The following is a 697,549-nucleotide window of genomic DNA, read 5'->3' as shown; positions in this document are numbered from 1 at the left end:
TCCCGTGGTGTAGCGGTTAACATGCCTGCCTGTCACGCAGGAGATCGCCGGTTCGATCCCGGTCGGGACCGCCATTTTTTAAGGCTTTGTAGCTCAGTTGGTAGAGCAATGGACTGAAAATCCATGTGTCGGCGGTTCGATTCCGTCCAAAGCCATCTTTGTTGTTTCATGGCGATTGTGGCGAAGTGGTTAACGCACCGGATTGTGGTTCCGGCATTCGTGGGTTCGATTCCCATCAGTCGCCCCATTTAGAGTATGCGGGTGTAGTTTAGTGGTAAAACCTCAGCCTTCCAAGCTGATGTCGTGAGTTCGATTCTCATCACCCGCTCCATTATATTTGGGCCTATAGCTCAGCTGGTTAGAGCGCACGCCTGATAAGCGTGAGGTCGGTGGTTCGAGTCCACTTAGGCCCACCATATATATTTGTTCCACAGTAGCTCAGTGGTAGAGCTATCGGCTGTTAACCGATCGGTCGTAGGTTCGAGTCCTACCTGTGGAGCCATTTTTACGGGGAAGTACTCAAGTGGCTGAAGAGGCGCCCCTGCTAAGGGTGTAGGTCGTGTAAGCGGCGCGAGGGTTCAAATCCCTCCTTCTCCGCCAGTTATTAGGCCCGTTGGTCAAGTGGTTAAGACACCGCCCTTTCACGGCGGTAACACGGGTTCGAATCCCGTACGGGTCATCAAAAACAGTTTTCAAATCATATTGATTTGAAAACTGTTTTTTTATTCTTATAACTTCATACACAAGTAATTAACCATAAAACATTATCGAGAAAGACAAGTATTTCCGTCAGCTTAATTTGAACTGAAAATGTGGATTATGTGCGCTATAGCAGAAAGCTGCATTAAAAATAATGACCGTTAATATAGAATTTAAAGTTTAAATTTCTCCACCAAATAAATGAGATATAAATACAACAAACAATACCCCTAACGGAATAGAGATTAATGATACATATTTGATTAATCCCTTTTCTTTTTTAAAGTAAGCAATCATTCCGAATATTACACCTATCAAATAAATAGCAAAACCGATTGGAATGGCAATCATAGACCATTGTCCGAAAGTAATATTGAAAGGTGGAAAAATCATATACGCGATAAAAATTCCACTAATGCTTAGTATAAGTGAGTACTTACTATAGTTCATCTCTAACCTCACTGCATCGCCTCCATTTTACTAAATGTGATTTTAAGTTCGAATTCTGATATTATGATTTTATCATAGAATGCAAAAAATGGAATTAAGTTTCCATTATCGTTTCATTTAACTTCTCTCCGTTATGCTGATGTTGAATGATTTCACATTAACAGGAGCGTACGTGCTCAAAGCTGGCCGCGAACATTGTGAGATGAGAGCTTTTGACCAGTGCAGTACTCTATTTCTATTCCGCGGGATTTAAATTCCAGGTTTCTGTTAGACATCTAATACTTTTACTGCCATAGGATGCCTGTAGTTGGTCATATTAGCAAGAAACATACCCAATTAATTAAGACAGGCCAAAAACTTTGTTATCACAAACTGAATAGAATATATTTCATCAATGGTATATGACAAAAACCTAATTTCCACAAGCTATTTCTTCAGGTGGAAGTTAGGTTTTTTCTTTAAAATAACTTATAAATATTATGTAATTACATACTTGATATGCCGTTAATAAAAACACTAAACAACAGACTAATCATTGTTAAACCGGCAATTGGAATAGCGAAACTTTTATTGTGATGATATTCATAAGCAGCAGCGACTGCCCCGCCTATACATAATAACAACCATACAGGCAGAAAAAGCATATCTGCAAGATCCTCTCGTAATAAACCATAACCGCTGCTTAAAAAGAATATCCAATGCAAAATTAATAACCCTGACACCAATAAAGAGATTTTCCGTGGTGGTTTTTTCTCTTCATTTTTTCTTCGAATCATAATGTGGGCGATTATTGAGATCATTAAAATCCCAAATGTTATTGATAGAAATATAAGTGAGAAAGTGACCATTTCCACGACCTTTCTGAAATAAATGATATTGAGTAAATTATACGATTTTATTTATTGTTATTCAATAAAAATATATCATTTAGGGTTAAATGATTATATATTCACTCCATCAACTTTACTTAAATTACTCTAATAGGACAGCAATTTTAATTTCCTCAATAACTTACTTTTGCAGAAGCCGGTACATTCATTTAAGTAGCTATCTGCAAAATAAAAACCCTTTCCACATTACTGGAAAGGGTAGGAGCATCATTTATTCGTTATCAGGCAAAATCTTTCTGTGCTTGCCATCCATTTCGTTTGCTACATCTTCATCCTCAACATCTTCCTCATAAAGATCATCATAGCTTTCTTCACCGTTGGCCATATCTGAAGGGGTTTCAGATGTGCCGTATCTTGCAGCCTCATCAAAACTGTTTTCATAGTCCCTGATACCTTCATCTTCACCACGGTATGGGTGATCTGATGAAGGGCTGATAACAGACTCTTCACTTGGACGCTGGTTCGTGCTGCTATACTCTTCAGCATGTTCAACACAGGTCAAAGCAGTCGGCATTGCTTCAAGGCGTTCGAATGGAATATCCTCACCACCTACAGCACATAAACCATAAGTGCCTTCTTCCATCGCATTTAATGCGTCATTAATATCATCCAGCTCTTTTTGTGTATGCTCTTCAAGTGCCAGGTCTTTTTCACGTTCGAAAAGATCTGTTGCATTATCAGCCGGGTGATTATCGTAATTTGAGAGCTCTGTGTTCTCATAGTCCTCAGATTTTTCGTTTTGTTCGATAATCTGCTTTTTACGTGTATATAGTTCATCTTTTAATGTATTTTGCTGCTCTTTTGTAATCATATTGATTCATCCTTCCTTCTAATCTGCTGCATATTACAGTTTATCCTTCTGACAGGAATTAAAACCTTTTAACTTTCTGAGGTAAGGAATCAAAAATAAAAACCCCGCTATTGAATAGCGGAGTTTAAATTATGAAAAGTATCCAATTAAAAAGCCGATTGATAATAGAAAACCAAAGATTGTGTTCGTTTGAGCAGTAGCTTTCATTGCGGGCATCATTTGCATTGGTTTTGTTTTACCGATGAAGCCGGTTGTTGCTTTTACTGCTTTAGGTATACTGAGGAAGCTGATCAGCATCCATGGTGTGACTGTTCCTGTGATGACCAGGATCACGACAAATCCATATGCGGTTGCAAACATGGAAGCGAGAAAGTAGATGGCATATTTACGACCGAGAAGAATCGCAATTGTCTTTCTGCCATTTTCTTTGTCACCGTCCAGATCACGGATGTTATTCGCAAGTAAGATGGCACCTACTAAAATGGAGACGGGTATAGACACAAACATTGCGACTGCATTGATGATACCGGTCTGGATGTAGAACGAAATCAGAATGATGACAAAGCCCATAAAGAATCCTGCAGCAAGTTCTCCAAATGGTGTATAGGCAATCGGTACAGGGCCGCCTGTATAAAAGTATGCGGCTGCCATACAGATTAATCCGACGACAGCAATCCACCATGAGCTGTTTATACAAATGTAAATGCCAAGTAATAGTGCGATTCCAAATAAGCTGTAGGCAAGATTGATCACGGTTTTAGGCTTCACACCATTTCGAACGATGGCTCCGCCGATTCCGACAGAATTTTCATTATCAAGTCCTCGTACGTAATCAAAGTATTCATTAATCATATTCGCAGCTGCCTGGATCAGAATACTTGCAGTTAACATTGCCAAAAATAACAGCCAGTCCATTTCAGCATAGTTTAATGCAAGCACTGTACCAAGAAGAACGGGTACAAATGCAGCGGTCAGTGTGTGCGGGCGTGTCAGCTGCCACCAGATGCGCCAGCCCTGATCGCGTTCAGGTCTTTCACTCATAATATTCTCTCCCAACATTCTATATAAATTCACGTACAATGACGAATTATCCTATTCTATTATATCGTTTTTAAGCGTTATAAAAAAGAAACAGATTGTTTCGAAAAGCCTGTCAAAAGAATGTATGAAAACAGTTACAGAAAAAGCATTGAAAAATGACGATTCGTTGACAGTGCTGTCAAAAGAAGTGTATCTTAAAGAGAGCAAACCATGGACAAATGTGCGTTTTTTTGGAGGGAAGCACAGTGAGAATCCTACATCAATCACAGGGATTTACAACTTTTGAACAGGCATATGAGAGGGCAGAAAAGTCGAATCAGCCTGTATTATATAGTAAAACGATGGAAATCGAACCGATAGACCCTCTTCAGTTTTATGAAGCGGGTTATTCTATCTTTAATGGCAGACGGTCTTTCTGGCAGGATCCGAAATCTGAGCTGATTTTTGCCGGGGCAGGATCAGCGAAAACGTTTCATATGAAAGATCAGAACCGGTTTGACTCTTTAAGTGACCAATGGAAAACGTTCTTAAAAAATGCTGTCATTGAAAAAGGTGACGCTTGGACGGGCCCTGTTATTTTAGGCGGTTTTTCATTTGATCCGAAAAAGCCGAAGAGTGCTGAGTGGTCTTCATTTGAGCAGGGGTATTTTCAGCTGCCTGCCTTTATGCTGACAGTGGATCAGTATGGGAAAACGTATTTAACAATGAACGTAGAGTGTAAAAAAGGGGACCATGCAGTCAATGTATGGAACCAGATGCAGAAGCAGAAAACTGCACTTTTAAACAAATCTGACAGCAGTCTAAAGGACGTAAATGTTTTATCAATAAAGGAATTTGAGCCGGAGCAATGGAAGTCGTCACTTTCTTCAGTTGTGGACCGCATTAATCGGACTGAGCTTGAGAAGGTTGTGCTCGCGAGAAAGGTGAAGGTTTCTTTTAATGATAAGAAGAGGTCTGATTCTGTGCTTGAAAAACTCCGAGATGATCAGAGTGAGAGTTTTATATTCTCATTTGAGTCAGGAGAGAGCTGCTTTATTGGTGCGACACCTGAGCGTTTAATTAAAAAGTATCAGAATAAAGTACTGTCCACATGTCTTGCAGGATCGATCGCGCGTGGGAAGACGGTTGAAGAAGATCAGCAATTCGGGAATGAATTGCTTCATGATGAGAAAAACTTAGGAGAGCATGAAATTGTCGTACGGATGATCTCTAAGAGTCTTGAGGATTTATGCAGTGAGTTAACCGTGCCGGATCAGCCTGTTCTGATGAAGATGAGAGATATTCAGCATCTGTATACGCCGGTTGAGGGAATGACAGATAAAGCTTCAATTCTTGAATTCGTCAAGGAGCTTCATCCTACGCCGGCACTGGGCGGAACACCTACTGTTAAAGCAATGCAGATTATCCGCGAGGAAGAAGAGATGGACCGCGGCTTTTATGCGGCGCCTGTCGGTTGGCTGAATGCAGAGGGTGACGGTGAGTTTGCTGTTGCAATCCGTTCCGGTCTCTTATCAGGTGAACATGCTTATCTTTATGCGGGGTGCGGTGTTGTAAAAGATTCTGATGCGGAAAGTGAGTATCAGGAAACATTGATCAAGCTGCGTCCGATGGTAAGAGCAGTAGGAGGAACGATTTCATGAGTCACAAAGAAAACTTAACAGCGTATGTATCTTCATTTATAGAACAGCTTTATCAGAGCGGCGTCAAAAGAGCAGTGATCAGTCCCGGATCACGCTCTACGCCGCTTGCTTATTTGTTGAAGAATCATCCGGGTATCCAGACGCATGTGAATGTAGATGAACGTTCTGCCGCTTTTTATGCGCTGGGTATGGCCAAAGCTTCCCAGGAGCCGGTAGCGATTGTCTGTACGTCAGGTACGGCTGCAGCGAATTATTACCCAGCTGTCGTGGAAGCACGTTATGCGAGAGTACCGCTCATCGTCTTAACAGCTGACCGGCCTCATGAGCTCCGCGATAACGGGGCACCGCAGGCAATTGATCAGATCAATTTATTCGGTAAACATGCCAAATGGTTTTATGACATGCCGATTCCTGAATCTGAACCTGATATGCTGCTGTATACAGGAAGAATTGCTGCTAAAGCTGCCGCTAAGTCATCAGCTGCACCTAAAGGGCCGGTTCATCTCAATTTTCCTTTCAGAGAGCCGTTGTCTCCGGATCTATCATTTACACCGGACAGCAAACCACTTTCATCCGTTTATCTGGCTGAAAAACAGTTGAGTGAGCATCAATTATCCGATCTGATACAGCAGCTGCATCAGGCTGAGAAAGGGTTAATTATCGCGGGTCCTTCAGAAGACCAGACGGCTGCTGATGCAATCATTCATTTAGCCGAAGCGACAGGATTTCCTGTATTGGCAGATCCGTTAAGTGGATTACGTTCACTGATGGAGCATCACCCGTCAGTCATTGAATGCTATGATGCATTTTTACGGGATAATGAAGTGAAGCAGCTTTTACAGGCAGATCTGATCATCCGTTTTGGCGGAATGCCGGTTTCAAAAGCGTTGACACAGTATGTTAAAGGAAGTGCGTGCAGTCAGTGGCTGATTGATGAAGGGGCTGACTGGCGTGACCCGACCTCATCAGCAACACATTATATTGAAATGAATGACCAGCTTTTTGCTGAACAATTAGCGAAAGCTGACATAGAGAAAAGTGAACGTTCATGGCTTAACCGGTGGATCTCTTTAAATGAAAAAGCAGCGCATCAAATCCGTCAGTATACTGACCGTGAAACCGATGAAGGTGCGGCAGTGGGGACTTTATTGCGATCTCTGCCTGAAGGGGCTCATCTGCTGGTCGGTAACAGTATGCCGGTCCGTGATGTTGATACGTTCTGGATCCGCGGAATGAATCCGTTTCATGTCTGGGCAAACCGCGGTGCAAACGGAATTGATGGCGTCGTCTCAACAGCATTGGGTATTGCTTCTGTAAAAAGGGAGCCAGTGTATTTATTAATCGGTGATCTATCAATGTTCCATGATTTAAATGGACTGCTCGTGACAAAGCAGCATCCTAGCCAATTACAGATAGTCGTCATGAATAATAACGGTGGAGGAATCTTCTCATTTCTCCCGCAGGCTTCAGAACCGGAGCATTTTGAAACGTTATTTGGCACACCGCCATCGCTCGATTTCAGGCATGCCGCTGCACTATATGACATGAATTATGAGCGCTGTGAAACGAAAGAAGCGCTTCAGCAATCTCTATCTGGTGACAATCACAGTCTCAAACTGACAGAAGTGATAACGGATCGCGAAAAAAATACCGCCTCTCACCGCCTGCTCTGGGAAACAGTTGCAGGTGCAGTACGGGGGGAATAGAGATGATATGTCATGTGAAGGGTGGAGCCTATCATGTAAACATAACCGGCAGCGGTCTACCTGTTGTGCTACTGCACGGTTTTACAGGCAGCGCTGAAAGCTGGTCAAGATTTGCACATGCTCTAAAATATGACTATCAGGCGATTTCAATTGATCTGCCTGGACATGGTCAGACAATCGTCCGCGATGAGCAATCTTTTTCGATGGAGCATGTATGTGAGTCGATAAAAGAGATACTTGATCAGCTGGAAATCGGGCAGGCTGCTTTTATCGGTTATTCGATGGGCGGAAGAACGGCTTTAGCTTTTGCGAGTATATACCCGGACCGTGTCAGCAGTCTGGTTCTTGAGAGTGCTTCACCGGGATTGAAGACAGCTGAAGAGCGGCATCAGAGAAAGATCAGTGATGAAGAGCTTACTTCATTTATTGAAAAGGAAGGTGTGGAGCGGTTTACTGACAGGTGGGAGCAGTTACCGCTCTTCGACTCCCAGAAGCAGTTAAGCCTTCAAAAGCGTCAGGAAATCCGTTCAGGCAGGCTGAAAAATAGTGAAGAAGGCCTTGCAGCTAGCCTGCGTCATATGGGAACAGGCAGTCAGCCTTCATACTGGGAAAGCCTTCACACGCTTCATATGCCGGTTTTACTATTAACCGGGGAATGGGATCAGAAGTTTATCAATATTGCCACTGAAATGGAAAAATCACTTCCAAATGCCATTCATCAGAACATTTTGCAGTCCGGGCATGCAATACAGGTGGAACAGCCGGGAAAATTTGATACAATGGTAAGGGAGTTTTTATTAAAAACTCAACTACATATTAAGGAGGTTTCTTTCATGACTCGTGAATGGGTACAGGAACGAAACTATGAAGATATTTTATATGAAACGTACAATGGGATTGCAAAGATCTCTATCAACCGTCCGGAAGTGCGCAATGCTTTCCGTCCGAAAACAGTAATGGAACTGATCGATGCTTTTGCATACGCGCGTGACGATTCCAGTGTAGGCGTGATTGTGCTTGCCGGTGTCGGCGATAAAGCATTCTGTTCAGGTGGAGACCAGAGCGTCCGCGGACACGGCGGTTATGTAGGGGAAGATGAGATTCCGCGTCTGAATGTACTTGACCTTCAGCGTCTGATCCGTGTGATTCCAAAGCCGGTTATCGCGATGGTTTCAGGTTATGCAATTGGTGGCGGACACGTATTACACGTTGTATGTGACCTGACAATTGCTGCTGATAACGCAATCTTCGGACAGACGGGACCAAAAGTTGGTTCATTTGACGCAGGTTACGGTTCAGGCTACCTTGCACGTATTATCGGTCATAAGAAAGCACGTGAAATCTGGTTCCTTTGCCGTCAGTATGATGCAAAAGAAGCGCTTGATATGGGCTTAGTAAACACAGTCGTGCCACTTGATCAGCTTGAAGATGAGACGGTTAAATGGTGTGAGGAAATGCTTGAGAAGAGCCCGACTGCACTGCGCTTTGTAAAAGCAGCGATGAATGCAGATACTGACGGTCTTGCAGGTCTTCAGCAGTTTGCAGGAGACGCAACACTTCTTTACTATACAACGGATGAAGCAAAAGAAGGCCGCGATGCCTTTAAAGAGAAGCGTAAGCCTGACTTCGGCCAGTTCCCTCGTTTCCCTTAAATCGACATGTCTGCCCTGTGAGCTCCGGCCTGCAGGGCATTTTTATATGATAATAAACTCCGGCTGGGGATTGAAGCTCCAGGCGGAAGTTTTCCGCGGCCGGACGGTGGAGTCCCCGTCTTCCGCTCAATCCCCGGTAAATTTGGTACTAACTTATTCAGCAATCATGAATATAAAGAAAGGAGAACGAATATGAAAAGCTGGCTTGAGAAAAGAGCTTTACTATCGCCTGATCAGATTGGACTTTATGCCGGTAAAAGCGCATGGACGTTCCGTGAGATGAATGAAGAAGCGACTGAATTGGCTGAGAAAATCTCGCCTCATATTCAGAATCAGTCACCTGTTGCGCTGCTTATTACAAATCAGCCTCAATCTGTTTTTCTAATCCATGCACTCCAGAAAATCCGTGTGCCGGTGTTAATGCTGAATAACCGTTTGTCCCAGAAAGAGTGGCAGTATCAGCTGAAAGACAGTCAGGCACAGCTTGTGATTTATCAAGATCAGTTTGTAATAAACACAGATAGAGCAATTTCAATTGATGAGCTGAAAACAGGTGAGTGCTGGCCATATGTGCCATTTGAAGAAGAGGATGTCTGCTCGGTGATGTATACATCAGGTACCACAGGCAATCCAAAAGGTGTGATGCAGACCTATGATAATCATTTCTCAAGTGCTTCAGGATCGGCTTTTAATATTGGTCACCGACCTGATGACATCTGGATGTGTGCGGTTCCTCTGTTTCATATCAGCGGTTATTCAATCCTGATGAGAAGTGTGATATACGGAATAGGCGTCAGACTATATGAAAAGTTTGATGAACGCAGCATTCACGCAGATCTTGTAAATGGGAAGGGCTCTATCATATCTGTTGTTACAACCATGCTCGAGCGGCTGCTTGATGTTAAAAATGAGCGCTACCATTCTTTTTTCAGATGTATGATTCTTGGCGGGGGACCGGCACCTTTACATATGGTTGAACGCTGTCACGATGAGCACATACCGGTGTTTCAGTCTTACGGCATGACAGAAACTGCTTCTCAGTTCACAACCCTTTCGCCGGCTGATGCCACACGTAAAACAGGCGCATCAGGAAAACCGCTTTTCCCTGGAGAAATTAAAATTACTGATGAGCAGGGAGAAGGTTGCGATGATTATGTCATTGGAGAAATTCTTGTCAAAGGACCTTCAGTGACAAAAGGATATCTGAACAATCCATCAGCGACTCAGGAAGCTTTTTCAGAGGGATGGCTTAAAACGGGAGATGTGGGCTACCTGGATGAAGAAGGGTTTCTTTTTGTCGCTGACCGCCGTTCAGACCTGATTATTTCAGGCGGTGAAAATGTTTATCCGGCTGAAGTTGAGTCCGTTCTTTCCGGGCACCCGGCTGTAAAAGAAGCAGGGGTTGTCGGGAAAAAAGATGACAGGTGGGGGGAAGTGCCTGCTGCTTTTATCGTCCTCATTGAAGAAGTTGAGAAAGAGACTCTGCACAACTTTGTCAGTAAGCGGCTGGCAGGATATAAAGTCCCGAAAATGTACCGCTTTGTCAATGAACTGCCGAGAAATGCAGCAGGGAAGCTTGTCAGAAGAAAGCTGAAAGAGGAGATCAATCATGAATCTGTCTAGCGCAGTCATCAGCAGAATCAGCATGACGTTAAAAACACCTTTTCATACAAGTCTTGGAACAGTGACGGAACGAGAAGGGCTGGTGCTTGAATTATATGACACTGACGGAAAATGCGGTCTGGGTGAGGGTGTTGCCTTTTCATCACCCTGGTATACAGAAGAAACGGTAGCATCCAGCCTGGAGATGATTCAACATCACCTGTTGCCGCTTTTATTTCAGGAGCCGCTCGGGCACCCTGAAGACCTTCAGAAAAGATTCTCATCTGTCCGGGGCAATCCGATGGCAAAAGCTGCAGTAGATATGGCTGTCTGGGATTTGTACGCGAAGCAGAAGGGAGTGTCTTTATCTGAGTGTCTCGGGGGATCACGAACGCATGCGCTGGCTGGTGTTGCGATTGGTTCTAAAGACATTGATGATTTGCTTGATCAGGCTGAGCAGGCTCAGGAGCAGGGATACCAGCGGATCAAAGTCAAAATCCGTCCAGGCTATGATCTCGTCCCGCTTAAGGCGTTGCGTGAACAATTTCCTCTGATTCAGATTCTTGCGGATGCGAATTCAGCTTACAGCGGATATACAGAAGACCTTCTGGCACTTGATGATCTTGGTCTGCAAATGATTGAGCAGCCTTTTGCAGTGGATGACCTGGCTGAGCATGCGGCTGTCCAGCTTCAGATGAAGACACCGATCTGTCTTGATGAAAGCATCAATTCCTACCGGGCAGCAGTAAACGCAATTACATTTAAAAGCTGCAGGGTGATTAACCTGAAAATCGGACGGGTTGGCGGTATCACAGCGGCGAAAAAGATACATGATCTATGTATGGAAAATGATATTCAAATCTGGTGCGGTGGGATGCTTGAATTCGGCATCTCAAGAGCACACAATGCAGCAATCTCCATGCTGCCCGGCTTTACCATACCAGGTGATCTGTCAGCCTCCAGCAGATATTGGACAGAGGATATTACAACACCTGAACTGATTGTGAATAAAGGCCTGGTTGAGCCTTTTCAGGGCAATGGAATTGGTGTGGAATTGAATAGAAGGCGGCTTGATGAAGTTACGCTTGAGCGGTTTGAATATCCCGAGTGAATGTTAACGATAAAAAAGACATCGGCAAGCTGCACCGATGTCTTTTTTTCAATCTCTATTCAGCTTTCATTGCTGTTCTAAGCGACTCGATATTTTTTTCCATCAGTGAGAAATAAGTTTCTTCGTTCTCGATATCATCGTCAGTTAAAACGGACAGGTTGTGAAGCGGCAGTGTCTCAGCACCGATTTCGCTTTGAATCACATCTGTCAGGTTTGACGATACATTTTGCTCAACCAGCAGATATTCTACATTTTGTGAAGTAGCTGATTCGATCAGTTCAGTTAATTCACGCTGAGACGGCTCATCAGTTGTTGAGATACCCGCAATTGCCTGTTGCTCGATACCATATCGGCTGTCCCAGTAACTGTAAGCGGCATGAGAAACAAAGAATTGATTAAGTTCAGCTTCACTTGCAAGCTCTTCAAACTGATGATCAAGCTCATCAAGACGCTCAATCAGGTTTTCATAGTTCTCAGTGAAATAAGCTTCCTGCTCTGGCATTTCCTCAATCAACGTATCCTTTACTGATTCAGCTAATGACTGTGAAAGAACCGGATCCAGCCAGACATGAGGGTCAGTGTCACCATGATTATGTCCTTCATGCCCTTCACTATCAGCATGCTCTTCATCTTCATGCGCGTGCTCGTCTTCCTCATGTGCATGCTCGTCTTCCTCATGTGCATGCTCTTCATCTTCATGAGCGTGCTCGTCTTCCTCATGAGCATGCTCTTCATCTTCATGCGCGTGCTCGTCTTCCTCATGTGCATGCTCTTCATCTTCATGAGCGTGCTCGTCTTCCTCATGAGCATGTTCTTCATCTTCATGAGCATGCTCATCTTCTTCATCCTCATGCGCATGGTCATGTTCTCCAGCTGCAAGTTCTTCATCTGAAATCGCATCTGCTGCAACCATATTTAAATCTTCACTCTGCAGTACATCTTTTGCATTTTCAACAAATCCTTCGAGTCCAAGACCGATATAAAAAAACACATCTCCCTCTGCAAGGTCGATCATATCTCTTTGAGAAGGCTCGAAAGTATGTTCATCGGACCCGGGTGGATAGATTGTATCAACTGATACATGCTCTCCGCCGATTTCTTCAGCAAAATACTGTAGCGGGTAAACAGTTGTGTAAACTTCCAGTGCGTCTCCGTTATCTTCGGCTTCTGAGCCTGTATTACATCCTGCAAGTATCCATGGGGCTACAGCAGCTAACATTAGTAATGATTTTTTCTTCATGTTGCACCTCGTTCTAAATAGTAATAATTACGATTTATAATTCAACAATCGTTACTTTACTATGAATTTTAAAAGAATGCAAGAGAAAACCGTCAGGAATTTTTTCTTCCTGACGGCCAATTATCCGGCACATGGTCTACACCACCCGGGTGAAGTGGCTGGCACTTTAAGATTCTTATCATTGTCATGATACCGCCTTTAAAAGCGCCGTGCTTCTGTATCGCTTCAATCCCGTACTGAGAACAGGTAGGGTAAAAACGGCAGCTGGGCGGTGTTAACGGAGAAATTCCTTTTTGATAAAAACGGATCACAGCAAGCATTATTTTTTTCATACTTTCACCTCTGCAATTACATTACTTACAGTGTAGCACGAGTTCGTCTGTAAAGACTGAAACATGCTCATACGTTTAATTTCGGCAGTGAGTGGTACAAAATAAGAAGAACACTAAATTCGAAAGGAAGATGTATGATGAGTGCAAATCCTGAATTAGTAAAAAACGTGAACAAACAAATTGCGAGCTGGACGGTGCTTTACACGAAGTTACATAACTATCACTGGTATGTAAAAGGGCATCAGTTTTTTACTCTTCATGAAAAGTTTGAAGAGCTTTATAATGAAGCCGCGATTCATATTGATGAGCTTGCAGAAAGACTGCTTGCACTAAAAGGGGAGCCGGTTGCCACACTTAAAGAATCGCTTGAGCTGTCACTTGTGCACGAGGCAGAAGGCGGTGAGTCCGCTGATCAGATGGTGGAAGTACTGAACAGTGACTTTGAAACATTAATGGATCATTTAAAATCAGGTATGGAGCTCGCGCAGCAGGACGATGATGAAATGACGAGCGATATGCTGCTGTCTATTCATCAGAGTCTTGAAAAGCACGCATGGATGCTGCGTTCATTCCTGGGTAAATAATATGTCAGGCACCGCTTTTTGGCGGTGCTTTATTTTATGGGTAATGGTACAATCGTCAAAAGGAGTGATGATATGGAAATCTCTTCAATCATGGCAAAGCAAACAGCACAAATTCAGCAGACAGCAAGCTTAAGCATTATGAACAGTGCGATGACTCAACAGGCAGCAGGGGCTGTCGCGATGCTTGAGGCAATGAATAACCAGGGCGGCACTCCTGCTCCGCATCCTCATAAAGGCCACGCGATTGACCTGAAAGGGTAAGATGCACAAAAAAGATGGGACACCACGATAAAAGGTGTCCCATCTTTTTTGCAGAGAACGATTTAATGATAAAAAGTCTTTGTATCATCCAACTGTTCAAGTCGGCCTTTGAGTGATTCAACTATGTATAGACGAATAAAATAAGCGAGCTCATCCTCTGACAGCTCTTTTACCATATCAAGAAGTTCAGTATGATCCAACTGTTCAAGTATTGTAAAGGCAATCATATCAAGGTCTTCCTGACTGCCCCGGATTTTACCTTTATACATTTCAAAAATTTCATCCACGAGTTTCACGTTCCCGTCCTCCTTTCAAAATGTCCAGGATATCCGTAGTTCGTATGTCTCACTACCACTATACCCATCAAGCTTAATTCTAATCATGAAGATCATGGTTACTGGACATACTGAATGAAGAGGAGTGATGAAATGGAGCAGAAAAACACTTATTATGTGTCAGTTGCCAGACGGGAAATTTTAAGAAGCGGGACTGATTCGCCCTATGAATTTGTAGTTAATGCGACTGATGATGAAATTACAAAGCTGAGAATGCTGTTTGACCGGAACGAAGAAAGTGAGATGGAAGGTTTTTTAACCGGGCAGATGCCTTCAGTCCCTTATCATGTGGATAAAGCGAATCAGGAATCAGATAATCTCCTGATCAAAATTTATAGGCTGATCGGTGAAATCGGAGATGAAGAAGCACGCAATCATATCGTGACGATGGGGTTAAAGCCGCCGACAGAAGAGCATCCGTTTATTGATCGGGAAAATTAAAATAGATTGAATTAAGATGTCGAAGTTTTTAATTAAGTCTCAAATAGATAAAATGTATGAATAAAACAATTGACTTCAAATACGATAGTGAAGCGCAACGAAACGATTTCTAAAAGAAATGCTCTAAGTAATAAAGGGTGAGTTAGTAACTAATATTTATTGAATTAAATTTAAGTGCAGCGAAGCGTAAGGGGGCGACTCCGGGACGAATAGAGGGAAGCAGAGACCCCGCAACCTCCGTCCGGAAAGCGTCCCCCTAAAGCGCAGAGAAACGAATAAGAGGCTGAAACATTTTTAAAAAATGTCTCAACCTCTTTTCTCAATTTTAAAGCTCAATCTCCACAGCAGATTCAATAACCTCCTGTGGTACAGTAACCTCATCAACAGCGTTATAATCAGTATAAACAGACTCAAGCTTCTGTTCCATGATCATAGATTGCTCTGCAAACTTCATATTCATTGTCATATCAAGATCCAGTGATTCGATCAGGAAAGTTTCTTTATCAAGCGTAATCACATATAAGACATCTTCAAACGTTGTATCCTGAAATAATGCTTCAGTCGGAATTCCAAGTCCGAGGTCTGGCATTAATTCACCTGTCTGCTCAATCAGCATATCACTAAACTTTTCACCCGAAGCGTTCAGCGTTAAAATAAAACTGTCATCGTTTTGTTCAAATGAAAAGTCTTCGATATAGGCTTCGAGATTTTCAAGCTCGGTGCCGGGGTTTGATTGGGATTCATTCATCTGCATCAGCTGATCTGACATTTCGGAAGGGAGCTTCATCCATTCATTTGTTGTTGGATCCTGCATAAAGAAACCTTCATCATTCATGTAAGATTCGACAGTGAAGCTTTCACCATCTGTTCCTTCACCTGTCATTTTTGTTGTATTCACCTGGTGAACGGTTAAAGGATCATTTTTAATCGACATATCAATCTCAGATACTGTATTAATCGAGCCTTCTTCACCCATTGTGACGTTCTGGTTCAATACGGCTGATGATTTTACACTCTCAATCTCATTATTTTCTTCAATTGCCTTGCTATAGACTTCTTCAAGGGTCATTGACGAAGCATCTTTGCTTCCATCAGCAGGTTCAGCGGTTTCGCTGCATGCTGTAAGGGCTAAAGTTAAAGCAGCAGTTGTAAATAGAATTGATTTCTTCATTCAATCATCTCCTAATTAGTATGTCCTTACCAATTATACGGATCAATCTTCAAAAGGTTTCAATTATTTCGAAAGAAGGTGATTTTTATGTATCAATTCAAAGACGATAATGGTTTTACCGTTACATATTCGTATGATCAGCATCCATTTTCAAAAGCGCCTGCGCATGTTTTTATTTTAACACGCTATAACGGGCAGTGGGTTCTGACCCAACATAAAAAAAGAGGGTTTGAATTCCCTGGAGGTAAGGTCGAAAATGGGGAGTCACCAGTGGAAGCGGCCGCCAGAGAGGTCATGGAAGAGCTTGGCGGTGAGGTTGGTGAACTGATTTATATTGGACAGTATAAAGTAGATGTAGATCCAGAAATTATCAAATCCGTTTTTTATACCGACCTGACTTCACTTACACCGAAATCTGATTACCATGAAACGGATGGACCGGTCATGGTTACAGGAGATCTTTTATCTGAACGTTTTCAGGATGACTTCAGTTTTATCATGAAAGATGAAACGGTCAGGTTATCCATTGAATATATTGAGCAGAAATTGGACGGAGGGAGGAGCATTGGGTAAAAACGGAGAAATCATTCGAAAATATCCTTATCCATCGCCAAACCCTGCGATTATCATGCATGAAGTTCTATACTGGTCTGAAGGTTTAAAGGTGAAAGGACTACTTGCGGAGCCTGTAAAAGCAGGTAAGTATGACGGCTTTTTATATTTACGTGGCGGCATTAAAGGAATCGGTATGGTCAGACCATCCCGAATTGCACAGTTCGCTTCTCAGGGGTTTATCGTCTTTGCCCCGTATTACCGGGGAAACAGAGGAGGGGAAGGGAACGAAGATTTTGCCGGAGAAGACCGGATGGATGCGGTAAATGGGAATATCATTTTACGGAATCACCCAGGATTTTCAGGTCATTTACACGTATTCGGCTTTTCAAGAGGGGGCGTCATGGCTTTAATTGCAGGAATTGAAGATGCCGGCATTTCATCAGTCGTGACCTGGAATGGGGTATCAGATATGGTGCTGACCTATCAGGAACGAAAAGATATGAGAAGGATGATGAAGCGTGTGATCGGCGGTTCCCCGGCAAAAGTACCTGAAGCCTACGACTGGCGTACGCCGCTGAATGAAATTGAGAAAATAAACTGCCCTGTGCTGATTATTCACGGGGAGCTGGATGATAATGTTTCACCGGAGCACGCTTATCAGTTGGAACAAAAGCTGAAAGAGCATCATAAAAAGGTGGAGAGCTGGTATTATCCGGATTTTCATCATGCATTTCCACCGCTTGATAACATTGCGACAGTAAAGAAACTCACAGACTGGATGAAAAAACAAAGGAGCTGAATCTCATGGGCATGCCGTTGGAATTAAACACGATGATTGTGACAAAAGGAAGAGAAGAGAGAATTGAAAATAACTTTTTCAAGCTGGTGAAAGATGAGTACAGGCTGTACCCAATGCATATTCCACTGGAAGTGAAAAACTCAATTGCAGGTGAAGTCCGCGGAGTTGCGGAAATCTATAAATTAGAGTGGACCGGTCAGAAGACAACCATTTATTTTGAAATGAAGTCATTGGAGTCTACAAACTAATTATTATTATAATGCGAATTAAATAAAAGATATCATAGTGAAGCGCAGTGAAACGAATAAAAAAAGATGAGACAAAAGTGTCTCATCTTTTTTGAATTATACGACTGGACCACCAAGTTTGGCGATTCGCTCATCCACGCTTGTGAACTTCTTAAAGTTCTCTTTAAATTTCATTGCAAGTTCCATCGCTTTTTCTTCGTATTCACTTTCATTCTTCCATGCAAATCGTGGCTGCAGCACATCATCAGGCACACCAGGTACGTGAAGCGGTGTTTCAAGTCCGAACAGCCCATTCTTAGCTGTTTCAGCGTTTGCCAGTTCACCGTGTAGTGCAGCTCTGACCATGGCTCTTGTGTAGGCAAGCTTCATACGAGAACCAGTGCCATATGCTCCGCCAGTCCATCCTGTATTCACTAGGTATACTTCAGCATCGTGCTCTTCAAGCTTTTTACCGAGCATTTCAGCGTATACTGTCGGCTCAAGTGGCAGGAAAGGAGATCCGAAGCACGTTGAGAACGTTGCTTCCGGTTCAGTAATACCTCTTTCAGTACCTGCAAGCTTAGATGTATAGCCGCTCAGGAAGTGGTACATCGCCTGTTCTTTTGTCAGTTTGGCGATTGGAGGCAATACGCCAAATGCATCAGCAGTCAGGAATACAATCGTATTCGGGTGACCGGCTCTGCTCGGATCCACGATATTTCTCATCGCCTGCAGTGGATAGGCTGCACGTGTATTTTCAGTCAGTGATGAATCATCATAGTCCGCTTCATGTGTTTCAGGGTCAAGTACAACATTTTCAAGTACTGAACCAAAGCGGATTGCATCAAAGATCTGTGGCTCCTTTTCCTGTGAAAGGTTAATACATTTCGCGTAGCATCCGCCTTCAATATTGAATACGCCATTATCAGACCAGCCGTGCTCATCATCCCCAATGAGCTTACGGTCAGCATCTGCAGACAGCGTTGTTTTACCAGTTCCTGAAAGTCCGAAGAACAATGCAACATCGCCTTCAGCACCAACATTTGCAGAACAGTGCATCGGCAGGATATCATTTTGAGGCAGCAGGTAATTCATGACTGAGAATATTGATTTTTTCATCTCACCTGCATATTCAGTTCCGCCAATTAAAATCGTTCTCTGTTCAAACGATACAACGATAAACGTTTCTGAATTCGTTCCATCTGTTTGAGGATCTGCTTTTAATGATGGAGCCGATAAAATTGTAAATGGCGACTCATTTTGGCTGGTCCAGGCTTCACCTTTTTCAGGTCTGATAAACAGCTGGTGAGCAAAAAGGTTATGCCATGCACGCTCATTTACGACACGGATCGGAAGGCGGGAAGCAGCGTCAGCTCCTGCAAATCCTTCAAACACAAATACTTCTTCTTTTTCACCGAGGTGATTCAGCACTTTTGTATATAAACGGTCAAATGAATCCTCAGAGATCGGCTGATTGACTTTACCCCAGTCAATTTTGTCGCGCACAGAAGGCTCATCTACAATAAATTTATCTTTAGGTGAGCGGCCTGTATAAGTTCCGGTTTCTGCTTTCACAGCACCGGTAGAAGTTAATGTACCTTCTTCTCTCATTAATACTTTTTCCACTAATTGAGGTACAGAAAGGTTTTTATTCACGCGTTCGCTCATTAATAGTTCTTTTAATTCTGAAGTGTTTCGGATTGTTGTCATGTTATCTCCCACCTTTTCAGTAAGTCATTCACCTTTGTTCGAAATTAGTATAACACATTCAAATTAATAGTCTATACTAATTGGTGATTTCGTTAAAAATTCTTAAATTGTTTGGATTTAGAATTTTGGCGTCTGATCTCCGTTTCAGGCGGACGCTTTCCGGACGGTTGTTGCTGAGCCTCCTCGCCTACGGCTGCGGGGTCTCAGCTTCCAACTAATCGTCCCGGAGTCGCCGCCTTCCACTGCGATCAACGCTGCTGATACTAAGATACATTTATGTAGAAACTAACTTATTATCTATAATTGTATATTATGATTGACATTGGACATGCATTTCCGTATGATAGTTTTTTGAACGGATACTCTTATCCCGAGCTGGTGGAGGGACAGGCCCTATGAAACCCAGCAACCTGCTCTGCAAAAAAGCATGATGCTTTTGCGGTCCAACAATTTAGAGCGAAGGTGCTAACCTGGAGCAAGACTTTTGTCTTGAACGATAAGAGTGAAAGGCGAACTGATTATGAACCTTTCCTCAAACATGTAATTGGGGAGAGGTTTCTTTTATTTTTAGCCGAAACTTGGATGATCTGGTAGGTTAACGTTCGATCTCTAAGGGTAATGAGTACCGTCGACTATTTGCTTCACAAGGAGGAGACTTATATGTCTGTTAAACGTCGTTTATTTACATCCGAGTCCGTAACTGAGGGACATCCGGATAAAATCTGTGATCAGATTTCTGATTCAATTCTTGATGCAATTCTGAAGGATGATCCGAATGCCCGCGTGGCGTGCGAAACTTCTGTTACAACCGGACTTGTTCTGGTAGCGGGAGAAATCTCAACTTCTACTTATGTAGATATCCCTAAGATCGTGCGTGAGACGATCAAGGAAATCGGTTATACACGTGCTAAATACGGTTTTGATGCGGATACTTGTGCAGTATTAACTTCTATTGATGAGCAGTCACCTGACATCGCTGCAGGAGTTGACCGTGCGCTTGAAGACCGTGAAAGCCAAATGACTGACGCTGAAATCGAATCAATCGGTGCCGGCGACCAGGGGCTTATGTTCGGTTATGCAAATAACGAAACAGCTGAATTGATGCCACTGCCAATTTCACTTGCACATAAACTGTCACGCCGTCTGACTGAAGTACGTAAAGAAGATATCCTTCCTTACCTTCGTCCTGATGGTAAGACACAGGTAACAGTTGAATATGATGAAAATGACAAGCCGGTTCGCGTAGATACAATTGTTATTTCAACACAGCACCACCCGGAAGTCAGTCTTGAGCGTATTCAGCGTAACCTGAAGGAGCACGTGATCAATCACGTGGTACCGGCAGAATTAATTGATGAAGAGACTAAATACTTCATCAACCCGACTGGACGCTTTGTAATCGGCGGACCTCAGGGAGATGCTGGTCTGACTGGCCGTAAGATCATCGTAGATACTTACGGTGGATATGCACGCCACGGCGGCGGTGCATTCTCAGGTAAGGATGCAACTAAAGTTGACCGTTCAGGTGCTTATGCTGCACGTTATGTTGCAAAGAACATTGTTGCAGCAGGCCTTGCTGATAAATGTGAAGTACAGCTTGCATACGCAATCGGCGTAGCGCAGCCTGTATCAATTTCTGTTAACACGTTCGGTACCGGTAAAGTGGAAGAGGATACACTGGTTGAGCTGATCCGTAATCACTTTGACCTTCGTCCTGCAGGCATTATTAAAATGCTTGACCTTCGCCGCCCGATCTACAAGCAGACAGCTGCTTACGGACACTTCGGCCGTAATGATCTTGACCTTCCATGGGAAAGAACAGACAAAGCAGATGCGCTGAAGAAAGACGCTAACGTATAATATTAATAACAACCGTCCGGAATATATCTTTTGTGATATATTCCGGATTTTTTGTTGATTGGGCATAGGTCAAATTTCACTTTTCTAAGAACAAGGCGTGATATTCTTTGAACCACCCCGTTTTTTCTCCGAACACCTCCTGTTATTCTTTGAACACCGGCATGTAATCTCCGAACATCGACAATCATTCTCCGAACCTCCCCTCACGAACCACACCCCAGAATAAGTGTTCGCCATCTCACCCGTCCCATGATATGATAAGAACACAAATCCCCGATTGATGCTTCGGACCAATACTAGGAGGAATTCCTTTGTTTACAGTCATTCTCGCAGAAAAACCTTCACAGGCAAAAAGCTATGCAGATGCTTTTCACACATCCAGAAAAACAGATGGCTATTTTCATATTGAAGATCCATTGTTCCCGGGCGGAGCGGCTATTACATGGGGATTCGGTCATTTAGTTTCATTAGAGGAACCTCAGAAGTACAAGCCTGAGTGGAAGCGGTGGAAGCTTGATACGCTGCCGATGATTCCGGAAGAATTTAAGTTTACAGTGCCATACGCAAAGCGTGCACAATTCAATATTGTCAAAGGACTTCTCAGAAAAGCAGATCAGATTGTTGTAGCGACTGACAGTGACAGAGAAGGGGAGAATATTGCAAGGTCCATTATTGAGCAGGCAGGAATGATGCATAAGCCGACAAAGCGTTTATGGATTAACTCGCTTGAAAAAGATGTGATCAGAAAAGGGTTTCAGGAGCTGCGTAATGGTGAAGATTATCTTTCACTATATGATGAAGCGCAGACGAGACAGGTCAGTGACTGGCTGGTCGGAATGAATATCTCAAGGCTTTACACATTGCTTTTACAGGAAAAAGGGGTAGATGGTCCATTCAGTCTCGGGCGTGTTCAGACGCCGACTTTATATATGATCTGGCAGAGGCAGCATGAGATTGAAAACTTTAAGCCTGAACCGTTCTTTCAGCTGATTGCGGACCATAAAGAGAGTGGAAAGGCTTTTCAGACAAAGCATAAAACCACTTTTAAAAAGAGAGAAGAAGCAGAAGATACGCTGAAGCAGCATGGGATCGAAAATAATGCTGAAACTAAAGGGACAGTCGTAAAAGCGGAGAAAAAGCTGAAGAAGATGCAGGCGCCGAGTCTGCACAGTCTGTCATCACTGCAGGCAAAAATGAACAGACGCTATAAATACAGTCCATCCAACGTACTGAAAACGGTGCAGGATCTGTATGAAAAAAAGCTGGTATCCTACCCGCGTACAGATTGTCAGTTCATCACGATGAGTGAATTCCGTTATTTATCCGGTCAGCTTGACGCTATGAAAGCTGCAGCAGGGACATCTTTTGAAACAGCTCACCCGAAGCCGCGGCCGAAGTATGTACAGGACAGCAAAGTACAGGAGCACTATGCGATTATTCCAACTAAAAAAGTGCTGACGACCGACAGAATTGAAAAACTGAAGCCAATGGAAAAAAACATTTATAACGAAATTCTCGGCAGCACCCTTGCAATGTTCCATGATGATTATCATTATGAAGAAACGCAGATTGATGTAGATATCCAGGGACTCATTTTCAGCGTGAAAGGAACAGTTGAGAAAAAGCGCGGCTGGAAAGAGCTGTTCAGCGAAAAGGAGAAAAAAGATACGATCCTCCCTGCGCTTAAAACAGGTGATGTAATCGCATCAGTTGTGAATATTAAAGATGATATGACAAAGCCGCCTAAACCGTACACAGAGGGTCAGCTCATCACGATGATGAAAACGGCCGGCAAAATGCTTGAAGATGAACAGGATCAGGCAATGCTGAAGGAAGTTGAAGGAATCGGCACAGAGGCGACCCGTGCTTCTATTATTGATACGTTAAAAAAGCAGCAGTATATTAAGGTGACAAAAAATACAGTTTCAGTCACAGACAAAGGTGTCACGCTCTGTCAGGTCATTGGAGGAACGCTGTTAAGCAGTCCTGAAATGACGGCGAGATGGGAAACGTATTTAAAAAAGATCGGCAGAAAAGAAGGTAGCCAGGAAGCCTTTTTAAACAATATCGCAAAATTCATTCAGCATATGATTACAGAAGCGCCCAAACAGATGGGAAATGTCAAAGCCGTTGCGGGAAGCGCTCAGAAAAAATCCTCTGTCATGCCTGTTTGTCCAAGGTGCAAAAAAGGCGTCATGGTGGATAAAGGCGGCTTCTTTGGGTGCAGTGATTACAAGCAGGGATGCAGACAGACGCTGCCTAAAATGCTCTTGAAAAAGAAAATCTCGGATGCGCAGATCAAGGCGCTTTGTGAAAAAGGAAAGACCGGGATGATCAAAGGATTTAAAAGTAAAGCAGGTAAAACATTCAGTGCCCGTCTGGTGTTAAAGGATGGGAAGATTGAAATGGAGTTTAAGTAAAAAGCGAGTATGGCAAAAAGATAATAGGTGACTAACTTTTTTTATTGAAAGTACATTTAGTGTAGCGGAGCGTAAGGCGGCGACTCCGGGACGAATAGAGGGAAGCTGAGACCCCGCAGCCGAAGGCGAGGAGGCTTAGCGACCTCCGTCCGGAAAGCGTCCGCCTGAAGTGCAGCGAAACGATTTTAAAAGGCTGAAACGTTTGTCCCAGCCTTTTACTTTTATTTACCGGCAGCGTCCTGCGGCTTTTTCTTTTTCTCTTCAAGCAGTCTCTTCACTTCGTCCTTATGCTTTGTATTCACAAGAATATACAGGAAATCTCCAGCTTTGATCTGAGTTTCACCATAGGGGCTAATCAGCTGATCGTTACGCACGATTGCACTAATCGTCGCCTGATGCGGGAATTCCAAATCCTTCAGCTTTTTCCCGACGATTTCCACGTCTCTATTCGTATGGAACTGGATCATTTCCGCATTGGCTTTACCAATCGAAATGAGCTCCAGAGAATGGTGAGGCGTATCTTTCTTCGGTCCGACAAGGTCAAGCTTTTTTGCTACATAAGAAATGGTAGAGCCCTGAAGTAATGTAGACGTCAGGACGATAAAGAATACTACATTAAAGAAAAGCTGACCGTTCTCAAGACCTGCCACGACAGGGAATGTTGCCAGAACGATTGGGACTGCCCCTCTTAAGCCGGCCCATGAAATGAAGATTCTTTCCTTCATTTTATATTTCATTCCTGCAACTGATAAGAAAACTGCAATCGGCCGGGCGATAAAGATCAGAATCACTGAAAGAATCAGTCCGCTGATGACAATGTTGACAGAGAATAGTTCACCAGGGAAGACTAGCAGCCCAAGGATAATAAACATCAGGATCTGAGACATCCAGGCGAAGCCCTCATTAAACTGAAAAATAGAATAGCGGTACGTTAATTCGTTATTTCCTATAATTAATGCAGCCACATAAACTGCCAGAAAGCCACTACCGCCAATGATTGCAGTAACACTGTAAGTTAATAGTGCAAATGAAACCGAAAAGATTGGATAAAGTCCACTTGAATCAAGCTTGATCCGATTCAGTGCGAAAGAAGCGATTCGTCCAAGAATCAGTCCGAGTGCAAGACCCGCACCCATCTGAAGAATAAAAGAAGGAATCAAACCCCAGATCGAGGAGTTTTCATTCAAAATCAGTTCAATAAATGATAAGGTCAGGAAAACGGCCATTGGATCATTCGTTCCAGACTCCGCTTCGAGTGTAGCACCCATTTTGGCTTTAATATTCCGTTCCTTTAAAACCGAGAAAACCGCAGCAGCATCTGTTGACCCGACAATTGCACCGAAAAGTAATCCTTCGAGCAGCGTGACATCAAATATCAAATATGCCGCATACCCCACAATGCCAGAAGTTATGATGACACCGAATGTAGCAAGCGAAAGTGAAGGGAGTGCAACTGCGCGGACAGTTTCCCACTTCGTCTGCATACCACCTTCGAAAAGAATAATAACCAGTGAAAAAATCCCGATCAGCTGAGCTGCGCGGGCGTCATCGAAATAAACAATACCAAGACCATCACTGCCAACGGCCATCCCGATCACAATAAACAATACAAGCGCCGGCAGCCCCCATTTATTGGAGAATTTCGCTACCAGTATACCTGTGATCAGCAGTAAGCCTGTAAGGAGTATGAATGAATCATTACCAAACGATTCAATCAGCATAGTGGTCACTCATTAGACATCATCTCCAGCATGAAGTTTTTCAGCCTCTTTATAAGCCTGTGCTTTTTCAGCGTATTCTCTCACAATCCGCTGCATATCAGCACGGTCTTCTTCATTCACTTCGCGCACAACTTTTGCCGGGCGCCCGAATGCCATCATCCCTGCAGGAATTTTTTTGCCGGGTGGGACGAGGCTGCCGGCTCCAATAAATGCGCCTTCTCCGATTTCTGCACCATCGAGAATAATAGATCCCATTCCGATCAATGCGTGTTTCCGGATTGTACAGCTGTGAAGGGTTACCTGATGCCCGATTGTCACTTCATCCTCAATGATGAGCGGAAGATTCGGACTCTGATGCAGCATGGACAGATCCTGAATATTTACTTTTTGACCGATTCTTGTCGGGGATACGTCACCGCGTATAACAGCTCCCGGCCAGACGCTGGATTCAGGACCGATTTTTACATCCCCTGATACAGTGGATGTTTTTGATATGTATACACTTTCGTCAATAGAAGGGGTATGTCCTTTATATGAAAGAATCATCAAATCACTCCTGTGTCCAATATGAAATATGATATAGTTTATTTTAACACAGGCACACGGAATACTTCACAATACAGACTTCTAAGAATTTGAAAGGCAGGTGTTCTTGTCGTGTGGAAATGGGAAACAGATGGAATTGCACATGGTGTGATCGTGATGATTCATGGGGAACTTGAGCATCATGCCAGATACGGCTGGTTAATTGAAATGTGGCGCGCGCGAGGCTATCACGTGGTAATGGGTGACCTGCCGGGGCAGGGAATGGTCAAGCGTACAGAAAGAGGACATATTGACTCTTTTAAAGAATATGAGACGGCGGTCGGCCAGTGGATTGAAGCAGCAATGTTATTTAACCTGCCTATCTTTATACTTGGGCAGGGACTGGGCGGCTTAATCGCAGTCAGAATGATGTATAAAAAGAAATATGAAATTGCCGGATTAATGCTGTCTAATCCAAGCTTTGCCTATGAGCATACACCGTCAAAGTTCAGTCATCTGCTTTCAGGCAGTCTGAACAGGTTATCGCCGGAGCACCGCTTTACCTTTGGCTTTACTGTGCAGGATGCTACGCGTAATGAAGAGATTATAGAGCTTGACCTCGAGGATCCTATTTACGTATCAAGGGTGTCAGTCAGATGGTACAGGGAAATGCTTTTTGCAATGAAACAGACATTGGCAGAGGACAGCGAATTTCCTGATATCCCGTTACTCTTAATGCAAAGCGGGCAGAATAAGCTTGTCGATACGGCAGTCGGGAAGAAATGGCTGCTCTCACATAACCTTAATGAATTTCAGTATAAAGAGTGGACACAATGTTATCATGAACTATTCAATGAACCAGAACGGGATGAAGTTTTTCACTACGCAGAATCATTTGTCAAAAATCGTTTAAGATCAATCGGCTATGATTTATAAAAGAGGTGGAAGCACATGGCAGTTCCGAATGAACCGTTATTTCTGATGAATCAGGTATACCGCAAAGTATTTCCGATTGTACACAGGGAGCTCTATGCCTGGAAACAAAAAGCTTTGCAGATTGAAAATGAGGAATTAAGGAAGCAGGCGCTCGACAGTCTGACAGATAAAGCTTTTCACTGTGAAGGCGGTGGAATACTGTCTCTATTGGCATTAAAAGGGAAGCGTGATGCCATTGAATTCATCGTGGCCTATCAGACGATCAGTGATTACCTTGATAATCTGTGTGACCGCAGTACTTCACTGGATCCGGAGGACTTTGCAGCACTTCATCAGGCAATGGGGGATGCGTTAACAGTCGGTGCGGTCCCGGGTAATTATTATCAAATGAGAGATGATAGTGAGAATCACTATTTAGCAGGACTGGTTACCCGCTGTCAGGAGGTTCTCTCGAGAATTCCGAACTATCCATTGATTAAGGATGAGTTACTTTATCTCTCGCATATTTACTGTGAGCTTCAGATCCATAAGCACGTTGCTGAGGAAGAAAGGGAAGAACGGCTGCAGCAGTGGTTTGAAACACACCGCAGTGACTTTCCTGAGATGGAATGGTTTGAGTTTTCAGCATGTACAGGCTCAACTCTCGGCATTTTCTGCCTTGTCTCCTATGCACTCAGACCGGATTTTAAACCTGAATATGCAGCTGTGATCAGGGAAGGGTATTTTCCTTACATACAGGGGCTTCACATTCTGCTCGATTATTTTATTGATCAGGAAGAAGATAGGGAAGAGGGGGATTTAAATTTCTGTTTTTACTATAAAGATCCTGAAAACCTCTTCAAAAGACTTCAGCATTTCGTCCAGGAGGCGGACAGACATACAAAGAAACTGCCGCACAGCAGATTCCACATGCTGATCAACAGGGGGCTTCTCGGCGTATATCTGTCTGACGATAAAGTGAACAGCCAGAAAAAGGTCCGTAGCCTTGCGAGAAAAATGATCCGTTCCAGTGGAGCAGTCAGCTTTTTCTTTTATATTAACGGAAGAGCATACAGAAATGTCATGAAGGTTCTGTCAGGGAGCATTTATGTAAAAGAAAGCCGTATATAATAAAAGGTCGAATGTTTCGCTAAGCGGAATATTCGACTTTTTAAATGGTTTTTACAATAATGGTGGATGAGAGGAGTGAAGTTTATGTCATTGACATTAAGTATATTAGATCAGTCATCTATTTCTGAAGGAGGCACAGCAGAACAGGGGCTTGAGCAGACGGTTGAACTCGCACAGCTTGCTGACCGCCTTGGATTCAAGCGGTTCTGGGTATCTGAGCATCATGATACGCCGACACTCGCAGGGTCTTCCCCGGAAGTGCTGATTGCCCATTTAGCAGCGAAAACAGAACGGATCAAAGTAGGCTCAGGCGGTGTGATGCTGCCGCATTACAGTGCTTATAAAGTAGCTGAAAACTTTAAAGTGCTTGAAGGGTTGACACCGGGCCGGATTGATGTCGGTATCGGCCGTGCGCCAGGTGGAATGCCGAGAGCATCCTACGCACTGTCAGACGGGAAGCCGCGTGACGTGAACCGGTACCCTGAACAGGTTGCAGAACTGCTGCAATACCTGCATGATGACGTGCCAGAGGATCATCCATACGGCAACATTAAAGCGACACCAGTCACACAGACAGTTCCGGACCTCTGGATGCTCGGCTCAAGTCCATCCTCTGCGGCGCTTGCAGCTGAAATGGGTGTGCCCTATACATTTGCGCTGTTTATTAACGGACAGGGAGGACCGTCATATACCCAGCAATATCTGAGACGGTTTAAGCCTTCAAAATACTATCGCAAACCAAAGCACTCAGTTGCCGTATTTACAATCTGCGGTGAAACAATGGGGGATGCAGAGCGGATCGCATCAAGCCTTGATCTTTCTATGGTCATGCTGGAGCAGGGCATGCCATCTAAAGGCACACCAAGTCCTGAAAAAGCAATGTCTTATGACTACAGCCACTTTGAAAGGCTGCGTATCCTTGAGAACCGGAAGCGCATGGTCATTGGTGATGTTGATCATGTTGAAAAAGAACTGCACAGACTTGCAGAAGAATATGATACAGATGAAATTATGCTGACGACAATTGCGTATGATTTTGAGGATAAACTGAATTCATTTAAGCGGATTGCGGAGAGAATGCTGTAGGTCGCTCGAAGCAGAACGTTTTATTCCTTTTAGAACACTAAAACAGCCATGTGATCATTGATTGATCACATGGCTGTTTTTCATTTCTTTTCAATGGCCAGAATAAACGGTGATGGTGTCTGCGTATTAATAAACTGATAGCGCAGCACCTGGGCTTCAAGTCCATCAATTTTCTCGCAGTAGCGTAACAGGTAATCCCGCTCAACTGCACCTTCTGGATGTCCGTGATAAATCACAAGAATCATCATGCCACCTGAACGCATGACGCTCAGACACTGCTCAACTGCGGCAATTGTTGTACGCGGCCTTGTGACAATCGTCTCATCACCGCCAGGCAGATAACCGAGGTTAAAGATTGCACCGGCAACTGCCCCGTGGTGAACGGGTGGAAGGGTTTCTTCAATCGTTTCGTGTCCCTGATTAAATAACAGGACGCGGTTTTTCAGTTCATGTTCTTCAAGTTTGGTCGTTGTTTCCTGGATGGCTTCATACTGAACATCAAATCCGTAAACCCTGCCATGCTCGCCGACGAGCCGTGCAAGAAACAATGTGTCATTGCCATTTCCAACTGTGGCATCAATGACCACTTCCCCCGGTTTAACCGCTCTTTCTAAAAGTGTTCTTGTATATGGAAGGATTCTGTCCAGATTCATGATCGCACCCCGCTTACATATTTGCTGCCCTGGCATGAGCCTCTTTCAATCAATGCACGGTCAATACCAGTCAGTACTTCCCACTTATTTACGCTCCACATCGGTCCAACCATTAATTCGATCGGTCCATCCCCTGTAATGCGGTGAATAATCATCTCAGGCGGAAGAATTTCCAGCTGATCGCAGACTAACTCGACATAATCTTCCTGAGACATGAATTCCAGCTGCCCTTTTTCATATTGCTTGACCATCGGCGTTCCTTTCAACAGGTGGAGTAGATGGATTTTAATACCCTGTACGTCAAGGTCAGCTACAGCTTTAGCCGTTTCCATCATCATGTCACGGTCTTCACCGGGAAGCCCGTTAATAATGTGAGAGCAGACTCTGATCCCGCGGTCACGAAGCTTTTTAACGCCTTCTTTATAGCATTCAAAATCGTGTGCGCGGTTAATCATATCAGCTGTTGATTCATGCACTGTCTGAAGTCCTAGCTCAACCCACAGATAAGTTCTTTCATTCAGCTCAGCCAGGTAATCAACAACGTCATCAGGAAGACAGTCAGGGCGTGTTGCGATCGACAGGCCGACGACATCCTCAAAGCCGAGCACTTTTTCATATTTTTCACGAAGCACTTCAACAGGTGCATGTGTATTTGTAAATGCCTGGAAGTAAGCCATATACTTGCCTTCCTTCCACTTGCGGTGCATACGCGTCTTGATTTCGTTAAACTGCACTTCAAGCGGATCAACCCGGTTTCCGGCGAAGTCACCGGATCCTGCAGCGCTGCAGAATGTACAGCCCCCATGCGCGACAGTGCCGTCACGGTTCGGGCAGTCAAAGCCGCCATCAAGCGCGACCTTAAATACTTTATGTCCAAAATGATTTCTTAAATGATAGTTCCATGTATGATAGCGCTTATTATCAGCCGCATATTGAAAAGGGTTTTCTGTTGCCAAAGGTGTGAACCTCCTTCATTGCTATTAGCGTACTCTAGGCATTCTACCATGATTTGCAGAAGGGGACTACTGAATGGAGGCGGATTGATTAAAAAGCGCTAGACGTAACGCTGAGGATTTCCGGGGAAGACTGTGCTTTACTGCCCCCGGACGGTGAGCTTCCTCAGGCTTCGCCTTGCGGGATCTCACCTGTCCTTTCCTGGGGAGGGAGTCTCCGTCCTCCCCGGAAATCCTTAGCTGGGTATGTGATTCAGTCATTGAAATACTCATTTGAATGTTGAAAACCGATGATAGTGATAGCAGCCACCCTGTTAATGAATTCCGGGAAACTAAAAGCTGTTTCTTAAGAGTGTGTGGTGAAAGTCCGAACGTCATGTTTTTGTAAATGACGTAGATATTATAACCGTTGAACGTCGTATTTCGTTCATTGAGGTAGTGATACACCTGGGTTAGACGTTGTATCAGCCGGATCCCACTGCACCACCAGCAGAATCGAACGTCATGACAGCCTCCTTGGCTGCAGAAACCATTACCACATAAACCAAATATTAAGAATCCTCCATCTTCTTGACATGATCTTGTTTTCGCTCAAGTAAACCGTTAAAATAATTTGGTACACGAAATACATATGAAAAGAGGGACAGCAGTGCCGCGTGCTTTATGGTTTTTAGTGATTGGAATGGCGATCAATGTGACGGGGGCTTCTTTTTTATGGCCGTTAAATACAATTTATATCAGTGGAGAGCTTGGAAAGTCACTTACAACTGCCGGTCTGGTGCTGATGGCAAACGCAGGCGCGAGTGTGCTTGGTAACCTGCTTGGCGGGGTACTGTTTGATAAAATTGGCGGTTACAAATCAATTATGTCAGGGATTCTCATTACGCTCACTGCAGTTGGCGGATTGATGATCTGGCATGGATGGCCGCATTATGTATTTTTTATGATTTTCATTGGTTTTGGTTCAGGGATCGTTTTTCCATCCATGTACGCTATGGCCGGTTCTGTCTGGCCAGAGGGTGGCAGGAAGGCGTTTAATGCCATTTACCTTGCGACGAATATTGGGGTTGCGACTGGTGCCGCCATGGGTGGTTTCGTTGCGTCATTCTCATTTAATTATATTTTCATCGCAAATTTTGTGATGTACGTGATTTTCTTTCTGATTGCACTTTTGACTTATAAAAATATTGAGCTGCAGCCGAATATCCAGACGAGTGTGCTGCAGGAGCGGGGACAGATTCAAAGTAAGGCAGCCTTTACCTCATTACTGATTTTATGTGCAGCTTACCTGTTGTGCTGGGTCGGATATGTGCAGTGGCAATCTACAATTGCTGACTACACTCAGAGGATCAATATTCCACTTGAACTTTACAGCGTGCTATGGACAGTTAATGGATTGTTGATTGTTGCAGGGCAGCCGTTAATCAAGCCGATTGTAAAGCGTTTTGAACACAATTTGAAAATACAGATGGCGATCGGCACAGTGATTTTTATGGTCTCATTTGCCGTCACTGCTTATGCAGGCAGCTTTCAGGGCTTTCTCGCTGCGATGATCATTTTAACGATTGGTGAAATGCTGATCTGGCCTGCTGTACCGACGATCGCGAGTAGGCTGGCTCCAAAGGGACGGGAAGGCTTTTATCAGGGCGTAGTGAACAGTACAGCAACGGGTGGGCGGATGATCGGGCCGCTTCTTGGCGGGATCATGGTTGATTTATATGGTATGACACCTCTGTTCTTCCTGCTGATCGGTTTACTGGTTATCTCAATCGGAATTACGTTTATTTATGACCTTCCGCTGAAGAAAAAAGAAGTGGAAGCGGCTGCTTAAAAAAACTTGCATGCCCGCAGTCAATTGAATACAATAGAAAATAGTCATCATAACTAAGACGTAGAAAAGGATTAGTAACAGAAAGCTGCTGATAAAAGAGAGTCTGCATCTGGTGAAAGCAGACCGGCCGCACTGTGAACTCACCTTTGAGTCGATTATGCGAAAAAGAGTAGCATGATCCGTTTTCCGCGATAAGGACTTGAGCGCGTGTACACGAATTTGGGTGGTACCGCGGGAGTGTATAAGCACCTCCCGTCCCATAATTGGGGCGGGAGTTTTTTGTTTATTACAGGTAATTTTTTACATTAGGAGGAACTGGTATGAGCTTTGATCATAAGGTGATCGAAAAGAAATGGCAGAAGCACTGGCTTGAAGAAAAAACCTTCAAGACAGATGAAGATTTTTCAATAAAGAAATTTTACGCACTTGATATGTTCCCGTATCCATCCGGCGCAGGTCTTCATGTAGGACACCCGGAAGGCTATACAGCGACTGATATCCTTTCACGCTACAAGCGTATGCAGGGATACAATGTGCTTCATCCAATGGGATGGGATGCATTCGGACTGCCTGCTGAGCAGTATGCACTTGATACAGGTAACAGCCCGGCAGAATTTACAAAGAAAAATATTGATACATTCCGCCGTCAGATCCAGGAGCTTGGCTTCTCGTATGACTGGGACCGTGAAGTAAGCACAACTGATCCTGAGTACTACAAGTGGACACAGTGGATCTTCCTGAAGCTTTACGAGCAGGGTCTTGCTTATGTGGACGAGGTAGCGGTGAACTGGTGCCCGGCACTTGGGACGGTTCTTGCAAATGAAGAAGTCATCGATGGTAAAAGTGAGCGTGGCGGTCACCCTGTAGAGCGCCGTCCGATGAAGCAGTGGGTGCTGAAAATCACTGCTTATGCGGACCGTCTGATTGATGACCTTGAAGAACTTGACTGGCCTGAAAGCATTAAAGATATGCAGCGTAACTGGGTCGGCCGTTCTGAAGGTGCTGAACTCACTTTTAACATTGACAGCACTGATGAGAAGTTCGATGTATTCACAACGCGTCCGGATACACTTTTCGGTGCAACTTACGCAGTGCTTGCACCTGAGCATCCGCTCGTTGAAAAAATCACAACAGCTGATCAAAAGGCTGCAGTTGAAGCTTATATCAATGAAATTAAATCAAAGAGTGATCTTGAACGTACAGACCTTGCAAAAGAAAAGACAGGCGTATTCACAGGTGCTTATGCAATCAATCCAGTAAATGATGAAAAAATGCCGATCTGGATTGCAGATTATGTACTGATGAGCTACGGTAGCGGCGCAATTATGGCTGTACCGGCTCATGATGAGAGAGACTATGAGTTCGCACAGGAATTTAACCTGCCGATCCGTGAAGTCGTTGAAGGCGGAGATATCTCTAAAGAAGCTTATACAGGAGAAGGTAAGCATGTGAACTCAGGCTTCCTTGATGGGCTTGGCAAAGAAGAAGCCATTGCGAAATCAATAGAATGGCTTGAAGAGAAGGACCTTGGCACTAAGAAAATCACTTACCGTCTGCGTGACTGGTTATTCAGCCGTCAGCGCTACTGGGGTGAGCCGATTCCGATCATCCACTGGGAAGACGGAACAATGTCAGGCGTACCTGAATCAGAGCTCCCGCTTGAACTGCCAAAAACAGAGAATATCAAACCTTCAGGTACAGGTGAGTCACCGCTGGCAAATATTGAAGAGTGGGTTAATGTGACACACCCTGAAACAGGCATGAAGGGGCGCCGTGAGACAAATACAATGCCTCAGTGGGCGGGAAGCTGCTGGTACTACCTGCGCTATATCGACCCGACGAACAGTGAAGCACTTGCTGATCCGGAAAAAATCAAGCACTGGCTGCCTGTAGATATCTATGTCGGCGGAGCAGAGCATGCTGTTCTGCACCTGCTTTACGCACGTTTCTGGCACAAAGTACTTTACGATATCGGCGTTGTACCGACAAAAGAGCCATTCCAGAAGCTGTTCAACCAGGGAATGATTCTTGGTGAAAATAACGAAAAAATGAGTAAATCAAAAGGGAACGTTGTAAACCCTGATGAAATCATCCGCACACACGGTGCAGATACACTGCGCGTCTACGAAATGTTCATGGGACCGCTTGAAGCATCTGTTGCATGGTCTGAAAACGGTCTTGACGGTGCAAGAAGATTCCTTGAGCGTATCTGGCGTCTGCTGGTAACCGATCAGGGCGCATTGACAGATAAAGTAAAAGATCAGCCGAATGAAGCACTTGAAAAAACGTATCACCAGACTGTGAAAAAAGTGACTGAAGATATTGAAGGCATCCGTTTTAATACGGCGATTTCACAGCTGATGGTATTTGTAAATGAAGCTTACAAAGTCGACGTTATTCCTGCTGACTACATTAAAGGCTTTGTTAAAATGCTGTCACCATTTGCTCCTCACATTGCTGAAGAGCTGTGGGAAAAGGTTGGACAAGGCGAGCTCAGCTATTCTGAATGGCCAACATTCGATGAGTCCAAGCTGGTAAGCGATGAAGTTGAGATCGTTGTGCAGATTAACGGCAAGCTAAAGAAAAAGCTGATGGTACCACGCGAAGCAACACGCGAAGAAATGGAATCACTTGCAATGGATCAGGACGAAGTAAAGTCTGCCATTGAAGGAAAAACAGTCCGTAAAGTGATCGCTGTTCCAGGCAAACTGGTTAATATCGTAGCAAACTGATACATGAGATTGCTATAATCTAATTATGCTGAAATGGAAAGGGTGGAGAACATGTCTGAATTAAACACAATTACTGCAAGTGAAGTACAAAAGAAGCTTGAAGCAGGTGAAGAACTGAACCTGATTGATGTACGTGAAAATGATGAAGTAGCTGAAGGGATGATCCCTCAGGCAACGCATATCCCAATGGGTGACATTTCAATGCATCTTGATGAACTGGATCAGGATAAAGAGTACATCGTGATCTGCCGCTCCGGCCGCCGAAGTGAAAATGTAGGCTGGTTCCTGCATGACCACGGTTATAAAGTAACGAATATGACTGGCGGTATGCTTGAGTATGAGGGCGAGACAAAGCCTAAAGCGTAAGAAATAAGAAAAACCCGGTGTATCATCACTTATCATGTGATACACCGGGTTTTGTTTTTTAGGATGGTATTCCAAAGCAACCTTGAAGAGCAGATGTGAGATCGTTCGGCGACTTGCGACATTCCTTCAATTCAGGAGTTATTCCTTCAAATTGATAAATGATTATATCAATATAAAAAAGATTCCTTCAATCTTACTTTTTATTCCTTCAATTCCTTTGAGAGTAGCGTATTTCCATCAAAACAAGAAATATTTCCATCAGCATGCCAAGTGATTTACATCATTTGGTCAGTTATTCCCTCACTGCAGACACAGCCACTACTCGAACGCCTTGTCACTGTAACTCTGCAACGCAAAGAAAGAACCCATCACCAAGGTTATTCACCAGCCGCATTACTCCCTGCCAGTCTTCCTGTCACAAGCGCAGAAGTAATATTATATCCACCCGTATACCCGTGAATATCCAGCAGCTCGCCGCATAAAAATAACCCTTCACACTTTTTCGATTTCATTGTTTTCGGTTCTATTTCCTTAATGGAAACACCGCCGCCGGTCACAAATGCTTTTTCTATTGATTGGGTACCGTTCACTTTCATTTCAAAAGCAGTCAGCAACCCGGCCATCCCCCGGATTTTCTCTGAAGAAATTGTTCCCGCCTGCTGATCCGGGTCAATCTCGGTTAACTCCATAAGGAAATGAATGTAGCGTTCAGGCGCGAAACCTTTCCAGACATTTTTTACAGCTTTTTTAGCATCATCTTTCGCCATTTGGTGAAGCTGCTGAAAAACGTTTTCTGCATTTTGATCAGGCATGACGTTAATCCGCACTGTAACCGGTGCGCCTTTTTGCTTTTTCATTTCTTTCACTGCGTATTGACTGCAGCGCAGAATCGCAGGGCCTGAGAGTCCGAAATGTGTAAACAGCATATCCATCTGGTGGGTGACGATTGGCTTGCCGTTTTTCTTCAGTACGCTTACTGCTGCATCTCTTAGCGCAAGACCCTGAAGTGATTTATTTTTGATAAAAGGCTCACTAGAAAGGAGCGGTACTTCAGTAGGGAAGAGATCAGTGACCGTATGCCCCGCTTTTTCAACCCACGGATAGCCGTCACCTTCTGAACCTGTCTGCGGAACTGATTTTCCACCTACTGCCAGTACGACTGAATCAGCCAGGATTTCTTCGCCGTTTCTCGTTTCAATCCCTATAACTTTACCGTCTTCAACCATCAGATCTTTTACCGGAGCATTTGTTCTGATCTCCACATTTAACTCGCCAAGTCTCCTGAGAAGCGCATCCACTACAGATTGTGCTTTATTTGACACAGGGAACATTCTGCCGTGGTCCTCTTCTTTTAACGCAACGCCAAGACCTTCAAAAAAGGCGATGATGTCTTCATTGTTAAAGACGGAAAATGCACTATATAAAAATCGGCCATTACCCGGAATATGCTTAATGATCTCATCAACAGGGAGGCGGTTTGTTACATTACAGCGCCCGCCGCCTGAGATGGCAAGCTTTCGTCCAAGCTTTGTGCCTTTATCAATTAAAAGAACGCGTTCTTTCTTTTCGCCGGCTGCGATTGCTGCCATCAGCCCTGATGGACCGCCACCGACGATAATTACATCGTATTTCATTTGTGTTCAACTCTTTTCTGGAATATGCCTTCATTCTACCGCGGGAAAGTGGACAATTCAATGTACTTATCATTGTCAATCACCGGTTCGGGTAGTACACTCTAATATAGTGTCAAAATTCTTGTCAGATGATTAGGAAGTGAAGATTAATAGATGTCTACATCCACACTTGTCAGAGGTACATTTATTCTGACGTTAGGTACTTTTATTTCCAAGTTTCTCGGACTTTTTTATGTCATTCCATTTAATGAGCTGGTACGTGATGAGCCTGGTGCGCTTGCACTTTACCAGTATGGATATATACCATATACGATTTTTCTATCTATTGCGACAGCTGGCGTTCCGCTTGCCGTGTCGAAATTTATATCAAAATATAATGCAATCGGTGAATACGAGGTGGGGAGGAAGTTATTCCGCTCCGGTCTGATTCTGATGTCACTGACTGGTATTTTTGCATTCCTGATGATGTATCTGTTCGCGCCGGTATTTGCCGGCATGGTGATTGAATCAAATGATCAGCAGGTCAGTGTGGAACAGGTGATATCCGTGATCAGGGCTGTCAGCTTTGCACTGATTATTATTCCGGTCATGAGTCTGATCAGAGGCTTTTTCCAGGGATATCAGTCGATGGGACCAACCGCTGTATCAAATGTCATTGAACAGATTGTCCGGATCGTCTTCTTATTAGCTGGTGTGTACGTTGTACTGTTTATTATGGACGGTTCCATGACACAGGCAATCGGTGTAGCGACATTTGCAGCATTCGTCGGCGGTGTGGCCAGTCTTGCGTTACTCGTCGTGTACTACCTGAAGCGTAAACCTCATTTAGATAAAATGAGTGCTACCGGTAAAAACGAAATGGATATTTCGATAAAAGATATGTATAAGGAAATTATCCTGTACTCGATTCCTTTCGTTCTTGTCGGGGTAGCAAATCCGTTATTCCAGTTAATCGACTCACTGACGTTTAATAAAGCAATGGTATCAATCGGACTTGCAGCAGTAACAGATATTCAGCTTGAGGTGCTGAACTTTACAACGCATAAGCTGGTTATTATTCCGGTATCTCTTGCGACGGCATTTGCCATGACTTTGATTCCGGTCATTACGTCAAGCTTTTCAAAAGGAAACTGGAGTAATCTGAACAGACAGATTGACCAGACATTTCAGATTTTGCTGTTTCTGACAATGCCTGCAGCAATCGGGCTGTCACTGCTTGCTGAACCTGCCTATACAGTATTCTACGGTGCAAATGAGCTTGGTACAGAAGTGCTCAGAACCTACGCACCTGTTGCCATTTTATTTGCAATCTACACAGTAACGGCTGCCATGATGCAGGGGATTAACGAACAGCGGTGGAGTGTGCTGAGCCTGCTGATCGGTCTGCTTGTCAAGCTGGTACTGAACATTCCGCTCGTTCAGATGATGGAAGTGCAGGGAGCTGTTCTTGCAACAAGTATTGGTTATGTTGCAGCAATCGTGATTAATTTACTAGTAATTAAATATTTTGCAGCTTATAAGTACAGAATGGTTGTCAAACGTACATTACTGATGCTGATCTTCAATGTGATTATGGCGGTTCCTGTGCTGATCGTTTACTTCGGACTGGACCTGGTGATGAATCCTGAAAACAGACTGCACGCAGTGATTATTTTAGCAATATGCGGACTTGTCGGTGCATTTGTCTATGCTGTACTCAGTATGAAATCCCGCCTTGCAGACCGCCTGTTCGGAGAGCGCATTACCCGCTTACGTAATAAATTTTCTTAAAAAGGATGTTTCTCATGAGACTCGACAAACTGCTTTCCAATATGGGATATGGCAGCAGAAAAGAAATGAAAAAATGGCTGAAGTCAGGAACAGTCTTAGTAGACGGTAAGCCTGCAAAAGATGGAAAGCAACAGGTCAATCCTGAACAACAGACTGTCACTGTAAATGGTGAGGAAGTTCATTACCGTGAATTTATTTACCTCATGTTGAATAAACCCCAGGGTGTGATCTCAGCAACTGAAGACGGGATGCACGAAACAGTCATTGATCTGATTGATCCCGATTATCACTTGTTTGAGCCATTTCCTGTCGGGCGCCTTGATAAAGATACAGAAGGCTTTCTGCTACTGACAAATGACGGCGCACTTGCGCATGACCTGCTATCACCAAAAAAGCACGTTGCCAAAACCTATTTTGCCCGGATAAAAGGAAACGTAACAGAAGATGATATCGAAGCTTTCAAGCGGGGAGTCACACTCGACGACGGATACCATACCAAACCAGGTGAGCTCGTGATTCTATCAGCCGGTGAGACCTCAGAAATTGAACTGACCATCACCGAAGGCAAGTTCCATCAGGTCAAAAGAATGTTCCAGGCAGTCGGCAAAGAAGTCACATTCCTCAAAAGACTCTCCATGGGCCCGCTGGAACTGGACAAGAACCTTGAGCCGGGAGAATATCGTGAGCTGACAGAGGAAGAATTGGTTCAATTGAAGAGTCGATCAAGCAGTAGTTAAAAAAGATGAACTGAGCGGGTACAGTGGAGAACGGAGACTACCGCCCGGGGGCAGGAAAGCGCAGTCCTCCACTGTACCGGCGGTTCTGGAAGTCCATACAAATACAAAACAAGAGCAGCGTCAATACGCTGCTCTTTTATACTTTCAGTTTATGAAATTTTGACTTTCTTTTCTGTCGTTGTCCATTTGCCCCGACTAGGACTTGTCACTAAATCGTTATAGGCTAACACATTCAAATCCCTTTGAATGGTGCGAGGTGTAATGCCGAATTCATCTACCAAATCATTTGTAGTCACTGTTCCGTTTTCTTTAATGAACATATAGACAGATTTGATACGCGTCAGCATTCTGTTCGTAGTTGGTTTCAAAAAACCACTCCCTCATCTTTTTTCCATGGCAATGACGACGGTTAACAGTTCAATTATTCTCCAGAAGTAAAATTGGATGCCTGACGACAGCCCCTTTTCATTCTTTTTCGACAATCATTATTGTCTGACAATTTTATTGTACACCTCACTTAAATAAATTTCTACCCTTTTCTACCCATTTACAAACTATTAACATATTTTATAAGGAATTGTTCGTCATTATGATGCTTGGAAACTTTTTTCAACCTGATCCGTAAAAGAGAAAAAGGATGTGAAAAGATGCTGAATGTACATATTCAATCGGGCAGCTATCAGCCGAATCAGCCGACCATTAAAGATATCCAGTTTGATTTGAACCCTGGTGAGCTTTTGATAATGATCGGATCTAACGGTGCAGGAAAGAGTACGACACTAAAAGGCATTATGGGACAGATCCCATTTTTCGAAGGAGAAGTAGTATTTCAGGAAAATATCCGATATTCATTTATACCTGAGCGGCCTGTCTTTTATGACGAATTAACGCTACAGGAGCATCTTCAGTTTATTGCTGATATCGAAGAAATACCGGAAGCTGAATGGAAGCCAAGGGCAGAGGAGTGGCTGGGGAAATTTCAGTTAACAAAAGTCCTTCATGAACTGCCGGGGACGTTTTCAAAAGGGATGCAGCAAAAAGCCATGCTCCTCCTTGCACTCCTGACGAAACCTTCACTCTGGATTATTGACGAACCTTTTATGGGGCTGGACCCATCAGCTGTAAAACTTTTCATGAAGCTGATCAGGGAAGAGCGGGAGAGAGGCGCCGGTATTGTAATGTGTACGCATATACTGGATACAGCAGAAAAGATCGGTGACAGGTTTCTGATCATTTCCGAAGGAACACTTTCTGCATACGGCACACTTCAGGAAGTCCTCACAGAATACGGGGCAGAGGATCTTTACGGCTGTATTCCGGAGGCTGAATCAACGTGAAGGGACTCCTGCTGACAAGAATCAGAAAAGATTATGATTATCAATATGGTGTCATTAAAACGGCAATTGACTGGACGGTCATTGTGTATCTGATCCTCCCGGGGCTGTTTTTTACCGGGCTTTTTTACAGGTCGCTCTGGGTAGAGCCTCCTGTCTGGTTCAACTGGTTCGACTGGCGGCTGGCTGCTCTTGCTATGGCGATCACGATGCTTTCTTCGAAGTGGAGAACTTTTCTGTATGAAGCGGATAGCGTCTTTTTAATTAAAAGAAAAGAACTGATTGAATCTATTTTGAAGGAAAGTTTTATCTATAATCTCGTCTATTCACTTGTGGAGACGGGTTTAGTCGTGGTGCTGGTCTGTCCATTTATCGTAAATTTTTTAAATATAAGCTGGTATTCCATCCTGGCATTCTGGATTTCAATGGCCTGTGTAAAGGTATTTGGCAAATCGATGTTTTACTTTGCGTGGCTGAGATTTAAAGGCTGGCGGTTAAGGGCTGCTGTCATCTCTATTGGAATTGTCATCTTTCTGAGTACATTTCTGATTACCTGGCTGAGCCTTTACATCCCTTTAGCGGCAGCTTTACCACTGGTCATGTTAATCATACTGCTCCCTGTCCTGCTGAAAAACAGCCTGTTATCTCCAAATAGAATACTGGATCATGGAATAAAAGAACGCGGATACAAAACACGCTTTATTAAGAAAATGTTTTCAATGTCTTATGAAGTGGAGACGCCTCCAAAAGCAAAAACCCGTTCGAAACCATGGTTTTTCAGAAAATCGGGCAGGATCTTTAAACAGCCCGGCCCGCAGAAAGCAATGGCTGAGCTCTTCATCAAGCACTATGCAAGAAACAGGGAGTATACTTATATCATTCTAAGGCTGATGGGCGCAGCCGGGGCATCGGCAATCTTTGTGCCCTCGGCCTGGGCTTATCTGATCATCGTGTCATTTCTGGCCTTTGGAGCCGTATCTGTCAGTCAGCAGATGTGGGCACAGCTAATCGATCAGCATGCAATTGGGGTGAAGTATAAATCAAGGGATGCCTACTTCAAAATTAAGCGTAAAACAGACCTGATTACGGTGGTTCCTTATACAGTTTTCCTGCTGCTCTATTTCATCTGAATCAAATTTCATGGTGATTCCCTCAAGGAAATGTTCTATAATAGGACCATTATCGAAGAACGGGGTGAATGCCGTGACCATCAGTTGGAAGGATGAAGTTGATAAAAGAAAAGACGACATACTGAACGAATTGCAGCAGCTTATCGCGATTCCGAGTGTGCTGGATGAATCGGACGCAAGCGTTGAAGCACCACTCGGAAAAGAGGTCAAGCGTGCACTGGAGTACTTACTGAAAGCAGGAGAGACAGCCGGTTTTAAAAGTAAAAATACCGGTCATATTGCCGGGCATCTTGAAATGGGAGAGGGAGAAGACCTTCTTGGAATCCTCTGTCACGTTGATGTTGTACCGGCAGGAAATGGCTGGACTTTTCCGCCGTTTGAAGGAGCCATTAAAGATGGCAGGCTTTATGGACGCGGAGCCATTGATGATAAAGGACCAACCATTGCCGCCTATTATGCAATGAAAATCATACATGAACTTGATCTGAAGCTGAATAAAAGAGTCAGAATGATTATTGGAACAGATGAAGAGAGCGACTGGCGCTGCGTCGACCATTACTTCAAAGAAGAGGAAATGCCGACGATCGGTTTTGCGCCGGATGCAGACTTTCCAGTGATTCATGCTGAAAAAGGCATTATGGACGCAGACTTTCACCTGACCCATTTTGAAGCGGATGAACATGCACCTAAAATTGAAATGCATACTTTCCACGCTGGTGAGAGGTATAACATGGTGCCTGACTATGCAAAGGCTGAACTGACTGTGCATGCAGAACAGACCTATCTGCTTCAGGAATACGAAGAGTTTTTAAAAGAACAGGAGCTGGATGGCGACTTCTACGTGAAGAGCGGTCTCCTGACAATGGAGCTGCACGGTAAGTCAGCACATGCAATGGAGCCGGATAACGGAATAAACGCAGGGATTCTGCTTCTGAGGTTCCTGAAACGGTTTGAGCTTGATGCACGTGCCAGAACATTTGCCACATTTGCCGATAAGTATTTATATAATGGATCAAGAGGCATTGCGCTTGGCATCGCCGGTCAGGATGAGATCAGCGGGGACCTTACACTGAATACCGGTCTGATCCGCTACGGGGAACAGAATGCTTTCTTTGGCATCAATATCCGCTATCCGGTCACTTATGATATGGATCAAAAGCGTGACTGGCTGATGAAAGAAATGAGCAATCATCATATCAGAATCGATGTGAAGGATGATTCAAAGCCGCATCACGTAGATGGTGATGATCCATTTGTCCAGACGCTGCTGTCAGTCTATGAAAATCAAACTGGTGAAAAAGGTGAACTTCTTGCAATCGGAGGAGGCACTTATGCACGTTCTCTTGAGAAAGGTGTAGCATTCGGCGCGCTATTTCCGGGAAGAGAAGATGTTGCACACCAGAAAGATGAATATATTGAAATAGAGGACTTACTGAAAGCCACGGCAATTTATGCTGAAGCAATCTACCAGCTTGCCTGTGAGCAGTAATCATTGAGGGGGAGATCAGTTTGGGTACAATTCTTGTAAATGATCAGTTTTTAGACCGTGTAAACGGCACAGTGGATATCGAGGATCGTGGTTATCAGTTTGGTGATGGCGTGTATGAAGTAGTCAGAGTCTATGGCGGGAAAATGTTCACAGCTGAAGAGCATCTGACGAGATTATTTGAATCCGCAGAAAAAATCTTTCTGACACTGCCTTTTACACTTGAAGAATTAACAGCAAGACTTGAAAAGCTGATGACGGATAATCAGCTTGATACAGGCATTATTTATCTGCAGGTTACGCGCGGTCCATCATCAAGGCAGCACCACTTCCCGGCAGAACAAAATGCTGTATTAACAGCGTACACAAAAGAGGTGGCGCGACCTGTCAAGGACATGAGTGCCGGCGTTAAAGCGATCACAACTCCGGACGTCAGATGGCTCAGATGTGATATTAAAAGTCTGAACTTACTTGGAAACCTCCTTGCAAAACAGGAAGCAGTATCAAAAGGCGGCTTTGAAGCAATCCTGCACAGAGATGATACGGTTACTGAAGGGTCATCATCCAATATTTTTATGATTACTAACGATACAATGTACACACACCCGGCAACAAACCTGATTCTAAATGGCATCACGCGCCGGGAAATCATAAAGCTCTGTGCAGATATCGGACTTCAGGTTGCAGAGAAAGCATTCACACTTGATGAACTGTTAAATGCTGAGGAAGTATTTATGGCAAGCACAACTGCAGAAGTGATGCCGCTGACGAAAGTAAACGACCAGCAAATCGCAAACGGTACACCAGGCAGCTGGACACGTAAACTGCAGGAAGCGTTTGAAGAAGCAGTTGAAAAGCAGTGCGGTGCATTGACAGAGACAATTACGCTCTAGTAAAGCGCGTTATATAAGGGAGCTGTGACTTTCGCTCCAGGGAGACGCTTTCCGCGGCCGGGCGGTGAGCCCGCAGGCTTGGCAATGCCAGGTCTCACACGTCCCTTCCTGCCGCAGGAGTCGCCCCCTTCCGCTACAGTCACAGCTGTGTAATGATTAAGTCAGCTTGAATCGTACTATAAATTACATTCTATTTCTTGAAGGAAATCAAAAGACGCTGGGACAAAACTAGCCGAAGACAAAAATAAAAAGCGCTAATCATCTAAAAAGATGGTCGGCGCATTTTTTTATGGTTGTATTACCTTGCCTTACACAATTTTTATGCTGGTGGCAGCCAACTTTCACAAGTTGACTGCCATGAGCGCAAAGCCCAGTTCATTTCTCACACGTTCTTTTCCTCTGATGGAAAAACGTGTGAAACCTAAATTAGCCTTCAGAAATCCAAAAACTGTTTCTACGTCAATTTTTCTTTTGGCTTAGATTTCACCCGTTTTTGCTTCTGAAAGCAGGGCAGCCTGTTCGTTTAATAAATGGAGTGAAAGCTTTCTGAGAGATTTGTTGGACCAGGTCATGGACTAAAAAAGCGATATCATTTTCTTGAAGTGTAATCGCTAAATCCAGGGTCAAAATGATCTGATTCATATTATAATTTTAAACATAAGGACACCTCCGATGGTTATTGTGTGGTAACTCTAATTTTATCAAGAGGTTGTCCTTTTATATATGCTAAAAATGACGTTCATGATAAAAAGGTCCGTGGGAAGGTTGCACCTTCCCACGGACCTTTTCAATTGTTCACTGGTTTTGTCCCATCCTCTTTTATTTTGATTTATTTAATTTGATATGTGGCAAAAACGCTACATACGAAAAACGCTGAATCTATTTATACATTAACCTTTTTCACACTTTTAATACTCTTTCGCTTGTCATTCTATCTATATAGCTTTTCGCTCTTTGTTTGGCAGCCCCTATTTTTATTTATTTTACGTCTGCGCCATCAAAGCAATCAAAATCTTGTCTGTAAGAAAACGTAAAATTCTCGAAAATAGAACGGTGTCGAACAAAATATAAACGAGAAAAAAGGATTTTTAGTTCTCGATAAAGAATGAACCTTCTTAATCGAGTGTTATTATAAAAAAGAAAGGGAGGGAATTGATGAAAAAGGTATTCAGATTAGGGATAAGTGTTTTGGTGCTATCGATGGGATTATTAATTCCTTCTACTGCCATAGGAAATACGATAGAACCGTTAGGTGCAGGTGAGTGGGATATATTAGGAACGAGATCAATGACATTAGGAAATGGAACGGTAACAATATATGATTCTAGTCTTTGGTCTGGCGGTGGAGATTATAGATTAGTCATAAGCGACGCTGATCCCTCGAATGTAATTTCGGTAATTGTGACTGAAATGGATGGTGATAGTAGTAGCTTAGTGTACGGTGTTACTAGAAATGGAAATGGAAATGGCGAATATAGATTTAGCACTCGAGGTTTTACTGATTTTTCTAATGGTAAAGCAGAATTAAAGTTTAAGATTTCTGGTTCATTACAACCATTTGATAATATTACTGTTTCTTTTCAAGATTGATAAAATTAATCTTGAATACTTCTCGGAGTTACTTTAACTGAGAAATTATATTTAGAAAGCTCACTTTCGTCTAAAATTTCCTTTGAAATTGTTTTAATTTCTTCTTCTTTTGTCGTATCTCTATTTACTTTGGGGATATCAATTATAAATATCCACCCATTTTCTACTGTATATTCAATAGCTGTACTCCCAAGAATTTTATAGTCATTTTCTGTTAACTTATCAGTGATTTGGTTAAAGACTTTTGATTTATACATCTGTTCCATTTTAAGTTGAATTTCCTCTACTTCTGTAGATTTCGTTGGTTGTTGAGCAGTAACAGAATTAGTTAAATCGTGTAAAAAATAAATTGTGCTAATTATCACTAATAAACTTATTAAACAAATACCTATTATTGATTTTTTCATGCTTGATCGCTCCTTTGATACAATTTTTAAATAGGATATGTAAATCCTTATCAGTTATGCTTTGGTCAAAAACCAAGTAAATTAGATCAAAGTAAATAATCGAGTAGGAGGGGGATGATTAATCCCCGACCTCTGTGAGCGTTGTGATGAGTGTCCACTTCGAGCGAGCTGTACATAAGCAAAATTAGAGAATATCCGAAAGATCTTATATAATGAAAATTGGGAGCAACAGAAAGTGTTGATCCGTACCCTGCTTTCAGAAGCAAAAACAGGTGAAATCTGAGCCAAAAGAAAAATTGACGTAGAAACAGTTTTTAAATTTCTGAAGGCTAATTTAGGTTTCACACGTTTTTCCATCAAAGGAAAAGAGCGTGTGAGAAATGAACTGGGCTTTGCGCTCATGGCAGTCAACTTGAGAAAGTTGGCTGCCACCAGCATAAAAATTGTGTAAGGCAAGGTAATACAACCATAAAAAATGCGCCGACCATCTTTTTAGATGATCAACGCTTTTTATTTTTGTCTTCGGCTAGTTTTGTCCCAGCGTCTTTTGGCAAGACAAAGTTGTAAGTATAACTAAGCGGACCCTTGGAGTACAGGACGAAGAATCCCGCCGTGGGAGCAGGAAAGCGAAGTCCCCCACGGAAATCAGCAGCGTTATGAAAGCTCAACGTTATTCATATCTGAAAACATCACTGGACAGGTATCTTTCACCTGTATCACAGGCAATAAACACCACAAACGAATCCTCAGGCAGCGTCTTAGCAACCTCAATCGCTGCATAGCAGGCAGCGCCTGATGAAGGTCCGACAAGAATGCCTTCTTCTCTTGCAAGACGTCTTGTTACATCATACGCCTGCTCATCCTCAATTTTGTGAATCTCATCATATACATCCTGGTTCAAAATATCAGGAATAAAGCCCGGGCTTGTCCCTACAAGCTTGTGTTTACCGGGTTTTCCGCCTGAAAGCACCGGGGAGCCTGCCGGTTCAACGACATGGACCTGCAGATTTTTGTATTTTTCTTTTAACACTTCACCAGTTCCTGTGATGGTGCCGCCAGTACCGGCTGTTGCGACAAATGCGCTCAGCGGCTTTCCGAGCTGATCCGCTGCCTCAATGATTTCAAGTGCAGTGGATTTTCTGTGTGCATCAGGGTTGGCGAAATTTTCAAACTGCATTGGGACAAATGCGCCTTCAATTTCTTTAGCAAGCTCATTTGCTTTTTTAATCGCACCGGGCATTTTTTCATCGCCGGGTGTGAGGACAACTTCAGCACCATAGGCTTTTAAAAGATTAATTCTTTCAGCCGTCATCGTATCAGGCATCACAAGAATGGAACGGTAGCCTCTTGCTGAAGCATTCATCGCGATCCCGATACCGGTGTTTCCGCTTGTTGGCTCAATAATCGTTGATCCTTCTTTTAAGTAACCCGCTTTTTCAGCTTCAACGATCATGTTAAAAGCTGCACGGTCTTTTACACTTTTACTTGGATTATAATATTCAAGTTTTGCATAAACTGCCGCACCTTTTTCAGGCTGGAGGCGGTTCAGTTTGACAAAGGGTGTATCCCCAATCAGTTCTGCGATATTGTTTACGACTTTCATGACCATCATCCTTTCAAGACAATTACGTGTTTTCATTCTACCTTTTCAACGGTCAGGATTCAATTTAGACTGTCCAGACGGTTAAAAAACGATATAATGAAGCCAATACCAAATGATGGAGGCCTGTAATGGAAAACCACTATTTTATTGCATGCACATTATCAGATGAAGCAAAAAGTAAACTACATACCATTCGGGAGTCACTTTTAACAGCGGACAAATTTAAAAAAGAGACGGATCAGGCTGATCTGCACGTGACGCTGTCATTTCTTGGTGCAGTATCTGAAGATCAGCTTAACATTGTCTGCAATGCACTCGATAAAAAGATAAAAGAGCACCGGGCATTTAAATTAACCTTTAATTACATTCATACATTCGGACCTGAGGATTCACCGAGAGTCTGGTGGGCAGGGCCTGAAGAATCAGAAGCATTATCTTTTTTATATCAAACCGTGCAGGAAGCGGTCAGTAAGATCCATAAAGGTGAAAGCAGGCCGTTCCGTCCGCATGTGACCCTTGCGAAGAAATGGAAGGGTGAACCGGCTTCAGTGTATAGAGGCCCCATTAAAGCGGTAACAGACCTGATCAAACAGGTGACTGTGTATGAAATTCATCCAGGGGAAACCCCGATGTATAAAACCTATTATTCAATGAAGTTAATAGAAAGCGGTGAAAATAATGGCACAGCTGATTAAGCTGCAGGACTATGTGTCACGTTATGAAAAAGATATGATCCGCTACCCATCTCAATATGTCAGACTGAAAAAGCAGCAGTGGACAAAGATCAGACAGCAATGGGAAGATGGCGGCGTTTATCTAAATGAAGATGAAATTCAGCGCTTTAAAGAAGAAGTGGAAGGAAAGGAAGGCCTTTTGAAGCGCTTTAAAAAAATACTTGTGAAGCAGGATGAAGAGGCTCAGGAACAGGAACAAATAGAAGAAAACGATGAGTTGTCGTTTGAGCCCTCAGTATATTACAAACCTGAAACGCTGGATGATTTAAAGCATTTATACCTAGACCAGCTGCTGCAATTTCAGCTTAAATGGGCCAGCTCAACGCTCACTGAAAAATCCTATGTTGATCCGAAATATCACCGGGATGATCATTTGAAATTTTTTCTTCAGCGCTTTCCGGATACATTTCTGTTAATGTATGAACCGATTCTTTTGCTGAAAAAAGCACCGGTTGAACTGGAAATCCTTTTATTCACGCCAACAGGGCTGTGGTGTATTTCATTGCTGGAAGAAGGAGAAGGCACGGTCTTTGTCGGTTCAACTGAACGCTTCTGGAAAATAAAAAAAGGTGAAAGTGAACACACCCTTTTAAATCCATTGATTTCACTGGATCGGACAGCATCAATTATTCAGCAGATTTTTGATAAAAATGAAGTCGATTTTACAATTCATAAAGCAGTTTTATCACAAAGAGGCTATGTCGATTTCCCTGATATTCCATATGGCTACAAAGTCATTGATAAAAGGAGTATTGAAAAGTGGCATGACCATCAGCGGAATATGTCATCGCCTTTTAAACATATGCAGATGAAAGCAGCGAGGGCTGTCATTGAATATACCCAGACCACTTCAGTCAAGCGGATGCAGTGGAATGAAGCGTCTGAAGAACTGCTGTCGGACGCGGAAGAATGAAGAAGATCGCGGTTTTTAACCCGAATGCAGGTAAAGGTATTAACCGGCATCAGTTATCAGCCTTGCTTCCCGCTTTACAGATCGCAGGGATCGAAGTCTGGATGACGAGATCGAAGCATGATGCGGAACAGAGAATAAGAGAATGGTGCGTTGCTCATCCTTGTGAGGAAGTGTGTTTTATCATTTCAGGTGGGGACGGGACCATGCATGAAGCGGTGAACGGAGCAGCCGGACACAAACATGCTGTGTTTGCTTCTATCCCTGCAGGCTCAGGGAATGATTTTGCAAGATACTTCGGAGGTTTTGACCTGAATGCATCGCTCCCTGAATCTCTGGAGCAGGTTCAATATGAATGGCATGATGTCATCAGATATGAAATGAATGAAACCAGGACCGCTGTCAGTAATATGGGTGCCGGGTTTGATGCGGAAGTAGCATATGCAGCCAATCACTCTCGAATTAAAAAATTTTTAAATAAACTATCGATTGGTAAGGCAGTTTATGTCGTTTTTTTAGTGCGGCTGTTGATCAGCTTCAGGCCCTATACATTGGAACTGAAGGTAAACGGTGAAAAGCAGATATATAGCCGGGTCTGGTTCATGACGATCTCCAATCAGCCTTACTTCGGAGGCGGAATGAAAATTGCGCCATCAGCAGATACAAAGGACGGAGAGCTTGATATTACAGTCGTTCACGGCTTATCCCGGCTGAAGTTTTTACTCGTTTTTGGCAGTGTCTTCAGAGGGACGCACACGAAATTTAAAGAAGTAAGCGTGATCCGTTCGGGCGCAGTGATCTGTCATTCTGATCAGGACGTCAGGGTGCATGCTGACGGGGAAGACAACGGTCTGCTGAAAGCGGGTCAAAGTTTAAAAGCGGCCGCTGCACCATTTGAAATCCGGACGGTGAATAAGTTGACTCTTGACGAATCATAGGGATAAACGATAATATTTTAAAAGGATAGCGCTTTGTCTAGTTGCTATCTTTTTCTATTCTATGAAAGTAGATCTTAAACCACTCCGCTATAGAAGGTGAATGAATTGGAACATTTATTTGATGATCAGGATTGGGAGATCATATCTGCAGGAGGCGCTTCAGGTGAAGCCTTTTTTGCAAGATATCATGAACAGAAGCTTTTTCTTAAGCGCAACTCATCACCTTTTTTAGCTGTACTGTCAGCGGAAGGAATTGTGCCAAGATTAAAGTGGACAAAACGGCTTGAAAACGGTGATGTGATTACAGCACAGCACTGGCTGAATGGTCGTGAGCTTCATGCGGATGAAATGAACGGTCCCCGAATCGCGAAACTGTTGAAAAAAATTCATAGCTCCAGGCCATTAACTTCTATGCTGCAAAGATTGGGAAAAGAACCATATGACCCTTCTCTTATGTATGAAGAAGTAGCTGATACACTGGATACTGATCTGAAGTATCTGCCGCCTGTAAGAGAAGCACTGTCTTTTTTACGCCATCATCTTGATGACATTTCGGCGGAAAGCTATGTCGTGTGCCATGGAGATGTGAATCATAATAACTGGCTTTTATCAGATGTGAATGAATTATTTTTAATAGATTGGGATGGCGCAATGCTCGCAGACCCTGCAGTGGATGTAGGTATGCTTTTGTACTGGTACGTCCCCGAGCAGGAATGGAGCAGCTGGATGTCTCATTACGGTGAAGAGCTGACGGATGATTTCAGGCTCCGGATGAAATGGTATGTCGTATGCCAGGCGCTTGTTATGCTGCAGTGGCAAAAAGACAAAGGCCGTCTTCACGATGTGACAAAATGGATGAACTTTCTCCAGCGTACCCAGAAGAAAGAAAACCCGAAGTAGCCTGATTCTTTTCTGGCAACAACAGAAGAGTACAGGCTATTTTTGATTTGAAAAAATGATTTGCAAGAATGGTTTTGACAGAAGCTTTGTCAGTTGACAACTGTTTTGATGAAATGATACTGAGTTTTTTATTGGAGTGGAGTATGGAGACTCCCGCCCCGGGAAAGGACAGGGGAGATCCCGGAAATAAAAAACGGTTAAAGAAGACTAAAACAGAATAAAGGAGTTAACCGAAATGAGAGCAAGAAATAAACCGTGGGCAGAGGATCATTTAAAGGCGCACCCGCAATATGTACCGGCTGAACCCGAGTCACATAAAGGCAAGTGGAAGGCTGATGTGTTCGGCAATCATAACGAGCTGCATATTGAAGTCGGTTCAGGGAAAGGCAGATTTATTACTGAAATGGCGAAAATGCACCCTGACGTGAATTATATCGCCATTGAGCTGTCTGAAAGTATCGCCATCAGTGCACTCGATAGAATGATTGAAGCAGATATCCCGAATGTGAAGCTGCTGACAATCAATGCAGAGATTCTTGGAGATGTTTTTGAAAGAGGCGAGGTTGACCGCGTCTACCTTAACTTCTCTGATCCATGGCCAAAAACAAGACATGAAAAGCGCCGTTTAACATTTAAAAAGTTTCTGGATCTCTATAAAACGGTTCTCCCTGAAAATGGTGAGATCCATTTCAAAACAGATAACAGAGGACTGTTTGAATATTCACTGCAGAGCTTTTCTGCTTATGGACTGCTGTTAACGTACGTGAGTCTGGACCTTCATAACAGTGATTTTGAGGGCAATGTCATGACTGAGTATGAAGAAAAATTTTCTTCAATGGGTCAGTCGATTTACCGCTGTGAAGTGCGTTATCAATAATAAAAAATCCGTTTTTCCTGGCTTATAGGGAGGGCGGATTTTTTTGACTTCAGGGCGTGAGGGGGGATGGATTGGTACAAGTTGAGCGTGAATTGAGACAAGCTCGCGGGGGAAAGCGACAAGCTCCCAGGTGTATCGGTGCAACTTCAGAGGAAACACATATAACTTCTGCAAAAACACCGGCAACTCCATTCCTTCTTTCGCAAAGACCCTCTTTCTGTGATAATATGTAAGCGTATACATAAGGAGGCGATTGGATTGGATTCTTTTAAATTTGGAGGTTGGGAGCTTTACTGGCTTGATGGCGGGATTACGAATATGGACGGCGGGGCAATGTTTGGTGTAGTGCCGAAGCCGCTCTGGTCAAAGAAATATCCTGTAAATGAAAAAAATCAGATTGAACTCGTAACAGAGCCGCTGCTTATCCGTACCGGAGAAAGAAATATTCTGATTGATGCCGGTGTAGGCTTTGGTAAATATGACGAGAAGAAGAAGCGTAATTACGGTATTACACGGGAAGCATCGATTGAACGCTCGCTCGGAGAATTAAACATGACAGTTGAAGACATCGATACAGTTGTCATGACCCATATGCATTTTGATCATATAGGGGGTTTGACGACCCCGGCTGGAGAGGAAATGAAATCCGTATTTCCAAATGCAACAGTCTATGCGAGTGAAACAGAATGGAATGAAATCAGGAATCCAAATATCAGATCAAGAAATACATACTGGAAAGAAAACTGGGAAGCGATACAGGATCAGGTGACGACATTTACTGAGGAACTGGAGGTTGTGCCCGGATTAACCATGATTCATACTGGTGGCCACAGCGACGGTCACTGTATCGTGAAAATGGAGCAGGATGGAGAAGTGATTCTGCATATGGCTGACCTTATGCCAACCCATGCCCATCAGAATCCGCTCTGGGTTCTTGCGTATGATGACTACCCGATGACGTCAGTCTTTGCAAAAGAAAAATGGGTAAAAGAAGGATTGCATAACGGCTGGTGGTTCAGCTTTTACCACGACGCACAAGTCCGCATGATCAAGTGGAATGAAACAGGAAAAGAAGTAATAGGAGAACTGAAGAGAACGCCGTTTACAGATTAATATTGATATTTGAAGATTGATAAATTCAATTGAAATATATTTATTACCATCAAAGTGTAGTGGAGTGGAAGGCGGCGACTCCGGGACGATTAGTGGGAAGCTGAGACCCCGGAAGCCGCAGGCTGAGGAGGCTCAGCAAGCACCGTCCGGAAAGCGTCCGCCTGAAGCGCAACGGAACGTTTAAGAGGCTGGATTCAATTTAACAATTGATCCAGCCTCTCTTGTCATTATATCTTATACACATCCATCACTGTGCCTGTCTTCGCATCAGCAATAAATTCAAATTGTTCAAGTTCACTTCCGTGGTGACGGGAAATGCCTCCACGATACACTTTGTTCTTCACTGCAAGTACCTGATGATCTTCTGGGTTCATCTGAATCCAGGAGCCATCAATCGGTCCATCCTGCTTGAATTGATCTTTGATATTCTGTAGCACCTTTTCAGCAGAAACCTGATTTGATTGTACTGCACTTGCACTTTGACTAATGGCAACACCGGCTGCTAAGCCTACTGCTGCACCAAGCGCTGCGTCTTTCCAGTTCATATGATTCACCTCCGGATATTCAACTACATTTTAGTATAGCGGATTCACAGCGTCTATGCACATAAAAAAAGAAGCTTCTTCCAATTTTATTGCTTCAAGTGGAAAGCTGAATGAAAGTTCTGTAAAATAAAATAGAATGCATTTATGAAAGGAAGTATACATAATGAATCAAGATACGCTTGCGTTATTTAAGCAATTAACAGAATTGCCTGGTGCGCCGGGAAATGAACATGCGATCAGAAAACTGATGAGAGAGGAACTGTCCAAATACTCGGATGAAATTGTCCAGGATGGTCTGGGCAGTATTTTCGGTTTGAAAAAAGGTCCGGACGACGGTCCCGTTGTCATGGCAGCCGGTCATATGGATGAGGTCGGATTTATGGTGACAGGCATCACTGATAACGGCATGATCCGTTTTCAGACACTCGGTGGCTGGTGGAGTCAGGTCCTGCTTGCACAACGCGTTGACATCGTGACAAACGATAAAAAAATCACAGGGGTGATCGGGTCAATTCCTCCACACCTGTTGAGTGAAGATAAGCGCGCAAAGCCGATGGATATTAAAAATATGCTGATTGATGTTGGTGCGGATGATAAAGCGGATGCTGAATCAATGGGGATCCTTCCCGGTCAGCAGATTGTGCCGGTATGTCCATTTACCCCAATGGAGAATAAGAAAAAGATTCTCGCGAAAGCATGGGATAACCGCTATGGCTGTGGCATTTCAATTGAGCTGTTAAAAGAGCTTCAACATGAATCTCTTCCAAATACTTTATACAGTGGTGCAACGGTACAGGAGGAAGTCGGGCTCAGAGGTGCACAGACTGCCGCTAACCTGATCAAGCCGGATATCTTCTTTGCAATGGATGCAAGTCCGGCTAATGATATGACAGGTGATAAAAATGAATTTGGCCAACTTGGAAAAGGGACACTTTTACGTATCCTTGACCGCAGCATGGTCACACACCGCGGTATGAGAGAATTCGTTCTTGATACAGCTGAATCAAATCAGATTCCTTATCAGTATTTTGTCTCAGCAGGTGGTACGGATGCAGGACGCGTGCACATTTCAAATGAAGGTGTACCGAGTGCAGTTGTCGGGATCTGTTCAAGATACATTCACACATCTGCTTCAATGATTCATATTGATGATTACGCAGCAGCAAAAGAACTGCTTGTAAAGCTGGTAAAATCTTGTGACAAGTCTACTGTTGAGACAATTAGACAGGGGTCATAATTGTGAATCTGGCAGTTGGTACAAAGAATAAAGCGAAGGTCTCAGCGGCTGAAAACTGCTGGACCTTTGGGGATGTATTAGGGTTTAAAACTGAATCAGGTGTAAAGGATCAGCCTTTTGGTCACGAAGAAACCAGACAGGGAGCCATTAATCGGGCAATCAATGCAGCTGCTCTCATGCCGGGGGCTGCAGGGATAGGTCTGGAGGGCGGAGTAGCTGAGACAGCAGATGGTTTATTTATATGCAACTGGGGTGCTTTAGTGGTGCCTGGCTTTAAAGAACCATTTACAGCATCAGGTGCAAGTATCAGGCTTCCTGAAGAACTTGCAGGTCCGCTTCGTGAAGGACAGGAGCTGGGTCCGCTCATGGAGCAGTTCAGCAGACAGCTTAACATCAGACAGAATGAAGGTGCAGTAGGATTTTTTACCAATGGAAGAATCACAAGAGCTCAGATGTTTGAGCATATTGTAGAACTCCTGATTGGCCAGTGGGAATATGAAAAAAGCAGATAACAAAGGGATCGCCCAGGCGATCCCTTTTTGTTATTCTGTCTCAAAAATATAAGATACAGCTTTTAATGCCTGTTCAGGTGTTTCAACTGTAACGGTGGCTTTGCGCGACAGCTCTTTTAGTGCATGGTGCAGTTTTTCAGGTCTGATCAGAATCAGCGGTTTATTCATCGTCAACGCGGCAGAAGCGTCCATCGCCGTATTCCATTGCTTATACTGCTCACCGAATAAAGCAATAACTAAGTCTGATTTTTGCAGCAGGACCTGCGTGCGGAGATTATTAAATGCAGAAGCAGCATCATCTTTAAAGATTGAATTTGGCTGCTCGCCGAGAATTTCTTCTCCGATATCATCAGAGCGGCTGTGATTTTCCATCGGACCGGTAAAATGCAGCTTGTAAGGAAGTGATTCAGCCTGTTCCTTCAGCTTTGCACGCCAGTCACTGTGGATCTCTCCTGCCAGGTAAATTGTCAGTTCCATCAAATCGCCCCTTTTTAGTATGTAATAGATAAAGTATAACATGACAAAAATCGCGCTGGAAATTATTTGCCGTCTCAAAGGGTTGTCAAAAGTTTGGCAGATTAGTATGATGGTTAGCGAACGTGTTCAAAAGGAGGAAAACCATTGAAGAAACATCTGTTTATCTTATTTATTATTTTCACGTCCGCTATTCTTGCGGCTTGTAATACAACCATAGAGCAGGAAAGAGAAAAATCGCTGGAAGAAGTAGAAGAGATTTTTGTTGAAGAAGCTGAAAGACCAAATACAGAATTAGACGATCTGGAAGTTCACCTTCCATACACTGCTGAAGTAGCTGAAACATCTGATCACAATGCTGTGATTGAAAAAAGTAACGAGACATTTGTTCTGTTTCATCATTTAAATGAAGAAGCTGGAAATGATGTCATCTATACAATGACAGAAGCAGCTGAAGAAGAATGGCTTGTGAACGAGACTTTTGAAGAAAAAGACCGATTCGGCTATGTGCTGCTCAGACAGATTGATGAAGAGAATTATGAATTGACAACAGGCATGGATTATACAAAAATGACAACCATCACTAAGCTTGAAGACATTAGCAGTAATGCAAAATGGATGATGGAAACGGTCAGATCCACTGAATGGACGCAGGAAAACCCGGAAGAGTAATCTTCCGGTTTTTTTATACAATACTTTATACTGGAGGTAAGGTGGGCTGCAGAGGTCTATAACGGCTGTATAGTTTTCAAAATTTCGTAGCAGAGTTGCTTTTGCAAATTCTCTATTAGATAAAAGCTACCATAAAGATCATTGTTGTTTCTGCACAGCTGTTGATTGGAGCGTAAGGGGGGCGACTCCTGTGGCAGGAAGGGACGTGTGAGACCTGGCATGGCGAAGCCTGCGGGCTCACCGCCCGGCCGCGAAGTCCCCCTGAAGCGGAAATCAACAGCCAGCTTTTTAAAAAACCTATAAACTAAACTTTACAACCTTTACACTTGTCACTACACTATTAAAGGGAGGCGAGAATCACATGGGATTGTTAAAGAAAAAAGGCATACATATATCTTTTAAAACATACTTAATTGACGGCTTAAGCTTTATGGCACTGGGACTTTTCAGTTCATTAATCATCGGACTGATTATGCAGACTGCCGGTAATCAGCTTGAAATACCTTTTCTGACTGATATGGGGGTACTTGCAATGGGGCTTGCAGGACCGGCCATTGGAGCAGCAGTGGCATATGGTCTGAAAGCGCCTCCGCTTGTATTATTTGCAGGTGTGATTACAGGATCAGCAGGTTATGCCCTTGGAGGTCCTGCAGGCGCATATGTTGCAGCAGTTGTCTCAACTGAAATTGGGAAACTGGTCAGTCAATCCACTAAAATTGATATTATTGTTACACCCTTTGTCACGATTGCGGCAGGCTATGGAATTTCCGCATTAGTTGGTCCAGAAATTCAATCTTTTATGCAGGCAACAGGTGAAACCATTGGATGGGCAACAGAGCAACGTCCGTTTGTAATGGGGATGCTTGTAGCCGGACTGATGGGACTCGCTTTGACTGCACCGATTTCAAGTGCAGCGATCGCATTGATGCTCGAGCTCGACGGTCTTGCAGCCGGTGCAGCTGCAATCGGCTGCAGTGCGCAGATGATTGGTTTTGCAGCTGCAAGTTACAGGGATAATAAATGGGGCGGTTCGATTGCTCAGGCGATTGGCACCTCTATGCTGCAGGTACCGAATATTGTGAGAAACCCGCTGATCCTGATTCCGCCAACTGTTGCTGGGGTCCTGCTCGCCCCAATAGGCACCATCTGGTTGCAAATGGAGAACAATGCATCAGGAGCAGGCATGGGGACAAGTGGTTTCGTCGGACAGATCATGACCTTTGAAACGATGGGCTTTACAATGGATGTTCTAATTAAAGTGGGATTGTTGCATTTTATTGGACCGGCAGTGATTAGCCTGTTACTATCTCATTACATGATCAGGGCGGGAATGATTAAACCCGGCCAGATGAGAATTGCTACAGGAGGAATGAAACATGAAAAAACTTGAGTCGATTGAACAGTTTAATGAGATGAAAGACAACGGTAAGCATATCTTTATGTTTTCAGCAGACTGGTGCCCGGACTGCCGTGTAATTGAACCGATACTACCTGATGTTGAGAGTAAGTATCCGGATTATCAGTTCATTTATATAGACCGCGATGAGTTTATTGATATCTGTGCAGATCTGAGCGTATTTGGCATTCCAAGCTTTGTGGCATTTGAGGATGGCACAGAGACAGGAAGATTTGTCAGCAAAGACCGCAAGACGCAGGAAGAAATCGAACAGTTCATCGATGGACTGAAAGCTTCATAACTGATTAATACAACCGTCAGTCCTTTCCGCAGAGGACTACGCTTTCCTGCCCCCGGACGGTGAGCTTCCTCAGGCTTCGCCTTGCGGACCCGTCCTTTCCTAGGGCAGTAGTCTCCGTCCTCTGCTATAGGAACTGGCTTTATATGGTTTACGAACTTTTTATCAGTTTAATCTATAAACACCCCCGCTCCTAATATGAATTGCTTTAGGAGCGGGGTGTTTTCGTGTACAATGATATGCGGAGAAAAAATAGTGAACCGATTATCAATAGCATTATAAGGAGGGGTACCATGGCTGAGAAAATGGACTCAATTAAAATGAAAAAGATTTTGACAGAGAAACTCGAACAACCCGGTCGAAATATACGCTATAACCGTGAAAAGGATCAGCTTCGTGTTGAAAATGCTGATACAAAAAAAGGGATTGAAGTCTCTCTTCCAAGTGTTGTCGGAAAGTGGAATGAAAAGAAGGATGAAGCAATCGCAGAAACTGTGTATTATATAAACGAGGCTTTAGCTGTGATGGGGAAAGAAACCGTCGTTGAGGAAGCAGAAAAGCAGATCTTTCCTGTTATTCGTTCAACGTCATTTCCGGACGAATCTTCTGAGGGCGTTCCATTTGTTTTTGATGAGCATACTGCTGAAACGCGTATCTATTATGCAGTGGATCTTGGTAAAACGTACCGCATGATTGATGAGCAGTTTCTTGAAAAGCAGTCATGGACTAAAGAACAGGTCAGAGAAATTGCCATGTTTAATGTCCGTTCACTGAAAACAGAAATGAAAAAAGATGAAGTAGCAGGTAATGTGTTTTACTTCCTGAACTCTAATGATGGATATGATGCAAGCAGAATCCTGAATGAATCTTTCCTGAAAGAAATGTCTTCTAAAATGGAAGGTGAAATGACGATCGCTGTTCCTCACCAGGATGTCCTGATTATAGGTGATATGAGAAATGAAACAGGATATGATGTACTTGCCCAAATGGCTATGTCATTTTTTGCAGCAGGCCACGTGCCGATCACAGCCCTGTCCTTCCTATATGAAGAAGGAGAGCTTGAGCCGGTCTTTATTCTCGGCAAAAACAAACGTAAAGATGAAGGAGATTCAAAAAAATGAACGTATTTTATAATGAAACCGGTGTTGGAGAAGTTCTGATCATTAAGTTAAAGGATACTCCGCGCCATGTGAAAACATTTGAGCAAAAAGGAAATGTTGTACAAATTAAAAACAGTGAAAATAGTGAAGTGACCGGCTACAATATTTTTGGTCAGCCTGAACAGGAATTTCGTTCGGAAGGACCGGTAGAAATGGATGAAACCAAGCTTCAGAAAGTGAATCAAATGATTCAGGAAAGCGGATTTGATCATCAGATTGAAGCAGATTTTTCGCCGAAATTTGTGATTGGATTTGTTGAAGAAATGGAAAAACATCCGAACGCTGACAAGCTGAATATCTGTCAGGTAAATGTAGGGGAAGAACGTCTGCAGATCGTATGCGGTGCCCCAAATGTTGATGCCGGCCAGAAGGTTGTTGTCGCGAAGGTTGGCGCAGTGATGCCAAGCGGAATGGTCATTAAAGATGCTGAACTTAGAGGTGTTCCTTCAAGCGGGATGATCTGTTCAGCGAAAGAACTCGGGCTGCCAAACGCACCTGAGAAAAAAGGAATTCTGGTATTAGAAGATGGACATGCAGGTGAAGCATTCAGTCTGTAATCGAAATCCGCTCTGTTTTTATGACAGGGCGGATTTTTTCCACATCGTATACCAAAATGACCAATTTTGTTTAATCCGAGCGAAAATAGGATAAAACCTGCTAGAATGAATGAGAACACAATAGAAAGAGTGATGTAAATGAACTGGATTCAGAAACTCTTGTCCTTCGTTCAAAGGCAGGAGGAAGATGAGATAGAACGGGATACACCGATTAAAAAGGAAAACAGAAAAGATCTCCAGACAAGGGTTTCCTATCAGTATCCTAAAGGAGAATTCAGGTTTCCATTAATTCCGGATGAGTCATCCCAGAAAAAAGAACGTGAGCCCAAAAAAGAAGCAGTGCCGGAAAAATCCCGGATTATTGAAAAGAGTCCTAACGCAGGGCCATTTAAACCGACTGATGTGCCGTCCCCTATATATGGTTTCAGGGACAGGCCGAAAAAGATTCAGCCGTTACATAATACTGAAGAAGTTGAATACGAAATTTCATCCTTTCAGGAGCTGAAGAGGAAAATCGCTGCGGATAAGAAGCAGGATCAGGCTGGACAGGCTGCTGAAGTCCTATCTTTTGAAGAACTCAGACAGAAAAATGAACCTCCTGTTGTCACTCAAACTGATGAGCCGGAGTCCAATGAGACGGATTATGAACAGCCTGAGGAAAAGGCTGAAGTTCGTGAAGAGGAAAGTCCTGAAGCTGTCCCGGGGGAAAAGCAGGAAGAACCTGTTCTCGCCGTCGAAGAAACAGCACAGGCTCAGGAAGCTGAGGACCAGTTTGTAAGGGAAGAGGAAAACGTCAGCCTGCAGCATGCATCTGAAACGCAGGAAGTTGATCATAATGAGGAGCTTTCTCAATCAGAAGAACAAATTGAACCTCTCAAAGACAGACGTCCGGAAGAGCAGGCAGCTGAACCTGCTGCTGAAGAAAAGCCAAAAGCCGGAAGAGTACCTTTTAACGTCATGATGCTGAAGCAGGATAGACGCAAACGTGTGCGTGAGTCATATAATAATGATCATGATCATAAGGAAGAACCGCCGGCTGAACCCGAGCAGCCTGATAAAACACAGATTACCGCTGAGGAAGAACTGCCTCACTTCATGAAGCCGTCGTTAGATTTACTCTCACCACCGGTACATGCAGAACCGGATCAGGAATGGCTGGATTATCAGGCTGAGTTATTAAATGAGACATTGTTCCATTTTAATGTAAATGCAACAGTGAAAAATGTGACTCAGGGACCTTCAGTAACAAGATTTGAATTATTCCCTGAAAAAGGGGTAAAAGTCAGTAAAATCACAAGCTTGACTGATGACATTAAACTTGGACTTGCAGCAAGGGATATCAGAATGGAAGCACCAATACCAGGCAAGATGGCAGTAGGGATAGAAATCCCGAACCCTCACAGCAGACCCGTTGCGATAAAAGAGATTCTCGCAGATGAAGCTTTTCAAAACAGTGAAGCGACACTGCCTGTCGCACTTGGACTTGATATTGAAGGGAAACCGGTTGTCACGGATATCAGTAAAATGCCACACGGCCTGATTGCCGGTGCAACCGGATCAGGAAAAAGTGTCTGCATTAACTCAATTCTGATCAGCCTGATGTATCACGCTTCACCGGATGATGTGAAAATGCTGCTGATTGACCCTAAAGTGGTTGAGCTCGCGCCATATAACCATATTCCACACCTTGTGAGCCCGGTTATCACGGATGTAAAAGCAGCTACTGCAGCATTAAAGTGGGCTGTAGAAGAGATGGAAAGACGTTATCAGCTGTTTGCTCATGCGGGGGTAAGAGATATTAAACGTTACAATCACAAGGTGAAGAATGAAGGTAACTATTCTCAAAAACTGCCTTATCTTGTTGTTGTGATCGATGAGCTTGCTGATCTGATGATGATGTCTCCTGCTGATGTAGAGGAAGCCATTTGCCGTATTGCGCAAAAAGCAAGAGCCTGCGGAATTCATCTGCTGATCGCAACGCAGCGTCCATCTGTAGACGTCATTACAGGGTTGATTAAGGCAAACGTTCCAACAAGAATTGCGTTCTCAGTCAGTTCACAGGTGGACTCAAGGACGATTATCGACAGCTCAGGAGCAGAAAGGCTGCTGGGCCGCGGTGATATGCTGTTTCTTGAAAACGGAGCTTCAAAGCCTGTCAGACTTCAGGGAACATTTGTTTCTGATGATGAAATCGATGAAGTCGCAGCTCATGTCAGAAATGAGCGTAAGGCATCCTATTTATTTGAACAGGAAGAATTGCTGGCAAAAGTGGATTTTCAGGATGAAGAGGATGAACTGCTGACTGAAGCGTGTGAGTTTGTCATTGCCCAGGGAGGCGCTTCAACGTCTCTGCTTCAAAGACAGTTTAGAATTGGTTACAATCGTGCTGCAAGACTGATTGATATGATGGAGAAAAACGGATGGATTTCAGAGTCTAAAGGGAGTAAACCCCGTGACGTGCTGATGGCACATGAAGATCTCTCAGAGTTACAGGATGCTGCAAGATCAGTAAAATAAACTGTTTATTTGTGCGCATTTTAAAACATGTTATAATAACAAAATATGTGCCAGACTATAAGATAATTATATACCGTCAGACTGCTCAGGCATCTGACTGTTGGAGGTTCAACCATGACAAGTTTTCACTTTGTAGGAATTAAAGGATCGGGCATGAGTCCCCTTGCTCAAATTCTTCACGATATGAAGCATGAAGTACAGGGATCAGATATTGATAAGCGCTTTTTTACACAAAAGCCTCTTGAAGACAGAGGGATTGAAATATTGCCCTTTAATAAAGAAAATGTTAAACCGGGTATGACGGTTATCGCAGGAAATGCCTTTCCTGATGATCATGAAGAGATTCAGGCGGCAAAAGATCAGGGCATTGAACTGATCAGATATCACAAATTCCTCGGGGATTTCATGAATGAATATATTTCCGTAGGGGTTTCAGGTGCACACGGAAAAACGTCAACTACCGGTCTCTTAGCCCATGTGATGCAGGGTGCTGACCAGACTTCATATCTGATCGGAGACGGCTCCGGTAAAGGATATGAAAACAGTAAATACTTTGTATTTGAAGCCTGTGAATATCGCAGACACTTCCTGTCATATTCACCGGATTACATGATCATGACAAATATCGATTTTGATCACCCAGACTATTTTGCTGATATTGATGATGTGTTCTCAGCATTTCAGGATATGGCAAAACAGGTGAATAAAGGCATTATTGCCTGTGGAGATGATGAACATCTTCAAAGCCTTGTAGCAAACGTTCCTGTATTATTTTACGGATTTAATGAGGAAAATGACTTTCAGGCGCGCAATGTAGAAACGTCGCCGGCAGGTACTGCTTTTGATGTATTTGTCAGAAATGAATATTTTGCATCCTTTGAGATCCCGATGTATGGAGATCATACAATTTTAAATGCTCTTTCAGTTATTGCGATCTGCCACTACGAGGGGATTAATACTGAAGTGGTTCAGGCGCAGCTGAAAACCTTTGGCGGCGTAAAAAGACGCTTCACTGAAAAGCATATCGGTAACCGGACGCTGATCGATGATTATGCCCATCATCCGACTGAAATTAAGGCAACACTTGACTCAGCTTCAAAAAAATATCCTGACAGAGACATTATCGCAATCTTTCAGCCGCATACTTTCACAAGAACACAAACGTTCCTTGAGGAATTTGCAGACTGTCTGAGAGCTGCTGACCATGTTTATCTCTGTGAAATCTTTGGCTCAGCCCGTGAAAACCACGGCAAACTGTCCATTTCAGATCTCCAGAATAAAATTGACGGAGCTGAAATTCTGACAGTTGAGGACCCTTCTGTGCTAGGGAAGCATGAAGACGGTGTATTCCTCTTCATGGGTGCCGGAGACGTTCAGAAATTCCAGGAGTCTTTTGAAGACTGGATTAAAGAACAATCATGATTACTTTTCAGAGGCCTGGATCAATCAGGCCTCTTTTTTATGCCGAATTTAAATTTCTTGAAGGAAATCAGCAGTTCTTTAGAGAATAGGGACTGTGAGCGTTTAGGTATCAGGGGGCAAGGGTAATACCAAATTATAAATAGAAAGGAGCTGAAAGTGATTATGGAATTATTACTTTATATTAGTGCGCTGCTTGCAGCAGGAGGCTTTTTAATTTTATGTATCAGTCTGGCGGTTACACTTAATGCAGTAAAGAAAACACTGAACAGTCTGGCTGACACTGTCGCTGCACTTCAAAAGCAGCTTGACGGTATTACAACAGAAACGACTGAACTTTTACATAAGACAAATGGACTGGCTGAAGATATTCAGGGCAAGTCCGCAAAATTGAATTCAGTTGTCGATGCAGTAAAAGGTGTAGGCACAAACGTGCAGCAGCTGAATAACTCGATCGGGAAAATCACCCATTCAGTAACGCAGACTGCTGAACAAAACGAAGAAAAAATTGCTCAGGTAGTACAGTGGAGCAATGTGGCAATGGAAATCCGTAATAAATGGAAGACGCGTAAAAAAGAATATACGTCACGGGAAAAATATCCTGAACCTCAGCGCGCATTGCCCCCGGTTGATGAAAATCAAAAATAAAACAATGCAGGAGGATCAGTTATGGAGAAAAATACTAATTCAAGAGATTTTGTACTTGGCGCATTAATCGGAAGTATTGCAGGAGCAGTGACTGCGTTGATTCTGGCACCTAAATCCGGCGGGGAGTTCCGTCAGGACCTGAATACGCAGGCTGGTCGTCTGAAGGATCGTTCTTATGAATGGAAGGATCAGGCTGTTACCAAAAGTTCAGAAATGGCTGCACTGGCGAAAGAGAAGTCAGCAGTGATTTCCAAGAATGTTCAGGATCAGTCAAGTGGTGTAGTGGAGAAAGTAAAATCATTCCGCTCTAAAGGTAAGTCTGAAGAGCAGGCTCCAACGCTTGTCACTGCGAAGGATCCTTCACTGCCGACCGTTCATCCGGTAGATCCTTTAACACCGCCAACATCTAATGAGCCGCTCAGAACGGGCAGATAGTTCTCATGAAAGGGAGTGAACTGCATGGAAAAGATCTCAAGCGTAGATCAATTCAATGAAGTTCTGCAAAATGAACAAGAGTTTTTTATCTTGAAACACAGCCTGACTTGTCCGATTTCTACGGCTGCATACAAAGCATGCCAGTCATTTACAAACAATCAGGATGTAAAGTTCGTCTATGTGCCAATTCAGGAAGCACGGGAAACATCCACACACATTGCAGAAGCATTTAATACCCGTCATGAATCTCCACAGGTTTTTCATGTGAAAAACGGAGAGCCGGTATGGAACACCTCTCACTCCCGTATTACTGAAAAAGCACTGAAAGAAGCAAGTAACAGATAAAAAAGCTGGCCGCGGCCAGCTTTTTTATTTATTGGTGGACAATGACTTCAAGTGCATCCCCCGGCATAACAGGCGAAGACAAATCACAATCCTCTCCATTTTTCTTCACTTCAATTTTTTTAGCTGATGTGGGCGGGCGCCATTCAACAAAATTAAAGATATCCTGAAAAATCATGCCATCAGTGCGGGTCTTAATTTCGATCACATCCCCGCTTTGCAGTTTTTCGTGATCACCCAGTGAAACGCCGTTTTTAATAATTTGTGAAGAGGTAAGGGAGACCTTGACCTCCTGCTCATTGAAGAATAATGTACCGCCATTTTCCTCAAGGTTCAGCTCTTTCTTTAAATCAGCAACTGTGCGGCCTGTAACAGGAGGTAACGATAATACATCCCTATTATGAATAATCCGGTTGAGTTTCTTCAAAGGGAAAGTCTGTCCATTATGAATAAATACCTGATCCCACTGCGGGAAATAAGTTCCCTTGCCATCTACTGTCAGGTAAAACGTATTTTCGGGGTCCGGGACAATGATCCCGGCTGTTAAAAAAGCTTCACCAGCTGAGATTTTATGTTCAATACTGATTTCATCTCGATCCTGAACAAGCGTCTCTATGCTTTTTTTCATGCCATTCAAGAACACTTTTCTTTTCAGATGATATTGTCTGCTGTTAATCGTCACATCCATTGCGATGGACTCTTCAAGTAAATCCTTCACTTGGACGTCAGATTCTTTTCCGTTTTCACCCGCTTCTACGACAATCTCATCATTTGCATGTATAGCTGTATCAAAATCACTTTTAATCCCATTGATCAGAATTGATGGAGGGAGTCCATGTGTTCCGGGCAGTGTAACAGTCGTACCGTTAATTTTTACGATTTTAGCGAGACCGGGTTTACCATATAGCTTTGGCACACTTAATCCGGCAGAAAGAACTGCATCCCCTGCATTTAATTCTCTGATCTCAAACAGGCGCACATCGTGACCATTCACCTTGACGGGCATATAATTTATCGGCATCTGATTTGCAGCAATTGCAATCCCGGCTGGTGTGACGAGCTCCGGTCCGATGGCTGACTTGTGGTTCAGCTTTAATCCCTGAATCGCTTCAATACCCCGGACGGCAACTCTGTTTACAGGGAGGCTCAGTTTTTCTGCAAGTTTATCAGTGAGTTGTGGTGTGAGACTGCCTCCTCCGACAAGCATGACTGCTTTAGGAGCATGTTCAAGGTTCAGTGAAATCATTTCCCCGGAAATAGATTCAGCCAGTTTTTCAACAGCGGGTGTGATTGCTTTAATGATGTCCTGTTTGGAAAGCTGCTGGGTAAAGCCGAGAATATCAGTAAATTCGATTTCTTCATCCGGTCCGGTTAATGCTCTTTTCAGCTTTTCTGCATCATTAAAATCAAGCAGATAGTAATCACTGAGCGCTTCTGAGATTTCATCGCCTGCGACCGGTACCATGCCGTATGCAGTGACTGTTCCTTCATTGGAGATCGCAATATCTGAAGTCCCGGCGCCAATATCCACGAGTGCCACATTCAGCCTGCGCATGGAGGGGGGGATAAGTACATTAATCGCTGCAATGGGTTCAAGGGTTAACGCGTTCATTTGAAGTCCAGCTCTGCTTAAAGAGGCCAGTAATGACTCAACCACCACTCTCGGAAGGAACGTTGCAATGATTTCAACACTTACATGGTCTCCAAGCTGGTCTTCAAGACTGCCAATATCCTTATGATCGAGCTGATAGCGGACTACGGAATACCCGACACAGTGATAATGCTGACTATCTTCGCTCGCAGCAGCTGCCTCCTGAGCAGACTGGACTGCACTTAATTCCATATGTAAAATATCCTGTTTAGTCAGTATTTTATCAGCTGACAATTCCTTAGAATAAATCGCTCTCTGCGTTCTTAAAGCCCGTCCGGCTGCTGCAACAGAAACTTCTTTTAAAGGACCATGTATTGCTTCAAGTTCATGTCTGATTTCTGTGATCAGAGAGGCAACAGCAGGGACGTGATGAATTTGTCCATCCAGCATCGCACGCTCCTTATGCTCCTTTTGAATATAATCGATCAGTTCATATCCGGATGAATCCACAGACATGATCAGACCGACAATCGAGCGGGTTCCAATATCCAATGCAAATAGTTTTTCCACGAATGCACACCTTCACTTTCACGCTTTACCGCTTAAAAGCGTTTAATTAATAAAATATTTTTCGTGACTTTTTAAAAAACTTCATATATAATGATCTACAATTGATCAGCTGATCACTTCTATCAAAATGTAACACAATTCAGAAAGATGGAAAAGACAGCTAGGCAATCAATGGTATTTTCAAGGGAAAGGAATGTTTTGTTATGACAAATGTTGAATTAGACCAGCTTAGAAAGAAAGTAGATGAGATGAACCTTCAGCTGCTTGAACTGATTAATCAGCGTGCAGAAACTGTTCAGGAAATTGGACGTGTAAAAGAAAAGCAGGGAATGAACCGATTTGAACCTGTTCGTGAGCGGGCAATGCTTGATCTCCTGAAGGAGCATAACAAAGGTCCATTTTTGAATTCTACCATTGAGCATATTTTTAAAGAGATCTTTAAGGCAGGACTTGAATTACAAAAAGACGATCACCGTAAAGCGCTGCTTGTATCCCGTAAGAAGAAAAATGAGGATACAGTTGTAACGCTGAAAGGTGAAAGTATCGGTAATGGTACGCCTCAATTTATCTTCGGACCATGTGCGGTAGAATCATTTGAACAGGTTGATGCTGTTGCTGAGCAGATGAAAGCGAAGGGACTTAAACTGCTTCGTGGCGGAGCCTACAAGCCTAGAACGTCTCCATACGACTTCCAGGGACTTGGACTTGAAGGTCTTCAGATTCTTAAGCAGGTAGCAGATAAGCATGATCTTGCAGTGATCAGTGAAATTGTAAACCCTGCTCATATTGAAGAAGCAGCAGATTACATTGATGTAATCCAGATCGGTGCACGTAACATGCAGAACTTTGAACTGTTAAAAGCAGCAGGTGCATCTAAGAAGCCTGTCCTGCTGAAGCGCGGATTATCTGCAACAATTGATGAATTTGTCAATGCTGCTGAATATATTATGGCTCAGGGTAACGATAAGATTATCCTTTGTGAACGTGGTATCCGTACGTATGAAAAAGCGACAAGAAACACACTTGATATTTCTGCAGTGCCAATCCTGAAGCAGGAAACACATTTACCGGTATTCGTAGATGTTACACATTCTACAGGCCGTCGTGATCTGTTACTGCCAACGGCTAAGGCAGCACTTGCTGTAGGAGCTGACGGTGTCATGGCAGAAGTGCATCCTGATCCGGCAGTTGCTTTATCAGATTCTGCCCAGCAGATGAACTTCGAGCAGTTTGACAGCTTCTGGAATGCAATTCAGGAATACCTGGGTGTACATGCTAAATAATTGAACAAAATCTGAAGCTTTGTCATAAAGCTTCAGATTTTTTTTGATTTTGTTGAAAGCGCCTTATCAGTCGAGTATGATAGTGTAATTGAGCAATCATGTGTTATTAGTTCGTATAAACGCATTTTTCGTGTAAAATGAAAATAAATGAAAATGTATCAAAGGAGTGCTGTCAATGAACATTACAATTTATGATGTAGCACGAGAAGCAAACGTCTCGATGGCGACTGTTTCCCGTGTAGTAAATGGAAATCCGAATGTAAAACCTGCAACAAGAAAAAAGGTGCTTGAAGTAATCGAGCGTCTGGGCTACCGTCCTAACGCAGTGGCACGCGGTCTTGCAAGTAAGAAAACAACAACAGTCGGCGTGATTATCCCGGATATTTCAAATATCTTTTTCGCTGAACTTGCCCGTGGTATTGAAGACATTGCGACAATGTATAAATACAACATTATCCTGAGTAACTCAGATCAGAATGAGGAAAAGGAATTGCACCTGCTGAACACAATGCTTGGTAAACAGGTGGATGGCATTGTCTTCATGGGCGGACGTATTACAGAAGAGCACGTAGCTGAATTTCAGCGCTCACCTGTACCGATCGTGATTGCAGGCTCAGTGGAAGAAACGAATCAGACACCGTCAGTTAATATTGATTATTATCAAGCTTCAGTGGATGCTGTTACCTCTCTGATTGAAAAAGGTCACAAGGATGTTGCATTTGTCAGCGGACCATTCCATGACACAATCAACCGTTCCATGAAGCTTGAAGGATACAAAGCTGCACTTGAAAACAACGGACTTACTTATAGTGAAGATTTCGTATTTGAAGGTGACTATACTTATGACAGCGGGCTGGATGCATGGGCAAAGCTGCGTGAACTGGATCACAAGCCGACTGCTATTTTCGTTGGTAATGATGAGATGGCTCTGGGTGTTGTTCATGGTGCCCAGGACGAAGGTTTGAATATTCCTGAGGACGTGGAAGTGATGAGCTTTGATAATACAAAGCTTGCACTGATGGTACGCCCGCAGCTGACATCAGTCGTGCAGCCGCTTTATGATATTGGTGCAGTAGCCATGCGTCTGTTAACGAAGCTGATGAATAAAGAATCAATTGACGATCAGACTGTTGTACTTCCTCACAGAATTGAAGAGAGACAATCAACAAAATAATACTGAACCATTCTTAACATCTAAAGGCTGTCAGCCGATATATAAAATAGAGAAGATGTTACATTCGAGCCAGTCGGGGGTTTCCTGGCTGGCTTTTATTACAATTGTGGGGAGTTTGGACAATGAAACGTTTTGATGCTTTAACACCGGTTGGCGTGATAGCGGGGATCATTCTAATTGCTGGTGCGATTGCCTGGAATAGCGGATCTGACGGCTTTTCTTTCTTCTTTCATCTGCCTTCACTACTGATCGTACTCGGCGGTGTGTTTGCAGCATTAACAGTTACTTTTCCTTTAAGTGAACTAAAAAGAATCCTGATTGTGATGTTTCAGGCTTTTAAACAGCAGCCATCTGACGTAAAAGAGGTCGTCAGCCTTTTCGTCAGGCTTGCCGAGATTGCAAGGCGTGAAGGGCTGCTGTCACTGGAGAGAGAGCTTGAAGAGATCAAAGATCCATTTATGAGAAAAGGGGTCTACCTTGCGATAGATGGTGTGGAAAGTGAGTCCATTACAGATATTCTTGAGGCTGAGATCCAGTCACTTGAAGAAAGACATAAACGCAATAGAAGGATGATTGAAAAGGCCGGGGACTATGCACCTGCGTGGGGAATGCTTGGCACACTGATCGGACTTGTCCTGATGCTGCAGGAATTAAATGACCCTTCAGCCATCGGACCGAATATGGCCATTGCGCTATTAACGACTTTCTATGGTGTGCTGCTTGCTAACCTGGTATTTCATCCAATCGCAAGTAAGCTTGCCCAGAAGACAGAGAAAGAAATCTTTATGAAGCAGGCAATGCTAGACGGGGTGATCGGTGTCCATCACGGTCAGAACCCAAGGGTGCTTGAGGAGCAATTATCTGTTTATCTGTCTGAGTCTGATCGTGTGATACCACAGATAAAAGAGGCGAAAACAGATGGCAGGGCGTAAAAGGTTTGTTTCAGCCTCTCACCCTGAAAATAATACGCCTAAATGGATGGTTACATTTGCAGATTTTATGATGCTGATTCTCGTATTCTTTATTCTGTTATTCTCTATTTCACAAGTGGATGAGGCAAAGTTTGATTCTTTGACCCAGGCCTTTAAAAATCAGGGAATTTTTGATCAGTCAGAGACAATTATTCCTTTTGACGAAGAATGGCTCGAAGAAGAAATCAGGGAAGACATTGAATTACAGGAGCTGTACCGTAATATTAATGCGTTTCTTGAAGAAAATAATCTGACTGAACAGGTAACAGCATCAGAGACAGACCGGGGAGTGGTCATTACACTGCAGGAGCAGGTACTATTTGATTCAGGACGTGCAGAGCTGCTTCCGGAAGCAGAACCTGTACTGCAAAAGGTAGGTGATCTGCTTGAAGATATTCCTAACTTTGTCCGGATCGAGGGACATACTGACAACAGACCGATTCAGACTGCTGTCTATCCTTCAAACTGGGAGCTCTCCGGCGCAAGAGCGAGCAGCGTAGTGAGGTATATGCAGGAGAGGTATCAAATCAGCTCAGAACGCTTTGCGGCGGTCGGGTATGGTGATACAAGGCCTGTGGCAGCTAATGACGGTCCTGAAGGCTGGGCGATGAACAGAAGAGTTGAAGTTGTCATTTTGAATCAGTACCTTGATGAAGGTGAAGCGCAATAAAAAGAGCCTGGGACTTTGTCTCAGGCTCTAAACCGTTTCGCTGCGATTCAGATGGACCCATTCCAGACAGAGCTTGCTAATCCTCCTCGCCTGCGGCTGCGGGGTCTCAGCTTCACTCTATACGTCCTCGAGTTGCCGCCTTACGCTCCGCTGCACTATAAAATCTGTCAGTAGTTAATCATCTATAACGTTGATCTCTCAATCTCAAATTTTCTTTGATTTTTGGATAGGGTATAATGCTTTCTCTACTGTCTGTGCATTTTTCTCAGTGATTTCTTTTTTGCGCGGAATCCCCTGATAGATACCTTCAGGATCATGCCATGTTTTAATCAATGGAACGGGTGATGAGAGTTGCCATTTATCAAGCCATTCTTCAGGAAGGTCTCCTGATTCAGGGTATTTTCCGGTCATTTCCATCCAGATGCGTGACCATGCCCTCGGAACGACGCGCCAGATATCATAGCCGCCACCGCCAACTGCGATCCATTTTCCATCGCAATACTTATGTGCAAGTTCATGAGCAAGCTTTGGAATTTCCTCATAAATTCTCATCGTAGAAGATAAATGCGTCAGTGGGTCCAAACAATGGGCATCAGCACCATTTTGTGTCAGGATCACATCAGGCTTAAAGAATTCAATGACTTCCCTGAAAGATCGCTCATATGCTTCGAGAAAAGATTCATCTTCTGTAAAAGCATCAAGCGGGATATTAAAAGAATAACCGTAGCCTTTTCCATGACCGCGCTCATTTACGGCGCCTGTGCCGGGGAACAGGTAACGTCCGGTCTCATGTAAAGACAATGTACAGGAGGTGGGATCATCGTAAAAAGACCATTGTACACCGTCACCATGATGCGCATCTGTATCGATATATAGCACTCTGGCATTATATTTCTCCTGCATATACCTGATTGCCACTGAGCTGTCATTATAAATACAAAATCCAGAAGCTTTTCCTCTGAAACCGTGGTGCAATCCTCCACCAAGATTCAATGCATGTAAAGCTTTTCCTTCCATCACAAGATCTACTGCTGTCAAAGTGCCTCCAACAAGTCTTGCGCTGGCTTCGTGCATATCTTTAAATATAGGCGTGTCTTCTGTGCCAAGACCGAAATTCTCTGCTTTTTCCCTTGATAATTCACCCCTGCCAGCCATCTTGACTGCTTCGATATAAGACATATCGTGAATCAGGTTCAGTTCTTCATCAGTAGCAAGACGGGGCGGGACAATGTCCGATTCAGAGATGGCACCTGAAAACTTTAATAAATCCAGTGTAAGCTGCAGCCTTTTCTGATTAAATGGGTGATCTTCTGAGAAACGATAGTTTAATAGATCATCCGAATAGATGAAGACTGCATCCTTTTCTACAGAGGAGAACTTGGAAGGTTTGGCCATAATACTTCATGCCCTTCTTCGCGTAAGTCTTCAATGACGGACATTGGATTCATTGTTTGTACGCGGAATACTAAAACTTTATATTTTTCATCATGCCGGTCAGGGTATACGAGCACTGAATGGATATTTGAATGGTTTTTACGGATAATGCCAGCCACTTCATACAGCATCCCCTGCTTGTTAGGCACCTTTACTTCGATTTGAGAACCTGGTTGCGTTGCGCCTGTTAATTGGACAAGTGTATGAAGAATGTCTGTTTCAGTAATCATCCCTACAAGCTTGTCTTCACTGACAATTGGCAGACATCCGATTTTTTCTTCCATGAACAATACAGCTACTTCTTCAACAAAATCCAGCGGGTGTCCGGTTATGACAGGTGTTGTCATAATATCGAGCAGTTTGGTTTCGTAAAGCTGCTTACTGTCGGCTGTCTGAAAAGGGGAGGGTGAGAACTCTTTTATATCCCGATCAGTGATAATACCTACAACTCTTCCGGTCACATCTGTCACAGGCAGATGACGGACTTTTTCCTTACTCATCAGTTCTATCGCTTCATTCAGTGTAGCGTCCGGTGCAAGTGTATGTACATCACGCACCATCATATCTTCAATGATCACTGGTCATACCTCCTAGTACATAAATCGATTCATGAATCTGAGCTGGTCGAATTTCTGAATAGATTCAGGATCCACGCGTTTCCCGATCCTGGCCATAAGGCAGTTAGCAGGATGAGAGCTGATTTCAGGGTCATCCGTCGCATAATATTCAAGCCCGCCGGCATTCATCATTTTTTCCATTACTTTTCGGTAATCCCACACATTCAGTCCTGTTCCTTTTAAATCCCAGTGCCAGTAATACTCAGTCGTAATCACAATATAATCTTCCATTGCATCATCCATCATGGATACGCGCAGCAGATTTTTACCGACAGAAGCACCGCGGTATTTTGGAATCACTTCAATGGCTCCAAGCTCTATCAGGTTATCCATTTTTCCCTGAGACCACCGTTCAAGCGGATCAGGATACAAATAAGTTACATAGCCGACAATCGTATTGTGATCTCTGGCGATGATAATTCTGCCTTCAGGTAGTCCTGCAATTTCAATCAGCGCTTTATGCTGCTGATCCGGTACACGGAAAGCGACAAGATCCTCATGAAATTCCATCGATGCAAGCTGGTCTTTAGATACAGGACCTTCTATCATAATTGCACCTTTAGCTGTTTTCAGTTCTTTCGCATTATAAAGTTTTGGATGGTCCATTTACAGTCACCTACATTTCATAGTAATCCTACTATACAGCATACCCTAATTGTAAAAGCGCTTTCAAGAAAAAGCAGAATCAGTTTGTGCGGGAATATTAAAAAAATTGAGATAATATTGGAAGTGTACTATACTGTAAAAGAACTTGTACATAGGGGGAAGATAATATGAAATTGGAAGCGCTACCATCAGTTAAAGGAGACTATAATCTTCAAAACTATGAATCTGCAGTTGAATCATTTGACTGGAGTGAGGTAGAAAAGGAATTTTCATGGCATCATACAGGCAAGATCAATATGGCGTATGAAGCAATCGACCGTCATGCCGAAGGGGATAAAAAGAATAAGATTGCATTGTATTACCGCGATGCAAAACGTAATGAGAAATATACGTTCAGAGAAATGAAAGAAATGACGAATAAAGCAGCCAATGTGCTGAAAAGCCAGGCGGATATTGAAAAAGGAGACAGAGTCTTTATTTTTATGCCACGATCTCCTGAGCTCTACTTTGCATTATTAGGTGCACTGAAAATCGGCGCAATTGTAGGTCCGTTATTTGAAGCATTTATGGAAGGTGCAGTAAGAGACCGCCTTGAGGATAGTGATGCGAAAGCGATCATTACAACACCTGAACTGCTTGAAAGAATTCCGGTGGATGAACTGCCAAACTTAAAGCACGTTCTTGTTATTGGGGACAATGTCAAAGAAGATGGCAAGTATATCGACTTCAACCAGCACTTCAAAGATGCAGGCCGGTCTTTTGATATTGAATGGCTTGAACAGGATGATGGATTAATTCTTCACTATACATCAGGTTCAACAGGCAAGCCTAAAGGGGTTCTGCATGTACAGCGTGCAATGCTGCAGCATTATCAGACGGCTAAATGGGTGCTTGATCTGAAAGACAATGATATTTACTGGTGTACAGCTGATCCTGGGTGGGTGACAGGTACATCATATGGAATCTTTGGCCCGTGGCTGACTGGGACGACATCTGTCATCGTCGGTGGCCGCTTCAGTCCTGAAGCATGGTATCAGATGCTTGAGGATTACGAAGTAACAGTATGGTACAGTGCACCAACAGCATTCCGCATGCTGATGGGGGCAGGTGACGAGCTGGTTAAGAAATATGACCTGTCAAACCTCCGCCATGTACTAAGTGTAGGTGAGCCGCTTAACCCTGAGGTAATCAGATGGGGTATGAAGGTATTTAACCACCGCATCCATGATACCTGGTGGATGACTGAAACCGGCGGACAGATGATCTGTAATTATCCTGCGATGGAAATCCGTCCAGGCTCTATGGGTAAACCTGTACCAGGCATTGAAGCAGCGATTGTAGATGATCAGGGGAATGAGCTCCCGGCAAACCGCATGGGGAACCTGGCATTAAAAAAGGGCTGGCCATCTATGATGCATACGATCTGGAATAATAAAGAGAAATACGAATCTTATTTTATGCCGGGTGACTGGTATGTATCAGGGGATTCTGCTTATCAGGATGAAGATGGTTACTTCTGGTTCCAGGGCAGAATTGATGATGTCATTATGACTTCAGGAGAGCGTGTTGGACCATTCGAAGTAGAAAGTAAGCTTGTAGAACATCCGGCAATCGCTGAAGCAGGTGTAATCGGAAAACCTGATCCTGTTCGCGGTGAAATTATTAAAGCATTTATCGCACTCCGTGAAGGTTATGAAGCAAGCGATGAATTGAAAGAAGAAATCAGACAGCACGTAAAGAAAGGTCTTTCAGCGCATGCAGCGCCAAGAGAGATTGAATTCAAAGATAAGCTGCCGAAAACACGAAGCGGTAAGATTATGCGACGCGTATTAAAAGCATGGGAGCTTGATCTGCCTACTGGTGATTTGTCTACAATGGAAGACTGATAGAGAAAAATCCGTCCTGGATAGCAGGGCGGATTTTTTCATAAAAAAAACCAGAATTGCACTTGCAATTCTGGTTCCAATTATTATCCTTCATCACCATCGCCTGGAGGCTCTTCCTCAGCAGGAGGCTCTTCCTCAGCAGGAGGTTCTTCCTCGGCAGGAGGCTCTTCTTCGGCAGGAGGCTCTTCTTCGGCAGGAGGTTCTTCTTCAGCAGGTGGTTCCTCTTCTGCCGGAGGTTCTTCCTCGGCAGGAGGTGTGCTTCCACTGCTGTTGCCATTACCGGCATTGGCATTACTGTTATCTTCGGGTTCTTCCGATTCTGCCGGTTCAGGATCAGGTTCAGCACCAATTCGTACTTCATTGGACCTTGCTGATTCTTTACCCGCAACATCTACTGCTACAACTTCATATGTGCCTGAAGGAAGTGTTGCAGAATTATCATCATCAAATTGACTGATTGTGACTTTGCGTGAGCCGGAATAGATGCGGTACCCAACAACGTCTCCACTGCCGGAATTTGTCCAGCTGACAGTATCTCCTGAAGCGCTGGCTGTAACCGCTGATGGATTTGAGCCGTCGTCTTCAAGTTTATTATCTGCTACAAGCATATTATCGAAGAAGTTGTTATCCTCTGGGAATAGCTTTGAAGCATCTCCGCCATAAGGGAATAACATGGATTCAGCAAAATCAGGGCTCAGGATCGCACCGGTTGATGAAAATTCATCCGGTGTGGAATCAAGGGCAATATAGCGTTCGCCGTTTCTTGTAACGTATTTAGATGTCTCAAGTCCGGCTTCTTCACCTGATGGACTCCATGCAGTTGTAAATAAATCAGAGGTGACAAGTCCTGCAGCAGAACATGCCTGACCTGCAGGCAGACCTGTGAATGTACAGAATGAACGGCTTACAACGCCCTCAGGCTGCTGGAAGCTGTAGTCAGGATCAATCATGTCCGTCCTGATTTCATTTACACCATTCATCATGAATGCCCAGAGATTAATTGCACGGACTGAGCTTTGATCTCTGAGAGACTTAGGCGTATCATAACCAAGCCACAAACCAAATGTAATTTCAGGGTTTGAAGCGATAAACCAGTTATCCCAGGTAAACTGTGACGTTCCAGATTTTCCTGCCCAGTCAGTTGAAAAGTTCAAGTAGCCTGGTGCAGTTCTTCCGGATCCAATCGAAGTAAGCGTATCTCTCATCATGTCAATTGTTACATATGAAGTGGCTGGAGAGAACATTTCTTTTGGTGCTGTTTCATGTTCAAATACCACATTACCGTCTCTATCGATAATTTTTTCAATCATATATGGTTCGTTGTACTGACCATAATTTGCTATAGCAGCATATGCAGATACGTTTTCTTCAACGGTTACACCTTGACTCTGTCCACCAAGAGAGAATGCACCATACCCATATTCTTCTTCTTCAACTTTCTCAGGATCAATTACTTCAAAAAATTCTCCTGGAGTATAGCCGGACTGTAACATTCTGCCATATAGTCTTGCAGCAGAAAGGTTATGAGATGCAGCAAGTGCTGTTCGAGCTGGAACTAATCCGTATTCTCTTCCCGCCACAAAGTTTTCAGGTGACCATCCACCAGGACCTGTAAAGGCAACATCGGCTAATGGTGAACCTGCACCTATCAATCCATATTCGATAGCTGGGGCATACACAGCTAAAGGTTTAATTGTAGAACCTGTCGATCTAAATGATCGGGTAGCGTGATTAATACTGTTTCTTTCATGGTCACGACCGCCTGTAAAGCTGATAATCTTACCAGTCGCATTTTCCATGAGCACTGTTCCAACCTGTTCCTGTTCCATTACAGGTACAAAGCGTCCTTCTTCAGCATCCCATTCTTCGCCTTCTCTTTCGCCATCAAAACGGGTGTAATTATTTTTAACTTCTTCCATCTTGTCGTAAACTTCTTTATCAATTGTTGAGTGAATCTGGTAACCGTTCTGACGCATATCTCTCGCAGCTATAACAGAATATTTTTCTGAAAGTGTCTGGCTTGCATCAACCTGTTCGTCAGAATAGCCATCTTTCTCAGCAAGCATATACATCAGGATATCCTGTGCACGACGCTCCAGTTCTTCCGTTACATAAGGATAACGCTCCAGTGCGCCTGAGCTCGGTTCAACAAAATCCTGTGTCAGATCATAAGCTACGGCTTCATCATGCTCTTCCTGTGTAATCGCACCATCTCTGAGCATTCTGGAAAGCACTTCGTTTTTACGTTCTTTTCCAGGCTGAAGACCCGCTTCTTCCTTCAACTCTCCACCATTTGTAAATGGAGTATAACCAAATGGTGCCTGAGGAAGTCCAGCGATGAAAGCAGCCTGTGGCAGTGTTAATTCACTTGCGTTTACACCAAACAGACCTTGTGCAGCTGTCTGAACACCGGCAATATTACGGCCGGAAGCGTTTCTTCCCATATCAGCAACATTCAGATAAGCTTCCAGAATCTCATCTTTTTCAAAGAACCTTTCAACCCTGAGTGCCAAAAGAATTTCTTTTGCTTTACGGTCAAAAGAAACCTCATTCGTTAACACCTGATTTTTAATCAGCTGTTGCGTTAACGTACTGCCACCTGTCTGATTCGCAGCGTTTGTCACTTCCTGAAAAATCGCACGCATGATTGCTTTTGGTACAACACCATCATGCTCCATAAAATATTCATCTTCAGTTGCGATGACTGCATCAATCAGCATTGGTGAAACATCTTCTAGTGCAACTTCGTCTCTTTCAAGATCCGTCCTGATCTTTCCAAGATAGACATCATTTGCAAAATATAAATCAGATGTTTCGGTATAGTTATAAATATTTTGTTCAAGTGACTCCTGAGACAATACTTCTTCATCTTTTACAAGAGAAGCAAAATATCCTGCACCGACACCGCCGGCAAATGCAGCACCTATTACAATGAATATCATCAGTAATAATAATAAATTCCAAAAAACCTGGTACGACGTATGCAGTTTTCGCGGCAATCCGATCCGGCTTGAGGCTTCGCTCCATCCGGCGATCCGCTCACGAAATGATTTATTTTGGTCTGACAATCTAGATCATCCTCCTTGCAGCATCCTTACGATTATAACATATTTTATACAGTTGAAATGTAAATTTAAAGAGATTAAGAGACATGCTTGACAGATGAAATTTGTTTGTGCTAAAACTATCTTTATTAAAACACATATGAAAATGCCCCGAAGAGAACGAAGTAGAGATTCTGCACGTAACAGTCAGAGAAGCGGTGGTTGCTGCAAACCGCTACGGCAGTTGATCGAATTACATTCTTGGAGCAGTTATCCCTTAGCTGGGAAACCGGAGAGATCCGTTATATCAATGAAGTGAGGAAGAGTTTGTCTCTTCTTAAGCTGGGTGGTACCACGCATAAAGGCGTCCCTGCATAGATTGCAAGGGATTTTTTTATGCGTTTTTTATTTGCACGAATGAGATCAAGGAGGAGACGTAATGGATTTATTACAGGATTTACAATGGCGTGGCATTATTTATCAGCAGACAGATGAAGCGGGTATGAAGGAACTGCTGGAGAAGGAATCAGTTTCACTATACTGCGGTGCTGACCCGACAGCTGACAGTCTTCACATCGGACACCTGCTGCCTTTTCTGACGATGAAAAGATTTCAGGAGCACGGTCACCGTCCGGTCGTACTTGTAGGAGGCGCGACAGGACAGATTGGAGATCCAAGTGGTAAGAAAGAAGAACGTCAGCTTCAGACACGTGAGCAGGTTGAATACAATGTTGAGGCCATTAAAAAGCAACTTGAGAAGCTGTACACTGCTGAAGGTGACAACAAAGCAATTATGGTAAACAATCTTGACTGGATCGGTCAAATTGATATGATCACATTCCTGCGTGACTATGGGAAACATATTGGTGTCAACTACATGCTGGCAAAAGATACAATTTCTTCACGTCTTGAAACAGGTATTTCCTACACTGAGTTCACATACACAATTCTTCAGGCGATGGACTTCAACCATTTATACAAAGAGTTCAACTGTAAACTGCAGATCGGTGGCAGTGACCAGTGGGGGAATATTACAACGGGCCTTGAATTAATCCGTAAAATGAATGATGAAGAAGCGAAAGCATTTGGGATGACCATTCCGCTTGTGACAAAAGCAGATGGTACAAAGTTTGGTAAAACAGAAGGTGGCGCAGTATGGCTTGATCCGGAAAAAACATCACCTTATGAATTTTACCAGTTCTGGATCAATACAACTGATGCAGATGTCGTAAAATACCTGAAGTTCTTTACATTCCTTGATAAGGAAACAATTGATGGACTTGAGAAAGCCGTTGAAGAAGAACCGCACCTGCGAGCTGCTCAAAAAGCACTCGCTGAAGAAATGACGGGAATGATCCACGGCAAAGAAGCGCTTGATCAGTCAAAGAGAATCACAGCCGCACTATTCAGCGGTGACCTGAAGTCACTCAGCTGTGCAGAGATCCGCGAAGGATTTAAAGATGTGCCGACTCACCAGGTAGAAGAAGGGCAGTCAATTAACCTGGTAGACGTGCTTGTTGATGCAAAGATCTCATCCTCAAAACGTCAGGCACGTGAAGACGTAACGAACGGTGCCGTCTACATTAACGGGGAAAGAGTCCAGGATCTTGGCTTCGAGCTCAATGCCTCAGTCAGGCTCGACAATGAATTCACCATCATCCGCCGGGGTAAGAAAAAGTACTTTATGATTCAGTACGCGTAAGCTTCGTATCTACACTAACTTTTATACGAAAAGAGCATCGAATTGCGATTCAATTCGATGCTCTTTTTAATTATGTTTAAACATCACTAAATGACAAGCTTCACATTTTAATGCCGGAGTTTTCTTAAGTTTAAACCAGGCATCCTTAATGAGTACTTCACTTCCATCATCAGCCCACACTGTTTCACTTGATTCAGACCAGGAAATTCTTCTCGACGAAATAATATACCCGTGCTTTAACGGATGATTGCATTCAGGACAACTTTTAGAATCATGCATCTGAACACTCAACTCCTTTGTTTTATTACGCAGTTGATATTTCTATTCTAGAGGAAACAGGCAGATTTACCAAATATTCTTATATAATGATAAATCCCCCGTCTTCCGGGAACAGCAGTTTACATGATATCTATTGTTTAAAAAAACCAGTGGAAGGAAATGTTAGTACTATTGATCAAAGGAGGGTTTTAAATGGGAGAATCATTTATCGACCAATATATTATTAACCAGTCATACTGGCTTGAAGACGGCGTACCGGATGCTGAAAAGCTGAATGACAACCATGAGACAGATATCCTGATTGCGGGGGCCGGTATTGCAGGCATTACAGCAGGATTGTTACTCGCAAAAGAAGGATTTAAAGTAACCATTGCGGATGCAAACCGTGTATTTCAGGGGACAACCGGTTATACGACAGCAAAAGTAACAGCGCAGCATGGAATGGTTTATGATCAGTTTCTTTCGCAGCACGGTAAAGAAAAAGCAAAGCTTTATTATGATGCGAATACAGAAGCGATGAACTGGATGAAACAGCAGATCAAGGAGCATGAAATTGACTGTGATTTCAGCATTCAGGAGGCAGGCGTTTATACATTTGATCAGCCTGAACAGCTTGAAAAAGAGTGGAAAGCTTATCAGGCGCTCGGAATTGATGGAGAGTTTACTGATGAAATGCCTTATGACATCGGGGCAGCGGCGGTTTTGAAAATGCCGGATCAGTTTCAATTCCATCCGGTCAAATATTTAAAAGCGCTGTTAGGTGAATACCTGAAACTTGGCGGAAAGCTCTACGAAAAAACGAGGCTGCTTGAAGCTGATGAACACAGCAATGGTGTAGAGGCAAAGACTGAAGATGGGTATGTGATTAAAGCAAAAAAACTGATTGCAGCCACTCACTTTCCTTTCGTTGATTTTAAAGGGCTTTATTTCTCAAGACTTAAGCCTGAACGTTCTTATATATCAGCTGCGATCGTTGACGGGTCATTTGCTGAAGGGATGTATATCAGTGCTGAAAATCCGACGAAATCTATTAGAACGACACCATATAAAGACGGTAAAAAACTGTTAATTATAGGTGGGGAAGGACATAAAACAGGGCAGAATGATATTGAAGGCAGCAGGTACCAGCGCCTTGAATCATTTGCTAAAGCCAAGTTTGGTGTGACGGATTTTAAATATAGATGGTCCTCTCAGGATTTATATACAGTGAGCGGGATTCCTTACGCCGGGCTCGTGACAGGTCACCACGATCACATTTACATCGCGACAGGTTTCAGAAAATGGGGGATGACAGGCGGGACAGCAGCTGCGCATATCATTAGGGATTTAATCACTCATAAACATAATCGTTTCCAGTCACTCTTTAATCCTGCTGACCATGACGTTTCATCTGCTATTGGTACATTTGTCAGTGAAAATGCAAATGTTGGTGCTGAACTTGTGAAAGGTAAACTGAAAAGTCCGGGTAAAACAGAGAATGATATTTTAAGCGGGGAAGGCGGCATCATAAAAGATCAGACCGGGAAGACAGGTGCCTACCGGGATGAGGAAGGAAAACTTCATAAGGTGGATATTACTTGTACGCATATGGGTTGTGAATGTGCGTGGAATCAGGATGAACGCTCATGGGACTGCCCATGTCACGGATCAAGGTTCTCATTTGATGGAGCCGTACTTGAAGGTCCTGCAGTGACACCTTTGAAGAAGAAATAAAATATTCTGTCATACTCTAAGACAACCGCTGTCTCTTTCCGTGTAGGGCTTCGCTCACCACAGAAAGAGACAGCTATGTTTATTTATATAGTTTCATATTAATCATAGACAGAGCTTGCTTAAGCAAAATCTACAATTTATAAGAAATAAACTAAGTGCAGCTTCGCTGTAGGCGGCGACTCCGGGACGAATAGAGGGAAGCTGAGACCCCGCAACCGGAGGTGAGGAGGCTCAGCAACCTCCGACCGGAAAGCGTCCGCCTGAAGTGTAGCGAAACGATTTTGATACTAATCAAAACACTTTAAAAATTATTCTTCCCCAAACGCTTCAGGCAGCATCTTAAATCCGTCAATCTCTGCATCTTCTTCAATCTCAATCATGATGCAGCGCTTTCCTTTGTAGTTCACCTGTCTGACATATTGAAGATCCTGGGGGCTGATTGAAATATTTGCGATCATCGTTTGAATTTTGATCGATTTCGTTTTATATTTCGGTACAATGCTGCCCGCCTTTAATTCATAGCCTTCATTGTCAGTGATGAGCTGAAAGGCTTCTTTTACTTTATCACCTTCAACTTTTTCACCACTGTTTGTTAATACGCGTTCAACGTCTTTATAATCAAGCTTTGGCGGTTCATCTTCTTCATTTTCTTCGATCGTTGTATTAATTTCACTATATACCTTCGCAAGTGTAGAAGGGGAAAGGCGGTCACCAACGACACTTTTAATCACTTCTTCAAACACGGCTTTATCTTCCTGGGCAGTCATGATTTCTTCACCATTCAGCACCTCTTCAATAAAGTGAAAATCAGGTTCATTTGCTTTTGGTGCAGCGTATAAAACGTGATTAACATCAGAAGCATGATTGGTGATGCACGGAAAAAGAAAGCCGGTCATTGGATTTTTCAGATCAATCACAGGATCCACTTCGACTTTATATTTAAATTCTTTCTCCACATAGTCGAATTGTATTTCTTTTTTCGGCTCTTCAGTTTTGTTCACTGTACAAAGTGTAAATGGATGGGAATAGACGGTATCACGACTGCTTTCCTCTGATTCTTCGCTTCTTTTTCTGGTCGGCTTCATGTATTCACCGCGGATAAACGTAATCACGATATCCTTTTCAAAAGGATTCTGAATCATTTTCTCTGTCATCTGCAGCATCTGCTCCTGCCAGTCTTCACCTTCACCAAGCAATCCTTTATGTAAAATCAGCTGACTGCTGCTTTCAGCATCACGCTTAAATTTCAGTTCAAATAGTTTTTCATTCATCTGACCGGTCAGCACTTTTTTGAAATTATTCATGAACAATTCCTGCTGATCACTGTCCAGCATTTCAAATGGCTGTCTTTGATAATGATAGATATCTGTTGATTCCTTCATAATATAAACGGTAAAAATGTCTGATATTCTGAGAAGGTCATTGTCTGTTTTTAATTGTTTGCGTATATTCGCTACATCTTTCTTATCCAATCTATTCACTCCTAAAGTGATTTTTCACGCCTCATCATATTAACATAGGTGGTTTTGAAATGGTAAAAAGATCAACGTTGGTTTTGCACAGCTGAAGTGGAGACGGGCAGCCGGCTTTCACAGTGTATAGAATAAGAAAAGCCCCTGAAATGCTGTTACACATTTCAGGGGCTCCTTTTTTGTTAATCTCAGTCGTTCAGGATTAACGAGAGTAGAATTCAACGATTAGTGCTTCGTTGATATCAGCAGCTAGCTCGTTACGCTCAGGGAAGCGAGTGAATGTACCTTCAAGCTTGTCAGCATCGAAAGAAACATACTCAGGAGTGAAGCTGTTAAGCTCAACTGCTTCCTGAACAATGTTCAGCTTCTGTGATTTTTCACGAAGGCTGATTGATTGTCCTGGCTTTACGCTGTATGACGGGATGTCAACGCGTGAACCATCAACAAGAATGTGACCGTGGTTTACAAGCTGACGCGCCTGACGACGAGTACGAGCAAGACCAAGACGGTATACAAGGTTGTCAAGGCGAGTTTCAAGAAGAATCATGAAGTTATCACCGTGACGTCCAGGTAGTTTACCTGCTTTATCGAATAGGTTACGGAACTGACGCTCAGTTACTCCGTAAGTGTGACGAAGCTTCTGCTTCTCCTGAAGCTGAAGACCGTATTCAGATAGTTTTTTACGCTGAGTAGGACCGTGTGGACCTGGAGCGTAAGGACGCTTTTCTAATTCTTTACCAGTGCCGCTTAGTGAAACACCAAGACGACGAGACAGTTTCCAAGATGGACCTGTATAACGAGCCATAATTTGACTCCTCCTTGTGTTTTTATTTTGTTGTAAAATAAAAACCATGTGATAAACCATCAATCCCCATTTTGTTATCTTGCACCATCGCCCTGCAGCAGGGGTTACACGATGCACCTATAAAGATAGGAACAAAATGAGCAACTCATGTGTTCACAAAAGGCTGCATTATTTTACACAAAGAACATCATACAATTTATATAGCTGTCTGTCAATACTAATGACGAAATACGCTTTTGTTAAAATGAAAATTGAGATGTTAAACAGCCAAAAGATACAACATTTTTATGTGTAGGTTTTTGCTGCATTTTTTGCTGAAAAGTCTGTTATGAAATGCCGGGCAATACTATAGTAATCAAGATGCGCTATGCTATAATTAATATCTGTAAATATCTGAAAATTATATAACCAAATAGTTATATTTAATACATAAGAGACGAAGGTGAAAAAATGGATTCGCTGCAACTGTTTATGGACCGCTTTAAAGCCGGTGTATTTGATATTCTCGCACATTCCATGTCAGGTGAAAGCTCTATCAGACTCTGGTATCGTCAATTGTCAGCCCTTCTGAAAGAACAGTTTGAAGTGGAAGAAACCTTCTATTTTTATAAAAAGGGAGAACACTTATATGAATACAGTGAATCTTTGCAGCAGCAGGAAAAATTCGGTCAGGACATTGTCTATGAGGCAAGTACCAAGCCCTATTATATTCTTGAACATGATGAAGCGAGCCTGAAACGTGGAGATATACTGATTCCCTGCTATGAAAAGTCCGATCTGATGGGTTTTATTGCGATCAGACCTTTACCTGAAGCTCAGTGGGCAAAGGATCCTGTGATGGTAACCGTATTAGCGTGTGACACATCCGTACTGTATCAGAATGTCAGAAGAATGCTGATCACTGCCACTGAACGCAAAAGATATCATGAACTGTTTGACGTTACAAAAGCATTTAATTCGCATATGAATGTGTCCCAGGTACTTGCGAAAATTATCCATTCATTAGAAAATACATTTCCGTTTTATGCTTTTACATTGATACTTACTGATGAACAGGGTGTGGAAAAAGGTCTCCCAATTGAATATCTGGATTATCAGTCAGATAATGAAGCGCTCCTTCACGCGTTTGTCTCATCAGAAGTGACAATTGATGACCAGAGAGCAACCACAATTATGTACTCTCCGCTAAAAGGGAAGCAGGGGGTCTACGGTTTATTAAAAACAGAAGGAACAACCAATAAATCGCTAAAAAAGCATGAGATAGAATTTATCAAAGTTTTATCAACAACTGCCGGACATGCCCTTGAAAATGCAAAGCTGTATATGCAATCGAGACAGTTAATCAATGATTTAAAGTTAATTAATGATTTATCTCATGAATTAAATGCAAATTTGAATATGAAGGATATGATGAGTTACCTTGCAGACCAGATCAAAAAAGCATTGAATCCTGATGAAACAGGCTTTATCTGGGTTGAGAGTAATGACTGGCGTATCGTTGAGGGAAGCTCCGCGTTTTTTTCTACTGAAGAAGGGCGGATCTATATTGAAAACGTGAAGCAGCAGCTGCTTGAAGGAACAGATGGTGTATATATGTCAGACTGTGAGCTTGAGGCAGGCTACCACTCATTAATTGCTGTGCCGATGATTCACCATGATCAGTTAAAAGGATTTTGTATCGTGCTTCACCGGGATTCATATGCATTTACATTTGAAATGTATAAGCTGTTCAAATCAATCGTTCATCATTCAGCGCTTGCATTAGTCAACGCAATGCTCCGTGTGGAAATGCAGGAGATGATCAACCACGATCATATGACAGGTCTTTACGCAAGACATTACCTTGATCAATATGTGGAAGAGTCGATGGAAAAGGATGAAAAAGGCGTATTTATCTTAATTGATATTGATGATTTTAAAAAGGTAAATGACACGTTCGGCCATCAAAAAGGAGATCAGGTTATTATTCAGCTTGCGAAACACCTGAATTCCTTTAACAGGGATCACAGTGTCTGTGCGCGCTGGGGTGGTGAAGAGCTGGCGATGTATTTCAGCAACATGCCGTTACATGAGGGTGTCGCCTTAACAGAAGAACTCAGAAAAACCGTCCAGCATGCAACAGATCCTGAAATTACGATCTCATGTGGTGTGTCAAACTGGAACCGTAAAAAGCCTGATCTGATGATTAATCTTGTCAGAAGGGCGGACGTCGCTTTATATCAAGCTAAAAATGCCGGTAAAAATCAGGTCGTCTGCTTAAAGGGAGATGCGGACAAAATATTACATTAACAGGTAAGGACTGCTCACACGCAGTCCTTTTACTATTTTATAGACCCATTGAAATTATTACAAAATCAAGTAAAATAGGTGATGAAAGCGATTACAAAACAAGGGGAGCTTACAATGTCTACAGAGAAAAGAAGGTTTGAGACCGAGGTCATTCATAGTGGGTATGACTCAAAAAAATATGAAGGCTCACTGACGCCTCCGTTATTTCAGACATCAACCTATACGTTTAGTCATGCTGCTGAAGGAGAAAGACGGTTTGCGGGTGATGAAGAAGGTTATATTTATTCAAGACTTGGAAATCCGACGGTAAAAGTGCTTGAAGACCGGATGTCTGCAATTGAGGGTGGAGAAGCTTCATTAGCATTTGGATCAGGGATGGCTGCTGTTTCTGCAGTCCTGTTTTATCTGCTTAAATCAGGAGATCACATTGTATGTTCTAAAGGGGTATACGGATGCACATTTGGTCTGCTGGAGATGATGGAAGAAAAATTTGCAATCACACATGAATTTGCAGATCTGTCTTCAGAAGAAGCAGTGAAACAGTCAATCCTGCCAAACACTGCATGTATTTACGTGGAAACACCCATCAATCCTACAATGGAGATCATTGATCTTGAAGTCGTCTGCCGTGTGGCAAATGAAATGGGGATCCCGGTTGTTGTTGATAATACTTTCAGTTCACCTTATCTGCAAAACCCGCTGAAAATGGGAGCAGACTTTGTCCTGCATAGCGCTACGAAATATATCGGGGGGCATGGGGATGTGATTGGCGGCTTATTAGTTGCTAAGGCAGCTGAATCTATTACTGAAATCCGCATGACCACTCAAAAGGATATTGGCGGAATTATGTCACCATTTGATGCTTGGTTGCTGTTAAGAGGGTTAAAAACACTTGCTGTCCGAATGGATCGTCATTGTGATAATGCAGAAAAAATTGCCCATTATCTTAAAAAGCATCCGTTTGTCAGATCGATTTATTTTCCTGGCGACATAGATCATCCATCTTATGCGATCGCTGAGAAGCAGATGAACAGGTGGGGCGGGCTGATCTCATTTGATTTTAATGGTACTAAAGAATTGGCTCAGGCCTTTATGGATGAATTAAAGCTGATAAAAATTGCAGTCAGTCTTGGGGATGCAGAAACCTTAATTCAGCACCCTGCGACGATGACGCATTCCGTTGTGCCGGAAGCAACCAGGCAGGAGATGGGGATTAGCGATACCTTACTCAGGCTGTCAGTCGGGCTTGAATCATGGGAGGATATAAAAGAGGATCTTGATCAGGCCTTTTCGAAAATCGAGGAAAGTGCAGCGATGAAACAGGAAAGCTGAACATGATAAAGCCTCACGCGTCATGACGCGTGAGGCTATTTTTATAACAAAAAAGCATCCTCCGCTTTTCTGTTTAAATATATTCGCTTAAAATCTCAGCAAATGTCTCAAGTCCATTCTGATCCTCTTCATCAAAACGGTTTTTAATCGGGCTGTCGATATCAAGCACTCCGATCACTTCGCCGTTCTTTACTAAAGGTACCACAATTTCTGACTGTGAAGCTGCGTCGCATGCGATATGGCCCGGGAATGCGTGAACGTCTTCTACGCGCAGTGTTTTATTCTCACCAGCAGCGGTTCCGCACACACCTTTTCCAAGAGGGATTCTGACACAGGCAGGAAGCCCCTGAAATGGTCCAAGTACAAGCTCTCCATTTTCCATCAGATAGAAGCCTACCCAGTTTGTTTCATCAAGAAACTGGTTCAGTAAAGCAGAGGCATTACTAAGATTGGCAATCCGGTTGGGTTCACCCTCAAGCAATGCACGAAGCTGTTTGTGCACCATATTATATTGTTTTTCCTTACTGCCTTTATACGTTTCGACATTAAACATCGTATCACCCGCTTAATTGAATGGTTTTGTCCTTTATCATGCATAATTTGATGAACGCTTTTTAAAGGAAGGATGCCGTGGCACCCCGAAATAAATCATTAGAATAATACAGGTATAACACAGCATGGGACTTGAAGCAATTATTTGAAAGGGTGAGATAAAATGAACGGGCAGCGTGAAACAAAATCAGAAGTCATGACAACAGCAGTGGATCTGTTTTTTACCAAGGGGTTTCATGGTACAAGTATCAGGGATATTTCTGCTTCAGCAGGGGTCAATGTAGGGACGGTCTCATACTATTTTGCAGGAAAAAAAGGCTTGCTGGAAGAATGTCTGATTGCTTTTTTTGAACCCTATCTGAGTGTGCTTGAGCGGTCACTTAATGAAGGGAAGCGTCAAAATAAAAGTGCTGTCATGAGCGCTGCCTGTGAAGTGATCAGGTTTCAGCAGCAGCATCACCGTTTTGCCAGGTTCGCATGGCGTGAAATCACACTGGATCACCAGCTTATTAGAGAAATGACTGCCTGTTACTTAAGAAAAGAGCAGTACCTGTGGAAAATGCTCATGGCTGAAGATATTGAAAAGGGGTACAGCTTTAAACTGTCCCCTTCATTCTTTCTGATTCAGCTGAATTCAATGATTACCACACCGTTTTTACAAAGTCAGACGGTCAGGGAGCTGTGGCACATTAATACGGCAGATCCTTATTTTACGAAGCAGTATATTGAGACTGTTGAAACGTGGTTTAACAGTGTAACCTCGTGTTACGGCTTAAGTGCAATCAGTTGATCAGATCCCTGCATCATTCCTGAGGCTGTATGTGCGTCAGAACCATAAACAAGCCTGATACCCATCTGATGAGCAGCGGATGCGATCGCAGGTGAGGGGTACGTTTCCTGACAGTATGGTTTCACTGTTCCCGCACCATTATAATCAAGCTCCAAATCACGGGCTTTAATCACTTCAAGGAGCTTTTTAATCTCAGTTTCATGGGAAGAGAGTGCCGGATATAGACGCTGGAACTTCCTTGATAAAGTAATATGTCCAATCCGTGCCGGTTTATATGAACCCAGGTCAGCATGTACAGAACGGATGACTGTATCATAATATAGTGAGTGGACTGCATCTGCCGACCCTGTCAGATCGATTAACGCCTTAAATGCTTCAGGGCTGTAATCAAGACAGATATACTGACCGGATGCTTTTAGAAAATGAACAGACAGAATTGAATCATCAAGATGAGGACCATACTGATTCAAAAAGTCGCGGGTTTCCTTTTCAAACCCTTCAATATAATCTACTTCAAGACCTGTGTGGATGCGCAGGTCTTTTTTGTATTGGTGCTTTACTTTCTCAACATCTCTCAGATAGTTTTCGAGATCTGCCGGGTTCATTCCGCTGTCCTGTTCGGGAACGGGGTCATGAAAGCCCTGAGGCAGGGGCGCATGTTCAGTGAAGGTGATCTCTTTAAGCCCTGCTTCAATTGCTTTTTCAACATATAGTGTTAACGAATCCCCAGATCCATGTGGGCAATAGGGTGTATGGATATGTCCGTCTTTTACGATCATGATGACCAGTCCTTTCGCGCACGAAAAAAGTCGTGTCAAAAAATCAAGAAAAAACAAGAAATCTCATTTGTTACATGGTATCATAAAGTCAATACATTTTTCATATTGACATAGACATGGGCTGCTTGAACAGGAGGCATAAGATGGAGTACATAATTGGGTCCGTCCTTTTAATCATCATATTTATAATCACTGCTTTCGTTTTAAGGAAAAAGCAGTATAAAGAAGTAGATAAACTTGAAGAACAGAAGCTCGATATTCAGCACAGGCCTGTTCTGGAAGAAATGACAAAAGTAAAACAATTAAACATGAATGGACAAACGGAGGAACTCTTTGAAAAGTGGAGGGATTCCTGGAACAATATTGTTGATAAACAGCTGGCTGAAGTAGATAGTATGCTGTTTGACGCCGAGGAGTATATTGATAAGTTCCGCTTTGCAAAATCACGAAAAGTACGTGAGGAAATTGCTGTGGAATTGAATAAAGCTGAAGAGCATATGAATGAGATTCTGGCAGAGTTAGAAGAACTGATGGGAAGCGATGAAAAGAACCGTGAAGAAATTCAGGTTGTGGAAACAGACCATAAAGAAGCATCTTCACTTGTCAGAAACAGAAGGTCACAGTTCAGTAAAACAGCTGAGCCCATTGAACGTAAGATACAGGCATTAGAGCCTAAGCTTGATGAATACCACAGGCTCACAGAAGAAGGGAACTATCTTCAGGCAAGAGAAATCGTCATCTATCTGACGGCAGAAATGAATGAAATCAGTATGATGATCGAAGCAGCTCCGGACCTTGCTGATGACCTGCTTGATGAGCTTCCAAAGGATCTCAGTGACCTGAAAGAAGCGTGTAAAGAAATGAATGAACAGAAGTATCCGATTCACCATCTGAATCTTGAAGAACTGTGTCTTGATCTTGATAACAGGCTGAAAGAAGCTGAAAAGCACCTGATCAGACTTGAATTTGTGGAAGCGGAAGAGATCCGGGTAGCTGCTAAAAAAGAAATTGATCAGGCTTTTACTGCACTTGAAGAGGAAGTTCATGCAAGAACGGAACTGCCGGCAAGAATTGAAAGTGTGAAAAAGCTCCTTGGTGCTGTTAAAGACAGAAATAAAGAGCTGATCCGCGAAATGGATTACGTCCGTCAGGGTTACCAGCTTGACCAGCATGATCTGGACCTTCCGAAGGAAAAAGAAGAACAGCTGGAAGAGCTATCCCGTGAATTCGAACATCAGAACAAACAAATCGAAAAACAGCTGGAACCTTATTCATCTGTATTAACAGAAGTGAAAAAGGTCGAGACTCAGCTGACCCTGATAGATGGGGAGCATAAAAAATATGCAGCTGAGCTTGAACAGCTGAGAAGCGATGAGTTATCAGCCAGGGAACAGCAGGAATATCAGATTAAGGCTGTAAGAGATCAGGAAAAAACAGTTGATAGTGCAAACCTTCCCAAGATTCCAGAATTCTGGTTTCTTGAACGCAAGGATATCATCAGACAAATCGAAGCACTTGATTCATACCTTGCCGAGCGCCCAATGAACATGAAGGCGATCAATCAGCATACGATGACCACTGAAAAAATGATCGAAACATTTACAGAGAATACAGAAGAAATGATTCAGGCAGCTGAACAGGCTGAAAAAGTCATTCAGTATGGTAACAGATACAGAAGCCGTCATGAAACAGTTTTTATCGGTCTTAACGAGGCAGAACTGATGTTCAGAAACGGTGATTACCAGAATGCGCTTGAGCAGGCAGCAGAGTCAATCGAAAAAATTGAACCTGGTGCACTCAAAAAAATTGATGCGCTATGAAATAGAAGCAGTACGATCTCAAGCTGAGACGTACTGCTTCTTTATTTTGCCGCTATATTAATTTGTATACTTTGCCTGTGCGGCAGATCCTGTTGCAGAAGGAATTAACATTCCGATCAACCCGCCGGCAATCGCAGGTAGGATCCATCCAAGACTCTGATCCATGAGCGGGAGGAATGAAAAGACTGATGCAAGCGCTGTAAATCCTGCTGCAGCAAGTCCGTCACTGATCCCCAGAATAAGTGTCGGGATAATTGCTCCTACATATACAGCACGCTTCCCTTTAATCGTTTTATCAAGGAAAGACAAACTGATCAGAACAATCGTCATCGGATAAATCATCACAAGTACAGGAACTGACACTGCAATCAGTTGTGCAAGGCCGATATTTGCGACCATCATACTGAACACAGAGAAGATCAATACAAACAAACGATAAGATACTTTCGGGAATCTTCTTGAAAAATACGATGAAGTCGCAGAGACAAGTCCGATTGAAGTTGTCAGACACGCCGCTCCTATCGCGATTCCCAGAATAATTGCGCCTGATGGACCGTACAGGTAATTAGCTGCTGCTGACAGAAGAGCACCCCCATTATCCTGAACACCAACCGCATTTAAGCTTGTTGCACCAAGATAACTGAGTGATAAATAGACAGCACCAAGACCTGACGCTGCAATCAGACCGGCGAGAATGGCAGATCTTACCACCTGTCTGCGATCTGTCACGCCTTTGTTCTCTATTGCAGAAATAATGACAATAGCAAAGACTAAAGCAGCAATTGCATCAAGGGTTAGATAGCCCTCAAGGAATCCTGTGATAAACGGAGAGTCTGCGTACCCTCCTGTTGCCTGACCCGGTTCACCCATTGGATTAATAAACGCGCCGCCAACCAGTACTGCCAAAATAATAACAAGCGCAGGTGTCAGTATTTTTCCGATCCGGTCAACAAGCTTTGCCGGATTTAACGACAACCATGCTGTCACTGCAAAAAACAATATTGAAAATAATAGTAACGTCCATCCTCCTGCTGATTCCTGTGCTAAAAATGGCAAAATGCCAATCTCATAAGAAACAGTCGCAGTTCTCGGAATACCAAAGAACGGGCCGATTGCCAGGTACAGGATGATTGTAAAGATTATTCCGAAAATTGGGTGTACACGACTTGCCAGATCCAAAGGGCTGCCGCCTGACTTTGCAATGGCAATGACACCTAATAAAGGAAGTCCTACACCTGTCAGAAGAAATCCTGCAATCGCGATCCAGCTGCTATCACCCGACTGCTGTCCAAGCAGAGGCGGAAAGATCATATTTCCTGCACCAAGAAAAAGTGCAAAAAGCATAAGACCAATCGTGAAAACGCTACCAAGTGTTATTTTATTGCTATTCATAATACCCTCCACCGATGTTCTAAGTTTTTACCGCAACATCATATCATAGAAAAGTTGAAATTTGTCGAAAATAGCAAAAGTCTAAATACATAGAATATTGTGTATAATTAGCGTCTCAAAACTGCAAATAACATAAAGGGCAGAGATATGTTAGGATTAATTAGGTTTATTGAAAAGAAATCTACTGATTCATTTGACTTCGTCTTTCGATGAATTTTATTGAATATTTGAGCGTTTGATTGGAGGGGAGGACGGAGACTCCCACCCCAGGAAGGGACAGGTGAGGCCATGGCGAAGCCTGCGGGCTCAGCGCCGGGGGGCAGGAAAGCGCAGTCCTCCCCGGAAATCAATAGCGGTTATTATGAGCAATTCTTTAAACGGAAAGAGTGATCTCCATGATTTATCTGGATAATAGTGCAACGACGAAACCACATCCTGAAGTAGTTTCTTCATATATAAAGGTAAATGATCAGTTTTATGGCAATCCCTCATCCATTCACCGTTTTGGCGAGAAAGCTGCTTCCCTTTTTCAAAAAGCAAAGCAGCAATGCAGTGAGCTTTCAGGTCTGCCGGAAGGCAATGTGATTTTTACCTCGGGAGGGACAGAATCGAATAACCTGGCGATTAAAGGATCTGTTTATAAATTAGCAGATAGAGGAAAGCATTTAATTACAACTGTGATCGAACATCCCTCTGTGCTGGAAGTGTTTAAAGAGCTTGAAACAGAAGGATTTGATGTCACGTATTTACCGGTAGACAGGGCAGGTGTGATTTCTTTAGACGATTTGAAACAGGCACTTAGAAAAGATACGATTTTTGTTTCAATCATGTATGTAAACAATGAAATAGGAAGTATCCAGCCGATTAGAGAAGCGGGGAAGCTGATTAAAGTTCATTCCAATGCACGTTTTCATTCAGATGCGGTTCAGGCTTTTGGAAAAATGGCACCTGAATTTGAAATCCTGGATCTTTTGACTTTATCTGCCCATAAGTTTAACGGCTTAAAAGGATCGGGGCTGCTCGCTGTGAAAAAAGGTCTTGAACTGGTGCCGGAAATTGCCGGTGGTGGTCAGCAGGAGGGCGTCAGAAGCGGGACTGTGAATACTGCAGGGGCAGTTGCGCTTGCAAAAGCAATGCGTCTTGCGTCTGAACAGCAGGAAAAATCCTATCATACACTACAAACCTGCAACAGGATGTTAAGGACATTCTTTGAAGGCAGAGATGAGGTTAAGGTTATTTCCTCTAAAAGTGCAGCACCGCACATTTTATCTGTCACCGTTCCTAAGCTGACAGGTGAAGTTGTCGTTCATGCACTCGATCAAAAGGATGTATTTATTACAACCTCAAGTGCATGCTCTTCTAAATTAAATAAAAAAAGTCATGTGCTGAGTGCATGTGGCATTAATGACCGTGATATCAGAGGGGCTGTCAGAATCAGTCTCGGATCTGATCAGACGGTGGCAGAAATAAAAGAATTCATCAAGATCTGGCAGGACGTTATTCCGCCGTTACTGAAAGGAGTATAAAAAATGCAGATAGACAGGATTTTAATTCGCTACGGAGAGATTTCCACTAAAGGAAGAAATCGTAATAAATTTATCAAGCGGCTTCAGCAGAATATAAGTGATGCATGTTCTGATCTCAGTCCATTTCGTATTGAATCAGGAAGAGACAGAATGCATCTTGAACTGAATCATCCTGAAGAAGCGCAGCAGGTGATGGAGAGACTGGAGCTGATATTTGGTATACAGTCATTCAGTCCGGTCGTCAAATCCGGAAGAGAGCTGGAAGAAGTGAAGCAGCATGCAGTGCAGCTTGTTCAATCTGTCGCTTCAGAAGGAACTTTATTTAAGGTTCGAGCAAGAAGAGCTGATAAAAATTATCCGCTTGATACGAATGAACTGAATTATGAAATCGGGTCACACGTACTGAGACAGGTTCCCGGTTTAAAAGTTGAAATGAAAAAGCCGGAAGTTGAACTGACAGTAGAGGTAAGAAGTGAAGCGGTATACCTGTCAGCTCAGACGATTCAGGGTGCAGGTGGAATGCCGATCGGGTCAGGAAACAAAGCAGTACTGATGCTCTCAGGCGGTCTCGATAGTCCGGTAGCGGGTTATCAGATGATGAAAAGAGGCGTGGAATTAGAAGCAGTTCATTTTTTCAGTCCGCCATTCACAAGTGAGAAATCCAAAGAGAAGGTAATGCAGCTTGCTTCTGAGCTTGCGGGATTCTCCGGATCTGTCAAACTTCACATTGTTCCATTTACTAAAATACAGCAGACGATCCATCAGCAGGTGCCTGAAAATTACACAATGACTTCAACAAGAAGGCTGATGCTGCGTATTGCTGATGAAATTAAAAAGAAAACCGGTTCAAAAGCAATCGTCACCGGCGAAAGTCTTGGTCAGGTGGCAAGCCAGACATTAGAGAGTATGGAAGCAATCAATGCCGTAACAAATACGCCGGTCCTCAGACCGCTGATTGCATCTGATAAAACAGATATTATAGAAATTGCAAAAAAAATCGGCACATTTGAAACGTCAATTCTGCCTTATGAAGATTGCTGTACGATTTTTACACCTGCAGCGCCGAAAACAAGACCAAAAACAGAAAAGGTTGCTTTTTATGAGAGCTTTATCGATTTTGACGAGATGATCCGTCAATCTGTTGAAGAAATTGAAACGATCATTCTAAAGCCTGGTTATAAGCCGGATGACGTTGAAGATACCGACTTATTCTGATGATCTGCTTCAATTTTTAAAAAAAATGTCACTTAGGAACATTTACCATTAATAAGCCGTGTGTTATTGCACATTCTATATTCACAAGGAGGTGATAGCACATGGCAAACAGAAGCTCAAACCAGCTTGTTGTTCCAGGTGTAGAACAAGCTCTTGATCAGATGAAATACGAAATTGCTACTGAATTCGGCGTACAGCTTGGAGCTGACTCTACATCACGCGCAAACGGTTCAGTAGGAGGAGAAATCACTAAGCGTCTAGTTCAGATGGCTGAACAACAACTTAGCGGATTCCAGAAATAATAATGAAAGAACAGCAGGTGCTTAATTGAGTACCTGCTGTTTTTGCATTTTGCTGCTTGTATGAACCTCGAATAAGGGATTGCCTTGGTATATCTTCAGGAATTGGATCACCTTTGCTTTTATTCGTATAAGCTTTACATTTAATTCGATCAGCTGCTGGAAAAATTGCTAAACTTGAGGATTTATTGAACGGATGCGATTTTTTGTATCATCTTTATGAGTAATTGCGTCATGTCTCTTCGTTATTAAATCACCTCTACCCTTAATTGAAGACTTCGTCAGATCTCTCACTCCCACATTCCTTTCATTCATTAAATAGTTCGCTTTGTTAAAGTCCATAGTTGTTTCTGCTCAGCTGTTGATTGCAGCGTAAGGGGACGGCTCGCAGGAAGGGACGTGTGAGGCCTAGGCGAAGCCTGTGGGCTTACCACCCGGCCGCTGAAAGCGTCCCCCTGAAGCGGAGATCAACAGCCAACTTTAAAACAGCCAAATATTTAAAGTCCAAACACTTCATATTTCGAAACGTTTTTTGTACACTGAGAGTAAATGTGTCGAGAAAAGAGGGGTTTATGGTATGCTGCAGCTTTTTAAGAATGGAACAATTTACACAATGGAACAAGAAGGCGTTACAGCAGAAGCGGTTTTAACTAGCAACGGTAAAATTAAAGCAGTCGGATCTGAAGAAGAATGTTTGGCTTCTGCCGGAAATGAGCAGGTGACAACGGTTGATCTGAATGGAAAAACGATGTTCCCGGGCTTTGTCGATAGCCACTTACATATTGTCGGAGTAGGTGAAACCCTGCTCAGACTCGATTTATCTGAAATGAAATCGAAGCAGGAAGTCATTGATGCCGTAGCAAAAAAAGCGCGCGAATTGCCTAAAGGCGAGTGGATCCAGGGAGACGGCTGGAATGAGAATCAATGGGAGGATGCTTCTGTACCGACTGCAGCAGAGCTTGACGCAGTCGCACCGGATCATCCGGTTGTTTTAAAAAGAATTTGCAGACACGCAGTGGTCGTCAATTCATTTGCATTATTTCTGGCGCGAATTGATGAGCAGACGCCGGATCCCGAAGGTGGCGTGATTGAACACATAAATGGAAACCTTACAGGCCAGCTGAAGGATACGGCTCAGGATTTAATGATTCCTGCACTTCCGCCAATTGAAGATGAATATATACAAAAAGCTTTAAAAACTGCACTTGAACATGCATGGTCACTTGGATTAACGGGCGGTCATACAGAAGATTTAAGTTATTATGGTGATTTTACGCGGACGTATCGTGCTTTTCAAAAAGTCATCGAGGAGGATGGACGTCCATTCAGGGCCCATCTGTTAGTTCATCACCATGTGATTGAAGACTGGCACAGGCAGGGACATTCATTCTTATCAGGCTCTCGTTATGTTGAGTTTGGTGCAATGAAGATATTTGCTGACGGTGCACTCGGCGGCCGGACAGCCCTGCTTAAAAATGGTTATGCTGATGCACCGGGTGAGAAGGGTGTAGCGATTCATACCCCGGAGAAATTAAAACAGCTTGTATGGAAAGCAAGACAATATGATATGGCGGTTGCAGTGCATACGATCGGTGATCAGGCGTTTGAATATATGCTTGACGCAATCGAAGCGTATCCATCTAATGGGGAACGGGACAGACTGATTCACGCTCAGATCCTGGATGAGGAACTCATTCAGCGTGCTGAAAAACTGCCGATTGTGCTTGATATTCAGCCAAGGTTTGTCCCTTCTGATTTCCCATGGGTACAGGACCGGATTGGAAAAGACCGTATGAAATGGAACTATGCGTGGAAAACACTGATGGACAGAGGGATTGCGTGTGCCGGTGGTTCTGATGCACCAATCGAACCTGTTGATCCGCTTCTTGGTATTCACGCCGCTGTCACAAGAACGAAGCCTGAAGATCCGGATAAAACAGTGTACGGTGAAAGTGAAAAACTGAGTATGTATGAAGGCATTTCATTATTTACGAAATGCAGTGCCTATGCCTGCCACCATGAACATGACCGCGGAATGATCAAACCGGGATTTGCAGCGGACTTCACAGTACTGGAATCAAATCCGTTTAAAGAGGATCCTGATCAGCTGTTGACAATGAAGGTGGAACGGACAATTGTTGATGGAAAAACGGTTTATAAAAGAAATGGAGAATAAAAACCGCTGAGTCTTTCCGTTCAGGACTCCGCTTTCCTGCCCCCGGCTAGTGAGCCTTTTCCGGGGAGGGAGTCTGCCTCCTGAACTCCAAAGATCAGCTTAGTATGTGAATGACATATTTCCTGCTGATTAATGGTGCGTAACAATAATCGAAAGCAATGACATTAGAAGATTAAATAGAACACAGCGCATAAAGTCATTAGTGGTGATTGTGTCGAATTATTTATCCTTTTGTCAAAATTCATTGTTGTTTTTGCACAGCTGATGATTGGAGCGTAAGGGGGCGGCTCGGGAAAGGGACAGATGAAACCGGGCATGGCGAAGCCTGCGGGTTCAGCGCCCGGCCGAGGAAAGCGTCCCTCTGAAGCGGGAATCAGCAGCCAACTTTGAAACAGCAATTATTTACGAAAGAACGGGGCGGTGGAATGGAAAACGAAGAAAGATTAGGCATCATCTATACTGCCCTAGCATACACACTATGGGGATTGCTCCCGGTATACTGGAAGTTTGTTCAGCACGTTCCGGCAGATGAGATCCTGGCAAACCGGATTTTCTGGTCATTCTGGTTTATGCTCGTATTGCTCATTGCCATGAGGCAGTTTGGTCACTTTAAGAAGGAGGCATTATCTCTTTTTAAGCGGCCAAAATTGTTAGGGGCACTGATCGCAGCCTCTATTCTGATCAGTATTAACTGGTTTGTTTACATATGGGCAGTCAATTCAGAGCAGATGGTTGAAGCAAGTCTTGGGTATTATATTAATCCGCTTGTTTCTGTGCTGCTTGGTGTTTTTGTATTAAAAGAAGTGCTATCGAAAGCGCAGGTTTTATCATTTATTTTAGCGTTAGTTGGTGTGTTGATTTTAACAATATCCTATGGGAGTTTTCCGTGGATTGCGTTTGCGCTTGCATTTTCATTCGGGTTTTATGGGCTCGTGAAGAAAATGCTGCGCGTGAATGCAGCGATTGGGCTGACGCTTGAGACGCTGACGATTATGCCGGTTGCCCTGATTTATCTTGGCTATCTGCAGGGTTCAGGTAATATGGCGCTGTTTCATGTGTCACTCACAACAGACGTGCTGCTGGTTGGGGCAGGTGCAGCTACCGCTATCCCGCTGCTATTGTTTGCAAATGGAGCGCAGCGGATCCCGCTGTTTATGGTCGGTTTTCTGCAGTATATCGCTCCTACACTTACCCTGATTCTCGGTGTTTTCCTATATGGGGAACCCTTCAGTGCGGTTGATTTAATTTCCTTTGTTTTTATCTGGCTCAGTCTGACAGTCTTTACTTTATCAAGAATGAGAATTGCAAGGAAAGCCAGAATATAAAAAGCTGCGGAGCTCCGCAGCTTATCTTTTATAGGAAAGTTCTCTTTACTTTTTCCCAGAATGAGTTGTCTTTCAGTTTGACAGTTTTGACGATGTTTTCACTTAATGCAAGATCCACGTGCTGAACATGGCTGATCCCAAGCGCTTCATTATCAAGTCCCATCACAGGATAATCATTTCCATCCTGCGTGACAGTCAGTCGGAGCTTGCGCTGGCCGCTCAGGATAAATGATGAGCCAAGCGTACGGAAACGGTTGCTGTTCACAGAAGCAAGCTCACTTACCTGCATGCATGGCAGCATCGGATCCACTACTGCGCCGCCAACAGATTTGTTGTAAGCAGAGCTGCCGGTCGGCGTTGAAATAATCATACCGTCACCGCGGAACGTTTCAAAATGCAGGTCATCAATATGTACATCCATTACAAATGTTTTGATGATCCCTGAACGGATGCTGAATTCATTGAGGCAAAGAAAGCTTGTCTCATCATCCACTGTTACCTCAATTGTCGGGTATTTCCGGACTTCGATCTGATCTTGTGTCATGGCGTCAATCATAGACGAGACGTCATCTACATGGAAATCACAGTACAGACTCTTTTTGCCTGAGTCTGATACACCTGCATACAGGCAGTCCTGTCTGAAGCCGGTTTTTCTGACAGCCTGAAGAAATGCACCGTCACCGCCGAGACTGACAATAATATTTGCTTTTTTATAATCCTGAACGACATTGAACTGATAACGCTCTGCCAATTCTTCAAGCATACGTAAATGTTCTTTAGCCTGTTCAGTTTTGCGGGCATAAAAATAAATATTTCTTCTTTCAGACATATGAATCCCTCCAGCATTTTCATGAATGTTGTGAAAATAAATCATATAAAAAGATTGATTAAAGTGTATCATGAAATGAAACATATCTGAAAGAAGAACGTATAGACAAGAGAGATTATACAGGAGGTTTTAATAATGAATACTAAAAGATGGATTGCGCTCGGTATTGCAGGCGTGCTGTTTATCGTATCAGCCGGCATCAACTTTGCAACTGCAGCACTCTCAACAAATTTTGATGAAATGTTTGCTTCTTTTGAAACAACAGGCGGCCTGTCTGAAGAAGTGATTGAATCAGGCAGCACGACTGACAGGATCGCTGTGATTGACCTGAATGGTACGATTCAGGATACAGGTGAAACTGGAGGGTTACTTGGGGCAGCAGGTTATAATCATTCACACTTTATGGACCAGCTGAACCAGGTGAAAGAAGACGGGACGATTAAAGGCGTCGTGCTGAGTGTGAATACACCAGGTGGAGGCGTCGTTGAAAGTGCCCAGATACACGATAAAATTCTCGAAATCCAGGAAGCCGGTAAAACTGTATACGTTTCAATGGGTGCTCAGGCAACATCAGGTGGTTATTACGTAGCAGCACCAGCCGATAAAATTTATGCGAGCAGAGAAACAATGACCGGTTCACTTGGTGTCATTCTGCAAAGCATTAATTTCGGGGAACTTGCTGATAATTACGGCGTTGAATTCGTCACAGTAACTTCCGGGGAATTTAAAGATATGCTGAATCCGGCAGAAGAAGTCCGTGAAGAAGACCTTGAGATTGTCCGGAGTATATTGAATGACTCTTATGATGGATTTGTTGACGTGATTGCAAACGGGCGGGATCTTCCTGAAGACCGTGTCAGGGAAATTGCTGACGGACGTATTTATAATGGTGTTCAGGCACTTGAGCTTGACTTGATTGATGAATTTGGATACGAAGAAGACGTGATCAGTGCGATCAAAACAGACCTTGATATGGAAAATGCATCTGTGATTCATTACGGCATGCCGAATGATTTGAGCTCACTGCTGTCACTGCAGGTACAAAAAACATTTGGCGGTCTTGAAGGTCAGATTCTTTCAGAAGTGATGAGTCACACCGGCGGACCACGTCCGATGTACTTATACGCTGATTAAAAGGAGGAAGCTGTATGGATACAAATGAATCAAATTATATTGAAAAACCGGCTTTCCTGCCTCATTACGGCGGATTCTGGATCAGGGTTTGCGCGTATCTTTTTGATCTGCTTGTAATCGCTGCGCTGAACGGTCTGCTGATCTATCCGGTTTTCAGATTAAGCGGTCTTGAAATGGGAAGCGGCATGTTCAGTAGTGTAAATATTGCAACTGCTGCAGTATTCTTTGCCTATTTCGTATTAATGACAAAATTCTTCGGGCAGACGCTCGGTAAAATGATATTTGGATTAAGAGTAGTAGCAAAAGACGGGGAGCGCCCGGGGTGGATTACGGTATTAATCAGAGAACTTGCAGGCAGATACATTTATACGTCAATTACGTTCTTTGGACTACCGTTTCTTGCAGTACTCTATGTCGCAGCTGCTTTTACACCGAAAAAGCAGGCAGTACATGATCTGTTCGCAGACACAACCGTTGTACATGAACGGACTGTCGTAAAAGCCGAAACTGTAAAAGTATAATTGAATGATAAAAGGGCAGTTTATCATAGAGGTGGACACTATGATCAAACTGCTCTTTTTATTATTTCTTCCACTATTACTGATGCTGAAATGCAAGTGTATGATTGAAGCAGAATGGAAAGGAAAGTCTATTCATCTGCTGATTGTCATTAAAATAGCAGGCATTAAAATAAAGCGCTTTACTATTCCCATTGAGCTGCTGCCTGAACCTGAATATCAATTCAACCGCAAACCAAAAAAACTAACGAGAAGTGACCTGCGCAAGTTGAAAAAGAAACTTGATGAACTCAGGAGGAACATCTTCAGGCTGAACCGGTGGCTGAAAGCGACACTTAAAGGCTTCAGGATTGATCAGTTAAATATGTCAGCAGGTATTGGTGTTGACAGCCCGGATATCAGTGCCTGGCTAAACGGTGGTATAGGTATCGTACAGGCCATACTTGTTCAGCAACTGGCAAAATATTTTACATTGACTGCCGCTCCGCATATTTCGATTCGTCCCGGCTACGTCAAATCTCCTTTTACCGCTGTATGTCACTGTATAATTTCAGTATCGATTGCACACCTTATGAAAGCAGGCGTTATTCTTCTGTACAGAAGAGTAACCAATCAGCATAAAAGAGTAGGGAGTGACTTAATTGGAACATCCAATTGAAGGTGTAATGACAACAGCAATGGAGCAGTTGAAGGAAATGGTTGACGTGAACACAATTATCGGTGACCCGGTTGAAACGGCTGATGGCAGCACGATCATGACAGTGTCACGCGTACGGTTCGGTTATGCAGCAGGAGGAAGTGACTACCAGACTTCATATGAAGCAGCGTCTGAGCTGCCATTTGGCGGTGGAAGCGGCGGTGGCGTTTCGATTACCCCGGTTGCATTTCTGATTGTAGGAAAAGATGGTATTCGTCTCCATCACATGAATGAAGGAGCACATCTGCTTGAAAAATTAATGGATATGGCACCGGATGCGGTCAGCAGAATCACAGATGTATTTCGTCAGGAGGAAACATATTAGTTGATTGCTGCTTCCTCCTTTCAGTATGATGATAATGAATACATATACTGAAGGAGGATTTACATGGCTTCTATTACGTTTAAGAACAATCCTGTTACATTACTTGGTAATGAAGTGAAAGTCGGAGATCAGGCACCTGAATTTACAGTGCTTGCAAACGACCTGTCACCTTTCCACCTGAAAGACTCTGCTGAGAAAGTAAAAATTATCAGCGTTGTTCCATCACTGGATACGGGTGTTTGCGATGCGCAGACACGCAAATTTAATGAAGAAGCTTCAAAGCTTAACAATACAGAGGTGCTGACGATTTCAGTGGACCTTCCATTTGCACAAAAACGCTGGTGCGGAGACAGCGGTCTTGAGCAGGTGATCACACTGTCTGATCACCGCGACCTTTCTTTCGGCCAGGCTTACGGTGTGGCAATTGAAGAGCTGCGCCTGCTTGCGCGTGCTGTATTTGTCATTGATACAGATGATAAAGTAACGTATGTTGAGTATGTGAAAGAAGCAACTGATCACCCTGACTACGATGCAGCCATTGAAGCTGCAAAAAAAGCAGAGTAATGAAATCAGAAAGCCGTCATGGCTTTCTTTTTTTTATATACATGTTAAAATGAAGCGTCAAAAGTTAAACAGGAGGCACGAAATCATGAGCATATCACCTGTAGAATCTATTTTTACATTACTGAATGAAACGGCTGAGGACATACAGCGCGTGCATTCAATTTCATATTTAGAAGCACTTGCTGAATCAGGAGAACACTGGTTCACAGGAACAGTAGAAGAAACGGACCCTGAACTGAAAAAGAAGCTTGAAGACCGGTATTCAGCACATCAGCTTGAATCCTTTTCACAGGACGATAGAAGAAAGGCATTCCAACTGGCGGTTTTGAAAGGCATGAAAGAGCATATTCAGCCTAACCACCAGATGACACCTGACTCTATTGCAATGGTAATAGGATACCTGCTTGAAAAATTCACAGAAGGTACGGAAAAAGTAACGCTGCTGGATCCTGCGCTTGGTACAGGAAACCTGGTTCTGTCGATCATGAATCAGTTAAATGGAAAGGTAGAAGTGGCGCATGGAGTGGAGATTGATGAAGTACTGATTCGTCTTGCGTACACAGGTGCAAATCTTTCTGAACAGCCGATTCACTTATACACACAGGATTCACTTGAGCCGTTATTCATAGATCCTGCTGATGCAGTGGTCAGTGATCTGCCTGTCGGATATTACCCGAATGATGTAAGAGCAGCAGACTATAAGCTGCAGGCAAAAGAAGGCCACTCATATGCGCATCATTTATTTATTGAACAATCCATTAAGCACGTGAGAAACGGTGGATACCTGTTCTTCCTTGTCCCAAATGGTCTTTTCGAATCACCGCTTGCAGGACAGCTTCATGAATTCCTTAAAGAAGAAGCACATATTCAGGGACTGATAAAACTGCCACAGTCATTGTTCAAAAATGAACAGTCCGCAAAAAGTGTACTGATCCTTCAGAAGCAGGGAGAAAACACCAAAGCGCCAAAACAGGTACTGCTCGCAGACATGCCAAAACTCTCAAATGGCCCTGCTGTTCAAAATATGATGACAAAAATACAGCAGTGGATGAAAGAGAATAAATAAGTTTAAAGCTAATTTAAAGTGTATAGAAAAATTCGTTTCAACTGTAATCGAGTGGAACGGAACGGAGCGGAGGCGACTCCGGGACGAATAGTGGGAAGCTGAGACCCCACAGGCGAAGCCGGAGAGGCTCAGCAACCACCGTCCGGAAAGCGTCTCCCGAAGCGCAGTGAAACGATTAAGAAGACTGAGACAAATTGTTTCAGTCTTTTTCTATTATTGTATTCTGAAAATAAACACTTTTACATGAAAACGTTGCCACTGCAAGCTTTCTCTTGAAGACCGTCAGAGAGAGTGATTAAATGAACATGGATAGTAAATTGTTTAACAGGGTATAAAGGTAATACTTATGTTTTTCATATAAAAGGAGCGAATAAATTTATGACTAAAGTCATTGCAATTAACGCAGGAAGCTCTTCATTGAAGTTTCAGCTTTTTGAAATGCCGGAAGAAGAAGTGATCACAAAAGGTTTAATCGAGCGAATCGGATTGAACGACAGTGTATTCACCATTTCAGTAAACGGCGAGAAGCAAAAAGAAGTTACAGATATCCCAAATCATGAAGTAGCGGTTAAATTACTACTTGATAAGCTGACATCTGCCGGTATTATTCAATCACTGGATGAAATCAATGGGGTTGGTCACCGTGTCGTTCATGGTGGAGAAGTATTCAGTGATTCAGTACTGATCACGGATGAGGCAATTGAGAAATTTGAAGAACTGTCTGAACTTGCACCGCTGCACAACCCTGCCAACATTACAGGTATTAAGGCATTCCAAAACGTACTGCCAAATGTACCTGCAGTTGCAGTATTTGATACAGCGTTCCACCAGACAATGCCTGAAAGCTCATTCCTATACAGTCTTCCTTATGATTATTATAAAGACTTTGGCATTCGTAAATACGGCTTCCACGGTACTTCACACAAGTACGTATCACAGCGTGCATCAGAAATGCTTGGACGTCCGCTTGAGCAGCTTCGTCTGATCTCATGCCACCTTGGTAATGGTGCAAGTATCGCTGCGATCGAAGGCGGTAATTCAATTGATACATCTATGGGCTTCACGCCGCTTGCTGGTGTAACAATGGGTACACGAAGCGGTAATATTGACCCTGCACTCATTCCATTCATCATGGAAAAAACAAACCTTACAGCAGAAGGCGTACTAAACGTACTGAATAAGCAATCAGGTATGCTTGGCGTATCAGGCTTCTCAAGTGACCTTCGTGACATCGAGGTTCAATCGGCAGAAGGAAATGAGCGTGCACGTCTTGCGCTTGATGTATTCTCAAACCGTATTCACAAGTATATCGGTTCTTACGCAGCACGTATGAACGGTGTTGACGCGATTATTTTCACAGCCGGTATCGGTGAAAACAGTGATGTGATCCGTGCAGAAGTGCTGAAAGGCCTTGAATTCATGGGCGTTTATTGGGACCCTGCATTGAATAAAACACGTGGAGAGGAAGCATTCATCAATTATCCTCACTCACCTGTAAAAGTCATCGTCATTCCGACTGATGAAGAGGTTATGATTGCACGCGACGTAACGCGTCTAACTTAATAAACATTTTTAGCTGCAGATCTGCGTATTTAATGTACCCAGATCTGCAGTTTTTGTTTTCAAAAGGAAATTAATAGTATAATAAAAGAAACGAAGGGTGAGGTGGTTACATGAGCTGGTCTCCACGCGATCAGGAAGTATACAACGAAATTGAGATGTGGAAGCAAACACTGAATGAAGTGTCAGGCAACGACCTGACCAATGTATATTCAAAATGGATTGAACGGTCATTTTCATTACTGCCTGAAGAAATCAAAAAAGAATTGTTTTCTCATATCGATACGTCCCTATTCCATATACATAGCACCATGCAGGGTTTTCAGCTTCAGCAGGACGAACGTGAAAGTATTTTAAGAACGGCTAAAGCGTTTGATGACACTGTCATTCAGATTGAAGATATACGAAATCTGAGTATTGATCAGCTCAACTATCTTTCTTTACAGCAGAGCGGGAGACACAGACTTTATTCGTTTATACAGGGTGGGATAGCAGGGTCAGGCGGGGCGGCAGCATTTATCAGTGATCTGATTGCACTGCTCCTGATCAATATCAGAGCCATCCAGTTTACTGCAGCAGCCTACGGACGCGATGTGCATACACCATATGAAATGACCATCGCATTAAAGCTTTTTCATGCATCCACCCTGCCAAAAAAATTTCAGGGAGAAGCATGGGATGAACTTGTGGATACCTTAAGCAGTGTGCAGAGTGATTACTTCTTCAATGGAAGTGATAAGCTCACAAATGAACGCTGGCTTGAAGGACCGGGACTGCAGCTGTTTAAAACACTCGCCATCAGAATGTTTAAAAACAAACGCGCCGGCGGCTACCCCGTCATCTCAATGGCAATCGGGGCAGCCGCAAATTACCAGCTGACCAGAAATGTCACTGAATATGCAGAGCGCTTTTATCAATACCGCTATCTGATTGAAAAGACAAATCAAAATTCTTATTAAATGAGTACCGCTCAAATTCTAATAGTAATTTAAGTAGAACGAAGCATAAGGCGGCGACTCCGGGACGATTTGAGGGAAGCTGAGACCCCTCAGCCAATGGCGAGGAGGCTCAGCAACCTCCGTCTGGAAAGCGTCCGTCTGAAGCGCAATGGAACGTTTCTAAAAGACTGAGACCTCATAGTTTCAGTCTTTTTATTTTTGTATAAATGAATGATATCAGAATATTTAATCTTTATTTTTTTCATCAAGATGGGTTGCATCTTTATAAATACCCTGATATGATACATTCATCATATAAAGAATAAATATACAAAGTTATTTATAAAAATACGAAAGAGGTTGATTGACATGACACAAAATAAAAAAGTAGTTTTAGCATATTCAGGTGGACTTGATACATCAGTAGCGATTCAGTGGTTAAAAGACCAGGGTTATTCAGTTGTTGCATGCTGCTTAGACGTTGGTGAAGGGAAAGATCTTGATTTTGTGAAAGAAAAAGCACTGACAGTCGGTGCAGTTGACAGCTATGTGATTGATGCAAAAGAAGAATTCGCACAGGACTTTGCTTTGATCGCGCTTCAGGCTCATACAATGTATGAAGGTAAATATCCATTAGTATCAGCATTATCAAGACCGCTGATTGCGAAAAAGTTGGTTGAAGTAGCTGAGAAGACAGGTGCTTCCGCAGTGGCGCATGGATGTACTGGAAAAGGAAACGACCAGGTTCGTTTTGAAGTGGCAATCAACGGTTTGAATCCTGAGCTTGAAGTACTTGCACCAGTTCGTGAGTGGGGCTGGTCAAGAGAAGAAGAAATCGAATATGCGAAAAAGCATAATATCCCGATTCCGATCAATCTGGATAGCCCTTATTCAATTGACCAGAATCTGTGGGGAAGAAGTAATGAGTGCGGTATCCTTGAAGATCCGTGGGCTGCTCCTCCAGAAGGTGCTTATGATCTGACAGCATCACTAGAGACAACGCCTAACTCACCTGAAACAATTGAAATTACATTTGAAAATGGCGTGCCTGTAGCATTAAACGGTCAGGGCATGAAGCTTTCAGATATGATTCTTAAATTAAATGACATTGCCGGTAAACACGGTGTCGGAAGAATCGACCACGTTGAAAATCGTCTTGTTGGAATCAAATCAAGAGAAGTATACGAGTGCCCAGGTGCAATTACATTGATGAAAGCACACAAAGAGCTTGAAGATCTGACGCTTGTAAAAGAAATGGCTCACTTTAAGCCTGTCATTGAGAAGAAGCTGACTGAAATGATCTATGAAGGTCTATGGTTCTCACCACTGACTGATGCATTAAAGTCATTCCTTGAAGAAACACAGCAATATGTAAATGGTGTAGCAAGAGTGAAGCTGTTCAAGGGTCATGCGATTGTTGAAGGAAGAACTTCACCAAATTCACTTTATAATGAAAAGCTTGCAACTTATACTTCTGATGATGAATTTGACCACGGTGCAGCTGTAGGCTTCATTAAGCTATGGGGGCTTCCGACAAAGGTTCATTCAATGGTTCAGAAGGAATCAAAAGGTGTGACGACTTCATGAGCAAACTTTGGGGAGGACGTTTTTCACAATCACCCGAGGAGTGGGTTGACGAGTTCAACGCCTCCATCGGGTTTGATCAGAACCTTGTAATGGAAGACCTGGAGGGGTCTGAAGCGCACGTCACAATGCTTGGCGAGTGCGGTATTTTAGAACATTCTGAAGTGAAGCAGATCCTGTCAGGTCTTTCTGTACTGAAGGAAAAAGCACAGAAGGGAGAACTTCCCTATTCTGTACAAAATGAAGATATCCATTTAAATCTGGAGCATTTTCTGATTCAGGAAATCGGACAGGTTGGCGGTAAGCTTCATACCGGAAGAAGCAGAAATGACCAGGTCGCAACGGATATGCATCTGTATCTTAAAAACAGAGTGATTGAGATTGTTGAACTGATCCGTGCTGTTCAGGAAGCAGTTGTCAAGCAGGCTGGTGAGCATGTAGAAACCATTGCACCTGGGTATACACACCTTCAGCGTGCGCAGCCCGTTTCTTTTGCGCATCACCTGATGGCTTACTTCTGGATGCTTGAAAGAGACGTTCAGCGCTTTCAGGATTCACTGAAAAGAATCGATGTCTCTCCACTGGGAGCAGGCGCACTGGCGGGAACAACTTTTCCGATTAACAGAAAGCGTTCTGCAGAGCTGCTCGGCTTCTCTGACATTTATGAAAACAGCATGGACGCAGTGAGTGATCGTGATTTTATCGTTGAATTTTTATCAAATGCATCGATGACAATTATGCACCTCTCAAGATTTTCAGAAGAAATGATTATCTGGTCAAGTCAGGAGTTCCAGTTTATCGAGCTGGCAGATGCTTTCTCAACTGGCAGCAGCATTATGCCACAGAAGAAGAATCCTGATATGGCAGAGCTTGTGAGAGGCAAAACAGGAAGAGTATTTGGACACTTAGTCTCAATGCTGACCGTGCTGAAAGGTCTTCCGCTCGCTTACAATAAAGATATGCAGGAAGATAAAGAGGGTATGTTTGATACAGTTCATACGCTGATGGGATCTTTAAAGATCTTTGCAGGTATGATCAATACGATGAAAGTAAAAACAGACCAGCTGGCAAAAGCCGTCAACGAAGATTTCTCTAATGCAACCGAACTTGCGGATTACCTCGCTTCAAAAGGGATGCCGTTCCGTGAGGCGCATGAAGTTGTAGGAAAGCTTGTGCTGACGTGTATTAATCAGGGCATCTATCTGAAGGATTTACCGCTGAGTGAAATGACAGCAGCTTCTTTTCTGATTGAAGAAGACATCTATCATGTGCTTGAACCAGCACAGGCAGTAAAACGCCGTGAGTCAGAAGGCGGTACAGGCTTTGAACAGGTAAAAAACCAGCTGAAAAAAGCAGAAGCAATTATAAAGGATCATGTGAAAGCCTAATCATCAAAAAAGAGAGAACCTTTAGTGGTTCTCTCTTTTAATCATTAAATATCCAGATCTTTTGCTGCCTTTTCCGGAGGCTGGTCAGTACGAACAACAAGCACATCGCACTTTGCTGCCCGTACGATATGTTCAGAGATACTTCCGATCAGGAAGCGCTCCATCGCATTAAGACCAGTCGCGCCACAAATGATCAGGTCTGCTTCAACTTTTTGTGCAAATTCTTTTGGAACAAGCACTTTTGGAGAACCGTATTCTACAAATACATTAACCTTTCCAACACCTTTGCTTTCCGCTTCTTTCTTGTAATCGTTCAGCATTTCTTCAGCAAATGTTTCTGCTCTTTTAGCAACACTTCTGTCGTAAGCTTCAACAACCGCAAATGAACGAGTGTCGATTACATGAAGCAGGTTCAGCGTTGCATCATTTCTTTTCGCGATATCAATTGACTTTTTAAAAGCCCACTCCGCTTCCTTAGAGCCGTCTACAGCAACAAGAATGTGGTCATAGCTTAATGTCATTTTGATCGCCTCCTTTACTTATATATTACACCGAATCGTGTCAATATTCCTGCTAATTGTGAGAAATTTCTGATCGATTTGTGACTAATTTTTGTAAAACAGTATAAAAGACACATGCGGCTGTAAATACAATTAAACCAGGCGATAATGTATCAGGAATTAAAAAGTAAACAGGTACAAATAATAAAACAGTAAATAACGCAGATAAATTTGCTGAATGACTTCCGGCCGTAAGACGGATTAAATGGTCTTTTGTGATATTCATCTTTTTAACCATTACATAGTCAGCAATGATGACTGCGGATAAAGGAACAATTGCTGCGCCAAGCAGAGAGATATACGTTTCTGCTTCTTCAACGATCCCCGGAAACAGACTGAGTGCAGTTGCTGCGATTCCAAACACGACAGCACTTTTAACGCGCCCGAGGGAAGGCAGCGCATTTAAAAGACTGTACCCGCCGGTATAAGCATTGCTGAGATTAATGGAAATCATTGAAATAATTGCGCCGGCAGCAATCAGAACGATCGCAGCATTTGAATCAGTCAGCATGCTTGCTGATACAAACGGATTAACAGACTGCAACGCTGAAGCAAATAAAGCACCAAGTACAGCTACAACTGCAAATCCTGCAATATTTCCAGTCAGCACACCGATAAAGCCTTCTTTAGGAGATTTTGCATAACGGGTGATATCAGAGGATGCACTGACGCCTGAGACATATTGCATAAAGGCCAGGCTGCCGTAAAAGAAACAGGTGCCGATCGAGAATTCACCCCGGGATAATACACTTGTGTCAGCAGCAATCAAATCAATAATCAGGAAAAGCATCAGCAGCTGACTGAGAAATAATAACGGAATAAACCATTTAATGGTTTTCTTAACAGCTTCAAACCCAATTAATGCAAGTACCGCCATAATGATAGAAAAAAGAGGAGCGAGCACATACAAAGGAATCAGGATTCCAGCAAATTCATTTAGTAAAAACTGTACAACAATTGATCCGCCAATCGTCTGAACAGCGAACCAGTATAAAGACGTAAGTGATCTTACAGGTGAAGCAAAGTACATAGAAAGCTTGCTTCCAATCATCGTCCGAATAACATATTGTGCAGGAAGACCGTAGCGTGCACCAGGCAGTGAGAGAATTGAAACCAGTATAAATGCTAAGACTGCACCAATCAGCGTTGAGCTTATGGCAGTACCTGCAGACAGACCACCTGCAGTGACAGCCAGAGCGGGCACGAGGACATTACCTGTGTTCACTGAAAACGCCATTTGTATAAATGCATAATCAAACCAGCGCGTTTTCTTTTCAGATTCCGGCACCTCTGACAAACCAATCGTTTCAATCTGAATTCTTTTTTTATTTACAGCTGTTGTCATAATATGTCTCCCGTTTATAGAATATCGTCATTTTAACACATTAGTGTAATAGCGAAAACGTTTTCAAAATGTGCGAATTATTAATCAATTTAGAAGTGTAAAATAAGTAGGGACAAGGGATAGGCGATTTGTTAAAATGGAACTGCAAAAAGGGTGTTTAAAATTTTCTGGATTTAGGAGGAATATACATGCGTGTCGGGATTCCAAGAGAGATAAAGAATAATGAGAACCGGGTGGCGATTACACCATCAGGCGTTTATCATTTCGTTAATCAGGGTCATGAAGTACTTGTTGAAGATGGCGCAGGTCTTGGTTCGGGATTTACGAATGAAGATTATACTGCTGCCGGTGCACAGATCGCACCTACAGCTGCTGATGCATGGGCTTGTGAAATGGTGATGAAAGTAAAAGAACCAATCGCGAGCGAATATGGTTATTTCCGTGAAGGGCAAATTCTGTTCACCTATTTACACCTTGCACCGGAGCCGGAGCTGACAAAAGCATTAATCGACAATAAAGTTGTATCGATTGCATATGAAACGGTTCAGCTGCCAAATGGTTCACTTCCACTATTAACACCGATGAGTGAGGTAGCGGGCAGAATGTCAACACAGATTGGCGCGCAGTTCCTTGAGAAAATTCATGGTGGTATGGGTATCCTGCTTGCAGGCGTACCGGGTGTAGCGAGAGGGAAAGTCACTGTCATCGGCGGAGGAGTAGCAGGAACGAATGCTGCCAAAATGGCTGTAGGACTTGGAGCAGATGTGACGATCCTTGACCTGAATCCTGAAAGACTGCGTCAGCTGGATGATCTGTTTGGTAAAGATGTGACAACATTAATGTCTAATCCGTTAAATATAGCAGAAAGCGTTGCTGAATCTGACCTTGTCATTGGTGCAGTGCTGATTCCTGGCGCGAAAGCACCTAAATTAGTGAGTGAAGAAATGATCAAGGCGATGAAGCCTGGTGCAGTTGTTGTTGATATTGCGATCGACCAGGGTGGAATTTTTGAAACGACTGATAAAATCACAACGCATGATAACCCTACTTATACAAAGCACGGTGTTGTTCATTATGCAGTTGCAAATATGCCGGGTGCAGTACCGCGTACGTCTACAATTGCGCTGACAAACGTGACAGTGCCGTATGGTATCCAGATTGCAAATAAAGGCTATCGTCAGGCATGCATTGATAACGAAGCTTTGATGAGCGGAATTAATACGCTGAATGGCTACGTTACATATAATGCAGTAGCTGAAGCGCATGGTCTTGAGTATGCAAACGTGAGAGAATTATTAATTCATTAAGATAAATCAGCACCCGGCCGTTACATACGGTCGGGTGCTTTTTTAGGCTTTGATAAAGTTGGCTGTTGATCTCCGCTTCAGGGGGACGCTTTCCGTGGCCGGCAGGCTTCGCCATAAGCCTCACCTGTCCCTTCCTGCCGCAGCCCCTTCCACTCCAATCACCAGCTGTGCAAAAACAAAAATGGATTTTATCAAAGCGTTTCGTTAAAGAGTGTGCAGATACAGATGTGCAATTATGGTCGTACAGTTTCAGATAAATCCCTGTTGATTCTATAAACATATATTTTCTGCAATCTGTCACGCCTGGCATTTGCTTAATATGTCTGCAGTGTTTTCGGGAACTTCGTTAATGTCTCATATCCGTTTTCTGTCACAAGCACATCGTCTTCAATCCTTACTCCTGCAACACCAGGTAAGTAAATCCCCGGCTCGATTGTAAATGTCATACCTTTTTTAAGTACAATGTCACTTTCAGATGTAATAGATGGATACTCATGCACATTCAATCCCAGGCCATGACCAAGTCTGTGTGGGAAATAGTCCCCATAACCTGCGTCTTCGATGACTTTTCTCGCTGCAAGGTCGAGATCACTGGATTTTACGCCTGGCTTCACCATTTCAAGAGCTGTCATTTCAGCTTTGAGCACAGTTTTATAAATCTCCTGCTGCTGATCTGAAATCTCTCCAAAAGCAACGGTTCTTGTGATATCAGAACAATATCCTTTATAGACAACCCCCAAGTCGAACAGCACAAGGTCACCTTTTTTAATTCTGGTGTCACCCGGCGTGCCATGAGGGGAAGAAGCATTTTCACCTGTCAGCACCATTGTAGAAAATGACATTTCCGTAATGCCTTTTTTCTTCAGTTCATATTCAACCTTTGCCAGTACTTCAAGCTCAGTTCTCCCTTCCTCCAGTTCGCTGCATGCAGTCTCAATTGCAAAGTCAGCAAGCTCTGCTGCTTTTTTTAGGAGCGTCACTTCCTCATCTGATTTTATGACGCGCATGTCATTCATCATGTGTTCAGCTGCATGAACCTGGCACTCACCAAATACCTGATGAAACAGCTCCAGTCTTTCAACTGTCAGATGATTTTTTTCAATTGCAACCCGCTTAAACCCGCTTACTCCAGCCTTCAGCAGTTCAAGGGGGCTTTCAGTATCACTGTATCCGATGATTGAGCCTTCCCAGCCTGCTCCTCTTGCATCCTCAACTTCCATCCCCGGGCAGATTAAAATCGCGTCGCCGTCTGCCGGTATGTATACTGCAAGCCATCGTTCATGCGGGTCACTTCTAAACCCTGTTGTATATGTCACATTTTCAGTAGAAGTTAAAAAAGCGCAGTCTATTTGTTCATCTTTCAAATATGCCTGGATTTTTTCGATCATATGAATCATCCTTTCAATTTCAGTCAGTTCAAAATTATCACTATCTTTTGCACATGTAAATGTTTCATGAATTGAAGGAAGGGAAAAGTTGAGGGAGAAACCGTAACCTAGGAGGAATGAAGATGAAAATTTCTTACCATGGACATTCAATTATTAAAATTGAAACAAACGGCAAAACGATTCTGCTTGACCCATTTATCAATGGCAACGAACAGACAGACCTGAATGCAGACGATCAGAACCCTGATGTGATTATCCTGACACACGGACATAACGACCACGTCGGTGACACAGTAGAGATTGCTAAACGGAGTGATGCACTGGTCATCGCGCCATTTGAACTGGCAAATTATATGGAAATGCAGGGATTAAAAACTCACCCGATGCACATTGGAGGAGCATATGAATTTGAGTTCGGAAAAGTAAAATTCACTCAGGCATTCCACGGTTCATCCTATACAACTGAAGACAATCAGATTATTTACACTGGCATGCCGGCAGGAGTACTCTTCATGGCTGAGGGAAAAACGGTCTATCACGCCGGTGACACCGCACTCTTCGGCGATATGAAACTCATTGGTGACAGACATCCGATTGACATCGCATTTCTGCCAATCGGCGACAACTTCACAATGGGACCGGAAGATGCCGCATACGCCGCAGAACTGCTACAGGCAACACATGTCGTCCCGATTCACTACAACACATTCCCGCCAATCAAACAGGATCCTGAAAAATTCATCAACATGCTCAAAGACGGCCAGGGCAAAATGATGCATGCCGGAGATCATGTGGAATTATAAGTTGACTAAAAGATGCGTAACCTACGCATCTTTTTATTTTGTCGAGATGTATTTATTTCGCTTTGTTACAGTCCATTGTTGTTTCTGCACAGCTGGTGATTGGAGCGTAAGAGGGCGGCTCGCAGGAAGGGACGTGTGAGGCCTATGCGAAGCCTGCGGGCTCAAGGACAGGACCAAAAAACGGTCCACCGACGGAAAGCGTCCCCCTGAAGCGGAAATCAACAGCCAACTTTAACAAAGCCATTTATTTAGATGCACAGCTCCAACCCTCAGCCAAATGATCATAAGCTATCTTATAATGTCCAACACCGATTTGAACCTTTCTTACCACTACGGTTATAATAAAGGAACGAATGCAGGAATCAGAAAGCGGGGATTAGCGATTGGCTACAAAACATGAACAAATACTACAACATATAGAATCCCTGCCTGTCGGAAACAAAATATCCGTAAGACAGGTAGCAAAACATATGGCAGTCAGCGAGGGCACAGCCTACCGGGCGATAAAAGAAGCAGAAAATAAAGGCATGGTCAGTACAATTGAACGGGTCGGGACCATCAGAATAGAAAAAAAGATACGTGAAAATATCGAACGGCTTACTTATGCAGAAGTCGTTAATATCGTAGACGGCCATGTAGTCGGAGGGCGGACAGGGCTTCATAAAACCCTGAATAAATTCGTAATAGGGGCAATGAAGCTTGAAGCCATGATGAGATATACAGAAGCCGGCAACCTGCTGATTGTCGGGAATAGAACAAAGGCGCACGAATATGCGTTAAATGCCGGAGCGGCTGTGTTGGTTACAGGTGGATTTGATGCTGAAGAACCTGTAAAAAAACTCGCAGACGAGCTTGAGCTTCCTGTCATTTCTACAAGCTATGATACCTTTACTGTTGCAGCAATGATTAACCGGGCGATTTATGATCAGATGATTAAAAAAGAAATCGTTCTTGTGGATGATATCCTGATTCCGCTTGAACAGTCCTATTATCTGACCTCCAAGTCAACTGTCAGGGAGTGGGAAGATTTAAATAAAGATACGCAGCACAGCCGTTTTCCGGTTGTTGATGCCACATCTTTAAAAGTGACGGGGATGGTCACCGCAAAAGACATTCTCGGCAGGGGAAAAGATGAACTTCTTGAAAAAGTGATGACAAAATACCCGCTGACGGTGAATGCGAAGACAAGTGTAGCCTCTGCTGCCCATATTATGATCTGGGAAGGGATCGAGCTTTTACCGGTTGTAAATGAATCACACCAGCTTCAGGGTGTAATCAGCAGACAGGATGTACTGAAAGCGATGCAGATGATTCAGCGGCAGCCTCAAATGGGTGAAACAATTGATGACCTCATTTTAAAAGAGCTGCAGGTTGAAAAAACTGAAAATAAACGCCAGACTTTCCAAGTGACGCCGCAGATGACTAATCATCTAGGCGCGATTTCATATGGTGTTTTTACCACATTAGTCACTGAATCAGCGAACCAGCTGCTGAAAGAATACAAACGAAGCGATCTGGTTGTTGAAAACATCACCATTTATTTTATCAAGCCGGTTCAGATGGAAAGCACGCTTGAAATCGCACCTAAGTTACTTGATGTCGGACGTAAATTCGGGAAAGTGGATGTTGAGGTTTTCAGTGAGGGAAACCTTGTTGGAAAAGCAATGATGATGTGTCAGCTGCTTGAAAAATAATGAAGAGGATGGGACACAGAAGTGTTTCATCCTCTTCAATCGTTTTGCTGCACTTAGATATAAGGCTTTATTGTTGTTTCTTCACAGCTGGTAGTTGGAGTGAAAGGCGGCGACTCCTGCGGCAGGAAGGGGCCAGTGAGATCAAGCACGGCGAAGCCTGCGAGCTCACCGGTCCGGCCGCGGAAAGCGTCCGCCTGTAACGGAAACTACCAGCCAACAATTTTTAACATAGCTGAATGTATTTTAAATTATTGATTCCAGTTATTTTCTTCTTCCACCAGTAAAGGCGTATAATGTTTATAGGCTTTATAGCGAATCCATGCACTCGAGAAGCCGACGATCATAAATACAAGTGCAACGATGTAAGTGAAAATCAGGTCAGTTGCCAGCTCAAAGTTAAATAGAAAAAGTGTATTCAGCCCGATGAGCCCCATTCCAACACCAAGCGCCATTCCTGCGCGGCTTTTTTGCCAGGCTTTTTCTACGGGACGGGGCGTACGGATCTGCTTTGTTTTAAAATAGAAATAAGCAACTCCGGACATAATGATCAAGAAAACTAAGATTGCCATTTTGATTCCTCCAATAATAAACTACTATTATTGTAATGGCTTATCAGGTTAAATTCCACTAATTCAGGGAGTGACAGACGTTGAAAGAACAAATCATTGAACAAATTAAGCAATATGACAAAATTATACTACATAGACATGTAAGACCGGATCCTGATGCATATGGGTCACAGGCTGGACTTGCTGAAATCATTAAAGCCTCTTTTCCGGATAAGAAAGTATATACAACAGGTATACCGGAGCCGACACTTACGTTTTTACACGAACTTGACGAATTAAAAGATGAAGATTTCGAGGATGCGCTGATTATTGTGTGTGACACTGCAAATACAGACAGAATTGATGATCAGCGATATGTGAACGGTGCAAAGGTAATTAAAATCGATCACCACCCGAATGAGGATGCATATGGCGATCTGTTATGGGTAGATACTTCTGCAAGTTCAGCCAGTGAAATGATCTACGAACTTTATTTAAGCGGAAAAGATGAAGGATTAAAAATGTCTGATGCTGCTGCAAGACTCATCTATGCGGGAATTGTCGGGGACACAGGGCGCTTTTTATATCCAAGCACCACACAGAAAACCTTTGATTACGCTGGTGAACTGATTAAATATGACTTTGAAAGATCAGCACTTTACAATTCACTTTATGAAATGGACGCTCACGTTTTAAAGCTACAGGGATATGTGCTGCAAAATTTCCACATGTCAGAAAATGGCGCAGCCCATGTGAAATTAACAAAAGAAAAGCTTGCTGAATTTAATGCAGCACCATCTGAGGCGTCACTTCTTGTCAGTACGCTTGGCAGTGTGAAGGGGATCAGCGCCTGGGTGTTTTTCATTGAAGAGGAAAAAGAGATCCGGGTCCGCCTGCGCTCAAAAGGACCGATCGTGAATGAGCTTGCAAAGCAATATAACGGCGGCGGTCACCCGGTGGCAGCCGGTGCTTCCATTTATAAATGGGATGAAGCTGAGGAAGTCATTGAAAAGCTTGAAGCAATCTGCAAAGAATACCGTTAAAAAAGTGATGAAAGGGGATCAGGGATGGCTTTTACTCATTTGCATGTTACAAGTGCCTACAGTTTACTAAGCAGTACGATTTCCATATCAGAGCTGGTCGCACTGGCGAAGCGTGAAAAGCTGTCTGCACTTGCTCTGACAGACCACAATACGATGTATGGAGTGATCCCTTTTTATAAAGCCTGTCAAAAAGAAGGAATCAAACCGATTATCGGGCTGAAAGCTGATATCAGCAGAAATGATGAACAATCATTTCCGCTGATATTACTTGCAGAAACCGGTGAGGGATATAAGAATCTGATGAAAATCTCCAGTGCGATCTCAACGACAGGAAACCCGCTCCCTGAAAAATGGCTGAAAGCTTATTCAGCCGGGCTGATTGCCATTACGCCCGGGAGCGACGGTGAGATTGAAACGCTACTCATGCGCGGTCAAACCGAAGAAGCGGCTGCGAGCGCAATCAATCTCCGGCATCTGATGGGATCTGAACACTTTTATCTCGGACTTTCTCATCACCAGCGGAAAGAGGACGCGGAGCTCATCGGCTTAATTAAGACTCTGGCTGAGGAAACCGGTATTCCTTTAACCGCTACTTCTGAAGTGAGATACAGCGAGCCGGAGGATAAAACAGCTTATGAAGCAATGACTGCCCTGAGAGCCGGGCTGACAGTTGATGAAGTCAACCTGGAGGGAACATTTCATTTTCTTTCCCCGACAGAAGTTGAACAGCAGTTGTCTGATTTTCCGGAAGCGCTTGAAAATACGTATCACATTGCCTCGCGTTGTAATGTGAAAATTGACTTTTCATCCTCACACCTGCCTGTTTTTCCGGTACCTGAAGATGTGACGCAAAAAGAAGTGCTGGCACATCTCTGTGAGGAAGGGTTGAAAAAGCGGGTAGTCAATATCACTGATGAATACCGGAAAAGACTGCAGTATGAATTGGATGTAATCGACCGGATGGGATTTAATGATTATTTCCTGATTATCTGGGACGTCATGAAGTTTGCACGGGAGCAGCACATTCTGGCGGGACCGGGCCGTGGATCAGCGGCAGGTTCACTGGCAGCGTATGTATTGTATATCACTCATGTTGATCCGATTGAACACCGGCTGCTTTTTGAACGCTTTTTGAATCCTGAGCGGGTCACGCTTCCGGATATTGATCTCGATTTTCCAGATGACCGGCGCGATGAAGTGATTCAATACACAGCAGAAAAGTACGGCAGGAAAAAAGTAGCGCAGATTGCCACGTTCGGAACACTTTCTGCAAAAGCAGTGGCAAGAGATATGGCCAGAGTTTACGGAATGAGTTCAGGGGAAATGGAAGTGATTTCGAAATCAATTCCCTCCATACATGGCATCACTTTGAAAGAAGCTTACCAGCAGTCTCAGTCACTTCAGCGTTTTGTTAACCAGTCAGAAAGATATAAAGAATGGTTTAAAACAGCGGTGAAGCTCGAAGGTCTGCCGAGACATACCTCAGTCCATGCAGCAGGTGTCATCATCAGTGACGTTCCGCTTGCTGAAGTAGTACCACTTCAAAAAGGAACTGAATACGCGCACATTACGCAGTGGCCAATGGGTGCACTTGAAGAAATCGGGTTATTGAAAATGGACTATCTCGGACTCCGGAATCTGACCATTTTACATAGAGTCATTCAGACAGTGAGACAAACAGAGCCTCATTTTAAAATTGAACAGATTCCTTCAGATGACAGGGCTACATTTGAACTGCTGGGAAAAGGATGGACGAGCGGGATTTTTCAATTTGAAGCTGAAGGGGTAACGAAAGTGCTGATGACGCTTAAGCCATCAGAGTTTGAAGACCTTGTTGCCGTGAATGCCTTAAACCGTCCCGGACCGATGGAATTCATTCCCCAATATATCAAAAGAAAATATGGTCATGAAAAAGTTCCTTATATTCATCAAGATCTTAAACCTGTTTTATCCTCTACTTACGGCATTATTGTGTACCAGGAGCAGATCATGGAGATCGCCTCTAGGTTTGCCGGATTCTCTCTGGGTGAAGCGGATGTATTAAGGAGAGCAGTGAGTAAAAAAAATAAACAGGACCTAGACCGTGAAAGAAAAAGATTTACTGATGGTGCTGTAAAAAAGGGATACACCAGTCAGGCAGCAAATGAACTCTATGACCTGATTGTCAGATTTGCTGACTATGGATTCAACAGAAGTCATGCAGTAGCTTACAGTAAAATCGGTTACCAGCTCGCCTATTTAAAAGCGCATTATCCGGTCGCTTTTATGGCCGCACTGATGACTACTGCCACTGGTAATGAAGACAAAACAGCCCAATACATTAAAGAATGCAGAAAGCTGTCCATTCAGATCACACCCCCTGATATTAATAAAAGCATGCGCTACTTTAAAGGGGAGAATGGCGCAATCATATACAGCCTCAGTGCGATAAAAGGGGTCAGCAAACCTGCAGCAGAAGAGATTATACGTGTGAGGCAGGAACAGCCTTTCCGTGACTTTTTTGATCTGTGCAGCAGGCTGAACCCGAAGCTTGTCAATCGCAAGCTGCTTGAGCCGCTCATTTTTTCAGGCGCGCTTGATGGTTTTGGTCAGGACAGGTCCGTTCTGCTTGCTTCCATTGAAATAGCGATTAACCATGCAGGTCTCGTTCAGGGAGAAGGAAGCCTGTTTGAAGATCTCGATATCAAGCCGAAACACGCGAAAGCTTCTCCTATGCCGGCCGATCAGAAATTAGCCTGTGAAAAAGAAGTGCTGGGTATTTATCTATCTTCTCATCCTGTATCTGTTTACAGAGATATGCTTGAACACGCAGGTGCCATCAGGATTGATGAAGCGGCGCCGGGCATGAAAGGGATCATTGGTGCTTTTATCAATGAAGTCCGTGTGATCAGAACAAAAAAAGGTGAAAATATGTGCTTTATCACACTCAGTGATGAAACCGGTGATGTGGACGGGGTTGTGTTCCCTGATGTATTCAGAAAACAATCTTCAGTGATCCAAAAAGGATTGACTGCAGTACTGACCGGTAAAATAGAAGAACGAAATGGGAAAAATCAATTTGTGGTTCAGCATGCTGTTCCGGCTGAACAATATAATGGAATAAAAAATTCAAAAACACTTTTTTTAAGAATTCCTGACACGATGGAATCAGCAGACACGTTTGCAATGATCCAAAGGTATTGCAGCCAGTTTCCCGGCGGCACACCGGTCGTTGTATACGATGCGGGGTCCGGCAGTAAAAGAAAATTGAATATTGATGGTGTGAAACCCGGAAAAGACCTTCTGGATAAACTGATTCAGCTGGTTGGAAGTGAAAATGTAGTCGAACATTAAATTGCAAATGTTGAATTGTTTTTGTTATAGTGAATAAGAATGTGGTCTGACCAATTGTTAAATAAAGGGGTAACCCAAAAAATAGGAGTGAAGTTCTTTGTCATTACGAGATGAAGCACTGCATATGCACAGAGTGAACCAGGGGAAACTGGAGTCGAAATCAAAAGTATTAGTGAGGAATGCCGAGGAACTGAGCCTCGCATATTCACCTGGTGTAGCAGAACCATGTAAAGAAATTTATGATAAGCCGGAGACGGTATATGATTATACAATGAAGGGGAACATGGTTGCAGTTGTATCTGATGGTACAGCAGTACTCGGTCTTGGAAATATCGGGCCGGAAGCTTCACTGCCGGTAATGGAAGGAAAAGCAGTGCTGTTTAAAAGCTTTGCAGGCGTTGATGCTTTTCCGATCTGTCTCAATACAACAGAGATTGATAAAATTGTAGAAACAGTGAAACTGATGGAGCCGACATTTGGCGGTGTAAACCTTGAGGATATTGCGGCACCAAGATGCTTTGAAATTGAAGAGCGTCTGAAAAAAGAAACGAATATCCCTATTTTTCACGATGATCAGCACGGAACAGCCATTGTTACGGTAGCCGGTCTTGTAAATGCACTTAAGATCACAAATAAAGAGTTCTCTTCAATCAGAGTCGTTATGAACGGGGCAGGAGCTGCCGGGATTGCGATTATTAAGCTTTTATACAGTTATGGTGTAAGAGATATCATTATGTGTGATTCCAAGGGTGCGATCTATGAAGGACGTCCGTATGGAATGAATGAAGTCAAGCATAATGTCGCGAAGATCACCAACAGAGAACGTCTTGATGGCTCACTTGATGATGTCATTGAAGGTGCTGATGTCTTTATCGGCGTATCAGTAGCAGGTGCACTGACAGAGGAAATGGTTCAGAAAATGAACAATGACTCGATTATTTTTGCGATGGCGAATCCTGTTCCCGAGATCATGCCGGCACTTGCAAAAGCAAATGGTGCAAGTGTGGTTGGGACAGGCCGTTCAGATTTCCCGAACCAGGTCAACAATGTACTTGCTTTCCCGGGGATCTTCAGAGGGGCATTGGATGTGAGAGCGACTCATATTAATGAAAAGATGAAAATTGCTGCAGTAGAAGCAATTGCTTCACTGATTTCTGAAGATGAATTGAATGCTGATTATGTAATCCCGGCACCTTTTGATCCGCGGGTTGCACCGGCTGTTGCTTCCCGTGTTGCAAATGCGGCAATGGAAACAGGTGTAGCGAGAATAAAAGTGGATCCGGAAGAAGTCAGAGAGAAAACTGCGCGCTTATCTCAAATTGGAAAAAGCGAGTGACAGGCATTTGATTGAACATAAAAGATATATATCTGTTGTCCATCAGATCAGGGATATGATCAGAGAAGACCGTCTTACGGCTGGCAGCAGAATCCCATCAGAGCGTGAACTGTCGGAGCGATTCGGCGTTGCACGCTCTTCTGTCCGGGAAGCGTTAAGAGCGCTTGAACTGCTTGGATTAATTGAAACAAGGCGGGGAGAAGGCACTTTTCTCAGAGATTTCAGAGACCACCACCTGATTGACCTGCTGGGCATGTTTATTTTACAGGAGAGCCGCGCAGTCAGTGATGTGGCTGAAGTGAAAACATGGCTTGAAGAGGATGCCTTCAGAAGGGTGCTGGCTGCACCAAAAGAGGAAAGAATGCATCTGTTTGAGCATATCTCTTCTCAATATAAAAAGTCAGAGCTTAAGTTATTTACACATCTGAAAAGAGAATTGGTTGAAGCCGGCGGGAATCAGCTTTACGTGAAAATCTGGCTGATCCTGAATGATTTTCACAATGCTGAAAATCAAGTTCAGATTCCTTTGACAGATCAGTTAATGGATGAATTTTATCAGCATTTACTATCAGAAGATATTGAACAGTCGATGAAGCTGATCACAAATATAGAAAAATGACTAGGGAGGAAGACAGGTTGCTGAAGGATATATTTGCAAAAAAGAAAAAATACGCAACGATTCCATCTGAACATGATAAAAACGATGTACCGGAAGGAATATTGACGAAGTGTCCGAAATGTAAAAAAATCATCTATACAAAAGAAATCTATAAAAATCAGAAAGTTTGTCTGCAGTGCGGTTATCATCACCCGATGAATGCGGCAGAAAGAATTGAATGCCTTGCAGATGAAGGCTCTTTTCAGGAATTCAACCAGCAGCTGTCTTCTGAAAATCCACTTGGCTTCCCGGACTATCTGGAGAAGCTTGAGAAGGATAAGAAAAAGACCGGCTTGAATGAAGCAGTTGTAACAGGGATCTGTACAATTGATGGCAAAAAGACAGTACTGACGATTATGGATTCAACATTCAGAATGGGCAGTATGGGGTCAGTTGTCGGTGAGAAGATTGCAGAAGCGGTCAGAGTCGCAGAAGAGCAGGGTCTTCCGTTTATTATCTTTACCGCAAGTGGAGGCGCAAGGATGCAGGAAGGCGTTTTATCTCTGATGCAAATGGCAAAAACAAGCACTGCACTGAAGCGCTTCAGCGACAAAGGCGGACTGATTGTCTCTGTGATGACCCATCCAACTACAGGAGGCGTTTCTGCAAGCTTCGCTTCACTTGGCGATTATAATTTTGCAGAGCCTGGCGCACTGATCGGATTCGCCGGAAGAAGAATTATTGAACAGACAATCAGGGAAAAACTTCCCGAGGACTTCCAGACAGCGGAATTCCTGATGGAACATGGACAGCTTGATCAGGTCATCTCCCGTCTAGAAATGAAAGAAAAGCTGAGCGTGCTTCTTTCGCTGCATGAGAAAGGAGAATCATCATGGTAAATGAACTCGAGTTTGAAAAGCCCCTCAATCAGCTCCGGGAAAAAATCAATGAGTTAAAAGCATTCACTGCTGACTCGGAAGTTGACCTGAGTGAGGAAATCGCTAAACTTGAAGACCGTCTTTCCCGGCTTGAAGAAGACGTTTATTCTTCTATAAAGCCATGGGACCGTGTACAGCTGGCCCGGCATCCGGAACGCCCAACAGCCCTTGAGTACATAGAAGAGCTCTTTGAAGACTTCATGGAAATGCACGGGGACCGTCTGTATGGTGATGATCATGCAATTGTTGGCGGGATTGCAAGATACAAAGGAAATGCTGTAACCGTGATCGGTCATCAAAGAGGAAAAGATACGAAAGAAAATATTAAACGGAATTTCGGAATGCCGCATCCGGAAGGCTACCGTAAAGCGCTGCGCCTCATGAAGCAGGCTGAAAAGTTTGACCGTCCAATTATCTGTTTCATTGACACAAAAGGGGCATACCCTGGTAAGGCAGCGGAAGAACGCGGACAGAGTGAAGCGATCGCCAGGAACCTGTTTGAAATGGCAGGACTTACTGTACCGGTCGTTTGTATCGTGATTGGTGAAGGTGGAAGCGGAGGTGCTCTGGCACTTGGCGTCGGTAACCATATGCATATGCTTGAGAATTCAACGTACTCTGTTATTTCTCCTGAAGGTGCTGCTTCAATTCTCTGGAAGGATGCAGCGCTTGCAAAACAGGCCGCAGAATCTATGAGAATCACTGCACCGGATCTGAAGGAAATGGGTATCATTGATGAAATCATTCCTGAAGTAAGAGGCGGCGCTCACCGTGATATTAAACAACAGGCGGATGCGATTGATCAGGTGCTGTTGAAATCATTAAAAGAATTATCCCAATTTGATAAAGAATCACTTGTCGCACAACGTTATGACAAATTCCAGTCTATTGGTGAATTTACAAAAGAACCCGTTTAATAGAAAAACCTTTTCAGATCTTTTCTGAAAAGGTTTTTTCTTTTGTGAAATGTGTAAACAATAGAAGAAAGGAACATTCAGGTTATAATGTGTCTAAAATGTGTACAATTATGAAGGGTTAAGCGGTTACATTTTTATTAGTTTTATAAGAATGTGTGAGAGCTTAGACTAATGATTGAGAACAAAACGTCTTCATGTTATTTTTAAAAGGATGAAAACGGACTTGTACATCCAACTTCGGAACACTATTTCTGTGAAATAGTTAACATAATTTTTCAATTAAAGGTGGGAACATCGAAATGAAAAAAATTGGCGTATTGACCAGTGGTGGAGATGCTCCTGGTATGAATCCTGCTGTCAGAGCAGTTGTCCGGAAAGCCATCTACCACGGGCTTGAAGTATATGGGATTTACCAGGGTTATCAGGGTTTAATCTCTGGAAATATTGAAAAGCTTGAGCTTGGTTCTGTTGGTGACATTATTCACCGCGGGGGAACGAAGCTTTATTCTGCGCGATGCGAAGAGTTCAAAACACTTGAAGGGCAGAAAAAGGGCATTGAACAGCTGAAGAAATTCGGTATTGAAGGCCTGGTTGTCATTGGTGGAGACGGCTCATACATGGGGGCAAAAGCACTGACTGAGCATGGCTATCCATGTGTAGGTGTACCTGGAACGATTGATAATGATATTCCGGGAACTGATTTCACAATCGGATTTGATACTGCGCTGAATACAGTCATTGATGCGATTGATAAAATCCGTGATACTGCTACTTCTCATGAACGCACATTTATCATTGAAGTAATGGGAAGAAATGCAGGAGATATCGCACTGTGGTCAGGACTATCAGGTGGAGCAGAGTCTATTCTGATCCCTGAAGATCCATACAACATTGATAAAGTTGTAGAGAAAATTAAAAAAGGGCATGCGCGCGGCAAGAAGCACAGTATCATTATTGTGGCTGAAGGCGTTATGTCCGGCGGGGAATTTGCAGCAATGATGAAAGAAAAGACAGGTGTTGATACAAGAGTATCTGTTCTTGGTCATATGCAGCGTGGCGGTTCACCAACTGCTTCTGACCGCGTACTGGCAAGCCGCCTTGGTGCACGTGCTGTTGAACTATTAATGGAAAACAAGGGTGGACGTGCTGTTGGTATTCAGCGTAATGAGCTTGTTGACTATGATATTATTGAAGCATTGAAGATGGAGCACAAAGCAGACGTTGATCTGTACCGCTTATCACAGGAACTATCTATTTAATTGATTTCAGGAGGTATAACATGAGAAAAACAAAGATTGTATGTACGATTGGACCTGCAAGTGAAAGTATTGAAAAGCTGACACAACTGATGGAAGCTGGAATGAATGTAGCGCGTCTGAACTTCTCACACGGAGATTTTGATGAGCACGGAGCACGTATTAAAAACATCCGTGAAGCTGCAGCTAAATTAGGTAAGAACGTAGGGATTCTTTTAGATACAAAAGGTCCTGAAATCCGTACGAACACGATGGAAAACGGTGCGATTGAACTTGTTGCCGGCAACGAAATCATCGTATCAATGGAAGAAGTAGTAGGCACAACTGAAAAATTCTCTATTACTTACAGCGACCTTGTGAATGATGTAAATGAAGGCTCTAAAATTCTTCTTGATGATGGTCTGATTGGACTTGAAGTACTATCTGTTGATAAAAATGCAGGTGAGATCAGAACGAAAATCATGAACACTGGTACATTGAAGAACAAAAAAGGTGTGAACGTACCTGGTGTATCAGTGAATCTGCCTGGTATTACTGATAAAGATGCGAATGACATTCTTTTCGGAATTGAGCAGGGTGTAGACTTTATCGCAGCTTCATTCGTCCGTCGTGCATCTGATGTGATGGAAATCCGTGAACTGCTGGAGAAAAACGGTTCTCCAAAAATCAACATCATTCCTAAGATTGAAAACCAGGAAGGTGTAGATAACATTGATGAGATCCTTCAGGTTTCTGATGGCCTGATGGTTGCGCGTGGTGACCTTGGTGTTGAGATTCCGGCTGAAGAAGTACCATTGGTGCAAAAGCAGCTGATCCGTAAATGTAATGCTGTAGGGAAGCCTGTTATCACTGCTACACAAATGCTTGATTCAATGCAGCGCAACCCGCGTCCAACGCGTGCGGAAGCTTCTGACGTTGCGAATGCAATTTTTGATGGCACTGATGCAATCATGCTATCTGGTGAAACAGCAGCAGGTGATTATCCGGTAGAATCAGTTCAAACAATGAATAACATTGCATCAAGAGCTGAAGAAGCACTTGATTATAAAGCGATCCTTTCTAAGCGCAGCAAGCGTTTTGAACGCAATATGACTGATGCAATTGGTCAGGCAGTTGCGCATACTGCATTAAACCTTGAAGTGAACGCAATTATTGCGCCAACTGAAAGTGGTCATACAGCAAAAATGATTTCAAAATACCGTCCTGAAGCAACAATTGTTGCAGTTACTGCTGATGCATCTGTTTCCAGACGCCTTGCGCTTGTATGGGGTGTATATCCTCAGGTAGGTGCTAAGACTGAAACAACTGATGAAATGCTGGATATGGCAGTAACAGAAAGCTTAAACAGCGGCTGCGTTAAGCATGGCGACCTTGTCGTGATTACTGCGGGTGTACCGGTTGGGGAATCAGGTACAACAAACCTGATGAAGATCCACATTGTTGGTGATGTACTTGCAAAAGGTCAGGGAATCGGACGCAAATCAGGCTTTGGTAAAGTTGTAACAGCTTCAAATGCAAATGATGCACTTGATAAAGTAACAGAGGGATCAATCCTGGTTACAATCGGTACTGATAAAGAAATGATGCCTGCAATCGAAAAGTGCTCGGCACTGATCGTTGAAGAAGGCGGACTGACAAGTCATGCTGCAGTAGTCGGATTGAACCTTGGCTTACCTGTTATTGTTGGAGTGGATAATGCAACAGCTTTATTCACTGATGGACAGGAAGTAACAGTTGATGCGGAGCGTGGCGTGGTTTATAACGGACACGCAAGCGTACTGTAAATCATATTGAAAAAACCTGAGCGGATTTCCGTTCAGGTTTTTTTATTCTATGTAAGACTGTGCTAAAATAAAGACAGCGCGTAATGTTGAAAGGAGATATTCCTTGTGAGATGGTTAATGCTTTTAATCATTATTGTTCCGGCACTGGAAATCGCAATTCTGATCAGTGCTGGTAACCTGATCGGTGTTATACCGACAGTTCTTTTAATCATATTAACTGGTGTTCTGGGTGCATATCTGGCGAAATCTCAAGGGCTTCAGGCTTTGAAAAAAGTACAGAATATGACTGTATTTGATGGTGGTCCTGGTGATGCTGTCATTGATGGATTATGTATTTTAATTGGTGGTGTTGTGTTATTAACACCAGGTTTTATAACTGATGCGATCGGATTTTTATTGTTAATTCCTGCAACAAGGAATTTAATGAAGCCGCTGATCTATAAATGGATTCAGAAAAAAATGAGAAACGGCAATGTCATCATTCACAGACCATAACACACAGCAGCTGCTGTGTGTTTTTTAAGTCAGCGCTTTATAAATGGGTGCTCACCGGTTGTGATATACCGCCATACAGCTGTAAACAGCCTGATCTTGATCAGTACAGCCATCATGATCATAAAAACAGGCGTCAAAATAAGCCCTTTTAAGCCGAGCAAAGTGACAGAGGTATACAAAATAATGAGTGCTGCCAACGGATGCAGCCCCATTCTGTCTCCTACAATTTTAGGTTCAGCAATTTGCCGGACTGCAATGATTACGATATAAATCACCAGTGTTCCAGCTGCAGCAGCCGGTCCGGACTGTATAAAATAAAACACCGTCAGCGGTAAAAAAAGCAGCAGTGAACCGGCAAGAGGAACGAAATCCAGTCCTGCTGATAAAAGAGCCAGCAAAAATGGATGAGGGTTTCCGATTATGAGCAATCCGGTTAAGGTAATGATGAAAGTAAACAATGAAAGCAGCAGCTGTGATAAAAAATATGATCCTGCTTCACGCAATCCAAGTTCGCGGATCAGTTCAATTTGTTCAATCAGTTTTTTCGGCAATTTACTTTTCCAGGACTCAAAATCAGAAAGTATGTAATATGCCGCAATCATCACAATACCAAATGAAAATAAATACGACGGAAGGTTGCCCGCAAATTTTGAAGTCTCTGAAAGCAACTGTTTTCCCGCATTCAGAATCAGCTGTTCAAGTTCTTTGATCAGTAAAGTTAAATGTTTATGCGTCAGGTAAGGATGTGTCAGGTCATGAAGGAAAGTAGGAAAGCTCTGGACAATGTTCCTGATTGAACTGATTAGAACACTTGTATACTGCGGCAGGTGATTTGCCATTAAAAAGATCTCATTTTTCAAAAGGGCAAAGCAGCCGGTTATGAGAAGAGGTCCTGTTATAAATAACATCATTAATCCAAGCGCAACGCTCAATTTATAAGGTATCTTCAAGTAAGTGAACAGAACTTTGACAACTGGATAGACGAAGAGTGAGAGGAGTGCCCCGATCGCAAATGGCATGAAATACATCAATATCACTTTTAACGTAAGAAATACAATGATTATCGCGACGATGACTTGAAAGCAACGTTTTAACACAGAGTTGTCCTCCCGTGACAGCCTGGAATGTTTGAAGATGGAGGTATGAAAATGATCAATCCGGCAATGATATTTTTAATTTTATTACTCGCAATCGGATTTTTTGCTAAAAATAATTCTCTTATGATTGCAGTTCTTTTTCTTATCCTATTAAAAGTTGCGGGTGCTGATGAGAAAATTTTTGCTTTTATTCAGGGGAAGGGAATTAACTGGGGTGTCACGATTATTACAATTGCTGTTCTTGCCCCGATCGCAAGCGGCGCAATCGGGTTTAAAGAGCTGACTGATGCGGTAAAGTCACCATATGCGTGGGTGGCACTCGCTTCAGGTATCGCGGTAGCCCTGATCGCAAAAGGTGGTATTTCACTTTTACAGGAGGACCCGCATATAACAGTTGCGCTGGTATTCGGAACAATCCTTGCAGTTGCATTATTTAACGGAATTGCTGTAGGACCGCTGATTGGAGCGGGAATTGCATATAGTGCAATGAAAATTTTCGAGTGGGTTTCAAACGTTTTCTGATGATGTCAAATTTCGTCAAATTAAATTAATCCCGGCAAATTAATGCGTTTTCATTCACAAAGTTCTGATTATTGATTATAATGGACAATGTAAGCGCATCCGAAATGACGAATTCCATTCTGTCAGCTGACTGAGCAACCGCTCAGTTTTTATGTGATGACAATGCCGTATTTTAAATGCCGGTCAGGCTTTAAATACAAGACTAAGATTAAAAGGAGAGATTTGTTTATGACAGCAACGAGAGGTTTAGAAAACGTTGTAGCAACTACTTCATCGATCAGCTCAATTATTGATGACACACTTACATACGTTGGTTACAATATCGACGACTTAACTGAAAATGCGAGCTTTGAAGAAATCATTTATCTTCTTTGGCATTTGCGCCTGCCAAAAGAAAATGAGCTTGCAGAACTGAAGCAGCAGCTTGCTGATAATATGGCGATTCCTGATGAAGTGATCGCACAAATTAAAGCAATGCCTGTTGATAAGGTTCACCCAATGGCTGCTGTCCGTACTGCAGTATCAGCACTGGGGCTGTTTGATGAAGAAGCAGACGTAATGGAAGAAGAAGCGAACTACCGTAAAGCAATTCGTCTTCAGGCGAAAATTGCTACAATCGTAACTGCTTTTGCACGAATCCGTAAAGGCCAGGAGCCGATTGCACCTAAAGCCGATCTCAGCTTTGCGGCTAACTTCCTGTATATGCTGAATGGCGAATTGCCTGAGGATATTGAAGTGGAAGCAATGAATAAAGCGCTTGTGCTGCATGCTGACCACGAACTGAATGCATCTACATTCACTGCACGTGTATGTGTAGCCACATTGTCAGATGTATACTCAGGTGTAACAGCTGCAATCGGTGCGCTAAAAGGACCGCTTCATGGTGGAGCAAATGAGCAGGTAATGAAGACGTTAACTGAAATTGGTTCAGTTGAAAACGTTGAGTCTGTGATCCGTAAAAAGCTTGAAAATAAAGAAAAAATCATGGGCTTCGGTCACCGTGTATATCAGCAGGGAGACCCTCGTGCGAAGCATCTTCGTGAAATGTCTAAAAAGCTGACTGAGCTTCGCGGAGAATCAAAATGGTATGAGATGTCTGTTAAGATTGAAGAAATCGTGACATCTGAAAAGAAACTTCCACCTAATGTGGACTTCTATTCTGCATCTGTCTACCACAGCCTTGGCATTGACCATGACCTGTTCACACCAATCTTTGCAGTAAGCCGTGTATCAGGCTGGCTGGCTCATATTCTTGAGCAGTATTCCAACAACCGCCTGATCCGCCCGAGAGCTGAATACACAGGTCCTGGCATGCAGGAATATGTACCGGTTGAAAAGCGGTAAATTCACTGAACATTTTACAAACTGACTGATAACTGATGTAATAGTAAATAACGCTGGGGGACTGACGGACTCCGTCAGTCCCCGGCCAATGATATTTGGAGGGAAAGACTTATGACACAAGGTGAAAAAATTTCAGTATCAAACGGCAATCTTCAGGTGCCAAACAATCCAATCGTACCTTTTATCGAGGGTGACGGTACAGGTCCGGATATCTGGGCTTCTGCACAGCGCGTATTAGACGCAGCTGTTGAAAAAGCATATAACGGAGAAAAGAAAATTGCATGGAAAGAAGTTCTTGCAGGACAAAAAGCTTTTGACCAGACTGGTGAATGGCTTCCACAGGCTACACTTGATGCAATCAACGAATACTTTATTGCAATTAAAGGACCTCTTACAACACCAATCGGCGGAGGAATCCGCTCGTTAAACGTGGCACTTCGTCAGCAGCTTGACCTGTTCACGTGCCTGCGTCCAGTACGTTACTTTGAAGGTGTACCTTCACCGGTTAAGCGCCCTGAAGACACAGACATGGTGATCTTCCGTGAAAACACTGAAGATATCTACGCTGGTATCGAATTTGCTGAAGGATCAGACGAAGTGAAAAAGCTGATCAACTTCCTTCAGGATGAAATGGGTGCGACAAATATCCGTTTCCCTGAAACTGCTGGTATCGGTGTAAAGCCGGTATCTAAAGAAGGTACTGAGCGTCTTGTCCGTGCAGCGATTAACTATGCGCTGACTGAAGGCCGTAAATCAGTAACGCTTGTCCACAAAGGTAACATCATGAAGTTCACTGAAGGTGCTTTCAAGCGCTGGGGTTACGATCTTGCTGAGCGTGAATTCGGAGATAAAGTATTCACTTGGAATCAGTATGATCAGATCAAAGATGAGCAGGGTACAGACGCTGCAAACAAAGCACAGAGTGATGCTGAAGCAGCTGGCAAAATCATCGTGAAGGATTCAATCGCAGATATCTTCCTTCAGCAGATCCTTACTCGCCCTGCTGAGTTTGATGTAGTAGCTACTATGAACCTGAACGGAGACTACATCTCTGATGCACTTGCAGCACAGGTTGGCGGTATCGGTATCGCACCTGGTGCAAACATTAACTATGACACAGGACATGCGATCTTTGAAGCAACTCATGGTACAGCGCCAAAGTATGCCGGTCTTGATAAAGTTAACCCATCTTCAGTCATTCTTTCAGGTGTACTTCTTCTTGAGCACCTTGGCTGGAACGAAGCTGCAGACCTGATTTCTAAATCAATGGAAAAGACAATTGCATCTAAAGTTGTAACGTATGACTTTGCACGTCTGATGGATGGCGCTACAGAAGTGAAGTGCTCTGAATTCGGAACTGCATTAATTGAAAATATGTAAGACATTCAGGCCGGCATTTGCCGGCCTTTAACTACATAATTTTTTACTGGGAGGAATTAGAAATGGCATTTACACGTAATAAAATCTCGGTAGTTGGCGCAGGTTTTACCGGTGCTACAACTGCATTGTTTTTAGCTCAAAAAGAACTTGGAGATATCGTGCTTGTAGACATTCCTCAAAATGAAGGGCCGACAAAAGGGAAAGCGCTCGATATGCTTGAAGCGGGTCCTGTGTTCGGTTATGACGTAACAATTAAAGGTACATCTGATTATGCTGACACTGCAGATTCTGATGTTGTTATCATTACTGCAGGGCTGCCGAGAAAACCGGGTATGAGCCGTGATGACCTTGTACAGACGAATGAAAAAATCATGAAATCAGTCACTGCTGAAATTGTGAAACATTCACCTGACACAACGATTCTGGTACTGTCAAACCCAGTGGATGCGATGACATATACAGTATTTAAAGAGTCCGGCTTCCCGAAAGAACGTGTGATTGGTCAATCCGGCGTACTGGATACTGCAAGATTCAATACATTTGTAGCTGAAGAACTCGGTTTATCTGTGAAGGATATTCAGGGGTTTGTACTTGGTGGTCACGGAGATGACATGGTACCACTGACGCGCTATTCAAATGCAGGCGGTGTTCCGCTTGAAAAATTAATTCCAAAAGAACGTCTTGAGGAAATCATCGAGCGCACAAGAAAAGGCGGCGGTGAAATTGTCGCACTGCTTGGTAACGGTTCAGCTTATTATGCGCCGGCTGCAGCTCTGATGGAAATGACTGAAGCGATCTTAAAAGATCAAAAGCGTGTATTACCGTCAGTTGCCTATCTTGAAGGTGAATACGGCTTTGATGGGATCTACCTTGGCGTGCCGACAGTTCTTGGGGGCAAGGGGATCGAAAAGATCATTGAGCTTGACCTGACAGATGAAGAGAAAACACAGCTTCAAAAATCTGCAGATTCAGTACGCAGTGTGATGAGTGCATTATCATCAACTTGAATATGAGGAGGAACTGCTGAACCGGGCAGTTCCTTTTTTGCAAAGTGAGATAAAAAGCTTACTTAATATAAGATACTTCACTTATAATGAAGACAGAGGATTAAAAAATATTGAAAAAAACTCAGGGGTTATGATCAAAGTCATCAAGGGGGAATAAACATGTTACTGGGGAAAAAAAGAAAGATCGGACGTCAGATTGAAGATATGTCAATCGGAGAAAAATTAACACTAACTGAAAAAATCGAAGATAAGGACCTGCTGTTATTTCTGGGATTAACGAATGATTCAAATCCACTTTATATTCAGCACGACTATGCTTCACAGACCTCATATAAAAAACCGATTGTACCAACAATCATGCTGACAGGATTTGTGACATCAGCTGTTTCAAAATATATGCCTGGACCGGGATCTCATATAAAGAGTCACAATCTGAGCTTTCCAAAACCGTTATACCACTATGCGACTGTAGACTATGTATTTGAAATTAAAGCCATTGACCGCCCGAAATCAGAAGTTGAAATCAGCGTGCGCGGCACAGATGAAAGCGGAGACACAGTCATTGAAGGAACAGTCGTCGTCTGCCCACCGGACAAACTTCAAAAATTTAACAGTTCAGCACTGGAAAATTTCTAAAAGACCTTCTTATAAGGTCTTTTTTTTGAAAATTAACTAGTATGAATTTATTTCCATTTAGCTGATGATTGGAGCGTAAGGCGGCGACTCCGGTACAGCGGGAAGCTGAGACCCCGCAAGGCTTGCCTAAGGAGGCTCAGCAACCACCGTCCGGAAAGCGTCCGCCTGAAGCGGAGATCAGCAGCGGCTAATCTATACTTTACAATTCACATAATAAAATCGCCATCCCTGCTGAATTTGTACTATAATGGAATCGGATGATCTGGGGTTAATACTAGCTTCTGGAGGGTTAAGATGAAGAAAAAAGTACTGGTTGTAGATGATGAACAGTCGATTGTGACACTGTTAAAGTATAATTTGGAACAGTCAGGCTATGAAGTATTAACGGCATATGACGGTGCTGAAGGAATTGCGCTTGTAGAAAGTGAAGATCCTGATCTGCTGGTGCTCGATCTGATGCTCCCGGTAATGGATGGCATTGAAGTGTGCAAGCAGCTTCGCCAAAAACAGATTCATATACCAATCATTATGCTGACTGCAAAAGATGAGGAGTTTGATAAAGTACTCGGTCTTGAGCTTGGTGCTGATGATTATATGACAAAACCATTCAGTCCACGGGAAGTTGTAGCGAGAGTAAAGGCGATCCTCCGCAGGTCAGGACGGTTGGAAGTAAAAGAACCTGAGGTGGAAGAGGATTTTATCGAGCTTGGGGAAGTGAAGGTATATCCTGAACAATATGAAGCTTTCTATAAAGGGGAGCATATTGATCTGACGCCGAAAGAATTTGAATTACTCGTGTATTTAATTGAAAATAAAGGCCGCGTATTAACGAGAGATCAGCTTTTACAGACAGTCTGGAACTATGACTTTGCAGGGGATACACGTATTGTGGATGTTCACATCAGCCATTTACGTGAAAAGATTGAAGAGAATACGAAAAAGCCGGTTTATATTAAAACAATCAGGGGTCTTGGTTATAAAATGGAGAAGCCAAAAGTAACGTGAGGCTGACTTCATTTAAAGGCCGGCTGCTCTTTGCATTAATAACGCTGATTGTGTTAGTGCTGGTAGGCCTTGGGATTATCATCGGAGAATTGGTGAAATCTTATTATCTGAATGCACTGCACTCAAGAATAGAAAAAGAAATGAATATTGTGATTAACCAGACTGAACGTGAGCCGTCTTTTAATGAGTTGAGATCTGAATTATTTGATGAACTGAGTGAAGTCCTGGAAACGAGAATCACAATCTTAAATGAAGATACTGAAATGGTGTACGATTCCGGTCAGACAGTCTCAGATATTGACCATGAGATGATGCTTGATGAGATTGATAACTCTCTGCCTGGACCTTCAAACGGTATTGTAAGGTTCCCGGCGGATACTGATGATACAAACTTTTATTATATCAGTAATGTGGAAACAGGTTCTGAAAGTGGTTATGTCGTTCTTGCCGCTTCTTTTGATAACCTGGAAAATGTATACCGGCAGATCTGGCTGATATTGGCGATCACACTCGGTGCCGCGCTTGGGATGATCATTTATATCGGTGCCAGAATTACAAACCAATATACAAAGCCGATCGAATCAGCGACTGAAGTGGCCATTCAGCTTGCTAAAGGGAATTATAAGGCGCGGACATTTGAAGATCGGGCAGATGAAACAGGTATGTTAAGCAATGCGATTAACATTCTTGCAAGAAACCTTCAGGAAATGGTCAGTGAGCAGTCTGTCCAGCAGGATCGGTTAAAAACATTGATTGAAAACATGGGTAGCGGTCTGATCATGATTGACAAGCAGGGGTATATTGTTCTTGTTAACCGGCCATTCCTCACTTTCTTTCATTCGAAAATAGAAGACGTCCTAAATGAAAGCTATGTGGACGTTTTTAAAAACCAGCAGGTCAATGCGCTTGCTGAAGAAGTGTTTTTAACAGAACAGCGCGTCAGAAAACAGATTCTGATTGAAGAGACATTTCCTCAGAAGCACCTTGAAGTGTATGGTGCGCCGATTATCGGTGAACGCAGTGCATGGCAGGGCATTGTCCTGGTGTTTCATGATATCTCAGAGCTGAAAAAACTCGAGCAGATGAGAAAAGACTTTGTGGCCAATGTATCACATGAAGTAAAAACGCCAATTACTTCGATTAAAGGATTTACAGAAACACTGCTTGATGGTGCGATGAATGATAAAGGTGCACTGGAGTCATTTCTTCAAATCATCGCAAAAGAAAGTGACAGGCTGCAAATGCTCATTCAGGATCTTCTGGAGCTTTCTCGAGTTGAGCAGCAGGGATTCAAGTTAACGCTTGGTCAGGTCGATATTGCTGAAACCTTAGAGGATGTCTCTATGATGATGACTCATAAGGCAAATCAAAAAAATGCCTCTATCCAGCTGGACCTGCAGAAACCTCTGATGATTGAAGGAGATGCAGACAGACTGAAGCAGGTGTTTATTAACCTGCTGACCAATGCTTTAACGTACTCTTATGCCAATCAGGATGTCATCGTTAAATCTAAAAAGCTGGAGGATCGAATTCAGCTGCAGTTTATAGACCATGGGATTGGTATGGAGAAAGAAGAGCTCTCACGGATTTTTGAACGCTTTTACAGAGTGGATAAAGCGCGCAGCAGAAATTCCGGAGGGACAGGACTTGGACTAGCAATTGTAAAACATATCATCGAAGTTCATAACGGTGAAATCACTGTAGACAGTGAACCTGAGAAAGGAACGGTTTTCACAATCACATTACCGTTAAAAGTGAATAAGTAGCAGGAATGTGAATCTTTACATGAAATTTACACTGGCATGACAGTGACTTAATATTTCATTGATAAGATACTAAGTGAAAACCCCTTCATCCAGGGAACCCCAAGAAAAAGCGTGAACAGACCCCGTTCACGCTTTTTCTATTGTGCTTAAAAGATCTTGAAACCTTTTTGTAATATTTAACGTATAGAAGTTATTACATACAGAAAGGAAGATAGACATGAGTATCAGGCGGATCATGGCCGGCATTGGCATTGTCGTCGGTTCGGCATTATTATTAATTGTTCTTTTTACATCATGGTACACAGTCGATGAATCAGAACAGGCACTCGTTCTGACATTTGGTGAAGCCAACGAAACAATTACAGAATCCGGGCTGAAATTTAAACTGCCCTGGCCAATACAGCAAGTAGAAATTTTATCTAAGGAAACATTTAGTCTTCAGTTCGGTTATGAAGAGGAAGATGGAGAAATCAAATCCTTTCCTGAAGAAACTGTGATGATTACCGGAGATGAATATATCGTGCTTGCAGACCTTGTAGTACAGTGGAAAATTACAGAACCAAAAGATTATTTATTCAACGCTGAGGATCCACAGGAAGTTTTATACGATGCAACGTCAGCATCAATCAGAAGTATTATCGGAAGCTCCACAATCGATGCTGCCCTGACTTCAGGTAAGGCGGAAATTGAGGCTGAAACAAGAGAGCTGCTCGCATCACTAATTGAAAAATATGAGATCGGTGTTTCAGTACAGGCAGTCCAGCTGCAGGATGTTGAACTCCCGAATGCTGAAGTGCGTCAGGCATTTACTGCTGTAACAGATGCACGTGAAGGCGCGATTACGAAAGAAAATGAAGCGAAAAAATATCGCAGCCAGAAAGTGAATGAAGCAAAAGGTGAAAAAGACGCAATTATTTCAAGAGCCGAAGGTGAGAGAGCTTCCAGAATCGAACAGGCGCGAGGAGATATTGCCATCTTTAATGAAATTCTGATCGAGTATCAAAATAACCCTGAAATTACCCGTGAGCGCTTAATCCTTGAAACATTGGAAGAGGTACTCCCTGGTACAAAGCTCTATATCATGAATGATGACGGCGATACTATGAAATACCTCCCTTTAAAGCCGGAGCGTCAGCAGCAGCCCGCAGTGACTGAAGAAAGTGAGGAATCTGCAAATGGACAATGATCAGAATAAAATTTTTGAATTTAATAAAAAGCCGAAAACTAATAAACCAAAAACAGAGATTGAGTGGCGGAAATTCACTAAGGTATTCATACTCATTGGTCTATTACTGTTCCTCCTGATTACGACACTTTTAAATGTGTTCATTGTAAAAGAAGGTGAATACCGGGTTGTACGACAGTTTGGAGAAGTGGTTAAAATCATTGACGAGCCCGGCTTAAACGCGAAAATTCCTTTTGTACAATCAGTGACAACACTGCCTAAGTATCAAATGACCTATGATGTGTCAGAAGCGGAAATCAATACAAAAGACAAAAAGAGACTGATTATTGATAACTATTCAGTCTGGCGTATCACTGATCCGGTCAGCATGATCTCTAACGCCGGTACGATGATAAACGCTGAGTCACGTATGGAAGAATATATTTACTCGGTTGTCAGATCTGAGCTTGGTCAGTTTGATTATGATCAGATTATTAATGATGAAAAATCCTCCCGGGGAAGTTTGAATGACCGGATTACTGAGAGGGTAAATGAACTTCTGAAACAGGAGCAATTTGGAATTGAAGTGGTTGATGTACGCATGAAACAGACAAACCTTCCTGAAGAAAATGAACAGGCGGTTTATACGAATATGATCTCTGAGCGTCAGGCAACAGCACAGGATTACCTGTCTACAGGCGATGCCAACAAAAACAGGATTGAAGCTAATACAGACCGTGAAGTAAGAGAGCTTCTATCAACGGCGAATGCTGATGCAGATGTGATTCGTGCAGAAGGTGAAGCAGAGGCTGCAAGAATGTATAATGAGGCATTCTCTGAGGACCCGGAGTTCTATGAGCTCTATAGAACACTTGAATCATACAAGACAACGGTAAATGATGAAACAATGATCATTCTGCCGTCTGATTCACCATACGCGTCACTTCTTCAAGGTATAACAGAATAATGCCCGCTGTTTTCCCTTTCATTTTGGACATGCTAAAATGAAGAGGGAAAACAGCTTTTTTTATGAAGTAGGCTGGTGATCTCCGCTCCAGGGGGACGCTTTCCATGGCCGGGCGATGAGCCAGCAGGCTTCGCCATAAGCCTCACCTGTCCCTTCCTGCCATAGGAGTCGCCCCCTGCAGCGAGAATCACCAACTGTGCAAAAACAACAATGGGCTTTCAATAGAGCGATTTAGTAAACAAAACTTTAGCGATCAAACCGCCGCTGGGTTAATTTGATATAGAGGAGATGATCGGTTTGTCGAAAAAATTAATGCTGATCGATGGGAACAGTATTGCCTATCGTGCTTTTTTTGCCCTGCCATTACTGAACAATGATAAAGGCATACATACAAATGCGATTTACGGATTTACCACCATGCTGATGAAACTGCTGGATGAGGAAAAGCCGACACACCTGATGGTCGCTTTTGACGCCGGTAAAACGACGTTCCGCCACAAAACATTTGAAGACTATAAAGGTGGCAGACAAAAGACTCCGCCTGAGCTTTCAGAACAATTTCCTTTCATTCGTGATTTACTTGATGCCCACAATATTAAATATTATGAGCTTGATCAATATGAAGCCGATGACATTATCGGTACATTAAGTACACAGGCTGAAAAAGACGGCTTTGAAACAGTTGTTATTTCAGGCGATAAGGATTTAACGCAATTAGCGTCTGAAAAAATCCGGGTGGATATTACGAAAAAAGGGATTACGGACCTTGAGAAATATACACCTTCCCATATAGAAGAAAAATACGGTCTTACGCCGGATCAGATTATCGATATGAAAGGGTTAATGGGTGATTCCTCAGATAATATCCCGGGAGTGCCGGGTGTCGGTGAGAAAACAGCGATTAAGCTGCTGAAGCAATTCGGCACGCTTGAAAATGTATTGAACTCAATTGATGAAGTGAGCGGTAAAAAGCTCAAGGAAAAGCTTGAAGAAAACAAACAGCTCGCTGAAATGAGTAAGAAGCTCGCAACGATTACAAGGACTGCACCTGTAACTGTCAAGCTGGATGAGCTTGAAAAGCAGGAAGTAAATTACGATAAGCTGACAAAGCTGTATAAGGAACTAGGGTTTAATTCACTGCTTGATAAGCTGGACGGTGAAGAGGAAGAAATTGAACTGAAAGATATCGAATGGGAAGAGGTAACAGACTTCAAAGACGGTGACCTTCCTTCTCATGCGGAACTGTATGTGGAGCTATATGATGTGAACTACCACACAGCAGATATTTTAGGGATCTCTGTTCATGCTGATAAAAAAACGTACTTTATCTCACCTGAGAATGCAGCAAAATCAGAGGTGTTTAAAAAATGGATTGAAGATGAGAACGTAACAAAATCTGTCTATGATGCGAAAGAGTCAATTGTCGCTTTTGACCGTCTAGGTATGCACTTAAAAGGAATAGACTTTGATCTGCTGATTGCATCTTACGTCATTGACGCTTCTGAAGCAGCGGATGATTTTGCTTCAATCGCAAAACGTCATGGCGCAGATGCAGTGCCGACAGATGAATCAGTTTACGGCAAAGGTGCTAAAAAGAAAGTGCCTGAAAAAAATGAACTGATGCAGCACACAGCAAGAAAAGCAGCAACAATTCATGCGATTAAAGAAACGTGTATCAGCGCGCTTGAGAAAAATGAACAGCTTGAACTTTTTGAAAAACTTGAGCTGCCGCTTGCGGCCGTTCTTGCTGAAATGGAAAGAACAGGCGTGCAGGTTGATATCGACCGTTTAAAGGATATGGGCGTGGAGCTTAAGAAAAAGCTTGAAGAGATCCAGTCAGATATCTACAGAATTGCCGGCGAGGAATTTAATATCAACTCACCGAAGCAGCTGGGTGTTATTCTTTTTGAGAATCTGAAGCTTCCTGTATTAAAGAAAACGAAAACAGGCTATTCAACATCAGCTGATATTCTGGAAAAGTTAAAGCCGGAGCATGAAATCATTGAACATATCCTGCTGTTCAGACAGCTGGGTAAGCTGCAGTCGACTTATATTGAAGGGCTGCTCAAGGTGATTCATGATGATTCAAATAAAATTCATACAAGATACAATCAGGTGCTCACTCAGACAGGCCGGTTGAGTTCAACTGACCCAAATCTTCAGAATATCCCGATCAGACTTGAAGAAGGCCGTAAAATCAGACAGGCATTTGTCCCGTCTGAAAAAGAATGGGTCATGTTTGCTGCTGACTACTCACAGATTGAACTGAGAGTACTTGCACACATTTCAGATGACGAGGGCTTAAAAGAAGCCTTCCATAAAGGGATGGATGTCCACACAAAAACCGCAATGGACGTCTTTGGCGTCGCAAAAGAAAATGTGACTTCAGGAATGAGAAGACATGCAAAAGCAGTTAACTTCGGGATTGTCTATGGCATCAGTGATTATGGGCTGTCACAAAGCCTTGATATTACAAGAAAAGAAGCTGCTGACTTTATTAAAAAGTACCTCGACAGCTACCCTAAAGTGAAAGAATATATGGATGACATCATTCATGAGGCAAAACAGAAGGGGTATGTTGAAACACTGCTGCACCGCCGGAGATATATTCCGGAGATTACAAGCAGAAATTTCAACCTGAGAGGCTTTGCTGAACGTACAGCAATGAACACACCAATTCAGGGAACAGCTGCTGACATCATTAAAAAAGCCATGATTGAAATGGCCGAGCGGCTGAAAGCTGAAAACCTTCAGACGCGTATGCTGCTTCAGGTGCACGATGAACTGATTTTTGAGTGTCCGAAGGATGAAATCGAAAAGCTTGAACAGATCGTACCTGAAGTGATGGAGTCAGCAGTTGAGCTGTCAGTACCATTGAAAGTCGATTACTCGTATGGCAGCACCTGGTACGATGCAAAGTAGGAAAGGGGAATAGAGACATGCCTGAATTACCGGAAGTTGAACATGTGAAAAGGGGTCTCTCTCCTAAAATTGAAGGACTCACAATAGAGGACGTAACGTTTTCTGAAACTGTGATGAAAGCACACGAAGCAGGCAGAAAAGCTGTGGTAAAAGGAGAAGGGCTGGACGCATTCAAGTTCGCTGTTGAAAAGAAATACATTTCAGCCATTGACCGCCGGAGCAAGTATCTCCTTTTCCGGCTGGGACAGGAAGAAGAAGGCATGCTGATTCTGTCTCACTTAGGGATGACCGGGGCCTGGTTTGTCGTCGGGGAACTTGGTGAGATTTTGGAAGACAGGTTCCGCAATCATGTACATGTCGTATTCGGCTTATCAAATGGTCAAAAACTGGTTTACTCAGATATCCGCAGGTTTGGTGAAATGAGATTTCTGCCGTCTGAAGATGTACACTCTCCACTGGCTGAGATCGGTCCGGAACCTTTTGATGAAGATGCTGAGATCAGATTTCTGGCTGCGCTGACGCTTCCGAAATTTTCACGCAAACCGATTAAAGAATCTATCATGCATCACAGTGTCATTGCAGGATGTGGCAATATTTATGCAACAGAAGCGCTGTTCAGGGCAGGCGTGAGTCCGAAAAGACGAACAGACCGTCTCAGCTTGAAAAAGAAACGGGAACTTTTTCAACACATTGTTGATGTTCTTCAGGAAGGGATCGCAGCAGGAGGCAGCAGTATATCTGACTACCGCAATGTAAACGGTGAAGCCGGCGGGATGCAGGAGCGCCTGCAGATGTATGCGAAATCTGTCTGCCCGGTTTGTCACGCATCCGTTAGAAAAGCTGTTGTAGGAGGCAGAACATCGCACTACTGTACGACATGTCAAAAGTGAGGGGACTTTCATGATTATTGGGTTAACAGGCAGTATTGCCACAGGGAAAAGTACAATTGCAAATGAACTCATCAATATGGGCTATACAGTGATTGATGCAGATCAGTCGGCACGAAAAGTAGTCGAACCCGGAGAAGAAGCATACAAGAAAATCAAGGAAACGTTCGGGGATGCAGTATTCACAGAAGACGGTCAGCTGGACAGGCCGAAATTAGGTGAAATCATTTTTAATGATGAACAGAAACGGAAGCAGCTGAATGAAATCGTCCATCCGGCTGTCCGTGCAGATATGCTTGCTCAAAAAGACCAGGCTTTTACTGAAGGAAAACAGACCGTATTTCTGGATATTCCATTACTGTTTGAAAGCAAACTTCAGTGGATGGTAGAAAAGGTGCTGGTTGTATATGCACCGGAAGCAGTTCAAAAAGAACGTCTGATGAAGCGGAATGACTTCAGCGAAAAAGAAGCTGCATCAAGAATCGCTTCACAAATCCCGGTCGAACAAAAACGTGAACAGGCAGATGCAGTAATCGACAACAGCGGAACTATTGAACAATCCATTGAACAGCTACACCAATTGATTAAAGATTGGAAACTGACACCTTGAATAATAAAGTTCTATATTCAAAAAGAGTATCACCTTATAAGTTAAAAGGGGTGATACTCTTTTTGTTTAGAAACCGGTCATGCGGAGCCTGGTCTGCTACCCGGAAAGCATCTGCCTGGAGCGGAAATTAACTGGATTAGTCAGGCGAACTCTTATAAAAGATCTTATAAAAAAATTGTCATTATGTATTTGCAAACGCTTTTAATATGTTATACTAATGCTAGTTAATTTGAAAATAAGTATAACATTATTAGGGGGATCCTCATGAACAAGACGAACATTGCAATCAACGGGTTTGGCCGAATCGGCCGTATGGTGTTTAGAAAAGCGGTTATGGAAGATACACTTAATATTGTAGCAATCAATGCGAGCTACCCGCCTGAAACACTGGCTCACCTGATTAAATATGACTCTACTCATGGCGCATTTGCTGCAGAAGTAATTGCGAAAGAGGATGCGTTAATTGTAAATGGTAAAGAAATTAAGCTTGTAAGTGACAGGGATCCTGCGAACCTGCCGTGGGCTTCTATGAACATTGATATTGTCATCGAAGCGACAGGTAAATTTAATGCGCGCGATAAAGCGGCACTTCATCTGGATGCAGGTGCGAAAAAGGTCGTACTCACAGCACCTGGTAAACAGGAAGATGTAATGATTGTAATGGGCGTTAACGAAAAGGACCTGAATGTCCATGAGCATGACGTGATTTCAAATGCTTCATGTACAACAAACTGCCTGGCACCGGTTGCTAAAATTCTTGATCAGGAATTTGGCATTGAAAATGGATTAATGACAACTGTGCACGCATATACAAATGACCAGAAAAACATTGATAACCCGCATAAAGACCTGCGCAGAGCACGTTCATGCGGACAATCAATTATTCCAACTTCAACAGGTGCTGCCAAAGCGTTAGGTAAAGTTTTGCCTAACCTTCAGGGTAAACTGCACGGTATGGCACTTCGTGTACCAACGCCAAACGTATCACTTGTGGACCTTGTTGTTGATGTGAAACGGGAAGTAACAGTTGAAGAAGTAAATAATGCCTTCAGAAGAGCGGCAGAAAACGAAATGAACGGAATTGTGTCATACACTACAGAACCACTTGTATCAATCGACTTTAATACAAACCCGAACTCAGCAATCGTTGACGGCCTTTCTACAATGGTCATGGGTGCAACAAAAGTTAAAGTACTTGCATGGTACGACAATGAGTGGGGTTACTCATGCCGTGTTGTAGATCTTGTTCAGCACCTTGCAAAACAGATGGAACAATCACAGAGAGAAGTAACTGCTTCATAATTCAAAGACGTAAATACATTATGAGACCAGGACATTATGTCTTGGTCTTTTTAAATCGTTGCACTACACTTCAGGCGGACGCTTTCCGGACGGAGGTTGCTGAGCCTCCTCGGCGAGAGCGCCTGCGGGGTCTCAGCTTCCCTCTAATCGTCCCGGAGTCGCCGCCTTACGCTCAGTTACACACTAGGAAATTCTCTATAAAGTTGGGAGACAGAGTAATAAAGCACTGTTGTTTTAACTTCTTTAAATTTGCAATTAGGGTGACCGGAGCAGAAGGCGGCGGAAAGGGACAGGTCAGACCATACGGCGAAGCCGGAGGGGCTCACCGCCCGGCCTTAATAACAAAGCAGAAATATCTCTAAATAAAAACAAATCATTGCAAAATCATTCAAAAAACCTTATACTGATTTTCGTGATCTTATTCCGGTTCACACAACATAACTTCTGCTTAAAGGGTTAGGACCTCATTGGACTAACTTTCCCCCGTGGCAGTAGGGTCTGATTAACCGGGTAAGTTCAAATTTTCAGTAAGGGGGAACGATCAATGGAAACAATGGGTCGTCATGTAATAGCGGAATTATGGGGCTGTGACTTTGAAAAGTTGAACAGCATGGAATTAATTGAACAAACATTCGTAGATGCTGCACTGAAATCAGGTGCTGAAGTTAGAGAAGTTGCATTTCATAAATTTGCGCCGCAGGGTGTAAGTGGAGTCGTGATCATTTCAGAATCACACTTAACGATTCACAGCTTCCCTGAACACGGCTATGCGAGTATAGATGTATACACATGTGGAGATCTTGATCCAAATGTTGCGGCGAATCATATCGCTGAATCACTTGGTGCTGAGACTCGTGAAACGATTGAAGTGCCGCGTGGTATGGGACCTGTTAAAGTACCACAATCAACTGTTCACGCAGGTTAATATGACAAAAGAGGTGCATTTTCGCATCTCTTTTTTTATTTTCTATGTAATCTGATAAACTAAAGGTATAGACACTTGAGGAGGAATCACGTTGGCCAAGTTAAAAGGAGTTTTTAAAAGGTTCAGCCAGGAATGTGAAACGGCAGATAAGCATCAGGAAAAAGAGCTTGAAACAAGATATTATAAAGTATCATTCGACAAAGTATATGATGAAGTGAAAAGATATTTTTCGGGTGACGGGTATGAAATCTCATCAGAATCAAAAGATCATGGGGAAATTATGATCACCCGCACTAAGAGTCCTAAAATGTTTTTAATTGCAACCGTTGTCAGTACAAGACCGATGCATACAGCACTCGATTTGAAAGCGTCTACTGACCAGATGGTTGTCGGCGGAGCTTACCCGAAATTAAAAGAAGAAATTGCAACGTGCTATCAGGCACTTGCAAAAGAAATGAGGGAGGCTGAAAAGTAAGAGGAATCCTTGTGATTTCGGCTTTTTTTCAGTATCATTAGAGGAAATAGATTCGATGTGGAGCTGGTGAAATGAAATGTCCATCCTGCCATGAAAACGCAACAAGAGTGATCGATTCCAGACAAGTCGATGATGGAAAGTCGATCCGGCGAAGAAGAGAATGTGAAGATTGTCAGTATCGCTTTACAACCTTTGAAAAAGTTGAAGAGATTCCGCTGATTGTGGTAAAAAGAGACGGAATCCGCGAACAGTTCAGCAGAGACAAAATTCTGCGGGGCTTGATTAAAGCTTGTGAAAAGCGGCCTGTCCCATTTGAGAAGCTTGAACAGATTGCATCTGATATTGAAAGAGAGCTTCGCAGTCAGGGGATTTCAGAAATTCCTTCAGTCGATATTGGAGAAATGGTGATGGATAGACTTTCATCAGTAGATGAGGTTGCTTATGTAAGATTTGCGTCTGTTTACCGGGAATTTAAAGACTTAAATGTTTTCATAGAGGAAATGAAAGAACTGTTGAATAAAGAAAGAAAATAGAGAGCAGTCAGCTGCTCTTTTTTTGTAGATTTGGAAAGATGAAAGGTCTGAGTTTATGACGAGTTTATGGAAAGAAATACAGCCCTCAGATGAATATAAAGTTCAGCTGAATGGACAGTTAAGTGAACATGACAGAGAGCTGGTGTCATTTTTGTACCAGCCTCTTCTTGGAGCAGATGCGATCAGCCTTTATCACTTATTATGGCTTGAAGTTGAGCGCTATCAGCTGGAGGGAGAGCCGCGCACACATAAAACGTTAATGGATCTTATGTCAGTGCCGCTTGAACGTATTTTTCAGGCAAGAATCAGACTTGAAGGAATGGGTCTGCTGAAAACTTATCTGAAGACAGGTGACAAAAAATCATATGCTTATCAGGTTCAGCCGCCACTCAGTGCCAAGGCATTTTTTGAGGATCCGATGCTCAGCGTTTTTTTATACAGGCAGATTGGTGCAAGCCAGTTCCAGAGACTGAAAAAAAGGTTTACGGTTTCATATGATAACCTTCAGTCATATGAGGAAGTTACCCGCTCATTTCAGGACGTTTTTTACTCAGATGCAAATATTGCTCCTCATATGCCGGAGAAAGTGGAGGATGGCAAATCACTCACTTTTAAGGGTGAAAGCAGAGGGGTGGCTGCTGATTTTAAGGCGTTTGATTTCCATGCGCTATATGCAGGGTTATCAGAAGCAATGGTGCCCAGAAAAACACTGACTTATGATGTGAAGCAGCTGATTGTCAAACTGTCACTGCTATACGGATTATCGGAGCAGGAAATGAAAAGTCCAATCCTCTCTTCAGTAACAGAGGAAGATAAGATTGATACTGCCGCCCTGAGGAAAGCATGCCGTGATTCTTTCCAGCTCAAAACCAATTCAGCGTTACCTGCTTTAAAGCATTTTGCTGAACAGACGCAGGCGGCTCAAAAGCTCCCTGATTCAGAAGATCAGACACTTCAGTATCTGAAAAAGAGCTCACCTGTACAGGTGCTGATTGATGCCTCAAAAGGTGTCAAGCCTTCAAATGCAGAGCTTGAGCTGATCGATCATCTGATCCATGAAAAAAAGCTGCCTGATGAAGTGATCAATGTGTTAATTCAGTTTGTTCTTCTGCGGACAAACATGAAGCTGACAAAAGGCTTTACAGAGCAGATTGCTTCACAATGGGTAAGGATCGGCATTAAAACAGCTGAAGAAGCGATGGCTGAAGCGAAGAAAGAACATAAGAATTATTTGACGTGGAAAAAGTCGGGCGGAAGCAAGTCTTCAAGAAAAGAAAAAACGATACGGAAAGAAAAGCTTCCTGACTGGTTTACCTCTGCAGATGATACAGAGGAAGCAGAGGACCCTGAATTTCTTAAGGAACGTGAACGATATTTAAAAGAACGTGAATTGAAAAAGCGCAAGGCAGGTGAAGAGTAATGGATCCGATCAACCGGACAATCAGGCGTATTTCGGGGTCAAACGATTTTCAACGAAGATATGAAATGATGAAAAAAGAAATTGCGGCAAATGCTGAAATACAAAACTTTCTGCAAGCGAACGCTCAGCTATTGGCACCAAATGCCGCTGATCAGGGCATGATCAAATTATATGAATTTATGACCCGTTCAAGAAAATGTGCAGACTGTCCAAGCCTGGCAGAATGTAAAAACACGATGAAAGGCTATGAACCGAAGCTGATCATTCAAAATGGCTATATCGATATGCAATATGCCCCGTGCCCAAGACAGATCGCAGCACAGGAGCAGCGCAATACTGAAAAGCTGGTGCAGAGTATGTATGTCCCGAAGGATGTCTTAAATGCAACTTTTGATCAGGTTGATGTTGATAACCCGACAAGAATGAAAGCTTTGCAAATGGCTGAAGACATTGTCAGTCAGCTTGTCTCAGATCCTGAGCATTATAAAGGTCTATACTTATACGGTAAATTTGGTGTTGGGAAAAGCTACTTGCTGGGGGCAATCGCCAACGAGCTGAAAAAACAGAATAAAGCAAGTTTTATTCTTTATTTCCCGGAATTTCTGAAGGAAATGAAACAGTCCCTTGGAGATCAGTCATTCGCAGGAAAAGTGGATGCGGTGAAAAAATCATCGATTCTGATGCTGGACGATATTGGAGCAGAATCGCTTTCAAGCTGGGCGCGTGACGAGGTGCTTGGTACCATTCTGCAGTACCGGATGGCAGAAGGCCTTCCAACTTTTTTCAGTTCAAATTTCGATTATAACGGACTTGAACACCACCTGACCTATTCACAGCGTGGTGAGGAAGAACCGATCAAAGCTGCAAGAATTATGGAGAGAATTAAGTTTTTATCAATCCCTGTTGAGATGAAGGGGAAGAATAAGCGGAATGCTTAACGGAATTCTGTGCGTTGAGATTGTTGCTTACAATATACTAAAGTCATTAATGTATTAAGCACAGCGTGACTCGAAGTGGAAGGCGGTGACTCCGGGACGATTAGCGGGACAGCTGAGATCCCGCAGGCGAAGCCTGGCCCGGCGACCGCCGTCCGGAAAGCATCCGCCTGAAACGGAGAGTCGGCGTCTGAGTTTCAAAATTTAACTTGCTTTTATACCAAACCTACTCTAAAATGACTCTTATCAAAACAATTTATAATTAAAGGCACTGACAGGGACACGAATCATTTGAAGCTGATTACAAGAGAGAGAGGACACCGGCTGAAATCCTCTTATGAAGCAGAATGTATTTACCACCCTTGAGCCGTACGAGTGAACATTGCAGTAATTTGTACCGGATGCAGCCCGTTAGCTGAACCAGAGATTCTGGACGTTTGTTCAGAAAGAAGGGTGGAACCGCGGGTTATCATAACTCCGTCCCTTTACCAGGGATGGGGTTTTTTGTATGCAAAATTTTAAATAAGGGAGTGTACAACATGGAAGAACAAATTAAAGTAACTTTTCCTGATGGAAACAGCAAGGAGTATCCAAAAGGGATCACAGTTGAAAAAATCGCATCATCTATTTCTTCAGGACTCAAAAAGAAAGCTGTTGCCGGTAAAGTAAACGGTCAGCTGCTGGACCTTCGTACACCGCTTGAGCAGGATGCAGAAGTTGCCATTCTGACACCGGATGACGAAGAATCACTTGAAGTTATGCGACACAGTGCAGCCCATCTGATGGCACAGGCAGTAAAACGTCTGTATCCAGATGCAAAATTCGGTGTAGGTCCTGTGATTGAAGGTGGATTCTACTATGATATAGACACTGAATCATCAATCTCCACTGAAGATCTTCCGCGAATCGAAAAGGAAATGAAAAAAATTACTGGTGATAATATTAACGTGGAACGCGAAGTTGTCAGCCGCGGGGAAGCAGTCAGCCGTTTTAAAGAGATCAATGACCCATACAAGCTTGAGCTGATCGATGCAATTCCTTCAGAGGAAGACGTGACAATTTATAAGCAGGGAGAATTCTTTGACCTTTGCCGCGGGATTCACGTTCCGTCAACAAAGCATATTAAGGAGTTCAAGCTGTTAAGTGTAGCCGGTGCCTACTGGAGAGGTGACAGTGATAATAAAATGCTTCAGCGAATTTACGGAACAGCTTTCTTCAAAAAGGAAGATCTGGATCACCACCTGGAAATGCTTGAAGAAGCAAAGCAGCGTGATCACCGCAAAATCGGTAAAGAGCTTGAACTTTTCACAAGCTCACAGCTGGTAGGTCAGGGCCTTCCAATCTGGCTGCCAAAAGGCGCAACAATCCGCCGTACAATTGAACGTTATATTGTAGATAAGGAAATTTCACTTGGCTATGATCACGTCTATACACCGGCACTTGGAAGCGCAGAGCTTTATAAAACAAGCGGTCACTGGGATCACTATGAAGAAGGTATGTTCCCGCCAATGGAGATGGATAACGAAACACTTGTCCTCCGTCCGATGAACTGCCCGCACCATATGATGGTGTATAAGCAGGATATTCACAGTTACCGTGAACTGCCGATCAGAATTGCAGAGCTCGGGCTTATGCACCGCTATGAAATGTCCGGTGCACTGTCAGGACTTCAGCGTGTACGTGCGATGACGCTGAATGATGCGCATATCTTTGCCCGTCCTGATCAGATTAAAGAAGAATTCCAGCGTGTTGTGCGTCTGATCGAAGAAGTATATAAAGACTTCGGTTTACATGAATATAAATTCCGTCTGTCTTATCGTGATCCTGAAGATACTGAAAAGTACTTTGATGACAATGAAATGTGGGAAAAGGCTCAGGCAATGCTGAAAGAGGCAATGGATGACATGGGCCATGACTACTTTGAGGCAGAAGGAGAAGCGGCATTCTACGGACCGAAACTTGATGTTCAGGTGAAGACTGCGATTGGAAAAGAAGAAACGCTTTCTACTGTTCAGCTTGATTTCCTTCTTCCTGAACGCTTTGATCTGAATTATATCGGTGAAGACGGCAAGCAGCACCGTCCGGTTGTAATTCACCGAGGCGTTGTATCCACAATGGAACGTTTTGTTGCCTTTCTGATTGAAGAACACAAAGGCGCACTGCCTGCATGGTTAGCGCCGGTTCAGGTACAGGTGATTCCTGTGTCCCCATCAATTCACCTAGACTTTGCGAAAAAAGTGCAGGATGAGCTTCAGCTTGCAGGTGCACGTGTGGAAGTTGATACGCGTGATGAGAAGATGGGTTATAAGATCCGGGAAGCTCAAATGAAGAAAATTCCTTACATGCTTGTAGTAGGGGATAAAGAAATGGAAAATAACGAAGTGAATATCCGTAAATACGGTGAGCAGGATACAGATACTGCATCACTTGAGGATTTTGCAAAGCAGTTAAAACTGGAAATCACTCGATAAACAAAAAATCTGCCGGGCTAGGCTCCCGGCAGATTTTTTAATTTCCGCGATTATATTCTTTTTCAGTTCCGTCTTCAAATTTAATTTCTATTTCAATCGACTGGAACCCTTCCTCGACTTCAAAACCTTCGATCACCCTGTCAATCACTTCATCATCAGGTGTTTCAGTTGTAAACTCAAATTCACTCAGTACAGGCTGAATCTCCTGAAAGGCGTCGTCTCCTGACATCGTCAGCATATCTCTTTCGTTTTCATAAGATGCTTCAATTTCGCTTCCTTCAGCATCATATGAAAGTTCAAAATCATTATCATTTCCTTCATAGTCCGCATCCATATCAAATTCCAGAAATGAAATCCCTGTGTCTTCCTGATTTCCGGTATCATCTGCAGGCTGATCTTCTGTCTGCTCCGTATCCTCAGCAGGAGCCGGATCCTGAACGGTTTCATCTTCTTCCCCGCAGGCACCAAGTAATAAGCTTAAGCTGGCCGCTGTTAAAACGTAACGTACTCTCATGGTGAACGCCTCCATTATAATTAATTTGAATTAGTTTAGGTTTAGCCTTTTCGGATAAATTCAAACACGATTATATGAAAAAAGAGTGAATTAATGAGAAAGTTGTCGAAAAGGTGTTGCTTCATGTTGTTTAATCTGATATTATCAATTTTGTTGATTAAGAACTTGGATTGACATTCAACTCAGAAGTTGCTACAATAGCAAGAGTGAATCGAATACGGATTTGTGTACAAGCAGAGGCACCCGCTTCTCACCTTCCCGGCAGATTAAGCTGGATGGTAACACGCATTTTATTCCCTTAACAGGGTGGTATGTGCATGGTAGCGGGAGACTGGAAAAGTTTCCGGCTTTTTTTATTGCTGAAAACACGTCACAATGGTATTCAAAATCAATCCGGAGGTGGATTACTATTAGCAAGGATAACACACAGATTAATGAAAGCATCCGTTCACGCGAGGTGCGTCTGATTGATCAAAATGGTGATCAGCTAGGTGTTAAATCAAAGAATGAAGCGTTAGATATCGCAGCACGCGTTAATCTTGACCTCGTACTTGTTGCACCGAATGCTAAGCCGCCTGTTGCAAGAATTATGGACTATGGTAAGTTCAAGTTCGAACAGCAGAAGAAAGAAAAAGAAGCACGTAAAAATCAAAAAGTCATCAATCTGAAAGAGGTTCGTCTGAGCCCTGGAATTGAAGAGCATGATTTTAATACAAAGCTTCGCAATGCACGTAAGTTCCTTGAAAAAGGCGACAAAGTAAAAGCATCGATCCGTTTCCGCGGACGTGCGATTACACATAAGGAAATCGGTCAGCGGGTGCTTGAGCGTTTTGCTGAAGAGTGTAAAGATATCTCTACAGTAGAAACAAAGCCGAAAATGGATGGCCGAAGCATGTTCCTTATGCTTGCACCAACGAACGAAAAGTAATGATTTAAGGAGGATACTACTCATGCCAAAAATGAAAACTCACCGTGGATCAGCTAAGCGTTTCAAAAAGACAGGTAACGGAAAGCTTAAGCGTTCTCGTGCATACACTAGTCACCTTTTCGCTAACAAGTCTACAAAAGCTAAGCGTAAACTGCGCAAGAGCTCACTTGTGTCTTCAGGCGATTACAAGCGCATCAAAGATATGATCTAATCTAAAAATAACGAACATGATTTATTAGGAGGTAATTTACTATGCCACGTGTTAAAGGTGGAATCGTTTCTCGTAAACGTAGAAAAAGAGTTCTTAAACTCGCTAAAGGTTATTATGGTTCAAAACACACGCTATACAAAGTAGCAAACCAGCAGGTAATGAAGTCAGGAAACTATGCTTTCCGTGACCGTCGCCAGAAAAAGCGTGATTTCCGTAAGCTTTGGATCACTCGTATCAACGCAGCTGCTCGTACAAACGGTCTTTCTTACAGCCGTCTAATGCACGGACTTAAGCTTGCGGGTATCGAAGTAAACCGTAAGATGCTTGCTGATCTTGCTGTTGCTGATGAAAAAGCATTCGCACAGCTTGCAGACGCTGCTAAAGCTGAACTTAACAAGTAATATCAATCAGGCTGTCCTTTGTGGGCAGTCTTTTTATATTTTCCTTTGAAAGTTGGCTGGTGATTTCCGCTCCAAGGGGACGCTTTCCATGGCCGGGCGGTGAGCCAGCAGGCTTCGCCATGCTCTGTCTCACCTGTTCCTTCCTGCCATAGGAGTCGCCCCCTGCAGCGAGAATCACCAGCTATGCAGATATTTAGATGAGCTCTGTAAACGTCTTATTTGGTATCTAGCATTAACCGGTAATTGAGCGCATATTGATCGCTTGGTACAATAATAATGGAAACACGATTGGTCTACGGGCGGGACTTCGCTTACCATGGTCGGTCCGGCAAGCCTCCTAGGCTTCGCCTGCGGGATCTCGCGCAGGAGTCTCCGTTCTGCCCTCCGACCAATCGTTCAATATCTGCTAAAAAATTTTTGCTGCAATTTAAATGTTTTAAACTTTAAAAAATGATTCATCTGAAAAAGTGAAAGGTGAATCAGACAAAGAGGTGTCTTTTTGGAATCGTTACTTACTGTTTATTATTTTATTCTGTCTGTCGTCGGTTTTATATCAATGAGGGTGGATAAGAAGCGTGCGAGGAATGAACAATACAGGATTTCTGAAAAAGCGCTCTGGACGATTGCGCTGCTTGGTGGCGCACTTGGTTCATGGGCAGGAATGAATGTGTTCAGGCATAAGACGAAGCATGTATCATTCAGAGTCGGCATGCCGGTACTGGTGATTTTGCACAGTGCTTTGATCATATGGGTGATACGCTGATGCTGAAAAAGGCTGCCATGTGGCAGCCTTTTTCAGGTTTCTTTACCGAGTAATTCTCTGATCGGGCTTTTCCAGTCGATTTTGGCATGCGGATAATTGCTTTTAATTTCAGTCTCCATAAATCGAAAATCTTCTACGGTAAAGCCCTGCAGATTGGATGGGTCATCCGGCCAGACAAAAATATTGATAACATCAAATGACCTGTCCGCTTCACCGAGATATTTTTCTCCCTGAAACATCACGCCTTTATACGTGATAAAAAAGTTTTTTCTCGGATTGCGCGCATCGTCATGAAAGTAGTATTCTTCTTTTTCGTGGGCTGATTCGAGCTTTCTTTTAGGATCAAATAAATACTTAATCCCTTTATATAATAAGTAAAGAATTAATAAAGTAATCGCTACACGCAGTAAGATTAAAATCATGCGGGACCCCCTGTAATTTGGATACTACTCATACGATTAGTTAAGATGAAAGTTTCACAAATCATTAAGAAGTTTGATATTATATCAAAATGAGGAGTGTTTTAAATGTGGCAAACATTATTATCAAAGCAAAAGAAGCTGGATGATTTCATATCTTCAACGAAAAATCTAGAAATTCAAAACGTTGAAGAAAAAAGAGACCTTTTAATTTTATCATTAATGGTAGAATTAGGGGAGTTGGCAAATGAAACAAAATGTTTTAAGTACTGGAGTAACTCACAACCATCCGAAAAAAAAGTAATACTAGAAGAATATGTGGATGTTCTTCATTTTTTATTATCATTAGGGATAGAATTAGAATTTAAAGATCTCCCTGATTTTGACGATGGAAGTTTTACAGACAATAAAGAATTATCCGCAATTTTCTTAAATTTATATTCATCAATTAATAACTTACGAACTAATTTTTCAGTGGAATCATATATCAAATGTTTTAATGAATTTATGATAATCGGATCAAAACTTGATTTCACACAAGAAGAAATATATGAAAGTTATATTGTTAAAAATGCTGTTAACGTTAGAAGACAAGAAAATGGATATTAATGGGGGCATTGGATGATTTTATCTGGAAAAGAAATAAAAAAAGCGCTTAATAAAGATATAATTATTACTCCTTTTAATGAATCTTATCTAAACTCAAATAGTTATGATCTTACTCTCAATGAGGAACTCTTAGTCTATAAGGATGAGATGTTAGATATGAAACGCAATAATGAAACAAAGAAAATAGTTATTCCGGATGAAGGATATACTCTGTTGCCAGGTAAGGTTTATTTAGCTAGTACGAATGAATACACCGATGTAAGAAACTATATCCCAATTATTGAAGGACGTTCATCAGTAGGGAGACTAGGTCTATTTGTACATATTTCTTCGCCATATGGTAATATTGGGTATAAAGGGAAATGGGTACTAGAACTTACTGCAGTTCAACCTTTAAAAATATATAAAGATGTTAAAATATGCCAAATAATATTCCAAGAGATTAATGGTGAATACGAACCTTATAATAATAAATACCAAGACACTAAAGATGTTTCATCAAGTAAATTGTATAAAGAATTTGATTAACTAAATTAATGGTTATTATAAAAAATATGAGTTGATCGGAGGGACATATGTCTGTTATTCCTTTTGTATTTGAAGGCGATAATCGCAATATAACTAATAATATTGACGAATTTGTACTTAGTGAGAAGAAATTATATTTAACATATGAGTTAGAAAATACAAAGATTAATAATAGGAAAGACTCAAATATTTCATATAACCTTCGGGTTGGTAAAGAGTACAGAGATCACAGAGAAACTGGGAAAACTGATATAAAAATTGATGATACTTTTACACTTCATCCTGGAAACGCAATAGTTATTCAAACTGAAGAGTACTTTAATTTTCCAAAAACATATTTTGGACAAATATTGCCTAAGGTATCACTTTTGCATGAAGGTGTTTCGAATACCACGTCTAAAGTAGACCCTGGCTTCAAAGGGTATCTATACATTACAATCTTCAATCTCGGAAAAAAACCAAGGATTTTTAAAAGAGGAGATGAATTTTGTTCTTTAATTTTGCATGATGTAGGTGAAGGGGTAACAGCTTATGATAAACCCCCTCCGAACTTACCTGGGAAAGACAAGTTGAAGAAAATGGCTAAATTACATGATTTTATTGATAGAAATGGTGTTTCATTAAGTGTATTACTTAGTATAATATCAATACTTTTAGTTATATTTCATGCTATACTTGCAATATTGAATTTAATTTAGGGAGGCGAAGAAATGACAAAGTATGATGAGCAGCTGACAATGCTGAAAGATTTAACAGACGCTAAAGGGATTCCTGGTAATGAACGTGAACCGAGAGAGGTTATGAAAAAATACATATCACCGTTTGCTGATGAAGTCACAACAGACGGTATTGGCAGCTTAATCGCTAAGAAATCCGGTGAAGCAGGTGGACCACGCGTCATGGTGGCAGGTCACCTTGATGAAGTCGGGTTTATGATTACACAAATCGATGATAAAGGCTTTCTGAAATTCCAGACAGTCGGTGGCTGGTGGTCACAGGTCATGCTTGCACAGCGTGTGACAATCGTAACGAAAAAAGGGGATATCACTGGTGTGATCGGCTCAAAGCCGCCGCACATTCTGCCTCCTGAAGCGCGTAAAAAGCCGGTAGACATTAAAGATATGTTTATTGATATCGGTGCCGCGTCAAGAGAAGAAGCAGTCGAGTGGGGTGTAACACCTGGCGATATGGCTGTACCTTATTTTGAATTCACTGTGATGAATAATGATAAGATGCTTTTAGCAAAAGCCTGGGATAACAGAATCGGCTGTGCAATTGCAATTGACGTGTTAAGACAGCTGAAAGGTCAGCAGCACCCGAATGAAGTATATGGTGTCGGCACGGTTCAGGAAGAAGTCGGTCTGCGCGGTGCACGTACAGCTGCAGCAGCTGTAAATCCTGATATTGGAATTGCGGTTGATGTTGGTATTGCAGGTGATACACCAGGTATCTCCGCAAAAGAAGCAAGCTCTAAAATGGGTAAGGGTCCTCAGATCATTCTTTATGATGCTTCAATGGTTGGTCATAAAGGGCTGAGAGATTTCATCACAAATATCGCAGATGAGCACGGTATTCCTTATCAATTCGATGCCATTGCAGGCGGCGGAACGGATGCAGGCTCAATTCACTTGTCTGCAACTGGTGCACCTTCGATTGCGATTACGGTAGCGTCACGCTATATCCACTCACATGCAGCGATGATTCATAAAGATGATTATGAAAATGCTGTGAAACTGATTGTTGAAGTGGTGAAGAAGCTGGACCGTGATGCAGTTAATTCGATTACGTTTGACTAAAAGTAAAGATGCCTCTTACCGGGGGCATCTTTTTTAGTGATATACTATATAAAATAAAATGAAGCTAAAGGAGTCACCATATGCTGATTATTGAATATGCGCTGTTATTCTTAGCAGCAGCAACACCATGGCTTGAGATTGCGCTTGTTGTGCCGCTTGGTATTATCAGGGGGCTGTCACCATTCTGGGTAATGGTCACAGGCTTTGCAGGGAATCTGCTCACTGTATTTTTGCTAATTGTGTTATTTCAAAAAGTAAAAGAGTACTTAGCGAAAAGAAATGAAAAAAAACAGGGCAAAGAAGGAAAACGTCAGACCAGAGCCCGTAATATCTGGAACAAATACGGTCTTCCCGGACTTTCCCTGCTTGGCCCGATATTAATTGGTACTCATATTGCAGCGTTTATTGCGATGTCACTCGGTGCTGATAAAACAAGAGTGCTCGTCTGGCAGATCGTCAGTATTGCTTTATGGACACTTGCATTTGGCTATGCGGCAGTGTTTGGCGTGGATTTCCTGATTAATACTTAATGTTTCAAGCCGCTTTCAAGCTTCTGTAACATCTGCTGCTGATCCTGCTCACTGCTTTGTTTCCAGATGATTTCAAACAATACGCCAAGACCAGGCAGCAGCTGTTCCTCTTCGCGCTGAATTGAATCCACGATCGTATCCTGCAGTTGTTCAATATTATTATCTTTTACATTGTGCACGACTGTCTGTCTGATATTCAGATTCATCATCATTCCTCCATTTCATAGCAGTATTTTCTCCAAAATCGTTTTGTTTATGCAGAGAAACTCCTATATAATTGGCTTTGTTGAAGTTTGCTGATAATCTACGCTTCAGGCGCACGCTTTCCGGACGGAGGTTGCTGAGCCTCCTCACTTTCGGTTGCGGGGTCTCAGCTTCTCTCTAATCGTCCCGGAGCCGCCGCCTTACGCTTCGATTATCACTGTGCAGATACATTAACTGACCGTATAAAATTTCATCATGAATTTGATAAAACAAGGAGTGCATAAATGTGATTCAATCACTGCAAAATACAAAGGTAAAAGAATGGAAAAAGCTGACGACCAAAAAGGGCCGTGATAAAAGCGGGTTATTTCTCGTGGAGGGATGGCACCTGACAGAGGAAGCAATCAAAGCGGATGCAGTGACAGAAGCAATTGTAAAAGAAGGAATTGAGCTGCCGCCTTATATGGATTCAGTCGAGATCCACTTTGTAACGGAGGAAATTTCTCTAGCACTTGCTGAAACGGAGCATACACAGGGTGTTTTCGCAGTTTGCAGACAGCCGGAAGCAGCATTCGATGCACTGAATGCATCTAACATTTTGATGCTGGATGCGATTCAGGATCCGGGTAATATCGGCACCATGATCAGAACGGCTGACGCTGCCGGAATTGACGCAGTCATTCTTGGTAAAGGAACAGCTGATCCTTACAATGCGAAAGTTCTCCGTTCCGCTCAGGGCAGTCATTTTCACCTGCCGATACTGAAGCAGGATCTGCTGTCAGTTATTGAGCACTGTAAAGAGAGCGGAATTCCTGTGTACGGAACATCTCTTCAGGGAGCCGTGACATATAAGGAAGCTGCACCTGTTGAAAAGTTTGCCCTGATTATGGGGAACGAGGGAGCAGGTGTAAACAGTGAACTGCTTACACTCACTGATCAGAACCTTTATATACCGATCTATGGGAAAAGCGAATCTCTCAATGTAGCGATTGCAGCGGGGATTCTGCTTTATCATTTGAAAGGTGAATGATTGTCTTTAAATTTATTTGAAAGTAGTATATACTTGTTGAGGAATGAAATGAAAGACGTTGACGGAGAAGAGTAATCTGGTCAATCTGTTTAAAAGGGAAGGTGGATCCTGGACTGAAAATCTGCCTGCAGAGACTATTGATGAAGTTCACCTCCAGAGTTGTCACCGGGACCGCATATGCGTAAAGGTGTACCGGCTAAACGCCGTTATCAGTCTTATGAGCGGATCTGTTATTTTACGGGTCAATCAGGGTGGTACCACGGAATCTAAGCACTTCGTCCCTTTTACCAGGGGATGGAGTGCTTTTTTGTATTGAAATAAAGGAGGAACGCATACATGGAACAACGTTTACAGGAATTAAAGCAGGAAGCACTTGAAAAAGTTGAGCATGCCAGTGATTTAAAAGAATTGAATGACGTAAGGGTAGCTTACCTTGGCAAGAAGGGACCAATCACAGAAGTCCTTAAGGGCATGGGCAAACTCTCAGCTGAGGAACGTCCGAAAATGGGTGCCCTGGCTAACGAAGTGCGCGACAGTATTACGAGTGCAATTGAAGAAAAGCAGGAAGGTCTTGAAAAGGAAGCTGTTGAAAAGCAGCTTGCTGAAGAATCAATTGATGTCACACTGCCTGGCCGTCCTGTACCAGCTGGACATGCACACCCGCTGACGACAGTCATTGAGGAAATTGAAGATTTGTTTATTTCAATGGGTTATACAGTGGAAGAAGGTCCTGAAGTTGAAAAGGATTACTACAATTTTGAGGCGCTTAATCTTCCTAAGGGTCACCCGGCAAGAGATATGCAGGATTCCTTCTATATTACTGAGGATGTACTGCTCAGAACGCATACGTCACCTGTTCAGGCGAGAACAATGGAACGTCACGCCGGCAAAGGTCCTGTCAAGATTATCTGTCCGGGTAAAGTGTACCGCCGTGATAATGATGACGCGACACACTCTCATCAGTTCATGCAAATTGAAGGACTCGTTGTAGATGAAAACATCCGTATGAGTGACCTGAAAGGTACGCTGAATGTATTTGCGAAGAAAATGTTCGGGGAAGACCGTGAAATCAGATTACGTCCAAGCTTCTTCCCGTTTACAGAGCCATCAGTTGAAATGGATATTTCATGTAAGATCTGTGGCGGAGAAGGCTGCAGCGTATGTAAAGGTACCGGCTGGATTGAAATTCTTGGTGCCGGTATGGTGCATCCGAATGTACTGAAAATGGCAGGGTTTGATCCTGAGAAATACACAGGGTTTGCATTTGGTATGGGACCGGAGCGGATTGCGATGCTGAAATACGGTATTGATGACATCCGTCATTTCTACACAAATGATGACCGTTTCCTAAAACAATTCGCCCGTAAAGAAATTCGCTAAGGAGGATGAAGCATGTTTGTATCTTATAAATGGCTCGAAGAATATATTGATTTATCCGGCGTAACGCCTGATGAACTCGCAGAAAAAATTACACGTTCAGGAATTGAAGTGGAAGGTGTGGATATTCCTGCAGAAGGCATCAAAAATGTTGTCATTGGACATGTCGTATCGTGTGAAAAGCACCCTGAAGCTGACAAACTGAATATATGTCAGGTGGATGTTGGTGAAGAAGAAAACGTACAGATTATCTGTGGCGCACCAAATGTTGCAGCGGGTCAGAAGGTTGCAGTTGCAAAGGTCGGCGCAGTATTACCTGGTAACTTTAAAATTAAAAAAGCCAAGCTGCGCGGCGAAGCTTCCCACGGGATGATCTGTTCACTGCAGGAACTTGGTGTTGAAGCGAAGCTGGTTGAGAAAAAGTATGCAGAAGGCATTTTCAATTTCCCTCAGAATGCTGAAGTTGGCGCAGATGCACTTGAAGCATTAATGCTTGATGATGCAGTGCTTGAGCTTGGACTGACACCTAACCGTGCAGATGCAATGAGCATGATCGGGGTAGCATATGAAACAGGCGCGATTTTAGACCGTCCTGTAAACCTTCCGGATCTCAGCTACGATACAGTGGATGAGTGTGCAGAAGATGCAATTAAAGTAAAGGTTGAGGCAGTGGATGAAAATCCAATCTACCTTGCAAAAGTCGTGAAGGACGTGAAAGTCGGCGAATCCCCGCAGTGGATGAAAAACCGACTCGTAGCAGCAGGTATCAGACCTCATAACAATGTAGTTGATATTACGAACTACATTTTAATTGAATACGGCCAGCCGCTTCACGCATTTGACCTGGATCAGATTAAAACGGGAGAAATTGTTGTCCGCCTTGCAAAACAGGGGGAGAAAATCAAAACGCTTGATGAAGCTGAAAGAGAACTGAGCGAAAATCATCTTGTCATTACAAATGGTGAAGTGCCAATGGCCATTGCCGGCGTAATGGGTGGTTACGATAGTGAAGTAACAGATCAAACAGTCAATGTCGTGATTGAATCAGCTTATTTCGCTCCATCATCAGTCCGTCAGACATCAAAAGAAATCGGCCTGCGAAGTGAAGCAAGCTCACGTTTTGAAAAGGGTGTAGACCCTAAGCGTGCGGCACTTGCAGCAGAGCGCGCAGCACAGCTGTTATCACTATATGCTAATGGTAAAGTGCTTTCCGGAACTTCAGCAGCAGATCATATGGATATCCAGGAAAAGAAAATCTCGATCACGCTTGAAAAAATCAACCGTGTGACAGGTACTGAACTGACTGAAGAAGCAGTACTGGATATTTTCCGCAGATTGCAGATTGATGCATCGGCAAATGAAGGGTTAATTACAGTTTCTGCTCCAACACGACGTGGAGATCTTGAAATTGAAGAGGATCTGATTGAGGAAGTAGCACGTCTTTATGGTTACGACAACATTCCAATGACACTTCCTGTGCATGAAACGAATCCGGGCGGCTTATCACCACGACAGCAAAAGCGCCGACTGATCCGTCAGACGATGGAAGGTGCAGGACTTGTGCAGGCAGTAACCTATTCACTAACAAATCAGCAGAAGGTTACAGAATTCGCACTTGATGTGAAAACGCCGGTTGAACTGATGATGCCGATGAGTGAGGAACGAAGCCAGCTAAGACAGAGTATTATACCTCAGCTGCTTGAAAGTGTTGCGTATAACAGTGCGAGACAAAAGGAATCTTCAGCATTTTATGAGACAGGGTCTGTTTTCCTTGCTGAAGGCTCAGAGCTTCCAAATGAAGAAGAGCATCTTGCAGGTGCGTTGACTGGTCTATGGCAGCTGCACCCATGGCAGGGCGAAAAGAAGCAGGTTGATTTTTATGTAGCAAAAGGAATTCTCGATGCACTTTGGGAAAAGCTTGGTATCAGCGAAGAAATTCATTATGAAGCTGCAAAAATGGATCATATGCACCCGGGCAGAACGGCTGCTGTATATTATCAAGATCAGCAGGTCGGGATTGTCGGTCAGGTCCACCCTGTGAAAGCAAAAGAGCTTGATTTAAAAGAAACATATGTGTTTGAAATTAAGCTTGAAAAGATCTATGGTGATGAAACTGCACCGCTTAAATACAGTGCAATTCCAAGATATCCATCAATTTCAAGAGACATCGCGCTTGTAACAGACAGATCAGTTGAAGCAGGAACACTGGAATCCATTATTAAAGAAGCTGGTGGAACACTGCTCAAAAACGTTCAGTTGTTTGATCTGTATCAGGGAGATAAGATGGAGGAAGGTAAGAAATCTCTTGCATTCTCACTGACGTATATGGATCCAGAACGTACACTGACAGATGAAGAAGTTGTAAAAGCACATAACAAGGTGCTTGATGCAGTGAAAGAAAAAACCGGCGCAGAACTGCGTTCGTAATAAATATGAAAAAAGCTGAGACATTTTCTGTCTCAGCTTTTTTATGTAATTCACGCAGCACAGCTTCGTCCCTGATGTGACGCGCTATATCAGGAATTCACTACACCAGCTTCATGGCTTTCTGTGTATTCGCAAAGTGTCTCTTAGTAAAATGCTCCAGACTGCTTTCACCTTTTGAACGGATTAATCTGGCTGCTGCCTGGTCCACTTTTGCGCCTGCACCTTTAGGTAATGTAAAACCGGCTTCCTCACTCAGCTGGTCCATCGCTTTGATAAAAGCATAGCGGGCAATGATAGAGGCTGCAGCGACTGCGAGATGAATGCCTTCAGCTTTCGTGCTGAAATAAACATTTTCCCTGTAAATTGCTTTTTCACCACTGATATGACGGTAGTAAACCTTTTCTTCTGCAAACTGATCAATCAACACACATTCAGGTGTAACCGGTGCTATTTTTTTCCTTAAATGTAGAATCGCCTGATTATGCAGTACAGCTTTAATTTTTCCCTGTGTCCAGCCCTGCTGTTGTTTCGCATTGTATTTCTCATTTGGTAATGTTAGCAGGCTGTAAGAAATTGTATGAATCAGATCCTTGGCAATCTTCACGATTGTTTCATCATTCAGATGCTTGGAATCTTTCACACCAAGTTCTTTTAACAGCTGCAGCTGATCGTTGGATACATATGCTGCAACGACTGTTATAGGACCAAAATAATCCCCTGTTCCCACTTCATCAGTGCCGATAATCGACATCTGGGAGATATTCTGCGGAAGACTTTTATTAGAAGGAGAAGAAACTTTCTTTGTTTTCTGCTCAGCATCTCCCCATCTGGCAGCTTCCTGTTCACCGGTCTGCCCCTGAAATAAAACCTTCCCGGACTTATAGGCTGTAATCGAATAAGTGGGACCCTTGGCAGCAAACAGTGCTCCTGCAGGTGGGCTTGGCTTTAAATAGCGCTGATAATGTGTTTTCATTTCATTTATCTTTGTGATTGGTAAAGTTAAGACTGCATTCGCCATTAATTTCTCCTTTTCTTAGAACCATTAGATATGGAAGTTTAACATATAACCCTTTTAATTAGACACATTTATTAACTTCACAGCTGTGATTGAAGTGTAAGGCGGCGACTCCAGCGGCGGAAAGGGACAGGTGAGACCCAGTAGTGCGAAGCATAAAGGGGGCTCACCGCCCGGCCGCGGAAAGCGTCCGCCTGAAACGGAAATCAGCAGCCAAAATATAAAAGAAAGAATGATTGTAAATATAATCAACTTTTCTTTTCATCTCTAAATTCTACGTGTTATGATAGTGATTAGGATTCTTGAGAATGGGGGACAGCTGCGTTGTCGAACAATCGTAAAAATCGCACAAGTGTTGACATCTATGGACAATCTTACTCCATCGTAGGCAGTGAGTCCACGTCTCATATCAGACTTGTTGCCTCAATGGTAGATGATAAAATGAGAGAAATCAGCTCGGTTAATCCGTCGCTGGATACATCAAAGCTGGCTGTACTGACAGCTGTTAATGCAGTACATGACTATCTGAAGTTAAAAGAAGAAATGGAAGAACTCGAGAAAGAATTAAAAAAATTAAGGGATTGAATGCTAGATGCTGGATTTGCTGTTATTCATTTTGCTTTTGGCCGGCTTCCTGATCGGACTGCGCCGCGGATTTATTTTACAATTGATTCATATGATCGGCTTTATTATTTCTTTTTTCCTCGCGTACAGGTACTATGAGCAATTAGCACCTAAGCTTGTGCTATGGGTGCCGTACCCTGCTTTTGATACTGATTCACAGCTCAATTTAATTGCTGAATCTGTGAACCTTGAGGATTCTTATTACAGGATCATTGCTTTTGCAATTATTTTCTTTGCTGCTAAAATTGTAATGCAATTGATCGGCTCGATGTTTGATTCAGTTGCACAGTTCCCGATGCTCCGTCCTTTGAACATTGTGGGCGGTGGACTGATGGGCTTTATTGAAATGTATATTGTTTTGTTTGTACTGATTTATATTGCTGCAATGATCCCAATGGGAATGATCCAAAATACATTGGCTGATTCCTGGATCGCAGCATTCATTCTTGAACACACACCCGTGTTTTCAGAACAAGTGAAAGACTGGTGGCTGGAAACACGATCGTCATCATCTTAACCATGAAGAAAGCCCGGAATTCCCCATTGTGGATTCCGGGCTTTTTAACGAAAGGAAGCGGTCAGGTTGAACAAAAAAGATATTATCAAATTACTTGAAAAAATTGCGATTTATATGGAGTTAAAAGGAGAAAATCCATTTAAAATCAGTGCATTCAGAAAAGCAGCCCAGGCACTTGAGACAGATCAGAGAAGCTTATCCCAGATTGAAGACTTCACTGCACTGAAAGGAGTCGGTAAAGGAACAGCGGCTGTCATAAAAGAGTACGTTGAAACAGGGGAATCAGAAGCACTTGATTCATTAAAGAAAGAAGTGCCTGAAGGATTGATTCCATTATTGAAGCTTCCGGGACTTGGCGGTAAGAAAATTGCCAGGCTGTATCAGGAACTCGGCGTAGAATCGATTGAAGATTTAATGAAAGCATGTGAAGAAGGCAAAGTGCAGGCTTTATCAGGATTCGGTGCAAAAACGGAAGAAAAAATTCTCGCTGCTGCCCAAAATGCAGGCAGCAGACCGGAACGCCTGCCGATCGCAACTGTACTTCCTATTGCAGAGGAAATGGATCTGCTGCTCAGCGGAATTAAGGAAATTATCCGCTACTCAAGAGCAGGAAGTCTGCGCAGAACATCTGAAACGGTGAAAGATCTTGATTTTATTGCATCAACTGATCAGCCGGAAAAAGTGAGAGAACAGATTTTACAGGTTGAAGGTTTGAAAGAAGTGATCTCAAATGGAGATACAAAGGTATCGATTGTGCTCGAGCGGGGCGTGGATATTTCAATTGATATCAGACTCATTGAAGATCAGGCATTTCCATCCACCCTTCACCATTTTACAGGCTCTAAAGATCATAACGTCAGACTAAGACAGATCGCCAAAGAACGCGGTGAGAAAATCAGTGAATATGGCGTTGAAAATAATGAAACGGGTGAAGTAAAAACATTTGAAACGGAAGAAGAATTTTTCAATTACTTTGACCTCCAGTACCTTTCACCGGAACTGCGGGAAAATGGCAGGGAAGTTGAACGTCATAAAGAAGCATCCTCGCTGATTACACTTGAAGATATTAAAGGTGACCTGCATATGCACACCACCTGGAGTGACGGTGCTTATTCGTTAGAGGAAATGATTGAAGCATGTATTGAAAAAGGATACGATTACATGGCAATTACTGATCACTCAGCTTATTTAAAAGTGGCAAATGGTCTGTCTGCAGAGCGCTTAAGAAAACAGATGGATGAGATCAGGGAACTGAATAAAAAATATGATGAAATTGAAGTGCTTGCAGGAATTGAAATGGACATTCTGCCTGACGGGTCACTTGACTATGAAGATGATCTGCTGGCTGAGCTTGATATTGTGATTGCGTCCATCCACTCATCTTTTTCACAATCACAGGACAAGATCATGGCGCGTCTCGAAACAGCCCTTAAAAATCCGCATGTAGACTTTATTGCACACCCGACTGGCAGAATTGTAGGGGAACGTAAAGGATATGAGCCGGATATGGACCAGCTGATCAAAAGAGCTGCTGAAACAAATACAGGTCTTGAATTAAATGCAAACCCCTACAGATTTGATTTGAACCACGAGCATGTATCTAAAGCGCAGGAAATGGGTGTGCCAATCTTTATCAATACAGATGCACATGACAGAACTCATTTAAACTTTATGGATCTCGGTGTGAAAGTTGGACGTAAAGGATGGTTGAAAAAAGAATCAGTGATGAATGCGTGTTCGTTTGAAGAACTGACAAAATTCCTGAAACGCCATGATTAAGGAGAGAAATCCGTTGAATAAATCAATTAAAACGCTTGAATTTAATAAAATTAAAAACCTGGTGATGGAGCATGCTGCTTCATCACTTGGAACCATGAAAATAGAGAAGATGGAGCCTTCGTTTTCACTCGAGGAGGTTCAGAGACTTCAGGACGAAACAGATGAAGCTGCTGCGATCTTAAGAGTAAAAGGCGGTATGCCGCTTGGCGGAATATTTGATATCAGACCTCATATCAAACGCTCCCAGATTGGCGGTATGCTGAGTGCAGCTGAACTCATTCAGGTAGCAAGTACCATCAGAGCAGGTAAAAATATCAGAAATTTTGTGGAGGATCTGCATGAAGAACGTGAAATACAGATTCCGATCATTACTGAAAAGAAAGAGATGCTGGCGATTTTAACCCCTCTCGAGCATCAGATCTTTGATTCAATTGATGAGAGTGGAGAAGTGCTCGATTCAGCAAGTACTGAGCTTCGTGCAATCCGTCAGAGAATCAGAACGAGCGAGAGTAGAGTGAGAGAAAAGCTTGAAAGTGCGATCCGGTCTAAAAATGCCGCAACCATGCTGTCAGATGCTGTGATCACAATCCGTAATGACCGTTATGTCATTCCTGTAAAGCAGGAGTACAGAAGTCATTACGGCGGGATTGTCCATGACCAGTCCTCCTCAGGTCAGACGCTGTTTATTGAACCGGCTTCAATTGTCCAGTTCAATAACCAGCTGAGAGAACAGCGGCTGAAGGAGCAGGAGGAAATCGAAAAAATTCTGATTGCCCTTACACTTGAAGTTCAGCAGGAAGCAGACAGTCTTCTGTTGACGGTTGATATTCTGGCTGATCTTGATTTTATGTTTTCTAAAGCAAAATACGGCAGAACTATTAAAGCGACAAAGCCTGAAGTAAATGACCAGGGTATTATCAAATTGAATAAAGCAAGACATCCGCTGCTGCCTACGGATGAAGCTGTTGCAAATGACATTTATCTCGGTGATGAGTTTTCAACGATTGTGATTACGGGTCCAAATACCGGTGGTAAGACAGTTACGTTAAAAACAATTGGCTTATGTACATTAATGGCGCAGGCCGGCTTACCGATCCCTGTACTGGATGGCTCTGAAATAGCAGTGTTTCAATCCGTGCATGCTGATATCGGGGATGAACAGTCCATTGAGCAGAGTTTAAGTACATTTTCATCCCATATGGTGAATATCGTAGAGATCCTGAAACAGGCGGATAGTGAAAGTCTGATTCTTTTTGATGAGCTTGGAGCGGGGACAGATCCGCAGGAGGGTGCTGCACTAGCGATTTCCATTCTGGATGAAGTACACGGTCTCGGGGCAAGGGTCGTTGCAACAACACATTATCCCGAGCTGAAAGCATATGGCTATAATCGTGATGGGGTCATTAATGCAAGCGTGGAATTTGACGTTGAAACGCTCAGCCCGACGTACAGGCTGCTTATCGGTGTTCCCGGCCGCAGTAACGCATTTGATATATCAAAACGCCTCGGTTTGAGTGATCATGTGATTGAACACGCCAAATCATTCGTTGGAACCGACAGTAAAGCGGTTGAAGCGATGATTGCGTCACTTGAGGCGAGCAGAAGAAGTGCAGAAACAGATTATGAAGAAGCGCATGAACTGTTAAAGGACGCAGAGAAAATCCATCGTGATCTTCAGAAGCAAATGGCTGAATACTACGCGAAAAAAGATGACATGATGGAAAAAGCAAAAATCAAAGCTCAGGAGATTGTGGAAAAATCAAAGGCTGAAGCTGAAGAAGTCATGTCAGAATTAAGGCAGCTGAGATTTGAAAAGCAGGCAGATGTAAAAGAACATGAGCTGATTGACGCAAGAAAACGGCTGGATGATGCGGCGCCGAAATCGTCTGCAAAGAAAAAGCAGCCAAAAACAAAATCAGAACGCAAGCTTCAGCCTGGTGATGAAGTCAATGTACTGAGCTTCGGTCAGAAAGGTACGCTGATTAAAAAGACAGATGATAAAGAATGGGCAGTACAGATGGGGATCCTGAAAATGAAGGTAAATGAATCAGATCTCGAATTTATAAAAGGTGAGAAAAAGCCTGACCCTAAACCGCTGGCAACTGTAAAAGGTAAGGACTTTCACGTCAGTCTTGAACTCGATCTGCGCGGTGAACGTTTTGAAAATGCGCTGCTGAGAGTCGATAAATATATCGACGATGCATTGCTTGCAGGATACCCCCGCGTTTCTATTATTCACGGTAAAGGCACCGGGGCACTCCGTTCAGGCGTACAGGAAAAACTGAAAAATCACCGTTCTGTAAAAAAGGTACGGCTTGGTGAAGACGGTGAAGGGGGCAGCGGTGTGACCGTTGTTGAGTTTAAATAATGGGACAGCAGGTGAACGGTATGGAAGGATTCTGGCAGCATCCACTGATTGAAACAGCAGGATATTTCAGCGTAGTAGTCGTCTGTATGATTGTATTCCTATCAATCTTTGAACTGGTCACAAAGTATAAAAACTGGGAAGAGATTAAAAACGGAAACATGTCAGTCGCAATGGCAACTGGCGGAAAGGTTTTTGGAATCGCAAATATCTTCCGCAGCTCCATCAGCCAGCATGATACGCTTTTAACAATGATGGGCTGGGGTCTGTATGGTTTTGTCCTTCTTCTGTTTGCTTATTTTGTTTTTGAATTTCTGACACCCGGCTTCAAAGTGGATGAAGAAATACAGGCAGATAATAGAGCAGTCGGTTTAATTTCAATGCTGATTTCAATTGGTTTGTCATATGTCATCGGAGCGAGTATAAACTAGGAGAGAGTAGAAAATGGGAAACTTAATCAAGATCCTGATCGTGTGCTGTGCAGTCTTTATGATTATTGGGGTCATATATTTAGTGACGTTGTAAGTTGTTTAGAAGCATCTATAGTGCAATGCATTTTAATTTCGCTATCTTGCTGACTGAACTAAGATTATTTTACTTTGAATAAACATAAAAGATTTTATATTACGCAATTCAGCTGATCCTTGAAGTGCAGGATGGAGACTCCTGCGGAAAAACGGGCGGGAAAGACCACGGAAGGCAATGGTTTTCTGCCTGAGGAAGCTTGAGCGCTCGTCCGCGGAAAGCGCAGTCCTGCACAGGAAGGATCAGCGATTTACAAAAGTGGAGCAAAATAGAAAAGGCACTCTGTGTCTTTTTTCTCATATAAAAATTGTAACCGTTTTCTTTTTAGCTTATAATAAAATCAGAAATGCGAATTTTCTAATTATTTTACTAAAAAGAAGGAGGTTTTATGATGACATCACAGCCTTGGCTGAAGCTTTACCCCGATACAATTCCTACCCACCTGGAATACGAACCAAAACCGGTTCACGCGTACTTAACGGAAGCAGCAAAACAGTGGCCGGAAAAAATCGCCGTACATTTCATGGGGAAAGAATTCACATTTAAGGAAATGCATGAATCTTCTCTGAAAATGGCAAAGTATCTGCAGGACATCGGTATTCAAAAAGGTGACCGCGTAGCAATTATGCTGCCGAATATGCCTGCATCTGTTATTGCGTATTACGGAATTTTATATGCAGGTGGTGTAGTCGTTCAGACGAACCCGCTGTACACGGAACGCGAACTTGAATACCAGATGAAAGATTCAGGCGCAAAAGCAATCATTTCAATGGATATTTTATTTCCTAGGATTTCCAAGGTTTTTAACAACACAGATCTTGAACACATTATTATTTCTGCGATTAAAGATTTTCTTCCTTTTCCAAAGAATTTAATTTATCCGTTTATCCAGAAAAAGCAGTACGGCATCACCGTGAAGGTTGAACACGCAGGCAGCAATCATCTGCTGACTGAAATTTTAAAAACGGCATCGCCTGATCCGAGCATCCCACCGCTTGATTTTGATGAGGACATTGCAATTTTACAGTATACCGGCGGAACAACCGGTTTTCCAAAGGGTGTTATGCTGACGCATAAAAATCTGATTGCGAATGCCTCTATGTGTGACGCGTGGCTGTATAAAAACAAAAAGGGCGAAGAAAGTATCTTGGGTATTTTACCGTTCTTCCATGTTTACGGTATGACGACTGTTATGATTCTTTCAATTATGCAGGGCTATAAGATGATCCTGCTTCCTAAGTTTGATGTGGAAACAGCACTGAAAACCATTCATAAGCAGAAGCCGACGATTTTCCCTGGTGCACCTACGATCTATATCGGTATTTTAAATCATCCTGATCTGAAGAAGTATGACCTGACTTCGGTTGAGTCCTGCCTGAGTGGTTCAGCACCTCTTCCGGTTGAAGTGCAGGAGGAGTTTGAAAAGGTAACTGGCGGTAAGCTGGTTGAAGGTTACGGTTTAACAGAGTCTTCACCGGTTACGCATTCAAACTTTATCTGGGATGCGAAGCGCGTGAAAGGCAGTGTAGGAGTACCTTGGCCGGATACAGAATCTAAAGTTGTTTCGATGGAAAATGGTGAACAGCTGCCACCTGGTGAGGTTGGTGAAATCCTTGTGAAAGGACCTCAGATCATGAAGGGTTACTGGAATCAGCCTGAAGAAACAGCAGCGGTTTTACGTGACGGATGGTTGTATACAGGAGATCTTGGGTACATGGATGAGGAAGGTTATTTCTATGTAGTTGACCGTAAAAAAGATATGATCATTGCAGGCGGTTTTAACATTTACCCGCGTGAAATTGAAGAAGTGATGTATGAACATCCTGCTGTTCAGGAATGTGTGGCAGTTGGTGTGCCGGATGCTTACCGCGGTGAAACAGTTAAGCTGTTCGTAGTAGTGAAACAGAATCAGAAAGTAAGCGAAGAAGAGTTAGACGAATTTGCGAGAAAGCATATGGCATCTTATAAAGTGCCGAGAATTTATGAGTTCCGTGATGAGCTTCCAAAGACTGCTGTAGGTAAGATTTTGAGAAGACAGCTGGTCGAGGAAGAAAAAGAAAAACAGCAGCAAAAGCATTCTTCGTAATTCAATGTTTTTTCTTGACGATATCAGGTTTTCTTAGTAAGATGAAAATATGAATGAATAGTCATTCATATTTTCGTCTTTTTTATATGTGATTGAAGGGTGATGACCGGATGAAGAAAGATAAACCGAAATATAAGTTAATTATTGATGCTGCCGTAGTGGTCATTGCTGAAAACGGCTACCATCATGCACAGGTTTCAAAGATTGCCAAGCAGGCCGGGGTAGCAGATGGTACGATCTATTTATATTTTAAGAACAAAGAAGATATTCTCATTTCTCTTTTTGAAGAAAAAATGGGACAGTTTGTTCAGAAAATCAGAAAAAAAATGGCTGATACTGAAGATGCCGTAGAGCAATTAAAGGTACTGGTTGAAAGTCACTTTCAAATGCTTGCTGATGATCACCATTTAGCTATTGTAACACAGCTGGAGCTTAGGCAGTCTAATAAGGATATCAGAATGAGAATAAATAAAGTACTGAAGGAATATCTGGTGCTAGTTGATGACGTTTTGCAAAACGGTGTTGAAACCGGTGTGTTATCTGAGGACCTTGATATTCGATTGGCAAGGCAGATGGTATTTGGTACGATTGATGAGGTGGCGACGAGCTGGGTGATTAATGATCAAAAGTATTCAATCACTGAACTGTCACCGGGAGTACATAGGCTGTTGGTAAAAGGATTATGCAAATGAAGGGGAGAACAGGATGAATTTCTTAAGATGGGAGAATGATCAGTACATCTCTACTGCTGTGATTAACCGCCCGCCGGCTAATGCGCTGGCAAGTGATCTGATCCGCGAAGTTGACGGGTGGCTTGATGCAGTTGAGCATGACGAAAACGTGCGTGTACTGCTGATCCACGGTGAAGGGCGATTCTTCTCGGCTGGAGCAGACATTAAAGAATTCACTCAGATTGATTCCGGAGCTGAATTCTCCAGACTGGCTGAAAAAGGCCAACAGGTTTTCGAAAGAATGGAAGCGTTCTCAAAGCCTATTATCGCTTCAATTCACGGAGCAGCGCTTGGGGGCGGTCTTGAACTTGCGATGGGATGCCATATCCGTTATGTAAGCGAAACGGCAAAACTTGGTCTTCCTGAGCTTCAGCTTGGTCTTGTGCCGGGCTTCGCAGGATCTCAGCGGCTGCCTCGTTTTGTAGGCTTTGCAAAAGCAGCAGAGATGCTTCTTACAAGTGATCCGATTACAGGTACTGAAGCGGTTCAATGGGGACTGGCGAATAAAGCCTTTCCTGAGGATGAAGTGCTCGAAAAATCGAAAGCGCTTGCATCGAAGCTTGCCGGTAAAAGTCCGGTTTCAGTTAAAGCAGCACTTGAGCTTCTCCAATATTCCAAAACAGCTGATTTTCATGAAGGGGTTGCAAGGGAGGCTGCAATTTTTGGAGATGTATTCGTCTCTGAGGATGCAAAAGAAGGTATCAGTGCTTTTATTGAAAAAAGACAACCTGAATTTAAAGGTCAATAATTAACAGGAGGGAATATACATGAACATTTATGTGCTAATGAAAAGAACGTTTGACACTGAGGAAAAAATTTCTGTTCAGGGCGGACAAATCGCTGAGGATGGTGCGGAATTCATCATTAATCCATACGATGAGTATGCAATTGAAGAAGCAATTCAGCTGAAAGATGAGCATGGCGGAGAAGTAACAGTCGTGTCAGTCGGCGATGAGGAAACTGAAAAGCAGCTTCGTACCGCGCTTGCAATGGGTGCTGATAAAGCAGTGCTGATTAATATTGAAGATGACGTGGATATGACTGATGAATTCTCAGTTGCTAAGATTCTATCTGAATATCTGAAAGATAAAGAGGCAGATCTGATTATCGGTGGTAACGTTGCCATCGACGGTGGATCAGGACAGGTTGCACCGCGTGTAGCAGATTACCTGGACATTCCTTATGTAACAACAATCACAAGCATTAAAGTTGATGGAGACAAGGTGGAAATTGTACGTGACGTTGAAGGTGACTCTGAAACAATTGAAACGACACTTCCATTACTAGTAACAGCTCAGCAGGGGCTTAATGATCCAAGATATCCATCACTACCCGGTATTATGAAGGCGAAGAAAAAGCCGCTTGATGAAATCGAGCTTGATGATCTTGATCTTGAAGAAGATGATGTAGAACCTAAAACAGAAACGGTTGAAATTTATCTGCCGCCGGCAAAAGAAGCAGGCCGTATTCTTGAAGGTGAAGTGAACGATCAGGTGAAAGAACTTGTTCAACTTCTTCGTACTGAAGCAAAAGTAGTCTAAATCTATAACTATTCAGGAGGTTTAACCGATGAGCAAAAAAGTACTTGTATTAGCAGAAACAAGAGAAGGTTCACTTAGAAATGTATCATTCGAGGCAATTGCAGCGGGTAAGATGATTGCTGACGGCGGAGAAGTAATCAGCGTACTGATCGGAAACGGTATCACAGATGTGGCAAATGAACTGATTGCCTATGGCGCAGACCGTGTGATTACAGTCGAGGACGCAAAGCTTGAACAATATTCATCAGACGGTTTCTCCCAGGCGCTGCTTGCAGTGATTGAGCAGGAAAGTCCTGAAGGAATTGTAATGGGACATACTTCATTAGGTAAGGATCTGTCACCAAAGCTTGCAAGCAGACTGAACAGCGGACTTGTATCAGATGTAACTGCAATTGAAGCAGACGGAGACTCACCAAAATTCATCCGTCCAATCTACAGTGGTAAAGCATTTGAGAAAAAAGTGATCAAAGACGGACTGACATTTATAACGATCCGTCCAAATAACATTCCTGCCCTTGAAAAAGAAGAGGGACGCTCTGGTGATGTATCATCTGTAAGCGTTGACATCACAGACCTTCGCACAATCATTAAAGAAGTAGTAAGAAAAGCTACTGATGGTGTAGATCTTTCAGAAGCAAAAGTAATTGTAGCCGGTGGACGCGGAGTGAAGAGTGAAGAAGGCTTTGAGCCGCTGAAAGAATTAGCTGATCTTCTTGGAGGAGCTGTGGGTGCATCACGTGGAGCATGTGACGCAGACTATTGTGATTACTCACTTCAAATCGGTCAGACAGGTAAAGTCGTAACACCGGATCTTTATATCGCATGCGGTATCTCAGGTGCAATTCAGCACATGGCAGGCATGTCAAACTCTAAAGTCATCGTTGCAATCAACAAAGACCCAGAAGCAAACATCTTCAAAGTAGCAGACTACGGCATCGTTGGAGACCTGTTCGATGTAGTGCCACTGCTGATTGAAGAATTCAAAAAAGTAAAAGTCTCTTAATTCAAATTAAAATTAAAGTAATCTGTCCATGAAATAAGTTAAGTATTACATTATTTTAGCTTAGTGCAGCGGAGCGTAAGGCGGCGACTCCAGCGGGAAGTGACGGACAGGTGAGACCCCACAGACGCGAAGCGACGAGGAGGCTCACCGCCGTCCCCGCGGAAAGCGTCCGCCTGAAGCGCAGCGAAACGAATTAACGCCCGAGATATAAATGTCTTGGGTTCTTTTTTTATCACAGGCAAAAACGTGGAAATACCGAATACTCCCTGCTATACTTTGACTATATTCGTATTCAACAAGGAGGAATTTTAAATGGCAATTGCACACGCAACTGATCAAACATTCGCTAATGAAACAAAAGACGGTTTAGTACTGGCTGACTTCTGGGCTACATGGTGCGGACCTTGTAAAATGATTGCACCAGTTCTGGAAGAGCTTGATTCAGATATGGGCGATAAAGTTAAAATTGTAAAGCTTGATGTGGATGAAAACCAGGAAACAGCAAGCAAGTACGGAGTAATGAGTATCCCGACACTAGTCGTATTCAAAGACGGAGAAATCGTGGATAAAGTAGTAGGCTTCCAGCCGAAAGAAGCACTTGAGGAACTATTAAATAAGCATGCATAATGTTTGAGCCGGGCCTTGTGCCCGGCTTTTGTTTTGCTAATGGCAGTGAATTGAGTAAAATAAAGGTAACAAGCGTGCAGGAGGCTAATCATATGAAAGACCAACTAAAACATAAACTTGCAGTCCTTCCTGACCAGCCCGGCTGTTATCTGATGAAGGACAGGCAGGGTACGATCATTTATGTAGGTAAAGCAAAAGTGCTTAAGAATAGAGTAAGATCCTATTTTACCGGCTCACATGACGGGAAAACCCAGCGGCTGGTATCTGAAATAGAGGATTTCGAATACATTGTGACTTCATCCAATATGGAGGCACTTGTCCTTGAACTGAACCTGATCAAAAAACATGATCCGAAATATAACGTCATGTTAAAAGATGATAAACATTACCCTTTTATTAAAGTAACAGCAGAGCGTCATCCAAGACTGCTGATTACAAGGAAAGTTAAAAAAGACAAAGGGAAGTATTTTGGTCCGTACCCGAACGCGCAGGCAGCCAATGAAACAAAAAAACTGCTCGACAGAATGTATCCGTTAAGAAAATGCAGAACGATGCCTGATAAGGTCTGTCTGTATTATCACATGGGACAATGTCTCGCACCATGCGAGTTCAAAGTCGACCAAAGCACATACCGTCAAATGACAGAAGATATCGCCAGGTTCCTGAATGGCGGATTTAAAGAAGTAAAGCAAGATCTGAAAGTAAAAATGGAACAGGCAGCAGAAAATCTTGAGTTCGAGCGTGCAAAAGAGTTCCGCGATCAGATTGTTCATATAGAAGCCACCATGGAAAAACAGAAAATGACGATGAATGACTTTACGAACCGTGATATTTTTGGTTACGCAGTTGATAAGGGCTGGATGTGTGTCCAGGTATTTTTTATCCGTCAGGGTAAGCTGATTGAACGGGATGTTTCACTTTTTCCAATCTACAATGAAGCAGAAGGTGAATTTTTATCATTCCTCGGTCAATTCTACATGAAGCCGAATCATTTCAAACCGAAGGAAGTGTTAATCCCGCAGACGATCGACCAGAGCATGGCGGAAGAATTGCTTGAAACGAATGTCAGACAGCCGGTTAGAGGACAAAAGAAAGATCTTGTGAATCTTGCAGCAAAAAATGCTTCCATTGCACTCAAAGAAAAGTTTGCTTTAATTGAACGTGATGAAGAAAGAACAATCAAAGCAGCTGAAAATTTAGGGGAAGCAATGAATATTTACACCCCTCATAGAATTGAAGCGTTTGATAACTCAAATATTCAGGGATCTGACGCAGTTTCTGCGATGGTTGTGTTTGTGGATGGCAAGCCTGCGAGAAAAGAATATCGTAAATACAAAATTAAGACAGTGCAGGGTCCGGATGATTACGAATCAATGAGAGAAGTCATCAGAAGAAGATATACCAGAGTATTAAAAGACGAACTCCCATTACCTGATCTGATTGTAATTGATGGCGGAAAAGGGCAGATTGAAGCGGCAAAAGAAATTTTGCGTCATGAGCTTGGTCTTGATATTCCTGTAGCCGGTCTTGCTAAAGATGACCGGCATAATACTTCCCAGCTATTATTCGGTGATCCGCTGGAGGTTGTTCCGCTGAACAGACGTAGTCAGGAGTTTTACTTTATGCAGCGTATACAGGATGAAGTTCACCGTTTTGCGATCACCTTCCACAGACAGGTGCGGGCAAAAAACTCAATTCAATCTGTACTTGATGACATTGAAGGTGTTGGACCTCAGCGTAAAAAACAGCTGCTGAAATATTTCGGATCAGTAAAAAAACTGAGGGAAGCACCGCTTGAAGAGATTGTAAAAGCAGGCTTACCGGCAAAGACCGCTGAAAAAGTCATTGAAAAATTACAGGAATAATCTTGCTGCCTGTATAGACACATGCTATAATGACTTACAATTAAACACTTTATTTTAAAGTGGTGATAGAGGTGCGGGCGCAAAGAGTACCGCTGCAGAGGGGGATGAACCCCTGTGAAGCAGTGAGAAAGGTGCGGACCGCCGAAGCAGAAAATCATTCATCAGATTTGCTGCTGGTTCTGTATTTAAAAAATGCAGGGCTGTCAGAACATTTACGTTCTGGAGAGCTATCTCACCTGTGCGATTCAGATGATTCGATCTGTACAAAAGCAATGGGGAGATTTTCTCCCTGTTGCTTTTTTTATTGTCGTAAACAGTTGAGAAATAATGTCAGGGAAGAGGAAATAAAGTGGGAATCATTGTACAGAAATTTGGCGGTACCTCAGTAGGGTCTGTTGAAAAAATACATCACGTAGCAAACAGAGTGATCCTTGAAAAGGAAAAGGGCAATGATGTCATTGTTGTCGTATCTGCAATGGGAAAGACAACAGATGAATTAGTAAGGCTTGCCGGGGAAATGACTTCGCGGCCTGAAAAAAGAGAGATGGATATGCTGCTGACGACTGGCGAGCAGATGTCTACGTCTTTACTCGCTATGGCCCTGCAGAACAGAGGCTATAAAAGCACATCTTTAACCGGATGGCAGGCTGGAATCCGCACGGAGCCTGTATTCAGTAATGCCAGAATTACTGAAGTGAAAACAAATCGTGTTGAAAGCCTTTTGAGTGAAGGCCGTGTGATTGTTGTAGCGGGGTTTCAGGGGATGGATGAAAACGGTGAAATCACAACGCTCGGCCGCGGTGGTTCAGATACAACAGCCGTTGCGCTGGCAGCTGCGTTAAAAGCAGATAGATGCGATATCTACACGGATGTGGATGGTGTCTATTCCACTGACCCGCGTTATGTAAAAGGTGCCAGAAAGTTAAATGGAATCTCTTATGATGAAATGTTAGAGCTTGCGAACCTTGGTGCAGGTGTACTGCATCCGAGAGCGGTTGAATTCGCGAAAAATTATGGGATTAAACTGACTGTCAGATCAAGTATGGAAGAAATCGAAGGAACGTTAATAGAGGAGGATGCACCAATGGAAGAACATTTAGTCGTAAGAGGCGTAGCATTTGATAAGGATATTGTCAGAATGACAGTGGTAGGACTTGAAAATGAGCTGACAGGTTTTCCTGCTGTGTTCTCAATTCTTGCTGAAAACCATATTGATGTGGATATTATTATCCAGAGTAAGCTGGATACCGGAAAAGTAAACTTGTCCTTTTCAATAAAAGAATCTTCCCTGGAAGATACATTACAGATTCTTGGTCAGCATAAAGAAGAGATCGGCTACCAGGAAATTGAGCACGAAACCAATCTGTCCAAAGTATCGATTGTCGGTTCAGGTATGGTATCAAACCCTGGTGTTGCAGCTCAGATGTTCAGTGTACTTGCACAGGAAAATATTCAGGTAAAGATGGTCAGCACATCTGAGATTAAGGTATCAGTGGTTGTGGATTCCGACCAGATGATTCACGCTGCAAATGCGATACATGAAAGCTTCGGCTTAAATAAAGCATCTGTTGAAGTTTAAAAAGGGAGCCTGAGACAAAAGTTTGTCTCAGGCTCTAAACTGTTTCGCTGCGCTTCAGGCGGACGCTTTCCGGACGGTGGTTGCTAAGCCTCCTCGGCTTCCCACTAATCGTCGCGGAGTCGCCGCCTTACGCTTCGCTGCACTTAGATTTCACTATAAAGTTGAGTAGTTAATCTGGATAAAAATTACAGACCGGCTTTTCTTAAAGGCATTGAATATGGGTCTCTCTGATCCCATTTCAACTCTATCTGGACACAGTTTTTCTTATTGCGTGTGTAAACAGCCTCAGTCTGGTATTGCTTAATCATTGCGATTTGCTCAGCAATAAAGCCGGCTTCGAGAGTGAAAACTGGATCATTATGTTTAATCCTGTCTTCGACCACATTCCCGGAAAGTTCAAAATGTATTTCATCATTTTTTTGTTTTATGATAGAGAGGACACCCCACTCTGCACGTTCGAAAAAGGCTATGATTTCGCCTTCGTTACTGCATGCATAGCTTCTGGCTATTTTTTTGCCTGCCCAGTAGAGAATGTCTTTTGTATGAGTGCCTAAAAGGTCCGGTATCAATTCATCTCTGATTAACCGGTAACCGAAAAAGTCCTGTGTGATATTTTCCTGATCGCTCATTGCTTAACCGAACCTCACTTTCAATCTCTTCATTATAAAGTGTTGTTTGGCAAAGTGTAAGGTCTAAAAGGAATTTTATAGCGAAATCGGCATATTGTCATAGAGATAAGCAGTTTTTTGAAATAATAAATTGTGAAAAGTGATTTTGTGAATTTTTTGTGAAAATAAATAACAGGATTTAGCAAATCATCTGATAGTGAAGTGAATTGGATATAAAATATTTAGAATTGTTTTTATGTATACGTTTTCTTGACGCTCCATTACTAGAGGAGTACAATAAATTTGTCACATAAATGTTATACTGTGCGAAATTTTTGCTGAAACTATCATTCTAGGGAATAGCTTTCAGCAGCTGTATTTATTTAAGAGGGGGTTACATTCGATGGCGGAAAATCGAGAGTTTTATTGGAGGAGGCTGCATTCTTTACTGGGGGTTATACCGGTAGGGATCTTCCTGATTCAACATTTAGTTGTTAACCATTTCGCTACTAGAGGCGAACAGGCTTTCAACGATGCAGCGCATTTCATGGAAAGTTTACCATTCAGAATTTTCTTAGAACTATTTATTATCTTTATTCCTTTATACTTCCACGCAATCTATGGAGTATATATCGCTTTTACAGCTAAGAACAACACAAGACGTTATGGAACGCTTCGTAACTATATGTTCTTCCTTCAGCGGATCTCAGGTGTTATTACACTGATCTTCGTTACATGGCATGTATGGGAAACACGTATTCAGGCTGCGCTCGGAGCTGAAGTAAACTTTGGCATGATGGAGCAGATTTTAGCGAATCCATGGATGGTTGCATTCTACATACTTGGAGTCGTGTCAACTACGTTCCACTTTGCTAACGGCTTATGGTCGTTCATGGTCAGCTGGGGTATCACGGTGAGCGCACGTTCACAAAAGATCTCAACGTATGCAACACTTGGTGTGTTTGTTGTACTGACGATCATTGGTATCCGTTCAATTCTTGCATTTGTTTAATAAAAAGAACTTTCAGCTGCAGTGAGCAGCTTTTGATATCAGTAAGGAGAGTGACAAAATGAGTAAAGGTAGAATTATCGTTGTGGGTGGCGGTCTTGCCGGCCTGATGGCAACGATTAAAGCAGCTGAAGCTGGAATGTCAGTAGACCTCTTCTCGCTTGTACCTGTAAAACGATCACACTCTGTTTGTGCACAGGGCGGTATAAATGGAGCGGTTAATACAAAAGGAGAAGGAGATTCTCCGTGGGAGCACTTTGATGACACAGTATACGGCGGGGACTTCCTTGCTAACCAGCCTCCGGTAAAAGCAATGTGCGACGCAGCACCTGGTATTATTCACCTGCTTGACCGTATGGGCGTAATGTTCAACAGAACGCCAGAAGGTCTTCTTGATTTCCGCCGCTTTGGTGGTACACAGCACCACCGTACAGCATTTGCAGGAGCGACAACGGGTCAGCAGCTGCTTTATGCATTAGATGAGCAGGTTCGCAGACATGAAGTTGCCGGACTTGTAACAAAGTATGAAGGATGGGAATTCCTTGGATCAGTTCTTGACGATGATGGCGTTTGCCGCGGAGTTGTATCGCAGGATCTGAAGACAATGGAAATTAAATCTTTTAAAGCAGACGCAGTGATCCTTGCGACTGGCGGACCTGGTATTATCTTCGGAAAATCTACTAACTCTGTCATCAACACAGGTGCAGCAGCATCAGTTGCTTATCAGCAGGGCGTATATTATGCAAACGGAGAGTTCATCCAGATTCACCCGACAGCGATTCCTGGAGATGACAAACTTCGTCTGATGAGTGAATCAGCTCGTGGTGAAGGTGGTCGTGTATGGACATATAAAGACGGCAAACCATGGTACTTCCTTGAGGAAAAATATCCTGCTTATGGAAACCTTGTGCCGCGTGATATTGCAACGCGTGAAATCTTCGACGTGTGTGTGCGTCAAAAGCTGGGTATCAACGGTGAAAACATGGTTTACCTTGATCTTTCACATAAAGACCCTAAAGAGCTTGATATCAAGCTTGGTGGAATCATCGAAATCTATGAAAAGTTCATGGGAGATGACCCGCGTAAAGTACCAATGAAGATCTTCCCGGCTGTTCACTATTCAATGGGCGGACTATGGGTAGACTTTGACCAGATGACAAATATTCCGGGACTGTTTGCAGCAGGTGAATGTGATTACTCAATTCACGGTGCTAACCGTCTAGGAGCGAACTCACTTCTATCATCTATTTACGGCGGAATGGTTGCAGGACCAAACGCAGTTAAATATATTGAAGGACTTGAAAAAACCGTTGAAGATATGCCTGAGGAAATCTACACGCGCTTCGAGAACGAGAAGAAGCAGGAGTGGGAAGAGATCATGGCGATGGACGGCGATGAAAATGCTTATGTGATCCATAAAGAGCTTGGAGAATGGATGACAGATAACGTAACGGTTGTCCGTCATAATGATAAGCTTCGTGAAACGGATGCAAAAATTCAGGAGCTTCAGGAGCGCTTTAAGCGTATTAACATTAACGATACTGCTAAATGGAGTAACCAGGGAGCGGTATTCACACGTCAGCTGAAAGGCATGCTTCACCTTGCGCGCGTCGTAACAATCGGAGCGCTAAACCGCGATGAAAGCCGCGGAGCTCATTATAAGCCGGACTTCCCTGAGCGTAACGATGAGAAGTTCCTGAAAACAACAATGGCGAAGTTTAATCCAGCGACAAACTCACCGGAATTCCACTTTGAAGATGTTGACGTGTCACTGATCGAACCGCGTAAGCGTGATTACTCTAAGAAGAAAGGAGCAAAATAATCATGGCAACAGCAACAGAAGAAAAAGTCATCAGATTTGAAATACACCGCCAGGACGATGAGAATTCTGCGCCTTATTTCGAAGAGTTTGAGATTCCATACCGCGCAAATATGAACGTTATATCTGCACTGATGGAGATCAGACGAAACCCTTTTAATAAAAAAGGTGAAAAAACAACACCGGTTTCCTGGGATATGGGCTGTCTAGAGGAAGTATGCGGTGCCTGCTCAATGGTGATTAACGGAAAACCGCGCCAGTCGTGTACGGCACTCGTTGATCAGCTGGAGCAGCCAATTAAGCTTGAGCCGATGAAAACATTCCCGGTTGTCCGTGACCTTCAGGTTGACCGCAGCCGTATGTTCGACTCATTGAAAAAGGTTAAGGCCTGGATTCCAATTGATGGTACCTATGATCTTGGGCCTGGACCACGTATGCCGGAGAAGAAGCGTCAGTGGGCATATGAACTTTCTAAGTGTATGACTTGCGGCGTATGTCTCGAAGCTTGTCCAAATGTGAACAGTAAGTCAGACTTTATCGGTCCGGCTCCGCTGTCTCAGGTACGCCTTTTCAATGCACATCCAACAGGTGCAATGAACAAAAATGAGCGTCTTGAAGCGATTATGGGTGATGGTGGGCTATCTAACTGCGGTAACTCACAAAACTGTGTGCAGGCTTGTCCAAAGGGCATCCCGCTTACTACATCAATCGCCGCGCTTAACCGTGATACAAACCTTCAGATGTTCAGAAACTTCTTTGGAAGTGACAAGGAAGTATAAAGTGATCAATCCAGGTGCTGTTACAGCATCTGGATTTTTTCTGTTCAAAAGGATATTGTTCATGTAAAATAGAAATGAATCATCATTCATTTTTTCAAAGGGGATGCAGGCAGATGAGAATACCATACATACATGATTTTGAAGAGTGGAGAACGGGTTTTGAGTTTTATTACCCGGTCAAGGTAAGATTTTCAGAGACTGATTTATTTGGCCATTTAAATAATACAGTGCCATTCATCTATTTTGAACAGGCAAGAATTGAATTCCTGAAACAGCTGGGTTTTATGCAGAACTGGCTTGATCCGTCTAACGAATCTATTCCGGTAGTAGCCAATCTGCAGTGCGATTTTCTAAAGCAGGTGTTTTTTGATCAGGAGTTAAGAGTATATGTAAAAGCGGCATCTGTGGGGAATTCTTCAGTTGATATCCATTACATGGGTGTAAATGCTGATCATCAGCCGGTATTCTGTGGACGCGGAACAATGGTCCAGATGGCAAAGAAAACAGGTAAAGGCCTTCCATGGACTGAAGAACAAAAAGAATTGTTCGGCATACCTGCTGCAAAAATAGACGGTTGATTGCTCACTTCTTACCGCCTGCATTCATACACTGAACAAACGGTGTTAATGGATAAGGGGGAAGAAAGTGTGGCTCGGAGAACGTCGATCCTGACCAAAAGGGAAAAAGAAGTTTTTATACTTTTACTTAAAGATAAGACAACAAAAGAAATTGCTTCAGATTTATTTATCAGTGAAAAAACCGTACGTAATCACATATCCAATGTGATTCAAAAGCTTGGGGTGAAAGGAAGATCTCAGGCAATTGTAGAATTATTAAGGCTTGAAGAACTGTCTCTCTAAAGGGGGACAGTTTTTACATACATCATGTAAATTTAAATTTTCTTGATTATTACCTATAAAAAGGCGACAATATTAACAGAACGAAACATAGGGAGTGTATGAAACGATGGAAACAAAAGAAGTGCAGGAGCTTCATCCAAAAGAGGTTGTAGCAGATATCGAAAAGGACCTCCGCTATATTTCCGGACTGATCAAACAAAAAGGCAGAGAAATCCTCAGTCAATACACAATCACACCGCCACAATTTGTGGCACTTCAGTGGCTGTTTGAAGCAGGGGATATGACAATTGGCGAATTATCCAATAAAATGTATCTCGCCTGCAGCACGACGACAGATTTAATTGATCGGATGGAAAGAAGCAGTCTGGTAGTCAGAGTGAAAGACGAACATGACCGCCGGGTAGTGAGAATTCATCTGTTAGAAGAAGGCGAAAGAATTATTGAAGAAGTAATTAAAAAGCGTCAGCAGGATTTAAGTGATGTTCTCTCAGGTTTTACTGAAGATGAAGTTACTTCTCTTGCAAAAGTGCTAAGTAAATTACATGGAGAAATGAAATAAGAGTGAGGCGTTTTTCTTGAGCAGAGCAATCGGCGTAATGGATTCTGGGGTGGGCGGCTTAACCGTTGCCAGGGAAATCATCTACCAGCTTCCGAATGAACAAATCATCTATTTAGGGGACACAGCACGCTGCCCATATGGTCCAAGACCTGAAGAAGAGGTCAGAAGATTCACGTGGGAAATGGCTGAGTTTCTTTACAGACAGGACATCAAAATGCTGGTGATTGCCTGCAATACAGCAACTGCAGCTGCACTTGAAGAAATCAGAACCGCTTTTGACATTCCGGTCATCGGGGTCATCTCACCAGGTGCACGCTCAGCGATCAAATATACTAAAAATAACTGTGTAGGTATTCTTGGTACTGCCGGGACGATCAAAAGCAGGGCTTATGAAAAAGTGCTCTGCAGTTTAAAAGAGAGTATTCAGACATACCCTAAGGCGTGTCCGAAGTTTGTGCCGCTTGTTGAAAGTGGAGAGTATAACAGTTCAATGGCGAAAAAAATTGTTGCAGAAACACTGAGTGATATGAGGCATCATCCGATTGATACACTGATTCTCGGATGTACACATTATCCTTTGCTGCAGCCATTAATTGAACAGTATATGGGGCCGTCAGTAAAAGTCATCAGCTCAGGTGACGAAACTGCCAGAGAAGTCAGTGCGATCCTGTCCTACCGTGGGGAGTTAAATGCCCGCCATGAAAGACAGCAGCACCTCTATTACACAACAGGTTCTCCTGTTATATTTGGACAAGTTGCAAGGGAATGGATGAACGATCCTTCCCTGGTGGTGGAATCCGTAAAATTGCCGTGAGCTGATCACGGCTTTTATCGTTAAAATATAAATTTGTAAAGAGTAATTGATGCATACACGCAGCTGATGATTTATATATAAATCATCAGCCGGCTATTTAAAGTCAACATAAAAGATGGAGTGAATAAATGTGAGACCTGATGGAAGAGCTGCCTCAGACATGAGGCAAATAATGATAGAGAAAAATTATCTGATGCACCCTGAAGGATCTGTGCTTGTTTCCTTTGGTGACACTAAAGTCATCTGTACTGCAAGTGTTGAAGACAGAGTGCCGCCTTTTATGAGAGGTCAGGGAAAGGGCTGGATTACAGCTGAGTATGCGATGCTGCCCAGAGCGACCGGACAGCGGACAATCCGTGAATCCTCTAAAGGGAAAGTCAGTGGGCGTACGATGGAAATTCAGCGTTTAATTGGACGGGCATTACGTGCAGTTGTAGACCTTGATGCACTTGGAGAAAGAACGGTATGGATTGACTGTGATGTGATTCAGGCGGATGGCGGGACCCGTACTGCTTCAATTTCAGGTGCTTTTGCCGCGATGTCGCTTGCGATAGAGAAACTGGCTCAGGAAAAAGAACTTCCTTTATTTCCTGTAAAGGACTTTCTTGCAGCTGTGTCAGCAGGGATCAATTCAGGTGGTGAGCCAATCCTTGATTTGAACTATGCTGAAGATAGTACAGCAGATGTTGATATGAATATTGTTATGACAGGTAAGGGTGAGTTTGTAGAGCTTCAGGGCACAGGGGAAGAAGCTTCATTTACGCATCAGGAGCTGCTTGATATGCTGAGTATCGGACGTGCGGGAATCGAACGCATTATTGATGAACAGAAATCAATTCTTGGTGAAGAATTAACTGCTAGGATTGTGAGTGATGTAAAATCATGAAGAAGATCATCATCGCCACTAACAATCAAGGTAAAGCAAAGGATTTTGAAAAGCTGCTGAATCCGCTCGGCTATGAAGTTAAAACGCTTGCTGATTATCCGGCACTGGAGGAAGTTGAAGAAACAGGCGTGACATTTGCTGAGAATGCTGCTTTAAAAGCTGAGACAATCTCACAGCAGCTGGGTGTCAGTGTGATTGCAGATGACAGCGGATTAATCGTTGATGCGCTTGACGGGGAACCAGGCGTTTTTTCTGCGCGGTATGCCGGTGCTGAAAAGGATGATCAGAAAAATATCGAAAAAGTGCTATTAAAGCTTCAAGGTGTACCTGATGACAAAAGAACCGCCCGTTTTCACTGTACCCTCGCACTTGCTGAACCGGGGGAAGAAACCTTATTGTTTACAGGAGAAGCTGAAGGGTATATAACTGCAAAACCAAGTGGTGAAAATGGCTTCGGATATGACCCTATCTTTTATACTGAGGTATACCAAAAAACGTTTGCAGAGCTGACAGCTGATGAAAAAAATCAAATCAGCCACCGGGCAAACGCGCTCAGAAAATTACAATCACAGTTTCAGTGAGGTGATCTGATGAAGTTGTTAGTTGTAAGTGATAATCATGGTGATGAACAGATTATCAAGGACGTAAGGAAACACTGGGAAAATAAAGTGGATTACATGTTCCATGCCGGAGATTCAGAGCTTCCGTTTGACTCGGGGGCGATGGAACCATTTGTGAAAGTAAGAGGCAATTGTGATTTTGACTCGTCATATCCTGAGAATGAAGTCGTGGATTGCGGAGATATTAAGGTATTTATAACCCACGGTCATCTTTATGGAATCAAATCCTCATTAGACAGAATCCGTTACAAAGCAGATGAAAACAACGCTGATCTTATTATCTTTGGACACTCCCATCAGCTTGGAGCGGAAATGCTAGACCGTAAGCTGTTTCTGAATCCCGGTAGCACCAGGCTGCCGCGTGACCGCAATGAGCCGACATATGCAGTGGTCAGTATTGAAAATCTTCAGGTTGAAATCGTGTTTTATACAAATGAGCATGATAAACTATTATCATGGAATGGTTCATTTAATGACTGAATGATCAAGAGGAGTACCGTTCTGCCTGTATAACAATCAGAACGGTACAACCTTAAATCAGGTATCATTTTAAGTCATTTAAAATATTTTAAAATAATATTTGAAAATGCGTTGACTTTTAATCAAAGTATTTATATAATAATAATTGTCCTTAACACGACGGACTACATAATGTCCCAGTAGCTCAGCTGGATAGAGCAACAGCCTTCTAAGCTGTCGGTCGGGCGTTCGAATCGCTCCTGGGACGCTACCATTTAATCGTAATAACGGGTTGACAATCGTTAACCAAAAAACTTCCTGCATTGCAAAATGTGGGAAGTTTTTTTATTTAATAAAAGTGAATTTGTCAAAAGGGCATTTTTATAAAATGTGTGGTTAGCATGAAAGCTTTCACAGACTGCAAAAGCAATTTATTTCTGTTTGTCAGATCGTTTACCAAAAAATTACTAAGGGTAATTTTTGGTTAGGTGATGGCTTATGTTCTTTTCCCAACTAAAAAAGTACTAATTACAAATGTTTCTTCACTCTTGAAGATTAAAAGATGAAAATTTCTCATTAATCACATGAAAATTTTCCCAATTAACAAGCGACAGCGTTCGACCAGACTGATATAAGAGTTGAGTTATATTGAAAAGAACAAACGTACGGTCCGTAAAGATATTAATCTGCCTGATCTGAGCCTGTATAAAAACCGCATAAGCATGGCGAAGTCCATACATAGCTTTAACACAAGATTAGTGAGTATGCGGTTACTTCACCAGTCAAATTGAGTTAAAATAGCGGCGTTCTTCTAACCAGAAGGGCGTCGTTTTTCTGTAATCAGCGGTTAGATAGCTTTTCGGGAGATGTATCTTTTATCACTTTTTAACAAATTTTATTAAAAGATATAAAAATTACAAATTTTCTCCGCGTTTTCCGTTGAGCCGTGAAATAAATACATAAAAATAAAAGGAGGCGTTCTGATCATGTGTCACATTAAAAACTTAATAACGCAATATCAAAAAACCGGTTGCGAATTATACTTTAACGAAATCTATGGAATTTTCGCCGGCAAGGTTTTCAATTTTGCCCGTAAGCAGACGCGCCAACGACGGCTTGTGTGGCAGGATGTTGAATCTGAAGCAAACGAGGTATTTTACAAAGCAGTCGTTACGTATGATGAAAGAATTGGCGAATTTGAGCCTTTCCTGTTCCTCATGCTGCGCCGGCATATCGCAAATATCGGCATCAGGTCACTTACCTATCAAAGCTACATTGAACGATATTCGCATAGTGTAAGAACATCAACCGGTAATGAACCGGAAATGATTGCAATAAAAAAAGAGCAGCGCCAACTGCTCAATGAACTGACCGCGAATGCTACCGACCCAAGCCGACAAGCTTTGATAGCATTCGCAAAGTCCTACTCATTCCGAAAAGCCGCCAAGCAACTCGGAACGTCTGATAAAACGGTTAAGAATCGTATAGAAAAAATAGCAGCTGCCCGCCGCCACATTTTACTAAACGACTATTTGACCGCTTAACCATGAGCATATGACATGCTCTCAGGAATAGCTCAAGTTATTTGAAGCTTATCCCATATTTCATTATACACGGACAAATACATTTTTAAACTGCTTGAAAAATAAAACATTAAAAAACGGCTTTTGACTTACAAACATATATTCGTATAGATAGAGTAATAGCCGGCTGCTATGAAAACTGCAAATAAAAGAGAAAAAGTGATAGAAAGCAGCCGGTTTTCACCTCGTGAAAGGATCGTTTCACTATAAAAAACTTACTGGAGGTAGCATGATGAACGGGAAACTGCAGGAAGAAATTAAAAACCTTTCAGAAGAAATTCATAAGCTTGATCGCTGGGCTGTGAGATTTGATGAAAAAGTTAACGGTTATCCGAAGATAGAAAAAAGGGCAGATGAAGCTTATTATTTGGCAGACCGTGCAGAGGATAAATCAGAGGAAGCGTATAAAGCATGCGAAGTAAACGCTCGTGATATTCAGGCGCTGGAGATGAGATGCAAATGGTTTTTCGGCATGATGGCACCGTTCATTTTAATGATGATTGGAAAACTATTCTCTTAAGGAGGCTGAACAATGGAAACGATTACGGTTATCCGCACAATTACACTCGTCATTGCGCTGCTGAATCTATCACTGGTATTTGCCGGCTACTCTCCTCTTCCTATCGAAGATGAAGAAATCGAACAGCTTGTCACATTGATTTTCACGATTGGTGCTTCTCTTTGGGCCTGGTGGAAGGATAATGATATTTCGCGGAAAGCGAGAGAGAGAAAAAACGAAGAGAAAACGTTACGGGAGTCTCCTGAGTATCACCCGAGTGATTCAGAAAGTGTAAAGTTGCTCTGCTCACCTAAAAAAGAGGAAATACCAAATCTGCAAAAGGCAGCTGATTCAAAAACAGATATGAGGGTCCTTATCAAACATTCATCAGGTGAGTATGAATTTGTAAGCATTCATCAATTAGTTGCGGGTATACTTGTACCTCGAATTTCAGCTGAAAATATGGTGGATATTGCTGACAGGACCAACCAACAGCAATTAACCCAATGATATAGGCCTTCACCGGTTTTTCAAATCGTACAGAAGTGTTTCGGTGACGACGATCTGTAATCTATTTTAATAATGAGAGAAGTTGGTTTACTTACCGTGTCCGTTAAATGTCAAACAGAAATGAACCTGCTGTTATCACATACCTGATATAAATATTTGATGGTCGTCGCACCTTTGAAGCGCTTTCTGAAACTGCCTGTTACAACTGTAAGAGGCAGTTCTTTTCTGTGCAACAGTGCTTTTCTTGGCATTTTATAAAAGACAATGCTACACTACATTCAAAAAGATTACGGAAGGTGGTTCATCATATATGGCTGAGCAGCAGGGCAGGCGTGTTATTCCGTTCCCGGGATTAAAAGACCGGCTGGTAGAGCGGGGGTTGGACATGCTGCAGAATCAGGAAAATGTTGAAGCCATCAGCCTTTTAGAGCAGGCCCTTGAAATAGATGAGAATGATGTAGCGGCAGGCACCTCACTCGCAGTTGCTTACTATGAAAATAATCAGTGGTCGGAATCAGCAGATCTATGCAGGAGGATGCTTCAGGAAGGGTCAGGCGAGTACGATGAATTAGTGGAATTATATGTGATGAACCTGATTCAGTTAAGAAGATTTGATGAGATTTCTTCATTTATACAGCCTCTTTTGGAGGAGAATGAAATACAGCCTGAAAAAGCAGCGCGGCTGAAAAGTCTGATTGACCTTGGTAAGCAGCAAAAGGAGATCAAAGAATCAGAAGATGAATCATTTCATTCGTTTCAATTACAAAAGGACCTTGAACAGCAAATGATTCAGGCAGCAGCTCTGGCGAAGCAGAATATCAGGCCGGTGAAAGACGATATCATCACTGAAATTGAAAAAGATGAAACGCATCCTTTTGTTAAGACCCTGCTTCTGAATATTCTCAGGGAACAGGGGATTGCAGATGAAACGGTTGTATGCAAATGGAATAAAGAAATATCAGTCAGTCCTTCTGAGCTGATGGAACCTTTTGATCAGGAGCTGTATCAGAAAGCTGCAGCGCTCCTTTCAAATGAAAGTGATCAGCCCCAGCTGGCAGAAATCGCAGCAGAGCTCTTGCAAAAACATGCGTTTTTACTTTATCCTTTCAGCTGGAGAATAGATTCTGCAGAAATCATTTCAAAAGCTTATCTTAAACTCGCCAGTGAATATATGGGTGAAGAAGAAGCCTTTACCGGTTTTGACCATAAAGAACTCCTGGAAGAAATCAGAAGGCTTGAAAAAGTGGAAATGGTCTAATGGTTTGCAGTTGAAAGACAAGTGGCGTATGTTATAATAAAATGGTTGCATAATGGGATTCTTAATAGAAGAATGAAAGAATCATTGATTTCATGTCGATCATGAAACCATTAACTTAATAGATGTTTTGGAGGGAATTATTTATGTCAGCAAAATGGGAAAAGCAAGAAGGAAACGAAGGCGTACTGACAGTAGAAGTAGACGCTGAAACAGTTAACAGAGGTCTGGACAGTGCATTCAAAAAGGTTGTTAAGCAAATTAACGTACCTGGATTCCGTAAAGGAAAAATGCCTCGCCAGATGTTTGAAAAGCGTTTCGGAGTGGAATCTCTATATCAGGATGCACTTGATGAGATCCTTCCTGAAGCTTACGCAAGCGCAGTAGACGAAGCGGGTATCGTACCGGTTGATCGTCCTGAAATTGACGTAGAGCAAATGGAAAAAGGAAAAGCGTTAATCTTCACAGCAAAAGTTACTGTTAAGCCTGAAGTTAAATTAGGTGAATACAAAGGCCTTGAAGTGGAAAAGCTTGATGCTGAAGTAACTGATGAAGATGTAGATGCTGAACTTAAGCAGCTGCAGGAGCGTCAGGCAGAGCTTGTTGTCAAAGAAGACGGAAAAGTTGAAGACGGCGATACAGTTGTCCTTGACTTTGAAGGATTTGTTGACGGAGAAGCGTTTGAAGGCGGACAGGCTGAAAACTACTCTCTTGAAATCGGATCAGGATCATTTATTCCTGGATTTGAAGAGCAGCTGGTTGGACTTGCTGCAGGAGAAGAAAAAGATGTTGAAGTATCTTTCCCTGAAGAGTACCATGCAGAAGAACTTGCTGGTAAGCCGGCTACTTTCAAAGTGAAAATTCACGAAATCAAAGCAAAGGAACTTCCTGAGCTTGACGATGAATTCGCTAAAGATGCAGACGAAGAAGTTGAAACACTTGCAGATCTGAAAGAAAAGACGAAAAACCGTCTGACTGAAGAGAAGAAGAATGCTGCTGAAATGGCACTTCGTGATTCAGTGGTTGAAAAAGCTTCTGAAAATGCGGAAATCGATATTCCGGAATCAATGGTTAACACTGAAGTTGACCGTATGATGCAGGAATTCGAACAGCGCCTGAGTGCACAGGGCATGAACCTAGACCTTTACTTCCAGTTCAGCGGTCAGGATGAAGAAACACTTCGTGGCCAGATGAAAGAAGATGCAGCTAAGCGTGTACGTACAAACCTTGTGCTTGAAGCAATTGCTGAAGCTGAAAACATTACTGTTACTGAAGAAGACGTTGAGTCAGAGCTTAGCAGCATGACTGAGCAGTTCAACATGTCAGTTGATCAGATCAAAGCAGCGCTTGGCGGATCTACTGAAATTCTTGAAAATGATCTTCGTGTACAAAAAGCAATTGATTTTCTTGTGGAAAACAGCAAGACTGTTGCATAATAATAAGTAAGACTAAAGCAAGGCGCGATGAGATCGTGCCTTGTTTTATAACATAAATAAAGTCTTAACAGGTTTGTGTTTTAGCTGTACATACATAAGGGTTTAATTGCAAAACATATCGGGAAAATCGAGTTAGTTCCGTCTAATGGTTCAGTATGGTACAATTTTTGCTACACAGCGTTAAAGAGATGCTCTATTGATGAGCAAGACTGATAAAGGGGTGAAAGAAATGTTTAAATTTAACGATGAAAAAGGACAACTAAAATGTTCTTTCTGCGGAAAAACCCAGGAACAGGTTAGAAAACTTGTTGCCGGTCCGGGTGTATATATTTGTGATGAATGTATAGAACTTTGTACGGAGATCGTGGAAGAGGAGCTTGGTACAGAAGAAGAAGTTGAATTTAAGGATGTACCAAAACCGAAAGAGATTCTTTCTATTCTTGGTGATTATGTAATAGGTCAGGAACGTGCGAAAAAATCACTTTCTGTAGCTGTATATAACCACTACAAGCGAATCAAATCAAACAGTAAAGTGGACGATGTAGAGCTTTCTAAAAGTAACATCTGTCTGATCGGACCAACAGGTTCAGGTAAGACGCTTCTAGCGCAAACTTTAGCCCGTATTCTGAATGTACCATTTGCAATCGCTGATGCAACATCACTTACAGAAGCCGGCTACGTCGGTGAAGATGTTGAAAACATTCTGTTAAAACTGATTCAGGCTGCAGATTACGATGTAGAGCGTGCCGAAAAAGGAATTATTTATATCGATGAGATCGATAAAGTGGCCCGTAAGTCTGAAAACCCATCTATTACACGTGATGTATCAGGTGAAGGTGTACAGCAGGCACTGCTGAAAATTCTTGAAGGTACGACTGCAAGTGTTCCTCCACAGGGAGGCAGAAAGCATCCGCATCAGGAATTTATTCAAATTGATACAACAAATATCCTGTTCATCGTCGGTGGGGCATTTGACGGAGTAGATCAGATCATTAAGCGCCGCCTTGGTCAAAAAGTGATCGGTTTCGGTTCAGGTGATTCAAAGGGTGATCTGACTGAACGTGAACTGCTTGCCAAGCTTGTACCGGAGGATCTTCTGAAGTTCGGTTTAATCCCTGAATTCATTGGTCGTCTTCCTGTTACTGCTACGCTTGAGACGTTAGATGAAGAAGCATTAATTTCTATTTTGACAAAGCCGAAAAATGCACTTGTTAAACAATACCAGAAGATGCTTGAGCTTGATGATGTGGAACTTGAATTTGAAGAAGAAGCATTACGCGAAATTTCTAAAAAAGCAATTGAACGTAAAACGGGTGCACGTGGTCTGAGATCAATCATTGAAAATCTGATGCTTGATGTTATGTTTGATCTTCCTTCAAGAGAAGAGATCAAAAAATGTATCATCACACCAGGTGCAGTTGAGCAGACGGAGCGTCCAATTCTTCTCAGAGAAGATGGTTCTGAAATTAATCTGGATGATGAAGAAAAAACATCTGCTTAAAGTCTAAGACGAAAGCTGGCTCATCATATCGAGTCAGCTTTTTTCTTCTCTTTGTCCAGCTTCAGGCGCTAGCTCCTCGGAACATAAGTCACGCTGCAAAAACGGGAAAGTTCGCCCGTTTGACGCATCGCGCCTTATGTCTGTCGTAGCTGAACGGGCGCCTTACACTTTTCTCTTTTCAGCGGATGTTTTAAGGGCTTACGGGGTAAAGTAGTACTATGCTATATAAAACGATTGATGAATTAACCTGGAGGTGTTACATATGGCGGAAAAAAACACACAGACATTGCCACTATTGCCATTGCGCGGTTTGCTTGTTTACCCAACAATGGTACTGCATATAGATGTAGGACGTGAAAGATCAATTCAGGCACTGGAAAAAGCGATGATGGATGATCATATGATTTTTTTATCAACGCAGAAAGATATGGCGATCGACCAGCCTGAGCAGGATGATCTTGCAAAAATGGGGACTTTAACGAAAGTAAAACAAATGCTCAAACTGCCAAACGGTACGATCCGGGTGCTGGTTGAAGGAATTGAACGTGCAAAAATAACGTCTTTCGAGGAAAATGAACCATTTTTCACTGTGACGGTTGAATCATATCCTGACGAACAGGAAAAGACTCCCGAATATGAAGCGTTAATGCGCACTTTGACAGATTACTTTGAACAATACATTGCATTATCAAAAAAAGTCTCAAAAGAAACGCTAAATACTGTGCTGGATATTGAAGAGCCTGGACGCCTTGCTGATATCGTTGCGTCTCATTTACCGCTCAAGCTTAAAATGAAGCAGGAAATCCTTGATACAACAGATATTAAGCTACGTATCACGAGACTGATTGAAACGATTAACAATGAAAAAGAGGTATTAAGCCTCGAAAAGAAAATCGGCCAGCGAGTGAAAAAGTCAATGGAGAGAACCCAGAAGGAATATTATCTGCGTGAACAGATGAAAGCGATCCAGAAGGAGCTTGGTGATAAAGACGGTAAAACCGGTGAAATTTCAGACCTTGCAAAAAGAATCCGTCAGGCCGCTATGCCTGAATCGGTTGAAAAAATTGCGCGAAAAGAACTGGACCGTTATGAAAAAGTGCCGGCTACATCAGCTGAAAGCTCTGTAATCCGAAATTATATTGAATGGCTGATTACCGTTCCATGGTCACAGTCCACTGAAGATGATTTGAATATCAAAAAGGCTGAAAAAATCCTGGACCGGGATCACTACGGACTTGAAAAAGTAAAAGAACGCGTGCTGGAATATCTTGCAGTTCAGCAGCTGACTAAATCTTTAAAAGGGCCGATTCTCTGTCTTGCCGGTCCTCCGGGTGTAGGTAAAACAAGTCTTGCGCGTTCAATTGCTGAATCTGTCGGACGCAAATTTGTCCGTGCATCATTAGGCGGCGTGCGGGATGAATCTGAGATCCGCGGTCACAGGAGAACGTATGTAGGAGCAATGCCGGGGCGCATTATCCAGGGAATGAAGAAAGCAGGCACAGTAAATCCTGTCTTTTTACTTGATGAAATTGATAAAATGTCAAATGACTTCAGGGGAGATCCTTCATCAGCGATGCTTGAGGTGCTGGATCCTGAACAGAATAACTCATTCAGCGATCATTTCATTGAAGAGCCTTATGACCTGTCAAAAGTCATGTTTATTGCTACTGCCAACAATCTTTCAACGATTCCGGGACCTTTACGCGACCGTATGGAGATTATCACGATCGCAGGATATACTGAAATTGAAAAGATTAATATTGCCAAAAATCATCTGCTTCCAAAGCAGATTAAAGAAAATGGTCTTACGAAATCTCAGTTGCAGGTCAGAGATGAAGCCATTAAAGATATTGTCCGCTATCATACACGTGAAGCGGGTGTCAGAAGCCTTGAACGGCAGCTGGCGACTGTTTGCAGAAAAGCAGCTAAAATGATCGTTGGAGAGGAAAAGAAAAAGGTTGTTGTAACATCAAAAAGCCTTTCAGATTTTCTTGGTAAGAAAAAGTTCCGATACGGTCAGGCTGAAGAGGAAGACCAGGTTGGTGTTGCAACAGGTCTTGCTTACACAACGGTAGGCGGGGACACACTTCAGATTGAAGTATCGTTATCACCGGGTAAAGGTAAACTCGTATTAACAGGTAAGCTTGGAGATGTCATGAAGGAATCTGCACAGACAGCATTTTCATTCGTAAGGTCAAGGGCTGAACAGTTAAATCTTGAGGAGAATTTCCATGAAAAGCATGACATTCACATACACGTCCCAGAAGGTGCTGTTCCAAAAGATGGCCCATCAGCGGGTATTACCATTGTCACGGCATTGGTATCGGCGTTAACTGAACGTCCTATCAAAAAAGAAATCGGCATGACCGGTGAAGTTACGCTCAGAGGAAGAGTGCTGCCGATTGGCGGACTCAAAGAAAAATCGCTGAGCGCCCACAGAGCAGGTCTGACGACAATAATTATTCCAAAGGATAACGAGCGCGATATAGATGATATCCCGGAAAGTGTACGTGCTGAACTGACATTTATCCCAGTTTCACACGTAGATGAAGTACTTGATATTGCGCTGGCAGGTGAAAAATAATGAAAATTACACAATCAGAAATCGTAATCAGCGCTGTAAAGCCTGAACAATATCCCGAAGGAGGTCTGCCCGAATTTGCATTAGCGGGCAGATCCAATGTCGGTAAATCATCATTTATCAATAAAATGATTAATCGTAAAGCGTTAGCCCGTATCTCCTCAAAGCCGGGTAAAACACAAACACTGAATTTTTATCTGCTGAATGAAGCGCTCTACTTTGTAGATGTACCCGGCTACGGCTATGCGAAAGTTTCCAAAACAGAACGTGCAGCCTGGGGGAAAATGATTGAAACCTATATGACAGACAGAGCGCCACTAAAAGCAGTCATAATGATCGTTGACCTTAGGCATCCGCCAACGAAAGACGATATCATGATGTACGACTTTTTGAAGCACTTCGATATTCCCTGCCTCATCGTTGCTACCAAAGCAGACAAAATTCCTAAAGGGAAGTGGCAAAAACATCTGAGTGTGACCCGCAAAGTCCTGGATATCGCAGAAGGCGATGAACTGATTATGTTCTCTTCTGAAACAGGTCTGGGTAAGGACAACGCATGGCATTTTATTGAAAGAAAAATGAAAGATTAATAGTCATGAAGCATGCTAGAAAGTGATAAACTGGCTATTATAGTTATTAAAAGTGCAGCGGAGCGAAAGGCGGCGACTCCACCGGGATATGACGGACAGGTGAGACCCCACAGGAGCAACGCGACGAGGAGGCTCACCGCCGTCCCCGGGGAAAGCGTCCGCCTGAAGCGCAGCGAAACGATTAGAAGAGACTGGACAATTGTTCCGGTCTCTTTTTTTATTGATGTTTATAAAACATCAAAACAGTGAATGAATAGATTATTAAAACGTTTTCATAGAAGATTCTGATATTGAGCAGAACTATTGAAAACATACGGGTGCTTTGGTACCCTTAGTTCAGATGAAATCCTGATACAGCAGTGCGAACCGGCTAATCCGGACGTTGTATCTGTACGTTTCAACGGTTGTTCACATTTACCATTAGGGCATGCTCTTAATCATGTTATAATGGGAGTAATGATTAATTCGTGGGGGGTGTCATTCAGCACATGCACATTTTAGTGGTAGGTTTGAATTACAAAACGGCCCCTGTAGAGATGAGAGAGCGTCTTTCTTTCCAGGAAGCGGATCTTAGTAAAGCAATGACGGAGCTTCAGTCCCGTAAGAGTATACTGGAGAACGTCATCGTTTCGACGTGTAATCGTACTGAGATATATGCAGTAGTGGATCAGCTTCACACAGGTCGTTATTATATAAAACAATTTTTAGCTGACTGGTTTAACCTGGACAAGGATGAATTTAGTCCCTATCTGTTTATTTACGAGAAAGATGGTGCAATGGAGCACCTGTTCAAAGTAAGCTGTGGACTTGATTCAATGATCGTGGGAGAAACACAAATCCTCGGTCAGGTACGAAAAAGCTTCTTTACAGGTCAGGAAAATGGTACGACTGGTACTGTTTTTAATGAACTATTTAAACAGGCTGTAACGCTGGCGAAAAAAGCACATTCAGAAACTGATATTGCATCCAATGCGGTATCTGTATCTTATGCTGCTGTTGAACTGGCTAAAAAGATATTCGGAGATTTAAATAAAAAACACGTACTGATTCTCGGTGCTGGTAAAATGGGTGAGCTTGCAATCCAGAACCTGCAGGGAAGCGGTGCCACAAGAGTGACCGTGATTAATCGCACATTTGAAAAAGCTGCTGCACTTGCAGACAAATTTTCAGGTAATGCCAAAGAACTGCGGGAGCTTCAGTGTGCACTGATAGAGGCAGATATTCTGATCACTTCAACTGGTGCTCAGGAAGCGTTAATCAGTAAAGAGATGATGACGGATGTAGAAAGAATGCGTAAAGGCCGTCCATTCTTTATGGTTGATATTGCTGTGCCACGGGACCTTGATCCTGCCATCAACGAATTAGATAATGTATTTCTTTATGATATTGATGATCTTGAAGGAATTGTTCAGGCGAACCTTGAAGAGCGCAAACAGGCAGCTGAACAGATCGGTCTTATGGTAGAAGAAGCAATTGTTGCATTTAAAGAATGGCTGAATATGCTTGGTGTTGTTCCTGTTATCTCTGAGCTGCGCGAAAAAGCATTGGCAATTCAGGCGGAAACAATGGAAAGCATTGAACGCAAAATGCCAAGCCTGACAGACCGTGAGCGCAAAGTACTCAACAAACACACAAAGAGTATTATTAACCAATTATTAAAAGATCCGATTTTGCAGGCAAAAGAACTGGCTGCATTACCTGACGGTGATGAAAAACTTGAGCTGTTCAAACAGATTTTTAATTTGACGCAGGAAACTGAACGTCGTGAAAAAACTGCTGAATCAGTAAAATTAGAGCCTCAGCTTTCACTGCAAAGTTGATTGGGAGGATCACACATGTTTGAACTGTCAATGACACGGCTGCATGAAGTCATGATTATCCTCTATGCAATCAGCGTGCTATTATATTTTATGGATTATGTACAGAGAGACCAGAAGGCGAATCGCGTTGCCTTCTGGCTTTTGTCAATTGTTTGGGTTCTTCAAACAATTTTTTTATTTCTTTACATGTTCAGAACAGGAAGGTTTCCGGTATTAACACTTTTTGAAGGCATTTATTTTTATGCCTGGGTATTACTGACGCTTTCACTTATTCTGAACCGTTTGATGAAAATCGATTTTACTGTCTTTTTTGTTAACCTGATCGGCTTTACTTTTATGGCGATACATACATTCGCACCGGTTCAGGCGAGTACAGAAGCAGCAGCTGAAAGACTGATGTCGGAACTGCTGCTGATCCATATCACCATGGCGATCGTATCCTATGCCGCCTTCTCAATATCCGTTGTTTTTTCCATTCTGTATCTGCTTCAATACAGATTGTTAAAACAGAAAAAGTGGGGACAGAAGATACAGCGCATCACTGACCTTGCTAAGCTTGAAAAAGGGTCAGTGATATTAAACAGTATTGGGTTTCCGCTGCTGTTACTGAGCCTGATCCTTGGTGTGCAGTGGGCAGTTGTATCATTACCGACAGTACTCTGGTACGATATTAAAATTTCAGGTTCATTCCTGCTGTTAGCAATTTATGGTGTGTTTTTATACAGGAGGTTTGGGAAAGGACAGTCAGGAAAGTCACTTGCGCTGTTTAATACAGCTGCTTTTGGCTGTCTGCTGATTAACTTTCTGCTTGGAAGCAGATTATCTTCATTCCATTTCTGGTCAGTCTAAATCACGATAACTATTCATTGGAGGCATTTATTTATGAGAAAAATTATTGTAGGATCACGCAGAAGTAAGCTTGCGATTACACAGACAAAATGGGTCATTGAGCAGCTGAAGGCGCTTGAACCTGGAACAGAATTTGAAATCAAAGAAATTGTAACAAAAGGTGACCAGATTCAGAATGTGAAGCTTTCAAAAGTGGGAGGCAAGGGTCTGTTTGTAAAGGAAATTGAACAGGCGATGATTGATGGAGAGATTGATATGGCTGTTCACAGTATGAAGGATATGCCTGCTGAGCTCCCGGAAGGCCTGATTATCGGAAGCATTCCTGTACGTGAAGACCCAAGGGATGCACTTATTTCGAAAAATAACGAAACGCTTGCAGAATTACCGGCAGGAGCGATTGTAGGAACAAGCAGCCTGAGACGCGGTGCACAGATTCTTGCAGTAAGACCTGACCTCAAGGTTGAATGGATTCGTGGAAACATTGATACGCGGCTTAAAAAGCTTGAAACTGAAAACTTTGATGCAATCATCCTGGCTGCAGCCGGACTTTCAAGAATGGGCTGGTCAAAAGATGTCGTATCGGAATTTCTATCACCAGAGGATTGCCTTCCTGCAATCGGTCAAGGTGCACTTTCAATTGAATGCAGAGAAACCGATACTGAATTAAGAGAATTGCTGAACCGCTTCAGTGATCAGGAAACAGCGCAGACTGTTACGGCTGAGCGTACTTTCCTTCACAAGATGGAAGGTGGATGTCAGGTACCAATTGCTGGTTATGCAACGCAGATAGAAGATGGCGTATCCCTGACAGCATTAGTGGCATCTCCTGATGGAAAAAAAGTATACAAAGAAGTGATCAGAGGAAATGATCCGATTGAGGTAGGGCTGAAAGCAGCTGAAATCCTGACAGAACAGGGTGCTAAAGCATTAATTGACCAGGTAAAACTGGAACAGGAAGGTCAGTAAAATGGCATCCCTGAACGGGGCGAAAGTTGTACTGACAAGAGACTTACACTCATCGGAAAATGACCGTAAGCTTATTGAAGCAATGGGTGGAAAACCGATTATAACCCCTATGATTCAAATCGAAGCTGAAGTGATGGTTATAGATGAGCAGAAAAAAGATCAGTTAAAAAATGCTGACTGGATTATCTTTACGAGCAAGCATGGGGTGTATTATTTCTGCAGATTACTGGAAGCTGCCGGAATAAAAGAGCTGATCTTCGGGAAAAAAATCAGTGCGGTGGGTTCAAAGACTGCGGAAGCTTTGAAAAATGAGGGGTTACCGGTTCATTACATTCCTCCTCTTTATTCGGCTGCGAGTTTTAAAAAGAATTTCACTGAATCTGTTGAAGGGCCTGTTCTTTTTCCTCAGGGAGACCTTTCCCGCGGAGAAATTGCGAAGTTTCTTGCAGCAAAGGGACACAAATGTATCAGCTGGACAGTCTATAAAAATACGGTTCCTGATATGTCAGCAGATCTGCTGAATGAACTGAAAGAGGCTGATGTAATTACCTTTTTTTCACCATCAGCTGCCGAACGTTTCATTAAAGCAGTTGGTTCTGATCAAAAGCTGCTATCTAATATCAGGGAGGGACTGATCAAAATTGCAAGTGTGGGGCCGACCACATCCGATGCTTTAAAAGCAATCCCTCTTCCTGTACATATCGAACCTTCAGAATATACAATGGAAGCGATGATTGAAAAGATCGCTGTGACTCTGAAGTAAAACCTTTAACAAGCTTGTTAACAGCACTCAGGAGGGTTATCAAATGAATGAATTACAATTTGACCGTCATCGCAGACTGAGAGGATCTGACTCACTGCGTTCAATGGTACGTGAAACATGGCTTCGTCCGGAAGACTTTATCTATCCTTTGTTTGTGGTTGAAGGAGAGAATATACACCGTGAAGTGCCTTCAATGCCAGGCGTTTATCACGTCTCACTTGATGGGGTAATGAATGAAATCAATGAATGTCAGTCACTTGGCATCAAGTCTGTCATTCTTTTTGGTGTACCGAAAGAAAAAGATGCTGTAGGCTCTCAGGCATATGCTGAAGAAGGTATCGTTCAGCAGGCAACCAGGCTGATTAAGAAAGAAGCGCCGGATATGGTTGTCGTTGCAGATACATGCCTGTGCCAATATACAGACCATGGTCACTGTGGTGTGATTGAAGGCGGAAAAGTGCTGAATGATCCAACACTTGACCTGCTTGCAAAAACAGCAGTCAGTCAGGCGAAAGCTGGCGCTGACATTATTGCGCCATCTAACATGATGGATGGCTTTGTAGCAGCGATCCGTTACGGACTTGATGAAGCGGGCTTCCATGATGTGCCGATTATGAGTTATGCAGTGAAATATTCTTCAAGTTTTTATGGTCCATTCAGAGATGCAGCGCACAGCTCACCACAATTTGGTGACCGTAAAACGTATCAGATGGATCCGGCTAACCGTCTTGAAGCACTCAGAGAAGCGGATTCTGATGTAAATGAAGGTGCGGATTTTCTGATTGTAAAACCTGCGCTTTCTTATCTTGACATTATGAGAGAAGTAAAAGACCGTCATGCACTGCCGGTTGTTGCTTATAACGTAAGCGGAGAGTACTCAATGATCAAAGCAGCTGCTGCAAACGGCTGGATCAATGAGCAGGAAGTCATTCTTGAAAAACTCACAAGTATGAAGCGCGCTGGTGCGGATCTGATCATTACGTATCATGCAAAAGAAGCTTCACGCTGGCTGAAAGATCAATAAACGTAAAAGGAGCGGTAGCATGCGTTCATATGAAAAATCTCAAGAAGCATTTAAAACAGCATCAGAACTAATGCCAGGCGGGGTTAACAGCCCTGTTCGTGCATTTAAATCTGTTAACATGGATCCGATTTTTATGGAAAAAGGAAAAGGATCAAAGATTTATGATATTGATGGAAACGAATATATTGATTATGTCCTGTCATGGGGACCATTAATTTTAGGTCATGCTGATGATCATGTCATTGATGAAATTAAAAAAACGGCTGAAAGCGGCACTAGCTTCGGTGCACCAAGTCTTGCTGAAAATAAACTGGCAGAACTTGTGATTGAGCGTGTACCTTCAATTGAAAAAGTAAGAATGGTATCCTCGGGAACAGAAGCTACGATGAGTGCACTCAGACTCGCACGCGGTTTTACCGGACGCGATAAAATTGTTAAATTTGAAGGATGTTATCATGGACACGGAGACAGCCTATTAATTAAAGCCGGATCCGGTGTGGCGACACTTGGACTGCCTGACTCACCTGGCGTACCCGCAAGCGTAGCGCAAAACACGATCACAGTTCCTTATAATGACTTTGAATCCATTCAATATGTATTCAAAGAATACGGCAGTGAAATCGCCGGTGTAATTGTGGAACCTGTTGCAGGTAACATGGGCGTCGTGCCTCCGGTGGAGGGCTTCCTTGAAGAATTAAGAACATTAACAACTGACCACGGGGCACTTCTTATTTTTGATGAAGTGATGACAGGCTTCCGAGTTGGTTATAACTGCGCACAGGGACATCTTGGTGTAACCCCTGACCTTACATGTCTTGGAAAAGTAATCGGTGGCGGCCTGCCGGTAGGTGCATTTGGCGGACGTAAAGATATTATGGAATTCATCGCACCGGCCGGCCCGATCTATCAGGCAGGGACATTATCAGGTAACCCGCTGGCAATGGCTGCAGGATACGCTACACTGTCACAGCTGACAGAGTTAAGCTATCAGCATTTTATTGAGGTTGGAGATAAGCTTCAGGCAGGGTTCACAGAATTGGCTGAGACATATAATATTCCTCATTCGGTTAATCGTGCGGGATCAATGCTTGGCTTCTTCTTTACAAATGAAAAAGTAACCAACTTTGAAAAAGCTAAAACGTCAGATCTTGAAATGTTCGGAGAGTTTTACAGACTGATGGCTGAAAATGGCGTGTTCCTGCCACCTTCACAATTTGAAGGGTGGTTCCTTTCAACTGTACACAGTGATGAAGATGTGGAACGTACATTAAAAGCTGTTGAAGCTTCCTTCAGAGAAATTGCATCAAAACGTTAACCCTTAACCAGTCCGGAATAAAATCCGGGCTGGTTTTTATCATACCGGCCTCTTTTTTTCATAAGTTATAAAAGAAAAGATTTTAAGGAGGCCGTGATGACGAAAAATACGATTTATCAATTACAGGAGAATATTGTTTTTAAAGGGGAGTATGTACTGAGTGAATTGCGCTCTCTTTCATTTGAGCCGAGTGTTTCCATTACAGAGCACGCTGATCAGGTAGTCGTGGAAGGAACACTTCATTTAGCAGGTGAGGGCAGTTATGAACCTGGAACGGAAAAACATCGCAACTCAAAGAATCCTGAGGTTCAGGAATCTATTGTGATGGAAGATCTGATCTACTTTGAACATCATTTTCCGCTGTCAATCTCGATTTCCTCTGCGAGAGTAGTCAGAAAACAGGATGTGGAAGTATATATAGATCATGTTGATTACGAAATCCCGGAGGACGGAATTTTAAATGTCTCTGCAGATATTATGATTGAAGGAATATCAGAACCGAAGCCTGAGCCGGAACTGCAGCGGGAGGAGTTAAGGGTTTTGCCAAATCCGTTGGAGCAATGGGAGGGTATGGCTGCTACAGAAGAAACAAATGAAGCTGCTGAGTCAGAATCAGCGGCACACGACCTGCAGAATGAACCAGCTGAAGAGCATGCAGCAGAAAAGCAGTTTGAACCTCAGGAGGATGTGGCAGAGCATGAACCTGTTGAGGAAGTGCAGCAGGATGAGACTGAAACAGACAGAGCAGAAGAACAGACAGCTGAAGAGAAAGAAGATGAAGTATCAGAGCAGACAGAGCAGAAGAACAGAGAAGATACATTCACACGTTTTATTAAATCTCTGGAAGAAGAGCGCACCAGCATAAAAATACATATCGCTCAGCAGGATGAAACACCAGAAACTGTCGCAGAGCGATATGGGGTTCCGATGCTCCAGCTGATGAAAGCAAATCAGTTTGAATCGAGACGGCCTTTTAACAGAGGAGAGCTGATCCGGATTCCAGGGGCTCAGATCCATTCAAAGTGAAGAACACAAGCAACACCGATTAAAAAACCAAGAATCAGTACGTCAATTGTAGATGGAAGCAGCAATAATCTGATTGTCTGAAAAATACACAGCGGAATAATAATTTTCTGCAATGTACAGCGGCACTTTCTCCACCAGGGTGGCTTTGGTTTCGGAAACATTTTCTTTCCCATAATTGACTCCTCTCCTGAGTATTTTTATAATATCTTATGCAGGAAGAGGTTTTTTGCGATTTTTATTGACGGAACAATGGCATTTTGATTATGATAGATCATATATGAGATGCATTGATCGGGAGTAGTATGCAGATTTTCGTTCTTCAGAGAAGAAATTCATTTGGTGAGAGAATTTCCAGAATTGATCCTGCAGAAGTCGCCTGTGAGCAGTACCGGTGAACAACTAGTAGCCGGTGCCGGTTAGAAGCCGTTATCTTAATTGAGTGCACAGAGATCAGTCTGTGTAAAAAGGTGGTACCGCGAATCAAATCCCTTCGTCCTTTTATGGCGAACGGGATTTTTTTGTTGTTTAAGCTAGAACAAGGCTGCTGATTGCAACTGCAGTTGGGCAAAATCAACAGTCGTTTTTAATCACCTCATCTAAAATACATTATCACTACGGAGGTTTTAATATGAATGAGACATCAATGCCTACAAAGTATGATCCGAAGGCGATAGAAGAGGGCCGCTATGAGTGGTGGCTGAAAGAGAAAGTATTTGAAGCACAAAGTGATGAGAGCAAAGAACCATACACAATCGTTATCCCGCCTCCAAACGTAACAGGAAAACTTCACCTTGGACATGCCTGGGATACAGCGCTTCAGGATATCCTGACAAGAATGAAGCGTATGCAGGGATATGATGTGCTGTGGCTTCCAGGGATGGACCATGCAGGGATTGCCACACAGGCGAAAGTTGATCAGAAGCTTCGGGAACAGGGGAAATCCCGCTATGAACTTGGGCGTGAAGCATTCTTAGAAGAATCATGGAAATGGAAAGAAGAATACGCAGAGCATATCCGTGCGCAATGGTCAAAGCTTGGTCTTGGACTTGATTACAGCAGAGAACGCTTTACACTTGATAAAGGTTTATCTAAAGCGGTTCAGAAGGTATTTATTGACCTATATAATAAAGGGCTGATCTACCGCGGAGAATACATTATTAACTGGGATCCTGCGACAAAGACTGCCTTATCTGATATTGAAGTCATCCATAAAGACGTGCAGGGTGCATTTTATCATATGAGATACCCGCTGACTGATGGCAGTGGTCACATCGAAATTGCAACAACCCGCCCTGAAACGATGCTTGGTGATACAGCAGTAGCCGTGCACCCGGAAGATGACCGCTACAAGCATTTAATCGGCAAAACGGTTAAGCTCCCGATTGTCGGACGTGAAATTGAGATTGTTGCCGATGATTATGTAGATATGGAATTTGGTTCAGGTGCTGTAAAAATTACACCTGCGCATGATCCAAATGATTTTGAAATCGGTAACCGACATAACCTTGAGCGCGTCCTTGTCATGAATGAAGATGGCTCAATGAATGAAAATGCAGGTAAATATCAGGGTATGGACCGTTTCGAATGCCGCAAACAAATCGTCAAAGACCTTCAGGAAGATGGCGTACTGTTTGAAATTGAAGAGCACCTGCACTCGGTAGGGCATTCAGAGAGAAGCGGAGCGGTTGTTGAGCCTTATCTTTCTACGCAGTGGTTTGTAAAAATGGAGCCTCTTGCTAAACAGGCGATGGATATTCAGGAAACTGAAGGAAAAGTAAATTTCGTCCCAAATCGATTTGAAAACACTTATATGAGATGGATGGAAAATATCAGAGACTGGTGTATTTCAAGACAGCTCTGGTGGGGTCACAGAATTCCTGCCTGGTACCATAAAGAAACAGGTGAGCTGTATGTAGGTGAGGAAGCACCTGCTGATATTGAGAACTGGAATCAGGATGAAGATGTACTTGATACATGGTTCTCATCTGCACTGTGGCCGTTTTCTACAATGGGCTGGCCGGACGAAGAAGCAGCTGATCTAAAGCGATACTATCCGACGTCAGCACTTGTAACGGGCTATGACATTATCGCATTCTGGGTATCACGAATGATTTTCCAGGGGGTTGAATTCACTGATCAGCGTCCATTTAAAGATGTTCTTATTCACGGGCTTGTACGTGATGCTGAAGGTCGCAAGATGTCAAAATCCCTTGGTAACGGTATTGACCCGATGGATGTGATTGAGCAGTATGGCGCTGACTCTCTGCGTTATGTACTGACAACTGGTTCATCCCCGGGACAAGACCTGCGTTTCTCAATGGAAAGAGTTGAATCAATCTGGAACTTTGCCAATAAAATCTGGAATGCTTCAAGGTTTGCACTGATGAATATGGATGGTCTTACATTTGATGAAATTGATCTGACTGGTAAAAAATCAGTTGCTGACAAATGGATTCTGACGCGACTGAATGACACTATCGAGAATGTAACCAGTCTGGCAGACCGCTATGAATTCGGGGAAGTTGGCCGTACGCTTTATAACTTTATCTGGGATGATTTCTGCAGCTGGTATATCGAAATGGCGAAACTTCCACTGAATGGAGAGGATGAAGAAGCAAAGAAAACGACCCGATCAATCCTTGCACATGTACTGGATCAGACAATGCGTCTGCTTCATCCGTTTATGCCGTTTATCACTGAAGAGATCTGGCAGAACCTTCCGCATGAAGGGAAATCAATTACTGAAGCGGCTTGGCCAATTGTGAATCAGGATCACATTGACCGTGAAGCGGATGAAGAAATGAAGCTGTTAATAGAAGTGATTCGCTCTGTAAGAAATATCCGTGCTGAAGTGAATACGCCAATGAGTAAAAAAGTAAACCTGATGATCCGCGCAGCAGATGATCAGACAGCAGACCGCTTAACAAAAAATGAAGCATACATCGAGAAGTTCTGTAACCCTGAAAACCTTGCGATTGGAAAAGAGGTTAAAGCACCTGAAAAAGCAATGTCAGCTGTTGTAACTAACGCAGAGCTGTTCCTGCCTTTAGAAGGACTGATCAATATCGAAGAAGAAATTGAACGTCTTGAAAAAGAGCTCGACAAGTGGACAAAAGAAGTTGAACGGGTAGAGAAGAAACTCGGTAATGAGCGTTTTGTCAGCAAAGCGCCTGAAGCAGTAGTAGAAGAGGAACGTGCAAAGCAGAAAGATTATCTGTCCAAGCAGGAGGCTGTTAAGACAAGAATCGAAGAACTGCGCACAGTATAAAAAGTTTGAGCGGATAGACATCACTGTCTGTCCGCTTTTTTAAGGAGTGATTATATTGATACAGAATTTTGAGGAAGCAGTAAACTGGATACATGGCAGGCTGAGACTCGGGATCAAACCCGGACTTGAGCGGATGGAATGGATGATGGAGCGGCTCGGCAACCCTCACTTGAAAATAAACGCGGTACATATTGGCGGTACGAACGGCAAAGGGTCAACGCTCAGTTTTTTAAGAAATATTCTCGAGGAGGGTGGCTATTCAGTAGGAAGTTTTACATCTCCTTATTTTGAGGTGTTTAATGAAAGAATTTCTGTAAACGGCAAGCCTGCGCCGGAAGAAGACTGGACGGCACTGGTCAATAAGATCAAGCCGCTCGCTGATGAACTTGAGCAGCACGAGCTTGGGGGTCCGACAGAGTTTGAAGTCATCACTGCAATGATGTTTTATTACTTTGGTGAAATAAAAAACGTGGATTACGTGCTGATTGAAGTAGGGCTAGGGGGAAGGTTTGACTCAACCAACATCGTGAAGCCGCTATGTACATGCATTACATCCATCGGGCTTGATCATGTCAGTATTCTTGGGGACACTTATGAAGAAATTGCATTCGAAAAAGCAGGAATCATTAAGGAAAAGACGCCGCTAGTACTGAATGTGAAGCATGAAGGTGCGAGAAAGGTGATTTTATCACAGGCAGGGAAAATGAATGCACCGGTTTTTGAGCTGGGGCAGCAATTTACCGTCATTCATAAAGAATATGAGGAGACAGGTGAACAGTTTATTTACAATGAGAACCTTCATCTGAATACGTCTATGAGCGGGTCGCATCAGGTTGAAAATGCATCACTTGCAGTAACCATGACAGGTCTGCTTATTAAAGAGCCTGATGAAAAATCAATCAAAGCAGGGCTTGAGAAAACCTACTGGCCAGGCCGTTTTGAAACAATCAGTGAAGATCCGCTTGTAATTATGGATGGGGCCCATAATCCTGAGGGAATTGACATGATGATGAAAACCGTTCAGCAAAAGTATAGCAATCGAAAGATTCACTTTATATTTGCTGCGGTTTCAGATAAAGACCTGACACAAATGATCGGAAAGCTTGACAGGTATGCGGATCAAATCACATTTACATCATTTAATTTCCCGAGAGCAGCAGCAGCTGACCAGCTTTATGAACTCAGTCAACATCCATATAAACAAGCGGCAGGTCATACAGACTGGCTTTCTGAACTGAAGCCTTCAGACGATACAGTCTATATGGTAACGGGATCATTGTATTTTCTGTCAAGTGTTTATAAAAAAATGAAAAGCCACCTCAAGAATTAACCTTTAGAAAGATATAAATGGAAATTGAAAGAAAATTTTCATTAGTTAAAATTTATGTGACGAGCAACGGTTATTTTGTTATGATAAAGAATAAATGTGACTATTATCATAAGAAAGTGTGGTGAGATAAGATGAAAGAGGTAAATAAAACCGTAAAGTGGGTATTATGGATTATATGGTTGGCAGTATTTCCATCTGGTCTTTACTTTGCCTATCAGGTCAGTCCGCTCCAGGAGTTTGACTGGACAATTGTCATCAGCGTGGTCTGTCTGGCGGTCATTTCAGCTTATCTTCCCTTTAAAGTAGATCATTCAACCATCTTTATCATTCACTGGATTAACCTTGCCGCATTTTTAACCTATGGCTTATTCTTTGAAATGCTTTTAATGCAAATTGTACTGGTTCCCTTATTATTCAGGGCGCGTATGACGTTTAAGACGCTATACCGGTTTCCGCTTAATTCAACCATGTTTATGCTGATCAGTCTGCTGGCAGGACTCGTGTTTTATCAAATTGGGATTGATGTTTCAGATGGATTCTGGCCATTGATGCTTGCTTCCGGCATCTATATATTTATCCATATTTTCGCAAACCATATTTATCTGTATGTGTTTAACTGGATCATTGGCAACCGGTATTCGTTTTTAAGCAGTGATACTAAGCTGGATTATGCTGCAACTATGCTTAGTATGCCATTTGGACTTGCTTTATATTATCTGCTGGTATTACTGGGTCCGGCAGCCACGCTATTACTCGGAATTCCATTTCTTGCGGTAACGCTGATTCTGCGTCTTTATAATACAGCCGAAAGAGTGAACATTGATCTGGCTAAATCAGCTAAAATCGGTCATCAGCTGGCAGAACGATTAAATGTAAATGAAGTGCTGGATTTATTTACGAATAAACTGGCTGAGCTGATGCCGCTTGATTATACATATGTACTGGACGTTCATACAAACAGAGATGAACTCGTTTTATTGAGAAGAATTGAAAACGGACAGCTCGAACCGAATAATTTATCTCCCGTCAGAAAAGGCGAAGGGATCTCAGGGAAGGTATGGGAAACCGGGGATGCTATGCTGTTCGGTAAGAAAACTGAATGGGTGGAAGAGGTTGAAGGCTATATACCGGCAGATATAGAAAGCATCATCTGCGTACCGATTCAGCGGGACAAAAAAACTGTTGCTGTACTACTGGCTGCTTCTAAAAAGAAAAATGCGTTCGGGACCCACCTGATTGCCATTCTTGAAATTCTTTGTTCTTATCTGGCAATTGCCATGCAAAATGCACGAAACTATCAGCGTAACATCAAAAGAAGTGAGCGCTGTGCATTAACAGGGCTGTATAACTTTAGATATTTTAATGAACAGCTGGAAAAAGAATTCTCAAGGCTTGAAAAAGGTCATATGAATGCACTGTCACTCATTTTACTTGATATTGATCATTTCAAAAAAGTAAACGATACGTATGGGCATGAAAGCGGGAATGATCTTTTAAAAGAATTGGCTGGCGTTCTGATTGAAACTGCCGGAGGAGATGCATTGATTGCAAGATATGGCGGTGAAGAATTCGTACTTTTATTAAGTGAACAAACAAAAGAAGAGGCACAGATGATTGGTGAAAAGATCAGGTGTGCAGTTGAAAATACAATTTTTGAAATCCAGCATGATCTGAGTAAAAAACGTGAAATGTCAAAAATTCAGATGACTGTCAGTATAGGCGTAGCTTCATCACCGGAGGATACTGATTCCTACAAAAACCTCCTCAGAAATGCCGACAGGGCACTTTATATTGGTGCAAAACAGAAAGGCAGAAATAAGGTTGCTGTTTATGCAAAGTGAGCATTTTGTGAAAAATGCTCATTTTGTGTATAAAGAACTACAAATCGGATGTTGTCCTGTTAATTTATACGTTCTATACTTATAGAGGATTGTCTAAGCACTTTTATATAAGACTTTTAATTTATTATTTGAGTTTTAATGGCGAATTTTAGGATAAAATACACATATAAGATAAGCAGAAAGGAGTGGGACGTATGGTGAAAAAATTCATAAAACCGGTAATGATCTTTTTTTCTGCAGTTCTCCTGATCATCAGTACCGTGACTTACCTGAGTAATCGTCCCATTTCAGCGGCAGATAGCGGTTTTACCATCGAAAGAGATCATGTGAAAGAAATGAAGATAAATACTGCACATGCAATTGCAGAGTGGAAAAGCAGCGGGCCAATTCTTGTCAGCTTTCCTGGAGGAAGCTTTGAGGTTCCAAGGAGTCAGTTCGAATTCGACATTGAGCAAAGCTATCAGGCTTTAGAAAATGCTATACATACACCATGGTTCGCATTCTGGGAGAGGAATGACCAGGTGACTTTTCCCCTGACTGCAGAATTGGATGATACATATCTTGCTGACTATTCAGAGATGATCAATGTTGAACAGACTAAAGAACAATTGCTTATGCTTGCTGAACGCTTAGTTTATCAGGATCTTAATCAGGACGCGCCTGAACAAACTGCAGCCAGCCAGCCGATTACCGTTCAGCTGTCATCCGTTCAGGCAAAAGCAGCAGCTGATCTCCTATCATCATTGGTAATAGATGCTGACAGCCAATTTTCATTCAACTCAATGATTGCTGACGATACAGAAGCTGGGCTCGTTGCAGCATCGGCGCTTTATCAGCTCTTCCTTCAAAGTGATGCAAAGATCATTGAACGTCATGCAGCACTTCAACCGCCCAGTTATACAAAACCGGGGTTCGAAGCGTCAGTCAGTCTGAAGGAAAATAAAGATTTGAAAATCTATAACCCGACAGACTTTTCTATGACAATTGAAAGCAGGTCGGCAGGAGATCAGCTTTCAGTAGCACTCATCACTGCAAAGCAGCCAACTTACATTCTTGAACGGGTGCAAAGCGATATTGTAAAACCAAGAACGATTAAGCGATATTCCAACCTTTTAGAACCTGGTGAAGAACTGCAGCTTCAAAAGGGATCTGACGGGTATCAGGTAGAGGTATACCGGGTTGAGCTGGCTTCTTCAGAGGTAGTGGAAGAGGATTCTCGTGTGACAAAGCAGTTTTACGCGCCAGTTCCAACCATTATTGAAGTATCCTCAGTAGCACCTGCTCAGTCAGCTGAACCTGCAGTAAATGAAACAGAGGATCAGACTGATATAACGAATGAAGAAAGTAATCAAGATCAAAACAACGGGAATGACAACGGTGAAGCTGGAGAACAGCCGGACAGCAAAAACAACGGTCAACCTACCGTGAAAAAGCCGGAAGAAAATAATCCGAAGTAATTGAGGTGTAGCGCATTGAGTTCAATTATAAGAAAACGACTTGGCGATTTGCTCGTTGAATCCGGTATGGTGTCATCATTTGAACTTGAGGAAGCGTTGATGTCTAAAAGTAATAATGAAAAACTCGGGGATTACCTGATCAATAAAAATGTGATTACTGAAAGGCAGTTAATTGAGGTGCTTGAATTTCAGCTCGGGATACCGCATGTTGATCTCTCAAGATTTAAAATTGATCCTGAACTGATTCAGTTAATTCCGGCTGAGCTTGCAAAAAGTAATCTGATTATACCTTTAAAAAAGGATCGTAATAAGCTGTCAGCAGCTATGGCAGACCCAATGGATTACTTTGCGATTGAAGAGCTGAGGATGGCAACAGGGTGTCAAATAGAACCGAGTATCGCCACTAAAGAACAGCTTTCAAAGTATGTCAGTCAGTACTTTGAAATGCAGTCTTCAATGGATGCAGCCTTAATGGACGTAACAGGTAAGCAATCTGACGCTGATGAAGATCTGACAAATATTGATTCCCCGATGGTACGGCTCGTGAATCAGATTATTTCATCTGCTTTAACTCAAAAAGCAAGTGATATCCACTTCGACCCTCACGAAGCAGAGGTTGCAGTCAGGTTCCGTGTGGATGGGGTCATTCGTAAAGAGCGATCTTTACCAAAAGACATGCAAAATGTCGTGCTGGCCAGATTAAAAATCATGGGTAACCTGAATATAACCGAAACCAGAGTACCCCAGGATGGAAGAATTAAAACGATTATCAACCAAAAGCCTGTCGATATTCGCCTCTCATCGCTACCGACAGTTTACGGCGAAAAAATGGTACTAAGACTGCATGATTTATCCAATAAACTGACAGCACTGAAGAACCTTGATTTTTCAGAGCTGAATTTTAACAGCTTTATCAAAATGATCCAGAATCCAAATGGCATCATATTAATCACCGGTCCTACCGGGTCGGGGAAATCTTCAACACTATATGCTGCTTTAAATGAACTGAATGAGGAAGCAGTCAATATTCTGACGGTAGAAGATCCGGTTGAGTATCAGATGCATGGCATCAATCAGATTCAGGTAAACGAAGATGTCGGCTTAACATTTGCCAAAGGGTTAAGGAGTATCCTGAGACAGGACCCTGATATTGTCATGATTGGTGAAATACGTGATCAGGAAACAGCTGAAATTGCGATTCGTGCTTCGCTTACAGGACATCTGGTTTTAAGTACACTCCACACAAATAGTGCAGCAGAAACAATTACAAGACTTGCAGATATGGGGATTGAACCATTTTTAATCGCTTCATCCCTGTCAGGGGTAGTAGCCCAGCGCCTTGTCAGAAAAGTTTGCAGAGATTGCAAAGCCGGTTATGAACCGGATCAATCAGAACTGGAGCTGTTAAAAGCATATAGCATTGAACCAGTTTCATTAGCCAGGGGAAATGGATGCCCTTCATGCGAACATACAGGATATAAAGGCAGAATGGCGATCCATGAAGTGCTCAGTGTGGATGATGGTTTAAAAGAACTGATTGTAAACCGGGCAGGTACAGCGAGAATCAAACAATACATGAAGGAGCATTCGTCCTTCCTTCATGAGGACGGACTCAAAAAAGCATCTTTGGGTCAGACTACGATCAAAGAAATCCTGAGGGTATCTTCGTTGTCATAGTTAGGAGAGAGGAAATGGAACAATACGATATTAAACAACTCTTGCTAAAAGCCCACGGCATGCGAGCTTCAGACCTTCATTTAACCGTCGCGTCCACCCCGATTTGCAGAGTTGATGGAAAGCTGCAGGAGCTTGGGGAAGAGAAGTTCGTGCCGAAAGAATTAATGAGAATAGCCAAAGAAATAATTCCGGATCATCGTCTGGATGAATTTATACAAAAAGGTGAGATTGATTTCAGCTACAGCTTACCCGAAGTTTCCAGGTTCAGGGTGAATGCCTATCACCAGAGAAATTCGGTAGCGATTGCGATCCGTGTCATTACAAATATCATTCCGGCGTTCAGGGATTTAAACCTTCCGGCTGTCATTCCTGATTTATGTAAAAAACCGCAGGGGCTGATTTTAGTAACAGGTCCGACCGGTTCAGGAAAATCTACAACACTAGCTGCCATGATTGATCATATTAACAGAGAACAGTCAAAGCATGTGATTACGCTTGAGGACCCGATCGAGTATCTCCATCAGCACCGGAGATCAATGGTGAATCAGCGGGAAGTCGGGTTGGACACAAGAAGCTTTGCCAATGGATTGCGCTCTGCTTTAAGACAGGACCCGGATATTATTCTGGTGGGGGAAATGCGGGACCTTGAGACGATTTCAACAGCCATTACCGCTGCAGAAACAGGTCATCTGGTCCTCGCCACACTTCACACAAGTGGAGCTTCACAGACAATTGACCGGATTATTGATGTATTTGAACCTCATCAGCAGGGTCAGATCAGGACGCAGCTTGCATCTGTCTTGCAGGCAGTTATTTCACAGAGACTGTTCACAGCGGCAGACGGTTCCGGAAGGGTTGCTGCAACGGAAGTGCTGATCAACGTGCCTTCAGTGGCAAACTTAATCCGCAGTGAAAAAACACATCAGATCCCTAACGTTCTTCAAACCGGCAGAGCGTCCGGTATGCATACCCTTCAAATGTCTGTCCAGCAGCTGCTGCAGGCAGGCAAAGTAAAATATGAAGATGTTCAGCAGCATCTGCAAACCGGTGAGTTTTCATGACGATCTATAAATACACCGGCCGAACGTCAAAAGGCACGCTGAAAAAAGGAACAATTGATTCTATTTCAGAAAGACAGGCGATTGCCAAGCTTCGTGAAGATGGTATCAGTATCCGCGAAATTTCACAGTCCAATAACATTCTGCATAAGGAAATCTATCTGAAACCTCAGGTCAGTCATAAAGACTTTGTTGTGTTTTGCAGACAATTTTCAACCTTAATTAAAGCCGGCATTCCAATTGTTGACTCCACAGGGATCCTCGCATCACAGTTATCCGGCAAGCAGCTTCAAAAAACACTGCTTCTCGTGAAAGATGATATTCAGACCGGTACATCATTATCAGAGGCGGTCGGGAAATATCCGAAAGTTTTTCCTGCGATTTTTATTAATATGATCAAAGCAGGTGAGGCGTCAGGCCGTCTTGATGAAACACTTGAACGGCTTGCGGATTATTTTGAAAAACAGTACAACCTCAGAAAGAAAGTTCAATCTGCGTTAGCTTATCCAATCATGCTGACGTTCCTGACATTTGGTGTCGTCATTTTTCTGATGACGACAATTGTACCGAGGTTTACAGACATGTTTGCCCAGATGGATGCAGAATTGCCTGCGATTACAAAAAGCGTGCTGGTCATGAGTGAATTTGTCCAATCATTCTGGTGGCTGCTCTTTTTACTGCTGGCAGGCATCATTACCGGATTTTACATAGCGCTGCAAAAAAGCGGTTCGTTCCGTTACTCAGTATCAGTTGTATGGCTGAAGATCCCACTTTTTGGGCCGCTGCTGCAAAAATCACTGATCGCACGAATGACCAGAACCCTGTCTTCACTATTTGCAAGCTCTGTTCCTATTCTGCAGGCAATTACCATCGTTCAGCGTGTGATCGATCATCCTGCAATGGAAAAGGTACTCACAGAAGCCAGAGAAAATCTGCAGACCGGAGGAACGCTGTCGGAACCTCTGGAAAAAAGCTGGATCTTCCCTCCGATGGTCTATCAAATGACTTTAATCGGTGAACGCAGTGGAACACTTGATATGATGCTTGAAAATATCGCGGATTTTTACGAAGCAGAGGTTGAGAGAACCGTAGATACATTGAAATCGCTGATCGAACCGATCATGATCGTCATACTTGCAGCCGTCGTTGGCGTTATCGTACTTGCCATTATGGTTCCGTTATTTACTTTATACGATCAGCTATAAACGATGATTATTTTAAGGAGGTGATCCTGTTTTAAGAGTTTCGGGGCTAACATCTAACATCTAAAAAAATTTCGGGGGTAAGTTAAAATGAAAAAAATCAAAAATCTATTAAATCAAAAAGGTTTAACACTGGTAGAATTATTAGCAGTGCTCGTTATTATTGCAATTATTGCTGCGATTGCAGTGCCGATTGTAAATAGTATTATTAATGATTCTGATGAACGTGCTGAAGCAGCTGAGGCACTTAATATTATTAGCTCTGCTAAGTTAGCTGAGCTATCTGATAACACGATTGATTGTGAAAGTAGTTGTGATCAAGACGATTTATCAGATTATATTCAAGGGTCTGATGAATTTACAGTGACTAGAGATGCAACAACTGATGTGTGGAGTATTGCTGGTCATGGAGTAAATGGAATAACTGAAATAACAGCTGACCCAGTGACTGAAGACGCAATTGAAACATACCTTGATACAACAAACTAACTTATATGAAGGTATTAAATTGATTTCTTTATTTTCTTAGCTGTAATTGAAGCTTAAAGCGGCGAATCTTGTGATAGGAGCGGGCGAGTAAAAAGATTATGGCTCTGCGCTAGCTCGCGAAGTCACAATGAAATGGAAATCAATAGTCAACTTTAAAAAACGATTACCTACTTATAAACCCTTAAAAGGAGCGCAGCCCAATGAACTTATTTCCACCCAAAAAAACAGTCAGCCTCATGATCCAGGATTACGTCATTAGAATGGCTGCCTCCGCTAAAGGATCAGGTCAGTCAATCACGCTGCGGGAAGAGCCTCTTCCTGTTGGCATGATTGAAGATGGACAGATTGTCGATGAACAGAAATTTTATGAACTGATGAAAGAACTGGTGGACTCCTGGGACCTGAAGAAGTCACGCGTTCAGTTTTTTGTGCCGGACTCTTCCGTTCTAATGAAACCTGTTATGATTCCTTCTGATATCAAACAGGAGGCACTCAAAGAATATTTTATGATGGAAGCCGGTCAGTCGCTTCATTTTCCTTTTGAAGATCCTCTAATCGATGTGATCAGGCTGGAGCAGGTAACGAAGTCGAGAACCGGCCAGGGAGAGACGCCTGGTATCCTGTTCGCCTCTCCGCACGAAGACATCACAGCGTATGCAAATGCATTTGAAGATGTAAAGATGAAACCTGTTGCAGCTGAGATAAGAGCTTTAGCAATCCACCGTTTTTTAGACAGTCTTCAGTTTCTGAAGAAAAGCAAAACGTATTTAATTAGCGAGTGGTCTTTAAATGCATTGAATATTTCCATTTTTTCAGAAAACGTGATTGATTTTATGCGGTATCAGTCAATTGAAACGGTGCTGTCTGACTGGAAGCCTGAGAGAGACGGGGAGGAGCTCCATTTTACCTTTCACGGCGATCAGGCATTTTATGAGCAGCAGCTTGAAGACAGGATTGCAGAAATCGAACGGTTAATGAATTTTTACCGTTTTTCTTTACATAAAGGTGAAAAAGAAATCGATGAAATCATCCTTACAGGCGATAACCCTTACTTGAAAGAGATTGGGCAGAAGCTGGAATCCTATTATCAATTGCCTGTTACGATTACAGATGAGACATTTCTGGATACTTATCATCAGGGTCTGAAAGCAAAGCATACCGGACTGATCGGGTTAATGCAAAAGGAGGCAGGCCGGTAAATGAACCATGACATAAACCTTTTGCCTCAAAAAGAACCTTTTTTATCACGGGGGAAACAGGCTTTGATCATTACTGGTGTAGTCTGGCTATTACTGGGGATATGGCTGGTCATCACCTACTTTTCTTACACATCAGAAAACCAGGAGCTGTCTTTAGAACAGACAAGACTGCAAAATGAACTTTTGGTTCTTGAACAGCCGGAGGTTATTGAAGAGAATGGATATGATGATGCACTTAAAAGAGCGGAGTCGTTATCCTCCGATATTTCTCCTTATCTTGATGAGTTGATCAGGTTACTGCCTGAACATGCATCACTTGTCAGTTTTGAGCTGATAGAATCAGGATTACATAGCAGGATTCAATTTGAGACAATGAACGATGGAGCTGAGTATACATCAAAGCTTTATCAGTCAGAGCTGTTTGAGCTTGCGGAAGTAGACAGAGTAGAAACAGAGTTTCCAAATGAAGATGGCGATTTTGAAGAAATACCGAGATATATTTTTTCATTTCAGTTTATGACAGGAGGGCAGCAAAATGGAACTGACTAAAAGACAGGCAATTATTATCACTTTAGTTTTTTTACTTTTTGTTCAGCTCCTTGTCTTTTATCTGTTTTTTGTCAGACCCGCGGCAGCTGATCATGAATCGTTAACAGCCAGAACTGAGATTCTGGAGAGTGAATTAATTATCGCTGAAGCTGAAAGCACAACAGGACCTGCTGAAGTACATGCTGAAACTGTTGTAATTGAAGAAAAATTGCCTCTGACAAAAGCTGAAGATCAGATTCTGCTTGCGATGCAGTCGGCGGAATTAGTCAGCGGGACTCAGATCGACGTTGTGGAGTTTGGTGATGAAGAAATACCTGAGCCTTTGATATTTGATGAAGAAGTGACCGAAGCAGATGATCAGGCAGTTGAAGCTGAACCGGTCACACCGCCCGGAGAAGGTCTTCAGTCAGTGGCATTTACTGCTGAAGTCAGCTCCCCTGACTTTAACAGCCTTCAGCAGTTCATCAAGGAAATGGAGCGGCTTGAAAGAGTGATGAATTTTGAAGGGTTAGAGTTTGAACAACTGACTGATGAACAAATACTGTTATCAGGCGGCAGTGATCAAACCATCGTACTTCAACTTACTGCGACAGCCTATTTTTATCATGATAAAAGTAATCGTGTAACAGAATAAACCAACAGGAGCACTCGAATGACAATTTTACTGACAGCCTATTTTGTAATTGCCGGGATGCTGCTGGCTTCCTTTTTTAATGTAGTCGGATTAAGAATCCCTGAAGGACAATCGATTGTATATCCGGGCTCAGCCTGCCCACAGTGTAAAAAGCGTCTGACATGGAAAGAGCTGATTCCCGTTTTTTCATATTTGATACAAGGCGGGAAATGCAAAAATTGTGAAAAAGTGATTTCACCGGTTTATCCGATCATTGAGGTTTCAGGCGGAATCCTGTTTGGACTGGCTTATACTTATGTTGGCCTATCTGTTGAGTTACTGGTTGCACTTGTCTTTATTTCGCTTCTGCTCATTATCAGTGTAACGGATATCGCTTATATGCTGATCCCCGATAAAATTCTTCTGTTTTTTCTTATGATCATTCTTCCTTTGAGAATACTTGAACCTTTAACCCCCTGGTGGGATGCACTGCTTGGAGCGGCAGTTGGTTTTACATTGCTCTTATTAATCGCCATCGTATCGAAAGGTGGTATGGGTGGTGGTGATATCAAGCTGTACGCAGTCATTGGGCTGGTGCTGGGTGTCAAACTCACATTACTATCATTCTTTATTGCAACATTTATAGGGACAGCTGCAGGGCTGGTTGCCATTTATGTGAGAAAGAAATCCAGGAAAGATCCTGTACCTTTTGGCCCCTCGATTGCAGCAGGCGCAGTGATCGCGTATTTCTGGGGTCAGGAACTCATTTCAGTCTACAGCGGACTTTTTTTCTGAAAGTGAAATAGCTGTCGGAATCTAACGGGAACAAGACGACAATTGTCTTGTTCTTTTTTTTGTGTCCCGTGCTAGTCTCAACTTATCTGAACAAAAGAAGGAGCTGCTGAGATGAAACAGGAACCGGCCTCAAAAAACAAAGATGGAACGATTATTCAATTCCCTTCGTTTGAAAACAGAAAGCAATCTAAAGGATTAATATTATTTCCTATTTTCTCAGGTATTTTATGTGCAGTTATATTTGGATTCATTCTTAATCTGCTGCTCGAAAAGCCTGAGCAGCAGTCATTGTTAGCTGAACCGCCTGAAGAGACAAGCCTGTTTGAAGTGCCGGCATTCAACTTCTGGGTCCTGCAGGCGGGGGCGTTCAGCACGGAAACAGCAGCGAATGATTTTATTTCTACGATGAATGCTGAAACGCCATACGTGCTTGTAAAGCAGGATAATATGCATCTGCTATGGATCGGGGCAGCCGGAACAGAAGAGAAAGCAAAAGTTTTATCGCCTGATCATACGGGTGATGTATATATCAAACAGGTCGGCGTGGAACCCTTTCAACTGAATGTCTCTGAAAGTGATCATGAATGGCTCTCAGCAACAATCAGTGCCATCAATAAAAAGCTGGCGTCCCCAGGGGAGGAGTTTACTTTAATGTCCGGAGAGCAATTAGAAAATAGCGAGCTTCAAAACATTCATCAGTCAATTAGCAAAGGAAGTAGTGATACAGCTTTTCTTCGAAGTTTAAGTGCGATTCTACAACTTGAAATAAAAATCAGTGAATGATTGATTTTATAGAGGGACTCTGGAGATGGAGTTCACCGGTTTATTATTGGAATTAATCCAGAAATGAACCAGTAAACTCCGTCCTGGTTGAATCGCCTAAATCATGTAAAAAAGCATACAATAAAAACCCATCCATAACAAAAAACTATGCTATACTGAACCTGTCTCCCTATTATCATTTTCATTGAGGTGAATGAACATGGAAATTATTTTAGCTTCACAGTCTCCCCGCAGAAAAGAATTAATGTCATTACTCCCTTACCCTTTCAAGATCCATCCTTCAGCATTTGATGAATCCACCGTTACGGACCAGGATCCGGAAACAGCTGTATTGAAAATCGCAGAAGGAAAAGCAATGGATATTGCTGCAAAGTTTCCAGAAGCAGTTGTCATTGGCAGTGACACGATTGTGTATCAGGAAAAAATTTTAGGAAAACCAAAAACAGCTGAGGAAGCAGCAGACATGCTGAAAAGTTTATCCGGCCGCACGCATACCGTATATACTGGTGTGGTACTGATGAGAGGTCAGGAAACTGTTACTTTTACCGAGCAGACAGACGTTACTTTCTGGCCGCTTTCAGATGAAGAAATCAATAATTACGTTGCTACCCCGGATCCTTACGATAAGGCGGGTGCATATGGGATTCAGTCCGGAGGTGCTTTATTTGTTAAAGCCATCCGCGGCGATTATTACGCTGTTGTCGGACTGCCTGTCGCACGTCTGAAAAGGGAATTGCAAAGCTTTCTCAGCTGTTTTCAACCTTAAGGAGGAAAACCATGCTGATTCCGCAAAAAACGTTAATGATCAGAGATTATCATGATGAGGATAAGCCGCGTGAACGGTTTATTAACCAGGGACCACAAAGCTTATCCAATCAGGAGCTGATCGCGATTTTACTGCGAACGGGTTCTAAAGAGGAGTCCGTCATTAACCTCGCTAATAAACTGCTTCAGGAATTCAACGGATTAAGGTCATTAAAGGAAGCTTCCTTTGATGAAATGACTTCAATCAAAGGAATTGGCCATGCGAAGGCTGTGCAGGTGCTTGCTGCTGTAGAAGTTGGCAGGCGCATCGCCAACATTACTTTTGAAGACAGGTTCACAATTCGTTCACCTGAAGACGGTGCCACATTTCTCATGAACGAAATGCGCTTTTTGACTCAGGAGCATTTTGTCGCACTTTACCTCAACACAAAAAATCAGATCATCCACCAGCAGACCATTTTTATCGGGTCGTTAAACTCCTCCATCGTGCACCCCAGAGAGGTTTTTAAAGAAGCCTTCAAGCGTTCCGCAGCCTCCATTATCTGTGCCCATAACCATCCAAGCGGTGATCCTTCGCCATCAAAAGAAGACATTGACGTGACCAGAAGATTGGTAGAATGCGGTAAAATGATAGGGATTGAAGTGCTCGATCATCTGATCATTGGTGAGAAGAAGTATGTAAGTTTGAAGGAAAAAGGGTATATGTAACGTTGTTAAATTACATGCGTGTAAGCTATAATTAAAGCTATGGTTTTTGACCGGCCTTTAAAAGGCTATTAGTGGAATGAGAAAGGGAGATACTCCATGTTTGGAACGAAAGATATAGGCATTGACTTAGGTACAGCGAACACACTTGTTTACATAAAAGGGAAGGGCATTGTTGTCAGAGAACCTTCAGTTGTAGCGCTAAGGCAGGATACAAGGGATATTGTAGCAGTGGGAAATGAAGCGAGAAACATGATCGGCAGAACACCGGGAAACATCGTGGCACTCCGCCCGATGAAAGACGGTGTCATTGCTGATTTTGAGACAACTTCAACGATGATGAAATATTATATGAATCAGGCACTGAAAAATGGTTCATTTACTAGAAAGCCTTACGTCATGGTATGTGTGCCATCTGGTATTACATCTGTTGAAAAGCGTGCAGTCATTGATGCAGCAAGACAGGCTGGTGCTAAAGACGCCTTCCCGATTGAAGAACCTTTTGCAGCTGCAATCGGTGCAGGCTTACCTGTTTGGGAACCAACTGGCAGTATGGTCGTAGATATAGGTGGAGGTACAACTGAAGTAGCGGTTATTTCACTTGGCGGTATCGTAACAAGTGAATCGATTCGTGTTGCCGGTGATGAGATGGATGATGCAATTGTCTCTTATATTAGAAAACAATATAATCTGATGATTGGTGAGCGAACTGCAGAAGCCGTTAAAATGGAAATTGGATCAGCAATTGCAGCTGAAAATGATGTAACGATGGAAATCCGTGGACGTGATTTATTGACCGGTTTACCAAAAACGATTGAAATTACTCAAAACGAAATTCAAAAAGCGCTGGCTGATACGATCTCGACCATTATCGAGTCAGTAAAAAGTACCCTTGAGCATACGCCGCCTGAACTTTCAGCGGATATTATGGACCGCGGTATTGTATTAACAGGTGGAGGGGCGCTTCTTCAGGGGCTTGATCAGTTAATGACTGAAGAAACATCAATGCCTGTTCATATTGCTGAAGAACCGCTGGATTGCGTTGCAATTGGTACAGGTAAAGCATTGGATAATATTGATTACTTTAAGAAACAGAAGTAACAGGGAAAACAGCTAATTGGGGTGTGCAGAAAATGCCTTCTTTTTTTAGAAATAAAAGGCTGATTGTGCTGCTCGTCAGTATTATACTGCTTGTCGCATTGATTGGTTTTTCATTAAGAGAAAGAGAAAATATCTCTCTTCCGGAACAGTTTGTAAAGGATATTGTCGGATTCGGGCAGAATATCGCATCAAAACCGGCCAGCTTTGTGCAGGGTGGAATTGAAAGTGTACAGGATCTGCTGAATACGTACAGTGAAAATAAAAAATTAAAATCAAGGCTTGAAGAGCTCGCGCTGCTCGAAACGCAGGTGACTGACCTTGAAAGAGACAATGAAGAATTAAGAGCACAGACCAATGTCGAAGGGAACATTCGTGACTACAATACAACGAATGCCACTGTAATTGCGAGAAACCCTGATCAGTGGCAGGATACGATCATTATTGATAAAGGTCAGGTGAATGGAATTGAAGCTGATATGGCTGTTCAGACAGCCGGCGGAATGATTGGAAGAGTAAAGGATACCGGACAGTTCACATCAACGGTTGAGCTGCTCAGTGCCAGAAATTCCAACAATCGCGTTTCAGCGCTGATTCAGACCGAAGAATCAAATGTTTATGGATTAGTAGAAGGATTTGACCCTGAAAGAGAAGAATTAATGGTGAAGAAAATCCCGTTTGATGTAGAGGTTGAAGAAGGGTCAAGTGTCATTACGTCCGGACTTGGCGGTGTATTCCCACGGGGGCTGCTGATTGGGGAAGTAACAGAGGTATCATCTGATGAATATGGTCTTACCCAGACAGCTTATGTAAAACCTGCTGCAAAACTGTATGATATTGAACATGTTTTAGTATTGGAACGTATCGCTGCAGGAGCAGATGAGATTGAAGCAGAATCAGAGGAGGAAGAGGAATGAGCCGGTTCCTACTTCCGCTGCTTGGTGTTGTGATCTTTTATAGTGAAAGTATTTTTGCAACGTTTTCACCTATAGAAGTGGCAGGTGACACCAGGATGCTCGTCCCACGGTTTCTGGTTGTGTTTTTATTGTTTTTGAGTTTTTATTATGACCGCAATGTATCATACATATATGCCTTTGCTCTTGGTTTTATGTATGATGTGTTCTTTACTGGAATTATGGGAATCTATATGTTTTTGTTTCCCTTATTAATCTATCTGTCTGCGATGATTTTAAGATTAATATTTCAAAACATTGCCATCAGCGGTGTCGTTACATTAGTTATGATTGCGCTGCTTGAATGGCTGGTATATCAATTTAATCTGCTGATCGGAATTGCAGATTTAAATATTCACGGTTTTTTGACCCAGAGATTATATTCGACTTTACTATTTAATGCAGCATTTATTTTGATTGCAGCTTATCCTTTTAAGATCTGGATGACAGCTTTGAAGTACAGACATTTAGAGGATTAATACGCTACGGTTTGGGGTGAATCATGTGGGTGCACAAAATGTAATGATTAAAGGAACAAAAGACGGTTTTATTTTAAAGCTGAATGACCAGTGCGGTTACGACGTTTTAAAAGAAGAGCTGATCGACAAGCTTTCTGTTCAGTATAAGGCGCCTGCTGATGGACAGGCGGTAAAAGCCAGAATTGAAGTTGGTAATCGCTATTTAACTGATGCGCAGCAGGAAGAAATCAAACAGATTGTACATCAGCAGAAAAGCCTGCTTGTAGACGAAATATACAGCAATGTGATCACAAAAGATGAATCAGAACAACGGGTAAGAGAAAAAGAAATGTCCTCTATGACCGGTATCGTCAGGTCCGGTCAGGTAATCGAAGTGGAAGGTGATTTTCTGCTTGTAGGGGATGTGAATCCCGGCGGAATGATTATGGCCGGTGGAAATATTTATATTTTGGGTACGCTGAGAGGGATTGCGCATGCGGGCTGCTATGGCAAAGAGGAAGCTGTAATCGTAGCTTCACAGATGCTCCCGGCACAGCTTCGCATTGCATCAAAACTGAATCGAGCACCAGATCATGATGATGAAGCGCATGAGATGGAATGTGCATACATAGATGACAGCAATCAGATTGTTGTTGACCGGTTACAGATTTTGAGGAAGATCCGTCCCAGTATTACAAAGGTTGAAGGAGGAAGATAGCAGTGGGCGAAGCAATTGTCATTACATCGGGTAAAGGCGGTGTCGGAAAAACGACAACAACTGCCAATCTAGGTACAGCAATCGCGATGCAGGGGAAGAAAGTATGTTTAATTGATACTGATATCGGCCTGCGCAACCTGGATGTTATTCTCGGTTTGGATAACAGAATTATTTATGATCTCGTTGATGTGGTGGAAGGACGTTGCAAACCGAACCAGGCACTTGTGAAAGATAAGCGTTTTGACGGTTTACTCTATCTTTTACCGGCTGCACAGACGAGTGATAAGTCAGCTGTTAATCCTGAACAGATGAAAGAGCTTGTTGATCAGCTGAAACAGGATTATGACTATATATTAATCGACTGCCCTGCCGGCATTGAGCAGGGGTATAAAAATGCGATTGCAGGTGCTGATCGTGCGATTGTTGTCACAACACCTGAAAGATCAGCTGTCCGTGACGCAGACAGAATTGTGGGGCTGCTTGAGCAGGAAACTGACGAGGCGCCGGTGCTGATCATTAACCGGATCAGACAGCACTTAATGGAGTCAGGCGATATGCTTGATATTGATGAAGTAACAACACATTTATCGATTGATCTTCTGGGAATTGTCATAGACGATGATCAGGTGATCACAGCATCAAATAAAGGTGAACCAATCACAATGAATCCTGACAGTAAAGCATCTATTGCTTACCGGAATATTGCGAGAAGAATTCTCGGTGAATCTATTCCACTGATGTCACTGTCAGACGAAAAGCCTTCATTTTTCCAGAAAATCTTTAAAGTTCTCGGCAAAAAGTAAATTAGCCGGCAGCGAATGTGCTGCCGGTTTTTTTCATAGACTGAAACACAAGCCTGAAAAGGGAGAGTGTATTCATGTCCCCTGTGAAAAAACATAATACCATTCAAAAAAAAGACCGGATTAATGCCCGTTTTCCGGAGAAGTTTTTAATTAAAACAATCCTTGCCGGTTTCATTGCAGTTTTATTTACTGCAAGTGAGGACGATCTCTGGTCAATAGACCAATTAATTGAGGCGCAGGACGTGCTTTATTCATCATTTGAATTTGCTGCTCATTACGACCAATGGGGCAGACACCTTGGTTTTATGAATGACCTCTATACAGATACTGAGACTGTCATGCCTGTTTCAACTTCTTTTCATCAGGAGGCTTTAAGCGGTGACCGTGCTGTGATTCATGCTGCAGCTGGTGAACAGATTTTTGCACCGAGAAGCGGGGTGGTTTTGTTTGCAGGTGAAGCAGAGGGTGAAAGTCTGGTTGTCATGCAGCATCCTGATAAAAAGAAAACAGTCTATCTTTCAGTCGTGCCTGCAGGAATTGAAACGTTTGACCTGGTCAATGCAGGAGATCAGATTGGTTATGCTGAAGGTGAAGCATATCAATTTATGCTAAAACCCTCAGACACACCGTTTAATCTCCACCTCTTCCTGAACGAGCTCAATGAAAGCGAATAACTTTTTTATCTCAATCCATCCAATGCTCTGGGTAATGGCGATGGCGTCTTTTCTTTCGGGACAGTTCTTATCCTTCTTTGTATTATTTGTACTCGTGCTGATGCATGAAGCTGCTCACGCGATGACTGCTGTATTTTTCAGGTGGGAAATTACAAAGCTCACATTGCTGCCTTTTGGCGGTCAACTGATTGTGAAGAAGATATTGAACAAGCCCGTTTCGGAAGAACTGGCAGTGATTATCAGCGGACCGCTCCTGCACCTCCTGATACACCTGATCATACTGAATTTTCAACCTTCATTTTTCTTTACAGATGAACTGTATCATCTTAATCTGCAGCTGCTTCTATTTAATCTGCTCCCTGTATGGCCGCTGGATGGTGGCAGGATCTGCTATTGTATCGCAAATCTATTTTTTCCTTTTAAGAAAAGTATACATATATCGATCGTTTGCAGTTTAATCAGTCTGATCGTGATCATCATTCATCTGTTGGATGGGCTTCAATTCCAGTGGATGTTGTTATATCTGTATACGGCTGTATGTACATTACAGCTTTACCGGAACAGACACATGCTGCACAAACAATTCTTACTTGAAAAGTGGGGAGAGAACGCAACTGATCTAAAACATAAAGTTCAAGTAGTAGAAGGGTTGACGAATATTCAGGTCCTTGTTAATAAAATGTATAAAGGAAAGAAGCAGCGTTTTATTCTGCTGAATAACGGAAAGATGATCGGAAATCTGAGTGATGTTATGATTATAAAACGATACTTTTCCGCATCATAAGCATAGCGGTACAAAGAGAAGGTGCAATCATTGAAGCAATTAATCGTCAGTAGTAAAACGCGCGAAAAGAAATGGGCGCTGATCAATCAGGGGAAAGCGGAACGGCTTGAGTTATATCCGCCATTTTCAGAAACAAAGGTTGGGAATATATACAGTGGGACCATTGCAAGTATCAAACCATCCCTGCAAGCTGCATTTGTCATATTTGATCACGGTCCGAAAGGCTATCTGCCATTAAAATCAATTCCTTCATCATCCCGAACAGTTCACCAGGGAATGAGGCTCCCTGTTCAGGTGAAAAAAGATGAAGAAGCAACTAAAGGTCCTGTGCTTACTGGTGATATCGAGTTGGCAGGCAAATATATGGTGTATTTTCCATATACCGATATGTTGAGGTTTTCAAAAAAAATCCAGCCCGGTCAGCGCAGGAGATTGAAGTTGTGGGCTGAAAATTCCCTGCAAACCGGGGGAGGCGTCCTGATCAGAACTGAAGCAGAATCAGCAGAAGAGCATGTGCTGTCAGCGGAACTTAAGCATTTAAAGCAGCGTTTTCATCTTCTGGATCAGGCATTTAAAGAGAAGAAAGGCTGTTTCTTAATCGAACGGCCTGAAAAATTCGTTGAAGATGTGAAAGATGCCTTAATCAGGCTAAAACCGGATGAACTGATCACGGATTCAGTTACAGTATCAAATCAGTTTAAATCTGTTATCAGTGAAATGGAGCTCGAAACAGATCTTTTGTTATATCTGGAAGATGAAGACCTCTTCGTGAGATATTTCAAAGAAGACATACATCTTATGATGACCCGGCGGACGGTTTGGCTTGAGGGAGGTAGTTCAATTGTCATTGATGTGCTTGAAGCTTTAACAGTGATTGATGTTAACTCATCCAGGCAGACCGGAGCAAAGCAGCAGCGGGCAGCGGTAAAGGATATCAATCAAAAAGCAGCACTTGAATCCCTCAGGCAAATGAAGCTGAGAGACATGCACGGCATTGTATTGATCGATTTTATTAATATGGAGGATCAGAGTGACCGGAATGATATTGACCGGCTGATCAGAGAAGAAGCGAAGTCTGATCATAAGCATGTCCATGCAGCCGGCTTTACTGAGCTGGGTCTCTATCAGTTAACAAGGAAAAAAACAAAGGCTTCATATCAGACCCTTTATACGGTGCCGTGCCCAGTCTGTTCAGGAAATGGACACGTTCTATCGCCGGAAAGCTGTCTGCTTGAGCTTGAAAAAGAGTTACTATCAAAGCGGAGGATGCTTGAAAAGGTTGAAATTGAGCTGACAAAAGATATTCATCAGCTGATTAAAGAAGACCCTGCATTTATCAGGTGGATCGAAAAAGAACTGAATCTGCCGGTCGCATTCAAAGAAATCAATCATATTCATCCGTTTTACAGGGTTATTTGAAATTAACTTTTTAAAATCAATATTGTCATTGACACCCTGTTTCCGGTTGTGATAACATTCATATGTTACTGTTTGTAGCACCCGTGCTACAACCGCTCATAACAGGTTATTAAGCGCATTGATGCCACCTGGTATATGGCGAGTCTGAGTGAAATTGAGGAGGTGCATTGGAATGTACGCAATTATTGAAACAGGCGGAAAGCAGATTAAAGTAGTTGAAGGCCAGGAGGTCTACATCGAAAAGCTTAACGTCGAAGCAGGAGAAGAAATTACGTTTGACAAAGTTCTTTTCGTAGGTGGAGATGATGTAAAGGTAGGCAGCCCGCTAGTTGCTGGCGCTACAGTTACAGCTAAAGTTGAAAAACAGGGTCGCGCTAAAAAGATCACTGTATTCAAATACAAGCCGAAGAAAAATCAACACCGCAAGCTTGGTCACCGTCAGCCTTACACTAAAGTTGTAATCGGCAAGATCAACGCTTAATAGGTTTATTCATGATACAGGTTATCATTGAAAAAGAACCAAACGGTCTGATAAGAGCTTTTCAGATGGAAGGGCACGCTGATTATGCTGAGCATGGCAAAGACTTAGTCTGTGCAGGTGCATCTGCAGTTTCCTTTGGCGCAGTTAACTCAGTTCTTTCTCTAACAGAGACTGAACCGGTTATACACCAGGGAAATGATGGAGGTTATCTCAGAGTTGAGTTTCCGTCAGAAGCAGACAGCCGTACCCAACTGATTATGGAAAGCATGATTGTCTCATTGCAGACAATTGAACAGGAATACGGGCAATACATTAAAATAACCTTCAAACAGTAGGAGGTGGAAAACCATGCTAAGATTAGATCTTCAATTTTTCGCTTCGAAAAAGGGAGTAGGTTCAACTAAGAACGGTCGTGATTCAATCTCTAAGCGTCTAGGCGCTAAGCGTGCGGATGGCCAGTTCGTTACAGGCGGATCAATCCTTTACCGTCAGCGTGGAACTAAGATTTATCCTGGAGAAAACGTAGGCCGCGGAGGAGATGACACTCTATTCGCAAAAGCTGACGGCGTTGTACGCTTTGAGCGTATGGGCCGTGACAAGAAAAAGGTCAGCGTATACCCAGCTGCACAAGAAGCTTAATTTCTTAAGAAACTCTGGTTATAAACAGCCAGAGTTTCTTTTTATGTTCAGCATATCCGCGCTCTTTGCTATACTAGAGTGTAAGTGACACTCAGTAGGAGGGGGCTAATGATAGAATCAAAGTTAAAGCTCGAACTTCTGCAGCATTGCCGGCACGACTGGATGAACAAACTGCAGATGATAAAAGGAAATCTCGAGCTGTCAAATATTGAACGGGCAACACAGATCATAGATGAAATGGTGATTGAGTCCAGGCAGGAAGCATTATTAACCGGGCTGGGTACACCAAGCTTTTCAGAGTGGCTGCTGACCTATAACTGGTATCGGCCGGGGCCACTGAGGCTTGGTTATGAATTTACTGAACGTATGAAAATTCCGGAAGCGTTTGATCATTTGCTTCTTAACTGGGCAAAGAAAACAACTGCAGCGGTGGACAAAGCGTTGAATACACCGTCAGATCAGGAGCTTTACTTTTTATTTGAACAGTATGAAGAAAGTTTTTCTATTGTAGTTGAATATGAAGGGGAGCCTCTTCAATCTTCACCGGAAGAGATTATACAGGAACCAATAGAAGCACAGGTTGAATGGATTAAGCAATCCAGCGCATCCTTTTCAATAAAGCTGACATTTGATTATCCTGTGTCAGGAGTGAAAGTTTAACAATAGGAGGATCCACAATTATGTTTGTCGATCAGGTTAAGATATATGTAAAAGGCGGAGACGGCGGAGATGGAATGGTCGCTTTCCGCAGAGAAAAATATGTACCAAAAGGCGGTCCGGCAGGCGGAGACGGCGGACAGGGTGCCAATGTCATCTTTCTTGTTGAAGAGGGCTTAAGAACACTGATGGATTTCCGTTATCAGCGTCATTTTAAAGCACCTAAGGGTGAAAATGGCATGTCGAAAAACCAGCACGGCAGAGGCGCATCAGATATGATCGTCAAGGTGCCGCCTGGTACAGTCGTAAAGGATGAAGCAACAGGTGAAGTGATCGCCGATCTGACTGAGCACGGACAGCAGTCTGTTATTGCAAAAGGCGGCCGGGGCGGAAGAGGAAACTCCCGCTTTGCTACACCTGCAAACCCTGCACCTGAACTGTCTGAAAAAGGCGAACCGGGTCAGGAAAGAAATATCATTATGGAACTAAAGCTGCTTGCTGATGTCGGGCTTGTCGGATTCCCGAGTGTAGGGAAATCTACATTGTTATCAGTCGTATCAGCTGCAAAGCCTAAAATTGCTGAATACCACTTTACAACGATCGCACCAAATCTGGGCATGGTCGAAACAGAAGATAACAGAACATTTGTCATGGCAGATCTTCCTGGATTAATTGAAGGTGCACATGAAGGCGTTGGACTTGGTCATCAATTCCTTCGTCATATCGAAAGAACGCGTGTCATTGTACACGTCGTTGATATGTCTGCACTTGAAGGCCGTGATCCTTACGAAGATTACGTGACGATTAATAATGAACTGAAGGAATATAACCTTCGTCTGACAGAACGCCCTCAGGTTGTCGTTGCCAATAAGATGGACATGCCTGATTCAGAAGAAAATCTGAAGAAGTTCAAGGAGCAGGTTGGAGACGATGTGAAAGTGTTCCCTGTATCTGCTATTTCAAGACAGGGTCTGAAGGAACTGTTATATACAGTTGCTGATCTTGTAGAGTCAACGCCTGAATTCCCGCTTCAGGAAGCAGAAAAAGACGCAACGATTAATCGTGTACTTTATAAGCATGAAGAGGCTGAGAAGTTTGAAATCACGCGTGATCCTGACGGCAGCTTTGTCATCACAGGAGATTCTCTTGAAAGATTGTTCAAGATGACTGACTTCAGCCGTGAAGAATCAATCAGACGTTTTGCCCGTCAGATGCGTGCGATGGGTATTGATGACGCACTGCGTGAAAAAGGTGCGAAAAACGGCGATACAGTTAAGATTATCGAATTCGAATTTGACTTTGTTGAGTAGATAGAAGCAGGGGGTAATAAGGTGCCAAAAAAGGAACTGAATGAAAAATTTTATCTTGTCAGAGAAGATGTGCTTCCGGAAGCGATGCAAAAAACGCTCGAAGCTAAGCAGCTGCTGGAAAGAGGTCATGCAGGGTCTGTATGGGAAGCAGTGCGCTCAGTTGATTTAAGCCGCAGTGCATTTTATAAATACAGAGATACTGTATTTCCTTTTCACACAGTAGTGAAAGAAAAAATCATCACGCTCTTTTTTCATCTTGAAGACCGCTCAGGCACCTTATCTCAGCTGCTTGGGCTGGTCGCATCCTGCGGCGGAAATATCCTTACGATTCACCAGACAATCCCGCTTCAGGGAAGAGCAAATGTGACATTATCATTAAATGTAACTGATATGAATGTTCCGCTTGATGAGATGCTTAACCGACTCAAAAAACTTGAATTTGTTGAAAAAGTTGAGGTCCTGGGCTCAGGGGCCTGATTTTAAAAAGAAGGTGAGTAAATGAAAATTGGTTATTTAGGACCAGAAGCTTCTTTTACCCATCACGCGGTAAAAAGTGTATTTACAGATGAAGAATATATTGCTTTTCCCACTATTCCTGATTGTCTTGAAGCGCTCGCTGAGGAAAAAGTGGATCGTGCAGTGGTTCCGCTTGAAAATGCGCTAGAAGGCTCTGTACCGATTACAATTGATTATCTGTTTCATGATGTGGATTTACATATTACTGCTGAATTAATTTCACCGATTGAACAGCATTTAATGGTTCATCCTGACAATCAGGACAGATGGCAGGATGTCACTAAAATCATGTCTCATTCTCATGCCCTTGCACAGTGTCACAAATATTTGTATTACCGCTTCAGGGGAATAGAGCTTGAGCCATCAACCTCAACATCAGCCGCTGCAAAATACGTCAGTGAGCATCCGGAAGAAAATGTAGCTGCCATTGGTAATGCGCTGGCTGCAGATACATATGGACTAAAGGTAGTGGAGGAAAATATACATGATTTCCACTTTAATCACACGCGTTTTGTCGTGCTGACAAGTGAAAAAGAAACAACCTTACTGCCATTTGAACAGGATGCTGAAAAATCAACACTGATGATTACGCTGCCTTCAGATGACCGTCCGGGAGCACTTCACCAGGTATTATCCGCTTTTTCATGGCGTCAGCTCAGCCTGAGTAAAATCGAGTCTAGACCGCTTAAAACCGGACTTGGGAATTACTTTTTTATCATTGATGTTGAAAAACCGGTGGATGGCGTATTGATGCAGGGTGCAATCGAAGAACTTGAAGCACTAGGTTGTACAGTGAAGATCCTTGGAAGTTATAAAAAACATATGCTGCAGCCTCAGAAATAAAAAAAGTTCTCTCATCATTTGAGAGAACTTTTTTTAGTCTTTATACAAGATGCCTGCCTGATCCAGTGCCTCCTCAATCCGGTCTAGAACTGCAGTATGTTCCGCTTCAACCTCATGCATATGTATACCATCTGTTAATGCTGAAAGAAGCGCTGATTCAGAAGAAGCAAGCTGGTCAATAAAACGTTTTACTTCTGTCGGATTATGCAGCATAAGTGAGGCGGTCATTTCTCCGTATACCGGATGTTCAATCACTACGTTTTTTACCATGCCCCCGTTCTCAACGATCAGCATTAACTCCTCTTCAGTCTGTTCAGGCGTATGTTTGCATACAATGTATCTAGATACCCGGCTGGTCGGATGAGCGGGCATATATAAATAACCCTGGCTTGTCGCAAGGATTGGCTCGTTTTTTGCTTTCAATAAATTAATATCACTGACAATGACCTGTCTGCTTACATTCATCTCACTTGCAAGAGAGCGGCCGGTTATCGGTCCGGCGGATTGGCTGAGTGTCTGTAATATTTTTTCCCGTCTCGCTTCTCCTGATTTCTGGCGATCGCTTGGCATTTGTGACCCTTCTTTCTTCGAACGTTCTGAAAGTATTGTATCATAAATTCATTTCGTTCATAGGATATATGGAATGAATGATGGAGGTGGCAAGATGAAGATTCATGTTGTGCAAAAAGGGGATACACTCTGGACAATTGCAAAGAACTATCAGGTATCTTTTGAAGAATTAAAAGCAGCCAATGCCTACTTAGCAGATCCGGATATGATCATGCCCGGGATGAAAATTAAAATACCCGCCGGGAAGGCAGCTGTGGATAAAGCAGGCGTTAAAAAAGCGGCTATGAAAAAGGCTGAATACATGCACCCTTATGCAGATGGAAAACCAGCTTATCAGGCATTACCCGAAGAAAAAGTTGACATGCCTGTCATGCCTTATGCAGGATTTATGATGCCTGTCATGCCAAAAATGCAGGAAATGCCCAAGATGAAAGAAATGCCAAAAATGCAGGAGATGCCAAAAGCTGAAGAGATTAAAGAATGGACGAAGATGCCTGAAAAACCTTCCTGCACATGCAAAGAAAAATCCGCTGTTAAGCCCGTTAAAATGATGCCCCAGCAAATGCCGCACATGATGCCTCAGCAGATGCCGCAGATGATGCCGCCGTGCCAGATGCCTCAGCAGATGCCACACATGATGCCGCCGTGCCAGATGCAAGAGCATCCAATGATGATGGAACCGTGGTGCCACCCGATGCCACATCACTGCTGTTGCCCATGTCATCATCCATATAGAGGTCCGTTTTAAAAAAATGAATAAAATCTGATGAAACAGAAAAACCTATCTTAACAAGTATGTTAGGAGAGGGTTTTATGAAAACATCAGTGATTGTCATGTGCATGCTTGGTCTGATAAGTTGTACAGAACAAACAGGTGCTGCAGCGCTTTCGCTGGATCTGTCAATTGAAACCATTTACCAGGACGGCGAAAAAGGGGTCGAACAGAGAACAGAAACATATGAAGCAATGGAGGATTTCTTTGCGGATTATAAAAACTGGCAGATCATAGATATGAATCAGGACATGATCACGCTGAGAACAACTGAAGAGACATTGTCCCCGCTTGTTAAATGGAGCGGGTATGCTGATGTTGATTAAACAGTCCACGTGACTGTTTTTTCTTTTGCTGAAATACAGGGCTGAACATGGTAAAATAGAACAGATGTTTCGTTCTGGTGGTAAATCAGTATAGAACCGCAAACGTAAAAAGTCTGACACATTGAATCGCCTGAGTTGTGTTACAATGAAGTTTGCATTGAAAGGAAGAGTCTATTATGTATGAATATATAAAAGGTGAAATTACATATATCTCAACAGAGTATATCGTTTCAGATCATCACGGATTAGGCTACAAAATCTATATGCCTAATCCTTTTGTGATGTCTTCGAAGCAGGGAGAGACAGTACAGGTTTTTACTTACCAGCATGTCAGGGAAGATCAGCTGACATTGTTCGGGTTCCCGACGATGGAAGAAAAACTGTTATTTACAAAGCTTCTGAATGTCTCGGGGATTGGTCCAAAAGGTGCGCTGGCGATCCTTGCATCCGGGGCACCGGAACAGGTGATTCAGGCCATTGAAGAAGAAAATGAATCCCTTCTTGTTAAATTCCCCGGTGTAGGAAAGAAAACCGCAAGACAGATTATCCTTGATCTGAAAGGAAAACTTCAGGATGTTGTACCTGATTATTTCCCTAACCTGTTCAGTGATCCGTCGAAAGTGAAGGGTCAGGATGACTCAGCGCTTGATGAAGCAGTGATGGCACTTCAGGCTCTAGGCTATTCTGAACGTGAAGTGAAAAAGATCAGACCTGCACTGCAAAAAGAATCACTCACTACTGATCAATATATTAAAAAGGGTCTTCAGCTCATGCTGAAGCTTAAATAAAGGAGGGGATTAGATGGAAGAACGGATTGTATCAGGGGAAGCAAATATAGAAGAAGAAACGCTCGAGCAGTCGATCAGACCGCAGCTGCTTGAAACATATATCGGTCAGGATCAGGTGAAACAGAATCTGGCGATTTATATTGAAGCGGCAAAAAACAGGCAGGAAACCCTTGACCATGTTCTTCTGTATGGTCCCCCGGGTCTGGGTAAAACAACGCTTGCAGCAGTTATTGCAAATGAGATGGGTGTCAATCTGCGGACAACTGCAGGGCCGGCAGTCGAAAGAGCAGGAGATCTTGCTGCGATTCTGACGGCACTTGAACCTGGTGATGTTCTGTTTATTGATGAGATCCACAGACTCCCGAGAGCGATTGAAGAAGTGCTGTACCCTGCAATGGAAGACTTCTGTCTTGATATTGTCATTGGCAGCGGTCCAAGTGCAAGGTCAGTCAGGCTGGATCTTCCACCGTTTACTTTAGTTGGTGCAACAACACGTGCAGGTGCGATCTCAGCACCGCTCCGTGACAGATTCGGCGTATTAAGCAGGCTTGAATATTACAATACAGAACAGTTAAAAGAGATTGTAAACCGTTCAGCAGATATATTTAATACTGAGATCGATGATTTCGGAGCGGATGAAATTGCCCGGAGATCCAGGGGAACGCCACGGATTGCGAACCGTCTTCTGAGACGCGTAAGGGATTATGCTCAGGTGAAAGGGGAAGGGGATATTACACTTCCGATCGCCAGAGCATCCCTTGAACTGTTGCAGGTTGATCAGCTTGGACTCGATCATATTGATCATAAATTATTAAGAGGAATCATAGAGCGCTTCAGAGGCGGGCCTGTCGGACTTGATACAATTGCAGCGAGTATAGGGGAGGAGTCTTCAACAATTGAAGATGTGTATGAGCCATACCTGCTGCAGATTGGATTCCTGCAGCGTACGCCGAGGGGACGGATTGCTACCCCGCTGGTTTACGAACATTTTAACCTGGAGGTGCCTGAATGACACTGCCCAAAATGCTGATGATTGCAGGTGCTGCACTTTTAGTGGCAGGATTTTTACTGCAGTTTATAAAAGCTGGCAGACTGCCGGGTGATATTGTGATCAGGAAAGAAAACATGACGTTTTATTTTCCGATTGTTACTTCAATTTTAATTAGTTTAATTTTGACAGGAATCTTCTTTTTAATCGGAAGGTTCAGGTAAGGAGCTGCGAAAGATGAATATCAATGATTTTGATTTTGAACTTCCTGAAGAACTGATTGCACAGGTTCCGCTTGAAGACCGTACATCAAGCAGACTGATGGTGCTTGATAAGGTGACAGGTAAGGTGGAACATCAGTCATTTAAACATATACTGGATTATTTGCATGAAGGCGATTGCCTCGTGTTAAACGATACGAAAGTACTTCCTGCGAGACTGATTGGAGAGAAGCAGGAAACCGGTGCTGCAATTGAGGTACTCCTGCTGAAGCAGCTGGAAGGTGATACATGGGAAACACTTGTGAAGCCTGCTAAAAGAATAAAGCCCGGAACGGTTATTACATTTGGTGATGGATTACTGACAGCTGAATGCATCGAAACGGGAGAGCAGGGTGCCCGCATCTTGTCCTTCAGCTATGAAGGGATCTTTTATGAACTGCTTGACCAGCTTGGCGATATGCCGCTGCCTCCATATATCAAGGAAAAGCTTGATGACCGTGACCGTTATCAGACAGTGTTTGCTAAAGAGCGCGGATCTGCTGCTGCGCCGACTGCAGGGCTTCACTTCACTGAAGAGATTCTTGAGGAAATTAAAGCAAAAGGCGTGAAAGTTGCATTTATCACACTGCATGTAGGATTAGGCACTTTCAGACCCGTATCAGTGGATTCTATTGAAGAGCATGATATGCACAGTGAATATTATCAGCTGTCTGAAGAAAATGCCCGTATTCTCAATGAGACAAGGTCAAATGGCGGCCGGATTATTACAGTTGGTACAACTTCAACACGTACACTGGAAACGATTGCTGATGATCAGGGTCATTTTAAAGCGCAAAGCGGATGGACAGATATTTTTATTTATCCGGGCTATACATTTAAAGCTTCAGATGTGCTGCTGACGAACTTCCATCTGCCAAAGTCAACGCTGATCATGCTTGTGAGTGCAATGGCCGGAAGGGAACATACACTTGCTGCCTATGAAGCGGCAGTGAAGGAAAGGTACAGATTTTTCAGCTTTGGCGATGCCATGCTGATTAAATAGAGAGGAGATTATCTTTTGAGTGCAATCAGATATGAACATATAAAAACATGTAAACAGACAGGTGCGAGACTTGGGATTGTCCATACGCCGCACGGTTCATTTGAGACGCCGACATTCATGCCGGTCGGAACAATGGCAACTGTCAAAACGATGTCACCAGAGGACCTGAAGGAACTGAATGCAGGGATTATTCTGAGTAATACCTATCACCTGTGGCTGCGTCCGGGTCACGATATTATTAAAGAAGCCGGCGGACTGCACAAATTTATGAACTGGGATCGACCTATCCTGACTGATTCAGGCGGCTTCCAGGTATTCTCCCTGAGTAAATTCCGTAATATTCAGGAGGAAGGGGTACACTTCAGAAACCACATTAACGGAGACAAGCTTTTCCTGAGCCCTGAAAAGGCAATGGAGATCCAGAATGCACTTGGATCTGACATTATGATGGCTTTTGATGAATGTCCTCCATATCCTGCTGAAGAAAAGTATATGAAGGATTCTGTGGAGAGAACGACTCGCTGGGCTGAACGCTGCCTGGAAGCACATGTACGTCCTGAAGATCAGGGCCTGTTTGGCATTATTCAGGGCGGGGAATATGAGCACCTGCGCCGTCAAAGTGCGCGTGACCTTGTATCAATGGACTTCCCGGGTTATGCTGTCGGCGGTCTTTCAGTTGGAGAGCCTAAGGACGTAATGAACCGCGTGCTGGAGTTTACTACACCATGGATGCCTGAAGATAAACCAAGATATCTGATGGGTGTCGGTTCACCGGACTCTCTGATCGATGGTGCGATCAGAGGAATTGATATGTTTGACTGCGTATTGCCGACGCGGATTGCGCGTAATGGGACATTAATGACTAGTGAAGGCAGACTTGTCGTGAAGAATGCGAAGTATGCGCGTGATTTTTCACCAATTGATCCTAATTGTGATTGCCATGTTTGTAAGAATTATTCAAGAGCGTATATCAGACACTTAATTAAATGTGAAGAAACGTTCGGAATTAGACTTACGACTTATCATAACCTGCATTTTCTGATAAACTTAATGGGGAATGTCCGCCAGGCGATAAAAGAAGACAGACTGGGCGACTTTCGTGAAGAGTTTTTTGAACAGTACGGTTTCAATCAGCCGAATGCAAAAAACTTTTAATAGATATATGAAAGAAAGGGGGAGTTTAGCGTAATGGATATGATCGTAACTTTACTTCCGCTTATTCTGATGTTCGGTTTAATGTACCTTTTCTTAATCCGTCCTCAGCAGAAGCGTCAGAAAAAAGTAATGGAAATGCAAAACAGCTTAAGCAAAGGTGATAAAATCGTCACGATTGGCGGTTTACACGGTATCATCGATGCACTTGACGAAGGTCAGGTCGTGATTAAGTGTGGAGATGGAAGCCGCTTAACATATGACCGCAATGCGGTACGTGAAGTGGTGGAAAAAGATTCAGCAATGTAATAAAAGATAAAAAAAGCTGCAGCTGCAGCTTTTTTATTTTTTGTCAGGCTTTCCGTTTATTGCAGAACGTCCAAATAAATTAACCCCTGCAATTCCCCCCGCCATTCCTGAAGCAAGCAGCAGCCCATAGTGGATAAGATGAGACCATTCAAATAGTATCTCTTTTAAAAACAGTCCTGTTCCAATCACTGACAGAGCCGTCAGAAGCCCGATATGAAAACCTTTTTGACCTGCAAAAGCACTCCCTGTCAGGCTGCCGACCAATACAGCTGCAGCACCTGCCAGTCCGTTCCACTTCTCCATTGAAGACTCTGCTATTTCGGTGAAATGGAGTAACCCTGCTGCGATTGCGGCATATAGCGTAATCATTAGCAGCACAACCCCGATCGCTACACCTAAGCCCTGAGCAGTCCTTTTCCACACAGCCATGTTTTCACGCTCCTTTATGTTTTGATAAATGAAATTCTGTTTTTCGTACACACTACCATCGTAAAGGTGGTGCGGAGATTGTTTGAAATCTATATGCTGATCGGGTTTAAAGCGGTCACACTTTATTTACTGATTCTATTGATTTTCAGGCTGATGGGTAAACGCGAAATCGGAGAGCTGAGTTTGCTTGACCTGATTGTATTTATGATGATCGCAGAAATGGCAGCTTTTGCGATTGAAGACCCTTATATGAATTTTATGCAGGCTGCATTTCCGATGGTGCTGTTAATGCTCCTGCAGATTCTTTTATCATGGTTTTCTTTAAAATCCAAAAAGTTCAGGGATCTCATCGATGGCAGACCTTCAATCTTAATTCATAACGGTGAGCTGGTGAAAAATGAAATGAGAAAGAATCGTTATAATATAGATGATCTTATGCAACAGCTGAGAGAAAAAGAAGTATTTGACCTCCAGGAAGTCTCATTTGCCATTTTAGAGCCTTCCGGCACATTATCTGTCCTCAGGAAAGAACGCAGTGCCGGGCAGCTGTCACTTCCTTTAGTAATGGACGGCAGAATTCAAAGCAGACACCTGGACCTGATCGGAAAGAATGAAAGCTGGCTGCGAAAAGAACTGAAGCAGCAGGGTTATGATCAGTTGAAAAATATATTTTTTTGTACGTATGAGGATGGACAGTGGTTTATCAGTTCTTCTTAAAGCTTTTAAGAAAAGACCAGTCATCCCGCTGGATCAGCTGAACCCGGGAAGCTAAAAAGCAGAAGATCAGAATGAGTATCAGTATTCTGACAGGTGCACTCATTGATAGAATCCCGGTATGTATCAGCCAGCAGCAGGCTGATACCAGCGCAATGGCTGCATATTGGCCGATGGGCAGAGACAACCTGGTCATTTTTCTCACGGAGTGGAAATGTAAAAAAGTCACTGCGGCTGTGCCGATTGCAAGTCCAATTGCAGCACCTGTGATGTCTTCGAAATAAATCATGAGGCCCGCCATAGAAAGAAGCTTGATGATTGAGCCTGTGATACTGTTGACCATAGCTTTGCCGGCTGCTTCAAATGCCTGCAGGACAGCGTGCAAAGGTCCCTGATAGTAATAAAAGATAAAAAATAAAGCCATTAATTTTAATAAATTGAGTCCTTCTGCTGATCCATATAAAAGTGTCAGTATTGTTTCACCCTCAAGAAAAAGAATCAGACAGCAAAGTGTACCGGTCACTGCAGAAAGCCTCAATGACTGTGTGATTCTGTACATGACAACCCGGTCCTGTGACAGTGCCCTGGCTTCACTGATTGAGGGGACCAGGGCCATACTGAGTGAAACAGTAATAAACGAAGGCAGCAGTAATACCGGCAGGACAAATCCGGTTAATAATCCGTATTCTGCTGTGACTGCAGTAGCAGCCATCCCTGTAAATACGAGACATTTCATCACGATGATCGGCTCCAGAAACCAGGCGGCAGAGCCCACGAATCTGCTCCCCGCACTTGGCAGGGCAATCTTCAGTAACTGATTAGCGGTTTCCCGGAAAGAGTTCTCTGATCTGCCTCTCAGTTTCGTTTTCTTGGTCTTAAACATGACCAGTAAAAACAGCAGTGAGCATAATTCACCGATGACAGCTGCGAGCATTGCGCCACCGGCTGCATAAGCTGGGCCTTTAGAGCTTAAAAACCCTACAGCCGCAACCAGCAATAGTATGCGTATCGTCTGTTCAAGAACTGACCCGATTGCTGTGATCCCCATCTGCTGCCGTCCCATAAAGTATCCACGGACGACAGCTGAAAAAGCAGCGATTGGAATGATTGGTAACACTGCTATAAAAGGAATAAGCGTCCGCTCATCGTTTAGAAGCACTGTGGAAATATAGGGTGCTGCAAAAAATAAAAGCGGGGTCAAAAGAACAGCCAATGACCCGGTGATCCAAAGCGACACGGAGAGGATCTTACGGATTTCCTGCTCGTTTTTATTTGCTGCCGCTTCTGATACATACTTGGAAATTGCGATCGGGAGACCCAGCTGAGTCACGGTTATAGCCAGCATCAGGGCAGGAAATGTCATCATGTAAAGCCCTACACCTTCAGCACCGGCCATATCAGCGAGAATAATCCTATGTACAAACCCGAGAACTTTTGTCACTAACGCAGCAGCCATTAGCAGTAGAGTACCTTTAATAAGTTTAGACACTTTGTCCCCCATCTTCTCAAATGCATATATTTTAGATACAATAAATCATATGCCGCAGAGAAACGGGGCTATGCAATAAATATAGAGAGGAGTATGAAAGTGAATCAATATACCAGCTACGAAGATGCATTTTCAGTTGTAGGTCCTGCTTTAATCAGTAAAGCACAGGAGCTCAGACTGTATGGATATGATACCGCAACACCTGAAAATGTCTGGCGCTATCTGACACACAAAAAATGGAAAAGAGAGAGTGAAAGCTTCAGGCTTCACCGCGTCGTACAGGAAATCCTTCAGGTCAAAGCAGGCGACTATATGAATTTCATGACGAATGAAGAATACAAACAGACTGCAGGAAGAAGCGGACTGGAAGATGAGGAATTACAACTGCTCCTTCATGGGCAACATAAAGATGAACATTGACTGACAATATAAGAGACTGCGTTGACACCTTCAGGGAAGTAATACATAATAAGTCTGTTGCTGAAATTTCAGACACTTTACAGACCTGTTACAAACGGGCAGTTTTCATATAGTCTCGGCTATATACACAGGGAGGATTTTTACATAATGATTAAGCGCAGCAGGATTGTCGCCTTCTTTTTATTACTCATATTGATTGGCGGCACAATTGGACTGACATCCAATACAATTTTAAATAACATCAAACTGGGTCTGGATCTTCAAGGCGGCTTTGAAGTGCTGTATGAAGTAAATCCGGCTCAAGAAGGTCAGGAGATTACTCCGGATGTCGTATCTGATACAGCAGAGGCACTTGATCGCCGGGTAAACGTACTTGGTGTTAACGAACCTGTGATTCAGGTTGAAGATGGCAACAGAATCCGTGTTCAGCTTGCAGGTGTTGAAGATCAGGATCAGGCAAGGGAGATTCTTTCAACTGAAGCAAACCTGACATTCCGTGATGTAAATGATGAAGTCAAAATGACCGGGGCTGACCTTGTTGAAGGCGGGGCTACCCAGACATTTGATCCAAACAACAATCAGCCGATCGTTCAGGTTGAGTTAAAAGATGCGGATCAATTCGGTCAAATTACACAGGAAATTCTTGCGATGGCACCCCAGAATCAGCTTGTCATCTGGCTTGATTATGAGGAAGGGGACTCCTATCAGGAAGAAGTAACAAAAGAAGACCCTAAATTCATATCAGCACCAAATGTAAGCGAAGTGCTGAATACTGATACAGTTACGATTACAGGTAATTTTACACTTGAAGAAGCAAACAATCTTGCGGATCTGTTAAGTGCAGGGTCACTGCCAGTTGAACTCGAGGAAGTATATTCAGATTCAGTTGGTGCATCATTTGGTTTATTGGCTATGGAGCAGACGATCCTTGCAGGTATCATTGGTGTTGCGTTGATCTTCCTGTTTATGATTGCGTTCTACCGTTTCCCTGGGTTGATCGGGATTATCACTTTATCGGTATACATCTATCTGATCCTGCTGATTTTTGACTGGGTGAATGGCGTATTGACACTCCCGGGTATAGCAGCATTAATTCTCGGGGTTGGTATGGCAATTGATGCCAATATCATCACATATGAGCGGATGAAAGAAGAGCTTCGTATAGGAAGGTCTGTCCGTGATGCATGGAAAAAGGCGAGCAGTTCTTCATTATTGACGATTGTGGATGCTAACGTAACAACAATGTTGGCAGGTATTGTATTATTCACATTTGGTACAAGCTCAGTTAAAGGTTTTGCGACAATGCTGTTAATCAGTATTGTGACAAGCTTTATCACCGCTGTTTTCGGTACACGTTTATTTATGAGCCTCTGGATCAGAAGTAAGTTTCTTGATCAGCGTAAAGGCTGGTTTGGCGTCAAAAAGTCTGAAATTCTTGAGTATAACGAGGAAGAGGAGCCTGACTCACTTGATCTGCCGACTAAGTTCGACCGCTTCGACTTTGTGAAGGTCAGAAAAAGGTTCTTCATTCTTTCAGGAGTATTACTCGTAGCGGGTCTGACAGTATTACTTACTTTCAGATTGAACCTTGGAATAGACTTCACTGAAGGATCACGAATGGAAGTACTGTCTGATACACCGTTGACGAACGAATCCTTTGCAGCGGATATCGAAGAAGCCGGCTATGAGCCATCAAATGTAGTGGTTTCAGGTAATAACCAGGAGATTGGGGTAGCAAGATTTTCAGAAGAGCTGAGTCAGACCGAAATTGCTGAACTGAGATCATATTTCACTGAAGCATATGGATCCGACCCGAATATTTCAACGGTTAATCCGGTCATTGGAGAAGAGCTTGCTAGAAATGCACTTATGGCAGTCGCCATTGCATCGATCGGCATTATCCTGTATGTAACCTTGCGTTTTGAATGGCAAATGGCAACTGCATCAATTGTTGCTTTAGTCCATGATGCATTTTTTATCATCGCAATCTTCAGCTTAACAAGACTTGAAGTTGACGTTACATTTATCGCGGCAGTTCTGACGGTTATCGGTTACTCCATTAACGATACAATCGTTACGTTTGACCGGATCAGGGAGAACATGCGTAAGATGAAGCGGATTGAGAAGAAAGAAGAGCTTGCAGCAATTGTTAACAAATCACTGAGACAAACGCTCGGCCGTTCAGTGAATACTGTGCTGACAGTGGTGTTCGTTGTAGTCGCACTGATCCTTTTCGGTGCAACGTCAATCTTAAACTTCTCTATCGCTCTGCTGGTCGGTTTAATAGCAGGTACTTACTCATCAGTATTTATCGCGTCTCAGCTGTGGTATGTACTGAAAAAGCGCCAGCTTAAGAAGAAAGGCGTACTGATTACATTCAAAGAGAAGAAAGAATGGACTGACGAACCAGTCGTATAAAAAAGAGATTGGGACAAAAGGTGAAAAACAAGTTAATAACATCTTTTAAATATTGAAAAAAAAACTTAGTGCAGTGGAGCGTAAGGCAGCGACTCCGGGACGAGTAGAGGAAAGCTGAGACCCCGCAGCCGAAGGCGAGGAGGCTTAGCGACCTCCGTCCGGAAAGCGTCCGCCTGAAGCGTAGCGAAACGACTTTAATAGGCTGAGACATTTTTATGTCCCGGCCTCTTTTTTTATATTTAATTTATAGCTCCTTTTTGAGACAGCACACATCACAGGAGTAAAGACCATTCAATAAGGGTAAAAACAACTATCATATCTGAATAAATTGATATAATAAATATAAGGAGGTCATATCATGAAATTTCAATGGACACTGATTTTAGGGATCGTTTTTGCACTTATTGTCGCTATTTTTGCTGTTATTAATGTCGATCCTGTAACTGTTAATTTCGGCTTTTCAGAAGCTGAACTGCCGCTGATTCTGGTTATTTTGGGATCAGTTTTAATGGGTGGAATCATCATGGGTTCAGTCGGGCTTTTCAGACTGTTTATTGCCCAGCGGAAAGTGAAACATCTGGAAGCTGAAAATAAACAGCTAAACGAAAAACTTGTCGAAGCTGAAAAAGCGCAATCCGGCGAATTACCAAGCCGTCAGGAATACCGGAAGACCGCTCCGGATTCAGCAGGAGACTCAGCTGCGGAATAATATGATGATGCCTGGTCACCTCTTCAGTTCATTGAATCATGGGAATGCCTCATGTATAATGAAATCATCTGAAGAGGTGAAAAAATGCTAACATCTAAAACTAGATGGAATGTTAGAGAAAGCAGCACAGCTGAAACTGAAAAGCTTGCAGCCGCTCTTGACATTCCGCTTTTTATTGCAAAATTATTGGTACAAAGAGGGATGACAACCCCGGAAGCAGCTGCTGATTTTTTACATATTGATAAAAAAGAATTTCATGATCCATACCTTTTTAATGATATGAAAAAAGCAGTAGAACGTATTGAGTCAGCTGTGAATCAGGGAGAGTCAATTTTAATTTATGGTGACTATGATGCGGATGGTGTCACAAGCACATCTGTGATGCTGAGCACTTTAAAAATGCTTGGTGCAGCGCCTGACTTTTATATTCCGAACCGCTTTACAGAGGGCTACGGTCCGAATGAAGGTGCTTTTCGTTACGCCGCAGAACAGGGATATTCATTAGTGATTACAGTTGATAATGGTATTTCCGGTGTCCATGAGGCACAGGTGTTAAAAGAGTTGGGTGTGGACCTGATTATTACAGATCACCACGAGGCCGGACCTGAACTACCTGAGGCGTATGCGATTATCCATCCGAACCTTGAAGGTGGAACTTACCCTTTCAGAGAGCTTGCAGGAGTAGGAGTGGCATTCAAACTGGCTCATGCACTGCTTGGAGAGCCACCGGTTGAACTGCTTGACCTTGCAGCTATTGGTACAATTGCGGATCTGGTTCCGTTAACAGGAGAGAACCGGTTGATTGTAAAAAAAGGGTTAAAGCAATTAAGAGCATCTGAGCGTAAGGGACTTCATGCATTATTAAATAAATCCAGCGCAAAAATCCATGAAGCAAATGAAGAAACAGTCGGCTTTGCTATTGGCCCCCGCCTGAACGCAGTAGGCAGACTTTCTGATGCAGATCCTGCGGTAGAACTGCTGATGACAGATGATACTGCAACTGCAGAGGCGCTTGCCAGTGAAATTGATTTAATGAATAAAGAGCGTCAGGCGATTGTAGCTGAGATCGCAAAAGAAGCGATGGAAATCGCTGAAACACATTATAAAGATGACCGCGTTTTGATTATTTCCAAAGAAGGCTGGAACCCTGGTGTAGTAGGGATTGTTGCTTCGAAGCTTGTAGAAAAATTCTACCGGCCGGTTATCATTCTTTGTGAAAATGCTGAAAAAGGAACTGCAAAGGGTTCAGCCAGAAGTATTGAAGGCTTTAATATGTTCCAGGAACTGTCACAGAACCGTTCAATCCTGCCGCATTTTGGCGGACATCCAATGGCTGCGGGTATGACACTGGACATTCAGCACATTGATGAAATACGTAAGAATCTGAACGAACAGGCTGAGAAAATGAACGATGAAGACTTTATTCCAGTTTCAAATATTGATGTGGAGGCCTCCATTTCAGAGATTGACCTGGATTCAATCAGTCAGCTTCAGATGCTTTCACCGTTTGGAATGAAAAATCCTAAACCAAAGGTTCTGATTGAGCAGACAGAGATCGCTTCAATCAGAAAAATCGGTGCAGGTCAGAATCATTTAAAGCTGTCAGTCAGACATGACGATCAGTCCCTTGATGCCATTGCTTTTGGGATGGGTGAAATAGCAGATCAGATCTCTCCGATTGCAAAGCTTGATTTAATCGGTGAGCTTTCAATTAATGAGTGGAATAATATTAAAAAGCCCCAGCTGTTTGTAAGTGATATCAGGGTAAAAGAATGGCAGCTTTTTGATATCCGCGGGATTGCACAGGCTGCAAGATGGGCCCCGACAATACCAGCTGATTCAATTGTGCTTGCTTACAATCAGGCTACGCTTGAACGGTTTAGACCTGTTCTTCAGCACGAAGTCGTACTGATTGACTCACTTCAGCATGCCAGTGAACTGAATGCTGATCATCAGACACTCGTTTTTCTCGATCTGCCAGATGATGCAAAATTGCTGGAAGCCGTTCTTAAAGAGAATCAGCCTGGCAGAATTTATGCGCATTTTTATCTGGAGGATCCGCAGTTTTTCAGTTCGATTCCGAAGCGTGAGGACTTTGCGTGGTTTTTCGCTTTCCTGAAAAAAAGAAAAACGTTCCACCTGCATCAGCATGGAAAAGCACTTGCTTCTCATAAAGGTTGGTCATTAGACACAATTAATTTTATGACGAAGGTGTTTTTTGAACTGGATTTTGTTACAATAAACGATGGATTCATTACGCTTAATGAAGAAATCAATAAACGTGACTTGTCAGAATCCCCTGCCTATCATGCGAAAACACAGTTAGCTAAGTTAGAGCAGGAATTATTATATTCGTCATTTCATGATTTGAAAAAATGGTTTGAAGAGCGCTGCGGATGGTCGCGGCAACCTGAGGAGGAAAAGGTATGGATTTAAAGCAATTCGTGACAATAGTGGAAGACTGGCCGAAAGAAGGCGTGCGGTTTAAGGATATTACAACGTTAATGGACAATGGAGAAGCATACAGCTATGCGACGGATCAGATTGTTGAGTATGCGAAGGAAAAACAGATTGACCTTGTAGTTGGTCCTGAAGCGCGCGGATTTATTATCGGTTGTCCGGTTGCTTATGCACTGAAGGTAGGCTTTGCCCCTGTAAGAAAAGAAGGAAAGCTGCCGAGAGAGACAGTTAAAGTAGACTACGGTTTAGAATATGGTAAAGATGTACTGACGATTCACAAGGATGCAATCAAGCCTGGTCAGCGCGTGCTGATCACAGACGATCTGTTAGCTACAGGCGGTACGATTGAAGCGACAATCAAACTTGTAGAAGAACTGGGTGGAATTGTTGCGGGATGTGCATTCCTGATTGAACTGTCATACCTTGATGGCCGTGAAAAACTGAACGGTTATGATATGCTCCGTTTAATGGAATATTAATGAACAACTGTTAAAAGAGCCCTTCTTTAGGGGCTCTTTTTAGTATATTGATGCTTTATTTCATGAATTATCAGTAATGGCTTTACATAAATTGATTTTTTATTAATAATAGAAACAATACTCAAAACTACTAAACATGATAAAGGTGATAAATTGTATGGCAAATGATCGGGTGCTTACCGTTGAAGAAGTGTTCGAGATTACCTCAAGTTATATGAACGAAAGCCAGGTCGAATTTGTAAAGAAAGCTTATCACCTGGCTGAAGAAGCACATAAAGAGCAGTTCCGAAAATCAGGTGAGCCTTATATCATCCACCCTGTGCAGGTTGCAGGTATTCTCGCAGAGCTTCAGATGGATCCATCTACAGTTGCAGCCGGCTTTCTTCATGATGTCATTGAAGATACCATTTTTACTTATGAGGATTTGACTGAGAAGTTCAACGAAGAAGTTGCCATGCTGGTGGACGGCGTTACGAAACTCGGAAAGATCAAATATAAATCGAAAGAGGCACAGCAGGCAGAAAATCATCGGAAAATGTTTATTGCGATGGCACAGGACATCAGAGTGATTTTGATTAAGCTCGCTGACCGCCTTCATAATATGCGTACATTAAAACACATGCCAGTTGAAAAGCAGATCCGTATTTCGAATGAAACACTGGAAATATTTGCGCCACTGGCTCACAGATTAGGGATTTCCACAATTAAATGGGAGCTTGAGGATACATCGCTCAGATATCTCAACCCACAGCAGTACTACCGTATCGTAAATCTGATGAAGAAAAAGCGCAATGAGCGGGAAGAGTATGTGGATGAAGTCATTACTGAGATCAAACAACAGGTAAAAGATGTCGGCATTGATGTTGATATTGTCGGCAGACCAAAACACATTTATTCAATCTATAAGAAAATGGCTGTACAAAATAAACAGTTCAATGAAATTTATGATCTTCTTGCTGTGCGCGTGATCGTGGACAGTATAAAGGACTGCTATGCTGTACTCGGGATTATTCATACCTGCTGGAAGCCGATGCCCGGCAGATTCAAAGATTATATTGCGATGCCAAAACCTAATATGTATCAGTCCCTTCATACGACTGTGATTGGTCCAAAAGGCGATCCGCTTGAAGTGCAGATCAGAACAGCTGATATGCACCGGATTGCTGAATATGGGGTGGCAGCACACTGGGCCTATAAAGAAGGTACAGTAGTGAATGAAGACAGCAAGCAGACAATTGAAAAGAAGTTAACGTGGTTCAGAGAAATTCTCGAGTTCCAGCAGGATTCATCAGATGCAGAGGAATTCATGGATGCGTTGAAATTTGATCTGTTTTCCGACATGGTTTACGTATTTACGCCAAAAGGCGATGTGATGGAATTGCCGGCAGGCTCTGTCCCGATTGATTTTGCTTATCGTGTGCACTCTGAGATTGGGAATAAAACAATCGGCGCCAAAATTAACGGGAAAATGGTTCCGCTTGATTCACCTTTGAAGACTGGTGATATTATCGAAATCATGACGTCCAAACATTCATATGGACCCAGTCAGGACTGGCTGAAGCTGGCCCAGACTTCCCAGGCGAAAAACAAAATCAAAGCGTTCTTTAAAAAGCAGAGACGTGAAGAAAACGTTGAAAAGGGCAGGGAATCCGTTGATCGGGAAATCCGCGCGCTTGATTTTTCTCCAAAAGAAGTATTGACAGAAGAAAATATGAAACGTGTGTATGAAAAATACAATTTTGCAAGTGAAGAAGATCTTTTTGCGGCGGTCGGCTATGGTGGAATTACCGGAGCACAGATCGCAAACCGGTTAACTGACAGGCTCAGAAAACTGCGCGATGAAGAAGATACACTTGAAAAAGCAATGGCTGATATCAAACCCCCTTCAGTTAAAAAGAAGAAGGATGCGGGTGTAACAGTCAAAGGAATAGATAATCTGCTGGTCAGACTCTCAAAATGCTGCAGCCCTGTTCCGGGGGATGACATCATTGGTTTTATTACACGCGGGCGGGGTGTGTCTGTGCACAGAAGTGACTGCCCGAATATTCAGGGTGACTCTGAAGCAAGACTGATTCCCGTTGAATGGGAAGGAACGACTGATAATAGAAAAGAATACAACGTTGACATTGAAATTTCCGGCTATGACAGAAGAGGTCTCTTGAATGAAGTACTGCAGGCTGTAAACGAAACAAAAACAAACATTTCAGCTGTCAGCGGAAAAAGTGACCGCAATAAAATGGCAACCATTAATATGTCAATTATGATTCAGAACGTGACGCATCTACAGAGAGTAGTAGACCGGATCAAGCAGATACCGGATATTTATGCCGTTCAGAGAATTGTCAATTAGTATAGGAGGCATATTGTTTTGAAAGTTGTTGTTCAGAGAAGTAAAGAAGCGCATGTAACAGTAGAGGGCAAAGTGGAAGGTCAAATCAGTTCAGGACTGGTACTGCTTGTTGGTATCAGTCAGGACGATACCGAGTCCGATTGCCGCTATGCTGCTGATAAAATTGCCAATCTCCGCATCTTTGAAGATGATGAAGGCAAAATGAATCATTCTGTGCTGGATAAGGGTGGAGAAATCCTGTCGATTTCACAGTTTACGCTATATGGTGATACTAAAAAGGGTAGACGGCCGAATTTCATGAACGCTGCGAAGCCGGATCATGCAGAACCGCTTTACGTAAAATTCAATGAATACCTCAACGAAAAAGGCCTGAAAGTTGAAACAGGTGTTTTTGGCGCGATGATGGATGTTTCCCTGACCAATGATGGTCCGGTAACGTTAATCGTAGAAAGTTAAAAAGACGCTTCCCTTATACCTGGGAAGCGTCTTTGTTTTATTCTGAAAAGTACTCAGTCAGACCATTATAAATACCTGTTGCAGCCATTTCCCTGAAACGGTCATTATTGATCGAAGCCTCTTCAGAAGGGTTACTGATAAACCCGAGCTCAAGCAGTACTGACGGCGCAGAGTTATCTCTTAATACGAGGAAGTTCCCGTGCTGCATACCACGGTTTTTCACCGTCATACTGTCACTCAGGCCTTCATGAACCGAATCAGCAAGTGCTTCATCAGGTCCTCCGTAATAATAGGTTGTAAAGCCTTTTACACTGCGGTCATTGATTGCATCGTAATGCAGTGAAATAAATGCATCAGCCTGATGGTCTCTTGAAATGGCCACACGGCTGTAAAGGTCTACGTAACGGTCATCTTCCCGTGTCATAATGACATTTGCACCTGTGCTTGAAAGCATATGATAAAGTACTTCTGCGGTTCTGATCGTTAAGGATTTTTCAAGTGTACCGGCAGCACCGACAGCTCCTCCATCCCTTCCGCCATGACCCGCATCAATAATGATGGTGGCTTCAGAAATGGATGTAACCGGCTCTTCATTTTCCTCTTCGGTTTCACTTTCCGGTTCCGCAGGCTCAGCTTCATTTCCTGTAGAGACAATCCAGTTTGCAATGAATCCACTACCACCGCCTGGCAGGCTGATTTCGTACCAATCCCCATTCTGACTGACAATTGAAAGAGATTCACCTGCACTGGCTTTATATACGACAGCAGCATCTGTTGAAGGTGCCTCTCTGACATTGGAGCCGTTATAGAGGATTGTAACTTCACCGCTTGTCTGAGCACTGACATTACTTTCAGGGTGAATACCCCGTTCAGTAAACCAGCCGGCAATCCATCCGCTTTTACCTTCTTCAAATTCAATCCGTAACCAGTCTCCTGACTGTTCTTCCACTGAAAATGAATCATACAGGTTGACCGTTCCGATCACATCAGCATTGCGGCCGGGCTCTGAACGAACCTGTAGTCCATTCACTGTAATATGTATATCATCAGATGGTGTTTCAGCAGTCTGGTTAACCGTGGAAGAATGATATTCAACATAATCAGAGCTGATCCAGCCTGTTAAAGTACCTGTACTTATGTATAACCAGCCATATTTTTCATCGCTGACAATGACCTGGTCACCAGTATTAAGTGTACCAATCACATTTCCATCAGATGAAAAATCATCTCTGACATTCAGTCGGTCAACGAGAATGGTCCCATTACTGCCCTCAGCAGCTTGTGGTTCAGATGCAGACGCATCCAGATACTCAGAGACAACCCAGCCGGTATTCCCCTGATATACAACCTCTGACCAGTTATCTGAAGATGAAAGTACCTCAACGCTTTGTCCTGCCTGAATCACTGACAGAATCTCTGAATTCTGATCCGGTTCAGCTCTCAGTCTCAGGTTATCAGTTGTAACAGCTGACTGGCTGGCAGCTTCTGTTTCAGGTTCATTAACAGATGTAAGCAGCCATTCAGCAATCCAGCCGGACCCGTCATTTACTGAGACTTCCACCCAGCCATTGTCTCTCTGCAGTTCTTTATACTGATCTCCGGCATTGCCTGTAGCAATGGCAGGATAAGATAATCCCGGGCCTTCCCGGATCAGTATTCCATCGTGTGCAGCTTCAATTGTACTTCCTTCTGCATGCACTTTTAATTCCGGTACTAATGATAGAAATAAAACAGTTGATATTAGTACTGACAGCAGTTTCAATCACATCACCTCAACATCCTTGTATTCATATCATATAGAAAAATAAATAAGGCGTCATTAGTATTTTGAAAATTTAAGACAATTATTATCCTCTTGACAACAAAGCTGTTGGTGATTATGATTGATTACATTATATGAACATATGAACGAATCCCGATGATGGAGAATAGTAAACAGGATCACGTATGTAAAGAGAGAGGCTGCCATAGGCTGAAAGCAGACTTACATTGCGCCCTGTTGAATGAACACTCCGTAGGCTTTTTCCTGAACTTTAAGTAGGGAGAAACGTCAGCAGGCGTTAACTGCTTTAAGTGGAAGCTCAGGCTTCAATTAGGGTGGCACCGCGGAATTTCCCGTCCCTTGTTTTCGAACAAGGGACGGGATTTTTTTATTTGTCTGGGATTTTATGTTGAAGCTAGGATTTGAAGGAGGAATTATCAGTGGCAATTAATATACCAAGAGGTACGCAGGATATTTTACCGGGTGTTTCCGAACACTGGCAGTATATCGAACAGACTGCTGCAGAGCTATGCAGACAGTATCAATATAAAGAAATCCGGACGCCGGTTTTTGAACACACTGAGCTGTTTGAAAGAGGTGTCGGTGATACGACTGATATCGTTCAAAAAGAAATGTACACATTCAAGGACCGCGGGGATCGTAACCTGACGCTGCGCCCTGAAGGAACCGCGAGCGTTGTCCGCTCATACGTTCAGCACAAAATGCACGGTCAGGCAATCCAGCCGGTTAAATTATTCTATACAGGTCCAATGTTCAGATACGAAAGACCACAGGCAGGCCGTTTCCGTCAGTTCGTACAATTCGGGGTTGAAGCGATTGGCAGTGATGACCCTGCAATTGACGCAGAAGTGATTTCACTGGCAATGGAATTATACAGCCGTCTGGGTTTGAAAAAAGTAAAGCTGGTATTGAACAGCCTTGGTGATACAGAAAGCCGTATTGCTCACAAAAATGCACTGATCGGACACTTCAGTCCAAGAATTGATGAGTTTTGTTCTGACTGTCAGGTACGTCTGAATAAGAATCCGCTCAGAATTCTTGACTGTAAAAAAGACAGAGGGCACGAGCTGATTGAAAATGCCCCATCTTTAAAAGATTATCTTAACGAAGAATCTCAAAGCTACTTTGAAAAAGTGAAACGTTACCTTGATGTAATGGGCATTGACTATGAACTTGATCCAAATCTGGTTCGCGGACTGGATTACTATAATCACACAGCATTTGAAATCATGAGTGATGCCGAAGGATTTGGTGCCATTACAACGCTTTGCGGCGGCGGCAGATACAATGGCCTGACTGAAGAAATCGGCGGACCGGCAACGCCTGGAATCGGGTTTGCGCTCAGCATTGAAAGACTGATGGCAGCACTTGAGGCAGAGAATGTAACGCTTCCGATTAATGATCACGTTGACTGTTATTTCGTTGCAATGGGAGAGGCTGCAAAAGAAAAAGCAGTATCTCTTGCATATGATGCACGCAAAAAGGGATTAAGTGTTGAGCTTGATTATCTGAACCGTAAAATGAAGGGGCAGTTTAAAGCAGCTGACCGTATCAACGCAGCTAACGTTGTCATTATCGGTGAAGATGAGCTGTCAGCAGGTAAAGCCGCTGTGAAAAACATGGAGAGCGGGACACAGGAAGACATATCATTTGAAGAAATTATTCAGTATATAGAGAAAGCTTAGGAGGAATGTACATGTTTGGACGATCATTTTATTGCGGAGAGGTACCTGAAGCCGCTATTGGAGAAAAAATCACACTAAAAGGCTGGGTTCAGAAAAGACGTGACCTCGGTGGCCTGATTTTTATCGATCTTCGTGACAGATCAGGAATTGTACAGGTTGTATTTAACCCGGAAACGTCTAAAGAAGCACTAGAAACAGCAGAAAACATCCGCAGTGAGTATGTATTGAGCATTGAAGGAACGGTTCAGGCGCGCGGTGAAGGAACGGTAAACCCGAATATCGCAACAGGTTCGATTGAAATCCAGGCAGAAGCAGTCACTGTTCTGAGCAGTGCAAAGACACCGCCTTTTGCAATCGAAGATAAAGCTGAAACAGCTGAAGACATCCGCCTGAAGCACCGTTACCTGGACCTTCGCCGTCCGGTTATGGCTGAGACATTTAAAATGCGTCACAGCATTACAAAATCAATCCGCCGTTTCCTCGATGACGAGCAGTTCATTGAAGTTGAAACACCAATGCTGACAAAGAGTACGCCTGAAGGTGCGCGTGACTATTTAGTGCCGAGCCGCGTACATGAAGGTGAATTTTATGCACTTCCGCAGTCGCCTCAGCTGTTTAAGCAGCTGTTAATGGTGGGCGGGTTTGACCGCTACTACCAGATTGCAAGATGTTTCCGCGATGAAGATCTCCGTGCTGACAGACAGCCTGAGTTCACTCAAATCGATATTGAGACCAGCTTTATGAGCCAGGAAGATATCATGGCAATGAACGAAAAAATGCTTTACCAAATGATGAAAGATGTAAAAGGACTTGAAATTCAGCTGCCAATTCCGCGTATGACGTATCATGATGCGATGGAACGTTATGGCTCTGATAAACCGGATACACGTTTTGCTATGGAACTTACTGATGTATCTTCAATTGTTGAGAACTCCGGTTTCAAAGTATTCAGTGGTGCTGTTGCAAATGGAGGTCAGGTGAAACTGATTAATGCAAAACAGGCAGCAGATCAATATTCACGCAAGGATATTGACGCATTGGGTGAATTTGCCGGACGCTACGGTGCAAAAGGACTTGCCTGGCTGAAAGTAACGGAGGAAGGTTTCTCAGGTCCAATTGCAAAGTTCTTCAGTGAAGATGAGCAAAGCGAGCTTAGTAAAACAGCAGATGCTGAAGCAGGTGACCTTCTGTTATTTGTAGCAGACAAAAAGTCAGTTGTAGCAGATGCTCTTGGTGCGCTACGTTCAAAACTTGGAAAAGACCTTAACCTGATTGACGAGTCGGCATTTAACTTCCTATGGGTAACTGATTGGCCGCTTCTTGAATATGACGAGGAAGAAGGCCGCTATTATGCTGCACACCACCCATTCACAATGCCGGTCAGAGAAGATCTGCACCTGCTTGAAACAGATCCGGGTGCAGTCAGAGCACAGGCATACGATATTGTGCTGAACGGATATGAACTGGGTGGAGGCTCGCTTCGTATTTTTGAACGTGAGATCCAGGAAAAAATGTTTGAGATACTTGGTTTCTCTAAAGAAGAGGCAATTGATCAGTTTGGATTCCTTCTTGAGGCGTTTGAATACGGTACACCGCCGCATGGTGGAATTGCGCTTGGTCTGGACCGCCTTGTGATGCTTCTTGCAGGCAGAACCAATCTGCGCGACACGATTGCATTCCCTAAAACAGCAAGCGCAAGCTGTGTGTTAACGAATGCACCGGGTGAGGTAAGTGAAGCTCAATTAGACGAGCTGAAGCTATCACTGAATCTTCAGAAAAATCTATAATTTTTCATCTAATTAATTGTTTTTTAATAAGCCGTATGCTATGATGATTTCACAAGGTAAGTCCTGATGTGTACGTTTTAATATCCATCAGTTTTGACCGAACACTTCAATATCCGGGAGTTCACGTTTTTCAGCCGCTTGCATGCCCTTTGCGGGGAAGCATAAAGCTGAAAATAGGACACCCACCTGCTGAGAGCGGGTTCAAAACGATAGATTCCTACATCGAACGGCACAATTGGGATTTACCACATCTTACATACGAAAACAGACCCGGAGCTTAGGCGTCGGGTCTGTTTTTTGTTTTAATAACAAGTATTTCTGTCGGATTTAAGTTGCATCTAACACCATTTTACGCTATTCTAAAAGCCGTTAATCCAATAAACGGAGTTGATAATATGCTGCACCAATTTTCCAGAAATGAACTTGCGATCGGCTCTGAAGGGCTCGATCTTCTAAAAGGTAAAACAGTGGCTGTTCTTGGTATCGGCGGCGTTGGCTCTTTTGCAGCTGAAGCACTTGCCAGAAGCGGGGTAGGCCGTTTGATCCTTGTAGATAAAGATGATGTTGATATTACCAATGTAAACAGGCAGATTATTGCATTGCTTTCTACCGTGGGACAGCCTAAAGCTGACCTGATGAAAGAGAGAATTGCTGACATTAATCCTGACTGTGAAGTACATTCTTTAAAGATGTTTTACACGGAAGAAACGTATGAAGAATTTTTCAGTTATGGTCTCGATTTTGTCGTTGATGCTTCTGATACGATTTCCTACAAAATTCATTTAATGAAGGAATGCCTGAACCGGGATATTCCAATCATATCAAGTATGGGAGCAGCAAATAAAATGGATCCGACCCGATTCCAGATTGCTGATATTTCAAAGACCCATACAGATCCGATTGCAAAAGTAATCAGAAAACACCTTCGTAAAGACGGGATCAAAAAAGGCATTCCAGTCATTTTCTCAGATGAGAGCCCGATTATTACGCGAGAAGAAGTAAATAAAACCGTTGGTAAAGAAAATGCACCAATCAGAAAGGCAAAGATGCCGCCTTCTTCAAATGCATTTGTTCCTTCAGCTGCAGGATTAATTGCTGCGAGCTACGTCATAAGGGAATTCTTAAAAGACGTTGATATTAAAACTGTAAGATAAAAACGGCGATTTTGCCGTTTTTTTTATTTTGTCTGAAACTTTTTTCCATTTGCAGCGTATTAAAGTTATCAGGAAAAAAGGGGAGTGTAAAATGAGCAGGCAGGTTGTTGAACTGAAAAATGTAACAAAAAACATCCGGGGCAAAACCATCATTGATGATATCTCATTTGATGTATACAGTGGAGAGGTTTTTGGTTTTCTTGGTCCAAACGGTGCCGGTAAAACAACGACAATCCGGATAATTGTCGGACTGATGAAAATGTCATCAGGAGACATTGTTGTAAATGGTAAAAGTGTGAAAGCGGATTTTGAAGGTGCAGTCAGTCAGGTTGGTGCAATAGTAGAGAATCCTGAAATGTATAAATTTATGTCAGGGTATAAGAATCTGATTCATTATTCAAGAATGTATAAAGGTATTTCAAAAGAAAAAATTGATGAAGTCGTTAAACTTGTGGGTCTTGAAGGAAGAATTCACGAAAAGGTAAAAACATATTCCCTGGGTATGAGGCAAAGACTCGGTATTGCACAAAGTTTACTTCATGATCCAAAAGTTCTGATCCTGGATGAACCTACAAACGGTCTCGATCCGGCTGGTATAAGGGAAATCAGAGATTACATAAGAAGACTTGCGAAAGAACGTGACATGGCAGTGATCGTATCAAGTCACCTGTTATCAGAAATGGAAATGATGTGTGACCGGATCGGTATTATTCAGCGCGGAAAATTAAAAGATGTGCAGTTAATCAGTGATTTCGTTGGTGCACAGTCTCAGGTTTATAAAATCGAAGTGTCTGATCCTGAACAGATTGCAGACAAAATGAGACAGGCGTTTCCTGCGTGGGAAATTCAGCTGGTCAGTGAGGACCTTCTGATCAACTGTAAAAAAGAAGATATACCGGCCATTATCAAATGGTGTGTGGGAGAAGATGTTTCAGTGTTTGGTGCAGCAGTTGCAGCAAAAACGCTTGAAGACAGATTCCTTGAAGTAACGTCTGAAAGAAAGGGGGAACCTGTAAATGTTTAATTTAATCAGAAACGAATGGATGAAGCTTTTCTCAAGACCTGCCACCTACGTTATGGTAGGACTGGTTGTACTTGCTGTGATTGCTGCAACTGCAATTACGCTGTTTATTAATTCCCTTGGGGACGGGGGAACAGGAAGCTGGGAATCACAGCTTGAAGCACAAAATGCCCAGCTTGAGGAGTCAGCTGCTAGTGGAGAACCCGCATTTATGGTACAGGACCCTGCTGAACAGATTGCCATTAATGAGTATGCAATTGAAAATGACATTGCACCAAACAATGCAGGAACTTTCTGGTCTTACCTTGAATCAAGTACATTTTTAATTTCGCTGATCGGACTGTTTGCGATTATCGTTGCTTCGGGTATCGTCGCGGGAGAATTCTCATGGGGAACGATTAAGCTGCTGATGATCAGACCGATTGCAAGATGGAAAATCCTTTTATCCAAATTCATTACAGTTGGCGCTTTTGGACTTTTCCTTGTAGCGATTACAGCAATTCTTTCCGTTATTCTGGGATTGATCTTATTTGATCCGGGATCTTCAATCAGACTTGTCTTTGAAGACGGTCAGGTTGTTGAAAAGAGTATGGCTGCCTATATTGTGCGCGTATACCTGTTTAACTCACTTGATGTCATCATGCTGACGACAATGGCCTTTATGATTTCAGCAGTGTTCCGTAACAGCTCACTGGCGATTGGAATCAGTTTATTCCTCCTGTTTGTAGGCGGAACGGCAACAAGCTTTATCGCAATGTACTATGATTGGGCAAAATACAGCCTGTTTGCAAATACAAACCTTTCATTGTATGAAATGAATATGCCGATGGTGGAGGGCATGACGATGCAATTCTCAATCATCATGATCCTGATCTACTTCACTATCTTTATGGTACTTGCTTTTACAATCTTTACAAAAAGAGATATTGCTTCATAAAAAAGTAAGTGTCTTATGATCACAATTTTATCATTAAAACAAGGCCTGGACATTGTCCGGGCCTTATTTTAATTTATCGTAAATCTGTTTTAATGCCTGCTCAAACTTACCGGTTTCCTTAGGTTCGTAGTAAGCTGCACGTTTCAGTGAATCGGGCAGGTACTGCTGGGCCACCCAGCCGCCGGGATAACTGTGAGGGTATTTATATTCGGTTCCCCGTCCCAGCTTTTCTGCGCCTTTATAATGCGCATCTTTTAAGTGGTCAGGCACTGCGCCAGCTTTACCTTTTCTAATATCTGAAAGTGCACTGTCAATCGCTGAAATCGCAGAATTCGATTTAGGAGACAGGCAGAGTTCAATGACAGCATTCGCGAGCGGAATACGGGCTTCTGGAAAACCAAGCCTTTCAGCAGATTCAATCGCTGCAAGTGTTCGCTGTCCCGCCTGAGGGCTTGCGAGACCGATATCTTCATATGCAATGACTAATAATCTTCGTGCAATCGTAGGCAGATCACCTGCTTCAATCAGTCTGCCCAGATAATGAAGTGCCGCATTCGCATCACTACCTCTGATCGACTTTTGAAATGCGCTCATCACATCATAGTGCGCATCGCCATCTTTATCGTGTGAAAAGTATTTCTTCTGCAGACATTCCTCAGCTGCTTCCAGAGTGACTTCAATTATATCCTCTTCATTTTCCTTCGTTGATAAAACAGCGAGCTCTAATGCATTTAAAGCACTTCTCACATCTCCACCGCTTGCTGTGGCAAAATGAGTGATTGCCTCTTCAGAAACCTCTATCTGTTTTTCACCAAAGCCTCTTTTATCAACAATTGCTCTTTTAACAGCCGCTTTCATTTCGTCTTCATCCAGCGGCTTCAGCTCAAAGATCTGAACTCTGCTCCTGATCGCAGGATTGATTGCGTGATACGGATTGCTTGTTGTGGCGCCGATTAAGATCACGGTTCCGTTTTCTAAATGAGGCAGCAGAAAATCCTGTTTTGCTTTATCCAGCCGGTGAACCTCATCTAAAAGAAGAATGACCCTGCCGGACATTTTCCCTTCCTGAACAACGACTTCCATATCTTTTTTATTATTGGATACTGCATTCAGCATTCTGAAGGCGTATTTCGTACTGCCGGCAATGGCTGAAGCGATAGAAGTTTTTCCGATCCCCGGTGGACCATAAAGAATCATTGATGAAAGTTGGTTGGCATCAACCATTCTTCTGATGATCTTACCTTCTCCCACTAAATGGGATTGACCAATGATCTCATCTATTTCAGCTGGCCTCATTCTGAATGCGAGTGGTTTAACAGCCATAGAATCCCCTCCGTTTCTCTAACAGCATCATACCCATATAATCCGCACAAATGCCAATCCTAAAGGTTATATGCTATAATGGCAAAAGCAAATAGTCGCAAAGGTGGATGACACATGAAAGTCTCAACGAAAGGCCGTTATGGTCTGACAATCATGATTGAACTGGCAAAAAATTATGGAGAAGGTCCAATTTCATTAAAATCAATTGCAACAACACATAATCTCTCTGAACATTATCTTGAGCAGCTGATTGCACCGCTCAGGAATTCAGGGTTTGTAAAGAGTGTCCGTGGTGCGTATGGCGGATATATTCTGGCGGATGAACCGTCAAAAATTACTGCCGGGGACATCATCAGAACACTTGAAGGTCCAATCAGCCCTGTTGAAGGTCTTGAAAACGAAGCGCCTCCTCAGAGAGAACTGTGGATCCGAATCAGAGATGCAGTAAGAAATGTACTTGATCACACAACAATTGAAGATTTAGCAAATCATACAGAAGAAGGCGAATCAGACGCCTATATGTTCTATATTTAACGGGAGGGTTTTGGTTTGAACAGAATTTATGCAGATCATGCTGCTACAACCCCGATGCTCCCTGAAGTCACAGCAGTCATGGTGGATGTGATGGAAAAGACTTATGGAAACCCGTCAAGTATCCACCAGACAGGTCGGGCAGCAAGAAAAATACTGGATGACGCCAGAACGCTGATTGCTTCCATGCTTGGCGTTCATTTTAATGAGATTCATTTTACAAGCGGCGGCACGGAAGCTGATAACCTCGCAATCTTTGGAACAGCTGATGCCATGCAGCATAAGGGGAAGCATATTATTACAACTGCAGTTGAGCATCATGCCGTTTTACATCCCTGTCAGGAGCTGGAAAAACGCGGTTTTGAGGTCACTTATCTGGAAGTGGATAAAACCGGTCGGATCAGCATGGAAGAGCTTGCTTCATCTCTGCGTGAAGATACGATTTTAGTCACTGTTATGTATGGAAACAATGAGTCAGGTACCATTCAGCCGATTAAAGAGATTGGTGAATGCTTAAAAGACCATCAGGCAGTCTTTCATACAGACGCAGTACAGGCATTCGGTCTTTCAGATATCAGGGTGAGGGATGAAGGCATCGACCTTTTATCTGTTTCCTCTCACAAAATCAACGGTCCAAAGGGTGCAGGGTTTTTATACATTAAAAACGGCACTCCTCACCATGCAACTGTTTTTGGTGGTGAGCAGGAACGCAAGAAAAGAGCAGGAACAGAAAATCTGGCGGCAATTTCCGGATTTGCTGAAGCTGTCAAACATGCGTACGAGCGTAAAGAGGAAAAAACAGCTGAACTGGTTAAAATAAAGGAAACGCTGATACATGAATTAAAACAATCAGACGTGCCATTTGAAGTAAACGGCTCCCTTGAATATTCACTCCCCCACGTGGTAAACTTGAGCATTCCGGGAGCCGAAATAGAGTCACTGCTGATTAACCTTGATTTAGCAGGAATTGCTGCGTCAAGCGGTTCAGCGTGTACAGCAGGGTCTGTAGAACCTTCACACGTGCTGGCTGCAATGTTTGGTTCAGAAAGCGAGAAACTGTTTAATTCAGTCCGCTTCAGCTTTGGTTACGGTAACACAGTTGAAGATGCAGTATATATTGCACAAAGTCTTAAGAAAATGACAGACCGCTTCTAGCGTCTGATAAGTAAAGGTGATTCAAATGACAAAAACACCCGCTGAAACGAGAGTAGTAGTCGGGATGTCCGGTGGCGTGGATTCTTCTGTTGCTGCATACCTGTTAAAGCAGCAGGGATATGATGTGATCGGAATTTTTATGAAAAACTGGGACGACACTGATGAATTCGGTGTATGTACAGCAACGGAGGATTACAACGATGTGATTCGTGTATGTAATCAGATCGGCATACCCTATTATGCAGTGAACTTTGAGAAGCAGTACTGGGATAAGGTATTTACCTATTTCCTTGAGGAATATAAGGCAGGAAGAACGCCAAATCCTGATGTCATGTGTAATAAAGAAATCAAATTTAAAGCATTTCTTGACCATGCAATGAAGCTTGGGGCAGATTATCTTGCTACGGGTCATTACGCACGTGTTGACCGTACAGGTGATGAAGTCAAAATGCTGAGAGGTCTTGATCAGAACAAAGACCAGACGTATTTCCTGAATCAGCTGTCACAGGAACAGCTTTCAAAAGTGATGTTCCCGATCGGAGATATTGATAAAAAAGAAGTGAGAAAGATCGCAGCCGAAGCTGGACTTGCGACTGCTGCAAAAAAAGACAGCACCGGCATCTGCTTTATCGGCGAACGAAACTTCAAAGAGTTTTTAGGTCAGTATCTCCCTGCACAGCCTGGTGATATGGTAACAATGGACGGGGAAAAAGTAGGCAGTCACGATGGATTGATGTATTATACAATCGGTCAGAGACACGGACTTGGAATCGGCGGGTCAGGTGAGCCTTGGTTTGTATTCGGTAAAAACCTTGAAACAAATCAGCTGTATGTTGGACAGGGATTTGAACACGAAGCACTCTATTCAGATTCTATCACTGCTGTGGATATGGGCTTTACTTCTGCAAAAGCACCGCAGGCATCCTTCCACTGCACTGCGAAATTCCGTTACCGTCAGCCTGATCAGGGTGTAACGGTTCACATGCAGGAAGACGGCACAGCAGAAATCGTCTTTGACGAGCCGGTACGTGCAGTCACACCTGGACAGGCAGTCGTCCTTTATGACGGAGAAGAATGCCTGGGCGGCGGAACCATTGATAAGATTTATAAAAGCTCAAAGCAATTGTTGTATGTAGGTTAATAAATTTATATATGGAATAGGAAATCCATATTACTATTTGCACAACTGATGATTGAAGCGGAAGGGGCTGCGGCAGGAAGCGACGTGTGAGGCCATGGCGAAGCCTGCGGGCTCACCGCCCGGCCGCGAAGTCCCCCTGAAGCGGAAATCATCAGCCCGTTTTGGCAAAGTTAATAAAATAAAAATGACCTTTTGTGAACACCCTTCACATCAGGTCATTTTTTATGCCTTATGATATACTTAGCCCAAATCAACATGAAGGAGACCGTTATGAAATCTTTAAATGAACAGGCAATCGAACTGATCCAGAAAGGTGAGCTCGAAGAAGCCCTGAAAAAATTAAATGAACAAATTGAACAAAGTCCGGATGACCCGGCTGCCTATATTAATTTTGGAAATGTACTGGCACGATTCAATGAAGTCGAAAAAGCAGAACGCTTTTATCAAAAAGCGATCACACTTGATGAAAAAGCAGGGGCAGCCTATTATGCACTCGCTAACCTTTATTATACGCAGGAACGATTTAAGGAAGCGGCTGTGTTATATGAAAAAGCAATCAAGACGGGACTGGAAGACCATGACGCTTATTTTATGCTCGGAATGTCCATGATGAATAACGAACAGGTTAAACTGGCAGTACCATATCTGCAAAGAGCAGCGGAACTGTCACCCGATGATGCAGAGGTTCATTTTCAATATGGCCTTTCACTTGCGAAGCTCGAGCACGGGACTGAAGCAATCCAGCAGCTGAAGCGTGCTGTGGAGCTTGATTCTGAGCATGCAGATGCACTTTATAATCTTGGTGTCGCATATGCCGGGTTTGAAGAAAATGCAGAGGCAGCGCTTGATTGTTTTGAAAAAGCAATCGAAGCACAGCCGGATCATTATCTTGCTTTAAACGGACGTAAAATCATGCAGCAGGCAATTAGCGGCGAATAGGAGGAGTCTTTCATGAAAGGTCAGCAGACGGATCTGTTTACTGAAGAAGAGTTATATGTGAAAGGAACGCTGATCGTTTCTATTTTTTATAATGAAGATAATATGTATTCAGTAGTGAGGATCCGTGTATCTGACACGAATATTGCAAACGCTGAAAAGGAAATGGTCGTAACAGGCCATTTTCCTTCTATGCAGGAAGAAGATACATATGTTTTTTTCGGAAAAGTGAAGGAGCATCCGCGGTTTGGCCCCCAGTTTATTGCAGAGCGATTTAAAAAGGAATTACCTCAGACAAAGCAGGGAATTATTCATTATCTTTCAAGTGATCTGTTTAACGGCATAGGCAGAAAAACAGCTGAAAAGATTGTTGATACGCTTGGTGAAAATGCCATCTCCAAAATCATGGAAAACGAGTCTGTGTTATTGGAGGTACCAAAGCTGTCTGAAGAAAAGGCGCATCATATCCACGAAGTTTTAATAGAGCATCAGGGTCTTGAACGGATTATGGTTCTTTTAAATGACTGGGGGTTCGGTCCTCAGCTTTCGATGAAGATCTATCAGTTTTATCAGGAAAAAACGGTTGAAGTGATCGAAGAAAATCCTTATCAGCTTGTCAATGATATTGAAGGTGTAGGCTTCGGTAAAGCGGATGAACTAGGCAGACAGCTTGGGTTATCAGGAAATCATCCTGACAGAATTAAAGCCGCATGCTTTTATACAATCACTCAGCTTTCTATGCAGGAAGGCCATGTTTATGCTGATTCAAAGCAGCTGTTAATCAGAGTGAAGGAGCTGCTTGAGAAGCATCAGCCTGAGAAAGTGGATTACGCTGATATTTCAAAAAGCCTTGTGGAATTGCATGAAGAAGGGAAAATCGTAGGTGAGAACAAAAAAGTTTACCTGCCTTCCCTTTATTATTCTGAAGTCGGAATTGCTTCAAGCGTTGAGAGCCTGACGTCCAACACAGAAGTCCATGACCAGTTTCCTGAAGCCGAATTCCTGCTCGCACTGGGTGATCTTGAGGAGCGGATAGGGGTCACATACGCCCCTTCGCAAAAAGAAGCCATTCAGACAGCGTTATCTTCACCAATTATGATTTTAACCGGTGGCCCGGGTACAGGAAAGACGACCGTGATCAAAGGAATTGTAGAGCTGTATGCCGAGCTTCACGGACTCTCGCTTGATCCTGATAACTATTCAAAGGATGAGCCGTTTCCGATCGTTCTGGCAGCCCCTACAGGCAGAGCTGCAAAAAGAATGACAGAATCCACCGGTTTGAAAGCTATGACAATTCACCGTCTGCTTGGATTTAACGGGCAGGAGGATATGGATGAAGAAGATGATGACAGAATGGTTGCCGGGCGCCTGCTGATCATTGATGAAATGTCGATGGTAGATACGTGGCTTGCCAATAAGCTTCTGCAGGCAGTGCCTGAATCCATGCAGGTCATTCTGGTGGGAGATCAGGATCAGCTGCCTTCTGTTGGACCGGGACAGGTCTTACAGGATCTGCTGGATGCTAAAAAAGTGCCGGCAGTAGAGCTTACTGATATTTACCGTCAGGAAGAAGGCTCCTCCATTATTGAGCTTGCCCATCATATGAAAAAAGGGGAAGTACCTGAGACGATCAGAAAGCCTTTCCCAGACCGTTCATTTATTCCCTGCAGAGCCAATCAGATGGATGAGGTAGTCGGTAAAATTGTTAATAATGCGATGAAAAAAGGCTATACGGCAAAGGATATTCAGGTGCTTGCACCGATGTACAGAGGACCTGCTGGCATTGATAAGCTGAATGCCCTGCTCCAGCAGTTAATGAATCCGAATGACGACGGTTCGAGAAAAGAACTGAAATGGGGAGATATTGTCTATCGGATTGGGGATAAAGTGCTTCAGCTCGTCAATCAGCCGGAGAGCAATGTTTTTAACGGTGATATGGGTGAAGTGATATCCATTTTCTATGCGAAAGAAAATACAGAAAAACAGGATATGATTCTCGTTTCCTTTGACGGAGTGGAGGTAACCTATACAAGACAGGACCTTAACCAGATTACTCATGCATTCTGCTGTTCAATTCACAAATCACAGGGAAGTGAATTCCCGATCGTGGTACTGCCGGTTGTGAAAAGTTACTCGCGCATGCTTAGAAGAAACCTGCTGTATACGGCGATCACCAGAAGCAGTAAATTTCTGATTATGTGCGGCGAAGAGGATGCATTCAGGTACGGCGTTGAGCGAAAAGATGACCTGACAAGGATGACTTCTCTTAAGGAAAGACTTGCGGGTGAACAGGTGGAGTTTTCAGATGATACTGATCCATTTGATGGCGGAGCAGATCCAATGATTGGAATGGAAGGTGTCACACCTTACGATTTCCTCGAAACTTCGCAAGGTTAAATTGACAAACGATGATGATCTTTCATATAATTTCAGATAGAATAATGAATCTCGAAGAAGGAACAAGTACGCAGACCAACTCATTTAAAGAGAGAATTCCCTCAGGCTGAAAGGAATTTACTGAAGTATCTGCGGAAAGCTGGTCCGGAGTGCAGTTAACAGCTGCCGTCTGCTGCGTTAAAGCAACTTTAGAGTGATGGGTTGTCAATCCATAACCAGGGTGGTACCGCGAGTGTTGTCTCGTCCCTGTGTAGGATTGAGGACCCTTTTCTGTTTTCAGAGACGTTTCGGGAGATTAAAGGAGGAAATAAGAATGGAAAAATGGACTGGTGCTCAAATCAGACAAATGTATTTAGATTTCTTCAAAGAAAAGAATCATGACGTGGAACCAAGTGCGTCACTTGTTCCTCATGAAGATCCATCGCTATTATGGATTAACAGTGGAGTGGCAACCCTGAAAAAGTATTTTGATGGCCGTGTCATACCTGCAAATCCGAGAATTGTGAATGCACAGAAATCAATCAGAACAAATGATATTGAAAATGTCGGTAAGACTGCAAGACACCATACTTTCTTTGAAATGCTCGGAAACTTTTCGATTGGTGAATATTTTAAAGAGGAAGCAATTGAATGGGCATGGGAATTTCTTACATCAGAAAAATGGGTTGGCTTTGACCCTGAAAAGCTCTCTGTGACGATTCACCCTGAAGATGATGAAGCGTATGAGATCTGGAATAAAAAAGTCGGTGTGCCGGAAGAAAGAATTATCCGTCTTGAAGGGAACTTTTGGGATATTGGTGAAGGTCCAAGTGGTCCAAACTCTGAGATCTTCTATGACCGTGGTGAAGAGTATGGAAATGATCCGTCTGACCCTGAACTGTATGCAGGCGGAGAAAACGAACGTTATCTTGAGATCTGGAACCTTGTATTTTCACAGTTCAACCATAACGCAGATGACACGTACACACCGCTTCCAAAGAAAAACATTGATACCGGAATGGGACTTGAGAGAATGGCATGTGTCGTTCAGGACGTACCGACTAATTTCGAGACGGACTTGTTCATGCCAATCATAGAAGCAACTGAGCTTGTAGCAAAAAGACGCTACGGTCAAAATGACGAAGAAGACACAGCGTTTAAAGTCATTGCTGACCATATCAGAACCGTGGCATTTGCAGTGGGTGACGGGGCACTGCCTTCTAACGAAGGAAGAGGATATGTCCTTCGCCGTCTGCTGAGAAGAGCGGTCCGTTATGCAAAACAGATCGGAATCAACCGTCCGTTCATGTATGAGCTTGTACCGGTTGTAGCGGATATCATGATTGACTTCTATCCTGAAGTGAAAAGCAAACAAGAGTTCATTCAGAAAGTCATTAAGACTGAAGAAGAGCGCTTCCATGAAACGTTAAATGAAGGTCTGTCAATTCTGACAGAACTGATGAAAAAAGCGCAGGAAGACGGTTCAAAAGAAATCAGCGGTAAAGATGTTTTCAGACTGTATGATACATTTGGATTCCCTGTGGAGCTGACACAGGAATATGCAGAGGAAAACGGTCTTTCGATTGATCAAAAAGGCTTTGAGCATGAAATGGAAGGTCAGAGAAGCCGTGCAAGAGCTGCACGCCAGGAAAGCGGATCAATGCAGGTTCAGGGCGGCGTGTTAGGTGATATTCATACGAAGAGTAAGTTTGTAGGCTATGACAGACTTGATTATTCTACAACGCTTGAGGATCTGGTTGTCAATGGTGATTTCGCTGATCAGGCGTCAGAAGGATCAGAAATACAGTTTATACTGGCTGAAACACCTTTTTACGCAGAAAGCGGCGGTCAGATTGGAGATAAGGGAACGGTTACGCATGAAAGCTGTGTCATTGAAGTGCAGGATGTCAAAAAAGCACCTAATGGACAAAACCTCCATACCGGAATTGTGAAGAGCGGTTCTATTAAAAAAGGTGACAGTGTCAATGCAAGTGTAAGTGATTCCGCGCGAAACAGAATTACTAAAAACCATACAGCAACGCATCTTCTCCATCAGGCATTAAAAGATGTTTTAGGTGATCATGTTAATCAGGCAGGCTCCCTGGTTGAGCCCGACCGTCTGCGTTTTGACTTCTCTCATTTCGGTCAGGTAACGAAAGAAGAGTTAAGTAAAATTGAAGAGATTGTAAATGAGAAGATCTGGACAAGCTACGGTGTAGGCACGTCAATTAAGTCAATTGATGAAGCAAAAGCGATGGGTGCAATGGCACTGTTTGGAGAAAAATACGGCTCTGAGGTCCGCGTTGTATCTATTGGTGACTATAGTCTTGAGCTGTGCGGTGGCTGTCATGTCGGCAACACTGCAGAGATTGGTCTATTCAGAATTGCTTCAGAAGCGGGAATTGGAGCAGGCACAAGACGTATTGAAGCCGTTACCGGAGAATCAGCTTACCGCCTGATGAATGAACAGATTGATGTATTAAATCGTTCGGCTGGATTATTAAAATCAAATCCAAAAGATCTTGAAAGCAGAATTGAAGGGCTTCAGTCAGAACTTAAATCAGTTCAGAGAGAAAATGAATCACTTCATGCCAAGCTTTCAAATATTGAAGCGAAGAATATTATGGATCGCGTGCAGTCAGTAAATGGCGTAAGTGTATTAGCTGAGAAAGTTCAGGCAGCAGATATGAATACGCTCAGAACAATGGCTGATGACGTGAAGAATAAAATCGGATCAGGTGTGCTTGTGCTGATTTCAGTAAACGATGATAAAGTCCAAATCATTGCTGGTGTGACAAAGGATCTGATTGATCAGGGCTATCATGCCGGTAAGCTTGTAAAAGAAATTGCAACCATCTGCGGAGGTGGAGGCGGAGGCCGCCCTGATATGGCTCAGGCAGGCGGTAAAGATCCTTCGCGCGTGGATGAAGCACTTCAATTTGTGCCAGAATGGGTGAAATCAATTTGATTCTCCTGCTATCTGGTGTACAATAGCAATAGTTGGATAATAAGAACGCTATTCCGTAGTGAGGTGTTGTTGATGAGCTCATTTGATAAAACGATGCGGTTTGACTTTGGAGATGATTCAGCTGATCAGGAAGTGAAACGGGTCCTGAATCAGGTGTTTGAAGCTCTTGAAGAAAAAGGCTACAATCCGATTAATCAAATCGTCGGGTATCTTTTATCCGGTGACCCTGCCTATATTCCGCGTCACCAGGATGCAAGGAATGTTATCCGTAAACTTGAACGGGATGAAATTATTGAGGAATTGGTGAAGTTTTATCTTCAGCAGCATAAAGAGGGCTGAACATGAGAATAATGGGACTTGATGTAGGCTCCAAAACAATTGGAGTAGCCATCAGTGATGCCCTGGGCTGGACTGCCCAGGGGATTGAAACAGTAAAAATTGATGAAGCAGCAGGCCTTTTCGGCTTCAAGCGGATTAAAGAATTAGTCGATGAACATGAAGTATCAAAAATTGTGATCGGTTTACCGAAGAACATGAATAATTCGCTCGGGCCCCGTGCTGAAGCCAGTCAAAGATATGCTGATATGCTCAGCAGGCGTGTCGATGCTGAAATCATCTTCTGGGATGAGCGTCTCAGCACAATGGCTGCTGAACGGGTATTACTTGAAGCTGATGTAAGCAGGGGTAAAAGAAAAAAAGTAATTGATAAGATGGCTGCGGTGATGATCCTTCAGGGTTATCTTGACAGCAATACTAAATGAGGTGACTGAAATGGAACACGGAGAAAAGCAAATTACAGTAATTGATGAACAGGGAAATGAAGTATTGTGTGAAGTGTTATTCACATTTGATTCAGATCAGTTCCAAAAATCCTACGTACTTTATTATCCTGTAGGAGATACAGAGGAAGAAGAAATTGAAATTCATGCGTCTTCTTTTGAGCCGAATGATGAGAATTCAGAAGGTGAATTAAAGCCTGTTGAATCAGAAGAAGAGTGGGATCTGATTGAGGAAATGCTGAATACTTTCCTTGATGAAGAAGAAAACGAATAATATGTGAAAGCGGGGGCAGCTATTTGCCCCCGCTTCTTTTTATTGTATAATGTGATCATTGGGAAAAATGAGCAGAAGTTTTTGGAGGGAAATTGATTGGGTGAAAAATCAAGTTTAATAGATCAATGGAAGCTTAACTTACAGGAAAGAAAAAAAGAAGCAAAACAGGTCAGAAAAATTGTATTCATTCTGTTAATCGTATTTGTATTCCTCACAGCAGGTGCTCTTCTCGGTGCCTATTCATATATCAGTTCAGCGCTCGAACCGGTGGATGAAACGGATGAAAATGCGGTAGCAGTTGAAATACCGATCGGCTCATCTGTTGACGGAATTACTCAGGCACTTGAAGATAACGGCATTATTAAAAATGCACAGGTATATAAATACTACCTGAAATTTAATAATGAAACAGACTTTCAGGCGGGTACTTATAATATGACTCCGTCAATGACCCTGAGTGAAATAACAGAAAGTTTGAAAACAGGGAAAGTCTATAACGAGCCTCTATTCAATGTGACGATTCCTGAAGGCCTTGTACTTGAGGAAATTGCTGAAATCATTGCAGAAAATACTGATTATACGCAGGAAGAGTTTATGGAAAAAGTAACAGATGAAACATTCATTAATACGCTGATGGAACAATACCCGGCTTTGATAACAGAAGAAGTAAAGGGTGAAAACGTGAAGCGTTCCCTCGAAGGTTACTTATATCCTGCAACGTATCCTTACTATGAGGAAAATCCTTCTCTTGAAGAAATCATTACACAAATGGTTGATGCAATGAATAATAATGTAGCGCCATATATTGATTTACTTGCCGGATTTACTGAGGGGGATTATACAGGTGCAGAAGCAGAAGAAGGTAAAGTGATGAGTGTTCATGAACTGATCACAATGGCTTCGCTGCTTGAAGAAGAAGCGACAGCAACAACTGACAGAGCGATGATTGCCGGTATTTTTTATAACAGACTTGAAGAAGGCATGCCGCTGCAAACCGATCCGACCGTTCTTTATGCGAAAGGGGAATGGCAGGACAGAGTGCTATTTGAAGATCTTGAAATCGATGACCCTTATAATACGTATCAGGTTCAGGGATTACCGCCAGGACCGATTGCAGCACCGGGTGCCACTTCACTCGAAGCGGCAATTAACCCTGAGCGTTCTGATTACTACTATTTCCTTACTTCAGCAGAAGACGGGGCAATGTACTATTCAGAAACACTTGAAGAGCACGAGAGAAAAGCAGAAGAATTTATTTACAGTGTAAATGATGAAGAATAATTGTCCGGCAGAAGGAAAGAACATTCACTTTCCTTCTGTTTTTATGTTAGAATAGATAAAGTATTTTAGCGTTTATCACTACTTTCCGGATTTCGGTCTAAGGGATTGTATGTGAACGCTCTTTTTTATGGAACCTGAGATCAGAAAAGGTGAGAAACTGTGGATAAAGTCCATCAATATATTGAAAAATTTTTTCCTCCGCATTCAGAGATGGCAGAAGAACTGATCAGGTTTGCTGAGGAAAATGAAGTGCCGATTATGGAGCCGGCTGGAATCGAAACGCTGCTACAGCTGTTAAGAATTCAGCAGCCTGGAAGAATACTCGAGATTGGCACTGCCATCGGCTACTCTGCTATCAGAATAGCTGAAGCACTTCCTGAGGTTGAGGTTGTTACAATTGAAAGAGATTCATACAGAGCTCAGATGGCAAAGCAATTCATCAGGGAATCAGGATTCGCCAGCAGGATCCATCTTCTGGAGGGTGATGCGCTGGAATTGCCGGAACAGGTATCAAAGTATGGTCCATTCGACGCCGTTTTTATAGATGCAGCGAAAAGCCAGAACATTAAATTCTTTGAACTGTATGAACCGTATTTTTCTGAAAATGTGTGCGTCTATACTGATAACGTTCTATTTAAAGGGCTTGTAGCAGAGCAAAATGGAACTGAAAGCAGAAATGTCAGACAGATGCTGAGAAAACTGGACCGTTTTAATCAGTGGATCGCTGAACATGATCAGTATCATACAGTTATCCTTCCTGTAGGAGACGGACTCTCGATCAGTACAAAAAAGAGGACAGGTTAAATTCAGCATAGTGTGGTTCATATGACTTACAGAACCCGTTCAATATATGCTTAAATGATCGCTTATCAGCTGAATAGCTGTAAGTCAGATCAAATATGATGTATGCTGATATGATTCAGCGTATAAGATTTCAATCGTTTCATATTAAGTCATTTAAAAAATTAAAACAGACGCTGCAAGAGATCCGCTTCAAATTGAGAAATTTAAAGTGAATAAGCCGCTGCGTCCACTCGGATAGTATGAGAAAGGAGCTAACGGCAAAATGACAAATAAACCCGTTATTATAGGTGTAACAGGCGGTTCAGGTTCAGGAAAAACATCTGTCACAAAAGCAATCTATGATGTTTTTCAGGACCAGTCAATCGCGATTATTGAACAGGATTACTATTATAAAGACCAGAGCAACATCCCATATGAGGAGCGTCTGAAAACAAACTATGACCATCCGCTTGCATTTGATAATGACCTTTTAATCGAGCACATCGGTCAACTGCTTGACAGAAAAGCAATTGAAAAGCCGGTGTATGATTATACAGTGCATACAAGATCTGAAAAGACGATTCCGGTAGAACCGAAGGATGTCATCATCGTTGAAGGAATCTTAGTGTTAGAAGATGAAAGGCTCCGTAATCTCATGGATATCAAACTGTATGTTGATACTGATTCAGATCTCAGGATTATCAGACGGATGCTCCGCGATATCAATGAAAGAGGCCGTACAATTGATTCAGTAGTCGATCAGTATATTAATGTCGTGCGCCCAATGCATAATCAATTCATTGAACCGACTAAACGCTATGCCGACATTATTATTCCTGAAGGCGGGCAAAATCACGTTGCAATTGATTTGATGGTAACGAAAATTCAAACAATTCTTGAACAAAAGTCTATTGTGTAATATGATAGCAAAGGCTAAGAGGATAATTTATCCTCTTTTTAGCATACTTCATAAAAGGGGTTTCAATCACATAGCATGAAATAGGTCATGTATTTTTAAAGGAGTGAAGGGATTTGGCAAACGAAAAAGTATATCCAATGACAGAAGAAGGTAAACAGAAGCTTGAGCAGGAACTTGAACAGCTTAAATCTGTTAAAAGAAAAGAAGTAGTAGAGAGAATAAAAATTGCTAGAAGCTTCGGTGACCTTTCTGAGAACTCAGAATATGATTCAGCTAAAGAAGAGCAGGCATTTGTTGAAGGCCGCATCTCCACACTTGAATCAATGATCCGTAATGCAAAGATTATTGAAGACGATCAGACACTTGATGGTGTCGTTTCACTAGGAAAGACAGTTACATTTGTAGAATTACCAGATGGCGATGAGGAGTCTTATACAATCGTCGGAAGCGCTGAAGCTGACCCATTCGAAGGGAAAATTTCAAATGACTCTCCAATTGCTAAAAGCCTGATTGGCAAAGTTGTTGGAGATGAAGTGAAAGTTCAGACACCTGGCGGAGATATGGATGTCCGCATTACATCAATTAACTGATTAAACAGAAGCATTCCGGTTATAAACCGGAGTGCTTTTTATATTTCGCTTTGTTATAGTTGGCTGTTGATCTCCGCTTCAGGGGGACGCTTTCCGTCGGTGGACCGTTTTTTGGTCCTGTCCTTGAGCCCGCAGGCTTCGCCATGGCCACCACACGTCCCCTTCCTGCGAACCGCCCCCTTGCGCATCACCAGCTGTGCAGAAACAACAATGGACTTTAACAAAGCGTTACATTTAAACGATCTGAATCTGTAACTTTTATCTTTAGGTCACGTCAAATCCTTTACAGTACAGAGGTCCTGTTTTCATAAAAGGAAAAGCGGCTCTTGTAACTGAAGCCTACAACCGTGATATGCTGGTTTAGATTTAATTGATAAGGGAAGAGTTGAACGAGGAGTGATGATATGAATAATTCAAGATCAAAGATGCAGAGTAAAAAACGGAAACAAAATATATTTCTGAATGCGTCCATTGCAGTGGTATTTCTATTAATTGCCGGTGTTTCAGCATTTATCTTTTTAGGTGATAATGAAAACCAGGCAGCAGAAACAGAAGAAAAAACAATTGCTGAACAGGTTCAGGAAAATGCCGGGATACAGGATGAAAGTAACGGCAATGAGAATAATGATAATGAAAATAATGAACTGACTGCAAGCGAGATTGAATCTGATGAAAGTGAATCAGATGAAGATACTGAGTCAGAAAACGCTGCTGCAAGTGAAGATAAGGAAGAAGAGGAAGAAGCGGCTAAAAAGAAAGAAGATAAAAAGAAAAAAGATGAAGAGAAAAAAGAATCTGATTCAAATGAAGAAATGGCAGGTCCTGAAGATGGCGAATGGAAGCCGGTTGGTACGAAGCAGACCGGGGAACACGTTTCATCATATGAAAAAGGCAGTGTAGACTGGAATGAAAAACTAAAGGCTGCTGCCTATGCAACAGGACTTGATATGAATTCAATGACTGTCTGGTGGGTAGGAAATGATGGCGGGCCTCAAAATTCAGTTGTAGAGGTGTCATCTCCAAGCGGAGGCGCGCCTGAATATCGCGTTCATATGGAATGGGTCGATAAAAAAGGCTGGAAACCTGTGAAAGTGGATGAGCTGTAATTCAATTTAATAATAGAAGAGGTGCTGTTTCGTGTGAACAGCACCTCTTTTTTAATCCCACTAGGATTTAAAATGAACACTGGCAGTATAATATGGCTTGCCTTCAGGAGTGAAAACTGTCTGGTGATCCACATGATGAACCCGGAGCATGAGTGCCTGATTATTTTCAATCTGTCTCTGTATTTTTTTCTCGAGGTCCTGCAGGGAATGTGCGTCAAAAAATTCTATCTTGTCTTTAATTAAATCCAGTTTTAAACCCATAATCATCCTCCATCGTGTTTTTACCTATTATATCACGGCTTCATTGATCTTTTTCAGTCACTGTGGTAAGTTCAAATCAGTTTTGAGATTGAAAGAGAAGGCAGGGATTTTAATGAAGATTGGTATTATTGGTGCAATGGAAGAAGAAGTGGAAACACTTCGTTCCACAATGGAGAATGTACAGACAGAAACAATTGCAAATAGCGAATTCACAACTGGACTATTAAAGCAAAAAGAAGTTGTACTTGTTAAAAGTGGAATTGGTAAGGTAAATGCTGCGATGACGACAACAATTCTAATGGAACGATACCAGCCGGATGTGATCATTAACACCGGTTCAGCAGGCGGTTTTGATCCTGCTTTAAATGTAGGTGATGTTGTAATATCGAATGAAGTGCGTCATCACGATGTTGATGTAACTGCATTCAACTATGAATATGGCCAGGTGCCTGGGATGCCTGCTGCTTTTAAAGCTGATGACAAGCTTAGAGAGACGGCTTTGACATGTGCAGCAGCATTCAGTGAGATAAAGTCCGTCTCCGGTCTGATTGCAACAGGTGATTCTTTCATGAATGATCCTGACAGGGTTGAAACTCTTCAAGGCAGATTTGAGGATCTGCAGGCTCTGGAGATGGAAGCAGCAGCAATCGCTCAGGTTGCACATCAATACGAAGTGCCGTTTGTGATTATCCGTTCCCTATCGGATATTGCAGGTAAAGAATCACATGTTTCATTCGATCAGTATTTAAAAACAGCTGCTGTTAACTCAGCAAACCTGATCATTCAGATCACTGAAAAAATCTAACAGCTATCTTCATCAAAATGATGAAACAGCTTCATTAATGCTCTTTTTTCGATACGTGAAACGTAGCTTCTTGAGATGCCAAGTTCTTTGGCAATCTCACGCTGCGTTTTTTCTTCTTCACCATTAATTCCGAATCTTGCACTGATGACTTCACGTTCCCGGTCATCAAGCTTTGTTACAAAACGCCTGATTTTTTCACCGTTCATCTTCTGGGCAATGACCTCATCGAGTTCTTCTTCTTCACTTTGCAGAACATCAATCAGACTGATGGCATTACCGTCTTTGTCCTCACCAATCGGATCATGAAGAGAGATATCTTTTTTCGTTTTCTTAAGGGATCTTAAAAACATTAGTACTTCATTTTCAATACATCTTGCAGCATACGTAGCAAGCTTTGTCCCCTTATCATAGGAATAACTGTCAATTGCTTTAATTAACCCGATTGTTCCGATTGAGATTAGGTCCTCTGTCGTCTCACCGGTGTTTTCGAATTTTTTAACAATATGTGCGACCAGCCTCAGGTTGTGTTCAATTAATAATCTTTTTGCATCTTCATTGCCATTTTGAAGTTGCAATATCGCTTTTTTCTCTTCTTCTTTACCAAGTGGCTCCGGAAAGGCGTTTTGCTTAAAATATCCAGTGAGCGCCGGCAGATCAACCAATGCAGATAATATCAAAAAAATTGACAAGCCTTCTCCTCCTTTCACCGGTTTATACACGGTATGAAAGAAAACAGAAAACTTGCCAGTCCCACTAATACATCTTATATTCAGTAATTGTTTTGCTGATTTTGCCTGAACCCTGACATTCAGTACATGTTGTTTTTAAAAATCGGATTTTTCTCACAGAACCGATTCCGCGACAGCCTGGACAGATCACAGTCAATTTCATGATAAGTCCTCCTGTTTCGAATTTTCAGAACTCTTTTCTTTATTTTAACTGCCGTCGCAGATTTACGCCACTGATTAAAATTACTTTTCTTTTTTCAGAATTTCCATTTCCAATAGTTGAAGGAAGTCATCAGAAAGCTTCTGTTTTTTTGCTGCTTCATACGCCTTTTCAAGCGCTTCAAGTGATAACTTGTCCATTTAATAATGCTCCTTTCATCATTCCATAATAAAAAGGTACCAGACACCGCAGGAAAGAACAAGCGTTCTGTTATCCACAATCTTCCGTGTATAACCTGTGTAAAAGTTGTGAATAAGGGTTACATAGTTAATAACAGCAGTTTGTAAGGTGTTGATATACTTATCCACAGGAAAAAGGTAAGCCGATATTTGTCGAACGATTTATGTAATGAAATCATTAAAGATTCATTTTGAACTAACCTGACAGATGATGTATGATATAGACTTGAAGTGAAGAGGTGGAGAACAATGATAAAACTATTTTTGCCTAATGAATACGTTGATAGCGTATTTGAAATAACACCTGCAAAACTTAAAGAGCAGGGAATTAAAGCGATCATCACAGATCTTGATAATACACTGGTTGAATGGGACAGGAAAAATGCAACGCCAAAGCTGATTGAATGGCTGGAAGGCATGCAAAAAGAAGGAATCCTTGTCACGATTGTGTCTAACAATAATCAACTGAGAGTGGGGGCTTTTTCTGATCCGATCGGTGTTCCGTTTATTTACCATGCGAGAAAACCGATGGGACGTGCTTTCAGAAGAGCGATCAGAGATATGAACGTGAAAAAAGATGAAACAGTGGTCATTGGTGATCAGCTGATGACCGATGTACTTGGTGGGAATCTGAATAAGCTTTACACCATACTGGTTGTACCTGTAGCCAAAACAGATGGATTCTTTACAAAGTTTAATCGCATCATTGAAAAAAGACTGCTAAATTTTTTCAAGAGAAAAAACATGATCCAGTGGGAGGATAAAAAGTGAGTGAAGAAAAATTAACGTGTATCGGCTGCGGAGTCGAGATACAGACGACTGACAAAGAGGGTCTTGGATATGCGCCTCCTTCAAGCCTGGAAAGGGAGCAGATTGTCTGTCAGCGCTGCTTTAAACTGAAACATTATAATGAAGTACAGGACGTTGCTCTTACAGATGATGACTTTCTGAAGATCCTGAATGGTCTTGGAGAGGCAGATGCACTGATTGTAAAAGTCGTTGATATATCTGATTTTAACGGAAGTTTTCTGACAGGCCTTCACCGTTTTGTAGGCAAGAATCCGGTGCTGCTCATTGGCAACAAAGCTGATGTACTCCCTAAATCAGTTAAAACAAATAAACTGATTAACTGGATGAAATATGAAGCGAGTCAGATGGGGTTAAAGCCTGTTGATGTTCTTTTGTGCAGTGCGGATAAAGGGCACCATATCCAGGACGTACTTCAGACAATTGACCGGGAGCGGAAAGGCAGAGACGTCTATGTTGTCGGCTGTACCAATGTCGGGAAATCCACGCTGATTAACAGAATCATTAAAGAAGTAACCGGAGAACAGGATATCATCACAACATCCCAGTTTCCCGGGACTACACTCGATATGATTGAAATTCCGCTGGATGATGGCAAGGCTATTATTGATACACCGGGGATCATTAACCGTGATCAAATGGCTCATGTTATTAATAAAAAGGATTTAAAAAAAGTATTGCCTAAAAAAGAATTAAAGCCTAAAGTATTCCAGCTGAATGAAGAGCAGACGCTTTTTATCGCGGGTCTTGCACGTTTTGACTACATTAGTGGAGGCAGAAAATCTTTCACCTGCTACTTTTCAAATGATCTTGAAATTCATAGAACAAAGCTGGAAAAAGCAGATGAACTCTATAAGCGGCACGCAGGCGATATGCTCTCCCCGCCAAGACAGGAAGATCTTGAATCCTTCCCGCCGTTAAAAAGGCATGAGTTCACTGTTAAAGAAGGTAAAATGGACATTGTATTTTCAGGACTCGGCTGGATTACGATTAATGAACCGGGCGCAAAAGTTGCTGCTTATGTACCGGAAGGCGTCAGCGCGATTATCAGGAAGTCCTTAATTTAACGCTTTGTTAAAGTCCATTGTTTTTGCTGCACAGCTGGTGATTCTCGCTGCAGGGGGCGGCTCGCAGGAAGGGACAGGTGAGGCTATGGCGAAGCTTGCGGGCTCAGCGCCCGGCCGCGGAAAGCGTCCCCCTCTCGCTGCAATCAACAGCCAACTTTAATAAAGCCTAATCTAAACAACAGGAGGAACTTTTTATGAAGCTCGCAGTAATTGGTCATCCAATCCGTCACTCAAAATCACCATTTATGCATAATAATTGGCTGAAAGAATCGGGTATTGAGGGACATTACGAAGCAATAGAGGTTTCTCCTGAACAACTGAAAGATCAGGTTGAGCGATTTAAAGAGCTTGGATATAAAGGGTTTAATGTTACAATTCCCCATAAAGAAACGATTATCCCGTTCCTTGATGAAATAGATCCCGCGGCTAAGCTTCTTGGTGCTGTTAATACAGTAGTTATTGAAGACGGCAAATGTACCGGCTATAACACAGATGGACGCGGGTTTTTAATGTCATTGCTAACAAAGCGGTCTGAGTCTGACATTCACCATGCACAGATTCTGGTGCTGGGAGCCGGTGGAGCCGCTAAAGGAATTATCGGGGCACTGAAAGCTTTTGGTGCTGAGAGAATCAGCATTGCAAACCGTACGTCAGCTAAAGCTGCGACGCTGGCTGAACAGCAGCAGGTTTCAGGAGAAGGTCTGGATTTGAAATCGGCAGAAAAACAATTGCATCGATTTGATATTGTCATTAATACAACGTCTGTGGGAATGGTTCCTGATGTTCTTCAGATGCCGGTGGATACTTCTTTAATGAAAAAAGGGGCACTTGCAGCAGACATTATTTATAATCCCTTAAGCACACAATTTTTAAAAACTGCTGAATCAGCCGGTGCGGAGTCACTGAATGGCATTGGCATGTTTGTCTGGCAGGGGGCACTCGCTTTTGAAAAGTGGACCACAGAAAAGCCGGATACCAATTATATGATAAAAAAAATGACAGAATATATGAAACAGGAGTGAAAACATGTTAACAGGTAAACAAAAAAGATTTCTTCGTGCTGAGGCACATAATTTATCGCCCATTTTTCAGGTAGGTAAAGGCGGCGTGAATGATAATATGATTAAACAGATTTCGGAAGCGTTAGAAGTAAGAGAACTGATTAAAGTCAGCATCCTTCAAAACTGTGAACAGGATAAAGATGAGGTTGCAGAGGCACTCTCAAAGGGAGCGAAAGCTGAACTTGTTCAGTTGATTGGACATACAGTAGTTTTATATAAAGAATCCCGTGAAAATAAAAAAATCGAATTGCCGAAAGTACGAAAATAATGAAAAAGCGGGTTGGAATCATGGGTGGCACATTTGACCCTGTCCATATCGCACATTTAATTATGGCGAATGAAGCCTATCATGCATTGTCTCTTGATGAAGTAAGGTTTTTGCCGAATGCGGCACCGCCGCATAAGCATATTTCCGGTCAGACGACTGCTGAAGAAAGATGCAGGATGATTCAGGATAGTATCGTTGAAGTTCCTTATTTTAAACTGGACCGGACAGAGATTTTAAGAGAGGGAACGTCCTACACATTTGACACAATCGCTCATTTGACACATCAGGAGCCTGATACAGATTTCTTCTTTATCATAGGCGGTGATATGATTGAATCACTATCAACCTGGTACAGGATAGATGAACTGAAAAGTTTAATTACTTTTGCCGGTTTTGAGAGACCCGGTTATACAGGTGACCATGCTGGAGATGTTGTGATGATCAGGGGGCCGGTAGTGGATCTTTCATCTACCATGCTCAGAAAACGTCTTGCAGAAAAGCAGGATTGCCGCTTTCTGATTCCGGAAAAGGCGTACAGGTATATTTTAGAGGAGGGGCTTTATGAATCTTGAGCAGGCTAAGCAGATTGTAAAAGATATACTCCCTGAAAAAAGGTATATTCATACCCTTGGTGTAATCGAGGCGGCATTGTCACTTGCTGAAAAACATGGTGTAAGCATAGAGGATGCAGGGATTGCTGCTGCACTTCACGATATGGCAAAGTTTCATGATAAAAATGAAATGAGAGAGCTGATCATCAGCCGCGAACTTGATCCTGTGCTGCTTGATTTTCATCATGAACTTTGGCACGCGCCGGTTGGTGCTGTGTTTGCCAGAGAAAAGCTCGGGATTACAAATGAGGATATTCTGAATGCAATCAGGTATCATACAACAGGAAGACCAAATATGAGCAGGCTTGAAAAAGTCATTTATCTTGCAGATTATATAGAACCGGGCAGAAGTTTCACCGGAGTGGATAATGTCAGGGCGGTTGCACATGAGAATCTTGATGAAGCTATGAAAATCGCATTAAAACAATCCATGCAGTTTTTAATCAGTAAAAACCAGCCTGTATTTCCTGACACGCTTGAAAGTTATAACGAATTTGTACAAAAGGAGAAGTGAGTATGACGAAAGAAAACGAATTATTATCACTTGCATACAATGCGGCTGATGACAAAAGAGCAGAGGACATTGTCGCTTTAAATATGCAGGGTATTTCACTGATAGCAGATTATTTTGTGATCTGCCACGGTAATTCTGATAAACAGGTCCAGGCAATTGCAAAAGAAGTAAAGGACCGTGCAGAAGAAGAAGGCTTCAATGTGAAGCGGATGGAAGGTTACGATGAAGCGAGATGGGTACTTGTTGACCTTGGCAGTGTCATTGTACACGTATTCCACCGTGATGAAAGAGATTACTACAAACTTGAAAAGCTATGGGGAGACGCTCAGATTGAAGATATGACGAGCACAATCAGCTAATGGCTTACGATCAGTTTGCATATGTTTACGACAGACTGATGAGCGACGTTCCATATGATGAGTGGATGAGTTATTTGCTGCATCAGAAAAAGACTTTTAAAGTTGACGGGATGAAGCTGCTTGATGTTGGCTGTGGCACTGGTGAGTGGACGGTGAAGGCTTCAGCAGCAGGTTTCGAGACAACCGGAATTGATCTTTCTGAATCAATGCTTGCAATGGCTCAGCAAAAAGCAATGGAAGCAAATCAGTCAATCAGGTATTTTCAGATGGATATGTCTGAAGCAGAAGACCTTGGCCAGTTTGATTGTATTACAATCTTTTGTGACTCTCTGAACTACCTTGAAACAGAAGAAGCTGTTCAGCAGACCTTCAGAAAAATGTATGATTTGCTCTCAGCTGATGGTCTTTTTATGTTCGATGTTCACTCCGTTTATAAAGTGAATGAGCTTTTTGCCGGTCAGACCTATTCTTACGATGATGGGGAAGCGGCGTATATATGGAATTCATTTGAAGGTGAATATGAGAACAGTGCAGAGCACGAGCTGACCTTCTTTATCAGAGAAGATGGGGATCTGTATTCAAGGTTTGATGAATTTCATAAGCAGCGGACATTTCCGGTGGAGCAGTATAAAACATGGCTTTATGAAGCAGGCTTTAAGGTTGAGTCCGTTACCGCCGACTTTACCGGAGAAGAGCCTGCTGAAAACAGTGAACGGATATTCTTTACATGCACGAAGAGATAACTCTTCGTGTATTTTTATTGACTTTTCCAACCCTCATAATATAATGAATGTAATCTTCTGACAGTCTTCTGCCATATAACGGAGGACACCACATGCTTCTATGGATTAAAAATTATCAGAAACCACTTTTCATTTTCATTCCCCTCATCACGCTTCTCTGCTTTTTTCTTTTTAATCAATCCACTGAAAGCTCTGTACCGGTTGAAAGTCCGCTGAACAACGAAATCACACAGGCATCTGTCATGGATGAACCAGGCGACATGACTGCCTCTGTCCTGTTTGTTGACATCAAAGGTAAGGTTGCAAATGAAGGTGTTTACGAAATGGAACAAGGTGACCGGGTCATTGATCTCATTCAAAAGGCGGGAGGTGAACTGCCTGATGCTGATATGACGGCTGTTAATCTTGCGCAGATGCTACATGATGAAATGGTCATCATCGTCCCCGGAAAACCTTCAGAACAAAAAGGTGATCTGAGCACACAATCTGATAAAATAAATATTAACCGTGCCACTCAGACTGAACTTGAATCCATAACAGGTATCGGTCCTTCAAAAGCAACGGCTATCATCCAATACAGGGAAGAAAATGGTCCGTTCAAATCAATTGAAGATATTATGAATATTTCAGGCATCGGAGAAAAAACATTTGATAAACTGAAAGAGTCGATCAGTACTTACTAATATCAGGCTGAATCATTTTTCAGCACTATTCACAGCAGCAGCTGTCAGGAGGCGTTATAAATGAACAGAATATCCTGGAATCAGTATTTTATGGCACAGAGTCACCTGCTGGCTCTCAGAAGTACCTGCACGAGACTGACAGTAGGTGCAACGATTGTGAGAGAGCAGCGTATTATTGCGGGAGGATATAATGGATCCATTAAAGGTGGAACACACTGTATTGACGAAGGCTGTTACGTGATTGATAACCATTGTGTAAGAACGATACACGCTGAGATGAATGCCATACTCCAGTGTGCAAAATTCGGTGCAGCAACCGAAGGCGCAAGCTTATACGTCACACATTTCCCATGCCTTCAGTGCACAAAAGCGATTATTCAGGCAGGGATCTCAAAAATCTATTATGCAAGTGATTATAAAAATCACCCATATGCGATTGAACTGCTTGAACAGTCAGGTGTGCAAACTGAACATGTCCCTTTTGATCCTGCATCCATTGAGCAGCTGATCTCTCCTGCAGAGCAGGGAAGGATTAAGTGAAGCTCATATTATACAGTGCTCCTGCGGCGCTTGCCGGCGCTGCGGGGGCATTCCATCCTGAATCATTACCCTTCATCATCCTGCTATTTTTCCTCTATCTTATAAAAACCTCAAATTACATGATTTTACTTGTGACCATCACTGTATCGGCCTTCTTTTTCCTTAAAACAGATCATGAGCTGCACGCGCTGCAGTCGTCTTTATCCCCGGAAATGTCATCAATCCCATTAGTGGTTCAGATTCCTTTTACGGGAGAGCACAGTAAAAGAGCCATTGCGGCGAATGAAAGTGAAAAAGTGATTCTGACCGTTTCTGAACAGCATCATTCCCTGATAGAAAACCTGCCTGAAAATAGCAGCTGTGTCTGGGATGGGGAACTGACTTCCCCTCAGGCGGCTGAAAACTTTTACGCCTTTGATTATAAAAAATATTTATTTTACCAGAACATCCACTGGACATACCGTGTGCATAATGTCAGGGACTGTGTGACGGCTGAAGAATCAGTAAATACATTCTTAAATAACCTTCGATACAAAGGGATTGACAGAATTGACAAAATTTTTCCTGAAGGTATAAAAGGGATCGCCGGGGCTTTATTATTCGGTGACCGTAGTGATATGGAAGAAGAGCAGATCAGAATGTATCAGCGACTGGGGGTCATTCATCTTCTCGCCATATCAGGGATGCATGTTGGAATGATCACGTTATTTCTGTGGAAGCTCCTTTTAAAAGCCGGATTAACAAGAGAAACAGTCAGAATCAGTCTTTTTTTCATCCTTCCTTTTTATACAGTAATGGCAGGAGCAGCTCCACCTGTAATAAGAGCAGCAGGGATGGTCCTTTTAGGCTTGAGTCTTCAATATGTATTTGTACGGCTGCCTCTGCTTCATATATTGAGCTCAGTGTTTATGCTTCACTTATTTATCTTCCCTTTAGAGCTTGTGAATGCCGGCTTTCAGCTCAGTTATGCGGTCAGTTTTGCGCTGGCTCTCTCTTCAGGGAAAGTATTAGGGTCACGTAATAAATTCATTAGCCTTCTGATGGTCACCTCGATTGCACAGCTCGGAGCTTTACCGATTATTCTGTGGCACTTCTATGAACTTTCTTTATCCTCATTCCTGATGAATTTAATTTTTGTTCCTCTATATACGCTGTTCATTCTTCCATCATTTATTGTAATTTATCTGGTTTCATTTATTTCAATGGATGCTGCCGTCTATGCAGCATTTATCCCATCAACAATCATTTCAGCTTTAGAAGATCTGGCAAGGATAATTTCAGAACTGAAGTTTTCAATCCTCATTACAGGAAAACCTTCCAGATGGAAAGTTGGAATTCTCATCGCAGTTGGCTACATGATGATGAGCTGTTATGAAAAATCAAAATACATGGCTGCCAGCTGCTGTTTAATCCTGTTTGCTGGTGTTCTGACGTTTTCACCTTATATTAATCAGAAGGGAAGCATTACATTTATCAGTGTGGGGCAGGGAGACAGTATTTTAATCCAGCTGCCTTTTAACCAGGGAAATTATCTGATTGACACAGGAGGACAGGTAAACTTCGGGCAGTCAAAAAGCACTTTTTCTGTCGGTAAAGAAATTGTATTGCCTTATTTGAAAAGTATGGGTGTTTCAACGATTGATTTGTTGATCCTGACGCATCATGACTGGGATCATATTGGAGGAGCCGGGGATTTATTAAGTGAACTGAAAGTCAAAGAAGTATGGACGAGCGGCGGATCTGTTCAAAAAGAAGAAATGCAGGAATTGCTGAAGGCTTTTGAGCATGACGCGATTCCAGTAAAAGAGATCTTAGAAACACAATATTGGCAGGTGGGGGGGAATGAATTTACAGTCATGGTTCCGTCTGATCAGCTGGAAGGAAATAATGGCTCACTGGTTTTACATGCAAGGCTGGGCGGAAAGAAGTGGCTTTTTACAGGAGATATTGAAGAGGAAACTGAACGGGACATGCTGGATCAGTTTGGGGATATCGATGTATTAAAGGTTGCGCACCATGGAAGCAATTCTTCCTCTACCGGGAACTTTCTTGAGATCGTCAAACCGGAAACTGCAGTCGTTTCAGCTGGTAGAAATAACAGCTATGGACACCCTCATCCAGATGTGATGGAAAGGCTGTTAGATACCGGAGCCAAAGTGTACGTGACTTCAGAGCATGGAGCTGTCAAATACACATTTACAGGGGATCATGGCACTTTTGAGACCGCACTGCCATATAATATTGAAAATTAAAAAAAGAGCCCTGAAGGCTCTCAAAAGTTAGGATCCCACGACTGAGATAATTGTTCCGACAGTGAATAATGCAGCAAAGAAAAGAAATGATACAACGAATGCTACGCCGGAATCAATCAGGTCGTTTCGTTTCGATTGAACATTTTGTTCGAATTCATTCATGGTTACCCCTCCTATATACATTTTCAGTATAGTGCATCGTTTTAGAAAAATCCATAGTTACCATTTAAAATGTCTTACATTCAACAGCTTATCACAAATAATTCATAAATTGATACAAATACTACGCACAAACAACTGAAAAGGCGGTGACCCGGGCCCGTTTTTTCAGTGTTTATATAAGGCAGCTTTACTCTGCCCTTTCCACTGTTGTATAGGGAGAGAGATTTCCTATACAATAGTGGTGATACATACAAAAGTGAGGCGGATTGATTTTGATCATAAAAGAGTGGAACGCAATAAAAAAAAGACAGCTGGCGCCTGTTTATTTATTGTATGGCGATGAAGAATATCTGCTTCATGAAACGAAACAGCTGTTAATCAGACATGTGATCTCAGAAGAAGAAATGGATTTTAATTTCTCTCTTCATGACCTTGCGGATGAGGCAAGTCTTGAAGCTGCAATAGAGGATGCTGAATCATTTCCCTTCATGGGGGAAAAGCGGCTCGTTTTTATTGATGGGGCCATGTTTTATACTGCAGAAAAGAAAAAAGAGTCCAGGCAGTCAACAGAAGTGCTCGAAACATATCTGGAGTCGCCTGCGCCATACACAGTGCTTGTGATACACGTGCCGTCAGAAAAGCTTGATGAACGGAAGAAAATCACCAAGCTGACGAAAAAAAATGCCACAGTCATCGAAGCAAAGAAATTAACGGTCAATGATATAAAAGGGTGGATTAAAAGTAAAGTGGCGGATCACAGGCTTCAGATAGAAGATGAAGCGGTTGAAAAGCTGACCGTCCTTGCAGGAACAAACCTATTTATGCTCGCAGGGGAAATTGAAAAGCTTGCCTTGTACGCTGAAGGGTCTGACGTGATAAGGGTGGAAGACGTGACCCTGCTCACGCCAAAGTCAGTGGAACATAATGTATTTGATTTAATAGAGCATACGTTAAACGGCAGAACTGCGAAGGCAATTGACCTGTATCATGATCTCATCAGACAAAAGGAAGAACCGCTGAAGCTTCTTGCCTTACTGAGTGGACAGTTCAGACTGATTTATCAGGTCAAAAATATGAGCGGTAAAGGGTTCAGTCAGCAGCAGATCGCATCCAGGCTGAAAGTTCATCCATTTAGAGTAAAGCTTGCCGGTCAGCATGCATCGAGGTTATCAAATGACCATCTGAAAACCATTATGCTTGAGCTTGCTGATTGTGACCTTGCGCTGAAATCTTCTTCAGGCAGGAAAGAAATGATATTGGAAATGTTTTTAACAAAACTGCCTGGTTTTACCCGATAAAAAAAGCCGATGCTAATTTAGCATCGGCTCTATTATTATGCGTTAAGCTTTTTCATTAGACGAGACTTTTGACGGTCTGCGTTGTTTTTGTGAATAAGCCCTTTTTGTGCAGCTTTGTCAAGCTGTTTTACAGCGCTTGAAAGCAGTTCTGTTTTGTTGTCAGAATCATTCTGAACAGCAGTTTCGAAACGCTTGATCGCTGTACGCATAGATGATTTTTGCTGGATGTTCGCTTCGTTGCGAGCAGCATTTGTCTTTGTGCGTTTGATAGCAGATTTAATGTTTGGCATTTATGTCACCTCCCGAACTGAATCGAGGACTTTTAAAAACTCGATTTACATGATTCACGCCTTTTACGGCATACGGTTTCTCGTAAGGAACCGGTTAGATTCAATTACATAAGAACAAGGGATATTTTATCAAACGGGCAATGAGAATGCAATAGCACTGAAAATAAATATTTCACTAAGAGAATAGAACACCGGCTTTAAACCACCCTAAATAAAAATGTGTATAGGAGATGAAATGATGGCTTTTCGAACAGATCTTGCCCTGGAAGCTTATGAAGCCCTATCAAATGAGCAGGAACACGAGATGATCGTTGAAGAGGAAGAAGTAAATGAATTTACAGTAAAAAAAATCAGCGTGAATCAGGCTGCTTCGGTTTTAACCGGAAAAAAAGTAGGGGATTACTGGACGTTCGAAGCGCCTCAGCTCAGAACACAGAATGAAGAATGGGTGGAAAAAGCTTCAACGGCATTATCCTATGTAATCAGGTCCTTTCTTGAAAAGCAGAATATCAGTGAGGACGCGCCGGTACTGATTGCTGGCCTCGGGAACTGGCAGATCACCCCTGATGCCCTGGGGCCTGACACATGCCGGAAAGTGTTTGTGACTAATCATTTATTTGAAGTGGAGCCGAACGCAGTAAGCGGGGGCTTTAGAAGAACTGCTGCACTTGCACCGGGCGTCATGGGGCTGACTGGGATGGAGACCGCTGCAACGCTCAAAGGGGTAATTGATCAATATAAGCCTGAGGCTGTGATTGTCATAGATGCGCTTGCTGCAAGGTCCGCAGCACGTCTTCATACGACTGTACAGATTTCTTCAGCGGGTATTAACCCCGGAGCAGGCGTAGGGAATAACCGACAGGAAATTAACCGGGAGCTTTTCGGTGTCCCGGTGATTGCAATCGGTATCCCGACAGTTGTAGATGCTGCTTCAATTACACAGGATACACTCGGCTTTTTTGAAAAAACAATAAAAATGAAGAGTAAAAAACAATCAAATCCTTCTTCATTACTAATGACAAAACCTTCTGTGGAAGAACTGAATAAAAATGAGGCTGCCCCTGAAGAAAAGAGTGCGTATCTCGGGCTGATCGGAGAATTATCTGAAGAAGAGAAGCAGCAGCTGTTCAAAGAAATTCTGTCGCCGATCGGACAGAACCTGATTGTCACGCCAAAAGAAACTGATCTCTATATTAAGCAGGCATCTGACATGCTGGCATCAGCACTGGATCATGCACTGCATCACCCGGAAGAAACGTTCTGAATAAAAAATAGATGCATATACTGCAAAAAGATTTCAATCAGGAGGTGGCCTGTTGAAAAAGACGCAGACAATGCATTCAATTAATTTATTTCTCAAAACATTTCTCCTGCTTATTTCTGTTATGGCGGCAGGGCTTTACCTTCCAAATGTAAAACAGGGAATTGCTGATTTTTCCTTTGAATTACCGGAAGAGCTGCCGCTGAGCGCTACATATCTCATGCTGCAGACTGAATACGCTTATCTGGCACCGCATGATGAAGTGAAAGCAGTCTGGGAAGCTTTATCCAATACAGTATTTAACCCTGTGAACTGGCTAGCAATGGAGGGGTTCAGTCATGAGGTTGCTGCAAATGAATTTCCGGCTCCATCTGAATCTGTACCGCCGACAGAATGGTTCTTCAGCGGTGAAGAGGGGGAAGCTGTCGAAGTGAACCAGGCACCAATTGAAGCGGATGATGCTGAAAATCCGCGCGTGCTCATTTACTTTACCCACTCCAGAGAATCGTTCCTGCCTTATTTACCAGACACAAATGATCCCAATCTTGCCCATCACTCGAAAGTAAATATTACGCAGACAGGACAATTTTTTAAAGAATCTTTTCATCAAAAAGGCATTCCTGTCAAAGTTGATTCAACTGATGTGATGGCAAAGCTGAAGGAAAGCGGAAAAGATTACTGGCAATCTTATGAAGCATCAAAAAATATTGTCCAGGATGCAATGAGTACTAATGATACCTTGGATTATTTTATTGATGTACACAGAGATTCTGTCAGAAGAGAAGCGACGACGCTCCAGACTGATAATAAAACCTACGCAAAAGTTGCTTTCGTTGTAGGGGGAGAACACCAGGGAAGTATAGAAAATGCCAGGCTTGCTGAAGAATTGCATAAGCGTCTGAATGAGGCGGTTCCGGGAATCTCAAGGGGTGTCTATGTAAAAAAAGGTGAGCATACTAATGGGAAGTTCAATCAGGATCTGTCCCCTAGATCAATTCTGCTGGAACTTGGAGGAGTAGATAACAAGTTTGAGGAGTTGGAAGCAACTGCAGAGATTTTTACACAGGTCATGAGTGAATATATGCTGAACGCTGAACCGGTGAGCAGTCCATAAAGTGTGCAATTGAAACACGCCTGTTAAACTGTTATACTTTACGCTAGTACAATTGCGTCTTAAAAACAGGAGTGGACACTTAATGAACCAGGAACAGCGTTTAAATAGACAGAAAAACATTAGAAACTTTTCAATTATTGCCCATATTGATCACGGGAAGTCAACTCTGGCTGACCGGATTTTAGAACAGACAAAAGCACTGACTGCCCGTGAGATGAAGGCACAGCTGCTGGATTCAATGGATCTTGAAAGAGAACGCGGGATCACAATCAAATTAAATGCAGTACAGCTGAAATATCAGGCAAAAGATGGAGAAGAATATACTTTCCATTTAATCGACACGCCGGGGCACGTCGACTTCACATATGAAGTGTCACGAAGCCTTGCAGCATGTGAAGGTGCAATTCTTGTAGTGGATGCGGCTCAGGGAATTGAGGCACAGACACTCGCCAATGTGTATCTGGCACTTGATAATGACCTTGAAATTCTTCCGGTTATTAATAAAATCGACTTACCGGCAGCGGATCCTGAGCGTGTACGTCAGGAAGTAGAAGATGTGATCGGGCTTGATGCATCTGAAGCAGTACTCGCTTCAGCAAAAGCCGGAATCGGTATTGAGGACATCCTTGAACAGATTGTAGAGAAAGTACCTGCTCCACAAGGGGATCCTGACGCGCCTTTAAAAGCACTGATCTTTGACTCACTGTATGACCCATACAGAGGGGTAGTCGCATATATCAGAATTGTTGAGGGCAGAGTGAAGCCGGGCGATAAAATCCGTATGATGGCTACAGGAAAAGAATTTGAAGTAAATGAAATCGGGGTATTCACACCAAAATCCACGCCTCAGGATGAATTAACTGTAGGTGATGTTGGATACCTGACTGCTGCGATTAAAAATGTCAGTGATACACGCGTGGGTGATACGATCACAAGTGCCGTGACACCGACTGAAGAACCGCTGCCGGGTTACCGTAAGCTGAACCCAATGGTATATTGCGGTCTATATCCGATTGATACTGCAAGATATGTAGACCTTCGTGAAGCCCTTGAAAAACTCGAGCTGAATGACTCAGCACTTCAATATGAAGCAGAGACTTCACAGGCGCTTGGTTTCGGTTTCCGCTGCGGATTCCTGGGATTATTGCATATGGAAATCATCCAGGAGCGTATTGAACGTGAATTCAATATTGATCTGATTACGACAGCACCAAGTGTAATTTACGATGTGTATCTCGAAGACGGCAGCCACGTGAAGGTGGATAACCCTGCTGCAATGCCGGATGCACAATCTGTTCACCATGTGGAAGAGCCTTACGTAAAAGCAACGATCATGGTGCCGAACGATTACGTTGGACCGGTAATGGAACTTTCCCAGTCTAAGCGTGGTAACTTTATAGACATGCAATACATGGATGAATCCCGTGTCAATGTCGTCTATGAAATCCCGCTTGCTGAAATTGTCTATGACTTCTTTGATCAGCTAAAATCAAGTACAAAAGGGTATGCATCATTTGACTATGAGTTAATTGGGTACCGTGAATCCAAGCTCGTAAAAATGGACATCCTTTTAAATGCTGAAAAAGTGGATGCACTGAGCTTTATCGTCCATAAGGATTTCGCATATGAACGCGGAAAGCTGATTGTTGAAAAACTGAAAGAATTAATTCCGCGCCAGCAGTTTGAAGTACCTGTTCAGGCGGCAGTCGGGAATAAAATTATCGCCAGATCTTCAATTAAGGCGATCCGTAAAAACGTACTGGCGAAATGTTACGGCGGGGATATCTCACGTAAGAGAAAGCTGCTTGAAAAACAAAAAGCCGGTAAAAAGCGTATGAAAATGGTCGGCTCGGTCGAAGTGCCGCAGGAAGCCTTTATGGCTGTTCTGCAGATGGATGAAGGCGAGAAGTGAGTCGTATCAAGGGGTAAGAGTTTTAATGGATATTCAAATGGTGGAGTTTGCCACCGATATGCCACCGGTTTATAATTGATTGGTGATCGTATCGAAAATATCGGCGGCATCTCTCGCCATTTTCTTAGTCAGATGTACGTAACGATCTTCAGTGATCGACGCCCGGCTGTGACCCAGGCGACGCTGAACAGTCTTTGTAGGCTGACCGGCTTCAATGAGCATCGTTGCGTGCGTGTGTCTGAGTGAGTGGTAATTAAAATCAATTTTAAGTTTTTTCTTAACAAGTTCACGTGTTTGATACTTGATGACTGCAGGAGTATAACGTTCTCCGTTTTCTTTACGACATACATAATCGTGATCATCGTAAGTAAAAAAGTGTTCACCGTACTTTAAACGGTTCTCTAGCTGCTTACGCTTTTCTTTTTTCAAAATAGATAAAAGGTTATTTCCTACCGGTATAGAGCGGTACCCAGCTTTACTCTTAGGAGGACCGATCTCCCAGAATATTTTATCTTTGCCATTCACTTTGTGTTTTCGGCCAACAAGCTGCTGCTCAATATTGATGACACCTTCTTCAAAGTCAATGTGTCTCCATTCAAGCCCGCATGTTTCACCTACTCGAAGTGCGGCATTCAAACCAATAACATAAGGTATATAGAACGGATGACCTTCAGTGATCTTATCGCCCAGTAACTTAAGGTTCTCTCTGGACTGTATCTTTAAATCTTCTCTTGTTGCCTTTCTAGGCGTTTCAATTAACAGTTCGACATATTGCATAGGGTTCTCATTGATGTACTTATACGGATATACAGCCTGCTTTAATGACTTGTTCAAAATACCAATCATGATCTCAATCGTTTTTCTTGCCTTACCTTCACGGACCTTCAAATTCACAAATTGCTGCATCACATGAGGAGTTAAGGATTTTAACTTATATTTACCTAAGTGAGGTAATATATGAATTCTGATCACGCTTTCATAATTGTATTGTGTATTTGGCTTCAACTTAAGCTCTACATATTCTTTCTGCCAAAACATGAGGAAGTCATGCAGCGTCATTTCAGACGGCTTAAAAACCGTGCCGGCATTTTCATATTCAAGGATCTTCCTACGCAACACTCTTTCAGCTTCACCCTTCGATTGAGCACCTTCAGCTGATCGTTCTATCTTCTTACGTTTACCATCGACCATACCCAAATCAAAATAATAGTACCAGGTACCGCCTCTTTTTCTTACTCCGCCTTTCATAGATATTCACCCCCTTCCAGTGTTTTTAAGTTAATTGCAATGAATGGGTCAAAATTGATTATGTATCCTTTATGCTTAACAGACGGGCCGTATTTATCAAAATAATGATCAAGAATAATCTTTAAGGCATCCAATTCAATTTCAAAGTCATGAGCAACATCTTCAGCAGTAAGATGATTCTTTTCAAAACATGAGACTAAATCGTCTAAAGAGATTATCTTTTCATAACCCCAACGTCTGGCTACTACTTCAGCTTTTACTTTAGGAACACTATTTAATTTCGTTATATCTCCAGCAGTTGTTAAATAATGACCGATCTCTTCAGCCAAAATAAAATGTTTTTCATAAAGGGATCTATTCTTATTTATGGTAATGAAATTATCTACAATAATCCCTGGTAACTTATATGGCATATTATCATCTTCTTCAAAAGTACACTGAGGATACTGATCCATTAGCTTCTCATATCTCACAAACCTTCACGTCACTTCCGCTTGTTTTTTATAAATTCGATATACTCCATGATGTCCTCAAGCTCCTCATCGGTTACATCTTCATCTATATGAGCAGCGATAGTTTGTAATTTAGCCTTCCTACTATTGCTTTGCTGATCTTCTTCTAAGAGATAACTTTTAGGCAAATTAAAATGATCTGCAATTTTTTGAATTACACCCATACGTGGAAAAGATTTTTTTAAAACCCATTTACCTACTGTAGATTCAGACACGCCAGCAATTTTGCTTAACTGACTTTGAGTCATGTTATATTCCCTTAAAAGTTTTTTAAGATTCTCAGATAATATTTCAGTCATTTCTTTTTCAGTCATTGTTTTGCTCCTTCTGAAATGTTTTTCGTTCTCATTATTTGGTTATATTATAGCATTTTATTCTACTTTATCAATCAAAAATTCAACTTAAATAGAATTTTAATCTATTTTGGCTTTACAATAGAATTTAATTCTAGTATGATGAAAATCAGAAAGGAGGTCGGATGATGGTATTATTCCATGAAATGCCTCAGATTACGTTGAAAGCAGCCAGAGTAAATGCAGGACTTACAATCATGAATGCATCTAAACTTATCGGCATTTCGCACAGTACGCTCGTAAAGTGGGAAGCAAACCCGGGTTTAGTTTCACCGATATGGCAGCGTAAAATTCAACAGGTTTACAACTTTCCGATTAACCATATTTTTTTTGGAGAGACAGTAGAATTTAAATCTAGTGACAGTGAAGATGGTTAACGATTCAATTTACCATCTTCCAATTAGGAGGGGGATCACAATGTCACAACAATTTGAATTTCATGTTTCATCAGGTCTGCCACAACTTTATGATGTTTCAGAAGTAGCGACACTCTTGAAGACAAACAAGAACATGATCTACAAGTTGATTGATTCAGGGCACTTAACCGCTCTGAAGTTGGGGCGGTTAAAAGTAACCTGCTATGAATTGGAAGACTTTCTACGCCGGAATAACGGAAAAGACTTTTCTGATTTACAAAACGTAACTGATTTTCATATTGGGATTAACCAATCTAGTGAAGTTGGTTGAGCGTCCATAAAGAGTCGCTGAATGAGTAGGAGGGGATTCGGAATGAGTAGAAAAATATCGGCAGCAAGACACCTTTCAGATGACATGTACAGGGTCTTAGAAGCTGTTCATGCGAAGCGTACCAAGTCAATGGGCGAGGCAGAACGTCTGATGTATTCAGCGAACAACATCGTGAAAGTGAAATTTAACAAGAAAGAGAATTGCTTAAATGTGCATTTTGATGACGGTAACTGGTGGCACTACTGCCCAGATGGTACTTGGTATTAATTAATAACACAGAACAATTGAAAGTGATGGTGAAGTGAGATGAGTCTTGAACGACTAATGGAACTTAGCAAGCAACATGCTGAATGTCAGAAATGCGGCAGTTCAGAGATTGGAAATGGATCTGGAATGGTTTATGTCGATGATGTTACTTACCGAAGAATGTGCAAGTGCGGTTGGAAAATTGAAGTGATTGAGAAAGGTGGTTCTGAGTATGCCGATGCAAGTTCTCAGCGATGAAGAAGCAAGAGAGTTTTTAGCCAAAAGAGGACATATGACCAGGGAAGGTGCAGCAACTGCTATTGCGACCGGAGAGTCTGTTGAATATATGCATAAGGGTCAGTGGATTGAAATTAATCCATATAGAGAAACGATTTCAGTTTTACTCTATGCCGCGTCATTCCGGCTGAAACCACAAGAATGATCAATAGATTGGAGTGAAGAACGATGGGTGGACTTGAATTTATCTTCATGGGATCAGCAGCAGGCATCATGCTTATTGGATTCTGTGGGATGTTCTATACAGCTAGTGAAGAGACCAAAAATAAATGAATGCGATTAAGCGGTTCTTGGATAAGCGCTATTGGGAGAAAGCGAGTTTAAAAGAGCGGTTGATTATCACTGCTCATCAGAAAGGGGTGAGGTCATGAATAAGGATGTTACGATCTGGCGCGTAATACCTGAACATCGAGCGAATGGATTTTCTTACGTGGTCACTGAATCAGATGAGATTGAAGATGCTGTGAAAATTGCAAAGCAGTCAACGAAAAGTGCAATCAAAGGCGTTGAAAGATATGCATATGCACCTGCAGAACTTTACGAAGCAAAAAAATAACCGACCAGCTGGTACCTGGACGGTTAGGGTTTGATAGCACATATAAATTGTTGACTTAATGCTATCAGACCTGTGCTTCATTTTCAATATTTTTATTAAGGAGGCACGTCTGCATGAACGAATTGATTAAAACAGAGCGAGATCAGAATGATGAAATTATTGTCAGCGGACGCGAATTACATGAGTTTTTAGAGATCGGCACTGAATACAAAAAATGGTTTGCAAGAATGCTTGATTATGGATTTGTCGAAGGCGCTGACTTTTTAAAGGTGACCCAAAAATGTCCTACCTCTTTGACTGGTCAAAACATAACTGACCACCATATCAAAGTTGATATGGCAAAAGAACTTGCTATGCTTCAGCGCAATGAAAAAGGCAAACATGCCCGACAGTACTTTATCCATCTGGAGAAGTTGTGGAACAGTCCAGAAGCCACAATGAAAAGAGCCCTGCAGATCGCAGACAGAAATTATAAAGAATTAGAAGCCAAGATGCTCATCGATCAGCCTAAGGTTTTATTTGCGGAAGCAGTTTCAGCATCTTTTGACAGCATCCTTATTGGGGACCTGGCCAAGCTACTAAAACAAAACGGATATGATACCGGGCAGAACAGATTATTTAAACAGCTACGTGATGAAGGGTACCTGATCAAGAAGAAAGGTGCCAGCTTCAACAGCCCAACTCAGCGCGCTATGAACATGGACCTTTTTCAGATCAAAGAGACTACTATCACACACTCAGATGGATTTGTCTCAGTGAACACGACAACGAAAGTCACTGGTAAAGGACAGCAGTACTTCCTAAACAAGTATTTAGGTCAAAGAGCAGTTGAATGAGGTAAGGGGGGTTTACGATGGCTGAATTTAAAATCGATAGAATAATTGCTGAGAAAGTAATGGAATGGAATGTGTTCTGTCACGAAAACATAGACGTCATTGAAGTTTATGCAGGTGATGATGTTCTTTATATACCTGGTGATTACCAGCCTACAAAGAACATTGAAAATGCATTTATGGTCATAGATCAGTTTCACAGAGTTGAGATTGAGACCGGAAGAGATGCAGGGCAACATTGTGTGACCATTCGAGATGATGCGGGATGGCTGCTATCTTTCCATTATGCAGAAACAGTTCCAATGGCCTTATGCGGAGCGGCATTAAAAGCAAAAGGCATCAAAATAGATTAGCAATCAAGTAACGAAAAGGAGTGTTTTAATTGTCTGAAGTTAAATGGATTAAGTTAAGCACTCAGATGTTTGAAGATGAAAAGATTCGTCTTATTGAGAGCATGCCTGAGGCTGACACGATCTTAATTATATGGGTGAAGTTACTGGCACAAGCCGGTAAAACGAATGCCAGCGGTTATATCTACCTGAGTGAGAATATCCCTTACACAGATGAAATGCTGTCCACTATTTTCAATCGTCCGCTTAATACGGTTCGGTTAGCGTTACAGACGTTTAAAAACTTCGGAATGATAGAGATAGAACAGGATAATTTTGTAAGAGTTGCAAATTGGGAGAAGCATCAGAACACCTCAAGTCTGGAAAAGATTAGAAAAGATACACGTGAGCGGGTAGCCAAACACCGCGAAAATAAAAGAATTCAGAAAGAAAACAGTAACGTTACATGTAACGGAGAAGTAACGGACATAGAACTAGAAGAAGAATTAGAAGAAGAGAAAGAAAAAGAATATATCCCTTTCTTTGAAATTATCGAATATCTAAATAAAATTGCTGGTACGAAATTCAGGGCAAGTTCTAAAAAAACAAAAGACCTGATTAAAGCCCGCTGGAACGAACAGTATACACTGGATGATTTTAAATCAGTGATTAACAAAAAGACTGCAGAGTGGAAAGGCAACCCTGAGATGGAACAATACCTCAGACCAATAACACTCTTTTCTCCAAAATTCGAATCATACCTTAATCAGCCGGAGGTGAAGAAACGTGAGCCAGCTAAAGCACAAGGACCCGGAGAGTTTGGCGAAGATTGGCAAGAAGCTATTGAACGCCGGAAGAATTCCGCAGGCAAGTTCTAACCGTTGCCAGAACAAACATGCAGGTGATGATTTACCGGCTTGTAACCGGGTCCTGATGATTGATGAGTCAGGCAAAGAATACTGCATGTACTGTGATCACATTCTGCAGGAAGATCAGCAGCTCGCAGCAGCCGCTAAAGAAAATGCACGTAAGGAAAGGATGCACCGCCTGCAGGATCACTTTAATCTTTACAGCATCATTCCACCGCGCTTAAAAAAAGCAGGGTTCGATAATTACAAGCCGGCTAATGAAAGCCAGGCAAAAGCATTGAATGATTGCAGAAGGTTCGCCGAGAACTTCCCGAAGAACCTGAACGAAGAGAATGACATTGGGTTGCTGCTCCATGGCATGTATGGACTTGGGAAAAGTCACCTTGCAGTAGCGATTGCTAAAAGAGTCATAGAGTTAGGTTCTACCTACACGAAGCCGGACGGCACTGAGGGGATCACAGTCATCTTTATCAACTTGCCGGAGCTGGTCACCAAGATTAAGGCCACGTGGCGGAAAGACAGTGACATCAGTGAATCAAAAATATTAGACATGCTGAAATCATGCGACCTGCTTATCATTGACGAGCTTGGCGGTGCAATGAACAAGCAGGACGAGCAGGGGCAGAGCTGGCTGAATGACATGCTATTTCAAATCACGGATGCCAGGCAGGGACGCAACACCATATACACATCTAACCCGGATCCAGATGAACTTCAGCAGCATGTCAGTAAAAAGATATATGAGCGTATTTTCGCTAATATTCACATTCTTGAGTTCACAGGTAAAAGTTATCGCCTGAACGGCACATTTTAATTAAAGAGAGGAGCGGGACAACATGTGTGATCACTGCAAAGGACATGGAGCTACCTACAAGTATTACTCATTCGGCCATGAAAGCATCCCTTGCCCTGAACCTGCATGCCAAGAGCGCAACTTGAAGCAGGCTGAAGAGAGTAGCAAGCGCACTCAGGCAAAGATCAATGAAGCATGTGAGCGGTTCGGCATTGATCCGGTTAAATTCAGAGCGGAATGCCTGAAGGAGATTGAAGATTCATATCAAGCGGACAGGAAGCTACTGAAAGATGTACATTCAAGAGCTGTTTGAACGGGCCATTAAAACCAAAGATAAAAAGATGGCTCTGACAATTGACTATCTGCTCAATGAGAAGCAGGTTGCAGCTAAATATCACGATTACCGAACGCTGTATAAGTATGTGAAAGACAAAAACATACCACGGCTGAACAAGCTGCTAAATGAATACCTAAAAGAGAAACGAACAGATGCAGACTGGGTCCTGTACGAGCTGTTCAATGAAGAGGGTGAAGAAAATGAAATCATGGAGCCACTCAAACAGAGGGAAGACGCTTGAGTTATACATTGACCACGCAAACGCCATGTATGAGCACAGAGGTCAAGGCGTTATAGTCAGGCAGCATCCTGAAGTTAAAGCAACAAAGGTCGATGGGAAACGAATACTAAGCGGGTTTTTTAAAGATAAAGGCGCACCGGATTATATCGGTCTGGCAAGCGGTGTAAGTATCTGTTTCGATGCAAAGGAAACCAAGGTGAAAACCAACTTCCCGCTCAAGAACATTAAGTCACATCAAGTTAAGTATCTAAAGCAATGGGATCAGCAGGGTGGATTGAGCTTCCTGATCATTCATTTTACAACACATAAAGAAGTTTACCTGTTCCCTTATAAGGCACTGCAGCAGTCATTGAATGAAGCCGCAGCTGCAGGAGCAAAGAGTATTCCATATAAAGTTATTCAGGAGCGTGGCAGACTAATCAAGCCAGGCGATAAGATCACATTGGATTGGTTATCAACCGCATGGGAGGCGAGAGAGTGAGAGAGATTAAATATAGAGCTCGAGCAAGCCATATAAAATATGCGAGATATAAAGCATGGTTTTATGGCGCACCTTATAGAGACCATAAAGGTAAATGGAGAATGAGAAATGATACTCATGATGTTGGCATTGTCGATAAGTCAATTGCACAATTCACAGGGTTAATTGTCGAAAATGAAAAGGAACTTTATGAGGGACATATTTTTCACCTTGGCGATCCAAATATCACTTATACAGTAGTCTGGCATGACACTGGACTAAAGGGCAAGCAGAACGGTGCAGCAAGTTTTGTGGGCTTAGAACACTGGCAAGAAAGAATTGAGATTGTAGGAAATAGATATGAAAACCCTGAACTATTGGAGGCTAAACGATGAGTACAAAAATTGATTTTAATTCATTCGCAGATGGAGCAGCATCAGAAAAAATAAACAGAGAGATTCAGAGAGTGCTTGAAAACATTGATGATCCAAATACAGATCACAAAGCAAAGCGTACCGTCACATTGACGCTAACCATGACTGCAGATGAAAAACGTGAACTTGTGACCACGGATGTTCAGGTTAAAAGCAAACTGGCACCTGCCAAGTCAGTCGGATCCACTCTCATCCTTGGCCATGATAACGGCAAGGTTGTCGGGGCAGAACTTAAATCCGGTGCAAAGGGGCAGACGTACTGGAACGAAGATGGAGAGCTTGCAGAGGACACCGGTGAAGTCATTGAAGATGAAGAAGCCGGCGAAGAGAAAGTCGTAGATTTCCGTAAACAAAAATCATCTAAATAAAAACTATTAAACTACTGGAGGAATGAAAAATGATTAAAGAAGCAATGGAGTACCTATTGAGCAAAGCAGGAAACCAGATCCACCGTGAACATGGCCAGACGTACTCAACTGAAAGAATGCACCTTGTTGAGCGTCCGACAGCTGACCCGCTCGTACTTAATACACTGAAAGGTATTGTTGACTATATTAATGAAAACGTAGATCGCAGAAATGATGGTTCACTCACTGAGCTGATCATCCATATAAAGAGCCCGGAGCGGGTGGAGGTAGTAAAGCAGCTGAATGATGATCGTAAACGTGAAGTATTGATTCAATCTATTGCCTGGCTGCCTGAATTTATATTTGACCGTTACTACGACTCGGAGACATTTAACATAAAGCTGCAGTCATGCTTCGTGCAGAATGAGGAGCGCGACATTGCGTTAAAGGTAGTCGGGAATATCAAACAGGAAGCTGTTAAAACATATGGTGATGACGGAACCAGTCAAAGCGTTGTAGCAAGAACAGGCGTTGCATCTGTAGAAAGTGTCGTGGTCCCTAACCCGATCACATTAGCGCCGCGCAGAACATTTGTTGAAATAGAGCAGCCAGAGAGTAATTTCATTTTCCGTATGAAAGATGGTCCATCATGTGCGCTGTTTGAAGCCGATGGTGGAGCTTGGAAGCATGAAGCGATGAGAAACATCCGTGAGTACCTTGAGAAAGAACTGAGCGGCGCAATGGACGGCGGTTCAGTCATGATTATCTCGTAAATGGATATGAGGGGCGTTGCAAGACGCCTCTTCTTTATAAGACTAAACAGTAAATCATTTCACAAAATAGAATAAAGTAGGTGCTTATATCGTGCCAAGATACGTGACAGAACATAGATCAGTCAGCGCAGAGCGAGATTATCTGACAGTCATTACGATATTTGAAGAGGCAGCTGGACGGAAGGTGATCAGAGAGTCAGTTCCATTCACCAGAAGACAAATGCTCCTGGTAAGCCGGAGCGGAAAGTATGAGGTCGTTTCATGAACATGATTGAAAAATTGACAATGCCGATTATGGCCGGTTATCTCTCTATCGCCATTTTAATGATTCTGATTGGTGTGAGCGGGTTTATATACGTGATATACCAGATCCACAAGACGAATAGAATCATAGCAAAACGAAGAGTGGAAACAGAAGCACACTTCCGCAGAATGATGGACCGAGCTGATAAAAGGAGAGGGGTATCTGATGAAACAAACACTAATTGTAAACAATGGAGAATTTGAATTTACCAGATTTCGTCAGGCGGTATCAGAACTTGAAGAAGAATATGGTTATGAAGGATTGGCGTGGGAAATGGTTGTTGCAAGTGATGATTTTGATGTCTTGTGCGACTTCTTAAATGGTGATGGGTTGAATGTCGAACTAATTGCAGATTAAACACTCCCATAGAAAGGAGCTTGGTACATGCAGTTAAATCTGTTCAGAGAAATCATAGTAGATAACTTTGCCGGGGGTGGCGGTGCCAGTACCGGTATTGAAATGGCTACCGGCTTAAATGTCGATGTAGCAATCAATCATGATCCCGCTGCAATTGCCATGCACAAAGCAAACCATCCACACACTGAGCATTATTGTGAATCTGTTTGGGATGTGGATCCCCGTGAAGTAGTAAAGGGAAGGAAGGTCGGCTTGTGCTGGCTTTCTCCTGACTGTAAACACTTCTCTAAAGCAAAAGGTGGCAAGCCGGTTGATAAAACCATCAGAGGGCTTGCGTGGATCGGTGTCAGGTGGGCTGCTACGGTACGGCCGAGGGTAATCATTCTGGAAAACGTTGAAGAGTTTCAAGATTGGGGACCATTAAAAGGTGATCGTCCGGATCCGGATAAGAAGGGTAAAACATTTCAGTCATTTGTTAGAGCATTTAAACGACATGGATATGAAGTTGATTTCAAAGTATTAAAAGCATGTGACTACGGAGCTCCTACAACCCGGCAGCGGCTGTTCTTGATAGCAAGGTGTGATGGTCAGCCTATTACATGGCCTGAAGCTTCTCACGCTGAACCGAATGATATAAACGTGCAATTAGGATTAAAAAAGCCATATAGAACTGCTGCTGAAGTAATTGACTGGCAACTAACCGCTCCAAGTATATTTACCAGGAAGAAGCCATTAAAAGAAAATACATTAATTAGAATAGCCAGAGGCATTAATAAATTCGTAATTGAACCTGAAGAACCATTCATCGTAAATGACAATGCTCATTTCATTCAGCATTATTATACGCATCAGGGACCGGAGACAAGAGGATCATCACCTGGAGAACCATTAGCAACGATTCCAACAGCAAACCGCTTCGGACTTGTAACCGCATTTCTTGCAAAACATTATGGAGGCAATTATACAGGCGCAGGAATAGATATAAGACAACCCTTGCACACGATTACAACCGTGGATCACCATTCTCTTGTAACAGCATTTTTGACAAAGTATTACGGACAAGGGATAGGACAGTCAATAAATGAACCAATTCACACCATCCCAACAAAAGATCGTTTTGGTTTAGTGACGGTCCACGGTGAAAATTATAAGGTCACTGACATTGGAATGCGTATGCTGCAGCCCAGAGAATTGTTTTTAGCGCAGGGGTTTCCTAATCGCTATATTATCGGTCAGGATTACACCGGAAAGAAATACCCTAAATCGGCACAGGTGGCTAGAGTAGGCAATTCAGTTCCACCACCATTTGCAAATGCGTTGGTTAGAGCAAATCTACCTGAGATGTGTTTAGCAGAATCAAGATATGCAGTTTCTACTTAGAAAGGAGAATATTATGATCAAATACGATATAGCTGATGAACTTGCAGAATACATCTTTGATAATGATATTCAAACTGGAGAAGTCATTTCGGTAAGTATTGAAGGCAGAGAGATCTGTAAGGTGGGTATCGAGCGTAAAGTTGTAGAAACAAAAGGTGAAATTAACCATGACATTAATTTCAATGTTGTAAGGAGACGATAGTGATATGAAGCCGCTCGAAGAAATCACTAAGATATCGAGCCAGCTGCCTTTACCGGTATTACAGGATATTAATCAGCGCATAGGCGACTGGCTTGCTTCTGGAGGTAAAGAAACAGATGCATATATTCATCAACAACTGAGATTTGCAAAACGATTTATAAACCAATAATTGAGAGGAGCAAGCCGATGGATCAATGTATTCTGCGTGGTGTATATGTTCCGCAGGGTGAAGATGTCTGCCCGGTCTGTGATAAACAGCATCATGAAATCATCGATGAAAAGGAAAAGGTCATATGAAACTGACGTTTGGAGAATACCAGGTCACCACAGATCCACTCAATTATAAACTTGAACAAAGGGTTCCACGGACAGATGAACAGGGTCAGCCGCTCCAAGATCAGTACATACTGCGCTTTGTCGGATATTATCCAACGTTTGAGCGCTTATGTGATGCATTACTGGATCATGATCTGCGTGTGAGTGATGCTGAGAACCTGGCTGAAATGATGGAAGTCATACTCAAGGTTAAAAGAGAAATAACTTCAGTCACATCAGAAATTAAATTAAGAGCTTACAAGGATGTTGAAATAAATTGTTAACTGCCGAAGAAATACAGCAAATGATTGAGAATGAAATAGCGCGATATGAAGCGTTAACTGAGACACTGCAGAGAGCGGGAGTAGACACACGGTTTCAGTCAGGAGCCATAGCAGCACTGAATCACCTCCAGCTGCTTATAGAAGAGGAGGATACAGATGCCAGGTAAGCCATTTGATCAGAATGAAAATGCTCTCTACATAGTTAAAGATGGGGAGTTAACAGAATTAAAGCCGCCGCAGGATGGACACGGAACTGATGAAGTCATCTGGAAAGACGGCCGGGCAATTGATGTGATAAGAAGCACACGGATTCGCTTGAACGGTCCAAAGAAAATAACGAAATAAATTGTCTGACCGACGAACGGAGGACGCTGATAAGGCTGCATGATCACATGCGCTTTACTGGCGTTCTCTTTTTTATGCAGAAGGGAGAGAAACGAAGTGAATGAGAACTTCAGAGATCAGTTAATGCACTGGGCATCATCAAATCATATTGCTGTTAAGAGGCAGCCGCTCCAACAGGAAAAGAAACCGAGAGGCAAAGAGAAGCTCAGTCAGCGTGATTTAAGAGAGTTAATGGGTGCTGACAGACAAACATACGTAAGAAAGCGCGGAGGGGCATTAAAACAAAGATAGGGGGCATCATGCGTGCAGACATGGGTGGAGCAGTTAATCGAAGAGTATGCAAAAGGTAAGTATCAACTAATTAAATATAGGGAGTCGTTAGATATGAAGAATCCAGCTAATGCTGATGAACACCGCATTGTCTCAGGCATGATCTCTGATATGGAGTATTCGTTGCAGTGGATGAGAAAGGGCAGACGACCATACAGCAGAAGGGGAGTTGATCGCCGGGCCAATTATCAGCGCACTGCTTTACTGGATATGGATCTGTTTCCATCATTGAACTTGGAAGTAGAAGAGTCAGTAATCCCCAAAAGGGAGCGGGATATCATCATTGATCTCTTGATGGATATGTCCTACAGAGAAAGAGAGTGCTATCTGTTGCATATGGCGCAAGGTTGCAGTATGGCAGAGATTGCAGATGAATTGAATATCACGAAGCCAACTGTACAGACGCATATCTTCCGGGCTAAACGTAAAGTCAGACGTATTCAAAAGAAGCTGTCTATTGAACTGGAAAATGTTGATGTCATACGGTAGTCATACAGTTGCCACCTATAGGTGAGAGGAGTAACAGCAGCTCCTTTCAACCCTTCTACTGTATGTATAACAAAATGAAGGGGAGATGATAGAAGCCATTCGTGAGCGGGTGGCTTTATATAATTTTTAATAAAACAAATATTGAAGGAATTACCTTTTTTATGTCGAATGTTAGACGTGAAGGAGGTGATATAATGTCTAAGAAACTTGTTATTTACTTCACTGGTGGTGAAAGTATTACCGTAAATGATAAAAATCCCAATGATATAATGGAAATGATTATTAATAGTAACCATTATAATTTTATAGAAATTAAACCGGATCTTGTTATAAACAAAGAAAATATTAGCTACATGAAAATTAAATCTTATGGCACTACAGTGCTTAAATAATAAAAGCTAACCACCTGATCGAACTATCGGGTGGTTTTAATATTTATTAAGGGAGTGGCTTCTTGTTATCTGATTTAAGACTAAAAGAACTTATTGACCTGATCATTCAGGGGGAACTAAATAAGTTCTACAAATCAAAAGAGTGGCAGGCACTTCGACAGAAAGCATTGAAAAGAGATAAACATGAATGCCAGCGATGTAAGCGATTAGGAAGAGTGACAACAGCTAATACCGATCAACCGCGCGACCACAAAAGAAAAGGCAGTCTACACGTCCATCACCTGAAGGAAGTGAAGACTCATCCTCATTTAGCACTCACATTAGATAACCTCGAAACACTCTGCAGAACTTGTCACAACGTTGTGCATGATCGTCTGGCTGATCATATGAGTAAAAAGAAGAAAAGATTTATGAATGAGGAGCGATGGTAATGAAGATCTATGATGGCTCCAGAGCTTACAATACAGACTACATTGATTCAATAAAATATAAAGATGATCGAGACTCTGTTGAGCGAGACATTTTAAATGCATTCTTCAGGTTAGCTTACTGGTATTACATGAGGATAAGAGACTGTGTGAATACCAAGAAGTGCAAGAAGATGAAAGTACAAATGATTCGTGAAAGGTTAACTGATGAAAGAAGATTATTATTTACGAAAGAAAAATTGAAAATAAACGAAGAACAAATTCATTATATTTTAAATTTCAATGAAGAGTTTAACGAAGCGATCAAATAATACCCCCCGGTCAAAAATTTCCACTCTTTTTGGAGGACCCTCGCAACGGGGGGAGGGGGGGACAAGAAATATTTTTCACAAATCGCGCGTGAAAACGTCACTAGAATTTACCAATAGGGGGAGGAGGGGGTTTCATGACAAAAACGGAAATCAAAAATGATCTTCTCGAACAGCTGCGCGTGGCTGGAATGCACGGGAAGCATTATGAAGATATGATCAATAAGTACATGCAGTTCTGGACTCTTCACGGAAAGCTTTCTACTGAGATCAATAAAAAGGGTATCATGCTGCCGAGTGGTACCGGTTATAAAATGAATCCGGCAGTTGAAGCCAGGAACAAAAACAACACTCAAATGTTAAACATTCTGAAGACCTTAGGAATTAAAGCACCGACTGGTCCACCGGGCGGCGGTGATTTAGATGACGACCTATAAGTTCCATCCATACATTGACGATTATTTAAATGCAATTGAAAATGGGGACTTTCCCGCAAATAAAGACATCAAAAAAATGGTGAAGTGGGTTCGCTTTAAATTAAACCGTCCTGGTGTCGTGATCGATCATGAGAAGATTGAAAAAGCAGTGGATTTAATGCATAGATATTTCCCGTACAAATTACTTCATTGGGAATTGTTTAAAATTGCTTGTATTCATTGCTATGAACCAGATGGCTCAGTTGTGTTTGATGAATTTTTTACTTTGATGGGAAGGGGGAATGGTAAGAATGGCTTCATAAGTCCAACTGCATTTTATTTAACCTCTCCATTGCACGGGATCAAAGGATACAATGTTGAGATCGTGGCCAATTCAGAAGAGCAGGCAAAAACATCATTTCAAGATGTCTATGACATGATGGATGAAAAGAAAAATCATAAGGCGAAAAAACATTATTATCGCTCTAAAGAAATCATTATTGGACGCAAAACAAATTCACATATTAAATTCTATACTTCTAATGCAAAAACAAAAGACAGCCTGCGATCAGGGTGTCTTATTTTTGATGAGCTGCATGCTTATGAAAACTACGACAGTATTAAGGTATTCACTTCAGGGTTAGGTAAGAAAAAGCATCCCCGGACATTTATCATTACGACAAATGGAAATGTCAGAGGCGGCCCACTGGATGATTATCTGGATGAAGCTGAACAAGTATTAAATATGGAGATGCCAAACAGTGGTATGCTGCCTATGCTCTTCAGACTGGATGATGAAAAAGAAGTCCACCAAAGAGACATGTGGGAAAAAGCAAATCCTTCAATCAGGTTTATGAAGGACTTGGAAAACGAAATTGAAAAGCAATATACAAAAATGTTAACCCGACCTCAGATGGCATTAGAGTTCATGACCAAAAGAATGAACCTGCCTGTCCAGGACTCTTATGCAGCTGTGACAACATGGGATAAAATCGTTGCGGCCACAAAGCATCCGTTCGATCTGAAAGAGTTTAAAGGGATGCAATGCATTGGGGCGGTTGACTATGCAGAAGTAAATGACTTCTGTTCGGTTGGATTGCTATTTAAAAAGAATGGTAAACGATATTGGCTGGAACATACTTTCATCAATCACAAGGCATTGAAGGTGGAAAACAGAAAAATTAATTATGACGTTGATACGGCTGTAAAAAAAGGATTAGTGACTATTGTAAAAGACGAATCAATTAAGCCCTCATATATTGCGGATTGGTTTGTTGAACAAGCTAAATCATTTCAGATCGTAAACATTGCAGCGGATAACTATCGTGCATCGATTCTTCAGGAAGAATTCACAGCAAGGGGGCTGCCTTTAAGAATTGTTCGAAGTGGACCACCTACTCATGCGAAAGTGGCTCCATTGATCGATATGATGTTTGCAAATGAAGAGATTGCCTTTGGTGACAATTCAAATATGCGCTGGTACACAAATAACGTATATGTGGAAATTGATAAAAAGGGGAATAAAGCCTTTTACAAAATTGAACCGAAGACAAGGAAAACAGATGGCTTCTTTGCGCTCATTCATGCACTTGTGATTGATGATGAGATCAAGGAAGTAAAACCAATGCAGTTTTATAAAACTTACACTTATTGATTAAGGGGGTGAATGATTTGGGGGTATTCGATATCTTTTCTGGTTGGCTTACCAGCAATAAAACAAGCGGGTCGCTAAAAGACTGTTATATCTACGATCTACAGGTTGAGACTTTTTACAAGAGGCTTGCTATTGAGTCCTCTACTAATCTCATAGCAAATGCAATCGTACGTTCAAAGTTCTTCACTTATGAAAAAGGAAAGAAAAAAAGAGCAAGTAATTATTATTTGTTTAATGTCGCACCAAATCAAAATCAGAATGCAACTCAATTTTTTCACGAACTAATCAGCAATTTAATTTATGAAAACGAAGCGCTTGCGATCATGATTAATGACCAGCTTTACATTGCTGATTCGTGGGAAAAGACTGAATTTACTTTGAGAGAAAACATTTTTAATAAAGTAAAGTCAGGTACTCTAACTTTCGACCGTTCGTTTAATGAATCTGAAGTGCTTTACTTCAAGTTGAATAATGAGCGGATTACCGAAGTAATCAACGGTCTTTACAAATCTTACGGAAAGCTATTAGCTGCTGGTATGAATAATTATAAAAGATCAAACGCAATGCGCGGGCTGGTTGAAATGGAGACCCTTTTACCTCAGACAGAAGAAGAATCTGCAGCAAGAGAAGACCTGTTTACAAATCAATTTAAAAATTTCTTCCAAGCTGAAGGTGGAGCGGTTCTACCGATTTCAAAAGGTATGAATTACAAAGAAGTTAAATCGTCCAGTGGGAGTAATTCCACAAGCCGAGATATCCGGGCGATTGTTGACGATGTGATTGATTTGGTATCCATGGCTTTTAATGTGCCTAAGGGATTGCTTAAAGGTGACCTAGCTGATATTGAGGGACAGGTTGATTCATTCTTAATGTTTTGTATTAATCCAATTGCTGAACTTTTGAATGATGAGATTAACCGGAAGATGTATTCAAAAGCTGATTATCTGGACCGAACGTATTTGAAAGTAGATACGACAATGGTGAAGTATGTGGACCCCACAAGTCTTGCTACTGCATTAGATAAGATGCTTGCGAGCGGGTTGACGAATGTTGATGAAAACCGTGAGCTTGCCGGCCTTGAACCAATTGGTGAAGAGTGGGCACAAAAGCACTTTATTACGAAGAACTATCAGGAAGTAGAAGACTATTTAGAAAACGGTCCTAACGTAAAGCAGACTTCAATGAGAGGGGGTGAGTAATAATGCCGATTAGCAAGATCAATAAGATGTTTCAGAATAAAGAGCTTGAGCGGTTCAAAGACATCAAGCCAGAGTTTAAAACAGCTGTAAATGGAAATGAAGCAACACTATACATTTATGGTGATATCGGTGAATCATGGTGGGATGATTCTGTATCAGCTAATGAAGTCAAAGATTTCTTAAATGGTACTAATGCAAATGTTATTCATGTTCATATCAATAGCCTTGGTGGAGATGCTTTTGACGGAGTGGCCATTCATAATCAATTAAAAAGCCACAAGGCAAAAATCATTGTTCATGTGGATGGTATTGCAGCAAGTGCTGCATCTGTCATTGCAATGGCGGGTGATGAAATTAATATGCCGGCTACAAGCATGCTGATGATTCATAATGCATGGACGTTTGCATATGGCAATGCCCGCGAACTAAGAAAAGTAGCAGAGGACCTGGACAAGATCAGTCATTCTGTATCAGAAGCATATATGACAAGATTTGTTGGGACTCGTGAAGAGTTAAATCAGCTACTTGATCAGGAAGAATTTTTAACTGCAGAGGAAGCAATTGCGTTTGGTTTGGCTGATGAAGTAATTGAAGAAGCAGAAGAAACATCACGTGAGCCGGGGGTTGCTGTGAAAACATCTCTACTTGCAAAGTATGCAGCAAAAGCAAAGCAGACTGATGATGCGGATCTGCCTGAAGAGAATCCGCCGGCTGAACAGCCACAAACAAAACAAAATATTTTAAGCCGATTCAAACGCCCAGCAGAAGCATAGGCGTTTTTATTATGGCTAAAAACAGGAGGAATAGAAGATGCCAGGTATTAAAAATTTAGATCGTGAAGAAAACAAAAAAATTGAACAACGAACTGCACTTGTTGCTGCACTAGAAAGCGGGGACTCTGATCAGTTTGCCCAAGCCATGACGAATATGGCTGATGGTATTCAGCAGGAGATTCTACAGGAAGCCAATCAGCTAATGAGCCGTGGGCTGAATGATCAGCAGGTTCTTTCTCAACGTGGTATGACTGCACTTACTGCAGAAGAAAATAAATACTACAATGCAGTCATTGAAGGTCAGGGGTTTGTTGGTGTTGAAGAACTTGTGCCGGCTACAGTGATTGATCGTGTCTTTGAGGATCTAAGCACGAACCACCCTATGTTAAACGCGATTAACTTTGTTAACACGACTGGAGTCACTCAATGGGTGATGAAAAAAGGTGACGTGAATCCTGCATGGTGGGGTAAGCTTTGCGACGCCATTAAAGAGCTGCTTGATAATGGATTCGAAACGCTGAACATGAACCTGTACAAGCTTTCTGCTTTCATTCCAGTTTGTAAAGCGATGCTTGAACTTGGTCCGGTTTGGCTTGATCGATATGTTCGTGCAGTCCTTATGGAAGCAATGGCCATTGCTCTTGAAGAGGCAATTGTAAAAGGTACCGGTGCAGATCAGCCAATCGGTATGATTAAAGATCTTGCCGGCGCAGTAGTTGAAGGAGTATATCCTGATAAAGCTGGTACTGCAATCTCAGACTTCAAACCAAAGACACTTGGAACAGAAGTCATGGCACCTCTGACAAAGAACGGTAAGCGTGCCGTTTCAAATGTCATTATGGTGGTTAATCCACTAGACTACTGGAGCCGTATCTTTGCTGAAACCACTTACCTTACAAACAGCGGAACTTATGTATACGGTGTGCTGCCGATCCCGGGCACAATCATTCAATCTGTTTCAGTTCCTACAGGTAAAATGATTGCCGGTGTTGCAAGTGATTATTTCATGGGTGTTGGCTCAAATCGTAAAATTGAAGCATCTGATGAAGTTCGTTTCATTGAAGATGAGCGTGTGTATATCACTCGCATGGTTGCTAACGGACGTCCGAAAGATAATGCTTCTTTCCTTGTATTTGATATCTCTGGTGTTGGTGAGGGCGAAGTCGTTACACCGTAATAAAAATAAATCACATTTAGGAGGAATATGAAAATGGCTAAAGTATTAGTTACTTTCAAAGAAAAGTTTCATAATGATCATGTATATAGAAAAGGTGAACCGTATCCGGCTGAAGGATTTAAAGCGGATCCGGAGCGGGTCAAATTTCTATCAGAAAATCACCCCAAGCTAAATGAAGTATTTCTACAAGCATCGTCTTCAGAAAAGCAGACTGAGCAGAAAAAGGAAATAGAAAAAACACCGGATACAAAAGACGCTGTTCCTTCAGCTACTGAAAATGAAAAGCAAACAACTGAAGAGCAAGATGCTGATCCGAAGGGAAAAGCAAAAGCAAAATCAGCTGGAGCTAAAAAGGATACTGCGAAGACAGAAGAAAAGTAGGTGAAGCTTTATGGCTTTAGATCCACTTTTAAATGATCTGAAAGAAAAGCTTCGTATTACCTGGACAGATGAAGATGATGCGCTTGATAAACTTTTGAAAAAGTCTAAGCATTATATTGAGGGTATTACCGGTGCAAGAAACGCACTAGCTTTCGATTATAGTGTTGACTTGACAGCGGCTGAACTCGTTCTCGAGCACAGCCGTTATGTGTATAACAATGCGGGTGATGAGTTTCAACAGAATTATCATGCTGACCTTGTCCGTCTCCAAATACAAGTGGCCATAAAAGTAGGTGTAACAAATGAAGCCGACACACCGTGAAACATTTAATGATGGTTTAATTCAATATGGTCATAAAGAAAGTATTCGATCATCAACGAAAAAAACAATTGGTGATGCTTTTGTTCCGCGTGGCACGCTTTATTATCGGGAGCTTATGAAGAGAGAAGCTGACTATCAGATTGTGTCAGCCGGCACTGCTTCACTTGATTTAAAAATCAAAACACCATTTCCACCGGACTTGCGTGGTAAAATGTTGTCAAACCTCACCATTGTGATTCGTGGCGTGGAATATGAAGTCATTAAAGCGGATTACGATCAGGAGCGGATTTACTTGTATTTTTACCTGCAGAGAGTGGGGATCGTGAAATGAATGATAAATCAAAAGTGCGAATGCGTGAACAAATCGAAAGTGTGATTGAAAAAATTGAAGCGGCTTTTCCTGATCTTCTCATTTTTCAGGATGAGATTAGCGCAAATGAATTAAAAGCTTTTCAGGACGGAGAGGATTATTTCTGCATTGTCTTCACAACTGGAGACTTTAACTCTGGAGATTCAAAGAAATTTCTGACACAGGACTTTATGTTGGATTACTATTCTGAGAACCGCGATGACGTTGATGAGATGATTATTGATCTGATTACGCTTATGGATCAGGTAAAGACTTTTGAATTTGAAACTACTGCTAAGCAGCGCTTTAAGGTGAAAGATACAGAGCGCTATGTAGATGTCACGGCAATCGAATTTAAGAGGAAGGTTCAATATGAGTGTTCAGTTTGATTTATCAGAGTTTGAAGAGCTTAATAAGAAGATTCAGAAGCTTGGACCAAAAGCAGAAGATGCTTTAAATGAATCTCTACACAAACATACAAAACGAATCTTGGAGCCGCAAATCACAAAATTGATTAAGGTGTCTAGGCGTGATGGTGTGGTGCGTGACAAAGATCATGCACGAAATATGCGCTGGTCTACACAAGTAAAAGAGAATCTTGAAGTAACAATTAAACCAAAGGGCGGAGCAGCAAGTAATCCGGGGTCCTTTGGTTATTTAGCGTTTCCGGATTTAGGTATCGGCAACCATAACCGGGTACCTCAGGAGTTTATGTCTCGTGGAAGAGATAAAGCGTTACCTGGATTAGTAGAGCTGCTGGATGCTGACCTATTAAAAGCAATTGAGGAGGGACTTAAATAATGCCAACAATTATTACAGAATTTGATGCAGTCACTGTAGAAAATGGATCTGTTCAGTTTGTCAAAAATGGCACTCAAGAGCCGGGTACTGCTATTGGCTGCACCGGTACAGTAGAAGGTGAAACAGAGTCATTTTCTATTATCAAAAAATGTAAAGGTGCCACTACCAAAAAGATCACAAAACCAATGCAGCATAATTTGACGTACAGCGGTCATATCCCGGTGCAAGTCCTGCGTGATGTATTTGGATTAAAGAATGAAGGATTAAAGCCTGGCATCTACTCATATGGCGTGAATTCAAAAGGTTATAACTTTGTGCTGACGTTTGATGTTGTAGATGAGTTTGAAGACGTGACAAAGCTGATTGCCTTTCCGAATGTTTCATCTGCGGCCGGTCTGAAAATCCAGTCAATTGAAAATGGCGCTGAAGAAGTGGCAATGATCGAACTTGAGTTTACAGCGCTACCTGATGAGGTTGGAGAGCTTTATTATGAAGCCTTTGTGGATGAGCTGGAAGATCCAACCGTAGCTGATGACTGGCATACAAGTTTTACAAGAGAATTAGTCGAATTAGTAGCAACCCCATAATAACGAGAACCTTCTGATTTCAGAGGGTTCTTTTTAATTCTGATTGGAGAGATGAATGTGTCAAAGAAAATTCAAGTAATTGAACTGAAAGAAATTGAATTTGAAGAGCGTGAAGTTGAAGGAAACACAGAATTTGTTGAGGTCTTCAAAAACAAAAAGAAATATCCTCTTTACTTATCTAATGCAGCCTTGAAAAAAGGAAGAGACGAAGGGTTAATTGACGGTAGCTTAATTTCTGATGTAATCAAGCTGGATGCTGAAACAAAGCATATTACGGATGAGAAAGAAAAAGGTATGAAGATGCTTGACTCTCTTCCTGAGCATAAACTACATGCTTTAATTTATCTGGCGTTTAAAGGAGCGAATCGTCAGGAGTCATTTAGCCTCGATGAGTTCCTTGAACGATACCATTATTCACATTTAGAAACAGTGAGGATGTATACCAGCTTAATTAAAGATACGATGCAGCAAAATCAAAATGCATTTGCGGATGGGTTAAAGAAATCAACGCAGGGTGCAAAAAGCGGTGAAAAAAAGTAAAGCCTCCACACCTCACTTTTGAGCATGTGGAGGATAAATATGCCTGGTATGTAATAGGTATCGGTTTAGATCCAGATCTGTTTTGGCATGATCCCATACAAAATGTTGAAAGAGCATATGTGAATGCAATGGCCGTCAAAGGTTGGATGTCGAACCCGAAAACAATGTGATAAAAACTGAAAAGAAAGTGAGGTGAGAAAATGCCTAAAAATCCACAAACGCGGGTAACCGTCAAATTGTTCAATGAGCAGTTTAACAAGGCCATGAAAGAAATGGGCAATGAGTCCAGCCAATTAAGAAGAGAATTTGTTCTTCAAGAAGAGCAGATGAAGGAAACTGCTTCAGAAGCTGAAAAGTTGGAAGCTAAAGTTAAGCATCTTGGTCGGCAGCATGAGATAGCCGGCAAGCGGGTTGCTGAAACTGAAAGGCAGTATGAAGCTGTAAAGAAGCAGTTTGGAGAAAACTCAAAAGCTGCCCAGGACATGGCCAAGAAATTAACAGATGCACGTATTGATGAGCAACGATTAGCGAACCAAATTTCACGCACCAATCAAAAGTTAGAAGATCAGCGCAGAAAAGCAAAAGTCACAGGGGACGATTTAAAGAAGCTCGGACGTAAGGCTGCAGATGCTGGAAGAGATATTGCTACTGGATTAGGTGCAGGAGCTGCAGCAGGGACAGCGGCGATCGGTGGACTTGTAACAGGAATGCAAGAATACAACAGGGACCTGGCCAGGCTCAAAACGAATGCTGTTTTAGCGGGAAATGATTTAGGACTTGTTGAAAGTGCGTTTCTTAAGATCACAGAAGTGACCGGAGAGTCAGACTCTGCCGTTGAAACAGTTTCGAATTTACTTGCATCCGGGTTCAAGGATTCAGAGCTTGCTGACACTATTGATCTAATAAACGGTGCGGCAATCAAATTTTCAGATACATTGAAGACGGAAGGTATTGCTGATGGCTTGCAGGAAACTTTCGCAACTGGGGAAGCAATTGGTCCTTTCGCTGAGTTGCTTGAGCGATCAGGGGTTAATTTAGAAACATTTAATGGAAAACTTCAAGCTGCTAAAGAACGTGGAGAAGAAACGACTTTTGTAATGCAGGAACTAGCTGACCTTGGTTTCGGGAAAGTATCAGATAAATACGAGGAACTAAACCCAGAAGTAGCTGAACATGCAAGAGCCACGGCAGAATTACAGCATGAAATGGCTGAATTGTCTTTAGCGCTCACGCCACTAATCGTTGAACTATCAAACTTCTTAAGTGCAATGGCTGCATGGGCTTCTAGTAATCCGGAAATGGTCCGTGCATTAGCCCTGACCATAGCAGCAATTGGTGCGTTGAGTACAGCTTATCTGTTCTTAATGCCGATTGTGACAGGTCTTTTGGGCTTTTTCTCTACTTTATCTGCTGCAATAGGTGTAGTAGCAGGCACTACAACAGCCGCGACCACTGGGGTAGCTGTAATGGCTGGGGTCATCAGTGCTTTAATTAGTCCTATTGGAATTGTTATTGCAACTCTCGCAGCACTAACTGCAGGATTTTTTGTTTTATATAACAACAGCGAATCTTTCAAAAGCAGTGTCGATGGTTTGCTTGATAAAATAAGCGCCTTTGCTCAGATTGCAATTAATGAATTACAGCCGGCTATTGAAATTATTAAAGAGATCTTTTCTACACTCAGTGAAGCAATTGGGGCAGCGCTCAATGGTGACTTCTCTCAGCTTCAATCTATACTGCAAAATTTGATTCCGACTATCATTGGTATGTTGATTGGTGGGATTCCGGGCTTAGTCATTGCTGCATCGAGATTTTTACCTGCGATTGCTGAAGGTATTGCGAGTAATGGAGAGGTTTTGACAGTTGCCATACTTTCTATTTTAAATATGGTACTGACTTTCATAACCACTCAATTACCATTCTTTCTAGCAAAAGGTGTTGAAATACTTACATTTTTAATTCAAGGCATTCAAAGTGCGTTGCCAATTATATTGCCGATCTTATTAGGGTTAATCAATTTTATAATTACAACCATTTCAACATTACTGCCACTTCTGCTTGAAGTCGGTATTCAGATTCTCATGACGATTCTAAACGGAATCATTTCTGTACTACCTACACTCATTACAATTTTATTTGAATTAATCACAACAATCGTCAACACGCTGACAACCCTACTGCCGGTCATTTTGGAATCAGGAATTCAAATTTTGATGACACTTATCCAGGGGATTCTATTTGCCTTACCGATTTTAATTACTGCAATTTTAGATATTGTCCTGAAATTGGTCAGTATTTTGATTGAGAATCTACCAATGATTTTAGATGCAGGGATTCAGATTCTTTTAACATTAATTAATGGAATTGTTCAGATTCTGCCTGAGTTGGTATCGGCAGCGTTAAATTTAATTCTAACGATAGTTGAAACTTTGATTGCGAATCTGCCTTCAATTATCGAATCAGGAATTGAAATTCTTTTAGCGTTGATCAATGGAATTGTTCAAATATTACCTCAGTTGATAGAGACTGCAGTAACTTTAATTATTGAAATTGTCTCAGCAATTATTGAGAATTTGCCAATGATTTTAGAAGCAGGGATTGAAATTCTTTTAGCTTTAATCGATGGGATTATCCAGGTAGTGGGTGAACTTCTGTCCACGTTGAACAGCGATGTGATTTCACCTTTGATTGAGAGCTTTGAAGGAATTGATCTCCTCGAAATAGGTAAGGACATTATTAGAGGATTAATCAATGGTATCGGATCAATGGCAGGTGCAGTAGGTAGAAAAGTCTCGGAAATCACAAATTCCATTCCGGGAGTAGTCAAAGATCTACTTGGTATTCGTTCACCTTCAAGAGTACTGATGGAAGATGGAGAAGATGCCGGAGAAGGTTTAGCAATTGGTGTTGAAAAGAAATCCGGCAGAGTGAAAAATGCAACGAGTTCTATTGTAGATGATTTAATTTCTACCGTGAGCGGGGTTGCTGGAATGACCGGTGATGTGTCGGGTATCAGTGGTTCAAATGATTTTGTTGAATTAATACAGAGTGCTTTCGGTGATGTTCTTCGCTATATCAATCAACCTGAGATGGTTGTAGTAATTGATGGAAGAGAGGTAGGGAAAGCTGTAGCAAAAACTGTGAAAGATGAAAATGATCGCAGGGATAATAGGAATCGACAAGCGAGGGGGTGAAAACTTTAATGAGTAATAATGAAGATTTATCAGTCTCATACGACGGTGTAGATTTAAGTGAATATTTTTCTATAGAGTCTGTTAACGGTAGAGGATTAATGAACAAAGAATTAGAGCTGTTAGAAATTCCTTTTAGAGATGGCGCTCTTCTTACTAAAAAGAAAATTAAAGTAAGACCGATAACAATAAATATTACCTTAGACCACGTTGATGTTGCTCTGTTAAAAGTAGCTGTTGAAGACTTGAACAAAATTTTTAATGTGAGTGTAGAAAAACCATTGATATTTAATGATGAGCCGAATCGAACATTTTATGCTATCAGTGAGGGCATAACAGAAACCTTTGAATGGGGTGGTGTTTATAAAGCCACAATTAATTTTCTTTGTCCAGATCCATACAAATATAGTTCAGTTCCATATGAACAAGACTTGATTAATGACGGAAATGCACAGGTCGTCACTGTAGGCGGTACAGCACCGGCACACCCGATCTTTACATTCACCGTCAACGAACCAATTACGTTTCTTGATGTTGTAAAAGAAGATGCCTATATGCGAATTGGTGATCCGGTGAACCTGGATGAAATCGTCTATCAGAAATACACGCCATTACTTACAGATCAACTCACATCTTTAATTGGCTGGGGACAGGCACTTTTTACACCAGATGGCGGTGCCAAGACCGGTGCATTTGAAACGACTGGCCAGGTCTTCCGGGCATCTGATTATGGGTCCGGGGCAGCCTGGCATGGTCCTGCATTAACGAAATCGATCTCAGCACCTGCAGAGGATTTTTATGTGCGGATGTATGTCGATATGATACTAAAGAACACACGTGAAAAAACGCGAGCGGAAACCTATCTGCTTGATGAGTCAGGGAATATCATGGGGAAGCTTGCTGTGATCTTTCAGGTTACATCAGGCTATGCGTCTGTAGAAGTCAATTTAAGAAATGTCGGCCGGTCTGAATTCATTGTGAATCTGCGGAATGATTCAAGATACTTTGGCGATTTTCATGGGTACATTTCGCTTGAAAAGCAGGGAAATCAATACCGGGTGGAAGTTGGCAGAGATACGCTCCTGTATGGCAAATTCTTTGTCTATGAAGTCCGCTCGTTTGGCTACAAAGATATCCTGAATGAATTTCCACAACGGTTAGCTGCCGTTGGGTTACATGCAGGGGCACACGGTACATCGCCGGAACCATACCGAAATCATATCAGGAGCGTTTACGTGCGCCGCGTAAACACACAGAATAACGGCATCCCGGTCATCGCAAACCCGGGTGATGAGATCATCATTGATCATACGACCAAGAAGATCACGATCAATGGGGAGCCATTCACAAATAAAGATTTTGGTGCAAAATTCTTCACGCTCAACAAAGGGGCAAACGCACTCATGTTCGGGCCGCCAAATGCTTATGACGTCAATGTACAATGGAGGGATCGTTATTTATGATCAATGTATTAGATAAACAAACAGATGCCCTCCTGACATGGGTTGAAGCATTTTGGGATGACGAGCATCTTCGTACGTCTGAGCTGGTGGAAGAGTTTAAATTCACATTGGACGCAACGCACCCTGCAGCACAGTTTTTTGAGGCGCGCGAGCGTGTCATTATCCCGGATGAAGATGAAGGACTGTACCGGGAATTTATCGTCAGTGAAGTTGAAACATACAATGATGAGAAGACCGTCTATGCCAGTCCTTCCTATCTTGATCTAAAGAAAGCAAAAGTGATTGCGCCGATTAAACTTGAAGGGATTACATTAAATGCAGGCATCGACTATGTATTAGCTGGCACTGAATTTCAGCGTGGGAACACAGATTATTCAGGTACCCGGACCTGGACCATTGAAAAGCATCTGGATCCGTACGCAGCCTTAAAGCAGCTTGCCAGTCTATTTGATGTCGAGCTTGATTTCCACATTGAAACGCGTGGTTATAGTGTGATTGGTCGATATGCTGATATGGTGGAACGCCGGGGAGAAAACAACCATAAGGAAATTGAAGCCGGTAAAGATTTAATCGGTATCGAAAGAAGAGTTTACTCAGAGCGCTTAGTCACAGCGCTTTTTTGTATTGGCCCTGAAAAAGAAGATGGGTCCCGGCTGACTGAGCTTGTGGAAGATGAAGCAGCCCTCCAGGCATGGGGGCGTGATGGAAATCATTTGATTGAAATCTATGAGCCTGAAAGCACTCGTGAGGAAATGACCAGCGAAGAATTAAAGCAGTACGGGCGTACTGAGTTAAATAAACGCATAACGGCTGCCATTGAGTATCGCATTGAAGCTGCATCCATCGAGCATATCTTTGGTTATGAACATGAAAAGGTTCGGCTAAATGACACGACGCGGGTAAAAGAAGACCGGTACTCACCACCACTCTATTTAGAGTCAAGGGTGGTTGAAGTGATCCGATCTATTCAGGACAAATCGAAAAAACGATATGTGCTTGGTGAAGTGATCGAGTACGCGGAAGAGGATGTGTTGGCAACCTTCAGAGAACTGCAGACGCTTTACGGATTAAAAGTAATCCGAAGCGCTGAAGAGCCTGAAGGGGATTCGCAGCGGATCTGGATTAAGACGGGTGGCGCTGTGGAAGTCGCACATATCTGGAATGGTGCTGAATGGGCGAAAATTACCCCGACAGTTGCGGCAGAAGTTGGTGCTGAAACACCGCAAGGCGCACAGGAGAAAGCAAATCAGGCAGAGCAGCAGGCGAAGGATCATGCTGAACAGAAAGACACTGAAACCGTTCAGGTTGTGAACCAAACGATCAGCCAGACAAGAATTGACCTGGAGAATGATCTGGCGCAAAAAGCCGGCATCAATTATGTCGATGGTGAGTTTAGTTTAATTGATAGTCAACTCGCGAATATGCTTGGTGATATCAATTTAATCAGTGGTGATGTGTCAGGTATCATATCTGAAGTTGATACGCTGCAGACTGTTTCAGATAATCTGCTTTCAAGAGTATCAGTCAATGAGGCTGAACTATCAGCTGCAGGTGGCAGGCTCACAACTGTTGAAACTGATATCGATACAGTAACAGGTGATCTGTCAGCAACAATTACTACATTAAGTAACCTGGAAGGCACTGTCTCAGATCAGCAGCTGCAGATCAATGCCAATGCTGATGGACTTGCATTAAAAGCGAATCAATCCAGTGTAGACACGCTGACCGGATCAGTTTCTAACATTAATGCAGAACTGACATTACAGGCGGGTATTTTATCAGCCAAAGCTGAATCATCTGAGCTTACTGTAGTGGATAATAAGGTCGCTGGATTGCAGACTGATTTTGCTTCATTTGAGGTCAGTGTGAGTGGCATCTCTGCGAAAGTAGAAAGTGTTGAAGCTGAGTTGAATGGACTCGAAATTGGTGGACGGAACATGATTAAAAACTCTAATTTTTACACTGGTTCACTTCAAAACTGGCTCAACAATGGCTCTGTTACTTATGCTTCTATTGACGGTAAAAAAGCAGCATACATTGGCACTTCAAACGGTATCTATCAAACTGTATCAAATGAAGATGTAGTTTATTCATTTTCATTTGAGGCAAAGGCATTAGACGCATCTACAAGTGCCAGAATTGGATTTTTAAACGTTGGCGCAAGTGGTTCGTTTGCTCTTGATACTAACTGGAGAAGGTATACTTTTACAACAAACAAAACAATTCCGTCAGGCCAAATATTTCATATTTATAGTTATGGAAAAAGATATTACATTACAAACATTAAAGTTGAAAAAGGAAATAAAGCAACCGACTGGACACCGGCTCCTGAAGATACTGATGCAGCAATTACATCAGTACAGGAGTATGCGTCAAGAATTGATCAAAAAGCTGATTTGATTAGCACTGAAGTGAGTAGTTTGACTCAAACTGTGGACGATCATACGACTTCTATTAGTAACGCTCAATCAAGCATTACGCAGATCAGTACCAGTCTTGAGTTGAAAGCTGAACAAACACTTGTGAATAGCATCGCCGGTGAGGTGGATAGCGTTCGTAATGATGTTTCAAGTCTGCAGGTTGATGTGGGGAGTATTACAACGAGTGTTAGTACATTGCAAAGTGACTTAAATACTTTAGAGAGTACCACAGGTAACTTGTTGTTTAACCCGACAAGCGTGACGGATTCTCTATCAGGTGAATGGTCATCCAGTAGTTCATCAAACCCCATCAGTGTGACTGCTCAGTCATTCTTTGGGGTGGAGGTGCCTGTGCTTAGGGGTACCTCAAGTGGAAATACGCAGTATTATTCAGATTATTTCTATGTCGATCCTGCCAAGATGTACGAGGTATCGCTATGGGTAAAGTCAGACCAACCGGTGCCGTCAGGCTCACATTTTTATGTTGGTTTAAATGGTGTCCTACGAGGTGGCGGCGGTGCAACATTTGAAACGATCGCTGATGCTTCGGGGAATCCGGGATCTGATACATCTAACTTTTATTTCTGGTATGTAGCCGGAAGCAGTGAACCTCTATCAGATTGGACCAAGATGGTTGCATATATTTTACCAACAGGCCAGGACGGCAGTAAGTTCAAAGGGACAGCAACCAGAGCTTACACGCATGCACGAATGAAGCCAAATACCGAACGGATCAGGTTACGTTTTCTCAACTGGAGTAATACATCTTCAAGAAGTGTGTATGTAGCAAATGCAAAAGTTGTGGAAGTACCCTCGGATATGACGGTTGGGTTAACAAACCGTATCGTCAGTGCAGAGTCATCTTTAACTCAACAAGCAAATCAGATTATCACAAAGGTAGCGCAGACGGATTTTAATACACTTACCGGCCGAGTGAACATCGCTGAAAGTACCATTACTCAGTTATCGGATGAAGTAGATATCAAAGTTGATAAAAACGGCGTCATTAGTGCGATCAATCTTTCACCAGAAGCTGCCAAGATTCAATCGGCAAATATTGATTTGATTGGTGCAGTGACCGTTCTTTCTGATATTACCGGTAATCTTGGCACAATTACTGCAGGTAATATTAATGGTGCACGAATTATCTCAGATGGTTCATGGGGAGTGATGACCCTTGATGATGGGTTGCTGGATATCAGCGGAACGAAGTCAACAGGTGCAGGTATTTATGATGGCTATACCGTTGATACGCAGTATGAAGGAACAGGCATTGATGGAGATATTCAGAGTGGGATCTATACACGGAAGTTTCTATTCAATCCAAGTCGCCTCACTGCCTATTCCCGCGGAGGATTAGAATTTGGTGGATTTCAGATTGAAGCAGATGCACTCTATAAACAAGTCGATATCTCAGCATTCCACGGTTCAAAGTTTAGGTTTTTAACAAATACCTTGGATAGTGACCAAGACGGGGTAGAAACAGAATTGATGACGCTATTCACAGACCGGATCGCAACGAAACGACCTTTTTATCCTGAGGCATCAATTTTTACAAATACGGTGGACGGGCTGCCGAATCTCCATACTTACATCAGAGTGGATGATGGCATGGAAGTTCGTTTTACCCGAAATGGAACAACGGATCAGTTCATTCACACCAGAGCATCCTTCATGTATGCGAATGCTCTGGATATCAATACAGGAACCCATATTTATAACCGACCGTCTTCCACAGGATCATTGCGTGTCACAGCAACAGGAACTACCGGAACATTTCGACCTGTCGAAGCATCAGCATTTAATACGGCTTCCAGTCGTGATTATAAAACGAATATTGAAGTGTATGAAGGAAATGCGCTTGAGGTTTTGAGGGAGTTATCAGTTGTAAATTACGATCTGATTGATGACCTGAATAATGGCATTTTAAATAATCGTCAGATCGGTCTGATTGCAGAAGATAGCTTAACAGTCGCAGCACCGGATGGTCGCAGTATTGAAAACTATAAGCTGCAGACGTACCAGCTAAAAGCGATTCAAGAACTGGCTGAATGGTATGAGGATCACGAAGACCGGATCAATAAATTAGAAATAAAAAATCAATACCTGGAATCACGTGTGCAGGAATTAGAAAAAGCAGCATAAAGGAGACGATCAAATGAAACTTGAAATCGAAAATGGGAAAATTTTTGGTTCAATCAATTTACTCAGTAAGTTGGTATTAAAAAATAAAGAATCACGTCATCGTTCAGATTTAATCGAAGAACTTGAAAAGCAGCTGAAAAAAGTAGCGAAGCATGAAAAGACTCTTCTTGAAGAACACAGCCGCAAAAACGATGAGGGAGAAGCTCTTAAGAAAGAAGATGGGTCTTATGATGTTCTTGATATGGAGTCACTTACCCAGGAAAAACAGGAGCTGTTTGAGGAAGTTTTTATCCTTGAAGGGGGGAATGTGACAGGCTACTTAAAGACCGTAAAGAAAGTATTATTTGAATGTGAAGAAGAGTGGTCCGGTCCAGAAGCAAGTATTTATAATTATCTCTGCAAGCAATTTGAAAAAGAAACGGAAACCAAGAGTGCCTAATCAGGTGCTCTTTTTAATTTGAAAAAGGAGCGGATTGAACATGATGGAAAATCTAAATATTAAGGTAAGCAATATTTCATTTAATCAAAAGGGAGAGCAGACATTCGTACAGCTGCGTTTTAACAGCACAAATGGTCAGATCAATATTGGCGGTTTTGTAGAGGCAACACAGGCAGAATTCTTTGCGGTAAGCTCATCTTCTGATGGGATCAATGAGCTCGCTCGCCAAAAGCTTGTTGAATTATTGAATCAGCCGGCAGAATAAAATATAAATAAATTATTATTTTTAAATAATATGCACTTAATGTATATTATTTAGTGAGAAGGTAATTCACTGGGTCACTCCGATTCATAGTCATAGGGGAGTGGCTATCATGTCTGAGGATATTTACATTGATTCGGCATTGCTAAAACTTTTAGTGAAGGAGTTCCAGGAGAAGTTAAGTCGCGAATTAACATTTCAGGAGCTCAAAATTTTACAGGGATTAGCGACAAAAAAAGAGAGAGAAAGAGCGTACCCATAGGGTGCGCTTTTTTATATTGCAATCATTTCAAAATTAAATTATAGGGGGCGCTTATGCAAATTGCACATGAAATTGCTAATTCGCAAGCTGTGTGGGCAGTCTGCTGTATTATCCTTGCAGCAGCGGTCATCAGAGAAATGCGGAAAGAAAACGTTGAACGTGAACGTGATTTAAAAGAATCAAATAATATCGCAAGAGCTGAAGCCAACAGAAGAGAAGAACGCCTGATGACTCACCTTGAAAAATCAAATGAAATTCAGCACGAAACATCTAAAACACTTCAATCGATGCAGACTACACTTGGCACTGTGGAAAATCGTGTAGACCGGATGGAGAAAAAATTATATCGAAAGCGAGAGGATCAGCATGGAAGAAATGAATGAGGTTATGAGACAGACACTATCTTTCGGAACGGTATTATTACCAATCATTTTAGCGCTGGTAGAAGGAGCAAAAAAATCATTTCCAATTAAAAAGAATCTCATCCCGACACTTGCAGTAGTGATCGGGCTTTTTATTGGATTCGCAGCATCTCCTTTTACTGATTTAGATGTAACGCTTCGGCTATGGGCCGGCGGATTAGCAGGATTGTCCGCAACCGGACTTTTTGAAGTATTTAATATCCGTAAGGGTGTTACGAAAGGGGGAGAAGCGTGATGGTTAAGGTTGCATGGTGTGCAGGACACGGACTATATACTGCAGGGAAACGGACGCCGGCTGGTGAACGTGAATGGACGTTTAACAACAAAGTCATTCGCGCAGCTATGGATTATCTTGAACAATATCAGGGTGTCGATCAGATCCGTGTAGATGATCCGACTGGCAGGGTAGATGTAGCTCTGTCTATTCGGGTGAAGCGAGCAAATGATTTTAAAGCAGATGCATATATTAGCGCGCACCATAATGCTTTTAAGGGTGTATGGGGTACACATACCGGCACAGAAACGTATGTCATGGATCCGGCATCTGGAAACCCGAGATCAATGGCATTAGCACGTGCAGTGCATCCGGGTCTGGTAAAAGCAATGGGGTTATCTGATCGCGGGATCAAAGCAGCTAATTTTTACGTACTGCGTGAGACCGGGTTCAAAGGTCATCCAATGGCTGCTATTCTCACAGAAGGCGGGTATATGGATAGTTCGATTGATGTAAAGCGCTTGAGAAATGATGCCGTATTAAAAGCTGCAGGTGAAGCAATGGCTAAAGGTGTAGTAAATCACTATGGTTTAAAGCGTAAGCCAAAGCCAAGTGTGAACATTAATCCAAAGTATACGACGAATCCTGCAGATAGAATCGGAACAGTCGTGATCGGCAGTCAGGCGATGAACTACCGGACTGAACCTTCATTAAATGCACCGATCATTCGTGTGCTTCCTGCAGGTCATGGATCCGGAAAAAAGACTGTTCATTTATATGAAGAGAAGGGTGACTGGATTCGGCTCGGAGCGGGATGGATTAGTAATGCTGATGGCAAGTATGCCAAAGTCAAAAAGTACCCACCGAAGCCGAAAAAAGATATCTATCGTGTCATTATCGATGGCGTCCAGGTAGGTGCATTTTCTGAAGATGACAATGCAATCGAAGAAGCGAGAGAAGCGATTGAAGCTCGTAAGAAGAATATTAAAATCGAAAAAGTATAATCTAAAGGCAGCCCTCATAAAATTGGAGGACTGCCTTTTTTCATATATTAAACTAAAGTTGCATTTTTCCTCTCAAACACTTCAAAACGAAAACGATCTTTGATCATACCGTTTATCTGAGAATTTGTATCCGCAAATTTCACATGAGATTTTATAAAGCTAAAATCAAATGTATCTAATAGCTCAATAAAAGCAGTGTTTACGAACGACGATGTTACTCCATTTATTCCTTGAAAAGAAACAGTAACCGAGTATCCATCATTCAGTTTACTTCGAAGTATCTCTTGGATAATCAGTCCATCATGATTGGAGTAGCAACGTTCTACATGGTCAGAAATTTTTAAAATTCCCATTCGAACTCCTCCTCGTGATCCAATATTTGTTCAATATTGGTCGTGTTTAATACAATTTCAATAAATGTTCCCGGATAATAACTGTATGAGTCAGTAGCGATAATCCCAGCTTCACTGTGGATCTTATTTGATAGTATACCACTATTAGACATTATGCAAACAGCACCTTTATTTTGCGTAACAATATTTTTTACCAATGTCGCAAGCCCGGCTCCTCTGTTCCTTGGTGTATCTTGAGTAGTAAAACCTTCTTTAATGGAGAGTATTAATGCTTCACGATCAGTTAAATTAGCATCGTATTTTTCCTGAATGTTTTTAGCAATTCCTATTCCAAAATCAGCTACACATATTTTAATACAATCTGTTTGTGGGTAGTGCTGAGCAAATACCGAACCTATTTCAGTATCAGTATGATCAACAATGTTATTAAAGACTTCTCCAATACACATGCTAATTGTATCTAGCCTGCTAACATGGACATCTAATCGGCGGGCCAACCATGGTTTGAAATTATTATCTATCCACTGTTGACTGTTAGTGTAGTGGACTTTTGTAAGTGGTAATGTAGTTACTCTTGGATGAGGATCTTCATATAATGGTTTTTCTAAATACTCCTTAAAGAACAGGGAGTCATCTAAAAACTTAATCGGACAATTAGGTTTATCCCCATATTTATCAGGTAGATCAATATAAACTTTAACATCGTTATGTAATAACCATTCGAATAAATTGCTAAGTAAAGTTATAGCAGCCGGTTCAATGAAAGTAAGACGCGAAAAGTCAAATGTGAATTCGTCTGATTTCGGGTGAAGGTCTTCGTTAATAATGTCTTCTAAAATAAAATTGATAGTTGTTCGTTTAAAGCGAGTTGGTAAATAGACTGTAGTCAAAATTAATCACTCCCCAGTTCTTTGTAGTTAAAATGTTACATTTAATTAAAACTAATTGGAAGGAAAAATTTATAATATTTACAAATAGAACGTTTGTTCGTATAATCAAACAAAAGGAGGGAACATTATGAGAGAACAGCTAATGAAGTACCAGCAGCAAAACCACACGGTAAAGATGATCTATATGGATAAGTCTGGCCAATGCTCTGAGCGAAAAATAAGGATCCGGAATCTTCATAATACTTCATTCACAGCCTTCTGCTTCAAGCGTGGTGCCGTACGTACCTTCCAATATGATAATGTTCTTTCAATTGTCCCTGTGATTAAACGTGAAAAGATGGTGATCTAAGTGGATGATAAAAATAGAGACCGCGGCACGATTAAGTGGACCAGTATGATGCTGCCTGAACATGTGGGGCAGCTACGTGATTTCTTTGAATATAAATACAATGCTGAAAAGCAACCGATCATGGATGAGCAAATGATGGAGATGATCTTTCTGACGATCCAAGAGGCCTGTGAGTTTCAGCAGGAGATTGAGCTGAAGATATTTAAAGAAAATCGGATTTCCAGCATCACTGGAATGGTGAAAATGATTGAGTACCAGAAGCGGTACATATTAATAGAAGAGAATGCGGATGAAGTGAAGGTCAGTTTCGATCATGTGGTTGGCGTAAATCATGCATAAGTAAACCCCTGCTGATAGGGCAGGGGAGGATCATTCAGTGATTTCGTAATAAGCTTTGAGAGAAGCTACATACACTGTGGCATTTAATACATACTTATTTGATTCTACAATTTGCCCTTCAATAGTTGTTACTTCTTTAGGTGAGTAATTGTTATCGTCAATCATTTTTAAGGTTCTTCTTATAGCAGATAAGCGGTAAGAAATTGCTTCTTTCATCTCACTTTGGTATCCACTAATGTTTTCGGTTGCTTCATCGGACAGCTCTTCTGGAATATCCAATTCATCAATAGTAATAGTAAGTATTTCATATTGGTTCTCAGCATGGCTGATTTCCTTATATGCGGAATAGATATCCAAGGAACCCTCACTAAATGAGGACATAGGTTCTTCATAATGATCAGCCCAAATTTCATCATAGCGATCCATAGTCGAATCAAACCTTGAGCCAACTGAATTTAAAAACACTTCTTTTTCATCAGCTGTAACTTTTTCTTCGTAGTCTTCTTTTTCAATAGCCTCTTCTTCTTGAGTAGCACTTGCTGTATCTTCAATATCCTGAACAGCCAAATCACTCTTTAATTGATCTGCAATCCTATTTAACTCTTCAATATTTTCTTCACTACTAAGACCCGATTCATCATTTTCATCTTGAAACAAATTGCCGATTAAACCGATAACGAATAAAGTGGGAATTAATATAATGAACCATTTCCTTTTATACACAGGTACTTTTTTAGTTGTATTCAAATAAAAACCTCCTATATGTATTTACCAACAGTATACATGAATAGGAGGTATTTGGTTTCACTCAATTTCACTGGCATTATATTGTTTTCCACCGCAGTGCCACCGTTACAATAAAATACACTAAGATAAACAAAAATATGAAAAATGATGTTAAGATACTAAAAGGAAATAAAAGCCCTTGATCTGTATGGATTGCTAAATACAATAGAATACATTAAGATACACTCCGTACCAACATCACCATAAGAAGCCTTTATGGCTGTCCTTCAGATGGATGAAGGGGAAAAATAATTTTTATACATGTGAAAGGGGAGCGGATTCTGCATACAGCAGGAAACGTCCCTTTTTCTATGTTAAAGGAATGAGGAAAAGCATGACATCAGCAGTATATATACACATTCCGTTTTGTCACCATATCTGCCACTACTGTGATTTTAATAAAGTCTTTATGAAAAACCAGCCGGTTGATGAGTATATAGAGATGCTCATTCAGGAAATGCGTACAACACAAAAGGGCACGCAGTCAATGAAAAGTATATTTGTCGGTGGGGGAACACCTACTGCGCTCAGTGCGGCCCAGCTCGAAAAGTTATGTACCGGGATTCAGTCAGTCTTTGATATCACAGAAGACACGGAATACACATTTGAAGCCAACCCGGGAGATCTCAGTAAGGATAAAATTAGCGTGCTGAAAGCATACGGCGTGAACAGGCTCAGCTTTGGCGTACAGTCCTTCAATGACAGGCTGCTCGAAAAGATCGGGCGTAATCACCGGTCTGAAGATGTATACCGTTCTGTGAAAGAAGCACAGGAAGAAGGCTTCAGTAATATCAGCATTGACCTGATCTATGCGCTGCCTGAACAGACACTTGAAGATTTTGAAGATACAATTGACCGTGCGCTTGAACTAGATCTGCCTCATTATTCAGGGTATTCACTGATCGTTGAGCCTAAGACAGTCTTTTATAACCTGATGAGAAAAGGGCGTCTCCCTCTGCCGGGTGAGGATGCTGAAGCGGCTATGTACGATCTGCTCATGGATAAAATGGCAGCAAAAGGGCTGCACCAGTACGAAATCAGCAACTTTGCCAAACCGGGCTTTGAAAGCCTTCATAACCTGACTTACTGGGAAAATGAAAGCTATTACGGCTTCGGTGCAGGTGCACATGGTTATGTAAATGGCGTCAGATATTCAAATATCGGGCCCGTTTCCAAATACATTCAATCTCTTAAAGACGGGAAATTACCTATATTCCATCAGGCTGAAGTAACAGCTCATGAGAAAATGGAAGAAGAGATGTTCCTTGGGTTGAGAAAAACAGCAGGTGTATCGATTCCGCACTTTAAGCAGAAATTTAATACTGAGTTGATGCAGGTATTTGAATCACCGGTAAAAGATATGACAGGGAGAAACCTGCTGGAGATTGATAATGACCGGATCAGATTAACGCGTGAAGGAAGATTTCTTGGAAATGAAGTTTTTCAATCATTTCTTGGATTAAATTAATGCATAGTCGTTGACAGTAAAATCATCATTTGATAACTTAAGAAATAGATTTAGCACTCGTGATAAGTGAGTGCTAACAGGGGTGATAAAAGATGCTAACAGATCGGCAATTACTTATTCTTCAAGTGATTATTGATGATTTTATTCGCTCTGCCCAGCCGGTAGGTTCGAGAAGCCTGTCCAAAAAAGATGAAATTCCTTTCAGTTCCGCTACAATCAGGAATGAAATGTATGACCTTGAAGAAATGGGCCTTTTAGAAAAAACCCATACTTCATCAGGGCGTATTCCTTCAGAAAAAGGATATCGTTTTTATGTGGATCACCTGCTCTCACCGCAGGCATTAAAGAAAAAGGATATGTCTCAGATACAATCAATCTTTGCAGACAGAATTCTTGAAATTGAAAATGTCGTTCAGCGCTCAGCTGAAATCCTGTCACAGATGACGAATTACACATCGATTGTTCTTGGGCCGGATCACCATGATAACAAGGTGAAAAGCGTTCAGATTATCCCTTTAAACCAGGACAGTGCAATCGCGATTATCGTGACAGATACAGGACATGTTGAAAACAAAAGGTTTACGATTCCGCCCGGACTGAATCCGGAAGATATTGAACGGATGGTCAGAATACTGAATGAAAAGCTGACCGGCACGCCGCTTGCGGAGCTTCATGACAAGATGTACAAAGAGGTAGCATTATTTCTGAAACGCCATATTGCAAATTATGATCTCATGATCGAAGCATTTGCGCAGATTATGAACGTACCGGTTCATGATAAACTGTTTTTTGGCGGAAAGATGAATATGATGAACCAGCCTGAATTCAATGATATTGATAAGCTCAGAATGCTTATGGATGTCATTGATAAAGAGGATTATCTGTATCCGCTGATCAAAGAAAACAGCGGTTCTGGTATTCAGATCAGAATTGGGAAAGAGAACAACAATGAGGCGTTAAAAGACGTTTCTCTGATCACTGCATCATTTCCGGTTATCGGAGGCCAAAGCGGTTCACTTGCGATACTCGGTCCTACCAGAATGGAGTATTCAAGGGTGATCAGCCTGCTGAATGTGATCAGTATGGATTTATCTAAAGCATTATCGAGTTTTTATGATTCAGATGAAAAATAATGCCTGCCGCTGGCCATTGCCCGGCAGTGCATTTTCCTGAAGAGATTCATGCACTCTATTATTCAGGCGTTTACGCATGAATAAAAAGGGAAAGCATTTCAAGGAGGTGAAAGATCGTGTCAGAAAAAGATGTACAGCAGGAAACAGCAGAAAAAGTAAAAGCAGAAGCGGTTGAAGAAACTGAGGAGACTGCAGAAAATGCAGCTCAACAGGAAAAGTCAACAGAAGCTGAAGCAGTAAACTGGCAGCAACAGGCAGAGGAAGCTGAAGATAAGTATTTACGTCTTCGTGCGGAATTTGATAACTACAGACGCCGTATTCAAAAAGAAAACGAAACTTTACAAAAGTATCGTGCTCAAAATGTCGTGACAGGAATTTTACCTGCGCTTGACAATTTTGAACGTGCACTGAATATAGAGACAACAAATGATGAGTCTGCTTCACTGTTAAAAGGAATGCAGATGGTACACTCAAGCCTTTTGGAAGCATTGAAAGCTGAGGGTGTGGAAATCATTGAGTCAACAGGTCAGCAGTTTGACCCGAACCTTCATCAGGCAGTTATGCAGGTATCTGAAGAAGGTTATGAATCAAATACAGTCATTGAAGAATTACAAAAAGGTTATAAGCTGAAGGACCGCGTAATCCGTCCTTCAATGGTGAAAGTAAACGAATAATTGTATTTGGGAGGATGATGTTGAAATGAGTAAGATTATCGGTATTGACTTAGGTACAACAAATTCATGTGTGGCAGTACTTGAAGGCGGAGAAGCAAAAGTTATTGCAAACCCTGAAGGTAACCGTACATCTCCATCGGTTGTATCATTTAAAAATGGTGAAAAACAGGTTGGGGAAGTTGCAAAGCGTCAGGCAATCACGAACCCTAACACAATTATGTCTGTTAAGAGACACATGGGTACAGACCACAAAGTAGAAGCAGAAGGTAAAGAGTATTCACCTCAGGAAATTTCTGCAATGATTCTACAATACTTAAAAGGATACGCTGAAAGCTACCTTGGCGAAGAAGTAACAAAAGCTGTTGTTACTGTTCCGGCTTACTTTAACGATGCTGAGCGTCAGGCAACAAAAGATGCAGGCAGAATCGCCGGTCTTGAAGTAGAGCGTATTATTAACGAGCCAACTGCAGCAGCACTTGCATATGGTCTTGATAAGATGGAAGAAGACCAGACGATTCTTGTCTATGACCTTGGTGGCGGTACATTTGACGTATCTATCCTTGAACTTGGCGACGGCGTATTCGAAGTGCGTTCAACTGCCGGTGACAACCGTCTTGGCGGTGACGACTTTGACCAGGTGATCATTGACCACCTTGTAGCTGAATTCAAAAAAGAAAACAGCATTGACCTTTCTAAAGATAAAATGGCACTACAACGTCTGAAAGATGCAGCTGAAAAAGCGAAAAAAGATCTTTCTGGTGTAACATCAACTCAAATTTCACTTCCATTTATTACAGCTGGGGAAGCAGGTCCGCTTCACCTTGAAATGAACCTGACTCGCGCGAAGTTTGAAGATCTTGCTTCATCATTAATTGAACGCACAATGGGACCTACTCGCCAGGCGATTAAAGATGCAGGTATGTCTGCTTCTGAGATTGATAAAGTAATCCTTGTTGGTGGTTCTACACGTATTCCGGCAGTACAGGAAGCGATTAAGAAGGAAACTGGTAAAGAGCCTTCTAAAGGCGTTAACCCGGATGAAGTTGTTGCAATGGGTGCAGCAATTCAGGGTGGCGTACTGACTGGTGATGTGAAAGACGTTGTTCTTCTTGACGTAACACCACTATCACTTGGTATCGAAACAATGGGTGGCGTTTCAACTGTACTGATTGAGCGTAACACTACGATCCCAACATCTAAATCACAGACGTTCTCTACTGCAGCTGATAACCAGAATGCAGTTGATATCCACGTGCTTCAGGGTGAACGCCCAATGGCAGCGGATAATAAAACGCTTGGCCGTTTCCAGCTTGGAGATATTCCACCGGCACCACGCGGCGTACCTCAAATCGAAGTTACATTTGATATCGATAAGAACGGTATTGTAAATGTAAGTGCGAAAGATCTCGGAACTGGTAAAGAGCAGAAGATCACAATCAAATCTTCTACTTCACTATCAGATGAAGATATCGACCGCATGGTAAAAGAAGCTGAAGAAAATGCAGAAGCGGATAAGAAGCGTAAAGAAGAAGCTGAAATCCGTAATGAAGCTGACCAGCTGGTATTCCAGACAGATAAAACACTATCTGATCTTGGAGAAAAAGTTGATGAAGAAGAGAAGAAAAAAGCTGAGACAGCACGTGATGAGCTGAAAGAAGCAATTGAAAAGAATGAACTTGAAGAAATTAAGACGAAGAAAGAAGCACTTCAGGAAATTCTTCAGGCGCTTTCTATGAAGCTTTATGAAGAAGCTGCACAGCAGGCTGAAGCAGCGCAGCAGGGCGAAGGCGGAAAGCCTGAAGACGATGTTGTCGATGCAGACTTTGAAGAAGTTGACGACGATAAGAAATAATAGCAGAAGCGGAAAAAGTCAAAGTCACGGTGCTTTGGCTTTTTCTTTGCCGTTGCAAGGGCAGTCTAAAAAATGCTAAAATAACCTTTATGCAAAAGGACCGGGGAGTGGAATTATGAGTAAACGTGATTACTATGAAGTACTTGGCATTTCTGAAGGTGCTTCTAAAGACGAAATCAAAAAAGCTTACCGAAAGCTTTCAAAAAAGTACCATCCGGACATTAATAAAGATGAAGATGCCGGTGAAAAATTTAAAGAAGTTAAAGAAGCTTATGAAGTACTGAGCGATGATCAGAAGCGTGCGCATTATGATCAGTTTGGTCACACTGATCCGAATCAGGGCTTTGGCGGCGGTGCCGGTTTTGACGGATTTGGCGGATTTGAAGATATTTTCAGTTCATTCTTTGGCGGTGGCGGCAGAAGACGCGACCCGAATGCACCAAGACAGGGTAATGACCTTCAATATACAATGACGATTAAATTTGAAGAAGCAGTCTTTGGTAAGGAGACGGATATCGAAATCCCAAAGGAAGAACAATGTGAAACGTGTGGAGGAGACGGAGCGAAGCCAGGCACTAAACCCGAAACCTGTCATCACTGTAACGGCTCAGGGCAGCTGAATGTTGAACAGCAGACACCATTTGGCCGGATCGTGAACCGCAGAGTCTGCCATCACTGTGAAGGCTCAGGTAAACTTGTAAAAGATAAGTGTACGACTTGTGGTGGTAACGGAAAAGTGAAGAAACGTAAGAAGATTCACGTGAAGATTCCGGCGGGTGTTGATGATGGTCAGCAGATGAGAGTTGCAGGCCAGGGTGAACCTGGTGTGAATGGAGGACCTCCGGGAGATCTGTATGTTGTATTCCGCGTCAGACCGCATGAAATCTTTGAGCGTGAGGGCGATGATATCTTCCTTGATATGCCGATTACATTTGTACAGGCAGCACTCGGTGATGAGCTGGAGGTGCCAACTGTTCACGGCAAAGTTAAATGGAAGCTTCCGGCAGGGACACAATCCGGCACTGCTTTCCGTCTGAAAGGTAAGGGTGTCAAAAATGTTCACGGCTACGGACAGGGCGATCAGCATATCCGTGTCAAAGTCATTACACCTAAGAAGCTGACAGACAGACAAAAAACACTGCTGCGCGAATTTGCAGAAATCAGCGGTGATGTACCTGATGAGCAGCACGATAACTTTTTTGAAAAAGTGAAACGCGCTTTTAAAGGTGAATAATAAAAAATGAACTGTCAGGGCTAACTGCCCTGACAGCCTGAAGTGAAATGGAGCTGGTCTGATGAAGTGGTCAGAAATAAGTATTCATACAACAAATGAAGCAATTGAACCGATTTCAAATATTTTACATGAAGCTGGTGCCAGTGGAGTTGTGATTGAGGATCCGGGTGAGTTATTAAAAGACAGAGAAGATCAATTCGGGGAGATTTATGATCTAAATCCTGAAGATTATCCTGATTCAGGTGTAATGGTTAAAGCATACCTGCCTGTTAACAGCTTTCTGGCAGAAACTGTAGACGGGATAAAACAGGAAATCAGTAACCTCGTCTCATTTAATATTGATATTGGTGAAAACAAAGTGTATGTCAGTGAAGTAAATGAGGAAGACTGGGCAACGGCATGGAAAAAGTATTATAATCCGGTGAAAATTTCTTCAACTTTTACCATTGTTCCAACGTGGGAAGAGTATGAAAGAGTATCAAGTGATGAACTGATCATTGAGCTTGATCCCGGTATGGCTTTTGGGACAGGAACTCACCCTACAACGGTGATGTGTATTCAGGCTTTAGAACGTACCGTAGTTAAAGGGGATACAGTCATTGATGTAGGAACAGGATCAGGCGTACTGAGTATCGCAGCTGCCTTACTGGAGGCTTCATCAGTGTATGCCCTCGACCTTGATGAGGTTGCAGTAAAATCAGCACTTGAAAATATCAGCCTGAATCAAGTTGAAAAGATTGTTTCTGTATCACAGGGGAACCTGTTAAGCGGGACTTCAGAGCCGGTGGATGTGATTGTCGCAAACATTCTTGCAGAAGTCATTCTCACATTTACAGATGATGCTTATTCAATGACCAAGCCGGGTGGCACTTTTATCACTTCAGGTATCATCAGGCAGAAAAAAGACACGGTTAAAGAAGCACTGAAAGCTTCAGGCTTTGAAATCGATGAAGTCATGACAATGGAAGACTGGGTAGCCATTATCGCTACCAGACCGGAAGAGTGAATATAAATGCAGCGTTATTTTATTAATACGAAGCTGGATGAAGATGGCTTGTTTTTAGTAGAAGGTGAAGATTACAAACACATTGTACGTGTGATGAGAATGTCTGAAGGTGACAGATTCATTGCAGTATTTAATACGGATGAAGTGTTTGAATCAGAAATTGTTAAAATTGAAGAAACTCATCTGGTTGGCAAAAAAGTATCCGAAATCACCAATCAGTCCGAACTCCCGGTCAACGTAACAATCGCACACGGGCTTCCAAAAGGTGATAAGCTTGAATATGTGATTCAGAAAGCGACTGAACTTGGCATGTCAGCTTTAATACCATTCAGTGCTGAAAGGTCCATTGTGAAGTGGGATCAGAAAAAAGGTAAAAAGAAGGCTGAGCGATGGAACAAAATTGCTAAAGAGGCAGCTGAGCAGTCTCACCGCTCCGTGATTCCACTAATTGAAGAGCCTTTTACCCTGAAGCAGCTACGTTCGTCTTTTCATGAATATGATGCTATCATGATGGCATATGAAGAGGATGCCAAATCAGGGGAATCATCAAATTTCCACCGGTTTTTGAACCAATTGAAACCGGACAGCAACATACTGGTCATTATCGGACCTGAAGGCGGTTTATCTGAAAATGAAGTAAAGCAATTTATTGAGGATGGAGCAGTCAGCTGCGGGTTGGGACCAAGAATATTAAGAACTGAAACCGCACCATTATACATATTGGCTGCGTTTTCCTATCATTTTGAATTAATGAGGTGAAAAAATGGGAACAGTCGCATTTCATACATTGGGATGTAAAGTAAACCATTATGAAACAGAAGCGATCTGGCAACTGTTTAAAGCAAACGGGTATGACAGAGTGGAGTATGAGCAGCCATCTGATGTATATGTGATCAATACATGCACTGTAACAAATACAGGTGATAAGAAGAGCCGTCAGGTAATCAGACGAGCGATTCGTAAAAACCCTGATGCGGTCATATGTGTGACAGGCTGCTATGCGCAGACGTCACCTGCAGAAATTATGGCCATTCCCGGTGTTGATATCGTAGTCGGAACACAGGACCGTACGAAGATGCTGGATTATATAGAGCAGTACAGACAGGAACGCCAGCCGATCAATGGCGTAACAAATATTATGAAAAACCGCGTCTATGAAGAGCTTGATGTACCGGCGTTCACTGACCGTACACGTGCATCCCTTAAAATACAGGAAGGCTGTAATAACTTTTGCACGTTCTGTATCATTCCATGGGCACGCGGTCTGATGCGCTCAAGAGATCCTGAAGAAGTAATCAGACAGGCTCAGCAGCTTGTTGAAGCAGGCTATAAAGAAATCGTTCTGACCGGGATCCATACAGGTGGATACGGTGAAGATATGAAAGATTATAACCTTGCGATGCTTCTGACAGACCTTGAACAAAAAGTAAAAGGACTTAAGCGTATCAGGATTTCATCAATTGAAGCAAGTCAGCTGACAGATGAAGTCATTGAAGTTATTGACCGTTCTAAAATGGTGGTTAACCATCTTCATATTCCACTTCAGTCCGGTTCAAATACTGTCCTGAAAAGAATGAGACGTAAGTACACGATGGAATTTTTCGCTGAAAGACTTGAAAAACTTAAAAAAGCATTGCCTGGTCTTGCGGTTACATCTGACGTCATTGTAGGCTTCCCGGGTGAAACTGAAGAAGAGTTTATGGAGACATACAATTTTATCCGTGAACAGAAATTCTCAGAACTGCATGTATTCCCGTATTCAAAGCGTACCGGTACACCGGCAGCAAGAATGGACGACCAGGTGGATGAAGAAGTGAAAAATGAACGCGTTCACAGACTTATTTCACTTTCAGATCAGCTTGCAAAAGAATATGCATCCAATTACCAGGATGAAGTGCTCGAAGTGATTCCGGAAGAACCATTCAAGGAAGATACAACAGGATCACTATATGTCGGGTATACAGATAACTACCTGAAAGTAGTGTTCCCTGCTAATGAAGATATGGTAGGTAAGCTTGTGAAAGTCAAAATCACAGAATCAGGCTATCCTTACAACAAAGGTGAGTTTGTAAGAGTGCTTGAAGAGGAACTATCAGTCTGAGACTGGGACAAAACAATTTCTAACTAATATCACAGTGCAGCGAAGCGAAAGGCGGCGACTCCGGGACGATTAGAGGGAAGCTAAGACCCCGGAAAGCGAAGCTTGAGGAGGCTCAGCAACCTCCGTCCGGAATGCGTCCGCCTGAAGCGCAGCGAAACGATGAAGAGAATGAGACAATCTTTTGTCCTGTTCTCTTTTTTATTAGGCATTTAAGCCTCATAGTGTTAAAATAGGTACGTACATCTAATTGAAAAGGGGCAAATATCATGACAGAAATCGCAAAAATGATCGACCATACATTATTAAAGCCGGAAGCAACGAAAGAACAGATTACAAAACTGTGTGAAGAAGCAGCTGAACACAGCTTTATGTCTGTTTGTGTAAATCCGTACTGGGTGAAGCTTTCTTCAGAATTACTTCATACAACTGATGTAAAAGTCTGCACAGTCATCGGCTTCCCTCTTGGCGCTTCTGCGACAGAGACAAAAGCTTTTGAAACAAAGCAGGCAATTGAAGATGGTGCTACAGAAGTAGACATGGTGATCAATATCGGAGCTCTTAAAAGTGGCGACTATGATACAGTCAAGCAGGATATTCAGGCTGTAACAGCTGCTGCGAAAGGTAAAGCACTGACAAAAGTGATTATTGAAACGTCTCTTCTGACTGATGAAGAAAAAGTAAAGGCTTGTGAGCTTGCTGTTGAAGCAGGTACTGATTATGTAAAGACTTCTACCGGTTTCTCAGGCGGCGGTGCAACTCCTGAGGATATTGCGCTAATGAGAAAAACTGTAGGTCCTGACCTTGGTGTGAAGGCTTCAGGTGGCGTGCGTTCTGCAGAAGATGCGCAGGCAATGATTGATGCAGGTGCTACACGTCTTGGCGCAAGTGCAGGGATCAAGATTATTCAGGGACAAACTGCTGACAGCGACTACTAAGCCCGATTATTTTTACCCAAACTATTAACAATGACTTAACTGAATGAACGGTTAAAATCTAGAAGTCTTTTCAACTCTCAAACGAGAGCTGAAAAGGCTTCTTATTCTTTCGAATACCTGTTGACCAGCACAATGTCTTGGTTTATACTGTATAAGTACATGGGATTACCCCATGAATGTCAGTAAGTATCCCTATCTTACTGCATGCAATGAAGAATTCACACACGTGATTCTCTTTGCTTGAATATGTAAGCGTAGTGTTCGGAGGGAGGGAATTAGAGATGTCAAAAACGGTCGTTCGTAAAAACGAATCACTCGAAGATGCTCTTCGCCGCTTTAAAAAGACAACATCAAAGGCTGGTACTCTTCAGGAGTTCAGAAAGCGTGAATTCTATGAAAAGCCAAGCGTTAAGCGTAAGAAAAAGTCTGAAGCTGCAAGAAAGCGCAAATTCTAATATAGGAGCAGGTGCATGAAGTGAGTATGCTAGATCGTCTGAATGAAGATATGAAAACAGCAATGAGAAGTAAGGAAAAGGAACGTCTGTCAGTAATTCGGATGCTTAAGTCTTCATTGCAAAATGAAGGATATAAGCTTGGTCACAGCGATTTATCTGAAGACGAAGAATTGACTGTTCTTTCGCGTGAGCTTAAACAGCGGAAGGATTCTTATACTGAGTTCAAATCTGCAGGAAGAGATGATCTTTCTGAAAAGCTTCTTGATGAAATTGCCTTAATCGAAACCTATATGCCCCGTCAATTGACTGAAGAAGAGCTTGAAGTCATTGTAATCGAAACGATCAATGAAACGAACGCTTCCTCTAAAGCTGATATGGGCAAAGTGATGAGCAGCATCATGCCTAAAGTAAAAGGCAAGGCTGATGGAGCCCGTATTAATAAAATGGTACTCCAACACTTATCATAAAACTGGATTTGTTGAGTCAGGTTCAGACAAATCAAGCCGTGTATGCAATGTGCAACACGGCTTGATTTTTTTATGTGGAACATTCAGAATAAAATTAAGATTAAAAAATGAAACCTTTTCTTATTACATACGTATAACAGGTAAGTCATGAATTGCTAACCAGTCACTGGCATAAAGAAGGGGGGAGAGAAATGAAAACGATTGGAGTGAAGTTGTTCGCTGCCATGATCGTATTACTGTCAGTTTTCTCAGTTGTTCAGCCTGCTGATGCAAATGCCGAGAGAGTCTATGTGGCGCCTGTAAAGAAAGAAGTTGAAAGAGGCCTGGCATCTTTTCTGGAAAGGTCCATTGAAGAAGCAGAGGAAAATGATGCTGAAGCATTAATTCTTGATATCAATACGCCTGGCGGAGCAGTGAATGCAGCTGAGGAAATTGGGGAAATTATGTTGGACAGTCAGGTTGATCTGATTGCATATATTAACCCGAATGCATTATCTGCCGGCTCATATATTGCGCTATATGCTGATGAAATCTATATGTCACCTTCAGGTAAGATGGGCGCTTCTGCTGTGATTACAAGTGCTGGCGGAGACGCTGACAGAAAAGCACAAAGTGCCTGGCTTGCTGCCATGATCAATGCAGCAGAGTCTTCTGATAAAGAGAGGGACCCGATTTTTGCTGAAGCAATGGTCGACCAGTCAATTGAAATACCGGGACTTGTTGATGAAGGTGAGCTTTTAACGTTTACACCAGCAACTGCTGAAGAAAACGGATATTCTGAAGGGACTTTCGAAAGTCTCGATGAATTGATTGCCAGCCTTGGCTATGAAGATGCAGAAATTGTATCGGTTGAACCAACTTTTACAGAAAATCTTGCAAGGTTTGTAACGAATCCGATTGTTGTACCAATTCTGCTTTCAATGGCAAGTCTTGGACTGGTGCTTGAATTATATTCACCAGGGTTTGGGATTGCCGGTTCATTGGGACTTGGTGCACTGCTTCTGTTCTTCTTTGGTCATTTAATCGCAGGACTTGCAGGAATGGAAGTACTGATTTTATTCCTGATTGGTGTTGGCCTTGTGATTGCAGAGTTTTTTGTACCGGGTGGTATTCTGGGTATCGCAGGACTTGTTGCAATCGTTGTCAGTATCCTGCTTGCAGGAGAAAGTATTGCATTCATGGGTATTGCATTATCTGTAGCACTTTTGGCTGCAGTGATTGGGATGGTGATTATGGTGAAATTCCTTGGTAAAAATCTTCACCTGCTGAAGAAAATTATCTTAAGTGATTCAACCAATACAGAAAGTGGTTATGTATCGAATATCAATCGCCACGAGCTGATTGGACAGACAGGCATAACAAGAACAGCATTAAGACCTTCAGGCACAATCATTATAGAGAACGAACGTATTGATGCAGTGAGTGAGGGCAGTTACATTAACAAAGATCAGAAAGTATTAGTTGTGAAAGTGGAAGGATCACGCATTGTGGTCAGAGAAGTTGATTAATTTTAAGGAGTGAATGGAATGGGGACAGAAGCAATTACGTTAATTATTATTGTTGTTGCTGCAGTAATCGCCATTAGTGTACTGTTTACATTTGTACCAGTCGCACTATGGATCTCAGCATTAGCAGCAGGTGTTAAAGTCAGTATCTTTACATTAATCGGGATGAGATTAAGACGAGTGATCCCTAGCCGCGTAATTAATCCAATGATTAAAGCGCATAAGGCCGGAGTAGACGTAAGTATTAACCAGCTTGAGAGTCACTACCTTGCAGGAGGTAACGTTGACCGCGTAGTAAACGCACTTATTGCAGCGCAGCGTGCAAATATCGAACTTGCATTTGAACGATGTGCAGCCATTGATCTTGCCGGCCGTGACGTATTACAGGCTGTACAGATGAGTGTAAACCCTAAAGTAATTGAAACACCATTTATTGCCGGTGTAGCGATGGATGGAATTGAAGTAAAAGCAAAAGCGAGAATTACAGTACGTGCAAACATTGACCGCCTTGTTGGTGGTGCTGGTGAAGATACAATCGTTGCCCGTGTAGGTGAAGGGATTGTCAGTACGATTGGTTCAAGTGATAACCATAAGAAAGTGCTTGAGAATCCTGACCTGATTTCACAAACTGTTTTAGGAAAAGGCTTAGATTCAGGTACAGCGTTTGAAATCCTCTCGATTGATATTGCCGATGTTGATATCGGTAAGAATATTGGTGCGGAGCTTCAGACAGAGCAGGCTGAGGCTGATAAAAATATTGCACAGGCGAAAGCGGAAGAACGCCGTGCAATGGCTGTAGCACAGGAGCAGGAAATGAAAGCCCGCGTTGAAGAAATGCGTGCAAAAGTTGTCGAAGCTGAAGCAGAAGTTCCGCTTGCGATGGCTGAGGCACTGCGTGAAGGCAATATTGGTGTGATGGATTATATGAATATCAAGAATATTGATGCAGATACTGATATGAGAGATTCAATCGGTAAAATTACCGGTAATAAAGACGACAAAGGTGACAGCAAAAAATAATGTAGGGGGCTGACTCCGTGGAGATTATCATTATGGCGATCATTGCGGGTGTCATCAGTCTTCTAAATAAACAGAAGAAGGAAGCACCTGCAGAAAAACCGCCGGTACAGAAGCCTACAGTATCTAAACCTAGGAACCTGAAAGAAACGTTTGATAAGCATGCAAAGCAGTTGGCTGAAGAATACGACAAACAGCGCAAAACATTTGAGGAATCTCAAAGACCGAAGCGTGAAACCCGTGAACAAAGTCAGTTAAAAAAACAGGCAGATCCAGTCGTTTCTCAGGAGATTGCAGTTGATAGAAAAGTGAAGCCAACTGTACCAACAGATCCGATCAAAGAGTCTGATATCACGATCACAAAAGAATTAAAACCGAGTGATGTCGTTAATGGTATTATTTTTGCAGAGGTTCTCGGACCGCCAAGAGCAAAACGTAAACACAGACATTGAATGTCATGCCCCCCTCAGTTAAGACATAATCTTAACTGGAGGGGGTTTTTTACATGGTTAAAAAACATTGGTTAAGCCGGGCTGCTGACTGGCTGGACCTGCCTGAAGACCTGATTACTGATTTGCCGAGAATTGAGTGGGTTGCACTGAAAACAGTAAAAATAGAAAATCATAAAGGGATTATTCACTATTCTGATTCATCTATTGTGTTTAATGTCAGAGCTGGAGTGATTATCATTACCGGAGAACATTTGATGATCAGCAGCCTGTCAAGTGAGTATGCATCTGTACAGGGGGAAATTCGTCAGATTCAGTTAAAGGGTCAGTCTGATGATTAAGCAGTATCTATATGTCAAAGTAGAGCTCACAGGAGAGAACAGCAGCCTCGTGATCAGCCGTTTATTAAACAATAAAGTTCCGGTTGAAAACATTATTTATACGCAGGAAGGAACAACATTTGTCATCCGTTATACAGACCTATTTCTATTGAGAAGAGCAGTATTTAAATCGGGAAATACGGTCTCGCTCAGCAATGAAGGTAAAAATCAGGAAGTTCTATCTTTTGTGAAGGAAAATGTTCCTTCAATTGCAGCGTTTTTATTATCTATGTTTATTTTTTTTCAGGCTTTTCAATACATATGGTCTGTCGAGATCACAGGCGCCGATCCCGAGATCAGGGATGAGGCAGCTGAGGTACTGCTCGAAAACGGAATAAAGGCGGGTATCCGGCAATCTGATCTTTTACTGAATCAGCAAAGCGCATCTATTTTATATAAAGAAATAGAACAGTTGTCATGGAGCGGATTCGAAAAAAAAGGATCAAAGTTGATGGTCACGTTAAGAGAAAAGGATTTTCTGGATCAGGATGAACAGAATCAGCAGGCCCATCTCGTCGCTTCCAAGACGGGAACGATCCATACTTTATCTGTGAGTTCAGGGACGCCTGTTGTGAAAAGCGGGGATGTGGTATCAAAGGGAGACATACTTGTTTCAGGTTATATCGGCAGAGAAGGTTATGAAAAAGGGGTCAGAGCAAGTGGGTCTGTTAAAGCTTTAACATGGTATACAGTCAATGTAAGTATGCCAGTCAAAAATCAGCTAAAAAGAATCACAGGGGAATCGCACAGCGAATATGCACTGCAATTTAAATCTTATCAAACGCCTTTTATCTCTCATAAAAGAAATTCATTTAAAAATCAGATCAAACAAACCACTGACCATCCGTTATCCATCTTTGGATTCAATCTGCCGGTCAAGCTGGTTGAACAGAGATACAAAGAAGTAACGGTGCTTGAAGCTGATCTTCAAAAAGACCAGTATAAAACAGTGCTTAAAGAAATTGCTGCAAGAGATGTACGGACTCTTACAGAAGGTAGCGGGCAAATTCTGGAGGAGAAAATTTTGCATGAAGATATTGAGAATGGTAAAGTTAAATTAACAATTTTTTATGAAGTATTAGAAAATATTGCAGAACCTAAACCTTTTACCGAGGAGACACGCGAATGATTGAAGAACGGATTACTGTAGACATCAAATTGGAAGATCCGAATGAAGCAGTCCAGCTGTTTGGGAATTCTGATTCACATCTTAAAACAATTGAAGAAGACCTGGATATATCCATAATTTCCCGCGGAGAGTCATTGCGGATTACCGGGAAGAATGAAGATATCGAAAAAGCTAAAAATGTCATTAGTCAATTGCTCGGCGTGATCAGAAAAGGCGTTCAGATCAGTCAGAGAGACGTAATCTATGCAGTTCAGATGTCTCAAAGAGGGACGATTGAATATTTTGATGAGCTATATGATGAAGAAATCACAAAAAATGCGAAGGGTAAACCGATCCGGGCAAAAACAATGGGTCAGCGCCAGTATGTGAATGAAATTCGCAAAAGAGACCTGGTCTTTGGTATAGGGCCTGCCGGTACAGGTAAAACGTATCTTGCTGTTGTGCTTGCAGTCCACGCATTAAAAAATAATAAAGTAAAAAAAATTATCCTGACAAGACCGGCAGTAGAAGCTGGTGAAAGTCTCGGCTTTTTACCTGGTGACTTAAAAGAAAAGGTTGATCCTTATTTAAGACCATTATACGATGCACTGCATGACGTGTTAGGGACAGAACAGACGCAGCGGTTCATCGAGAGGGGTATTATCGAAATTGCGCCTCTTGCATACATGAGAGGCCGTACACTTGATGATGCCTTTGTTATTCTGGATGAAGCGCAGAATACCACGTATGCTCAGATGAAGATGTTTTTGACCCGACTGGGGTTTGGATCGAAAATGGTCATTACCGGTGACCAGAGCCAGGTAGATCTTCCAAATGGAATGGAATCCGGTCTGGTTGCTGCCCAGAAAATCCTGAAGGGTGTACCTGGAATCGGGTTTAATTATCTTGACCAGGCTGATGTTGTCAGGCACCCGCTTGTAGCGAAAATAATCGGCGCATACGATCAGAAGGGCAGCGTATAATTTTTTTAGGCTGCGACAAAATGACTCATAAAAACTAATTAAACAGGATTTTTAATGAAATTTAAGTGTAGCGGAGCGTAAGGCGGCGACTCCAGGACGAATAGAGGGAAGCTGAGACCCCACAGCCGAAGGCGAGGAGGCTTAGCAACCTCCGTCCGAAAAGCGTCCGCCTGAAGCGCAGCGAAACGGTTATGGAACCCGGGACAATTTGTCCGGGTTCTTTTTTAATTGATTCAAAATGTCTAATATCGGAACTATACATTATTTGCTATACTATAAGTTAAGATGATTCTAAATTCTTACATACTAGTATTCCGGGAGAGGATTTTATGCAGAAATGGGTCCGAAGCATGAAGGATCTTTTACATTATACTTTCTTTAAATGGATTCTATTATCAATTGTAGGACTGGCTTCTTTTCTGCTGCTATTTTCTCATGTCAGTCCGGATACTTATAATACCCGCCTGTTTTCCGTTGCTGATGAAACCATCCGCTCGCCTAAAACGATTGTGGATGAGCGTCTGACGGAAGCGGAAAGAGAAAGAGCTGCTTCTGAGGTTGAGCCTGTCTATCAGTACAGACCGGAAACGACAGATAACAGAACGTCTATGGTCAGCTCGATATTCGAATTTGCAAAGGATTATAATCAGACCCCTGAAGAAGATGAACCTTTGTCGGAGCAGGCTGTTTCATCTGACATGCTTGATAATCTGAAAAATGCGCTTTCTGAGGACGTTTCGGAGAATGTAACAGAATCTATTTCAGATCAGACATTCAGACAGCTGCTTTCCGCTTCTGATCAGGGTCTTGAGGAGGCTAAAGGCATTACCATCGACCAGGTTGAAAGGGTGATGCAGGAGCCGTTTAAACAGGAAGAAGCACTAATGAAGAAGAATGAAGCTGCAGATTATATTGCACAATTCTCTTTGAGTAATGATTTAATGAATGCGTCTATGGACCTTGCAAGGTTTGCTGTCATTGAAAATAACATCTATGACCCTGAACAGACAGAAGCAAGAATTTCTCAGGCTGTGGAAGCGGTTGAGGCTGTGCAGATCCTGGAAGGTCAGGTAATTGTACAAAAGGGCTATCTGATTGACAGAGATGTTTACAGGCAGCTTGATGCACTTGGGCTGACAACAAATAATACAAGCCCTGAGCCATATATTGGATTAGCGTTATTCTCATTATTAATTATGCTGATCCTTCATTTTCATTTTTCATCCTGGAAGATCAATGAAGAAACAAAAGGGGTCTATCTCGTTTTAGTCAGCATTATACTGGTTCTTTCATTATCACTGATGAAGGCTGCTGAACTAATCAGAGAGCTGGAAATACTACAGGTAGGCTATATTTTCCCTGCAGCAATGGCACCGATGTTATTAAAGAGTATGATTAATACAAGGGTTGCATTAATTATTACAATGATCCAGGCGTTGTGTGCAAGTATCATTTTCAATGATATGATGACTGGCGCAGTGAATGTAGAAGTATCTTTGTACTTTTTATTCAGCGGATTAGCCGGGATTTTATTCCTTTCAGATAGTAAAAGAAGAACCTATCTGCTGAGGGCTGGTCTTTTTGTATCAGCAGCAAACCTGATCTTTCTCTTTTCACTCACCCTGATAGAAAGCGGACAGTTATCGGCAATTGACTATACACTGTTTGCAGTATTTGCGATTATCTCCGGCGTGCTGTCATCCATACTGACAATCGGACTGCTGCCATTATTTGAGTCGGGCTTCGGTATATTATCCACAATGAAACTGGTTGAACTTTCAAACCCAAACCATCCGCTGCTGAAAAAGATTCTGACAGAAGCACCGGGTACTTATCATCACAGCGTCATGGTCGCAAATCTTGCTGAAGCAGGCTGTGAGGCGATAGGGGCGAACGGGCTTCTTGCAAGGGTAGGCTGTTATTATCATGATATTGGTAAAACGAAAAGGCCCCACTATTTCATTGAAAACCAGATGTCAGGGCATAATCCCCATGATCATCTGGATCCTCAGACGTCACGTGATATTATTATTGCGCATGCAAAAGACGGGGCAGAGCTGCTGCGTAAATATAAGCTGCCTAATGAATTTATTGACATTGCAGAGCAGCATCATGGAACAACATTGCTAAAATATTTTTATTATAAAGCCAAGGAAAAGGGATTGGATCCGAATGAAGACGAATACAGGTATCCGGGTCCAAGACCGATGACCAGAGAAACAGCTGTTATTTCAGTAGCAGACAGTGTTGAGGCTGCTGTCAGGTCTATGAAGGATCCGACGCCTGAAAAGATCAAAAAACTTGTAGAATCGATCATTCAGGACAGACTGCAGGATGGACAGTTCAATGAGTGTGATATTACAATTAAACAGCTCGAGACAATTAAGAAAGTATTCTGTGAGACACTCAACGGGATTTTTCATTCAAGAATTGAATATCCCGACTTTAAAAAAGAAGAGAGGAAGAAGGAAGCATGACAACATTACACATAGATTTTCTCGATGAGACAGAATTGCTGTCAGAAAAAGATTCAAAGCTGATCAGCGACCTTCTTTCATTTGCAGCGAAAGAAGAAGGAATTGATGAAGCAGAATGTTCAATTTCATTTGTTACGAATGAGCAGATCAGAGTGATCAATAAAGACTATCGCGGAAAAGATAAGCCGACTGATGTGATTTCCTTCGCGCTTGAGGAAATGACTGAAGAGGAAATGGCTGTCATGCCTGCCGCTGATATGCCAAGGATGCTTGGAGATATTATTATCTCAGTTGAAAAAGCGAAGGAACAGGCTGAAGATTACGGTCATTCTTTCTCAAGAGAACTGGGCTTTCTCGCACTTCACGGGTTTTTGCACCTGTTAGGTTATGATCACATGACAGAACAGGATGAAGCTGCAATGTTTGGCCGGCAGGACGAAATTTTAAAAGGCTTCGGGCTTTCGAGGACCTGATGATGAAACCTAAGAAATTTATGCTTTCTTTTAAATTCGCCGGACATGGACTGAAAGATGTTTTTAAACAGGAGCAGAATTTCAGGTTTCATACAGTGGCAGCTGTGTTAACAATCACTGCAGGATTTATTTTTCGGATCAGCAGTATTGAATGGCTGTTCATTACCCTTGTGATTGGAAATGTCATGGCACTTGAATTAATTAATACCGCGGTTGAGCGGACCGTGGATCTGATATCGCCGGAGGATCATCCACTTGCGAAGAAAGCAAAGGATGCTGGCGCTGCATCAGTTTTGATTTTCTCTGTCGCTGCTGCAGTTGTGGGTGCAATCATTTTTATACCAAAAATGATTTCAATGATGTAATCCGGAGTTTTTACATTAATTCAGCGCTCGTTTATAGTATAATAACAAGGAAGGAGAACTACTTAACCGGTTCGGTGAGTCTTCTCCTTTTTTTAACCTTAAAAATCTAACGATATCGTTTAAAGGAGTATTTATATGGATTTCAATCTGCTGATTAAAGAAGCAAAAGAGGCACGTGAAAAAGCTTATGTACCTTATTCCAAATTTAAGGTCGGAGCAGCGCTGCTGACTGAGGATGGGAAAGTACATCACGGCTGTAACATTGAAAATGCAGCATACAGCATGTGTAATTGTGCAGAGCGCACAGCACTGTTTAAAGCGTTTGCAGAAGGAGACCGTAAATTTAAGGCGATTGCAGTTGTAGCTGATACGAAGCGTCCTGTTCCACCATGCGGCGCCTGCCGTCAGGTCATTGCAGAATTATGCCCGCAGGACATGACTGTATACTTAACAAATCTATCAGGTGACATTCAGGAATTAACCGTTGCTGAACTGCTGCCTGGTGCATTTATGCCGGAGGATTTAAATGGATAACAAACATAAATCAGGATTTATCTCAATTGTAGGAAGACCAAATGTAGGGAAATCGACGTTCCTGAATCGCGTCATTGGGCAGAAGATTGCCATCATGAGTGACAAGCCTCAAACAACAAGAAACAAAATACAGGGTGTGCTGACAACGAACGACAGTCAGATGGTGTTTATTGATACACCTGGTATTCATAAGCCTAAGCACAAGCTTGGTGACTTTATGATCAAAATGGCAACAAATACGTTCAGGGAAGTTGACCTTATTTTATTTATGGTTAATGTGGATGAAGGCTATGGCCGCGGTGATGAATATATCATGGAACTTCTGCAGGGTGTTAACACACCGGTCTTTCTCGTATTGAATAAAATTGATACCGTGCATCCTGATGAACTGCTGCCAGTTATCGATCAGTACCGTTCGAAGTTTAACTTTACTGAAACTGTTCCGATTTCAGCACTGGAAGGCAACAATGTAGAAGTACTGCTTAATCAAATTTCTGAGTATCTTCCTGAAGGACCGCAGTATTACCCTGCCGATCAGGTGACAGATCACCCTGAGCGTTTTATTATTTCAGAACTGATCCGTGAAAAGGCGCTTCATTTAACACGTGAGGAAATTCCGCATTCAATTGCTGTTTCAATTGAACAGATCAAGAAGGAAAAAGGACGTGAAGTCATTGATATTATGGCGACAATCGTTGTGGAGAGAGACTCTCAAAAAGGCATCGTTATCGGTAAGCGGGGTGCAATGCTGAAGGAAATCGGTCAGCGTGCACGGGAAGATATTGAAAACCTGCTGGGGTCAAAAGTATACCTCGAACTGTGGGTGAAAGTACAAAAAGACTGGCGGAATAAAGCCAACAGCTTACGGGACTTCGGTTTTAATGACAAGGAGTATTAAGCCGGTCTAAAGGAGACTTGTCGAATGCTTCATAAGTGTGAGGGAATCGTCATCCGGACAAGAGATTATGGAGAAACAAATAAAGTAGTCATTCTATTTACAAGAGAATTGGGAAAAGTGGCACTGATGGCCCGAGGTGCTAAAAAGACCAACAGCCGCCTTTCATCAGTGTCACAAATGTTTACCCATGGCATCTATCTTTATCACGGCGGCAGCGGTATGGGCTCACTTCAGCAGGGGGATATGATCAGCTCTTCAAGGACGATGAAAGAGGACCTGTATAAAGCAGCGTATGCCTCTTACATGGCTGAACTGCTTGATAAAGCGGTAGAGGATCGTAAGCCTGATCCGTTTTTATTTGAGCTGCTGCAGCAATCATATGCACTTATTAATGAAGGATATGATGAAGAAGTCATCTCCTATATTTTTGAACTGAAGCTTCTTCCTTTATTCGGCGTACAGCCGGTATTAAATCAGTGTGTAAACTGTGGTGCAGGAGAGGGTGACTTTTCGTTTTCATTCAGAATGAACGGTTTTCTTTGTCACCGCTGTGCTCACCTTGACGACTACCGTCTGCCGCTCTCAAGTAAAGCGGTCCGGATTATCAGACTTTTTTATTTTATCGATCTGCAGAGGCTTGGGAAAGTTTCTTTACAGGAAAGCACAAAGCAGGAATTAAAAAAAGTCATCAGAACCTATTACGATGAATATGTCGGTGTTTATGCCAGGTCCAGGTCTTTCCTTGATCAGATGGATCGTATGAAAAAGACAATGGAAGGTCCTAAAGACACATAAAAAGCGTGCAGCCCTTATGCTGCACGCTTTTTATCGTTATAAATTGTTAAAACTTAATTTTATCCTCAATAAACGCCTGTACTTCAGCAATCGGCATACGGATCTGTTCCATTGTGTCACGGTTACGGACCGTTACCTGCTGATCTTCAAGTGAATCAAAGTCAAATGTAATGCAGTAAGGCGTACCGATCTCATCCTGTCTTCTGTAACGCTTACCAATTGACTGAGATTCATCGTAATCAACCATAAAGTGCTGTGACAGCTGTTCAAATACTTTGATGGCTTCACTGCCAAGTTTCTTTGAAAGAGGCAGTACAGCGGCTTTATAAGGTGCTAACGCCGGGTGGAAGCGCAGGACCGTTCTGCTGTCATTTTCGAGCTCTTCTTCTTCATATGCGTCACAAAGGAATGCGAGTGTTACACGGTCAGCACCAAGAGAAGGTTCAATACAGTACGGTACATACTTCTCATTGGTCTGCTGATCAAGATACGTAAAATCTTCATTTGAATGTTCCATATGCTGCTTCAGGTCAAAGTCTGTACGGTCAGCAATTCCCCAGAGTTCACCCCAGCCAAATGGGAATTTGAATTCAATGTCAGTCGTTGCATTACTGTAATGGGAAAGCTCATCCTCATCATGGTCACGCAGACGCATGCTGTCTTCCTTCATGCCCAGATTTAACAGCCAGTTCTTACAGAATTCTCTCCAATAGCTGAACCACTCAAGGTCTTCGCCCGGCTTACAGAAAAATTCAAGTTCCATCTGTTCAAATTCACGTGTACGGAAAGTGAAGTTTCCAGGTGTAATTTCATTTCTGAAACTCTTACCAATCTGGCCGATGCCAAATGGTACACGCTTTCTCATTGTGCGCTGTACATTCTTAAAGTTAACGAAGATCCCCTGAGCTGTTTCCGGACGCAGGAAGATTTCATTTGTAGAGCCTTCAGTTACACCCTGGTGCGTCTTGAACATCAGGTTGAATTGTCTGATGTCCGTGAAGTCCTTCGCGCCGCATGTCGGACATGCCACGTCATACTCTTCAATCAGCTCCGCCATACGGCTGAATGGAAGGCCGTCAACGATAATTTCTTCACCTTTTTCCTCAATTGCAGCTTCGATCAGCTTATCCGCACGGTGTCTTGCTTTACAGCTTTTACAGTCGATCATTGGATCGTTAAAGTTTCCGATATGCCCGGATGCTTCCCAAGTTTTCGGGTTCATCAGAATAGAGGCATCAAGACCTACATTATGTGGAGACTCCTGAATAAATTTCTTCCACCATGCTTTTTTAATATTGTTTTTCAGTTCAATTCCAAGAGGACCGTAATCCCAGGTATTTGCAAGACCGCCATAAATCTCAGAGCCGGGAAATACAAATCCTCTGTGCTTGGCAATGTGTACGATATCATCCATGTTTTTACTCATGTTTATTCACTCCTTTTTAGTGTTGCTGTGCATGAAAAAAGCACCGTCCCTGGACTAGATCTGTCTAGTCCAGGGACGGTGCTTCTTGACCGCGGTTCCACCCTGATTGATGCTTTAAGCATCCACCTTGATTTGCTGCATTGCTCCAGAGTGCCGTTTCCCTTTGTTCCGGGCTTTCACTATCCCCGGTCGCTTGTTTAAAGGTACTTATTGCTCTTTCATTGCGCACGTCATTTATCTTTAAACAATCCTAACACGCTTTACTTGAATAGACAATAAAAATATATCTCAAACCATTTACTATGACGGGATATTCATTTAGTATATAATATTGGTAAACAGTATAACACTATTGAATTTCGGGTGGTGAACAATATCGAACTGAATAAAAGACAATCTGAAATTTTACGGATTGTAAAAGCAGACGGACCAATTACAGGTGAACAAATTGCCGACAGACTGCATCTGACGAGGGCAACACTGCGACCGGATTTAGCGATTTTAACAATGGCAGGTTTTCTGGATGCACGCCCAAGAGTCGGCTATTTTTATACAGGAAAGTCAGGTACACAACTATTAACTGAAAACCTGAAAAAGCTTTATGTGAAGGATTATCAGTCTATGCCGGTGGCAGTCCAGGATAATGTATCTGTATACGATGCGATCTGCCATATGTTTTTAGAGGATGTTGGTACGTTATTTGTACTGGATCAGAAAAGCCATCTCGCTGGTGTCGTTTCACGAAAAGACCTCTTAAGAGCAAGTATCGGACAGCAGGACTTAACGAGTCTGCCGGTAAATGTTATTATGACAAGGATGCCAAATGTAACATACTGTGAAGCGGATGATCTGCTGGTAACCGTCGCTTCTAAGTTAATCAGTAAACAGATTGATTCCCTGCCGGTTGTTAAAAAGACAGAGGCGGGTTATGAAGTATCGGGCAGAATCACAAAAACAAATATTACAAAAGCATTTGTCAGCTTGTCAAAGGATGAAGGATAGGATGGTGGAGTCATGAACGAAGTGAATGTATATGTCGTATCAGACTCGGTTGGTGAAACTGCTGAGCTTGTTGCAAAAGCCAGCGTCAGTCAGTTCCGGCAGTCAAGAAAGGCAATTACAATCAAACGGTTTCCGTATATAGAAGATAAGGGTCATGTGGATGAAGTCATCTCACTCGCGAAAGAAAATCAGGCAATCATTGTCTACACACTTGTAAAGCCTCACGTTCGCACATACATTGAGGAACAGGTAAGACTGCATCAGCTGACTGCACATGATGTGATGGGACCGATTGTCTCCTCGCTGCAGGAAGTATGTGAGGAATCTCCGATCAATGAACCCGGGATGGTACACGATCTTGATGAAGATTACTTCAGAAAGATTGAAGCAATTGAATTTGCGGTGAAATATGATGATGGCCGCGACCCAAGAGGGATACTTAAGGCAGATATCGTATTAGTCGGTGTATCAAGAACGTCAAAAACACCACTTTCACAATACCTGGCCCATAAAAGACTGAAAGTGGCGAATGTCCCGCTCGTACCTGAAATAGAGCCGCCGGAAGAGCTTTTTATGGTCAATCCAAATAAGTGCTACGGGCTGAAAATCAGTTCTGATAAATTGAATCATATCAGAAAAGAGCGTTTAATTGCTCTTGGTCTGAAGGATGATGCAACCTATGCAAAAATGGAGAGAATCAAAGAAGAGCTTGAACATTTCGACCGTGTTATCGGAAGAATGAAATGTCCGGTGATTGATGTGACTAACAAAGCGGTTGAAGAAACAGCAAATGTTATTTTAAATGATTTAATGAACGGCTGACCGGTAACAGATGTCAATGTGGCATCTGTTTTTACATTGCCTGAAGACACAAAAGACTCTTTCCGGCGTAAAAGAGATGAAAATCAGACAAAACAATTTGTCGAAAATAATGGCGGCAGACTCACAAATGTACTATAATAAAAAATTGTGATAAAAAGATACGCTAAAAAAGGATTTTTGCGTAAAAACGCAGAATGGTACCTCTATGGAACATAATCTTAACGTTAGTATTTATGTAGATGCAGATGCGTGCCCCGGTGAAGTTAAAAACATGATTCTTGAATATATCTCTCTGGCCGATATCACGTTTGTAGCGACTTACAATCATTACAGTCCGAATTCAGATCAGACATTATGGACTTATATTGATGAAGGAAGCGAAGCTGTGGATTTATATATCCTGAACCGTGTGAAGCCGGGAGATTTAGTCATTACACAGGATATTGGTCTTGCTTCACTCGTACTGACAAAAGGGGTTTATGCCATTTCTCCCCGGGGAAAAGAGTACAATCAAGACACGATCGAAACCAGCTTGTCATTTAGATATTTGTATCAGGAGGAAAGAAAAAAAGGCAGGTTTCATTCTGGTCCAAAAAAAGTTTCTAAAAGTGAGCTGGACGCATTTTCAGCACGTCTGATAAAATTTTTGAATGAAAATGCAGGAAAAAAATGATTTTTGACGAAAAGTACAGTATCACAAGTTAAGTTGGTGGTGAATAAGTGCCAGAAAGAATACCGGAAGAAGTTGTGGATCAAATCAGGTTAAACACCGATATAGTCGATGTGATCAGTGAATATGTTCAACTGAAAAAACAGGGGCGGAATTATTTTGGTCTTTGTCCTTTTCATGGAGAGAATTCACCGTCTTTTTCAGTATCACCGGAAAAACAGATTTTTCATTGTTTTGGCTGTGGTGCAGGCGGAAATGTCTTCACATTTTTAATGGATCATAACGGCATGTCTTTTCAGGAGTCAGTAGCATCGCTTGGCGAGAAATCTGATGTACAGTTTGAGTTCAGCTCACCTGAAGAAATTGAGCCGGGTCATGTCAATCTGAATGAAAAAGCACAGCTTGAAGGCATCAGTCTTCTTGAAAAATTATTTCATCATTTACTGATGAATACAGAAGAAGGTCATGAAGCACTTGAATACCTTTTGGATCGGGGGTTTAATGAATCACAGCTTAATCAATATCATATAGGCTGGGCATTGCCCGGATGGGAAACAGCTTCAAAGCTGCTTGAAAAGAAGGGGTTTGATCTGTCACTGATGGAGGAAGCCGGGCTTTTGATCAAGCGTGATGACGGATCCTATTTTGACCGGTTCCGAAACCGCATTATGTTTCCGATCGAAGATGCCAAAGGCAGGACTGTAGGATTTTCAGGGAGAATCATCAAACCTGAAAAAAATGAACCTAAATACCTGAATAGTCCGGAATCGCCTCTGTTTCAAAAAAACACTCTGCTCTTTAACTTTCACAGAGCCAGGGGTCCGATACGGAAAGAAAAATATGCTGTTTTATTTGAAGGGTTTGCAGACGTCATTGCCGCCTCAGAGACCGTATCAAACGCTGTAGCCACAATGGGAACGTCATTAACTAAACAGCACATCCAGCAAATCAAAAGGTTAACTGATACAGTCGTGATTTGCTACGATGGAGATAACGCAGGAACGGAGGCAGCTTTTAAAGCTTCAAGAGAGCTTGCTTCAAGTGGTATCACTGTTAAAGTAGCCAGACTTCCGAATGGAATGGATCCGGATGATTATATTCAGAAGTTTGGATCCGGGCAGTTTAAGAGTGAAATTATTCAGCATGCTTCATCTTTGATGGCTTTTAAGATGTGGTATTTACGTACCGGTAAAAACCTTCAGACTGAAGATGGCAGATTATCTTATATTAATGCTGTGCTGCCCGAGATTTCCAGCTTAAGCAGTGCAGTTGAGAAAGAATTATATCTAAAACAGCTGTCAGATGATACGGGTGTTTCTTTTTCATCTTTAGAAGAGCAGCTCAAGACGTATCTGCCGGTACAGGAGGATATCCAGGTCAGGAACGAACCAATCGCTCCTCCGCCTAAAAAGACATCAATCCTGAAAGCATATCAAAGGGCAGAAAGATACCTTCTTGCGTATATGATGACCGGAAATGAAACAGCTTATACCGTTCAGGATATGATGGAAGGTCTTTCATTTCCTTCCGATGACTACCAGGCGATCTATACCTATCTTCTTGCCTATGTGGAAGAAGGGGGGGCGCTCGAGCCGGGCGCATTTATTGAGTATCTTCCAGATAGACATTTACGCTCCCAGGCAACAGAATTAAAAATGCTGGAATTAAATGCTGAAGTAACAAAGGCTGAATTAGCAGATTATATAAATGAATTAAATAAATACAGGCAAGTAAATGTGATCAGACAAAAAGAGGCTGAATTAAAACAGGCCGAACAGATAAATGATATAAAAACAGCCACAGCACTGGGAATGGAAATTTTTCAACTGTGGAAAGCTCTAAAAGGGCAACATCGTTAGGAAGTTGGAAGGAGGGGGACTAATGGCTGAGAAGTCAACACGTTCCAAGCAGACAGAACCTGAAACAGCAACACTCGAATCGGTAAAAGCACAATTACTCGAGGCAGCGAAAAAAAATGGTGAGATTACCTATGAAGATATCGCAGAAAAACTGGCAGGGTTTGAATTAGATACAGAACAGATTGAAGAATTTTATGAACAGATTGGTGAACAGGGCGTTGAAGTAATGAAAGAAAACGCTGATGCAGATCCTTCTGTGACAGAGCTGGGTAAAGAAGCTGAGGAAGAATTTGATCTGAATGACTTAAGTGTTCCACCGGGTGTTAAGATCAATGATCCTGTCAGAATGTACCTGAAGGAAATCGGCCGGGTTGACCTGCTATCGGCTCAGGAAGAAATTAACCTTGCGACAAGAATCGAAGAAGGCGATGAAGAGGCGAAGAGACGCCTTGCAGAAGCGAACCTGCGACTTGTTGTCAGTATTGCTAAGCGATATGTCGGAAGAGGCATGCTGTTCCTTGATTTGATTCAGGAAGGTAATATGGGGCTGATCAAAGCGGTTGAAAAGTTTGATTACAGAAAAGGCTTTAAATTTAGTACGTATGCAACATGGTGGATCAGGCAGGCAATTACGCGTGCAATTGCCGATCAGGCGCGTACGATACGTATACCGGTTCATATGGTTGAAACAATTAATAAACTGATCCGCGTTCAGCGACAGCTTCTTCAGGATCTGGGCAGAGAGCCATCACCTGAGGAAATTTCAGAAGAAATGGATCTTACTCCTGAGAAGGTAAGGGAAATTCTGAAAATTGCCCAGGAGCCGGTTTCACTTGAAACGCCAATCGGGGAAGAAGATGATTCACATCTTGGAGACTTTATTGAAGATTCCGAAGCTCAGTCACCATCGGATCATGCTGCTTATGAGCTCCTGAAAGAGCAGCTGGAGGATGTGCTGGATACCCTGACAGATCGGGAAGAGAACGTATTAAGACTTCGTTTTGGTCTGGATGACGGTCGTACCCGTACACTTGAAGAAGTCGGTAAGGTGTTTGGTGTAACGAGAGAGCGTATCCGTCAAATCGAGGCAAAAGCATTAAGAAAACTGCGTCACCCAAGCAGAAGTAAACGTCTGAAAGACTTTTTGGAATAGAAAAATAGCTGGCAGCTGCCAGCTATTTTTTTGCCTTTTTTTTCTTCTGTTAATCCAGTATAGTCAATGTTATACAGGCTGGAGGTTAACGGATGGATAAAAGAAGAAAAGAGACGATTGTGAACGAAATTAATTATTGGAAACAAAATAAATTATTGCCTGATTCATACTGTGATTTTTTGATGAATCTGTACACAAGTGGTGAAGGCGAATTTGAAGAAGTGAAGGAGTTAAAGCATAAACAGCGTAAAAACGTGATCGTTGCAGGATTTTCTCTTGCGGGAGGTCTTTTGGCAGTCATTGCACTGCTCTTTGGAGAGCTTGCTTTAGTGATTCAGGCATTGATTTCAATTTTAATCAGCGCAGGCATCATGATCGTCAGCTTCAGGCCTGGAACATCACCCCTCGTAAAGATTTTCAGCCGGATCATCTCTGCTTTTATTATTCTCTTATTTTCAATCGAATTATGGCGTACATATTATGTGAATCAGGTAAATGCCCTCTATCTCATCATTGGATTGCAATGTCTGGCCTGGGCAATTGGCGGCTTTTTTACAAAGCAGCATTACTTTACTGTGTCAGGTGCTTTGGGAGCAGGTGTATTACTTTTTCTTTATCTTTAAATGCGCAGAAAAAATTTAAGACTGTGACTTTTCAGTCTTTTCTTTTATAATGATAATGAAAGCGCATTCAAACAAGGGGGATCATCATGAATTTTGATTTAACACAGGAACAGCAAATGATTCAACGGACAATCAGGGAATTTTCACAGGAAAAAGTAGCACCCGGTGCACTTGACCGTGACCGTAACAAAGAGTTTCCTAAGGAAATATTTAAGGAGTTATCATCATTGGGGATGATGGGATTACCTTTTCCGGAGGAATACGGGGGTGCCGGGGGAGATACAACAAGTTTTGCAATTGTCACTGAAGAATTAAGTAAAGCATGCGGGTCAACGGGGATTACGTATTCAGCACATATTTCACTTGGTGGTGCACCAATCAATATGTTTGGTACACATGAACAAAAAGAAAAGTATTTAACACAGATTTGTGCAGGGGAATCATTTGGTTCATTTGGATTAACAGAACCAAACGCGGGTTCGGATGCAGGCGGTACACAGACGACAGCGAAAGAACAGGACGGAAATTATGTGATCAGCGGAAACAAGAGTTATATCACAAATGCCAGTTATGCAAAGTTTCTGGCTTTAACTGCCGTAACCGGGAACACGGATGGTAAAAAGGAAATTAGTGCGATCATTGTACCAACAGATGCTGAAGGATTTACCGTAATCGATAACTACGAGAAGATGGGGCTGCACTCTTCGAATACAACAGAACTTGTTTTAGACGAAGTGTCTGTACCCACTGATCATCTTCTTGGGAAAAAGGGAGAAGGATTCAGACAGTTTCTGATGACGCTTGATGGAGGCAGAATCGGTATTGCTGCAATGGCAGTAGGAATCGCACAGGCAGCATACGAGCGAGCGCTCAGTTACTCTAAAGAACGAAAACAGTTTGGCAGAAGCATTTCATCTTTTCAGGCGACTCAATTCAAATTGGCTGATATGGCGATGAAGATTGAATTGGCCCGAACAATGACATACAAGGCTGCATGGCTGAAGGATCAGGGGAAAAAGTTTACAAAAGAAGCGTCAATGGCAAAATTATATGCTTCTGAGATCTGTATGGAAGTCTGTGATGAAGCAATCCAGATCCACGGCGGTTATGGTTATATGAAGGAGTATCATGTTGAAAGGTATCTGCGTGATGCAAAACTTCTCGAAATTGGGGAAGGTACTTCTGAAATCCAGAGAATGGTGATATCAAGAGAAATAGGCGCTTATTAAAAAAAAATTTCTGTTTGTGTCTAAAATGCGACAAAAGGGGAAAAGTTGAGTATTGGGTCTTTCCGATTCCCATAAAGTAAAGTAAAATATGAATTGTTCATACCTGCAATTATAGGGTTGATAATTACATATTTTTTGTCAAAAGGGAGGGTAAACCATTGAATAAGAATCCGATTATTCCATTTTTACTAATTATGGTATTAGGTTTCGGTGTTGTTTTCTTCATGTCAGTTCAGGGGCTTGATGACTCTGAAGAGATGGCTGGAGAAGAAGAAGGCGGCGGCGAAGAAGCAGCAGGCGGTGACTTCGATCCGGAAGCACACTACCAAAGCACATGTATCGGCTGTCACGGTGAAAACTACGAAGGTGCAAGCGGCCCATCACTCGTTGGTGTAGGTGAAAATCTATCAGTAGATGAAATCGCTGACATCATGGTGAACGGTCGTGGCGGTATGCCAGGAGGCCAGGTTGATCAGGAAAATGCTCAGGCAATGGCTGAATGGGTAGCAGAGATCGGAGCTGAAGGCGGCGGCGAAGAAGGCGCTGAGGAAGGCTCATCAGAAGAAGAAGGATCTGAAGAAGGCGGAGACGCTGAAGAAGGATCAGAAGAATCTTCTGAAGAGGATGCAGCTTAAGCTGATTATAGTTCAAGATAAAAAGGGGCGACCGTCGACGGTTTGCCTCTTTTTTCAACGTGAGGTCAATGCGCCGGGAAGAAGCGAATGGCAGGTCGTCATTCAGGAGGAAGTGTAAAGATGAATAGTAACCAATTATCACAAAGGCTGAAAACTGTCGCAGATTTTGTCAAACCTGGTGAAACAGTGGCAGATATCGGGTCTGACCATGCATATCTGCCATGTTATCTGGTCAAGAATAACCGTGTTGAAAAAGCAATTGCCGGGGAAGTTGTTGAAGGACCGTTTCAATCCGCTGTTAAACAGGTGGAAGAGGATGGTTTAACAGCAAATATTGAGGTCAGAAAAGGCAATGGTTTAACTGTACTGTCACCGGGAGAGGTGACGACTGTGGCAATTGCAGGTATGGGAGGACCTTTGATCAGTGAGATCCTTGAGAATGGTAAAGACCGTCTGACAGGTGTTCAAAAGCTCATCCTTCAGCCGAATATCAATGCTATTTCAATCAGGTTATGGTTACAGGAGCATGGCTGGCAAATAAGTGATGAAAAGATTTTGGAAGAGGACCGTAAAATCTATGAAGTCATTATGGCTGAGCGTTCAGCAGATGTAAAAAAACTTTCTGAGGAAGAACTTCTTTTAGGGCCGGTATTATTAAAGGACAAATCTCCTGTTTTTATTGCGAAATGGAAACATGAACTGGTTCAGCTGAAAAAGATTAAAAAACAAATGGAGCTTGCTGAACAGAATACTTCTCTTTTAGAAAAGAAAAAACAGCTGGAACAGAAAATTATGCTGATTGAGGAGGCGATCAAGTGAAACAGGTAAATGGACATCAGGTTGTTCAGTTACTCGAACAGTTTTCACCAAAGGCTTTTGCGATGGAGGGTGACCCGGTAGGATTACAGACTGGCGCTTTGAACCGGAAAGTGTCAAAGGTGTTGACGACGCTTGATGTAACCCATGAGGTAGTTGATGAAGCAATCGAAAAAGGTGCCAACTTTATCATTGCCCATCACCCGCTTATTTTTCGCCCTTTAAAAACGATCAACCTGGAGACAAGTGCCGGGAGACTGATTGAAAAGTGTATAAAAAATGATATCACTGTATTTGCAGCGCATACGAACCTTGATGTTGCCAAAGGCGGTGTGAATGATATGCTTTCTGAAGCGCTTGGTCTTCAGGAGCCGAGTGTACTTGTTAAAACATTTGAAGACACGTATAAAAAACTGATCGTTTTTGTGCCGGAGACACATGCTTCGATCGTGCGTGATGCCATCACAGCTGCTGGAGCAGGACAGATAGGGGATTATTCCGACTGCACATTTACAACGGCTGGAACAGGGCGTTTTAAACCGGATACAAATGCAAAACCATTTATTGGTGAGCAGGGCTCAATCGAAGAGGTAAAGGAAGAAAAAGTGGAAAGTATATTTAAGGCTTCAAATGAAAAAGAAATTTTACATGCGCTCAAATCTTCACACCCTTATGAAGAGCCAGCTTTTGATGTGTTCGAACAGTCAATTCCAGGAGAAGTATATGGTCTCGGCCGTGTCGGTAAACTGAAAGAGCCTGTGTCGCTTGGTGAATTCACAGCTTTCGTTAAGAAACAGTTGAACGTGCCGGCTGTGAGAGTGACCGGTGACCCTGAGAAGCAAATAAAAAAAGCGGCAGTATTAGGCGGTATGGGAAGCAAGTATTTCCAGACAGCGAAGTTTGCCGGCGCAGATGTGTATATTACCGGAGATGTTGATTTCCACACTGCCCAGGATGCAGAAGCAGCCGGACTTTCTATTATTGACCCCGGGCATCATGTAGAAGAAATCATGAAAACAGGGTTAGCAGTTGAATTAACGAAGAGAGCAAATAACGAAGGGCTCAACGTAGAATTTATACCGTCATCCCTTTCGACTGAGCCTTTTACATTTATGTAAAAAAGAGCTGCCGCGGCAGCTCTTTTTTATTTGGAATAAGGCAGGATCGTTTCAGGCTTCGTAGGTGTTTTAATCTTAGGCAGTATTTTCGCAAGTGGAACATTTTTCTCTCCAAGCCATGTTTCCGGATTATCCGGATCGAACTGATTAATATAATTCATCACTTCTTTAACGATTGGCGTTGGAGTGGATGCACCGGCAGTTACTGCCACCGTCTCGCAGCCTAGCAGCCATTCGTGTTTGATTTCAGATACATCCGCCACTCTGTGTGCGGGTGTACCGGCAATTTCCTCTGATACCTGCGCAAGTCTGTTTGAGTTATTACTCATCGGATCGCCGACTACGATTAAAAGGTCAGCCTCTCCAGCCTGTTCAGCTACAGCTTCCTGACGCACCTGAGTTGCCATACAGATCTCTTTATGTTCTTCAGTCTGTGGATACTTCTCTTTCACTTTAACCATTACGTCCGCAACGTCCCATTGACTCATTGTCGTCTGATTTGTCACGATAATCTTGTCATTATCAATAGAAAGGCTTTCCACATCTTCAGGTTTTTCAACCAGGTGCACAACGTCCGGTGCAACACCTACTGCTCCTTCAGGCTCCGGATGTCCCTTTTTACCAATGTAAACAATATGATACCCTTCAGCTTTTTTCTGACGGATCAGGTCATGGGTTCTTGTTACATCCGGGCATGTCGCATCAATTGAAATCAGCCCTTTTTGACGTGCGATTTCCCGCACTTCCGGCGATACACCGTGTGCTGTAAAAATAACCGTTCCCTCATGTACTTTTTCAAGAATTTCTTTTCGGTTTTCACCATCAAGCGTGATAATACCTTCTTCTTCAAATGCGTCTGTAACGTGTTTATTATGAACGATCATGCCCAGAATATAGATCGGACGGGGCAGTGATTTATCCATCGCTGCATTTCTTGCAATCACCATTGCATCTACTACACCATAGCAATATCCGCGCGGTGTTATTTTTAGTGTCTTCATCAGAATCCTCCTGCACGTAAGACTTTATACCATCAGTATAAAGCAGATGACGTACAGGAACAATTAAAAGCTATATATAAAGCTTCGGAGTGGATTCAGGACGCCTGACTGGTTCTTTCTTCAAAGCAGCTTTGCTTTCTGATTTTGGATCTTCCTTTATGTCTGTGACATTACTTTCGTCGGCATCTAATTCATTAAAAGCCTTGTATAATTTCCACATCGCAGGGAAATTTTTAATCATAGGTCCATATTGCTGCACGTAAGGCATATAGCGGTGGGCGGTATTAATAAATTGCTGGGCAGTACCGGCCCACTTCTGAAGCGACGCAATTGAAAAACCGGCTGTTTTTGGAGCAGTCTGAACAACCTGAAAGGGAATGGGATATGGACGATAAGGATACATGAATTACACCTCCTGTACAGTGTTATCATATGCAAAATGTCTATGTTTGGAGAGACAGAAAAAGCCGAAGTTCAGATATACATAGCTTTTTTAATAAAAAAAGACTATAATTAAGTTTTGATGCGAATAGAAGGAGTGACGTATATGTCATCATTTAAACAATATAATTTCCAGCCATTTTTGATAGATGCAATTGAGAAACTTGGATTTCATGCACCAACAGCTATTCAGGAAAAAATGATTCCGATGATTAACCGCGGACAAAGTGCAATTGGCCAGTCCCAGACAGGAACAGGGAAGACTCATTCATACCTGCTACCGCTGATTAACCGGATTGAAGCTGACCGTCAGGAAGTTCAGGTAGTAATCACTGCTCCGACAAGAGAACTGGCAAGACAAATCCATCACGAAGTTAAATTCCTGATTGAGGATACAGCTTTAACAACAAAGGTTTTTGTTGGTGGAACAGACAAGCAGCGAGCGATTGAAAAGTTAAAGCAGCAGCCGCATATCGTTGTGGGAACACCAGGAAGAATTAATGATCTTGTGAGTGAGCAGGCACTGCAGGTCTATACTGCGAATGCAATTGTCATTGACGAAGCTGACCTGATGCTTGAAATGGGCTTTATTGAAGACGTGGATCAGGTTGCTGCACGTATGAAAGAAGATCTTCAGATTTATGTCTTCTCAGCAACGATTCCTGAGAAACTGAAACCTTTTCTTAAGAAATATATGGAAAATCCTCAATATGCCCATATTGAACCTAAACAGATTCAGGCTGAAAATATTGAGTTTGTACTTGTGCCTCAAAAGAGCCGGTCACGTGAAGCTGTATTGCTTGATACACTGAATGCCATTAATCCTTATCTGGCAATTGTGTTTACAAACACGAAGTCAAAAGCTGACGAAGTAGCTGATTACCTTTTAAATAAAGGTTTGAAAACAGGACGCGTGCACGGAGGATTGTCACCACGTGAACGTAACAAGATGATGAAACAGATCAGGGACCTAGAATATCAGTATATTGTTGCGACGGATCTTGCAGCAAGAGGAATTGACATCCCTGGCGTCAGCCATGTGATTAACTTCGAGCTGCCACAGGACCTTGATTTCTTTATCCACCGTGTCGGCAGAACAGCGCGTGCGGGTCACTCAGGGACTGCTATCACGATTTATGAGCCTTCTGATGAAGATGCACTTGCGCAGATTGAAAAGAAAGGCATTCAGTTCAGTCATCAGGAAGTGAAAGCCGGTGAGTGGGTAAAGCTGAATGACCGTCATAAGCGTTCAAGCCGTCCTAAGGGTGAGAATGAGATTGATAAAAAAGCAAAATCACTCGTCAGAAAGCCTAAAAAGGTTAAACCGGGTTATAAGAAAAAAATGAATTATAAAATGGAACAGATAAAAAAGAAAGAACGCAGAAAAAATAGAAGAAATAATAATTAATTGGGGGAAATCAGTATGTTGAAAATCGGATCACACGTCTCAATGGGTGGCAAAAAAATGCTTCTCGGAGCCAGTGAAGAAGCGGTATCATACGGGTCATCCACTTTTATGATTTATACAGGTGCGCCTCAGAACACAAGAAGAAAAGCAATTGAAGAACTGAATATTGAGGCAGGCCTTGCGCATATGAAAGAACACGGAATCGAAGATATTGTCGTCCATGCCCCGTATATCATTAATATCGCAAACACTACAAAGCCGGAAACTTTCGAGCTTGGGGTTAACTTTCTGAGATCTGAAACTGAAAGAACGGCTGCGCTTGGTGCAAAACAGATTGTCCTGCATCCCGGTGCCCATGTTGGTGCAGGAGCGGATAAGGGTATAGAACGAATCATTGAGGGGCTGAATGAAGTGCTGACGGCTGATCAGACTGTTCAGGTTGCCCTTGAAACAATGGCTGGCAAAGGATCTGAATGCGGCCGTTCATTTGATGAGCTGGCAAAGATTATTGATGGAGTTACACACAATGAAAAGCTTTCCGTATGCTTTGATACATGCCACGTTCATGATGCGGGCTATGATATTGTGAATGATTTTGATAGTGTACTTGAGGAATTTGACCGGATCGTAGGGCTTGACCGGATTAAAGTCGTTCATGTCAATGACAGTAAGAACCCAAGAGGTGCTTCAAAGGACCGTCACGAAAATATCGGGTTTGGTCATATCGGATATGAGGCACTTGACCGGATCGTTCATCATGAAGTCTTTTCACAGATTCCTAAAATCCTTGAAACACCGTACGTCGGTGAAGATAAGAAAGATAAAAAACCGCCGTACAAGCACGAAATCCAAATGCTTCAAAACAGAGCATTTAATGAAAAGTTAATCGAAGAGATTAAAGGAAATGCTTAAAAAAGCTTTTTAATAGTTTGGATAGATCGACTAAGTATCAAGAGAAATACAAAGTGCAGGATCATTCCGAAGACTCCTGCGGAAAAACGATCGAGAGAGACCCCGCAGGGCAGTGTTTTTCTGCCCGAGGAGGCTCGAACGTTCGTCCGCGGAAAGCGAAGGAATGATCCTGCACGGTTTATGAAATTCAACAACCTGAAAAAGGACTGTCCCCGGACAGTCCTTTTCACATGACTAAAGAAATGAAGTCGCTTTAAGTATTAATTCTTTTGTTCTTTTTTTGCCTAACAGCTGTTCGGTCTCACTAAATAGATGGGGGAGCGACTGGATACAGCTGAAATTATTTTTTAAAAGTAATTGTAACTTCGTACACTCCTGCAAAGAGAGAGAAACACCTGCAGCAAGAAGATAAAGCTGGATTTTTGCAGGTGAAACAGTGGCAAGGTATTCAAGATTAACCGGTTGTTTTCTCATAATTCCTCCATCATTAATCATATTTCTCATGGCACCGATGATAAATATAAATGAATAAAACTAAATTCATTTACATCAGAGATTCAGAGGTGTATACTAATGAATTGTTAAATCGTAACGATTCTAATTTGAAAGAGGTGGCACGATGAGTCATCATGTCATAGAGCTAAAGCATATTAACTATCGCTATGATAAAGAGCAGGTCTTAACAGATATTAACCTTGCAGTGCCAAGAGGATCATTTCTTGCAGTGGTCGGTCCAAACGGATCTGGCAAATCCACCATGCTGAAATTGATTCTGGGACTCCTTAAAGCAAAGGACGGGGAGGTTAAGCTGTTTGATCAGCCACTCCATAAATTTAAAGAGTGGGAAAAGATCGGCTACGTGTCTCAAAAAGCAAATGCTTTTAATACCGGCTTTCCTGCAAGTGTCTACGAAGTAGTAGCGAGCGGCCTCACAAAAAAAGCGGGATTGTTTAAAAGAGTAGAGCGGAAGTATAAAGCTGAAATTATGAATGCGATCAAAGCGGTGGATATGCAGGATTTTGTGTACCGGAATATTGGAGAGCTTTCAGGTGGGCAGCAGCAGCGTGTGTTTATTGCGAGAGCCATCGTCAGTCAGCCGGAAGTATTGATACTTGATGAGCCGACTGTTGGTGTTGATGCTAAAAACGTACAGACATTTTATGATATGCTTGAACGTTTGAATGTTGAACTTGGAATTACACTGGTGCTGGTCACACATGATACCGGTACTGTTTCAAATAAAATTACACATGTAGCATGTCTGAATAATACATTACATTTTCACGGTAGTGCAGAGGATTTTGAACAGGTAAAAGATCATGAGCTTTCCGGATTTTATGGACATGATGTTCAGACGATTCATCATGATCACAGTCACGGGGTGCATTAAATGTTAGAGGCGATTTTAAGGTATGAATTTTTACAGAATGCTTTTGCAGCAGGAATTCTGATTGGACTGATTGCACCTTTGCTTGGGGCTTTTATCGTAGTCAGAAGACTGTCGTTAATTGCAGATGCACTCAGTCATGTAACGTTATCAGGTATTGCTGCGAGTCTGTTTTTAAGTAAGACTTTTGTGGTATTTAACGGCTTAAATCCACTGTGGCTCGGGATGGGTTTTTCAGTTGCGGGTTCATTATTAATTGAGAGGCTCAGAGCTGTATATAAACACTACCAGGAGCTTGCCATTCCAATTCTATTATCAGGCGGGATTGGTGTCGGGGTTATTTTTATATCGCTTGCAGATGGATTTAACACTGATTTGTTCAGCTATCTGTTCGGAAGTGTCAGTGCTGTTGGAAGAAGCGACTTATATTTGATTACCGGAATTTCCGTCATTGTTCTGCTTATCGTATCTTTATTATATAAAGAGTTATTTTTATTATCATTTGATGAAGAGTTTGGTAAAGCATCAGGACTATCTACAAAAGCGCTTCATTTAGTGTTTATGGTCATGACGGCGCTGGTGATCGCAGCTTCAATGAGAATTGTCGGCATACTTCTGGTATCATCATTAATGACACTTCCGGTTGCAGCGGCGATGAGATTATCCAAAGGTTTTAAACAGACAATCGGGCTGTCAGTGCTATTTGGAGAGATCGCAGTCATTGTCGGGCTGATCAGTGCGTTTTACCTTGATTTAGCGCCGGGTGGTACCATTGTCGTATCGTCTATTCTGATCTTACTTGCTGCAATTGGTTATCGGAATTGGTTCGCTGTAAAGAAATAACAATGGGGTGATAGATGTGAACCTTCAGGAAGCAATCGAATTATTAAAGCAGGAAGGTTTCAAGCAAACCGGTAAAAGAAAAATGATGCTTGAGCTTTTTGACCGGTATGATCGTTATATGACAGCAAAGGAAGTCCTTGAAGAGATGAGTCTTCATCATAAGGGATTAAGCTTTGATACAATTTACCGGAACCTTTCCACCTTTGTATCACTGAATATACTTGAAGAAACCGAATTATCGGGGGAAAAGCATTTTCGCTTCGTTTGTGACAGCGGTCATCACCATCATCATTTTATCTGTCTTGACTGCGGCAAAACCAAGCAAATCCACACGTGTCCAATGTCCGCTTTAAATGAGAATTTAAGCGGTTATGATATCTCCGGTCATAAGTTTGAGATCTATGGCACATGTCCTGAATGCCAATAACGATAAAAAAGCTCAGTCCGCTTATCTTTGCGAACTGAGCTTTTTTTCAAATTGCTGAATATAAAATTTTGCCTCATGCCATGACGTAATTCTGATGACGCCCTCGGGATGCGGCTGTCTGTTATAAGGTGCATCAAACAGCAGTACAGGAATCCCTGCTTCCTCATGAATATCAACAGCATTGTCATGCTTATCCTCTAGAAACAGATCAATTCGGTTGTCCTTCACTGCCTTAAGTTTATTGTGGGAACCGGTCAGAATAATCCGGTCAAAATGAATATCATGGCGATGAAACCATTCTTTCGTCAAATGCTGGTGTTCAGTACCTCTGGCGCTGATATAGATTAGCTCGTGGGAAGACTGTAATTGCTTTAAAACAGCATCTGCCTCTTCATTCATTGGTGATGCCCCGTAAATTTCCGCTTCTGTTGATTCAAACCATTTCGAAAATGTCTCAGGATTTACTTCAGGCAGGGCCTTGGTTAAGTCATATTCTTTTATATCATCAAGTGTAAGGCGGCTGTTAAAAGCACGATTAATGTGCGGGATCAGTGAAGAAGGACAGGTGACTGTGCCATCGATGTCAATTCCTAAACGCATGCTGCATTGACTCCTTTTTACATTCTTTATCAATACAATAACACAGAAAAACAATTTTCCATACATAGATTTATCCGCATTGCCCAAGCTAAAGTAAGAAAGCAGAGGAGGGAAACTGGTTGAATGATGAGAAAAATGAGGAAAAAAATAAAGAAATTATTAAAACGGAGTATGATACGGAGGTAGGAGATGAGCTCTCTCAGGTGAGTCCGTCCTGGTATGCAGATACTGAACGGAAGAGAGACGGTGTAATCAAAAATACCAACAAGGGCATCTGGCTTGCTTATGCTTCAATTATTCTGGGTATACTTGCTTTTTTCACAGCGCCGGTCATCTTCGGAGCGGCAGCGATCATATTAGGGTTTCTTGCGAGAAGATCTAAAGAGGCGAAAGCAGGGGGAATCGGGATTGCGATCGGTTTGATTGCAATGCTGCTTGGGATATTGATTTATCCACTGCTATAAAAAATTCCCGGCTATCATCAGCCGGGAATTTTTATTTATTTCTGTAGGGCTGCTTCTTCAGCCTGCTTGCGGTAGTGTTCTTCAGCAAGCTTATCAATTTCAACCTTCAGTTCTTCAACCATTGTCGCTTCAGGTACTTTACGGACCGTCTTGCCTTTCATGAACAGAAGACCTTCTCCTCTTGCACCGGCGATTCCGATATCCGCTTCACGTGCTTCACCAGGACCATTAACTGCACACCCTAACACTGCAACTTTCAGCGGAGCTTTAATCGTTGAGATATACTCCTCAACTTCATTCGCGATTGAAATCAGGTCAATCTCAATTCTTCCGCATGTAGGGCATGAGATCAGCGTTGCCGCATTAGATGCAAGCCCGAATGATTTTAACAGTTCCCGTGCAACTTTTACTTCTTCGACAGGATCTGCACTAAGTGAAATTCTCAGTGTATTACCGATGCCTTTACTCAAAATTGCGCCGAGACCTGCTGCACTCTTCACTGTTCCTGCAAAAAGGGTACCTGATTCTGTGATCCCGAGGTGTAAAGGATAGTCAAAAGCTTTCGCTGCTTTTTCATATGCTTCGATCGCAAGGTTTACATCAGATGCTTTCATCGACACGATGATATCGTGGAAGTCCAGATCTTCAAGGATCTTAATATGGTGCAGCGCACTTTCAACCATTCCGTCAGCAGTAGGGTAACCGTATTTCTCAAGAATTTTTCTTTCTAAGCTCCCTGCGTTAACACCGATACGGATCGGAATGTTCTTTTCTTTAGCTGCTTTTACAACAGCTTCAACCTTTTCGCGTCGGCCAATATTACCAGGGTTGATTCTGATTTTATCTGCGCCGCCTTCGATCGCCTTTAAAGCCAGCTTATAATCAAAATGAATATCAACGACTAAAGGAATATTAATTCTTTTTTTAATTTCAGGAATTGCATCAGCTGCTCTTTCGTCAGGGCAGGCAACCCGGACAATCTGACATCCGGCTTCTTCAAGCCGCTTAATTTCTGCAACAGTTGCTTCAACATCATGCGTTTTTGTAGTTGTCATACTTTGAATAACAAGTTCGTTATTTCCACCTATAGTTAAATCCCCGACTTTTACAGGGCGCGTATTCGAACGATGTGTAATGTCTCCCACCAGTCATTCGCTCCTTTTTGATTTACTCAAATTTCTATTCCTACTTATTCTAACAGTGTTGAATTCACATTGACAACTAAATGAACGGTGAAAGCGCTGTGAATATGCTTTCACATCATCCTTTACATATTCTTAACGAAGATCGTGTTTGCTCTTTACAATGAATTGTGACAATATACCTATAAATCTTAGGAGGATCATACACATGTCACGGATTAGAAATGTATTAAAGCCTATAATCAATCATGCTCAAAAGATATTAGGAAAATTTAATCTCGGGTCAAGAGTCGCCCTGGTAGTTCTGTCAATCTGTATTTTATCATCTGTATATATAGGGTGGTCGGGATATGAGACAGCTAAGGAATCAGCTGAAGGTCTGATGGAAGACCGTCTGACCAGGGAAGCTGCAATTGCTAATGAACTGATTAAAAATGCAAAACTCACATATCCCTCAGATGAAGATAAGTTTGAAGAACAGGTCAAGAGAATTGTGAATCAGCAGGCTGCAGCATTAGGACAGGATGGTTTAAACGGAAAGATTTATGCAGTAGGTGAAAATGATTCAGTATCAATGGCATCCGGAAGTGTCAGTCCTCTGACAGACAATATTATAGAAGAAATTAATCTTCGTGATAAAGGAACATTAAATACTGAAATTGATCAGGAGCCTTACTTACTCTCTTTTTTCAGAATTCAGGAATTAAGTCAGATTTATGTGATCGCAGTGCCGGAAACAGACTACCTGAAGGAGCAGGAGGCACTTGGTCAATCTATTATCCGGGTGGTTGCTTTTACAACCCTGTTAGCCATTCTGCTGACAATTCTGCTTACCAGATCAATCAGCAAACCATTAAATATTCTTAGGGAAGAGATGAGAAATGTAAGGGGAGGTATTTATACAAATGCGCGTCATCAAATAAACACAACTATTCCTGAGATTGTTTCACTGAATAAGAGCTATCAGATCATGATGAACACAATCAGAACATTAATGAATGAGTTGAAAGCGGCTGGAGATAACCTTAATCGTTCAGGGGAAAAGCTGATCGATCGCTCAGATCACATGTTCCGGACGCTCGATCCTGTCAGGAGAAAATCCCGTGTTATAAAAAGTCAGGCAAATGAAACGTCTGCTTCCTCTGAAAAAAGTCTGGAGACAACATTACATATGGCCAGAGAGATTGAAACGATGATTCAAACGCTGTATGAGACGAATCAATTAAACCAGCAGCTGATTGACAAAAGGGATGAGGGAATAAAAAGTGTTCATCAGATGAATGCTTCCATGAAAGTAACTGATCAGAAGCTTCAGGAGTTAAGCAGGGAAATCAAAGGATTAAGAGAACATACAATACAATCCAAAGAAGCTGCCTATTTAATAAAAGAGATTGCTGACAATACCAGACTGCTGTCACTGAACGCCTCAATAGAAGCTGCTAGAGCGGGAGAAAACGGGAAAGGCTTTGCAGTAGTGGCAAAAGAAGTAGGCTCATTAGCTGAACAATCATCTAAGCATCTCTCAACGATTGATCAATCCATGAACAGGATGGTTCAGGTCAGCGGAGAAGTTGAGTCAAAGTTCAATGAATTAATGGCTGATACTGCTGTAAAGCTTGAGGAATCTTCCAACGGAATAAAATATTTTAATGCTTTAATCAATCAGATGGATCACTCTACACAAAAAATCAGTTCAGTGTATCATCAGACGGTTGAGTTCGAGAAAATACTACCTGGTGTAAAAACAACAGGCGAACATGCACACCTGATCGCAAAAGAAACGAATGAAGGGTTTGATGAAATGACCAGAACGCTCAGTGAACAGGAGTTATTAATCATAGAAGTAAAAGAAATTGCAACAGAACTGTACCGGATATCATCACATCTTAACGAACAATTCAATCATCCTTCTGATGCTGTTTAACTAAAAAATGCACCTTCACGTACGAGTAGTGAAGGTGCATTTTCTTATGCCTGACTTTTCTTTTTAGGCTGTGGAATTTCCTTAATTGCGAGATAGAGAATTAAACCGGTAACAAACCAGTTAATCAGTGTTGCGAGCGGTATCACTGATCCCACAAGGTCCGCAATCAGGAAGAAGACAGCAGGGAGTGCAGAACTGTATGCTGCCATCCTGAAGCTGTGGCGATATGTCAGCTTTCTTCCTGCAGATGCTGCAAGTTTTGTTCCGATCCATCCGAAAACAGTTGCTTTAATGAACAGTATTCCGGCAACCAGAATAAAAATGAAGGCTAGAATGAAAAAGTAAATAATGAATTTAGCACCTTCAAGTGAATTGAGTAAAGAGGCAATCCCAGCGCTGCTTAAGTCAAATCCTTCAAACGTATCATACTGATATTCCTGGACACTGCCCGCAGTTGCGACCGCAAGCCGGTCAGATAAAAATGCTACAGCCGCTTCCTCATCAGTTAAATCACCGGAAGTCATTTGATCAGATCCATCTACATAAAAAGTAATGCCGCTGCTGCTGGCTTCTGCTGTAGCAGCCTCCTCAGTCTGCAGTTCTCCATTTTGCACTTCAAACGAAGGAAGGTCATTTAACAGCAGTTCCTCTCCATCAGAGAAAAGTCCCTCACCAATCGTCGAAACCTGAATGATGGCAGGAATAATCGATAAAAATCCCAGTAAAAACACAAATAAAATCGTTTTGCCTATTCCCTGAAAACGGAATCTGGCGATATCTTTCGGTGAATACAAGCTTTTATAAAGTTGTTTAAAAATATTCAATCATAAACCCTCCGATATAAGTTAGACACCTTTATATTGTACTTTTAACTGTTAAAAAAGAGCAAATGTGTGAAAAATGAAAAAGTAAGCGGTTCTTTCTGTAACATAATTGTAATATAAAAGGTCGATTATTAACCGATTGTAAAGATTTCACCTAACCCCTTTACTTATACCATGCAAAGAATTAATAATGATGGAGGGTTTTCAAGAAGTATGACTAAATTTGTTAAACAGGGGTTGAAATCATGGAAGTGAATTGGCAGGAAGTCTTCTTTACATTTATCGGGGGACTTGGGATATTTCTATTTGGTTTAAAGTTTATGGGAGACGGTCTGCAGAAATCAGCTGGTGACAGACTGAGAGCAATTCTGGATCGTTTTACAACTAATCCGTTTATGGGGGTCCTTGCGGGTATTGTTGTAACGATACTCATTCAGTCCAGTTCAGGTACGACAGTTATTGTCATCGGGCTGGTCAGCGCCGGATTTATGACACTTCGTCAGGCGATTGGTGTTATTATGGGTGCGAATATTGGTACGACTGTTACAGCATTTATCATCGGATTTGATATCGGTGCATATGCATTGCCGATTATCGCAGTTGGTGCATTTCTATTATTCTTTGTGAAAAAACCTCAAATAAATAATCTTGGTATGGTTGTCTTTGGATTTGGCGGACTCTTCTATGGTCTTGAACTAATGGGAGAGGGAATGAAACCGCTGCGTGAGCTTCAGGCTTTTATTGATCTTACGCAAAGCATGAGTGAAATTCCGATCCTTGGTGTAGTAATCGGTACAGTATTTACAGTTGTTGTTCAGAGTTCGAGTGCGACAATCGGTATCCTTCAGGGACTTTACTCTGAAGATCTGATTACCCTTCAGGCAGCACTGCCGGTTCTTTTCGGTGACAACATTGGTACGACAATTACTGCTGTTCTTGCATCAATTGGTGCATCAGTAGCTGCTAAAAGAGCTGCGATGGTACACGTGATGTTTAACGTGATCGGTTCAGTACTATTCTTAATTCTATTGATCCCATTCACTGCATTTATCGTGTGGATTGATCAGTTTATGAATCTGAATCCTGAAATGCAGATTGCATTTGCGCACGGAACATTTAACGTTTCAAATACAATTATTCAATTCCCATTCATCGCTGCGCTTGCATGGGTAGTAACAAAAGTTGTTCCTGGTAACGATGTAGTAGTGGAATTTAAACCTAAGCATCTTGATCCGAATTTTATTGAACAGTCACCTTCTATTGCGCTTGGTCAGGCGAAAGAGGAAGTACTGCGCATGGGTCAATTTGCAGTGCAGGGTTTAACAGAATCATTTGAATATCTAAAAACTAAAAATAAGAAAAATGCTGAACTCGGCTATCAGGTTGAAGATGCAATTAATAATCTTGATTCAAAAATCACAGATTATTTAATTCAACTTTCATCAAGTTCACTTTCAGCACAGGAATCTGAGCGCCATTCAGTGTTAATGGATACCGTGCGTGATATTGAGCGGATTGGTGACCATTTTGAAAACGTGATTGAGCTTGTGGATTATCAGCAGGCGAACAAAGTGAAAATGACAGATGAGGCAATGGCTGACCTGAATGAAATGTTCACATTGGCGATTGAAGCAGTTTCTCAATCAATTGACTCTCTTGATACAAATGACCACGATAAAGCACGTGGCGTAGCTGAGAAAGAGGATCTGTTAGATAAAATGGAACGTAAATTCCGTAAAAAGCATATTCTGCGTCTGAATGAGGGAGCGTGCACGGGACAGGCTGGTATCGTATTTGTAGATATCATTTCCAACCTTGAACGTATTGGAGACCACTCAGTTAATATTGCAGAAGCAGTACTTGGAATCAGAAAATAATAGATGATGCCGGCTGACACCTCAGCCGGCATTTTTTGTTATACTTAACGCAATTATGATATTGAAAGGGAGATGAGAGACATAGAAGCGATTTTCTGGGTACTGATTATTTTAAGCTTTGCAATCGCCTTTATCGGGTTGATTTATCCAATCATTCCAAGTGTACTGTTTATTCTGCTTGGATTTATTTTGTATGGTCTGTTTTTTTCTTTCGCAGATTTCACCTGGTTTTTCTGGACTGTACAAATTCTGTTTATCATTCTGCTGTTCGGAGCTGATTATGCTGCCAATTTATTCGGTGTAAAAAGGTTCGGAGGTTCTAAAGCCGGCATCTGGGGAAGTACAATCGGTCTTTTAATCGGACCGTTTATCATTCCGATCATCGGGATTCTGATCGGACCGCTTGCAGGTGCAGTAATCGGTGAATTGCTGGTGAACAGAACGCCATTCAAACAGGCAATCAAAATTGGTTTCGGATCTCTGATCGGCTTTATTACGTCAGTGATCACTAAGGGAACCATTCAGGCTGTGATGATCATTATTTTCTTTTTGTATATTTAGCTATGTTAAAGTCCATTGTTATTTTCGCACAGCTGTTGATTGAAGTAGAAGGGGGCGGCTGCGGCAGGAAGGGACAGGTGAGGCCATGGCGAAGCCCGCGGCCACGAAGTCCCCCTCTCGCTGCAATCACCAGCCAACTTTAGCAAAGCCATTTGTTTAAATTCGGACTTAAGACTGAAAAAAGCGTTTGCAATGCTTATTAATTGAATAGAATTGGCTATTCTGATAATCTGAAAACAGTTGATTCCGCATTAAGCGGAAAATTACACTACATACAAGGAGGAATTCAATCATGGCTTACACATTACCAGAACTACCTTATTCTTATGATGCATTAGAACCGCATTTTGACAAGGAAACAATGAATATCCACCACACAAAGCATCACAACACTTACGTAACAAAATTAAACGATGCACTCGAAGGTCACGATGATCTTCAGGCTAAATCAATCGATGAGCTTGTAGCTGATCTCAACAGCGTACCTGAATCAATCCGCACTGCAGTTCGCAACAACGGAGGCGGTCACGCTAACCACTCATTCTTCTGGAAGATTCTATCTCCTAATGGTGGAGGCGAACCTTCAGGCGATCTTGCGTCTGCAATCAACAGCAAGTTCGGAAGCTTTGAAAAGTTCAAAGAAGAATTCGCAGCAGCCGGTGCCGGCCGTTTCGGATCAGGCTGGGCATGGCTTGTAGTAAACAACGGCGAGCTTGAAATCACAAGCACACCAAATCAAGATTCACCATTAACAGAAGGTAAAACGCCTGTTCTTGGTCTTGATGTTTGGGAGCATGCTTATTACCTGAAGTATCAGAACAAGCGTCCCGATTACATCAACGCATTCTGGAGCGTTGTTGACTGGAATGCTGTTGAAAAGCTTTACACTTCAGCTAAATAATTGATCATTTCAGACTGGCGGCTTTCCGCCGGTCTTTTTTTTTTGAAAAAGCTGGTCAATAAGCCAAATGGAGTAACAATATGAGTATTTGACCTTTTCTTGAAATAACACGTCATCCCCTAGTAATATTTGATAGATTCCTTTAAAATTATGCTATGTGAAATTATAAAAGAAAGGGAGACTCTTATTGAAAAAGAATCAGTCCCGTACAAAGAAAGCAAAGAAAATTAAAAAGAATTTTCTTGCTGCAAGAATGAATATTTTATTCTTTGCAGTATTTTTATTATTTTCAGCACTCATTTTAAGATTGGGTGTGCTGCAGATTGTTAATGGAGAAGATTTTACAAGGCAGCTTGAGCGTACGGAAGAAGTCGTTGTTAATGCCAGTGTGCCGCGGGGGAAGATATTCGACCGGAATGGAAATGTCATTGTAGATAACCGTCCTGTCAATGCGATTACTTATACGAAAACACAGCAGACTTCCCAGGATGAAATGATGGATGTCGCGACAAAGCTGGCTGACATGATCGAACTTTCTGCTGATAACGTTCAGGAGCGTGACAAGCAGGATTACTGGATTCGTGAAAATGAAGAACGCGCTCAGGCAAAAATAACAGATGAAGAACGCGCTCTGTACGATGAAGGAGAGCTATCCCAAAACGATTATGATAAGCTCATCCGGGACAGAATTACTGAAGAAGAGCTTGCAGAGATCACGGATCAGGAAATGGAGATCCTCGCAGTCTACAGGCAGATGCAGACCGGATATAACCTTTCACCTCAAATTATTAAAAATGAAGATGTGACAGATGAAGAGTTTGCAACGGTCAGTGAGCAATTAAGCTCTCTGCCCGGTGTGAACACAACTGTTGACTGGCAGAGAGAATATCCGTATGGGGACGTTTTAAGATCCGTACTTGGCAGTGTGAGATCAATCCCTGAAGATAAGATTGAATATTACCTTGCAAGAGACTATGCCCGTAATGACAGAGTAGGGACCAGTTATCTTGAACTCGAATATGAAGATGTACTGCAGGGACAGAAGTCAAAAGTCCGTACGATTACGGATAAAGCCGGAAATGTCATTGATTCGCAGCTGATTCAGCAGGGTGAACGGGGTAAAGACCTTGTGCTGTCGATTGATATAGAGCTTCAGCAGGCACTTGAGCAGGTCGTTGAAGATGAACTGAGACGTCTGAAGCAGGATCCGGGACGTAATCTGATGGACAGACTATTCCTTGTTATGATGGATCCGAACACAGGTGAACTGCTTGCAATGGCAGGTAAGCAGTATGTAGAGACTGAGGATGGTCCGGAAATTCAGGATTATAATATTGGGACATTTACAAGTGCTTATGAAGCAGGGTCTTCTATTAAGGGAGCTACAGTGCTTTCGGGTTATCAGGATGGGGTAATTTCCCGTGGCTCATTACTAAGGGATGAAGTCATCAGAATCAAAGGGTCTGATCCAAAATCTTCATGGTACGGCTCTTTACCGAATCCGATCAGTGATCTATATGCACTTGAGCGTTCATCTAACGGATATATGTTCAAAATTGCAATTGAAATGGCCGGGGCAACTTACAGACCTAACGAGCCGATTGATATTGGATCTAGTACATTTACAAAAATGAGGAATTACTTCGGACAATTTGGTCTCGGCAGTGAAACAGGCATCGATCTTCCGGGAGAAAGTGTTGGTTATCAGACCAATAATCCACTTGATCTGGAACCAGGTAAATTACTGGATTTATCAATTGGACAGTTTGACACATATACACCTATGCAAATGGTTCAGTACGTGTCTACAGTCATTAATGGTGGTAACAGAGTTGCACCAACGATCGTAAAAGAAATACGTGAACCTAGTTCCGATAATGAGACACTCGGACCATTAGTCAGAGCAATGAAACCGCGTGTGTTGAATAAGCTCGATAACACGCAGGCTGAACTGGATCATGTTAAACAGGGCTTTTACCGTTCATTTAACGGGCCGCAGGGTACAGGCAGAGATTTCATTGGTAACGGCTACGAAGCTGGAGGAAAAACAGGTACAGCCGAGGTTGTATACTTCGGACCTAAGTATGATGAACTGTACCGTTCAAGAGGATTAATGCCACCGGAAACAACCAATTCAACGATTGTAGGATTTGCACCTTTTGATAAACCTGAAGTAGCCTTTTCAGTACTCGCGCCATGGGTGTACCCGAATGACGGAAATTCTCCATTGCGTGAGGACGTCAATGAAAATGTAGGTACAGCCGCACTTGAAGTCTATTTTGACTTAAGAGAAAAAAGAATGAATGAAGGCGGAGCTGATCAGGATCAGCAGGTGGAAGTAACAGCTGAAGAAGCTGAAGAAGGTCAATAAACCCTATTAAACTGAGTATCACAACACGTGATACTCAGTTTTTTTATGCATTTACAAAACCTTTACATTAGATTTATATGAGATTAATAGAAGGGGTGTATTGTATTAGCTGTAGGACAAATCAACCATATCACAGGGGGAATTACAGAATGAAAAGCGCAAAGTATTTAGCAATGTCAACCATCTTAGGATCAGCAGTATTCTTAGCTGCTTGCGGTGGAGAAGATGAAGCAAACGGATCAGGCGAAGGTTCTGAAGGTTCATCAGAAGAACTGAGCGGTCAGGTTCAGGGTGACGGTTCATCAACTGTAGCACCTGTTATGGAGGCAATTGTTGAAGAATATGCAGCTGCTCAGCCAAGTGTACAGGTATCATCTGGTGTATCTGGTACTGGAGGCGGCTTTGAGAAATTCATCGCAGGTGAAACTGCATTCTCAAATGCTTCACGTCCGATTTCAGAAGAAGAAACTGCAGGACTTGAAGAAGCGGGAATTGATTTTACAGAAGTAGAGCTTGCTTATGACGGGCTTTCTGTTGTAGTAAGTCAGGAAAATGACTGGGTAGATTATTTAACAGTAGAAGAATTAAAAGAAATGTGGGTTGAAACAGGAGAAGAAAAAACTTGGGCAGATATTCGTGAAGGATGGCCTGAAGAGCCGATCGAATACTACTCACCTGGAACAGACTCAGGTACGTATGACTACTTCAATGAAGTAATTCTTGAAGAAGAAGACATCGTGCGTTCAGCAACACTTTCTGAAGATGATAACGTTCTTGTACAGGGTGTACTTGGATCACCGAATGCAGTTGGATACTTCGGATATGCTTACTATCTTGAAAACCAGGATACGTTAAGAGCAGTTCCGGTCGACAACGGAGAAGGACCTGTTGAACCGAATAATGAAACAATCGAATCTGGTGAGTATGCGCCGCTTTCACGCCCGCTGTTCACTTATGTAAGTAATGATGCAGTAGCAGAAGATCCTGCAACAGCAGACTTCATCAAGTTCGCGATTGAAAATGCAGGAGAGCTTGCTGAAGCAGTAGGTTATGTAAGAGCACCACAGGAAGTATATGACGAAGATATGGCAACAATTGAAGAACTTGCAGGTGAATAAGTAAACACAGCCGGAAAGCGTGTTTTACACGCTTTCCGTATCATTATGTTCTTTGGATAAATGAGGAGGTTTTCATCATGGCTATGAATGAGCCGCAAATTTCGGTTCAGGAATTGATCGCTAAGAAAAGCAACAGGGGTCTTCTGGCGTTCACTGAAAAGTTAATTCCTAAAATTTTATTGCTGATTGCGACAGTTTCTGTACTGACAACGATTGGTATCGTTTTTACACTGATTTTTGAAACAGTCACTTTTTTTACTGAAGTCAATGTTTTCAGTTTCCTTACAGGAACAGAGTGGTATCCATTTGCGAATTCAACCCCGACCTATGGCATTCTTCCATTAGTGGTGGGTACATTAAAAATTACTGCAATCGCTACAATAGTTGCCGTTCCAATCGGAATTGCAACAGCCATTTTTTTGAGTGAATATGCGAGTGACAGAGTAAGACGCTTTATTAAGCCAATTCTTGAAGTGTTGGCAGGTGTGCCGACAATTGTTTATGGTTTCTTTGCACTGACATTTGTTACACCTATTTTAAGATCAATTTTTCCTGAGATCGCGATCTTCAATGCGATCAGTCCCGGAATCGTAGTAGGGATCATGATTATTCCAATGATCGCTTCGCTTTCAGAGGATGCGATGTCGTCAGTGCCAAACGCGATGCGTGACGGTGCCTATGCACTTGGTGCGACAAAGCTTGAAGTGGCCATTAAAATCGTGCTGCCAGCAGCACTTTCAGGTATCGTTGCTTCCACTGTTCTTGCGATTTCAAGAGCAATCGGAGAAACAATGATTGTAGCAGTGGCAGCCGGTTCAACGCCAGGCTTTGACTGGGATGTAACAGGGTCTATTCAGACGATGACAGCATACATCGTTCAGGTAACAACAGGAGATGCAGGATATGGTACGACAATCTACTACAGTATCTATGCTGTTGGTTTCACTCTATTCCTGTTCACTCTGGCTATGAATATGCTTGCACAGTTCATCTCTAAGCGTTTCAGGGAGGAATATTAATATGAAGTACGTTAATCATGAAGAAGTTGCAGCAAAAACAAAAACCCGCCTGACAAAAAACACAATATTAAAAGGCGTGTTCGCAGCTGCTACAAGTTTTGGTTTAATCGTTCTGGCGATTTTGTTATATCGTATCGTGACTCAAGGAAGTGAGTATTTAAGCTTTGATTTCTTTACAAGTTTTGCTTCACGTATACCTGAAAACTCAGGAATTAAAGCAGCAATTCAGGGATCTATTTACCTGATGCTTGTTGTAGCACCTGTTTCAATGTTTTTGGGTGTCGGAACAGCGATTTATCTCGAAGAATATGCGAAGAAAAATAAGTTTACTAACTTTATTAAAGTGAACATTTCAAACCTGGCAGGTGTTCCTTCAGTTGTATTTGGTCTTTTAGGACTGACGATTTTCGTAAGATTTTTTGACCTTGGTATTTCTATTTTAGCGGCGGGTCTGACAATGAGTTTACTCATTCTGCCAATTATTATTGTAGCTTCACAGGAGGCAATCCGAGCGGTGCCAAATGAGCTTAGAGAAGCTTCTTTTGCAATGGGTGCTACAAGATGGCAGACAATCCTGAGAGTAGTGCTGCCTGCTTCTATTCCGGGAATTCTGACTGGATCGATTCTGGCACTATCCAGAGCGATCGGTGAAACTGCACCACTTGTCGTAATTGGTATTCCAACCATTCTGATGTTTACACCGGACAGCATTATGAGTACGTTTACGGCACTGCCGATGCAGATCTTTGACTGGACTAAGCGACCTCAGGTTACATTCCATGATGTGGCAGCCGCGGGGATCATCGTACTGATGGGGCTGCTGATCATTATGAATTCTATTGCAGTATTTATCCGAAATAAATATCAGAAGCGTTATTAATTTTAAGGATGAAGGGAGCTTTTCAACATGACAACGATTGTAAAGCCTGAAGTGAAGACGACTGAAAATAAAGATGTGAAAAAGAATAAATCATCAGTATATAAAACTGAACAGCTGAATCTATGGTATGGATCAAATCATGCGTTGAAAAACATTGACCTGGACATTAAGGAAAATGAAGTAACTGCCATCATTGGACCATCAGGCTGCGGTAAATCGACTTATATTAAGACGTTAAATAGAATGATTGAGACAATCCCATCTGTTAAAACTTCAGGTGTAATTAATTACCGCGACAAAAATATTTTCGACAAAGACTATCAGGTTGAAGAACTGCGTACAAAAGTAGGGATGGTTTTCCAGAAACCGAATCCATTCCCTAAGTCAATCTACGATAATATTGCGTATGGACCAAGAATTCACGGCATTAAGAATAAGAAAATTCTTGATCAGATCGTGGAAAAGAGTTTGCGCGGTGCTGCAATCTGGGATGAAGTAAAGGATCGTCTTGGTGAAAATGCATATGGACTTTCAGGAGGACAGCAGCAGCGTATCTGTATTGCAAGATGTCTAGCAATTGAGCCGGACGTCATTTTAATGGATGAACCGACGTCAGCACTTGACCCGATTTCTACATTGAAAGTAGAAGAACTCGTACAGGATCTGAAGAAGGATTACAGTATCATCATTGTCACGCATAACATGCAGCAGGCTGCACGTATTTCTGACAAGACAGCGTTTTTCCTGAATGGTGAGGTTGTCGAATATGATGAGACAAACAAGATTTTCTCTAACCCTTCAGATGAAAGAACAGAAGATTATATTTCAGGCAGATTTGGATAAGGAGTGAAGACATTGTCAGTCAGAGAGCGGTATGATACAGAGTTAGAAGTATTGAATAATAAAATTGTTGAACTCGGACGTTTTGCCCGTGAGGCTCTTAAAGATTCTCTTGCAGCGCTGGAAAACAGGGATATTGAAAAGTCTCTTCTAATTATTGATGAGGATATAAAAGCAAATAGAATTGAAGAAGAGATTAATGACCTGGCGATTCTGCTGATTGCCAAGCAGCAGCCGGTTGCAACTGACCTCAGAAGAATTATCGTAGCAATTAAGATTGCTGCTGACCTTGAAAGGATTGCAGACTTTGCTGTTAATATCGCCAAGTCGACGATTCGAATTGGGAATGACAGTTTTGTCAGCTCAATCGCTAATGTCCATGAAATGTATGAAATTACTGAAGAGATGATTGAATTAGTATTGGAAGCATATACAGATGAAGATGTCGTAAAAGCGAAGAGAATTGCTGAGCTTGATGATGGTGTGGACGAACTGTATGGAGAAACGATAAAAGACCTTCTTTCTTCAAGTGCTGCACAGCCGGAAAAACTCGCTCAGATTACACAGCTTTCATTTGTCTGCCGTTATCTCGAACGTGCGGCGGATCATGTAACAAATATCTCTGAGAATATTTTCTATCTCGTAAAAGGAAAAAGATACGATTTGAACAAGTAAAAAAGAAGCCCGCGGGCTTCTTTTTTTCGGGTTATTGTGTAATGAGCACAGCAATCTGTTCAATACTCATGGTTGAGTTCAAATCATAATCGCCAATCTGGATTTGATCAGTTAAATTCTGCTCTGTAAGGTACTCGTTAAAAGCTTCTTCATCAGTGATTAATCCGTTTGAATAAAGTGCAGAGCTGATATCCGGCGAGGTCATGCCGGATTCTACAGATAAGATCATCCGTGTAATGTCTTCAGCCGGTGCCTCAGTCTCTGCTTCAAGTGCACTGACATGTTCTTCCCATTCCACAATTTCATTTTGAAGAGACTGATATTCATCAGTCTTAATCACCATTTCATCATCAGCAAGGGCGTTTTGACCTTCAGGTGTCTGTTCATCTGTCAGATATCCTGCACTAAAGATGAATAAAGCACTGATCATCATCCCGATACCGGTTGAGCGGATTATTTTGCGATCCAAGATGTACACTCCTTATAATTAATGATTAATGATGCGTTTCACATCACTGATATGTAATGATGAAAGTGCTGAAATCTGGTCGGGCTTCATTCCCTGTTTGTGAAGTGAAAGCACCTGGTTAATCAGAATTTCATTAATCTGTTTCGGTCTGGCTTTCCTCTGACTGGAGTCAGGCTCTATCATCAGTTCTTCTTCAAGCAGTTTGGTTCTTTTTTTTAGCTGTGAAAGCTCCTGATAAAGGCTCATAGACAGCTCCTGTAATTCCTCTTCAGTGTTCTTTGAATGGTCTTTTAAAAAGAAAGACAGTATAAAAAGGATGAGGCCAAGACCGCCCGCAGCAAGCATGATCAACTCCATTTACTCACCTCCATGTTTATCGGTTTTTATTGTATCATGTTCAGGATTGACGGAATGTAAAACGTTTAAAAAAGATAGTAGATTTTTTTAACGAACAATGATATTATAAATAAGTCGTATGAATCGAAGAATGTAACAAACAGCATTTGAATGTTTGGAGGGATAAAGATGCGTGTAAACATTACTCTTGCTTGCACTGAAACTGGTGATCGTAACTACATCACTACTAAGAACAAGCGTAACAATCCAGATCGTATTGAACTTAAAAAATACAGTCCGCGCCTGAAGAAAGTGACGCTTCACCGCGAGACAAAATAATGAACGAGAGCCGAAAATGTGTTGCGCATTTTCGGTTTTTTTGTCATATCCGGAGGAGCTTATGAATAAAAAAATCATCAGACAGCAGATGCTTGATCAGCTGAAGAATCTTTCTGAAGAGAAAAAAATATTATATACTAATTACATACAGCAACAAGTGATCTCATCACCTGAATGGAAGCAGGCTGAGGTGATCGCCATCACTATTTCCAGGGGCCTGGAGATTGATACCACTGCCCTTATTACAAAGGCATTAGAGCAGGGCAAAAGAGTATGTGTACCCAGGTGCGAACCGGCGACTAAAAAGATGCATTTTCATTACATACAGTCATTGAATGATGCTGAGCCTTCATTCTACGGTCTTCTTGAGCCGAAGCCGTATTTGCCAATTGCAGAAAAAAGAGAGATCGATCTGGTAGTAGTTCCCGGTCTGGCCTATTCAAATACCGGGTACAGAATCGGATTCGGGGGAGGCTATTACGACCGCTTTCTCACAGATTATAAGGGTGAAAGTATGTCGATGGCTTACAGCTTCCAGCTCATAGATGATGAATTTGCTGAAAGTTTTGATATCCCGGTTAAGAAAATCGTGACTGAGCGGGAGACGGATTCATGATAAGTTCAATGAAAACAGGGAGTGCCATGTGATGAATTTTAACACCATGCATGACGTTCAGATGTTACTGAAGAGATATGGGCAGTATGTATATGGCCCTGGCAGACTTGCAACGCTGGAATTGATGGAAATTGAAGTAAAAGAGTTATACGAAGCAGGTATGTTAGAGCGTGAGGATTATTTAAAAGCACTCATGGTATTAAAAAGTGAAATCAGAAAAGAAAGCCAAGGTGGTCGTTAACATGAAAGCAGCGTATATTTTTGGAGTAGATATTGGCGGTACAACAACAAAGCTCGCAGTTATTACGGATGAAGGAAACATTGTTGAGAAGTGGGAGATTCCTACGAATACTTCACATAACGGCATCAGTATTATTCCGGATATTGCAGCAGCAGTTAAATTAAAGATGAATCAGATGAATCTGAATAAAGAGCAGGTAATCGGAATCGGGGTAGGTGCGCCCGGTCCTGTAAATATGCAGACAGGCATTCTGTACACCGGGGTAAATATCGGCTGGGATAAGCCTGTTGCATTAAGAGATGAATTATCACAGCAGACAGGATTGCCGGTTGTCATTGAAAATGATGCGAATGCAGCTGCACTGGGCGAAATGTGGAAAGGTGCCGGCGGAGGAGCAAGAGATGTTGTTTGCGTAACACTTGGTACAGGTGTTGGCGGAGGAGTCATCGTAAATGGTGACATTGCGCACGGCATTAAAGGTGCAGCCGGAGAGATCGGGCATATTACCTCCGTTCCTGAAGGTGGTTACCAGTGTAATTGCGGGAAAACCGGCTGTCTTGAGACTGTGGCTTCAGCTACAGGAGTAGTCAGACTTGCTAAAGAAGAAATGGAAAAATCAGATGCAGTCTCAGCGCTTCATAAAATCATGGATGAACATAATGCAATCACTGCTAAAAACGTTTTTGATGAAGCAAAAAATGGGGACCCTGCTTCATCTGCTGCAGTAGAAAGGCTTACATTTTACCTGGGGCTTGCGCTCGCAAACCTGGGCAGTGCACTGAATCCTGAAAGAATCGTAATCGGTGGAGGTGTATCAAGAGCGGGAAGTATTCTGCTGGATGGTATTTCAGAAAAATTTAAAGCTTACGCATTTCCAACGGTAGCTGAATCAACTGAGATTAAAGTTGCAACGCTTGGAAATGATGCCGGCGTCATTGGTGCAGCCTGGCTGATCAAATATAAGCATTGATCATTAACCGGACCTTCTGTTCTGACAGAGGGTCTTTTTTGATCTCTTCATTCTTGTGAATAATCAGGCTTTTACAATATTAGTGTATTTACTTTACATTTTACGTGAATCGTTTAAAATAAGAGTTTGATTCACCTTTACATTGTGATTTATAGGAAAAATGACGTGTAAGACTATTGAATGATTTTAATTTAAATTAATAAAAACGGAACTTTTTCATGTTTCAAACGTCTATTATGGTGGAATTGTAAATAAGATTTTAAGTATGTAAATGACGGGTTTGATTTTATTTACAATCAGGAGTATGATTATGGGATATCAATAGAATGTCCACAAATTGTAATTGAAAGTGTAGGAGGAAACAGTATGAACAAAAGATGGTCAATGCCAAAGCTGTCGCTTGTCATTATTGCCATTGCGTTCCTTTGGATTAAAACGTTTATCGCATATCACGCAAGCTTTAATATCAGCACAGACAACTTTATGCAGGATCTGATCCTGTTTATCAATCCACTCAGTTTCCTATTACTGATTTTTGGTGTAGGGCTGCTATTTAAAAAAGAGAAAACAAGAAACAACTATGTCATTATTACAAGTTTCGTATTAACAACCATTCTTTTTGCCAATATGGTGTTCTACCGATTCTTTAATGACTTTATTACTCTGCCTGTATTATTCCAGACAAACAACTTCGGGGATCTTGGCGGCAGTGCAATGGAAAACATCTATATGACTGATGCACTTTACTTTATTGATGTATTAATCCTGATTGTTTTAGCAAAGTATAAACCATCATTCATGGTGTTTAAAGAACCGACTAAATTAAACAGAAGAGCATATTTCCTTGTAGCAATTGCTACGTTCTTCCTGAATCTCGGATTAGCTGAGACAGAGCGTCCTCAGCTGCTTACACGTACATTTGACCGTGAAATGCTCGTTAAGAATATTGGAACATATAACTATCATATTTATGATGTGTATCTGCAGTCTAAGCAATCTGCTCAGCGTGCACTGGCTGACAGTGACGCACTGGTTGATGTAAATAACTATGTTCAGGCGAACAAAGCCGATGTGAATAATGACCTGCACGGAATTGGTGAGGGTAAAAACCTGATCGTAGTGAAACTTGAGTCTATGCAAAATTTCGTTATTAATAATGAAATGAATGGTGAAGTGATTACACCATTCCTGAATACGCTGACTGAAGATGAAAATACTATTTATATGGATAACTTCTATCACCAGACAGAGCAGGGAAAGACATCTGATTCTGAATTTCTGCTTGATAATTCACTTTATCCATTAGGCCGTGGAGCAGTCTTTTTCACACATAGCGGTAATGAGTATAATACGCTGACTGACAGTCTGAATGAAGCGGGATATTATACGAATGCTATGCACGCAAATAACAAGAGCTTCTGGAACCGTGATATTGTCTATGATAATTTCGGATATGACCGCTACTATTCTCTGACTGACTATACTGTAGGTGAAGGTCAGGCAGTTAACTGGGGAATGAAAGATATTCCTTTCTTTGAACAATCAGTTGAACACATGAAAGAAATGGAACAGCCTTTCTATTCGAAAATGATTACACTGACGAATCACCATCCTTTCTATCTTGATGAGGAAGATAAGTTTATCAATGAGTTTGATTCAAACTCAGGGACTCTAAACCGTTACTTCCAGACTGTAAGATATCAGGATGAAGCAATTAAAGAATTCTTCACTAACCTCAAAGAAGCCGGTTTATACGAAGATTCAGTCATTGTTATGTATGGTGACCATTACGGTATTTCTGAAAACCATAATGCTGCAATGGCACAGTACCTGGAGCAGGAAGAAATTACAGCATTTGATACTGCCCAGCTGCAAAGGGTTCCGATGTTCATTCACATTCCTGGTGAAGATATTGGTGAAACAAACAGTAAAATTGCCGGTCAGATTGACCTGAAGCCGACAATCCAGAATATTATGGGGATTGAAGGAAGCAACAGTATTCAATTTGGTCAGGATATCTTTTCAGAAGAGAACGATAATACAGCGATTTTGAGAGACGGCCGTGTCATTTCAGAAGACCTGGTATACGCAGGTGAAACATGCTGGGATAAAGAATCAGGAGAACCTGTTGAGAAAGAGAGCTGTCAGCCTCTGATTGATAAGGCAACTGAGGAACTGGCATTTAATGATGAAATTATTTACGGGGACCTTCTGAGGTTTTATGATACTGAATCAGGAAGACTTTTAGAAGATACTGCTGTAACTGAAGAATAAGTATAAAAAGCTCCTTCGGGGGCTTTTTATATTATCGCTTTGTTAAAGTCCATTGTTGTTTCTGTACAGATGGTGATCGAAGCGAAAGGGGGCGGCTCACCGCCCGGACGCGGGAAGCGTCCCCCTGAAGCGGAAATCAACAGCCAATTTTAACAAAGCCTATATTATAATGAATGCATTGAAAAGGAGTTGACTGAAATGGCTATCGCAGATATTACAATTATACCGATTGGCACGGCTTCACCGAGCGTCAGTAAATATGTGGCGGATATTCAGCGTGTGCTGGAGGCCAGGGCAGGTGAAGGACTCATTACGTATGAACTAGCACCGATGAGTACATTGATTGAAGGTGAGCTTACAGATCTATTTAAAGTCATACAGGAGCTGCATGAGTCAGTCTTTTCTGAGGATATTAAAAGGGTGGCTACAAATATCCGTATCGATGAAAGAAGAGACAGAAATGATCATTCTATGCAAAATAAGCTTGCATCGGTAAAAAAACATTTATCCAAATAAAAAAAGCTGACTGATGTCAGCTTTTTTTAATTATACCGGATATCCGTCAAATACGATTGTCATCACAGTAAACCAGCCAAATACACCAAGTGAAGCCACTGCAAAGAAAATACCCATAATGTTTTTCTCTTTAAAAGATGTGATTGTACCAATAACTGATAGAATGGTTACCAGCGCAAGGATAATTGTTAATCCGTTCATTAAAAGCACCCCTTTCCATACGTTGGTTCATGAATAAACGAGATTAGTGCATAATATAAGCGTACTCTTAATATATTTTATAGTTAAATGTTTGTAATGTCGAGCATAATTCGTGACACTTTCGTGAGTATTCGTCTTTTTTTCATAATCATGCTACACTTTCCGGGAGGTGATATAAATGGAATGGTATCAGCTGCCTTTGGGCCCGATGCAGACAAATGCGTACATATTGTACAATGACCGGAAAGAGTGTTTAATTATTGACCCGGGGGAAGAAGCACACAAAGTGATGCAATTTATTCAACAAAAAAGCTTAAAGCCTCTCGGGATTTTGCTGACACATGCTCATTTTGATCACATTGGTGCGGTAGAAGAGGTAAGGCATGAATATCAAATTGATGTTTATATGCATATCCAGGAGAAAAGCTGGCTGTCAAAACCTGAAAAAAACGGTTCTGCTCTGTTTCAGGGAATTGACCCGATCGTCGCATCGCCGGCAGAGCAGATCTGGGATCAAGAAGGTGAAGTCAGCATTGGAGATTTTAGATTTCAGCTCTATCATACACCGGGACATTCTCCCGGCAGTGTGAGCTTTTACTTTAAAGAAGAATCCCTTGTAATCTCCGGAGATGTACTATTCAATGGAAGTATAGGCAGAACAGACCTTCCGGGTGGTCAAATGGAAGAGCTGATAAAGAGTATTAAAAATAAGCTGTTAACGCTTGAGGATCAGACCTATGTTTTACCCGGACACGGTCCAGTTACGACAATCAGTCGGGAAAGAAATCATAACCCTTTTCTCCAGTAACGAAAAAGAGACGGTTCCTGTAAAAGGAATCGTCTCTTTTATCTGAATCAGCTTAGATTTAAAGCGGACCCTTAAGCGGCATCATAAATGTTGTCCAGTAAGTAAATCCTGCAAAGAAAATTGTTAAGTATACAAAGAATACATACACATACATGCGCTCAGATAATTTCATGTACCCTAAAAGGATGAAAAAGCCTGTCTGGGCCAGGAAAAGCAATGAAGTTTTTGGCATATGTCCTAAATAAAATAATACAGAGAAAATTCCAGTCCAAAACCCCATAACGCGATACATTTTATCCATCCGAATCCCTCCTTTACGCAAACAATCCATCGAACCTATTATATAGGATACCATATTACAAAGTAAATAACCCATATTTTTAAATGTGACGATTGAGTGATTTTTCAAAGATCCCTTGTACAAACGTTAAACATTTATAACAGAGCCTGTATGAATAAGATTTGAAGCAATTTTATCATCAGAATACTGCTTAAACCCTTCTGCTGCAACGAAATAGACGGATACTTTTAAACAAAATTGTGAACAATAGAAAAATAATTATATTTTTTATATAAAATAGGTGTACAACTATTATACACGTGGTATACAATAAACATAACATAAATATTACTTATCCAAAGGTGATACAAAAACTAAACAAATGGAGGTAAGATCATGAGTCAAATTACATTCTTTACTTATCCAAGTTGTACATCTTGCAGAAAAACGAAGAAGTGGCTGAAAGAAAATGAAGTAAATGTGAATGAACGTCACATTTTTAGAGAAACACCTGATTATGATGAATTAATGAGCCTGCTGTCACTTACAACTGATGGGCTGGATGAACTTCTTGCTACCCGCAGTCAGTCGTTTAAGGCACTTGATCAGGATGTGGAAGACCTTCCACTATCAGAAGTGGTTAAAATGATTATTGAAGATCCAAAACTGTTAAAGCGTCCTATTTTAACAGATGGGAAATCTCTTATTGTTGGCTATAACCCTGAAGGATTAAGAAGTCTATCGAACAAAAAACAGACATACAAGCTTTCAGGCTGATTTTAATGGAGATGTCAATGCCGGTTCACCTATCAATGCATAAAGTGTGTTGATAGGTGAGCCGGCGTTTTTTGTTTGATTAAAAAATTGTCAAATAATTAAAAAAACAAAAGACAAATCCCCAGGTTTCGTGTATAGTTTAAATATCTTAAGAAAGGATGTGAAAAAATGCCATATGGCACAGAACTACTTGCACAAAACTTAATTACCGAAGCATTCAGAAATAACGGGTCTGATATTCATTTCTATCCTGAATCCCAGCAGATGACTGTTCAGCTTCGGGCACTTGGAGATTTAACCATGTTAAGAAAAATCTCTGCTAATCAGGGAGAACGGCTGATCTCACACTTCAAGTTTAAAGCTTCCCTGGATATTGGTGAAAAACGAAAGCCCCAGAGTGGTGCTACACTCATGATGATCGATGAAGAAAAAGTCTCCCTCAGAATTTCCACACTCCCCGCAGCAGAAGGCAAAGAAAGCATGGTCATCAGACTTTTACCCCAATCATTTGCAATTCCAATCGAAAAACTTTCATTATTTTCAAATTCCGCAAGAATACTCTCATCTCTCGTCAGACAGCCTCAGGGACTTCTGCTTTTTTCCGGACCAACAGGCAGCGGGAAGTCCACAACACTTTATTCACTTATTCATTATTGTTCCACCGAACTGAATAGAAATATCATCACGCTTGAAGACCCGGTAGAAAGAAATGAAGACCACGTTTTACAGGTTCAGATTAATGAAAGAGCAGGGGTTACTTATGCTTCAGGTCTCAAAGCTGTACTGAGACATGATCCTGATATGATCATTATAGGAGAGATCAGAGATGAAGAGACAGCAGATATTGCTGTAAAAGCTTCACTCAGCGGACATCTTGTCTTGTCAACACTTCATGCAAAGGATACAAAAGGCGCAATCAGGAGAATGATTGACCTTGGTATTCGCAAAGAAGATTTAAAACAGTCACTAATTGGCGCAACAGGGCAGCGTCTTGTGAAAATCAATATAAATGGCAAGACCAGGTCAAGAACTTCAATTTACGAAATTATGACCACGCATGCTGTATGTGATTATTTAGATGAACTGCCTGAGCAAACCCCGTATGCAACACTGGAGCAGCTTTTCAGGAAAGGAGCGGCTCTTGGCTATGTATCTCCTCAGGAATATCACCGCTGGATTACACCGTCAGACTTATATTCCCAAAAAAGATCAGCCGGTTTTCCTTCACCGATTAAGTGAACTTCGTGAAAACGGTTATCCTCTTGATCAATCTCTCAGCTTTCTGTTTCTACAGTTCCCTTCAATCTCCCAAAAGGGTCAGCTGATTAAAAGCTTACTGAACGGTTCTTCAATCAGTGAAACTTTTAAATCACTTGGCTATCCTTCTTACGTTTGTATGCACCTTTATTTTGCTGAACAGTATGGAGATGTGAAAAGTTCTCTGGCTGAAACAGCTGTTCTTATGAAGCACCGCGAAAGTCAAAGAAAAAAACTGCTTTCAATTCTGCAGTATCCATTATTTTTGATTCTGCTGTTTGTTTTCGTTTCATCTGTACTGAATCTGTATTTACTGCCGAGAATGACTCAGCTTTATCAGGCTGTTGGAAATGAAAAGTCCGGGGTTCTTCACACGGCAGAAATGATCTTTAGGATCATTCCATCAATTATGATGGCGACAAGTATATTAATCGTTATCCTCGCATCAATATTTTCAATTGTTCTGCTGAAAAAACCCTCACTCGAAAAGTGGAAAATCATCTCTTCGATGCCGTTTGCCGGATTTTATTTTAAGCATTATCACAGTTATCTGTTCTCCAGAGAAGCATCCATTTTACTTAAAAGCGGGCTGTCGTTTCAGCAGATGCTGAAAACATTTATAGACCAGCCATACAGACCGTTATTTAAGGGGATCGGGCAATTTATGACTGAAGAACTTCATAGGGGACAGAGTATGCACCATACAATGCTTCAGCTTCCTTATTTTACAGACGAACTGCATCGTGTAACTGAACATGGAGAAATGAACGGCAATCTTGAAAGAGAGTGGGGTTTTTACAGCATGTACTGTTTAAATGCACTGGAAGAAAGGTCAGGCACATACTTTCAGATCCTGCAACCGGTTATATTTATTCTTCTCGGTCTTGCAGTTGTAGGGGCATACCTTATCATTTTACTGCCGGTATTTAATCTTTTACAAAATATTTAACTTACGGAGGAATTTAAATGAAAAAACTAATGAAATTGCTTAAAAATAATCAGGCATTCACGTTAATCGAAATGGTCATTGTCCTGCTCGTTATTTCTGTTCTACTGATTGTCAGTCTTCCAAATATCTCTTCTCAAAGTAAAGAAATAAACAGTAAAGGCTGCGAAGCTTTTCAGCAGATGGTCCAGGCACAGGTAGAATCGTACAGAATGTCTGAAAAGTCACTGCCGGCAGATATTGCTGCGCTGCAGACGTCAGGATATTTAAATCAGAATGAAACGACTTGCCCTGACGGAAGAGAATTAACAATCGGTTCTGAGGGTGATGTGACGATTGTCGATGCTCCTTAACCGGCAAGAAGGTTTTACACTGATCGAAATGATCATCGTTTTACTGGTTGTGGGCATTTTTATTACGATTTCCGCTACGGTATATTCTTCAGTAAAAATTGTCTCAACCCCATTTGAAACACAACTCACAAATGACCTCTACCACGCCCAGCTTTATGCCATTACAGAAAAACAATATGTGACAGTCCGTTTTGATGCCGGATCGCAGAGATATAAAATGTTTACCGGGTATAGTCCCGGTGAGGTCGTGCTGGCAGATGTCCGTTTCCCTGAAAATGTCGAGCTGCTGGAGGATGGTACACTAAGCTTTTTCAGATATCTGCCTTCAGGTAATACCACCACATTTGGCGTCGTGCGGTTTTTAGTTGATGGTTCTCCCGTTAATGTTCATTTTCATTTAGCTAAAGGAAGATTTTATGTGGAAAAATCATAATGGATTTACCCTGATTGAGTGTATCTTATCGTTAAGTATCTGCCTGTTATTCTGCCTGCTCATCCTGCCAGCTGTCGTGATGCTTGCAGTTCAAGCTGATCAGGCTGAAGAGCAGAGTAGAATGTATGAAGTAGCTTATGAACAGGTAAAGCTGATTCGATCCAGTGAACCGGTTCAGGCTGATTTTTATAAAGATGGGAGAGAATACGGGATTGAGCTCAGCGCGAGCAAGCTGTGTGTTCAGAATAAAGAAAACATACAAGTCTGCATTTATCAGTAATCACAACGGATTTACAATGCTGGAAGTACTGGTCAGTATCCTGGTCCTAGCTGTCATCGCTCCGCTATTTGCCATGTTAATGTTCAGCTATATGAACCTGATCTCTATTGAAAATCATTCGAAGGAATGGGATATGTTCTCGATTCAGTTTCAGCAGGAGGTTGCTTCACTTATGGTTGAATCCAATACATCACAATCCATTACATTCATTAAAGACGAAGCGAAAGTAGTATTTGCTAAATACGGCACCATCCTCAGAAAGACTGTAAACGGCACCGGGCACGAAATTCATCTGACCGGTCTCAATCATTTAAATATCAGCAGGAACGGAGATTTAATTACAATGGAAGTAGGTTTTAAAAATGGGACGATTAAGAAAAGCATATTTTACACTGCACCTGATGAATGAAAAAGGTTCAATATTACTTCCTGTGCTGCTGTTTTTTATTTTACTGTTATCTGCATCGACCGTAATTGCCTCTATTTCTGTGGATCGGGTCCGGCACGCAGAGATGATGTCAACTTATTATCAGGAATCAGCGGTTGAAATGTGGATTCAGGAATAGGAATCTTCGTTAGATTCATGTATGATAATGCAAAAAAGGGGCTTTTGAATGAAGATTTATTTAATTGGCTTTATGGGTGCCGGAAAATCTACAGTAGGCAAGCTGTTAAGCAAGTCATTAAACGGCACGTTCATTGATCTGGATCAGCTGATCGAACAGGAAAACGGGAAAAAGATCAGCGACATATTTAAAGAAGATGGTGAAACTGTATTCAGAAAAATCGAAGCAGAGTGTCTTAAAAAAACAGATGCGCAAATCATCGCTACCGGCGGGGGAATTCTTTATTTTGATGAGACTGCCGAATGGTTGAGGGGTAATGGCGTCATCATTTATCTTCATGCACCTTTTGAAGAATTATATTCAAGGATCAAAGGTGACCGGTCCAGACCGGTTGCTGCAAAACCATACAAAGACCTTAAGAGTCTTTTTGCTAAAAGAGACGGGGTGTACAAACGCACAGCACATCATCAGGTCTCAGTTTCAAATCGTCTGCCTGAAGAAACGGTAAAGGATATTATCTCCAGGCTAGGGTGAACTGAGATAGATCAGGCCTGCTGAGATATGATGTGCACAAATAGAAGGGGCTGAAGGCTGATTCTGGCTGATTTCTTTCAGGTTTTCCTCAAATTGCAATTCTATCTGCTTTTCAAGTTGGCGATTTAAGATGTTCAAAGATGTTTCAAAAGGCATTTTGTTCTGGTGCAGAACACTGTCGTTCGGCCTGTCACCTGTTAACGTCTGCGCTTCAATTTCTTCCTGTGCTTGCACGAGTATCCGCCCGGTGGTTAATGAAATCCGTCCTTCGAATCTGATACTGGCAGAGCCGGGAGGTACGACCTCTGCAGTCATGTGGATGATGACCCAGGGAAATAATTCAGTTAATGTTCGGGACTGTTCATATGCAATGTAGAATCGGTTCTCATTCTGTGCTGAATCGAATATTGATTGAAAAATTGGGTGATCTGGATGTAGTTGTATAATGTTTTTATGTTCATCAGCGCTTTTGGAATGGACAATCATTACTTGAAGCGGATCTCCCGACTGTTGGAGTGCGTCTCTGTAGTGCCAGTAAAAAGGACGGTTCATAAATTTTCTGTCCAGCTGTTCTGTCAGCTGGACAACTGCTTTACCGGTGGATTCTGTTACAGCAGCCCCGTTTAACTTCAAATATTCAATGACCAGTCTGCAATTTTCTTTCATCATCAACATCCTCACTCGCTAAATAGTTTTCAAGTAAGTTTAATTTATAGGTTAATTCGTTTTCAGATCTTGAGTTTGTTAAAGCATCCTCAAGATATTTTTCTGCTTCTAACTTTGCCGGTGATAATATTTGTTCATGTTTTCCTATAATTGTTTCAAATAAATGAACCTTGTTTTCTAACAGCTTCCAGATTCTTTCCTCAATGGTGTTGCGATTGAGCAAATAAATGATGTCCACATCATTCTTCTGACCGAGTCTGTGAACTCTTCCGATTCTCTGCTCAAGCTTCATTGGATTCCAGGGAAGATCTGCGTGAATCACACAGCTGCAAAACTGCAGGTTCAGGCCTTCAGATCCCGCTTCAGTTGCAATCATGACATCCGCATGATCCCTGAAAAGATCTGTCATCCATTTTTTCTTTCCTTTCTTGAACCCGCCCCGGAACATAACCGAAGAGATTTGATGCTGCTTTAAATACCATTGTAAGTAGAGCTGTGTGGCGCGGTATTGGGTGAAAATCAGCACTTTGTCCTGACGGTTTTTAATAATATTCAAAATCTCTTTTCCTTTAACTGTTTCAAGCTGATCAGGTGTGATGTCAAGAATCGGTCCAAGAATATGGCAAATGTCTTTATGCTGTTCTCTGCGTAGTGCTTTTAACAATGCAATACTTGAACTGCACCCCTGTTTCAGTAAGGTAAGATGAGTAAATTGATGGGTATTTAACCGTCTCAGTTCCCTGAAAGCTTTTTCTAAAGCGGTATACAGTTCTTTTTCATAGCCTGATTGTTCCAGCCATTTCACTTCAATTTTGCGCTTTGTCCATGTTATATCTGTATCTTTCTTTCGGGTTCTGATCATCAGCTGATCAATCCGGTCGTGAAATGCTTTGGTGTTTTCTTTAGCCAGCCTGTTAAATTCTTTTTTACTTTCAAACAGTCCCGGTCTGATCAGAGTTGAGAGTGAATAAAGTTCTTCTGATTTATTCTGAACAGGCGTTGCAGTCAAAAGCAGCAGATATTTTTTCTTCAGGGAAGCGACAAACTGATAATTCATTGTCTTGGGATTTGATAGTTTATGCGCTTCATCTACAATGACAAGATCAAAAGAGAGATCAGTAAATACAGTCTTAAAAGGTTCTCTTTTCAACAGATCAATTGACGCTATTGTAACCGGAAAGGTCCGCCATTCCTTTTTTCCCTTATGAATCATGGAAGCAATTCCGAGGCTGTGTAATTCTGTTTGCCATTGCCCTGCAAGTGAAGAGGGTACAAGAATTAATACAGAAGAAGCGAGGTATCTGAGCTGCAGCTCCTTCAAAATCATCGCGGCTTCAGCAGTTTTTCCGAGTCCGACTTCATCTGCAAGAATCGCGTGCCCATTCATTTCAAAAACCACTTTTTTTACTGCATTTATCTGATGAGGCAGTGGTGTAAAGAAGGGCATTGCTTTTTCTGCTTTCAATTCACCTTCCTGAACCGTTATCGAATGGTGAAGCTGTCGTGTTAAATAGTTCAGTTGATAATTTGGAGATTTACTTGAATACAGATATGATAGAAAACGTTCTTTCCAGTTTTCTTCACTGGAGGCAACTGAAATTGACATAATAAATCTCCTTTCATTGCAATTAATGATTGTTGTTAAAGAAAGATGATGGTACGATAAAGATGATTTTAAGAGATGTAAGACAGAAGAGAATACACTATTTGTTATTGTGTCCATTTATTAAACAAATATAAGCGAATGAAAGCAGAGGGAGAGACTCTTATTTTTAAGAGCGCCGAAGGAGCAAGCTGAACCGTGAATCTCTCAGGCAAAAAGACTTCTGCCGGACGCAACTCTGGAGAGTGTTTCTAATTAATTGAAACCACCAAAGAGGAAAGCCGCAAGGTAAAACTTTCAGGTGAAAAGGACAGGGACCCGTTTTTAAAAGGGGTATCCCTGTCCTTTTTTGTATGTATTTGGACCAGTAAGAGGAGGAAAGCCTGATGAATGAAACGCTGAAAAAAACCCCGCTCTTTGAGATTTACAAAGAGTTTGGAGGTAAAGTAATTGACTTTGGAGGATGGGCGCTGCCGGTACAGTTTTCAAGTATCAAAGAGGAGCACCATGCTGTAAGAAACAATGCAGGTTTATTCGATGTTTCCCACATGGGAGAAGTTAAAGTAACAGGATCAGACAGTCTTGCTTACCTTCAGAAAATGATGACAAATGATGTTAGTAAAATTAAGGACGGCCAGGCACAATATACAGCTATGTGTTATGAAAATGGCGGCACTGTAGATGACCTGCTCGTTTATAAAAAAAGTGACAACGATTATCTGCTGGTGATTAACGCATCAAATATTGAAAAAGATGTGGAATGGCTGCAGCAGCATAAAATTGAGAATGTAGAAGTTGAAAATTTTTCAGATCAGGTTGCGCAAATTGCGATCCAGGGACCAAAGGCAGAAGGGATCCTTCAAAAACTGACTGAACAAGATCTGAGTGCAATCACATTTTTTAAATTTAAGGATGATGTAATGGTTAACGGGTCCCAAGCGCTGGTATCGAGAACCGGCTATACAGGTGAAGATGGTTTTGAGATCTATTGCAATCCTGAAGATGCAGGTAAGCTATGGAAAGAATTATTAGAAGCAGGGAAAGAAGACGGCTTGCTGCCATGTGGATTAGGCGCACGTGACACGCTCAGATTTGAAGCAAAGCTTGCTTTATACGGCCAGGAGCTCACAGCTGACATTTCTCCAATCGAAGCAGGAATCGGTTTTGCCGTGAAACCGGATAAAGAAACCGCTTTTATCGGACAGAAAGTACTAAAAGAGCAGAAGACTAACGGAGCTCCGCGCAAATTAGTAGGGATTGAAATGATTGATAAAGGGATTCCGCGTCACGGTTATAAAGTGTTTGCAGATGATACGGAAATCGGATTTGTGACAACAGGTACACAATCTCCGACATTAGGTAAGAATGTAGGCTACGTCCTGATTAAAAAAGAATTTGCATCACTCGGTCAGGAAGTATATGTAGAAGTCAGAAAAAAGAAGTTAAAAGCCGAAGTTGTAAAATCTCCATTTTATAAAAGGTAAATGAGAAGGGAGCAGCAATTATGAAGCATCGTTACTTACCAATGACTGAACAGGATCAGAAGGATATGCTGAAAACAATTGGCGTTTCATCTGTGGAGGAACTTTTTGAGGATATTCCTGAAAAGGTACGTTTTAAAGGGGAACTGAATATTAAGCCGGCAAAGACAGAATCAGCGCTGATGAAAGAGCTTGCGCAGCTGGCTGGGAAGAATGCCGATACACAGAAGAATACGTCTTTTCTTGGAGCAGGTGTATACGACCACTATTCACCGGTAATCATGGACCACGTAATATCAAGATCAGAATTTTATACAGCTTATACACCTTATCAGCCTGAAATTTCACAGGGCGAATTACAGGCCATTTTTGAATTCCAGACGATGATTGCAGAACTCACAGGAATGGACGTTGCAAACTCCTCAATGTATGACGGAGGCACATCGTTTGCTGAAGCTGCAATGCTATCAGCCGGTCAGACTAAGCGGAAGAAAGTGCTCGTATCAGGAGCCGTTCATCCTGAATCAAAAGCGGTTCTTGAAACATATGCAGCCGGTCAGCATATTGAAGTCGTAACAGTCCCTGAAAAAGATGGCGCAACGGATCTTGATGCATTAAAAGGTTTAATGTCCGATGAGATCGCTGCAGTCATGGTACAGTACCCGAACTTCTTCGGACAGATCGAAAGACTCGATCAGATTGAGGAATTAGCACACGGGCAAAAAGCAATGTTTGTTGTATCTTCCAATCCTCTGTCACTTGGTGCGCTGACACCGCCAGGCGATTTTGGTGCAGACATTGTTGTTGGTGACGCACAGCCATTCGGTCTTCCACAGTCATTCGGCGGTCCGCACTGCGGCTATTTTGCAGTGACCAAAAAGCTCATGCGAAAAGTACCAGGACGTCTTGTCGGTGAAACAAATGATGAAGAAGGTCAGCGCGGATATGTATTGACACTTCAGGCACGCGAGCAGCATATCAGAAGAGACAAAGCAACTTCAAATATCTGTTCTAACCAGGCCCTGAATGCATTAGCTTCCTCTGTTACGATGACAGCTCTCGGCAAGCAGGGGATTAAAGAAATTGCACACCAGAACCTGCAGAAAGCTGCATACGCAAAGAAGCAGCTTCAGGCAGCCGGCTTGAGCGTTGTAAACGGTGGATATACATTCAATGAATTTGTTGTGGAGCTTAAACAGCCGGTATCAGAAGTCAATAAAGCCCTGATGGAGAAAAACATCATTGGCGGATATGATCTTGGAAGAGACTTTGACAACCGTCAGAATCAGATGCTCATTGCAGTGACGGAACAGAGAACTAAAGAAGAAATTGATCAATTGGCAGAGGAGCTGAAACAATATGCGTAATGAAAACCAGCCGCTAATTTTTGAATTGTCACGTGAAGGAAGAATCGGTTACAGCCTGCCTGAGCTTGATGTGCCGGAATCAAACATTGAGGGACTGCTGCCTGAGGGTTTTGCGCGAAAGGAAGCACCTGAGCTGCCGGAAGTATCAGAACTTGATATTATGCGTCATTATACAGCACTGTCTAAGCGTAATCACGGTGTAGATTCAGGATTTTACCCGCTTGGCAGCTGTACAATGAAATATAACCCGAAAGTAAATGAAGCGGTTGCGCGTTATGCAGGGTTTGCCCATATTCACCCGCTTCAGGATGAAAGTACAGTACAGGGCGCAATGGAAATGATGTATGACCTGCAGGAGCATCTTGTAGAGATTACCGGTATGGATGAAGTGACACTTCAGCCTGCTGCAGGTGCACACGGAGAGTGGACCGGCCTGATGATGATCAGAGCTTTCCACGAGGCAAATGGTGATTTTAACCGTACAAAAGTCATTGTACCGGACTCTGCACACGGGACGAATCCGGCTTCTGCGACAGTTGCAGGCTTTGAAACGGTCACAGTTAAGTCAAATGAAAACGGTCTTGTTGACCTTGAAGACTTAAAGAGGGTAGTGGATGATCAGACAGCTGCACTGATGCTGACGAATCCGAATACACTCGGTCTTTTCGAAGAAGATATTCTTGAAATGGCTTCTATCATTCATGATGCCGGCGGAAAGCTGTATTATGATGGTGCAAACCTGAATGCTGTTCTTGCTAAAGCACGTCCTGGAGATATGGGCTTTGATGTTGTTCACTTAAATCTTCATAAAACATTCACCGGTCCTCACGGCGGTGGTGGTCCAGGCTCAGGTCCGGTTGGCGTGAAAAAGGATTTGATTCCATACCTGCCAAAGCCTGTCCTTGTTAAAACTGAAGAAGGCTATACATTTGACTATAACCGCCCGGATTCAATCGGCCGTGTAAAACCTTACTACGGTAACTTCGGCATCAACGTACGTGCATATACGTATATCAGAACGATGGGTCCTGATGGGTTAAAGGCAGTAAGTGAAAATGCGGTCATTAATGCAAACTATATGATGAGAAGACTGGCTGAGTATTTTGATCTGCCTTATGACAGACATTGTAAGCACGAATTCGTTATCAGTGGAAAGCGTCAGAAAAAGCTTGGTGTCCGTACGCTGGATATTGCAAAGAGACTGCTTGACTTCGGGTTCCATCCGCCAACTATCTATTTCCCGATTAACGTTGAGGAATGTATGATGATTGAGCCGACTGAAACTGAATCAAAAGAAACACTTGATTCATTTATTGAAGCCATGATCCAGATTGCAAAAGAAGCGGAAGAAAACCCTGAAATTGTTCAGGAAGCACCGCATACGACTGTAATCAGCCGTCTTGATGAGACACAGGCAGCACGTAAGCCGGTTCTCAGATATATGAAAAAAGAACCGGTAGAAGTTTAAAATAAGAAGAGCCTCCTGATCTGATCAGGAGGCCTTTCTCTTTTCGAGTAAACACTGTATGCTTATTTACGCTTAATTTTACCTGTCCACTTTTTAAATCCACCCTGCAGCTGATAAAGGTCTTTTACGCCTTTTTTGTGTAACAGCTGTGCTGCACGGCCGCTTCTCATTCCATTCTGGCAGTAAATATAAACCGGCTTATCAGCGCGGATTTCGCCAAGTCGCATTTTCAATTGTGACAATGGAATATTTCTTGCTCCTAAAATATGACCCCCGTCATATTCTTTCTGCTCACGGACATCGATCAGCTGTGCTTTACGGTAACCTGCCTTGAATTCTTCTTCAGTTAATGTCTTCAGAATTTTTTTCTGTCTGAAGTAAGTGAAAACTGAATAAAGAATGATTGCAGCAAGCACAATGATCAGTACATATAATGACTCCAAGTTTTTAACCCCTTTCTATCTCACACTATTCTTTATTATAGTAGCCGGCTCTCATAAGTTCAAAGAAAATTATCAGTTTTGTGAGCAGTTTTTGACAAGTTCATGGACATTACTTGATGAAAAAGAACAAGTATGAAATCATTTCAAAATGACAAATTTCCAATATGTTTTCTTAAATTCTCTAACCATTTGTCTGTTTTTCTCTGTTTATTGGATTTGACAAAGATTTTGTAATTGACACAAAAAACTATATATTGTATGGGTTTAAAAAACCCGAACACAATATGTTGTGTTTTTTGGTTTGAGGGTTTATATTATTGGTAATACATACAGTAGTTAAGTTCTTAACGTGCTGTTTATTAAAGATATATGTCGAAAGGGGAAATGGAAGTGGCCCAGGTATCAGCTTCAGCGCCAGCATTAAATAAAGAAAAACTAAATGAGGACATTCAGTCGTTCGAGGTGGTTCATCCGATCACAGAAGACATGACTTTGACGCATAAAGGTGTATCAAGGCTTGTTATGCTCGACCGTTATGCGTTCAAGGACACTGAAAAGAAAACATTAAGTGAAGGGGATTTTGTCGTATTGACGATCAGGGAAGATCCCAAATTTCCGGCACGCGGTCTTGGCTTTATCAAAGAAATTGACTGGGAAAAAGGTGTCGCTTCAGTACAGGTGGAAGATGAGTTCAAAAATTCACTGGATACACCAAAAGAAATTGAATCAGGCATTGTTGTGAGATCACTTGATGTCATCGAAAAGCCGCTTGAAGTTTACTATGAGCAGATTGCACGCAGAAATGCCACAGGCCTTGCATCTGTCGAAAAAACAGCTGATTTGCAGAAAGAATGGACTGAAAAATTTTATCAGGAACTTTCAAGTATGCGATTTGTACCGGCCGGCCGCGTATTATACGGAGCAGGTGCAAAAACGGATGTGACGTTCTTCAACTGTTACGTAATGCCGTTTATACAGGACTCAAGAGAAGGTATATCAGATCACCGTAAGCAGGTCATGGAGATCATGAGCCGCGGCGGCGGCGTTGGAACAAACGGTTCTACACTGAGACCAAGAAATACGCTTGCAAGAGGTGTAAATGGTAAATCATCAGGTTCTGTATCATGGCTTGATGATATTGCAAAGCTGACTCATCTTGTTGAACAGGGTGGTTCAAGACGTGGTGCACAAATGATTATGCTCTCAGATTGGCACCCCGATATTATTGAATTTATTATTTCTAAAATGCAGAATCCAAGAATTTTGAGATTCCTGCTTGAAACAACAAACGACGACTTTATTAAGAAAATTGCACAGGAAAAGCTTAAGTTCACGCCGCTGACTGAGCAGGAAGCTGCGATGTACCAAAGCATAGTCAACTACGAAAGTATTGAAGGCTATGGTGGATTTAATCAGGAAATTATTGATGACGCGAAGCAGAAACTTGCAGAAGGCGGTAACTACTCCGTTCACAACCCGGAATTCCTGACTGGTGCAAATATTTCTGTCTGTCTGACGGATGACTTTATGAAAGCTGTGGATGAGGATCAGGACTATGCACTGAGATTCCCGCATGTAGAAGCGTACTCTAAAGAAGAAATGGCCCGTTATAATTCAGAGTGGCATGAAATCGGGGATGTGCGGAAGTGGGAAGCACAGGGCAATAAAGTCAGAACATATCGCACAATCAAGGCAAAAGAGCTTTGGAACCTGATCAATATCTGTGCAACTTATTCTGCAGAGCCAGGCATTTTCTTTATTGATAATGCGAACGACATGACAAATGCAAAAGCATACGGCCAGCAGGTTGTAGCTACAAATCCGTGTGGAGAACAACCACTTGCACCATTTTCCGTCTGTAACCTTGCTGCTGTTAACCTTGCAGAGTTTGCAGATAAGAAAAACAAAACAGTGCGTTTTGACAAGCTGAGAGAAACAGTTGCAACAGGTGTAAGAATGCAGGACAACGTCATTGATGCTACACCTTATTTTCTTGAAGAGAATAAGAAACAGGCGCTTGGGGAGCGTCGTGTAGGTCTTGGTGTAATGGGTCTTGCAGATCTTCTGATTTATTGTGAAAAAGAATACGGTTCAGAAGAGGGAAATCAATTAGTAGATCAAATATTTGAAACAATCGCAGTAACTGCTTATGAAACGTCAGTTGAACTGTCAAAAGAGCGTGGTTCATTCCCGTTCCTTGAAGGTGAAACAGAGGAAGAGACGAAGCGTCTGAGAGAAGCATTTATTCATTCAGGCTATATGAAAAAAATGCCTGAACATGTAAGACAGGCGATTCTTGAAAGCGGCATCCGTAATTCACACTTACTGACTGTCGCGCCAACAGGCAGTACGGGTACAATGGTTGGTGTTGCAACCGGTCTTGAACCTTACTTCTCTTACACATATTACAGAAGTGGCCGCCTTGGTAAATTTATTGAAGTAAAAGCGGATATTGTTAAAGAATATCTTGAATTGAATAATAAAACTGAAGAAGATGAGCTGCCTTCATTCTTCGTAACAGCAATGGAGCTTGCACCTGAAGCACATGCTGATACCCAGTGTGTCATTCAGAGATGGATTGACAGTTCAATTTCCAAAACTGTAAATGCGCCAAAAGGCTATTCAGTTGAACAGGTTGAAAGCGTATATGAGAGACTGTACCGTGGTGGAGCAAAAGGCGGAACAGTATATGTTGACGGAAGCCGTGACAGCCAGGTGCTGACATTAAAGGCTGAGGAAAACAAAGAAGAAAAGCCGAGAGAAAAGCAGAATGTTGTGTTGATTGATACGATTCAGGATCTGCGCTCAACAAACGTCACAATCGGTTCAGAAATAGGGAATACATGCCCTGTCTGCCGTAAAGGAACAGTTAAGGAGATCGGCGGCTGTAACACATGTACAAACTGTAACGCACAGTTGAAATGCGGATTGTAATGTATTGATTTAGGCCCGGACAATGTCCGGGCCTAAATTGTTGTTAAAAATAAAAACACCTGATTGCTCAGGTGCTTAAAGTGTCATGCGCTTTTTCTTTTTACCTTTTTTGCCTTCAATCACAGTCAGCTTCGGCCCATTCAATCTGGCTGCACTGGCTTTTTTGGCCGGTTTTCTTTGAGCGGGCTGAATCTTTCTGACCTTTGAAGATTTTGCCTGTTTAGCAGGCTGATATTTCTTTTTAGACTGACGGACAGCTTTCTTATATGCATTGTTTTCCTGACTATTGCCTCTGCGTGAAATCACAAAGCGGTAAATACCATAAATCGCAGCGGCGAGCAGTGCGTAAGTCAGGATCGTTCTGAGCAGTGAACCGGGTTCAAATAAAATCATTGATATTAATCCAAGCGCTCCAAGACCAATAACGGCATAGAAAACGATATTTTTAACATTCAATGCAGCCACCTCCCGCAGCAAACCTTTTTATTAGTTTAGACAAGTGCAGCTTTTTTTAAACCTTTTTCAGCCTCTTCTTCCATTTCAAGCATCTTATTGAATGAAGCGATCGCTACTTCGACCTGGTCATCTTTCGGTTCTTTTGTTGTCAGTAACTGAAGCCAGAGCCCCGGGTAACCAAGGAATTTCAATACAGGGATATCACGAACCTTGTTAGTGATCTGAAGTACCTCAAAGGAAATACCAAGTACAACAGGTATCAGCGCAATCCGGTTTAAGATCCGTGCGGTTAAAGGTTCAGTCGGTACCAGCAAATAAACAAACATCCCGACAATAACAGTGAACAAAATAAAACTTGAACCACAGCGGTAATGAAGTCTTGATTGGGACTGCACATTTTCCACAGTTAACGGTAAGTTGTTCTCATAAGCGTTGATTACTTTATGCTCAGCCCCGTGATATTGAAACACTCTTTTAATCAAAGGGGTCAGTGATATAAAGTAAATGTATGCCAGCAGCAAAATCACTTTGAATACACTCTCAAGCATGACCTGTCCAACATCCCCCGGTACAGCAAAACGAAAAAGTTCTGCAAGGAAAACAGGAATTAAAGTAAAGACAAATTTCCCGAACAAGAAGGATAGAACACCAATTGCGGCGATACCGAATACCATTTCGAGCTTGGAAGATTTTTGTTCCTGCTGTACTTTTTCATCTTCTTCAGGTAGTACATCATATCTTTCACTTGAGAAATTCAGGTGCTGTGTTCCATTTGCGCTTGCTTCGATCAATGCAATAATTCCTCTTAAGAAAGGAACTTTTTTCAGTTTCTGAAAAGTAGGGTTCTGTTTTCTTGGGAGATCGAAATATTCTATTGAATCATCTTTTCTCCTAATTGCAGTAACGGTGTGCCGTTTACCGCCAAACATGACACCCTCCATTACAGCCTGTCCGCCATATGCGGGTTTTTGATTTTTCATTTTTACACCAGCCTATTCCTTACATTCCTAGTTTTCAGTCATTCAGCTCCAGCTGATTATGAGTAGGTAATACCAGTTTACTAAAAAATCAGTCAATCTTCTACTATCGGACGCATGGAATAACGTATTTAATTCAGTGGCATAATGGGTGATAAAAAAGGAGCGGTTAATATGGAGTTTCCTACAATTAAAAGAATCCCGTTAGCCATCTACACTTCAATCGCCGGTGCTTTTCTTTTCTATAGCCTGTACCGTATTTATGTGTTTTTTCATTTTATTGAAAAAGAGCTGTTAAAACCGGGTTTTTCTTTCATTGCTGCTGATTTTCAAAAAGGCTGGCTCAGTGAAATAATTTTTTTCGTGATTATACTTTGCTGTTCAGTGCTTTGGGCACTCATTTATTATGTGCTGTTTAAAAACAGTCATACCGTTTTTCCGGGTATACTGTCAGGTTTATTTGTACTCGGGGCACTGCTGCTCGCAGGCTGGTTTTTTGAATGGCGTATTGATCCTGCAGTACTTAAAACAAGGACAATTGTATCCCTTTTTTCACTGTTTATTTTATATGGTCTGTTTACGGGATATTCAATTTCTTATGAAGAACCTTATAAAGTGAATCAGCCGGAAAAATGAAGGGTAGTTGTGTTACAATTTATTTGTGTGACGAAGTAAAAGGTAGAGGAGTGAACTGCTGTGGAGAGGATTTTAATGCTGAACGGCCCAAATCTGAACAGGCTGGGTAAAAGAGAGCCTGAGATCTATGGGACTGATACACTTGAATCAATTGAAAACAAGCTGATATCAATCGCTGAAAAGCAGGGGTTTGCTTTGATTGCCAGACAGTCGAATCATGAAGGCGAATTAATTGAAGCGCTGCATGATGCGGAAGATCAGCATTTTAAAGGTGTGGTTTTTAACCCCGCGGCCTATACACATACAAGCATCGCCTTAAGAGACGCTGTGGCATCGATCTCGGTACCTGTAGTAGAGGTTCATTTATCAAATATCCATGCGCGCGAGCCTTTTCGCCATCAGTCAATGATTGCAGCTGAAGCGATTGGGCAAATTGCCGGATTCGGCGTTTATGGATACGAAATGGCTTTAAATGCTCTTATCAAACATACAAAGGGGAATGATCATGAGTAAAATTGAAAAGTTAAGAAAAGAGATTGCCGGTAAAGCTGACGGTATACTGATTACGAGTCCTTATAATCGCAGGTACATGACAAACTTTACAGGATCTGCGGGAGCAGTGTTAATTTCAGCAGATAAAGCTGTATTTATCACGGACTTCAGATATACAGAACAGGCGGAGAAACAGGCTGAGGGCTATGAAGTTGTCACTCACAAAGCGCCAATAACTAAAGAAATTGCTGATCAGTGTGAAAAACTCAGCATTAAAAAGCTGGGGATTGAATCAGACCATCTTGTATTAAGTACATATAAACAATATGAAGAGCACATCAAAGCAGAGCTGATCCCGCTATCAGGTACTGTTGAAAAACTGAGATTAATTAAATCACCGGATGAAATTAAGATTATAAAAGAAGCAGCTGACATTGCTGACGCAGCATTCAAGCATATTCTTGATTTCATTCAGCCAGGCAGAACAGAAATTGAAGTATCAAATGAACTTGAGTTCTTTATGAGAAATGCAGGGGCAGTCTCCTCATCATTTGATATTATTGTGGCAAGCGGTGTGCGTTCTGCACTTCCGCACGGTGTGGCAAGCAATAAAACGATTGAAAAAGGCGACTTTGTCACACTCGATTACGGTGCGCTGCACAAAGGGTATGCATCTGATATGACAAGAACTTTAGCGGTTGGTGAGCCGGATGAAAAACTGAAGGAAATTTATCAGGTAACGCTTGATGCACAGTTAAAAGCAATGGATGAAATTAAACCGGGACTGACTGGTAAAGAGGCTGACGCCATTGCGCGTGACTATATCGCATCTAAAGGATACGGGGATTATTTTGGACATTCACTCGGTCACGGACTCGGTATGGAAGTACACGAAGGACCAGGCTTGTCGTTCCGTTCAGAAACAAAACTGGAAACAAATATGGTTGTGACGGTTGAACCGGGGATCTACCTTCCGGGAATCGGAGGAGTCAGAATTGAAGATGACACAGTCATTACTGAAAATGGCAATGAAACATTGACTCACTCGACAAAAGATCTGATTATCCTTTAAAATATGTAGGATCACATAAATTAACGTTTACTTTTTACCGAAAAGTCTATACAATTACTAGCGGTAATCAGAGACATTTCCAAGAAAACGGAGGAATACAAATGATTTCAGTGAATGATTTTAAAACAGGTCTAACAATAGAAGTAGATGGCGGTATCTGGAGAGTCATGGACTTCCAGCACGTAAAGCCGGGTAAGGGTGCTGCATTCGTACGCTCAAAACTGCGTAACCTGCGTACAGGAGCGGTACAGGAAAAAACATTCAGAGCAGGGGAAAAGGTTGCGAAAGCACAGATTGATAACAAGCGTATGCAGTACCTTTATGCAAATGGAGATATGCATGTATTCATGGATAATGAATCCTATGAACAAATCGAACTTCCAGCTGCACAGATCGAATATGAATTAAAATTCCTGAAAGAAAATATGGAAGTACAGATCATGATGTATCAGGCTGAGACGTTAGGTCTTGAGCTGCCTAATACGGTAGAACTTGAAGTGACTGAAACAGAGCCGGGTATCAAAGGTGATACGTCAAGCGGCGGATCTAAGCCTGCAACAGTTGAAACAGGTTTAACTGTAAACGTTCCTTTCTTTGTCAATGAAGGAGATAAGCTGGTCATCAATACAACAGATGGAACTTATGTATCCCGCGTACAATAATCATAAACAGACTGCCCTTTTAAAAAGGGCAGTTTTTTTATTGCGCAACCCGTGAGGCAAATTATACAGTTTCATAAAAATGAATTTTATAATGCAATTTTAGTGCAGCGAAACGGTTAGGAAAGTAATATAATCGTTCAATCCTCATTTTTATTCCGCATAAAGTCCCTCCCGGCTCAATATGATAGTCGTAAAACACGAAGGAGACCTTCATGCATACGATATTCTCATTCCTTCCGGATCGTTTAACAGAGGCAATCATTGAATCAGCCGGTCCCGAGATAGAATCTGTCAATGAAATCAGGATCAGAAAGGGCAGACAAGTCGTGTTAAAAACTAAAGCAGGTCAGAGAACGCTCCGTTATAGTCCAACTGATGAAGATTGTCACAGTCTCCTTGAGAGAGTTTCCGATCATTCAGTTTATTCAATTGCAAAAGAGCTGTCAGAAGGATTTATAACCGTTAAAGGCGGACACCGGATTGGCGTAGCCGGGGAGATGACTGAAAGCTTAAACCAGATCCCGACGTTTAAGTATATTACATCATTTTCAATCCGTATTGCCCGTGAATTTGTAGGATGTTCGAATGAATTGATGATTGACCTGTGGCAGCGGAATCAAAAAAAATGGCCCCACATATTAATTTATGGACCGCCAGGGAGCGGTAAGACAACCTTTATCAGGGATGCTGTCCGTTTTGTATCAGAAGGATATCAGTCCATACCATCCAAAACTGTATCATTAATTGATGAGCGCTCAGAAATCGCAGCCTGTTACAAAGGGATTCCACAGCTGACTTTCGGACAGAACATTGACGTCCTGGACAAGTGTCCTAAAACCCGCGGAATGAAAATGATGCTGAGATCAATGTCTCCTGACACCATCGCAGTTGATGAAATCGGTGGCGTTGCTGATGCCTTAGCAGTAGAGGAGGTCATATCTGCAGGAATTAAGATGATGGTTACTGCTCACGCTGACACAGCAGAAGAATTAAGAGAAAAAAAGGAACTGTCTTCTCTTTTAGCCAGGGATGATTTGTATTTGATCAGATGCACAGGACTGAATTACAAAATTGATGCCGGATGACTTATTCATTCGGTGCAGTTTGTATTATTCTGAGTTTCACATTAGAGGGCATGAGAAGAGCGTCATTATTAATTAAAAGAAGAAAGCTTCTGCTGGAATGTCTCCGCTTCAGTAAATGGATGGAAAGGGAAGTAGCTGACCGCAGGACGTCTATTACTGAAATGATCAGCGTACAATGTCAAACATCTTCATTACTGACAGATTTCTTTAAGCAGGTCGAAGCTGAACTGGCCACCTCACCGTTTCATCATGCCTGGAAACAGACCGTGATTAATCATCAGTCATTTAACTGCTTAAAAAAAGAGGATCTGAACTGGCTGGTAAAAATCAGTGATGCATTCAGAAACATTCATATTGATTCAGTCGAAAAAGAACTTTCGTTTATTATCGCGGGTATCCAGACGAGGTATGAAGAAGCGCTCGAGTTTGAAAGTAAGTTTGTGAAAATCTACAGGACCATTGGATTTATGACCGGATTGATCGCAGTTCTGCTGCTTATTTGAAACCAGGAGAGATCGCGGGTGTATATAGATGGGGAAACGCTTTTTAAAATTGCCGGAATTGGACTTGCAGTTGCATTTTTGTACACAGTACTGGAACAGGCCGGGAAAAAAGATTATGCCCAGTGGCTTGCATTTTTTGGGGCGATGTATGTGCTTTATATTGTTATTCAGGCACTTGGCGATTTTTTTGAAGCAGTCAGATCAATCCTTATGTTTTATGAATAAGGAGCTGTGATGGAAGAGTTACTCGTTACAGCCGGTATTTGCTTTGTGATCGGTTTTTTAGCATTACTGTTAAAAGAAAGATCGCCGCACATTGCCATGATGCTTGCATTCTGTGGCAGTGTGTACCTTGTGAACGAGCTGATCACGAGGATAAAAGAAGCATCACTCATGCTCACTCAAATAACAGGATATGTACCCGGGCTTCAGCAGTATTCGCTTGTATTGTTAAAAGTTCTCGTGATCGCATTTGTGTCAGAAATCTGTATTCACCTTGTCAAGCAGCTTGAACAGCCTCTTTTAGCCATGGTGATTGAATGGACAGGCAAACTGCTGATTTTAACCATCGCTTTTCCGGTTTTTATAGAACTCATGGAACAGATATTCCAATTGTTGCCTGATAATATGCTGCAAGGAAGGCGCTAAATGAATGAACATCAGGAAGTTGATAAACTGATCAAAAGTCAGCTTGAAGAACAGGATCATTCTGCATGGACAAGTTACTGGACAGAGATCACTGAAAGCTACGGAGATTTTCTTCCTTCAACTGGTGATGGTTCAATTTGGGATGCAGTGTTTAATTTTGATGAAGGCGTATGGGGGTGGGTACAGGGGCTGATCAGCTATACGATGGTACAGATAACTGACCATCTGCATTTAATATTCTGGTTAATTCTTTTATTACTCTTAAGTTCTTTTATACATGTGATCGAGCAGTCATTTAACGGCAGTAATGTAGCTGCGGTCAGTCCGCTTATTCTGATGGGGCTTGTACTAATTACGATTACTTCAAGCATTCAGCTCTTTTTGGAAGTCATTTTTGAATCGCTTCAGGTCACAGCTTCTTTTTTAAATGGATTACTGCCTTTATATATTGCTTCGATCACACTTTCAGGTGGTCCTGCGACATCAGCTGCTTCTTTTCCAATACTGCTGGCAATGGTGTATGTCATTACGGCATTGATGAAATCAGTCATTGTACCATTATTTATTTTCTCAATCTTTTTTGATCAGCTGAATTGTCTGACAGACCGTTACAGTATGGGCAAAGTGGCTGCCTTATGCAGACAGACCGGGTTATGGATTCTGGGTGTCACGGCGGTGGCGTCAGTTTCGATTCTTTCAATCCAGACATCGGCTGCTGCAGCTGCTGATGGTGTGGCTGCAAAATCTGTGAAGACACTCGCAGGGACAATGCTGCCTTTTGTCGGCAAAGTCGTTTCAGATACAGCTGATCTTGTTATGACATCATCCATGCTTGCGAAAAATATGATCGGCGCTGCGGGCGGGTTTATTTTAATGCTGCTCATACTCTTTCCTGCTATTAAAATGCTGGTCATTGCAGTGATGTACCGCCTAGCCGCTGTGGTAATGGAGCCTGTGGCAGGAAGCAGACTGACAGAGGCTGTAGATGCAGCCAGTAAGGGAATGTTTCACCTGGCTGCAGCACTGTTGCTGACAAGCTGTATTTTTTTCATTTCTATTATTGTTGTGATGTTTATCAGTAATATTCCAATCATGATACGTTGAGGTGATTGACATCCAGTTCATGACAGAATGGGCGGCAGGGTTGGCTGTACTCATCCTGATGGTGCTAGTCGCTGATATTCTTACGCCGACAGATGCGTGGAGACCTTTTATCCGGTTTACTGCAGGACTCATATTTTTATTCTGGTTTATGAACCCTGTCAGGCACCTGATCAATGACGCAGAGTCTTTTACGATCTCTTTTCCGGACCGGATTGAGAAATGGGTGATGGAAGAAAAAATCAGCGGTGAAGCAGTAATTGAAAGCATGTCTGCGGGTCAGACTGCATACATATTAGAACAAAGTGAACAAAGCCTGCATCCGCTGGTTGAAGAGACGTGCCGCTGTGAAATCCAGTCACTTCAAATTATCAGCCAGAATGATGAGTTCAGGGTAATGCTGACTATCAATCCAGAAGATAAGGGGGACCGTGAAAAAATATCCTTTCAGGTTGCAAGACTGCTTGAGATCCCTGAGGCAAACGTGATGATTTCTGAATAACCCGGAGGACAGAATGAAAAAAATCAAAGAAACCATTTTTTCTTCAAGAGATCCAACCTTTCAAAAAAAAATTCCAATCATTATATTGCTGCTAATCATAGGCGTATTCATCATTACTCAGGGGAAAGAACCCCAAAAACCTGACCTGGTTGAAGAAGACCCGGGAAGGTCAAGTGCAGAAATATCAGACCTTGAGCGGCAGCTTGAAAAGAAAATCTCTACGCTCCTGAAAAAGTCTCTCGGCACTTCTAAAGTCGATGTCATGATTACACTCGGCAGCGGAGAGAGATTGATCTATGAACGGAATGAATCCATTCAGCAGGACAGCGGAGAAGAACAAAGAGATAACCAGCAGTCGGTATCAGGAAGAAAATCAACAACTTCAGAAGTTGTTTTCGGACAAGCTTCGTTAAATGGTGAACCGGTACTAAAGTATGTTGAGAAGCCCCCGGTTTCAGGGGTTTTAATTGCAGCTGAAGGTTCAGAGTCAGCAGGTGTTAAAAAACGGATTATTGAGGCAGTCTCTAAAGCGCTGGATGTTTCTACGCACAGAGTGGCTGTCATACCATATGATTAAGGGGATGAGCGAATGCTGAAAAAACAAACCGTCTGGTTACTGACAATGATTGGTCTTGTGGTAGTTCTGTCAGTATATTATGTGATGTCACCGACTTCTCAGACTGCTGTTACATATGAAGATTCAGAAGTTGTCAGCACTGAAAATGGTGAGGAATGGGTATTTGAGGATGAAGTGGATGTAGCGACAGAGTCTTCACCGGAGGATCTTTTCAATGTATTAAGAATGGAAGTTCAGGATGAGAGAAGCGCTTTAAAGGAACAATTAACATCTAAAGTGGCGTCTGCCGACTTTTCAGCGGCTGAAAAAGATGAGGCCTATGAGGCAATGGAAGAGTTGAACAGACTTGAATCCAAGGAAAAATTAATTGAAACAATGATCAGGGCAATGGGTTATGAAGATGCACTTGTCAGAACAGATGAAGAGAGAGTTCTCATCACCGTAAAATCCATTGATCAGGAACATTCCAAAGAAGCAGCCAATGAGCTGGTTCAGCTTGGACGCCGGGAAATGGGAGAAAACACATTTGTTTCTGTCATGTTTGAGCCGGCTGAATAAATTTTACAAAAAGCCCTTGAAGCTCCAGTTTGGAGGCTTCAAGGGCTTTTTTATTCATGCAGCGCTAATCAAATGTGTTACAATCAGTTTTATGAAAGCGTTTTATTAGTCCTTTTCAGGGCTGTCTTGAATTTTGGTTAAGTATTAGCGTATGATAATAGCAGCTGCTGCTAATTAATATGATGATCAGGGAGTGTAAAAAAATGTTAAAAGTACAAGAGATCAGAGAAATTATTAAACTAATCGACCAGTCCTCAATTGATGAATTTACATATGAACAGGATGGCGAAAAGCTTAAACTAAGAAAACAATCAAAAAGAACAGCTGCTGAACCGGCTGAACCTGTACAGTCTGCTGAACCGGCTGTTAAACAGGCTGAAGAAGTAAAAGCACCTGCTCCGGCAGAAAAACAACCGGAACCGGTACAGGAAACAAAACCGGAGCCTGCAGCAGATCTTGAAAATACGACTGAAATCAAATCACCTATGGTAGGTACTTTCTATGAAGCATCTTCACCGGATGCAGAAGCATTCGTAAAGGTAGGATCAAAAGTAACAGCGGATTCAACTGTATGCATTGTTGAAGCAATGAAGTTATTTAATGAAATTGAAGCTGAAACTGAAGGGGAAATTGTGAAAATCCTCGTTGAAAATGGCCAGCTTGTAGAATACGGACAGCCTCTGTTTCTTGTTAAAAAGTAGTTAGGAGAGAAGACGTATGATAAAAAAAGTATTGATTGCCAATAGAGGAGAAATTGCAGTACGGATCATTCGTGCATGTAAAGAAATGAATATTGAAACGGTCGCTGTGTATTCTGAAGCAGATAAAGAAGCACTGCACGTTCAGCTTGCAGATGAAGCTGTCTGTATTGGTCCAAAACTTTCAAAAGACAGTTATTTGAACTTTACAAATGTAATTTCTGCAGCAAAATTGACAGGTGCTGATGCGATTCACCCTGGATACGGGTTCCTTGCAGAGAACGTTGACTTTGCTGAACTTTGCAGAGATTGTAATGTTACCTTTATCGGTCCGAGTCCTGAAGCGATTTCAAAGATGGGGACAAAAGATGTAGCGCGTGAAACAATGAGAGAAGCAGGCGTACCGGTTGTTCCCGGTTCAAAAGGCATTGTTGCTTCTGTTGAAGATGGCCTGGCGCTGGCTGAAGATATGGGCTACCCTGTTATTATCAAAGCGACTGCAGGGGGCGGCGGAAAAGGTATCCGCGTGGCACACAGTAAAGAGGACCTTGAAAAAGGGATCAGAAATACGCAGCGTGAAGCTGAAGCTGCATTCGGTAATCCAGGCGTCTACATAGAGAAGTTCATAGAAGACTTCCGCCACGTTGAAATTCAGGTCATGGCTGATACACACGGACAGACCATTCACCTTGGCGAGCGTGATTGCACGATTCAGAGAAGACTTCAAAAGCTTCTTGAAGAAACACCATCTCCTGCTCTTGACCAGGACGTTCGTGAGCAAATGGGTGATGCTGCTGTTAAAGCTGCTGAAGCAGTCGGTTACACTGGAGCAGGAACAGTTGAGTTCATCTATGATCATAATGAAAAATCATTTTATTTTATGGAAATGAACACGAGAATTCAGGTAGAGCATCCGGTAACTGAAATGGTGACAGGTGTTGATCTGATTAAAGAGCAGATCAAAGTTGCATCCGGTGAGAAGCTGAGCATTTCGCAGGAAGAAGTCACTTTTTCCGGATGGTCAATGGAATGCAGAATTAATGCAGAAAACCCTGAAAAGAACTTTATGCCTTCAGCAGGAAAAATCACAATGTATCTTCCGCCGGGTGGTCCTGGTGTCAGAATTGATTCCGCTGCATACACAGGTTATGAGATCCCGCCATATTATGATTCTATGATTGCTAAAGTGATTACTTATGGGGACACGCGTGAAGAGGCAATTGCAAAAATGAAGCGTGCACTGTCTGAATTCGTGATTGAGGGCGTCCATACAACGATTCCATTCCATTTAAAGCTGTTAAACCATGATGTATTTACAGGTGGAGACTTCAATACGAAATTTCTTGAGAAGTATGATATCATGACAAAAAAGGCTGATTAAGAGGGGGATCATATGACTGCTGAAAACGAAAATCATTTACTGCAAATGAGCAGTATTGCGCACAACCAGCTCGGTAAAGTCGAAATTGCTCCTGAAGTGATTGAAGTAATCGCAGGTATTGCTGCATCTGAGGTCGATGGAATTGCTCAAATGAGAGGCAATTTTGCATCAGGCGTAGCAGAAAGACTGGGTAAAAAAAATCATGGTAAGGGCATTAAAGTGGAGCTTGGTGAAGAAGGGATTACACTGGACGTTTACTGCACAGTGAAATTTGGTGCAGCGATCCCTGAGGTTGCGCAAAAGCTTCAGGATAATATCCGCCAGACACTGCTGAATATGACTGCACTAGAGGCAGACGAAGTAAATATTCACGTAGTCGGTATACAGTTTGAATCAGCAAAAGCTGACGATGATGATAAAGAATAACCAAAAAGACAACAGCTGAAAATGCTGTTGTCTTTTTTATGCGCAATGAAAGCGCATACCTGAACTGAATTTTATATTTCATGCTATGTTCAGTTAGTAGGAAGCCTCATTTTATGCTATGATCTTTTTATGACATGGATTTTATGCAAATAGAGAAGGAGTTAAACCTGAAATGAAAAGAAGAACGGCCAGAGAGAAAGCGCTGCAAGCGTTATTCCAAATGGAAATGAATGAAATGACGCCGGAAACAGCGATTGAAAATATTCTGGAAGACGAAAAACACGACGATTATTTAACAGACCTGGTAGAGGGTGTGAGCGGTCACCTGTCAGAAATTGACCAGGTTATACAGAATCATCTTGAAAAATGGAAGATCGAACGCCTTGCAAGAGTAGACCGCAACATTCTGAGAGTTGCGCTGTATGAACTTTTATACAAAAAAGATGATGTGCCTCATAATGTGGTTCTGAATGAAGCGGTTGAAATTTCAAAGCGTTTCGGTGATGAAAAATCAAGCAAATTCGTGAATGGACTTCTTTCGAAGGTAGTGTCTCACTTACATTCACGTGATTGAATCACGGGAGGAACGTTGAATGTCTGCTGAAATTATTGATGGTAAAAAAATTGCTCAAACAATGCGAGCACAGTTAAAAGACAGAATTAACCAATTGGAGGATATCACACCTGGACTGGCTGTTATTCTGATCGGGGATAACCAGGCTTCAAAGACATATGTATCAATGAAGCAGAAAGCGTGTGAAGACCTGGGCATTTATTCTAAGCTGGTAAAACTGCCTGACACTGTAAAGGAATCAGAACTTCTTGATATCATTCAGGAGCTTAATGAAGACCAGCTGATTCATGGGATCCTTGTTCAACTGCCACTGCCTGCCCATATCAGTGAAACGTCAGTAATAGAAGCAATTTATCCTTCAAAAGATGTTGATGGATTTCATCCGATTAACATTGGAAGACTGCAGGCTGGAGGAGAAGCTTTTTATCCGTGTACGCCGAATGGAATCATGAAAATGCTTGAATTCCAGGAAATTGACCCTGCAGGTAAACATGCTGTGGTTGTTGGAAGAAGCAATATTGTCGGAAAGCCGATGGGTCAGCTCCTGCTCGGAAAAAGCGCCACCGTAACGTATTGTCATTCTAAAACAGCAGATCTTAAAACGCATACTGCGCAGGCTGATATTTTAATTGCTGCTGCGGGTATACGCAATCTGATTACCGCAGATCATATTAAAAGCGGGGCAGTGGTTATAGATGTCGGGATGAACCGTGATGAAGAAGGGAAATTATGTGGTGATGTTGATTATGACCAGTGCAGACTAAAAGCATCAGCAATCACTCCGGTTCCCGGCGGTGTAGGACCAATGACCATTACAATGCTGCTGTTTAATACAGTTGAATCAGCTGAGCGTTTCTCAAGATAACATAAAGTATCAGCTTAGCGGTTCCGATGAAGTCACTCGGAACCGCTTTTGACGATTTAGGAGTGTTAAAATGTCCACTTTAAGATACTTAACTGTCAGTGCACTGACTAAATACATAAAAAGAAAGTTTGATGCTGATCCCCATTTAAGCGGTGTCTACATTAAAGGTGAAATCTCTAATCTGAAGCAGCCTTCAAGCGGTCATATGTACTTCACATTAAAAGATCAGAAAACCAGAATCAGTGCAGTCATGTTTTCATCTGCTGCATCCTCACTTAAGTTTAAACCGGAAAACGGCATGGAAGTGCTGCTTCAGGCAGATGTATCCGTATTTGAATCAAGCGGGCAATATCAGCTGTATGTTAAAAAGATGGAGCCTGATGGTGTGGGGGCACTGTATCTTGCTTATGAACAGCTGAAAGAAAAGCTTCAGAAGGAAGGTTTATTTGATCAGGGCAGAAAAAGATCCCTGCCAGCGTATCCTGAAAATATCGGCGTGATTACATCAGCTTCCGGAGCGGTCATTAAAGACATCATGACCACAGCTGGAAGAAGGTATCCGGTTGCAGGCATCCGGTTGTACCCCTGTTCTGTACAGGGGGAAAAAGCGGTGCCATCGATTCTTCAGGCACTTAATGCTGCTGCAGGGGATTCCTCACTTGATCTGTTAATCATCGGCCGTGGCGGAGGATCCATTGAAGAGCTATGGGCATTTAATGATGAACAGATTGCAAGAGAGATTGCTTCTTTTCCTGTTCCGGTCATATCAGCTGTCGGTCATGAAACGGATGTCACAATTGCAGACTTTGCTGCAGACTTACGGGCACCGACGCCAACAGCAGCTGCAGAGATTGCAGTTCCTCATATAGAAGAGGTCAGAGAGCGGATTATGAGTATGGAAGTAAGGTCACACAGAGCAATAGCCCAGCTGATCCAATATCAAAAACAGCAATTAAAAAAGCAGACGGACTCAATCGTTTTCAGAAGGCCTGAAAAAATGATTGAACCGCACGCACAAAACTTAGACAGACTAAATGAACGTCTGTACAGAGAAAGTGCAGCAATCATTCAAAAAGCCAAAATAAAAAGAGAAAGAATCCACGAAAAATTAATTAGACTGAATCCTTCAAACCAAATTGAACGTAAAAAAAATCATCTGGACCGCTTAATGGACAGGCTCGAAAACACATCATCAAAAAAAGTGAACGCGAGCAGACAGCGTTTTATACAGGCGACCGCATCCCTTGAAGCGTTAAGTCCGCTTAAAATAATGAATAGAGGGTATTCTCTTGTGTTTAATGATTCAAATGAGCTTATTAAAAGTAGCGAACAGGTAGACGCTGGAGATAAAATTACAGTATCACTTCAAGCGGCAGATTTAATCTGTACAGTAGAGCAAAAGGTGGAGCGTGATAAGCATGGAGAAAAATAAAGAATATTCATTTGAAGAAGCAGTGGAAGGTCTTGAAGAAATCGTTGCAAAGCTGGAAGAGGGGGACGTCCCTTTGGAAGAAGCAATTGATTATTATAAAAAAGGTGTGGAGCTGTCCAAGCTTTGTCATGAAAAACTGCAAAGCGCAGAAAAGCAGCTGGCTGTTATGATGACTGAAGATGGGGAAACACCAATCGATCCAGAGGAGTTATCTGAATGAATATGCTTGGACAATTCAGCAATATTCAAAAAAGCCTGATAGAAGAAGAACTGATTTCTGCAATCAGGTCGCTCAGTACACCTGATACACTTAAAGAATCAATGTTGTATTCTATAAAAGCAGGTGGAAAAAGAATACGTCCATTATTATTACTTGCTGTGATGGAAACATTCGGTGCGGATACTGATAAAGGACTTAAAACAGCTGCGGCGCTTGAAATGATTCACACGTACTCGCTGATTCATGATGATCTTCCAAGCATGGATGATGACGATTTAAGAAGAGGGCTGCCTACAAATCATAAAGTATTTGGAGAAGCGACTGCTATTCTTTCGGGAGATGCATTATTGACAAGAAGTTTTGAACTGGTAGCTGATTCCTCAATCGATGCCCATTCTAAAGTGAGAATGATCTCAATGCTTGCAAATGCTGCCGGCGCTGAAGGAATGGTTGGCGGGCAGATGGCTGATATTGAAGGTGAGAATGCATCATTAACACTTGAACAGTTGGAATCTGTCCACAGACGTAAAACTGGCAGACTGCTGGAGTTTGCAGCTGCTGCAGGTGGTGTGATGAGCGGCCTGACTGAATCAGACTTAAATAAACTGCGGCTATTTGCCGAACACATCGGACTTGCATTCCAGATCAGAGATGACATTCTTGACGTTGAGGGTAATCAGGATGAAATCGGTAAACCTGTCGGCAGTGATGAAGGACGTCAAAAAAGCACATACCCGGCGATACTGGGTATGAATAAAGCAAAAGAAAAACTCAGTTACCATCTTTCTGAAGCGAGAGGATTGCTTTTTGATCTGCATCCTGAACCTTTACTGCTATTGGAGTTGACTGATTTAATCGGCAGCCGGAAAAACTGAGTGTATTGCAAGACAGCAGAAAAATGAATATGTTATACTTCCCTAAATGGGTGGTGCAGTATTCTAGTCAGTCCGCCGATTCCGAAGGTGGGCCTAAAAATCCACTAAAGGGCATATCGATGAAGTTCCTGGTTTTGGCTTGAGGCGCCCAGCTTTGGGCTTTTTCTGGGAGTAAGGTTTGCGGGCGATCCACAATGGCATGTGGGCGATGACCCGCTTACCGCGGAGGCTTTCATTTTCAGCTGGCATAAAGCATATGCAGGAGAATGATTGTATGAACCTGTGGAAGTGATGACAATCAGCCGCAGCGTAGCCTGCCTTGAGTGGAATGTGAGGGGATTATGGTTATAGAGAACACATTAGTTGGCCATTAATATGTTCTTTTCAGCCCGTATGAAATCACTTCTGCAAAAGAGGATAAGGAGTCAGGATCAGGGCTGCCGAGGAAATCTCCTAGACTGTACGCAGACGTGTTCAGAGGATTAGAGTGCGGACTAAGTGGCAATCCAGTCCGGCAGCGGGAAACCCTGCCGAATTCGATATAATGGGAAACCGCCAGTATGGCAACAGCTGGTGTCGAATTGGGAAAACCTACTGGACCTAAGCCGTAATGTTAACTCTGATCGCGACCACCCTTTATTACTTTTAGGTGTGATGTGAATTGAACAGCTTCTTACATAAAACAATAAAGTGGAGTGTTACGATAGCCGTTATCACAGGAGTGTTAGCGGCTATTTTTTCACTTCTTTCAACAAGTATACTTAATCAGGTCAACTGGACAGTGGGATTGATCGTGGTCCTCATGATTGTTGTCATCGGCGTCTTTTTTGACATGCTTGGTATTGCTGCTGCAGCCGGTGAGGAAAAGCCGTTTCACGCAATGGCTGCAAAAAAAGTGTATGGTGCGAAGTACGCCATTAGAATTGTCAGAAATGCAGACCGGTTTGCTAGTTTCTGTAACGATGTTATAGGGGATATAGCAGGTATAATCAGTGGAGCAGCTGCAGCGATCGTGATCATCCAGCTAGCAAACGAGCTACAGCTGGGTCAGGGCTCTCTGATTGAGAGTTCCATCAACATCGGGCTGACAAGTCTGATTGCAGCGCTTACAGTTGGCGGAAAAGCGATGGGAAAGTCACTTGCCATTACTTTTTCCAAAGATATCATATTCAGGGTAGGAAAAACCCTACAATTTCTTGAGGAAAAATTACACCTTGTTATAATTAAAGATACAAAGAAAACGAAATAGAATTTATTCTGGGGAACACTGTACAATTTGTCATGCAAATAGCTGTGGTTCCTTCTGAGAAAGTGAGTGATCCGGGTGGAGATAAATCAAATTAAAGACCCTGGTTTTTTAAAAGATCTGAATAAAGAACAGTTAATTGAATTAAGTGAGGAAATCCGTACGTTTCTGATTGAAAAGCTTTCAGCAACAGGTGGTCATATCGGACCGAACCTGGGAGTAGTGGAATTAACGCTCGCCCTGCATAAGCATTTTAACAGTCCGGATGATAAATTCCTGTGGGACGTTGGGCATCAGTCTTATGTTCATAAAATCCTGACCGGACGTGCTGATCAATTTGATACGCTCAGACAATACAAGGGACTTTGCGGATTTCCAAAGATGATTGAAAGTGAACATGATGTCTGGGAAACAGGACACAGTTCCACTTCTTTATCTGCAGCGATGGGTATGGCAATTGCGCGTGATATTAAAGGCGACAGCAATTTCGTTGTGCCGATTATCGGAGATGGCGCTTTAACCGGCGGGATGGCTTTGGAAGCGCTCAATCACATCGGTCATGAGAAAAAGGATATGATTGTAGTCTTAAATGACAATGAAATGTCGATTGCGCCAAACGTAGGTGCCCTGCATAGTGTCCTAGGACGGATGAGAACTGCCGGAAAATACAACAAAGCAAAAGACGACCTTGAGTATCTGATTAAAAAGGTGCCGGCAGTCGGAGGAAGGCTTGCATCTGCTGCAGAGCGGGTTAAAGACAGTCTCAAGTATCTGCTCGTATCCGGAATGTTTTTTGAAGAACTCGGCTTTACTTATTTAGGCCCTGTTGATGGTCATAACTTTGATGAGCTGGATGAAAATATCAGATATGCTAAAAAAACAAAAGGTCCAGTCATCCTTCATGTGATTACGAAAAAAGGAAAAGGATTCCACCCTGCTGAAAATGACACAGTCGGAACGTGGCATGGGACAGGCCCATATAAAATTGATACAGGCGATTTAATCAAATCGTCTGCAAAAGCACCTGGCTGGAGTGCGCTGGTAGCTGAAACAGTGCGAAAAGAAGCCAGAACCGATCAGAGAATCGTTGCTGTTACACCAGCAATGCCTGTCGGATCAAAGCTTGAAGGGTTTGCAAGTGAGTTTCCTGACAGAATGTTTGATGTGGGAATCGCTGAACAGCATGCGACAACATTATCTGCAGGTCTTGCCACACAAAACATGAAGCCTTTCCTTGCGATTTACTCTACATTCCTTCAGCGTGCATACGATCAGGTCGTGCATGATATCTGCCGTCAGAATCTGAACGTATTTATCGGAATCGACCGTGCGGGACTTGTTGGAGCCGATGGAGAAACACATCAGGGAGTATTCGATATCGCTTTTCTGAGAAGTCTTCCAAATATGGTTGTCATGATGCCGAAGGATGAAAATGAAGGACAGCATATGGTCCACACAGCTTTAACGTATGATGACGGTCCAATCGCGATGAGATATCCAAGAGGTAACGGATTAGGTGTCCAGATGGACGATACCCTGCAGCAAATTCCGATTGGCAGCTGGGAAGTGCTGAAAGAAGGGTCTGATGCTGCGATATTAACATTTGGTACAACAATTCCTATGGCGCTTGAAGCTGCAGACCATTTGGAGCAGGAAGGTATTTCAGTACGCGTGATAAATGCAAGGTTTATCAAGCCGCTGGATGAAACAATGTTAAAAGATTTACTTGCATTAAATATGCCGATTCTAACCATCGAAGAAGCAGTTCTTCAGGGCGGATTCGGCAGTGCGGTACTTGAATTTGCTCATGATCAGCAGTTTTCACACGCGAAGATCGAAAGAATGGGAATCCCTGATCAGTTTATTGAACATGGCAATGTTGATCAGCTGTTAGAAGAAATTGACCTGACAACTGAACAGGCTGTGAAGGTGATCAGATCAATTGTTCCGATGAAGGAGAAAAGAGCCTGAGCATGAAAATTAAAAAACAGAGAGTTGATATTCTGCTTGTAGATCAGGGACTTGCAGAAACACGTGAAAAAGCTAAAAGAGCCATTATGGCGGGATTAGTTTTTCATAATGAAACAAGACTTGATAAGCCTGGAGAAAAAATCCCTGAAGACGCACTGCTGACGGTTAAAGGAAAAGTTATGCCATATGTCAGCCGGGGCGGATTAAAGCTTGAAAAAGCATTAAAGGAATTCAATATAAACGTGAAAGATAAATGTATGATTGATGTCGGGTCGTCAACCGGCGGATTCACTGACTGCGCACTTCAAAATGGCGCCAGACAGTCCTATGCGGTTGATGTCGGCTATAATCAGCTTGCCTGGAAATTAAGGCAGGACCCGCGGGTAATCGTAATGGAGCGGACAAACTTCAGGTACCTGACACCTGAAGACCTGAAAGAAGGAACACCGGACTTTGCTTCAATTGATGTATCATTTATTTCTTTGAAGATCATTCTTCCGGTATTACGCACATTACTTAAACCTGGCAGTGATGTGCTTGCACTCGTGAAGCCTCAGTTTGAAGCAGGACGTGAGCAGGTTGGGAAAAAGGGGATTGTAAGAGACAGGAAAGTACACCTAGAGGTCGTCAATAAGATTTCTGCTTTTGCGACAGAAACCGGTTACGATGTACTTGCAGCTTCATTTTCACCAATCACAGGTGGAGATGGCAACATTGAGTTCCTTTTACACCTGCGAACGACAGAGACTGAAAAAGGTAAAATCACGGATGACGTTGTACTCGAAGACGTTGTGGCAGAAGCGCATGCAAGTTTATAAGAAAATAAAAACTGCTGCAGGTTAGATTATGTGATCACTTTATAGCCCGGCAAAATAATAAAAAGACTGGGACAATTTTTTGTCCCAGTCTTTTTATTATTCACAGGTCAGGGGTGCGCGAACAAAATAAAGCCTTCCTCACTCACCTCAGTGTACAAATTGGAAAATGTACGTTAAGATAACTGTATATTTAAGCATAAATATTCATACAGACGGAGTGAAGATATGATAAATAAAGGACAACGACATATTAAAATAAGAGAAATTATTGTAAACAATGATATTGAAACACAGGATGAGCTTGTAGATGAGCTGAAAAATGCGGGGTTCCCGGTGACTCAGGCTACAATCTCCAGAGATATCAAAGAACTGCATTTGGTGAAAGTCCCATTACATGATGGCAGATATAAATATTCCCTGCCTGCTGATCAGCGGTTTAATCCGCTTCAAAAACTAAAAAGAACGCTGACTGATGCTTTCGTTAGAATTGACGGTGCAGGTCATTTGCTCGTTATGAAAACTTTACCGGGAAATGCAAACGCAATTGGTGCATTGATCGATAATCTTGACTGGGACGAAATTCTCGGCACAATCTGCGGTGACGATACATGTTTAATTATATGCAGATCAGAAGATGAAGCAGGTACCATTTCAAAGCGCTTTATTGATATGCTTTAAACAGGGGTGATATTGTTTGTTACAGGACTTATCAATACGTAATTTTGCGATTATAGATGAACTTTCATTATCTTTAGAGGAAGGACTCACTGTTTTAACCGGTGAAACCGGTGCGGGTAAGTCGATCATTATAGATGCTGTACAGCTGCTTGTCGGAGCGAGAGGATCGGCTGAATTTGTCAGGCATGGTGAGAAAAAAGCAGAAATTGAGGGTGTGTTTTCTGCTCCGGCAGGACATCCTGTGTTCCATAAATGTCAGGAATTCGGTATTGAAATAGAAGATGAAATGGTTCTTTTGAAGCGGGATATTTCTTCTTCCGGTAAGAGCTCATGCCGGATTAACGGAAAGCTGGTCACGATTTCTATTTTAAGAGAAGTCGGTGGTGCGTTAATTGACATCCACGGGCAGCATGAAAGTCAGGAGTTAATGGATGAATCCGCACACATTAATTTGCTTGATCAGTTTGGAGCCAAAGAGATCAGTGAAGCGAAAAAGAATTATCAGGAAGTATTTACTGTCTATGCGGATCTTAAAAAACAAATCAGATCTTTATCTGAAAACGATCAGCAAATGGCGCACAGACTTGATTTGATCCAGTTTCAATACAAGGAAATTCAGGATGCTGATCTTTCAATTAATGAAGATGAAGAGTTAATGGAAGAGAAAATCAGGCTATCTAATTTTGAAAAGCTTTATGAATCGCTCCAGACGGCTTATGAAGCATTACAGGGTGAACAGCGTGGTCTTGATTGGACAGGCCTTGCGATGTCTAATATGGAGCATGCAGCGGATATTGATGTTGAGTTAAAAGAAATCAGTGATACAATCAGCAGTCAGTTTTATCTGCTTGAGGATTCAGCAAGAGAGATCAGGCAGCATTTAGACGGTATGGAATTTGATCCTGAAAGACTTCAGATGATTGAAGACAGACTCAATGAAATCAATCAGTTAAAGCGGAAGTATGGCTCTTCCATAGAAGAAATAATGGAGTATTTCTCTGGGATTGAAGAAGAAATAGAAGCCATCACAAATAAAGATTCATCTCTTGAGGAATTGAAAAATAAGCTTGAATCAGTCGAGAAGGATCTGTCAGTTGAGGCAGACCACTTAACCGCACTCAGAAAAAAATGGTCAGAAACTTTAACAGAAGCCATTCACGGTGAGTTAAAAGCGCTTTACATGGATAAAGCGGTTTTTAAAGTGTTTTTCGCTGAGCAAAAACCTGACCTGTACAAATCGAACGGTGTCGATGAGATTGAGTTTTATATTTCAACAAATCCCGGGGAACCGCTGAAGCCGCTGATTAAGGTGGCCTCCGGTGGAGAAATTTCAAGAATGATGCTCGCGCTTAAAACAATCTTTTCACAGCATCAGGGCATCACATCAATCATATTTGATGAAGTGGACACAGGTGTAAGCGGCAGAGTAGCCCAGGCCATTGCTGAAAAAATCTACTCAATTTCATCTCACTCCCAGGTGCTTTGTATTTCGCACCTGCCGCAGGTTGCTGCGATCAGTGACCGCCATTTATTTATATCAAAAGAAGTCAAAAATGACCGTACTCATACAAGTGTCAGTCCGCTTGCTAAAGAGGACAGGGTAAAAGAAATCAGCAGAATGATTTCAGGGGTGGAAATTACAGACCTGACCATCAGTCATGCAGAAGAACTCATTAACTTAGCTCATACAATTAAAAAATCAGCTGTGTAAAAGCTATCCATTACCGGATAGCTTTTTTCTTTTTACATGCTGATATTTTTCCTCTTTTCGCTCAAATTATAACTAGTAGAGAGGAGGGATGCAGATGATCAAAAAGCTGATTCTTGCCGTTTTAATCATTAGCTCTGTTACAGCGCAGTATTGTGCAGCGATGGAACTGATACCAGGCGGTCAGTCGATTGGAATAGTTCTTGAGACAAATGGCGTATTAGTGACAGGTTTTTATGCACCAGCTAATGAAATTTCTCCGTCAGAGCGGGCTGGAATTAAAATTGGAGACAGAATCAGCAGCGTTAACGGTACAAAAGTTCAAACAGTAGATGAATTAAACAGTGCAGTGGATCAAGCTGAAACAGAAGAAACTATCCGTCTTGAAGTGATCAGAAACGATCAGACCCTTACTAAAAATGTACAACTGATCAAAAATGAAAAAGGTCAGTCACAATTAGGCTTTTTTGCAAAACATGAAATTTATGGAGTCGGTACGCTGACTTATATTGACCCGGAAACGCTCCGCTTTGGCGCGCTGGGCCATGTTGTATCTGAACAGCACACAAAGCTTCCGGTTGAAATGAAATCCGGACATATTAAGCCTGCGGAGATCAGAGATATTCAAAAGAGCAGGGCGGGTAACCCTGGAGGAAAAATTGCATATTTTAATGATAAAACTAGCATGCTCGGTGAAATAAAAAAGAATGCATCGACCGGCATATTCGGTGAATTATTTCAGCGTGTAAACAATGAGCATCAAAAAGCACTTAACACCGCACAGAAAGATCAAGTGAAAAAAGGGAAAGCTGAGATCCTGACGGTATTAAAAGGTCAAGAAATTGAAGCATTTAGTATTGAAATCCTCGATACGGATGTTACGCTTCCCAGCGGAGAAATAGGAATGAAAATCCGCCTGTCAGATCCCAAGCTTATTGAAAAAACTGGCGGTATTATTCAGGGAATGAGTGGAAGTCCGATCATACAGAATGATCAGTTAATAGGTGCGGTTTCTCACGTTTTGATTCACCAGCCAAATGAAGGTTATGCACTTTATATAGAAGATATGCTGAAGGAACAGGCGTCTTAGCCTGTTCTTTTGGTTTATTCCATTTCCGGCAACTGTTGGTCAAAAACGGTTTTCATGATAAACTGTACATAAATTCGACAATATGTCAGTTATTGTTGAAATATATCGAAAAGAAGAGCATTCAAGAGTATTTAAAAGAAAACTTGTTAATTTTTTAAAAAAGTCTTACAATGAAAAGGGATTTAATTCCGCATGTCGAATACGTTAAGTGAGAAATCATGATGGGGAGGAATTTTAGTGGAAAAGATGAAGGTATGTATTATTGATGATAATCGGGAGTTAGTATCAACATTAGAAACATTTATTAACAATCAGCCTGATATGGAAGTTGCAGGAACTGCGTTTAACGGACAGGAATTTCTTGATATGATTGAAGAAACACCTGTGGATGTTTGTCTGTTGGACATTATCATGCCGCATATTGATGGACTGAATGCACTGGAAAAAATGAAAGAGCTTGAACTCGAAAAAAATCCCCACGTGATCATGCTGACTGCTTTCGGTCAGGAAGATGTGACAAGTAAAGCGCTTGAGCTTGGCGCATCATATTTTATTCTTAAGCCTTTCGACATGGACAACTTGCTGCAGGTAATTCGCCAGGTGTTAGGGAAAAAGGATCGCCCGATGATCAGTCATACAAAACGTGAAAAAAATAAAAAGCCAAACCTGGATGCAAGTATTACGAGCGTCATTCATGAAATAGGTGTACCGGCACACATAAAAGGGTACATGTACTTGAGAGAAGCGATTTCAATGGTATATCATGATATCGAGCTTCTTGGGTCAATCACTAAAATACTGTATCCTGATATTGCAAAAAAATTCAATACGACTTCTTCCCGTGTTGAAAGAGCCATCAGACACGCCATTGAAGTAGCGTGGAATCGTGGAAATGTCGATGCAATTACGAATATGTTCGGCTACACCGTATCAGCTGCGAAATCAAAACCGACGAATTCAGAATTTATCGCAATGGTTGCTGATAAGCTGAGACTTGAGCATAAAGCAAGCTAATCATATAATGAACAGGACGCCAGTATCCAAACTGGCGTTTTTTTCATAAGATAAATATATTTATTTGGATGTGATGAACGTGTCAAAAGTATTCGCTCACAGAGGCAGCTCGCTTAAATATCCTGAAAATACGATGTTAGCTTTCAAGAAAGCTGAGAAATCAGGTTGCTATGGAATTGAACTTGATATTCACATGTCTAAAGATGGATATTTAGTTGTCATTCATGATGAAACCGTCAACCGGACAACGAATGGCAGGGGATATGTTAAGGATTTAACAAAAAAAGATCTGAAGAAACTTTCAATCAAAAGAAAGTGGTTCAAAAATGAAAAAATCCCATTGCTAGAAGAGGTGCTTGAGTGGGCAGTACAGACGGATCTGGTCATCAATATTGAACTGAAAAATGATAAAGTAGCTTATGAAGGCATGGAAGAGGCAATTGTGCAAAAAGTTGCAGATTTTGGACTTGAGGACCGTGTCATCTATTCAACCTTTAACCATCAGAGTGTGAAAAAACTGAAGAAAATCACCTCTTCTGAAGTGGCAGCACTATATTCAAAAAAAGGAACAAACCCTCTCCTGCTGATTAAATCAACGGGTGCAGATGCCATTCATGCGAATTTCAGGGTAATGACAGAGAGTTTGATGAGGGATTGCCAGCACTACGGAATTCCCGTCAGGTTATACACACTCAATAAGCCGGCTGTAATCAGCAAGTGGATCAATGCCGGGCTTGCAGGTGTGATCACGGATGATCCTGATCTTGCAGAAAAAATAAGAAAAGAAAAGCAGTAAAAGCGATGATCGCTTTTACTGCTTTTTTTTGACGAAACGCTGCTGAACTTTATTTTTTTTACGGTCTCTGTGTAATAAGAACCCGCCAATAAAGCTGAGGCCGGCAAGAAACATGATTAACCCTAAAAAGAATTGCAGTGACAGTGAAGGAAGCCAGGAAACCTGAAGTCCAAAAAACATATCCCTCATGAGTTTAATGCCGTAAGCAGCAATGACTCCGGGAATTAATAAAATAATTAATGCGATCATACGTGCCATATTCTAACTCCTTAAATCAATCATTATGTACAAACTATGCAATGGATAAAAAACATTGTCAAGGAAAGGGCTTTCATGTACAATGTAGGAGGTTGCAAGATATTGCGTGAAATTAAAGGAAGGATGAAATATATTGCAAAACGTGCTGATTGTCGGAGCTGGGCGTGGAGGTGTCGCCTTGCTGCAAGTGATGGCTGAAAGTGATGCTTTCAAGGTATATGCAGTTGTCGATCACGATCCGCAGGCGCCGGGTCTAACATTGGCACAGTCAATGAACATCGAAACCGGACAGGACTGGAAGAAGTATTTAAGTGATCAGACAGACATCATTATAGATGTTACAGGTGATGATGAAACGTTTCATCAGCTGAGGGAAGCCAGGTCACGAAAGACCGTATTAATTCCCGGAAGTGTAGCATCTTTAGTTTATCAGTTATTGACCGAAAAAGAATCCCTGATCTCTCACCTTGAACATGATTCCTACATAAGAGAACTGGCAATGAATTCTACACATGATGGCATGATTGGGATTGACTGTGATCACAGGATTATCTTATTTAATACCAGAGCAGCGGAAATGATTGGGATCGAAAAGGAAAAGGCACTGCATCAATCGATATATCAGGTTGTTCCATTGAGTGGGTTGCCAAGAATTATCGAAACCGGACGTGCTGAAAATAATCAGGAGCTCATGCTTGATAACGGCACAAAAGTGGTGACAACCAGAATTCCGATGGTGAATGAAAATGGTGACGTAATTGGAGCATTTGCGGTGTTTAAAGATATCACTGAAGTCGTCAATCTCGCAGAGGAAATGACGAACCTGAAAGAAATCCAAACCATGCTCGAAGCGATTATTCAATCGAGTGACGATGCGATCTCTGTAGTTGATGAACAGGGAAGGGGACTGATGATTAACCGGGCGTATACAAGGTTAACCGGGCTTACAGAGTCTGAAGTGATCAGTCAGCCGGCGGAAGCGGATATCTTCGAAGGTGAAAGTATGCATATGCAGGTCCTGAAAACAAGACGGCCTGTACGTGGAGTCAAGATGATCGTTGGTCCGAACAGAAAAGAGGTTGCAGTTAATGTTGCGCCAATTATCGTGAACGGGCAGCTGAAAGGCAGTGTTGGTGTCATTCACGATCTGTCTGAAATCCATCAGCTTACATCAGAACTCGACCGGGCACGGAGAATTATCCGGTCACTCGAAGCGAAATACACATTTGAAGATATTCTCGGAAACTCAGATGAAATCCTGCTTGTGACTGAGCAGGCGAAGGTAGCCTCAAAAACAAATACGACTGTTTTGCTGCGTGGTGAACAGGGGAGTGGGAAAGAGTTATTTGCCAATGCCATTCATAATGGAAGCGACAGGAAGTACAACTCTTTTAATAGAGTGAACTGTGGCAGTATGCCAGCTGCATTTCTGCTTGAAACACTATTTGGTACTGAATCTTCTGAAGGGCTTTTTGAGCAGGCAGGCGAAGGAACAGTATTCCTCGATGAAATCGGCGAACTCAGCCTTGAATCACAGAATAAGCTGCTGGAAGCATTAAAGACCAGACAGATAAAGAAAAATGGAAGCAGTGAGATGATTTTATTCAAAGCAAGGGTGATTACTGCTTCTCATATTAATCTGGAAAGAGCCATTGCAAAAGGGCAATTTTCAGAGGAATTATATTATTATTTATCCCGGTTAACGCTTCAGCTTCCACCACTCAGAACGCATAAACAGGATATTCCTGTCATATGTGAACGGTTAATTATGAAGCTGAACCAGTCTTTTGGCAGAACGGTTAAAGGGATTTCAAGTGCTGCACTTGAACAGTTAACCGGCTATGAGTGGCCTGGAAATGTAAGAGAGCTTGAAAATGTATTGAGCAGAGCCATGATCTTTATGGATCAGAAAGAAGAGCTGATTGAACAAAAGCATTTAATTCCTCTACAGAGTGAACAGACATTTAAGCGGGAAATGAACGGTCCGTTGGCTGAACAGCTTGAAAATGTTGAGAAGGAAATTATAGAGCAGACGCTCAGAAAGCATAACGGCAATAAGACTGCCACTGCAAAAGAGCTTGATATCTCAATCAGAAACCTGTACTACAAAATTGAGAAGTATCAGGTGGAAACAGAAAGGAGCGGGTAGTTTGGTTCGTTTTGATGACTTAATCAGAAAAGCGGAATCAGCAGCAGGAGCTACGGTAGCTGTAGCATCAGCTGAAGATCATGAAGTATTAAAAGCAGTAGCGATGGCTGTTGAAAAACAATTAGCCAGTTTCATCCTCGTGGGTGATGAAGGAAAGATCGGGACAATGATGCAGGAGTCATTTCCTGCACTTGATCAGCGTGCTGTGAAAATCCATCATGCCGATAGTGCGCAGTCAGCAGCGCTAGAGGCAGTCAGGCTTGTCAGCTCCGGTGCTGCAGGTGTACTGATGAAGGGGCATCTAGAAACGTCAGTCCTGCTAAAAGCTGTATTAAATAAAGAAGTTGGCTTGAGAACAGGAAATGTACTGTCTCATGTGGCATTATTTGAAGTCCCATCCATAAAAAGAAGTATTTTTGTGACAGATGCAGCGATGAATATTGCACCGGATTTAACGCAAAAGGTACAAATCATTCAAAATGCAGTCAAAATTGCACATGGAGCAGGTGTCGAAAATCCGTCTGTTGCACCTCTGGCTGCAGTTGAGACTGTTAACCCGGCTATGCAGGCAACACTTGATGCTGCGGCTTTAACACAAATGAACCGCAGGGGTCAGATAAAGGGCTGTGTGGTTGACGGACCGCTTGCACTTGATAATGCAGTGTCAGAATCAGCCGCTGCCCATAAAGGGGTAACAGGACCTGCAGCAGGACAAGCTGACATACTGCTTGTACCATCTATTGAAGCGGGCAATATTTTATATAAATCACTGATGTATTTTGGAAACAGTAAAGTAGGTGCAGTGATATCGGGGGCTAAAGCACCGATTGTATTAACTTCAAGAGCAGACTCTGCTGAGAGTAAGCTCTACTCACTGGCACTTGCAATTTGCACATCATATTAATTAGGGGGCACTTACAATGGAACTATTTACTTATATGGAGAAATACGATTACGAGCAGCTGGTATTCTGTCAGGATAAAAACTCAGGATTAAAAGCAATTATTGCGATTCATGATACGACGCTTGGACCGGCATTAGGCGGAACAAGAATGTGGACATATGATTCTGAAGAAGATGCAATTGAAGATGCACTGCGTCTGGCTAAAGGAATGACTTATAAAAATGCAGCTGCCGGTCTGAATCTTGGTGGCGGTAAAACAGTTATTATTGGAGATCCGCTAAAGGACAAAAACGAAGAAATGTTCCGAGCTTTCGGCCGCTACATCCAGGGTCTGGCGGGACGCTATATCACAGCTGAAGATGTGGGTACAACCGTAAAAGATATGGACCTGATTCACGAAGAGACTGATTATGTAACAGGTATTTCACCTGCATTCGGTTCTTCAGGCAACCCATCACCGGTAACGGCATACGGCGTATACCGCGGTATAAAAGCTGCAGCTAACGAAGCTTACGGCAGCGACTCTTTAGAAGGTAAAACAATTGCAGTACAGGGAGTAGGAAACGTTGCCTTCACTCTTTGCCGTCACTTACATGAAGAAGGCGCGAAACTGATTGTAACTGATATTAATAAAGAATCTGTGCAGCGTGCAGTTGATGAGTTTGGTGCGAAAGCTGTTGAACCAAATGAAATTTACGGTGTCGAATGTGACATTTTCGCACCATGTGCACTTGGCGCGATTATTAATGACAACACACTAGAAGTGCTGAAAGCCGATGTGATTGCAGGAGCGGCAAATAATCAGCTGAAAGAAACAAGACACGGTGATATTCTTCATGAGCGAGGCATTGTATATGCACCTGACTATGTAATCAATGCAGGCGGCGTGATCAATGTGGCGGATGAGCTCTATGGTTATAACCGTGAACGCGCAATGAAAAATGTAGAAAAAGTATATGATAATGTAGCGCGCGTATTTGAAATTGCAAAACGCGACGGGGTACCAAGCTACCTTGCTGCTGATCGTATGGCCGAAGAGCGTATTGCAAGTATGGCGAAGTCAAGAAGCCAGTTTTTACGCAGTGAGCACAATATTTTAAGCAGAAGATAATCATTGAATATACTGATGCACCTGTTAACCGGGTGCATTGGTTTGTAAGTATGGAGGGAATATCGTGCAGGATCAACAATACAGAATTTTAGTCATTAATCCTGGATCAACTTCAACGAAAATTGGAGTCTTTGACAGTGAAACTGCGATTTTAGAAAAAACAATTCGTCATGAAACTGCTGAAATTGATCAATTCGCTAAAATTATTGATCAATATCAGTTCAGAAAGAAAACCATTCTTGAAGCGCTTGATGAGGAAGGAATGAATGTATCGAAGCTGGATGCGGTCTGTGGCAGAGGTGGACTTCTGAGACCGATTGAAGGTGGAACGTACAGTGTAAATGATGCAATGCTGAAAGATTTGAGACAGGGGTACTCAGGTCAGCATGCTTCCAATCTGGGCGGTATCATTGCATATGAAATTGCGCAGGGATTAAACATTCCTTCCTTTATTGTAGATCCTGTAGTAGTCGACGAGTTGTCGGACACAGCAAGGGTCTCAGGGTTTTCTTTAATTGAACGCAAAAGTATTTTTCATGCACTGAATCAAAAAGCAGTTGCGCGCCGTGTGGCGAAAGAGCTTGGTAAACCATACAGTGAATCAACCTTTATTGTGACACATATGGGTGGCGGTATTACTGTCGGGGTACACCAGAATGGCAGGGTCATTGATGTAAATAACGGACTGCACGGGGATGGACCATTCAGTCCGGAGCGGGCAGGGACCGTACCGGCTGGAGACCTGGTGGAACTTTGTTTCTCAGGCGATTATTACAGAGAAGAAATTATGAAAATGCTCGTTGGACAGGGTGGGCTTGTTGGATACCTTGGAACCAATGATGCAGTTAAAGTAGAGCAAATGATTCAAAATGGAGATGAAAAAGCCAAACAGGTTTATGATGCAATGGCTTATCAGATAGCAAAAGAAATCGGTGCTGCTTCAGCAGTTGTCCGTGGGAAAGCAGATGCGATTATTTTAACCGGCGGTCTTGCTTACGGGAAAGAGTTTGTCAGCCTGATCAGTGAACGCGTTGACTGGATTGCGGATGTGATTGTCCAGCCGGGTGAAAACGAGCTCCAGGCACTTGCAGAAGGCGCACTGAGAGTACTCAGACAGGAAGAACAAGCGAAAATTTACTCAGCAAATTAGGAGGGTTCATCATGGCAGAAGAATATGATCTCGTCATACTTGGCGGAGGCACAGGCGGCTACGTTGCAGCAATCAGAGCCTCTCAGCTTGGTTTGAAAACGGCGATTGTTGAAAAAGGAAAAATCGGCGGAACTTGCCTGCACCGCGGATGTATTCCGAGTAAGGCATTGTTAAGAAGCGCAGAAGTATTTGCGACAGCTAAAAATGCTGACGAATTCGGTGTTGAAATCAGTGAGGCAGTATTGAATTTCACGAAAGTTCAACAGCGCAAGCAGGCGATCGTCGACCAGTTGCATAAAGGTGTGCAGCATCTGATGAAGCAGGGTAAGATAGATGTCTTCGACGGTTTCGGAAGAATTCTTGGACCATCAATCTTTTCTCCGATGCCGGGGACGGTTTCTGTTGAGATGACAGATGGAACGGAAAATGAAATGCTGATTCCTAAAAACGTAATAATCGCAACAGGCTCAAGACCCCGTTCGCTACCTGGGTTGGAGGTTGACGGAACATACGTGCTGAGTTCAGATGAAACACTTGAGCTTGAGGAACTGCCAAAGTCTATGGTGATTGTCGGCGGCGGCGTAATCGGAATCGAGTGGGCTTCAATGCTGAATGATTTCGGTGTAGAAGTGACTGTGCTTGAATATGCAGATCGTATTATTCCTACTGAGGATGCAGACGTTTCTAAAGAAATGGAGAAGCTGCTGAAGAAAAAAGGAATTAAGATTGTCACAAACGCTAAGGTTGATGCAGAAAGTGTAAAAACCGGAGAAGAAACGTCAATCTCTGCCGAAGTAAAAGGAGAAGCAGTTGAATACAAAGCTGAAAAAATCCTGGTTTCAGTCGGCAGAAGTGCAAATACTGAAGGGATCGGCCTTGAGAACACTGACATTCAGGTGGAAAATGGCTTTATTAAGGTGAATAATAAGCTGCAGACGAAAGAATCACACATTTATGCAATCGGCGATGTAATCGGCGGTCTGCAACTTGCTCATGTGGCATCACATGAAGGGATTCATGCAGTTGAACACATCGCAAACCTGGATGTAGAACCGATTGATTACAGCCTTGTTTCCAAATGTATTTATTCAAGTCCGGAAGCTGCAAGTGTCGGTCTTACTGAACAGCAGGCTAAAGAAGAAGGATTTGATATTAAAGTCGGCAAGTTCCCATTCAAGGCTATAGGCAAGGCGCTCGTTTTTGGGAAATCAGACGGTTTCGTTAAAATTATTGCTGACAAGGCTTCAAACGATATCTTAGGCGTCCATATGATCGGACCTCACGTAACTGATATGATTTCTGAAGCAGGGCTTGCAAGAGTACTTGACGCGACACCTTGGGAAGTCGGACAGACGATCCATCCACACCCGACACTGAGTGAAGCGATTGGTGAAGCCGCATTAGCGGTCGATGGAAAGGCAATTCATTCTTAAATGCAGGAGGCGAAACATAACATGACTAAATCACGTCACGAAGAATTAGGACTGTCTAATGATGATGTACTGAAAATGTATGAAACAATGTTAATGGCAAGACGAATTGATGAGCGCATGTGGTTATTAAACCGCTCAGGTAAAATTCCTTTTGTGATCTCATGTCAGGGACAGGAAGCCGCTCAGGTTGGTGCTGCATATGCGCTTGACACAGAGAAAGACTATGCACTGCCGTACTACAGAGACATGGGCGTTGTGCTTCACTTTGGTATGACTGCACGTGAATTAATGCTCTCAGGCTTTGCAAAAGCAGAAGACCCTAACTCAGGCGGCCGTCAGATGCCTGGACACTTTGGTCATAAAGCTAAAAGAATCGTAACAGGATCTTCTCCGGTTACAACTCAGGTGCCGCACGCCGTAGGTCTTGCACTTGCAGGCAAAATGGAGAAAAAAGATCTTGTGACATTTGTTACTTTCGGTGAAGGCTCTTCCAACCAGGGGGATTTCCACGAAGGAGCAAACTTTGCAGGGGTACATAAATTGCCGGTTATTTTCATGTGTGAAAATAACAAATATGCAATTTCAGTGCCGATTGAAAAGCAGCTTGCATGTGAGAATGTGTCTGACCGTGCAATCGGCTATGGAATGCCTGGTATTACAGTGGATGGAAATGATCCTCTTGAAGTATATAAAGCTGTAAAAGAAGCGGCTGACAGAGGACGACGCGGTGAAGGTCCTACACTTGTTGAGACAGTATCATACCGATTGACTGCCCACTCATCAGATGATGATGACCGTGCATACCGTTCACCGGATGAAGTAGCGAAAGCCAAATCACTTGATCCGATTATTACGTTTGGTGCTTATCTGAAGGAAAACGGCGTAATGGATGATGTACTTGAAAAAGAAATTAATGACAGAATCATGAAAGAAGTTAATGAAGCAACAGATTATGCAGAACAGGCGCCTTACGCTGATCCGGAATCTGCATTAAAATACGTATACGCAGAACAAGAATAAGGGAGGATAAACCGATGCCGGTAATGTCATATATTGACGCTGTTACATTAGCAATGAAAGAAGAAATGGAACGGGACGAGCGCGTGTTTGTCCTTGGAGAAGATGTAGGGAAAAAAGGCGGCGTATTTAAAGCGACCAACGGCCTGTACGATCAGTTCGGTGAAGACAGGGTGATTGATACACCACTTGCTGAATCAGCAATCGCTGGTGTGGGAATTGGAGCTGCGATGTACGGCATGCGTCCAATCGCTGAAATGCAGTTCGCAGACTTTATTATGCCGGCAGTTAACCAGATTATTTCTGAAGCGGCAAAAATCCGTTACCGTTCAAATAATGACTGGAGCTGCCCAATGGTCATTCGCGCACCTTATGGCGGTGGTGTACATGGTGCATTGTATCATTCTCAATCAGTAGAAGCGGTATTTGCAAATCAGCCTGGACTGAAGATTGTTATGCCATCAACACCATATGATGTTAAAGGCCTATTAAAAGCAGCGATCCGTGATGATGATCCTGTTATGTTCTTTGAGCATAAACGCGCGTACCGTCTGATCAAAGGTGAAGTGCCTGATGAGGATTATACGATTGAAATTGGTAAAGCCGATGTAAAACGTGAAGGAGAAGACATCACGGTTATCACATACGGATTATGTGTTCATTTTGCCCTTCAGGCTGCTGAGCGTCTTGCTGAAGATGGATACAGCGTACATGTGCTGGATCTCCGTACTATTTATCCACTTGATAAGGAAGCGATCATCGAAGCTGCTTCGAAGACAGGAAAAGTTCTCCTGTTAACAGAAGATACAAAAGAAGGCAGCATCATGGGTGAAGTATCAGCGATTATTGCTGAAAACTGCCTGTTTGACCTTGACGCACCAATTATGCGCCTGGCAGGTCCGGATATTCCGGCAATGCCTTATGCACCAACGATGGAGAAATTCTTCATGGTTAACCCTGATAAAGTAGAAAAAGCAATGAAAGAACTTGCTGAATACTAAACAAAAAAGGAGGCAATTTCCTTGGGTATTGAAAAAATGACGATGCCTCAGCTTGGTGAATCAGTTACTGAGGGTACAATTGAAAAATGGCTCGTTCAGCCGGGAGATACTGTAAACAAATATGATCCGATTGCTGAAGTAAATACGGATAAAGTAAACGCTGAAGTACCATCTTCATTTACAGGAGTGATCAAAGAACTGATTGCAAGTGAAGGCGACACGCTTGAAGTTGGTGAGGTCATCTGTTCGATCGAAGTAGAAGGTGGAGGCTCGGCTGAAGAACCGTCTGTTCAGGAGGAACCTTCTGCAGCTGCTGAAGAGAAACAGCCAGCACCTGAGAAAAAGAAATCTGAGCCGAAGAAATCAAATGCAAGGTATTCTCCGGCCGTAATGAAAATGTCTCAGGAACATGGAATTGACTTATCATTAGTCGAAGGATCAGGTAAAGAAGGAAGAATTACAAGGAAGGATCTGCAAAAGATCATTGATTCAGGTGAAATTCCTGTTGCTAAGAAAGAACCAGTACAGGAATCTGCTCCTTCAGAAGTGAAGTCAGAAGCACCTGCAAAGCCTTCAGCCCCGGCTCCAAAACAAAATATTCAGTCTGCTCCGGGGGATATTGAAATTCCTGTAACAGGTGTGAGAAAAGCGATTGCGAGCAACATGTTAAAGAGCAAGCATGAAGCGCCTCATGCGTGGACAATGATGGAAGTGGACGTGACAAATCTTGTTCAATACCGTGATTCAATTAAGGGAGACTTCAAGCAGAAAGAAGGCTTTAATATTACGTATTTCGCTTTCTTTGTCAAAGCAGTTGCACAGGCATTGAAGGAATTCCCTCAAATGAATTCAATGTGGGCGGGAGATAAGATTATTCAAAAGAAAGACATCAATATTTCAATTGCAGTTGCAACAGACGATGCACTGTTTGTTCCGGTCATTAAGCATGCTGATGAAAAAACCATCAAAGGCATCGGTCGTGAGATTAACGAACTCGCAGGTAAAGTCCGCGCAGGAAAGTTGAAATCCGAAGAAATGCAGGGTGGCACGTTCACAGTGAACAATACCGGTTCATTCGGTTCGGTTCAGTCTATGGGCATTATCAATCATCCTCAGGCAGCGATCCTGCAGGTTGAATCAATTGTGAAACGTCCGGTTGTCATGAATAATGGCATGATTGCTGTACGTGACATGGTTAACCTTTGCCTATCGCTGGATCACCGTGTGCTTGACGGGCTCGTTTGCGGCCGCTTCCTGCAGCGTGTGAAGGAAATCCTTGAAAATACATCTGAAAATACATCCGTTTATTAATAAACTTTCAGCCGCCAGTATCATGCTGGCGGCTCTCTTTTCATATGTACAACTTTTCTTTATACTGTAAAAGAGAGAATTGAAAACGATTACAAAGAGGAGGGAGCTGCTTGGCAGCACGATTATGACATTAAGAGATTCTGAATTTCCGGGCTCAACATATGATGGATGGGCAGGGCAGGTAGAGAAAGTGTTAAAGGGGAAGCCTGTTCAATCCCTGAATATAGAAACTTTAGAAGGAATCACAATCAAGCCGTTATATACTGACCGGCCTGACCATATTGATGCTCATATATCCCGCACGTGGAAATCAAAGGCTGAATGGCACCTTGCACAGCGTGGGCAGGGGGACAGTGCAGAAGAGGTCATCGGTTTTATGAATGAAGAACTGAAAAGGGGCTCAGAAGTAGCAGCCTTAGATGAAAAATCTTCTTCAATATTTAATGAAGTACAGGCAGCTGAGTTTTTAAGCTTACAGGACGACTTACATATTTATATTAAATGTGCTGATTTAACACCATGGCAGCACGTAATTAACAACAAAAGAATCAAAGGAATATTAGGCAGATCGTGCAGTACGCCTGATCTTGATGATGAATGGTTAAAAGGGATCATTGAAATTGATCAGGTTCAGCCTGAATTAAAAAGCATAATCCTTTCAAGTGTGCCTATCCATCAAAAAGGAGCAAATACGGTACAGGAGCTCGCTTTTATCCTTTCCCAGGCCGCCAGAGTCATTCAGTTAGCTGAAAAATCGGGCTGGAGTGCTGACAAAGTAATTTCTAAAATGCACGCAGAGTTCGCGACGGGTTCAGACTTTTTTATGGAGATCTCAAAACTCAGAGCCTTCCGGGCAATCTGGCGTCATTTCACTGATCAGTATCAGATCAGTGCCAATATCTCAATTAGTACTGAAACGGCCGGCTTCACTAAGCTTACGCAGGACGAGCATACGAATATGCTGAGAAGCGGTAATGAAGCATTCGCAGCCGTTTTAGGCGGCGCAGATTATATATATGTCAGACCTTATGACTGCTTTAAATCTGCCTCATCCAGTCAGGCGGTGCGTGCTGCAAGAAACATCGGTCTGATCTTAAAAGAAGAAATGTTTTTACAGAGCCTGATTGATCCTGCCGGGGGCTCTTACTATATTGAACATTTAACGAAAGAGATTGCTGAAAAGTCATGGAGCAGGTTCTGCGATTTTGAAGATCAGGGTGGCCTGAGTGCGGTTTATCAGGATCTTATGGCTGAGGTCAAGTCAACAAGGGATAAAAGAGACTACAGCGTAAGGACAAGAAAGCAATCATTAGTCGGTATGAATAAGTATGCCCCTGCTGACAAAACCATGGTTGAACATATCCCGGATACAGCGGGTTACGACTGGGACATGCTGATTCAAAAAGTTCAAAAGTATCCTGTTAATAGAATTGCACTTGTGACAGTTGGTGAATTAAAAGACTACAAGCCACGCGCTGATTTTGTAAAAGGCGTTTTTGCTGCAGCCGGCGTTGTTCCTGACTTTGATCGTGACCAGGCAGATGTGCTCATTGTCTGTGGTGCTGATCAGGCTTACGATCAGCTATTAACGGGAGTAATCGAAAAAAAGAAGCCCGCACAGAAAATGTATATCGCAGGTAAAGTTAAAAGTGAAGGAATCGACGGGTGTCTTTATAACGGGATGGATATGGTGGCATTTCTGGAAAATGTTTTATTTACAGGGATTGGAGGAGATCATCATGAAGCCTGAGTTTAAAAAAGAATCATTTAATTGGTCAGATTATACAAATCATGACGCGGTCCAGCATGACGCGCTGATGACAAACGAAGAAATTGAAATCAAGTCATATTATACAGCGAGTGATGCAGCACATTTAGATGGTCTTCAGGAATTTCCGGGAAGTGCACCTTTTACACGCGGGCCCTATCCAACCATGTATACAACAAGACCGTGGACGATCAGACAATATGCAGGTTTCTCCACTGCAGAAGAAAGCAATGCTTTTTATAGAAGAAACCTGGAGATGGGACAAAAAGGCTTATCTGTCGCATTTGATCTCGCTACACACAGGGGCTACGATTCTGATCATGAAAGAGTGACCGGTGATGTGGGAAAAGCCGGAGTTGCCATTGACTCAGTCGAGGATATGAAGATTTTATTTGACGGGATTCCGCTTGATCAGATGTCAGTTTCAATGACGATGAATGGTGCGGTACTCCCGATCATGGCTTTTTACATTGTTGCAGCCGAAGAACAGGGTGTCACACCTGAGCAGCTGTCAGGAACGATTCAGAACGATATATTAAAGGAATATATGGTCAGAAACACATATATCTATCCGCCTGATATGTCGATGAGAATTATCGCAGATATTTTTTCTTATACAGCACAGAAGATGCCGAAGTTTAACTCAATTTCAATTTCAGGGTATCACATACAGGAAGCAGGTGCTCCTGCTGACGTTGAACTTGCTTATACGCTTGCTGACGGTCTTGAGTACGTCAGAACAGGGTTGAAAGCAGGGATCGGGATCGACCGGTTTGCACCGAGATTATCTTTCTTCTGGGGAATCGGCATGAACTACTTTATGGAAGTAGCAAAAATGAGAGCGGCAAGAAAGATGTGGGCTTCCCTGATTAAGCCGTTTCAGCCTGAAAATCCAAAATCCCTTATGCTGCGCACGCACTCCCAGACATCCGGCTGGTCACTGACAGAGCAGGACCCTTACAATAATGTGATGAGAACATTAATGGAAGCACATGCTGCAGCGATGGGACACACACAGTCACTTCATACCAATGCACTTGATGAAGCAATTGCTCTGCCAACGGATTTTTCTGCAAGAATTGCGAGGAATACACAGCTTTACTTACAGGAAGAAACAGACATAACCAATGTGATTGACCCATGGGGCGGCTCTTATTATGTAGAGACGCTCACACAGCAGATTATGGAGAAAGCGTGGGCTCATATTGAGGAAATTGAATCTCTTGGCGGCATGACAAAAGCAATTGAAACGGGTCTGCCAAAAATGCGTATAGAGGAAGCTGCAGCAAAAAGACAGGCTAAAATTGATTCCGGTAAAGAAGTCATTATTGGTGTAAATCGTCACCGTCTGGACCAGGAAGATGAAATGGACATCCTGTCGATTGATAATGAAAAAGTGAGGCAGGGACAAATTGAGAGAATCAGGCGTATGAGAGAAAGCAGGGATGAAGAAGCTGTTACCCGTTCACTTCAGGCAATTACAGATGCTGCTGAATCCGGTGCAGAAAATCTGCTGGAAAAGGCAATTGATGCAGCGCGATTGAGAGCTACGCTTGGTGAGATATCAGATGCAATCGAAAAAGTAAGCGGCAGACATCAGGCTGTGATCCGATCAGTCAGCGGTGTATACAGTGATGCCTATACAGACTCAGACGCAATTGAGCATGTCCGTGAGATGACTGAGACCTTTATGGACCAGGAAGGCAGAAGGCCAAGGATTCTGATTGCGAAAATGGGACAGGATGGGCATGACCGCGGGGCAAAAGTTATTTCAACAGCTTTTGCTGACCTTGGTTTTGATGTGGATATCGGTCCACTATTTCAGACCCCTGAAGAAACGGCTGCCCAGGCAGTTGAGAATGATGTCCATGTCATAGGCGTCAGCTCTCTTGCTGCAGGACATAAAACCCTCGTACCTGCACTGGTCAAAGAGCTTAAAAAATGGGGAAGAGAAGATATCATGGTCGTCATTGGCGGGGTCATACCTGCACAGGATTACGCTTATCTCCTGAATAACGGAGCTTCTGCTATCTTCGGGCCGGGGACTGTCATACCTGCTGCTGCAGAAAAAGTGATCGAAGAAATATACGCGCGCCTTGGCTACGAGGAAGTTACAGAGGATGAATAATCCAAACAAAAAGCGCGTATTTAAGAAAAAGGTGCAGGAGCAGATTCATATACCTGAGCTTGCTGAAAAGATTATCTCAGGCAACAGAGGCTATTTATCAAAGGGTATTACGCTGATCGAAAGCAGCGCCGCTCATCACAGGGAAAAAGCAAATGAACTTATGCAGGAGCTGCTCACATACACCGGGAACAGTATCCGTTTAGGGATCACCGGTGTGCCGGGAGCGGGGAAAAGTACATGGATAGAGGCTTTTGGAAAAACAGCAGTCAGCAAAGGTTATAAAATAGCGGTACTTGCAGTGGATCCAAGTTCTACATTATCGGGTGGCAGTATACTCGGTGATAAAACGCGCATGGAATTTCTGGCGCATCATCCTGATGTATTTATCAGACCTTCCCCGTCATCCGGCACACTCGGTGGAGTAGCAAGAATGACAAGGGAGACCATCCTTCTGTGTGAAGCGGCAGGCTACGACCTGATTCTGGTCGAAACAGTAGGTGTAGGACAGAGTGAGGGAATCGTCAGAGGGATGACAGATTTTTTTCTTCTGCTCTCCTTAACTGGTGCAGGTGACGAATTGCAGGGTATGAAAAAAGGAATCATGGAACTGGTAGATGCCATTGTGATTAATAAAGCTGACGGGTCAAACAAAGACCAGGCAATCCAGACGATGCATGACTATAATCAGATTCTGAGATTTTTGACTCCTGCTACAAAAGACTGGAAACCAAGAGCTTACACTTGTTCAGCTTTATACAACGAAGGGATAGAAGAGATCTGGGATGTCATCAATCATTTTATTGATGAAACAAAAAAGAATGGGGAATTCGATAAAAGGCGCAGCAGACAGGCTGTTGACTGGATGAACCAGCTCGTACAAATCCGTCTGAATGAAACTTTTTTTGACCGGGAGAAGAAAATCCTGATGAAAAACCTGGAGAAGCAGGTAAAACAAAACGAAATTTCAGCAACAGAAGCGGTAGATCTGTTATTTAAATCTAATGTTTAATGCGTTGTTTTACGAAGCTGTCTGTCTGAAAACAAAAAAAGGACGACAGAGGGTTCTGCCGCCAAAGAAATCTAGGGAGTTTAGGGGTTAAATCTAGATCCTAGTAGCTATTATTCCACCTATTTTCAAATATAAACCTGATTTAAAACATTTTTTCATTTTTTTCGATTTGTTAAAGTCCATTGTTGTTTCAAAACAGCTGTTGATTGAAACGCAAGGAGGCGGCTCACCGCCCGGCCGCGGAAAGCGTCCCCCTCTCGCTGCAATCAACAGCCAACTTTAACAAAGCTTTTTTCTTCTTTTGAAAAGCAGATAGTTGATAAAGATGTCCCGGTCATCTATGATAAATTTGTAATCACCTTTAAAGGAGAGTCGGAAAATGAGCATGGATTTTAATATTTTTATGAATGACGTTGTCCGTCAGGCGAGAGAAGAAATTGAAACTGCAGGATACGAGCAGCTGACTACACCTGAGGCAGTGGAAGAAACACTTGAAAAAGAAGGTACGACTCTTGTGATGGTTAATTCGGTTTGCGGCTGTGCAGGCGGTATTGCGCGCCCGGCAGCAGCTCATGCGATCCATTATGATAAGCGCCCTGACCGCCTGGTGACTGTGTTTGCCGGTCAGGACAAAGAAGCAACAGCAAAAGCAAGAAGCTACTTCGAAGGATATCCGCCTTCATCACCATCTTTCGCACTGCTGAAGGATGGAAAAATCATTTCAATGGTTGAAAGACACGAAATCGAAGGTCATGATCCGATGTCGGTTATTGCAAACCTTCAAAGCTTATTCGAAGTACATTGTAAAGAAGTTTAAGTTCTTAAGAGACCGTTCAGCACGGTCTCTTTTTTTTGGCTTTGTAGGGTTCGTTGCATTTATTACTGCAGTAGACAAATTGAACAGAGATAATTATTAAATTTAATTGTATGAAAAATCAGAATAATTTTATATTTATTCATTTTTCAAAAAGGTATTGCATGTTTATGAAAAGTTGATACAATAAAAACATAATAAATATACAAAGAGATGTATTAAAATTCATAAACGGGGGAATTACAATGAAAAAGACATTATTTACATCTGCACTCGCAGGTGCATTAATTTTATCAGCATGTGGATCTGAAGAAGAACAGTTGGGAGGCACATCTGAGGATAAACCTCAGCTTGTCATGGGTACATCTGCAGATTACCGTCCTTTCGAATATGTAGATACAGCAAATGGAGATGAAATCATCGGTTATGATGTTGATCTTGCAAACCTGATTGCTGATGAGCTAGGATTTGAGTTTACGATTCAGGATATGGAATTCAGCGGATTGATTACAGCACTGCAGAATGAACAGGTTGACTTTGTACTTGCTGCAATGACACCGACTGAAGAAAGAAAAGAAAATGTTGAATTCACAGACATTTATTATGTAGCACAGGATATGATCATTTCTCTAGATGGCAGTGAAATCACTTCACCTGAAGATCTTGACGGAAAAACAGTTGGTGTTCAGCTTGGATCAATTCAGCAGGAGTATGTAGACGGTCTTGCTGAAGAAATGGATATTACAGTTGAAACGAGAAACCGTATTCCTGAACTGATGCAGGATGTGATCAACGAGCGCTTTGATGCCATAATTGTTGAAAACACAGTAGCAGAAGGTTATCTAAATAATAATGAAGAACTGTCAGGTCAGACAATTGAAGTGGATGAGCAGGATGCAGGTTCTGCGATTGCTCTGCCGCTTGAAAGCGAATGGACAGATCAGTTCAACGAGGTGCTTGCTGAACTTGAAGAATCAGGTGAACTTGAAAAGCTCGCTGAAAAATGGTTCGGCGGGGAAGCATCGGAATAAAAAGATCAAAAGAGTGCTGCTCACAAAAAGCACTCTTTTGTTTTTCACTCATATTTTTAAACACATCCGGGAGGAATAGAAATGAATTTTGAACAAATCATTCCTTCAATGCCATATATCCTTCAGGGAATCTGGGTAACATTACAGATTATCCTGATTGCCGGGTTACTTGGTTTTGCAATAGGAATCATATTATCATTATTTAAGATCGGGAGAATTCCATTTTTAAGATGGTTTGCAGATGGTTATACATCCATTTTCCGTGGGACACCCCTTGTATTACAGCTGATGATTATTTATTATGCATCTCCACAGCTGTTTGGTGTTCAGATCGAAGCATATACAGCTGCGATTCTGTCTTTCGGGCTTAACTCAGCTGCTTATATTTCAGAAATCATCCGTGCGGGTATTCAGGCAGTTGATAAAGGGCAGCGTGAAGCAGCTATGGCACTTGGTGTCCCATATAATAAAATGATGAAGGACGTCATTTTACCACAGGCGATGAAAAATATTCTTCCTGCATTGATGAATGAATTTATTACACTGACTAAAGAATCAGCGATTGTGACAGTCATCGGTGTAACTGATATTATGAGAAGAGCTTATATCGTTGGAAGTGACAAGTTTTCGTTCCTCGAGCCGCTGTTATTTGCCGGGCTCATTTATTACTTAATGGTACTTGTTCTGACGTTTGCCGGTAAATGGGTTGAAGGGAGAATGAGAAAAAGTGATTAAAGTAGAAGGTTTGTATAAATCATTTGGTAAACTGGAAGTTTTAAAAAATATAGATGCAGAAATTAAAGAAGGGGAAGTAGTAGTTGTCATCGGCCCTTCAGGATCAGGTAAGTCCACTTTCCTGAGATGCCTCAACCTGCTTGAGGAACCAACTGCAGGAAAGATTGTGATTGGCGCGGATGAGGTAACGAGTAAAAAATTCAATCCGCAAAAGCTCCGATCAGAAGTCGGTATGGTTTTTCAGCACTTTCATCTGTTCCCGCATATGACTGTGCTTGAAAATGTTACGTATGCACCTTTAAAAGTGAAGAGTGTAAATAAATCAGATGCCGAAAAGCTTGGGAAGGAATTACTTGCAAAAGTAGGTCTCTCTGATAAAGCGAACGAATATCCAAACAGACTTTCAGGCGGACAAAAACAGCGGGTTGCGATTGCGAGAGCGCTGGCAATGGAACCGAAAGTGATGCTGTTTGATGAACCGACTTCAGCACTTGATCCGGAAATGGTTAAAGAAGTGCTTGATGTAATGAAGTCACTCGCAGTTACAGGCATGACAATGATGATTGTGACGCATGAAATGGGATTCGCTCGTGAAGTGGCAGACCGGGTTATTTTTATGGATGAGGGAATGCTTGTAGAACAGGCTGACCCGAAGGAATTTTTCAGCGCACCTGCAACAGAAAGAGCCCAAAATTTTCTGCAAAAAGTGTTATAATACCCTATATCATTCTACCCAAAGTATTCTTATACTTTGGGTTTATTACGTATCAGTATATTTTACATGCAGAAAGGAAGAATCAATGTTCCGTATAGGGTATCGTACAATTAAAACAGCTGCAGGCACCGCAGCAGCGATCGGAATTGCTAGTATGCTCGGTCTTGAAAACTTTGCATCAGCAGGTATCATCACAATATTATGTATCCAAAACACCAAAAGAAAATCAGTAAAGGCCTCATGGAGCAGGGTGCTGGCATGTCTGGTGGCGATGGTATTCTCTTATGTATTTTTTGAAGGTATTGCATTTAACCCTCTCATGATTGGACTTTTAATTTTATTCTTTATTCCGACAGCAGTTGCGCTGAAAATAAAAGAAGGAATTGTCACAAGCAGTGTCATTATTCTGCATCTCTACACAAGTAATGAGATTACACTATCTTTAATCGGTAATGAGTTAATGCTGCTGACGATCGGTGTGATTACCGCTCTTTTCATGAATTTGTATATGCCAAGTGTTGAGCGTAAAATGGCTCAGATGCAAAATCAGCTAGAACAACAATTTAAAGAGATTTTTGAGCAAATGTCAGCTTATCTCAGAGACACTCATATAGAATGGAATGACAGTCTTTTAAAGGATACAGAAAGCTTGATAAAAGAAGGAAAAACAATTGCCTTTCAGGATGTGGAAAACCATTTTCTGCGCAATGAAAACATATATTATTTATATTTTACAATGCGGGAAAAACAGTTTGTTCTGATTAAAAGAATGCTGCCGCTCCTGAGAAGCCTGAATTCAGAAGTGGAGCAAAGAGAAATGATTGCAGAGTTTGTAGAGGATCTCAGTACACATATTCATCCCGGCAATACAGCTGCTTTATATTTGAAAAAGCTTTACGATATGAAGCTTGTGATTGAAAATATGCCGATGCCAAAAGAAAGGGAAGAATTTGAAACGAGGGCTGCGTTATTTCAATTTATCCGTGAAATGGAAGAATATCTTCAGATTAAGCAGTCATTCCGGGGAATTCCTTTGTCAAGAAGACAGGCGGTATCTTAAAAAAGCAGTACCTCACTTCAGGAAAACGGTGAGGTACTGCTTTTAATTTAATTTCGTGAAAGTCAGTTTTCAAATACCGGATTTAAAAAACAACCATTGATAATCCGATTGCAAGCGTTGAAGCAAGCATCGCAAAAATCATGAGGTAAACGATAAAAGTTCTGAATTTGCGGTTTCGCAAAATGATTCGCTCCTTTTACAGCATAGTGCTTTAATTGTACACTGAACCCTGTTCCGGCGCAAGTAGTGGTCAACTTCAGCTGATATCGTTACAATAGAAAAGTAGTCGTTTGAAAGGAGCATTCATATGAAAAAAACGGATCACATCGGTGTAGCAGTAAAATCAATTGAAAATGCGCTTCCTTTTTACACAGAAATGTTAGCGCTTACTTTAATCAAACAGGAAACAGTTGAATCCCAGGGGGTTAAAGTTGCTTTTTTAGATGCAGGAAATATAAAAATTGAACTGCTTGAGCCTGTAAATGATCAATCTCCAATCGCCCGGTTTATTGAGAAAAAAGGTGAGGGGATTCACCATGTTGCGTTCGGCGTGGAAAATATAGATAAGAGAATGGACGAGTTAACTTCAAAAGGGTTATCTTTCACTGCAGAAAAATCCAAACCGGGTGCCGGTGGTGCGCAGGTTGCATTCCTGCATCCCAAACAGGCACACGGAGTATTATATGAGCTTTGTGACCATTCATATAACGGAGGCGACGATCATGAGTGATATGTTTGAAAAAATTAACGAGCTGTATGACCGAAGAAGAGAAATTGAGCTTGGCGGCGGTGACGAAAGGATTGATAAGCAGCACGAAAAAGGAAAACTGACAGCACGTGAGAGAATTGAGTTACTGGTGGATGAAGGGTCATTTGTAGAATTAAACCCTTTTATCGAGCACAGATGCGGTGATTTTGGAATGGAGTCTCAAAAAGGTCCAGGTGACGGCGTGGTAACCGGATATGGAAAAGTAAACGGACGGCCGATTTATCTGTTCTCTCAGGATTTCACTGTTTTTGGTGGTGCTCTTGGAGAAATGCATGCTGCAAAAATTGCCAATGTGATGGATCTCGCTGCCAAAAACAGAGCACCTTTTATCGGGCTCAATGACTCCGGAGGCGCACGGATTCAGGAGGGCGTAGTGTCGTTAGATGGCTATGGTCAGATCTTTTACCGTAATTCCATTTACTCGGGCGTGATGCCTCAGATTTCAGTCATTATGGGACCGTGTGCAGGAGGCGCTGTATATTCACCGGCAATTACGGACTTTGTGTTTATGGTGGATAAAACAAGTCAGATGTTTATCACAGGTCCAAAAGTCATTGAGACTGTTACAGGCGAAAAGATTTCCTCTGAAGATTTAGGCGGTTCGAAAATACATAATGCAATCAGCGGCAATGCACATTTCCGCGCTGAAACTGAGCAGGAAACGCTGGAGCAGGTCAGACAGCTGCTCAGTTATTTACCGCAGTCTAATGAAGAACAGCCTCCAATGGCCGACATTCCGGATGAATCCGATGACAGACCTGATCTTGCTGATGCAATCCCATTCGATCCACTTCGTCCTTATGATGTGCGTCTTGTGATTGACCATGTTGTAGACCGTGGTACGTTTATGGAGGTGCAAAAAGAATTCGCACGTAATATCGTTGTTGGTTTTGCCAGAATAAAGGGGGAGACGGTCGGACTGGTCTGCAATCAGCCGAAAGTGATGGCCGGCGGTCTGGATATTGACTCAAGTGATAAAGCTTCAAGGTTTATCCGCTTCTGCGATTCGTTCAACATTCCGATCATTACTTTTGAAGATGTAACAGGATTTTTCCCGGGAATCAAACAGGAGCACGGGGGGATCATCAGGCATGGTGCAAAGATTTTATATGCTTATTCAGAGGCAACCGTTCCAAAAATGACAGTGATTCTGCGTAAGGCATATGGTGGCGCCTACGTTGCACTGAACAGTAAATCAATCGGTGCAGACCTGGTATTTGCATGGCCAAATGCAGAAATTGCAGTAATGGGTCCTCAGGGTGCAGCTAATATTATTTTTGCAAAAGAAATCGCAAACAGTGACGACCCTGAAGCAATGCGTGCCAAAAAGATCGAAGAATACCGTGAAAAGTTTGCCAACCCGTTTGTTGCTGCATCAAGAGGGATGGTTGACGATGTCATTGACCCGAGGGAGACAAGAATCAAATTGATTCAGGGTCTTGAGATGATGAGAAACAAGCATGAAGAACGTCCGAAAAAGAAGCATGGCAACATACCGCTGTAATTAGCTGCCGTTCTTCGTTATACTAAACACTTAGCATAGAATAGTGGAGGTTTTATCATGAATAAAGACCGTATTGTAAACCAGTTTATTGAACTGGTGAAGGTGGATTCAGAAACGAAATTTGAAGCAGAGATTTCTGAAGTACTGAAGAAAATATTTACAGAGCTTGGCTGTGATGTGCTGGAAGATGACAGCATGAAAGAAACAGGTCATGGTGCAAATAACCTGATCATTACACTTAAAGGTGAGGATCAGTCAGCAGACACGATTTATTTCACTTCGCACATGGATACAGTGACGCCTGGTAAAGGTATTAACCCCGTGATCAAAGAGGATGGTTATATTTATTCTGACGGTTCAACCATTCTGGGAGCAGATGACAAAGCAGGGATTGCAGCAATGATCGAAATGATTCACCAGCTGAAAGAACAGAATATTAAGCATGGTGATATTCAATTTATCATTACGGCAGGTGAAGAATCAGGACTCGTAGGCGCAAAGGCACTTGATCCTTCGTATGTAAAAGCGAAGTACGGATATGCAGTTGACAGTGACGGACAGGTTGGAAACATTATTGTAGCCGCGCCGACGCAGGCAAAAATAAAAGCTGTTATTCACGGTAAAACTGCACATGCCGGTGTAGCTCCTGAAAAAGCAGTATCAGCGATCACCATTGCTTCTAAAGCCATTGCAAATATGAAGCTTGGCCGGCTTGATGAAGAAACAACAGCGAACATCGGCCGTTTTGAAGGCGGAAGTGCAACGAATATCGTCTGTGACCGGGTTGATATATTAGCCGAAGCAAGGTCGCTTGTGCCTGAAAAAATGGAAAAGCAGGCAGCTTCAATGAAAAAAGCTTTTGAAGATGCCGCTGAGGAAATGGGAGTAAGAGCCGATGTGGACATTCAGGTCATGTATCCCGGTTTCAAGTTCAATGAAAATGACCATGTGGTTCAGCTTGCAAAACGCGCAGCAGAGGCAATCGGCAGAAGTTCTGAATTGCTGACAAGCGGTGGCGGAAGTGACGCGAATGTCATTGCAGGTATGGGTGTGCCAACCGTAAATCTTGCTGTAGGATATGAAGAAATTCATACAACCAATGAACGCATGCCGGTTGAAGAACTGGTGAAGCTGAGTGAATTATTAACGCAGATTGTGATTGAAAGCAATAAATAAAAGAGCGGGTTTTCCCCGCTCTTTTATTTATATATAACATAATAATATTATGTTAACTAAATGCAACTGGAAGTGTCTAGTCTTTTATGGTACATTAGCATTACTTAGTAAAGGGGGATAAAGATATGTCTGATGGATTAAAAGTAGTCGTTTTTACATGCGGAAATGAAGAGTACGCCATTTCAATTCATGAAATAGTGTCTATTGAAAAAGCAGAGAAAGTGACTGCTGTTCCACATTTGCCAAAATTTATGCCTGGCATAACAGAGGTAAGAGGTGAACTCGTACCGGTACTGGATTTTGAGCAGATTCTTTATCACCAGCCTTTAGTTGCAGAAGATGCTAAAATGCTGGTCGTTAAAACAGAACAGCTGTCAATTGCGATCAGAGTAAAAGATGCAAAAGAAATTATTGATATTCCATCTGAACAGCTGAAAGAAATCGGGCTTGCAGCTTACAAGCATACAGAATATTTTACCGGGGTAGCACAGCGGGAAAACCGTCTGATTACAATCATTGATCCTGAAATATTGACTGAAAACCTCGAAGGTATGAAGGAAATCAGAGATTATATGATTCAAATGAAGACATCAGAACCCGTGTAGGTGCTGATCCTTATGTTCCTTTATACAGGAACATTTTTTTTTGCTGTTTTTTCATGTAAAATCTGAAGAGAGCAAAAGAAAGGGCTGAGTTGATGAGTAAGGGCAAAATTATCCTTCATATTGATATGAACAGCTTTTATGCTTCTGTGGAAGCGGCTCATCAGCCTGAACTGAAGGGAAAACCGATTGCGATAGCCGGAAACCCTGAAGAACGCAGAGGAATCGTTGTCACATGCAGTTACGAGGCGCGCAGTAAAGGTGTAAAAACAACTATGCAGGTTCATGAAGCACTGAAGTTGTGCCCGGAACTGATTATTTTACGGCCGGATTTTACACGTTACCGTCAGGCGTCTAAAGCCATGTTTGATATTCTAAGAAGCTATACTGAGCTTGTTGAGCCTGTATCGATTGATGAAGGGTATATGGATATCACTGAACTGGAAGGTAACCCGATTGACCTGATTAAAGAAATTCAGGACCGGATATTAAGAGAGCTGGATCTTCCATGCAGTATTGGTGTCTCACCTAATAAATTCCTATCCAAAATGGCTTCAGATATGAAAAAGCCGATGGGGATCACAGTGATAAGAAAAAGAGAAATTCAGGAGAAATTGTGGCCTCTCCCGATCAGGGAAATGCATGGCGTAGGGGAGAAAACGGCAGAAAAGCTGTCATCCTTATCAATTACTACAATTAGTGATCTGGCAAAAGCAGATGATATTCAATTAAAATCGCTTTTAGGGATAAACGGTTTGAAGCTGAAAAGCAGGGCTAATGGAATTGATCCGAGAAAAGTTGATCCTGAAAGTGTTTATGATTTTAAAAGTGTAGGGAATTCCACTACTTTACCGAAAGACCTGACGAACCAGACTGAATTACTGAAAATCATTGACCAGCTTTCAGTCAAAGTAAGTGAGCGCCTGAGATCCAAGCAGATGCTCGGATACGGTCTGCAGGTCATGATCCGCTTTAAAAACAGAAATACGATTACCCGCAGCCTGACGCTCAGTCATCCGTTATATGATCAGTCTCATATCTCTGAACACGCCAGAGCGCTTTTCCTTAAACACTGGAATGGCACGCCTGTCAGACTGCTCGGGGTAACCGTTCAGGATCTGGCTGATAAAAGTCATGCTTATAAACAGATCGACCTTTTTACTTATGAAGATGATGTGAAGTATGAACCGGTAGAGAAGGTCATGAGGGAGCTTGAAGAAAAGCATGGTAAAGGTATTCTGACAAGAGGACTAAAAAGCTCAAAAAACCATCAGAATGCTGAGACCAGTTTCAGTAAAGACTTTTTAGATGATCACAATTAGAAGGTCATGATTAGATTTTTTCGCGTTTAATGATACAATAGTTTAGGATCAAAGGGAGAACGAATACAGAAAGGAAGTTGATTATGTCAAAACACCAGTTTGGCGTTGTTGGTTTGGCGGTAATGGGTAAAAACCTTGCATGGAATATTGAAAGCAGAGGTTTCTCAGTTGCCGTATATAACCGATCTTCTGAAAAAGTTGATGATATGTTAAAAGAATCTGAAGGAAAGCAGATCCACGGTACATACAGTCTTGAAGAGTTCGTGGAATCTCTTGAAACACCAAGAAAAATCATGCTGATGGTAAAAGCAGGTCCAGCAACTGATGCAACAATTTCCGGGCTGCTGCCACTGCTTGATAAGGGCGATATTCTGATTGACGGAGGCAACACTTTCTACCGTGATACAATCCGCCGTAATAAAGAATTAAGTGAATATGGCGTTCACTTTATCGGAACAGGCGTATCAGGCGGTGAAGAAGGCGCTCTTACAGGTCCATCAATCATGCCTGGCGGACAGAAGGAAGCATATGACCTTGTAGCACCGATTTTTAACGAAATCTCTGCAAAGGTAAATGGAGAAGCCTGCAGCACCTATATCGGGCCTGATGGTGCAGGACATTATGTGAAAATGGTGCATAACGGCATTGAGTATGCTGATATGCAGCTGATTGCAGAGTCTTATTTCCTGATGAAGCAGGTGCTTGGACTTGATGCAGAAGCACTGCATGAAGTATTTTCTGAATGGAATAAGGGAGAGCTTGACAGCTACCTGATCGAAATTACTGCAGATATCTTCAAAAAGTATGATGAAGAAACCGGTAAACCGATGGTGGATGTCATCCTTGATAAAGCAGGACAAAAAGGAACGGGTAAATGGACAAGCCAGAGTGCGCTTGATCTTGGTACACCTCTTCCGATTATTACAGAGTCTGTATTTGCCAGATTCATTTCAGCACTTAAAGATGAGCGTGTAAAAGCAAGTGAATTGTTAAACGGACCGACTCCACAGTTACCTGAAGAAGATAAAGCAGAATGGGTAGAAGCAATCCGTCGTGCACTATACATGTCAAAAATTGCTTCATATGCTCAGGGCTTCGCTCAAATGAGAGCTGCTTCTGAAGAATATAACTGGGATCTGAAATTCGGGGAAATTGCGATGATTTTCCGCGGCGGATGCATTATCCGTGCACAGTTCCTTCAGAAAATCAAAGAAGCATATGACAGAGACCCACAGCTGATGAACCTGATGCTTGATGATTATTTCAAAGAGATCGTTGAAAACTACCAGAGCGCTCTTCGCGACGTGATTGCACTGGCTGTTAAAAATGGTATTCCGGTACCAGGATTCTCTACAGCATTGTCTTACTATGACAGCTACCGTACAGCAGTCCTGCCGGCTAACCTGATTCAGGCGCAGCGTGACTATTTCGGTGCTCACACTTATGAACGCGTTGATAAAGAAGGAACATTCCATACTGAATGGATGGAATAACATATACCCGTCTCTCATGATTGAGAGGCGGGTATTATAGAATGGAGAGACAATATGCGAAGATTATATGGTGCAATTGTATTGTATGCAGGGATCATGCATTTTTTTAAAGAAAGGAATTTCAGAAAGATTGTTCCACCTTTTCTGCCTTTCAAAAAAACAATCGTTTATCTTACAGGTGTGATTGAAATTGTGCTCGGTGCGATGCTTGTACTAAACAAGGGAACTAAGCTTGCAGGAAGAGGACTCGCCCTGTTTTTAGTGGCAGTGTGGCCTGCAAATATTTATATGGCGCAAAGAAACTTTCCGATTGCCGGCAAAAGAATGCCTGCTGCATTATGGGGAAGGGTGCTGTTTCAGATTCCGCTGATCAAATGGGCATTAAATATTTCAAAAAAGTAAGGCGGGATGATCCGCCTTACTTTTTTGTGGGTTGAACCATCCGGGTCCGGGGAAGTGGGGTATGTACAGACAGGGGAGCGAAGGAATCGTATACAGAAGTGAGGGGAATATCCATGGTGCTGAAAGAATTAACGTTTAAAAGGAAGGAAATATGTCGTTCTGGATACGAATGATTGAAATGAATCCTGGATTGAAGGAATCATAACCGGGATTGAGAGTATAATATTCAAATTGAAGGAATAATTGCCAGAATGAAGAGATTCCACCCATCCGCCTCATTGTTCTCCATCACCACTTCAACTCAGCCAAAATTAAAACCCCCCGTCGCGGAAACGAATCTGACGGGGGGTGATTTCTATTCTTCTACGTCTAGCTCCCCGATCGGCCACCATTCAAAGCCGTCTTTTTCCAGAAGAGAGTCGCTTCTTTCAGGACCCATTGACCCCGCAGAGTAATTCGGGAACGTTTGATCTTTTGTTTTCTCCCAGTGATCTGAGATTTTATCTACAAAGCTCCATGAGTGTCTGACCTCATCCCAGTGTGTAAAGTTTGTTGCATCACCCAGGATACAGTCCAGCAATAACTTTTCATATGCTTCAGGTGTGTTAATACCGTCAATACTGCTAGCTGAATAACTCAGTTTCACACTGTCAGTATCGATTCCCTGCGCTGTTTTCTTTGCATTCAGGTGTAGCGTAATGCCTTCATCAGGCTGAATATGAATCACAAGCAGGTTAGGATCAAGTGAATGCTCTTTATTGTAATACAGGTTCATCGGGATGTCCTTGAACTGTACAACGATTTTAGTAGACTTTACAGCCATGCTTTTTCCTGTACGGATATAAAATGGCACCCCTGCCCAGCGGAAGTTATCAATCATCACTTTACCTGCTACATACGTTTCAGTATTCGAGTCACTGTCTACATTTGCATTTTCACGGTAACCTTTTTGTTCACCTTCATGATCAGGACCATACTGACCTCTGACAAAGTAATCATCAACTTCTTCGCCTTCTACCGGTCGAAGGGCACGCAGTACCCGTACCTTTTCACTTCTGATTTCATCTGTACTCAGACTGATTGGCGGCTCCATTGCAAGCAGTGCAACCATTTGCAGCATATGGTTTTGAACCATATCTCTTAATGCACCACTCTTTTCGTAATATCTGCCACGTTCTTCAACACCGAGCACTTCTGAAGAAGTAATCTGTATATTTGAGATAAAGCGGCTGTTCCAGAGCGGCTCAAATAAAGCATTTGCAAATCGGATGACTTCAATATTCTGTACCATTTCTTTCCCGAGATAATGGTCAATTCGGTAGATTGATTCCTCAGGGAATGACTGTCTGATCTGATCATTTAATACATTTGCTGATGGCAGATTATGACCAAACGGCTTTTCAATCACAAGTCTGCAGAATCCGCCGTTATCCGTGAGTCCATCTGCTTTCAGATGGTCAGTAATGGTACCGAAAAATTCTGGAGCCATTGCCAGATAAAAGATTCTGTTTCCTTTTAGATCAAACTTCTCATCTAATTCATTCGCTTTATTTTTCAGTTTTATGTATGATGAGGAGTCTTCCACATCATGAGATTCATATACACAGTGCTCAATGAATGCTTCAATATGATCATGGTTATCTGACGCCTGTGTTAATGAATTGCGAATGTGGTCTGTAAACTGCTGGTTAGACCATTCACGTCGTCCGATTCCAAGCACTGCAAATTGTTTTTCCAGACTCCCTTTCAGGTAAAGCTGATATAATGAAGGGTACAATTTGCGTTTAGCAAGGTCTCCGGTTGCGCCAAAAATCATAATTAATGTTGGTGGTGTAGATGTCTGTTTCACTTTCAGGACCTCACTTTATTTTCAATTCGGCATGATGCCGGAAATACAATATCTAAATTGTATAGCGGCTTACAGCCAGATGCAACCTTTACGCTGAACTTGAACATACAGGCAGAACGATTTTTCTGACTGCAGCAGAAAAGCATTTACTAATTTGAATAATTGTTACATATAAGGAGGAAGATTATGCGATTGCATTTTCTGGGAACCGGAGCAGGTGTGCCCGGCAAAGAGCGGAATGTTTCTTCACTTGCGCTAAAGGAAGTGAACAAACACGGCGATATATGGCTGTTTGACTGCGGTGAAGCAACTCAGCATCAGATACTTCATACGTCTATCAAGCCAAGAAGAATAAAAAAAGTATTCATCACACATCTGCACGGTGATCATATTTTCGGTCTGCCTGGGTTTTTGGGCAGCCGATCATTTCAGGGGGGGACAGAGCCGCTGACGGTTTACGGACCAGCGGGTATTAGAGAGTATATCAGCACTGCACTTAAGCTGAGCAGGACCTACTTAAAATACGATCTTGAGATCATAGAAATAAGTGAGGGGACTTCAATTGATGATACTGACTTTATCATTTCAGTGAGAAAGCTTGATCATGTTATTCCTTCATATGGATATAGAATCGATGAAAAAGACAGACCGGGAAAACTTAATTCGGAAAAACTTCAGCAGTTGGGCATCCGCCCAGGGCCGGTATATAAGCAGTTAAAAAATGGCGAGACAATTGAATGGGAAGGAAGCATGATTAACGGCAAAGATTTCATTGAGCCGCCTGTAAAAGGAAAAACGATCGCAATTGCAGGGGACACAAGGAAGTGCAATGCAGTGATTGACCTGGCGAAGGGAGCTGATCTCCTGATACATGAGGCGACATTTGGAAGTGAAAATGAAAAGATGGCATATGACTACTATCACTCCACTTCAGTGCAGGCAGCAGAGATTGCAGTTTCAGCAGGAGTGAAGTCACTCTGGCTTACGCATATCAGTGCCCGATATGCAGAAGGAAAGGAAAAAGAGCTGTTGAACCAGGCCAGGGAGATTTTCCCCAACAGTTTTATTGCTTCCGATCTGCTTGAAGAAGAGCTCTGAAAAACAGAAAAGGCTGGGACTCGCCCCAGCCTATAACGGTTAAAACACCCATCCGCGCTTATATTGCACAAGTGAATCAATTGACGTGTTCAGTTCAGCTGCCGCGCTTCTTGCCCAGTACGGGTCTCTTAACAGCTCCCGCGCAATGAAAATCAGATCTGCACGCTTGTTTTGCAGAATTTCTTCTGCCTGCAGGCCGCTTGTAATTAATCCGACTGCCCCGGTGTCAATGTCACTTTTATGTTTAATAATTTCAGCCATAGGGACCTGATACCCCGGATAAACATGTATATCAGCAGGTACGACGGCGCCTGAGCTGACATCAATCAGATCCACACCCTGCTGTTTCATCCATTTTGCATATGTAGCATAATCCTCAGGGGTTAAGCCTTCTTCGTGCCAGTCACTTGCTGACACCCTGACAAATAAGGGACCAGTCCATACTTCATTCACAGCATCTATGATTTCTTTTAAGAATCTGTAGCGGTTTTCATCCGACCCGCCGTATTCGTCAGTACGGTGATTTGAAAGCGGGGATAAAAACTCATTAATTAAATAACCGTGGGCGCCGTGTAGCTCAATGATATCAAAGCCTGCTTCATAAGCTCTTCTGGCACCTTCCTTAAAAGCCTCTACTGTTTCGCGAATCTGTTCCTGTGACATTTCCTCGGGCTGCTTCATTTTATCACTAAAAGCGATTGCCGAAGGTGCGATTATTGCACCGTCTGTCATTGACTTTCTGCCTGCATGAGCGAGCTGAATGGCAGTCTTTGACCCGTTTTCTTTAATGAGGTCTGTCAGTTCCTTTAATCCGGATACATGTTCATCACTCCATATCCCGAGATCCTCATTAGAGATTCTGCCCTGTGGTGTAACGGCTGTCGCTTCGAGCATAATGAGCCCGGTTTGACCTGCAGCTCTTGAAGCATAATGCACTTTGTGAAAATCCGTAACAACTCCATCCCGGCTGTAGCAGGAATACATACACATAGGTGCCATCACAATTCTGTTTTTTAATGTAACGTTTTTAACTGTATAGGGAGAAAATAAAGCTGTACTCATGTTCATACCTCCTGTGTTTACATTCTATACCAGTATAACACCATAAGAAAAAGAGCTGAATTTTCAGCTCTTTTTCTTCAAATCTTTTATCGGATAGATTGTTCCGCGCCATTTTACCCCGCCGCGAAGCAGCGTCAGCATGGCAGCCCTGATGACAGCGGTAATAAAAAGAATGGCTGATATGGGAAACAGTACTGCGTGAAAGCTTGAGTAGGTTGTCAGCCTTCTTGTAATTGGAATATAGACTGCCATAATGGCGCCGATTGACACCCAGGCCATCGCGGCAGTATTTGCATCCCGGCTGAATATCGCAATAAAGGGAAGTACCTGCGATATAAATACACCGGCCATTGCACCGAAAGTAAATAGGTAGCTGTAATGAAGTCCGGCAAAAGTGTTTTTTTCAAGCCCTTTTAATGCTTCTTTCACACTTGGATACCACTCGACTTTCAGCATGGACTTAGCTGTTGCCATTCTTTGTTTATATCCATTTTTTTTGACCAGCATCCCGAGCTGAAGATCATCATCCGGCCGGAGACTGATTGCCTGGTGACCGCCAATGTTCTGGTAAGCTTCTTTTTTGATCATATTAAATGCACCGATTCCCATCCCGCTTTTTGACTGATCGCGGTTGGCTGACCATGGTCTTTTATAATATGAAAACCCGAATAAGAAAAAAGCCACAAACCCTTTTAATAAAAAGCTCTTTGACTGAAGGTCTGGGGAAACGGTCAGATGAGCGATCTTCAACCGGTTCATATATCCGGCTGCCTTGGCAATGAGGTCGGGTTCATACCTTACATCAGCATCAGTAAATAAGTAGACATCCCCTGAAGCAGCCAGAGTTCCTTTATGAAGCGCATAATTCTTGCCAAGCCACCCTTCAGGCAGTTTGTCTATATGAATCACTGTAATTCTGTGATCTTTTTCTGCAAGCTTTTCCATCAGTGTGCCGGTTGTGTCTTTTGAGCGGTCATTAATCAGGATCCATTCGATGTGCTGATAGGTCTGATTGAGCTGAGAGCTGATGCTTTTCATAATATGGTCTTCTTCATTTCTCGCAGGTACAATCACACTAATTTTACCGCTTGAACGAATAGGTGCTTCTTTTTCAAGTGCATGAAGTGAAGAGAGCCCTCTATACGTATCAAGCGCAATAATCATCCAGAAGAGAGCCGTAAGTGCAAGCAGGATAAAGAGCATGTTCTACAGCTCCTTTTTATTCATCGTACATAAATGCGCTGAACAGCTGCAACTTTTAAATGTTATGTGCCTGTTCAAATTGTCTGCGCAGTCTGCCGGAATGGTCCGTAGCTTCTTTAATACACTCTGCAAATGCATCTTTTACATGATGGGATTCAAGCTGTGCAATACCTGCTTCAGTTGTGCCGCCTTCGCTTGTAATTGCCTTTCTTAATTCTTCCGGTGACTGGTCAGAGCTTTCGAGCATATGCGCAGCACCTTTTAGCGTTTGAATAATAAACGGCATTGCATCCTCACCGAGTTCTGATGCCGCTTTCTCCATCGCTTCCACAATATAATAAATGTAGGCAGGACCACTCCCGGAAAGTCCTGTAACAAGATCAAGACGTGATTCCTCAACGTGTGTCACAGACCCGATCGCAGAAAAAATTGAAGTTGCTAAAGTATGCTGTGAACGAAGGATCTGATCATTAAATGAAAGTCCGGTTGCAGATTGTCCAATCATTGCAGATGTATTGGGCATCGCGCGTGCAATCGGAGCTTTACCAATAATACTTTCAATAAAACCGATAGACAGACCGGCAAGCACTGAAATCAGCAGCTGTCCTTTCACATATGGCCGGATCGCCTGAAGAGCATCACTTGCATCTTTAGGTTTAACCGCTAAAATGATGACTTCAGCATCTGTAAGTAAGCTGCTCAGATCATAACTGCTTTTGACATCGTATTTCTCTGTCAGCAGCTGAAGTCTTTCTTTATCGTTTCTATTCGTCACCCAAAGCTCATCCTGACTGAAAGCTTCAGCGTTTTTGATTCCTTTGATCATCGCTTCGGCCATTGATCCTGCGCCAATAAACACCATTTTCATTAGGCATTCCTCCTTGTAAATAGCAAAAAACCCTTTCTCCTGTAAAAGGACGAAAGGGTTCTTCCGTGGTACCACCTTAATTTGCAGACTGCTCCGCACACTCTTTGAGACCGTTAACGCCGGCTCTGCGGACAGGTTTATGTCACTCCAGGGGCAGGTTCAGCGGAAGGGGTACTGCAGAATCTTACAGCCTTTGGATTCTGCTCTCTTTAGTCCCTATACACGCTTACTATTCCTTGTCATCGTTTTTATATATTATTGAGATTATGCTCAGATTATAAAAGTTTGTCAAGAGATTTTTTGTTTTACTTAACAAAGTTGAAGAAAAAGGCTACACTAGTTAAAAAGTGAATAGTTATTCATTTCAGGAGGTAAAAAAAATGAAAGATCCGGTTATCCAACAGCTCACAATCCCTACACCGTTTGCAGTAGGAGATGTGCATACTTATTTATTGATCGGTGATGCGGTAACACTTGTTGATACCGGGCCCGACACTGCAGAGGGAAAAGAGGTTATGACTGCAAAGCTGAAGGAAGCTGGGCTCACGCCTCAGGATATTGATCAGGTTGTATTAACCCATCACCATCCTGACCATGCCGGTTTAACTGAATTTTTCAGCAGCGCGAAACTGTTTGCTCACCGCGACAGTGAGCGTTTTCTTACAAGAACTGATTCCTTTATGCATTTACACGACTTCTTTTATACAGAATTTTTTAAACAGGCAGGGCTTCCTGATCATTATCTGATTCTGCTTGAAAAAATGAAGGAACCTTTATATGCGATGGAAAGAAGACCGGTTGACGTCTATTTATCAGAAGAAGATGCTTTGCCTGGACATGTTGGGTGGAGTGTGATGGAGTCACATGGCCATTCCCAGGGACATATTTCACTCGTTCATGAAAATGGTACTGTCATTGGCGGTGACCTGCTGATTCAGCATATTTCTTCAAATCCGCTGATCGAACCGCCGTTTGGGATCAATCAGCCCCGGCCATTACCCCAGATTCAATATAATGAATCACTCAATAAGCTTGCTGCCCTGAAGCCTGTTATTGTGTATCCGGGACATGGAAAACCTGTTTCTCATGCTGAGGAACTGATAAAAGATAGATTAGTTAAACAGCATGAAAGAGCCATGTATGTAAAGTCATTACTGCAGCGTCAGGAAACAACTGCCTTTGAAGTCTGTAAACAGCTCTTCCCTAAAATCTATAAGAAACAGCTCGGTCTGACTATTTCTGAAACAGTCGGACAGCTGGATTATCTGATTTTCAGCAAGGAAATCAAAGCGGCCGGTCTGGAAGGTCAAGCCGTTATTTACAGGGCTGAAAGCGGGGTGAAACTATGAACAATTTATCCGGAAAGAAAGTCTGGATCACCGGTGCTTCCGGCGGTCTGGGCAGAGCGATCGCAGAAGAATCTGCAAGAAGGGGAGCAGATCTCATCCTGACTGCAAGAGATGAGCGGAAACTGCTCCAGACAAAAGAAAGGTGCCGTCAATTCGGTTCAGGATCGATTCTGGTCAGACCATTTGATTTAAACGAGACCACTGATATTTCTTCTTTTGCAAAAGCAGTACTGGATGAGTCAGGAGGTGTGGATATTCTGGTCAACAATGCAGGCTTTGGTCTGTTTGAAAAGCTTGAAGATACGCCGGATGACATGATCAGTTCAATGATTAGCGTGAATGTCATTGCGCTGATGCTGATGAGTAAAGCAGTCATACCACATATGAAATCCGGGAGCGGGCACATTGTGAATATCGCTTCTCAGGCCGGAAAACTCGCTACACCTAAATCTTCAGTGTATTCAGCAGCCAAGCACGCAGTTTTAGGGTTTTCCAACAGCCTCAGAATGGAAGTTGCTGAAAACAATATTTTTGTCACTTCCGTTAACCCTGGTCCGATTGAAACAGACTTTTTTGATACAGCTGACACGACCGGCCGTTATGCTGAAAGCGTGAAAAGGTGGATGCTCTCACCTCAGGTAGTCGCAGTAAAAACAGTAGATGCTTTTCAGACAGACAAAAGAGAGATCAATCTGCCGGGATGGATGAATGCTGTATCGAAAGCCTATTCTTTAGCACCGGGCATGGTCGAACGCCTAGGAAAAAAGGGCTTTAACCAGAAATAAGCGCTTACTGGCGCTTTTTTTTGATGGCAATTTTAAAGAGGACTCTTTTAAATAAACAGGTATAATGAAGCGGCTTCACAATAAAGAGCGCTTGGGACGCGTGTCAGCAGGTTATATGCAGGGGTGTGAGAAGATGATCCATGGGTATTACCTTTGAAACAAAGAGGGCGCCTTTCAAGCAGAAATGCGCCGGGAGTGTGGGGAGCTGTCAGTCAGTCTGCTTATCAAGAACTTTTTCAGCACGTACACAGGATTCAAAAACCCCTTTATGTGAAGCGTCACAAAATGGCATTTTTTTAGACTGGCCACACCTGCAAAGAGAGAATACCTGTTTTACAGGGAATTGATTACCATCCATATCGACAAGTTCAACATCACCCATTACTTTCAAAGAACCATTATCCATTACTTTTATCTGTACTTTCTTTTCCATCTGAACCCCTCCAATATGTACTTCGTAATTGATGCTACTTGAAAAGTCTGTTAAAAGCAAGATAGCGGAAGAAGCTTATCTTAAATGCTATACTGTTGAAACAGGAGGCGGTAGATATGAAAATTGAAATTACAAAAACAGCTGCAGAAAAAATTGCTGAAAAGATTCCGGCTGAATCAGGATATCTGAAGCTGAAATATGATACTGAGGGAACAGGATGTGTACTAAATGGTGTTCCAATCCTCTGGTATGTAGAAAAGGCGGAGGAAGAAGATCAGCTGATTGAAACAAATGACCGGCCGATACTCGTTGAAACGTCAAAAAAAGTCTTTTACGATAAAGTCCTGAAGATCGATTATTCCGAGTCAGCACGTACATTCCAGCTGAAAAGCCCGGGACAGATGATTAACGGCAGAATGAGCTTTAAAAATACGATTAAAAATTAAAAGCTGTAAAAAATTCAATAGCAAATTATTCATGAAGTTTAAGTGTAGTCGAGCGTAAGGCGGCAACTCCACCGGGATGTGACGGACAGGTGAGACCCCGCAGGCGCGAAGCGTCCGAGGAGGCTCACCGCCGTTCCCGGGGAAAGCGTCCGTCTGAAGCGCAAGGAAACGACTATGATAGTCTTATTCACGTATAAGTTGATGAGGCTGTATTAAAATGCTCCTGTAGAAAACGGTCAACTTCCTTACTATATGCTTCCGGGTTTGCAGTGAAGGACTGGGCATGCCCGCCTTCCTCAGGAATAAATAAAGTTTTCGGTCCGTTTTTCAATTCATAAAGTGTTTCAGTCATATGTGAAGGAATAAAGCTGTCATGTCTGCTGTGAATAAATAGAACGGGCTTTTGAATATGTTTTACAGCCTGTTTGGGAGAAACGCCTTTTATCATATAACGGTCCCTGATAAAAATGAAAGAGCCGGCTAAGGACAGTGCCATTTTTGAAAGCAGCGCAGACCGCGGTGATTTAGTCATGAGAAATGACAGCTGCTCTGTTAAATCAGAGAATGGGCAGTCAGCAATGTAAAATGCCGCCCGGTCCTCCACACTTCCTGCATACAACAGCATTGTCACAGCACCCATAGACTCCCCGTGAATACCAAACACAGCCTGGTTACCCTCCTCCTCAATCAGACAATCCACAACAGCCTTCAGGTCATTTTTTTCAAAATGTCCATAGCTTGTACTTTTGCCGCCGGAGTCCCCGTGTCGTCTGTGATCATAAATCACAGCATTAAATCCTTTGTCCATAAAAAGACGCACATATTTTAAAGAATTGATTTTTGTTTCAGTAACCCCGTGACAAAAAATCATATACGGTGCACCGGGTGACTTTTCAAGGAAAACAGTATGAATATCATAACCGGCGGGTGAAGGAATACGGACTTCTTTTTTGATCAGCTTAAGATACTCATCAGGGTCATAAAATCCGGCTTCCTGCTCACGCTGTTCGATTTCTTCAGGGTCTTTCAGTTTCATAAACATAATTTTATTAGATAAGTACACACCGAACGCACTGATACCCGCAGCAGCTGTAATCGCTGCAATGCTGCTTTTTCTCACAAAGATCCCTGCTTTCTAGGAATGCTGTTCCTTTTTATATGATTGATAATACCAGCTTGTGAGTTCACGTGTCACGTGTGGTTCAACGACGCTGATTGCTTCAGCAAGCAGGTCAAGGTCGATTCCGGTTTCGATCCCCATCCGGTGAAGCATATATACCACATCTTCTGTCGAGGCATTTCCACTTGCGCCTGGTGCAAAAGGGCATCCCCCAAGTCCGCCTGCAGAAGCATCAAACCTCGTGATGCCAGCACATAGAGAAGCATAAATATTAGCCAGGGCCATTTTACGCGTGTCATGAAAATGTGCAGCCATTAATATATCAGGCAGTTCTCTTTTCAGCAGGGAGAACAATGAAAATGATTCCGCAGGCGTTGCCCGCCCGATCGTATCAGCCACGCTCAGCTCATCCACGCCGGCATCAGCAAGCACTTTACATAATGCAAGTGTGTCAGCCGGATCAACTTCACCCTCATAAGGGCAGTGAAAAGCAGTTGAAATACATGCTCTTACATAAATCCCGCTTTTCTTTAATTCCTGAATATGCGGAAGCAGGTCATTAACTGCATCCTCAGTTGTTTTATTAATATTTTTAAGGTTAAACGTTGAACTCACCCCAATGAATACAGCTACCGCTTTGGCGCCGGATGATAATGCATTATCAATCCCGCGCTTGTTTGGCGTGAGGACGATCGAACGTGTCAGATTTCCTGAAAGACGCATCACTTCAGCTGCATCTCCCATCTGGGGCACCCACTTAGGTGATACAAATGAAGTGATCTCCATTTCTTTAAATCCGGCTTTCCATAAAGCATCTATAAATTCTGCTTTCACCTGAGTCGGAACAAATTTTGATTCATTCTGTAAGCCGTCACGCGGTCCAACTTCAATGATTTCGACAAAACGCGGCAATTCCAAATTTCCCATCTCCTTTAAAAGTCATAATTCCACTTTAGCAGAAAAAAAGAATGTAAAAAAGAAGGAGTTAAAGCGCTTACATAGAAGAGGTACAGTATCACATTTTTTATGTGATGAAAGGGGTATGGAAAATGAAAAAAATTTATCAGTCAGCAAACGAGGCGGCAGCAGCTTTAAAAGACGGTGATACATTAATGGCCGGAGGGTTCGGATTATGCGGTATTCCTGAACAGCTGATTCTGGCTATCAGAGACAGCGGTGTAAAAAACCTCACAGTCATTTCGAATAATTGCGGAATCGATGACTGGGGACTTGGATTGCTGTTGCACAATCATCAAATTAATAAAATGATCGGCTCATACGTAGGAGAAAATAAAGAATTTGAAAGGCAGGTTCTTTCGGGGGAACTTGAAGTTGAATTAGTGCCCCAGGGGACATTAGCTGAAAGAATCAGAGCGGGCGGAGCAGGGATTCCTGCATTTTTTACACCGGCCGGCGTTGGTACTCAGGTGGCAGAGGGAAAAGAGATCCGTACTTTTGAAGGGAAAGAATATGTAATGGAACGCGCACTGAAAGCTGATGTCAGTATAGTCAGAGCCTGGAGAGGGGATGAAATGGGCAATCTGATATACAGAAAAACAGCACGGAATTTTAACCCGATGATTGCAGCAGCAGGTAAAGTGACGATTGCAGAAGTTGAGGAGCTTGTTGAAACAGGCACGCTGGATCCTGATCATGTCCATACACCAAGTATTTATGTTCAGGGATTATTGCAGGCTGATCAGGAGAAGAGAATTGAGAGAAAAACAGTTGCTGCCGGAGGTCAAAAAAATGGATAAGCAAAAAGTACGTGAGACCATCGCAAAAAGAGCTGAACAGGAGATTAACAACGGTGACTATGTTAATTTAGGGATCGGCATGCCGACACTTGTAGCCAATCATATCTCTGAAGGAAAAGAAGTAATTCTACAATCTGAGAATGGTTTGCTCGGGATCGGTAAGTATCCTGAAGAAAGTGAACTTGATCCCGATTTGATCAATGCAGGTAAAGAGACTGTGACTGCGATCAGGGGGGCTGCGTTTTTTGACAGTGCAGAATCTTTCAGTATGATTAGAGGCGGGCATGTTGATATTGCTATCCTTGGTGGTATGGAAGTATCAGAAAAAGGTGATTTGGCAAACTGGATGATCCCGGGTAAAATGATCAAAGGCATGGGAGGAGCGATGGACCTTGTACACGGTGCGAGGAAAATCATCATTATAATGGAGCATGTCAGCAGAGGTGGAAGCCCGAAAATTCTGAAAGAATGCTCCCTGCCTTTAACAGGAAAAGGTGTTGTGGATCGTATTATCACAGAGCGTGCAGTCATAGAAGTCACGCCATCCGGTCTTGAGCTGACGGAAGTAGCAAAAGGCTTTACCATTGATGATATTATCAATACTACTGAACCAGTGCTTCACATTGCTGAAAATATTAAAATGGATGCCTTCTGAGACAAGGGGGGATATAAATGAAAAAAGGGCAGGATAAGGATGCTGTTTTAAAGGATACCCTTAACGCTCAAACGCTGGAAAAATTAAAAATGCTTAAACAGGATGCTGTTGAAACTGAAGAAAAGAACAGAAAAGAAGCTTTGGTAAGAAAAGAAGAAGAGAGAAGACTCCGTGAGAAAAATAAATCGTTTGAGGAATTGCTGAATGAAAGTAACCTTGACTGGAAAAAATACAAAAACTGAGGGGACCCCCCTCAGTTTTAAATTTTAGCGATGCTCTTTATATCCATCTGTTTTGGTCAGTGATTTTAATATTTCGATTTCTTCCCTGGATAATGAAGCCTGGTTGATTGCCTTAATATTTTCAGTTACCTGTTCAGGGGAACTTGCACCGGCAATAATTGTAGACACTTCAGGATGAGCAGCATTAAACAGTAGCGCAATTTCTGTTAATGACCGTCCTTCAAACAGTTCCTGCAATTTAGGTATCAGTTCTTCAAGTTCATGGCGTGAATAGTGAACAAAGCTGTCCGCTAATTTTTCCTTGAACTTTGCTGAAAGCAGACCTTTAGCAAGAGGACCTCTTGTAATAACAGATACGTTATTTTCTTTTAATACTTCAAAGGCCTGTTCTTCAGGTCTCCGGTCAAGCAGACTATACTGCATCATATTGGAATCCGCAGAGGACCTTGGTGCATATTCACGGATCACGTTAGGGCGAATGGAAGAAAAGCCGTAAGCTCTGATCAGACCTTCCTGCTTGAGTTCATCGAAAGCTTCAATTGTTTCGTCGATCGGATCATCAAGCGTACCGCCGTGAAGCTGATAAAGGTCGATGTAGTCAGTTTGCAGTCGTTTCAGGCTGTTTTTAATCTGTTTCTTTATGTAGGATTTGGATGGATCCCAATACCAGCCGCTTAAGTCGTCCTTAGCGCGGTTACCTACTTTAGTAGCAATGAGTACGTTATCTCTGATTGGCTTTAACGCTTTTCCGACAATTTCTTCATTCGTTCCATAATCATATAAATCAGCAGTATCAAAATAATTGATTCCATTTTCGTAAGCGGTTTTTATAATGTTTTCAGCTTTTTTGGCATCAGTCCCAAGAGACATACACCCAAGACCAAGCAGTGAACTTTTGAGTGGTGATAAACCGATCCTTCTTTTTTCCATCATCATTCTCCTCTCTTTAATCATCATATTCTCTCATTTCTCCTCGTTTAAACAAAGCATAAGGAAATCACAGAAAAACACTGTTACAATACATTTATAAAGGAGTGGACCCTATGAAAAAATTCGAAGAAAAAACCATTACAAAAAATGAGCTGTTCAAAGGTAAAATCATCAGTCTTCAAATTGAGGACGTTGAATTACCAAACGGGAAAACGTCTAAAAGGGAAATTATCAAACATCCTGGTGCAGTTTGTGTCATAGCCAAAACAGATGACGATAAGCTCATCATGGTTGAACAATATCGTAAAGCACTGGAAAGGTCGATAGTAGAGATCCCTGCCGGAAAGCTTGAGCCTGGTGAATTACCTGAAGTAACTGCTGAAAGAGAGCTGGAAGAAGAAACAGGGTACGGATGTAAGACATTAACTCATTTAATTTCTTTTTACACTTCTCCGGGGTTTGCAGATGAATTGGTACATGTATATATCGCAGAGGGTTTATATAAAATTGAAAATTCTCACGGCACTGATGAAGATGAGTTTGTGGAATTAATGGAAGTGACCCTTGAAGAAGCTGAAAAGATGGTATTGAACCAGAGGATTTTTGATGCGAAAACGGCATATGCAGTCCAATATCTCAGATTAGAGCAATTGAGAAAACTTACATAGACACAGACTTCCTGCATAGAATGGTTGTGCAGGGAGGGGAAGATGCATGAAGCCGAATGTCAGCACTCATATTTTGCATTATCTTTCAAACCACATGGCGTATTATATTTTTATTTTGATTTTACTTGCCGGTGGTACAGCAGCAGGAGCACTTCTTGTAAATATTTATGCGCCTCTTCACATCATCCCGGATATTCAATTTGGCGGGAGCGGTCAGATATTCAGTGCAATGCTGATTGATTTATTTATCCTGCTGTTTATTTGGACTTCCGGATTTACATTAGCCGGTTTGCCGGTCGCCTGGTTTTTAATTTATATGAAGGGTTGTCTTTTTGGTTTTGCCTCTGGCATGATGCTGTATGAAAAAGGCATGGGCGGAATTTTGGAAGCTGCAATCGTTCTTTTACCTCACAATCTGCTGATCATGTCTGTCTATATTATTTTAGGTGCGGAATCACTCATACTTGCAGGGCAGATATGGAAAGGGATTGGCGCAAGACAACCTTTTATTTATACTATAAAGAGCATAGGGACCGCCTATCTGGTTTTACTCGGCGTTTCACTTGCAGCTGCAGGTGTTGCCGGGCTAGTCGAATATTACGTACCGGGATTCTTAATTAGAATTTTTATTACATAATAATAAATACTTGATAATAATCTATTAAGATATTAATTAATAATGATTATTGTTTGCAAACAGCTTGCCGTTTGTTATAATGTTGTTGATATTGTGAGGGAGGGGTAAACGTGGAGAACAGGATCGACAGAATTAAAAAGCAGCTTCATTCAGCAAGCTATAAATTAACCCCTCAACGTGAAGCAACAGTCAGGGTACTACTTGAGAACGAAGCCGATCACCTCAGCGCAGAAGATGTATATCTATTAGTAAAAGACAAAGCGCCTGAAATAGGACTTGCGACTGTATATCGAACACTGGAACTTCTATCTGAATTAAAAGTAGTTGATAAAATTAATTTTGGAGACGGTGTTTCAAGATATGATTTGCGTAAAGAGGGTGCAGCTCATTTCCACCATCATCTGATTTGTCTGGAATGCGGCGCTGTTGATGAGATTCAGGATGACTTACTTGAAGATGTTGAAGAAATTGTTGAGCGTGACTGGAATTTTAAAATTAAAGATCACCGCCTGACATTTCATGGCATATGCCATAGATGCCAGGAATAGATACCAAACCATGCATCAGTGCATGGTTTTTTATTTTTTTCACTTTGATAAAGTCCATTGTTGTTTTTGCACAGCTGGTGATCGAAGCGAAAGGGGGCGACTCCTGCGGCAGGAAGGGACGTGTGAGACTTGGCATGGCGAAGCCTGCGGGCTCACCGCCCGGCCGCGGAAAGCGTCCCCCTGAAGCGGAGATCATCAGCCAAATTTAACAAAGCCACTTTTCAAAATAAGCCTGCGTATTATAAAGGGATTAACAGGTTGAAATACGCGCACAAAAAAGTATTAAAAGTCTGTAATAACATAAGACGGAAGATGACTTTATACGATGAAAACATTAGAATATAGAAGAGGCGGGGTGAGTGAATGAAGGATCAATTAAAGGATTTTATACAATACATGATTGTTGAAAAAGGGCTATCAAAAAATACCATTCAATCTTACGAGAGAGACCTGAAAAGTTATACTGACTATCTGATCAAGGTTGAAAGAATCAGCCATGTTTGTGATGTGCAAAGACTTCAGGTTCTGCAGTTTTTTCAACATTTAAAACAGCAGGGGAAGTCATCCAAAACAATCGCCAGACATACGTCTTCAATTAGATCTTTCCACCATTACTTAATGAGGAACAGGATCTGCACCCAGGATCCGACTGAACATCTGAATACTCCGAAGGCTGAAAAAACGCTCCCAAAGGTATTAAGTATAGAAGAGGTTGAGGCACTGCTTGAAAGTCCTGATCTGACAAAGAAAAATGGACTGAGAGATAAAGCAATGCTTGAAGTGCTTTATGGAACCGGTATGCGGGTCAGTGAATTAATCAATTTGAACACAGATGACATTAACCTTGATATGGGGTTTATTAAGTGCACTGGGAAGGGAAATAAAGAAAGGATTATTCCGATCGGTCATACTGCGTCCAACATCATTTCCCAGTATGTCAGACAGAACAGAGGACGCAAACCGGGGGAGCAGGCACTGTTTTTAAACCACCACGGCCGCAGGTTGAGCAGACAAGGTTTCTGGAAAATATTAAAAGCGCTTTCTGAAAAAGCTAAAATTGAAAAGGAATTAACACCACATACCCTCAGACATTCATTTGCAACTCATTTACTTGAGAATGGAGCGGATCTGAGAGCGGTTCAAGAGATGCTGGGACATGCAGATATTTCCACCACACAGATCTATACACATGTTTCAACTAAAAGAATCAGAGAGGTTTATTCCCAATTTCATCCGAGAGCATAATTCTCGGAAAAATAAGTTGTCAGACTTCAGACGTTTCTCTTGTAACTGTGATAGCTGAATATGTACAATAATTAAAGATACTAAAGGAGGAAAAATGAATGAGTGATAATCGTTTTAAACGTATTCATCTGATTGTAATGGATTCAGTAGGAATTGGTGAAGCGCCTGATGCGGAAGCATTCAATGATAAAGGGGCACACACACTTGGACATATAGCAGATCACATGGATGGATTGAATATGCCGAACATGGCAAAACTGGGTCTTTCAAATATAGAAAAAATTAAAGGGATAGCACCGGCTGACAAGCCGCTTGCGAAATATACTAAAATGCAGGAGGCTTCAGTTGGTAAGGATACAATGACAGGCCACTGGGAGATCATGGGTCTCAATATTGACACACCATTCAAAGTGTATCCTGAAGGATTCCCTGCAGAATTAATTCAGGCGCTTGAAGAGAAAACAGGCCGGAAAGTTATTGGTAACAAACCGGCAAGCGGGACAGCCATTTTGGATGAACTGGGCGAAGAACATATGAAAACCGGTGCATTAATCGTCTATACTTCAGCAGACCCGGTACTGCAGATTGCTGCTCACGAAGAGATCATACCGATTGAAGAGCAGTATAAGATCTGTGAAATTGCAAGAGAGCTGACACTTGATGAAAAATACTTGGTAGGACGCATTATTGCAAGACCATTTGTAGGGGAGCCAGGCGCATTCAAGCGGACCTCAAACCGTCATGACTATGCACTTACACCATTTAACCGTACAGTTATGAATGAACTGAAGGATGAAAACTATGATGTCATAGCAATTGGTAAAATATCTGATATATATAACGGAGAAGGTGTAACAGAATCAATCCGTACATCAGATAATATGGATGGTATGGATAAATTCATCCAGACATTTGATAAAGATTTCACCGGCTTAAGCTTTTTAAACCTTGTTGATTTTGATGCGCTGTTTGGACACCGCCGTGATCCTGAAGGGTATGGTAAAGCACTTGAGGAATATGACTCGAGATTAACTGAAGTATTTGAGAAAATGACGGAAGAGGATCTTTTGATCATTACGGCTGATCACGGTAATGACCCTGTTCATCACGGGACAGACCATACACGTGAGTATGTCCCACTTCTCGTTTATTCACCTTCTATTGAAAAAGGCGGGGAAATTTCACTTCGGGAAACTTTTGCAGATATCGGCGCGACCGTTGCAGAAAACTTTCGCGTAAAAGCACCTGAGTTTGGAAGAAGCTTTTTGAAAGAATTATAAAACATGTTTGATTCAGGGCAGCAGACCTGCCCTGAATCAATTAAATAAACATTGAAAAGAGGCACATAAAATGAGAATGGTTGATATTATTGAAAAGAAGAGAAACGGCGGGGAACTTTCAACGGAAGAAATTAAGTTTGTGATTGAAGGATATACAAATGAAACAATCCCTGATTATCAGGTAAGCGCTTTATTAATGGCGATTTACTTTGAAGGAATGTCCCAGTCGGAACGGGCTGATCTGACAATGGCAATGGTGGAGTCAGGCGATCAGATTGATCTGTCAGCAATAGAAGGAATTAAAGTTGACAAGCACTCAACTGGCGGTGTAGGTGATACGACGACGTTAATTCTTGGACCCCTTGTTGCCGCTGCCGGTGTCCCGGTTGCGAAAATGAGCGGGCGCGGACTTGGTCATACAGGCGGTACAATTGATAAGCTTGAAGCAGTACCTGGCTTTCACGTTGAACTGACAAGTGATGAATTCACGCGTCTTGTAAATGAGGAAAAGCTAGCAGTTATCGGTCAGAGCGGAAACCTGACCCCTGCTGATAAAAAGCTTTATGCACTTCGTGACGTGACAGCGACTGTCAACAGTATTCCGCTTATTGCCTCATCCATTATGAGTAAAAAAATCGCTGCCGGAGCTGATGCAATTGTTCTTGATGTTAAGACCGGTGCCGGTGCGTTCATGAAGGATGAAGCTCAGGCGCGTGAACTTGCTGAAGCAATGGTGAGAATCGGAAACAATGTCGGACGACAGACAATGGCAGTCATTTCAGATATGAGTCAGCCCCTTGGATTTGCAATTGGTAATGCTTTGGAAGTCAAAGAAGCGATTGATACTTTAAAAGGGGAAGGTCCCGAAGATCTTACAGAACTTTGTCTCGTTCTCGGCAGCCATATGGTTGTACTCTCCAAAAAAGCTGAAACGCACGAACAAGCCAGAAAAATGCTTGAAGAGGCAATCAAAAACGGAGAAGCGCTCAACCGTTTCAAGGCATTTTTATCCGGTCAAGGGGGCGACGCATCTGTAGTGGATGATCCATCAAAGCTTCCTCAGGCTGAACACAAGATTGAACTGCCTGCAAAAACGAGCGGTAAAATCAGCCGTATTATTGCAGATAATGTCGGTACTGCTGCAATGTGGCTTGGTGCAGGAAGAGCGACAAAAGAAAGTGAAATCGACCTTGCAGTAGGGCTTCTCCTTCAAAAGAAAGTTGGAGACGAAGTTAAAGAAGGAGAATCACTTGTTACGATTTATGCGAACGATTTAACTGAAGTTGAAAAAGTAAAAGCGAAGCTGTACGAAAGCATTGAAATTTCAGCAGAAGGACATGCACCTGCACTGATTGTAGATCAGGTGACAGGAGAATAATCACTAAAGAGGTTGAAACAATTTAATAAAAAGTGAGTTTATTACATCTTCATATTAAATTCACCTTAGTAAAGCAAAACGATAAAAGAGACCGGAACATTTAATTATGTCCCGGTCTCTTTTTTATGTATAAAAATAGCAGGAATCAGCAATCATAATAAAAACCTTTAAAGGGCGTGTGAGTGTTGAAAAAGCTATTGTTTCTGTTATGCATAAGTTTATTTTTTTGTATAAATGCTCAATCTGATGCAGCTGAACTGAATCTCGGGAAAGTAAAGTCAGGAATATTAGTAGATGCTGATACCGGAATGGTACTGTATGAACAAAACAGTAATGATCAGCTGCCTCCTGCATCAATGACAAAGATCGGTACGCTGCTTCTGATTATGGAAGAAATCGATCAGGGCAGGCTTTCCTGGGAGGATGAAGTGGTAACAAGTAGCACTGCTGCAGGTATGGGCGGATCTCAGATTTATCTGAAGCAGGGCGAAAAGATGACTGTAAAAGAAATGGTGAAAGCCATTTCGATTGCATCAGCAAATGATGCTTCCGTTGCAATGGCTGAACATATCTCAGGCTCTGAAGAATCATTTGTAAAAAAGCTGAATGATCGAATCGGTCTGATGGGGCTTAAAGATACGCAATTCAAAAACGTAACTGGTCTTCCGGAAAGCGGACACTTCAGTTCAGCACATGATATGTCGATGCTCGCAAAAGAATTGCTGCGGCATGAAGAAATTACTGAATTTACAGGGACCTATGATGATTACTTAAGGCAGGACACAGACCCTTTCTGGCTCGTGAATACAAATAAAATGATTAAATCATATCCGGGTGCCGACGGTCTGAAGACGGGATATACGAGTGAAGCAAAGTATTGCCTGACAGCAACAGCTAAAAGAGGAGAGATGCGTCTGATCACTGTGATCTTCGGGGCAGAGTCTTCAAAGGAAAGAAATCAGCTGTCAGCAGAAATGCTGAATTACGGATTCACAAACTTTGTATCAAAAACCTTTAATCAAAAAGGTGAAGTACTGGCTGAAGCAGCAATCAACAAAGGAACACCCGAAAAAGTTGAAGCAGCGTTATCAAATTCTTTAAAAGTGATCGAAAAAAAGAATGAAAACGCTGTCTATAAAAGAAAAGTTGTTATTGAGAAAAACTTACAGGCTCCTTTAGAAAAAGGTGAAATCGTAGGATATGTAAGTGTGTTTAAAGGAGATAAAGCCATTTCTAAAGGGCTGCTGGAGTCAAAAAATGACACCAAAAAAGCAAACTGGTCAGAATTATTTAAGAGATCGTGGAAAAAATCATTTTTTGCAAATTAAGTCGAAAAACTACTTCTTTTTTCTAGTATTGTCACCTTGCAGGATTAGCAGGTTTCAATCGTGAATACACCGGATTACAGCTGTAAAACATCAGCTGAAGAAGGAGGAGTAGGGATGGCATGCAGAGTAGAAGCTGAAGTCAAAGGAAGTGTACTGCTGCTTAGGATGAGCGGGGAGCTGGATCATCATGAAGTGGGACCTATTCGTAAAGAACTTGCAGACTTAATGGAAAGTGACTCAATCAGACACATTATTTTAAACCTTAAAAAACTTGAATTTATGGATAGCTCCGGTCTTGGGCTGATTCTCGGCCGATATAAGTATTTACAGAAAATCGGAGGGAATATGGTACTCTGTGCAGCCACACCGGCAGTTAAAAGATTATTTGAAATGTCCGGTATGTATAAAATCCTGATGGTTGAAGTATCAGAGGAGAGAGCACTTACGAGATTGGAGGCTGTCCAATGAAGAACATACTGAACTGCAGCTTTTCTTCGATTAGTGAAAACGAAGCACTTGCAAGAATGATTGCCGCATCATTTGTTGCACCCTATGACCCGACGCTTGGAGAGCTGAGTGATATTAAAACAGTAGTCTCTGAAGCAGTTACCAACGCAATTATTCACGGGTATAACGAAGAAGGCTTTCATGAAGTCTACATGAAACTACTGATGGAAAACAGGGTACTTACAATTGAAATAGAGGATCGTGGAAAAGGAATAAACGAAGTAGCAACTGCAATGCAGCCACTATACACCTCAAGGCCCGATATGGAAAGGTCGGGAATGGGCTTTACGATTATGGAACACTTTATGGATCAGGTTGAAGTGAAATCATCTGAGAATCAGGGGACAATCGTAAAAATGGTGAAGCAGCTGTCTGCTGTCAAAGCCAATTGCCTGTAGGTGATAACAGGATGAGCGTGAACTCAATTAACCATGACGAGGTACGTGAATGGATCAGACAAAGTCAAAATGGTGACCAGCAGGCAAGAGATAAGATGGTTGAACAGAATGTCAGGCTGGTCTGGTCAGTTGTTCAGCGTTTTCAGCATCGGGGCTACGAACTGGACGACTTATTCCAGATCGGCTCAATTGGTCTGTTAAAAGCTGTAGATAAATTTGATTTATCATATAATGTGAAATTTTCGACTTACGCTGTACCGATGATTATCGGGGAAATCCAGAGGTTCCTGAGAGATGACGGAACTGTAAAAGTAAGCAGATCGATTAAAGAACTGGGTTACAAAGTCAGAAAAGCAAGGGAACATTTATCTGCTGTCTTAAATAAAGTTCCATCACTATCGGAAATTTCAGCATACCTCGAAGTACCGGTAGACGACATCATTCTTGCTCAGGAAGCGTCGAAAGCACCTTCATCCATTCATGAAACAGTATATGAAAGTGAAGGAGACCCGATTACGCTGTTAGATCAGCTTGCCGGTCAGGATGATCAATGGTTTAACCACATCGCACTGAAAGAAGCACTGATGACGCTTGAACATCGTGACAGAATGATCATATTTTACCGATACTTTAAAGACTGGACTCAGTCCGAAGTTGCCAAAGAGCTTGGTATATCTCAGGTACAGGTCTCGCGTATAGAAAAGAAAGTACTGTCTTCGATTAAAGAGTGGCTTGAAGAAGAACAAAAAGTGTAGGGAGGTGAAGAGCGTGAAGGCTTATATTGAAATGAAACCAAAAGTTACACTTTCCGGAGGACCAGTCAGGCTATGTGATATTGCAGTAATATGGGCGCCTCAGGAGCTGAAAAAATCGATTGGAAATAAAGTTATTCTTGATGAAATTGATGGAAGATATTCAATTATCTCGAGCACTGATATTATGCAGCAATACAGCGATACAGATATTGCTGTTACAGGCAGTAATTGCACTGTAGTAGAAAGAACTGAGTCTGCACGCTCTTCTTACCTTCTGTTGTTTTTTGTGTGGACACTGCTGTTTACAGGTTCAGCATTAACGATTATGTATTTTCATGAAGATGTCAGTATGGCTGAAACGCAGCTGGTCATTGTGAGCATGCTTGGTAATGCTCATCCTAATTGGTTTCATATCCCTTATTCAATAGGGATTGGTGCAGGGATGCTGCTGTTTTTTAACAGAATTCTGAAGAAACGGTTTAATGATGAACCGAGTCCGCTCGAAATAGAGATTCATAATTACGAAAAATCAGTAGAAGATTATGTAAGGGTTGCTGATCAGAAGAACGGGTCATGATTGGACATGTCATGACTGCATTCACCGGCCTTGCAGCCGGTTTTGCTGTTGGCGGAGGATTTGTAGCATTTATCTCAGTATTAGGTGTACTGCCAAGGATTATAATTATGGCTTCTCAAAAAACCCGGCTGCGTGCGATGGAATGGTCTATGATTACCGGAGCCCTTTTGGGGACTGCAGTAATGTATATTCCATTCTCAGTTCAGCTCTCCCTGATCATTCCGGTCTCAGGATTGCTGTCAGGGATGTTTGTCGGCATGATGGCAGCTGCTTTAACTGAAGTGTTAAACGTAATTCCGCTGATCACAAGAAGGCTGAAAATAACGGGAAGCATTGAATACATTATTACAGCAATTATTGCGGGGAAAGTAGCCGGTTCACTTTTTTACTGGCTGATCTTTTTACCGGTATGGAAGGGTTGAGATGAATGAGAAAGCTCCCTAAAATAAATCGGGAATTAGACAGCAGGCTGAAAGAAGCCGGTTTGGGTGTCAGCTTTGATTTTATTGTAAGGAAAATCGATTTCGGTGATCAGAGTATCAGTATTTATGCAGTAAACGGCTTGTGCGAGACAAGATTTATTATGAAAATACTTGATGAATTAAGTGCATTGCATGAAATCGACAGGCGGAAAAATTTTAAAGGACTGGTAGATCAGAGAATTATTCATCACTCTGTTGAAATGACTGATACAGAAGATGAACTGATCAGACAGGTTTTCTCCGGATTAATCGCCCTGAAAATTGATGGTGAAGATGAATGCTTCTTAATTGATGTCAGAAGCTATCCGGGACGTCAGCCTGAAGAACCTGACACGGAAAAGGTGGTAAGAGGATCAAGAGACGGTTTTGTTGAAAATATCATTGTGAATACAGCATTGACCAGGAGAAGGATCAGAGACAAAGGAATCAGATTTGAAATGCTTGAGATTGGCGAAAGATCAAAAATGGATGTTGCAGTCGGCTATATTGAAGGGATTGCGAATCCGGAGCTTGTGGATATTATCAAAAAAGAGATTGAACAAATACATGCTGACGGTCTTGTAATGACTGATAAATCATTGGAAGAATACATTGTTAAGCAGGGGTTTAATCCTTATCCGCTTGTCAGATTCACAGAAAGAGCTGATATTGCTGCTGAACATCTCCTGGAAGGGCATATATGTATTTATATTGATACGTCACCGAGTGTCATCATTGCACCTTCAACATTTTTTCATCATGTACAGCATGCTGAGGAATACAGACAGTCTCCTGCAGCCGGAACAATGCTCAGATTTATCCGGTTTACAGGAATTGCAGCTTCAATCGTTCTACTTCCACTCTGGTACCTGCTGGCAATTGATCCTGCTTTAAAACCGGAGTCATTATCTTTTATTGGTGTAAAAGAAGAAGCTGCCATCCCATTGATCTTGCAGTTGTTACTTGCTGATATCGGGATTGAATTTTTAAGAATGGCGGCCATTCATACACCTACACCTTTATCTACCGCAATGGGCTTGATTGCTGCTGTATTGATTGGTCAGATCGCAATAGACGTCGGTTTATTTGTGCCTGAAGTTATTTTGTATGTAGCGGTAGCATCGATTGGAACATTTGCAACACCAAGTTATGAACTTAGTATTGCAAATAAATTTTCCCGGATCTTTTTGATCCTGCTTGTTGGCTTTTTTCATACAACAGGATTTATTATAGGATTTACGCTATTAATTGTCTTCCTTGCTCAAATGCGTGTGTTTACCGTGCCTTATTTATGGCCATTGCTTCCATTCCGGCCACTCGCGCTTTTACAGGTTATCACGAGAGTACCTGTGACAAGTACTGTGATCAGACCAATGATTGTGAAAGCGGAAGACCGCATCAGACAAAAGCGCTCTCATTAATCCATTGCACAAAAATGCTTTACTGTGGTAATGTACTTACTATCTATTAATGATATTCTGCAGTAAAGAAGGGATTGGAACATGCATTATTATGGCACTTCATCAATAAATGAAAAAGGTCACCTCACAATCGGCGGGGTAGATACAATTGACCTGGCAAATGAGTTTGGTACCCCGCTGTATGTATATGATACTCAGCTGATCAGAGAACGCGCACGCGGGTTTAAAAACACATTTGAAAAACTGGGTGTTTCCTCACAGGTTGCATATGCGAGTAAAGCATTTTCATCAATTGCGATGATTCAGCTGATTGCACAGGAAGGACTCAGTCTGGATGTCGTATCAGGGGGCGAATTATATACAGCACTCAAAGCTGGGTTTAACCCTGACAAAATCCATTTCCATGGGAATAATAAAAGTCCTGAAGAAATCTCAATGGCACTTGATGCTGATATTGGCTGTTTTGTTGTTGATAATTTCTATGAAATAGAGCTTCTGTCACGTATATGTAAAGAAAAGGGCAAGATAGCTTCTATTCTGCTGCGTGTAACGCCAGGCATCGAGGCGCATACACATGATTATATTCTCACCGGTCAGGAAGATTCAAAGTTTGGTTTTGATCTTCAGAATGGTCAGGCAGAGGAAGCTCTTAACATTGTGCTGGGTGATAACAGATTTAACGTTTTAGGTTTACATTGCCATATCGGTTCACAGATTTTTGAAACAACAGGATTTATCATGGCTGCTGAAAAAATGATAGAAAAAATGTCAGAATGGAAAACTTCATTGAATTTCAAAGCTGAGGTGTTAAACCTTGGTGGAGGATTTGGCATACGATATACAAAAGAAGATGAACCGCTTGCACCTGGCAAATATGTGGAGGATATTATTACCAAAGTAAAGATACTGATGGAAGAGCATCAGCTCACAATGCCTGAGATCTGGATAGAGCCCGGAAGGTCTTTGACAGGAGATGCGGGTACAACATTGTATAAAACCGGATCCACTAAGCATGTACCGGATGTGAGAAATTATCTCGCGGTAGATGGTGGAATGAGTGATAACATCCGTCCTGCACTTTATAATGCGAGATATGAGGCAGTCATTGCAAACCGTCCGGAAGCTGAAGCAGAGTCAGTTGTATCTATTGCGGGGAAATGCTGTGAGTCCGGGGACATGTTAATTTGGGACCTGCCGATCTGTAACCATGAGCCTGGTGATGTACTTGCTGTATTCTGTACTGGCGCATACGGTTATGCGATGGCAAATAACTATAACCGGATTCCGCGTCCTGCAGTTGTATTTGTAGAGAACGGCCGAGCTGAACTTGTGATTGAGCGTGAAAGTTATGAGGATCTGATCAGACACGACCTGCCCCTTACACTTTCAGGAGCGGAGAAAGAATGAAAAAACAGAATGCAATCACTTTTATCGTCTTACTGATACTGGCTGTAATCTGGGGAATGATCTACTGGCTTTTTATTGTATAAGGGACAAAATTGAAAAGTTCTGATACATTTAGTATGATATGGTACGGTATAAGAACAGTAGAAATTTTACCGTATCAACTGCTGCAGGTAATAATACAGCAGATTACGATTACAACTTGGTGAGGAGTACTTTATGTTAATTCGTTATAAAAAGTCCTTTGAGAAAATTGCAATGGGGTTAATGTCTTTTATGCCGACAGAAAAAGAGATTAAACAATTGCAGCAGTCAATGAAGCAGTATGAAGAAGAAAAAAACTTTCAACTGTTTTTGTGGAAAGAAGAAGACATCATTGGCCTGGCAGGGGTAGAAATCGAGGATCATCAGATTACTCTGCGCCATATCTCAGTAAATCCTTCTCACCGCAATGAGGGAGTAGGACACCGTATTGTTGCTTCACTTAAGGAAATGTACAGTGATAAAGAATTGGTAAGTACTTCTTATACTGAAGGATTCCTTCAGAAATGCGAAGACAATGAACCCGCAGCCGAATAGAGCTGCGGGTTCATTTTTTCAATCAACTGTATCAGAAGCTGAATTCATTTTTGATCTTGTGAGAAGTGCCTGTTTTCTCAACGATATAACATCTGATCTGTCCCGCAGTTTGTGACGGTCGATCAGTGCTTCATCATTCATATTACTTTTTTCCCCCCAGATAAATCCCTTGCGGTGGCATTCATTCCTGCAGGCTTGCAGCAGGGTATCATCAGTAATCGGAAGCATGACACTCTGATAGGGAGACCGCACAAGAACTGCACTTTCTATCTCGCTGATTAAATGCAGTAAAGCTTCAGTATTAAGGCCCAGGTTCGCCGCTTCATCTGTAAATGCAGATATTTTATATTTCGACTGCTTCAGCATAGTAGCTGCACCTTTAAAATTTTCACGCCGGTGGTGGTAAAGCGCAACTGCAAGTTGTATTAATCCAACCCATACTGAATTTTTTTCTCTATCCGTATGTTCCTTCCAATATTCTTCCAGTATTTCATGGCATTCAAAGTAATCGCGGTCACCGTGAAAGTGAACTAAGAACTGTATATAATCATCTGGATAATGTACGATGACCAGCACCTCCATTTTTTGATTTAGTCTATCACACAGGCTTGTCAGCTCCAAACGTTTTGAAAATACCAGATTGTGATCACTACAGCAAGGATCATACCTGTAAGGTCTGCGAGAAGACCAACCATCAGCGCCCTGCCCATTTTTTTAATGCCGACAGCACCAAAATACACAGTCAGTATATATAAAGTCGTGTCAGTACTGCCCTGAATGACGGCAGCCAGCCTTGAAATCATATGTTCGGGTCCGTAGGTATGAGTCAGGTCAGCTGTGATACTAAGCGCTGCTGTACCTGAAATCGGCCGTGTCAAAAAAAGAGGGAAAATTTCAGCTGGTATACTGAAATAAAGAAACAGTGGAGAAACAAGGTTGGTGATCCATAATAACAAACCGGAGGATCTAAGCACACTGATTGCCGCCATCATTCCAACCAGGAAGGGCAGCAGTTCAGCTGCCATATGTAATCCTTCTTTTCCTCCGCTGACAAAAGCACTGTAAGCGTCAGTTTTAGTGATAAGTGCTGCAAACAGGATCGTCAGGATTAATAAAGGCAATATAAGCTTTGATAAAGAGATGAGATCAATCATGGTTTTTCCCCGAGGTGATTCTCCAGCTGATTCTGTCATATATAATTGCCGCAGTACATGAGCAGATTGTAGCGGCAAAAGCCGGTATTACAATATCTAAGGGATCAGCCGCACCTTCAGAGAGCCGCATTGAAACAATTGTAGCAGGAAAAAAAGTAACTGCTGCAGTATTCAAACACAAAAAAGTAACCATAGACCTGCTCGCTTTTTCAGGTTGATGATTCAATACCTGCAATTCCTTCATTGCCTTCACCCCAAATGGCGTTGCGGCATTTCCGAGTCCAAAAAAGTTGGCAGAAACATTCGTCATAATGTAACCGGCAGCCGGATGATTCTTTGGAAGATCAGGAAACAGCCTCTGGATCAATGGAAAGCAGAGTTTAGTAATCAGATTCAGCAACCCTGCACGCCTGGCTATTTCCATCATGCCTAGCCACAAGGTGAAAATTGCAGCAAATCCAATCACCAGTTCAACAGCCTGGCCGGCAGAGTCAAATAAACCTTTATTCACTTCATCTATTGTTCCATTGAATATACTGAATAAAAGACCTGAGACGAGCATGAAGATCCAGATTAAATTTACCATTTAAAAAGCTCCTTCAATTTACTGAGCAGGTTTTCATAAAATGCAGGAGGATCAAACTTCTTTTCTGTCAGTGGTATACTGCTGACCAGATTCTCACCGGTATAGACTTTTAATTCGGTTTTCGTCCCGGGTACGATTTTATAAACGATTTGACTGCGTTCCTCTTCAGTCAGCGGGACTTTTATTTCATGATCTGATATGTACTGGATATTCTCAGGCATCCCAGGCACTACAGGAAGAGGTCCCCTGGAGATTAACTGGGCCATATCGTAATGCTCAAAGCCATATTCAAAAAGGGACATATGATCATTCCAGTCATCCGGTCCATAGATTGTGACAGCAACTAAAGTCATATCCTCTTTTTCTGCAGTCGTGACCAGTGTTCTGCCTGCTTTTTTTGTAAAGCCGGTTTTTCCGCCATTGGCATGTGGATAAAGCCCTGTGACAAGACGGTGTTTATTCGTCCACGGATACGCATCTTTAAATGATGGGGTATAACTGGAAGCTGAAAAGATTTTTTTAAATGTTTTATCCTGAATCGCATGCCGTGTCAGAATGGCCATATCATAAGCAGTTGATAAGTGCTGATCATCTGTATCCAGACCGTGGGGATTAGTAAAATAGCTGTTTTTCATTTTCAGACGCTTCGCTTCTTCATTCATCAGTTCAGAAAACTTCTCAACAGAACCGCTGATATGTTCAGCGATCGCAACAGCAGCATCATTTCCTGACCTTAATAAAAGGCCGTAGAGTAAATCTTCCAACAGGACAGTTTGACCTGCCTTTAAATATAGGCTGGACCCCTCAGTTGACGAAGCTTCATTGGATATTTTCACCTTGTCATTTAATTTCCCGTGTCTGATTGCTAAATGGGCAGTCATAATTTTTGTAATGCTTGCTATTTTCATTTGCTCATGTTCATTTTTACTGAATATGACCCTTTCACTTTCAGCGTCAATCAATATGGCAGAGTGAGCAGATACATCGATTGCATAAGCAGGTTTGTATAATAAGAAAAAGAGTAAGATGACCACAAACAATTTTTTGATCAGATACACCACCTCTCAATGTATCTTTATGAAAATCAGGGGAGTGATAGACCAATATAAAAAAACACGTGCATGGGCACGTGTCATTCATTACCTGACAAACCATTCTTTAATGATTCGAAAAATAAATCACTATCCTCTTTTTCATCTTCTTCAATATCTTCAGGAAGCGGCGGGAGCTCTGACAGATCTTTTAACCCGAGATAGTCCAGGAATTCTTCAGTGGTACCATATAATATGGCTCTGCCTGCACCCTCGTTTCTTCCCACTTCTTTAATTAACCCTCTGGCAAGCAGTGTATGGACAGGGCCGTCTGTTTTAACACCCCTGACTTCTTCCATCTGCACTCTTGTGACCGGCTGTTTGTAAGCTATGATCGCAAGTGTTTCCAATCCTGCCTGGGTAAGAGTGGAGGGGGAGGGAGAATCGGCTAAAAGCTTAATATAGTCAGACAAAGCCTTCTTTGTGACAAATTGATATTTTTCTGCAAATACGGCAACTTCAATTCCTCTTGATGAATCATTCTGATAGGTCTGTTTCATGTTTGCCATCAATTCTTCGACATCCTGAGCTGAGATATCAAGTGCTTTTGCAATCTGTTCATTAGATAAACCGGCATCTCCTGCTGTAAATAAAAGTGCTTCTGTAATTGCTTTATGATTAGACTTGGCCAACTAATGACACTCCTTCAATACTTTCAACCATGATTTCTGAAAAATTATGATCCTGTTTAATATGAATTTCCTGCCTTTTAACTAATTCCAGCACCGCTAAAAAAGATACAACCATGTGCGGCTTCTCTGCTACCGGAAAAAGTGCGGAAAATGGTTTTGGTGATCTGTGTGAGCGGATTGTCTCGAGAATTTCTGACATTCTCTTTTCAATGGAAATTTCCTGCCTTGTGATTCTTGTTGACATCGGTTGTTTAATCTTTTTCCGCCTCATTAGTTTATTAAAAGCTCCAATTAAATCATGGAGGTCAATCTGAGTTTTTTCACCTGAATCGACAGGCTGTGAATAACTAGTGAGATCTTCAGGCGGCTTTGTGAAATACATGCTTCTTTCAGTTTCTTTTTCCTTTAAATCGGTAGCTGCCTTTTTATATTTTCGATACTCAATCAGTTTTTCCACGAGCTCTTCACGCGGATCTTCTTCAAAATCCTGATCCTCTTCCCAGTGCTCTTCCTGTTTCGGCAAAAGCATCCGACTTTTAATGGACATTAGGGTTGCAGCCATCACCAGATATTCACTTGCTGTATTTAATTCAAGTACACTCATTGCCTTGATATACAACGTGTACTGCTCAGATATTTCCGCCATCGGAATATCATAAATATCGATTTCAAGACCTTGTATTAAATGCAGAAGAAGATCAAGCGGACCTTCAAAGGCATCAAGTTTCACTGTATATTCCATGTTCTCACCATTTTCTTACAGCAATGTTGCTGAGATTCCTCAATATTGCTAATTATATCTGAAGAAAACGCGACTTCCAACCGTTATTCCCTGTTTTGTTATGTCCTGATTTGCTTTTGATCATATATGTGACATAATGCTGTAAGAAGCAGATCAAATGAAGAGGTGTAAGAAATGGAAAGATTACAAAAAGTGATTGCGCATGCAGGTGTGGCGTCACGCAGAAAAGCTGAAGAATTAATTGTACAGGGAAAAGTGAAAGTGAATGGTAAAACTGTAACTGAGCTTGGTACGAAAGTGACATCATCCGATAAAATTGAAGTTGAGGGCATAAAGATCGAACGCGAAAACAAAGTCTACTACTTATTTTATAAGCCTTCAGGCGTTATTTCAGCAGTAAGCGATGACAAAGACCGTAAAGTAGTAACTGATTTCTTTCAGCACGTTGAGGAAAGAATCTATCCTGTAGGCAGACTGGATTATGATACATCAGGATTACTTTTATTAACAAATGATGGTGAATTCGCGAATTTGCTGACTCACCCGAAATATGAAGTGCCAAAAACCTATATTGCAAGAGTAAAGGGACTTGTAAAGCGGGAAACCATCAAAAAACTTGAAAAAGGAATTAAACTTGAAGACGGTATGACTGCTCCTGCAAGGGCAAAAGTGATTTCAGCTGATAAGCAGAAGGATAAAACGATTATCGAGATGACGATTCATGAAGGCCGTAACCGGCAGGTAAGAAGAATGCTTGAATCAGTTGGACACCCAGTGCAGAAACTGAAAAGAGAAAGATACGGTTTTCTCCATTTAACAGGTTTAAATGCAGGGGAAGCGAGAGAGCTGACACCACATGAAGTAAAGCAGCTGAGAGCGCTTGCTGAAAGTGGTCAGAACAACTGATAAGTTTCACAGTTCATTCAAATACTTTACGCTAGTCCTATTCCTGTGAATGCTATAATGACAATGAAACGATAGGATTTTTGCATTAAAGGGGGTAGCAAATGTGAGTAAGAAAAAAAAGCAGAGGCTGATCATGCGTGTCTCTATTCTTGCAGTGCTGCTGGCAGCAATATCATACACAATCTACTCCAGTGTGGCAGGAGATGAAAGACTGCTAGTGGGAGCTGGTGATCAGGCACCTGATTTCAAGCTTGAGGATTTGAATGGGGAAACACATCAGCTATCTGATTATAAAGGTCAGGGTGTATTTTTAAATTTCTGGGGAACCTGGTGTAAGCCATGTGAGAAAGAGTTCCCGTACATGCAAAATCAATACGAGGTTTATCAAGACCAGGGAATCGAGGTTCTTGCGGTTAATGTAGGAGAGTCAGAGTTTAAGGTTGCAAACTTTGCTGATGAATACGGTCTGACATTTCCGGTAGTCAGAGATGTAAACAGAGATGTAATGGATGCTTACTCAATAGGACCGCTTCCGACGACATTGTTAGTGAATCCTGAGGGTGAAATTATTAAAGTAATTAAAGGTGAAATGACGGAAGAAGACGTGAAATCCTACATGGAAATGATTAAACCTGATAGTCAGGAGTCTTCTGAATGAGTAAAATAATATGTCAATGCGGTCACGAGAATCCTGAAGGCTCAGAATTATGTCAGGCCTGTGGAAGAACGCTGACTGAAAAAGCTGCAAAACGTAAAACGCATGATGTCATGCGTTATGAGGGGATGGCAAGAAGATCCCAGACATACCATACATCAATCATTGATAAGATATGGAATTTCTTTTCGTCAGTTAAAGTGGGTGTGTCACTTATTGTCATCACACTGATTGCCTCAGCAATCGGGACCATTTTCCCGCAGGAGTTTTTTATTCCTCAAAATGTACCTGCAGTTGAGTATTACGAGAGCCGTTACGGACTGCCGGGGAAAATCTATTATGTACTTGGCTTCCATGATCTTTACGGTTCGTGGTGGTTTATGCTGCTTGTAGCCGCAATTGGTACCTCAATTATTATTGCGAGTCTGGACCGGGGTATACCACTTTACAAAGCACTTAAGAAACAAAGAGTAGAGCGGCATGATTCTTTTCTGAAAAGACAGCGTATTTACTCTTCATATGAAGGGAAGGCTTCTTCCGACGTTCTTGACCGCCTGAATGAAGGCCTGAAAAAAAGACGCTATAAAGTAAGACAGGAAAACGGACATCTTCTGGCAGAGAAAAATCAGTTTTCAAGATGGGGCCCTTATATCAATCATACCGGGCTGATTATTTTCCTGATTGGTGCGATGCTGAGGTTCGTTCCGGGTATGTATGTGGATGAAATTTTGTGGATCCGTGAAGGAGAAACAAGATCAATCCCTGGTACCGGTCAGGAATACTTCCTGAAAAATGAAGGTTTTACACTAGAAACATATCAGGAAGGCGATTCGGAAGTATTTGATCAGACGATCCAGCGTACCGGTGCCATTGCGAAGAACTTCCAGACAGATGCAATCCTTTATAAAAGAGATGAAAATGCAGTCGCCGGTTCACAGGATGAACTGACAGAAGTGGATCATCATGCGATCCAGGTAAATGTTCCAATGAAATTTGATCAGTTTGCACTTTATCAAACCGATTATATTGAAAATGAACTTTATAAAATGACTTTCAGAATGGATAACAAAGAAACTGGCGAGTCAATGGGTGAGTTTACAGTGGATCTGTTTTCTCCTGAAACTTCAGGTGTGTATGAACTTGATGAGGGATACTCTGTAGAATTAACAGGTTATTATCCTGATTTCAGCGGGTTTGATAATGGTGAGCCACAATCTGCATCTCCACTTCCAAACAACCCTGCATTTTTATTTGAAATGATCTCACCTGAACATCCGGATGGAGAGGTCGCTTTCGTAGCAATTCAGGAAAACCTGGAGCCGCTGGGTGAAAATGATTATAAGATCAGCTTTAACGGGATCGAAACGAGAGACCTGTCCGGTTTAACTGTAAGAAAAGATTTAACATTGTGGATACTGGCCCTTGGAGGCGCTATTTTTATGTTTGGCGTCGTTGTGGGATCATATTGGAACCACAGAAGAATCTGGATCAAACAGGCATCTGACGGGACATTACATGCAGCAGGGCATACAAATAAAAACTGGTACGGATTGAAAAAAGACATTGCTCCGGCATTTGAACATGCAGGACTCGATCAGCCTGAGGACCATCATGAGCTGAAAGAATCCGACAGCAATGCGAAGGAGGAAAAAGAAAGTGACACAACTCGCCAGCATAAGTAGTACCCTGCTTTATACAGCGTTTCTACTGTATCTAGTAGCAACAGTGTTTTTTGCAGGATCTATTAAATCTAAAAAACATACGAACCAAACCGGTAAAAACAGATGGGCTACAATCGGTATCACAATTACACTGATCGGTTTTGCAGCACAGCTTGGGTATTTTATAACACGATGGATTGCTTCAGGTCATGCGCCTGTAAGTAATCTGTTTGAATTCATCACGTTTTTCTCAATGATGCTGGTTGCATCATTTATCATTATTTATTTTATCTATAAGTTGCATGTGCTTGGTGTATTTGCATTACCGATCGCACTGCTGATCATTGCGTACTCAAGTATGTTCCCAAGAGATATCTCACCGCTGATTCCGGCTTTACAGAGTGACTGGCTTGCGATTCACGTCTCAACAGTAGCCGCAGGAGAAGCTATTCTTGCGATCAGCTTTGTTGCAGGACTGATTTTCCTTTTAAAAGATATTGACCTTTCAAAAGGCGGTAAGCAGGCATTCTGGCTTGAAGCAATCATGTTCAGTATCATTCTTGTTGTAGGATTTGTCATCAGTGCAACGACTTTCTCAATTGCGGGATATGAATCAGAATTTACATTTGTTAACGCAGATGAGGAAGAAACCGTTGTACAATATGCAATGCCTGCCCTTGTCACACCAAACGAAGGTGAATTACTGACAGAAGGAGCTTTCTCAACAGGGCTTGAGATGCACGCACTTGTTAATGCGCCAAGACTGAATACAGTAATCTGGTCAGTTGGAGTAGGTGCAATTTTATACTTATTGATCAGGTTAATCACACGAAAGAAAGTTGCGGCATTATTTCAGCCGCTTGTCAGAAAAGCTAATCTTGACATGCTTGATGAAATCGGCTACCGTTCAGTGTTAATCGGATTTCCGGTATTCACACTCGGAGGATTGGTCTTTGCGATGATCTGGGCACAGATTGCCTGGACACGCTTCTGGGGATGGGACCCAAAAGAAGTATGGGCCCTTATTACCTGGCTGTTTTATGCAGCATTCCTTCACCTGAGACTATCACGAGGTTGGGAAGGAAACCGTTCAGCCTGGCTTGCAGTAATTGGATTTGCTATTATTATGTTTAACCTGGTAGCAGTCAACTTAATTATTGCAGGTTTACACTCTTACGCTTAAACATCAAGAAAAAAAGTAGCTAATTTTCTAAATGAAATTCAAGTGAAGCGCAGCGAAACGATTTTAAGAGCCGAGACACTTTTGTCCCAGGCTCTTCTTTTAAATACATATCCGATGAGGGGGATCTTCAATGAATGAACTTGGTCATATTCTTGTAGTTGATGATGAAGAAAGAATCCGCAGGCTGTTAAAAATGTATCTTGAGCGTGAAGGTTACACGATAGAAGAAGCTGAAGACGGTGAGAAAGCACTTAAAAAAGCCCTTGAAGAAGATTTTGACTGTATCCTGCTTGATTTAATGATGCCTGGAAAAGATGGAATCGAAGTGTGTAAAGAACTGCGGGAAACGAAAACAACGCCGGTCATCATGCTGACTGCTAAAGGCGAAGAAGCAAACCGCGTACAGGGATTTGAAGTTGGCACAGACGATTATATTGTTAAGCCATTCAGCCCGCGTGAAGTCGTACTCCGTGTGAAGGCACTTTTAAGAAGAACTGCGACAAGCAGTTTTGTTAATACTGACACGAAAGCAAAAGATATGATCGCCTATAATCATCTGGTCATTGACAATGATGCACACCGCGTCACTGCAGACGGTCATGAAGTCACATTGACGCCAAAAGAATATGAACTCCTGTTATTTTTAGCAAAGAGTCCTGATAAAGTATATGACAGAGAACAACTGTTAAAAGAAGTATGGCATTATGAGTTTTTCGGTGATCTGAGAACAGTAGATACGCATGTGAAAAGACTGCGCGAAAAGCTGAACAGAGTGTCTGAGAAAGCCGGAAAAATGATTGTGACAGTCTGGGGAGTAGGATATAAGTTTGAGGTTGACGAATGAGAATCTGGAGAAGCGTAGTAGGCAAGCTGTGGATGACAATTCTGCTGCTTGTCTGCTTTGTTTTATTTATCCTGACAATCTTACTGCTGGAATTTTTCCAAAATTATCATGTGGAGGAAGTAGAAGAGACTTTAAGGTATGAGGCTCAAAAATCAGCAAGTATTTTAGAAGACCATGATGACCTGGATATGAGCATTCAGATTGTTGCTGAGGTGCTGGATGATCCGGTACATTCAGTTGTTGAAATGAATGATGATATTGTTTTTTACTCAGATGAATTATCCTATCGTGATACACTGCGGGCGATCAATAACAGTCAATTAATGGACAGGGTCTATGCCGATGGAACGGTGGTTCAGGATGAGTTTCCATCAGGTGAGGATTTTGATAACCGCTACAACAATATAATGATTGTTGGTGCCCCTGTGTTGAATGCAAATGGAGAAGCTGCAGGAGCGGTTTATGTGTATCAGTCCCTTGAAGCGATCCAGCAGACCACTGAGCAGACCACCCGTCTGATCATTCTCGCAGCTGCTATTGCGATCATCCTGACAACCATTTTTGCATTTTTCCTTTCAACGAGGATCACAGCACCGCTCAGAAAAATGCGTGAAGGTGCTTTTGAAGTTGCAAGAGGAAAATTTGATACAAAGGTTCCGATTCTATCTAATGATGAAATTGGAGAGTTGGCTACTGCATTTAATCAGATGGGCAGACAGCTGAAACATCACCTTGATGCTCTCAGTCAGGAGAAAGAACAGCTCTCCAGTGTGCTCAGTTCAATGGCAGATGGTGTAATTACATTTAATAAGGATTTGACCGTACTGGTATCAAATCCGCCGGCAGAACGGTTCTTACAAAACTGGTATGATGAGCAGGATGGCTACACAAAGCTGGCCCTGCCGCCAACCATTGAGCAGCTGATTAAAGAAGTCATGCAAACAAATGAAGAACAGGTTGGGGAGCTTGAAGTAAACGGGCGTTCTTATGCTGCGATTATAAGCCCTCTGTATAGCGGCCAGACAGTCAGGGGAGCCGTTGCAGTTCTCAGGGATATGACAGAGGAAAGAAAGCTTGAAACGCTTAGAAAAGACTTTATAGCGAATGTGTCACATGAACTCCGTACGCCGATATCAATGCTGCAGGGTTACAGTGAAGCCATTATTGATGATATCCCCCAAAGTGATGAGGAAAGAAAAGACATTGCGAAAGTCATCTATGATGAATCTCTGAGAATGGGCAGACTTGTCAATGAATTGCTTGATCTGGCAAGAATGGAAGCAGGTCATATCGTGTTAAACAAGGAAGAGGTAAAGGTGAATGAATTCTCCTCAAGAGTCTTATCCAAGTTTAAACTTGGACTCAATGATCACGATATCATGCTGTCCTATGAGACAGAACTAAATGAGTCAACAGTCATTCTGATAGATCCTGACAGAATAGAACAGGTGCTGACGAACCTTCTGGATAATGCGATCAGACATACAAAGGCTGATGGTAAAATCATCATAAAAACCAGACGTGAAAATCAGTTTATCCGATTTGACGTGATTGATAACGGGGTCGGCATCCCTGAAGAAGATCTGCCATTTATATTTGAGCGCTTTTACAAAGCGGATAAAGCGAGAACCCGCGGAAGAGCAGGAACAGGGCTTGGGCTTGCCATCGTTAAAAATCTGATTGAAGCACATAAAGGTAAAATTAAAGCGGAAAGTAAAGTCGACAAGGGAACCGTTTTCTCATTCTTCCTGCCTTTCCACTCTTAGATCCGCAGCCACAGACGTGAAGACATGCCTTTTCATGAACAGTAAAGTAGGCAAGTTGATTACTTTGGTTCATAAATAGCATGACTCCGTCTGTTTTTTTATGTTATTATTTGAATCTTTGTTTATTAGAAATGTCAGGTCATGTAAAATGAGAATGTGAAAAACAGCACTTATACCGGCGTTAAAGTTTGAAGTTTAATAAATGTGCTGAAAAAGAAACTTTTTTAATCGAAATACGACTAATGGTATGAACGGGGAGGAGACGGTTCATGGACTCCGTTTTTAAAAGGCTGTATATAGAATATCAACAGGATGTTTTTCAGTTTTTAATATATATGGTTAAAAATAGAGATACTGCTGAGGATCTGCTTCAGGAAGTGTTTATTAAAGTCATGAATTCCTATCACCGCTTTGAAGGTAAAAGCTCAGAAAAAACCTGGTTATTCTCTATTGCGAAAAATGTTACGATTGACTATTTCAGAAAGCAAAAAACAATCCGGAAGCGTGTGATGGATCATTTTGACTGGGGTGAGCGTGAAATTGCCGGAAGCGAACGCCTGCCCGAAGAATTAGCAGAACAAAATGAACAGGTGAAGAAGCTTTATGCCTGTCTGGACTACTGCACCACTGATCAGAAAATGGTCATCATTACAAGATACATTCAGGATTTAAATATCAGCGAAACCGCTGAAGTGCTCGGGTGGTCTGAAGGTAAAGTGAAAACGACTCAGCACAGAGCGATTAAAAAGCTGAAAGAACTCATGTCAGAGGAAGAGGAGGGAGTAAAATGACGAAGCAAAAATGGACGGATCAGGAAATAGAAAAGCAATTAAAAAATATGCCTGTGATTAAAAACCGGCTTCAGCCCGAAGATATTTATCAGCATGTGAAATTAAGACAAAGAAAAGTTAAACCTTTTCCATGGATGCCTGCAGCAGCAGGGACAGCAGCTGCTGCTTTAATGATCATACTTGGGCCTGGACTGTTTAATCAGGATACTCCTTCCGAAGAGCAGTCAGCCTCTGACACAGCACTTCCATTTACAGAGGAATCCACTGAAGATTCATCAGTAGAAGATTTACCAGTAGAAGAGTCAGCTGAGGAATCCACTGAGAGTCAGAACACGGAAGTATTTGAACCCGCTGAACGGGAAAGTGAAGAAACTGCAGAGACCAGTGAAGCTGCCGCAGAAGAAGAACAGGAACCTGCAAATGAAGAGGAGGCGGAGTTACAGACTGTCACAATCGACGATGGTGAAGGTATTCTCTTTAGAGAGGACCTTGGTGGAAATCAGTATTTTGAAGCGGGACTGGTAACAAATGATGCTTATGTGATCCCGTTTACAATTGTTGTACCGGGCAGCGATGAAAATCAGTCCGCATTAGCTCTGTATGAGCAGTGGGCAGACAAAATTGATGAAGCCTCTTTTGGTTTTGTGGACTATCATCCCGTCAGTCAAAGTATGGTCGAAGAAGATAATATGCTTACAGGTATGATTAACAGTCTGGAGGAAAAAACGGATGGCGCTTCACCAACGATTCTGATTGATGTGCTGACTGAAACATTTGGTTCAGATTACAGTCAGTTCAGAATCATTAATGAAAATAATGAAACGGCTGAAGTGGGAGAGTTCGGACAGGTGGAATCCTTCCCGCTAAATAAAGATAATAAAGGTTTTTACTTATATGAAAATGAGGATGGCAGCTACTATTACGCCAAAAGCTATGATCAGTACAATTCAGTTGGGGAAGCACTGACTGCAATTGAAGAACAGGTTCCAAATGATCAGTACGAATCACCTGTACCTGAAAATGTAGACGTCAATTACGAACTGTCTGACACGGAAATGACCATTTCATTTGAAGGCGAGCTCAGTGAATTAACCCGGGAGGAAAGAAAACAGCTGATAGAATCTATTCTGCTGACTGCCGAATCTTTTTCAATCAATGCAGTCCGGTTTGAGGGTCTTGAAGATGGTTTTCTTGAAGGATATAACTTCAATGAGCCTGTAAGTGTACCGATTGGCGGTAATATCGCATATCTGCAATAAAAAAAGAGCCCGGGGAATATCCCGGGCTCTTACATTTGTTACGCCAGAAAACAGCTCTCTATCCAGATGAACTTTTTCTCCGGGAGTCGTTACTCGTATTTTAATGCATCGCCATCAAACGGCTCATCTGACACTTTGATTGAATCAGTCGGGCAGCCTTCAAAAGCGTCAAGCATATCATCATAAAGCACTTCCGGCACCTCTACTGTTCCTTCATTGTCATCAAGAACAACAAAAGCGATGCCCTCATCATCGTAATCATAAATGTCAGGAGCTGCAGCGCCGCATGCACCACATGCAATACATGTATCTTTATCTACGATCGTATATTTAGCCAATTGGATTACCTCCTTGTTCAAGCATTTAAGTACTGTGAAAATGTCCATTCCTTATTTTACTCGTACGTGTATTGATTTTCAATACTGAAGGGTACTTAATTTCATATTACCCATCTTAAAAGAAAGAAAACTGTTGAATGGTGACGGCTGAGTGTTAATATGGATTTACCACTAGTATGAAGGAGAATTTGCATGAATTATCTGGATGCAATCGTACTTACAGGGCTTGATATTGTAAACGGCGAAAGAACACAATCCTCAATCTATCATCTCCTGAAAGGGAAAAAAACTTCCCAGACCATACAGGATGCCCAGCTATATGGGATCTCCCCCTTATTTCAACTTTACCGATCAATGAAAAGGTCATATTATGATCAGAGAATTGCCTGTTATTCAAGCGAAGGCCTGGTAGCAGAGCACGAGGATTTAAAATACAGACTGACAAGTAAAGGAAGAAATGAGCTTACGGAATTTTTCTCGGAACACCCCTACCCACTTTATCTAAATGGATGGAAATATCACGACATTACACTCATATTCTGGAGACGGTTAACCTTACTGATTCAGACGGCTTCAAACCTGATCCACCATCATGTTCAGTTTATTCCGGTGAATCGTGATTTACATATTCAGCAATGGGTCAAACATACGATTAATCATAACAGACACCGGTTAAAAGACTTTACCGGTGAACTGTACCGCGAATTAACAGACCTTCTTGAAATGAATGATTTTCCGGATTCTCCGGAGATCATTGTTCAGCAGTTGTCAGGATACAGGCAGGTTGGCTATACGAACAGACAGCTTGCAGATCAATTCAATTGCGGGGCTGATGAGATTTATACAAGGTTTATCAATGCTCTGCATTTTTTGTTCAGTGTTGTGGAAAATGATCACAGCCGGTTTCCGGTGTTATCTGAATGTATGAATTTGAACAAACCTGAAACAATTCCGTTTACCAAATCAACAGAAGAAACCTATAAATATGTTCTTAAAAATGTCCCGATCGATCAAATTGCTACAATCAGACATTTGAAGAGAAGCACAATTGAAGATCATATACTTGAAATTGCCTTGTTAGACAAGCATTTTTCTATTGATTCATATGTGACGGAGACACTGATCAATAAAATAAAAGAGCTGCACGGAAAAAGTAACCGTTTAAAATACATTAAAGATCAGCTGCCGGAAGCCGACTACTTTCAAATCAGACTGGTACTTGCTAAAGCGGAAAGGGGGGAACAGGTGTGGAAGCGTTACTTGAAAAACAATTTGGATATACCTCATTCCGTACAGGACAGAAAGAAATCATTCAGACCGTCCTGAATAAACAGGACACCATTGCTATGCTGCCAACCGGAACCGGAAAAAGCCTTTGTTATCAATATCCTTCTTATGTAAACAATGAAAGGGTGTTAATCATATCTCCTTTGCTGTCGCTGATGCAGGACCAGGTGGACCAGATCAAGCTGAGAGGAGAGAAAAGAGCAGCAGCCATCAATTCATTTTTGTCGTTCAGCGAAAAGAAATACTTAATTCAAAGCCTTGAAGCTTTCAGGTTTATCTTTTTATCACCTGAGATGCTGACTTCACATGAAGTGCTTAAGAAACTGAAGGAAATTGGCGTCGGACTGCTCGTTGTGGATGAAGCACACTGCATATCCCAGTGGGGACCTGACTTTAGACCGGATTATTTAAAACTCGATGCATTCAGACAGGCACTGGGAAATCCATGCACCCTTGCACTGACGGCCACTGCTACTGAAGAAATCAGACGAGATATTGCTGATAAACTGGGGTTAAATGAATGGAAAGAATGGGTATTTTCAGTCAACCGTCCCAATATTGCACTTGAAGTTATTAAACTTTCAAGTATGGATGAAAAGGAAAGCAGACTGCTGCAGGAAATCTCTTCTCAAAAGGCACCGGGGATTGTGTTTTTTTCCAGTAAAAAGAAAGCTGAAGAGCTTCAGGCGAAAGCCGGGGAGATAGGAATCCGATCCGCAGTTTATCACGGAGATGTAGAAACAGACCAGAGGATACTGATCCAACAGCAATTTATCACAGGTCAACTGGACTGGATCTTTGCAACAAATGCTTTTGGCATGGGGATTAATAAAGAAAATATCAGGACGGTCATTCACTTTCATATGCCTTCTTCAATCGAGAACTTTCTACAGGAAATCGGAAGGGCTGGAAGGGACGGTGATCAGGCACATTCAATCCTGCTGTACAGTGAAAATGATGTTGCCATACCGCTGCAGCTTTCTGAACTCGAAAAACCGGATCTCTCCCAGATTGAAGGATTTTATTCATCATTCAGAACAGGTAAATCTCTTGATTTGATTCAACAGGACCTGATGCTGTCTGATACTCAATTAAGAGTGCTGGGCTATTATGCAGAACATATAAGAAGTGCGGGGTGGGCAGAGGAAGTTGAGCGCATTCTCGAGGAAAGAGTAGTCAGTAAGCGCAGAAAAGTACTGGATATGAAAAGCTTTATTGAAACCGAGGGCTGCAGACGGGAAAAATTACTCAGCTTTTTCGATGAAAAACTGATGTACGAACAAAATCAGTGTTGTGATAGATGCGGGCTGGAAAATATCCGGCATCAAAATGAAACGAAAGAATTTATACAGTACCACTGGAAAGAAAAGTTAAGTCTGCTGTTAAACGGGGGTACTGATGTCCAGTAACGTGATTTATCCCTGCCATGTTTTAAAACGTGCTGTCATTTATACACAGCTGCTGATTTTATCAGTCGCAGCAGTGCTTGCGATACTTCTGTTTGATAGTCCTGAGCAGTTCTTTTCGCTGTTTTCGATTAACTTTACGGTCGTCATCATTGGCCTGGCTGCAGGGTTAGCGTGTGTGGCAGCTGATCTGATCCTGATGAAGCTGCTGCCGGAAAAAGCTTTTGATGATGGCGGTATCAATCAGCAGCTTTTTCAGTGTTTAAAGCCACAGCAGATTCTTTTGATCACCCTGCTGATTGCGTTCAGTGAAGAACTTTTATTCCGGGGTGTTATACAAACACAGATCGGTTTCATTCCCGCCAGTCTGATTTTTATCGCAGTACATGTCAGATACTTGAAAAACATTTATTTGCTGATAAATGTTACTATTTTAAGTTTTCTTTTGGGATATGTGTATGAATATACCGAAAGTCTATGGTCAGTTTTCATAATTCACTTTATAATAGACTATATATTAGGTATTTATATTCATTATTCCAATAAAGAAGGGGTTTAATATGAAAAGAGATCCTTACAGAGACCGGGCTGAAAAAGACCGGAAAGAATTATTGGCTGCTAAAACAGCAGACAGTCAAGCGAATCAGGAAGAAGCAACATCGAGACTGGAACTGCATGGAAAGAAAAGAGAGGAAAAGAAATCCAGCAAAAAACCATTTCCATTAATCGGACTTTTACTGGCATCATTTGTGTTGCTGCCTTTAACAGTGGTGTTGGTATCTATCTTTTTCTTCTCGAACAATGATTCCGGACTTACAAATGCCACACTTGAAAACTCGAATGAATTTCAGATTGAAAAAAATAGAGAAACAGCGCTGAGCGATAAGGCGGAGCCTGTACTTGCAGGTGTCTCAAATGATGAAGAAGCTGAAGAAGAAGTAAGTGCTGCTGAGGAGCCTGCTGAAGAAGTTCAGGAGGAACCGGCAGAACCGGCTGATACTCCTGAGGAACAACCGGTAGAGGAACCAGTTGAACAGCCCGTAGAAGAAGAGGAAGTTCAGGAAGAAATAGAAACAGAGCAGTCATCCGGCTCAACACATACTGTTCAGGCAAGTGAGACGTTATACAGAATCTCAGTCAACTATGGCCTTGGACCTGACGGCGTAGAGCAGCTTAGGCAGTTAAATAACCTCGGGGACAATGAGATTTATGTCGGTCAGGTTTTACAGCTTCCATAAATGGATAAAGGGTTTTAGTTGTTCTTTATAGAATGATTAAACAAACAGCCTTGCTGTTATTAATCAATTGGGGTGAATGAAATGTTCGTAAAAAGTGCAATGGTACCAGCGGCAAAATGCTATACAGTTCAATCAGATGAGTCGATTGAGCAAGTAATCAACCTGCTGGAGGAAAAAGAAGTGGATGCGCTGCCAGTTCTAAATGGTGATACATATGAAGGCGTAACAACAAGGTATCATATTTATCAGGATTTCTTTAAATCCGGACTGTCTAAAGAAGCGTTTTACGCATCTAAAAAAGCAGGAGATATCCTCACTCATCAGGATAACTTTTTACAGGGTGATGAAATCTTTGAAACGACGTTATACCAGCTGAATGATTTTCCTCTGATGTCAGTCGTTGATGCAGAGAGACGGTTTAAGGGGATCGTCACAAGGTATGACGTGTTTAACCAGTTCAAAAGCGCATTCGGTATGCATAAAGAAGGTGTTCGCATTGCGTTTACATCAGTTGAAACAGAAGGAAGAATTTCAAGACTCGCTGAGATCATTCAGCAGTTCCACGAATCTGTTATCTCACTTGTGACATTCGACGAAACGGATAAACTGGTCAGAAGAATCGTTCTTAAGATAGAAAAGAAAGACAACCTGGATAAGTTCTTGAAGAAACTAGAGAAATCCGGATTCAGAATTCTTGATATTAAAGAAGATTGACATAAAATCATTTCTCCTGTCTAAGGGGAAATGATTTTATTTTTTAGTTTAAGATCAATATAATCACAGCCAATAAGTGAATTTGAAAAAAATAAAAAGAAGCGTTAAGTTTTACGGGAATGGCGTGGGAACTCGGGTGCAGTCTCTCCGGAAATGAGTGAAGACCATCACCGCTTGAAGCCTTTGAGAAAATTAAAAGCATGCTACCTGAGGGGATGAAGGGTGAGTGGAGGTTGAAGGCAGTGAGGTTTCGGTCGGGGAAGGTGGAGAGTGAATCGGCGTAGCGATACGCCCGGGTTGAGTGCAGTGTTCACGGTGTTGAATGCTGTGAAAGCGTGATCGGGTGCATTCACCCCGAAAATGAATGCTGCACCAGCCCCGCTTGATGCATTTAAGAAACTAAAAGCCTGTGACCTAAGGGCATTAAGGGTGTGGGGAACTTGAATGCAGTTTGTATTCAATCGGGGTAGCTGGTAAGCAGAACGGCGCAGCGATACGCCCGGGTTGAATGCAGTGTTCACAGCGTTGAATGCTGTAAAAGCGTGATCGGGTTCATTCACCCCGAAAATGAGTGGAAGCTCGGAACCCATAAGTGATTCATATATAATGGTTTTTGTGAAATGCGATAAGTTCCGCAATACAGGAGGAAAAAATGAAGTATTTATATGCAGGAATTGTTTTCTGTATCTCGATGGTTTTGTATATGATCAAAAGGGCATTTGAGAACAACCTGGTCACACATGAAATAAAATTAAGAGAGACGCCCATGTATAACCCATTAAAAATTTTATTCATATCTGATATCCACCGCAGGAAAATAAATGCTGGCTGGTTTTCCTCATTACCGGAAGTTGATCTGGTGCTGATCGGCGGGGATATTACTGAAAAAGGGGTGCCATTTGAGAGGGTAAAGCGAAATGCAGCACTTCTTTCCAACGCAGGAGAAGCATACTTTGTATTCGGTAATAACGACGAAGAAATTGATAAAGAACAACTAATCTCTATTCTGAAAAACGAAGGCATCAGGATTCTGGAAAATGACTCAGCCGTATTAGAAAATCATAATCACATTGTTTTAGCAGGAATTGGAGATATTAATTATCTCAAAGATGATCTTGATAAAACCTTCAGCGGCATTGAACATGAAGAGGTAATCCTTTTAAGTCACGATCCGAGAGTAACCGGTAAATTAATGCATACGCCTTATCAGAATCAGACAAAGCTGATATTATGCGGCCACACTCATGGAGGACAAATCAGAATTTTTGGTTTCGGGCCCTATGAAAAAGGAAGGGTCATCAAGCATCATCACTACACACAGCTAATCAGTAATGGATACGGGACAACGCTTCTGCCTATGCGGCTAGGTGCAAAATCTGAGGTTCATCTGATCCACATCTGTTAAGACTGTTATAAAAAACCTATACAAATTTTACATCTTTGTATAATGAATATATAATTAGGTATCAAACAGTCTGAAGCAGGAGGTTGGCCATGAAAGCTGATGAAGGAAAATATAATATAAAAGCTGTGTCTCATATGCTTGGTATACAACCTGGTACGCTCAGAGCCTGGGAAAGACGGTACCAGATGATTGCTCCTGTCCGCAATGAGTCGGGACACAGGCTATATACAGACGAACATATCAGAAAACTGAAATGGCTGGTATCAAAGGTAAACGCTGGTTTTACGATTAGTCAGGCTGTCGCACTCTCTGAACAGGAACATGAACAGTTCGTATCAGGTGATCAAAATGAAAATCAGCTGACGGTATTAAGAGAAGACTTACTCAACGCATTAATGAAATTTGATGAGAGCAAAGCGCATGATCTGATTAATGAAGCCTTTTCATTGTACACAGTAGATAAAGTGCTGGTTGATATTCTGGGTAGTATATTAATCAAGATCGGTCTCCTTTGGGAAGAAGGAAGGATCACCACCGCTCACGAGCATTTTGCAACATCTATTTTAAGATCAAGGATCGGGATTTTAATGCATTCATTCCCGCAGAATAATTTCCTGCCAAAAGTGGTTGCTGTCTGTTCGCCGGGAGAGTGGCATGAGCTGGGATTATTAATATTTACGCTCTATATCCGCAGGAAAGGCTTTAATGTCATCTACCTCGGTTCAAGTATTAAAGAAGGGGATATTCAAACAGTACTTGATACTGTTGAACCTAAATTCCTGTTTATGTCATGCACCTTGAAAGCGAATTTATCAAGAGCCAAAGATCTGATTAAAGAACTTCAGGCAGAATACAAGGATCTGGCAATCGGATTAGGCGGGCATGCTGTAAATATGATGAGCGAAGAGGAAAGAAAAGGGTTCGAAAAAAATCTGGTCGGTCTTAACAAAGAGGACTGGGAGGACTGGATCAGTAAATCACTGAATATGTCGGCAAATTAATTGTATCGGACCGTAAAAACTCCTATTATGATAAAATAGGAGTTTTTTAAATAACCGGAAAGGCCGGTTAGTATCGAGGAGTGAATAGAGTGAAGAATGAAGAGGTAATCGTCATTGGCGGAGGTCCGTGTGGTCTCTCGGCTGCGATAGAGCTTAAAAATAAAGGAATCAATCCGTTAATCATTGAAAAAGGGAATATTGTAAACGCCATTTATCACTATCCGACACATCAGACTTTTTTTTCGTCCAGTGAAAAGCTTGAAATAGGGAATGTCCCTTTTATCATTGAACAGCATAAACCCAAAAGGAATCAGGCTTTAGTCTATTATAGAGAAGTAGCATCAAGACATCAGTTAAGAATTAACCGCTTTGAAAAAGTGGAAAATGTCACAAAGCAGGATGATTTATTTTTAATCCAGACAGATAAAGAGCTTTATTCCACAGAACAAGTAATTGTCGCAACGGGTTATTATGATCATCCGAATAAGCTGACCTGCCCCGGAGCGGATCTGGATAAAGTCCATCACTATTTCAAAGAGGCGCATCCTTACTTTGATCTGGATGTGGCAGTGATTGGCGGGAAGAATTCAGCGGTTGACGCTGCAATTGAACTCCAAAAGGCAGGGGCCAGAGTAACAGTGCTGTACAGAGGCAGTGAGTATTCACAGAGCATTAAGCCATGGATTCTGCCGGAATTTGAAGCATTAGTTAAGAATGGTTCCATTAACATGATATTTAATGCGGAAATAAAAGAAATTACTCATCAGGAGCTGATCTATACAGACGGCTTCCAAGACATATCGATTAAAAACGATATTGTCTTTGCGATGATCGGCTATCACCCAGACCACTCTTTTATTGAAGCAATGGGCGTTGATATAGATTATGATACAGGCCGTCCGCTCTTTAACCCTGAAACAATGGAGACAAATGTGGAAGGAATTTATATTGCAGGAGTAATTGCAGCCGGAAATAATGCAAATGAGATTTTTATCGAAAATGGCAGGTTTCACGGAAAACAAATCGCAGATGCAATAAGCCAAAAAGGAAGCTGAATTCAGCTTCCTTTTGCTATTTCCCTGATGGAATTATTTAAACATCGATGCAATATAATCAGGATTGTCTGACTGGGAAAGACCGACCATCAGTTTTAATCTCGCTTTTTGACCATTCAATCCATTTGAAAAAATGACTCCTTTTTGTTTCAGCTGACGTCCGCCCCCTTCATAACCGTATACGTCCTGTGTGATGCCGTTAAAGCATCTGGATACCAGAACGACAGGAATATTTTTAACGATTAAATCCTCAATCCCTTTAACAGTTTCAGGAGGCAGGTTGCCCTGTCCGAGTGCTTCAATGATAACCCCATCAAAATTCAGGTCTGCAAGCGCACTAAGCAGCCTTGAGTCCATTCCCGCATAAGCTTTAATGATCGCTACATTTTTACTTAAAGCTGAAATGGAATACTTCAGATCTAATTTAGGCGTGTGATGAAACCTTACGCCCCCTTTTGTCACAATTCCAATTGGCCCGTACTGCGGACTCTGGAAAGTCGACACATTACTTGAATGGGTTTTTGTTACGTTCACAGCCGTATGGATTTCATCATTCAGCACGACTAGAACCCCTTTGCCAAATGCCTCATCACAAGTAGCTACCCTGACAGCGCTGATCAGATTATAAAGACCATCAGAACCGATTTCATTTGAAGACCTCATTGCGCCTGTAACAACGATCGGAATAGAGAGTCTGAGTGTCAGGTCAAGAAAATAAGCTGTTTCTTCCAGGGTATCTGTACCATGTGTGATCACAGCGCCGTGAATTCCCTGCTCGAGGTAATACTTTTCAATGAGCTTTTTCAACTCAAGCATATGGTCCGGTGTAATGTGGGGTGACGGCAGCGTAAAGGGTGTTTCTACAATAAAATCAGCATAATCATTCAGATTTGGCGTATGTCTCATTAATGGATTATCACCCTCAGGTTTAACTGCGCCTGATTCATCTTCTGACATTGAAATTGTTCCGCCGGTATGTATAAGCAATAATGTTTTTTTCGACATTTTATCGCTCCTAAAAAGTTATTTGTGTAAATCAATTCTTTTCCATGATACGATGAGAAAAACAGATTGAAAAGAGGCAACAGCATGATCGCTCTTATTTCAGCTGCGATAGCACCGGGACTTGCACTTCTGAGTTACTTTTATTTGAGAGATCAATATGACACTGAGCCGATCAGAGTCGTGTTCAGGGCTTTCATATTAGGGGTTGCTGTAACGTTTCCTGTGATGTTTTTGCAATATGTCATTGAAGTGGAAACAGATTTTTCAAATATGATACTGCAGTCTTTTTTAACATATGGTTTGTTAGAAGAGTTTTTTAAATGGTTTATTTTATATTTTTTCATTTTTCATCTTGTTGAATTTGATGAACCGTATGACGGAATTGTCTATGGCGCAGCAGTTTCACTTGGCTTTGCAACGCTTGAAAATGTATTATACCTTGCAGTTTACGGTCTTGAAACTGCGGTAGGAAGAGCGCTGCTGCCAGTCTCAAGCCATGCTTTGTTTGGCGTGGTAATGGGCTACTACATAGGAAAAGCGAAGTTTCACATCAATAAAAAAATGTTTATACTGGTTTCACTATTGCTGCCGATTCTGCTTCACTCCACATATGATTTTATTCTGATGAGCAGCCGTAACTGGCTCTATTATATGGTGCCATTCATGCTGTTTCTGTGGTGGCTGGGCTTATGGAAAGTAAAAAAAGCTCATATCCTGACAGATGCGCACCATAAAACCAGAATGACATAGTTTTTGAAGGGTTGAAGCATAGCATCAAGTAATGAACCAGTCAGTTAAATGTAAGTTAAGGACCTGAGACACCGTTGTCTCAGGTTTTTTGTTTTTCATCAACAGATCGGATTTGAAATGATTGTACTTCAATCAATCAAAAACTTTACCTGTATAGATTACCCGAATTTGTTCAGATTAATATTATTAAGTTTGACAGGAGGGATCTGTATGAGGAAAAAAGTTTGTCTGGTGATTGTTGCTTTTTCGATTCTATTTGGCAATGCATCTTACACTGATGCCTTTAGCGGACAGGTGATTCAAAAAGGAGCTTTTGGAGATGATGTCATTGAGCTTCAGTCCCGGCTGCAGTATATAGGCTATTACAAAGGTCAGATTGATGGGGATTTCGGCTGGGGAACTTACTGGGCGTTGAGAAATTTTCAGAATGACTACGGGATGGAAGTGGATGGTCTTGCCGGTCCGGAAACTAGAAGAAAACTGGTGAATGCGAGTGAATACAATGAATCTTTTGTCCGGAATAACCTGAATAGAGGGGTTAAATTCACTCACTACGGCGGGACACCTTTAGAAAACCAGGTGAAATCAGAAACAGTGTCCAAAAAATTAAAATTACCAAATGGGTATTCAGAAAATGATATCAAACTGATGTCGAATGCAGTGTATGGAGAAGCGAGAGGAGAGCCATATGAAGGGCAGGTGGCAGTTGCCGCGGTGATCTTAAACAGAATTGAGGATGAGGCTTTTCCTAACACAGTTTCAGGTGTGATTTTCGAACCGCTTGCGTTTACTGCAGTAGCGGATGGTCAAATCTGGCTGACACCGAATGAACAGGCAAGACGTGCTGTAATGGATGCAATTAATGGCTGGGATCCTTCTGAAAATGCTTTGTATTATTTTAATCCGGTTACAGCTACCAGTAAATGGATATGGACAAGACCGCAAATCAAAAAGATTGGTGAGCATATTTTCTGCCTATAAATTAAGGAGAATGAAAAATGAACTGGAAAAAAACAATACTTATTGCTTTATTTTTGTGTGCATTTTCAGCAGCAGCTTTTGCAGCTTATCAAAAAGGTCAGGCAAATGCCCTGCAAAACCATATGGAGAATCAGTATCAGCGTGCTTTCCATGAGATGACCTTTCAGATGGACTTACTTCATGATGAGATCGGTTCAACGCTCGCTATGAATGGGGGCAGGACGTTATCTCCCGCGCTCACTGAAGTCTGGAGATTAACGTCCATGATCCATTCTGATATCGGTCAGCTGCCTTTAGGTATTCTGCCTTTCAGTGAAATGGAAAAATTCCTGATGAAAATTGGTGAATTCAGTTACAGGACATCAGTCAGAGATCTCTCTTCAGAGCCTTTGACAGATAGCGAATATGAAAAACTCGAGCAGCTGTATAGCCAGTCCGCAGATATTCAAAACGAATTAAGAAGCATTCAGAGCAGAATTCTTGAAGAAGAACTCACCTGGCTGGATCTTGAGGAGCTGATGGCTACAGGTGACGTAAAAGCACAGCCGGTAGTGGACGGTTTTGCAAAGGTGGATGGAGCGGTAAAGGGATATGCCTCTGAGACCTTCGCGCCAACGGAGCAGGAAACTGCTTCAGAGCGCAGAAGGCAGCTTCAGCATTTAGCAGGGGAGAGAATTGATCAGTCAGCTGCACCCGGCATTGCTGAAAAGTTCTCAGGTAATCAGTTGAATGATCCAGTTGTTTCACAAAGTATGGAAGGATCGTCTTACCCGTTTATCACAGTGAGAGATTCTGACTCCTCTTTTTCAATGGACCTTTCGTTAAAAGGAGGGTACCCGTTGTATATGATTAAAGACAGGGAGATCCCATCTGCAGCACTCAGCCTGAATGAAGCAGTGACTGAAGCTGAAAAATTTCTTCAGCGTAATCAGCTGAACGATCTGAAGCTTGAGAAAGGTCAGCAGACTGATAACAGTGCCTCTCTGACTTTTTCCAGATACCTTGAAGAAAAGGACGTTTGGGTACTCGATGATTCAGTATATTTAAAAGTTGCACTTGATGATGGTGAGATTCTCGGCTTTACCGGCTACGATTACTGGGCGGGTCATGGTGATATTAAAGTTCCTGAAGCCGAACTGACAGAAGACGAAGCTCTTTCACTGCTGCATTCAGAATTTGAAAACGGTGAAACCAGATTAACGCTGATCAGGAATGAATTTGATGAGCATGTGCTTTGTTATGAGTTTACCGGTATCACAAACGATGAGACCTTCCGTATTTATATCAATGCGATAAATGGCCAGGAAGAAAAAGTAGAAAAGCTGTAAATTATTTTTACTGAAAAAGGAATTGAAAAAGTACCGTTCCATGAGATAATACCTATATAGCGTAGTTTAGGTGGGTGTATCTGATGAAAATTGGAACTGTATTAACGATTGAACCGATGCATGCTTCACAAAATGACAAATATAAAAGCAGGCTTGTAGAAGTGAGCGGAGGAAAGCTTTATATTGATTATCCGATTAATATGACAACAAATAAAACAGTTTTTCTGATTGATGGTATGCAATTAAGAATCAGCTATACAAATGAAAACAATGATGCGTATTCTTTTGAGACTGAAGTTAAAGGCAGGAAGAATGCAAATATCCCAATGATCCTGCTTGATAAACCCGGGGAAAAGGATTTGATCAAGGTACAGCGAAGACAGTTTGTAAGGGTCAATACCTCTATTGATGTTGCACTCAGAACGGGGGCTGCAAAATACCATACAGTTACAGAAGATATCAGTGCAGGCGGACTGTCGTTTATTATGAAAAATGGTATGAGTATAAAAAAAGGAGACCTGATCGAACTGTTTTTAGTTCTCCCTATGAGAAATGGAGAGACGCAGTATTTAAAAGTGTCAGGAGAGATAACACGAACTAAAATGATAGACCGTGTTGAGATTGGAATGGTCAAGTTTAAAGATCTCACTGCTCTTGAAAGGCAGCTTCTACTGAGGTATACCTTCGAATGTCAGCTGAAAATGAAAGAAAAATAAATGTCCGGCGCCCATTTTAGCAAATTTGGCTGAAATGGGCGCTTTTTATGCGTTCAATTATCTGAGAAATCCCATGATATGATACAATAATCGAGATTATATTAGATTGAGGAGAATGGCCAGTGAATAATATCAAAAATATCCGCATAGCACTTGATGGACCGGCAGCTGCCGGAAAAAGCACAGCTGCTAAAAAAATTGCTGAAAAATTAGGTTTCATTTATATAGATACGGGTGCAATGTACCGGACCCTTACTTATAAAGCAATTAAAAATCATATTAATCCAAAAAATGAGCAGGAATTATACGATCTTTTAATGAATACAGTAATAGAGCTGAAACCGGGTAAAGAAGGTCAGCTGGTCTTTTTGGATGGACATGAAGTTACGTCAGAAATCAGACAGCAGGAAGTAACCAAAAATGTTTCTGATGTTGCGCTTCATCAGCTGGTTAGAAGTGAAATGGTTAAAAGACAGCAGGAGCTGGTTCAAAACGGCGGCATCGTAATGGATGGCCGTGATATCGGAACCGCCGTGATACCGGATGCAGAATTAAAAGTCTTCATGTCTGCAACTGCCGAGGAACGTGCAAGAAGACGATTTGAAGAACACAAAAAACAGGGAATCGAATCAGACTTTCAGGAACTTAAAGCTGAAATTGAAAAGCGTGATCACATAGATTCCACAAGAGCAGTATCCCCTCTTGTAAAAGCAGATGACGCAATCGAGCTGGATACAACACATATGTCAATCACAGACGTTGTTAATAAAGTGACAGAGATAGCGGCTGAACGGGGGGCAACATCATGAACTTATACGGATTCGCAAAAGGATTGGTAAAATCTGTGCTTACACCTGCTTACAGAATACGTATTGTGGGTAAAGAACATATACCTGAAGAAGGTGGCGTATTAATATGCGCCAATCACATTAACGTTCTTGATCCACCGGTGGTAGGTATTACATCACCGCGTCCTGTTTCGTTCATGGCAAAAGAAGAACTGTTCAAAATGCCGGTTTTAAAAAAGCTCCTTCCGAACCTCAACGCATTTCCAGTTAAAAGAGGGATGAGTGACCGTGAAGCGCTGAGAAAAGGTTTAAGCCAGTTAAAAGAAGGTAATGTTGTCGGATTGTTTCCTGAAGGAACCAGAAGTAAGGACGGGGTTATAGGTAAAGGGCTGGCGGGAGCAGGATTTTTTGCATTAAGATCAGATGCAGCTGTCGTGCCGTGCGCAATTATCGGACCATACAAAATTTCCAAACGGTTAAAAGTAGTGTACGGAAAACCGATTAATATGGCCGAATTAAAAGAAAGAAAAGCATCTGCTGCAGAAGTAACAGATATCATTATGAATGAGATCAAAACACTTTCCGACAATCATCGCTAAAAGTTCTCGCTTGACAAACAGGGCTATTTATTAGAAGTTAGTAGTATATTCTGAATTTAACATTAAACTGTGAATTTTTTCACATTTAAGTCAATTTCAGCAGTCTTGGATTAAGGAGGAGTACATATGACAGAGGATATGAACAACATCGAAGTAAACTCATTAGAGGTAGGAGATCGGGTTACCGGTACTGTAACCAAGGTGGAGGAAAAACAGGTTCTTGTGGATGTTAAAGACAGCAAGATAGACGGTATTATTCCGATTTCAGAACTTTCGAGCCTCCATGTAGAAAAAGCCTCTGACGTTGTGAAAGAGGGAGACGAGCTTGACCTGGTCGTTACAAAGGTTGAAGAAGAATTGCTCGTACTTTCAAAACGTAAAGTAGAAGCAGAAAAAGCATGGGAAGAAATGAAGCGCAGATATGAATCTGAAGAAGTATTTGAAGCTGAGGTAAAAGACGTCGTAAAAGGCGGACTTGTCGTGGACCTTGGTGTAAGAGGATTCGTGCCGGCTTCTCTCGTGGAAGATTATTATGTTGAAGATTTCGAAGACTATAGAGGGAAATCCCTTACATTTAAAATTGTAGAGCTGGACGAAGAAAAGAACAGACTGATCCTGTCTCACCGTGCTGTTATTGAAGGTGAAAAAGCGGAAAAGAAAAAAGAACTGCTTGAGAAAATCCAGGCTGATGATGTTCTTGACGGTACAGTTCAGCGTATAACTGACTTCGGTGCTTTTGTTGATATTGGTGGTGTTGACGGACTGGTTCATATCTCCCAGCTTTCACATCAGCATGTGGAAAAGCCATCTGATGTTGTCGAAGAAGGGCAGAAGGTGCAGGTGAAAGTCCTTTCAGTTGACCGTGATAATGAAAGAATTTCTTTATCAATTAAGGAAACGCTGCCTGGACCATGGTCTGATATCGAAGAAAAAGCCCCAAGAGGTGCTGTGCTTGATGGTAAAGTGAGACGACTGGTATCCTATGGTGCATTTGTTGAAGTGTTCCCGGGTGTAGAAGGGCTTGTGCACATTTCACAAATCTCGCATCAGCATATTGGTACGCCGCATGAGGTATTGTCAGAAGGCGAAGAGGTACAGGTGAAAGTCCTTGATGTGAATGTAAACGATCAGAGGCTTTCATTATCAATTAAAGAGCTGAAAGAAGATAAAGGTTCTTCTTCTCAAAGCTATGAAATGCCGGAAGAGTCATCCGGTTTCCAGCTGGGTGAAATGATTGGTGACAAATTAAAAGATTTAAATAATGATAAGTAATTAGGTGAATAATGTGAGCAGAGCGAAAAGAAAACTGGATCATATTCAATATGCTTTATCTGACAGACAATCGGGGATGACAGGTTTTGATGAACTCATGATTGTTCATCAAAGTCTGCCTGATACCGCTGTCGATGAAGTTTCTCTTCACTCTGAAGTAGGCGGACTTTTATTGAGTTCGCCTTTTTTTATCAACGCTATGACTGGCGGAGGCGGAGAGAAGACTTCAGAAATTAACGCGGCACTTGCAAGAGCTGCAAAAGATACGGGGATTGCATTATCAGTCGGGTCTCAAATGTCTGCGATTAAAGACAGACAGGAGCGACATACGTATCAGGTTGTTAGAAAAGAAAATCCTGATGGGTTGATTTTTGGTAATATCGGTAGTGAAGCTACGGTTGCGCAGGCAGTTGAAGCTGCAGAAATGATTGAAGCTGATGCACTGCAGATACACCTGAATGTCATACAGGAACTCGCAATGCCGGAAGGTGACCGTTCTTTTAATGGTGCACTTGAGAGAATAGCACGTATTGCTGATGAACTTCCAATTCCGGTTATTGTGAAAGAAACCGGCTTTGGCATCAGCAGAGAGGCGGCACAAAAACTGGATAAAACGTCAATACGTGCAATTGATGCAGGCGGATACGGCGGAACTAATTTTTCAAGCATTGAAAATAACAGACAGGAAAGAAAAAAACTATTTTTCAATGATTGGGGTATACCAACTGCTGCATCTATTCTTGAGACAGCCAGTGTAACTTCCAAAGACGTACTGGCATCGGGCGGAATACATAAAAGTTCAGATGTATTAAAAAGCCTTATCCTCGGTGCATCTGCAGCAGGGATTGCAGGATCATTTCTGAGAATATTAACTGAACAGGGTGAAAAGCAGTTAGTTGAAGAAATAAAATATTTTCAGGAGGACCTGATCATGATGATGACAGCCCTCGGATGTAAAAGTGTAGCTGATCTCCATCGTGTACCTGTCGTGATAAAAGGTGACTTATACCACTGGTTAAGTGTAAGGGGCTTAAATCCCGAACTTCTCAGCAGAAGATCCTGAAGGTTTTTTCTTATGTTTTTAACAACAAAAGCTGATTTCCTTAAAAAGAAATCAGCTTTTACTTGTATGACCGGTCATTGTGCATTAAATTAATTACTGATACAATGATTTGGCTGTATAGAACGAATAAATTGAAAGTACACTTATATTAAGTGTGTAGAAAGGGTGAACGTCATGGCAAAAGCAAAGCCGGTCGTTGCGATAGTTGGTCGCCCAAATGTAGGGAAATCCACTATTTTTAACAGAGTTGTAGGAGAAAGAGTATCAATTGTGGAAGATACTCCAGGTGTTACGAGAGATCGTATTTACAGTTCAGCTGAATGGCTGAACCATGATTTTAATATTATTGATACTGGCGGTATTGATATCGGTGATGAGCCGTTTTTAGAGCAGATCAGACAACAGGCTGAGGTTGCAATAGATGAAGCTGATGTCATTATTTTTATGACAAATGGCCGTGAAGGTGTTACATCTGCTGATGAACATGTAGCGAAAATTTTATATAAATCAAATAAACCTGTCGTGCTGGCTGTCAATAAAGTGGATAATCCTGAGATGAGAGACCAGATTTATGATTTCTATTCTCTCGGTTTCGGTGAGCCGTATCCAATTTCAGGTTCTCACGGGCTTGGACTTGGAGATCTGCTGGATGCAGCTGCTGAACATTTTGACAAACGTGAAACAGAAGATTACGGTGACGAAGTAATAAAATTCTCTTTAATCGGAAGACCAAACGTAGGGAAATCATCGCTTGTTAACGCGCTGCTTGGTGAAGATCGTGTAATCGTAAGTAATGTAGCAGGAACAACGCGGGATGCAGTTGATACACCTTATAAGTATGATGGACAGGAATATGTCATTATTGATACTGCCGGAATGCGTAAAAAAGGTAAAGTGTATGAGTCGACTGAAAAATACAGTGTACTGCGTGCGCTGCGTGCAATTGAACGTTCCGATGTTGTACTTGTGCTGATTGATGGTGAAGAAGGAATCATTGATCAGGATAAGAAAATTGCAGGTTATGCCCATGATGCGGGAAGAGCGGTTATTATTGTCGTTAATAAATGGGATGCTGTGGAAAAAGATGAGAAAACGATGGACAAGTTCGAAAAGTCGATCAGAGCGCATTTTCAGTTCCTTGATTATGCACCTGTCGTTTTTGTCTCGGCACTGACGAAAAAGAGAATTCACACATTGTTACCTGTCATCAATATGGCGAGTGAAAATCACTCAATGAGAGTACAGTCAAGTATCCTGAACGAAGTGGTAATGGATGCTGTGGCTATGAATCCGACGCCAACAGATCACGGCAGAAGATTAAAGATATTTTATGCGACTCAGGTGGCAGTCAAACCGCCTACATTCGTTATCTTTGTAAATGAACCGGAGTTAATGCACTTTTCTTATGAGCGGTTCCTTGAAAACCGCATAAGAGAAGCTTTCGGTTTCGAAGGGACACCGATCAGACTGATAGCAAGAGCAAGAAAGTAAGACAGAGGAGGGGTTTGAAATGGCAAAACTTCAAATTGCCGTGCTTGGAGCCGGAAGCTGGGGAACTGCACTGGCACTGGTATTAGCAGATAACGGGCATCAGGTAAAGCTCTGGACTCATACTGAAGCTCAGGCTGAAAAGATAAATGAATCCCACATGAACGAGAAATACCTGCCAGGCGTTCAGCTTTCTGACAGCATCATTGCCTATCCAAATATTGAAGAAGCGGTTTTGGATGCAGACATGATTGTATTTGCTGTACCTGCAAAAGCAACGCGTGAGGTTGCAGAAAAAGTAAACATGGTCTCCAGGAAAACGGCGGTCATAGTTCATGTGAGTAAAGGGATAGAACCCGATTCTCATTTAAGAATTTCTGAAATTCTTGAAGAAACTTTAAATTCTGAGGCGATGTCCGACCTTGTTGTGCTTTCAGGCCCGAGTCATGCAGAAGAGGTTGTGAAGAGACACCCTACAACTGTAACTGCTGCTTCAGATGATATTGCTGCTGCTGAAATGGTGCAGGATGCGTTTATGAATCAGCATTTCAGGGTGTACACTAATACCGACGTCATTGGCGTGGAAGTTGGCGGTGCTCTTAAGAACATCATTGCGCTTGCTGCAGGTATTACTGACGGACTCGGCTACGGAGATAATGCAAAAGCTGCCCTGATCACCCGGGGGCTGGCAGAAATAGCGAGACTCGGTACAAAAATGGGCGCGAACCCCCTTACGTTTTCAGGGCTGACTGGTGTGGGTGATCTGATTGTTACATGTACAAGTGTTCATTCCAGAAACTGGAGAGCCGGTAATATGCTCGGTAAGGGGCATAAGCTTGATGAGGTACTAGAAAGTATGGGAATGGTCGTAGAGGGCGTAAGAACAACAAAGGCTGCATACCAGCTGGCTGATAAATACCAGGTGTCTATGCCGATTACGTCTGCACTTTACCGTGTCCTCTTTGAAGGCGTACATCCAAAAGAAGCAGTTGACCAGTTAATGGCACGCGTGAAGACGCACGAAATGGAAGACCTGGTCAATATATTAGAGGATCAGGATGAAAAAACCGGGAATTAATCCCGGTTTTTTTCATGTGAATATATCATCACCCCCCGATTTTCTGAAAGAATGAACTTTTTCTGAAACTTATTCATGACAACGATTGAAAGACAATTTATTATGCTATAATGTAACGGCACGTTTTGTGAAAGGGTGAGCTTTAGTGGATGCTTTAACGAAGATGTGGATTTCATTCGGTTCAATGGGATTTATGTTTCTGGCAATTATTATTATTTATTTTAGCCGATATAAAATATCAAACAAAGTTTTGAAATTTATTACTGCATTTGCAGCATATGTTTTTATGATACTTGCAGGGTTAATTATGTTATGGGTCGTCTTGAGCGGTCCTACAATGGAAACCTGATCCGGGGGGAGTAGTATATATGTATAAACGCCTGATCGCATTAGCTATGCTGTCAGTTCTGCTGACTGGGTGTATGTTCCCTTCTCAGGAAAGAGCGGGAAATGAAATCGCATATGAGGAACAGATTGAAAGCGTACAATCTGCTGTTGATCAGTATCAGGAGAGCACTGGTGGTCTGCTGCCGATCAAAACAGTAGAAAATGACACGCCGATGTACAGAAAATATCAGATTGATTTCTCAATGCTGAAACCGAGGTTTATGGCTGAATTGCCCGGTAATGCATTTGAAAACGGCGGGGTGTTTCAGTACACGCTATTAAATGTTGAAGAGGATCCAACGGTGTATGTGTTTGATTTGAGAGTTGCAGAGATGATCCGGACAATACAAATCAGAATACAGGCTAACAGGGGTATCCCGTTCAAGGAACAGGTCGGAGACAATATGTATGCTGTTGATTATTCCAAGCTTGGTTTTGATGAAGAACCGACAATGGTCAGTCCGTATACTGGAAATGAACTTCCGTTTGTTGCGAGTGGTGACGGGACCATTTATTTAGACTATATCACTGATCTGTATCAGCTTACGCAGGATCAGGATCTTTCAGCACTTCAGGGAGAAGAGGATTTACGTCCAATTTTGTTTGAAGATTCAAGAGTAGTACCTGCCTACAGTGTGCCTTACTATGTTGGTGAAGATAATGAAATTAAATATGGCAGAGAAGAATCCGGTTCGTAAAAGAGCCGGTTTTTTTTGTTCTTTTTGCAGCATGTCCTCATAGAATATTAATGCGTGATGCTGAAACAGGGGGGCTTGCAGATGGAAAAACAAAATGTATTTGAGCACATCGCTGAGAGAACTGGAGGGGATATTTACATTGGTGTAGTAGGACCTGTTAGAACCGGTAAATCCACTTTTATTAAAAAAATGATGGAGCTTGCTGTCATACCTCATATGAAAAACCCTGCCGAGAAAGAACGTGCCCAGGATGAACTTCCACAGAGTGCAGCTGGACGGACAATCATGACGACTGAACCAAAGTTTATTCCTAATCAGGCAGTTAAAATTTCCGTGTCAGAAGGCCTGGAAGTGAACGTCAGAATGGTTGATTGTGTAGGTTATACAATCCCCGGGGCAAAGGGGCATGAAGATGAATATGGTCCCAGAATGGTTCATACACCGTGGTATGATGAACCAATTCCATTTGATGAGGCTGCTGAAGCCGGTACTAGAAAAGTAATACAGGATCACTCAACGATCGGAGTAATGATGTCGACCGATGGCACGATTGGTGAGATCCCGAGAGAAAGCTATGAAGAGACAGAAGAAAAAATTATTGCAGAGCTAAAAGAGGTTGGTAAGCCTTTCATCATGGTACTTAACAGTGCCAGACCGCATCAGGAACAGACTGAAACCTTAAGAAAGGAATTACAGCTTAAATATGATGTGCCTGTCGTCGCAATGAGTGTTGAGAGTATGCGTGAAGCCGACGTTATGATGGTGCTGAAGGAAGCGCTCTATGAATTTCCGGTTTTAGAAGTAAATGTACAGCTCCCGGGATGGGTCATGGTGCTTGATCAGGAGCATTGGCTGAGATCACACTTTGAGACTGCGATTGGGGATGTAATCCATGATATTCGCAGGATCAGGGATGTTGACAGGGTTGTCAGACAATTTGAAGAGTTTGAACATGTTGATGCTGCACAGCTTGCCGGAATGGATATGGGTGGAGGGGTAGCAAATATTGATCTCCATGCACCGGAAGAATTATATGACCAGGTGATTGAAGAATTGATCGGGGAGCGGGTAACCGGAAAAGATCACTTTTTATCACTCATCAAGGACTATACCGAAGCAAAAAAAGAATACGACCAGTTTTCTGATGCGCTGAAAATGGTGAGACAGACCGGATATGGCATTGCAGCCCCGGTACTTTCAGATATGAGTCTTGATGAACCTGAAATTATCAGGCAGGGTGCGCGTTACGGTGTCAGGTTAAAAGCAGTGGCACCTTCCATTCACATGATCAAAGTTGATGTGGAATCAGAATTTTCACCTATTATTGGCACTGAAAAACAAAGTGAAGAGCTTGTGCATTACCTCATGCAGGATTTTGAAGACGATCCTTTATCGATATGGAGTTCAGATATCTTTGGCAGAAGCCTCAGTTCGATTGTCAGAGAGGGTATACAGGCAAAACTGGCGATTATGCCGGAAAATGCCCGTTACAAACTTAAAGAAACATTAGAAAGAGTCATTAATGAAGGCTCAGGTGGTATGATCGCCATTATACTATAATCACTTTTAAAACAGCCTGTTTATAGGGGCTGTTTTTTTGTTGATTGTTAAAATGATATTACGGATTATATGATTCAGTTTAATAAACTATAAACGGTATGCTATGATACTGTTCTTACAATTAATATCACTGACCCTGAAAAATTTTTCTGATTGTTATTTTCTCTGAAAACCTTTATATTATGCGATTTGATGCCGGAAAAGGGTTTATTTCCCCAGAATGAGGAGATAATAAGAAGAGATTGCCAATAATTATCGTATTATTCTTGCTAATGTATTTTTTATGTGATAATCTTTTAACAGAATTGATCTAAAACATTGATTCTATGGGCTTTTTAACGATTATTTAAAATCGTGAAGATGCTATTCAATGTTCACTATGAAACAGAGACTTGCCCATACTTTTTTGGAGGAGGTGAATGACGTGAACAAGACTGAACTAATTAATGCAGTTGCTGAGTCTGCTGAACTTTCTAAGAAAGACGCAACTAAAGCAGTTGATGCAGTATTCGATACAGTACAAGATGCACTTGCTAAAGGTGACAAAGTACAACTGATTGGTTTTGGTAACTTCGAAGTGCGCGAACGTGCTGCCCGTAAAGGACGCAACCCGCAAACTGGTGAAGAGATCGAAATCTCAGCAAGCAAAGTGCCTGCTTTCAAACCAGGTAAAGCGCTAAAAGATGCTGTTAAATAATACATATCTTTAGCGTAAAAAACCGCACATTCCGTGCGGTTTTTTATATGAACATAATCATTCCGCACATTTACTGAGCAGTTGCCTTTGCGCCTCTTAAAGCCGTTATGCTAATATGAAGTGAAATAATAGCAGTGCAGGAGGATACGACTATGGACCATACAACTGAACAATTAACAACATTAGCGGAAAAAAATAATGGCCGGGTGGACCGGGAAAAAATACAAAAAGCAATTACGATGCTGTTAGAAGCTGTGGGAGAAGATCCGGACAGAGAAGGATTGCTTGATACTCCTAAAAGGGTAGCAAAAATGTATGAAGAAATGTTCTCAGGGCTTCATCAGGATCCGAAAGAATATTTTAAAACTGTATTTAATGAAGATCATGAAGAGCTTGTCTTTGTGAAGGATATTCCATTTCATTCAATGTGTGAACATCACCTTGTACCTTTTTACGGGAAAGCTCATGTAGCCTACCTGCCTAAAGACGGTAAGGTTACAGGCTTGAGTAAACTGGCAAGAGCTGTTGAAACAACTGCAAGAAGACCTCAGCTGCAGGAAAGAATTACATCTACTGTTGCTGATGCAATTATGGAAATGCTGGCACCGCATGGCGCTTATGTAATTGTCGAAGCTGAACACATGTGTATGACAATGAGAGGCGTTAAAAAACCAGGTGCTAAGACCGTTACAACTGCAGCACGCGGCATATATGAAGAAGATTCTGTGCTGAGAAACGAAGTTATGACCCTTCTTAAGATGGATTAATAAAGGAGCGAATATAGTTGAGTGATCAGGGTAATTTTATAAGTATTAAAGCACTTGAGGATGGCGTAAATGTGATCGGATTAACCCGTGGCACAGATACAAAGTTCCATCATTCGGAAAAGCTGGATAAGGGTGAAGTGATGATCGCTCAGTTTACTGAACATACTTCAGCTGTGAAAGTGCGTGGTAAGGCCTCGATCCTTACTGCACATGGAGAAGTCTTAAGTGATGAAAAAACTAAGAAATAAAATGAATGGTCGAAGCCAGCAAGTGCTGGCTTCTTTTGACTTCACAATACATACAATTGGTATGCTATAATGGTAGGGATTTATAAATTTGACTCTATGTATATGGAAACAGCATAAGCGTCATGACCGATGACGAACTCAGCGTTTTTTTAAAATAATAGAGCCTGCCTGATCTTACATACGAACTAACGAAACGGGGAGAGAACGATGAGCTTTAAACAATCTGAGCGCTGGATGAATGACACAGTGCAGCACATATTAGACCAAATTCATCATCCCTATCTTCATGCAGCAATCGGACAGCCTGAGATTGACCTTGAGAGACTGTCTCTGCTTTTACTCCCCTTTTACCTTAAAAATAAATATACAAAACTTGATCAATCCTATGTGGCTACAGCGATCCTGATTCAGCAGGCACTGGATACACACGAGAAAGTTTCGGCAAACAGTGAATCGCACCGCATGAAGCAGCTGACAGTGCTTGCCGGCGATTACTACAGCGGTCTTTATTATAAAATACTATCAGACATTCCTGATATTGAACTGATTAGAAAAATTGCACATGCGATAGAAGAAATTAATGAACATAAAATCGAGATTTCTTCAGGTCATTCTTTAACTGAAAGTGAATATCTGCACAGCCTTACGAAGATCGAGTCAGCTATCATAACAAGCCTTTTCAGCCATCTTGGTTTTCAGGAAATGGTGCCGCTTGCAGAAAAATTACTACTCGTGCAGCGCTTAAAGAAAGAAAAGATGGTTTTTTCTGAAGGTCATTTCTCAAGTTTATTTTATTTTTTTAAACACGGTAAAAATCATATTAAAGCATCAGACTATATACGGACATACAAAAGTATAGTCAAAAGGATTTCAGAAGAGATTGAGCATCAGGTAAAGGAACTGAACCTTCCTTCATCAACAAGAAACCTGCCGATCTTCAGCTCTTTTTATGAAAGATTGATTATGTATGCAGAGGAAGGGTAATTATGCAGACTGAAAAAGAACAAAAAGTGCACGGTGTATTTGAAAAAATACACGGCCGTTACGATAAAATGAATTCAATCATCAGCTTCCAGCAGCATGTCCGCTGGAGAAAATATACAATGAAGAAAATGCAAGTGGAACCCGGTTCAAAGGCGCTGGATGTATGCTGTGGTACAGCTGACTGGACGATTGCATTGGCAGAAGCAACTGGTACAGAAGGGCAGGTAATCGGACTTGATTTCAGTAAAAACATGCTTAAAACGGGTCATGAAAAAGTAAAGGATTACCCCCAGATTCAACTTGTACACGGCAATGCAATGTCACTTCCTTATGAAGATCATTCATTCGACTATGTGACGATTGGATTTGGTCTCAGAAACGTACCGGATTACCTGCAGGTGCTAAAAGAAATGAACAGAGTATTGAAGCCTGGGGGTATGGCAGTCTGTTTGGAAACATCACAGCCGACTATGCCAGGGTTCAGACAGATTTATTATGCTTATTTCAAATATGTTATGCCAATATTCGGGAAGCTGCTTGCAAAAAGCTATAATGAATACTCGTGGCTGCAGGAATCTGCTAAGGATTTCCCGGGTGCTAAAGAATTAGCGTCTATGTTTGAAGATGCAGGATTTTCAGGTGTACATTTTAAACCGTTCAGTGGTGGAGCAGCAGCAATGCATATTGGATTTAAAAAAGCTCAAAATGTAGATTAGGTGGAAGTTAAATGAAATTAACGATGCTGTATTCGTTCTTAAAAACGGATATCGAAGAGATAGAAAAAGAGCTGAGCAGGGCAATACATTCGGAGACTGCACTATTAAAAAATGCATCACTCCATTTACTTCAGGCCGGAGGCAAAAGAATCCGTCCTGTTTTTGTACTGTTGTCAGCAAAGACGGGGCAGTATGACATCCACAAGGTGAAAAACGCAGCCGTTGCGCTTGAGCTGATTCATATGGCTTCTTTAGTGCATGATGATGTGATTGATAACTCTGATATGCGAAGAGGGAGAACGACGATACAGGCAGAGTGGAACAATCAGGTGGCAATGTATACGGGTGATTATATGTTTGCCAGAGCTTTAAACTATATGACAGTGATTGACGATCCGGCTGCCCATCGTATTCTGTCAGATGCAATTGTTGAGCTCTGTATCGGTGAAATTGCTCAAATACAGGATAAATACAGGTTTAATCAAAGCATGAAGGACTATTTCAGAAGAATTAAAAGAAAAACAGCGCTTTTAATTGCTGTCAGCTGCCAGCTTGGCGCGGTAACCGGAGAAGCAAGCCCGGATATTCAAAAGAGACTTTACCGTTTTGGCTACTATGTCGGCATGGCGTATCAGATTACGGATGATATTCTTGATTTTACAGGTACTGAAAAAGAGCTCGGCAAGCCGGCTGGAGGAGATCTTTTACAGGGGAACATTACCCTTCCTGTTTTCTTTGCAATGGAAAATAGGGAGCTTGGCAATAAAATAAAGAAGGTTCACGAGGATATGCCAAAAGATGATTTGCAGCAGATTATTGATGGTATCGTGAAATCTGACGCGATTAAAAGATCATCAATGATCAGTCAGCGTTATCTGGTAAAGGCGCTTGAACAGCTTGATACACTCCCTGCCTCCAAAGCTAAAAAGTCACTGAGAGATATCGCGATTTTTATCGGCAAAAGAAAGTATTAATATGTAATGAAAACGTTGCCAAAAATTGAAATGAGTGATAATCTTTTAGAGGGTCTTCTGAAGACCGACATACATAGTTGGGGGAATTTGAGATGGAAAAGACATTTTTAATGGTTAAACCAGACGGGGTACAAAGAGGATTAATCGGTGAAGTGATCTGCCGGTTTGAAAGAAAAGGATTTAAATTAGCAGCAGGTAAATTAATGGTGATCTCTGATGAGCTTGCTAAAAAGCATTACGGTGAACACGCAGACAAGCCTTTCTTTGGGGAATTGGTGGATTTCATTACTTCCGGACCTGTATTTGCAATGATCTGGGAAGGCGAAGACGTTGTTAAAACAGCACGTCACATGATGGGAGCGACAAAACCAAGTGAAGCTGACCTCGGAACAATCCGCGGTGACTTTGGTCTGACAGTAGGTAAAAACATTATTCATGGTTCTGATTCTTTAGAGAGTGCAGAACGTGAGATAAACCTTTTCTTCGGTGAAAGTGCTGCATTGGAATACAAAAAATCAAGTGATGAGTGGGTATATTAATAAAAAAGCACCTTAACGGGTGCTTTTTTTTATAGCATTTTTTTTGAGGTTTTACTATATTAGCTTATAATAGCTTTAATTAAATGAGGTGTATGGATTGTCAAATGATTATACAGGTTTTGTAACTTATATTAAAAGTAAAACCGGGATCGACCTTTCGCTTTATAAGGAAGCACAGATGAAAAGGCGGCTGACATCGTTATATGAAAAAAAGGGGTTTTATTCATTTACGGATTTTTCATCTGCTCTATCTGCAAAACATGAGCTGATGGATGAATTTTTAGACCGTATGACGATCAATGTATCTGAGTTTTACAGGAATCAAAAACGGTGGGAAGTGCTGGAGCAACAGATATTACCTCAGCTGCTAAAAAAACATAAACCTCTTAAAGTATGGAGTGCAGCGTGTTCAACAGGAGAAGAACCATATTCACTGGCGATGGTACTGAACAAATTTCAAAAAGGCAGTTTTACGAAAATACTTGCCACCGACTTGGATAAGATTGCGCTTGAAAAAGCTAAAATTGGTCTTTATGCGGAAAGAGCTTTGGCAGAAGTGCCTGTAGATGTTAAACAAAAATTCTTCACTAAACAGGGCTCATTCTTTAAAGTGTCTGATCAGATTAAAAATGATGTCACCTTTAAACAGCAAAATCTTCTCAACGACCGTTTTGACTCAGGCTTTGACTTAATCGTCTGCAGAAATGTCATGATATATTTTACTGAAGAAGCAAAAGAAGAGCTTTATCATAAATTCAGCAAAGCTCTGAAGCCTGGAGGGGTGCTGTTTGTAGGGAGTACAGAACAGATTTTTAATCCGGGTAAATATGGATTGGAATCAGCAGAAACATTTTTTTACCGGAAAATTTAAACTTGCCGGATAATTTCACTACATACAAAATAAAAAATATGTTAGACTGTACAAATATCACTTTAGCGAGTTGAAGGGGGAAAGCGTTATGATGAGATACTTAACAGCAGGTGAATCACATGGACCGCAACTGACGACAATTATAGAAGGTCTTCCTGCAGGGCTCGCGCTTGAAGCGTCTGATATTGATGAGCACCTTGCAAGAAGGCAAAAAGGCTACGGCCGGGGAAGAAGAATGCAAATTGAGACAGACCGTGCACAGATTTTAAGTGGTGTAAGGCATGGTAAAACACTTGGCTCACCAATCGCCCTGGTTGTTGAAAATAAAGACTGGACACACTGGACTAAAATTATGGGTGCTGAGCCTTTAACTGAAGATGAAGAAAGTGAAGTAAGACGTAAAATCACACGGCCGCGCCCTGGTCATGCAGACTTGAATGGCGGAATCAAATACGGACATAGAGATATGCGGAATGTATTGGAACGTTCTTCTGCAAGAGAAACGACAGTAAGGGTTGCAGCAGGAGCACTGGCTCAAAAAATTCTGAAGGATCTCGGGATTCAAATTGCCTGTCATGTGAAAGAAATCGGCGGCGTAATCGCACAGGAACAATCAGATCTGACCGCTTCGGAAGTGCGTGAGAAATCTGAGCAGAGTGAGGTTCGTTGTGTAGATCCAGAAGCTTCAGAAAAAATGAAATCTGCGATTGATGATGCGAAAAAAAATGGTGATTCTATTGGCGGAGTGGTTGAAGTAATTGTTGAGAATGTACCTGCCGGCCTTGGAAGCTATGTTCATTACGATAAAAAACTGGATGCTAGAATTGCAGCAGCTATTATGAGCATTAACGCATTTAAAGGAGTGGAATTCGGCTTGGGATTTGAAATGGCCAGACTTCCCGGAAGCAAGGTCCATGATGAAATTGCCTGGTCAGAAGAAAAAGGGTATTACCGGAAATCAAACCGCCTCGGCGGATTTGAAGGCGGAATGACAACCGGGATGCCAATCGTTGTAAAAGGCGTGATGAAACCAATTCCAACGCTTTATAAACCACTTGAGAGTGTGGATATTGACTCTAAAGAGCCTTTCAGTGCGAGTATCGAACGGTCAGACAGCTGCGCGGTTCCTGCGGCTGCTGTCGTTGCAGAAGCAGTCGTTGCATGGGAAATTGCAGCAGCAATTTGTGATCAGTTTGACAGCGACCGTTTTGATCAATTAAAAAAATCTGTTGATGAACACAGAGCATACGCTAAGGACTATTAATATGGAGCAGTTAACGATAAACGCAGGAGTGTCTTACCCGGTTCTAATAGGTGAAAATGCACTTCGTGAAACAAATCGTGTCATCCGGGAATTGAAGCCTGCAGTGACTTCAATCCTGCTATTAATTGATGAACGGGTATATGAACTGCATAAGGAAAGTGTTGACCGTCACATACAATCTGATGCACTTTATATTCTGCCTGCCGGTGAACAGGCAAAATCATTTAAAGTCTATGAACAGGCCATGGGTGCTGCACTTGAAGCAGGATTAGACAGACATTCTTTAATCATTGCCTGTGGCGGTGGAGCGACAGGTGATCTGGCCGGTTTTACTGCAGCAACTTATATGAGAGGGATTAGATATATACAGGTTCCAACAACGATCCTTGCGCATGACAGTGCAGTTGGTGGCAAAACAGCGATTAATCACCCATTAGGTAAGAATATGACCGGAAGCTTCCATCAGCCTTCAGCTGTCATTTATGATCGATCGTTTCTGGAAACACTGCCGCTGAGAGAAGTCAGGTCCGGATTTGCCGAAGTAATTAAGCATGCACTCATTGCAGACCATCAATTTTTATCTGAACTAATGTATGAAGTGACAGATCTTGAAAAGCTTGATAAAGATTTTCTCCAATATGCATTAAAAAAAGGCATAGAGATTAAAGGTGATATCGTCCGTCAGGATGAGCGCGAACAAAACATCAGGGCTTTTCTTAATTTCGGTCATACTTACGGTCATGCAGTAGAAGCCTGGTCCGGATTTGGCGAAAAGCTCCACGGTGAATGTGTGATGATTGGAATGGTGTACGCACTTTTATTAAGTGAAAAGAAAGCTGAACTGACCTTTGATGTGAATCGCTTTGTACAGTGGGTGGTATCGATTGGATACGATCTCAAAACAAAGGCACCTTTTGATGAGCTGTTAAATCTTATGAAAAAAGACAAAAAGAACCTTAACAGAAAGATCCGGTTTGTTTTACTGAATAATGTAGGCGAGCCTGTTCTTAAAGAGATAGAAGAGGAAGATTTAAAAGACATACATTTTCTATTAAAGCGAAAGGGGGAAATCCAGTGATTCGTGGAATAAGAGGCGCTACAACCGTTGATCATGATCAGCAGGAGTCAATTGTAAATGCTACTTTCTCACTCTTGGAGGATATGATCGAAAAAAACAATATAGATCCTGAAGATACTGCATCAGTCTTTATTTCAACGACAGATGATATCAATTCGGTATTTCCTGCAAAAGCTTTAAGAAAACTTGAAGGATGGGAATATGTACCGGTGATGTGTATGAGTGAAATACCCGTGAAAGATGCACTCCCGTTTTGTATCAGAGTCATGGTGCATGTCAATACACCCAAAAAACAAAAAGAGATACAGCACGTCTATCACCATGAAGCTGTAAAATTACGTCCTGACCTTGTCGGAGCAAATAGAAAGGTGGATTTATGATGTATATAAAAGATCAGGTGAAGAAACTGACACCTTACAAGCCCGGTAAAACGGTGGATGATGTAAAAAAAGAACTCGGCCTTGATGAAATCATTAAATTAGCCTCAAATGAGAACCCGTTTGGATGTTCTAAAAAAGTAGGAGAAGAGCTTACTGCAAATGCATTGAACTATGCGATTTATCCGGATGGCGGTGGTACAGTGCTCAGGAAAGCACTCACTGAATTTTATCAGCTGCCGGGTGATCAGTTCATTTTAGGAAACGGATCAGACGAGATCATTCAGATCATAGCAAGAGCGATGCTTGACTCCTCGAAAAATACTGTGATGGCGACTCCGACTTTCCCGCAATATAAACATAATGCAGTGATTGAAGGTGCTGAAGTCCTTGAAATCCCGCTGATTGACGGGGTGCATGACCTGGATAAAATGGCACAGGCAGTGAATGATCAAACCGCAGTAGTATGGGTGTGCAGTCCGAATAATCCAACCGGGGTGAGCATCAGTGATCAGGACCTTAAACAATTCCTGAATAAAATTCCAAACGATGTCGTCATTGTCCTGGATGAAGCATATTTCGAATATGTAGCTGCTGATGACTATTATGACTCATTGGAGTTAATTCAGCAGTACCCTAATTTGATTGTCACGAGAACGTTTTCCAAAGCATATGGTCTTGCGGGCTTCCGGGTTGGTTATGGGATCGCACAGCCTGCATTAATTCAGGCTCTTGAACCGGTACGTGAACCATTCAATACAAATTCTTTAGCGCAGCTTGCTGCTTCTGCAGCCTTAAAAGATCAGGATTTTATTAAGTATTGCAAAGAGCAGAACAGAAAAGGTATCGTTAAATTTCAACAGTTCTGCGAAGAGTACGGTCTCAGCTATTTCCCGACACAGGGCAATTTTATTCTTATCCATTTTAACCGGGACGCAGATGAAATGTTCGAATCACTGATGAAAAAAGGTATTATTGCAAGAAGCGGACACGCCCTTGGGTATCCGGAAAGCTTAAGGATTACAATCGGATCAGAGGAGCAGGTCGAAAAAACATTAAAAGCAATTAAGGAGATCATTACGCAATAAAGGTCGTGAAGTTATGAATGGAAACGTATTTATCATCGGGCTTGGACTGATTGGCGGTTCGATCGGACTGGCTATATTGAAGGAACATCCCGATGCGCAGGTTACCGGGTATGATATTAAGCCGGATGAAATGAAACTGGCAAAAGCCCTCCATGCAATCAACCGTACTTCTTCATCTCTTCAGCATGATGCAGAGCAGGCTGACCTGATTATTATCTGTACACCTGTTAACGAGACGGAAAAACTGATGAATTCGCTCGCGGCATTTAACCTGAAGCCGGATGTGATTGTAACCGATGTCGGCAGTACGAAGAAAAACATTATGTCAGCCAGTCATGTGCTGACACAAAAAGGTATTACGTTTGTCGGCGGACATCCAATGGCAGGGTCTCATAAAAGCGGCGTATCTGCTGCAAAAGCCTTTTTATTTGAAAATGCTTTTTATCTATTAACTCCCGGGGATTCTGCTGATGAACAGTCAATTGATACGTTAAAAAACTGGCTGCGGGGCAGTAAGGCAAAGTTTCTGGAAGTGAAGCCTGAAGAGCACGATCATATAACAGGGATGGTCAGCCATTTCCCACATATTATTGCATCTTCTCTTGTTCATCAGGTTAAGCAGAATTATCAAAAACAGCCGCTGATCTCAAGTCTTGCAGCAGGAGGGTTCAGGGATATTTCCAGGATCGCATCATCAAATCCATCAATGTGGAGAGATATTACACTTCACAATATTGATACCCTAAAGGAACTTTTAATGGAATGGCAGCAGGAAATGAACCGCGTGATTAATATGCTTGAAGAAAATAATGCTGAGCATATATACGCTTATTTTTCAGAAGCAAAAACTTTCAGAGATGAGATGCCGATCCTGCAAAAAGGTGCGATTCCATCTTTTTATGACCTTTTTGTTGATGTACCCGATTACCCGGGGGTGATCTCTGAAATTACAGGTCTCCTGGCAAAAGAAGAGATCAGTATTGTTAACCTGAGAATTATGGAAACCCGGGAAGACATATATGGGGTGCTGACAATCAGTTTTCAGACTGAGGAGGATCGTAAACGCGGTGCTGAATGCATTACCTCTGTCACAGACTATGACGTATTTACTGTCTAAATATTCATAAGAGGAGTTTTTATGATGAAGATGCTTCAATTTGAAAACCCTTCTATTCAGGGAGAATTAAAAGTACCGGGTGATAAGTCTATCTCACACCGGTCTATTATGTTTGGTGCCATTTCAGAAGGCGTAACAAGAGTAACAGGTTTCCTTAAAGGAGATGACTGCCTCAGTACGATTGACTGCTTCAGAAAGATGGGTATCAATATTACCGAGAAAGATGATGAAATCCTGATTGAAGGCAAAGGGTTTCACGGTTTGAAAGAGCCTGAAGAGGTCCTTTATACAGGTAATTCTGGAACAACAACCAGACTGCTTCTTGGTATATTGGCAGGCCGGCCTTTTCATTCAGTCGTAACAGGGGATGAGTCGATTGCAAAACGTCCGATGAACCGTGTTACAGAACCATTAAAACAAATGGGTGCATCAATTGACGGCAGGGATAACGGCAATTTAACACCGCTTTCGGTCAGGGGCGGGAAGCTGAAGTCATTTCACTACAAGCTGCCTGTTGCCAGTGCACAGCTGAAATCAGCACTGATTCTTGCAGGCCTTCAATCTGAAGAAGAAACGATTATTACCGAACCGGAAAAAACGAGAGATCACACTGAAAAAATGATCAGGCACTTCGGGGGCAATATAGCCAGAGAAGGAAACCAGATTAAGGTCAGTGGAAATCAGCCTTTTAAAGCGAAAGATGTACACGTTCCTGGTGACATTTCATCAGCTGCTTTCTTCCTTACAGCAGCAGCCATCACCTCAGGCAGCAGTCTCGTGCTGAAAGATGTTGGGTTAAATGAAACCAGAACCGGCATTCTGGATGTTTTAAAGCAGATGGAGGCAGATTTCAGTGTGAACCTGACCAATGATGAAGAAGAGCCCCAGGGTGAAATTATGATCAGCACAAGCAGGCTGAAGGGCTGTGAAATTGCGGGAGAATTAATACCAAGATTGATTGATGAAATTCCAATCATCGCCCTCCTTGCTACTCAGGCAACCGGTCAGACAGTGATCAAAGATGCTGAAGAGCTAAAAGTAAAGGAAACGAACCGCATTGATGCTGTTGTTGAGGAATTAAAAAAGCTTGGTGCTGATATTCATGCCACTGAAGATGGGATGATCATTAACGGTCCTGTCAAACTGAATGGCGGACAGGCGGATTCAAGAGGGGATCATCGGATCGGAATGATGCTCGCGGTTGCATCGCTCATTACTGATGATGCAGTTCACATCAAGAACCATGAATGTATCAGCGTCTCTTATCCAGCATTTTTTGAAGACTTATCACACGTAACGAAGTAATCCTCACGATTAGAGCCCGGGACAAATTTGTCCCGGGCTCTTAAAATCGTGCTTCTGCAGGTTTCACTCTGAAGATTAATCAATTTGACCGTTTCCTTTCAGCCTTTTTTATTCTAGCGGTGTTAAAGATCATTATTGTTTCTGCACAGCTGTTGATTGAAGCGTAAGGGGGCGGCTCGCAAGAAGGGACAGGTGAGGCTTATGATGAAGCCTGCTGGCTCAACGCCCGGCCGCGAAAAGCGTTCCCCTCCCGCTGCAATCAACAGCTAACTTTAAAAAAGACTTGATTTTAAAAAAGGGTTTCAGAAAGAAAAAGCGAATTCTACTAGATAAGAGGTATTAGTTGAAACTGAATCCAAGTTCTCTTATTCTTTTATGAGATATGGACGAAAAGAGGTTTTATAATGAACGATTTACAGCAAATGATTGATTATCTTCATGCAGGAAGTCTTGAAGAAGCAATGAAAATATATAATGAGTTGAAGAGAATCGGTACGGATGAGGAAAAGTATGAAGCTGCAGAAGCCCTGTTCAGCCTGGGATTTCAGGAAAAAAGTATCGAGCTTTATGAAGATTTAATTGAATTATACCCTGAAGAAACTGAACTTACAGTGCTGAAAGCTGAAGCGCATGCAGAGCTTGATCAGATCGAAGAAGCGATGGAATTGCTTGAGACAATTACTGATTCAAGTGAGTTTTATGCCCGCGCAATGCTGCTTTCTGCTGATCTGTATCATATGCAGGGGCTTCATGAAGTAAGTGAACAGAAATTACTGAAAGCATATGAGGCTGACAAATCAGAAGAAGTGATCCAGTTTGCACTTGCTGAATTTTATATCCAGCAGGGCAGGTTCCTTGAAGCAATCAGGTTTTACAAAATGCTATCTGAACAGGAAATTGCCGGTGTGATCATCAGTAAACGACTTGGTGAATGCTACAGTGCAGGAGGATCGTTCGAGGAAGCCCTTTCGTATTATGAGGAGGCACTTGAACATGAGAGGGATGCGGAAACACTCTTCCAGTACGGTTTCACGGCATACCAGGCAGGACACAATCTTACTGCAGCTGAGGTATTTGAGGAATTAATTGAACTTGACCCTGACTACCATAGTGCGTATAAGCTGCTGGCACATTCCTATGAACACGAAGAGGAGCTCTCAAAAGCACTTGAAGCAGCTGAAAAAGGTGTTAAGCATGATCCGTTTAATAAAGAATTATTCCTGACAGCAGGTAAGTTATCTCTGAAAACAGCAAATGAAGAAAAAGCCGAATCGTTCTTGAGACAGGCTATCGCAATTGATCCTGACTATCTTGAAGCTGCTTTGATTTTAAATAAAGTACTTCTTAAACAGGAAAAACCCGATGAATGCCTTGATATTATTCAAACAGTGAGAGAATCAGGAGAGGATGACCCTCAATTTTTATGGGATGCTGCAAAAGCTTATGAGCTGAGAGAGGATTTTTCTTTAGCATCTGAAGAATATAAAAAAGCTTATGTGGTATATAATGATCATAGTGATTTCTTAGAAGATTACGGGAATTTTCTTTTAGAAGAAGGCAGACATAAAGATGCCCTCGACATTTATGTGAAGCTTTCAGAGAAGGATCCGACAAATGAAGAGTGGCAGATGAATATAGAGCATTTGAGACAAGAATAAAGGAGGGATTGGCTTGGCCCCATCTATTTCAGCACATGAAAAAAAGGACTTTATTAAGTGGTTTTTACAGCACTATCAGTTGAAGAAAAGAGAGTCAGTCTGGATAATGAATTATTTGCTGAGCCATGACCAGTTAATAGAGAATCTGCATTTCGTTGAGGATGCGAGATACTGCCCGCGCGGTATTGTCATGTCGACTGCCTGCAGCGATGAAGTACCCTTCAGATTTTATAAAGAACATGTCATGACAACGGATGCGGAAAAATCATTTCATGATATCAGGCTTCACCGTGAAGAAGATTTGTATGTGCAGCTGAATTTTGAGTCGGCTTATTCATCTTATCAATATGCTGCTGTGCTTGAGGATAATCCTTTTACGCCTAAGGAAGTTCATCTGACGAAAAAAGAAAAAGAATTAGCAGAACAATTTCTGACAGACAGTATTGCAGAGAACCGGCGGAATCAATTGATGAAAGAAATTGATGAAGCGTTAGACCGGCAGGATAAAGATAAATTCAGACAGCTGACGGACCGGCTTAAGAGTCTGACCTGAAAATATAGACAGTGTGAGCTGTCTATATTTTTTGTGCTACAATTTAATTGCCGGCTACGCATAAAGGAGAGATGAAAATGATTTGGAATACAAAAGATATTGAACTTTTTTTTCAGGAACAGAAATACATAGATACGGCTGTTGTTCCCCTGTTACCGGTCAGTTTCGGGGACCAGGCGAAGCAGGAAGCTGATCAGGCGGAGTTTATTCCCCTCGTAACAGCAATGCTTGAAAAACAGTTTAAAGGGCGTATGATGCTCCTGCCACCATTTACGTATTTTTCTTCAGAAAATAAAGAGCAAAGAAAAGCAAGGATGGCAGAATGGGCACAAACGTTAAAAGATAATGACTTTGATCATATCTTCCTCGTAACTTCAGACCCGTTCTGGAGAGAGACTGAGGCAGACCTGGGAGCGGATTTAATCTGGCTTCCATCCATTCCAATGGAACATATGGAAGGGAAGTATAAGCAAAAAATCATCGAAGATCAGATAAGTCAGCTTTTGAAAATTGTCGTCGGAAAATGGCAGGCGAACTAACGTTCAAAAAAACTTCACATAGTTGAAATGAAAAGGTTTAACGGATTATTGACCTTGATAATATATTGATATATCATGAATATGTCCTAGTTATATATTTGTGCGAAAAATGTCCGAGGGACTGACCTGACGGTAGAGGGGGGAAATTAATGAGTAATCAGCGTGTTTCACGTCGTCAATTTTTAAACTATACATTAACTGGTGTAGGCGGTTTCATGGCTGCAGGGATGCTTATGCCGATGGTGCGTTTTGCGATTGATCCTGTATTAACTGCTGAAGCCGGAGGGGATTTCATCTCTACTGGTACTTCGGTTGATGAATTGAGTGACGTACCAACCCGTGTAGACTTTTCTTATGAACAGAAAGATGCATGGTATACGTCCGAAGTAACTCAGACTGCTTGGGTTTATCTTGATGAAAATCAGGAAGTGGTAGCTTTAAACCCAACATGTAAACACTTAGGCTGTACAGTTAACTGGGAAGGAAGAGAAAGTGATCCTAACAGATTCTTCTGCCCTTGCCACAATGGACTGTATGAAAAATCCGGTAAGAACGTACCGGGAACGCCACCGACTGCTCCTCTTGACATGTTCGAGACGAGAGTATCTGACGATGGCATCTTGCAGCTTGGACAAGTTGTTCCAAACACAATTGCATAGTAAAGGAGGCGTAATGGGTGCTTAATAAGATTTATGATTGGGTAGATGAACGGTTGGATATCACCCCAATGTGGCGTGACATTGCTGATCACGAAGTTCCTGAGCACGTTAACCCTGCTCACCACTTCTCAGCTTTCGTATACTGCTTTGGCGGACTGACATTCTTCGTAACCGTTATTCAGATCTTATCCGGAATGTTTTTGACCATGTATTATGTGCCAGATATTGAAAATGCATGGCGCTCTGTTTATTACTTACAAAATGAAGTTGCCTTCGGCGTAATCGTCCGCGGGATGCACCACTGGGGAGCCAGTCTTGTTATTGTCATGATGTTTCTTCATACTTTACGGGTATTCTTCACAGGTGCTTACAAAAAACCGCGTGAACTTAACTGGGTTGTAGGTGTACTTATTTTCTTCGTTATGCTTGGACTAGGTTTCACAGGTTATCTTCTGCCTTGGGATATGAAAGCTCTATTCGCAACTAAGGTAGGTATTGAAATTGCTGCTGCAACACCACTGATTGGTGAGCAGATCCGTGTTCTATTAGCAGGGGATACGAGCATACTGGGTGCTCAGACATTAACCAGATTCTTTGCAATTCACGTATTCTTCCTGCCAGGTGCACTACTTGGTCTGATGGCAGCCCACTTTATCATGATTCGTAAGCAGGGTATCTCAGGACCACTGTAAAAACATCTGGATTAAAAAGGAGGGAAAACTATGCATCGTGGAAAAGGGATGAAGTTTGTCGGAGACTCACGTGTACCGGCGAATCGTAAACCGAATATTCCAAAAGATTACTCAGAGTTTCCTGGAAAAACGGAAGCTTTCTGGCCAAACTTCTTGTTAAAAGAATGGCTTGTAGGTTCTGTGTTCTTAATTGGCTTCTTAGCTTTAACTGTAGCGCACGAACCACCGCTTGAGAAAATTGCTGACCCGACGGATGCAGGATATATTCCTCTTCCTGACTGGTACTTCTTGTTTTTATATCAGCTGCTGAAATATGATTTCGCATCTGGTCCTTATAACGTAATTGGTGCTTTCGTTATTCCTGGTATTGCGTTTGGCGCATTACTGCTTGCACCATTTCTTGACCGCGGACCTGCGCGCCGTCCTGGTAAGCGTCCGCTTGCAACAGGATTTATGCTGCTAGGTGTCGCTGCAACGATTTTCCTTACATGGGAATCAGTTGCTTATCATGACTGGGAAACACAGCGCAGTCAGGGTGAAATTGTTGCTGAAGTTGAAATTAATACTGAAGCAGAAGGTTACGCGATTTATGAACAGCAGGGCTGTATCAACTGTCATGGTGAAAACCTTGAAGGTGGAGCAGGTCCTGCATTGGCTGAATCAGGCCTGTCACCAGAAGAAATTGCTGACATTGCAGTAAACGGTCAGGGTAATATGCCTGCCGGTCTGTTCGAAGGTTCTGATGAAGAACTTCAGCAGCTTGCTGAATATCTTTCAGATCCTGCAGCAGAATAATGTAAAAAAGAGCCGGATCATCCGGCTCTTTTTTTAATCATAAAATTTTGGATCCATTTGACTAAGGAGGTGGGAAAATGAAGGAATATATCTACTCTTGGCTGACAAACCGGTACTTTCTTATCATCTTGTTTATCACAAATCTCCTTGGTACGATTTATGGCTACTACTGGTACAGATTTCAGCTGGCTGCCACGGAGCCCATCTTTTTAATATTCGTACCTGACAGTCCGACAGCCAGCCTGTTTTTCACAATTGTCATTTTCGGTTATTTAATCCGGAAACAGTGGCCGTTGATTGAAGCGCTCGCAATAGTGACACTGTTTAAGTACGGCATTTGGGCTGTAGTCATGAATTTGCTGACCTGGAATGTAACAGGTGAAATGTCGGCTGTTGCATGGATGCTGGTTATATCTCATGCTGCAATGGCGGTGCAGGGGCTGTTATATGCACCATTTTACCGGATGAAATTGTGGCATATTGTGCTGGCTGCTGTCTGGACGTTTCATAATGATGTAATTGATTATGTCTATATGCAATACCCGGTATATTCAAGGTTATCAGAAATGATTGATCATATCGGTTACTTCACTTTCTGGTTAAGCATATGCTCTGTTTTCATTGCGTGGTATGTCGGAATACATCGAAGAGATTGGCAAAGGACTTTACATAGAAATAATTCACAGGCATAGCATAGGTCAAGGAGGGGTTACTTATGCTTGCTGCAGTGTCCAATATGCCATTTATCGTGTTGAGTTTATTCACAGCCTGCTCCATCATATCAGTTCTCAGCTATGTTTCATGGCGAAAATATGACAAAGAAAAAAAGAATGTGCCAGACCGTGACCGTAATAATTGACAGTAAATTTAGTTCAAAGGTAAAATTTAATCAAACAATAATAATGGAGGGTCTGAATGGAAATCCTGATTTATTTTGCGCTGATTTTAATCTTGCCGTTATGGGCGAGCAGCCGTGTCAAAAAGACGTATAAAAAATACTCTAAAGTTCAGACAACAGCAAATATGACTGGAGCTGAAGTTGCCCAGAGAATCCTTCATGAGAATGGTATTTATGATGTAGCGGTAAAGCCTGGTAAAGGTTTTCTAAGTGACCATTATAATCCGAGAACAAAGGAAATCGTACTGTCACCGGACAACTATCATGGTATGTCAGTGGCTGGTGCTGCTGTAGCAGCACACGAAGTGGGACACGCTATTCAGGATGCAGAAAGTTATGCATTTCTAAGATTGCGTCATAAACTTGTCCCTGTCGCAAATCTAGGATCAAACTTCTCATTTATTTTAATCATTGCCGGTATGCTTCTGGGTTCAATGGAGTTTATGCTTGGAGGTATTATTTTCTTCGCAGCAGCCGTACTCTTTCAGTTTGTTACACTGCCTGTAGAATTCAATGCATCATCCCGTGCAATGAATCAGATGGTCAGTATCGGTCTGATCAGAAATGAAGAAGAACCCCATGCTAAAAAAGTATTAAACGCCGCAGCACTTACTTATGTAGCAGCCGCATTAGTTGCACTGCTCGAATTGCTCAGATTTATTCTGATGTTCATTGGAATGAATGGAGACGATTAAACTTAAAAATCCGGAAGCCTCTAACTGAGAAGCTTCCGGATTTTTTACGTTTCAATCGGTTTTTTATTCTCATCCAGCGTAAATCCTTCACCCAACACATCATGTACATCAGTCACTGACACGAACGCATGTGGATCCACAGACGTGATCAGGTTTTTTAGCCTCACGAGTTCATTTCTTCCAACCACGCAATATAATACTTCGCGTTTTTCTTTCGAATAGTGTCCATAACCGGTAAGAACTGTTACACCGCGATCCATTTCAACGGCAATCAGATCAGCAATTTGTTTCTGATGCGGGGAGATGATCATGGCTCCTCTCGCCGTATAAGCGCCTTCCTGCATAAAGTCAATCACTCTTGCGCCTACAAAAACTGCGACCAGTGTATACATCCCTTCACGATAATTCAAATAAGTTGCCAGAGATAACACAATCACAGCTGCGTCGAAAATAAACATCGTGCGTCCCATACTCCATCCGGCATACTTTTTAACCAGTCTTGCAATGATGTCAACACCGCCTGTAGTTCCGCCGTATCTGAAAATAATACCAAGCCCGACACCGATAGATGCACCTGCAAATAGCGCTGCTAAAAACAAATCATTTGAAAGTGGAATCGAGAATTGATAAATATAAAATAATTCAAGAAAAAGTGATACACTTAATGTTCCGAGCAGGGTATATAAAAAAGATCTTAACCCGAGCAGCTTCCATCCGATCATAAATACAGGAATATTCAAAAGTAAATTCGTGATAGAAGGCTTGAAGTCGAATATAAAGTATAATAATAACGTAATGCCGGTAAAACCGCCTTCAGCCAGATTGTTCTGGATGTTAAAATGAACAATGCCGAAACTAAATACAGCAGCACCAAAAATAATAAATAAAATGTTTTTTAATTTAAGACCAAACAAACGAATCCCCCCCTTTATACATACGTTCAACATTATATGCTAATCATCCATGAATTAGCAATATCACGGAGGTACATGATGAAAGAGTCGAATTTCACAGTGAAAGACATGCAGCGGGATGTAGACCAGTATATCGGACAGTTTAAAGAAGGATACTTTAAGCCTTTGACGATGCTTGCCAGAATGACTGAAGAGTTAGGTGAACTCTCAAGAGAGATTAATCATCATTATGGCGAAAAACCGAAAAAAAATACAGAAGATGCCAGTACAATTGAAGAGGAGTTAGGTGATTTACTCTTTGTACTTATCTGTTTTGCTAATGAGCAGGGGATCAGCCTCGAAGAAGCTCATCATAAAGTCATGAACAAATTCAGAACAAGGGATAAAGACCGCTGGACGAAAAAGGAGGAAAATGAAAAATGACGAATGAAATTTCAGTTGTGATTGCTGGACCGCGTGGAAAAATGGGAAGAGAAGCAGTAAAGCTTGTGGAGCAGACAGAAGGTATGAAGCTGTCTGCTGTAATTGACAGACAATATAACCATAATCAGCTATCAGACCTTGAAGGGTTCAACTCGGATGCAGTGATCTATACAAGTCCTGAAGAATGTTTTACCACAGTAAAGCCGGATGTATTAGTTGATCTTACTACGCCGGAAACCGGATACTTACATGCCAAAACCGCATTACTTAATGGGGTAAGGCCGGTAATCGGAACGACAGGATTCACTCAAACAGAACTGGAAGAGCTGAAAGAGCTTTCAAAAGAGAATCAATTAGGCACGATTATTGCACCTAACTTTGCGATTGGTGCGATCCTGATGATGAAATTCTCTCAAATGGCAGCGAAATATTTTGAAGATGTAGAAATCATCGAAATGCATCATGATCAAAAATTGGATGCACCATCAGGAACCGGATTAAAAACGGCCGAAATGATTAAAGAACAGCGGGCAAGTAAACAGCAGGGGCACCCTGATGAAAAAGAAACTGTTACAGGTTCAAGGGGCGGCGATATTGACGGGATCCGGATTCACAGTGTCAGACTGCCGGGGCTCGTAGCACATCAGCAGGTCATGTTCGGCGGCGAAGGACAGCTTCTCACAATTAAACACGATTCACATGACAGAGGATCATTTATGTCAGGCGTAAAGCTGTGTATACATTCAGTTATGAATCTTCAGGAACTCGTATACGGTGTCGAAAATATTATTGATTAAGGAGCTGGACTAATGAATATTGCACTCATTGCCCATGATGAAAAGAAAGAGGAACTGTTGAAGTTTGTTGAGGAATATAAAGATGAATTTGCGAGACATCAGTTATTTGCAACAGGAACAACAGGAATGAAGATCAATGAACTGACAGATTTACCGATCCATCGCTTTAAGTCAGGCCCGCTTGGCGGTGACCAGGAAATTGGTGCCAGAATCGCTAACCAGGAACTCGATGCGGTATTCTTTTTCCGTGATCCGTTAACTGCACAGCCTCATGAGCCGGATGTGTCTGCACTCGTAAGACTTGGGGACGTTTATAATATCCCGATGGCTACTAATATCGGTTCTGCCAAAATCCTGATAAAAGGGATCATCAGAGGGGACCTTGATCATGTATAAAAAAGATCTTCAGGCAGATATTCTGGCCATTGGTGCTCATTCTGATGATGTCGAGATCGGGATGGGCGGTACACTGGCAAAATGGATAGGTGAAGGAATGTCTGCAGTGATTTGTGATTTAACAAAGGCAGAGATGTCTTCAAATGGTACTCCTGAAAACAGATTAAAAGAAGCGGACGCTGCCGCCGCTATTTTAGGTGTTAAGAAAAGAATGAACCTTGATTTGGGTGACCGGAAGCTTTCTGCTGATCAGCATTCGATCGAACAGGTCGTACGTATGGTCAGGGCAGTAAAACCGAAAATGATTTTCTCACCGTACTATGAAGACAGACATCCGGACCATATGCATGCAGCAAACATTGTAATTGAAGCCGTTTTTTCAGCGAGGATCAGAAAGTATGAAACTGAACAGCCCGCCCATAAAGCTGCACATTATCATTACATGATTAACGGTATACATAAGCCTGATTTTGTTGTTGATGTGACTGACGTTCATGAACAGAAAGTACGGTCACTGTCTGCTTATAAAAGTCAGTTCACGCCTGAGAACGGTGTACAGACACCGTTGACGGATGGGTACATAGAAACAGTAATCGCAAGAGACAGGGTGTTTGGTAAAGAGGTAGAGGTAAAAATGGCTGAAGGATTTAAAAGTGATAAGCCATTACTAATAAATAAAGGGTTTGGCATATAATGAAAAAAATGAAAATAGGGATTACGTGTTATCCCACAGTAGGCGGGTCAGGCGTTATAGCAACTGAACTCGGAAAATTGCTGGCTGAAAAAGGACATCAGATACATTTTATTACATCCAGTATTCCATTCAGGCTGAATAAAATGTACTCAAATATATATTTTCATCAGGTGGAAGTCAATCATTACTCGGTTTTTCAATATCCGCCTTATGATATTGCGCTTGCAAATAAAATGGCTGATGTTATTGAACGTGAAAATCTCGATATTCTGCACGTCCATTATGCAATTCCACACGCAGTCTGTGCCATTATGGGAAAACAGATGGCAAATAGCGATGTGAAAATTGTCACAACCCTGCATGGCACGGATATTACTGTACTGGGCGTTGACGACAGTCTGACAAAAGCAATCAAATTCGGTATTGAAAAGTCCGATAGAGTGACAGCTGTGTCCAGAGCATTGGTGGATCAGACGAAAGAGCTTATTGCCCCTGATAAAGAGATCGATGTACTTTATAATTTTCTTGATGAAAGAATTTACAGAAAAGTACAATCAGATTATCTGAAAAAAGATTACGGGATTAAAGAGCATGAAAAAATTATTATTCACGTCTCCAACTTCAGAAAAGTAAAAAGAGTTCTGGATGTTGTGAGTGTATTTGCTCACATTCATCAAGCGTTACCGTCAAAATTAATTCTGGCAGGCGATGGACCAGAGATGTCTTCAGTACTGAAAAAAGTTGATGAACTGGGTCTCAAAGAACATGTTTTATTTCTTGGAAAACAGGACAACCTGGAGGAGTTATATTCAATCAGTGACCTGATGCTGCTGTTATCTGAAAAAGAAAGCTTTGGTTTAGTCGCACTCGAGGCAATGGCATGCGGCGTACCATGTATCGGAACTGATGCAGGTGGAATACCTGAAGTGATCATTGACCGGAAAAATGGCTATATTTTCCCGGTTGGTGACACAACTGCAATGGGGGCAGCGGCAGTAGAGCTCCTGAAAGATGAAGAACTGCACTCCTCATTTTCACGCCAGGCGGTCGTGACTGTTCAAAATGACTTTCATTCAAGTAAGATTATCAGACAATATGAAGCAATGTATGATGAACTTTTACACGGAGAGATGAAGGATGAATGAGTGTTTCAAGCAGGCACTGCCGGTCTTAAAAGAGATAGAAGCTCATGGGTTTGAAGCATATTTTGTGGGTGGCTGTGTACGTGACTATTATCTTGGCAGAACGATTAACGATATAGATATTGCAGTCTCAGCAACACCTGAAGAAATTAAAGGAATTTTTAAACAAACCGTCGATATAGGCATTGAACATGGAACGGTTCTCGTACTCCATAAGCATGGTCAGTTTGAAGTGACAACCTTTAGAACAGAAGGCACATATTCAGATAACAGGCGGCCTGATGATGTGCAGTTTGTCAGATCCCTCGAAGAAGATTTGAAAAGAAGAGACTTTACGATGAATGCAATGGCATTATCCACTTCTTTTGAATTAACAGATCTATTTGACGGAAGAAAAGATCTGTTAAACAGGGAAATCAGGACGGTAGGATGTCCCGAAGAGAGATTCAGTGAAGACGCGTTAAGGATGCTGAGAGCAGTCCGTTTTGTATCGCAGCTCGATTTTTCAATTGAAAAGAATACTTATGATGCGATTAAACGCTTTGCTTCGCGGCTTTCCCATGTAGCAGTTGAGAGAATGACAGCTGAATTTGAAAAGCTGCTTCACGGACCTGCAATGGATAGAGCACTGACTTATACAGTGGACACAGGAATTGCTGAATGGTTGCCGGAATTGATCACCGACAGTGTCGTAAGTGAAGTGAAGGGGAAAAACTGGCGGATCCTGAAAGCTGAGGAGCGGATGCTGCTTTTGATACTTACTGGACAATATCAGGATATTAAAGCTGTATTAAGGCCATGGAGAATGTCTAATAAAACGATCATGAATATGGTTTTGCTTGCCGGGTTAGTTGGAACCAGAAAAAAGAGACTTTTTACTAAAGCTGATCTCTATTATGTTGGCTTAGAGCCAATTATATCAGCTGAAAAAACGGCAGCAGTGCTTGAAAACAGACATTATGATGAAAAAAAGATAAAAGAATTGTACAATTCTATGATCATAAAATCCAGGACAGATCTTGTTTTCAAGGGCACACATCTGATTAAGTGGACAGGCAGAAGTGGCGGACCATGGGTAAAAGATTGTACAGCTGCAATTGAAAAACTGATTTTAGATGAAAAGCTGAATAACCATTTAAGTGATATTAGAGATTGGGTGGAGACAGAATGGCTTCAAAAATAAGAGAATCTATACTTGCTGCATTATCATCGGCTGAAGACAGTTACTTTTCAGGACAGGAGCTTGCAGATCAGGCAGGATGTTCTAGAACAGCAATCTGGAAGCATATTGAAGATTTAAGATCATCAGGGTTTATCATTGAATCCAAGCGGAAAAAAGGCTACAGATTACTCGGAAAAGCGGATGAATTGAATGAAAATAACCTACTGGTAGGGTTACAGACTGATCGCCTGGGCAGATTTGTTCATTTTTTTGAATCAGTGGAGAGCACCCAGAAAATTGCACACCGCCTTGCACAGGAAAATGCAGATGAAGGTACTTTAGTGATCGCAGAGGAGCAGGTTTCAGGCAGAGGCCGGATGGCAAGAACCTGGTACTCTCCGAAAGGTACCGGCATCTGGATGAGTCTGCTGCTGAGACCATCACTTCCACCCCAGAAAGCACCGCAGTTTACATTGATTGCTGCAGTTGCGATTGTGGAAGCAATTGAAAAAGTGTGCGGGTTGAAAGTAGATATCAAGTGGCCGAATGATTTGTTGATCAATGGAAAGAAAATTACTGGTATTTTAACTGAACTCCAGGCAGACAGTGAACAGATCCATTCCCTGATCATCGGTATAGGAATTAATGTGAATCAGGATATTGAGGATTTTTCTGAGGAAATACAGCAGATTGCTACCTCACTGCATATAGAAAGCGGCAAAACGTTCTCAAGAGCTGGCATTGTGCAGGAAATTCTCTTTAATCTTGAAAAATACTATGCCGTCTATATAAGTGAAGGCTTCGAACCGATCAAAGAGATTTGGGAGAAGTATGCAATTACAATAGGGAAACACATAACAGCAAGAACTTTGAATAAAGAGATAAAAGGTCTTGCATCAGGTATCACGAATGAGGGTGTATTAAAACTGATTGATGAAAATGGGGAAACGCACCTGATCTACTCAGCTGACATTGAGTAGTTTTTATAGATGCGGATGTGATTGATCTGTTATACTGTGAGTGGGCAGTATCCTTTAAGAACTGCACCTTTTAACAAACAAATGCAATGATCTGCCTTGATCCATTATGTGACAGGGACAGAGGACCGGAATAATCTGCGGCATCCTTCTGTCTAACAGAGGGTTTTATTTATGTCTGCAGTATTTCGTCTTCCTCTGAAATAAAGGAGGAGAAAACGTGAAAACAACTGCTGATTTTTTAAAAATGAAACAAAACGGTGAAAAAATTACAATGGTTACCGCATATGATTACCCTTCTGCCAAAGCTGCTGAGGAGGCTCAGACAGATATGATTCTGGTAGGAGATTCTCTTGGCATGGTTGTCCTGGGGTATGATTCAACGGTTCCGGTCACAATAGAAGATATGATTCATCATGCAAAAGCGGTCAGACGCGGTGCAAAGGATACGTTTATTGTTGTGGATATGCCTTTTATGACTTATCACCTGTCGCGTGAAGAAACACTCAGAGCTGCAGCCAGAATCATGCAGGAGTCAGGCGCTGATGCTGTAAAGGTTGAAGGGGCTGGAAACGTACTGCCAATGATCGAGGCGCTGGTTGAGAGTGGTATTCCTGTAATGGCACACTTAGGTCTGACACCGCAGAGTGCAGGTGTTCTCGGCGGCTTTAAAGTGCAGGCTAAAACGGCTGAACAGGGAAGGCAGCTGATCGATGATGCTTTATCCTGTGAACAGGCTGGTGCATTTTCAGTTGTATTGGAGTGTATTCCACAGCAGATCACTGAAAAGGTTACGGCATTATGTAAAATACCAACTGTGGGAATAGGCGCAGGTGTCCAGTCAGATGGTCAGGTGCTTGTTTTTCATGATCTGATCGGTTACGGTGATCATCGCGTTCCTAAATTTGTTAAAAAATATACTGAAGTTTATCCTGATATTGTGGGAGCGATTAAACAGTATAATAAAGAGGTAAAGGAGCAGAAATTTCCTGGTCAATCCCATTCGTTTAACCTGAAAGAAGAAGAAAGAATTTCTCTTTACGGGGGAACGAATTCGTGATTACAATCAGTTCTGTTCAAGATATGAAGAATACCATTAACAGCTATAAAATGAAGGGCAAATCAATCGGTTTTGTCCCGACAATGGGTTTTTTACATGAAGGTCACTTATCATTGGTGGCACAATCAGTCATTCAATGTGACATTACTGTCATGAGCATCTTTGTCAATCCGTTGCAATTCGGTCCGGGAGAAGATTTTGAAAGGTATCCGAGAGATATTGAAAGAGACAGAAGACTTGCAGAAGAAGCAGGTGTGGATCTGCTTTTTTATCCGGATGTGACTGAGCTGTATCCATCTGAACCATCTGTCAAGGTTATGGCAGTTGATCGGACAGATGTACTGTGCGGGGCTTCAAGACCCGGACACTTTGATGGCGTTGTAACTGTATTATCAATCCTTTTCAATATCGTAGATCCAGATAAAAGTTTTTTTGGGCAGAAGGACGCCCAGCAGGTTGCTGTCGTTGAAGGTCTGGCTAAAAGCCTACATTTTCCGACTGAAATCATTCCGGTTGAAACGGTAAGGGAAGAGGATGGACTTGCCAAGAGCTCAAGAAATGTCTATTTGAGCGATCAGGAAAGAAAAGAAGCGCCAGCCATTTATCAGGCGTTACAATTAAGTTCTAAAGTATATCTTCAAAGCGGCAGGATGGCAGCAATTGACCACTTTAAAAATGAGCTGTTATCTGTAAGCGGCGAGCTGGATTATGTGGAAATCCTCACCTATCCTGAATTGCAGGTGCCTTCTGAGTCAGATACCCGTCTGATTATTGCTGCTGCGGTGAGGTTCGAGCGGGCCAGATTAATCGACAATATCATATTTACGACTGAGGAGGAACCGGAATGTTCAGAACAATGATGAGTGGTAAAATTCATAGAGCAAGAGTGACAGAAGCTAATTTAAATTATGTAGGAAGTATTACGATTGATGAAGATATTCTGGATGCTGTGGGAATGTATCCAAATGAAAAAGTGCAAATCGTTAATAATAACAATGGCGCCCGTTTTGAGACCTATATTATTAAAGGCAAACGTGGAAGTGGTGTTATGTGTGTAAATGGTGCAGCAGCCAGACTTGTACAGGAGGGCGATGTTATTATTGTCATCTCATACATGCTTGTACAGAATGAAGAGGCAAAGCACCACCAGCCGAAAGTGGCAATTATGAATGAGCATAATGAAATTACAGAATTGATACACCATGAGCCTGAAGCAACAGTAATGGGCTAGAAATCAGATAAAGGCTGTGAAAGGTATGAGATCAGAAAAAATTGCAGTGGTGGATATAGAAACAACCGGAAATTCATACAGAAGAGGCGACCGCATAATACAATTTGCGGTCGTTCTGATTGAAAACATGAGCGTAACTGAGACCTATTCATCATTTGTAAATCCAGTGCAGCCGATCCCTCCTTTCATTACTGAACTGACAGGTATTACAGAGCAAGATGTAGCAGATGCACCTGATTTTAAAATGATTGCTCCCCGCATCCAGGAAATGCTGAAGGGAGCTGTTTTTGTTGCACATAATGTTCAATTTGATCTGCCTTTTTTAAATGGAGCTTTAAGAAATGCTGATTTGAATGAGTTCTCGGGACCAGCCTGGGACACAGTTGAACTGTCACGTGCATTAATGCCTGAAGCAGCAAGTTTTAAACTGGGGGATCTGACGGAAAATCTGTTACTTGAGCATGATCGTCCCCACCAGGCTGACAGCGATGCGCTTGCAACTGCAGAACTATTAATCAGTTTACATAATAAAGTGATGAACATGCCTTTACTGACTGTAGAGCAGCTGGCAGGTCAATCTGCATTTTTAAAAAGTGATTTAGACCTCTTTTTTGAACTGTGTATAGAAGAAAAAAAGAAAAATCTCACTGATCTTCCTGATGAACTTGAAGTTTTCAGGGGAATTGCAATCAGAAAGAAGCAGCTGGTTCAAAAAAGCCATTTTAAAAAACCTGAAATAGAGATCGAAAACTTTATCAGTGAGCTTGTGCCCGGATATCAGAAGAGGGAAGCACAGCTTCAAATGATCACTGATATACTGACAGCTTTTCAGACACAATCGCATGCGGTCATAGAAGCTGGAACCGGAGTAGGGAAAACACTCGGGTTACTGATACCTGCTGTTATAAAAGTAAACGAAGGTAAAAAAATATGCATCACCACACAGACACTTCAACAGCAGGATCAGTTGCTTGAAACTGCCGGGAAAATAAACGCTTTGCTGCATAATTCATTGGCAACTGCTGTGCTCAAAGGCAGAAGTAATTACATTCATATGATGAAATTTGAGCAGTCACTCAAAGAAAATGACCGGCAATATGATACTGTGCTTGCTAAAATGCAGTTATTAACCTGGTTAACGGAAACAGAAACCGGTGATATAGATGAGTTGAACCTGTCAGGAGGCAGCCTGCTATACTGGAACAGAATCAGACATAGCGGCTGGTATCTGGATAAAAATCAGGATCCCTGGGCCGAGCGTGATTTTTACAGTTATTCATTAAAGAAGGCCGAGCAGGCAGATATTGTGATCACAAATCACGCAATGCTGGCAGTTGATAAACTTAAAGACACCGGGACATTTCCACGCTATGACCATTTGATGATTGATGAAGCGCATCACCTGGAGGAGACCTGCAGAAATCAGTGGGGCATCAGGCTGGACTATATGAAAATAAAGTTCGCCATTTCACGATTAACCGGAAGCCAGGAGGATGGAATATCAGAAAAACTTCATTCGATCCTTAATAAACATAAGATCTCATGTGACTATTTTCATCCTGAAAGCTGGGACCGGCTGAATCAGGAAACAGACGCATCTTTTTATCAGCTTGGATTGTACTTTAAAAATCACGTTAAGCGGCAAAAAGGATTTCAAAAGCAGAAACTGCTTTTGCAGGGTGATCATAGCGACTGGAAGTATGTTAAGTACAGTTTTGAAAGATTGTTAAATGAATTGAAAAACTGTTTGAAAACATTGTTAAAACAGCTTGAAGCGATCGGGAAGAAGAAAACAAAGCTGACTGTTCATGAAAAAGCAGCAGTAGAAGATGCCGGCGCACTGTTTCAGGAATGGGAAAGATTAATTGAAATCATCAGAACGTTATTTATCAGAAAGCATGATCAATATGTGAATTGGATTGAAGGGGATTTGAGATCTATACCCGGAAGCCTGACAATTGTTGCAAATGAATTGGATCTGAAGGATAAAATTCAGCATGCGTTTTTCGATGATTCCCTGCCTGCGGTTGCGGTAAGTGCGACACTGGCAGTAAATGACTCGTTCGATCATTTTATTCAGTCATCAGGACTTGCAGGAAAAAAGCTGATCATTAACAAGTATGAATCACCATTCGACTATCGGAATCATGTGAGGCTGATGGTGCCGAATGATCTGCCGGATATTAAATCCGTAACACCTGAAGAATATGTTGAATGGATTACCGGTCATTTAGCGGTGATCGCCGAGGCAACTTCCGGCAGGATGCTCGTGCTGTTTACTTCACATGAGATGCTCCGCAATACGTATGAATTAATAAAAGAAAGTCAGCAGATGGAGGATTTTGTCCTGATTGCCCAGGGGATATCGGCAGGCAGCAGAACAAAGCTGTCAAAGAATTTCCGTAAATTTGATAAAGCAGTTTTATTCGGCACCAGCAGTTTTTGGGAAGGGCTTGATATTCCCGGTGAGGACCTGTCGTGCCTTGTAATGGTGAGACTGCCTTTTTCACCACCGGATGAACCACTGGTGAAAGCCCAATGGGAACGTGCTAAAAGTGAAAATAGAAACCCGTTTCAGGAAGTCTCTCTGCCTAAAGCTGTTCTTAGATTCAGACAGGGATTTGGCAGACTGATCAGGCACGAGAATGATCGCGGGATTTTCATGGTATTTGACAGAAGACTTCTCAGTGCATCTTATGGTAAAGCATTTACAGATTCGATTCCTGAAATGAAGGTTGAAGAAAAAAGTCTTGATGAGTGTATCTTTGACATTGAAGAATGGTTGTAGGCTGAATAAACCTGTTATACTGTTTATGATAAATCTGATTGAAAGAAGTGAAGCCGATGGGTGAAAAGATTGAAATCATTTCTACAGTGACAGTAGATCATTCCAAGGATCTGTATAAAATTGTGGATGCACTGAACCGGTCTCTCAAAAGAGATGATCTGATGTTTGGTCTTGCACTGGATCAGGAGGATCAGTCAAAAGCTGTTTTTACGATTTACAGAACATAAGTGAGGGTTATTATGAAAAAATGGATACTCTTATTAAGTGCCGTGATAACGGTGTTTATTATCTGCTTTGTCCTGATCTATTCCACTGCCAGGCAACAGGTCAATGCAGAACTTGAAATAGCTGAAGAAGCTGCAAGAGCACAGGGAATGGAAGTGACAGACAGCTATCATTATCACGGCAGTGAAGTGTATTATATCGTTACAGGAGATATGGAAGGATCAAATCAATTATTCTTTTATCCGGAGAATACAGAGCTTGACTCAGTCGTGATTCCGGTTGAAGACGGGATATCAGAAGAACAGGCTTTAGATATGCTTTACAATGATGATGAGCCTCAGAAGATACTGTCTTCGAAAATCGGGATGGAATCAGTAGGTCCGGTATGGGAAATTGTCTACGAGGATGAAGATGATTTGCTGAATTATTATTATGTGAAGTTTGAAAGTGGTGACTGGTGGAGAACCATCCGTAACTTATAAGGAGTGAAGAAATCATGAAAGAATTACTTGCAAACAGAGTGAAATCACTGACACCATCTACAACTTTGGCAATTACGGCCAAAGCGAAAGAATTAAAAGCTGAAGGTAAAGATGTCATCGGGTTAGGAGCAGGGGAGCCTGATTTTAATACCCCTGATCATATTATCGAAGCTGCATATCAGTCAATGAAAAGCGGTGAAACGAAATATACGCCTGCAGCCGGAACAGTTGCACTAAAACAGGCGATCGCTGATAAATTTAAGAGAGACCAGCACATTACATATGATCTTTCTGAGATCTTTGTGGGCAGCGGTGCTAAGCACGTACTTTACAATATATTTCAGGCGATTTTAAATGACGGTGATGAAGTCATTATTCCAACTCCATATTGGGTAAGTTACCCTGAACAGGTAAAACTTGCAGGAGGCAAACCTGTCATAGTTGAAGGAAAAGAAGATAACGACTATAAAGTAACTGCAGAGCAGATTCTTGAGGCTGCCGGACCTGAAACAAAGGCAGTGATTATTAACTCACCAAGTAACCCTACAGGGATGGTTTACTCAAAGGAAGAGCTTGAGGCAATTGGTCAGGCATGTCTTGAAAAAGATCTGCTGATTATTTCCGATGAGATCTATGAAAAGCTGCTCTATGACGGAACAGTGCATACATCAATCGCTGAAATCTCACCGTCATTAAAAGAACAGACAATACTTGTGAACGGTGTGTCAAAATCACATTCGATGACCGGTTGGAGAATCGGTTACGCTGCAGGGCGCAAAGATATTATTAAGGCGATGACAAACCTTGCAAGTCATTCTACATCGAATCCTACAACGACTGCTCAATTCGGGGCACTAGCAGCATATGAAGGACCTCAGGATGCAGTAGAGGAAATGAGAACTGCATTTGAAAGCCGCCTGAACAAAGTATTTGATCAGGTTAACCGGATACCGGGATTCCGCTGCATTAAACCACAGGGAGCATTTTACTTATTTCCAAATGTAAAAGAAGCTGCAGCACTTTGCGGTTTTGACTCTGTTGACGAGTTTGCAAAAGATCTGTTAAGCGAGGCTAATGTCGCAGTGATTCCTGGTTCAGGTTTTGGCTCTCCTGACAACATCCGTTTGTCTTATGCAACTGATCTGGCATCGCTTGAAACTGCACTTTCACGGATCAGCGACTATGTTGAAAATAAAAAACGCTGATTGAACCATATACGTATCAAAGGTATAATACGTTAGTGATGAAACAATAGATATTAATGTTCCTGGAGGGAAATCGAGTGAAAACATCAATCTCACAAGCCGGCAGCCACGTTGGAGAAGAAGTAACAATTGGCGCCTGGCTGGCAAATAAACGTTCAAGTGGAAAGATCGCTTTCCTGCAGCTTCGTGACGGTACAGGATTTATTCAGGGAGTTGTCGTTAAAAGTGAAGTAGGAGAAGACATCTTTCAAAAAGCAAAATCCTTAACGCAGGAATCTTCAATTTACGTGACTGGTTTAATTAAAGAGGATACACGCTCTCCTTTTGGTTATGAAATGGAAGTAAAAGACCTGACTGTGATCCATGAGTCAACAGATTATCCGATTACACCAAAAGAACATGGTACTGAGTTCTTAATGGACCATCGTCATCTATGGCTGCGCTCTAACCGTCAGCATGCAGTGATGAAAATCAGAAATGAGATTATCCGTGCTACTTATGAATTTTTTAACAAAGAGGGCTTTGTTAAGGTAGATCCACCAATTCTGACGGGCAGTGCACCAGAAGGAACTTCAGAGCTATTCCATACAAAATACTTTGAAGAAGATGCTTATCTTTCACAGAGCGGTCAATTATATATGGAAGCTGCTGCAATGGCTCTTGGAAAAGTATTTTCATTCGGTCCGACTTTCCGTGCTGAAAAGTCTAAAACACGCCGCCACTTAATCGAGTTCTGGATGATCGAGCCGGAGATGGCATTCTATGAATTTGAAGACAACCTTGTAGTTCAGGAGCAGTATGTATCATTTGTGGTTCAGTCTGTTCTTGAAAACTGTCAGCTCGAATTGACAAGACTGGGCAGGGACACATCAGTGCTTGAGAAAATTAAAGCACCATTCCCGCGAATCACTTATGATGATGCACTTAAATTTCTACATGAAAAAGGATTTGACGATATTAAATGGGGAGATGACCTTGGGGCTCCTCATGAAACTGCAATTGCAGAAAGCTATGATAAGCCTGTATTCATTACACATTATCCGACAAGTCTGAAGCCGTTTTACATGCAGCCTGAAGCAGAGAATGAAGATGTTGTATTGTGTGCAGACTTGATCGCACCTGAAGGCTACGGAGAAATTATTGGCGGATCAGAGCGTATTCATGATCTGGAGCTGCTTGAGCAGAGAATTAAAGAACACAAGCTGGAGCCTGAAGCATATCAGTGGTACTCTGAACTTAGAAAATATGGTTCAGTTCCTCATTCAGGTTTCGGATTGGGACTTGAAAGAACTGTCGCATGGATCAGCGGCGTGGAGCACGTAAGAGAGACAATTCCATTCCCTAGACTATTAAACAGACTATATCCTTAATGACAAATGACCGAATAAGCGTTAGTTGCTTTTCGGTCATTTTTCAAGCTGAAAGGAGGGGCACTGATGTCACAGCTCCCGTTACAAACATGGATAAAAGAAGGATATACAGCCATCCCTGTGATGCTGCTGAAATATTATAAAAAATTGAATCTGACAGAAACAGAAAGCATGCTCCTGATTCAGCTGCATGCTTTTATAGATAAAGGAAATCTTTTCCCGACCCCTGATCAGATCGCAGATAGAATGACGCTTACATCATCTGAATGCCTGAAGATTATTCAAAAGCTGGTGAAGAAAAATCTTCTTGAAATAAATGAAGGTGAAGAAGAGATTAAAACAGAACACTACTCTCTTGAACCATTATGGAATTGTATTCTGACCGTTGCAGGGCAGGAGCAATTCCAGGAAACAGTCGAACAGACAATGGCGATGCAGACTGACCTTTATTCAATGTTTGAACAGGAATTTGGACGGCCGTTATCACCGCTTGAGTGTGAAACGCTGGCGATGTGGATTGATCAGGATGATCATAGTCCTGAAATCGTTAAAGCAGCACTCAGAGAGGCAGTCATATCTGAAAAACTGAATTTCAGATATATTGACCGGATATTATTTGAATGGAAGAAAAAAGGAATCAAATCACCTGAAGATGCAAAAAAACAGGGTGAACAATTCAGGAAACCCAAACCTCAGACAGAAAAACCTCACGAGCCCGCGCCTTTTTATAATTGGCTTGAGAACTGACAGGAAGTGAAAATATGCTGACTAAAGCTCAAATAAGAGAATGTCTTGATGAAATGGAAAAAATGTTTCCGGATGCTCACTGTGAATTAATCCATGATAATGCATTTGAATTAACAATCGCAGTTCTGCTGTCCGCACAATGTACAGATGCACTGGTTAACAAAGTAACGAAGAACTTATTTAAGAAATATAAAACGCCTGAGGATTATCTGAGTGTGTCTTCAGAGGAATTGCAAAATGATATACGCTCCATCGGGTTGTATAGAAATAAAGCAAAGCATATTCGTAATCTTTGTGAAAGACTGATAGAGCATTATAATGGTGAAATACCTGCTGATCATAAAGAACTGACTACATTACCAGGTGTGGGAAGAAAAACAGCCAATGTGGTTATGTCAGTTGCCTTTGACTGGCCTGCAATTGCAGTGGATACCCACGTTGAGCGAATTGCCAAGAGGCTTGGCATCTGCAGATGGAAAGACTCTGTTCTTGAAGTGGAACAGACCTTAATGAAAAAAGTTCCTAAAGAAGAATGGTCAGTGACACATCACAGGATGATTTTTTTCGGCCGTTATCATTGTAAGGCACAAAAGCCTGATTGCGGTAACTGTCCTTTGCTGCACTTATGCAGGGAAGGACAGAAGAGACAAAAGAAGCAGGAGATCACATCATGAAATATAAACTGCCTGATCAATATAAACATCAATTGTTTTACCCGGACCTTGATGAAGTTGAGATAGAGGAAAGTAACAGGTTTGAGCCTTTTTTTGCAGCAGACCTGATTGCTATGAAAAATGATCAAAAGCCCTGGGAGGATCTCGAACACTGGTCAGGACTGATCCAGAGGGAGTGGGAAGTACTTGCTGATGAGATGAGACCGTTGTTTGAAGGCCAGGCAGATCAGACATATGACGGAATGGTCAAAGGGTTATCTCTTTTCTTCACACTGCTCTACTGGACGAATGAACAGCATGTGTCCGTTGCAGCCTGGGAAGAGGATATCAAAAACTTTGAAGTAGCAATTATGAACCCACAGGAAAGAATCTCTTTTATTTTAAAAAGGCCGGCTGTTTATTTCTCGTTTATTCAGCTGGATGAGATGTTCCGGGAGCTGATCAAAACCTCAGCAAAATTTAATGCCATAAAAAAAAGAAAGCGCGGTTGATTTTCCGCGCTTTCTTTTTTATTGTTCTGCATCTGTAGTATCACCGTCTGGTGAACCCTCAGCAGGTTCTTCAGGATTCTCATCTCCGGTGTTTTCTTCTTCCTGTGCGGGTTCCTGTTCACCGCTTCCTTCATCAGTATTACTTTCATCATTTCCGTTTCCTTGACCTTCGCCGTTGCCTTCTCCTTGGCCTTGGCCTTCACCTTCACCTTCGTTGTTACCTTCTTCAGGATTTTGTTCTTCCTGATTGTCTTCAGGGTTTTCCTGTTCTTCCTCATTTTGTTCTTCAGTATCTTCTTCATCCTGTTCCTCATCTTCAGAACGGGCGATTTCGATATTGGTGTTTGCTGAACTGCTTCGCTCTTCATCCGCAATTGCAGTAACAGTGAACGTATAAGAAGAACCTTCCTGTACCTGTTCAATATTTAATCCATTTTGCGATGTAACAGCGAGCTCACGTTCTTCACCGCCATCAATGCTGACAAGCACTTCAAATTCAACATCACGGTCATCATTTTCATCCTGATTGTGATCCCATGTCAGCTGAATGGTTCCATCCTCATCATTATACTCAGCTGAAAGGTTTGAAGGAGCTTCCAGATCAGGAACGACATATTCTTCAGATACTGAAGTCGGTTCTGTGCCTCTGATAAATAACTCAACCGATTTTTGATCATCCGGTGTATATTCACTTGCAAGCTGAACCGGGGAAGTACCTTTTTCAATCTCCAGTTCAACGACACTATCCGGTTTCTCAAAGTCAGGTGTTTCGATTCCTTCGTGAACGCCTCTCATAATATCCCTGAAAATATACTGTGATACATAGCGATCCTGAGGGGAGAGGTAGTTTTCATTCTGATTGGATGCATAGCCAAGCCATACAGCCGCCGTATATTGTGATGTAAACCCGGCAAACCATGAGTCCGGCGCACCATTTGACGGAATCCCATTTGCATTTAAAATATCCTCTGGATAGTTGGTTGTTCCCGACTTACCTGCAAGCGGCAGGCCATCCACCTGAGCCAGTTCACCAGTAGCACCAGGCTCAAGCACGTCTTTTAACATATCAGCCATCATATAAGCTGTTGAATCTTTCATAGCTACTTCTGATTCAGCTTCAAGTTCCATTGAAGAACCATCTCTGAATTCAATACTTGTAACTGAATGTGGTTCATTATAAACACCTTTATTACCAAATGCAGCATATGCACCTGCCATTTCCAGTGTATTTGTTTCAGGTTCACCGCCTATCGCGGCACTTTCACAAAGCACTTCACCACAGTTTTCAGTATTAAAATCCCAGCCGAGACCTCTCAGGAATTCTGTACCCTGTTCCTGACCGACTTCCATATAAGCTTTAATGGCAGTAATGTTTCTTGAGTCAGCTAAAGCATCTCTCATTGTCATTGGTCCTTTGAACTGGCCATCATAGTTGTTTGGTTCGAAACCATTAGAATATTCATAAGGCTCATCTACAATCGTTTGTGCTGTAGACCAGTCCAGATACTCAATTGCAGGGGCATAGTCAAGCAATGGTTTAATTGCTGACCCCGGCTGACGTGTCTGATCTGTCGCGTAGTTGAAACCACGCTGAACTTCCTCTCCGTAACCGCGGCCGCCGCCGATTGCTCTGATGGCGCCTGACTCTGTATCCAGCAATGTCACACCAGCCTGAGCCATGACATCATTCATGTCAGCAGGGAACTGAATGCTGCCGTCATTTAACGTATTCTCAACAATGGTCTGTGCATTTGGATCAAGCGTCGTATTAATTTTCAGTCCATCTTCATACGGATTTACGTCTTCTAACGCTTCTAATTCATCGAGCACTACATCTACAAAAGCATCATATTTAGATTCTTCTGCCGCCAGCTGCTGCCGCGGATTTCCTGATTCTTCACTGCGGTCAACCAGGCCGTCTGTAATATCAGTTTCAATGGCCTGGGTCATTTCCTCTTCGGAAATTTTTCCGTGATTATGCATTTGTCTCAGTACAGTATCACGGCGTTCCTTAGCCAATTCAGGATTTTCATATGGATTATAGGCATTAGGGCGCTGCGGCAGACCGGCTAATAAAGCAGCCTGATGCAGCTTAAGGTCTGACAGGTCCACATCATAATAGTATTGGGAAGCAGTTCTGATCCCATAAATGCTGTCTGAGTAATAGATTTTGTTTACATACATTTCAAAAATATCTTCTTTGCTGTAGTCCTGTTCTAACTGATAAGCAAGCCAGGCTTCCTGTGCTTTACGCTCCAGAGATTTTTCAGGTGTCAGAACGGACTGCTTAATCACCTGCTGCGTAAGGGTACTCGCACCCTCAGCTCCAAAACCTTCAGTAATATTCGCTAATACAGCTCCCATCAGGCGGAAAAAGTCAACGCCCTGGTGCTCATAGAAACGATTATCTTCGATGGCAAGTACTGCATTCTCTACAAGCGGGGGAATCTCATCATAAGAGACGAATTCTCTGTTTTCAGCACCAATCCGTGCAAAAACATCTCCATTTACATCCCTTAATTCTGTCGTAATCGGATCAATGAAATCTTCTTCATTCAGGTCCGGCGCCTGAGAAGCATAATAAGCAAACAGTCCTCCTCCAAATAACAGACCTGCTAGTCCGACAATAAATACAGTAAGAAGTATCTTCTTAAACAAAGATCCTTTTTTCTTTTTTTTATTTTTTGTTTTGGAATTTTTTTGCGCATTCCTTTTTTCTTCGCGTGATTTATAATCAGCCATTTAACATTTCCTCTCTTTCAAAAGCTCATTTAAGCAAATGATCTATAATTTTAAGGTAATCTATCCTGGGGTGCAAGCCTAAAGGGATAGAATAGGAAGTTTCCTCTATTTCTTTTTTTGTCATAGATTTTCTGCCGCCTTTTAACATCCTCTCCCAAAATTGACTTAACTGCTGATAAGGCATCAGAAATATCTCTTCAGTGATGGAAAACCGGATGATCACAAAAGCGATCCCTTTCTGGTTAGTTACCTGTTTCATATGTTCAAGCTGGTGCTGATGGAAGTTCTGCAGTGGAAAAGACGTGCGATTCCTAGTCTCTTTTGCCTCGAAATCGATATAGTGTCCATTATATACACCGTTATAGTCAGTTGTGGAAGCCTGTTTGAAATACGCTTCTTTAATGACTGCTGCACTTCTTTTTGGATAATCGACGTTTACAATCTGAACTGGCACAGGCTTTTTATGGATCACTGCAATACCTGTCTGCACATAATAATCATTCGTTTCGTTAAGATCTTCTTCGAGGGTCATCCCTCTTTTACCGTGAGAATAAGATTTTTCTTTCTTTTCTTGTTGCTGATTTTTCGATTTGGGACTGAATTTTTTTCCATTTGGATAATGAAATTCCATGTGTAACACCTCACCTGAACATCATACCACAAGCAAGGTCTGATCAAACTGATCCGGTCTTAACATTAGACGTACATACATCAATAGAAGTTACAGTTCTGCCAACCTTTGATACACTAACTATATAAAAGGATCGCTTTGTTAAAGTCCATTGTTGTTTCTGCACAGCTGGTGATTGGAGCGTAAGGGGGCGGCTCGCAGGAAGGGAAGTGTGAGGCCATGGCCAAGCCTGCGGGCTCACCGCCCGGCCAGGAAAGCGTCCCCCTGCAGCGGAAATCAACAGCCAACTTTAACAAAGCCAAAAGGATAGAGGTGTTTCATTTGAATAAGGAAATCATATTAAATCAGACGAATGAGTTAATTGAAATTACCAGACGTGCTGATCTTGAATATAACAATAGAAGAGAATCAAAGGAAAAAGGCGATTTTTATGAGGAAGTTAAACCCTTCGCAGATCACGCTCATTCCATTTTAAAAGAATGGAAAGTAGCTGCATCCAATTATCTGATCGAACAGCCGAAAAAAAATATTCACCAGAACCAGGTCGCTGCAACAGCAGAAAATATTGAGCTGGTTGTGGTTCAGTGTTTTTTTCCTGAAACAAGCTATAAACGTTTTAAAAGCTATATTCAGTCGAGTCTGTATGTTCTGGAGCAATTAGGTGCGATTTTAGAGGAGCGTTAAGCTGCAATTAGGCATAAGCTATTAAAAAAGGGGAATGACCATGTACTACTGCCCTTATTGCCGCCGTCCTTTTCAATATTACACAGAAAATCAAACTGATCGACCAGAGCATCAGGAGCAGCCGAGAAAACCAAGAGTTGACATTAATAATATTATGTCTACCTGCAATCAGTTTGTAAATACATGCAGTCAGGCAAACCAGCTAATTTTGTCTATCTCAAAAGCTTTCAGACCTTAAAGATCCCGGTTTGCACTGAGGAATATATGTTCGTATAATGAGAGTATAGAGGTGATCGCATGCGTAAAAAGACGCTTAGTGAAATCGCAGAAAGTTTCAGAGAGAATCGTGATATCTCCGAACAGATTATAAAATGGCATACAATTGAACCGAAGGAAGCGGTATATGCACCGCTTCCTGATCTTGTTCACCCGGATCTGCAAAAAGCGCTGGAACGAAGGGGAATAGGCCGGCTTTATTCTCATCAGGCTGAAGCATTTGAAGCAGTCAGTAATGGACGATCGATTACAGCTGTGACGCCTACAGCCTCAGGCAAAACACTTTGCTACAACCTGCCAGTCATACATCAGATTATGAATGACCACCATAGCCGGGCTTTATATATATTTCCTACAAAAGCACTCGCACAGGATCAGAAAACAGAATTGAATGAACTGCTTGAGCTCGCCGAAGCTTCGATCAATTCATATACGTATGACGGCGATACACCGGCAGGAATCAGACAGAAGGTACGTAAAGCGGGGCATATTGTCATCACCAACCCGGACATGCTCCATTCTGCCATTCTGCCGCACCATACGAAATGGGTATCTCTTTTTGAAAACTTAAAGTATGTAGTCATCGATGAACTGCATATATACCGCGGTGTGTTTGGCAGTCATGTAGCCAATGTCATCAAGAGATTAAAAAGAATCTGTAAGTTTTATGGAAGTGATCCGATTTTTATCTGTACATCGGCAACCATTGCGAACCCGAAAGAACTTGCTGAGAATCTGACAGGGAAAGAGATGAAACTGATCGACCAAAATGGTGCGCCTTCAGCCAAAAAGCATTTTGTATTTTATAATCCTCCCGTTGTGAACCACCAGATGAACATCAGGCGCAGTGCTACATTAGAAGTCAGAAGAATCGCAGGTCTATTATTGAAAGAAAAGATCCAGACGATCGTTTTTGCACGAAGCAGAGTGAGAGTTGAGATAATACTCACTTATCTGCAGGAACTTGTAAAAAATGAATTGGGGCCTAAATCAATCAGAGGTTATCGCGGTGGTTACCTGCCAACACAGCGCAGAGAAATTGAAAAGGGATTGCGTACAGGGGATGTATATGGTGTGGTGAGTACAAATGCACTCGAACTCGGCGTGGATATCGGGCAGCTTCAGGCCTGTGTCATGACAGGTTACCCTGGTACAATTGCCAGTGCTTGGCAGCAGGCAGGGCGTGCAGGACGCAGACAGGGAGAAGCATTGATCATTATGGTTGCAAGTTCAAGCCCGCTTGACCAGTTTGTAATTCAGCATCCGGACTATTTTTTAGAGTCAAGCCCTGAAACAGCCAGAATTAATCCTGAAAATATTATTATTATGCTGGACCATTTAAAATGTGCTGCATTCGAACTTCCTTTTGAAAAGGACGAGCTATTTGGTGAGATAGATCCCACTGATCTGCTGGAATACCTGACAGAAGAGCGCGTGCTGCATTTTTCCGGTAATAAATGGCATTGGATGAATGATGCATTTCCTGCTCATAATATCAGCCTGCGTTCAGCCTCCCAGGAAAATGTAGTGATTATAGACCAGACAGAAACAGCTTCCCATAAAGTGCTTGGTGAAATGGACCGTTTCAGTGCGATGACCCTGTTACATGATGAAGCAATTTATCTTCATCAGGGTGTTCAATATCAGGTTGAGTTTCTTGACTGGGAAGAGAAAAAAGCGTTTGTCAGGGAAGTCGAAGTTGATTACTATACGGATGCAAACCTGGCTGTTCAATTATCCGTACTCGAAGAAGATAAATGTAAAGAAACTGCCGCTGCACGTGTCTCCTATGGGGATGTATCAGTAAGAGCCATGGCAACCATTTTTAAAAAAATCAAGTTTGATACGCATGAAAATATAGGATCAGGTCCGATTGATCTGCCTGAAGAAGAACTTCACACCAGCGCTGCGTGGTTTGCTTTGAGTGAGGATCTGAATGATATGACGGATGAAAGAATTGAGCAGGGTATGATTGGTGCTGCTCATGCTTTAAAGGCAATTGTTCCGGTGCATGTCATGTGTGACCCGCAGGATATCCAGATCACACCTCAGGTAAAAGCAGTCCATAACCAGTTGCCGACGATCTTTATTTACGACCGTTATCCCGGAGGTATTGGTCTCAGTGAAAAAGTATATGAAACAGGAGGCCGTCTGATCAGAGAAGCAGCTTCACTTGTAAAAAGATGCAGCTGTGAAGAGGGATGTCCATCATGCGTTGGAACAGAAATCTCATTTACTGGCGGTAAAAAGGATGCCTATGCCCTGTTGACTTTATTTGCAGAAGCGATGGAGAGTTAGTCAAATGAACCTTAAAAAGAAATTGGCACGTATGAAGCCGCATCTTCAGGAGAACAATCAAAAAAAAGACATAGAAACTGAAGAACTTCCATATATGGATATCTGGAAGGATAACGATACAGAAGTATTCACTTATGAAGATCAGCATTGTCTGATCAGGGAAGTACATTATCCTGTTGATTTTACTCACGGACGTTATCAGCTTTCAGATTTATTAGGCGTGTTGGAAGCCTGGAATCAGACTGATTTTAATCACTCTCTTTCAGCTAAAGGTTTCAGGGTTGAGGATCTCTTCTTTTTTGATACAGAAACAACAGGATTAAGTGGAACGGGGACTTCCATATTTCTGCTGGGGTATGCGAAGTTTGAAAATAACAGGTTTGTCTTAAAGCAGCATATTTTAACTGATCCATCAAATGAAATTGCATTATATCTGAGCTTTCTTGAAAACGTGAATTATGAAACACTCGTTACGTTTAACGGGAAGTCATTTGACTGGCCTCAGGTTCAATCACGCCATACCCTGATCAGGAATCATGTACCCAGATTACCTGAGACCGGACACTTTGATTTATATCATGCAGCTAAGCGGATCTGGAAAAGCAGTCTGAAATCACTGAAATTAAAAAGCCTTGAGGAAGAAAAGCTCGGTTTTGTCAGAGAAGATGATATACCTGGTTACCTTGCACCGGCTATTTACTTTGATTTTGTGGAGAGGAAGCATCCTGAGGGTATGCTGAAGGTGCTTGAACATAATGAAAAAGACATTCTTTCGTTAATTACTTTATATACGCACATCAGCTTACAGCTGCTTGGAACCGATCAGAATCAGAGCAGCATCGAGAAACTAGAGACCGGGAAATGGTTTAAAAAAGAAGGTGAGCAGCTGATCTCGGAAAAATATTTAAAAGATTCTTATCAGATGGATGCAAATCCATCAGCTGCATTTCATTTAGCTTTTGAATACAAAAAACAGCAGCAGTTTGAACAGGCATTGCGGCTCTTTACGATATCCCTTGAAAAAAGTGTTCCAAAAGAACAGAGAATCGCAGCGGTTGAAATCTCAAAAATATATGAGCATCAGACAAAAGACTTTGAAAAGGCATATTTATTTGCGATGCGGGCGATAAAAGCCCTTGATGCAGAAAATATTAAAGAAGAATTAAAACAAAAGAAGCTGGATCAGATTAAACACAGGTTAAGCCGTATTTCCCGAAAAATGCGTGGAAATAAATTAACTTAATATTTCCCGGGGAAGCGCAATAAATGACAGTTTTACCGGACTTTCACGATGAACTTTCGACAAGAATCTGACTCATTCTGCAGAATTGTCACAAAATAGACAAGAATCAATGTTTAATAGGTGGTTGTTTCACCTGGGAAACAATTGTACTATTAAATTATTGAATTTATTTGGGGTTGAAAGTATGAGAAAATTACTGTTATTGTTGTTTTTCTTCGTGATTGGTGCTACTGCTTACGTGTTCTCAGCCATTGGAGATCAGCTTTCTGTATTATAAATATTAAAGTAACAGATAAATAGCTGAATTTATGTATTTTGAAGCGGCAGGATAAAATAGTCCCGCCGCTTTTATTTCTTACAGAAATTACGGTGATTACATGAAAACACTTGTTATTTCCGGATATAAATCCCATGAGCTGGGTATTTTCAAATCCGGTGATCCTGCTGTCGGAGTGATTAAAAAAGCAATCAGACAGCGTCTGGTCACACTGATTGATGAAGGGCTTGAGTGGGTCATTGTATCCGGCGGTCTCGGTGTGGAACAATGGGCTGCTGAAGCAGTTATTCAGTTAAAAGCTGAATATCCAGCTTTACAGCTTGCAGTCATTACACCTTTTTTAAGTCAGGAAGAGAAATGGAATGAAGAAAACCAGACGAATTATCAAAACATATTAAAAAGTGCTGACTTTACTGCCTCAGTTTCAAATAAGCCTTATACTGATCCTTCCCAGTTCAGAAACAGAGATGATTTCTTACTGAATAAGGCTGATGGTTTGCTGTTGATCCATGACGAAGAAAAAGATGGCTCTCCAGCCTTTTTATTAAAGAAAGCTGAGACATATGCTGAACAAAATAAGCTGGAAATTATCAGGATCGATTTTCAGGATTTACAATGGATTGCAGAGGAAGCTGTATTAAGTGAATCAGAACCTGATTGACAAGCGACCTGCTTTTTGGAAAAATAAATATACTGGATACGATAGCCGAGGTGAATATAATGAAAAATGACGTGGCACAATTAACTGCAAAAGAAATACTTGAACGAGAATTTAAAACAGCGATGAGAGGTTATAAGCCTGAAGAAGTAGATGCTTTTCTTGATCAGATCATTAAGGATTATGAAGCATTTGCAGAAAGAATTGAAACACTGGAAAATGAGCTGAAAAGAGCACAGAAGAGTCCTGAACCTCAGCGCAGATCAACTGTGCAGCAGACTCAGCCTCAAACAACTGCCAGCGGGACAACAAACTTTGATATTCTGAAAAGACTGTCCAATTTGGAAAAAGAAGTGTTCGGAAGAAAATTATACGAAGACAGGTAGAAAAAGCTTCTTGCTTATTGTAACTGTTCACTGTATAATTTGATTTTGGCGAAACCGGCTAAATGGTTGGGCAATTGCTGCTTATAGCAGAGGAAAGTCCATGCTCACACGGTGCTGAGATGCCCGTAGTGTTCGTGCTTCGCGAAAAAATAAGCGGAGGCAGTCTGTTGGATCAGGCTGACGGCAGAGAAGATACCTAAGTCTGACAGATATGGTATGCATCTCTTGAAAGTGCCACAGTGACGAAGTTCTGTCAGAAATGATGGAAGTGGAACGAGGTAAACCCCACGAGTGAGAAACTCAAACAATGGTAGAGGCACTTTCCCGGAGGAAATGAACAAAGGGAGAGGCCGGCATAATTGCCGGCAGATAGATGATTGCCGCTTGTCGTACAAGCTTAACAGGCGCTAAAGTACGCTTGAACAAAACATGGCTTACAGACCATTAGCTGGTTGACCAATATTATAATGACATGATCAGAAGGCATGACCGTAATCAGGAGGTCTGCCTTTTTTCTTTCGAATCAGGGTATGATGAATATAGAATAAACATTATCAGAGGTGACATATGGCTACTTATAAATTAGTTGCTACTGCAGCAATGGGTCTGGAATCAATTGTTGCAAGAGAAGTGAAAGACCTTGGTTATGAAACAACGGTAGAGAACGGTAAAATATTTTTTGAAGGTGACGAGCTTGCGATTGTAAAAGCCAACATGTGGCTTCGTACTGCGGACAGAGTAAAGATTGTCATGGGTGAATTTAATGCTTATTCATTTGACCAGCTGTTCGAAGGTACAAAAGCGATTCCATGGGAGACGCTAATGGCTGTGGATGCAGCATTTCCGGTATCTGGGAAATCCGTTAAATCAAAGCTTTACAGTGTGCCGGACTGTCAGTCAATCGTGAAAAAAGCAATTGTTGAACGGATGAAGGCGGCTTATAAGAGAATGAGTTTTCTTGAAGAAAGCGGTCCGACTTATAAAATTGAAGTGGCGATCAGAAATGATAAAGTTACACTAACTGTAGATACAAGTGGAGCCGGACTTCACAAACGGGGTTACCGGACAGGCCAGGGGGAAGCTCCTTTGAAAGAAACAATGGCAGCGGCCCTGATCAAATTAACAAACTGGCGTCCTGACAGACCTTTTCATGACCCGTTTTGCGGATCGGGTACAATTCCGATTGAAGCAGCATTAATCGGACAGAATATTGCACCTGGCTTCAATCGTGAATTTATTTCAGAAGAATGGCCAATCATCCCCGGTTCTATCTGGGACAAAGTTAGAGAAGATGCAGAAGCGGCTGCAAATTATGATCAACCGCTTGAAATTTATGGAACAGATGTAGATCACAAAATGATTGAAGTTGCGAAAGAAAATGCGATAGAAGCAGGTCTTGGAGACTTAATTCAATTTAAGCAGATGCAGGTGAAAGATTTCACAGCGGACAATGATTACGGTGTAATTGTTGGTAATCCTCCGTATGGTGAACGGATCGGGGAAGAGGAAGAAGTGGAAAAAATGTATCGCGATATGGGACAGGTATTTGAACAATACCCGACATGGTCAAAATATATCATCACTTCACACCCTCATTTCGAGGATCTGTATGGAAAGAAAGCAACAAAGAAGCGTAAATTGTTCAACGGTTTTATCCGTACAGATTATTATCAGTATTTTGGTCAGCGTCCTAAACGTAAAAATGATTAAGGGAATGATTGAATGAATACAAAAAGCCTTCCTTTTCCGGTAACAAGTGATCAGTCATTTTATGAGGCATTAGGTGACTGGATTGGTGATGTTTTTTATGACATTTTACCTGAAAAAGGCCTGGAGTTGCGCGATGAGCAGATTTTTATGGCTTTTCAGCTTGAACAGGCTTATAAAAATAAATCTGTGATTTTTGCAGAAGCAGGTGTCGGGACCGGCAAAACAATTGCTTATCTTCTATATGCAGTGGCATACGCGAGATACACAGGCAGACCTGCCATCATTGCCTGCGCAGACGAAACATTGATTGAACAGCTGGTTAAGCCGACTGGTGATATTAAAAAGATTGAGCAGATGCTTGATATGGAAATCGACGTAAGGCTTGCAAAATCAAGAGAGCAGTATTTATGTTTAAAGAAGCTTGATGAAGCAGATAAACGCACCGAGGATGAAGCGATTGAAGATGTTTATCTGCAGCTTCCGGAATTCGTCTACGGAGCAGGTTCTATGTCATCATTCTATCCATATGGTGACCGTAAAGAGTATCCATATTTAGATGATGAGCAGTGGCAGGCTGTAAATTATGATTCGCTTCAGGATTGTCTGAGCTGTGATGTCAGACACCGGTGCGGACAGACGCTGCACAGGGAATATTACAGACAGGCAGGAGATCTGATTGTCTGTTCACATGATTTTTATATGGAGCATATCTGGACAAAGGATGCGAGAGTCAGAGAGGGTCAGCTCCCGTTACTCCCGGAAGCAAGCTCTGTTATATTTGATGAGGGGCATCTGCTTGAATATGCTGCACAAAAAGCACTGACTTATAAGACTTCTCTTCAATCAATGGAGAAAGTTCTGTCAAAGCTTTCCGGTAATGACGTAAGAGAAAAAACACTTTTACTGATTGATTCAATCCTTGAGATGCATGACGACTGGTTTGCACTGATCAGCAAAAGTGCTGACCGCAGCTCAGAGAGAATGAAAATTAAAAAAACAGACCAGTTAATACAGGCTACTTCAAAACTGAAGAAGTCTATTGACGATCTCCTTGAGGAGCTTGTATTTGAGTCAGAGATGTATGTAATTGATGAATATGACCTTAAAATTTCTGAAGAATATCTCGAAACCGTTTTATTTTCTTTAAAGCTGCTTGTTGAAGATGATAATGCAATTATCTGGCTTGAAGAAAATTTTGATGACGAGAGACTGGTCATTATGCCAAGGATGGTTGAGGAAATATTAAGAGAAGAAGTTTTCTCTAAAAAGCTTCCATTTATTTTTTCCTCAGCAACACTTTCTGTTGATGAAGATTTCACTTATCTGGCTGCCAGCCTTGGTATTGATGATTATTCATCCTTTACTGTTGAATCGCCTTATGAATACGAAGAAGTCATGAAGATTCAAATCAGAGTGCTGGATCAGGCTGAGAGAGCAAATGCGATTTCTGAGATTGTAAACGAGAATGAGGGTGGCTCACTTATTCTGTTTAATAATCATGAAGATCAGAATCTTTTCAGGTTTACAAACATGATAGAAGAGAAGCAATGTCTTTATGAGGGTGATGAGGAGATTAGCACGCTGGTCGAGAAATTCCAGGAGGATACCTCGTCAGTTCTTGCTTCTATCAACCTGTGGGAAGGTCTTGATGTGCCAGGTCTGAGTCTGAATCAGGTCATGATTGAGTCACTTCCATTCCCGCCAGATGATCCGGTATTTGAAGCAAAACGCAATCATGCAGAAGATCCAATGAAAGAGGTTGACCTGCCTTATATGCTGCTCAGGTTACAACAGGGAGCAGGCAGGCTGATCCGTTCTTCATCTGATAAGGGCAATATTACGATATTCTTATCACCTGAAGAAGAAAAGTGGATTCCTGAGATTAAAAAAATCCTTCCGGTTGAACCTGAAGTAGTAAAATAAAAAGTTGCAGAGACTGTGAAATTTTCGCAGTCTCTTTTTCTATTTACTTCACTTCCCGAAATAGATTCATTATTTTTTCAGAAAAGTATGATAAGATAAAGAATGAAAAATGACTGGAGGGATCACCTTGACATTAGAAACAGTAAAAAAGGATTTTATTACTCATTTGAATAAAATCTCTGCATATGAGGAAGCATTAGGGTTAATATTCTGGGACTTACGTACAGGCGCACCTAAAAAAGCAATTGAACAGCGCTCAGAAGTAATTGGTACTTTGTCATCTGAAGTATTTAACATGTCTACATCAGATCAGATGGCTGAATACATACAGGAGTTAAATAATCATAAGAGTGAGCTGGATGAACTCACTGTGAAAATGCTTGAGGAATGCGAAAAAGAGTTTAACCGTAATAGAAAAATTCCTGAAGATGAATTTAAAAAATATGTTGTTTTGAAATCAAAAGCTGAAAATGTCTGGGAAGAAGCCCGTGAAAAATCTGACTTTTCATTATTTGAGCCATATTTGAAGGAGCTTGTTGATACAACAAGACGATTTATAGAGTATTGGGGATATGAAGGAAATCCTTATAATACACTCCTTGATATGTACGAACCGGGTGTAACCGTCGAAGTCTTAGATGAAGTGTTTGGCAAAGTACGTGAAGCAATCGTTCCGCTTGTTAAGGGAATTGAGGCTTCCGATGTTAAACCTGAAACATCCTTTATCTATCAGCATTTCCCAAAAGATGCACAGCGTGAATTCAGTGTACATGTCCTGAAGGAACTCGGTTATGATTTTGAAGCCGGAAGACTTGATGAAACGGTTCACCCGTTTGCAACAGGACTGAATACCGGGGATGTCAGGATCACGACGCGCTATGATGAAAATGATTTCCGCGGAGCGATTTTTGGAACGATACATGAATGCGGTCATGCACTGTATGAGCAGAATATTGATCCTGCATTAAATGGAACACCACTAAGCGGCGGGACCTCAATGGGGATTCATGAATCTCAATCATTGTTTATGGAAAATTTTGTTGGAAGACATCCTGAATTCTGGCGCCGTCACCTCCCAGCGCTGAAGGAGTATTCCCCTGAACAGTTCAATGATGTTTCGGTAGAAGACTTTTTATCAGGAATTAATGAATCAAAACCTTCCCTGATCAGAGTGGATGCAGATGAACTGACCTATGCGCTGCACATTATGATCAGATATGAAATTGAAAAAGGTCTTTTCAATGCTGACTATGAGGTTGCTGAACTGCCGGATGTGTGGAATCAGAAGTATAAGGAATACCTGGGTATAGTGCCATCGAATGATGCAGAAGGTATTTTACAGGACGTCCACTGGTCAGGCGGCTCTTTTGGTTATTTCCCATCTTATGCACTGGGATACATGTATGCGGCTCAATTCAAGCACGCTATGTTAAAGGACCTTCCGGGGTTTGATGAATATATCGCAAGTGGTGATATCGCACCAATTAAAAACTGGATGACTGAAAAAGTTCACCGTTTCGGCAAAACTAAAAAACCGCTTGATATTTTACAGGAAGCTACCGGAGAAGGGCTGAATGCAGACTATCTCATCAAATACCTGCAGGAAAAATATGCTGCGCTTTATAACCTTGAATCTGCAAAATAAGGAGAGAGAATATGAAACTTCCTTCGTTCAGACTGGATGGTAAAAAAGCAATTATAACCGGCGCAGGCAGAGGAATCGGCCGTGCCCTGGCGATCGGCTTTTCATTGGCAGGAGCAGAGGTTATTCTTTGTTCACGCACTGAATCAGAGCTGAATCAGGTGAAAAGTGATATTGAAGATCTGGGAGGTACTGCATCCGTCTACCAGATGGATGTTACAAATACGACCGAACTGAAAGCAACTGTTGAGAGAATATTCAGCGATCATCACCAGGTAGATATTCTGATCAATAATGCCGGAATGAATATCAGGTCTAAAGCGAATGACGTGACTGAGGAAGAATGGATAAAAATTATGGATACTAATGTGAAATCTGCGTTTATGATGTCACAGGCTGTCGGGGCTAAAATGCAGGAGCAGGTTAACGGCGGGAGTATTTTATCTGTATCTTCAGTTGCAGGTCATGTAGCACTGAAAACAGGCGTCGTCTATGCAGCTTCAAAAGCTGCCATGATCCAGATGACCAAAGTGCTTGCCTATGAATGGGGAAGTCATGGTGTCAGGGTGAATTCAATCGGCCCATGGTACTTTGAAACCCCTTTAACAAAACATCTGCTTGAAGACGAAGAATATCTAAATGAAATCCTGGCTGTTACCCCATTAAAAAGAGTTGGCCAGGTGGAGGAGCTTGTTGGTCCTGCACTGTTCCTTTCATCCGATGCAGGCAGTTACGTAACAGGCCAGACATTATTTGTAGATGGCGGTATGACAATTAATGGATTTTAAGTACTTGATTGTCTGACAAAGGCTTTATCATTATGGAAGCATAGCAGGGAAACGTGAAACTTTTCAAAAGAACAAAACAATCAATCTAAATAAGTTAGATATGTTAATTGTGATTAACTTAGTGTAGCGAAGCGTTAGGCGGCGACTCCGGGACGAATAGAGGGAAGCTGAGACCCCGCAGCCGTAGGCGAGGAGGCTTAGCGACCTCCGTCCGGAAAGCGTCCGCCTGAAACGCAGCGCATCGACATTAAAAGCCTGAGACACTATGTCCCAGGCTCTTTCTTACTTCTGAATAGATACAAGAATTGAGAATTGGCCAATACCAGCTGCTTCAAACGGTAAATGAACAGCCTGTTTAAAGTTATGAAGCGTTGAACTTCCAGACATCACCGAAGGAGGCGTAATATCCATTTCTACACCCTCTGAAGAGATATAAGTTGTCAGATTTCCTGCGATCATGTTGCCAACTTCACCGATAAATGAGATCAGCATATCATCTTCAAGATGCATCCCGTACATTGATTCTCCCAGACTGCTAAAATGCTTTTTATCGCCGTCAATTAAAATATTGCCTTTTAATTCACCGGTCATACCAATTAATACCGCGACCTGATTTTGCTGATAAGGCATATTTAAAACAGAAGGATTACTATGTTTAATGGTCACCGGTACGACTTTATTTATAGAGTGGATCATTCCATTTAATAAATTTTTTACTACTTTAGATGTACTCATATGAACCTCCAGCGCAAAATAATGATTCTATTATACCATTACTTTTTGCTTATAAAAAAGATTTTAAAAATCTTTCTGAAAAATGATTAAATTTTATTTGAAGAAGCTGTTTTTCAGATACAATAATAGATGAATAAGAACGCGCACTAATCAACAGTCGAAAAGGAATGGTTTATGTGAATAAAGCGGATTTTGACATCCAAAAAGATCAATTATTAAGTGAGCTGATTGGATTTTATCTAAAATCCAACGATTACGGGGATGCTGAGAGAGCGGAAAAAGCCATTCACCTGGCAGAAAAGTTACACCGTGAGGAAATCGTCATTGCATTTTGCGGGCATTTTTCAGCAGGGAAATCTGCAATGATTAACCACCTGACCGGTGAAAACCTATTGCCCTCAAGTCCAATCCCAACGAGTGCAAATCTAATCGCGCTCCATACGGGTGATGAAAAACCTGTACAAATTACAACTGCTGAAAATCAGATATACGAACTTGAGCCACCACTTGATGAAACGTCTATTGTTCAGTTGGGAAAAGAAGGACTGGCCATTAAAAGAATTGATATCTGGAAGAACTCAAGCACGCTTCCAGCTGGTGTTACACTCCTTGATACACCAGGCATTGATTCGGTTGATGACGCACATAAAAGGTCAACTGAATCAGCTGTTCACCTTGCTGACCTGCTTTTTTACGTGATGGATTATAACCACGTGCAGTCAGAAATGAATTTTGAATACATAAGACATATGTCCATGCATAACAGAAAAATCTATGCTGTGATTAATCAGGTTGATAAACACAGAGATGAAGAACTGGCTTTTATAACTTATAAAAATGCAGTAGAAAGAGCGTTTTTTGACTGGGGAGCGATGCCTGAAAAGTTTTTTTACACCACTTTAAAAAAGCCTGAACACCCTGAAAATCAAAGTAGTCAGCTAAAAAATGAAATCTCCGATATGACTGAAAACAGGTATTCGCTGTTAATTGATTCTGTAAAAAGCTCTCTGGATGTTTTAAAGTCTGAATTGAAATCTTTTCTGGAAGATGAAAAATCTGAAATACTGGAAGTTTATTCATCGATCGTTACGGAAGAAGATATTGAAAACAAAGATATGATATACAGACAGGCAGAAGAGCTGGAAGCAGGTCACATCGGTTCTCTTGAAGACTGGTCAGAAAATTTTGATGCTGAAATGAACAAAATGCTTCAATCAAGTTATCTCATGCCGGCAGAAGTCAGAGCCATTGCTGAAAATTTCCTTGAATCCAGTCAGCCGAATTTTAAAGCAGGCGGATTGTTTTCCGGTAAAAAGACGAAGCAGGAAAAAGAGGCAAGGGAAGCGGAACTTGATAAAAGTCTGAAGGCGATTATTGATGAACAGCTCGTGTGGCATGCAAAGACAATCCTTTATCAGTTCCTTGAACGTGCAGGTATTTCCCGGTCAGGCTGGAGCGGGGAAATAGAAAAAATCTCTATAGCCGAACCGATTCTTATCGCAAAACAAAATATAAAGAGCGGTGCAGGATTTACAGGTGAAGCACTTCTTAATTATTGTGACGGACTTGCACAGGACTGCAGAAAAGAGATAAAATCTCAAATGCTTTCCATCAAGGAGAACATACTCGACACATATGAAGATCAGATAGAAGAAAATGCAGTAAGGAAGTCAGCAGAACACACTGATTTAACAAAAAAAGTTAATGTGCTGAAGCAGATTGAGGAATTGGAACGTAAAGTGAATGAGCTCTCCCTGCTTAACTTCAGCGAGACAGTGAAAGATGAATGGCTGGACAAATGGAGCGAGGAAGCGAATGTGGAAAAGTTATCAGATCTTGACCACATCATAACCGGTGATGAGAATTCACCTGAAAATGAGGTCATTACAAAATCATTGCCTGCTGAAGAATTAAATGAAGAAGTTTTATTAAGAAACAGCCTGCAGCTAGCTGATGAGATAAAAGATATAAATGGATTTGAACAACAGTCAGAAACGCTTTTTGCTCAGGCTGAAAGATTAAAAAATAAACAGTATACTGTTGCTTTATTTGGTGCATTCAGTGCAGGTAAGTCAAGCTTTGCCAATGCATTGCTTGGGGAGAAAATACTGCCTGTTTCTCCAAATCCGACAACCGCTTCCATTAACAGAATATACCCTCCGGATGAACAGCACCCTGATCAGACGGTAATTGTCCATTTCAAACAGTCTTCGGAGCTGCTTGAAGATCTGCAGGAAGCTTCGCATTTAATAGAGATAAAGTCTTTAGAAGAAATGGCTCATACACTCCCGGATGTTCTGAAGAAAAATAAAGATTTATCAGAATCGAAAAAAAGTTTTATCCGTGCCTTTCTTAAAGGGTGGGATGACTATAGAGAAGTGCTCGGGAAAACGGCACATGTGAAGTTTGAAGAATTTGAGGGATTTGTATCAAATGAGCACCAATCCTGTTTTGTAGAGGCAATTGACCTCTACACAGATTCATCAGTCTCAGATAATGGGATCACACTTGTTGATACGCCTGGAGCAGATTCAGTCAATGCCAGACACACAGACGTATCTTTTGATTACATCAGGAATTCAGATGCGATTCTGTTCGTTACTTATTTTAATCATGCGTTTGCAAGAGCTGACCGTGAGTTCCTGATTCAGATGGGCAGAGTTAAAGAAAGCTTCGAGCATGATAAAATGTTTTTTATCGTGAATGCTGCAGACCTGGCAGAAAGTGAAGAAGAAAAGCAGGACGTTATCCAGTATGTTAGAAAACAATTGCAGACATTTGGTGTGAAACAACCGAAAATATTTGGGGTTTCGAGCCTTCAGGCATTAAGAAATGATAAATATTCCGGTCTTGCAGAATTTCAGGATGAATTTTCAATGTTTATTGACCAGGAGCTTGATTCGATTGTCAAAAAGAATACTGCTGATTATTATGATCAGACCGTAGAAAGAATGCAGGTTCTTCTAAAACAGATGAGAGCGAATGAATGTGAGAAGGCAGAGAGGAAATCTGATCTCTCGGCATTGTCAGAAAACCTTGGCAGCTATTTCGATCCTCTTTACAGAGACAGTGTCAGATCACAGACGGAACAGGAATTAAAAGAACTACTTCATTACGTGCACCAGCGGGTGTTTTACAGGTTTTCGGATTTCTTTAAAGAGGCTTTTAACCCTGCAGGCTTTCATGGGAAATCTAATAAAGCTGCACTATCCCAGGCGATGCAGGAATGTATTGAGATGGTTTCTTTTGATTTTTCTCAGGAGTTCAAAGTGGTCAACTATCGAATAGAACAGCAGATCTCCAAACTGTACAAAACAGAAATGAACCGGATATGGGACCAGGTGAAGATTCTATTTCCGGAAGGGGTTAAGCCTGAAATAAAAGTTGAACCTGCAAAACTTCTGACGTTTAATCAAATATTTGATCAGCTTGATGAATCAGACTTTAATCAGGAAAAGTCAATGTTTAAGAATACTAAATCTTTTTTTGAAAAGAACGAAAAGAAATTTATGCAGCATGCGCTGGAAGATAAATTTAAGGACAAGGCAGCTATTGAAATAGAGAGAGTGGCTGATCAGTTAACACAGTGGACCCTGGACGAAATGTCAAGAGTCGAACATGTATTGTTCAGCAACTGGCAGGCAGAATTGTCAGCTCAAATTGACTCAGCACTGAAAAATCTTTATTCTGAAGCATATGCTTTAAGACTGGAAACTGCACTGAACAGGATTTCTTCCTATGAAAATTGATCGCTATCACGTGTGTGCCACCTGTATACACTTCCTTGCAGAAAGAAATAAGGCAGGGGAAATGACTTATCAGTGTAAAAGGCTTGGTTATGAAACAAAGCCCAATTACAAGTTCAATTGCTGGGTACCTAAAAAGCACGTCATAAAATTAATTCAAAAAGGCGGGGATGAGCATGCATGCAGCAGTATCAGCTGAATGGTTACTTGAACAAATCGAACTAAAGCGTCCGATGGCAATTCTGGATTGCAGGTTTGACCTGAAATCACCTGAATCAGGCATGGTGGGATATCGTCAGTCACATATTCCGGGATCTTATTACGTGCACCTGGATCATGATTTGTCCGGTGAAGTAAAAACGCATGGCGGGCGTCACCCGCTGCCGGATTTAACGGTATTTAAACGTAAGATGGAGCAGTCAGGTGTATCAGATCAGATACCGGTTGTTGTATATGATAGGTGTGACGGCGCATTTGCAGCACGGGCATGGTGGTTACTGCATTATGCAGGTCACGAGCAGGTCTATATACTGAATGGCGGATACAGAGAGTGGACCGATAAACAGTATCCGGTGACCGATCAAATTCCTGAAGAGAAAAATACCACTTTTCATCTTCATATCCGTCATGATATTGTAGCTGATAGAAAAGAAGTTGAAAATGTCGTTTCCGGAAAGCAGAGTGCCTGCCTGATCGATTCGAGGGATTATGCAAGATATATTGGTGACCACGAACCGATTGACCGGGTGCCTGGACATATTCCGGGAGCCATTAATAATGAGTGGGTGAACAGCTTTGAAAATGGGTGGCTGCTGGATCCGGATGAACAGGCTAAAAGATTTTCAGAATGGGATAAAAAGCAGCCTCTGATTGTCTACTGTGGAAGCGGAGTGACCGCCTGTCCTAATTATATTGCATTGAAACAGGCAGGTTTTAAAGAGGTAAAGCTTTATCCAGGGAGTTACAGTGACTGGGTATCTTATGATGATCATGAAATAGAGCTCGGGGACGCAACCCATATCGGACAGCATCACAGGAAATAACAGCGTTCACTCACCGGATGGGTATTCGTTTGAAAAGGAGAAAACCATGAAACATGTACTTTTAATTGATGGAATGGCGCTTTTATTTAGGTCATTCTTCGCAACAGCAGTATCAAATCAATTTATGTATAATCACAACGGAACACCGACAAACGGTGTCCAGGGGTTTATTAAGCATACATTAACAGCAGCTGAAATTATCAAACCGACTCATGTAGCAATCTGCTGGGATATGGGAAAAGACACTTTCCGCAATGAAGAATTTTCACTTTATAAAGCAAACCGGAATGCGCCGCCTGAAGAGTTAATCCCGCAGTTTGATCTTGTAAAAGAAGTTGCAGACCACCTGAGCTTTCACAATATAGGAGTAAAAGGCTATGAAGCAGATGATTGTATCGGTACAATTGCAAAAATGGAAACTGACAGTAAAGTAAGCATTGTAAGTGGAGATAAGGATCTGCTGCAGCTTTTAGCCCCAAATGTAGACGTGTGGCTGATTAAGAAAGGTTTTGGCACATATGAAACGTATAATCTGGACAGGTTTCTCTCAGAGTACGAAATCACGCCAAAACAGTTTATTGATGTGAAGGGATTAATGGGAGATACCAGCGACGGCTATCCCGGGGTCAAGGGAATTGGTGAAAAAACTGCTTTCAAATTAATAAAAGAGTTCGGATCAATCGAAGGCATTCTTGAAAATATAGACCGCCTGACACCTGGCCAGAGAAATAAAATTACACAGGATCAGGAAATGCTGCATCTTTCACGTAAGCTGGCAGAGATTCACTGTGAAGTACCACTTGATAATCCGACAATTAAAGACTGGAATGGTCTTCCGGATCATGCTATCAGTGTAGTAGATCAGTTTGGACTCAGATCAGTAAAAAAATACATGGAGCAGAAGATCATATGAATAAATCATTGGATGATTTTGTTGCTGACCTTCATACAAGAGGTTTTAAACTTGATGATGAGGCGATCGGTTTTATCTATTTCGGGAAAAAGTTTACCGGCGCGGGTGATCAGCTGATTAAAATGGCAATTGAAGCGACACTGAAGTGCCAAAAGCGTTTCGATTCAAGCTTTTATATGTCAGTATTAGAAGAGTTGTCAGGTAAAGATTGGAAAAATAAAAATGAAATGACCGAGCATTTAAAAGCTAAAGGAATGGCAATATAAAAAGAAGAGCCCTCAGCTCTTCTTTTTTTGTGAATGTATCGCCTGTCTGGCAAGCTTATCGGCCACAGAATTTTCTTTACCTGGTATCCATTTAATAAAGAACAAATCGAATTGGTCGAGTAATTCATTTATCCTGGGTAAATAATGAGCGTATTTTTTATTTTTGATATACCTTTTTTCAACAGCGGCATAAACAGCCTGTGAATCTGTTTTACAGGAGATAATCTGATGTTTATAGGGAAGACACTTTTCAAGACCGATTAGAAAAGCTTCGTATTCAGCTTCGTGATTTGACATTTCATCCAGTTCGATCGAAAACTGAAGGCTGTCTTTGCCGTTTTTCACAAAGATTCCTGCCCCACTTAAGCCGGGATCACCTGCACTCGCACCATCTATAAAGAGTTCGATCATGTATACCACCTCTATAAGAAGTGTACCAGCAGTTGCACACGTGAACAATTCAAATGTACAATAAAAAGAATGAAGGAGGGGATCTTTTATGAAAGTCTATTTTTCCGCTAAATATGAGCACCCTTCAGGTACATCCATTCAGTTTCAAAGTGATTGGGCTGAAGATAATCAGGCACTTTTATTTATTGCTGACTTTGAAAAAACTGGAAGGTTTTCTGAGGTGATTGTTCACGATGACCTCGACCAGCAGTGGTCTGTGAAAGAGTTTAAAAAACTGATGACTAAAGCAACAGGAGCGGCAAAAGATTTAACAGTTTACTTCGATGCGGCCTATTCAAAAACTGACCAGTCAGCCGGCCTCGGATGGATGATAGAATACAGGAGAGATCACGAGTCATATACTGAAAAACGGAACAAATTATTACATGATGTTCAATCTAATAACGAAGCGGAATACGCCGCGCTATATTATGCTATCCACCATGCAATTGAAATCGCAGCGGGTCATCAGCAGCTTATCCGCTGTTACGGAGACGCACTGACTGTGACGAATCAAATGTCAGGTGAATGGCCATGTTATGATCAGGACTTAACGAATTGGGCAGACAAAATTGATTTACTGTTAACTGATCACGGAATGACTGCTGAATATGTGCATATTGGAAGAAATCACAATAAGTCTGCACATAAATTAGCACACCAGGCAATGAATGATACAAATATAAAAAGTCTGAACAGAAATGATAAGGATGAGTGAGATGGAAAAACAAACAGCCATTTCAGCTGTTGATGATCTGATGAACACATATTGCAAGGAATGTCCGGTTAAAAAACAGCTGAGGTCAGAAAAAGGAAAATTATCAGCCCATAAATTTTGTATTTCTGAGTGTTCAATCGGTTTGAAAATCAAGGAAATTGGCAGACTTTTGTCTTAAAAGGGAAAGCCCGACAAATAAAAAAAGCCGGCTGGATAGGCCGGCTTATTATGACTCTTTTTTTACAACATTCGCAGCCTGAGGGCCCCGATTGCCTTCCACGATTTCAAAAGAAACTTCCTGACCTTCCTCTAGGGATTTGTAGCCATCACCCTGCACGGCCGTAAAATGCACAAATACATCATCGCCACCTTCGACTTCTAAAAACCCGTAGCCTTTTTCGTTATTGAACCATTTTACTTTGCCATTATGCATCTGATTTCCTCCCTGCTATTTCCCTAAAGAGATTTCCATTACGGATATTACACCAATAATGATATGTTTACTATACACATCAATAAAATCCGCGTCAATAACTAGATCGAATTTTCAAAATCATTTATCATTTTCTGAATAGAACACTTTTTTTACGTTACCGGGTGACAGTTGTTTCATAAAGACCGTTATAGTACACTTTACAAGTAATCAAATCACGGTTTCCGGAGGAGGGGTCCCCGCATGCCAACGCCCAGCATGGAGGATTATATCGAACAAATTTACTTACTGATAGATCAAAAAGGGTATGCAAGAGTTTCTGACATTGCTGAAGCCCTGTCAGTTCATCCGTCCTCAGTTACAAAAATGGTACAAAAACTGGATAAAGATGAATACCTGATCTATGAAAAATACAGAGGGCTGGTTTTAACTAAAAAAGGCAACAAAATAGGTAAAAGACTTGTCTTCAGACATGAACTATTAGAACAGTTTTTATCCGTAATCGGGGTTAAAGATGAGAATATTTACAATGATGTTGAAGGAATTGAGCATCATCTCAGCTGGAATTCAATTGACCGGATCGGTGACTTAGTTCAATTATTTGAAAATGAGCCGGAGCTGATTGAAAAGCTCAGGAAACTACAAGAAAAAGAAGATCAATAAAACCGCCTTTGAGGCGGTTTTTGTATGTTTATATATACATTAGACATGTTATAATTAGAGCATTACATATAGCGGAGGCTTGTTATGACGACTAATAAAACTGTTCCTTCTGATATTGATATCGCTCAGGCTGCATCTATGGTTTCTATTAATGACATTGCTGCCGGAGCCGGACTGACTGCTGATGACATTGAAATGTATGGTCAGTATAAAGCTAAAATTAAGTTTGAAACGATAGAGCGTTTGAAAACTGCCCAGGATGGTAAATTAATCCTCGTCACTTCGATTAATCCAACGCCGGCCGGTGAAGGTAAATCCACTGTAACGGTCGGACTTGCTGATGCCTTAAAGGCTTCAGGTAAGAATTCCATGGTTGCCTTAAGAGAACCTTCTTTAGGTCCGGTTATGGGAGTGAAAGGCGGCGCAACCGGCGGAGGGTATGCACAGGTCTTACCAATGGAAGATATCAACCTGCATTTTACAGGGGATATCCACGCAATTACGACTGCCAATAATGCATTGGCAGCTTTTATAGATAATCATATTCATCAGGGCAATGATCTTGAGATCGATCCAAGGAAAGTTATCTGGAAACGTGTAATGGATATGAATGACCGGGCACTCAGACAGATTGTGATTGGACTTGGCGGTCCTGCAAGAGGTGTGCCTAGAGAAGACGGGTTTGATATCACCGTTGCTTCTGAAATCATGGCTGTTTTATGTCTGTCATCAGATTTAAAGGATCTGAAAAATCGTCTGTCACAGATTGTGATCGCCTATACTTATCAGGGCGAACCTGTAACGGTAGCAGATCTTGATGTGCAGGGAGCGCTGACGCTTCTTTTAAAAGATGCGCTGAAACCTAACCTTGTCCAAACGCTTGAGCAGACACCGGCGTTAATTCACGGTGGTCCATTTGCGAATATTGCCCATGGCTGTAATTCGGTTCTTGCGACGAAAACAGCTTTAAAGCTTGCGGATTACGTTGTAACTGAGTCAGGCTTTGGAGCAGATCTTGGCGCAGAAAAGTTTTTAAATATCAAAACCAGAACAACAGAAAAACATCCGGATGCTGTAGTCATTGTTGCAACAGTGCGGGCACTTAAAATGCATGGCGGAAAATCAAAAAAAGAACTTGTAAATGAAGATACACAGGCTTTAAAAGCTGGTCTGACAAACCTTCAAAAACATATTGAAACGGTTCAGGAATTTGGGCTGCCTGCTGTGGTCGCGATCAATAAATTTCACACAGACAGTGATGCAGAAATCAGTATTCTGGAAGATTTCTGTAAGAGCAGCCAGGTTCCTTTCTCGTTAACCGAGGTATGGGAAAAAGGCGGAAACGGCGGGATAGATCTTGCAGCTAAAGTCATCAACGCAATTGATCATCCGGGTGAATTCTCTTACCTGTATGAACTTGATCTGCCAATTAAAGAAAAAATCAATACGATCATCAGAAAAGTCTATGGAGGATCTGAAGCGGTATTTTCCAAAAAAGCTGAAGCACAGATCAAACAGTTTGAAGCATACGGCTGGGGAGCTTTACCGATTTGTATGGCAAAGACTCAATATTCCTTATCTGATGATCCGTCCCAGTTCGGCCGTCCTGAAGGATTTAAAGTAACAATCAGGGAAATCGTACCAAAGCTTGGCGCAGGCTTTCTTGTTGCATTGACAGGTGACGTGATGACGATGCCAGGTCTACCAAAAAATCCTGCTGCAAAAAATATGGACGTAACAGAAGATGGAAAAGGAATCGGATTATTTTAATTCTTTCTGACAAGAAGAGCCTGAGACACTTTTGTCCCAGGCTTTTGCTTTTTAACAGCAAAAACACGTATAAATGATTGAATGATATTGATATGCTATGATGACGAAAAAAAGAATGTGGGGATAATATGTTTGATCCAACTGCGTTTGATAATTTGAAAACAGTTCTTGAAGGAACAGTCTATGACAGAGACCTCGACGGGACCGTTCATATTACGTCAAGGTCTGATCAGGTGGATATTGCAACGCTCTGCCGCAGCTTTACAATGACTTTCCATGTGCAGGATAAACAGTTTGAAGCAGATATGAACCTTTATGCTGATCTGAAAAAACTGACTGCTGAACTTTTGCCTGAAGGCCAGACGAAAGAAGCAGGTGCAGCTATTTCTATTGTCTTCAGAAAGTTTGATAAAGAATGGACTGAAGGAGAATTGTCAGTTCTTTCAGAGCAATGGGGTGAGAACAGGTGCTATGACATCAGAAAAATTTCTTCAACCAGAAACCCGGATTATTGCGAAGCAGTTGTACGCTTTGAAAGAACCATTACTGAGGATATGCTGCGGGATATAGAGGATATGGTTTATTTCGTGATTGAAACACTTGATTTTCTTGAAGGTAAAGAAAAATGATTACAATTTCAGCTGACCAGATAAAAGCTGCTGAGAATGCGGTTAAGGGGTTTTATATGAAGGATCGGACCGGTCATGGCTGGGACCACATTATGCGTGTCAAAAACCTTGCAATCAAAATTGCTGAAATTGAAGGGGTGCAAAATATAAACCTGATTGAATGTATCAGTCTTTTACATGATGCAGGTGATGAGAAGCTTCATGATACCAGGCAGTCTGCAGAATCTTTTCTCCATCAGACAATCAGTCAATTATATTTGAATGAAACTGAGGAAGCCTATTTACTTCATCAGGTTAAATCAGTCAGTTATCGCAACAGACATTTATACCAGGGCGATCTGGAAAGTAAAATCGTTTCAGATGCCGACAGACTGGACGCACTTGGCGCAATCGGTGTTGCCAGAGCATTTACATATGGGGGCGCTCACGAGCAGAAAATGCATAGCTATAAAACCGGGGAACCAACTGTTATAGCTCACTTTAATGAAAAATTGCTACATTTAAAAGATGAAATGCACACAAAAACAGCATATAAAATTGCGATTGAAAGAGATCGCTTTTTAAACCTGTTTAAAGATCAATTTTTGAATGAATGGAATGGTAAAAAATGAAGCAGTGTAGAGTACTTAATCTTTACAAATCATACGGAGAAAAAACGCTCTTTGAAGATTTATCTTTTACAATCACTGATTCTGACAGGATTGGATTGATAGGAGTAAACGGGACAGGTAAATCCACATTAATGAATTTAATAGCAGGAGCAGAATACCCGGATGCCGGAGAGATTGAACAGCCAAAAAATTACACAGTTAAGCTCCTGGATCAGGAACCGGATCTGAAAGATCATTTTACTGTGATGGAAACGATTTTTGAAAGTGATGCTGAAATCACAAACTTAATGACACAGTATGATCTGATCATGAAGGAATATGAAAAATTTCCTGAATCTGAAGAAGTTCAGTCAAAGATGCTGAACATCCAGCAGAAGATGGATGAAGAAAATGCATGGGATGCTGCTTCCAAGGCCAAATCAATTTTATCCAAGCTTGGTATTACTGATACTGAAAAAAAGATTTATCAGCTTTCAGGCGGTCAGAAAAAAAGGGTCGCGCTCGCACAGGTTCTGCTGGAGGAGCCGGATCTGCTGCTGCTGGATGAACCGACCAACCACCTGGATTATGAAGCGATCTTATGGCTTGGTCAGTATTTGCAAAAATATGCGGGTTCTTTACTGTTTGTATCCCACGACAGATATTTTATTGACCAGGTCTCTAATTCAATGCTGGAAATTGATAAAGGGAAAGCCTACAAATATAAAGGGAATTATCAGCGGTTTATTGAGGCGAAGGCAGAACGTGAAGAGCAGGAAGCCTCATCAGAAAAAAAGAAAAATAATCTCTACAAAAATGAACTGGCGTGGATGCGAAGAGGTGCAAAAGCACGTACGACAAAACAGAAAGCCAGAATTCAGCGCTTCGAAAGTTTAGAAAGCTCAATGGAAAAAAATCAGGATCAGGAATTGAACATCGGTGCATTAAGCAGTCGGCTTGGAAAACAGGTAATAGAACTGAAAAATGTATCTAAAGCCTACGACCAGGTACTATTTAAAGATTTCAGCTTACTGATCACACCTGGTGACAGAATCGGTATAGCAGGCTCAAACGGCAGCGGTAAATCAACATTGATGAATATGATTGCCGGCAGGGCAGAGCCTGATAGCGGAAGTGTGGAGATTGGACAAACTGTTAAAATTGCTTACTTTTCTCAGGAGATTGAAGAAATTGATCAGAAATTAAGGATGATCGAGTATATCAGAGAGTCAGCTGAGGTAGTTGAAACTGCAGAAGGTACCATTTCAGCCTCACAGATGCTCGAGCAATTTTTATTTCCACCCGAAGTGCATGGTACACCGATCTATAAGCTTTCAGGTGGTGAAAAGAGAAGACTGTATTTATTAAAGCTTCTGATGAAACAGCCTAATGTACTGATGCTGGATGAGCCTACTAATGATCTGGACACACAGACGCTTACTGTACTTGAAAACTTCCTCGATATGTTTGGTGGAGTCGTAATCACGGTCTCACATGACAGATACTTTTTGGATAAGGTTGCGGATAAGCTGATTATTTTAAACAATTCGTCTACACCGGAAATTACACTGGATGATTATTCAACTTATGTTGAAAAGCAGATTGACCAGCAGGTAAAAGAGGCTGTTAATACTCCTGCTAAACAGCCTAAAAAGACGGATCAAAAAGAAAAGACAAGGCTTTCCTATAAAGAGAAGTTAGAGTGGGAAAACATCACTTCAGATATTGAAAAAATTGAAAAACATATTGAGACACTTGAAATAGAGTTGGAAAAAACCGGCAGTGATTATATGAGAGCAGAAGAAATTAATAAAGAATTAGAAGATCTGAATGAAAAGCTGGAAACAGCAATAGAACGATGGAGTTATTTATCTGAATACGCGGAGTAAGCCCATTTCTTCAACACAAATTTTTATTATGATACAATGCAACTAGATTTGGGAATAATCGGAGGGGTAAAATTGAAAATACTTTCTATTGAACCAACGCCTAGTCCAAATACGATGAAAGTGATCGTGGATGAATCATTAGCTGGCGGAAAGAGTAATAATTATAAAAAAGATGATGCAGAAAATGCTCCGGATAAAATCAGGCAGCTTTTACAGATCGATGGCGTTAAAGGAATTTACCATGTAGCGGATTTTCTGGCTGTGGAAAGACACCCTAAAGCTGACTGGGAAGCGGTACTGCCTGAAGTAAGGTCAGTATTCGGAGAAGAAAACGAGTCAGGTGTACAGGAAGAAAAAGCTGATGAACACTACGGGGAAGTAAATGTTCAAGTTCTTCAGTTTAAAGGAATACCTTTGCAGATCAAATTATTAAGCGGCGATGAAGAAAAAAGATACGGTTTACCCGATTATTTTGCACAGGCAATGGGTGATGCGCAGCTTGAAGGGGACAATGTCATTCTTCAGAGAAAGTGGAAAGATTTTGGTGTAAGATACGGCGATCTTGATAAAATTGCCGATGAAGTGACTGATGAAATTCTTGCATCATACCCTTCCAGCAGGGTCCAGGCCATTGTCGAAGCGGCAAAAGAAGCAGGTGACAAGCCTGTTCAGACTAGGGAATTGAAAAAAGTAACGGTTGATATGCTGAAGTCATGTGACACGTGGCAGGAAAGGTATCAGCTGCTTGAACAGATACCTGAACCTGAAGTAGATGATATCCCGATGCTGAATATAGCATTAGAGGATGAAAAAGTATCTGTCAGACGGCTTGCAGTTGTTTATCTCGGAATGATAGAAGATGAGCAGGTGTTATCTTCGTTATATAAAGGGTTAAATGACAAGAACGCTTCAGTCAGACGTACTGCCGGTGATTGTTTATCAGACCTTGGATTCCCTGCAGCTGAGGAAGAAATGATGAAGGCTCTCTCAGATAAAAATAAACTGGTCCGCTGGAGAGCAGCCATGTTTTTATATGAAGCAGGTACTGAAAAATCATTAAAGGCGTTAAGAGAAGCAGAAGAGGATCCTGAATTTGAAGTAAAGCTGCAAATTAAAATGGCGATCGAACGGATCGCTGAAGGACAGGAAGCAAAAGGCTCAGTGTGGAAGCAAATGACAGAAGCAAGAAAACAGAGAATGGAGGAGTAAAATCATGTCGATGGCATATGAAGAATATATGAGACAGCTGGTTAAACCGATGAGACAGGAGCTTACTCAGGCAGGTTTTCAGGAGCTGAGAACAGCTGAAGAAGTAGAGTCATTTTTTGAAGAGTCGAAAGGAACATCTCTTGTTGTTATAAACTCAGTATGCGGGTGTGCAGCCGGCCTTGCAAGACCGGCAGTAACGCAGGCTCTGATTACTCATGACAAAGAGCCTGATCACCTGGTAACAGTTTTTGCCGGTCAGGATAAAGAGGCGACTGCAAAAATGCGGGCGCAATTTCCTGACTATGAGCCATCATCACCATCAATTGTTTTATTAAAAGATAATGAAGTAGCTCATTTTATTCCAAGAGAAGACATTGAGGATCATGAAGTTGAGGATATCGTCAGCAATTTAAAAAACGCTATGGATAAACACTGCTGATTGCTGTGATTATCACAACGTCCGGCAGGCCCGGAGAAAATGCTTTTACGAATGTTGAAACAGCAAAGCGGTATTTTCCTGAAGCAATGTATGTTGAGAGAAAAAAAAGATCACTGAAAGCATTACAAAAACAATATCAGGTCAATGTTCTTGTAGCAGGTGATACCAGATTTGAACTATATGTACCTGAAGCTGATGAGCCGTTTTTTTATCATCCGAACTCGGCTGCGTTCAGAATCAAACGGTTGATTAAAGGGGGAGAGGATCCGCTCATCACTGCTGCGGATCTTTCACCTGACGACCTTTTTCTGGATTGTACAGCAGGTATGGCTTCAGATGCACTGGTTGCTTCCTGGTACTGCAGCAAAGTAACGGCAATAGAGCGGAGTAAAGATGTTGCATTTATAACAGGAGAAGGATTAAAAACCTTTGTTCATAAAACAGATGAGATCACTTCAGCTATGAGACAGATAGAACTCATTCATGCTGATGCTTATCAGTATCTTGCTTCGTGTCCATCAAATCAATATGATGTGATTTACTTTGATCCGATGTTTACTGAAACCATTCATTCAGAAGGGATATCATCTTTAAAAAAGTTGGCTGAATATCAGAATGAATCTCTATATATGGCGGTTAAAGAAGCGAAGCGGGTTGCACGGAAAAAAGTCATATTGAAAGATCATTTCCGTTCATCAAGATTTGAGGAATTAGGTTTCAAGCAGATGATCAGACCATCAACTAAACAGCATTACGGTATCATTCCATTAAAAAAACCAGTCTAAAATGACTGGTTTTTTTAATGGATATGTTCTGATCCGAACTTAGCCGGCGTGTCTTTCCCCCAGTATACCTCAGCGAGTTCATGATGCGTTTCAAAGCCATCCTCAGCAGTATGGTAATGGAAATTAAAACTGTACCCTTCAAGAGGCGGACGGTCTTTTCTTACATGAAAATAAAGCACTTCATCATTGGATTTTGTATCCATGATATGAAAAATTCTTTCTCCATCCCCTTTGCCGAGGACAGGAGAAATCGCCAGGTCATGCACTTCTTCTTCAGGGTATGTATCCAGCAGGTCCAATATAATTTCTTCAATTTTTGGCAATACTTCAGATTCGAAATCTGATTCAATTCTTGGCAGGATTCTGTCACCAAGCTTTGATGCAGTAATCTCTCTAGCCTGAGCAATGAGCTGCTCTGCGGATTGTTCTTTACTCAGTGCAGGAAGTGCGGCAACTTCTATATGATCAGGGATTACTTCATGATCTTCAGATTTCTGGCTGTTCCAGGCAAGTAAATCCTGAGGAGAGATCATTCCGAATGTCAGGATCGAGATTAATACAACAAATGATTTTTTAATCCAGTTAGGCATAGTACTCTATTCCTTTCAATAAAGAATCAGCAAATTGTAAATCTTGAATGGACTCACATTGTTAAATCAATTATACTAGAATACGAAAAGAAAAGCGCTAGTTTTTTAAATATTGTTCCTTGAATAGGGGGTAAATGTCTTGGAAGAAATTATGATCAGTATTGGATTTCTCTTAATGCTCGCTTACTTTGTGTACTTACAATTTGCTGAATAATAAAAAGCTGGCAGCTGCCAGCTTTTTATTTAAATACAACGATTAAAGGAGAGCAACTACATGAAACAATATCATGACTTACTTGAGCAGGTACTCGCAAACGGCGTCAGAAAAAATGACAGAACCGGTACAGGCACCATCAGTTCCTTTGGTCATCAGATGAGATTTGATCTTCAGGAAGGCTTTCCTCTCGTTACAACAAAAAAAGTGCCATTTAAACTAATTGTCAGTGAATTACTCTGGTTTATAAAAGGCGATACGAATATCAGATACTTACTGGAACACAATAACCATATATGGGATGAGTGGGCGTTTAAAAACTGGATTGAATCGGATGATTATAATGGACCGGATATGACTGATTTTGGATTGAGATCCCAGAAAGATGAGGCTTTTAAAAAAGAGTACCAAAAGCAGATGGAGCTTTTTCAGGGAAAGGTAATAAGCGACGATCAATTTGCAAAAGAATACGGTGATCTGGGATCCGTTTATGGGAAACAGTGGCGTAATTGGTCAAAATCGAGTGGCGATACAATTGATCAGCTAAAGGAAGTAATCGAATCCATTAAACATAACCCGGACTCGAGAAGGCACATCGTAAGTGCCTGGAATCCTGAAGATGTGCCAACAATGGCTCTGCCGCCATGTCACACTTTGTTCCAGTTTTATGTTGCGGATGGTAAACTGTCCTGTCAGCTTTATCAAAGAAGCGGCGATCTGTTTCTGGGGATACCATTTAATATCGCAAGCTACGCACTGCTTACACACTTAATTGCTGAGGAATGCGGGCTGCAGCCGGGAGAGTTTATTCACACGATAGGCGATGCGCATATTTATTCCAATCACATGGATCAGGTGAATACGCAGTTAGGCAGAGAATCTAAATCGTTACCGACTATAAAGATAAATCAAGAGAAGACTTTATTCGACCTTGAACCATCAGATATAGTAATTGAAAATTATAACCCGCATCCGGCGATCAAAGCACCGGTAGCTGTCTAGGAGGTAACCACATGATATCCATGATTAGTGCACATGATCTTAACAGGGTGATTGGAAAAGACGGGGATATGCCATGGCATTTACCCGATGATTTAAAATACTTTCAGAAAATCACATCCGGACACAGTATTCTGATGGGTCGAAAAACATTTGAATCAATGAATGGCCCATTGAAAAACAGAAAAAATATCGTGCTTACAAGAGATGAAAATTGGCAGCATGAAGGAGCGGTTAAAGTTTCGGACCTGGAAGAAGGGATGAAGCTACTTGGTGAAGCTGGTGAGGGATTCGTCATAGGTGGCGGAGAAATTTATAAGATGGCCCTCGAAAAAGCGGACAGGTTGTATATTACGCTGATACATGAAGAGTTTGAAGGAGATACTTATTTTCCTGAATACAGTAAAGATCAATGGAAACTAACCTCCAGGGTAAAAGGTGAAAAAAATGAGAAGAACCCATATGATTATGAGTACCTTGTTTATGACAGAATTTAATCAGTGAGCCGGCATAGAAAATTAAGAATTACTAATGAAATCTAAGCGCAGCGGAACGTTTAAAAAAGCCTGGGACAAAATTTTGTCCCAGGCTTTTTTATGCGTAAAAATAAACCGTGAAATACATAAACGCACTGCCGGCAATTACAAACAAATGCCAGATTGCGTGGTTGTACGGAAGCTTTCTCCATACATAAAAAATGGCGCCTACTGAATAGAATAATCCACCTGTTAACAGTAAACCGAATCCTGCCGCAGACAATTCATTATATAAAGGAACTGCTGCAATAATAATGAGCCAGCCCATTAACACGTAAAATAGAGTGGAAATAATCTGGTATCTGTCAACAAAATAGCATTTAAATACAATCCCGGCGATTGCAAGACCCCATACAAGTCCGAATATCGTCCACCCAAGCGGATCCCGGATCGTTACTAACACAAAAGGTGTATAAGTACCCGCAATTAACAGGTAAATGGCAGAATGATCGAGTATCGCGAAAAACCGTTTAAGTTTTTCAGTTCTCACACTGTGAAGCAAGGTAGAGCACAGATACAAAATCAGCATTGTTGATCCGAAAATAGCAAAACTGACTACATGCCAGGCAGTACCTCTTTCCACAGCAGCTAATATAATCATGACGAGCGCCGGTATTGATAATAAAAACCCGGCACCGTGCGTAATCGCATTCCAGAATTCTTCTCTTTGGTCTTTATAATCGAAAGTATCCAATCTGTCTATCACCTCTATGATTGTTCTATTTATATTATTGTACTGCTATCATAATATTCAGGCAATCACTAAAGAGGCACATGGATTCCAAGGAGCAGAATATTACACTGATAAAGCGTTTTAAAACCTTTCATATCAACTGGACATGACAACTGTCACTTATTTTAAAAAATATCCTGAAGTATTAGGAGATTCGGGAAATAGTTAGTATAATATGAGGTAATAACCTATTGGATGAGGGGTAGTTTAATGATTAAAATTGTAACTGACTCAACTTCAGATTTAACAAATGAGGAAATTGATAAGTACGGTATTACGGTGGTACCTTTAACGCTGGTCATTGACGGTGAATCCTACCTGGATCGAGTTGAAATTTCACCATCCGAGTTTATGACTAAAATGGCAGCCTCTAAAGAGTTACCTAAGAGTTCCCAGCCTTCTGCAGGAGCATTTAAAGAAGTATATGATCGATTAGGTGAAGACGGCTCTGAAGTCATTTCTATTCATATGACAGGTAAAATGAGCGGGACCGTTCGATCAGCAGAAAGTGCTGCTGAAATGACTGATACGAAAGTAACTGTCATTGATTCAGGGTTTATATCCAGAGCCCTTTCATATCAGGTCATAGAGGCTGCTGAAGCTGCAAATCATGGTAAAAATACAGAAGAGATCAAGGAACTTGTACAAAAAGTTAAAGATCATTCTTCTTTATATGTCGTTGTTGATACACTTGAAAACCTTGTGAAGGGTGGAAGAATCGGTAAGGGAAGAGCATTCCTGGGTTCACTTCTGAACATTAAACCAATCGCATCGTTAGCCGGTGGGGAATATACACCTGTATCTAAGGCCAGAAACTATACTCAGGTTGCAAAGTACCTTGTTGCACAATACGAGCAGGAAACCAAAGGCAGGAAAGTAAAAGAGGTAAGTGTAGTACATGCTGATGGAATGCCGCTTGCTGAAAAAGTGATCAGCAAAATCAGTGAGGATGTTTTTTTAAATGAAACTACACCGGTCATATCGACTCACACAGGCAAAGGTGCAATCGGATTTATGTTCTATTATGAATAATTGACATCTTATTTCATTAAAATTTAATATGACGTGATAAAAACTGTGTCTGCATAGAGGACACAGTTTTTTTACAGATTCAGCAGGCAGCGGATTGTTTGAACCTAATTTCCAGGTGTTATAATGTGAATAGAGGAGTTAGGCAGGTGATTGAAATGGTAAATAATAAAGCTGGACTAATTTTTTTATTGATTATGCTAGTTATGCTTTCAGCTTGCAGTAACGTCTCATCAGAACAGCAGATGAGAGAAGTTGATCTTCCCCAGAAAGAGCTGCCTAAAGAGGGATTTTTCCCTGAGCCTCTCAAGATCGTATCTTTAGGTGATTCGCTTACTCAGGGAGTTGGAGACAGCACAGATCTTGGAGGATATGTTCCACTGCTCGAAACAAGTCTTGAAAACAGGGACGGGATTGGGGAAGTGGATATTTTAAATTACGGCAAAAGAGGTAACCGTTCAGATCAGCTGCTGAAAAGGGTTAGAGAGGAAAATGACTTACAGACCGCAATTGCTGCTTCAGATGTAGCCATTATTACAATCGGCGGAAATGATGTAATGAAAGTTGTAAAAAGCACGTTCCCTTCACTTTCATTTGAAAGCTTTGAAGGTGAAAGGTTAAATTACGAGGAGAATTTAACTGAAATTTTGTCTGAAATCAGATCAATCAATCCTGAAATATCAGTTGTGCTCATGGGTATTTATAATCCGTTTTTTATGTTTTCAGCAGATGTAAAGGAAATGAAAATGATTGTTGATACATGGAATGACAGTGGAGAGAGTATCATAAGCGACTATGATAATACTTCATATGTAGAAGTCGCAGACCTGTTCAGGCAAACTGATCAAAATCTACTGCACACTGATTATTTCCATCCTAATGATGAAGGCTACTCTTTAATTGCAAAAAGAATTGAAACGGGTGTGATTGAAGTATTGGATGCAGGCAGCAGTCAAGGAGATGAGTAAAATGAGAAATTTTTGGAAATTGATGTTTTTTGGATTATTATCAGTCATATTAATCGCGACAGCAGTGATTGCTTATCTGCTGTTACGTCCTGTGGAAGGAGAGCAGGCAAATGCATCACAAGAAGCGCCTCCTGAATCCAGGGCTGAATTTGAAGTCATTACAAACAGAGAGGACCTGACGATTGTGGCCAACCGGTTTATTGAAGAGGAACTGGGTGGGTCAATTGATTATTCGGTACTTTTTGATGACAGAGTAAAGCTGAATGGTGAAATTCCAATCTTCAGTACAAGTATTGATTTTCAAATGTCTTTTGAAGCGAACGCACTTGAAAACGGCAACCTGCTGTTAACACAGGAAAGTCTTTCTCTCGGTGCAATTGATCTGCCCGTTTCATCCGTTTTGAAGTTCATTGATGATTCCTATGAGTTTCCGGAATGGGTGGTCATGGAACCTCAAAATCAGCAGATTGTTGTACAGGTAACAGAAATAGATGTTGCGCAGGGTCTGAATGTAAAAACGAATCAATTTGACTTGGAAGATGATGAAATTTCATTTTCAATCTATGTTCCAAAGTAATAGGAGTGATGAGACATGACTAATTACGAAAAAGCAACATTCGCAGGAGGGTGTTTCTGGTGTATGGTCAAACCGTTTGATCAGGAACCGGGCATTCAATCCGTTACTTCAGGTTATACGGGAGGTCATACGGAAAATCCGACTTATCAGGAAGTATGCAGTGAAACGACAGGGCATCGCGAAGCAGTTCAGATTATATTTGATCCCGATGTCTATCCTTACGAAAAGCTGCTGGAACTCTTTTGGGTGCAAATTGATCCGACAGATCCAGGCGGACAGTTTTTTGACCGGGGTGAATCATATAAAACAGCGATTTACGTCCATAATGAAGAACAGAGACGCCTGGCAGAAGCATCTAAAAAAGAACTTGAAGCAAGCGGTAAATTTAAAAAACCAATTGTAACAGATATCTTTGATGCATCCGTATTTTACCCTGCTGAAGAAGCACATCAGGATTATTATCAGAAAAATCCTGCTCATTATCAGGCTTATTACGCAGGATCAGGCAGAAAAAGAATGGTCGAACAAAATACAGAAAGGCTGAGACGATGAAGAAAAACGTAAATGAGTTAAACAAAATGCAATTTGAAGTTACACAGAAAAATGGTACTGAACCACCCTTTAAAAATGAATACTGGGATGAATTTGCTGACGGGATTTACGTTGATATTATCTCGGGTAAACCATTATTCAGCTCAAAAGACAAGTATGATGCCGGATGCGGATGGCCAAGTTTTACAAAGCCAATTGACCAAAGTGAGATTGAAGAGAAAAAAGATACAAGCCACTTTATGATCAGGACTGAGGTAAGATCTAATGAAGCGGATTCTCATTTAGGGCATGTATTTGATGATGGACCGGGGCCGGATGGTTTAAGATACTGCATTAATTCAGCTGCAATGAGATTTATACGTAAAGAAGACCTTGAAAAAGAGGGATATGGTAAATATCAGAAGTTATTCAATGAATAATACTTGTGAATAGATGAACAATCTGATAAACTGCTAAATGCGAAAGTTTAAAGGGATGGAATTTGGTCTATATATACATGAGGAGCGTGATTAGATGCTAAAAAAATTATTCGGTAAAAAAGAAGAAGCACCAAAAAACGTCGAAATCAAATCACCATTAACAGGTAATCTGCTAACACTTGAGGAAGTACCGGATCCTGTATTCTCTCAAAAAATGATGGGTGACGGAATCGCAATTGAGCCGACTGAAGGAAAAGTTGTTTCTCCAATTGACGGTGAAGTGGTTCAGGTCTTCCCGACAAAGCACGCAATTGGTCTTAAGGCTAAAAATGGAGCTGAGATTCTGATCCATATCGGTCTTGAAACAGTATCAATGGAAGGAAACGGGTTCGACGCTCACGTTTCCGAGGGTTCAAAAGTTAGTGTTGGAGACCCATTAGTAACATTTGATCTTGAACTGGTCAAAGCAGAAGCTAAAAGCATTATTACTCCAGTCATCGTAACAAATGGTGATGATCTGGCAGGTATTGAAAAGAAATCAGCTTCATCTGTTCAAGCAGGGCAGGACACTGTAATGGACGTATCATCTAAATAATTGTGATGACTGTTCCCTAAACTTGGGGAACAGTTTTTTTTATGCTAAATTGGATAAGGTGAAATAAAAAATGAGTGATGAAAATAAAGAATTTAGATAACCCGTTATCTTTTAGCGATAAGGAGGGAGAACAATGAAGACGTTTTATCATTATGTGCTGAAGTACAGGGAGCCGACGCCTCGTGATGGCAAGGAAAAGCTTGCAAATAAAATTTACGAAGACGGTGATTTCCCGAGAAGGTCTAAAAATTACAACGAAATCAGCCAATATATAGAAACTACCGAGCATTATTTTTCACTTGCCGTGATTTTTGATGAACTTTGGGACGAGTATCAGACTGAATCAAAGTAGCTAAATACTTAGTAGCAACTCCGAATCTACATATCAGTTGAAAAAATCAATGAAAAGAGCTACAATAAGGCTTCATAAAGGTAAGGGAGGAAATATGATGAGTATTCATATTGGTGCAAAAAAAGGTGATATCGCTGAAACGGTACTTTTACCTGGCGATCCATTGCGTGCAAAATATATTGCAGAAACATTTTTAGAGGATGTAACCTGCTATAACGAAGTTAGAAATATGTTCGGGTACACTGGTACATATAAAGGCCACAGAATTTCAGTGCAGGGTACTGGAATGGGTGTACCATCAATTTCAATTTATGCAAATGAACTAATTGAAGAGTACGGTGTTAAAAATCTGATCCGTGTTGGGACATGCGGCGCAATCCAGAAAGATGTAAAAGTGCGAGACGTTATTCTTGCAATGACTGCATCAACTGACAATAATATGAACCAGAGAACTTTCAAGGGAGTTGACTATGCTCCTGCAGCTGACTTTGGTCTATTAAAGAATGCATATGATGCAGGTCTTGAAAAGGGACTTAACCTGCAGGTTGGTAACGTATTCACTGCTGACATTTTCTATGATGACAATGCTGAGCACGAAAAGTGGGCACAATACGGAATCCTTGCAGTTGAAATGGAAACATCAGCACTTTACACACTTGCTGCTAAACACGGCAGAAGAGCACTTTCAGTTCTGACTGTAAGCGATCATATCTTAACTGGTGAGGCTACTTCTTCTGAAGAGCGCCAGGTCACATTCAACGACATGATCGTTGTTGCGCTTGATGCTGCAATCGCAGAATAAGATCCTACCGGCTGCATTTTTGCAGCCGGTTTTGTTTTCATAATGGCATTGTTAAAGCTGGCTGCTGGATAAAGGTCGCTTTACGCGGACGGGCGGAGAATGTTACCGAAGCGCTCATATTAATTACATACAACTGATCAATTTCGACATATTGATGAATGATCAGATTTTGCTTTTCCTATATACCTAAAGCTGTTAAGATAAAATAGATTGTCATACGCGTAAGATTAGAAAGTGGTGAAAAAATGGATAACGAGCATCAAGATGTAACAAAAGAAGAAGCGAAGGAAACCTTATCAAATTACGTGAATATTAAGAAATTTCATTTCGTGATGCTTTTATTCTTTACTGTTTTAGCAACTGCCGGTATTTCTATTTTTGCTTTATCATTTGGTGATGAAAAGGCAGTGACAGTAGGTGTGCAGGAGCGTACCGAATTTAATAAACTTTATGAAGCGTACGATACAATTCAGGAGGATTACTTCCTGGAATATGAAGAAGAAGACCTGATTAATGGAGCAATTAATGGAATGGTGGATGCGCTGGGGGACCCTTACTCTGATTACATGAATCAGGAAGAGACTGCCCAGTTTAATGAAAATATTACTTCAAGCTTTCAGGGGATTGGCGCAGAAATTCAGTCAATGAATGACCTGATTACGGTAGTTTCCCCAATTAAAGGTTCTCCGGCTGAGAGAGCAGGTATCCAGCCAAATGATCAGATTCTTGCCGTGGATGGCGAGAGTATTCAGGGAATGAGCGCTTCTGAAGCAGTGATGCTGATCAGAGGTGAAAAAGGAACTGACGTGACGCTGACTATTCAGCGTCCAGGTGCACAGGATACAATTGAAGTCACGATTACAAGAGACGATATTCCTTTAGAAACCGTATATTATGAAATGGACGAGCAGAATGTCGCTACAGTACAGCTGACAAGTTTCTCAGAAACAACTTATGACGAGCTGACAGAAGCTTTACAGGACCTTGAATCTCAGGGGATGGAGGCACTTGTGCTCGATTTAAGACAAAACCCTGGCGGCCTGCTGCCACAGGCAATTTCAATCTCAAATCTGTTTGTACCAGCCGGTGAAACGATTGTTCAGATTGAAGAGAGTAATGGTGATAAGCAGGTTATTGCTGCACAGGAAGGCGACAAAGTGGAAGTACCAACTGCTGTCATTATTGATGAGGGCAGTGCCAGTGCTTCTGAAATCGTTGCAGCTGCTGTAAATGAAACAGCAGACATACCTTTATTCGGTAAAAATACTTTCGGTAAAGGAACGGTTCAGACAGCGGAAGACTTCAATGATTCTTCTAATATGAAAATTACGACGGCAAGATGGCTGACACCTGATGACAACTGGGTGCATGAAAAGGGTGTCGCACCTACAACTGAAGTGGATATGCCTGAATATGCTTCGTTACCTTATTTAAACATTGATGCAGATCTTGAAGAGTCGATGCTTTCAGAAGATGTGAAAGTGGCTGAACAAATGCTCGATGCACTTGGATTAAACCCTGGTAATATTGATGGCTTATATGATGAGGAAACTGTCAGTGCAGTTGAAGCCTACCAGGAAGATAATGATCTTGAAGTGACTGGCGTGATCAGTCCGGAAACAGCTTCATCTATCATGCTGAGCTTAAGAGAGCAGCTTGAGAAAGATGATCCACAGGTAAACCGTGCAATAGAGTATTTAATCGAAGAGGCAAATATTGAGGCTGATGAAGCTTCATAAATAAAACATTAAACCCGGCCTTCAGCATGGCCGGGTTTTTTTGAAGGGATGAGAAGATGAGTAAGAATATACCTGTCTATTTATTATCCGGATTTCTGGGTAGCGGGAAGACAACATTATTAAAAAATCTGATTCGTTTTGAAAAAGAACAGGGACGTACACCGGCTGTTTTAATGAATGAAGCTGGAAAAGTTTCAATTGATTCTGAAGAAGTAGATAAAGATATTCCTTTATCAGAACTATTGGACGGGTGCATTTGCTGTACAATTCAGGACAAACTTGAAAGTCAGCTCCAGCAATTATTAATTGACGGAGGATTTGATACATTAATCATCGAGACAACCGGTGTGGCGCATCCTGTTGAAGTGGTAGACTCCGTGTTATCTCCATTGTTTGCTGATCAATTCAGCTTTAAGGGAATCATTACAACTGTAGATGCCCTTCAATGGGAAAAAAGAGATGAGCTGTCGATACAGGCACTTCAGCTGATGAGGGAACAAATTAAGTATGCCGGTATTGTTCTGTTGAATAAAGTGGACCTGGTCACAGAAAGCCGGATTCCAGTAATACTAAATGAAATCCAATCACTGACATCATCGAGAATTGTCTTGACTGAACAGTCAAAAATTGATTTCACCTTACTTGACCAGATAAGACTGAAAAAATTTGACGGCGCGACACAGCTCAGAGTGAATCATGAGCTGCAATTAAATGTGGTTGTTTTTACTTTTCAGCATTCAATTGAAAGGGAGGCATTTGATGCATGGCTGAGAAATGCATCATCTTCTATCTACCGTATGAAAGGCTTTATTCCGTTTACGGGCGATAAGTATCCTGTTTTATTTCAATATTCATATGGGATGCCTCTGTTTTTTGATCATGATATGAAAATGACAGCTAACTTTGTCATTATTGGGGAAAATTTAGATGAAGATCAAATTAAAAAAGAACTGATGGAATTACAGTGATGACAGATAGAGCACTGATCTTACAATTATATTCTTCATTATGGAATAACAGATCATTTGAGACAATTGAGCATATGAAATCCTCAATTGTGAGTGAACTTTCTGATGAAAATACACATCCAAGGCTCAGACGGTCGCCTGAAACAAAGCTGCAGATTACAATACAAATGATCAGACAGTCTGATCTGAATTCAGGACATCAGGAAATCCTGATAAATTATGTAAAGGACCTGTTTGAACAAAACTTTAATAAATGAAAAACAGTTGTCATAAATGTTAAAAAAGCACGTGACATATAATGCTGTCAATCACTAGTTATTTGTAATGTTTACCGTGTGAAGCGATCCTTTAGCATTCCTGTTAATTAATTCTACTGAGGTATATTTTTAGAAATCCTATATATCATCACAATGAATCCACTAAATTTGAAATAAATGATTTATAGATTAGAAGAATGTTCCTGTATGTAAACCCCTCCAGATACTCCCATCATTATTACATGAAAACGGATGATAAGATGAGTGTGTCGAAAGACAAAACACATTTGGAGGGATTTACATGTTTGGAAAAGTAATTGCATCAGCAGCAGTGGCAATCGCATTGTTAGCGCCTTCAGGTACGGCAAGTGCGCATTGGGATAGAGATCTCTATCAAAACTACATTGAACAAATTATTAAGCAGTATGACATACAAGTTTACTATAAGGATTTTGAAAAAATCACTTGGAAAAAAGCTGCTCCAGCTAGTGCAGAAAAAATGACTGAACCTGAAACTGAAGTACCGGTAGAAAAAGAGCCTACACAACCTGTCGAACAGCAGGCGGCACCAGAAACAAATACTGAAACTGAGATGCCGGTAGAAAGAGCTGAAGTGCCTGCAGAGGAAGTTGACACGCCTGCAAATGTAACTGAAGCACCAGCTGAAGAAAATACTGAACCTGAAGTTGAACCAGAGGTACAGGCGCCACAAAATGAAGCTTCAGCTGATGAACTTGGAAGCTTTGAAGCTCAGGTAATTGAATTAACAAATCAGGAAAGAAGCAAATATGGTCTGCCGGCACTGCAAGCTGACACAGAACTTTCAGTTGTAGCAGAAGAGAAGTCTGCTGATATGGCGAGAAATCAATATTTTTCTCATACCAGCCCAACTTATGGATCACCTTTTGATATGATGAAATCTTACGGAATTGACTACCGTTCAGCTGGTGAAAACATTGCGATGGGGCAACGGACACCAGAGCAGGTTGTAACTGCATGGATGAACAGTGAAGGACACCGTAAAAATATTTTAAGTACATCATATACTCACATTGGGGTAGGATATGTTGAGAACGGAAATTACTGGACTCAAATGTTTATCGGTAAATAAATAACATCACATTCAAAAACTCTCCATCATTGGAGAGTTTTTTTGATTATTTTTTTCATCTTTAGACATACTGATTGTAAGGATGTGTCTATATGAAAAAAGATCAGAAGAGGTTTAAAAAACTGAATCAAATTAATCAATGTAAGTCTTTTAATGAATTGATTGAACAAGTTAATTTCAGTTCAGGTAACTCTGATGACTTGGCAACTGTTATTTTAGATTACCTTGATAAAAAGACAGCTATTCTTTATTACGAATCCCTGGTAGATACTGACAAGCAGAGTGATTTACTTGAATGGATAAGTGATATGTTCTGGAAGACTGATGAATTTCCGGATACACTTGATGTGAAAAACCAATCTTCAGATATTTCATTTAGTGAAGCGATAAAATTATTACTAAACGGAGATACGGTGCTCATAACCAATGATGCCGGGGCCTGGTCAATCACAAGTGTGAAGTCTCTTAAAATTTTCCAAAGAGCGATCCAGGAACCTAAAAACGAGCAGATTGTAAGAGGATCCCACACCGGATTTAATGAGAATCTAATTGTTAATTTAAATCTGATCAGGTCAAGGCTGAAAAGTCCTCATCTGATTATTAAATATTTTTCAATCGGCTCTCACTCTCATAGAAAAACAGCACTAATTTATTTAAATGACCTTGCTGACCCGATGCTTGTTGAAGAGTACACGATGAGATTAAACGCAGTTGATGTCGATGTTGCATTTAGTGTCGGTCACATTGAGGAGTTTATTGAAGATAGTAATTATACACCATTTCCGCAATTTTTAAATACTGAAAAACCGGAACGGACAGTAGCTAATCTGATGGAGGGAAGAATTGCCTTTATGATGGACGGTTCACCTACCGCACTGATTGCACCTGTAAACTTTTTTTCTTTTTATCAGTCTCCAGATGATTATAATGGACGATTTATAGTCGGAACTTTTTACCGCTTACTCAGGATTGCTAGTTTTTTAATTGCATTGTTACTGCCTGCACTCTATATTGCTACAATTAGTTACCATTTTGAAATTATACCGGAAGCTCTTACGTTACCTGCAAAAAGAGCAGTTGAAAACATCCCGTATCCTCCATTAGTCGAAGCATTGATCCTCGAATTGACAATTGAATTAATTCGTGAAGCAGGTATCCGACTGCCGAATCCTATTGGTCAGACAATCGGTATTGTTGGTGGACTTGTTATTGGGGATGCAGTAGTAAATGCAGGGTTTATATCAAATTTAATGGTGATTGTCGTTGCACTTACTGCTATATCCTCATTTGTAGTTCCTTCTGTAGAAATGAACACAACGATTAGAATTTTAAGGTTTCCGTTTATGATAATTGCATCGTTGTTTGGCTTTCTGGGTGTCGCAGCAGGACTGGTTATTTTGATGATTCATTTAATAAAGCTTGAATCACTTACTACACCATACTTATCACCACTTGCGCCATTTCACGTGTCTGGAATTAAAGACACATTCATCAGGATACCTGCTCCACAGCAAAATACACGTTCTGCAGATGCTAATCCAATTCAACGTAAAAGGTTTGGAAAAAACCGGTGGTGGAAACATGCAAAAAAATAAACTGACAGGTTGGCAATTATGTTTTTTAACCCTGCAGACTCAAATGGGTATTTCTGCTTTATCTATGCCATCCACAATCGCAGTGAAAGCTGGTCAGGATGCCTGGATATCAATGATAATAGGTGGTCTGGCTGTACAAATTGTTGTGATGATATATATCTGGCTGTTATTAAGATGCGGTTCCACTTCCTATTTTGAATTTTTAACAATCGTATTTGGCCGGATTTTAGGTAAAGTTTTTCTGCTTTTAACAATCTTATATATTTTATTTATTTTGATTCTGGTAACTGTTTCATATCAGCAATTAATCACTGACTGGATTAATATTTATACACCGAATTGGGTCGTAATTCTGATGCTTCTTATACCGTCTGTTTATCTGGCTATAGAAAACATTTCTCTGATCGCAAGGTTTTCAGTACTAATTTCTTTTTCGATACCGATATTTTTAATTCTTGTTTTATTTGTATATGCCTCACCTCAGTTTTATTATTTATTACCGATAGGTTCAGAAGGCTTGAAGGCAATCATTGAAGGAGTAGTTCCTGCTATCGCTGCACTATCGGGCTTTGAAATGATCTTATTTATTTCACACTTTTTAAAAAATGAAAAGAGATCATCAGAGTTGAGAAAAGGAATGGTTGGCACTGCGCTGGTCACGTTGTTTTATATATTTCTGATAATATCTGTACAGTTGTTTTTTTACATTGACGAGATAAAAATTGTACCATATCCGGTTTTATACATTATGAAGGCACTAAGCCTGATGATTATTGACAGGATTGACATTTTGTTTTTGACGTTTTGGATTATTATTTCAACAGCTGTTTGTATAAATTACTTATTTATTGCGGGAATAGGAATACAGGCTTTGATTAAACTGAAATCACATAAATATTCAGTTGTAATCAGTACATTTATTGTTTTTATCATTTCAATTTTTATTGAAACAAAATCTGAAATTAACTTGCTTCAGGATCAACTGTTCATCATGTTGCTGACATTTACGATCATCATTCCGATATTTACACTTCTAGTCAGCTTGCTGAGAAAAAAGGTGGGAGATCGTTGAAAAAATATGTGTTGCTGCTATGCTGTATTTGTTTATTGTCAGGGTGCTGGGATCAGAATTTACTTAAAGATGTACAGTTGGTTTATACAGTAGGCTATGATGTACTAGAAGATGGCTCTGAGCAGACAACATCAGTAGCCCCTCCTGTTGATGAAGCAATTGAAGAAGTAAATGTATTATCGACAAATGAAAATACAGTTCGCGATAGCCGTTATCATATCGATACACTTGTCGCTGAGCATATAGACTTTTCAAAACTGCAGGTAATGATACTGGGAAATGACTTAGCGAGAGATCAAATCTATCCTTATATAGATGTAGTTTATAGAGATCCCAAGCATCACCTCAATGCACGAATGGCTATGACTGATACTTCTGCAAAAGAGTTATTAGAGCAGCCAATAGAGTCACAAAAAAACAAATCAGAATATTTCGCAGGGTTGCTCGAAAGTTCAGAGATTATTAATGTAATACCTAAAATGACTCTTCAACAGGCATGTACAATATTACTTGATCCTGGAAAAGATCTGTTTATGCCGATTCTGATTTACAGAGAAGACTTAAAAAGGGTAGAGGCTGTAGGCACTTCATTGTTCAGTAAAGACCGTTACGTTGATGTCTATCTTGACCATGATCAGTCTACTTTGTTCAATATTTTAAGAAACGAAACACCGAGAATCCTTCGTCTGACAAAGAAATTTTCAGAAGATGAACAGCCGGAAGTTTCAAATTGGATGACAATCGAGATGAAAGATTCAAAAACAAATCTTAAGTTTAAAGAAAATCCATTCAGTCTGTCAGTTGAAGTGAAATTAAAAGGAGCAATTGCTGAGTATGGACCTGATCATTTAGTAGGCGCAGAAAAATTAAAGTCTGTAGAAGCATGGTGGGAGAAAACAATCAAAGAAGATACTGAAGCTCTGTTTATGATTCTGCAGGAAAACCAATCAGATATATTAGGAATTGGCAGAATGACTGCTGCCTTAGCACCTGAAGAGTGGGATAAGGATGAATGGCATCAAAAGTTTTCAGAACTGCCTATAGAGGTTACTGTGGATATGTCTCTGTCAAGTACCGGCATCATTGATTAAACACGTTAATATTTGCTTTCCATAAACGTTTATCCATACAATGAGATTAAGAATCTCATGTGGAGTTGACGTCAATGGATAAAACAATATTAATAACGGGGGGGGCAAAAGGAATTGGCAAATTTACTGCGTCATTCCTTGCCTCCCAGGGTTACAGGGTTATTGTCAATTACAGATCTGATGATGAGCATGCTTTAAAATTAGCTTCTGATCTTAGCGATTTGAGTAAAAAGAAATGTATTGCGATCAAAGCAGATATTGCTTCTAAGGAAGGCAGCTTAGCGTTAATCAATCAAATCAATGATTATGGTATTGAAAAAATTGATGTTCTCATTCATAATGCAGGTCCCTACATTGCAGAAAGGAAGAAAATGACTGAGTATTCCTTTGACGAATGGGATCAGATGGTTAATGGGAATTTGAGTGCAGTATTTTATTTATCAAAGCATATCATTCCAATTATGCGTGAACATCAGTGGGGAAGGATCGTCACTTTTGGATATGACCGTGTTGATAGTGTACCGGGCTGGGTTTACCGTTCCGCCTTTGCTTCTGCTAAAAGCGGTCTTGCTTCGCTGACTAAAACAATTGCACTTGAAGAAGCTGAAAATGGCATTACAGCCAATATGATTTGTCCCGGAGATATCGAGGGGGACTGGAAAGAGCTTAGCATTAAGGATGCGATTGGCTCTGAGGACCATGAAAATCCGGTTGGAAGACCTGGGAGTGGTGAAGATATTGCGAGAGTGCTTTCATTTCTGATTCATGAAGATTCAGGATTTATCACAGGTGCGATTATTCCTGTAACAGGCGGGAAGGATGTATTAGGTAAAATCTATAGAAAATAGAAAGCTCCCGGTTAATAACCGGGAGCTGCCTTCATTTTATTCCGCTGTATAATAACCATTCTGATTGTCAGTGTGATTGCGCCTGCTGTAAGTCCGGCAATTAAACCGATCCAGTATCCAAAGTATGCCCATTCTGTATAATTTGCTAATAGATATCCAACCGGCAGACCAATGACCCAGTATGAGATCATTGTCATGATCAGTGTAATATTAACATCTTTATATCCTCTTAATACACCTTGAACCGGAGCCTGAATTGCGTCTGACAACTGGAATAATACTGCGAATATCAGAAATTGTGCTGTCAGATTAATCACCTGCTGATCTGTTACATAAATACCGGCAACGGCATCCTTGAATATATAGGTCAGTATTCCGCCTGTTGCAGCAATTAAAACTGCGATTGACACACCCATGTAACCATAAGTTCTTGCATCTTTCAATCTGCCGGCTCCTGCTTCAAATCCGACGACAATTGTGAGCGCCATTGATATACTGAGAGGAATCATATATAAAAACGAAGAGAAATTGATCGCTGCCTGATGAGCGGCAATCACTTCTGTCGTATACACACTCATGAATAGCGTGACTGCAGAGAAAATACTTGTTTCGAAAAATATAGAAAAACCGATCGGGATGCCGATTAGAAGAATTTCCTTCCATTTTGTAAAATCGGCTTTTACCTTATGCCTGAATACCTGATATTCGCTGAAAGGACGATTCCGGTGTACGATCACAATTGAAATGATGCAGATCAGCCAGTACGTAATGGCTGAAGCTACACCCGCACCAACACCGCCAAGCGCAGGTAAACCAAGCTTTCCGAATATAAGGATATAGTTAAAAATGACATTAAGCGGTAACGACATGAGCGTGACATACATCGTTACTCTGGTAAAACCAAGTGCATCAATAAAAGAACGCAGAACATTGTATACAAACAATGGAATGATTCCTGCAGCAAGCGCAGCCAGATAAAGCCCCGCAACTCTGCGGACTTCATTATCAATATTCATCATAGAGAGAATCGGATTAACCGCAATCAATCCGGCGATTAAAATGACCACTGCCATAATGACTGCGAGATATATACCCTGGATCACTGTGTTTTTTACATACATTTCTTTTTTACCGCCAATTAATTGCGCAACAATTGGCGTTACTGCAAGAAGGATACCGGATAGGCCTGTAAATACTGGCATCCAGAGTGAAGATCCGATAGCAACACCTGCAAGATCCGCGGTAGAATATTGACCTGACATAATCGTGTCAAAGAAATTCATTGCAAATAAGCCAAGTTGCGTGACAAGAATCGGGATCAGAATAACCGAAAATTGTTTCAGCTTTTGTTTCAGATTAAATGTTTGCTCCATAAAAAATCCGGCTCGCTTTCTATTACACCTATTAGTGACTAGATTTTAAATCTCAGAGCATTATAACATAACAAACTATTTTAAAGGCCTGGAAGGTGATTGAATGAATGTTGTCTGGAAAGTTTTTTTAGTATGGTACGGAATTGGCGTTATATTAGTTGCATTTGATTTATTGCCTCCATTCCTGGAGTGGGCAAATGCTGTATTTTTATATTTGGCAGGCATTCTGTCTATTTATTATGGAATGAAGGTTCTTGGTAACCTGAGAGGGTTTATCATCAGCGTCATCATTATGGCATTTACTATGTGGGCTGAATCGCTCGGTGTAAAATATGGCATTATATTCGGGGCCTATCATTATGAACAGGATTTCGGAATTCAGGTTTTTGGAGTTCCGCTGACCATTGGATTTGCCTGGGTAATGGTCATATTTACTTCACTCAGTTTAATGACCCGTTTATTGGGAAAACCAAAAAGCTTTATAAAAGGACTTGGTTTTGCATTTATTACATCGCTGTTAGCGGTTTGTATGGATTTAATCATCGATCCTGTCGCTTATCAGGCAAAACAGTATTGGGTGTGGGATGATACAGGTCCTTATTATGATATACCGACACAGAATTTCATCGCCTGGTTTTATGTTTCATTTATTATTCAATTTATCGTTTATTTTATGGCGGGGCCGTCATCAGATGAAACATGGACAAAGCGTACAAACTGGCTGTACTTTTTAATGATTATCATGTTTGTCATCACTGCATTTGCATATCAGCTGTACTTTGCTATTTTTGCAACCGCAGCAGGACTCCTGATTACTTACCTCATTTATTTGATGATCAGCAGGAGGTTCCGATGAATAACAAATCTTCCCGAACTGAATATATACTCGGAAAATATTTAACCTGGCAATTAAAAAAGCATTTTTACAGAGTCTACATCCATAATCAGCATCAGTCTTCTGATAAAGCAAGGTTATATATTATGAATCATTCGAGCTGGTGGGATGGTTTAATTGTTTTTTATCTTAACCGATATTTATTACATGAAGATGCCTACGCCATGATGAGTAGGGACGGTATTGAAAAGTTTACTTTTTTCTCAAAGATCGGCGCATTTCCGGTTGATCCTGAATCACCGAAATCTCTAATCAGAAGTCTGCAATTCGCTGATCAGTTATTAAAAGATCAAAAGTCTGTGTGGATTTTTCCGCAGGGTAAAGAAGAGCATCTGGATAAACGGCCGCTATCATTTATGAACGGCCCTGCCTATCTGGCAGAAAAAAATCCGGATGCAGAAATCATTCCGGTTTCAGCCTGTTATACTTTTCGTCATGATCAGCGTCCCGAGCTCTTTATTACAATAGGGCAGCCGATTCAGTCTGAAGCGCTTACCAGCCTGAACCGAAAAGAAAAAAGTGACGTTTTGCGGCAATCACTTGAGCAGTCGCTCGATCAGATGAAAGCAGATATTATCAATGAAGAGCTACATCACTTTAAAGGATTTGTGAAAGGCTTTAAAACCTCCAGTGAATGGCTTGAGGCTTTAAAGAGAAAGTAACTGCATAAGCCCGAAGGAGGATTGAGACGTGGTTATTTATATATGTATATTATTGATTTTTTTGCTGCTGACAATCCTGAATATCCTCACAATGCCCAGGTTAAAAAATAGAACAGACGACCAGTCTTCTAGGATATCTTTTTTAATTCCAATGAGAAATGAAGAAGGCAACGCAGCCGGAGTTATTCAGTCTATATTGGATACTTCATATGCCAACAAAGAGATTATTGTATTAAATGATCATTCTGAAGATCAAACTGAAAGCATACTCGAACAATTCAGCAGCGATATTAAAGTGATTCAGGGGAAGCCGTTACCTGAACAGTGGGTAGGGAAAGTATACGCATGCTATCAGTTAAGTAAAGAGGCAACTGGGGACTATTACTGTTTTATTGATGCGGATGTTAGAGTGGAACCAGATGCTGTTTTAAAAGCACTTTACCTGCTTAAAAAAAATAAAGCAGGTCTGATTACGGGATTCCCCCGATTTCCGGCAAAAACGTTTCTTGCAAAATTACTCGTTCCAATGCAGCATTTTTTTGTATTCTTTCATTTACCGAATGCAGTAGCAAATTTCACCAAAAAGCCTGCATTTACTGCTGCTCATGGTGCATTCATGTTATTTGATAAAAACGCTTATGTCCAGTCAGGCGGCCATGAAACTGTCAGGAATTCACTAGTGGAGGATATTCACCTGACAAGAGTATTAAAGCGCAATGGCTACAGGTGTATATTAAGTAATATTACAAACTCAATATCATGTGATATGTATGAAACGAATGCAGAAGTCTGGGAAGGGTTCACTAAAAATATTTTCACTGGACTTGGACGTTCTGTGCCTGGAGCAGTGATTGTCGCATTGTTCTATATCAGTTTTTATTTCTTGCCGCTAGTTTTTTTCTTTTACGGAATAATCTATCAGGAATGGCTGTGGTGTCTGCCGCTGCTGCTGATCTTTATGCAGACATTTTTAATCGACCTGGCTACCGGGCAATCAAAGCTGCACTTTCTTCTGATGCCGATATCAGCAATTGCATTAGTCATTCTATTGTTTACGGCAGCAATTAAAGGAATAACTGGCAGTGGTTACACGTGGAAGGGGAGAATCTACCGTTGAAAAATATTTGTATAGTCGGAGCAGGTCTGGGTGGACTCGCAGCTGCCATCAGACTTCAGTCAAAGGGATATCAAGTGACGATCATTGAAAAAAACCGGCATGCCGGGGGAAAAATGATGCCAGTCAAAATGGGAGAGTACCACTTTGACTTTGGACCGAATACCATTACAATGCCCTGGGTTTTTGAAAATGTTCTGCAAAACACAGGATTCAATCTGAAAGATTATCTGACATTTATGAGACTTGAACGTCATACAAAAAATATTTTTCCGGATGGTACAGTATTTACCCAATCTGTTCATCCTGATGAAATGATCAGACAGCTTACCGAAATTGATCCTGGTGCCGCTTCTGTATATTGGGATTATTTAAAGGAAATTGAACGTCTTTATAAAATCTCAGAAAAGGCTTTTTTTCCAAAAGCCATCACATCGCTGAAAGATTTCATGGATCCCGAAATGGCAAAAGCATTTATGCGTGTGAGACCTTTTGAAAAGCTGGCTCATTTTAATCAGAAATACTTTTCCCATCCTGATCTGCAAAAAGTCTTTAATCGCTATGCTACATATATCGGTTCATCCCCATACAAGAGTCCTGCAACGTTTGCGATGATTGGGTATCTTGAAATGGTGTCAGGTGTTTTTACCGTTAAGGGTGGGAATACAAAAATTGCTGAGGCATTTGAAGATGTATTCAACAGGCTTGGCGGCAAAATCCTTTACAATGAAACCGTCAAAGAACTGTTGGTAGAAGAAAAAACTGCATATGGCTTAATAACTGATAGCGGAACAATTTTTGAATTTGATCAAATTGTGATAAATGGTGACTATGTCACTTCCACAAAAAATCTGATCAAGGAAGCCGACCGTCCAGGCTTACCGGATCAAAAGCTTGATCAATATGAACCTTCAATTTCTGCTTTTGTTATTCTGGCCGGCCTGAAAGAATTTCAGCCTGATATTCATCATCATCAGGTATATTTCCCTGAGGATTACAACAAGGAATTTGAGGATATTTTCAAACATAAAAAATTGCCTGATGATCCAACAATTTATATCAGTCACAGTGCATATACAGACAGAACGGTATCAAAGGGCAGTAACTTATTTATTCTGATCAATGCACCTGCAGCACACATACCGGATATTCATTCATATAAAGAGAAGGTTTACCGTACACTTGAAAAGAAGGGGATTCCAATCCGTGAACAACTTGAATGTGAGAAGTTATTTACACCTGATTCGCTAAAACATCTTTTTCATGCCTACAAAGGTTCAATTTACGGAATTTCATCGAACTCAATGAAAGATGCTTTTTTAAGACCGGGAAATAAGAGTAAATTTATTCACAACCTTTATTATACCGGTGGGTCCACACACCCCGGAGGAGGATCTCCAATGGTAGTCATGAGTGGGCTGAATGTAGCAGATTCAATTATAAAGGGAAACGGCTCTTTTCGTTTCAACTGATTCAGGTATAATAGATTGGTAATGAACTTTTAGATTGGAGTATCACATGAATAAAATATTATTTACCGGTGGAGGATCAGCAGGTCACGTCTCAGTGAACACTGCACTTATCCCTGAATTTCTGAAAAATAAATGGCAGGTGTCCTATATCGGGTCACATGATGGAATTGAAAAAGATATTATAACTGAAAAATTCCCGGATGTTCCCTATTACGGGATTTCAAGCGGGAAATTAAGAAGATATTTCTCTCTGAAAAACTTTACAGATCCTTTCCGTGTTTTAGCAGGAACGGTACAGGCATATATGAAAATTAAAAAGATCAAACCTGATGTGATTTTTTCAAAAGGCGGATTTGTTTCTGTCCCTGTATTACTTGCTGCTAAAATGGCTGGAGTCCCGGTGGCAATCCATGAATCTGATGTAACGCCAGGACTTGCAAATAAGCTGGCAATGCCTTTTGCCACTAAGATTTACACGACTTTTAAAGAAACACTTCAATATGTACCAGCAGAAAAATCCACGTGTGCAGGAGCCGTCATCCGTGAGGAGCTTTTCAGCGGTAAAAGAGAAAAAGGTATGACGTTTGCAGGGCTTGACCAGAAAAAACCCGTGATCCTGATTATGGGTGGAAGCCTAGGTGCAAAAGGTATTAATGAAACAGTCCGGGATGCATTGCCTGATTTAATTGAACATTATTCAATCATTCATCTATGCGGAAAAGGAAATGTGATCAAAAATGATCATCCTGATTACATTCAATATGAATTTGTTTCCAATGAACTGCCCGACCTGATTGCCGCATCTGACTTAGTCATTTCAAGGGCGGGTTCTAACTCTATATTTGAATTTCTTGCATTAAAAAAACCAATGATTCTGATCCCGCTCTCAAAAGAAGCGAGCAGGGGAGATCAGATTCTGAATGCAAATTCATTTGTTCAACAGGGGTTTGCATTAAAGCTTGAAGAAGAAGAATTAACAACTGAGACACTGCTGACTGCTGTCAGACAGTTAAGAGATCAGCAGTGGACCATGATTGAAAAAATGGATGAGGCACCAACATCATATACAATCAGTCAAATGGCTGAAGAAATCACAAGGTTATCTAAAAACAGCGGACATTAATTTGTCCGCTGTTTTTTCATATGTCCGGTCATCCGTTTATCAGTTTTCAGATCGGGAAAAGAGAACCATTACATGAAATGGAGGAATCATATAATGGATGTTCTTGTAATCGGTGCAAATGGTACAACAGGAAGATTAACGGTTGATAAGCTGGCTAAAAAAAATAAATATTATGCAAGAGGTATGGTCAGAACAGAATCACAGTTCGGGGAAATTGAAAAGCTTGGCGGACTGCCTGTATTGGGTAACCTTGAAGGTGATTTTGAAAAAGCATATGAAGAGGTTGATGCGGTTATTTTCGCAGCCGGGTCGGGAGGCCATACGGGACCTGAGAAGACTAAATCAGTTGATGAAGAAGGTGCGATTAAAGCAATCGATCTTGCTGTTAAAAAAGGTGTAAAAAAATTCGTCATGCTGAGCGCAATAGGCGCAGGTGATTTATCATCCATGGATATAAGTGATGATATGGAAGATTATTACAAAGCGAAGCATGCAGCTGATCAGCACCTTGAAAATAGCGGATTAAATTACTCAATTATCAGACCCGGACTGCTTACTGATGAAAAAGGAACAGATAAAATCAGAGCTGCTGAAGTGCTTGATGACAGGCAGGGTGAGATTACAAGAAGCGATGTAGCGGAAGTGCTGGTTTTGGCACTCGATCATGAGAATCTGAACAATAAAGCGGTTGAAATTTTAAATGATGAAGAAGATATGATCACAGCATTAAATAGAGCATAAAAAAATCACCGGGCAAAGGTCCGGTGATTTTTATGCTTCCAGTGCATTTTCAGTTTCATCCTGTGTACGCATGTGGACAAGTGTATATAAGTCTTTTGAAATGACATACAGATTAAATAGATCTTCTTCTTTATTAATTTCATTATATAAAGCTTTATTCGTTTCATTGGCAGAGACTACGTAAGGAAGCTTCTCAGCAGCCTTTTGTGATCTCACATTCGTTTTTCTGATTCTCAGATAGACGTTTTCGATTCCAAGTTCGTAAAAGAGCTCATTGAAAAAAGCTTCTTTTGCAGCCTGATTATAACCCAGACCGTGATAAGGCTTTCCAAGCCAAGTGCCTAAAAATCCACTATTATTCTGCACATCAAATAAACTGATCGTACCTGCGGGATTTCCCCATTCATCAAGAATGGTTCTTGAAATAATTTCACCGCGTTCTTCAGCTTCAATCATTTGTTTAATCATAAACAATAATTCTTCAGAAGATGAAGCTTTTTGTCTGACATATGGGAATACGTCGGGATGCGTCATTAGCTCAAACAGAGCCTGGCTCTCGTGTACGTCACGTTTTTTAATCATGGTTTTGCCCTCCAAAAAAGGGCAGTATCCTGACAGGAACTGTAGTACACCACCCTCGAAATTTTTCATTGCGTTCATAAAAAATTTCGGGGTGGGAATCGAACCCACTAGAACCAGCTGATCAGCTGGTGGCGCACCATTTGCCTTCCCTCCATAACAGACTCATATGACAGTCTTATGGCATCTTTGTATCGTAAACTTATTCAGTTTCTTCTACATCTTTGCATCTAAATCATACAAAATTTTTATTGGTTTGAGAATAGTTTTTTTGCCTTATTTAAAAATAATTTTTTCAGGCCTGATAGACGATTTCCCCTTTGATCATCGTGAATACAGGAGAAGACATAAAATGTAGCGGGTGCTCGCTCCATAAGACCAGATCAGCTTCTTTTCCGGGCTCTATACTGCCGATTTTCTGATCAATTCCAAGGTTTCGCGCAGGATTAATTGTAATGGCTTCGAGTGCTGCCTGAATGGATAATCCTTCTCTTACTGCAATTGCAGCACACACGTTTAAATATTGGATAGGAGTATAAGGGTGGTCTGTTGTGATGGAGACTTCAATTCCGGCGTCAGATAAAACCTGATACGTTTTCCACGATTTATTTCTCAGCTCAACTTTTGACTTACGTGTGAATGTTGGTCCTACACACACTTTAGCTCCTGACCTTTTTACTTCTTCTGTAATCAGATGTCCTTCAGTACAATGTTCAATACGCAGATCAAGGTCAAACTCTTCTGCAAGTCTGATCGCTGTCACAATATCATCAGCACGATGAGCATGAATCCTGACAGGGATTTCCCTGCTTAAGGCCTTTTGAAGGGCACTGAGACGAAGATCGTTTGTTCCATCAAAGTTTTTTGCCAGATACAGCTGTTCTCTTAACATACCCATAATACCCATTCGCGTAATCGAATCATTTGAACCGCTGGAATGCATCCGTTTAGGATTTTCACCAAGTGCCATTTTGAGTCCGGATTCCGGATTCACAATCATTGATTGCACGGTTTTCCCGTTGGTCTTAATAATGGCTGTAATACCTCCGATCACATTCGCACTTCCCGGCAGTATATTCACCGTCGTCACACCATGTGACCGGGCATTGAAAAAACCTTCATCGAGAGGATATACCCCGTCAATTGCACGGATGTGAGGTGTCATCGGTTCAATTGATTCGTTCGCATCATTACCAGCCCAGCCGGTCCCTTCATCATAAAGGCCAAGATGCGTATGCACATCGATTAGTCCGGGTGTTAAATGCTGTCCGGAGCAATCAATCACCTTAGCATCCTGATGCCCTGAAATTGTATCGTTCACTTCTTTTATGATTCCATTCTCAATTAATACATCACCGTATTGAATCATTGAAGCAGTAATTGGATATACGACTGCATCTTTGAGCAAAACCTTCATATGACAGCCCTCCTTAAAGAATAATTTATACCTTAATTCTACTTTAATCATTTTAAAGAGAAAAGAATTTTCAGAAAGAATCTTAATTTGAACACTGTTTCCTTTACAAATGTGAGCGAAATCCGACATAATAGTAAGACAATAAAATAACGTACCTTTCGGGGCAGGGTGAAATTCCCTACCGGCGGTGATGAGCATGTGCTCTTAGTCCGTGACCCGGTGTTACCGGTGGATTTGGTGAAATTCCAAAGCCGACAGTTAAAGTCTGGATGGGAGAAAGGAATTGCGTTTTAACAGAAATGTTGAACGCTTATTTCGTCATGATTAAACTCCCTAAGATCAAGGGAGTTTTTTTATATTTAATTGACAGGACTTGTATGGACGTTATGGGGAGATGATGCATTTGGATGAAAAATGGATGAAAACTGCAATTAATCTCGCTTCTGCTGCTCAGGGACAAACCTCGCCAAACCCTGCAGTAGGCAGTGTAGTCGTGAAAGATGGAAGAGTTGTCGGTATGGGGGCTCACTTAAAGCCGGGAGAAGCACATGCTGAAGTGTATGCGCTGCAAATGGCCGGCAGTCATGCTGAGGGCTCAACTATATACGTCACGCTTGAACCATGCTCACATTTTGGGAAAACACCGCCCTGTGCAGATTTAATTATTGAGAAGAAAGTGAAGCGGGTTGTCATTGGCAGTGTGGACCCCAATCCGAAAGTATCAGGAACCGGAATCGGGAAGCTGAAAAAAGCCGGAATTGATGTAACAACAGGTGTCTGCCAGACAGAAACAGATAAGCTGAATGAGTATTTCTTTTACGCAATGAAGTATAAAAAACCTTTTATCACTTTAAAAACAGCAATGTCCCTGGATGGGAAAACTGCTACTAATTCCGGGCACAGTAAATGGGTGACGGGTCGTGCTGCCAGGGAAGACGTTCACCGGGACAGACACATGCATGATGCGATTCTTGTAGGGGTTAACACAGTAAAGCGGGATAATCCCTCGTTAACTGTAAGACTTCCGGAAGGAGGAGTATCCCCGAAAAGAGTCATACTGGATACAAAACTCACAATTCCATTGCAATCAAAGTTATTGCATGATGGTGAAGCTGAAGTGTTTATCATTTGCGGCAGGAATGCAGATAAAGAGAAAGAGCGCGAACTAAATGGGTTAGTGAACGTGAATGTCTGCAGGATGAATCAGGAATCGATTCAGGTTCAATCTGTGCTGACTTATCTGTTTAAAAATGATATCCATTCAGTATATGTAGAAGGCGGGAGTGAAATCCACGCTTCATTTATTGAAGCAAAGGCAGTTAACCGCTTTATCACTTATATTGCACCTAAACTGATAACAGGACGGGATGCAAAAGGAGTGATAGGCGGCAATGGAATCCAATTGATGGATGAGGCATTCAATTTAACGATTGAGCATGTTGAAATGATTGGTTCTGACATTAAAGTGATTGCAAGTCCAAAGGGAGATGAATAAATGTTTACTGGTTTAATTGAAGAAGTCGGCACGGTCCATAACCTTCAAAAAGGAAAAAATTCCATGATTCTTACCATTACCTGCAGCAGCATACTCAATGACGCTAAAATTGGTGACAGCATTGCCATCAACGGTGTCTGTCTGACAGTAACCAGCCTGTCAGATCATCAGTTTTCTGTTGATGTCATGCCCGAAACGATGAAGTCGACGACACTGCATGAACTAAAAAAAGGATCTAAAGTGAACCTGGAGCGTGCGATGGCTGCCGGCGGACGTTTTGGTGGTCATTTTGTAAGCGGGCATGTAGATGGAACCGGTGTGATACAATCGATGAAAAAAGAAGAAAACGCGATTTATATTTATATTCAGGTGCCGGATGAATTGATTAAATACTTTATGATGAAGGGCTCTGTGGCGGTTGATGGCACGTCATTGACTGTCTTCGATGTTAAAAAGAATTCGTTTATGATCTCACTGATTCCACAGACGGCAGATGATACGATTATTGCCTCGAAATCTCCAGGCAGCAAAGTAAATATAGAGTGTGACATGATTGCAAAATATGTGCAGAATCTGATGCATCCACAAACGAATGGGATAGATGAGTCATACTTAAAAGAGAATGGATTTATGTAACGATACAGGAGGCATGATGATATGTTTAATACAATTGAAGAGGCACTAGAAGATCTCAGAAACGGTAAACCTGTGATTGTAGTGGATGACGAGGACCGTGAAAATGAGGGGGATTTTATCGGGTTATCCGAAAAAGCAACACCTGAAATGATTAACTTTATGATCACTGAAGGCCGCGGTCTGGTCTGTACGCCGATTACAGAAGAGCGTGCTGAAGAGTTGCAGCTGAAGCCGATGACAGATACAAATACGGATTCACACGGTACTGCTTTTACAGTCAGCGTGGATCATAAGGATACAACGACAGGAATCAGTGCTCCTGAGAGAGCATTGACTGTAAGAGAGTTAATTAATGAAAGGGCTAACGCAGCAGATTTTAAAAGACCGGGTCACATTTTCCCGCTGGTTGCAAAAAAGGGCGGCGTGCTGAAAAGAGCCGGTCACACTGAAGCAGCTGTCGATCTTGCTATATTAAGCGGTTCAAAGCCTTCAGGTGTCATTTGTGAAATAATTAATGAAGATGGCACAATGGCAAGGGTGCCTCAACTGCAGGAAATCGCAAAGAAGTTTGACCTGAAGCTCATTACAATTGAAGATTTAATTGCCTACAGAAGAAATAAAGAGCAGCTCGTCAAAAGAGAAGTAGAAACGTTCATGCCAACAGAATTTGGAGAATTCCAGGCTGTAGCATACACTGAAATTCTAACAGGTCAGGAACACGTTGCCCTGGTTAAGGGAGACATTAAAGCAGGTGAACCTGTTTTAGTCAGAGTACATTCAGAATGTCTGACTGGAGATGTATTCGGTTCAAACCGCTGTGACTGCGGGCCCCAGCTTTACGCTGCTCTTTCCCAGATTGAGCGTGAAGGGAACGGCATCCTTCTTTATATGCGTCAGGAAGGAAGAGGAATTGGTCTTGTCAACAAGCTGAAAGCTTACAAGCTTCAGGAAGAGGGACTTGATACAGTTGAAGCGAATCATAAGCTGGGGTTCGCAGCTGATCTGAGAGACTACGGGATTGGTGCACAGATTCTTAAGGATCTTGGCGTTACAAAAATGAGATTATTAACAAATAATCCAAGAAAAATTGCAGGTGTTAAAGGCTATGGTCTTGAAGTGACGGATCGTGTAGCGATTCAAATGCCGACTAAAGAACAAAATGCAAAATATCTTGAAACAAAAAAATCTAAACTTGGACACATGCTGAATCTATAGGAGGAATATCAAATGAAAAAAGTATATGAAGGACATTTATCAGGGTCAGGATTAAAAGTGGCAATTGTCGTAAGCAGATTCAATGAATTCATTACAGGTAAATTATTGAGCGGTGCGGAAGATGCACTTAAAAGACATGGTGTTGAAGAAGCGGATGTATCTGTTGCGTGGGTACCTGGCGTTTTTGAAATACCTGTGGTCACTCAGCGGCTTGCAAAGTCAGGAAAATATGATGCTGTCATCACGCTCGGAACAGTCATCCGCGGGGCAACACCACACTTCGAATATGTGAGTAACGAAGTGTCAAAAGGAGTTGCTAAAGTAGCGCTTGACGAAGGAATGCCTGTCATTTTTGGCGTTCTGACTACTGATACAATTGAGCAGGCCATTGAGCGTGCCGGTACGAAGGCTGGAAACAAAGGCTGGGAAGCTGCTACAGCTGCGATCGAGATGGCAAGCTTGTTTAAAAGAATGGATGTTTAAAAAATTCACCGGTTATCTTCATGATAGCCGGTTTTTTCATGCCAAAAGGATGACAGGTATGTCATAACATCGTATAATAGATTCTTGTGGCTCGCCGTATACCGGTATGAGCGGGTAGGGAGAGGGCGCTTGCAAAGGCAGGCTATATAATGAAATCAGGAGGATTTTTTGAGTTAGAACAACATGGCACTTCAGTTAAAAAAGAAGTGACCGCAGGCGTAATCGGATTTTTTACAATCGTGTATATCGTAGCTGTGAATGCACTGATTTTATCTGAATCCGGTATGCCATTTGAAGGTGCTGTTATCGCAACCATTGCAGTGAGTGCATTAGGATGTATTCTGATGGCTTTCATTGGTAAGGCACCGATTATTTTAGTTCCGGGTATGGGCATTAATGCTATGTTTACCTATACACTGGTTCAATCAATGGGCTTCACATGGCAGGAAGCTTTAACAATTGTGACATTCTCAGGACTGTTATTTGTAATTGTCGCATTTACAAAGTTATCAGGTGTATTAAGTGAAGCAATTCCCCAGTCACTGAAGGATGCCATCACAGTCGGTCTTGGTTTCTTTTTACTATTAATCGGACTTGAAAAAGGGTCTCTGGTCATCCAGGGAGACAATTCTATCCTTGCGATTGGACATTTTAATGAGCCTCAGGCATTGGCAACCATCATTACATTGCTGGTAGCACTGGTGTTATTTATTAAAAATGTACCGGGACACTTTTTATGGACCATTCTTTTTGGAACGGGGCTTGCATTCGTGATGGGCATTACACCGGAGAGCGCAGGAAGCTCTGCATTATCAGCAGATTCGGTTGTATGGTTCCAGCTTTCCTTTGACAGCTGGCTGCAGGTTCCTTTCTGGATCGCCGTTTTCTCAATGACGATGGTATTAGTGTTTGAAAATATCGGTCTTGTTCACGGTCATACTTCGTTTATTAAAAGGCCTGAAAAATATCCGGGTGCACTGAAAGCGAATGCGCTATCAGCATTCAGTTCCGGCATACTCGGTTCAAGTCCAACTGTCTCAACCGTTGAATCAACAGCCTCAATGGCGGCTGGCGGGAGAACAGGTTTAACATCGCTGACTGTAGGTGTGTTGTTTATTGCCTCAGCAGCGTTTATTCCTTTTATGGGCTATATTCCGGATCACGCAATTGCACCTATTCTGATTATTATCGGGATCTTAATGATTCAGCAAATGAGACATATGAATATGGAAGATTTCACTGAATCAATTCCATCGATTATGCTGATTGTGATGATTCCATTCACTTATAGTATTGCGGATGGTATTGCAATCGGGTTTATCCTTTATCCATTATTAAAGTTTGTTACCGGGAAGTGGAAAGAAGTCTCAGTACCGTTATTAATTATCTCAATTTTATTCCTGGTCTATTTTATTCTGCATTTTCTGCCGGGAATTTAATCATAAAAGCTAAAACAGGGACCCGGTGGCGGGTCCCTGTTTTAATTTGCAAGTTCAGGTATGAATTTTCTCTGGATTTTGATGTACCGCTTAATCTCAGCTCCGAGTTTGCCGCGGACGCCTTTATATGGAGAGGCTAATGCAAGATCAGAAGGTGATGGAAAAATGCCGATCTGATTCATCTCAACATGAACCGGTCCGTGATAGACAGTCTCTTTAAGCCACCTCACCTGAACATCCACATTAATTCGATAACCGCCCTCTGTTTCCATTACTTCCAACACTTCAAAGCGGAATTTTACGTCGTCCTGATTCATGAAATTCCCCCTGTTCGATTGCACGTTTTCGCTATTTGTGGCATTGTATTTAAAAACAATGTTTATGATAAGGAGCTGTACCGTATGATTTCAGCAATTCAGTCACATGGATCTAAAAATAATTTTATCATAATAGATGAAAAAGATATCCAATTTAAGCCTTCAGATGAGGCTAGAGCAGCATGGACAAAAAAACTGTGTGTGGATACTCAGACAGATGGACTTTTATTTATCTCTGAAAGCGTTAAAGCGCAGGCAAAGATGAGAGTGTTTAATTCTGATGGCTCAGAAGCATCAATGTGTGGAAACGGTTTAAGGTGTGCAGCCAGATACATTGCCGAAAGAGATCAGGTTGAATCTTTTGAGGTGGAAACAATGAAAGCGGTTCTGCATGTTGAACAGGTTGACGAACTGTACGGAGATATTCCAACTTATTCTGTGGAAATTTCCCCGGTATTGTTTGATTTGGAATCTCTGCCATTAAAGCTTGGGCAAAAAAAACAACTGATATTAGAGCCTGTTCCAGAATGGGAAAAGGATTGTCTGTACACTGCAATCGCTGTTCCTAACCCGCATGTTATTACCAATGTCCCGGTTGAAATGATTAACTCAGACAGCCAGGAAAAGCTGGCAACCTCTTTTAACAGCGAAAATGAATGGTTTACTGACGGCGTAAATGTCAGTTATGTCGTGGAACTGGGAGAAGGGGAGTTTTTTGTGAGAACCTTTGAGCGCGGGGTAGGCTTTACAAATGCCTGCGGAACTGCAATGTCTTCTTCAAGTCTGGTTCAAGTACTTGCAGGCAAGTGGCGGCCGGGTGTACCAATCAACATTTTTAATGACGGCGGCAGAGTAAAGTGTGTTGTTCACGGTGAAAATGACCAGTATGATCATATTGATCTGATCGGTAATGCAACATTTACTCATCATTTGGAATTAACGCTGTCAGAAAACGGAGAAGCGGCGATACTGAAAAGTAATGAAACAAATGAAGATAAGATCTATGAAAAAATGGCCGAAGCCTCTAAAGAATACCTTAGAAATGTACAGCCTGAATTAAAGCTTCGACAAAACTGATAGAATCAGAATAATATAATAATTAAGCTTTAAGTGTTGACTTTTTTTTCATTCCGTTTTATGATCATTAACAATATTAATGTAACGCAATGACGGAGAGTAGTAATGCCTATATCTTTTTTTAAGAGAGCTGGTGGTTGGTGAGAACCAGTAAAGAGTAAGCGTGAATGGACTCCTGAGCACCTGTCCGAATATAGTAGGAACAGGCGGTTCGTCACTGATATATGACGGCGGAGACAATATGTCCCGCAATGAGTGGGTTTCTTAGTGAAATCAATGAAGGTGGTACCACGGGCTTCCCGTCCTTTTTTACAGGACAGGAAGCTTTTTTATATTCAAAAACGATGATCAGGAAGAGTATGCAGTATGCACAGTAAAGAGAGCCTGCGGCTGGTGAAAGCAGGACTGTAGCGCTGACAGAATGGACCTGTGAGTGAATCCGGTTAATGCCCGATACAGCATGTTGAGTGGGAGCAATTGCTCCAATCGAGGTGGCACCGCGGTAATAAACCGTCCTCCGTACAGGATATTCCTGTGCGGAGTTTTTTAATTTAAAAGAGGTGAGCGAGTTGAGAAAAGAAGAGAAGAGATACGCAGTAAGAACAATCGTCGGGGACGCCCTGACACCCATATCAATATTCCAAAGCATAAAAGGCAGAAAAAAATGTCTGCTTGAAAGCTCGTTAAAACACGAAGAATCAGGGAGATACTCATTCATAGCCGCAGATCCATTTGCAGAGCTGACAGGCCATCAGGGTGAAGCCGTCCTGACAACTGAGCTCAGTCACTTAAACCCTGAGAAGACAAAGCCGATCTCATTGCTTAAAAAAGTACTTGAGCATTATCGGCTGGAAACTGATCAGAGTCCAGTAGCAGGCGGAGGAATTGGGTATATCGGATATGATGAAGCAGCCTCCTATGAAAATATCGGACTAACCCCGGACGATGAACTGAACATGCCTGATACACACCTGATGTTTTACAGTACGATTATCAGCTATGATCATAAAAGACATGAGGTAACCATTTTTACATTTGATCCTAAAGAACAGACATCAGCTGAAGAGCTGGAGTTGGAAATTGATCAGCTGGTCAATCAGATTTTTGATTTCAGCAGTGTCGATCCACAGCCTGAAAAAACTGAGGTTTTACATTATCAGTCCAATATGGAAAAAGCGGTGTATGAAAAGTATGTAGAAGATGCAAAAGAATATATCCGCTCCGGTGATATATTTCAGGTCGTACTTTCTCAACGGCTGAGCGCACCATTCAGCGGATCACCTTTTTCATTTTACCGGAACCTGAGAAAAGATAACCCATCGCCCTATATGTTTTATATTGATTTTGAAGATTATATTGTCCTCGGGGCTTCACCTGAAAGTCTGATTAAGGTAAACGGCAGACAGGTGACAACGAATCCGATTGCAGGTACGAGAAAAAGAGGAATAACAGAATCTCAGGATCAGCAACTGGCTGAAGAACTGTTAAATGATGAAAAAGAATGTGCAGAACATAAAATGCTTGTAGACCTCGGAAGAAATGACCTTGGGAGAGTTTGCGAGACAGGTTCAATTACGCTATCAAAATTTATGGTGATTGAAAGATACCAGCACGTCATGCATATCGTATCTGAAGTGAAAGGTATGTTAAAACCTGAGATAGACGGGCTTGATGCACTGGTTGCTGCACTGCCTGCCGGAACTGTTTCAGGTGCACCAAAAATTCGGGCGATGCAGCTGATTAACCATTTTGAACCGGTTAAACGTGGTGTATATGCAGGAGCGGTCGGTTATGCGGGCTTCAATGGAGCACTTGACTTTGCCCTTGCCATCAGAACAATGGTCATTAAAGATCAGGTTGCGCACGTACAGGCGGGTGCAGGAATTGTTTATGATTCAATCCCTGAAAGTGAATATCAGGAAACATTAAACAAAGCAAAATCATTGCTGGAGGTGGGACAATGATTCTGTTAATAGATAACTATGATTCATTTACCTATAACCTCTATCAATATTTAAGTGAGTATGACGAAGTAAAAGTCATCAGAAATGATGTATTTACAATAGACGAGTTGAGAGAGACAGAGCCGGATTTAATCGTTTTGTCACCTGGCCCCGGGCACCCGGATGAAGCCGGAATGTGTATTGAGACAATTCAGGAATTCGGGTCAACAGTTCCGATTATCGGCATTTGCCTTGGCCATCAGGCAATTGGGGCTGCATATGGTGCCGATGTCATCAGAGCGAAAAATATTATGCATGCAAAAGAGTCACTGATTGAACAGACAAGGCCGGATATTTTTGGTGAAGGCAGCCGGAAAGTCATGAGGTATCACTCACTGGTCATTGATCAGCAAACTCTGCCGGGTTGTCTTGAGCCGATTGCCTATTCCGCCGATGATGGTGAAATTATGGCTGTCCTTCATAAAACACACCCTGTTCTCGGACTTCAATTCCATCCGGAGTCAATCGGAACAGATGAAGGGAAAAAAATTTTAAAGCAGTGTACTGAGTTTATAAGAGCGAAGGAGAGAGTTTAGATGAGAAAGTATATTGAGCTAGCGGAGCAGAGTATTCACTTAACGGAAAGTGAAATGACAGAAGCGGGAAGGCAGATGTTTGATCCGGAAACACCACAGGATGAGATTCAGCGCTTTCTTTTGGCACTGAAGGAAAAAGGAGAAACATCTGATGAAATCAGCGGTCTTGTCGCAGCTGTAAAGGAAATCGCAGGGACTTATGAAACAACTGCTGAAAATATTATCGACAATTGCGGGACTGGTGGTGACGGATCTCAGAGCTTCAACATCAGTACATGTGCTGCTTTTGTTATTGCAGGAGCCGGTGTCCCGGTTGCAAAACACGGAAACAGAAGTATATCAAGTAAAACAGGAAGTGCTGATGTGCTTGAACATCTGGGTGTAAGGCTGGATTTCACCAGAGATGAAATGAAAGAGATGCTTGAGAAACACCAGATTACATTTCTATTCGCACCCCATGTTCACAGTGGAATTAAGAATGTAATGAAGGCAAGAAAAGCACTGGGTGTTCCGACCATTTTCAATCTGATTGGACCGCTGACAAATCCGGTCAATCTTTCATCGCAGCTGATTGGCATCTATCGGCGCGATATGATTCATACAATGGCGCTGGCAATGAAGAAAACGGGCAGAAAAAGAGGCATTGTCTTAAACGGTGCCGGTCATATGGATGAAGCATCACTAGCCGGAACCAACTACCTTGCACTGCTTGAAGAAGACAACATTAAAGAGTTTACGCTTCACCCTGAAGAACTCGGCTTATCCGTTGTACCGAACGAAGAGATTAAGGGCGGAGATTCGAAGCAAAATGCAAAAATTCTTCTGTCAGTTCTATCAGGTGAAGATTCAGTGTTCCGTCAGACGGTTGTGCTGAATGCAGGCATTGCGTTATATGCTTCGGGCCAGGTTGGATCGATTAAAGAAGGCGTAAGAAAAGCTGAAGAAAGTATTGATTCAAAATCAGCGCTAAAGAAACTTAATCAGCTGATTGATTTCAGCAAGAAGAAAGCGGTGGTCTAAGTGACAATTCTTGATAAAATCATTGAAAAGAAAAAAGAAGAGTTAGCATACTACGAGGCTGAATATGCCACAGACCATATTAAGCCGCTTCCGTTTAATATTCAAAAAAGCAGGCAGATGAATGTGATTGCTGAGATTAAGAGAGCATCGCCTTCTAAAGGGCTGATCAACCCTGATATGGATCCGGTCACCCAGGCGAAGCTTTATGAAGATAACGGCGCATCTGCGATTTCTGTACTGACAGATGAATCATTCTTTCAGGGATCTTTTGATGACCTGAAAGCAGTTGCTGAAGCGGTCAGCATTCCGGTGCTGTGTAAGGACTTTATGATCGATAAAAAGCAGATTGACAGAGCAGCAAATGCAGGCGCATCCATCATCCTGCTGATCGTTGCGGCTTTATCAGATGAATTACTGCATGAACTGAACCAGCATGCGAAAAAACTGAACCTGTCAGTTCTGACCGAGGTCCATAACGAAGAAGAGCTTCAGCGGGCACTAGCAGCAAAAGCTGACATCATTGGCGTCAATAACCGGGATCTGAAAACTTTTGAAGTAGATCTTAAAGTGAGTGCAGAACTCGGAAAAGTGATCACTGCTCAGGGCTTACCCTTTGTAAGTGAAAGTGGCATTTTCACGGCAGCAGACGCTGAAACTGCAGCAAAAACCGGGGCTTCAGCCGTACTCGTGGGTGAATCACTGATGAAAGCTCAGAATACCGGAGAGTTGTTAAGATCATTACAGGTTCCATTATCGAGTGATTCATATGCTCGTTAAAGTTTGCGGATTAATGAATAGAGAAGATGTGACTGCCGCTGTTGAAAACGGCGCGGATTATATCGGGTTTGTTTTTGCAGAGAGTAAAAGAAGAATCACTTACAATCATGCTGCAGAGATCAGTGCACATGTTCCGGATTCAGTTCAGAAGGTTGGTGTTTTTGTAAACCCTTCTGTTGAGGAGGTCCTTGAAGCTGTTTCAGCTGTGAAGCTTGATATGATTCAGCTCCACGGGGATGAATCACCGGAGTTCTGCAGCCTGATGCCAAAACCGGTCATTAAGGCATTCAGTATTTCAGATCAATCTGATCTTGATCAAATGAAGCATTATCAGGTAGCCCATATTCTTGCAGATGCACCAGGTGCGGATTATCGCGGAGGAAGCGGGCATACATTTGACTGGTCGATTCTTAATAACAGCGGAACAAAAGTGATACTTGCCGGTGGTTTGACGCCTGGAAATGTCGCAGAAGCTATAAAAGAAACATCTCCACTCGGGGTGGATGTTTCATCCGGTGTAGAAACAGATGGTCATAAAGATCACGAAAAAATCAATGCTTTTATCAGAGAAGCAAAAGGGAGCTGTTAGCATGACAACTTATACTCAACCGGATATGAACGGACAGTTTGGCCAATTCGGCGGACGATTTGTACCAGAAACGCTGATGCAGTCCGTTATCGATCTTGAGAAAGCCTATAAAGAAACAAAAGATGATCCAGCGTTTCAGAATGAGTTGAATCACTACCTGACTGACTATGTAGGACGTGAAACACCGCTTTATTATGCTGAAAATTTAACAAAAAAAATTGGCGGGTCTAAGATCTACCTCAAAAGAGAAGACCTGAATCATACCGGCGCTCACAAAATTAATAATACGATTGGTCAGGCATTGCTTGCTGTGAAGATGGGTAAGCGTAAAATTGTTGCTGAAACCGGCGCCGGACAGCATGGTGTGGCAACTGCGACTGTATGTGCACTGTTAAACCTTGACTGTGTGATTTTTATGGGTGAAGAAGATATCAGAAGGCAGGAACTGAATGTTTTCAGAATGGAGCTTCTTGGTGCCAGAGTCGAATCAGTCTCACAGGGAAGCGGTACATTAAAAGACGCTGTCAACGAAGCGATGAGATACTGGGTCGCCAATGTAGAGGATACCCACTACATTATCGGATCAGTGCTCGGACCGCATCCATTCCCTGAAATGGTACGTGACTTCCAGAGTGTGATTGGATCTGAAACGAAAAAGCAAATTCTTGAAAAAGAAGGGCGTCTGCCTGACGAAATTATCGCATGTATCGGCGGAGGAAGTAACGCGATCGGAATGTTCTATCCTTTTATTGATGAAACAGATGTTAAATTAACCGGTGTGGAAGCAGCTGGCTCAGGTATTCATACGAATAAGCATGCCGCTACCCTTACTGCAGGAGAAGTCGGTATTCTGCACGGATCGCTTATGTATCTTCTTCAAAATGAAGATGGACAGATTCAGGAAGCACATTCAATTTCAGCAGGTCTTGATTATCCGGGTGTTGGTCCTGAACACAGTTATCTGCATGAAATAAAAAGAGTACAGTATCAGTCAATTACAGATCAGGAAGCACTGGATGCACTTCAGCTGCTGTCAAAAACTGAAGGAATTATTCCCGCTCTTGAAAGTGCACATGCTGTTGCAGAAGCAGTAAAAAGAGCAGAACAGGGAAGCCCTGATGAGGTCATTGTCATCTGTCTGTCAGGACGTGGAGATAAAGATGTAAATACCGTAAAAGCTGCGCTGGAGGATGAAAAGTAATGGGGAAAATGGCGATTAAAAAGGCAATTGAACAAGTGAATGAACAGGGTGCCAAAGCATTCGTTCCATATATAATGGCTGGCGATCCTTCAATTGATGACTTAAAAGATCAGCTGCACTTTTTACAGCAAAGCGGCGCTACCGTCATTGAACTCGGTATCCCTTTTTCTGATCCTGCTGCTGATGGTCCCGTGATTCAGGAGGCAGGTAAGCGTGCATTAAGTAACGGTGCTTCTTTATCGAAAATTCTTGAAGCTTTAAGTGCCATAAAAGAAACACTGACCGTACCGATCGTATTAATGACGTATATTAATCCGCTTTATAAATATGGATTAAATAAAGTGTTTCAGGATATTGAAGATGCAGGCGTCTCCGGCCTGATTATCCCGGACCTCCCTTATGAACAAAATGCACTGATACAGCCATTCATTTCAAAGACAGATCTGGCGGTGATTCAGCTTGTCACGCTAACAAGCCCTGAAGAGAGAATTAAAACGCTTGCTGAAGCATCTGAAGGGTTTTTATATGCTGTTTCTGTCACCGGTATTACGGGTGAGCGCGCAAATATCAGCGAGAAGCTTGAGAGTTTTATCAGCAGACTGAAAAGTTACAGCTCTGTACCTGTACTTGCCGGATTCGGTATTTCAACACCTGAACAGGTTAAAGAAGTATCTTCTTATGGCGATGGTGTGATTGTTGGAAGTAAAATCGTTGACCTTCAATATAAAAACCTGCAGACGGATATTGAAAACCTGATTCATGCTGCAGTAAAATGATTAAAAAACCGGTTTCCTGTGAGGAAACCGGTTTTTGTTATAGAATGGAATATATCAACTCGTAAAAGGTGGCTATCGGATGGAAAATCGAATATTGGTCATAGAGGATGAGAAAAACCTTGCCAGATTTATTGAACTGGAGTTGAAGTACGAAGGATATGAAGTGATGACAGAACATGACGGTAGAGATGGACTGAACAGAGCATTAAGTGAACCCTTTAACCTCATATTACTGGATTTGATGCTCCCTTCACTCAGTGGAATGGAAATTTGCAGAAGAATCCGCCAGTCCAGAGACTTACCCATTATTATGATTACTGCAAAAGATGGTGTCATGGACCGCGTATCTGGTCTTGACAGCGGAGCAGATGATTACATTGTAAAACCGTTTGCCATTGAAGAACTGCTTGCAAGAATGCGGGCGCTGATGAGAAGAACGGGTAAGGAAACTCAGGATACACTTACACATAAAGATCTGATATTAAATACCAAATCATATAAAGTTGAAAAAGATGGACGGGAAATACCTTTGACCAAAAAAGAATTTGATTTATTAAGAATGCTCCTGGATAACAAGGATATCGTACTTACGCGTGACCGCATTATCGAAAAAGTCTGGGGTTATGATGCAGATGCTGAAACGAATGTTGTAGATGTTTATATCAGACATTTACGCAATAAAATCGACCCGGAACAGCCTTCAGCCTATATTGAAACAGTCCGCGGGACAGGGTATGTGATCAGGTCATGAATCGATTAAAAAGTAAATGGAATACATTATCGATCCGGTGGAAGTGGATGCTGTCAGCCTCTGCCACAATATTTCTTGCTTTTACTGCCTTCAGCGTCATTCTAATCATTGCAATGAGTCAGTGGATGATCCAGGAAGAGAGAAATACACTTTCTGAGGTGTTAACGGATCTCGAAGACTTCTATGAGAATCGTAATCCGCTCGTGACAATCAATGATATTAACGAAGGCAGGGAACTGGCAGAACAAATCTACGAACGGGGACAAATCATTCATTTTTATAATGAAGATGGGTATGAGATCTATCAGATTCAACGGTCTCCAAGTAATTATTCTGTCCCGTTTAAAAGGGTTGAAGATACTGAAATTGAGAGAACACGGGTAAATGGCGCTTCCATTCTTGTCGGACGGACCCCGGTGAATTCCAACGGCTTTAACGGGTATATTGAAATCATTCATCCTTTAAATGCCTATACAGCACAGCTGAATTATATGATCTTCCTCTCATTGATTCTGCTAATCGCCGCTTTATTATTCAGCTCATTTGCTGCGTATATTTTATCAGGCACATTTATAAAGCCTGTTATACAGCTGGGACAGACAATGAAAAAAACACAGCAGGAAGGTTTTCAGCATCAGCTCCCTGAACCGGAGCACCAGGATGAAGTAGGCGGATTAATCGAAATCTTTAATGACCTGATGACAGAGCTTGAGAAAAACTTTGCAAAGCAGAAGCAGTTCACTGAGGACGCTTCACATGAAATGAGAACGCCTATCCAAATTATTGAAGGTCATCTGAATCTGATTCAGAGATGGGGAAAGAAAGACCCAGATGTGTTAGAAGAATCACTGGATATATCTTTGCAGGAGATTAACCGGATGAAAAAACTGGTTGCCGATCTGCTAATGCTTTCAAGAGCGGATCGTGAAATGCGTACAGAAGATCTACAGCCAGCTGATTGCAGTAAAATTCTGATGAATACTGTTAATAAAATGCAATCGCTGCACAAAGATCGGGAATTAGAGATTAAAGCAGAAGTCGGAATGGCAATAATAGGTGCCGGGCACTTGGAACAGGTCCTGATCATTTTAATTGAAAATGCAATTAAATATTCTCCGGATGACCAGAAGGTTCTGATTACAGGGTCAAATCTGTCTTCATCCTATGAAATAAAAGTGGAGGATTTCGGGGAAGGGATTCCAAAAGAAAATCTGCCATTTATTTTTGACCGGTTTTACAGAGTCGAGAAGTCCAGAAGCCGTGAAATGGGTGGGAATGGCCTTGGTTTATCCATTGCAAAAAGACTGCTTGACTTATACAGAGCTGAGATCAACATTCAGAGTGAACCGGGTCATACTGTCATTACGATCCATCTAAATACTGCAAAGCAGGGATAAAAGCGGTTCGATACTGAATTTCTATTCACTTTTTTATCGTATAAAATTTTGAAAAAATCGATCGAAACGCTTTATCTCGTTCCTTTACAGTGATAAAATGGCTCTGTAAGCGTTTTAGCTCTCTATTATTACTATATTTACATAGCAAATTCCCTTGCGATGTTTAAGGTGATTTGTCCAATACGTTGGAGGTTTTCAAAATGAGAAAACAGTCGGAGCAGCAGGATCCATCATCATACACTTTTTCCGGCCCTAACCTGGGTTACATGATGGAAATGTACGATCTTTATCAGGAAGATCCATCTCTTGTTGATGAAGAATTACAGCAATTTTTCAAAGAGAATGGCTCTCCGTATAAAGAGAAGTCAAAGCAGACAGAAGTAGCGATTGAAGGCACAGATTACAGTAAAGTAATTGCTGCAGTTCAGCTCGCAGAAGGGATCCGCTCATACGGGCACCTTGCAGCTGACATTAATCCGCTTCATGACAAAGAAAAAGATACAGAGCGAATTGAACTGGAAAGCTATAACCTGACAAAGGAAGATTTAGAGAAAATTCCGGTAGACGTTCTGATTGAAAACTCAACTGATGAAGTAACGAATGGATATGAGGCCATTGAATATTTGAGAAAAATGTATACAAAGACAATTGCTTTTGAATATTCACATGTCCATGACAGAAAAGAAAAGAAATGGCTGAAGAATTACATTGAATCCGGTTCTCTGGATGCAAAAATCGAAGACGAAAAGAAAAAGAGCATTTTAAAGCGGCTAGTTCAGGTCGAAGGATTTGAAAACTTTGTCCACAAAACATTTGTCGGTCAAAAACGGTTTTCAATCGAAGGTCTCGACACAATGGTCCCACTTCTCGATGAAATTATTCAGTCTACAGTAGAGAAAGGTGCTTCTTCAATTAATATCGGTATGGCACACCGTGGACGTCTGAATGTACTGGCACATGTGCTTGAGAAGCCATATGAAATGATTTTTGCAGAATTCCAGCACGCACCAAGTAAAGATCTTATTCCTTCAGAGGGTTCAACTGGTATTACATATGGATGGACCGGGGATGTAAAATACCACCTTGGCGCTGACCGGAACGTCAGCAAGGATAAAGCAAAAACACGTGTAACACTTGCAAATAACCCGAGTCACCTTGAAGTAGTCAGCCCGATCGTAGCAGGCTATACAAGAGCTGCTCAGGAAACAAGAACAAGTGCAGGAATTCCTGAACTTGAAAAAGAGTCTTCATTAGCGATCATGATTCACGGTGATGCAGCGTTTCCTGGACAGGGAGTTGTTGCAGAAACACTGAATATGAGTCAGCTGAGAGGCTATCATACAGGCGGATCGATTCATATCATTGCGAATAATATGATCGGATTCACAACAGAATCATTTGATTCCCGTTCTACCAAGTATGCTTCAGATACTGCAAAAGGATTTGAAGTACCGATCCTGCACGTAAATGCAGATGATCCCGAGGCCTGTCTTGCAGCTGCCATTATGGCGAGCGAGTACAGAGCGGAATTTGGCAAAGACTTTGTCATTGACCTGATTGGTTACAGACGTTTCGGTCATAACGAAATGGATGAACCAATGGTGACAAATCCTGATTTATATCAGTATATTAAAAAGCATGATAATGTCCGTAAATTGTATCAGAGCAAGCTTATTAACAATCAGACCCTTTCTGAAGAAGAGGCTGAAAAGCTGATTGAAGAAAATATGTCGAAGCTTCAAAAGGCATATGATACTGTTCCGAAATCTGAAAAGGATCCGGATACAGATATGAATCCACCTGAAGATGTTCAGTCTATGCTTTATGATATTTCTACTTCAGTGGACTATGACAGACTGAAAAAGCTGAACGAGGATCTATTGAATTTCCCGGAAGGCTTTAATGTTTTCAAAAAGCTTGAAAAAATACTTCAAAGAAGAAATGACCCATTTGAAAAAGACGGAAAAGTTGACTGGGCTCATGCTGAAACGCTGGCTTTCGGCAGCATCATTCAGGATGGCACGCCGATCCGTTTGAGCGGACAGGACTCTCAGCGTGGTACCTTCGCTCACAGACACCTTGTGCTGCATGATGAAAAAACAGGTGAAGAGCACACACCACTGCACCATATTTCAGATGCAAACGCTTCATTCTGCGTATACAACAGCCCATTAACAGAAGCTGCTGTTGTCGGTTTTGAATATGGATACAACGTTTTCTCTAAAGAAACACTTGTACTATGGGAAGCGCAGTACGGGGATTTTGCTAATATGGCACAGGTCATGTTTGATCAGTTTGTTTCATCAAGCCGTGCAAAGTGGGGACAGAAATCAGGACTTGTGATGCTTCTACCACACGGGTATGAAGGTCAGGGACCTGAACACTCTTCCGGAAGAATGGAAAGATTCTTGACACTGGCAGCTGAAAACAACTGGACAGTTGCGAATCTGACAAGCTCTGCACAGTACTTCCATATCTTAAGAAGACAGGCAGCAATTCTGAAAAAAGAAGAGGTTCGTCCGCTTGTGATCATGACACCTAAGAGTCTATTAAGACATCCTGTTGTCTCACGCGGTGTTGATGAGCTTGCTGAAGGCGGCTTCTCGCCAATCCTTGAGCATCCTTCACTTGGTAAAAATGAAGATGCTGTTGAAAGAATAGTTCTTTCATCCGGTAAAGTTGGTATTGATCTGATTGAAAGAGCAGAAAAAGAAGAAAATAACGACTGGCTACATCTGGTTCGTGTTGAAGAACTCTATCCATTCCCGATGGAACAGCTAAAGGAAGTTTTCAGCCGTTATAAGAACTTAAAAGAAATTGTCTGGGTACAGGAAGAACCAAAAAATATGGGTGCATGGACGTTTGTAGAGCCTCGCCTGAAAGAACTTTCACCAGAAGGATCTGAAGTATCTTATATTGGCAGACGACGCCGCAGCAGTCCTGCTGAAGGTGATCCGACAGTACACAAAAAAGAACAGCAGCGTATTCTAGAAAAATCAGTAGTTAAAGGGTAAGAATAGAGGAGGAAGACACAGTGGCAGAAATTAAAGTTCCAGAATTAGCAGAATCAATTACAGAAGGTACCATTGCACAATGGTTAAAGCAGCCTGGTGATGAAGTAGAAAAAGGCGAATATATCGTTGAACTTGAAACTGACAAAGTAAACGTTGAAGTCATTTCAGAAGAAGCAGGCGTGATCAAGGAACTGAAAGCTGAAGAAGGCGATACAGTTGAAGTTGGTCAGGTGATTGCGATTGTTGAAGCTGGTGAAGGCGGAGGCAGCAGTTCTTCTGAAGAAAAGTCAGAAGAAAAAGCACCTGAAACTGAAGAAAAAACTGAAGAAGCTTCTGATAAGCAGCCTGAAAAGCAGGAGTCTTCTGAAAAGAAAGAACGTACAATCGCTTCACCTGCAGCACGTAAGCTGGCAAGAGAAAAAGGGATTGATCTGTCTGAGATCTCTACTCAGGATCCAATGGGCCGTGTAAGAAAGCAGGATGTAGAAGCACACAGTTCAACAGCTAAGCAGGAAAAGAAACAGGAGGCTGCTCCTAAGAAACAGGAAACACCTGCTGCGAAAAAAGATGATGGCAAGCCTGTAACGAGAGAAAAGATGTCACGCCGCCGTCAGACGATTGCTAACCGTCTTGTTGAAGTTCAACAGACTGCTGCGATGCTGACAACGTTTAATGAAATTGATATGACGAACGTGATGGATCTTAGAAAGCGTAAAAAAGATAAGTTCCATGAAACGCATGATGTACGTCTCGGCTTCATGTCATTCTTCACTAAAGCTGTTGTTGCAGCACTTAAGAAGTATCCATATGTTAATGCAGAAATCGATGGCGATGAAATCGTTCTGAAGCATTACTATGATGTTGGTGTAGCGGTATCAACTGATGACGGGCTTGTTGTTCCAATCGTCCGTGACTGTGACCGTAAGAACTTTGCTGAGATTGAACAGGAAATTGTGAATCTTGCAGAAAAAGCAAAGAACAAGAAGCTTCAGCTGAGCGACCTTCAGGGTGGATCATTCACAATCACAAATGGTGGAGTCTTCGGTTCACTGCTATCAACACCGATTTTGAATGGACCACAGGTTGGTATTCTGGGGATGCACACAATCCAGCTTCGTCCAGTTGCAATTGATGCTGAAAGAAGCGAAAACCGTCCGATGATGTATATTGCGATGTCTTATGACCACCGTATTATCGATGGTAAAGAAGCAGTTGGATTCTTGAAGATGGTAAAAGAACTTCTGGAAAATCCTGAAGATCTGTTATTGGAAGGTTAATTCAAAAAAAGGCTGGGACAATGTCTCAGCCTTTTCATATGAAATTTATTCATAAAAAGAACACGCAGACTGCACTGCGTGTTCTTTCATCATTATTTCCGATGTCTGCCGGCGTGTATACCTCTTTTTTGAATTTCCTTCTTTAAAATCACCTGTGTATCGTGTTCTCCATGTTTCTCAGCATCTCTGTAAGCAGATAACAATTGTTCATTACTTAAGATTTTCAATGGATAGAACCCTCCTTAGTGATTGTGTTAATGGAATATTCTAAACTTTCCATTAACGTCATTATACGATGAACGATATTGATCTTCAACACCTATCCCGGGATGTTATCTAATTGTTATATTTGTGTCTTCAAACTGGAAAGAGCTTTTGTCCTGGTCCATAATGGAGCTAAAAGGATATGGTCGCATGCAACGATTTCATATAGACGTCATTAAGGGAAAGGGATCTTATTTTCAGCTGGGACAGACAGCCGGCAAATTATTCCGTGAAACACCGCTTTATCAGACTCACCTGAAAAGAAGAGCAAAATCAAAAAAATCCTATCATCTTGATATGAATAAAGCTGAGCATCATATCAAGCATTTTGCGCCAGGACTGTGGGATGAACTTCAGGGCTTGAGTACAAAACTGAATTGGGGTTTTGAAGAAGTGGTCCATGAATATTCAGGGTGGCAGCAGGACTGGATCAAATCGGGGTGCTCTGTCTTAATGAAAGACGGATACTTCGCAAGAAATTATGATTACCATCCGAAAACATATGAGGGCAGACTGATGATCTGGCAGCCTGAAACCGGATACGCTTCAATCGGTGTAGCAGGCAGAATGATCGGCCGAATTGATGGAATGAATGAAAAAGGACTATGCGTCGGTTTTCATTTTGTGAACAGAAAAAACCCGGGAGAAGGATTCACCTGCTCGGTTATTGCACGATTCTTACTTGATAGCTGCAGCTCAACGGATGAAGCGGTTGAGATGCTGAAAAAAATTCCGCACCGTCACGCTTTTAACTATACGCTGTATGATGCTTCAGGTAATCGGGCGGTTGTGGAAGCTTCGGCGCTTGGTGTTGCTGTCAGGCAGCAGTCAAATGATTACGCATGCACAAATCACTTTGAAACACCTGAAAAGCTGAATGAAAACCGCTACCAGCTGACAGAATCCAAAACAAGACTTCAATCTATTTTTGACCAGTCAGGACAAGCAGAGACTCCGCTGGAAGCTTTTTATCGTTTCAACGATCCTGCCTATAGGATCTTTAAAAAGAATTATGGAAGCTGGTCCGGAACCATTCATACTGTGGTATATGATCCTATTCACATGAAAGTACTTTTTGGTGCGGGAGAAAATGCAGTGCCGCTTGAAATTAACTTCAAAGACTGGCTCTCCGGTGAAAGATATCCTGTTACAAAAATATTTGGAGAAGTGGATACGAATGAGCAGTTCAGTCATGTGAATAGAAGCTCTTAACAATCAGTCATTTTAGCGATATACTAACGATAGAGATAACAGAAAGGGGTTTGATCCATGATTCATTTAGACTGGGAAAACCGGGAAACAATTAAACAGGTAAAATGCGTACATGACAACGCTGCAAAATATGTTGTAAATAACGTACTGACAGTTGGAAAAACGTATGATGTAAAAAACGAAACGGAAGAATTTATTTTTATTATTGATAACACTGGAAAAGTAGGCGGATTTTATAAAGACTACTTTGAAGAGGCTTAAGGAGAACTGACAGATGTTCGATGAGAGAACAGCGTTAAAAATACGCCTTGAACAAATGGCGGATTCAGAAATAAGAATTCTTCAGGAATTCAGGCAGGAACGCGAAAAAATCATGCAGAGATTGAGAGAACTTGATGAAGGGACTGCTCAGGATCAGGTTCAACCCACTCAATCCAAGCCTGTAAAGCCGATCAACGTCGGGAAGTCCAAAAAAATGCATGCTGCTGCTCTGAAAATCCTTCAGAAAAAACTTGAGCCCGTCAAAGGCACAGATATTCAGACGTTTGTTGAAAAAGAAACCGGCTATAAAGTAGCTAATATCACAACGTTTATGAATACAATCCAGCGCAAGTTTCCTGAAGTCAGAAAGCTGGACAGAGGATTGTATATATATGAAAAAGAGTAAGGGGCTGGCCCTTACTCTTTTTTATTCAGCAGTGCTTTAATTTCTGCAAGCTCTTTTTGAACCTCTGCTAATTTAACTTCTTCAGGAGAAGGTCTGTTTTCTTTATCTGCTTCTTCAACATTATTGACAATGACACCAACAAACAGATTAAAAATCACAAATGTGCCAATTAATACAAACGTGACAAAATACCACCATGATGTTGGATCCTCCTTGAGAATCGGTCTCATGACGCCGCTTGCCCAGGACTCGAGCGTCACGACCTGGAATAAAGTCAATAGTGAACTGTGAAGACTTCCAAAATATTCAGGAGCAATCGCTGAATAGAGCATCGTACCGATTACGCCGTAAATATAAAAGAAAATTCCCAGCAGCAGCAGGATTGTACCCATTGAAGGAATTGTCATTAATAGTGCATTCACCATTTTTCTGAGAGAGGGAATGACTGAGATGGTTCTGAGTACACGCAGAACTCTTAAGATACGCAGGACAGTCACATAATGCCCGCCCGTGATCAGATGTCCACTTAATACAATAACAAAGTCAAATACATTCCATGGCTGTTTAAAGAATTGTTTTATTGAAGGTGCTGCGACCAGCCTGATAAGAATCTCAATGGTGAACAGCCATAGCAGAATTCTGTCAGCTCCAATAAATAAATCACTATAGTTGCTGTATATAGAGGGATAGGTCTCAAGACCAATCAGAACTGCGTTTAGCAGTATTAACCCGATAATCACCGCGTTAAACGTCCGGTGCTCAGCAATCAGGGCGAGCTGAGATTTTAATCTATTCATCTATGTATAACTCCTTTCACTCCAGTCTCCATTTTACCCATTATCAGATGCACTGTCTAACCACATGAGTTGATCATTTAACTGAAAGAACGGTACAATGAATCATTGACGTTATTGTAAAGGATGATTGTAATGGAATTAAGTAAACTACCGGAAAATATTAGACAATTAATTGAACAAAGTTCCAAAGGGGATGCGGATTCACAGGGAAGAATCGGCTCAGGAGGCTATACAGCAGATGATCCTTCAGTTTTTCATGATGTAATGATCGGGTTGTCCCTGCAGAAAAATATACTGCTGAAAGGACCAACCGGTTCAGGAAAAACTAAGCTTGCAGAAAGTGTGAGCTATACGTTTAATCAGCCTATGTACAGCATTAATTGTTCTGTAGATCTTGATGCGGAAGCGATGCTTGGATTTAAAACGATTGAACAGGTCGATGGCAAGTCTGCTATTACATTTGTTGAAGGACCAGTCATTCAGGCAATGAAAAAAGGACATATTCTTTATATCGATGAAATTAATATGGCTAAACCTGAAACCCTGCCAATTTTAAACGGTGTACTCGACTATCGCCGGACAATTACAAATCCTTTCACAAATGAAGTGATCACTGCAGCGGAAGGTTTTAAAGTGGTTGCGGCAATCAATGAAGGATATATCGGGACAGTTCCTTTAAATGAAGCGCTTAAAAACAGATTTATCGTTGTTGACGTTCCATATATTAAAGGTGATACGCTAAAAACAGTATTGATGGAACAAAGTGCGCTTAAAGACGAGAGAATCATAGATCAATTTGTTGAGCTGTCGGCTGATTTATTTACACAGGTTCAAAACGGGCAGGTGTCTGAAGAGGCAGCTTCAATCAGAGCCCTGCTGGACACTTGTGACCTTTCAATCTATATGCCTCCTAAAAGAGCTATTCAGCGTGGCATAATAGATAAGCTTGAGGACGAACGGGAAAAATCAGCAGTTAAAAATATCGCTGACACAATCTTTGAATGAGGTGATCAGATGCAGCGGTTTATACAATTTAATGATGAGCAGGTCAACTCTTTCAGGCTGATGCAACTGATTGACCTTGCAAAAACACTCACACGTGAGAAAGAGATGACGGTTGAATACAGTCCCATGAATTATATTGATCCCGCACAGCGTACGCTCTTTGTCAGTCACTTCTGGGATCACCGTTCAGAAACTGAAGAGTGGCATGGTCTGATTACAGACGTATTTATACGTGCTGAAGGTGCATATAAACATTCAGACCCTGTGACGATACAAAAATTTATACAGTATACGCATACGCTGGATCACCCTTCATTTGCAAAACAGCTGTTTATGCTGATAGAGGATGCAAGGCTTGAAGAGATGACCAAGATGAAGAGACCAGGAACGAAAAATGCATTTAAAACAAGACGTAAAGTATACGCAAGATATTTTGAATCCCAGTTAAATGTCCATCAGGTAAAAGGCATTACAACTGATGCATTCTTTAATCTGATTTATTTACTGGTCTTTGCTGATTCACCAATTGATGAGTGGCCAGATATCCATACAGACATTAACCGTGCAAAACCATTTATTACACAGCAGATTGAAAAAACGCACGAAACAAAATCGACTTCAGATTCAGTTAAGATCTGTAAAGCTCTATGTGAAGTAGTGGATGAACTGCTGAAAAAAGATATGCTGAATGAGTATTTTCATCTTCCGGAAAAGACGATAAAGAACTGGGCAGACGGCCTTACATTTGAAGATTTGAAAAGAAAAGATGCTTTGATCAATGACGATACTGAAAAGGAAAAGCCAAGTGGAAATGAAGAAGTTGAAGATGAAGAATTTAAAGCATGGCATAGAGAGTCGGAAGAAAAAGGCGAATCATTTCTGCAGTTCGAATTAGAATCAGGGACCAAAACCTCCATTGATACGGAAGCAGCAAGGGAAGGTGATGACCAGGAGCAGGCGCTTGCAAGTGTTCAGGGGAGTTCACAGAAGTCACAGCGTCAGGATTTTGACCAGAAGGATGTCGACCGTAAGTCAGAGGATGACACAGCAGCCGGCAGTTCAAAATATGGTAAGGAGAACGAACACGCCTTTCCTGTTTTTGAATTTCCTGAACCGGTTAAGAATGCTGAAAGAACCCTTTATCTTGAGTACAAAAAAGAAATTTCACTTTATCAGAAAAAGCTTAAACAGGTAATAGAAAAGACACTTGACCATAAAAAGACAAGCCCACGAACACATCTTGTAAAAGGCAGACTCAGTAAAAATCTGCTGCCTTATTTTACAGATGAAAAACCAAGGGTCTTTTATAAGAAAGATGAGGAGTCCCCAAAAATTGATGCTGCTTTTGAGTTGTTGCTTGATTGTTCGGCATCTATGTATGACAAGATGGATGAAACTAAAAAAGGGCTCGTTTTATTTCATGAAGCGCTAAAGTCAGTACAGGTTCCGCATGAAATCACCGGTTTTTGGGAGAATACACCGAAAGCGGGACAAAAAGGTCAGCCGAATCATTTTAAAACGGTGATCTCTTTTAATGACAGTCTGTATCAGCAGGATGGGGCTGCCATTATGCAGCTTGAGCCGGAAGAGGATAACCGTGATGGCTATGCAATCAGACATATGATAGAAAGGCTTGAAAAAAGAACAGAAAAACAAAAGTTTCTGCTCGTGTTTTCAGACGGGGAGCCAGCTGCAGCAGACTATGAGCAAAATGGTATTGTGGATACACATGATGCAGTGCTTGCAGCGAGAAAACGTGGAATTGAAGTAATGAACGTCTTTTTATCAACCACGGAAATTCCGGAAAGCCAAAAGGAAGTCATCCAGAATATATACGGCCGCTTCAGTCTGTTTGTCCAGGATATAGATGAACTGCCTGATGTACTGTTCCCGTTATTGAAAAGACTTCTGTATAAAAGTATGTGAGACTGAGGAATAATTCATCCCCGGGACGGAGTTAAAATCATGCTGTGTGTCCGTTTCTTAACGTCTTTTTTTGACTACACTAAGAGTATCAGAAAAAGAGGAGATGAACACAGATGAATACAAACCATTTAGCACGTCTAGAAGAATACAGCCGTCACAATGAAAAGGTGAACAGAAATCAATGGAAAAATGCAAAACGCAAAACAACTGACTGGCTGAGGAAAATGTAAAACCGCTGTGTATAACTGACACAGCGGTTTTTTATTATGATCTTTTATTTTTTAATTGCAGCAGCTGCTGTTTTAACTCAGCTTCCATTGCCTGAATTTCTCCTTCAGCCTGTCTCCGTTTCTGACGGCCTTCTTCCTGAATACGAAGCGTTTCCTCCAGGGTGGATACCAGGTTGGACTGCGTCGTTTTCAGGGTTTCGATATCTACAATGCCTCTTTCATTTTCCTTTGCCGTTTCAATACTGTTTACCTTTAACATCTCAGAGTTTTTCAGCAATAATTCGTTTGTGGTTTTAGTAACCTGCTTCTGGGCTTCAACTGCGCGCTGCTGCCTGAACAATGTGAGTGCAATTGCAATCTGGTTCTTCCACAATGGGATAGCAGTCAGGATAGACGCCTGAATTTTTTCAGCCAGTGCCTGGTTTATATTCTGAATCATTCTGATCTGCGGGGCACTTTGTATAGTGATTTGTCTGCTGAGCTGAAGATCATGTATACGCTTATCGAGTCTGTCCAGAAATTGCATCATATCATTGACTTCCTGGTACGCCATCTGATCACTGCTTTTTTCTGCTTTCGTGCGAAGAGCGGGAATCACATTATGCTCAAGGTCTTCACGTTTCAGTTCTGCAGCAGCGATATAAATATTCAGCGCCTGAAAATATTCTTTGTTTTCGTTATAAAGCTGGTCGAGCATCTGAATATCATCAAGCAGGGACTTTTTTGAATGGTCGAGTCTTACGCTGATTCTGTCTACCTGTGCACCAACCTTTTGGTACTTGGACAAAATTTCATTTACAGATCTGTTTACCCGGTTGAACAATTTTGAGATCACATTTTTCTTCTGATCAGAAAGCTCATCAGGATCAATCTGTTCAAGCCTGTTCATCAATTCTTTTAATATGTCACCAATCGGACCGACATCTTTTCTCTGAACATGATCAAGCATCGCATGAGAGAAATTAGAAAGCTTGGACTGAGCTGCTGTTCCATATTGGAGAATCGACTGATGATCAGCTGGATCAATCTGCTTAGACAGGGCTTCTGCCTGTTTCCGGTCTTCTTCCGGTAAGACATCCGCTAACCTTTTAGGCGCGGCTTGTCCTGTGTGAGTATCTGCAGTCGTAATTTCATTATCACCAAATGGGTTTGCAAGCAGATCATCCAATTTAGATGATCGTTCTTCTACTTTGACCTGTTGTTTTTCTTCCATCAATACAACCTCCCGTTATTTATGCTCTATTGTATTTTTCGCCATATCAAGTTCAATTCGCAGTGTATCAAGATCATTAGACAATACCTTCATCAGGTCCTCTTCAAGCGAACGATTTAACTCGTGAAGCGTCTGTCTTGTATCCTCCAATGAAACCAGTACTTCTTTATTTTTAACAGGCTGAGTAACGAGCATAGTATATTTCTCCGTTAACTCGACCGCGCTGTCCAGATGGTAAAAAAAGAATCGTTCAGATGTATAAAAGCGTTTAGGGTCTTTTTTCACAATGCTGAATATTCTTCTTGAGAACTTAATCATATCATTTAACTGTCTCATTGCTGAAATTGAGCGGATCTGGAACTGTTTTCCCTGCAGCCGGGATATTTTTTTCTGTGCTTCTTTTAAGTTTGACTGTATATATTCATATTCTCTTTTTGTTAAACCATACGATTTTAAAAGGGAGCGTTTCTGAAACCACTTAATCGTATAAAATGGCACAATCCCGCCAATCAGAGCTGCCGCCAATGAAGGCCAGAATGACACATTCATCAGAAAGATGGCACTGATCCAGGTAATGCTTGCAATAGGCAGTGAAATTCCAAGACGGGTCACAAAATTTAATATTTGCTTCATATCCATCTTCTCCTTATCAGGACTTATAGTATCTTATACGGTTATAACCGGCTATAAGTTTCAATTTTTCCTTATGTATATTGTCTATCATTCAGGAAAAGGAAGCAAGCAATGCAATTTTTGTATTCTCAAATAGACTTAAAGACTATTAAAAACGAAAATAATTCCATGAAGAGTAGTTTTTTTAATTATTTGAGGGTATAATATAATTCGAACGTACTATATATATGAGCCATTTGGTTTATTTTTTTGGAAGCGAGGGGCAGATGATGAGTCAAGAATTTGATTACTCACATGAGTTAGCTGATATTTACCGTTTGTTCGGAGATCGGACAAGGTTAATCATGGCCAAGAAAATGGCTGAGGAAGAGTGGACTGTTTCAGAATTTGTTCAGTTTTTTGGCATTAGCCAGCCGCTTGTCAGCCAGCACATAAAAAAACTGAAAACAGCAAAGCTCATTACAGAACAGAGACATGGTAAGAGGATTCTTTACAAGCTGAATCAGGAGGCAGAACATTATCCACTGGTACTGAAGATTATAGATCCTTTAACTGACGAAAAAACTGAAGAGGCAGACATTGAAACTGTTAACGCATAGAGAATGAGCAGATCCGTTTCATTTCTCTTCAAGGTTCAGTACACTTATAAGCAGCACATGAAAGAAAGGCGGTGCTGCTTTTGTGGCGGATCGTACAGCTGAAAAGCGATGCAGAGCCCTGGTGGTTTTTAGAGGGCTGGGAATCTGATATTACTGTTGAATGGACATTTAATACGAAACATGAAGCATTGGAATTTTACAGAGATAAGATGCATGAAAACCTGGCGAGGTATGATCATGCACGTGTAAAAAGGGGAACGCAGGCTGCATTCTGGAATGAGGATGAGTTTTTCTTCTGTGAAGACTGTGATGAAGATTTGCAGGTTTATCACGGATATATCCTGTTTTCACAGGGAGAGCCTTATATTAGAGATAAAATGACAGAAGAAGACAAACAATTTTTTGAAGCGATTTTCTCACAAAAAAAAGAGGCCTGATCCAGGGCCTCTTTTTTCTATACCATTTTACTTTTTTTCATGCGTTTATCATCATAACGCTTTCTGATTGTAATAAATCGATAGGCATTTACCACGATTGCTTTACCAACAGCATAAGTCGGAACCGCCATGATAAGTCCTAAAAGACCGCCGAAACTTCCAGCGACAAGCAGTAAGAAGATAATTGTCAGCGGGTGCACCTGAAGCTTTTTTCCCATGACCTGCGGAGAGATCAGGTTACTTTCAATCTGCTGAGCCGCGATCACAACCAGAATGACAAACAGTGCTGTAAGTGGGGAATCAATAAACCCGACAATGACTGCAGGTATCGTCCCGATAAAGGGTCCCACAAACGGTATAACATTTGTAAGCATTGCCACCAAAGCAAGTACAATCGTGTATTCGAGGCCAATAATCAAATAACCGATATAAAGTAAAACCCCTACACAAAAGCTGACGATCAGCTGACCCTGGATGTATGAACTTAAAGCAACATCCATATCCTGCAGTACTTTTCTTCCTTCAGGACGGAACTCTTCAGGCGTAAAGCGCAGAAACTGTTCAGGAAGTTTCTGACCGTCTTTTAACATGTAAAACAATACAAAAGGAATCGTCACAAGTACAATTGCAATATTCGTGATGACACCGATAATAGACATGAGGTTCGACCCTATAGCGTCAAGAGAACCCTGCAGCGTACTTGCTACCCGGTCAGTAATATCCTGGATCGAAAAATCCTGCTGTTCCTGAATGCTCTTAAACCAGTCTGATTGCACCAGGTTCATAGCCATTGCAGATAACTCATTAAATATTGAAGGGATATTATCTACCAGAGAGTTAAATTGTCTTGACAGGGGAGGTCCAATTAAAAAGAACAACCCAACAATTAATCCGATACCGGCAAGATAGATCAGTAAAATCGAAATGCCTCTAGGTAAGTATTTTGCAGCAAAATTGACAATCGGTCTTAAAAGATAGTAAAGTACACCTGCGATTGCAATTGGCGCAAACAGGGTTGTGACGATAATCACAATTGGAGTGAAGATAAACTCCACTAAGGACAGTAAGTAAATAATAATTAAAATGGTAATCAAGCCAAAACCAAAACGAAACCATTTTGACTTTGCTAACTCACTCAATACGTTTCCCTCCATCTATATGTATAATTGACATAATCATACCTTACCCAGATGGTTTATGCTAACAATATATTCAAGCGGAAGGATCGATCTAATGAAAATGCTAAAAAGAATCCAGTTTATTTTTCATTTCAGAAAGTCACTGCCATTTATTAAAGACTTTTTCGTTTCATCTTCAGTCCATCCTGTTAAAAAGCTTCTGACAGGTGGATTAATCATCGCCTATGCAGTGATGCCGGCAGATATTATCCCGGATTATCTGTTTTTAGTCGGTATAACGGATGATATCGCATTTACAACGTTTATGCTGCAGCTTGCTGTAAAGATGGCACCGCCGGACCTTGCAGAAAAGCATCAATTACGCATTAAATAATTTTAACAAATTTTTGATTAATTGATTTGACATTCGCTTTAAACGCTGTATAATGAGGGTAACAAGTCAATAAGCAATGATACCTGCATGACAAGATTCACATATTACAAAGAGTGATCGGAAAGCACGGTACTTTTTGTAATATGTGAATTTTTCTATTTACGGTAAGTTTGCATATTGTCAATTTATTTTTTGGAGGTTTTTCATTATGAAAACTGGTACAGTAAAATGGTTTAACGCAGAAAAAGGTTTCGGATTCATCGAAGTTGAAGGAGAAAACGACGTATTCGTACACTTCTCAGCTATCACAGGCGAAGGCTTCAAGTCTCTTGACGAAGGCCAGCAGGTAGAATTCGAAGTGGTTGAAGGTAACCGTGGACCACAAGCAGCTAACGTTGTAAAACTGTAATTGTTGATATAAAAACCGTTCTCTTAACAGAGAGCGGTTTTTTTAATTCAATATATTTCCCCTGTGTTCTATGACCACCCATACCCCGGGGCAGTCACCCGCATATGCTGTCTACAAGGAGGGGTTAAGATGAAAGAAAAAGAACCTGTTAAATCCTCAAAGCCGCACCCGTTTGATGCATTCTGGGAGTTCCAGAAGAAAAAAGCTGAACGGAATGAAAAGGTCAAAGAAAACAAGCATACCAAACCTTATTGGTGGTAATTTACATGCCGGCTGTCTTATGATAAAGACAGTTCCGGTATACATAATCCCGGGCTGCCATTCAGAAGGAGGGAGCCGCAATGGAAGAACACACACGTGAAGAACAGGAGAATTTCTACTTTCGTTTGAGAAGTAAAATTGATGAATTTTTAAAAGATAAGACCGGTAAAAACCACAAATATGCGAAATACCTGTTGTTTGCACCTGATATTTTTTATCTGCTGGTCCAGGTGGTCAGGGATAAAAGAGTATCCGGTAAGGACAGGGCGATGGTTGCAGGGGCAATCAGTTATTTTATTTTGCCATTTGACCTGATTCCTGAAGGACTAGTCGGACCAGGAGGATACATAGATGACCTGGTAGTCGCGTCATTTGTTCTGCAAACAATAGTGAATAACCTTTCTCCAGACATTATTAGAGATCACTGGGCCGGGGATGAAGATGGCCTTAAAGTGATTAACAAAATTGCAGGGTTATCGGATAAGGTGTTAAAAAAGGGGACACTGCCGGCTCTGTTAAAGAAATTTCAAAAATAAAAAACCTGCCGGAGATCCGGCAGGTTTTTTTTAATTGGATACTCGTTCTTTATTCCACTCAAGAAACTCATCATACGTAAGCTGCTTGTCAGTAATCTGACCATCTGTGATATCGATGATACGGTTTGCAATCGTCTGTACAAACTGATGGTCATGTGAAGTAAAGATCATCGCACCTTTATAGTTAATCAACCCATTATTGAGTGCTGTGATTGATTCAAGATCAAGGTGATTTGTCGGCTCATCCAGCAGCAGTACATTTGCTTTTTTCAGCATCATGCGTGACAGCATGCAGCGTACTTTTTCTCCTCCTGATAAGACAGAAGGTTTCTTTCTTACTTCTTCACCGGAGAATAACATTCTGCCAAGGAAGCCTCTCAGGAACGTTTCACTCTCATCTTCAGGACTGTATTGTCTCAGCCAGTCAACAAGATCTGATTCCTGACCTTCAAAGTAAGAAGAGTTATCATGCGGGAAATATGACTGTGAAGTAGTTACGCCCCATTTAAAGCTTCCGCTATCCGGCTCAACTTCACCCATCAGGATGCGCATTAATGTAGTTTTCGCAATTTCATCTGTACCTGCAAGTGCAATCTTGTCATCTTTATTCATTGTAAAGCTGACGTTATCAAGCACTTTTACTCCATCAATGGTTTTAGACAGATCTTTAACCTGAAGCACGTCATTACCAATCTCACGTTCCATTTCGAATTGTACGAAAGGATATTTACGTGAAGATGGCTTAATGTCATCAAGTGTGATTTTATCAAGAAGCTTCTTACGGGAAGTAGCCTGCTTTGATTTAGAGGCATTAGCACTAAAGCGCGCTACGAATGCCTGAAGCTCTTTAATTTTCTCTTCTTTCTTACGGTTCTGGTCTGAAACCAGTCTTTGAGCAAGCTGACTTGATTCGTACCAGAAATCATAGTTACCCATATAGATCTGAATCTTGCTGAAATCAAGATCAGCAATATGCGTACATACAGTGTTCAGGAAGTGACGGTCATGGGATACAACGATCACTGTGTTTTCAAAGTTAATCAGGAAGTCTTCTAGCCATTGGATTGCCTGGATATCAAGACCGTTTGTCGGCTCATCCAGCAGCAGAACATCCGGTTTACCGAAAAGAGCCTGTGCAAGCAACACTTTTACCTTTTCAGATCCAGTCAGTTCAGCCATTTTTTTGTTGAAATGCTCTTCGCTGATACCAAGCCCCTGAAGAAGGATAGCAGCATCTGATTCAGCTTCCCAGCCGTTCATCTCACCAAACTCACCTTCAAGCTCAGCAGCTTTAATCCCGTCTTCATCAGAAAAATCTTCCTTCATATAAATCGCGTTTTTCTCCTGCATTACCTCATACAGGCGGGTATGTCCCATTAACACGACATTAATCACTTCTTCTTCTTCAAATTCAAAGTGATTCTGCTTTAAAATTGCCAGACGTTCATTAGGTCCCATTGAAACATGACCGGTCTGCGCTTCGATTTCTCCGGATAAAATCTTTAAGAAAGTAGATTTACCCGCACCATTCGCACCAATCAGACCATAACAGTTACCCGGGTTAAATTTAATATTCACATCTTCAAACAGCTTGCGGTCTCCAAAACGAAGACTGACATCTGATACTTGTATCATTTAATAATCCCTCCAAGAAAACATATCAACACATTATATCACTTCTTCCCCTTCATGGAAATGTAAAAGGGGAATACTTTTGAATCGAGAGTCTTAAGTTTGAAATAAACTTTTATTCTGATATAGAATGAATCATAAGACATAACTGAAAGGCGGAGGTTATTCATGCATCACATTTATCATGAAGGTAAAGAAGGTAAGCCGGTATTATTACTCTTGCACGGTACAGGCGGAACAGAACAGGATCTGCTGCCGATCGCTGATATGATTGATCCTGAAGCAAGTATTCTGAGTGTACGTGGCAATGTAAGTGAAAACGGAATGCCAAGATTCTTTAAACGCTTAAGAGAAGGTGTATTTGATATAGAGGATTTGAAGTTCCGTACAAAAGAACTGAATGAATTTATTAATGATGCAGCTCATAAATATCAGTTTGATCGCAGCAATGTGATTGCCATCGGTTATTCAAACGGTGCGAATATTGCGGGGAGTCTGTTGTTTCACTACAAGGATTCATTAAAAGCTGCGATCCTGCATCATCCAATGGTACCTTTAAGAGATCACGAGCTTCCTGATCTGTCAGGTGTTAACGTATTTATCGGAGCGGGTGAAAATGATCCAATCTGTCCTGCAGGTGAAACAACAGATTTAACAGAGCTGTTGAATCATGCAGGAGCGAGTGTCACGACTAAATGGTACAACAGAGGTCACCAGCTGATTGAAGAAGAAGTAAGTGACGCAAAAAACTGGTATCAGACACTATAGTGAATGGAAAAGCCTGCAAATTTGCAGGCTTTTGCTGTATAATAAAAGCAAACATATGATCGCACCAGGTAAAACTGGCACTTTCATTCAGATTGACTTATAAAGGAGAGGACTTAGATGAGTAAGCATAATCCGAAAAAATTTGCGTTAAATATGAGTGCTTCACAATTCACCAAGTTTTACATACTCCATTTACTCTCAATCAGACATTCAGGCATGATCAGTGAACATTTTAAGGCAGAGTTCAGAAAGATCGGCGGCAACTGGGAACCAGCACCGAGCACTTTGCTTGATGCGCTTCATGATATGGCCGAAGAAGGATTATTGCACAGAAAAGAGGATTATAAGTCACATGAACGAAAAAGACAGAAGGTATACTGGTATACACTCACTGACCAGGGGAAAGATGCATTCGAAGTGATGAAGAAACAATTTCTTCCGTTATTTGAAGAACAGAAGCGGATTATCCAGAATATCCTGAACACGGTTTTTAAGTAGCGCTGTTGCCGGTGTTTTTTCGTTCTTTCTGTTAAAAATATCTTAAGAACGCTATACTTACCTGTAACAGCATCAATTTTTATGATACAGTTAATCAGTTATTTAAGATTTCAGGAGGCATATAAAATGAGTGAACAAACATCTATTGGCGGTACCGTTCAGAAACTGACAGTGGGCAGTAAGACGTCATTTGGTTTTTATCTATTAAGAGGCGATGAAGAAATTCCGATAAACGACTCTGAGATTCATGAAGACATTAATGAAGGAGATACCAGAGAGTTTTTTGTCTATCCAGACAGAAGAGGCAGACTTACAGCATCTACAATGATTCCGGAAATCAGAAAAGGTGTCTACGGATGGGCTAAAGTAATTAAGGTAAATGACCGTGATGGAGCGGCGCTTGATATTGGTATTTCAAGAGAAGTGACTGTACTGCCTGAGGATCTACCGGCAGTCAAGCATGTATGGCCTGAAGCCGGTGATTATTTATATATCACACTGCGTACAGATCTTGCGGGGCAGATGTTCGGAAGACTTGCGACTGAGGAAGTTGTTCAGGTTCTTTCTGAGCGTGCGGATGACGATGTGCATAACAAAGAATTAAAAGGACGTCCATACAGATTACTGAGAGTTGGAACGTTTGTGTTAACAGAAGAAGGCTACCGCTGCTTTATCCATGAAAGTGAGCGTAAAGAGGAGCCGCGCCTCGGGCAGGACATTTCAGTTCGTATCATTGGTGTTAAAGATGACGGAACACTAAACGGATCGTTACTTCCAAGAAAACAGGATAAAATGGACGAGGATTCTGAAGTAATATTTAATTACCTTCTCAGCCGGGGCGGCAGCATGCCATTTGGCGATAAAAGTAACCCTGAAGACATTAAATTGATTTTTAACATGAGTAAAGCATCTTTCAAGCGTGCACTCGGAAGACTTTATAAAGAAAAGAAAATTGTTCAGAAAAACGGTGAAACGCACCTGATTCAGCATAATGGAGCTGATCAATCATGAGAATTGATTTATCCAGACAGGAATACCGCGCACTCATCAGAGCGGTTTACCTGGCAGATATGGTTAAGCATTCAATGAGGGAAGCAGGAGACCACGATCAGGACTTCGTTAACATGGAGCAAAAGCTGTACTCGTATGCTCAGGCGTTTGAAAGCGAAGACCTGATAGAAGAAAATGATCAGGTTTTTATGCCGACTTTGCAAATGGAATCTGAAGACTCGATGCACCTGAGAAATTATGAAAATGCCATTCTTGAAGATCAAATCGCAGCGGTGCTGGCCAGAAATGAATTAGAAAGAGAAATTCAGGCTGGACACGTAACAGCAGACAATGCAATTGAAGGTTTAATTCAACTGGAAGAAAAATACCACCAGCTGATCGCTGAAAAAGGATTATCTGCGCTTACTGTAAAATAAAGGAGTGAATGCGCTTGATGAGAGTACAGCCGGCAATGATTGCATTAAATCTGATATTTGCTGTATTTTTTGGTGTCTGGAGTATAAGAAGATTTCTTGAAGATGATATGGCACTTGGCGTATTTTTAATTTTAATCAGTGCTGTAAATGGTTTTATTGCGATGAGAAGATATAAAATCGCTAAATTACATGAAGATACAAAATAAAAAGTGCGCGGGCACTTTTTATTTTTTTCTGTTTCGTCTCACTATTAGTAGTAAACTTATGATATGAGACAGTATGGCTGTTTTAGACTTAACTTCCTATAATATATATTATGTAAACTAGAAAATAAAAATAATTAAGCGTGTATATTTGCCTTTCCCCTGCACAAAAAATAACCCGTGAATCACGGGTTATTCATTTCTGGACGGATCTCTCGGATGTGCACGCATGTTTTTACCATAAAAAATCTCATCCATTTCGATTTTCAGTTTATCTGTAATCTCTGACGCTTCATCTTCAGTCAGTGAATCTTTTTTATAACCGAATAAATAGTTGTTCAGATCAAAATCCTTCAGTTTACATTTTGTATGGAAAATATTCTCCGGATACACATTCACATCAATCATATCGTAATCTTCTTTAATTGCTGTTGGAATAAAGTTCTGGATTGAATTAATGTCATGATCAATAAACAGCTTATGACCATCCACATCACGCGTAAAACCGCGCACACGGTAGTCCATTGTCATAATATCTGTATCAAATGAATGAATCAGATAGTTCAGTGCTTTCAACGGTGAAATTTCCCCGCAGGTTGATACATCAATATCAGCTCTGAACGTACTGATTCCCTCATGAGGATGATATTCAGGATATGTGTGTACAGTGATATGACTCTTATCCAGGTGCAATGCTGCTGTCGATGGTAATGGCCCTGGTGATTCTTCATAGTTTTCTGTAGGCACTTCAACAATCGGACCTTCAGATACAAGGATCGTTACACTGGCTCCCTGAGGAACATAATCCTGTTTTGCCACATTCAGTACGTGCGCACCAATGATATCAGCTACATGTGTCAAAATCTTCGTGAGTCTGTCAGCATTGTACTGCTCATCAATATAAGCAATATAAGCTTCTCTCTCCTGCTTGGATTTTGTGTAGCAGACATCGTACATATTAAAACTCAAGGATTTCGTTAAATTGTTAAATTCATGCAATTGTATTCTTTTTTCCTGTGATAATTTCATAATCAAACTCCTTTAAACATACGAGTAGTTATTTTCATACCCCCGTCAGACAGTCCTGAAACGATTTATCTCATGGTAGTAGTTTACCACTGCTTTCCACATTTATAAACGTTAAAACTCCCTGCTGTAAAAAGGCAGCAGCCATTTAACTCCTTTTTTATTGAAAGGAAGTGCCTTCATATCAAGCACAAGATGGCTCAGATAGGCCAAGAAACAAACAGCTGTGATCCCTTCAATGTTCAACCTTAGTTCAAGTGTATGGGCGATATACGTAAATACAATAAGCCCCGGAATAGAATGCGTCAGTCCTCTGTGCGGAAGAAATGAACTGACAGTCGTAAATAAACCAAAATAGATCATCCAGTACTCTGTGTAAAACCATCCGACCCCCATAATGGCAAAGCCGGTTAGCATGACCATAAAGCGCTGTTTAATCAAAAATCTGGGCGCGATGATTAATATGACTGCTGCGATCACGCCTCCTGCTTTTATGAGTCCATTTAATGAAACCAAGCTGTATATGCCGATTAATACACCGAGTGCAGACAGTGTATACCAGAGCCATTTCCGGTGTAAAGATATTCTGTTTGAGAGTCTTCCGTTTGTATCAAGGTCCGGCGCAAGGGCGGCTGTACTGCCAAGGAGCATGGCAAGACCTGTCGCAGCCGGTTCCATATCGTAGTATACAGCAATGCTCAAACCGATTGCCGTACCAACCAGTGCATGTGATGCACCTTTCATAATGCTTCATCCTTTTCTATATGTATGGTTAATACCATTATAGCGAACATATGATCGAACATCTACAAAACTGCATATTTCAATAAATTTTTACCGTTATGGATTACCGCATCTTTCTTAGGGTAAATAATGACTGTATATCACTAATATAGAAAGGGGTGACAGCATATGATGAGAATTTTATGGTGGATTATCGTGATTTTAATCGTCGTATGGTTAGTTGGACTGCTGTTAGATATTGCTGGTGGAATTATTCATGTATTAATTATTATTGCAGTCATCTTAATCATCTACAACCTGGTCACAGGCAGGAAGAAGTTATAGATAAAAACGCAGCGCTCAATTTGAGGCGCTGCGTTTTTATTATTTTAGAAATTCTTTGATGGCTTCCTGGTTCACAGCCCAGTCAAGCTCGAGCACTGAACCTGCCCCTTCATAAGTAGGTGTTGAATACGATCCTTCTACCGGAACCGTAAGCCTCTCAACATCTCCTCCACCACTGAATAAGACACTGGTGAACAGACTCAGTTTTGCAGATTCAGATAAACTCGTTTGTAAATATGGCTGAACGGCACCTAACGTTTTCGGTGCCCGTGCAATAGATGAGACGCTGACCGTATGATCTATCAATGCCTCAATAACCTGCTGCTGCCTGTCCACACGGCCAAAATCACCTTCACTGTCAGCTCTGAAACGGGCATAGCCAAGTAGCTCCTGACCGTTCAATTTCTGCTGCCCTTCTTCAAGAGAAACACCGATTTTTTCAGACATTGCTTTTTCTACATTGATATCCACACCATCCGGCGCAATGGTATCAACAGCGGTTTCAAATGCTTTAAAGTCAACAATCATGTAATCATGAATCTCTACATCGAAATTATGATTAATTGTTTTCCTTAATAGCTCCGGACCACCAAGATAATAAGCTGTATTTAACTTATACGGTCCATATTCCGGAATCTCAGCATATATATCTCTCATTAATGATACAAGCTTTATAGTGTCACTTTCAGGGTCCCATTGAGCAATCATCATTGTATCTGACCTGGATTTCTCCTCTCCTCTGCTATCAACACCGATCAGCAGTACATTTCTCTTTCCGCCCTCAGGAGATGAACGCTGAAAGTCCTCTCCCTGGTTCAATTCAGGTGCAGCCCCTTTAGTAGATTGATAGCCAATCCAATATTGGCTGCCGGCATAACCTGCAGTGATCATAATTATCAATATTAATAAAGCAAAAAAAGTTCTGCCTTTTCTCAATTTTTTCTTCCGTCTTTTTACTCTTGTTTCCATAGTTCCTCCTAAGTGAATTCACACTTAATAGATTTGTGATATTCATATAGACGCAATTAAGCATCGTTCGTTACACTTTAAACCCTCTTTTTATAAAAATCAAACCTTTATTCAGGAAAATTTGATAATTGAATGTTAAAATGAATTATTCAAAACTGGAGGTTTTACAATGAAATTAGAAAAAGCGACATTTGCAGGCGGCTGTTTCTGGTGCATGGTTAAGCCATTTGATCAATACGATGGCATTGAACAGGTTGTATCAGGATATACAGGCGGACATGTAAAAAACCCATCATATGAAGATGTTAAATCCGGCGAATCAGGTCACCGTGAAGCAGTTGAAATTACATTCAATCCTGACGTATTCCCTTATGATCAGCTGCTTGAAATCTATTGGCAGCAGGTGGATCCGACAGATAATGAAGGTCAGTTCCAGGATCGCGGACCTTCTTACAGAGCAACAATTTTTTATCATAACAATGAGCAGAAGGAAAAAGCAGAGCAATCAAAACAGAAGCTTGCAGCATCCGGACGCTTTAAAAAGCCTGTCATAACACCTATTGAACCAGCGGACGCATTTTATCCTGCAGAAGATTATCATCAGGATTTTTATAAAAAAGACCCTGAAGCTTATCAGAAAGACAGAGCACAGTCAGGCAGAGACGAGTTTATTGAAGCTCACTGGGAAAAATAAAAAAAGTGAAGGCCGGAAAATCGGCCTTCACTTTTTTTATATAACGCTGAATAAGATCGCATCAAATATGAGCCATGCCCCTGTGATCATTCCTGCAAGAGCAAAAAATAAAATGACTACATTGCGATTTACATGATCTTTTTTCATCTGATAGAAAAACAATAGACTGCATATGACGATTAATACTCCACCACTGATCAAGATCCCTACACTCCTCTTTTATTACCCCAGACATAAGTGTGAAGCTGCGGCAGTACACGGACCTGATTCAGCTTATTGTTTTCCATTACCTGATCAATCAGCCATTCATAGCGTGAAATCAGATCCGGAATTAATTGCTCATCTTTTTCTTCGTTTACCTGATCATTTCCTACCTGAAGATAAAATGGCACGCCTGGATAACGCTGATGAAGGTCCTCTGCAAATGACAGATCCAGAAGGTCGAATATAACGACTTTTATAGAGAAATCGTTGCTGCCATCATTTAATTTATGAACTATGTCATCAAGAATCCCCATATTCGGCTTCATGCCTGAGCTGGGTGGTTTAGGAGAGAGTGTAAGATCATCAATTTCCATAAACCAGTCCTGCCAGATACTCCCCTGTGTTTCAAGCGCTACTTTAATGCCTTTATTATGAAGAAGGTCAACAAGTTCAGACAGACTTTTAAGTAAGGCAGGATTCCCGCCTGAAATGGTGACGTGATTAAACAGATCTTTGCCGGTTGTAATGAGTTCTTCGTAAATTTCTTCAGCTGTCATCCGTTTAATCTCATCTTTCGCACTGCCATCCCAGGTGAAGGCAGAATCGCACCAGGAGCAGCTGTAATCACAGCCGGCAGTTCTCACAAACATTGTTTTCTGACCGATTACCATGCCTTCCCCCTGAACAGTCGGTCCGAATATTTCAAGCACAGGGAACTTTTTCTTTGATTTTTCCATTACTTGTTCCCTTCTTTCTTCGGACGGTAAACCACATAGCTTGTTGGCGTTTCACGCAGGAATACCTGCAGGCAGGCTGGCTTATTCTCAGTCTGCTTCAGATGTTCTTCGATGATTTCCCAAATTGATCTTGCAACGACTTCAGTTGTAGGGAAACAGTCAGAATCAGTTTCAGAAAAAATCTGATCGTCATTTAACAATGTATGATCAAAACGATCATGCACCAATTGTTTAATTTTTTTAAAATTAATCAAAAACCCTGCATCATCCAATTCGTCACCTGCAACTGTAATATTAACGTAGTAGGTATGACCATGAACAAATCGGCACTTACCAGCATCCTCAGAAGGAATGGCGTGAGCGGCAGAGAAATGAAAATCTTTATTTAATTCATATGAATATCCGTGTAAAGGAGCGGGATAGATCTGCTGCATCATCTGATCTCCTCCTTTTCAGCTAAATATTCATTCATCCCTTTGAGACGTAATTTGCATGAAGGGCATTCCCCGCACCCATCACCTTTTATACCGTTATAACAAGTAATCGTCTGATTTCTTACATAATCAAAACGATCTAATTGATCGGCAAGCTCCCATGTTTCTTTCTTATCTAGCCACATTAATGGCGTATGGAATACAAAATCTTTATCCATTGACAAGTTCACTGAGACATTCAGTGACTTCACAAATGCATCACGGCAATCAGGGTATCCACTGAAATCAGTTTCACAGACACCGGTAACAATATGCTTTGCGCCTGTCTGGTGGGCAAGAACCGAAGCAAATGACAGAAACATCAGGTTTCTTCCCGGTACAAATGTAGAAGGAAGTTCACCTTCTTTTTCAGTAATTTCTTCATCCCTTGTTAAAGCTGATGGTGCAAGCTGATTAAGCAGACTCATATCGAGAATATGGTGCTTAACATCTAAGTCCTTTGCAATCTCTTTTGCCGCCTCGATTTCAGAAGCATGCCTCTGACCGTATGCAAAAGTGACTGCCTCAACAGAATCAAATTTTTTAAGTGCCCAGAATAAGCATGTCGTACTATCCTGTCCACCACTGAAAACAACGATCGCCTTATTTTTATCCATAAAAAAAGCTCCTCTCCTATTCATGATCAAATCCATGAAAGAAGTAAGAGTGTTCACGAGTTCACTAAAAAAAGCAGGTGTTTCCTGCATTTGGCCTAGTTTTTTATAGAGGGATGGTCGCGAACCTCTTTACCTATTCATTTATATACATTAGTTTAACACACGTACGTACCTCTTGGAAGCCGCAAGAAGACTTGCGGCTATTATCATTAAAAATTTTGAGGGTTAGGTACGACTTCAATATTTCTGCTGCCTTTTACCATGTCACTGCCACAGATTGGACATTCCTGCTTTTCCTGGCCCTTGACTGAAAAATTATCACGCATCCAAACGTTGCAGCCGTCAGCTGAGCATTCCCATACGTCTGTCTGTTCTTTTTGAATTTCTTCAGTTGGTTTTCTTTGAAACATCACTGATTGTCCCCCTTAAGTTACAAAATCAGGTTTTATCTTCATCAGATAAAAAGGGATCTTGTAATGTTTTATCTTACAGTATATCATTATACATTTACTATTATACACTATTTTAAAACCTTTTGCTTGATCTCTTGAAAAACAAAAAACAGCCGCATTTGCGACTGTTCATTTTTATCAATTATTCAGGGGTCCCTGGACGGGGTGGTTTTTCTTCCTGATCTTCCTGCTGTTCATTATAATATTGAACAGATGTTTGTGCGCCTTCAGACATCATCTTGTCATCCTCGTGAGAATAATCAGTTGTTTTCTCACCTGTTTTATAATTGTCATATGACTTTTTTGCGTCATCAACCATCTGGCTGACTTTCACTTTTGAATCCTCAAAAGCTGCTTTAGCCTTATCCCTATTTTCTTTTTTCTTGAAATATGCAGCACCTGCAGCACCTAAACCAAGTAACGCTAATCTTTTAAATCCCATTATAAAGCCCTCCTCTTTCATTCATATTCTCTTTATTTCCTTAATTGCCTATTTTAAAACATTTTTTTTCGGAGTTGCTACTAAGTATGATTTAAATGGTAATTATAAGGGAATGGTTAAGTGAGAATACTTAGGAGGGATATTATGAGTGATGAAAAAAAGCGAAATGATCAGCCTGATCGGATCAAAAGCGATAAGAAAAACATTCTTGACCGGCATGAGGATGAAAAACATACTGATCCTGTGCCTGTTGAAGATCAAAAAATTGATCAGAAGAATGAGAAAAATAAACGGCATACTCAATCTGACTCCTCCTCTGACGGTTTGTTGGACACTGAAAAATAATCAGTGTATGAGAACCTTTAAATGTGTTAAACTACAGATGTAGAATTCCTCTAGCCAATTGCCAATTACAATTTTCATGGAGGTGGCTCCGATATGAAGCGAAACCGAGATGAACTGTTAACGGACTATCAGCCGGAGGAAAAAACGCATGTAAAAACAGAACAATTACTATCTACCGGTTTACGTGAAGATGAAGTTCAGGAGATTGCTGAATATCAGGAAGACGGCTGGCAGTATGTAGATGAAGATTATTAATAAGAAAAATCCCCGGCTTTCAACTTGAGCCGGGGATTTATTTATTTCAACTGGACATTAACTTGATACAAAAGTACCTCCATTGATATGGATCGTCTGTCCGGTCATATAAGAGCTGTCATTGGAGGCCAGCATGACATAGGCCGGGGCAAGTTCTGCGGGCTGACCGGGTCTTTCCTGAGGATTTTCCACTCCGAACTCAGCCACCTGGTTACTTTCAAAGGTTGATGGAATTAAAGGTGTCCAGATAGGACCTGGCGCAATTGCATTTACTCTGATTTTCTTTTCAGTTAATGATTTTGCCAGTGAACGGGTAAAACTGGTGATCGCTCCTTTGGTAGATGAGTAATCAATTAACTGCTCATTACCCGCATAGGCTGTTACTGAACTCGTATTAATGATCGCACTGCCTTCTTTTAAATGTTTTAAAGCAGCTTTTACAAGATGGAACATTGAAAATATATTGGTTTTGAATGTTTTTTCAAGCTGCGCAGCTGATATCTTCTCAATCGAATCCTGCGGATGCTGTTCAGCTGCGTTATTGACCAGGATGTCAAGACCGCCGAATTCTTTTACTGTACTGGATACTGCAAGCTTACAGAATTCTTCATTCCCTACATCCCCGCTTAGAATCAGACACTTTGCACCATAAGCCTGTATCTCTTCTTTTGTCTTCTTTGCGTCGTCATGCTCATCAAGATACACGATTGACAGGTTGGCCCCTTCTTTTGCGTAAGCAATGGCTGCCGCTTTTCCTATGCCGCTGTCTCCTCCTGTAATAAGCGCAGTTTTTCCTTTAAGCTTTCCGCTTCCTTTATAATTTTGATCATCATGAATCGGTTCCGGCTTCATCTCAGTAAGCTCTCCCGGCTGCTTTTCCTGATGCTGACCGGGCTGTCCGTGTTTCTGTATGTTTGAAAATTCCATTCTTCCCACTCCTTTACCACGTTTTTAACCTCTAGTACATGTATTATCCAATTCAAACCAGCTGCAAACACATCACATGGTAAGACAGATAAAACCGCCTGTTATACGGACAGGCGGTTTAAGTGCTGTTCTATTAATAGTGTACCCTGATTAACTGGTTTTAATTGTATTGTCTGATAACCGTCATATCGACCCTTCAGGTGTTCAGTGATCGGTGATACTCTGGCATCTTCGGCAAATATAGAAATACATGGGCCGGCACCACTGATCGTTACAGCAAAAGCACCTGATTTACATGCAAAGTCTTTTATATCTTCAAGCTGCGGGAAAAAAGGTTTTCTGTATGGTTCATGGAACGTATCCTTCATCATAACGCTTCCGGCTTTTTTAAAGTTACCTGTGATCAGTGAGGCTACCATTACATTCGCTGCTGCACTCGCTAAAACTGCATCACGATGAGTCAGAGATTGTGGTAATACACCTCTTGATTCTTTTGTTTCAAGCTCTGCTTCAGGTGCCATAATGATCACTGAGAAGCCTTCAGCGGGAAGTGACACACTTACAAGTTCATCATCCTCATATCTTGACACAGTCAATCCGCCAGCCAGGGATGCCGACACATTATCAGGGTGCCCTTCAATGTCTGATGCTGTCTTGATCTGTTCATCTAGACTCATTTCAAGACCCATCAGCCTGTCAGCAATGACAATGCCCGCTGCAATAGCGGCTGCACTGCTGCCTAGGCCTTTTGATAAAGGAATATCAGAACTGACGGTCAATGTGGCTGCAGGACAAGCTTTTTCAGCAAAGGCTGCTACTTCCTGTATTGTTTTTAATATCAGGTTCGTGTCATCAACCGGGAGATGCTGAAATTCATCCTGTTTATATGAAACGTTCCAGCGAGAGCTGGGCTCTACTTCAATTGTCTGGAAAATTGGGAGTGCAAGCCCGATTGAATCGAAACCCGGGCCGAGGTTCGCTGTAGACGCTGGTGTTTTCACAGTAAACGGGGAGAAACTCACAGTTTCACCTCCCCCTTTAATTCACTTCTCAATGCTTCAATTTCAGCTTTAATGACAAGCGGTTCAAGATCAGAAACGTTAATTGCTGTTTCAGGGTCTTTTAATCCGTTACCTGTCAATACAGCCGTTACCGTTGAACCTTTCTCAATTTCTCCTGCTTCAAGTCGTTTTTTAATCGCTGCAATTGGCGCACATGATGCAGGCTCTGCAAATACACCTTCACGTTTAGCAATCAGCTGATAAGCTTCTAAGATCTCTTCATCCGTTACTTCTAAGATATGACCTTCTGATTCTTTTAAAGCATTTAATGCAAGATCCCAGCTTGCAGGATGCCCGATCCGTATAGCTGTCGCAACCGTTTCCGGCTTATCAAACACTCTGCCATGAACGATCGGTGCCGCTCCTGATGCCTGTGCACCCAATAATTTTGGTAAACGGCCCCCTTCTTTTTTGTTATATTCAGTGAAGCCTTTCCAGTATGCTGAAATATTTCCTGCGTTTCCTACAGGTAATGCAAGAATATCCGGCGCCTGTCCGAGCTGATCAATCACTTCAAGTGCAGCTGTTTTCTGTCCTTCCAGACGGTATGGGTTCACAGAATTAACAAGCGTAATATCTTCTTCTTCACTTATTTTTCTGACCAGGTTAAGTGCTTCATCAAAATTACCTTCTATTGAAATAATTTCCGCTCCGTACATTCTTGCCTGTGCCAGTTTCCCAAGTGCAATCTTTCCTTCAGGAATGACAACAATCGTACGTAAGCCTGCTCTCGCTCCATATGCAGCTGCGGCTGCCGATGTGTTCCCTGTTGATGCACAAATAATTGCTTTACTGCCTTCTTCCTTTGCTTTGGCAACAGCCATTACCATACCACGGTCTTTAAATGATCCCGTAGGATTTGCACCTTCCGTTTTCACATATAGAGAGATGCCCCATTCTTTTGAAAGGTTTTCTAAATGAATTAAAGGCGTATTACCTTCATTTAAGCTCAGTAAAGGCGTCTCATCTGTGACAGGAAGCCATTCTTTATATTGTTCAATTAACCCTTTCCAGCGCATTAGCGGTCGCCTCCTTCCACTCTATATTGACTGATGATTGTTTTCACCACATCTGAGCCATTTAATTCTTCGATAATTTTGTGGTGATTCTTCCTCGATACAGGATGTGTGATCAGGATGACCTCTGCTTCTCCCTCTGTGTCTCCCGGACGCTGGATGATTGAGCTGAGGCTTGCTTCGTATTTACCATAGATATCAGTAAGTGCTGAAAAGACTCCGATTTTGTCTTTTACAAGCAGTCTATGGAAAAACTGTGCATGCTGCTGATCCTCCTGTTTAATTTGTCGGTCATTAACATAATCGATGTGTCTGGCACCTGCCACGCCAAGCAGCAGGTTTCTGCATGCAGCAATAACGTCAGATACAACAGAAGTAGCTGTTGGCATAGACCCTGCTCCGGGACCGTAAAACATTGTTTCTCCTACTGCATCACCATATACATATACTGCATTATATTCATTTCTTACTGCTGCGAGTGGATGTGAAGATTTTAAGAACACCGGTTCAACTGCCACATCAACACCATCTTCGTCTTTTTCTGCAAAACCGAGCATTTTGACACTGTAACCGAATTGTTCTGCCAGTGCCATATCTTCAGCTGTAATATTTGTCATTCCTGTTACTTCAACATCATCCAGATATACCTCCATTGAGAAGGCAAGCGTTGCAAGAATTGCCATCTTTCTTGCAGCATCCAGTCCTTCAACATCTGACGTTGGATCACTTTCAGCAAAGCCAAGGGCCTGTGCTTCTTTTAACGCATCCTCATAGCTCCATCCTTCTTCTTTCATTTTAGTCAGGATATAGTTGGTTGTACCATTTACAATTCCCATAATAGTAGAGATTCTATCTGAAGCTAATCCGTCTTCCAGTGTTCTGATAATCGGAATACCACCAGCTACACTCGCTTCATAGTAAAGGTCCGCCTGATGCTCTTCAGCAAGCTTTAATAATGTGTGTCCATGAAGCGCCATTAAGTCCTTATTGGCAGTAATCACCGCTTTACTCGCTTTTAATGCTTTTTCGATTGCATAATGCGCTTCTTCAACCCCGCCCATTACTTCAACAATCACCTGAATGGATTCATCCTGGATTACATCATTTATATCAGTTGTGAGTTCACTTCCATTAATATCAGCACCGCGGTTCTTTTCAATATCTCTAACCGCAATTTTTTTAATTTTTACAACAGCTCCAAGCTTTTGGGAAAGCTGCTTTTCATTTTCTTTAATAATGGTTGCTACACCACTTCCGACTGTTCCAAAACCTAACATACCTACGTTAATTTGCTTTTCCATTACATGCACCTGCTTTCACTACTTTGTACTTTTTGAAAATACATATGTTTTTGATATACGGACAATTATAGCCCTGTGAATACAACGTGACAACCCATTAAATCGAAGTTTTTCACGAATTCAGAAAGCAAACGCTTACATATTGTCCGTTCTTATATTTTGTGTGGTGAAGCCTTGGAAATTGTGAGAAACTGATAGTAGATTCTTCTGGGAGTGAAAGTATTGATAAAATTTTTAAATTTTGCAGTTACGGCACTTACAATCACCATTTTTAATGTTTTACTCATGCTGATCTTGAGTGCCGGTTTTATTGAAGTTTCCTTTTTTGCCGGGATTGCGAGTATTGTAGCCATCCGCTTCTTTACTGCTCCGGGTAATTACGCAAAAGCAAACCGGCAGCCTGTTCAATCTTCATTAACGACTGTACAGTTAGAGGATCAGAAAAAGTATTTACATCCCAAACTGATTGAAGGTACAAGTATTGCCTACACAGCTTTATCTTTAGCAGCGATTTTCGTTTCCTATTATGAATACTTAACTTAACAAAAACAGCACATTTTCATATGTGCTGTTTTTGTTTTATACGGACAGGGTATAGCAGGTTAGATGGAATCTGCGTATAGGAGGCACTGATATGATCGAAAAACCATGGTTTTTAGCTGTACTCGACACGCGTCCTAACGAATTTGAAGGCTATCATTACAGCGTGTGTTTTATAAACCAGTCTGATATTACAATTGATCAGCTTACTTATACGGTTTCCGGGCAGATTAAAGCATATCATCAGCCGATGTCAGCTGAGGAAACAAGAGAGCTTGGGGAATTGAAACCTCACTATGTTGTAGAAATTGAGCACGTACCTAAAAGAGGCTTTATCGGGGATTTAACCTATTCATTCGACATTTTCAGTGAAGGTAGGAAACAAACCCTTCATTTTTTTATCCCCAGACAGCTTACTGGTGCTGCCTTTTCTTTATATGATTTACCTGTTGTACACCAGAGAGGATATTTCTTTCTGGGCGAACCGAAAATTTAAAGGAGTGACGATTGTGAATTTAAATGACAGATTAGAAAATGGTAAACTGCTGCCACTGGCTGATAAGCCAAACAATGTTTCAACACAGACAGAGGATGCGGATAAAAAACTTGATCCTCTTCCATACAGAGGATCGAAAGAGGAATCAAAAAAGCGGCTCAAATCCATTCTTGAATCAATGGAAAAAGTCGTAATAAAAAATGAGAATGACTCAATGATCTATGCCATTGAGACTTCATCATTCTTTAAATTTAAAGATGACATTGATTTTTTATTTTCCGATGAAGAAAATGTGATTCATTACCGCTCAGCTTCCCGAACAGGGTATTCTGACTTTGGTGTAAATAAGAAACGGATGAAAACAATCCGTGAATTGTATATGGAGGAGATTTAATGGAACGTTATCAGGTAGCAATTATCGGCGGCGGTTCAGCAGGTATGACAGCCGCTTCGGGTATGGCATCACTTGGAGCAAAGGTTGCTTTGATTGAAAAACGTGACTCACTTGGAGGAGATTGTCTGCACTTTGGCTGCGTTCCATCCAAAGCGTTGATAAAAACAGCAAATATGTCTCATGATATGCACGAGGCTGCTGAATTTCTCGGGTTAACAATTAATGGTGAAATGAGCTTTGCGAAAGTGAAAGAAAGAATTAATCAGGCCAGAAATACAATTCAGTCACATGACAGCAGTGACAGGTTTACTGATATGGGAGCAGATGTTTATTTCGGAGAGGCCTCATTTGAATCGGATCACATCATTAACATTGGTGAAGGCACATCAATTTACGCAGATAAAGTAGTGATCGCTACAGGTTCCAAGCCTGTCGTTCCCCCTATAGACGGGATTGAAACGATTCCTTATGTTACAAATGAATCCATTTTTGATCTTTCTTCCCTTCCCGCCAAGCTTGGCGTAATTGGTGGAGGTACAGTTGGTCTTGAGATGGCACAGGCATTTTCGCGACTTGGATCTGAAGTTACTGTTTTTGAAGGTGCAGATAAGCTGTTCTCTAAAGAAGACCGGGATATTGCACGCTTCATGGAAAATGAGATCGGCAAGGAATTAAATATCAGATTAAATGCGAAAGTTGTAAAAGCTGAATATCAAAATGGAAAATCCAAATTAACGGTTGAACAAAAAGGTGAGCAGTCAACAGAGGAATTTGATGTGATTTTAGTAGCTGCCGGTAGAAAGCCTGCAATTGATTCGCTAAAACTTGAACAAGCCGGGGTTGAAAAAGTAAAAGGTTTTATCCATACTGATGCTTCTTTCAGAACGTCAAGATCTCACATTTTTGCAGTTGGGGATACAGTTAATACGCTGCCTTTCACCCACGCTGCCGGTGAAGAAGCAAAAACAATCGTATCTAATGTCCTGTTTGGTCTCCGTAATTCGCTGGACCACAGCAATACACCATGGGTCACTTTTACTGTTCCTGAAGTATTTCACCTCGGATTAACAGAACAGGAAGCTGAAGGGAAAAATCTTGATTTTAAAGTGTTCAGAGCTCACCTGAATGAAGTAGACCGCTTTATTACAGCGCATGAGACGCGTGGGTTTGTAAAATTTATTACTGATAAAAAAGGATACATCCTGGGAGCACATGCAGCAGGAACAGATGCAGGTGAATGGATGCAGCTTGCCGTGTATGCAAAGAAAAACAAAATGAAAATCGGCACTTTATCCAGAATGGTTTACACTTATCCTGTTAAAGCAGGGGCTGTTCAAAAAGCAGCAGATATCTTCTGGAGAGAAAAGCTGTTTGATGGTCCGCTTCCAAAGCTGACTAAAAAGTTCTTTGATCTGAAATTCAGACTGTCCGGCGGTCACGCCTCTTCTGATGAACAGCCAGACACATAAAAAAAAGCAGCCGATTGGCTGCTTTTTTTTATCGGATCTGACCGTCTCCAGTCATTACATATTTGATTGTTGTCAGAGCAGGCAGTCCCATTGGTCCGCGGGCATGCAGTTTCTGGGTTGAAATACCAATTTCAGCACCAAAGCCTAAGGCACTTCCATCAGTAAAGCGAGTTGATGCATTCTGATAAATCGCAGCTGCATCTACCATGCCTTTAAAACGCTTAGCAGTTTCTTCATTATCGGTCACAATGGCTTCTGAATGTTTCGTTCCGTATTCATCAATGTGTGAAATGGCTTCATCTACGTCTGAAACAATTTTCATCGCAATATCCAGGCTCAGGAATTCGTTAGCCCACTGTTCTTCTTCTGCTTTTTCCGCTCCCGGTAAAGCTTTACAAGCTGCTTCATCACCATAGACACTGATATTATTTTCTTTCAATGTCTCAATCAGCTCATCTTTGTGTGCATTTAAGAATGCTTCATGAATAATAACAGTTTCTGCTGCATTACAAACCGCAGGACGGTCAGTTTTCGCATTTACAAGAATTGCGAATGCTTTTTTAGCGTCTGCATCTTTATCAATATAAATATGGCAGTTCCCTACACCTGTTTCTAATACTGGCACAGTTGCATTATTAACAACAGCAGAAATCAGCTTACCGCCACCACGCGGGATGAGAACATCAATGTGCTCTTTCATTGTAAATAATTCTTCAGTTGCCTGACGGTCTGTGCTGTCAATAAACTGAACAGCATCTGATGAAATCTCAGTATGCTCAAGCGCTTCTTTCATTACGCTTACGATCTGTCTGTTAGAGTTAATTGCAGAAGATCCACCTTTTAAGACGATCGCATTACCTGATTTCAGTGCAAGTCCAGTAGCGTCTGCAGTAACGTTCGGCCGCGCTTCATAGATCATACCAATGACACCAAGCGGCACCCGGATTGTCTGGACATTAAGACCATTATCAAGTGTCCACTCATCTGTAACCTCTCCTGATGGATCTTCAAGCTTTGCTACCTGACGCAGGCCATCGGCAAAGTCTTTCACACGATCCGTATCAAGTGCCAGACGGTCCATATATGCTGCATCATAGCCGGCTTCACGGCCATTTGCAAGGTCTTTTTCATTCGCTGCCAGAATTGCTGCAGTATTGGCTTCCAGATGATCTGCGATCGTTAACAGAGCCTGATTTTTCGTTCCTGTTGGAAGTAGACCAAGTTCTTTTGAAGCTTTTTGTGCTAACTGTGCCTGCTGTTTTACGTTTACTTTCGTCATTGTAGTCATCAAACCACTCCTTGTGAGATTTTGGTTTTTTTGTCTTCAGCTTAACTTAATGAAATGATTTATACGCCCAGTGGAATCGCTACATCGAGTTCACATACGAATGATTCACTGTTAATAGCAGCTTCATTATTTTGGTCGTTGCGATCTAACTGGAACTGTTCAAGGTCTTTTGAAGAATAATTCACTACTCCAAGACCCAATTTATTGTTTTCTGTATCAAGAATTCTAACGACACTGCCTTTTTTAAAGTAGCCGTTAATCTGATAGATCTGACTTGGCTGAAGGTTACCTTTATCATTGACAATCACATCTTTTGCTTCTTTATCAATGAGAATTTCACCTTCAGGACCTGAATTGAATGCGATCCATTGACGTTTACGGTCAAGGTTAATATCAATTTTTTCTATTCCGAAGTAAGTGCCGCGCGCTGTTTCATTAACAGCTTCCACAATAATGTTTTTCACGCCTGCTTTACCGAGGAATGACGGAATACCTGATGCCATTGAAATTTTGAAGGCATCAATTTTTGATCTCATGCCGCCGGTACCGACTGCAGACCCCGGTTCTCCGGCCATATCTTCAATCTGCGGTGTGATTTCTGTTACTTCCTTCAGCAATTCTGCATCAGGGTTTTTTCTAGGATCATCATTATACAGACCATCAATGTCTGATAAAATTACCAGCTGGTCTGAATCTACCAGGCCTGCAACCTTTGCTGATAACGTATCATTATCCCCAAATCTCAGCCGGTCTGTTGTGACAGTGTCATTTTCATTTACAATCGGCACAATTCCACGCTCTAAAAGGACGTTAATTGTATTTCTGACATTGTTATAGCGTGTTTCATCGGAGAAATCGCTGCGTGTAATCAGAATCTGAGAAGCAGCATATCCATGAGAAGTAAACAATTCAGAGTACGTTTCAATTAATCGTCCCTGCCCGATTGCAGCTGCTGCCTGTTTTTCCGGCAGAGATGATGGACGGTTTACAAAACCGAGTGTTCTGTAACCTGCCGCCACAGCGCCTGAAGATACTAATACGACTTCATGTCCGTCGTCTTTCAGTTCTGCAACCTGGTCTGTAATACGCTGAATTTTTCTCCGGCTGATATCACCTGATGAACTTGTTAAAGAACTGCTTCCAATTTTAATTACAACTCTCTTTTGATTATCCGATGTCATGCTATCACTCCTGATTTAAAAATTTCGGTCATTGCACTGTTACTTTTGCCATCTGTTCAGTAATTTCTTTTGATCTATTCATTGCACCTTCAATTGCTGCTTTAATTGCTGTGCCCCCGCCATTTTCATTGAGTGCATCAAGGCCTGCAGCAGTCGTACCATTTGGTGAAGTTACATTTTGTCTCAACTCTGTAGGTGTTTCATCACGTTCAATCATCATTTTTGCTGCACCCAGAATAGTTTGTGCGCCAATTTCCCGTGCCTGCTGAACATCCATTCCATTTTCCTGTGCAGTTTTTTCAATGTGCTCCATTAAATAATAGAAATAAGCTGGTCCGCTACCTGCAATTCCTGTGAAAAGGTCCATTTGATCTTCTTCAATGACATATACCTCTCCAATAGAAGATAACAGGCTCTTAGCTAGCTTTACATTCTTCATTGTGACGTTTTGTCCCGGGGAAATTGCAGTAGCTGATTCTCTCAGCATGCTTGAAGTGTTAGGCATCACGCGAATTACCTGCTGCCCCTCATTTAAATGCTCTTCCATAAATTCTGTTGAAATGCCGGCTAACACACTCATGACCACCTGATCGGGTCTGATATGATCTTTAATAGATAATAATGAGCTTTCAGCATCTTTAGGTTTCATCGCCAGGAAAATAACGTCATATGATGATAATTGTATCTTGTCTCTCATAATTCCCTGGATGCCATATTCATTATGAAGTTCAAGTAAACGGTCTGCATTGCTACGGTTTGTCGCAGTGACTTGACGCGGCTCAAGTGTTCCAGTTTTAACAATCCCTGAAATCATTGCCTCTGCCATATTTCCTGCTCCAATAAATGCTACTCTTAAATCGTTAGACATCATGCCCATCTCCTTTGTTTTCATCTCTGTTTTCAAATGTATTGTTCGGTTTTTTGTTCGCTTTTTAATCACGAGTATTATCGTAACACGTAGGGAAACACACGCAAGGGAAAACCTGAAAGTAATGAGTTAGAAGCAGTTATGCGGAGTGAAAGCGCTATCAAAGGGGTGAGATTTCATCTGATTCCGAATTATGGCCTCTCAGCCCATCAGATCACAAAATATCGCGATATTTGATTTTAAGTTTTCAAACCTCTCCTATATATATAAAGTTTCGACTGCGGAAATAAAAAAACCTGAAAAGAATGTATCTTTTCAGGGAACTGTTTATATTATTTGTTCAGCTTTACTTCAAGGTTAAATTTATCTGTAAGGTCTTTTACTAGTTTCTCATGATATTCATCACTGACGACGCCGCGTGATCCTCTGATAATTTCCGTTGCGTAATGAAGTGGCGGAGCGATTTCATCTACCGGATCAATAACGATAAATGTAATACTTTTCGCATAATGTATTCCATCTACACTCACATCCACCATGGCAGGTCTGTACATACCGCTGTCAACACCTTCACGATGATACAGATACTCAACCGCTTTCTGATTCACTTTATACAGCACCCCTTCGCCAGAGCCGCCGGTTTCAATCAGGTTTGCTCTGCCTCCGTCATGGACGCTCAGTGAATAATTCATTTCGAGTCTTTCAACTTTACCGCCGCCGATTTTATTTAAAAACAGATGATCTACTTTTGCGAGCTTGAACCGCTCATCATCCATACAAGATCCATAGGCAAAATAATACTGAATAGGACGGTCCATTTCCATGTGTATAATCCAGTCGTTAAATCTTACTTCTTCAACAAATTCCACATCAGACTCTGTTGTCTGTGTATAGGCCTCCTGCTGTCCCAGGTGGTCTGTATAAACGGTAACTTTCGCTAAATTACCGTTCAATGACATCATCTTTTTTAATTCTTCACTTTTTTCTGATGAGACTTCATATAGTTCTCCATATGACCTTTCATTCTCATCAGGTTTCAGTATAGGGTCCAGGTGGTCAGCCAGATACAGCTTCCCTTTTGTCCACGCCTGGGAAGCCAGTAATTTCCCGTTTTTGAGAATTACATCTCTGCTTCCGTGCTTTCTTAACGTACCGTATACAAAAAATAAATCGCTCATTTTATCTTCTCCTTTAACTTATCGTTTATTCGTACACCTGTTCGTGATAAACTGGTTTTGGTGATAAAAATGAATCTAATTAGATGGAGTTATGCAGGACGTGGAAGAGTCAGAGCTTACTTTGAGGAATTTCCACATTCAGTTGTGCATTTATCCAGAATCAGAAGAAAATACTTTGTCAGATTTGTTGACTGGAACAAACTTGACGCTGTTGTCAGTCGTGAAGACCTTTTGGCCATTGAAAAAGCAGTGAATGAAGCGCTTGCTGATGAGTTTACGATAAAGAATCAGAAATAAAATTGCAAGTTCAATCTCTATTTCGATAAAAAAAGCGTGCCCGCGGGCACGCTTTTTTTATTTATTCTTTTTCCGGGCCTTCATCCCAGCATTCTGTATTCTTCAGATTAGGAATGTTTTTTGTATAAAACACGGGATCAATCCCCTGTTTCTTCTGGCGGTTGTAATCTTGAAGTACTTTAAATGCCAGTGGCGCCATAATTGAAATAGCGATCAGGTTAATTAATGCCATGGTTCCCATTGATACGTCTGCAAGGTTCCACACGACACCAAACTCCTGAACGGCTCCAAAATACACCATTCCTACAACGATAAAACGGTAAATATTCACATAAAGCATGTTGTTTTTAATAAATTCAATATTTGTTTCACCGTAATAGTAGTTTCCGACAATTGAACTGAAGGCAAAAAGGAAGATTGCTACACTGATAAATGCTGCTGCCCAATCACCCACGTGGTAAGTAAGAGCATCCTGAGTGAGCTTAATCCCGTCACTGCCATTCAGATATTCATTCGACATAATGATAATAAGTGCTGTCGCTGTACAGATAATAATTGTATCTACAAATACACCCAGCGCCTGAATCAGCCCCTGCTTCGCAGGGTGCGTGACACCGGCTGTTGCTGCCGCGTTTGGTGCACTACCCATACCTGCTTCATTAGAGAAAAGTCCTCTTTTAACACCATTTAAAATGGCTGCACCGATACCGCCTGAGACAACTTCAGTGATGCCGAATGCGTTACTGAATATGATCTGAAACATCGGAAATACAAGGTCCAGGTTCGTAAATAATACGAATAGTGCAAGCAGCAGGTAAAGGATCGCCATAATTGGAACAACGATACTTGTAACAGCTGCAACCCGCTTCACTCCACCAAAAATAACTGCAGCCGTTAAAACCACAAGCACAAGACCGACAATTTGACGATCCCATCCGAATGATCCTTCTAAAGCAAGAGAAATAGTATTGGACTGCACCGAATTAAATACGAGTCCGAATGTAATAGAAATAATAATTGCAAAAATGATACCAAGCCATCTTGCATTCAGTCCTCTTTCCATGTAATAGGCAGGACCGCCCCGGAAACCGTCTTTGTCATCATCTACTTTGTATACCTGTGCAAGCGTTGATTCGACAAATGCAGTTGCAGATCCAACCAGTGCAATAATCCACATCCAGAATACAGCACCCGGTCCTCCTAAAGCGATGGCAGTTGCAACGCCGGCAAGGTTTCCTGTTCCTACCCTTGATGCAGTTGAAATCGTAAATGCTTTAAAAGAGGAAATCCCTCTTCGACCTTTTGAAGAGATCGTCGTTTTTTCAGTTAATAATTTCAACATATCACCAAAAGAAGTGAACTGTAAAAAGCGGCCTCTGACTGTGAAATACAATCCACAACCAATTAAAACAACGATTAGTATGTAGTCCCATAAAAAACCATTTATTGTCGTTGCTACGTCGTCAATAATTGAAACAAATTGCAGCGTGTTCAAATGAAATCCCCCTTTTATAAATTTGATCAGAAAATGGAAGAAAGCGGTACCTTCTTCCATTCCCTATAACACTATTTTATTAAACCTCTTCTGCCGTGATATTTTCCCAGGCCTGAACCACGTTTCCTTTTTCATTTTCATCAATAATAAAGGAGCCGTTTGAATATCTGTCATTGTTGCGCAGCTGTGAGGCTGTGACAACTGCACGTTCACCTTTGTCTGTCTCAAGTATAAATTCACGATGCTGAACTGCTTTAAAGAGCTTAACCAGACGGTGCGGGTTTCGTTTTAATTCTCTCAGCATAATCAGTCCTCTTTTTGCTCTCGAGCCTTTTTCAAATTCAGAAACCGCCATTTTCTTTACTGCGCCACGATGAGTTACAGCAATGAGACTGTCCTGATCTTCAGCAATGATAGCAGAAACGACGTGATCTCCATCCTTAAGGTTGATTCCCTTAACACCGGCTGCCCGCTGACCAACAAGGCTTACTTCTTCTTCCGAAAACCTCAGGCCGTAACCGAACTGTGTCGCAAGCATCAGTGTCTGATTTCCATTCGTTCTATGAACGGCAATTACTTCATCATCCTTTTTTACGTTGAGCGCAACCAGGGTTCGCGCTGTGCGCTGTGCGTGGTATAGCTTTAACTCGGATTTTTTCACCATGCCTTTTTTCGTTACAAATACAAGTGTATCCTTTTCAAAGCTGTTCACACCTTCTGCATGAATAATCTCCTCATCCCTGTCAGCTGAAACAATTGAAGAAAAATGCTGCCCAAGGTCTTTCCACCGGATATCAGGAAGCATGTGAACAGGGAAATGAATATAGTTTCCTTTATTCGTAAATAAAAGAAGCGAATCTGTTGTATTGATATTTTGCAGCGTGAGCAGCCTGTCAGTATCTTTCATCGCAAGGTCCTGTCCATTTGAAGCTGCGTAGGATCTTTGGGAAGTACGCTTGATATATCCATCTTTCGTAACTGATACATAAACATCTTCACTTGCTACTAAGACTTCCATATTAATTTTAATTTCTTCGATATCCCGTTCAATAATTGAACGTCTGCTGTCCTCATATTGCTTTTTAATCGCTTTAAGCTCTTTTTTAATGACAGAGAGCAGCTTTGAATCGCTCGTTAAAATCGCATCTAGCTGTTTAATCTTCTGATCGAGTTCAGCAGATTCTTTTTGAAGTGCTGTAACGTCAGTATTCGTTAAGCGGTATAGCTGGAGTGAAACGATTGCTTCTGCCTGCGCTTCAGTAAATGCAAAGCGTGACTCAAGATTGTTTTTGGCATCTTTTTTATCTTTTGAGGCACGGATCGTCTCGATAACCTCATCAAGAATTGACAGTGCTTTAATCAGACCTTCAACGATGTGCTTTCGCTTAATCGCCTTGTCATAGTCGAATTTTGTTCTTCTTGTTACGACTTCCTTCTGATGGTCGATGTAAGCCTCTAGTAAATCATTGAGTCCCATCAGCATCGGACGTTTTTTATGAATCGCTACCATATTGAAATTATAGTGAACCTGCAGATCTGTATTTTTATATAAAAAGTTTAATACGCCATTTGCATCTGCTTCTTTTTTCAGCTCGACTACAATTCTGAGACCGGTCCGATCTGTTTCATCCCTTACCTCAGCGATGCCCTCCACTTTTTTATCTGCACGATACTCATCCATCTTTTTTACAAGTACTGCCTTATTGACTTCATATGGGATCTCTGTGATGACCAGCTGCTGTTTGGCACCACGGATATCTTCAACTTCCACTTTACCGCGTATGACGATTTTTCCTTTACCCGTTCGGTAAGCATTTTCGATTCCGTCAACACCCTGGACAATACCGCCTGTTGGAAAATCCGGCCCCTTGATAACTGTCATCAGATCTTCCACTGACGCATCCGGGCGATCGATTTTCATGACTGCAGCATCAATCACTTCGCCTAAATGATGAGGCGGGATTTCTGTTGCATAACCTGCTGATATCCCTGTTGAACCATTAACCAGTAAATTCGGATAACGTGCAGGGAGTACGACCGGCTCTTCTGATGTATCATCAAAGTTTGGAATATGATCAACTGTTTCGGATTCAATATCACGCAGAAGTTCGCCTGAAATAGCTGACAACCTTGCTTCAGTATAACGCATGGCTGCAGCAGGATCGCCATCAATACTACCGTTGTTACCATGCATTTCAACAAGACGGTTTCTCACTTTCCAGCTTTGACTCATTCTTACCATCGCTTCGTAGACAGAAGAATCTCCGTGCGGATGGTAATTACCAATTACGTTACCAACTGTCTTAGCGGATTTTCTGAATCCCTTTAAATGTGTATTGCCTTCCATGTGCATTGCATAAAGGATTCTGCGCTGTACAGGCTTTAATCCGTCACGTGCATCAGGTAATGCTCTTTCCTGAATAATGTATTTACTGTATCGTCCAAATCTATCCCCTAAAACCTCTTCGAGAGGAAGATCCTGAAAGCGTTCTGTCGCTGTCATGTATTTATTCCTCCTCTGATGTCATAATCTGTTCATTCTCAAGAATATTTTCATTATCTTCCAGACCAAACGCTACATGGGATTCTATCCATTTCCGTCTTGGTTCAACTTTATCTCCCATTAACGTCGTTACGCGTCTTTCTGCCCGGGCACCATCATCGATACGGACTCTGATCAGCGTTCTGGTAGCCGGATCCATTGTTGTTTCCCAAAGCTGTGAAGCATTCATTTCTCCAAGACCCTTATAGCGCTGCAGCATATAGCCTTTTCCGACTTTCTTTTGGACTTTACCTAACTCATCATCTGTCCAGGCATATTCAATAACTTCTTTTTTTCCTGAACCTTTACTTACTTTATAAAGCGGCGGCAGCGCAATGTATACCTTACCGGCTTCAACAAGCGGTTTCATATAGCGGTAGAAAAATGTCAGCAGCAGAACCTGAATATGAGCGCCATCTGTATCGGCATCAGTCATGATCACAATTTTATCGTATTGTACATCGTCAAGATTAAAGTCAGGGCCTACACCTGCGCCAATTGCATGGATAATCGTATTGATTTCTTCATTCTTAAAAATGTCAGCAAGCTTTGCTTTTTCAGTATTTATCACTTTACCACGAAGTGGCAGGACCGCCTGAAACTTCCGGTCACGTCCCTGTTTGGCGGAACCGCCTGCTGAATCACCCTCTACCAGATATAACTCATTTTTTGCGGCATTTTTTGATTGAGCAGGTGTAAGCTTCCCGGAGAGAATGGTATCTGATTTTTTTCTCTTTTTACCGTTTCTCGCATCTTCCCGTGCTTTTCGTGCAGCCTCCCTTGCCTGCTGTGCCCTGATCGCTTTTTTAATCAGCATCGTACTGATATCCGGGTTTTCTTCAAGGAAGTATAGCAGCTTACCGGCAACCACTGCATCAACTGCTGATCGTGCTTCCGAAGTTCCTAACTTCCCCTTTGTCTGACCTTCAAATTGGAGAATCTGCTCAGGTACCCTGATTGAAATAATACTTGCAAATCCTTCTCTGATATCAGTGCCTTCGAGGTTTTTATCTTTGTCTTTTAAAAGACTTACCTTCCGCGCATATTCATTGAAAATTCTCGTTACTGCTGTCTTTGCACCCGCTTCATGTGTTCCTCCATCTTTTGTTCTGACATTATTAACAAAAGAAAGAATGGTTTCAGAGAAGCCATCGTTGAATTGAAAAGCAAATTCAACCTCAATGCCACTTTGTTCACCTTCAAATGCAACAACCGGGTGCAAAGTGTCTTTTTCTTCGTTCAAATAAGCAACAAAAGCCTGAATGCCCGTTTCAAACTGAAACAGCTCTTTCTGATCTTCTCTCAGATCCGCAATTTCAATTGCAAAGCCTTTTAGCAGGAAGGCACTCTCACGCAGTCTTTCACTCAACGTCTCATAATTAAAATGAGTCGTACTGAAAATTGCCGGGTCCGGTTTGAAGTGAATCAATGTTCCATTCTCTTTTGTGGAACCCTTTTTCTCAAGGGTAGTTACCGGTTTGCCTCCATTTTCAAAACGCTGCTTAAAAACAGAGCCATCCCGGTAAATTGTTACTTCAAGCCATTCTGAGAGCGCATTTACGACTGATGCACCAACTCCGTGAAGACCTCCACTAGTTTTATATCCGCCCTGTCCGAATTTTCCTCCTGCATGAAGAACAGTGAAAATAACCTCAGGAGTAGGCTTTCCTGAACGGTGCATACCAGTAGGCATACCACGGCCATAATCCCGCACTGAGATACTGTCATCCTCATGTATTTTCACATCAATGCGGTCACCATATCCGCCAAGCGCTTCATCCACGGAATTATCCACTATTTCATACACTAAGTGATGCAATCCTCTTGCATCAGTTGAGCCGATATACATACCAGGTCTTTTACGGACTGCTTCCAGACCCTCAAGCACCTGGATTGCATCATCGTTATATTCCATCATTGCTTTTTTAGTCACTAAAAATTCCCCTTCCAACTATACAAACAGGTGTTCGTTTTACTCCATTATAGCATATAAATGCTGTACCCATCATATTCTATACTTATTTTATCAGGCATTTCAAATGCATTTGGATAAAATACTTGTGTCAACCCATATTATTTTTTATTTTACAGATAATAAAACCATAAAAAAAGCCCTGAACAATGTTCAGGACTTGTACATATTACACTGCACTTCTTGTTTTCTTCCCTTCCGGTCGCTTTACTCACCGGATCGTCCCGCCGGTTTCTTTGTACAGCAGTGCCTTTTAAATTAATTATGAAGTTATCCCGTACTATGTTTTAAGGCTGAGTAATACTATGTTCTACTTTAATGCATCTGTCCATGATCACTTTTCGGCCTTTTGATGATAAGTGATTAAATACTTCTTCATCGACAACATCAAGCTGCGTCCAGAAAACAGGCGCGTCAGTCTGAAGATAGTCCTCTGCCAGGTCTTTTAAAAATTCCGACCGTCTGAATACATTGACAATATCTACATCATCCGGAATGTCTTTCAGGCTTTTTAAAGATTTTTCACCCAGCGCTTCATCAATCATCGGGTTAACAGGGATAATTTTATATCCTGCGTCCTGCATTGCTTTTGATACACTATTCGACGTTCGTGCAGGGTTGTCACTTAGACCAACAACAGCAATGGTTTTAGCATCCTTAAGGATTGCTCTGATTTCATTACGGTCCGGATTATCCATTTGATTCATCTCCTTACTCTCCTTACTCTTCAATAAGTCCTTTACTTAATAAGAATTCTTCTGCTACTGCTCTGTAGTCCTCACCATCAATATCTACCTTTGCATTCATTTCCTGCATCTCTTCCTCTGAAATCTGACCTGCAAGACCACTCATCACTTCTTCAAGCTCCGGGTAGTTATCCAGAATTTCCTGACGTACGATTGGTACTGCATCATATTTCGGGAAGAAGCCTTTATCGTCTTCTGTCGTTGCAAGCTCAAATCTTTCAATACGTCCATCAGTAGTAAAAGCAGGGATTACGTCAACCTCACCAGTTCTGACTGCATCATACATAATACTTGCATCAAAACTTTCAGCTGATGTAAATTCAAAGCCATACGCTTCAACTAATGCATCATATCCATCAGCTTCCCGCTCATAAAACGAATGGGGGGCACCAAAGACAAGATCACTGCTTACTTCTGCAAGTTCACTGTATGTTGCAGCATTTATATCCTCACCGCTTCTGTAAGCCATTGTATAGCTGTTTTCAAATCCGAGCGGTTCCAGCCATGTAACTTCAAAGCGTTCCTCGTATCCTTCTCTTACACGCTCAAGTACTGCTTCACTGGATTCACCCTGTTCAGCTTTTTCATTTAAAACCGCCTCAAGACCGGTTCCAGTATATTCTACATACATATCGATTTCAGCGTTTTCAATAGATGGAGTGAGAATAGATACTTCTCCCAGACCTTCTTCAAGCTCAACTTCATAATCAGAATTTCCTTCGATATAAAGTTCGAGAATATGAGGAAGGATATATTGCTCTGTCCAAGGCTTCCCGGCCACAATAATCGGATCACTTCCGTCTCCTGAACCACTATCACTTCCACATGCCGCCAGTATTCCTGATAGTGCAATTAATGATGCCCCTGCTATTTTTTTTGTATGTTTCATCTGATCACTCCTCATTATGATTTCAACCCTTTAGGTGTTGTCTTCTTTTCAAGCATTTTTAATATAAAATCAAATAGTAATGCCAGAAGTGCTACGGGAATTGCACCTGCAAGAACCAGGTTATTGTTGTACGACTGCAGTCCTCTCCAGATTACATCTCCGAGTCCGCCGGCACCTACAAATGTTGCAAGCGTAGCTACGCCTACAGTTAATACCGTTGCCGTTCTGATCCCTGCCATCAGAAAAGGCAGAGATAAGGGGAGTTCAATTTTGAATAAGATCTGACTGTTCGTCATTCCCATTCCCCGACCTGCTTCAATCACTGCCTGATCAACGCCTGTGATGCCTGTATATGTATTTCGTAAGATCGGCAGTAAAGCATAAATGATAAGTGCAATGAGTGCTGTTTCAAACCCAATTCCCATAATCGGCACTAAAAACCCGAATAAAGCCAGGCTGGGTATCGTCTGAAAGACTGCGGTCACGCCGATATAGAACTCTGCCACTTTTTGATTTCTTGATATAAAAATCCCCAGCGGAAGGCTTATGACAATTGCAATAAATATTGCTGTAAATGATAAGTACAGGTGTTCTAGCGTCGCTTCAATGATCAAATCCTGACGCGAGCTGACTGTATCTATAAAAGACTGAAAGAAATTCATCAGACTGCCTCCTCTTCGTCAATTCCTGCAAGAGCTGTCAGCAGACGGTCTTTCTTCAGTGACCCGATAATCTGATCATTCTCTTTCACCGCGGCAGTATCAATTTTATGTGTAATAAAGTACCTGACCGCATCTTTGATCGATAATGAACTGTCAATCTGGTGATCTGTTGGAGGACTTTCACTCATGGTGTTAACAAACGGCTTGATGCTCTGTCTGGAATGGTCATTCAGATAGGTCTGAATTCTCTCTTCACCTATAAATGATCTGACAAAGTCATTAGCTGGTGTTCGAAGGAGGTCTTCAGGTGTGGCAATCTGCTGAATCACACCATCTTTCATGATGACAATCTCATCAGCAACTTTTAATGCTTCATCCATGTCATGGGTGACGAAAACAATTGTTTTTTTAATGGTAGTCTGGAGCTGCTTCAATTCATCCTGGAGCTGTTCACGGCTGATCGGGTCAAGTGCACTGAAAGGCTCATCCATCAATATAATAGGCGGTTCACCGGCAAGTGCCCTGACTACTCCGACGCGCTGCTGCTGTCCTCCGCTTAACTCAAGCGGATATCTCTTTTTATAGATGGCAGGATCCAACCCTACGAGATTTAACAGCTCGTCGACCCTGTGCTCATATTCAGCTTTCTTTTTCCCTTTCAGCTTCGGGATAAGCCCTACGTTCTCTTCAATGGTCATATGAGGGAAAAGTCCGATACGCTGAATGACATATCCAATGTTCCTTCTCAGCTCAACTTCTTTCATATTACCGGTGTCCTTACCATCAATTTCAATTGTTCCTGAAGTGATACTGATCAATCTGTTGATCATTTTCATTGTGGTTGTTTTGCCACAGCCGCTTGGACCGATTAATGCGACGAGCTGACCTTCTTTAATATGTAAATTCATGTTTTTAATCGCTTCCGTTCCATCCTCAAATGTCTTGGAAACATTTTTGAATACGATCATAGATCCACCCCTTTCTTATATCTATCAATTATTTCCCTTAGGTCAAACCTCATAAACTCATTTTTACGTATTTCGACAATTTATTTGACGAATGTTTTTGGTGGCATGTGAAAATATTTATTTTTTCGTTTAATTTTCATGATAAGATGAAGGTAATATACATAATTGAAGGAGAATAAAATGGAAATTGCAATTATTTTTATCATCGCCTATATTCTAGGTTCAATACCTTCAGGACTTTGGGTGGGCAAGGCTTTTTATAAAAAAGATATCAGAAATTACGGCAGCGGAAATCTTGGTGCTACAAATACCTTCAGAACGCTTGGTAAAAAAGCAGGCATTGTTGTTACCCTCATAGACATATTAAAAGGGACCTGCGCTACACTGATTCCATTACTGTTTGATCAGCCGGATCTGATGCTCGTTGCAGGCGTTTTCTCTGTGATTGGTCATATTTTCCCTGTATTTGCAGGATTTAAAGGAGGAAAAGCCGTAGCCACTTCTTCGGGAGTCGTGCTCGGATATGCGCCGGTTTTATTTGTACTGGTGGTACTTGTATTTTTAATTGTATTGAAGCTTTCTAAGTATGTATCCTTATCTTCAATGGCGGCTGCACTTTTTGGAATCCTTTATTGCCTCATCTTCACAAACGATCTGTTTTTAACGATTATCGTAGGTGTCATGTCGGTGTTTATCGTAATCAGACATAAAGATAATATTTCCAGAATTAAAAACAAAACCGAACCTAAAATTAAGTGGATGTAAAACAACCGTGCTGTCAGATTAGACAGCACGGTTGTTTTAATATCCGGACAGATGCGGCGAAACAAAGATCATAATAATCGCTGCTACAGTCAAAATACCGGTACTCATTAAAAATGCCTGATTATTTTTACGGCTCAAGAATACTAATCCGCAGTAAACTGCAGCGGCTGCTAAAATGAATAGCAGGGCTTCAACATAGTAATGAGTTTCTAATTGAATAAATACCTGTAATGTTAAGCCTCCAAAAATAAATGCCCCAATAATCCAGAAAAGATTTTTTTCCATCTGTAACACCCTTTCTTTGTCACAATAAATTTCTTACTTTATAATGTAGTTTAATGAAGCAGCAATCAGCTGCACTGAGGAAAGGAGTTTTTCAATTGAATATCACGTTATCTGATGAAGCACTTAAATGGTTTGAAAATGAAATGCAAATTGAAAAAGGCTCCCACGTCAGGTTTTTTGCAAAATACGGCGGGTCAAGCGCTGTTCAGGAAGGATTTTCTTTAGGTGTTTCCAAGGATGAACCTGTTGAACCGGCTGCTGAAACTGAAAAATCAGGTATACATTTCTTTGTAGAAGAAAGTGATGTCTGGTATTTTGACGGCCATGACCTGCATGTTGCTTATGATGATAAGCTTGAAGGGCCCGAGTATCAGTATAACAAAGCTTAAAACCGCAGAAATGCGGTTTTTTATTTGAGGTTAAACCTTCTGATATGATCATCCAGCCCTTCTGCTTTTAAAATCTCCAGCTGCGTAGGCCCGATTAAATCGTAGTGTGAATACCCATCCTCTCTTATATGAATCCATTCCTTCTTTAACCCGTACTGTTTTCCCCACTGGTGAAGCTGATCAATACTCAGAGCACCAGCTTTTGTAACAGTTCTCATTTGACTAAATCTGTCATCGACCCAGTAATGCGTGAGAAAAGCAATTCTTCCTTCATCGATATCATGCTTCCATTTCAAAAGTTCTGTCCTTTTGATTCCAAATGCCATTAACGCTTACTCTCTTCCAATACAGGATGCTTTTTATGAGTTTCACACGCATCATGCCAGGCCGGGAAGTATTTTCTGACTGAGACAGGTCTGAAGTTTTCTTTTTTTACACACACATGTTTTGAAAGACCTGAAGCTGCAATTGTTCCGTCTTCAAGAAGAATTTCATAACCGTAATGAGTTCTCAACCCATCATAATGCTCCATCCATGTATGTATTGTAACGACATCCCCATATTTTGCAGGGCTCTTGTAGGAAATGTTAATATCCATAACGGGAGCAAGGATTCCTTCATCTTCCATGTCAGAATACTTAAATCCCATTGTTTCAATCAGTGATGTGCGTCCGATTTCCATCCAGACTAAATAGTTCGCATGATAGACAACGCCCATCTGGTCAGTCTCAGCATAACGGACTTCAACCTCTTTTTTAGCTGTTAACATGTATAACCCTCTTTTCATTACAATGTAGCCTCATTATATCTGAAATGAAACAGAAAAAAAATAAAAGCACCCTATCCCGGCTGGACAGAATGCGATCTGATTAGTTTTTTTCACTCCATGTAATCCATCTTTTTTCTAAACGTTCTTCTATCCGATCCATTTTTACAGGATCTTTTTTGATGTCAGATCGATTCTCTGCCAACAGCTCCTGAAAAGACTTGCCTTTTACTCTCATATTGCACACACCTCCTATTTACAGTATGTCACATTATGGGACTGTTTAAACTAAAATAGTTAGAATTTTTTAATTATTATAGAGTTAAAAAAATCCGACAGCCAGATGACTGTCGGATTAAGTGAATTATACGGTTAATTTATCACGCAGAACCATTCTTAAAATTCCGCCATGACGGTAATAATCGACTTCAACGTCTGAGTCAAAACGTGCAAGTACCTCAAATTCAGTTACTTTTCCGTCTTCATCAGTTGCTGTAACTGTCAGGATATCACGAGGCTTTACATCGTCTGTGATATTTACAGCGATTGTTTCTTTTCCTGTTAATCCTAATGTTTCAGCACTTTCACCCTTTTTAAACTGAAGTGGAAGTACACCCATAAACACAAGGTTTGAACGGTGGATACGCTCATAGCTTTCTGCGATGACAGTTTTAATACCAAGAAGGTTTGTACCTTTTGCAGCCCAGTCGCGGGATGAACCCATGCCGTAATCTTTACCTGCGAGTACAACTAAACCTGTGTTATCTTCCTGATACTTCATGCAAGCATCATAGATTGCCATTACTTCACCGGTTGGCCAGTATGTTGTATATCCGCCTTCTGTACCCGGAGCAATCTGGTTACGGATACGGATATTTGCAAATGTACCACGCATCATGACTTCGTGGTTACCACGGCGCGAGCCATAAGAGTTAAAGTCACGGATTTCCACGCCATTTTCACGTAGATATTTTCCTGCAGGTGTATCTTTGCCGATCGCACCAGCCGGTGAAATATGGTCAGTCGTAACTGAATCTCCAAACTTACCTACTACACGCATACCGCTGAGTGTTTCAATTGCAGATGGGTGTTCTGTAAGACCTTCAAAGAATGGTGGATTCTGAATATATGTTGAATCATCTGAGAATGCATAAAGCGCATCATCATTTGTTTCAATTTCATTCCAACGTTCGTTATTGTCAAATACACGCTCGTACTCTTCACGGAAAAGTTCAGGTGTTACAGTTGATTTAACGATCGCGTTTACTTCTTCAGTTGTTGGCCAGATGTCTTTCAGGAAGATATCCTGTCCATCTTTCCCTTTACCGATCGGATCTTTCTGAAGGTCAATATCCACAGTTCCTGCAAGCGCGTAAGCAACAACCAGTGGCGGTGATGCCAGGTAGTTAGCTCGTACTAACGGATGGATACGTCCTTCAAAGTTACGGTTTCCTGACAATACAGACGATACAAGCAGATCACTTTCTGAAATTGTTTTTTCAATTTCAGGAAGTAGTGGTCCGGAGTTACCAATACATGTCGTACACCCGTAACCAACCAGGTCAAATCCAAGGCTTGCAAGCGGATCAAGCAGATCAGCATCACGCAGATAGCCGGATACAACCTTTGAACCTGGTGCAAGTGAAGTCTTTACATACTTTGGCACTTCCATTCCAAGCTCAACGGCTTTTTTAGCAACTAAGCCGGCACCAAGCATTACATATGGGTTAGATGTATTTGTACAGCTTGTAATGGCAGCAATTGCAATTGCACCAGTCTTCATAGGCGCTACATCACCGTTGCTGAATTCAACAACTGCTTCTTTATTAATTTCTTCTTTTTCAAGTCCGAATCCCTGTACGCCTTCTTTTGCAGTTAGCGCTTTGTGGAATTCTTTCTGCATAGCTGATAGCGGAATCAGATCCTGTGGACGTTTTGGTCCTGAAAGGTTCGGTTCAACTGTTGACAGGTCAAGTTCAACTACATCAGTGTAAGTTGGATCTTCTTTGTCAGTCGTAAAGAACATATCATTGCGCTGCAAATATTCCTTAACAACTGCAATGTCACTGTCTTCACGGCCAGTTAAGCGCATGTAGTTAAGTGATTCTTCATCCACAGGGAAGAAGCCGCACGTCGCACCATATTCAGGTGCCATATTGGCAATCGTTGCACGGTCTGCAAGCGGCAGATTTGCAACACCATCACCAAAGAATTCAACAAATTTTCCAACTACGCCTTTTTGACGGAGAACCTGAGTTACTTTCAGCGCAAGGTCTGTAGCTGTAGCTCCCTGTGGCAGCTGGTTTGTAAGGCGTACCCCGATTACTTCAGGTATCGGGAAATATGAAGGCTGACCAAGCATTCCTGCTTCTGCTTCGATACCACCAACGCCCCACCCTAATACACCGATACCGTTGATCATCGTTGTATGAGAGTCAGTACCTACAAGTGTGTCAGGAAAAGCAATTGTTTCTCCTTCTGCGTTTTCAATCGCATGGACTACATTTGCAAGGTATTCAAGGTTAACCTGGTGAACGATACCTGTTGCAGGTGGAACTGCACGGTAGTTGTCAAATGCTTTTTGAGCCCATGATAGGAACTGGTAACGCTCAGCATTACGTTCAAATTCAAGATCCATATTTACCTGAAGTGCATCAGGTGTCCCATACTTATCTACCTGTACAGAGTGGTCAATGACTAGATCAACCGGAATTTCAGGGTTGATTTTATCGGGTGAACCACCCATTTTAGACATTGCATCACGTAAAGAAGCAAGGTCTACAACTGCAGGTACACCAGTGAAATCCTGGAGGATAACGCGCGAAGGCTTGAATGGCACTTCAGAATCCTTCACTTCTTCAGAACCCCAGTTTGCAAGGTTTTTAATGTGATCTTCTTTAATTACTCTGCCGTCATATTGACGTAACACTGATTCGAGTAAAACACGAATCGAGTATGGCAATTTAGAAATGTTAGTAAAGCCCTTTTCTTCAAGCGTTTTCAGCTCGTAGTAATGATAGCGTTTACCTTCTAGCTCAAAAGACTTTTTCGATTGAAAAATATCCTGATTAGCCATCTTGTTTCCCCCTCATCATTTTGTAAAGCGACGTTATGTAACTTTTTTCGCACAATTCAATCTTAATACAATTGACTTCATAAGTAAATATCAATAAAGTTATGTTATTTGATAAGAAAAACTTATCAAATAACCAGATTACGATTACACAGAAACATAAAAAGCGAATTTTAATAGATTATTTTGTAACATACAAATCAATTAATGTTTTAAAGTGCTTTACCAGCATAATATTAATTGGTTTTCATCAAAATGTTGCTAACGCTTAATAGCCAGTGCTCATTTCCTTTAGGTGCCATCAGCTGAATCCCGATCGGCAACCCGTTCTCAGCAGTATAAAGTGGCAGACTGATTGCCGGCTGCCCGGTTAAATTCGCCAGCTGTGTGTATGGTGTCAAAGTTAAGCTGGGCTCAAACATCTGATAAATCAGCTCCTGCTGATCCTGTGCTTTCATTAAGTGAATATGTTCGAGCGAGTTCTGCATCGCCTCTTGATGTCTCAATTGACCAATAAGAGGAGCAGTATGGGCAGCAGCCGGTGTTATGTACAAATCATACCTCTGATGAAATTCATGCATGATGGCTGATGCCTGGTCCCATGCAGATAAACTCCGGCTGAAATCTCCGGCTGAACATTTTAAACCTGCCTGATACAGGGCCCATGATTCAATTTCAACGTCTTCTATGGTTAATTTTCTATTAAATGATTTCTCCAGGCTGGATACTAAAGCTGCCATTTCACCGCTATTCATCATGTAATATTGCCTCATCAGTTCCTTCCCATCAATAGGAGGTGCAGCCTCTTCACATTGAAACCCTTCAGCCTGCAGCATGTCTACCGTCTTTAGTACGGCTTGTTCTGCATCAGGACTGACAAGCGTTCCTACCGGAGAATGGAATGAATATGCCACCCTGAAATTATTCTTCATCTCTAAGGTGTTTAGATATCCTTTAGAAAAAAGTGGTGTATGATAAGCGGCTGCCCTTTGATAAATCTGCATGCAATCAAGTAACCCGGCTGTATCACGTACCGATTTTGTCAGAAAAAAGTCAATCGCAGCTCCCTGCCACTGTCTGCCGGTTCCTGGACCAACCGGCATTCTGCCCCTGGTCGGTTTCAAACCGATTAACCCCGAAAATGAAGCAGGAATGCGTATCGATCCTCCTCCATCACTGGCACCCGCAACCGGTACCATTCCACTTGCAACAGCTGCTGCAGCTCCACCGCTAGAGCCACCTGGTGAATGATTCACATTGAGCGGATTTCTCGATGCGCCATGAAGAAGAGGCTCAGTTATGTTTTTTAATCCGAATTCCGGAGCATTTGTATGACCCAGCACGATAAAGCCGGCTTGAATTAATTTATCTGTAAAATAGCTGTTTTTTAATGCAAGGTTGCTTTTAAGAAGGTTCGACCCTGCAGTAGCGGGAGACCCCTTAACATTTTGAGACATATCTTTTAATAAAATTGGCACGCCGCCGAAAGGGGTATTCATATTGGCTTTTTCAGCTTCAGTCATCGCTTTTTCAAGCCTGAGATGAGTTACTGCATTTACGCGGGGGTTTTCATCATTGATCACATTCACAGCTGTTTCAACTGCTTCACGGACCGAAATATTTTTAGATTTTATCAAACCAGCTAGTCCAGTAGCGTCATATCTCATGTATTCTTCTTTCTTCAACTGAATCCCCTCCTATTTAGGTGCTCTGAATCCCGCATCTTCAGCAGCTTCAACCGAACAAAACCACTCTTCAGGAATCGTCTTATCATAATAAGGTGAATCTACTGTATGATAGATTTTATCACCGCGGGAGTTAATATTCCCCTTTATATCACAGCCGGCATCCTGACTAACAGTTGACTCATCCTGCTGATAATTTTCAACTGACCATATACCAATCCCATCATTCTTTGCAGTGGCTTCCACAGCACGGAATTCATCTACATATTTTGTGTTAGGCGGATACACTGAAACCCGTGCTAACCCTTCCTCAAGCAGTTTTTCATTAAACATCTCACCATCATGCCATACATATGCAAGCATTCGGCCATAACGGTCTCTTTCTGCAACATCTAATTCAAGCTCCACGGTTTCACCTTCAAGCTGCTCAGTAAATACTGATGCTTCTGGTCCATACGGCTGCACACCAATCGTGGGGTGCTTGGTTTCAGGTGTATCAATCAGCAGAAATCGAACCCTCTCAATTGATCCATCGCCCAGCTTTACATCGATGGTATCACCGTCAACAATATAAGTAACTTCCCCTGTTAAGCCGGCTTCACTGCAGCCGCTTAAAAATAGAACAATAAATAAAATCCCTATTTTACGCATATCTTCACCGCTTTACGGATGTTTTTCTTTATAATCATGGTAAAAACCTAATACGTCCTCTACATATTGATCACTGCGGTTATAGAGAAAGATTGCCCGTTCAAGATCACCTTCTGCTGCACCATTTTGTGATAAGTAATTCGCTGCACTGAATACCGCATCTTCTATATCATAGGGGTCTGCCACACCATCATCATTCGCATCGATACCATAGCCGCCGTAATGATCAATCGCAGCAGGATCTGTCAGTTCTTCCTCAGGGATCTCACCCTCACCAAGGCCTTCACAGCTCGGATGGCTCCAGCCGATAAATGTACACGGCATAAACTGCATATGACCCTCTGCTCCCACAGGAGAAACAAGTGTGTCCATTGTGGAGAATCTGGTTTCAACCCGGTGATGAGCCGCAAGAAGCCGCCAGTCAACACCATATTCATCAGCTGCTTTTTTATACACTGATATAAATTCTTCAGGTATTTCAAGTTCTACAGGTGCACCATTCTGTTCCAGCAAATCCAGTGTTTTTCCTCTATATTCATCATCATTGAAAACGACAAAAATTGCTGAAAAAATCAGCACTGATACAAGTGTAAAGAGAGCGACGACCAGTCTGAATCCTATTGATTTTTTATTTTTAGCTGCCAAACCATTAACCTCTTCCTTTATATTGACTCACTTTCATATTGTAGCGGAATAATTGATTGGTGAACAGAAATTACAGTCAGTGAAGTGAATACAGTTTTATTTCTCAACCTGCTTCTGTTTAATCACATCATTTAATTTTCTGAGCGAATTAATGACTGCTTCAATTTCACTGATTGAAAGGTGTGTATAGTACTGCTCTGTCATCTTTTCATTAAAATCTTTAATTCTTCTGGCAAACATTCTTCCTTTTGGTCCTAAATAAATCAGGGTTTCACGCTTATTCTCCGGGTTTTGTTCCCTCTCAATAAAACGATCTTTTTCGAGTCTTGCGATCACCTGACTCACTGCACTTTTTGAAACCTGAAATTCATGCACAAGCTCCCTGGCAGTCAGCGGTGCATATTTCACACAAAACATTAGATAGTTTTCCTGCTGAGGGGTCAAATTAAATTGACTCAGAGGCTCCAGGTCCTCTGTTAACAGCCGGCTTGTTTCATCAAACGTATCGTGAAGTTCTTTAACGTAGGTATCGAGGGTTTTCATCAATATTCTCCTTTTAGTTAAGTTAACTTAACTTTACTATTCTATCATATTTCTATAAATGTTAACAAATTTCCTTATTTAATGCGAATACATGGTGCGGAGAATTTGAATACCTGCGTACCCTGCAGCTTCCACAATCAACAATTGGCAAAACAAAAACCCTGAGCTTCAGTATGTAACTGACGCTCAGGGTTACTTCAATCATTTATTCAAAAAGCATATTAGCTTTCTGAATTTTGTTTAGCAGTTTTATCTTTAACAGCCTGCTTTTTAGGTCTTAACATCAGACCGAGGTCTTTCCGTTCCTGATTTAATGCTTTGTAGGTCGAAATCATCATTAATATCATGATAAAGGAGAACGGAAATGCTGCAACGATCAGTGCATTCTGAAGCGCCTGCAGTCCATCTGCTGATAACAGAATGACAGCTACAGCTGATTGTGCAAGTCCCCATGTTAACTTAACTGTATTAGGAGGTGTGAGAGAACCATATGTTGTCTGCATTCCCAATACAAATGTTGCTGAATCTGCTGATGTAATAAAGAAAGTACTGATCAGAAGAATCGCAATGACTGATAATACAATTCCAAGCTGATACTCATTGAAGACCGCAAATAACACTTCTTCAGTAAGCAGTCCTGTCAGATCAACGTTCCCCTGCTGCTGAACGTTAATTGAGCTTGAGCCGAATACAGCAAACCAGAAGAAACTTACAAGTGATGGCAGGACAAGTACGCCGGCCATGAATTCTCTGATTGTTCGTCCGCGGGATACGCGGGCAATAAATATACCGACAAATGGTGACCATGAAATCCACCATGCCCAGTAGAAAATCGTCCATGCATTAATCCAGTCACGATTTCCCTGATCCAGAGGTGCAATTCTGAAACTCATTTCAAGCAGGTTTTGTGCATAAGCACCCAGTGAATTTGTAAAGAGATTCAAAATCAGCATGGTAGGTCCAATTATGAGCATGACAACCATCAGAATGACAGCAAGAATCATGTTTGTGTTTGATAAGTATCTGATTCCTTTGCTGATGCCTGACCATGCAGAAATCATGAACAAAACAGTAACGACTGCGATGATGATTACCTGCGTAGTAAAATTAATTTCAATACCTGTCAGGTAAGATAAACCGCCGTTAATCTGAATAGCACCAAAACCTAGCGTGGTCGCAACACCGACAACTGTTGCAAATACTGCAAGTACATCTACTAAAGTACCCCAGCCTCCGCGCATTCTATCACCAAATAGAGGAATAAGTGTTGCAGACACAAGGCCCGGTTCACCTTTACGGAATTTAAAGTAGGCTAGTGCAAGTGCAACGACTGCATAAATTGCCCATGCATGAAGTCCCCAATGGAAAAATGTATATTGCATTGAGTCTTTTAATGCCTGGTCACTGCCAGCTTCAGCAAGCGGCGGATCACTGGCAAAGTGAAGCATTGGTTCAGCTGCCCCCCAGAAAACCAGTCCGATACCCATACCGGCACTAAATAACATTGCAAACCATGTGCTTGTTGAATATTCCGGACGCTCATCCGGTTTACCCAGTCTGATCTGTCCGATTGGAGTTAATGCGAGCACGATACAGAATATGACCATGCCAGTAACAATAATTAAATAATACCAGCCGAAAGTTGATGAAATAAACGCCTGTAAGTTAGCCGTTCCTTCTTCAAAACTGGTTGGTGCAGCAATAGAATATATAACAGCTGCAAGTACAATTGCTAAAGTAATCCAAAAAACATTTGAGATTTTTTTCATTTTACTCTCCTTCCTTATAATCTGTTTTATTTCCCCAGCAGACTTGCATAGACAAAAAATGGTAAAATAGCCTTCTGGTTATTAGGGACTACACTTATATACCCTAAACAGGGATTTAAAAACACGTTCATGATCGTAACATACTGAATTCATGCGTTACAAGTGTTATGCAGTATAAAAAATAAAACGCCTGGTTATACAAGGCGTTTTTAGGAAAAATTATCTAGTTAACATCTTCAAAGTTAATTTCAGGCTCTTCTGGTAATTGCGGATCCTCTAAATTGATATCCGTTTTCTGTTCTGTTTTTTGATTCTTATCCGATTCGATCTCCTTCTGATCGTCAGGTTCAGACGTTTTACCATAATGATCATTGACCGTATCAGTTTCATCTTCAGCCGGCTCAACTACATGAGAATCATTTGCGGGAGGTACTTTATTTTCTCTTTCTTCAGCTGATTCTTCTGTAGCACCATTCTGAGGAGGATCAGATTCCGGCTCATCCTCTTCAAGTTGAGCCGGTCTGACATCATAATCATCCAATGAAGGTTCTGATATGATTAACAGGATGAGTGTAATTGCACTCGTCATCAGTACAGTTGACATTGTAATAAGTAAAACCCATTGTTTCCGGTTCAAATAAGTCCCCCTAAATCAATACGTGGTCAGTTTCAGGCTTTTTTGCAGCCAGTATACACCTCTTTGCCAGAAAGAAAGAGTGTCCTGATACTCTTCAAGCGGTACGGTATATTCAGCGCCTTCATTATTCCATAGCCGGTTAAAATATTGTTCAGTATCGATCATGACACCTTCAGTCAATGGTCCTGAAATCGTAATATTGTTTTCGAGATTATAATTTTTCATGTTCCTCATAGTAAAGTTCGCGGAGCCGGAAATAATCGTACCTTCATCGGCTGCTTTTATATACATCATTTTCGGGTGATATTGTTCTATATCGACATTATACCAGCGAACGTTCATCTGCTGATCGGAATTTTCATTCATTTCGTTGATAACCGGTCTGTTTGGGAGCCCGGTTTTCTTATTGCCAAATGCAGTTTCATTCGGATCAAGAATAAAAGAAACCTTCACTCCGTTATTTGCGGCATTGATTAATGCATCAACAATGTTCGGTTCAGAAAGGTAAAACATCGCCAGCCATATTTCATCTCCTGATTCTGTATCCCCAATAGCATCCAGAACCTGCGATAACGTCTCACCTTCCGTGGTATAAGTCACTTCTAGCGGACCATCTGGATTTTTTTCTTCCTGCGAATCAAATTCAGGAAAATCCTTCAGATAGCCTGACATTCTTGCTACAGCTGCTTCAGCCTCCAGCATATCTTCTATAACTGGACCAGACACTTCATAAGCCACATTATTGTGAAAACCTGATTCATTATGTGCATTGGCTGAAAGAACCATTGCACTTTGATCAGTAATGACTGCTTTACGATGATTGGCCTTCACATTTGCCAATGCCAGATAAGATCTGAACGTCATTTCCGGACCACCGTCGACAAATGGATTCATAATCCAGCCTGTACCGCTCTGACCGAAATATTTCGGTCCCATTCTCCATGCTGATGAATATAAAGGGGTTGGATCTCTGAGAGGATCGAGATTCGATATCACTACATCGATTCCTGCATCTTTCATCGGTTCTAACCATGCTCCCTCATAAGATCCATATCCCGTGTTAAAAGGGTCAGTTATAAAAATAATCGGCATCTCAGGGAATTTCTCCTTTTTCTCAATCAACTCATTCATTAAACTTCCACTTAGATCCGGATAACCTTTTTTCTCACTGACCCTGCCATCCATCATAAACATATCGATCACAATAAAATCTTCTGCTTCCCCGATCATCTCATAAACTCTCTCAAATATTTGATGATCCAGTGTTCTTTCACCATTTTCTGTGTAAGTAAGGTCACGATAAAACTTTACGCTCTCAGCCCTTCTTACTTCACTTCGATAAGATATCCCTTCCGGAAGCGGTTTGTACTGATGATAGATCATGATACTGAAATAAATCATTGCGAACACAATTAAATACCATCTTTTTTGTTTATACCACTTCTTTTTCACTTTGCTCCTCCGAATCAGCTGTCTCCAAGCGCTTTAAGATCAGCGATTATTTCATCTTCAGGTACAGACTGATAGCCATCATAACTTTTTACGACAACTCCGTCCGGGCTGATCAGATAAATACTTGTTGGGTGTGTCATTTGGTCTGACGAAGGGTCATCGACCACAAGTCCCTGAAACGATTCAAGTGCAAGTGAGCTGACTGTATCAAACTGATACCCGGTTAAAAAATCCCACTTATCTTCATTCAGGTCGTAACGCCCCATAAATTCCTGCAGTGCTTCCGGAGTGTCGCGCTCAGGGTCGACACTGAAAGAAACCATCCGGTAATTTTCCACACCTTCATCTTCAATCGCCTCTTGCAAACCTGTCATATTATACGTCATAGGCGGGCAAACTGTGTCGCAGTTTGTAAATATAAAATTCGCAACCACAGGTGTCCCTTCTAAATCCTCATTTGTGATCTGCTCGCCGTCATGATTCGTAAATTCAAATGCATTTAACTCTTCTTCCATATTGCCTTCGAAACCACCTGAACACGCTGACACCAGGATTGCTGCAGTTATT

General features: G+C 41.9%; 734 protein-coding genes, 8 tRNA genes, 2 other RNA genes, 3 pseudogenes, 6 riboswitches and 9 other annotated features (1 of these 762 cut by a window edge). Of the genes and pseudogenes, 598 read left to right on the top strand and 149 right to left on the bottom strand.

The window, feature by feature from the left end:
* Nucleotides 1-82: 82 nt before the first annotated feature.
* The 7 genes from UFB30_RS10010 (at nucleotide 83) to UFB30_RS09980 (ending at nucleotide 679) form a co-directional block, all read left to right on the top strand.
* Nucleotides 83-155, top strand: a tRNA-Phe gene (locus tag UFB30_RS10010).
* Between the two features lie 16 nt (nucleotides 156-171).
* Nucleotides 172-247, top strand: a tRNA-His gene (locus UFB30_RS10005).
* Between the two features lie 10 nt (nucleotides 248-257).
* Nucleotides 258-331, top strand: a tRNA-Gly gene (locus tag UFB30_RS10000).
* Between the two features lie 8 nt (nucleotides 332-339).
* Nucleotides 340-416: transfer RNA gene (locus UFB30_RS09995), tRNA-Ile, on the top strand.
* 11 nt (nucleotides 417-427) lie between these two features.
* Nucleotides 428-502 (top strand) — tRNA-Asn (locus tag UFB30_RS09990).
* A 7-nt stretch (nucleotides 503-509) separates the two neighbouring features.
* Nucleotides 510-600: transfer RNA gene (locus UFB30_RS09985), tRNA-Ser, on the top strand.
* 7 nt (nucleotides 601-607) lie between these two features.
* Nucleotides 608-679 (top strand) — tRNA-Glu (locus tag UFB30_RS09980).
* Between the two features lie 200 nt (nucleotides 680-879).
* Here UFB30_RS09980 and UFB30_RS09975 read toward each other — a convergent pair.
* The 4 genes from UFB30_RS09975 to UFB30_RS09960 form a co-directional block, all read right to left on the bottom strand.
* Nucleotides 880-1,161: a hypothetical protein gene (locus tag UFB30_RS09975; RefSeq protein WP_322421516.1), complete on the bottom strand. Its 282-nt coding sequence runs from the start codon at nucleotides 1,159-1,161 to the stop codon at nucleotides 880-882.
* 473 nt (nucleotides 1,162-1,634) lie between these two features.
* On the bottom strand, nucleotides 1,635-1,997 hold the full coding sequence (locus UFB30_RS09970) for a hypothetical protein (protein WP_322421515.1): 363 nt from the start codon (nucleotides 1,995-1,997) through the stop codon (nucleotides 1,635-1,637).
* 253 nt (nucleotides 1,998-2,250) lie between these two features.
* Nucleotides 2,251-2,850 (bottom strand): TraR/DksA C4-type zinc finger protein, encoded by a 600-nt coding sequence (locus UFB30_RS09965; protein ID WP_322421514.1) that lies wholly within the window; start codon nucleotides 2,848-2,850, stop codon nucleotides 2,251-2,253.
* Nucleotides 2,851-2,979: 129 nt separating this feature from the next.
* Nucleotides 2,980-3,891, bottom strand: a complete 912-nt coding sequence (locus UFB30_RS09960; protein WP_322421513.1) for a 1,4-dihydroxy-2-naphthoate polyprenyltransferase — start codon at nucleotides 3,889-3,891, stop codon at nucleotides 2,980-2,982.
* Between the two features lie 245 nt (nucleotides 3,892-4,136).
* On the opposite strand from UFB30_RS09960, the gene UFB30_RS09955 reads away from it, so the two are divergent.
* From UFB30_RS09955 to menC, 6 genes and pseudogenes are all read left to right on the top strand, one after another.
* Nucleotides 4,137-5,531, top strand: a complete 1,395-nt coding sequence (locus tag UFB30_RS09955; RefSeq protein ID WP_322421512.1) for an isochorismate synthase — start codon at nucleotides 4,137-4,139, stop codon at nucleotides 5,529-5,531.
* A complete protein-coding gene (gene menD / locus UFB30_RS09950; protein WP_322421511.1) occupies nucleotides 5,528-7,237 on the top strand; it encodes a 2-succinyl-5-enolpyruvyl-6-hydroxy-3-cyclohexene-1-carboxylic-acid synthase in 1,710 nt (569 codons plus the stop codon). The genes UFB30_RS09955 and menD overlap by 4 nt, the downstream gene beginning before the upstream one ends.
* 2 nt (nucleotides 7,238-7,239) lie before the next feature.
* Nucleotides 7,240-8,022 (top strand): annotated as a pseudogene (gene menH, locus UFB30_RS09945) (2-succinyl-6-hydroxy-2,4-cyclohexadiene-1-carboxylate synthase); the annotation flags it as partial.
* Nucleotides 8,023-8,070: 48 nt separating this feature from the next.
* Nucleotides 8,071-8,889, top strand: a complete 819-nt coding sequence (gene menB, locus UFB30_RS09940) for a 1,4-dihydroxy-2-naphthoyl-CoA synthase (protein ID WP_322421552.1) — start codon at nucleotides 8,071-8,073, stop codon at nucleotides 8,887-8,889.
* Nucleotides 8,890-9,081: 192 nt separating this feature from the next.
* Entirely contained in the window at nucleotides 9,082-10,512 is a 1,431-nt protein-coding gene (locus tag UFB30_RS09935; protein WP_322421510.1) for an o-succinylbenzoate--CoA ligase, read from the top strand.
* On the top strand, nucleotides 10,499-11,602 hold the full coding sequence (gene menC / locus UFB30_RS09930) for an o-succinylbenzoate synthase (RefSeq protein WP_322421509.1): 1,104 nt from the start codon (nucleotides 10,499-10,501) through the stop codon (nucleotides 11,600-11,602). Before UFB30_RS09935 ends, menC begins: the two co-directional genes overlap by 14 nt.
* Before the next feature lie 55 nt (nucleotides 11,603-11,657).
* On the opposite strand, the gene UFB30_RS09925 is transcribed toward menC, so the two are convergent.
* Both UFB30_RS09925 and yidD read right to left on the bottom strand, forming a co-directional pair.
* The gene (locus UFB30_RS09925; RefSeq protein WP_322421508.1) at nucleotides 11,658-12,842 is read right to left on the bottom strand and encodes a metal ABC transporter solute-binding protein, Zn/Mn family; all 1,185 of its coding nucleotides are present in this window, start codon (nucleotides 12,840-12,842) and stop codon (nucleotides 11,658-11,660) included.
* Nucleotides 12,843-12,934: 92 nt separating this feature from the next.
* The gene (gene yidD / locus UFB30_RS09920; RefSeq protein WP_322421507.1) at nucleotides 12,935-13,174 is read right to left on the bottom strand and encodes a membrane protein insertion efficiency factor YidD; all 240 of its coding nucleotides are present in this window, start codon (nucleotides 13,172-13,174) and stop codon (nucleotides 12,935-12,937) included.
* 137 nt (nucleotides 13,175-13,311) lie between these two features.
* Between yidD and UFB30_RS09915 the strand changes: the two genes are divergently transcribed.
* Both UFB30_RS09915 and UFB30_RS09910 read left to right on the top strand, forming a co-directional pair.
* The gene (locus UFB30_RS09915) at nucleotides 13,312-13,758 is read left to right on the top strand and encodes a Dps family protein (protein ID WP_435390859.1); all 447 of its coding nucleotides are present in this window, start codon (nucleotides 13,312-13,314) and stop codon (nucleotides 13,756-13,758) included.
* A gap of 72 nt (nucleotides 13,759-13,830) precedes the next feature.
* Entirely contained in the window at nucleotides 13,831-14,019 is a 189-nt protein-coding gene (locus UFB30_RS09910) for a putative motility protein (RefSeq protein ID WP_322421505.1), read from the top strand.
* A 62-nt stretch (nucleotides 14,020-14,081) separates the two neighbouring features.
* On the opposite strand, the gene UFB30_RS09905 is transcribed toward UFB30_RS09910, so the two are convergent.
* Nucleotides 14,082-14,315 (bottom strand): DUF6154 family protein, encoded by a 234-nt coding sequence (locus UFB30_RS09905; protein ID WP_322421504.1) that lies wholly within the window; start codon nucleotides 14,313-14,315, stop codon nucleotides 14,082-14,084.
* A gap of 132 nt (nucleotides 14,316-14,447) precedes the next feature.
* On the opposite strand from UFB30_RS09905, the gene UFB30_RS09900 reads away from it, so the two are divergent.
* Nucleotides 14,448-14,795, top strand: a complete 348-nt coding sequence (locus tag UFB30_RS09900) for a hydrolase (RefSeq protein ID WP_322421503.1) — start codon at nucleotides 14,448-14,450, stop codon at nucleotides 14,793-14,795.
* A gap of 325 nt (nucleotides 14,796-15,120) precedes the next feature.
* Here the strand turns inward: UFB30_RS09900 and UFB30_RS09895 are convergent, their stop codons facing one another.
* Nucleotides 15,121-15,966, bottom strand: coding sequence for a DUF6612 family protein (locus UFB30_RS09895; protein WP_322421502.1), 846 nt, complete (start codon nucleotides 15,964-15,966; stop codon nucleotides 15,121-15,123).
* 87 nt (nucleotides 15,967-16,053) lie between these two features.
* Here UFB30_RS09895 and ytkD point away from each other — a divergent pair, with 87 nt between their 5' ends.
* Genes ytkD through UFB30_RS09880 form a run of 3 tightly spaced genes read left to right on the top strand, consistent with a single transcriptional unit; the run spans nucleotide 16,054 to nucleotide 17,568 of the window.
* Nucleotides 16,054-16,539, top strand: coding sequence for an RNA deprotection pyrophosphohydrolase (ytkD, locus tag UFB30_RS09890; RefSeq protein ID WP_322421501.1), 486 nt, complete (start codon nucleotides 16,054-16,056; stop codon nucleotides 16,537-16,539).
* 55 nt (nucleotides 16,540-16,594) lie between these two features.
* Entirely contained in the window at nucleotides 16,595-17,320 is a 726-nt protein-coding gene (locus tag UFB30_RS09885; RefSeq protein ID WP_322421551.1) for an alpha/beta hydrolase family protein, read from the top strand.
* 5 nt (nucleotides 17,321-17,325) lie between these two features.
* Entirely contained in the window at nucleotides 17,326-17,568 is a 243-nt protein-coding gene (locus UFB30_RS09880; RefSeq protein ID WP_322421500.1) for a DUF2584 family protein, read from the top strand.
* Nucleotides 17,569-17,664: 96 nt separating this feature from the next.
* Here UFB30_RS09880 and pckA read toward each other — a convergent pair whose 3' ends face one another.
* A complete protein-coding gene (gene pckA / locus UFB30_RS09875) occupies nucleotides 17,665-19,257 on the bottom strand; it encodes a phosphoenolpyruvate carboxykinase (ATP) (protein WP_322421499.1) in 1,593 nt (530 codons plus the stop codon).
* 362 nt (nucleotides 19,258-19,619) lie between these two features.
* Nucleotides 19,620-19,760, top strand: a riboswitch (SAM riboswitch).
* 157 nt (nucleotides 19,761-19,917) lie between these two features.
* Here pckA and metK point away from each other — a divergent pair.
* Complete coding sequence (metK, locus tag UFB30_RS09870) at nucleotides 19,918-21,117, top strand: methionine adenosyltransferase (protein WP_322421498.1); 1,200 nt, start codon at nucleotides 19,918-19,920, stop codon at nucleotides 21,115-21,117.
* A gap of 311 nt (nucleotides 21,118-21,428) precedes the next feature.
* Entirely contained in the window at nucleotides 21,429-23,537 is a 2,109-nt protein-coding gene (locus tag UFB30_RS09865; protein ID WP_322421497.1) for a type IA DNA topoisomerase, read from the top strand.
* Between the two features lie 221 nt (nucleotides 23,538-23,758).
* On the opposite strand, the gene UFB30_RS09860 is transcribed toward UFB30_RS09865, so the two are convergent.
* Together UFB30_RS09860 and UFB30_RS09855 are read right to left on the bottom strand one after the other, a co-directional pair.
* Nucleotides 23,759-25,258, bottom strand: coding sequence for a potassium/proton antiporter (locus UFB30_RS09860; protein WP_322421496.1), 1,500 nt, complete (start codon nucleotides 25,256-25,258; stop codon nucleotides 23,759-23,761).
* Between the two features lie 12 nt (nucleotides 25,259-25,270).
* The gene (locus UFB30_RS09855; RefSeq protein WP_322421495.1) at nucleotides 25,271-25,804 is read right to left on the bottom strand and encodes a gamma carbonic anhydrase; all 534 of its coding nucleotides are present in this window, start codon (nucleotides 25,802-25,804) and stop codon (nucleotides 25,271-25,273) included.
* A 111-nt stretch (nucleotides 25,805-25,915) separates the two neighbouring features.
* Between UFB30_RS09855 and UFB30_RS09850 the strand changes: the two genes are divergently transcribed.
* From UFB30_RS09850 to UFB30_RS09840, 3 genes are all read left to right on the top strand, one after another.
* Entirely contained in the window at nucleotides 25,916-26,719 is an 804-nt protein-coding gene (locus tag UFB30_RS09850) for an alpha/beta hydrolase (protein ID WP_322421494.1), read from the top strand.
* Nucleotides 26,720-26,734: 15 nt separating this feature from the next.
* Nucleotides 26,735-27,829 (top strand): tetraprenyl-beta-curcumene synthase family protein, encoded by a 1,095-nt coding sequence (locus tag UFB30_RS09845; protein WP_322421493.1) that lies wholly within the window; start codon nucleotides 26,735-26,737, stop codon nucleotides 27,827-27,829.
* Nucleotides 27,830-27,913: 84 nt separating this feature from the next.
* Nucleotides 27,914-28,915, top strand: coding sequence for an LLM class flavin-dependent oxidoreductase (locus UFB30_RS09840; RefSeq protein WP_322421492.1), 1,002 nt, complete (start codon nucleotides 27,914-27,916; stop codon nucleotides 28,913-28,915).
* 80 nt (nucleotides 28,916-28,995) lie between these two features.
* Here the strand turns inward: UFB30_RS09840 and mnmM are convergent, their stop codons facing one another.
* A complete protein-coding gene (gene mnmM, locus UFB30_RS09835; protein WP_322421491.1) occupies nucleotides 28,996-29,568 on the bottom strand; it encodes a tRNA 5-(aminomethyl)-2-thiouridylate-methyltransferase MnmM in 573 nt (190 codons plus the stop codon).
* A complete protein-coding gene (gene mnmL, locus UFB30_RS09830; protein WP_322421490.1) occupies nucleotides 29,565-30,524 on the bottom strand; it encodes a tRNA modification radical SAM protein MnmL/YtqA in 960 nt (319 codons plus the stop codon). Before mnmL ends, mnmM begins: the two co-directional genes overlap by 4 nt.
* A 646-nt stretch (nucleotides 30,525-31,170) precedes the next feature.
* Here mnmL and UFB30_RS09825 point away from each other — a divergent pair.
* From UFB30_RS09825 to UFB30_RS09815, 3 genes are all read left to right on the top strand, one after another.
* A complete protein-coding gene (locus tag UFB30_RS09825) occupies nucleotides 31,171-32,352 on the top strand; it encodes an MDR family MFS transporter (RefSeq protein WP_322421489.1) in 1,182 nt (393 codons plus the stop codon).
* A gap of 52 nt (nucleotides 32,353-32,404) precedes the next feature.
* Nucleotides 32,405-32,615: a binding site (T-box leader), on the top strand.
* A gap of 57 nt (nucleotides 32,616-32,672) precedes the next feature.
* Nucleotides 32,673-35,084 carry a leucine--tRNA ligase gene (gene leuS / locus UFB30_RS09820; protein WP_322421488.1) on the top strand — a complete coding sequence of 804 codons (2,412 nt, stop codon included), beginning with the start codon at nucleotides 32,673-32,675 and terminating at the stop codon, nucleotides 35,082-35,084.
* A 51-nt stretch (nucleotides 35,085-35,135) separates the two neighbouring features.
* Nucleotides 35,136-35,450 carry a rhodanese-like domain-containing protein gene (locus UFB30_RS09815; RefSeq protein ID WP_322421487.1) on the top strand — a complete coding sequence of 105 codons (315 nt, stop codon included), beginning with the start codon at nucleotides 35,136-35,138 and terminating at the stop codon, nucleotides 35,448-35,450.
* 377 nt (nucleotides 35,451-35,827) lie between these two features.
* Here UFB30_RS09815 and UFB30_RS09810 read toward each other — a convergent pair whose 3' ends face one another.
* Nucleotides 35,828-37,084: a BaiN/RdsA family NAD(P)/FAD-dependent oxidoreductase gene (locus tag UFB30_RS09810; RefSeq protein WP_322421486.1), complete on the bottom strand. Its 1,257-nt coding sequence runs from the start codon at nucleotides 37,082-37,084 to the stop codon at nucleotides 35,828-35,830.
* Between the two features lie 153 nt (nucleotides 37,085-37,237).
* On the opposite strand from UFB30_RS09810, the gene UFB30_RS09805 reads away from it, so the two are divergent.
* Complete coding sequence (locus UFB30_RS09805) at nucleotides 37,238-38,854, top strand: putative polysaccharide biosynthesis protein (RefSeq protein ID WP_322421485.1); 1,617 nt, start codon at nucleotides 37,238-37,240, stop codon at nucleotides 38,852-38,854.
* Between the two features lie 14 nt (nucleotides 38,855-38,868).
* Nucleotides 38,869-39,591 carry a pseudouridine synthase gene (locus UFB30_RS09800; protein WP_322421484.1) on the top strand — a complete coding sequence of 241 codons (723 nt, stop codon included), beginning with the start codon at nucleotides 38,869-38,871 and terminating at the stop codon, nucleotides 39,589-39,591.
* Nucleotides 39,592-39,740: 149 nt separating this feature from the next.
* Here the strand turns inward: UFB30_RS09800 and UFB30_RS09795 are convergent, their stop codons facing one another.
* Nucleotides 39,741-39,959, bottom strand: a complete 219-nt coding sequence (locus UFB30_RS09795; RefSeq protein WP_039810515.1) for a DeoR family transcriptional regulator — start codon at nucleotides 39,957-39,959, stop codon at nucleotides 39,741-39,743.
* A 279-nt stretch (nucleotides 39,960-40,238) separates the two neighbouring features.
* On the opposite strand from UFB30_RS09795, the gene UFB30_RS09790 reads away from it, so the two are divergent.
* From UFB30_RS09790 to dat, 4 genes are all read left to right on the top strand, one after another.
* The gene (locus tag UFB30_RS09790; RefSeq protein WP_322421483.1) at nucleotides 40,239-40,928 is read left to right on the top strand and encodes an ABC transporter ATP-binding protein; all 690 of its coding nucleotides are present in this window, start codon (nucleotides 40,239-40,241) and stop codon (nucleotides 40,926-40,928) included.
* Nucleotides 40,925-42,055, top strand: coding sequence for an ABC transporter permease (locus tag UFB30_RS09785; RefSeq protein WP_322421482.1), 1,131 nt, complete (start codon nucleotides 40,925-40,927; stop codon nucleotides 42,053-42,055). Before UFB30_RS09790 ends, UFB30_RS09785 begins: the two co-directional genes overlap by 4 nt.
* Before the next feature lie 73 nt (nucleotides 42,056-42,128).
* A complete protein-coding gene (gene pepV, locus UFB30_RS09780; RefSeq protein WP_322421481.1) occupies nucleotides 42,129-43,544 on the top strand; it encodes a dipeptidase PepV in 1,416 nt (471 codons plus the stop codon).
* A gap of 20 nt (nucleotides 43,545-43,564) precedes the next feature.
* Complete coding sequence (gene dat / locus UFB30_RS09775; RefSeq protein WP_322421480.1) at nucleotides 43,565-44,434, top strand: D-amino-acid transaminase; 870 nt, start codon at nucleotides 43,565-43,567, stop codon at nucleotides 44,432-44,434.
* Nucleotides 44,435-44,692: 258 nt separating this feature from the next.
* On the opposite strand, the pseudogene UFB30_RS16630 reads toward dat, so the two are convergent.
* Nucleotides 44,693-44,910 (bottom strand): annotated as a pseudogene (locus tag UFB30_RS16630) (transposase); the annotation flags it as partial.
* 679 nt (nucleotides 44,911-45,589) lie between these two features.
* Between UFB30_RS16630 and UFB30_RS09765 the strand changes: the two are divergent.
* Complete coding sequence (locus UFB30_RS09765; protein WP_322421479.1) at nucleotides 45,590-46,024, top strand: YndA family protein; 435 nt, start codon at nucleotides 45,590-45,592, stop codon at nucleotides 46,022-46,024.
* A 5-nt stretch (nucleotides 46,025-46,029) separates the two neighbouring features.
* Here UFB30_RS09765 and UFB30_RS09760 read toward each other — a convergent pair whose 3' ends face one another.
* Nucleotides 46,030-46,431 (bottom strand): hypothetical protein, encoded by a 402-nt coding sequence (locus tag UFB30_RS09760; protein ID WP_322421478.1) that lies wholly within the window; start codon nucleotides 46,429-46,431, stop codon nucleotides 46,030-46,032.
* A gap of 133 nt (nucleotides 46,432-46,564) precedes the next feature.
* Here UFB30_RS09760 and UFB30_RS09755 point away from each other — a divergent pair.
* Nucleotides 46,565-46,864, top strand: a pseudogene (locus UFB30_RS09755) (transposase); the annotation flags it as partial.
* Between the two features lie 237 nt (nucleotides 46,865-47,101).
* On the opposite strand, the gene cysK reads toward UFB30_RS09755, so the two are convergent.
* A complete protein-coding gene (gene cysK / locus UFB30_RS09750) occupies nucleotides 47,102-48,034 on the bottom strand; it encodes a cysteine synthase A (RefSeq protein ID WP_322421477.1) in 933 nt (310 codons plus the stop codon).
* 128 nt (nucleotides 48,035-48,162) lie between these two features.
* Here cysK and thpR point away from each other — a divergent pair, with 128 nt between their 5' ends.
* The 6 genes from thpR (at nucleotide 48,163) to UFB30_RS09720 (ending at nucleotide 53,506) form a co-directional block, all read left to right on the top strand.
* Nucleotides 48,163-48,729 (top strand): RNA 2',3'-cyclic phosphodiesterase, encoded by a 567-nt coding sequence (thpR, locus tag UFB30_RS09745; protein ID WP_322421476.1) that lies wholly within the window; start codon nucleotides 48,163-48,165, stop codon nucleotides 48,727-48,729.
* A complete protein-coding gene (locus tag UFB30_RS09740) occupies nucleotides 48,713-49,681 on the top strand; it encodes an NERD domain-containing protein (protein WP_322421475.1) in 969 nt (322 codons plus the stop codon). The genes thpR and UFB30_RS09740 overlap by 17 nt, the downstream gene beginning before the upstream one ends.
* Nucleotides 49,678-50,616, top strand: a complete 939-nt coding sequence (locus tag UFB30_RS09735) for a diacylglycerol/lipid kinase family protein (protein ID WP_322421474.1) — start codon at nucleotides 49,678-49,680, stop codon at nucleotides 50,614-50,616. Before UFB30_RS09740 ends, UFB30_RS09735 begins: the two co-directional genes overlap by 4 nt.
* 105 nt (nucleotides 50,617-50,721) lie before the next feature.
* Nucleotides 50,722-51,516 (top strand): phosphotransferase family protein, encoded by a 795-nt coding sequence (locus UFB30_RS09730; RefSeq protein ID WP_322421473.1) that lies wholly within the window; start codon nucleotides 50,722-50,724, stop codon nucleotides 51,514-51,516.
* 235 nt (nucleotides 51,517-51,751) lie between these two features.
* On the top strand, nucleotides 51,752-52,393 hold the full coding sequence (trmB, locus tag UFB30_RS09725) for a tRNA (guanosine(46)-N7)-methyltransferase TrmB (RefSeq protein WP_322421472.1): 642 nt from the start codon (nucleotides 51,752-51,754) through the stop codon (nucleotides 52,391-52,393).
* A 258-nt stretch (nucleotides 52,394-52,651) separates the two neighbouring features.
* Nucleotides 52,652-53,506: a YtnP family quorum-quenching lactonase gene (locus UFB30_RS09720; RefSeq protein ID WP_322421471.1), complete on the top strand. Its 855-nt coding sequence runs from the start codon at nucleotides 52,652-52,654 to the stop codon at nucleotides 53,504-53,506.
* 227 nt (nucleotides 53,507-53,733) lie between these two features.
* Here the strand turns inward: UFB30_RS09720 and UFB30_RS09715 are convergent, their stop codons facing one another.
* On the bottom strand, nucleotides 53,734-54,051 hold the full coding sequence (locus tag UFB30_RS09715; protein WP_322421470.1) for a hypothetical protein: 318 nt from the start codon (nucleotides 54,049-54,051) through the stop codon (nucleotides 53,734-53,736).
* A gap of 163 nt (nucleotides 54,052-54,214) precedes the next feature.
* Between UFB30_RS09715 and UFB30_RS09710 the strand changes: the two genes are divergently transcribed.
* Together UFB30_RS09710 and UFB30_RS09705 are read left to right on the top strand one after the other, a co-directional pair.
* Nucleotides 54,215-55,288: a M42 family metallopeptidase gene (locus UFB30_RS09710; RefSeq protein ID WP_322421469.1), complete on the top strand. Its 1,074-nt coding sequence runs from the start codon at nucleotides 54,215-54,217 to the stop codon at nucleotides 55,286-55,288.
* Between the two features lie 2 nt (nucleotides 55,289-55,290).
* Complete coding sequence (locus tag UFB30_RS09705) at nucleotides 55,291-55,800, top strand: DUF84 family protein (RefSeq protein ID WP_322421468.1); 510 nt, start codon at nucleotides 55,291-55,293, stop codon at nucleotides 55,798-55,800.
* A gap of 30 nt (nucleotides 55,801-55,830) precedes the next feature.
* On the opposite strand, the gene UFB30_RS09700 is transcribed toward UFB30_RS09705, so the two are convergent.
* On the bottom strand, nucleotides 55,831-56,277 hold the full coding sequence (locus UFB30_RS09700; RefSeq protein WP_322421467.1) for a YtoQ family protein: 447 nt from the start codon (nucleotides 56,275-56,277) through the stop codon (nucleotides 55,831-55,833).
* 144 nt (nucleotides 56,278-56,421) lie between these two features.
* On the opposite strand from UFB30_RS09700, the gene UFB30_RS09695 reads away from it, so the two are divergent.
* The 10 genes from UFB30_RS09695 to ytxJ all read left to right on the top strand — a co-directional run bounded on the left by UFB30_RS09695 (nucleotide 56,422) and on the right by ytxJ (nucleotide 65,721).
* A complete protein-coding gene (locus tag UFB30_RS09695) occupies nucleotides 56,422-56,946 on the top strand; it encodes a hypothetical protein (RefSeq protein ID WP_322421466.1) in 525 nt (174 codons plus the stop codon).
* A 361-nt stretch (nucleotides 56,947-57,307) separates the two neighbouring features.
* Nucleotides 57,308-58,336 (top strand): PTS sugar transporter subunit IIC, encoded by a 1,029-nt coding sequence (locus UFB30_RS09690; protein WP_322421465.1) that lies wholly within the window; start codon nucleotides 57,308-57,310, stop codon nucleotides 58,334-58,336.
* Nucleotides 58,323-58,643, top strand: coding sequence for a thioredoxin family protein (locus tag UFB30_RS09685; protein WP_322421464.1), 321 nt, complete (start codon nucleotides 58,323-58,325; stop codon nucleotides 58,641-58,643). The genes UFB30_RS09690 and UFB30_RS09685 overlap by 14 nt, the downstream gene beginning before the upstream one ends.
* A 302-nt stretch (nucleotides 58,644-58,945) precedes the next feature.
* Complete coding sequence (locus tag UFB30_RS09680) at nucleotides 58,946-59,761, top strand: DUF1444 domain-containing protein (RefSeq protein ID WP_322421550.1); 816 nt, start codon at nucleotides 58,946-58,948, stop codon at nucleotides 59,759-59,761.
* Nucleotides 59,758-60,357: a YtpR family tRNA-binding protein gene (gene ytpR / locus UFB30_RS09675; protein ID WP_322421463.1), complete on the top strand. Its 600-nt coding sequence runs from the start codon at nucleotides 59,758-59,760 to the stop codon at nucleotides 60,355-60,357. Before UFB30_RS09680 ends, ytpR begins: the two co-directional genes overlap by 4 nt.
* 138 nt (nucleotides 60,358-60,495) lie before the next feature.
* Nucleotides 60,496-62,874 carry a DNA translocase FtsK gene (locus UFB30_RS09670; protein WP_322421462.1) on the top strand — a complete coding sequence of 793 codons (2,379 nt, stop codon included), beginning with the start codon at nucleotides 60,496-60,498 and terminating at the stop codon, nucleotides 62,872-62,874.
* Nucleotides 62,875-62,988: 114 nt separating this feature from the next.
* A complete protein-coding gene (murC, locus tag UFB30_RS09665) occupies nucleotides 62,989-64,296 on the top strand; it encodes a UDP-N-acetylmuramate--L-alanine ligase (protein ID WP_322421461.1) in 1,308 nt (435 codons plus the stop codon).
* 162 nt (nucleotides 64,297-64,458) lie between these two features.
* A complete protein-coding gene (locus UFB30_RS09660) occupies nucleotides 64,459-64,941 on the top strand; it encodes a DUF948 domain-containing protein (RefSeq protein ID WP_322421460.1) in 483 nt (160 codons plus the stop codon).
* A 21-nt stretch (nucleotides 64,942-64,962) separates the two neighbouring features.
* Nucleotides 64,963-65,376 (top strand): YtxH domain-containing protein, encoded by a 414-nt coding sequence (locus UFB30_RS09655; protein ID WP_322421459.1) that lies wholly within the window; start codon nucleotides 64,963-64,965, stop codon nucleotides 65,374-65,376.
* Nucleotides 65,377-65,400: 24 nt separating this feature from the next.
* Nucleotides 65,401-65,721, top strand: coding sequence for a bacillithiol system redox-active protein YtxJ (gene ytxJ, locus UFB30_RS09650; protein ID WP_322421458.1), 321 nt, complete (start codon nucleotides 65,401-65,403; stop codon nucleotides 65,719-65,721).
* 28 nt (nucleotides 65,722-65,749) lie between these two features.
* Here the strand turns inward: ytxJ and pilM (UFB30_RS09645) are convergent, their stop codons facing one another.
* Complete coding sequence (gene pilM / locus UFB30_RS09645) at nucleotides 65,750-67,879, bottom strand: pilus assembly protein PilM (RefSeq protein ID WP_322421457.1); 2,130 nt, start codon at nucleotides 67,877-67,879, stop codon at nucleotides 65,750-65,752.
* 203 nt (nucleotides 67,880-68,082) lie between these two features.
* Here pilM (UFB30_RS09645) and UFB30_RS09640 point away from each other — a divergent pair, with 203 nt between their 5' ends.
* From UFB30_RS09640 to motS, 4 genes are all read left to right on the top strand, one after another.
* Nucleotides 68,083-69,162, top strand: a complete 1,080-nt coding sequence (locus tag UFB30_RS09640; protein ID WP_322421456.1) for a bifunctional 3-deoxy-7-phosphoheptulonate synthase/chorismate mutase — start codon at nucleotides 68,083-68,085, stop codon at nucleotides 69,160-69,162.
* A 175-nt stretch (nucleotides 69,163-69,337) separates the two neighbouring features.
* The gene (ccpA, locus tag UFB30_RS09635) at nucleotides 69,338-70,336 is read left to right on the top strand and encodes a catabolite control protein A (protein ID WP_322421455.1); all 999 of its coding nucleotides are present in this window, start codon (nucleotides 69,338-69,340) and stop codon (nucleotides 70,334-70,336) included.
* A gap of 122 nt (nucleotides 70,337-70,458) precedes the next feature.
* A complete protein-coding gene (locus UFB30_RS09630; protein ID WP_322421454.1) occupies nucleotides 70,459-71,268 on the top strand; it encodes a MotA/TolQ/ExbB proton channel family protein in 810 nt (269 codons plus the stop codon).
* Complete coding sequence (gene motS, locus UFB30_RS09625; protein ID WP_322421453.1) at nucleotides 71,255-71,977, top strand: flagellar motor protein MotS; 723 nt, start codon at nucleotides 71,255-71,257, stop codon at nucleotides 71,975-71,977. Before UFB30_RS09630 ends, motS begins: the two co-directional genes overlap by 14 nt.
* A gap of 204 nt (nucleotides 71,978-72,181) precedes the next feature.
* On the opposite strand, the gene UFB30_RS09620 is transcribed toward motS, so the two are convergent.
* Genes UFB30_RS09620 through UFB30_RS09610 form a run of 3 tightly spaced genes read right to left on the bottom strand, consistent with a single transcriptional unit; the run spans nucleotide 72,182 to nucleotide 74,634 of the window.
* Complete coding sequence (locus UFB30_RS09620; protein WP_322421452.1) at nucleotides 72,182-73,372, bottom strand: acetoin utilization protein AcuC; 1,191 nt, start codon at nucleotides 73,370-73,372, stop codon at nucleotides 72,182-72,184.
* The gene (locus tag UFB30_RS09615; protein ID WP_322421451.1) at nucleotides 73,342-73,989 is read right to left on the bottom strand and encodes an acetoin utilization AcuB family protein; all 648 of its coding nucleotides are present in this window, start codon (nucleotides 73,987-73,989) and stop codon (nucleotides 73,342-73,344) included. Before UFB30_RS09615 ends, UFB30_RS09620 begins: the two co-directional genes overlap by 31 nt.
* Nucleotides 73,990-74,001: 12 nt before the next feature.
* A complete protein-coding gene (locus UFB30_RS09610; protein ID WP_322421450.1) occupies nucleotides 74,002-74,634 on the bottom strand; it encodes a GNAT family N-acetyltransferase in 633 nt (210 codons plus the stop codon).
* A gap of 167 nt (nucleotides 74,635-74,801) precedes the next feature.
* Between UFB30_RS09610 and acsA the strand changes: the two genes are divergently transcribed.
* On the top strand, nucleotides 74,802-76,520 hold the full coding sequence (acsA, locus tag UFB30_RS09605; RefSeq protein WP_322421449.1) for an acetate--CoA ligase: 1,719 nt from the start codon (nucleotides 74,802-74,804) through the stop codon (nucleotides 76,518-76,520).
* An 83-nt stretch (nucleotides 76,521-76,603) separates the two neighbouring features.
* On the opposite strand, the gene UFB30_RS09600 is transcribed toward acsA, so the two are convergent.
* The gene (locus UFB30_RS09600) at nucleotides 76,604-79,588 is read right to left on the bottom strand and encodes a transglycosylase domain-containing protein (RefSeq protein WP_322421448.1); all 2,985 of its coding nucleotides are present in this window, start codon (nucleotides 79,586-79,588) and stop codon (nucleotides 76,604-76,606) included.
* Nucleotides 79,589-79,726: 138 nt separating this feature from the next.
* Nucleotides 79,727-79,939 (top strand) — a binding site (T-box leader).
* A gap of 64 nt (nucleotides 79,940-80,003) precedes the next feature.
* Between UFB30_RS09600 and tyrS the strand changes: the two genes are divergently transcribed.
* Nucleotides 80,004-81,266 carry a tyrosine--tRNA ligase gene (tyrS, locus tag UFB30_RS09595; protein WP_322421447.1) on the top strand — a complete coding sequence of 421 codons (1,263 nt, stop codon included), beginning with the start codon at nucleotides 80,004-80,006 and terminating at the stop codon, nucleotides 81,264-81,266.
* 66 nt (nucleotides 81,267-81,332) lie between these two features.
* On the opposite strand, the gene UFB30_RS09590 is transcribed toward tyrS, so the two are convergent.
* A complete protein-coding gene (locus tag UFB30_RS09590; protein ID WP_322421445.1) occupies nucleotides 81,333-81,545 on the bottom strand; it encodes a PF20097 family protein in 213 nt (70 codons plus the stop codon).
* Between the two features lie 192 nt (nucleotides 81,546-81,737).
* Here UFB30_RS09590 and UFB30_RS09585 point away from each other — a divergent pair, with 192 nt between their 5' ends.
* On the top strand, nucleotides 81,738-83,258 hold the full coding sequence (locus UFB30_RS09585; protein WP_322421444.1) for an FAD-dependent oxidoreductase: 1,521 nt from the start codon (nucleotides 81,738-81,740) through the stop codon (nucleotides 83,256-83,258).
* 308 nt (nucleotides 83,259-83,566) lie between these two features.
* Here the strand turns inward: UFB30_RS09585 and UFB30_RS09580 are convergent, their stop codons facing one another.
* Both UFB30_RS09580 and rpsD read right to left on the bottom strand, forming a co-directional pair.
* Nucleotides 83,567-84,730 carry a DUF4317 domain-containing protein gene (locus UFB30_RS09580; protein WP_322421443.1) on the bottom strand — a complete coding sequence of 388 codons (1,164 nt, stop codon included), beginning with the start codon at nucleotides 84,728-84,730 and terminating at the stop codon, nucleotides 83,567-83,569.
* 202 nt (nucleotides 84,731-84,932) lie between these two features.
* Entirely contained in the window at nucleotides 84,933-85,535 is a 603-nt protein-coding gene (gene rpsD / locus UFB30_RS09575) for a 30S ribosomal protein S4 (RefSeq protein WP_322421442.1), read from the bottom strand.
* Nucleotides 85,536-85,985: 450 nt separating this feature from the next.
* Between rpsD and UFB30_RS09570 the strand changes: the two genes are divergently transcribed.
* Both UFB30_RS09570 and megL read left to right on the top strand, forming a co-directional pair.
* The gene (locus UFB30_RS09570; protein ID WP_322421441.1) at nucleotides 85,986-87,824 is read left to right on the top strand and encodes a sensor domain-containing diguanylate cyclase; all 1,839 of its coding nucleotides are present in this window, start codon (nucleotides 85,986-85,988) and stop codon (nucleotides 87,822-87,824) included.
* Between the two features lie 114 nt (nucleotides 87,825-87,938).
* The gene (megL, locus tag UFB30_RS09565; RefSeq protein WP_322421440.1) at nucleotides 87,939-89,156 is read left to right on the top strand and encodes a methionine gamma-lyase; all 1,218 of its coding nucleotides are present in this window, start codon (nucleotides 87,939-87,941) and stop codon (nucleotides 89,154-89,156) included.
* Nucleotides 89,157-89,229: 73 nt separating this feature from the next.
* Here the strand turns inward: megL and UFB30_RS09560 are convergent, their stop codons facing one another.
* Entirely contained in the window at nucleotides 89,230-89,709 is a 480-nt protein-coding gene (locus UFB30_RS09560) for a GAF domain-containing protein (protein WP_322421439.1), read from the bottom strand.
* 162 nt (nucleotides 89,710-89,871) lie between these two features.
* Here UFB30_RS09560 and refZ point away from each other — a divergent pair, with 162 nt between their 5' ends.
* Nucleotides 89,872-90,498, top strand: coding sequence for a forespore capture DNA-binding protein RefZ (gene refZ / locus UFB30_RS09555; protein ID WP_322421438.1), 627 nt, complete (start codon nucleotides 89,872-89,874; stop codon nucleotides 90,496-90,498).
* Here refZ and hisJ read toward each other — a convergent pair.
* Nucleotides 90,474-91,277 (bottom strand): histidinol-phosphatase HisJ, encoded by an 804-nt coding sequence (gene hisJ / locus UFB30_RS09550; RefSeq protein ID WP_322421437.1) that lies wholly within the window; start codon nucleotides 91,275-91,277, stop codon nucleotides 90,474-90,476. The two genes, refZ and hisJ, sit on opposite strands and share 25 nt — an antisense overlap.
* Before the next feature lie 143 nt (nucleotides 91,278-91,420).
* Between hisJ and UFB30_RS09545 the strand changes: the two genes are divergently transcribed.
* Nucleotides 91,421-93,097 (top strand): septation ring formation regulator EzrA, encoded by a 1,677-nt coding sequence (locus tag UFB30_RS09545; RefSeq protein ID WP_322421436.1) that lies wholly within the window; start codon nucleotides 91,421-91,423, stop codon nucleotides 93,095-93,097.
* Nucleotides 93,098-93,154: 57 nt separating this feature from the next.
* Here the strand turns inward: UFB30_RS09545 and brnQ are convergent, their stop codons facing one another.
* Nucleotides 93,155-94,489 carry a branched-chain amino acid transport system II carrier protein gene (gene brnQ, locus UFB30_RS09540; protein ID WP_322421435.1) on the bottom strand — a complete coding sequence of 445 codons (1,335 nt, stop codon included), beginning with the start codon at nucleotides 94,487-94,489 and terminating at the stop codon, nucleotides 93,155-93,157.
* A 395-nt stretch (nucleotides 94,490-94,884) separates the two neighbouring features.
* Here brnQ and UFB30_RS09535 point away from each other — a divergent pair, with 395 nt between their 5' ends.
* From UFB30_RS09535 to rarD, 5 genes are all read left to right on the top strand, one after another.
* Entirely contained in the window at nucleotides 94,885-96,015 is a 1,131-nt protein-coding gene (locus tag UFB30_RS09535) for a cysteine desulfurase family protein (RefSeq protein WP_322421434.1), read from the top strand.
* Nucleotides 96,016-96,018: 3 nt separating this feature from the next.
* Nucleotides 96,019-97,230, top strand: coding sequence for a tRNA uracil 4-sulfurtransferase ThiI (gene thiI, locus UFB30_RS09530; RefSeq protein ID WP_322421433.1), 1,212 nt, complete (start codon nucleotides 96,019-96,021; stop codon nucleotides 97,228-97,230).
* Nucleotides 97,231-97,331: 101 nt separating this feature from the next.
* Nucleotides 97,332-97,532: an alpha/beta-type small acid-soluble spore protein gene (locus tag UFB30_RS09525; protein ID WP_322421432.1), complete on the top strand. Its 201-nt coding sequence runs from the start codon at nucleotides 97,332-97,334 to the stop codon at nucleotides 97,530-97,532.
* 574 nt (nucleotides 97,533-98,106) lie between these two features.
* Nucleotides 98,107-99,705, top strand: a complete 1,599-nt coding sequence (locus UFB30_RS09520) for an amidohydrolase (protein WP_322421431.1) — start codon at nucleotides 98,107-98,109, stop codon at nucleotides 99,703-99,705.
* Between the two features lie 386 nt (nucleotides 99,706-100,091).
* The gene (gene rarD, locus UFB30_RS09515; RefSeq protein WP_322421430.1) at nucleotides 100,092-101,030 is read left to right on the top strand and encodes an EamA family transporter RarD; all 939 of its coding nucleotides are present in this window, start codon (nucleotides 100,092-100,094) and stop codon (nucleotides 101,028-101,030) included.
* Nucleotides 101,031-101,058: 28 nt separating this feature from the next.
* Here rarD and UFB30_RS09510 read toward each other — a convergent pair whose 3' ends face one another.
* Nucleotides 101,059-101,859 carry an NAD kinase gene (locus UFB30_RS09510; protein ID WP_322421429.1) on the bottom strand — a complete coding sequence of 267 codons (801 nt, stop codon included), beginning with the start codon at nucleotides 101,857-101,859 and terminating at the stop codon, nucleotides 101,059-101,061.
* Nucleotides 101,860-101,994: 135 nt separating this feature from the next.
* Between UFB30_RS09510 and sppA the strand changes: the two genes are divergently transcribed.
* The 10 genes from sppA (at nucleotide 101,995) to argH (ending at nucleotide 111,633) form a co-directional block, all read left to right on the top strand.
* Nucleotides 101,995-102,993: a signal peptide peptidase SppA gene (sppA, locus tag UFB30_RS09505; protein WP_322421428.1), complete on the top strand. Its 999-nt coding sequence runs from the start codon at nucleotides 101,995-101,997 to the stop codon at nucleotides 102,991-102,993.
* Between the two features lie 14 nt (nucleotides 102,994-103,007).
* Entirely contained in the window at nucleotides 103,008-103,514 is a 507-nt protein-coding gene (locus tag UFB30_RS09500) for an RDD family protein (RefSeq protein WP_322421427.1), read from the top strand.
* A gap of 40 nt (nucleotides 103,515-103,554) precedes the next feature.
* Nucleotides 103,555-104,169 carry a hypothetical protein gene (locus UFB30_RS09495; RefSeq protein WP_322421426.1) on the top strand — a complete coding sequence of 205 codons (615 nt, stop codon included), beginning with the start codon at nucleotides 103,555-103,557 and terminating at the stop codon, nucleotides 104,167-104,169.
* 7 nt (nucleotides 104,170-104,176) lie between these two features.
* Complete coding sequence (gene ytfJ / locus UFB30_RS09490) at nucleotides 104,177-104,533, top strand: GerW family sporulation protein (RefSeq protein WP_322421549.1); 357 nt, start codon at nucleotides 104,177-104,179, stop codon at nucleotides 104,531-104,533.
* A gap of 63 nt (nucleotides 104,534-104,596) precedes the next feature.
* Entirely contained in the window at nucleotides 104,597-105,097 is a 501-nt protein-coding gene (gene tpx, locus UFB30_RS09485) for a thiol peroxidase (RefSeq protein ID WP_322421425.1), read from the top strand.
* A gap of 85 nt (nucleotides 105,098-105,182) precedes the next feature.
* Nucleotides 105,183-106,163 (top strand): class I SAM-dependent methyltransferase, encoded by a 981-nt coding sequence (locus UFB30_RS09480; protein WP_322421424.1) that lies wholly within the window; start codon nucleotides 105,183-105,185, stop codon nucleotides 106,161-106,163.
* A gap of 378 nt (nucleotides 106,164-106,541) precedes the next feature.
* Complete coding sequence (locus UFB30_RS09475; RefSeq protein ID WP_322421423.1) at nucleotides 106,542-107,726, top strand: acetate kinase; 1,185 nt, start codon at nucleotides 106,542-106,544, stop codon at nucleotides 107,724-107,726.
* A gap of 110 nt (nucleotides 107,727-107,836) precedes the next feature.
* Nucleotides 107,837-108,682, top strand: a complete 846-nt coding sequence (locus tag UFB30_RS09470) for an EcsC family protein (protein WP_322421422.1) — start codon at nucleotides 107,837-107,839, stop codon at nucleotides 108,680-108,682.
* 348 nt (nucleotides 108,683-109,030) lie between these two features.
* Nucleotides 109,031-110,248 carry an argininosuccinate synthase gene (locus UFB30_RS09465; RefSeq protein WP_322421421.1) on the top strand — a complete coding sequence of 406 codons (1,218 nt, stop codon included), beginning with the start codon at nucleotides 109,031-109,033 and terminating at the stop codon, nucleotides 110,246-110,248.
* Nucleotides 110,245-111,633, top strand: coding sequence for an argininosuccinate lyase (argH, locus tag UFB30_RS09460; protein WP_322421420.1), 1,389 nt, complete (start codon nucleotides 110,245-110,247; stop codon nucleotides 111,631-111,633). The genes UFB30_RS09465 and argH overlap by 4 nt, the downstream gene beginning before the upstream one ends.
* 44 nt (nucleotides 111,634-111,677) lie before the next feature.
* Here the strand turns inward: argH and UFB30_RS09455 are convergent, their stop codons facing one another.
* Together UFB30_RS09455 and UFB30_RS09450 are read right to left on the bottom strand one after the other, a co-directional pair.
* Nucleotides 111,678-112,154, bottom strand: coding sequence for a universal stress protein (locus UFB30_RS09455; protein ID WP_322421419.1), 477 nt, complete (start codon nucleotides 112,152-112,154; stop codon nucleotides 111,678-111,680).
* Nucleotides 112,155-112,206: 52 nt separating this feature from the next.
* A complete protein-coding gene (locus tag UFB30_RS09450) occupies nucleotides 112,207-113,538 on the bottom strand; it encodes a purine-cytosine permease family protein (protein ID WP_322421418.1) in 1,332 nt (443 codons plus the stop codon).
* Nucleotides 113,539-113,726: 188 nt separating this feature from the next.
* Here UFB30_RS09450 and ald point away from each other — a divergent pair, with 188 nt between their 5' ends.
* Complete coding sequence (gene ald / locus UFB30_RS09445; protein WP_322421417.1) at nucleotides 113,727-114,845, top strand: alanine dehydrogenase; 1,119 nt, start codon at nucleotides 113,727-113,729, stop codon at nucleotides 114,843-114,845.
* Nucleotides 114,846-115,159: 314 nt separating this feature from the next.
* On the opposite strand, the gene UFB30_RS09440 is transcribed toward ald, so the two are convergent.
* Nucleotides 115,160-116,242 (bottom strand): M24 family metallopeptidase, encoded by a 1,083-nt coding sequence (locus UFB30_RS09440; protein WP_322421416.1) that lies wholly within the window; start codon nucleotides 116,240-116,242, stop codon nucleotides 115,160-115,162.
* A gap of 113 nt (nucleotides 116,243-116,355) precedes the next feature.
* On the opposite strand from UFB30_RS09440, the gene UFB30_RS09435 reads away from it, so the two are divergent.
* Nucleotides 116,356-117,036: a metal-dependent hydrolase gene (locus UFB30_RS09435; protein ID WP_322421415.1), complete on the top strand. Its 681-nt coding sequence runs from the start codon at nucleotides 116,356-116,358 to the stop codon at nucleotides 117,034-117,036.
* Nucleotides 117,037-117,419: 383 nt separating this feature from the next.
* Nucleotides 117,420-118,730 carry a DRTGG domain-containing protein gene (locus tag UFB30_RS09430; protein ID WP_322421414.1) on the top strand — a complete coding sequence of 437 codons (1,311 nt, stop codon included), beginning with the start codon at nucleotides 117,420-117,422 and terminating at the stop codon, nucleotides 118,728-118,730.
* Nucleotides 118,731-118,978: 248 nt separating this feature from the next.
* On the opposite strand, the gene UFB30_RS09425 is transcribed toward UFB30_RS09430, so the two are convergent.
* Nucleotides 118,979-119,299 (bottom strand): YtpI family protein, encoded by a 321-nt coding sequence (locus tag UFB30_RS09425; RefSeq protein WP_322421413.1) that lies wholly within the window; start codon nucleotides 119,297-119,299, stop codon nucleotides 118,979-118,981.
* An 80-nt stretch (nucleotides 119,300-119,379) separates the two neighbouring features.
* On the opposite strand from UFB30_RS09425, the gene UFB30_RS09420 reads away from it, so the two are divergent.
* The 9 genes from UFB30_RS09420 to UFB30_RS09380 all read left to right on the top strand — a co-directional run bounded on the left by UFB30_RS09420 (nucleotide 119,380) and on the right by UFB30_RS09380 (nucleotide 130,978).
* Complete coding sequence (locus UFB30_RS09420; RefSeq protein WP_322421412.1) at nucleotides 119,380-120,321, top strand: DHH family phosphoesterase; 942 nt, start codon at nucleotides 119,380-119,382, stop codon at nucleotides 120,319-120,321.
* A gap of 24 nt (nucleotides 120,322-120,345) precedes the next feature.
* Nucleotides 120,346-123,654: a DNA polymerase III subunit alpha gene (dnaE, locus tag UFB30_RS09415; RefSeq protein WP_322421411.1), complete on the top strand. Its 3,309-nt coding sequence runs from the start codon at nucleotides 120,346-120,348 to the stop codon at nucleotides 123,652-123,654.
* A gap of 97 nt (nucleotides 123,655-123,751) precedes the next feature.
* On the top strand, nucleotides 123,752-124,990 hold the full coding sequence (gene ystJ / locus UFB30_RS09410) for an NADP-dependent malic enzyme (RefSeq protein WP_322421410.1): 1,239 nt from the start codon (nucleotides 123,752-123,754) through the stop codon (nucleotides 124,988-124,990).
* A gap of 7 nt (nucleotides 124,991-124,997) precedes the next feature.
* Complete coding sequence (locus tag UFB30_RS09405) at nucleotides 124,998-125,609, top strand: FadR/GntR family transcriptional regulator (RefSeq protein WP_322421409.1); 612 nt, start codon at nucleotides 124,998-125,000, stop codon at nucleotides 125,607-125,609.
* 17 nt (nucleotides 125,610-125,626) lie between these two features.
* Complete coding sequence (gene accD / locus UFB30_RS09400; RefSeq protein ID WP_322421408.1) at nucleotides 125,627-126,487, top strand: acetyl-CoA carboxylase, carboxyltransferase subunit beta; 861 nt, start codon at nucleotides 125,627-125,629, stop codon at nucleotides 126,485-126,487.
* Nucleotides 126,481-127,443, top strand: a complete 963-nt coding sequence (gene accA / locus UFB30_RS09395) for an acetyl-CoA carboxylase carboxyl transferase subunit alpha (RefSeq protein WP_322421407.1) — start codon at nucleotides 126,481-126,483, stop codon at nucleotides 127,441-127,443. The genes accD and accA overlap by 7 nt, the downstream gene beginning before the upstream one ends.
* A gap of 299 nt (nucleotides 127,444-127,742) precedes the next feature.
* Complete coding sequence (gene pfkA / locus UFB30_RS09390; RefSeq protein ID WP_322421406.1) at nucleotides 127,743-128,702, top strand: 6-phosphofructokinase; 960 nt, start codon at nucleotides 127,743-127,745, stop codon at nucleotides 128,700-128,702.
* A 20-nt stretch (nucleotides 128,703-128,722) separates the two neighbouring features.
* Nucleotides 128,723-130,483 (top strand): pyruvate kinase, encoded by a 1,761-nt coding sequence (pyk, locus tag UFB30_RS09385; protein WP_322421405.1) that lies wholly within the window; start codon nucleotides 128,723-128,725, stop codon nucleotides 130,481-130,483.
* A gap of 105 nt (nucleotides 130,484-130,588) precedes the next feature.
* Entirely contained in the window at nucleotides 130,589-130,978 is a 390-nt protein-coding gene (locus UFB30_RS09380) for an FxsA family protein (RefSeq protein ID WP_322421404.1), read from the top strand.
* 29 nt (nucleotides 130,979-131,007) lie between these two features.
* Here the strand turns inward: UFB30_RS09380 and UFB30_RS09375 are convergent, their stop codons facing one another.
* Nucleotides 131,008-132,075, bottom strand: coding sequence for an AI-2E family transporter (locus UFB30_RS09375; RefSeq protein WP_322421403.1), 1,068 nt, complete (start codon nucleotides 132,073-132,075; stop codon nucleotides 131,008-131,010).
* Nucleotides 132,076-132,126: 51 nt separating this feature from the next.
* On the opposite strand from UFB30_RS09375, the gene UFB30_RS09370 reads away from it, so the two are divergent.
* From UFB30_RS09370 to thrS, 19 genes are all read left to right on the top strand, one after another.
* Nucleotides 132,127-132,597: a DUF441 domain-containing protein gene (locus UFB30_RS09370; protein ID WP_322421402.1), complete on the top strand. Its 471-nt coding sequence runs from the start codon at nucleotides 132,127-132,129 to the stop codon at nucleotides 132,595-132,597.
* A gap of 228 nt (nucleotides 132,598-132,825) precedes the next feature.
* On the top strand, nucleotides 132,826-133,941 hold the full coding sequence (citZ, locus tag UFB30_RS09365; protein ID WP_322421401.1) for a citrate synthase: 1,116 nt from the start codon (nucleotides 132,826-132,828) through the stop codon (nucleotides 133,939-133,941).
* A gap of 111 nt (nucleotides 133,942-134,052) precedes the next feature.
* A complete protein-coding gene (gene icd / locus UFB30_RS09360; protein WP_322421400.1) occupies nucleotides 134,053-135,321 on the top strand; it encodes an NADP-dependent isocitrate dehydrogenase in 1,269 nt (422 codons plus the stop codon).
* Nucleotides 135,322-135,383: 62 nt separating this feature from the next.
* Nucleotides 135,384-136,328 carry a malate dehydrogenase gene (gene mdh / locus UFB30_RS09355; RefSeq protein ID WP_322421399.1) on the top strand — a complete coding sequence of 315 codons (945 nt, stop codon included), beginning with the start codon at nucleotides 135,384-135,386 and terminating at the stop codon, nucleotides 136,326-136,328.
* Between the two features lie 159 nt (nucleotides 136,329-136,487).
* Nucleotides 136,488-136,964: a MaoC/PaaZ C-terminal domain-containing protein gene (locus UFB30_RS09350; RefSeq protein WP_322421398.1), complete on the top strand. Its 477-nt coding sequence runs from the start codon at nucleotides 136,488-136,490 to the stop codon at nucleotides 136,962-136,964.
* 294 nt (nucleotides 136,965-137,258) lie between these two features.
* Nucleotides 137,259-137,969, top strand: coding sequence for a response regulator transcription factor (locus tag UFB30_RS09345; RefSeq protein WP_322421397.1), 711 nt, complete (start codon nucleotides 137,259-137,261; stop codon nucleotides 137,967-137,969).
* Nucleotides 137,970-137,971: 2 nt separating this feature from the next.
* Nucleotides 137,972-139,735, top strand: a complete 1,764-nt coding sequence (gene pnpS, locus UFB30_RS09340; RefSeq protein ID WP_494337695.1) for a two-component system histidine kinase PnpS — start codon at nucleotides 137,972-137,974, stop codon at nucleotides 139,733-139,735.
* A gap of 217 nt (nucleotides 139,736-139,952) precedes the next feature.
* Nucleotides 139,953-140,921 carry an FtsH protease activity modulator HflK gene (hflK, locus tag UFB30_RS09335; protein ID WP_322421395.1) on the top strand — a complete coding sequence of 323 codons (969 nt, stop codon included), beginning with the start codon at nucleotides 139,953-139,955 and terminating at the stop codon, nucleotides 140,919-140,921.
* Nucleotides 140,911-141,867, top strand: coding sequence for a protease modulator HflC (gene hflC / locus UFB30_RS09330; protein WP_322421394.1), 957 nt, complete (start codon nucleotides 140,911-140,913; stop codon nucleotides 141,865-141,867). The genes hflK and hflC overlap by 11 nt, the downstream gene beginning before the upstream one ends.
* A gap of 288 nt (nucleotides 141,868-142,155) precedes the next feature.
* Entirely contained in the window at nucleotides 142,156-144,789 is a 2,634-nt protein-coding gene (gene polA / locus UFB30_RS09325; RefSeq protein ID WP_322421393.1) for a DNA polymerase I, read from the top strand.
* Nucleotides 144,790-144,806: 17 nt separating this feature from the next.
* Nucleotides 144,807-145,679 carry a bifunctional DNA-formamidopyrimidine glycosylase/DNA-(apurinic or apyrimidinic site) lyase gene (gene mutM, locus UFB30_RS09320; protein WP_322421392.1) on the top strand — a complete coding sequence of 291 codons (873 nt, stop codon included), beginning with the start codon at nucleotides 144,807-144,809 and terminating at the stop codon, nucleotides 145,677-145,679.
* A 10-nt stretch (nucleotides 145,680-145,689) separates the two neighbouring features.
* Entirely contained in the window at nucleotides 145,690-146,286 is a 597-nt protein-coding gene (coaE, locus tag UFB30_RS09315; RefSeq protein ID WP_322421391.1) for a dephospho-CoA kinase, read from the top strand.
* Between the two features lie 264 nt (nucleotides 146,287-146,550).
* Complete coding sequence (locus UFB30_RS09310; RefSeq protein WP_322421390.1) at nucleotides 146,551-147,588, top strand: glyceraldehyde-3-phosphate dehydrogenase; 1,038 nt, start codon at nucleotides 146,551-146,553, stop codon at nucleotides 147,586-147,588.
* A gap of 544 nt (nucleotides 147,589-148,132) precedes the next feature.
* On the top strand, nucleotides 148,133-148,513 hold the full coding sequence (gene speD / locus UFB30_RS09305; RefSeq protein WP_039810295.1) for an adenosylmethionine decarboxylase: 381 nt from the start codon (nucleotides 148,133-148,135) through the stop codon (nucleotides 148,511-148,513).
* A gap of 91 nt (nucleotides 148,514-148,604) precedes the next feature.
* Nucleotides 148,605-148,988, top strand: a complete 384-nt coding sequence (locus UFB30_RS09300; protein WP_322421389.1) for a hypothetical protein — start codon at nucleotides 148,605-148,607, stop codon at nucleotides 148,986-148,988.
* Between the two features lie 71 nt (nucleotides 148,989-149,059).
* Nucleotides 149,060-149,521 (top strand): transcriptional regulator NrdR, encoded by a 462-nt coding sequence (gene nrdR / locus UFB30_RS09295; protein WP_039810290.1) that lies wholly within the window; start codon nucleotides 149,060-149,062, stop codon nucleotides 149,519-149,521.
* A 55-nt stretch (nucleotides 149,522-149,576) separates the two neighbouring features.
* Complete coding sequence (locus UFB30_RS09290; protein WP_322421388.1) at nucleotides 149,577-150,941, top strand: replication initiation and membrane attachment family protein; 1,365 nt, start codon at nucleotides 149,577-149,579, stop codon at nucleotides 150,939-150,941.
* Entirely contained in the window at nucleotides 150,941-151,879 is a 939-nt protein-coding gene (gene dnaI, locus UFB30_RS09285; RefSeq protein ID WP_322421387.1) for a primosomal protein DnaI, read from the top strand. Before UFB30_RS09290 ends, dnaI begins: the two co-directional genes overlap by 1 nt.
* Nucleotides 151,880-152,138: 259 nt before the next feature.
* Nucleotides 152,139-152,364: a binding site (T-box leader), on the top strand.
* A gap of 51 nt (nucleotides 152,365-152,415) precedes the next feature.
* Nucleotides 152,416-154,347: a threonine--tRNA ligase gene (gene thrS / locus UFB30_RS09280; protein ID WP_322421386.1), complete on the top strand. Its 1,932-nt coding sequence runs from the start codon at nucleotides 152,416-152,418 to the stop codon at nucleotides 154,345-154,347.
* Nucleotides 154,348-154,384: 37 nt separating this feature from the next.
* Here thrS and UFB30_RS09275 read toward each other — a convergent pair whose 3' ends face one another.
* A complete protein-coding gene (locus tag UFB30_RS09275; RefSeq protein ID WP_322421385.1) occupies nucleotides 154,385-154,861 on the bottom strand; it encodes a YusW family protein in 477 nt (158 codons plus the stop codon).
* Between the two features lie 403 nt (nucleotides 154,862-155,264).
* On the opposite strand from UFB30_RS09275, the gene infC reads away from it, so the two are divergent.
* The 4 genes from infC (at nucleotide 155,265) to UFB30_RS09255 (ending at nucleotide 157,164) form a co-directional block, all read left to right on the top strand.
* Nucleotides 155,265-155,789, top strand: a complete 525-nt coding sequence (infC, locus tag UFB30_RS09270) for a translation initiation factor IF-3 (protein WP_322421548.1) — start codon at nucleotides 155,265-155,267, stop codon at nucleotides 155,787-155,789.
* A 22-nt stretch (nucleotides 155,790-155,811) separates the two neighbouring features.
* Nucleotides 155,812-156,000, top strand: coding sequence for a 50S ribosomal protein L35 (gene rpmI / locus UFB30_RS09265; RefSeq protein WP_322421384.1), 189 nt, complete (start codon nucleotides 155,812-155,814; stop codon nucleotides 155,998-156,000).
* Between the two features lie 41 nt (nucleotides 156,001-156,041).
* Nucleotides 156,042-156,401 (top strand): 50S ribosomal protein L20, encoded by a 360-nt coding sequence (gene rplT, locus UFB30_RS09260; RefSeq protein ID WP_041120948.1) that lies wholly within the window; start codon nucleotides 156,042-156,044, stop codon nucleotides 156,399-156,401.
* Between the two features lie 499 nt (nucleotides 156,402-156,900).
* Nucleotides 156,901-157,164 (top strand): DUF1294 domain-containing protein, encoded by a 264-nt coding sequence (locus tag UFB30_RS09255; RefSeq protein WP_322421383.1) that lies wholly within the window; start codon nucleotides 156,901-156,903, stop codon nucleotides 157,162-157,164.
* Nucleotides 157,165-157,196: 32 nt separating this feature from the next.
* Here UFB30_RS09255 and UFB30_RS09250 read toward each other — a convergent pair whose 3' ends face one another.
* The gene (locus UFB30_RS09250; protein WP_322421382.1) at nucleotides 157,197-157,586 is read right to left on the bottom strand and encodes a sigma-w pathway protein ysdB; all 390 of its coding nucleotides are present in this window, start codon (nucleotides 157,584-157,586) and stop codon (nucleotides 157,197-157,199) included.
* A 105-nt stretch (nucleotides 157,587-157,691) separates the two neighbouring features.
* Between UFB30_RS09250 and UFB30_RS09245 the strand changes: the two genes are divergently transcribed.
* The 5 genes from UFB30_RS09245 (at nucleotide 157,692) to UFB30_RS09225 (ending at nucleotide 161,046) form a co-directional block, all read left to right on the top strand.
* Nucleotides 157,692-158,192, top strand: coding sequence for a dUTP diphosphatase (locus UFB30_RS09245; RefSeq protein ID WP_322421381.1), 501 nt, complete (start codon nucleotides 157,692-157,694; stop codon nucleotides 158,190-158,192).
* Between the two features lie 12 nt (nucleotides 158,193-158,204).
* On the top strand, nucleotides 158,205-158,720 hold the full coding sequence (gene dcd / locus UFB30_RS09240; protein ID WP_322421380.1) for a dCTP deaminase: 516 nt from the start codon (nucleotides 158,205-158,207) through the stop codon (nucleotides 158,718-158,720).
* Between the two features lie 47 nt (nucleotides 158,721-158,767).
* The gene (locus UFB30_RS09235; protein ID WP_322421379.1) at nucleotides 158,768-159,418 is read left to right on the top strand and encodes a dCTP deaminase domain-containing protein; all 651 of its coding nucleotides are present in this window, start codon (nucleotides 158,768-158,770) and stop codon (nucleotides 159,416-159,418) included.
* 12 nt (nucleotides 159,419-159,430) lie between these two features.
* The gene (locus UFB30_RS09230; RefSeq protein WP_322421378.1) at nucleotides 159,431-160,516 is read left to right on the top strand and encodes a M42 family metallopeptidase; all 1,086 of its coding nucleotides are present in this window, start codon (nucleotides 159,431-159,433) and stop codon (nucleotides 160,514-160,516) included.
* Between the two features lie 80 nt (nucleotides 160,517-160,596).
* A complete protein-coding gene (locus tag UFB30_RS09225) occupies nucleotides 160,597-161,046 on the top strand; it encodes a small multi-drug export protein (RefSeq protein WP_322421377.1) in 450 nt (149 codons plus the stop codon).
* On the opposite strand, the gene sspI is transcribed toward UFB30_RS09225, so the two are convergent.
* Nucleotides 161,043-161,252 carry a small acid-soluble spore protein SspI gene (gene sspI / locus UFB30_RS09220; RefSeq protein WP_322421376.1) on the bottom strand — a complete coding sequence of 70 codons (210 nt, stop codon included), beginning with the start codon at nucleotides 161,250-161,252 and terminating at the stop codon, nucleotides 161,043-161,045. The two genes, UFB30_RS09225 and sspI, sit on opposite strands and share 4 nt — an antisense overlap.
* Nucleotides 161,253-161,530: 278 nt before the next feature.
* On the opposite strand from sspI, the gene UFB30_RS09215 reads away from it, so the two are divergent.
* From UFB30_RS09215 to pheT, 3 genes are all read left to right on the top strand, one after another.
* Complete coding sequence (locus UFB30_RS09215) at nucleotides 161,531-162,280, top strand: TrmH family RNA methyltransferase (protein ID WP_322421547.1); 750 nt, start codon at nucleotides 161,531-161,533, stop codon at nucleotides 162,278-162,280.
* Nucleotides 162,281-162,616: 336 nt separating this feature from the next.
* Entirely contained in the window at nucleotides 162,617-163,660 is a 1,044-nt protein-coding gene (pheS, locus tag UFB30_RS09210; RefSeq protein WP_322421375.1) for a phenylalanine--tRNA ligase subunit alpha, read from the top strand.
* Nucleotides 163,661-163,672: 12 nt separating this feature from the next.
* Nucleotides 163,673-166,084 carry a phenylalanine--tRNA ligase subunit beta gene (pheT, locus tag UFB30_RS09205; RefSeq protein ID WP_322421374.1) on the top strand — a complete coding sequence of 804 codons (2,412 nt, stop codon included), beginning with the start codon at nucleotides 163,673-163,675 and terminating at the stop codon, nucleotides 166,082-166,084.
* 100 nt (nucleotides 166,085-166,184) lie between these two features.
* Here the strand turns inward: pheT and rnhC are convergent, their stop codons facing one another.
* On the bottom strand, nucleotides 166,185-167,102 hold the full coding sequence (rnhC, locus tag UFB30_RS09200; protein ID WP_322421373.1) for a ribonuclease HIII: 918 nt from the start codon (nucleotides 167,100-167,102) through the stop codon (nucleotides 166,185-166,187).
* Nucleotides 167,103-167,423: 321 nt separating this feature from the next.
* On the opposite strand from rnhC, the gene zapA reads away from it, so the two are divergent.
* The 13 genes from zapA to UFB30_RS09135 all read left to right on the top strand — a co-directional run bounded on the left by zapA (nucleotide 167,424) and on the right by UFB30_RS09135 (nucleotide 182,341).
* Complete coding sequence (gene zapA / locus UFB30_RS09195) at nucleotides 167,424-167,684, top strand: cell division protein ZapA (RefSeq protein WP_322421372.1); 261 nt, start codon at nucleotides 167,424-167,426, stop codon at nucleotides 167,682-167,684.
* A gap of 7 nt (nucleotides 167,685-167,691) precedes the next feature.
* Nucleotides 167,692-168,240: a CvpA family protein gene (locus tag UFB30_RS09190; RefSeq protein WP_322421371.1), complete on the top strand. Its 549-nt coding sequence runs from the start codon at nucleotides 167,692-167,694 to the stop codon at nucleotides 168,238-168,240.
* Between the two features lie 66 nt (nucleotides 168,241-168,306).
* Nucleotides 168,307-170,019, top strand: coding sequence for a DNA polymerase/3'-5' exonuclease PolX (polX, locus tag UFB30_RS09185; RefSeq protein ID WP_322421370.1), 1,713 nt, complete (start codon nucleotides 168,307-168,309; stop codon nucleotides 170,017-170,019).
* A gap of 13 nt (nucleotides 170,020-170,032) precedes the next feature.
* Nucleotides 170,033-172,387 carry an endonuclease MutS2 gene (locus UFB30_RS09180; protein ID WP_322421369.1) on the top strand — a complete coding sequence of 785 codons (2,355 nt, stop codon included), beginning with the start codon at nucleotides 170,033-170,035 and terminating at the stop codon, nucleotides 172,385-172,387.
* Between the two features lie 20 nt (nucleotides 172,388-172,407).
* Nucleotides 172,408-172,815 (top strand): DUF350 domain-containing protein, encoded by a 408-nt coding sequence (locus tag UFB30_RS09175; protein ID WP_322421546.1) that lies wholly within the window; start codon nucleotides 172,408-172,410, stop codon nucleotides 172,813-172,815.
* 482 nt (nucleotides 172,816-173,297) lie between these two features.
* A complete protein-coding gene (locus tag UFB30_RS09170; RefSeq protein WP_322421368.1) occupies nucleotides 173,298-174,995 on the top strand; it encodes a long-chain-fatty-acid--CoA ligase in 1,698 nt (565 codons plus the stop codon).
* 110 nt (nucleotides 174,996-175,105) lie between these two features.
* Complete coding sequence (gene fadR / locus UFB30_RS09165; protein WP_322421367.1) at nucleotides 175,106-175,687, top strand: fatty acid metabolism transcriptional regulator FadR; 582 nt, start codon at nucleotides 175,106-175,108, stop codon at nucleotides 175,685-175,687.
* 13 nt (nucleotides 175,688-175,700) lie between these two features.
* Entirely contained in the window at nucleotides 175,701-176,474 is a 774-nt protein-coding gene (locus tag UFB30_RS09160; protein WP_322421366.1) for an enoyl-CoA hydratase, read from the top strand.
* Nucleotides 176,475-176,493: 19 nt separating this feature from the next.
* The gene (locus tag UFB30_RS09155; RefSeq protein ID WP_322421365.1) at nucleotides 176,494-177,267 is read left to right on the top strand and encodes an electron transfer flavoprotein subunit beta/FixA family protein; all 774 of its coding nucleotides are present in this window, start codon (nucleotides 176,494-176,496) and stop codon (nucleotides 177,265-177,267) included.
* Nucleotides 177,268-177,295: 28 nt separating this feature from the next.
* The gene (locus tag UFB30_RS09150; protein ID WP_322421364.1) at nucleotides 177,296-178,270 is read left to right on the top strand and encodes an electron transfer flavoprotein subunit alpha/FixB family protein; all 975 of its coding nucleotides are present in this window, start codon (nucleotides 177,296-177,298) and stop codon (nucleotides 178,268-178,270) included.
* Between the two features lie 312 nt (nucleotides 178,271-178,582).
* The gene (gene trxA / locus UFB30_RS09145) at nucleotides 178,583-178,897 is read left to right on the top strand and encodes a thioredoxin (protein ID WP_322421363.1); all 315 of its coding nucleotides are present in this window, start codon (nucleotides 178,583-178,585) and stop codon (nucleotides 178,895-178,897) included.
* A 92-nt stretch (nucleotides 178,898-178,989) separates the two neighbouring features.
* On the top strand, nucleotides 178,990-180,762 hold the full coding sequence (gene uvrC, locus UFB30_RS09140) for an excinuclease ABC subunit UvrC (RefSeq protein ID WP_322421362.1): 1,773 nt from the start codon (nucleotides 178,990-178,992) through the stop codon (nucleotides 180,760-180,762).
* A gap of 58 nt (nucleotides 180,763-180,820) precedes the next feature.
* A riboswitch (Lysine riboswitch) is annotated at nucleotides 180,821-181,000 on the top strand.
* Between the two features lie 111 nt (nucleotides 181,001-181,111).
* The gene (locus UFB30_RS09135; RefSeq protein WP_322421361.1) at nucleotides 181,112-182,341 is read left to right on the top strand and encodes an aspartate kinase; all 1,230 of its coding nucleotides are present in this window, start codon (nucleotides 181,112-181,114) and stop codon (nucleotides 182,339-182,341) included.
* Between the two features lie 185 nt (nucleotides 182,342-182,526).
* Here UFB30_RS09135 and UFB30_RS09130 read toward each other — a convergent pair whose 3' ends face one another.
* Nucleotides 182,527-182,970 (bottom strand): YslB family protein, encoded by a 444-nt coding sequence (locus UFB30_RS09130; RefSeq protein ID WP_322421360.1) that lies wholly within the window; start codon nucleotides 182,968-182,970, stop codon nucleotides 182,527-182,529.
* 382 nt (nucleotides 182,971-183,352) lie between these two features.
* On the opposite strand from UFB30_RS09130, the gene UFB30_RS09125 reads away from it, so the two are divergent.
* From UFB30_RS09125 to UFB30_RS09000, 26 genes are all read left to right on the top strand, one after another.
* Nucleotides 183,353-183,961 (top strand): succinate dehydrogenase cytochrome b558 subunit, encoded by a 609-nt coding sequence (locus UFB30_RS09125; protein ID WP_322421359.1) that lies wholly within the window; start codon nucleotides 183,353-183,355, stop codon nucleotides 183,959-183,961.
* Nucleotides 183,962-184,019: 58 nt separating this feature from the next.
* The gene (gene sdhA, locus UFB30_RS09120; RefSeq protein ID WP_322421358.1) at nucleotides 184,020-185,780 is read left to right on the top strand and encodes a succinate dehydrogenase flavoprotein subunit; all 1,761 of its coding nucleotides are present in this window, start codon (nucleotides 184,020-184,022) and stop codon (nucleotides 185,778-185,780) included.
* A gap of 2 nt (nucleotides 185,781-185,782) precedes the next feature.
* The gene (gene sdhB / locus UFB30_RS09115) at nucleotides 185,783-186,556 is read left to right on the top strand and encodes a succinate dehydrogenase iron-sulfur subunit (RefSeq protein WP_039810189.1); all 774 of its coding nucleotides are present in this window, start codon (nucleotides 185,783-185,785) and stop codon (nucleotides 186,554-186,556) included.
* A 113-nt stretch (nucleotides 186,557-186,669) separates the two neighbouring features.
* A complete protein-coding gene (locus UFB30_RS09110) occupies nucleotides 186,670-187,134 on the top strand; it encodes an acyl-CoA thioesterase (protein ID WP_322421357.1) in 465 nt (154 codons plus the stop codon).
* 69 nt (nucleotides 187,135-187,203) lie between these two features.
* Nucleotides 187,204-187,416, top strand: coding sequence for a helix-turn-helix domain-containing protein (locus UFB30_RS09105; RefSeq protein ID WP_322421356.1), 213 nt, complete (start codon nucleotides 187,204-187,206; stop codon nucleotides 187,414-187,416).
* Between the two features lie 106 nt (nucleotides 187,417-187,522).
* A complete protein-coding gene (locus tag UFB30_RS09100; protein WP_322421355.1) occupies nucleotides 187,523-187,975 on the top strand; it encodes a MarR family winged helix-turn-helix transcriptional regulator in 453 nt (150 codons plus the stop codon).
* A 16-nt stretch (nucleotides 187,976-187,991) separates the two neighbouring features.
* Entirely contained in the window at nucleotides 187,992-188,789 is a 798-nt protein-coding gene (gene racE, locus UFB30_RS09095) for a glutamate racemase (protein WP_322421354.1), read from the top strand.
* Nucleotides 188,790-188,919: 130 nt separating this feature from the next.
* Nucleotides 188,920-189,675 (top strand): ribonuclease PH, encoded by a 756-nt coding sequence (gene rph, locus UFB30_RS09090; RefSeq protein ID WP_322421353.1) that lies wholly within the window; start codon nucleotides 188,920-188,922, stop codon nucleotides 189,673-189,675.
* Nucleotides 189,672-190,256, top strand: coding sequence for an XTP/dITP diphosphatase (locus UFB30_RS09085; RefSeq protein ID WP_322421352.1), 585 nt, complete (start codon nucleotides 189,672-189,674; stop codon nucleotides 190,254-190,256). Before rph ends, UFB30_RS09085 begins: the two co-directional genes overlap by 4 nt.
* 9 nt (nucleotides 190,257-190,265) lie before the next feature.
* On the top strand, nucleotides 190,266-190,775 hold the full coding sequence (locus UFB30_RS09080; protein WP_322421351.1) for a metallophosphoesterase: 510 nt from the start codon (nucleotides 190,266-190,268) through the stop codon (nucleotides 190,773-190,775).
* A 173-nt stretch (nucleotides 190,776-190,948) separates the two neighbouring features.
* A tRNA-Arg gene (locus UFB30_RS09075) sits at nucleotides 190,949-191,022 on the top strand.
* Between the two features lie 718 nt (nucleotides 191,023-191,740).
* Complete coding sequence (locus UFB30_RS09070) at nucleotides 191,741-192,298, top strand: RNA polymerase sigma factor (RefSeq protein ID WP_322421350.1); 558 nt, start codon at nucleotides 191,741-191,743, stop codon at nucleotides 192,296-192,298.
* 271 nt (nucleotides 192,299-192,569) lie between these two features.
* On the top strand, nucleotides 192,570-192,857 hold the full coding sequence (locus UFB30_RS09065) for a hypothetical protein (RefSeq protein WP_322421349.1): 288 nt from the start codon (nucleotides 192,570-192,572) through the stop codon (nucleotides 192,855-192,857).
* 12 nt (nucleotides 192,858-192,869) lie between these two features.
* Nucleotides 192,870-193,346, top strand: a complete 477-nt coding sequence (locus UFB30_RS09060; protein ID WP_322421348.1) for a phage holin — start codon at nucleotides 192,870-192,872, stop codon at nucleotides 193,344-193,346.
* Between the two features lie 310 nt (nucleotides 193,347-193,656).
* Entirely contained in the window at nucleotides 193,657-194,604 is a 948-nt protein-coding gene (locus tag UFB30_RS09055) for a tetratricopeptide repeat protein (protein WP_322421347.1), read from the top strand.
* Nucleotides 194,605-194,747: 143 nt separating this feature from the next.
* Nucleotides 194,748-196,037: a trigger factor gene (gene tig / locus UFB30_RS09050; RefSeq protein ID WP_322421346.1), complete on the top strand. Its 1,290-nt coding sequence runs from the start codon at nucleotides 194,748-194,750 to the stop codon at nucleotides 196,035-196,037.
* 229 nt (nucleotides 196,038-196,266) lie between these two features.
* A complete protein-coding gene (gene clpX / locus UFB30_RS09045) occupies nucleotides 196,267-197,538 on the top strand; it encodes an ATP-dependent protease ATP-binding subunit ClpX (RefSeq protein ID WP_322421345.1) in 1,272 nt (423 codons plus the stop codon).
* A 262-nt stretch (nucleotides 197,539-197,800) separates the two neighbouring features.
* Nucleotides 197,801-200,122, top strand: a complete 2,322-nt coding sequence (lon, locus tag UFB30_RS09040; RefSeq protein ID WP_322421344.1) for an endopeptidase La — start codon at nucleotides 197,801-197,803, stop codon at nucleotides 200,120-200,122.
* The gene (gene yihA, locus UFB30_RS09035) at nucleotides 200,122-200,709 is read left to right on the top strand and encodes a ribosome biogenesis GTP-binding protein YihA/YsxC (protein ID WP_322421343.1); all 588 of its coding nucleotides are present in this window, start codon (nucleotides 200,122-200,124) and stop codon (nucleotides 200,707-200,709) included. Before lon ends, yihA begins: the two co-directional genes overlap by 1 nt.
* A 488-nt stretch (nucleotides 200,710-201,197) precedes the next feature.
* Nucleotides 201,198-202,529, top strand: a complete 1,332-nt coding sequence (hemA, locus tag UFB30_RS09030; RefSeq protein ID WP_322421342.1) for a glutamyl-tRNA reductase — start codon at nucleotides 201,198-201,200, stop codon at nucleotides 202,527-202,529.
* A gap of 15 nt (nucleotides 202,530-202,544) precedes the next feature.
* Nucleotides 202,545-203,378 carry a cytochrome c biogenesis protein gene (locus UFB30_RS09025; protein WP_322421341.1) on the top strand — a complete coding sequence of 278 codons (834 nt, stop codon included), beginning with the start codon at nucleotides 202,545-202,547 and terminating at the stop codon, nucleotides 203,376-203,378.
* A gap of 33 nt (nucleotides 203,379-203,411) precedes the next feature.
* On the top strand, nucleotides 203,412-204,344 hold the full coding sequence (gene hemC / locus UFB30_RS09020) for a hydroxymethylbilane synthase (RefSeq protein WP_322421340.1): 933 nt from the start codon (nucleotides 203,412-203,414) through the stop codon (nucleotides 204,342-204,344).
* Between the two features lies 1 nt (nucleotide 204,345).
* Nucleotides 204,346-205,107, top strand: a complete 762-nt coding sequence (locus UFB30_RS09015) for a uroporphyrinogen-III synthase (RefSeq protein ID WP_322421339.1) — start codon at nucleotides 204,346-204,348, stop codon at nucleotides 205,105-205,107.
* A 43-nt stretch (nucleotides 205,108-205,150) separates the two neighbouring features.
* Nucleotides 205,151-206,131 (top strand): porphobilinogen synthase, encoded by a 981-nt coding sequence (gene hemB / locus UFB30_RS09010; RefSeq protein WP_322421338.1) that lies wholly within the window; start codon nucleotides 205,151-205,153, stop codon nucleotides 206,129-206,131.
* A 19-nt stretch (nucleotides 206,132-206,150) separates the two neighbouring features.
* The gene (gene hemL, locus UFB30_RS09005) at nucleotides 206,151-207,446 is read left to right on the top strand and encodes a glutamate-1-semialdehyde 2,1-aminomutase (protein ID WP_322421337.1); all 1,296 of its coding nucleotides are present in this window, start codon (nucleotides 206,151-206,153) and stop codon (nucleotides 207,444-207,446) included.
* A gap of 96 nt (nucleotides 207,447-207,542) precedes the next feature.
* Entirely contained in the window at nucleotides 207,543-208,472 is a 930-nt protein-coding gene (locus UFB30_RS09000; protein WP_322421336.1) for a hypothetical protein, read from the top strand.
* Here the strand turns inward: UFB30_RS09000 and UFB30_RS08995 are convergent.
* On the bottom strand, nucleotides 208,454-208,645 hold the full coding sequence (locus UFB30_RS08995) for a YszA family small membrane protein (protein ID WP_322421335.1): 192 nt from the start codon (nucleotides 208,643-208,645) through the stop codon (nucleotides 208,454-208,456). The genes UFB30_RS09000 and UFB30_RS08995 overlap by 19 nt on opposite strands.
* Before the next feature lie 105 nt (nucleotides 208,646-208,750).
* Nucleotides 208,751-208,973: a binding site (T-box leader), on the top strand.
* A gap of 127 nt (nucleotides 208,974-209,100) precedes the next feature.
* Here UFB30_RS08995 and UFB30_RS08990 point away from each other — a divergent pair.
* The 30 genes from UFB30_RS08990 (at nucleotide 209,101) to pheA (ending at nucleotide 237,556) form a co-directional block, all read left to right on the top strand.
* Nucleotides 209,101-211,740, top strand: coding sequence for a valine--tRNA ligase (locus UFB30_RS08990; RefSeq protein WP_322421334.1), 2,640 nt, complete (start codon nucleotides 209,101-209,103; stop codon nucleotides 211,738-211,740).
* A 55-nt stretch (nucleotides 211,741-211,795) separates the two neighbouring features.
* Nucleotides 211,796-213,070, top strand: a complete 1,275-nt coding sequence (locus tag UFB30_RS08985) for a bifunctional folylpolyglutamate synthase/dihydrofolate synthase (RefSeq protein ID WP_322421333.1) — start codon at nucleotides 211,796-211,798, stop codon at nucleotides 213,068-213,070.
* A 131-nt stretch (nucleotides 213,071-213,201) separates the two neighbouring features.
* Nucleotides 213,202-214,911 (top strand): sensor domain-containing diguanylate cyclase, encoded by a 1,710-nt coding sequence (locus tag UFB30_RS08980; protein ID WP_322421332.1) that lies wholly within the window; start codon nucleotides 213,202-213,204, stop codon nucleotides 214,909-214,911.
* Nucleotides 214,912-215,105: 194 nt separating this feature from the next.
* The gene (locus UFB30_RS08975) at nucleotides 215,106-216,368 is read left to right on the top strand and encodes a VanW family protein (protein ID WP_322421331.1); all 1,263 of its coding nucleotides are present in this window, start codon (nucleotides 215,106-215,108) and stop codon (nucleotides 216,366-216,368) included.
* Nucleotides 216,369-216,383: 15 nt separating this feature from the next.
* On the top strand, nucleotides 216,384-218,045 hold the full coding sequence (locus UFB30_RS08970; RefSeq protein ID WP_494337694.1) for a GspE/PulE family protein: 1,662 nt from the start codon (nucleotides 216,384-216,386) through the stop codon (nucleotides 218,043-218,045).
* 14 nt (nucleotides 218,046-218,059) lie between these two features.
* Nucleotides 218,060-219,106 carry a type IV pilus twitching motility protein PilT gene (locus UFB30_RS08965; protein ID WP_322421330.1) on the top strand — a complete coding sequence of 349 codons (1,047 nt, stop codon included), beginning with the start codon at nucleotides 218,060-218,062 and terminating at the stop codon, nucleotides 219,104-219,106.
* On the top strand, nucleotides 219,103-220,308 hold the full coding sequence (locus tag UFB30_RS08960) for a type II secretion system F family protein (RefSeq protein WP_322421329.1): 1,206 nt from the start codon (nucleotides 219,103-219,105) through the stop codon (nucleotides 220,306-220,308). Before UFB30_RS08965 ends, UFB30_RS08960 begins: the two co-directional genes overlap by 4 nt.
* Nucleotides 220,309-220,395: 87 nt before the next feature.
* Nucleotides 220,396-220,794: a prepilin-type N-terminal cleavage/methylation domain-containing protein gene (locus tag UFB30_RS08955; protein WP_322421328.1), complete on the top strand. Its 399-nt coding sequence runs from the start codon at nucleotides 220,396-220,398 to the stop codon at nucleotides 220,792-220,794.
* 200 nt (nucleotides 220,795-220,994) lie between these two features.
* On the top strand, nucleotides 220,995-221,993 hold the full coding sequence (gene pilM / locus UFB30_RS08950) for a type IV pilus biogenesis protein PilM (RefSeq protein WP_322421327.1): 999 nt from the start codon (nucleotides 220,995-220,997) through the stop codon (nucleotides 221,991-221,993).
* Entirely contained in the window at nucleotides 221,994-222,542 is a 549-nt protein-coding gene (locus tag UFB30_RS08945) for a hypothetical protein (protein ID WP_322421326.1), read from the top strand.
* A complete protein-coding gene (locus UFB30_RS08940; RefSeq protein ID WP_322421325.1) occupies nucleotides 222,529-223,176 on the top strand; it encodes a hypothetical protein in 648 nt (215 codons plus the stop codon). The genes UFB30_RS08945 and UFB30_RS08940 overlap by 14 nt, the downstream gene beginning before the upstream one ends.
* An 18-nt stretch (nucleotides 223,177-223,194) precedes the next feature.
* A complete protein-coding gene (locus UFB30_RS08935; protein WP_322421324.1) occupies nucleotides 223,195-223,950 on the top strand; it encodes a prepilin peptidase in 756 nt (251 codons plus the stop codon).
* A 111-nt stretch (nucleotides 223,951-224,061) separates the two neighbouring features.
* Entirely contained in the window at nucleotides 224,062-224,733 is a 672-nt protein-coding gene (locus UFB30_RS08930) for an SPOR domain-containing protein (RefSeq protein WP_322421323.1), read from the top strand.
* Nucleotides 224,734-224,926: 193 nt separating this feature from the next.
* Nucleotides 224,927-225,499, top strand: coding sequence for a Maf family protein (locus tag UFB30_RS08925; RefSeq protein WP_322421322.1), 573 nt, complete (start codon nucleotides 224,927-224,929; stop codon nucleotides 225,497-225,499).
* Between the two features lie 11 nt (nucleotides 225,500-225,510).
* Nucleotides 225,511-226,206 carry a RadC family protein gene (gene radC, locus UFB30_RS08920; RefSeq protein ID WP_435390826.1) on the top strand — a complete coding sequence of 232 codons (696 nt, stop codon included), beginning with the start codon at nucleotides 225,511-225,513 and terminating at the stop codon, nucleotides 226,204-226,206.
* A 96-nt stretch (nucleotides 226,207-226,302) separates the two neighbouring features.
* Nucleotides 226,303-227,304 carry a rod shape-determining protein gene (locus tag UFB30_RS08915; RefSeq protein WP_322421321.1) on the top strand — a complete coding sequence of 334 codons (1,002 nt, stop codon included), beginning with the start codon at nucleotides 226,303-226,305 and terminating at the stop codon, nucleotides 227,302-227,304.
* Between the two features lie 32 nt (nucleotides 227,305-227,336).
* On the top strand, nucleotides 227,337-228,218 hold the full coding sequence (mreC, locus tag UFB30_RS08910; RefSeq protein WP_322421320.1) for a rod shape-determining protein MreC: 882 nt from the start codon (nucleotides 227,337-227,339) through the stop codon (nucleotides 228,216-228,218).
* The gene (mreD, locus tag UFB30_RS08905; RefSeq protein WP_322421319.1) at nucleotides 228,215-228,733 is read left to right on the top strand and encodes a rod shape-determining protein MreD; all 519 of its coding nucleotides are present in this window, start codon (nucleotides 228,215-228,217) and stop codon (nucleotides 228,731-228,733) included. The genes mreC and mreD overlap by 4 nt, the downstream gene beginning before the upstream one ends.
* 43 nt (nucleotides 228,734-228,776) lie before the next feature.
* Complete coding sequence (minC, locus tag UFB30_RS08900; protein ID WP_322421543.1) at nucleotides 228,777-229,430, top strand: septum site-determining protein MinC; 654 nt, start codon at nucleotides 228,777-228,779, stop codon at nucleotides 229,428-229,430.
* Between the two features lie 2 nt (nucleotides 229,431-229,432).
* Complete coding sequence (gene minD, locus UFB30_RS08895; protein WP_322421318.1) at nucleotides 229,433-230,233, top strand: septum site-determining protein MinD; 801 nt, start codon at nucleotides 229,433-229,435, stop codon at nucleotides 230,231-230,233.
* Between the two features lie 74 nt (nucleotides 230,234-230,307).
* The gene (locus UFB30_RS08890; protein WP_322421317.1) at nucleotides 230,308-230,907 is read left to right on the top strand and encodes a M23 family metallopeptidase; all 600 of its coding nucleotides are present in this window, start codon (nucleotides 230,308-230,310) and stop codon (nucleotides 230,905-230,907) included.
* Nucleotides 230,894-231,691: a site-2 protease family protein gene (locus UFB30_RS08885; protein ID WP_322421316.1), complete on the top strand. Its 798-nt coding sequence runs from the start codon at nucleotides 230,894-230,896 to the stop codon at nucleotides 231,689-231,691. The genes UFB30_RS08890 and UFB30_RS08885 overlap by 14 nt, the downstream gene beginning before the upstream one ends.
* Nucleotides 231,692-231,721: 30 nt before the next feature.
* On the top strand, nucleotides 231,722-233,110 hold the full coding sequence (locus tag UFB30_RS08880; RefSeq protein ID WP_322421315.1) for a ribonuclease E/G: 1,389 nt from the start codon (nucleotides 231,722-231,724) through the stop codon (nucleotides 233,108-233,110).
* A gap of 80 nt (nucleotides 233,111-233,190) precedes the next feature.
* Nucleotides 233,191-233,266, top strand: a sequence feature (ribosomal protein L21 leader region).
* Between the two features lie 16 nt (nucleotides 233,267-233,282).
* Nucleotides 233,283-233,591 carry a 50S ribosomal protein L21 gene (gene rplU, locus UFB30_RS08875; RefSeq protein WP_322421314.1) on the top strand — a complete coding sequence of 103 codons (309 nt, stop codon included), beginning with the start codon at nucleotides 233,283-233,285 and terminating at the stop codon, nucleotides 233,589-233,591.
* Nucleotides 233,592-233,602: 11 nt separating this feature from the next.
* Nucleotides 233,603-233,926, top strand: a complete 324-nt coding sequence (locus UFB30_RS08870; protein WP_322421313.1) for a ribosomal-processing cysteine protease Prp — start codon at nucleotides 233,603-233,605, stop codon at nucleotides 233,924-233,926.
* A gap of 13 nt (nucleotides 233,927-233,939) precedes the next feature.
* On the top strand, nucleotides 233,940-234,230 hold the full coding sequence (gene rpmA / locus UFB30_RS08865; protein ID WP_039810086.1) for a 50S ribosomal protein L27: 291 nt from the start codon (nucleotides 233,940-233,942) through the stop codon (nucleotides 234,228-234,230).
* 108 nt (nucleotides 234,231-234,338) lie between these two features.
* Nucleotides 234,339-234,890 carry a Spo0B domain-containing protein gene (locus UFB30_RS08860; protein WP_322421312.1) on the top strand — a complete coding sequence of 184 codons (552 nt, stop codon included), beginning with the start codon at nucleotides 234,339-234,341 and terminating at the stop codon, nucleotides 234,888-234,890.
* Nucleotides 234,891-234,910: 20 nt separating this feature from the next.
* Complete coding sequence (obgE, locus tag UFB30_RS08855) at nucleotides 234,911-236,197, top strand: GTPase ObgE (protein WP_322421311.1); 1,287 nt, start codon at nucleotides 234,911-234,913, stop codon at nucleotides 236,195-236,197.
* Nucleotides 236,198-236,218: 21 nt separating this feature from the next.
* Nucleotides 236,219-236,674, top strand: coding sequence for an ACT domain-containing protein (locus UFB30_RS08850; RefSeq protein WP_039810078.1), 456 nt, complete (start codon nucleotides 236,219-236,221; stop codon nucleotides 236,672-236,674).
* A gap of 21 nt (nucleotides 236,675-236,695) precedes the next feature.
* A complete protein-coding gene (gene pheA / locus UFB30_RS08845; RefSeq protein ID WP_322421310.1) occupies nucleotides 236,696-237,556 on the top strand; it encodes a prephenate dehydratase in 861 nt (286 codons plus the stop codon).
* Between the two features lie 33 nt (nucleotides 237,557-237,589).
* Here pheA and UFB30_RS08840 read toward each other — a convergent pair whose 3' ends face one another.
* The gene (locus UFB30_RS08840) at nucleotides 237,590-238,126 is read right to left on the bottom strand and encodes a transcription repressor NadR (protein ID WP_322421309.1); all 537 of its coding nucleotides are present in this window, start codon (nucleotides 238,124-238,126) and stop codon (nucleotides 237,590-237,592) included.
* A gap of 94 nt (nucleotides 238,127-238,220) precedes the next feature.
* Between UFB30_RS08840 and safA the strand changes: the two genes are divergently transcribed.
* The 8 genes from safA to yajC all read left to right on the top strand — a co-directional run bounded on the left by safA (nucleotide 238,221) and on the right by yajC (nucleotide 243,724).
* Nucleotides 238,221-238,874 (top strand): SafA/ExsA family spore coat assembly protein, encoded by a 654-nt coding sequence (gene safA, locus UFB30_RS08835; RefSeq protein ID WP_322421308.1) that lies wholly within the window; start codon nucleotides 238,221-238,223, stop codon nucleotides 238,872-238,874.
* A 65-nt stretch (nucleotides 238,875-238,939) separates the two neighbouring features.
* On the top strand, nucleotides 238,940-239,224 hold the full coding sequence (locus UFB30_RS08830; RefSeq protein WP_322421307.1) for a BofC N-terminal domain-containing protein: 285 nt from the start codon (nucleotides 238,940-238,942) through the stop codon (nucleotides 239,222-239,224).
* A 176-nt stretch (nucleotides 239,225-239,400) separates the two neighbouring features.
* A complete protein-coding gene (ruvA, locus tag UFB30_RS08825) occupies nucleotides 239,401-240,012 on the top strand; it encodes a Holliday junction branch migration protein RuvA (RefSeq protein ID WP_322421306.1) in 612 nt (203 codons plus the stop codon).
* Between the two features lie 13 nt (nucleotides 240,013-240,025).
* Nucleotides 240,026-241,024 carry a Holliday junction branch migration DNA helicase RuvB gene (gene ruvB / locus UFB30_RS08820; RefSeq protein WP_322421305.1) on the top strand — a complete coding sequence of 333 codons (999 nt, stop codon included), beginning with the start codon at nucleotides 240,026-240,028 and terminating at the stop codon, nucleotides 241,022-241,024.
* Entirely contained in the window at nucleotides 241,021-241,224 is a 204-nt protein-coding gene (locus UFB30_RS08815; protein WP_322421304.1) for a DUF2905 domain-containing protein, read from the top strand. The genes ruvB and UFB30_RS08815 overlap by 4 nt, the downstream gene beginning before the upstream one ends.
* Before the next feature lie 13 nt (nucleotides 241,225-241,237).
* Entirely contained in the window at nucleotides 241,238-242,263 is a 1,026-nt protein-coding gene (gene queA, locus UFB30_RS08810) for a tRNA preQ1(34) S-adenosylmethionine ribosyltransferase-isomerase QueA (RefSeq protein WP_322421303.1), read from the top strand.
* Between the two features lie 15 nt (nucleotides 242,264-242,278).
* Entirely contained in the window at nucleotides 242,279-243,418 is a 1,140-nt protein-coding gene (gene tgt / locus UFB30_RS08805) for a tRNA guanosine(34) transglycosylase Tgt (RefSeq protein WP_322421302.1), read from the top strand.
* A 33-nt stretch (nucleotides 243,419-243,451) separates the two neighbouring features.
* Nucleotides 243,452-243,724: a preprotein translocase subunit YajC gene (yajC, locus tag UFB30_RS08800; protein WP_039810055.1), complete on the top strand. Its 273-nt coding sequence runs from the start codon at nucleotides 243,452-243,454 to the stop codon at nucleotides 243,722-243,724.
* Between the two features lie 33 nt (nucleotides 243,725-243,757).
* Here the strand turns inward: yajC and UFB30_RS08795 are convergent, their stop codons facing one another.
* Nucleotides 243,758-244,153 (bottom strand): TIGR04086 family membrane protein, encoded by a 396-nt coding sequence (locus tag UFB30_RS08795; protein WP_322421301.1) that lies wholly within the window; start codon nucleotides 244,151-244,153, stop codon nucleotides 243,758-243,760.
* Nucleotides 244,154-244,246: 93 nt separating this feature from the next.
* Here UFB30_RS08795 and UFB30_RS08790 point away from each other — a divergent pair, with 93 nt between their 5' ends.
* On the top strand, nucleotides 244,247-244,870 hold the full coding sequence (locus UFB30_RS08790) for a DUF421 domain-containing protein (RefSeq protein WP_435390871.1): 624 nt from the start codon (nucleotides 244,247-244,249) through the stop codon (nucleotides 244,868-244,870).
* Here UFB30_RS08790 and spoVB read toward each other — a convergent pair.
* On the bottom strand, nucleotides 244,857-246,356 hold the full coding sequence (gene spoVB / locus UFB30_RS08785) for a stage V sporulation protein B (protein WP_322421300.1): 1,500 nt from the start codon (nucleotides 246,354-246,356) through the stop codon (nucleotides 244,857-244,859). The genes UFB30_RS08790 and spoVB overlap by 14 nt on opposite strands.
* 99 nt (nucleotides 246,357-246,455) lie before the next feature.
* Here spoVB and UFB30_RS08780 point away from each other — a divergent pair, with 99 nt between their 5' ends.
* The 7 genes from UFB30_RS08780 to dtd all read left to right on the top strand — a co-directional run bounded on the left by UFB30_RS08780 (nucleotide 246,456) and on the right by dtd (nucleotide 255,648).
* The gene (locus UFB30_RS08780) at nucleotides 246,456-246,776 is read left to right on the top strand and encodes a post-transcriptional regulator (protein WP_322421299.1); all 321 of its coding nucleotides are present in this window, start codon (nucleotides 246,456-246,458) and stop codon (nucleotides 246,774-246,776) included.
* A gap of 147 nt (nucleotides 246,777-246,923) precedes the next feature.
* Nucleotides 246,924-249,194 (top strand): protein translocase subunit SecDF, encoded by a 2,271-nt coding sequence (gene secDF / locus UFB30_RS08775; RefSeq protein WP_322421298.1) that lies wholly within the window; start codon nucleotides 246,924-246,926, stop codon nucleotides 249,192-249,194.
* 358 nt (nucleotides 249,195-249,552) lie between these two features.
* A complete protein-coding gene (locus UFB30_RS08770; RefSeq protein ID WP_322421297.1) occupies nucleotides 249,553-249,903 on the top strand; it encodes a LapA family protein in 351 nt (116 codons plus the stop codon).
* 84 nt (nucleotides 249,904-249,987) lie between these two features.
* Nucleotides 249,988-252,339 carry a single-stranded-DNA-specific exonuclease RecJ gene (gene recJ / locus UFB30_RS08765; RefSeq protein ID WP_322421296.1) on the top strand — a complete coding sequence of 784 codons (2,352 nt, stop codon included), beginning with the start codon at nucleotides 249,988-249,990 and terminating at the stop codon, nucleotides 252,337-252,339.
* The gene (locus tag UFB30_RS08760) at nucleotides 252,330-252,842 is read left to right on the top strand and encodes an adenine phosphoribosyltransferase (RefSeq protein WP_322421295.1); all 513 of its coding nucleotides are present in this window, start codon (nucleotides 252,330-252,332) and stop codon (nucleotides 252,840-252,842) included. Before recJ ends, UFB30_RS08760 begins: the two co-directional genes overlap by 10 nt.
* 157 nt (nucleotides 252,843-252,999) lie before the next feature.
* The gene (locus UFB30_RS08755) at nucleotides 253,000-255,192 is read left to right on the top strand and encodes a RelA/SpoT family protein (protein WP_322421294.1); all 2,193 of its coding nucleotides are present in this window, start codon (nucleotides 253,000-253,002) and stop codon (nucleotides 255,190-255,192) included.
* An 18-nt stretch (nucleotides 255,193-255,210) separates the two neighbouring features.
* On the top strand, nucleotides 255,211-255,648 hold the full coding sequence (gene dtd / locus UFB30_RS08750) for a D-aminoacyl-tRNA deacylase (RefSeq protein WP_322421293.1): 438 nt from the start codon (nucleotides 255,211-255,213) through the stop codon (nucleotides 255,646-255,648).
* Nucleotides 255,649-255,685: 37 nt separating this feature from the next.
* Here dtd and UFB30_RS08745 read toward each other — a convergent pair whose 3' ends face one another.
* Entirely contained in the window at nucleotides 255,686-257,410 is a 1,725-nt protein-coding gene (locus UFB30_RS08745) for an SH3 domain-containing protein (protein ID WP_322421292.1), read from the bottom strand.
* 147 nt (nucleotides 257,411-257,557) lie between these two features.
* Nucleotides 257,558-257,774: a binding site (T-box leader), on the top strand.
* Nucleotides 257,775-257,850: 76 nt separating this feature from the next.
* On the opposite strand from UFB30_RS08745, the gene hisS reads away from it, so the two are divergent.
* The 6 genes from hisS (at nucleotide 257,851) to UFB30_RS08715 (ending at nucleotide 264,015) form a co-directional block, all read left to right on the top strand.
* Entirely contained in the window at nucleotides 257,851-259,116 is a 1,266-nt protein-coding gene (gene hisS / locus UFB30_RS08740) for a histidine--tRNA ligase (protein WP_322421291.1), read from the top strand.
* An 11-nt stretch (nucleotides 259,117-259,127) separates the two neighbouring features.
* Nucleotides 259,128-260,903 (top strand): aspartate--tRNA ligase, encoded by a 1,776-nt coding sequence (gene aspS / locus UFB30_RS08735; RefSeq protein ID WP_322421290.1) that lies wholly within the window; start codon nucleotides 259,128-259,130, stop codon nucleotides 260,901-260,903.
* Nucleotides 260,904-260,960: 57 nt separating this feature from the next.
* A non-coding RNA gene (gene ssrS / locus UFB30_RS08730) (6S RNA) lies at nucleotides 260,961-261,149 on the top strand.
* A gap of 149 nt (nucleotides 261,150-261,298) precedes the next feature.
* On the top strand, nucleotides 261,299-262,057 hold the full coding sequence (locus UFB30_RS08725; RefSeq protein WP_322421289.1) for a tRNA threonylcarbamoyladenosine dehydratase: 759 nt from the start codon (nucleotides 261,299-261,301) through the stop codon (nucleotides 262,055-262,057).
* A gap of 91 nt (nucleotides 262,058-262,148) precedes the next feature.
* A complete protein-coding gene (locus UFB30_RS08720; protein WP_322421288.1) occupies nucleotides 262,149-263,081 on the top strand; it encodes an ABC transporter ATP-binding protein in 933 nt (310 codons plus the stop codon).
* Complete coding sequence (locus tag UFB30_RS08715) at nucleotides 263,074-264,015, top strand: ABC transporter permease (RefSeq protein WP_322421287.1); 942 nt, start codon at nucleotides 263,074-263,076, stop codon at nucleotides 264,013-264,015. Before UFB30_RS08720 ends, UFB30_RS08715 begins: the two co-directional genes overlap by 8 nt.
* A gap of 63 nt (nucleotides 264,016-264,078) precedes the next feature.
* Here UFB30_RS08715 and UFB30_RS08710 read toward each other — a convergent pair whose 3' ends face one another.
* Complete coding sequence (locus UFB30_RS08710; RefSeq protein WP_322421286.1) at nucleotides 264,079-265,338, bottom strand: replication-associated recombination protein A; 1,260 nt, start codon at nucleotides 265,336-265,338, stop codon at nucleotides 264,079-264,081.
* 114 nt (nucleotides 265,339-265,452) lie between these two features.
* On the opposite strand from UFB30_RS08710, the gene cymR reads away from it, so the two are divergent.
* From cymR to UFB30_RS08640, 14 genes are all read left to right on the top strand, one after another.
* Complete coding sequence (gene cymR / locus UFB30_RS08705; protein ID WP_322421285.1) at nucleotides 265,453-265,872, top strand: cysteine metabolism transcriptional regulator CymR; 420 nt, start codon at nucleotides 265,453-265,455, stop codon at nucleotides 265,870-265,872.
* A 15-nt stretch (nucleotides 265,873-265,887) separates the two neighbouring features.
* The gene (locus tag UFB30_RS08700; RefSeq protein ID WP_322421284.1) at nucleotides 265,888-267,024 is read left to right on the top strand and encodes a cysteine desulfurase family protein; all 1,137 of its coding nucleotides are present in this window, start codon (nucleotides 265,888-265,890) and stop codon (nucleotides 267,022-267,024) included.
* A 25-nt stretch (nucleotides 267,025-267,049) separates the two neighbouring features.
* On the top strand, nucleotides 267,050-268,165 hold the full coding sequence (gene mnmA / locus UFB30_RS08695) for a tRNA 2-thiouridine(34) synthase MnmA (RefSeq protein ID WP_435390815.1): 1,116 nt from the start codon (nucleotides 267,050-267,052) through the stop codon (nucleotides 268,163-268,165).
* Nucleotides 268,166-268,435: 270 nt separating this feature from the next.
* The gene (locus tag UFB30_RS08690; protein ID WP_322421283.1) at nucleotides 268,436-269,104 is read left to right on the top strand and encodes a tetratricopeptide repeat protein; all 669 of its coding nucleotides are present in this window, start codon (nucleotides 268,436-268,438) and stop codon (nucleotides 269,102-269,104) included.
* 12 nt (nucleotides 269,105-269,116) lie between these two features.
* Nucleotides 269,117-271,498 carry an SF1B family DNA helicase RecD2 gene (recD2, locus tag UFB30_RS08685; RefSeq protein ID WP_322421282.1) on the top strand — a complete coding sequence of 794 codons (2,382 nt, stop codon included), beginning with the start codon at nucleotides 269,117-269,119 and terminating at the stop codon, nucleotides 271,496-271,498.
* Nucleotides 271,499-271,543: 45 nt separating this feature from the next.
* Nucleotides 271,544-271,749 (top strand) — a binding site (T-box leader).
* 62 nt (nucleotides 271,750-271,811) lie between these two features.
* Nucleotides 271,812-274,445, top strand: a complete 2,634-nt coding sequence (alaS, locus tag UFB30_RS08680) for an alanine--tRNA ligase (RefSeq protein WP_322421281.1) — start codon at nucleotides 271,812-271,814, stop codon at nucleotides 274,443-274,445.
* 72 nt (nucleotides 274,446-274,517) lie between these two features.
* Nucleotides 274,518-274,784 carry an IreB family regulatory phosphoprotein gene (locus UFB30_RS08675; protein ID WP_039810001.1) on the top strand — a complete coding sequence of 89 codons (267 nt, stop codon included), beginning with the start codon at nucleotides 274,518-274,520 and terminating at the stop codon, nucleotides 274,782-274,784.
* A gap of 2 nt (nucleotides 274,785-274,786) precedes the next feature.
* Entirely contained in the window at nucleotides 274,787-275,206 is a 420-nt protein-coding gene (ruvX, locus tag UFB30_RS08670; protein ID WP_322421280.1) for a Holliday junction resolvase RuvX, read from the top strand.
* 10 nt (nucleotides 275,207-275,216) lie between these two features.
* The gene (locus UFB30_RS08665) at nucleotides 275,217-275,498 is read left to right on the top strand and encodes a DUF1292 domain-containing protein (RefSeq protein WP_041121052.1); all 282 of its coding nucleotides are present in this window, start codon (nucleotides 275,217-275,219) and stop codon (nucleotides 275,496-275,498) included.
* A gap of 96 nt (nucleotides 275,499-275,594) precedes the next feature.
* On the top strand, nucleotides 275,595-276,779 hold the full coding sequence (mltG, locus tag UFB30_RS08660; RefSeq protein ID WP_322421279.1) for an endolytic transglycosylase MltG: 1,185 nt from the start codon (nucleotides 275,595-275,597) through the stop codon (nucleotides 276,777-276,779).
* 159 nt (nucleotides 276,780-276,938) lie between these two features.
* Nucleotides 276,939-277,583: an O-methyltransferase gene (locus UFB30_RS08655; RefSeq protein WP_322421278.1), complete on the top strand. Its 645-nt coding sequence runs from the start codon at nucleotides 276,939-276,941 to the stop codon at nucleotides 277,581-277,583.
* 262 nt (nucleotides 277,584-277,845) lie between these two features.
* The gene (gene udk, locus UFB30_RS08650) at nucleotides 277,846-278,481 is read left to right on the top strand and encodes a uridine kinase (protein WP_322421277.1); all 636 of its coding nucleotides are present in this window, start codon (nucleotides 277,846-277,848) and stop codon (nucleotides 278,479-278,481) included.
* A gap of 113 nt (nucleotides 278,482-278,594) precedes the next feature.
* Nucleotides 278,595-279,071 (top strand): transcription elongation factor GreA, encoded by a 477-nt coding sequence (gene greA / locus UFB30_RS08645; RefSeq protein WP_322421276.1) that lies wholly within the window; start codon nucleotides 278,595-278,597, stop codon nucleotides 279,069-279,071.
* Between the two features lie 404 nt (nucleotides 279,072-279,475).
* Entirely contained in the window at nucleotides 279,476-280,177 is a 702-nt protein-coding gene (locus tag UFB30_RS08640; protein WP_322421275.1) for a DUF1510 family protein, read from the top strand.
* A gap of 60 nt (nucleotides 280,178-280,237) precedes the next feature.
* Here UFB30_RS08640 and UFB30_RS08635 read toward each other — a convergent pair whose 3' ends face one another.
* Nucleotides 280,238-280,438: a DUF2536 family protein gene (locus UFB30_RS08635; protein WP_322421274.1), complete on the bottom strand. Its 201-nt coding sequence runs from the start codon at nucleotides 280,436-280,438 to the stop codon at nucleotides 280,238-280,240.
* 112 nt (nucleotides 280,439-280,550) lie between these two features.
* Between UFB30_RS08635 and mtnN the strand changes: the two genes are divergently transcribed.
* Nucleotides 280,551-281,243 (top strand): 5'-methylthioadenosine/S-adenosylhomocysteine nucleosidase, encoded by a 693-nt coding sequence (gene mtnN, locus UFB30_RS08630; RefSeq protein WP_322421273.1) that lies wholly within the window; start codon nucleotides 280,551-280,553, stop codon nucleotides 281,241-281,243.
* On the opposite strand, the gene sigK is transcribed toward mtnN, so the two are convergent.
* From sigK to sda, 3 genes are all read right to left on the bottom strand, one after another.
* Entirely contained in the window at nucleotides 281,240-281,926 is a 687-nt protein-coding gene (gene sigK, locus UFB30_RS08625) for an RNA polymerase sporulation sigma factor SigK (protein ID WP_322421540.1), read from the bottom strand. The two genes, mtnN and sigK, sit on opposite strands and share 4 nt — an antisense overlap.
* Nucleotides 281,927-281,996: 70 nt before the next feature.
* Entirely contained in the window at nucleotides 281,997-282,134 is a 138-nt protein-coding gene (locus UFB30_RS08620) for a hypothetical protein (protein WP_322421272.1), read from the bottom strand.
* Nucleotides 282,135-282,214: 80 nt separating this feature from the next.
* On the bottom strand, nucleotides 282,215-282,331 hold the full coding sequence (gene sda, locus UFB30_RS08615; RefSeq protein WP_322421271.1) for a sporulation histidine kinase inhibitor Sda: 117 nt from the start codon (nucleotides 282,329-282,331) through the stop codon (nucleotides 282,215-282,217).
* Between the two features lie 288 nt (nucleotides 282,332-282,619).
* Between sda and UFB30_RS08610 the strand changes: the two genes are divergently transcribed.
* From UFB30_RS08610 to UFB30_RS08560, 11 genes are all read left to right on the top strand, one after another.
* On the top strand, nucleotides 282,620-283,141 hold the full coding sequence (locus tag UFB30_RS08610; protein WP_322421270.1) for a YqeG family HAD IIIA-type phosphatase: 522 nt from the start codon (nucleotides 282,620-282,622) through the stop codon (nucleotides 283,139-283,141).
* Nucleotides 283,138-284,244 (top strand): ribosome biogenesis GTPase YqeH, encoded by a 1,107-nt coding sequence (gene yqeH, locus UFB30_RS08605; protein ID WP_322421269.1) that lies wholly within the window; start codon nucleotides 283,138-283,140, stop codon nucleotides 284,242-284,244. Before UFB30_RS08610 ends, yqeH begins: the two co-directional genes overlap by 4 nt.
* A gap of 194 nt (nucleotides 284,245-284,438) precedes the next feature.
* Nucleotides 284,439-285,266: a shikimate dehydrogenase gene (aroE, locus tag UFB30_RS08600; protein ID WP_322421268.1), complete on the top strand. Its 828-nt coding sequence runs from the start codon at nucleotides 284,439-284,441 to the stop codon at nucleotides 285,264-285,266.
* A 4-nt stretch (nucleotides 285,267-285,270) separates the two neighbouring features.
* Entirely contained in the window at nucleotides 285,271-285,573 is a 303-nt protein-coding gene (yhbY, locus tag UFB30_RS08595) for a ribosome assembly RNA-binding protein YhbY (RefSeq protein ID WP_322421267.1), read from the top strand.
* A 20-nt stretch (nucleotides 285,574-285,593) separates the two neighbouring features.
* Nucleotides 285,594-286,145 carry a nicotinate-nucleotide adenylyltransferase gene (locus UFB30_RS08590; protein WP_322421266.1) on the top strand — a complete coding sequence of 184 codons (552 nt, stop codon included), beginning with the start codon at nucleotides 285,594-285,596 and terminating at the stop codon, nucleotides 286,143-286,145.
* A complete protein-coding gene (gene yqeK, locus UFB30_RS08585) occupies nucleotides 286,135-286,698 on the top strand; it encodes a bis(5'-nucleosyl)-tetraphosphatase (symmetrical) YqeK (RefSeq protein WP_322421265.1) in 564 nt (187 codons plus the stop codon). The genes UFB30_RS08590 and yqeK overlap by 11 nt, the downstream gene beginning before the upstream one ends.
* 2 nt (nucleotides 286,699-286,700) lie before the next feature.
* Nucleotides 286,701-287,057, top strand: a complete 357-nt coding sequence (rsfS, locus tag UFB30_RS08580; protein ID WP_039809959.1) for a ribosome silencing factor — start codon at nucleotides 286,701-286,703, stop codon at nucleotides 287,055-287,057.
* Complete coding sequence (locus tag UFB30_RS08575; RefSeq protein ID WP_322421264.1) at nucleotides 287,057-287,800, top strand: class I SAM-dependent DNA methyltransferase; 744 nt, start codon at nucleotides 287,057-287,059, stop codon at nucleotides 287,798-287,800. Before rsfS ends, UFB30_RS08575 begins: the two co-directional genes overlap by 1 nt.
* Nucleotides 287,801-287,892: 92 nt before the next feature.
* Nucleotides 287,893-288,483, top strand: a complete 591-nt coding sequence (locus UFB30_RS08570) for a helix-hairpin-helix domain-containing protein (protein ID WP_322421263.1) — start codon at nucleotides 287,893-287,895, stop codon at nucleotides 288,481-288,483.
* A gap of 60 nt (nucleotides 288,484-288,543) precedes the next feature.
* A complete protein-coding gene (locus UFB30_RS08565; protein WP_322421262.1) occupies nucleotides 288,544-289,023 on the top strand; it encodes a ComE operon protein 2 in 480 nt (159 codons plus the stop codon).
* Nucleotides 289,020-291,275: a DNA internalization-related competence protein ComEC/Rec2 gene (locus UFB30_RS08560; protein WP_322421261.1), complete on the top strand. Its 2,256-nt coding sequence runs from the start codon at nucleotides 289,020-289,022 to the stop codon at nucleotides 291,273-291,275. The genes UFB30_RS08565 and UFB30_RS08560 overlap by 4 nt, the downstream gene beginning before the upstream one ends.
* A gap of 27 nt (nucleotides 291,276-291,302) precedes the next feature.
* Here UFB30_RS08560 and UFB30_RS08555 read toward each other — a convergent pair whose 3' ends face one another.
* Nucleotides 291,303-291,437 carry a YqzM family protein gene (locus UFB30_RS08555; RefSeq protein ID WP_039809946.1) on the bottom strand — a complete coding sequence of 45 codons (135 nt, stop codon included), beginning with the start codon at nucleotides 291,435-291,437 and terminating at the stop codon, nucleotides 291,303-291,305.
* 272 nt (nucleotides 291,438-291,709) lie between these two features.
* On the opposite strand from UFB30_RS08555, the gene holA reads away from it, so the two are divergent.
* The gene (gene holA / locus UFB30_RS08550; protein WP_322421260.1) at nucleotides 291,710-292,735 is read left to right on the top strand and encodes a DNA polymerase III subunit delta; all 1,026 of its coding nucleotides are present in this window, start codon (nucleotides 291,710-291,712) and stop codon (nucleotides 292,733-292,735) included.
* A 35-nt stretch (nucleotides 292,736-292,770) separates the two neighbouring features.
* On the opposite strand, the gene rpsT is transcribed toward holA, so the two are convergent.
* Nucleotides 292,771-293,025 (bottom strand): 30S ribosomal protein S20, encoded by a 255-nt coding sequence (gene rpsT / locus UFB30_RS08545; RefSeq protein ID WP_322421259.1) that lies wholly within the window; start codon nucleotides 293,023-293,025, stop codon nucleotides 292,771-292,773.
* 238 nt (nucleotides 293,026-293,263) lie between these two features.
* Here rpsT and gpr point away from each other — a divergent pair, with 238 nt between their 5' ends.
* The 3 genes from gpr (at nucleotide 293,264) to lepA (ending at nucleotide 297,312) form a co-directional block, all read left to right on the top strand.
* Nucleotides 293,264-294,289: a GPR endopeptidase gene (gene gpr, locus UFB30_RS08540; RefSeq protein WP_322421258.1), complete on the top strand. Its 1,026-nt coding sequence runs from the start codon at nucleotides 293,264-293,266 to the stop codon at nucleotides 294,287-294,289.
* Between the two features lie 52 nt (nucleotides 294,290-294,341).
* Nucleotides 294,342-295,400: a stage II sporulation protein P gene (gene spoIIP / locus UFB30_RS08535; protein WP_322421257.1), complete on the top strand. Its 1,059-nt coding sequence runs from the start codon at nucleotides 294,342-294,344 to the stop codon at nucleotides 295,398-295,400.
* Nucleotides 295,401-295,482: 82 nt separating this feature from the next.
* Nucleotides 295,483-297,312 (top strand): translation elongation factor 4, encoded by a 1,830-nt coding sequence (gene lepA / locus UFB30_RS08530; RefSeq protein WP_322421256.1) that lies wholly within the window; start codon nucleotides 295,483-295,485, stop codon nucleotides 297,310-297,312.
* A 69-nt stretch (nucleotides 297,313-297,381) separates the two neighbouring features.
* Here lepA and UFB30_RS08525 read toward each other — a convergent pair whose 3' ends face one another.
* Genes UFB30_RS08525 through UFB30_RS08515 form a run of 3 tightly spaced genes read right to left on the bottom strand, consistent with a single transcriptional unit; the run spans nucleotide 297,382 to nucleotide 299,386 of the window.
* Nucleotides 297,382-298,560 (bottom strand): tyrosine-type recombinase/integrase, encoded by a 1,179-nt coding sequence (locus UFB30_RS08525; RefSeq protein WP_322421255.1) that lies wholly within the window; start codon nucleotides 298,558-298,560, stop codon nucleotides 297,382-297,384.
* Nucleotides 298,557-299,015, bottom strand: a complete 459-nt coding sequence (locus UFB30_RS08520) for an ImmA/IrrE family metallo-endopeptidase (protein WP_322421254.1) — start codon at nucleotides 299,013-299,015, stop codon at nucleotides 298,557-298,559. Before UFB30_RS08520 ends, UFB30_RS08525 begins: the two co-directional genes overlap by 4 nt.
* A 29-nt stretch (nucleotides 299,016-299,044) precedes the next feature.
* Entirely contained in the window at nucleotides 299,045-299,386 is a 342-nt protein-coding gene (locus UFB30_RS08515) for a helix-turn-helix transcriptional regulator (protein ID WP_322421253.1), read from the bottom strand.
* Nucleotides 299,387-299,553: 167 nt separating this feature from the next.
* Here UFB30_RS08515 and UFB30_RS08510 point away from each other — a divergent pair, with 167 nt between their 5' ends.
* The 50 genes from UFB30_RS08510 to UFB30_RS08270 all read left to right on the top strand — a co-directional run bounded on the left by UFB30_RS08510 (nucleotide 299,554) and on the right by UFB30_RS08270 (nucleotide 331,782).
* On the top strand, nucleotides 299,554-299,802 hold the full coding sequence (locus UFB30_RS08510) for a helix-turn-helix transcriptional regulator (RefSeq protein ID WP_322421252.1): 249 nt from the start codon (nucleotides 299,554-299,556) through the stop codon (nucleotides 299,800-299,802).
* A 40-nt stretch (nucleotides 299,803-299,842) separates the two neighbouring features.
* Nucleotides 299,843-300,112: a helix-turn-helix domain-containing protein gene (locus UFB30_RS08505; RefSeq protein WP_322421251.1), complete on the top strand. Its 270-nt coding sequence runs from the start codon at nucleotides 299,843-299,845 to the stop codon at nucleotides 300,110-300,112.
* A gap of 42 nt (nucleotides 300,113-300,154) precedes the next feature.
* On the top strand, nucleotides 300,155-300,379 hold the full coding sequence (locus UFB30_RS08500) for a hypothetical protein (RefSeq protein ID WP_322421250.1): 225 nt from the start codon (nucleotides 300,155-300,157) through the stop codon (nucleotides 300,377-300,379).
* 39 nt (nucleotides 300,380-300,418) lie between these two features.
* Nucleotides 300,419-300,616 carry a DUF3797 domain-containing protein gene (locus UFB30_RS16625; protein WP_353962765.1) on the top strand — a complete coding sequence of 66 codons (198 nt, stop codon included), beginning with the start codon at nucleotides 300,419-300,421 and terminating at the stop codon, nucleotides 300,614-300,616.
* Nucleotides 300,591-300,800: a hypothetical protein gene (locus UFB30_RS08495; RefSeq protein WP_322421249.1), complete on the top strand. Its 210-nt coding sequence runs from the start codon at nucleotides 300,591-300,593 to the stop codon at nucleotides 300,798-300,800. The genes UFB30_RS16625 and UFB30_RS08495 overlap by 26 nt, the downstream gene beginning before the upstream one ends.
* 222 nt (nucleotides 300,801-301,022) lie before the next feature.
* The gene (locus UFB30_RS08490) at nucleotides 301,023-301,211 is read left to right on the top strand and encodes a hypothetical protein (RefSeq protein ID WP_322421248.1); all 189 of its coding nucleotides are present in this window, start codon (nucleotides 301,023-301,025) and stop codon (nucleotides 301,209-301,211) included.
* A 113-nt stretch (nucleotides 301,212-301,324) separates the two neighbouring features.
* The gene (locus UFB30_RS08485; protein WP_322421247.1) at nucleotides 301,325-302,047 is read left to right on the top strand and encodes a phage antirepressor KilAC domain-containing protein; all 723 of its coding nucleotides are present in this window, start codon (nucleotides 301,325-301,327) and stop codon (nucleotides 302,045-302,047) included.
* 17 nt (nucleotides 302,048-302,064) lie between these two features.
* Nucleotides 302,065-302,397 carry a BC1872 family protein gene (locus tag UFB30_RS08480; protein ID WP_322421246.1) on the top strand — a complete coding sequence of 111 codons (333 nt, stop codon included), beginning with the start codon at nucleotides 302,065-302,067 and terminating at the stop codon, nucleotides 302,395-302,397.
* A 29-nt stretch (nucleotides 302,398-302,426) separates the two neighbouring features.
* Nucleotides 302,427-303,251, top strand: a complete 825-nt coding sequence (locus UFB30_RS08475) for a phage replisome organizer N-terminal domain-containing protein (protein WP_322421245.1) — start codon at nucleotides 302,427-302,429, stop codon at nucleotides 303,249-303,251.
* Nucleotides 303,193-304,056 carry an ATP-binding protein gene (locus tag UFB30_RS08470; RefSeq protein ID WP_322421244.1) on the top strand — a complete coding sequence of 288 codons (864 nt, stop codon included), beginning with the start codon at nucleotides 303,193-303,195 and terminating at the stop codon, nucleotides 304,054-304,056. Before UFB30_RS08475 ends, UFB30_RS08470 begins: the two co-directional genes overlap by 59 nt.
* 22 nt (nucleotides 304,057-304,078) lie before the next feature.
* The gene (locus UFB30_RS08465; RefSeq protein ID WP_322421243.1) at nucleotides 304,079-304,348 is read left to right on the top strand and encodes a hypothetical protein; all 270 of its coding nucleotides are present in this window, start codon (nucleotides 304,079-304,081) and stop codon (nucleotides 304,346-304,348) included.
* Nucleotides 304,326-304,613 carry a hypothetical protein gene (locus UFB30_RS08460; RefSeq protein ID WP_322421242.1) on the top strand — a complete coding sequence of 96 codons (288 nt, stop codon included), beginning with the start codon at nucleotides 304,326-304,328 and terminating at the stop codon, nucleotides 304,611-304,613. Before UFB30_RS08465 ends, UFB30_RS08460 begins: the two co-directional genes overlap by 23 nt.
* The gene (locus UFB30_RS08455) at nucleotides 304,573-305,094 is read left to right on the top strand and encodes a Holliday junction resolvase RecU (protein ID WP_322421241.1); all 522 of its coding nucleotides are present in this window, start codon (nucleotides 304,573-304,575) and stop codon (nucleotides 305,092-305,094) included. Before UFB30_RS08460 ends, UFB30_RS08455 begins: the two co-directional genes overlap by 41 nt.
* The gene (locus UFB30_RS08450; RefSeq protein ID WP_322421240.1) at nucleotides 305,091-305,468 is read left to right on the top strand and encodes a YopX family protein; all 378 of its coding nucleotides are present in this window, start codon (nucleotides 305,091-305,093) and stop codon (nucleotides 305,466-305,468) included. Before UFB30_RS08455 ends, UFB30_RS08450 begins: the two co-directional genes overlap by 4 nt.
* Nucleotides 305,465-305,875, top strand: a complete 411-nt coding sequence (locus UFB30_RS08445) for a replication terminator protein (protein ID WP_322421239.1) — start codon at nucleotides 305,465-305,467, stop codon at nucleotides 305,873-305,875. Before UFB30_RS08450 ends, UFB30_RS08445 begins: the two co-directional genes overlap by 4 nt.
* Nucleotides 305,876-305,904: 29 nt before the next feature.
* Entirely contained in the window at nucleotides 305,905-306,627 is a 723-nt protein-coding gene (locus UFB30_RS08440; protein WP_322421238.1) for a hypothetical protein, read from the top strand.
* Nucleotides 306,628-306,718: 91 nt separating this feature from the next.
* Nucleotides 306,719-306,892, top strand: coding sequence for a hypothetical protein (locus tag UFB30_RS08435; RefSeq protein WP_322421237.1), 174 nt, complete (start codon nucleotides 306,719-306,721; stop codon nucleotides 306,890-306,892).
* Nucleotides 306,889-307,134, top strand: coding sequence for a hypothetical protein (locus UFB30_RS08430; RefSeq protein WP_322421236.1), 246 nt, complete (start codon nucleotides 306,889-306,891; stop codon nucleotides 307,132-307,134). Before UFB30_RS08435 ends, UFB30_RS08430 begins: the two co-directional genes overlap by 4 nt.
* A complete protein-coding gene (locus tag UFB30_RS08425; RefSeq protein WP_322421235.1) occupies nucleotides 307,097-307,288 on the top strand; it encodes a hypothetical protein in 192 nt (63 codons plus the stop codon). Before UFB30_RS08430 ends, UFB30_RS08425 begins: the two co-directional genes overlap by 38 nt.
* Nucleotides 307,289-307,315: 27 nt before the next feature.
* Nucleotides 307,316-308,668: a DNA cytosine methyltransferase gene (locus UFB30_RS08420; RefSeq protein WP_322421234.1), complete on the top strand. Its 1,353-nt coding sequence runs from the start codon at nucleotides 307,316-307,318 to the stop codon at nucleotides 308,666-308,668.
* A 13-nt stretch (nucleotides 308,669-308,681) separates the two neighbouring features.
* Nucleotides 308,682-308,870 (top strand): hypothetical protein, encoded by a 189-nt coding sequence (locus tag UFB30_RS08415; protein WP_322421233.1) that lies wholly within the window; start codon nucleotides 308,682-308,684, stop codon nucleotides 308,868-308,870.
* Between the two features lie 4 nt (nucleotides 308,871-308,874).
* Nucleotides 308,875-309,039, top strand: a complete 165-nt coding sequence (locus UFB30_RS08410) for a DUF6877 family protein (RefSeq protein ID WP_322421232.1) — start codon at nucleotides 308,875-308,877, stop codon at nucleotides 309,037-309,039.
* Between the two features lie 124 nt (nucleotides 309,040-309,163).
* On the top strand, nucleotides 309,164-309,469 hold the full coding sequence (locus tag UFB30_RS08405; protein ID WP_322421231.1) for a hypothetical protein: 306 nt from the start codon (nucleotides 309,164-309,166) through the stop codon (nucleotides 309,467-309,469).
* Nucleotides 309,463-309,636, top strand: a complete 174-nt coding sequence (locus UFB30_RS08400; RefSeq protein ID WP_322421230.1) for a hypothetical protein — start codon at nucleotides 309,463-309,465, stop codon at nucleotides 309,634-309,636. The genes UFB30_RS08405 and UFB30_RS08400 overlap by 7 nt, the downstream gene beginning before the upstream one ends.
* The gene (locus UFB30_RS08395) at nucleotides 309,626-309,814 is read left to right on the top strand and encodes a DUF3954 domain-containing protein (RefSeq protein ID WP_322421229.1); all 189 of its coding nucleotides are present in this window, start codon (nucleotides 309,626-309,628) and stop codon (nucleotides 309,812-309,814) included. The genes UFB30_RS08400 and UFB30_RS08395 overlap by 11 nt, the downstream gene beginning before the upstream one ends.
* A gap of 96 nt (nucleotides 309,815-309,910) precedes the next feature.
* Nucleotides 309,911-310,105: a hypothetical protein gene (locus tag UFB30_RS08390; RefSeq protein WP_322421228.1), complete on the top strand. Its 195-nt coding sequence runs from the start codon at nucleotides 309,911-309,913 to the stop codon at nucleotides 310,103-310,105.
* 12 nt (nucleotides 310,106-310,117) lie between these two features.
* On the top strand, nucleotides 310,118-310,633 hold the full coding sequence (locus UFB30_RS08385; protein ID WP_322421227.1) for a sigma factor-like helix-turn-helix DNA-binding protein: 516 nt from the start codon (nucleotides 310,118-310,120) through the stop codon (nucleotides 310,631-310,633).
* 194 nt (nucleotides 310,634-310,827) lie between these two features.
* Entirely contained in the window at nucleotides 310,828-311,025 is a 198-nt protein-coding gene (locus UFB30_RS08380) for a hypothetical protein (RefSeq protein WP_322421226.1), read from the top strand.
* Between the two features lie 62 nt (nucleotides 311,026-311,087).
* A complete protein-coding gene (locus UFB30_RS08375; protein ID WP_322421225.1) occupies nucleotides 311,088-311,456 on the top strand; it encodes an HNH endonuclease in 369 nt (122 codons plus the stop codon).
* On the top strand, nucleotides 311,456-311,764 hold the full coding sequence (locus UFB30_RS08370; protein ID WP_322421224.1) for a hypothetical protein: 309 nt from the start codon (nucleotides 311,456-311,458) through the stop codon (nucleotides 311,762-311,764). Before UFB30_RS08375 ends, UFB30_RS08370 begins: the two co-directional genes overlap by 1 nt.
* A 134-nt stretch (nucleotides 311,765-311,898) precedes the next feature.
* Nucleotides 311,899-312,198: a P27 family phage terminase small subunit gene (locus UFB30_RS08365; protein ID WP_322421223.1), complete on the top strand. Its 300-nt coding sequence runs from the start codon at nucleotides 311,899-311,901 to the stop codon at nucleotides 312,196-312,198.
* On the top strand, nucleotides 312,185-313,831 hold the full coding sequence (locus tag UFB30_RS08360; protein WP_322421222.1) for a terminase TerL endonuclease subunit: 1,647 nt from the start codon (nucleotides 312,185-312,187) through the stop codon (nucleotides 313,829-313,831). The genes UFB30_RS08365 and UFB30_RS08360 overlap by 14 nt, the downstream gene beginning before the upstream one ends.
* A gap of 8 nt (nucleotides 313,832-313,839) precedes the next feature.
* Nucleotides 313,840-315,030, top strand: a complete 1,191-nt coding sequence (locus UFB30_RS08355; protein ID WP_435390803.1) for a phage portal protein — start codon at nucleotides 313,840-313,842, stop codon at nucleotides 315,028-315,030.
* Nucleotides 315,031-315,032: 2 nt separating this feature from the next.
* Complete coding sequence (locus UFB30_RS08350) at nucleotides 315,033-315,803, top strand: head maturation protease, ClpP-related (protein WP_322421220.1); 771 nt, start codon at nucleotides 315,033-315,035, stop codon at nucleotides 315,801-315,803.
* Between the two features lie 37 nt (nucleotides 315,804-315,840).
* A complete protein-coding gene (locus tag UFB30_RS08345) occupies nucleotides 315,841-316,980 on the top strand; it encodes a phage major capsid protein (protein WP_322421219.1) in 1,140 nt (379 codons plus the stop codon).
* A 33-nt stretch (nucleotides 316,981-317,013) separates the two neighbouring features.
* Nucleotides 317,014-317,361 carry a hypothetical protein gene (locus tag UFB30_RS08340; protein ID WP_322421218.1) on the top strand — a complete coding sequence of 116 codons (348 nt, stop codon included), beginning with the start codon at nucleotides 317,014-317,016 and terminating at the stop codon, nucleotides 317,359-317,361.
* 10 nt (nucleotides 317,362-317,371) lie between these two features.
* Nucleotides 317,372-317,683, top strand: coding sequence for a phage head-tail connector protein (locus UFB30_RS08335; protein WP_322421217.1), 312 nt, complete (start codon nucleotides 317,372-317,374; stop codon nucleotides 317,681-317,683).
* Nucleotides 317,664-318,014 (top strand): phage head closure protein, encoded by a 351-nt coding sequence (locus tag UFB30_RS08330; protein WP_322421216.1) that lies wholly within the window; start codon nucleotides 317,664-317,666, stop codon nucleotides 318,012-318,014. Before UFB30_RS08335 ends, UFB30_RS08330 begins: the two co-directional genes overlap by 20 nt.
* Nucleotides 318,011-318,421 carry a hypothetical protein gene (locus tag UFB30_RS08325; RefSeq protein ID WP_322421215.1) on the top strand — a complete coding sequence of 137 codons (411 nt, stop codon included), beginning with the start codon at nucleotides 318,011-318,013 and terminating at the stop codon, nucleotides 318,419-318,421. The genes UFB30_RS08330 and UFB30_RS08325 overlap by 4 nt, the downstream gene beginning before the upstream one ends.
* The gene (locus UFB30_RS08320; RefSeq protein WP_322421214.1) at nucleotides 318,405-318,833 is read left to right on the top strand and encodes a hypothetical protein; all 429 of its coding nucleotides are present in this window, start codon (nucleotides 318,405-318,407) and stop codon (nucleotides 318,831-318,833) included. The genes UFB30_RS08325 and UFB30_RS08320 overlap by 17 nt, the downstream gene beginning before the upstream one ends.
* Nucleotides 318,833-319,420 (top strand): phage tail protein, encoded by a 588-nt coding sequence (locus UFB30_RS08315; RefSeq protein ID WP_322421213.1) that lies wholly within the window; start codon nucleotides 318,833-318,835, stop codon nucleotides 319,418-319,420. Before UFB30_RS08320 ends, UFB30_RS08315 begins: the two co-directional genes overlap by 1 nt.
* Nucleotides 319,421-319,477: 57 nt before the next feature.
* A complete protein-coding gene (locus tag UFB30_RS08310) occupies nucleotides 319,478-319,960 on the top strand; it encodes a hypothetical protein (RefSeq protein ID WP_322421212.1) in 483 nt (160 codons plus the stop codon).
* Between the two features lie 200 nt (nucleotides 319,961-320,160).
* On the top strand, nucleotides 320,161-323,154 hold the full coding sequence (locus UFB30_RS08305; protein ID WP_322421211.1) for a hypothetical protein: 2,994 nt from the start codon (nucleotides 320,161-320,163) through the stop codon (nucleotides 323,152-323,154).
* Between the two features lie 8 nt (nucleotides 323,155-323,162).
* Nucleotides 323,163-324,614 (top strand): distal tail protein Dit, encoded by a 1,452-nt coding sequence (locus tag UFB30_RS08300; protein WP_322421210.1) that lies wholly within the window; start codon nucleotides 323,163-323,165, stop codon nucleotides 324,612-324,614.
* Complete coding sequence (locus UFB30_RS08295; protein ID WP_322421209.1) at nucleotides 324,611-329,179, top strand: phage tail spike protein; 4,569 nt, start codon at nucleotides 324,611-324,613, stop codon at nucleotides 329,177-329,179. Before UFB30_RS08300 ends, UFB30_RS08295 begins: the two co-directional genes overlap by 4 nt.
* A 13-nt stretch (nucleotides 329,180-329,192) precedes the next feature.
* A complete protein-coding gene (locus tag UFB30_RS08290) occupies nucleotides 329,193-329,618 on the top strand; it encodes a DUF1617 family protein (protein ID WP_322421208.1) in 426 nt (141 codons plus the stop codon).
* A gap of 40 nt (nucleotides 329,619-329,658) precedes the next feature.
* Nucleotides 329,659-329,883, top strand: coding sequence for a hypothetical protein (locus tag UFB30_RS08285; RefSeq protein ID WP_322421207.1), 225 nt, complete (start codon nucleotides 329,659-329,661; stop codon nucleotides 329,881-329,883).
* Between the two features lie 312 nt (nucleotides 329,884-330,195).
* Nucleotides 330,196-330,525, top strand: a complete 330-nt coding sequence (locus UFB30_RS08280) for a hypothetical protein (protein ID WP_322421206.1) — start codon at nucleotides 330,196-330,198, stop codon at nucleotides 330,523-330,525.
* 4 nt (nucleotides 330,526-330,529) lie between these two features.
* Nucleotides 330,530-330,799, top strand: coding sequence for a holin (locus UFB30_RS08275; RefSeq protein WP_322421539.1), 270 nt, complete (start codon nucleotides 330,530-330,532; stop codon nucleotides 330,797-330,799).
* Nucleotides 330,799-331,782: an N-acetylmuramoyl-L-alanine amidase gene (locus tag UFB30_RS08270; protein ID WP_322421205.1), complete on the top strand. Its 984-nt coding sequence runs from the start codon at nucleotides 330,799-330,801 to the stop codon at nucleotides 331,780-331,782. Before UFB30_RS08275 ends, UFB30_RS08270 begins: the two co-directional genes overlap by 1 nt.
* Nucleotides 331,783-331,829: 47 nt before the next feature.
* Here the strand turns inward: UFB30_RS08270 and UFB30_RS08265 are convergent, their stop codons facing one another.
* Both UFB30_RS08265 and UFB30_RS08260 read right to left on the bottom strand, forming a co-directional pair.
* Entirely contained in the window at nucleotides 331,830-332,135 is a 306-nt protein-coding gene (locus tag UFB30_RS08265; RefSeq protein WP_322421204.1) for an STAS-like domain-containing protein, read from the bottom strand.
* Nucleotides 332,123-333,025, bottom strand: a complete 903-nt coding sequence (locus UFB30_RS08260) for an ATP-binding protein (RefSeq protein WP_322421203.1) — start codon at nucleotides 333,023-333,025, stop codon at nucleotides 332,123-332,125. The genes UFB30_RS08265 and UFB30_RS08260 overlap by 13 nt, the downstream gene beginning before the upstream one ends.
* A 127-nt stretch (nucleotides 333,026-333,152) precedes the next feature.
* On the opposite strand from UFB30_RS08260, the gene UFB30_RS08255 reads away from it, so the two are divergent.
* Together UFB30_RS08255 and UFB30_RS08250 are read left to right on the top strand one after the other, a co-directional pair.
* The gene (locus UFB30_RS08255) at nucleotides 333,153-333,374 is read left to right on the top strand and encodes a transcriptional regulator (protein ID WP_322421202.1); all 222 of its coding nucleotides are present in this window, start codon (nucleotides 333,153-333,155) and stop codon (nucleotides 333,372-333,374) included.
* Nucleotides 333,375-333,713 carry a YolD-like family protein gene (locus tag UFB30_RS08250; RefSeq protein ID WP_322421201.1) on the top strand — a complete coding sequence of 113 codons (339 nt, stop codon included), beginning with the start codon at nucleotides 333,375-333,377 and terminating at the stop codon, nucleotides 333,711-333,713.
* Nucleotides 333,714-333,743: 30 nt separating this feature from the next.
* Here UFB30_RS08250 and UFB30_RS08245 read toward each other — a convergent pair whose 3' ends face one another.
* The gene (locus tag UFB30_RS08245; RefSeq protein ID WP_322421200.1) at nucleotides 333,744-334,460 is read right to left on the bottom strand and encodes a hypothetical protein; all 717 of its coding nucleotides are present in this window, start codon (nucleotides 334,458-334,460) and stop codon (nucleotides 333,744-333,746) included.
* A gap of 373 nt (nucleotides 334,461-334,833) precedes the next feature.
* On the opposite strand from UFB30_RS08245, the gene hemW reads away from it, so the two are divergent.
* The 23 genes from hemW to recO all read left to right on the top strand — a co-directional run bounded on the left by hemW (nucleotide 334,834) and on the right by recO (nucleotide 356,808).
* The gene (hemW, locus tag UFB30_RS08240) at nucleotides 334,834-335,967 is read left to right on the top strand and encodes a radical SAM family heme chaperone HemW (RefSeq protein WP_322421199.1); all 1,134 of its coding nucleotides are present in this window, start codon (nucleotides 334,834-334,836) and stop codon (nucleotides 335,965-335,967) included.
* Nucleotides 335,968-336,059: 92 nt separating this feature from the next.
* Nucleotides 336,060-337,100 (top strand): heat-inducible transcriptional repressor HrcA, encoded by a 1,041-nt coding sequence (hrcA, locus tag UFB30_RS08235; protein WP_322421198.1) that lies wholly within the window; start codon nucleotides 336,060-336,062, stop codon nucleotides 337,098-337,100.
* 113 nt (nucleotides 337,101-337,213) lie between these two features.
* The gene (gene grpE / locus UFB30_RS08230; protein ID WP_322421538.1) at nucleotides 337,214-337,774 is read left to right on the top strand and encodes a nucleotide exchange factor GrpE; all 561 of its coding nucleotides are present in this window, start codon (nucleotides 337,214-337,216) and stop codon (nucleotides 337,772-337,774) included.
* A 25-nt stretch (nucleotides 337,775-337,799) separates the two neighbouring features.
* Entirely contained in the window at nucleotides 337,800-339,626 is a 1,827-nt protein-coding gene (gene dnaK, locus UFB30_RS08225) for a molecular chaperone DnaK (protein ID WP_322421197.1), read from the top strand.
* 115 nt (nucleotides 339,627-339,741) lie between these two features.
* Complete coding sequence (gene dnaJ, locus UFB30_RS08220) at nucleotides 339,742-340,860, top strand: molecular chaperone DnaJ (RefSeq protein ID WP_322421196.1); 1,119 nt, start codon at nucleotides 339,742-339,744, stop codon at nucleotides 340,858-340,860.
* A gap of 61 nt (nucleotides 340,861-340,921) precedes the next feature.
* Nucleotides 340,922-341,866 carry a 50S ribosomal protein L11 methyltransferase gene (gene prmA, locus UFB30_RS08215; RefSeq protein WP_322421195.1) on the top strand — a complete coding sequence of 315 codons (945 nt, stop codon included), beginning with the start codon at nucleotides 340,922-340,924 and terminating at the stop codon, nucleotides 341,864-341,866.
* Between the two features lie 6 nt (nucleotides 341,867-341,872).
* Complete coding sequence (locus UFB30_RS08210) at nucleotides 341,873-342,625, top strand: 16S rRNA (uracil(1498)-N(3))-methyltransferase (protein WP_322421194.1); 753 nt, start codon at nucleotides 341,873-341,875, stop codon at nucleotides 342,623-342,625.
* A gap of 4 nt (nucleotides 342,626-342,629) precedes the next feature.
* Complete coding sequence (gene mtaB / locus UFB30_RS08205; RefSeq protein WP_322421193.1) at nucleotides 342,630-343,967, top strand: tRNA (N(6)-L-threonylcarbamoyladenosine(37)-C(2))-methylthiotransferase MtaB; 1,338 nt, start codon at nucleotides 342,630-342,632, stop codon at nucleotides 343,965-343,967.
* Between the two features lie 263 nt (nucleotides 343,968-344,230).
* On the top strand, nucleotides 344,231-344,902 hold the full coding sequence (deoC, locus tag UFB30_RS08200; RefSeq protein WP_322421537.1) for a deoxyribose-phosphate aldolase: 672 nt from the start codon (nucleotides 344,231-344,233) through the stop codon (nucleotides 344,900-344,902).
* A 281-nt stretch (nucleotides 344,903-345,183) separates the two neighbouring features.
* Nucleotides 345,184-345,357, top strand: a complete 174-nt coding sequence (gene rpsU, locus UFB30_RS08195; RefSeq protein WP_039809800.1) for a 30S ribosomal protein S21 — start codon at nucleotides 345,184-345,186, stop codon at nucleotides 345,355-345,357.
* Between the two features lie 20 nt (nucleotides 345,358-345,377).
* The gene (locus UFB30_RS08190) at nucleotides 345,378-345,824 is read left to right on the top strand and encodes a GatB/YqeY domain-containing protein (protein WP_322421192.1); all 447 of its coding nucleotides are present in this window, start codon (nucleotides 345,378-345,380) and stop codon (nucleotides 345,822-345,824) included.
* A gap of 191 nt (nucleotides 345,825-346,015) precedes the next feature.
* Nucleotides 346,016-347,332 carry an NfeD family protein gene (locus UFB30_RS08185; RefSeq protein WP_322421191.1) on the top strand — a complete coding sequence of 439 codons (1,317 nt, stop codon included), beginning with the start codon at nucleotides 346,016-346,018 and terminating at the stop codon, nucleotides 347,330-347,332.
* Nucleotides 347,333-347,350: 18 nt separating this feature from the next.
* Entirely contained in the window at nucleotides 347,351-348,349 is a 999-nt protein-coding gene (floA, locus tag UFB30_RS08180; protein ID WP_322421190.1) for a flotillin-like protein FloA, read from the top strand.
* Between the two features lie 17 nt (nucleotides 348,350-348,366).
* A complete protein-coding gene (locus UFB30_RS08175) occupies nucleotides 348,367-348,798 on the top strand; it encodes a YqfB family membrane protein (RefSeq protein WP_322421189.1) in 432 nt (143 codons plus the stop codon).
* Between the two features lie 53 nt (nucleotides 348,799-348,851).
* The gene (locus UFB30_RS08170) at nucleotides 348,852-349,136 is read left to right on the top strand and encodes a YabP/YqfC family sporulation protein (RefSeq protein WP_322421188.1); all 285 of its coding nucleotides are present in this window, start codon (nucleotides 348,852-348,854) and stop codon (nucleotides 349,134-349,136) included.
* A complete protein-coding gene (locus UFB30_RS08165) occupies nucleotides 349,129-350,304 on the top strand; it encodes a sporulation protein YqfD (protein WP_322421187.1) in 1,176 nt (391 codons plus the stop codon). Before UFB30_RS08170 ends, UFB30_RS08165 begins: the two co-directional genes overlap by 8 nt.
* The gene (locus UFB30_RS08160; RefSeq protein WP_322421186.1) at nucleotides 350,301-351,266 is read left to right on the top strand and encodes a PhoH family protein; all 966 of its coding nucleotides are present in this window, start codon (nucleotides 350,301-350,303) and stop codon (nucleotides 351,264-351,266) included. Before UFB30_RS08165 ends, UFB30_RS08160 begins: the two co-directional genes overlap by 4 nt.
* Nucleotides 351,267-351,595: 329 nt before the next feature.
* On the top strand, nucleotides 351,596-353,743 hold the full coding sequence (locus UFB30_RS08155) for an HD family phosphohydrolase (protein WP_322421185.1): 2,148 nt from the start codon (nucleotides 351,596-351,598) through the stop codon (nucleotides 353,741-353,743).
* Nucleotides 353,740-354,216: an rRNA maturation RNase YbeY gene (gene ybeY, locus UFB30_RS08150; protein WP_322421184.1), complete on the top strand. Its 477-nt coding sequence runs from the start codon at nucleotides 353,740-353,742 to the stop codon at nucleotides 354,214-354,216. Before UFB30_RS08155 ends, ybeY begins: the two co-directional genes overlap by 4 nt.
* Nucleotides 354,217-354,218: 2 nt before the next feature.
* Complete coding sequence (locus UFB30_RS08145; protein ID WP_322421183.1) at nucleotides 354,219-354,581, top strand: diacylglycerol kinase family protein; 363 nt, start codon at nucleotides 354,219-354,221, stop codon at nucleotides 354,579-354,581.
* 135 nt (nucleotides 354,582-354,716) lie between these two features.
* Nucleotides 354,717-355,115: a cytidine deaminase gene (locus UFB30_RS08140; RefSeq protein WP_322421182.1), complete on the top strand. Its 399-nt coding sequence runs from the start codon at nucleotides 354,717-354,719 to the stop codon at nucleotides 355,113-355,115.
* Complete coding sequence (gene era, locus UFB30_RS08135) at nucleotides 355,108-356,013, top strand: GTPase Era (protein WP_322421181.1); 906 nt, start codon at nucleotides 355,108-355,110, stop codon at nucleotides 356,011-356,013. Before UFB30_RS08140 ends, era begins: the two co-directional genes overlap by 8 nt.
* Before the next feature lie 24 nt (nucleotides 356,014-356,037).
* Nucleotides 356,038-356,808 (top strand): DNA repair protein RecO, encoded by a 771-nt coding sequence (gene recO, locus UFB30_RS08130; RefSeq protein ID WP_322421180.1) that lies wholly within the window; start codon nucleotides 356,038-356,040, stop codon nucleotides 356,806-356,808.
* Between the two features lie 46 nt (nucleotides 356,809-356,854).
* Here the strand turns inward: recO and UFB30_RS08125 are convergent, their stop codons facing one another.
* Entirely contained in the window at nucleotides 356,855-358,222 is a 1,368-nt protein-coding gene (locus UFB30_RS08125; RefSeq protein WP_435390870.1) for a glycine--tRNA ligase, read from the bottom strand.
* A 375-nt stretch (nucleotides 358,223-358,597) separates the two neighbouring features.
* Between UFB30_RS08125 and ccpN the strand changes: the two genes are divergently transcribed.
* From ccpN to UFB30_RS08075, 10 genes are all read left to right on the top strand, one after another.
* On the top strand, nucleotides 358,598-359,236 hold the full coding sequence (gene ccpN / locus UFB30_RS08120; RefSeq protein WP_435390802.1) for a transcriptional regulator CcpN: 639 nt from the start codon (nucleotides 358,598-358,600) through the stop codon (nucleotides 359,234-359,236).
* Nucleotides 359,237-359,248: 12 nt separating this feature from the next.
* A complete protein-coding gene (locus tag UFB30_RS08115) occupies nucleotides 359,249-360,058 on the top strand; it encodes a pyruvate, water dikinase regulatory protein (protein ID WP_322421177.1) in 810 nt (269 codons plus the stop codon).
* 205 nt (nucleotides 360,059-360,263) lie between these two features.
* Nucleotides 360,264-360,731 carry a YaiI/YqxD family protein gene (locus tag UFB30_RS08110; RefSeq protein ID WP_322421176.1) on the top strand — a complete coding sequence of 156 codons (468 nt, stop codon included), beginning with the start codon at nucleotides 360,264-360,266 and terminating at the stop codon, nucleotides 360,729-360,731.
* A 47-nt stretch (nucleotides 360,732-360,778) separates the two neighbouring features.
* Nucleotides 360,779-362,587, top strand: a complete 1,809-nt coding sequence (dnaG, locus tag UFB30_RS08105; protein WP_322421175.1) for a DNA primase — start codon at nucleotides 360,779-360,781, stop codon at nucleotides 362,585-362,587.
* 22 nt (nucleotides 362,588-362,609) lie between these two features.
* Nucleotides 362,610-363,740, top strand: coding sequence for an RNA polymerase sigma factor RpoD (gene rpoD / locus UFB30_RS08100; RefSeq protein ID WP_322421174.1), 1,131 nt, complete (start codon nucleotides 362,610-362,612; stop codon nucleotides 363,738-363,740).
* A gap of 92 nt (nucleotides 363,741-363,832) precedes the next feature.
* Complete coding sequence (locus UFB30_RS08095; RefSeq protein ID WP_322421173.1) at nucleotides 363,833-364,363, top strand: hypothetical protein; 531 nt, start codon at nucleotides 363,833-363,835, stop codon at nucleotides 364,361-364,363.
* Nucleotides 364,364-364,449: 86 nt separating this feature from the next.
* Nucleotides 364,450-365,592 carry an acyl-CoA dehydrogenase family protein gene (locus UFB30_RS08090; protein WP_322421172.1) on the top strand — a complete coding sequence of 381 codons (1,143 nt, stop codon included), beginning with the start codon at nucleotides 364,450-364,452 and terminating at the stop codon, nucleotides 365,590-365,592.
* Between the two features lie 158 nt (nucleotides 365,593-365,750).
* A complete protein-coding gene (gene cccA / locus UFB30_RS08085) occupies nucleotides 365,751-366,227 on the top strand; it encodes a cytochrome c550 (RefSeq protein ID WP_322421171.1) in 477 nt (158 codons plus the stop codon).
* 120 nt (nucleotides 366,228-366,347) lie between these two features.
* On the top strand, nucleotides 366,348-367,046 hold the full coding sequence (locus UFB30_RS08080; RefSeq protein WP_322421170.1) for a tRNA (adenine(22)-N(1))-methyltransferase: 699 nt from the start codon (nucleotides 366,348-366,350) through the stop codon (nucleotides 367,044-367,046).
* A complete protein-coding gene (locus UFB30_RS08075; protein WP_322421169.1) occupies nucleotides 367,043-368,161 on the top strand; it encodes a Nif3-like dinuclear metal center hexameric protein in 1,119 nt (372 codons plus the stop codon). The genes UFB30_RS08080 and UFB30_RS08075 overlap by 4 nt, the downstream gene beginning before the upstream one ends.
* 26 nt (nucleotides 368,162-368,187) lie before the next feature.
* On the opposite strand, the gene UFB30_RS08070 is transcribed toward UFB30_RS08075, so the two are convergent.
* Together UFB30_RS08070 and vrrA are read right to left on the bottom strand one after the other, a co-directional pair.
* Nucleotides 368,188-369,162 carry a 4-hydroxy-3-methylbut-2-enyl diphosphate reductase gene (locus tag UFB30_RS08070; RefSeq protein WP_322421168.1) on the bottom strand — a complete coding sequence of 325 codons (975 nt, stop codon included), beginning with the start codon at nucleotides 369,160-369,162 and terminating at the stop codon, nucleotides 368,188-368,190.
* A 70-nt stretch (nucleotides 369,163-369,232) separates the two neighbouring features.
* Nucleotides 369,233-369,565, bottom strand: a complete 333-nt coding sequence (vrrA, locus tag UFB30_RS08065) for a VrrA/YqfQ family protein (protein WP_322421167.1) — start codon at nucleotides 369,563-369,565, stop codon at nucleotides 369,233-369,235.
* Nucleotides 369,566-369,709: 144 nt separating this feature from the next.
* On the opposite strand from vrrA, the gene UFB30_RS08060 reads away from it, so the two are divergent.
* Nucleotides 369,710-371,011, top strand: a complete 1,302-nt coding sequence (locus UFB30_RS08060; RefSeq protein ID WP_322421166.1) for a DEAD/DEAH box helicase — start codon at nucleotides 369,710-369,712, stop codon at nucleotides 371,009-371,011.
* 15 nt (nucleotides 371,012-371,026) lie between these two features.
* Nucleotides 371,027-371,923 carry a deoxyribonuclease IV gene (locus UFB30_RS08055; RefSeq protein ID WP_322421165.1) on the top strand — a complete coding sequence of 299 codons (897 nt, stop codon included), beginning with the start codon at nucleotides 371,027-371,029 and terminating at the stop codon, nucleotides 371,921-371,923.
* A 234-nt stretch (nucleotides 371,924-372,157) separates the two neighbouring features.
* On the opposite strand, the gene UFB30_RS08050 is transcribed toward UFB30_RS08055, so the two are convergent.
* Nucleotides 372,158-372,397 (bottom strand): hypothetical protein, encoded by a 240-nt coding sequence (locus UFB30_RS08050; protein ID WP_322421164.1) that lies wholly within the window; start codon nucleotides 372,395-372,397, stop codon nucleotides 372,158-372,160.
* Between the two features lie 145 nt (nucleotides 372,398-372,542).
* On the opposite strand from UFB30_RS08050, the gene UFB30_RS08045 reads away from it, so the two are divergent.
* Genes UFB30_RS08045 through UFB30_RS08035 form a run of 3 tightly spaced genes read left to right on the top strand, consistent with a single transcriptional unit; the run spans nucleotide 372,543 to nucleotide 374,580 of the window.
* On the top strand, nucleotides 372,543-373,313 hold the full coding sequence (locus UFB30_RS08045; RefSeq protein ID WP_322421163.1) for a metal ABC transporter ATP-binding protein: 771 nt from the start codon (nucleotides 372,543-372,545) through the stop codon (nucleotides 373,311-373,313).
* Complete coding sequence (locus UFB30_RS08040) at nucleotides 373,314-374,153, top strand: metal ABC transporter permease (protein ID WP_322421162.1); 840 nt, start codon at nucleotides 373,314-373,316, stop codon at nucleotides 374,151-374,153.
* Between the two features lie 16 nt (nucleotides 374,154-374,169).
* A complete protein-coding gene (locus UFB30_RS08035; RefSeq protein ID WP_322421161.1) occupies nucleotides 374,170-374,580 on the top strand; it encodes a Fur family transcriptional regulator in 411 nt (136 codons plus the stop codon).
* A gap of 21 nt (nucleotides 374,581-374,601) precedes the next feature.
* Here UFB30_RS08035 and UFB30_RS08030 read toward each other — a convergent pair whose 3' ends face one another.
* Complete coding sequence (locus tag UFB30_RS08030; RefSeq protein ID WP_322421160.1) at nucleotides 374,602-375,180, bottom strand: 5' nucleotidase, NT5C type; 579 nt, start codon at nucleotides 375,178-375,180, stop codon at nucleotides 374,602-374,604.
* Nucleotides 375,181-375,299: 119 nt separating this feature from the next.
* On the opposite strand from UFB30_RS08030, the gene UFB30_RS08025 reads away from it, so the two are divergent.
* On the top strand, nucleotides 375,300-375,644 hold the full coding sequence (locus UFB30_RS08025; protein WP_322421159.1) for a DUF4190 domain-containing protein: 345 nt from the start codon (nucleotides 375,300-375,302) through the stop codon (nucleotides 375,642-375,644).
* 35 nt (nucleotides 375,645-375,679) lie between these two features.
* Here UFB30_RS08025 and ispG read toward each other — a convergent pair whose 3' ends face one another.
* A complete protein-coding gene (gene ispG, locus UFB30_RS08020) occupies nucleotides 375,680-376,789 on the bottom strand; it encodes a flavodoxin-dependent (E)-4-hydroxy-3-methylbut-2-enyl-diphosphate synthase (RefSeq protein WP_322421158.1) in 1,110 nt (369 codons plus the stop codon).
* Nucleotides 376,790-376,994: 205 nt separating this feature from the next.
* Between ispG and UFB30_RS08015 the strand changes: the two genes are divergently transcribed.
* Nucleotides 376,995-378,710, top strand: coding sequence for a methyl-accepting chemotaxis protein (locus UFB30_RS08015; RefSeq protein ID WP_322421157.1), 1,716 nt, complete (start codon nucleotides 376,995-376,997; stop codon nucleotides 378,708-378,710).
* 44 nt (nucleotides 378,711-378,754) lie between these two features.
* Here UFB30_RS08015 and UFB30_RS08010 read toward each other — a convergent pair whose 3' ends face one another.
* A complete protein-coding gene (locus UFB30_RS08010; RefSeq protein ID WP_322421156.1) occupies nucleotides 378,755-379,534 on the bottom strand; it encodes a DUF1189 domain-containing protein in 780 nt (259 codons plus the stop codon).
* Between the two features lie 245 nt (nucleotides 379,535-379,779).
* Here UFB30_RS08010 and UFB30_RS08005 point away from each other — a divergent pair, with 245 nt between their 5' ends.
* The 9 genes from UFB30_RS08005 to phoU all read left to right on the top strand — a co-directional run bounded on the left by UFB30_RS08005 (nucleotide 379,780) and on the right by phoU (nucleotide 389,776).
* On the top strand, nucleotides 379,780-381,411 hold the full coding sequence (locus tag UFB30_RS08005) for a Na/Pi cotransporter family protein (RefSeq protein WP_322421155.1): 1,632 nt from the start codon (nucleotides 379,780-379,782) through the stop codon (nucleotides 381,409-381,411).
* 81 nt (nucleotides 381,412-381,492) lie between these two features.
* Nucleotides 381,493-381,972 carry a DUF456 domain-containing protein gene (locus UFB30_RS08000; protein WP_322421536.1) on the top strand — a complete coding sequence of 160 codons (480 nt, stop codon included), beginning with the start codon at nucleotides 381,493-381,495 and terminating at the stop codon, nucleotides 381,970-381,972.
* A gap of 292 nt (nucleotides 381,973-382,264) precedes the next feature.
* Entirely contained in the window at nucleotides 382,265-382,873 is a 609-nt protein-coding gene (locus tag UFB30_RS07995; RefSeq protein ID WP_322421154.1) for a superoxide dismutase, read from the top strand.
* Nucleotides 382,874-383,060: 187 nt separating this feature from the next.
* Nucleotides 383,061-385,244: a penicillin-binding transpeptidase domain-containing protein gene (locus UFB30_RS07990; RefSeq protein WP_322421153.1), complete on the top strand. Its 2,184-nt coding sequence runs from the start codon at nucleotides 383,061-383,063 to the stop codon at nucleotides 385,242-385,244.
* Between the two features lie 149 nt (nucleotides 385,245-385,393).
* Nucleotides 385,394-386,362, top strand: coding sequence for a PstS family phosphate ABC transporter substrate-binding protein (locus UFB30_RS07985; RefSeq protein WP_322421152.1), 969 nt, complete (start codon nucleotides 385,394-385,396; stop codon nucleotides 386,360-386,362).
* A 77-nt stretch (nucleotides 386,363-386,439) separates the two neighbouring features.
* Entirely contained in the window at nucleotides 386,440-387,381 is a 942-nt protein-coding gene (gene pstC / locus UFB30_RS07980) for a phosphate ABC transporter permease subunit PstC (RefSeq protein ID WP_322421151.1), read from the top strand.
* A gap of 1 nt (nucleotide 387,382) precedes the next feature.
* Nucleotides 387,383-388,261 (top strand): phosphate ABC transporter permease PstA, encoded by an 879-nt coding sequence (pstA, locus tag UFB30_RS07975; protein ID WP_039809707.1) that lies wholly within the window; start codon nucleotides 387,383-387,385, stop codon nucleotides 388,259-388,261.
* A gap of 27 nt (nucleotides 388,262-388,288) precedes the next feature.
* A complete protein-coding gene (gene pstB, locus UFB30_RS07970) occupies nucleotides 388,289-389,104 on the top strand; it encodes a phosphate ABC transporter ATP-binding protein PstB (RefSeq protein WP_322421150.1) in 816 nt (271 codons plus the stop codon).
* Nucleotides 389,105-389,116: 12 nt separating this feature from the next.
* Complete coding sequence (phoU, locus tag UFB30_RS07965) at nucleotides 389,117-389,776, top strand: phosphate signaling complex protein PhoU (protein WP_322421149.1); 660 nt, start codon at nucleotides 389,117-389,119, stop codon at nucleotides 389,774-389,776.
* A 31-nt stretch (nucleotides 389,777-389,807) separates the two neighbouring features.
* Here the strand turns inward: phoU and UFB30_RS07960 are convergent, their stop codons facing one another.
* Nucleotides 389,808-390,245, bottom strand: a complete 438-nt coding sequence (locus UFB30_RS07960; RefSeq protein ID WP_322421148.1) for a hypothetical protein — start codon at nucleotides 390,243-390,245, stop codon at nucleotides 389,808-389,810.
* 18 nt (nucleotides 390,246-390,263) lie between these two features.
* The gene (locus UFB30_RS07955; protein ID WP_322421147.1) at nucleotides 390,264-390,602 is read right to left on the bottom strand and encodes a hypothetical protein; all 339 of its coding nucleotides are present in this window, start codon (nucleotides 390,600-390,602) and stop codon (nucleotides 390,264-390,266) included.
* Between the two features lie 168 nt (nucleotides 390,603-390,770).
* Here UFB30_RS07955 and rpmG point away from each other — a divergent pair, with 168 nt between their 5' ends.
* The 6 genes from rpmG (at nucleotide 390,771) to UFB30_RS07925 (ending at nucleotide 395,537) form a co-directional block, all read left to right on the top strand.
* Nucleotides 390,771-390,920, top strand: a complete 150-nt coding sequence (gene rpmG / locus UFB30_RS07950) for a 50S ribosomal protein L33 (RefSeq protein WP_039809691.1) — start codon at nucleotides 390,771-390,773, stop codon at nucleotides 390,918-390,920.
* Between the two features lie 61 nt (nucleotides 390,921-390,981).
* Complete coding sequence (locus tag UFB30_RS07945; protein WP_322421146.1) at nucleotides 390,982-391,536, top strand: 5-formyltetrahydrofolate cyclo-ligase; 555 nt, start codon at nucleotides 390,982-390,984, stop codon at nucleotides 391,534-391,536.
* Between the two features lie 31 nt (nucleotides 391,537-391,567).
* Nucleotides 391,568-391,777, top strand: a complete 210-nt coding sequence (locus UFB30_RS07940) for a YqgQ family protein (RefSeq protein WP_322421145.1) — start codon at nucleotides 391,568-391,570, stop codon at nucleotides 391,775-391,777.
* Nucleotide 391,778: 1 nt separating this feature from the next.
* Nucleotides 391,779-392,747, top strand: a complete 969-nt coding sequence (locus tag UFB30_RS07935; RefSeq protein ID WP_322421144.1) for an ROK family glucokinase — start codon at nucleotides 391,779-391,781, stop codon at nucleotides 392,745-392,747.
* Nucleotides 392,748-393,113: 366 nt separating this feature from the next.
* Complete coding sequence (locus UFB30_RS07930) at nucleotides 393,114-395,021, top strand: LTA synthase family protein (protein WP_322421143.1); 1,908 nt, start codon at nucleotides 393,114-393,116, stop codon at nucleotides 395,019-395,021.
* A 198-nt stretch (nucleotides 395,022-395,219) separates the two neighbouring features.
* Entirely contained in the window at nucleotides 395,220-395,537 is a 318-nt protein-coding gene (locus UFB30_RS07925) for an MTH1187 family thiamine-binding protein (protein ID WP_322421142.1), read from the top strand.
* Nucleotides 395,538-395,567: 30 nt separating this feature from the next.
* Here the strand turns inward: UFB30_RS07925 and UFB30_RS07920 are convergent, their stop codons facing one another.
* Nucleotides 395,568-395,738, bottom strand: a complete 171-nt coding sequence (locus tag UFB30_RS07920) for a DUF2759 domain-containing protein (RefSeq protein ID WP_322421141.1) — start codon at nucleotides 395,736-395,738, stop codon at nucleotides 395,568-395,570.
* A gap of 178 nt (nucleotides 395,739-395,916) precedes the next feature.
* Here UFB30_RS07920 and UFB30_RS07915 point away from each other — a divergent pair, with 178 nt between their 5' ends.
* The gene (locus UFB30_RS07915) at nucleotides 395,917-396,546 is read left to right on the top strand and encodes an MBL fold metallo-hydrolase (RefSeq protein ID WP_322421140.1); all 630 of its coding nucleotides are present in this window, start codon (nucleotides 395,917-395,919) and stop codon (nucleotides 396,544-396,546) included.
* Nucleotides 396,547-396,604: 58 nt separating this feature from the next.
* Here UFB30_RS07915 and UFB30_RS07910 read toward each other — a convergent pair whose 3' ends face one another.
* Nucleotides 396,605-396,847 carry a DUF2626 domain-containing protein gene (locus tag UFB30_RS07910; protein WP_041122869.1) on the bottom strand — a complete coding sequence of 81 codons (243 nt, stop codon included), beginning with the start codon at nucleotides 396,845-396,847 and terminating at the stop codon, nucleotides 396,605-396,607.
* Nucleotides 396,848-397,222: 375 nt separating this feature from the next.
* On the opposite strand from UFB30_RS07910, the gene UFB30_RS07905 reads away from it, so the two are divergent.
* From UFB30_RS07905 to UFB30_RS07870, 8 genes are all read left to right on the top strand, one after another.
* Nucleotides 397,223-397,603, top strand: coding sequence for a Spx/MgsR family RNA polymerase-binding regulatory protein (locus tag UFB30_RS07905; protein WP_322421139.1), 381 nt, complete (start codon nucleotides 397,223-397,225; stop codon nucleotides 397,601-397,603).
* A gap of 168 nt (nucleotides 397,604-397,771) precedes the next feature.
* Nucleotides 397,772-398,842: a competence type IV pilus ATPase ComGA gene (gene comGA, locus UFB30_RS07900; protein WP_322421138.1), complete on the top strand. Its 1,071-nt coding sequence runs from the start codon at nucleotides 397,772-397,774 to the stop codon at nucleotides 398,840-398,842.
* Nucleotides 398,751-399,809 (top strand): competence type IV pilus assembly protein ComGB, encoded by a 1,059-nt coding sequence (gene comGB, locus UFB30_RS07895; RefSeq protein ID WP_322421535.1) that lies wholly within the window; start codon nucleotides 398,751-398,753, stop codon nucleotides 399,807-399,809. The genes comGA and comGB overlap by 92 nt, the downstream gene beginning before the upstream one ends.
* A gap of 17 nt (nucleotides 399,810-399,826) precedes the next feature.
* On the top strand, nucleotides 399,827-400,159 hold the full coding sequence (gene comGC / locus UFB30_RS07890) for a competence type IV pilus major pilin ComGC (protein ID WP_322421137.1): 333 nt from the start codon (nucleotides 399,827-399,829) through the stop codon (nucleotides 400,157-400,159).
* Complete coding sequence (gene comGD, locus UFB30_RS07885; protein ID WP_322421534.1) at nucleotides 400,149-400,592, top strand: competence type IV pilus minor pilin ComGD; 444 nt, start codon at nucleotides 400,149-400,151, stop codon at nucleotides 400,590-400,592. Before comGC ends, comGD begins: the two co-directional genes overlap by 11 nt.
* A complete protein-coding gene (locus UFB30_RS07880) occupies nucleotides 400,576-400,872 on the top strand; it encodes a hypothetical protein (protein ID WP_322421136.1) in 297 nt (98 codons plus the stop codon). Before comGD ends, UFB30_RS07880 begins: the two co-directional genes overlap by 17 nt.
* Complete coding sequence (comGF, locus tag UFB30_RS07875; RefSeq protein WP_322421135.1) at nucleotides 400,829-401,281, top strand: competence type IV pilus minor pilin ComGF; 453 nt, start codon at nucleotides 400,829-400,831, stop codon at nucleotides 401,279-401,281. Before UFB30_RS07880 ends, comGF begins: the two co-directional genes overlap by 44 nt.
* 205 nt (nucleotides 401,282-401,486) lie before the next feature.
* Complete coding sequence (locus UFB30_RS07870; protein WP_322421134.1) at nucleotides 401,487-401,972, top strand: shikimate kinase; 486 nt, start codon at nucleotides 401,487-401,489, stop codon at nucleotides 401,970-401,972.
* On the opposite strand, the gene UFB30_RS07865 is transcribed toward UFB30_RS07870, so the two are convergent.
* Together UFB30_RS07865 and UFB30_RS07860 are read right to left on the bottom strand one after the other, a co-directional pair.
* Complete coding sequence (locus UFB30_RS07865) at nucleotides 401,964-402,638, bottom strand: YqhG family protein (protein WP_322421133.1); 675 nt, start codon at nucleotides 402,636-402,638, stop codon at nucleotides 401,964-401,966. The two genes, UFB30_RS07870 and UFB30_RS07865, sit on opposite strands and share 9 nt — an antisense overlap.
* Entirely contained in the window at nucleotides 402,610-404,244 is a 1,635-nt protein-coding gene (locus UFB30_RS07860; RefSeq protein WP_322421132.1) for a DEAD/DEAH box helicase, read from the bottom strand. The genes UFB30_RS07865 and UFB30_RS07860 overlap by 29 nt, the downstream gene beginning before the upstream one ends.
* Nucleotides 404,245-404,382: 138 nt before the next feature.
* A riboswitch (glycine riboswitch) is annotated at nucleotides 404,383-404,474 on the top strand.
* A gap of 3 nt (nucleotides 404,475-404,477) precedes the next feature.
* Nucleotides 404,478-404,557: riboswitch (glycine riboswitch) on the top strand.
* Nucleotides 404,558-404,627: 70 nt separating this feature from the next.
* Here UFB30_RS07860 and gcvT point away from each other — a divergent pair.
* The 3 genes from gcvT to gcvPB are packed head-to-tail and all read left to right on the top strand — an operon-like array spanning nucleotide 404,628 to nucleotide 408,557.
* Nucleotides 404,628-405,725 (top strand): glycine cleavage system aminomethyltransferase GcvT, encoded by a 1,098-nt coding sequence (gcvT, locus tag UFB30_RS07855; RefSeq protein WP_322421131.1) that lies wholly within the window; start codon nucleotides 404,628-404,630, stop codon nucleotides 405,723-405,725.
* Between the two features lie 20 nt (nucleotides 405,726-405,745).
* The gene (gene gcvPA / locus UFB30_RS07850) at nucleotides 405,746-407,089 is read left to right on the top strand and encodes an aminomethyl-transferring glycine dehydrogenase subunit GcvPA (RefSeq protein ID WP_322421130.1); all 1,344 of its coding nucleotides are present in this window, start codon (nucleotides 405,746-405,748) and stop codon (nucleotides 407,087-407,089) included.
* Nucleotides 407,082-408,557: an aminomethyl-transferring glycine dehydrogenase subunit GcvPB gene (gene gcvPB / locus UFB30_RS07845; RefSeq protein WP_322421129.1), complete on the top strand. Its 1,476-nt coding sequence runs from the start codon at nucleotides 407,082-407,084 to the stop codon at nucleotides 408,555-408,557. The genes gcvPA and gcvPB overlap by 8 nt, the downstream gene beginning before the upstream one ends.
* Nucleotides 408,558-408,619: 62 nt before the next feature.
* Here the strand turns inward: gcvPB and UFB30_RS07840 are convergent, their stop codons facing one another.
* Complete coding sequence (locus tag UFB30_RS07840) at nucleotides 408,620-409,000, bottom strand: rhodanese-like domain-containing protein (RefSeq protein ID WP_039809640.1); 381 nt, start codon at nucleotides 408,998-409,000, stop codon at nucleotides 408,620-408,622.
* Nucleotides 409,001-409,390: 390 nt separating this feature from the next.
* On the opposite strand from UFB30_RS07840, the gene UFB30_RS07835 reads away from it, so the two are divergent.
* Nucleotides 409,391-411,934, top strand: a complete 2,544-nt coding sequence (locus UFB30_RS07835; RefSeq protein WP_322421128.1) for a vitamin B12-dependent ribonucleotide reductase — start codon at nucleotides 409,391-409,393, stop codon at nucleotides 411,932-411,934.
* Nucleotides 411,935-412,009: 75 nt separating this feature from the next.
* Here UFB30_RS07835 and UFB30_RS07830 read toward each other — a convergent pair whose 3' ends face one another.
* Nucleotides 412,010-412,390, bottom strand: coding sequence for an SA1362 family protein (locus tag UFB30_RS07830; RefSeq protein WP_322421127.1), 381 nt, complete (start codon nucleotides 412,388-412,390; stop codon nucleotides 412,010-412,012).
* Nucleotides 412,391-412,425: 35 nt separating this feature from the next.
* Nucleotides 412,426-413,370, bottom strand: a complete 945-nt coding sequence (locus UFB30_RS07825; RefSeq protein ID WP_322421126.1) for a DUF1385 domain-containing protein — start codon at nucleotides 413,368-413,370, stop codon at nucleotides 412,426-412,428.
* 171 nt (nucleotides 413,371-413,541) lie between these two features.
* Here UFB30_RS07825 and UFB30_RS07820 point away from each other — a divergent pair, with 171 nt between their 5' ends.
* The 28 genes from UFB30_RS07820 (at nucleotide 413,542) to UFB30_RS07685 (ending at nucleotide 436,995) form a co-directional block, all read left to right on the top strand.
* Nucleotides 413,542-414,003, top strand: a complete 462-nt coding sequence (locus tag UFB30_RS07820; RefSeq protein ID WP_322421125.1) for a YqhR family membrane protein — start codon at nucleotides 413,542-413,544, stop codon at nucleotides 414,001-414,003.
* A gap of 60 nt (nucleotides 414,004-414,063) precedes the next feature.
* Nucleotides 414,064-414,516 carry a type II 3-dehydroquinate dehydratase gene (gene aroQ / locus UFB30_RS07815; protein ID WP_322421124.1) on the top strand — a complete coding sequence of 151 codons (453 nt, stop codon included), beginning with the start codon at nucleotides 414,064-414,066 and terminating at the stop codon, nucleotides 414,514-414,516.
* Nucleotides 414,509-415,567, top strand: coding sequence for a M24 family metallopeptidase (locus UFB30_RS07810; RefSeq protein WP_322421123.1), 1,059 nt, complete (start codon nucleotides 414,509-414,511; stop codon nucleotides 415,565-415,567). The genes aroQ and UFB30_RS07810 overlap by 8 nt, the downstream gene beginning before the upstream one ends.
* Nucleotides 415,568-415,668: 101 nt before the next feature.
* The gene (efp, locus tag UFB30_RS07805) at nucleotides 415,669-416,229 is read left to right on the top strand and encodes an elongation factor P (RefSeq protein ID WP_039809623.1); all 561 of its coding nucleotides are present in this window, start codon (nucleotides 415,669-415,671) and stop codon (nucleotides 416,227-416,229) included.
* Between the two features lie 212 nt (nucleotides 416,230-416,441).
* Entirely contained in the window at nucleotides 416,442-417,314 is an 873-nt protein-coding gene (locus tag UFB30_RS07800; protein WP_322421122.1) for an ATPase, T2SS/T4P/T4SS family, read from the top strand.
* Nucleotides 417,311-417,817, top strand: coding sequence for a stage III sporulation protein AB (locus UFB30_RS07795; protein ID WP_322421121.1), 507 nt, complete (start codon nucleotides 417,311-417,313; stop codon nucleotides 417,815-417,817). The genes UFB30_RS07800 and UFB30_RS07795 overlap by 4 nt, the downstream gene beginning before the upstream one ends.
* Nucleotides 417,818-417,835: 18 nt before the next feature.
* Nucleotides 417,836-418,042, top strand: a complete 207-nt coding sequence (gene spoIIIAC / locus UFB30_RS07790) for a stage III sporulation protein AC (protein ID WP_322421120.1) — start codon at nucleotides 417,836-417,838, stop codon at nucleotides 418,040-418,042.
* Nucleotides 418,043-418,051: 9 nt separating this feature from the next.
* Nucleotides 418,052-418,465 carry a stage III sporulation AC/AD family protein gene (locus UFB30_RS07785; RefSeq protein ID WP_322421119.1) on the top strand — a complete coding sequence of 138 codons (414 nt, stop codon included), beginning with the start codon at nucleotides 418,052-418,054 and terminating at the stop codon, nucleotides 418,463-418,465.
* Nucleotides 418,466-419,569, top strand: a complete 1,104-nt coding sequence (locus UFB30_RS07780) for a stage III sporulation protein AE (protein WP_322421118.1) — start codon at nucleotides 418,466-418,468, stop codon at nucleotides 419,567-419,569. It abuts the gene before it with no gap.
* 19 nt (nucleotides 419,570-419,588) lie between these two features.
* The gene (locus UFB30_RS07775) at nucleotides 419,589-420,068 is read left to right on the top strand and encodes a stage III sporulation protein AF (protein ID WP_322421117.1); all 480 of its coding nucleotides are present in this window, start codon (nucleotides 419,589-419,591) and stop codon (nucleotides 420,066-420,068) included.
* Nucleotides 420,069-420,081: 13 nt separating this feature from the next.
* Nucleotides 420,082-420,645 (top strand): SpoIIIAG-related protein, encoded by a 564-nt coding sequence (locus tag UFB30_RS07770; RefSeq protein WP_322421116.1) that lies wholly within the window; start codon nucleotides 420,082-420,084, stop codon nucleotides 420,643-420,645.
* Nucleotides 420,646-420,657: 12 nt separating this feature from the next.
* Nucleotides 420,658-421,203 (top strand): SpoIIIAH-like family protein, encoded by a 546-nt coding sequence (locus UFB30_RS07765; RefSeq protein ID WP_322421115.1) that lies wholly within the window; start codon nucleotides 420,658-420,660, stop codon nucleotides 421,201-421,203.
* A gap of 203 nt (nucleotides 421,204-421,406) precedes the next feature.
* A complete protein-coding gene (gene accB / locus UFB30_RS07760; RefSeq protein ID WP_322421114.1) occupies nucleotides 421,407-421,904 on the top strand; it encodes an acetyl-CoA carboxylase biotin carboxyl carrier protein in 498 nt (165 codons plus the stop codon).
* 16 nt (nucleotides 421,905-421,920) lie between these two features.
* Complete coding sequence (gene accC, locus UFB30_RS07755; RefSeq protein ID WP_322421113.1) at nucleotides 421,921-423,282, top strand: acetyl-CoA carboxylase biotin carboxylase subunit; 1,362 nt, start codon at nucleotides 421,921-421,923, stop codon at nucleotides 423,280-423,282.
* A gap of 12 nt (nucleotides 423,283-423,294) precedes the next feature.
* A complete protein-coding gene (locus UFB30_RS07750) occupies nucleotides 423,295-423,708 on the top strand; it encodes an Asp23/Gls24 family envelope stress response protein (RefSeq protein ID WP_322421112.1) in 414 nt (137 codons plus the stop codon).
* Nucleotides 423,709-423,880: 172 nt separating this feature from the next.
* On the top strand, nucleotides 423,881-424,282 hold the full coding sequence (gene nusB, locus UFB30_RS07745; protein WP_322421111.1) for a transcription antitermination factor NusB: 402 nt from the start codon (nucleotides 423,881-423,883) through the stop codon (nucleotides 424,280-424,282).
* A gap of 19 nt (nucleotides 424,283-424,301) precedes the next feature.
* Complete coding sequence (gene folD, locus UFB30_RS07740; RefSeq protein ID WP_322421110.1) at nucleotides 424,302-425,147, top strand: bifunctional methylenetetrahydrofolate dehydrogenase/methenyltetrahydrofolate cyclohydrolase FolD; 846 nt, start codon at nucleotides 424,302-424,304, stop codon at nucleotides 425,145-425,147.
* A gap of 70 nt (nucleotides 425,148-425,217) precedes the next feature.
* A complete protein-coding gene (gene xseA / locus UFB30_RS07735; RefSeq protein ID WP_322421109.1) occupies nucleotides 425,218-426,579 on the top strand; it encodes an exodeoxyribonuclease VII large subunit in 1,362 nt (453 codons plus the stop codon).
* Entirely contained in the window at nucleotides 426,566-426,799 is a 234-nt protein-coding gene (xseB, locus tag UFB30_RS07730) for an exodeoxyribonuclease VII small subunit (RefSeq protein WP_322421108.1), read from the top strand. The genes xseA and xseB overlap by 14 nt, the downstream gene beginning before the upstream one ends.
* Nucleotides 426,796-427,674, top strand: a complete 879-nt coding sequence (locus UFB30_RS07725; RefSeq protein WP_322421107.1) for a polyprenyl synthetase family protein — start codon at nucleotides 426,796-426,798, stop codon at nucleotides 427,672-427,674. The genes xseB and UFB30_RS07725 overlap by 4 nt, the downstream gene beginning before the upstream one ends.
* A 661-nt stretch (nucleotides 427,675-428,335) precedes the next feature.
* Complete coding sequence (locus UFB30_RS07720) at nucleotides 428,336-428,923, top strand: hypothetical protein (RefSeq protein ID WP_322421106.1); 588 nt, start codon at nucleotides 428,336-428,338, stop codon at nucleotides 428,921-428,923.
* Nucleotides 428,924-428,998: 75 nt separating this feature from the next.
* Nucleotides 428,999-430,891, top strand: coding sequence for a 1-deoxy-D-xylulose-5-phosphate synthase (gene dxs / locus UFB30_RS07715; RefSeq protein WP_322421105.1), 1,893 nt, complete (start codon nucleotides 428,999-429,001; stop codon nucleotides 430,889-430,891).
* A 2-nt stretch (nucleotides 430,892-430,893) separates the two neighbouring features.
* A complete protein-coding gene (locus UFB30_RS07710; protein ID WP_322421104.1) occupies nucleotides 430,894-431,709 on the top strand; it encodes a TlyA family RNA methyltransferase in 816 nt (271 codons plus the stop codon).
* Between the two features lie 228 nt (nucleotides 431,710-431,937).
* The gene (ahrC, locus tag UFB30_RS07705; protein ID WP_322421533.1) at nucleotides 431,938-432,387 is read left to right on the top strand and encodes a transcriptional regulator AhrC/ArgR; all 450 of its coding nucleotides are present in this window, start codon (nucleotides 431,938-431,940) and stop codon (nucleotides 432,385-432,387) included.
* A 16-nt stretch (nucleotides 432,388-432,403) separates the two neighbouring features.
* Nucleotides 432,404-434,098, top strand: coding sequence for a DNA repair protein RecN (gene recN, locus UFB30_RS07700; protein ID WP_322421103.1), 1,695 nt, complete (start codon nucleotides 432,404-432,406; stop codon nucleotides 434,096-434,098).
* 94 nt (nucleotides 434,099-434,192) lie between these two features.
* Nucleotides 434,193-435,185, top strand: coding sequence for a SpoIVB peptidase (gene spoIVB, locus UFB30_RS07695; RefSeq protein WP_322421102.1), 993 nt, complete (start codon nucleotides 434,193-434,195; stop codon nucleotides 435,183-435,185).
* A gap of 246 nt (nucleotides 435,186-435,431) precedes the next feature.
* Nucleotides 435,432-436,199 (top strand): sporulation transcription factor Spo0A, encoded by a 768-nt coding sequence (gene spo0A, locus UFB30_RS07690; protein WP_322421532.1) that lies wholly within the window; start codon nucleotides 435,432-435,434, stop codon nucleotides 436,197-436,199.
* 79 nt (nucleotides 436,200-436,278) lie between these two features.
* The gene (locus UFB30_RS07685; RefSeq protein WP_322421101.1) at nucleotides 436,279-436,995 is read left to right on the top strand and encodes a glycerophosphodiester phosphodiesterase; all 717 of its coding nucleotides are present in this window, start codon (nucleotides 436,279-436,281) and stop codon (nucleotides 436,993-436,995) included.
* Nucleotides 436,996-437,010: 15 nt separating this feature from the next.
* Here UFB30_RS07685 and UFB30_RS07680 read toward each other — a convergent pair whose 3' ends face one another.
* Complete coding sequence (locus UFB30_RS07680; protein ID WP_322421100.1) at nucleotides 437,011-437,253, bottom strand: DUF2627 domain-containing protein; 243 nt, start codon at nucleotides 437,251-437,253, stop codon at nucleotides 437,011-437,013.
* A gap of 133 nt (nucleotides 437,254-437,386) precedes the next feature.
* On the opposite strand from UFB30_RS07680, the gene UFB30_RS07675 reads away from it, so the two are divergent.
* The 16 genes from UFB30_RS07675 (at nucleotide 437,387) to UFB30_RS07600 (ending at nucleotide 456,589) form a co-directional block, all read left to right on the top strand.
* A complete protein-coding gene (locus tag UFB30_RS07675) occupies nucleotides 437,387-439,402 on the top strand; it encodes a sigma 54-interacting transcriptional regulator (RefSeq protein ID WP_322421099.1) in 2,016 nt (671 codons plus the stop codon).
* A 1-nt stretch (nucleotide 439,403) separates the two neighbouring features.
* Nucleotides 439,404-440,306 carry a phosphate butyryltransferase gene (yqiS, locus tag UFB30_RS07670; protein ID WP_322421098.1) on the top strand — a complete coding sequence of 301 codons (903 nt, stop codon included), beginning with the start codon at nucleotides 439,404-439,406 and terminating at the stop codon, nucleotides 440,304-440,306.
* A gap of 16 nt (nucleotides 440,307-440,322) precedes the next feature.
* Entirely contained in the window at nucleotides 440,323-441,417 is a 1,095-nt protein-coding gene (bcd, locus tag UFB30_RS07665; RefSeq protein ID WP_322421097.1) for a branched-chain amino acid dehydrogenase, read from the top strand.
* A gap of 64 nt (nucleotides 441,418-441,481) precedes the next feature.
* The gene (buk, locus tag UFB30_RS07660; protein ID WP_322421096.1) at nucleotides 441,482-442,567 is read left to right on the top strand and encodes a butyrate kinase; all 1,086 of its coding nucleotides are present in this window, start codon (nucleotides 441,482-441,484) and stop codon (nucleotides 442,565-442,567) included.
* Between the two features lie 11 nt (nucleotides 442,568-442,578).
* On the top strand, nucleotides 442,579-444,000 hold the full coding sequence (gene lpdA, locus UFB30_RS07655) for a dihydrolipoyl dehydrogenase (protein ID WP_322421095.1): 1,422 nt from the start codon (nucleotides 442,579-442,581) through the stop codon (nucleotides 443,998-444,000).
* A 21-nt stretch (nucleotides 444,001-444,021) separates the two neighbouring features.
* On the top strand, nucleotides 444,022-445,020 hold the full coding sequence (locus tag UFB30_RS07650) for a thiamine pyrophosphate-dependent dehydrogenase E1 component subunit alpha (protein ID WP_322421094.1): 999 nt from the start codon (nucleotides 444,022-444,024) through the stop codon (nucleotides 445,018-445,020).
* 14 nt (nucleotides 445,021-445,034) lie between these two features.
* Nucleotides 445,035-446,018, top strand: a complete 984-nt coding sequence (locus UFB30_RS07645; protein WP_322421093.1) for an alpha-ketoacid dehydrogenase subunit beta — start codon at nucleotides 445,035-445,037, stop codon at nucleotides 446,016-446,018.
* Nucleotides 446,019-446,054: 36 nt separating this feature from the next.
* On the top strand, nucleotides 446,055-447,329 hold the full coding sequence (locus tag UFB30_RS07640; RefSeq protein ID WP_435390868.1) for a dihydrolipoamide acetyltransferase family protein: 1,275 nt from the start codon (nucleotides 446,055-446,057) through the stop codon (nucleotides 447,327-447,329).
* A 79-nt stretch (nucleotides 447,330-447,408) separates the two neighbouring features.
* Entirely contained in the window at nucleotides 447,409-449,079 is a 1,671-nt protein-coding gene (locus UFB30_RS07635; RefSeq protein ID WP_322421091.1) for a methylmalonyl-CoA mutase family protein, read from the top strand.
* A complete protein-coding gene (scpA, locus tag UFB30_RS07630) occupies nucleotides 449,069-451,225 on the top strand; it encodes a methylmalonyl-CoA mutase (protein ID WP_322421090.1) in 2,157 nt (718 codons plus the stop codon). The genes UFB30_RS07635 and scpA overlap by 11 nt, the downstream gene beginning before the upstream one ends.
* Complete coding sequence (meaB, locus tag UFB30_RS07625) at nucleotides 451,218-452,234, top strand: methylmalonyl Co-A mutase-associated GTPase MeaB (RefSeq protein WP_322421089.1); 1,017 nt, start codon at nucleotides 451,218-451,220, stop codon at nucleotides 452,232-452,234. The genes scpA and meaB overlap by 8 nt, the downstream gene beginning before the upstream one ends.
* 379 nt (nucleotides 452,235-452,613) lie before the next feature.
* On the top strand, nucleotides 452,614-453,051 hold the full coding sequence (locus tag UFB30_RS07620; protein ID WP_039809563.1) for a BrxA/BrxB family bacilliredoxin: 438 nt from the start codon (nucleotides 452,614-452,616) through the stop codon (nucleotides 453,049-453,051).
* Between the two features lie 242 nt (nucleotides 453,052-453,293).
* On the top strand, nucleotides 453,294-454,079 hold the full coding sequence (locus UFB30_RS07615) for a transporter substrate-binding domain-containing protein (RefSeq protein ID WP_322421088.1): 786 nt from the start codon (nucleotides 453,294-453,296) through the stop codon (nucleotides 454,077-454,079).
* 81 nt (nucleotides 454,080-454,160) lie between these two features.
* Complete coding sequence (locus tag UFB30_RS07610) at nucleotides 454,161-454,814, top strand: amino acid ABC transporter permease (RefSeq protein ID WP_435390801.1); 654 nt, start codon at nucleotides 454,161-454,163, stop codon at nucleotides 454,812-454,814.
* Nucleotides 454,807-455,529 (top strand): amino acid ABC transporter ATP-binding protein, encoded by a 723-nt coding sequence (locus UFB30_RS07605; RefSeq protein ID WP_322421087.1) that lies wholly within the window; start codon nucleotides 454,807-454,809, stop codon nucleotides 455,527-455,529. Before UFB30_RS07610 ends, UFB30_RS07605 begins: the two co-directional genes overlap by 8 nt.
* A gap of 85 nt (nucleotides 455,530-455,614) precedes the next feature.
* The gene (locus UFB30_RS07600; protein ID WP_322421086.1) at nucleotides 455,615-456,589 is read left to right on the top strand and encodes an aromatic acid exporter family protein; all 975 of its coding nucleotides are present in this window, start codon (nucleotides 455,615-455,617) and stop codon (nucleotides 456,587-456,589) included.
* An 82-nt stretch (nucleotides 456,590-456,671) separates the two neighbouring features.
* On the opposite strand, the gene prli42 is transcribed toward UFB30_RS07600, so the two are convergent.
* Complete coding sequence (prli42, locus tag UFB30_RS07595; protein WP_152614722.1) at nucleotides 456,672-456,770, bottom strand: stressosome-associated protein Prli42; 99 nt, start codon at nucleotides 456,768-456,770, stop codon at nucleotides 456,672-456,674.
* 126 nt (nucleotides 456,771-456,896) lie between these two features.
* Here prli42 and mce point away from each other — a divergent pair, with 126 nt between their 5' ends.
* From mce to UFB30_RS07560, 7 genes are all read left to right on the top strand, one after another.
* Nucleotides 456,897-457,319 (top strand): methylmalonyl-CoA epimerase, encoded by a 423-nt coding sequence (gene mce, locus UFB30_RS07590; protein WP_322421085.1) that lies wholly within the window; start codon nucleotides 456,897-456,899, stop codon nucleotides 457,317-457,319.
* Entirely contained in the window at nucleotides 457,312-458,862 is a 1,551-nt protein-coding gene (locus tag UFB30_RS07585) for an acyl-CoA carboxylase subunit beta (RefSeq protein WP_322421084.1), read from the top strand. The genes mce and UFB30_RS07585 overlap by 8 nt, the downstream gene beginning before the upstream one ends.
* A gap of 54 nt (nucleotides 458,863-458,916) precedes the next feature.
* Nucleotides 458,917-460,038, top strand: coding sequence for a M20/M25/M40 family metallo-hydrolase (locus UFB30_RS07580; protein WP_322421530.1), 1,122 nt, complete (start codon nucleotides 458,917-458,919; stop codon nucleotides 460,036-460,038).
* A gap of 125 nt (nucleotides 460,039-460,163) precedes the next feature.
* Nucleotides 460,164-460,643: a chemotaxis protein CheW gene (locus tag UFB30_RS07575; protein ID WP_322421083.1), complete on the top strand. Its 480-nt coding sequence runs from the start codon at nucleotides 460,164-460,166 to the stop codon at nucleotides 460,641-460,643.
* 92 nt (nucleotides 460,644-460,735) lie between these two features.
* Entirely contained in the window at nucleotides 460,736-461,962 is a 1,227-nt protein-coding gene (locus tag UFB30_RS07570; protein WP_322421082.1) for a DNA polymerase IV, read from the top strand.
* A gap of 83 nt (nucleotides 461,963-462,045) precedes the next feature.
* Nucleotides 462,046-463,455, top strand: a complete 1,410-nt coding sequence (gnd, locus tag UFB30_RS07565; protein ID WP_322421081.1) for an NADP-dependent phosphogluconate dehydrogenase — start codon at nucleotides 462,046-462,048, stop codon at nucleotides 463,453-463,455.
* 54 nt (nucleotides 463,456-463,509) lie between these two features.
* Nucleotides 463,510-463,857, top strand: a complete 348-nt coding sequence (locus tag UFB30_RS07560; protein ID WP_322421080.1) for a DoxX family protein — start codon at nucleotides 463,510-463,512, stop codon at nucleotides 463,855-463,857.
* Between the two features lie 355 nt (nucleotides 463,858-464,212).
* Here the strand turns inward: UFB30_RS07560 and zwf are convergent, their stop codons facing one another.
* Nucleotides 464,213-465,706, bottom strand: coding sequence for a glucose-6-phosphate dehydrogenase (zwf, locus tag UFB30_RS07555; RefSeq protein WP_322421079.1), 1,494 nt, complete (start codon nucleotides 465,704-465,706; stop codon nucleotides 464,213-464,215).
* Nucleotides 465,707-465,892: 186 nt separating this feature from the next.
* Here zwf and rnz point away from each other — a divergent pair, with 186 nt between their 5' ends.
* A complete protein-coding gene (gene rnz, locus UFB30_RS07550) occupies nucleotides 465,893-466,804 on the top strand; it encodes a ribonuclease Z (protein WP_322421078.1) in 912 nt (303 codons plus the stop codon).
* 39 nt (nucleotides 466,805-466,843) lie between these two features.
* Here the strand turns inward: rnz and namA are convergent, their stop codons facing one another.
* The 3 genes from namA to proC (UFB30_RS07535) all read right to left on the bottom strand — a co-directional run bounded on the left by namA (nucleotide 466,844) and on the right by proC (UFB30_RS07535) (nucleotide 469,937).
* Entirely contained in the window at nucleotides 466,844-467,866 is a 1,023-nt protein-coding gene (namA, locus tag UFB30_RS07545) for an NADPH dehydrogenase NamA (protein WP_322421077.1), read from the bottom strand.
* Nucleotides 467,867-467,929: 63 nt separating this feature from the next.
* The gene (locus UFB30_RS07540; RefSeq protein ID WP_322421076.1) at nucleotides 467,930-469,069 is read right to left on the bottom strand and encodes a glycosyltransferase family 2 protein; all 1,140 of its coding nucleotides are present in this window, start codon (nucleotides 469,067-469,069) and stop codon (nucleotides 467,930-467,932) included.
* A gap of 55 nt (nucleotides 469,070-469,124) precedes the next feature.
* Nucleotides 469,125-469,937 (bottom strand): pyrroline-5-carboxylate reductase, encoded by an 813-nt coding sequence (gene proC / locus UFB30_RS07535; RefSeq protein ID WP_322421075.1) that lies wholly within the window; start codon nucleotides 469,935-469,937, stop codon nucleotides 469,125-469,127.
* A 380-nt stretch (nucleotides 469,938-470,317) separates the two neighbouring features.
* Between proC (UFB30_RS07535) and UFB30_RS07530 the strand changes: the two genes are divergently transcribed.
* Both UFB30_RS07530 and UFB30_RS07525 read left to right on the top strand, forming a co-directional pair.
* The gene (locus tag UFB30_RS07530; protein ID WP_322421074.1) at nucleotides 470,318-471,286 is read left to right on the top strand and encodes an MBL fold metallo-hydrolase; all 969 of its coding nucleotides are present in this window, start codon (nucleotides 470,318-470,320) and stop codon (nucleotides 471,284-471,286) included.
* On the top strand, nucleotides 471,283-472,071 hold the full coding sequence (locus UFB30_RS07525) for an SDR family NAD(P)-dependent oxidoreductase (protein ID WP_322421073.1): 789 nt from the start codon (nucleotides 471,283-471,285) through the stop codon (nucleotides 472,069-472,071). Before UFB30_RS07530 ends, UFB30_RS07525 begins: the two co-directional genes overlap by 4 nt.
* A 208-nt stretch (nucleotides 472,072-472,279) precedes the next feature.
* Here UFB30_RS07525 and UFB30_RS07520 read toward each other — a convergent pair whose 3' ends face one another.
* Nucleotides 472,280-472,504: a CDGSH iron-sulfur domain-containing protein gene (locus UFB30_RS07520; RefSeq protein WP_322421072.1), complete on the bottom strand. Its 225-nt coding sequence runs from the start codon at nucleotides 472,502-472,504 to the stop codon at nucleotides 472,280-472,282.
* Nucleotides 472,505-472,620: 116 nt separating this feature from the next.
* On the opposite strand from UFB30_RS07520, the gene UFB30_RS07515 reads away from it, so the two are divergent.
* A complete protein-coding gene (locus UFB30_RS07515) occupies nucleotides 472,621-472,950 on the top strand; it encodes an iron-sulfur cluster biosynthesis family protein (RefSeq protein WP_322421071.1) in 330 nt (109 codons plus the stop codon).
* 187 nt (nucleotides 472,951-473,137) lie between these two features.
* Here the strand turns inward: UFB30_RS07515 and UFB30_RS07510 are convergent, their stop codons facing one another.
* Both UFB30_RS07510 and UFB30_RS07505 read right to left on the bottom strand, forming a co-directional pair.
* Nucleotides 473,138-474,070, bottom strand: coding sequence for an alpha/beta hydrolase (locus tag UFB30_RS07510; RefSeq protein WP_322421070.1), 933 nt, complete (start codon nucleotides 474,068-474,070; stop codon nucleotides 473,138-473,140).
* Between the two features lie 15 nt (nucleotides 474,071-474,085).
* Nucleotides 474,086-474,997, bottom strand: a complete 912-nt coding sequence (locus UFB30_RS07505) for a hydroxymethylglutaryl-CoA lyase (protein ID WP_322421069.1) — start codon at nucleotides 474,995-474,997, stop codon at nucleotides 474,086-474,088.
* Between the two features lie 122 nt (nucleotides 474,998-475,119).
* Here UFB30_RS07505 and UFB30_RS07500 point away from each other — a divergent pair, with 122 nt between their 5' ends.
* The 3 genes from UFB30_RS07500 to UFB30_RS07490 are packed head-to-tail and all read left to right on the top strand — an operon-like array spanning nucleotide 475,120 to nucleotide 476,724.
* On the top strand, nucleotides 475,120-475,827 hold the full coding sequence (locus tag UFB30_RS07500; RefSeq protein WP_322421068.1) for a CoA transferase subunit A: 708 nt from the start codon (nucleotides 475,120-475,122) through the stop codon (nucleotides 475,825-475,827).
* Nucleotides 475,820-476,482 carry a 3-oxoacid CoA-transferase subunit B gene (locus UFB30_RS07495; protein WP_322421067.1) on the top strand — a complete coding sequence of 221 codons (663 nt, stop codon included), beginning with the start codon at nucleotides 475,820-475,822 and terminating at the stop codon, nucleotides 476,480-476,482. Before UFB30_RS07500 ends, UFB30_RS07495 begins: the two co-directional genes overlap by 8 nt.
* A gap of 17 nt (nucleotides 476,483-476,499) precedes the next feature.
* Complete coding sequence (locus tag UFB30_RS07490) at nucleotides 476,500-476,724, top strand: YqkE family protein (protein WP_322421066.1); 225 nt, start codon at nucleotides 476,500-476,502, stop codon at nucleotides 476,722-476,724.
* A gap of 24 nt (nucleotides 476,725-476,748) precedes the next feature.
* Here the strand turns inward: UFB30_RS07490 and UFB30_RS07485 are convergent, their stop codons facing one another.
* Entirely contained in the window at nucleotides 476,749-477,654 is a 906-nt protein-coding gene (locus tag UFB30_RS07485) for an aldo/keto reductase (RefSeq protein WP_322421065.1), read from the bottom strand.
* A 113-nt stretch (nucleotides 477,655-477,767) separates the two neighbouring features.
* On the opposite strand from UFB30_RS07485, the gene UFB30_RS07480 reads away from it, so the two are divergent.
* The 15 genes from UFB30_RS07480 (at nucleotide 477,768) to UFB30_RS07410 (ending at nucleotide 490,840) form a co-directional block, all read left to right on the top strand.
* Nucleotides 477,768-478,322 carry an NUDIX hydrolase gene (locus tag UFB30_RS07480; protein ID WP_322421064.1) on the top strand — a complete coding sequence of 185 codons (555 nt, stop codon included), beginning with the start codon at nucleotides 477,768-477,770 and terminating at the stop codon, nucleotides 478,320-478,322.
* A 46-nt stretch (nucleotides 478,323-478,368) separates the two neighbouring features.
* On the top strand, nucleotides 478,369-478,959 hold the full coding sequence (locus UFB30_RS07475) for a stage II sporulation protein M (protein ID WP_322421063.1): 591 nt from the start codon (nucleotides 478,369-478,371) through the stop codon (nucleotides 478,957-478,959).
* A gap of 110 nt (nucleotides 478,960-479,069) precedes the next feature.
* Entirely contained in the window at nucleotides 479,070-479,507 is a 438-nt protein-coding gene (fur, locus tag UFB30_RS07470; RefSeq protein WP_322421062.1) for a ferric iron uptake transcriptional regulator, read from the top strand.
* Nucleotides 479,508-479,870: 363 nt separating this feature from the next.
* On the top strand, nucleotides 479,871-480,752 hold the full coding sequence (gene xerD, locus UFB30_RS07465) for a site-specific tyrosine recombinase XerD (RefSeq protein WP_322421061.1): 882 nt from the start codon (nucleotides 479,871-479,873) through the stop codon (nucleotides 480,750-480,752).
* A 98-nt stretch (nucleotides 480,753-480,850) separates the two neighbouring features.
* Nucleotides 480,851-482,032: a phosphopentomutase gene (gene deoB, locus UFB30_RS07460; RefSeq protein ID WP_322421060.1), complete on the top strand. Its 1,182-nt coding sequence runs from the start codon at nucleotides 480,851-480,853 to the stop codon at nucleotides 482,030-482,032.
* A 70-nt stretch (nucleotides 482,033-482,102) separates the two neighbouring features.
* The gene (locus tag UFB30_RS07455) at nucleotides 482,103-483,410 is read left to right on the top strand and encodes a pyrimidine-nucleoside phosphorylase (RefSeq protein WP_322421059.1); all 1,308 of its coding nucleotides are present in this window, start codon (nucleotides 482,103-482,105) and stop codon (nucleotides 483,408-483,410) included.
* A gap of 182 nt (nucleotides 483,411-483,592) precedes the next feature.
* A complete protein-coding gene (locus UFB30_RS07450) occupies nucleotides 483,593-484,738 on the top strand; it encodes a D-alanyl-D-alanine carboxypeptidase family protein (protein WP_435390800.1) in 1,146 nt (381 codons plus the stop codon).
* A 114-nt stretch (nucleotides 484,739-484,852) separates the two neighbouring features.
* Nucleotides 484,853-485,206 (top strand): anti-sigma F factor antagonist, encoded by a 354-nt coding sequence (gene spoIIAA / locus UFB30_RS07445; protein ID WP_322421057.1) that lies wholly within the window; start codon nucleotides 484,853-484,855, stop codon nucleotides 485,204-485,206.
* Complete coding sequence (gene spoIIAB, locus UFB30_RS07440) at nucleotides 485,203-485,643, top strand: anti-sigma F factor (protein WP_322421056.1); 441 nt, start codon at nucleotides 485,203-485,205, stop codon at nucleotides 485,641-485,643. The genes spoIIAA and spoIIAB overlap by 4 nt, the downstream gene beginning before the upstream one ends.
* An 11-nt stretch (nucleotides 485,644-485,654) precedes the next feature.
* Entirely contained in the window at nucleotides 485,655-486,398 is a 744-nt protein-coding gene (gene sigF, locus UFB30_RS07435) for an RNA polymerase sporulation sigma factor SigF (RefSeq protein ID WP_322421055.1), read from the top strand.
* A 13-nt stretch (nucleotides 486,399-486,411) separates the two neighbouring features.
* On the top strand, nucleotides 486,412-486,975 hold the full coding sequence (locus UFB30_RS07430) for a hypothetical protein (RefSeq protein WP_322421054.1): 564 nt from the start codon (nucleotides 486,412-486,414) through the stop codon (nucleotides 486,973-486,975).
* Entirely contained in the window at nucleotides 486,972-487,397 is a 426-nt protein-coding gene (locus tag UFB30_RS07425; RefSeq protein WP_322421053.1) for a stage V sporulation protein AB, read from the top strand. Before UFB30_RS07430 ends, UFB30_RS07425 begins: the two co-directional genes overlap by 4 nt.
* Nucleotides 487,398-487,402: 5 nt before the next feature.
* Entirely contained in the window at nucleotides 487,403-488,857 is a 1,455-nt protein-coding gene (locus UFB30_RS07420) for a spore germination protein (RefSeq protein ID WP_322421052.1), read from the top strand.
* A gap of 81 nt (nucleotides 488,858-488,938) precedes the next feature.
* On the top strand, nucleotides 488,939-490,264 hold the full coding sequence (gene lysA / locus UFB30_RS07415; RefSeq protein ID WP_322421051.1) for a diaminopimelate decarboxylase: 1,326 nt from the start codon (nucleotides 488,939-488,941) through the stop codon (nucleotides 490,262-490,264).
* Nucleotides 490,265-490,480: 216 nt separating this feature from the next.
* A complete protein-coding gene (locus UFB30_RS07410) occupies nucleotides 490,481-490,840 on the top strand; it encodes a GNAT family N-acetyltransferase (protein WP_322421050.1) in 360 nt (119 codons plus the stop codon).
* 18 nt (nucleotides 490,841-490,858) lie between these two features.
* On the opposite strand, the gene UFB30_RS07405 is transcribed toward UFB30_RS07410, so the two are convergent.
* The 6 genes from UFB30_RS07405 to UFB30_RS07380 form a co-directional block, all read right to left on the bottom strand.
* The gene (locus UFB30_RS07405) at nucleotides 490,859-491,422 is read right to left on the bottom strand and encodes a DUF309 domain-containing protein (RefSeq protein ID WP_322421049.1); all 564 of its coding nucleotides are present in this window, start codon (nucleotides 491,420-491,422) and stop codon (nucleotides 490,859-490,861) included.
* 29 nt (nucleotides 491,423-491,451) lie between these two features.
* Nucleotides 491,452-491,994 (bottom strand): spore maturation protein, encoded by a 543-nt coding sequence (locus UFB30_RS07400; protein ID WP_322421048.1) that lies wholly within the window; start codon nucleotides 491,992-491,994, stop codon nucleotides 491,452-491,454.
* Nucleotides 491,987-492,580: a nucleoside recognition domain-containing protein gene (locus UFB30_RS07395; protein ID WP_322421047.1), complete on the bottom strand. Its 594-nt coding sequence runs from the start codon at nucleotides 492,578-492,580 to the stop codon at nucleotides 491,987-491,989. Before UFB30_RS07395 ends, UFB30_RS07400 begins: the two co-directional genes overlap by 8 nt.
* Nucleotides 492,574-493,638: a D-alanyl-D-alanine carboxypeptidase family protein gene (locus tag UFB30_RS07390; protein ID WP_322421046.1), complete on the bottom strand. Its 1,065-nt coding sequence runs from the start codon at nucleotides 493,636-493,638 to the stop codon at nucleotides 492,574-492,576. The genes UFB30_RS07395 and UFB30_RS07390 overlap by 7 nt, the downstream gene beginning before the upstream one ends.
* Nucleotides 493,639-493,712: 74 nt before the next feature.
* Nucleotides 493,713-494,303 carry an SMC-Scp complex subunit ScpB gene (gene scpB / locus UFB30_RS07385; protein WP_322421045.1) on the bottom strand — a complete coding sequence of 197 codons (591 nt, stop codon included), beginning with the start codon at nucleotides 494,301-494,303 and terminating at the stop codon, nucleotides 493,713-493,715.
* Nucleotides 494,290-495,045, bottom strand: coding sequence for a segregation/condensation protein A (locus tag UFB30_RS07380; RefSeq protein ID WP_322421044.1), 756 nt, complete (start codon nucleotides 495,043-495,045; stop codon nucleotides 494,290-494,292). Before UFB30_RS07380 ends, scpB begins: the two co-directional genes overlap by 14 nt.
* 174 nt (nucleotides 495,046-495,219) lie before the next feature.
* Here UFB30_RS07380 and UFB30_RS07375 point away from each other — a divergent pair, with 174 nt between their 5' ends.
* The 8 genes from UFB30_RS07375 (at nucleotide 495,220) to UFB30_RS07340 (ending at nucleotide 504,110) form a co-directional block, all read left to right on the top strand.
* Nucleotides 495,220-495,951 carry a pseudouridine synthase gene (locus UFB30_RS07375; protein ID WP_322421043.1) on the top strand — a complete coding sequence of 244 codons (732 nt, stop codon included), beginning with the start codon at nucleotides 495,220-495,222 and terminating at the stop codon, nucleotides 495,949-495,951.
* Between the two features lie 103 nt (nucleotides 495,952-496,054).
* On the top strand, nucleotides 496,055-496,609 hold the full coding sequence (gene resA / locus UFB30_RS07370; RefSeq protein ID WP_322421042.1) for a thiol-disulfide oxidoreductase ResA: 555 nt from the start codon (nucleotides 496,055-496,057) through the stop codon (nucleotides 496,607-496,609).
* Nucleotides 496,606-498,288, top strand: a complete 1,683-nt coding sequence (locus UFB30_RS07365; RefSeq protein ID WP_322421041.1) for a cytochrome c biogenesis ResB family protein — start codon at nucleotides 496,606-496,608, stop codon at nucleotides 498,286-498,288. The genes resA and UFB30_RS07365 overlap by 4 nt, the downstream gene beginning before the upstream one ends.
* A complete protein-coding gene (ccsB, locus tag UFB30_RS07360; RefSeq protein ID WP_322421040.1) occupies nucleotides 498,263-499,450 on the top strand; it encodes a c-type cytochrome biogenesis protein CcsB in 1,188 nt (395 codons plus the stop codon). Before UFB30_RS07365 ends, ccsB begins: the two co-directional genes overlap by 26 nt.
* A 130-nt stretch (nucleotides 499,451-499,580) precedes the next feature.
* Complete coding sequence (locus tag UFB30_RS07355; protein ID WP_322421039.1) at nucleotides 499,581-500,294, top strand: response regulator transcription factor; 714 nt, start codon at nucleotides 499,581-499,583, stop codon at nucleotides 500,292-500,294.
* On the top strand, nucleotides 500,291-502,060 hold the full coding sequence (locus tag UFB30_RS07350) for an ATP-binding protein (protein WP_322421038.1): 1,770 nt from the start codon (nucleotides 500,291-500,293) through the stop codon (nucleotides 502,058-502,060). The genes UFB30_RS07355 and UFB30_RS07350 overlap by 4 nt, the downstream gene beginning before the upstream one ends.
* A 269-nt stretch (nucleotides 502,061-502,329) precedes the next feature.
* Entirely contained in the window at nucleotides 502,330-502,851 is a 522-nt protein-coding gene (locus UFB30_RS07345) for an RNA polymerase sigma factor SigX (RefSeq protein ID WP_322421037.1), read from the top strand.
* Complete coding sequence (locus tag UFB30_RS07340) at nucleotides 502,848-504,110, top strand: hypothetical protein (RefSeq protein WP_322421036.1); 1,263 nt, start codon at nucleotides 502,848-502,850, stop codon at nucleotides 504,108-504,110. Before UFB30_RS07345 ends, UFB30_RS07340 begins: the two co-directional genes overlap by 4 nt.
* Nucleotides 504,111-504,199: 89 nt before the next feature.
* On the opposite strand, the gene UFB30_RS07335 is transcribed toward UFB30_RS07340, so the two are convergent.
* Entirely contained in the window at nucleotides 504,200-504,448 is a 249-nt protein-coding gene (locus UFB30_RS07335; protein WP_322421035.1) for a ferredoxin, read from the bottom strand.
* A gap of 192 nt (nucleotides 504,449-504,640) precedes the next feature.
* Between UFB30_RS07335 and UFB30_RS07330 the strand changes: the two genes are divergently transcribed.
* The 8 genes from UFB30_RS07330 (at nucleotide 504,641) to UFB30_RS07295 (ending at nucleotide 512,554) form a co-directional block, all read left to right on the top strand.
* Complete coding sequence (locus UFB30_RS07330) at nucleotides 504,641-505,774, top strand: YpbB family protein (RefSeq protein ID WP_322421034.1); 1,134 nt, start codon at nucleotides 504,641-504,643, stop codon at nucleotides 505,772-505,774.
* A complete protein-coding gene (locus tag UFB30_RS07325) occupies nucleotides 505,696-507,144 on the top strand; it encodes a RecQ family ATP-dependent DNA helicase (protein WP_322421033.1) in 1,449 nt (482 codons plus the stop codon). The genes UFB30_RS07330 and UFB30_RS07325 overlap by 79 nt, the downstream gene beginning before the upstream one ends.
* Nucleotides 507,134-507,700, top strand: a complete 567-nt coding sequence (locus UFB30_RS07320) for a CPBP family intramembrane glutamic endopeptidase (protein WP_322421032.1) — start codon at nucleotides 507,134-507,136, stop codon at nucleotides 507,698-507,700. Before UFB30_RS07325 ends, UFB30_RS07320 begins: the two co-directional genes overlap by 11 nt.
* Before the next feature lies 1 nt (nucleotide 507,701).
* Complete coding sequence (locus UFB30_RS07315; protein WP_322421031.1) at nucleotides 507,702-508,379, top strand: LysM peptidoglycan-binding domain-containing protein; 678 nt, start codon at nucleotides 507,702-507,704, stop codon at nucleotides 508,377-508,379.
* An 81-nt stretch (nucleotides 508,380-508,460) separates the two neighbouring features.
* On the top strand, nucleotides 508,461-509,093 hold the full coding sequence (locus UFB30_RS07310; RefSeq protein WP_322421030.1) for a CBS domain-containing protein: 633 nt from the start codon (nucleotides 508,461-508,463) through the stop codon (nucleotides 509,091-509,093).
* Between the two features lie 652 nt (nucleotides 509,094-509,745).
* Nucleotides 509,746-510,498: a metallophosphoesterase gene (locus UFB30_RS07305; protein ID WP_322421029.1), complete on the top strand. Its 753-nt coding sequence runs from the start codon at nucleotides 509,746-509,748 to the stop codon at nucleotides 510,496-510,498.
* Between the two features lie 89 nt (nucleotides 510,499-510,587).
* Nucleotides 510,588-511,499 carry a MerR family transcriptional regulator gene (locus UFB30_RS07300; protein WP_322421028.1) on the top strand — a complete coding sequence of 304 codons (912 nt, stop codon included), beginning with the start codon at nucleotides 510,588-510,590 and terminating at the stop codon, nucleotides 511,497-511,499.
* Between the two features lie 89 nt (nucleotides 511,500-511,588).
* On the top strand, nucleotides 511,589-512,554 hold the full coding sequence (locus UFB30_RS07295) for a YpdA family putative bacillithiol disulfide reductase (RefSeq protein WP_322421027.1): 966 nt from the start codon (nucleotides 511,589-511,591) through the stop codon (nucleotides 512,552-512,554).
* A gap of 33 nt (nucleotides 512,555-512,587) precedes the next feature.
* On the opposite strand, the gene UFB30_RS07290 is transcribed toward UFB30_RS07295, so the two are convergent.
* Nucleotides 512,588-513,559: an asparaginase gene (locus UFB30_RS07290; protein ID WP_322421026.1), complete on the bottom strand. Its 972-nt coding sequence runs from the start codon at nucleotides 513,557-513,559 to the stop codon at nucleotides 512,588-512,590.
* A gap of 84 nt (nucleotides 513,560-513,643) precedes the next feature.
* Between UFB30_RS07290 and prsW the strand changes: the two genes are divergently transcribed.
* The 36 genes from prsW (at nucleotide 513,644) to UFB30_RS07110 (ending at nucleotide 544,781) form a co-directional block, all read left to right on the top strand.
* A complete protein-coding gene (gene prsW, locus UFB30_RS07285; protein WP_322421025.1) occupies nucleotides 513,644-514,309 on the top strand; it encodes a glutamic-type intramembrane protease PrsW in 666 nt (221 codons plus the stop codon).
* A 210-nt stretch (nucleotides 514,310-514,519) separates the two neighbouring features.
* Nucleotides 514,520-515,290, top strand: coding sequence for a spore cortex-lytic enzyme (gene sleB / locus UFB30_RS07280; protein ID WP_322421024.1), 771 nt, complete (start codon nucleotides 514,520-514,522; stop codon nucleotides 515,288-515,290).
* A 17-nt stretch (nucleotides 515,291-515,307) separates the two neighbouring features.
* Nucleotides 515,308-516,618, top strand: coding sequence for a germination protein YpeB (ypeB, locus tag UFB30_RS07275; RefSeq protein WP_322421023.1), 1,311 nt, complete (start codon nucleotides 515,308-515,310; stop codon nucleotides 516,616-516,618).
* 83 nt (nucleotides 516,619-516,701) lie between these two features.
* Nucleotides 516,702-517,334 (top strand): flagellar brake protein, encoded by a 633-nt coding sequence (locus UFB30_RS07270; RefSeq protein WP_322421022.1) that lies wholly within the window; start codon nucleotides 516,702-516,704, stop codon nucleotides 517,332-517,334.
* Between the two features lie 122 nt (nucleotides 517,335-517,456).
* Entirely contained in the window at nucleotides 517,457-518,143 is a 687-nt protein-coding gene (cmk, locus tag UFB30_RS07265) for a (d)CMP kinase (RefSeq protein WP_322421021.1), read from the top strand.
* Nucleotides 518,140-518,721: a lysophospholipid acyltransferase family protein gene (locus UFB30_RS07260; protein ID WP_322421020.1), complete on the top strand. Its 582-nt coding sequence runs from the start codon at nucleotides 518,140-518,142 to the stop codon at nucleotides 518,719-518,721. Before cmk ends, UFB30_RS07260 begins: the two co-directional genes overlap by 4 nt.
* Before the next feature lie 126 nt (nucleotides 518,722-518,847).
* The gene (rpsA, locus tag UFB30_RS07255) at nucleotides 518,848-519,993 is read left to right on the top strand and encodes a 30S ribosomal protein S1 (RefSeq protein ID WP_322421019.1); all 1,146 of its coding nucleotides are present in this window, start codon (nucleotides 518,848-518,850) and stop codon (nucleotides 519,991-519,993) included.
* A gap of 13 nt (nucleotides 519,994-520,006) precedes the next feature.
* A complete protein-coding gene (gene fni, locus UFB30_RS07250; protein WP_322421018.1) occupies nucleotides 520,007-521,056 on the top strand; it encodes a type 2 isopentenyl-diphosphate Delta-isomerase in 1,050 nt (349 codons plus the stop codon).
* A 174-nt stretch (nucleotides 521,057-521,230) separates the two neighbouring features.
* Nucleotides 521,231-522,547 carry a ribosome biogenesis GTPase Der gene (gene der, locus UFB30_RS07245; protein WP_322421017.1) on the top strand — a complete coding sequence of 439 codons (1,317 nt, stop codon included), beginning with the start codon at nucleotides 521,231-521,233 and terminating at the stop codon, nucleotides 522,545-522,547.
* A 19-nt stretch (nucleotides 522,548-522,566) separates the two neighbouring features.
* Nucleotides 522,567-523,622 (top strand): NAD(P)H-dependent glycerol-3-phosphate dehydrogenase, encoded by a 1,056-nt coding sequence (locus UFB30_RS07240; protein ID WP_322421016.1) that lies wholly within the window; start codon nucleotides 522,567-522,569, stop codon nucleotides 523,620-523,622.
* Nucleotides 523,623-523,785: 163 nt separating this feature from the next.
* Complete coding sequence (locus UFB30_RS07235; protein ID WP_322421529.1) at nucleotides 523,786-523,971, top strand: DUF2768 domain-containing protein; 186 nt, start codon at nucleotides 523,786-523,788, stop codon at nucleotides 523,969-523,971.
* Between the two features lie 19 nt (nucleotides 523,972-523,990).
* Entirely contained in the window at nucleotides 523,991-524,707 is a 717-nt protein-coding gene (locus UFB30_RS07230) for a YphF family lipoprotein (protein ID WP_322421015.1), read from the top strand.
* Between the two features lie 81 nt (nucleotides 524,708-524,788).
* A complete protein-coding gene (spoIVA, locus tag UFB30_RS07225; protein WP_322421014.1) occupies nucleotides 524,789-526,267 on the top strand; it encodes a stage IV sporulation protein A in 1,479 nt (492 codons plus the stop codon).
* 424 nt (nucleotides 526,268-526,691) lie between these two features.
* Nucleotides 526,692-526,964, top strand: coding sequence for an HU family DNA-binding protein (locus UFB30_RS07220; RefSeq protein ID WP_039809415.1), 273 nt, complete (start codon nucleotides 526,692-526,694; stop codon nucleotides 526,962-526,964).
* 152 nt (nucleotides 526,965-527,116) lie between these two features.
* Nucleotides 527,117-527,731: a GTP cyclohydrolase I FolE gene (gene folE / locus UFB30_RS07215; RefSeq protein ID WP_322421013.1), complete on the top strand. Its 615-nt coding sequence runs from the start codon at nucleotides 527,117-527,119 to the stop codon at nucleotides 527,729-527,731.
* 17 nt (nucleotides 527,732-527,748) lie between these two features.
* Complete coding sequence (gene mtrB, locus UFB30_RS07210; protein ID WP_322421012.1) at nucleotides 527,749-527,979, top strand: trp RNA-binding attenuation protein MtrB; 231 nt, start codon at nucleotides 527,749-527,751, stop codon at nucleotides 527,977-527,979.
* Between the two features lie 207 nt (nucleotides 527,980-528,186).
* Nucleotides 528,187-528,963 carry a heptaprenyl diphosphate synthase component 1 gene (locus tag UFB30_RS07205; RefSeq protein ID WP_322421011.1) on the top strand — a complete coding sequence of 259 codons (777 nt, stop codon included), beginning with the start codon at nucleotides 528,187-528,189 and terminating at the stop codon, nucleotides 528,961-528,963.
* Between the two features lie 2 nt (nucleotides 528,964-528,965).
* Entirely contained in the window at nucleotides 528,966-529,679 is a 714-nt protein-coding gene (locus UFB30_RS07200; RefSeq protein WP_322421010.1) for a demethylmenaquinone methyltransferase, read from the top strand.
* 11 nt (nucleotides 529,680-529,690) lie between these two features.
* Nucleotides 529,691-530,653, top strand: coding sequence for a heptaprenyl diphosphate synthase component II (gene hepT / locus UFB30_RS07195; protein WP_322421009.1), 963 nt, complete (start codon nucleotides 529,691-529,693; stop codon nucleotides 530,651-530,653).
* A gap of 92 nt (nucleotides 530,654-530,745) precedes the next feature.
* The gene (ndk, locus tag UFB30_RS07190) at nucleotides 530,746-531,192 is read left to right on the top strand and encodes a nucleoside-diphosphate kinase (protein WP_322421008.1); all 447 of its coding nucleotides are present in this window, start codon (nucleotides 530,746-530,748) and stop codon (nucleotides 531,190-531,192) included.
* Between the two features lie 97 nt (nucleotides 531,193-531,289).
* Nucleotides 531,290-532,063 (top strand): CheR family methyltransferase, encoded by a 774-nt coding sequence (locus UFB30_RS07185; RefSeq protein ID WP_322421007.1) that lies wholly within the window; start codon nucleotides 531,290-531,292, stop codon nucleotides 532,061-532,063.
* Nucleotides 532,064-532,154: 91 nt separating this feature from the next.
* Entirely contained in the window at nucleotides 532,155-533,327 is a 1,173-nt protein-coding gene (aroC, locus tag UFB30_RS07180) for a chorismate synthase (protein WP_322421528.1), read from the top strand.
* Between the two features lies 1 nt (nucleotide 533,328).
* Nucleotides 533,329-534,405: a 3-dehydroquinate synthase gene (aroB, locus tag UFB30_RS07175; RefSeq protein ID WP_322421006.1), complete on the top strand. Its 1,077-nt coding sequence runs from the start codon at nucleotides 533,329-533,331 to the stop codon at nucleotides 534,403-534,405.
* Complete coding sequence (aroH, locus tag UFB30_RS07170) at nucleotides 534,402-534,785, top strand: chorismate mutase (RefSeq protein WP_322421005.1); 384 nt, start codon at nucleotides 534,402-534,404, stop codon at nucleotides 534,783-534,785. Before aroB ends, aroH begins: the two co-directional genes overlap by 4 nt.
* Nucleotides 534,785-535,870, top strand: coding sequence for a histidinol-phosphate transaminase (gene hisC / locus UFB30_RS07165; RefSeq protein ID WP_322421004.1), 1,086 nt, complete (start codon nucleotides 534,785-534,787; stop codon nucleotides 535,868-535,870). The genes aroH and hisC overlap by 1 nt, the downstream gene beginning before the upstream one ends.
* Before the next feature lie 13 nt (nucleotides 535,871-535,883).
* Entirely contained in the window at nucleotides 535,884-536,987 is a 1,104-nt protein-coding gene (locus tag UFB30_RS07160) for a prephenate dehydrogenase (protein ID WP_322421003.1), read from the top strand.
* 24 nt (nucleotides 536,988-537,011) lie between these two features.
* Nucleotides 537,012-538,292: a 3-phosphoshikimate 1-carboxyvinyltransferase gene (gene aroA / locus UFB30_RS07155; RefSeq protein WP_322421002.1), complete on the top strand. Its 1,281-nt coding sequence runs from the start codon at nucleotides 537,012-537,014 to the stop codon at nucleotides 538,290-538,292.
* Between the two features lie 404 nt (nucleotides 538,293-538,696).
* Entirely contained in the window at nucleotides 538,697-539,950 is a 1,254-nt protein-coding gene (locus UFB30_RS07150) for a tetratricopeptide repeat protein (RefSeq protein WP_322421001.1), read from the top strand.
* Between the two features lie 13 nt (nucleotides 539,951-539,963).
* On the top strand, nucleotides 539,964-540,503 hold the full coding sequence (locus UFB30_RS07145) for a ReoY family proteolytic degradation factor (protein ID WP_322421000.1): 540 nt from the start codon (nucleotides 539,964-539,966) through the stop codon (nucleotides 540,501-540,503).
* Between the two features lie 77 nt (nucleotides 540,504-540,580).
* Nucleotides 540,581-541,042, top strand: a complete 462-nt coding sequence (locus tag UFB30_RS07140; RefSeq protein WP_322420999.1) for a YpiF family protein — start codon at nucleotides 540,581-540,583, stop codon at nucleotides 541,040-541,042.
* A 149-nt stretch (nucleotides 541,043-541,191) separates the two neighbouring features.
* Complete coding sequence (locus UFB30_RS07135) at nucleotides 541,192-541,701, top strand: QcrA and Rieske domain-containing protein (protein WP_039809389.1); 510 nt, start codon at nucleotides 541,192-541,194, stop codon at nucleotides 541,699-541,701.
* 17 nt (nucleotides 541,702-541,718) lie between these two features.
* Entirely contained in the window at nucleotides 541,719-542,393 is a 675-nt protein-coding gene (gene qcrB, locus UFB30_RS07130; protein WP_322420998.1) for a menaquinol-cytochrome c reductase cytochrome b subunit, read from the top strand.
* 30 nt (nucleotides 542,394-542,423) lie between these two features.
* Nucleotides 542,424-543,188 (top strand): menaquinol-cytochrome c reductase cytochrome b/c subunit, encoded by a 765-nt coding sequence (locus UFB30_RS07125; protein WP_322420997.1) that lies wholly within the window; start codon nucleotides 542,424-542,426, stop codon nucleotides 543,186-543,188.
* 77 nt (nucleotides 543,189-543,265) lie between these two features.
* Entirely contained in the window at nucleotides 543,266-543,880 is a 615-nt protein-coding gene (gene lhaT, locus UFB30_RS07120; RefSeq protein WP_322420996.1) for a lipoprotein heptaprenylglyceryl N-acetyltransferase LhaT, read from the top strand.
* 23 nt (nucleotides 543,881-543,903) lie between these two features.
* Nucleotides 543,904-544,047, top strand: coding sequence for a hypothetical protein (locus UFB30_RS07115; protein WP_322420995.1), 144 nt, complete (start codon nucleotides 543,904-543,906; stop codon nucleotides 544,045-544,047).
* 56 nt (nucleotides 544,048-544,103) lie between these two features.
* On the top strand, nucleotides 544,104-544,781 hold the full coding sequence (locus UFB30_RS07110; protein ID WP_322420994.1) for a zinc metallopeptidase: 678 nt from the start codon (nucleotides 544,104-544,106) through the stop codon (nucleotides 544,779-544,781).
* Nucleotides 544,782-544,825: 44 nt separating this feature from the next.
* Here UFB30_RS07110 and UFB30_RS07105 read toward each other — a convergent pair whose 3' ends face one another.
* Nucleotides 544,826-545,695, bottom strand: a complete 870-nt coding sequence (locus tag UFB30_RS07105) for a YitT family protein (RefSeq protein ID WP_322420993.1) — start codon at nucleotides 545,693-545,695, stop codon at nucleotides 544,826-544,828.
* A 75-nt stretch (nucleotides 545,696-545,770) separates the two neighbouring features.
* Between UFB30_RS07105 and UFB30_RS07100 the strand changes: the two genes are divergently transcribed.
* The 18 genes from UFB30_RS07100 to UFB30_RS07015 all read left to right on the top strand — a co-directional run bounded on the left by UFB30_RS07100 (nucleotide 545,771) and on the right by UFB30_RS07015 (nucleotide 561,559).
* Nucleotides 545,771-546,118, top strand: a complete 348-nt coding sequence (locus tag UFB30_RS07100; protein WP_435390799.1) for a nucleotide pyrophosphohydrolase — start codon at nucleotides 545,771-545,773, stop codon at nucleotides 546,116-546,118.
* Entirely contained in the window at nucleotides 546,115-546,915 is an 801-nt protein-coding gene (gene dapB, locus UFB30_RS07095; protein ID WP_322420991.1) for a 4-hydroxy-tetrahydrodipicolinate reductase, read from the top strand. Before UFB30_RS07100 ends, dapB begins: the two co-directional genes overlap by 4 nt.
* A gap of 12 nt (nucleotides 546,916-546,927) precedes the next feature.
* The gene (mgsA, locus tag UFB30_RS07090; protein WP_322420990.1) at nucleotides 546,928-547,311 is read left to right on the top strand and encodes a methylglyoxal synthase; all 384 of its coding nucleotides are present in this window, start codon (nucleotides 546,928-546,930) and stop codon (nucleotides 547,309-547,311) included.
* A complete protein-coding gene (bshB1, locus tag UFB30_RS07085) occupies nucleotides 547,304-548,005 on the top strand; it encodes a bacillithiol biosynthesis deacetylase BshB1 (RefSeq protein ID WP_322420989.1) in 702 nt (233 codons plus the stop codon). Before mgsA ends, bshB1 begins: the two co-directional genes overlap by 8 nt.
* Nucleotides 548,005-549,150 (top strand): N-acetyl-alpha-D-glucosaminyl L-malate synthase BshA, encoded by a 1,146-nt coding sequence (bshA, locus tag UFB30_RS07080; protein WP_322420988.1) that lies wholly within the window; start codon nucleotides 548,005-548,007, stop codon nucleotides 549,148-549,150. Before bshB1 ends, bshA begins: the two co-directional genes overlap by 1 nt.
* A complete protein-coding gene (locus UFB30_RS07075) occupies nucleotides 549,143-550,330 on the top strand; it encodes a CCA tRNA nucleotidyltransferase (protein WP_322420987.1) in 1,188 nt (395 codons plus the stop codon). Before bshA ends, UFB30_RS07075 begins: the two co-directional genes overlap by 8 nt.
* On the top strand, nucleotides 550,315-551,289 hold the full coding sequence (locus tag UFB30_RS07070) for a biotin--[acetyl-CoA-carboxylase] ligase (protein WP_322420986.1): 975 nt from the start codon (nucleotides 550,315-550,317) through the stop codon (nucleotides 551,287-551,289). The genes UFB30_RS07075 and UFB30_RS07070 overlap by 16 nt, the downstream gene beginning before the upstream one ends.
* A 217-nt stretch (nucleotides 551,290-551,506) precedes the next feature.
* Complete coding sequence (gene panB / locus UFB30_RS07065) at nucleotides 551,507-552,346, top strand: 3-methyl-2-oxobutanoate hydroxymethyltransferase (RefSeq protein WP_322420985.1); 840 nt, start codon at nucleotides 551,507-551,509, stop codon at nucleotides 552,344-552,346.
* On the top strand, nucleotides 552,343-553,206 hold the full coding sequence (panC, locus tag UFB30_RS07060; protein ID WP_322420984.1) for a pantoate--beta-alanine ligase: 864 nt from the start codon (nucleotides 552,343-552,345) through the stop codon (nucleotides 553,204-553,206). Before panB ends, panC begins: the two co-directional genes overlap by 4 nt.
* Complete coding sequence (panD, locus tag UFB30_RS07055; protein ID WP_322420983.1) at nucleotides 553,191-553,577, top strand: aspartate 1-decarboxylase; 387 nt, start codon at nucleotides 553,191-553,193, stop codon at nucleotides 553,575-553,577. Before panC ends, panD begins: the two co-directional genes overlap by 16 nt.
* Nucleotides 553,578-553,602: 25 nt before the next feature.
* Nucleotides 553,603-556,365, top strand: a complete 2,763-nt coding sequence (gene dinG, locus UFB30_RS07050) for an ATP-dependent DNA helicase DinG (protein ID WP_322420982.1) — start codon at nucleotides 553,603-553,605, stop codon at nucleotides 556,363-556,365.
* Between the two features lie 56 nt (nucleotides 556,366-556,421).
* A complete protein-coding gene (locus tag UFB30_RS07045) occupies nucleotides 556,422-556,592 on the top strand; it encodes a YpmA family protein (RefSeq protein WP_322420981.1) in 171 nt (56 codons plus the stop codon).
* Nucleotides 556,593-556,604: 12 nt separating this feature from the next.
* Nucleotides 556,605-557,072 carry a hypothetical protein gene (locus UFB30_RS07040; protein WP_322420980.1) on the top strand — a complete coding sequence of 156 codons (468 nt, stop codon included), beginning with the start codon at nucleotides 556,605-556,607 and terminating at the stop codon, nucleotides 557,070-557,072.
* A gap of 14 nt (nucleotides 557,073-557,086) precedes the next feature.
* On the top strand, nucleotides 557,087-558,277 hold the full coding sequence (locus tag UFB30_RS07035; protein WP_322420979.1) for a pyridoxal phosphate-dependent aminotransferase: 1,191 nt from the start codon (nucleotides 557,087-557,089) through the stop codon (nucleotides 558,275-558,277).
* Between the two features lie 77 nt (nucleotides 558,278-558,354).
* Nucleotides 558,355-559,647, top strand: coding sequence for an asparagine--tRNA ligase (asnS, locus tag UFB30_RS07030; RefSeq protein WP_322420978.1), 1,293 nt, complete (start codon nucleotides 558,355-558,357; stop codon nucleotides 559,645-559,647).
* Nucleotides 559,648-559,713: 66 nt separating this feature from the next.
* The gene (locus UFB30_RS07025) at nucleotides 559,714-560,394 is read left to right on the top strand and encodes a DnaD domain-containing protein (protein WP_322420977.1); all 681 of its coding nucleotides are present in this window, start codon (nucleotides 559,714-559,716) and stop codon (nucleotides 560,392-560,394) included.
* A 14-nt stretch (nucleotides 560,395-560,408) separates the two neighbouring features.
* Nucleotides 560,409-561,068 carry an endonuclease III gene (nth, locus tag UFB30_RS07020; RefSeq protein WP_322420976.1) on the top strand — a complete coding sequence of 220 codons (660 nt, stop codon included), beginning with the start codon at nucleotides 560,409-560,411 and terminating at the stop codon, nucleotides 561,066-561,068.
* A complete protein-coding gene (locus UFB30_RS07015; protein WP_322420975.1) occupies nucleotides 561,065-561,559 on the top strand; it encodes a YpoC family protein in 495 nt (164 codons plus the stop codon). Before nth ends, UFB30_RS07015 begins: the two co-directional genes overlap by 4 nt.
* 18 nt (nucleotides 561,560-561,577) lie before the next feature.
* Here the strand turns inward: UFB30_RS07015 and UFB30_RS07010 are convergent, their stop codons facing one another.
* The gene (locus UFB30_RS07010; RefSeq protein WP_322420974.1) at nucleotides 561,578-564,301 is read right to left on the bottom strand and encodes a PBP1A family penicillin-binding protein; all 2,724 of its coding nucleotides are present in this window, start codon (nucleotides 564,299-564,301) and stop codon (nucleotides 561,578-561,580) included.
* Between the two features lie 25 nt (nucleotides 564,302-564,326).
* Nucleotides 564,327-564,932 (bottom strand): Holliday junction resolvase RecU, encoded by a 606-nt coding sequence (recU, locus tag UFB30_RS07005; protein WP_322420973.1) that lies wholly within the window; start codon nucleotides 564,930-564,932, stop codon nucleotides 564,327-564,329.
* A gap of 321 nt (nucleotides 564,933-565,253) precedes the next feature.
* Between recU and UFB30_RS07000 the strand changes: the two genes are divergently transcribed.
* From UFB30_RS07000 to UFB30_RS06955, 10 genes are all read left to right on the top strand, one after another.
* Nucleotides 565,254-565,616 carry a YppE family protein gene (locus UFB30_RS07000; protein WP_322420972.1) on the top strand — a complete coding sequence of 121 codons (363 nt, stop codon included), beginning with the start codon at nucleotides 565,254-565,256 and terminating at the stop codon, nucleotides 565,614-565,616.
* A gap of 297 nt (nucleotides 565,617-565,913) precedes the next feature.
* Nucleotides 565,914-568,190, top strand: coding sequence for a DEAD/DEAH box helicase (locus tag UFB30_RS06995; RefSeq protein ID WP_322420971.1), 2,277 nt, complete (start codon nucleotides 565,914-565,916; stop codon nucleotides 568,188-568,190).
* A gap of 4 nt (nucleotides 568,191-568,194) precedes the next feature.
* Nucleotides 568,195-569,433 carry a ribonuclease H-like domain-containing protein gene (locus UFB30_RS06990; RefSeq protein ID WP_322420970.1) on the top strand — a complete coding sequence of 413 codons (1,239 nt, stop codon included), beginning with the start codon at nucleotides 568,195-568,197 and terminating at the stop codon, nucleotides 569,431-569,433.
* Between the two features lie 377 nt (nucleotides 569,434-569,810).
* On the top strand, nucleotides 569,811-570,371 hold the full coding sequence (locus UFB30_RS06985; RefSeq protein WP_322420969.1) for an SLOG family protein: 561 nt from the start codon (nucleotides 569,811-569,813) through the stop codon (nucleotides 570,369-570,371).
* A 59-nt stretch (nucleotides 570,372-570,430) separates the two neighbouring features.
* Entirely contained in the window at nucleotides 570,431-570,754 is a 324-nt protein-coding gene (gpsB, locus tag UFB30_RS06980; RefSeq protein ID WP_322420968.1) for a cell division regulator GpsB, read from the top strand.
* A gap of 62 nt (nucleotides 570,755-570,816) precedes the next feature.
* Nucleotides 570,817-571,196: RNase P RNA component class B (rnpB, locus tag UFB30_RS06975), an RNA gene on the top strand.
* A 125-nt stretch (nucleotides 571,197-571,321) separates the two neighbouring features.
* On the top strand, nucleotides 571,322-572,464 hold the full coding sequence (locus UFB30_RS06970; RefSeq protein WP_322420967.1) for a THUMP domain-containing class I SAM-dependent RNA methyltransferase: 1,143 nt from the start codon (nucleotides 571,322-571,324) through the stop codon (nucleotides 572,462-572,464).
* A 12-nt stretch (nucleotides 572,465-572,476) separates the two neighbouring features.
* Nucleotides 572,477-574,387 (top strand): ATP-dependent DNA helicase, encoded by a 1,911-nt coding sequence (locus UFB30_RS06965; protein ID WP_322420966.1) that lies wholly within the window; start codon nucleotides 572,477-572,479, stop codon nucleotides 574,385-574,387.
* 109 nt (nucleotides 574,388-574,496) lie between these two features.
* The gene (locus UFB30_RS06960; protein ID WP_322420965.1) at nucleotides 574,497-576,032 is read left to right on the top strand and encodes a carboxypeptidase M32; all 1,536 of its coding nucleotides are present in this window, start codon (nucleotides 574,497-574,499) and stop codon (nucleotides 576,030-576,032) included.
* Nucleotides 576,033-576,043: 11 nt separating this feature from the next.
* Complete coding sequence (locus UFB30_RS06955; RefSeq protein ID WP_322420964.1) at nucleotides 576,044-576,817, top strand: SDR family NAD(P)-dependent oxidoreductase; 774 nt, start codon at nucleotides 576,044-576,046, stop codon at nucleotides 576,815-576,817.
* A 282-nt stretch (nucleotides 576,818-577,099) separates the two neighbouring features.
* Here the strand turns inward: UFB30_RS06955 and UFB30_RS06950 are convergent, their stop codons facing one another.
* Nucleotides 577,100-577,552 carry a chemotaxis protein CheX gene (locus UFB30_RS06950; RefSeq protein ID WP_322420963.1) on the bottom strand — a complete coding sequence of 151 codons (453 nt, stop codon included), beginning with the start codon at nucleotides 577,550-577,552 and terminating at the stop codon, nucleotides 577,100-577,102.
* Nucleotides 577,553-577,728: 176 nt separating this feature from the next.
* On the opposite strand from UFB30_RS06950, the gene UFB30_RS06945 reads away from it, so the two are divergent.
* The 4 genes from UFB30_RS06945 to UFB30_RS06930 all read left to right on the top strand — a co-directional run bounded on the left by UFB30_RS06945 (nucleotide 577,729) and on the right by UFB30_RS06930 (nucleotide 583,520).
* On the top strand, nucleotides 577,729-581,301 hold the full coding sequence (locus UFB30_RS06945; protein ID WP_322420962.1) for a dynamin family protein: 3,573 nt from the start codon (nucleotides 577,729-577,731) through the stop codon (nucleotides 581,299-581,301).
* Between the two features lie 173 nt (nucleotides 581,302-581,474).
* Complete coding sequence (locus UFB30_RS06940; protein ID WP_322420961.1) at nucleotides 581,475-582,341, top strand: sulfurtransferase; 867 nt, start codon at nucleotides 581,475-581,477, stop codon at nucleotides 582,339-582,341.
* A gap of 46 nt (nucleotides 582,342-582,387) precedes the next feature.
* Nucleotides 582,388-583,254 (top strand): 5'-3' exonuclease, encoded by an 867-nt coding sequence (locus UFB30_RS06935; protein WP_322420960.1) that lies wholly within the window; start codon nucleotides 582,388-582,390, stop codon nucleotides 583,252-583,254.
* Nucleotides 583,251-583,520, top strand: a complete 270-nt coding sequence (locus UFB30_RS06930) for a DUF6123 family protein (RefSeq protein ID WP_322420959.1) — start codon at nucleotides 583,251-583,253, stop codon at nucleotides 583,518-583,520. Before UFB30_RS06935 ends, UFB30_RS06930 begins: the two co-directional genes overlap by 4 nt.
* A gap of 12 nt (nucleotides 583,521-583,532) precedes the next feature.
* Here the strand turns inward: UFB30_RS06930 and UFB30_RS06925 are convergent, their stop codons facing one another.
* Nucleotides 583,533-583,931 carry a reverse transcriptase-like protein gene (locus tag UFB30_RS06925; protein WP_322420958.1) on the bottom strand — a complete coding sequence of 133 codons (399 nt, stop codon included), beginning with the start codon at nucleotides 583,929-583,931 and terminating at the stop codon, nucleotides 583,533-583,535.
* Nucleotides 583,932-584,019: 88 nt separating this feature from the next.
* On the opposite strand from UFB30_RS06925, the gene UFB30_RS06920 reads away from it, so the two are divergent.
* Both UFB30_RS06920 and UFB30_RS06915 read left to right on the top strand, forming a co-directional pair.
* Nucleotides 584,020-584,688: a reverse transcriptase-like protein gene (locus tag UFB30_RS06920; RefSeq protein ID WP_322420957.1), complete on the top strand. Its 669-nt coding sequence runs from the start codon at nucleotides 584,020-584,022 to the stop codon at nucleotides 584,686-584,688.
* A 1-nt stretch (nucleotide 584,689) separates the two neighbouring features.
* On the top strand, nucleotides 584,690-584,866 hold the full coding sequence (locus UFB30_RS06915; RefSeq protein WP_435390798.1) for a zinc-finger domain-containing protein: 177 nt from the start codon (nucleotides 584,690-584,692) through the stop codon (nucleotides 584,864-584,866).
* Nucleotides 584,867-584,914: 48 nt separating this feature from the next.
* Here UFB30_RS06915 and cspD read toward each other — a convergent pair whose 3' ends face one another.
* On the bottom strand, nucleotides 584,915-585,121 hold the full coding sequence (gene cspD / locus UFB30_RS06910; RefSeq protein WP_322420955.1) for a cold-shock protein CspD: 207 nt from the start codon (nucleotides 585,119-585,121) through the stop codon (nucleotides 584,915-584,917).
* A gap of 243 nt (nucleotides 585,122-585,364) precedes the next feature.
* Here cspD and mntR point away from each other — a divergent pair, with 243 nt between their 5' ends.
* From mntR to UFB30_RS06870, 8 genes are all read left to right on the top strand, one after another.
* Nucleotides 585,365-585,784 carry a transcriptional regulator MntR gene (gene mntR / locus UFB30_RS06905; protein WP_322420954.1) on the top strand — a complete coding sequence of 140 codons (420 nt, stop codon included), beginning with the start codon at nucleotides 585,365-585,367 and terminating at the stop codon, nucleotides 585,782-585,784.
* An 84-nt stretch (nucleotides 585,785-585,868) separates the two neighbouring features.
* Nucleotides 585,869-587,554: a formate--tetrahydrofolate ligase gene (locus UFB30_RS06900; protein WP_322420953.1), complete on the top strand. Its 1,686-nt coding sequence runs from the start codon at nucleotides 585,869-585,871 to the stop codon at nucleotides 587,552-587,554.
* Nucleotides 587,555-587,682: 128 nt separating this feature from the next.
* A complete protein-coding gene (locus UFB30_RS06895) occupies nucleotides 587,683-588,183 on the top strand; it encodes a hypothetical protein (protein ID WP_322420952.1) in 501 nt (166 codons plus the stop codon).
* Nucleotides 588,180-588,794: an HD domain-containing protein gene (locus UFB30_RS06890; protein ID WP_322420951.1), complete on the top strand. Its 615-nt coding sequence runs from the start codon at nucleotides 588,180-588,182 to the stop codon at nucleotides 588,792-588,794. Before UFB30_RS06895 ends, UFB30_RS06890 begins: the two co-directional genes overlap by 4 nt.
* Nucleotides 588,791-590,662: an ABC-F family ATP-binding cassette domain-containing protein gene (locus UFB30_RS06885; RefSeq protein WP_322420950.1), complete on the top strand. Its 1,872-nt coding sequence runs from the start codon at nucleotides 588,791-588,793 to the stop codon at nucleotides 590,660-590,662. Before UFB30_RS06890 ends, UFB30_RS06885 begins: the two co-directional genes overlap by 4 nt.
* A 72-nt stretch (nucleotides 590,663-590,734) precedes the next feature.
* Nucleotides 590,735-591,871 carry a conserved virulence factor C family protein gene (locus UFB30_RS06880; RefSeq protein WP_322420949.1) on the top strand — a complete coding sequence of 379 codons (1,137 nt, stop codon included), beginning with the start codon at nucleotides 590,735-590,737 and terminating at the stop codon, nucleotides 591,869-591,871.
* Nucleotides 591,872-591,875: 4 nt separating this feature from the next.
* Complete coding sequence (locus tag UFB30_RS06875; protein ID WP_322420948.1) at nucleotides 591,876-592,310, top strand: BrxA/BrxB family bacilliredoxin; 435 nt, start codon at nucleotides 591,876-591,878, stop codon at nucleotides 592,308-592,310.
* Nucleotides 592,311-592,315: 5 nt separating this feature from the next.
* On the top strand, nucleotides 592,316-593,095 hold the full coding sequence (locus UFB30_RS06870) for a class I SAM-dependent methyltransferase (RefSeq protein WP_322420947.1): 780 nt from the start codon (nucleotides 592,316-592,318) through the stop codon (nucleotides 593,093-593,095).
* A 14-nt stretch (nucleotides 593,096-593,109) separates the two neighbouring features.
* Here UFB30_RS06870 and UFB30_RS06865 read toward each other — a convergent pair whose 3' ends face one another.
* Complete coding sequence (locus UFB30_RS06865; RefSeq protein WP_322420946.1) at nucleotides 593,110-593,685, bottom strand: YpjP family protein; 576 nt, start codon at nucleotides 593,683-593,685, stop codon at nucleotides 593,110-593,112.
* Nucleotides 593,686-593,959: 274 nt separating this feature from the next.
* On the opposite strand from UFB30_RS06865, the gene UFB30_RS06860 reads away from it, so the two are divergent.
* Together UFB30_RS06860 and UFB30_RS06855 are read left to right on the top strand one after the other, a co-directional pair.
* Nucleotides 593,960-594,901 (top strand): thymidylate synthase, encoded by a 942-nt coding sequence (locus tag UFB30_RS06860; RefSeq protein ID WP_322420945.1) that lies wholly within the window; start codon nucleotides 593,960-593,962, stop codon nucleotides 594,899-594,901.
* Between the two features lie 11 nt (nucleotides 594,902-594,912).
* Nucleotides 594,913-595,395 (top strand): dihydrofolate reductase, encoded by a 483-nt coding sequence (locus UFB30_RS06855; protein ID WP_322420944.1) that lies wholly within the window; start codon nucleotides 594,913-594,915, stop codon nucleotides 595,393-595,395.
* Between the two features lie 97 nt (nucleotides 595,396-595,492).
* Here the strand turns inward: UFB30_RS06855 and trhA are convergent, their stop codons facing one another.
* A complete protein-coding gene (gene trhA / locus UFB30_RS06850) occupies nucleotides 595,493-596,128 on the bottom strand; it encodes a PAQR family membrane homeostasis protein TrhA (RefSeq protein ID WP_322420943.1) in 636 nt (211 codons plus the stop codon).
* 249 nt (nucleotides 596,129-596,377) lie between these two features.
* Between trhA and UFB30_RS06845 the strand changes: the two genes are divergently transcribed.
* The 16 genes from UFB30_RS06845 to UFB30_RS06770 all read left to right on the top strand — a co-directional run bounded on the left by UFB30_RS06845 (nucleotide 596,378) and on the right by UFB30_RS06770 (nucleotide 610,142).
* Complete coding sequence (locus UFB30_RS06845) at nucleotides 596,378-597,199, top strand: DegV family protein (RefSeq protein WP_322420942.1); 822 nt, start codon at nucleotides 596,378-596,380, stop codon at nucleotides 597,197-597,199.
* 155 nt (nucleotides 597,200-597,354) lie between these two features.
* Nucleotides 597,355-598,164 (top strand): SGNH/GDSL hydrolase family protein, encoded by an 810-nt coding sequence (locus tag UFB30_RS06840; RefSeq protein WP_322421527.1) that lies wholly within the window; start codon nucleotides 597,355-597,357, stop codon nucleotides 598,162-598,164.
* A 1-nt stretch (nucleotide 598,165) separates the two neighbouring features.
* Nucleotides 598,166-598,741, top strand: coding sequence for a YpmS family protein (locus UFB30_RS06835; protein WP_322420941.1), 576 nt, complete (start codon nucleotides 598,166-598,168; stop codon nucleotides 598,739-598,741).
* Between the two features lie 15 nt (nucleotides 598,742-598,756).
* Nucleotides 598,757-599,293: a peptide-methionine (S)-S-oxide reductase MsrA gene (gene msrA / locus UFB30_RS06830; protein ID WP_322420940.1), complete on the top strand. Its 537-nt coding sequence runs from the start codon at nucleotides 598,757-598,759 to the stop codon at nucleotides 599,291-599,293.
* The gene (gene msrB, locus UFB30_RS06825; protein ID WP_322420939.1) at nucleotides 599,290-599,712 is read left to right on the top strand and encodes a peptide-methionine (R)-S-oxide reductase MsrB; all 423 of its coding nucleotides are present in this window, start codon (nucleotides 599,290-599,292) and stop codon (nucleotides 599,710-599,712) included. Before msrA (UFB30_RS06830) ends, msrB begins: the two co-directional genes overlap by 4 nt.
* 94 nt (nucleotides 599,713-599,806) lie before the next feature.
* The gene (locus tag UFB30_RS06820) at nucleotides 599,807-600,307 is read left to right on the top strand and encodes a PTS sugar transporter subunit IIA (protein ID WP_322420938.1); all 501 of its coding nucleotides are present in this window, start codon (nucleotides 599,807-599,809) and stop codon (nucleotides 600,305-600,307) included.
* Nucleotides 600,308-600,440: 133 nt separating this feature from the next.
* A complete protein-coding gene (locus tag UFB30_RS06815; RefSeq protein ID WP_322420937.1) occupies nucleotides 600,441-600,659 on the top strand; it encodes a YozE family protein in 219 nt (72 codons plus the stop codon).
* 97 nt (nucleotides 600,660-600,756) lie between these two features.
* Nucleotides 600,757-601,461: a purine-nucleoside phosphorylase gene (deoD, locus tag UFB30_RS06810; protein ID WP_322420936.1), complete on the top strand. Its 705-nt coding sequence runs from the start codon at nucleotides 600,757-600,759 to the stop codon at nucleotides 601,459-601,461.
* A 245-nt stretch (nucleotides 601,462-601,706) separates the two neighbouring features.
* On the top strand, nucleotides 601,707-603,200 hold the full coding sequence (locus tag UFB30_RS06805) for a lmo1851 family serine protease (protein ID WP_322420935.1): 1,494 nt from the start codon (nucleotides 601,707-601,709) through the stop codon (nucleotides 603,198-603,200).
* 56 nt (nucleotides 603,201-603,256) lie between these two features.
* On the top strand, nucleotides 603,257-604,168 hold the full coding sequence (locus tag UFB30_RS06800) for a CobW family GTP-binding protein (protein WP_322420934.1): 912 nt from the start codon (nucleotides 603,257-603,259) through the stop codon (nucleotides 604,166-604,168).
* Complete coding sequence (gene yoyC, locus UFB30_RS06795) at nucleotides 604,168-604,425, top strand: protein YoyC (protein ID WP_322420933.1); 258 nt, start codon at nucleotides 604,168-604,170, stop codon at nucleotides 604,423-604,425. Before UFB30_RS06800 ends, yoyC begins: the two co-directional genes overlap by 1 nt.
* A 301-nt stretch (nucleotides 604,426-604,726) precedes the next feature.
* A complete protein-coding gene (locus tag UFB30_RS06790; protein WP_322420932.1) occupies nucleotides 604,727-605,536 on the top strand; it encodes a CAP domain-containing protein in 810 nt (269 codons plus the stop codon).
* A gap of 92 nt (nucleotides 605,537-605,628) precedes the next feature.
* Nucleotides 605,629-607,131: a spore germination protein gene (locus UFB30_RS06785; protein WP_322420931.1), complete on the top strand. Its 1,503-nt coding sequence runs from the start codon at nucleotides 605,629-605,631 to the stop codon at nucleotides 607,129-607,131.
* Complete coding sequence (locus UFB30_RS06780; protein WP_322420930.1) at nucleotides 607,118-608,203, top strand: GerAB/ArcD/ProY family transporter; 1,086 nt, start codon at nucleotides 607,118-607,120, stop codon at nucleotides 608,201-608,203. The genes UFB30_RS06785 and UFB30_RS06780 overlap by 14 nt, the downstream gene beginning before the upstream one ends.
* Nucleotides 608,200-609,294 carry a Ger(x)C family spore germination protein gene (locus tag UFB30_RS06775; protein WP_322420929.1) on the top strand — a complete coding sequence of 365 codons (1,095 nt, stop codon included), beginning with the start codon at nucleotides 608,200-608,202 and terminating at the stop codon, nucleotides 609,292-609,294. Before UFB30_RS06780 ends, UFB30_RS06775 begins: the two co-directional genes overlap by 4 nt.
* A 74-nt stretch (nucleotides 609,295-609,368) precedes the next feature.
* Nucleotides 609,369-610,142: an SDR family oxidoreductase gene (locus tag UFB30_RS06770; protein ID WP_322420928.1), complete on the top strand. Its 774-nt coding sequence runs from the start codon at nucleotides 609,369-609,371 to the stop codon at nucleotides 610,140-610,142.
* A gap of 11 nt (nucleotides 610,143-610,153) precedes the next feature.
* Here UFB30_RS06770 and UFB30_RS06765 read toward each other — a convergent pair whose 3' ends face one another.
* Nucleotides 610,154-611,515, bottom strand: a complete 1,362-nt coding sequence (locus UFB30_RS06765; RefSeq protein WP_322420927.1) for an MATE family efflux transporter — start codon at nucleotides 611,513-611,515, stop codon at nucleotides 610,154-610,156.
* Nucleotides 611,516-611,618: 103 nt separating this feature from the next.
* Here UFB30_RS06765 and UFB30_RS06760 point away from each other — a divergent pair, with 103 nt between their 5' ends.
* The 6 genes from UFB30_RS06760 to UFB30_RS06735 all read left to right on the top strand — a co-directional run bounded on the left by UFB30_RS06760 (nucleotide 611,619) and on the right by UFB30_RS06735 (nucleotide 617,522).
* Nucleotides 611,619-612,371 carry a carotenoid biosynthesis protein gene (locus UFB30_RS06760; RefSeq protein ID WP_322420926.1) on the top strand — a complete coding sequence of 251 codons (753 nt, stop codon included), beginning with the start codon at nucleotides 611,619-611,621 and terminating at the stop codon, nucleotides 612,369-612,371.
* Nucleotides 612,368-613,072 carry a lysophospholipid acyltransferase family protein gene (locus UFB30_RS06755; protein ID WP_322420925.1) on the top strand — a complete coding sequence of 235 codons (705 nt, stop codon included), beginning with the start codon at nucleotides 612,368-612,370 and terminating at the stop codon, nucleotides 613,070-613,072. The genes UFB30_RS06760 and UFB30_RS06755 overlap by 4 nt, the downstream gene beginning before the upstream one ends.
* Nucleotides 613,073-613,100: 28 nt before the next feature.
* Complete coding sequence (locus tag UFB30_RS06750; protein ID WP_322420924.1) at nucleotides 613,101-614,189, top strand: glycosyltransferase family 2 protein; 1,089 nt, start codon at nucleotides 613,101-613,103, stop codon at nucleotides 614,187-614,189.
* Nucleotides 614,186-615,658: a phytoene desaturase family protein gene (locus UFB30_RS06745; RefSeq protein ID WP_322420923.1), complete on the top strand. Its 1,473-nt coding sequence runs from the start codon at nucleotides 614,186-614,188 to the stop codon at nucleotides 615,656-615,658. Before UFB30_RS06750 ends, UFB30_RS06745 begins: the two co-directional genes overlap by 4 nt.
* A gap of 46 nt (nucleotides 615,659-615,704) precedes the next feature.
* Nucleotides 615,705-616,781, top strand: a complete 1,077-nt coding sequence (murG, locus tag UFB30_RS06740; protein WP_322420922.1) for an undecaprenyldiphospho-muramoylpentapeptide beta-N-acetylglucosaminyltransferase — start codon at nucleotides 615,705-615,707, stop codon at nucleotides 616,779-616,781.
* A 93-nt stretch (nucleotides 616,782-616,874) separates the two neighbouring features.
* Complete coding sequence (locus tag UFB30_RS06735; RefSeq protein ID WP_322420921.1) at nucleotides 616,875-617,522, top strand: SDR family oxidoreductase; 648 nt, start codon at nucleotides 616,875-616,877, stop codon at nucleotides 617,520-617,522.
* A gap of 30 nt (nucleotides 617,523-617,552) precedes the next feature.
* Here UFB30_RS06735 and UFB30_RS06730 read toward each other — a convergent pair whose 3' ends face one another.
* Together UFB30_RS06730 and UFB30_RS06725 are read right to left on the bottom strand one after the other, a co-directional pair.
* Nucleotides 617,553-618,104: a GNAT family N-acetyltransferase gene (locus UFB30_RS06730; RefSeq protein ID WP_322420920.1), complete on the bottom strand. Its 552-nt coding sequence runs from the start codon at nucleotides 618,102-618,104 to the stop codon at nucleotides 617,553-617,555.
* Nucleotides 618,105-618,396: 292 nt separating this feature from the next.
* Nucleotides 618,397-619,518, bottom strand: coding sequence for an amidohydrolase (locus tag UFB30_RS06725; RefSeq protein ID WP_322420919.1), 1,122 nt, complete (start codon nucleotides 619,516-619,518; stop codon nucleotides 618,397-618,399).
* A 150-nt stretch (nucleotides 619,519-619,668) separates the two neighbouring features.
* Nucleotides 619,669-619,803: riboswitch (FMN riboswitch) on the top strand.
* 112 nt (nucleotides 619,804-619,915) lie between these two features.
* On the opposite strand from UFB30_RS06725, the gene ribD reads away from it, so the two are divergent.
* From ribD to UFB30_RS06700, 5 genes are all read left to right on the top strand, one after another.
* A complete protein-coding gene (gene ribD / locus UFB30_RS06720; RefSeq protein ID WP_322420918.1) occupies nucleotides 619,916-621,013 on the top strand; it encodes a bifunctional diaminohydroxyphosphoribosylaminopyrimidine deaminase/5-amino-6-(5-phosphoribosylamino)uracil reductase RibD in 1,098 nt (365 codons plus the stop codon).
* Nucleotides 621,014-621,649 (top strand): riboflavin synthase, encoded by a 636-nt coding sequence (gene ribE / locus UFB30_RS06715; protein ID WP_322420917.1) that lies wholly within the window; start codon nucleotides 621,014-621,016, stop codon nucleotides 621,647-621,649.
* Nucleotides 621,650-621,670: 21 nt separating this feature from the next.
* The gene (locus UFB30_RS06710; RefSeq protein WP_322420916.1) at nucleotides 621,671-622,864 is read left to right on the top strand and encodes a bifunctional 3,4-dihydroxy-2-butanone-4-phosphate synthase/GTP cyclohydrolase II; all 1,194 of its coding nucleotides are present in this window, start codon (nucleotides 621,671-621,673) and stop codon (nucleotides 622,862-622,864) included.
* A 12-nt stretch (nucleotides 622,865-622,876) separates the two neighbouring features.
* Complete coding sequence (ribH, locus tag UFB30_RS06705; protein ID WP_039809230.1) at nucleotides 622,877-623,347, top strand: 6,7-dimethyl-8-ribityllumazine synthase; 471 nt, start codon at nucleotides 622,877-622,879, stop codon at nucleotides 623,345-623,347.
* A gap of 149 nt (nucleotides 623,348-623,496) precedes the next feature.
* Nucleotides 623,497-624,786: an NCS2 family permease gene (locus UFB30_RS06700; RefSeq protein ID WP_322420915.1), complete on the top strand. Its 1,290-nt coding sequence runs from the start codon at nucleotides 623,497-623,499 to the stop codon at nucleotides 624,784-624,786.
* Between the two features lie 41 nt (nucleotides 624,787-624,827).
* Here the strand turns inward: UFB30_RS06700 and UFB30_RS06695 are convergent, their stop codons facing one another.
* Nucleotides 624,828-625,103: a hypothetical protein gene (locus UFB30_RS06695; protein WP_322420914.1), complete on the bottom strand. Its 276-nt coding sequence runs from the start codon at nucleotides 625,101-625,103 to the stop codon at nucleotides 624,828-624,830.
* Between the two features lie 84 nt (nucleotides 625,104-625,187).
* On the opposite strand from UFB30_RS06695, the gene dapF reads away from it, so the two are divergent.
* From dapF to odhB, 12 genes are all read left to right on the top strand, one after another.
* The gene (gene dapF, locus UFB30_RS06690; RefSeq protein WP_322420913.1) at nucleotides 625,188-626,180 is read left to right on the top strand and encodes a diaminopimelate epimerase; all 993 of its coding nucleotides are present in this window, start codon (nucleotides 625,188-625,190) and stop codon (nucleotides 626,178-626,180) included.
* A gap of 80 nt (nucleotides 626,181-626,260) precedes the next feature.
* Nucleotides 626,261-626,490: a binding site (T-box leader), on the top strand.
* 25 nt (nucleotides 626,491-626,515) lie between these two features.
* Nucleotides 626,516-626,701, top strand: a binding site (T-box leader).
* 48 nt (nucleotides 626,702-626,749) lie between these two features.
* The gene (trpE, locus tag UFB30_RS06685; protein ID WP_435390797.1) at nucleotides 626,750-628,144 is read left to right on the top strand and encodes an anthranilate synthase component I; all 1,395 of its coding nucleotides are present in this window, start codon (nucleotides 626,750-626,752) and stop codon (nucleotides 628,142-628,144) included.
* Nucleotides 628,141-628,719: an anthranilate synthase component II gene (locus UFB30_RS06680; protein WP_322420911.1), complete on the top strand. Its 579-nt coding sequence runs from the start codon at nucleotides 628,141-628,143 to the stop codon at nucleotides 628,717-628,719. The genes trpE and UFB30_RS06680 overlap by 4 nt, the downstream gene beginning before the upstream one ends.
* On the top strand, nucleotides 628,720-629,739 hold the full coding sequence (gene trpD / locus UFB30_RS06675) for an anthranilate phosphoribosyltransferase (RefSeq protein ID WP_322420910.1): 1,020 nt from the start codon (nucleotides 628,720-628,722) through the stop codon (nucleotides 629,737-629,739).
* Nucleotides 629,740-630,516, top strand: a complete 777-nt coding sequence (trpC, locus tag UFB30_RS06670; RefSeq protein ID WP_322420909.1) for an indole-3-glycerol phosphate synthase TrpC — start codon at nucleotides 629,740-629,742, stop codon at nucleotides 630,514-630,516.
* Nucleotides 630,506-631,105, top strand: a complete 600-nt coding sequence (locus UFB30_RS06665; RefSeq protein ID WP_322420908.1) for a phosphoribosylanthranilate isomerase — start codon at nucleotides 630,506-630,508, stop codon at nucleotides 631,103-631,105. Before trpC ends, UFB30_RS06665 begins: the two co-directional genes overlap by 11 nt.
* 1 nt (nucleotide 631,106) lies before the next feature.
* Nucleotides 631,107-632,306, top strand: a complete 1,200-nt coding sequence (gene trpB / locus UFB30_RS06660) for a tryptophan synthase subunit beta (RefSeq protein ID WP_322420907.1) — start codon at nucleotides 631,107-631,109, stop codon at nucleotides 632,304-632,306.
* Nucleotides 632,306-633,082: a tryptophan synthase subunit alpha gene (gene trpA / locus UFB30_RS06655; RefSeq protein WP_322420906.1), complete on the top strand. Its 777-nt coding sequence runs from the start codon at nucleotides 632,306-632,308 to the stop codon at nucleotides 633,080-633,082. The genes trpB and trpA overlap by 1 nt, the downstream gene beginning before the upstream one ends.
* 79 nt (nucleotides 633,083-633,161) lie before the next feature.
* On the top strand, nucleotides 633,162-633,833 hold the full coding sequence (locus UFB30_RS06650) for a response regulator transcription factor (RefSeq protein ID WP_322420905.1): 672 nt from the start codon (nucleotides 633,162-633,164) through the stop codon (nucleotides 633,831-633,833).
* Nucleotides 633,830-635,230, top strand: a complete 1,401-nt coding sequence (locus UFB30_RS06645) for a sensor histidine kinase (RefSeq protein WP_322420904.1) — start codon at nucleotides 633,830-633,832, stop codon at nucleotides 635,228-635,230. The genes UFB30_RS06650 and UFB30_RS06645 overlap by 4 nt, the downstream gene beginning before the upstream one ends.
* Before the next feature lie 200 nt (nucleotides 635,231-635,430).
* On the top strand, nucleotides 635,431-638,244 hold the full coding sequence (locus UFB30_RS06640) for a 2-oxoglutarate dehydrogenase E1 component (RefSeq protein ID WP_322420903.1): 2,814 nt from the start codon (nucleotides 635,431-635,433) through the stop codon (nucleotides 638,242-638,244).
* A 20-nt stretch (nucleotides 638,245-638,264) separates the two neighbouring features.
* Nucleotides 638,265-639,521 (top strand): 2-oxoglutarate dehydrogenase complex dihydrolipoyllysine-residue succinyltransferase, encoded by a 1,257-nt coding sequence (gene odhB / locus UFB30_RS06635; protein ID WP_322420902.1) that lies wholly within the window; start codon nucleotides 638,265-638,267, stop codon nucleotides 639,519-639,521.
* A gap of 92 nt (nucleotides 639,522-639,613) precedes the next feature.
* On the opposite strand, the gene UFB30_RS06630 is transcribed toward odhB, so the two are convergent.
* The gene (locus UFB30_RS06630; RefSeq protein ID WP_152614714.1) at nucleotides 639,614-639,748 is read right to left on the bottom strand and encodes a sporulation histidine kinase inhibitor Sda; all 135 of its coding nucleotides are present in this window, start codon (nucleotides 639,746-639,748) and stop codon (nucleotides 639,614-639,616) included.
* Nucleotides 639,749-639,935: 187 nt separating this feature from the next.
* Between UFB30_RS06630 and UFB30_RS06625 the strand changes: the two genes are divergently transcribed.
* Genes UFB30_RS06625 through UFB30_RS06615 form a run of 3 tightly spaced genes read left to right on the top strand, consistent with a single transcriptional unit; the run spans nucleotide 639,936 to nucleotide 641,664 of the window.
* Nucleotides 639,936-640,997 carry a C45 family peptidase gene (locus UFB30_RS06625; RefSeq protein WP_322420901.1) on the top strand — a complete coding sequence of 354 codons (1,062 nt, stop codon included), beginning with the start codon at nucleotides 639,936-639,938 and terminating at the stop codon, nucleotides 640,995-640,997.
* A 57-nt stretch (nucleotides 640,998-641,054) separates the two neighbouring features.
* On the top strand, nucleotides 641,055-641,258 hold the full coding sequence (locus tag UFB30_RS06620) for a DUF6501 family protein (RefSeq protein ID WP_322420900.1): 204 nt from the start codon (nucleotides 641,055-641,057) through the stop codon (nucleotides 641,256-641,258).
* Between the two features lie 13 nt (nucleotides 641,259-641,271).
* Entirely contained in the window at nucleotides 641,272-641,664 is a 393-nt protein-coding gene (locus UFB30_RS06615) for a Rok-like winged helix domain-containing protein (RefSeq protein WP_322420899.1), read from the top strand.
* An 11-nt stretch (nucleotides 641,665-641,675) separates the two neighbouring features.
* On the opposite strand, the gene UFB30_RS06610 is transcribed toward UFB30_RS06615, so the two are convergent.
* Nucleotides 641,676-642,461 (bottom strand): ion transporter, encoded by a 786-nt coding sequence (locus tag UFB30_RS06610; protein WP_322420898.1) that lies wholly within the window; start codon nucleotides 642,459-642,461, stop codon nucleotides 641,676-641,678.
* Nucleotides 642,462-642,593: 132 nt separating this feature from the next.
* On the opposite strand from UFB30_RS06610, the gene UFB30_RS06605 reads away from it, so the two are divergent.
* The gene (locus UFB30_RS06605; RefSeq protein WP_322420897.1) at nucleotides 642,594-643,466 is read left to right on the top strand and encodes an ATP-binding protein; all 873 of its coding nucleotides are present in this window, start codon (nucleotides 642,594-642,596) and stop codon (nucleotides 643,464-643,466) included.
* Between the two features lie 9 nt (nucleotides 643,467-643,475).
* Nucleotides 643,476-645,392 carry a vWA domain-containing protein gene (locus tag UFB30_RS06600; RefSeq protein WP_322420896.1) on the top strand — a complete coding sequence of 639 codons (1,917 nt, stop codon included), beginning with the start codon at nucleotides 643,476-643,478 and terminating at the stop codon, nucleotides 645,390-645,392.
* A gap of 264 nt (nucleotides 645,393-645,656) precedes the next feature.
* On the opposite strand, the gene UFB30_RS06595 is transcribed toward UFB30_RS06600, so the two are convergent.
* Together UFB30_RS06595 and UFB30_RS06590 are read right to left on the bottom strand one after the other, a co-directional pair.
* Nucleotides 645,657-646,835: a toxic anion resistance protein gene (locus UFB30_RS06595; RefSeq protein ID WP_322420895.1), complete on the bottom strand. Its 1,179-nt coding sequence runs from the start codon at nucleotides 646,833-646,835 to the stop codon at nucleotides 645,657-645,659.
* A gap of 15 nt (nucleotides 646,836-646,850) precedes the next feature.
* Nucleotides 646,851-647,468, bottom strand: a complete 618-nt coding sequence (locus UFB30_RS06590; RefSeq protein ID WP_322420894.1) for a 5-bromo-4-chloroindolyl phosphate hydrolysis family protein — start codon at nucleotides 647,466-647,468, stop codon at nucleotides 646,851-646,853.
* 269 nt (nucleotides 647,469-647,737) lie between these two features.
* Here UFB30_RS06590 and UFB30_RS06585 point away from each other — a divergent pair, with 269 nt between their 5' ends.
* Together UFB30_RS06585 and UFB30_RS06580 are read left to right on the top strand one after the other, a co-directional pair.
* Nucleotides 647,738-648,067: an ArsR/SmtB family transcription factor gene (locus tag UFB30_RS06585; protein WP_322420893.1), complete on the top strand. Its 330-nt coding sequence runs from the start codon at nucleotides 647,738-647,740 to the stop codon at nucleotides 648,065-648,067.
* Between the two features lie 80 nt (nucleotides 648,068-648,147).
* On the top strand, nucleotides 648,148-648,504 hold the full coding sequence (locus tag UFB30_RS06580; protein ID WP_322420892.1) for a DUF1033 family protein: 357 nt from the start codon (nucleotides 648,148-648,150) through the stop codon (nucleotides 648,502-648,504).
* Nucleotides 648,505-648,521: 17 nt separating this feature from the next.
* Here UFB30_RS06580 and UFB30_RS06575 read toward each other — a convergent pair whose 3' ends face one another.
* Complete coding sequence (locus UFB30_RS06575) at nucleotides 648,522-649,643, bottom strand: AI-2E family transporter (protein WP_322420891.1); 1,122 nt, start codon at nucleotides 649,641-649,643, stop codon at nucleotides 648,522-648,524.
* Nucleotides 649,644-649,737: 94 nt separating this feature from the next.
* Here UFB30_RS06575 and UFB30_RS06570 point away from each other — a divergent pair, with 94 nt between their 5' ends.
* From UFB30_RS06570 to UFB30_RS06555, 4 genes are all read left to right on the top strand, one after another.
* A complete protein-coding gene (locus UFB30_RS06570; protein ID WP_322420890.1) occupies nucleotides 649,738-650,016 on the top strand; it encodes a YkvA family protein in 279 nt (92 codons plus the stop codon).
* 208 nt (nucleotides 650,017-650,224) lie between these two features.
* Entirely contained in the window at nucleotides 650,225-650,425 is a 201-nt protein-coding gene (locus tag UFB30_RS06565; RefSeq protein WP_039809180.1) for a cold-shock protein, read from the top strand.
* Nucleotides 650,426-650,554: 129 nt separating this feature from the next.
* Complete coding sequence (locus tag UFB30_RS06560; protein ID WP_322420889.1) at nucleotides 650,555-650,686, top strand: hypothetical protein; 132 nt, start codon at nucleotides 650,555-650,557, stop codon at nucleotides 650,684-650,686.
* Nucleotides 650,687-650,766: 80 nt separating this feature from the next.
* Nucleotides 650,767-651,222, top strand: a complete 456-nt coding sequence (locus UFB30_RS06555; RefSeq protein WP_322420888.1) for a YkvA family protein — start codon at nucleotides 650,767-650,769, stop codon at nucleotides 651,220-651,222.
* A gap of 30 nt (nucleotides 651,223-651,252) precedes the next feature.
* Here the strand turns inward: UFB30_RS06555 and UFB30_RS06550 are convergent, their stop codons facing one another.
* Nucleotides 651,253-652,857 carry an ABC-F family ATP-binding cassette domain-containing protein gene (locus tag UFB30_RS06550; RefSeq protein ID WP_322420887.1) on the bottom strand — a complete coding sequence of 535 codons (1,605 nt, stop codon included), beginning with the start codon at nucleotides 652,855-652,857 and terminating at the stop codon, nucleotides 651,253-651,255.
* A gap of 165 nt (nucleotides 652,858-653,022) precedes the next feature.
* On the opposite strand from UFB30_RS06550, the gene UFB30_RS06545 reads away from it, so the two are divergent.
* The 5 genes from UFB30_RS06545 (at nucleotide 653,023) to UFB30_RS06525 (ending at nucleotide 655,753) form a co-directional block, all read left to right on the top strand.
* Nucleotides 653,023-653,622 (top strand): alpha/beta hydrolase, encoded by a 600-nt coding sequence (locus UFB30_RS06545; RefSeq protein WP_322420886.1) that lies wholly within the window; start codon nucleotides 653,023-653,025, stop codon nucleotides 653,620-653,622.
* A gap of 117 nt (nucleotides 653,623-653,739) precedes the next feature.
* Nucleotides 653,740-654,120, top strand: a complete 381-nt coding sequence (locus UFB30_RS06540; protein WP_322420885.1) for a PadR family transcriptional regulator — start codon at nucleotides 653,740-653,742, stop codon at nucleotides 654,118-654,120.
* 126 nt (nucleotides 654,121-654,246) lie between these two features.
* Nucleotides 654,247-655,131, top strand: coding sequence for a CvfB family protein (locus UFB30_RS06535; RefSeq protein WP_322420884.1), 885 nt, complete (start codon nucleotides 654,247-654,249; stop codon nucleotides 655,129-655,131).
* Nucleotides 655,128-655,547, top strand: coding sequence for a hypothetical protein (locus UFB30_RS06530; protein ID WP_322420883.1), 420 nt, complete (start codon nucleotides 655,128-655,130; stop codon nucleotides 655,545-655,547). Before UFB30_RS06535 ends, UFB30_RS06530 begins: the two co-directional genes overlap by 4 nt.
* Nucleotides 655,548-655,561: 14 nt before the next feature.
* Entirely contained in the window at nucleotides 655,562-655,753 is a 192-nt protein-coding gene (locus UFB30_RS06525; protein WP_322420882.1) for a hypothetical protein, read from the top strand.
* A 189-nt stretch (nucleotides 655,754-655,942) separates the two neighbouring features.
* On the opposite strand, the gene speD (UFB30_RS06520) is transcribed toward UFB30_RS06525, so the two are convergent.
* Both speD (UFB30_RS06520) and UFB30_RS06515 read right to left on the bottom strand, forming a co-directional pair.
* Nucleotides 655,943-656,779: an adenosylmethionine decarboxylase gene (gene speD / locus UFB30_RS06520; protein WP_322420881.1), complete on the bottom strand. Its 837-nt coding sequence runs from the start codon at nucleotides 656,777-656,779 to the stop codon at nucleotides 655,943-655,945.
* A gap of 111 nt (nucleotides 656,780-656,890) precedes the next feature.
* A complete protein-coding gene (locus UFB30_RS06515; protein WP_322420880.1) occupies nucleotides 656,891-657,520 on the bottom strand; it encodes a metal-dependent hydrolase in 630 nt (209 codons plus the stop codon).
* Nucleotides 657,521-657,688: 168 nt separating this feature from the next.
* On the opposite strand from UFB30_RS06515, the gene UFB30_RS06510 reads away from it, so the two are divergent.
* On the top strand, nucleotides 657,689-657,844 hold the full coding sequence (locus UFB30_RS06510; RefSeq protein WP_322420879.1) for a lmo0937 family membrane protein: 156 nt from the start codon (nucleotides 657,689-657,691) through the stop codon (nucleotides 657,842-657,844).
* A 39-nt stretch (nucleotides 657,845-657,883) separates the two neighbouring features.
* On the opposite strand, the gene UFB30_RS06505 is transcribed toward UFB30_RS06510, so the two are convergent.
* On the bottom strand, nucleotides 657,884-658,813 hold the full coding sequence (locus UFB30_RS06505) for an LCP family protein (RefSeq protein WP_322420878.1): 930 nt from the start codon (nucleotides 658,811-658,813) through the stop codon (nucleotides 657,884-657,886).
* A gap of 169 nt (nucleotides 658,814-658,982) precedes the next feature.
* Between UFB30_RS06505 and msrA (UFB30_RS06500) the strand changes: the two genes are divergently transcribed.
* A complete protein-coding gene (gene msrA, locus UFB30_RS06500; protein WP_322420877.1) occupies nucleotides 658,983-659,507 on the top strand; it encodes a peptide-methionine (S)-S-oxide reductase MsrA in 525 nt (174 codons plus the stop codon).
* Nucleotides 659,508-659,543: 36 nt separating this feature from the next.
* On the opposite strand, the gene UFB30_RS06495 is transcribed toward msrA (UFB30_RS06500), so the two are convergent.
* From UFB30_RS06495 to UFB30_RS06470, 6 genes are all read right to left on the bottom strand, one after another.
* Nucleotides 659,544-659,708 (bottom strand): hypothetical protein, encoded by a 165-nt coding sequence (locus tag UFB30_RS06495; protein ID WP_322420876.1) that lies wholly within the window; start codon nucleotides 659,706-659,708, stop codon nucleotides 659,544-659,546.
* Between the two features lie 5 nt (nucleotides 659,709-659,713).
* On the bottom strand, nucleotides 659,714-660,448 hold the full coding sequence (gene queE, locus UFB30_RS06490; protein WP_322420875.1) for a 7-carboxy-7-deazaguanine synthase QueE: 735 nt from the start codon (nucleotides 660,446-660,448) through the stop codon (nucleotides 659,714-659,716).
* Nucleotides 660,448-660,885, bottom strand: coding sequence for a 6-carboxytetrahydropterin synthase QueD (queD, locus tag UFB30_RS06485; protein WP_322420874.1), 438 nt, complete (start codon nucleotides 660,883-660,885; stop codon nucleotides 660,448-660,450). The genes queE and queD overlap by 1 nt, the downstream gene beginning before the upstream one ends.
* Entirely contained in the window at nucleotides 660,882-661,538 is a 657-nt protein-coding gene (queC, locus tag UFB30_RS06480) for a 7-cyano-7-deazaguanine synthase QueC (RefSeq protein WP_322420873.1), read from the bottom strand. Before queC ends, queD begins: the two co-directional genes overlap by 4 nt.
* Nucleotides 661,539-661,627: 89 nt before the next feature.
* Nucleotides 661,628-661,672, bottom strand: a riboswitch (PreQ1 riboswitch).
* 75 nt (nucleotides 661,673-661,747) lie between these two features.
* Nucleotides 661,748-661,948 (bottom strand): cold-inducible protein YdjO-related protein, encoded by a 201-nt coding sequence (locus tag UFB30_RS06475; RefSeq protein ID WP_322420872.1) that lies wholly within the window; start codon nucleotides 661,946-661,948, stop codon nucleotides 661,748-661,750.
* Nucleotides 661,949-662,132: 184 nt separating this feature from the next.
* Entirely contained in the window at nucleotides 662,133-662,432 is a 300-nt protein-coding gene (locus UFB30_RS06470) for a YbyB family protein (RefSeq protein ID WP_322420871.1), read from the bottom strand.
* A gap of 144 nt (nucleotides 662,433-662,576) precedes the next feature.
* On the opposite strand from UFB30_RS06470, the gene UFB30_RS06465 reads away from it, so the two are divergent.
* Nucleotides 662,577-662,777 (top strand): YczO family protein, encoded by a 201-nt coding sequence (locus UFB30_RS06465; protein ID WP_322420870.1) that lies wholly within the window; start codon nucleotides 662,577-662,579, stop codon nucleotides 662,775-662,777.
* 93 nt (nucleotides 662,778-662,870) lie between these two features.
* On the top strand, nucleotides 662,871-663,032 hold the full coding sequence (locus UFB30_RS06460; RefSeq protein ID WP_322420869.1) for a hypothetical protein: 162 nt from the start codon (nucleotides 662,871-662,873) through the stop codon (nucleotides 663,030-663,032).
* 57 nt (nucleotides 663,033-663,089) lie between these two features.
* Here the strand turns inward: UFB30_RS06460 and UFB30_RS06455 are convergent, their stop codons facing one another.
* The 4 genes from UFB30_RS06455 to UFB30_RS06440 form a co-directional block, all read right to left on the bottom strand.
* On the bottom strand, nucleotides 663,090-663,959 hold the full coding sequence (locus UFB30_RS06455) for an SDR family oxidoreductase (protein ID WP_322420868.1): 870 nt from the start codon (nucleotides 663,957-663,959) through the stop codon (nucleotides 663,090-663,092).
* Between the two features lie 101 nt (nucleotides 663,960-664,060).
* Nucleotides 664,061-664,981, bottom strand: coding sequence for a homoserine kinase (gene thrB, locus UFB30_RS06450; RefSeq protein ID WP_322420867.1), 921 nt, complete (start codon nucleotides 664,979-664,981; stop codon nucleotides 664,061-664,063).
* Nucleotides 664,978-666,039 (bottom strand): threonine synthase, encoded by a 1,062-nt coding sequence (gene thrC / locus UFB30_RS06445; RefSeq protein ID WP_322420866.1) that lies wholly within the window; start codon nucleotides 666,037-666,039, stop codon nucleotides 664,978-664,980. The genes thrB and thrC overlap by 4 nt, the downstream gene beginning before the upstream one ends.
* Complete coding sequence (locus UFB30_RS06440) at nucleotides 666,039-667,337, bottom strand: homoserine dehydrogenase (protein WP_322420865.1); 1,299 nt, start codon at nucleotides 667,335-667,337, stop codon at nucleotides 666,039-666,041. The genes thrC and UFB30_RS06440 overlap by 1 nt, the downstream gene beginning before the upstream one ends.
* A gap of 222 nt (nucleotides 667,338-667,559) precedes the next feature.
* On the opposite strand from UFB30_RS06440, the gene UFB30_RS06435 reads away from it, so the two are divergent.
* The 4 genes from UFB30_RS06435 (at nucleotide 667,560) to UFB30_RS06420 (ending at nucleotide 670,236) form a co-directional block, all read left to right on the top strand.
* Complete coding sequence (locus UFB30_RS06435) at nucleotides 667,560-667,880, top strand: hypothetical protein (RefSeq protein ID WP_322420864.1); 321 nt, start codon at nucleotides 667,560-667,562, stop codon at nucleotides 667,878-667,880.
* A 91-nt stretch (nucleotides 667,881-667,971) separates the two neighbouring features.
* The gene (locus UFB30_RS06430) at nucleotides 667,972-668,373 is read left to right on the top strand and encodes a hypothetical protein (RefSeq protein ID WP_322420863.1); all 402 of its coding nucleotides are present in this window, start codon (nucleotides 667,972-667,974) and stop codon (nucleotides 668,371-668,373) included.
* Nucleotides 668,374-668,386: 13 nt separating this feature from the next.
* On the top strand, nucleotides 668,387-668,767 hold the full coding sequence (locus UFB30_RS06425) for a DUF1499 domain-containing protein (RefSeq protein WP_322420862.1): 381 nt from the start codon (nucleotides 668,387-668,389) through the stop codon (nucleotides 668,765-668,767).
* Nucleotides 668,767-670,236 carry a dihydrolipoyl dehydrogenase family protein gene (locus tag UFB30_RS06420; RefSeq protein WP_322420861.1) on the top strand — a complete coding sequence of 490 codons (1,470 nt, stop codon included), beginning with the start codon at nucleotides 668,767-668,769 and terminating at the stop codon, nucleotides 670,234-670,236. The genes UFB30_RS06425 and UFB30_RS06420 overlap by 1 nt, the downstream gene beginning before the upstream one ends.
* 28 nt (nucleotides 670,237-670,264) lie before the next feature.
* Here the strand turns inward: UFB30_RS06420 and UFB30_RS06415 are convergent, their stop codons facing one another.
* From UFB30_RS06415 to UFB30_RS06400, 4 genes are all read right to left on the bottom strand, one after another.
* Entirely contained in the window at nucleotides 670,265-671,524 is a 1,260-nt protein-coding gene (locus UFB30_RS06415) for a glutamate-5-semialdehyde dehydrogenase (RefSeq protein WP_322420860.1), read from the bottom strand.
* Nucleotides 671,525-671,583: 59 nt separating this feature from the next.
* Nucleotides 671,584-672,705, bottom strand: a complete 1,122-nt coding sequence (gene proB / locus UFB30_RS06410) for a glutamate 5-kinase (RefSeq protein WP_322420859.1) — start codon at nucleotides 672,703-672,705, stop codon at nucleotides 671,584-671,586.
* Nucleotides 672,706-672,733: 28 nt separating this feature from the next.
* Nucleotides 672,734-673,573: a pyrroline-5-carboxylate reductase gene (proC, locus tag UFB30_RS06405; protein WP_435390796.1), complete on the bottom strand. Its 840-nt coding sequence runs from the start codon at nucleotides 673,571-673,573 to the stop codon at nucleotides 672,734-672,736.
* Nucleotides 673,574-673,905: 332 nt separating this feature from the next.
* Entirely contained in the window at nucleotides 673,906-674,751 is an 846-nt protein-coding gene (locus UFB30_RS06400) for a gamma-glutamylcyclotransferase (RefSeq protein WP_322420857.1), read from the bottom strand.
* A 69-nt stretch (nucleotides 674,752-674,820) separates the two neighbouring features.
* On the opposite strand from UFB30_RS06400, the gene UFB30_RS06395 reads away from it, so the two are divergent.
* Nucleotides 674,821-675,048 (top strand): protein YuzH, encoded by a 228-nt coding sequence (locus UFB30_RS06395; RefSeq protein ID WP_322420856.1) that lies wholly within the window; start codon nucleotides 674,821-674,823, stop codon nucleotides 675,046-675,048.
* A gap of 61 nt (nucleotides 675,049-675,109) precedes the next feature.
* Here UFB30_RS06395 and UFB30_RS06390 read toward each other — a convergent pair whose 3' ends face one another.
* From UFB30_RS06390 to UFB30_RS06360, 7 genes are all read right to left on the bottom strand, one after another.
* Nucleotides 675,110-676,543: an alanine/glycine:cation symporter family protein gene (locus UFB30_RS06390; protein ID WP_322420855.1), complete on the bottom strand. Its 1,434-nt coding sequence runs from the start codon at nucleotides 676,541-676,543 to the stop codon at nucleotides 675,110-675,112.
* A gap of 79 nt (nucleotides 676,544-676,622) precedes the next feature.
* Nucleotides 676,623-679,046, bottom strand: a complete 2,424-nt coding sequence (gene parC, locus UFB30_RS06385; protein ID WP_322420854.1) for a DNA topoisomerase IV subunit A — start codon at nucleotides 679,044-679,046, stop codon at nucleotides 676,623-676,625.
* Nucleotides 679,047-679,050: 4 nt separating this feature from the next.
* Nucleotides 679,051-681,003, bottom strand: a complete 1,953-nt coding sequence (parE, locus tag UFB30_RS06380) for a DNA topoisomerase IV subunit B (protein ID WP_322421526.1) — start codon at nucleotides 681,001-681,003, stop codon at nucleotides 679,051-679,053.
* A gap of 341 nt (nucleotides 681,004-681,344) precedes the next feature.
* Nucleotides 681,345-681,755 carry a CoA-binding protein gene (locus UFB30_RS06375; protein ID WP_322421525.1) on the bottom strand — a complete coding sequence of 137 codons (411 nt, stop codon included), beginning with the start codon at nucleotides 681,753-681,755 and terminating at the stop codon, nucleotides 681,345-681,347.
* Nucleotides 681,756-681,777: 22 nt separating this feature from the next.
* The gene (locus tag UFB30_RS06370) at nucleotides 681,778-682,692 is read right to left on the bottom strand and encodes a glycine betaine ABC transporter substrate-binding protein (protein WP_322420853.1); all 915 of its coding nucleotides are present in this window, start codon (nucleotides 682,690-682,692) and stop codon (nucleotides 681,778-681,780) included.
* A 14-nt stretch (nucleotides 682,693-682,706) separates the two neighbouring features.
* Nucleotides 682,707-683,354: an ABC transporter permease gene (locus tag UFB30_RS06365; RefSeq protein WP_322420852.1), complete on the bottom strand. Its 648-nt coding sequence runs from the start codon at nucleotides 683,352-683,354 to the stop codon at nucleotides 682,707-682,709.
* Complete coding sequence (locus tag UFB30_RS06360; protein WP_322420851.1) at nucleotides 683,354-684,322, bottom strand: ABC transporter ATP-binding protein; 969 nt, start codon at nucleotides 684,320-684,322, stop codon at nucleotides 683,354-683,356. The genes UFB30_RS06365 and UFB30_RS06360 overlap by 1 nt, the downstream gene beginning before the upstream one ends.
* Before the next feature lie 180 nt (nucleotides 684,323-684,502).
* Here UFB30_RS06360 and plsY point away from each other — a divergent pair, with 180 nt between their 5' ends.
* On the top strand, nucleotides 684,503-685,087 hold the full coding sequence (plsY, locus tag UFB30_RS06355; RefSeq protein WP_322420850.1) for a glycerol-3-phosphate 1-O-acyltransferase PlsY: 585 nt from the start codon (nucleotides 684,503-684,505) through the stop codon (nucleotides 685,085-685,087).
* A 36-nt stretch (nucleotides 685,088-685,123) separates the two neighbouring features.
* Here plsY and UFB30_RS06350 read toward each other — a convergent pair whose 3' ends face one another.
* Entirely contained in the window at nucleotides 685,124-685,372 is a 249-nt protein-coding gene (locus tag UFB30_RS06350; RefSeq protein ID WP_322420849.1) for a hypothetical protein, read from the bottom strand.
* Between the two features lie 95 nt (nucleotides 685,373-685,467).
* Here UFB30_RS06350 and UFB30_RS06345 point away from each other — a divergent pair, with 95 nt between their 5' ends.
* Nucleotides 685,468-685,761 carry a HesB/YadR/YfhF family protein gene (locus UFB30_RS06345; protein WP_322420848.1) on the top strand — a complete coding sequence of 98 codons (294 nt, stop codon included), beginning with the start codon at nucleotides 685,468-685,470 and terminating at the stop codon, nucleotides 685,759-685,761.
* Nucleotides 685,762-685,781: 20 nt separating this feature from the next.
* Here UFB30_RS06345 and UFB30_RS06340 read toward each other — a convergent pair whose 3' ends face one another.
* The 12 genes from UFB30_RS06340 to UFB30_RS06285 all read right to left on the bottom strand — a co-directional run.
* Nucleotides 685,782-686,087: a hypothetical protein gene (locus UFB30_RS06340; RefSeq protein ID WP_322420847.1), complete on the bottom strand. Its 306-nt coding sequence runs from the start codon at nucleotides 686,085-686,087 to the stop codon at nucleotides 685,782-685,784.
* The gene (locus UFB30_RS06335; RefSeq protein WP_322420846.1) at nucleotides 686,087-686,530 is read right to left on the bottom strand and encodes a thioesterase family protein; all 444 of its coding nucleotides are present in this window, start codon (nucleotides 686,528-686,530) and stop codon (nucleotides 686,087-686,089) included. The genes UFB30_RS06340 and UFB30_RS06335 overlap by 1 nt, the downstream gene beginning before the upstream one ends.
* 100 nt (nucleotides 686,531-686,630) lie before the next feature.
* Nucleotides 686,631-686,765, bottom strand: coding sequence for an FbpB family small basic protein (locus UFB30_RS06330; protein WP_322420845.1), 135 nt, complete (start codon nucleotides 686,763-686,765; stop codon nucleotides 686,631-686,633).
* A gap of 126 nt (nucleotides 686,766-686,891) precedes the next feature.
* A complete protein-coding gene (gene acnA / locus UFB30_RS06325; protein ID WP_322420844.1) occupies nucleotides 686,892-689,603 on the bottom strand; it encodes an aconitate hydratase AcnA in 2,712 nt (903 codons plus the stop codon).
* A gap of 233 nt (nucleotides 689,604-689,836) precedes the next feature.
* Nucleotides 689,837-691,285: an amidase gene (locus UFB30_RS06320; RefSeq protein WP_322420843.1), complete on the bottom strand. Its 1,449-nt coding sequence runs from the start codon at nucleotides 691,283-691,285 to the stop codon at nucleotides 689,837-689,839.
* 12 nt (nucleotides 691,286-691,297) lie between these two features.
* On the bottom strand, nucleotides 691,298-691,936 hold the full coding sequence (locus UFB30_RS06315; RefSeq protein ID WP_322420842.1) for a thermonuclease family protein: 639 nt from the start codon (nucleotides 691,934-691,936) through the stop codon (nucleotides 691,298-691,300).
* Between the two features lie 12 nt (nucleotides 691,937-691,948).
* Complete coding sequence (locus tag UFB30_RS06310) at nucleotides 691,949-692,581, bottom strand: lytic transglycosylase domain-containing protein (protein ID WP_322420841.1); 633 nt, start codon at nucleotides 692,579-692,581, stop codon at nucleotides 691,949-691,951.
* Nucleotides 692,582-692,677: 96 nt separating this feature from the next.
* Nucleotides 692,678-693,124, bottom strand: a complete 447-nt coding sequence (locus UFB30_RS06305) for a MarR family winged helix-turn-helix transcriptional regulator (protein ID WP_322420840.1) — start codon at nucleotides 693,122-693,124, stop codon at nucleotides 692,678-692,680.
* A 221-nt stretch (nucleotides 693,125-693,345) separates the two neighbouring features.
* Entirely contained in the window at nucleotides 693,346-694,893 is a 1,548-nt protein-coding gene (locus UFB30_RS06300) for a glycine betaine uptake BCCT transporter (RefSeq protein WP_322420839.1), read from the bottom strand.
* Between the two features lie 223 nt (nucleotides 694,894-695,116).
* A complete protein-coding gene (locus UFB30_RS06295; protein WP_322420838.1) occupies nucleotides 695,117-695,530 on the bottom strand; it encodes a hypothetical protein in 414 nt (137 codons plus the stop codon).
* A gap of 15 nt (nucleotides 695,531-695,545) precedes the next feature.
* Entirely contained in the window at nucleotides 695,546-696,982 is a 1,437-nt protein-coding gene (locus UFB30_RS06290; RefSeq protein ID WP_322420837.1) for a phospholipase D-like domain-containing protein, read from the bottom strand.
* A gap of 14 nt (nucleotides 696,983-696,996) precedes the next feature.
* Nucleotides 696,997-697,549, bottom strand: the 3' portion of a protein-coding gene (locus UFB30_RS06285) for an SCO family protein (protein WP_322420836.1). It continues 26 nt past the right edge of the window; the window shows 553 of its 579 coding nt (coding positions 27-579); its start codon lies off the right edge, out of view; its stop codon occupies nucleotides 696,997-696,999.

Source organism: Jeotgalibacillus haloalkalitolerans, assembly GCF_034427455.1.
Classification (GTDB): domain Bacteria; phylum Bacillota; class Bacilli; order Bacillales; family Jeotgalibacillaceae; genus Jeotgalibacillus; species Jeotgalibacillus haloalkalitolerans.
The sequence above is the reverse complement of the archived record's forward strand: the minus strand, read 5'-3'. Positions and strand labels throughout refer to the sequence as shown.

Bases quoted from the DNA above. Each gene is read 5' to 3' on its own strand.
- UFB30_RS09620 (WP_322421452.1), bottom strand. From the start codon at position 73,372: ATGGCCAAACCTTCCAAGTTCTCCTCTGTAGAAAAGGATGCAGTCTTC.
- comGB (WP_322421535.1), top strand. From the start codon at position 398,751: ATGTATCTCCTCAGGAATATCACCGCTGGATTACACCGTCAGACTTAT.
- UFB30_RS08525 (WP_322421255.1), bottom strand. From the start codon at position 298,560: ATGAAAGGCGGAGTAAGAAAAAGAGGCGGTACCTGGTACTATTATTTT.
- rplT (WP_041120948.1), top strand. From the start codon at position 156,042: ATGCCACGTGTTAAAGGTGGAATCGTTTCTCGTAAACGTAGAAAAAGA.
- citZ (WP_322421401.1), top strand. From the start codon at position 132,826: ATGACAGCAACGAGAGGTTTAGAAAACGTTGTAGCAACTACTTCATCG.
- spoIIAA (WP_322421057.1), top strand. From the start codon at position 484,853: ATGGCATGCAGAGTAGAAGCTGAAGTCAAAGGAAGTGTACTGCTGCTT.
- UFB30_RS09130 (WP_322421360.1), bottom strand. From the start codon at position 182,970: ATGAGCGATCAGGAAAATATCACACAGGACTTTTTCGGTTACCGGTTA.
- UFB30_RS08930 (WP_322421323.1), top strand. From the start codon at position 224,062: ATGAAACAGGAACCGGCCTCAAAAAACAAAGATGGAACGATTATTCAA.
- dapF (WP_322420913.1), top strand. From the start codon at position 625,188: ATGATTTCAGCAATTCAGTCACATGGATCTAAAAATAATTTTATCATA.
- UFB30_RS07300 (WP_322421028.1), top strand. From the start codon at position 510,588: ATGAAAGCTGATGAAGGAAAATATAATATAAAAGCTGTGTCTCATATG.
- UFB30_RS07800 (WP_322421122.1), top strand. From the start codon at position 416,442: ATGCATACGATATTCTCATTCCTTCCGGATCGTTTAACAGAGGCAATC.
- folD (WP_322421110.1), top strand. From the start codon at position 424,302: ATGTCTGCTGAAATTATTGATGGTAAAAAAATTGCTCAAACAATGCGA.
- lon (WP_322421344.1), top strand. From the start codon at position 197,801: ATGGCGGAAAAAAACACACAGACATTGCCACTATTGCCATTGCGCGGT.
- aroA (WP_322421002.1), top strand. From the start codon at position 537,012: ATGAAGATGCTTCAATTTGAAAACCCTTCTATTCAGGGAGAATTAAAA.
- UFB30_RS09520 (WP_322421431.1), top strand. From the start codon at position 98,107: ATGCTGCAGCTTTTTAAGAATGGAACAATTTACACAATGGAACAAGAA.
- UFB30_RS09840 (WP_322421492.1), top strand. From the start codon at position 27,914: ATGTCATTGACATTAAGTATATTAGATCAGTCATCTATTTCTGAAGGA.
- UFB30_RS06780 (WP_322420930.1), top strand. From the start codon at position 607,118: ATGCAAAAAAATAAACTGACAGGTTGGCAATTATGTTTTTTAACCCTG.
- UFB30_RS09810 (WP_322421486.1), bottom strand. From the start codon at position 37,084: ATGAAATACGATGTAATTATCGTCGGTGGCGGTCCATCAGGGCTGATG.
- UFB30_RS06475 (WP_322420872.1), bottom strand. From the start codon at position 661,948: ATGTTTCAAAGAAAACCAACTGAAGAAATTCAAAAAGAACAGACAGAC.
- UFB30_RS08490 (WP_322421248.1), top strand. From the start codon at position 301,023: ATGAATAAGGATGTTACGATCTGGCGCGTAATACCTGAACATCGAGCG.
- UFB30_RS06790 (WP_322420932.1), top strand. From the start codon at position 604,727: ATGTTTGGAAAAGTAATTGCATCAGCAGCAGTGGCAATCGCATTGTTA.
- UFB30_RS08255 (WP_322421202.1), top strand. From the start codon at position 333,153: ATGAGAGAACAGCTAATGAAGTACCAGCAGCAAAACCACACGGTAAAG.
- UFB30_RS07350 (WP_322421038.1), top strand. From the start codon at position 500,291: ATGAGAATCTGGAGAAGCGTAGTAGGCAAGCTGTGGATGACAATTCTG.
- UFB30_RS07315 (WP_322421031.1), top strand. From the start codon at position 507,702: ATGAAAAGAGATCCTTACAGAGACCGGGCTGAAAAAGACCGGAAAGAA.
- UFB30_RS07490 (WP_322421066.1), top strand. From the start codon at position 476,500: ATGAAAAAAGGGCAGGATAAGGATGCTGTTTTAAAGGATACCCTTAAC.
- UFB30_RS07560 (WP_322421080.1), top strand. From the start codon at position 463,510: ATGCGAAGATTATATGGTGCAATTGTATTGTATGCAGGGATCATGCAT.
- pheS (WP_322421375.1), top strand. From the start codon at position 162,617: ATGGAACAACGTTTACAGGAATTAAAGCAGGAAGCACTTGAAAAAGTT.
- UFB30_RS06470 (WP_322420871.1), bottom strand. From the start codon at position 662,432: ATGGGATTTAAAAGATTAGCGTTACTTGGTTTAGGTGCTGCAGGTGCT.
- UFB30_RS06600 (WP_322420896.1), top strand. From the start codon at position 643,476: ATGCAGCGGTTTATACAATTTAATGATGAGCAGGTCAACTCTTTCAGG.
- UFB30_RS09470 (WP_322421422.1), top strand. From the start codon at position 107,837: ATGAGCTGGTCTCCACGCGATCAGGAAGTATACAACGAAATTGAGATG.
- bshB1 (WP_322420989.1), top strand. From the start codon at position 547,304: ATGTATAAAAAAGATCTTCAGGCAGATATTCTGGCCATTGGTGCTCAT.
- hemL (WP_322421337.1), top strand. From the start codon at position 206,151: ATGCGTTCATATGAAAAATCTCAAGAAGCATTTAAAACAGCATCAGAA.
- mnmM (WP_322421491.1), bottom strand. From the start codon at position 29,568: ATGAATCTGGACAGAATCCTTCCATATACAAGAACACTTTTAGAAAGA.
- UFB30_RS07570 (WP_322421082.1), top strand. From the start codon at position 460,736: ATGAGTAAGGGCAAAATTATCCTTCATATTGATATGAACAGCTTTTAT.
- UFB30_RS07870 (WP_322421134.1), top strand. From the start codon at position 401,487: ATGAAGATTTATTTAATTGGCTTTATGGGTGCCGGAAAATCTACAGTA.
- spoIIAB (WP_322421056.1), top strand. From the start codon at position 485,203: ATGAAGAACATACTGAACTGCAGCTTTTCTTCGATTAGTGAAAACGAA.
- UFB30_RS07585 (WP_322421084.1), top strand. From the start codon at position 457,312: ATGAGTGATATGTTTGAAAAAATTAACGAGCTGTATGACCGAAGAAGA.
- trxA (WP_322421363.1), top strand. From the start codon at position 178,583: ATGGCAATTGCACACGCAACTGATCAAACATTCGCTAATGAAACAAAA.
- UFB30_RS07475 (WP_322421063.1), top strand. From the start codon at position 478,369: ATGAAGCCGAATGTCAGCACTCATATTTTGCATTATCTTTCAAACCAC.
- UFB30_RS07205 (WP_322421011.1), top strand. From the start codon at position 528,187: ATGAGCTTTAAACAATCTGAGCGCTGGATGAATGACACAGTGCAGCAC.
- UFB30_RS06560 (WP_322420889.1), top strand. From the start codon at position 650,555: ATGAAAGAAAAAGAACCTGTTAAATCCTCAAAGCCGCACCCGTTTGAT.
- acsA (WP_322421449.1), top strand. From the start codon at position 74,802: ATGAAATTGGAAGCGCTACCATCAGTTAAAGGAGACTATAATCTTCAA.
- UFB30_RS06570 (WP_322420890.1), top strand. From the start codon at position 649,738: ATGAAAATGCTAAAAAGAATCCAGTTTATTTTTCATTTCAGAAAGTCA.
- UFB30_RS07420 (WP_322421052.1), top strand. From the start codon at position 487,403: ATGAGAAAGCTCCCTAAAATAAATCGGGAATTAGACAGCAGGCTGAAA.
- UFB30_RS09680 (WP_322421550.1), top strand. From the start codon at position 58,946: ATGGACTCAATTAAAATGAAAAAGATTTTGACAGAGAAACTCGAACAA.
- UFB30_RS09560 (WP_322421439.1), bottom strand. From the start codon at position 89,709: ATGTTTAATGTCGAAACGTATAAAGGCAGTAAGGAAAAACAATATAAT.
- UFB30_RS06530 (WP_322420883.1), top strand. From the start codon at position 655,128: ATGAGAATTGATTTATCCAGACAGGAATACCGCGCACTCATCAGAGCG.
- cymR (WP_322421285.1), top strand. From the start codon at position 265,453: ATGAAAGTCTCAACGAAAGGCCGTTATGGTCTGACAATCATGATTGAA.
- xseA (WP_322421109.1), top strand. From the start codon at position 425,218: ATGTCCACTTTAAGATACTTAACTGTCAGTGCACTGACTAAATACATA.
- queD (WP_322420874.1), bottom strand. From the start codon at position 660,885: ATGATGCAGCAGATCTATCCCGCTCCTTTACACGGATATTCATATGAA.
- UFB30_RS08520 (WP_322421254.1), bottom strand. From the start codon at position 299,015: ATGGATCAGTATCCTCAGTGTACTTTTGAAGAAGATGATAATATGCCA.
- rpsA (WP_322421019.1), top strand. From the start codon at position 518,848: ATGACAGAGGATATGAACAACATCGAAGTAAACTCATTAGAGGTAGGA.
- UFB30_RS07110 (WP_322420994.1), top strand. From the start codon at position 544,104: ATGGAAATCCTGATTTATTTTGCGCTGATTTTAATCTTGCCGTTATGG.
- UFB30_RS06640 (WP_322420903.1), top strand. From the start codon at position 635,431: ATGAGAAAACAGTCGGAGCAGCAGGATCCATCATCATACACTTTTTCC.
- UFB30_RS06860 (WP_322420945.1), top strand. From the start codon at position 593,960: ATGAAACAATATCATGACTTACTTGAGCAGGTACTCGCAAACGGCGTC.
- UFB30_RS07765 (WP_322421115.1), top strand. From the start codon at position 420,658: ATGCTGAAAAAACAAACCGTCTGGTTACTGACAATGATTGGTCTTGTG.
- UFB30_RS09015 (WP_322421339.1), top strand. From the start codon at position 204,346: ATGGCATCCCTGAACGGGGCGAAAGTTGTACTGACAAGAGACTTACAC.
- UFB30_RS06840 (WP_322421527.1), top strand. From the start codon at position 597,355: ATGGTAAATAATAAAGCTGGACTAATTTTTTTATTGATTATGCTAGTT.
- UFB30_RS09310 (WP_322421390.1), top strand. From the start codon at position 146,551: ATGAACAAGACGAACATTGCAATCAACGGGTTTGGCCGAATCGGCCGT.
- UFB30_RS07600 (WP_322421086.1), top strand. From the start codon at position 455,615: ATGTTCCGTATAGGGTATCGTACAATTAAAACAGCTGCAGGCACCGCA.
- UFB30_RS06615 (WP_322420899.1), top strand. From the start codon at position 641,272: ATGTTCGATGAGAGAACAGCGTTAAAAATACGCCTTGAACAAATGGCG.
- UFB30_RS09805 (WP_322421485.1), top strand. From the start codon at position 37,238: ATGTCTACATCCACACTTGTCAGAGGTACATTTATTCTGACGTTAGGT.
- UFB30_RS08115 (WP_322421177.1), top strand. From the start codon at position 359,249: ATGAACGAAGTGAATGTATATGTCGTATCAGACTCGGTTGGTGAAACT.
- UFB30_RS08090 (WP_322421172.1), top strand. From the start codon at position 364,450: ATGAATTTTGATTTAACACAGGAACAGCAAATGATTCAACGGACAATC.
- clpX (WP_322421345.1), top strand. From the start codon at position 196,267: ATGTTTAAATTTAACGATGAAAAAGGACAACTAAAATGTTCTTTCTGC.
- UFB30_RS06920 (WP_322420957.1), top strand. From the start codon at position 584,020: ATGAAAGTCTATTTTTCCGCTAAATATGAGCACCCTTCAGGTACATCC.
- UFB30_RS07230 (WP_322421015.1), top strand. From the start codon at position 523,991: ATGTATAAACGCCTGATCGCATTAGCTATGCTGTCAGTTCTGCTGACT.
- plsY (WP_322420850.1), top strand. From the start codon at position 684,503: ATGGAAATTGCAATTATTTTTATCATCGCCTATATTCTAGGTTCAATA.
- UFB30_RS08040 (WP_322421162.1), top strand. From the start codon at position 373,314: ATGTTAGAGGCGATTTTAAGGTATGAATTTTTACAGAATGCTTTTGCA.
- UFB30_RS09055 (WP_322421347.1), top strand. From the start codon at position 193,657: ATGGCTGAGCAGCAGGGCAGGCGTGTTATTCCGTTCCCGGGATTAAAA.
- UFB30_RS08160 (WP_322421186.1), top strand. From the start codon at position 350,301: ATGATTGAAGAACGGATTACTGTAGACATCAAATTGGAAGATCCGAAT.
- UFB30_RS08620 (WP_322421272.1), bottom strand. From the start codon at position 282,134: ATGAAATTGACTGTGATCTGTCCAGGCTGTCGCGGAATCGGTTCTGTG.
- UFB30_RS06845 (WP_322420942.1), top strand. From the start codon at position 596,378: ATGATTAAAATTGTAACTGACTCAACTTCAGATTTAACAAATGAGGAA.
- UFB30_RS08185 (WP_322421191.1), top strand. From the start codon at position 346,016: ATGAAAACGATTGGAGTGAAGTTGTTCGCTGCCATGATCGTATTACTG.
- UFB30_RS06650 (WP_322420905.1), top strand. From the start codon at position 633,162: ATGGAAAATCGAATATTGGTCATAGAGGATGAGAAAAACCTTGCCAGA.
- UFB30_RS09735 (WP_322421474.1), top strand. From the start codon at position 49,678: ATGAAGAAGATCGCGGTTTTTAACCCGAATGCAGGTAAAGGTATTAAC.
- UFB30_RS06300 (WP_322420839.1), bottom strand. From the start codon at position 694,893: ATGAAAAAAATCTCAAATGTTTTTTGGATTACTTTAGCAATTGTACTT.
- UFB30_RS07070 (WP_322420986.1), top strand. From the start codon at position 550,315: ATGGCTTCAAAAATAAGAGAATCTATACTTGCTGCATTATCATCGGCT.
- lepA (WP_322421256.1), top strand. From the start codon at position 295,483: ATGAACCAGGAACAGCGTTTAAATAGACAGAAAAACATTAGAAACTTT.
- yhbY (WP_322421267.1), top strand. From the start codon at position 285,271: ATGTTAACAGGTAAACAAAAAAGATTTCTTCGTGCTGAGGCACATAAT.
- UFB30_RS08995 (WP_322421335.1), bottom strand. From the start codon at position 208,645: ATGGGAAAGAAAATGTTTCCGAAACCAAAGCCACCCTGGTGGAGAAAG.
- UFB30_RS06955 (WP_322420964.1), top strand. From the start codon at position 576,044: ATGAAACTTCCTTCGTTCAGACTGGATGGTAAAAAAGCAATTATAACC.
- UFB30_RS07710 (WP_322421104.1), top strand. From the start codon at position 430,894: ATGAAAATTAAAAAACAGAGAGTTGATATTCTGCTTGTAGATCAGGGA.
- UFB30_RS08465 (WP_322421243.1), top strand. From the start codon at position 304,079: ATGTGTGATCACTGCAAAGGACATGGAGCTACCTACAAGTATTACTCA.
- UFB30_RS07240 (WP_322421016.1), top strand. From the start codon at position 522,567: ATGGCAAAACTTCAAATTGCCGTGCTTGGAGCCGGAAGCTGGGGAACT.
- UFB30_RS08275 (WP_322421539.1), top strand. From the start codon at position 330,530: ATGAGACAGACACTATCTTTCGGAACGGTATTATTACCAATCATTTTA.
- pstB (WP_322421150.1), top strand. From the start codon at position 388,289: ATGACAACGATTGTAAAGCCTGAAGTGAAGACGACTGAAAATAAAGAT.
- UFB30_RS07380 (WP_322421044.1), bottom strand. From the start codon at position 495,045: ATGGAATATACAGTGAAACTTGATGCCTTTGAAGGTCCGCTTGATCTT.
- UFB30_RS06605 (WP_322420897.1), top strand. From the start codon at position 642,594: ATGGAATTAAGTAAACTACCGGAAAATATTAGACAATTAATTGAACAA.
- UFB30_RS06455 (WP_322420868.1), bottom strand. From the start codon at position 663,959: ATGGAATTTTCAAACATACAGAAACACGGACAGCCCGGTCAGCATCAG.
- mtaB (WP_322421193.1), top strand. From the start codon at position 342,630: ATGGGAACAGTCGCATTTCATACATTGGGATGTAAAGTAAACCATTAT.
- UFB30_RS07260 (WP_322421020.1), top strand. From the start codon at position 518,140: ATGAACTTATACGGATTCGCAAAAGGATTGGTAAAATCTGTGCTTACA.
- UFB30_RS09370 (WP_322421402.1), top strand. From the start codon at position 132,127: ATGATCAATCCGGCAATGATATTTTTAATTTTATTACTCGCAATCGGA.
- pheT (WP_322421374.1), top strand. From the start codon at position 163,673: ATGTTTGTATCTTATAAATGGCTCGAAGAATATATTGATTTATCCGGC.
- UFB30_RS08145 (WP_322421183.1), top strand. From the start codon at position 354,219: ATGAAACCTAAGAAATTTATGCTTTCTTTTAAATTCGCCGGACATGGA.
- UFB30_RS08760 (WP_322421295.1), top strand. From the start codon at position 252,330: ATGGATTTAAAGCAATTCGTGACAATAGTGGAAGACTGGCCGAAAGAA.
- UFB30_RS08460 (WP_322421242.1), top strand. From the start codon at position 304,326: ATGTACATTCAAGAGCTGTTTGAACGGGCCATTAAAACCAAAGATAAA.
- UFB30_RS08860 (WP_322421312.1), top strand. From the start codon at position 234,339: ATGATAGAATCAAAGTTAAAGCTCGAACTTCTGCAGCATTGCCGGCAC.
- UFB30_RS07520 (WP_322421072.1), bottom strand. From the start codon at position 472,504: ATGGAAAAGAAAGTACAGATAAAAGTAATGGATAATGGTTCTTTGAAA.
- UFB30_RS07125 (WP_322420997.1), top strand. From the start codon at position 542,424: ATGCATCGTGGAAAAGGGATGAAGTTTGTCGGAGACTCACGTGTACCG.
- UFB30_RS08455 (WP_322421241.1), top strand. From the start codon at position 304,573: ATGAAATCATGGAGCCACTCAAACAGAGGGAAGACGCTTGAGTTATAC.
- gcvT (WP_322421131.1), top strand. From the start codon at position 404,628: ATGAATGAAACGCTGAAAAAAACCCCGCTCTTTGAGATTTACAAAGAG.
- UFB30_RS09525 (WP_322421432.1), top strand. From the start codon at position 97,332: ATGGCAAACAGAAGCTCAAACCAGCTTGTTGTTCCAGGTGTAGAACAA.
- UFB30_RS09535 (WP_322421434.1), top strand. From the start codon at position 94,885: ATGATTTATCTGGATAATAGTGCAACGACGAAACCACATCCTGAAGTA.
- UFB30_RS07405 (WP_322421049.1), bottom strand. From the start codon at position 491,422: ATGGAGGTGCTGGTCATCGTACATTATCCAGATGATTATATACAGTTC.
- UFB30_RS07100 (WP_435390799.1), top strand. From the start codon at position 545,771: ATGATGAAAGAGTCGAATTTCACAGTGAAAGACATGCAGCGGGATGTA.
- yihA (WP_322421343.1), top strand. From the start codon at position 200,122: ATGAAAATTACACAATCAGAAATCGTAATCAGCGCTGTAAAGCCTGAA.
- floA (WP_322421190.1), top strand. From the start codon at position 347,351: ATGGGGACAGAAGCAATTACGTTAATTATTATTGTTGTTGCTGCAGTA.
- UFB30_RS08555 (WP_039809946.1), bottom strand. From the start codon at position 291,437: ATGAATGAATTCGAACAAAATGTTCAATCGAAACGAAACGACCTGATT.
- UFB30_RS06610 (WP_322420898.1), bottom strand. From the start codon at position 642,461: ATGAATAGATTAAAATCTCAGCTCGCCCTGATTGCTGAGCACCGGACG.
- UFB30_RS08725 (WP_322421289.1), top strand. From the start codon at position 261,299: ATGCTGCACCAATTTTCCAGAAATGAACTTGCGATCGGCTCTGAAGGG.
- UFB30_RS08575 (WP_322421264.1), top strand. From the start codon at position 287,057: ATGGCTTACGATCAGTTTGCATATGTTTACGACAGACTGATGAGCGAC.
- UFB30_RS07115 (WP_322420995.1), top strand. From the start codon at position 543,904: ATGCTTGCTGCAGTGTCCAATATGCCATTTATCGTGTTGAGTTTATTC.
- accB (WP_322421114.1), top strand. From the start codon at position 421,407: ATGTTAAAAGTACAAGAGATCAGAGAAATTATTAAACTAATCGACCAG.
- UFB30_RS07780 (WP_322421118.1), top strand. From the start codon at position 418,466: ATGAATGAACATCAGGAAGTTGATAAACTGATCAAAAGTCAGCTTGAA.
- polA (WP_322421393.1), top strand. From the start codon at position 142,156: ATGATCGGTTTGTCGAAAAAATTAATGCTGATCGATGGGAACAGTATT.
- UFB30_RS08945 (WP_322421326.1), top strand. From the start codon at position 221,994: ATGAACCATGACATAAACCTTTTGCCTCAAAAAGAACCTTTTTTATCA.
- UFB30_RS07645 (WP_322421093.1), top strand. From the start codon at position 445,035: ATGCCGGTAATGTCATATATTGACGCTGTTACATTAGCAATGAAAGAA.
- UFB30_RS07945 (WP_322421146.1), top strand. From the start codon at position 390,982: ATGAATAAAAAAATCATCAGACAGCAGATGCTTGATCAGCTGAAGAAT.
- UFB30_RS07910 (WP_041122869.1), bottom strand. From the start codon at position 396,847: ATGGATAAAATGTATCGCGTTATGGGGTTTTGGACTGGAATTTTCTCT.
- UFB30_RS08155 (WP_322421185.1), top strand. From the start codon at position 351,596: ATGCAGAAATGGGTCCGAAGCATGAAGGATCTTTTACATTATACTTTC.
- UFB30_RS09655 (WP_322421459.1), top strand. From the start codon at position 64,963: ATGGAGAAAAATACTAATTCAAGAGATTTTGTACTTGGCGCATTAATC.
- UFB30_RS06555 (WP_322420888.1), top strand. From the start codon at position 650,767: ATGGAAGAACACACACGTGAAGAACAGGAGAATTTCTACTTTCGTTTG.
- UFB30_RS07880 (WP_322421136.1), top strand. From the start codon at position 400,576: ATGTGGAAAAATCATAATGGATTTACCCTGATTGAGTGTATCTTATCG.
- UFB30_RS08005 (WP_322421155.1), top strand. From the start codon at position 379,780: ATGGAAGTGAATTGGCAGGAAGTCTTCTTTACATTTATCGGGGGACTT.
- UFB30_RS08830 (WP_322421307.1), top strand. From the start codon at position 238,940: ATGAAAACATCAGTGATTGTCATGTGCATGCTTGGTCTGATAAGTTGT.
- thrC (WP_322420866.1), bottom strand. From the start codon at position 666,039: ATGCGCTGGAAAGGGTTAATTGAACAATATAAAGAATGGCTTCCTGTC.
- sspI (WP_322421376.1), bottom strand. From the start codon at position 161,252: ATGAATCTGAATATCAGACAGACAGTCGTGCACAATGTAAAAGATAAT.
- UFB30_RS08965 (WP_322421330.1), top strand. From the start codon at position 218,060: ATGGAACAATACGATATTAAACAACTCTTGCTAAAAGCCCACGGCATG.
- UFB30_RS08720 (WP_322421288.1), top strand. From the start codon at position 262,149: ATGAGCAGGCAGGTTGTTGAACTGAAAAATGTAACAAAAAACATCCGG.
- UFB30_RS08315 (WP_322421213.1), top strand. From the start codon at position 318,833: ATGCCAACAATTATTACAGAATTTGATGCAGTCACTGTAGAAAATGGA.
- UFB30_RS07330 (WP_322421034.1), top strand. From the start codon at position 504,641: ATGAATTATCTGGATGCAATCGTACTTACAGGGCTTGATATTGTAAAC.
- der (WP_322421017.1), top strand. From the start codon at position 521,231: ATGGCAAAAGCAAAGCCGGTCGTTGCGATAGTTGGTCGCCCAAATGTA.
- proC (WP_322421075.1), bottom strand. From the start codon at position 469,937: ATGAAAATGGTGTTTATTGGCGCAGGATCAATGGCCGAAGCGATGATC.
- UFB30_RS08980 (WP_322421332.1), top strand. From the start codon at position 213,202: ATGAAAGAGGTAAATAAAACCGTAAAGTGGGTATTATGGATTATATGG.
- panD (WP_322420983.1), top strand. From the start codon at position 553,191: ATGTTCAGAACAATGATGAGTGGTAAAATTCATAGAGCAAGAGTGACA.
- dnaE (WP_322421411.1), top strand. From the start codon at position 120,346: ATGGCTTTTACTCATTTGCATGTTACAAGTGCCTACAGTTTACTAAGC.
- UFB30_RS08405 (WP_322421231.1), top strand. From the start codon at position 309,164: ATGAAACTGACGTTTGGAGAATACCAGGTCACCACAGATCCACTCAAT.
- aspS (WP_322421290.1), top strand. From the start codon at position 259,128: ATGTTTGGACGATCATTTTATTGCGGAGAGGTACCTGAAGCCGCTATT.
- parC (WP_322420854.1), bottom strand. From the start codon at position 679,046: ATGACAGCGACAGAACGCTTTCAGGATCTTCCTCTCGAAGAGGTTTTA.
- UFB30_RS07340 (WP_322421036.1), top strand. From the start codon at position 502,848: ATGACGAAGCAAAAATGGACGGATCAGGAAATAGAAAAGCAATTAAAA.
- spo0A (WP_322421532.1), top strand. From the start codon at position 435,432: ATGAAGGTATGTATTATTGATGATAATCGGGAGTTAGTATCAACATTA.
- ytxJ (WP_322421458.1), top strand. From the start codon at position 65,401: ATGGAAAAGATCTCAAGCGTAGATCAATTCAATGAAGTTCTGCAAAAT.
- UFB30_RS09740 (WP_322421475.1), top strand. From the start codon at position 48,713: ATGGCACAGCTGATTAAGCTGCAGGACTATGTGTCACGTTATGAAAAA.
- UFB30_RS06890 (WP_322420951.1), top strand. From the start codon at position 588,180: ATGATTACAATTTCAGCTGACCAGATAAAAGCTGCTGAGAATGCGGTT.
- UFB30_RS07750 (WP_322421112.1), top strand. From the start codon at position 423,295: ATGACTGCTGAAAACGAAAATCATTTACTGCAAATGAGCAGTATTGCG.
- aroB (WP_322421006.1), top strand. From the start codon at position 533,329: ATGGAGCAGTTAACGATAAACGCAGGAGTGTCTTACCCGGTTCTAATA.
- comGC (WP_322421137.1), top strand. From the start codon at position 399,827: ATGAAAAAACTAATGAAATTGCTTAAAAATAATCAGGCATTCACGTTA.
- UFB30_RS08320 (WP_322421214.1), top strand. From the start codon at position 318,405: ATGAGTGTTCAGTTTGATTTATCAGAGTTTGAAGAGCTTAATAAGAAG.
- sleB (WP_322421024.1), top strand. From the start codon at position 514,520: ATGAGGAAAAAAGTTTGTCTGGTGATTGTTGCTTTTTCGATTCTATTT.
- thrS (WP_322421386.1), top strand. From the start codon at position 152,416: ATGGAAGAACAAATTAAAGTAACTTTTCCTGATGGAAACAGCAAGGAG.
- UFB30_RS08890 (WP_322421317.1), top strand. From the start codon at position 230,308: ATGTCCCCTGTGAAAAAACATAATACCATTCAAAAAAAAGACCGGATT.
- UFB30_RS07985 (WP_322421152.1), top strand. From the start codon at position 385,394: ATGAAAAGCGCAAAGTATTTAGCAATGTCAACCATCTTAGGATCAGCA.
- UFB30_RS09965 (WP_322421514.1), bottom strand. From the start codon at position 2,850: ATGATTACAAAAGAGCAGCAAAATACATTAAAAGATGAACTATATACA.
- UFB30_RS06755 (WP_322420925.1), top strand. From the start codon at position 612,368: ATGAATAACAAATCTTCCCGAACTGAATATATACTCGGAAAATATTTA.
- UFB30_RS07540 (WP_322421076.1), bottom strand. From the start codon at position 469,069: ATGCTCTTTATCCTGCTTGCACTTACGGCTCTCTTCTGGATGATTATT.
- obgE (WP_322421311.1), top strand. From the start codon at position 234,911: ATGTTTGTCGATCAGGTTAAGATATATGTAAAAGGCGGAGACGGCGGA.
- UFB30_RS06915 (WP_435390798.1), top strand. From the start codon at position 584,690: ATGGAAAAACAAACAGCCATTTCAGCTGTTGATGATCTGATGAACACA.
- UFB30_RS06645 (WP_322420904.1), top strand. From the start codon at position 633,830: ATGAATCGATTAAAAAGTAAATGGAATACATTATCGATCCGGTGGAAG.
- UFB30_RS08635 (WP_322421274.1), bottom strand. From the start codon at position 280,438: ATGGGTTTAAAACTGGATTTAATTAAAGACAAGATAGAATTTTTTGAC.
- UFB30_RS06585 (WP_322420893.1), top strand. From the start codon at position 647,738: ATGAGTCAAGAATTTGATTACTCACATGAGTTAGCTGATATTTACCGT.
- UFB30_RS08325 (WP_322421215.1), top strand. From the start codon at position 318,011: ATGAATGATAAATCAAAAGTGCGAATGCGTGAACAAATCGAAAGTGTG.
- tpx (WP_322421425.1), top strand. From the start codon at position 104,597: ATGGCTTCTATTACGTTTAAGAACAATCCTGTTACATTACTTGGTAAT.
- UFB30_RS07825 (WP_322421126.1), bottom strand. From the start codon at position 413,370: ATGAAAAATCAAAAACCCGCATATGGCGGACAGGCTGTAATGGAGGGT.
- ybeY (WP_322421184.1), top strand. From the start codon at position 353,740: ATGACAACATTACACATAGATTTTCTCGATGAGACAGAATTGCTGTCA.
- xseB (WP_322421108.1), top strand. From the start codon at position 426,566: ATGGAGAAAAATAAAGAATATTCATTTGAAGAAGCAGTGGAAGGTCTT.
- UFB30_RS07725 (WP_322421107.1), top strand. From the start codon at position 426,796: ATGAATATGCTTGGACAATTCAGCAATATTCAAAAAAGCCTGATAGAA.
- UFB30_RS07290 (WP_322421026.1), bottom strand. From the start codon at position 513,559: ATGTCGAAAAAAACATTATTGCTTATACATACCGGCGGAACAATTTCA.
- UFB30_RS07410 (WP_322421050.1), top strand. From the start codon at position 490,481: ATGTTAATTCGTTATAAAAAGTCCTTTGAGAAAATTGCAATGGGGTTA.
- UFB30_RS07925 (WP_322421142.1), top strand. From the start codon at position 395,220: ATGGCTATCGCAGATATTACAATTATACCGATTGGCACGGCTTCACCG.
- UFB30_RS09155 (WP_322421365.1), top strand. From the start codon at position 176,494: ATGAACATTTATGTGCTAATGAAAAGAACGTTTGACACTGAGGAAAAA.
- UFB30_RS06510 (WP_322420879.1), top strand. From the start codon at position 657,689: ATGATGAGAATTTTATGGTGGATTATCGTGATTTTAATCGTCGTATGG.
- UFB30_RS08665 (WP_041121052.1), top strand. From the start codon at position 275,217: ATGGAACACGGAGAAAAGCAAATTACAGTAATTGATGAACAGGGAAAT.
- menD (WP_322421511.1), top strand. From the start codon at position 5,528: ATGAGTCACAAAGAAAACTTAACAGCGTATGTATCTTCATTTATAGAA.
- dnaI (WP_322421387.1), top strand. From the start codon at position 150,941: ATGGATCCGATCAACCGGACAATCAGGCGTATTTCGGGGTCAAACGAT.
- UFB30_RS07530 (WP_322421074.1), top strand. From the start codon at position 470,318: ATGAAAGATCCGGTTATCCAACAGCTCACAATCCCTACACCGTTTGCA.
- UFB30_RS06550 (WP_322420887.1), bottom strand. From the start codon at position 652,857: ATGATACAAGTATCAGATGTCAGTCTTCGTTTTGGAGACCGCAAGCTG.
- mdh (WP_322421399.1), top strand. From the start codon at position 135,384: ATGGCATTTACACGTAATAAAATCTCGGTAGTTGGCGCAGGTTTTACC.
- UFB30_RS06565 (WP_039809180.1), top strand. From the start codon at position 650,225: ATGAAAACTGGTACAGTAAAATGGTTTAACGCAGAAAAAGGTTTCGGA.
- UFB30_RS09880 (WP_322421500.1), top strand. From the start codon at position 17,326: ATGGGCATGCCGTTGGAATTAAACACGATGATTGTGACAAAAGGAAGA.
- UFB30_RS08640 (WP_322421275.1), top strand. From the start codon at position 279,476: ATGAATAATTCAAGATCAAAGATGCAGAGTAAAAAACGGAAACAAAAT.
- UFB30_RS08395 (WP_322421229.1), top strand. From the start codon at position 309,626: ATGCCAGGTAAGCCATTTGATCAGAATGAAAATGCTCTCTACATAGTT.
- namA (WP_322421077.1), bottom strand. From the start codon at position 467,866: ATGAGTACAGCTTTATTTTCTCCCTATACAGTTAAAAACGTTACATTA.
- radC (WP_435390826.1), top strand. From the start codon at position 225,511: ATGCTGATTCCGCAAAAAACGTTAATGATCAGAGATTATCATGATGAG.
- UFB30_RS08070 (WP_322421168.1), bottom strand. From the start codon at position 369,162: ATGAAGACACTAAAAATAACACCGCGCGGATATTGCTATGGTGTAGTA.
- aroE (WP_322421268.1), top strand. From the start codon at position 284,439: ATGAAGCTCGCAGTAATTGGTCATCCAATCCGTCACTCAAAATCACCA.
- UFB30_RS07920 (WP_322421141.1), bottom strand. From the start codon at position 395,738: ATGAACGGATTAACAATTATCCTTGCGCTGGTAACCATTCTATCAGTT.
- UFB30_RS08815 (WP_322421304.1), top strand. From the start codon at position 241,021: ATGACACTGCCCAAAATGCTGATGATTGCAGGTGCTGCACTTTTAGTG.
- UFB30_RS08285 (WP_322421207.1), top strand. From the start codon at position 329,659: ATGATGGAAAATCTAAATATTAAGGTAAGCAATATTTCATTTAATCAA.
- UFB30_RS08770 (WP_322421297.1), top strand. From the start codon at position 249,553: ATGAAATTTCAATGGACACTGATTTTAGGGATCGTTTTTGCACTTATT.
- UFB30_RS08170 (WP_322421188.1), top strand. From the start codon at position 348,852: ATGGTTAAAAAACATTGGTTAAGCCGGGCTGCTGACTGGCTGGACCTG.
- hflK (WP_322421395.1), top strand. From the start codon at position 139,953: ATGAGTATCAGGCGGATCATGGCCGGCATTGGCATTGTCGTCGGTTCG.
- UFB30_RS09685 (WP_322421464.1), top strand. From the start codon at position 58,323: ATGAAAAAACTTGAGTCGATTGAACAGTTTAATGAGATGAAAGACAAC.
- comGD (WP_322421534.1), top strand. From the start codon at position 400,149: ATGCTCCTTAACCGGCAAGAAGGTTTTACACTGATCGAAATGATCATC.
- UFB30_RS06375 (WP_322421525.1), bottom strand. From the start codon at position 681,755: ATGGATAATCCGGACCGTAATGAAATCAGAGCAATCCTTAAGGATGCT.
- ald (WP_322421417.1), top strand. From the start codon at position 113,727: ATGCGTGTCGGGATTCCAAGAGAGATAAAGAATAATGAGAACCGGGTG.
- ytkD (WP_322421501.1), top strand. From the start codon at position 16,054: ATGTATCAATTCAAAGACGATAATGGTTTTACCGTTACATATTCGTAT.
- UFB30_RS07515 (WP_322421071.1), top strand. From the start codon at position 472,621: ATGAAAATTGAAATTACAAAAACAGCTGCAGAAAAAATTGCTGAAAAG.
- UFB30_RS09670 (WP_322421462.1), top strand. From the start codon at position 60,496: ATGAACTGGATTCAGAAACTCTTGTCCTTCGTTCAAAGGCAGGAGGAA.
- UFB30_RS08125 (WP_435390870.1), bottom strand. From the start codon at position 358,222: ATGGATGATATCGTACACATTGCCAAGCACAGAGGATTTGTATTTCCC.
- UFB30_RS06985 (WP_322420969.1), top strand. From the start codon at position 569,811: ATGAAAACACTTGTTATTTCCGGATATAAATCCCATGAGCTGGGTATT.
- UFB30_RS09060 (WP_322421348.1), top strand. From the start codon at position 192,870: ATGGAAACGATTACGGTTATCCGCACAATTACACTCGTCATTGCGCTG.
- queA (WP_322421303.1), top strand. From the start codon at position 241,238: ATGAATATCAATGATTTTGATTTTGAACTTCCTGAAGAACTGATTGCA.
- UFB30_RS06885 (WP_322420950.1), top strand. From the start codon at position 588,791: ATGAAGCAGTGTAGAGTACTTAATCTTTACAAATCATACGGAGAAAAA.
- rnz (WP_322421078.1), top strand. From the start codon at position 465,893: ATGCGATTGCATTTTCTGGGAACCGGAGCAGGTGTGCCCGGCAAAGAG.
- hemB (WP_322421338.1), top strand. From the start codon at position 205,151: ATGAATGAATTACAATTTGACCGTCATCGCAGACTGAGAGGATCTGAC.
- yqeK (WP_322421265.1), top strand. From the start codon at position 286,135: ATGAATCTTGAGCAGGCTAAGCAGATTGTAAAAGATATACTCCCTGAA.
- UFB30_RS08755 (WP_322421294.1), top strand. From the start codon at position 253,000: ATGGCAAATGATCGGGTGCTTACCGTTGAAGAAGTGTTCGAGATTACC.
- UFB30_RS06855 (WP_322420944.1), top strand. From the start codon at position 594,913: ATGATATCCATGATTAGTGCACATGATCTTAACAGGGTGATTGGAAAA.
- UFB30_RS08885 (WP_322421316.1), top strand. From the start codon at position 230,894: ATGAAAGCGAATAACTTTTTTATCTCAATCCATCCAATGCTCTGGGTA.
- UFB30_RS06340 (WP_322420847.1), bottom strand. From the start codon at position 686,087: ATGGCATTTGGAATCAAAAGGACAGAACTTTTGAAATGGAAGCATGAT.
- UFB30_RS09630 (WP_322421454.1), top strand. From the start codon at position 70,459: ATGAAACGTTTTGATGCTTTAACACCGGTTGGCGTGATAGCGGGGATC.
- UFB30_RS08505 (WP_322421251.1), top strand. From the start codon at position 299,843: ATGTCACAACAATTTGAATTTCATGTTTCATCAGGTCTGCCACAACTT.
- pfkA (WP_322421406.1), top strand. From the start codon at position 127,743: ATGAAAAAAATTGGCGTATTGACCAGTGGTGGAGATGCTCCTGGTATG.
- UFB30_RS08915 (WP_322421321.1), top strand. From the start codon at position 226,303: ATGTTTGGAACGAAAGATATAGGCATTGACTTAGGTACAGCGAACACA.
- UFB30_RS09590 (WP_322421445.1), bottom strand. From the start codon at position 81,545: ATGCATGATTCTAAAAGTTGTCCTGAATGCAATCATCCGTTAAAGCAC.
- UFB30_RS08690 (WP_322421283.1), top strand. From the start codon at position 268,436: ATGAAATCTTTAAATGAACAGGCAATCGAACTGATCCAGAAAGGTGAG.
- prmA (WP_322421195.1), top strand. From the start codon at position 340,922: ATGAAGTGGTCAGAAATAAGTATTCATACAACAAATGAAGCAATTGAA.
- UFB30_RS09570 (WP_322421441.1), top strand. From the start codon at position 85,986: ATGGATTCGCTGCAACTGTTTATGGACCGCTTTAAAGCCGGTGTATTT.
- UFB30_RS09640 (WP_322421456.1), top strand. From the start codon at position 68,083: ATGACAAATGTTGAATTAGACCAGCTTAGAAAGAAAGTAGATGAGATG.
- UFB30_RS09660 (WP_322421460.1), top strand. From the start codon at position 64,459: ATGGAATTATTACTTTATATTAGTGCGCTGCTTGCAGCAGGAGGCTTT.
- UFB30_RS07200 (WP_322421010.1), top strand. From the start codon at position 528,966: ATGCAGACTGAAAAAGAACAAAAAGTGCACGGTGTATTTGAAAAAATA.
- UFB30_RS08960 (WP_322421329.1), top strand. From the start codon at position 219,103: ATGACGATCTATAAATACACCGGCCGAACGTCAAAAGGCACGCTGAAA.
- UFB30_RS09715 (WP_322421470.1), bottom strand. From the start codon at position 54,051: ATGAACTGGAAAGACGCAGCGCTTGGTGCAGCAGTAGGCTTAGCAGCC.
- mutM (WP_322421392.1), top strand. From the start codon at position 144,807: ATGCCTGAATTACCGGAAGTTGAACATGTGAAAAGGGGTCTCTCTCCT.
- UFB30_RS07075 (WP_322420987.1), top strand. From the start codon at position 549,143: ATGAATGAGTGTTTCAAGCAGGCACTGCCGGTCTTAAAAGAGATAGAA.
- UFB30_RS09545 (WP_322421436.1), top strand. From the start codon at position 91,421: ATGGAGTACATAATTGGGTCCGTCCTTTTAATCATCATATTTATAATC.
- gpsB (WP_322420968.1), top strand. From the start codon at position 570,431: ATGAAAAATGACGTGGCACAATTAACTGCAAAAGAAATACTTGAACGA.
- UFB30_RS06965 (WP_322420966.1), top strand. From the start codon at position 572,477: ATGAATACAAAAAGCCTTCCTTTTCCGGTAACAAGTGATCAGTCATTT.
- sdhA (WP_322421358.1), top strand. From the start codon at position 184,020: ATGAGTAAAGGTAGAATTATCGTTGTGGGTGGCGGTCTTGCCGGCCTG.
- UFB30_RS07500 (WP_322421068.1), top strand. From the start codon at position 475,120: ATGAAAAAAATTTATCAGTCAGCAAACGAGGCGGCAGCAGCTTTAAAA.
- UFB30_RS08210 (WP_322421194.1), top strand. From the start codon at position 341,873: ATGCAGCGTTATTTTATTAATACGAAGCTGGATGAAGATGGCTTGTTT.
- spoIVA (WP_322421014.1), top strand. From the start codon at position 524,789: ATGGAAAAACAAAATGTATTTGAGCACATCGCTGAGAGAACTGGAGGG.
- UFB30_RS06350 (WP_322420849.1), bottom strand. From the start codon at position 685,372: ATGGAAAAAAATCTTTTCTGGATTATTGGGGCATTTATTTTTGGAGGC.
- rnhC (WP_322421373.1), bottom strand. From the start codon at position 167,102: ATGGCGAATGCAGTCTTAACTTTACCAATCACAAAGATAAATGAAATG.
- lysA (WP_322421051.1), top strand. From the start codon at position 488,939: ATGCATTATTATGGCACTTCATCAATAAATGAAAAAGGTCACCTCACA.
- UFB30_RS06820 (WP_322420938.1), top strand. From the start codon at position 599,807: ATGCTAAAAAAATTATTCGGTAAAAAAGAAGAAGCACCAAAAAACGTC.
- UFB30_RS09275 (WP_322421385.1), bottom strand. From the start codon at position 154,861: ATGAGAGTACGTTACGTTTTAACAGCGGCCAGCTTAAGCTTATTACTT.
- UFB30_RS08480 (WP_322421246.1), top strand. From the start codon at position 302,065: ATGGCTGAATTTAAAATCGATAGAATAATTGCTGAGAAAGTAATGGAA.
- UFB30_RS07035 (WP_322420979.1), top strand. From the start codon at position 557,087: ATGAAAGAATTACTTGCAAACAGAGTGAAATCACTGACACCATCTACA.
- recU (WP_322420973.1), bottom strand. From the start codon at position 564,932: ATGGAATTTCATTATCCAAATGGAAAAAAATTCAGTCCCAAATCGAAA.
- UFB30_RS09760 (WP_322421478.1), bottom strand. From the start codon at position 46,431: ATGAAAAAATCAATAATAGGTATTTGTTTAATAAGTTTATTAGTGATA.
- UFB30_RS09070 (WP_322421350.1), top strand. From the start codon at position 191,741: ATGTGTCACATTAAAAACTTAATAACGCAATATCAAAAAACCGGTTGC.
- UFB30_RS07640 (WP_435390868.1), top strand. From the start codon at position 446,055: ATGACGATGCCTCAGCTTGGTGAATCAGTTACTGAGGGTACAATTGAA.
- UFB30_RS09425 (WP_322421413.1), bottom strand. From the start codon at position 119,299: ATGGCAATCTTAGTTTTCTTGATCATTATGTCCGGAGTTGCTTATTTC.
- mtnN (WP_322421273.1), top strand. From the start codon at position 280,551: ATGAAGATTGGTATTATTGGTGCAATGGAAGAAGAAGTGGAAACACTT.
- UFB30_RS06695 (WP_322420914.1), bottom strand. From the start codon at position 625,103: ATGAATCAGGACGACGTAAAATTCCGCTTTGAAGTGTTGGAAGTAATG.
- UFB30_RS06360 (WP_322420851.1), bottom strand. From the start codon at position 684,322: ATGATCGTATTCAAAAATGTTTCCAAGACATTTGAGGATGGAACGGAA.
- gcvPB (WP_322421129.1), top strand. From the start codon at position 407,082: ATGCGTAATGAAAACCAGCCGCTAATTTTTGAATTGTCACGTGAAGGA.
- rpoD (WP_322421174.1), top strand. From the start codon at position 362,610: ATGGCTGAGAAGTCAACACGTTCCAAGCAGACAGAACCTGAAACAGCA.
- murC (WP_322421461.1), top strand. From the start codon at position 62,989: ATGACAAGTTTTCACTTTGTAGGAATTAAAGGATCGGGCATGAGTCCC.
- UFB30_RS08870 (WP_322421313.1), top strand. From the start codon at position 233,603: ATGATACAGGTTATCATTGAAAAAGAACCAAACGGTCTGATAAGAGCT.
- UFB30_RS07160 (WP_322421003.1), top strand. From the start codon at position 535,884: ATGAATGGAAACGTATTTATCATCGGGCTTGGACTGATTGGCGGTTCG.
- vrrA (WP_322421167.1), bottom strand. From the start codon at position 369,565: ATGTATCCTTATCGTCCATATCCCATTCCCTTTCAGGTTGTTCAGACT.
- yajC (WP_039810055.1), top strand. From the start codon at position 243,452: ATGGATATGATCGTAACTTTACTTCCGCTTATTCTGATGTTCGGTTTA.
- UFB30_RS06515 (WP_322420880.1), bottom strand. From the start codon at position 657,520: ATGAAAGGTGCATCACATGCACTGGTTGGTACGGCAATCGGTTTGAGC.
- UFB30_RS07940 (WP_322421145.1), top strand. From the start codon at position 391,568: ATGAATTTTAACACCATGCATGACGTTCAGATGTTACTGAAGAGATAT.
- UFB30_RS07150 (WP_322421001.1), top strand. From the start codon at position 538,697: ATGAACGATTTACAGCAAATGATTGATTATCTTCATGCAGGAAGTCTT.
- msrA (WP_322420940.1), top strand. From the start codon at position 598,757: ATGACTAATTACGAAAAAGCAACATTCGCAGGAGGGTGTTTCTGGTGT.
- thiI (WP_322421433.1), top strand. From the start codon at position 96,019: ATGCAGATAGACAGGATTTTAATTCGCTACGGAGAGATTTCCACTAAA.
- gnd (WP_322421081.1), top strand. From the start codon at position 462,046: ATGTCAAAACACCAGTTTGGCGTTGTTGGTTTGGCGGTAATGGGTAAA.
- hemA (WP_322421342.1), top strand. From the start codon at position 201,198: ATGCACATTTTAGTGGTAGGTTTGAATTACAAAACGGCCCCTGTAGAG.
- UFB30_RS08110 (WP_322421176.1), top strand. From the start codon at position 360,264: ATGGAACATAATCTTAACGTTAGTATTTATGTAGATGCAGATGCGTGC.
- UFB30_RS08840 (WP_322421309.1), bottom strand. From the start codon at position 238,126: ATGCCAAGCGATCGCCAGAAATCAGGAGAAGCGAGACGGGAAAAAATA.
- UFB30_RS08280 (WP_322421206.1), top strand. From the start codon at position 330,196: ATGCAAATTGCACATGAAATTGCTAATTCGCAAGCTGTGTGGGCAGTC.
- UFB30_RS09700 (WP_322421467.1), bottom strand. From the start codon at position 56,277: ATGGAACTGACAATTTACCTGGCAGGAGAGATCCACAGTGACTGGCGT.
- mnmA (WP_435390815.1), top strand. From the start codon at position 267,050: ATGACAAAAACACCCGCTGAAACGAGAGTAGTAGTCGGGATGTCCGGT.
- parE (WP_322421526.1), bottom strand. From the start codon at position 681,003: ATGATGGAATATAACGATGATGCAATCCAGGTGCTTGAGGGTCTGGAA.
- cspD (WP_322420955.1), bottom strand. From the start codon at position 585,121: ATGCATAATGGCAAAGTAAAATGGTTCAATAACGAAAAAGGCTACGGG.
- UFB30_RS06535 (WP_322420884.1), top strand. From the start codon at position 654,247: ATGAGTGAACAAACATCTATTGGCGGTACCGTTCAGAAACTGACAGTG.
- UFB30_RS07905 (WP_322421139.1), top strand. From the start codon at position 397,223: ATGAGTCAAATTACATTCTTTACTTATCCAAGTTGTACATCTTGCAGA.
- UFB30_RS08500 (WP_322421250.1), top strand. From the start codon at position 300,155: ATGAGTAGAAAAATATCGGCAGCAAGACACCTTTCAGATGACATGTAC.
- refZ (WP_322421438.1), top strand. From the start codon at position 89,872: ATGAACGGGCAGCGTGAAACAAAATCAGAAGTCATGACAACAGCAGTG.
- UFB30_RS09235 (WP_322421379.1), top strand. From the start codon at position 158,768: ATGTCTGTTATTCCTTTTGTATTTGAAGGCGATAATCGCAATATAACT.
- UFB30_RS06680 (WP_322420911.1), top strand. From the start codon at position 628,141: ATGATTCTGTTAATAGATAACTATGATTCATTTACCTATAACCTCTAT.
- alaS (WP_322421281.1), top strand. From the start codon at position 271,812: ATGGAAAAATGGACTGGTGCTCAAATCAGACAAATGTATTTAGATTTC.
- UFB30_RS08380 (WP_322421226.1), top strand. From the start codon at position 310,828: ATGTCTAAGAAACTTGTTATTTACTTCACTGGTGGTGAAAGTATTACC.
- UFB30_RS06365 (WP_322420852.1), bottom strand. From the start codon at position 683,354: ATGAATTTCTTTCAGTCTTTTATAGATACAGTCAGCTCGCGTCAGGAT.
- UFB30_RS09495 (WP_322421426.1), top strand. From the start codon at position 103,555: ATGATCAAACTGCTCTTTTTATTATTTCTTCCACTATTACTGATGCTG.
- deoD (WP_322420936.1), top strand. From the start codon at position 600,757: ATGAGTATTCATATTGGTGCAAAAAAAGGTGATATCGCTGAAACGGTA.
- ribE (WP_322420917.1), top strand. From the start codon at position 621,014: ATGTTTACTGGTTTAATTGAAGAAGTCGGCACGGTCCATAACCTTCAA.
- UFB30_RS06540 (WP_322420885.1), top strand. From the start codon at position 653,740: ATGAGTAAGCATAATCCGAAAAAATTTGCGTTAAATATGAGTGCTTCA.
- UFB30_RS08095 (WP_322421173.1), top strand. From the start codon at position 363,833: ATGGATAAAAGAAGAAAAGAGACGATTGTGAACGAAATTAATTATTGG.
- UFB30_RS08045 (WP_322421163.1), top strand. From the start codon at position 372,543: ATGAGTCATCATGTCATAGAGCTAAAGCATATTAACTATCGCTATGAT.
- pilM (WP_322421327.1), top strand. From the start codon at position 220,995: ATGAACTTATTTCCACCCAAAAAAACAGTCAGCCTCATGATCCAGGAT.
- leuS (WP_322421488.1), top strand. From the start codon at position 32,673: ATGAGCTTTGATCATAAGGTGATCGAAAAGAAATGGCAGAAGCACTGG.
- scpA (WP_322421090.1), top strand. From the start codon at position 449,069: ATGAAGCCTGAGTTTAAAAAAGAATCATTTAATTGGTCAGATTATACA.
- UFB30_RS09250 (WP_322421382.1), bottom strand. From the start codon at position 157,586: ATGATTTTAATCTTACTGCGTGTAGCGATTACTTTATTAATTCTTTAC.
- ruvX (WP_322421280.1), top strand. From the start codon at position 274,787: ATGAGAATAATGGGACTTGATGTAGGCTCCAAAACAATTGGAGTAGCC.
- UFB30_RS09710 (WP_322421469.1), top strand. From the start codon at position 54,215: ATGAATCAAGATACGCTTGCGTTATTTAAGCAATTAACAGAATTGCCT.
- UFB30_RS07525 (WP_322421073.1), top strand. From the start codon at position 471,283: ATGAACAATTTATCCGGAAAGAAAGTCTGGATCACCGGTGCTTCCGGC.
- yoyC (WP_322420933.1), top strand. From the start codon at position 604,168: ATGACAGATAGAGCACTGATCTTACAATTATATTCTTCATTATGGAAT.
- UFB30_RS06785 (WP_322420931.1), top strand. From the start codon at position 605,629: ATGAAAAAAGATCAGAAGAGGTTTAAAAAACTGAATCAAATTAATCAA.
- UFB30_RS06995 (WP_322420971.1), top strand. From the start codon at position 565,914: ATGCGTAAAAAGACGCTTAGTGAAATCGCAGAAAGTTTCAGAGAGAAT.
- UFB30_RS09960 (WP_322421513.1), bottom strand. From the start codon at position 3,891: ATGAGTGAAAGACCTGAACGCGATCAGGGCTGGCGCATCTGGTGGCAG.
- UFB30_RS08300 (WP_322421210.1), top strand. From the start codon at position 323,163: ATGAGTAATAATGAAGATTTATCAGTCTCATACGACGGTGTAGATTTA.
- queC (WP_322420873.1), bottom strand. From the start codon at position 661,538: ATGGATAAAAATAAGGCGATCGTTGTTTTCAGTGGTGGACAGGATAGT.
- pstA (WP_039809707.1), top strand. From the start codon at position 387,383: ATGAAGTACGTTAATCATGAAGAAGTTGCAGCAAAAACAAAAACCCGC.
- UFB30_RS09440 (WP_322421416.1), bottom strand. From the start codon at position 116,242: ATGATTCATATGATCGAAAAAATCCAGGCATATTTGAAAGATGAACAA.
- UFB30_RS08445 (WP_322421239.1), top strand. From the start codon at position 305,465: ATGAGTACAAAAATTGATTTTAATTCATTCGCAGATGGAGCAGCATCA.
- rpsT (WP_322421259.1), bottom strand. From the start codon at position 293,025: ATGCCAAACATTAAATCTGCTATCAAACGCACAAAGACAAATGCTGCT.
- hisJ (WP_322421437.1), bottom strand. From the start codon at position 91,277: ATGATCGTAAAAGACGGACATATCCATACACCCTATTGCCCACATGGA.
- UFB30_RS09350 (WP_322421398.1), top strand. From the start codon at position 136,488: ATGTTACTGGGGAAAAAAAGAAAGATCGGACGTCAGATTGAAGATATG.
- UFB30_RS06940 (WP_322420961.1), top strand. From the start codon at position 581,475: ATGCATGCAGCAGTATCAGCTGAATGGTTACTTGAACAAATCGAACTA.
- UFB30_RS08955 (WP_322421328.1), top strand. From the start codon at position 220,396: ATGAAAAAAATCAAAAATCTATTAAATCAAAAAGGTTTAACACTGGTA.
- UFB30_RS07495 (WP_322421067.1), top strand. From the start codon at position 475,820: ATGGATAAGCAAAAAGTACGTGAGACCATCGCAAAAAGAGCTGAACAG.
- UFB30_RS08335 (WP_322421217.1), top strand. From the start codon at position 317,372: ATGGCTTTAGATCCACTTTTAAATGATCTGAAAGAAAAGCTTCGTATT.
- recJ (WP_322421296.1), top strand. From the start codon at position 249,988: ATGCTAACATCTAAAACTAGATGGAATGTTAGAGAAAGCAGCACAGCT.
- UFB30_RS07135 (WP_039809389.1), top strand. From the start codon at position 541,192: ATGAGTAATCAGCGTGTTTCACGTCGTCAATTTTTAAACTATACATTA.
- UFB30_RS08590 (WP_322421266.1), top strand. From the start codon at position 285,594: ATGGGTGGCACATTTGACCCTGTCCATATCGCACATTTAATTATGGCG.
- UFB30_RS06440 (WP_322420865.1), bottom strand. From the start codon at position 667,337: ATGGAAAAGCAAATTAACGTAGGTATGTTAGGTTTTGGAACAGTCGGA.
- UFB30_RS08610 (WP_322421270.1), top strand. From the start codon at position 282,620: ATGATAAAACTATTTTTGCCTAATGAATACGTTGATAGCGTATTTGAA.
- UFB30_RS06545 (WP_322420886.1), top strand. From the start codon at position 653,023: ATGCATCACATTTATCATGAAGGTAAAGAAGGTAAGCCGGTATTATTA.
- rplU (WP_322421314.1), top strand. From the start codon at position 233,283: ATGTACGCAATTATTGAAACAGGCGGAAAGCAGATTAAAGTAGTTGAA.
- UFB30_RS08370 (WP_322421224.1), top strand. From the start codon at position 311,456: ATGAAGATCTATGATGGCTCCAGAGCTTACAATACAGACTACATTGAT.
- UFB30_RS07310 (WP_322421030.1), top strand. From the start codon at position 508,461: ATGTTCGTAAAAAGTGCAATGGTACCAGCGGCAAAATGCTATACAGTT.
- minC (WP_322421543.1), top strand. From the start codon at position 228,777: ATGATTAAAGGAACAAAAGACGGTTTTATTTTAAAGCTGAATGACCAG.
- spoIVB (WP_322421102.1), top strand. From the start codon at position 434,193: ATGATCAAAAAGCTGATTCTTGCCGTTTTAATCATTAGCTCTGTTACA.
- UFB30_RS09435 (WP_322421415.1), top strand. From the start codon at position 116,356: ATGAAAATTTCTTACCATGGACATTCAATTATTAAAATTGAAACAAAC.
- UFB30_RS07650 (WP_322421094.1), top strand. From the start codon at position 444,022: ATGACTAAATCACGTCACGAAGAATTAGGACTGTCTAATGATGATGTA.
- UFB30_RS06415 (WP_322420860.1), bottom strand. From the start codon at position 671,524: ATGACTACAATGACGAAAGTAAACGTAAAACAGCAGGCACAGTTAGCA.
- megL (WP_322421440.1), top strand. From the start codon at position 87,939: ATGTCTACAGAGAAAAGAAGGTTTGAGACCGAGGTCATTCATAGTGGG.
- ypeB (WP_322421023.1), top strand. From the start codon at position 515,308: ATGAACTGGAAAAAAACAATACTTATTGCTTTATTTTTGTGTGCATTT.
- hflC (WP_322421394.1), top strand. From the start codon at position 140,911: ATGGACAATGATCAGAATAAAATTTTTGAATTTAATAAAAAGCCGAAA.
- recD2 (WP_322421282.1), top strand. From the start codon at position 269,117: ATGAAAGGTCAGCAGACGGATCTGTTTACTGAAGAAGAGTTATATGTG.
- UFB30_RS08710 (WP_322421286.1), bottom strand. From the start codon at position 265,338: ATGGCTGTTAAACCACTCGCATTCAGAATGAGGCCAGCTGAAATAGAT.
- UFB30_RS09690 (WP_322421465.1), top strand. From the start codon at position 57,308: ATGGGATTGTTAAAGAAAAAAGGCATACATATATCTTTTAAAACATAC.
- UFB30_RS08990 (WP_322421334.1), top strand. From the start codon at position 209,101: ATGAATGAGACATCAATGCCTACAAAGTATGATCCGAAGGCGATAGAA.
- UFB30_RS06460 (WP_322420869.1), top strand. From the start codon at position 662,871: ATGAAGCGAAACCGAGATGAACTGTTAACGGACTATCAGCCGGAGGAA.
- UFB30_RS09080 (WP_322421351.1), top strand. From the start codon at position 190,266: ATGAAGTTGTTAGTTGTAAGTGATAATCATGGTGATGAACAGATTATC.
- UFB30_RS06735 (WP_322420921.1), top strand. From the start codon at position 616,875: ATGGATGTTCTTGTAATCGGTGCAAATGGTACAACAGGAAGATTAACG.
- ribH (WP_039809230.1), top strand. From the start codon at position 622,877: ATGAAAAAAGTATATGAAGGACATTTATCAGGGTCAGGATTAAAAGTG.
- UFB30_RS09610 (WP_322421450.1), bottom strand. From the start codon at position 74,634: ATGGACCATCCAAAACTTTATAATGCGAAAGAACTGAAAACAGCTAAA.
- secDF (WP_322421298.1), top strand. From the start codon at position 246,924: ATGATTAAGCGCAGCAGGATTGTCGCCTTCTTTTTATTACTCATATTG.
- UFB30_RS09970 (WP_322421515.1), bottom strand. From the start codon at position 1,997: ATGGTCACTTTCTCACTTATATTTCTATCAATAACATTTGGGATTTTA.
- rsfS (WP_039809959.1), top strand. From the start codon at position 286,701: ATGACGAAAGAAAACGAATTATTATCACTTGCATACAATGCGGCTGAT.
- dapB (WP_322420991.1), top strand. From the start codon at position 546,115: ATGACGAATGAAATTTCAGTTGTGATTGCTGGACCGCGTGGAAAAATG.
- UFB30_RS08410 (WP_322421232.1), top strand. From the start codon at position 308,875: ATGAAGCCGCTCGAAGAAATCACTAAGATATCGAGCCAGCTGCCTTTA.
- UFB30_RS07040 (WP_322420980.1), top strand. From the start codon at position 556,605: ATGAAAAAATGGATACTCTTATTAAGTGCCGTGATAACGGTGTTTATT.
- tyrS (WP_322421447.1), top strand. From the start codon at position 80,004: ATGGATTTATTACAGGATTTACAATGGCGTGGCATTATTTATCAGCAG.
- UFB30_RS09450 (WP_322421418.1), bottom strand. From the start codon at position 113,538: ATGACAACAGCTGTAAATAAAAAAAGAATTCAGATTGAAACGATTGGT.
- UFB30_RS07810 (WP_322421123.1), top strand. From the start codon at position 414,509: ATGAGTAAAATTGAAAAGTTAAGAAAAGAGATTGCCGGTAAAGCTGAC.
- argH (WP_322421420.1), top strand. From the start codon at position 110,245: ATGAGCAAACTTTGGGGAGGACGTTTTTCACAATCACCCGAGGAGTGG.
- UFB30_RS08495 (WP_322421249.1), top strand. From the start codon at position 300,591: ATGCCGATGCAAGTTCTCAGCGATGAAGAAGCAAGAGAGTTTTTAGCC.
- UFB30_RS07045 (WP_322420981.1), top strand. From the start codon at position 556,422: ATGGGTGAAAAGATTGAAATCATTTCTACAGTGACAGTAGATCATTCC.
- tig (WP_322421346.1), top strand. From the start codon at position 194,748: ATGTCAGCAAAATGGGAAAAGCAAGAAGGAAACGAAGGCGTACTGACA.
- UFB30_RS16625 (WP_353962765.1), top strand. From the start codon at position 300,419: ATGAGTCTTGAACGACTAATGGAACTTAGCAAGCAACATGCTGAATGT.
- UFB30_RS06930 (WP_322420959.1), top strand. From the start codon at position 583,251: ATGAATAAATCATTGGATGATTTTGTTGCTGACCTTCATACAAGAGGT.
- hepT (WP_322421009.1), top strand. From the start codon at position 529,691: ATGAAATTAACGATGCTGTATTCGTTCTTAAAAACGGATATCGAAGAG.
- UFB30_RS06710 (WP_322420916.1), top strand. From the start codon at position 621,671: ATGTTTAATACAATTGAAGAGGCACTAGAAGATCTCAGAAACGGTAAA.
- ytfJ (WP_322421549.1), top strand. From the start codon at position 104,177: ATGACAACAGCAATGGAGCAGTTGAAGGAAATGGTTGACGTGAACACA.
- UFB30_RS06725 (WP_322420919.1), bottom strand. From the start codon at position 619,518: ATGAAGGTTTTGCTCAAAGATGCAGTCGTATATCCAATTACTGCTTCA.
- UFB30_RS08440 (WP_322421238.1), top strand. From the start codon at position 305,905: ATGATTAAAGAAGCAATGGAGTACCTATTGAGCAAAGCAGGAAACCAG.
- rpsU (WP_039809800.1), top strand. From the start codon at position 345,184: ATGTCAAAAACGGTCGTTCGTAAAAACGAATCACTCGAAGATGCTCTT.
- proC (WP_435390796.1), bottom strand. From the start codon at position 673,573: ATGTCTAACGATTTAAGAGTAGCATTTATTGGAGCAGGAAATATGGCA.
- rpmA (WP_039810086.1), top strand. From the start codon at position 233,940: ATGCTAAGATTAGATCTTCAATTTTTCGCTTCGAAAAAGGGAGTAGGT.
- acnA (WP_322420844.1), bottom strand. From the start codon at position 689,603: ATGGCTAATCAGGATATTTTTCAATCGAAAAAGTCTTTTGAGCTAGAA.
- UFB30_RS08015 (WP_322421157.1), top strand. From the start codon at position 376,995: ATGTCACGGATTAGAAATGTATTAAAGCCTATAATCAATCATGCTCAA.
- UFB30_RS06950 (WP_322420963.1), bottom strand. From the start codon at position 577,552: ATGAGTACATCTAAAGTAGTAAAAAATTTATTAAATGGAATGATCCAC.
- UFB30_RS07025 (WP_322420977.1), top strand. From the start codon at position 559,714: ATGTCACAGCTCCCGTTACAAACATGGATAAAAGAAGGATATACAGCC.
- UFB30_RS08510 (WP_322421252.1), top strand. From the start codon at position 299,554: ATGGTATTATTCCATGAAATGCCTCAGATTACGTTGAAAGCAGCCAGA.
- UFB30_RS08345 (WP_322421219.1), top strand. From the start codon at position 315,841: ATGCCAGGTATTAAAAATTTAGATCGTGAAGAAAACAAAAAAATTGAA.
- UFB30_RS07015 (WP_322420975.1), top strand. From the start codon at position 561,065: ATGAAATATAAACTGCCTGATCAATATAAACATCAATTGTTTTACCCG.
- mreC (WP_322421320.1), top strand. From the start codon at position 227,337: ATGCCTTCTTTTTTTAGAAATAAAAGGCTGATTGTGCTGCTCGTCAGT.
- dinG (WP_322420982.1), top strand. From the start codon at position 553,603: ATGAGATCAGAAAAAATTGCAGTGGTGGATATAGAAACAACCGGAAAT.
- aroC (WP_322421528.1), top strand. From the start codon at position 532,155: ATGAGATACTTAACAGCAGGTGAATCACATGGACCGCAACTGACGACA.
- thpR (WP_322421476.1), top strand. From the start codon at position 48,163: ATGGAAAACCACTATTTTATTGCATGCACATTATCAGATGAAGCAAAA.
- UFB30_RS09765 (WP_322421479.1), top strand. From the start codon at position 45,590: ATGAAAAAGGTATTCAGATTAGGGATAAGTGTTTTGGTGCTATCGATG.
- UFB30_RS06865 (WP_322420946.1), bottom strand. From the start codon at position 593,685: ATGCCTAACTGGATTAAAAAATCATTTGTTGTATTAATCTCGATCCTG.
- lhaT (WP_322420996.1), top strand. From the start codon at position 543,266: ATGAAGGAATATATCTACTCTTGGCTGACAAACCGGTACTTTCTTATC.
- udk (WP_322421277.1), top strand. From the start codon at position 277,846: ATGACAAATAAACCCGTTATTATAGGTGTAACAGGCGGTTCAGGTTCA.
- UFB30_RS09190 (WP_322421371.1), top strand. From the start codon at position 167,692: ATGCTGGATTTGCTGTTATTCATTTTGCTTTTGGCCGGCTTCCTGATC.
- UFB30_RS07270 (WP_322421022.1), top strand. From the start codon at position 516,702: ATGAAAATTGGAACTGTATTAACGATTGAACCGATGCATGCTTCACAA.
- UFB30_RS09510 (WP_322421429.1), bottom strand. From the start codon at position 101,859: ATGTCTGAAAGAAGAAATATTTATTTTTATGCCCGCAAAACTGAACAG.
- UFB30_RS09290 (WP_322421388.1), top strand. From the start codon at position 149,577: ATGACGAGTTTATGGAAAGAAATACAGCCCTCAGATGAATATAAAGTT.
- UFB30_RS09000 (WP_322421336.1), top strand. From the start codon at position 207,543: ATGACGAAAAATACGATTTATCAATTACAGGAGAATATTGTTTTTAAA.
- recO (WP_322421180.1), top strand. From the start codon at position 356,038: ATGCTTCATAAGTGTGAGGGAATCGTCATCCGGACAAGAGATTATGGA.
- msrB (WP_322420939.1), top strand. From the start codon at position 599,290: ATGAAGAAAAACGTAAATGAGTTAAACAAAATGCAATTTGAAGTTACA.
- hrcA (WP_322421198.1), top strand. From the start codon at position 336,060: ATGCTAACAGATCGGCAATTACTTATTCTTCAAGTGATTATTGATGAT.
- UFB30_RS09800 (WP_322421484.1), top strand. From the start codon at position 38,869: ATGAGACTCGACAAACTGCTTTCCAATATGGGATATGGCAGCAGAAAA.
- UFB30_RS06875 (WP_322420948.1), top strand. From the start codon at position 591,876: ATGTCGATGGCATATGAAGAATATATGAGACAGCTGGTTAAACCGATG.
- accA (WP_322421407.1), top strand. From the start codon at position 126,481: ATGGTAAATGAACTCGAGTTTGAAAAGCCCCTCAATCAGCTCCGGGAA.
- UFB30_RS07795 (WP_322421121.1), top strand. From the start codon at position 417,311: ATGACTTATTCATTCGGTGCAGTTTGTATTATTCTGAGTTTCACATTA.
- mce (WP_322421085.1), top strand. From the start codon at position 456,897: ATGAAAAAAACGGATCACATCGGTGTAGCAGTAAAATCAATTGAAAAT.
- UFB30_RS09480 (WP_322421424.1), top strand. From the start codon at position 105,183: ATGAGCATATCACCTGTAGAATCTATTTTTACATTACTGAATGAAACG.
- UFB30_RS07785 (WP_322421119.1), top strand. From the start codon at position 418,052: ATGGAAGAGTTACTCGTTACAGCCGGTATTTGCTTTGTGATCGGTTTT.
- murG (WP_322420922.1), top strand. From the start codon at position 615,705: ATGAATAAAATATTATTTACCGGTGGAGGATCAGCAGGTCACGTCTCA.
- UFB30_RS09245 (WP_322421381.1), top strand. From the start codon at position 157,692: ATGTGGCAAACATTATTATCAAAGCAAAAGAAGCTGGATGATTTCATA.
- UFB30_RS07365 (WP_322421041.1), top strand. From the start codon at position 496,606: ATGAGTAAAATAATATGTCAATGCGGTCACGAGAATCCTGAAGGCTCA.
- UFB30_RS09915 (WP_435390859.1), top strand. From the start codon at position 13,312: ATGAGTGCAAATCCTGAATTAGTAAAAAACGTGAACAAACAAATTGCG.
- UFB30_RS07915 (WP_322421140.1), top strand. From the start codon at position 395,917: ATGGAATGGTATCAGCTGCCTTTGGGCCCGATGCAGACAAATGCGTAC.
- UFB30_RS06400 (WP_322420857.1), bottom strand. From the start codon at position 674,751: ATGAGCGATTTATTTTTTGTATACGGTACGTTAAGAAAGCACGGAAGC.
- UFB30_RS08055 (WP_322421165.1), top strand. From the start codon at position 371,027: ATGTTGAAAATCGGATCACACGTCTCAATGGGTGGCAAAAAAATGCTT.
- menC (WP_322421509.1), top strand. From the start codon at position 10,499: ATGAATCTGTCTAGCGCAGTCATCAGCAGAATCAGCATGACGTTAAAA.
- UFB30_RS08270 (WP_322421205.1), top strand. From the start codon at position 330,799: ATGGTTAAGGTTGCATGGTGTGCAGGACACGGACTATATACTGCAGGG.
- UFB30_RS09065 (WP_322421349.1), top strand. From the start codon at position 192,570: ATGAACGGGAAACTGCAGGAAGAAATTAAAAACCTTTCAGAAGAAATT.
- UFB30_RS08940 (WP_322421325.1), top strand. From the start codon at position 222,529: ATGGAACTGACTAAAAGACAGGCAATTATTATCACTTTAGTTTTTTTA.
- msrA (WP_322420877.1), top strand. From the start codon at position 658,983: ATGAAATTAGAAAAAGCGACATTTGCAGGCGGCTGTTTCTGGTGCATG.
- UFB30_RS09895 (WP_322421502.1), bottom strand. From the start codon at position 15,966: ATGAAGAAATCAATTCTATTTACAACTGCTGCTTTAACTTTAGCCCTT.
- mreD (WP_322421319.1), top strand. From the start codon at position 228,215: ATGAGCCGGTTCCTACTTCCGCTGCTTGGTGTTGTGATCTTTTATAGT.
- UFB30_RS06800 (WP_322420934.1), top strand. From the start codon at position 603,257: ATGAGTAAGAATATACCTGTCTATTTATTATCCGGATTTCTGGGTAGC.
- UFB30_RS07930 (WP_322421143.1), top strand. From the start codon at position 393,114: ATGAACAAAAGATGGTCAATGCCAAAGCTGTCGCTTGTCATTATTGCC.
- UFB30_RS09475 (WP_322421423.1), top strand. From the start codon at position 106,542: ATGACTAAAGTCATTGCAATTAACGCAGGAAGCTCTTCATTGAAGTTT.
- UFB30_RS08420 (WP_322421234.1), top strand. From the start codon at position 307,316: ATGCAGTTAAATCTGTTCAGAGAAATCATAGTAGATAACTTTGCCGGG.
- ruvA (WP_322421306.1), top strand. From the start codon at position 239,401: ATGTATGAATATATAAAAGGTGAAATTACATATATCTCAACAGAGTAT.
- pheA (WP_322421310.1), top strand. From the start codon at position 236,696: ATGAAAATTGGTTATTTAGGACCAGAAGCTTCTTTTACCCATCACGCG.
- rpmI (WP_322421384.1), top strand. From the start codon at position 155,812: ATGCCAAAAATGAAAACTCACCGTGGATCAGCTAAGCGTTTCAAAAAG.
- UFB30_RS07505 (WP_322421069.1), bottom strand. From the start codon at position 474,997: ATGGGAAATTTGGAATTGCCGCGTTTTGTCGAAATCATTGAAGTTGGA.
- UFB30_RS06620 (WP_322420900.1), top strand. From the start codon at position 641,055: ATGATTCATTTAGACTGGGAAAACCGGGAAACAATTAAACAGGTAAAA.
- ruvB (WP_322421305.1), top strand. From the start codon at position 240,026: ATGGAAGAACGGATTGTATCAGGGGAAGCAAATATAGAAGAAGAAACG.
- pckA (WP_322421499.1), bottom strand. From the start codon at position 19,257: ATGACAACAATCCGAAACACTTCAGAATTAAAAGAACTATTAATGAGC.
- safA (WP_322421308.1), top strand. From the start codon at position 238,221: ATGAAGATTCATGTTGTGCAAAAAGGGGATACACTCTGGACAATTGCA.
- ytpR (WP_322421463.1), top strand. From the start codon at position 59,758: ATGAACGTATTTTATAATGAAACCGGTGTTGGAGAAGTTCTGATCATT.
- UFB30_RS08715 (WP_322421287.1), top strand. From the start codon at position 263,074: ATGTTTAATTTAATCAGAAACGAATGGATGAAGCTTTTCTCAAGACCT.
- dnaK (WP_322421197.1), top strand. From the start codon at position 337,800: ATGAGTAAGATTATCGGTATTGACTTAGGTACAACAAATTCATGTGTG.
- bcd (WP_322421097.1), top strand. From the start codon at position 440,323: ATGGAACTATTTACTTATATGGAGAAATACGATTACGAGCAGCTGGTA.
- UFB30_RS07615 (WP_322421088.1), top strand. From the start codon at position 453,294: ATGAAAAAGACATTATTTACATCTGCACTCGCAGGTGCATTAATTTTA.
- comGA (WP_322421138.1), top strand. From the start codon at position 397,772: ATGCCATATGGCACAGAACTACTTGCACAAAACTTAATTACCGAAGCA.
- UFB30_RS06305 (WP_322420840.1), bottom strand. From the start codon at position 693,124: ATGAAAACCCTCGATACCTACGTTAAAGAACTTCACGATACGTTTGAT.
- UFB30_RS09845 (WP_322421493.1), top strand. From the start codon at position 26,735: ATGGCAGTTCCGAATGAACCGTTATTTCTGATGAATCAGGTATACCGC.
- UFB30_RS08305 (WP_322421211.1), top strand. From the start codon at position 320,161: ATGCCTAAAAATCCACAAACGCGGGTAACCGTCAAATTGTTCAATGAG.
- nth (WP_322420976.1), top strand. From the start codon at position 560,409: ATGCTGACTAAAGCTCAAATAAGAGAATGTCTTGATGAAATGGAAAAA.
- UFB30_RS09085 (WP_322421352.1), top strand. From the start codon at position 189,672: ATGAAGAAGATCATCATCGCCACTAACAATCAAGGTAAAGCAAAGGAT.
- UFB30_RS09175 (WP_322421546.1), top strand. From the start codon at position 172,408: ATGGAAGGATTCTGGCAGCATCCACTGATTGAAACAGCAGGATATTTC.
- nusB (WP_322421111.1), top strand. From the start codon at position 423,881: ATGAAAAGAAGAACGGCCAGAGAGAAAGCGCTGCAAGCGTTATTCCAA.
- UFB30_RS07820 (WP_322421125.1), top strand. From the start codon at position 413,542: ATGGAGTTTCCTACAATTAAAAGAATCCCGTTAGCCATCTACACTTCA.
- UFB30_RS09230 (WP_322421378.1), top strand. From the start codon at position 159,431: ATGACAAAGTATGATGAGCAGCTGACAATGCTGAAAGATTTAACAGAC.
- UFB30_RS09585 (WP_322421444.1), top strand. From the start codon at position 81,738: ATGGGAGAATCATTTATCGACCAATATATTATTAACCAGTCATACTGG.
- UFB30_RS08350 (WP_322421220.1), top strand. From the start codon at position 315,033: ATGCCGATTAGCAAGATCAATAAGATGTTTCAGAATAAAGAGCTTGAG.
- efp (WP_039809623.1), top strand. From the start codon at position 415,669: ATGATTTCAGTGAATGATTTTAAAACAGGTCTAACAATAGAAGTAGAT.
- UFB30_RS08415 (WP_322421233.1), top strand. From the start codon at position 308,682: ATGATCAAATACGATATAGCTGATGAACTTGCAGAATACATCTTTGAT.
- UFB30_RS07575 (WP_322421083.1), top strand. From the start codon at position 460,164: ATGTCTGATGGATTAAAAGTAGTCGTTTTTACATGCGGAAATGAAGAG.
- UFB30_RS09345 (WP_322421397.1), top strand. From the start codon at position 137,259: ATGAAGAAAAAAGTACTGGTTGTAGATGATGAACAGTCGATTGTGACA.
- UFB30_RS09025 (WP_322421341.1), top strand. From the start codon at position 202,545: ATGTTTGAACTGTCAATGACACGGCTGCATGAAGTCATGATTATCCTC.
- UFB30_RS09150 (WP_322421364.1), top strand. From the start codon at position 177,296: ATGAGCAAAAAAGTACTTGTATTAGCAGAAACAAGAGAAGGTTCACTT.
- icd (WP_322421400.1), top strand. From the start codon at position 134,053: ATGACACAAGGTGAAAAAATTTCAGTATCAAACGGCAATCTTCAGGTG.
- UFB30_RS09170 (WP_322421368.1), top strand. From the start codon at position 173,298: ATGATGACATCACAGCCTTGGCTGAAGCTTTACCCCGATACAATTCCT.
- UFB30_RS08925 (WP_322421322.1), top strand. From the start codon at position 224,927: ATGAACATGGAAATTATTTTAGCTTCACAGTCTCCCCGCAGAAAAGAA.
- UFB30_RS08790 (WP_435390871.1), top strand. From the start codon at position 244,247: ATGCTGATCGGGTTTAAAGCGGTCACACTTTATTTACTGATTCTATTG.
- folE (WP_322421013.1), top strand. From the start codon at position 527,117: ATGGACCATACAACTGAACAATTAACAACATTAGCGGAAAAAAATAAT.
- UFB30_RS07375 (WP_322421043.1), top strand. From the start codon at position 495,220: ATGGAAAGATTACAAAAAGTGATTGCGCATGCAGGTGTGGCGTCACGC.
- trpD (WP_322420910.1), top strand. From the start codon at position 628,720: ATGAGAAAGTATATTGAGCTAGCGGAGCAGAGTATTCACTTAACGGAA.
- trmB (WP_322421472.1), top strand. From the start codon at position 51,752: ATGAGAGCAAGAAATAAACCGTGGGCAGAGGATCATTTAAAGGCGCAC.
- UFB30_RS07935 (WP_322421144.1), top strand. From the start codon at position 391,779: ATGAAAGCAGCGTATATTTTTGGAGTAGATATTGGCGGTACAACAACA.
- ndk (WP_322421008.1), top strand. From the start codon at position 530,746: ATGGAAAAGACATTTTTAATGGTTAAACCAGACGGGGTACAAAGAGGA.
- UFB30_RS09110 (WP_322421357.1), top strand. From the start codon at position 186,670: ATGAGAATACCATACATACATGATTTTGAAGAGTGGAGAACGGGTTTT.
- UFB30_RS08485 (WP_322421247.1), top strand. From the start codon at position 301,325: ATGAACGAATTGATTAAAACAGAGCGAGATCAGAATGATGAAATTATT.
- nrdR (WP_039810290.1), top strand. From the start codon at position 149,060: ATGAAATGTCCATCCTGCCATGAAAACGCAACAAGAGTGATCGATTCC.
- UFB30_RS07955 (WP_322421147.1), bottom strand. From the start codon at position 390,602: ATGGAGTTGATCATGCTTGCTGCGGGCGGTCTTGGCCTCATCCTTTTT.
- UFB30_RS08565 (WP_322421262.1), top strand. From the start codon at position 288,544: ATGAACAGAATATCCTGGAATCAGTATTTTATGGCACAGAGTCACCTG.
- UFB30_RS09455 (WP_322421419.1), bottom strand. From the start codon at position 112,154: ATGACATTAAGCTATGACCACATTCTTGTTGCTGTAGACGGCTCTAAG.
- fadR (WP_322421367.1), top strand. From the start codon at position 175,106: ATGAAGAAAGATAAACCGAAATATAAGTTAATTATTGATGCTGCCGTA.
- UFB30_RS06505 (WP_322420878.1), bottom strand. From the start codon at position 658,813: ATGGAAACAAGAGTAAAAAGACGGAAGAAAAAATTGAGAAAAGGCAGA.
- UFB30_RS09815 (WP_322421487.1), top strand. From the start codon at position 35,136: ATGTCTGAATTAAACACAATTACTGCAAGTGAAGTACAAAAGAAGCTT.
- era (WP_322421181.1), top strand. From the start codon at position 355,108: ATGGATAACAAACATAAATCAGGATTTATCTCAATTGTAGGAAGACCA.
- UFB30_RS09900 (WP_322421503.1), top strand. From the start codon at position 14,448: ATGGAGCAGAAAAACACTTATTATGTGTCAGTTGCCAGACGGGAAATT.
- uvrC (WP_322421362.1), top strand. From the start codon at position 178,990: ATGAAAGACCAACTAAAACATAAACTTGCAGTCCTTCCTGACCAGCCC.
- UFB30_RS06990 (WP_322420970.1), top strand. From the start codon at position 568,195: ATGAACCTTAAAAAGAAATTGGCACGTATGAAGCCGCATCTTCAGGAG.
- queE (WP_322420875.1), bottom strand. From the start codon at position 660,448: ATGGAAAAATCAAAGAAAAAGTTCCCTGTGCTTGAAATATTCGGACCG.
- UFB30_RS07400 (WP_322421048.1), bottom strand. From the start codon at position 491,994: ATGATTGATCTCATCTCTTTATCAAAGCTTATATTGCCTTTATTAATC.
- UFB30_RS08030 (WP_322421160.1), bottom strand. From the start codon at position 375,180: ATGCGTTTAGGAATTGACATCGATGGCACAGTCACCTGTCCTTCTTCA.
- UFB30_RS07610 (WP_435390801.1), top strand. From the start codon at position 454,161: ATGAATTTTGAACAAATCATTCCTTCAATGCCATATATCCTTCAGGGA.
- UFB30_RS08935 (WP_322421324.1), top strand. From the start codon at position 223,195: ATGACAATTTTACTGACAGCCTATTTTGTAATTGCCGGGATGCTGCTG.
- UFB30_RS09125 (WP_322421359.1), top strand. From the start codon at position 183,353: ATGGCGGAAAATCGAGAGTTTTATTGGAGGAGGCTGCATTCTTTACTG.
- brnQ (WP_322421435.1), bottom strand. From the start codon at position 94,489: ATGAATAGCAATAAAATAACACTTGGTAGCGTTTTCACGATTGGTCTT.
- UFB30_RS08795 (WP_322421301.1), bottom strand. From the start codon at position 244,153: ATGGCTGTGTGGAAAAGGACTGCTCAGGGCTTAGGTGTAGCGATCGGG.
- menB (WP_322421552.1), top strand. From the start codon at position 8,071: ATGACTCGTGAATGGGTACAGGAACGAAACTATGAAGATATTTTATAT.
- UFB30_RS06330 (WP_322420845.1), bottom strand. From the start codon at position 686,765: ATGAGAGTAAAAGGCAAGTCTTTTCAGGAGCTGTTGGCAGAGAATCGA.
- sdhB (WP_039810189.1), top strand. From the start codon at position 185,783: ATGGCAACAGCAACAGAAGAAAAAGTCATCAGATTTGAAATACACCGC.
- UFB30_RS07010 (WP_322420974.1), bottom strand. From the start codon at position 564,301: ATGGCTGATTATAAATCACGCGAAGAAAAAAGGAATGCGCAAAAAAAT.
- UFB30_RS06430 (WP_322420863.1), top strand. From the start codon at position 667,972: ATGATCGAAAAACCATGGTTTTTAGCTGTACTCGACACGCGTCCTAAC.
- UFB30_RS07355 (WP_322421039.1), top strand. From the start codon at position 499,581: ATGAATGAACTTGGTCATATTCTTGTAGTTGATGATGAAGAAAGAATC.
- UFB30_RS07455 (WP_322421059.1), top strand. From the start codon at position 482,103: ATGAGAATGGTTGATATTATTGAAAAGAAGAGAAACGGCGGGGAACTT.
- UFB30_RS08340 (WP_322421218.1), top strand. From the start codon at position 317,014: ATGGCTAAAGTATTAGTTACTTTCAAAGAAAAGTTTCATAATGATCAT.
- sda (WP_322421271.1), bottom strand. From the start codon at position 282,331: ATGGACAAGTTATCACTTGAAGCGCTTGAAAAGGCGTATGAAGCAGCA.
- bshA (WP_322420988.1), top strand. From the start codon at position 548,005: ATGAAAAAAATGAAAATAGGGATTACGTGTTATCCCACAGTAGGCGGG.
- hemC (WP_322421340.1), top strand. From the start codon at position 203,412: ATGAGAAAAATTATTGTAGGATCACGCAGAAGTAAGCTTGCGATTACA.
- UFB30_RS06370 (WP_322420853.1), bottom strand. From the start codon at position 682,692: ATGAAACATACAAAAAAAATAGCAGGGGCATCATTAATTGCACTATCA.
- UFB30_RS06595 (WP_322420895.1), bottom strand. From the start codon at position 646,835: ATGGAAGAAAAACAACAGGTCAAAGTAGAAGAACGATCATCTAAATTG.
- UFB30_RS06815 (WP_322420937.1), top strand. From the start codon at position 600,441: ATGAAGACGTTTTATCATTATGTGCTGAAGTACAGGGAGCCGACGCCT.
- accC (WP_322421113.1), top strand. From the start codon at position 421,921: ATGATAAAAAAAGTATTGATTGCCAATAGAGGAGAAATTGCAGTACGG.
- UFB30_RS07860 (WP_322421132.1), bottom strand. From the start codon at position 404,244: ATGTCAATTTCAGTTGCCTCCAGTGAAGAAAACTGGAAAGAACGTTTT.
- pstC (WP_322421151.1), top strand. From the start codon at position 386,440: ATGGCTATGAATGAGCCGCAAATTTCGGTTCAGGAATTGATCGCTAAG.
- UFB30_RS06465 (WP_322420870.1), top strand. From the start codon at position 662,577: ATGAGTGATGAAAAAAAGCGAAATGATCAGCCTGATCGGATCAAAAGC.
- metK (WP_322421498.1), top strand. From the start codon at position 19,918: ATGTCTGTTAAACGTCGTTTATTTACATCCGAGTCCGTAACTGAGGGA.
- UFB30_RS06925 (WP_322420958.1), bottom strand. From the start codon at position 583,931: ATGATCGAACTCTTTATAGATGGTGCGAGTGCAGGTGATCCCGGCTTA.
- cysK (WP_322421477.1), bottom strand. From the start codon at position 48,034: ATGAAAGTCGTAAACAATATCGCAGAACTGATTGGGGATACACCCTTT.
- UFB30_RS06335 (WP_322420846.1), bottom strand. From the start codon at position 686,530: ATGTTAACAGCTAAAAAAGAGGTTGAAGTCCGTTATGCTGAGACTGAC.
- proB (WP_322420859.1), bottom strand. From the start codon at position 672,705: ATGACATCGGATAATCAAAAGAGAGTTGTAATTAAAATTGGAAGCAGT.
- UFB30_RS08975 (WP_322421331.1), top strand. From the start codon at position 215,106: ATGGTGAAAAAATTCATAAAACCGGTAATGATCTTTTTTTCTGCAGTT.
- UFB30_RS06960 (WP_322420965.1), top strand. From the start codon at position 574,497: ATGACTGGAGGGATCACCTTGACATTAGAAACAGTAAAAAAGGATTTT.
- UFB30_RS07620 (WP_039809563.1), top strand. From the start codon at position 452,614: ATGAGCATGGATTTTAATATTTTTATGAATGACGTTGTCCGTCAGGCG.
- UFB30_RS06395 (WP_322420856.1), top strand. From the start codon at position 674,821: ATGAATCTAATTAGATGGAGTTATGCAGGACGTGGAAGAGTCAGAGCT.
- xerD (WP_322421061.1), top strand. From the start codon at position 479,871: ATGAAGGATCAATTAAAGGATTTTATACAATACATGATTGTTGAAAAA.
- UFB30_RS08365 (WP_322421223.1), top strand. From the start codon at position 311,899: ATGACAAAAACGGAAATCAAAAATGATCTTCTCGAACAGCTGCGCGTG.
- trpA (WP_322420906.1), top strand. From the start codon at position 632,306: ATGGGGAAAATGGCGATTAAAAAGGCAATTGAACAAGTGAATGAACAG.
- UFB30_RS06805 (WP_322420935.1), top strand. From the start codon at position 601,707: ATGGATAACGAGCATCAAGATGTAACAAAAGAAGAAGCGAAGGAAACC.
- UFB30_RS07425 (WP_322421053.1), top strand. From the start codon at position 486,972: ATGATTGGACATGTCATGACTGCATTCACCGGCCTTGCAGCCGGTTTT.
- UFB30_RS07305 (WP_322421029.1), top strand. From the start codon at position 509,746: ATGAAGTATTTATATGCAGGAATTGTTTTCTGTATCTCGATGGTTTTG.
- UFB30_RS06625 (WP_322420901.1), top strand. From the start codon at position 639,936: ATGCAACGATTTCATATAGACGTCATTAAGGGAAAGGGATCTTATTTT.
- UFB30_RS07680 (WP_322421100.1), bottom strand. From the start codon at position 437,253: ATGGCACGTATGATCGCATTAATTATTTTATTAATTCCCGGAGTCATT.
- UFB30_RS06895 (WP_322420952.1), top strand. From the start codon at position 587,683: ATGTTTGATCCAACTGCGTTTGATAATTTGAAAACAGTTCTTGAAGGA.
- UFB30_RS09790 (WP_322421483.1), top strand. From the start codon at position 40,239: ATGCTGAATGTACATATTCAATCGGGCAGCTATCAGCCGAATCAGCCG.
- UFB30_RS07235 (WP_322421529.1), top strand. From the start codon at position 523,786: ATGTGGATTTCATTCGGTTCAATGGGATTTATGTTTCTGGCAATTATT.
- UFB30_RS08430 (WP_322421236.1), top strand. From the start codon at position 306,889: ATGAACATGATTGAAAAATTGACAATGCCGATTATGGCCGGTTATCTC.
- UFB30_RS06770 (WP_322420928.1), top strand. From the start codon at position 609,369: ATGGATAAAACAATATTAATAACGGGGGGGGCAAAAGGAATTGGCAAA.
- speD (WP_322420881.1), bottom strand. From the start codon at position 656,779: ATGAAATTATCACAGGAAAAAAGAATACAATTGCATGAATTTAACAAT.
- UFB30_RS07770 (WP_322421116.1), top strand. From the start codon at position 420,082: ATGAAAAAAATCAAAGAAACCATTTTTTCTTCAAGAGATCCAACCTTT.
- UFB30_RS06970 (WP_322420967.1), top strand. From the start codon at position 571,322: ATGGCTACTTATAAATTAGTTGCTACTGCAGCAATGGGTCTGGAATCA.
- ccpA (WP_322421455.1), top strand. From the start codon at position 69,338: ATGAACATTACAATTTATGATGTAGCACGAGAAGCAAACGTCTCGATG.
- UFB30_RS09225 (WP_322421377.1), top strand. From the start codon at position 160,597: ATGCTGATTATTGAATATGCGCTGTTATTCTTAGCAGCAGCAACACCA.
- UFB30_RS07865 (WP_322421133.1), bottom strand. From the start codon at position 402,638: ATGAAAGAAAATTGCAGACTGGTCATTGAATATTTGAAGTTAAACGGG.
- UFB30_RS09855 (WP_322421495.1), bottom strand. From the start codon at position 25,804: ATGATTCTTTCATATAAAGGACATACCCCTTCTATTGACGAAAGTGTA.
- motS (WP_322421453.1), top strand. From the start codon at position 71,255: ATGGCAGGGCGTAAAAGGTTTGTTTCAGCCTCTCACCCTGAAAATAAT.
- UFB30_RS06700 (WP_322420915.1), top strand. From the start codon at position 623,497: ATGAAATCAGGAGGATTTTTTGAGTTAGAACAACATGGCACTTCAGTT.
- trpB (WP_322420907.1), top strand. From the start codon at position 631,107: ATGACAACTTATACTCAACCGGATATGAACGGACAGTTTGGCCAATTC.
- UFB30_RS06900 (WP_322420953.1), top strand. From the start codon at position 585,869: ATGACGACTAATAAAACTGTTCCTTCTGATATTGATATCGCTCAGGCT.
- UFB30_RS07485 (WP_322421065.1), bottom strand. From the start codon at position 477,654: ATGGAAAAAAGAAGGATCGGTTTATCACCACTCAAAAGTTCACTGCTT.
- UFB30_RS09100 (WP_322421355.1), top strand. From the start codon at position 187,523: ATGGAAACAAAAGAAGTGCAGGAGCTTCATCCAAAAGAGGTTGTAGCA.
- pyk (WP_322421405.1), top strand. From the start codon at position 128,723: ATGAGAAAAACAAAGATTGTATGTACGATTGGACCTGCAAGTGAAAGT.
- UFB30_RS08295 (WP_322421209.1), top strand. From the start codon at position 324,611: ATGATCAATGTATTAGATAAACAAACAGATGCCCTCCTGACATGGGTT.
- UFB30_RS08140 (WP_322421182.1), top strand. From the start codon at position 354,717: ATGGATTTCAATCTGCTGATTAAAGAAGCAAAAGAGGCACGTGAAAAA.
- lpdA (WP_322421095.1), top strand. From the start codon at position 442,579: ATGGCAGAAGAATATGATCTCGTCATACTTGGCGGAGGCACAGGCGGC.
- deoB (WP_322421060.1), top strand. From the start codon at position 480,851: ATGAGTGATAATCGTTTTAAACGTATTCATCTGATTGTAATGGATTCA.
- UFB30_RS09860 (WP_322421496.1), bottom strand. From the start codon at position 25,258: ATGCTGATTGAATCGTTTGGTAATGATTCATTCATACTCCTTACAGGC.
- UFB30_RS07345 (WP_322421037.1), top strand. From the start codon at position 502,330: ATGGACTCCGTTTTTAAAAGGCTGTATATAGAATATCAACAGGATGTT.
- UFB30_RS07480 (WP_322421064.1), top strand. From the start codon at position 477,768: ATGAAAAAATTCGAAGAAAAAACCATTACAAAAAATGAGCTGTTCAAA.
- UFB30_RS08265 (WP_322421204.1), bottom strand. From the start codon at position 332,135: ATGGGAATTTTAAAAATTTCTGACCATGTAGAACGTTGCTACTCCAAT.
- UFB30_RS09925 (WP_322421508.1), bottom strand. From the start codon at position 12,842: ATGAAGAAAAAATCATTACTAATGTTAGCTGCTGTAGCCCCATGGATA.
- gpr (WP_322421258.1), top strand. From the start codon at position 293,264: ATGGCTTTTCGAACAGATCTTGCCCTGGAAGCTTATGAAGCCCTATCA.
- UFB30_RS06730 (WP_322420920.1), bottom strand. From the start codon at position 618,104: ATGATTAAAAAACGTGACGTACACGAGAGCCAGGCTCTGTTTGAGCTA.
- UFB30_RS09910 (WP_322421505.1), top strand. From the start codon at position 13,831: ATGGAAATCTCTTCAATCATGGCAAAGCAAACAGCACAAATTCAGCAG.
- UFB30_RS08330 (WP_322421216.1), top strand. From the start codon at position 317,664: ATGAAGCCGACACACCGTGAAACATTTAATGATGGTTTAATTCAATAT.
- coaE (WP_322421391.1), top strand. From the start codon at position 145,690: ATGATTATTGGGTTAACAGGCAGTATTGCCACAGGGAAAAGTACAATT.
- UFB30_RS06765 (WP_322420927.1), bottom strand. From the start codon at position 611,515: ATGGAGCAAACATTTAATCTGAAACAAAAGCTGAAACAATTTTCGGTT.
- mgsA (WP_322420990.1), top strand. From the start codon at position 546,928: ATGAATATTGCACTCATTGCCCATGATGAAAAGAAAGAGGAACTGTTG.
- UFB30_RS07995 (WP_322421154.1), top strand. From the start codon at position 382,265: ATGGCTTACACATTACCAGAACTACCTTATTCTTATGATGCATTAGAA.
- yidD (WP_322421507.1), bottom strand. From the start codon at position 13,174: ATGAAAAAAATAATGCTTGCTGTGATCCGTTTTTATCAAAAAGGAATT.
- UFB30_RS09935 (WP_322421510.1), top strand. From the start codon at position 9,082: ATGAAAAGCTGGCTTGAGAAAAGAGCTTTACTATCGCCTGATCAGATT.
- gcvPA (WP_322421130.1), top strand. From the start codon at position 405,746: ATGAAGCATCGTTACTTACCAATGACTGAACAGGATCAGAAGGATATG.
- dcd (WP_322421380.1), top strand. From the start codon at position 158,205: ATGATTTTATCTGGAAAAGAAATAAAAAAAGCGCTTAATAAAGATATA.
- prsW (WP_322421025.1), top strand. From the start codon at position 513,644: ATGATCGCTCTTATTTCAGCTGCGATAGCACCGGGACTTGCACTTCTG.
- meaB (WP_322421089.1), top strand. From the start codon at position 451,218: ATGAATAATCCAAACAAAAAGCGCGTATTTAAGAAAAAGGTGCAGGAG.
- sigF (WP_322421055.1), top strand. From the start codon at position 485,655: ATGAGCGTGAACTCAATTAACCATGACGAGGTACGTGAATGGATCAGA.
- sppA (WP_322421428.1), top strand. From the start codon at position 101,995: ATGAATACTAAAAGATGGATTGCGCTCGGTATTGCAGGCGTGCTGTTT.
- rpmG (WP_039809691.1), top strand. From the start codon at position 390,771: ATGCGTGTAAACATTACTCTTGCTTGCACTGAAACTGGTGATCGTAAC.
- UFB30_RS06665 (WP_322420908.1), top strand. From the start codon at position 630,506: ATGCTCGTTAAAGTTTGCGGATTAATGAATAGAGAAGATGTGACTGCC.
- rpsD (WP_322421442.1), bottom strand. From the start codon at position 85,535: ATGGCTCGTTATACAGGTCCATCTTGGAAACTGTCTCGTCGTCTTGGT.
- UFB30_RS07395 (WP_322421047.1), bottom strand. From the start codon at position 492,580: ATGGTAAATTTAATCTGGATCTTCATGCTCGTCTCAGGTCTTTTATTC.
- UFB30_RS09465 (WP_322421421.1), top strand. From the start codon at position 109,031: ATGACACAAAATAAAAAAGTAGTTTTAGCATATTCAGGTGGACTTGAT.
- hemW (WP_322421199.1), top strand. From the start codon at position 334,834: ATGACATCAGCAGTATATATACACATTCCGTTTTGTCACCATATCTGC.
- UFB30_RS06420 (WP_322420861.1), top strand. From the start codon at position 668,767: ATGGAACGTTATCAGGTAGCAATTATCGGCGGCGGTTCAGCAGGTATG.
- UFB30_RS06935 (WP_322420960.1), top strand. From the start codon at position 582,388: ATGAAACATGTACTTTTAATTGATGGAATGGCGCTTTTATTTAGGTCA.
- UFB30_RS06760 (WP_322420926.1), top strand. From the start codon at position 611,619: ATGAATGTTGTCTGGAAAGTTTTTTTAGTATGGTACGGAATTGGCGTT.
- UFB30_RS07320 (WP_322421032.1), top strand. From the start codon at position 507,134: ATGTCCAGTAACGTGATTTATCCCTGCCATGTTTTAAAACGTGCTGTC.
- UFB30_RS08675 (WP_039810001.1), top strand. From the start codon at position 274,518: ATGAGCTCATTTGATAAAACGATGCGGTTTGACTTTGGAGATGATTCA.
- UFB30_RS08165 (WP_322421187.1), top strand. From the start codon at position 349,129: ATGATTAAGCAGTATCTATATGTCAAAGTAGAGCTCACAGGAGAGAAC.
- UFB30_RS06315 (WP_322420842.1), bottom strand. From the start codon at position 691,936: ATGCGTAAAATAGGGATTTTATTTATTGTTCTATTTTTAAGCGGCTGC.
- UFB30_RS08080 (WP_322421170.1), top strand. From the start codon at position 366,348: ATGAATAGTAACCAATTATCACAAAGGCTGAAAACTGTCGCAGATTTT.
- UFB30_RS07140 (WP_322420999.1), top strand. From the start codon at position 540,581: ATGATTTGGAATACAAAAGATATTGAACTTTTTTTTCAGGAACAGAAA.
- UFB30_RS08425 (WP_322421235.1), top strand. From the start codon at position 307,097: ATGAAACAAACACTAATTGTAAACAATGGAGAATTTGAATTTACCAGA.
- UFB30_RS08570 (WP_322421263.1), top strand. From the start codon at position 287,893: ATGCTTCTATGGATTAAAAATTATCAGAAACCACTTTTCATTTTCATT.
- mntR (WP_322420954.1), top strand. From the start codon at position 585,365: ATGCCAACGCCCAGCATGGAGGATTATATCGAACAAATTTACTTACTG.
- dnaJ (WP_322421196.1), top strand. From the start codon at position 339,742: ATGAGTAAACGTGATTACTATGAAGTACTTGGCATTTCTGAAGGTGCT.
- hisC (WP_322421004.1), top strand. From the start codon at position 534,785: ATGTATATAAAAGATCAGGTGAAGAAACTGACACCTTACAAGCCCGGT.
- speD (WP_039810295.1), top strand. From the start codon at position 148,133: ATGGAAACAATGGGTCGTCATGTAATAGCGGAATTATGGGGCTGTGAC.
- UFB30_RS08050 (WP_322421164.1), bottom strand. From the start codon at position 372,397: ATGAGAAAACAACCGGTTAATCTTGAATACCTTGCCACTGTTTCACCT.
- UFB30_RS09160 (WP_322421366.1), top strand. From the start codon at position 175,701: ATGAATTTCTTAAGATGGGAGAATGATCAGTACATCTCTACTGCTGTG.
- UFB30_RS08515 (WP_322421253.1), bottom strand. From the start codon at position 299,386: ATGACTGAAAAAGAAATGACTGAAATATTATCTGAGAATCTTAAAAAA.
- UFB30_RS07775 (WP_322421117.1), top strand. From the start codon at position 419,589: ATGACAGAATGGGCGGCAGGGTTGGCTGTACTCATCCTGATGGTGCTA.
- UFB30_RS08290 (WP_322421208.1), top strand. From the start codon at position 329,193: ATGAAACTTGAAATCGAAAATGGGAAAATTTTTGGTTCAATCAATTTA.
- UFB30_RS08360 (WP_322421222.1), top strand. From the start codon at position 312,185: ATGACGACCTATAAGTTCCATCCATACATTGACGATTATTTAAATGCA.
- UFB30_RS09885 (WP_322421551.1), top strand. From the start codon at position 16,595: ATGCATGAAGTTCTATACTGGTCTGAAGGTTTAAAGGTGAAAGGACTA.
- UFB30_RS08060 (WP_322421166.1), top strand. From the start codon at position 369,710: ATGTCATCATTTAAACAATATAATTTCCAGCCATTTTTGATAGATGCA.
- UFB30_RS06590 (WP_322420894.1), bottom strand. From the start codon at position 647,468: ATGAAGCAAATATTAAATTTTGTGACCCGTCTTGGAATTTCACTGCCT.
- UFB30_RS09500 (WP_322421427.1), top strand. From the start codon at position 103,008: ATGGATACAAATGAATCAAATTATATTGAAAAACCGGCTTTCCTGCCT.
- ribD (WP_322420918.1), top strand. From the start codon at position 619,916: ATGCATTTGGATGAAAAATGGATGAAAACTGCAATTAATCTCGCTTCT.
- UFB30_RS06835 (WP_322420941.1), top strand. From the start codon at position 598,166: ATGAGAAATTTTTGGAAATTGATGTTTTTTGGATTATTATCAGTCATA.